The organism is Bradyrhizobium sp. ISRA436, assembly GCF_029910015.1.
GTDB lineage: Bacteria > Pseudomonadota > Alphaproteobacteria > Rhizobiales > Xanthobacteraceae > Bradyrhizobium.
In genome coordinates this window covers 4477840-5400585 of the sequence record NZ_CP094519.1, presented here as the reverse complement: position 1 = coordinate 5400585, position 922746 = coordinate 4477840, and the positions used below count along the sequence as shown (strand labels likewise).

Sequence of the window (922746 nt, the reverse complement as noted above, 5' to 3'; positions counted from 1 at the left end):
CGGAGATCGAGATTCCTCCCTCCATCGCCAGCACCGGGCTGTCATCCTGCCAAAGGTGCAGTTCGTTGATGAAGAAGGCCGGGATGTAGAGGTGCGTGATCTGATCCATCTGAAGACCGGAATTGTTGGGATGGCCGATCATGATCTGGGCTTCGCGGATATTGCTCGCCGGCCCCTGTTCCGGCCTTGCGAATTGCCGGTAGCGCATCTGACCGAGCCGGTTCTTCGCTTCTTCGGCGTTCTTGACCGCCGGCGCCGAGCAGCCGCCGGACGCCTTCACATAGGTCTTGGTTACGTAGAGCTTGCCGTCGCTGAGCTCGGCGACGGCGTGCACATTGGTATAGTTGTTGACGCGGACCCGGGTGGAGATCTCGGTGACGTTGGCGTCCGGAGCCAGCGTGAACTTCGCTGCCATCGGCGCGGGGTTCTGGTCGATCACGAGCGTGATCGTCTTGATGCGGCGGTTGTCACCGGGCGACAGCTTGGTGCGCAGCGTCACCGGGACGATCGCGGCGTCTTCCGCCCGCGCCGGCATCTCGATGCCGATGACGTCGCTGCCATCGTTCATCGGACGGTTGTTGAAGATGTCCTGGACGAGCCCCGGCCAGGGATCGTAGGCATCCGTGCTTGCCGCGGGCGCGACGGGTACAGCCAGCGCGACCGACACAAGGCTGGCGAGGCAGAGCAGGCGGATGCGATGTCGAAGCATGGTCGCTGATCCCATGTGGCCGCGTCACTATAGGGCACCGCGACGGCTATTCCCATTCCATTTCCGAAAATGCTGCAGTTGCGTTGCGCGCGTTGTAATCGTCGAACAGCTGCCAGCGGGTTCGTTCGGACGCTGCGGCATGTTCGGCCGCCTCCGTGATCGGCTTGCCGCTCGCGATCAGCGCGCGAACGTCCACGGCCAGCGTGCCGAGATAACGCTGTTCGTCCGCGAGCGCCGCAGGCCATTCGCTCACGGCTCCGTGACCGGGAACCACGCGCTGCGCGGGGATGGCGGCAAGGTCATCGAGCGCACGCAGCCAGCCCTTCAGGCTGCCGTCGACCACCGGAATATGGGTCAGGAACACCAGATCGCCGGCGAACAGGGTTCTGGTCCGCTCATCAAGCACCGTAAGGTCGTTGTCACTGTGCGCGGCCGGCCATGCCTCGAGGGTGAGGATCCGGCCGCCGAGGTCGAGCTTGAGCGTGTCCTTGACCAGAACGGTCGGTGGAATGATGCGGACATCGTCGATCAGCGTGTCGCCCATCGTCCGGCGGAAGCCGTCGAGATAGAATTGCCCGCGCGTGGCCAGCGCGCGCGGCAGGTTCGTGTGGCCGACGAAGCTCGTGCCCTCGTTCACGAAGGCGGCGTTACCGAAGCTGTGGTCCGGGTGGGCGTGTGTGTTGATGACATAGCGGATCGGCTTGTCGGTATGGCTGCGGACCGCGGCCAGCAACTGGCGCCCCTCGTGGACACTGCCGCCGGTGTCAATCACGGCGACGGCGCTGTCGCCGACGACAAACCCGACATTGGCGATGGCACCTTCGTTCTCATGCGTCATCAGCGCGACGACCCCGACATGCACGAATATTCCCGGGGCGACTTCGCTTACAGGCAATTCCGGTTCCTGCGCCCGCGCTATGGTCGGCGCGCCGAGCATCAGGAGCAGCACCATCACTGAAACGCCATGTGTCATGTTCCCGCCTTAGTTTCGCCGGGGCGCGCGGTCGATCGCTTGAGCTCCCGGTTTGCATTGCAACAAGCAACGCGGCGCCGTCGCGAAGATTATTCCTGTTGCATGCCACGGTGCGCGGGGCAATCTATGGATGGCGACCCATCCGATCGAGAGGAGACTATGTGATGAGAATTGTCGGATGTCGTCTTGTATTGTTCGCGCTTGTCGGCATTATCGCCTGCTTCATCGGACGCGACATGGCGCGCGCCCAGGTCAACGAGCAGGGTGAACTCTCCATCGAACTCGTCGATCCCAAGGTCCTGCGCATCTGCGCCGATCCACGCAACCTGCCGTTCTCGAACGACAAGGGCGAGGGGTTCGAGAACAAGATCGGCGAGCTGTTCGCGGAGAAGCTGCAGAAGAAGCTCGACTACATGTATTTTCCGCAGGCGACAGGCTTCGTGCGGGTGACGCTCGGATCGCATCGTTGCGATGTGATCATGGGATTCCCGCAGGGCGACGACCTCGCGCAGGGAACCAATCCCTATTACCGCACGGCTTACGCCCTGGTCACCAAGCCGGGCGGCGGGCTCGATAACGTCTCAACACTGGAAGATGAGCGGCTGAAGGGCAAGCATATCGGCATCATTGCGGGTACGCCGCCCGCGACAAATATGGCCATCGCCGGCCTGATGGGGAATGCGAAGCCTTACCCGCTGATGATCGATACGCGCTTTGATTCATCCGTGCAGGACATGATGAACGATCTCGCCAAGGGTGAGATCGACGCCGGCATCCTGTGGGGGCCGATGGCAGGCTTCTATGCCAAGAAGGTCAACCCGCCGCTGCATGTCACGCCGCTGGTCAAGGAGACCACGGGGCCGAAGCTCGTGTATCGCATCGGCATGGGGGTGCGGGCGGCCGATCAGAACTGGAAGCGGCAACTCAATCGCCTGATCAAGGAGAACCAGCCGGCGATCAACAAGATCCTGCTCGACTACGGCGTGCCGCTCCTCGACGAGAATGACCAGCTCATCGGCCTGGAGACCGTGAACAAGTCGCCATGATCGGATTGTCTGCGGCCGTCCTTGCCGCGATGCTCCTCGCGGCGGCGCCTGCTTTCGCGCAGGACATCCTGGCGCCTGCAGAACCCGAGGGTTATCGCACTGAGGATTACCGCACCCCGGTGCCTGCGACGCTGGCGGGCGCACGCGTGCTCACCACGGAGGAAGCGGAGGCCATCTGGCGCGAGAAGTCCGGCGCCTTCATCGACGTGCTGCCGCGCGCGCCAAAGCCGGCCAACCTGCCTGTCGGCACGGTGTGGCGTGACAGGCCGCGCCTCGATATTCCCGGCAGCATCTGGTTGCCCGATACCGGCTACGGCATGCTCGCCGCATCGACGGAGGATTATCTGAAGCGCGGGCTGGTCCATGCCTCCGGAGGCAACACCGCAACCTTGCTCGTGATCTACTGCCAGGAGAATTGCTGGATGTCCTGGAACGCGGCCAAGCGCGTGCTGTCCTACGGCTATCGCAACGTCGCGTGGTATCCGGATGGAACCGACGGTTGGGAGCGGGCTCTTCTGCCGCTTGTACCCGCCGAGCCCGAACCGCGGGCCGGCGAGGAGAAATGATCCCTGCGGTTCGCGCGCCGGTCCGTGAGCCGCTACGGCTTCTGTTTCTCGAGCTTTTCGATCGTCTTGCTGCTGTTGTTTTCGGTGGTCGAGAAGCTGACCTTATCGCCGGCATGGAAGGCTTCGAGCGACTGTCCCTTTGGCACCTTGTATTCCTGCGGCGTGCCGCCGGCTGCCCCGACCGTGCCAGACTGTATCGGCTGGATGGCGATGGTTCCGGCCAATCGGTCAATCTTGGTGATCAGCCCCGACATGGATTGCTGGGCCAAAGCCGCTGACGTGACCAAGCTTGCGGCGGCAAGGCTGGTCATGGCGATCTTAGCTGCTCTCATCGATGTCTCCCAATTTCAGAGATAGTTGGACACAACGGAGAGGTGGACGGGTTGGTTCCGCACTTTGTCGTGGACGTTTGCTCAGCATATCCGAGGTGTCTCGCCGCAGACGTCAGTCCAGTTCCTGCTGGATCGCGCGGCTGAGCGCAAAAAGGCGCTGATCGATGGTGGTCGGCACCTCGCAGACATATTTCACCACGTGCCGGCGATCTTCGAAGATCCGCGTCTCCCAGGTCAGCTGATTGCCGAGCTCACCGACCTTGGCCTCGTCCGGCGGCGTGGCGTCCTGCAGCGCCTGCAGCGCAAGCGTATCGGTGCGGATCTTCTCCGCCGCCTGGCGCTGCTTGCGCATGACGCGCTCCAGTCCGCTCATGACGGATGCGCGCTGCGCATTGAGCGTATCGAACAGGCCGGCAAACAGCAGCTTTCCGGCATTGGCTTTGTCTACCGCCGAAGCCGACAGGAAACTGGTGATCTCCTTCTCCGCCTCATCGAGCGGGACACGGCGCGCCGAAAGCTTCGCCACCAGTGCGCTGACTTTCGGATCGTCCTTCCATTTGCTTTCCGCGTCATCGAGCGGCGGCCCGGCCCAGACGGCGGCGACCGAGATTTCGGGCACCTTGGCCTGGGCGCACGGCCAGTCCGGATAGCGCGGGTCCACGGCCAGCGCCGCCTGGTTCCACAGCGTGACGGTGAACAGCGCGCCGAGCGCGATCCGCCAGATTGTGATCCGCCACATTTCGATGTGCCATTTCATGCCTCGCCTCCGCCAGGCCCGCGGCGTACCAGGCCGCGCGATGGATCGTATGCAACGATGGCGCCGATCATGAAGACCACGGTGCAGCCTCCAACCACTGCGAGCGAGACCCAGTTCATCTTGCCGTACAATGCAAACCGTATCAGCTCCACCGCATGGGTGAAGGGATTGCACTGGCAAACGTAATACAGCATCGGACTGCCTTCCTGCACGCGCCAGAGCGGGTAGAGGGCCGATGATGCAAAGAACATCGGGAAGATCACAAAGTTCATCACACCGGCGAAATTCTCCAGCTGCTTGATGACGGACGAGATCAGCATGCCCAGCGCGCCGAGCATCAGACCGGACAGCACCAGCGCCGGAAGCACCGTGAAATAGCCGATCGTCGGCGGCGCGATGTCCCAGAACCACGCGATCAGCAGGAACGTGTAGACCTGGAGCAGGGAAACGGCCGTGCCGGCCAGCAGCTTGCAGAACAAGAGGTAGCCGCGCGGCAGTGGGCTCACGAGCAGTGTCCGCATGTTGCCCATCTCGCGGTCATAGACCATCGACAGCGAGGATTGCATGCCGTTGAAGAGCTGGATCATCGCCATCAGGCCGGGCGCGATATAGACCTCGTAGAGGATGTAGGTCTCGTAGGGCGGGATGATCGAGATGCCGAGCACCTGGCGGAAGCCGGCGGCGAAGATGAACAGCCACACCAGCGGCCGGACCAGCGCCGAGACGAAGCGCTCGCGCTGATGCAGGAAGCGCAGCGCCTCGCGCCACACGATGCCGTTGAGGCAGACGATGTACTCCGACAGCGAGAAGCCGCTTCGTGCGGGTGTAACCGTCGTACTGCTCATGATGGCGGCCTCCCGGTGAGCGTCTGCGTGCCGGTCAGGCGCATGAACGCGGTGTTGACGTCCTGGGCCCCGGCATCGGCGATCACGCGCGACACCTGGCCGTGCGCCAGCATCTTGCCCTGATGCAGCACGACCAGATCGTCGCTCGGCATGATCTCGTCGAACAGATGCGTCGCCCACAGCACGCCGATGCCCTGCTCGGTGACGAGTTGCCGGACGTGATCGAGAATGTCGGCGCGCGCCTTGACGTCGAGCCCGACGGTCGCCTCGTCGAGCAGCAACAGCCGCGGCCGGTGCAGCAGCGCGCGGGCGATCTCGAGTCGCCGCATCTGGCCACCGGAGAGGTTGCGCACCTTGCTGCCGGCGCGATCGGCGAGACCGATGCGGCCCAGCACCTCGGCACTGCGCAGGCGCGCCTCGCGCCGCGAAATGCCGTGGAGCGCGGCGTGATAGAGCAGGTTCTGCGTCAGCGAGAGGTCGAGGTCGAGCGTTCGCGGCTGGAACACCACGCCCAGCAGCCGCAGCGCTTCGCCGGGCGCCCGGCTGATGTCGTGGCCGAAGATGCTGATCCGGCCACTCTGGATGCCGAACAGCCGCGTCACCAGCGAGAACAGCGTGCTTTTTCCCGCGCCGTTGAGCCCGAGCAGGGCCGTGAAGCTGGCCGGCGCCACGGTGAAGTTGACGTCGATCAGGGCGCGGCGCGAACCATAGCTGTGGCTGATATTGTCGATCGACAGCGCGGGTTGCACCGCTGCGCCGGGTCCGGGAGCCGGGTCCGGCAAAGGCTGACTTGCGATGTGCGCGTCCGTTGCTGTCATGGCTTCCCGATCGTCACTCCCCAGGGCAACTCGCCGACCTGGATGGTCTTGATCACCTTCTGCGAGGCGACATCGATCACCGAGACGTCGTTCGAGACGCCGTTGGTGACCATCAGGTACTTTTCGTCCGGGGTGAAGTCCATGTGCCAAACCCGCTGGCCGACCAGCAGATATTTGAGCACCTTGTGCGTGGTGGCGTCGACCACCGCGACGCGGTTGGCCGGGCCGAGCGCGACAAACGCGGTCTTGCCGTCCTTGGTCATGCCGATGCCGACAGGCTGGATCGCCTCGCTGCGCAGGCCCGGAATGGCGAAGGTGATGTTGCCGGTCACCTCGTGCTTGGCGGGATCGATGATCGACACCGTGCCGCCGATCTCGGAGGAGACCCACAGTTCGGAACCGTCCTGCTTGAAGACGGCGAAGCGCGGTCGCGAGTCGACCAGCACGTTGGCCACCACCTGGCGCGTCGTCGTGTCGATGAAATGCGCCATGCTGGTGGTTTCGGACGTGTTGATCAGGATCTTGCCGTCGGGACTGACGGCCATGCCTTCGGGTTCGACGCCGACCTGGATGTCGCCGAGCCGGGCACGTTTCTCGAGATCGATCACCGTGACCGTGTTGTCGTTTTCGTTGGCGACATACATGATCTTGCCGGTGGCGTCCTGGGTGAACAGTTCGGGGTCGGGACCGGAGGGGAGGGTGTCGACGATCTGCCGGGTCTTGGTATCGATCACCTGGATCGTGTCGTCGTCTCCCACCGCGACCCACACGAACTTGCCGTCGTGCGAGAACTCGATACCGCGCGGCCGCTGGCCGACCTTGATCGTGTTGGTGACGGTCCATTTGTCGGTGTCGATCACCGTAACCGTGTTGCCCTTCTCGTTAGAGACGTAGGCGACGTATGCGGACGCCGGTGCGGCGGCGACGAGCCAGGCGAGCATCCCGGTGAACAAACAGCGGCGCCACATGCGTTAAATCTCCCTCACTGCAGCTTGCACTTCGTCTCGGGCCGGTCAACACCGAGCGTGTCGAGTTCGGAGAACTGGTGCAGGAAGCCCTCCTGCGGCGACACCGAGACGACCATGCGTCCGTCGGCTAGCAGGATCGGCTGACGGAGCTGCAGATTCCAGTCCCGCAAGGTCAGCCGCGTGCCCTTGAAGGCGGCGACCGAGAAGTTCGGTCCCTTCAGGAAGGCGATGACCTTCTTCGGGTCACCGGAATTGGTGCGGGCCGTTGCCTCTCCGATCATGCGGGCCGCGGTCCAGGCCTGCATGTCGAGCGCAGTCATGTGCCGCATGTTCAACTTCATGAAGCGGTTTTGAATCTGGACGGCGCCCCATTGGTCATGTGCAGCGTCCCAGCTGGTCGGCACCAGGCCGGCCGAACCGGCCACGGGCCGCGGGTCCCAGGTCCTATAGGGCAGATAGTCGGCGAACACCTCGCTCTCGTCGGCCGCGACAAGAACGTCGTAGGCCGGTGCCTGCTGCGTGAACACCGGCATCTGGCGCTGGATCAGCGTCACGCCGCTGTCCGTGCGGCGGGCGCCGCCGGTGTCCTCGAAGGTCCGCTCCTGGACGATCTTGGCGCCGAAGCGCGTGGCCGCCCGGCGCAGCGCGTCGGCGTAAAGCTTGTCCGGCTCATGCGAGCCGACCACCAGCAGCCAGCGCTTCCACTGCTTCCACACCAGATACTGGCCAAGCGCATCCGCGAGCATCGAGCGCGTCGGCGCGACATGGACGACGTTGGCGCGGCAGTCCTGCTCGCGCAGCCGATCGTCGGTTGCACCCGCATTCAAGAGCAGCGTGCCGCGATCGCGCAGGGCGTCAGCGACCTTGAGCAGCGCATCGGCAGACAGGTCGGTGATGATATAATCGTCGCGTCCGGCGAGATCGGTTGCCGCCTTGGCGATGTCGTCACCGTCCTTGACGCGCACCACATCGAGGACGAAGTGCTGGTTGAGGAATTTGCCTGTCGTATTGTTGTCGTCGATCGCAAGCTGCGCGCCCGCGATGCCGTTGTTGTCGGCGGGTTGCTCGGCGAGCGACAGCGTTTCCTTGACGCCGGCATGGCCGAGATAGCCGATATGGATCTCGACCGGATCCGCCGCCAGCGCCTGGCTTGTCGCCAGGCCGAGCGCGAGCGCGGCGATCAGCCATCGGAACATTATTCCTCCCGTCACGTCTTCTCGTTGTCGGAGCATGAAGACCGGCTTGCACTCTTCCGGATCATGCCTTGGCTTGCAAGATGACCAAATTGTCCTAGCTTGCAACCCCGCCTTTTGGCGTTGCGAGATTACAAATTTGGCTGGTTCACAATCATGAGATCGACGTTCATTGTCATCGTTGCAACGCTGGTGATGTCGGCGGCACATGCCGAACCGCCCAAGCTCGCGGTGTTCGATTTCGAAATGATCGATACCAGTCTGCAGGGCGAGGTGAGCGGGCCGCGGGCCGATGAGCAGGCCCGGCTCGGCCGGGTCGGCGATCAGGTGCGCAAGGAGCTGGCCGAGTCCGGCAAGTTCCGGGTTGTCGATATTGCGCCGGTCAATGCTGCGGCGCACGGCAGCCATCTCCAGGCCTGCGGCGGATGCGACGTGACATTGGCTGACAAACTCGGCGCCGATCTCGCGATCACCGGCGTGGTACAGAAGGTCTCCAATCTCATCCTCAACATCAATCTCTATCTGCGCGACGTCCATAGCGGGAAGCTGCTTGCGGCTGCCAGCGTCGACATGCGCGGCAACACCGACGAGTCCTGGCAGCGCGCCACCGACTATCTCGTGCGCAACCGCCTGCTCGCGCCGAATTACGGCGCGCCGCAGTCGCGCTAGAGTTTAGCGAAAGTTCAAGCCTTCAGGCGGGCCGCATGCCAGCGCAGGTGATCCGCCATGAACGTTGAAATGAAGTAGTAGCTGTGGTCGTAGCCCGGCTGGCGCCGCAGGGTGAGGGGAATGTTGGCCTTCTCGCATGCAGTCTTCAGCAGTTCGGGGCGGAGCTGCTCGGTGAGAAACTGATCAGCATCACCATAGTCGACGAGCAGGTCGGAGAAGCGGGCGCCGTCCTCGATCAGCGCGACGGCGTCGTGCTTCCGCCACGCAGCCTTGTTGCTGCCGAGATAGCCACCGAGCGCCTTGTTGCCCCATGGCACCTGCGAGGGCGCCACGATCGGCGCAAACGCGCTCGCCGCGCGATAGCGGTCGGGGTGGCGCAGCGCCACGGTCAATGCCCCGTGACCACCCATGGAGTGGCCGAGGATCGATTGCCGTGCCGTATCGACAGGGAATTGCTCGGCGATCAGGTCAGGCAACTCCTCGGTGACATAGCTCCACATCCGATAATTGCGGGCAAACGGCGCTTCGGTCGCATCGACATAGAAGCCCGCCCCAAGCCCGAAATCATATGAATTGGCGGGATCGCCGGGCACGCCTTCGCCGCGCGGGCTGGTGTCGGGCGCGACGAAGATCAGGCCGAGCTCGGCGCATCCCTGCCGGAACTCGCCCTTCTCCGTGACGTTGGCGTGGGTGCAGGTCAGTCCCGACAGATAGGTGACCACCGGCAGCTTGGCACCTGCCGAATGGGCCGGGACAAAGACCGAGAAGGTCATATCGGTCTTGGTCTCGCGGCTCGGATGCCGATACACGCCCTGGACGCCGCCATGGGATTTGTTCTGGGAAACCATCTGCATTGTCATGTTCCTTGACGGCGGAGCGTAGCGTCAGGCGACGCCGCTTTCGATCGCCAATCGCACCAGCTCCGCCGAGGTGCGCACGCCGAGCTTTTGGCGCATGATCGATGACGTGTTGGCGACCGTCTTGTACGAGGAATGAACCAGCCAGGCGATCTCCGACAGGCTCTTGCCCGAGGAGAGCAGGCGCAGGATTTCCATCTCGCGCGATGTCAGCTTCGACAGCGGGTTCTGCGCGAAGGCCGGCCGCGCGAAGGCGACGCTGCGCGCGATCGCGGGCGGCAGATAGACGCCGCCATTGCCGACCTCGCGCACGGCTTCCAGGAGATCATTGGGATCGCCGGTCTTGGAGACGTAGCCCTTGGCGCCGATATCGATGGCGCGGGCGGCAAACACCGCATCATCGTTCATGCTGAACATGATGATGCGGGCTCCCGCCTCGCGCGCCAGGATGCGGCGCGCCAGCTCGAAACCCGAGACCGTCGGCAGGTTGATGTCGATCACGCAGATATCCGGCTTTTCGGCGACAAAGGCCCGCTCGCCGCTCTCGGCGTCCGGCGCTTCCAGCAGCACGACATCGGGATCGTCGGCGAACACGGTGCGGCAACCCGACGCGACGATGGGATGGTCATCAACGATCAGAATGCGCATGGTGTTTCCCGTCGGCCCGCTTCGATCCGTTCATCATCGCATCAGCTTGCACGACGTGCAGGCGAACACCGGTTCCAATCCGGTTGTACACCTCGTGCGGGATTGCAGTAGGGTGGGATTAGATAGCCGGGCAAGTTTGGCTGTCAACGATCCTCTGGGAGGAGGACTTCGCGGTCAGGGGCAACGCAATGTGGCGAAAACTATCCTTGCGCGCACGGATCAACCTGCTGCTGGCGCTGATCCTGTTGATCGGACTGGGCGTCAATATTGCGCGGCTCGTGCTGGACGCGGGACCTCGGGTGCAGGCCGAGGACCAGAGCACGATCCGGCTGGCGCGCGAGTTCGTCGAGACGATCGTTGCGGGCCTCAAGGGGACGCCGGATCCCGATGCGCGGCTCGATCAGATCGTCCAGGACCTGAGCCGGCTGCGCCATGTCAGCATCACGCGGCAGGATGACGCGACGGCCAAAGCGTCCGAGCCCGCGGAGCAAACCGGCAATCCGCGCACTCCGCCGGCATGGTTCGTCGCCCTGGTCCATCCCGAGCAGACCTCGGTGCGGGTGCCGATTTCGATTCACGACGAGCTGCAATCGCTGCTCATCACCTCGCACCCCGACGACGAAATGGCCGAGATCTGGGACGGCATTGTCAGCCAGGTCGAGGTCGGCTCTGCAATCGCGGTCGCGCTCTTTCTGGTGACCATGCTGGTGGTCGGCCGCGCACTTGCGCCGCTGGAAGGGTTGTCAAAAGCCATGACCAGCATTGAGGCAGGGTTCTACGACGTGCGCGTCGAGCCGGGGGGATCGCCCGAACTGGCCGCGATCTGTTCCAAATTGAACCATCTGGCGGCGACATTGGGCGAGGCCGTGGACGGCAAGCGGCAGCTCGCCGAGCGCGCGGTGTCGTTGCAGGATTCCGAGCGCAAGGAGATCGCACGCGAGCTGCACGACGAGTTCGGGCCCTATCTGTTTGCGCTGCGCGCGCACGCCGGCGCCCTGATGCGCATGGCGGAGGTCGACAAGCCGGATCCGGCGGCGCTGCGCAAGCACGGCAATGCCATCCTCGAACAGGTCAATGCGCTTCAGCAATTCACGCGTCGTATCCTCGAACGGTTGCGGCCCGCCGGTCTCGCCGAACTCGGGCTTCGCGAGGCTCTCGGTGCATTGGTGCGGTTGTGGAGCGAGACGCATCCCGAGGTGGAGATCGAGAGCAGCGTTTCGAGCGCGCTCGGCGACACCGGCGAGACGGCCGATCTGACGATCTATCGCATCGTGCAGGAGGCGCTCACCAATGTTTTCCGGCACGCCGGCGCGACCGCGGTCAGCATCACGATCGAACCGGCGGAGCGGCAGACCGGCGTGCGCGACAGCCGGGGATGCGCGCTGGTGAGGGTGAGCGACAACGGCCGCGGTCTCCGACCGGACTACAGGCTTGGGCGAGGTCTGACCGGCATGCGCGAACGGATCCTCGCATTGGGCGGGACGCTCAACGTCGACTCCGGCGATGATGGCGTGACGGTCGAGGCTCTCGTTCCCAAAGCCATGCAGGCTTGAAGGCCGTACCAGCTTGGGGAGCTATCGCTCGCCTTCTCTTCGGGAATTATTCCCGAATCTTTCGGGAACAGATTTCGGTGGCGTGGCGTGCAACCTGCTCACTAGTATCGCGGCACGAACCGGCGGGGACAAGCAAGGCCGGCCGTCGATGGGTGGGAAGATGGGCGGCGTGCGATTTGTGATGGTCGCATCAATCGCGACTGGCATTGTCGTTGGCAAAGACGCTGCCTTTGCTCAAGGCGGGTCCGAGCACGTTCAAACGCTGCCGCCCGTTGAGGTCACGGCGCCGAGCGAGGGCGTCAAGCGCAGTCGCTCGCGGGAGGGCCCGCGCATCGTTCGTCCCCGGCCGAGAGTTGTGATACCGACCGCGCCTGCAGCCACAGCGTCGTCCGCCTCCGAAATCGATGCCGACAAGGTTTCTGCCAGCGTCAACGTCGTCGACAGCAAGCAGATCGAACGGACCGGCTCGCCCAATGTCACGGACGCGCTGTTGCATAACGTGCCGTCCGTCAACCTCAACGAGGTCTCCGGCAATCCATTCCAGCCGAACCTGGAGTTCCGCGGTTTCGTCGCCTCGCCGTTGTCGGGCACGCCCCAAGGACTCGCGGTCTACCAGAACGGGGTTCGCATCAACGAAGCCTTCGGCGACACCGTCAACTGGGATTTGATCCCGACCGCGGCGATCAGGTCAGCCACCATTGTGACCAACAATCCGGCCTTCGGCCTGAATGCGCTGGGCGGCGCGGTCGACCTCCAGATGAAGGATGGCTTCAGCTATCACGGCACCGAGCTCAACGTGATGGGCGGCTCGTTCGGCCGCATCCAGGGCTCCGCGCAGTGGGGCAAGCAGACCGACAACAACTATGCCGTCTACGGCGCCCTCGAGGGCGTGCACGACGACGGCTTCCGCAACTTCTCGCAGTCCGACGTCCGGCGCTTCTACGGCGACGTCGCCTACAGGAACGACGTCAACGAATTCCATCTCAGCATGGGCGTTGCCGACAACAAGTTCGGCGCCACAGTCACCGTGCCGGCCGAATTGCTGCAGCAATATTGGGGCGCGACCTACACGACGCCGCAAACCACTGCGAATCGCGTCGGCTACCTGAACCTCACCGGCAAGGTCGAGGCCGCCCCGACCTGGACGATCGAGGGCGCCGCACATCTGCGCTTCTTTGGCCAGAAGACCGTGGACGGAAATCCGACCGGCGTGCAGCCCTGCGACGATCCGACACTGCTGTGCTTCGGCGACGGTGCAACGCCGGCCAACGACGTGAACGGCGTCCAGCTCAGCAATCCGTTCCCGTCAAGCGCATTCCTTGGCGAGATCGATCGAACGTCGACACGGTCGACCACCGCCGGCTTCTCGTTGCAGGCGACCAACGACGACAAGCTGTTCGGGCACGACAACCGCTTCACCATCGGCGGCAGCTACGACACCAGTGTCACCTGGTTCAACGCCAGCGCCGAGCTCGCCACCATCGGTACGGATTATGTTCTGTCAGGCAGCGGCATCTATCTCGGGCAATCCGGCAATCCCACGGTCGGTGAGATCGGCCCGGTGTCGCTGCGAACCACCAACCAGTACACCGGCATCTACGCGCTCGACACCTTCGACGTCACCAACAGGTTCTCGATCACCGGCGGCGGCCGGTTCAACGCGGCCCATATCTCGCTCGAGGACCAGCTCGGCACCGCGCTGAACGGCACCCACGAATATGACCGCTTCAATCCCATCATCGGCGGCACCTTCAAGATCACGCCGGAGCTGACGGCCTATGCCGGCTATTCGGAGGCCAATCGCGCCCCGACGCCGCTGGAGCTGGGCTGCGCCGATCCGAGCAATCCCTGCACCATTGCGGCCTTCCTGGTGTCGGACCCGGACCTCAAGCAAGTGGTGTCGCACACGGTCGAAGCGGGGTTGCGTGGCACCAAGGACCTCAACATCGGCACACTGAGCTGGAAGCTCGGAGGCTTCCGCGCCAAGAACACTGACGATATCCTCGCCATTCCGAGCCCGCTTCTACCGGGCCACGGCTACTACCAGAATGTCGGTTCGACGCGCCGGCAGGGCATCGAGGCCGAGGTCAACCTGAAATCGTCAGCGTTCCAGGTCTATGCGAGCTACTCCTTCATCGACGCCCGCTTCCTGGACTCGCTGCAAGTCGGCTCGAACAGCCCGTTTGCGGACGCCAACGGCAACGTCCAGATCTTGCCGGGTAACCAGATTCCCGCCGTGCCCCGCCATCGCGTCAAGGCCGGCTTCGATTACGCCGTGACCGACGCGTTCAAGATCGGTGGCGATGCCCTCTGGGTCAGCAGTCAGTATTTCGTCGGCGACGAATCCAACCAGGCGCCGAAGCTGCCGTCCTATGCTGTCTTCAACGCGCACGCCTCGTACCAGATCAACAAGACATTCCAGCTCTTCGGCCGCATCGACAACATCTTCGACAAGCGCTACGCGACCTATGGCACTTTCTTCGAAACGGATACACTGCCGAACTTCGCCAATGGCGGCGCGCCCTTCACCGATCCGCGTTCGCTCAGCCCAGCGCGGCCACGCGCCTTCTATGCAGGCCTTAAGGCAACGTTCTAGGGTCTGTACCTAATTAGCGATTTCTGATTCCCTCGCGTTGGATTGATTCGGCACGGGGGAGTTAGGTGCGCAAGGGGCTGTTCTGGCTGAACGACAAGCAGTGGGCTCAGATTAAGCCGCATCTGCCAACGAACCAGACTGGCCCGGCGCGCGATGACGATCGACGCATTATCAGCGGTATCATTCACATGCTTCAGTGCGGCGCACGCTGGCGCGATTGTCCGCCCGACTATGGTCCTTACACGACGATCTACAATCGCTTTAATCGCTGGGCCAAGCGCGGACATTGGCAGGCGATCTTTGAAGCGCTCGCCCGCTGCGGAAAGGATGGCGTGACTTTGTCCATCGATTCCACCTCGATCAAAGCGCATCGCTCGGCGAGCGGCGGAAAAGGGGGGAGCATGAACAGGCGATCGGCTCCTCGCGCGGCGGGCGGACCACGAAAATCCACGCGCTGAGCGACCCTGATTGCAGACCTTGCGCATTTCATCTCACTCCAGGCCAGGACGCAGATATTGCCGCCGCGCCGGCCCTTTTGGAACTCGCGCCACCCATGTCTGCCCTCATCGGCGACAAAGGATACGACGGCGACGGCTTTCGCGCCGAAATCGTCGATCGTGGTGCCAAGCCCGTCATTCCAAACAAATCCAACAGGGTCATCCTCCACAGCTTCAACAAACGCGCCTATAAGGGACGCAACGTCATCGAGCGCTGTTTCTGCCGCCTCAAGGACTTCAGGCGTGTCGCAACTCGCTACGACAAACTTGCCAGAAACTTCTTGGCTGCCGTGCACCTCGCCGCCATCGTCGCCTATTGGATCAATTGAGTCTGAACCCTAGCACTACTTTGGCAGAATGTGTTTGCGCGACTGCTTTTCAAGGATTTGCTTTCGGCAATATGGGCACTGCTGAGACGGCGGCCGAAGGATGAGATCGACGATGGCGTGACGTACGGCGGGCATGGTTGGTTGAGGCGGAGGCCCGTTGATTCTTTTTTTTCCGCCCCGCGTGTGCGAGGCGACGATGTTGCAGGAAGGCGTAGGCAATCATGGTCATCAGGGCGTGGCGATGAAGACCTTGCCATGATCGCCCTTCGAAGTGATCCAGTCCAAGCTCCTCCTTCAACTGCTGATGCGCCTGCTCACAAATCCACCGTGCCTTGATGGTTGCGGCCAGCGTGCGCAGATCCGTCGCCGCCGGGAGATTGGCGAGATAGTATTTCTTCTCCCCGGAGGCGCGTTGCTCGCCAATGAGCCAGGCCTCGTCGCCTGGGAGATGCTGCTGACCCTTGTCCCAAATCCGCTGCGGAGGGCCGTCGGCGGTGCGGACACGGACAGCAGCAAATCGGGCTGTCAGACGACCTTTCGTTCCGCTGCGCCAACTCACGGTTTTCCATTTGGCGCTGGCCAGCATTTGTTCTGCCGCAATCGATAAGACATCTGGTACGTGGTGCTTTCGTGGCTTCCCGCGGACTTTGGTAATCGGCCAAATGAGCTGTACATCAACCGGATACACCTTGAGATGCCGAGGGATGCCGACGGCCCAGGCCAGGCCGCGTTCTGTTAGCCCCTGTCGAAACGGTGCGCTAAGCCCGTATCCTGCATCCGCCAGCACGCATCCAAAGCGCACGTTGGCTGCCATCGCTCGGTCAACCTCGGCCAAAGCAATTTCCGGCTTGGATCGTGCCGTTCGGTGTTCGATCGGCACGCGAGCACGCTTCAAACGAGACACATTGCTCGTCCAGCTTTCGGGCAAAAAGAGACGCAGCGCGACCATTACTGGCACTTCGCCGCGCGCAAGGGTCAGCGACACCAGCGTTTGGCAATTTGCCGTTTTGCCAAGAGAGGACGCATATTGAGGCGCGACGCCAACCGAGCGTTCGCCCTTCTTCGGCATTGCGGTGTCGTCAATAACGAGCACCGCGTCCTTGCCGCCGACAAGCCGGTCGGCCTGATTTAACAGTTCAGATTCCAGCGGAGTCGCGTCCCAGACACCGTCGGCAATGAAATGGTGCAACTGATCGTAGTTGCCCGCGGCAAGGCGCTCCGCCATCGGCTGAACGCTTTTGCGGTCGCCGGGACCGATCAATCCCGCAACGTACAATGGACACATCCGCCGCCGGGTCCTATGACCCAACCGATCCAGGAACGGCTTCAGCCAGCGTTCGAGTTCGTCTTCCCACTCCGCCATGGTCAGCCCTCCGAGAGCCGACCACCCATGAATCATTGAAAAATCGATTCGGGAATCCTAAAAAACGCAGTAAAAGCGATAATCTGCCAAAGTAGTGCTAGGATTGTCGCGCCCAGTGGGTGACACTCACCCTCGCCGGCGGTGGGCGAGAGCGCATAGGCCGCGATCGCGACGGCGAGCGCCTTGGCGTGCCCGGGCACACGCGGATCGCGTGATGCCAGATAGAGCGCGTAGCTATCCCGTTTGAGGTTGCGCGCTCAGGCTTTGATGCTGGGAAGCATGAAGGACGTATGCCCGTCGGCGTGCCTGCAGCACGCCGAACGAGACGTTACTCCAGCACCACGTCCGCCGGCATGCCGGCGTGCTGACCCTTGTTGACGGAGGAGGGCGCGATGCCGAAATATTTCCGGAACACCCGGCTGAAATGCGAGGAGCTGGAGAAGCCCCATGAGAACGCGACGTCGGTGATGGTCTTGCCGTTCTGCGATTCCAGCTCCTGCCGGCAATGCTGCAGCCGGGCCTTCCAAATGTAATCGCTGACCGTCATGCCGCGATCGCTGAACAGCATGTGCAGGTAGCGCTTGGAGCAGCCGAGCGCCCCGGAAATGCGGTCGATGCAGAGGTCGGGGTCGCGCAGGTGCTCGCGGATGAAGCCCTGCGCCCGGACATAGGTCGCCTCGGCACTGCCGCGGTCGAACATCGCGCCGGTCTCGCGCAGCGGCAGCAGCAGCAGGTCGATCAGCGAATCGGCGACGCCGACCGCGTTGAGCGGAGACAGCTTCGACGCCTCGCCGAAAGCGGCATGCACGAAGTCATAGGCGATGCGGCCGGTGCCGTTGCGCGCCGACAGCTTGCACGGCGCCATCTTGGAGAGCTGGAAGCCGCGCTCCTTCAAGAGGTCCTTCGGCACGATGACGACTTCATGACGAGTCAGCGACGGGCTGACGATGGTGTGCGGGCAGGATACGTCATAGGCGAAGCAATCGCCGGGCATGATGTCGAAATGCCGCCCTTCCTGCTCGAAATGCGACACGCCATGGGTCTGGAAGAGGATCTTGATGTAAGGATGCTCGCTCAACTTGATGCGTGAGATCGTGTGCGCGATCCGATGCTGGCCTACCTCGATCTGGCACAGCTTCAAGCGCGACACCGTCGTGTAGTTGATCCGTCCCTCGAGCGAGGATCCTTCCAGAGCATCGACCTCGAATTGACCACATAGGTCAGTCAATGCGTCTGACCAGCGCTCGATTTGCCGCTTGGGCGTCAAGCCGGTCGTGTTAAGTGAATGGATTGTGTCGGACATCTTTCCAGCCACCGATTCGATCCCCAAGCGTGACTGCCCACCGCGCGAAGCCTGGCCCGAGATGCCGCGCCTTTTCCCTCATTTCGCGAGAGGCAGAGGGGAGCGACGGGATTCCTCCCGGTCAACGTTGGGCAATCCTCCGTCTAAGTTCTTGCGCCGTCAAGCGCAACCTTGGAGGGCACAAGGGCCGGCGAAGGCTGCCGCCGGGCCTGATGCTTTGCAGCATAAGCGCAGCCTCCCAAACCAATTCAGGCCGGAGTGGCAAAAAATTAGCGAAGGTTCGCTTTCGAGCAAACGGGTGTTCTCTCTTGGGCAAGTCGGCAAGAACCGATCAGGGTACGGCTAGGGAACCAAAATGGAAGAAGCGGGCCGTTTCGACGGAAACCCTGAGCTCTTGAAACTGGGAGGAATCCACGATGCGCAAGGTGCTTTACGCGACGGGTGTTGGGGCAATGGCGATGTTTGCCGCCGGGGCTGCCAACGCCAACGAAGAACTCATCAAGATGGCGAAGAACCCCAAGGACTGGGTCATGCCGGCCGGGGACTACGCCAACACCCGCTATTCGAAGCTGAATCAAATTAACGCGTCGAACGTCGGAAAGTTGCAGGTGGCCTGGACTTTTTCGACCGGCGTGCTGCGTGGCCACGAAGGCGGCCCGCTTATCATCGGCAACACGATGTACGTGCACACGCCGTTCCCGAACAAGGTCTATGCTCTTGACCTTTCCCAGGACAACAAGATCCTCTGGAGCTACGAACCCAAGCAGGATCCCAACGTCATTCCCGTGATGTGCTGCGACACCGTCAATCGCGGCCTCTCCTACGGGGAAGGCAAGATCTTCCTGCATCAGGCGGACGACACGCTGATCGCGCTCGACGCCAAAACCGGCAAGCTCGTCTGGTCGGTGAAGAACGGCGACCCCAAGAAGGGCCAGACCGGCACGTCGGCGCCCTTCGTGATCAAGGACAAGGTACTGGTTGGGACCTCGGGCGGCGAGTTCGGCGTCCAATGCAGCATGACCGCCTACGACATCAAGGACGGCAAGCAGGTCTGGAAAGCCTACTCGGAAGGTCCGGATGACCAGCTCCTGTTCGACCCCGAGAAGACCACTGATCTCGGCAAGCCGGTCGGCAAGGATTCGAGCCTCAAGACCTGGCAGGGCGATCAGTGGAAGATCGGCGGCGGCTGCACCTGGGGCTGGGTGTCCTACGACCCGGAGCTCGATCTGGTTTATTACGGTTCGGGAAATCCTTCGACCTGGAATCCGAAGCAGCGTCCGGGCGACAACAAGTGGTCGATGACCATCTTCGCGCGCAATCCGGATACTGGCAAGGCCAAGTGGGTCTACCAGATGACGCCGCACGACGAGTGGGACTATGACGGCGTCAACGAGATGATCCTCACCGACGAGCAGGTCGGCGGCAAGGAGCGCAAGCTCTTGACCCACTTCGACCGTAACGGCCTTGCCTACACGCTCGATCGTGCGACCGGTGAGCTGCTGGTCGCCGAAAAGTACGATCCGAAGGTGAACTGGACCTCCGGCGTCGACATGAACAAGAGCTCGCCGACCTACGGCCGTCCGAAGGTTCTTGACGCCGCGTCGACCGACAAGGCCGGCGAAGATCACAACGTCAAGGGCATCTGCCCGGCCGCGCTCGGCACCAAGGACGAGCAGCCGGCGGCCTATTCGCCGGAGACGCAGTTGTTCTACGTGCCGACCAACCACGTCTGCATGGACTATGAGCCGTTCAAGGTGAGCTACACCGCGGGTCAGCCCTATGTCGGCGCGACGCTGTCGATGTATCCGCCTCCCGGCGACTCCAACATGGGCAACTTCATCGCCTGGGACGCCAAGACCGGCAAGATCGTCTGGTCGAACAAGGAGCAGTTCTCGGTCTGGTCGGGTGCACTCGCGACCGCCGGTGGCGTGGTGTTCTACGGCACGCTGGAAGGCTACCTGAAGGCCGTCGACGCCAAGACGGGCAAGGAGCTCTACAAGTTCAAGACTCCGTCCGGCATCATCGGCAACGTCACGACCTATGAGCATGGTGGCAAGCAGTACATTGCCGTGCTCTCGGGTGTCGGTGGTTGGGCAGGCATCGGCCTTGCGGCTGGTCTGACCGATCCGACTGCCGGTCTCGGTGCCGTCGGTGGCTACGCTGCGCTGAGCAACTACACCGCGCTCGGCGGAACGCTCACCGTGTTCGCGCTGCCGCAGTGAGCTGACTCAACCTCGTTCCGGCGCATGGGGTGATCTCCATGCGCCGGTCCGTCTTCAAATCGCACGCGAGGATAGGCTTTTGCGTAAGATCTGGTTTGTGACTGCCGCGATCTTTGTCGTGGCAATGGGAAGAGTTGCCTCCGCCGAAGACGTCGGTGATCCGACTGCCGTCAAGTCCGAGGACGGAAAGTATCTGGACAAGGATGGAAACCCGACCTTCAAGGTGGCGCCCGATGGCACCGTGGACTGGTACACCTATTCCGGATTCCGCCGCTATCATTCGGAGTGCCATGTCTGCCACGGTCCCGACGGCATGGGATCGACTTATGCTCCGGCGCTGGCGAATTCGCTGAAGACGATGAGCTACGCCGACTTCCTCGGCACGGTCGCGAGCGGACGCAAGAACGTCAACACGGCTCAGGAAAACGTGATGCCGGCATTCGGCGATAATCCGAATGTTGCCTGCTACATGGACGACCTCTATGTGTACCTGCGCGCCCGCGCCAACAACGCGGTCCCGCGCGGCCGGCCAGCCAAGCACGAAGACAAGTCGGAAGCCTACACAAAGGCGGAAGACGCCTGCATGGGCAACAACGACAAGAAGTGAGCGTGGCCGGCGCGGATGACAACCCTATGAGTGTTTTGGAGAGATCAAGATGAAAACGCGCGCCGCAGTCGCATTCCAGGCAAAGAAGCCGCTCGAGATTGTCGAGCTTGATCTGGAGGGACCCAAGGCCGGCGAGGTCCTCGTCGAGATCAAGGCGACCGGCATCTGTCACACCGACGCCTACACGCTTGACGGATTCGACAGTGAGGGGATCTTCCCCTCGATCCTCGGCCACGAGGGAGCCGGCATCGTTCGCGAAGTCGGCGCCGGCGTGACGTCGGTCAAGCCGGGCGATCACGTGATCCCGCTCTACACACCCGAATGCCGCCAGTGCAAAAGCTGCCTGAGCCAGAAGACCAACCTCTGCACGGCGATCCGTGCCACCCAGGGCAAGGGCGTGATGCCCGACGGCACCTCGCGCTTCAGCTACAAGGGGCAGACCATCTACCACTACATGGGTTGCTCGACCTTCTCGAACTTCACCGTGCTACCTGAGATCGCGGTGGCAAAGATCCGCGAAGACGCACCGTTCGACAAGAGCTGCTACATCGGCTGCGGCGTCACCACCGGCGTCGGCGCGGTCGTCAACACCGCCCAGGTGACCCCGGGCTCCAACGTCGTCGTATTCGGTCTCGGCGGCATCGGCCTCAACGTGATCCAGGGCGCCAAGATGGTCGGCGCCGACAAGATCATCGGCGTCGACATCAACGATTCGAAGGACGCCTGGGGCCGCCAGTTCGGCATGACGCACTTCGTCAATCCCACCAAGGTGAGCGGCGATATCGTGCAGCATTTGGTGACGCTGACCGACGGCGGCGCCGACTACACCTTCGACTGCACCGGCAACACCAACGTGATGCGCCAGGCGCTGGAAGCCTGCCATCGCGGCTGGGGCGTCTCGGTGGTGATCGGCGTCGCGGAATCCGGCAAGGAGATCGCAACCCGGCCGTTCCAGCTCGTCACCGGCCGCGTCTGGAAGGGCACTGCCTTCGGCGGCGCGCGCGGCCGCACCGACGTGCCGAAGATTGTCGACTGGTACATGAACGGAAAGATCCAGATCGATCCGATGATCACTCACGTGCTGAAGCTCGAGGAGATCAACAAGGGGTTCGACCTGATGCACGAGGGAAAATCGATCCGCTCGGTCGTCGTGTTCTGAAATCAAAACACCAAGCACTAGGAGGATAGGCCAATGACTGTTCATATCCACCCATCGGTCGACAACGGCGTCAAGCAAGGCTCCGGCAACTTCGCCGGCGGCACCCTGGTCTGCAAATGCGCGGACAAGCCGGTCAAGGTCGGTATCAAGGGAGACGTCGCCCACAACCACGCCTGCGGCTGCACCAAGTGCTGGAAGCCCTCGGGCGCGATCTTCTCGGTGGTCGCGGTGGTGCCGCGCGAGAACGTCACCGTGCTGGAGAACGGCGACAAACTGCAGATCGTCGACACCGCGGCGGTGATCCAGCGCTATGCCTGCAAGGGCTGCGGAACGCATATGTATGGCCGGATCGAGAACAAGGGCCATCCGTTCTACGGCCTCGATTTCATCCATCCCGAGCTGTTCCAGGAGTCCGGCTCGGCGGCGCCCGGATTTGCCGCGTTCGTGTCCTCCGTCATCGAGTCCGGTGTCAAGCCGACCGAGATGGCTGGCATCAGGGCGCGGTTGAAGGAGCTCGGGCTCGAGCCCTATGACTGCCTGTCGCCGGCTTTGATGGATGCGATTGCCACCCACGTGGCGAAGGCCAAGGCGGCCTGAGCGGCTTCGCTTGACGAAATCCCATGCCGGCGGCTGCCGCCGTCGGCATGGAATGATCCGCGAGAGCGCTTCGAGCGACGTGGACACTGGTCCGCGCGCGGAAGGCGTGTCAAGGCAGGAATCTTGAGCCCCGGTCCTGATTCAACCAGGACCGAGGCTCCGGTACCCCGTGACTGGTGAACCTTGCATGCTCTGCGGACGACCACAGGGCATGCATTTTTTTGTTCGGCTTTCCCTTTGTCTCGCCCCGATCCTGTCGCACGCCAACGCCGCGTCGCCGGCACTCCTGGAAACGGCCCTGGGCCCATAGTGTCACGCGCCGGTTTGATCGACTGACGGCCGAAGCCTATCCTCCCCGAAGGGTCTTGTGTCCCAGGGAGACGCCATGAACATCGCCATCAACCCGTTTCGCATTGCCGTCAGTGACGATGTCCTTGACGATCTCCGCACCCGGCTGCGCCGGACGCGCTGGCCGGAGGCGGAGCTGGTCGACGACTGGAGCCAGGGCGCGCCGCTGCGATGGATCAAGGACATCTGCCGCTATTGGGCCGAGGATTATGATTGGCGCCAGCGCGAGGCGCGGCTCAATCGTTTCAGCCAGTTCACGACCGGGATCGACGGGCTCGATATTCACTTCATCCATGTCCGCTCACCGCACCCGGACGCCAGGCCGCTGATCATCACGCATGGCTGGCCGGGATCGGTGGTCGAATTCCACAAGGTGATCGAACCCTTGACCGACCCGACCGCGCATGGCGGCGTCGCCGCCGACGCCTTCCATGTGGTGTGCCCGTCGCTGCCGGGCTTCGGCTTCTCCGCCAAGCCGACCGCGACGGGGTGGGGCGTCGATCGGATCGCCAAGGCGTGGGCCGTCCTGATGGAGCGGCTCGGCTACATTAGCTATTTCGCGCAAGGCGGCGATTGGGGCTCGGCGGTCACGGCCGCGATCGGCGGGCAGGATGCGGCGCATTGCGCGGGCATCCACATCACGCTTGCGATGTCGACGCGGCCCAATGTCGAGGGACAGCCGACGCCGGAAGAGACCCGCGCGCTCAACGGCATCAAATACTATGCCGACTGGGATTCCGGATATTCCAAGCAGCAATCCACCCGGCCGCAGACGCTTGGCTACGCGCTGACGGATTCACCCAGCGGGCAGGCGGCGTGGATCCTGGAAAAGTTCTGGGCGTGGACGGATTGTGACGGGCATCCCGAAAACATCCTCAGCCGCGACGAGCTGCTCGACAATGTCATGCTGTACTGGGTTACCGCGACGGCGACATCGTCGGCGCGGCTTTATTGGGAAAGTTTTGGCGCGAACAAGCGAACCGTGCACAAGGTGACGGTGCCGACCGGCGTCGCGGTCTTTCCCAGGGAGATCGTCACCCCGGTGCGCAAATGGATGGAGGCGAGCTACACCAACATCCAGCACTGGAAGGAGATGCCGAAGGGCGGGCACTTCTCCGCATTCGAGCAGCCTGAGCTGTTCGTCCGCGAAACGCGCGAGTTCTTTGGCACACTGCGCTGAGATGGCTGCGGCCGGGCGAAGCGCAAAAGGCGCGCGGGCCGACCGGGTGCGCGAGCGCCGCAAGGAAGCGGAAGCCGCAACCCGTCGTGGTCATAGCGAGCGGAGCATGCGGCGTCAGGTGAGAGTCATTCGGGCGAGGTCGTGGATTCCGAGCGCCTGCTCGAGTGCTCCAACCTGTGCCACGTAGCGCTCGAAGCCGTCCTCACCGAATTTGCGCCGCTCGTCGCGCTCGAAATCCTCCGCCATGGCGTCGAATTCGTGCGGCGAGACGATGCTCCTGAGCTTCGGAAAGAGCTCCGTATCTTCCCGCGCCTCGTGCGGCCGATACATGGCAATGAAGCTCTGCAGGCTCGTGATCACGCGGCCCCGGCTTTCCCCTGGCGCCCGGCTTGCCGGCGCAAGCACGAGAATCGTGTCGGTGAGACGGCGGCCGGCCTGATGCTGCTGGTAGAGCACGTCGACCAGCTCGACCATTTGCCCCGCCTTGCGAAAGCGGGGAAAGAGCTGCTGCTCTTCGTTGCGCTCGTGATAGTCTTCGATGAATTCATGCACGATCGTTGCCGCGCGAGACAGAACGCCAACATCGAAATCCTCGCCCCGGGTCAGCTTTTGCAGACTCGCTTCGTAGACCAGCAACACGCGGTTGAGCACGCCGCGCTCTCGCAACAGATCTTCGGGAGGCGTCACCTGCGCGGCCTGATCGGCTTCCGCCGCGTGCGTGCCGGCTGTGCTCGCGATCAACAATCCCGATGCGGCATGAATGAGTGCTCGTCGGTGTAAAGCGGGCTTCATCTCTGAACCCCCTGCTGGCCGTACTGCGCCTTCACGGGCCCGAGGCGTGGCGGGCTCAACCAAACTGGCCTGTCGCGGCGTAGTTCCTTGATCCTTGCCTACGGCTAGGAACTGACCCTTGGAGAAGGTGTTGTAGCCGCGATCATCAACAAGGAGTCACGCCCGTGCGCCAGGCGTTGTTTGCGCTCACGCGTCTTCTTGCCCTGACGGTAGTTGCAACCGCGTGCGGCGCCGGCTTCTGCTTTGCGGCGGGCGATCCCGTGAAGGGCGCCGCGATTTTCGCCCGCGAATGCGCGCTTTGCCACACGATCGGCAAGGGAGAACCAAATCGCTTTGGACCCAATCTGTTTGGAATCACCGAGCGCAAGGCCGCCACAGCGCCCGGATACGCGTATTCGCCGGAATTCATCACGATGGCGATCTGGACCTGGAGCCCGGACGTCATCGCATCTTTCGTCGCTGCACCCAGCCTCATGATTCCCGGCAACAGGATGTCCGTGTTCCAGGGCGTCCCGGATGCAGAGATTGACGATCTCATCGCCTATTTGGCGGCCCAGAAATAGAGGCGCCCATGAGACTGCCGACAGGGTTGCTCGGAGCCTTGGCCATTGTTCAACTGTTCGTGTGCCCGGCGTCGACACAAGAGGCTGCTCCGGTCGAAATCGGCGCGCACGATATCGGCGGCGTCGTCAAGAGTGCGAACGGACCGGAAGGCGGCGTCTGGGTGATCGCCGAGACGAGGGATCTCGGCACGCGCTTCGCCAAGATCGTCGTCACCGACGATGCGGGCCGCTTCGTCATTCCGGATCTACCAGAGGCGCACTATCAGGTCTGGGTCCGCGGCTATGATCTTGTCGACGCGCCGAAGGTTGCGGCTGAGAGAGGGCAGCACGTAAACCTTGATGCGGTGATCGCGCCGGATCGCGCCGCGGCGGCGCAGTACTATCCGGCGATCTACTGGTTCTCGCTGCTCAGGCCGCCCGCCGCCGACAGGTTTCCCGGCACCGGTCCGAACGGCAACGGCATTCCAACTGAGTTCAAGACCCGCGATCAATGGCTCGACGTGATCAAGACGAACGGCTGCGGCAACTGTCATCAGATCGGAAATTATGCCACGCGCACGATGCCGCCGGCGTTCGATCATTTTCAATCCGGAATTGCCGCATGGGCGCGCCGCCTGCAGTCGGGGCCCGGCGGGACTACGATGGTACACACCATGGGCCGGTTGCTGACGCCTGATGGCGGGCACCTCGCTGCGCTCGCGGACTGGACCGACCGCATCAAGGCGGGCGAGCTTCCGAAAGCTGCACCGCCGCGTCCGGCCGGTATCGAGCGCAACCTCGTCGTCACGGTGCGCGACTGGCTCGATCCGAAACATTATCTGCATGACCTCCTGGCGACCGACAAGCGCCAGCCGACCGTGAATGCCAATGGACCGCTTTATGGTGCGACCGAGCTTTCCAGCAATACGATGCCCGTGCTCGATCCCCTGGCCAATCTCAAGCGTGTCGTCCCTGTGCCGGTCCGCGAGCCGGAGCATACGCCGAGCTCGGCACTGGCGAATCCGGTGTTCGCATCCTCGCCCTATTTCGGGCGCGAGCAGGTTTGGGACAGTCAGGTCAACGCTCATTCGCCGGCGATGGATCGGGAAGGGCGCGTCTATTTCACCGCGCAGGTGCGGCCGCCGACCGAGGTCCCCGCCTATTGTGGCAAGGACTCGCAGCTCCGCTCCGCACAGCTCTATCCGCTGACGACAAGGCCCGAAAGGTTCAGTCAGAACTCCCGGCAGGTGACGGTGTATGATCCCCGCAACGGGAAGTTCACATTCATCGATACCTGCTTCGGCACCCAGCACCTGAACTTCGCCGAGGACGACGCCAACACGCTCTGGTTCAGCAACAATACGCAGGGCAAGAACGCCGTCATCGGTTGGGTGAACACGAACAAATTCTGGGCGTCCGGCGACGCGGCGGCGTCACAGGGCTGGAGCGCGCTCGTGGTCGACACCAACGGCAACGGCAAGCGCGACGAGGGCTATAACGAGCCCGGTCAGCCGGTTGATGCCGCCAAGGACACGCGCATCGCGCTCGGGCTCTATGGCATCTTCGTGAGCCCGCTCGATGGCGCGGTCTGGGGCTCGAGCCTGCCGCATCCCGGCTATATCATCCGCATCGATCCCGGAACGAATCCACCCGACACGGCGCTCGCGGAGGTCTACAAGGTGCCGCTGCCCGGCTACGGCATTCGCGGTATGGACGTCGATCGCAACGGCGTCGTGTGGGTGCCGCTCGAGAGCGGCCACATCGGCAGCTTCGATCGGCGCAAATGCAAAGGACCGCTCAACGGTCTCGGCGCCGAGACTGGCGACAAATGTCCGGAAGGCTGGAACTTCTACCCGCTGCCGGGCCCGCCGTTGCAGGGCGACACAGGTGCGGCCGAAAACCCATACTACTTGTGGGTCGATCAGCACGATATCCTGGGACTCGGCGCGAACACGCCGATCGCCACCGGCAATCAGTCCGACTCCCTGCACGCGCTGGTGAATGGCCACGTCGTCGAATTGCGAGTGCCCTATCCGATGGGCTTCTTCGCCAAGCAGATCGACGGGCGGATCGACGATCCCGCTGCGGGCTGGAAAGGCCGCGCACTCTGGGTGAGCTCCGGCAACCGCACACCCGTTCATATCGAGGGTATCGATGCGCCTCATCCGGGCGCGCCGGGCGCGACCGAGGCAACACGGTCGAGCCCGCTGGTGGTACAATTCCAGTTACGTCCGGACCCGCTGACTCATTAGGGTGGCTTGCGTCGGTCGGAGCGCAAACAGGTTGTTGTGGCGGCGGGATTGCGGATCGAGCCGGCATTGTCGCTTCCATCGGCGACCGGAACATGTGGATCGCTACAGCGACAGCGCACGCCAGCTTTATGAACCAGCCCATACAAGATCGAAATGAGAGCTGAGTAGCAATTCGATATCGGTTGGCGTGTCGCTAACGCTATCGCGGAGAGCAGTCGACAACTGTTGATAGCGATGGCAGGAGATGCACTCGTTTGAGCCAGTGCCTTGCTTCCCAGGCCTCACAGATTCGCAAGCCAGAAGCCCCATCGACGGGTCTTGAGGGACACGCTAAGAATGAAGCGTAAGGATCCCTCGGTTTCGGCCGTGAAATCAGCGAGAATACCACCAGCATGACGTTCCCATCCAACCGCCACAAGCGGCTGTTCATAGTCATCTCCGCGCGTTGGCAACGGCGGGCCATTTTCCTGCTGGGCGGCATTGCGGTTGGTGCTGCGGCTGTCGCGCTCGCACAGCTCGCCGATGTGGCACAGATTGCGTTTTCCACGCTGGTGTCGCATTTTCGATATGCCTCGCTTGTGGTGGCGCCGGCTGGATTTGCGCTGTCGGTATTCTTGACCAACCGCCTGTTTCGAAACGCCCAGGGCAGCGGAATTCCGCAGGCCATCGCGGCACGCCATTTGACAGATCAGACCGCGCGCGAAGGTCTGGTCTCGCTGCGGATTGCAGCCGGCAAGATCATCCTGACCCTGTTGGGCCTGCTATGTGGCGCGTCGGTCGGGCGCGAGGGGCCCACCGTTCAGATCGGCGCCTCGATCATGTTCGCGATCGGCCGCTTCTCGCCGCGCCGTCAACCCGGCTTGATTCTTGCCGGTGCCGCGGCCGGAGTCGCGGCGGCCTTCAATACTCCGCTGGCCGGAATCGTATTCGGCATCGAGGAAATGAGCGGCGCGTTCGAGACGAGAACCAGCAGCCTGATTATCGGCGCGGTGATCGCTGCCGGTCTTACCTCGCTCGCACTGATGGGCAACTACACCTATTTCGGCACCAGCGCGATGGGCTTGCGCAACGGCATCGACTGGATGGCTATCCCCGTCTGCGGCGTGGTCGGAGGCCTCGCGGGTGGTCTTTTCAGCCGCATCCTGATCATGATGGCGCAAGGGTTCTCCAATCCGGTGGGGAGGGCGATCAAGCGCTACCCGGTCGGCTTTGCCGCGGTGTGCGGATTGGCGGCTGCGATCTGCGGTCTCGCCTCCGACGGGGCGATCTACGGCACCGGATATTCGCAGGTCAAAGCCGCTCTCGAAGGCGGAGCGCCGGTGTCGTCGAGCTTCAGCGTGTTGAAGTTCCTGGCGACGACGTTTTCGTCGATCAGCGGCATGCCGGGCGGCATCTTCTCCCCCTCGCTCGCGGTGGGCGCAGGGATCGGCTCCAACATCGCGGCGCTGTTTCACGGTGCGCCGCTGGCCGCGATCATGCTGCTCGGCATGGTTTCATATTTCGCAGGCGTCGTTCAGGCCCCCATTACCGCTTTCGTGATCGTGACTGAAATGACAGACAACCACGCGATGGTCGTGCCACTGATGACCGCTGCGTTGATCGCTCACGCCAGTTCGCGCTTGATTTGCAAGGAGGGGATCTATCACGCGCTCGCCAAGGGCTTCATCGAGCGGGCCTCGCCGGCGCCAAAGACGCCTCCAGCTTGAATTTCTGCTCCTGCCGAGGCCCAAGCTTCACTGACCATCGGCGCGTCGGCCCACGGGGGGATGGATCGGATGCTGCCCAAGTCGGTGGTCGACGCCGCGCTTAGCCGTAGCGGGATTGCGAGATTCTCGCTCGGGAGCGCGCGAGTGCTTGGCGTCGGAATTCATCCGGGCGGAAGAGGTGGGCAGCGATCACCCGCGTCAGACTGTGTCGTGTGTCGTTGTAACGCTGCGAGGCGATCGAGCTGGCCGGCAAGCCCCTTGAGACTTCGCGAGATGTTCTTCATGACTGCGACGCAGTCGTGCGAAAGGCCGGACTGTTCGGAGCGACGCTTGTATTCTGCCGCGTACCTCTCGCAATCCTTTCCTGTCAACATGGCGCGCACTTCCAATGGTGGAATTGAACTATATATAAAATTGGCCGGCATGGGCGGGTAACATTTGCGATAGATCAAAACCGAAAATGCGGGGCAGTTTAGAGCGCCTTGTCGCACGGCGCCTGCGACAAAGTAACCCGACGGGCAATTTTTCGTTTCGCGTTTGACCCAACTCAGCAGTCTAATGCCTCTGTCTCACCCGCTTGAGGGGCGCTTCGCGATCGTCACGAGTGTTGGGTCGAGATGCGGTGGACGCGGAGTGCGCAACTGACGAGTGCGCATGAAGCGGACGGTGAAGTCGTGTGGTTCCGACGCCCCAGTGGCAGGTGTCTCCTCGCTAAGCACGCGAACGCGTCTTTGCGAAGACGGTGACAAAAAAGCCAAGTCTCGCCGGGGGGAGCACGAAGTAAGCCGTAAACCATCGCGCAGGGAAAGCCGGGATTGCTCCGGTTTCACCTGTGGTCCTACCTCCCGTGCTTTCCATTTGCACGGGACCCATGGGTGCGATCGGCACCCGGCTTTCCCTGCGCCCTCTGCTCGATGAGAGGGCAGAACGAAATGCAAAACTCGGACAAATCATGTTGCGAGAATGCGGACCCATATCCTCTCAGTCGTCATGCTCCGCGCATGCGAGGCATCAAGTACGCCGCGGCCTCTCGGTTCAAGTCCCGGCGTCACTGGAGTACTGGATCACCCGTATGCACGGAGATGACATCGTGGACAGACTCACTGATACGTGCAGAGGAACGCCGGACCTCAATTCCGGAACGAGGGATCCACGCGGTCGAGCTTGCGCAGCAAAGCGGGCCAGGCGAGTTCGCCGTTGCGCGCGGCACGGCCGGGCTTGGGCAGCATCCGCTCATAGGTGTCTTCGAGGATGTTCTGCGGCGGATAGACCCGCTTTGTGTTGCAGGACAGGGCCATGACCTGGGTCTGGCAAGCGCGTTCGAGGCGGAACAGCACGTTGAATGCGGCCGGCACGGTGCGGCCGACGACCAGCAGGCCGTGGTTGCGCAGGATCATCGCCTCGTTGTCGCCGAGGTCGCGGACCAGCCGCTCACGCTCGTCGATATTGTCGGCGATGCCTTCGAAGTCGTGATAGGCGATGTGCAGGAAGCGCATCGAGGTCTGCGCAATCGGCAGCAGGCCGCATTCCATCGCCGAGACCGCCATGCCGGCCGGCGTGTGGGTGTGCGCGACGCAGTCGATGTCGTGCTTGGCCATGTGGATGGCGCTGTGAATGACAAAGCCCGCGACGTTGACGTCATAGTCTGTTGCGTTGAACAGCGTGTTGCCCTCGACGTCCACCTTGATCAGGCAGGACGCGTCGATTTCTTCGTAGAGCATGCCGTAGGGATTGATCAGGAATTGGTCTGTGGTGCCGGGAACGCGGCAGGAGATGTGGTTGGCGATCATCTCGGTCATGCCGTACATCGCCGTCAACCGGTAGCAAGCGGCGAGATCGACGCGGGCCTGCCATTCCTCTGCGCTCACCTGATCGCGAACCGATTTGACGACCTTGATCGCAGGCGAACTGACGGGCGGGTTCATGCGTTCTCTCCTGAAGAAATGGGCGGGCCGAGGCCGCTGATTGGACGGAAAGATAGCAGAATTCGCCTGAGGGGAAGCCGGACCTCGTCAGTTATTTGCAGGTCTGGCGGGCAAAATCCGAATGCGCCATTGGCGCGCGCCGGGATCGATGTCAGTATGCAGGAAAAGAGCCGAGGCGCCCAAAATGAGCGATCGCAAGATACGTATCGCCGTCCTGCAATTCTCCCACGAAACCGTCTCCTTCCTGCCGAACGAGACCACGCGCGACGACTTCATCTATCCGGGCTCGCCGGCCAAGGGCGAGACGTTGCTGCGCTCCGATCCCACCAACTACATGCGTGGCTCACCCAGTTCTATCCCTACGGCAATCCGGGCTTTTCCGTGTGACGGCGAGGAGCGATATTATGACTGACGGCCGCTATCGCCTGATCGGATCGACCGCGTCACCTTATGCGATCAAGCTGCGCGCGCTGATGCGCTACCGGCGGATTCCGCATGACTGGGTCATCATGACCAAGGCATTGCGCAAGGCAACCGCGCATCTGAAGCCGATGCTGATCCCGGTGCTGCAGTATCCCGACGGCAGCTATCGCGGTGAGACCACGGCGCTCGCCCATGATCTGGAAGCGCGGCATCAGGGACGTTCGGTGATCCCTGCCGACAAGGCGGTCGCCTTCGTCTGCGACCTGCTCGAGGACCTCGCCGACGAGTGGGCGGTGAAGGCGCTGTTTCTCTATCGGTGGTGGGATCCGGAGGACCAGGCCTATGTTTCGCGCTGGGCCGCCGAGGAATGGTCGACATCGGACGCCGAGACCGGCAGCCCGGAGGAGATCGAGGAGTTCCGCGCGCGGCAGATCTCGCGCATGGTCATTCTCGGCGCGACCGCCGAGAACAAGCCGCTTCTGGAGGAGAGCTACCGCCGCATCCTCGCGGCCTTCGAGCCGCATGTCGGCATGACGAACTATCTGTTCGGCAGCCGGCCGTCGCTGGCGGATTTTGCCTGGTTCGGACAACTGAGCGAGATGGCGACGGATCCCACGCCGATGCGGATCATGCGGCAGCGGGCGCCGTTCACCGATCATTGGGTGCGGCGGCTCGACGACGCATCGGGCGTCGAGGGAGCCTGGTCTCCGCGTGAGCAGGCGCTCGGCGGGTTCGCCGAGGCGCTGCTGCGGATCGCCGGCGAGCTCTATTTGCCGTTCCTGGTCGCCAATGCGGAAGCCCATGCAAAGGGACTCGACCGGCTCGAGATCAACGTCTGGGGCCTGCCTTACGCGCTGGCGCCTTTCAGATATCAGGTCAAGTGCCTGCAGCAGCTGCGCGCGAAGTTCGCCGCGCTCGACGGCGCCGATCGCGCCGCCTTGAGGGGCGTACTCGAGCGCACCGGCTGCTGGGCCGTCCTGGACGGAGGGTGATCGTCAAGCCTGCGGAAAGTCCTTGCGCAGCGCGATCTCGGCGGCGTCGGTAGGTGACTGCACATTGCTGTCGAACGCCACCTGGCGCTCGGCCACGATGTCGTAGAACGAAATCTGGTTGCGCGGCTCTCGATGGTCACGTCGGCCGCGAGGCTAGCCAAAGAGGGTGAACAGATTCGAAACGGGCGTGGTCGGTGTTCCCAGCCGAGTCTACTTGCGATGCCGGCTTCCGAGCGCGATCGCGATTGTCTCCGGGCGTTCGATCCGTTCGATCAGCATATCGATGCGGTCGCCACCCCAGAACAGCTCGCCGTTGAACACCATGCTCGGAACCCCGAACACGCCGAGCGTTTCGGCCTCGTCGATGATGCGGTCGTGCTCCGCGCGGGCGGGCCCGCGGACATAGGCCTCGAAGTCGCCGGCGGAGCCGCCAATCGAGGAAATCACGCCGGCAATCTCGGCGAGGTCGTCGAGCTCCAGCTCATGGTTCCAGAACCGCCGGAACACCGTGTCGTGGTACGGCCTGAACAATCCATGGCGCTGCGCGAACAGCATTCCGGCGCTGGAATAGAACGCGTCGTAGATCCGGCGCGGGCCCTTCATGACGAGGCCTTGTGCGTTGGCGAAGCGCCGCGCGTCCATGTAGGAGTAGCGCACCTTGCGCCAGAAATGCGGCGTCCGCTCCTCGACCGTGCCCATGAATTCGGGAATGCGCAGGGTGTACGGAAGCCATTCCAGTTCAGCGCCGTATCTCTCCTCGAGCTCGAACAGTCGCTTGTTGGCGACGTAGGCATACGGACTCTTGTAGTCGGTGTAGATGCGTACCAGCGGCTTTTCCATCATCGATCCTCGCTTGCTCGAGAGGATTGTTCCCGATCGGAAGCGACGACGCAAATGCGAGGAGGCGATTCCCGACAGGACCGCGCAAACGAACGGGCCCCGGTGCATTCAAGCATCGCGGGGCCCTGCAACTTCGTTTTAGCGAAGGATGTCTGGTACACACCAGTAGCACTTCCGGACGCAAAGCGCTTGGCCTTTGCGCTCACGTCCTGCGGATATGTTCAGATTGTCGGCGGCGCAACGTGGCTAGCAGCTGCTGTTCGCTTCAACGTGCGCCGAGACCTTGCCGCTGAGCAAGGTCGCTGGCTTTCGCCGGTGGCGTCATGCTCCTCTCCAAGGGTGGTCCGACGGACATCTGTCCGCTTCTACTGCGTGCCGGCTGACCACATGATCCGCCGTCATTTCCTGCGAGGCGGGGAGCAGCCGCTCCGGCACCTCAACAGGTGCATTGCGCAAATGCTGCGGCAGATGTCGCGACCTGTCAAGTTAAGGAGAAAGCGATTCAGGTCAGGCTTCCTGTCAGGCTTTGGTCTGACGATAGTGACCGAAATCCGGATCGTGGGTCATTCTCCAGTAGTCGACGAACCGCCACGGCATCGCCGAGAACACCCGCCCTCGGCTGTTGCGGTAGTAGGTCGTCATGCCCGGATGTGTCCAGATCAACTGCTCATGTTCGGCGTCGACCTCGCGGACATACTGATCGTGCGCGTCAGGACGCACGTCGATGGCCGCGATGTCGTTCTCGATCATCTCGACCAGACAGGCGGAGATATAGCGGCTTTGGCATTCCGACTGGAAGATCACGCTGCCGCCATGCGCCGGTCCCGAATTGGGCCCGAGCATCAGGAAGAGGTTGGGAAAGTCCGGCACCGTGAGTCCGAGATAGGCGGTCGGATTGTCGTCGCGCCAGACCTGCTTGAGGGTCTTGCCGTCGCGCCCGGTGATATTCAGTCGCGCGGCCATCTCGGAGACCTTGAAGCCGGTCGAGATCACGATGATGTCGTGCTGCCGCAGCCTGCCGTCGGCGGCGACGATGCCTTCCGGTACGAAGCGGTCGATCGTGTCGGTGACGAGTTCGACATTCGGCTTGGTCAGCGTCTTGAACCAGTTGTTGTCGAGCAGGATGCGCTTGCCGTAAGGTGGGTAGGTCGGTACGCATTTCTCGATCAGGTCGGGACGATCCTTCAGCTCCGCCAGGATGAAATCGGTCAGTTCCTGCCGATGCCGGTCATTGCCCCTGTTGACGGCGCGGTCCGGATACGGCCAGGCCGGATCCTTGCGCAGGAACGGCAGCAAACCGTCGCCGTAGCGCCAGAACATGTTGAAGCGGTACCACTGCACATAGAACGGCAGATGCGCGAGCAGCCACTGCGCGCCGTCGGCGATCGGGTCGGAATAGCCCTTCACCGGGCGCGCCCATTGCGCGGTGCGCTGATAGACGGTGACCGAGGCGACGCGGTCGGCGACCGACGGCACGAGCTGCATCGCGGTCGCACCGGTGCCGATCACCGCGACATGCTTGCCGTCGAACTTGATGTTGTCCGACCACCGCGCCGAATGGATTTTCAGGCCCTGGAAATCCTCATCCCCTTTGAAACGAGCCGGCGAAGGATCGTTGAGCTGGCCGATCGCGCTGACCAGCGCGGTCGACTCGAAAGTCTCTTCGCCGTTGTGTGTCTTGAGGGTCGAGATCCAGCGCCGCTTGCCCTCATCCCAGCGCGAAGCGACGAGTTCGGTGTTGAGGCGGACATTCCTGCGGATGCCGTATTCGCACACGACCTTGAGCAGATAGTCGAGCAACTCCTGGCGCTGCGCGAAGTAGCGCGTCCACGGATTGCGGGCGCCGAACGAGAAGGAATAGGAGTGGTTCGGCGTATCGACGCCGCAGCCGGGATAGCGGTTGACGTACCAGGTGCCGCCGATCTCGTCTTCCTTCTCGACGATCGTGTAGGGGATGCCGAGCCGTCCGAGCGCAACGCCGAGCGCAATCGCGCAGACGCCCGCGCCGACGATCAGAACATGCTGCTGCGCCAGCCTCTCGTCGGTGGGGCGCTTGCGCCAGCGCGCGTCGCGGGGAATGAAGCCCATCTCTTCCCGCATCAGCGGTGCATATTCCGGCGCAACGTTTTCACCAAGCGTTGCCCGCATCATCCTCAGCATCAGCTCGTTGCCGGGATCAGTGATGACGGGCGTCGGCGTGCCGTGCGCGAACAGATTGAGTACGGCCGCACGGATCTCATCCTGGATCTCCTTCGGCACGCCGGCGTCGGGATCGGGGATCAGGCGGACGTCGCGCTTCGGCTTGTACGGGGGCTCCAGCCACTTCTCGTCGCCGGTCATATGCACCAGCACCATCAGCAGCACGCGGATATCGCCTTCCGCGATGGCGGAGGACAGATCGAGGGTCTTGCGCGGAAGCTCGATGTTCATGCGTTGTTGTTCCTAGCTGACCGGCGCGTCCGGCAGGCCGCCATAGGCCGCCCAGGTGGTGCCCGCGATGTAGCCGGCGTCGACCGGCAGGTTGATGCCGGTGACGCCGCTGCTCAGGGGCGACAACAGCCAGGCGATCGCCTGCGCCACTTCCATCGGCTCGATCAGCCGGTTCATGGCGGTCGGGCGCGCGAGCATGTCCTTGTTCAGGGCGCCCGATGCGATGCCGGCCTCGAGCGCCGCGGTGCGAGTGAAGCCGGGCGACACCGCGTTGACGCGGACGCCGACGCGGCCCCATTCGGCGGCGAGTGTCTGTGTGATCTGGATGACGCCGGCCTTCGCCGCCGTATAGGCATGGATCGGGCCCGAGGTCATGCCGGCGACCGAGGCGACGTTGACGATCGCACCGTGTCGCCGCTTCGCCATCCCGACGCCGACGCTGCGCGCGACCAAAAAAGTGCCGCGCAGGTCGATATTGACCTCGCGGTCCCACTGTTCCATCCGCACCCGCTCGATCGAATGCATCTTGCCGAACACGCCGGCGGCGTTGACGAGGCCGGTGATCGGACCATGCGCCTTCTCGATATCGGCGACGCCGGCGACGACGGCACTTTCACTCGCAACGTCGAACGGCGCCGGCCAAAGGATGGCCGTGGTTCCGACCAGCGGTTCAGGTGCGACATCGACGATGACGACGCGATGGCCCTGATCGGCAAGCAGCGTCGCCGTCGCCGCGCCGATGCCACGGCTGCCGCCGGTGACGAGGATGGTGCCGTCAGCGCTCATGACTTTCGTTCCTTGCCGCTGGTGGCGAACAGGCCGCGCGTCACCAGCTTCTGGTAGGCGGAGATGACGTAATCGGGCACCGCGGTGACGCCTCGTTCGGAATACGAGTAGCGGCGGCTGAGATAGCCCCGCGCACCCATCAACACCTGAACGATGGCCTCGAACTCCTCATCGCTGAACGTGTTGGTGGCTCCCGCAGCCCGTGCACGCTGGAGGATCCGCACATAAGCGCTCGAGATGTTGTCGAAGTGCTTCTGATAGCCGATCGGCGCGAAGAACTCGGCCTCGTTGAGGATGCGCAGGAACTCCGGCACCTCGCGGATGAAATCGAAGAATGCGCCAAAGCGCTCGATCTCCTGCCGCGCGGCGTCTGCAGTCCCGGTGCGTGCCCGGATGAAGCGCACCATGTCGAGGCCGATTTTCGGCAGCAACTGGTCGAGCAGCTCCTGGCGGTTCTCGAAATGATTATAGAAGGTGCCTTGCGCGACACCGGCGGCTTCGGTGATGCGGGCGACGGAGGCTTCGGCGTAGCCGTATTTGCCGACGACCTTGGTTGCGGCGTCGAAGATCTTCTGCTTGGTCCAGGCGTTGCGCTCGACCCGGTTGAGCTTTGTTACCTTGGCGGATGTGGCTTGCATCATGCGATGGCCTCGAGTTCGGCGCGGAGAACGCGCTTGAGCACCTTGCCGGATGGGTTGCGCGGCAGGCTGTCGCGAATGATCAATTGCTTCGGCACCTTGAAGCCCGCGAGCCGGATGCGGCAGTAGTCAGTAAGAGCGAGCAGGTCGAGCCTTGCGTCGTCTGCCAGCACCACGACGGCAACCGGCTTTTCGCCCCAGCGCTCGTCGGGGAGGCCGACCACGGCGACCTCGCGCACCTCAGGCATTTCGTAGATGACGCGCTCGACCTCGGAAGAGGCGATGTTCTCGCCGCCCGAAATGATCATGTCCTTCTTGCGGTCGGTGAGAAAAAGGAAGCCGTCTTCGTCGAGATAGCCGATATCGCCGGTCCGGAACCAATCGCCGAAGAACGCGGACGCCGTCTTCTCCGGGTCCTTCCAGTAGCCTTGGGTGACCTTCGGACCGCGCAGGCAGATCTCGCCGTTCTGACCAGCGGCCACACGCTTGCCGGCGTCGTCGCGGATTTCGATCTCGACATGGGCGATAGCACGGCCGGTCGAGCCGATTTTCTCGATCTCGCGCCCCGGCTCCATGAACGTGTCGCCGCCGCAGCTCTCGGTGAGGCCGTAGGCGTCGATGTAGCGTGCGTTCCTGAAATACTCCGAGAAGGCGCGGATCCGCACCTCCGGCGTCTTCTCGCCGCCGCCGATCGCCCATTGCAGGCTTGAGACGTCGTAGCGCTCGCGGTTCGGGCAGGTGAGCAGGGCCGTGGTCATGACAGGCGCGAACCACGCGGCATTCAGCTGCTCTCGCTCGATCGCGGCGAGCGCCGGTTCGGGCTCGAACGCCCGATGGATGCACAGCATGCCGCCGTGCCAGAGCACGGCGATGCCGGGCAGGTCGAGCGCGCCGACGTGATAGAGCGGACCGACAACGAGCAGGCGCGTGTCCGCATTCAATCCGAGCACCAGCGTCTGGTCGGCGGATTTCCAGTAGATGTTCTCATAGGTGAGCATCACCCCCTTGGGGCGATCGGTGGTGCCTGACGTGTACATCAGCCGCATCAGGTCGCGCGGTTGGCACACATGCATCGGCGCCGGCGCGATGTCGGGCGCAAGGCTGGTGATGCTGGATTGCGTGACTTCGTCGAGCAGCACCACGGGCACGCCGCCCGCCGCGATCGCCGCAAGCTCCTCGTCCGCGATCAGGAGGCGCGCGCCGGAATTGCCGACGATGTAGCCGACTTCGTCGGCCGACAGGCGATAGTTGATCGGCAGGAACACCGCGCCGATGTGGCTTGTCGCAAACACCAGTTCGAGAAAGGCGGCGCTGTTCTTCATCAGCACGGCGACGACATCGCCGGCACCGATGCTGCGTGCGGCCAGCCAGCCGCCGACCAGCCTGATCCGCAGGTCGAAGCTCGCATAGGAGATATCTTCGCCGCGATATTTCAGCGCACAGCGATCCGGCGTCCGCTTGGCATGAAAGGCGATGAAGCTGGAAAGATTGATCATTCGCCGCTCGACGAGGCCGGTTGCCGGCCGGTTTTTTCCCTGAATGAACTATGACTCGTAATTCATATTTGGCTTGACGTCACCCCCCTTGCTCTGAAAACATCGTGGACACGGAGACGGAACGATCTCCAACAGGGATTTGGGAACGCGAACCCGACAGGGAGGGGAGAATGAAGAGAACGCGTAAACCGGGCGTCAGCCGGCGTGCGACTCTCGCGCTGATGGGCGCCGGTGCGGCGACCTTGGCTGCGCCATGGGTGGCGCGCGCACAGGCCAAGACGATCAAGATCGGCATGCCGACCATCCTGTCGGGTCGGGTGGCACAGCTCGGAACCTCCTCGCGCAACGCGGTGCTGCTGGAAGTGGAGAAGGTCAATGCGGCCGGCGGCCTTGCCGGCCGGCCAATCGAGATGGTGATCCGCGATTCCAAGGGGCAGCCGCAGGAAGCCGCCCGCATCGCGCGCGAGCTCGTCAACACCGATGGCTGCGAGATGCTGCTCGATGGCGAGGCGTCGTCGGGCTCGTTTGCAGTTCACGAGGTGGCGCGCGATCTCGGCGTGCTCTGCATCCACACCTGCTCGGAGGCCTCGTCGCTGACGGCCGACCCCAAGCAGCACATCCCGAATGCATTCCGTTGCGTCCGCCAGGGCATTCACGACTCGATCGTCGGCGGCAGCTATGCGGCATCGATCGCAAAGGCCAAGGGGCTGAAGAAGTGGGCGACCTGTTCGCCCGACTATGCCTATGGCCGCGACACCACCGGCGAGTTCGTGCTGTATCTTAAGAAGTTCGCGCCCGATGTCGAGGTCATCAGCGAATCCTGGCCAAAGCTGTTCCAGCCCGACTACACCGACGTGATCACGAAGATCCTGCAAGCCAAGCCGCAGGCGCTCTATTCCTGCCTGTGGGGCGGCGATCTCACCTCTTACATCGACCAGGCCAACATCTATGCCATGTTCGCCCAGATGGAGGTGTTCGCGGTCAATATGGCCGACTACACCGCGCTCACCGTGGTGAAGAACCTGCCCAAGGGCATCCACTCCGGCGACCGCTACATCAAGACGTTCCCGCCGACACCGGAGAATGCGGCCTGGGGCGACGCCTACAAGGCGAAGTACAACGAGTATCCGACCAACTGGTCCTGGCAGAACGCAACGGCGGTCATGTTCCTCAACGAGGCCGTCAAGAAGGCGAATTCGACGGACGGCAAGAAGGTCGCGGAAGCACTGACCGGACTGACCATCAAATGTCCGTTCGGTGCCGATGGCACAGTCACCATGCGCGCCGACGACCATACGCTGGTCGGCTATGCGATCGGGTGGGGCACCACGATTCCGCAGGAGCCTTACGTGCCTGACGTGAAGGCCGGTGACTGGAAGACCATCTTCGAACTCGAGGCCGAGTGGAAGAAGAGCAAGGGTTACACCTGATCCGCATGCCAGGCGGGACAGCGATGGGCTGTCTCCGCCGGCCATCAGATGCTTGTCGCGCGCCGGCGTTGCGGCCGCCGTAATGGATGACTTCCCGTGGACCTCGACGCGCTCGCCAGTTGTTTCGCCAGTCCCGCTTGCCTGGTGACTCAAACCACCAGCGGCCTGATCATCGGCATGCTGCTGTTTCTCGTCGCCGTCGGGCTCACCCTGATCTTCGGTGTGCTCAAGGTGGTCAATTTCAGCCACGGCGCCTTCTACATGTTCGGCGCCTATTTCGCGATGACCGCCTACCAGCTCACGGGCAGCTTTGCGCTGGCGATGCTGTGCGGTGCTGCGGGCACGGCGATCCTCGGCCTGATCTTCGAGCGCGCCTTCATGAGCCGGGTCTACGGTGCCGACGTCCTGATGCAGCTGCTGGTTTGCTATGCCTTCGTGCTGATCTTCGATGACGTCGTCCGCATGATCTGGGGGCCGGAATTCAAATCGATGGGCATGCCGGCCGCATTCCAGGTCGCGCCGCTGTTCATCGCCGGTGGCGTGGTGCCGCCATATTATCTGCTGCTGATCGGCGTCGCGCTGGCTGCTGCCGTGGTTCTTGGGCTCGGGCTGGCGCGCACCAGGATCGGCAAGGTGATCCGCGCCGCGGCACATAATCCGGGAATGGTGTCCGCACTCGGCATCAACACCGGATTGATCTATGGCGGTGTGTTCGCGCTCGGAGGCATGCTGGCGGGGTTGGCTGGCGCGCTGGCAGCGCCCGTGCGTTCGTTGACGCCGGGCATGGGGTTCTCGGTACTGATAGAGTCCTTCATCGTCACCGTGATCGGCGGCATGGGCTCGATCCTGGGCGCGCTACTCGGGGCACTCCTGATCGGCCTGATCCGCTCATTCGGATCGCTCGGCTTTCCGCTGTTCACCGAAGGGCTGATGTATCTCTTCATGGTGATCGTGCTGGTGTCGCGCCCAACCGGCCTGTTCGGCAAGGAGGCCGCATGACCGAATTGCAGGCCAGTGAGGGCGCTCGGGTCGTCAAGGTGCCCCGCATCGATGCCAGACCACAACGCTTTCGCGATATCCTGATCGCGCTCGCGGCCTTCGTCGTGCTGGCGCTGCTGCCGATGCTCTTCGGCAGCAAGCAACTGCTCGACTTTGTGATCCGCTGCGCGGCCTATGGACTGTTTGCGACCTCGCTCAACCTGCTGGTCGGCTACACCGGGATGATTTCGTTCGGCCATGGCATGTTCTTCGGCCTGGGCGCCTATGGCTTCGGCCTGATGATGCAGAAGACCGGCGTGTCGATCCCGGTGGCCTTTGTTGCAACTCTGGCGATGACGTTGGTCGTTGCCGCCGTGATCGGCGCGATCTGCGTGCGGCTGAAGGAGATCTATTTCGCCTTCGTCACACTGGCGTTCCAGATGCTGATCCATTCGACCATCCTGTCGTGGCAATCGCTGACCGGTGGCGATCAGGGCCTGCGCGGCGGCATTCCGCGACCGCCATTCCTCGGCATCGATCTGTCGCACCCCCTGCATCTCTACATCGCGAGCTGTGCGTTGCTCGTGATCGGCCTGCTGCTGATGCGCCAGATCGCGCAGTCGCCATTCGGTTATACGCTGCGCATGATCCGCGACAACCCGACGCGCGCGAGCTTCATCGGAATCAATGTCTGGCGCGCGAAGCTGGTGATCTTCGTGATTGCGGCGCTGTTCGCGTCGACCGGCGGCATGATCATGGCGCTGTTCGTTTCCGGCGCCTATCCCGAATTTGCTTACTGGACGATCTCGGGCGAGGGCATCTTCATCAACATGCTCGGCGGCGTCACCACGTTCCTTGGGCCGATGGTCGGCACCGTGCTGCTGCTGATCCTCAACGACACCGTCACCCGCCTGACCGAATATCACGGCATCGTATTGGGCATCGTGATCCTGTTCTTTGCTATCGGCCTGCGGAGGGGGCTGATGGACTTCGTCGTCGAATGGTACGTCCATCGTCGCAGTGAAACCTCGGAGCGCGCGCCATGACGACAAAGGGACGGGTCAGCGTGGTCACCGGCGGCGCGAGCGGCATTGGCGCCGCGTGCGTCCGTGAGCTTGCAGCGTCAGGCGATCTGGTGGCGGTCGTCGACCGTGACCTAGCCAAGGCGCAGATGGTTGCGGCCGAGGCCGGCGGCAAGGCGTTTGCCGCCGATGTCGCGGACGAGCGCAGCGTCGAGGCCTGTGCCGCCGCGGTCGAGCGGGACTGCGGTCCGGTGGAAGTGCTTGTCAACAGCGCCGGGATCATCCAGGTGCCGGTTCGGCCGCACGAGCTACCGATGACATCGTGGGACGATGTCGTGCGCGTCGACCAGCGCGGCACTTACGTCGCCTGCGTTGCCTTCGCGCGGCAGATGATCGCGCGCAAGCGCGGCAGCATCGTCAACATCGCCTCGATCGCCGGCATGCGGTCGATGCCATTGCACGCCTATGCGCCCGCCAAGGCCGCCGTGATCGCCATCACGGAATGTTTGGCGGCCGAGTGGGGGCCGTCTGGAATCCGCGTCAACGCGGTGTCACCTGGCTACACGCTGACGCCGGCGCTGAAGAACGCGATTGAGCGCGCGGAGCGGGACGTTTCCGCCCTGGCGGCCAATGCGGCCCTGCGTCGTCTGGTCGATCCTGCGGAGATCGGCCGTGTGGTCGCATTCCTGGCATCGAGTGCCGCGTCGGCCATGACCGGGGCCAACGTTCCGGTCGATTGCGGCTGGCTCGCCGCCACCTCGTGGAGCACCTATGGCGGCTTGCGGGAGGCGAACGGCTGACCATGCTGGAGATCCGCTCCCTCTCGAAATCGTTTGGCGGCGTCAAGGCAACCGACAACGTCTCGCTCGACTTTGCCGACGGGTCGCTCACCGCCGTGATCGGTCCGAACGGCGCCGGCAAGAGCACGTTCTTCAACCTGATCACAGGCGCGCTGAGGCCGGATGCCGGCCAGATCCTGCTCAACGGCGTCGACATGGCGGGCAAGGCGCCGCCCGAGATCGTGCGTCACGGCATCGGCCGCGCCTTTCAGGTTGCGAGCATCTTCCCGTCGCTGACGGTGGAGGAGACGATGCTGGCCGCGGTCTGCGCCGACCAGCGCCGGGCCGGCGTGATGCATCGCCGCTTTCCTTTGGCCGAGACGCGGGACCGCGCCGAGCATGCCATGGAGCTGCTCGGCCTCGTCAACAAGCGCAACAGAACCGCCGCCACGCTGTCGCACGGCGACCAGAAGCTGCTCGATATCGCGCTCGCGCTGGTGCTCGAGCCGAAGGTGCTGCTGCTTGACGAGCCGACCGCAGGCATGGGCCCCGAAGAGCGCTGGCGCATGATCGACAAGGTGCGCGAGCTCTGGGAGAAGCAGAAGATCACGGTCGTGTTCATCGAGCACGATATGGACATCGTGTTCAAGATCGCACCCGAGATCGTCGTGCTGTGCTACGGCCGGATTCTGGCGACCGGCACGCCGGACGCGATCCGCCGGAACGATGCTGTGATTGAGGCCTATCTCGGCAGCGAAGACCATGCGGGAGCCGTCACATGAGCGCGCAGCCGGTGGTGCAGGTCGAGGACCTCGACGTCTACTACGGCACCAGCCAGATCCTGTTCGGCGTCGGCCTGTCGGTGCGGCAGGGCGAGACCATGGCGCTGTTGGGACGCAACGGCGCTGGCAAGTCGACGACCATGAAGGCGATCATGGGACTGGCGCCCGCGCACCGCGGCAAGGTGACCTTGCGCGGCAATGTGGTGTCGGGGATGAAGCCGCATCACATCGCGCGGGCCGGGCTCGGCTTCGTGCCGGAAGACCGCCAGATCTTTCCCGAGCATACGGTCGAGGACAACCTCGTCATCGGCCAGAAGAAGGGCCCGAACGGCGAGGACGAATGGTCGATCCGTCGCGTCTATGATGTGTTTCCGCTGCTGGAGCCGCTGCGGCACCGGATCGCCGGCCGGCTGTCCGGCGGTGAGCAGCAGATGCTGGCGATCGCTCGCACGCTGATGGGCAATCCGGTGCTCCTGTTGCTGGACGAGCCGAGCGAGGGGCTGGCGCCGATCATCGTGCAGCGAATCGGCGACCTGTTGCGGCAGCTCCGCGGCACTGGTGCCACGGTATTGATCGCCGAGCAGAACATGCATTTTTGCCTTGGCCTTGCGAGCCACGCGACGGTTATCGACAAGGGCCAGATCGTCTACACATCCTCCATCGAAGAGCTCAAGGCCAACGACGATATTCGGCAGCGCTATCTCGCGCTGTAAGGCCCTTCGCGAGCTGTGGGAGGATAAATGGCGGGCGAACGCAAGCTGACGCCGACGCATGAGGCGCCGTATCGGGGTCTAAAGGTGCTTGATTTTGGGCAGGGCATCGCGTCGCCCTACAGTGCGATGCTGCTCGGGGCCTATGGCGCGGACGTCATCAAGGTGGAGCCGCCCGAGGGCGACTGGTCGCGCTATCTCGGGACCACCTATGGCAATCACACCGCGCTGTCGGCCGTCTATAACCGCGGCAAGCGCAGCCTCTGTCTCGACATGAAGCACAAGGACGGCATTGCGATCGCCCAGCGCCTGGCGAAGGAAGCCGACGTTCTGATCGAGGGCTTCCGGCCTGGCGTCGCCGAACGGCTCGGGCTTGGCTATGAGAGCCTGTCGCAGGATAATCCCGGCTTGGTCTATCTGTCGGTCAGCGGCTTTGGGCAGAGCGGGCCGTATTCCAAGCGGCCTGGCTCGGATTCGGTCGCGCAGGCTTTCTCGGGGCTGGTTTCGGTCAATGTCGGGACCGATGGGGTGCCGCATCGGGTCGGCACCACCATCTCCGACGTCGTCACCGGCGTCTATGCTTTCCAGGCCATCGCGACCACGCTGTTCGCGCGCGCGACCGTCGGCACCGGCCGCTGGATCGACGTCAATCTCTGCCAGTCGACAGCGGCGCTGCTCGGCCACAAGGTGGCCGAGTTCATCCTCGAGGGCGGCGCGCCGCGTGCGCTCAATGTGCCGGCCGGCACCTACCAGACGCAGGACGGCTGGATGATGGTGACGCTGGTGAACGAGCCGCAATACAAGCGCCTGTGCGCCGCAGTCGGCCGCGAGGATCTTGCCAGCGATCCGCGCTTTGCCGATTTCGCCCGGCGCGCCGATGCCGCCGACGCGCTGATCCCGCAGCTGCGCGAGGTCCTCCTGACCCAGCCGACGGACGCCTGGCTGACGCGGTTGCATGCGGCCGATATCATCGCCGAGCGGATTCTCGATCCGGGCGAATGGCTGCGCAACGCCCATGTCGAGGCGACCAAGGCGTCGGTCTGCCAGGATACGCCGGGCGTCGGCCCGGTCTACACGCCGCGGACGCCGGGCATCGCAAGCCTGTCCGAGGACCGGCTTTGTCCCGCGCCGGATGTCGGCCAGGACAGCCGTGCGGTGCTGGTCGAGGCGGGCTTTGCGCCTGCCGAGATCGACCGGCTGCTGCTATCAGGCGCCGTGCGGCAGGCCAAGCGATAACGAAAGCAAAAAGTCATGAGCACAGATCTCGTACGTTACTCGGTCAACGACCACATCGCCGAAATCATGCTGGACCGCGGGCCGGTCAACGCACTCAGCCTGCCCTTGATCGACGCGCTGCTGGCCGCGCTGGCCAAGGCGCGCGATGACGAGACGGTCCGCGCTGTCATCATCGGCAGCGCCCACAAGGTGTTTTGCGCCGGCCTCGACCTCGACATCGTCAGGGGCAAACCCGCGATTGAGACCAAGACATTCCTGGAGCGTCTCTACTTCGCGCTGAACGATACACAGTACCGCATGGGCAAGCCGACGATCGCGGCCGTCGATGGCGCCGTGCGCGCCGGCGGCATGACGATCGCGATCTCCTGTGACATGATCGTCGCGGGCGATGCCTCAACCTTCGGCTACCCCGAGATCGATGTCGGGCTGATCCCGGCGATCCATTTCGTGCAGCTGCCGAGGTTGGTGGGGAAGCACCAGGCGTTCGCCCCGTTGTTCCTTGGCGAGCCCTTCGAAGCAGCCACCGCCTATCGCATGGGCCTGCTCAGCGAAGTCGTGCCGAAAGGCACGGCGCTCGATCGCGCCCGCGAGATCGCGCGCAAGTTTGCGACGAAGTCGCCGATCGTGATGAAGATCGGCCGTGACGCCTTCATGCGCGCGGTCGATGCGGATTTCCGCCGGTCGATCGAGAACATGGCGGAAAGCTTCGTCGTCGTCGCGTCGACCGAGGATTGTCAGGAAGGACTGAATGCGTTCGTCGAGAAGCGGACGCCCAACTACAAGGGACGGTAAATGGCCGGATTGTATTTCGAAGAGTTCGAGGTCGGGCAGGAGTTCCATCACGAGTTCAGCCGGACCGTGACGGAGATGGACAACACCATGTTCAGCCTGCTGACCATGAACCCGCAGCCGTTGCACCTCGATGCGCATTTCTCCGAGAAGACCGAGTTTGGGCAGCGGCTGTTCAACAGCCTCTACACGCTCGGCATCATGATCGGCATGAGCGTGTACGACACGACGCTGGGAACCACGGTCGGCAATCTCGGCATGACCGACGTCAAGTTTCCCAAACCCGTCTTTCACGGCGACACGCTGAAGGCACACACCAAGATCATCGGCAAGCGCGCCAGCAAGTCGCGGCCGAACCAGGGGCTGGTCGAGTTCGAGCACACCATGACCAATCAGCGCGGCGAGGTGGTGGCGAGCTGCCGTCGCACCGGCCTGATGCATTGCAAACCGAAGGCTTAAGCGATGCGATCGTTTCTGTTCGTTCCCGGCGACAGCACCCGGAAATATGAGAGCGCGAAGAAGACCGGGGCCGATGCATTGATTCTCGACCTCGAGGATTCCATCGCGCCGGACCAGAAGGTGATGGCGCGCGGCATCACTCGAAAGATGCTCGACGAGCGCAATCCGGGCCAGAAGCTCTACATCCGCGTCAACGCGCTCGACACGGATATGACGCTCGGCGACCTGGCGGCCGTGATGCCAGGAAAGCCTGATGGCATCGTGCTGCCGAAATGCGCTGGTGCCGCCGACGTCAACAAGCTCGCGCTGTATCTCGATGCGTTCGAGGCGGCCTCCGGCATCGAGCAGGGAACCACGCGGATCGTGACGGTTGCGACCGAGACGGCGCGGGCGGTCCTCAAGATTCTCGACTTCGAGAACATGAGCCCGCGGCTATGGGGCATGATGTGGGGCGCGGAAGACCTTGCGGCCTCACTCGGTGCGTCGCGCAACCGCACCGACGGCCGCTATCATTCGCCCTTCATCCTGGCCCGCGACCTCTGCCTGATTGGCGCGGCGGCAGCCGGCGTCGTTGCCATCGACACGATCGCCACCGACATCAACGATCTCGACGCGCTGAAGGCCGAGGCGATCGCCGCGCGGCAGGACGGCTTCCTGGCCAAGGTCGTGATCCATCCCAAGCATGTCGACATCGTCAACGCGGCGTTCATGCCGACGGACGAGGAGGTCGAATGGTCGAAGCGAGTGATTGCCGCGTTCGCCGGTAACCCGTCCGGTGTCGTCAAGATGGACGGCAAGATGTTGGACAAGCCGCATCTTCGTGCCGCCGAGAAAATCCTGGCGTCGCGCGGAAAATAGTCAGCGATCAGGCTCGATCAGTGCGCCGCCCTGGACGAGGGCGGCGATCTCCGCCTCCGCGAGCCCTGCCTCGCGTGCCCGCCGCCGCGAATTGACTTTGATCCCGGATCGGCGGCAAATGCCTCAAACCAATATTGCCGAGAGGAAATCACCATGGCTGACGCGCTGATCATCGATGCATGCAGGACCCCGCGAGGCATCGGTAAGGCCGGCAAGGGCGCGCTCTCAGGCATCCATCCGCAGCAGCTCGGCGCCACGGTGCTGCGCGCGCTGGCCGACAGGACGGGTATCAACACGGCCGACGTCGACGACATCATCTGGGGCACCAGTTCGCAGCGCGGTCCGCAGAGCGGCGACCTCGGCCGGATGTCGGCGCTCGATGCCGGCTATGACGTGCGCGCCAGCGGCGTGACGCTCGATCGCTTCTGCGGCTCCGGCATCACCAGCGTCAGCATGGCTGCCAATGCCATCATGGCAGGCTCCGAGGACCTCGTGATCGCCGGCGGCACGGAAATGATGTCGATGGAAGGCCGCCGCGGCGAGGGGCCGTTCATGATGGACAACGGCAACCTTCGCCTGCGCGCCCGCCACCCGCAATCGCACCAGGGCGTCTGCGCCGATGCCATTGCGACCATGGAAGGGATCACCCGGCAGGACGTCGACGCGCTTGGTCTCGAGAGCCAGAAGCGCGCGGCTGCGGCGATCAAGGGCGGGCATTTCGACAAAAGCCTGGTTCCGGTCCGTCGCGAGGATGGCGCATTGGCGCTCGACCGCGAGGAGTATCCGCGGCCGCAGACGACGATGGAGGGCCTCGCCGGACTGAAACCGGCCTTCCCCGCCATTGCCGACTACGTGCTCGACGACAAGGGCACGACCTATCGGAAGCTGATCCTGGAGAAATATCCGGATCTCGACATCAACTTTGTCCACCACGCGGGAAATTCCTCGGGTGTGGTGGACGGCTCTGCGGCGATCTTGCTGGCGTCGCCGGACTATGCCCGCAAGCATGGTCTGAAGCCGCGTGCGCGCGTGGTCGCGACGGCCAATATGGGGGACTCGCCGACCTTGATGCTCAACGCGCCGGTGCCGGCCACCCGCAAGGTGCTGGCCAAGGCCGGCCTGACGCTCGACGACATCGATCTGTTCGAGATCAACGAGGCGTTTGCCGTGGTCGCCGAGAAATACATCCGCGACCTCAAGCTCGACCGCGACAAGGTCAACGTCAATGGCGGCTCGATCGCGCTCGGCCACCCGATCGGCGCGACCGGCTCGATCCTGATCGGGACGGTACTCGACGAGCTCGAGCGTCGCGACCTCAAGCGCGGCTTGGTTACGATGTGTGCTGCCGGCGGCATGGCCCCGGCGATCATCATCGAGCGCGTCTGAGCCGGTTCAGACCGATCAGGACGGTGCGCCGACTGCCGACTTGTAGTCCTGATGCTTCGACCACGAGACGTAGTAGGCCACTCCAATCATGGCCGCGATGCCGGCGACGCTGACGACGACCTGCATCGCCAGCGCGTTCGGGCCGGTGATCAGGACGAAGTGCGCGGCAAAGGAGAGGAACACGCCCGAACAAAACACGGCCAGCCATTCCTCGCCGCACTTGATAATGGGCTGCAGGATGAAGGACCGCAGATGTGTCCATCCACGCGGGACCAACGAGGTGAACAGGAATGCCAGCGTCAGGAAGTGCAGGATACGGTACGGCTCAACGCTTTCCTTGTCGTCTGGCAGGAATACACCGACGAACGAGCCGGGAATCATCTCAGCGAGTATCGGGATATTGCCGCTGGCGACGATGGTCAGCGCGAACAGGAGATACAGCAGCGCCGCGGCACGCAACGCGGGCACGGCCTGCATTGCGCGGATGACGTGCGCGTAGCGCTTGCTTATGAGGGCGAACCAGCCTCCCATCACGAACAGGAACTGCCAACAGAACGGATTGAAGTACCAGCGACCGTCCGGATACGCTGCCAGATTCCAGTCAAGCGTATGTGCGGCCGCATAGAGTGCCGCCGACGCGGCGAGCGTCACGTTCGGCAAGCGAAGCAACCCGAACAGAATGATAGGCAGGGATGCCATCAAGGCGATGACGAGTTGCAGGACATCGAGATTGAGCGGCTTGGCCTGCAAGAACAGGCCGTAGATCAGAGTCCGGATCGGGTGATCGATAAATCCGGTGATGTTGAATTCGCTGATGATCTCGGGGGCTGCCGTCCGGCTGGCTGCATAGCTGATCAATTCGACATAAATCACGAACAATACGATGTACGCCGCATAGAGTTGCCACACGCGCTTGAAGATGCGGGTTGCGGCCACCAGGAACCCGCGTTCCCGGGCCATCCCGGCATAGATCAGGGTCGCAGCGTACCCGCCCACGAAGGCGAACAGGTCGGTCGCGCCACTAAAGCCGAAGTTGCGCAGGGTCAGCATGCTGACTGCGTTGTGAGGGATGTGGTCCAGGAACAGAAACCAGTTGGCGATGCCAAGCAGCAGCGCAATCCTGAGATCGCTATTGCGTGCCGCGATCTCGGCGTTTGTTGTCGGATTCATTGAAAGCAGATGTCTACCGGCCCGAGAATCAAATCGCTACCCTAGCGGGAAGCTCCGCGCAGTCCGAATAGATTTTGCGTGAACGATATCTAGTCTGCATTCAGTTCCGGCCAAGTAGCCGAACGCGAAGAAAATCACGTTCTCGAAATTGTCACGTGAATGATACGATGTCAGACCGGCTCGTGCTTGTGCAGGTCGCGAGCATGATCGAAGGTATTGGCTTGCAAATCTGCCTCGGTCAAGCCGACCTCGGGGAGGGCGGCCTCGGCGAGGATGTCGTCCGTGACGTCCTCGACCGAGGACGCCGCGACCTCATGGATGAAGCTGATATTCGCGTACTCTCCCGATGCGACCCGCGCGACCACCTCGCGTCGTGTCATTTCGGGATCGACGATGGCCTCGCGACCGCGACGGCCATAGTCGATCATCACGACGAAATACTGCATGTTCGAAGTTCGATGCCTTGACTGTCATCGGGCATTATTTCCGATGATCCGAACGAAGTCAAGATGAATTCTGATAATCAGAATTAGGGCGTCGTTGACGAGGCCGCCCTGGTCTGGGCCTCGCGCCGAATCGGCCGGGCCGTCCCCGGGCAGGTCCCTCCTACTTCTCGGAAGAGCGTCCGCCGGATGTCCGGGCAGCCTTGCGGCCCTTCGATGCGGTCTTGCCCCGCATCCTTGCGATCTGGCCGCGCGGCAAGGTAACGCAGATCTCGCCGATCCATTCGAGCCTGACGCCGTTGATCGGCTTGGCATTGAAGCTGGTCAGGTTGACAACCCCGGATGAGTTACCGCGCTCGACCGTCTTGAGATAGCGCTCGCCGGTCTTCAGCCGGACCGCGGCCTCTTCTCCATAGAAACTCGACAGCGGATGCCGCTGCTCGCGATAGACCACGATGACGTCGCCGTTCTCGTATTTCGGCAGCATGGAATCGCCCGATACCTCGAACGCGATGGTCTCCTCCGCGAGGGGAAACGGAAGTTCGACCTCGCCGAGACCTTCGGGTGGTACCTGCTCGTAATCCGGCTCGATCGAGGCTCCGGCGCCGATCCGCCCCATGATCGGCACCGAGTTCAGCTCGAGATACTCGACGATCAGGGGGATCTCCGCCGCCTTGATCAGCCGTATTCCCGAGAGAATTTCGGACACCGCGCCGGCCCGAACGCCCATTGCGCGGGCAAGACCGCCCTTGGACTTGCCCGTCCTCTCCAGTCCCCGTTCGATCATTTTCACGTCCAGCATGGCTCATCCTTTCCGAATCTCTGCATCTTCATACAGTTACGATAATCAGAAATCAAGCTTGACTTTTTCTTCTGAATATCGGAAAACCGTGACGGCGCCGGCGGAATGACAGAAATGGGAATTTGGAATGGAAATGACGAACTGGCTGCCGGAGCATTCGGCGGCGCTGCGGGATCTTCGTGCCCGCGGCATGTCCTATTCGGAGATTGCCGACGCGATCAATGAAAGGTTCCACACGGCCTACACGCGAAATGCGGCCCTGAGCCGGGGCCAGCGGATGGGGCTCGGAGGTCTTGAGCGGCTTGAACCATCGTTGCCGAATCGGGTCGGTCGACCCGAGTCCACCGTTCCGGTGCTGCCGCGCATCGAAGTGTCACGCGAGGTTCGCCGGGAGGCGATGGCCGACATGGTTCGCTGGCCGAAACCCTTCTCGGGAGAAGGGGAGGCGCCGAAGCTTCGTTGTGTCGAGATCACGCCGCGCCATCTTTCGCTGGTCGAACTTGAACGCGGGGACTGCCGATATCCCTATGGCGGGGACCGTGACGACGAGCCGATCACCTTTTGTGGCCACCCGCGTCGGCCGGGCTCGAGCTATTGCACGCCGCATTTCCACCTAAGCCGCGATCCCGAGCTGTCGGCGGAGCCGGTCTTGAGCGCCGCGTGGCTCCGCGTTGTCGGAGCGACCTGAGGCATTGCACCTCCTGACCGCCGGATTTCGGTCCGCGATCACGATCGCGGGCAGTGCACCCCCTGACCGCCGGATTTCGATCCGCGATCACGATCGCGGGCAGTTCACCTCTGACCGACTGATTTCGGTCCGCGATCACTACCGCGCGGAACTGTCCGCGCGCCCTTCATCAGACACTACGGAGAATCATTAATGCCGCGAGCCAAACGCCGGAAACCGTACGATCCTGCGAGCGGGCACGACCGCCGATCCCAGGATCTGCCCTACAATGCCGATGTGGCGACGGTCGAAGTCGACGATCCATTTGCGCTTCAACACGGCGAAAAGATTGTCGCGCTGCGCTCGATCCGCAACGATCCGCTCGGCCGGCTGCATGCGCACCGCCAGATCGACGATTCGCAATATCGGGGAGGCCGCGCCTTCCAGGGCGATTGGGAAAAGGCCGAGCGCGGGCCGCGCGCGGTCGATACGACGCGCGAATATGTCGATGGCGGCCAACGTCGCGAGCCGATCACGGAAGGCCAGCGTCAGGCGGTCCTGCGGCTGCAGCGTGCCGAGCACGAACTCGGGGCCGACGGTTCGATGCTGGTCCACGAAGTTCTGATCCTCGGCATGACGATGGAGCAGGTTGGGCAGAGGAGAGGGCTGCGTACCCAGCGTTGGCAGGACTATTTCGCACGACGCCTCAAGGAATGCCTGGATCGGCTGGCATTGATCTATGGCTTTGCCACGTCGCATCGGGGGCCAGCGCAACGTCTTTGAAGCCGGGGGCGATGAGCTCGCACATCGATTGCCGTGCCGTGTCCGGCGCGGCAAAAGCTCCCGGCAGAGGTCGTCAGGCGGAGTGGCTCTGCCTTGTCAGGGAACCGAACGTAGGGTTCATCACATTCGAGCACGGCATTGTGCCGTACCTCACATTTCCCAATGAGCTGACGCGTACGGCTTGGTTGTGTCGAAGGCGGTCGACAGCGGATCGGACTCTCATGTAACGTTCTCGCCTGTGCCGATGGTCCTGTTTGCAGTCGAGCGTACGTCATGGCCCACGGATTGTTGGAGCATCAGCGCCGTGCAGGCAACCGTCTGGCGCGTCGAAGAACCGGAGTTTGCGGCTACCGCCTGAATCCTCTCCAGCGTCTCTCTGCTCAAAACAATATCTCAGGGACTGCAGGATGTGTCTGGTGCCCGGCGGGAAGATTGACGTGATCACCCAAGGAGAACTGACTGATGAAGCACACTGGAAATTGCTTTTGCGGCGCCGTCGAACTGCAGGTCACCGGGGAGCCGGAAGCCATGGGCTACTGCCACTGTCGCTCGTGCCGCTCCTGGTCCGGCGGTCCGGTGAATGCGTTCAGCCTTTGGAAGCCTCAGGCGGTTGAGGTCACAAAGGGGGCTGATCATATCGCGACGTTCGAGAAAACCCCGATGAGCCAGCGCAAGTATTGCAGCAAATGCGGTGGTCACCTGATGACGAGCCATCCGACGCTTGGGCTCGTCGACGTTTTCAGCGCCACGATCCCGACGCTCAAATTCACGCCCGGCGTTCATGTCAATTATGCCGAGGCGGTGCTGCCGATACGCGACGGTCTGCCGAAGCTGAAGGATTTTCCGGCCGAGTTCGGTGGCTCCGGCGAAATGCTCGCCGAATAGCTCGGCGCTCGTCCGATAACGAGAACGGCGTGGCGACTCGTGGCGCCACGCATTGATGTGTCGCCTTGTCGCCGTCCGATGCCCGATCGAGCTGGTCCCTGACGGGTTTCCACGACCTTCCAGCACGACGATAGCGAAGGTCGTCGGCCCCGTGGCCGGCGACAGCCATGTCGGGCGAAGGTCCCGCCCTGCAAAATCCGGATTTGGTTCTGATAGCACGCTTCCGCTAAAAGGCGGTCAAGCCGCCTTCAGTGGCGGCTATCGAATTTCGCCTGACAAAATAACCAGAGGAAACCTCCGATCATGACCGCCAGACCAGAATTGCCAAAGCGCACGCCGCGCGGAGAGGGCGTCCCGACGGCGCTTGACGGTCTGCTGGTTGTCGACTTCACGCGCGTTGTGGCCGGGCCCGCCTGTACGCAGACGCTGGCTGACTTCGGAGCCGAAGTCATCAAGATCGAGAACCCGGACGGCGGCGACGACACGCGCGCTTACGAGCACGCGGAAATCGGCGGTGAGAGTGCCGCATTCCTCAGCCTCAATCGCAACAAGCGCGGCATTGCGCTCGATTTCAACAACCCAGCCGCGCTGGAGGTGGCGCGCGAGTTGATCGCCAAGGCCGACGTCGTGGTGGAGAATTTCTCCGGCGGCGTGATGAAGAAATTCGGTCTCGACTATGCCTCGGTGGCGCCAACCAACCCGCGCTTGATCTATTGTTCGATCTCGGCCTATGGCCGCAAGGGCGATTTCGCGCTGCGCCCCGGCTTCGACCCGATCACGCAGGCCGAAAGCGGTTTCATGTCGCTCAACGGCTTTCCGGACGGCGAACCGGTTCGCACCGGGCCGCCGATTGTCGACATGGCAACGGGAATGTCGGCCTGTAACGCCATTCTGCTCGCCCTGATCGCGCGCGATCGGCTCGGTCGTGGTCAGCAGGTCGAGGTCGCCCTGATCGACACCGCGGTGGCAATGACCGGCTTCTACGGCATGGCCTATCTGATCAATGGCAACAATCCCGGCCGCTTCGGAAATTCTCCGAACGGTTCACCGACCGTCGGCGTCTACCGGGCGTCCGATGGGCCGCTCTACATGGCCTGCGCCAACGACCGGCTCTATCGCCGGCTTGTCACCGAGGTGCTCCAGCGCCCGGATCTCGTCACCGATCCGGAGTTTGCTCAGCGCAAGGCCCGGACCGCCAACAGAGAGAAGCTGCGCGCCATCATTGCCAGCGTGTTTGCGAGCGATACGCTGGAAAACTGGATGGCGAAGATGAAGAAGGCCAACATTCCGGTCGGCTATCTGCGGACGGTCGAGGAGGGGTTCAATGCACCCGAGGTGCGCGATCGCGATCGCCTCAGCAAGATCCCGCATCCAACCGCCGGTTCGGTTCCAAACATCGAGTCACCGGTCGGCATGAGCCTGACGCCGGCGGTCGCCCCGGTCGCCGCTCCGTTGCTCGGTCAACATACCAGGGACGTCCTGCGCAAGACGCTTGGCTATGACGACCGGCGCATCGCGGCGTTGGCTGACGCAGAAGCCTTCGGTAAGCTAGGGAACACCGATTGACGCGCCGGCGTGCAGAAGACGCCCGCCCGCAAGCTCATGCCGACATCGTTCCCGCGACACGGGCCGACTGGCGCGCGCTGATAGCGCGGCACCGAAATCGGTCCGTTTCGATACTCAGTTCGGCTTGCTGCGCAGGTTGTTCCTTGGCATACTTTCAACCTCCTCAGGCTCCGCCCGGTCGATTTCGAGGCGAGCCATCCGGAGTATCAAGGTTGCCGTCGTCAGGCCGAGGCGCTCGGCCTCCTGAGCTGCGGTCTCGACCTTCTGGGCCAAGCCTTCACGTTTACCTGGGTATGCCATTCGTGATCCTCACTTACGGTGCGAGATGAAAAATCCCACTTATGTTGCGGAGCTGCAGAAGAAGCTCGGAGCTCCATCGAGCGAAACAGTAGAAAGCCTGCGACTGTTGAAGGCCTTCCTTCGGCTTGCGCCCGACCAGCGTAGCGAGGTCGTCGAGCTGGTCGAACGTTTGGCGGCTGAACCGCCTGGCGATCCCTCATTGTCTTGAGGGCTTCAATTCCCCCTGCATGTCAGTTGCTGACTGGCTTGGCCGGCGGCTGTGTCGCGATCACGTAGACTGCACCACCGTCGAGCGCCTCAGATTGATGGCGGGTGCCGGCCGGCAACAGGATGGTGTCCCCAGCGGTCACGACACGCTCGCCGCCATCCCAGATGAAGTTCAGTCGCCCGCGGATGATCATCAGGATCTCGTCGACCGGGTGCGTATGGAAATGATGCACCTTGCCGGCCGCGTCGTGCTGCAGCTCCACCGAGCCCTGCGCTGGAAGCAGGTTCAAGATCTCCGGATCGATGGTAAATTCGGTCTTTGTGCCTGCGATGATCTGGGTCATGCTGCCTGCTCCTTGTCTGCAATGGATGGTGTCTTGTTCTGCGCGAGCTTGGCGAACGGGCAGCCCGGGCTCGTATTGTTGTCGTCGTGCAGGAAGTACTGCAGATACTCGCGTCCGTCGGTTGCGCCGTAGCGACCGAGCAGCGGCGAGGGGCTTGCGCTGTCGTACGGGACGAGACGCTTGCGTACCTCGCTGAACGCAGCGTTGGCTGCCTTTTCGGTGCCAAGGATCTTTTCGAACACCCAGCGTGGCTGAAAAGTGAGCATGAACGCGCTGGATCGACGGCTCTGCCGCATCACATGCGCGGGCGTGGTGCACACCACGAAGATCGGCTCGCCCGCGAACGAGAACTCCCACATCGGGTGGTCGATCTGTTCCGGGATGTCGGCCGGCCACGGACTTTTGTCCAGGCGCGCCAGTTGGTCGAGCGTCATCCACATCTTGCGGTAGTACGCGTCGAGCGTCTGCACCGGCCGAGGCCGCGTGAAAACGATCAACGAGGTATTGGGGCCGAACGAGCGAGCCTGAGAAACGTACTGCGCGAGCTGTTCGCCGAGGACGGCGACGTCGTATGGATCAAGGAAGAGGTACCGCAGCTGATCCTGGCGATGGCCTGTCACGCCGAACACGCAAGGGAACGGCCTCGCTTCGCTGCTCATCTGCGCCTCGAATTCCGAGAACATCACGCTTTGCCAGCTGCTCACCGGAAAGTTTGCCGATACTTCGCCTTTTCTTAAAAACAAGCGCTCCATAACACCCCCTTCACTCATAACGAGACTACCGAGATATCAATTTGCTCCTCATCAGTAGCGGCCCGGCAATGCCCGGCAGCGACATGAGGAGCAGAATGACAATCAAGGCGCCGTAGCCGGCGTCGCCGATCGATGCCGCGTTGTGCACCGCATCGGTTCCTGAAACCCGGCTGGCGGCAAGCATGGCGAAGCCGATCACGGGTTGCGACGCGCCGGCGAAGATCCCCGCAGCCGTGGTGTTCACGGAAGCGCCGACGCCGATGAGATCAGCGGTGTAGAGTTTCTTGACGCATTTCAGCACAAGCGGGACGGTGCCGCCGGCGACGAGGCCCAGCGCCGTGAAAACGACGGTGACATAGACAAAGCCAAATGTGCGTGCGACCGGCGGCAGGAGCATCGCGATCAGCAGCATGCGCAACAAACAAATGCGGATCAGCGCGCGGTCGAGCGTCTCCGCGGCGCGATCGGCGGCGTGGCCCAGGAAGATCGAACCAATGGCATTGCCGATCATGAAGGCGAGCAGGGGCGTGCCAGCGGTCGTCGGGGAAATGTGGAAGAGGTGCGCCACCATCGGGATGCCCCAGACGCCGGATAGCGTGGTCACAACCGCAAAGTGCGACGCAAAGGTCATTGCGCAACCCCAGTTGCCAATGTGTGACAGCGATTGCCGCGCAGCCCTGACGACGCCCTTCAGCGTCTTGTTGCTGTGCGGGACCGGATCAGGCTTGAGCGCAAGCTTGGCGAAAGCAAGGTTGGCAAGGCCGATGCAGGCAATGAAGAGGAAACAGGCACGCCAGCCGAAGCCCGAGACCGCAGCCGCGAGCGGCGTGGTCGCGATCACACCCCCGACATAGCCGGAAACCTGCGAAATCCCCGACATAACGCCGAACCGCTCGTCCGCGAAGCTTTGCGCGACGAGTTTCAGGAGTGCGGTGAAGACCAGCGCGTCACCGCAGGCGACGACCAAGCGCGCGGCAAAGACGTCAAGCAGGTTCGGTGCCAGCGCGAACGTGGCACTACCGAGAGACGACGCAATCATGCTGGTCAGAACGACGCGCTTGACACCGAACCGGTCGACCAGAAGACCCGCCGGAATCTGCATTAAGGTGTAGCCCCAGAAATAGCTGGAGGCGAGCATCGCAACACCGGCCGCATCGGTGTTGAAGTCGTGCATGAAGCTCAGGCTCATGGATTGCGGCGAGACGCGCTGCAGGAACGCGATGGCGTAAGCGATCGCCACAGCCGCCCAGGCGAGATAGGCGCGGTCGGTCAACCGCGACGTCGGCGTATAGACGGCTTGTTGTCCGAGTACCGACATCAGACCCTCGCGTAACCGACAGAGAAAAGAGCGTCCGCTGAATTCGGAATCTTCCGTGACATCGCCGCGTCGACGAGCGACGCAGTGCCGTGATAGGCTTGGCGATGATGCTTGATGTGGCCGTACGCGCCGCGCATGATCATGTCGGGCAGCTCGAGCGGCTTGCCCGGATAAAGCGAAGCGCACATCTCGACACAGGCAGCCTGCAATGCAGGATCCTGCATGTCGTCGAGCAGCGATGGCGTCACCTTCTCGCAAATCTTGGCGTTGGCCGCCCAAACGATGGGATTGCGGGTGCGCCAACCGTAGAGCACACTGCCGTCGGCTCTTTCCGTGGCACCCGAACATCTCAGAACTTCGGCGGTGAAAAAGCCGTAGAGACCGCGGCCCTGATGAGCGGGCAGCACTTCGGTGCCGCTGCGGTAGATCCCGGGTCCGGCCGACAGCTGAAGGATGCGATAGACCGTGAAGGCCACGAGGGCGGAGCCGTCATAGACCAGGATGAGGCTGTATTTCCTGTCGAATGGCGAGGAGGTTGCTGTCCAGTGCGGCTCGGTGGCCTGCCAGTTGACGGCGATAATGCCGTTCATTGCGTCCATCAGTGACTGACGATCGCAGGCTTCGATCCGGGAGGCGTCGGGTAGGCTGTAGATCGCGTAATCCGGCCACGGCGATTTGATCGCCTGATATCGACTGCCCAGATTTCGCAACATGGCAGGAACTCCCGTATTCCATCGCGAGCTATACAGGGGCGCCTCAAATGGCTTAAAGGACAATATGCCCTCGAAAACTGCCAAACCGTCCCGACCCGAGCCAGCCGACAAGACATTCACGCGACGGATCGCGATCGTCGCCTTTCCGGGCGTGACCTTGCTCGACATCTCCGGGCCCGCGCAGGTGTTTGCGGAACTTGAGGCGATCGAACTGCCCGGGCCGGGCTATTCGCTGTCGTACCTTTCAGCCTCGGGCGGACTGGTGCCGACCGATGTCGGGATGATGATCGACACCGCTCCGATCGAGACTCTTGGACCTGGCGAGGTCGACACGCTGGTGGTCCCCGGGGGACCGGGTATTTGGCAGATCCGCAATGACGCAAGGCTGATGAACTGGATTGTGGGGGCGCTTCCGAAAGCGCGTCGCGTCGCGTCCGTTTGTCTCGGAGCGTTCGCGCTGGCCTGGACCGGCATTCTTGACGGCAAGCGTGCTGCAACGCACTGGCGCTATTGTCCGCGGCTGCAGGACAGTTTCCCCAAAATCCGGGTCGAGCCGAATGCGATCTTCGTCAAGGACGGGCGGGTCTGGTCGTCGGCCGGCGTCAGCGCCGGCATCGACCTTGCCCTCGCCATGATCGAGGAGGATTTCGGCCATACCACCGCGCTGGATGTCGCACGCAGACTTGTGGTTTTCCTGAAGCGACCGGGTGGTCAGAGCCAGTTTTCGACCGTCCTTGCAGCGCAGGCATCGGATGTCGAGGGGCGCTTCAGCGCGCTGCATGCATGGATCATCGAGAACATCACCAGCGACCTAAGGGTCGAGACGCTCGCGGAAAGAGCCGGGATGACGCCGCGCACATTCGCCCGGACCTATGTCAGCCGCACCGGCATGACGCCTGCGAGCGGCGTCGAGGCGCTCCGCGTGGAGACTGCGCGCTTGTTGCTCGAGAGCCGTCAGATTGGCGGCGTGGTCGAGGTTGCCAAGCGCGCAGGGTTCGGCGATGACGAGCGGATGCGTCGGGCCTTCCTGCGGCACCTCGGCGTATCTCCGACCGAATATCGAAACCGCTTTTCGGGCGGGTAGCCTGACTGAAGAGTGTGTTCGGGCACAGGCCTATTCATACAAAGCGGATCCATCTCGCGAGCGAATAGCTGGCCTTCGCTGGCGGGATTCACCGTTCAAGACGGTAGCTTTTCCGGTTTGTCTGCGGCTAATGTGCCGGCCAAATCGGGAGAAGAAACACGATGAATGACGGGACCTCTATTCAATCGGCACGCAACGTCGAACTCGGCGCCAGCGGCGAGGAATACCAGAATCTGCACGAATTCGTGCGGAAGGCCCGTGCCAAGCTGAACCAGAATGCCTGGGACTATATCGTCGGCGCCTCGGAAACCGAGACCACGATGCGCCGCAACAGAATGGCGCTGGACGAGATCGCCTTCAGGCCCCGCGTATTGCGCAGCGTCGTCAATGTCGATCCCTCCGTCGAGGTGTTCGGTCGCAAACTCCGGCTTCCCGTCATGATCGCCCCGGTCGGAGCGCTCGAGATATTCGATCTCGACGCGGGCGCGGCCGTCGCGCGCGGTGCGGGGACGTTCGGTGCGGCGCATATGCTGAGTTCGGTTTCAGAGCCGGGCCTGGAAAACACCGCCAAGGCGGCGCCTGACGCCTTGCGTATCTATCAGCTGTATGTGCGCGGCGATGACGCTTTCGTCGAGGATGTCGTCAGCCGTACCATCGCCAACGGCTATGCCGCGTTCTGTCTCACGGTCGATACCGCGCACTACAGCCGGCGCGAACGCGACATTGCCAAGCGCTACGTGCGTGAAAGCCGAATTCGCGCCACCGGCGGCGATTTCCAGAAAGGTCTGGAATGGCGGACGGTGAAATTGATCAAGGACAAGTTCAAGATCCCACTCGTCCTCAAGGGGATTGCCACCGCGGAGGATGCGAAGATCGCCCTCGATCACGGGGTTGACTGGATCTACGTGTCGAACCATGGCGGGCGGCAGCTCGACCACGGCCGCGGTTCGATGCATGTGCTGCCCGAGATCGTCCAGGCGGTCGCGGGCCGTGCGAAGATCATGGTCGACGGCTCGTTCTATCGCGGCACCGACATCGTGAAGGCGATCATCTCGGGAGCCGATCTCGTCGGCATTGGCCGGCTGCAGTGTTGGGCGCTTGCCGCCGCAGGCGAAGCCGGCGTCGTACGCATGCTTGAACTGCTGGAGGACGAGGTGATCCGCTGCCTCGGGCTGCTCGGGGTCACCAGCTTTGCCGAGCTGGACAAGTCTTATCTGCATCCGGCGATGCCGACCAACCTGCCGAGCGTGTTCAGCGCATTCCCGCTGCTGGACATCGAGCCCTACCGTTATTGAGCCGCGGGCTAGGCTCGCGCGAATGACCTGGCGGGCGCGGTCGCGGCGTCTGTGATGTCCATGAAGACGCCGCGGCAAAGACAAAGTCTGATCGAAATGCCGCACTAGTCGAGGCGAATGGCAGACGGTCCATTCGCTGAATTTTCACTTGAGAGAGCTATCAGCTTACATTGGATCTTGCGGGATATCCAAGCCGGCCGGCTGAAACTGTCGCCGGTCAGCGACGAGGACTTGCGCGTCCTCACGGAGCTCGGTCTGATCGAATTGCACGATGATGGTCCGGCGCTGACACCGGAGGGAGCCGAAATCCTGAGCGGCTAGGGCGGAGCTGCAGTGATCTAGTGGGCTTTCAGGAAGCTCTCGCCGGAATTGCACGGCACGCAATGATAGGTCAGCACGTCAAAAACCCGGTCACGCGGCTCAATCACAGCGAGGCGCATCTGTGCGCCGAACTTCATGCTGACCCGATCCGAATTCGGGCGGTAACGGGGTCTGAAACTCCCGGACTAGGGAACTTTTTCTTGCCAGGCCAGATCGGGCGATCACAATGGCGGTTAGCGATCCAGCGCTGACGGGACCGCAATCTATGCTAACGTCGCCGGACGCTTATGTTCAGGGGGCGATCATGATCGAGCCGAAGCTTGAAGTTCCTGCCGAGCTCCGCGACCTCGCGGAAAAGACCATCGATCAGGCCGAGAAGGCCTTCGGCCTGTTCTTCGATGCGGCCAGCAAATCGATGGCGACGATGCCGGGTAGCGGAACGGAAATTTCCAAACAGGCGCTGTCATTCACCGAGCAGAATATGAAAGCAGCGTTCGAGCATGCGCGAAAGCTGGTGCATGCGACCGACCTTGAGGAGGCGATGCGGATCCAGTCGGAATTCCTGCGCAGCCAGTTCACCAATGCCGGCGAACATATGCGGCAGATCACGGGCAGCGTGATGTCTGCCACCAAGGACGCGACCAAGGGCAAAACCTAGGACAGAGTTTCCCGCGTGCTCAGCGTCGGCGGGCGACCGCGACGCCGAGCAGGAAGGCGACGAACAGGCTGGCAAGCGGCGCTTCGCGCGTGACTGCGCTCACGGTGGCAAGGGCTCCGCCCTGACGACGCGAATGAGCGATCGTGCGGCTGAGTCGATCGACGGCGGCCCGAAGCCCATCCGACACCTCCGTGATCGTGCGCGAAACATCGGTTGCCGTATCGATCGCGCGTTCGGCGAGGCTGGGCTGCAGCGGGGATTCCGGCGTTTCGAAACTCATGCGACATGCCGTGGTTGCACTGAAGGATTAGAGGCGGCCGTGATCTCGCTCTCCGCTCGTGCGCTTGCCTTGAACAGTGGGTCAATGAGCTTTGACTATCCGCGACAGGCGCCGGTCTGAGCGGCGGATTACGGCCACGTTCTGAAAATGCTGCAGGTGCGGATTGGTTCCGCGGGATAACCTCGCTTTCAATGAAGGGAACCGGAAACTTCCGGGCATGTCAGGGCTTGTTGCAGCAACGACAATCGCAGCGCAGGCTCCAAGTCATGACGGATGTTCGTCCGATCAAGGAGAGAAAGCGGCACGGCGGCGCGCCGCTCGTGGTCGCAGTGGTTGTCGCTACTCTCGGCGTGTTGGGCATGCTGATCGTGGATCACGGCCCATGGAGCAAGCCCAAGGTGCAGCCGGCCGCGATGGCCAACCACACAACGACCGGCGAGGCTGCACGTTCAGCCGGTGCAAAGGTGATACCGACCGAACCCAGGGCGCCGATCGAACCCGCGCCGCCGGGCCCGACGCCGGTCCAACCAGCGAACCCGAGTCCACCGCAATAGATTTAGATTCCGTTGCGTGGTGGAAACCTGATCCGACGCAAACCTAGACGTGACACGACGAGCGACGCGCCAGCATGCAGCCTCCGCACCACGCCGAATGAGCCGCGAGACAAGAATTGACGCGTTGGGCAAATCGGCGGCACAACGTCATCACTCGAGATTGCAGCAGTCAGCGCACGCTGACGAGCATGCCCCACGCTGCGGCAAGGCCGGCCCCGACCAGAACCAGGAACGGACTATCGCAAAACACGCCGCCATACTGGCACATGCTGGTGCCGAGCGAGCCGACCTGATGATGACCCGCGGCATAGAACAGGCCAGACAAGACCGCGAGCATGGCAGCAACGAAATACATTGACGCCTCCTTGCGATGCGAGGACGGCGCGAGCCAATCCGGCCAACGCCACCCAGAATTGTCCTGATCGTGAGCCGAACGATGAACTGCCCGTCGGCTTGACACGTCGGGCAACTCAGCGGCACACTGACATCATCGCAACAAGCATAGGGCGGTCGGCAGAAGACCGTGTTGCGATTTCCTCATGCGCACGAATTTTCGATGAAGGCGGTTTCTTGCCGTCGAAACCGATGCGTCGCATTTTATCAATTCCGTTCATTTCGCAAAAAGGGTCTGCCGCGTCGGCTAACTCACCCGCATAGCTGCTGAGCAGATCGGACCTAACGACGCCTGGTATGAGTGGGTCTTGTTCGTGAAGTCGTCTGCCCCGGCAAGTCCGCGCTGCAGGCGAAGTGGGCAAGTGCAAACTGCAAACTGCAGCCAAATCTGAATGCATCTGATCTGTCGCCGGCATTGATCCAGGATTTGCATCAGACTTATTCCTCGGAGCGTCATCTCGGGATCAGCCGAGATCGTCGATTCTGCAGCAAGAGCGATACCTAAGACCGCCCTCACGGGTACATAAAAGCAGCGCTTCCTGTCAGGTTAGTGGGGGCTGGAGTGCTGTTTTGAGCATCAGCTTAGCTGTAAACGCCACGCTATTCTTGCCGACCAAAGGCCGTCCCGTCGACCCTCGCCATGCTGCTGTCATAAGTGCCGGTAAAGCCACACGATACTTCTCGACCGCCGAAAATCAGACTGACGCCGATCGCGTCGGCACGCTGGCGCGTCGTCAATTCTCCGTGCCACTTTCCATTCTCGAAACTTTACAATACCGAATAATAGAAGTAAGTGTCGCCGCTCAAGATGCGACCGTTGAGGAGCACGAGAACGCCGCTCGCGCGAGCGCGTGAACCGTCTTCCATCTTGATCTCGATCGCATATAGGCCGGTTTTGATGTCTGACGCCGCCGATCGCTCCCCCAATTGCTCCCGGGCATCAGACTAACGCTGCTCATCATTTGGAGCGATTGTCATTTAGCCGCAGCTTCTTCCCGCGCTCGCAAATGCCGACGTGGCGGCGCAGCGCGAGGGGAGCGTCAAATGCTGACGCGATGCTCGGAGTGAGGACGTGGCATCGTGGCCGACGCAGGGTCAATCGTCGGTCATCGTCACGGCCGGCCGTTTTTGTCCTCGGCGGATCATCGAATTAGAGGAAGAACCTCGAATTCGTGAAATCGCGGCGGTGAAGGCAGCGTCCATTCTAGTGTTGTTGCTCCACTGCCCCAAGGGTTACCGGCCGCCCTCGACTTGCGGACGAGAGCATAAATCACGCCCAAAAAGAAAACGACCAACCCGGCGGCGGAAATATAGGCTCCGATCGAGGAAATCAGGTTCATACCAGCGAAAGCGTCCGGATAATCGACAATGCGCCTCGGCATGCCCGACAGGCCGAGGAAATGCATCGGGAAGAACGCAAGATTGACACCGACAAACGTCAGCCAGAAGTGCAACTTGCCGAGAGTTTCGGAATACATGTATCCCGTGAATTTCGGAAACCAGTAGTACCAGCCCGCGAAAATCGAGAACACGGCACCTAGTGACAGCACATAGTGGAAGTGCGCGACGACATAATAGGTATCCTGAAGTGACCGGTCGATGCCTGGATTGGCCAGCACTACACCGGTTACGCCTCCGATCGTGAACACGAAGATGAAGCCAATGGCCCACAGCATGGGTGTTTCAAACGTGAGCGATCCGCCCCACATGGTGGCGATCCAAGAGAAGATTTTGACGCCGGTGGGCACCGCGATCACCATGCTGGCGACGGCAAAATAGGCCTGAGCGCTGCTCGACATACCCACGGTGTACATATGGTGGGCCCAAACGACGAAGCCGATGAATCCGATGGCAACGATCGCATAGGCCATTCCGAGATACCCGAACACGGGTTTGCGGCTGAAGGTCGAGACAACTTGGCTGACAATCCCGAAGCCCGGTAAGATCATGATGTAGACCTCCGGATGGCCAAAGAACCAAAAGAGATGTTGGAACAGCAGGGGATCGCCGCCGCCCTCTGGCGCGAAGAATGTTGTCCCAAAATTCCGATCGGTAAGCAGCATGGTAATTCCGCCGGCGAGCACAGGCAGCGAGAGCAACAGCAGAAATGCGGTCACCAGCACCGACCATACGAAGAGTGGCATCTTGTGCATGGTCATGCCTGGAGCGCGCATGTTGAAGATGGTGGTGATGAAATTGATCGCGCCAAGGATCGAGGATGCGCCGGCCAGATGTAGCGACAGAATGACGAAATCGACCGACGGCCCGGGATGTCCGGCGGTAGAGAGCGGCGCGTAGAGCGTCCAGCCCGTACCGGCTCCGGAGGAGCCGGGCTCTCCCTCGACGAACATCGAAATGATGAGGAGCGCGAACGATGCAGGAAGCAGCCAGAACGAGATATTGTTCATGCGCGGGAACGCCATGTCTGGCGAGCCGATCATTAATGGCACCATCCAGTTGCCAAAGCCGCCCATCATGGCCGGCATAAGTGTGAAAAAGATCATGATCAGGCCGTGGCCTGTTACGAAGACGTTATAGGCATGCGGGTTCGCGAAGATCTGAAGGGCCGGCTCCTGCAATTCGGCCCGGATCACGACCGAGAGGATCCCGCCGATCAATCCCGCGCAGATCGCAAACACGAAATACATCGTGCCGATGTCTTTGTGATTGGTCGAATAGACGTACCGGCGCCAACCAGTCGGCTGATCGTGTGGGTGGCCATGGGAAGAGACATCTGCGGAAATTGACATTTTTGTTCTTCCTTGAGCTTCGAGATGCGCGGAGCGGGCTTAATCCCGGCTATTCGATTCCAGTCGAGCGGTGATCCGGCTCTCAACTCGTTCGACTTGTGTTGCTGCGTGTCGTCCGATGGCCCGAGAAAGCGCGTCGCTTAGCAATGTCGTCCACGAGACGTTTGCTTCCGTCGGAACGCGATCTTTCAGGCGGTCGTTCGGTTTCCAGTCCGAAGTTGGCAAGGTCGGGGGCAACGACCCGAAGTAGGCGGGATAGACTTCGTGCATATAACAGGGGGACGACGCAGATTCGTGAGAGCTGGGTTCGTCATCGTATCGGTCAAAGCATCCATGGTTCTGAGTCATCGCCCGGCCTGCGTCGCGATCAGGCGCCACGTGTTGGTCGGTGGCGCGCAACCGAATGTCCAGATGTCGATGCTGTGTCGCTCTTCGGTCCTTCTTTGGCTGCTTTCCGAAAGCCTATAAGAGCCGGCGATGAAGCGGATGGAAATCTCGATATGATCATCGTCGATGCGCGCGGCAACGATCTCAGGAGGCGCGATCAGTGCGAACAGTGTGTCCGTCTTCTCGTGTCGATCCTCTCTCGCCGCGATCGCGTCCGAAAAAGCGGCATAGACCTCAGGGGAAACGTGCCTGAGCAGTGTCACTTGGTCGCCGGCATCGAATGCCGCGACGATCGCCTCGTAGGCCGCAAGTCTGTCGTTGAGGAAGTCGTTCAAGGCGATGCCGCCACAACGCTTGAGGACATTGGATGCCATCGCTTCGAGTTCTGCGCAGCGTGCTGAAACGTTCAATGCTGAAGCATTCGCAGGAGAGATTGTTCGCCCCGATCGTTGAGCGGCTCTTGCCCTCGCAAGCGATGAAAAATGCTCGAACCAGAAGGTGAATAACCCGTAGACCCAAAGTCCCCACAACAGGGCGACGAGTGCTGAACCGTTGCTATCCTCTGGCATAGCGACCTCCCGGATGTTTGTCGCCCACGGCGAATTATGTCTGTCTGGTTGCCCGAATGGTCGCTCGCCCTTTCCGGACAAACAAACGAATTTAATCGCTCAATTAAACCAAAAGAATTGCAGTGAACGTCGAAGGACTGACACGATGTGTGGGAAGGAAGAAACTTACGAAGGAGTTCGTGCCGCCGGGCAGTGGGGTGAGCGCACCCCGGTCGTGACACCGGGTTGGAGAAAACACCACAGCGAAACATCTGGGTTTGATCATTGCGGTGCTGTCGGAAACGTCAGTCCGTGGCAGTCCTTGCGTTGCTGCTCGTGCTCGAGTTCGGCAGGGGGGCCGTTGCGCTGGAGTAACTTGCGGAGGCGCCATCCGCCTTGTTGTAATACGTCGAGACGGCGGTTGCGAACAGGAAGCTCCACCAAACTACGACGCAAAACAGCAGTCGGACGCTTATCTCTGAAGCCGCCATCGAATTCGCGTCTGCTTTGGAAGACGGCAGCAGTCCAGCCAACCGCGACGCGACCGCTTCCCTCTGGGCGACGCTCCAGCTCTGTCCGGATACGTCGCCGAGCACCGAGACCAAACGCTTCTGCGCAAGTGTCCCGGCCATTGTTTCAAGACGAGCCGCTTCTTCCCAGGGGTCGACACCCATTCGTGTCAATGCAGAAATGACACTGAGCTGCGTTCCGTTACTATCCTCGCAGATCACTGCAAACAGAAAGTCGTCATATCTGGACGACGGCACAGAGGTTGTACGGATCTCCATCTGATCCTCCCCTGCGTTCCAGGTTGAAAGTGCCGGAGACGCAGACATGCATGGACGATGGTTCTGTCCTGCTCATTGCCTTCCTTTCCTCTCCGTTGACAAGCGATAATTTGTGCTCGTTCGTATCAAAGAAATGCTGCAAGACGTACAAGGACGACAGTCCTCAGGCGCGAGTTCTCCGCGGCGCGCGGGGTTATTCGAGGAGCCATCAGCGTTTTTGCTTCGAACACGCAATATTTGTCGCTTGTCAAGCGCGATCAGGCGTCGCCAAGTCTAGCGAAGCATTGGGAATGGACGCTTCGGTCGGTAGACGGCAAAGCCGATCGGAATCGTAGGGACCGTCCGCTGCATTGTCAGGAGGCGCCTTCCGGAGAGTCGCAAATTGACCCGTCAACCAGCCGAGAATGAGGGGCGAGCGTGAACTACGCAAGATCCAGCCATTTTCATCCGACCAAATTGCCGCCGGTTACGATCTCAAAAGACAGATCGAGCGAGACTGGTCTCTATCGCTATTGCAGCACTGACAGACAGGTGGCGGTCCGCGGCTGCTTCAAATCTGCTGCGAGAACTCGACCGCGCCACCATTGTCCCGGACGCTCAATTTCCAGAAAATGTCGTCGCCGTCCACTCGCGGGTTCACTTGCGCGACAATATCACGGGAGAAGACAGCCGAATTACCCTCGTGCTTCCCGGCGAGACGTGCGCCGGACCAAATGCCCTTTCGGTGTTGACGCTCCTGGGAGCCGCCTTGATTGGGTTGTCCGAGGGCGCTTCGATTGATTGGTGCACGGCCAGCGGAGACCGCAGCAGCAAAACGGGTTCTTCGTTGCGAGTAGGGGGCGACGCTGGATGTCGCCTGTGGGGGAATAGAGCCCAGCGCAGCGGGGCGAGGGGGCCACCTCTACGTCCCGCCAAAACCATGTGGCAGGTCAGAACGAATTGATCACGGAGTGTGCTGCTTCCCTCTCGTCTTTGGCTTCTCAAGCGGCCTGACATTGTCCGCACGGGTCTCGGACTTTACGGCGACGAGCACGCTGCATGGCGGCTTGTTCAAGATGGTTTCTCCCACGGAGCCATTCAACCAACGCGCGAGCGTTCCTTGATCTCGATGACCGACCACGATCAAATCGGCGCTCATCTCCTTGGCGGCACGAACGATTTGTTCGGATGGCTTGCCGTACCTCAGGGCTCCCATTGTTGAGCAGCCGGCGTCATGCAAGCGTCTCACGCCTTCGTCAATCGCCGCCTGTACTGCAAATCGTTGCGCGTCGGAAACGACAAACGACGTCGCCTCGACGACTGGCATGCTTTCGGTCCCGTCGATGATCGCGACGAGATGAACGGTTGCACCGCACGACAATGCCAAGCCTTGGGTTTGAGCGAGCGCTTCGCGGCCGTCTGCCGAGCCGTCGAAGGCCAAGAGAATTCTTTGGTACACATGCGATCTCCCTCTTTGCGATTGGTCTCTGGCGAACACGCCGCTTATGATGACGTTCGGGCAGAGCTAGGGGCCTGGCGTCAACATATTCCCCCGATCAATCGCGGCAAATGAAAAGTCCCGTCATTTGACGGCAACATTATTGATTGCTTGGACATGAGGCGCGGTGGGGCGCACGACGCGAGTGTGCTGAATGTTCGAGGCTCTCCGGCATCTCGGACCCATCAACGTCCTTGCTGAAAATCGGCAAATCTTCTCGTTTGCAAATGTCGTGCAAAGAACGACAAGTCAAAATGGCCGAGACGCATCATCAAGTGAGCGGTCTTGACGGCCAATTCTCCTCGTTTGAGGAACGACATCATGCACAAAGCCTCGTTACAGGCGTAGACGATAGCGGCCGTAAACTCGCATCATCTCCATGTGGAATGAGCGAGAGCGACCCCGCGTACATCGGTTATTGGTCCAGGGGAGAAGTGTTGATCTTTCTTGATAGCCTCCTCGAAGGCGAGCGAGCAGGCATCGGAGCGTTCGCAGCGATCGGCCGCTCTATCGAACAGCATCTCGCAGACCTCATCTTCGAGTCCGAACTGGCGCAGGGAGCGATTTGCGTTCTGCTTAAAAAGGAAATGATCAGGAAAGGCGGCGCACACATGGTGGGCCGGAGAAGGGAGGCCGCTCCGTCCAATCCGGCAGGCGGCATTCGGAGTGCCATCGCATTCGCCCGCTCGCATCAGGCCCGGTTGGCGGATATGATCGAGGATGCCGTCTTGAACATCTTCGATTCAAGACTGAATGCGAAGCTGATGTATTTGCTGCTGCTGCATCGCAAGCAGGTCGAGCTACTCGATACGGTTCATGCCGGTGCCGCGAGCGGAAAGTCCCGATCTCTGTCCGAGCGGTGATAGATCGTGACGCGAGCTCCCGACGGCAAGGTCTCAAAGAACGGTAGCTGAATGCTTGCCGCGCCGGCCTTGACATTCGTTCTTGTGGCCGTTGCTGTCGGACTTGGTGCCGCCTTCGTGTGGTTTCTTAGGGAGGCCGAGCGGGCATCCAATGTGCAACGCGGCGGAAAACGGCGCCGTCAGAAACGCGGGTGATTGTTCGCCCCGTCAACGTCGGCGCAATGGGCGTGTCAGATTGGATGGGGGTTGAGCTGATCCCCGGCTTGCTCCTACGTCCAGGACCGTGAGGCTTCGTTCCCAGCCATGCTCCGTCCAACGGAACGACTGTCCGGGCCCGAGGCCGATTAGAGCACTTCCGACCGAAGTCAGGACCGATATGCACTGGCGACCTCCGGCCTGCTCCGGAACGACAAGACGGGCAGGTCGAGCAAGTGTATTTGCGTGCTCGACGAATTTTACCTTGGATCCGAGTCTGACGACCGAATTCAGCACGACGCCATCCGGAACAATATCGGCGCGGTCGATCTCTTCACGAAGGCGTCTCCTACTTCTTCACGACTGTAGCGGCGCGCAGTGCGGCAAGCGCCACGTCCAGCGCGGCGGCATCAACATTCGTGGAGTACGTTGCGTAGACTGGGAAAGAGAACCGCGGCGCGCCCGGCACCAGATGGAGGTCTCCGGTCAATAGATAGGGCTGAATCGCGTGCATTCGAAAGTATCCGGAGCCTCCTTCCAAAAGAGTGTAGGTCAGGGCAAACGGACCGAGATTGGTCAGCAGGCTCGGGACCGTATCCGGAAAACTCATTGCGTGATGAAGGGAGAACTCCGAGCCCCATTCGACATGGACATGCCGAGGATCGCTTTTGCGATGTTTCGCAAGATCGGTGGTCACGAGTACGAGCTCTTCCTCCATCAACAAATCGACCCCTATTCCCGGCCGATGGTGCGGAGCATACATGATGGCAATATCCACGAGTCCCGCCGCAACGTGCGAAGTCAAATCCTGGGGAACGTCGACATGAACACGAAGTGCGATGTCGGGATGGGAGCGTCGCATCATCCTGACCCAATCGACCAGAAGCGGCTGCCATAAGCTGACTTCGCTTCCGATCGTCAACACGGCGCTGTGGCCTTCGGGCACCGCCACCTGCTGCTTTGCACGCTGCCACAACTGCACGAAATTTGGGGCAAAGCGCAAGAACTGCTGACCGGCGGGAGTGAGATTCGCGCCAGCCTTGTTTCGAACGAACAGAGGCCGCCCGAGTTGCTGCTCAAGGAGGCGTATGCGTGCGCTGACCGTCGTCTGTGCGACATTCAGGCGTTCGGCAGCCTTGATGAAGCTGCCGGTTGAGACGATCTCGACAAATGTTCTGGCGAGTTCGATATCCATGCGTTGATAGCAGGATCTTTGCAGAAAAATGTCAATTCAATTCGCTTGCCTTGACTGTACCTCGTTTGGCGTAATGCGGACGCAAGGTGAAGTGATCGTCGCTTGAATCGACGTGTGCGCTTTCGTCGCAATGCCGACCTCCAGGTAACAGACTATGTTGGCGAAAATCCATGACTTAAGTCGTCGAAATCGATTCAGGTGTCGCGCGCCATCGTCCGCATGCAGGTCGCGCATTTGCGGTCCCCTTTTTTCCGAATCGGCTGCTCGCGCCGTCCGGGTCCTTCACCTCCTTAAAACCTGAGAGAGTGGCTTCATCTTCGAAGCCCCTTCATCTTGCGAAGAACGAGGTCGCTCTTGTTGCCTTTTCCGAAGATTGCGTTGACGGCATCAGACTATCCGCGGCTCGCGCGCAGCCTGGAATCGAGGGGATATGGACGCACTTCTCCTGATGGGTGAGATCAATCGGGCGGAGATCGTGTCCGACGTGGAAGATGCCGACTCGCTTGAGGATAGGATCATGGGTGACCTACCGGGCGAACTGGGGCGTTCCGCGAAAGACGGTTCAACTGGTCTGGCCTGAAGACCAGTCTTTCGATCGTGATCGCATCTCCTTTTGTCGGCATTGGGGGCCACGTTGATTGGCCTGTGGAGCGGCGATCGGATGCCTTACTTCGTCGCCGGTTGCCTGAACGTCGTCAGGATCGAGAACGTGGAACGATCGCGCTCGAATGTCGTGCCGGTGTTCCGCGCTCCAACATTCGCAAAGGCAGTGACATCGGATGACGATCCGGGGCCGACAGCCGCATGACGGAAGGGAGCACCCCTGACGAATTCCAAGGACGGCCGCTTCAAGATGCGCTTTGGCGCGCCTGTGGTAGGGTTGATGACCCCGGATGCAGATTCGCAAATGTCGTGAGATGCTTCGGCGCAAAATGTGCTGGGGTACGCGCCTAGCACTCGACTAGACCGCGGAAAAAGAGCGGCCTCGGTCCGGGGTAGTGGCTGGGGTTGGACTGAGGCCGCTTTGCGACAGCCACGTGAGGCAGCGCCGTCTGAGTTCGCCCAAGATTCGCGGCAGAATCGTGACCGCTATCGCTTGCTACGCTTGGCTCTTTGCGGGGCTGGAGCGGTCTGCTGTGTTGCAGCGGGGTTCTCAGCGTTCGCCGATGCCAGTGAGTCAAGTCGCGAAGTCAGCGAACCAAGCTGATCAGACAATAGCTTTTGCTCGCCCTGTTGTACTGATGCCTTCTGTTGAATTTCGTTGACCTGAGCAGCCAGCTTCTGTTGATCAGACTGAATCCCTTGCACCGCCTGTTGGAGCGACGACAAAGTCTGCCTGATCTGCTCAACCGCCGGGTCTGGGGGAGACGCCACCTCGGCCTTTTGTTGCGGGGCAACCGACTTGCTGCCGGTACTGTAGTGCACCCAAAGGAAGCTGCCAGCCGCGATGATGACAAGTAGTGCAGCCACCAGCCACAGTGCTGATGATCGCTGCCGTGTGTCGGCGGGCGTTAAAGGGTCGGTCATGACGGTTTCCCCGATCGTGGTGCGGTCCGGCCAACGAACCATCGTGGGGTTCGTTCCCAGTAGCGCGCTCGTCGTGCAGCCGCACTACTTTGGCCACATCGCCGTAAGTCCCCTGGAGATCCGAGTTTTCCCATTTTGGGGATGCTCGCAATTTAGCGGTGTGCCGGTCTGAGCCTCTCGTTTCGTAAAGCATGAGGGCCCTTCGGTAGGTTGGCGCGGAACCCAAAATCGCTGCAGTGCGTTATTCCAGTTTCCGCTGGAGGTGAGTGTGATGAACAGTCATCGAACGGCACTGATCCTTTTCGCATTCGCTCTCGCGCTCGCACTTATAGCAGCAACAGTTACCACGCTGGAGAACGTCAAGACGCGCGTGGCCAGCAATGACACGCCGCCAGGTACGACCGGGCTTGCGAAGCCACACCCGCCGCTTGATCGGGCGCCCGGCGTGCCGATAGAGACCGCGCGATAGGGCTGCCATGCCCCGCTCCGCCCCGGGGTGAGCTAATTCGAGCTTGCGGATGATTATGGCATTGTCGCAAGGCCTATCCCTCCGCCACCGTCCGAGCGACGCATTGATCTCACTCAACGGCCAGGCTTCCTGCCCTCCAGCGACTTCAGGAACAGGATGAAATCATTGACCTGATCCGGCTCGAAGCTGAACTCTGGCATGCTCGGATGGCCGGTGACGAATGCCTCTGCGAGTACCTCCTGCAGCATCTCGACCCTCATGCAGTGTTCGGAAGGGCGGCGCGATTATTATCAGACGACAACGCGCTCCAGGGCGGGAGGTGTTCGGGTGCCGAACACACCAGCGTGTAGCAGCCTGCACACCGAGGATCAGAGGCATGCCATCTCGTGCTGGACAGCTTGGCGAGCCGCCCTTGCGCCGGCCGACATAGATGCCGTTCCGCTCCTTGCCATCTAAGCTCATGCTCAAGACAGTACTCTAGTCCTCTTCGACCTGACGAGAATCGTTGCTTTCCTGTGTGCACGCAGATCTCCCGCGTGGGCCCGACCTCGTAAATCGCGCACTCGCTAGAACCTGCTGGTATACCGTTGCGCTCGGCGTTGCTTGCGCGCAAGCTCGACCGTCTCTGCGGCGGGCGCGACAAATTCAGGGCCAAGCTGCCAAGACCAAGCCCAAAGTGCTTGGCGGCAGGAGTTGATGACGTGGGATACGCCGAAATGCACGGATACGATAGATCGGCTGTCGCTAGGCCCTCGCAGGGCGAGGCGCTTCGCGACGCACAAAGGCCGCTGCACACCATCAATCGCCTAGACCCGGATCGAGAAGCGGTCGAACGCGGTCAGGGTCTGAATTCGCACCTCGAGCTCGCGCTGATAGATTGTTCGCTGCAGGTAGTCGATCTCCGCCGCCTGATCGCTTTCCTCAACGTCGATGTACCAGGATCGCGGTCGACCGTCGGCGCCGTCGCTCCAGCGATAGCCGCGCCGCTTGAGCTCGTCCTTGAGTTCAAAGGGCGAGTGCTCAGCCCAGATCCTGATCGTCTTGCGCCGGGCTCGCTCGAGCGGGATGGAGAGGATGGTGCGATCGAGGTTGGGCAGGCGAAGCGCCAGGATCTCGAGCAGGGCCAGGCAATCGTCGACCGCCCGGTGCGCCTCGTGAAACAGGCCGGCCTTCATGAGGAGATAGGACAGGCGCGATCCTTCAAAACCGTGGCGGCGCCATTCCACCTCGCTGACCGAACACGCCCAGGCCTTGTGCGCGAACAGCGGCGCGTAGCGCTCCATGAACTTGCGATCGAAGGCCGCATTGTGGGCGATGTGGTTCTGCCAGCATGGTATCGCGCCGAGATTCCGGTCAATCCAAGAAGACCGGCCACGACCAACAGGATCGCGAAAGCGTAGGTGACGACCGGAGAAGACAGGAATGATTGCATCAAAGCGCCGATCAGGCTCGCAGCCGCGCAGATCAACCCAAAGCGCAGGAACAGGGACCAGTCAATGTCCTGGCGCAGTTGCAAGGCTCGGACCGCAGTCGCGGACAGATGCGGTAAGGCAACCGCCGCCACCGCGAGTTTGAAGTCAAATTCAAGCGCAAACAACGGAACCAGCGTGCTACCGGTGCCGGCGCCGGCAATGGCGGTCATGGTCCCGCCGAGGACGGCGACAAGCGCGACAGCAAGCCCGAAGATCATGTCCGCGCTCCAGCTTTGGCGCGCCGCAGCGCGGCGGGCGCGGGTGCGAAATCCTGCTCTGCCCGCATCCGCGCAATCCTCGGCAGGCCGCTTTCTCAGCCTTTTCGCCGGGCGCGCGTCCGGGCCGCCTTCCTAGCGGCCGCGGAACGGCCCTTGGCGCCTTTCGTGCGCACTGCTTTGCGTCCCGCAGCCGAACGTGACGCGGCGCTACGACGGCTTGCTGCGCCCTTGGCCTGTTGTGAGAGCGCGCGTCGGGAAGCGGTGCGCCGAGGCTCACGCTTCAACACTTGCTTTACTGCGCGCGAAACGCGCGGCCGACGTCGCGGCTTGCGCTTGCCTTGACCCGCCTGGTAGGCATATTTGGCGCTTCGGCGGGTACGCTGTTGGGCCCGGCCCTTCCGCGGCGGCGGAAGATCAACCCCAGCGCGGCGCGCCTCTGACAGGCCAATGGCGATGGCCTGTCGCGTCGATCTTGCACCATGCTCGCCGCGGCGCACCCTCTCGATTCGGTCGCGTACGAACTCGCCGGCCTGTGTGCTTGCCGACTTGCCTGCTCGCTTGTCCTGCCGGGCTTTCCTGCTGATCTGTTTTTTCGGCATTGAGCTGTTCCGGAAAGCGTCACCCTCTGCGAAGGAACGCACGAACCGGCAAAACGATACTTTCTTGTTCCATTCATGACAGTGCCAATCGAGAGGGACTCCTCGTCGCGAGAGTAACGCCGAGCATAACGGTCCGTTGGATTCCAATTGAAAGGGGAAAGTCTGGGAAACGCCGAGCGGCGCCAAACAGCAACAAATCGGGACAGTCCGCCCTAATGCAGACTCTTCACATCAATTACCAGGCCGCTCTTTGGCGAGGTCGGCACGAGCGAGAGGTCGACCGTTAAATCCTGCTCCGGCACCTCGTAGTCGATGTTGCGAACCAGCGTGCGCGTCACCGATTTCATGACTTCAATCGTCAGCCATTCGCCGGCACAGCGATGCCCGCCAAAATCGCCGCCGCCGTGCGGGATCATGGTGAATGGATTGCCGCTCCATCCGATGAAGCGCTCGGGCCGAAACGCTTCGGAATCCTCCCACGTGCGGGGGTCGCGGTTGGTGCCGTAGAGGTCCAGAATGAAGCGATCGCCATCGCGGAATTCGTAGTCACGCCAGGCGAAATTCCTGCGAGCGACACCGGCGACAACGGGGAAGAAGGGAGCCAGCCGGCGCACTTCCTGGACGAACGGCTCAACGAAAGCATCGTCGGACCGCAGTCGCTCGTGGACTGCTGGGTGTTGATGCAAGGCGAGCGCGGCAAATGTCATGAAACGCGAGATGGCGACAATTGGCCGCAGGATATTGAGCAACTCGACCGCACAGATTTCGGGCGCAAGGAGCTGGCCGTCCAGATCGCGATGCGATGCGATCACTTGAAGCGCACTGCCTTCGCGCGACCTGAGTGAATCGGCTCGAACCGCGTCGACCGCCTGCCGCAGCAATTTTTCCGAATGCCAGCGCCTCACTTGAGCAGCCCAGTTCGCCGGTCCGATCGAGCCCGCGATGTCGATCATTGCGCCGAGCTCGTGAGTTAGCGCTTGCAGCTCGGAAGGCTCGAGCCGCAAGTCCGCCCAGCGGCAGGCCGCGCCGCACAGCACGCTCCGCAGCTCCTCGTCAAGCTTGATGGCTTTACCGTTTTGCGCGGCGGCGGCACTGAGCAGCATCTCGGCAGCAAGGCGCGCGATGAGCTCCAAGTTGCACGGCGCCATCAAGGACAGGAACATGTCCTTGCGCCGGGCATGCGCCTTTCCGTCCAGCACAGCGACGCTGTTTTCGTCCTGCAGAAGTTTCAGGGTCGAGGTCGGAAGCCCTCCCTGCCGCGTAAAGCGGTCCGCCTCATAAAACATGCGCGCGGCGTCCGCGCCGAAGACGCAGTAATAATTCTTGCCGAGCAGCCGTGCCCGGAAGATGTCCGAGCGGAACTGATGGTGTCGGTGGCGAAAGAATTCATAGCCCTCACTATTGAAAGCCAGCGAGCTGTCCAGTGCATCGTCCTGCGGAATCTGCGGCATCGTGAGCAGCCAAACGCGGTCGGCCCGCCCAGGTTTCTACTCGCCTTCAGCTGACGTCGTCGCCCCCGTCCATTCCATGCGGAGTCGTCTGGCAGCGTCAGGATCTCAAAAGGAACCAGTAGTCCCGGCCGATGTTTGTCATTCAATGTGGCGCATAGCATTTCATTTTCTCCGGTGGGCAGCGCTGTCCGGCCTGTATCTGGCGTTCAGCGGTCAGATCTCGGTTGCCGAGGTGACGGCGGGCCTGCTGGCCGCCCTGCTTGCAACCTCGTACGTGATGCTGGTGAGGCACATGACCGATCGCGCTTTCAGCATTCCGGCGCCTCCTCGCGCCGTTGTAGCTCAAGCGGCGCGGGCATTGGTCGTGGATGTGTTTCGTGTCGGAGCCGTTCTCGCGCGCGCACCGTTCAGCGGTCAGAATGGCCGTTTCGTCCGGGAACCCGCAGCCTTGTCTCACGATGGACCGTCCGCTGCGGGTGGCCGGGCGATTGCGATCATCGCAGCGTCGATCGCGCCCAACAGCTACGTGATCGACGCCAAGCGGGACACGCTCGAGCTCCACCGGCTGGCAGATGTTTCTCCGAGCGCGGAGCACGAGGGGACGCGATGAGCGCGTGGCTTGCGACCGTCATCGGGCTATTGCTGGCGTTGCCGGTACCGTTCTACTTGGCTCTGAGAGGTGACAGTGACAGCGCCGATCGGCTCGTTGCACTCCTGCTGGCGACGTCAATCGCCCTGCTTGCTCTGGTGGCGATGAGCTTTGCGTTTGATCAGCCCTCATTCATGGATTTGCCGCTCATGCTTTCACTACTCTCTCTGCCGGGCACGCTGATCTTCGCTCAATTCCTGGAGCGTTGGCTATGATGGTGCTGTGGAGAGACGTGTTCCTGGCGTTGGCGCTGGTCGTATCTTGGGTCGGTGTGGTCGGGTTCGCATGCCTTAAATCGCCCTTCGACCGGTTGCATTGCGTCACGTTTATCAACGTTGCGGGTGGAGTAGCGCTTCTTGTTGCGAGCTTTCTCGCTGACGGCGCTTCTGACCGGGTGCTCAAGATTGTCGTCATGATTTTCACCACGTTGCTGGCCGGCGCCGCCATTGCGCCTGGCGCTGGTCGAGCGCTCAGGCTTCGGGAGAGGTCGCGATGACGGCTCTCCTGGTCTTGACTTTGCTGCTCACCGCGGCGGCGGGGACAGGGGTCGTGCTGACGCGCAACCCGCGTCGGCAGGTATTTGCAATTGCCGTGAATGGTATCGCGCTGTCACTGCTCTTCATGGCGCTGCAGGCCCCCGACGTCGCCTATTCGGAAGTTGCGGTCGGCGCTGCCGCGGTGCCGCTGATGCTGCTTGCCGTGCTGGTCAGTCTCAGGACCGATCGGCCTAACCGGCCGGTCGACAGATGAGTCCCGCCATTCGCCTCATCATCGCTGCCGCGGCCGCTCTTGTGCTGCTTCCAGCTATCGTTCTGGTTCTTTGGCACATGCCTGGCTTTGGCGACCATTCGCTACCCTACGGTGACGAGATCAATCATGCCGCAGCGGCGGAGCGGCATGTCACCAATATGGTGACAGCCGTGAATTTCGATTATCGCGGCCTCGATACGATCGGCGAGGAATACATGCTGCTCGCTGCGGTTACGGGCACAGTCGTGCTGTTGCGCGGCCGCCGCGGCGAGAACGTGACCGATGCCCCGGCCACGGTGCAAGGCCGCTCCATTCGGTCGCCAAGCGAGGGAGTGGTTCTCATCTGCCGGTTGTTCGCGCCCATCCTGCTGCTGTTCGGTATCTATATGGCGGCGCACGCGCAGTTAACTCCGGGAGGTGGATTCCAGGGCGGCGCCATGATCGGCTCGGGAATGGCGCTGCTTTATCTCGGCGAGGGATATGCCACCTGGGGACGCGTGATGCTCTCGCACGTCTTCGATCCGATCGAGGCAGTCGGCGCGCTCATATTCATCCTGGCGGGATTCGGTCCGATGGTGGTCGGAGCTCATTTCCTCGAGAACATTTTGCCGCTGGGCCAAACGCGCGCGTTGCTGTCCGGAGGGTTGATCCTGATCGAGAATTTCGGCGTTGCGCTTGCCGTGACCGCCGGTTTTGTCCTCCTCCTGGTCGAATTTCTTGAAGAGACGCGCGTATCTCAGGGAGAGGACTCATGAGCTTGCTGCCGTGGGTGGTCAGTTTTTGGCTGTTCGCCGTTGGTCTCTACGGCATCATCACAAGCCGCCATTATGTGCATCTCATCGGCTGCATCACGGTCGCACAGTCCTCCACCTATGTGCTGCTGCTCTCGGCCGGATATCGCTGGGGCGGCGGCGCACCGATATTCTTTGATCATCCTCCGGGGACAGCCGCCGTCGACCCAGTCGTGCAAGCGCTGGTCCTGACCGACATCGTCGTCGGGGCGACCGTGACGGCGCTGCTGCTCGCCCTTGTGCTGCAACTTCACAAGCGTGCGGCGCCGTGAATCCCGACGTGCTCCGACCCTTCCGACAATGACCCCATCACTGTTGCCGCTGCCTGTGGCTGTCCCCCTCGCGGTGGCGAGTATCTTGCTGTTGGTCGGCAGGTTCCTTCCATGGCGGCTTCCGGACGGTATTGCCACCGTTACGGCGCTTGCAACGTTCGGGCTTACAGTCGCCATCGCCATTGGCACCGCGCGTGCCCCATTCGTCTACTGGTTCGGTAACTGGTCCCCGCGCGGCGATATCGTTGTTGGAATTGGATTCGTCGCCGGCCAGGCAGACGCCGCAGTAGCCGCTCTCACTGCTCTGATGTTCGCGGCCAGTTTCGTATTCGCGTGGGGATATTTTGAGGATATTCGCGCATTCTTTCATGTGCTCATGCTGCTCTTTCTTGGCGCTATGGAAGGATTTTGCCTCACCCACGACCTGTTCAATCTATTCGTCTGGTTCGAGGTGATGAGCGTGGTCGCATTCGCGTTGACGGCCTACAGGCTGGAGTCGTCAGCTTTGGAGGGTGCGCTCAACTTCACGATCACGAATACGCTCGGCAGCTTTCTGATGCTCGGCGGCATAGGCTTGCTTTACCTACGTGCCGGTGCTCTCGATTTCGGCGCGCTATCCCGCAGCATCGCATCGTCGCCGCACGATCCGGTAGCGTTGGCGGCGTTCTGCCTGCTAGCCACAGCGCTCCTCATCAAGGGAGCGATGGTCCCCTTCCAGTTCTGGCTCGCCGATGCCCACGCCGTGGCGCCAAGCCCGGTTTCCGTCCTCTTCTCCGGGGCCATGGTTCCGCTCGGTGTGTTCGGTATTGCGAAGTTGTACTGGGAAATCTTCTCGCCGGCGCCAGCCATTAGCCATGTGGTGCAGACGCTTCTGCTCGGAATGGGTGCCGCGAGCGCCATCATGGGAGGTCTGGGCTGCCTGAGGCAACGGCACATGAAGCGACTCTTGGCGTTTTCAACCATTTCGCACACGGGAATGCTGCTCGGAGGCATCGCTCTTCTCACGCCGGAAGGGTTAGGAGGAATGCTCGCGTATCTGATCGGGCACGGTCTGGTGAAGGGCGCTCTCTTCATGATCGCCGGAGTCCTGCTGGCGCGCCTCGGGGGTATCGATGAGCTTGGGCTGCGCGGCCGCGGCCGTACCCGGCGAATGATGCCAGTCGGAATTGCCATGGCCGTTGCCGGTCTGCTGCTGGCAGGCGCGCCGATCGGCCTGTTGGCCGAGGGTGCTCATCTTCTCGACAAGGCGGCATCCAGCGGAGCAAACGGCTGGGTCCTGTCCGCGCTCCTGATCGGACCGGCCAGCACCGGAGCGGCGGTGTTGCGCGCGACCGGACGAGTCTTTCTTGGTTGGGGCGAAGCGGCGGGCGAGGAGGAGCGCGGCCCAAGCGAAGAAGAGAGGGAGAAGGCCAACCGGCCGCTCTGGCTCATGATGCTGCCGATTTTGTTGCTTCTGGCTCTGGCGCTTGTGTGCGGGGGCGAATCGGTCGGTCGTCACGCGATCCGCGCCGCCCTCCGTTTCATCGCCTGGGACGGCCGGGCCAGCCTCGGCGCGGTGCCGGCGCTTCCGCCGATGCCGGGGGATTCTCTGGCTCACCCACTACTGCCATGGCTCTCCATGGGATTTGCCCTTGTGATCGCAGGCCACGATCTTGCGCGTGACCGCTTACCCGGCCTCTGGTTGAGAGTGACGGATCGGACGCTGAGACCGCTTCTCGCGCTGATTGATGGGCTGCATGACGGTGTGGTCGGCGACTATGTAGCATGGATCGTGGTCGGGCTTGCCGCATTCTCGCTGACCTTTGCTGTGGTCGGCGGTTGAGCTCACCCATATTCAAGCGTGGGCGTTAGAGGTCGCTTGCAATAAGGGTTACCTTGTCGGCGCTCGTGGCTTCGGAACAGCTTTGGAACTCGTATGCCGCATGGCGGGTTCTTAGTCTCTCGCTCTGTGCCCCTGAACAGGGCGAGCGAACTCGGCGCTGAGTTTCCGATTGCCCACTCAGCGCCGAGGTTATCGCAGCTGACGCCAGTGAGCGTGCAGACCAGCACGGCGCTGGCGGTGCCAGGCATGCATTCGGCCTAAGCCTTAGCACCATGCAGGCGCAGGCCATTGCCCGTGATTGCAGCACGGCGAAGGATAACCCTAGTTTTCGTCCGGCTCGCGCACGACCGGCGGTTCGTCGTCGCGGTCCTCTCCTTCGTTCTGTTCGTCCTAGTCCTCTTCATCTTCATCAGGATCTCGGGGCGGCATCATGTTGCCCGTGATCATGAATGGACTCCATTCAATCCTGGCGGAAAGTTCCTCGGTCATCCGTATGGTCATGTCATTGCTCCCTCAGATCCGGCTGGGACCAACTTGAATAGAAGCACGTCATGCGATCAGCGGCTTTACTCGCGGTAGTTCCGTTGTTGATGGCAACCCCAACCCTCGCTCAGCAGAATTCGTCTGCCGACATCTTGAGCTGCCGAAAGATGTCTGCCCCGTGCTCGTGTTCCGACTCGATGTCGATATCGTAGGCTTCCTCCGGGTCCGTGCGCGCACCAACAAGCACGAACTCTGCGCCTTCGTGGTCGAGAAACCGTAGATCCTCCGAGGCAAATCGCCGACCCCGGAACTGCCGTCGAAGGGACTTGGGATATTTGGCTTCCTCCGGCTCGGACAGCCCTGCACCCGGCGGCGATTCCCTTGCCGGGTTCTTGATTGCCAGAATATAGGCGGCCTGTCTCTGGATATTGAGCTCCTCCTGCACCTCGCCAGGTCGATTCGGCAGCTCCAGCTCGTAACTGAGGTGTAGGTTTCGTCCGCGTTGAGTCAGCGCGTAGGCGCCCTCGCCAGACGGTCGTACGGGAGGGAGCGTGCGTTGACCTCGCGTTTTCGTCGAGTAGTGGCGCTCTCGAAACTCATCTTCGATCTCACCGCCCCTTCTCACGACGCGCTCGATGAATCCCCAGATGCGTTCATGGTCGTCAGCCTCTGGCAAGCGCTTGCGCCCTAGAACCGCAACTCGAAACCAGGCCTGTCCGTCGGGTTTCAGGATCATGTAGAATCACTGGATGTCAGCCAAGCTTTCGGCCTGTTGCTCATCAATCCTGGGTCGGTAGGAAAAAATAGATATTGCCATGCTCGACAATATCGGATTGAGGGGGCTCGCGTTTTCGGCGGGCAGTATTCATGATGAAAATCCTAGCGAGCAACTTCTAACGAGGACCGTTGAACAGAAAACTACGAGCGCAGATACGCGTTCCGTAACGATGGCTCGGCCCAGATCCCCTCAATGCAATGGGCTATCCGACGCCACACGACGATGATCCAAATGCTTGCTGGTGAGCCTTACCGGCCATTGGTTCCTCCACTTGTCGCGCCGATCGAAGGGCAAAGACCTTTCCCTATTGGATTCGCGTTGGAACTAGCAGTCGCCGACACGAGTTTTCATTCATTAGATCGCGCACCGCGCGAGGAAGGTAGAAGATCATCGGAAGAGAACCGATGTCGCTGACTGGCTATCGCAAGAAGCGCAATTTTTGGGACGACGCCTGAGCCGCGCGCGCATGCGCATCGGAGGCGGAAGGAGCTGATCTTCGTGGTGCAAAAGCATCGTGCCTCCCACGTGCACCATGACTTTCGCCTGGAGCTGGACCACGTCCTTAAGAGCTGGGCCGTGCCTAAGGGGCCGCCCAGAAGACCGGCGGACAAGCGCCTCGCCGTGCAGGTTGAAGATCATCCGTACGCCTACAAGGATTTCGAGGGAAGGATACCCGAGGGCGAGTATGGCGCGGGAGTCGTGGAAAAATGGGATGGAGGAAGCTACACGACCGAAGGCGCGCAAAGCGCCGCTGAGAGCGAGCGGGCCATGCGGGCGGGTCTGCGGCGAGGAGCGCGACCTTCGTTCTTGAGGGAAGCAAACTTCGAGGCACGTATTCGCTCGTGCGACTGAAACGCCCGAAGCAATGGCTGCTGATCAAGACGCATGCGAAAAAGTGAGCTCAAGCCGATGCTTGCGACCCTCATCGACGCGCCATTCGATGACAAGGAATGGGTCTTTGAGACCAAGTGGGATGGCTTTCGACTCGTTGCAGAAACCGGTGGCGGAAAGAGGTCGCTCTATTCGCGCAACGGCAACGAGGTGACGGAACGTTACGGCCCTGTTGCGGAAGCGCTCCAAGTCATCACGCGTAAGGCGGTTATCGACGGCGAGCTGGTGGCGCTTGATGCGGCGGGCCGATCGCGATTTCAACTGTTGCAGAATGCCATGAAGGGCAGGGCGCGTCTGCGATATTACGTGTTCGACCTGCTCTTCCTCGACGACCGTGACTGGCGCGGCGAGCCATTGATCGAGCGCAAGGAGCGTTTGCGCACTATCCTTCGCCGCCATCCGCTCGTCCGCTACAGCACGCACAGAAAGCAGCATGGCAAGGCGGCATTCAATAGGGCGCGGCGTGCAGGTGAGGAAGGCATTATCGCGAAGCGTGCCGCAAGTCTCTACCGCTCAGGCAAGCGCTCGCGAGATTGGCTCAAGATAAAGACCGGCCATGAACAGGAAGCTGTCATCGTCGGCTTCACCGAACCGCGCGGGAGCCGCGAGCATTTCGGCTCGCTAGTGCTTGGCGTTCACGACAAGGGCAAGCTCGTCTACGCCGGTCACAGCGGCGGCGGGTTCTCCAAAGAGATGCTCGCGAATCTGCATGCGCGCATGATGAAGTTGAGAACACGCAAGAGACCATTCACGGACGTTCCGCACGAGCACCAGACAACCTGGATCAAGCCGCAGCTTGTGTGCCAGGTCAAATTCACAGAATGGACCCGCAAGGGCGAGATGCGGCATCCGGTGCTTCTTGGATTGCGTGCCGACAAGCCCGCGGGGCAAGTCAGGCGAGAGCGAGCATGACCGCGAAGCTTACCCACCTCGACAAGAATTTCTCGCCCAAGGAGCGTTACACGAAGGGTGACGTAGTTACCTATTACGGGAAAATCGCACCTTACCTGCTTCCTTACCTCAAAGGCCGACCAGAAGCCCTTAATCGATTTCCAAATGGCATCAAAGGCGCGCACTTCCATCAGAAGGAAGTCAATCCCAAGCAGCTGCCTCGTTTCGTCAAGAGCGTGCCGATGCGCGCCAAGAGCGCAGGAAAGACCGTCGACTATGTTGTCTGCAACAACAAGGACACGCTGCTCTATCTCGCTAATCTCGGCTGCATCGAAGTGAGCCCCTGGTTGTCGCGCATCAGTCATCCCGATAAGCCGGATTTCATGATGCTTGATCTGGATCCGAGCAACAAGGATGATTTCGATGGCGTTATCGAGGTTGCGGGCAACACATCAGCTCCTTGACCGGTTGCAGGTGAAGAACTACTGCAAGACCTCCGGCAAGAGCGGTATCCATGTGCTGGTCCCGCTCGGTGACGGCCACACCTTTGCGGAGGTCCGACGCTTCGGGAAGCTGTTGGCGGAGCGCGTTGCCGCCGATATTCCCAATCTCGCCACAACGCAGCATCGGATCGGAAAACGCCGCGGAAGGGTCTATCTCGACTACATGCGAAATGCGATCGGGCAAACCGCTGCCGCGCCTTACTCGCTTCGGCCGTCGCCCGGCGCATTGGTCTCGGCACCGCTCGAATGGCACGAAGTAAGGAAGGGGCTACGCCCTGACCAGTTCACGATCAAAACGATCTTCAAGAGACTGAAAGCCAAGGGCGACATGCTAAGGCCGATGCTCAAGCAGCGTACCGACCTGTCTCGCGCCGTCCGCAAACTTGAAAGAGAGTCGCTTGAGGCGTCAGCCGGCAGATAGTCGGAATAGATAAAATCCAATCTGAATATCCCGCGGCTCAAACGCGCTGGGGCGACTCAGCGCCTTCTGGAGACACGATGTGTCGGCTTTCTATTGCTCAACATGCCGAGGGCCAGCAGAGCGGCTCCGCATGCGGCAATCGAAGCGAAGCGGGCAAGCGCACTCGACGTCACGAGCGCGCTCCGGCGGGCCTCGTCGCCGAAGCTGCCGCGCGTGCGATGCAATTCACGAACCGGGTGCATAAGGTTGTCTCGACGCTCGTGTGTAACAGGCAGTTTTGTCTGCTGCTCAGCGAAGGTTGTTCTGGCAAGGTAGTGGTCGAGGAAGCCAGGGAACAACATGTTTCCCAATATGACTTTCAATGTGCTCCACCCGATCCAATACTCACGCGCCGGATGGAGCGTCGCCCGGAAGATCGCCTCCGCAATGACCTCCGGCTGAACCACCGGTGGCACCGGACGTGGCTGGCGGGCCACGTGCGTGCGCGCCCAGTCGAACTGTGGCGTGTTGACTGCCGGCAGCTCCACGATCGCTATCCGGATCGCCCTCTTCTCATGAATGAGCTCGGCGCGCAACGAATCGGTGAACCCACGGATGGCGTGCTTTGCCCCGCAATAGGCGCTCTGCAGCGGAATGCCCCGAAATGCCAGCGCTGAGCCGATCTGAACGATGGTGCCATGGTTATGCTGACGCATGTGGCGCAGTGCCGCCATGGTGCCGTGGACAGCACCAAGGTAGGTCACGTCGGTCACGCGGCGGAACTCCGCAGGCGTAAGGTCCCACACCGGCGAAAATACCGTGGCCATGGCATCATTGATCCACACGTCGACCCGCCCGAACTGCCGCGCAATCGAATCTGCCGCCGCAAATACTTCGTCCGGGTTTGAAACGTCGGCGGGCGCAACGAAGCCCGTTCCGCCGAGATTGTCGATTTCATCCTTCACGTCGTTCAGCGCGTTCGTATCGCGCGCAATCAGCCCGACGCTCGCGCCTGCTAGGGCAAACCGATGCGCAACGGCCCGTCCGACGCCGGCGGAAGCTCCTGTTATTACGACCGTGCGATTACGAAATTCTGGAGTCATGCTTCAGGATGAATGAGCGCCAGCCCGCTCTCGGGATCTTTCTTCTTTCGCATGTGAGCCGGACTTTCAGTGACGATGATCTCGAGGGTCGGCCGTACATGGGCTTCCGCGAGGTGACCGGCCATCGCCGCACCATCCCTCTTTCCGACCACGAGGTGAATGTGCAGCTCCGCCGTTCCAGACGGGCCCTCCGCCACGTCACCGAGCATCGAGGCGACCTCGACCTGTTCCGGCACGGCAATGCGCAAGTAATCCTTCTTGCTCCAGTCAAAATACAACAACTCCGCGTCGCTGAGGGCTCCGATGGCCGTGAGTTGAGCTGCAAGGATGCTTTCGGCGGCGGTGAAGCTCCGGAGCGAATCCATGACCTCATCGCCATTGCTTAAGACCACCGCAAAGGTGCGCTGCCCGTCAGCCTGGTGCAGAAGTTTGTAACGCATTTGCTCTCCTCGCCGAACTAACGGCACGGTTGCAGAAAACGTTCCCGGAAAATCGAACCCGGTAGGAACCGGCACGGAAGCAGCCTGTTCTTCAAATTGGGCGGCAACCTAGAGAACAGTGTCGGACGGATCCCATGGCATCTCCCACCGCATCAGATGTTCTGGTCGAGACTTTGCTCGACTGGGGCGTCGATACCGTTTTCGGTCTTCCAGGCGACGGCATCAACGGCATCATCGAGGCGCTGCGCACGCGGGCGGACCGGATCAAATTCATCCAGGTGCGTCACGAGGAAGCCGCGGCTTTCAACGCCTGCGCCTATGCGAAGTGGACCGGACGGCTGGGCGCGTGCATCGCAACCTCCGGCCCCGGCGGGATTCATCTGCTCAACGGCCTTTACGACGCAAAGCTCGATGGGCAGCCCGTGCTCGCGATCACCGGGCTGCAGTTCCATGATCTGCTCCACACCTACACGCAGCAAGATGTGGAACTGGACAAGCTCTTTATGGATGTCTGCGTGTACAACACCCGGGTGATGGGACCGCACCACGTGCAGAACGTGGTGGAACTGGCCTGTCGCACGGCGCTCGCTTATCACGGTGTTGCGCACATCACGATGCCCGTCGATGTGCAATCACAGGCCATCAGCGCCGGCAAGCCGTCCGAACGCAACATACCCCACCACGTTTCCGAGTTGATGGCTCGCTCCGCACAGACCGCGAGCGATGAGCAACTCGCCCGTGCCGCCGCGATTCTCAATGCGGGGAGGAAAACCGCGGTTCTCGCAGGCCGTGGCGCGCTCGAGGCACGCAACGAGGTGCTGACAGTGGCCGAACGTCTCGGCGCGCCCGTGATCAAGCCGCTTCTAGGCAAGGGCGCGATTCCCGACGACAGTCCGTACTCCGCCGGTGGCATCGGTCTCCTTGGCACCAAGCCCGCACAGGAGGCGCTGGAAAACTGCGACTCGCTGCTGATCGCCGGAAGCACCTTCCCCTACATCGAATACTATCCGAAGCCGGGGCAGGCGCGGGCGGTTCAGATCGATCTCGATCCAAAGCGCATTGGACTTCGCTATCCGGTTGAAGCCGGCCTGGTCGGCGATAGCGGCAAGGTCCTTCAGGCCCTGCTGCGGCAGCTCGATTATCGCAGCGATCGGTCGTTCCTGGAGCAGACCCAGGCCGGCATGAAGCAGTGGAACGAGTTGATGGCGGCACGGGGCACCCGCAGCGACAAGCCGATGAAGGCCGAGGTCGTCGCCCACGAGCTCAACAAGCTCCTGTCCGACGATGCGATCGTGGCCACAGATTCCGGAACCATTACGACCTGGATCGCCCGGCAATTGGTGATGCGCGGCAACATGATGTTCTCGTGCTCGGGCAACCTCGCGACCATGGCGTGTGGCTTGCCGTACGCCATCGCAGCCGCGGTGGCTTACCCCGGCCGACAGGTTGTGGCGTTTGTGGGTGACGGCGGCCTCACCATGCTGATGGGCGAGCTTGCGACCTGCGTGAAGTATGGTCTCGACGTCAAGATCGTCGTCATCAAGAACAATTCGCTGGGGCAGATCAAATGGGAGCAGATGGTATTCTTGGGAAATCCGGAATACGTCTGCGATCTGCAACCGATCGATTTTGCCGCGGTAGCGCGCGGCTTTGGCTTGAACGCTTTCAGCGTCGACGACCCGGGGCGCTGCGGCGAGGTGCTGCGCGAGGCGCTGCATGTGCGCGGTCCGGCGCTGGTGGAGGCCGTGGTCGATCCGCACGAGCCGCCGATGCCGCCAAAGGCAACGCTGAAGCAGGTTACACATCTCGCCGAATCGCTGGCGCGCGGTACGCCGGCGGCCGGCAAAATCGCGCTGACGGTTGCTTCCGACGTCGTCCGCGAAATCATCTGAGTCCTTGTCATGGGACATGAGGCGAACATCCGGCGCGTCGCAGCGCGGTCCTATCGCATTCCGACGGATGCGCCGGAAGCAGACGGGACGATCGCGTGGTCGGCAACAACGCTGGTGGTGGCCGAAATCGACGCCGCAGGCGAAACAGGGCTCGGCTATAGCTACGCCAGCGCGGCCGCCGCCGAGATCGTGAACAAGGAACTTGCGCCCATCGTGGTGGAGCAGGATGCGTTCGCCATCCCCGCGCTGTGGCTCGCGATGGTGCAGGCCGTGCGCAACATCGGCTGGCGTGGGGTCTGTGCCTGCGCGATTTCAGCCATGGACGTTGCTCTCTGGGACTTGAAGGCGCGCCTGTTGAATATCCCTCTGGTCGATCTGTTCGGCCGCGAACGGCGAGAGGTGCCGATCTATGGCAGTGGCGGCTTCACATCATATTCGGAGGCGCGCCTTTGCGAGCAGCTGAGCGGCTGGGTGGAGCAGGAAGGCTGCCACTTCGTTAAGATGAAGGTTGGAGCAGCGCCGGCGCAAGATCTTGCGCGCGTCCGCAGCGCGCGAGCGGCGATCAGTGCGGCCGAACTCTATGTCGACGCCAACGGCGCCTATCGCCGCAAGCAGGCTCTTGAATTCGCGCAGCAGTTTGCCTCGCTTGGCGTGACCCGGTTCGAGGAACCCGTCTCGAGCGATGATCTCGAGGGACTGCGGCTTGTGCGAGATCGCGCACCTGCATCAATTGAGATCGCGGCCGGTGAATACGGCTATGAGCCGTTCTACTTCAGGCGCATGCTCGAGGCCGGGGCCGTGGACGTGCTGCAGGCCGATGCCACGCGCTGCGGCGGTTACACCGGTTTCCTCAAAGCTGCTGCGCTGGCGGATGCCTGGAATCTGCCGTTGTCGGCTCACACTGCGCCGAGCCTGCATCTGCCAGTGTGCTGCTCCGCGCCGCGGCTGCGCGATATCGAGTGGTTTTACGATCATGTCCGCATCGAACGGATGGTGTTCGACGGCGTGCCGCGGCCCAGGAACGGCGCGATTGCACCTGATCCGGCACGTCCCGGACATGGCCTGACGTTCAAGGAAAGAGACGCCGAACGCCTGGCAGCCTAATCACCGAGGGGGTTTGCGATCGAGGAAAATACCGATGAGCCACGTCATTGAAGTCGACCATCGCAGGGAACGGGAATCGCAGCGTCGCGTGACTCGGTCCCCCGAGGGCAGGATCACCAGCGAGGGACCCGCTCGTACCCCCGGCCAGCACTATGAAGAGCTCGGCCGAGAGCTCGCCAGGGCCGTGGATGGCGAGGTGCGATTCGACTCCGGCAGCCGGGCGCTTTATGCCACCGATGCCTCGAACTACCGGCAGGTGCCGATCGGAGTGGTCATCCCGCGCTCGGAGGCGGCTGTTGCAAAAACTGTCGAGCTCTGCCGCGAGTTTGATGCCCCGATCGTCATGCGTGGCGGTGGCACGAGTCTCGCGGGGCAGGGCTGCAACGTCGCCGTCCTGATCGATTGCTCCAAATATCTCAACCGGGTGATTTCAATCGACGCCGTTTCGCGCCTCGCCGAAGTCGAGCCGGGCTGCATTCTCGACAACTTGCGCGCGACCGCCGAACAGCACCAGCTCACCTTTGGGCCGGATCCCGCGACACACGATCACAACACGCTCGGCGGCATGATCGGCAATGACTCCTGCGGCGTGCATTCGGTGATGGCCGGCCGCACCTCCGACAACGTCGAGGCGCTGAGCATTCTGACCTATGACGGCCTGCGGCTTGACGTCGGTCCGACCGGTGAGAACGAGCTTCAGCAGCATTTGGCCTCCGGCGGCCGGCGGGCGGAAATCTTTCGGCGGCTGGATGAGTTTCGCCACCACTATCGCGATCTCATCTTGGCAAAATACCCGAAGATTCCCCGTCGTGTTTCCGGCTATGCAAACCTCGACCACCTGATGCCGGAGCGCGGATTCAATGTGGCGAGAGCGCTCGTCGGCACGGAAGGCACATGCGTCACCATACTGCGCGCCACGCTCAACTTGGTGCCGAGTCCCCGGCATCGCGTGCTGGTCATCATCGGCTTTGAAGATGTCTATACCGCAGCCGACGCTGTGCCTGACGTGCTTGCGTTCGGACCGATCGGCCTTGAAGGCATCGATCAACTGCTCGTGGAGTTCATCCTGAAGAAGCATCTTCATACCGAAGACGTCAAGATACTGCCTGCGGGAGGCGGTTGGCTGGTGGCAGAGTTCGGTGGCGACACCGTTGATGCCGCGATCGCGAAGGCCAATCCGCTCGCCGAGGAATTTCAGCGGCGAGGAATGGAGGCCAAGTTACTGAAGGAACCGGAGCAACAGGCGAAGCTCTGGGACGTTCGGGAGGCGGGACTGGCGGCGACCGCGCATGTGCCGGGCTGGCCCGAAACCTATCCCGGATGGGAGGACAGCGCGGTCAGACGAGAAGACCTGGGACGGTATTTGCGCGAGCTCAAGGCACTCTATCGCAAGTACGGCTACGATGCATCCGTATATGGTCATTTCGGCGACGGACTCGTGCATTGCCGCGTGCCGTTCGATCTTCGCACCGAAGCGGGGCTCGCCAACTGGCAGCGGTTCCTGGACGAGGCTGCTGATCTCGTGGTGCGTCACGGCGGCTCGTTGTCGGGCGAGCACGGCGATGGCCAGGCTCGCGCGGCGTTGCTCGAGAAGATGTACGGGCCTGAGCTGATGCAGGTATTCCGGGAGTTTAAGGCCATCTGGGATCCCGGCGCAAAGATGAATCCGGGAAAGCTGATCGATCCTTTTCCACCGACTTCGAATCTTCGGGTTGGTCCGACCTATCAGCCGCCGAGCGTACCCACTTACTTCTTCTATCCGGAGGATCACCACAGCTTCGCCAGGGCCACCCGCCGCTGTGTCGGCATAGGCGCCTGCCGCCGCCGCGACAGCAGCAAGAGCGTCATGTGCCCGAGCTACATGGCCACCAACGAGGAGAAGCATTCGACCCGCGGCCGCGCGCGCCTTCTGTTCGAGATGCTGCATGGCGGACCGATCGATGATTTGTGGCGCAGCACGGAGGTCGAGGAGGCGCTCGATCTCTGCCTTGGCTGCAAAGGCTGCAAAAGCGACTGCCCCGTGCAGGTCGACATGGCGACCTACAAGGCTGAATTTCGCGCGCATCACTACAAACGTCGATTGCGGCCGCGCGCCGCCTACTCGATGGGCCTGATTTACGAATGGTCGCGCCTTGGCGGCTCGGCCCCATGGCTTGCCAATGCGCTCTTCCGATGGCCGGGCCTGTCGTCATTGAGCAAGCGGATCGGCGGCATCGCGCCGCAGCGCCAGATGCCGCGCTACGCCCGCCAGACTTTTGCGCAATGGTTCCTGCGGCGTGGCGAGCGCGCGAATGGCAAACCTGTCATGCTGTGGCCCGACACGTTCAACAACTATTTTCGACCGCAGACGGCAATCGCAGCCACGCGCTTTCTTGAAGGTCTCGGCTACTCGGTCACCATTCCGGACCGTCCCCTCTGCTGCGGCCGCCCCCTCTATGACTGGGGCATGCTCGATCGCGCCAAGGCGCTCTGGCAGCGCACGTTTGACGCAATGACACCGGCGATCAAACTGGGCATCCCGATCATCGGGCTCGAGCCGGCCTGCGTCAGCGCATTCCGCGACGAGCTGCCAAATCTATTTCCCGGTCACGAGTACGCGGAGCGCCTGTCCCACCAGACCGTGTTCCTCACCGAATTCCTCGATAGGCACGCGGCCGACGAACAGCTCGGCCGGATTTCGGGCTCGGCGCTGGTTCAGCTTCATTGTCATCATCACGCGGTACTCTCGCCAGAGAGCGAGCAGCACGTGCTCGATCGCCTGGGGCTGGACTATGACGTGATGAAGTCCGGCTGTTGCGGAATGGCCGGCTCGTTCGGATTCGAAAAGGGAAAATACGACATCTCCATCGCCGCGGCCGAGCGCGCGCTTCTGCCCATGATACGCAACGCCGATGCTGCGACCATCGTCTTGGCTAACGGCTTCAGTTGCCGTGAGCAAATCGAGCAATGCACGGGCCGGCAGACGAAGCACGTTGCGGAGTTACTAGCCGATGCGGTCGGTGTGACGAGTTAACCAAGCGTACCGGGCGATCAGTTCAGCAGCTTGTCGAGCGTGATCGGCAAATCACGGACGCGCTTTCCGGTCGCGTGATAAACGGCATTGGCTATGGCCGCAGCGACGCCAACAATGCCAATCTCGCCCAATCCCTTCATACCTAGCGGATTGATCAGCTCATCCGGCTCTTCGACGAAGATAACCTTGATGTCGCGAACATCCGCATTTGCTGGCACATGATATTCGGCAAGGTTCGGGTTCATGATACGGCCGAACCTGTGATCGAACAGCGTCTCCTCGTGCAACGCCATGCCGATGCCCCAGACCACGCCGCCCATGATCTGGCTGCCTCCCGTCTTGGGGTTGAGAATGCGGCCTGCGGCTACAGCGCTGACGACGCGGGTTACCCGGAACACGCCGAGTTGTTCGTCGACCCTGACCTCCGCGAATATGGCTGAATGCGTGTTGCGGGCGTGCGACGTGTCTTCTGCGAACTGGTTGACCTTCTCCTTCTCGATGCGGTCGGCCCCGCCGCGGCGCATCGCATCCGTAATGGAGACTGCTCGGCTTGGATCTCGCCGGAAGGCGATCTTGCCGTCGACGAGAATGACGTCGTCCGGGCCCGCGCTCTGCAACGGAGAATCCGGAACTTTCTTTGCCAAACGCAGGAGATCGTTTCGGATCTCCCGAGCCGTGTTCAGCACGGCATGCGCCGCGGAGGCCGCCATCCATGATCCGCCCTCGACCGGCGCTTGCGGCAGTGTCGAATCCGCGAGCTTGATGCTGAGATTTCCGATCGGCAGTCCCAAGGCGTCGGCCGCGACCTGCGCCACGATGGTGTAGGTCCCGGTCCCGATGTCGCTCGCGGCGCAAGAAACCTCGGCGTGGCCGTTCGCGGTCAGCACTATGCGAACACCCGCGGGCATCTGCAGGGCTTCCCAAACGCCGCTCGCCATGCCCCAGCCGACCAGCTCATGCCCGTCACGCATCGAGCGCGGCGCCGGATTGCGTTTGTTCCACCCAAACGCTTCCGCCCCCTGACGGTAGCATTCACGCAACTGCTTGCTCGTGTAGGGAAGATCTTCGTTCTGGTCGCGGTCCGAATAGCAGCGCAATCGCAGCTCGAGCGGGTCCATCTTAAGTGCGACTGCCAGTTCATCCATTGCGCTCTCGAGTGCGTACACTCCCGTCGTCGCGCCCGGGGCACGCATATCGCAAGGCGTCGCAACATCAAGATTGACGAGCTTGTGGTCGAACCTCGTGTTCGGACTTGCGTAGAGCAAGCCGGCCCATTCGGGGTCGTTGCGCGAGAACGCTTCAAATTGCGACGTCTCGGCGACAGCGTCATGAATGATCGCTTCAAGCTTCCCATCGGCTGTCGCACCCAGACCGAGATGTTCGATCGTTGCCGGCCGATGGCCGAGCCCGTACATCTGCTGTCGCGTAAGCACCACCCGGACGGCGCGCTTGAGCGCGATGGCGCCCAAAGCGGCGAGCACCACCTGATAGTTCGGCCGCAGCGCAGAGCCGAACGCGCCGCCAACATAGGATGAGACGACCCGCAGCTCATCCGGTTTCTTCTGAAAGACGCTGCAGAGATAGCGGTGCACGTTCTGAACACCCTGCGTCTTTTCGTAGACCGTCAACCTGCCGTCGCGTTCCCAAATTGCGGTCGAAGCGAACGGCTCCATCGGATTGTGATGCTCCGTCGGAATGAAATAGTCGGCCTCGTGGCGCACCATAGCTCCCGCCAGCGCCCTTGACGCGTCGCCGCGCGGCCGCGCCGGCTTCTCGACGACAAAGGCTTGATCGCGCCGTGCATGAAGATCGGTCACACAGGCCTCACCTTGATATTCGACACGAACGAGCGACGCCGCAAAGCGAGCCGTTTCCCAGTCTTCGGCCAGCACGAGGGCGACCGGCTGGCCGTTGAACCTGATGACGTCATCATAAAGCGGACGGAACGGCGAGCCTTGCTCCGGTGCGACGTCATCCTTCCAGGCGTCATCGCTGTTGATCATCTGCGGCCTGTTTTGATGTGTGAGGACGTCGAGGACGCCCTCGACCTTAAGCGCGGTGCTGGTGTCGACGCGCCGAATGTGGCCTTTTGTGATGGTCGATTCCACGACGAAGCCATAGACCAGGCCGTCGGCTCGATATTCCCCGGCGTACTTTGCCGCGCCAGTCACCTTGGCGCGACCGTCGACGCGGGAGATTGCCGTTCCAACAAAAGCGGTCATCTCTTGGCCCGTTCGATGTTCATGCGATCTTCTTGTCGGACTGTGACTGCGGGGTCCCGCGCGCCGCCTGCGTGAGGGTGCGCGCGATGGCGCGGCGGGCCAGCTCGATCTTGAAGCCGTTGTGCGAATAGCTCCTCGCGCTGCGCAGGAGCAGGGTCGCTGCGCCTGCAAAATTCGCTTCATTGGCGATCTGACCGCGCAGCGCCGCCTCGACCTCAGGATCCCGCCAAGGTTTGTGAGCGACCCCGCCGAGTGCGAGCCGCGCTTCCTTGATGGTGTTACCCTCCAGTTCAAGCGCGGCCGCAACCGAAACAAGTGCGAACGCGTAAGAGAGCCGATCGCGGATCTTCAGATAACTGTAGTTGTCCGCAAAGCCCCGCGGTGGGAGCTCGACCGCAGTGATGATCTCGTCCGACCCGAGATTGGTGTCACGCTGCGGGGTCTCGCCGGGCAAGCGGTGGAAATCGGCAAAGGGAAGGGCGCGGTCCCCTCCAGGCCCGGTAATCCGAACTGCAGCTTCGAGCGCTGCCAGCGCAACGCACATGTCGGAGGGGTGCGTGGCGATGCAGGCATCGCTCGTGCCCAGGATCGCAAGATTGCGGTTCATTCCCTCGATTGCCGAGCAGCCGCTGTTTGGCGTGCGCTTGTTGCACGGTGTCGCCGTATCGTAAAAATAGAGACAGCGCGTCCGCTGCAACAGGTTGCCACCGACGGAAGCCATGTTGCGCAACTGGGCCGATGCTCCGGCCAGGACAGCGCTGCACAAGAGCGGATAGCGCTGGGCGACGACCGGATGATATGCAAGGTCGGAATTGGGCACCATGGCGCCAATGCGGAGCCCGCCATCAGTCGTCGGCTCGATCTTCGTGAGAGGCAGCCGCGAAATGTCGATCAGCCGCGAGGGACGCTCCACGTTCTCCTTGATCAAGTCGAGAAGATTGGTGCCGCCAGCGATGAATTTGGCGGTAGGCTCGCTGGCAATGCGGCGCACGGCGTCGGCGACGTCGGTGGCCCGCGCATACTGGAAATTGATCATGGCCCTCTCATTGCCTGTCGGATCGCTGCGACGATGTTCGGATAGGCTCCGCACCTGCAAATGTTGCCGCTCATGAGCTCACGAATGTCATCATCGGTCTGCGCCCTGCCTTCGGCGATCAATCCGGCTGCCGAGCAGAGCTGTCCGGGTGTGCAGTAGCCACATTGGAACGCGTCGTGATCAATGAAGGCCTGCTGGAGAGGATGCAGCGTTCCGTCGCGCGCGAGTCCCTCGACGGTCGTGATCTTGGCGCCGTCCTTCATGACTGCAAGCGCTAGGCAGGAATTGATTCGCCGCCCCTCGATGAGCACGGTGCAGGCGCCGCACTGTCCGTGGTCACAGCCTTTCTTGGAGCCCGTCAGGTCGAGGTGATCTCGCAGAGCGTCGAGGAGGGAGGTCCAGGGCGCCACTTTCAGCCGCCGTTCCACGCCATTGACGACGAGCGTGATCGCGATGCGTTCGGGAATTGCGAGCGAGAGGCCTTCGATATCTTGATGGCTTCGCAGCTGATTGTCGGTCATGCGAAGAACTATCGATGATAAGAGGGATGGTCAGCGAAGCTGACGCTTCGAAACTTTGCCTGTTGATACATCCAACCCAACAACGAGATCGTCTGTTCCAAATCGATGGATAGAAAATTGACGCTTCTGACCCACCTGACCTTGCTAGACTGCCAGTTAAGCAGCCCTGAAAAGTGATACCGGCGTCCAAGTGCGAATTTGTAACGACTACTTCGGTGCAGTGTTGAACTGAAAAATGGCAAAGCACCGCAACAACCGTGACGAACATATTACAAAATTCCGAAAATGGTTCATGAAAAGGTCAAAAGGCAACAAGACCGGGCAAGCGACGATCGTTCTCCCCAGAACAAGGCTTCAGGGGACAATGGGCTCCAATCCTTTGCTCCGGATAGCGGCGGCGGGCGAGCGCAAGAATGTGATCAATTGCTCGGCGGCTTTACGCTCCTTGGCGTTGGCGCTGACGCCGATGCTGAAGGTGGTGTAGTTCTGTAACTCTTCCGGAAGCAACCCCGCGAGGGCGACGCTCTCGACGCCGACGATGTTCGGCACGGTGATCACGGTCAACTCTGCTTCGCCGCGCGCGACGGCCTCGACCGGACTCCGGCCTGTCATCGCAAGGAGCTTCGGCTTCACCTCGGTCTCGATTCCAAGGTGATCAAGCAGATGAAGGAAATAGCTTCCGCTCGCGCTGTCGCGCGAATAGGAGATTGTTTTCGCCGCGAGCAGCGTTCGCTTCAGGTCTTCGCTGGTGCCCACCAGAGGCTTCAGCGCGCCCGCGCGGACCGCCACACCGGCGGCCGTGCGGGCAATGTCTGAACGCGAGCCGACCGCGATCTTGCCTGACTTGGTAAGGTCATCTACTGCCGCTGGCAACAAGAGCGCGGCATCAAACGCCTCACCCGCTTCGATCCGCCGCTTGAGGACCGGGACGCCTTCAAAGGTGAGCCCAAGCGTATGACCGGTCGCGCGTGTAAACGCGGGCGCAAGGTCATCGAGCACGCCTTTCATGGTGGGAGTGCTCAGAACGGTGATTTCGGCGGCGCCGGCGGTGGCGACGCTCGTCACCACGACCAGAGCTGCAGCCAAGATGCGAACGGCCCCCATCGCCACCTCCTGCTTCGAACGGGTTCAGGCCGAAAGTTCAGGCCCGCAGCTGGAGTCGGCGCCAAAATAGGAGTATCCACAAGGTCGATTATTCGACAGGCCGGTAGCCATTTAGGTACGTCGACATGCGCTGGGATAGGGTCGGACGATTTCTCAAGCCCCGCGACCTCCACGTCTTCATGACGGTGGTCGAGGAGAACAGCATGGCCAAGGCCGCCGAGCGCCTGTCCATCTCACGGCCAGTGATCTCGCGCACCGTTGCCAATCTTGAACACATGCTCGGGGTGACGCTACTCGACCGCACCACGCGCGGAATCGAGCCGACGATGTTCGGCAAGGCGTTGCTAAAACGCGGCACTGCGGTGTTCGACGAACTTCGGCAGAGCGTCGAGGAGATTGCATTTCTCACCGATCCCCAGGCGGGCGAGCTGCGCATAGCGTGCACCGAAGTGTGGGCGGCCGGCCTTGTGCCGGCAGCGATCGAGCGGCTCTCAAAACGACTGCCGCGTCTGCGCGTCAGGTTGGAACAAGGCACGGCGTCGCATCAGTTCAACCTGCTCCGGGAACGTCAATGCGAAATCGTTATTTCGCGACTGCTGACGAAGGCACTTGACTCCGACATCGAAATGCAACCACTGTTCTATGAGTCGCTCGTCGTCGTCGCCGGCCCGCAGAGCTCCTGGTCGCGCCGCCGCAGACTGACGCTTTCAGAACTCGTCGACGTGCCGTGGATTCTGTCGACGCTGGAAGCGGAATTCGGTTCGCCTTTCGTCGAAGCATTCCGTTCTGCGAAGCTGTCGATTCCCACCGCAACGATCTTCAGCAACTCCCTACACCTGCGCATCAGCCTGCTCGCCACCGGACGCTATCTCACACTAGTGCCGGGCTCGGCGCTGCGGTTCGGCTCCGGAGCCGGTCTGCTGAAGGCACTGCCCGTCGCATTGCCGCGGTGGCACCTGCCAACGGCAATCTTCACCTTGAAGGGTCGAATGCTGAGCCCAGTCGCGCAAGCGTTCGCCAATTGTGTTCGCGACGTCGCCAAACCACTTGCTTAAAGCAAGGTGGCACGGCCACATGAACGGCTTGCCGCGCGAACAGACTAACGTCTGATTGGAGTCCATTCTCGACCGGGGTCGAACCAGCGGCATGTCTGACAATATCCGCCATGCCACAAAGGTGGAAGTGAATTCAGAGCATTGCGGCCACCCGCGACGGGCCGTTGTGGGTTGATGGCACCGCGGCAACCCCCGAACCGGAGCGTCGAATGATGCGCTACCAGTACTAACCATGGGACAGGCTAAAGAAATCCGCGTGGCGCCGATCGCGAAGAAGGACGCCGACGCGCTGATAATTCGGCTGCACTACAGCCACAGGACTGTCAACAATGCCTTCCTCGCGCTCGGCGTCTTTATCGGCGGGCGGCTTGAAGGCGCGATGACGTTTGGTCCGTCGATGGACAAGGGCAACATTCTCGGGCTGGTGCGCGATACGGCATGGAATGGCTTTCTCGAACTGAACCGGCTGGCGTTCTCGGAAGCGCTGCCCCGCAACAGCGAAAGCCGCGCGCTCTCGATCGCGCTGCGGATGATCAAAAAGCATTATCCGCACATCGAATGGGTGATCTCGTTCGCCGATGGATGCCAGTGCGGTGACGGCACGATCTATAGTGCGGCCGGCTTCCTGCTCACGGGGCTCAAGTTGAACAAAAGCCTTCTGCGACTGCCCGATGGCTCGGTGACGCACAAGATGACGCAAGTCACCGGCAAGAACCGCGCGGCGCATTTCGCCAAGACCGGCGGTTCATGGTCGGGCCGGGGCGTGCCGCTCGATGGCTACCAGATGCGTTACATCTATTTTCTCAATCCCGATGCGCGTGCGCGGTTGGTGCCGGAGGAAATCCCGTATTCGCAAATCGAGCGGCGCGGCACGCGCATGCATCGCGGAATTGCGCGTGGCAAGCAGGCGACGGCCGACGACCAATTGGCACAGCGGCGCGGCAGCGGCGACCGCCACGCTCCGGTTTGAACCGACATGTCGGGTTCACGAACTATTCCGGATGTGTGACCCTGATGTATGGTCCGGCCGTGCGTTGCAAGAGGTTTCGTCCATCGGCAGATTCGGTCTTGCATCAATGTATCCGGCCTTTGGTTGGAGCGCCTTGTGCTCCGGGCCATCATGGATATCAGCGCGCATGCGATCTGATTAGCGGACAGGCCTCGACCGGGCCATTTGGGTCACCAGTGTTCGCATGCGCCGGGAAGACCGATCTCCATCGTCGTCTCATCCTCTCGCAGACCTTGGCGGGCAAACTAAGCTACATCATCGATAGCTCCTCATTTAGGCTGTTCCTTTGTTCGTGCCTGGCGGCCGTTCCTTCGTCCCGGCCTGCGCGTGCCGACGGGCCGCGCGCAAGGGGACCGTCAAGGCTGGCCGGCGCACAGGCCTTGCCCCTCGCTTCCATGCTGCCAGGCCACGCCTTGATGGCCCCGAGCACGGCGCGAGGATCACGATGGACGGGTCGCATCGGTGTTGATGCACGCGAAGGCGCGCCCCTTGTTGAGAACCGCCCACGCGATCCGGGCGAGCTTGTTGGCGAGCGCAATAGCGAGCACATTGTGGTGTAGTCGCTTCTTCGCCGCTTCAATCCAGGATTTGAGCCCATAGTGTTCCCAATGCTTCGGCCCGAGCTTGACCAGCACGACCCAGGCCGCCTGAACGAACAGGGAGCGCAGATAGCGATTGCCGCGCCTTGATATGCTGCCGAGGATTGTGCGGTCTCCCGTCGAGATCTGTTTCGGGACCAGTCCGAGCCAGGCGCCGAAGTCGCGGCCCTTGGAGAACACGTCGCCGGTGCCGATCGCGGCCACCATCGCGCTCGAGATGATCGGGCCAATGCCGGGCACCGTCATCAACCGATCGCAGTGCTGATCTTGACGGGCGAACGTCTCAATTTCGCAGGAGAGGACCTCGATACGCGCATCCAGCCGGCGCCAGTCTCCCGCGAGGTCCTCGACCAGGCGCAATATGCGGGAAGAGAGGACATCGGTTTGCGTCGCCAGGATGCTTGGCAGCTCGGCGCGCAGGAAACGCAGCCCTTGCCGCACCGCAATGCCGCGTTCCAGCAGGAAGGCGCGGATCTGATTGATGATACCGGTACGCTGACTGACCAAGCGCTCGCGGACGCGATGCAGCGCCTGCAGGTCAAGTTGGTCGGCGGTCTTGGTCGCCACGAACTTCATGGTCGGGCGTTGCACCGCCTCAGCGATTGCCTCCGCATCGCGGAAGTCGTTCTTCTGTCCCTTGCTATACGGCCGCACGTATTTGGCTGGCAGCCGGGCATTGTGGCCGAGTACCTGTAGCTTGCGGCTGAGATGATGCGCGCCGACGCACGCCTCCATGCCGATCAGACACGGCGGCAGGTTGGCAAGTCGCGCCTCGACCTGGCCGCGCGACCATTTCTGCCGGAGTACGATCGCACCACGCCGATCGTGCCCTACAACGTGGAACGAGTTCTTGCCGATATCAATGCCGACCACGGCGATTGCGCTGCTAGATTTCTGGGACATGGCGTGCTCCTTTTCGGTGCCCCGAACCCAGCTTCGATCACTGGCGGGGCTGGAGCACGGCCGGACCGTCCCATTAACGGACATGCTGTTGCCGCCACCCGCTGACTGCTAACCTTGAAGTCGCTTCCATCACGTGCCAGGACGCCTGTTCGCATATTGACCCTAGGTGTTCTGACCTCTTAAGTTGACACGCGATAACTTAATTTCTTCGCTGGGAGACTCCCATGAAGGCTTCCATAATCAGTTTGGGAATGCTTGCGAGTTTTGGACTTGGTGCGGGAATAGTTGAAGGGCTTCATGCCCAAGCATCGCCACCGGCCTATGTAATCTCGGAAATTGACGTAACTAATCCAGACGCTTACGCAAAAGAATACGTGCCGCTTGCGAACAAGGCTCTGGCCGACAGCGGCCAAAAGCGGCTCGTATCGGGCGGTAAAACGATTTCGCTCTCTGGTGCACCGCCAGCATCGCGCATCGTCCTGTCAATGTTTGAAAACTTAGAAAAAGCCAAAGCAGCCTATAGTTCGCCAGCGTATCTGGAAGCTCGTAAGATTGGCGACCAATACGGTAAGTTACGAATCTTCGCTGTTGAAGGCATTCCGCAATAGGACAACAGCGCCTTTCGCTTCAGGTTTAAACCTCAAGGATCGAATGTCGCAGATTGTGTCTTTGAGCGACCGAAATCCATGTCCGATGCACGTCGGCATTCAAGGCAAGAGCGGACACGATTTGCTCAACGAGAGTTTCTCTCGGTTTGACCCATCGCGTTCGTTAGAAAACGTCCGCCGTTGTGCCGCTTGTGGCTGTTAAGCGGACACTTTCGATTTGAGGGAAAGCAGTTTCTCGATGAGCGCGGCGGTCAGCAGCGTGGCGTGGCCGTCGGGCGCGATGGCGTAAATGAGCGCGCGCCGGGTATGGGCGCGCGAATCATATTCAAGGCCGTGGGCGGCTTCCATCGCCGCCAGCACCGTATAGCGCTTCTCGATCAGGTATTGACCGCGCCCGATAAACAGAGACGCGGTGAAATGGTCAGTGACCTTGCCCCACGGGCTTAATCCAGTTTGAAGTTCGTTCTGGCCCACGACAAGGACCAGAGCATGAAGCGCAGCCGCTTTTCGGAAGAGCAGATCATCGGGATTTTGAAGGAGCATGAGGCCGGCGTTTCGGTCGCCGATTTGTGCCGCAAGCACGGCGTCAGCGACGCCAGCATCTACAAATGGAAGGCCAAGTTCGGCGGGATGGACGTCTCGGAGGCCAAGCGGCTGAAGGCACTGGAGGACGAGAACACGCGGCTGAAGCGGCTGCTGGCGGATGCCATGCTCGACAATGTCGCGCTGAAGGACTTGTTGGGAAAGAAATGGTGACGCCCGCGGGAAAGCGGAAAGCTGTCGCCCATCTGTGGAAAGCATTCGGGATGAGTAAAGCCATCGGCTGTTGCCGCATGACCATGAGATACTGGACGACCTGGGCGGACGATGCCGGCCTTCGCCAACGCATGCGAGCGATCGCCCAAGAGCGCCGCCGTTTCGGCTACCGGCGCCTGCACGTGCTGCTCAAGCGGGAGGGCTATGCAATCAACCACAAGAAGCTGTTCCGGCTCTACCGGGAAGAGAAGCTTGCGGTGCGTCGCCGTGGCGGCCGCAAGCGGGCGATCGGGACCCGGGCGCCGATGACGGTGCCGCTGGCGCCGAACGACCGCTGGTCGCTCGACTTCGTCTCGGATCAACTGACCGACGGCCGCCGCTTCCGCATCCTGACCGTGGTCGATGACTGCACCCGCGAGTGCCTGGCGCTGGTGCCCGACACCTCGCTCTCGGGCAGGCGGGTGGCGCGGGAACTGGACCGGCTGGTGATCGAGCGCGGCAAGCCGACAATGGTGGTCAGCGACAACGGCAGCGAGTTCACCAGCAACGCCATCCTGACCTGGGCCGATCAGAGCCGCGTCGCATGGCATTACATCGCGCCGCGCAAGCCCATGCAGAACGCCTTCATCGAGAGCTTCAACGGCCGGCTGCGCGACGAATTGTTGAACGAGACGCTGTTCACGTCGCTGGCCCAGGCCCGCGTCGCACTCGGATGTTGGCGAGCCGATTACAATAACACACGACCGCACTCGCAGCTCGGATGGAAGACCCCATCCGAGTTCGCCATCACCTGCCAACCGCGCCGGGATCTGGCGCTGCGCTGTGCCGAAGGCTCCGCGCCAGCTCCCGTCGCTCCCACCGCCCGACCGGGCAAATCCAACAGCCAGGGCGAGCTCAGGACTGGATAAAACTTGGGGGCAAGGTCACCCCGGGGAAGTGGCCCAGAACTAGGCCACTGGTCGGTGGTTGGAAGATCCTATTTGTCCGATCCCGAGACGAATAATGGCGGAATATCAAATAGTTACGGAGACTCCGGAAAAGCCCGTAGGGGCGCCACCGGTGCGCGAAAGCCCGGGCGGGGCAATCCGGTCAGGCGGGCGGGAAAAACGCACCCCCGGGCCCCGGATCGGCGGCCGATGGCGGCGCCGGCCGGGGGCCGGACTGCCCGCCTTTTGCGTATTTCGGGACCGCGTTTTTGGGCTTTGGTTCCTCGCAAACTCCTCGCGAACTGCGACCCGTGCCAAGTCTGTGGGTATCTGGCCGGATAGCTGCGGCACCGTGAATTTATTCCTTAACGAAGATATGAGACTTTATCTTCCACTGTCCGTCGGGTTGGCGTTCAAGGAGTCTCACGGTGCTGCCAGAAATTGGCGCCGCCTTCTCATTTACCACTAGCGTGGCCGTGAAATGGGAGGTCGTATAAGCGTAGGTTCCGATGGGCAACACATCGACCAGCTCAACCTTGTGATCTCTTACGCTTCTTCCCCGCCCAGCAAAGAAATTACGGATTGCCAAAGGGCCCGTGACGGGCTGCGCGCCAGGCGGCATCAATCTGGCGTCAGCGGTATACAACGGTAATAGGGCATCGAAGTCCGCGTTGTTGATGGCAGCATCCCATTTGGCAGCCGCCGAGGAAAGTTCGTCGGCAAGTGGGTCTGCCCCTGCATGACCAACGCAAGCACAGGTAAAGATCAACAGCACGGCGTATGAAAGAAGAGAGTGGCGGCTCATCTTTGCCTCCTTTAGCTGAGATGCTTAGCGCATGAGCGCATTCGCAAACGCTACCGCTGAGGGAAGCTGGGCCACTAGTTCAAAAAGTGGACTGGAGAATGTCGTCAGCTGGCTGAGACTTGATCTGCCACCGCAGGCGCCTCATTGGCATATTTGCTGCGTGGGAACCAACAGCGCATGCTGTTCACAAGATGCTTAGGACCGTCGATCTCGATTTTGCCGAGCTCACGCGCCCGTACCAGCGGCAGCTCGCCTATGAAAATCTGCACAAGCGTCAGCAGACTCGCATAGAGGCTGATATCGACCTCGAAGCCGGGATCATCCCAGCAGAGATCGGCGTCCTCCTTGTTCACAACAAACCACCAGCGCTTCGGCCGAGCGTCCGCAATCTCGATGTACAGCACCAAGTCGCATGGAATGTGCTTTAGTTCGAACGAACGGCGCATATTCCACATGAGCCGGCCCGCGTGGAGTTCGTTCGGCGTGAGCTGGCTGCGCGCCCACCTGTGGCCCCAATAGCCCAATGCATCGATAATTGGCCGGGCTTCTTTGGCCGCTTGGGTTGGATGGTACTCCCAATGCCCATTATCGCCTGATTGGCGTAAGATTAGCCCTGCCTCTTCTAGCGTTTGAAGACGCTTGGAGAGGAGTGTAGGCGACATCTGTGGGATGCCGCGGCGAAGCTGGTTGAAGTGGCGGGACCCTAGCAACAGCTCGCGGAGCACAAGCGGCGTCCACCGCTCCGTGAGAATTTCCGCAGCTTTGGCTACGGGACAAAATGATCCATAGCCTTTCATGACGAGAACTTAGCATCATGAGGGCCACTAAGGTAGTCCAGTTTCTGGACTATTCCCGGGGCGCGCCAGTATCGAGGCCTGCGGGCCGTAAACGGCCCTTACGAGCGGCAGATCATGGATGCAATGACCAGCAAGCCGGCCGTGGAAACATGGCCGGTTGACCGTTTACGGCCCTATGAGCGCAATTCGCGCCGGCATTCGCCCGAGCAAATCGAGCAGATCGCGGCGTCAATCCGGCAATGGGGCTGGACTATGCCGATCCTCGCGGCCGACGACAGCATGGTGCTCGCCGGGCGCGGCCGATTGGCCGCCGGCAAGCTGTTAGGATTTACCCAGGCCCCGGTCATCGTCGCACGCGGTTGGACCGATCAGCAAAAGCGCGCTGACGTCATCGCCGATAATCGCCTGACCGATGCCAGCGATTGGGATGACGAGATGCTGCGGCTCGAATTGGCCGACCTCGCGGAAAGCGGTTTCGAGATCGCGCTGACCGGCATTACCGAGGACGAGCTTTCGAGGCTATCGGTCGGGGTCGGCGAGTTGGAGCAGATGCCCGAGTTGCCGGACGGCGATCGGTCGCCTTTCCGCGACATGACGTTCATTGTAAGCGTAGCGCCGAGGCCCTTCAGATTGTTTGTGCGGAGTCTTGGGAGCACCGTTAGAAGAGTCATCTTCGGCAAGGGCGCTCACAATGGACGACCATTCGGACGACATAAGACGACCGTCCCCACGTATCGAAGTGTATGCTGGCGCAGGTCGAAAGCGCTGGCCGGACGATTTGAAGGCACGGATTGCCGCGGAAAGCCTCGAGCCGGGCGCGATTGTCACAGATGTCGCCCGCCGCCATGGCTGCCGGCCCCAGCAGGTGCATGATTGGCGGCGTCGAGCGCGTTTAGGCCAGTTGGTGCTGCCGGCTTCGGCGGATACCTTATCGTTTGTGCCTTTGGTGTCGGAATCGTCGCTACCGGCGGCTACGGCGTCCTCCGTGTCGCCGGAAGCAGCCGCTGTTACGGTCGAGCTCCAGGGGGCACGGGTCGAGATACGCGGGACGCCTGGCCTTGCTGTGTTGAGCGATGTGTTCATAGCGCTCCGACGGACATGTTCATGCTGACGCCACCCGCGAGCCTCATGATTTACGTGGCGACGCAACCTGTGGACTTCAGAAAGGGCGCGGATGGCTTGGCGCTCTTGGCGAAGGAGACGCTGGGCCATGACCCGATGAGGGGTGTGGCGGTGGTCTTCCGTGCAAAGCGCGCGGATCGGGTAAAGATTGTCGTCTGGGATGGCAGCGGCTTGGCAGCGGCTTCAAATGGCCTCCCATCGTGGCTGGCGTCATGCGGATGAATGCCGCGCAGCTGGCGGCGCTTCTGGCCGGCATGGATTGGACACGCATGCACGCGCCTCGAATCCCGCAGCCGAAAGCGCATGCGTAGGATAAAATCTTCGCTGCATCGGGGCGCGAAGCATGGCAGACTCGGGCCAATGAGTGATTTGCCTGATGAGCTGCCGAGCGATCCAGCCGAGTTGCGTGTCTTTGCCGCGGCTCTGCTGGATCGCTGCGCCAGGCTCGAGCGGTTGCTCAAGCTTGCAAAAGATGCGCAGTTCGGTCGATCGTCGGAAAAGCTGGACGCTGATCAGCTACAGCTTGTTCTGGAGGACATCGAAGAGGCCGTCGCGGCTCTCGAAGCAGCTGAGGATCGCGCCAATCCCAGAGCCCGCGAGAAGAGAACTGCCAAGCGCAGAGCCAACCGTGGTCAGCTTCCGGAGCATTTGCCGCGCATCATCGAAACCCTGATGCCGGCTGAAACCTGTTGCCCGTGCTGCAAAGGCGATCTCTTTGAGATTGGTCACGATGAAAGTCAGAGGCTCGACGTCGTTCCGGTGCAATACCGAGTGATTGTGACCCGCCGGCCCAAGCTGGCTTGCCGCGTCTGCCAGGGCGTCGTTCTCCAGCACGCTGCTCCCGAGCGACCGATCAGGGGTGGATTGCCTACCGAGCGGCTCGTCGCGCATGTGATCGACGCCAAGTATCATTGGCATTTGCCTCTCTACCGCCAGGCGCAGATGCCGGCGACGCACGGTATCGCCATTGATCGTTCCACGCTCGCCTTCTGGGTCGGCTATGCTGCCCAGGAGCTGAAGCCCTTGTGGCGCCGTCTGCGCGAGGTTTTGCTTGCCTCCGCAAAGCTTTGTGTCGATGAGACCCCGGCGCCAGTGTTGGATCCGGGGCGTGGCAGGACCAGCTACTTCTGGGCGCTCTCGCGCGATGACCGGCCTTGGGCCGGACCTGACCCACCTGGGGTGATCTATGCCTATGCACCGGGCCGCGGCGCCGTCCATGGCTTGAGGCTGCTCGAAGGCTACCGTAGCATCATCCATTGCGATGGCTATGAGGCTTACAAGACCATGACACGAGAGACGCGTGCGGACGCCCTGTCCGGTGCGCTCGCGTTCTGCTGGTCGCATCTACGGCGTCAGTTTGTGAAGATCGAGCGCGAGGCTTCGCCGGCGCCGGCTCCGGTTGCCCGCGAGGCTCTTGCGCGCATCGCCCAACTTTACGCGGTCGAGAAAGCGCTCCGCGGCCGATCGGATGCCGAGCGCCGTGCTGGCAGGCAGGCGCATGCCCGACCTCTGGCTACAGCCTTGAAGCAGTGGTTTGAGGCCAAGCTTGATTACCTTGCACAAAAGAGCGACACGGCGAAGGCTTTGCGTTATGCGCTGCGTCATTGGGACGGCCTAACGCTCTACCTTGATGACGGGCGCATCGAGATGGACACCAATGCGGTCGAGCGTGCAATGCGGCCGATCAAGCTCAACGCCAAGAACTCCCTTTTTGCCGGTTGCGACGAGGGCGCCGAGAGTTGGGCAGTACTAGCTTCGTTAATCGAGACCTGTAAGCTCAATAGCCTCAGCGCCGAGCACTGGCTTACCGACGTCCTCGCGAAGCTCGTTAATGGCTGGCCTGCGGCGCGACTGGACGAACTGCTTCCCTGGGCGTCGACCTACACGATGCATGCACACGATCCGAGGTTGGCGGCATGAGCCTCAACACGACCGCCGTCCGGATCAAGGTAACCCTCAAGGACGTGAAACCGGAGGTGATGCGTCGCCTTGTCGTGCCGTTCACGCTGCGCCTTGATCGGCTGCATCTGACGCTTCAGGCGGCGTTTGGCTGGACGAATAGCCATCTCTTCGAGTTCCACGCTGGCGAACAGCGTTGGGGCATCCCCGATCCCGACGGTGATTTTGGCCCCCAGCCGATCGATGCCAGCAAGGCGCGGCTCTCCGATATCGTTCGCGAAACCGGCGCCAAGACGATCCATTATCTCTATGACCTTGGCGACAGCTGGGATCATGTGATCAAGCTCGAAAAGTGGTTCGACAACACGTCGACGGACGGTCTTCCATTCTTGCTCGATGCCGCCGGTCGTTGTCCTCCGGAAGACGTCGGCGGTGCGCCAGGCTATGCCGAATACCTCGATGCCATCGGCGACCCCGCCCATCCGGAGCACGAACAAATGCGCCTCTGGGGTCCGGAGCAGTTTGATCCCAACGTTGTCGACCGGAAGGCGATCGAGGCCGCCGTCAACGCTTTGTCCGACGAATGGAAGCCGCGGCGTCGCGTCACGCGGTCAAAATAGGCGTCAAGCGCCAATCGAAAGGGCCGCAGCGCCACGCTTACCGTTCATTCTGTACGGGGATCAATTCGGGATCGTCGAGCGCGCCATCGCCAAGGCGACCAAGCCGCACGACCCGGACAATCCCAACCGATCGCCGCAAGGCAATGCGCTCGCCGCGATCTGCGCCGAATATCTAGGGCGCGTCGCATAAATCGAGTTTGATTGGTGCGGCTTACTGATGTCCGCTATGCCCCGATACCGACCAAGTACCGCAATGCGCCGAAATGACGCGAATGGCCACGAATAGACTCACGCACTGCAGCGATCTCAGCAGAAACTTCAGCGGCGCAAGAACAAGGCGGTCTTTTTCAGTGGCTTGCGATAGCTGATATCCAAAACCCGATGCCGCTCAGGGCTCCCAATCCTGCGATTGCAAACAGCCATGCCTGTCGAGTTAATGCGGTCACAGAAGCGACGCTAATTGCGATTTGAAACAGGGCGAGCGCAAGAAACAAGCTTTGCCGTGGCTCCCGTAGGGCCGCACTCTTTGCGTCCGCCGCCTTGACCTGCTCCTCAAGCCCGTTGGCCCTCTGCTGAATCTCATCCTTCTGCTGAGCATATTTCGCGAGTTTTTCGTCATAGCCCGGATGGCTTTGTGGAGGTGTCAATTCCTTAGCCAATTCCATCAGGTGCGACTTGGTGCTGACCGCTTGGTAGTAGGCCCATTGATTGGAAGCATCGGTCTTTTTCAACACCGCCTGGTTCTTATCAAGGATCGCTTCGTTTGCGATATGACTGGCCTCGTGGCCTACGATGCCGCCCATAGTCGCAACGATTGCGGTGAAGATTGCAACCCACTTGCCGAGCGGATGATCCCCGGCGGGAATATGCGGAACGTCCAGCTCATCACCCATTTGTCTGCACCGACTCATTGTCTGGTGGCATCGTCCATCTCGGGAGCGAGAGGAGCAGAGCCGGCATGCTTGCGCGGACCATCCGTCGAAGCCACGGCACGACCGCTCACTCTAAACATCTTCTGAAAGAAGAGGTTATTTGGAATCTGCAGCACACTTCCGCTCTCTTCGCGTAGTGTCGTGAACACCAGATTCCGCTCGGTAACCCGTCCCTTCAAATTCTCAGGAAGAATCTCGACGGTCTGGCCGAAATGAAACGGCCGCCAGAGCAAAAGAAAGAAGCTGGCGGTAAAATTGCTGACCATCGCCCAGGTGGCAAGGAAGCCCACGCCAATAACCGTTATGACGCTGACCAGAACCGCCCAGATACCACCAAGTCCGACACCCCAAACGTTGAGAACGGCAAACGCGGTTAGGATCCAGAGAACGACAACGACGATGCGGTTGATGATAAGATTGGTCTCATTGGTCAGCTCTATGCGACCCTGGAGATATGACAGCCACCGCTGAAGAAGCCGGCTGAGGACAAGAACGATGATTGCAGCCGCAATCAGGATCACGACGGTCCCGGCGACGGTCACGATATTGATGTTATGGTGATCAAGCCATTCGGCGACCTGGGTCATGGCTAAGGTCAACCAGTCATTTGGAGCAAGACACACGATCGACCCTATTAGAACGCGAATATCGCCTTGCGAGTTCCGACTAACTACTAGGGAGGACCGAGCCGTTTCCAGCGACGTCCGCGCGGTCCGGGAGCCGGCCGCGTTGTTGTCGAAGGAAATGGGGGAGCGCTTCAAAGGTATCGTGAGATTCGAGTCGTTTGTCCGAGGGCGGCGCCTGCTACAGGAGCCGCGCCTGAGGGGCTTCAGCAGCCCCCCAGCGCACTTACGCATTAGACTCCGCTACGGGAGTGGTCGCGGTTTCGGGACGGAGTGGTTGCCCTTATTCTGTCCCGCAGATCGAAAACTACGGTCCGGGTCAAAACGTCCCGTCTCGGGAAGGGACGCTTGTGGCGCAAACCGGACGTTCGGCCGCTTCCGCATGTCTCACTGAGCATTGGCGCCTCCGCGACGGGCCGTTGTGGGTTGATGTACCGCCGCAACCCCCGAACCGGAGTCTCGAATCATGCGCTACGAACTCAGTGACTAACCATGGGACAGGCTAGGGACATCCCCGTCGCGCCGATCGCGAAAAAAGAGGCCGACGCGCTGATCATCCGGCTGCACTACAGCCACAAGGCCGTCAACAATGCGTTCCTCGCGCTCGGCGTTTTTATCGGCGGGCGGCTTGAAGGCGCGATGACATTCGGCCCGTCGATAGACAAGGGCAACATTCTCGGGCTGGTGCGCGATACTGCTTGGAATGGCTTTCTCGAATTGAACCGGCTGGCGTTCTCGGAAGCGCTGCCCCGCAACAGCGAAAGCCGCGCGCTCTCGATCGCGCTGCGGATGATCAAAAAGCATTATCCGCACATCGAGTGGGTGATCTCGTTCGCCGATGGATGCCAGTGCGGCGACGGGACGATCTATCGCGCGGCCGGCTTCACGCTCACGGGGATCAAGCAGAACAAAAGCCTGCTGCGACTGCCCGACGGCTCGGTGACGCACAAAATGACGCAAGTCACCGGCAAGAACCGCGCAAAGCATTTTGCGAAAACCGGCGGCTCATGGTCCGGCCAGGGCGAACCGCTCGACGGCTATCAGATGCGCTATATCTATTTCCTGAAGCCCGAGGCGCGGGCGCGGCTCAACTGCAAAGAAATTCCGTATTCGCAAATCGAGCGGCGCGGCACGCGCATGCATCGCGGAATTGCGCGTGGCAAGCAGGCGACGGCCGACGACCAATTGGCACAGCGGCGCGGCAGCGGCGACCGCCACGCTCCAGTTTGAGTAACATTGTCGGGTCTTGGAAGAGTAGCAGAATCATGTGCTCGTTCCGAGCCTTACCGGTTGTAACACAAAGCTGAAATCGGGTCGTGCCCTACGTATCCGTATCTACAAAACGGAAGGCTTCCGGCTGTATTGACAACTCCGAAGTTAGCGTGATGATCGGGCAGTTCAGGTTCGTTGGTCGAGAGACCAGCGACATGGGAATGCGGTGAGGTATCGCAAACGCGAAGCCAAATCCGCAGCTGCGCCCGCAACTGTAGGCGGTTAGCTCTTTTCCAGGAAGCCACTGAGCCTCTTAGCCCGGGAAGGCGGAAAACCGAGCGACGACCCGCAAGTCAGGAGACCGGCCTGAACAGTCATCCATCCGGCGTGCGGTGCGCGCGCTAGGGGCGGTTCTCGCGCTGTGATGACGATTGTTCGGTTTGTCTCGCAGATGGAGGGCCGCATTGGCTTTCAGCTTATTCATCCCGTTAAATTTTGGCGCGCCTCGGGATCAGGTGAAGGCTGCGTCATGCTGACGTATCTGAAATTCGCTATCGACGACAGATCAGTCGTCTCTCGATCAAGAATTGTCGCTCTCTACGCCTTTTTGCTGACATTCAATGTTCTGGCCGTTACATGGGCCGTAGTTGCTTTCTCAGACCGTCCAACGCTGCTAGGGACCGCTGTACTCGCCTATGTCCTCGGCCTTCGACACGCCGTAGATGCCGATCACATCGCGACAATCGACAATGTAGTCCGCAAGTTGATGCAGGAAGGAAAGCACCCGCTCGCGGTGGGCTTGTTTTTCTCGCTCGGGCACTCGCTCTCGATTGCACTAGCTGTCGCGGCGATTGCCGCCGCCGCATTTGCGCTGCAAGGCCAGTTCCAGCAATTCAAGTCCGTCGGTAGCATCATCGGGACCGCCGCATCCGCATTCTTCCTGCTCTCGGTCGGCGCTATCAATCTCGTGATCCTGCGTGGCGTCTGGCAGAATTTTCAGCGGGCACGACGCGGTGGCGATGCGCACGGTGAAGAAATCGACCTGTTCTTGTCGGGCACGGGCTTCATGTCTCGAATTCTTCGGCCCCTGTTCCGCATGGTAACGGCAAGCTGGCAGATGCTGGCAGTGGGTCTATTGTTCGGACTAGGCTTCGACACGGCGACTGAAATCAGCCTCTTCACTGTGGCCGCCGGCCAAGCAACTGGCGGACTGAGCTTCGGCAATGTGATGGTTTTTCCTGCGTTGTTTACAGCGGGCATGACGCTCGTTGATACAACCGACAGCGTCTTGATGGTGGGTGCCTACGGCTGGGCCTTTCTCAATCCGGTCAGAAAGCTCTGGTACAACCTTACTATCACTGCCATCTCTGTCGTGGTCGCGCTCCTGATTGGAGGGGTCGAGGCCCTAGGGCTGATTGCAAGCAAATTCCAACTAGAGGGGGAATTCTGGGTTGCAGTTTCCGATATTAGCGAAAGCCTTGCTAACTTCGGGTATCTGGTTGTCGGCTTGTTTCTGGCGAGCTGGGCTTTGTCCTTTGGGATTTATCGTTGGCTGGGGCTCGAGAAGGAGACTGCATCGGATTGAGCGTCATTTCCGCTTCGAGCCGCTCCGACTGCGGCTAAGCTGCTTAGGCCTTTGAGTGCGGCATGTGACGCAGCAGCCATAGCTCCACGGCCGCGATCACAGCGATGATGAGCCCGATGACAAAGGTAACCGGTATGAGCTCCCACGTCCGCGATGATTAGCGGTTGCGTGCGTAGCGGATGGGCATCCAGTGCTGGCGCAGCGCCTCGACGACGGCTGGGATATCGAGGTGGGCGTTACGGAGGAAATCCTCGGTTTCGCGACCGCTTCGTAGCGGTCCGAGCAGCGGACGGGCCTGATCGTCGCGACAATACAGCAGGATGGGCAGCAGCAGGCCGTGATTGACGTTGTTGACGTCGAGCAACGGCGCCCACGCCGACAGTCTGAGCCGCATCGCGGCATAGAAACCCTGGCACCAGGGATGCGCATCGATGTTGCCGCTGGGGTCGCACCGGTGCATCGGCTCGAACCGATCGGGGGCAGTGAGAGGGTGTTGCTGATGTCGTTGTGGCGCAGCGCGACGGCGGAGATCGCGGCGAACTCCGGCGTGCCGCCATGGTTGAAAGCGTCGGCATCGATCGCGAGCAGCGGGCAGATCCAATCGAGCGGGCATCGACACCGGTCCGGCTACGATCGCGGCGGTATAGCCGTCGAGCATGGGAATGCTGGTGGCGGCAGGATGGCGATCGACGCGATCCTGGAGACATCGCTCGAGCTCCGCAAGCGACATCGCGGCTGACGCCATCGACGATGCTGCCTTATGGCGACGTGGGCTCATGCCGCTGCCTGCGGTGTGTGCCGGCGCGCCGCCTTCCAGTTCCAGGCGAGCAGCTCGTGCAGTTGATGGCTCTTGGTTCGCCCGGACACGATGCGCTCCAGCACATCGGTCAGGTCGGCCTGCGGGTCGAGCTAATGGAGTTTTGCCGTGTTCACGAGCGACGCCAGGATCGCCCAGCTCTCGGCGCCGCCTTCGCTGCCGCTGAACAATGAGTTGCGTCTTCCCATCGCAATCGGGCGCATGGAACGCTCGACTGTGTTGCTGTCAGCCTCGACACGGCCGTCGCGGAGAAACAGCGTCAACCCGTCCCAGTGATTGAGTGCGTAGTTGATGGCCTCCGCCAGCTTCGATTGGGAGAAGAGCTGGCCGAGCATTGCGGTCAGGCGCGTCCCGAGCGCCTCCATCAATGGAGCGGACCTGGTGCGGCGGGTGGCCAGCCGCTGCTCGGCACTGCTGCCACGGATCTCTGCTTCGATGATCGCGCCGCCATGATCGCGGGCGAGCGCTTTGTAGGCGGCATAACCGTCGACCTGCAGAATGCCGGAAAAGCCCATCAACTGTCTGGCGATCTCCGCCGTGCCGCGGCCGTCGGCGAATACGTAGGCCACCGCCGGCGGCGAGGGACCGCCCCATGGCCGGTCATCCATGGCATGCGCCCAGAACTGGCAGATGCGCGGGCGATGTCGTCCGGGATCGAGCACCGGCATCGGCGTCTCGTCGCAGAACAGGCGCGGCGCGGCCTGGATCGTGCGCAGCTGGAGCGCATAGAGGCTCCTGAGCCACCAGGCCGCACGCTTCACCCAGCCGGCGAGCGTCGCCCGGTCGAGATGGACACCCTGGCCGGCCAGAATTTGCACCTGTCGGTACAGCGGCAGATACCAGGCGAACTTCGAGACTACCACGTGGCTCACGAGTGCGGTCGAAGCCATGCCGCTCTCGATCAGGCGCGGCAGCACCTTCGCTGGATCACACCATCGGTGCAGCGGCGGCAGCCGTATTTGGGACGAACCGTCCGCAGCACCCGCAGGATCGCCGGGATGATGTCCAGCACCTCGCTGACGTCCTCGCCGATCTTGTGAAGCTGGCCCTGGCAACACGGGCGCGGTCGCCTCCGGCTCCAGCACCTGCTCGCAGCGCGGCAGGTGCTTTGGAAGTGCGCCGATGTTGCGGCGCGCCTTCTTCCGCAGTGGCTTGCCGGGCGGCTTTGCCGCAGCTGCATCGTCGTTGGCAGCTGCAGGCGGCGTGACGTCGGTCTCAAGATCGCCAAGCTCAAGCGCGAGCTGCTCGGCCACGAGCGCGGCAAGCCGCTCCGAGCGCTTCCCGAAGATCATGTCCTTGAACGTCTGCATTGCTACGCGCAGCGTCTCGTTCTCAGCGTCAAGCGCGAGCACCGTCTCGGTCAGAGCTGCCGGATCGGTCGGGAGAGCGTCGGGGCGAATCGCGATGACCAGACGATACATCCGTGCGACCCATGCTCCAGTGAAATCCTCACTTCTCAGCCGACAATGGCCGGCGCTTCACAGGCTTGGGCGACACACGCGTCCACTCGAGCCCGTCGAGTAGCATCGCACGCTGCGTCGCACTGAGATGCACAACGCCGTCGCGGATCGGCGGCCAGGTGAAACGCCCCTGGTGCAACCACTTCGTTACCAACACCATGCCGCTGCCGTCCCACGCCAGAAGCTTCACTCTGTCCATGCGCTTGCTGCGGAACACAAAGACGTCGCCGCAATATGGGTTCGCGCGCAGTGCTTCGCTCACCAGCGCCGACGGCGTATGCACCGACTTACGAAAGTCGACCGGCTGGGCCGCCAGCACCACCTTGAGGTCTGACCGTAGAGCAATCACCGGATCCCTCGAAGCGCCGATAGCACCACCGAAAGCGTCGCCAGTTCCACCCGCGGCTCGACCCGGATGCGCGCCCCGTTCACCTCGATCTCAACCACTCCACAGACCTTCGCCGGCGGCGTGGCAATCTCCACGGGTTTCGTCTGTACCGGCGAAATACATTGGGACTTGCCAACCCTCCCGCCATCGCTCTCGGCGCCAATTTGGATCGGCACGAAGTTCTGGGCTTTGCCGGCCACCGCCGCCGCTACCTGGCTTCGCCACACCGTGAGCAGTCCGCGGGAAACGCCATTGCGTCGCGCCACCTCGGAGATGTTCGCCCCCTCCTTCAAAGCTCTCCGCCGCGATCCGGGCCTTCTCCTCGCTCGTCCACTGTCGCCGCTCCCCAGTGATCACCTCAACGCGGCGACAAGAGTCACCTTCCTGCCTGGCATCAAGCATGGCATTTGCCATCGCGCCACCTCCACCGATCAGCTCTTGCCAGCCTGTATCGCAGACAAGCTTCGTCACTGCGAGGTGAGGCCCTCATGCCGGTTACCGTAAACCCGACAGGATACAACATGGAACGGTTTGTTGCGCGTGCGTCACCTTCGGTAATGACGCGGGAACGCCCGTTGAGAGCCACCTGATCCTCCCGAATGTTTATTCTCAGTAATTTTTGACAGGATGTCAGCAGAGCCGCAACGGTGGAGACCGCCACGCATAGGTCCACATGGTGAATTGGTGTTCTACGATGCATTGCGCTTCGCGCTGCGGCGAATGGCTTGCCGCGGTCGCGCTCTGCTTCGTGCGAGTCTTCGCAAAACGTTCCTTACCGCTTACCGATAAAGCTGCATCTCCGGTCGCGGATCCGGCTCGAAGCCGTCGCGATTGGGCATAACCACTTTGGGCAAGGTGATCGCATTCATCGTCTCGGTCGGATTGATGATCGTTGCTTGCGCAAGGATATAGGCGACGACGCTATAAACGTCGTCGTCGCTTAGCGACCCGGGCGCGTTGAACGGCATCGCCCGCTTCACGTAATCGAAAAGTGTCGTGGCATAGGGCCAGTAACTTTCGACAGTCTTGATCGGAGTTTTTGTGGCAAGCGTGCCGCGCCCTCCGATCAGTTTGTCGCCGCCGACGCCCTTCGCCGGATTGCCTTCCAGATGATCGCCGTGGCAAGAGGCGCAGTTCTGCGCATAGATCTTGGCGCCCAAGGTGGCGTCGCCGCTGCCCGGCGGCAAGCCGCGTCCGTCAGGCGGGATCGCAAAGAATTTCGCAAGCTCTTGCTGCGTCGTCGGCGATCCGAAGCCGAAGGGAGGAGTGTCCTGCGCCAGCGCGCCAACCGTCAATGGAAGAGCAGCCAGGCACAGCGACGCTGCGCCGACGCAGGCGTCACGCGTGAACATTGGTCACACTCCCATCGGCGGCGACGGCCCAGCTCTGGATGGCGTTCAGATGATAGATCGAGCCGAACGGCCCGTTCGCTCCGCGGATGGCGACCAGTTGCGCCAGGGTAGGCTGAATATAGCCGGTCTCGTCGGTGCAGCGGCTTTGCAGCACGGCGGGCTTGCCGTCCCAGATCCAGGGAAAGCTGAAGCGTACGGTGCAGATCGGTTCCGGGATCGACTCCATATGGGCCGGATACCAGGTCTTGCCGGCGTCACTCGACACTTCCACCGACTCGACGCGGCCGCGGCCCGACCATGCGAGACCAGTGACATCGTAGAAGCCAGGTCCTGGCAGCTTCATCTCGCCCGAAGGGAAGGTGATGACCGACTTCGCCTCCATTTCGAAAGTAAATTGGCGCGCTTTCCCGTGAGCCATCAGGTCGGTGTATTTCGATGTCTCTTCGCGGGTCATGAACGGCTTGTCGCTGACCTCAAGCCGGCGAAGCCATTTGATGTGCGTATTGCCTTCATAGCCCGGCAGGATCAGCCGCAGCGGGTAGCCCTGCTCCGGACGGATTGCCTCGCCATTCTGACCGTAGGCGAGGAGCCCATCCTTAAGCATCTTCTCCAGCGGGATGCTGCGCGTCATCACCGCCGCATCGGCGCCCTCAGCGAGCACCCACGTGCCGCCGTCATCGAGGCCAACTTCGCGGGCGATGGTGGCAAACTGTACGCCGGTCCATTCGGAGGTGCTAAGCAGGCCATGCGTGCCCTGTACGGTCTTCAGCGTCGGCTTGTTCCACTCGGTCAGGCCATTGCCCGAGCATTCGATAAAATACTTGCGGGTCACAGAGGGAAACCGCTTTATGTCCGCCATCGAGAACTTCTTGGCCGTACTCACCATGCCGTGCACAAGCAGCATGTGCCGCAACGGATCGATGGTCGGGATACCGCCGTGGTGACGTTCGAAATGCAGCCCCGAAGCCGTCAGATTGCCGAGCATTTTGTCGAGCGGCGTCATGCTCCACGAGGTGTATTCGTTGGGCGTAGGGTACCGCCAGCGCACCTCGCTTTCGAACTGTGACCGCGATCCATATCCGCCGTCGGCCGCGACCGCGCGCCCCAATTCTTTGGTCGGATCGGCCGGAATCTCGAAATACTGCGCGCCGGGCGGCGCCCTCTGGTCTGCGGCACGAGCCGTGCTGCCAAGCACGGCCGCAGCTGCGGCGCCCGCGGTCGATCCGGCGGCAAACAGGAATGCACGGCGATCGGTTGGCACACGGCCAGGGAACATTCCCTCTTTGCAGGCGCATTCACCCTGTGCGCGGCGTTCACCCTGTGCGCGGCGTTGCGCCAAGTGACGCGCTTCGGCGGTGATGATCTCATCAATCATTCGCCGGGTCCTGTCGTCCAATATCAGAGCGGGCGCGTTGTTCACGACCTCCTCCCTGAAATTTTCTGGCTCTCATCGGCCTCCGCGCTCATGATATCCCGCTAAAGGGTAGAAAGCTCTGCCTAATTTCGATTGTCGTGTCGGCAAACACCGCGACCCCTTGTATCTCGCGTTTAAGGTGGATGACATCGCAAACAGCTGGGGAGGCCGAGACCAAGGCACCTTCTGTCGTCTCGCCAGGCGCAAGGTGGTGACGGAGCGCCCGCACACGTTCAGCGCGCCGGCGCGCTGCAGCAGCGCGAGCCTTGAAATGTAAATGGGGTAGCGTGAGCAAAGGAACGGTGCCGGATTGCTGGTAAAAAAATGCCTACCAACGGCATGGTCGCTACCCGCTCCGCCCCGAAGATTTCGACATGTCCAGTTCAAGGGCAGCTCGGAAATTGTACAATCTTTCCAGCTCGTTCGAAGGCGTCTCCGCTCCTCAATCACCTGCACGGTCTCACGGTCCTCAGCACGTCATGGGCGACAGGGTTCCACTTGAGGAACCCTCGCCCGCATCGTCCGCGGGAGCCGTCGTGACAGGTGGCCGGGTATTGCAATAGCCTGTTCATGTGCGCGCGCGGCCAGCGCTGATTTGGTTTTCCGCAATGCCGATGCGATCCGCGGCAAACCGCCGCGAGCATCAGGTCGGGCAAGCTTTGCGATCGCCCGTGAAAGGTGTCAATGCGAGCAGAAGACCTTGAGGTCCTGCGTGAAGACATGCTCGCGGTCATCGCCGCCAGCGCCTTTACGCTGCGTGGCACCATCGGCAAGAGTGTTCTTGACGAACACGTCATGACTGCCATGGGCAAGGTGCCGCGGCATAAGTTTGTGCCAATCGAACTTCAGCCCTATGCATATGCCAATATTCCACTTCCCATCGGCTTCGCAAAGACGATCTCGCAGCCGTTTATCGTCGCCTTAATGACCGATCTGCTCGACATCGAGCCCCACGACAGCGTTCTCGAAATCGGTACCGGTCTTGGCTATCAGGCCGCCATCCTCGCGCAGCTGGCGCGCAAAGTATACTCCGTTGAAATCATCGAAGAGCTTGGCCAAGCGGCGAAACAACGACTCCGACAGCAGCGCTGCAGCAATGTCGAACTCAAAATTGCCGATGGCTATCACGGTTGGTCAGAGCACGCACCCTTTGACAAGGTGATCGTGACGGCCGCTCCCGATCTCATTCCTCCTCCGCTGATCCACCAATTGAAAGCGGGTGGAAAAATGGTGATACCGGCCGGCCTGCCCGACGCGCAGAAGCTCATTCTGGCCGAGAAGCTCGCCAACGGCAGAATGACGATGAAAGAGATTCTGTCCGTTCGGTTCTCTCAACTCGAAGGGACTGGATCCGACTTGTGATGAGCCCGGTGATGCATCCGTAACGCACAATGATCGAGAGCATCAGCCGCGGTCGCCCCGCGACCGGCGAGATGTCGCGCGACGTGTACTCCGACCGCGCGAGGTCACTATAGGCCAATGTCTCGACGGCGGGCTCGGTTGTTCGAAGTCGAATGTCATCGCCACGCGCTCGCCTGCAGTGGGTTCGCTTATCATGAGCGAAAGCATCTCATCAGTGTTGCTCGATGCGCGCCGCGCAAGGACACAAGGTCTCAACGCCATCGCGCAGCGACAACGCGCTCGCCTTCGCGAGGTCGTGGCCTTCGCTCGCGCCAATTCGCCCTATTATCGCGAACTCTATCAGGGTCTACCGGAGCGGATTGAGTGCTCGTCCGTGCTGCCGGTGGTCAATAAGCAAGAGCTAATGCGTCATTTTGACGACTGGGTCACCGACCGCGAGGTTAGTTTCGCGGCAGTGCAAGCGTTCGTCGATAACCCTGAGCTGATCGGGCAACGGCTCATTGGCAAGTATTCGGTGGCAACCACTTCGGGCAGCACGGGGACACCTGGAATATTTCTGTTGGACAAACCCAATTGGACGGTGACGCTCGCTTTTTCGCTGCGCATGATGATGGGCTGGCTTAGCGCCAGCGACATGTTTCGTCTTCTCGTCCGCGGCGGCCGCGCGGCGTCGGTGCTGGCAATGGGGGGCCATTACATCGGCGCAACCAGCTTTGCTGCAATCCGCACAAAATGGTCGGCCCGACGATTCCGGGCGCTCCCGGCACAGGCGCCGTTGCGCGATCTGGTCGCCGAACTCAATCGGTTCCGTCCGGCGCTGCTCGTCGGATACGCCAGCGTCATGGCACTATTGGCCGCCGAGCAGGAGGGCGGTCGCCTGCATATTCGGCCGGTGCTGGTCCTTCCGAGTTCGGAAGGGCTTTTGCAGGACGGATACGACCGGATCGCAAGGGCATTCCACGCCAAGGTCCGGACCGTTTACGCCGCGACGGAATGCCTGTTCATGGCCATCGGCTGTGAACACGGTTGGCAGCACGTCAACAGCGATTGGGTGATCCTCGAACCCGTCGATGCGAACTATCGGCCGGTTCCGCCCGGCGAGGAGTCGCATACGGTCCTCGTGAGCAACCTCGCCAATCGCGTGCAGCCGATCCTCCGCTACGATCTCGGCGACCGCATCCTGCAACGACCTGATCCTTGCCCTTGCGGCAACCCGCTTCCGGCGATCCGCGTGCGGGGCCGCGCCGCCGACATCCTTACGTTTCCAACCGAACGCGGCGAGAAAGTTGCAGTGCCACTGCTCGCGCTTGAGATCGATCATGTACCCGGTGTGGAGTTGTTTCAGATAGTGCAGACTGCGCCAACACAATTGCGCGTTCGCTTGCGTCCCGCAGCCGACGCGGACCCAAACCGGGTTTGGCGGGCGGTACATTCCGAATTGACCAAGCTGCTGAATGAGCATGGGCTTGGTCACGTGTCTGTTGAGTTGGGCGCCGAACCGCCAGTTCCATCCTCCGCCGGAAAGTACCGCACCGTGATCCCACTGGTTCTGGGTGCTTGAAGACTCATGAGACTTGGGGCGGATCGCGCTGCTGCTAAAGCGGCTGCACCCGCAATCTTTGTGGATCCGTTGCTGCCCGGTGCACCCCGTCGCCGAGCCGCCAGCTACAAGTTGCACTTCCTTCCGTGTCTCCGCGATAACCGTGGCTTTCGCCCGATCTGAGGTTCGTGGTCTTCCAATATTCGCATTTAAGGACGTAAAAGCTGAACCCGCGACGGCGTACCCTTCGCATATGCAAAAGGCTCGGGCACAAGAGGCTCATGCAGTGCAGATGGTGTGCTGACGCGGAACGGAAGCCGCGAACATGCGGTCACGCGGTGGCATCGGCCTGTCCATTTTGGGATCCCTGCCTCTCGCTGTGCCCGATATTGAGCGCCGCGAACTCATCTGCAGCAGCCCGCCTAAAGATAGCCTCTTTCCGTTCCCGTCGTCGTTACCCTAAAGCGCGGAAGGCATAAGAAATAAAGCCTATTTGCACGCCCAGGACACTTTCCTGGCGCGTGTATTGACCTGCGCTTCCACCTCGCCGTACAATTGAGCGTCGTCTGCTCAGATGGTACGCCCCATGGCGACCCCTTACGACCTGATGATGCGGGTGTCGCATCACTATTATCGCAGCCACCTCACCATGGCTGAGATCGGAAATCGTCTCGGTATTTCGAGGCACCGCGTTGGTCGACTTCTTAAGGCGGCCGTCGCCACAGGCGTGGTCAATATCGAGATCCGCGTCCCATCTGGCGAAAACGTTGAGCTCCGGAAGGCGCTCGAAACAGCGTTCAAGCTCAAGACAGCCCTGATCGTCGATGTGCCGCCCGACATTTCACCGGATCAGATGAAGCAGGTGACTTGCCGATCGGCGGTCTCGTTTCTTAGAGACAGGCTAAGCGTGCATCGGACGATCGGAGTGGGATGGGGGAGTACGACATTTGAACTAATTAACGCGCTCGAGCCTCTAGATCTTTCGAATACGAAGGTCGTGCAAATCACGGGCGGCAACAAAAGGCTGTCGATGCAGTTCGATTGCCACGAAGTCACGCGTCGCCTTGCGCAGAAGCTTCATGTGCAGCCCATCCTGCTGCATGCGCCAGGAATCGTCGATAACAGTCGGACGCGCGAACTGCTGATGCGGGATAGCAATATCCGCGATACTTTTAGATATTACGGTGAGCTCGATTTGGCGATTGTCGGTATCGGCGCAATTAGGCCGGCAATTCAGTCCATGCTAATCGCGAGCGGGTACATTTCCGCGACGGAATTGAAGTCCTTGAAAAGGGCAGGAGCCGTCGGCGATGTCTTTTCCTATTTCATTGACGATGACGGAGAGGTCGTACGAACCGAGCTCTACGATCGGCTGATCACGATTGGCCTTGCCGATGTTCGCCGCATTCCAACCACCTTGGGTGTAGCCACTGGCGCGGCGAAGGCACGAGCCCTTGCTGCGGCCATGCGGGGCGGATTTATCAATACGCTGATCGCGGACAGTTCGCTGGCCCGCGCCGTGCTGGCGTTGCAGCCGAAGGCTGGCAAGGTCCGCGCAGCGCCCAAGGCGCGCATTGCGCCCGCGAGTAAAGTATCGAAAGTTAATCTGCGGAGGACAAGCGACTAAACGATTGTCCCAAATCCTAGGGAGGAAGACATGAGTGCTAATTTCTCTGTCGTTACCGAACAGGGTGCTGGTATGTCTCCTGATCGCACCCCCAAAGACTCTGTCTCGCGGCGAGACTTCGTTAAGGCCGCGGCAGTGGCCGGCGCTGCGACCGCCATCGGTTCCTTTCCGTACATTCAGGCCAACGCTGCTGAGACACCCTCGATCAAATTCGGTCTTCTCGAAGATAGATCAGGCAACTTCGCCATCTTCGGCCTCAACAAGTGGCACGGGACCCAATTGGCTATCAAGGAAATCAACGATGGCTGGACGCTCGACGGCGGTGTTCAGGGGCCTGGTGGTCCTGGCGTGTTCGCCAAAACCGCGGCAAATCCGCCGACCGCCAACATCAAGGAGGTGGTGGACCGAGGTGGTGACGAGACGCTCGACGCGACGGTTTGGAAGGAAGGCGACGAGTATCTGGTGCAATCCGGCGAGAAGGGGGTGCTCGGTCGCTCGATTGAACTCATTGCGCCCGACCCGCAATCCGATAATACCCAGTTCCAGGCCTTATCACGGCGACTCATTCTCGAAGACAAGGTGGACGTCATCATGGCGGGATTCGCCAGCGCGGAGCGCGAGGCGATCCGTCCGATTATGTATCAAAACAAGATGCTCTACTTCTACAACAACCAGTACGAAGGCGGCGTAGCCGACAAATACACCTTCTGCACCGGTGCAATCCCCGAACAGCAGATCGTACCGGTCATGCAATACATGATCAAAAACTTTGGTCCAAAGATCTACACCTTGGCGGCGGACTACAATTTCGGCCAGTTGAGCGCCGCGTGGACGCGGGCGATGGCTCCACTGCTCAAGGCAACGGTGATTGGCGAGGAGTTCATCCCGCTCAGCGTTTCGCAATTTTCGTCAAGTATCGCGCGTATTCAGCAGGCAAAGCCCGATTGGCTCATGATGTACATCACGGGCCAGAACCACTCGAATTACTATCCGCAAGCAAATGCCGCGGGCCTCAAAATCCCTATGGGGTCGAGCATCAATATCGCGCAAGGCTACGAGCATAGGCGCTTCCAACCGCCGTCTCTCGATCGCTTCCACGTGACAGCAAGTTACATGGAGGAGATACCAACCCCGCGTAATCACAAGTTCGTGCAACGTTGGCGCGCGATGTTCCCCGACGAGCCCTACATGGCCATGGAAGGCCATAGCGCCTACGTCGCGACCCATCTCTATGCCAAGGCCGTCCGCCTCGCCGGCTCGACGCAGAAAGAGGCCGTAATCGAGGCGCTGGAATCCGGCATCGGCGTTGAGGCGCCGGCTGGCTGGGTTTTTATGGATCCCGCCACGCATCATCTCAGCCAATACATCCGCCTCGCGCGTTGTGACGAGAAGCATAACATCCAGTTCGTGACGGAATGGCCCCACATAGAGCCCTGGTGGACGCGCCGGCTTGGCGTGAACCTGGTGCGGAAGTCGGAGTCCAAACAGTACATCCCGGATGAGGATCCGTTCTTCAAGAAGTTTGCGAAGAAGACCTAGTCCGATTCGGGACGTCGAGGGGCAGGAGAGCGAGCGCCGGTGTGCGCCGATCTCGTGGATTGCATGTTCCTCGGAGGAAGGTGGACCGATGAGCTATGCCGACCTCGTGAGCCTCGCGTATCAGTACGTGGACAACATGGCATTTCTGCTGTTGGCCGCGCTCGGGTTGATCATCATCCTTGGGGTGGTGAACGTCATCAATCTTGCTCATGGCGAGTTGATAATGCTCGGCGCGTATATCACGACGCTTGCTTACAACCGCGCCCATCTTCCACTGCCGATTTGCATGATGCTCAGCGTCGTCGGCGTTGGCCTGTTCGGCATGGCGCTGGAGCGGTTCATTGTCCGGCGCTTTTACGGTGACAGGCTCGGCGCGCTTGTCGCCACCTGGAGCGTCGGTCTGATCCTGAGCCAGGGCACTCTGCTGACGCTTGGTCCGTCGATGCAGTCCGTGCCGCTGCCGGCGTGGACCTTCTCGTATGGGGGCTACTCGTTCGGGGGCTATCGGCTTCTTCTTTTCGCCATCGCGCTTGCGGCGATTTTTGCGACCTGGTGGGCATTCTATCGCACCAAGATCGGGGTGCGCACACGGGCGACAATGCAAAATGCGGATATGGCGCGCGCCCTCGGCGTAGACACCCGCCACATCTACCTGCTCACATTCGGTGCCGGTTCTGCCTTGGCCGGCCTCACCGGTGCGCTGTACGCCCCCACCACGACGATTGTTCCGCTGATGGGTACGCAATTCGTCGATGTCGCATTCATCACCGTCGTGATCGGGGGCGGCGCCAACCCCATCATTGGAGCGCTATCGAGCGCCGCGTTGCTGGCCGTGATCTCGACGCCTCTGTCCAGTGTTCTCGGCACCTTCATCGGACGCATCGGCCTACTCGTCGCGGCACTCGTGGTGATCAGGTTTCTTCCGCGCGGATTATCCGGCTATTGGCAGGAGCTGCGTTACCAGCGCATGGGGAGGGCGTCGGTGTGAAAGCACCAATCACCAACACCGGGACGAGGATGTGGCGGATCCTCAATGGCCCCCAAGAGCTCGGACACGGACCCGCGTTCTGGACCTGTTTCGCGGCGGTGACGGTGATTGCCCTGGCGTATCCGACGTTTGGCTCAGCGTTCGGTCTATCCAATATTGCGAACTTTTGTCTTTACGTTCCGATGGCACTCGGGCTTTCGCTCTTGTGGGGCTATAACGGCGTGCTCAGCTTCGGGCAGAGCGCGTTCTTCGTGATCGCAGGTTACGTTTATGGATTGGTGGCGGGCAACCTGAGCGACGTTCCAGGCGGCACGCTCGTCGGCGTGGCGGCGGGAATTTCGGCGTCTGCCCTGGTGGCCGTCGTCTTCGGATACTTCGTCTTTTACGGACAGGTCAGTGGATGGATCATCCCGCTGCTGCTTCTGGTACTGTCGTTGATCCTGGAAACCTTCCTCGGGCAAACGGCGGGTTACCAGTGGCGTGTCGGCGGCGTGCTGTTGGGCGGTTACAATGGGATGACCGGAATTCCGTCGATTCAAATCGGCTCGATCACTTTCGTCAGCGCGAGCGCAGCCCTTTATTACCTCGTCGTCGTGCTGACGCTGATGATTTATCTCGGCCTTCGGATCTTGGTGAATTCCCGATACGGACACGTTGTGATCGCGATCCGGGACGATTCTGAGCGTACGCGCTCGCTTGGATACAACGTTGCCATCATTCAAATTCAGGTGTTTGTCCTGGCCGCGGCATTGGCTGGACTCAGTGGTGTCCTCTACGTCTCCTGGGGAAACTACATCAACCCCGCAAGCACGGGAATGCTGATGGCAACCTTGCCGGTGATCTGGACAGCGGTTGGCGGACGCAAGAGTTTGGTCGCTGTTTTGGTGTCAACATTAATCCTGCGTTGGTTGGCAGACACATTGGCGGTCAGAGGCGGCGAATATGCCTTTCTGATCATGGGAGTTCTATTGCTCCTGACCATGGTGTTCTTCCCGGAAGGGATCATCATGTCGTTGGCGCGCGGTTACCGGCGTTGGCGACCGAAGGCACATGACGTGATACGGGCGCGGCAATGAGCGAGCTCACTGATCGAGATGCGCGACCGCTGTTGCGGACCGAAGATCTCGTGAAATCCTTCGGCGGAGTTATGGCCGTCGATCATCTCAGTTTGCTGGTGTCTGCTGGCGAGTTACGTTGCCTCATCGGTCCAAATGGAGCAGGAAAGTCAACGTTGTTCGGCTTGTTGTCAGGCCTTCACCGACCAGACCGGGGTCACATCTGGTTCAAGGGCGAGGACATCACCCGGCTACCGCCTCATCGCCGGGTCCGCAAGGGCTTGTGCCAGAAATTTCAGACCACCCGCATCTATCGCGACCTGACGGTCGCACAGAATCTGCTCATCGCGAGCGGCGTTCAGTTCGAACGCGAAAACGAACGAGTGAGGTGGGCGCTGCACAGCCTCGATCTGGCGTCACGACCAGAGGTCAAGGCCGGCGAGCTGCCCCACAGTCACCAGCAGTGGCTCGAAATCTGCCTTACGCTATCCACCGAGCCCGACCTTCTTCTGCTCGATGAGCCGACCGCTGGAATGACTCCCGACGAGACCGCGCGGACGGCACGTTTCCTGATCGACCTCAACAAGCAGGGCCTCACGGTGCTGGTGGTGGAGCACGATATGGAGTTTGTGCGCCACATCGCGCGCCGCGTCACGGTGCTGCACAATGGACAAATCTTCAGTGAAGGTGTTCTGGAGGAGATTGAGGCTAATCAGGAGGTCCGGCGAATCTATCTAGGAGAGCGGTGAGAATGACACTCGGATCTCTCATCAAGGTGCAGGACTTGGTGGCTGGATATGGTAGCGGCGATATCCTGCAAGGCGTCAACCTGAGGATCGAGGCGGGCGAAATCGTCGCAACGATTGGGCGCAATGGAGTTGGCAAGTCGACATTGATGAAGGCTCTCATCGGGCTGCTCCCCACCCGCTCCGGATCGATACGGTTCAAGGGGCGAGCAATTACGAATTTGCCGCCGCATCAACGCGCGGCGCTGGGCATGGGTTACGTGCCCCAAGGGCGGGAGATCTTTCCCGAACTCACAGTCGAGGAAAACTTGTTGATGGGGGAGGGTATCAATCAGGCGAAGGTCAGACCACGCTACGATCTGGTGTATGCGTATTTCCCGATACTGCACGCGAGACGGCGTCAGCTCGCCGGAACCTTCAGCGGCGGCCAGCAGCAGATGCTGGCGATCGGTCGTGCGCTCGTCGGTCGACCGGAACTGTTGCTGCTGGACGAACCGTCGCTCGGCATACAACCGAGCATCGTCCTGGAAATCGGCGAGAGCCTGACCAGACTCAACCGCGAAGAAGGCCTTTCGATTCTTCTGGTCGAGCAGAACGTTGGACTGATTTCACACCTGGCGCAACGCGCATATGCCATGGACAAGGGGAGCGTGGTCGCGACCTTGACCCGGGAAGCTCTCCAGCATCGAGAAGTTCTGGCAGAACACTTGGCAATCTGATCTCCACCTGCTGAAGGATATTCGAGACAATGTCAGAATCCAGTTACGCGACGTTCCTGCGTAGGTATGTCAAGGACGAGAAGACCGAGTTAGCGGACCTCTACCACGCTGTCCGCAACATCCCCTACGGCTCGGTCGGGGATCGGGATCCCGTGAAGGTCATCACCAACAATGTGGGGTCTTGTTCGGGTAAGCACATTCTCCTGCGCGATCTGCTCCGTCAAACCGGCCATGATGCAGAGATCATCACCATCTTTGCCCATTTCAATCGCGGCGTCCCGTCGCATCCTTCCATGCCGGCAGACCTGCGCGTGATGATCGAGGGTGATCCCGTCTGCGATTTTCATCACTATCTCCGCGTGCTTGAGGATCAGCACTGGCTCAAACTTGACGCGACCTGGCATGATGCCTTGATGCCATTCGGGTTTCCGGTGAACCGCAATTGGCCGGGAACCGGCGACACGGTGCTCGCTGCAACGCCGATCAGGGAGTATCCGGCCGTCGAGGATTTGGCTGCGCGGAAGGCCGAGTTGCTTGCGCAATTGAGCCAGGCGGAACGCGAGAAGCGGACGCGTTTCTTCGAGCGGCTGACCGGATGGATGGCGACACTCTGACCGAATGTGCCAATGATGACGGCAACTGATGTCTTTGTGGGGGTAGACGCGGGCACGACCGGTGCTAAGGTTGCGCTCTTCGACGGAGCTGGCAACGAGCTCGGGAGCGGCTACTGCGATTACCCTTGCATTTATCCGCACCCGGGGTGGATCGAACAAGACGTGGAGGATGTCTGGCGCGGCATCTGCAAGGCCAGTCAGACCGCGCGAGCGCAGGCGAACGTGCGCGATGGACTCATCCGATCGGTCGGCCTGTCGAGCCAGCGCGGAACTTTCATTCTCCTCGACGAGCAATATCGCCCACTCGCGCCCTGCGTGCTGTGGAACGACAGTCGAGCAAAGGACATGGAGCCTTTGCTGGCGGAGCGGCTCGGCATGGATCGCTTCCGAAGCATCACCGGCATGCCCATATCCGGAAGCTGGTCAATCGCAAAACTCGCCTGGCTCGTGCGCCATCGCCCGGATCTCATGCGGCGCGTGCGTCATGTCTGCAATGGTCAGGAGTTTTTCCTGCACCGGCTTGGGGCCGACCGTCTCGAGAGCGATCCTTCGTCGCTGACCTTGAACGGAATGCTGGACATCCGCAGCCTCGATTGGAGCAAGGACGTCATCGAGGCTGCCGAACTTAATCCGAGCCTGTTCCCAGCGGTCGGCAAACCGGCCAGCCCGGTGGGCAAGCTTTCGCGTCAGTCCGCCCAGCAGCTTGGGTTGCCTGCGGGCACGCCGGTGTGCCGTGGCGGCGGCGATCAGCAGTGCGCGGCGGTTGGTGCCGGCGTGACGAAGCAGGGATTGGCCGAGGTGACCATCGGGACAGCGGCAATGATGGTTGCACATCTCGACAGCCCCGACCTCGTTACCGGTTCGGCCCCCTATGTCGGCGGTCATGCCGTGCCGAGTAAATGGGATGCCGAGGGCGGTGCATTTTCGATCGGCAGCTGCCTCAAATGGTGGCGCGACCATTTCGGTCAGCTGGAGCGCGCGCAGGCGGCCGAGCAAGGAGCGAACGTCTATGATCTGATCGTCGAATCCGCGCAAGCTTCGCCGCCAGGCAGTCGAGGCGTGGTGTTCCACCCATTTTTCGCCGGCCAGGTAACGCCTTATTACGATGCCATGGCGCGCGGCGCCTTTCTTGGGCTGGGGCTCGATCACGACCGCAGCTGTCTCGTTCGCGCAATGCTGGAAGGGTGTGCCTGTGAAGTCCGTTTCATGGTCGACGGGATGGCGCGCGACCTTAAGGGCGGCATATCGGAGCTTCGGATGACCGGTGGCGCCGTGCGCTCGCGACCGTTCATGGAAATTCACGCTAACGTTCTGGGCCGGCCCATCGTTTTGTTGCGCAATCGGGAATGCACGGTCCTGGGCGCGGCAATACTCGGCGCGGTGGGTTCCGGCCACTTCGCGGATGTCGACGAGGCGGTGCAAGCCATGGTCGTCATCGACCATGCGATCGATCCGGATCCCCAAACCGCGAACCTGTATCAGGATCTGTTCCAAGTGTTCCGCCAAGCCTATGAGGCTCACGCGCAGTCGGGCGTCTATCAAGCAATCTATCAATTCCAGCAACGCTACTTTTGAGCGCCACGGCCGGCCGGGTTCAGTTCCAGAAAGTGTCGAGCCGCTCCGACTGCGGCTAAGTGACCGAGGCCTTCTACCTTGTCCGCCCGTCACACCGCGCTTCAGCACGACGAGGAGGCGGAGCTTCTTGAAGGCTGGGTTGCGGATCTTGCCAACAGATCCGCAAACACGCGAATCCAGTTCACTCCATGCATAAGTCAACGCTTCGCCGGACGCTCCGGACTGGTATTATACAAAATCCAGCCCGCCGGCTAATTTTCGACGTAGACTTCGGTTCTCGCCGAAACGCGCTTCGAAGGACGGGCCCATTCGCGATGTGAGCAAATAACGCCTTAAAGGCGCCCGCGACCCCACGTGAACTCGACCGAGTGAAGCTTAGCAGTCAGATCGCTTCCAGATGCGGCGATGCGGCGGCATGGAGAGGATTATTCGCCAGCGGCTAAGCTGCTTAGGCCTTTGAGTGCGGCGTGTGACGCAGCAGCCATAGCTCCACGGCCGCGATCACAGCGATGATGAGCCCGGTGACAAAGTAAACGTTTCTTGCGCTTATGTCGCGGTGAAAGCCGAGGACCCACGGACATACCGCGACCCATAGGCCGACACTTAGATTGATCCATTCTTCCGATTCAAAGATTTCGGGAATAGGAACGGCTTCGAAGAGATCGACGATTGAAAAGGCGGCCAGAATGGCGATCGCCGCCCGCGCGATCCAGGACATGTGCCAGGCAGCTGGTCTCCCGTGCCGTGAAGCGCGTCAGCGCGTCGGCGGATAGATCGCACTGATTGGTGGGCCAGCAGCGCTGCCTTTCGTCTCAATTATTGTTCAACGAAGGCCTTCCATCTGTTCAGCTGGGACGGACCCAGGGCGGTCATTTCATCGTCCAACTCGGCAATGCGTTTTGTGGCAGCCATCATTGCCGCCGCTGCACGATTGTAGTTGTCTGCAGTCAATTGAAACGGAAATACGAACTGACCGTCTTTCACTTTGTAGATGCCAAACTCCCTCAGCAGGAGCGTCACACACTTGTCATAAGCCTTGTAATATTCGGCGTGCGCGGCCGCCAACTTGGCAGCTACGGCAATTATTTCGGTGTGCTGCGCATCGACCATGCTCATGAATCTGCGAATTGTATCGTTTCCAACACGGAGTGAGCGAGCCTCGCCTTCCAGTTTGTCGCGCTTGGAATTGACCAGAGCGATGTAGCGGGGCTCAAAGGTAGCGATACTACCCTCGGCGGCTTTCAGATCGCGAAGAAGTGCGTCTAGATCACTGCGACTGGAAGCTAGATCGATTGCTTTCGGAAGATCCTTTTGCTCGGCGCCGGTTAATAGCCTTCGAGCGGCAGCATCCATCTCGGTCGCATCCAGACTTGCCAGTGCGATCATTTTCAAAATCACGTTTGAGGGATGTTGCTTTAGCGCTTGATCCAGTTGTTCAGGATTGCTCACGCCGCGCATGGCAACATGGCCCTCACTTTTTGAGATAGCTTCCTGATATCTCGACAAATCGCCCACCACGTACAGCCCGCTGAAGCCAAGAATCGTGAACGCACACAGCAACAATAGGCCCGGTGCCAGGCGTCTCGGCGTCTTCGCGCTCTGATGTAGCGGTGTTCCCAGTATTCAAACTCCCATCCGGGTAACGTTCTTTCATTTCATCGGTCGATTCCGAGAAGGTCAAGGTGACCAATGAGGTGAACTGCACCTGCGCGCAGAAGTCCTTCCATTCGAACGTATACCTGTTCGCGAACCAGTATTCGTCCTAGTCGGCCTAACTGCTTATCCCGTTTGCTCAGGGGTACACCACACGTAGTGTTTGACGGTGCCATTCCCCTCGCGTAGGGGCGATGAAGGGACTGCAGGTCGTAGGATTCGTGAGGACAGGTCCCACCGCATCTAATTCTCCGATGGCTTTATGCACATCGATGATGGCGCGTGCGGCGATAGATGGAAACAAGCCGCTGATCAGAGAAGCGGGAACCGCCGATGGTTATGGCTTGGGTCGGGCGCCCCATCGTCAGCCCCGTAGTCGAAGTCGTCGTCGAGACTGGAGCCACATCTGGCGGACGAACAGCGCGGGATTTTCATGGGCTCGTCACTTCGGTCGCCTTTGAATGAGCATTCACCTGCCTTAGCGGAATGAAATAGTGATTGAAATCATTGCAGAATCTGGATAAATTCCCGAGGTTCACATATATATATGTGGAGACGCGGCATGCAGAGAAACACCACTTTGAATTTGCCCGATAAGCTGGTGTCGCGGGCCAAGGCCTATGCCGCCGAGCACGGCACGACCATGACCGCGATCATCCGCTCACATCTCGAGGCAGTCACGTCGTCAGGCGAGAATCCAATCGCGGACGATCCGCTTCTCGCTTACTCGCAGGGGCAGTTGTCCAGAAGCGAGGCCATTCGGATGCTGGGGCTGCGCGATTATACGGAGCTTCTTGTTGCGCTGGGGGATGCGGATTTGCCGATGCCGTCGGCACCGCCGCATGAAATCGAGAACCAGGCGACGACCTTCACGAAGCTCTGGAGGCAATCGTGAAGCGCTGCACTGTTATCATTCCGGATACCGGGCCATTCAACAGTCTGTGGGTCGCAGATCGCCTGGACCTATTGTTGGCGCTCGACATGCGCTTGGTTGTGGTGGACGCAGTCTACGATGAACTGACGAGCGATACGTCCTATCCGAAGGACAAGGACGTCAAAGCCTTCATCGACGGTCACCAGCCGCCGTTCGTCATCGAGAATACCGACATTGGATCCGAAGCGCGCGCAAAGCGGAAAGCTGGCGGAAGGCCAAAGAAAAATGCGGGTGAACTCGCCATCGTCGATTTCATGACCTCAGACGATGGTATGTCCAAATACGTGGCGACGGGCGAGCCGGTGGCCATTCTGTTTGAAGATGCGGGCGTTCGCGTCTTCAACAAGCCGCCAAATCTTCATCTGCTTTCAACGGTCGGAATGCTCAGGGGGCTTGAACGGGTCGGCATCATCGATTCCGCCGACAAGATCATCCACGAGATGACGCACCCTTCAAAACCCGACAGACGTCCTGCCAACGCGCGCGCGTTTACCGATCTGCCAGACGGCGTCGACGAACCTGCGGCGATTGGAAGCTCCTGGGTGCCAGGCAATCGGTAAGACGTCTAGGAAGCCGAGCGGCTCTGCAGTCCGCCGATCAATCTCAATCGTCGGCGGTCGCGGCGGATGCCGATAGTGCGCGGTGAAGCGCTCTTCACCGCGCCTGCGCGGCGCCAGCACCGGCCGTTCCGATCGACGCCTCTCGTATGGCCGTTCCGACCGGGCGGGGCCGATCAGATCGAGCGCATCGAGAATGTCGATCTTCCTGGCCCTGGCGAGATGCCGGGCGGCTTCGTGGCGCTCCGGAGAAACCATCCCAGAACCCGCTTCTTGTGGGCCTGCCGCCACGCGCTGGTGTCGCCCACGATGTCCCGGTAGGTCAATCGCGGCAGGGACTGTCCGATGCCGAGCAGTACATTGAGGGACAACGCTGATCAGGACGGCTAAGCTCAACGATATCGACCCGCAAGCTTGGCTCGCTGATGTGCTCGCCCGCATCGCCGGCATCCCCCAAGGCCGTCCTGCTGAACTGCTGCCTTGGGAGTGGAAACGCGCTGCGCCAGCTGCCGTTCAGGCGGCCTGATCACCCTTACGCCGGATCAAGCGACCACGTCGAAGGATAGCAACAGGATGCGCGTCAGCGCAGGCTGGCCGGTTCGACCGCGGTCTCGGCGTCAGCGGTATCGGCGTGGATCGCCTCCCGGATCAGCCGCTCGGTGGTCTGCTCGAAATAAAGCCAGAGATCCGTATGCAGCTCAGAGAACTGCCGCCACACAACAGTATCGAAAAAGCGTCGCGGTGCCCTGACCATGATTGTCGTCGAGCGCTGCCGCGGATATCGGAAGGGCCGCACGCCATAACGCCGGCACAACGCGATGAACAGCCGGACCGACCATTGGTCTGGTAGGCTAAACTTCATCTCGATGGGGGGATCGCGAGGGCTCACCTCCTCGAGCTTCGCCTTCAGCCGTTCTACCGCGGCCTCCGCGGCGCCGCGTTCTCCATCGGTGGTTGCGCCGAAATACAGCGCCTCCACCTTCTTCAGCCGTTCCCGAAGCTGGTCTTCGATCGACATGCCGTCTCTCCTCGGAAGATACGAGGCCACCAAGCCAAACGGCCGTCAATCACCAAGAGCACGCCGTCCACACATCATCGCAAGCAGGAGCGGAGCGCTCGCGCACCTGTTGCGCTCAAAACAGGCGCCTCGCGGCCTTCGCCGGATGCTTTCGAGCGCGCGCTAGATCGCGGACCTTCAGCGGCCGAGCCCTATAATCATGCGAGGCAAAAAGACATGAACCCCTGGGCGCGCTTCGTGCAGAATTCCGGGGGGCAGGATTTGCCACGACCGTCATGGGGCCGTCCGAAGCGGACCGTCATGGGGCCGTCCGAAGCGCTGGTGCGAGTGGCAGCTCATTAGAGCGGCCCGGCCACCCGAGTTTCCTCTGCGAGCACTCGAGACCCCCGGCATCGACGCGAGATTGTCAACCTACGATTGGCGACGCGGAAGAGCGCGGCAATAGCGGCTTGGTTGGTGGTGATGCTGTAGAGGTTGCACATTCCAACAAAGCCAAAACTCTAGAGTAGTGGCGCGCCAATAGCTTCGCCGCGCCGAACAATCTTTACAGCGCACGTAGCGCTCTAGCTCATGAATCGGGGTAGTCTTTGCGCGCCACGGCGAATTAGTTCGCGTTCGGATCGAAAGCGGACATGAGAGCCGCAAATCGCAAGATCGCCGATTGCCCCAAAGCGGACCCCAACTAACCATTCGCGTCAAATTTACGCGGCGCGTTCCTTGTCTGACTGTTCCTCGACGGCCGTCGCGGTTTCTTCGAACCCCTTTTCGTAATTGCCTGCGAACCTCTCAATACTATCGGCCCACAACCTCAGCATTGAGACCTGAAAGTGCATAATTGGCTTCAAGGCATTCATGCCGATTGCTGTCGCTGCGATGATGCGCCCTTGTGGGTCGCGCGCGAAATGGTTTGCGTTAGCGGTCTTGTCTGCCATGCTGTTCGCTCCTTCGCTTGCTCTGGTGTTGTCGCCTAAAGCTACGTGGCGGGTTGTGCACTGCGCGATTCCAAGCACTCGGCCAAAACTTGATCTGCTGCGAGTCTCGCGCATCGGTCGTCGTGCAATTCGTCCAACTTTTTTAAGTAAGCGACTGCCGCTATTTGGAATAGCTCGAAGTCATCTTCGACGGTATCACGAAGATTGGCGACGTACCGATAGAGGGAGGAACGCCTGTTATCGTTCTCGCTGATACCGCTGTGGAGCAGCAAGTAGTTCCGCCAAGCGAACGCGCACGCACCTTCTATAGCCTGAGAAGTCATGGGCACCTCCCAAAGCCAGAGAAACATTGACGACCCGTCGTTCCGTGAATCTCTCAGATGTAACCCTGTTCCGTAGCTGCGCCGCAAGGTGGCTGCGCGGGTAGTGTCGATGCTAGCAGTCGGCGACTTATCATAACGCAATTGGTCAGTGTGGCTGTTCGAAAGGGGCTGTCGGGCGACATGGAAAAATGACCCCTGACGACACGAGGAATTGACCCCCCTCGCGACAAGGTCAGAACGGGGGTTTTATGCAGCGACTCAGGTCAACTCCTCTGCGGTTCAAGGATCCGCAGAGGGAGGCCATGCTGGAGCCGGACGAGGTTTCGGCGATACTCCGGCTCAACGAGCTGGGGGGTAGCAAACGGATTACCCGGGAGCTCGGGATTAGCCGCAACACCGTGAACTACGTTGCGGCCGGCGGCTCGACGCCCTATCGACAGCCGCAGCGCAAAAAGGCGCTCGCTGGCCAGGATACCTGGCTCAAGGAGCGTCTGCGGCAACGGCAATGCCGACGTGATCCACCAGGAGTTGGCAGCCGAGAAAGGCATCATCGTCAGCCTGCGGTGCAGCGCTATCGCCAGGAGCTTGCGGCGGAGGCGCGCGCCACGGTGCGGTTCGAGACGCCGCCGGGCAAGTAGCTGCAAATCGATTTTGGCGAACGGCTGGTCGAGATCGGCGACAGCAAGGTTCGCACCGACCTGTTCGTTGCCACGTTGGGCTGCTCGCGCCGGCACCATGTCAGAGCATTCCGCAACGAACGGCAAGAGAGTTGGTTCGATGATCTGGAAAGCGCCTTCGTGAAGTTCGGTGGCGTGCCCCGAAGAAGTGCTGTTCGATAATGCGCGTGCCTTGGTCGTAGAGCACGATGCCGCGACGCGCAACGTCGTGTTCCACGACAAGCTGACGGCGTTTGCCAAGCATTGGGGCTTCCGGCCACGCTCCTGCGCGCCATATCGAGCCCGGACCAAGGGCAAGACCGAGAATGGCGTCGACTTCGGTCGGCGGATGATGTCGAGCGGCACGGTCTGGTGCGCCTCGCAACCGAGGCACTTCACTTCCAGAGCATGTTGTTTTTTACCGGAATCAAGATTCCCAAAGGAGAGGATTTCTGATTCAAACTCCATGCTGGGGAATGGGGGCCAGCATGGATGACGCGATCCTATTCGGAAGACATCCGCGAACCTGCTCTTGCACGGGCTGATGCGGGCGAGACCGTTCGTTCGATTGCGGCAGCGCTTCAGATCAGTCCGTTCTGTGTGAAGAAGTGGAGGAATCTGAGGCGGGAGACCGGAGGGGTTTCGCCCGATTCCGCTTCATCGAAGATCGCGGCGCCGGCTATCCGGTGATGCTCCTGTGCGATGTGCTCGGCGTCTCGCCGGCCGGCTATTATGCTTGCGCTCGCGCCCGGAGAGCCGACGATCTGCTGCCAATCGTGACCTCGTCGACGACATCAGGCGGGTCCACAGCGACACCAGCGGGCGTTATGGCAGTCCGCGTATTCATGTCGAGTTGAAGGCTCAGGGCCGCGGGGCGAGCCTGGTCGCATCGAGCGGTTAATGCGGCGTCACGGTATAAGAGCCATCATGCCGCGGTCACGCCGGGTGCGAACCACCGACAGCCGCCACGACCGATCGGACTGCTGATGAGTAGCCTCAGTTCTCGGACGTGGGAAGCGTCAATTTTCACCGCGCATTTGCGTAGCTCCGTTGACCCAACCGAGGACGAAGAAACACAAGCCCTGATAGTCGATATGTCTTCAACGCTTTGAGCAATATCGGCTCGGTCCTTGCGGCAAGCAAGATTTCGCTCACCCGATGTCTCTCAACGATGGCTGCTTGGTGCCACTGCCGGATCGTGCGACGATCGATGCGAGGCCATCAGCCGTCCTGCAATGGGAAGTCGCGCAACCAGAACGCAGCCACTTTCTGATTCGGTAATGTAGAGGTTCTTGTTATCGGGACCACCATAGGCCACGTTGGTTGTGGTGAGACCTTGACACGAGCGAACCCGATAGAGTGGCTCGCCCAAACGGCTGAAGATCCACACGGTGCCGAGACCGGCGTGAGCGATGGCCAGGTTGTCCTGCTCGTCAATCGCGAGGCCATCCGGGCCGCCGAGGCTCCCGGACAGTTGTACGAAGATGCCAACTTTCGATGCCGTGCCGTCCGGCATCAGCGGTATACGCCAGATGGCATTTCCGCGTGTGGCGGCGACATACAGAATGTGTTCGCTGCCGTTGAGCACCAGCCCATTCGGGCTGGGTATGTTGCCGACAATCAGATCAAGCGTTCCGTCGACGCGCAAACGATAGACACGACCGGTCGGGTCGTGCATTCCGGTCTGGCCCTGATCCGTGAAATAGATGTCGCCATTGCTTGCGAACACCAGATCGTTGACGCCCTTGAAGCGTTCCGACCAGCGCCGCTCCAGAACGGCGGTAACCTTGCCGCTATCCGGGTCAAGTGTCATCAGCCCGTGGCGATAGTCTGTAACCAGAATGCGGCCATCGCGCGCGATCTTCAATCCGTTTGGCTCGCCGTCATATTCGGCTACCAGTTCGAATTCCGCGGCCGGCGAGATTCGGAAGATCCGCCCGTAGGGGATGTCGACAATATAGAGATTGCCGTTGCGGTCGAACGACGGTCCCTCGATGAAGGAATCCACCGGTATCCCCCGGCGATTCACGATCGCCCAGGCGTTGTTGGCGTCCTTGCGGCGGAACTTGTCCGGCAGGCGGGCGAAGACTTCGGTTCCGATCACCTCGGGCGGTGCGTACATCTGTTCACCTCGTTAGGGCACGACAGTGGCTTGCGAGGGCAGCCACATCGCGATTTCAGGAAAGATCACCAGAAGGCCGAGTAGCACGAACATGATCAGGTGGAACGGGATCGTGCCCGTGACGACGTCGCTCAGCTTGCCGGTCCAGATACTCTGGATCACGAACAGATTGATGCCGATCGGCGGCGAGATCTGTCCCATCTCGATGAAGAGCACCAGGATCACGCCGAACCAGATCGGGTCGATGCCGTACTGGACGAGAACGGGATAGAGCAGCGGCACGGTCACCACGATCATGCCGAGGCTTTCGACCAGGCAACCTAGCACCGTATAGAGCACGAACAGGGCGAAGAAGAATTCGAGCTTCGAGAGCTTGAGGTTGACCAGGAATTGGGTGATCTGCTCGCCAACGCCGGCGTAGCTGATGGCGTAGGAGAACAGAAAGGCGGCATAGACGATGAACAGGATGTTGCCGCATACGCGCACGGTGGTCTGCAGTGCGCGCCAAAGGATTCCAGCACTGAACTCACCCCAGAAGACCGCAATGATCATTGCCAATACGCAGCCAACGGCGGCAGCCTCAGTTGGCGTCACCAGGCCGGAGTAGATGCTGCCGATCGTACCGCCGATCAGCACCATGAACGGAACGACGTCGAGCAAAGCGGCCAGCAGTTCCCGGACCGACCGGGCGCCACTTTCCACGGGAGCAGTCTCGGGTTTGAGCCACGCTTGCACGGCGATGTAGGCCATGAACATCCCGGTCAGCAGCAAGCCCGGCATGACGCCTGCCATGAACAGCTTTGCGACCGAGGTTTCCGTGAACGTGCCGTAGACGATCATGGCGATGCTCGGCGGGACCAGGATGCCGAGCGTGCCCCCCGCCGCCAAAGACCCCGCGGACATGCGGGGACTGTACTTCCGCTTCTGCAGTTCCGGCAGCGCGACCCGTCCGATTGAGGCGGCGGTGACCACGCTTGAGCCGCTGATGGCAGCAAAGATCGCGCATCCTGCAATGTTCGTCTGCAGCAGGCCCCCGGGAATCCACGAGACCAGCTTCGACAGGCCATGATAGACGCGCAGACTCAAGCGGCTCTCCTGGAGGATCTCGGCCATCAGGATGAACAGCGGTATCGCACTCAGCGTAAAGCTGTTCATGCTGCCCCAACTGACCAGGCCAATGCCCTTCAGTCCGGCCAAACCTGCGTGCAGCAACAAGTAAAGGACAGAAGGTACCGTGATTGCGAACGGAATCGTCATGCCCACACAAAGCAGGCCGATAAAGATCGCCAGGACAAAAATAAGTTCAACGCCCGGAGTCATCGCTGTTGACTCCCTTGAAGGCGGCGGATCTTGGCCAGTATCGTGCGCACAAGGGCGAAGCAGAGCAACAGCATGCCAACCGTCATTGCGGTCTGCGGCAGCCAGAGCGGCGTTTGCAGGGGGGTGGGGGCCACGTCCTCGGAGCGCCATGAGTTCATCACCAGGCGCGCCAGTTGCCAGGTGACGAGCACTGAGGCGATCAGCGACATCAAGTCAAAGATGATCTGCGAAACGATACGCGCAGATCTACCAAGGCGGGCCTGGATCAGTTCAACTCGGTGAAAGGCGCCATGCGCCTCGGCGACCGACATGCTCAGGAAGGTGGTCGCCACCAGAAGATAGCCGCCGATCTCGTCTGTTATCTGAAGCGATGTTGAGAACGCGTTGCGTGCAATCGCTTCCGATCCGATCAAGATAATCATGGCGATCAGAAACAGGGCACAGAGCGCCTCGGAAACATTCTCAACCGGACTCGGGCCCGATGAGACATTGTCGATGAGGTGGATGGCGCCATCGGGCGCCACCTCCTTGATCTCGATGCTCTTGGCCATCATCGATCACCGGCCGAGAGCGGCGCGAACCTGCTTCAGGGCCGCCGCGGCATCCGGGCCCCTCGACTTTGCCCATTCATCCCAGTAAGGCGAGATCGCTTTCGTGCCGGCCTCGATGTCGCCCGGCTGTTGCGGCGTCACCGTCATCCCGCCCTCGGCGAACTTCTTGCTGAGGCTGTCTTCTTCATCTGCCATGGCTTTAGTGATCAACGGCATGTTGTCGGTGACCGCTTTGCGGACCTTTGCCTGGACCTCCGGCGACAGCTTGCTGAAACGATCCTTGTTAACAATGATGACGGAGTTGAAGTAATTGATGCCGAGACGATAGTTGAATTTCAGCAGATCCCTCCAGGTGTTGCCGCCGCCTGTATTGGCGGTGAGCACGCCATCGACGATACTGCGATCCAGCGCGGACGGGACTTCAGGGGCGCCAAGCGTAACGGGTATGCCGCCAAGCCGCTTGATGAATTCTCCCTGCTCAGGCGAGGTCACGCGGATTTTCTGACCTTTGATGTCGGCGATCGACGTGAGCTTCTTGCTCGAAAATGCGACCTGATAGGGGTAAAGGTACTGCCCGAGCACAAGCACGCCTTTTTTCTCGAACGCTTTTTCAAGATAGGGCGCCATGATGTCTGCCGCCTTCTTGTATTCGTCAAGCGATCGGATCAGCATCGGCAGCCGCAGGACGCCGCCAATAGGCACATTGCCTAAGAAGTATCCGTCGTCGCCCATCTGCACGACGTCGTCGCTGACGGCCTGGGTGATCGTTGTCGTATTGATCGGAAGCGATCCGCCGAGGTGCAGCCGGATAGTCAGTTCACCGCCGGTATCCTTCTCGATCTGCTCGACGATGGCGTTCATACCCTTGACTGCTGCTACCGTCGCGACAGGATTGTAAACGTAGAGGTCCCATTGCTCGCTGGCGGCCGCTGGGCCGACTTTCGCGAGGCTCGCCAGCGCAATTGCTCCCACTATCGCGCCCGCAAAGCGGTGGCAACTCGTCGGTCTCATCGTTCACTCCCCGTTTGAGTTCTTGTCGTTGGCGAAACTATGTTTGATCGCGCATCGGCCATCAAGAGAGTGAACTGGCATAATCAATCGCATATGTGATAATTGCCGCGATCATGCGGAAGCATATTGATCGATTTGCGATCACGTAGAAGTTGGATGTCCTGTGTTGCACGCGTCAGTCGCAATGCGGCCAACTGAGCGAGAGACCTTCGGCATGAGCACGACCCCTGCAGACGGCCCGTTGGGCGGCATCCGTGTCATTGACGTTACCAACGTGATCATGGGGCCGTTCGCGACTCACATCATGGCCGATCTCGGCGCGGACGTGATCAAGATCGAGAGCGAGGAGGGTGATTCCTTTCGCACGTATCGTCCCAATCGCAATGAAGGCATGGCTGGCGGCTTCCTACACCTCAACCGCAACAAGCGTAGCGTCATGCTTGATCTCAAGCTGCCTTCGGGCATCACTGCGCTTCACAAGTTGATTGCGACCGCTGACGTCTTCGTCCACTCCCTTCGCCCCAAGGCGATCGACAAACTTGGACTTAGCTATCGGGCGGTCCGCGCGATCAAGTCGGACATAATTTATTGCGGCGCGTATGGGTTTAGCGAGAAGGGGCCTTATCGCAACAAGGCGGCTTACGACGATATCATTCAGGCCGGCTCCGGCTTGGCCGCGTTGCATCTGGCGGCGCGAGGCGAGCCGGCGTTCATGCCTACGGTGCTGTGCGATAAGCTGTCGGGACAAGCGATCGCCTATTCGGTAATGGCGGCCCTGTTCCATCGCGAGCGTGGCGGTGGTGGCCAGGCGATCGAAGTGCCGATGTTCGAGACCACGGCGGAGTTCGCCTATATCGAGCATCTCCTGGGCTTTGCTTTCGAGCCGTCTCTCGGGTCCCCCGCCTATAGCCGCGTCGTAAGTCCGCGCCGGAAGCCGTTTCGCACCGGTGACGGGTACATGTGTATTCTTCCCTATTCGGACCGCAACTGGCGCGATTTCTTCGATTTTGTCGGGCAGCCGGAGTTGAAGTCCGACGTCCGCTTCTTTCCGCTCGTCGAACGAGCGTCCCATCTCGAGACGCTGTACGAGCTCATCGAGCAAGAAGCTCCCAAACATTCTACCGCCGAGTGGGTCTCGTTTTGCGATGACGTCAGCATTCCCTGCATGCCCGTACTCGGCCTCGCTGACCTACCCGATGATGAGCACATGAAGGCGGTCGGTATGTTCAGCCGCGCCGAACATCCCACGGAAGGTGCCTACAAGTCGATCCGATCGCCGGTGTCTTTCAGTTCGGCGCCATTTCGGCTGCGCCGCCACGCGCCGCGGTTGGGCGAGCACACTGCCGAGATCCTCGCGGAGATCGGAATGGACGTCGCAGAAACCGACGGCAACAGCGAGTCAACCAGCAGAAGCAAGTGAGACCCGGATATGCCTGATAGCGTAGTTTACGAACAAGATGGTGGAGTGGTCACATTGACTCTGAACGAGCCGGAGACGCGCAACGCCCTGTCCCCGGCCATTGTCGATGCACTTGTCGCGCATTGCCACCGTATCAACCAGGATATGTCGGTCAGTTGCGTGATCTTAACGGGCGCGGGTGAGAGTTTCTCATCGGGCGGCAACGTCAAGGAGATGAGAGACCGTACCGGACTGTTCGGGGGCATTCCAGCCGAGATCCGGCGCGGCTATCATCACGGCATCCAGAAGATCCCGATGGCGATGTACGACCTGGAGGTGCCCGTTATTGCAGCGGTCAATGGCTTTGCTGTCGGTGCTGGATGCGATCTATCCTTGATGTGTGATATTCGCGTCGCGGCCGATGATGCGCAGTTTGCCGAAAGCTTCATGCGCGTTGGTCTCGTTTCCGGCGACGGTGGGGCCTGGTTCCTACCTCGCGTGGTCGGTTTGTCCCGTGCCTATGAGATGACGTTTACCGGGAACTTCATCAAGGCAGAGCAGGCGCTGTCATGGGGATTGGCGTCTCATGTCGTACCCAGGGGCGAACTGATGGACTCGGCCCGCAAGATGGCTCGGCAGATCGCGTCGAACCCGCCGCACTCGATCCGCATGTGCAAGAAGCTCGTTCGCGATTCCGGCGCAATCAATCTCGCAACACACCTTGAAATGGCGGCGAGCATGCAGGCGCTGGTGCAGCATACCGCGGATCAGCACGAAGCCGTGACCGCGTTCCTCGAAAAGCGAAAGCCGGTCTTTAGAGGCGCGTAGCAGGCGGGCGCTTTGACAAACAAGATACTCTCGATGAGTGGAGGCTCAATTGCGGGCATTTCGGTTCGAATCCCTGACGTTGCCGCCTGAAGCGGATGCGACGCGGCGGAAGGTACGCGCTTTCCTTGAAGACGAGCGCAAGCATGCCCGCTACGCCGCGCACCGGACGTCCTGGTCGACATTCGATCCGGAATTCAGCCGGCGCGCCGCCAAAGCGGGCTTCATCGGGATGACCTGGCCGAAGAAATATGGCGGTGGCGAGTATTCCAACCTTGAGCGGTTCGTCGTGACCGAAGAAATGCTGGCAGCCGGGGCGCCGGGCGGCGCTCATTGGATCGCGGACCGGCAATCCGGTCCACAGATCCTCAAGCACGGCAGCGAGCGCGCGAGAGAGATGATCTTGCCCAAAATCGCCGCGGGCGAATGCTATTTCGGCATCGGCATGAGCGAGCCGGAGTCCGGATCGGACCTCGCGGCTGCCCGAACCAAGGCGGACCGGGTTGACGGCGGGTGGATGATCAATGGCGCCAAGATCTGGACATCGAACGCGCATCGCGTCCACTACCTGATCGTACTGGCCCGCACCGAGCCGCCTGGCCAGGATCGTCATGCCGGCCTGTCCCAGTTCATTGTGGATACGGCCTCGCAGGGCATTGAGATCAGGCCGATCATGAATTTGTCGGGAGGACACGAGTTCAACGAGGTGTTCTTCAAGAACTGCTTCGTGTCCGATGACATGATGATCGGCAAACCGGGCGAAGGCTGGACGCGCGTCACCGGCGAACTGGCGTTCGAGCGAGCCGGTCCGGATCGCTTCATGTCCGACGTCAGGCTGCTCGTCGAGCTGATCGACAAGGTCGGACGCGAACCGAACGAACGTCAAGCGGTGGAGATCGGGCGGTTAGCAGCTCACTTCGCCACGCTGCGCAGGATGTCGTCCTCGATCGCCGGGCTTCTTGAGCGGGGTGAGAGCCCGGTCACCGAAGCCGCGCTGGTCAAGGACGTCGGCACTGCATTCGAACGAGAAGTCCCGGAAATCGTTCGCAAGACCCTGCCGGTAGAGCCGAGCCTCGATGACGATGACGAATACTCTCAAGGGTTGGCGCACGTTCTGCTGCACGCGCCCTCATTCACTATCCGCGGGGGGACGCCCGAGATACTGCGGGGGATGATTGCCCGCGGTCTCGGTTTGCGCTGAAGGGAGCGTGCCATGGAAAATATGTCCTTCATCGTGCTCGAGCAGGCAGACCGTCTGTTTCAGCAACAGATCGACAAGAAGGTTCTGTCCGAGGCCGATGCAGGTCACTGGCCGGACACACTGTGGGGTGCACTGGAAGATGCGGGCCTGCCGCTGGCACTGGTGCCGGAAACGAAAGGCGGCGTCGAGCTTGCGTCAGGCGTTGTAGCGAGTTTGATCCGTCGATCCGCATTTCATTCTGTCCCGCTTCCGCTGGCCGAAACCATGATGGCCAACGCTCTCTGGACCGACGCCGGCGGCAAGGTCATCGAAGGAGCCGTGACGCTTGCGCCGGTCAATCACCAGGATCGTATTACACTTGCGTCGGGTGCGACCGGTGTAACGCTCCACGGCATCGCACGCCATGTTCCGTGGGGCAAGCAAGCGTCGAATGCGCTGGTGTTTGCACGCGACGCAGGCGGAAAGGCATACCTCTGTCGTGTGCCGACCGCAAAGGTCCGCTCAAGCAAGAAGCGACGGAACGTCGCCTATGAGCCGCGCGAAGACATCGAATTTGACGGAGTTCATCTCACCGCGAGCGACGTGTTGCCCTCGCCAGCCTACCTCACCGCGGAGGGCTTGATGCCATTCGGCGCGGCCATCCGTGTGCAGCAGATGATTGGAGGGATGGAGCGTTGCATGGACTATGCATTGGCGTACGCCAATGAACGGGTGCAATTCGGCCGACCAATCAGCAAATTTCAGGCTATCCAGCACATGTTGGCGATTGCCGCTGGCCATTTTGCCGCAGCATCCGCAGCAGGGGACACGCTCGTCGAAGCAGAGCGGCTGGGCGATGATGTGCTTGCCGTGGCGATTGCAAAGTCCCGCTGTGGCGAGGCTGCCGGACAAGTCGCCGCAATTTGTCATCAGGTGCACGGAGCGATGGGATTCACTCAGGAGCATCCGCTGCACTACGCGAGCCGTCGGCTGTGGTCGTGGCGTGACGAATGGGGTGCCGAACCGTGGTGGCAGGAGCGGATCGGCCGGATGGTTTGTGCGGAGGGCGGGGAGCGGTTTTGGCCGTTGCTGGTGGACCGGCCGAGGGTCGCTGGCGCTGCCTAGTCCGAAGACAGTGGCCGCAGATAGCGATGCACCACATCATTGAGCAACGCGACGATTCCGGTCTGTCGTCGTGCGATGTCTTCCAGGGGCCCCGACACTGCGACAGCAAGCGCGCGATTCCATCCATCGATGCCGTCAGGCAGGGGAACGGCAATCGATCCAGCGCCAGGCGTCACCAGCCCCGCCGAGAAGAAGTAGCCGTCACGGCGTGTCCGGCTGACGTTCTCCAGCACCTGATTGATGTCGATGCGAGGTATTCCGAACGCCGCCTCCGCGTTGGTGCGTGTGCAGAGGCCACGTATTTCCTTGTCGTTGCATCCCGTCAGCAGCGAAAAGCCCGTGGCCGACCATACCACCAGCCGTCGTGATCCCGGCGGAACGTGGAAGCGCATCGCGGAGCGCGCCTGCAGCACATGGATATACTGTGCGAAAATGCCGCTGCGGGCGGCAATAATGACGGTATCACCGGTCTTTTGAGACAGCTCTTCAAGCATCCTGACCAGACTGCCGTTTCTGACCGGACCCTTGTCCAGCCACGTCCCGAGGAGCGTGACGCGCGGTGAGGGCAGGAAGCTGCGACTTTCAGGCAGATAGTCCATGTATCCCAGCTCAACGAGACAGTTGAGGAGAATGGAGGTTGACGATTGCGGAAACGCCAGGCGTTCGGCCACTTCGGCCACCCGCGCATCGCGCTGGATCTCGTCGAAGAATTCGAGAATTCGAAGCACGCGGCCCGCTGACTTGACAGAGCCTGCCGCTGGCGGGCCATAGCTCGTTGCTTCCGTAATGTGACTGTCCGCGGTGATCTTAATCTTGCGCTTAGGCATTGTCTGTTTGACCATTTATCGTCGCAAACGTCTCGTCTTTTTGGTGTTAGACGCTTGGGGCGCGTCGCCACGAAGTTTTCCCCAAATCTCCGGCGGCGTCACGTACAATCGACAAGATTTGGCGGGCGTCGCGCGAGATAAGTGCGGAGGACAACCCACCGATTCAAGGCCGATCGGTTGCTCCAATGGTCCGCGCGGTAATGCGACGCAGACGATGCCGGCGCCGAGCGAGATTCGTCCGAACGAAATTGCGTATCCCGTCCGGTGAATAGCCTGAAGCTCGTCCATATTTCAGACAGCGGAGAGACGAAGAGATTCGAATTCCACAAAGTCCGCTCCACCGCTAGTCGGCCGGCCTCGCGTTCAAGTTCGCGAGCATGTCCGCAAACAGCTTTCCGCCGTTGAGCAGATGTTCGCGCATGGCGAGCTCGGCGGCTTTCTCGTCGTAGGATGCAATGGCGGCAAGCACGGCCTGGTGCTCGGCGTGAGATGACGGCAACCGCGCGCGGGCGACGAAATTGCCGCGCAGATGGGGCGAAAGCCGCGCACGCAGCTTCTTGATCTCGGTCGCAAGATAGCTGTTGCGGCAGCCGACATAGATCGCCTCGTGAAAGGCGCGATTGATCGCCGAATAGTCGTCGGTGGAAAGATCGTCCACATGCTCGGTGCGGTCTGCATAGTCACGAGCAATCGCTATCCGCTCGGACGGCTCCATCCGCCGTCGCAAGCGAAGCCGCCTCGCCTTCGAGCGCCACTAGCACTTCCACCATCGAGACGATCTCCTGCGGGGCCATGCTGATGACGACCGCGCCGCGGCGCGGCACGAAGCGGACCAGCCCTGCGGCGGACAGCTCGACGAGCACCTCGCGGGCCGGCGTGCGCGAAATGCCGAACCGCTCGCCGATGGAGCGCTCATCAATATGCGTGCCCGGCTGCAGCGCGCCGGCAGCGATCTCGCCCTCGAGCTGCTCGACCCGCTGACGTCGCAGCGATCGGCTCATCTTGCTCTCCGTATTCAATTTGGTTGACAATGTATGCATAAAAGCCTGGTCGGGTTCGGCGTCGGCGGCGAATGGGCGGCCGGCACGCCGCTGCTCCACGAATCCATGCCGGAAAAGAAGATGATTCCCACCGTCTTGCGATAGCGAAGCCCGACCGCGATGGACGACGCGCTTGCAGTTGCAGAGCAGGTCGACATCCGAACTTTCGGAGGAGGGAATGGATCGGCTCCCCTCTTTCGAAAGGGAAGCTCCGGACTAGGGACCGCAGCACCCGCCCCGTCCCGCATGCAACAGGCGCATGCGCATCTGAATTCTTCGATACATCTCGCGATTCCCAAACAAGGTATGTGTACCGTCGCAAACATTAGGCGATACTCTCGTTCTAACGTGTGCTTTGTCGCCACTCGCGTTTCTGCAGTTCAGAATGTGGGGCGCACTGGAGGTCGAGCCTTCGTAACGGCGCGGCCGATGAAAGCCAAGAATAGAAGTGGAGGGCGCTGCGGCCTGTGAGCCCGCGCGTCGATACGCTTTGCCTAGGAAGGAGATGCTGAGCATGCTGGGAATTCAAGCCAGACTGGTCCGCGGGGCTGTAGTCCTGGTTGCGACCTTGGGGGCCGCCTCGGCCAGAGCGGCCGGGACCTATGATACCGGAGCAAATGATACGACCATCAAGCTGGGGCAGACTATGCCCTATTCGGGACCAGCTTCCGCCTATTCTGCGATCGGCCGAGCCGAAATTGCCTACTTCAAAATGGTCAACGAGAGAGGTGGCATTAACGGCCGGAAGGTCGAGCTCATCAGCATGGATGATGCCTATTCGCCGCCGAAGACGGTTGAGCAGGTGCGTCGCTTGGTCGAAAGCGACGAAGTGTTGGCGATGTTCTCAATGCTTGGGACAGGCCCGAACATCGCTGCACAGAAGTACCTGAACGGCAAGAAGGTCCCCCAGCTCTTTCCATCGAGCGGCGCAAGCCGGTGGAATGATCCGAAGCACTTCCCCTGGACGACTGGTTCACAGCCGACGTATCGCACCGAAGGCCGCATCTATGCCAAGTGGATCTTGGCGAACAAGCCAGACGCCAAGATTGCCGTCATCACGCCGAACGAGGATCCCGGGCGTGACTATCTGGCCGGATTCAAGGAGGGGCTCGGCGAGCACGTCAACCAGATCGTGTCAGAGGCTGTTTACGAGACCTCCGATCCGACCGTGGACTCTCAGATCGTCAGGTTCAAGTCGGCCGGCGCCGACGTCTTGTTCGATGAATGCACGCCGAAATTCGCGGCACAAGCGATCAAGAAGGCCGCCGAGCTTGGCTGGAAGCCTCAGATCATTCTTCCGACGGTCTCCAATTCCGTCGGCTCCGTGCTGACACCGGCCGGGCTGGACAACGCTGTCGGCATTGTCACCGGCGCATTCCTGAAGGATCCTGGCGATCCGCGCTGGGCCGATGATCCGGGAATGAAAGCTTGGCGAGAATGGATGAAGACCTACAACCCGGGAGCGGATCCCGCCGATGTCTTCAACGTGACCGGCTACACGATGGCGCAGATGATGGAATTGGTGCTGCAACGCGCCGGCAACGATCTGACGAGATCGAACCTGATGAAGCAAACGCAGTCATTCAAGGACGTCGAGCTGCCGATGCTCCTGCCAGGTATCAAGCTGAACACCTCGGCCGATCAGCTCACACCAATCAGGCAATTGCAGATGGCGCGATTCAACGGGAAGTCGTGGGAGCTGTTTGGCGACGTTCTGGGTGAGTAGGCTCTGCGTTGTTTGAAGCGGGTGGGTGCTTGCCTCCGCCCGCACGTCCCTCGTCGCGGACGCGTTTGCTTCGATTGCTCGGCAGTTCTTCAAGTGACAGTGAAAAAGATGAAAACACCGACCGGCCCACTCAGTGGTATTCGTATTCTCGATCTGACGAGCGTGCTGTTTGGTCCCTATGCGGCTCAAATGCTCGGCGATTGGGGCGCGGACGTTATCAAGGTGGAGCCGCTGACGGGTGAGGCTTGGCGATATACTGGTCAGTTTCGAAATCGCGGCATGAGCGGGCAGTTCATGGCGGTCAATCGGAACAAGCGTAGCCTGGCGCTCGATCTGAAGCATCCGGACGGCAAGACGGTACTGCAGCGACTGATCCCGACGGTCGACGTACTGGTCACCAATGTGAGACCGGCTGCTCTGGCCAGGCTTGGTTTCGGTTATGATGCCTGCAGGCAGCTCAATCCGCGACTGATCTATGCCGCGGCGACCGGCTTTGGCCAGGACGGTCCGTGGGCGGCTCGTCCGGCATTCGATGAGATCATCCAGGCGGCATCGGGTCTCGCATCATCCATCGGATCGGTCGAGCAGCCGGAATTCGTCCCGAGCCTGGTCGGTGACAAGATCTGCGCCTTGGCAATGGTTGGCGCTGTGTCCGCAGCGCTGTTCCGGCGCGAGCGCACGGGCCAGGGCCAGATGGTCGAGGTGCCGATGCTGGAAACGGTCGCGGCCTTCAACAGTATCGAAATGTTGGGGGGACATGCGTTTGATCCGCCAATCGGGCCGACCGGGTACAAACGTATGAAGGAACGGCGCCCGGTACGGACGAAGGATGGCTGGCTGACGATGCTCCCGTATTCGGGGGACAATTGGTGTGCCTTTTTTGAAGCCGTTGGCCGCCCTGAGCTGATCGAGGAGCTTTCGGTCAGGGATCCTGTGCTGCGCTCGCAGAACATCGACAAGATCTACGACCGCATGAGCGAAATTGGACCAACGCGCACCACGGCCGAGTGGGAGGAATTGTTGCTGCGACTGGACGTACCTCACGCAGCCTTTGCCAAGCTGGCCGAGATCAGTGAGCAAGCGCATCTCGCGGCGGTCGGAATGTTTGCGGTGCTCGATCATCCCACCGAGGGGCGGATCCGACAGGCTCGACCGGCAACGAAATTCTCTGAAAGTCCAGCCGGCATGCACCGCATGCCGCCTCGCCTTGGAGAGCACTCGCGCGAAGTGTTGCTCGAAGTTGGGCTGAGCGAAGCTGACATCCAGGCCCTTGTAGAACGCAAAGCGATTGGTCTTATGCCGTAGGTCCGACGGCCGAGTCTTCGAAGACCTGGCCGGCTCACGATCTCAGCTTCGACATCGTGATTTCCTTCCTAATGGGCACCGGTAGATGCGTGAGGGCAGGAGTCGAATGCGCTCCCGTGCCCCGGTGACGCTCCGCTTGGCCGCTGCTGCGTTCTTCTATCGTTTATTGCTCTGATGGAGATTGCTCTGGTCCGTTCTACCCCGCGTCTCCAATGGTAAGTCAGAGCCAATTTTGCACGATGAAACACATCGTGCCGGCTATCGGTTTTCTCATACCGCAATGGTCGTTGTGCATGCATCCGCAGCCAGTAGACGCAAGTGTCGTCGACCGACCTTATCTCACATACTCGCGGGTCTCATCGAAAACATAACACGGATTCCGCTTCTGACCTGAATCGGCAAACGCTAGATCGCGAAGAACACATTCGATCGAAGCCGTGCATATTACCGGACGTTAAAGACGCCGTACCCAATCGATACGGCGATGAACACTCACAATGATAGTGAGAACAACAACGGAGGAGTGTCAATGTCCCGCAACGGTCGCGATCCCTATGCAATCAGTCGTCGACGTTTGCTTGCCGGGGCGGGTTCGTCCATTGGACTTGCGGCATTTGGGGGGCGTGCGGTCGCCGAAACTTCGCGCGAAATCAGGGTAGGCAACATTTGCGCCTATAGCGGGCCGGCATCTATGCGGTGCGCGGCAAACTATCAGACGCCTACTTCAACATGGTAAACGATCTGGGAGGCATCAACGGCCGCAAGATTTAAATTCATCAGCTATGACGATGCCTATAGCCCGCCGAAAACTGTTGAACAGGCGAGTAAGCTGGCTGAGGGCGACGAAGTCGACTTGATCTTCTTCCCGCTCGGCGCGCCGACCAATTCAGCGATCATGAAGTACATGAACATTAAGAAAGTGCCGCAGCTCTTTATTGCTTCCGGCGCGACCAAGTTTGGCGATCCCAAGAACTTCCCGTGGGCCTCTCGCGATCCCGATGGGCCGGATGGGCTGAAGGCTAGGATCGACAAGCCGACATTATTCGGAGCGCCGGCACCGTCGCCAATCTCGGTGGGATTGCGGAAGCTCTCTACACAGGTGAAAATCGGCCACACTTGGGGACACGGTCTACGGACTGTTCGGCCGAGATTTTCTGACCGCGGATGCCATCCGCACGATGATTGTGGTGGTAGCTCCGCGCCAATAGGCGAGCCTTGTCGAAGCGCTTGAGCTTGGGGAGGCTGTCGCAGCGCTGGAAGCCAATCGGAGCGTGAGTTTCGCCAAGGATGAGCGAAAGATTTCAGATAGTCAGAAATTCATGTCGTTGACGAGGCCGTCGTCAAGCGGGCAAGGCCCGTATTGCGCTCGTCTCAAGTGTGTCGCGCCCGCAATGCTACAATTGTTCCACATCCCTTCGAGTCAGAGGTGACTTCACTGTGGGGCTCATCCGGCGCTTTATTGTGGTGGACCCGGGGTAAGGGGCCTTCATGTCGAAGACATTTGAGGCGGGTCCGGGAGGCAGCTGTCCAGCGCCGGCGGTCTCTTCGTTTTGCTTCAGTCCCGGGTTCGCGTGACTTGGGCCGGACCACCCCGGAGTTGATCATGACAACACTGCAGGCTATCGCATTGGGAGCCATGCTGGCTTGGACTCCATCGCTAATCGCTTTGACCTTGTTGTTGTGGGACGTCCCTGAGCTCGAGGAGGAATAGATTTCGTTACTGTATAAGTCGACGTCGGCTCATGCGTCGACAATCGTTCCGGTTGTGGTTTGCCAAATGCCGCCGGCTCGCGGCCGCAACTCAACAGAGGTCGTCCATCGGCCCATCCGGAGTGCCGTTTCGATCTCGCGCAGCCTCTGCTTAATGAGGTCTTTCTGCTCTTGGCCATCCTGAAGGTGCTTCGACAGGTCGACCAGACCTTTCGCGAGATTCCGAGTCAGGCCGATGGCAGGGCTTCCGCCCAATTCGTATCGAGGGCAATTTCAACGCCGAACCAGTGGCGCAACGACCAAGCAGGCAAGCCAGTCCCGATGCCGGCACTCGGTGGCGCGTCGGCAATTCCGCCGCGCTTTCTCGATTATCTGACCTACGAGCCCCTCCGCGCCGTGCTGCTGCACGGTGCAGGCGTGCCAGTTCTCATTCCACCTCCAGAGAGATATGCCATCCACAAAATCATCGTTGGATCCCGTCGGAAGCAAGATCGCAACGGGAGGGCCAAGAGCGCGAAGGATCGGCTTCAGGCAAGATCGATCATTGAGGCAATGATCGAGAATCGGCAGCATGCTGATCTTGCTTCTGCGTTCATGGAGGCATGGGATCGTGGCGATCAATGGAAAGCCGCGATCCGCACAATCATTGCGACCTATGATGATGACTTTCAGAAACCATTGCGAAACGAGTTAGCGAAAGGGGGAAGCGAACTCGGCTCTGAACCCACTGACTACGATCTTGAAGATAAGTCCTCAGGCGAGGCCAGCCCCGGTCCAACGTGACTTGCTGGGGGCAGGCCGGGTACCGTGTCAGGCTTTCGGTGCCAGCGCCGCTTGACCGGGCTCGAGCGATGGCTCCAGGTTCACGTCGACCGGCATCCTGCCGCCACATCCCCGTGCTCGACGATTGTGTCGCCGCGATCGCAGCCGGCCCGGTGCCGATAAGCCCGCTCGACTGGATCTGCCCGCTGCCCGGCGTTGCAGGACAAGCGTGAAATGGTGCAGAAAGCAACGGCTTACCGACCTTGATCTCTGTTGATCGCCCGATAAACTATTCCGCAGGTTCGTCCTCGTCCGGAATACCGGGTCGAACGAAGGAAACGCCAATGGTTGAGGTTGGCCCCGGGCTTGACACGACTATGCCGCCAGGGCCCGGTCCAGACAAATATTCGGTCATGATCGCGCGGGCCAAGGCGCTTGTTCCCGCATTGCGAGAACGGGCTCCGCAGACCGAGGAGTTGCGGCAACTGCCGTCAGAGACCATGCGGGATCTTCATGAGAATGGCCTGTTTCGGATCCTGCAGCCCTGTCGTATCGGCGGAAGTGAACTCGACTATGTCGCCCTGGTCGATTGCTCTGATGCCTTGGCTCAGGGCGACGCTTCCGTTTCATGGAACTTTGCCAATCTTGCGAGCCATCACTGGATGCTGGGGATGTTCACCCCGGAGGCGCAGAGCACCGTGTGGGGCAAGGATCCCGACACACTGATCGCGTCGTCGTTCATTTTCCCGGCCGGTCGCGCCAGGAGGGTCGATGGCGGATACCTATTGGATGGTCATTGGCCGTTCTCGTCCGGAGTGGAGGCATGTGACTGGAATATGCTTGCCAGTGTCGTTGAGACCGACGACGAGGCGGACGGGATCGAGTACCGGTTGTTCTTGTTGAACAGGCGAGACTACCAGATCAACGATACGTGGAATGCGACAGGCTTGCGTGGAACCGGATCCAACGATGTTCAAGTGACGGATGCATTCGTACCGGAACATATGACGGTCGCGCTGAGGGACCTGGCGGGAGGTCCAACGCCGGGCAGTGCGGTCAATCCGAATGCGCTCTACGCGCTCCCGGTGTTCTCGTTGTTTCCGTACGTGCTGTCGGGAGTCGGGTTGGGAAATGCCCAGGCCTGCCTGGACGATTACGTGGAGATCGCGCACCATCGCGCTTCGACATACAACCGAGCCAAGATCGGTGACTTGCAGAGTACACAGATCAAGATCGCCGAGGCGTCGGCGAAGATAGATGCAGCGCGCCTGATCATGCGCACCAGTTGCATCAACGTACTCGCGGAAGTTCGGCAGGGGCACATTCCAGATATTGCCGCAAAAACGAAACTGCGGCGTGACGGTGCTTTCTCGGTCAATTTGTGCACCGATGCCGTGTCTCTCCTATTTACTGCGAGCGGAGCCCGCAGCCTGTTCACGTCAGGAGCCTTGCAGCGCCAATTCCGCGACGCTCACGCGGTGAATTCTCACCTCGCATTCAATTTCGACGCGGCAGGGACCAATTACGGGCGGGTTGCGCTAGGGCTGCCATCCGAGAACCTGACGCTTTGAGGTTGCCGGATGTCTGACCAACCCAAACATCCGGCGGATCCGTCCAATGAGTTCGCAAGCGGCAATTCGGTGATCGATCCTCGCGATTTCCGTAACGCGCTCGGCACGTTCGCAACCGGTGTGACGATTGTGACTGCGATGTCGGCCGAGGGACGGCCATATGGGATCACGTGCAATTCGTTCGCGTCGGTGTCGCTCAATCCGCCGCTGGTGCTGTGGAGCCTGGGTATGTTCTCTCAGGGCCTCCCCATTTTCCAGAATGCCAGCCATTTTACTGTTAATGTTCTAGCTGCATCGCAGCAAGCGCTAGCCGTGCGGTTCGCCAGATCGTCCGATGACAAGTTTGCGGGCGTAAGCTGGACGCCGGGTCTCGGCAGCGCGCCCATACTTGCGGATGTGGTCGCCAATTTTCAGTGCCGCTCGGTCAATCGCTATTACGGTGGGGACCACGTCATTTTCCTGGGGGCAGTGGAAGCATACGCTTACAATCAGAGGGTGCCTCTGTTGTTCGCGCGTGGTGGCTTCGGTCGGTTTCTTGCTGGCGGCGGCGACAAGGCATGAGCAGAAAGGCTGTGGTCAAACCAACACGCGTGAAGCAACGGCGATTGTCAGCCGACGATCGGCGCAGTGAGTTCGTAACCAAGGCTACCGAGCTTTTTGCGGAAGAGGGATTTGCTGGCGGCACCCGCGCGTTGGCGCGGAAACTTGGTGTGACTCAGCCGCTGCGTTACCGCTACTTTCCCAGCAAGGACGACCTCATCAAGGAGGTCTATCAGCAGGTCTATCTTGGTCCACTCGAGACCGGTTGGGAAAAGTTGCTTTCGGATCGTTCGCGTTCGCTGCGTGTGCGGCTACAGGAGTTTTACCAAGCCTATACGGACACGATTTTCACCCGCAAATGGCTGCGGATTTATCTGTATTCAGGTTTGAAAGGCCTCGATATCAATCGCTGGTACGTTGGCATGGTCAAGGACAAGATCCTGACCCGCATCATACGAGAATGCCGCCATGACGCCGGACTTGCGGTGCAAGGCAGGCCCAGTGCTGCCGAGCTGGAACTGGCTTGGGTATTTCACGGCGGCATCTTCTACTACGGCGTACGAAAATACATCTATGAAGCGCCTGTGCTGGAGGACAAGGCGCAGGTGATCAGTGACGCGCTGGATATCTTTCTTGCAGGATTCGAAAGACTCGCCGAAAGCTCGGCCGATCGTCGGCGGGCGCCGATCAAGGTCGCTGGTTGATCCGTACTATACTACTTCGCCATCTCGGCGCAATACCAATCTCCGACCTCGCTCGCCATCATCAACGCGACGCCGTCATCGCTGATCCCGTAGTCGAGCAACGCCTCAAGGTACTTGATTAGATGCGGTACCCCCGTGATGTAAGGGTAAAGGCCAGGAACTGCTGCGACAACCGGCACACGTGCGTTTCGCGTTGGGGCTGGCCTATGTACCTGAAGAGCGGCGGATCGTGCAGGGATTGTCAGTGCGGGAGAATTTGCGGCTTGGTTTGGTCGCGTCGCCAGAGAAGAGGCGGGAAGCCGAATTGATCGACGAGATCGCGAGCGTATTCCCGCGGCTGGCCGAGCGCCTGGAACAGGAGGCCGTCACCATGTCCGGCGGAGAGCAGCAAATGCTGGCGATCGCACGTGCGATGATCGCAAAGCCCGACTTGATCATGCTTGACGAGCCTTCCGAGGGCATCATGCCGGTGCTGGTCGACGAGATGTTTGCACTGTTTCGCGATATGAAGAAACGGGGGACGACGGTCCTGCTGGTCGAGCAGAATGTCGAACTCGCGCTTGATATCGCCGATCGCGCCTATGTGCTGGATCAGGGGTCTGTGGTGCACCACGCATCGGCGCAGGAGCTGCTCGCCGATCACGAGATCAAGGAGCGGTACTGCTCGGTCTAGAGAGGCTCTCCAAAATCAGAATCATCGCCGCCTAGCTAAGGCGCCTTTTATTCTGCAGCGCTCGCGATCGCTTCAAGCGTTCGATTGGTGACGACAACCTTGATTGCGTCATCCACACGATTCCGCGCATATCTGAGCGCCGTCGGCCGGTCGGCGAGCGGGAACGTATGCATGTGAATCTTGGTCGCGTCGAACCGCTTCGCTGCCATCAGCGCCATCGCGCGGGGGGTCGCACACGGCATGGTGAAGATCACGTGTCCGCGATGTGATCGTCCCGAATGCCGTGCCAGGAATTCTCGCCGGTGCGTTGATGGTGGTCACGCTGTCGCTCGGCGAATTTAACCTGACCTGGATGTTGCACACGCCGCTGACGAAGACATTGCCGATCGGGCTTGCTGACAGCTATGCCTCGATGCAGCTCGAAGTGGCATCCGCCTACACCTTGATCTTCTTCGTGATGATCATTCCGCTCCTGGTTGCGATGCAATTACTGGCCGACAGGGATTACAAGCGATGAGTGCGGCTGGACACGGTGCGTCGGTGCGTATTGAGAGCTGCGGCAAGACCTTCGCTGACGGCACACGCGCTCTTGATCCTGCAACGCTTGACATTGCGCGCGGCGAGACGCTGGTGCTACTGGGGCCGTCCGGCTGCGGCAAGACCACGATGCTGCGCATCATCGCGGGCCTCGAGCTGCCGGATCCTGGTGGTAAGGTCTTGTTTGACGGCAAGGACGTAACGTCTGTCCCGATTGAGCGACGCAATGTCGGGATGGTGTTTCAATCCTACGCCCTGTTCCCCAACATGACGGTGGCGGACAATATCGCCTACGGCTTGAAGATCCGCGGCGTCGCCCGGGAAGAACGCACCAAGCGCGTTGCCGAGCTGGTGGCGCTGACCAACATCACGGGGTTGGAGAACCGCCGCATCGATCAGCTTTCCGGCGGCCAACGTCAGCGTGTCGCGCTGGCTCGTGCGGTCGCAATCCGGCCGGGCATATTGCTGCTGGACGAGCCGTTGACCGCACTTGACGCAGCCTTGCGCGATCGCCTGCGAGGCGAGCTCAATCGGCTGTTGCGGGCGCTCGGGATCACAACGATCTATGTCACGCATGGTCAGGCCGAAGCCATGGAATTGGGTGACCGCATCGTGGTGATGCGGAAAGGTGCGATCGCCCAAATTGGGACGCCGCGCGAGGTCTACTTCGAGCCGAAGGACCGCTTCGTGGCGGAGTTTGTCGGAGCAGCCAACATCATTGAAGCTTTCCTGGAGAAAGGCGAACTGGTTCTGCCCGGTGGGCGATTGCCGATAGGGGATGAAACGGCGACTACGAATGCGACCGTCATGATCCGCCCTGAAACCATCCGTGTGGACGCTGGAGCTGGATTACTCTCCGGCATCATTGACTCCGTCAGCTTCGTCGGCGACCGGCAGCGGCTCGTCGTGAGCGGAGCATCGACCAAGCCGCTCAATGTGGACGCTCTCAACACAGTTCAAGCCAAGGCTGGTGATCGGATCGGACTTTCGATCGCGCCCGAAGCCCTTCGCCTGCTGCCATCCAAGGAATGAGATTATCCATGCCGTCGAAGCCGGTCCTCATCGCCCAGATATCCGACCTTCATATCAAGCCTCCCGGCGCACTGGCCTATGGCCGCGTCGATACCGCGACGGCGCTCGAACGGTGCGTGGCTGCCTTGAGCGCGTTCGAGCCCGCGCCTGATTTCGTGGTCATATCGGGCGATCTTGCGGATACACCGACCGTCGAGGAGTACGATTACCTCAAGCGATTGCTTGCGCCGCTCCGGCTTCAATTTGCCGGCATTCCCGGGAATCACGACTCCCGTGAGATGATGCGAGCCGCATTCCCGGCTGCGCCTTACGTTCATGCAGCCGGCCCGCTCGACCAAAAGATCGACGTGAACGGCCTCGATCTCCTGCTGCTCGATTCAAGCGTATCCGGGAAGCCGCACGGCGCGCTCGAGACGTCCACACTGCAATGGCTCGACGCGACGCTGGCAACGACGCCCGATCGACCGGCGCTGTTATTCCAGCATCACCCGCCGTTCAAGGGGGGGATCTGGCATATGGACCGACAAGACCTCTTCAATGCTGGCGAATTGGCGGGGATCGTCCGGCGCCACCCGCGCGCGCGGCTGATTGCGTGTGGGCACGTTCATCGCGTCATGTTGACCACCTTCGCCGGGATTCCCGCGACGATATGTCCGGCGCCGAACCACGCCGTCGATCTGGACCTCGCACAGCTCCGCGAGCCATCGTTCAAGGTGGAGCCACCGGCGTTTCACATCCACGCCTGGTTTCCAGGCGAGGGTTTCGGACAATTGGTCACGCACCAGGTTCCAATTGGGCGCTTCGACGGCCCGCATCCCTTTTTTGGACCCGATGGCAAACTGCTCTGAGGTCGCTGGGGATGATCAACCTGAGGCCGCAGAGCGCCCGACAGCGGTCCGATCTGACTGCGACATAGCCTCATGCATGTCGCGAAGATCGCGGACCGTCTGGTCCAGGGTCAGTTCCGCATTCCGGATCACGGCAACAAACTTTGCCGTCAGCTCGGAATCGCGCTTGGCGCGGGTCAGTCCGTCGCGGCTCCTTTTCCGGTCGAGCGCGCGTTGGATGGTTATGCCACGCGCCATTCCCATGTCGTCAGCGATCTCCTGATAGGTCATCCAAATCTGCGGCATATTTCACACTCCCTTTTGGAAGGGGAGACTGGCCGATAAACAGCGGGTTGCCTGCGTCGGATACCCGTCGGGACGGTGCTTCAGGGCGCTGTTCTTGGTTAAGCGAATTGCCAAGCCGGGATGGTGGGCACCACTTCGGCCGAGGTACCCTCCGCAGGCGGGGGAAATAGCGGATTTCGGGCGGTCTAGGATGCAAGCTCGTCCTTGGGCGACGATCGCGTGCAGGGATGGTTTCGCCAAGCAAGACGAATGCACGGGCTCGCCCTATCGCGATTGAGCGCCATTCGACCACAATCAAGAGAGTGTTGCATATAAGTATCTATTTTATTCGAAGTTGTACCTTGGATGCTTTTCAGTCCGGCTGGTCCAAAGTGGACCATTTGTTGCCGTAGGGCCCCGGCGGCGCTATAATTAGATTTAATTCATTGATCGATGATTTTGTCGGCGTCCGCTCTGGTGGCGCGCCGATTGTACGCAACCCAATCGTTCTGGATCACAATGACCGGTGCGCCGCCCATAGAAAGAACTGCCGGCGCTCCGTTTTCGAGCAGCAAGCTATCGGTGCTGCGCAAGCATCCTTATTTCGCCGATCTCGAGCCCGATGCCTTCGACCAGCTTTGTCGATACGCCAAGCACGTTACGCTGAAGCGCGGAACGACGATCTTTTCCAAAGGCGATCCGGGCACGAGCCTGATTGCCGTGATCTCCGGCACGGTGAAGATCAGCATCTCGTCGCCGGACGGCCGCAACGCCATTTTGAACCTTATCGAGGCTGGAGAGATATTCGGAGAGATCGCGCTGCTCGATGGGTTGTCGCGGACCGCCGACGCCATTGCCAACACCAATTGCGAGCTGTTTGTCATCGATCGGCGCGAGTTCATCCCGTTCGTCCGCAGCCAACCGTCGCTTGCGATGAAGTTCATCGAATTGCTGTGCGCGAGATTGCGCTGGACCAGCGATCAGGTCGAGCAGGTCATCCTGCAAGACTTGCCCGGCCGTCTCGCCAGCGCGCTGCTGCGCCTGTGCGACAAGCACAAACGTGAGCCGCAGGCGCGGACCATCTCGATTACCCAGCAGGAGATCAGCGAGATGGTCGGCATGACGCGTGAGAGCATCAACAAGCAGCTCCGGGCGTGGGCGACGCGCGGCTGGGTCAGGCTCGAACATGGTGCGATTGTGGTGCTGAAGCCGGGAGCACTGCAGGAACTGGTGGACGCCGGATCGAACGACGGCGATTAGTCGCTTCGGCTGCGCGGTCAGCCCGCGACTCACGAATGGGTGAACTCGATCTGCCTGTGAAACCGTTCACAGTGGCTCCGCGTGCATTGCAGTAAGTGACGTTGCGGGCAGCACACATCGCAATGTGGAGAGATCCATGCGCGGCTCTTTCGACAAGCGGCAGCAGGACGCGCAGAGCAACTACCAGAGCTTCAGCATCAAGCTTGTCGCTGTGCCCATGCTCGTCGTCGTTGCATTGATCGGGATGGTGGTCAGCCATTCGGCGGCAGTCAAATGGATCTCGGACGCGGCACAAGCCGAGTTTGTCGGATCCGACGCCGTGGGCGCCGATACAGCAACCACCATCGCGTCGCCGGCACACATGGCTCAGCCGAGCAAAGAGATCCGGACTGTGGAAGCTCATTGACCATGGAATCCGTCGCCGCGCTGAATCTCGCGACGTCGGTGGATTCGGGTGTTCCGATGGTCCGGCGGTGCCTTGCTACGCGGCGACACCGAGCAGTCATGAAACTGTGTAGCCGTGGGATGCTGGCCTTGATGACGCTCAAGAGCGATGTGCGCGCTCAAAAACAGGTGCGCGCGAACTGCGACAGGGACGCGGGTTGGAAGCAATCGAAACAGAGTATCCGCCGATAGTTGGTGGAATCTTGTTCCACTCACCGCTCCTCCCGAGACGACCCGGCTCCTTAAGTGGAGCCCGGGAGCGTTTTTTTGATGATTTCGCCGCGCGGATCTTGTGATCTCTTTTTTCGTTTTCGCAGATTGTGGCTACCGGACTGGTCGCCAACTGGTACTTCTGCGCAGGCTCAGCTAGCTTCATTCCGGCGCGGCGATCCGCATAAATCGCCGCATATGGGTGCGATGCTGAGCTGAGCGCAGACGGAGACGAGGGCGTCTTTGGGTCCTGAAGGGAGTTTTCACGTGATCGACTATCGCAAGCTGTTTGATCTCTCTGGCAAGACCGCCGTTGTGCTGGGTGCGGCTTCAGGGATCGGCAAATCGTCAGCCGAAGCGCTGGCGTCGCTTGGTGCACGCGTGCTGTGTGCTGACCGGACCCAGGAGGGGGCGGACGCGACCGCGGCAGCAATCCGTGCGCAAGGCGGATTGGCGGCGGCGGCTGGTTGCGATGCGGCTGACCGCGTGGATGTCGAGGCGTTGGCAACAAAGGCGCTCGCGGAACTTCAGCGTGTCGACATCGCCGTCACAACCCCGGGGCTGAATATCCGCAAGACCATTCTCGACTATACCGATGAGGATCTTGATCGTGTCATCAATCTCAACATCAAGGGCACCGTCTGGTTCTTCCAAGCGTTCGGCCGCATCATGGTCAAGCAGCAAGGGGGCAGCCTGATCGCCTGCTCGTCGGTGCGCGCCGTGACCATCGAGCCGGGACTCGCGGTCTACGGATCGACCAAGGCAGCGATCGGGCTGTTGGTGAAGGGCTTTGCGTCCGAAGTCGGGCGTTCGGGCGTCCGGGTCAATGCGATCGCGCCGAGTATTGCGGAGACTGCCCTGACCGGGCCGTTCAAACAGCGTCCCGACATCTATAATCTCTATGCCGGACACACCGTTTTCAATCGCTGGAGCAGCGCCGACGAGGTCGCAACCGCGGTCGCCTATTTGGCCTCGGATGCCGCAAGCTATGTCAGCGGCAGCACGCTGTTCGTTGACGGTGGCTGGACCGCGGTCGATGGACCGCCGACGGGACTGACCCAACTGGCTCGTTAGACCGCCGCATGCTCTAGATCCGTTCTACGACGAAGCTCGCACGGCTGCGGAATTCCCACGCATCGGGTGCCGTCAGCAACGTGATCAGCCGTTGCGCTTGTGGTGTTGCGGATGCGCGCGTAGCGCGGCTGCGTACATGATCGCGGGCCCACACTCTGGCGGCAATGCGCCCGACGGCACCACGCCTTCGGTGCCGATGATCTCGGTCGACTGCGTGCAGCCGAGCGGACGGCGGCATCTGACACAGCCAGGTGCGCATCGCGGTCGCACCGTTTGCAATGACCCTCAACTGGTTGGCGATCTTGCCCGCAATACCGAGGTCCTTGAGAACCTTCGCGACATGAATTCCGGCGGTCGATGCTTTGGTATCGGGCACGAAGCCACTGATCCCGTCCCCCAGACCCCGACTTTAGTCTTGTTTCTTGATTCGATGTCTAGCTGCAACCTGAAGCGGCTGTCGACGACAGACTCTGTCTCGCCCAGCGGAATAATTGACAGGAAGCGGTGTACTCAACTTCGCCATCAAGCGCGGGGATTCATATGAGGAAACGTGTCAGACCATCGCGCCGCGATGTGCTGAAAGGCTCCGGTGCGGTGCTTGCGGGTGCCGCCTTTTCAGCGCGGGTCTTGGCCGCCGCGCCTCCGGCCGAGCCAGTTACGCCAGCGCTGATTGTGGCGGCGACGAAGGAGGGACAGGTCAACTACTACACCTCGACGGATTTGCCGGTCGCCGAGAAGTTGGCAAGGGCGTTCGAGGCGAAATATCCGGGTATCGCCGTACGCGTCGAGCGGACCGGCGCGGAGCGCGTATTCCAGCGCATCGGCCAGGAATACGCCAGCAACATTCACGCCGTGGACGTCGTGAACTCTTCCGACGCCGCACATTTCATCGTCTGGAAGCGGAACGGCATTCTGGCGCCCTACGTCCCCGAAGAGGTCGCAAAGTTCTATCCGGATCAGCACCGCGACGCGGATGGCCAGTTCGCAAGCTTCCGCGTCTGGCTTTCGATCATCGCGTACAACACCAACCTGGTGAAGGCCGAGGAGGCACCAAAGAGCTTTGCCGATCTGCTCGATCCCAAATGGAAGGGCAAGATCGTCAAGGCGCATCCGAGCTACAGCGGCACGATCATGACAGCGACTTACCAAATCCAGCGCGATCTCGGCTGGAGCTATTTCGAGAAGCTGGCAAAGCAGAACATCATGCAGGTCCAGTCTTCGACGGATCCGCCCAAGAAGCTCGATCTGGGCGAGCGAGCGGTGATGGCCGACGGCAATGAGTACAACATCTTCCAGATGAAGGAATCCGGCCGGCCGGTCGAACCGGTCTACGCCACCGAAGGGTCTCCGATCATCGTGGGCCCGAATGGAATCTTCAAGGACTGTCCGCACCCGAATGCTGCGAAGCTGTTTCAGGCGTTCGCGCTGGGGCGCGAGGCGCAGCAACTCAATATTGACATTGGCGGGCTGCGCTCCGTCCATGCGCAGACCCAGGAAAAGGCCGGGCGCAAGCCGCTGAAGGAGATCAAGACGATGAAGGACGATCCCGCCGCGGTGGAGCGGGAAGGGGAAACGATCAAGTCGCGCTACACCCGCATCTTCCACGTCTGACTGTCGTCACCTCGGCCTATGGGACAAATTGATCACCAAAGTGCGGGCCGGGAACCGGAAGTTCTTGCGGGGTGTCGTTGGCCTCGCCGAGGCCAGAACGAAGCACGTCGACGGTCGCAATCAATACTGGCTTATTACTGTTGAAATCAGTCGAAGATTCAGTCGCACGATTTGGCGTTCGCCCCGGGCCAGGGAAAATGCCCTGTAGCCTGTTGGCTGGGTTTGGGAGCGTGGCGTGTCGTCGGGGGTAGTCTGATCGTATCGTCGAAGAAACTTAGCGCAATCGAAAAGCGACGCTTACCTTCGCGAGCGCGCGGCTGTTGATTGGTTCGCCGCGGCTGGCCCTTCGAGAAGTTTTTTCGACGCATGCCAAATTTGGGCTAGGTCTACGGGGAAACGGCTCGCTGGGTTAAGCTGTATCTGCGCCGCCCATCCGCGGGCTTCGACGCATTAGCCCCGCGTCGAAGCCCTTGCGTGTGCGCGCGGATGATCTCTGCACGCTCCAGCTAGCACGTAACCAATTTGCGGATGACAACGTCGGCTATGACTGAAAGGTCGGCGCCTTCGACGCGTGAGTTAGGCGAAATACCTTTGCGTTTTGACCAATATTGGCGACGGGGCAGGCCATCCCACTTGCTCTGGGCAGCACATCCAACAATCTTCGGAAGGTGCCGCAATGTGTGCGGGTTGCCGGTCGAAATGTTCAACGGATTGTTGCAATCCTATGAATAGATTGTCAGTTCTGAACCGAGCGCGTGTGTTGTTCTGCGTGCTGGCCCTTTTGGTCGGTGGATGCGCTGGAATCGTAGAGAATGCTTCGAGTCCCGACCGGTCAGAGGATGCGGCGGTCGCGCCGGTCGTGGTCGAGAAGGCGACGCGAGATTTGACTCTCTCCGAGCGGGCGACGCTTGCCGACGCCTTCTCGGCTGGCCTTAATGATCCAGAGTCCGTAAAGTTCAAGTGGACAAAGATTCCCGTGGTTGCAGATAGGGAGCGGCGTTCGGTTGATTACTGCGGGCAGCTGAGCGCGAAGAACGAGAATGGCGCCTATCGAAGTATGGAGCCATTCCTCGCCACGATTATTGTTGAGAACGGCGCCGTTGTTGGCGGCGCAATTGCTGCTCTCAGCACTGCGAACGGTAACAGCACTCGACAGATTGTCCTCGGTCTCTGTCAGATGAAGGGTCTCGTTCCGTAGCTGGTCAGAGAGCGCTGTCGAAAGGCGGGGTTAAGCACTCGCTGAGCGTCTATCGGCCTAACGACGATGGCCCAAGCTTATGCCGAGCTTTTGAGCCTTTTGGCGTAGTGAACCCTCGGTTCGCTTGGTCAATTTCGCGATTTTCGATACGGGTGTCTTAGCCTTGGAATGAGCGCGAAGCTCTTTGACATCTTCCTTCGTGTATTCGCGACGAAGTGGCTTTTTTGTTTTTGTCTTAGCGGATTTCTTCACGACTGCCTCCGAGTCTCTGGAGAAGAAGCAAAGTCGTATCACATAGCGCCCTCATCAAAACAAGACCCGAGCAACGACAAGATCAGATTGCTCAAACCAGATACCTGAAGGTCTGAACAAATTGTCATCCATCGCTTCGGACTACAGCGCATCATCGTGGAAAGCCTTTGGTATCCGGCGGGCGCGAAGGTGGCACACTCATGTGCGTGATGCAGACCCGCGAGCAACGTACCTGAACCAACCCCAGGTCGTGCGGGTCATCGGAGACGCGTTCGCACGCGTGGCGATTACGAGCCTGCTGACGCGACTTGCAAGCGATCGCACCCCATCCGGGGTGATGATAGCCGAGATCCGACATATGGCCTCTGGGCGGCCGTTAGAAGCCGGAATTTTCCGCCACAGGCCAAACCCGGCCACGTTTGGGTGACGTTTCGATTGCGTACCAAGCCGCGTTCAGACGGTTGGCAAACGATCGGCGAGATTTTCGATCCTATCGCTACTATAAACCCGGACCACTGGGGGGAATTGTCAATATGTGGTAACTTTGACGGTTTACCCGGGGCCGTCGATCGCGCTAACGGGAATGGTTCGGCGACGGGGCGGTGGGACATGCGCGTCCATACATCCTGTCTAATTTGCACCCGCAAAGCCGTCACTCTATAACTGCCATTTAATGGTGTTCCCAAGCAAAGCTAACCTCCGACTACCTCGGCAGCAGGGCAAGGACCTCCACCACGAACCAAGCTGACAAAGCCCCTCGGCGGGCGGCTCATTTCATGTTACCTATTTGGCCATGAACCAGCACGCCAAGGTCGACATCCGCCATTCCACCTGTCCGCATGATTGCCCCTCGGCTTGTGCGCTCGACGTCGAAGTCATCGAAGGCCGCTCGATTGGCCGGATACGAGGCTCCAAACAGCAGACCTATACGGCCGGCGTGGTGTGCGCCAAGGTCGCCCGCTATGCGGAGCGGATTCACCACCCCGAACGACTGATGTATCCGCTGCGCCGGACCGGCCCGAAGGGCTCCGGCCAGTTTGCGCGGATATCATGGGATGACGCGCTGGACGAAATCGCGGCGCGCTTCGATGCTGCGGAGCGCGAGTTTGGTGCCGAATCCGTCTGGCCGTACTATTACGCGGGCACCATGGGGCTTGTGATGCGCGACGGTCTCAACCGTCTTTCGCATGTGAAGAAGTACTCGCGCTTCTATGCCACCATCTGTGCAACCATCGCGCGCATCGGATTTTCGGTGGGGACCGGGAAGATCGCAGGCGTTGACCCCCGCGAGATGGGTGTTTCCGATCTCGTCGTGATCTGGGGCACCAATCCGGTGAACACCCAGGTCAATGTGATGACGCATGCGTCGCGTGCGCGGAAGGAACGTGGTGCGAAGATCGCGGCGGTCGACGTCTACAACAACGAGACGATGAAGCAGGCCGACATCAAGATCCTGCTGCGGCCGGGGACGGATGGCGCCTTCGCTTGCGCTGTCATGCACGTGCTGTTCCGTGAAGGTCTAGCCGATCGCGATTATCTTGCACGCTATACCGATTGCCCGGACGAGCTCGAAGCACACCTGAAGACCCGCACACCGCAATGGGCCTCGGCGATCTCGGGCGTGCCAGTCGAGGAGATCGAGGCGTTTGCACGGACTGTTGGACAGACCAAGCGTTCGTTCTTCCGTCTCGGCTACGGCTTCACGCGTAGCCGCAACGGCGCCGCCCAGATGCACGCTGCGCTCTGCATTCCCGCGGTTACAGGTGCGTGGCAATACGAAGGTGGCGGCGCATTCTTCAACAACGCTGGAATCTGGAGCTTCGACGAATCCATTATCGAGGGGCATGACGCGATCGACCCAACGACGAGGGTGCTGGACCAGTCCAAGATCGGCCGCATCCTGACCGGCGATGCCGAGGCTCTGAAGGGCGGCGGCCCGGTCAAGGCGATGCTGATCCAGAACACCAATCCAATGACGGTCGCGCCGGAGCAGGCGCTGGTGCGGCAAGGATTTGCCCGCGAAGACCTGTTCGTTGCCGTGCATGAGCAGTTCATGACCGAGACCGCGCAGATGGCCGATATCGTGCTGCCGGCGACGATGTTCATGGAGCACGACGACCTCTATTATGGCGGCGGCCACCAGCATATTTCGGTCGGCCCGAAGCTGATCGACCCACCCGGCGAATGCCGTTCCAATCATGAGGTGATGCAAGCGCTCGGCCGCCGCCTGAATGCCGTGCATCCCGGCTTCGACATGAGTGCGCGCGAGCTGATCGACGCGACGCTGAAGAAGAGCGGTCATGGCGATATCGCGACGCTCGAGGCCGAGCTTTGGCGCGATCTGCAGCCTGACTTCCGCACCTCGCACTATCTCGACGGGTTCGCCCATCCCGACAAGAAGTTCCATTTCAAGGTCGATTGGGGCAACGTTCCCGTCGGGTCAGGCGGGCTGATGGGGGCCTGGGAGCGGATGCCTTCGCTGCCGGACCACTGGACGATTATCGAGGAAGCGGACGAGCAGCACCCGTTCCGGCTCGCGACGTCACCGTCGCGCAGTTTCCTCAACACCACCTTCAATGAGACGCCGTCCTCACAGGCCCGCGAGGGTGTGCCGACCGTGATGATCCACCCCGAGGATGCAGCAGCGCTTTCGATCGCCGACGGCGATCCAGTGACCCTCGGCAATATGCGAGGCGAGACCACGCTGACCGCAAAATTGTTCGATGGTGTTCGCCGCGGCGTGCTGATCGCCGAGTCGGTTCATCCGAACAAGGCGCATATCGGGGGGCGCGGCATCAATGTGCTGACCGGGGCCGAGGCCGTCGCGCCTGTCGGCGGGGCCGCGTTCCACGACAACAAGGTCTGGATCAGGAAGGCGTCGGCGCCTGCGTAAATCCTGCTTGCAGTCGATGCCGATCCTGCCGCAAATGTAAGCTGAAAACAGCGTACAGGCAGGAAACATGACCAATAACAGCGTCATTCTCGAAAAGCGCGGGCAGGCATTCTGGATTACCATCAACCGGCCCGACAAGCGGAACGCTCTCAATGCTGACGTGATCGCGGGCGTTGCCAAGGGTTATCGCGACGCGCATGACGACAAGGACGTGCGCGTCATTGTGTTAACTGGAGCGGGCGACAAGGCGTTCTGCGCAGGCGCCGACCTGCAGAACAGCGGCGCCGCGTTCGCGATGGACCACTCACGCCCCAATGTCGACTATGCCGACCTGCTGCGTCTGTCGCAGAACTCGACCAAGCCGGCGATTGCGCGGGTCGGTGGCGTCTGTATGGCGGGCGGGATGGGCCTGTTGTGCATGACCGACATGGCAGTTGCGGCCGATCACGTGATCTTCGGCCTGCCGGAGGTGAAGGTCGGCGTGTTTCCAATGCAGGTGATGAGCCTGCTGCAGTCGATTGCGCCGCCGCGCCTCGTCAATGAATGGGCACTGACCGGCGAACCCTTCGACGCCAGCGCCGCGTGGGCTGCTGGCCTGCTGAATTATGTCGTGCCTGCCGCCGAGCTCGACGCCAAGATCGACTGGCTGATCGGACGCATCGTTGACAAGTCGCCGACTGCTATCCGCCGCGGCAAATACGCCATGCGTGCGATTGCCTCGATGTCGTTTGACGAAAGCATCGCCTACACCGAAAGCCAGATCGCTCTGCTCGCCATGACGGAGGATGCCAAGGAGGGACTCAAGGCATTTTCGGAGAAGCGCAAACCGATCTGGCCGGGGCGGTAGGCGAGCGGCTCTAACCGTCCTTTGGCACGACGGTTGCTCTCTCGCCGGGCTTTGAAGACTAGGTCAGGCAGATCGATTGTTTGGAACGATCGGAGGGGGAGAAAAGAGCGGGTTGGCTCGTTCGAGCTCGCTCCTCCCGGCGTTTCTTGGCGGCCGCGATCAGCTGCTTCCGGGTGCGTTTGGCATAAATAGGCAGTTGTTGTTTCGAGCGATGGCGCCCCGCTGCCCGTAACTCGGCATCTGTGAGATCGCTATCAGCACCCTCCGTGAAGCCACCGTGGCGAAACGAAGTAAAAGAGAGCTCGTTTCGAAGTCCGGATGCTGCGATTATCTTTTTGACGACGCGCCGCAGGTAACGCAGATCCTTTCGTTCGGTGATCCATGGGAGCGGGACAGGCGACCTTCGATGTGCATGATCACGCCGAAAGGCCAGTCCCGACACGGCCGTCTCTTTGATCGCGTCGAGTTCCCTCATCAACTCGGGGAAAAGAGGATCGTCGGCCTCGTCGAAAAGAGGCCACCAGGCTTCTTCGCCGTTCTTCGGATGCACGATCCTCACGCTGTTCGGCCGTTCCTTCGGCCGATAGTGTGCGATTTCGAAGGCACCGAACACATGTTCCTCGCGCTGCAACCACTCCCAGGACAGCAACGCCGCTGTTCCGATTGAGTGATATCCGAGCCTCTTCGCAGCTCTCCTGAACGCGACAAGCTCCTCCCAGGTTGCCGTGGGCGTCTCACGCACGGGGCAGCCGGGCGCGCGGGACTTTAGCCCCATCCGCGAGAATGGGTTGATCGCCGGCACCTTCGCCTCTTGAGCGCGCTGGCCAACAAACCAGGCTCGCCTGCACGCTGTCATGGCTGCATTTGCAAAGCGCCGACGCTCGCGCTTGACGATGTTTCCGGTTGCGTCTTTGCGTTCTACGACGAGCAACTTTGCATAGACCGCGTCGACAAACCCCTTGCTGAAATCCGCAATCTGTTTGGAGCCTGCGCGGCTGCCATCCTTCAGCTCGTGGTTAGCGAAGAGCGCCAGGCCCTGCGCGTATAATCTTTGTGTCTTGAAGTCGATTTCTTTCCATTTCTGATGCGCTTTGAAAATGCAGACAAGCCAATCGAAAGTGCCGAGCACTGGAGAAGCCGGAGCCATGTCGCTTAATCCTCTGGAACGCCAGCTGTCGAAGGCGGGCAATAGGACATTCTCGGCACGATCTGCGGCAGCCGCAAAGTCCTCTCCTAATGCTTCGGCTTTGACGGGGCAGCCCTCTTTGCGGGCCCAGGTCGGTGGTTCGAAAAAGTATGCCAATCGACCAGACTTCAACGGCTTTTGCCGACAGTAGCGGGGAAGCTTCAAAGCAGGGCCGGGCATTCTCATACAAGTGCGGTCAAATCTTCACATTCCGATCTATCTGGATTCAAAACTCTGCTGGGCGCTGTGAAGTGATCGATCGCTGCCTTGGACCAGACTGGCTGTCGAGTGCGCCCCGTCCCGCGATAGCCGGTTGGCGGTGGCGCCTCTCCGCGCGCCACGGCGCGTACGAGTTCGCCTGTGTCGCGATAATCAAGGTAGGCTGCGGTCATGTCGGCCCGCATGAGTGCTGGCCATGCGCTGATAGGCGGATAGCGGGCGGGAAGAGCGGTACGGGATGCCATGAGTGCCAGCTCGCGCGTCAATGGGTCAGTGGAGCGTGACAAGAGAGGCTCGATCTTCGAGAGCATCTCTCCTCGGCCAAGGCTTTCCAAAGCACCGATCCGGATAGCTCGACTCGCGCTCGGTGTCCTTTGTATCCGTTGTCAGCATGCTTCCATACTTTCTAGCCAAACGAACGCTCGAATCCGAGCACGAGAAAGCGGCAGAGAGAAAGGGGCACTAACAACTGGTGCGGGAATCGGCTGGCCTGGAGTGCAAATAAGCGGAGCGTAGCGATCGGCCGGACCATGCGGCACAACTGCGTGGAAGCGCGGCGGCAGCAATTATCAGATGGGTTGAGCTGTCATCGCTCCAGATGATCACAAACGTGTGTGACACATCGTCAAGCAATGCGGCTACCCAACCGTGGGCACATTGCGGGCGGCGCCTATGTTCGTCCGCTCGTCGAGAGTCATATGATTCTAGTCAGCTATCAACGCTCATTCCGACAGGTCTGTCGTTTACCTCACGTCGCAACCACAATAAGTCTTCCTTTTGTCGGAATAGCAAACATCGCTTGGGTATGGCTGTCTCCTGGAGCTGGACCCATAGGTCCAAAATAGTTGGTTGGGTGACGGTTGGCTAAAGAGAGACAGAGGCTTGAGCAACCGGGCGCCTGTGAAGTGTGCAGGCAAGTGCCCCGACCACGAAACCTACCGAAGAGTTGGCGGGGCCACTATCGGTCAATAAGGCTATTGCATCGACGCGAAAGAATGGGCGTCTTCCTGACGGACCGGGCTGTCGGCTACGCTGAAACCCCGACTTCGCCGGGTTTTCACCCTTCGGGCTTCCATCCCTGACGCGAGCGGTGCGGTTTCCAGTGTTCCTGATGGGTGGGTGGCAGAGCGGTTGGGAAGCCGCCTCTCATAACGAGTGAGAGTGCAGGCCGGTCTGGCCGTGACGGGTTGGAAGCAGCGAGAGAGTCTCGCGGCGCCCGTCGCGGAGACCTGCGATGTCCAAACATCATCCTCGAGCGCGCACCGGCGAGGACCGGGCGAGCGTCTATAGCGAAATCACCGACAAGATCATCGCCGAACTGGAGGCCGGCCATGTTCCCTGGGTCCAGCCGTGGGAGAACGTGGCGACCAAGGCGCCGCTGGGTATGCCGAAGAACGCCGCGTCAAGTCGGCAATACAGCGGCATCAATGTCCTGATCCTCTGGGCCGCGGCGATCGAGCGCGGATTCGCGGGCCACGTATGGCTCACCTTCCGTCAGGCACTCGCGCTCGGCGACCATGTCCGCAAAGGTGAACGCGGCACAACTGTCGTCTATGCCGATCGATTCGTCCCGGCTGACGAAAAACGCCGTGCGTACGAGGTCGGCGAGGAGGCGCAAGCCATTCCATTCTTGAAACGCTTTACCGTCTTCAATACCGATCAATGCGATGGACTGTCTGGGGAGATTGTGAACGCTGCGCGACCCTCGCTACCCGGCATGATTGAACCGACGGTCGAGGCGCTCATCAAGGCGACCAGGATCGATTTTCGCATCGGCGGCAACCGTGCCTTCTATGCGCCGACTGAGGATTATGTCCAGGTACCGCCCCCAGCGGCCTATTTTGAACCCATCAATTGGCACCGCACTGCACTCCACGAACTGGGCCACGCGAGCGGTCATCCCTCGCGCCTCAACCGCGACCTGGACGGCTCGTACGGCACGAAGAAGTACGCCTTTGAGGAATTGATTGCCGAACTCTGTGCCGCGTTCTGCTGCGCATCGCTCGGTATCGTGCCCACCGTGCGCCATGCCGACTATATCGGCTCGTGGCTCGAAGTCCTGCGCGAGGATAACCGGGCCATCCTGCGAGCGGCGTCGCAGGCGGGCAAGGCCGCTGATTATCTGCTCGGCTTCCTTCCTGAAATGTCTCTAGCCGTATCGGCCGACGCCGTCAGCGCAGATGAGCCGACGTGATGAGACCGGACCCGAGAAAGAGGGCTGCGTGAAGTGCCATGACGGGTTGGATGTCGAGAGAGAGGCTTTCGGTCGCCCGTCGTGGAGAACTCAGATGACAAAAACGGTTCAAAACAGAGCGCCATCCCCGTCCCGTGACATTGCCGAAGACGGGGGGCTGCGTGATGCTTCCGAACTGGCACATCGTCTCGCGCGTCAGGCCGAGGCGGTGTGTCGACACTATCTGTCCAACGGTCGGCGCCAGGGGCGTTATTGGGTGGTTGGAGACAGTAGAAATACGCCGGGTCGCTCGCTGTTTGTGCGCTTGAACGAATCGCTCAAGGGGCCCGCGGGCAAGTGGACGGATGCTGCGACCGGCGAACATGGTGACCTTCTCGACATCATTCGGGGAAGCTGCGGGTTGGTCAATTTCCGCGATGTGGCCGAAGAGGCGCGGCGGTTCCTGAGCATGCTCAGGCCCGTTCCCCGACCGACAGCGGGGCCAGGCCGTGGGCCAGCGCAAACCGGATCTGTGGAGGCCGCACGTCGGCTGTTTGCCATGTCGCAGCCGATCAGTCGGACCGTCGCCCAAGTCTATTTGCGGCGCCGCGGTATCACATCCGTCCATGACGAAGGCGCGTTGCGTTTTCGCGCGAACTGCTACTATCGGCCTAATGATGTCTCACCGACCCAAGTCTGGCCTGCGATGATCGCTCGCGTTACCGATCTCGAGGGTCGAATCACTGGCGTACACCGCACTTGGCTTCACCCGTCGGGACGCAGCAAGGCACCCGTCGATACGCCACGACGCGCATTGGGCGACCTTTTAGGCAACGCAGTTCGCTTTGGGCCAGCTAATGACGTGATGGCAGCGGGTGAGGGCATCGAGACCATGCTTTCGCTTCGCTTTGTTCTGCCGACCCTGCCGATGGTAGCAGCCCTTTCGGCCAATCACCTTGCCGGCATCCTGCTCCCGCCGTCGCTGCGGCGGCTCTATATCGCTCGCGATGCGGACGCAGCCGGAAGGGCCGCAGCGATGATCTTGACGACCCGCGCAGAAGCCGCTGGCATCGAGGCGCTCACTTTGTCGCCCAGCATCGACGACTTCAACGCCGATCTGCGCACGCTGGCTCCTGAAGAATTTCGCGCGGGGGTGCTCGAGCAGCTCGTTCCAGAGGACGCCGTCCGCTTCTTTCCTTTGGTAGCCACCGATTCGGGATAGAGGCGGTCAGCTCGATCGCGATCTCGTGCTGGCCAGTCGAAACGAGGTCAGTGTTGCCGAATGGAGTCGCGCCCCCGGCCTTCTAGAGGGCGATCGAACGGCAAGCGGTCCGGCCCCGGCAATGGCTGCGTCCGGCTATTTTCCGCGGCCCTGCGGGCCTTTGCATCGCGAAGCAAAATAGCCGGTCTTCACCATCCTCCGCGTCGCTCCGGCCCGTCGGCTTGCGCCTCCGGGTTCTGGTCCGTTTCGCCCGCCGTCTGGTGATCGCCACGAAGGCCGCGATGGGCGCGGCCGATCTGGCAAGGACCTCTCACCATGACGACCGACCATGACGATACCGAGTTCGTAGCGCAGCACGTCTCATCACCGACCGATCACGTGCTCAGCGAGATTCAGCTTTACGGTCACCGTCCCTTCAATGACGAGCCCGATCCAAGGCCGTTGCCCGACGCTAAGGCCATCACCGGAGCTATCGCTGATATCTTCGACGCGTTCGTGGCGACGCTGAGCGATACCCGCCTCGAACCCGACCTGGAAGATCTGCTTTGGTCGACCGTCAATCTATTCCACCGCGCCATCGGCCGAATCGAACGCGAACTCGACGACAATGTGCAGGCGCAGCAGAAGAGCCAGCGCGAGCAGAATGGATCGGAGGTACGATCGGTCGAGCTCGAAAGGCTGACCGTCGAAGGGATCACGTTGATCGAACGCCGCAACACCATGGAGCTGTTCCGCGACCTGGCCAGCGAGCAATTCGAACTTCATACCGGCTCGCTCTGGCGTCCCCGTTCCGGATCATTGGTCAACCATCGCACAGTCACTGCAGCGATGATCGACAGCCGCGACTTCCTAGCCGCCAGGCATCGCGCAGACACTGAGGCGATGCTGCCATCGGGACCCAAGATCGCCCTTACCGGCGGCCTCGATTTCAACGACGTTTCGCTCGTCTGGAACCGACTCGACAAGGTCCACACGAAGTATCCCGACATGGTGCTGCTTCACGGCGGCTCGCCGAAAGGTGCTGAATTGATCGCTGCAAAATGGGCCAGCAATCGCAAGGTATCGCAGATCACCTTCAAACCGGACTGGACGAAGCATGCCAAGGCTGCACCATTCAAGCGCAACGACGCCATGCTGGCAGTCATGCCGACGGGAGTCATGTGCTTTCCGGGGACCGGCATACAGGATAACCTCGCCGACAAGGCGAAGAAACTCGGCATTCCGGTCTGGAAATTCGGCAAAGACGGCGCGTGAGCGCCGTCTTACTCAACTCTAGCCGAAAATCGGCTTTTCTGGCTGACCTTTGCTCTCGCGATATATGTGCCCTCTCATTCTTCGCTGCAGTTATGATTCTCTCCATGAGAGACCCGCCTCGACGCTGTAGACGAGGTCTTTCTTTGCCAGCGCCAGATCGAGAGCCGCTCGGATCGAAATGTCGAGCTGAATAGAGAGTTTCTTCGCAAGCCGCGCCTCCGAATCCAATTTGATGTACCATCAGTTACTCTTCGGTTTGGCCGAACGAATCTGCGTATAATTGTTCAATCTTTGAGACCTCGTCCTCCGTAAGCGCAGCGAATTCATCCTCTCTTGCGCGCTTGGACAGCTTGCCGTGATTTTGTCTGAGGAAGCCGAATAGATTGTTCAGAATCCGCTCCGGCATGTCGATCATGTTCTCGATGCCGGCGCGGAACATATCGAAGCTGACAAGGAAGCTGGTTTCGTTCGGAAGATCTCGCTCAATCGTCTGACGCACGCAGGCGTACAGAAACTCCGCGTGCGGCGTCGCATCGAAGAATCGGTAGAAATCTGCCGTATCGTTGAGAACCCTGACGTTACCCCTTGGCGTTGCCTCCCACTGGATGCAGGAAAGCAGCCTGCCCGAATAGCTCGCAAGCACGCTCTTGTACTCGGCGATCCGATCGAGGATGGCCGAGGACACAGGAAAATGCACGCCCGCCGGGTTGAACCCGCGACGAGCGAGAACATGATGCATCAGATAGCGATGAATGCGCCCGTTGCCGTCCTCAAACGGGTGGATATAGACGAACCCGAATGCGAGCACGGCCGCCGCAATAACGGCATCGAGGTCGTTCTCGGCGCTGTGGTCGAAAGCGATCAATCCGGCCATGAGCGAAGCGATGTCTTCATGTCGCGCGCTGATATGGTCCGGAATGGGGCGTTGCGTGTCGCGGTCGTGCTCGCCGACGAAGCCGCCATCTTTGCGGAAGCCGAGCTTGACGAAACGCTCGTCCCCGATCAGGAGGCGCTGCAGGCGATGAAATTCCTGCTCGTCGAGCGGTGCGCGACCAGCTTCGCCAATAGCGCGGCCCCAACGCTGGATTCGATCCTGCGGCGGCCTTTCGCCTTCTATCACGTAGCTGGACTTCGAGTCCTTCAGCAGAAGAAAGGCGGCAGTGCGGGCGAGCAGATCCTTCGGCACTTGGCTCACGACGGTGCGCGCGCGCTCTTTCCAGTCCTGCGCGATGAATTCGTTCAGCGCAGATGTCTTAAAGACGAGCGGACAAAATTCCGGCGTGCCGGGAAGGTTGTTGCGGACGCGATGCCGGGCCGAATTCTGCCCCGCGCCTGCGAACTGGATGTCGGTGTCGACAGCATCCACATACGAGACCTTGTCCGCGGCAGGCAGCCTCAGCTCATGGCCAAGCAGCCATTCGTACAAGAACCAGATGCGGCGCGTGTAGACCCCTGTAGGCTTCTGCCGCACAATTTCGGCGACGTCTTCGTCCTTGACGGCGAGGAAAAGCCGCTTCAGGAGGGCGAGGTCCAAGCCCTCGTATTTGAGCGCAAAGGTCAGATGCCCCTCAAGCGAGGCCTCGGGCACGTGGCGCGGCGTATAGATGTGCCAATGGTCCTTTTCGACAATGCGGTGCTTGGTGCCGATCGCCGAAAGGGTCCGGGGAACCGGGACAGGCAGATTATAGGCGTCGATCAGGGCGGCGTAGCCGACCGGAACCGCTGTCTCGGGGAGCCGTCGGTCGTGAAAAACGCTCACTTGTCCTGAAAATCGTGCGTGGGCGCTGGAGCTCATGAAAAATACTCCCGATTCCTGAATTTTCCTCGCTGAAAGCTCCAAAACCATCAAAGTCTGAGTATCCCACGAAAAATAATCCAAAATAGTGATTTTTGTGAAAATTATTCACTAGCTGCTCCTCCGCTTGCCAATCGGGCGATCCAGTCTCCCGCTGGAACAGGCCATTGGCCGGCGATGCCAGCCTGCCGCAGGTGCGCTGCTCTCCGAAGGCGTCATCTCCAGAGCAGCCACTCCCCTGGAGTTTGAAGACGGCCAGATCGAAAGAACATGCCGACATATTTCCACGACCGCGGTTGTGCCGGCGGCCCTTGCGGCACCGTCACTGCGACCCGACGACAACCCGGCGGAGATCCGCATAGGTCCGCGGCAGGCCAGGGGAACGCTGTGTCGCGCTGGTCAATCAGCAGCAAGCGATTGAGATCGGATGCCTTGTTCGTGTGATGACTGCGAGTATCGAGATCGCCTTCTGGCGATCAACTCCGGCTTTGCCTTCGATCCCGTACGCGCGAATGCGATTGGGTTCGCTGGCGTTTGCCGAGGTGCGCCTTCCTTGCCGTTAATGCGCCACCGTCAGCATATGTCCGATCTCCAGCCTGAGTCCTTGTGCTGTGTCGGTGTCGGCCGCCATGGTTGCCTCCGTCAGTTCGTTCATGGCGCGCGTCCAACGCAACCTCGAATGGGCTGATCAGGCCCGAGGGACGGCCAAGGCCTCGATCGCCTTCCCGCAACGGCTGCGCCTGCTTTTTTCCCCTGCCGCGAAGAGGCGGCATTCCTCGCGGGAAGACAAAAAAGCAGGCTTGTCGCCGTCCTCCGCTGGCGCTGCGGGCCTGAAGGCTGCGGGCCGATCGCTCCCCGGGCCAAGGATCGCCATCGAGGCCGCGATGGGCGCGGCCCGAGCAACCAACGGAGACTACCATGGCTACTATCGGCACCTTCACCGCTTCGGACAACGGCTACATCGGCTTCATCAAGACGCTGACGCTGAACATCAAGGCGAGGTTCGCCGCATCCGAGAAGGACAACGACAAGGCGCCCGACTACCGCATCTTCGCCGGTGTGACCGAGTTCGGTGCCGCCTGGAAGAAGACCGCCCGCGACAGCGATCGCGAATACCTCTCGGTCAAGCTCGACGATCCGAGCTTTCCAGCCCCGATCTACGCCTCGCTGGTGAAGGTCGAAGGCGACGAGGGCTTCACCCTGATCTGGTCCCGCCGCAACGGCGACTGATCGCTGGCGATCATCAGCCCCGCCTCCTCGGAGGCGGGGCTTTTTTGCGTGTGTGCCGAGTATGAACGACAGCTTGGAGGTGGAAGTCCTCTATCCAGCCTGATGACGGCGAAGGATTAGCGGAGCGCAAGGGCGCCATCGCGAGGTGGGGTCTGAAGACAGCGTGGAGCAAAACCGCGGCCCGATGGACAAGAACCGGATAACGAGGCCTACCCGGCCGGACGAGCGAGCACGTGATCGCGAAGTCCATGGTCATCAAGGGTCGGGGTGGTAAATCCGGCGGGCGTGCGGCGAAGGCGGTCGATCTTACCTCGGGAGGTCTGTGCTGTGTCCCGGTAACGGGACTGAGAGCATCGCAAGGTGCCCTGACCGCAGCGCAGAAGTCAGCCGAGGGCATAGTAGGCGGCGGCGCGCCGCCGAAGGCCCGAACGGTGGAAGTGGTCAGTAGAGCGGTGATCTCGCGCGAGCCATGCGGCAGAAGAATCAGATCGAGCTGAACTCGGGCACCGGAGCGGAGGGTGAAGCCCAAAGCGCCGCCGCCCGAGCGACCGAAGCGAGCGCGGCGAAGGCCAGTCTCGAACGCCCGGCGGTCGCTGGGCCGTCGATGAAAGCAGTGGTCGAGCGTGAGAACCTGAAGAAAGCGTTGGCGCAAGTGAAGCGCAACAAGGGGGCGGCGGGCGTCGATGGGATGACCGTCGGTGAGCTGCCGGCCCACCTGAAGGAGCACCGGCTCTCGATCCGTGCCCAGTTGCTTGACGGCACCTACAAGCCACAGCCGGTGCGGCGGGTGGAGATAGCGAAGGCGTCGGGTGGCCTGCGACCGCTCGGCATCCCGATGTCGTGCGCATAGTGCACCTTATGCAGTTTGCGTTCGGGATGATGGAATGAGGCGGACCGAGTTGGCGACCCAGTCTCGTAGGCGTCGATCTGACTCGTCGTCGATTGTGATCGCATAGGGGGTATTCGGTTTGCGCCGCCGTGCGGTAACGACGCCGCGACTGAGCCAGTAATAGACGACCGACGGACTGACGGCATATCTCTTGCTGACCTGATGAACGCTGAGGCCTTCTGGCGGTCGCGGAGCCGGGATGCGGTGTTTGTAACGTATCCATTTTATCGTCTCCAGGGAGTGCGGCTTCCCCGTTGAACTCAGTCGGCAGCAAGACCCTCGGGATTGCCAGCTTCTACCTCCGGGCTGTCTGCATGAACCGCAATCTGTGGGGCGTGGAGAACTTCGAGGAGATCACGATCCGGCATTCCAAATTTGCGGCTCAACGGTTCGCGCACGAAGCCGCACCTGCGTTGACCAGCTTTGCCAATTCCTCGCCCGCGCCGTTCGTCGCCGGGGTCAGGGCGGCACGGGAGCGGATTGTTGCACGGACGGACGAGGACAGGGAGGCCTTCCTCCGCAAAGGCGGGTTTTCCAAATCCGAGACCACGAAGATCATCGAAACCGTTTTGGGCGAAGAAAATCGCAAGCCGGAAAGCATCTTTGATTTCGTGCAGGGCATTACCGCGTTTGCTCGCGGAAAGGCTCATCAGGACACGCGCCTCGAACTGGAGGGCAAAGCAAAGCGCTTGATGGAACGGGCCATCTGATGACATGAGCCGCGCAATCGGGAACGGTTGTGCGGTCTCGCTTCCAAGCCCATCGCCGCCAATCCGGCAAGCCGGATCGGCGGCGATGACGCGTATCCGCGTCCGGCGCTCGCCGGGCCTTCGGCCCGGCTCGCGGAAGGTCAGGATCGAACCTTGGACACCTTCTCCTCAAGCAGATCTGCAGGCCGGACCTCCAACGCTTGGGCAATCTGCCAGACGGTGAGCAATGTCGCGTTTTGCAGCCCTCGCTCCATGCTGCTTACGAAGGCCCGATCAACGCCCATGCGTTCCGCCACTGCCTCTTGGCTCAAGCCAAGGGCCAGTCGAAATCGACGCGCGTTCGCTCCAAAGACCTTGCGAATATCCATCCGCAGGATAGGAAGCAATCGCGTATTTTTGCGCTACGTGTTATAATACGCGGAGCTTGGGTGTTGAGGTCACGAACGGAGCTTCGATTGCTGAAATGTGGGGAACGCGGCTTCTTGAACCATCGCCCGGACGGGTGGCATGCCATATGCTACAATAGGGAACTGTTCGTAGCCGGCAAGGCTCGCGCGTCGCGATTTGATTTTCGGTCACGCGTATATTGTAGTCTCTGATGTCGAAGCCGCCGCTAGATCCTGACGTCGCGGATGTCGCCCCGAACGAACCGGCGCTGACGGCCTATGACGAACAGCATGTTGTCACGTACATTCGCCTTCTGCAGGCGGAGGGTGAGGGGGCGGACTGGCGGGAGGTCGCTCGAATCGTCTTACACGTCGATCCGGAGCGAGAGCCGGAAGGGGCACAGATAGCATATCAGAGTCATCTTGCGCGCGCAAAATGGCTGACCGAGCAGGGGCGCCTTTTACGCGGCGCCGGCTCAAAATAGAAGAAAATCGCCGACTAGAGACTTGTAGCCAAAACGATTTTCTCCCGCTAACGAGTGGTCATTCTCGTGCACCACGTGGTGCCAAACTAGGGGCTTCCTACAACTGCCTCGTTCATAACTATTGCGCCGCAATCGTTGTTAGCTGCGTGCAATGGGGCGGAAGCAATGCCTGAATTCGACTGGCGATCGCCGGATTCGTTCAAGAGCCTAGAGAATGCAGACATCACTCACATCGCCTGGGAAGGCCTTCGTATGAACGTGGACTACCAACGCGACTACCAAACAATGATTGCGAGCAGCCCCGATGGCGAAGTGACCGAGGAATTCAGGAGGAGGTGGGGCATCTGCTTTCGCCCATGACCCGCAAAAGTCCTCCGAGGAACAGGCAATCTTTTGGACACCTGAGGTTCTGGCGTCCGTTATCCCGGTGACAATCGCCCCGGCTGTTCCTCACAAGTCAGCGTCTCAGCCGCTACTCGACTTTACTGCCGGACAGGTGTGCCGCGCCGCCGACGGTTGGCACGTGGTGCTGCACATCGGCTCGGTGGAGCATCGCATCTGGTCGAAACAGCCGCTGACCGCAGGCACTCACTATGCGGCTGAGTTGCCGCTTGACCGCGATTTCAAAGCGCGTGCCCACGCTGCCACCCGGCTGTGGCGCGCGATGAACGGGCGCGCGCCAGGGCCTGCCTTTCATCGCTTGCCCAAACGGCGGCGCGAACGATTATGCGCAGCCCTTCGCGCGGTCGCCGCGTATTTAGCCGGCGCGACTTATCGGAGCATCGCAGAGGCTCTGTTCGGGGAAAGGCGCATACCGGATCGCGCCTGGAAAACACACGATCTGCGCAGCAGAATCATCCGCCTCGTGCAAAGCGGCCTCGCGCTGGTGCGCGGAGGCTATCGCAAACTTCTGCGGCCCGAGCGCAGGGACGAGTAGCGCCCTCCCAAGGGGTGCCGAAAATCGACCCCCCAATATTCGGCATCCCCCTCCGAGAACTTGCTTCTCCATAATGACCGCACACACGCCGACGCCGCCATCCGCGGTGCGCTGTCATCCTGGAGTTCCCAAATGCCCGATCCGATGGCCGGTCTACCCCCGCGCTTCCTGCGCACGCCGGAAGCCGCGCGCTATCTTGGCCTTTCCGGTCGCACGCTGGAAAAGCACCGTACATACGGTACCGGACCGACGTATCGGAAGATTGGCGGACGTGTCGTCTACGCACTGGATGACCTGAAAGCATGGGCCGACCTCGGCGCCAAGACGTCGACGTCCGACCCCGGGAAGGGGACCGTGCTGCCAGCCAAGAAGCAGCCGGTCCTGCGCCCGTATGCGGGCCAGGAACGTCGCTGATCACCGCGTGAGGGCAATGACCATGCGGCGCCGAAACCATTCCGAGCGCGAGCAGCTTGAGCTCTTCCGGGCGCTACCCGGCGATCTTGCGCCCCGCGACGCGCAGGATCTGATGGCTTATCCATTCTTCTCGCTCGCAAAGACTAGGCGGATCGTGCTGATCGATTTCCGCACGGGCGCAATCGCAATTAGCGTTGAAGCCATGCCAGAGGACGGGATGGCGACCATTTGGTATGCAGATGTCCTGATCTGGGCGGCCTCTCAAATTGTTGAAGCACGTGACGCAGGCTTGAGGACCTTGCGCCTGATGGCTGCAACGCCGTACGAGATTCTGACGTTTGCCGGGCGCGGCACGAGCGCGCGGGACTACGATCGGCTGAAGGCTGGTCTCGACCGCTTGCAGTCAACGGCAGTGCTGACCTCGATCCGTCACCCGACAGAGCGGCGACGGCACCGTTTCTCATGGATTAACGAGCGGAAAGAAACGGTCGATGCAAACGGGCGCCCATTCGGGATCGAATTGATCCTGCCGGATTGGTTCTATGTAGGCGTCATAGATGACGCGCTCGTGCCCACGATCGATCGCGCCTATTTCGATCTGACGGGCGGAATTGAGCACTGGCTTTACCGGCTCGTGCGCAAGCACGGCGGCCGCCAGGACGGTGGCTGGAGTTCTGACCTTGCCAAGTCCGGCGTCCTCTCGCCGCTCAAGCATTTTGCCTACGACATCCGCCAAATTGTCGGCGGGCAGACACTGCCAGGCTATGACCTCGCGCTCACCCTCGATCCGAACGGCGCCGAACGACTGAATTCCCCACCCACTCTTGTCGAGCCGCTCACTGCAAGACTGCGCACGCGCCATCTCATTCCAAACTCGGAGGACAACCTGTGAATCAGCTCGTGCTATCGGGGACCACATCCTCATGCTATCAGGGACCAGAATCGGGCTTAAGCCCTTGTTTCTCGGCAGTTTGCAGCCCCTCTAACTTTAGCCAGAAATCCTTCGGATTTCTTCTAACGGACCAGACCACAAGCCGCATTGGAGGCGATTGGCAACGGCGGGCCGTCAGTCCTGCCTGCGTTCGGAAGCCGCATACGCTCCTCACCAACCCCACAGCTCACGGCTCCCAGTTCGAGTTTCACGGAGCGGTGGCATGAGCGATCTCACCGAAGTGGAAGTGTTGTGGCTCGAGAAGCGTATCGAAAACCGCATTCGGTTCGGTCGCTTCGTCGAAGAACGGAAGATTGATCGCCACCGGCGCGTCCTGTCGTTCGCGCCAGGCAGCATCTTCGCCTTCGTACGTTGGACTTCCAACGACTTTGGAACGATCATTTCGCGGATCGATATCTTGCGCGCGGTCGCACCGGGACAGCGCTGCTCGACCGTGCCATACGTAAAGCCCGGCGGAGAGATTTTGCTGCGTCTCTCCGGCTGGCCGAAGGTCGAACGAGTATTGCAGATGACCGATGCCGTTGAGGCGCTCGGCATCGATCCTGCCGACGTCGCTCCTGATCATTGGCATCACGTTCATAACCGTCTGTCCGTCAACGAAAACCCGCGTCCCTACACGAAAGCACGCCATCAGGCCTGGCTCCATCGCCAGAGAGTGATGCGATGAGAGGCCGCCTGATGACGCTGACCACGGCGTCTGCGGTTGCTGCCGCGCTCGTCGCGACAATTGCCCTGAAGCCGCTTCCACTCTACATCTGGAATGCATCGGCGAGCGTGCCAAGCGGTATCTACCGGTTACGACCGGCAAAACGCTTCCATATTACTGAGCTGGTCGCCGTTCAGCCGCCGGAACCGCTCGCGACCTTTCTCGACTTGAACGGCTATCTGCCGGTCGGCGTCCCCATGCTCAAGCGAGTCTTGGCGCTGCCGGGGCAGACGGTCTGCAGAACCGGGCTCACGATTTCGGTCGACGACATTGCAATGGGCGAGGCGCGGGATCGCGACGCTCGCGGTCGGCCACTGCCGAAGTGGCAGGGCTGCCGCGTGGTCGGGGACGGCGAGCTTTTCCTCATGAACTGGCAATCGAGCGATTCGCTGGACGGGCGATACTTTGGATTTCTGCCGTCGTCGGCCGTCATTGGCCGTGCGCTCCCTTTGTGGACGTGGGAGGAGTGATCGTGCGTGTACCACGTTTCTTCCACGCCATTCTTCTGTTCGATCAATTGTCGAACCATTCCTCCGTCCCGACCAGTGTTTGCAAGGCCGACGCGCGCAGCGCCGGTCCAGGGCGGCCGAACGGTCGGCGCGAAGCAGCTTTACCCTGGACGGGCGCGAGCACGGCGGCATGCTTGGCTTGGTCAGGCGCGCGTGCTTGGGTTATCGTTCCCCTGATGCTCCTTCTGACCGCGTCCGACAGTGCTGTTCTGGCCGAGAGCGGATCAGCCGCCACTCCGGCGATCCGTCAGGCCGCTGACTCGTTTGCGGGCCTTATCGGTGAAGCCTCACAACGCTTTGCGATCCCGCTGGACTGGATACGCTCAGTCTTAAGCATTGAAAGTGCTGGTGACGTGCACGCCAGATCGCCCAAAGGCGCAATGGGCCTGATGCAAATCATACCGGCGACCTGGGCGGAACTTCGCGCGCGCGATATAATCTCGGCAGCGATCTCTACGACCCGCACGACAACATTCTGGCCGGGACGGCATATCTGCGTGAACTGCTCGATCGCTATGGCTCGCCTGGTGTGTTTGCCGCGTACAACGCGGGACCGTCTCGCTATGAAGAGCATCTCGCGGGCGGCCCTTTGCCAATCGAGACGCAAGCGTATGTGGCAACGCTTGCAAATCTGCTTGGCATCGAATTGCCTCCGACGTGGACGGTCGGCCGGCAGTCGCCGGCGGCTGCAACGTTGTTCGTCACGCGATCCGATCTGATGAAAACGCGCGATCGGTCGCCGGCGCTCATGCCTTCGAGCGGCGCCACGACTGCAATCTCAGTGCGCGATGTTTCGCCCATGGTCCCCCGGCCTATGGCCGTGTTCTCCCCTCGATGGAATTCGGGAGTATCGCAATGACCAGGTCTGCAGGTTCGCAAGCTATGGCGTGCTTCAGCGAGCAATTGGCGGAAGGGCGAGAGCTGTGGGCAAACACGACAGCAGGAGGGCTCTTCAAATCGGGCTTCGAGAAACCGGTGCACGGGGATAGCTGCCGTGTGGCCGAATCCGGAGCCCAGTGCAACGACTTAGGTGGTCGTTGCCACACAGGAGAGCTCCGATGAAGCTGTACGTTGGATTGGACGTCGGTCTTGAGGAAACCAGTCTTTGCATCGTCGATGGTGAGGGTCTCACCGTTCGCGAGGTCAAGGTTGTGACCGAGCCAGCGGCGATCCGCTCCGCAGTAGAGGGCTACACGGATCGCCTCGAGAGAGTGGGAGTCGAGGCGTCATCGCTTGGCATCTGGCTGTATCGCGAACTGCAGCCAGCGGGGCTCCCGATCATTGTCGTCGAAGCGCGTCACATGCGCGTTTCGCTGTCGACAATGCGTAACAAGACCGACCGGAATGACGCGCGCGGCATCGCGCAGATGATGCGGTTGGGCTGGTACCGCGCCGTTCATGTCAAGAATATCGACATGCAGAAGATGCGCACGCTGCTGACCAGCCGGAAGCTGCTCAAGCGCAAATTGATCGACCTCGAAAACCACGTTCGTGGTGCGCTGCGGGCCTATGGGTTGCTCGTTGGAGCCGTCGCCCGCGGTGCCTTTGAGGCCCGCGTACGCGAGTTGATCGAGCGCAGCGATCCGATCTTCGTAATGACCATTGAGGCCATGCTCGACGTGCGCCGCGCCATCCTCGATGGTTACGATCGGCTCCATCGTGTGCTGCTGCAGGTGGTCCAGCATGATGCTGTCTGCCGCCGTCTGATGACGGTTCCAGGCGTCGGTCCCGTTGCGGCTCTGTCGTTCAAGGTCGGCGTCGATGATCCCCGGCGTTTTGCGCGATCACGAACTGTAGGCGCGCATTTTGGCTTGGCGCCGAGGCGGCACCAGTCCGGCACGTCGATCGACTACGAAGGACGCATCAGCAAACAGGGCGATATCTCCGTACGCGAGGCGCTCTGCGAGGCGGCCGCAAGCCTGCTGCTGCGGGTCAGAAAATGGTCGGCCTTGCGGGCGTGGGGCCTGCGGATCGCCAAACGGTCGAGCATGCTCTGCGCGATTACCGCGGTCGCGCGCAAGCTTGCGAGCATTCTGCACCGGATGTGGGTCAGCGATACCGACTTCCACGTTGGTTTTGGCGCCAAAGTCACGCAGCGGCTGCGGTTGAAACCTGCACACTAGCCGCGGTGCAGATCACGACGGATGAGCTCTGGGTTTGCGCCCGGCATGTTGAGGAGGAGCCAAACTAGGGATCCGCGCGCGCGGTGAGCGTCCCCTGGCGGGGCCGCGAAACGGGGAATGTCCGCTATCTCTTGCCTGCTACCGCCCTTCGGGGACGAGAGCGCCGGACTGCTTGGACAGCCCTGTTTACGAACCTGATGAAGAGCATGCGATGGCCCAAGTGCTGAACGCGAAGGAACGCATGGACCCCGCCTGGTGAATGCACGTCGCGCACGCGGCTGTAGTGAAGTTGCGCGTTGTTGGTGCAGGGGGGCGGTGATGGCTGAAGTTCGAAGAGTCGAAGAAAAGCGTAGGAATGAGTTGACTTGTATGCGTCCGGATCCTGCACATGAGCTCAGGCCTTGACAGGATGATGAGCGTTCCAAGCCCACGGCAGCAGTTCGTCGAGACGGTTGATCGGATGTCCGCCGACCATTCGCTGCAGCACGTCACGCAGGTATGCGTAAGGCTCGACGTCATTGAGCTTGCACGTCTCGATCAGCGAACAGAGAATTGCCCATCGTCTTCCGCCGCCGTCGCTACCGGCAAAGAGGTGGTTCTTGCGGCCGAGCGCCACAGGTCGGATCGCTCGCTCGACGGGGTTCGTGTCGAGTTCGATGCGGCCGTCATGGAGGAAGCGGGTCAATCCATCCCAGCGCGACAGCGCATACCGGATCGCCTCGGCGAGATTGCCGCGGCCGGGCAGTTGCGGGAGCTGCACCTCGAGCCAAAGGCGAAGGCTGTCAATGATCGGCTTGGCGAGGGCGCGCCGCGTGGCCAGCCGATGCGCCGGCGATTGACCACGCACCTGCGCTTCGACAGCATAGAGGCTGGCGATGCGACGCAGGGCCTCGTGCGCGACGGGCGTGTCCTCGGCTTGCGCAACCTCGTAGAACTTGCGCCTGGTGTGCGCCCAACATGCGGCGAGAGTGATGTTGCCGGCGTCGGTCAGCCGCTCGAATCCCGCGTAACCGTCGACGTGCAGAACGCCCTTGAAGTGCGTCAGATGCGCCGCCGCGCGCTCCGCTTTCCGGTCGGGCGCGAACACATAAACCGCAGCCGGCGGCTCAGGCCCAGCCCAGCTGCGTTGATCGCGGGCATACACCCACAGCCGTCCGGTTTTGGTGCGGCCTCGGCCCGGATCGAGCACAGGGATTGGCGTGTCGTCGGCAAACAGGTGATCCGACGCGAACATGTGCTCGCACAGCCGATCGTGCAGGGCCTCAAACCACCAGCACGCGCCGCCGACCCATCCGGCGAGTGTCGAGCGCTCCAGTTCGACGCCATGGCGCGCAAAAATCTGCGCCTGCCGATAGAGCGGTGTGTGGTCGCAATATTTGCTGACCAGCACCTGCGCGAGCAGGGCTGGCGTCGCCAAACCGCCGGCGATCGGTCGTTCGGGCGCCGGGGCCTGTGTGATCGTTCCGCAGCTGCGGCAGGCAAATTTCGGGCGGCAGACGCGCACCACGCGCAACTGTGCTGGCACCCAGTCCAGCATCTCACTGACGCTCTCACCGATCGCATGGAGCGTGCCGCCGCACGTACAGCTTTCACTAGCGACGTTGAGCACGACTTCTTCGCGCGGCAGATGATCAGGCAACGGCTTGCGTTTCGGTTGCAGCGTCTTCGTCGACGCAGACGTCACCACCGAGGCTTGATCTGCCTCGACGGCCGACAGATCAATGTCCAGATCTTCCAGTCCAAGGGCGAGTTGGCCGGCGTCGAGACGCTCGGAACGACGCCCAAACTGCGCGCGTTGAAGCCGTTTAATGATTGTCTGGAGACGCTCGATCTCGCTGTTCCGATGCGCGATAACCGAGGCAATGTCGCGCACCAGGCGATGCAGAAGCGCAGTATCCGACGGCAGATTGTCGAGGTCGAGCTGCATGACCGATTCTACTCGACCACGCTGATTCGAAGAAGCAACTTCGCTATATTCTATGCGGGTTTTTGCGATTCAACCCGCAATGACTGGGCGCCATCGACGCTCCGGCGTGCGCCAATCGATGCCTTCGATCAGCATGGCAAGCTGTGCCGGGGACAGCGTCACCGTGCCGCCAGGATCGCTCATTCTCGGCCAGATGAAGCCGCCTTGGTCGAGCCGCTTGCTGAACAGGCAAAGCCCGTTGCCGTCCCAGAACAGGATCTTCAGCGTGCTTGCCTTCTTGCCTCTGAAGGCAAACAGGTGGCCGGAGAATGGATCCTTCTTGAGGTGTTCCTGAACGAGCGCGGCGAGGCCATCCAGGCCCTTGCGCATGTCGGTATAACCCAAGGCCAGATGCACTTTTACGCCGGCCGGCACGATCATCATCGCGCTGTCTCCCGCTCAGTGATCTGGCGACGGACCGCATCCGGATCGCTGCCGATCGGCGCGAAGACGCGGCGGCCATCATGCAATTTGACAACCGTCATGCCGTCAGGCGGCTGCAACAGATCGTGCAGAACAACCGGTGTCGACGACCTAGCGGCTCCTGCATCGGCCACCGCGACTGGCGCCAACTTGGCGCGCTTGCCCTTGCCGAACCCAAGCTCCGCTCGCCAGCGGAACAACATGCTAGTGACGATACCGTGCCTTCGTGCCGTCGATGATACGGTCTCCCCAGGTCGTTCGGTCTCCAGCACGATGGCGAGCTTTTCCTCGTCGGTGAAGCTGCGGCGGCTCTGCGTCTCAGGTGTTGGAGGATCGTCATTCGGCGTCGCTGTCAAGCGGCATTCAGCCGCGCCATCCTTAGCCCTAAGGTTTGTACTCAATCAGATGTATAATTTTACGTGGAGATATGATTCAAGCTCTGCATTTGCGGGGCTTGGATCATGGCGGGCGAGTTTTGGTTGAATGATCGGCAGTGGGCAGCAATCGAGCCCTTGCTGCCGCAAAATCAGCCCGGCGCTCGTCGAGTCGATGATCGCCGCGTGATCAGTGGCATCATCCATGTGTTGAAGTCCGGCTGCCGCTGGCGCGATTGCCCGGCAGTGTTCGGCCCTTACACGACCGTCTACAATCGCTGGAACCGCTGGTCGCGGCGCGAGGTCTGGCGCAATCTGTTCGAAGCACTTCGGGGCCTGTCGCCCGATGACGACTTCCAGGCCATCGATTCCACGACCGCCAAGGCGCACCGTGCGGCGGCCGGTGGAAAAGGGGGGCGGAGGCTCAGGCCATCGGTCGTTCCCGCGGTGGCAGGACCACCAAGATCCACGCCGTCTGCGACAGTCTCGGACGCGCCATCGCGCTCGAAGTAACGCCAGGTCAGCGTGGTGACATCCGCGCGGCGCTGCCCCTGCTCAGCTCTCTGCCACCACCGCGTTGCTGTGCGGCCGACACGGCCTATGACGCGAACGAACTGCGGCAATTCCTCATCGAACGGGGAACAACCCCGGTCATCCCAAACAATCCCACCCGAAAACGCTTCCATCCGTTCGACCGCGCCGCATACAAGCGGCGCAACCTCGTCGAGCGCATGTTTTGCAGGCTCAAGGACTGGCGGCGCATTGCAACCCGCTATGACAAGCTCGCCAGAAACTTCCTCTCGGCCGTCAATCTTGCTGCCGCTATCATTTGGTGGACCTGATTGAGTCCGGACCTTAGTCTTAGCAGTAGTGCTTAACAGTGGGCGGGCACTCGGATGAAGGTGCGTCCGCCAGTCGATTTCAACCTCATTGGCGTCGATCAAATCGCGCCATCGTCTCAAGCTGTGCTGCGATATGCCATGTGCTCGGGCATAGGCTTGCATGCTCAGACCGCACCACTTCATGGCTTCGACGTGCATCGCCCAGAACGCTTGCACGGCTCTGCAGCGGAGGTCCTTCGACACTGGGGCCAGCTTCTTCCGGAGCCGCTCCCGACGTTCCTCGCGACGCAATTCCGCACGTATTTTCAACGTCTCGGCGTCAACCAGGTGCCGCAGCCAGCGATCGAATGTGCCGCCACTGAGACGGTGCTGACGACAATATTTGCGCTTGCTGAGGCCGCTTCGCCGCCACGCTTCAACGTGTACCGACCAAAAGGAACGACGTGCTTCGTTCTTGAAATATCCCATACCCACCGGAGATCCTCCAATGCAGCAAGGAACCCGATATGGAACGACAACGCACTCTCGGAAAGTCGTGCAGGATTCGGACGCTTACGTTGACTTTGCCCGCCCGATTAGGAAGGCAAGATAAAAGGGGCTCGCCGGTCGAACCGCAAGCCATTGGCATGGCTTGGGTTCTGGCGTGCCGGTCGGTCGGGGTGCGTGCCGCGCGTTGCATTTTTACGAATGCGATCAAAGGCGTTTTCGGCACCGTGTGCTCTTTTGACCGTTGGGAGGCCCTGCCGTGAGCGTGGGCGACAGCGACCTGCGTATTCGGCCCGGGCGCATCCGCGGGACCCGGGCTCCGAAACCGAAGAGCTTCATCAATCAGGTGCTACGTGCCGCGAAGAAAGCCGGTCATACCTCGGGACAGCCCGCGGCTGGCAGGCCTTCTGCGGCCTATGGGCGCTCGACGTTTGGCCGCGGTCGGCTGGCCTTTAGTCGCAGCCGGTTGTTCAGCCCGACGCGGCGTGTCGTGGTGAAGGCGCGCGTGGTTCGGCACAAAGGACGAGCCTTCCGCTCAGCACCAATGACCGCCCACCTCTCATATCTGAAGCGCGACGGCGTGACCCGGAGTGGTGAGCGGGCCGAGATGTTCGATGCCGGCAGCGACCGTGCTGACGGCACGGCTTTCGCAGAACGGTGCAAGGACGACCGGCATCATTTCAGGTTCATCGTCTCGCCCGAGGATGCCGGCGACATGACCGACCTTAAGGCCTTCACCCGCGATCTCGCCAAGCAGATGGAGACCGATCTCGGCACGCGGCTCGATTGGGTGGCTGTCGATCATTGGAACACGGACAACCCCCACGCCCATCTTCTCGTTCGGGGAGTAGATGAGGAAGGGGCGGATCTCGTGATCTCCCGCGACTACATCAGCCAGGGCCTGCGCTCACGCGCCGAGGAACTGGTCGCCATCGAACTGGGCCCAAAACCGGAGCACGAGATCCGCAATTCGCTAGAGAGGGAAGTCATGGCGGAACGATGGACGCGCCTCGACCGGGAGATCCGGCTGGCGGCAGATGAGACCGGCTATATCGATCTTCGCCCGGAGAATCCCGGAAAGTCCGATCCCGAGATCCGGCGCCTGATGGTCGGTCGCCTTCAACACCTGGAGAAGATGGGCCTTGTCGCATCCGCCGCACCAGGGGAATGGATGGTGGGGCTCGAGGCCGAGCGTAGCTTGCGCGACCTCGGCATGCGCGGCGACATCATCAAGACCATGCACCGCGCCTTTACCGAGCGTGGGGAAGCGCGCGGCGTTGCCGACTTCGTCATCGAAGGCGGACAGCCGACGTCCCGGATCATCGGACGACTGGTCGACCGTGGATTGCATGACGAACTGACTGGCGAGGCCTACGCCCTGATCGACGGAACAGACGGACGTGCTCATCACGTGCGTTTCCGAGGGCTCGAGGCCTTCGACCACGCTCCACCAATTGGCGGCATCGTCGAAGTTCGACGCTTCGGTGAAACCGGCGATCCCCGCCCCGCCTTGGTGCTCGCGACACGTTCCGATCTCGATCTCGGTGGGCAGGTCACTGCAAAAGGGGCCACCTGGCTCGACCATCGACTGGTCGAACGCGATCCGATGTCGCTCGCCATGGGCGGATTCGGCCGCGAGACCCGCGACGCCATGGAAGCCCGTACCGAGCATCTGATCCAGGAGGGCCTGGCGCGGCGGCAGGGCCAACGCATCATCCTGCAGCGCGACCTCCTGAACACGTTGCGCCGACGTGAACTGGACGAGGTGGCCGCAAAGGTCTCGGCCGACACCGGCCTGCCTCATGCGAACGCCGCCTCTGGGGAGCATGTGGCGGGCACGTATCGCCAGCGGCTGACACTCACCTCGGGACGCTTCGCCATGATCGACAATGGGCTCGGCTTCCAGCTAGTGCCCTGGTCGCGCGAGCTCGAACAGAGGCTCGGCCAACACGTCACCGGCGTCGTGAAGGACGGCGGCGGTATCGAATGGGGCTTTGGTCGGAAGCGCGACCTCGGCCTCTAGCAATCTCTCCAATTCAGTTGCGGAAGGGCGTTCGGGATGTCCGGAACAAAAATCCTCTGGGGACAGGTGATCGTTGTTGGCCTGATCGTTTTGCTGGCCATATGGGGAGCAACCGAGTGGACGGCGTGGCGGCTCGCCTATCAACCGGAGCTCGGGCAGCCCTGGTTCGAACTGTTGGGCTTCAAGATCTACTACCCACCGATCTTCTTTTGGTGGTGGTTCGTCTACGACGCCTATGCGCCGCAGGTCTTTGTCGAGGGGGCCTTCATCGCGGCGTCGGGGACCTTCATTTCGATCGCGGTGGCGATCGGCATGTCGGTTTGGCGGGCGCGTGAGGCCAAGAATGCTGAGACCTATGGTTCGGCCCGCTGGGCTGATGCGGAAGAGGTTCGAGCGGCCGGACTTCTCGGTCCGGATGGCGTGGTGCTCGGCAAGCTCGATCGCGACTACCTGCGCCATGACGGGCCGGAGCACGTCTTGTGTTTCGCGCCCACCCGGTCCGGCAAGGGTGTCGGCCTCGTCGTTCCCTCGTTACTGGCCTGGCCTGGCTCGGCCATCGTGCACGACATCAAAGGTGAGAACTGGAAACTGACCGCCGGCTTCCGCTCGCAGCATGGCCGCGTCCTGTTGTTCGACCCGACCAACTTAAAGTCTTCGGCCTACAATCCGCTACTCGAGGTCCGGCGCGGGGAATGGGAGATACGCGACGTCCAGAACGTGGCCGACGTCCTGGTCGACCCCGAAGGTTCGCTCGACAAGCGGAACCATTGGGAGAAGACCAGTCATTCGCTCCTCGTTGGTTCCATCCTCCATGTCCTCTATGCCGAGGCAGACAAGACCTTGGCTGGCGTGGCCGCTTTCCTGTCCGATCCGAAGCGGCCAATCGAGGCGACGCTGAAGGCGATGATGACCACCGCGCATCTTGGCGAGCAGGGTGCTCATCCTGTGGTCGCCTCGACCGCGCGCGAACTCCTCAACAAGTCAGAGAATGAACGCTCCGGCGTCCTGTCCACTGCGATGTCGTTTCTCGGGCTCTACCGCGATCCCGTGGTGGCCCAGGTGACCTGCCGTTGCGACTGGCGGATCGCGGATCTGATCGCAGATAGCCGCCCGACGACGCTCTACCTCGTGGTGCCGCCCTCCGACATCTCCCGGACCAAACCATTGATCCGCCTGGTGCTAAACCAAATCGGCCGGCGTCTGACCGAAGACTTGCACGCGCGTGACCGCCGGCATCGAATCCTGATGATGCTCGACGAATTCCCGGCACTGGGCCGGCTTGATTTCTTCGAGTCCGCGCTCGCCTTCATGGCAGGGTACGGCATCAAGAGCTTCTTGATCGCGCAGTCTCTCAATCAGATCGAGAAGGCCTACGGGCCTAACAATTCGATCCTCGACAACTGTCATGTCCGAGTCAGCTTCGCGACCAACGACGAGCGGACAGCCAAGCGGGTGTCCGACGCCCTCGGTACGGCGACGGAGATGCGGGCGATGAAGAACTATGCCGGGCACAGGTTGAACCCCTGGCTGGGACACCTGATGGTCTCGCGCCAGGAGACGGCAAGGCCGCTGCTGACCCCGGGCGAAGTCATGCAGTTTCCGCTGATGGACGAGATCGTCATGGTGGCGGGGACGGCGCCGATCCGGGCGAAGAAGGTGCGCTACTACGAGGATCGGCGATTCACCGAGCGGGTTCTGCCGCCGCCCGATCCGGTGAGCGCCGGCCGATCATCGCGAACGGACGGATGGTCAGCGCTCGGAATGCCGATGCCGGCGGGAAGTCCAACTGACAAAGCCGCGGAGGCCCCGGAAGACACGGCGAACAGCGGGCTCCGTCGTGAGCCCGAACTGCCCGATCACGTCGCGATCGCCAAGGAGACGACCGAACCGACGCCGGCGGAGGAATTTGCCGTCGTACTCGACGATGACGAGGATGCAGTCCGTCAGTCCCGGCTCATACGCCAACAGATGCGCGGTGTAGCCCGTCAAGTCGCCATGGACCCGAATGACGGTATGGGCCTGTGAGGCAATATGCGCGACCGGTTGAACGTCTACTTCCCGCCAGAGCTTCTGAAACAGATCTCGGATCTTGCCGATCGCAAGAAGCTTTCCCGGTCCGCAATCGTGGAAGCGGCGGTCGCCTCCTTTCTGTCACCCGACGGAGCGGACAGGCGAGAAGCCGCGTTTACCCGTCGCCTGGACCGGCTATCGCGCCAGATGCAGAGGCTGGAACGTGACGTCGGTCTGACGGCTGAAACCTTGGCCCTCTTCATTCGCTTCTGGCTGACGATTACACCACCGTTGCCTAACGATGCGCAGGCGGCCGCGCAGATAAAGGGCCGGGAACGCTTTGAAGGTTTTGTCGAGGCGCTCGGGCGCCGTTTGCAAAAGGGGCAAAGCTTTCTGCGCGAGATTCCAGAAGATATTCGCCGTCAGGAACCGGTCGAAGAAACCTGACTGAGCTTCCTAGATACGCTATCGCGCCGTCCCTTCTTTTTCTACGCCAGCCTACGACCGCAGCAATTTAGCCGAACTGACAAAAAGCTGGACGCGCTATCGACTCGCACGAGCTGAGAGCAAAAGGGGCCAGCATGCAAATCTCAACAGCATGGCGTCGAATCGCATGCGTTTTTCTCCCGTTTGCTGCTGGATACTATCTTTCGTATCTGTTTCGAACGATCAACACTTTGATCGCCAGCTCGGATACCGGGCTTGGGACGGCCGATCTTGGGTTGCTTACGTCGGTCTATTTCCTGGTTTTCGCGGCGGCTCAGATCCCTGTCGGCATATTGTTGGATCGCTTTGGTCCGCGTCGCGTCCAGAGTGTTCTGCTCTTGGTCGCAGCAGTGGGCGCCGGACTGTTCGCGGTATCGACGGGCTTTCCGCCACTTTTGATCGCGCGTGCGATGATCGGGCTTGGCGTGGCGGCGGCGCTGACGGCCGGACTGAAGTCCGTCGTTCTCTGGTTTCCCAGGGAAAGAGTAGCCTTGCTGAACGGCTACATGATCATGCTGGGGTCGCTAGGAGCGGTGACCGCCACGGCTCCGGTCGAGCACCTGCTCGCCTGGATGGGCTGGCGACAGCTCTTTGAGATCCTGGCGGCCGCTACCGGTGCGACCGCCGTTCTCATCTATGTCGTGGTGCCCGAACGAGACATTGTCCCATCAGCAACGCGCGCCACCCTTGGCTCCGTTTTCGGCGATCGGCGCTTTTGGCGAATGGCCCCGTTGTCGGCGACTTGCGTTGGATCTGCCTGGTCCCTGCAGGGACTGTGGGCATCGCCGTGGCTGAGCGACGTAGAGGGGCTTGATCGCGCAAGTCTCGTCCGACAGCTTTTCATTATGTCGATCGTCTTGAGCTGCGGTGCCTGGTTGTTCGGTATGACGGTCCATTGCATCAAGCGAAGAGGAATCGGGACGGAAACGATATTAGGGACGGTTGCAGTGCTGTTTATCGCAGCCGAGTTGGCCTTGATCCTGCGAGCGCCTCTTCCGTCCATCTTGCCCTGGTCCGTTGTCGCAATTGTCGGAACGGCAACCGTGGTGAGCTTCGCGGTAATAGCGGATTACTTTCCGCAGGAGCTTGCCGGTCGTGCCAATGGCGCCTTGAACGTCTTGCATTTTGGTTGGGCATTTCTGGCACAATACGCAACAGGCCTGATCCTGGAGCAATGGTCTGCAAATGATGGCCACAGGCCCGTCATGGCCTATCAAGTCGCCTTCGGTCTCAACGTAGCCCTGCAGATCGCGGCGCTCGTGTGGTTCGCGCTGCCTTGGCGCCGATCCGTCGTGTCATGGATAAGTTCAATTCCTTTCTTCATGCCGGCTAGGCAGTGTGGACTCTAAGGATTCCCTTTTGAGAGCAAATCAGATTCAAGGCTGCTTTTGGGGAGGCAGTCTTGGGTGTGATGGATCGTTTGGTATTGAGCGACGCGGCCTGGGAGCGCATGGCGCCGCTGATCATCGGCCGGCCCGACCAGAAGGGCTCGACCGGGCGAGACAACCGGATGTTCGTGGAAGGTGTGCTTTGGATCGTGCGCACGGGCTCTCCCTGGCGTGATCTTCCGGAGGTGTTCGGGGACTGGAACAGTGTGTTCCGGCGCTTCAGCCGATGGAGCGCCAAGGGTGTTTGGTGGCGGATCTTCGAGGCGATGTCCGATGATCCGGACTTCGAATACCTGATCGTCGATTCCACCATCGTCCGGGCGCATCAGCACGCCGCCGGCGCGAAAAAAGGGGGCCTGAAGATCAGGCGCTTGGCCGCTCGCGCGGCGGCCTGAGCACGAAGATCCATATGGCCGTTCGCGGCTTGGGATGTCCTGTCCGGTTCACGCTCACCGCAGGCCAGAAGGGCGATGCACCGCAAGCCGCTGCGTTAATCGAGGGACTGCCTGCCGAGGTCGTCATCGCCGACACGGCCTATGACGCCGATCATTTGCGCAAACACATCGCCGCCAAAAACGCGCTCGCCGTCATCCCCAACAACCCGTCACGCGCGCTCAAATATCCGCTCGACAAGCATCTCTATGCCCAGCGCCATCTCGTGGAATGCTGCTTCTCCAAACTCAAGCAGTTTCGTCGCGTCGCTACCCGCTTCGAAAAAACCGCCCGAAATTACCGAGCCGTCGTCACTCTCGCTGCCATCGTCCTATGGATGCGATAAGTGTCCACACTGCCTAATGGTTCAAACGTTACCGAGGCGGTTGGTGTGTATGAGAATTCGATCATACTTCTGCCCGCGGATGACGATGCTGAGTGGTGAGAAGCAAGCAACTGGCAGCTAACCGACACCATTTTCTACGCCGGTCTACGATCTAGGAGGTGGATGTTGCTCTGATCGAGCCCATCCGCTTACCTTCAATGCCATTCTCCTCGACATCGATAACGGTCCCTAGGGCCTACCCGCAGGGCTAATAACGCGCTGTATGGCGAGTCCGGACTCAAGATTGTGCACACCTCGTTGCTCCGCGGCGGCGTGCTTGCTGTTTGGTCGTCCGGTCCGAACACCAACTTCCAAAATCCCTGTCCCAGGCCGGGTTCGCAGGCAACGAAGTCGCCGTCCGTGCCACGGGCATGGGCCGTGGGATACGCCACGTGATCTGGATCGCGGTCAAGGAATAGCAGGCCTTGCTGTTGCGACGCAGCAAGGTCTCCGCGGGGCCCCTTCGCTTCGATTGTATTGAAAATGAAGGGCCGTTGGGTTTCACTCGGCGACACGTGAAGCCTCGAGCTCTTGATCTGTCTGATGCAGGCGACATCGAATTTTGGGGTGCAGGAGACGCACGGGATCCTGGACCGCTTCCAGGCCGAATTCCGCGGCTCGAGCGAAGGGCTCGGCTGGTCGTCGGCGTTTGCCTCGGTCCAGCGGGAACGGCCGTTTGACGGGCACTTCCACGCGCTATCGGACAATCTGATGGTGCTGCATCGGGGTGGCCCGGTCGACATCACTTATGTGATGGACGGCAAGTCGGTTGATCGGCACATCCCGCGCGGCGGCGTGTTCTTCCTGCCGGCGGGGCACGCCTGCAACGTGGTGCTGCATGAAGCGCTCGAATCCACCCACATCTATCTGCGCTCCGACCTGTTCGCCGGCCGGGACGGCGCCCCCAGCCTGATCGGCGGGCTCGCGCCGATGCTCGGCGATCAGGATGCCGTGCTGGAGCATCTCGCCGCGGCGATCGGCGATACCATCACCGGCGGCCTGTCGGCCTCGTCGCTGTTCGTCGATCCGATCGCGCAGGCGATCGCCAACCGTTTTGTCGCGATCAATTTCCACAAGCCGAGCGTAGAGGCCGGCAAACATCCGAACCTGCTCAGCAACCGGCAGATGGCGCGCATCCGCGAATTCGTCGACGCCAATCTCGATACCGATATCCGGCTCGATCAACTGGCGGAGCTTTGTGGCCGTAGCACCGAATATTTCGTGCGCCTGTTCAAGGCGACCAGCGGCGTCTCACCCTATCAGTACGTGCTCAATTTGCGCATCGAGCGTGCCAGGGCGCTGCTCGCCGACGAGACGCAGAGCCTCGCCGACATCGCGCTGGCTTGCGGCTTCTCCCATCAGGAGCATTTTACGCGGATGTTCCGCCGCTTCACCGGAGTGACGCCGGGGCGATACCGGCGTAGCCACTAGCTCCCGGCGGCCGGAGCAGGCGAGGGCGCGCGGCCCGGCCGCTACGGTTGATTTTTCCGGTTTTGTGCAGATTTTCTCCGGTTTCGTGCAGGCCCGCCGCGGCCGCCGCCGCTAGCTTCCCCCCAACAAGACAAGATCGCCGGTTCGCCGGCCTGGGAGGAATGCGATGAGCATCGCAATGCCCGATGCCGGAGGCGCACCCGTTGCGGCAGCCGGTAATGCCAGCCAGGGGGTCTTTGCCTATTGCTCGCAGCAATATCGCGTGGTGTTCGGTGCCGGCACCTCGACGCGTCTTGGCGAGGAAGCGGAGCGCCTTGGCATCAAGCGGGCGCTGGTGCTCACCACCCTTGAGCAGCAGGATCTCGGGCGTCGGCTCGGCGCAGGCCTCGGTGAGAAGCTCGCTGGGCTGTTTTCCGGCGCACGTATGCATACGCCGGTGGAGGTTACCCACGAAGCACTGGGTATCGTGGAGTCCCGCGACATCAACGGGCTGGTCGCGATCGGCGGCGGCTCAACAGTCGGGCTCGGCAAGGCACTGTCGCTGCGGACCGGGCTGCCGCACATTGCGATGCCGACCACCTACGCGGGCTCGGAAATGACGCCGATCCTTGGCGAAACGACCAACGGCATCAAGACCACGCAGCATTCCCAGGATCTGGTGCCGGACACCGTCATCTACGACGTCGATCTCACCGTCAGCCTGCCGCCGCGCGTCTCGGCTGCCAGCGGCCTCAATGCGATCGCCCACGCGGTCGAGGCACTCTATGCGCCGGACGCCAATCCGCTGACCTCGCTGATGGCGGAGGACAGCATCGCCGCGCTCGCGCGTGCGCTGCCGCGCATCTTGGTGGAACCAGCCGATGCCGGGGCGCGGCGCGATGCGCTCTACGGCGCCTGGCTGTGCGGCGTCTGTCTCGGCGCGGTCGGCATGTCGCTGCACCACAAGCTCTGCCATGTGCTGGGCGGCATGTTCGACCTGCCGCATGCCGAAACCCACGCGATCATGTTGCCGCATGCCGCCGCCTACAACGCCGTTGCCGCGCCTGACGCGATGACTCGGATCGCGCGCGCATTGCGCACGACAGATGCCCCGCGAGGGCTGTTCGACCTCGTGCGCCGGCTCGCTTTGCCGCGCCGGTTGGCTGACATCGGAATGCCTGAGGACGGCATCGCGCGCGCCGCCGAGATGGCGGTGCGCAGCCCCTATGCCAATCCGAGACCGGTCGAACGCGCCGCGATCCATGACCTGATCGCGGCGGCCTGGCGCGGTGACGCGCCGGCGCAGCACTGACATCTCGCAACATCTGAGAATAACACGATGGCCAATTTCAACGAGCACGACCTCACCGAGGAGGTGCTTCGCAGCTTCGCCAAGACGCCGAACAAGCGGCTGAAATATGTCATCGAGGAGACGGTCAAGTCGCTGCACGATCTGGTGCGCCGCACCGAGCTCACCTTCGATGAATGGAATCAGGCGATCGAATTCCTGACCCGCACCGGCCAGACCTGCACGCCGCTGCGCCAGGAGTTCATCCTGCTCTCCGACGTGCTCGGCGTCTCGATGCTGGTCGACGCCGTCAATCACCGCGAGCGCGAGGGCGCGACCGAGACCACGGTGCTCGGCCCGTTCTATGTCGGCGAGCACCGCGTCACGCCGCACGGCGCCAACATTTCCGAAGGCATCGACGGTGAGCCGATGTTCGTGCAGAGCCGTGTCACCGACCTTGCCGGCAAACCGCTCGTCGGTGCCGAGATTGACGTCTGGCACGCCGACGACGACGGCTTCTACGATTCGCAGAAGGCGGACTACGCGGCTCACGGCCCGTCGCTGCGCGCACGCTTCGTCACCGATGGCGACGGCCGCATTTCGCTCCGCACTATCCTGCCATGCAGCTATCCGATCCCGACCGATGGTCCGGTTGGCGATCTCATCACCGCCACGCAGCGTCATCCGATGCGGCCCGCGCATGTCCACTTCCTTGTCAAGGCCGAGGGCTACGAGCCTCTGATCACCCATGTCTTCCTGGATGGTGACGAATATTTGCGCAGCGACGTCGTGTTCGGCGTCAAGAATGAGCTCATCGCACGCGTCGAGCCGCGCAGTGAACCGGCGTTGCCGAACGGCGAGCGGGTCTACGGCCCGTGGCACCTGATGACCTACGATTTCCAGATGAAGCCCGGCGCAGGCCTGGTGCCGAAGCCGATGACGGCTGCGGAATGACGATCACAATAAGACGACCAAGGAGAGGAGCATGACCAGCAAACCGATTGAGACCGACGTGCTTGTCGTCGGCAGCGGCCCGGCCGGCGCGACGGCGGCGGCGCTGCTCGGCATGTATGGCGTCAAGCATATCCTGGTGACCAAATACGGCTGGCTCGCCGACACACCACGCGCTCACATCACCAACCAGCGTGCGATGGAGGTGCTGCGCGACCTCGGCCTTGAGGACAAGGCGGTCGCGCAAGCGGTGCCCCAGCATCTGATGGCCAACAACGTGTTCTGCGAGAGCCTCGCCGGCGAGGAGTTCGGCCGGCTCTATTCCTGGGGCAATCATCCCGCGCGCAAGGCGGACTATGATCTCGCCAGTCCCACCCGCATCTGCGACTTGCCGCAGAATTTCCTCGAGCCGATCCTGATCGAGGCCGCGGGCCAGCGCGGCACATCGCTGTGCTTCAATACCGAGTTCGTCGACTTGGTGCAGGATGCCGACGGCGTCACGGCGACCGTGAAGGACCGCCTGTCCGGCGAGACCTACCAGATCCGCGCCAAATATCTGATCGGTGCCGACGGCGGCCGCAGCCGGGTTGCCGAAGTGATCGGGCTGCCGATGGAGGGACAGATGGGCCGCGCCGGCAGCATGAACATCATCGTGCAGGCTGATTTAAGCAAGTACGTCGCGCACCGACCGAGCGTGCTGTACTGGGTGCTGCAGCCGGGCGCTGAGATCGGCGGCATCGGCGCCGGCCTGATCCGCATGGTGCGGCCGTGGAACGAATGGCTGATCATCTGGGGCTACGACATCGAGCAGGGCGAACGCAAGCTCTCCAACGACGAGGCGATCTCGATCGTGCGCAATCTCGTCGGCGACGAGACGCTTGAGGTGAAGGTCCGCTCGACCTCGACCTGGACCGTGAACGAGATGTATGCCGGCCACTATTCGTCGGGCCGCGTGTTCTGCGTCGGCGATGCCGTGCACCGCCATCCGCCGACCAACGGCCTCGGCTCCAACACCTCGATCCAGGATGCCTACAATCTGTGCTGGAAACTCAAGCTGGTGCTCGAGGGCCACGCGGCGTCGTCGCTGCTCGAGACCTATTCGGCCGAGCGTCAGCCCATCGGCAAGCAGATCGTGACCCGCGCCAACAAGAGCATCGGCGACTTCCCGCCGATCTTCGACGCGGTGGGCCTCGTCGCCTCGACCGATCCGGCCGAAGCGCGCAGGGCGATTGCTGCGCGCAAGGCGCCGACCGCCGAGGGCAAGGCGCGCCGCAAGAAGCTTTATGACGCCATCGCCAACAAGAGCTACGAGTTCAACTGCCACGGCGTCGAGATGAACCAGCGCTACGGCTCGACCGCCGTCGTATCCGATGGCACGCCGATGCCGGCCTTCAGTCGCGATCACGAGCTCTATTATCAGGCCACCACCTGGCCCGGCGCGCACCTGCCGCACGTCTGGGTCGAGCATCAGGGCCAGCGCAAGTCGACGCTCGATCTCACCGGCAAGGGCCGTTTCACGCTGCTCACCGGGATCGGCGGCGACGGCTGGAAGACCGCCGCCGCCGCGGTCGAGAAGGCCTACGGCCTGCCGGTCGACGTGGTGACCATCGGGCCGCAGGGCTGCGATGCGCTCGACATCTATGCCGACTGGTATCGCCAGGGCGAGGTGGACGAGGACGGTTGCGTGCTGGTGCGTCCCGACATGTATGTCGCCTGGCGCGCCAAAGAGGCAGTGGCGAATGCTTGCGATGTGCTGCTCGAGGTGTTTGGCCAAATTCTCGGCCGCAGCGCGCAGGCGCAGACGACGTCTGTCGCCGCCGCGTGACGCGGCGCGATGCCGGCATTCTTTTTCAGAACGAAATGAGCGGCAGCCGGCGTGCAACCGGCTCGCCTTAAGGGAGGGGAAAATGAGCAAGGACCACTTGAACACCATGTCTTTTGATCGCCGCCGGGTGCTGCAGGGTATCGCCGGTGGTTTTGCCGCCGCAGGGACGACGACGTTGTTCGCGCCGGCCGTGCGTGCGGCCAACAAGCCGATCAAGATCGGCTACGTCTCGCCGAAAAGCGGGCCGCTCGCCGCCTTCGCCGAAGCCGACGATTTCGTGCTCGGCGAATTCCGAAAATTCATCGAGGATGGCGTCAAGGTCGGATCGCAGACTTATCCGGTCGAGGTGGTGACCAAGGACAGCCAGTCGAACCCGAACCGCGCGGCCGAAGTCGCCAAGGAGCTGATCACCCGCGACAATGTCGGGCTGATCGTGGTCGGCGCGACGCCCGAGACCAACAATCCGGTGGCGACGCAGTGCGAGCTGGAGCAGGTGCCGTGCGTCTCCTCCGTCGCGCCATGGCAGACCAACTTCATCGGCCGCCAGACCAACCCGGCCGATCCCGAGAACTGGAAGCCGTTCGACTACACCTTCCACTACTTCTGGGGGCTCGAGGACGTGATCGGCGTCTTCACCAGCATGTGGAGCCAGGTCGCGACCAACAAATCGGTCGGCGCACTATTCCCGAACGATGCCGACGGCAACGCCTGGGGCGACACCACGATCGGCTTCCCGCCTGTCATGGCCAAGCAGGGTTTCAAGCTCACCGATCCCGGCCGCTTCCAGAATCTCACCGATGATTTCAGCTCACAGATCGCGGCATTTCGTGGTGCCGATGTCGAGATCATCACCGGCGTGATCATTCCGCCCGACTTCACCACATTCTGGAACCAGTCGCGGCAGAAGGGGCTGAAGCCGAAGGTCGTGTCGGTCGCAAAGGCACTGCTGTTCCCTGCATCGGTGCAGGCGCTCGGCAAAGGCGGCAACAACATCTCGACCGAAGTGTGGTGGACGCCGACGCATCCCTACAAGTCGAGCCTCAGCGGGGTCAGCGCGGCCGACCTCGCCAGGGGATATCAGCAGGCCTCCGGCAAGCAATGGACCCAGCCGATCGGCTTCGTGCATTCGCTGTTCGAGGTCGCGATCGATGCGATCAAGCGCTCCAGCGATCCGACCGATGCCGCGGCGCTCGCGAAGGCGATCGGAGCCACCAAGCTCGATACGATTGTGGGCCAGGTCGCGTTCGGCTCCAGTGCGGTACCGCCATTCGCCGCGAAGAACATCGCCAAGACGCCGCTGGTCGGTGGGCAATGGCGGCTCAACGGCGACAAATACGACATGGTGATCACGGACAACAAGTTGGCGCCGCAAATCCCGCTTGGTGGCGACATGCAGGCGTTAAGCTAGCGAACGCGCCTCGAACAGATTGTTCATCGGAGATGTGCGGTACCCCGCGCATCTCCTCCAAGCAAATGGATGCGGTGAGCGACCATGCTAGAACTCCATTCCGTCTCGAAGACGTTCGACGCCATCGTGGTCGCCGATGCCATCGATCTGACGCTTGCGCCCGGCGAGGCGCTCGGGGTGATCGGGCCCAACGGCGCCGGCAAGTCGACGCTGTTCAACCTGATCACCGGGCTGCTGCGTCCGAACTCGGGCCGCATCGTCCTCGATGGCGTCGACATCACGGGCCTGTCTCCCGAAGCGCGCTGCCGCGCCGGCATCGGACGCTCATTCCAGATCCCGCAGCCCTTCGACCACCTCTCGGTGTTCGAGAACCTTGCGGTCGCCGCGTTGTTCGGCGGCGGCCTCCCGGAGGCGGATGCGATCCAGCATTGCGGCCGGATGCTTGATCTGACTGGCCTCGAAGCCAAGGCCAATCGGCTTGCCGGCAGCCTGCCGCTGCTCGATCGCAAGCGGCTCGAGCTGGCGCGGGCGCTCGCCACCAAGCCGCGCACGCTGCTGCTCGACGAGATCGCAGGCGGCCTCACCGATGCCGAATGTCATGAACTGGTCGAGACCATCCGCACCATCCATGCCGAGGGCGTCGCCATCATCTGGATCGAGCATGTGGTGCACGCGCTGCTCGCGGTGGTGGAGCGGCTCGTCGTGCTGAACTTCGGCAAGGTGGTGGCGCAGGGCGTGCCGGCCGAGGTGATGCGCTCGCGCGAGGTCGAGACCATCTACATGGGAGTGCCGGCATGACCGCACTGCTCAACGTCTCCGCCCTCGATGCGTTCTATGGCGACTTCCAGGCGCTGTTCGGCATCGATTTCGAGCTGGATCAAGGCGAGGCGGTCGCGGTGATCGGCGCCAATGGTGCCGGCAAGTCGACCATGCTGAAGTCGCTGGCAGGTCTTGTGAAGAACCGCCCCGATGCCATTCGCCTCAGCGGGCGGGCGATCGGCGATGCGTCCGCCGCCAGCATCGTGCGGCTCGGCCTCGCGCTGGTTCCGGAGGGCCGACAATTGTTTCCCTCGCTCAGCGTCGAAGAGAATCTTTTGATCGGCGCTTGCGGCGGCGAACGAACCGCGCCGTGGGATCTAGCCGCGATCTACCGGATGTTTCCGGTGCTGAAGGAACGGCGGCGCGGTGCCGTCACGGCATTGTCGGGGGGCCAGCAGCAGATGGTGGCGATCGGTCGCGCGCTGATGTCCAACCCGTCGGTCCTGCTGTGCGATGAGATCAGCCTCGGCCTCGCGCCGATCGTGGTGGAGGACATCTACCGCATGCTGCCGCAAATTCGGGCCAGTGGCACCGCCGTCGTGCTGGTCGAGCAGGACATCGCCCGCGCGCTGCGGGCGGCGGATCGCTTCTACTGCCTGCAGGAGGGACGGGTGACGCTGAGCGGGCGACCGACGGATGTGGATCAGGACACGATCCGCGCGGCCTATTTCGGAGCATGAGGGAACGATGAGCGGATTCGACACCATCATCGAAGGCGTGCTGCTCGGCGGCGTCTATGCGCTGTTCGCGCTCGGCCTGTCGCTGATCTTCGGCATCATGCGCCTTGTCAATCTGGCGCATGGCGATCTGATCCTGCTTGCGGCCTATCTGGTGCTCAGCGCGACCACAGCGCTTGGCCTGCCGCTTGCAGTCGCATCCCTGCTGGTCGTCACGACGATGTTCGTGCTCGGCTTCGTGCTGCAGCGGCTGGTGCTGGAGCGGGTGCTCGGCGACGACATCCTGCCGCCGCTGCTCGTCACCTTCGGCCTGTCAATCGTGATCCAGAACGGGCTGCTGCTCGGCTATGGCGCTGACAGCCGCCGGCTGCAGGCCGGCGCCTTCGAATCCTCATCCGTGACGCTGGCCTCGGGCCTGAGTGTCGGACTGGCGCCGCTGACGGCGCTGGTGACGGCGATTGCTGCCGTCGCGCTGCTTCAGCTCGTCTTCTATCGCACCTCGCTCGGCCGCGCCTTCCGCGCCACCGCCGATAATCCCGCGATCGCGCAATTGATGGGCGTCAATGAGCGCAATGTCTACGCCATCGCGGTCGGGCTCTCGCTCGCGGTGTCGGTGATTGCTGCGATCGTGTTCGGCATCCGCGCCAGCTTCGATCCGTCGATCGGGCCGGCGCGGCTGCTCTATGCGTTCGAAGCCGTGATCATTGGCGGTCTCGGCAGCCTGTGGGGGACGCTGGCGGGCGGCATCGTGCTTGGGCTCGCGCAGGCGATCGGGGCGCGGATCAATCCGGAATGGCAGATCCTGGCCGGCCATCTCACCTTCCTTGCCGTGCTGATGGTGCGGCCACGCGGTCTCTTCCCGGCGAGGCGGACATGAGCGTCGAAAGCATTCGTATCCCGGCAGGCCGGGAGCAACGCGCGGCAGATGTTCCGGTGTGGCAGATCCGGGTCGGCACGCGGTTGTCGCGCATTGCGGCCGTGGTCGGCATTGCGCTGGTCGTGGCGCTTGCCGCGCTGCCCGCGATCGCGTCGCGCAACCTGATCCAGGACCTGATCTTCGTCTTCACCATGCTTACGCTGGCACAGCTCTGGAACGTGCTGACCGGGTGGGGCGGGCTGGTGTCGGTCGGACAGCAGGCGTTTGTCGGGCTCGGCGCCTATGCGCTGTTTGCCGGCATCGTGATGGCTGGTCTCGATCCCGTTGCGGCGATCCCGCTGGCCGGGCTGTTTGCGGCGCTGATCGCGGCGGTGCTCGGGCCGCTGCTGTTCCGGCTGGAGGGGCCTCATTTCGCGATCGGCAGCTGGGTTGCCGCCGAGGCGCTGCGGCTGATCAGCGCGCAGTTCAAGTCGCTCGGCGGCGGCACCGGAATGTCGATCTCGCCCAGCGAGCTCTCACAGATGTTCGGTCTGAAGGCGGTGCAGGCGCTGCTCGGCCTGCGTCCGGCGGCCGCACGCGACGTGCTGGTCTACTGGCTGGCGCTGTTGCTGGCCGTGCTGGTCACGCTCGGCATCTACGCCTTCATGCGCTCGCGCCTAGGCCTTGCGCTGGCGGCCAGCCGTGACAATGCGGCGGCGGCGCGCAGCGTTGGCGTCCGCACCACGCGGATTCGCCATGTGTTGTGGATTGCGGTTGCCTTCGCCACCGGCATGGTCGGCGCCCTGGTCTATCTGCAGAAGGCGCGAATTTCGCCTGACGCCGCCTTCAGCGTCACCGACTGGACCGCCTATGTGATCTTCATCGTTGTCATCGGGGGCGTGCGCACGATCGAAGGCCCGATGGTCGGCGTGCTCCTGCTCTGGGGGCTCGTCACCTATCTCGCCATGTATGGCAGTCTTTATCTGGTCGCGCTCGGCGCCCTCGCCATCCTGATCATGCTGTTCATGCCGAGGGGCGTGTGGGGCGCGGCAGCTCGACGTTGGCAATTGCAGCTATTTCCGACACAGCGCTGGCTCGGCCGCAGCGGGTAGTCCGGTCCAATCCAATGCCGTTATGACCAACCTTGTGCAGGGCATCCTCGTCCACATCGCGATGGCAGGAGTCGTCACCCGGCTCGGCAAATACGATACGCGAGCGCGGCCAGTCGGCCTTGCCAGAGGACGCGCTCGATCAGGCGTCCGAAAGGACTGATGATCGGGTCTTCACGTCAGTCTGCGGGACGTTGTCGGCACTTGACCATTGAGTAAGCGTCAAAGATCCATCTGCATCTTTCTTTTTCTACGCCGGTCTACGATCACGGAAAGCGGTTGTTGCGCCAAGTCAATTGGTGCTTTTTCTAATCATCCCCATCTGAGGGCCCTCTGTGGACGCCCTCATTCGGTGGGGGCGACGGTGGCAATCCATTCCTTTCAATCGGAAGCGAATTCGCGCGGTGCGCGAATGCTGCGGAGCGCGCTTGGCACAGCGATTGCCGGCTACCTCGAAGATGAAGCAATCATCGAGGTGATGCTCAACCCGGATGGGCGGCTGTGGATCGATCGGTTGTCGAATGGCCTGATCGACACAGGCGAAACTCTGTCCGCAGCGGATGGCGAGCGCATTGTTCGCCTGGTAGCGCATCACGTAGGCGCCGAGGTGCATGCGGGCGCGCCACGGGTCTCGGCCGAACTGCCCGGGACCGGCGAGCGATTCGAGGGTCTGTTGCCTCCGGTCGTGGCCGCTCCGGCCTTCGCGATCCGCAAACCCGCGGTCGCCGTGTTTACGCTCGACGACTACGTCGCCAGGGAGATCATGACCTCGGAGCAGGCCAGGATCCTGAAGTGTGCGGTCGCCGCTCGTAAGAACATCCTTGTCGCGGGTGGGACATCGACCGGCAAGACAACGTTGACGAATGCGCTATTGGCCGAGGTAGCAAAGACCTCCGATCGGGTCGTGCTGATCGAAGATACACGCGAACTCCAATGCAAGGCGCCCAATCTCGTGGCGCTAAGAACCAAAGATGGCGTGGCTACGCTGTCGGACCTGGTTCGCTCCTCGCTGCGGCTGCGTCCTGACCGCATTCCGGTCGGCGAGGTTCGCGGTGCCGAAGCACTCGATCTGCTCAAGGCCTGGGGCACCGGCCACCCCGGCGGCATCGGCACCATTCATGCGGGCAGCGCGCTCGGCGCACTGCGGCGGCTTGAGCAACTCATCCAGGAAGCCGTCATCACGGTTCCGCGCGCCCTGATTGCCGAGACCATCAACCTCGTCGCCGTCCTTGCAGGCCGCGGCGCCGACCGTCGCCTCGCCGAGCTCGCCCTCGTCGCGGGGCTTGGTGCCGCCGGCGACTACAGCCTTTCATCAGCAGGAGACTGACATGCGTCTAGAATTTCGCGTTCCTCGACAAGCCGCATCGCTGGCCGTTTCCGGTTCAGTTCTCTTGGTGACGTCTCCAACATGGGCCGCTGGCTCGAACATGCCGTGGGAGCAGCCACTCAATCAGATTCTGCAGTCGGTTGAGGGGCCGGTCGCCAAGATCATCGCCGTCATCATCATCGTAGTGACCGGGCTCACGCTCGCGTTCGGGGATTCGTCAGGCGGTTTCCGCAGGCTGATCCAGATCGTGTTCGGTTTGTCGATCGCGTTTGCCGCCTCGAGTTTCTTCCTGTCGTTCTTCTCCTTCGGTGGCGGCGTGGTGATCTGATGGATGAGCCGGTCACAGGTTTTGTCGTGCCCGTTCACCGCGCACTCACTGAGCCGATTCTGATGGGCGGCGCGCCGCGGTCGGTAGCGATTGTCAACGGCACGCTTGCGGCGGCCCTTGGACTTGGATTGCGGCTGTGGATCGCGGGTCTCGTCCTCTGGTTCATCGGCCACATGGCCGCCGTCTGGGCCGCCAAGCGCGATCCCGCCTTTGTCGATGTGGTGCGCCGGCATCTGCGTATTCCCGGTCATCTCAACACCTGAGCTCTCGGTCATGATGAATCTCGCCGAATATCGCCATTCCAACGCTCGTCTCGCCGACTTCCTGCCTTGGGCAGCCCTGGTCGACGAGGGAATCATCCTGAACAAGGACGGCTCGTTCCAACGGACGTCGAAGTTCCGGGGGCCTGACCTCGATAGTGCGGTGCCGGCTGAACTTGTCGCCGTCGCCGGCCGTTTGAACAACGCCCTGCGTCGTCTCGGATCAGGTTGGGCCGTATTTGTTGAGGCGCAGCGGCATTCTGCGGGTGTTTATCCGCCGAACACCTTTCCGGATGTCGCGTCTGCGCTGGTCGACGCCGAGCGCAAGGCGCAGTTCGAGGAGGCGGGCGCCCACTATGAGTCCAGCTATTTCCTGACCTTCCTCTACCTGCCTCCCGAGGAGGGGGCCGCCAGGACGGAGCGACTGCTCTACGAGGGCCGCGATCGTACCATTGGGGCCGACGCGCGCGAGGTGCTGCGCGGGTTCATCGATCAAACCGACCGCGTACTGCATCTCGTCGAAGGGTTCATGCCGGAATGTGCCTGGCTCGATGATCAGGACACGCTGACCTACCTGCATTCGACGATCTCAACGAAGCGTCATCGGGTGCACGTTCCCGAGATCCCGATGTACATCGATGCGCTGTTGGCCGACCAGCCGCTGACCGGCGGGCTGGAGCCGATGTTGGGTTCAGCCAATCTTCGGGTTCTGACGATTGTCGGCTTCCCGGGCACGACGACCCCTGGAATCCTGGATGACCTGAATCGCCTGGCATTTCCCTATCGCTGGTCAACCCGCGCGATCATGCTCGACAAAACCGATGCCACCAAGCTGCTGACCAAAATCCGCCGCCAGTGGTTCGCGAAGAGAAAATCCATCGGCGCCATTCTCAAGGAGGTCATGACCAACGAGGTGTCGACGCTGCTCGATACCGACGCCCATAACAAGGCGATCGACGCCGACGCGGCGCTGCAGGAACTGGGATCGGATCAGATCGGAGAAGCCTTTGTCACGGCGACTGTCACCGTGTGGGACAGCGATCCCCATGCTGCCGATGAAAAGCTCCGTCTGGTCGAGAAGGTCATTCAGGGCCGCGATTTCACCTGCATGATCGAGACGGTGAACGCCGTCGAAGCCTGGCTCGGCAGTCTGCCCGGGCACGTCTACGCCAACGTGCGGCAGCCGCCAATTTCGACCCTCAATCTCGCCCACATGATTCCCATGTCGGCCGTCTGGGCGGGCGAGGCGAGGGATCTGCACTTCAAGGGTCCGCCACTCCTGTTTGGCAGGACCGAGGGATCGACTCCATTCCGGTTCTCCCTCCACGTTGGCGACGTCGGCCACACCCTCGTGGTAGGACCGACCGGCGCTGGCAAATCCGTGTTGCTGGCGCTGATGGCGTTGCAATTCAGGCGTTACCCGAATTCTCAAGTCTTTGCGTTCGATTTCGGCGGTTCGATCCGGGCGGCCGCACTGGCCATGGATGGCGACTGGCACGATTTGGGCGGTGCCTTGTCCGACGGGGGCGAAAACCCCGTTGCCCTGCAGCCGCTGGCCTGGATTGATGATCCTTCCGAGCGCGGATGGGCCACGGAATGGATCGGCGCGATCCTGGCGCGGGAAAAGATCGAGATCACCCCGGAGGTGAAGGATCATCTGTGGTCGGCGCTAACGTCTCTCGCCTCGGCGCCGATGCAGGAACGTACCCTCACGGGCCTGTCTGTCCTGCTGCAATCGAACTCCCTGAAACGTGCCCTGCAACCCTTTTGCCTGGGTGGTCCGTCCGGACGCCTGCTTGATGCCGAATTCGAGCGCCTTGGCGAGGCCTCGGTCCAGGCGTTCGAGACCGAAGGGTTGATCGGAACGAGCGCCGCCCCGGCCGTGCTGGCGTACCTCTTCCATCGTATCGGGGATCGTCTCGATGGCCGGCCGACACTCCTTATTGTCGATGAGGGGTGGCTTGCCCTCGACGATGAGGATTTTGCCGGACAGCTCCGGGAATGGCTGAAGACGCTTCGTAAGAAGAACGCGTCCGTCATCTTCGCCACCCAGTCGCTCTCGGACATCGATGGTTCCGCGATCGCACCGGCTATCATCGAAAGCTGTCCAACGCGATTGCTGCTGCCGAACGAACGGGCGATCGAACCGCAGATCACTGCCATCTACCGCCGTTTCGGCCTCAATGACCGCCAGATCGAGCTTCTGAGCCGGGCAACGCCAAAGCGCGACTACTATTGCCAGTCTCGTCGCGGCAACCGGATGTTCGAACTTGGCCTTGGTGAGGTTGCGCTCGCATTCACCGCAGCCTCTTCCAAGACAGACCAGGCCGCCATCACACAACTCATCGCCGAACTTGGACCCGATGGCTTCGTGCCCGCCTGGCTCCACCACCGTGGCGTCGCCTGGGCGACAGACCTGATCCCCAATCTCGTCAATCTGGAGAAATCGCTATGAGACCTCTTGGCCTACTGGCGACCACGGCCGCATTCGCGCTGGTGCTTGGCGTTACAGTGCCCGCACGGGCGTTGATCGTCTTTGATCCGAACAACTACGTCCAGAATGTCCTAACGGCCGCGCGGGAACTCCAGCAGATCAATAATCAGATCACCTCGTTGCAGAACGAGGCGCAGATGCTGATCAATCAGGCAAAGAATTTGGCGAACCTGCCGTATTCGTCGCTGCAGCAACTGCAATCATCGATCCAGCGCACCCAGCAATTACTGGCCCAGGCCCAGCGCATTGCCTACGACGTGCAGCAGATCGATCATGCCTTCTCGACAAGCTACGCGCCAGCGACCAGCAGCCAGTCGAACCAGTTGCTGATCTCCAACGCTCAATCGCGATGGCAGAATTCCTATGCCGCGACGCAAGACGCGCTTCGTGTCCAGGCCGGCATCATTGGCAACCTCGACACCAATCGCATCCAGATGTCTGCCCTCGTAACCTCGAGCCAAAGTGCCACTGGCGCCTTGCAGGCAACTCAGGCCGGCAACCAGATCCTCGCGCTTCAAGCCCAACAACTTGCCGATCTCACAGCGGCCGCGGCGGCGCAGGGCAGGGCGCAGAGCCTCGAAGCGGCTCAGCGCGCCTCGGCTCAGGATCAGGGGCGAGAGCAACTCAGGCGTTTCCTGACACCTGGACAGGGCTATCAATCCTCCAATGTGCAGATGTTCCACTGATGACCGACGTAAGGGCATTCAAGGCGCTGTCGCTGCTTACTACAATCGGCCTAGTGGCCGTCGCGGCCTGCACGATTCAGCTGCGTGGCCGAGACGAATCTGGGTCGGCGCCGAAGGCGGAGCAGAGGAACGATGCAGCCAACGCCGACCTCGTACACTGCCGCGGCGTCACTCCGGAGGAGACGGCGGGTTATCGTCACTGCCAGCAGATTTGGGCTGAAAACCGCCGTCGCTTCTTTGGCAAGAAAGGTGGTGCCGCTGCTCCTGGCCACGGCGATTCCGCCGCCGGCGTGGCGCTCGCTCCAAAGGATCAAAGTCGGATCCCGCAGGAATCTCCGAACCTGGCGACACCTGAGGCGAGCAAGCCATGACTGGTACGGGGATCATTGACCACTTCCTTGAAACGTTCACCCGTTACATCGATAACGGCTTCGGCCTGCTCGGTAGCGACGTTGGATATCTGGCAACGATCCTTGCCGCGATCGACATCACGCTCGCCGCGTTGTTCTGGAGTTGGGGAACGGATGAGGACATCATCGCGCGCCTCGTCAAGAAGACGCTCTTCGTGGGCGTCTTCGCTTACCTCATCGGTAACTGGAATGGCCTGGCGCGCATCGTCTTCGAAAGCTTTGCCGGTCTCGGGCTGAAAGCATCCGGCACAAGCCTGTCCGCATCCGACTTCCTTAGACCGGGAAAGATCGCCCAAGTCGGCCTCGATGCCGGCCGACCGCTACTCGATTCGATCTCGAACCTGATGGGCTACATCAGCTTCTTCGAAAACTTCGTACAGATCGTTGTTCTCCTGTTCGCATGGGTCGTGGTGCTACTCGCCTTCTTCATTTTGGCGATCCAGCTCTTTGTCACCCTGATCGAGTTCAAGCTCACAACGCTGGCCGGCTTCGTGCTCATTCCCTTTGGGTTGTTTGGCAAGACAGCCTTTGCGGCGGAGCGGGTGTTGGGCAACGTCATATCCTCCGGAATCAAGGTCCTGGTCCTGGCCGTCATCGTCGGCATCGGCTCGACCCTGTTCTCGCAATTCACCACTGGATTCGGCGGCGCACAGCCGACCATTGAAGACGCGATGACGCTGGTGCTCGCGGCGCTCTCCTTACTGGGTCTCGGTATCTTCGGTCCGGGTATTGCGAACGGCCTTGTGTCAGGCGGACCGCAGCTCGGCGCTGGCGCTGCGATTGGAACAGGCCTTGCTGCCGGCGGCATTGCAGCGGCAGGCGCAGGTCTTGCTGCCGGCGGTGCTGGTCTCGCTGGCGGCGCGATTGCAGGCGCGGCGCGCGGTGGCGGCGCTGTCGTGAGCGGAGCATCAGCCGCCTATCGAAGCGGCAGCCTTGCTGGCGCCGCGGACGCTGGCGCCTCGGCCGTCATGAGTCCTTTGCGTCGAGCAGCAGCTGCCTTCGGAGGTGGGCAAGCGGGCGAGCAGGCTGCGAGCACCTCGGCCGAAGGGCAGCCCGATTGGGCGCGCCGCATGAAGCGTGCCCAGACCATTCGGCACGGCGCGTCGGCAGCCGGCCACGCGGTCCGCTCAGGGGATCATGGCGGCAGCGGTTCCTCCGTCGATTTGTCCGAAGGGGAGCGCTGACACGCGGCCACTGCACTTTCGCCACCCGCCACGCGGCGGCACCTCAAACCCGGACACCACACGGCTCAAAACCGATCACTTGATCTCAGGGGCAATCATCAATGTTCAAACGACCATCAGTTCACTACGGGCGCATGCCAGAACCGATCACGCCTTATCAAAAGGCAGCCCAAGTTTGGGACGAACGCATTGGATCTGCCCGCGTGCAAGCCAAAAACTGGCGGCTGATGGCGTTCGGTTGCCTCATGCTGTCAGCCAGTCTCGCTGGTGGGTTGGTCTGGCAATCGAGCCAGGGATCGATCACGCCCTGGGTGGTCGAAGTCGATCATCTCGGCCAAGCCCAAAGGGTTGCGCCGGCGAAGATCGACTATCAGCCCACTGATGCGCAGATCGCCTACCATCTGGCGCGCTTTATCGAAGATGTCAGAGGCTTACCCGCGGACGGCATTGTTCTGCGCCAGAATTGGCTCCGAGCCTATGATTTTACGACCGATCGCGGCGCCGCCGCGCTCAACGATTATGCGCGCAACAACGACCCCTTTGCCAAGTTGGGCAAGGCCCAGATCTCCATCGACGTCTCGAGCGTCATTCGCGCATCGTCGGAAAGCTTTCGGGTCGCGTGGACCCAACGCACCTACGACAACGGCTCGCTGAGCTCGACCGAGCGTTGGACTGCAATTCTCACGATCGTGATCGAGACGCCGCGCGATGCCGAACGGCTGCGCAAGAATCCTCTTGGCGTCTACGTCCGCGCCATCAGCTGGTCAAAGGAGTTGAGTCAGTGACCAAGACGCCGTCTGATGTTCGTTCGAAACGTTTCCTCCTGCACAGCCGGCGCAATTCGACTTGGCCCGAGTTCGTGAGCTCGAAGCGTGCATTTCTGTCCGCTCTTCTGCTTTGTTCGTCTGCGCTCGGTGGCTGCGCGACCTACATTCCGCCGGAGATCAGCTATGACGCGGAAGTTCCTCCATTGCCGGCCGCCCCTGTGGCTCTCGACGACAGACCGCGACCACTTCACGTTCCGCCGCCCTGGAAGCCGGCTCTCGGCGGCAAGTCGGGAGGAAAGGAAGAGGCTGAGCCGGTGAGCCGGGTAGAGACAGCAAACAGCGCGGCGCGCGTCGAACCGCGCAGGCGGGGGTATTTCAACGCAGCGCAAATCTACGCTTACAGTCCCGGGGCGCTCTATCAGATTTACGCGGCACCGGGGCAGATCACGGATATAGCGCTCGAGGAGGGAGAGCAGTTGACGGGATCAGGGCCCATCGCGGCCGGCGATACCGTCCGCTGGGTCGTAGGCGATACCGAGAGCGGGAGTGGCGACACACGGCGCGTCCATATCCTGGTCAAGCCGACCCGAGCCTCGATCGAGACCAACCTGGTGGTCAATACTGACCGGCGCACCTACCTGATCGAGCTCCGCTCCCGCGAGCGGCCGTATATGCCATCCGTTGCCTGGTACTATCCGGAAGCAGCGCGCGAACGATCCCGTTCAGTCGTTCTGAAACCCGTTCTGCCGGACCCGGCGCAACGTATCTCCCGGTACGCCATCGAAGGAGACAATCCTCCTTGGAGACCGCTCGCCGCATATGACGACGGCCGCAAGGTCTATGTCGAATTCCCGCAGGGGATCGTGCAGGGCGAGATGCCTCCGCTCTTTGTGATTGGCCCGGACGGCAAGACCGAACTCGTCAACTACCGCGCCTCCGGCAACGTGTTGATCGTCGATCGGCTGTTTGCAGCCGCCGAGCTCCGGCTTGGCGGTGAACACCAGCAGAAGGTCAGGATCGTCAGGACCGACGGGAGGCCGTCATCATGAACACCCGGAATGGAAACGATCACGAGCAAGCAGTTCCGCCGACTATACAAGGGGAGCAGTCCGAAAACTTCCGCTTGAGAGCAGAGCATCCGCGCGTGACACGGTTGTCGCGGAAGGTCTTGGCCGGCGGAAGCGCGGTTGCCCTGCTTGTTATCTGCGGAGCGGTGCTGTGGTCACTGCAGAACAATCGCTCCCGCAATCAGGCGGCCGATGAGCTTTATAGTACCGACCATCACAATGTTGCCGACGGCATTACGACGCTGCCGAAGGACTACACTGGCTTTCCGCGCCAACCAATCCCGCAGCTTGGTCCGCCGCTCCCTGGGGACCTCGGTCGACCAATCCTTGCTGCTCAGGGCCAGTCGCAGACGATCGGCGCTGATCCGGAGCAGCAGCGCCGGGATCAAGAGACCGAAGCAGCCCGTACCAGCCATTTGTTCGCTTCGACCAATGGGCGAGAGGTGCGTCCGCCTGACGCTGCGGCTCTGGGGAGCGACCGCGGCGTGCCAACAAGCCCACTGAGCACTAGCGACGACGGATTTGCGCAGAACAGTCAGGACAGGAAGCTTGCCTTCGTGAACGCATCTGTGAATCGCCGCACGGCAAGTCCTGAGCGCATCACCCGGCCGGCTTCACCGTATCTCGTGCGGGCCGGCACCATCATTCCAGGCGCCCTGATCACCGGGATCCGATCGGACCTTCCGGGCCAGATCACAGCGCAGGTGACCGAGAATGTCTACGATACTCCCACAGGACGGTTTTTGCTCGTACCTCAGGGAGCCCGGCTGATCGGAATCTACGACAGCCAGGTCACCTTCGGCCAGTCACGTGTGTTGCTTGTCTGGACACGGCTGATCATGCCCAACGGTCGCTCGATCGTACTTGAGCGACAGCCAGGCGCGGACACCGCAGGATATGCTGGTCTCGAAGACCAGGTCGACAATCATTGGGGTGAGCTATTCAAGGCTGCGGCGCTATCGACGTTTCTGGCAGTCGGCACGGAGTTGGGGGAGGGCTCGGACACCAATAGCAATAACAGCGCAATCATTCAGGCTTTGCGTCATGGTGCCGCCGATTCGCTGAACCAGACCGGCCAGCAGGTCGTTCGGCGTAGCCTCAATATTCAACCTACGCTGACGGTTCGACCGGGGTTCCCGGTCCGCGTCATCGTCAATCGCGATCTCGTACTCCAGCCCTACAGGGGATAGATGCCGGATGCCCAAGCTCAGGATAGCAGCAGTTCCCGACGACAAGCCGGTGAAGGTCACGGCCGAGCTACCCGCAGCGTTGCATCGGGACCTTCTTGCATATGCAGAGGCGCTCGCCCGCCAGAGCGGTCATTCAGTCGATCCCGTGAAACTCATTGCGCCCATGCTGGCGCGGTTTATGGCCACCGATCGGGCATTTGCCAGGCTGCGGCGTGCTCAATCAACGGTGCGAGAAGGAGAGGGGTAACGTTCTGTGAGCAGTTCGATAAAGCGCTTCAGGACCGGGTTTTCGTTGTCAGCCAGCCATTGTACATGGAATCCTATGCGGCTCGGTCCCGTACCGTCCTGCAGCTCGCGATAGACAATTCCGGCGAATGTTGCCCCGACGTCGGATTCCATAACAAGGCTTACTCCAAGGCCCATGCCGATGAGGCTCTTTACGATACCTCGGCTGACATCGTGCCGTTCGACTTTAGGACGATCCTCTGGTGCCATAAGCTTTGAGATCAGAAGGTCTTCTATGTCGTCTCCCGGATCATGTTGACTCAGAAGCAGCGTTTCGTTGCGAAGATCGGTCCAGTGGACGACGTTCTGCGTGGCCAGAGGATGATCCTTCGGTAGCAGGATCAGGATACGCTCGCTCCAGACTGGCAGACTTTTCTGATCCGGCGGTGTCCTCCCTCCAGGCACAACAGCTACGTCGATCGTGCCGCTTCGAAGGGCATTCATCAAACGAATGCATGACCGCTCGACGGTTGCGAGTTCAACCAGCGGAGCTCGTCTTCTGAATTCGATCAGGCTCGCTCGCAGGTTGCCGGCGGAAATTGAGGTGCAGAAGCCAACCGACAGGCGGCCGGCGTCACCGCGGCCGCTGGACTTTCCCGTGGTGACGAGGGTGTCTACCTGCTCGAGGATCATTCGCGACATGCGCAGGATGCTGCGGCCTGCGGGAGTGGGCACGACGCCGCCTGTAGAACGCTCAAACAGGGTTGCTCCGACAAGGTGCTCAAACTGGCTGATTGAGCGACTCAGGACCGAATGCCGGATTTCGAGGAATTCAGCCGCCTGACGAAAGCTTCCGCAATCGCCTGCAGCGACCGCGGACCGCAGATGGTGCAGGCCAATATTGGTCGATCGAACAGCGCGAGGCATCGAAAATTGACCGGTTTACGTAATAAGTGTGCGTTCTACGCAGCTCTCAGCGCCGGCTCCCAAAGCACAGGCGAGTGGATCTTTCCAGCATCCCGGACGCGCATCAGACAGTCCGTGGAAACTTCAAGATAGCCGGCAAGCGCTTCCGTATTCCCCAGTCTCCTCGGTTGACCTGTCCGACGAAGGGGCCATCCCGCGCGGCGTAGAATCCGTTCGACCCGGGTGTCCGTAACGGTGATAATCTCTGCGAGCCGTCGCGAGAGACCAAATTCGATCATCCCTGCGAAGAGCTCGTAGGTTGCACCGGTCAGTCCGTGAACCGTACTGCGGGCGTCAGCGTCCATATCGAGCGCAAATCGGCTGCTTTCCCAGATCGACGGGCTTGCCTCAAAGGAATGTCCGTCGAGCAGCACCGGGAAAGTATCGCGCAACATCGTCGGCCCGGTCGAAGGAAGCATTCGGACGCACCCCTGAATACGGTAATCGCTTGCCCGCTGGATGAGATACACGGGATGGAGTGCATCGTACTCATCGATCTCCATTTCTCCGCTCGTCTGGACATCCCACTGGAGCCGTTCCCTGAACACACGGTAGCGAAGGCGGTACATTTCGGAGAGTTCTTTTGCGAACGCTCCATAGAAATCCGGTGTGATTATCTGCATCATAATAGGTCTCCAATGCGACTGGCACTGGAGCATTGAAGCGAAGAATTGCAGATCTGCAGCCTCCGTAGGCAGGGAGGTGCCTGGCCGACATTGAAGCGCTATCCCGTTTGATTTGCCTTCGCCAAGCGAGCGACAGCCTGGATGGTGGACTTGACCCCAAGCTTTGCCTTCGCATTGTCGAGGTGGAATGCCACCGTATACCGGGATATCCCCATGATCCGGCCCGTCTCCCAAGCAGACTTGCCCTCCGCCGCCCACTTCAGGCATTCGATTTCCCGACGCGACAGTGCAACACCATCGATGCTGGTATCCGGCAGCAGCTTCCGCCGCGCATGAGCGTGGAAGTACATCGCCATCAACTGCAGCGCCCAGCCCTGACTCGCGATGGCACGCTCGAAGCAGGGGCGTCGTTCGTCGGCGGCAAATGTAACAGCTGCCAAGACTCCCTCACTGTCATGGATTGGCACCGTAAAGCCGCAGCGGATGCCGTACCTGGCCGCTTCCTCGAATATCTCTCTTTGCCCATCCGAGTTCGTCGCTGGTCCCAGACCTTGCCCCCATTGAAAGGGTTCCGGACAGCGAAATGCCTGCGCCAGGACGGGATCAATTTGATCATAATTTCGGCGCAGGTAATGGGAGGTCCAGGTTGGCGGGTAGCTGGAGATCAGGAGCGGCCCTGCGCCTGTTGCGCGCGGCGGCGCAAGATAGGCGAAGGAGCAGAGATTGAGAGCTGATGCCGCCTGGGACATGGCCTGTCGCAGGTCTTCAGGACTCTTGCTCTCAACCAGCCGGTCGACGAAAGCCTGAAAAATGCGGCGCATTCTGGCTTCCCAAACTGCAAGACTATTGAAAATCGGAAAGAACATCGCGAGAGCCGATGAGCTCGGCTTCGGCTCTCGCTCGTGCTGCTGAGGGTGGTCAGTTCATTATGGGCAGGACGAATTCAGCGCCATCCTTGACTCCGGAAGGCCACCGCGAGGTGACAGTCTTCGTCTTTGTGTAGAAGCGGATCGAGTCCGGTCCGTGCTGGTTCAGGTCTCCAAAGCCGGATCGCTTCCAGCCTCCAAACGTATAGTAGGCAATGGGAACAGGGATCGGAATGTTTATCCCGACCATTCCCGCGTTCACCCTGGCTGCAAAATCACGCGCGGCATCGCCATCGCGAGTGAAGATAGCAACGCCATTGCCGTATTCGTGCTCAGAGGGGAGTCGGAGAGCTTCCCCGTAGTCCCGAGCGCGCACCACGCAGAGGACCGGTCCGAAGATCTCTTCCCTGTAGATCCTCATTTCGGGGCTGACGTGGTCAAAAAGGCAGCCGCCAATATAGAAGCCGTTCTCGTATCCCTGCAGCCTGAACTGCCGCCCATCGACAACCAGTTTTGCTCCTTCCTCGATTCCGACACCCACATAGTTCCGGACGCGCTCCAGTGCCTCGCGGGTTACAAGAGGACCAAAGTCCGCACCTGGATCTGTCGAGGGACCGATCTTGAGCTGCTCTACGCGAGGCGCCAGTTTTTCGATCAGCCTGTCCGCGGTAGTCTCCCCCACAGGAACGGCCACCGAGATGGCCATGCAGCGTTCGCCGGCGGAGCCGTATGCCGCGCCAATGAGCGCATCGACCGCCTGGTCTAGGTCGGCATCAGGCATGATAATCGCGTGGTTCTTGGCGCCTCCGAAACATTGTACACGCTTTCCTCCTGCTGCAGCCCGTTCGTAGATATATTGGGCGATTGCAGAAGACCCGACAAAACCGACCGCGCTGATGTCGGGGTCATCAAGAATAGCATCCACAGCCTCCTTGTCGCCGTTCACCACGTTCAGGATGCCTGCTAGCGCTCCGGCCTCGATCATGAGCTCTGCCAGTCTTATCGGTACGCCCGGATTACGTTCCGAGGGTTTCAGTATGAAGGCGTTGCCGCAGGCAATGGCGGGCGCAAATTTCCACATGGGAATCATCGCCGGAAAATTGAAAGGTGTGATGCCTGCGACCACCCCAAGAGGCTGGCGCATCGAATAGGTGTCAATGTTTGTCCCGGCACCCTCGGTATACTCGCCCTTCATCAGATGCGGAATGCCGATTGCGAACTCGACCACCTCGAGGCCGCGTTGGATATCACCCTTCGCGTCAGGAATGGTCTTGCCGTGCTCACGCGCGAGCAGCTCCGCGAGGCTGTCGTGGTCGCGCTGCAGAAGTTGAAGGAATCTCATTAGTACGCGAGCGCGCCGCTGCGGGTTCATTGCAGCCCAGCGCGGCTGGGCTGCTTTCGCGTTCAGTACGGCCTCCCGAACCTCCTCCTTTGATGCAAGCGCTACCTGCGCTCTCACATCCCCGGTCATGGGTTCAAAGACCTCTGTAGACCGGCTCGAACGGCCCCTGATCTCCTTGCCTCCGACAAAGTGTCCAATCGTTTTCATTGAGTATGGCTCCTTGGGTTTTGGATCGACCGGCGCGCTGTGCGGCCGGGTTTCGGGTGTGTAGTGGCAGATGAGTGGGGCTATGCCGGCATAAGGCCCGACCATGCTTCAGCCCGCGGCGCCGGAGCAGGACCAAGCAACTCCTCGATTGCGAGTGATACCGCCAGCACCAGTGCGTCCGCGTACTGCGGCCCAATGACCTGCAATCCGACCGGCAGGCCGTCGCTTGTCATGCCGCAGTTGATGCTGGCCGCCGGAAGACCGAGCTGGTTGCACCAGGACGTGAAATGCGGAATCAGGGGTCGGGAGCCATCGATACTGTCGAGGCGGGGCGCGGTGGTCGGGAAAACAGGGCAGACGATCAGGTCATAGGCCGTGAAAAACTCCCTGATGCTTCGTCCGGTCTCGCCCCGCGCCACGAGCGCATCCAGCAGGCCCAGCGCCGGCAGACTGTCGCCCATGCCGGCCAGTGATTGAAGCGAGGCGTCCAGCAAACCCCTTCGCGAGCCGAGATTCCGGGCAAGCAGGGCCGAGAACGCGGTCCACAACACGCCGTGTACTTCTGAGCACCGGGACAGATCCGGTGGATCGGCTTCCGCAACCGACGCTCCAGCTTTCGCAAGGGCCGAAGCGGCGTTCCTGATGCACGATTCAACGCCGGCGTCGATTTTTGCTTCGGGAAACCCGAGTGTCGGGCTGAGTGCAATCCTGAGCGTATCGAGCCTTGGCGGACGCAGCGCAGCGAACTCCGCGCTCTCGGGGGGCAGTGCATACCAGTCGCGAGGATCTGGCCGGGCAATGATGTCCATCATTGTCGCAGCGTCGGCGACGCTGCGGGTCATTGGACCGACATGGCTCAGGATAGCAAATGGCCCCCTGGGGTAGTGGGGGACGCGGCCAAATGTTGGCTTGAAACCAAATATCCCCGTGAAGGCAGCTGGTATCCGGATCGATCCGCCCCCGTCGGTGCCGAGTGCAACGGGGCCTATCCCCGCGGCAACAGCCGCAGCCGCTCCTCCACTTGAACCTCCCGGCGTGTGTTCCGGATTGTACGGATTGCGCGTCACGCCGGTCAGCGGACTGTCAGTAACGATCTTGTGGGCGAAATCGGGAAGACATGTCTTGCCGAAGAGAAGCAGACCGGCGTCGCGAAGCCGCGCAACAGCCGGGCTGTCATCGATGCACGCCTCTGCAGGAAGGGGTGCGCGGGAGCCAAACGCGGTCGGCAACCCGCGCACGTTGATGTTGTCTTTTATGGAGACCGGAACGCCGTCGAACGGACTTTTCGGCTCACCCCGTGACCAACGCTCTTCGGATTCGCCCGCCTGGCGGGAAGCATTCTCCAGATCAATACAACAGAACGGATTTAAAATGCGCTGGGAATGATCGGCGAGGCGCAGGATCTCCGTCAGTACCTCACGCGGAGAGGTGCGACGCGCACGGTAGAGCGCCGATAGTTCCTGCGCGGTGCACTCCGTCAGAGTTGTAGGCATGTGATTTTGGTCTCCAGCTGTGTGTCTGGTTGCGAACGGCGAGAGATTTATTATGATAAATATCACGAATTGCAATTGGTGACGCTTGACGACGTCATAATTATGATAATAAATATCACCAATACGACGCGACCCGAGATCGCGCGTGCCTGGGGAAAGAAAAGGGAGAGGGCTTTCAAATGGGGGACAGGATGTCGAGGGCGGTTTGGCTGGGGGTGACTGCGCTGGCGCTGGCGGGACTGGCCGGCATTCGCGATTCGCGCGCGCTTGAAAATGAGCCGGAATACAGGACGGGCGTCACAGAAGGCTTGCCGGTTGGGGCCGCCCTGCCACCGGGCTGGTATTTCGGCGCCACGTCGACCTACTACACGGGGAAGAAGCAGAACGGCGACGGCAATGACAACCCGCTCGGCGTCTCGATCAACAAGGCCGTAACAACCCTGCGGGGGGCTTGGGTCCCCGGGGTGGAGCTTCTTGGCGGTGTGTACTCGTTTTACATCGTTCAGCCCTTGGCGACAGTGTCGGTGAACGTCAACGGCGGGACTGCCGTGATCCCCGTTCCCCCACCGATTGGTCCCATTCAGGTGCCGATCCCCGGGAGCAAGAATTACGGCTCGGGTCTGGGTGACACCGGCGTATTCCCCGTCAATATCTCATGGGCTCCCGCGGAGCACTGGCACGTAACAGGCTCACTCGGGTTCTATGCACCGACCGGCGCATACACGCCGACCAGCGAAAATATAAACGCCGTCAATATCGGAAACGGATACTGGACGTTTGAGCCATCTGTTGCTGTGACCTATCTGACGCCCGAGGGTCACCTCAGCGCGAATTTCGTGTACGACAAAGCCTTCGAAAACAATCATCTGAGCACGATCCAGGTAACCGGTGGCGGGACACTGACCGGTCACTATCAGTCCGGTGATATGCTCATGGTCGATTTCAGCGCCGTGAAGTTCATCGACAAATGGAGTGTTGGAGCTTCCGGCTACTACGCGGTCCAGCTAACGGATGACACTCTGGACGGAATGGCGGTGCCTGCCATGTCCATTCCGGGACTCGGGAACACGCGCGGTCAGGGCAACCGATACGAAAAGCTGAGTCTCGGCCCTTACGTTGGATATGACTTCGGCGCTCTCAAGCTGTCTGCCTACTACAACCACGACTTCTATGCCTACAACGCGTTGAAGGCGGAAAGCTTCTGGCTGCGCGCAAGCTTCAGGTTGCCCTGAAGGATGGACCGAACGAACGCCAAGCCTGACTCCATGATGCAAATATGCTGATATCCCGCATTGCTCTTACGACTCAGAAGGTGTGACAGGAATGCGGGACCAGAACATGGAAACAATGCTCGACCTCAAGGCTCCCAAGCGCGGTGATCTCGTTGCGGAGCAGGTCAAGCGCTGGATCACGGAACGGAATCTCGGTCCTGGCGACAAGCTGCCAAAGGAAAACGAGCTTCAGCAGATGTTTTCGGTGAGCAGAGGTACCACGCGGGAGGCGCTGAAATCGCTCGAGGTGCAGGGCCTGATCAGGTTGAGCACCGGGCCGAACGGAGGAGCCACAATTGCGGAGGTGCCGCTCGGCCGAACGTTGCAGTTCGTTCAGAACTACCTGTTCTTCCAGGACCTGAGCGTTGAGGACGTCTATGCAGCGCGCCGGATCGTTGAACCGGAAATCGCGGCAGGAGCGGTGGAAAATCTGACCGATGCGGATCTGGAGGCTCTCGAGAGGAGCATTGCTGTCTGCGCACCGGTATCGACTTCCCAGGCGCATGCGCTGGAGCAGCGCCAGGAGGATCTGCATTTCCACGACATTCTGGCACGTGCGAACCGCAACGCCTTTCTTCGCCTGATCGGGGAAATGATCAACCAGATGCTACGTCAGCTCGTTGTTCTGGGTGGCAATGCGGCGCACGAACAGTATCAGCGCTTCGGACGTGAGAATGTCAAGGCACACCGCGCAATTCTGGATGCAATTCGATCCGGGGACATCGACTCGGTCAGAAAGCTGATGGTGCGCCACATCATCGATGCCGAAAGGCATGTGAAAAAATTGCAGGGCGTCATTCGGGGACGTCTGGTTCTCGATTCCGACGTCGATTTCCAGCTGCGCTCGCGCAGCGAACCGTTGAAAAGAACGCGCGGCAGCGCCAGCGATGCGGCGCACCAGGGAAAGACAAAAATAGTCAAACGAACACGAAGGGAGAAAACATGAGTCTTCGAGGAGAGATTCTCCTGGGTGCTGCCGCGATGCTACTTTGCGCCACGGCGGTCTCGGCTGAAACATTGAAGCTGGAGGGAAGCTGGAAGAGCAGTCTGGGTCCCTGGAAGGGAGCCTCCCGGATGACAATTACGGAGCTTTCCGGAACACGGCTCGCTGGCACGAGCCAGGCGAGTGACGGTCTTTGCGTCGGCGAACATCCGGTCGAGGGGCAGCTCAGGAATGGCCGATGGAAGCTCGTCACCAGACCTGGCGGAATGTGCAAGGAAATGCGCATTGAGCTGGTTCGCCAGGGAGATACGTGGTCCGGCACATACGAGCTCGTCGGACCGGCGCCTGACAAGGGAACGAATACCCTGAAGGTGGTCAAGTAGGCGCCGCGCGAAAGCAGGCGTTTCAACCGAGGCATCATTGCGGGCGTTGTAGACCGCCGCGGCTATCCGCGGGGACGGCGAACTGCTGCCTGCTGTTCTCAAGCGATCAATCGGGAACGTTCCAATGTCACTGATCGGCAGTTTTATTCCGGTGCTGATGAATGCACTTACCTACGTTTGCATTCTGGCGCTCGTGGGTCTGGGCCTGGCCATCATTTTCGGAATGATGGACATCATGAACATGGCGCATGGCGAGTTCATCACCATCGGCGCCTACACGCTTTCCTTTATCCAGTCGCTTGGCGGTCCCGAGCGGGTTGCATCAACATACTGGCTGGGGCTCATTCTCGCTCCGGTGATCGGCGCGGTTGCGGGGGCCATTCTCGAGGCAACGATCATTCGTCCCCTTTATCACCGGACATTTGATGCATTGCTTGCGACGTTTGCCGTCAGCCTGATCGTTCAGCAGGGCATTGAACTCCTTTTCGGAGCACAGCCCCAGATCGTTTCCGCTCCTGTCAATGGAGCGGTGTCGATCCTCGGCACTGAGTACCCTGTCTATCGCGTGCTGGTCATCGTACTTGCGACAGCCACGGTCGCTCTGTTCCTGCTCGTGTTTACCCGAACGCGGTTCGGTACGGATCTTCGTGCAGTCATCCAGAATCCGGAAATGGCGGAAGCTGTCGGAATTGATACACGGCGGCTGAACAGGGCGGCGTTCGCCGGCGGTGCGGCACTGGCGGCATTCGCCGGAGCTTTGATCGCTCCGCTCGCATCGGTCGAATCTCATCTCGGTTTGTTTTACCTCGGGAAGGCGTTTTTCATCATCGTGCTCGGCGGTATCGGATCCATCTTCGGCAGCCTGCTTGGCAGCGCGCTGGTTGGTACGAGCGAGACGCTTCTTGACTATGTGGTCGACCCCTCCCTTGCGTCGGCAGTGGTTCTCATTCTTGCGGTTCTCCTGATCAGAATACGGCCGCGGGGGCTAATTCCCGGCTTCAGCGCGGCGCACCAGCTGCTTGGAAGGGAATAGCCGTGCGAGATCTTCTCTTCCGGACCCGGCAATTGTTTGCCCAACCCGCGATCACGTCGAACGACAGGACGCTGCTCGGTCTTGTGGCAATCGGAGGGGCAATCATGGCGACGGCGCCCGCATGGGCATCCACGTACGGCCTTCTCGCGCTCCGGGATGCCGTCATATTCGCTGTCTTTGCGTTGAGTTATGATCTGCTGTGGGGAAAGGCGCGCACGCTGACGCTCGGACATGGGGCATTCTTCGGCTTGGGGGCATATGGCCTTGCCATTACAAATACTGCTTTTGGCATTGGCAGCGCCGGCGGAATCGTAGCCGGAATTCTGTTCGCCGCGGCGCTTGCTGCCGTCGTCGGCTATTTTCTGATCTTTGCAGGCGTCAGGCTCCACTTCCTCGCGATCATCACGATTGCAGTGCTGCTAATTGTTGGTCAGGTGATCAACAGCTGGTCTGCACTTACCGGAGGCGACGTCGGGATCCTTGGCATTCCGGGATTGCGCTTTTCGATTATGGGCGTCGACGCCGATCTGAGCGGTGAGACAGCGTCCTATTATTTTGCGCTTACCTTTCTTGTCGTTGCGCTGCTCTCTGTCTGGGCGCTTTGCCGGGGCAACTACGGAATGATCCTCAATGCAATCGGAATGAACGAGTTCCGAGCCCGGGCTCTGGGGTACAACACCTCGCTGTACATCCTGATCGTGTTCGTGGGATCGGCTGCTCTGGCCGGAATGAGTGGGGCAATATTTGCCGCGACAACGGGAGTTGTAGCGCCGGACCTGTTCTCGCCGCTGCTATCGACGCAGGTCATCCTGTGGGTCGCGATAGGTGGTCGGGGGACCCTGATCGGGCCTGTCTTTGCGACCATCGCCCTTTCGAGGCTTCAGCAGGAAATAAGCAGCTACAGCACAAGCCTCTGGCCCTTCATCGCCGGCGTCCTGTTCCTCGCCCTGGTCCTCGGCGCACCGGAAGGCCTTCCAGGGCTTGTGGCGCGGTTCAGACGGACGTCGCGAGCCAACAACGTCAAACTGGAAGTGCGGCATGAGTGAGAGGACAGCGATTCAGGCGCGCAACCTGACGAAGCGGTACGGCGGAATTGTTGCCGTTGATCGAGTCAATTTTGCGCTCTCCGCGAATGAGGTCGTGTGCATCATCGGTCCCAACGGTGCCGGAAAGAGTTCCCTTGTCGCAATGCTCTCAGGCGCCACGGTCCCTTCGGCCGGCGACATCATCGTGGATGGTCAAGCCATGGAGGGACGCTGCACAGAGAGATTCTGTCAGCTTGGCGTCGTCCGCAAGTTTCAGGGAACGAACACATTCCAGTGGCTGTCGGCGCGGGACAATCTTGCCGTTGCGCGGCTTGGTACGGCCCGCTGGCGCTCCGGGTCCGAAGAAAGCATCGAGAGCACACTCGATCTTGTGGGTCTTGGCTGTCAGGCGGACACCCTTGCGGGAGAGCTCTCGCATGGACAACGCCAGTGGCTCGAGCTGGGAATGACATTGATCTCACGCCCCACCGCTCTCCTGCTGGATGAGCCAACGGCCGGAATGACGGCGGACGAAACGCTGAGGATGGCCGAAATGGTTGGCACGATCAGGGGCCGCTGTGCGGTTGTCGTGATTGAACATGACATGGGCTTCGTACGCGATTTGCGGTGCCGCACCCTTGTCATGCACCAGGGCTCGATCATTCGTGAAGGAGCGTTTGACGACATCGCGAACGATAGAGAAATCCAGGACATCTACCTTGGTCGGGGAGGGCAACGTGCTCAGGGTTGATCTCCGCAGTGCGGGCTATGGCGCAGCAGGCGTGGTTCGCAACGTTCGCATCGAGCTCCATCAAGGAGGCGTTCTGGCGGTATTGGGGCGCAATGGCGTCGGCAAGACAACCCTGATGAGAGCCATTGTCGGTCTGCTGCCACAGATCACAGGAAGCGTCGAGCTTCTCGGCGAAGCAATCAGTAATCTTCGGACACACCAGATTGCCCGCCGTGGTGTCGGGTACATTCCCCAGGGAAGGTGGATCTTCCCGAAGCTGACGGTCCTCGAAAATCTGCAGGTCGGAACGCGCGCCGCGGGACCGACGAACTGCGACATTCCGGAGCAGGTATTTTCCTATTTTCCCATACTCAGGAAGCGGCTCTTGCAACATGGTGGGACGATGTCTGGCGGCGAGCAACAGATGCTTGCCATCGCCCGCGCGCTCTGTGGGCGCCCGAAGGTTCTGCTGATGGACGAACCTACAGACGGAGTGCAGCCAAACATAGTCCAGATGCTCGCCGAACTCATTCCTGTCATTGCCCGGGACAATGGCATGTCGATCCTTCTGGTCGAGCAAAACCTGGAAATGGCGCTCGCGGTCGCCGGGAAATGCCTGGTCATGGAGAAGGGGACAATCATGCATGAGAGCGACCCCAGGGATATGCAGGACCCGAAGCTTCTCAAGCGATTCCTGGCTGTTTGACCCGGCACCGATCCGCCTGCACATTCGGAGAACCAGAATGTTAAATCGTCGTACGCTCCTGAAAGCCACCGCATCGTTGTCAGCGGGCCTTTTTCCGGTGCCATCCGTCGTTCGCGCCGACGAGCCCTTAAAGATCGGGCTTCTCGCGCCCATGACAGGGGCTCTGGCATTCGTTGGCTATACCAACCAGAACTGCCTCGCTCTTGCGGTCGAAGAGATCAACTCTTCGGGCGGAATTCTGGGCCGAAGAGTTCAGGTCGTCACAGAGGATACTCAGGCCTCTTCCAAGGTCGCCGTAGACAAGGCGAGACGTCTGCTTGTCAACGATGGTGCTGTCGCCCTGATTGGCACGGTGCTGCCGCTGGAGCGTGAAGCGGCGTTGCAGGTGGCCGCCTCGCAGAAGAGGCTCGTCATTCATCCGAATTTCGATGAAGGGCGCTGTCACCCGAATCTGCTGACTACCGGGCTCAGCGATGTGCAGCGCGTGGAACCGATGATCTCATGGCTGGCGGCGCATGGGAGCAGGCGGGGGTTCGTGATGATCTCGGATTCCGGGACGGCGCGAAATTCGTTCGTGCCACTACTCAAGTCGGTCGTTGAGGCTCACAGCGGCACGCTTGTCGGGGTCAGGTATTTCCCGTTCGGTACACGTGATTTTGGACCGGCGCTTCAGCAGGTGAAGGACGCAGACGTCGACTTTGTCTGGCACAGCATCGGGGATGACCCGATCACGTTCGTGAAGCAGTACCACAGCTTTGGCATGAAACCCCAGCTGGTTACCGAAATCACCCATGAGTCGATTGCAAAGGTTACTGACGGAGCGTCCATCGGAAATCTGGGCGTATCTTCGTACTTCATGAGCGTCGATAACCCGGAAAACAGGACATTTATCGAAAGGTACAGCACGCAGTTCGCCAACTTCACGGGCGTGCGCGTGGACGGAAAGGTACCCGTGCTCCCTCATGGCGAAAGCACCTATGTCGGAGCAAGGGTTTTTGCCGAAGCGGCGCGGATCGCCCAGTCGGTTGAGCTGGACAAACTGAAGGAAGCGTTTGCGAAGATTTCACTCGACATGCCGCGGGGGAAAGTCGGGGTCGATGCCGGCAGCAGCCATCTTCTATGCAAGACGCTGATCGGTCGGGCACGCGAGGACTGCATGTTCGATCTCGTGGACGTCGCCGGACCCATCCAGACGGTCTGCAAGTGATCGTATGTCCCGCAGTTCGACTGCCGTCGCATGACCAGGGGAGAAAGTGAATTGAGTTCAGTGTGTGACTTGAGCGCCACGCAGCTCGTGAACGCCTATGGCAAGGGTGACCTGTCTCCGGTTGATGCGGTTTGCGCCGTCCTCGATCGTATCAAATTGCTCGACGGGCAATTGAATGCGTTCTGCGCGGTCGATGAGGAGGGCGCCGTGGAGGCGGCGCTTGCCTCGGAGAAAAGATGGCACAAGCGAATGAGCCTCAGCCCACTTGACGGCATACCTGTATCCGTAAAGGATCTTGTAACAGCAAAGGGCATGCCAACGCGATACGGATCCCGGGCAATACGGCCGGGTTCTACCTCTGACGTTGATGCGCCTCCCGTCAAACTTCTTAGGCAGGCCGGAGCCATCATATTTGGCAAGACCACAACCTCCGAGTTCGGCAACAAGATCGTCACCGAAAACCCCCTGACCGGGATCACACGAAATCCGTGGAATCCGGCTAGATCATCGGGCGGGAGCAGCGGTGGCTCGGCAGTTGCCATCGCGACGGGCATGGGACCTCTTGCGCTGGCCACCGACGGGGGTGGGTCGATCCGGATCCCGTCCGCCTGGTGCGGCGTGTTCGGGTTCAAGCCGTCCTTCAAGCGCGTGCCTTCGGGTGGAGGCGACCTGTTTGGATTGTCAAACATTGGTCCAATCGGCCGAACGGTAGGAGACGTTGCGCGCATGATGACGGCCTTGACGAAGCCGTGCAGCAGCGACTGGGAGCTGGTACCTCCGGACGGGCGGGACTACGAGACAGGACTGGATGACGGTCTCAAGGATCTCCGCATCGCGGTCAGCATGGATCTGGGTATCGTGTCAGTGAGGGATGATATCGTCTCGCAGGTTAGGGATGCGGTGAAGCTTTTCGACTCCCTGGGCGCTCGCGTTGAGACCATCGACGTTCCGCCGCTCCGGTCCTATCTGCAGGAGCAGATCCATTCGATCCAGTGGATGGTCCGGCTTGCCCAGCTGGTTCGGGACCTGCCGGATGACCAGCAGGAGCTGCTTGATCCGGACACGCTCGCGCTTGCACGTCTCGGTGAGGGCGTGCCGACCGCCGTGCTGATGAATGCGCTTGCCTTGCGACATCAATTGGCATGGCAGATGCACAGCTTTTTCGACAGCTACGACCTTCTTGTAACACCGACGTTTCACGTTGCGCCACCTGACGTGCCGGGCCTGCCCGCCGAGTTGCAGACGGCACCGCCCATGACGTCCTGGTGCAATCAGACCATGCAGCCGGCGGCAAGCATTCCGTGCGGATTCACCACGGACGGACTGCCTGTCGGATTGCAGATCATCGGCGGGCGGTTCTCGGACGCGCTCGTCCTGCGTGCAGCCCGCGCCTTCGAAATGGCGCGGGGGCAGTTTCCGGTGCCGGCCATTACCGAGCTCTCTTCGGGAGACAGGGCATGAGCGGCCTGAGAATTCGAAAGCTGTTGGCGCTCACCGAGGAAGTTCAGCGTGAGCAAGGCAAGCCGGTATCCCGAAGAACGATCAGGGGTATCGCCGCGGCAGTCGTGTCGAACCCGTACGCAGGCCGGTACGAGGCCGAACTCGGTGATCTCCCGGGTGCGGGCGACGATCTGGCGAGGCTGCTCTGCGAGCAACTGCTTGGCGCGCTGCAGCTCGCTCCTGAGAACATTGAGGCATACGGGAAGGGTGCGATCGTCGGATGCGCCGGTGAGCTCGAACATGCTGCAGCAATCATCCATCCGAAATTCGGGAAGGCGGTTCGGTCGGTACTGGGCGACGCAAAATCCCTGATGCCGTCTGTCGCAAAGCGGGCGGGAGCAGGCGCACGGATCGATGTGCCGGTTCACCATACTCGCGATGAGTGGAGCGCCGATCACTTCGACAGCATCTCGTTTTGTATCGAGGATGCGCCGACAGCCGAGGAGATCGTGATTATCCTTGCCTTCGCCGCCTCTGGTCGCCCGCTCGCAAGGACACTCTCGCCGGGACCGGCGATCACCTCGCAAGCCGGCAGTCATGCTGAGCGTACGCCCGTCTAACCTCCAGCCTGGCCGGTCCTGCCAAAACCAGGGCCGGCATTTTTTCGCTGGTTCAGGAGTTATCCGGTGGATCAGACTGTGACTTCGGATCATCAGGCGCTGGCTGAGATCATTCAGCAGATTGCGAAGCACGCCGGACAGGTCGGAGTTGAACTGTGTGCCATCTCCGGAAGCGTGGAGGAAATTGCCGGTTACCTTCGCGAGCAGGTTAGCCTGTTCAGGAGCGCCGCCGCGGCAACACTGGAGGTGCAGAAGGCAAAGGACAGGATTGCGCAGGCAGCCCGGCACGCGTGCGATGTATCAGGTGCGACGAATAGGGAGACGTCCGTATCCCGCCAAAACGTGGATTTATCCCTCAGCCAGATTCATGATCTTGTTGAGGGCGTTGCCAGGATTGAGACTGACATCGGAAAAGTCCGTGAGGCGCTCAACCAGGTCGGGAAAGTCGCGGAGAACATCGAGTCGATTGCAAAGCAGACAAACCTTCTGGCGCTCAATGCTACCATAGAGGCGGTGAGGGCGGGCGAGGCGGGAAAGGGATTTGCGGTCGTCGCAAGTGAAGTCAAGGGACTTGCAAATACGACAGCCAATGCAACTCGGGAAATCAGGACGACCCTTTCGGCCCTGACGACGAGGACACAGGGCCTGATCGCGGAAGGAACGGCGAATGTCGCCAGGGCCGAAAAGGTCCGCGAAGGAACGCGGGAAATCGGCAGTTTACTCGCGATTGCGGACAACGCTCTGGTGACCTTTGAGGCCGAGGTAGAAAGAATCCGCGACTGCACGCTTGAGATCGACAGAAATTGCGCCGGTCTCGCCCGTCAGATCGACGAGCTGACCGAAGGAGCGAAGCGCTCAAGCGTAAATATGGAGGGCGCGAAGGAAAGAATTGGTGGCCTGCTCTCCGCCGGAGAGTCGCTCATCGGCCTCTCCGCTTCGACTGGTGTGGAGACGGAAGACACGGGCTTCATAGCGAAGGCAACGGAAGTGGCACTGCGGATCGCTGCCAGGTTCGATGAGGCGATACGAGAACAGCGGATCACCGAGGACGATCTGTTCGACCGGAGCTACCGACCCATTCGCGATACCAACCCGGTGCAGATGCTAACGCGGTACACCGAGTTCGCTGACCGTGTCCTGCCTGAGATCCTCGAGCGGGTCCTGACGACGGATCCGCGGATCACGCTTTGCGTCGCGGTTGACACGAATGGATACGCGCCTGCGCATAATCGGAAATTCTCCCAGCCTCAAGGCCCTGACCCAGTCTGGAATGCAGCCAACTGCCGCAACAGGCGCATTTTTGACGACCGCGCAGGGCGCGCCGCGGCGAAGAACACAAGGCCGTTTCTGCTGCAAACGTACCGGAGGGACATGGGCGGCGGCCAGTACGTTCTCCTAAAGGAGGCGAGCGTGCCGATCCATGTCAATTCCAGGCACTGGGGTGCCGCACGTCTGGGCTATCGAGCCTGAACTCAGCAGAATTCCTGTGCCGGCATGTCGTAGGCGCCGGATGAGCAGCTATGCCGAATTGGGAAAGGATGAACAGATGTCCAAACGAGCGAATTCAAATCGGAACGCATCTCCAAAGACGCCAACGAAGCAGATCGGCAAGTCGCGTCTGACGGCGACCATGAAGAGACGGGCACTCAGGCGCAAGCTGCAGGTATCGCGCCCCGACTGTTCGATACCGTCGCCGGACTCACATGAAGGCTCACCCGCGGCCGAAAATGTCAGGCCGACCGTATCTCACTGAGTTCTGGAATCCGCTGGCAGACTGGATTGTCTGCCCTTCCTCCCTGGACTGACTGGGCCACTGCCGGATTTCCGGCGGTGGCCCTCTTTTCACTACCCGATACTGCCTCGCAACGCCGCGAAGCGATCGTTGGAACGTTGGTTTCTGAGGAGTGAAGCCGATCCAGCTCTCGCTCATGCGAAGGATTAGATGAGATACCGCGGGTTCAGTTGTTGGTGTGAGGAAAAGCGATAGCGCTCCAGCGACCCGAACCCCGACAGATCACCGCACAGCGGCGCATACCTCAACATAGTCCCTCACGGGCGTCGGTACTCCATCGCCCAGCCGACAATCCTGCGGCTGTACAGATCCATGGCGGCGGCCAGATAGAGCCAGCCCTGATCGGTCTCGATGTAGGTGATATCGGCCAGCCAGATCTGGTTCGGAGCAGCGGCGATGAAGTTGCGGTCGAGCAGATTCGGGGCGATCGGCAGGTCGTGGCGGCTGTCGGTGGTCCGCACCCGGCGGGCCGCGCCATGATGGCCCTGATGCCATGACGCCGCATCAACCGCTCGATGCGACCACGGCTCGCCCCGCGGCCCTGCGCCTTCAACTCGACATGGATACGCGGGCTGCCATAACGCCCGCGGGTGTCGCGGTGGACCCGCCTGATGTCGTCGACGAGGTCTCGATTGGCAGCAGATCGTCGGCTCACCGGGCGCGAGCGCCAAGCATAATAGCCGGCCGGCGAGACGCCGAGCACGTCACACATCAGCGTCACCGGATAATCGGCGCGGCGATCTTCGATGAAGCGGAATCTCATGTCCGTGTTGCAGCAAAGATCGCGATGGACTTTTTTAAAATGTCGCGCTCCATGCGCAACCGCTCGTTCTCTCGCTGCAAACGCGCGATCTCTGCCGCGTGGTCCGCCGACGGCAGCGTCGCCTGCGTTGTGGGGCGCCGCGTCGCCGCCGTCGGCTCCAGCCGGGCCCCTCGCTGCTCCACCCACCGCCGCAGCACGGAACCCCGTAGGCCAAGCTCCTTGGCCACAGATCCGATCGAGCCCCCGCTCGACGCTACGAGATCAACCGCTTGCCGCTTGTAGTCGTCCGTAAACGACCGACGTTGACGTCCTTCCATCCGACACCTCCTGGCTCTTCGAGCCTATTACAGGTGTCCATCAATTCGGAGGAGGTTCACCACCGCAAGTTCAAGATCACAATGCCCGCTCAGCGTCGATTAGAGCTCGTGTGATATCTAACACCTCAAGCGCGTCAATCATGCTGTGCCAGGCGGGCTACAATCGATCAGCAAGGATCGGCGTCGCCTCAACTCGCGATGTCAAGACGGACAGGTTTGACAGCTTCGATCCGCATCCTGTGCTTAGCGATAACCGACTGCACTTCTGCCTCGAGAGAGCTCAGCGTGCTCGTCCAGTCGCTGATCGCGCGGAGCGAAAGCGCTCAGCGCTTGTGCCCGGCAGAAATAACGCAAAGCGGGTCGAATCTTCGTGACCCGCCCAGCACCGGAGGAAACGCTTGATCAGCGCTCAGTAAGGGCGCGTTGGGAGCAGGCGGTAGCTTGATAAGTCCTATCCGATTTGGCACTCTTGCACCGGACGCGTCATCTCAAAGAGGGCGTTATGCATAAGCCATTTTCTGCGATCATTGCCACCGCCGCTTCAATTGTCATTCTTTCATCGACTACGGCGCGATGCGGAGAGTATCCGTTTGGTGATCCGCCTTACCGGCTAGACTACTGGAGCGAGCCTCAGATCGAATCGGGCTGCTGGAAATGGAATTGGCAGCTGTATCAATGGCAGGACTATTGTCCCGTGTACGTCTATCCCAAGGCTTACATGTATCCGCGCGCGTCACGCGCGGTGCTTCGCACCAAAGGGTGAGGACACCCTTCCGGACGATTGGGTCCACGTCGCGCCGACCGAACTGACGCGGGCAACGCGCACTAATGCGCGATGGTGCACGCCACCTGGCGGTGCTTGCCGAAATTGAGCAACGCGTTTTCCCGGACTCCGTCCAGCCAGATGCCGTGACCGGCGTAGCGATAGCCGACCCCCATCGGAACGAGTCGCACGTGCACACCGCTGTGATGACCGGTGCGAAGCGAGGCCGTGACCACCTCACCTTCCACGCTTACCGCATGCGGGCATAACGGGTACTGACGGCCATTCTCGCAGGTGAAGACGATCTCCGAACAGTTGCCGACTGACGCCGGTCCCGACGTCATCAAGCCGAGATCGGCGGCAGCCCCCGGCTGAGAATTGCCAAACAGCGTCGCAGCCAATGCCAGAACGCCAGCAACGGTGTAGCCAAACCGAATATGCATCAGAGCCCCCTCGTCAGCGATAGGGAAGTAATTGAACAGAAATATCTCACTTTAGATGAGCAAAAATATCCCCCAAGGTCAAATCCGTCCCGCGTTGCCAGCAAGATAGTAGGCCTGCATGTTGCAAGCGTTAGGCCTAGCCGGACCGCGCCAGTCGGAGCAGGGACCACCGGAAGCATACCGGCGGCTGGTCCGGTGTGGGCCTCAGACACGGCCCGGTGACTAACCCTCGGCTTTGTGGAGCTGATCTTGGCGCGGCAACTAGAATCGCTGTGATATTGGGCTGCAACGGCGGGTCTGGAGCCTTTGGCCAGAGCGGCCAAGTGTTGCAACTTTGCTGCAGTGAATCGGAATTAGATCTGCACCAGTATCACTGCGACGCCGCGCCTTTACTCGCCACAATTGGCCTGCAACTGGTGAGCGGATACCGAATCTTCTTCGTGGGGACTTCTTTAAAAGATTGGTCCGAACTGCGTCGCACGCGGTTCGGAATACAATTTGGGGGTGGGAATGATCTTCCGGAATGGCATCGCATGTACGCTGCTGACGTTGACGATCGTCGCGGCGCTATCGGCTGAGGCTCACGCACAGACGCCATCTCTTCGTCGGCCGCAGAACGCCAAGGAAATCGCGGTTCGCTCCAGTCAAGACGATCAATCCTTCTCTGGCCCCAGCTTCCGCAAGGGCTTGTGGCGCTTTGTTAGAACGCTCGATGTCGTGAGAGGCCTCAACAAGAACGTGAAGTCTCGGATCATCGACAAGGAGATGACGCGCTGCGTCGACCCAACCCAAGCGATGAAGGCTACCTTCTCGTCGGGATCTGTCGGAAGCTGCGTCTCGGACAAGCCTGAAAAGGTTGGCAACAAATATACATTCGGGCACCGGTGCGACTACATGGGCGCGGTCAGCACGGTCATCACTGTGCGCAGCGATGAGGCCTATACCGAGCTGAACGAAGTCACGACCGGTGAGCATCCCAAAACCGACCTGGTGGTGGCGACGAGGATCGGCGATTGCGATGACGGCGTGGCGGTCAATTCGGAAGAGTCGCCCCCATCGCACCTGGACCACTAGCCCGGGGATCTGCCCGACAATCAGCCGTCAGGTCGTCGTTTAAGAGGGGGCGGCCGCAAGGTTCTGGGCCGCTCCTTTGGGACGAGAGTTTCTTCGGCCTGCCGCGAGACGCCGTGCGGCCGGTGTCGTTCCTCGCTCATCCGACGCCAGAGTTCGACCGTGGAGAAACTTTAGCCGTGCGGCAAGCATTTACCTCAACTTAACACGAAGTGGCATGGAATGATGCCGTACCAAAGCAAGTGCAGGCTTCGATCCGGAGCCGCGCAGCCCCCGCAGTGCAGCCGATAGGGAATCGATAAATGATCTCCGGTGACGGCTTCGGGCAGTCGAAGATTTTCGCACGCTCCCTTTGCGCCACGATCGCTTTGTCGGTGTCCTTGCTTGCCTCGCACGGCGCGGCGGCGGACGAGAGCTTTGGCGGACCGACCTTTCGAAAGGGGATGTGGCGTTTCGTGCGGACGTTGGAAATCGTCACATCCTCAAACGTTCGGCAAAAGCTGCTTGAGCGCGAGATGACCCGATGCGTCGATCCAACTCAGGCGATGAAAGCTACGTTCGCATCCCCTTCCGTTGGAAGCTGTCATTCTTCGAAGCCGGAGAAGATCAGCAACAAGTACATCTTTTCCAACAGATGCGACTATATGGGGCCGGTCAGCACCGTCATTACGGTTCTCAGCGACGAAGCCTACACCGAAGTCAACAAAATCAATGTTGGTCAGGCACCGAGGACCGACCGGGTGGTCGCCCGCCGAATCAGCGATTGCCATGAGGGCAGTGCTTCGCCTGGCCAGCCGACGGCCGAACGAGGAGACGTCTCGCAAGGGCGTCAACTGGAGCTGGACGAGGGCGAGCCGCTCTGACGCGGGTGTCTATCGCCCGATCCTTTATCATCAAGGCACACTTGGTTCGGGCTGGGACAATTCCGTCGCTCGTGGCGCGATCAGATTTTTTGCTGCCCCCCTGGGGCACTGACCTTGACGGTAAACTTCTGAATTTCGGTGCGTCCGCCCTGATACTTGACCTCGATGGTCAGGGTGTCATCCCCGACAAACTCGGGCGGCGCCTTGTAGAAGGCGACGTAAGCGGGCACCTCGAGTGCCAGGCAGGCCTTGTAGTTGGTTGCTTTCGCTTTCCCGGACTTGACCACAACCTTTCCGGCGGTCGGCGGTTTGACCAGGCGAATGGTCGGCAGGGGGCCCGACGTGCAGTCAGGCAATACATTGAGGTAAATGCCGATTTGGGTGTCTCGGTTGGCCTGGGTCCGAACTGAACGTTCGATCGTGGTCTCTGAGGCAGCGGGCGTTTGCGCGAATCCGGCGCCCAGAGAGCTCCAGAGCAAGGCTGCGGCACACGCCTGAGAGATCACCCGCATCGACCACTCCAAATCGCCGGACAAGGCAAGCTCGGCCAGGCAGTACACGGCCGGTGGGCCAAGTCGACCTGGCTAAGCCTTTGTTCTTTCAGACCAGGCCTGTCCGATCTTTACCACACTGCGACGGAAAGTATTGATTAACCAAATAGATTTCTTGACCGTGGTTGGGGTTAACAATAGCTTAAATCTAAATTTTTCGACAAGCTTTCCTCTAATCGTTTTTTCGGAGTTGATAATGCAGGGTCAGTTTCAGGTTGCTCAGGCCACCGGCACCGGAAATTCCGCGAATTCCACTCCCGTACGAATCTACAAGCTGACGAAGCCGCTGACCGATCAGGCGGTCATCGTCAATCTTGGATACGACCAGAAGGTGCAGGTCGATTTTTCGTCGATCGCGAACGAAAAAATCACCTTGGTCCACATCGGCGAAAAGCTGATCATCCTGTTCGACAACCAGTCGACCGTGACTGTCGAGCCGTTCTTCGACTCGCGCTCGGATCCACTCAGCAACATCACGGTTGAGATGGCGCCCGGGCGCGACGTCTCGGGCCAAGAGTTTGCAACTCTGTTTCCGATCACCACGGACACCTCCGTGCTGCCGGCAGCCGACAATGGCGGCAACGCGAACGGCAACGCCCAGGCGTCAGGCGCGAATTTCAGTCCGTTTGCGATTGATGCGCTGGATCCTGTGCCCACCAATCAATTGGCGCCGCAGGAGGAGTTGCCCAATTTCACGATCACGCTACCGACAGGCTTTGTGCTCACACAACCGACCGCTCCCGCTCCCACTATTTCCGCAGGCGTTGTGCCGGAGCTTGCGGTGGACGAGAGCTTCCTGTCCGCTGCGACCAACGGTATTGCCGGTTCGGGGCAGCCTCCCGCAGGATCGACGGTGGCATCCGGGTTGGTGCCGTTCACGATCGATGTGCCCGGCGGACAGAAGTCGCTGACCTTTGCGCTGTCGATTAGCTCGCAAGGCGTTGATTCCGGTTTGATCGATTCGCGGACCGGCAACCATGTATTCCTGTTCCTGGAGAACGGTCAGGTCGTTGGCCGGGAAGGGGGGCAGAGCGGCCTCGCTAACTTCACGATCTCGGTGGATGCGGCGGGCAACATTACGCTCACCGATCTGCGCTCCATGCATGAGGGCACCGGCGAGGTAGGAAGCGATATCAACGAAGGTACGCATTTGCCGGCGGGACTTGTGACGCTGACGGCAACGGTGACCGACAATAACAACAACACCGCGAGTGCGAACGTTGATGTCGGCACCCATGTGACGTTCCACGACGACGGCCCGACGATCACGGCATCGGGTAATCTGAACACGCTGTCGGTCGACGAGAGCTTCATCCCGGTGATCGGGTCGGGGCAGGCGCCGGCCGGCTCGTCCACCGACACGGAGAGCTTTGCGGCGGCGTTCACGGTGCATGCCGGTGCGGACGGCCAGCAGTCGCTGACCTATGGGCTGAGCATCACCAACGCGACGACCAACCTGGTCGACTCGGTGACGAACTCCACGGTGCTGCTGAAGCAGGTGAGCGCGACCGAGGTCGACGGCTACGTGACGATCGGCGGCGTCGACACCACGGTGTTCAAGCTGACGGTGAACGGGACCGGCAGCGTGACGATGGAGATCGACCGCGGCGTGAAGGAGGCCTCGGCCGACGCGAACACCGACAGCAACGAGGGCACGACGCTTGGCGCCAACCTGGTGGCGCTGACGGCGACGGTGACCGACAATGACGGCGATACGGCGAGCCAGAAGATCGACCTCGGCCCGCAGATCACGGTGCACGACGACGGTCCGACGATCACGGCATCGGGTAATCTGAACACGCTGTCGGTCGACGAGAGCTTCATCCCGGTGATCGGGTCGGGGCAGGCGCCGGCCGGCTCGTCCACCGACACGGAGAGCTTTGCGGCGGCGTTCACGGTGCATGCCGGTGCGGACGGCCAGCAGTCGCTGACCTATGGGCTGAGCATCACCAACGCGACGACCAACCTGGTCGACTCGGTGACGAACTCCACGGTGCTGCTGAAGCAGGTGAGCGCGACCGAGGTCGACGGCTACGTGACGATCGGCGGCGTCGACACCACGGTGTTCAAGCTGACGGTGAACGGGACCGGCAGCGTGACGATGGAGATCGACCGCGGCGTGAAGGAGGCCTCGGCCGACGCGAACACCGACAGCAACGAGGGCACGACGCTTGGCGCCAACCTGGTGGCGCTGACGGCGACGGTGACCGACAATGACGGCGATACGGCGAGCCAGAAGATCGACCTCGGCCCGCAGATCACGGTGCACGACGACGGTCCGACGATCACGGCATCGGGTAATCTGAACACGCTGTCGGTCGACGAGAGCTTCATCCCGGTGATCGGGTCGGGGCAGGCGCCGGCCGGCTCGTCCACCGACACGGAGAGCTTTGCGGCGGCGTTCACGGTGCATGCCGGTGCGGACGGCCAGCAGTCGCTGACCTATGGGCTGAGCATCACCAACGCGACGACCAACCTGGTCGACTCGGTGACGAACTCCACGGTGCTGCTGAAGCAGGTGAGCGCGACCGAGGTCGACGGCTACGTGACGATCGGCGGCGTCGACACCACGGTGTTCAAGCTGACGGTGAACGGGACCGGCAGCGTGACGATGGAGATCGACCGCGGCGTGAAGGAGGCCTCGGCCGACGCGAACACCGACAGCAACGAGGGCACGACGCTTGGCGCCAACCTGGTGGCGCTGACGGCGACGGTGACCGACAATGACGGCGATACGGCGAGCCAGAAGATCGACCTCGGCCCGCAGATCACGGTGCACGACGACGGTCCGACGATCACGGCATCGGGTAATCTGAACACGCTGTCGGTCGACGAGAGCTTCATCCCGGTGATCGGGTCGGGGCAGGCGCCGGCCGGCTCGTCCACCGACACGGAGAGCTTTGCGGCGGCGTTCACGGTGCATGCCGGTGCGGACGGCCAGCAGTCGCTGACCTATGGGCTGAGCATCACCAACGCGACGACCAACCTGGTCGACTCGGTGACGAACTCCACGGTGCTGCTGAAGCAGGTGAGCGCGACCGAGGTCGACGGCTACGTGACGATCGGCGGCGTCGACACCACGGTGTTCAAGCTGACGGTGAACGGGACCGGCAGCGTGACGATGGAGATCGACCGCGGCGTGAAGGAGGCCTCGGCCGACGCGAACACCGACAGCAACGAGGGCACGACGCTTGGCGCCAACCTGGTGGCGCTGACGGCGACGGTGACCGACAATGACGGCGATACGGCGAGCCAGAAGATCGACCTCGGCCCGCAGATCACGGTGCACGACGACGGTCCGACGATCACGGCATCGGGTAATCTGAACACGCTGTCGGTCGACGAGAGCTTCATCCCGGTGATCGGGTCGGGGCAGGCGCCGGCCGGCTCGTCCACCGACACGGAGAGCTTTGCGGCGGCGTTCACGGTGCATGCCGGTGCGGACGGCCAGCAGTCGCTGACCTATGGGCTGAGCATCACCAACGCGACGACCAACCTGGTCGACTCGGTGACGAACTCCACGGTGCTGCTGAAGCAGGTGAGCGCGACCGAGGTCGACGGCTACGTGACGATCGGCGGCGTCGACACCACGGTGTTCAAGCTGACGGTGAACGGGACCGGCAGCGTGACGATGGAGATCGACCGCGGCGTGAAGGAGGCCTCGGCCGACGCGAACACCGACAGCAACGAGGGCACGACGCTTGGCGCCAACCTGGTGGCGCTGACGGCGACGGTGACCGACAATGACGGCGATACGGCGAGCCAGAAGATCGACCTCGGCCCGCAGATCACGGTGCACGACGACGGTCCGACGATCACGGCATCGGGTAATCTGAACACGCTGTCGGTCGACGAGAGCTTCATCCCGGTGATCGGGTCGGGGCAGGCGCCGGCCGGCTCGTCCACCGACACGGAGAGCTTTGCGGCGGCGTTCACGGTGCATGCCGGTGCGGACGGCCAGCAGTCGCTGACCTATGGGCTGAGCATCACCAACGCGACGACCAACCTGGTCGACTCGGTGACGAACTCCACGGTGCTGCTGAAGCAGGTGAGCGCGACCGAGGTCGACGGCTACGTGACGATCGGCGGCGTCGACACCACGGTGTTCAAGCTGACGGTGAACGGGACCGGCAGCGTGACGATGGAGATCGACCGCGGCGTGAAGGAGGCCTCGGCCGACGCGAACACCGACAGCAACGAGGGCACGACGCTTGGCGCCAACCTGGTGGCGCTGACGGCGACGGTGACCGACAATGACGGCGATACGGCGAGCCAGAAGATCGACCTCGGCCCGCAGATCACGGTGCACGACGACGGTCCGACGATCACGGCATCGGGTAATCTGAACACGCTGTCGGTCGACGAGAGCTTCATCCCGGTGATCGGGTCGGGGCAGGCGCCGGCCGGCTCGTCCACCGACACGGAGAGCTTTGCGGCGGCGTTCACGGTGCATGCCGGTGCGGACGGCCAGCAGTCGCTGACCTATGGGCTGAGCATCACCAACGCGACGACCAACCTGGTCGACTCGGTGACGAACTCCACGGTGCTGCTGAAGCAGGTGAGCGCGACCGAGGTCGACGGCTACGTGACGATCGGCGGCGTCGACACCACGGTGTTCAAGCTGACGGTGAACGGGACCGGCAGCGTGACGATGGAGATCGACCGCGGCGTGAAGGAGGCCTCGGCCGACGCGAACACCGACAGCAACGAGGGCACGACGCTTGGCGCCAACCTGGTGGCGCTGACGGCGACGGTGACCGACAATGACGGCGATACGGCGAGCCAGAAGATCGACCTCGGCCCGCAGATCACGGTGCACGACGACGGTCCGACGATCACGGCATCGGGTAATCTGAACACGCTGTCGGTCGACGAGAGCTTCATCCCGGTGATCGGGTCGGGGCAGGCGCCGGCCGGCTCGTCCACCGACACGGAGAGCTTTGCGGCGGCGTTCACGGTGCATGCCGGTGCGGACGGCCAGCAGTCGCTGACCTATGGGCTGAGCATCACCAACGCGACGACCAACCTGGTCGACTCGGTGACGAACTCCACGGTGCTGCTGAAGCAGGTGAGCGCGACCGAGGTCGACGGCTACGTGACGATCGGCGGCGTCGACACCACGGTGTTCAAGCTGACGGTGAACGGGACCGGCAGCGTGACGATGGAGATCGACCGCGGCGTGAAGGAGGCCTCGGCCGACGCGAACACCGACAGCAACGAGGGCACGACGCTTGGCGCCAACCTGGTGGCGCTGACGGCGACGGTGACCGACAATGACGGCGATACGGCGAGCCAGAAGATCGACCTCGGCCCGCAGATCACGGTGCACGACGACGGTCCGACGATCACGGCATCGGGTAATCTGAACACGCTGTCGGTCGACGAGAGCTTCATCCCGGTGATCGGGTCGGGGCAGGCGCCGGCCGGCTCGTCCACCGACACGGAGAGCTTTGCGGCGGCGTTCACGGTGCATGCCGGTGCGGACGGCCAGCAGTCGCTGACCTATGGGCTGAGCATCACCAACGCGACGACCAACCTGGTCGACTCGGTGACGAACTCCACGGTGCTGCTGAAGCAGGTGAGCGCGACCGAGGTCGACGGCTACGTGACGATCGGCGGCGTCGACACCACGGTGTTCAAGCTGACGGTGAACGGGACCGGCAGCGTGACGATGGAGATCGACCGCGGCGTGAAGGAGGCCTCGGCCGACGCGAACACCGACAGCAACGAGGGCACGACGCTTGGCGCCAACCTGGTGGCGCTGACGGCGACGGTGACCGACAATGACGGCGATACGGCGAGCCAGAAGATCGACCTCGGCCCGCAGATCACGGTGCACGACGACGGTCCGACGATCACGGCATCGGGTAATCTGAACACGCTGTCGGTCGACGAGAGCTTCATCCCGGTGATCGGGTCGGGGCAGGCGCCGGCCGGCTCGTCCACCGACACGGAGAGCTTTGCGGCGGCGTTCACGGTGCATGCCGGTGCGGACGGCCAGCAGTCGCTGACCTATGGGCTGAGCATCACCAACGCGACGACCAACCTGGTCGACTCGGTGACGAACTCCACGGTGCTGCTGAAGCAGGTGAGCGCGACCGAGGTCGACGGCTACGTGACGATCGGCGGCGTCGACACCACGGTGTTCAAGCTGACGGTGAACGGGACCGGCAGCGTGACGATGGAGATCGACCGCGGCGTGAAGGAGGCCTCGGCCGACGCGAACACCGACAGCAACGAGGGCACGACGCTTGGCGCCAACCTGGTGGCGCTGACGGCGACGGTGACCGACAATGACGGCGATACGGCGAGCCAGAAGATCGACCTCGGCCCGCAGATCACGGTGCACGACGACGGCCCGACGATCACGGCGATCCAGGATGCGATCATGCCGAACCTGAGCAACACTCAGGTGGACGGTACCTGGCAGCCGATCTTTGGTGCGGACGGACCGAGCCTGACCAACGCGATTGGTGTCGCGCTGACGACAGGAACGATCAATGGAATCACCTACACGCTGACGGATGCACCCGATGTGGGCGGACACGACCTCAAGCAAGTGGTCGTCGACAACGGGACGTCATCGTACACATTCTACGAATATACGACGTACGATCCGGTGACCCATTCGGGGGAAATGTTTGCGTTCACCGATCCGAGCGCGGTAACGCCGTTCTTTGAATTGAACGTGAACATCGATGGGACGTACACGTTCCATCTCGACACCAACACGCTTCAGTCGACAACGACCTTTAACGTGTTGACCCAGATCAATAACGGCCCAGCCGATTACATCACGATCAATGGCGCAACCGTCACTTATGGTAGCGGCAACGATCCGACTTCCGGATTCGACGTGCTTATCGATGGGTACTCGGACACAAATACCAATCCGAACGCGAATAGTGGCGGCGACGGAAACCGTATCTCCAAAGACCAGAATGGTATGGGTCTGCACAACTCCAATCTGGAGACAGGCGAGACGATTTTCTTCAAGTTCGGCGCTCAGCAGAGTGCCTTCAGCCTCGTCGTCGGCAAGGCGACGACAACGAGCGAGCACTTCCTGGTTACGCTGTACGACCAGAACCATAATTTCATCGCAAGCGAGAACGTGGTCCTGCCCGACGGGTCAACGCTGTTGGTCGATGCCGCGCATTGGGGCACGGGCGGAACCGGTGGTACCGGCACGACCAGCGGGGTCTTCGGCAACTTCTATGAGGTGGACATCAAGAACGTCGCCACCGGCGGTTCAGAAGACTCAAGCATCGTCATCACCGGCTTCCAGTTCAACGAGCAGGTGACCGTCGGCAATACAGCTTTGAATTTCAACCTGACCACCACGGATGGTGATGGCGATCACTTCACCAGCTCCGACAATCTGACCGTCTTGCTACAGGGGACTCATACCGGTAGCGGGTACCAACTGACTGGCGCAAACGGTGCGCCGGAGGTTCTCGCCGCCTCGGCTGGCGCTGATACCTTGATCGGCGGTACCGGCGGCGGCGACACTGTCGACTACAGCAACACGACGGGAGGCGTTGGCGTAACGATCAACCTCTCGGCGGAGACGGATACGGTTGCCGCAACTGTCGGTCAGGCAGCGACCGGAGATGTTATCAAGGGTGTCGAGAATATTATCGGAACGCAATACGCCGATATCCTTACCGCGGCTCCAGGTGGAAGCATCCTGATCGGTGGCGGAGGAAATGACACCCTCAACGGCGGCTTCGGGAACGACACGCTGATCGGAGGTGCTGGTGACGACGCGCTGAGCGGCGGTGGCGGCAACAACGTCTTCGTTCTGCAAAGTTCGGGAGGTGGGCACGACAACATCAGCGACTTCTCCGCCCTGGGCGACCAGATCGTTGTCGACGTCGCAAGCCAAAATCTCACGATCGGGACTTCGACCGCGATCACCGCTGGGCAGTTCAACAGCGCTGCTGCGACTGGCGCCGATGAGAATGCGGCGAGTGCCTGGAACGAGAGTAACAGCGCCAACAAGTTCTTCTTCAACAATACGACCGGCGAGCTCTGGTATTCGGCGAATGGCACGGGCAGCGACAAGGTGGATCTTGCTCATCTGAGCACCGGCCTGCCGGCTGCCGCAAATATTCATACGATGTAAGCTGGCTTACTATTGAAGCGAAAATCCGCGGAGTTCACTCCGCGGATTTTTTTATTGGATTTGGTTTGCTCGCGGGTGCCTACATGAACAGTGGCAAGAAGCCCGGGAGGGGGCTTGCTGCATCCGCCGACTCCGCGCCGGTCCACTCGGCGTCGGCCGCATCGGCGGCCGCTGGTGTCGCGTCGAGCCCATCGTCGAGCGGGAGCCGCTTGGCGTAGGGTGCAGCAAACAACTGGACGCCGCGGCCGTTGATCGCAAACATCGGCGTGAAATTGCCGAGCTCGCCATCGTCAATCAGTTCGGAGCGACGGCTGTCTAGGATCAGCCAATGGCCATCCAGGAGCGCGGCCAGCACGGCATGATCCTGGCGGATGGCGCGATCGCGGCCCAGCACCAGGCGCAGATCCTCGCGCGCGAAGCCGGCTTCAATGAGCGCGATGTACTTTGCGATGGCGTAGTCCTCGCAATCGCCCTTGCCGGTCGCAAAGGTGGCGAGCGGTGCGGTCCAGCGGTCGGCCTCGCCGTGCTGGGTGAAGTCACTGACATAGCGGATCGCCTGGTTGACGGCGCGGTTGGCCTCGTCCAACCGGTCGCGTCCGGATTTAAACTTGACCGCGTTGATCAGGCGGAGGAATTGCGCGGCATTGGGCGGGCAGCCGGCGGCATTCTCCCGGCATTGCTCGAGGACGGTGCGCTCCTTTGCCAGGTCGGATTCGAGCCCGCGCCACTTGCGCCAGAGGCCGTTTTCGGGCGCGCGGAAGGTGAATAGGCCAAACGGCTCGGTGCCGACCGGCGGAAGCGGCTTCGCCGCGGGCAATGCGTCGGTCGCAGTATTCGGCGGCGTGAGCGAGGCGGTGCGAATGGCGTTCGGACCGCGGCCGCGCTGCCGGTCGAGCTTGGCCAGGACGGCGGTGATGGTGAAGAAGGTGGCAGGCGGGCGGTTCGGTGCGGCGTCCGAAGCCGGCCCAAGCTCGCCGACGGGTTTGCCGAGAGAGAGCTCGTCCACAGCAAACGCGGAAGGCGCTGCGCAAAGACTTATTGAAAGTGCTGCCACGGCCATGACCGCCGGCGAAGCAAACTTCAGCGACTTCATATGACGTCCCCAATGTCGGGGACCGTCAACGTCTCCGCGTCGATCTGCATCCCCGGTGGTATCGGGGCGCAGACTGGCGTCTTGGCGACTTAAGCGGAGTTAAGCGAGGTGGGCGAGCGAAGGGAATGTCGGAAAGGCAGTCAACCGCAGGTTTGCTCGATCGTTCAAACTTGAACGATCGGCATTGACGGATGGTTAAGAAAACTCCGCAAGCTCAACGCTCGCGGAGCGCCTCATCGCGCAGCAGGCGGGCCGGCTTCACGATATAGTCGAGCACCGATTTCTCGCCGGTCTGGATTTCCACCGTAGTCACCATTCCGGGAATGATCGGAAGCGGATGCTGCTCGGTCCCCAGATGGTTCTTGTCGGTTCGGATCATGACCCGATAGTAGGTCTCCTGCCGGTCGGACCTTTCCGCCTTGTCGTCGACAATTGTGTCCGCGCTGATGCGCTCGACTTTCCCCTTCAGCGATCCATAGACGGAAGAGTCATAGGCGCTGATCTTTACGACTGCATCTTGGTCGGGACGAATGAAGGCGATGTCCTGGGGCCGAATTCGACCTTCCACCAGCAGTGTATCGTCCAGTGGCACGATATCCATGAGGTTAGCCCCCGGTGCGACAACGGCGCCGATAGTGTTGACATTCAACTTGTTAACGATGCCATGGACCGGCGACTTCAGATCCGTGCGGCGCACGCGATCCTGGGCGGATTTGATGTTTTCGTCGAGGACCGCAAGATCGCTGCGTGATTTGGCGAGATCTTCATCGGCCTGTGAGCGGAAGGACGTCGTGATGTTGGCAATCTTCGACTGCGCTTCGGCAAGCTGCCCCTTCATATCAGTTGCCTGCCGATCAAGTCGCAGCATCTCGATTTCGGGCACGACCTTCTGGTCATAGAGCTTGCGCGTAAGGGTCTGCTCCCGCTCCAGCAGTTTGAGGGAGCCGGTGAGGCGGGTGACCTGTTGGTTCAGAACGTCGATGTCCTGCGCGACCTTCTGGGCTCGCATCTTGAACACGCTGGACTCCGTCGCGACAGCGGCTGGAACCATCTTCGCCAGGTCATCCGGGAACGTGATCTCGGTTCGTCCTCTGGCCTCGGCTTCGAGGCGAGCCACGCGGGCGGCCATTGCAGCACGGCGTTCCCGGATTTCGCCAAACTCGGAGGCGAACTTCGTGTCATCGATGCGCATCAGGGACTGCCCTTGCTCCACGATCGCACCTTCCTGAATCAGGATCTCGCCAACGATGCCACCCTCCAGCGATTGAACGGTCTGAATCTGCCGGGACGGCACGACGCGGCCGCTGCCGCGCTTGACCTCACCCAGCACGGCAAAATGCGCCCAGATCACGAATGTTGCGAGTAACGCACAAGACGTCCACAGCAGCATGCGAGAGGTGCGCGGCGTCCGCAGTGCCGCCGCGGCTCGAACGTCATTTGCAAAAGCGAAGTCGGAAGACCCCATGGACAGTGCTCGCTATGCGGATTTCGGTTGAATCGTATTCTCGGGCGACGGGGGAGCGGCGGCGGGCCTTCCTTGCAGGAGGGCGAGCACCTTGTCCCGCGGGCCGTCGGCAACAAGGCGGCCATTGTCAAACAGCAGCAGCCGATCGACCATGTTCAGCAGCGAGAGACGATGGGTTGAAATAATGATGGTCATACGCTCGTCGCGCAAACCCTTAAGGCGCTCAAGGAACTCTTGCTCGCTGCGAATATCAAAGTGCGCGGTCGGTTCGTCGAGGAAGAGCACGCGAGGTTTCCGGATCAGCACGCGAGCCAGGCCGATCGCCTGCTTCTGACCGCCGGACAGGCTGCGGCCGCCTTCCGAGATCGGCATGTCATAGCCCATCGGATGGCCGGCGATGAAGTTCTCCACGCCGGAGAGCCGCGCGGCGAGCAGGATTTCTTCGTCCGTGGCCTCCGGTTTCCCGAGAGCGATATTGTCGCGCAGCTTGCCAAAGAAGAGGTCGGTATCCTGCATCGCGAAGCCGATGCCAGTTCGCAGGTCGGAAGGGTCGTATTGGCGAGAGTCCACGCCATCGACCAGAATGCGACCTTCCTTCGCCTCGTAAAACCCGAGGAGCAACCTGCCCACTGTGGTCTTGCCCGATCCCACCCGGCCGATAATACCGACCTTTTCGCCGCCCTCGATCTTGAAGCTGACCTTATCGAGGGCATTGCCCGGCGCATTTGGATAGGCAAACGATACGTTCTCGAAGGCAATCCGGCCCTCTTCAATCCGCCTTGAAACATACGATCGGTGCGGAGAGCGTTCCCGATCAAGCGACATGATGCGGTCAATCGCTTTGAGGGACGCGATCGTCTGCGTTCCCTTGGTGATCACGTTGGCTATTCCGGCGATCGGTGCAAGAACGCGGCCGGCAAGCATATTCGCAGCGACCAGAGCACCAACCGTCAGCTTGCCGTCAAGGATCAGGAAGATGCCAACGATGACCAGAAGCAGGCTTGTAATCTGCTGGGCCGTGCTCGCGCTCGTCAGCGAGAGTGACGACCAGAAATGAACGTCCTCGCCCGATCGCGCTGTTGCCGCGACCGAGCGCTCCCACAGCGTCTGCATGCGGGCTTCGGCACCGGTCGCGCGGACGGTTTCGAGACCGGACAGCGACTCAACGAGCACCCCATGCCGCGCGGCGGACTCAGCCTGCAGGCGCTTCATCGCGCGATGAAGCGGACGTTGCAGCAGAAAGCCGACCAGCATGACAAGCGGAAGCATGACAAGCGGGATCCAGGCCAAGGGTCCGGCGATGATGTACAGCACCGCAACGAAAAGGATGGCAAACAGCAGGTCAGTCGCTGACACCACACTTCCGGACGTGAAAAATTCGCGCACTGAATCGAAGTCCCGAAGCTGATTGGCGATAATTCCCACGGAGGTCGGCCGTTGCGCCATCCGCACCGCCATGACGTGCTCAAAGATGTTGGCCGCCAGCACGACATCGACGGTCTTTCCGGTCACGTCAATCATGCGACTGCGGACCATGCGGAAAACGAAGTCAAAGACGATGGCGAGACCCATCCCGATCGAAAGGGCGATCAAAGAGGGGATCGCTCCATTGGGGATCACACGGTCATAGACGCTCATCGTAAACAGCGGCGTCGCCAGTGCGAGGATGTTGGTGAGAAAGGCAGCGAGCGCGATATGCCCGTAGCTGCGCCAGTGCGTCTTCACGACCGACCAGAACCAGTGGCTGCTGGGGAGGTCTCCTGCCGCGACGGCCCGCGCGTCGGCCTGGGGAGCGACCCTGACCAGGAATGCGTAGCCGGTATAGTCCGCCGCGATCGCCTTGATTTCGGCTATGCGCGAGGCGCCCGGTGTGGTCGGATCGACGACGTTGATCGTCTTCTTAGCAGGATCCATCCCGAGAAGGATAAGTGCTGTGCCGTTCTTCATGACGAGAACGGCAGGCAGGACCAACGCGGGAATGTCTGAGATGTCGCGTTTGACGGCCTCGGTCTCGAGGCCGGCGCGTCTGGCAGCACGGTCATAGAGCGAAACGGTCAATCGTCCGTCCGTGATCGGAAGACCGCCGAGAAGGGCTTCGCGACTGACGGCGCGGCCGTGGTGAGCCGCGAGATAGGTTAGCGACGCCGTGAGCGGATCATCGCCTAGCGCTCGCGGCCGGCTTTGCGTGGCAGGCTTCGAATTTGGGTTATCCAGCGACGGCGGCTGGCCGGCGTCAACCGCCGGCTTAGGAGCTCGAAATAACAACTTGGAAACCCTTGGTAGCCGAAAGGAAAGCTTCAAAAATCGCGTTCAGTCAGTTCAGCCAGATTACAACAAAGGGCGAACGAAGACACTGAATCTTGCGTTGAGAGTTAATTAAGAAATCGAAAGGGCCCCGTTTCGGGGCCCCTTCGCTAGCGTTAGCCTTGATTCGCGGCCGTTATTGAGCCGAGGTCGGGAAGGCCGACAGCAGCCAATGCGGCTTCGTCGAAGCATAGGAGCTTGCGTTCGACGCTAACGGATCGGCGTAGATGACGTTCGGCCCGTCGGTGGCGCTCTTTTGTTGCGTGGCCCATTCGGGAGCGCCGGACGCAGCCGCAGTTGCCGTCGAGCTGGGCCAGCGGTCTGCGAAACCGCTGTTCCTCGGCTGAGCTTCCGCATAAGCCCTGGCGGGTCGAACCGCAGCAGTGGGTGCCGGAACGGCAACGTGCACCGGCTCGGAGCCAGTCTGCGGCAAGTTCACGCGAAGGGTCGGCAGCGTGTAGCGGGGCAAGCCGTACTGAAGCACATCCACCGGCGCAGCATCGACCGGCGGAGGCGCCTTCAGATATTCGATCAGAGTCCCCATCGCTGCCAGCAGCTGATAATCGGCGAAAACGACGACGCCACGAGCAGAGGTGAGCGAGACCGACGCATTAAAGAATTGGTTCTGCGCGTTCAGCAGATCGATCAGGGAACGCTGACCGAGCTCGTATTCTTTCTGGAAGGCCGCGATGGTCTTTCTGTCTGCCTCAAGCTGGCGCGTTAGAGCTGCAATACGCGTTGCCGTAATTGTACGGGCATTCCACGCCTTGTCGATTGATTCATAAGCGTCGCGCTGCAGCCGGGCGTGGCGCATGGTTGCCTCGGTGTAGCGCTCCGCCTTCTCCGAGCGATTCCAGGCATCCTGGCCGCCGCGGAAGATGTCCCACGACATCACGACCTTGCCGCTGTAGTCCTCATGGGTCACGCTGGGAAGCCCAGGGTTCGTGACGTAAGGGAAGGCGTTGTCGTAGTGGGTTGCGCGTCCCTCGAGATAGAACTTCGGGCCGAACGAGCCGTCGGTAGCCCGAAACGCATGCTTGGCAGCATCGACGTCGGATTGCGCCGCCGCAATCGTTGAATTGAACCGCAGGGTGGTTGCCAAGGCTTCATCGCGGCTGTGCGGCAAGCCTGCGAGCGGGGCCGGGAAACGGAGATTGACCGGCTCGAGGCCGACCACCTTCCGGTACTTTGCCCTGGCATCGTCGAGGCTGCGCTGAAATTCCGCGAGGGCCGCGCGAGCATTCTCAACACGCTCTCGCGATTGCTCCAGGTCGCCTTCGCCGGCTCGGCCACCCGAGAAGCGGGAGTTTACGTTTGCAAAAATCTTCTCGTGGTTGGCGACGTTTTGCTGCGCGAGGCTGACGAGGCGCATGTAGCGCACGACGTCAACGTAAGCTTCGGCCGCGTCAAGCGCCAAGAGTTCGGTGCGCTCCTTGACGCGGGAGGCGGCAGCGTTCACGCGCGCCGTCTGACGCCAGACCTCATGGATCGATGTGAAGCCGTCCCAGAGCAGCTGTCGCACAACCACCGATTCCTGACTGCCGTTCCGCCAGGGACCTGAACCCGCAGTGGGGACCTGCAAGGACGGGCTAATAACGCCCGGCGACTGGTCGAACTTTTCCGGTCCGTAGCTGGCGTCGATGCGCACCTGCGGCAAAAGCGTACTCTGCGTTTGCCTCAGCTCGCTTTCTGTCGCACGCCGGTTCGCCGACGCCTCGCCAACCCCCGGGTTGGTTTGCATGGCCTGGCGCAGTGCGTCGTTGATGGAAAAACCGTCAGCACATGCCGGGCTGGCCGCTAGGCAGAGGCCCGCGATTACGATGTATGCCGGTTTCATTATTCGCCCCTGCTCGCAAAAAAATTAATTGGAATCTACCGAAACCGTAACAAATGAAGGTTCCAGAACCTATGACATTTCGGTCACACAACCGCCCTAAGTGAGGCCAGAGCCGTCATCGGCCTGTGAAAAATAGATCTTTAGATTTTGAATAAAATTCAACCACTTAGAGTGGTATTGCAGATCAATCGCGTCGGGTGCAATTGGCAACATCCTCGCCAAAACAGAAAGGTCGGTTAAGCCGGTCCTAACAGGAGCGGGCCAGCCAGCCATCGGCCTATTGCTCCCGACAGGTCGCAATGTAGGTCGCTACGACAGGAGACTGGGCCTTGTTGTCCGACGACAGGTCTCCAGCGCGGCTGGTCAGCTTGTAGAGCGCATTGCTGCCGAAATAGAATCTGAAGATCTCGGCCGTCGTCTCGTCCATCCGGGTCGCAAAGATCGACCCAGCATCACGTTGGGCGGCCGCGAAGACGTAGGTTGTGAGTTTCGCTCCCTTGCCTTCGGGGGCAACAGACGTTCCCCACGTCACCGAGAATGTCTGGCCATCGACCACAACGGCTGGTCGGACGTTATCCAGATCGTCGTCGATCCACTGGGCGTCGCTCGCTTTGCCTGAAGGGCCTAGTTCGATTCGCTTGCCGCGTGGCGCGTCGCAGGTAAATCGTGCGGCGTGAGCGATCGCTGCAGTGGTCGTGGCCAGGAACAGGAACAGACAACCGACCGATCTCCGCATTGGCTTTCTCCCTGCCGTTCGTATTCGTCGGCGTCATACTGGCGTTTCCGCTGGGGCGTGCGCAACTCGACGATCGCCGGAGACCAGCGCGGTCGTGATCTTTGCGCCGCTTTGGCACGACGTGAGCGTCGCGAGCGAAGCATGACGCACGCCCGACGGGCTGGCTATCGGAGCGGCTGGTTTTCCCGCCTGTGCTTTCCGTCTCGTACCCTTTGTTGCGGGCTGTGCCCTTGGCGAGATCGGGCAGGCGTTACTCTGGCGCGATCAGATACGGTGGACGCTCGATCAATGGCCTCAGGCTGTCGAGCTCAAGGAACACATCAGCCTGCCGTCGAAGCTCATCCGCGATCATGGGAGGTTTTGTGCGGATGCTGGAGACGACGGTCACGCGGACTCCCATCCGACGAATTGCCTCGACGACGGCCCGCAAATCGCCGTCGCCCGAAAACAGGAATGCGTGGTCGATGCGACGCGCGATCTCCAATGCGTCGACGGCAATCTCGACGCCGACGTTGCGTTTTATCTTTCGCCGTCCTTCGCCGTCGTCGTGCTCTCGGGCTGGCTTCGACCGAACAGCATACCCATTGTAGTCAAGCCAATCGATCAACGGTCTTGTGCTCGTGTACTCGCCATTATCTTTCACCACGGTGTAGAAGTAGGCGCGGACCAATCGTCCGTACTTGCCGAACTCCGAAAGCAATCGCCGGAAATCGACCTCAAAGCCGAGGCTCTTGACGGTGTTGTGCAGATTCGCTCCGTCAATGAAGAGCGCAATGCGATCGGTCATCTCAAATCCCCTTGACGCCGGATCGTTCGCTGCGTGCTTCGCTCTGGGGGCTCGTTGAGCGCATGGGGCGAACGTTCCGACGGAAATATCCGATCCTAGAGCATGAAATCGGTCAGGAAGAAGAGGGAAGTTTCGATAGTGCCGAGGCCGGCAGTCATCGCTCGTCCGCATGTTCGCGGGCGGATGCGAATGACTGCGGGATCGCCGACGGGTGTCGGGTTCGGTCCCCTGCAGATATTGCGAGCGACGACCTATCCCTTCGGTGCCCGCTAGGGAGCACCCCTGTCCAACCCCTGGCGGACGGGCAAAGGGCGTCAAGGATCGGCTGAGCGAATGCAGCGATATGGGGCCTCTTGCGGCGAAGCGAGGCATGTGGCGGCTTGAGGCCCTGACGGCGCCGCGGCCCATCTGAGTAGATTGAGATCTCGGCAAGATGACTGTGTAGCGAGCGTCTCCTGCCGAAGTGGCGCCCGCGCCCGCAGCCCTTCCACGCTCACAAGGTTTCTATTGCGTAGGCAACAAAAGTATACTTAGAATTAAATTGTTGCGGCGGTGCCGTTCGCGCCGACGCTATTTTTGTGCCCAAAGCGATTTTTCTACCAACACGATTTCTGCGCCCACAAGGGGGAGGGCGATCTGCATTACCAAAAAGCGTAGTTGGGTCGAGACGGTTGACATGCGCTCTGCATGCACGCGGCCCCTTTGCGTTCATCACCCGACCCGTCCTTTCGCCTCACCAACGATGAGCCGATTACGGCCGGGCCTTGGCGACCATTTTTGTGTTGTTCTTACAGGGATTTTGTCATGTCCATTTACAAGTACGATGCAAGCACCAACACGTATGTTCTCGTTGATGATTCTTCGCTTCTCGGCACCGATTCTTCACTCGCCAATCTTTCTGTTGCGACCGATCTTTCCGACTATGCGCCCGGTTCGACCGCCAGCGTCACAGCGACTGTCGGCGTGGGTGATACCGTTACATTCAATGTCAGCGACGTGGCGGGAGCAGCCGTCTCGGGGACCAACCAGCCCTGGACGGTCACCGATGGCGGTCCCGGTGATCTTGACGGGACTGCCAACGGTGTGATCCAGACCTCTTGGGCGGTCGGACTGGACGCTGCCGGCCAGTCCTTTGTCCTAAGCGCGACGGATCAGACTGCCGGCGCCATGGTGACGACCAGCTTCACGGACAGCCCGCACACGCCGGTGCCGGCCGTCGTTCCTGCAAATCTGACCAACGGCATCGTGTTTCTGACCGGGGATACCAACACGTCGACAGGCACCGGTATCTTCCCGTCGTTCGTTCAGATTCAGGCAAGCCCGCAAGAAGGCGGCGTCGAGCAAGCCTTCAACACCGACGCCGCGCCCGTTGAGGATAGCGGAAGCTCGCCGCAGCACAATCACAGCCTTCTGCTGAGCGCCGTCCCGATCGTCACGGTCAACGGCGTCGACTATCGGGAATTCCGTCTCGATCTGAACGAGCAAAGCGATCCGATCAGCCTCGATAAGCTGCAGATCTATGCCGCGACGTCCGGAAACCTCACCTCGCTGGCCGGCCTGACCCAAATCTACGACATGGACGGCGGAGCGGACGGGAAGACCGGCGGCGGCGATGACGTCGATGTGTCCGTCGGCCTGACAGCGTGGTCATCGGGCAGCGGGCACAGCGACTACAAGGTCCTGATACCGAATTCCTATTTCGCTGGGACGGACCCGGGAGCCTATATCTATCTCTACTCGCAGTTCTCCAACGCGGACGCGGGATTTGAGGAATGGTCGGTCGGGCCGACAAGCCCCGCAGGCACCACGCCGGTCGCGGTGGTGGGCATCGACAAGCAGATTTCGGTCGATGGCACCAATTGGCAGGACGTCGGCGTGTACGGCACCATCGCCGGCAGCGACGCCGCGCCGACTCTGCTGGCGGGGTCGACCGTCTACTACAAGGTGGTTGTCACCAACGAAACGGTCCCCAACGCGTCCGATCTCAATCCAGAGATGCTGGTCTCGTCGTTGACGGACGATCCGGCGCTCAGCTTTCAATACCAAAGCGGCGATACGAACAATAACGGCCTGATCGACCTCGGCGAATCCTGGACCTACACGGCGTCGACCACAGCGGTTGATGGGTTGCAGCCAGGCGGCAACGGTCAGAAGCTGCAGATCGACACCGCGACGGTGACCGGCACCGTAACCGATCAATACGGAACGACTACCAGCACAAACAGCGACCAAGCCAACTACATCGGCGTGACACCGAAGATCGCGATCGACAAGGTGACGGTCGACGGCACGCTGGATGCGAACGGCAATCTCGTCCTGGCGGACGGCAAGGGGGCTGCCGGCGACAACCTGACCATCATCGCCGGCGAGAACATTATCTGGGAGTACAAGGTCACCAATCCCGGCGATGTCGCACTGTCCAATGTGACGGTGACCGATGATCACACGGGCGTGACGCCCACGAGCCTGCTGAACGGCGACGGCTTCAATGTCGGCGACACCAACGAGGACGGCAAGCTCGACACCAACGAGACCTGGATCTACACGGCTGCCGGGGTCGCGATCGACGGTGCCTACACGAACAAGGGCACGGCGAGCGGCAGCTTCACTGACAGCGCCGGGCATACGGCGACGCCGACGGCCAGCGACTCGTCCGGCTACATCGGCGTCAATCCCGCCATCGCTATCGACAAGGTGACAACGGGCGTCGACTCCGTGACTGTCGTGAACGGCGTTGTGACGTCCATGCATACGTCGACCGGTGATGGTCTCAGCTTCCTGGCGGGCTATGGGGTTACCTGGACCTACACCGTCACGAATTCCGGCGACGTCGCACTAGCGAACGTCGCCGTGACGGACGATCAGCCCGGCGTTTCGCCCACCGCCGTGCTGCAGGGCGACCACGTTCACAATGTCGGCGACATCAACGACAACGGATTGTTGGATGTCGGCGAGAGCTGGATCTTCACGGCCTCCGGGACCTCCGTCCTCGGCAACTACAGCAATACGGGAACGGCGAGCGGGTCGTTTACCGATACGGCTCATCATACCGTCACGCCTACAGCCAGCGATTCCTCGAGCTATATCGGCACCTTCACGGAGCAGGGCGGCACGCTGACACAGGGATTCTGGGGCAGTCATACCGATGCCTGGGATGGGACGCTGGGCAAGGAAAGCAATTCAACCAAGAGCGCTTATAGCAGCGGCGTGCTCTCGGCCCTGGATGTCAATCCGCGGCACGACGGGAATCTCCTGCTCGGCGATTCCAATCACAACGGCGTGGCCGACGATGCCCACGATCTGCTGATCTCGGACGCGTTGGCGGCGTCGATCCTGTCGTCGAGCACCAGCGGTGATGCGCGCATCATCATGCTGCAGCAGACCATTGCGGCGCAGCTGAATATCGACAACGGCAAGGCAGAGCCGAACGACCTGATCGACGAAGCCGTGATGTGGCTGACCGGCAAGGGGGCCTGGAGCGGCAATGGCTTCACCGTCGATGCCGACAATAACGGCATCATCGATACGTCCGGCGGCAAGCTCGCCGGCTCGGCGGTGTCGACCAGCGGCAATGCCTGGCAGAAGTACGTCGACGTGACGGATCCATCCTCGGGCATCGCCGACTGGAATGGCGGCAAGGAAGCCGAGGGCGAAGGTCTCAAGAACGCGCTGATGTGGTGGAATGACGGCCACCTCGTGATCAGCACGTCGGGACAGGTCGCCTACGACACGAACGGGACGTCCGCCGGCGGCATCAATCCGGCAACTGTCAATCTGAACACGCTGGATGAGTTCTGGCTGACATTGCACCAGCAGACGTCGTTGACCGGGATTGCCTGATCGTTCGAGGATGGATGGACGACGATGCCGGACGCGGCCGGCCGTGTTCGGCCGTAGTTCCCTCATCATGCCCGATGATTCAATCGGGCATGACAGTTGAGCGGGTTCGCGATGACGGGCCCGTCGCGGCCGACTGATCAATCCGGTCTCCAGAGCAAGGAGCGCAACCGGGAGCGCTGGTCACCGCACGCACGGCGCCTTGCCGCCTTGCCGCTCTGCATCATGCTGTCCGCCTGCGGGGCGGTTCGCCAGGCCGTCGAGGAACAGGCCGATCCGGTATCCTCACCTGCCAACCTGAACGTTGCTCTGGCGGAATGTCGCAATGCCTTTCCGGATCAAATCGTGCAAGCTGTGGCGCGTGCCTCATGCGTGATCAAGGCGACGGAGCTGGTGCGGCCCTTGTTGCCGTTTCCCGGGCTGCTCGACCGGGAGAACGCCTTGCGGAGATCGCTGGCCGAGCAGGTTCAAGGCGGAAAGATCTCCCTGCTCGAGCGAAATCTTCAGATGCAGAAGCTGCATTCACAGATCCTCGAGGAAGAGCGAAGCAGGCAATCCTCCGCGCCGGCCGACTCCGGCAAGCAGCCATTGGCGGTGACGCAGTGGCGGCAGTCCAATTCGGAGGTCTGCGGGTGGCTCGGAGGTGATACAGCGAATTGCTACTGACGCTGATCACCAGGGGCGTCGGCCTGTTCCGGCGCCAGAAGGGATCAAGAGCGCCGGAGCCGTCCCTCCGATGGCGCCCGTCCCAGCGCGTTTTATCCTAGGGAGAAAAAGTGGCAATGGACGAGAAGCAGGTACTTATCCTTAATTTCCATCGCCCTCACCAGCCATGGTGGTACTCTACCTTCTTTCAGGAGGAAGCTTTTATGAAGCGATTGGTTTTGATGGCAGCCTTGCTGGTGTCTGGCGGTGCAATTGCTCAACCGCGTGAGGTTATCCCGACAGATCAGATTTCACTCGCCAGAGGTCAGATCAAAGTGCTGGTGTTTGACGAGCAGATCGGCCGGATCAATGTCGTAGGCAAGGGCATCGTTGAGGCTGAACCACAGACTGACAGGCAGATGTCGATTGAGGGGATTGGCTCCGGTTCAAGTCAGCTTTTCGTATTTTCCAAGGATGGGAAGCAGATATACAGCGCTGCCGTCGTCGTTACCGCGGAACTCGGACACCTCGTCAAGATTTATGGCAACAACAAGAATGAGGATCTCAACGCGGGTCACACGCTAGTCTGGTGCAACGAGTTTGGCTGCGGACGCCCTGATGGAGACCTGCCGAAGCCGACATCGCTTGCTGTCGAGCGCGTTAGGGCCAGGTAAGACAGTCGCATCCGGTCGCAAAACGGCTAGCGCGCGGGGAGCCCGGCCCGACGCTTTGATCTGCTGCCCGTGGGCATCCGCAGGGCATCAAAGCACGCATCCGCAGCGGGCAGATTTGGCATAGGCGAAGAGCCTGGCATCGGCCTTCGGATTGCGCGTGCAGAAGCCGTTGATGATCGTGGCGACCTTCTCTTGGTGGCCCGGTTGCCAATGCCCAAGTCCGTGCAGCGCTTTTCCTGGCAGGCCAGAGACTCGAGATGCAGGATGCACTCCATGGTGATTAGTTAGCGCAGATCGTGGAGAATTGACAGGTTGGGATCGCCGCCAAGCGCGAGAGAGGGAAAAGCATCCCACCACATGTAGCAGACGCCGTTGCAGCGCGGCTTGAATAGTCGCTCAAAAAAGAGCCGATCGCCCCGACGCTACGGATGCGCGCCTTGACTGGCACCTCGGTCGAGCAAAACCATCCGCTGTCGCCGGATGCCATCGTGTTGACGAGGGAAGTCAGGCCTTGGGCGATCTGGCGATGGGCGAACCCTTCCAGTGCCGGTTCCGGGTTTTCAAATAGCCGAGTAGTGAGATACGCGATGGCCTGAGCGGGCGGGGGATCCCACCAATCTGTATCTCAACCGTTGCACGGCTGCTCGGTAAGACGCAGCTGCTCTGGCGTGCCTTGCCCGTATTTGCACGGGGTCGACGAAGTCCCGCTAGAAATTCAAATTAGTCCCGGAAAAATTTGAGACGCTGTTGTGCCCCAGGATGGCTCTCCGCGAGGACTGATTCTCGGATCGGCTAAGAGTGGCGTCCAGACTCACCACAGCGTTTTCGGCATTAACTCCGAAAAAGGGTTCAAGGCCCATACTTTGCGCCCGCCGCGTGGCGTGGCATACCTTCACGTCCGCCATTTGTTTCGCTGCTCATGGCAAAACGGCAGACTGTCCGCCGCAGCTACGGCTAGCGCCGGCTCACGCCGCCACCACGAACCGGCACGACCGAGGATGAGGATTGAAACAATCAGTGTGGTGCCGAGCCCCGTCGGCGTGCCCGTGAAGTAGCAGGCGATGAGAACGAGTGCGCCGCCCAGTGCCGGAAGTTCGTAGCCGCGAAAGCCGGCCCTTAATCCGATGCGGACCAGGAAGGCGACGGGAATGGCGAGCACCACCATGTCGTAGATGGCGAGATAGGGTGTGGCCAGCAGCGTCCCCGCGGCAAGAGCAGCGGCCTTCAAGGTATAGGGCACGCGGCTTCGCCACATCAGCGCCAGCACCACCGCAACGAACGCGGTGAGGACAAGCTGGAATGCCCAGGCCAGTTGCTCGGTGCCGCCAAAATAACGCACCACCGAGTACATGCTCTGCAACTTCCACCATGTCGCCTGGCCCTCGGTCAAGATCGCTTGCGAGGATCTCGGCATCCAGTGGAAGAACGCCAGCCAGCTCTCGGTGCCGAAGGCGAGCCACGAAACGACGAACATCGCGATCGCCGTCACGGTGGCGCTGACAAACACGCGCCAATGCCCCGCCGCAATCAGCACAATCGGAAACAGCAGCCCGTATTGCGGCTTGTATGTCAATAGTCCGAGGCAGATGCCGGCAAGCACCGGGCGCATCGGGATCAGATAGAGCGTGCTGCCGATCAGCGCCGCGGTGAGGAAGCCGTTCTGCCCGACCAGCGCGTTGATCATAACAAATGGAGCGGCGAGCGCGAGCAGAACGCCGAAGTTGTGGCCGACGATTGCGCGCATGACGGCAAGATAAGGTACGATGCTGGCGAGAACCCAGCCGAGATACGCCACCGAATAGGGCAACAGCGCCAGCACGGATGCGACGAAGAGGAACGGCGGCGGGTAATGCCACGGAAAGTTGCCGGTAAAATCCTGACCGAGCTTGGCGACCTCGATCCGCTTCAGGATGTCCCAGTCAAAGGCCTGTGCCGGAAAGCCATCGAGCGCGAGATGCCCGGTAGCCCAGAAGCTGATAAAGTCCGTCGGGATGCCGAGGCCGTTCTGATCATAAATCCACACGTGCGCAAGATACGCCATCAGGCAAAGCGTCAAGTTCAGCGCGCAAAGCGCAAAACATGCCTTCCGGAGCCGCACGGGAATTTCGATCTGGCCCGGGGCGATTTCTAGGGGGGAGCGAGAGGCGGCCATGCGAGATCCTGTCGGAAAGCCCACGCTCTCTAAAGCAATAGGGCACGCAGAAAGAAGTGTCCAGAATCTTCGCGGCTATCGTTAATGCTGGCGCGGGCATTAAGCAGCTTGAGAGCTTTGCGTTGCGCCCACGGGTCGAAGTTGACAATGATTGACATCCCAGGACAAGGGCGCATGCGTTCAAGCAACAATTCGCTTCAGGTGGATACAGAAACCAGGCTGAGCGTGGCCCCCGCGCGCAGTGATCACCTTCGGCCTTGGTTGCCACTCATATTCGCGGCTACGGCCTATCTGACGGTCATCGCCAGGCCCGTCAGCTTATTAAGGGATGCGGACATCTACTGGCATATTGTGGTCGGCCAGTGGATCATCGATCATCGTGCTGTACCTCACGTCGATCTATTCTCCTTCACGATGCGCGGCGCACCTTGGATAACCAGCGAGTGGTTATCAGAAGTCCTTTATTTCGTGGCGTTCAAATTAGCCGGGTGGCCGGGACCTGCAATGCTTGCCGCGCTGTCGGCGTTTGTAGCGTTCTACCTGCTGACGTTCCTGTTACTGAAAAGACTGCCGAACATACCGGTCATGATCTTGGCGGCTGCTGGAATCGCCCTGACAGCGTTCCACACGCTGGCCAGGCCGCATGTCTTGATCTTTCCCTTAATGGTGTTGTGGGCTAGCGCTCTGGTTCAGGCGAGCGAAGAACGACGAGCGCCTTCGATCGCGTATCTCCCGCTCATCACTCTCTGGGCGAACCTTCACGGTAGCTTTACGCTGGGCCTGGCGCTGATTGCGCCGTTCGCATTGGAGGCGCTTTGGACCGTAGACAAATCCGCTCGCTTGACGCTCGCGTTGCATTGGCTTCGATTTGGGGTACTGGCACTTGGGGCCGCCTGTATCACCCCGTATGGACCGGAGTCGATCCTGGTTACATTCCGCATTTTGAATCTTGGGACGACCCTTTCAAACATCGGCGAGTGGGGGCCGCTGAACTTCGGCACACTAAATCCCATTACAATATGCTTTATCGCTGGCGCTGCCTACGTCCTGTACAGCGGGCTTAAGCTGCCTCTGCTCAGGATTGCTGCGCTCCTGGCTGTTATTTACCAGACCCTCGCTCATGTACGCTATGTCGACGTTTTCGCACTGGTTGCGCCATTCTTCATCGCCGGTCCGTTAGGCCAGCATCTCTCATGGCCCGAATTGCAGCACAGCCGGAAAGTCGTACCCGCAGCAAGGACAGCGTTTATCGCTGCCATCACGGCCCTTGTTATCGCGACGGGAGTGATCGTGACGACGACCGACCACATGCCACCACGTGTTCCGCGCCTTGCAGTGGAAAAGCTCAAGGAGCTAAAGGCAAATCGCGTCTTGAATGACTACTACTTCGGCGGGTATCTGATTTCCCAGGGCGTTCCGACATTCGTTGATTCACGTGCCGAATTGTATGGGCCAGCCTTTCTCAACCGCTATATGCGGGCCATTTGGCTCGATGATCTCGCGGATTTTGTCAGATTGCTCGATGAATACAAAATTGACGCAACGCTGCTGTTTCCGTCGACTCAGGCAGTAGGTCTGCTTGATCGACTGCCAGAATGGGAGCGGACTTATGCCGATGACGTAGCCGTCGTCCACGTTCGGCGCACGCATCCAGGAAGCGCGGATACCGCGAAGTAGGTCTGCTCGCTCGCCATCGAGCCACGGAATCTTCCGGATGAGCCGATGGGACTGTGCGCGGAAGACGATGGCGCCTTGCTCTTCGCCGCTATTGGAACTCCCGCGCCGTATTCGCACGGAGCCGCGCGCCTCAGGCCGCGAAGCGGAAACGATTCCGAGTTACCTCAAAAGATTCCGGCCTTCATCTGCGCAGCATGGTGCTTGTCGCATCCGTCAGCCGCTGCCCGGTAGGGTTAACAAAGGATTACCAGGTGACAGCTTTCTCGCAAAATATTATAGATAAATTTAGTTGGCATTGGATTTGGCCGCCAACGGGACTGTGCAAATTAATCGTAAAAAGGGATTTTGTCCTATGTTGAAATATTACATCAAGACCACGGAAGCCTTGAAGCGTCTGCGCGACAACGAGGACGGCGTCGTGTCGTTCGAGTACGTGATCGTCGCTGCTTGTGTCGTCGCGGCAGTGGGTGCTGCGTTCGGTTTGGGTGGCACCGGTCCTATCTCTACCGCACTGAGCAGCGCGATCTCGAGCATCTCTTCAAAGGTTACTGCTGCCGTCGGATAGCGCGGCCGACCGGGACCGCGAAGGGGGCCATTGGACAGTGCCCCCCGACGGACCACCAAGTGCGACCACATTTCGTAGATCCAGTCAGATGGGTGCTGGGTTGGCGCAGGTGCGCGCCAACGGGAGTGTAAGATTAACCGGAGAGGTGTGCTATGTTGAAATATTACATCAAGACCACGGAAGCCTTGAAGCGTCTGCGCGACAACGAGGACGGCGTCGTGTCGTTTGAGTACGTGATCGTCGCCGCTTGCGTCGTCGCCGCGGTAGGGGCTGCGTTCGGTTTAGGTGGTACCGGTCCTATCAGCGACGCACTGAGCAGTGCGATTTCAAGCATCTCCAGCAAGGTCACTGCTGCAGTCGGCTAATACGGCCGTACGGCTCGCTCGGGGAGGTGCGTTGAATTGTGCCCCCCGCTTCTTTTGCAGTATTCAATTGATGAGTTGGATTGCACGCGCACAGCCTCGCTTCTGAAAATCCTAGTAGGAAAGTTCTATGTTGAGGTGTTGGGTTGGAATTGCTGACGGATTGAAGCGTCTGCGCGCCGACAAAGACGGCGTAATATCCTTCGAATACGTGATCATCGCGGCTTGTATTGTCACCGCGGTAGGCGCTGCATTCAACACTGGCGCTAGTGGTCCCATGAAAGACGCGCTGACGGGTGCTGTCAACACGATCGCCACCAATGTCACGACCGCCGGCGGAGGGTGATACTGCCGAAAGTTTTTCTGAGGCGTGCATTTTATGAGCTGGATTGTTATAACGTCGTTTCTGGAAATCCTGTTGTTGCTAAATGTCGCAACGACCGATATCGCGACACGATTGATCCGAAATGAGATTTGTCTTGCGCTGGCAATTCTTGGGATCGCTGGTCAACTGGCCAATCCAATACAAGTTGCCCAGTCGCTGATCGTTGCTGCGATCCTGCTGCTGCTGCTGTTCGTCATCTACCAGCGGGGAAAGATTGGCGGCGGCGACGTCAAGTTGCTGGTTGCTCTGGCGGTTGGTCTTCCGCTGACGGGCGTCATTCAGTTGTTGACTGTGACAGCGCTTGCCGGCGGGGTACTCGCCCTAGTGCATCTGATGATGCGCGTCCTGCCATATCCTAGGCTTGCGCCCGCCGGATCGTCGCTCGTGCGCCGCGTCTATGCGGTCGAGCGTTGGCGCCATTTGCGACACGCGCCGTTGCCTTACGGGGTTGCCATAGCGTGTGGTGGTATTTGGACGATTTTGAGCAAAGGATTTTGAGATGTCATCCGCCTTGCGTCTTTCGATTATCGCGGTGCTGTTGCTGGCCACAACTGCGCTCGCGCTTATTGCCTATAACATGAACCTGCCGAAAGAGGCTCCGGCGCAGATCGCCGAGCAGGCGCCGGCGCCGGCGACTGTCGGGTACTTTGTTGCCGCTCGTCCGCTCCCGCGAGGCGCGCTGGCCCGCGATGAAGACTTCACGGTACGCTCGGCGCCGCCGGAACGTGTGCCAGCAGGCGCGATCCTTGAAACGCCCGACTCCAAGGCTGGACTTCCCGGTGCTCTTGTTCGCAAGTTCGTCGACGCTGGCAGTCCCATCACACTGCAGGACATACTGCGCCCGAAGGATCGGGGTTTCCTCGCCAGCGTCCTGGCACCGGATAGCCGCGCCATTAGCATCAAGGTTGACGAGGAGTCCGGCGTCTCGGGTCTGATCAGGCCAGGTGATCATGTCGACGTCGTGTTGACCCAGGTGTTCGAGAAGGCAGATCCCGCGCATCGCGCCTTGGCCGAGACCGTTCTGCGCAATGTTCGAGTTATCGCGATCGACCAGGAAATTGCGCAAGGTGGCCGACCCGTTAGCGCCGCGGTGGGTAAGCAGGTGCAGACGGTGTCGCTGGAGCTTACGCCGGAGCAGGTCAAGAAGGTCACCGTTGCAAAACAGCTTGGAACGCTCTCACTCGCCGTTCGGTCGGCAGTCGATCAGTGGGAGAAAGCGGATGCGGGTGCGATGTCCAGCTGCGATGTGTCGCCTGAACTTGCCCGCCAGAATGCAATTGCCGGCCAAACGGCAGCGGTGGTGGTTCATACCGGAGGTGAGGTCAAGGAATACACAGTCAGGAAGCAGGACGCCGACGATATCGACGTTGCCGTCAGCTGCGATGGGGCGCCGGACCCTGGTCGCCAGACCGCAGCCGCGACGACTTACACCGGCAAGGATTCGGAGAAACGCTGATGAACGTTGCCATGATCAATCAGCCTGAAGCCGCATCCGTTGTAGCGCGCGACCGTGTCGTCTGTTTCGTAAACGACGAGCTCAGTGCCGCGGCTCTGCGCAAGGGCCTCGAAGGCAGCAACTTGTCGATCAGGCGCGGCACGATCCGCAATGCCATCAAGATGCTCGAAACCGACACTGATTTGTCCGCATTGGTGACGGATATAAGCGGCATCGAGGATCCATTTGTCGAGCTGGAAAGACTGGCCAGCGTTTGTCCGCCCGATGTTCGCGTCGCTCTGATTGGTGAGAGCAGGGAGATCACGTTCTACCGCGAACTGATGGACATCGGCCTGACCGAGTACCTCCCGAGGCCGCTCACGCGAGACATGGTGCTGGACCAGCTGCGCCCGAAGCTGATTGGCGACGTGGCGCCCAGTCAGCCCGATCGCGGCGGGCATGTGATCTCGATCTGCGGCGCGCAGGGAGGCGCCGGTGCAACGAGTATCGCCATCAATCTCGCGCTGCAACTGGCCGAGACCACCAAAGCCAAGGTCGCGCTCCTCGACCTCCATCTGCAAAACGGCGAAACGGCCGTGATGCTGGGTGTTCAGCCCGGGCCTGGACTGCGCATCGCTCTGGAAAACCCGATGCGGGCGGACACGTTGTTCATCGAACGCGCTGCAATCGATGTTAACGAGCGGGTTTGTCTGGTTTCCGCCGATGAGGACCTGGATGCGCAGCTCGACATCACAGAAGCGGGAGTGAGACACGTTCTGGGTCTGCTCCGGCAACGGTTCAATTACATCGTCGTCGATGTCCCGGTCCCGTTTCCGCCATCCATCCATCCGGTATTCACGGTTTCCCGTCACGTGCTGGTGCTGCTGGAAGCCGAGGTGACCGGGCTTCGCAATGCCCACGCGCTACGCAACGCCGTCACCAGCATCGCTGGCAAGGATCGGGTCTTTACCTTGCTCAACCGTGCCAATCGGGCCGGGGGCCTTCCCAGGGCCACGATCGTAAAGGCTCTCGGCGGAGAACCCGACATGGTGATCCCCGATCTCGGGAAGGGGATGACCCAGGCGGTCAATCTCGGAATTCCCGCTCTGAAGCACGTATCAGGACTGCGGCGTCACCTCGCACCGATCGTCCGGGAGATCACCGGTGTCGGTGCCGAGCGGAAGGGACGGTTGAGGAGGCTGCTCGGGCTATGAAAAAATTTGGTCGGCGCCAAGACGACGCGGCTCGTTTGCCTGCATTGATGCCAAGCTTGCCTGCTTCTCCGCCAAGCTTGCCCACGGCTGCGTCAAGCTCGGCTACACCTGCGCCAAGCCCGGCCATGGCTGCGCCAAGCTCGCCTGCGCCCATACCAAGCCCGACGGCACTGGCGCCGAAGCGAGTCGAGCCCTCGTATCAGCATTCGGCGATCGCGGCTTCGCTGCGCGAACGGGTCATCCAGCAGATCGAGCCCGCGGCGGCCGCAACGGTTTCACGCGACGTTCTTCGGCGGCAGATCGAGGAAATCATTCACGGAATCGCCAATCAGGAACGGCTCGAACTGTCGGGACGCGAGCAGCTTCAGCTGGCGGACGAGATCGCGGATGACATGACCGGCTACGGGCCGCTCCGTCCGCTTCTGCTCGATGAAACAATCAACGACATCATGGTCAACGGACCGAGTAACATTTACGTCGAGCGAGGCGGCAAGCTGGAACGGGTGGCGGTGCGATTCCGCGACAATGATCATATTGCGTCCGTGGCACAGAAGATCGCAGCGCAAGTCGGCCGGCGCGTCGACGAATCCAGCCCGATGGTGGATTGCCGCCTGCCGGACGGCAGCCGCGTCAACATCATCTTCCCGCCTCTGGCGATCCATAGTCCTTGCATATCGATCCGAAAATTTCCAAGTCATCGTTTGGACATCGCCGGCATGATCGCAAACGGTTCGATGACCGCGGCGATGGGACAGTTGCTGGAGATTTCCGCCCGCTCTCGGCTCAATATTCTGGTCTCGGGCGGCACCGGTTCCGGCAAGACGACGCTGTTGAATGCGATGAGTCAGTTCATTGATCACAGCGAACGTGTTGTCACGATCGAGGACGCGGCAGAGCTACAGCTTCAGCAGCCGCATGTGATCAGCCTGGAGACGCGGCCTCCGAGCATCGAGGGCACAGGGCTGGTGACGCAACGCGATCTCCTGTGGAACGCGCTGCGCATGCGACCTGATCGGATCATCGTAGGCGAGGTGCGCGGCGCTGAAGCATTTGACATGCTGCAAGCGATGAACACCGGCCATGACGGTTCGATCTCCACGGTGCATGCCAACAGCACCCGCGACGCCCTGACCCGCATCGAAAACATGGTGCAAATGGGCCAGGTCAACCTGCCGTCGCGGGCGATTCGAGCTCAGATCGTCGCAGCGCTGGATATCATCGTGCAAGTCGAGCGCATGCGGGATGGACAGCGTCGCATTGTCCAAATCAGCGAGGTGATCGGCCTGGAAGGCGATGTGATCACCACCAATGATATCGCGTCCTTCCAGTACCAGGAGGAGGATGTTCACGGCCGGATCTCGGGCACCTACCGGTCCACTAACGCAATCCCGAAATTCAAGAGCCGTCTTGTCTATTACGGGCTTGATCGCGCCTGGGCTGAGGCCATGAGGCAGATATGATACCGCCATTTGTGATCCTCACTGTTCTGGCGCTGCTGCTCTGTGCATCGGCGGTAACGTTGTGGCTCGACTCCCGGGAACGACGCATGGATCGTCAACTGACGAACGCGTTGCCAGCCTCGCACTCGGCAGGCCTGACTTCCATTCGTCGTTCGGAGACCGGGTCCCGCTCGCAGTTGATCCACCGGCTGGCCAATTACAGGCCCGAAGTCGTTTACGTCTGGCACCCGGCCTACACGGTGCTGGCCGGTGCCCTCGCTGCAATAGCAGTCGTTTATGTCAATCGCCTGGTGCAGTTTTCCGCCCCCTTGGTGTCTGTCGCGGCTGCAATTGTCGCCCTCCTGGTGGTGCGAGGTCTGTTTGGATGGCAGCAACATCGGTTCACCAATCAGCTTTTTCGACAGCTGCCTGACACGATCCAACTGGTGACGAGCACTGTTCGATCCGGGCTGCCGGTGAACGAGGCATTTCGCACCATCGCGCGCGAAATGCCGCAGCCAACAGCGGGGCAGTTTGCGATCGTATGCAGCGAATTGAATCTGGGAAGACCTCCGGAGGAGGCCGTCGAAGCCATCTATCAGCGAACGCTGGTGGCGGAATATGCGATGTTTGCGGTGACGCTTGCCGTTCAGTTGAAGTCGGGCGGCAGTTTGGCTGAAACCTTGCAGACACTGGGTGAGACCGTGAGCCAGCGCGTTGCGCTCGCGGCGCGCGCGAAGGCCCTGGCAGGAGAGGTGATCTTTTCATCGCGCGCGCTTACATGTGCGCCCGTCATCGTAGGTGGGTTGCTGTATTTGCTCAATCCGAAATCAATCGATCTGCTATTCTCCGATCCGATCGGAAACATGCTGTTGGCTTACGCAACAGGCTCGGTGATTGCCGGGCACTTTGTGATACGTTGGATGGTTAGAAGGGAAACAGCGCTATGACGGCCGGTCTCGGTTTGGTGGCGCTCGCCATAACAGCTGCGGCAGCGACCCTCGTGTTGGTCATTCGCGAAGTCCACCTTCGTGCGTTGGACGCGCGCGTGAACAAGGCCGTGATGGGCCTTCCTGGCCACTCATCGCACTCCGAGGACATGATCGGCTGGTTTTCGTCGATCGGCATGCGATATCGGCGCTTTTACGCTGCGGAAGATATCGAACAATTGCGGACGGTCCTTCAATCGGCAGGTTTCAATCATCATCGAACCTTGCCGATCTGGATCGGCGTCAAAATTGTCAGCATGTTCCTGTTGCCGGCCATTGCCTTGCTTTTTTCGCAGCTTTCGGGGTGGCCGCCGACCAGTGTGCTGATCTTCACACTGTTGGGCGTGGTGATCGGAATTATGGGACCGCGGCTGATACTGCTCCTGCTGAGACGGCGTTTTGATGCTGCCATTCGGCTGGGCACGCCGGATACAATCGACCTGCTGGTTGTGTGCAGTGAAGCGGGAATGGGCCTGGAGAGTGCGTTGCAGCGCGTGGCGGAAGAAACGGCCCAGACCAATCCTGCCATAACCCACGTGTTACACGGTCTGCTGGACGATCTCAGGATATTGCCAAATCGCATCGATGCATTCGAGAAATTGGCATCCAGGTCGGATGGACTGCGCCGCTTCGGCACCATGGTCAGCCAAAGCCTGCAATATGGCACGCCGTTGGGCCAGGCTCTGCGCAGTATCGCTGCGGACCTCCGTCAGGAACGCATTACGAAGCTGGAAGAAAGGGCGCACAAGCTCGGCGCCAAGCTGACCATTCCGATGGTGCTGTTTCTGCTTCCGGCCATGTTCGTCATTTTGGGAGGAAGTCCGTTTCTGCATCTCATTCGTTCTTTCAAGGGCATCTAGCTACGGGACAGGAGCCATGAGCAGGGTTCGTGCCTGTCGGAATAGGCAAATCAGCCGCAAAGCATCTTTGCTCGCGGATCAACGCGGCGCCGTCGCGTTCGAGACGCTCATTGTCTACGCCTTTATGATGTTCAGCCTGATTCTGCCGCTTGCCGACGTGGCGATCGCCGGCTTCCAGTACATATCGGCGTGGGAGGCATTGCGTGGTTTCGGACAAACTATCCAGTACTCGCCGCCACCTGACGTTACGAACACGTCAAGCTGGGCGTCAACCGAGCTCGCCAAGGCTGATCCCAAGTATCCCATCCCGAGTATTCAAGTCCTTTGCGGCAACAGCAACGCTGTCTGTTCCTCGACCAACCTGACGCCGCCCAGGTCCTATTCTTACTCGACGACCATTACCTTGGCGCCCATGGTGCTGAGGTCGGTGTTGTGTACGAGCACCAATGCCAATCCTTGTACCTACACGCTGCCTTACTCAGAGCGCTTTCTATAGGGTGTTCCATGCGTGACATGCTCCGCTGCCGTCGAGGTTCTGCCGCATTCGCAACCGTCATTGCGCTGGTGCCGCTGGTCGGGGTGGTTGCACTCGGGGCCGAGGCGGGATCATGGTACGTCACCAAGCAACACGCGCAGAATGCCGCCGATGCGGCAGCCTATTCGGGTGCCTTGACGCTGGCGTGCTCGTTGTCCAGCGCCACTGCGAGCTGTGATACAACACAAACCTATGACTATCGCGGCAAACAATTTGCTGCACAGAACGGGTTCTGCAACTCCGGCGACTCGTCGTATGTGGGCGCTACTTGCCCGACCTCCCTTCCGACAGGTACGTCGCAAACCGTGCAGATCGATCTGGGCACTTACGCTGCCGGTACCTGGACCAGCTCGGCAGCCGGCAACTTCGTTCGCGCCACTGTTAGCCAGCAACAACCTGCCTACCTGGCAGCAGTGCTTGGTTTGTCCACCGTCGACATAGGCGGTTCAGCCATTGCCGAGGTCCAGAACCCCAAAGATCTCTGCGCGTTGGGCCTGTCCTCGACCAACATCGCACTTACACTGGGCGGCGGTGGCACCCTAACCGGAGACGGTTGCGGGTTGATGTCGAATAACACCGTCAAATACGCGAGCACGCCGACCTTCAGCGGTTCGGGTTGGGCCGTTGATGCCGTAAACGGCTGCACCAACTCGGGCAACTGCGATCCTGGCGTGCCGTACAACTACAGCATGCTGCCTGCGACGAATCCGCTCAAGGCATTGGATACTGCATCGTTCAACTCGAGGACGAGCCCGTCAACAAGACCATGTGGAGGCAATGTCACCAATGGTCAATTCTGTTCGCTAACCGAGAACAGCGCTGGCGGGGTGTACAGCGACCTGACGGTGAATTCCGGAGGCACGCTGAATCTTGCTCCAGGAACGTACTTTTTCTACAATGCAACGCTGAACTTTGGCGGAACGGTCACCGGAACAAACGTAACGCTAGTGTTGCTCGGAACCAGATCGAGCATTTCCATCACCGGTACGGTGACCCTGTCGGCCCCGACGACCAACTCTTATTCTTCTCTTCTGAACGGCGTTCTGATTGACGATCAGGCCCCGGCGGGGAGCAGCAACAACGTCACCATCAACGGCAGTAGTGCGGTCTCTCTGTTCGGCGCGCTGTACTTCCCCAATGTCGGTGTCACGTGGAACGGAACGACCGCCAACGTCAATACGGGGTGCACAGAAGTGATCGCCAACACGCTCACCATAAACGGTACGGCCAACTTAAGCACCGGCAGCTGTGCTTCAGGCACCGTTGCTAAGACCCAAGTTGTGGCTTTGGTCAAATGATGAGAAAGCTCGATCAGCGAGGCACCGCGGCGATGGAGTTTTGCTTCGTCGCAGTGTTCTTGTTCACAGTGATGTTCGTGATCTTCGACCTCGGACGTTACGCAATCACGATGCAGTCGTTGCGCACGCTTGCGAATGCGGGCGCCCGGCAAAACATGATCCAGTGCTATACGCCTGCCGTGGTAGCGAACACGTCACCCTCCGGCTGTACCGCTGATTACCTGTCGACTACGCAGAAGCAGGATGCTGCTCCCTTCCTTTATAACGCCGGTCTCACGCCTTCAATGAACACGACCTCGGGAGCCTCGGCACTCACTGTTACGGCATCTCTACCAGATTTCACCATGATCATGCCGATCTGGGGCACGACATTGAACGCGCCGAGCGCGTCCACCAAAATTCCATTCTAGCTGACATCATCCGGATCGCGCCTGGACGACGGCAAGCGATAGAACGTTGGTGCCGGCCGCCGAGACAGATTCTCCGCATCGGTCAGGGAAGCACACGAGCCTGTCGACGTGATTCTCGCCGGCGGCTGCTTGGGTCGTCATCCGCCGGTTGCGTCCGACGCCCTGGGGGCCACGCTGCGGGTCACTCCCGAGCCAGGCCACCAAAAGTGGTGCTCACCGGCAACATCGCGGAGTTTTCTCCGGCGTTGCCATAGCGTGGGGGTGGTCTTTCCTTGCAATCGGGGCGCGCAGCGGATGATGATCCTGGTGCCGCGTTTTGCGGCTGGCAGGCGGCCGGGAGTGTCCGGCCGGAGCGGCGTGTCGGTCGGCTCAGCGTGCCAGGATGTGGGACTTCGCAAGTAACTATTTGTAATCGGACAGATTGTAAGCTCGACGACGTGGTGCACGAAGGAGAGTGATCAGGACGTCGAGGCGGTAAATTTACGGAGTTTGCCGTGAGAATCACGGCGAAGGGGATGCGAAATGAGAGGCGGTCGCGTTTGGGGTAGCGCGGGACGTAGGCTTGTCGCCGTGGGCGTGATCGCTCTTGGCGCTCCGCTCGCCCTGATTCATTGCATCGATCCCGCGCGGGCTGCGGACCGGCGGGCTCCTACCGGCGGCGTCTTCGTCAGCGAAATGACCGACGTCCAGCGCGTCAAGGTGACAATCAACAAGTCGCGCACCTTCAAGGTCGACACTGCCTTTTCGACGATCGTCGCGGGCTCGCCTGACATCGTCGACGTGAAGTCGCTGAGCGACCACCTGATCTACATCCAGGGCAAGAAGACCGGCACCACCAACGTCATCCTGTTCGACAGTTCGATGAAGCAGATCGGCATCCTCGATGTCGAGGTCACACTGGATATTGGCAGCCTGCAGCAGAACATCCAGTCCAGCACGGGCGCGCGCGGCATTCGCGTGTCTGCGTCCGAAGGCCAGGTGGTGTTGAGCGGCACGGCGGCCGATGCGGTTACCGCGGAGCGGGCAATGGCGATCGCCAAGGGCATCGTTCCGGAGGGCGGCGTCGTCGTCAACGCGATGAGCGTCGCGGCGCCGCAGCAGGTGATGCTTGAGGTGCGCTTTCTTGAGGTCGCCCGGACCGCCGGTCGTGACCTCGGCGTCAACCTTTATGCGGCGAACGCCAACGGAACCAATGTCGCGAACACGGGGCTTGGATCTGGCAACACAACGGCAGGCCGAGTGCCGATCGGTGGCAATAGCATTAATAACGTTAGGAGTGTGACCATCAATGGCAACACCACAACCACAACCACAGCGAGTACTAATAATGTTGGCGCCTATCCGACTGGCAGCCTTCCGGTCCTCGGAACGATTGGGACGCTTCTGGGCGCCACGGGCGGTGTAGCCCCTGTCCCGTTCGGTAGTTTGTTGACCAGCATTGTCCGAACCAGCAACGGCGGCTCAGTGGACTTGTTGATCTCCGCACTGGAAACGAAGGGATTGGTTCGCGCGCTGGCAGAACCGAATCTGATGACGTTGTCGGGCGACTCCGCGCGGTTTCTGGCCGGTGGCGAGTTCCCAGTTCCCTCTGTGCAGCCGGGAAGCGGAAATGGTGTCCCCACCATTACGACCCAATACAAGCCTTTCGGTGTGGAATTAGCGTTCGTTCCCACAGTTCTCTCGCGAGGCACTATCAACTTGAGGATCGAACCTTCAGTAAGCGAACTGGACTTCGCGAATGCGGTGACGATTGCCGGAACTCAAATTCCAGCACTGACAAGTCGGAGCGCAAGAACCACCGTCGAACTGCGTGACGGCCAGAGCTTTGCGATTGCCGGACTTCTGCAGACCAGAAATACGCAAGGCGTCTCGCAATTGCCCTGGATCGGCTCGGTGCCCGTGCTCGGCACCCTGTTCAGCAGCAAGTCGTACCAGCAGCAGGAAACCGACCTAGTCATCATCGTCACGCCGCACCTGGTTGCGCCGGCGGCGCCCGGCCAGAAACTGGCGTCGCCGCTGGATTCCCGCCTGCCTGCCAACGACGTCGATTTCTTCCTCAACGGCCAGATGGACGTGCGCAAGCGTTACGACGACTACGTCAGCTCCGGCGGCAACTTGAAGGGGCCTTACGGGCACATCATTGCTCCCGAGGTCACCGCGCCCGTTGCGGTGCCGGCCGCTGCCGGCCAGCCGGTCGTGAAAACCCTGAACTAGAGGAGGCGGGAGATGACCATCAGGTATCTGGCTCTGCTCGCGCCCTTGCTGCTCGGGGGATGTTATGGGGTGGCCGGTCATGACGAGGTCGATCGCTACTTCCAGCGCTCCGAGACCATCACGATGACCGCGGGCGACGCCAAAGAGGTCAACGCCGCCACCCATACGATCCATCCATGGCCGCGCTACGTCGGCGACCGCAGGATCGCGTATGACGCGCAGCGCACGGGGGCCGCTGTCCAACGTTACCACTCCACGTCGCGGCCGGTGGATCAGCTTCCCGACATCAGCGATCCGGGGAAAGCAATGGGCCAGCCGCCGCCCATCACTACGAATGTCAACGTCAACGGCCTGCCGCCGGGCACTTCGTCCGGGGTGGCGGTGCCGGTCGGAACAGGGGGCAAGTAACAGCCAGCGGGCCGCCGCCGCGAAGCGGCAGCCTGAGGTTTTCGGATAGTTTCTTTTGGTCGTTCCGGTGAAATCGATTGCGGGACATCGACGATTGCGGCGAGGGCTGCGGGGTGGAGAGATGCGACGGCTGTTTCTAGCACTGACCTGTTGCTGGCTGGGGACTGGCCTTGCGGCGTGTGACTACACGACGAGGGAGGCCGCTGTCGTGGCCCCCGTTGATCCCGGCGGCCCGGACCCCGTGCAGGAGCCGACCGACGTCAAGTACTATCCGTCGGACGAGCCGGTGCGGTTGGGGCTCGAGGCATACAACCGCGGCGCCTACGGCATCGCCCAGCGCTACTTCAAGGACGCCGTCGAGAAGTCGCCGAAGGACGTGACGGCCTGGGTCGGGCTTGCGGCGAGCTATGATCGGATCCGTCGCTTCGATCTTGCCGATCAGGCCTACGCGCAGGCGATCCGTCTGGGGGGCCGCACCGTCCAGATCCTGAATGATCAGGGCTATTCGTACATGCTACGCGGCAATCTCGGCGCGGCGCGACGCAGGTTCGAGGAGGCGCGTTCGCTCGATCCCACCAATCCCGTGATCGCCAACAACCTCGAGCTGCTCAACGGCAGCCGCCGGTTCATCGAACGGCCGCCGAACAATCAGCCATCGGTGGAATAACTGCCCGGATTCCCTTTGTGCCTGCCGCTGCTTGACTGCAGGTCGGAAGCGTCGCGCGCTGCCTAGGGAATCCTTAAGGGAAGCTAAAGGTTTTTGCCCTAAGCCATACCGATATTTTTTGACGTATGGCTTCGTCACATGAACCGGCTTTTCAAGCTCCAGTTTCTCGGACCGCTGGCGCTCTTCGTCGCCACGCTTTGCGCCGAACTGGCTGCACGCGCCCTGCAATATGCCCCCGGCTCTGAGCTTCTCTGGTTCATCAATCTGAGGATCTTCGGCATCTTTCAGCGAAGCGACGCGAGCCTGAGCTACGTCGTCCCGATCGACGGATTTCAGTTCTTCGGCGTTGCGCTGCCGATCTTCCTGCTGGCCTGCTTTGGGCTCGCAGCCAGGTCCAGGCTCCCGTTCACGATCGCAACCCATCTGAGCGTTGCCTACGCGGGCTTTCTGGTTGTCGCCTGGCAGGCCGGTGTGCCGATCACTGCGCAGGCGTCGCTTCGACCCGTCGCGGTCCTCCCGCCGGGCCCAGGCATGTATATGATCGCGACCCTTCTTGGGACTTGCCTCCTCTCCTTTGCCGTCACGCACCTGCTATATTTCCGCGCCGTGCGAGGGGAAATAAGCGATTTGGCAAGTTGGTTGCGAAATATCTCGTCTCGTCCAACAACCGCGTGATATTCTTCGAACTGCGTGGTCGGACAGCGGCTGCGCCGTTTACGGGCCTGATTAGTCGTCCGTGAAGAATGCGGATTGACCTGAGAAATAAGCAGAATTGATCTTGATGTAGTATTCGATTTTGCAGGAAAGCGGGGTGGTGGGCGTGGGTATAGCGGCCGGTCATGATGGCGGCGCGCTTGGCCAGGCGCAGATAGCTCTGGCGCAGCGGCACACGGTTGCGCTTGGCGAGCCCGACCAGCTTGATGATACCTCGCTTTCTTGCGTTTTAGGATTTTGCTTTTTTCCTGAGATGGGCTTTGCGCGCGGTTGCCTGATGAGCCCTGTGCCAGAGCGACCATGCGAGGACGCGGGCGTGCGGGATGCGCCGCTGGGCGAGCTTCATGGCGATGCGCCGGATTTCCTGGATCGACCAGCGGATCAGGACCGATGCGTCGGTCGCGGCCGCTGTCGCGTTTTTTTGAGCAACGGCCCGGTGTTGGCCCGATGACGGATGACGGCCATCATGGCGAAGGCAAGCACGACGAGTGAGACATGGCGATGCCAGCCATGCCAGGAGCGGGTTTCGTTGTGATCAAGGCCGAGCTCGTTCTTGGCGGTTTCGAAGCTGTCCTCGATGGCCCAGCGATGGCCTTCCACCGATACCAGCTTCTGCATGGACGTGCCCTTTGGGCACCATGTGGAGAAATAGGCCAAGCTGCCGTCGGCGATGTTGCGGCGGATCAGAAGACCTCGCGTCCATTCCCCGGCCAGGTCGTCGTTGTATTCACTGGCATCGAGATCGGCCAGCTCGAGATAGGCCCAGTCGTGCCAGCGCGGACCTTTGGTCCCTCCGCCGGACGACAGGCGGCGCCAAGCCTTTTTGGGAAGGCTCTGCGCGATCGCGGCGGCGGTACCGGCGACAGCCTGCTGTTTGCCCCAGGAGCGGAACACATGATTGGACGCAACACCCAGGACATAGCCTTTGCCTGCCTTGCGCAGCAGGGTTTCGACCCTCGCCAGTGCCATACACGCTGTCCGCCGCCACGAACGAGAACGGCACGTTGACCGCGATCGCGCGCGTGATCATTTGACGCGCGATCTTGGGCTTGGTCGCAAAGCCCACAGCGCTCGGTACATGCGCGGCCCTCAGGCGAGCGGGGTCGTCCGTCCATTCCTTTGGCAGGTAGAGCGCCCGGTCGATGAAGGCATGGCCATGCCGGGACACATAGGAGGCGAACACTCCGATCTGACAATTAGTGATCTTGCCCGCGGAGCCAGTGTACTGGCGTGCGACCCCGCACGAGGCCTTGCCCTGTTTCAAAAAGCCGGTCTCATCGATGACCAGGACCGCGTCCTCGTCGCCAAGCGTCTCCAGTGCGTACTCACGTACAATGTCGCGCAGCGCATCGGCATCCCAATGCCCTCGGCCCAGAATCGCCTGCTGGCGCCACGGGCCTGGATCGCCAGCCGCCTCCGCCCGCATCCAACCCGTCTTGCGCGGCTCGTTACCCAACAGTCCGTCGAGAAACTGCCACGCCGAGGCCGCGACCCGCTCCTGCGTAAACAGCGGACGGATCCGCTGCTTGGCATCTCGCAGCGACGTAGCAAACAGCGTCAGCGTATCTTCAACCGAAGCGCCACCAATCATCAGATCCCGAATCATGGTCGCCCCTGGATTCAGGCCCCTCAGAAAAACGCAACTGTCATGCTAAGGTTCAAACCTTATGGGCTAGCTTTTTCTGCGCTAGATGTTTAACACCCAGGCAGAATTGTGGCGCACGAATCAATTTTTGAGTCTGAAAGATTAAAACCATGGCTGGAACGGGGTCGAACGCGGCTGACGAGGTCGACGTACTGCATTACATCGTTACCGCATTTCGTGAGGATTGGAAGCCAGCGCTGCTCGGCTTCGCCACACTTCTTCTCCTTGGTGCAGCGGGGGTAATGGTTACGCTCAAGACAAGCTACTCCTCCAGGGCCGTGTTGTCGTTACCGCCATCCGTTCAGGCCCTTATCAAGACTGACGCTGTTCTTGATCCCGTTCTAAAGAACACGCATTTGAAGGAGCTGCCGGTCCCAATCGAGGTGGCTCGAGATCGACTTGCCGACGCTGTGACCGTTTCTCCAGAATTGACAGCAGCTACGGGCCTGCACTGGATCTCAGTTTCGGATGAAACGCCCGAGTACGCGCACGCCGTCCTCCAGCAGCTGATCGAAAGTCTTTTTGCCGCGTCTATGCCGCGAGGGACATCGCGCGAGTTTATCCTTGAACAGATCCGCAATCAGTCGGCAGCTCTGTCGAACCTCAAAGCTCTTGCTCGGGCTCTTCAAGAGAAGGCAAAAACTGTCGAGGGAGGAAGTGAGGGCGAGCGATATGCTCGCGCAATGGTGGCTCTGGTGTCAGACATCGCAAACAAGGAAAATCAGCTCTGGCAGTTGGGCAACAACCTCCGCGGCATGCAGTCGAGCGATATCATCGTACCGCCCACCGTCGCCACCATACCCAATTCGAGACAGCTCTGGGCCAAGTTAGTGGTTGTCCTGACCTTCGCGTCCTTGTTGACATTCGGATTAGTGCTCTTTCTGCATGAGTGGCGTCGACGGTATTCCCGGCTTCAACGGGCGCTGTCCGTTGCCTCCACCGAAGGAGCGAGCGAGCGTGCTGCCGCACAAGTCAGCCTCCGCTAGCCAGTTCGGCGCGTCCGCATGGACCCCCGCCGCGCCGTCGCCTAAACTAGCACTACTTTGGCAGATTGTCGGTTTAGCCGTAAGATTCCCGAATCGATTTTTCAATGATTCATGGGTGGTCGGCTCTTGGAGGGCTGACCATGGCGGAATGGGAAGACGAACTCGAGCGTTGGCTGAAGCCGTTCTTGGACCGATTGGGTCACAAGACTCGGCAGCGGATGTGTCCGCTGTACGTTGCGGGATTGATCGGCCCTGGTGATCGCAAGAGCGTTCAGCCGATGGCTGAACGCCTTGCCACAGGCAACTACGATCAGCTGCACCATTTCATCGCCGATGGTGTTTGGGACGCATCACCACTGGAATCTGAGCTGCTCAACCAGGCGGACCGACTTGTCGGCGGCAAGGATGCGGTGCTGGTTATTGATGACACCTCACTGCCGAAGAAGGGCGAACGCTCGGTTGGTGTTGCAGCTCAATATGCGTCGGCTCTCGGCAAGACGGCAAATTGCCAAACGCTGGTGTCTTTGACGCTTGCGCGCGGCGAGGTGCCGGTGATGGTCGCGTTGCGTCTCTTTCTGCCTGACAGTTGGACAAGCAACGTGACTCGTTTAAAGCGCGCTCGCGTGCCTGTCGAACACCAAGCGCCACGGTCCAAGCCGGAAATTGCTTTGGCCGAGATTGATCGCGCGATAGTAGCCAACGTGCGCTTTGGGTGTGTACTGGCGGATGCGGGATACGGGCTCAGCGCACCATTTCGACAAGGGCTAACGGCACGCGGGCTACTTTGGGCCGTCGGCATCCCGCGGCACCTCAAGGTGTATCCGGTTGAGGTGAAGCTCGTTTGGCCGAATACCAAGGTTCGGGGCCGACCACGAAAGCACTACGTACCAGATGTCCTATCGATCGCGGCAGAACAAATGCTGCACGGCGCCAAGTGGAAAACCCTGAGTTGGCGGAGCGGGACGAAAGGTCGGCTGAAAGCCCGATTTGCTGCTGTCCGTATCCGCATCGCCGACGGGCCTCCGCAGCGGATATGGGATAAGGGTCAGCAGCATCTTCCGGGCGAGGAAGCCTGGCTCATTGGCGAGCAACGTGCCTCAGGGGAGAAGAAATACTATCTCGCCAATCTGCCCGCCGCGACAGACCTGCGCACATTAGCCGCCACCATCAAGGCACGATGGATTTGCGAACAGGCGCATCAGCAGTTGAAAGAAGAACTCGGGCTTGATCACTTCGAGGGGCGATCCTGGCAAGGTCTGCATCGTCACGCGCTCATGACCATGGTCGCTTACGCCTTCCTGCAGCATCGTCGCCTCGCACAAGCGGGGCGGAAAAAAAAGAATCAACGGACCTCCACCTCAGCCTAGCTTGCCGGCGGTACGCCAAGCCATCGTCGATCTCGTTCTTCGGCCGCCATCTCTGCGATGCCCACACTGCAGAAGACGGATCCGTAAAAAGCCCCGGCGAATAAATCTGCCAAAGTAGTGCTAGGGTTCAGACTCAATTGATCCAATAGGCGACGATGGCGGCGAGGTGCACGGCAGCCAAGAAGTTTCTGGCAAGTTTGTCGTAGCGAGTTGCGACACGCCTGAAGTCCTTGAGGCGGCAGAAACAGCGCTCGATGACGTTGCGTCCCTTATAGGCGCGTTTGTTGAAGCTGTGGAGGATGACCCTGTTGGATTTGTTTGGAATGACGGGCTTGGCACCACGATCGACGATTTCGGCGCGAAAGCCGTCGCCGTCGTATCCTTTGTCGCCGATGAGGGCAGACATGGGTGGCGCGAGTTCCAAAAGGGCCGGCGCGGCGGCAATATCTGCGTCCTGGCCTGGAGTGAGATGAAATGCGCAAGGTCTGCAATCAGGGTCGCTCAGCGCGTGGATTTTCGTGGTCCGCCCGCCGCGCGAGGAGCCGATCGCCTGTTCATGCTCCCCCCTTTTCCGCCGCTCGCCGAGCGATGCGCTTTGATCGAGGTGGAATCGATGGACAAAGTCACGCCATCCTTTCCGCAGCGGGCGAGCGCTTCAAAGATCGCCTGCCAATGTCCGCGCTTGGCCCAGCGATTAAAGCGATTGTAGATCGTCGTGTAAGGACCATAGTCGGGCGGACAATCGCGCCAGCGTGCGCCGCACTGAAGCATGTGAATGATACCGCTGATAATGCGTCGATCGTCATCGCGCGCCGGGCCAGTCTGGTTCGTTGGCAGATGCGGCTTAATCTGAGCCCACTGCTTGTCGTTCAGCCAGAACAGCCCCTTGCGCACCTAACTCCCCCGTGCCGAATCAATCCAACGCGAGGGAATCAGAAATCGCTAATTAGGTACAGACCCTAGGAGATTGGCTCATACGTTTCGGTGAGGCAGTTGTCATCGGTCTCGACACGTCTGCGATCGAAGACTGCGCCGTCGTTGATGAAGATGCGGTAGGTCTGCGTGCCAAGCGGCTTGCCGATTGAGGATGTAAGCTCGGCACGGACGCAAGCCGTCCAGCCCGTACCGCGGGGGTCACGTAGCGGAGGCGAAACTTGCACATGGGTTGGCTGGGAGCCGGCGGTAAAAACCGAATCCAGCTTTGTGCCTATCAGATGCTTGACGTCAGGAGGCGCTTCGAGCGGCGGTGGCTCGGCTTTCTTATCGCGCATAAACTCAGGCACATAGGCATAACTATCCGCGCCGGTACACCCAGCAATTAGAGCACATAACCCCGTGGCCAACAGAACGCGCATCCCCCCAAACCCCAACTTCCCCAGTGCGCAGCAGTGGATGCCTGCAATGCCGCCAATTACAAAATCAAAAATCCGTTGGGAAGGGGCTCAGCCTTTGAAGTCTTGGATCACCAAAGAACGAAGCATTACGCTTGGGGGAAGGTTGCCTAGGCTTGCCCAATAGATTGGTTTGAGCTCGAGCCGCGGTCCGTGTCGGGGTTCACCGAAGATATCGGCGATAACCCACATTTCCGATCAGGTGTGCCAGCGGGCAACGACGATTTCTGGCTCAATACTCGTGTGGCTCCGGATGATGTTGCGATCATCAGGATCCGCAGGTTCTTTGGCGCATCCGCGATGTCGGAGCGCCACTCGATCTCTGATCTGAAGACTGCGTTCATATGTTCATATTGCCCTCGTCATGGAATCGATATGCAGCGTCACGCAACCGGAGAGCGAGCGCAAGGGCCGGGGGCGATCGGGGTGTGCCGCTTTCGCAACTTCACAAATGTTCCATTGGTCGTAGGATCGATCTTGGCTTCACAGGAGGCGTGATGGGCGCTTCAATCCTTGGGGCGCTGGCGGTTGCTGTCCAACGTCGGCGATCTTCCAGTTTAAGCGTGAGAGGCTCCGATGCCGACCCGAGTATCAGTTCTTGCGACGTCGGCCGGCTGGGCAGCCGTCGCAACCGTCATCCTGCTGTATCTAATTTACACCCCTGCCTGGACGGCGGCCGCGCCGCTAGGGGCGCCGTGACGGCGCTTTCGCCGCGCGAGCGTTGTGGTCTCTTTTCTCGTTTTCGCAGATAGTGGCTACGCGACTGGTCGCCAGTTGATACTTCTGTGCGAGGTCTGCGAGCTTCATCCCAGCGCAACGATCCGCATAGATCGCAGCGTTTCGCTCGGCCTTGGTATGCGGATGGGGACGCCTCTCAGTCACTTGCCGTGGGCACCTTTCTCTAGGTTGGTATTGGTATAGATGGTGATTCCGAGGGAAGTCGCCCTCTGAATCCGAAATGATGTCGCCCCTCATTCCGAAATAATCTCGCCCCCTGTACCGATCAATTGTCGCCTCCCCGTTCCGAGATGATGTCGCCCCCTTGGTGACGGATCCGGTGGGGCCGCCGGCAGCGCGTAGAGTGCCTCCTTTTGCCTGAAAGGAAGGGGGCTTCATGCCGGCGGAGAGGGTAGCGATGCGGAAGGTGCGGGAGATTTTGCGGCTCAAGCTCGGCGTGGGGTTATCGCGCAAGGCGATCGCGCGGAGCTTGGGGATCGTGCCTTCGACCGTGCGGTTGACATTGGAGCGCGCCGGCGCTGCCGGGTTTTCCTGGCCGCTGCCGGATGATGCGACCGATGCGATCCTGGAGGAGAAGCTCTATGGCCGCGCCGGGACGAAGCAGGGCTATCGGCACCGCGCCGAGCCCGATTGGGCGGTGGTCCATCGCGAGCTGAAGAAAAAGCACGTCACGCTCGCGATCCTCTGGGAGGAATACATCGCCCAGAATCCGGACGGCTATCGCTACGGCCAGTACTGCGATCTCTACCGCAGCTGGGAAGGCCGGCTGTCGGTCACGATGCGTCAGAGCCATACCGGCGGCGAGAAGCTGTTCGTGGACTACGCCGGCGACACCGTCGCCGGTGATCGTCGATCGGCTTTTGGGCGAGACCCGGCCGGCGCAGATCTTCGTCGCGGTGATGGGTGTCTCGAGCTTCACTTACGCCAAGGCCGCCTGGACGCAGGGGCTCTGCGATTGGCTTTCCGCTCACGTCGGCGCGCTCGAGGCGATCGGCGGCGCCCCGAAGCTCCTCGTTCCCGACAATGCCAAGGTGGCGGTGATCAAGGCCTGCCACTTCGATCCTGCGGTCAATCGCAGCTATGCCGAGATGGCGGCCCATTACGACATGGCGGTTCTCCCGGCACGGCCGAGAAAGCCCAAGGACAAGGCCAAAGTGGAGGCCGCAGTGCTGATCGTCGAGCGCTGGCTTCTGGGCCGGCTGCGGCATCGCACCTTCTACAGCCTCGCCGAGCTGAACCGGGCCATCGCCGAACTCCTCCACCATCTGAACGAGGTCCGGCCCATCCGCCGGCTCGGGGTCACGCGGCGCCAGTTGCTCGAGGAGTTGGACCGGCCCTTTCTGCGGCCACTGCCCGTCGAGCCCTATGTCTTCGCCGAATGGCGGGCGCGCCGGGTCGGCATCGATTACCATGTCGATATCGACCACCACTTCTACTCCGTGCCGTATCGCTTCGCCCGCCAGCCGGTCGAAGCAAGGATCACCGCGCGGACGGTGGAAATCTTCTTCAAGGGCGAGCGCATCGCCGCGCATCAGCGCATGAGCGGCAACCGCAAGCATACGACAGTCCCCGAGCTCATGCCCTCGAGCCACAGGCGCTATGCCGACTGGACCGTCGCGCGGATCCGACGCGAGGCGGCGGCGATCGGCCCTTCAACCGCGCTCCTGTGCGATCTGATCCTGGAGCATCGCCCGCATCCCGAACAAGGCTTCAGGGCCTGCCTCGGCATTGTCCGCCTGACGCGGCCCTTCAGTGCCCAACGCCTTGAAGCCGCGGCCACACGGGCGATCGAGATCGGCGCCCGGACCTACGGTTCGGTCAAACCATCCTCGACAACAATCTTGATCGCCAGGCCCCGCTCCAGCGCGCCGCCGAGGAGCCGGCGATCCTTCACCCCAACATCCGCGGCGCGCGCTACTACAACTGAAGGACCGCCCATGCTCACCCATCCCACTCTCGATCAGCTCAACCTCCTCGGCCTTGCCGGCATGGCCAAGGCCTTCAACGAGATCGAAGCCTCCGGCGAGGCCGGAGCCATGAGCCACGCCGAGTGGCTCGGGCTCCTGCTCGACCGAGAGATCACCCATCGCTATGACCGAAAGCTGCTGCGGCGGCTGCGCTATGCCCGCCTGCGTCACCAGGCCGCCATTGAAGACGTCGATTACCGCGCCGCGCGTGGCCTCGATCGCGGACTCTTCCAGAAGCTCGCCGAAGGCAGCTGGATCGACACGCACGACAATCTGATCATCACCGGTCCAACGGGCGTCGGCAAGAGCTGGTTCGCTTCGGCCTTGGGCCACAAGGCCTGCCGCGATGACCGCTCCGTTCTCTATCAGCGAGTCCCGAAGCTTTTTGGTGATCTTCAATTGGCCCGCGGCGACGGGCGCTATGGCCGGCTCTTCCGCGCCCTGGCCGGCGTCCAGCTGCTCATCATGGACGATTGGGGGCTTGAGCCGCTCACCGCCGAGGCGCGTCACGATCTCCTTGAGATTCTCGAAGAACGCTACGGCCGCCGTTCCACCATTGTCACCAGCCAGTTGCCTGTCGATAAATGGCACGAGGTGATCGGCAATCCCACTTACGCCGATGCCGTTCTCGACCGTCTCGTCCACAACGCCCAGCGCGTCGAGCTTGCTGGCGAGTCCTTGCGGCGCAAGCGCCCCCAAAGATCAGCAGCGTCCAAGGCCGAACCGTAACGGCTGTGGGTATGACGCTTGTCCTGAAGGACAAGCTTGGACAACGCTGGCGCGTTGCCCACATGCCCACAGCGCAGCAGCAACCAAAAGAGATCAGATCACAGGACGATTGACGAAAGCCGGCTCAGCGCCAACAATCCCATCGCCAGCGGCACCGGCCCAGGGGGCGACATCATGTCGGAATCCGGGGGCGCGATCATCTCGGTACGCAGGGGCGACTTCGTCGGAATCCGCAGGTATAGATCCAGACTGCCGCGCGGCAAACAGGATGTCGCGCGCTTCCCAGCCAGATTGTCGCGCAATATCCAGACCTTCATCGCATCAGCTCGAACAGTTCTTTGACCTCGTTCAGCCGAAGCAGCTTCAATCGCGGCGCAGCGGCTACGGTGGATCTTGAATGGCTTCATGGAGCCATCGAGAAATCGTCCCTTGAGTTCGATTCTGGCTTCGGGCCCCGGATCGTCTGATCGGAGCAGAAGGGCGGCGGCTAAGCCGCCGTTGAAAGCTATGAGAGGATGGCCGGCCGGAAAATTCCACTTTAATCCGATCTCAGTGCCTTGCTGCTCGTCAGGTTTGCCGTCTTTTCAATTCGCAATCACGCCGCGCTTTGGCTTGATAAGACGAGCCCGCTCAATACGAACTCCGCCCTGCGTGCGCGTTCCAGACGATGGTGATCACCATCGCCTGGAACCGCTGATCATCATCCCTGGAATGCGCACCCTGCGTGAGGTCTCGAATAAAAAGGCTCAGCCAGTGTCAACCATCCCTCATTTCTGGTTTCCATGTCATAGTGACGGTCGGAAGGTCAGCCTGTTCGGCTGCCTTGTGTTCGCGGTGCATGTCCATCCCAGACCAAACGAACGTAGCGCCTGAGACGCCGAACGCGAGCAGGGACACCACGCGCGCCCCAATCTGGATCCGATCCTGCCATCCTTAGCCTCTTTCCGATGGCCGGGGACTCAACCGAAGCGAGCACGGAAAGGCAATGCCCCCAAGGAGGGACGGACTTTTAACGCAAATCACCGCGTCGGCAGCTCTCCGTTCGGCGTCCGCCGATTCCTTCGTGGCCGGGACTCTAGAAGATCAGGCAGCGGTGGCATTTGGGGACGCGGCTCAGATCTCGGCACGCTGTCCGGAATGTCCTGGACCGTCTCCAACTGCCTGCGGCTGATCAAACGCCCAATTAGGCCGGCAATCACCAGCAATGTGCCCGCCACAATGAGGCATTGTGGCAGTTCCAACGATCCTATCGCGGCCATGACTGTACCCACCTATTTGTTCGCGTTCAGCCCGATCTCGATCAGCCGGCGAATGGCTCCGGGACGGGACAGGTCGACATCCTTTTGCTTCGCGATCCAGGCATCAATGTTCGCCAGCTGGTCAGGCAGCACGCGCAGATGGATCGACTCCGCGCCAGTAGGTGGCCGTCCACGTGATTTTCCGGTACGCGTTATTGATTTCCCCATGAATTTCATGTACCAGAAAATAAGGCCGAGAGGAGGGTAGCAACTTCCTGCTCGGCCCTAACCTCAATCACGAAGCACACTTATCAACATGATCAAAGCTGATAGCGTGCATAGCACGCCACCCTTAAGCGCGTCTGCAGTTCAGCTGAAGGCGGCATTGATCGAGATGTTGGCCCAGAGGCTGCCCGAATGAAGCGCCGTCGACGATCGCACCGGAGACGCAGCAGGCAGCGGCTGGCGGCGCATGCTCGCCGACTGAAGCGATAAAAAGCGAGGCCCGCCGGTTCGCGCTGCCGGGCCGCCCCAACAAAATACTCCATTAAACCGAGATGCCGACACCGGCGCCGCGATACCAGTGGTCTTTTGGCTCTTCCGACAGGAAGACGAATTTCCGTCCCTCACGCACGGAGAATTCCGCGAGTTTCGACGTAACGTGTGAGTTGTCGCCGAGGATAATGGCGCTTTGCGAAAGTTTTCTCTTCACAACCTCATACTCAGCTGCTTCGTATTCTGCGCTGTGATCGCTATCGTTGATAAAAAGATCGATCGGTCCTTCCAGTTTTCTTAGGGATTCGATGGAGTCGCCGTAGAGGATTTCTCCATGCTTCGAGAACGGCTCCTGCAAATAGAAGCCAGCTTTCGGGTTGATGTCGGTGCCGTAGTAGCGCCCTGGATGGCCCTGCGTACTGTTGCGCATAAGGGCGGCGCAAAGAACTGTGGCGCCTAAGCCTTGGTCAACGCCGGTTTCGACGATCAGCTTTGGCTTTCGGATGCGCGCGATTGCATACCATACCATGCGTCGGCCGATGCTTTGATTGTCGTCCGTTCTGTAGCGTTCCGGATGTGACTCCCAGAGTCGAGCGAGATGATGCTTAAAGCTCTCGTCGTTCTCGATCTCGGCGAAGTAATCCGCAACTTCCGAATACGGAACATTCAGGATCGATGCGACGCTCGCGGCGAGGTTGATCTTGCATCCGTCGGTAATCGCATACGTAAAGTTCGCGTCAGCTCTGGAGGTGAAGATCCAGGAAACCCAACACTTCAAGTTAGGCCAGATATAGCGCCGGCCCGTTTGGATTGCCCTAAACGGCGTGTTGATGGCGGGGAATAATGGAAAATTCATGAGGAGCCGCTTGCTCCTGCTCAAAACAGAGTGGACTGACATCCTTAGCTCCGCACCGCCCCAGCTTTTGGGGCTGATTACAACCTGACGCAGACTCCTAGTCAACCAAGGCCTGTTATCTTCAGCAGCCCAGGGCGCTCGCGAGCTACTGCCAGCCGTGGGGGTGGACAACGCGAGTTTCGGCCTCGGCACCGCGAGGCGGGAAACTCTACGGTGGCTCACCTTCGCCGGTCGGCGGCAGCCACAACCCCCCGAAGAAGACGACCACCAGAACGATTCAGCCGACTGTCGTCACTGCATCCATGACCTGCCTCCTGTCGACCCTAAGCGGGAGGGTGCGAGTCCATGCCCGCATATTGGACATCTGTTGGACTCGACGGGGAGCGCGCGAGCTAAGCGATTGATTTTGTTGGCGCTCCCTAGCGGAATCGAACACTCTCTCCACCGTGAAAAACTCCAATTCTGTTTGGTCCAAAGTTCGGTCTCGCTGCAAGAACCGGAAAAAATCTAGCTTCCGGTGGTCCAAACTTCGTCCTCAGCGCAATCAACCGGGGACTCTGCTCATCGCCGGATGAAAGACGGGGCTCAGGCCATCCCTCGCGACACGGTCAGGACGGAGGTTTCATGCAGCGACTGAGTTCAGACTGTCCGCGGTTCAGGATTCCGCGGAGCGAGGCGATACTGGAGCCGGATGAGGCTTCGGCGATACTCCGGTTCAAAGAACTGGGGGCGCCCCTGGTTATCCGGGTGATGGGTTCGGTTTCATTCAGCTCAGTTCGAACAATCGTGAAGCTTCCGAAAAATCCCGTTTTGTTATCGCCAGGAAGGCGCCAAAAGGGTAGAAGCGGTCACGGCGCCGACTAGTTAGGAGGCAGCACGGCATCGACCCGGTGGCTGCGTCGCAGGCTGATGATAATCGTGCCGTTGCGGGTCGCAAATCTGGCACCCACGAGTCTCGGCACCTTGTCCGTCAGCGGCGACGGCAGCGGAATCATGCCGCCGGTGACGGGATCGCCGACATTGACCGCCGCGGCCGCCGCGCCCGCTGAGGGCGCGACCTTGATGTACTCTCTGACGAGCTGACTCTCCTCGCGAGACAGGCTGAGCGCGCTCTGCCCGGTGCCGGCATCCGGGGCCGCCTTATCAGCCTCCGCCTTATCCTGTGCGGCTTCCTGGTCGGCATCGCGCTTCTCGCTTTCGATCTGCTCCAGTTTGGCAAGACGATCTCGCAGCGGAGCTTGCTCCCGGCGCAACGTGGCGATGTCTGACTTCAGGGAGGACATCTGCCCCAGTGCAATCGCGGCCCCGATGCAGGCGACGAGCGATGTCAAGGTGAGGAACGCAAGGGCAGGCCCGATCATTCGTCCGCCCGCGGGTTCGGCTCTCTGCCCCGGGAAGCTGGTTGCCGGACGTCGCCGCCGTGCGCGCCCCATCCTCGGCAGGCTGGTGCGGATGAACCCGAGCAGAGTCGATAGTTGTGAGCCGCCCTGGTTGGCAGGTTGAATGGAGCCGAACGCCGGCCCGGGAAAGGCCGGGACATTCAGCAAGCCTGCGTCAGCGGCGCCGATCGGACGGTTTGAACCGTGCGTCGCATGTGCGGCCGCTGCCTCGCCCGTCGCGCCGGTGGCGTCGAGGTCGGTTTCCGAAGGCAAGGCGGCCCCGGCACGCGCGCCTGCTTGATGCGGTTCGGCGCGAGTGGCGTCCGTTTGCTCGGTCCGGTCCCCGCTGAATTCCTGCACGATACGGGAGGCTTCAAGCGAGCGCCACAGCGAGAGGCCGGCCGCAGTGATCTGCAGGCCGGCATCATTGATCGAAGCCCATCCCGATTGGAAGACATCGGCCTCGCCGAGCTCGGACGAGCGCGTCAACTGCGTGGTTTCGTCGCCCGCCGCGATCATTGCCCTGACCTCGCGGCTGACCTCATCAATCGCGATCCGTTGATCAGGCCTTGCGGCCAGCACACTCAAGATCGCCAGATTGAATTTCATGCGGCGCCTCGCGATGCCCGATCAACCTTTCCAATAGCCCGCCCTGTCGAGACCTGGCGATCCGCTTGGCTCCCGCCGGGCCGGTCGAAGCAGAGCCATGATACTGGCCGGAACGTCCGTCAGCCAGAGAGCCGGTCGGTCGTACACGGACAAATCCGAGCGCGCCAAGCTGCTCGACGAGATTCGTCCCGCGGACTGGCCGCGCGGTCAAAGGAAATCCCGAAGCCGGGACAGCTCGATGATGTGTTCCGGCGAGAGGATCTCAGGGATCAGCGGGGCTTGAGGCGTTGTCCGGATCTCATAGAGGTGGCGGGACTTCTTCGGCTTGGCAATGAATTCCTGAATGCATTCGTCGAGCGTGCCGTCCGAGATCATGTACGGTACGCGATCCTCGCGGCGCGAATTACTAAGCGAAGGCCATTTGTAGAGGCGCGCTGCAGCACCGAAGTTCAGTTGGGAAACGTCGTCAGACATGGGACACCGCAAACGGCAATTATTGAGCGGAGCGGCGGATCGCAGACAGATCTGTCGCGCATGTCGGCTGACGTTCCGCCGGCCGCAGCCATTTGGAGACGTGCAACGTCAGCAGTCCAATCAGGACGATGACGGTGACAACGAGCCTGGGCAAGAGATCGTCTTTCAAATTCGAGCTCCAAAAAACATTCGAGAACGCAATGAATAAAATCCGCAATGCAATACGCGCCGCCTGTTCTCGAGGCGCCAGCGGCGACCAAAGCCCGGCCGTCCGATCGCCCTGAAATCGGTCGATGCGGTCACGATCATGGCCGCACCTTCTTGCCAAAGTCTACACGCGGCTTGGTTTGCAGAGCAGCAAAGCGGAGCGACACCTGTTACGAATGGTTTGCGAAGTAATATAATACCAATGGCCCTAAGGATTGACTGTTGCCCAAGTGCGGCTTGTGATTGAGGCGATGCGATCTGGATCATTTGCGAAGAAGTTCCAGGCTTCGCAGGTCTTGGCGACGATATCGTCGTAGTCGTCGAAGACGGTGATGGCGAGCTTGTTGGCGCGCAGGTACTGCCAGACGTTTTCAATCGGATTGAGCTCGGGCGCATAAGGCGGCAGCTGTAACAGAGTGATATTTTCCGGAGCTCGGACGGTGCCGGCACTGTGATAGCCGGCGCCGTCGAAGACGAGAACGGCATGTGCGTCGGGTGCAACTTTGCGGCTGATTGCCTCCAAATGCAGTGACGTCGCCTCTGCATTTGCCGTCGGCATGACAAGACCCGCGGCGACGCCCCGTTGAGGACAGGCGGCACCGAAGAGATAAGCCCAATCGTAACGTCGATCGCGCGGCGCGCGAGGCCGTGAGCCACGCTTGGCCCACACGCGTGTCAGCGTGCCCTGCTGGCCGATCCGCGCCTCGTCCTGGAACCAGATTTCGATCGGCTTGCCTTGGGCGTGAGCGGGGAGCGTTGTCGTGAGGGTCGTAGCAAAGTTTTTTTGAACGCTTCCTGAGCCGCTTCATCGGCTTGCGGATGGCGCGGCCGCACCGAGAGCCGGCGGTACCCGAGCTTGGCCAGAACCTTGCCGACCGAACGTTCGTGCAGTTTGACGCCAAACCGCCGCTCAAGCTCGTCGCGCAAATCCACCCGCCGCCAACGTACGACCCCATGCTGCTCAGGATCGGGACCGGCCTCGACCAACGCGGCCAATTCGGCCTGCTGCTCTGTCGTCAGCCGCGACCGCGGTCCCGTCGGTTTGCGCGACCGCAGTCCCGCCAAGCCTTCGGCGTTATAACGATGCACCCAGTCCCGCAGGGTCTGACGATCCATCCCGCAACTTTCGGCTGCCTTCTTGCGGTCCGCGCCCTCCAGCACAAGCGCAAGCGCCAATATCCGCCGCGCTACCGTACTATTCTTCTCTCTGCGCGCCGCCTTCCGAAGCTCGCCCGCGGTCAAATCAAGCCGCGTAATCGCTACCGCTGCCCCCATCGATATTGCTCCTGTCTACGCAGCAACATCGATTCAGAAACTCACTGATTTGGGAATCCCAAATGTGAGTCAAATCCGGGGGGCGTTGGTATAAGTATTTGAAAGTGCAGAATTTTCTGCGTTAAAGGCTCCGGCGGCGGTTTGTCGCGATCAAGCAAATCGCTCAGCGAGCGCGAGAGCAGCGTGTGCATGAGAAGTGCCCCTGAGGCGCGAGAACGATCCTGCGACAGTCGGCGTGAATGGGCCATCGCCGCGCGTGGGCTGACGAGCGGCCTCAGTTGTTGAAGATGGCAGGCGTCTTTCAAGGACCGCCGGTGCAGCTGCGCACAACCAGTGACGCGTGTGCGAGCAAAATGCGGCACGGCTATCCTGCATTCGCCTTCAGTCCACCGGCCTCGATGCCGGCCACGGCGCAAGCCTCGTCATTGTCCGACGTGTCGCCGCTGACGCCGACCGCGCCGAGCAGAATGCTGCCATCGAGGATCAGGACGCCACCTGGGACCGGCACCATGCGCCCCTGCGCCAGCGTGTTCACGGCGTCGATGAAATAGGCCTGTTCCTGCGCGCGCTGGAACAGCGCCCGCGATCCCATTCCCATCGCCAGTGCGCCGTAGGCTTTGCCATGGGCGATCTCGGCCCGCATCAGGCTGGTGCCGTCCTGCGCGGCGGTGACCTTCACGGCGCCGCGGGCGTCCAGGATCGTGACCACGAGCGGCTTGAGCTTCTTCTCGTTCCCCTTGGCCAAGGCGGCATCGAGGATCTTGCGGGCGATGTCGAGAGTGAGCTCAGCCATGGGCCTCTTCCTTTGTCGGCGATATCTTGTCGGAATTGGACTTCGCACAATTAAGGCCTATCGCCAATACGCTGGCGACGTGGAGTGGCGTGCGTCCGCTGCCGTCCTTGATCTGGTGCCGGCACGAGGTTCCATCAGCCACGATCAACGTGTCCTGGTCCGCGCGCCGCACCGCCGGCAGCAGCGACAGTTCGGCCATATCGATCGAGGCCTGGTAGGTATCGGCGCCATAGCCGAACGCGCCGGCCATGCCGCAGCAGCTCGACTCGATGGTTTCAACGCGGAGGCCCGGCACGAGGCGCAGCACCTTCTCCACAGGTTTGAAGGCGCCAAACGACTTCTGGTGACAATGGCCGTGCACGACGGCCTTCTCGGCGACAGGTCCGAGCGGCAGCGCGAGGCGCCCGGCCTCCGCCTCGCGCACCAGGAATTCCTCGAACAGCAGGGCGTTGGCGCTGATCTTCTTCGCGGTCTCGTCCGAGCGCAGCGAAAGCAGCTCGTCCCGCAATGTCAGAAGGCAGCTCGGCTCGAGCCCGATGATCGGCACGCCGCGCGCCGCGAACGGCGCGTAGGTCGCAACCAGCCGGTCCAGTTCCGCGCGGGCCTGGTCGACCAGGCCCGCCGACAGGAATGTCCGGCCGCAGCACAGCGGCCTCGCGCCGTCGGACGGTCTGGGCAGATGCACGCGATAGCCGCCGGCGACCAGCACCTCGACCGCAGCATCGAGATTCTCCCGCTCATAGCTGCGGTTGAAGGTGTCGGCGAACAGGACCACCTCGCGGCCACCAGTCGGGCCGAACGCCTCGGCGTCAGGCCGGAACGTGTCGCGGCGAAACTCAGGCAGGCTGCGCCTGGCGCTGATGCCGGCAAATCGCTCGAACAGCATGCGCAACAGCACACTGCGGTTTCGCCAGTTCGCCAGCGCGGCGAAGCGCGATGCGATGTCGACGTAGCGCGGCAGATAGCCGACCAGCCGGTCGCGCAGCGATAGGCCGTGCTTGCTCGCGCGAGCCGCCAGCACCTCGATCTTCATCTTGGCCATGTCGACGCCGGTCGGGCATTCGTGGCGGCAGGCCTTGCACGAGACGCAGAGCTTCAAGGTCTCCATCATGGCGTCGGAGGCCAACGCGTCCGGGCCGAGCTGGCCAGAGATCGCGAGCCGCAGCGTATTGGCGCGGCCGCGCGTGACGTCCGTCTCGTTGCGGGTCGCCCGATAGGACGGGCACATCACGCCGCCCTCGAGCTTTCGGCAGGCCCCGTTGTTGTTGCACATCTCGACCGCGCCCTGGAAGCCGCCGCCGGCGCCGGGATAGGCCGACCAGTCGAGCACGGTCTTCAATTCGCCGACGCGATAATCCGGCGAGAGGCGAAACAGCGAGCGGTCGTCCATCCTGGGCGGATCGACGATCTTGCCGGGGTTGAGCGTGTTGCCGGGATCGAAGCGCTGCTTGACCTCGCGGAAATCGGCAACGATGCGCGCGCCGAACATGGCTTCGTGGAATTCGGAGCGCACCAGGCCGTCGCCGTGCTCCCCGGAGTGCGAGCCCTTGTACTCGCGCACCATCTCGAAGGTTTCCTCGGCAATGGCGCGCATTGCCTTGACGTCCTTTTCGAGCTTGAGATTGAGCACCGGGCGCACATGCAGGCAGCCTTCGGAGGCATGCGCATACATCGTGCCGCGCGTGCCGTGCTTGGCAAAGATGGCGTTGAGCCGCTGGGTGTAGTCGGCGAGATGCGGCAGCGGCACCGCGCAATCCTCGACAAAGGAGACCGGCTTGCCCTCCTGCTTCATCGACATCATGACGTTGAGGCCGGCTGCCCGGAAATCCGCGATGCCCGATTGCAGCGCGGGCTCGACGATCTCGACCACGCCGCCCCATTTGCGTTGCGGCTTGTCCCATCCGAAGCCGAGGTCGGCCATCAGCTCGCCGAGCTGCTTGAGGCGGGCGAGATTGTCGGCCTGATCCTCCTCGGCGAACTCGACCACGAGGATCGCGTCTGGATCGCCGCGCACCGCTGCCGAAATGATCGGCTGAAACATCACGATGTCGCCGCCGAGCGCGATCATGGTGCGATCGACCAGCTCGACTGCGATCGGCCGCAGCTTGACCAGATGCTGGGCCGCATCCATCGCCTCGTAGAAGCTGCCGAAATGGCAGACGCCGAGCACCTTGTTGCGGATCACCGGCCACAGCTTGAGCTCGACCTGCGTCGTGAAGGCAAGCGTGCCCTCGGAGCCGACCAGCAGATGCGCCATGTTGTTCGGTGCGTTGCGCGGCACCAGTGCGTCGAGGTTATAGCCGCCGACGCGGCGCTGCACCTTGGGGAATTTGTCCGCGATCTCGGCCGCCTCGCGCTCGCCGAGGTCGAGCATGGCGCGGAACAGCTTCACGCCATTGCCGGGCGCGTTCGCTTTGGCGAGATCGCGCGGCACCTCGCCGAAATGCAGCAGCGTGCCGTCGGCCAGCGCCGCGTCCATCGCAAGCGTGTTGTCGCGCATAGTGCCATAGCGGAGCGAGCGTCCGCCGCAGGAATTGTTGCCGGCCATGCCGCCAATGGTGGCGCGCGAGGCGGTGGAGACGTCGACCGGAAACCACAGCCCGTGCTTCCTGAGCTGTCGGTTGAGATCGTCGAGCACGATGCCGGGCTCGACCACGCAGGTGCGGTTTTCGACGTCGAGCGAGATGATTCGGTTCAGGTGCTTGGACAGGTCGACCACGATGCCGTCATTGACGGTCTGGCCGCATTGCGAGGTGCCGCCGCCGCGGGGGGTGACGATGCGCCCGTCGTCACGCGCAATCGCCAGCGCCCGCAGCGCCTCGTCGATGGTCCGGGGAACCACCACCCCCGCCGGCATGATCTGGTAGAACGACGCGTCGGTCGCGTAGCGGCCGCGGTTGAACGCATCGAAGAAGACATCCCCGGTGATCTCGCGGCGCAGACGGCCGGCGAGGGGGCTGCTGTCAGCCGAACTTTGCGATTTCTCGGCCTGCACTGCCGCCATTGCATTGGTCTCGTTGCTTGTCCCGCCTGTCTTGCCCGCCGGACTCAGGCTTGGCAAGGCAAAGCCCTGCTTTCTGTGCATTGACGATCCCCGCCGGGCGGGGGACAAGCCGACCAAATAGTGATATTCGAGCGGCTCGCGAAGCCAAGGCAAGACCGGGAAGGACGCCCATGACCGTGCATACTGGAAGGCATTTTCTGCAGATTCCTGGACCGACCAACGTGCCGGATCGGGTGCTGCGGGCCATGGATATGCCGACCATGGATCATCGTGGTCCGGAGTTCGCCGAGATCGGCTTTGCGGTGCTTTCGGCGATGCAGCGGGTGTTCCGCACCAAGCAGCCGGTGATTATCTATCCCTCGTCCGGCACCGGCGCCTGGGAAGCCGCGATCGTCAATACGCTGCAGCCGGGCGACAAGGTCCTGATGTGCGAGACCGGGCAGTTCGCCGTGCTGTGGCGCGGCATTGCCGACAAGTTCAAGCTCGACGTCGATTTCATCCCGGGCGACTGGCGCCATGGCGCCGATCTCGAACAGATCGAGGCTCGGCTCTCCGACGACAAGGCGCACAAGATCAAGGCGGTCTGCATGGTCCATAACGAGACCTCGACCGCCTGCGTCACCTATCCGCGCGACGTGCGCAAGATCCTGGACACCCTCAAGCATCCGGCGCTGTTGATGGTCGATACCATCTCCGGCCTCGGCTCGCTCGAATATGAGCACGACGCCTGGGGCATCGACGTCTCCATCGCTGGCTCCCAGAAGGGTCTGATGCTGCCGCCCGGGCTCGGCTTCAACGCCGTCTCGGAAAAGGCGCTGGCGGTGGCCAAGGCCAATCCGGGCATGCGCTCCTATTGGGATTGGCAGGAGGTCATCAACATCAACAAGGCCGGCACCTGGCCCTACACGCCCGCGACCAACCTGCTGTTCGGCTTGCGGGAGGCAGTGAAGATGCTGGAGGAAGAGGGCCTCGAGAACGTCTTCGCTCGCCACAAGCGCCACAGCGAGGCGACGCGCGCGGCCATCAAGGCCTGGGGCCTGGAGACGCAGTGCCAGGAGCAGGGCGCGCACTCGCCGGCGCTGACTGCGGTGCGCATGCCCGAAGGACATGACGCCGATCACTTCCGCAAGGTGGTGCTGGAGAATTTCGACATGTCGCTCGGCACCGGCCTGAACAAGGTCAAGGGCAAGGTGTTCCGGATCGGACATATCGGTCACTTCAACGACCTGATGTTGATGGGCACGTTGTCGGGCGTCGAGATGGGCCTAGGCCTTGCGAAGGTGCCGCATCGTAGTGGCGGCGTGGTCGCTGCGATGGAGTTCTTGAAGGAACGCGCGACTGCGCACACCTCGAAGGCCGTCGCCTGAGGCCCTATCACAAACAACAGAAGGAGCGAGACATGAACGCGCCCGCAACTCCGGCCGAAGACCTGATCTACTCCGTCGAAGACGGTATCGCGCGCATCACGTTCAATCGGCCGCAGGCCCGCAACGCGCTGACCTTTGCGATGTACGAGCAGATGGCAGCGATCTGCGAGAACATCAATCAGGACCATCAGATCAAGGCGCTGATCATGACCGGTGCCGGCGACAAGGCGTTCGCCTCGGGCACCGACATCTCGCAGTTCCGGGCGTTCAAGACCGCGCAGGATGCACTGGATTATGAGGCGCGGATCGACCGCGTGTTGGGTACGCTCGAGCAGTGCCGTGTGCCTGTGATCGCGGCGATTGCCGGTGCGTGCACCGGCGGGGGTGCCGGCATTGCCGCGTGCTGCGACATCCGGATCGGCACCGAGGCGACGCGGATCGGCTTTCCGATCGCGCGGACGCTCGGCAACTGCCTCTCGATGTCGAACATCTCGCGGCTGGTTTCGCTGATCGGTCCGGCGCGGACCAAGGATCTGATCTTCAAGGCGCGCCTGGTCGAAGCGCCGGAAGCGCTGGCGCTCGGGCTGCTGAACGAGGTCGTGCCCGATGTGGCGACGTTGCAGCGCCGCGCCGAGGAGACTGCGAAGCTCGTCGCCAGCCATGCGCCGATCACGCTCGAAGTGACCAAGGAGGCGGTGCGCCGCATCCGCCGTACGCTGTCGCGCGACGAGGGCGAAGACCTGATCCTGCGCGCCTATATGAGCGAGGATTTCCGCGAGGGCATGGACGCCTTCCTCAACAAGCGCACGCCGAACTGGAAGGGCAAGTAGCGCTAGAGGCGCCCGTCGCCATCTTCCCCTACAGGTCCGCTTTCGCGGGCGAAGCGGATATGGACCGGCAGCAAACTTGCCGAATCGGTCCAAGATAACCTACGACTGGAAGTCGTCGCTGCAGGCGCGCCCCTCACACCACCGTCATCTCGCGCCTGAGTTGGGGAGCGAAGATGGTCTTGGGTATCAGTGCGTGGACGCCGCGCACGATGTCCACCACCTGGGTCACGCGGAAGCTCACCGCGACGCTGCACAGCGCGTAGGCGTCGAGCTCGCTGATCTTTGCCCGGGCCGCCAGAAACTTGATGGCGTTGCGCGCTGCGAGAGCCATCGCTGCGTTCAGGTCCTTGTCGAGGCCGATAATAATCCAGTGTGCATCTGTCTCGGCGACCGGCCAGGCCAGGTTCTTCTGCTTGTGGAGAATAACCTGGATGCGCAGCTCCTTCATGCGTGTCTCAAGGGCTGTAAGCGAGATCTCGCCGTCGCCCTGCACCGCATGGCTATCGCCCGTATAGATCAGTGCGCCGGGCTTCCATACCGGGATGTAAAGCGTCGAGCCCTCGGACTGGTCGCTGAGGTCGAGATTGCCCGCGTGCGGACCCGGCGGCACCGAGCTGGTGACGCCGGGACTTACGGGCGGGAAATAGCCATCGGGTGGCGCAACGCCCAAGGTGCCCTGGAATGGCTTCAACGGAATGGTGATATCGGGCAGGAGCCTGGCCTTCATGGCACGCAGGTCGAGATCGACATACTTGACCTGGCCCTGAGCATAGTCCTGCGGCAGCAGGCCGGTTCCCAGCGCGCCGGGATTGTTGAAGACGGCACCCCATTGGTAGGGGCGGATCCGCTCGTAGCGGACCTCCAGCACGTCGCCCGGCTCAGCCTTGTTGACGGCGATCGGCCCGATGATCGAATGCGGTCCTTTACCCGGATTATCGACGCGCAGCTTAGCCAGCCTGTCGATCGTTACGCCCGGCTGCATTTCATTGAGGAAATGCGACCAGGTATCCGGAAAGCTGATGATATCGCCCGAATCGATGGTGAGAATGGGCGCCAGGTTGGCGTCGAACACACCGAGCCGCACCGTCTCCTTCGTCGAGGGAACCACGTGGACGCGGCCCCCACCATGGGATTGGCGCTTTAGAATTGCGCCGGATTCCTGCGCCCGCGCCAGCCTCGCGAACCATGGCTCGACCGCGGCGAGCGCACCCATGAAGCTGCTCGCTTGCAGGAACTTGCGGCGCCAATGGCCGCGCGCCGACAGATAGCCGTCGAGCGTCTCTTGTTCGACCTCGTCCATATGGAGAAGAGCGTCGCAGGCGCGATCATCGAAGGCGGCATCCTTGATGTCCTCGCGTATGATGCCCGTGCCCTTCTCGTCGCCGCAGCCGAAGAGATTGGCGCAGACGTGATGATCAGAGTGGTGGTGGGCGTGCTCACTTCCGTTGCCGTGGGTCTCGGACATGATGACCCCCAAGAAAGCGTCCGCGCGGTATGCCGCATCAATGGACCGCTACCCGCGCTCACTCGCGATCAAACAACCCGCCCTGGACACGCCACCCTGCCTGGTTCGACGGCCAGACCGCGGAATTGTCGCGGACCTCTGAAAAGTTCGCTTCACTTTGTCGTACGTACGAGAAAGACTTCAGTACCACGTTATTCGCTTGCCGTCGACATTGAGGTGGTCAACCCGTGGTCCCCGCTCGTGAGGCAATTTGCTGCGGTGCGCCGCATCCGGCGCAGGCTGTCGCGCCACCATGACGCGCGGGATGACGATCGCCCTTGGCACTGATTTGCCCGACGGCGCAAGCCCCCGGAGTGAAATATTTCTGTTTTCCAGAAGTGAAATTCGGTGTATAGATTTGGCCGTCTCACCCGCTTGAGGGGCGCTTCGTGATCGTCACGAGTGTTGGGTCGGGATGCGGTGGACGCCGCTGTCACGGCTGACGAGCGTGACTGCGGCGGACGGCGAAGTCGTGCAGGCCTGACGCCCTAACTAAGGTCCGGACTCAATCAGGTCCACCAAATGATAGCGGCAGCAAGATTGACGGCCGAGAGGAAGTTTCTGGCGAGCTTGTCATAGCGGGTTGCAATGCGCCGCCAGTCCTTGAGCCTGCAAAACATGCGCTCGACGAGGTTGCGCCGCTTGTATGCGGCGCGGTCGAACGGATGGAAGCGTTTTCGGGTGGGATTGTTTGGGATGACCGGGGTTGTTCCCCGTTCGATGAGGAATTGCCGCAGTTCGTTCGCGTCATAGGCCGTGTCGGCCGCACAGCAACGCGGTGGTGGCAGAGAGCTGAGCAGGGGCAGCGCCGCGCGGATGTCACCACGCTGACCTGGCGTTACTTCGAGCGCGATGGCGCGTCCGAGACTGTCGCAGACGGCGTGGATCTTGGTGGTCCTGCCACCGCGGGAACGACCGATGGCCTGAGCCTCCGCCCCCCTTTTCCACCGGCCGCCGCACGGTGCGCCTTGGCGGTCGTGGAATCGATGGCCTGGAAGTCGTCATCGGGCGACAGGCCCCGAAGTGCTTCGAACAGATTGCGCCAGACCTCGCGCCGCGACCAGCGGTTCCAGCGATTGTAGACGGTCGTGTAAGGGCCGAACACTGCCGGGCAATCGCGCCAGCGGCAGCCGGACTTCAACACATGGATGATGCCACTGATCACGCGGCGATCATCGACTCGACGAGCGCCGGGCTGATTTTGCGGCAGCAAGGGCTCGATTGCTGCCCACTGCCGATCATTCAACCAAAACTCGCCCGCCATGATCCAAGCCCCGCAAATGCAGAGCTTGAATCATATCTCCACGTAAAATTATACATCTGATTGAGTACAAACCTTAGTGGCAGGTGTCTCCTTGCAAAGCGCGAAGCGCTTTTGCAAAGACGGTGACAACAAAGCCCAGTCTCGCCGGGGAGAGCACGTATAAGCCGTAAAACCATCGCGCAGGGAAAGCCGGAGTGTTCTTCGGTCTCACCTGTGGTCCTACTTCCCGTGCTTTCCATTTGCACGGGACCCATGGGTGCGATCGGCACCCGGCTTTCCCTGCGCCCTCTGCTTCAAGAAGGGCGAAACGAAGTGCAAAGCTCGGACGCAACGCGCCGCGAGAACGCGAAGCCATATCTCCACGACTGTCACCGCCCGCGAAAGCGGGCGATCCAGTATTCCAAGGCAGCAGTGATTGACCCGAGATGCCGCAGCGTACTGGATACCCCGCATGCGCGGGGTATGACGGCGGGGCGGAGCGATAATGCTCCCCTGTCATTGCGAGCGACGCGACGCAATCCAGGGCTTTGCATATGCGGAGCGATGGATTGCTTCCGCCTTCGCCGAGGCTTCGGCGGACAAGTCGTCGCTTCAGCGCAAAATTGCTTTGCAATTTTGTCGCGAGCTTCTCGCAATGACGGGAGTGTGACGTTGGGCAACGCAACACACTTGCTGTCGTCCTGGCGAATGTCAGGACCCATTACCCCAAATGCTCATTGTTGCGCGACGCTGGGGCCACGATCCCGTTCACAATCAAATGCGGTGGTCATGGGTCCTGGCATTCGCCAGCACGACGATCGGAGAAATGGCGGGTTTAACTCCATCGCCGTTGTGCGCATTCCGTGGTTCGGTACGACGCGACTGCCTCAGTCCAAAGTCATAACCGATGCGGCAGTTCGCAGCTTGAACTCACACCCATTATCCGCACAATGGCCGTGGCCCGCCATTCTTGCAGGTTTTTGCTCAGCCGAACGAATAAATAGGGAAGAAACACGTGGGACAGATTGTGAAAGCCACCGCTGCCATCGCCGCCATGCTGCTTAGTGCGCCGGCCTTCGCCTGGGAGCCGACCAAGCCGGTCGAGATCGTGGTCGCGGCCGGTGCGGGCGGCGCATCCGACCAGATGGCGCGCATGATGCAGGCGGCGATCCAGAAGAACAATCTGATGAAGCAGCCGATGGTGGTGTCGCTGAAGGGCGGCGCGTCTGGAGCCGAAGCGCTGATGTACATGAAATCCAGCGAGGGCGATCCCAACAAGGTGCTGATCGCCTATTCGCTGATCTACATGCTGCCGCTGTCGGCCAAGATTCCCTTCAACTGGCGTGAACTGACGCCGGTGTCGGTGATCGCACTCGACCAGTTCGTGTTGTGGGACAATGCGTCCGGTCCCAAGACCGTCAAGGACTTCATCGCGGCGGCCAAGGCGGCGAGCGCGCCGTTCAAGATGGGCGGCACCGGCTCCAAGCGCGAAGACCACGTGCTGACCGTGTTCGTGGAGCAGAAGACCGGCGCAAAGTTCTCCTACCTGCCGTACAAGTCCGGCGGCGAGGCCGCCACGCAATTGGTCGGCGGCCACACCGAATCCAACGTCAACAACCCCAGCGAGAACCTCGAAGTCTGGCGGGCCGGACAGGTTCGTGCGCTCTGCGTGTTCGACAAGGAGCGCATCTCCTACAAGACCAAGGTCACCGACACACAGTCGTGGAACGATATCCCGACCTGCAGGGAGGAGGGGCTCGACGTGCAGTACCTGATGCTGCGCGCGATGTTCCTGCCGGGCAAGGTCACGAAGGAGCAGCAGGCGTTCTATGTCGACCTGTTCCAGAAGGTGACGCAGACGCCCGAATACAAGGAGTACATGGAAAAGCAGGCGCTGAAACCGATCTTCCTCACCGGCAAGGATATGCTGCAATTCCTTGAGGATGACGACAAGCAAAACGCCACGCTGATGAACGAAGCGGGGTTCGTCGCAAAGTAGCGGCCGACGCTGCGGTCCTGCCGGCACATGGCCTGAGCGGCCAGCTGTCGGCGGACTGTTGCTTTTTGTTTTGCCGTCCGGAGGAATTGCCCTTGCAAGCGGCGGACGCGCGGTGATTACTGCGCCGCAGTATTGGTCGAACGTCCGGCGTGCCCATCGGGCTGGGTCAACCCTCCGTCGCCGTTGCTGAACCGTGAGGAGCGATCATGGCCAAAGCCGTTCTCGGGATCATCGGCGGATCCGGCATCTACGACCTGCCCGGCCTGGAAAACGTTCGCGAGCAGGCGATCGAGAGCCCCTGGGGCGAGCCGTCGGCGCCGTTGCGGCGCGGCGAGATGGCGGGACTGCCGATCGTGTTCCTGCCGCGGCACGGGCCGGGGCATGCTCTGTCGCCCTCCGACATCAACTACCGCGCCAATATCGACGTCCTGAAACGGGCAGGGGTCACCGATCTGGTCGCGCTGTCCGCGTGCGGGTCGTTCAAGGAGGACCTGCCGCCGGGCACCTTCGTGCTGGTCGACCAGTTCGTCGACCGCACCTACAAGCGCGAGAGCTCGTTCTTCGGCAGAGGCTGCGTCGCGCATGTGTCGATGGCGCACCCGGTGTCGCCGCTTCTCGCGGCGCATCTTGCCGCCGCGGCCGAGGCCGAGGGCATCGCATTTGCGCGCGGCGGCACCTATCTCTGCATGGAGGGACCGCAATTCTCCTCGCTTGCGGAAAGCCTGACCTACAAGGCGCAGGGTTATTCGGTGATCGGCATGACCAATATGCCGGAAGCCAAACTCGCCCGCGAGGCCGAAATCTGCTACGCCAGCGTGGCGATGGTAACCGATTTCGACTGCTGGCATCCTGGCGGTGATGCGGTGACGGTGCAGGACATCATCCGCGTGCTCAATTCGAACGCGGGGAGAGCAAAGGCGCTGGTGGCGCGTCTGGCGCGGGATTTCCCGCGCGAGCACGAGCCTTGCCCGATCGGTTCGGACCGCGCGCTGGATGCCGCGTTGATCACGGCGCCCGCGGCGCGCGATCCCGCGCTTCTCGCCAAGCTTGATGCCGTTGCCGGACGGGTGTTGCGCACATGAAGGTGGACGGACAGCATTTTCGCAGTATTTGGCTCGAGCCCGACGGCTGGTCGGTCGGCGCGATCGACCAGCGGCGGCTGCCGCATGAATTCATCGTCGCCAGGATCACGACGACGGAAGAGGCCGGCGAGGCGATCCGCTCGATGCTGGTCCGCGGCGCGCCGCTGATCGGCGCAACCGCGGCCTATGGCGTGGCGCTGGCGATGCGCAGCGATACGTCCGATGCGGCCCTCGACCGGGCGGGTAAGATGTTGGCTGCGACCCGGCCGACTGCGATCAATCTGAAATGGGCGATCGACGAGATGCAGCGCGCGCTCGCGCCGCTTCCGGCCTCGGCACGGATGGACGCGGCCTATGCCCGCGCCCGCGCGATCGCCGATGAGGACGTTGCGATCAACCGCGATATTGGCCGCCACGGGCTTGGCCTGATCGAGGCGATCGCCGCAACCAAGAAGCCGGGCGAGCCGGTCAACGTGCTGACGCATTGCAATGCCGGTTGGCTTGCAACCGTGGATTGGGGCACGGCGACCTCGCCGATCTACCAGGCGCATGAGAGCGGCATTCCGGTTCATGTCTGGGTCGACGAGACGCGCCCGCGCAATCAGGGCGCCTCGCTCACCGCCTGGGAACTCGGTCATCACGGCGTGCCGCACACCGTGATCCCGGACAACACCGGCGGCCATCTGATGCAGCATCGGATGGTCGATCTGGCGATCGTCGGAACCGATCGCGTCGCCGCCAATGGTGACGTCTGCAACAAGATCGGGACCTATCTGAAGGCGCTCGCCGCGCATGACAATGGCGTGCCGTTCTATGTTGCGCTGCCGTCGCCGACCATCGACTTTGGTATCGACGATGGTGTCAGGCAGATTCCGATCGAGCAGCGTGCGGCCAGCGAGGTCACGCATCTGACCGGGCGCACGGCGGACGGACGGATCGAGACCGTGCGCGTGGTTCCGGACGGCTCGCCGGCGGCGAACTTCGGTTTCGACGTGACGCCTGCAAGGCTGGTGACGGGATTGATCACCGAGCGCGGCGTGCTCAAGGCGGATCGTGCTGCACTTGCGAGCGCGTTTCCCGAACGCTCCGGTGTTAGCTGAAGGCTGCATTGACGGTGATTGTATCAGCACGCTATCCCAATCATTGCCCTCGCAGCCCAGACCGTCTCATCCATGTCCAATACCGATCTTGATATCGTCGTCGACGATCCGACCGCGCCCGAGGACGACTCGCCCGCGGTTGTCAGCACCGGTGCCGTCGACGTCGTCACGTCGCTGCTGCTGCTCGCACTCGCCGTGATACTGGGGTGGGACAATTGGCGCACCGGCGCGTCGTGGGACTCGACCGGCCCGCAACCCGGCTATTTTCCGTTCTATCTCTCGGTCATTCTCGGCGGAGCCAGCCTCTATGGCCTCGGTGCGGCCTTTGTCTCGCGCCGTGAGGCCGCCGAGACTTTCGTCACCCGCGCCCAGCTTCGCCGGGTGCTGGCGGTGTTCGTGCCGACATTCCTGTTCTGCCTCGCCACGCAGTATCTCGGGCTCTATGTCGCGAGCTTTCTCCTGATTGCGGGCTTCATGCGCCTCGTCGGCAAGATCGCGCTGTGGAAGTCTCTCCTCACCGCCTTCGTCTTCACCGCGGTGATGTTCGTGACTTTCGACATCGTGTTTGACGTCATCATGCCGAAGGGGCCGCTCGAAGCCGCTCTGGGCCGCTAGCAAACCGACGGGATCTCAGGACATGGAAGCCTTCGGTCTCCTGCTGCACGGCTTCGCCGTGTTGCTGACGTGGAAGACGCTGCTGCTGATGATGGTCGGGCTGGTGCTCGGCATCTTCGTCGGCGTGCTGCCCGGACTTGGCGGTCCCAATGGCGTCGCGATCCTGCTGCCCCTGACCTTCACGATGGACCCGACCTCCGCCATCGTGATGCTGTCCTGCATCTATTGGGGCGCGCTGTTCGGCGGCGCGATCACCTCGATCCTGTTCAACATCCCGGGCGAAGCCTGGTCGGTCGCGACCACGTTCGACGGCTATCCGATGGCGCAGCAGGGCCGGGCGGCGGAGGCCCTTACCGCGGCGTTCACGTCGTCGTTCATCGGATCGCTGGTTGCGGTGGTGCTGATCACCTTCCTGGCGCCGATGATCTCGTCATTCGCGCTGAAGTTCGGTCCGCCGGAATTCTTCGCCGTCTATCTCCTGACGTTCTGCTCCTTCGTCGGCCTCGGCCGCGAGGCCAAGCACAAGACGGTGATCTCGATGTCGCTCGGGCTTCTGCTCGCCGGCGTCGGCATGGACACGGTCTCGGGGCAGTTGCGCATGACGTTTGGCTCCGCCGAACTGCTGCGCGGCATCAACTTCCTCGTCGCGGTGATCGGCCTGTTCGGCATCAGCGAGATCCTGCTCACGATGGAGGAGCGCCTGGCGCTGCGCGGACACGCCGCCGGCATCAGCCTTCGCGTCGTGCTCTCGGTGTGGAAGGACCTGCCGAAATACTGGGTGACGCTGGTGCGTTCGTCCTTCATCGGCTGCTGGCTCGGCATCACGCCGGGCGGCGCGATCGCGGCCTCCTTCATGGGCTACAATCTGGCGAAGCGCTTCTCCAAGGACCAGGCGAGCTTCGGCAAGGGCCGCATCGAGGGCGTCTTCGCGCCCGAAACCGCCGCGCACGCATCCGGTACGTCGGCGCTGCTACCGATGCTCGCGCTCGGCATTCCCGGCTCGGGCACCGCGGCGATCCTGCTCGGCGGCCTGATGGTGTGGGGCCTCAACCCGGGGCCGCTGCTGTTCGTCGAGCACAAGGATTTCGTCTGGGGCCTGATCGCCTCGATGTATCTCGGCAACGTCGTCGGCCTCGTGCTGGTGCTGACCACGGTGCCGATTTTCGCCTCGATCCTGCGCGTGCCGTTCGCGGCCGTCGCGCCGATGATCGTGGTGTCCTGCGCGATCGGCGCCTACGCGATCCAGAATGCGATGTTCGACATCTGGCTGATGCTGGGCTTCGGTGTCGTCGGCTATGTCTTCAAGAAGATCGGCATCCCGCTTGCGCCGTTCACGCTGGCGCTGGTGCTCGGCAATCGCGCCGAGGACGCGTTCCGTCTGTCGATGATCGGATCGGGCGGCGACATGAAGGTGTTCTGGTCGAACGGGCTTGTCGGCACGATCACGACGCTCGCGATCGTGCTGCTGTTCTGGCCTTTGATCGACAGGGCCTTTGCCGGCGTCACGCGCTTGGTGCGGCCGGCAAGGGCGTAAGGGTTAGACCACCTTGCGCTGCCGCAGTTCGGCGATCTCGTCCTTGCCGAAGCCGAACTCGGCCAGCAATTCCTCGGTCTGCTCGCCGAACTCCGGCGGCCGCGCCGCCATCTTGCTCGGCGTCCGCGACAGCGTCACGGGTTGTCCGACGAGCTGAATGTGCCGGTTCTCGTCATTGGGCACGTGCTGCGCGATGCCGAGATGCTTGACCTGGGCATCCTCAAACATCTGGTCGATCGAATAGATCGGCCCGCAGGGCACGCCGGCCTCGTTGAGCTCGCGGACCCAGGTCTCGGTCGATTTCTTCTCGGTCAGCGTGTTGATCTTCGCGTTCAGCGCATCGCGGTTCTTGGAGCGCGCCGGCGCGGTTGCGTAATCGGGATCGGTGATCAGCTCCGGCGCGCCGATCGCCTGGGCGCAGCGTTCCCAGATCCGCCCCCCCGTGGTGGCGATGTTGATGTAGCCGTCGGAGGTCTTGAACACCCCGGTCGGGATCGAGGTCGGATGGTTGTTGCCGGCCTGCTTGGCCACTTCCTGTTCCATCAGCCAGCGCGCGGCCTGGAAATCCAGCATGAAGATCTGGGCCTGCAGCAGCGAGGTCTGGACCCACTGGCCTTCGCCGGACACGTCCCGCTCGAGCAGTGCGGTGAGGATGCCGATCGCGCAGAACAGCCCGGCGGTCAGGTCCGCCACCGGGATGCCGACCCGCATCGGGCCGCCGCCGGGCGCGCCCGTGACCGACATCAAGCCGCCCATGCCCTGCGCGATCTGATCGAAGCCGGGGCGCTTGTGATAGGGGCCATCCTGTCCGAACCCGGAGATGCTGCCATAGACGATGCGGGGATTGATCTTGCGGATGCTCTCATAGTCGATACCGAGCTTGAACTTGACGTCCGGCCGGAAGTTCTCGACGACAACGTCGGCCTGCTCGGCCAGCCGCTTGAACACCTCGAGCCCCTTCGGATCCTTCAGGTTGAGGGTCATCGCGCGCTTGTTACGGTGGAGGTTCTGGAAGTCGGATCCACCGCGCGGACCTCCCGGCTGCTCGCCGCCGTCTTCCAGCAGCGCATCGATCTTGATCACATTGGCGCCCCAATCCGCGAGCTGACGCACGCAGGTCGGCCCCGAACGAACGCGGGTCAGATCCAGGACGGTGAAGCGGGACAGGGCTTGGGACGCGCGAGGAAAGGGCATTGAGAACACCTCTTGTTTGGCGGGCCGTTCCGGATTCCGGCCTGTCTGGCTTAGACAATTTGGCAGGGCATTCCAACCGCTACCCAAGGGCTGGAAACGAGTGGCCTGCCGGAGCGACGGTTCCGATCGGGAACGCGCCGTGGCCAGCACGATATCCGCAAATCCACGGTGCCGTCGACCCGGGGGATGGTCGCTGTTCCTGCCGGCGATCCTTCTCGGAGATCATCGCGTTTTGGGCGGACATCTTAATGGTTTGCCAATGACGCTTCCGCAAGATTGCCGCAAACGACAGCGTGTTATCCTGTATCGGTTCGCCAGCCGATTCATCCAGGGCAACTAACTTCCAGGTACGGTCGGTGTGATGCGAAAAGGCCATTCGTTGTCCGATGATCTCGGCATTTTCCCTTTTGATGGTTGGGATGGCCCGGGATTGCCGACGTCCAGTGCCATAGCGGCTGGCCCGGCTCTTCTTAGCGATCCCGGCGATCAATATCCGCTGGCCGCGAGTTCAGCGAGCACCCCCACGAACGCCAGCTCTACCAAGCCGGTGGCGACGATCGCACAGCTTGCCGATTACCTCGTCAACGGATTCTGGGCCTACAACAACACGATCGCCCATCATTGGGCCTCGAATACGATCACCTTCAACATCAGCGCCCTGAATGCTGCCGAGCAGGCGCTCGCGCTGTCTGCGCTCGAAGCCTGGCACGAGGTCGCGAACGTGAGCTTCGTTCAGACCAGCGGCAGTGCCAACGTCACGTTCATCGACACTGGTTCGATGACGGCCGTGACCAACGCCGACTGGAACAGCTCGGGCATCATGAGCTCCGCGACGGTCGACATCAGCTCGGACTGGATCACGACCGACGGCGGTGCCTACGACGGCAAGACCGGAATCGACAGCTACGGATATCAGACCTACATCCACGAAATCGGTCACGCACTCGGCCTCGGCCACCAGGGCCCCTACAACGGCAGCGCGAGCTATGCAACCGACGCGATCTACGCCGACGACACCTGGCAATATTCGATCATGTCGTACTTCTCGGAGGATAATTACTCCGGAAGCTCGTACCGCTACGTCGTCACGCCCCAGATGGCCGATATCTATGCCGTGGACTCGATCTACGGCGCGGCGACCACGGCGCGGACAGGCAACACCGTCTACGGTTTCAACAGCAACGCGGGCGCGATCTTCAACTTCGCCAACTACAGCCAGCCGCCCGCTTTCACGATCTATGACAGCGGCGGCAGCAATACGCTCGACTGCTCCGGATACTCCGTCGCGCAGGCCATCGACCTGCATCCCGGCGCCTTCTCCTCGATCGGCGGCCTGGTCCACAATATCGGGATCGCGACCAACACGATCATCGAGACGGCGATCGCCGGCAGCGGCAACGACACGCTGATCGCAAACGACACCAGCTGCACGCTGGTCGGCGGTGCGGGCAGCGACACCATGATCGGCGGAGCCGGCGCCGACCGCCTGGTCGCCGGCTCCGGCGTCGATACCATGACGGGGGGTGCGGGCGCCGACACTTTCGTGTTTGCGACCGGGGACGTGACCCCAGCCAGCGGGACGCATGATCTGATCACGGATTTTATCTCGGGCCTGGACAAAATTGATCTGAGCGGCATCGGGACGTTCGACTTCATCGGGCTGTCACCCTTCGACCATAAGACGGACGAACTCGACTACAGCTACAACAGCGCGCTCGGCGTGACGGTGCTCCAAGGCGACAACAATGGTGACGGGACCCCCGATTTCACCATCGATTTGACCGGCAATGTCGCGATCAAGCTGGCTGATCTGATCGGAGCCGTGGCGGTTTCAGTCACCGCTCACCCGCTCAATGTCGTGACCGGCGCTGCTTACGCCATCACATCCGGCCTTCTAAGCGCAAGCGATAATGTCAGTGCCGCACAGCTGCAATACACGATTGTGAATGCACCTGAGCATGGCGTGTTGTTGCTGAACGGGTCGGTCGCGACGTCATTCACGCAGCAGGATGTCAACGACGGGCTCCTGACTTACCACGAGACGGGCCTCGGCGTATCCTCGGACGGTTTTCAGTATTCGGTCTCGGACCCGTTCGGAGTGACGTCCGGGTTGCTTTCATTCCAGGTCAACATCGATACAAGCAACGCCAGTGCGAATTATGCGACCGGCTTGTTCAATACTGGTAACCAGAGCGACATCCTTTGGTACAATGACAACGGAGCTGTGTCGCTCTGGAATGACGGACAGTCGAGCGGCGCACACTGGATCGCCAATCCCGGCACCGTTGCCAATACGTCCCATGTAGCCGGAATAGGTGACTTCGACGGTAACGGCCAGAGTGACATCCTGTGGCGCGACGACAGCGGCGCGGTGTTCATCTGGGACAATGGCCAGCCGAGTGCCAGCCACACGGTTGCGGCTGCGGGAGCCGTACCCACCAGTTGGCATGTTGCGGGCGTTGGCGATTTTGACGACAACGGTCATTCGGATATCTTGTGGCGGAACGATGATGGCACGGTCTCCATTTGGGATAATGGCCAGATCAGCGGTGCTCACTGGATCGCCAATCCGGGCGTCGTTCCCAGCAGTTGGCATATCGTTGGTGTCGGCGATTTCGACGGTAACGGCCATTCGGATATTCTATGGCAAAACGACAACGGCGCGGTGTCAATCTGGGATAGTGGCCAGATCAGTGGTGCCCATATCATCGCGAGTCCCGGCGTTGTTCCGAGTAATTGGCACATTGCCGGCATCGGTGACTTCGACGGCAATGGTCATTCGGATATTCTGTGGCAGAACGACAATGGCGCGGTCTCGATTTGGGACAATGGCCAGATCAGCGGTGCCCACATCATCGCTAATCCCGGCGTTGTTCCCAGTAGTTGGCACATTGCCGGCATCGGTGACTTCGACCGCAACGGTCATTCGGATATTCTGTGGCAAAACGACAATGGTGCGGTGTCGATCTGGGATAACGGACAGCTAGCCAACGCTCACTTGATATCCAGCCCCGGCCTGGTGCCCGGGACATGGCATATTGCCTAGGATCTTGAATAGTGTCAGGTGATTGCGCCACAATCGGCGCTTCGCGCGCAACCACCATTCATGGTTTTTCGTGCATGGCGTTAGGGTCGCGAGAGGATATAAATGTCAGGTCCGGAGGCATTTCTTTGAAGGCGCGCCGCATTGTCATCTTCGGAACCGGAGAGATTGCCGAGCTTGCCGACTTCTACTTCACCGAGGATTCCGGCTTCGAGGTCGCGGGTTTCACCGTTGACGGCGCCTTCCTGACGGAGAACGAATTTCGCGGCCGGCCGGTTGTTGCGTTCGAGGAGGTCGTCGAGAGATTCGCGCCGGATCAATTCGACATGTTCGTTGCGGTGAGTTACGCGAAGATCAATACGATCCGGGCCGAAAAGGTGGCTGATGCGCGGGCCAAGGGATACGAACTCGCGACCTACGTGAGCAGCCGCGCGACCGTCTTTCCCGGATTTACGCCGCAGCAAAACTGCTTCATCCTGGAAGACAACACCATCCAGCCCTTCGCGAAGATCGGAGCCAATGTCACGCTGTGGAGTGGCAATCACATTGGCCATCACTCCATCATTGAAGACGACGTGTTCCTTGCATCGCATGTCGTTGTGTCGGGCGGCGTGAAGATCGGTCAAGGAAGCTTCGTCGGTGTCAACGTCACGATCCGCGATCATGTAACGATCGGCAAGAAATGCGTTCTGGGCGCGGGCGCGCTGGTTCTGGAGGACCAGCCCGACTTCTCCGTGGTCGCGGCGCGCGGAACGGAACGCTCGCCCGTGCCGAGCACGCGGCTGAGAAAGCTGTGAGGCGCCGAAATGCCTTGGCGTCGTCTCGGTTTGGTATTCTCTCCCGTCGGGGATCAGCCATGGGCGCACAGCCATGCGTCGCTGCCGATCCCGGTTCACCTTGGCGGTGATTTGTTCCGGATTTTCTACAGCGGGCGCGATGCTCAGGCGCGATCGCATGTTGGATGGGCCGACGTGGAAGTCTGCGAGACCCCGCGCCTCCATGACGTCGCACGGCAGCCTGTGCTGATGCCGGGAGAGGATGGATCGTTCGACGACAGTGGAATTGGGATCGGCTGCATCGTTACGGAGGACGGTGTTCGTTCGCTCTATTACATGGGCTGGAATCTCAGTGTTCGTTCGGCTTGGCGCAACGCGATCGGCCTGGCGCGATCCCAAGCGCGCGACGAGCCATTCACGCGCTTCTCGCCTGGACCGATTATGGACCGCTCGCCGGAAGATCCGTACACGCTCTCATATCCCTGGGTGCTTCGGTTGGGCCCGCAGGATTGGCGGATGTGGTACGGCTCCAACCTCGCTCCCTCAGTCAGCGGCACGGACTTGCGGCACGCGATCAAGCTCGCGAGGTCGGTGGATGGAATTCACTGGACCAGGGCGGCCGCCCCCGTTGTCGGATTTGAGGGGGAGGCCGAATACGCGCTGGCGCGTCCGACCGTGGTGACCGCCGGAAGCCAGTTCCTGATGTGCTTCGCCTGCCGTGGTGAGAACTACCGGATAGGCGCCGCTGCCAGCGGCGACGGTGTGAACTGGCGACGCCTCGATGCGGTGCTGGGGCTTGGTCCGTCCGACCGGGGCTGGGAGAGCGAGATGACCTGCTACCCGGCTCTATTCTGGCATCAAGAGCGCCTGTGGCTTGCTTACAATGGCAATGGCTACGGACTGACCGGCTTTGGGCTCGCGGTCTGGGACGGCGAGCTTCCGCTCTAGCAGGCTGTTGAAGAAGTCTTTGAACGATGTGCGATGAATGGGATGTTGTCGCCGTTGAGGAGGCAGATCTCGCCTTCGAGTGAGCCGTCATCCTTTAGTTCGGCCCAGCCGTCACCCTCGGCTGGCTCCATTTCGTCGTTTCCCTGCCAGCCGAACTCGACTGCATCGCCGTGGCAGGCTCCATGAATGGAGCCTGTGAGGCAATCGAAGGCGAACTCACCGCCGTCCTTATCGAACAGGATGTAGGCGCCGGCCACGGCCATGTCGTAGCCCGGCGTCTCGACGACGCGCCATCTGCCCCGGATGCTCATGCCGATGACGCCAGAAGCTTGGGCAGCCGGATCAGATTGTAGGCCGCAAGCGCCAGGACGAAGACGGCATCCACGCGGTCGCGGCCTCGCAGCTTGACCTTGGCCAAGCCAGCGGAACTCTTGATCCAGCCGAAGACTTCTTCGATGCGTTTGCGGCAGCGCTGGCTGATGTCATAGCCGCTGTGACGCGTGGTACGCGCGTCGATCGCCGTCTTGCGCCGCTTGCCGGTCTTACTCAGATGCCCGTCGATCGCGATATGCGGGGTAACTAATACCAACGGCCCCCGGATTTGACTCACATTTGGGATTTCCAAATCAGTGAGTTTCTGAATCGATGTTGCTGCGTAGACAGGAGCAATATCGATGGGGGCAGCGGTAGCGATTACGCGGCTTGATTTGACCGCGGGCGAGCTTCGGAAGGCGGCGCGCAGAGAGAAGAATAGTACGGTAGCGCGGCGGATATTGGCGCTTGCGCTTGTGCTGGAGGGCGCGGACCGCAAGAAGGCAGCCGAAAGTTGCGGGATGGATCGTCAGACCCTGCGGGACTGGGTGCATCGTTATAACGCCGAAGGCTTGGCGGGACTGCGGTCGCGCAAACCGACGGGACCGCGGTCGCGGCTGACGACAGAGCAGCAGGCCGAATTGGCCGCGTTGGTCGAGGCCGGTCCCGATCCTGAGCAGCATGGGGTCGTACGTTGGCGGCGGGTGGATTTGCGCGACGAGCTTGAGCGGCGGTTTGGCGTCAAACTGCACGAACGTTCGGTCGGCAAGGTTCTGGCCAAGCTCGGGTACCGCCGGCTCTCGGTGCGGCCGCGCCATCCGCAAGCCGATGAAGCGGCTCAGGAAGCGTTCAAAAAAACTTTGCTACGACCCTCACGACAACGCTCCCCGCTCACGCCCAAGGCAAGCCGATCGAAATCTGGTTCCAGGACGAGGCGCGGATCGGCCAGCAGGGCACGCTGACACGCGTGTGGGCCAAGCGTGGCTCACGGCCTCGCGCGCCGCGCGATCGACGTTACGATTGGGCTTATCTCTTCGGTGCCGCCTGTCCTCAACGGGGCGTCGCCGCGGGTCTTGTCATGCCGACGGCAAATGCAGAGGCGACGTCACTGCATTTGGAGGCAATCAGCCGCAAAGTTGCACCCGACGCACATGCCGTTCTCGTCTTCGACGGCGCCGGCTATCACAGTGCCGGCACCGTCCGAGCTCCGGAAAATATCACTCTGTTACAGCTGCCGCCTTATGCGCCCGAGCTCAATCCGATTGAAAACGTCTGGCAGTACCTGCGCGCCAACAAGCTCGCCATCACCGTCTTCGACGACTACGACGATATCGTCGCCAAGACCTGCGAAGCCTGGAACTTCTTCGCAAATGATCCAGGTCGCATCGCCTCAATCACAAGCCGCACTTGGGCAACAGTCAATCCTTAGGGCCATTGGTATAATCTATCTCTGAGGTCGTGCACGAACTGCGTGACGTCATAGGCCTTGTCCGCCCCCAGAGTGATCCGTTTCGTGCACCCGCGCGCATCGATCATGGCAAGCGCGATCTCCCGTTCGGCGGTGCCCGTCGCTTGGCTGACCCCGCCCAAAACCGCTAAACCATTGCGGTTCTCCATCAGCGCATGGCCTATGTAGCTCAGCTTGGCTGGCTGGCCGTCACCCTTCTTGTAGAGCCGTGCCTCGGGATCGGTCGTGCTCGCATGGGTCTCATTCGATCGCTTCTCCTTGTGGAAGCTGCGCTCGGCATTGCGTCCCGGACCGCCCTGATCTTTGTCGCTGCCATCCTTCCTCCGGAAGCTCTTGGTCGAAGCCCAGGCTTCAATCAGCGTGCCATCCACCGAGAAGTGATCGCTCGATAGCAGACGCTTGACCTTCGGCTGCGCCAAAAGCGCGTTCAGGAACTTGGCCGCAATCTCGCCCTCAAGCAGCCGGTCGCGGTTCTTCGAGAAGGTTGAATGGTCCCAAACCGCATCATCCACCCCAAGCCCGACGAACCAGCGGAACAGAAGATCGAACTCCATCCGTTCCATCAAATGCCGTTCCGAGCGAACCCCATAGAACGCTTGCAGGAGCATCGCCCGAAGCAGCTTCTCCGGTGCGACCGCGAGGGGCGACCGAAGTCCGTATAGAGCTTGCCGAACTCCCCAGAAAGATCGCTCAGCGCTGCATTCGCCAGGTCCCGGATCACCCGTAACGGGTGGTCCACGCGAACCCGAGCCTCCAGGTCCACATAACTGAACAGCGAGCCGGACCGTTCGTCACTCCCCCGCATCGCGCCCCCAAGATAAAAATCCGATCCTAGAGAATCACGTTCCGAAACGCTCCGCCACCAACTTCTTCAACAGCCTGCTAGGCGCGACGAGCTCTCGGCGTTGCTACAGCGGCCAGGGTGTCAGGATTTTGGTGCGCGGCTGGCTAGGTATTCGGTGACAGACCTTGGCTGCCGAACATCGTAGCCGAGCAACCGTCGCAGCTCGGGAGCGGCGATAAAGTTGTCTCCAAGGGCTGCCGGCAAGTCGATCTGTTGACGGATCAACGGGATCGAATAGACATGGTTGACTGCGCGCCGCGCCTTTGTCGACACGTTGACGCCGCCGCTATGGAAAACCATGCAGTCGAGCACGATGAACGCGCCTGCAGGCGCAGTGACATTCACAGCCTGCGTGCCGACAAAATGGTCTGACGGAAACGCCTCAAGCCGGTGCGACGCAGGCAATACCATGGTCGCGCCGTTCTCGATCGTGAACTCATCTAGGCAAAACAGCGCATTGATCGCGAGCGGGCGCGAGGACACGAAATGCTGATACGGCAGATCGCGATGCCAGGTACCTTGATTGTATCGCATCCCGTTCGGCGGATTGATGATGCCGTTCTGCTGATTGAGTATCACATAGTCGGCGATCATACGACGGCAAACCTCAAGGATGCGATCGTTGGTGGCGAGTTCGAGAAATGACGTCTCGTAAGCAAGGGGCAAGCGGATCGTATCGTGCTCATCGATCGATCTCAGCGTCTCGAGGCCGCCATGCTCTTGGTGATGGCGGTTCTTTGCACGGTCAAATGCCCGCGAAAGGGAAGCGAGCCATTCGACGTCGTAGCCGCCGTCGATAACTCCATACCCGAGCTGGCGTATTGATTCGCATGCGCGCTCGATATCGTTCTCGGATTTTACTTGTTCGATGACGCCGTAGCGCCTTGGAGGGTTGTGCTGCATCACACTCACGCTCAACAGGGGATCAGATCATTCCATGTGATCGGCCGTAGACCGTCACGGCTTAGCCGCTCGGCAATTGCACTCTGCACATGAGGCGATGTTGCAATCAGGATAGTGCTTCCGGAACGCGGCCTGACATCTTGATAGGGTACAACTGCGGGGCCCAGCGTCCAAGCCTCGCTGGGGTCGTCAACTGCAATGGTCTCGGCGAGCGACCATGTCTTTGGGGCATACGTTCGAAGCAGGGCAGCTGTCTGGCCACCGCCAAAAACAAGAAGGCGCGAACCGGGCGCCACCCGGTCGAGGAGCGTTTGATCGAGACGCGCCCAGCGATCGAGGTAATCGTGCCGTGCGGCATGAAGACTCGCGGGCGAGGTTGCGAGCGAGACGATCGGAGCCGAAGGACTCGGCTTAAGTATGATCATCTGGAAATCTCCGATGTCGCGCGGAGCCGCAGTCTGCTTGCTTATTGCCAGCGAAGCCGCGGTGCTCGCTTCGCGGAGGGCAACGGACGTGAGGCTGTAAAGATGATCGAAAAAGAGCAGCTCAAGGTTGGGAGGATGGGCGGCCGGACAGATGATAACGATCTGCCCGTCCGGTGCCAGGTGCGCCCTCAGAGCCTTGAGGAACATCTCAGGGGCTGCAGTGTGCTCGATGACGTTGATTGCAATGATAAGGTCGAACCGTCTGCCATCTTGAGGAATCTGTTCCACGAACCCGCGCATCAAGCGAATCTTGCCTCCGGATCTTGCCGCCTCGGGCAAGGCAGGGTCGAGGCCAAATCCACTCGCTTCCGGCCATGTCTCCAGCAGTTCCGAAAGAAGCGCTCCTGAACCGCAGCCGACCTCCAGGATGTTCTGCGGTGCCGCGCTTTCGGTGCGGATCCAGTTGCGATAGGTCCTGGCCCGTTGCGCGTCGGACTTTGGCGACCAGCGGGCGAGAGCGTACTCGTCGTCATAGATAGCGCGAACCTCGTCGCCCGAAATTCCAGACGCGTGATAGGCAGCTCCGCAGCTGAGGCAAGAGGCCTTTGCCAGTGAGCGCTGCAGGATTCGTCCATCGCTCAACATCGACCGAGCGGGATGGGGGAATGCGAGCTCGACTGAATCTCCGCCACAAATCGGGCAGTGCGTCCGCTTCACGGCTGCGACCTTCCTGGGGCGTCGACCTGTCCATGTCGTACCAGTACCGTGAACTCGTAAAGGCCATAGTCTTGCAACAGCGCTACAGACCGGCCGTATCGCGACAGGCAGTGATCGAGCATTCCAGCCGGATTGGCGTAGTAAAGATGCGGTCTCCGCCGCTCGGGATCGCTTGACAGGCTTAGAATGTTGAAGCCGAAGCCAATGCGGCTCGCTTGTGCCAGCACATCCAGCGTTCGATTGATGTAGTCAGCCCAATCCTCGTCAGGAGTATTTCCTTTCACGTTGAAGATTCCGCTCGCGATCGCAAAGTCGAAGACGCCCTCCGGAGTTGCTCCGACGTGCCAGCTCTGGCCGCCGTGATCGCTGTGAAGCTCGCGTGCTTTCTCGATCATTTCCGGAGCGACATCATAGCCGGTGAAGGGGCCTCGGAAACCGGCTCTCCGGAGAAAGCTCAGGAAATCGCCAAATCCACAACCGAGATCGATGATCGAGGCGTCAGGAATGTCTGCGAGGAGCCGCAGGAACTGTCGATGTCGAAGCTGATGTGACTCAGGACCGTTCCAGTCCACTCCCCGGGATGTGGGTCCGTGCTCCAGAAGTTTGGCCGAATAGTATTGCGCAACCTCCGAGAGCAATCTTGAAGCAACCTGGCTACTCACGGTGACTATCCGCGTTGGCATGGAAGGAAGAATCGATCGCCGTCATTTCGCGAACCAGAGGCGTGACGGTCCGGTGTATCCTTCGGATCACCGTGTAAGGGCGCCGCTTTGTCTCGGCCAAAATGGTTGCCATGTAGATTCCCAGCACGCCCAGGATGAGCGTGATCAGACCGCCAAGGAGCCAGATCGAGATGATCTGGGAAGCATAGCCGCTCACACCAATACCCACCGTCGCAAACCGCACGAGGTAAAATCCGATCAGAGCGATTGAGGCAACGAAAATGAACAGGCCAGTATAGAAAATGAGGTACAGCAGCCTGGTCGATGACGTGGTCAAATGCTTCACGGCGATGTCGATCCGTTTCCAGACCGAATAGGTCGAGGGTGAACTCGACAGTTTTTCGACCACGATCTGATTCTGATGGAAACCAGTGAGCTGCCAAAGATCCGATATGACAAATTCCCGATCGCGGTGCCGAACGAGAGCTTTGACGTATTCGGACGTCATCAGCCGTGCCGTCACCAGATTTCGCGGCAGCGGCCGATCGCCAAGCGCATCAATCAATGCAAAGAAAAGGCTCCTGCCGACATGCGCGAGCAGTCCGCCATGCTTGGTTTCCTGCACTCCATAGACCACGTCACTGTCGCCCCGCTGAAAGCGTTGGTAGAATAGAGCTATGTCTTCCGGGTTTTCTTCGAGATCACTATCGATAAGAAAGACCAGTTCTCCGCGGGCATGGGCGAGGCCAGTCATCATTGCCTTGTAGTGCCCAAAATTGCGGGCAAGATCGATTACGACTACCCGCGAGTCCTGTCGATGCAAGTCCAGCGCGATGTCGAGGCTGGCATCTGGCGATCCATCGTTGACAATCACCATCTCGACGTCCGCGAAGATTGCTTCCGCCGCTCGCATCATTCGTCGATAGAACGCTTCGATCGTGGGGGCGGATCGGTAGAGGGTCGTCACGATAGAAACTTTTACCATGATATCCTGAAGCAGATTGAGCTCACTGGGGGGCCACCGGACGTTCCTCGCACTGGTATCTGCGGCGTTACCGCTGATCTTTCTGACGTCAAACCCTGTTTGTGGTGGCCACAGGCGCCACCCCCTGCAGTTGCGAGACATGGTGTCGATCGGCCACAACTTCCCGCAGGTCGCTGCCTCGACCTTGGAAATGACACTGTCGCAAGCTACGGGTAGCAGCGGGCCTCAGCGTCGGATGCTCGACCTGAGTATCAGGGGTCGGGAACACGATCATCCTCGCTAGCGCAGGTCGGCTCGGGGTGGATAGTCCTTTTCGGTGCGTTCTGGTCCTCTCTCCCATTATCGGAACGGCTGCCTGAATTCTATTGGGATCAGAACCTTCGGGCAAGAAGCGCTGTTCTCCCGGAGGCGCTCTCCGCTGAGGAATGTGCACTCGACAGCCACCGGGGCGGATATGTAGCGTCGATGCGACTATGACTTGCCGGCTTCTCAGGCGGTTTGGCCTGGGCAGAACCAGGCGGTTGTCTAACTGGGGCGGGACCGCGGTGGATGCACGCAATATCTCATTCATTGAGCGGATTGCCGCTCGGGGCCTAACCCCAATTCCGCTGATTGTATCGAAGACGCTGGCCGGAGCCGGCTATGAGCGAGGCATTCTTCGGGCCGAAGGGACCGCGACTCACTGCGCCAAGGAAAAGGGGGCGAGCCGAACGTCCCTAGGGGGCGTGGGCCCCCCCCCGGTTGAACCGTTGTCGCACTTTATGCAGATACTGTTGGCGGGGACTGGTTCGTCCCGAACGACCTTGGCCCAGCTTGATTTGATCCCGAAACTTTGCTGTTCAGTTGGCAGTCGCAATGCCACTTTGAGTGGTTTGCAGTACGGGCTGTTCGCCCCCGGCAGCAGTCCCGGGGAGGGATGAATACTGCGTTCAATTTTCATGGGTCCGGAAAGAATTTCCGGCCAAAGGAGAGTTCAATTATGCGCCCTTTAGCTTTGTTAGCGCTGGCCATCGGCCTTTTCTTTCCGCTTCTCGCTTCCGCACCGGCCCAGGCCCAGGCGACCCGTACGTGGGTCTCTGGCCCGGGTGACGACGCCAACCCCGGCAGTCGCACCGCATCCTGCAAGACGTTTGCCGGTGCGATCTCGAAGACCGCCCCCCAAGGTGAGATCAACTGTCTGGATCCCGGTGGTTTCGGTGCCGTCACCATTACCAAGGCGATCACCCTCAATCGTCACGAGGTTTCGGCTCGGTGCTAGTTGCCGGGACCAACGGTGTCGTCATCGCGGTTCGGGAGCACAGATCACCGTAAATGACAGCGCGATCAGCAGCAATGGGACGGGCGTCAATGGTGCGGGTATCCGCGTTTCGGATTCCGACATCAATTTCAACACGACCGCCGCATTTGCCGGCACGCCGACCAGCTACGGGACTAACCGGGTCTTCGGCAATGCGTCGGTTGGCTCCTTCAACACGGCCGCTCAGCAGTGGCGATACGGTTATTTCCTGCGGACGGAACCCGGGCGTATGTGCCCGGGAGGTGATTGAACTTGGCGATGTTACAGCGCCGGCGCGATCAGCCGGTTTGCGTGCGACTGAGAAAGCGCGGCGCCTCCGGGCCGGTGTTGAACAAGAGATCGAGCACGGTGACCGCGTGCTCGAAGCCGCCATGAAGCTGGGGATATTCCTCATAGCCCTGGTAATTCATCCACTCCGTCGTGATCCCTGCCGAGGCTAGCTCTGCCTCATTGAGATAGACCCGTGCGGCAGGACCACTCAGATAGCGGTCGGCACCCGCGGCCTTGGCGATATTCAGCAACCGTGTGGTCTTGGTGCCGACCGCCGGATAGGCACAGTCCCTGACGATGCGGGTGTTGATACCGAGTAGTCCCGCAATTCCCCGCAAGAACAGTTCGTTGATACTGGTGAGCCTTGTCTCCGCGTCGGCGCACTCGTACCAGTTGCGGACAGCAGGTGCGAACAAATCGAAGAAGGGGGCAGGCCGGTATGCGAGCTCGATCGCCCGCCAGTGCTTCTCTGCCCAAGGCTTTTCGATCTCGACTTGATCGATCGCCTGATCGTATCGTCCCTTGGTCACAACCGGTATCGTCAGCCAGGTGAGTCCGCCGGCGGTTTTGATGCGGTTACGATTGTGCCAGTGCCGCTTCGTATATTGCGCGCTGTCGAAGACCACGTATTCATCGCATTGCCCGATTAGGTCGAAAAAACCCTTCCATGGGATGTAGCAGGACTGGATGATGCTAACTCGCACGTCACAACTCTCGTCCGGGCAGGGATCGACGTTGTACCCCGGTTGGGCGTCGGAGGCCGTTCTCCGTAGGAGCGCCGGCCAGGCTGGGTTGCTGGCCAGCGCTTGGCCAAGTGTTTATAGTCGTCGCATGCTAAATGCACGAATTATCGTTGAACGGCCCGGCTACGGCCGGCCTGCTCCGCACCCCGCATGAGCTTTTCGGAAGCATCTGGCCGGCGCTGCCTTGCCTGTAATGCTGTGGAGGCGGTTGCCGACGACGTGCCATTGTGGCCGCTCGGATGGCGCTGTCCCGCCTGTGGTGCCCCAGTCCCGCAGGATAACGGCATACCGATGTACGCCCCGGACCTAGCGGACACCGTCAGCGGCATCGATCCCAAGGGCTTTGAGGTGCTCGCCAGGGCGGAAGCTGGGCACTTCTGGTTCGTTCCCCGAAGCGAGCTGATTGTCGGTCTTGCCACAAAGTTCTTCCCGCAGGCGCGCAGGTTTATGGAGATCGGTTGTGGCACCGGAACGGTGCTGGGCGCGTTGGCTCGGTCGCGCCGTTGGGAGCGCGTGGTTGGTTCCGAATTGCATCCCTCCGGGCTGGCCTATGCGCGGGAGCGTCTGCCCGTCGGCGTAGAGTTCGTCCAGATGGACGCGCGTAACATTCCGGCCGTCGGCCTCTTCGACCTCACCGGCGCCTTCGACGTGGTCGAGCACATCCCTGATGACGAAGCGGTGCTGTGCGGGCTGCGCGCAGCGACTCGCCCCGGCGGCGGGATCATCGTCGCAGTTCCGCAGCATCCCTGGCTGTGGAGCGCGGCCGACGATATCGCCCACCACCAGCGCCGCTACCGGCGCGGTGAGCTCGAGGACAAGCTCCGCCGCAGCGGCTTCGAGATCCTGTTTTCGTCATCGTTCACGGCGTTGTTGCTGCCGCTGATGGCGGTCAGCCGTTTCATGCAAAAAAGCAAAGCTGGAGCCCAGGAGGCCTCTGAACTCGAGCCCAGCCCGTTCATCAATCGTACGCTGACTGCGATCTTGCGTGCGGAAGTCCGGATGACGCTTGCTGGATGGCGCTGGCCGGCTGGCGGCAGCCGGGTAGTGGTGGCCAGCGCGGTCTAGCCGCTTTGCGGCCTCGGACTGTTTCGAGCGATCATGACGATGTGGTCGTAAGGAATTCGGAGCAGGTCATGAAACACGCGGGTCTGCACATCGAAGTCCAGACCGTTCAGCAGTTCTAGGTAGCCTCCAGGCCGTCGGATATTCAGGCCAGAGTCAAGCTTGTTGATAAGCTTGACTGCCGCGCGCTGCTGGGGGAGCCAGACATTATCAATCGTGACAATCCTTCCGTCTGCCTTGAGCAGGCGCTTCAAGGAAGTGAACAAGGTAATGGCTTCTCTGTCGGCAAGGTGATGTAGCAGAGCCGAAACGTTAATGAGATCGAAGCTGTTCTCATCCTGACGGAGGTCGTTTGCGGCGTTGCCGACAATGAAGCGGCCGCGGTTGCCGTAAAGCTCCCGAGCATAGTTGACGTGTTTCTCGTTGAGGTCGATGCCAGTATAGTCGAGCGAAGGCAGGTAGGCGAGAATGTTTGCTGGTCCGCAGCCAACGTCCAGCATTTTGATGCCAGGCGTCGGTTCTAGTACCTCATTCACGTAACGCCTGATTGCATTGTCGGCGCCAAGCGCGAACATCAGTCCCTTATAGATCGATGGAGCGCGGACCAATTGATACAAACCGGTAATTCGTTGCGCCACATCCTGCTCCAGATTATCCTGCATATACGTAGCTGAGGGACCTCTATAAACGCACCGGGCGAATGAGGCCAGCATGTCTCGCCCTGTGGATATCCGCGAGTCGGCTGCTTAGAGTAGTGACCATAAGCATCAGCGAATTTGGCAACAACCTGGAACGTCTGGGCAAGGGGATCCTTTGACACGGCCACTCTTTGTCCTGTTTGTCGCCCTCGTGTTTGCAACCGCGATGGCTCATCCGCTGCTTGCAGCTTCCCTCCGCGAGGGTGTCGCCGCCGTGCACTGCCAGGACTACCAACGCGCTTCGCGGATCTTCATTCCACTGGCCGAGCGCGGTAGCCTTTCCGCGCAGACCTATCTCGGCTTGCTGTTCGAGACCGGCCGTGGCGTGCCGCAGAACTATACGGAAGCGGCGATGTGGTATCGCCGCGCGGTCGAGCAGGGCGACAGCCTCGCGCAATATTCGCTGGGACTGCTCTACCACCGGGGGCAAGCGTGCCGCGCGATATCGTCGAATGGCTCAATCTGTCGACAGCGGCCGCGCCACCCAAGGTGCGCGAGGCGCGGCAGCGCATCCGTGATGCCATCACCAGCAAGATATCCCGTGGCGAAATCGCGCAGGCGCGGCTGCGGGCGCTGGAATGGGCCCCACTCCGGAGCATTGAGCGACCGCGCCGGTGGCGGCGGTTGCCCTAACTCAACAGTGCCTCGGCCAGCCAGCCGAGCCAGATCGCGGGCGCCAGGCCGACGGGCAGGAATGCGGTCGATCGAGCGGCCGGCACAGCAGCGCGCCGTTGACGACATAGGCGGTAAGCGCGGTCAGGGTTGCGACCTCGACCGCGGCGAACACGGTAACCACCCCGAGCCAGGCGCCGGACACCGCGGCGAGCTTGATATAGCCGAGCCCATGCCCGTCGCGGCCGCGCCAGGCCCGATAGCCCGCCATCAGCGCCAGGAAGGGCAGGGCGATTGCAAGCGCCCGCCCGGCCGCCCACAGAAGGCCATACCAGCCCGCATCCGGGCCGACGGTTGCGGCCCAGAGCAGCACCGGCCTGGGGATGGCTCCGACTCCGTCGATGTCGGCGGCCTGAAGCCGCTGGCGCGGCCGAATCAGGAGCCGGCTAGGTGTTTAGTCCCAAGCTTTGATGGTGCATTCTTGTCGCACGATTCGAAGGATGCACTATGGGACAGGTTTTACACGGCTGCGCCACCACGCGGAGGCAGTCCGTCGAGCTATACAAAATAGTCAAGAGAGCCTGAGGGCACTCGCCAAGCGCTACGGGATCAACCAGAAGACTGTTACGAAGTGGAAGCAGCGCGACACCGTCGCCGACCGTTCGACCGACCCCAAGGAAGCCAGGTCGACCATCCTTTCCATCGAGGAGGAGGCGATCATTGTCGCTTTCCGGCGACATACGCTGCTGCCGCTCGACGATTGCCTCTATGCACTGCAGCCGACCATCCCGCATCTGACGCGGTCATCCCTGCATCGCGGCCTCCAGCGCCACGGCATCAGCCGATTGCCGGAGGTCGCAGGCGACAAGCCTTCGAAGAAAAGGTTCAAGGCTTATCCGCTCGGCTATTTTCACATCGACCAGAGCATTGCCGAACGGAAATCCGCTGTGGTCGGTGCCGTTGTCGGCCCTGACCGCGACTGTGACCCGGCCGCTGTTCTCGGCGTCGCGGCGGCCGCCGCAGCCTGCGGTTGTTGCGCCGACGGCAGAGCCGGCCGTCAAACCGCCGGCTCCGGCTGTACCGGACCACCCGGCGCTAGCGCTGATCGGGGCGGTCGTTGGCCAAGGCGACGCTGTCGCGGTGTTCCTCGACCGGACGACTCAGAAGGTCGTTCGCCTGCGCCAGGGTGACACACACGCAGGATGGCCGCTCAGCGCGGTGCAGGCGCGGGCGGTCACCTTGAAGAAAGCCGGCCGCAACGAGGTTCTCGTGCTGCAACGCCAGGAAGGGGCGGCCGCGCCGTCCGCGGGTAGCCCCGCAATGCCAGCCCCTCAGCCGGTGGCCGGCGCTCTCGATGGCTCTTACGCGCCCTTAACGCCGCCGCCCGACGCCGAAGAATGGCGAATCGGACGGCTCTGATCTGAGGATCACGGGTCACGCCCTGAGGATCGTGCCCAGAAGATCGCAAACCCGTTGATGCGGGCTTCCGGTCAGTCCGACCACATCGGCAGTCTGATCAACCGCTCAGACAACGACGTCGTCAGCGGAAGATCGCCATGGGCGCGCCCGAAACGCTGACCGGCCGGGGACGGATGCAGCGGCTCATAGTGAAACACGGAGTTAAAGCCGTTGTTCTTGAGATTGCGTAGAACCATTTGGCGGTCGACGCCGGACGCCAGGAGCGCGTAGTCCAGATGGCCGTTGTGCCGGCAGTCCGCCGGCATGATCGGTCAGCGCATTCAGTTCCTATGCGCCGCTCGCGCCCCACTCGACCAACACCCAAGATCACGAACTGGTGGGCTTTGACGTGAGCTGACATGGCCGTTTAGTTTACAGGAGATCGTATCAAGGCGCGCATTCCGCAAAGACCGTCACGCTAGAATCTCCTTCAACACCTGAGTTGATCGCGCAATCTCTACCTCGGTCAATGAAAACCGCGGCGGGCGATGTACTCTGCGTTACCAAGGCGCCACCGCTGCCGAAGCCCGTCGAGCTGCCGCCGCTGGTCCTGGTCGGGGCCGTGGTAGGCGAGGGCGATGCGATCGCGATCCTGGTCGACGAGACTGATCAGAAGGTCATCCGCATGGGACAGGGCGAAACGCGCGCGGGCTGGTCCTTGACCTCGGTTCAAACTCGCGAGTTTAGTTCAAGCAGGGAGAGCGCAGCTAGGTGCTCGTGCTGCAGCGGCCGGAAGGGCCGGGCGGGGCGGCGGCAGCGTCCGCCACCGCTGCGGCGGCGCCGAAGAACGGCGAGTCCGACGGGCTCTGAAACCCCGCTTTGAAAGTGGCGGCGCGCCGGCCGGGCGGCCATCTAGCAGGCCTCGATGAAATCCGGTACAGCATCCGAAGCCAGCGAACTGCACTTTCGGATTTTGCCTTTGCCTGACGCTCTGAGATCATCGACCGCGAAGGAAAACGCTCGAAGTGCGCGCTTGGCGGGAATATTCGAAAGTGCGGTCTCCTGCGCGTCGGTGGCGGCGAGCGTCTGCCTTCTCGTCTGGGTGCTCTTGCTTTGCCGGCACGGCATCGATTTCACCGACGAAGGCTTTTACCTAAACTGGATCGCCGCTCCGCAAGAGTACCGGGCATCGATCTCGCAGTTTGGATTTGTGTACCATCGTCTCTACCGGCTCGTCGGCCAGGACATCGTGCTGCTTCGGCAGGCGAACGTCCTGATCCTCTTCTTCTGTGCGTTCCTGCTGTCCCTGACGACGCTCCACACGCTGCGCGCACGCCGGCCCGAGACCGGCTCCAGCCCGCCGGTGAGGGGGGTGATCGCCCCCGCGTTCGTGGCCGCGAGCGGCGCATTGGTGTTTTTTGACCTCTGGCTGCCGACGCCCAATTACAACTCCCTTGCGTTCACATCCCTGATGATCACCTCCATAGGGGTGCTCCTGAGCGCCCGCGCTTCGCCGCGGTGGAGCCTCGGCGGATGGGTTGTCATAGGAGTGGGAGGCGCATTGGCGTTTCTTGCAAAGCCGCCGTCAGCGGCGCTGCTTGGATGCCTTGTGCTGGCTTACACGATCGTGATCGGGAGATTCTCGATACGCGGGCTGCTCGCATCCGGTTTGACGGCGGTGTTGATCCTAGTCTTTGCGATGCTGGCCCTTGATGGCTCTCCCACCGCATTTGTGGCGCGCTACACGCGCGGACTTGAGCTCGGCACTGCGCTGGTGACGGGGCAGCCCGTCGAGCACATGTTTCGGCTGGATCTGTTCACCTTGAGCCAGGAGCAGCGTGAGAATTTTTCGCGGCTACTTGTGTTGGCTTTCGTCATGATCGTGTTCACCACCAGTGCGAGCCCGGCGCTGAGGATAGCGTCCGCAGTCATCGCCGCGGTCGCTTCGGCGGTCACGGTCTGTGTGAGTCTCGGATGGATCAATCTGGGCATTTCGTACGAGCCGTTTCAGCCGCTGCTGTTCTGCGCGATCCTGTTTGCGACAGCCATTGCGGCACTGGTCTTTTCGCCCTGGAGGCGCGCGCTTCTTTCGCGGGATGTCGTTGCGACCACGGTCTTCTTCGTGGTGCTGCCGTATGTGTACGCATTCGGTACCGGCAACAATTATTGGCAACAGGGTGCGCGCGCCGGATTCTTCTGGCTGTTGGCTGCAGTCGTTCTCAAGAGCGCACCGGTTGCGAGGGAGGGGACTCTCGCCCGGCGACGCCTTACTCCAATTCTTGCGGCGGCTCTGCTTGCAACGACCGAGGTCCTCTATGCAACAGCGCAACATCCGTATCGCCAGATCGCACGGCTGCGGACGCAGGTTACGGCAACCGAATTCGGCAGCCCCGATCAAAAGCTCCTGCTGAGTTCGGAGACGGCGTCCTATGTCCGACATCTCAGGACCATCGCGGCCGAGAACGGATTTGTCCGTGGCAGCCCCGTGATTGATCTGAGCGGCGTCAGTCCCGGCGCGGTCTATGTCCTTGGAGGGACGGCCCCGGGGGCCGCTTGGCTGGCTGCGGGATATCCCGGCAGCAACAATTTCCTGCACACTTCATTCGCGCAAGTCGACTGTGCGAAACTCGCAGCGTCCTGGCTGCTGACGGAGCCCGGCTCGCCCGACTCATTCTCGCTCGATGTGCTCCGTCCCTACGGGATCGACGTGTCCCGCGACTACAAGGACATCGGCGGAGTTCAATCGGTCCGGGCATTCTCCCCGGTCAAATTCGAGCAGCGCCTTTACAAGCCCGTAAGAGGCTCAAAGGAGGCCACCGAAGCGTGTGAGCAGGCTAGATCGGCGAAGCCGTAGAGACTACGACAACTCCGCCGGATCAGCGGAGGAGAATGTCCTGTAGCGTGTCGGAAACCCGCTGCTGCTGCTGTTCGCTCAAGCCTATCCACGACGGCAGCCGGATCAGGCGTTCCGACACGGATGTCGTGGTCTTCAGCTCGCTGGCGGCGCGGCCAAACCGCTGCCCGGCCGGTGAAGAGTGAAGCGGCACATAGTGAAAGACCGCGTGAATTCCGCGCTCCTTGAGCTTTGCCAGCACGGCGCCGCGGTCGATCTCCGGAGCGAGCAGGACGTAGTACATGTGTCCGTTCTGGCTGCAGCCGGCCGGCACGATCGGCCGGCGCAGCACGCCTTGCTGCTCCAATCCGGCGAGCATGCCGTGGTAGCGATTCCAGATCGCGAGCCTTTCGGAGGTGATTTGCTCTGCCTGTTCGAGCTGGGCCCAAAGGAATGCCGCGGTCATCTCGTTCGGCAGAAACGAGGAGCCGACATCCTGCCAGTTGTACTTGTCGACCTCGCCGCGGAAGAACCGGCTGCGATCTGTCCCTTTCTCGCGCATGATCTCGGCGATGGTGACGAGGTCGGGATCGTTCACCAGGATGCACCCGCCCTCGCCGGACATGATGTTCTTGGTCTCGTGAAAGCTGAAGCTTCCGATGCGTCCAATGGCCCCGAGCGCGCGTCCCTTGTAGTCCGCCATGATGCCCTGGGCCGCGTCTTCCACGATGCTGAGGCTGTGACGCTCGGCGATCGCCACAATCGGGTCCATGTTGCAGGCGACGCCTGCGTAGTGCACGGGAACGATCACGCGCGTCCGCGGCGTGATGGCGGCCTCGATCTGGCGTTCGTCCAGATTAAGCGTGTCCTCGCGAACATCGACGAACACGGGCACCGCCCCGCGCAGAACGAACGCATTCGCAGTGGAAACAAAGGTGAATGAAGGCAGGATGACTTCATCGCCGCTCTTGAGGTCGAGCATCAACGCGGCAAGGTCGAGAGCGGACGTGCATGAGTGCGTCAGCAACGCTTTCGCAGAGCCGGTGTGCCCCTCGAGCCAGTCATGGCAGCGCTTCGTGAACGAACCGTCTCCGGACAGGTGGAAATTTCGCTGTGCTTGCTCGATGTAGGCAAGCTCATTTCCCGTCAAATACGGCCGATTGAAAGGTATGAATTCGGATCCCATCCCTCACTCATTCACGTCGACCGCTCGAGGTTTTACCGGAAATCATATCGACATCCATCTGCGATGCTGCTAGCTCGCTCCCGGGGAGAGAGGTAGCCCTTGAAGCACAAAGCCGATGCGAGCGGAAACACAGGGTCGGCCGACTTCGGGCGTCATAGCCGGGTTCGCCGCCTTGTTCAAGGCTGGTCGGCAAATGTCGTCCAGCTCGCTCTGGGCGTGACTCAGCAAGTCCTCCTCGTTCCGGTCTTCCTGCATTTCTGGAGCAGCGAGGTGCTCGCGGCGTGGCTGGCCATCGTCGCCGCGGGAAACCTCATGCTAGTCGCCGACGCCGGCCTGCAACTCCACGCCATCAATCGCTTCCTGGTTTTCAAGTCGAGCGTCGATCCCGATGGACGCACGGCAAACTTCTACGCTCGCATGCGGCTTATCTATTTCGTTGTCGTCGGCGGGCTCAGCCTGCTGTTGCTGCTGCTCGTTCGATTTGCGTCTCCCGCAACGATGCTGGGGTTCCAGGGCGTTGAGGAGTTCGAAACCGCCTTCCTCGTCATGACGATCGGCGCACTGTTGATCCTGCCTTCCAACCTGGTCTCGGCGTTGTACCGGGCGCGAGGCGAGTACGGCCGGGCGGTGTGGCTGCAGAACGGGGCCATGCTTGTCGCACAATTGGCTCAGCTCGTCGCGGTCATAACGCTTGGTACGCTGGTCGCCGTCGCCGTCGCCTTTATCTCGATTCAGTTTGCGATGGCGGCCTTCCTCGTCGCGATCGATGCGCCGCGCCTGTTTCCGTTCCTGCACCACAAACACGCGCCGATGTCCTGGCGCTGGTCTGGCGGGCAATTTCGGTTGGCGTTTCCGTTTGCAATTGCCAACGTGACCGAGCTCGCCTTGCTGAACGCACCCGTGCTCCTGGTCAGCGCATTCCTGGTAGATCGTGTTGCGGTCGCGCAATGGGGACTGACGCGGGTGGTCGTCGGCCTCCTAAGAGGACTGTGCGTCCAGGTCAGCCTGCCGCTCGCCGCCGAACTCGGTCATGATTATGCGATCGGCGACAAAGAGGGTCTGCGCCGGCTCTATGTGCGGGGCTCGCTGCTCGTCACGGTGCTTGCCAGCCTGATCGTGTCGGGCCTTCTGCCGTTCTGGCCGGATTTCTTCGCGCTGTGGACGCACGACAGCGTCCCCTACGATGCCGGCCTGACGGCGACCTTGTTGCTCGGCTCGGTCCTAACCGCGCCATCGCTGCTTGCGCTTTCGTTCGCCAATTACAGCAACCGCCGCGATCTTCTGGTTCGCACCAAGGGGCTGCAGCTCGTTGCATTCCTGGTTCTGTCCGTCACCCTGATTCCCACCATGGGGGTGCTTGGAGCGGCCATCGCCATCGTGCTGAGCGATCTGCTGATCCAGCTTGGGGTGCTCGGAATCATCGTCATGCGTCAAACCCTGGAGAACCCATTTCGCCACCTGTTCAGCCTGGGACTGGTCGCGATGGCGATCATCCTCTCGGGGTACGGCCTTGGAACGGTCATCAGGTCGTCGCTGGCGCTCACGGGATTCCCGCGCCTTGCTGGCGAAAGCCTAGTGTGGTTGGCGGCAATGGGGCTCGTGGCCGGCGCGGTCTGGACCCGCCGCATTCGTGAGACGCTAATGGCGTCGATTCCCGATTAGCCGGCCATCGCTGCTAGCGGAGCCCGGCCTGGCGGATGAGGTATTTTCCGTAGGCGGTATTCTTCATCGGCTCGGCGAGCTTCACGAGCTGTTCGACGTCGATGAAGCCCTGGATGAAAGCGACTTCCTCCGGACAGGCGATCTTCAATCCCTGCCGTTTCTCCACAATGTAGATGAACTCGGAGGCTTCCAGCAGCGATTCGTGGGTTCCTGCATCGAGCCAGGCATAACCGCGACCGAAGCGCTCGGCGCGAAGCTCGCCACGATCGAGGTACCACTGGTTGACGTCGGTGATCTCGAGTTCGCCGCGCGCCGAGGGCTTCATCTCGCGTGCGACGTCGACGACGCGCTCGTCGTAGAAATAGAGGCCCGTCACGGCATAGTTCGATTTCGGCGCCTTGGGTTTCTCGACGATCTGCACCGGACGGTGCGATGCGTCGAACTCGATCACGCCATAGCGCTCGGGATCGTCAACCCAGCACGCGAACACCGTTGCGCCGCGCGTCTGCTCGGCGGAATCGCGCATTAGGGCGCGCAGATTGTCACCATAGAAGATGTTGTCGCCGAGGATCAGGGCACAAGGACTGCCGGCCAGGAAGTCACGGCCGATCAGGAACGCTTCGGCGATGCCGCCGGGATGATCCTGGATCGCAAAGGACAGGTCGATACCCCACTGCCGCCCGTCGCCGAGCAGCCGCTTGAATTGGTCGATCTCCTCCGGAGTCGTGATGATCAGCAACTCGCGGATTCCGGCAAGCATCAAGGTGGTCAGGGGATAGTAGACCAGCGGCTTGTCGTAGATCGCCAGCAATTGCTTCGAGGTCGCAAGCGTTAACGGATAGAGTCGGGTTCCCCGACCGCCAGCCAGAATGATTCCTTTGCGTTTCATGTGCTCGCACTCTATGTCAGTATTCACGGCTACTTAGGGTGGTCCGTTAGCACGCGCCGCAGCCAACTCAAAGGTCAGAGCCGGCCGCGCCGACGCCAAGACCGATCCCTAGAGAGAAAATCGTTAATTTTCCCAGTGCCTTAGGTTGGGGTCCTAGCTGCATTGCTAGGCCTCCACCTCTGGGCTAGGAATGGAGCAGGGACGTTTCCGGCACGACACTTCCGCGCGCCGCGCCCCTTCCGGCTGACCGACAAGGCATCATGGCGAAGCCCGTCTACTGCACTTACTTTGACCACAACTACCTGCCGCGGGGCATTGCCCTGTATCAGTCGCTGCAACGACATGCGCCGGGTGCGCGGTTGTGGGTGCTTTGTCTCAACGAAATCTGCTACCGCGCGCTCATAGCGCTCGACCTTCCGCATCTCGTGCCGTGCCGGCTCGCCGATTTCGAGGCAGCTGATTCCGAGGTGGCGGCGACGCGATCGACGCGCAGCACGATCGAATACTTCTTCACCTGTTCGCCGGCCTGGATGCTCTTCGTGCTGGAACGAGAGCAGGACGCGGAATGGGTGACGTATCTCGACGGCGATCTCTATTTTTACGCGTCGCCCGAGCCAATCTATCAGGAGCTCGAAGGCTCGTCGGTCGCGATCATTCCCCACCGATATACCCGGGAGATCGCACGGCTGAAGAAGTTCGGCACTTACAATGTCGGCTGGGTTGGCGCCCGCAACGAACCGGACGGTCGGGCGATTATAGAGTGGTGGCGAACGAAGTGCATCGAATGGTGCTATGATTACGTGGACAACGGGCGCTTTGCCGACCAGGGTTATCTCGATTCCTTTCCCGGTCTATCGGAGCGGGTCAGGGTTGTCGATAACATCGGAGCGAACCTAGCTCCCTGGAACATCGGTAATTATCGAATCGATTTCAGCAACGACACGGTCCTCATCGACAAGACGCACCCACTGATATTTTTCCATTTTCAGGGGCTGAAGAAAGGACTGGCCTGGTTCATTTTCAACAGTCACCGGCGCTATCGGGCTCCTTTCTCCACGAACGCGCGCGAACACATCTACAAGCCGTATATCAATGAACTACTCGAGATCGAAAGACGCACCAGCGCGCTTCTGGAGGTTCCCAAAATGAAGCCGCATGGGCGGTCATCGAATGTCGGTCTCAGGAAATACCTGGAGGGCAAGGCGCGAAATTTGGCAACGCGCTTTTTGCAGGTGCTCGACATCGTGACCGGCCGGGCCTTTTTCGTCTACAAGGGAGTTGCGCGCTGAGAAGCCGCGCACGCGACTTGCGTTCATGTGTCGGGGGCGCTGCAGGACCTCTCGATCGATGCCGTTGGCCTTGATCCGTCGAAGCTGCAGATGTCGACATTCAAGTTGAGGTTTGCTAGTTCGTTCTGAACCTACTTCAGAGCGTCAAGAGCAGTGAATCAGTGGTGACCAATGCTGCCGTCGTTTTGGGAATACGGACGCGAATATGACGAGTTGCGGGACGAGATTCTCGCGGCGGTCGATCGTGTCTTCAGATCAGGTCAGTTGATTCTCGGGCCGGAAGGGCTGGCTTTCGAGCGTCAGATGGCCGAATCGGTCGGCGTGACCGGAGGCGTCGGCGTCAACAGCGGCACCGACGCGATCTACATTGCGCTCGCCGCGCTCGGCGTGAAGGCTGGCGACGAGGTCATCACGGTGCCGAACACCGCGGTTCCGACTGTATCGGCGATCCAGACGCTCGGCGCACGGCCAGTCTTCGTCGATATCCGGGACAATGATTTCCTCATGGATGTCGAGCAGGTCGAGGCGGCAATCACGCCTCGCACGAGGGCGATCATTCCGGTCCATCTGTATGGACAGTGCGTCGATCTGGATCCGCTGATGGCGCTAGCCGAGCGGCACGGGCTCAAGGTGATGGAGGACTGCGCGCAGTCGCAGGGCGCGCTCTACAAGGGGCGTCAGTCGGGCAGCATCGGTCATGCCTCGTCGTTCTCGTTCTATCCGACCAAGCTGCTCGGCGGGTACGGCGACGGCGGAATGGTCCTCAGCGGTGACCAGGCCGTCATCGATCTCGCCCGTTCGCTGCGCTTCTATGGCATGGAGCAGACCTATTATGCGGAACGTCACGGGTTCAATTCTAGGCTGGATGAGGTCCAGGCAGCTATCCTCTCCCTGAAGTTGCCGAGAGTGGAAGGTTGGATCGAGCGCCGCCGTAGCATCGCCGGCCGTTACAGGCGCGGCTTTGCGGGTTGCGACCTGGAGATGCCGGCCGAGAACAACTATGGCCGTCATGTCTACCATCTCTTTGTGGTGGAGGCGCCGCGTGACCGAGACGAAACCTTGGCGCGTATCCAGGCGCGGGGTCTCAAATGCGGCGTACAATACAGGTGGCCCATCCATCTGATGCGAGGCTATCACGATCTCGGCTATCGCTCTGGACAGTTTCCCGTTGCAGAGAAGAAGGCGCAAAGGATCTTCTCCTTGCCCATCTATCCGCACGTCACAGATGACGAGGTCGACGCGATCATTGATGTCGTGAGAGCGGAAATCTAGCATGGCCGAGCACCAGAACCTCGATTGGCTGAGGGACAGGCTGCGGACGTCACTGCAGGTGGAAGCCAATGACCCTTCCAAACTGATTGAATGGCTGGAGGGCCGGCGCAAGCAGTTGCCGTTTTCCGCTCACTTGATCGCGTTGCGCGACGTGGCGAATTGGCGACAGGACGACAACGGCAATATCTACAATGTGAGCGGACAATTCTTCTGCATAGAGGGCGTGAGGGTGCAGAGCGCACCCGGCCTTCGCGAAATAGCCGGATGGGATCAGCCGATCTTCACGCAGACCGATGGCGGCGTTCTCGCGTTGTTGTGCCGGGAAACGCCAGATCGGGGCGTAGAGTTTCTGCTGCAGGCAAAGGCGGATCCAGGCAACATAGGGTATCTGCAGTTCTGCCCGACCATTCAGAGCACATGGGAAAACATTCGCGGCCTGAAGGACGCCCGCCGCGCGCCATTCGCGGAATGCCTCGATCCGTCCGACAATATTCGTCTGATCTACAGATCGAAGCACAATGAGGAAGGCAGCCGCTTCTGGCAGAAGTCGAACGAGAACATGATTCTGTTCGTGGAGGATTCGACCGCGCTGACGATCGACGATCGCACCTACCGCTGGGCCAGTCTGTCGCAGATCAAGCAGATGATGCTTCTCGACAATGTTGTGGGGCCTTACGTCAGGACTGTCGTCGCGCCGCTGTGACCTTCAGTTGATTGCGGCAGCCTTTCGCCCGGCTATTTTCTCTTCGAGAGAAGATAGGTTTCTGCTTTCGAATGATGACCTGTCACCTTGGACACGTCATACGGAATGGATGGCCAGCTTCGTTCCAGGCGCAGCCCGGCCGCTTCGCACAGTCCGATCAGTTCCTCCCTGCCGAAAACGATCTCCACCACCGGCGCGCCATAGGCATATTTCTGCAAATACGTGGTCGAGTGATCGTCGAACACCGGCACGCTGTGCAGGATGCAGTAGTTGGCGGTGACCCGGGCCGCCTCGCGGATCGCTGCGGGATAATCGATGATGTGCATCAGCGATACGCCGTTGAACGCGATATCGAAGGCGGCGTCGGCATAGGGCAGGGCGGTCGCGTCGGCAACCTCGAAGTCTGCGGATGGGTAGTTGGCATGCGCCCGCTCGATCATCGCCGCGGAATAGTCGATGCCGGTATACCGCAGGCCACCCTTGACCAGGGTATCGAACACCTCCGAATAATAGCCGCTGCCGCAACCCACCTCCAGCAATCTGGGCTGCGCAATGCCGGTCGCGGCAACGGCCTCCGCGGCCACCTGGAGGTCGAGCCGCGGCTCGCCCCGCTTCATGGCGGCGATCAGGCCAAGATAGGCCCGCTCCTGGCGGCGCACGGTCCGCGCGGCGAGCCATCCGCCCGAGGAAGCCTGCGCTTTGCGGGCTTCCTCGACCCCACCAAGCACACTGTAGTCGGTCGACGTTAGGATCTGCCGGCGGAGCAGCGGCGTCGCGTTGACAACGCGCTTGCCGATTTGCCTGATCGCGCGGGGCAGCTTCATTTTCGTGGCTTCAAGGTTTCGACGTAACCGAGAATCTCTCTCGTGCGATGGCGATAGGTGTGTTCGCCGAGGGTCTTTGCGTGACCCGCCTTCGCGATGGCGGTGCGGCCGCCAGCATCGTCGAGATATCGCTCGACGGTCTTCAGGCAATCCTCGACCGTGCGCCACACGGCGACCTCGCGATCGGGCTCGAACAGGGTGTGAAGATTGTCCTTGAAATCGGTGAGCAGGAATGTCCCCACGCCGGTCGCCTCGAACAAGCGCATGTTCCCGGCCTCCCGGCCGGCGAGGTCGATGTGCGAATTCAATGTAATCTTCGATCGCCGCAACACTTGGTACATGTCAGCGCCCCAGACCTCGCCCTGGAGGCAGGCGTGCAGGGGAGAGGATGCGGGAAGCGTTCGCGGCAACGTCCCCCACAATTTGAGGTCATAGCGTTGCGCCACGGCCTCGAGCAGCATGATCCGCTGGCGGTGATCGTCGGAGACCGTTCCGACGAACGACACGTCGACGGGAGCCTCAGCCGCCGCCGGAAGCCGCTCCAGCACGACCGGATCGAATGCCAGATGATTGACCTCGGCGCGAACGCCGCGTCTGCGGAACCACTCGACCGTCGTCGGCAATTGCGAAATCAATAGGTCGTAGGCGGCCCAGTCTTCGCCGGAAGATGGCTCGATGCCGACCTGTCCGACGATAACCGGGTTGCATACCGCCTTGATGCGGCGGATCAGCCGCGTGTCGACGTGGAAGGCATCCTGATTGAGAATGAGATCGGGCTGGAAGTCCTCGATCTGCGCGAGCAGGATGCGTTCGCCCTGCTTATCAAGGCGCGGACTGAGGCCCACGCGCCGCGCCAGCGGACGCAGCAACGGCTTGAAGGGGACCGCCGCCCGCTGCAGCCAGCCGGGAAGCCGCTGCGCCTTGCTGGACGCGATTTCGGCACGTGCCTCGACGGCCATGCCGTGTTCGTGCGCCCAGGCCGATTGCAGATACGAATTGTTGACGTGGATCTCCGCCGCGGCATGGCCGAGTTCGGCGAAGTTGCGCGAGTAGAAATCGGCCACGCCGAACAGAGTCGTGTTCCTCGCCGACATCTGGTCGGCGTAGGAGGCCTCGGACAAGGTAGGCTCGCGCCGGTACAGCCACGCCAAGAAGCGCGGGTAGTCGGCATTGAGTATCAGAATGCGCATCCGCTAGACCGCGATCCGGAAGCTGTAGTTCTTGTCGAGCCAGGCCTTGTAGCCGCCGCCTACGATCTCGTCCCACCAGTTCTGGTGGTCGAGGTACCATTGGACGGTCTGATCGAGGCCGGCCTCGAAGGTGATCCTGCAGCTTTCGCCGAGTTCGGTCGCAAGCTTGCGTGCATCGATCGCGTAGCGGTGGTCGTGGCCGGGCCGGTCCGTGACATATCGGATCAGCGAGCGGCAGGACTGGTTGGTCGCCGCCGGGCATGATGGGAAACGCGCGGCCAGCGCCGGATCTTCGGCAAACGCGCGGTCGATCAGATCGCAGATCGTGCCGACGACATCGCGATTGTTCCGCTCGCTACCGCCGCCGACATTGTAGGTCTCGCCCGGAGATCCCCGTTCGACGACCGTCAGCAGCGCCCGGCAGTGCTCGGACACATGCAGCCAGTCGCGAATGTTCGATCCATCCCCGTAGATCGGCAGCGGCTTGCCCTCGAGCGCATGGATAACCATCAGGGGAATCAGTTTTTCCGGGTGCTGGTAGGGCCCGTAATTGTTCGAGCAATTGGTGATCAGTGCGGGCAGCCCGTAAGTCACGACGAAGGAGCGGACGAGATGATCGCTGGCCGCCTTGCTGGCGGCATAGGGCGAATTTGGACGATAGGGCGTGGACTCCGAGAAGGGCGGGTCCGTCGGTCCGAGCGATCCGTAGACCTCGTCGGTCGAGATGTGGAGAAAGCGCGCATGCTGCATCGTGTCCGAGGCGCGCCAGGCATCGAGGGCCGCCTTGAGCAAGGTGAACGTGCCGAGCACGTTGGTCTGAAGGAACGCCTCGGGATCGACGATGGAACGGTCCACGTGGGATTCGGCGGCTAGATGCAGCACGCGATCGAACTTATGCTCGTCAAACAGCGCGCGCACCAGACCTGCATCCCCGATGTCGCCCTTGACGAAGACGATGCTGCCGTTCGCGATTAACAGTTCGATGCTGCGAATGTTGGCCGCATATGTCATCGCATCCAGGACGACCAGCCGGTCGTCCGGACGAGCCGCCCGCCACGCATGCACCAGATTTTGGCCGATGAACCCGGCCCCCCCTGTGATCAGAACGTTATGCATGTAACCCCTCGACGACTAGCATTGGTTTTCTCAATAGGCAGGCGCAACCGGGACCTTCAGCCGGTTCGACTGGGCGGTGAGAAGCGGCCTCGGCGTGATGTACCAGAGAACAAACACGAGCAGGGCTCCGTTCGACAGCAAGGTCGTGGTCAATGGTACGTTCAGGAACACCTGACTCAACAGTCCCCCCGACAGGATGACGAACCTCGGAGGCAGGCCGGCCGAGACCCGGTTTGCGAGAGAGATAACGAGTCCGCAGGCGGCCGCCGCAACCGGTGCCGCAAGTTGGCCGACCGACGCGACGCCCTCGGTGGCAAACAGTGATGCGTTCAGGTTCCCGAGCTCATAATTCTTGGACATCAGGACCGACAGCGGATCGCCATAGGCGCAGCCAAGGAACATCTTGATCAGATTGATCTGGCAAAAGTGCGTTAGCTGATGGGCGGAGAAGAAGTCATTATAAACGTCGAGTGCGATCGAGGGGAAGGCGATCATCCGGAAGTTGACCACTGAGAAGTATTTGATGAACGACTCGTACGGGATCGTTCCCAGCTTATAGGGGATGATCAGCAACAGTCCTCCGGAGATCGGCAGGAGCAACGACAGGAGAATGGCCGCTCTGGGCTCGAGCCCTCGGGCGACTATCGCGAGAAAGAGAAGCCAGAACGGGGCAAAGAAGGTCAACTTGGTCAAGGTGATTGGATAGAACGCCAGCAGCAGGAGGAGGGCGAGTGCGGCTTTCACTCTTTCGCCGCTCATGACGAAGCTCGCAAAGGCGAACGGCAGCAACGCGTTCGACGTTATGCCTATTGCGTATCGGAGCGGGGCAGGAAATTCCAGGGCATTCCGGAAGTCATAGATCGTGTCGATTCCTGCCAGTCTGAAATTGTAGAATGTGCCGGCCGTGACCGTTGCGGCTGCGATCAGCAGGATGGCCAGCCGCAACCGTTTCGCTGCACCTTCGCTCAGCACGACATATTGCTTGATGGGCCAGGTGATGAAAAGCACCGGGACCAGGAACGCAACGATCGAACCAATGGCGGAAGCGAGAGACAGCGCCCGGTCGTAGGAAAACTTCGAGAACACACTGAGCCACGCATAGCCGACGACCAGGGTGTACAAATAGAAGCCGACGAAATAGCCGAAACTGAACCGGGCAAGCGCAAAGAGGACGGCGACTGCCGCGAGCGGCAGGACGACCAGGCCCGCCGTCGGTAGCCGCGCCTGCGCGAAGGCGACTGCTCCGGTGTAGCCGTAGAACTGAGCGACATAGACCAGCGACAGGCAGCAGACGAAGAGGTGAATCCAAAGCAACAGCAGGCGCCCTCGCCACGACGAAGGCGTCGTGAGGCCGAAGGCCCCGGTCGGTCCAAGGGCTCGTTCCGCAGTGTTCATGCCTTCTTGCCGAATAATGTGCGAGGGGTCATGTACCAGAGTATGAAGAGCAATGCAGCGCCGTTCGTTACGAAAGTGACGGTGAGGGAGACGTTGAGAAAGATCTGCGGCAGCACGCCGGCCGAGAGCAGGACAAATCGCGATGGCAGGCCGGAGGAGGCGGAGTTGCCGACTGCCACGACCAGGCCGCAGATGAAGGCGGCGAGCGGCGCAAGAATAACGCCGACCGAGGCGATGCCTTCGGTTGCGAACAGTGAGGCATTGAAATTCCCCACATTGTAGGCGTTCTGCATTACGATCGCCAGGGGCTCGCGGTAGGGGCAGTCGATGAAGGACTTCAGGACGTTCACCTGGCAGAACCAAGTCAGGTCATGATGGGCAAAGAAGTCGTTGTAGAAATCTAGGGCGCTGGAGGTCAGCGCGATCATTCTGAAATTGACCAGGCTGAAATAGGCAATGAACTGTTGATACGAGATGGCGTTCAGGTCGAACAGCCTGGCCAGCACTATGCCAAATAGGATCGGCACCAGGAGAGACAGCGTCACGGCTGTTCTCGCCGTGAAGCCCCGGGACGCAACCGCCAGAAGGATCAGCCACACAGGCGCAAAAAGGGAAAGCTTGCTCAGGGTGATCGGATAAAATATGAACAGCAGCAGCAGGCACAGGCCGGCCCGCCACTTGGCGCCTTCGACGACGAAAAAGGCAAAGGCGAACGGCAGCAGGACGTTCGAGGTGGCTCCAAGCCCGTACGAGAGCCAGGCCGGAAATTCGAGCTGGTTGCGGAAATTGTAGATTTCGGAGATCCCGACCAGCCTCACATTGTAGAGCGCGCCGACTCCAACAGTCGCGGCGGCGAACACCAATATGCAGGTCAGCAACCTTCGAAAGCCGGCCTCCGACAAAACGAACCTCTGTCTGGCCGGTATCGACGCCAGCATGGCGGGAAAGAGGAACGCCAGTCCCGAGGTAAATGCCGAGGCATAGGCCACGAGGTGGTCGTAAGAGAACGTCGATAGCGGGAGCAGCCAGAGGTACCCCATCAGCATGGTGAAGAAGTAGAAGCCTACGAGGTAGCCGAAGCTGAAGCGGCACACGGCGAACAGGATCGAGAGCAGTGCGAACGGCGCGACGTTCAGCGCGGCGAGCCAGAGCTTGTCGCTGGTTGCGACGGTCAGGCGCATGAGCGGCGCGTAGTATTGCACGACATGGGCCATCGAGACGAAGCAGGCGGCCACGTGCAGGTAGATAAGGAGGACAGGCCCGAGCCCCTCGTTGCGGCTTGCGTCGACCTCGATGGGGCTGCGGTTCAAGATCTCGTTCACTTTCGCCGCTCATCTGCGCAGGGATTGGTTGTCCGCGAGACCGTCGCCGGCCGATCCGTCAAACCCTCGTGACGACGAAGCTATGTAGAACGCGATCGCTCCGAACGCGATCAGGATCGACGCGACCGCGGCGATGAACAGGAGGGAGAGTCGCCTCGCGCCCACCGGTTGCGGCGTGACCTCGGGCGCGAGCGAGACGCGCGTGTTCTTGAACGCCCGCACGGCGATCTGCGCCTCGAGGAGGGCCGATGCAAGGGCATCGTGCCGGGCGCGTAACGCCGTTAGATCGCGCGTCGATTGGGCGCGATCCTCGCTCAGGACGGCCATCAGCTGCAGATGGCCCGTGATCTCCTTGCGCAGTCCGTCGATGTCCGGGCTCGCCTTGTTGTCCCCTTCGATCTGCGTTGCGGCGCGGCGGAGCGCGGTGCCACGCTCGAGCTCTCTGTCGCGAAGCGAGCCCTCTGTTTCGGGGAGCAGTTCGCCCAGGCGGTCGAGCATCTTCCCATAGTCCGCGATCTGTTGATCCACCCCATCGCTGGTCTGCTTCAGCAGCACCGCCCGTGAGGCGGCCGCTTCGCGCACGAAGTCGCTGCGCTTGCCATCCTCTTCCATGATCTGGTCGATGATCTTCTGGTGGAACGCCTTGGCTTCTTCGGCGGCGGCGGGATCGACAATGCTCTGGATGCTCACGGTCTGGCCGATGCTGTCGGCCGACGAGCTCTGGAGGGTGCCCAGCGTCGATTGTCGCACGCCGTTTTTGGCCAATGCCGCCAGGGCAGCCGGCACATAGACCGCGGGTATGCGCTTTGCGAGCAGTTCCGGCGATTCGATCGGCTCCTCCCGCCCGTTGAAGGAGAAGGTTCCGATCTCGACCGCGGACCGGACGAGCGAATGGGGCTGGACAAAAATGAAGATAGCCGCAGCCAAGGGAGCGAAGGTGATCCCCACGACAGACAGGAAAGTAACGCGAAACGAATGAAGTGTTTCCAGAATCGCGGCAGTGGCTTTATCGGTCATGCTTCTGAACTTGGCTTGAAATCTCTCAGTCTTTTGGACTGGTTCGCCGACTGTTAAGCGAAATGACAGGCCAAGTCCATTTTTTGGAGTTTTTCGTGCCCCAAGAAGCTCTCAGTTCTCGTAAAGGCTGGCCCAGAACGGGGGACAGTTTGGAGCAATCGATTTCGGAGGAGTTAGGCCCGATTGTCACCCCCGACTGGTCCCAATTGGCTTGATCTAAAAGAGCTTTTGCGTATAGACCTCTATGCCGCGAGGGGGTGGATATTGAGGCGTCCTAGCCTCGGCCTGCGTGATCAGGGGGAAGGTTTCATGCTCAGATTCGGCTTGCTCGGTTGCGGACGTATCGCCAAACGGCATTCTGATCTGCTGGGCTCCAGTCAGATCGAAAATGCTACGCTGGTCGCGGTTTGCGACCCCGTTCGCGAGCGTGCCGATGCCGTGGCGACGAAATTCGGAATGCGCGCGGACTACGACCTCGAGACATTTCTTGCCCGGAAAGACATCGATGTCGTCACCGTGCTGACGCCCAGCGGCATGCATCCCCAGCATGCGATCGCCTGCGCGAAGGCGGGTAAGCATGTGGTCGTCGAAAAGCCGATGGCGCTTCGGCTCCAGGATGCGGACGACATGATCCGGGCCTGCGACCAGGCCGGCGTGAAGCTGTTCGTGGTCAAGCAAAACCGCTTCAACGTGCCGGTTGTCAAGGCACGCGAGGCCCTCGACGCCGGTCGTTTCGGCAAATTGCTGCTCGGAACGGTCCGGGTGCGGTGGTGTCGCGATCAGGCCTATTACGACCAGGACGCCTGGCGCGGCACCTGGGCCTATGACGGCGGCGTGCTCACGAACCAGGCGAGCCACCACGTCGATATGCTCGAATGGTTCTTCGGCGACGTCGTCAGTGTCCATGCCCGGGCCACAACCGCGCTCGCGAAGATCGAGACTGAGGATACCGCCGTTGCGACGCTGAAATTCCGCAACGGCGCGCTGGGCATCATCGAGGCGACGACGGCTGTGCGTCCCACCGACCTCGAAGGCTCGCTCTCGATCCTAGGCGAAAAGGGCACGGTAGAAATCGCCGGCTTCGCCGTCAACCAGATCAGGCATTGGCGTTTCGTCAACGAGCTTCCGAGCGACAAGGAGGTCGTCGAGAAGTTCTCGGTCAATCCGCCGAACGTCTATGGATTTGGCCACCAAGCCTATTACCAGCACGTGGTGGATTGTCTGCTGCACGAGCGCGCCGCATTGGTCGATGGTCTCGAAGGGCGAAAGAGCCTTGAGCTGATTTCGGCGCTCTACGAGTCGATCGAAACGGGCAACGAAGTGGCGCTTCGTTTCGAACCGCGCAGGAGCCGTCTCGGGCTATCCGCATGAACATGCCGGAAGTACATCAGGTCGGAGTACGCGACGTCGAATTCGGTGCCGGGGTCAAGCTGGTCGAGCCGTGCAACCTCTATGGTTGCGTCATCGGCGACGGCTGCTTCATCGGGCCCTTCACCGAGATTCAGAAGGATGTGGTGATCGGGACGCGCACCCGTGTGCAGTCCCACGCCTTCATTTGCGAGCTCGTGACCATCGGCGACGACTGTTTCGTGGGGCACGGCGTGATGTTTATCAACGATACGTTCGCAACGGGCGGCCCGGCCCGCGGCCGCAAGGAACTGTGGCGCACGACCGTCATCGGAGACCGCGTTTCGATCGGCTCCAACGCGACTATTCTGCCGGTGCGGATCGCGAGCGACGTCGTGATCGGGGCGGGAGCGGTCGTCACCAGCGATATCACCGAGCCCGGCACCTATGCCGGCAATCCCGCGCGCCGCATGGCGCCGCGCAAGGAGGCTTGATGCGAGTACCATTCGCCGATTTGCACCTTCAGTACCAGAACCTGAAGTCCGAAATTGACGGCGCGATCGCGGCCGTCATCCGCGACAGCGCCTTCATTCGCGGGCCGTTCGTCGAAGCGTTCGAGGCGGAGTTTGCGAAGGTGGTCGAGGCGAAGCATTGCATTTCCTGCGCCAACGGCACAGACGCGCTCTATCTTGCAATGGTCGCGCTCGGAGTGAAGCCGGGCGATGAAGTGATCACGACGGCGCACTCCTGGATCTCCACGTCCGCGATGATAACCCATTCCGGCGCCAAGGTCGTGTTCTGCGACACCGACGGCGCCTCCTTCACGATCGATCCGACCGCGGTCGAGCGGGCGATCACGCCCCGCACCGTCGGCATCATCCCGGTGCATCTGTACGGCCAGCCGGCCGACATGGACGCCATCATGGCGATCGCGCGGAAGCACAAATTGTGGGTGATCGAGGACTGCGCGCAAGCTCACCTGGCGCGCTACAAGGGCCAGCTTATCGGCACGTTCGGGGCGGCCGCGACCTACTCGTTCTACCCGGGGAAGAACCTGGGCGCGATGGGAGATGCCGGCGCGGTCGTCACCAATGACTCCGCCTTGGCCGAACACATGACCAAGTTCGCCCGGCACGGCGGGATGGTGAAGCATCGGCACGACATTGAGGGCATCAACAGCCGTCTGGACGGCATACAGGCGGCCATTCTGTCGGCCAAGCTGCCGCACCTTGACGCTTGGACTAAGGCCCGGCAAGAAGCCGCGTCGATTTATGATGCCAACCTCAAGCAGATCGAGGATCTCGAGGTGCCGCAGGTTGCGCCCGGCCGCACGCACGTCTATCATCTCTATACCGTCAAGCATCCGAAGCGTGATACGTTGGCGAGCTACCTGAATTCAAATGGCGTGCAGACGGCGATCAATTACCCGACGGCATTGCCCTTGCTGCCGGCCTACAATCGATATGAGCACAGGCCGAAGCAGTTTCCGAACGCCTCTCGCGACCAGCGGGAGATACTCTCTCTGCCGATGTTCGCCGAAATTAGCCGGGAACAGCAGGACTACGTTATCGACTTGATCCGGAAGTTCGAAGGTTAAGGCCTGTTTGCGGCTGCGCCGACGATCTCGCGATAGCGCTTGGTCGCGGCTTCCTTGCTGTACTTGTGCGCGACGATTGCCGCCTGGCGTCCTTTGGCGGCAGTCCCCGAACGATCCGTAGCAGCGTCGGCGATGGCCCTGGCAAGTTGAGCCGGATCCTCTGGCGGCACGACCCAACCGATCGCTTCCTCGCTCAGCACGATCGCTGCTTCCGAATGAGATTCCGAGCAGACGATGATGGGTCGGCCGACGGCTAGCAGATTGTAGAGACGGCTGGGAATCGAGACGCCAGCGATATTTTGGCGGTAGGGAATCACCCAAACGTCGGCCGCCGAGAGAAAATCGACGAGCTCATCGTCGGGGACCGGGGCCATCACCGTCACGTTGGCAAGCTGCTCGCTCGCTGCCAACTCGCTCAGCTCGTTCCAGCCGACGCCCCATCCGGCAAACAGAAAGTGGATGTCCTTGTCGCCGGCGAGCAGCTTGGCCGCTTCGAAGACGGCCTTGGGATCGTGAGTGAAGCCGAGATTGCCCGACAGGCCGACGACGAACTTGCCACGGAGAGAGGCACGAAACGGATTGTTGGGATCGAGCTCACGGTAGCCGATCGGTATTAAGGCCCAGTTGGGGATGAAGTGAATCTTAGTAGGCAAAACCCCGGAATATCTGGTGAGCAGAGACGGGGTGTCGCGCCCAATCACGATGATAGCGTCGAGCGTGCGGAATAGCAGAGAGTTGGCAAAGCGCAGCAGGCGCGCCGAGATCGAAGTGGGCTGGATGAACTTCGCGGCTTCAAGCGCCTCGGGATAGAGATCGTAGATCAGCAACACGGTCGCAGCGCCACGCAGCCACGCCGCAAGGACCACCGTGTAGGGCAGAGTGAACGGTGTCGTCACACAGAAGACGGTATCGTTGCGTCCAGCACGACGCAGCACGGCGAAGAACATGCCGGCGGCAAGCGCGCAAATTGCGATCGCTCTGCGCACGAGCGCACGCTTCTTCGGACTCCAGCTCCTGACCTCGACGACTTCTGGAGTTGTTTCCGCGCCTGGTGCACGCGAGCCTGCTGTGCCCGAGACAACGATCACCTCGTTGTCCGACGCAAGTGCCCGCGCGATTTGCCCCAGATAAGTCGCCGTCGTGCTCTTGTCGGGCGGATAGAATTGCGTTGCGACAAACAATCTGCCGGATGTCTTCATTCCCGCCGCTTTTGTCACGGCTCCGTCCGCTGCTGGCGGGGCTTGTTCGGCGCCGATTCATCATGAGCGCTTTCCCGCTTTGCCTCGGCTACGCCGGTGATCAACGCAACGCGCCTATCTCTACCCATATCAATATGTCTCCGAATATTCGCGGACGTCCTGCTGCGGTCTGAATCGAAACCGGGTAGCCGAAGCGCTCGCAAAAATCCACAGTGCGGAGGCACCCTTAACCCGAAGCCGGCTCATCCCTTGGCGGGAACCGCCCCGTCGCGGGTTGCGCTCACCAGGAGCGGCCTGACGAAATCGGCGAGATTGCCCCCATCAAAGAGATGGCCAGCGAGCCCGGCGGCCCGCGCCGCCTCCATGTCGCGTGGCTTGTCGCCGATAACCATGCTTCCTTTCTCTTCTACGGGAAACCGTTTCAACAGGTCAAGGATCATGCCCGGCGCCGGCTTGCGACGATCACTCACGCGGCAATAGCGTGCGACGGTGCCTTCCGGATGGTCTGGACAAAATTCGAAGGCGTCAATGTGAGCCCCGGCGTGCTTGAGCTCGTCGGTCATCCAGCGATGCAGCGCGTGAACATGGTGCTCCTCGTAAAAGCCGCGAGCGACGCCTGACTGGTTGGTGATGACGAACGCAAAATATCCTGCATCGTTGACGGCGCGCACGGCCGCGATGGCCCCTTCGATCCATTCGAATTTCGCAGGCTCGAAAACATAGCCGGTGTCCCGATTCAGGACCCCGTCCCGATCGAAAAAGACTGCCGGGCAAAGCCGGGCCTTGGTGACTGGCATGATGTAGTGTTCCCTGGGCGCCAGCCGGCCGCAGCGGCCGGTCGGCTGCCCGGCCATTCTCTGCGCTGAACGGAGCGGTCTGGCAAGCGCGGGCAGCGGAGGACGTCAGGCCCTGTGCGCCAGTCTGAATCGCAATCGCCAGAAGCTGATAGTGAGCGTCAGGTATCGCTTTTTCGTAGGGGACGGCCTTTCTGCCTCCGTCGCGGTGTGGAGGGATTTCGTGCTTCCTGCGCCGTGTCCGAGGAGCGGCGCCTGACATCGCTTCCGATCTGCGGAAGCCGCAGCCGGGCCTTACTCGACGAGAGGGCATGCTGACAATGACATGTCTGAGAGAATCTGTAGCGGCGAGATTTCGTTTCCAGCTCCCGGTCCGCACCAGGAGGAGCGCGGCCAATGCTGCCAAAACGGACAAGCCGGTCGTCAAAAATAGATGATGAAGATGTTGGCGAGGAACGGGACGGCAAGGATGCCCACCGTGACGCCGAGCGATTCCGGTCCGCACGTCAGAATCGGGGAGCCGCAAGGGCGAAGCCGAATGCACACAGCGAGAAGCAGATGCTTTGTGCGAAATTGCCCAGGAGTCCCGCCGGCCAGAGCAAAGAGGCGAAGGACAGAGCGAGTAGAATGAAATAGCGGGCCAGGAGCCATAGGCGGGATCGCCTGTTACCGGGTGAAACCGGCGGTCATGCGAGCGCGGCGATTGCGACTGGAGGGGCGCACCGTGGCGAGCCAGTCCTTCGCTCTCGCCGACAGCAGGGTCAGAAGCACCAATGCGGCCATCGAGATTGCCGTCCCGCTCGTGCTGATGCGCAGCATGAAGGTGGTAGCGACCGCTGCCGCCCGGCGGCCCCTGTCCAGCCACGCGATGGATTGTTCGCTGGTGACGGGGACTTCGTCAGCCATGCCAACCTCACCGGATTGGGACACGCCGAGATGCACTACAGGTTTACTCCGCACGCATTCTGACTCGTTTGAAACTCAGATGCTGATGCAAGAGGTATCTCAACCACAAGCTATGAATGCAGAAAAAACATAAAAAGCAACTACGGTCGCGTCTTCTCAGCCACCCAAGTGAGGAACAGCAGCAAGGAGGAAAACGCGACGATCTCGGGTTCCTGGTCCAGGTGCCGGTCAGACATCCGACAAAACCGAATCCCAATCCCGCGCTCCCCAACGCTAACAGTAAGCTGCACTAAGGTTTGTACTCAATCAGATGTATAATTTTACGTGGAGATATGATTCAAGCTCTGCATTTGCGGGGCTTGGATCATGGCGGGCGAGTTTTGGTTGAATGATCGGCAGTGGGCAGCAATCGAGCCCTTGCTGCCGCAAAATCAGCCCGGCGCTCGTCGAGTCGATGATCGCCGCGTGATCAGTGGCATCATCCATGTGTTGAAGTCCGGCTGCCGCTGGCGCGATTGCCCGGCAGTGTTCGGCCCTTACACGACCGTCTACAATCGCTGGAACCGCTGGTCGCGGCGCGAGGTCTGGCGCAATCTGTTCGAAGCACTTCGGGGCCTGTCGCCCGATGACGACTTCCAGGCCATCGATTCCACGACCGCCAAGGCGCACCGTGCGGCGGCCGGTGGAAAAGGGGGGCGGAGGCTCAGGCCATCGGTCGTTCCCGCGGTGGCAGGACCACCAAGATCCACGCCGTCTGCGACAGTCTCGGACGCGCCATCGCGCTCGAAGTAACGCCAGGTCAGCGTGGTGACATCCGCGCGGCGCTGCCCCTGCTCAGCTCTCTGCCACCACCGCGTTGCTGTGCGGCCGACACGGCCTATGACGCGAACGAACTGCGGCAATTCCTCATCGAACGGGGAACAACCCCGGTCATCCCAAACAATCCCACCCGAAAACGCTTCCATCCGTTCGACCGCGCCGCATACAAGCGGCGCAACCTCGTCGAGCGCATGTTTTGCAGGCTCAAGGACTGGCGGCGCATTGCAACCCGCTATGACAAGCTCGCCAGAAACTTCCTCTCGGCCGTCAATCTTGCTGCCGCTATCATTTGGTGGACCTGATTGAGTCCGGACCTTAGCACTACTTTGGCAGATTTATTCGCCGGGGCTTTTTACGGATCCGTCTTCTGCAGTGTGGGCATCGCAGAGATGGCGGCCGAAGAACGAGATCGACGATGGCTTGGCGTACCGCCGGCAAGCTAGGCTGAGGTGGAGGTCCGTTGATTCTTTTTTTTCCGCCCCGCTTGTGCGAGGCGACGATGCTGCAGGAAGGCGTAAGCGACCATGGTCATGAGCGCGTGACGATGCAGACCTTGCCAGGATCGCCCCTCGAAGTGATCAAGCCCGAGTTCTTCTTTCAACTGCTGATGCGCCTGTTCGCAAATCCATCGTGCCTTGATGGTGGCGGCTAATGTGCGCAGGTCTGTCGCGGCGGGCAGATTGGCGAGATAGTATTTCTTCTCCCCTGAGGCACGTTGCTCGCCAATGAGCCAGGCTTCCTCGCCCGGAAGATGCTGCTGACCCTTATCCCATATCCGCTGCGGAGGCCCGTCGGCGATGCGGATACGGACAGCAGCAAATCGGGCTTTCAGCCGACCTTTCGTCCCGCTCCGCCAACTCAGGGTTTTCCACTTGGCGCCGTGCAGCATTTGTTCTGCCGCGATCGATAGGACATCTGGTACGTAGTGCTTTCGTGGTCGGCCCCGAACCTTGGTATTCGGCCAAACGAGCTTCACCTCAACCGGATACACCTTGAGGTGCCGCGGGATGCCGACGGCCCAAAGTAGCCCGCGTGCCGTTAGCCCTTGTCGAAATGGTGCGCTGAGCCCGTATCCCGCATCCGCCAGTACACACCCAAAGCGCACGTTGGCTACTATCGCGCGATCAATCTCGGCCAAAGCAATTTCCGGCTTGGACCGTGGCGCTTGGTGTTCGACAGGCACGCGAGCGCGCTTTAAACGAGTCACGTTGCTTGTCCAACTGTCAGGCAGAAAGAGACGCAACGCGACCATCACCGGCACCTCGCCGCGCGCAAGCGTCAAAGACACCAGCGTTTGGCAATTTGCCGTCTTGCCGAGAGCCGACGCATATTGAGCTGCAACACCAACCGAGCGTTCGCCCTTCTTCGGCAGTGAGGTGTCATCAATAACCAGCACCGCATCCTTGCCGCCGACAAGTCGGTCCGCCTGGTTGAGCAGCTCAGATTCCAGTGGTGATGCGTCCCAAACACCATCGGCGATGAAATGGTGCAGCTGATCGTAGTTGCCTGTGGCAAGGCGTTCAGCCATCGGCTGAACGCTCTTGCGATCACCAGGGCCGATCAATCCCGCAACGTACAGCGGACACATCCGCTGCCGAGTCTTGTGACCCAATCGGTCCAAGAACGGCTTCAGCCAACGCTCGAGTTCGTCTTCCCATTCCGCCATGGTCAGCCCTCCAAGAGCCGACCACCCATGAATCATTGAAAAATCGATTCGGGAATCCTATAAAGCGCGGCTAAACCGACAATCTGCCAAAGTAGTGCTAGCGCTCGTCCGCGATCACCTTGCCGTCGTTGGGCAGCGAGCCTGCGCCGACCAGTTCGACGTTGCCGCCGAGCTTGGTGACGGCACGCAGCGTTGCCGCAACGTCGGTCTGCAGGGCCTCTGGCGGTGAGGCGCATTCGGCTTTCAGCGTCATCGCATCGGTCTCGCCGGCGCGTGTGACGACCAAGCGCAGCCGCCCGAGCTCGGGGTGCCGTTTGCCGATCTCGGCGATTTGCTCGGGGCGAACGAACATGCCCTTGACCTTGGTAGTCTGGTCGGCGCGGCCCATCCAGCCCTTGATGCGCATATTGGTACGCCCGCACGGGCTTTTGCCCGGCAGGGCTGCAGTCAGGTCGCCGAGGGCCAGGCGGATCCAGGGATGATGCGGATCGAGCGAGGTTACGACGATCTCGCCGACGTCGCCCGCTGCCACCGGATCACCGGTGCCGGGCTTCACGATTTCCAGGATGAGATCTTCGTTGACGGTCATGCCCTCGCGCGCAGCGGTTTCGAACGCGATCATGCCGAGATCGGCGGTGCCGAAGGCCTGGTAGGCATCGATGCCGCGCGACTTCATCTCCTCCTGCAGCGACTTCGGAAACGCAGCGCCGGAAACCAACGCGCGCTTGATCGAGGACACGTCGCGGCCGGCCGTCGCGGCGGCGTCGAGCAGGATCTTCAGAAAATCCGGCGTACCGCTGTAGCCGATCGGGCGGTAGGCCTCGATCAACTCGAATTGTTGCTCGGTGTTGCCGGGACCGGCCGGTATCACCGCGCAGCCGAGCGCGCGCGCCGAGGCGTCGAAAATGAAGCCGCCCGGGGTGAGGTGATAGCTGAAGGTGTTCAGCACCACATCGCCGGGGCGAAAGCCCGCCGCGAATAGCGCCCGTGCGCCGCGCCATGGATCGGCCTGACGACTTTCCGGCTCGAAGATCGGCCCGGGCGAGGTGAACAGGCGGGCGAACGAGCCGGGCTGGTCGGCCACGAAACCGCCAAAGGGCGGGGCGGCCCTGTGCAGAGTGGGGAGTTCCGACTTGGGCAGCACCGGCAGCCGTGCCAGTGCGTCCCGGCTGGTCACGGATGCGGGATCGATGCCCCTCAAAAGGTTGGCGTAGGCCGGCGCCGCCATTGCTGTGCGCAGCACCTCCGGCAAGCGGGCGAACAGGGCGGCCTCGCGCTCGGCCGGATCGCGCGTTTCCAGAGCGTCGTAATGTTCGGTCATGGCGGGTCCTTGGGAAGATTTGCGCGGGTTGCGCGCCGCCTTGCGCGTGCTATCAGACGGCGATCACCGGTGTCGGGACGGGTCCAGGGAATACGATGGCTGAAGCACAGAACGCTGCGGCGGACGGGGTGGCCGACGTCGTCGCCAGATTGAAGCGCCGGATGATCGATCATGCGTTGCCGCTGTGGTCGACCGTGGGCTGGGACAGCGCGGCCGGCGGTTTTGTCGAGCGGCTGCATCCGGACGGCAGCGCCGATCGCGCTGCCCCGCGCCGTGTGTTCGTGCAGGCGCGCCAGATCTATTGCTACGCCAAGGCGGCGCAGATGGGCTGGTACCCGGATGGCCGCGCGATCGCGCTGAAGGGGCTGGAATATCTGCTCACCAAGGCGAAGGCGCCGGATGGCCGGCCGGGCTTTGTCTTCAGCCTGACCCCCGAAGGCGGCGTGCTGGACCCGCTGCGCGACACCTATGGCCATGCTTTCGTGCTGCTCGCATTGGCGACCGTCTACGGCCTCGACCGCGACGCCCAGATTCGCGCCGAGATCGACGCTCTGCTGTCGTTCCTCGACGCGCAGCTCCGTTCGCCGCATGGCGGGTTCTTGGAAGGGCTGCCGCCCTCGATGCCGCGCCGGCAGAATCCGCAGATGCATCTGTTCGAGGCGATGATCGCGTGCTTCGACGCCACCCACGATTTGTCGTTCCAGAACCGTGCCGGCGAGTTCTTCGCGCTGTTCCTGGCCAATCTCTACGACAAGCAGACCCACGTACTCGGCGAGTATTTCGAGGAGGACTGGTCGAAGATCCCGCCGGTCAGCGTCGAGCCTGGGCATCTCGCGGAATGGGTCTGGCTGCTGAAGGGATTTGAACGCATCACCGGTTGTCCGACCGGACGCCCGCGCGTCGAATTGCTGGCGTCGGCGCTGCGCTATCGCGAGGCCGCCACCGGCTGCTTGGTCGACGAAGGCGACACCGAGGGCAACATCCGCCGCCATACCCGGCGGCTGTGGCCGCAGAGCGAACTGGCGAAGGCGTGGATTGCGCAGGCCGAGGCGGGTGAGAGCGGGGCGGCGGCGGAGGCGCGCGCGGCGCTCGCGCTGCTCGAGCGGCACTATCTCAGTCATCCTGTGGCCGGCGGCTGGTACGACCAGTTCGACCGCGACGGCAAGTCGCTGCTCGCCATGATCCCTGCGTCGTCCTTCTATCATGTTCTCTGCGCGGTTACCGAAGCTGAGCAGGTGCTCGGCTAGAATCGCCTTCCTGGCCTGATGCGTTTTCTTCACGCGAACCGGTCCTCAATTTCACGCTCAGAGCCAGCGCTTGCGCCGCTTGAAGCTCTTCAGGTTCTTGAAGCTCTTGCGCTGGTCGCCGGCGCCGCCGAGGTAGAATTCCTTGACGTCCTCGTTGTCGCGCAGTTCGTCGGCGGAGCCGTCGAGCACGACCTTGCCTTGCTCCATGATGTAGCCATGGCTCGCGACCGAAAGCGCGGCGCGCGCATTCTGCTCGACGAGGAGGATCGTCACGCCAAGATCGCGGTTGATCTCCTTGACAATCGCGAACACCTCCTTGACGAGCAGGGGGGACAGTCCCATCGACGGCTCGTCCATCAGGATCATCTTCGGGCGCGCCATCAGCGCGCGGCCGATCGCGAGCATCTGCTGTTCGCCGCCGGAGAGGTAGCCGGCGAGCCCGGTGCGCTCCTTCAGGCGCGGGAAATACTTGAAGACCATGTCGATGTCATCGGCGACCTCATTGTCGCGGCGGGTGAAGGCGCCGAGCCGCAAATTCTCCAGCGAGGTCATGTCGGCGACGATGCGGCGGCCCTCCATCACCTGGAAGATGCCGCGGCGGACGATCTTGTCCGGATCGATGCCGTTGATGCGCTGACCCTCGAACAGGATCTCGCCACGGGTGACCTCGCCGTCCTCGGTCTTCAGCAGGCCGGAGATCGCCTTCAAGGTGGTCGACTTGCCGGCGCCATTGGCGCCGAGCAGCGCCACGATCGCGCCCTTCGGCACCTCGAGGCTCAGTCCGCGCAGCACGAGAATGACGTCGTCATAGACGACCTCGATGTTGTTGACGCCGAGCAGCGCCGGCGGCGGAACGGCCGTCGGCGCGGGGCGGGTGGCTTCGAGGGTTTGGGTCATGATCTTGATCCTTCTCCCGCTGTCGTCACCCGCGAAGGCGGGTGACTCAGTATTCCAGAGACGCCGGCGATCGATCGTTAGGCCGCGGCGTCCTGGATCCCCGCTTTCGCGGGGGACGACGACTCCTGAGCTACGGTCTTACCACCCGAACCATTCCGGCTTGCGCGGCAGCTCGATGGTCTTGACCTTCTCGAGCTTGATGGTGCCCTTGGCCATCAGATCGTTGATGTCGCCATCGGTCGCGCCCGAGACTTTCGCGCGGTAGAGATCGACCTTCATCGTCGGACGATGGTCCTTCTCGGTCCAGGTCGAGGGATTGCAGACGCCTTCCATACCGGCCGGCACCCAGTCCTTCTTCTGGTAGAAGCCCTTGGCGACGTTCTCGCCGGTCGCGCCGCCGTTCTTGGCGGCCCAGTCAAGCGCCTCCTTCAGATAGAGCGCGCTGCATACCGCGGCGATGTAGTGCACCGGGCGATACACCTTGCCTGACGGGTCGGACATCTTGGAGATTTCCATCACCGTCTTCATGCCGGGCGCATTGCCGCCCCAGCTCACCGCCGTGCGGAGCGGGAAGATCACGCCGTCCGCTGCATCGCCGGCGGTCTTCGCTGCGTTCTCGTCCATACCCCAGACATTGCCGAGGAACTGGACGTCGACGCCAGCGGTTTTGCAGGCCTTCAGCACCGAGATGTTCGAGGCCGCCGTGTTGCCGAGATAGGCATAGTTTGCACCGGAGCTTTTCAGGCTGAGACACTGCGCCGAATAGTCGCCAGGCGAGAGCGCGAACACCAGCGGCGGCAGCACCTCGAAGCCGAGCTCGGTCGCGAGGGCTTCACCGGCCGCCTTGGGCGCGTTCGGATACGGATGGTTGGCGCCCATGTGGACGAATTTCGGCTTGCCGGGCTTGCCCTTGGCCTTCCAGTCCTCCGCGGCCCAGGTCAGCATCGCGCGCATCGAGTCCGAATAGCTCGGGCCATAGAAGAAGTTGTACGGCGCGGGCTTGGCCTTGCCGCTGGTGCCTTCAGGATCGGTCAGCGCCGCGGCATAGGAGCCGGAGATGTCGGGGATCTTGTCCTGCGCAAGGAAGCCCGTGAGAGCCTCGGTGTCCGCGGTGCCCCAGCCCATGATCGCCGCGACCTTGTTGTCGGGCGCCGACCATTTCTTGTAGAGCGCGATCGCGCGCGGCACCTGGTAGCCGTAGTCGTTGCTGTCGACGTTGAGTTGCTTGCCGCCGACGCCGCCGTTTTTGTTGACCCAGGCGAAGGTGTCGGCGACGCCCTGGCCATAGGGTGTGCCGACGTCGGACGTGCCGCCCGAGAGGTCCTGCAGATGGCCGATCGCGATCTGGGCCTGCGCGGTGGCGGCTGCGCTGCTGATCAGCAGCGCGAGAGAGACCGAGCTCAAAAGGGATCTAATCGTCATTCTTGGTTTCCTCCTGTTATTCATTGAACCGATCTTGTGAGCAATGTCCGTTCCTGCCTCAGTGCGAGAACGGGTAGAGTTTCCAGTAGGTCTTGATCTGCCGCCAGCGATGCGCGAGCCCGTCGGGCTCGAACATCAGGAAGCCGATGATGATCAGGCCGATCGCGATCTCGCGCAGAAAGGTGATGTTGTTGTTGAGCTGCAACGCCTTGTCGACGGCGCCGCCCTTCAGCCAGGCGCTCAGCCACTCCATCGATTCCGGCAGCAGCACCACGAAGGCCGTGCCCATCAGCGTGCCCATGACCGAGCCGGTGCCGCCGATGATCACCATGGCGAGGAACAGCACGGAGCGTTCGATGCCAAAGCCCTCCTGCGAGACGACGAGCTGGTAATGCGCGTAGAGCGCGCCGGCGATGCCGGCAAAGAAGGCGGCGAGCCCGAACGACAGCGTGCGGTACTTGGTGAGGTTGATGCCCATGATCTCGGCGGAGAGATAATGGTCGCGGATCGCGACCAGCGCGCGGCCGTCGCGCGTCCGCATCAGATTGGTGACGAGGAGATAGCTGACCACGACATAGGCGAGCACGACGTAGAAATACTGCCGGTCGCCGCGCAGGGTGTAGCCGAAGATCGAGAACGGGTTGGCGCTTGCCGGCACCGAGCCGCCCGAAAACCATTCGGCGCGCGAGAAGAAGTCCAGCAGGATGTACTGCGCGGCGAGCGTGGCGATGACGAGGTAAAGCCCCTTCAGTCGCGCCGCCGGCACACCGAAGATCAAGCCGACCAGTGCCGTGATCAGGCCGGCAAGCGGAATGGCGAAGAACACCGGGATCGGCGCGTTGTTGGAGATGTAGGCCGAGGTGAAGGCGCCGAGCAGGAAGAACGCGGCGTGGCCGATCGAGATCTGGCCGGTGAAGCCGACCAGGATGTTGAGGCCGAGAGCTGCGATCGCGAAGATACCGATCTGGATCGCGATAGAAAGCCAGTAGTTGGTCAGCACCATCGGCGCAAAGCAGGCCAGCACGACGCCGGCAATCGCGAAGTTGCGGCTGGTCGCAGTCGGGAAGATCGTGGTGTCGGACGCGTAGGTGGTGCGGAAGTCGCCCGACGGAATGAGGGTGCGCGTTGCCATTGATCAGATCCGCTCGATGTCCTTGGTGCCGAATAACCCGTAGGGCTTGACCATCAGGATGATGATCAGGACGTAGAACGGCGCGATCTCGTAGAGATTGCCCCAGTGCAGAAATTCGCTGTCGACATATTGGGCGACATTCTCCAGGAGCCCGATGATGATGCCGCCGAGCACGGCGCCACCGACAGAATCGAGGCCACCCAGGATCGCGGCCGGAAACACCTTGATGCCATAGGCGGAAAGGCCTGATGACACGCCGTTGACCACGGCGACCACGACGCCGGCGACCGCCGAGACCGTGGCCGAGATCGCCCATGCCATCGCGAACACGCTTTTGACGGAAATGCCGAGCGACTGCGCGACCTGCTGGTTGAAGGCGGTGGCGCGCATCGCAAGGCCATATTTGGAGGCGCGGAAGAACCAGGCCATGCCGACCATCATGGCGAGCGACACCACCAGGCTCATGACATAGACGGTCTGGATCTGCAGACCGAACAGGTTGACCGACTGGCTCTCGAACACCCGCGGGAACGGCTGAGGATTGACGCCGAAGATCCACTTCAGTGCGGCCTGGAACACGGTCGACAGGCCAATGGTCACCATGATGACCGAGATGATCGGCTCACCAATCATCGGACGCAGGATCACGACCTGGATCGCGATGCCGAAGATGAACATGAAGACCAGCGTAACAGGCATGCCGATCCAGAACGGCAGCTGGTACTTGGTCAGCAGCGCCCAGCAGATCCAGGCGCCGACCAGCAACAGTTCGCCCTGTGCGAAGTTCACGACCTGGGTCGCCTTGTAGATCAGCACGAACGACATCGCGACCACGCCATAGAGCGTGCCGACGACGAGGCCGTTGACGATGAGCTGGATCAGGAACTGGGTGTTCATCGGGTGTCGCCAGATTTGCCAGTTGTCATCGCCGGGCTTGACCCGGCGATCCATCGCGCGGGAGGCAGCTCTTTGCGAAGGAGATGGATGCGCGGGTCAAGCCCGCGCATGACGATCGAACGTGCCGTGATGGAAGGCGTCATTCCGCGGCCTCCGCGGCAACCGTGTGGCCGAGATCCACCACTTGCAGCGTAGTGCGGACGCGCTGGGTTGTGCCGTCCTGGAAGCGGATCACGGTGTCGACGGGGATGTTGGCCTTGCCGCGATAGATCGCTTCGATGATGTCGGCGTATTTTTCGTTGATGACGCCGCGGCGGACTTTTCTGGTTCGGGTCAGTTCGCCGTCGTCCGCGTCGAGCTCCTTGTAGAGCAGCAGGAAGCGCGAGATGCGCTGCGCGGGTGGCAGCGTGGCGTTGACCGTCTCGACTTCCTTCCGCAGCAGCGCATAGACCTCGGGGCGCGAGGAAAGGTCGGTATAGGTCGTAAACGAGATCCGGTTCTTCTCCGCCCATTTCGAGATGATCGAGTAGCGGATGCAGATCATGGAGGCGAGCGCGTCGCGGCCCGCGCCGAGCACGACGGCCTCGGCGACGTAGGGCGAGAACTTCAGCTTGTTTTCGATATATTGCGGCGAAAAGCGTTCACCGCGCGAAGTTTCGGCGAGATCCTTGATACGGTCGATCACGACGAGCTGCCGCTCATCGTTGCAGTAGCCGGCATCGCCGGAATGCATCCAGCCGTCCTTGATATCGGCCGTCGACGCCTCGGGGTTCTTGTAGTAGCCGAGGAACATGTTGGGGTGGCGCACGACGATCTCGCCGACGCCGTTGACGTCGGGGTTGTCGATCCGGATCTCGATGTCGCCGGCCATCGGAATGCCGGTGGTATCGGGATCGACCTTGCCTTCGGGATGCAGCGTGTAGGCGCCAAGCAACTCGGTCTGGCCATAGAGCGTGCGCAGCGGCACGCCCATGGCCTGGAAGAACTTGAAGGTCTCGGGCCCGAGCGCCGCGCCGCCGGTGGCTGCCGAGCGCAGCCGCGTAAAGCCGAGCCGGTCGCGCAGCGCACGGAACAGCAGCTTGTCGGCGAACATCGAGCGCTTGCTATCGGCGAGCGCCGCGAGTCCGCTCTTCATGCCGATGTCGTAGAGCCGCTGCTTGAGCGGGGAGGCGTCCATCACGCCGGCGCGGACATCGGCGGCGATTGATTCCCAGACGCGTGGCGCGAACAGCACGAAGGTCGGCGCGATCTCGCGGAAATCGTTCATCATGGTGTCGGGCTCTTCGACGAAGTTGACCTTCATCCGGCAGAGCAGACCTTTGCCGAGCGCGTAAACCTGTTCCATGATCCAAGGCAGCGGCAGCACCGAGACGTATTCGTCGTCCGGGCCCTTCGGGTCGAATGCGAGATAGGTCGCGCAATGCCGCAGCACGCGGCCGGCCGCCAGCATCGCAAGCTTCGGATTCGCCGTCGTGCCGGAGGTCGTGCAGAGGATCGCGACGTCCTCGCCGCGGGTGGCGTCGACCAGCCCGTCGTAAAGGCCGGGCTCGCGGGCGGCGCGGTCGCGTCCCATCGCGGCGAGCTTGCTCGCCTCCATCAAGCGCGGGTCGTCGTATTTGCGCATGCCGCGCGGGTCGGAATAGACGATGTGCTTGAGATGGGGCACCCGGTCGGCAAGGCCGAGCAGCTTATCGACCTGCTCTTCGTCCTCGGCAAACACGAGCTTCGCCTCGCCGTAACTCAGGAGATAGGCGGCCTCCTCGTCCAGCACGTCGCGATAGAGACCAAGGCTCATCGCGCCGATCGCGTGGCTGGCGATCTCGGCGGCAACCCAGTCCGGCCTGTTGTCGCCGATGATGCCGATCACGTCGCCGCGGCCGAGGCCGAGCTCGACCATGCCGAGCGCGAAGTCACGGGTGCGGGTCTGGTAGTCGTTCCAGGTGAATTCGCGCCACAGCCCGAAATCCTTCTCGCGCAGCGCGATCTCGTTGCCATGTTCCTTCGTATTCAGGCGCAGCATTTTGGGAAAGGTGTCAGCCTGCGCGGTGCGTCCGGCGTAATCCATCATGCCGCGCTCTCCCGCACCGCCGGCTTGTCGTCGGGATCGACCAGCACCTCGTCCTCTTCGCCGAGATAGGCGCGCTTGACGTGAGGATCGGCGAGCACGGTCGCCGGGTCGCCTTCGGCGATCTTGCGGCCGAAATCCAGCACCATGACGCGGTGAGAGATGTCCATCACGACGCCCATGTCGTGCTCGATCATCATCACCGTCATGCCGAACTCTTCGTTCAGGTCGACGATGTAGCGCGCCATGTCTTCCTTCTCTTCGAAGTTCATGCCGGCCATCGGCTCGTCGAGCAGGATGAGCTGCGGCTCCAGCGCCATCGCACGCGCGAGCTCGACCCGCTTGCGCAGGCCGTAGGGCAGGGTGCCGGCGGTCGCCTTGCGCACCGATTGCAGGTCGAGGAAGTCGATGATCTCCTCAACCTTGCGGCGGTGCTCCAGCTCCTCGCGGCGCGCGCCGGTGAGCCAGTACAGCGGTCCCGTGATGAAGTTGTTCTTCAGGAGGTGATGGCGGCCGACCATGATGTTGTCGAGCACGCTCATGTGGTGGAACAGCGCGAGATTCTGGAAGGTGCGGCCGATGCCGAGCCGAGGTCGCGCATTCGGGGTGAGGCCGGTGATGTCCTGGCCGCGATAGAACAACTGGCCTTCGGTGGGCTTGTAGCGGCCGGAGATGCAGTTGACGATCGAGGTCTTACCGGCGCCGTTCGGGCCTATGATGGAGAACAGCTCGCCCTCACTAACGCCGAAGCTCACTTCGGTCAGCGCCCGGACGCCGCCAAAGCGCAACGAGACCTCGCGCACCTCTAGACTGTAAGACACCCTGTTCCCTCCAGATACGGCGCTTGGCGCGCTCTTTATCTATCGCTCGAAGTCCAATTCGATCTTACATGGGCCGATACGGGCAGGCCATCCGGCTCATGATGCCGGGTGTCCGAGAGCCTTGCTCGTCCGCGTCACCCGCGTCATGTGCGGTAACGCCGCACCCACTTGTCCCAGCCCCGAGCCACCCGCCAAAGGCGATCCACTTGAGGGAGCGCGCGGCGTTACGCGAGGTGGTTCTCAATACGAGAAAGCGATAGGTTGGATTGTCATGTGCCCGACAATTCATCAGGAAATTTTTCATCAGGAAATTTTCGCTGGCATTCCAAGCCTCAGGTTCCTGATCGAAATGATGTTGTTGCGGTGCAATATGGTTGGGGTTGGGACGCCGTCGCTCGAATGATTGCTGCTGATTACCTGAGGCGCATCGCGGCCTGGTCGCGCGAACTGACCGAGCAGGAAATCGAGATCGCCCGCGCCGGCATCGCCGAGAAGTCCTATCGCGCCAACGAATTCATCTTCATGCGCGGCGACAATTTCCAGTACTGGACCGGCATCGTCAGCGGGCTGGCACGCATGGGCATCGTGTCCCGCCGCGGCAAGGCAGCGAGCTTCGCGGGCCTCACCGCCGGCGCGTGGTTCGGCGAGGGCACCGTGCTCAAGAACGAGGCGCGGCGCTACGACGTGGTCGCGCTGCGGGATACGCGGCTCGCGATGATGGACCGCCGGACCTTCGTCTGGCTGTTCGAGAACAGCGTTGGCTTCAACCGTTTCCTGGTCGGACAGCTCAACGAGCGGCTCGGCCAGTTCATCGCTCTGCTGGAATATGGCCGCACGCTGGATGCGACCGAGCGGTTGGCCCGCTCGATCGCCTCGCTGTTCAATCCGATTCTCTATCCGGACCTCACGCGGCACCTGGAGATCACCCAGGAGGAGATCGGGGCGCTGTCGGGGATCTCACGGCAGAACGCTAACCAGTGCCTGAAGCGGCTGGAGCGGGAAGGGCTGCTCCGGCTTGAATATGGCGGGGTGACCATCATCGACCTCGAACGGCTTCGCCACTACGGCGAGTGATCCCAACCAGGCGCAAAAGGGCCATTTAGGGGCTCCAAAACCCTGATTCCGGGTGGTCTGGACATTAGACTTGGGCCGGGTCGGATGCTACAGACCGACCCGATTTGGATCGCGCGGTTTCGCGCCCTCTGGAGAAAATATGGCAGCTCAGGATTCGAAGCGGCGCGTTGCGCTGATCACCGGTGTCACCGGGCAGGATGGCGCGTATCTCGCCGAATATCTGCTCGGCCTCGGTTACACCGTGCACGGGATCAAGCGCCGGTCATCCTCGTTCAACACCGCGCGTGTCGACCACCTCTACCAGGACCCGCACGCCGGCAACGTGCCGTTCCTGATGCACTACGGCGACATGACTGATTCCACCAATCTGATCAGGCTGATGCAGCAGATCCGGCCGACCGAGGTCTACAATCTGGCTGCGCAGAGCCACGTCGCGGTCAGTTTCGAGAGTCCGGAATACACCGCCAATGCCGATGCGATCGGAGTGCTGCGCCTGCTGGAGGCGATCCGAATCCTCGGCATGGAAAAGGACACGCGGTTCTACCAGGCCTCGACCTCGGAACTTTATGGCCTAGTCCAGGAGGTGCCGCAAAAGGAAACCACCCCATTCTATCCGCGTTCGCCCTATGGCGTGGCCAAGCTCTACGGCTACTGGATCACGGTGAACTACCGGGAGGCCTACGGGATGTTCGCCAGCAACGGCATCCTGTTCAATCACGAGAGCCCGATCCGCGGCGAAACCTTCGTGACGCGCAAGATCACGCGTGGCGTTGCCCGCATCGAGGTCGGCCTCGAGAACACGATCTATCTCGGCAACCTTGAGGCCAAGCGCGACTGGGGCCATGCGCGCGACTATGTCGAGGGGATGCACATGATCCTGCAGGCGGATAATCCAGGCGACTTCGTGCTGGCGACCGGCGAGACCCGCACGGTGCGCGAATTCGTCGAGCTGGCATTCGCCGAGGTCGGCCGCGCTATCGAATGGCGCGGCAAGGGCGTCGACGAGATCGGGATCGACAAGACGTCTGGCAGGACCGTGGTGCGCGTCGACCCGACCTATTTCCGTCCGACCGAGGTCGATCTGCTGATCGGCGACTCGAGCAAGGCGCGCGCCAAGCTTGGATGGAAGCCAAAGACGTCCTTCGCGCAGCTGGTGAAGGAAATGGTCGCCGGCGATCTCGCAGAGGCCAGACAGGACGCCGCCAATGGCAAGCACTCCGTATGAACTGAAGGGCAAGACGGTCTTCGTCGCCGGCCATCGCGGCATGGTCGGCTCAGCGCTTGTACGCCGGCTCGCGCGTGAGGGGGCAGAGCTCCTGACAGTGTCGCGCGGCGAGGTTGACCTGCGCGACCAGGCCGCCGTGAACGCGTGGTTTGCCGCGAAGCGTCCGCAGGCCGTGTTCCTTGCCGCGGCCAAGGTCGGCGGCATCGTCGCCAACAACACGCTGCGGGCCGAGTTCCTCTACGACAATCTGGCGATCTCGACCAATGTGATCCCGGCCGCGCACGCCAATGGCTGCGAGAAGCTGATGTTCTTCGGCTCGTCCTGCATCTATCCGCGGCTGGCGCCGCAGCCGCTGCGCGAGGATTCGATGCTGACCGGACCGCTGGAGCAGACCAACGAGCCTTATGCGATTGCCAAGATCGCCGGCATCAAGATGGCGGAGACCTATCGCAGCCAATACGGCTCCGATTTCATCAGCGTGATGCCGACCAATCTCTACGGCCCCGGCGACAATTATCATCCGGAATACAGCCACGTCGTCGCCGCCCTGGTCCGCCGCTTCCACGAGGCCAAACTGTCGGGTGCGACCAGCGTCGTGGTGTGGGGGACCGGCACGCCGCGGCGCGAATTCCTCTATGTCGACGATCTCGCCGACGCCTGCATCCACCTGATGAAGACCTATTCCTCTCCCGAACTGGTCAATATAGGCACCGGCGAGGACATCAGCATTGCCGAATTTGCCCGCGTGGTCGCGGCTGCCGTCGGCTATCGCGGTGAGATCAGCTTCGACACGTCGCGCCCGGACGGCACACCGCGCAAGCTGCTCGATGTCAGCCGCCTGGCCAAGCTCGGCTGGCGCGCCACCACCTCGCTCGATGACGGCATCAAGCTCGCGTACCAGGCCTATCTGAACGAGACGAAACAGGCGGCGGAATAGTCGCTAGGCCGTTCCACATCGTCATTGCGAGGAGCGCGAGCGACGCAGCAATCCATTCTTCCGCCGCGCGGAGAGGTGGATTGCTTCGCTTGCGCTCGCAATGACGATTATGGTCACTGCTTCGCCGCCCGCGGAGGATTCTTCGACAGCGCGGTTGCCATCGCCGAGATCAGCGGCCTCATGAAGAACGCGTCGTTGGCCGGATAGATGTCCGTGCGCAGGCCATAGGCCTTCAACTCGTCGGATACGACGGGGCCGACGGAGGCGATCGGCGTCTGTTTCAGACCATCGCGCAACTGTGCCTCGCAATTGTGCGCCTGCGCCACGTCCATCAGGCGGCGTACCTGCCCCGAACTCGTCAGCGCGATGGCGTCGATGCGGCCCTGTGCCATCTCATCGATCGCGGCGACGATGTTGGCGTCGGCGGCACGCGCGTCGTAAACGTAGGGCAGGACGGTATCGATGTCGGCGCCCTGCGCGTTGATCGTGCCGATCAACATGGCGTGATCCTTGTCCGGATAGAGCTGCAGGCCAACACGATGGCCGTTGAGGTCGAGCTTCGACAGCATCTCGGCGACACCTTCCGATGTCGGCTTTTCCGTCGTCATCTGGGGCTCCAGCCCGATTTCGCGCAGGGCTCGGCCGGGTTTGGGGCCGCGGGCAAACTTGCGCGTCCCGGCGAGGCTGCTGACGAACTCCGCCTCGACCCCGATCCGGCGAACGACCTTCATCAGGCGACGCAATCCCTCACCGGTCATCAGCACGAGGTCGTCGAGCGGCCGTTCGATCGCGCGGCGGATCCAGGCCTCGATGGGCGCTGGATCAGGTGCATCATGGATGGTGAACATCGGGCATTGCAGCACATCCGCGCCCTGCTCGGTGAGCAGGCGGGAAAACTGTGCTTCCTCGCGGGTCTCGAGGATCAGGATTCGGTAGCCGTTCAGCCGGTCAGCCATGATGATGCTCTAACAAACGTTGCAGTCTTTTGTTCGATTTTGAACCCCGCCACGGGATTGGCGCAAGGCTACAGGCGGTGATAGACGAGGGCCGGAAATCGTCGCTCTACGCTCCTGCTCAAGTTCTGGTCAATTGGCATGCCCGACCATCAATTCGTTCTGACCCTGTCCTGTCCGGATCGCCCGGGAATCGTCTCCGCGGTGTCGACCTTCCTGGCCCATAACGGGCAGAATATCCTGGACGCCCAGCAGTTCGACGATATCGAGACGGGCAAGTTCTTCATGCGCGTGGTGTTCACCGCGGCGGACCTTGCGGTCGAACTGGCGGCGCTGCAGACCGGCTTTGCCGCGATCGCCGAACGCTTCAGCATGGAATGGCAGATGCGCGACCGCGCCAGCCGCCGCCGCGTTATGTTACTCGTCTCCAAGTCCGATCACTGTCTGGTCGATATCCTCTACCGCTGGCGCACCGGCGAGCTCGAGATGATCCCGACGGCGATTGTCTCCAACCATCCGCGCGAGACCTATGGCTCGCTCGATTTCGGCGATATTCCCTTCCATTACCTGCCGGTGACAAGGGAAACCAAGCGCCAGCAGGAAGACGCGGTGTGGAAGCTCGCGCAAGACACCCAGACCGATCTCGTGGTGTTGGCGCGCTACATGCAAATCCTGTCGGACGAGATGTCCGCGCGGCTGTCAGGCCGTTGCATCAACATTCATCATTCGTTCCTGCCGGGTTTCAAGGGCGCCAAGCCCTACCATCAGGCGCACGAACGCGGCGTGAAGCTGATCGGCGCCACCGCGCATTATGTCACCAGCGATCTCGACGAGGGGCCGATCATCGACCAGGACGTCGAGCGGATCAGCCACCGCGACACACCCGAGGATCTCGTCCGCAAGGGGCGCGATATCGAGCGCCGCGTGCTGGCGCGCGCAATCCGCTACCATTTGGCCGACCGCGTCATTCTCAATGGGCGCAAGACCGTGGTGTTCGTCGACTAGTGCGCTGCGTTCTGTGACGTCGGAGACGGCGTCGATGCTGCCTTAGGATCGTCGCCGCGCTCAGCCGCGGGCATCAGGCGCTTGCGCTCGCGCTCCTTCATGAACTCGTCGTATTTGGCGGTCCCCGGGCGGGGCGGAGCGTCGGCGGGCAGGCCGCCAGCCCAGGCTGGAAGATAATCGCCGACGCCGGCCGCCACTTTCTCGTTGATCGAGCTGCACCCGCTGAGCGCGGAGGCTGTGAGCACGAGGGCGATCATAATGAGGACAGGGCGGATGCAGTTCGGCATGTCGGAAGGGTACAATTCTTGTCTTTAAGGATGATGGATCCGAGGCGCGACGCTTCGTCCGCAATTGTGCTTCTTTGTTGACAGCGTCATTCTCTTTGTACGACCGTCCAAATCGCGAGGCCATCTTGGCCTGCGAATCTATGATCGCGCGGGCCGTGTGGCATTGAGTTTCGTGTGGTGGTTTTGGTAATTAGATACCGACGAGCTTGCCGAACCCGCAGCGCCCGACACTCGCCCATCGTCCGATTGACAATAGGGCAGCGGAAGACGCCATGTCGCGTTGCGGCTTGGCCGCCATGCGTATGGTAAGGCGAGAAAGAACCGGGGACTCGGTTCGGCGCACAAGAAGGGGGAGAGGACGCTCATGGTCAATTTCAATCGCCGCAGGATGTTGCTGTGGGCCGCCACGGGGGCCGCCCTCCCGTGGTTGTGCGTCGCCGCGCCGGCGCGGGCCGAAGACACCGTGAAGATCGGCCTGATCGTGCCCATGACCGGCGGTCAGGCTTCGACCGGCAAGCAGATCGACAATGCCATCAAGCTCTATATGCAGCAGAACGGCGACACCGTCGCCGGCAAGAAGGTCGAAATCATCCTGAAGGATGACGCCGCGATGCCAGATAACACCAAGCGTCTGGCGCAGGAGCTGATCGTCAACGACAAGGTCAACATCATTGCCGGCTTCGGCGTGACGCCCGCCGCGCTTGCCGCGGCGCCGCTGGCGACGCAGGCGAAGATTCCGGAAATCGTCATGGCGGCCGGCACCTCCATCATCACCGAGCGCTCGCCCTACATCGTACGCACCAGCTTCACGCTGGCGCAGTCCTCCACCATCATCGGCGACTGGGCGGCTAAGAACGGCATCAAGAAGGTCGCGACGCTTACTTCCGATTACGCGCCGGGCAATGACGCGCTGACCTTCTTCAAGCAGCATTTCACTGCCGGCGGCGGCGAGATCGTCGAGGAGGTCAAGGTTCCGCTGGTCAATCCCGACTTCGCGCCGTTCCTGCAGCGCATGAAGGATTCCAAGCCCGACGCGATGTTCGTGTTCGTTCCGGCGGGTCAGGGCGGCAACTTCATGAAGCAGTATGCCGAGCGTGGCCTCGACAAGAGCGGCATCAGGGTGATCGGCCCCGGCGACGTCATGGACGACGACCTGCTCAATAACATGGGCGATGCCGCACTCGGCGTGGTGACCGCGCATATCTATTCGGCGGCGCACCCCTCGCAGAAGAACAAGGATTTCGTCGTCGCCTACAAGAAGGCGTTTGGCAACCGCCCGGGCTTCATGGCGGTGGGCGGCTATGACGGCATCCACCTGATCTATGAAGCGCTGAAGAAGACGGGCGGCGACGCCAGTGGCGACAAGCTGGTCGAGGCGATGAAGGGCATGAAGTGGGAAAGCCCGCGCGGCCCGATCTCGATCGATCCGGAAACCCGCGACATCGTGCAGAACGTTTATATCCGCAAGGTCGAAAAGGTCGACGGCGAACTCTACAACGTCGAGTTCGCGACCTTCGAAGCCGTCAAGGATTCCGGCAAGACGAAGAAGTGACGCGCGAAAGCGCGTCATCCCGGGGCGCGCTTAGCGCGAACCCGGGATCTCAAAATTATTGAAGAAGATTCCGGGTTCAGCGCAAGCACGCTGCCCCGGAACGACGAATTGGCATCAGGCTCTGTCCGGCTCTCCATGGCTTCTGTCCTCACCAACCTGTTCGACGGCGTCGCCTACGGCATGCTGTTGTTTGTGCTCGCCTGCGGGCTCGCGGTGACGCTCGGGTTGATGAACTTCGTCAATCTCGCGCATGGCGCCTTCGCCATGGCCGGCGGGTACGTTTGCGCCGTGCTGGTGAACAATTCCGGCTGGCCGTTCTTTGCCGCGCTGCCGCTCGCTTTCGTCGCCAGCGCCGCGATTGGCGCTGTGCTGGAGCGCGCGCTGTACCGCCATCTCTACGTGCGCAGCCATCTCGACCAGGTGCTGTTTTCGATCGGCCTGGTGTTCATGTCGGTTGCTGCGGTCGACTACATCATGGGATCGTCGCGGGTCTTCATCAAGCTGCCGGCGGCGCTGGAAGGGCAGTTTGATCTGTTCGGCGTCGGGATCGGCCGCTACCGGCTGATGATCGTCGTGATCTGCGGTCTGCTGACGCTCGCGCTGCAGCTGATCCTGTCCAGGACGCGGTTCGGCAGCCGCCTGCGCGCTGCGGTCGATGATCCGCGCGCCGCGATCGGGCTCGGCATCAACGTGCCGCAGGTATTTGCCTTCACCTTCGCTTTCGGCTGCGGACTTGCCGGGCTCGGCGGCGCATTGAGCGCGGAGATCCTCGGGCTCGATCCCTATTTTCCGCTGAAATTCATGATCTACTTCCTGATCGTCGTGACGGTGGGCGGCTCTTCCAGCATCACCGGGCCGTTCCTGGCCTCGCTGCTGCTCGGCATCGCAGATGTCGCCGGCAAGTATTACGTGCCGAAGATGGGGCCGTTCGTGATCTACACGGTGATGATCGTGATCCTGATCTGGCGTCCCAACGGCCTGTTCGGCCGTACCGCTGCGCGGTGAGGCCGCCATGACCGCGCTGACAGACGTTTCCTCTCAGGCAGTCGCCGGCGCGCGCTGGCGGATCAGCGAGGTGGTCTTCTGGGTTCTGGCGCTGGGCTGCGCCTTCCTGTTCCCGTCGCGCTATCTGATCATGACCGACATCGTGCGGCTCGGGCTGTTCGCGCTGTCGCTCGACCTCATCCTCGGTTACGCCGGCATCGTGTCGCTCGGGCATGCGGCCTTCTTCGGCGTCGGCGCCTATTCGGCCGGATTGCTGGCGCTGCACGGCATCATCAACGAGCCCGTCATCGCGCTCGTCGCGGCCGGCCTCGTTGCGGCGGTGCTGGGTTTCCTGACCAGCTTCCTGGTCATCCGCGGCGTTGACCTGACCCGGCTGATGGTGACGCTCGGGATCGCGCTGCTGCTGGAAGCGCTCGCCGAGCGCTTCTCCGACATCACCGGCGGCACCGACGGGCTGCAGGGCATCGAGATGCAGCCGATCCTCGGGCTGTTCGCCTTCGACATGTTCGGCAAGACCGGGTTTTTCTATTCGCTGATCGTGCTGTTTATCCTGTTCCTGCTGGCCCGACGCATCGTGCATTCGCCGTTCGGCCTGTCGCTGCGCGCGATCAGGAACAATCCGCTGCGCGCGGCGGCGATCGGCGTGCCGGTCAACCGTCGCTTGATCGCGGTCTATACGCTCGCTGCGTTCTATGCCGGGATTGCCGGCGCGCTGTTCACCCAGACCACGGCGCTCGCTTCGCTCGACGTGTTCGCCTTCGAGCGCTCCGCCGATCTGATGCTGGTGCTAGTGATCGGCGGCACTGGCTATCTCTATGGCGGCCTGATCGGCGCCGTCGTGTTCAAGATGCTGCAGGAGTTCTTCCAGGGCATCACCCCGCAATACTGGTTGTTCTGGATCGGTCTCGTGCTGGTCGTGATCGTGATGGTCGGCCGCGCGCGCCTCCACCGCTGGGTGCTGTTCGTGCCGAACCTGATCATCCGCCAGTTCGCCGGCCGCAAGGCCGTCGTCGCGGTTCCCGAGACTGACGCGTCATGACGATCGCGCTCGAAACTCGCGGCCTGGAAAAATCGTTCGGCGGGCTCCGCGTCACCCGCGATCTGTCGCTGAAGGTGATGCGCGGCGCCCGCCACGCTCTGATCGGTCCGAACGGCGCCGGCAAGACCACCGTAATCAATCAGCTCACCGGAGTGCTGAGGCCGAACAGCGGACGCATCCTGCTCGAAGGTAGCGACATCACCGCTCTCTCCGTGCACAGGCGCGTGCTGCGTGGCCTGTCGCGCACCTTCCAGATCAACCAGCTCTATGCCGACCTCACCCCGCTCGAAACCATCGGGCTTGCCGTCTCCGAACGGATGGGCCGCGGCGGCGATTGGTGGCGGCGGATGGGCACGCGCGACGACGTCAATGCCGAGATCACCGAGATCCTGTCGCGCTTCCACCTGCTCGACGTGATGACCGAGCTCACCTCGACGTTGCCCTATGGCAAGCAGCGCCTGCTTGAGATCGCGGTGGCGATCGCCGCCAAGCCGCGGGTGCTGCTGCTCGACGAGCCGGCCGCCGGCGTGCCCGAGAGCGAGCGCCACGACATCCTGGCGGCGGTCGCGGCGCTGCCGCGCGACGTCACCGTGCTGCTGATCGAGCACGATATGGACCTGGTGTTCTCTTTCGCCGACCGCATCTCGGTGCTGGTCAATGGCGGGCTGCTCACCGAAGGTGCGCCCGACGAGGTCGCGCGCGATCCGCACGTGAGGGCGGTCTATCTCGGCGAGGCGGCCGATGCCTGATCTTCTTTCCGTCCAGAGCCTGCGTGCCGGATATGGCGAGGCGGTGGTGCTGCCGGGCATGTCGCTGACCCTCGCGCAAGGCCAGGTGTTGGCGCTGCTCGGCCGCAACGGCACTGGCAAGACCACGCTGATCAATTCGATCGTCGGCATCACCCGCCGCTTCGGCGGCAGCGTGTCGCTCGCAGGCCATGACATCACGGCGCTGCGGCCGGACCAGCGCGCCCGCGCCGGCATCGGCTGGGTGCCGCAGGAGCGCAACATCTTCCGCTCGCTGACGGTGGAAGAGAACATGACGGCGGTGGCGCAGCCTGGGCCGTGGACCGTCGAGCGGGTGTACGAGATGTTTCCGCGGCTGAAGGAGCGCCGCGGCAATTTCGGCAACCAGCTCTCCGGCGGCGAGCAGCAGATGCTCGCGATCGGTCGCGCGCTGACGCTGAACCCGAAGGTGCTGCTGCTCGACGAGCCGACCGAGGGCCTCGCGCCGATCATCGTTGAGGAATTGTTAAAGGCGATCGGAACCATCACGCGCTCGGGCGGCATCTGCTCGATCATCGTCGAGCAGAATGCGCAAAAGATTCTGGGGCTCGCCGACCGCGTTGTGATATTGGAACGCGGCACGATCGTGCACGACGCCGCGAGCAGCGCGCTGAAAGCCGATCCCTCCGTCCTTGAGCGCCACCTCGGCGTCTCCGGGGCCAAAGCACATTAGAAGCGTCCGGGAGTTGACCATGCAGCGAACCAAGCCTCCGTTCCGCGCCGACGAGGTCGGCAGCCTGTTGCGTCCGCCAAAGATCAAGGAGGCCCGCGCCAAGCGGGAAAAGGGCGAGATCTCGGCCGACGAGCTGCGCAAGGTCGAGGACATGGAGATCGAGAAGGTCGTGCATAAGCAGGCCTCGATCGGGTTGAAGCTCGCGACCGACGGTGAGTTCCGCCGCTCCTGGTGGCATTTCGATTTCCTCAGCCACCTGACGGGCTGCGAGCTGTTCCACCCGGAAACGGGCATCCAGTTCGCGGGCGTGCAGACCCGGCACGACGCCATCAGGGTGATCGGCAAGCTCGACTTCTCCGATCATCACCCGATGCTCGATCACTTCAGGTTCCTGAAGAAATACGCCGACCAGGCGCACGTCACGCCGAAGATGACGATCCCGTCGCCGGCGGTGCTGCACTTCCGCGGCGGCCGCAAGCTGATCTCGAAGGAGGTCTACCCCGATCTCGAAGAGTTCTTCCACGACCTCGGCAAGACCTACCGCAAGGCGGTGAAGGCGTTCTACGACGCCGGCTGTCGCTACCTGCAATTCGACGACACGGTGTGGGCGTACCTGTGCTCGCAGGAGGAATTGCAGAAGTCGCGTGATCGCGGCGACAATCCCGATGGCCTGCAGGAGATCTATGCCCGCGTCATCAACTACGCGATCGCCGATCGTCCATCGGACATGGTGATTACCACCCATGTCTGCCGCGGCAATTTCCGTTCGACCTGGATTTCGTCCGGCGGCTACGAGCCGGTCGCCGAGACCATGCTCGCCGGCACCAACTACGACGGCTATTTCCTCGAATATGATTCCGACCGTGCCGGCGGCTTCGAGCCGCTGCGCTTCCTGCCGAAGGGCAACAAGGTCGTGGTGGTCGGCGTCATCACCTCGAAGTTCGGCGAGCTCGAGAAGAAGGACGACATCAAGCGGCGGCTGGAGGAGGCGGCGAAGTTCGCTCCGCTCGAGCAACTCGCGGTGTCGCCGCAATGTGGCTTCGCCTCGACCGAGGAAGGCAACATCCTCTCCGAGGAAGAGCAGTGGGCCAAGCTGCGGCTCGCCGTCGAGGTCGCGAACGAGGTGTGGGGAAAGTAAACGCGCCTCCGTCGTCATTGCGAGGAGCGAAGCGACGAAGCAATCCATCCTTCCGCATATGAGGAGCGATGGACTGCTTCGCTTCGCTCGCAATGACGTGACGAGGACCTGCATCATTTCTCCGCCAGATAGACCTCGCCGAGCAGCGAGGAGTTCGACCACGGCACCTGCTTGCCCTTGGTCGCGGCGACGACCTCGGCGCGGACCCGCGTCAACATCTGCTGCACCTCGAGGCCGGGCGTGCCGATGTGGCGCGACAGCGCCGCCGAGAACGGGCTGTTGGCGCCTTCGCCGTCGAGTGCGACCTGGCCCGGCGCGGTCGCGAACGCGATCAGCGTGCCGGCGCCGAGCGTCGAGCCAGATCCAAGCGAGGCAGGTGCGGCAAGGCCGGATCCTCCCGCGATGCTGCGACTCGGGCCTGCAGACGCAACCTGCGGCGCCATCGGATTGTTGCGGCAGGCATCGAGGATCAGGATGTTGGTGCGGATCTGGTCGTCGAGCCCGGCCATGATCGTATCCATGTCGACCATCGCGTCGGCCATGCGGCCGCCTGCCCGGAACTCGATGTCGACCGGCACGAGATAGTTGCGGCCGTCGACCTGCACGCCATGACCGGCGTAGTAGACCACGGCGACCTGCGACCGCGCCGCCTCGCGCAGGAAGTCGTGGATCGTCTTCTGCATCGCGTCGCGATCGAGATCGAGGCCTTCGGAGACGGTGAAGCCGATCTCGCGCAGGCTCTTGGCGATCGCGCGCGCGTCATTGGGGGGATTGGGCAGCGCCTTCACATGGACGTAGGCGCCGTTGCCGATCACCAGCGCGACGCGCCGGCCGGTTGCTGCGGCCTGCGCCGCGGGCACGGCAGGTGCAGTGGCGGAGCTCGTCTCGGCGGCCGGCGCCGCGGCGGCCTTGCGTGGCGCGGCGGCCGCTTCCTGCAGCAATGACAGCCGCACCTTGGCGGTGGCCTGATTGGCCTTACTGCCCGCATCCGACGCCTGGCCTTCGAGGGCCGCGGCGTAATCCTGCTTGGCGTGCTCGGGATCGTCCTTTGCCTCATAGGTGAGGCCGCGCTGGGTGTAGGCCGAGATCAAGACACTGCCCGGCGGCGTCATGATGTTGGCGGGCTCTTTCGTTTTCGCAAGCCGGATTGCCTCCGTGGTGTCTGCGATGGCGCGGTCGGCGTCGCCCTTGGCGCGCCAGATCACCGCACGGTTGGTCAGGGGCTGCGGCAGCGACGGGTCGATCCTGATTGCCTCGTTGACATCTGCCAGCGCGCCGTCGAGGTCGCCCAGCGCCTGCCTGCAAATGCCGCGGTTCTGATAGGAGAAGGCCGATTTCGGCCCGGCCTTGATCGCGGCGTCATAGTCGGCGATCGCTCGAGCGCAATCGCCCTTGGCGCGCCAGGCGTTGCCGCGATTATGGAAGATGATGCCGCTCGGCGGCCCCATCCGCAGCGCGTCGTTGAAGTCGGCGATTGCGATGTCGTATTCGCCATTGTCGTAATAGGCCGAACCGCGCAAATTGTAGATCGCGACGTTGGGCTTGAGGCGGATCGCCTCGGTGGCGTCGGCGATCACCTGCGGATAGTTGCCCTTCTTATTCCAGCCGACTGCGCGCCAGAAATAGATGGTCGCAAGCCTCTCGCCGGAAAACACCTTCAGCGCGATGATCTTGCTGCAGGCGTCGATCATCTGCTCTGCGGGCGTAGTCTCGGTGGTGCAGAGCGGTCCGAGCTGCGAGCGGGCCTGGGCGAGGCAGGGCGCCGACCACAGCGCGGCGGCGAAGAGGGCGAGGATCAGGAGCAGGCGGCGCATCGGTCATCCAGCTTGGCGGGGGCATGACGGGCCATGGCGAGGCGGTTCACGCATGTTTGGTGACCGGCGCACAGATAGGGGTTCAAACGGTGGGCCAAACGTGCTAGAGGACAATTACGCTCTATTTCTGCCCACCATCGTCCCAACTGCCGGCCCACAGCCCTGGCTCCATGAAGAACGACGAAATCCTCGGCCAGATCACGGACTTCTGCCGTCGTTCCGACATGGCGGAGACGACGTTCGGCCGCCGGGCCGTCAACGACGGCAAGCTGGTGCACCGGTTGCGCGAGGGCAAGCGCATCACCATCGATACGCTCGACCGCATCAACGCCTTCATCGCCACCTCCACGCCGGGCGGCGTAGCGCCGCCGCGCGGCCTGGTCGTGCCGCCGGAGAAGCGCGATCCGCGGGGCAATTTCCGCTTCTTCGAGAACCGCCAGAGATACCTGCTGTTCGTCCACACCTGCAGCGAGAAGCGGGTGATCGCCGACCGGGTCGCGCTGGAATTGTCCGCGATCCATCCGCGGCCGCCGGCGCTGCGGGTGTTTGACGCAGGCATGGGCGACGGCACGGTGCTGGCACGGGTGCTGCGGGCGATGCACGGCCGCTTCCCCCACATGCCCTTCTACGTTGCCGGCAAGGAGCTGAGCCTCGAGGACGTCCGCCTTACCCTGGACAAGGTGCCTGATCGCCTGTTCGAGCATCCGGCGAGCGTGTTCGTCTTCACCAACATGTACTACGCGGAGGCGCCGTGGCTCACGCCGCGGTCGAACACCGCCGCCGCGAGCATGATCTGGCACGAGGTTCCCCTGCGCGGGGCGTCCTCGGGCGAGTTCGAGGCCCAGATCGCGGAACTCGGCCCGTTTCTCGAGCAGAACTGGCGGGCCATGGTCAGCCCCCGGACCGCCATGCCGATTTACGAGCGCCCCGTTGCCTTGGTGCTGTACCGGGACGATCACCGGTTCATGCTCGATTCGATCATCCCCCGGGCCGGCCGGACCGAGGCCAATTTCGACCTTGTGATCGCCTCCCAGCCCTACCGGGCGAAATCCTCTGTGAATTTCCGCGCCAAGCGGATCATCGCCCCGCTGGCCCGGGCGTTGCGCGGCGGCGGGCGGCTGATAGGAATCCACTCCCATGGAGGCGATCCCGGGCTTGAAATCATTCAAGCCGTTTGGCCCGGAGAAAATCCTTTCGCCGTCAGCCGTCATGAGATACTGCGCGCGGTGAAATACGAGTTGGGGGCGGCCGGCCGCGAGCTGAACTTCAGCGCTTACGCCGATAACCGTTCGATTTTCCGATATGATATGGAAGCGCTGCCCAATGAGGTGACCGGCTCGATCGGAACCTCGACGGCCTTTGCAGCGTGGAATGCGGCAGTGTATGTCGCGCAGATCGAAGATGACCGGTTGACCGAAACGACCGAAAACGGACGAGCTCTCGAGGCCACGCGCGAAGTTCTCCGCAAACACAACGGGCTGTGGTTTTACGACGAATCCTACGTCATCTCGCGACGACGAGACTGACATTCCGGGGACATATTCACCAACGAACGTCGGCGTCCGACGAAACAAGGGGTTTGCTTGATGCGCGCGTCTTATCTGTTCACCAGCGAGTCGGTCTCGGAAGGTCATCCGGACAAGGTCTGCGATCGCATTTCGGACGAGATCGTCGACCTGTTCTACCGCGAGGGGCCCAAGGCGGGCATCGACCCCTGGCAGATCCGCGCGGCTTGCGAGACGCTCGCGACGACCAACAAGGTGGTGATCGCCGGCGAAACCCGCGGCCCTAGCTCGGTCACCAACGACCACATCGAGAGCATCGTCCGCGGCGCGATCAAGGACATCGGCTACGAACAGGAAGGCTTCCACTGGAAGACCTGCGACGTCGAGATCCTGCTGCATCCGCAGTCGGCCGACATCGCCCAGGGCGTCGACGGCAAGCAGCCCTCCAACCAGGAAGAGGGTGCCGGCGACCAGGGCATCATGTTCGGCTACGCCACCAACGAGACGCCGGACCTGATGCCGGCGCCGATCTTCTACGCCCACAAGATCCTGCGGCTGATCTCCGAAGCGCGTCACTCCGGCCGCGAGAAGGTGCTGGGCCCCGATTCCAAGAGCCAGGTCACGGTGCAGTACGAGAACGGCAAGCCGGTCGGCGTCCGCGAGATCGTGGTGTCGCACCAGCATCTGGTCGAGGACCTGACGTCGAACCAGGTTCGCGACATCGTCGAGCCCTATGTCCGTGAGGCGCTGCCGAAGGACTGGATCAACGGCAAGACGATCTGGCACATCAACCCGACCGGCAAGTTCTTCATCGGCGGTCCGGACGGCGACTCCGGGCTGACCGGCCGCAAGATCATCGTCGACACCTATGGCGGCGCGGCCCCGCATGGCGGCGGCGCGTTCTCCGGCAAGGATCCGACCAAGGTCGACCGCTCGGCGGCCTATGCCGCGCGCTACGTCGCCAAGAACATCGTCGCGGCCGGTCTCGCCGATCGCTGCACGCTGCAGCTCGCCTACGCGATCGGCGTGGCGCGTCCGCTGTCGATCTACATCGACACCCACGGCACCGGTAAGGTGCCGGAGGACCAGCTCGAGAAGGCGGCGGCGCAGGTGATGGATCTGACGCCGCGCGGCATACGCACCCATCTCGATCTCAACCGCCCGATCTACGCCCGCACCTCGGCCTACGGCCATTTCGGCCGCACGCCGGACAATGAAGGCGGCTTCTCCTGGGAGAAGACCGATCTCGTCGAGCAGCTCAAGCGCGCGCTCTAAATCTCGCGTCATTCCGGGGCGCTCGCGCGAGCGAGCGAACCCGGAATTCCTATCCGTCAATTCGAGATTCCGGGTTCGCCGCTGCGCGGCGCCCCGGAACGACGAGCTCAACAACAGGAAGCTCTCATGAACGCCCCCACGAAGCCAGGCTTCACCGACTACATCGTCAAGGACATTTCGCTCGCCGATTTCGGCCGCAAGGAGATCTCGCTCGCCGAGACCGAAATGCCCGGCCTGATGGCGACCCGCGAGGAATTTGGCCCGAAGCAGCCGTTGAAGGGCGCGCGCATCGCGGGCTCCCTGCACATGACGATCCAGACCGCGGTCCTGATCGAGACGCTGGCCGCGCTCGGCGCCGATATCCGCTGGGTCTCCTGCAACATCTATTCCACGCAGGATCACGCGGCTGCCGCGATCGCGGCAGCCGGCATTCCGGTGTTCGCCGTGAAGGGCGAGACGCTGACCGAATACTGGGACTACACCGCCAAGCTGTTCGACTGGCACGGCGGCGGCACGCCCAACATGATCCTCGATGACGGCGGCGACGCTACCATGCTGGTGCATGCTGGCTATCGCGCCGAGCAGGGCGACACCGCCTTCCTCGACAAGCCGACCTCGGAGGAAGAGGAGATCTTCTACGCGCTGATCAAGCGCCTCCTGAAGGAGAAGCCGAAGGGCTGGTTCGCCGAGATCGCTAAGAACATCAAGGGCGTCTCGGAAGAGACCACCACCGGCGTGCACCGCCTGTACGAGATGGCCAACAAGGGCACGCTGCTGTTCCCGGCGATCAACGTCAACGACAGCGTCACCAAGTCGAAGTTCGACAACCTGTATGGCTGCCGCGAGTCGCTGGTCGACGGCATCCGCCGCGGCACCGACGTGATGCTGTCGGGCAAGGTCGCGATGGTCGCGGGCTTCGGCGACGTCGGCAAGGGCTCGGCCGCCTCGCTGCGCCAGGCCGGCTGCCGCGTCATGGTCTCCGAGGTCGATCCGATCTGCGCGCTGCAGGCGGCGATGGAGGGCTATGAAGTGGTGACGATGGAAGACGCCGCGCCCCGTGCCGACATCTTCGTCACCGCCACCGGCAACAAGGACATCATCACCATCGAGCACATGCGCGCGATGAAGGATCGTGCCATCGTCTGCAACATCGGTCACTTCGACAACGAGATCCAGATCGCCAGCTTGCGCAATCTGAAGTGGACCAACATCAAGCCGCAGGTCGACGAAATCGAATTCCCCGACAAGCACCGCATCATCCTGCTGTCGGAGGGACGCCTGGTGAACCTCGGCAACGCGATGGGCCATCCGTCCTTCGTGATGTCGGCCTCGTTCACCAACCAGACGCTGGCGCAGATCGAGCTGTTCGCCAACAACAAGGACGGCAGGTACGAGAAGAAGGTCTACGTGCTGCCGAAGACGCTGGACGAGAAGGTTGCCCGCCTGCACCTCGCCAAGATCGGCGTCAAGCTGACCGAGCTGCGCAAGGACCAGGCCGATTACATCGGCGTCAAGCCGGAAGGCCCGTACAAGTCGGATCACTATCGCTACTGATCCGCTCGCACCGCGATCGACAGATGAAAGCCCCGGCATTGCCCGGGGCTTTTTGCTGCGCCGGCCGTGGTGCCGTGTGCGGTGCGCGCCTCCGATTCAACTGTCAGACAGCCAAGCTCTCAGTCTTCACCCGCGAAAGCGGGTGATCCAGTATTCCAGAGATGCCGGCGCTTGAATCGAGACGCCGCGGGCGTACTGGATGCCCCGCATGCGCGGGGCATGACGACGATGTATGACGTACGTCCGCATTCTCGCGACAGGGTTTGTCCGAGTTCTGCATCTCATTTCGCCGCTCTGGAAGCAGAGGGCGCAGGGAAAGCCGGGTGCCGATCGCACCCATGGGTCCCGTGCAGTGAAAAAAGCACGGGAGGTAGGACCACAGGTGAAACCGGAAACACTCCGGCTTTCCCTGCGCGATGGTTTACGGCTTACTTCGTGCTCTCCCCGGCGAGACTTGGCTTTTTTGTCACCGTCTCCACAGAGATGCTTCAGCATCTTGCGAGGAGACACCTGCCACTGGGGCGTCGAGACCACACGACTTCACCGTCCGCGTCACGCATGCTCGTCAGTCATGCGATCAGCGTCCACCGCATCTCACCGCAACACTCGTGACGATCGCGACGCGCCCCTCAATCGGGTGAGATGGCGGATCTATAGCACTGAGTTGTAGTTCTGATAAACAGAAATATTTTTGCGGCGGAGGCTTGCGCCGTCGGGCAAATCAGTGGTAGCGGCGCTGCTCCATCCATCCGTCATTCAGCGTCACTCCGAGGCCCGCACCGTGCCGTGCCCGAGCTGCCTCGATATATCGCTCGCACAGTTGCGCAGCGCGGCTGCGATCGCGCTGTCCCAACTGACGTCGAAGGTGCCCTCCGGCCCCATCGCCGTGATGACCAGCGCGACGTGGCCGGCGTGATCGAACACCGGCGCGGCGAATGCGTTGACGCCCGGCAACGGGTCGCCGATCGCACGCGCGAGCCCGCGGCTGCGGACCTCGGCAAGCATCTCCGTCGTCTTCGCGCTTGCCGGCGCACGCTTGGGATTGTAGCCGACGCCGAGGCGATCGAGGCCGCTCTCGAGCGCGGTCTTGACCGCGTTCGGCGGCATGAAGGCGGCGAATGCCCGGCCGGTCGCAGTCTCAAGCAGCGCCACCACCGACCCGACGCGCATCGCGATATGCACGGGATGGCTCGGCTCCTCAAGCCGCACCACGGTCGGCCCGTGGGTGCCCCAGACAGACAGCGACACGGCATGATTGATGCTGTCGGCGAGGGTGGCGATCCGCGGTGTCGCGATGCGCACGGCCGAAAGCCGGCGCAGACTGATCAGGCCGAGCTCGAGCGCAAGTGCGCCGATCTCATAGCGGCCCGTGGTCTCGTCCTGCTCGATCAGGCCGATGCGGGAGAAGCTCACCAGATAGGGATGCGCCTTGGCTGGGGGCATGCCCGCTTCGCGCGCTAGGTCGCGCAGCATCATCGGTTCGCCGCTGCGGGCGAGCGCGCGGAGCAGCTCTCCACCGACCTCGATCGACTGTATGCCGCGGCTTTCTTTCGTCATGTGGCCCTGCAAGCTCTCCACAACGTCCTTATACGGCCAGAAATCCTCCGTCGACGGGCATAGTCACGCCGTTCACATACGACGCGAGTTCGGAGGCGAGAAACACCACCGGCCCGACCAGCTCCTCAGGCTCCCCGACACGGCCGAGCGGCGTGCGGCCCAAAAATCCTGCAAGCCGGGCGGGGTCGTTGCGGGTCGCTTCGGTCATGGCGGTCGCGATCACCCCGGGTGCGATGGCGTTGACGCGGATGCCGTCGGCCGCGAGCTCGCGCGCCAGCGCCTGCGTCAACAGCTTCACGCCGCCTTTGGACGGCGCATAGCCCAGCGTGTCGGCAACCCCGACAAAGGAGGCGATCGAACCGAGATTGATGATCGCGCCCCGGGTCTCGCGCAGCGCCGGCAGGAATGCGTGGGTCACGTTGAAGGTGCCGGTGAGATTGACGTCGAGCACTCGCCGCCAGTTGTCGTGCGCCTTGGGCGAATCGATCCCCTCGCGAATGATGATGCCCGCATTGTTGACCAGCACGGCGATCGGCCCGATCTCGCGACCGGCCCTCTGCGCCAGCGCGTGACAGGCCTCCGCGTCAGACACATCCAGGTGAAATGCCCAGGCGGCGCGGCCGCATTCCCTAATATCGGCCGCGGTTCGTTCGGCGCCGGCGAGATCGATGTCGGTCACCATCACGTCGGCGCCATGGGCCGCGAGCCCGCGCGCGATGGCGCGTCCGTTGCCGTGGGCCGCACCGGTGACGAGGGCGCGCTTGCCGGTGAGCAATTGGGCCGCCGCGCTCATGCTGCGCCTCTTTCCGAAGCGCCTGCCGCAAGGTGACGGCCGGCGATGTAGCCGAAGGTCAGCGCCGGGCCGAGGGTGATGCCGGCACCCGGATAGTTGCCGCCCATGATGCTCGCCATGTCGTTGCCCGCCGCGTAAAGCCCGGGGATGACACGTCCCTCGGCGTCGAGCGCGCGCGCATGTGCATCGGTGACGATGCCGGCATAGGTGCCGAGATCTCCGATCACCATCTTGATTGCATAGAACGGTCCGTGTTCGAGCGGCGCCACGCAGGGGTTTGGCCCGTGCAGGGCGTCGCCCTGGTAGCGGTTATAGGCGCGCGAGCCCTTGCCGAAGGCGGGATCGCGGCCTTCAATAGCGGTCTTGTTGAACTCCACGATGGTTGCCTCGAGCCCCTTCGCATCGATGCCGGTCTGCGCCGCCAGCTCCGATAGCGTCGCGCCACGCTTCAGATAACCGCTCTTGAGGTGATGGCCGAGCGGCATCGGACGCGGCGGCACGCAGCCGAGGCCGTATTTGCGCAAGGTCTGGTGATCGCAGACGAGGTACGCCGCGATCTCCTCGCCGGGCCTGGCCGCCTTCATCATCTCCTGCACGAAGTCGTGATAGGAGTTGCCCTCATTGGCGAAGCGCTTGCCGTCGCGCATCACCGCGATCACGCCGGGCTTGGCGCGATCGATGAAGTGCGGCATCACGCCCTTGCTGCCGTCCTTGCGCGTGGTGACCGAGACCGGCACCCAGGCTGCCGCGTTGGGCAGCGAATCCTCGACCCTGCTGCCGACGGACTCCGCAAGCCGCAGGCCGTCGCCGGTGTTGCCGGTCGGGCCTGGCGAGTAATGCTCCTTGCCGGTCGGTGCGTGCGGGAACATCTTCTGCCGTCGGGCGACGTCATGCGGGAAGCCGCCGCAGGCGAGCACCACGCCGCGCTTGGCCGTGATGCGGATCGTGCGGCCCTCGCGTTCGACCACCGCGCCGCGCACCGCTCCATCATCGACGATCAATTGGCGCACCGGCGAATTAAGCCAGAGCGGGACGTTCAGGTCGAAGGCGGATTTGGCCAGCCGGCCGGCCAGCGCATTGCCGTTGGTCAGGGTCATGCCGCGGCCATGGCGCACCACGTCGCCGGCATGCTTCGAGAGGCGCTTGACGACATAGGCCGCCGAGGTCAGCGAGCGGGTCGCGCGCATGAAGTGGATGATCTCCTTGCCGGAGCCGAGCATCATGCCGAACACGGTGAGCTCGGGCAGGGGGCTGCCGAGATCCTTGATGCGTTCGCCGAGCTCACGCCCGTCGAACGGGCGGGCGACCATGGAGCGGCCACCCTGCGCGCCGCCCGGCGCTTCGGCATGATAGTCCGGGAAGGTCAGCGGCATGTCGAACCGCACCGCTGTCTTGGTGGTGAAGAAATCGACCGCCTTCGGCCCTTCGGTCAGGAACGCATCGACGCGCGCGGCATCGAAGCTGTTGCCGGCTTCGTGCCTGAGATAGGTCCTGGCCTGGTCGGGGCTCTCCTCGATGCCCCAGGCTTTCGCCAGGGACGTGCCGGGGATCCAGAGCCAGCCGCCGGAACGCGCAGTGGTGCCGCCGAACCGCGGCTCCTTCTCGACGACGAGGACCTTCAGCCCGTAGTGGGCCGCGGTGACTGCGGCCGACAGGCCGCTGCAACCGGAGCCGACCACAAGCGCGTCGCATTCGTAGGTCTCTTGCGCGTTGTCTGCCATGCGACCGATCCTATTTCTTCAACAGCGGGCACTTCGACTCGGACACCGGACGGAACGCATCCTCGCCCTTCACGGTCTTGACGATATCGAGATAGTCCCACGGCTCCTTGGATTCCGAGGGCGACTTCACCTTGGCGAGATACATGTCGCGGATTACGCGGCCGTCCTCGCGCAGCTTGCCGCCGTGGACGAACGTATCCTCGATCGGCAGCTCGCGCATCTTGGCCATCACCTTCTGCGGATCGTCGGTGCCGGCGGCCTTGATCGCCTTCAGATAATGCAGCACCGAGCCATAGACGCCGGTCTGGATCATGGTCGGCATCACTTTGGTGCGTTCGTAGAATTTCCTCGACCAGGCCCGTGTCTTGTCGTCCATGTTCCAGTAGGACGCCGTGGTCATGTAGGTGCCTTGGGCCGCCTTCAATCCGATCGCGTGGATGTCGGTGTCGAACATCAAGAGACCGACCAGCTTCTGGCCGCCCTGCACGAGACCGAATTCGCCGGCCTGCTTGATCGCATTGTCGGTGTCCTGGCCGGCATTGGCGAAGGCAACCACGTCGGCCTTCGAGCTTTGCGCCTGCAGCGCGAAAGAGGAGAAGTCGGCGGTGTTGGTCGGATGCCGAACGCTGCCGAGCACCTTGCCGCCCATCTCATTGATGAAGCGCGTGGCGTCCTTCTCGAGCTGCTGGCCGAAGGCGTAGTCCGCCGTGATGAAGTACCAGGACTTGCCGCCTTGCTGGATCACCGCCGAAGCCGTCACCTTCGACAGCGCGTAGGTGTCGTAGGTGAAGTGTACGGTGTTGGGGCTGCACAGCTCATCCGTCAGCGAGCTTGCGCCGGGCCCGGATAGCAGCGCGATCTTGTTGCGCTCGCGGACCATGTTGTGGACGGCGATCGCGATGCCGGAGTTGGGGATGTCGACCACCGCATCGACCTTGCCGTTGTCGAACCAGCCGCGCACGATCTGCACGCCGACGTCGGTCTTCATCTGGTGGTCGGCCGAGATGATCTCGATCGGCTTGCCGAGCACCGTCGGCCCGAACTCCTCCACCGCCATCTTGGCCGCCTCGACCGAACCCGGGCCCGAATTATCGCGGCCCCAGCTCGACAGGTCGGTCAGCACCCCAATGCGCACGACGTCGTCGGAGACCTGGGCGTGAGCGGCCGATGTCATGGCCGCAAGAATGGCGACTGCCAAAATGTGTCTCATCATTCCTCCCTTCCTGAACCTTCGCCGTTCTGCGGCGTGTTGTGCTCGATTAGTAATTATCTAATTCATTTGTCAATGGAAAAACCTGCCGCACGACGTCCACTTCGTTGGCTGTGCAATTTGAAGACGAAAGTCCGCAGGTGTGGCCGGCCTGACGCTTCACAATTGGTGAGCGAACGCTTACAAGAGCGGGCAGGGACGGCGCCTCGGCCACGCTTCCGGTTCGGTGCCGGATCCTGACGTTGAGCCAACTCGCTATGAAACAAGGGGAATTTCGCGGACGCGATGTGCTCTGATCCTCCGTCTGTCCTGGGCCACCGGCCAGCCGGATCGGCTGTTGCGGGACAGGGCGAGGGGAATGGACGGCGTCGGGGGGCCGCGATCATAGACGGATCATGTTGAGACAGCTCTTTGCGCCGCAGCTCGTTATTCTCTACGTGCTGGCGGCTTCCACGCTCTATGTGCACTTCCGCGGCAAGCAACGGCTGCGGTTCGCGCGCCAGCTCGGCGATCACTCGACCTATCTCGCGCCTTACAACGTGCTGATGTATGCGGGCTCGGCAGTGCCGAACACGCCGGTGATTCCGGTGGAGCAGTTTCCCGAGCTGAAGAAGCTCTCTGACAATTGGGAAACGATTCGCGACGAGGCGACGCGCCTGTTCGACGAAGGCTTCATCCGCGCCGCGGCGAAGAACAACGACTGGGGCTTCTATTCCTTCTTCAAGAGCGGCTGGAAGCGCTTCTACCTGAAATGGTACGATGACTTTCTGCCGTCGGCGCGCACGCTGTGCCCGAAGACGGTCGAGCTGTTGAACTCGATCCCGAACGTGCACGGCGCGATGTTCGCGATGCTGCCGCCGGGCGGCAAGCTGGGCGCGCATCGCGATCCCTTCGCCGGATCGCTGCGCTATCACCTCGGCCTGGTGACGCCGAACTCGAACCAGTGCCGCATTCTCGTCGACGGCGTCGAATGCGTCTGGCGCGACGGCGAGGCCTTCATGTTCGACGAGACCTTCATCCACAGCGCCGAGAACAAGACCGACGTCAACCGCATCATCCTGTTCTGCGACGTCGAGCGCCCGATGAAGTACGGCTTCATGACTAGGATGAACCGCTGGGTCAGCCACAACATCGTCAAGGCGTCGGCTACGCAGAACGTCGACGGCGAGCATGTCGGCGCGCTGAACAAGGTGTTCGGCAAGCTCTACGAGGTCCACCTCGCGAGCCGCAAGGTCAAGGAGTGGAATCGCAACGTGTACTACACGCTGAAGTACTCGGTGACCGCGCTGATCCTCGGCCTGATCGTGGTGTCGGCGCTGCGGTGATCGCAGCGGCCGTGTGACGCCGAAAACAGAGCTCCGGAGCCGGCCTCCGGGGCTCATTGTTTTCGGGGAAAGGATTCAGTTGCTTGCCTCCTATGGTTGGCAATAAGAGAATAGCAACTGCAAGTCTTTGGGGGTGAGGGGCTCGCGTGAAAAGGTCATTTTGGATTGTTGCCTTGTGCCTGTCATCGGCCGGCGCATGGGCGGGCGTGATCGTAACTCCGCGCGTGTCGGTGTTCGAGAAGGCCTTGAACGTCATCCTGGCGACGGCGGTGCCACAGATGTCGGAAGCGCTCCGGGAGCGGACAGTCAAGAATTATGAAGACGCGCCAGCCAACAAGGCGCAGGCCATCGAACTCACATCTGCCGGTCCATGGCGTTCGACCAATCATGAAGATCAGTCCGTGGCGGGCGACCGCGCATTGGAAGGTTGCCAATTGCGCTACGGCAAACCGTGCGCACTGATCGCGGTGAACGAGGAGATCGTGGCAGAGGGCCAATTGATCTCAAAAGATATGCCTCGACTGCATTACTCCGGCGAGTTCGCCCCGGCTCAAATTCCAGCTATTACCTTGGCGACAAGGCTCAAGCCCGAGGTCCAGAGTTACTTTGGGGCAGCGGAGCCGAAGGCCATGGCCATACACCCGTGGGGTCGGTTATTCGTATCAAAGGATAGGAAAAACCTCAGAGACAATGCCGACGTGGCTCTCGCCAATTGCAACAATGATCCGGTGCGAAAAGGAAGAGATGGAAATTGCTTCCTTTATGCACTCAACAACGACGTTGTCATTTCCAGGCGATTGCAAATCTTTCCTACGGCTCGCTAGAGCATGATCCGGAAAAGTGTGAAGCGGTTTTCCCTCGCGACAAACGCGGAACGCGTTTGCGCGGAGAGCATGCTCAAACAAGGAGCTAAAGTGCGATGACGATTCAACCTAATCTCATTGCGCTTTAGCGCATAGCTGAGATGACGGCGGACCACGCCTTGCGGCTAATCCGCCTTGCGCACTGAGCTCTGTTCGTTCAGACCCACGATTCCCGATTGGCTTCGACGCCGAGCGAACCGACCTTGGTGTCGGACACGGCAGCCATGTCGGCCGCCGTGATCGGCTGATCGACGATGAACAGATAGCATCCCGCCGAGACCACGCCGATCAAGGCGCCGACGAGCGCCGAACGACCCGGTCTTCTGCACGATCACGCCGGTCACGGTCGGCGCCAGCGGTCGCTGATCGCTCTCGCGCAATCACGATGATGTGTGAGGCAGGTGCACCGTGCCGATCATCGGCGCGTCGGCCGCGGATCACGCACGCGGCGTGATCGGTCTCAGCGAATGAGGCGATTTCTGTCGGCGAGCGCGCCGTTGCGGGCGAGCGGAGGCGCCACCCGAACGACAACGTCGGCGGGCCCGCCCTCGCGTTCGAGCGTGAGTCTGACGTCCTGGCCGATCCGGGCGAGGCCCACGAGATTGCGGAGCTGCGTCGCGGTGCGGATCGGGTGGCCGTCGGCCATGGTGACGACGTCGCCTTTGCGCACGCCTGCCCTCTCCGCAGGCGAATCCGCTGCGACCTCGGCGATGACAGCGCCTTCGCTGCGGCCCCTGTTGCTGGACGAGTGCAGGTCCTGCAGCGCGACACCGATGCGGCCGCGCTCGACGCGCCCGGTGGCGATGATCTGCTCCATCACCCGCCGCGCCATATTGACGGGGATCGCAAAGCCGATCCCGACATTGCCGCCGGCGGGCGAGATGATCGCCGAGTTGATGCCGACGAGCTCGCCGCGCAGGCTGACCAGTGCGCCGCCGGAATTGCCCGGATTGATCGCGGCATCGGTCTGGATGAAATCCTCGTAACCTTGCTTGGCGAGGCCGGTGCGGCCGAGCGCGCTGACGAGGCCCGAGGTGACGGTCTGGCCGAGGCCGAAGGGATTGCCGATCGCGAGCACGAAGTCGCCGACCTCGAGCGCGTCGCTGTCGCCGAGCGGAAGCGCCTTGAGGTCGCCAGGATTTTCAATCTGCAGCACGGCGACGTCGGTCGGCGGATCGCGGCCGATCACCTTCGCGGCGAACTGCCGGCTGTCCTTGGTCGTGATCTGAACGACCGATGCGCCTTCGACGACATGGTTGTTGGTCAGGACATAGCCGCGCTGGGCATCGACGATCACGCCGGAGCCGGCGGCGTTGACCTCGTGCTCGATCTGCTTCGGAACATCGAAGAACTCGCGGAAGACGGGATCGCGGTAGAGCGGGTTGTCCTCGCGCACCCGGCCATGCACGGAGATGTTGACGACCGCCGGCGTGATCCGGCGGACAAGCGGCGCCAGTGTCGGGACCGAGCCGCCCGTTCTCATATCGGGCACCTGGGCCGCGGCCGGATGCGTCGCCGCCAGCGCCAGCGCCACGAGACCAAGCGAGAACCAATGTGTACGAACCATCTTCGCCATCCACCGTTTCGCCTAGGTTCGAATTTGGAAAACTTTGTGGCCACACGCGGCGCCGTCACGCAAAAGTGGCGACGCACGGCCGGTGCGTGGCCGACGCGCCGGATCCGGACGCCAGCGCGGGCTTCATTACGCTGTCATCAACCGCTGCGAGGCAGCCGATCCGGTCTCACGGCGGAGTAAGAACTTGGCGAGCGGGGTGCCTTCGCGCTCCGATCGCTGGCGTCGAACTGCTACGGTTCAGCCCGGCATTCCGCACCGAGGGACCTTGTCATGTCGGAGTCGTCTGGAGATTTCGCCACCACCGCGCTGAGCGGATGCGAGTTGCTGGTCGATCCGCAGCTCAACAGGGGCACGGCGTTCTCCGAGGCCGAGCGCGAGGCGTCGGCAGCCCGTTCCCGCCGACCACGCGCGACAGCGTCCGGTTCAAGGTCGACCGGGCGCACAAGCAAGGTCTCACCGATGTTGCGATCGACCAGATCGAGCAGCGCGTCCGTGCCAAGGTCTGGACACCCCGTTACACGCGTGATCGGCCGCTCTACGGCCCCGCGACACGACGCGAGCGGGGCACCGTAGAACGGCTCCATCTCCAGGCAATCACTCCCTCATTGCATGGGTATCGTACCAGCCGGGCGGCGGGAACTGCGTCGCCGGATTCAAGTATTTTTTTGAACCCTTGAGGCGAAACATCTTCTCTTGAAGCTTGCCGACCATATTGAACATGCTTTTCGCGCCGCCGCCGAACAGTCCAAGGTCTCCATTGATCGCATATCCGCGAAATATGCCTTTGTAGAGCTCGATGGCTTCAAGCGCACTGACCCATGCTCCAGGCAACTCATTTCCGAAAAGGCCGCTGCTTCCGGTCCTGAACTGCCAATCGACAAACTTTCCTTCCTTCGGAATGGCTGGACATTTCTGCATGGAGACGAGTGACTGGTCTATTATTCTGTACTTCCGGTATCCCAGCTTTTCGAAGGTCTCGAACTCTTTGATGAGCCTTTTCCAGCTTGTCTTGTCAGACTCGATGGATACGAACTTGGGCAGCTCGGAAAGGCCCTCCAGAGACGCCAGGGCATCGAGGTCGTTGCCTTCGATATCGATCTTGCAGTATCGCGGGACGCCGTGCTGCTTCAAAATGTCCGCGAGTTTAGCGGCTTGTATCTTCAACGTTCGGCCCGCGCCTGCGCCAAAACCTTTGTTTCTCTCGGACCAATCCGGATTGGTTGTTCCCCATTCCGAAACTCGATCGTCGACATAAAAGTTGACGTTGCCAGGCGAGTTGGAAACGGCAACATTGACCACTGAGAGCGCGCCCGACGTGACGTATTCCGAAAAGCGCTTGCTGATGGATTCGCAGAATTCCGGCATCGCCTCTATGGCGACGACGCGAAATCCCTTTCTCAAGTAGAATTCAGTATCCTCGCCCTTGTGGGCGCCCACGTCGTAAATCAGGGTCTCGTCCATGGCTGGTCCTTTGCGTGCCCCAAGGGCCAAGAGGGTAATTGGGAAAGTGACAATTGAGGGGCTGTCGCGCTTTCCAGGCGGCTTGCATAAGAGCTGTGAAGCGTAATCCGCCATTCGGTGCGCGGGGCGATGGCCGATACGCCTTCGGCTCGTCTCGTCCGGCCTGCAGCCGACTAAAGTTCTAGCCTCCGGTTCCACCTCGGCTGGAACCCTTGGGCCGCAGTGTCCGTTTGTGATCGGGCGACACAATCACCCAAATTCCACGCGGGGGCTTGTCTGAGGGAGACAATCCCATGGCAACATTTGGCCTCGACGCCACCCGGCTTAGTCCGTCCGAGCATCAGCTCCAGCTTCGTCGCGCCGTCATCGCCTCCACGGTCGGAACCGCGATCGAATGGTATGACTTCTTCCTCTACAGCACCGTCACCGGCCTGGTGTTCGCGAAGCTGTTCTTTCCGCATTCCGATCCCTGGGTCGGTACGCTGGAGGCCTTTGCGATCTATGCGGTCGGCTTTGTCGCGCGCCCGATCGGTGCTGCGATTTTCGGGCACTATGGCGACCGCATCGGCCGCAAATCGACGCTGATCGCGACGCTGCTGCTGATGGGACTGGCGACCGCCGCGGTCGCGGTGGTGCCGACCTATTCGAGCATCGGCATCTGGGGCGCGGTGATCCTGACCGCGCTGCGCTTCATCCAGGGCGTCGGCGTCGGCGGCGAATGGGGCGGCTCGGTGTTGATGTCGATGGAGTGGGCGCGCAACGACCGCTCGCGCGGGCTGATCGCCTCGTGGCCGCAGTTCGGCGTGCCATGCGGCCTGTTCCTCGCCAATCTCGCCGTGCTGGCGTTCAGTCAGATGTCAGGCGATCAGTTCCTGGCCTGGGGCTGGCGCATTCCGTTCGCCCTCAGCCTCATCCTGGTCGCCGTCGGCCTCTACATCCGGCTCGGCATTCTGGAAACGCCAGTGTTCTCGAAGCTGCTCGCCGAGCGTCAGCTCGACCGAACGCCGATGCTGACGGTGATCAAGGAATATCCGCGGGAGATTCTGCAGTCCGCGTTCGCGCGCATGTCCGAGCAGGCGCCGTTCTACGTCTTCACAGCCTTCGTGTTCTCCTACGGCATCGGTACGCTTCACCTCACGCGCGACCTGCTGCTGACCGCGGTGCTCGCGGCTTCGGTGGTGTCGTTCGTCGCGATCCCGGTGTCCGGGTACGTGTCCGACCAGATCGGCCGCAAGAACATGTACATGATCGGGGCCGTCGTGACCGGCGTCTTCGGCTTCATCTACTTCGCGATGCTCAATACCGGATCGGAGCCGATCATCTTCCTCGCGATCGTGCTGTCGCTGATCCCGCACGACATGCAGTACGGCCCGCAGGCCGCTCTGATCGCCGAGAGCTTCACCGGACGCCTGCGCTACAGCGGCGCGTCGCTCGGCTATCAGCTCGCATCTGTCATCGCCGGCGGCCCCGCGCCGCTGATCGCAGCGTGGCTGTTTGGCACCCTCAAGTCCGCGACCGCGATCGCAATCTATATCGCGATTTGCGCGGTCATCACGCTGATCGCGACCGCGCTGATGACCGACTACACGGGCAAGGATATCAACGCGGTCGGCGCGCATGAGCGGCGGGCTTGAAGCAGCGAGAGTTTGAAGCAGCAAGGGAGGCATCGACATGATCAAATGGCGAAGTGAATCGGCGCTTGATCTCTACAATCTGGTGGCATCCATCTTCCTGCTCGCCGCACCGTGGCTGTTCGCGCACGCCAACCAGACGGCGGCGATCGATCTCAGGACCAGCGGTGCCGTGATCGCCGTGCTGTCGCTGGCGGCGATTGTTGCGTTTTCTGTCTGGGAAGAGTGGGTCAACGTGTTCGTGGGCTTGTGGCTGATCGTCTCGCCATGGCTGCTCGGCTTCACCCATAGCCGAGCGATGCATTTCAGCATCGCCGCCGGTGCGGTGGTGGCGTTCATGGCGCTGCTCGAGCTGTGGCTGGAATATGAGAAGACGCATCTCGGCCCGTCTGCGGCACGGGCCCCCGAAAAGCATTAGAGAAGACCGGCCGCCCAAATCCTGCAAACCGTTGCTCGCCTTGATCAGGCGCTCGCGCGCCGGTGATCGGGCGTGATGAAATAACTTCGACCACAAATCGTTCTTGGTCACAGGAGCGGGGCTTGCCCCGGCTTCCACCACCCTGTGGAGAAACCTATGACCAAATTGACCTTCGTGGCGGTTGCTCTGGTTGCGGCAGCTGCATATTCGGCTCAGGCTTCCGCCGCCGGCGGCAATGCCGCGTCACGGCGCGCCCATGCGTCGACAACGGCCAGCAGCAAGACCGTCGATTGCATGCGCGCGCCGAACGTTGGATCGTTCGCGACCGCTCCGTTTACGGAGCCGCCCTGCATGCCCGGCACGATGCGCTGAGCACACGCCCAGCAAAAAGCCCCGGACGGGACGTCCGGGGCTTGGCGTGATTTTTTGAGGTTGGCTTATTCCGGCTTGCCGATCGCGACCCTCAGCGTGCCGACGCCGTCGACGCCGCATTCAAGCTTGTCGCCGGGTTGGAGCTGGGAGACGCCGGCCGGGGTGCCGGTCATGATGATGTCGCCGGCGGCGAGCTTCACCTGCTGGGAGAGCTGCCAGATGATTTCCGGCACGCTCCAGATCAGCTCGGTGAGATCGCCCTTCTGGGCTTCCTTGCCGTTGACGGTAAGCCAGATCTTGCCCTTCGAGGGATGGCCGATCTTCGACGCCGGCTCGATCGCGGAGCAGGGCGCGGAATAGTCGAACGATTTGCCGACTTCCCACGGGCGCTCCTTCTTACGCGAAGCAATCTGCAGGTCGCGGCGGGTCAGGTCGATGCCGACCGCATAGCCATAGACATGCTCGAGCGCCTTGTCGGCGGGGATGTTCAGCCCGCCGCTCTTCATCGCGACCACCAGCTCGACCTCGTGATGCAGGTCCTTGGTCAGCGGCGGATAGGGAATGGTGGCGCCGTCGGGCACCAGCATGTCGGCATGCTTGGCGAAGAAGAACGGCGGCGCGCGCTCGTCGTTGCCCATCTCGCGGATATGCTCGAGATAGTTGCGCCCGACGCACCAGATGCGGCGCACCGGGTAGGCGCTCGCCTCGCCGACAACGGGAAGCGAGGGCTGCGGCGGAAGCGGGATGACGTAGGAGGCGGCGTTCATGAGGCGGTCTCGCTGCTCTTGAGGTGAACTTGATCTAGCCGGTGGCGCTGATCGGCGCCAACGCCAGCGGGGACGGGTCGTGGTGATGCTGCAGGCGGAAGAACGAGGCGTAGCGGCCGCCGCGGCGCAGCAGCTCCTCGTGCCGTCCGCGCTCGACGATCTCACCGCCCTCGACCACCAGAATCGCGTCGGCATGCATGATGGTGTGCAGGCGGTGCGCGATCACGATCGTGGTGCGGTTCTGGCAGAGATGCTCGATCGCCTCCTGCACCTGCTTCTCGGATTCGGAATCGAGCGCGGCGGTGGCCTCGTCGAGCAGGATGATCGGCGCGTTCTTGATCAGCGCGCGGGCGACCGCGATGCGCTGGCGCTGGCCGCCGGAGAGCTGGGTGCCGTGCTCGCCGACCGGCGTGTCGTAGCCGAGCGGGAAGCTCATGATGAAATCGTGTGCGCAGGCGGCCTTCGCCGCCTCGATGATCTCGGCCTCGGTGGCGCCCTCCTTGCCGAAGGCGATGTTGGCGCGGATGGTGTCGCGGAACAGATAGACGTCCTGGCCGACATAGGCCGTCTGCTGGCGCAGCGACTTGCGCGACACCGACGAGATCGACTGCCCGTCGATCAGGATCTCGCCCTCGCGCGTCTCGTAGAAACGGAGCAGCAAGGCGAGCACCGTCGACTTGCCGCCTCCGGAGGGGCCGACCAGCGCGGTGACCTTGCCCGGCTCGGCGACGAAGCTCATGCGGCTCAGCACCGGCTCGCCGTCGCGATAGGCGAAGCTGACGTCGCGCAATTCGATCATCGCGTCGGAGAGCTTCAGCGCCGGCTTGTCGTCGTCGGCCTGCTCGCTCGCCGGGCTGTCGACCACCTCGAGCAGCATCCGCGCACCGACCAGCTGGCTGTTGAGGTCGATGTTGAGCCGCGCCAGCCGCTTGGCCGGCTCGGTCGCCATCAGGAAGGCGGTCAGGAAGGAGAAGAACTGGCCCGGGGTGGCGCCGAGTGCCACCACGCTGTAGCCGCCATAGAGCAGGCAGCCGGCGACCGCAAAGCCGCCGAGCATCTCCATCAGCGGATTGGAACGGTTGGCGACGCGCGCCATCTTGTTGGCGTTGCGCTCGACGATCGCGATGTTCTCGTCGATTCGCTGCTGCATGGTGTCTTCGAGCGTGAACGCCTTCACGGTGCGGATGCCCTGCAGCGATTCCTGCATCGTCTCCAGGATGTCGGCGGTGCCCGTGAACTGGTTGTAGGCGAGGCCCTTGATCCGCTTCACCAGCTTGCGCAGCACCAGCATCGCCGGCGGCACCGCGACGAGCCCGATGAACGACATCAGGGGATCCTGCCACACCATCACACCGATCATGGCGACCAGCATCAGGAAGTCGCGGCCGATCGCATTGACCAGCATGTTGAGCACGTCGGTGATCGACTTGGCGCCGGCCGTCAGCCGCGCCAGGAATTCCGACGAATGCCGTTGGGAGAAGAAGCCGATGCTCTCGCTCATCAGCTTGGCGAACAACCGTCTTTGATTGCTGGCAAGGATGGCGTTGGAGATCTTGTTGAGGATCACCATGTGGCCGTAGGTCGCCACGCCTTTGATGAACAGCAACACGACCGTAATTCCGGCAAACATGGCGATGCCGGGGATGTTCTTATCGATATAGGCCTGATTGATCACCTGGCCGAGCACGTATGTGGCGCCCGCGGTCGAGCCGGCCGCAACGGCCATCAGCGCGAACGCCACCAAATAGCGCCGCCAGTAAGTGACCCCCTGTTCCATGACCAGACGGCGAATCAGGATCGCCGCGCCATAGGGATCGTCGGTGATTTTCTTTGGAAACTGGGCCATCCGCGTTCCATTGACGACAGGGCTTGCCGGCCGTCAGGGTTGCGGAAACCTCCTTGCCCGCTTGTCGGCGCTTTTTCAAGCCCAATAACGGCTTGATTTTCAGGCTGATTCTGCCTGCAGCGGGAGCCCGCCGCGCTCCCGGAACAGCTTCTCTTCCCAGTTCAACGCGTGGTTCGCGATGGTCTCGAGATTGTCGTAGCGCGGCGTCCAGTCGAGCAGCGCGCGGATGCGGCCGGTATCGGCCACCATTGTCATGATATCGCCGGGCCGCCGTGCCGCATAGGCGACGGCGAAATTGCGCATCGAGACACGGCGCACGGCCTCGATCGTCTCGAGCACGGAATAGCCGCGGCCATAGCCGCAGTTCAGCGTCACCGATTGGCCGCCGGCGCGCAGGTAGGACAGCGCCGAACGATGCGCCTCGACGAGGTCGCTGACATGGATGAAGTCGCGAATGCAACTGCCGTCATGCGTCGGATAGTCGGTGCCGAACACGTCGATCTTGGCGCGCTGCCCGGTCGCGGCCTCGACCGCGATCTTGAGCAGATGGGTAGCGCCGACGGTGGCAAGGCCGGCCCGTCCTTTCGGGTCGGCGCCGGCGACGTTGAAATAGCGCAGCACGACGTAGCCCATGCCATGGGCGGTGGCGACGTCGTGCAGCATGATCTCGGTCATCAGCTTCGACGAGCCGTAGGGCGACAGCGGCCGCGTCGGCGCAATCTCGGGCACCGGCACGTGGTCCGGATTGCCGTAGACGGCGGCGGTCGAGGAGAAGATGAAGCGGTTGACGCCGCCCTTGACCGCGGCATTGAGCAGGCTGCGGGTCGTCATGGTGTTGTTGCGGTAATAGCCGAGCGGATCGCGCATCGAGTCCGGCACCACGACAGAGCCGGCGAAATGGATAATGCTCTCGATCTTGTGCTGGGCGATCACGCCCTCGACGAGGTTCTCGTCGCCGGCGTCGCCGATGAACAGCGGCACGCCCTCGGGCAGGAATGAGGAGAAACCTGTGGAGAGATTGTCGATCACGACGACGCTTTCGCCGGCATCGACCAGCGCGTGAACCATATGACTTCCGATGTAGCCGGCGCCGCCGGTCACAAGCACGGTCATGGATCCTGCTCTCCCGTTCTATTTGCCGGGGATGCTAGCGGCGTCGCGGTGAAGAGGGGGTTTCGTCGCGGCTGAACTGGCCACTATGCTTAATGTTGCGTATAGGAACTGGCGCGAAACGGAGACTTGCGTGCCGATCGAGAACATATCTGCCGGCGAGCTCGAACTTATCGTGCCGAACCTGCACAGACGCTATTCAGGCGTCACCGCGACCAACCGCATGGTCGCGCCGAAACTCGCGCGGATGTTTCGCGCGGCATGGTTCGGCACGCATCGGCCCGACGGCATTGCGGCGATGGGATTTCTCGATCTGATGCGGCTGTGGCGCCGCCGGACGCCTCTCATCTGGCACGCGCGGCGCAACGACGAGATGATCGCGGGGCTCCTGCTGCGCGGGCTCGGCTGGCCGCTGAAGCTCATCTTCACCTCTGCGGCGCAGCGTCATCACACCTGGCTGACGCGCTGGCTGATCCGTAAGATGGACGCGATCATCGCGACCAGCCCGCTGTCGGCATCCTATCTCAAGCGTGAAGCGACGGTGGTGATGCACGGAGTCGACACCGATCGCTACGCGCCGCCGGCCGATCGTGCGGCGGCCTTTGCCGAGAGCGGATTGCCGGGCCGCTATGCGATCGGATGCTTCGGCCGCGTGCGCGCGCAAAAGGGCACCGACGTCTTCGTCGACGCGATGTGCAGGCTATTGCCGCGCTATCCCGATTTCACCGCTGTGATCGTCGGCGCCGTGGTGCCGGAACAGCAGACGTTCGCGAACGACCTGAAGCGACGCATCGAGGTCGCGGGTCTGCAATCGCGCGTGATCATCACCGGCGAGCTTCCGATCGAAGACGTCGTGCGCTGGTACCAGCGGCTGACGATCTACGCCTTCACCTCGCGCAACGAGGGCTTTGGCCTGACCTTGATCGAGGCGATGTCGGTCGGCGCGGCGCTGGTGGCGGCGCGGGCAGGGGCCGCGGAGTTCGTGGTCGAGGACGGCATCACCGGTGTGCTGACGCCGCCTGGCGACGTCGATGCGTTGGTGGCGGCGCTGGAGCCGCTGATGCACGATCCGGCAGCGGCGACGGCGATGGGTGCGCGGGCGCAGGCGCGGGCTGTGGATAAGTTCAGCCTGGACGCGGAAGCGAACGCGATCGCCGCGCTTTACCGGACGCTGATCTGAGCCAGCACGCGTTGGGCAGTCTCGACGACGTCGACCGCGGGGAGGTCGCGCATGCAGCGATGGTCGTTCATCCGGCAGATCGTGCTCTGGCACGGTTGGCACGACAGCTTCGCCTTGGTCTGCTGCATGGTGGCGGCGAGGCCGTTGATGGGGGCCCAGAGATAGGGGCTGGTCGGGCCGAAAATGCCCATGGTTGGCGTGCCGATCGCAGCCGCGATGTGCATCAGCCCGGAATCGTTTGATATCGCAACGCTGGCCGCGGCCATCGCGAGCACGCCATTGCGCAGGTCGGTGCCGGTGAGATCGCGGACCCGGGCGCCGCCGGCTGCGACGATCTCCTGCGCCAGCGGTTTTTCGGCAGGGCCGCCGATCACCCAGACGTCAAATCCACGCTCGGCGAACAGCCGCGCCGCCTCCGGATAGTAGGTCCAGCGCTTGGACGCGCCGACCGAGCCTGGCCCCAATGCGACAGCCGGGCCCGTGCCCAGGTCGTTGGCCTGCCGCCATCGCGCGATCTCGTCGGCGGGAACCTGGAGCTGCGGCACCGGCCATTCCGACGGCAGTGCCGCGCCGCCGGGCAGCGCGAGCGAAGCATTCTGGTCGATGAACCGCGGCAGCTTCTTCTCGCCCCACCGCATCGAATTGATCAGGCCGAACCGGGCCTCGCCGAAGAAACCGACCCGCTCCGGGATGCCGGCCAGTGTCGGCGCAATGGCGGACTTCCAGGTGCCCGGCAGCACCAAGGCGGTGGCGTAGTTCCGGCTCCGGAGTTCGGCCGCGAGCGTCCGCTGCCGGCCGAGCGCCAGCCGGCTCCGGGGCAGGTCGGACACAATTCCGGCGCGAACCCCCGGCATGTAATCCACCAGGGAGGCACACAGCCGGGTGACCAGCAGGTCGACCGGTCGATTGGGCCAGCGCTTCCGGAGCACCCGGATCACGGTGTGGCCACGCACAAAATCCCCAATCCACATATAGGGGATGACGAGAATCGGACGGGTGTCCGCGGCATCTTCTGTCTCGATCCCTAGTATTGAATCGCTATTCATATCTAAAAGTGTGCCAAGCCGGACCGGTTGTGGCCCCGTCGGTAACCGGTTCGCGTCTGGAGGTAAAGCCGTCGTTGCTTGCGGCGCGGGAGTGGGGCAAAGCTGGCGGCTGCAGTGGACTTGGGTGGGATTTCGCAATGTTTCTGGTAACCGGGGGTGCCGGTTTTATCGGATCGAACGTCGTCGCCGCGTTGAATGACGCCGGGCGCAGTGACGTCGCGGTCGCCGACATTCTCGGGCACGAGGGCAAGTGGCGGAACCTGGCCAAGCGCCAGCTCGCCGATGTCGTGCCGCCCGCCGAGCTCGGCCACTGGCTGGAGGGGCGGCGTCTCGATGCCGTCGTTCATCTTGGCGCCATCTCGGAGACCACCGCGACCGACGGCGACCTGGTAATCGAAACCAATTTCCGCCTGTCGCTGCGGCTGCTCGACTGGTGCACGGCCAACCGTGCGCCGTTCATCTATGCTTCATCGGCGGCCACCTATGGCGACGGCCATCAGGGCTTCGATGACGATCCATCGGTCGCGGCGCTGAAGCGATTGCGGCCGATGAACCTCTACGGCTGGAGCAAGCAACTGTTCGACCTCGTGGTCGCCGAGCGCGCGGCGAAGGGGGAGCGGCTGCCGCCGCAATGGGCGGGGCTGAAATTCTTCAACGTGTTCGGCCCGAACGAATATCACAAGGGTCCGATGATGAGCGTGCTGGCGCGCCGTTTCGATGACATAAAGGCGGGCCGCGTTGTGCAGCTGTTCAAGTCGCACCGGGAGGGGATCGCCGACGGCGACCAGCGCCGCGACTTCATCTATGTCGACGACGTCGTGCGGGTGATGATGTGGCTGCTCGCAACCCCATCGGTGAGCGGGCTCTTCAATGTCGGAACCGGCAAGGCGCGCAGCTTCAAGGATCTCATCGTCTCGGCGTACAGCGCGCTCGGCGCGAAGCCGAACATCCAGTACGTCGACATGCCCGAGCAGATTCGCGGCAGTTACCAGTATTTCACGCAGAGCGAGGTCGATCGCCTGCGGCGCGCCGGCTATAACGGCGGCTTCACGGCGCTCGAAGATGCGGTCGATGCCTATGTGAAGGGTTTCCTCGACCGCGCCGATCGATATCGCTGAGCGGGGCACGGTCACAGATGTTCGATTTTGAAGCCCTGTTGCATGCAATGTCCGGCCAGACTGTGCTCTGCGTCGGCGACCTCATGCTCGACGAGTTCGTGTATGGCGAGGTGTCGCGAATCTCGCCGGAGGCGCCGGCGCCGGTGATCGCGGTCGGGCGCAGCGAGACCAATATCGGTGGCGCCGGCAATGCCGCGCGCATCGTTGCCTCGCTCGGCGGGCGCTGCATCTTCATCGGTCTGATCGGCGAGGACGATGCGGGCGCCAGGCTGCAGGCCGTGCTGGGTCGGGAAAGCCGGATCGAGAGCATATTGGTGCGCGATCCCGGCCGGCCGACCACACGGAAGGTGCGCTTTGTGTCCGAGCACTTCTCGACGCATATGCTGCGCGCGGACTGGGAGCAGGTGGTGCCTGCTTCCGCCGAGGTCGAGCAGAAGCTGATCGACGCCATCCTGCCGCAGCTGGCACGCGCCGACATCGTGCTGCTGTCTGATTACGCCAAGGGCGTGCTGACGGCGCGGGTGATCCGCAATACGATCGACGCCGCGCGCGAGCGGGGCAAGTCGGTGATCGTCGACCCGAAGAGCCTCAATTTCGCGATCTATCGGGGCGCCACGCTGCTCAAGCCGAACCGCAAGGAGTTCGCCGAAGCGACGCGGAGCCGTGCCGATTCGGACAGCACGATCGCGGCCGCCGCCGAGGACGCGATGCGGCTCGCCGATTGCGAAGCCATGCTCGTGACGCAGGGCGAGCACGGCATGACGCTAGCGCTGCGCGAGCGCGGTGTCATCCACGTGCCGGCGTTACCGGCGAAGGTGCGCGACGTGTCGGGTGCGGGCGACACGGTGGCCGCGACGTTGGCGTTGGCGCTGGCCGCAAAGGCGGATTGGGAGGCGGCGCTCAGGATGGCGACCGCGGCCGCCGCGGTAACGGTCGGCAAGACCGGCACCGCGATCGTCGGGCCGGACGAATTGCGGCGGCGAATCCTGCCGCATGCGTCGCTTGCGGCAGAGGAAAAGATTGTCGCGGCCGGCGGCGATATCGACACGCATCTGGCGGAATGGCGCAGGCAGGATCTGCGCATCGGCTTCACCAATGGTTGCTTCGACATCCTGCATCCCGGCCACGTCAAGGTGCTGACCGCGGCGCGCGGCGCCTGCGACCGTCTCGTTGTCGGATTGAACAGCGACGCCTCGGTGAAGCGGCTGAAGGGAGAGGGGCGCCCGGTGCAGGACGCGCAGGCGCGCGCGGAGGTGCTGGCGGCGCTGGAAGCCGTCGACCTCGTCGCGATCTTCGAGGAGGACACGCCGATCAACCTGATCACGAAGGTGCGGCCGAGCGTGCTGGTCAAGGGTGGCGATTACACCCGCGAGCAGGTGGTCGGCCATGAGATCGTCGAAGCGTGCGGCGGCGAGGTGCTCCTGGTCGATATCCTGGCCGGGCACAGCACGACGTCACTGGTCGATCGGGCCCGCGGGGGTAAGGCGTGAGCGCGAGCACGACCACATCCGGCGCGGCGCTGCCCGCCTGGCGCGATCCGGCGCGGTGGGCGACGACGACCGACGTGATCGCGGTCCTGATTGCGCTGTCGCTGCCGTGGTCGACCTCGCTGGTCGGCATCTTCGGGGTGCTGCTGCTGATCGCGGTCGCACCGACAATCGACCTGAGGGCGTTCTGGACGCTGGTGAAGCGGCCGATCTGCGCGGTGCCGGCCGCGCTGTTCGCCCTTGCGCTCGTCGGCACGCTCTGGTCGGACGCCGCCTGGGGCGCGAGATTGTATGCGGTCGAGCCGACCGCGAAGCTCCTGGTGCTTCCGTTCCTGTTCTATCATTTTGAGCGCTCGAGGCGTGGAACGTGGGTGTTCACGGCTTTCCTCGTGTCCTGCACGCTGCTGATGGTGATGTCCTGGCTGGTGCTGGTGTATCCCGGCCTCTCGCTGAAGCCGCCTGGCGGCGTCGAACGCGGCATCTTCGTCAAGGACTACATCAACCAGAGCCAGGAATTCACGCTCTGCGCCGTCGCGCTGGCCTATCCCTTCGTCATGCTCTTGCAGGCCAAGCGCATCGCGCTGGCCGTGCTGCTGGTCGTGATCGCCCTGAGCTTCTTCGCCAACATGGCGTTCGTGGTGGTGTCGCGGACTGCGCTGGTCACGGTCCCGATCATGTTCGCGGTGTTTGCGCTGCTCCATCTGCGCTGGCGCAGTATCACGCTGATTCTGTGCAGTGCCGCCGTGCTTGCTGTGGTGGCGTGGTATTCCTCGCCGCAGTTGCGATGGACCGCCGAGACGTTTACCCGCGACTACCAGCTCTACAAGGAGCGCAACGAGCCGACCTCGATCGGCTTGCGGCTCGAGTTCTGGCGAAAGTCGCTCGGCTTCTTCGCCGAGGCGCCGATCATCGGCCACGGCACCGGGGCGACGCGAGGCCTGTTCGAGCGTGTCGCGACGCACGTCCAAAGGCAGGCCTCGAGCGAGGTGATAGGCAATCCGCACAATCAGACATTGAACGTCGCCGTGCAGTGGGGCATTCTGGGGGTCGTGATCCTTTATGCCATGTGGATCCTGCACCTCTTGCTGTTCCGCGGCGGCGGGCTCGGCAACTGGATCGGGCTCCTCGTCGTGGTGCAGAATATTTTTACTTCATTGTTCAATTCACACATCTTCGATTTTCACGAGGGCTGGATGTACGTACTGGGTGTCGGAGTCGCCGGCGGCATGGCGCTCAAAACGCGATCGGCGGCGAGCGTGGAACCTGAACGTTCAATCCATCCATGATCGCTGGCATGACCGACGCAGATACGCTATCAGCCTTGATATCCTATCGCAAAACCCACAGTTGCTGCTAAGCCGCCCGCATACATGACGCGCCTCTCACAATTCACTCTGCGCAACTTCCTGATTCTGATCCATGACGCGCTTGTGACGGCGTTTGCGCTGGTGGCGAGCTTCTATCTGCGTTTCGAGGGCGGTCTTCTTACGGACAGGTTGCCGCTGTTGATGCGCGTCCTGCCGTGGTTCGTGTTGTTCAGCATCGTGGTCAGCTATCTCTGCAACCTGACCACCGCGAAATGGCGCTTCACGTCGCTGCCGGACGCCGTGAACATCGTGCGCGTCGCGGCGGTGCTCACGCTGGCGCTCGTGGTGCTGGATTACGTCTCCATTTTCACCGAAACGAGCTCGCACGGCGTCTTTCTGGGACGCGTCACGATCATCCTGTTCTTCTTCCTCGAGGTGTTCGGACTGAGCGCGTTGCGCCTCGGCTACCGCTATTTCCGCTATTCGCGCACGCGTCTTCATGCCCGCTCGGACAACGCCGCGCCGGCGCTGCTGGTCGGACGCACCGCCGACGCGGAAGTCGTGTTGCGCGGCATCGAGAACGGCGCCATCAAGGGGGTGTGGCCGGTCGGGATGCTGTCTCCCTCGGCCGCCGATCGGGGCCAGAAGATTCGCAATATTCCTGTCGTTGGCGGGGTCGACGACATCGAGCCGGTGATTCGCGACTTCGGCGTTCGCCAGCGGCCGATCAAACGGGTGATCATGACGCCGTCGGCGTTCGAGCCGGAGGCCCATCCGGAAAGCGTGCTGATGCGCGCCAAGCGACTCGGCCTGATGGTCAGCCGGCTGCCGTCGCTGGAGGGCGGCGATACGCCGCGGCTGACCAATGTCGCGGTCGAGGATCTGTTGCTGCGTCCGAGCCACAAGATCGACTATGCGCGGCTCGAGACCCTGGTGAAGGGCAAATCGGTGATCGTGACCGGCGGCGGCGGCTCGATCGGAGCGGAAATCTGCGATCGCGTCGCGACCTTCGGCGCGGCACGCCTGCTGGTGATCGAGAATTCAGAGCCGGCGCTTTATTCGGTCACCGAAGCACTGTCGGCCCGCGATACCGGCGCGGTGGTCGAGGGCCGGATCGCCGACATCAGGGATCGCGAGCGCATCACGCGGCTGATGAGCGACTTCAAGCCCGACATCGTGTTCCATGCCGCGGCGCTCAAGCATGTGCCGATCCTGGAGCGCGACTGGAGCGAGGGCGTCAAGACCAACATCTTCGGCTCGGTGAACGTGGCCGACGCGGCGCTGGCCGCCGGCGCCACCGCGATGGTGATGATCTCGACCGACAAGGCGATCGAGCCGGTGTCGATGCTCGGGCTGACCAAGCGCTTTGCCGAAATGTATTGCCAGGCGCTCGACCACGATCTGATGGCCGAAGCCGACGGCAAGCCGCATATGCGCCTGATCTCGGTGCGCTTCGGCAACGTGCTGGCCTCCAACGGCTCGGTGGTGCCCAAGTTCAAGGCCCAGCTCGAGGCCGGCGGCCCGATCACCGTCACGCATCCGGACATGGTCCGCTACTTCATGACGATCCGCGAGGCCTGCGACCTCGTGATCACGGCGGCCACGCATGCCATGACGCCGGCGCGGCCCGACGTCTCGGTCTACGTGCTGAACATGGGACAGCCGGTCAAGATCGTCGATCTTGCCGAGCGGATGATCCGCCTGTCCGGTCTGCAGCCCGGGGTCGATATCGAGGTCGTGTTCAGCGGCATTCGCCCCGGCGAGCGGCTGAATGAGATCCTGTTCGCAAGCCAGGAGCCGACCATCGAGATCGGCGTCGCCGGCATCATGGCGGCCAAGCCGAACCAGCCTCCGATGTCGACCCTGCGCGAGTGGCTTGCAGCGCTGGAGGACGCCATCGAGAGGGATGATCGGGTGACCATTCGTGCCGTGCTGCGTGACGCCGTGCCCGAATTCGGATCGAATGCCGCCTGATCGCGCGGTTGCGTGGCAGGACCATCTCGAAAGCCATTGATGCGCAAGCCTAACAAAGTCGTTGTCGTCAGCCAGCACTATCCGCCGGATCACAGCACGACTGCCGCGATCATGGCCGCGATCGCCGAGCGGATCGCGCAGGACGCGGAGGTCGTGGTGGTGTCCGGCATGCCGGGCTCGGCGAGAGAGCCCGCGCCGGGACGGCCGACCGTGGTCGAGATCTGGAATTGGCTGCCGGACAAGGCCGCGCTGATCAAGCGCGCTCTGGCCGAGACCTTGTTTACCTGCCGGATCTTCTTCACGCTATGGACGCGGCTGCAGCGCGGCGACGTGGCCCTGACGGTAACCGCGCCCTTCGTGCTCCCCTATGCAGTGGCCGTCGCGGCAAAGCTGAAAGGGGCGAAGTCGGCACTGATCCTGCATGACCTGTTTCCCGATGTGCTCGTCATGGCCGGGCTGCTGAAGCCGTCGTCTCTCTTCGCACGCGCGATGCGGGCGATCAGCGGGCTGATGTTCCGCGCGCTGAACGCGGTCATCGTGATCGGCCGGGACAGCGAGAAGCTGTTGCTGCGGTACCGTGGAATGATACCCGACAAGATCAGGTTCATTCCGAACTGGACCACGCTGGTGCCGGGCATCCGTCCCGTGGACCCCGACAATCCGTTTCGCAAGGCGATCAGTGCTCGTTTCGTTGTCGGTCTGTCCGGCAATCTCGGGTTCACCCACGATCCGGAGATTGTGTTCGAGGCGGCGCGGCTGCTGCGCGGCGAAGGCGATATCCATTTCCTGCTCTCGGGCTGGGGCATGGGCTTCGACCGGTTGAAGGATATGCAATCCAGAGACCGGTTGGCCAACGTCACGCTGGTCGATCGCGTCGCCGACGGCGATCTCGATGCGCTGCTCTCCAGCGCCGATGTCTGGCTGATTCCCTATCGCAAGAACGTCGCGGGCGTGTCGGTGCCGAGCCGGTTCTACAACCTGCTCGCCGCGGGCCGTCCCGTCATTCTCATCTCCGAACCCGAGGCCGAGGCCGCGCTCACCGTGAAGGAAAACGCGCTCGGCTGGGTCGTGGCACCCGGCCGGCCGGATCAACTCGCCGACGCCATCAGGCTGGCGTCGCGCTCGCAGGACGCCGCGATGGCCGAGCGTGCGGTTGCGGCAGCGCGGACCTTCAGTCCCGAACGGGCCCTTGGCAGTTACGTCGCGCTCGTTGGCGAGCTATTGTGCAATCGCGATGTGGAGCGGACGGCATGAGCGACGGTCGACCGACGGTTCTGGTCACGGGGGCGAGCGGCTTCGTCGGCCGCCACGTGGTGCCCTTGCTGGCCCGCAACGGCTGGGTGGTGCGGTGCGCCGTGCGGACCCCGCCCCAGGACGCAAACGACGTGACGATCGATGCGCTCGGACCAGCCACCAATTGGCGCGATGCGGTTGCCGGCGTGGACGCGGTGGTGCATCTCGCCGCGCGCGTTCATTACCAGAAGGAAGAGCACGCGATCGAACTCTACCACAACGTCAATGTCGGGGGGACGCTGCATCTGGCGCGGTCCGCGATGGACGCTGGCGTGCGAGACTTTGTGTTCATCAGCACGATCCTGGTTCACGGCCGCAGCAACAACGGGCGTCCACCGTTCCGTGAGGACGATACACTGACGCCGCGCAGCCTCTACGGAATGTCGAAGGCAGCTGCGGAAGCCGGCTTGAGGGAATTGGTGGCGGGCAGCGGCATGAGGGTGACCGTGGTCCGCCCACCCATGATCTATGGCGCTGGAGCAAAAGGGAACTTTGCGTTGCTCGAAAAAGCCGTGAAACGCGGTATTCCACTTCCCCTGGCCAACATCCACAACCGTCGTGCATTCCTTTCGGTGGAGAATCTCGCTTCGTTTGTCCTCCACCGGCTCTCGCATCCGGGGCGGGACTTCGACGTGTTTCTCGTGGCTGACAGCGAGCAGGTGTCGACGCCGCAATTTGTCGAGCGTCTGGCCCATGCAGCGCAGACTTCACCACGTCTGTTCTGGCTTCCGGCGCCACTGCTGAGCGCACTGCTCAACGTCAGTGGTCGAAGCGAGGCCAATGACAGCTTGCTCGGTTCGCTCGAACTAGATCTGTCGAAACTCGCCACGATTGGGTGGCGGCCGCCGATCAGCCTCGATGACGGCCTGAAACTCGCCCTGCGTCCGTGATCATCCTGATACGGCCATCGCCGATCAAGCCGTCCGCGGTCGCGAGAACCGCCGCAGCAGGAGGGCGACCGCGAGCGCACCGGCTAGCAGCAGGGCGACATCGGCGGCAAGGGAGTTCAGCGCGACCGAGGCGATGGCAAGCAGTGCCAGCACGACATTGAGCGCGAAGACCTCGCCGACGACGCGCCATACCGCAAATCCGTTGTCGGTTGCGCGCTGATAGAAGTGCGAACGGTGCGCGGCCCAGAATGGCTCGCGCCGCGCCATCCGCCGAAGCAGTGTGACCGTCGCATCCGCCAGGTAGTACAGCGGCAGGAGCAGCGCGGCAGCGAATTGCTGATGCAGCGCGAGCTGCAGCAGACACCAGCCGAGCAGCAGGCCGATCGGCAGGCTGCCGACATCGCCAAGGAAGATCCGTGCGACCGGCCGGTTGAACGGGGAGAAACCGAGCAGGGCCCCGCACAGCGCGGCGGCGACGATCGTCGTCGCAGCCGGGACATGGCCGAAGCTGCCGAGCAGGGCGACTGCCACCGTGATAGGCGCGGCTTCGGCTGCTGTCATCAGGTCAAGCCCATCCATGAAGTTGACGAGGTTCACGAACCAGAGGCCGGCGACCAGCAGCAAGGTGCGTTCGAGCCACAACGGGCAGGCCGGAACGATCCGCAGATCGCCCGGCGCGGCGAACACCACGACCGCGACGGCCGCAGCTTGCAGCAACAATCGGGGGACAACGGGCAGGGGGCGAACATCGTCGGCGAAACCCACCACCGCGATGAACAGGCTGGCCGCGAACACCACGAAGGGAACCGTCAAATCCGACAATCCGGCCAGCACGAGGACGATCCCGCCTGCGAGCAGCGTGGCCACGGTGACCGCGATGCCGGCGCCTTGTGGGGTTGGAACCTTGTGTGACGAGCGGGCATTCGGTTTCGCCAGCGCCACGCGCAGCAGCATCGGCCGCGTCGCCTGGATCAGCATGGCCGAGATCGATGCGGCCAGAACCGCTGCGATGAAGGACAGGAGAATTTCGAAACTGGTCATTGCGGTCGACGACTATTCCGATGCCGGCACTTTGATCGGCTGAGCGCCCTTGGCAGCTTTTTCCGGGCTAAGGATCCACACCAGGCCGCCGAAGATGCCGACCAGGAATGATATCGCGCCAAACAGCAGCGAGACGTTGACGCCTTCACTTGAGATCAACCCGGCATATCCGAAGGCCAGTCCCATGGTGGCTTCGCGCACCCCCCAGCCCGCGATCGAGATCGGCATCATCGTGATCAGCATCACCGGCGGCAAGAGCTGGAAGATCTGACCGAACGTGACCGGGGCCGCGATCGATCGCACCACGCACCAGCCGATCACGGCCGTGACCACGTGAATCATCAGGGAAAGTACGATGACCTTCAGCCCGCGGTTACAGCTGAACAGCACACGGTTCGCAATCACGGCACAGGCATGCACGTGATGCGTCGCCCACCACCGCTTCAGCCACGGCCACGGCAACATGCCGATCAGCAGGAAGCCGAATCCGGCTGCGAGCGCGGCAAGGTCCAGCAGCAGCAGAGCCGTCCAGCCGCGGGGATCGGAGATCAACCGGTAGCTCCACGGCAGGGTTGCTGCGATGACGACGGCAAGCGCGACGAGTCCGATCGCGCGATCGACGAAGATCGAGTAGGTGGCCGCGCGCCAGCCCGCGCCGTTGCGCGCGACGAGCCACAGCCGCACCGCGTCGCCGCCGATCGAGGACGGCAGCGTCTGGTTGAAGAAGGTGCCGATCAAGTTGAAGCGCATCGCCTGCGCGGTCTCCAGCGGCGCGCCGCATTCCACGCTGATCTCCCGCCAGCGCAACACTCCGAGAAAGATCTGGCCGAGCGTGACCGCGATCGCAAGCCCAAGCCAGCCCAGGCTCTCGACCTGGATGCGCGAGGCGAGGTCATAGAGATTGACCTTGCGCAATGAGAGATAGAGCAGCGCGGCCGAGATCAGTATCTTGAGGGTAGAAAGCAGGATTCGGCGCATTTCGCCCGCGCTTGCCAGGGTTCAGAATGTGTCAAAAACCGCGCAAATGGCCTGCGCGCCCAAATTCGCCGCCTTGGTATGGTTTCCGCATCGATCTGGCAATAGCTGTGCGGCTCTTATTGCGGCCAGCCTGACGAGGGGGGTAAAGAGGCCAGAAGGCGACTGTCGGCCGCGCACCGGGGTTACAATACCGGTAAAATCCGACCTGACGCACGGGATCGCATGATGTTACACCGTAACAGTGCTTCCCGGGCAACAGGGGCGTCGATCACGGCCGCCTTCGCGCAAAATTTGATGTGTCATCCGCGGACACGACAGGACTTGAGGCATATCGATGGACCGGCGAATTATCCCCCTGATCATGTGCGGTGGCGCGGGTACGCGGCTGTGGCCGGCCTCACGCGAGGTGCATCCGAAGCAGTTCCTGTCGCTGTTCGGGGCGCGCTCGACCTTCCAGGAGACGCTGCTGCGGGTCGCGGACCCGACCCTGTTCGAGCGGCCGATCGTGATCACCAACGAGGCCTATCGCTTCATGGTGCTGGAGCAGCTCGCCGAGATCGGCCGCGAGGCCGACGTGCTGCTCGAGCCGATGCGGCGCGATTCCGGCCCGGCGATCGCCGCCGGTGCGGCGTTTGCGCAAACCCGTGACAGTGATGCGGTCGTGCTGGCGCTCGCCGCCGATCATCTGGTGCGCGACACGTCAGCCTTCGTCGCGGCGTGCCGCGAGGGGCTGGCGGCGGCGGAGCAGGGCCGCATCGTGACCTTCGGCGTCAAGCCGGAACGGCCGGCGACCGAATACGGCTACATCAGCCCGGGCGAAGTGGTCGCCGGCGAGGTGCGCGCGGTCGCCAAATTCGTCGAGAAGCCGGATGCCGAAATTGCGGCCGGCTATATCGATGCCGGCTATCTCTGGAACAGCGGCAACTTCATGTTCCGCGCTTCGGTGCTGCTCGATGAGTATCGCAACGTCGACGCGGACAGCGTGACTTCCGTCGAGCAGTCGGTGGCCGAGGCTGCGCGCGATCTCGGCTTCGTCAAGCTCGACCCGCCGGCGTTCGGCGCGGCCAAGGCGATCTCGATCGACTATGCGGTGATGGAGAAGACTGCGCGTGCGGCGGTGGCGCCGGTGGCCTGCGGCTGGTCCGACATCGGCTCGTGGCGCCAGGTCTGGGAGCTCTCCGACAAGGACAGCCAGGGCAATGCGGCGCGGGGAATTGCGGTGTTCGAGGACTCCCGCAACTGCAACGTCGCGACCGACCGCGCGCTGGTCGCACTCGAAGGCGTCGACGATCTTGTCGTGGTGGCGACCCAGGATGCCGTGCTGGTGTCGCGGCAGAAGGACGCCAACGGGCTGAAGCGGCTGGTCGCGAAACTGAAGGTAACCGCGCCCGAGGTGACGGAGAGCCACATCAAGGTGCACCGGCCCTGGGGCTCCTACCAGTCGGTCGACAATGGCGACCGCCACCAGGTCAAGCACATCATCGTCAAGCCGGGCGGGCGGCTCAGCCTGCAGAAGCACCATCACCGCTCCGAGCATTGGATCGTGGTGCGCGGCACCGCGCAGGTGACGGTCAACGAGCTGATCAAGACCGTGCACGAGAACGAATCGATCTACATCCCGATCGGCGCGGTGCACCGGCTGGAGAACCCGGGCAAGATCCAGCTCGAGCTGATCGAGGTGCAGACGGGGAGCTATCTCGGCGAGGACGACATCATCCGTATCGAGGACGACTACCGGCGCACCTGAGAGCCTGTAGGCCCATCCAGTCCCACCATTGCGAGGAGCCCGACGAAGCAATCCATGCTTCCGCGCATGCAGCGTGATGGATTGCTTCGCTGGCGCTCGCAATGACGGGAATGGAGCTGCGGCCCAATCTTTCCCCGCGATCCTGACACGAGGCGGCCTCCCGCGCCCAAAAGGGCTCACCGGACGATGTAACTCTTTGAATCAAAACGTGTCCGGATATCGTCCTTGTCAATCGCCACATTTGTGGCGCCGTGCTATAGCGGCTGCCAACGAAGCGGGTCGTGGTTCGCGCCAAAAGCGCCAAACAGGGGATAGAGCCTTGGTGCTGATTCCCCTTGGGGCCGGGGTGGCTCCCTGAGAAGCCGGGACAACCGCCAGAACGTCAGTTGGGGTCTACAATATGAATGCAAAAGTGTCCGCATCGGGCGCGAAGGCCGATATCAAGCGCGCACTGCGCGTCGGCGTGATCGGCGCCGGCGTGATGGGCAGCAATCATGCCCGCGTGCTGGCCGGGCTGCCCGGCGTCGTGCTGGTCGGAATCGTCGATCCGCTTCCGGAGCACCGCTCGCGCGCCACTGACCTCGTCGGCTGCCGCGCGTTCGAGACCCTCGACGCACTGCTTGCGGAGGACGTCGATGCGGTGACGATCGCGGCCCCCACCCACCTGCATCACGACATCGCGCTGACCTGCATCGCACGCAACATCCACATCCTGGTCGAGAAGCCGGTCGCATCCACGGTTGAGGAGGGCCGCCAGATCGTTGCCGCCGCACAGCGCGCCGGCGTGACGCTGATGGTCGGCCATGTCGAGCGCTTCAATCCGGCGGTCGCTGCGATCAAGCAGGCGATCTCGGGTGAAGATATCCTGTCGATCGGTATCACTCGCGTCGGTCCGTTCCCGCCGCGGATGTCCAATGTCGGCGTCGTGATCGACCTCGCAGTGCACGACATCGACCTGATTCGCTGGTTCACCGAATCCGACATCGTCGAGGTGCAGCCGCAGCTGTCGAGTGCTGTTGCCGAGCGCGAGGACATCGCGCTGCTGCAGTTCCGCACCGCCTCCGGTGTGCTCGCTCACATCAACACCAACTGGCTAACGCCGTTCAAGGCGCGCAACGTCACGGTGGCAACCCGCGGCAAGTACGTGATGGGCGACCTGCTGACGCGCCAGGTCACTGAATGTTTCGGCTTCAAGCCTGACGGCAGCTATTCGATGCGGCATCTGCCCGTCGGCCACGACGAGCCGCTGCGCGCTGAGCTGATCGCCTTCCTTGATGCGGTACGTACCGGCAAGCTGCCGGCGGTGTCGGGCGACGAGGGCGTGGCGAGCCTCGAGATCGCGATTCGCTGCCTGGAATCGCCCGCCAAGCCTGCCGCCTCCACGGCGCTCAAGGGACCGCGCCGCGTCGTCGGCTGATGTCACCTCCAAATCACCCGCGAAGAGCTCCATGAACCAGCATATGCGTCCAGAACCCATTCCCTTCATCGATATCTCCGCGCAGCGCCAGCGGCTCGGCAAGTCGATCGATGAGGCGGTCGCCCGCGTCCTCAATCATTGCCAGTTCATCAACGGCCCGGAGGTCACGGCGCTGGAGACGGCACTGGCCGATTACACCGGCGCCAAGCATGTGGTGACTTGCGCCAGCGGTACCGATGCGCTCCTGATGGTGCTGATGGCGAAGAATGTCGGACTTGGCGACGCGGTGCTGTGCCCGTCCTTCACATTCTGCGCGACCGGCGAAGCGGTGGCGCTGACCGGTGCGACGCCGGTCTTTGTCGATGTCGACGAGGCGACCTTCAACATCGACGTCAATTCGCTCAAGCGCGGCATTGCGACCGCACGGGCGCGCGGCCTGAAGCCGGTCGGCGTCATTCCGGTCGACCTGTTCGGGCAGAGCGCCGATCACGATGCCGTGGCCACCGTCGCCAGGGCCGAGGGCCTGTTCGTGCTCGACGATGCGGCGCAGGGCTTCGGCGCCAGCTACAAGGGCCGCAAGCTCGGCACCTTCGGACTCGCCACTGCGACCAGCTTCTTTCCGGCAAAGCCGCTTGGCTGTTTCGGCGACGGCGGCGCCATCTTCACCGATGACGACGAGCTTGCAGACACACTGCGCAGCATCCGCGTGCACGGGCAGGGCTCGGACAAGTACGACAATGTCCGCCTCGGTCTGACCGGCCGGCTCGATACCATGCAGGCCGCGATCCTGATCGAGAAGCTGAAGATCTTTGAGGACGAGATTGTGGCGCGCAACGTGGTCGCCGACTGCTATTCGCGCGGGCTCGGCAATGTCGTGACCGTGCCGCACCTCGCCTCCGGCTGCACCTCTGTATGGGCGCAATACACCATCCGGTTGCCCAAGGGGACCGACCGCGACGCCTTCGCGGCGGCGCTGAAGGCGCAGGGCGTTCCCACCGCGATCTACTACACCAAGTCGATGCACCAGCAGACCGCCTATCGTGACTTCCCCGTCGCCGAGGGCGGCCTGCCGGTCAGCGAGAGCCTGTCGGAGGACGTCATCAGCCTGCCGATGCACGCCTATCTCGACAAAGTGACCCAGGATCGCGTCATCCAGGCGGTGCGCGGCGCGCTCTCGTCCTGATTCGTTCATTTTGACGTAGGGTGATCATGCGCTAGAAGCACCCGCATGCTTGGGCGCATCTTCACCGTCGGCGGCTATACCCTGCTTTCTCGGCTGACCGGGTTTGCACGTGACATCATGCTCGCGGCGATCTTGGGCGCAGGACCGGTGGCGGATGCGTTCTTCGTGGCGCTGCGGCTTCCGAATCACTTCCGCGCGATCTTCGCCGAGGGCGCCTTCAACGCCGCCTTCGTGCCGGCCTATGCCCATGTGCATGGTGAGCGCGGCGAGGCCTCGGCGCGGCTGTTCGCCGACCGCATCTTCACGCTGCTGTTCGCCTCGCAGGTGGTCCTGCTGGTGGTCGCGATGCTGTTCATGCCGCAGGCGATGAGCATCCTCGCGCCGGGCTTCACCGAGGATGTCGAGCAGCGCAAGCTCGCGATCGAACTGACGCGGATCACCTTTCCCTACCTGCTGCTGATCACGTTGGTGACGCTCTATGGCGGCATGCTCAACGTGATGCACCGCTTCGCCAGCGCCGCGGCGGCGCCGATTTTCCTCAATCTGGCGATGATGATGACGCTGGCGTTGGCCGCGTTGTTCCCGAGCGCCGGCCACGCCGCGGCATGGGGCGTGCTGATCTCGGGTTTCCTGCAGTTCTTCGTGCTGGCCGGCGACCTCGCGCGCCATGGCGGCTTGCCGCGCTTTGCGCCGCTGAAGCTCGACGAGGATGTCCGCGCCTTCTTCCGCGCACTGGGGCCGGCTACGCTGGGTTCGATGGGGACGCAGGTGGCGCTGTTCGCGGACACCATCATCGCGACCTTCCTGCCGGCTGGCGCGCTGTCGGCGCTCTATTACGCCGATCGCCTCAATCAATTGCCGATCGGCGTGATCGGGATCGCGATTGGCACCGTGCTGCTGCCGGAGATGTCGCGGCGCCTGTCCGCCGACGACCACGCCGGCGCCATGGCGGCGCAGCGCCGCGCGTTCGACTTTACCCTGCTGTTCTCGGTGCCGTTCGTGGCGGCATTCCTGACGGTCGCCGACCCGATCATGCGCGCGATGTTCGCGCGCGGCGCCTTCTCGAAGGCGGACGCCGCCACCGCCGGCGCGACGCTTGCGGCCTATGCAGTCGGTCTGATCCCGTTCGTGATGATCCGTAGCGCGGTCGCAACCTTCTACGCCCGCAAGGACACTGCAACCCCGGTGAAGGCGGCGCTGACCGGGGTCGCGGTCAACGTCGCGCTGAAGATCGCGCTGGTCGGCACGCTGGCGCAGGTCGGGCTCGCGCTCGCGACCGCGGTCGGCGCCTGGATCAATCTGCTGCTCGTGCTGTTCTTTGCTGTACGCCGCGGTTACCTCGACTTCGATCGCACGCTGGTGCGCTCGCTCGGCACCTTCGCGGTTTGCGGCATCCTGCTCGCGGTCGCCCTGTGGCTGACCTCGCACTTCGCGGCGGTCTGGTTCGCGCCGATGCAGATCTTTCGCGACGAACTGATCCTGCTGTTGCTGATCGCGGTTGGCCTGTTCGTCTACTTCTTCTGCATCCTGGTGCTGTTCGGCCGTGGCTGGTTGTTCGCGCTCCGGCGCGGATAGTTTGTCCTGTTAAATCAAAGGCATAGGAATGGGCTGCGCGATCGCGTCGCGGCATGTGGAAAGCGGTTTGCGCTTCCGGAACAACCACGCCAATATGCGGCCCAAACAAACCAAGACAATTGGAGACGAGATGGCAGCTCCCATCAAATTCGGCGTCGGTCAAAGTGTGCGCCGCAAAGAGGATGACGCCCTGATTCGCGGCAAGGGCCGCTACACCGACGACGTTGCACCGTCTCCCGCATTGCAGGCGCTGATGCTGCGCTCGCCGCATGCGCACGCGACTTTCACCATCGACGCGACCAAGGCCCGCGGCATGCCCGGCGTGGCGCTGATCCTGACCGCGGCCGATGTCGCCGATCTCGGCGGCCTGCCGTGCCTGTTCAATCTCGAGACCGATCCATTCACGGCGCCGCCCTATCCGATCCTCGCCAAGGACGAGGTGCGCCATGTCGGTGACGCCGTCGCCTTCGTGGTCGCCGACACCGTCGATCATGCCCGCGACGCGATCGAGGCGATCGACGTCAAATGGACGCCGCTGCCCGCCGTTGTCGGCCTGGTCAACGCCGTCAAGAAGGGCGCGCCGCAGGTCTGGCCCGACAAGCCGGGCAACGTGCTGTTCGACGTCTCGATCGGCGACAAGAAGGCCGCGGAAGAAGCCTTCGCCAAGGCGCATGCGGTGGCCGAGATCACCATCGTCAATCCGCGCGTCATCACCAACTTCATGGAGACACGCGCGGCGGTCGCCGAATACGACACCAAGAAGGATCATCTGACCCTGACGATCGGCAGCCAGGGCAGCCACCGCCTGCGCGAGATCCTCTGCGACATGGTCCTGAAGATGCCGAAGGAGAAGATGCGGGTGATCTGTCCCGACGTCGGCGGCGGCTTCGGCACCAAGCTGTTTCCGTATCGCGAATATGCGCTGATCTCGGTCGCCGCGCGCAAGTTGAAGAGGACGATCAAGTGGACCGCCGAACGCTCCGACCACTTCATGGGTGATGCGCAGGGCCGCGACAATGTCACGACCGCGAAGATGGCGCTCGCCGAGGACGGCAAATTCCTCGGCATGGACGTCGATCTGATGGGCGACATGGGCGCCTATCTCTCGACCTTTGCGCCCTATATCCCGCACGGCGGCGCCGGCATGCTGCCGGGCCTCTACGACATCCAGGCCTTCCACTGCCGCGTCCGCACCGTGTTCACCAACACCGTGCCGGTCGATGCCTATCGCGGCGCTGGCCGCCCCGAGGCCGCCTATGTGATCGAGCGCCTGGTCGACGCAGCGGCCCGCAAGCTCGGCATGACGCCGGATGCCGTCAGGCGGAAGAATTTCATTCCGCCGAAATCGCTGCCCTACAAGACCGCGACCGGCAAGGTCTACGATTCCGGCGACTTCGTCGCGCATATGAAGCGTGCGATGGAGATCGCCAACTGGAAGGAGTTTCCGAAGCGCGCCAAGGCGGCGAAGAAGGACGGGCTGGTGCGCGGCATCGGCATGGCGAGCTATGTCGAGGTCTGCGGCACCATGGGCGAGGAGACCGCCAATGTCGCGCTCGATCCCAATGGCGACGTCACCATCCTGATCGGCACCCAGTCGAGCGGGCAGGGCCATCAGACCGCCTATGCGCAGCTCGTCGCCGACCAGTTCGGGCTGCCGCCCGAGCGCGTCCATGTGCTGCAGGGCGACACCGACAAGATCGCGACCGGCCTCGGCACCGGCGGCTCGTCGTCGATTCCCTCGGGCGGCGTCAGCGTCGAGCGTGCCACGCGCGAGCTCGGCAACAAGCTGAAGGAGCTCGCGGCGCAGGCGCTGGAGGCCGGCGCGGGCGACCTCGAAATCGCCGACGGCCGCGTCCGCATCGCCGGCACCGACCGCTCGATCAGCTTTGCCGATCTCGCCAAACGTCCTGGCGGCGATCCCTCGAAGATGAACGGCAGCGCGACCTTCTCGAGCGCCGACGGCACCTATCCGAACGGCACGCATCTCGCCGAGGTCGAGATCGATCCAGCCACCGGCATCATCAAGATCGTCAACTACGTCATCGTCGACGATTTCGGCGTGACGCTCAATCCGCTGTTGCTCGCGGGCCAGGTGATTGGCGGCGCGATGCAGGGCATCGGCCAGGCGTTGATGGAGCGGGCAGTCTACAGCGCAACCGACGGCCAGCTCGTCACCGGCACGTTCATGGACTATGCGATGCCGCGCGCCTCCGACGGGCCGTCCTTCGTGTTCGAGACCCACAACGTGCCCTGCACGACCAATCCGCTTGGGGTGAAGGGAGCGGGTGAGGCCGGTGCAATCGGCTCGTGTCCGGCGGTGGTCAATGCGATCGTCGAAGGGCTGTGGCGCGAGTACCAGATCGACCACATCGATATGCCCGCAACGCCCGAACGGGTCTGGGTTGCAATCCGCGAAGCACAACGCCAGCACAAGCTCTGAGACTTTGTGCGGGAGCGGAATGAACCGGATCGAGCGGTGTTCGCCTGATCAGGCCGCTCGACGCAAACTCGTCGCCGAGCGCGAAGGTCGATTCATCCGCCCCCTGAACATGGATAGCTGTCGATGTTTCGAACTGGTATTGCCGCGGGAACCTTGCTGCTTGGCGTTGGCGTTGTGGCCGCGGCGGAAGACCAAGTTACCTTGACCCAACTTGCAATGAAATCCAACCTCAAGAATGCCGTCGTACTCTACGACATTACCAAGGGTAAGGCGGCTTATGATCAGAACGCCGTTGACACGGCGCTTGTGGGGCTCGAGGACGTAGCCAGGCGCTTCCCTTCCTTTTTTCCCGAAAGCATCAAGGGCAAAAAGCCGAAGGGCGATTACTACCCGTCAATGAAGGTGTGGACCCAGCGAGCGGATTTTGAGGCCCATGCGGCCACCTTTGCCAAGGCTGTGGGCGAGGCAAAGACCAAGGTCAAAGATCTCGATAGTCTGAAGACGGAGTTTGCAGCCATCAACGATGCATGTCTTGGCTGTCACGAGACCTACCGCGTTAAGGCGCGTTGAGAAGAGCTAGGAGCAAGGCTGGCAGAATTCTCCTCAAGAAGGGCGGACGCCGGGAGGTGTCCGCCCTTCTTGCTGTGTCGGCCTTTTCTTGTCGGACTTACTTCGTGACCTTACTTGGTGACTTGGCCGCGGATCTCCCCGCCCGGATTCGCCGCCGTGTGGATGTTGACGTAGTACTTGCCGGCGAGCAGATCGGCGGCCTGAGCATCGGTTAGCGTGGCGCTACCTTCCGCCGGGTTTGAGCCCGCGTTCGGGATCGCGACTGCGACGCCGGCGTTCTTGCCGGATTCGGCCGGACCATGGAAATGAGCAGCGGTGGCGGGGCCAGTCAGGCCGGAATAGCTCAGCTTCCAGGTTAGCTTCTTGGTCGCGGCGTTGTAGTCGATGTCGGCGGTGCCGGTTGCCGTGCTGGTGGTCGGCGGCACTTCGGACTTGCCGCTCAGCGTCGCCTTGAGCTTCTCGGCGAAGGCTGGTCCGGCAAAGGCGACCGCGGCGCTCAGCGTCAGCGCGGCAAGCATGGTCTTGTTCGGCATGGTTTTCTCCCTGTTGACATCAAACGACGGTATCAGCCTCAAAACAGCAGCCGTCCGGATTTATTCCCAAAAATCAACCTGAGCGGGCAAAATTTGATGGAAGCTTATGCGCCAGCTTGCGCTCATACTGGCTGACAGATGACCGGCCCAGTGACGGATCAGTGAATGCTGCGACGAATTCTCCTCCTGGCCATTGTGGCCGGCATCGCCGGCTTCGGCGTGTTCTGGTGGTTGACGATCCCCGCGACCATTGCTGCAAGCGCGCTGCCTGCCTACCAGCCTGACTTGGCCAACGGGCTCACAACGTTCAATGCAGGTGGATGTTCCTCCTGCCATGCCGTGCCGAAGCAGGACGACCGCACCAAGCTTGGCGGCGGCCTTGCGATACCGTCTCCGTTCGGCACCTTCTATGCGCCGAACATCTCTCCCGATCCGAACGACGGCATCGGCCGCTGGAGCGAAGTCGACTTCGTCAACGCGGTTATGAAGGGCACCTCGCCGTCGGGGACGCACTACTTCCCGGCGTTTCCCTATACCTCTTACCAGCACGCCAGGATCAATGACATGCGCGACCTCTTTGCCTATCTGAAGACGTTGCCGCCGGTCGCGGGCAAGGTGCGCGACCATGACGTGCCGTTTCCGTTCAACGTCCGTCGCAATATCGGCGTCTGGAAATGGCTGTTCATGGACGGCAAGCCGTTGGTGGCCGATGCAAGCCGTTCGCGGCAGTGGAATCGCGGCGCCTATCTCGCCGACAGTTTCGGCCATTGCGCCGAGTGTCACAGCCCGCGGAATGTCCTTGGCGGCATCATCGGCGCGCAACGCTTTGCTGGCGGCCCCAATCCGGAGGGCGAGGGCTGGGTGCCCAACATCACGCAAAAGGGGCTTTCGGATTGGAGCGCGAACGATATCGCCTATTTCCTGGAGACCGGGCAGACGCCGGATGGCGACAGTGCCGGCGGGTCCATGGTGCGCGTGATCCGCAACACCTCGCAGCTCTCGCACCCGGATCTCGACGCGATCGCCGACTACATCAAGTCGCTACCGCCGGTCGAAGGGCCGCCGCGGCCACCGAAGAAAAAGCCGGCGGAGGAGTCTTGAAGCGCGATCAATTCGGGCGGTCTTTCCGCCGGCTTGGTCGCCTCAGCTCGCCGCGGGCGTCGCATCGAAAGATGCGAACCTCACTTCGTTCCGAACGCCTTGAAGGTGATGATGGTGAGGGTGTCCTGAATACCCGGGATCACCTGCACCTTCTCGTTGATGAAATGGCCGATGTCGGTGTCGTGGTCGACGTAGAACTTCACCAGGAGGTCGTAATTGCCTGCGGTGGAATAGATCTCGGAGGCAATCTCGGCTTCCGCCAGCGCGTTGGCGACGGCGTAGGACTGGCCGAGCTTGCATTTGATCTGGACGAAGAAAGGAACCATCGCTGTGTCTCCGGGGATATCGGCGACAATAGGCCAAAAACGGGCCGCCAAGGCAAGGCCAAGTCCAGGTCAAGTCCAGTCCAGGTCAAGTCGCGGTAGGGTCAGGCGAACTTGCTGCCAATGGGCGGCCGGGCTAGGACAGGTCATGACCCCGTTCATACCAACCTCTGGCGCTGCAAAATGACGCCGATCGCGCTCACCATTGCGGGCTCGGATTCCTCCGGCGGCGCGGGTATCCAGGCCGATCTGAAGAGCTTTGCCGCGCTCGGGGTCTACGGCGCCTCCGTAATCACGGCGCTGACGGCGCAGAACACCACCGGGGTCAGCGGCATTCATCCGGTGCCTGCGCCGTTCGTCACCGCGCAGATCGACGCGGTGTTTTCCGACCTCGCGGTCGGCGCGGTCAAGATCGGTATGGTGGCGCAGACCGAGACGATCGCGGCGATCGCCCAAGGGCTGCAGCGCTGGGCGCCGCGCCACGTCGTGCTCGACCCGGTGATGGTCGCGACCTCGGGCGACCACCTGCTGGCGGCCGAGGCGGTCGATGCGCTCAAGACCATGTTGTTCCCCCGTGCATCGCTGATCACGCCAAACCTGCCGGAGGCCGCGGCGCTGCTGAACGAGCCGGTCGCGGACAGTGAGGCCGCCATCGAGGATCAGGGGAGGCGATTGCTGGCGATGGGATGTCGCGCCGTGCTGGTCAAAGGCGGCCATGCGCAAGGTGCCGAAAGCATCGATTATCTGATCGACGGCGAACGCACCGTCGCGCTTGCCGCGCCGCGCATCGCGACCGCCAACACGCATGGCACAGGCTGCTCCCTGTCGTCGGCGATCGCTGCAGGTCTGGCCAGGGGCGAGGACGTGGAAACCGCCGTGCGCAACGCCAAGGCCTGGATCACGGCTGCAATCGCCGCGGCAGATCGCTTCGCTGTCGGACACGGCCATGGGCCCGTGCATCATTTCCACAAGTACTATCCGTATTGACGGCCCTGCCGCGGTCAACCTTGGCCTTCAGATCCATGTGCGTGCTCACGGACGCCCTAGGCTTGCCCGGCCATTGCAGGCCGGCGAACTCCGCTCGCGGGGCAGCCTGCGACAGACAGAAGCCAAGCCGCCCAATCTGGGTGGCCCGACGCTACCCAGGAATTGACGGGGCGCGACTTCGAGCCAGTCGCCGCCGCTATGCGGGTATGCTTGATCGGTAGTCAGTGGGCGTGACGGAACTTGCCCCGTAGCTCGGCCAAGGCCCCTGCGAACGGATGAAACGTGAAGCTCACCGTGTGGTGCCCTGGGCGAAGAGCGACTGCCCGAAAGATGACGTTGGCCCTGAGGATGTCGCTCGGCTCGCCATCCACCGTTGCACGCCACCAGGGATGCCAAACGTCGTTGAGGAGCAGCAGGCCGCCTGACGGCGCGTCGACCTCGACGTCGACTCGTGTATTCTCATAGCGGATCAAGCGTGCTGTGCCGGGCGCCGCGCCGGCTGCGCTTGCACGCGGCAGCGCTGGCGCGCGGTCGAGCAGGACGGTGTGGCGCGGATCGACGTCCGTCGGCCAGCCATTGGTGAGAAGCTGGTTGAAATCCGCGACGCGCCAGTCAGAGAGCACCATCACACGCGGCAGAGCGCGGGGATTCTCGTACACATAGGCGTCCGCCGTATGGGCGACGAGCGTGAGATCGCCGGGGGCAAGCGATGGATCGACTTTCTCGACTGGCACGCCGACGGCGATGAAGCGCAGACCGAACAGATCGGCGAAGGCGGAGCGATAGGACGGAAATAGCGGCGAGAAGCGGCGCTGGTCATAATCCACCACCGTATCACCGACCAGGGTGGCGTCGTAGAACCACTTGAGGCGCAGCGGATTGTGCCCGAACACGTGGTCGCAGCCGTGGATCATACACAGGTTCGGCCAATGATAGGCGATGCCGATCAGTTCGACGCGATCACGCCGGGCTGGATCTGACGCCGCCGCAAGCTTTGATTTCAGCAGCGCCAGCGTTGCGTTCCTGGTGTCGAGGCGCAGTGCATCGAATGTCGAAGCCGCCATAGCGGTGGAAATGTGCGGCGCATTGTTCCAGGCGAGGTCGACGGCGGAGAACGAGCTCAGCAGCAGCATGCCCGCAAGGAGCGAGAGACCGTTCAGCCAACGCGCGAGAACGAGCGCCACGACCGCACCGCTGGTGAAGACGAGCGCGGTGACGACCGGCACGATCACCTGCGTGATGGACACGATGGTGTGGGCGAGCCACAGCGCCACTGCGACCAGCACAACCGGCATAGCCAGTTCGACTGCCCGCTGCGCACTGGCGGGTTGCGGGACCGTGCCTTCGAGCCAGCGATGCACGAGGTAGCCGGCGATGATGGCGAGCAGCGCCCCGATGACGAACGTCGCATCGGCAGGTCGCCGGTATAGCATCACCCCGGGCAACCATTCGTACATGGCATGGAAGACGGGCGTGTACCAGCCGAGTCCATAGAGCAAGACGATGCTGGCAGCGATCGAGAAGAAGCGGATGTCACGCGACCACGCGAGGCGGCGCACGATGCCAAACGAGACGATGACGACGAGCAGCAGGGCTCCCGAATAGACCAGACCCATGTTTTGCGCGAGCGAGAGATCGGTGCCGCCAAGCGCTGCTTTCCAGGACGACGTCGCCGGCCCCCAGTACTCGATGGCCGGATCCATCGCGCCGTAGAGATCGGCGAAAGCGAGGGTCAGCAGATGTGCCGGATGCAGCGATCCCTGACCGGCGACCATCCAGCCAATCTCGGGCCGGTTCGAGCGTGCGGCGAGCAGAGCCGTCAGCGTGACCGGAATGGCGGCGATGGGGATGCCGACCAGGCAGCTGGCCGCGAGCGGTCTGATGCTCGCGTTGATGCGCTTGCGCCAATCGTCACCCGCGATCCAGTGGTACCCGACAAATCCGGCGAGGACGTAGAGCGAGATCAGCGCAACCTGATCCCGCCCCACGGCGAGCAGGCCGCCAAACACGCCGGCCGCCAAGCCGGCGCGCCACGACGAACGTTCGAGCGCGCGCGATAGCATCCAGAGCGTCAACGGCAGATAGACTAGGCTGACGATCTGGCCGGTATGCTGCAATCGTGAATTCGCCGAGCCGCCGAAGGCGAAGGCGAGCGCAGCGACAAGCGCACCAGCCGCGTGCCAGCCGCGGTCCCGGAAATACAGAATGATGGCCACGCCGCCGAGCAACAGATAGGCAAAGGTCAGCCCGTCGACCACACGGAAGCTTGGTTTCGGGTCGACGCAGGCGAGCAGAAAATGTAGCGGCGAGAAGATCAGCGATTGCGGATCGGAGATGAGCGGCCAGCCCCCGAAGACGTTGGGCGTCCAGAACGGCGACTGGCCATTTGCCAGCGACGTGGCGAGAAATTGCAACGGCGGCAGGAATTGCGACTTGGCGTCCCAGGGAATCGTGACGTGGCCGGATAGCCATGGCCATGCAGGCAACAGAAACGCGAGCGCGAACAGCGCGACGGTAAGGCCTAGCGGGAATTTGCCCGTCGAAACCGCCGGTCTGGCCCGCCGCCCCAAAGCGCGTGGCTCAGCACCGGCAAGCCACGGCGTCGCCTGGAGGGACGGCGCGGCTGCGGGGTCGTCGATCCAGGACAGCGACCGCGCTTCGCTCTCGGGTCCCTCGAGCGACCCGTCCCCAAGGTCGGCTCTCATCTATGGCCCATTGTTTGGCGAAGGCGAGGCCGGGCCTGGATCACAACTCCGGGACTGCAACCGGCGAGCTCCCTTTTGCTATCCGCATGCCGGCTTTGCCTGTTTGGCGCAGAGCGCGCGCTGTCGCCACAACAGCGATTGCACTCCGCCCCCGACGGAGAGTGTACTCTGATACTGAGGACGCCTTAGCTAGCTGGGTCATTTGCGCCTCACGAAGGCTGGATATTACGGAATTTCTATGGCGCCGCGTGGTGATGGCACGTTATTCAACTTCATTGAGCTTCTGGTTCACGGCGACAACATTGCGCGCGCATTCCTTGCCGGTGGACCAAGCCTGATCGTTCTGGTTGACTCAGTGTTTTCTCTGCTGATGAAGATCGGCGACGCCGTTAGAGCCATCGCGCGAGCGCTTGAGTCTCGCAATTTCGTAGTTCGCCAAGTACCGGCATCTGAAATATCTATACGATCACCCGGGGTAGATGACGGTCGTCGACCTCGTGGTGTTAACGCCGGAGAGGGCGTTCTCGATTACCGAGCTCATATTGCGGCTACCGGTCTGACCCGAAGTCGGCGCCTGACGTCGTTGGGGAGCGAAGCAGATGGCGCCGGTGAAACGCTTCCGACTGAGCAGCTTGGCGCGTGAGGATCGAGACCCGGCCAGAGCTAAATTGCTCGCCAGAAGAGAGCTGGCGCCGCTTGCCGGGTTCGCGACCAGCCGTGCCAACCCGGCATCTCCAGCAGGTGGCGGCCTGAAGAAAGGCAATCAGTTAGGCGGACCTTCCGGTGCAACCGTCGCGCACGCCCTTCAGAGCCGCAAGCATCGGCATCGCCTGTGATCGCAAACCCGTCGCCCCCTGCATCGTTACGCCGAAAGCGATGCCAGCATCCTTCTCGTCGCCGTCGATACCGACCGGCCCAAATTGGATATCCACGCCGCCAGATATCGAGTTAAGTTCACGGTCCGATAAGCTGACTGCTTCGATAGGTCCTCTCATGACCGTCTCTTCCGCCGCTGGGGTCAGGTCATCCCTGACGTGCCGCGGATCGTGACGGAGATTAGCGCTTACTGACTGTGATCTACGTAACATTTGAAATTGGCTCGCGACGGCTTTTTTCTTCGTCGCGCCGTCCGGCAATGACGGCGGCTGAACCATCCGAGCGAACATCGAAGCAACCTGTGTTCCACACATCTACGCGCTCCCATGTCGCCAGATTGTCGCACGCCGCTGTTATCGGCAGTGAAGGGGCGTGCAACTGATTCTCGTTAGCTTTCTGGGGGCCTTCGGTCGCGAGGATCGTCATCGCCTTGTCACAGGAATCTGTTAGGTGCACAGGCATGGGAAGTGACTCCTTGAGTGAAGAAAGCCCGGAGCGACGCTTTCGCACTTTGTTCATCTCCGACGTCCATCTCGGAGCCCGCGGTTCGCAAGCCGACCGCCTGCTTGATTTCCTCCGCTCTCACGATGCCGACACGATCTACCTCGTTGGCGATATCGTCGACGGTTGGGCGCTGAAGTCGAACTGGTACTGGCCGCAGACGCACAACGACTTCGTGCAGAAGATGCTGCGCAAGGCGCGCAAGGGCGCGAAGGTGATCTACGTGCCGGGCAACCACGACGAATTTCTGCGCAAATATTACGGCACGCATTTCGGCGGCATCGACGTGGTTGAGAACACCATCCACACTGGCGCCGACGGCAAGCGCTATCTCGTGATCCATGGCGACATCTTCGACCTCGTGGTGCAGAACGCGCGCTGGCTCGCCCATCTCGGCGACAAGGCCTACGACTTCGCGATCCAGATGAATCGCTTCGTGAACTTCTTCCGCAAGATGTTCGGCGTGCCCTACTGGTCGCTGTCGCAGTGGGCCAAGCTGAAGGTCAAGAAGGCGGTGAACTATATCGGCGCATTCGAGGCCACGCTGGCAGGCGAGGCGCGGCGCCACGGCTGCGACGGCGTGATCTGCGGCCACATCCACTACGCGACCATTCATGACGAGCACGGCATCCGCTACATGAACTGCGGCGACTGGGTCGAGAGCTGCACCGCGCTCGCCGAGCATGAGGACGGCCGCTTCGAGATCATCACCTGGACCGATCCGGTGCGCCGCATCGCGCCGGTTCCGCGAGTAACGGCACGCGCTGCATGACGCATATCCTGGTCGCGACCGATGCGTGGCATCCCCAGGTCAACGGGGTTGTCCGCACGCTGACCATGATGGCGCAGGCGGCAAAATCGCTCGGTGTCGAGGTGAGCTTCCTCACGCCGGAATCGTTCCGCACCTTTGCGATGCCGAGCTATCGCGATCTCAGGCTGGCTCTGCCGTATCAAGCGAAGGTTGCCGGTCTGATCGCGGCAGTGAAGCCCGACAGTATCCATATCGCAACCGAAGGGCCGATCGGGCTCTCGGTTCGCCGCTATTGTCGCAAGCGCGGCCTGCCGTTCACGACGAGCTTCCACACCCGCTTTCCCGAGTATGTCTCCGCGCGGTCGCCTGTCCCGGAATCCTGGATCTGGCGCGCGCTGCGCTGGTTCCACAAGCCGAGCCAGGCGGTGATGGCGGCGACACCGGCGCTGGCCGGCGAGTTGCGGCTGCGCGGCTTCCGCAACGTGGTGCTGTGGTCGCGCGGCGTCGATACCGCGCTGTTCCATCCGCGCGATGTCGATCTCTGCCTGCCGCAGCCGGTCTATCTCAGCGTCGGTCGCGTGGCGGTCGAGAAGAATCTCGAGGCCTTCCTCGATCTCGATCTGCCCGGCACCAAGGTCGTGGTCGGAGACGGCCCGGCGCGCGCGGCGCTGGAGCGGAAATACCCGGAGGCCGTGTTTCTCGGCGCGCGCCATGGCGAGGAGCTGGCCGAGATCTACGCCGCGGCCGATGTGTTCGTCTTCCCGAGCCGGACCGATACGTTCGGCCTCGTGCTGCTCGAGGCGCTGGCAAGCGGGCTGCCGGTTGCCGCTTTTCCGGTCACCGGTCCCCTCGACGTGATCGGGGCGGCTCCGGTCGGCGTGCTCGACGAGGATTTGCGCCATGCGTGCCTGGAAGCGCTGAGCATCCCGCGGCAGGCCTGCGTTGATTTTGCCGCGCTCCACACCTGGCAGGCCTCGGCGCGAGTGTTCATCGACCGCGCCCTGAACGTCCGGCCGGTGCCGCGCGACGGCGAGGGCGAAACCATGGAGTTCGGTGCCGAAGAGCACCATTTCGGCGTCCTGCCGGCAACCCAGCCGACGCCGCGCTGACCGACCTCACGCGCCTTTGTTTTGACGCGTTTTCTTCACGCGAACCCGGCCCACTTCGCTTGAAAGCGCTATGAAGCGTCTTGCCGGGCTGTCTGCCAACGCGATAGAAATTGCGGATGATGGAAAACGCGATAAATCCACCCGTGGCTGCCGCGGACATCGATGCCGCCGCAAGGGTGGTCGCGCCGTTCGCGGTGCGTACGCCACTCCTGACCTTCCCCGTTCTCAACGAACGAGTCGGCACCAAGGTCTTCCTCAAGCCCGAGATGTTGCAGCGGACCGGATCGTTCAAGTTCCGCGGCGCCTTCAACAAGCTGGCTTCGATCCCGCAGGCAGTGCGGGGCGGCGGCGTCGTCGCGTTCTCCTCGGGCAATCATGCCCAGGGCGTCGCGGCCGCGGCAAAGATCCTCAACATGCAGGCGACCATCGTGATGCCTGCCGACTCTCCCGTCACCAAGCGCGAGCGGACCAAGTCCTATGGCGCCGAGGTCGTGCTCTACGACCGTGACCGCGAGGACCGCGAGGCGATCGCCAACGGCATCGCCAGCAAGCGCGGTGCGACGCTGGTGCGTCCCTACGACGATCCCTTCGTGATCGCAGGGCAGGGTACCGCCGGCCGCGAGATCGCCGAGGACATGGCGGCGCTCGGGCTGACGCCCGACATCGTCGTGGCGCCGGCCTCCGGCGGCGGCCTGATCGCGGGCGTCGCCACTGCGGTGAAGGCGAAGTTCCCGCAGGCCCAGGTGATCGTCGCGGAGCCTGCGGGCTATGACGATCACGCGCTGTCGCTCAAGGTCGGGCACCGCGAGGCGCATCCGGTCGCTGCGCGCACCATTTGCGACTCGCTGATGGCGATGATGCCGGGCGAGCTCACCTTCGCGATCAACAGCAAGCTGCTGGCGACTGGTGTGAGCGCCTCAGACGACGAAGTCGGCGCCGCGGTTGCTTTCGCCTATCGCGAGCTGAAGCTCGTGGTCGAGCCGGGCGGCGCCGTCGGGCTCGCTGCATTGCTGGCCGGGCGGGTCGACGCCAAGGGCAAGAACGTCGTCATCGTGCTCTCCGGCGGCAATATCGACGCGGAATTGTTCGCGAAGCTGGTGGCCTGAGATACTCGGACCAAATTGACATGGTCAGAGCGTTGGCCCGCTCTGCCCATTGCTATTTGTGGCGATCGATATCGTCAGCGCATGAAGCCGCACGAGATCACGAGAAGAACGCGATCTTCTCGGCCTGGCCCATGCGGCGGATCGGCGCGAGCGGGTCGTTGGCCGCGGCGCTTGGCCTTTTCACGAGGCCGCTTGCGATGATCGTCGAGCCAAGCGAGACGTCGCTCGCGCGGGCCGAAATGGTCTTCATGTCAGCTTGCGATGGTGTCAGGCTCACTGGCGCCTCGGCAATCCGTGCCTCGGCCGCCGGCTGCGGTTCGAGCATCGGCTCGGGAGCCCGTGCGAGCTCTGGCACTGGCTTAGGCGCCTGCACAAGCTCCGGCTCGCGTGTCGGCGCAGCGATGTCGGGCTCGGCGGCCATCGCTTCAGCGGCGTGCATCTCCGCGACAAGCATCGCCTCGTCGTCGCCGGTCGGATCGGGCGCGCCCATCTCCATCGCAATGAGATCGAGCACCGCTTCGTCATGCGCATCGGCAGCGGCCTCGTCGGCGACGTGGGCGAGCTCGGCGGCTTCGGCTTCGGCCAATGCGGCCTCGGCTTTTGCAAGTGCGTGCTCGGTCGGTTGCGCCACGGTAGCCGTGGTGAGGTCAGCGCTCGGCGTCGCGGCGACGTCGTGAACTGGCGCTGCTTCCGCGGCCACGATTTGGGGCTGGGCGCTTTCAGCTGCGCCAGCTGGCGACGCCGCCGGCGCCTCCGCGACCGCCGCCTCGGCAACAGCCGGTTCCGTCGCCGGCGCGGCCGCCTCTTCCGCGTTGAACTCGGCGAGCCGGCGGGTCAGCGCCGCGAAGGCAGCATCCACGACGGTCTTGGCCTCGTCGATGGAGACCTGGGAGGCGCCGGCCTCGATGGCGCTGGCCTGCGAATCCATGATGTCGCAGATTCGGCCGTCATTGCCGATCTCGCGCAGCCGCCAGGAGATTTCCCGGATCACCCGCACGCCCTTGCGGATCGGCGCGAGGCTCTGCTCGAAACTGAGCTCATCGAGCGCGGCGATGGCGGAGGCCTGGACGGCCTCGACAGCGCCGCGCAGGGCGGTCAACGCCTGTTCCAGTTGCTCGTCCCTGAAAGCGTCTGCAGCGGCTTGCCGCTGCGCGCTGAGGCTTTCCTCGATCCGCGCCACGGCGTCGAGCACCATGCGGGTATCGGCATTGCGGTTGCGCTTGGCGTACTCGCCGAGGAACCAGCGGCCCCGCGACGTCTCCATGAAGGCCTCGCTGATCGCAGCATAGTCCTCCTCGCTCGGCTGGGCCGCGCGGGCGGAAATCGGCGACAGGGCGAATGCTTCTTCGGCCATCACAATCTCTTCGCGCAAATCACTGCGCGTTACGCTAACGATCACCACGATATCGCGCGAATCGCAATTGAATTGATGTCTTCCGAATCAAAAATCTCCATCGCAGCCAGGATTGCGTCGCGGCGATTCGCGCGAAGCCTGGCGGCATTCTACGCCACGCTGTTCGGAATGACGGGCGTCCATCTGCCATTTTTCACAGTGTGGCTGAAGGCGATCGGCATCGATGCCACCTGGATCGGCATTATCACGGCAGTGCCGCCGGTGACGCGCTTCACCGTGCTGCCGCTGCTCACCGCTGCGGCGGAACGCCGCCAGATGCTGCGCGGTGCGATCATGCTCACTGGCTTTGCCACCGCGCTCGGATTTTTCGTGATCGGCAGCCAGCACCAGCCGTTGCTTGTGCTGCTGGTCTATGCGCTGACCTGCTGCGTCTGGACGCCGATGGTGCCGCTGACGGATGCCTACGCACTGCGCGGCGTGGCGCGCTACGGTCTCAACTATGGACCGCTGCGGCTATGGGGGTCGATCGCGTTCGTGGTCTGCGCGCTCGCAAGCGGACTGCTGCTCGGCTATGTCGCCGAGGTTCATCTGATCTGGATCATCACGGCCATGACCGTCGTCGGCGCGATGCTCGCCTTGACGCTGCGGCCGCTCGACCGGCCGCCCGCCGCAGCCGCGCCCACGGCCGGCGCATGGAAGCTTTTGCGCGATCCCGGTTTCCTTGCCATCATCGTCTCCTCGGCGCTGATCCAGAGCAGCCACTCCGCCTACTACATCTTCGCATCGATCGCCTGGCGGCAAGCCGGCTTCAGCGGCCTGACGATCGCGGGCCTGTGGGTGATCGGCGTTCTCGCCGAGATCGTCCTGTTCGCGCTGTCGCCGCGTTTCACGCTGCCGTCAGCGACGCTTGTGGTGATCGCCGCCGCCAGTGCCGTGGCGCGCTGGACCATCACCGCGCAGGATCCGCCGCTCGCGATCCTTGCCGTCATCCAGCTCGCGCACGGGCTGACCTTCGGGCTCACGCAGGTCGGCATCATGGGCATGATGGTGCACCATGTGCCGCCTCATGTGATGGCGCGCGGGCAGGGCTACCTCACCGCCTGCGGTGGCATCGTCGCGAGCACCACGTCGATCCTGAGCGGCATGGTCTACGCACGCTACGGACTGGGCGTCTACGACATGATGGCCGCGATGGGGGCGGCCGGTGGGCTCGTGATGTGGCTGTCGCGCAAGCGCTTCACCCATCACCCCCAGAGCGCGGCGTCCGGGGGATAGACGAGGCTGCCCTCGTAGCGCAGGCCGTTGTCGCGGTCGCGCGCCAGCAACAGCGGGCCGTCGAGGTCGACGAAACGCGCGGCCTGCGCGATCAGCATCGCCGGGGCCATCGCCAGCGAGGTCGCGACCATGCAGCCGATCATGATCTCGAAGCCGAGCGCGCGGGCGGCGTCCGCCATCGCCAATGCCTCGGTCAGCCCGCCGGTCTTGTCGAGCTTGATGTTGACGGCGTCGTAGCGGCCGCGCAGGCTCTTGAGCGAGGCGCGGTCATGCACACTCTCGTCGGCGCAGACCGGAACCGGGCGCTGGATGCGCGACAGGGCCTCGTCCTTGCCGGCCGGCAGCGGCTGCTCGATCAGGGTGACGCCGGTATCGGCGCAGGCGGCGAGATTGGCGGCCAGGTTGCCCTCGGTCCAGGCCTCGTTGGCGTCGACGATCAGTTCGGAGGCTGGCGCCGCCTTGCGCACCGCGGCGATCCGCGCACCGTCGCCATCGCCGCCGAGCTTGATCTTGAGCCGCGGACGGTGAGCCGCCTGGGCAGTGGCCGCCGCCATCGCCTCGGGTGTTCCGAGCGAAATCGTATAGGCGGTGGTGCGGGCCTCGGGCGCAGGCCGGCCCAGCAGGTTCCAGATGCGGTCCCCGGCACGCTTGGCCTCGAGGTCCAATAGCGCGCAGTCGAGCGCGTTGCGGGCGGCGCCCGCGGGCATCCTGGCTTGCAGGGCGCGGCGGTCGATGCCGCCGGCCAGCGGCTCCTGCATGGCCTGAATCGCCCGCAGGGTCGCCTCCGGCGTCTCGCCGTAGCGGGGATAGGGCACGCATTCGCCGCGGCCGGTCAGGCCGCCCTGGCTGACCTCGGCTACCACTACCACCGCCTCGGTCTTGGCGCCCCGGCTGATCGTGAAGGTCCCTGCGATCGGCCAGCGCTCGATCCGGGCGCTCAGGGAAATTGCGCGGAGTGGGGTGGAAGTCATTTTAAAGTCTACTATTTCCTGAACCGTATGCTTGCGACCTGAAACCAACTATGGCTGGTTAGTGACAGATTCGACAAGCGGACCCGGCGGCGCCGGTGAACGGCCAACCAGCCGAGGGGTAGGCAAAAGGTGAGCGGCGACCCGACACTGGAGCGGATAGCCCAAGGCGAGGGACTGGCGTTGTGCGCGGCGGGTAGCTGGACGGCCCGCTTTGCTCCGGCGCTCGAGCGGATCGTTTCGGATGCCGAGAAGCTGCGTGGCAGCCGTCCGCATATCTTTATCGACGTATCGCAGGTCTCCAGCCTCGACACCTTTGGCGCCTGGTTGATCGAGCGGCTCCGCCGCAGCCTCAGCGACCCCACGGCGGAGGCGATGATCGCCGGCCTCTCGGCCAACTATTCCAGCCTGGTGGACGAGGTCCGCCGCGTCGGCACGGCGCCCAAGACCGACAGCGAGCCGCTGTCGGTCACGGTCATGCTGGAGCAGATCGGCCGCACGGTGGTCGGCATCGGCGGCACGATTGTCAGCCTGGTCGACATGCTCGGCGCGGTGATCGCCGCGTCCGGCAAGGTACTGATCCATCCGCGCAGCTTCCGCCTGACCTCGACGGTGCATCACCTCGAGCAGGTGTGCTGGCGCGCGGTGCCGATCGTGGTGCTGATCACCTTCCTGATCGGCTGCATCATCTCGCAGCAGGGCATTTTCCATTTCCGCCAGTTCGGCGCCGATATCTTCGTCGTCGACATGCTCGGCGTGCTGGTGCTGCGCGAGATCGGGGTGCTGCTGGTCGCCATCATGGTCGCGGGCCGCTCCGGCTCGGCCTATACCGCCGAGCTCGGCTCGATGAAGATGCGCGAGGAGATCGACGCGCTGCGCACCATGGGCTTTGATCCGATCGAGGTCCTGATCCTGCCGCGCATGCTTGCGCTGGTGCTGGCGATGCCGATCCTGGCTTTCCTCGGCGCGATGGCCGCGCTCTATGGCGGCGGCCTGGTGGCCTGGCTTTACGGCGGCATCGATCCGGAAGCCTTCCTGCTCCGCCTTCGTGACGCCATATCGATCGATCATTTCATCGTCGGCCTCGTCAAGGCGCCGGTCATGGCCGCGGTGATCGGCATCGTGGCCTGCGTCGAGGGGCTTGCGGTGCAAGGCTCGGCGGAATCGCTCGGACAGCACACCACCTCGTCGGTGGTGAAAGGGATATTCTTCGTGATCGTGATGGACGGCGTGTTCGCGATCTTCTTCGCATCGATCGGGATATGATCATGCCGGAGCAGGCAGACGACGCCATCATTCGGGTCCGCGACATCACCGTGCAGTTCGGCAAGACCCGCGTGCTCGACGGCCTCAACCTCGATGTCAAGCGCGGCGAGATTCTCGGCTTCGTCGGTCCGTCGGGCGCCGGCAAGTCGGTGCTGACGCGCACCATCATCGGCCTCGTGCCGAAGGTCTCCGGCCGCATCGAGGTGTTCGGGGTCGATCTCGATGCCGCTGGTACCGCCGAGCGGCGCGGGGTCGAGCGGCGTTGGGGCATCCTGTTCCAGCAGGGGGCGCTGTTCTCATCGCTCACGGTGCGGCAGAACATCCAGTTCCCGGTGCGCGAATATCTGCGCATCTCGCAGCGGTTGCTCGACGAGATCATGGTCGCCAAGCTCGTGATGGTCGGCTTGAAGCCGGAGGTCGCCGATCGCTATCCGTCGGAGCTGTCCGGCGGCATGATCAAGCGCGTGGCGCTGGCCCGCGCGCTCGCGCTCGATCCCGAACTGGTGTTTCTGGACGAGCCGACATCGGGCCTCGATCCGATCGGCGCCGGCGAATTCGACGAGTTGGTGCGCACCCTGCAGCGCACTTTGGGGCTGACCGTTTTCATGGTAACCCACGATCTCGACAGCCTTTATACTGCGTGCGACCGTATCGCCGTTTTAGGGAACGGTAAGATCATTGCTGCAGGATCGATCGCCGACATGAGGGCATCGCAGCATCCGTGGCTGCAGCAATACTTCAACGGCAAGCGCGCCCGCGCCGTTGTGGCCTAGTGCATGATCCCGACATGTGGAGACCGGTTTTCGGACCAGATCATGCGCCAAAGGGGAATTCGACGAGCTCTGACGCAGGCTGGCTGCGCGAGAGCCTAGGAGCCGATTGATGGAAACGCGGGCGAACTACGTGCTGATCGGAGCGTTCACGCTGGCGGTAATCGCCGCGGCGTTCGGCTTCGTGCTCTGGTTCCAGAGCCTGCACACCATCAAGCAGCGCAGCCCCTTGCGGGTGATCTTCGAGGGCCCCGCGTCAGGCCTGCGCAACGGCGGGAGCGTCAATTTCAACGGTATTAGAGTAGGTGAAGTGATCTCGGTGAAGCTCGACAACCCGCGGCGCGTGGTCGCGCTGGCGATGGTCGAGAACAATGCCCCGATCCGCAAGGACACCCATGTCGGTCTCGAATTCCAGGGCCTCACCGGCGTCGCCGCGATCTCGCTGCGCGGCGGCGAGGAGGCGGCCCCGCCTGTGCCGCTCGACGAGGACGGCATCCCGGTGCTGACCGCCGATCCCAACTCGCTGCAGGACGTCACCGAGGCGATCCGCGCCACCCTGCAGAATGTCAATCGCATCGTTGCCGACAATCAGGAGTCGGTGAAGAACTCGCTCAGGAACCTCGAGACCTTCACCTCGGCGCTGGCGCGCAACTCCGAGAAGATCGACAATGTCATGCTCAAGGTCGACGGCGTGATGGGCAAGGCCGACAGCCTGATGCTCGGGCTGAACGCGATTGCCGGCGGCAACAATGGCGGCGAGCTCAATCTGATGGTGAAGTCGATCCGCGAGCTTGCCGAGGATCTCGACAAACGTTCGAACGCGCTGATCCTCGACGGCCGCAGGACGCTTTCCGACATCAGCCGCGCCGTCAACAATTTCGACCGCAACCCGAGCCGGGTGATCTTCGGCGGCAGCAACAACAGCGCGCCGGAGCCCGCACCAGCACCGGCGGTCGCGCCGCCGAGGCGGCGGTGATCCGCGAATGGTGTGTGGCGAAGACCTTTCCCATCTGTCAGCCTCCGTCATTGCGAGCTAACGGGTCGGCGCAAGGCGCCGCCCGATGACAGGCTTCCGCGAAGCAATCCATCTCTCAGCTCGCTGAGGCGTGGATTGCTTCGTCGCTGACGCTCCTCTCGCAATGACGGTGGCTAAGACCGTCGTGCCACTACCGATACGGAATCCGTGGACCAATTCACTCTAGTCCAAGCAAAAACGGAGGCCTTTCGGCCTCCGTTTTCCATTCGCTATTCGTTACTTGCTATTCGCCAATTCACCCCAGGCGTCCCGCCGCGTGGGCGAGCAGGGTGTAGACCAGCCCCGTCTCCGAGGTCAGGTGGTTGCGCAGTTCCTGCGGGCTGCGGCCGTCGCGGGCCACCTCGTCGAGCAGACGCTCGAACTCGGCGATGTAGCGGTCGACCGTCTGCTTGAAGCCGCGGTCGGAGCGATACTTCCGAGCTACCTCATCGAAGGCCTTCTGGCCGGCCGGCGTGTAGAGGCGCTTGTTGAACGCCTTGTTCTCGCCGCGCTGGTAGCGATCCCACATTTCGGCAGCCAGGTTGCGGTCCATCAGCCGGGCGATGTCGAGCGACAGCGATTCCAGCGGATTGGCGGTGGCCTGCGGCGCCGGGCGGGGCCGCTGCGCCTCGCGGCTCGGGGCGGGCGGCGGCGGCGCGTCGCTGCGGTTGAGCAGATCGGACAGCCAGCCATCGCCGCGGCCATTGTCGGGGCCCGCGGGGCTGACCGGCGGCGCTTCGGTCCGGCGCGAGGACGGCATGCCCAAGTTCTGCATACCCAGGTCCGGCGGCGGCAGCGTCGATGCGCTGTTGCCGTTGTCGCGCATGCGCACCTCGCCGCGACCGCCGCCGGCGGCCGCCGCCATCAGCGGTTCCTCCTGGCGAACGCTGCCGCGGTTGCCGCTGACGACGTCGAGCCCGCGGCCATGATGCGCCACGATGCGGTTGAGCTCGGCCAGCGCTTCGATCTGGTCGACGATCACCTTGCGCATCTGCGCGGTGTTCTCGGCGGCCTCCTGCGGCATTTCGAGCACGCCGCGGCGCAGCTCGTTACGGGTGGCTTCGAGCTCGTTGTGCATCTCGGTCGCCATCTGCTTCATCGCCGTGACCATCGCGGAGAACTTCTCCGTCGATTCCTTGAACATCGCATCGGTCTCGGCGTTGCTCTGCTGGTACAGGTCGTTCATGGCGTCGATCGTCTGCTGACGCTCGTTCTCGGCCGCAAGCCGCACCGCCTCGAACTGCCGGCTGATGGTCGCCGAACCGGCGCCGGCGGTCTCCGCCACCACGCGGGCGATGTCGCGGGCACGCTCTTCGGCCGCGGCCAGCGATTCATCGAGCAGGCCGGTGAAGCGCGACAGCCGCTGGTCGAGATCGGTGGTGCGCAGGTCGATGGTGGTGATCAACGATTCCAGCTCCGACTTGCGCTCGTTGACGGACGCCGTCGTGGAGCGATTGGCCTGCTCGACCATGGCAGCTGCGTCGATCAGCGCCTTGCCATGGGTTTCGAACTGGCTCGACAGCTGACCGAGGTCCTCCAGCGCCCTGCTGGTCTTGCTGTTGAACACCGTGAGCTGGTCTTCCAGGGTCTGGGTTGCCACGCCGTTGCGCGAGGTGACGTCGTTCATGGCGGACACGAAGTCGGCCACCCGGGTCACCAGCGCACGCTCCAGCGAGTTGAGGTTGTCGTGGGCGCCGGTCAGCACCTCCTGCAGCAGGATGTTGCCCTCGCGCAGCCGCTCGAACAGCGCCACCGTATCGGTGCGCAGGATCTTGCTGGTTTCCTGCATTTCGGTGACCGCCGAGATCGAGACCTGGCGCGACTGGTCAATCGCCGCGCGCGAGGCCTGCTCGAGGTCCTTGAGCGACTTCGCCACTGCGCCGGTCGCCTGGTCGCCGGCCGAGGTGATGTTGCGCGCGACGTCGTTGCCGTGCGCCGCCATCGACTGCGAGAACGCCTGGCCGCGGGTTTCGATCGCCTTCAGCGCATCGGCAGTCGAGCGATCGATGTCGGTCGCAAGCTGCGTAGTCTTGGCGGTCAGCGCCTCGACCAGCGCGCCGCGGCGGCTGTCGACCATCTGCGACAGGCGGTCGGTCTGTTGCTGCACATAGGTGACGATCTCGTCGGTCTTGCCGGTCATCGCCGATCCGAACGCGCTCGAGGCAGACAGCACCGAACGTTCGATGTCGGCCGCGGTCGACTTGACCTTGGTCGAGACCTCGCTCGACATGTTGACCAGCGCCGCCTGCGCATTCTGCGCCGAGCTCTGGATGTTGTCGGTGGTCTTGGCCGTGACCGCGCCGAGCGTATGCTCGATATCGGTCGAGAGCGCGCGGATCTGGTTGGCGGCGTCAGTGGAGGTCGCCGCGAACGAGCTCTGGGCCTCGCGGGCGCTGCCGAGGATGGTCTGCGCGGTCTCCGCGCTGGCCGCGGTCAGCGTGCGCTCGATCTCGGCCGAGAGGTTGCGGATCTGATTGGCGGCGTCGGTGGAGGTTGCCGCGAACGAGCTCTGGGCCTCGCGGGCGCTGCCGAGGATGGCCTGCGCGGTTTCCGCACCGGCGGTGGTCAGCGTGCGCTCGATCTCGGCGGAGATCTCGCGGATCTGGCTTGCCGCCTCGGTGGAAGTCGCCGCGAACGAGCTCTGGGCCTCGCGGGCGCTGCCAAGAATGGTCTGGGCCGTGTTGGCGCCGACCGCGGTCAAGGTGCGCTCGACATCGATCGCCAGCGACTTGACGTGGCTGGCGGCGTCCGACGACGCCGACACGAGGGCGCTCTGCGCCTCGCGGGCACCGGCGGTGATGGTTTCGGCCGTGCCGGTGCCGGCCATCGACAGCGAACGCTCGACGTCGGCGACGAGCGCCGTCACCTTGGTCGCAGCCTCGGTCGAGGCATTGATCAGCGTATTCTGGGCATCACGCGCACCGGCGGTGATGGCTTCCGCGGTCGCGGCGCCGGCCATCGACAGCGAGCGCTCGATGTCGGCCGCGAGCGTGCGGACCAGGCTGGTGGCTTCGGTGGACGCGTCGGCCAGCGTGCTCTGGGCCTCGCGCGCACTTGCGACGACCGCCTCGGCGGTGGCCGTGCCGGCCGTCGAGAGCGAGTGCTGCAAGTCGGCGGAGAGCGTACGCACCAGATCGGCGGTCTCCGTGGATGCGTCGGCCAGCGTGCTCTGGGCTTCGCGGGCAGAGGCGACCACGGCTTCCGCGGTGGCGGTGCCGGCCATCGACAGCGAGCGCTCGACGTCGCCGGCGAGCGACTTGACCTGGCTGGTGACGTCGGTCGACGTCGAGATCAGCGTGGTCTGGGCCTCGCGCGCACCGGTCATGATTGCTTCGGCGGCAGCGGAGCCGGCCATCGACAGCGAATGCTCGACGTCGGCGGCGAGCGACTTGACCTGGCCTGCGGCCTCGGCGGAGGCGGTGACCAGCGTGGTCTGGGCTTCGCGCGCGCCCGACAGCACGGAGGCTGCGGTGGCGCTGCCGGCGGCCTGCAGCGTGCGCTCCACGTCGGCCGACAGGGCCTTGATCTGGGAGGCGACGTCGCCGGAGGAGGAGACCAGCGAGGCCTGCGCGTCGCGGGCGCTGGTGAGGATCGAATTGGCGGCGCTGGTGCCAACGGCGGTCAGCACGGCCTCGACCTCGGACGAGGTCAGCTTGAGCTGCGCCCCGACGTCGGTGGACACGGTGAGCAGCGACTGTTGCGCGGTACGCGCACCGGTCTGGATGGTCTCGCTGGTGTTGACCACGAGGTTCGTCAGCGAGCGCTCGGCGTCCTCGACATGGGACTTGATGCTCGACGACAGCAGCTCCGCGCGAGCCATCAGGTCGTCGCTCGCCTGGCGGCCGCTGCTCTCGATGCGGCCTGCGACGGCCTCGACGCGCGAGCCGAGCAGATCCTCGAACTGCGCGACGCGGGTGTCGATGTCGTTGGCGATCGCGCCGACGCGGGTTTCGATACCCTGCTGGACGTCGACGAAGCGCGCCGAGATGGTGTCGGTCAGGCGCGCGCTATGACCGTTGATGGTCTCGGCGAGGCGGTCGCCGTGGCCGTTGATGGTCTCGCTGACACCGTTGATGCGATGGTCGACCGCGGCGATCGCCTGCACGGTGCCCTCGGTCAGGGTCGTGGTGAGCAGGCCGAGCCGCGAGTCGATCGACTGGATCGCCTGGGCGGCGCCTTCGGTCAGCGAGGTCGCGAGCGTGCCGAGATGGCCGTCGATGGAGGCGGTGACGGATTTCGCACGGCTCTCGAAGGTGATTTCGAGCGTCTTCAGGCGGTCATCGATGGTGCCATCCAGCGACCTGAGGTGGCCGTCGAGCGAGCCGATCCTGCTGGCGAGGGAACTGTCGAGGGAACCGATCTTGCTGGCGAGCGAGCTGTCGAAGGTCGAGAGCTTGTTGTCCAGCGAGGCGTCGAGATTGGTGACGCGGTCGCCGAGCGTGGTCTCGAACTTCAGCAGGCGCTGGTCGAGCGAGGCGGTGATCTCGCCGCCGTTCGAGCTGACGCGATGATCGAAGGTGTCGACATAAGTCTTCAGGCTGTCGGCGATGTCCTGGGTCCGCTGGCCCATGCGCTCGACGATGTCGCCGCCGAAGGTCTTCACCGTGCGGTCGAATTCCGAGATGTGGCGCGTGATCAGCGCGCCGAGCGTGCCGGAGTCGCGGGCGAAACGCTCGGCGAGCTCGCTGCCGTGATTCTTCACCAGCTCGTCGAATGCGCTCATCTGCAGCGATAGCGAGTCGTGCGCGGTCTCGGTCTGGCTCACGACCCTGGCTACCAGCGAATTGACGGTGACGTCGAGCGCCTCGCTCGCCTTGTCGCCGCTTGTCATGATCTGGCCGGCGAGGCGGTTGCCGGCGTCGTCGATCTTGCTGACGAGGTCGTTGCTGCGCAGCTCGAGCTCCAGCAGCAGCGAGTCGGCGGAGTTCTTCAGCGAGTCGTGGACCTGCTCGGTGCGGTCGGAGATGCCGTCGACGATGGCCGACGACCGCTGCTCGAAGTCGCCGGTGATGCGGTCGACGCGCTCGTTCAGCATCTCGTGGATGCGATCGGCCAGGTCGACGAACTCGTCGTGAACGTGGCCAGTCTTGAAGTTGAGGCTGGTGGTGAGCCGCTCGGTCGCTTCGAGCACGGCTCGGGTGGTCTCGGCACTGGCCTCCTCGAGGCGGTCGAGCAGGTCACCGCCGCGCTCGCCAAGCGCGAGGATCATGTTGTCACCGGCATGGCTCAGCGCGGTCGTGATGTGCTGGCCGCGCTCTTCCAGCGCGCCAGTGATGCTCTTTGCGACCTCGTCGACGCGCGAGGCGATCGCATCCGAGATCAGCGCGATGTCATGGCGCAGGTCGATCTGCACGCCGGAGATCGCGCTGCGCACCTGCTCGGCCTGGCCTACCAGATTGTCGCGCTGGTGGGCGATGTCCTGCAGCAGCGCGCGGATGCGCACTTCGTTGTCGGAATAGGCGCGTTCCAGCGCCGCGACCTCATTGGCGACGAGGGTTTCGAGTTCGCCGGCGCGCGCGATCGCACGCTCGACGCCGTCGCCCATCGCCGCGACCTCGCGGCGGATCGCCTGGCCGACCGTGACCATGGAATCAGCGGCGGCGTTTTCAGGCTCGGAGAAGCGGATCGCGACCTGGGCCATCGATTGCGCGATCATCTGCATTTCCTGGCCGCGCCAGGCGAGGCTCGCGAGGAAATAGAACAGCAGGATCGGCGCGAGAAAGAGGGCCGCAAGGCCGGCGAACATCAGGACGCCGCTGCCCTGGGCCATCCCGGCTTGCAGCGACGGCAGGAAGGCAACGGTCAGGATGATGCAACCGAGCAGCCAGACGCCGGCAGCGATCGATGCGAACATGAAGGCGTTGCGCGCGGGGCGGCCCTTGCGCAGCGACTGAAGCAACTGGCCGATCGTTTCGCGATCGTCGTTGGCGGCGCGGCGCGGCGCGCGCGGCTCCTCGATCGGATCGAACGCGGAGCGGTCCGTGCTCGGACGGGGCTCGAATGACGTCGCCGAGAAGTCGGGCGAAGCCGGCGGAAGGCTCGGCTGCATGGCCTGCTCGGTGGTGGCGCCTGACTTTTCGGCGCTCTGCTCGTTGATGTTGAGGGCTTCCTGAATCGCAGAAAGCGCGACTTCGGTGGGATCTTTGACCTTCTTTGGAGTGTTCGCCATGTTCAGTCTGAGCCCTCTACTATTTTACGCGCGGCGAACTTGCGAACGCCCCCCGCAAGCTCGAGCCTCTGCCCAAAGCGGAACGCAAGCGTGCCCGTCGGCGGCTTGTCCGCTACATCCGCAAACATCCTATTGGCTGAGCGATGCGAATGAAATGCTTGCGATTAATACTTTCTTAATCATCGTTAACAGCTTTAAGCCATAAGGCCTTATGGGTACTCGAAATTTCCGTCGAACTGCGCCAATTGTGTCGAGATATTGTCCGAAATCGGGCCGATTTGCAGATGATCCCGACAACAATCCGTTAACCAGTTTCATGATTGGCTAGGCCGATAAACCGCCGGGAAGTGCCCTGCGGGGACGACAGGGACTGGCGATGCCGCTTCATCTGGGACGGGTTGAATGGACGCAATCGCCGCCGCTCGCGCCCGGCAACGGTCCGATCGATCTCGACCACCTCCAGCGCATGACGCTGGGCGACCCGGGTCTCGAGCGGGAAGTGCTGGCGATGTTCTCGGCCCAGTCGGCCAGGATCCTGGGTGAACTGACGGCGTTGCCGGCCGAGGCCGCGACCCATGCCCACACCCTGAAGGGATCGGCACGCGCGATCGGTGCCTTTGGGGTGGCCGACGCCGCAGCCCGGCTGGAAAGGGCGCTGTCCTCCGGTTCCGACCCGTCCCAGCCGCTTGCCGAACTCGGGACGGTCATTGCGGAGGCGCGCGCTGCGATCGAGCTGATCCTGCATCGGTCCTAGGGAAACCCCTCAAGGGGCCCGCCAAAGGGGTCGATGGCCCATCCGAAACCGGCCGGCAGGTTTTCGGTCCCCGCCGCTAGCGCTGTGCGGATCGACCCGTTATACGACTGCCGGGGACCTTTCCATCTATTGTCCGGCGCATTCCGGCAGCACGAGCGATCATGGCCAAAATCCACTTTATCGACCATTCCGGCGAGAAACGCACCATTGAGATCGAGAACGGCGCGACCGTTATGGAAGGGGCGATCCGCAACGGCATTCCCGGCATTGAAGCCGAATGCGGCGGGGCCTGCGCCTGTGCGACCTGCCACGTCTATGTCGATGAAGCCTGGCGCGAGAAGGTCGGCCCTCCGTCGCCGATGGAGGAGGACATGCTGGACTTCGGTTTCGACGTGCGGCCGAACTCGCGGCTGTCCTGCCAGATCAAGGTGACCGACGAGCTCGACGGTCTCGTCGTGTCGACGCCCGAGCGGCAGGCCTAAGGCCTTTGAGCATGATCTCCGCGCAAACGCTTGGCGTTTGTCGCGAGGGAAAACCGCTTCACACTCTCCCGGATCATGCTCTATTCGCCGTCCGGATTCACGCCGCGCCGAACCCAGCGTCGAAAGTTCTCTTTGACCTCGGCCGGCAAGGGCGTCGGCCTGCGGGTGGCCTCGTCGATCATGACGGTCACGGCCCGCGCCGACGCCACGCATTTCCCTTCCGAAAACACCACCTGATCGAAGCTGGTCGAGGTCCGTCCGAATTTCACGAGGCCGAGCCCTAGCTCGATCTTGCCCGGCCAGTGCAGCTCGGCACGGAAATGGATGTCGAGGCGCACCATGATCCAGCCGAGCCCGGGTGGCATCAGCCCCATGCTGCGGTCCTTCACCAGCGTGACGCGGCCGGTCTCGAAATATGTTGCGTAGACCGCATTGTTGACGTGCCCGTTCGGATCGAGATCGGCGAAGCGCACGTTGTCGGTGAGGCGATAGGGGAAGTCTTCCAGGCGCAGCGTATCGTCGGCGCGGATCGGGGCGTTCACGAGGGGTCTCCGTCAGTTTCCCGCCCATACAGCCGACTTGCTGAGGCTCGGCAAGGGGTTGCCGCGCCAGCCTCTGCCCCTATTATGCATGTCACGATCCGGCATCACCTCATGGCTGGACAGGCGACGGCCGTCACAGTCGATTTCAACTGAAAAGAAGCGGATATGAGCGAACCGATTAAAACCGATGTGCTGATTATTGGCGCAGGTCCCTGCGGACTGTTCGCCGTGTTCGAACTTGGCCTGCTCGACATGAAGGCGCACCTTGTCGACATCCTCGACAAGATCGGCGGGCAGTGCGCCGAGCTTTATCCGGAGAAGCCGATCTACGACATTCCCGGCATCCCCTTCGTCACCGGCCAGGGCCTCACCGAGCAGCTGATGGAGCAGATCAAGCCGTTCCATCCGACTTTCCATCTCAACGAGATGGTGGAGACGATCGAGAAGATCGGCGATCCGCTGTTCCGGGTGAAGACCGATGGGGGCAAGGAGTTCGAGGCCAAGGTCGTGGTGATCTCCGCCGGCGGTGGCTCGTTCCAGCCGAAGCGGCCGCCGGTGCCGGGCATCGAAGCCTATGAGGGGACATCGGTGCACTACGCCGTGCGCAAGATGGAGCAGTTCCGCGACAAGAGCATCCTGATCGTCGGCGGCGGCGATTCCGCGCTCGACTGGACGCTCAATCTGCATCCGATCGCCAAGCGCATCACGCTGCTGCACCGGCGCGACGATTTCCGCGCGGCGCCCCACAGTGTCGAGCAGATGCGCGCGCTGGTCGCCGACGGCAAGATGGATCTGAAGATCGGCCAGGTCACCGGGCTGGAAGGTGCGAGCGGTCAGCTCTCGGGCGCGACCGTCAAGGGCAACGACAATTCGGTCTCGACGGTCGCCTGCGATACGATGCTGCCGTTCTTCGGGCTCACCATGAAGCTCGGCCCGGTCGCGAACTGGGGCGTGGCGCTGGAGAACAATCTGGTGCCGGTCGACACCGCGGCGTTTGAGAGCAACGTTCCCGGCATCTTTGCGATCGGTGACATCAACACCTATCCGGGCAAGCTGAAGCTGATCCTCTCCGGCTTCCACGAGGGTGCGCTGATGGCGCAGAAGGCGTACCGCTATGTCTATCCGGACAAGCGGCTGGTGTTCCAGTACACGACCTCGTCATCGAGCTTGCAGAAGAAGCTCGGCGTGAGCTGATTGCAGCCGAATTGTGACCGGCAGAAGCGGTGCGGACGTCTCCGGCATGACGCGGGGTACTAGAACGCTCCGCGAAATGGACGTAGACTCCGAGCTTCGGTTAGTCGGTCGATCAGGTGATGACGATGCGGAACACGCTATCCAGACTTCGGCTGATCTTCGCAATCGCAACGGCGCTCATCGTTGCGATTCCATTTGCGGCCTCGGCCGCAGAGCCCTCCGCCGCCGGCCTATGGCAGAAGGTTGAGGACGGCAGGACATCCGGGTGGTTTCTGATCGTAGACCACAGCGGCATCTTCGAAGGCGTCATCGCCAAGATGTTTCCCTTGCCCGAGGATCCGCCCAATCCCGTCTGCACGAAATGCACCGACGATCGCAAGAACGCGCCTTGGCTGGGACTGTCCTTCATCCGCGACATGAAGCGTGCGGGCCTGAAATACGAGAACGGCAACGTGCTCGATCCGCGCGATGGCAAGGTCTACAAGGCGAAGATGACGCTGAGCCCCGATGGGCAGACGCTGACCATGCGTGGCTATCTCGGTATCTCGCTGTTTGGCAAGGACGAGGTTTGGACCCGGCTGCCTGACTCCGCGATGGCCCAGCTCGATCCAGCGATCGTCGCCAAATACATGCCGTCGGTCGCGGCAGTGAGGACGCCAGCGCCACCACCGACGCCGATGACGAAACGGCACTAGGGAATCGGAATCGCGCATCCTTGTTTGGAGGCGCTTCCTTGCGCGCTCACGTCAAGCAGCCCGAACCCATCGCAATCTAGCGCTGTACCGGCGCAGCGGGGAGCGGCGCGACCGGTTCCGAAATGATTTCCGGCACGACATTGTCGAGTTGCAGCACGCCGGCGGCGGCGGGCACGGCGGCATCCGCCATCGCCGCGTGTCCTTCGGCAGTCGGGTGCACGGCGCCGCCGTAAACCGCGGAGAGAATGCCCCAGGTCGCGTCGTGGATGTCGGTCGGCTGCATCGAGGCCGGCAGGGCCTGCGGATAGGTCATCGCAGCGAAATAGCTGTCATTGGCATCGCGGATCCAGCGCGCGCGCGGCAGGTAGGCGCGATAGTCGCCCGCGCTGCGGCCGCATTTAAGCGGCTGGCTCGCTGCGGCGACGATGTCGGACACGAAGCTGTCGCCATTGGCGGAGAAGCAGTCGCGGTCGAACTCCGGATCGGTCGACGCACGCGCGCAGAAGCCGTGGCTGGCAAACGCGTCCTGGTGCGCATCGACGAACGTCATGCGATCGGTCTGCGGATCGCGGCAGATGGTGCCGGACTGGCATAGCGCGAGTGCCTTGAGCTGCGGCAGGAACTCGTTCTGCACGAAGCTCGAGACGGTCGCGAGCCGCTGCGGATCGGCGTTGAAGGAGGGGTGGATGTCAAAGCCGGCGCGGCCGCCGGGGCAGGGCGTTCCGCCATTGGTCAGTGCCGGATTGGCATAGGCCGTATAGATGACCCGCGAAAGGTCGCCGCCGACCAGCGGCTTCAGCGCATCGCGCAGCCTGGCAAACCCGGACGGCAGATCGCGCGCCAGCGCCGAGCGGGCATCGTCGACCGAGGCTAACGAGCCGCTGCGCTTGAACAGCGTACGCTCGGTCGGCGTGTCGACGATCACGTCGGCGACGAGGCCGGAGAAGTAGATGTCGTTGGCGCCGATCGACAGCAGCACGAGGTCGAGCGTGCGGTCCGGCTGGCGGCGCTTCGCGGCCGCCAGCGCCGCGCGCAGCTCGACGAGCTGGCCGTTCACGGTGCCCGAACAGCTGCTGGTGGTCTTCGTCGGCAGGCACTCCCGCGCCTGCTGCGAACCGAACAGGCCATCGGCAATGGTGGCGCCGGTGCAGGCCAGCGGCAGATAAGTCACCGCGATGTGCGGATATTGCACGGCGAGCGCCAGCGCGGTGCGGGTTTGGTAGCTGTAGAGCGAGCGATGGCAGGCCGAATTGAACCATAGCGCGCTGTGGCGCTGCCAGTTCGACAGGCTGTCCGGCGCCTCGCAGGCGCGCCCGCCCTTGTAGCCGGCGCGGCTCGGCCGGTAGTATTGCGCACCGCCGAGATAGGAGCGGAAGCAGAAGCCGTCGTCGGACAGCGCGATCGCGCGGTCTGGATTGCCCTCGCCGGAGGCGATGCTGTCGCCCAGGCCGGCTATGAAGAAATCACGCACCGCGATCTGGGTCGTGACGCGCTGGTTTGCCTCCGAGCCGCTCGCGACGTCGACGGTCGCGACCGTGGTACGGCCGTAGCGGACGCGTAGGTTAACCGGTTCGGCGCAATCGAAGGTCGAGGATTGCGGCCCGTCGCCGTCGTCGAACGACCAGGCGCAGGTCGCGCCGACCGGAACCGGTCCTGTAAGGCGGACGATGATCGCGTGGTCGATCGGCGTCAGGTAGCTTTCCTTGACGTTGTCGCGGGTGCAGGGCTCGCTGACGCGGCCTTGCAGGTCGATACAGAGCCGGTTGACCGTATTGCGCGCCCAGCCGCGGCCATCGCTCTGCAGTTCCAGGGCCCGCTCGGAGTCCAACACGCTGCGGCCGAGCCCGCTTTCGACATGGAGGCGGAAGTCGCGCTCCTCGCGGAACAGGCGGAAGCGGTTGCGAACCTCCCAGGAGATCTGCAACGGGTTGTCCTGGGCTTCCGCGGCCGACGCGATGACCGCGGATAGTGCGCTGCCGAGCAGCGCTGCGCAGACCGTCAAACGAAACGAAAATCGAGCCAAAAAACGAACCATGGCGCGTTTGACGTCAACGGTAAGGCAAAAATAAGAGAACGGGGTTGAGGGGACAAAAAACCCTGCACGGTGGTGATAACGTCGCTGTTACCTCTTCAGCCGCCGGATCCGCTGCTGTCGGCTTTCGATCGGCTGCCGCACGGTCGCCGAAGCCGTGCAGGCCTGGCTAAGTCGCTTTCGTTCCTGCCAGGGCTGCACCACGTTGAGCCAGAGCTCGCGCATGCCCATGATCGAGATCGAGATCCCGAAGGGGATCAGGAAATAGAGGACGCGGAACACGACCAGCGTCGCCAGCAACTGTTCCTTGCTGAATTCCGGCAGCGCCACCAGCATCGCAGCATCGAACACGCCGATCGAGCCGGGGGCGTGGCTGGCAAAGCCGAGCAGGGTGGCCAGGATGAACACGACCGCCAGCGAAACGAAGTCGATATACGGCTCGGTCGGCATCAGCAGGTACATCGCGAGCGCGCAGAAGCCGAGATCGACCACGCCAATGAGGACCTGCAGCAGCGTCAGCTTCGCCGAGGGCAATACCACCTTCCAGCCGTTCTGGCCGAGTTCGCGACGCTTGTCGCCGGTGAGGAGCCAGACGAAATAGGCGGCGATGCCGGCAAGGCAGCCGATCGCGATCAGCCGGTTCATCGCAGGCGGCAGCAGGTCCATCGCCGATGCCGCGGCGGGGTGCCAGGCCATGCCGAAACCCAGCACGAACAGGTTGCCGAGCCAGAACGTCAGTCCCGACAGGAAGCAGATCTTGGCGACGTCGATCGCGGTCAGGCCGTAGTCGGAATAGATCCGGAACCGGATCGCGCCGCCCGTGAAGACGGTCGCGCCGATATTGTGGCCAATGGTGTAACTGGTGAAGCTTGACAGCGCTGCGATGCGGTAGGGGACGTGGTTCTTGCCGATCGTGCGCAGCGCAAAGAAATCATAGAAGGTCAGCGTGCAGAAGGCGCCGACGACGCAGAGGGCAGCCAGCGCGATCCGGTGCGGCGCGATGTTGGTCAGCGCGGTGAGGATGACACCGGTATCGACGCCCTTCAGGGTCCGGACCAGCGTCGTGACCGCAAACGCGATGATGAGCACACTCGCAGCGATCCCGAGCCGTTTCCAGCCGATGTTTTCCTTGAAGCCACGCCCGAGCGTGGTCAGCAGTCGATGCATTCATCCTCCCGGCGGGCGGCAATTTCAGTGGGACCCGGTCACGGACGGCGACGGGTGACGGGCAGACGCACCGTGCGCGATGACCCATAAGGCAAAACCGATGCGTTGTGCAGTCCTTGACAAGCCAAGCTTCGGCTCCCGTCGGTCGTCATTGTCATATTGGCTACATATGATGTCGTCTCGTGGAATGTGAGTCGCATGTAAGGCATTTGCCGCGGTCAGTTCACCGCACGTTCTGGTGTTCCGGCCGGTTTCCTCCACATTTTTTGCATATTTGCCGCGGCGGCAGGTCTGCCGCCCCAATTCTCGAATGGACGATATGCATGAGAGTGGGGTCGCACCACCGGCCCCGTTTACCAAGGCGACAAGTCGGCGCGCACAGCGTACCTGCACGGGGATGTGCGGCCCCCGGCCGGGAAGCGGCCGATATCGCGCCGGTCCGTTGGTCTATTGAGGCAAAACGACGCGCGACCTGGAGCCCGCCCGCGCGTCGACCGACGACAGGATGATATACTTCGATATGAAGCGAAGTATTCTGTCGAAACGGATGCCTATGTGCTGCATTGGTAGCCACGATCGAGGTGAGCCATGCAACGCATATCCCCGCGCGTCCAGTCCGAGCCGAAACAACGCGCAGCCTCCCGCCCCGAGCAGGCCCGGCTTGCGACGACCGTGACGCTTGCCGCGATGAGCCTCGGCTACGGCGTCGTGCAGCTCGACGTCACCATCGTCAACACCGCACTCAATGCCATCGGCGCCTCGCTCGGCGGCGGCGTTGCCGAACTGCAATTGGTGGTGAGCGCCTACACGGTCGCCTTCGCCGCCTTCATCCTGACGGCGGGCGCGCTCGGCGATCGCATCGGCGCCAAGCGCATCTTCATGGCCGGGTTCGCGCTCTTCACCGCGGCTTCGGTTGCCTGCGCATTTGCGCCTGATGCCGTGATGCTGATCGCGGCACGCTGCGTGCAGGGACTGGCCGCGGCCATCCTGGTGCCGAACTCGCTCGCGCTGCTGCGCCATGCCTATGCGGACGAGAAGGCGCGCGGACGCGCCGTCGGTATCTGGGCCGCAGGCGCGAGCCTCGCGCTGACCGCGGGCCCGCTCGTCGGCGGTGGCTTGATTGCGCTGGTCGGCTGGCGCGCGATCTTCCTGGTCAATTTGCCGATCGGACTTGCCGGTTTGTGGCTCGCCTGGCGCCATGCCGGCGAAACCACGCGCCACCTGCAGCACGAGCTCGACCTGCCGGGCCAGCTCGCCGCGGTCGCTGCTCTCGGCACGCTGGCCGGTGCGCTCATCGAAGGCGGCGCACTTGGCTGGAGCAGTCCATTCGTGGTCGCAGGCTTCGTTCTGGCGGCGGTCTTCGCGATGCTGTTCGTCTGGCGCGAGTCGCGCGCGGCCCAGCCGATGCTGCCGCTGTCGCTGTTCCGGCAGCGGATATTCGCCCTGACCTCGCTGGTCGGCCTGCTCGTCAATGTCGCCTTCTACGGTCTGATCTTCGTGGTCAGCCTTTACTTCCAGCAGGTCAACGGCCTGTCGGCGCTCGAGACGGGTCTTGCTTTCGTGCCAATGCTGGGAGCGGTCCTGCCGGTCAACCTGATTGCGCCGCGCGTTGCGGAGCGGATCGGCGCGGCTGCGACCATCGCGCTCGGCACCGTGCTGGCGGCCGCCGGGTGTCTGGCGATGCTGGGCATCGATCGCGACACGAGCTATCTGGCGATCTGCCTGCAACTGATCGCGATGAGCGGCGGGCTGGGCCTTCTGGTGCCGCCGCTGACATCCACGCTGCTCGGCAGCGTCGAGCCGCAGCGCTCGGGCATCGCGGCCGGCGTGCTGAACGCCACGCGGCAGACCGGCAGCGTGCTCGGTGTCGCGCTGTTCGGGTCGCTGGTCAGCCGGTCCTCGGCCTTCATCACCGGCCTGCATGCCGCGCTCCTCATCTCGGCCGGCGTGCTGCTGACGGCGGGTGCGATGATCTGGGTCGGCGCATCATCACAAGCGCGGCAATGATCGAGGCAGGTGATTGCAGAGTAGCGGCTGTGTGACGCTCAGCGCCAACTCTCGCGACCCGACCGGGTTGGACGAAGCCTTGTCGCGCCGTTCAAACCTTTCTTCACCATGCGCGGAGTCCCGCTGCACGGAGTTACCGTTCGTACACGAATGGGATCGCCTTTATAGGTCTATAACGGGGGCCTATAATGTATCGCGTTCTGACCTGTCTCACCTTGGAGCATGACTGGCGGCTGGTCGTCCTTGGCGGGGTGATCTGCATGCTCGCCAGCGCAGTCGCGATCAGTCTGTTTCATCGCGCCCGTGCTGCGGACGGCCGCGCGCGCGACATCTGGATAGGTCTGGATGCAGCGGTGGGCGGTTGCGGCATTTGGGCCACCCACTTCGTCGCCATGCTGGCCTATGATCCCGGCGTTGGCGCCGGCTACAATATCCCGATCACCCTCATGTCGCTGGTGCTTGCCGTGGCCGTCCTGGCCGTCGGACTTTCCGTCGCCTCGTTCGACGGGCGTTGGTGGACGGTCGCAGCCGGCGGCACGATCGTCGGCGCCGGTGTCGCGGCGATGCACTATACCGGCATGTTGGGGCTCGAATTGCCGGCACGCATCGTTTGGTCGCCGAGCATCGTCGTGGCTTCGATCGCGTTCGGAGGCGTGTTTGCAGCGCTTGCGCTGATCGTCGCCGCCCGCGGCGAAAGCTTCGGCCATACGGCCGCGGCGACAGGCCTGCTGACGATTGCGATCGTCTCGCATCACTTCACGGCGATGGGCGCGGTCACCGTGATTCCCGATCCGACCGTCGTTGCCGACGGACTAACGATCTCGCCGTCGGTGCTGTCGTTCATGACCGCCGTTGCGGCCTTCGCCATTCTCGGTATTTCGCTGATTGCAGCCATTCTCGACCGTCGCGCCAAGACCGAGCTTCAGAAGCAGAAGCTGGTGCTGGATACCGCGCTCGAGAACATGTCGCAGGGACTGTGCATGTTCGACGCCGACGGCCGCATCATGCTCTTCAACGAGCGCTACGGCGAGATCATGGGCCGCAGCCGCACGCCGCTGCAGGGACGCCTGCTGATCGACGTGTTGCAGGACCTTCGCTCGCTCGGTGAGTGGGATGGCGATCCGGACGAGTTCTGCGCCGGCCTGATCGCCGAGGCGAAGGCGGGCAATACCGCGACCCGGATCATCAGTCGCAACGGACGCGCCATCCGTGTCGTCGACCAGCCGATGAAAGGGGGCGGATGGGTTGCGACCTTCGAGGACATCACCGAGTGGCAGCAGGCCCAGGAGCAGATTTCGCACATGGCGCGGCATGATGCGCTGACCAATCTGCCGAACCGGACACTGTTCCGTGAACAGCTCGAGAAGGCGCTGCGTCTCGCCAAGCGCTCCGACCAACTCGCGGTGCTCTGCCTTGATCTCGACCATTTCAAGGAGATCAACGATACGCTCGGACATCCGATCGGCGACGCGCTGCTTCGGGAAGTGGCGCGCCGGCTCGGCGAATGCGTGACCGAGCATGACACTGTAGCGCGGCTTGGCGGCGACGAATTCGCCATCGTGCAGTTCTGCAGCAACAGCGAACCATCGGTCGTCTCAGCGCTTGCCAGCCGGATCGTCGAGACGATCTCGGCGCCCTACGAGATCGGTGGGCACCAGCTCGTGATCGGCGTCAGCATCGGGATCTCGCTCGCACCCGAGGATGGCAAGGGTCCCGATGAGCTCCTGCAAAAGGCCGATCTCGCGCTGTACCGCGCCAAGGCCGACGGCCGCGGCACCTACCGCTTCTTCGAGACCGGCATGGACGCACGCGCACAGGCGCGCCGCATGTTGGAGCGCGACCTGCGCCTGGCGCTGCAACGCGATGAGTTCGAGGTCTACTATCAGCCGATCCGCGACGTCGCGGGTGACCGGATCGTGGCGTTCGAGGCGCTGGTGCGCTGGAATCACGCGCTGCGCGGCCTGATCGCGCCGAGCAACTTCATTCCAGTGGCCGAGGAGACCGGCCTGATCGTTCCGCTTGGCGAGATCGTGTTGCGCAAGGCCTGCGCCGACGCCGCGGGCTGGCCTGAAGATGTTGCCGTGGCCGTTAATCTGTCACCGGTGCAGTTCAAGAATCCGAACCTGGTGGCGTCGGTGCACGCCGCGTTGCAGGCATCCGGGTTGGCGGCCGATCGGCTCGAGCTCGAGATCACCGAATCGGTACTACTGCAGAACAGCGAGGCGACACTCGCCGTGCTGCACGAGCTGCGCGGGTTCGGCGTCCGGATCTCGCTCGACGATTTCGGCACCGGCTATTCCTCGCTCAGCTATCTGCGCAGCTTTCCCTTCGACAAGATCAAGATCGACCGCTCCTTCGTCACCGACCTCGCGACCCGCGACGAGTCGATGGCGATCGTGCGGGCGGTGACCGGTCTCGGCAAGAGCCTCGGCATCGTGACCACGGCCGAGGGCGTCGAGACCGATACCCAGTTCGACCTGCTGCGCCAGGAGGGTTGCACGCAGGCGCAGGGCTATCTGTTCAGCCCGCCGCGGCCGGCGGCCGAGGTGGCGAAGATGTTGCGGAGGACGCCGGAGCGTTCCGCGGCCTGATCGGGAAGGGCATCCGGAGCGTTCTCAAGTTGATGCGGGTCGCGTAAGGACAGCGCGTCAAAACTGGAGCCTCGGTTCTGATCCAGCCGAACCGAACAATTCGCTAGGTCTTGCGTAGGGCGAAATAGGCGCCGCAAAATGCCATCACCGCACCAAGGCACAGCGCGGCAAGGCCGGCGAGCACCGCGGAAACGGTCGAGACGGAACTGGGCGCCGATGCGGCCTGGCCGGCGCCGGCCAGGATCAGCACGCCGACGACGATCAGGAACTGCCGCATCCGCTGCGGGATCTGGCCCGACACCGCGCTCTGCATCAGATTGGTGGTGAAGTAGCCGCCCGAAAACCCGACGGTCGCGATCAGCCACCATGCGATCGCCGCGCCTGCGGGCATGAATTCATGCCTGTCGGACCGCCACAGCCCGCCAAGGTCGAGCCCGTAGCGCGCGCCGAGCATGTGCACGGCCAGCGCCAGCAGCACTCCGGATACCATCGCGCCGCCGAGGATCAGGTAGCGCGGAAAATAGGTCGTCTCGGCCATGCGTCGCTTGTAGGATAGGCGTGACATGCCGCGCAAGCTCGCGCACCCGTTTGAACAGGCGGAATGGCGGATTGCCAACAACGTTGCAGGATCGGTCGGAGCCGGGCGAGCGCTCACCCGTGCGCTATGCCTACAAGGCCTCTCTGATCGGCTCAGCGCATCAGTTCGAACTGACCGATGCGGGGCTGGCCTGGACGATCGCCGGCAGGTCGGGTGTGTGGGACTATTCGGACCTTTCCGCGGTCAAGCTGTCCTATCGCCCGGTGTCGATGCAGCGGCAGCGGTTTCGTGCCGACATCGACAACGCCAAAGGCGGCCACATCGCAATTCTTTCGACCACCTGGCAAACCGCGACGCTGATCGCGCCGCAAGGGCATCTCTATCGCGACTTCATCATTGAACTGCATCGCCGGATGCAGGCGGCCGGCAGCGAAGCCGTGTTAACCGGGGGCCTCGGGCCGAAGACCTATGCTGCGGCGCTTGCATTGCTGGCGGGTCTCGCCATTGCGATGATGGGATTGCTGTTGCGCGCGCTGACGACGTCCCAATGGACCGGTGCGTTGTTCCTGCTCGGCTTCGCCGCGCTGTTTGCCTGGCAGGTCGGCGGTTTCATCACGCGCAACCGGCCGCGCCGCTACGACTTCGATCATTTGCCCGAGGCGCTGCTGCCGCCCGCGCCCCGCAACCAAGCGCAATGAAATGTGACTTCGTCCGCGCGCCCACGCGCGGCATCGTCGGCGCGAGATGTCGTGGCCGGGGAGCAGGGGCATGCAGGATCGAAGTCTGTGGATTCCGTCTGATGACGAGATCGCCGCGGTCAATGCACGACACCTGATCGAGACGCCGCTGCGGCCTACCGACCTGCTGTTCGTGTTCGGTACGCGTATGGACGTCGCCGAGCGGGTGGAGGCGGCGGTCCGGCTCTGGCGTGCCGGGGTCGTCCGCTGGTCGATCGTGAGCGGCGGCGTGACGGCTGGCGACAACCGCTCGGAATGCGCGATCATCAAGGCCGCGATGGTCGAGCGCGGCATGCCGGCCGAACGTATCCTCGAGGAGCACCGCGCGCAGAACACTGGCGAGAACGTGATCTTCTCGCTGCCGGTGATCGACGCCGCGCTCGGGCGCAACAACATCAAAGGCGTGATCTGCCTCGGCAATACCTGGACCGCGCGGCGCTATCCGATGACGCTGCAGCGGCACTGGCCAGAGGTCGAGAAGATGCTGGTCACGGTCGACACCTTCGCGACGCCGCGCGCGCTCTGGCACACCGATCCGGAATTCCGCCGCCGCGTGCCGATCGAATGGGACAAGATCGAGCCTTACAAGGCGAACGGCTTCATCGCGGAGTGGCCGGTCGTCTGAGGGGGGCTTTCCCGTCACTCCGTCGAGTCGAAATCCTCTTCCGTCGCGCTCAGCATTCCCGCCAGTGTCCGCAAGCCGACGTCGAGCTGCTCCATCGGCGGTGCCGCAAGGGCGAGCCGTACCGCATTGGGCGCGTGCCCCGGCGTGGCGGCGAAGGTCGTCGACGGCGTCAGCGCGATGTCGCGGCGCGCCGCGGCTGCGACCAGGGTCTGCGAGCGCCAGTGCTGCGGCAAGGTCAGCCAGAGGTGATAGGACTTGGGGTTGGTCTGAACTTCGAAACCGGCCAGATGCTTCGCCGCCATCTGCTGACGGCGGCCGGCATCGATCCGCTTCAGCCGGGACAACTCGGCGGCCGTGCCGTCGGCCATCAGCCGCTGCCCCGCGGCGAAGGCATAGCCCGACGCCGTCCAACCGCCCGAGCGCACCGCGGCCATAATGCTCTCGCGCAGCCGCGGCGGGGCGACAATGAAACCGAGCGCCAGTCCCGGCGCCACCTTCTTCGACAGGCTGTCGAGCACGATGCAGCGGTCGGGCGCGAGCGCCGCCAGCGGCATCTCATCGTCGAGGAACCCGTAGACACCATCCTCGACAATGACGAGACCGAGCTTCTCGACCACGCGCAACAGCTCGGCGCGGCGCTCGGCCGGCATCGTGATGCTGAGCGGGTTCTGGATCGTCGGCTGGACATAGAGCGCGGACAGATGCGCCTCGCGGTGCGCCTTCTGGACCGCATCGGGGCGGACGCCGTGCTCATCCATCGCGAGCGGCACCAGCGTGATCCCGAGCCGCGCGGCAATGCCCTTGACGAAGGGGTAGGTCAGCGCCTCGACGCCGCAGCGTCCACCTGATGAGACGACGGCGGCAAGCGCGGCGGCGATGCATTGCCGGCCGTTGGCGGTGAACACGATCTGGTCGGGACTCGGCGTCCAGCTCTTCCGGGTGAGGAATTCGGCGGAAATGGTTCGTGCCGCCCGCGTGCCGAAGCTGGTTGCCGGACGCAGCGCGCCCTCGAGCACCTCGGGCCGTTCCAGGCCCTCGAGGCTCTTGGCGATCATCGTGGCCTGGTGCGGCAGCAGTGGATAGTTGAACTCCAAGTCGATGCGGGCGCCGCGTGGCTCGGTGGGCGCTGCGACGCCACGGCGCGCCTCGCCGGATACGAATGTGCCGCGGCCGACTTCGCCGACCACGAGCCCGCGCCGCAGCAGCTCGGTATAGACCCGGCTCGCGGTCGAGACCGCGATTTTGCGTTCATAGGCGAAATGGCGTTGCGGCGGCAGGCGGTCGCCGGCCTTGAGCGCGCCGGAGGCAATCTCGGCGGCCACCGCGTCCGCCAGCTTCAGATACTCGAACCTCGACATTATTGCACCGAGAGCAATGTTTTACTTGCTCCGAGAAATGTACTGGATGATTTAATCGGGAACAAGCCCGCTATTGCACTGAGGAGAGCGCAAGCACTCCGAAGTCCCTGACGGCGCAGACGCAGAATACGCGTTTGCGTCAAAGGTATCGCTTGCCGTGCGGTGCCAAAGGAGATGACAATGACCACGATATCTTCAGCCGCGACGCTGCCCGCGCGGCCTAGTGTGTTGGGCAGATTGCTCCGAGAATGGAACGATGCAATTGTCACCTATTGGATGCGCCGCGAAGCGATCAAGGCCCTGCACGAGCTCGACGACCGGTCCTTGCGCGATATCGGGATCCCACGCTGCCACATCGAGATCGCCGTCGCCGGCAATGTCGACCTGGAGCTCATCCGTATCCGCTGAATTGCGGGGGGCGGCGTGGGCCGCAAGGCTAAAGCGCGATGAGATTGCGTTGAATCGTCAGCGCGCTTTAGGTTCTTGTTTGAGCATGATCTTCGCGCAAACGCGTTCCGCGTTTGTCGCGGGGGAAAACCGCTTCACGCTTTTCCGGATCTAGTGCCGCACCACCAGCACTGAGCATTTGGCGTAGCGCACGACGTGTCCGGCATTCGAGCCCAGGAAATAGGTGCGCATCGCCGGGCGGTGCGAGGTCATCACGATCAGGTCGGCCTTCATCGCGGCAGCCTCTTCGAGGATCTCGTGATAGATGCCGCCCTGGCGGACCACCCCCGAGATACGCGTCGGCTCTATGCCGGATTCGCGCGCCACGATGGCAAGGGCCTCTTCCGATGTTTCGCGCTGCTGGGTGTCAAAATCCGCCGGCACATATTCCGCGAGCATCACCGGCGTCATCGGCAGCACATTGAGCAGGCGGATCGAGCCGTTCCACGTGTTCGCTAGCGTTGCAGCAGTCGCGATCGCCGGCTTCGCCAGATCGGTATCGGCGAGGTCGATCGGCACGAGAATGGACTTGTACATCTGCGCCTCCTGTCCGCGATTGGTCTGGAGCCGTTTCGTCCCTGCGACGCCGTGCCTCTTGTTGTCTTGACGCGAACCGGTCCCCTGTCGCGCAAGGGAACTATAGCATGGTGGGGCTGCGATGTCCGCCAATGTCAGCTGCGCGAGGCCTGCTTCAACAGTTTCGGACTGACGAACAGCACGAGCTTGCCGCGGCGGAAGGACACCTCGTTCCAGTCATTGGTCGCGAAGTCGAAGACGGCCAGTCCCGAGGTCGGCAAGTTGTGTCTGAGCGCGCGCTTCGCGTCGTCGTCGCCGCTGCCTGTCAGCGTGAGCGCGAGCTCATGCATGCCGGGGTTGTGTCCGACCAGCATTAGCCGCTTCGGATCGGTGGCCGAGGCCATTCGGATCGTGGTGAGCAAATGTGTCGGATCCGCGCCGTAGAGTTCCGGCTGGAATTCGACTTTCGGCTGCGGCGTGTGGCCCTTCATTGCGTCGCGCACGATCTCCCAGGTCTGCGTTGCACGGACCGCGGGCGACACAAACACCCGGTCGGGGAACGGCGGATGGTGGGCGATCCAGCCGCCGATCTCCGCTGCATCGCGGTGACCGCGATCGTCGAGACGACGGTCGTGGTCCCGCCCCGAAGGCGCGTCGGTTTCGGTCTTGGCGTGACGCAGCAGCAGCAAACGGCGCATGGACTTCCATCTCGATTCGTTCGGTCGGAATTAATTCTACAGGCTCATGCCCTGGACAAGGTGACAAGCGCCGCAGCGGTTCGTAAGAAAACGCCATGAGCGAGACTTCCACAAGTGCGGCGGACGGCCCCAATCAGGCGGCCTCGCCGTTCCGTGAGCGCTTGGCGTTCGACCTCGATGTCGACATCTGTGTTGTCGGGGCAGGGCTTGCCGGCCTGACCGCGGCGCGCGAGGCCGCACGGCTCGGCGCAAGCGTCGCGGTGCTCGAGGGCCGCCAGGTCGGCTGGAACGCCTCCGGCCACCATCTCGGCACGGTGATGCCGGGTTTCGGCCTGCCGGTCGCGGACCTGATCGAGCGTGTCGGCCTCGAGGACGCGCGCGAGCTCTGGGCGCTGTCGAAAGAGGGCGCCGAGTATGTCCGCGCCACCGCCACCGAAGAATTGATTCCGGGCATCGGCTACAGCGAAGGCGCGCTGGAAGTCTCCAACGTCGATGTCGGCGAGGCGCTGATCGGCCGCCTGCAGATGCTCGCTGAGGATTTCGCGACCGAGGTCGAAGGCTGGCAGGTCGATCGCGTGCGCAGCGTGCTCCGGACCGGCCGCTACTTCCACGGCATCCATTATCCGAAGGCGTTCCAGATCGACGGCCGGAAATACGTTCACGGCCTCGCGGATCTGGCGACAGGGGCGGGTGCGCGGATCTTCGAGGACACGCCGGTCGTCAGCATCGACTTCTCAGGCATCCGCAAGCGCATCGTGACGCCGTCGGCGCGGCTGCGCGCCGGGCACATCGTGCTCGCGGGCAATGTCCATCTTGGTGCGCCGCTCAAGCGATTGTCGGACACACTGCTCCCCGTGTGGCGCTACGCCGCGCTGACCGAGCCGCTCGGCGAGCGGCTGGCGGAGACGATCGCCTTTTCGGGCTCGGTGACCGACAGCGACGGCATCGACCATTTCCGTATCGTCGGCGGTGACCGCCTGTTATGGGCCAGTCCGGAAACCACCTGGGACGCGCGGCCGCAGCGCTTCGGTGCCGCAGTGCAACGGCGGATCGCCACGATGTTTCCGCAACTCGGCAAGGTGCCGATTGCGGAGGTGTTCGGCGGCGCAGTCGGTGTCACCGTGCATGGCATGCCGCAGATCGGCCAGTTGCGCAGAGGCCTGTGGGTGGCGAGCGGCTTCGGCCGGCAGGGCCTCAACACCTCGGCGGCCGCCGGACAGTTGATTGCGCGCAGCATCCTCTGGGGCGACGACCGCTGGCGGCTGTTTTCGCCGTTCGAGCTGGTCTGGGCGGGCGGCGCCACCGGCCGCGTCGCCGGCCATTTTGTCAGCCTGTGGACGAGGGGGGCCTCGTCGGCTGCGGGCGTCCTGGCGCGCTACCGCGAGGGCGCACGGGCAAGGGAGCGGGCCCGCGAGGCGCGGCTGGCCGAAGCCAATCTCAAAGCGGGAACCAGGGGGCCAATCCGTCGGCCGCCGCCGGATGCCGTGCGTCCTGCACCACCACGGGCGCCTGCGCCGGTGCCGGACGACGAGCCGTATCCGCACGCCTCGCGAGAAAGTGAGACGATCCCCGGCGGGCCGGTGTAACGTTGTGCGGCTGCCTTCGTATTTGATGGCGAATAGTGGGCCGTCCGCATCGGAGAAGATTGATGATCGATCGCCGTATCCTGCTCGCTTCCGTCGCCAGCCTGTTTAGCATCGCCTCTCTCCGCTGGCTGCGTGCCTCGCCGGCGAAGGCCGCCGAGAAGTTCGAGGTCGAGAAGACCGACGCCGAGTGGCGTGCGCAACTCACGCCGCAGCAATATGAGATCCTGCGCAATCAGGGCACCGAGCGGCCGGGATCGAGCCCGCTGCTCAACGAGCATCGCAAGGGTATCTTCGCCTGCGCCGGCTGCGACCTGCCGCTGTTTTCGTCCGACACCAAGTTTGAGAGCGGCACCGGGTGGCCGAGCTTCTATCAGCCGCTGGAGAATGCGGTGGGCACCACCTCCGACCGCACGTTTGGTATGGTGCGCACCGAAGTGCATTGCCGCCGCTGCGGCGGCCATCTCGGCCACGTCTTCGACGATGGCCCGAAGCCGACCGGATTGCGCTACTGCATGGATGGCCTTGCGCTGGTGTTTCACCCGGCCACGCCCTCGGCCACCTGAGGCGTCCTTCCCCGGCAATTATTGCCGGCCCGGCAATTGTGCCCCGGTCCAACGATCGGGGCTTTTTTTTCAAGCGCATGATTTTGTTACATTTTGTTTCCTGGCACGAGGCTTGCGACATGCTCCGCCGATGCGGCTGATCCTTCAATGACGAGTCGCCGGAATTTGAATTTGGAGAATATGTCATGGGTATCTTCGGCGCTCTCACCACCGCGGTCGGCGGCCTGCGCGCAGGGTCGTATGCGCTCGAAAACATCTCCGGCAACATCGCCAACTCGCAGACCACGGCGTTCAAACGCATCGACACCTCCTTTCTCGATCTCGTCCCGCAGACCGCGCTGACCGCGCAGCTCGCGGGCAGCGTCACCGCGCAGTCCCGCTCCACCAACACGGTGCAGGGCGACGTGCAGTCGGCGTCGGTCGCGACCTTCATGGCGATCAACGGCAACGGCTTCTTTGCAGTGCAGAAGCCCGGCAGCTTCACTGACGGCTCGCCGGTGTTCGACGGCGTCGACCGCTACACCCGCCGCGGCGACTTCCAGCTCAACAAGGACGGCTATCTGGTCAACGGCGCCGGCTATTATCTGGAGGGCGTGCCGATCGATCCGACCACCGGCAATCCTTCGGGCTCGTCGCCGCAGGTGCTACGGTTCAAGAACGATTTCCTGCCGGCGCAGCAGACCACCAAGATCGACTACCGCGCCAACCTCGCGTCCTACCCGCTGACGACCAAGCACGACACTTCGGTTCCGGGCTCCGAACTGATCCGGCCGGGCTCGTTCAGCTCCGGATACAACCCGCTGGTGCTGGGCACGCCCGCGGCGCCCTATACCGATGCCTCGACCACGGGCACGGTCCAGAACAACAAGGCGACGCCGTCGGTGCCGAACACCGGCAATACCGCGCTGTCGGGCACCGCCGGCACTGACTCGATCAACGCCAACTTCGTTGCCGGTGACACCATCACGGTTGACGGCACGGTCATCACCTTCGTCGCGTCAGGCGCTACCGGCAATCAGCTCAACGTCACCGACAACATCTCGACCCTGTTGCAAAAGATCGATTCGATCACCGGCACGGGCACCGCATCGTCGATCTCGGGCGGCTCGATCACCTTGCATTCGGGTACCTCGGCCGATCTCTCGATCACGAGCTCGAACTCCACCGCCTTCGCCGCGCTCGGCTTTGCCGGCGGCAAGGCGACCGCAACCCGTGGCGGCGGCGGCACAGTCGGCACCGGCCAGGTCATCGGCAACGACAACTCGACCTTCCTCGACCAAAGCGTCTCGGGCGGCGCGGTGACGGCCTACGACGTGTCGGGCGCGCCGGTGAATTTGCAGTTCCGCTGGGCCAAGACCGACAGTTCTTCGCTTGGCGCCGGGCATACCGATACCTGGAACCTGTTCTACCAGGTCAATCCCAATGCGACGGGCACCCAGGTCGCCTGGCAGAACGTCAACATCAACTTCACCTTCGGATCGAACGGTCAGATGTCGCCGCCGATCGCGTCGGTGACGCTCAACAATGCCGTCGTCAACGGCGTGTCGCTAGGCAGCCCGGTGATCAACTTCGGCAGCGGCGGCGTCACCCAGTTCGCCGACGCCAACGGCAACGTCCAGGTCAACCAGATCCAGCAGGACGGCTTCCCCGCCGGCCAGCTGCAATCGGTCAGCGTCTCCACCAACGGCCGCATCGTCGGCAACTACACCAACGGCCGCAACATCGATCTCGCCGAGATCTCGGTTGCGACCTTCAACGGCACCAACTTCCTGAAGCGTATCGACGGCGGCGCGTTCGAGGCGACCGACGAGTCGGGCGCCGCGCTGTTCGGCAAGGCCGGCACCATCGTCGGGTCCTCGCTCGAAAGCTCGAACACCGACATCGCCGACGAGTTCACCAAGCTGATCGTCACGCAGCAGGCCTATTCGGCGAACACCAAGGTCATCACCACCACCAACTCGATGGTGCAGGATCTGCTCAACGTGATGCGCTGATCGCGGCGATGATGCGCGGCATGAGTAAAGGCGAGTAGCAGATCATGGGTTTGAGCCAAGCCCTTTCCACCGCGATGTCGGGCCTGCGCGCCACGCAGGCCTCGCTGTCGCTGGTGTCGTCGAACGTCGCCAATTCGGAGACGCCCGGTTACACCAAGAAGACGCTGAACCAGGTCTCCGGCACCACCGGCGACTACGGATCGAGCGTTCTGATCAGCGGCGTCAACCGCCAGCTCGACGAGTTTCTGCAGACCCAGCTTCGCACCGAGACGTCAGGGGCGTCCTATGCCGACGTCCGCTCGACCTATCTCGCCAACCTGCAGAGCGTATACGGCAACCCCGACTCCACCGGCACGATCGAGGATACCTTCAACAAGCTTCTGACCGCGATCCAGGGCCTGTCGACCAGCCCGGATTCGCAGTCGGCGCGGATCGGCGTCGTCAATGCAGCGCAGGCCATGGCGCAGCAGCTCAACGCGACCTCGCAAGGGATTCAGAACCTGCGCGCCAACGCCGAAGCCGGCATCAATGACTCGGTCAATACGGCCAACAACGCCCTGACGCAGATCGCCCGTATCAACGTCCAGCTGCAGGCCGGCGGCCAGACCGACGCATCGACTGCGGCACTGCTCGATCAGCGCGACCAGTACGTCACGCAACTGTCGCAGTTGATGGACATCCGCACCGTCACCAACAGCCAGAACCAGGTGACCGTGTTCACCAATTCCGGCGTGCAGCTGGTCGGTACCGAGGCGGCGCAGCTCAGCTTCAACGCGCAGGGCACGATGACGCCCAACGCGCTGTACAATTCCGATCCGACCAAGAGCACGGTCGGTACCATCAGCATCACGTTCCCGCATGGCGGCAGCTACGACCTTGTGTCGACCAACTCGATCCGCTCCGGCAAGATCGCCGCCTATCTCGAGTTGCGCGACAACACCCTGGTGAAGGCGCAGGCGCAGATCGACCAGTTCGCGGCGTCGATGGCGAGCGCATTGTCGGACAAGACGACCGCGGGCACCGCGGCGTCGGCGGGGGCGCAGTCCGGTTACGACCTCGATCTCTCGGGGCTGCAGAGCGGCAACGTCATCCACGTCTCCTACAAGGACAACACCACCGGCGCCACGCACAACCTCTCGATCGTCCGTGTCGACGATCCGAGCGTGCTGCCGCTGAGCAACACCGCGACTGTCGATCCAAACGACGAGGTGCTCGGGATCGATTTCTCCGGCGGCATGAGCTCGGTGCTGTCGCAGCTCAACGGGGCGCTCGGCGCGACCGAGGGGCTGCAGTTTTCCAATCCGTCCGGATCGACCCTGCGCGTGCTCGACGATGGCGCTGCCAACCGTTCCGATGTGACGGCGGCGTCCGTCACCACGACGGTGACCTCGCTCACATCGGGCGATCCGCAGCTTCCGCTGTTCACCGACAATGGCGCGCCCTATACCGGCGCGATCACCGGGAGCGGCTCGCAGATGACCGGCCTTGCCGCCCGCATCAGCGTCAACAGCTCTCTCGTCGGGGATCCCTCGCGTACTGTCGTGTTCTCGACCAATCCGCCGACCGCGGCCGGCGACACCACGCGCGCCAACTTGCTGCTGTCGCAATTGTCGACGGCGTCCTACAGCTATTCGCCGCAGACCGGTCTCGGCACCAATAGCGCCCCGCTCACCGGCACACTGCTGAGCTTCGCGAGGCAATTCATCAGCCAGCAGGGCGAGGCGGCGACGGCGGCCAAGCAGCTCGCGGACGGGCAGGACGTCGTTCTCAATACGCTGCAGAGCAAGATGAATGCGACATCGGGCGTCAACATCGACGATGAGATGGCGCATCTGCTGGCGCTGCAAAATGCCTATTCCGCCAACGCGCGCGTGATGTCGTCCATCAAGCAGATGTACGACACGCTGATGCAGGCCATGTGAGGATCCAATGTCGATCGACGGCGTTAGCGGCAGGACCTCCTATATCGGGTCCACCATCCTCAATCTGCGCAGCCAGCTCAACGATCTGACGACGCAGCTCGCGACCGGCAGGGTCTCGACGACCTATGCAGGGCAGGGGCCGGACCGCGGCTTCGCGCTGAGCCTGCGGGCGCAGATCAGCAGCATCAGCGCGTTCTCCGACACCGCGTCCAACCTGAACACGCGCCTGAGCGTCGCCGATCTCGCCTTGCAGGGATTGAGCGACATCGGGACCCAGGTGAAGAGCGCGTCGACCACGGCGACGCTGACCCTCAACGACAAGGGCCAGACCTCGGGCCAGATCACGGCGCGGGCCGCCTTTTCCAATGCGGTCGCGATGCTGAACAGCCGGTCGGGTGACCGCTATCTGTTTTCAGGCCGCGCCATGGATACGCCGGCCACGGTGCCTGCCGACACCATGCTGAACGGCACCGCCACGCAGGCCGGTCTCACACAGCTTATCAACGAGCGCAAGCAGGCTGATCAGGGCACCAATAATATGGGCCGCCTGACGGTGTCGTCGCCGCCGGCGACCACGACCGTCACCAGCGTTGCCGAGGACGGCTCGGCCTTCGGCCTGAAGCTGCTGTCGGTGCAGTCGTCGCTGACCGGCGCCATCGTGACGCAACCGACCGGCACGCCGCGCACGGCCTCGGTCGATCTCGGCGCGGTCAATCCGAATGAAGGCGACACAATCAAGTTCAACTTCACGCTGCCCGACGGTACGACGGAAGCGATTGAACTCACCGCGACCAAGACGAACCCGCCGCCGGCAGGCTCGTTCCTGATCGGCGCCGACACCGCAGCGACGACCGCCAACCTGCAGTCGACGCTGACGTCGTCCATCAAGACGCTGAGCGACACGTCGCTTGTGGCGGCGTCGGCCATCGCGGCGTCGAACAATTTCTTCAATCCGGTGGCGACGGTGTCCGGCAGCGCGGTCAACAACCAGGCCACGCCGGCTGCGCCGATCACCGGGGCGACGGCCCTGTCGGGCGCGGCGGGCACGGACTCCCTCGCCACGAGCTTCGCGGCCGGCGACACCATCATGGTGAACGGCACGCCGATCACCTTCGTGGCCTCGGGCGCGACCGGCAATCAGGTCAACATCACCGACAGCGTTCAGACGCTGATGGCGAAGATCGACCAGATCACCGGCACCAAGAACCCGTCGACCATCATCAACGGTGCGATCACGCTGCACGGCGCCGACGGCGCGAACCTGTCGATTGCAAGCTCCAATCCGGCGGCGCTCGGTGCACTCGGCATCGCCAACAACACGACCGCGACTCCAGCGCCGCTGCGGGTCGGCGGTCCGCCCTTCAACACCGCGACAAGCTTGGTGGCGGGAACGCCTGCAAATACCGTGTACTGGTACACCGGCGAGAGCGGAACGGATTCGGCGCGCGGCACGGCGGTCGCGCAGGTCGACCAATCGATCACGGTGCAGTACGGCGCGCGCGCCAACGAGCAGGCGTTCCGCTATTTGCTGCAGAACGTCGCGGTCTATGCGGCGGTCACGACCAACGCCAGCAATCCGAATGCAGGCGCGCAGGTGACGGCGCTGGCGCAGCGCGTGACGGCGAACCTCGCTCCGCAGAACGGGCAGCAGCAGATCCAGGACGTTCAGGCCGAGTTCGCCGGAGCGCAGTCGGCGACCAAGGCGGCAACGGATCGCCAGACCCAGCTCAAGGGAATGGCGCAGACGATGCTCGACTCGATCGAGGGCGTGAACCAGGACGAGGTCGCGACCAAGATCCTGGCGCTGCAGACCAGCCTGCAGGCGTCGTACCAGACCACGTCGATGCTGTACCAGACGACGCTGCTGAAATATCTGCCGATCGGCTGATCGCGCGGCTTCGATTGCAAACATGAAAAAGGCCTCCGCGCGGAGGCCTTTTTGCTGTGGGGTCGAGGGGAGGGCTCAGGCGCTCTTGCGGGTGTCGTCCTGGGCGGATGCCTGCAGGTTTCGCGCGCTTTCGAGCAGCTTCTCTTCGTGCGCGATCAGCTTCTTGGATTCCTTCAGCGCGTGATAGAGGTCGCCGTTGAGGATGAAATTGTTGATGCCTTCGATGAACGGCCATGCGCTCGGCGTTGCGGTGATGATGTCGCGCACCAGGCTGAAATAGGTCGGGTGGTGCGCCATCGGATCCGGCGACAGATACATCAATTGCACTGCGAGGTAGATCAGCTTGGCCGGCGTATCCGCGGTCTCGGGCGTCAGGATGTCCTTCTCGCGCAGGATCGGGATGCGGTCACCGTCGATCAGGAGACGCGCGCGCTGGTCGGTGTTGGTGATCACGCAATTGCCGACGATGATGCGCTCGCTCGGCTTGAGTTCGACCTTCAGGGCCATGCCCGTTCTCCTCTGTCGGCAGTCGCGCGGGACGTCGTTGCTGCAGATCGAAATTGAGTTCGGCACTGCTTAGCAAGTCGGCGTCGCAGCTTCTGGCCGATGCGACGGCGATCCTTTCCCATGATGGTTAACGATTGGTATACGCCGGCCAGGGCCGGGTCGACGTGCTGCGGAAATTCTTTGTCGTCTCAGTAGCTTTCCGGACGAACTTCATTCGGCCGCGATCATTTTACTCTCTTTCATTTGGCTTAAATGCCGGCGGGGAGATTTGGTTTTCTTTCGCGGCTTGTTTCGCACGATCGGCCATCCGCCCGATCAGAAAAGATCGGCGCGGTTTGTTCCCTCGGTTTCACACCAGAAAGGTATGAAAATGTCCGATCTTGTTCTCTCCGCTTCGGTTCGTCAGAACCTTCTCTCCCTCCAGTCGACCGCCGATCTGCTCGCCACCACGCAGAACCGCCTTGCCACCGGCAAGAAGGTCAATACCGCGCTCGACAATCCGACCAACTTCTTCACGGCGCAGTCGCTCGACAACCGCGCCAGCGACATCAACAACCTGCTCGACGGCATCAGCAACGGCGTGCAGGTGCTGCAGGCCGCCAACACCGGCATCACCTCGCTGCAGAAGCTGGTCGACAGCGCCAAGTCGGTCGCCAACCAGGCGCTGCAGGCCGCCGTCGGCTACTCCCAGAAGTCTTCGGTGTCGACCGCCGCGATCACCGGCGCGACGGCTGACAACCTGCTCGGCACGCCGACCTACAGCAACGCCCAGCTTACCGGCTCCGTCGTCAACAACAACCTGACGACGCCCGCGGCGATCACGTCGGCCACCAAGCTCGTCAGCGCGGCCAACTCCGACACCTTGGCGGCGACGCCGACCGGCGTCCTCACCGTCAACGGCAAGACGATCACATTCTCGACGGCGCAGACCACCTCGACCACCGACGCGTCCGGCAACGTCACCCTCGGCACCGGCGCGGGCAGCACGCTGACGGTCGGCGACCTGCTCACCGCGATCGACGGCATCACGGGGGCGACCACCGCCTCCTCCGTGTCGGGCGGCAAGCTCCAGATCAGCACCGGCACCGCCCAGGATCTCGTGATCTCCGGCACCGGCACCTCGCTGACCGCCTTCGGGCTCACCGCCGGCACCACCGCGCGCACCGCGACCACCCCGCTGGGTGGCCTGACCCTGACGATCGGCGCGACCGGCAACGGCACCGCCACCAACATCACCTTCGGCACCGGCGCGGGCCAGGTGAAGTCCCTCAACGACCTGAACACCGCGCTTGCGGCCAACAACCTGCAGGCCTCGCTCAGCTCGGCCGGTGCGCTCACCATCAGCACCACCAACGATGCCGCGTCGGCGACCATCGGCACGATCGGCGGCACGGCAGCCGGCGCCGGCAAGCTGTTCAACGGCCTGGCGGGCAGCGCTCCGGTGCAGGATCCGACCGCGCTGGCGAACCGCGCCAACCTGGTCGACCAGTACAACAACATCCTGGACCAGATCACCACGACGGCCCAGGACGCGTCGTACAACGGCATCAACCTGCTCAACGGCGATCAGCTCAAGCTGACCTTCAACGAGACCGGCTCCTCGACGCTGAAGATCCAGGGCGTGACCTTCAATGCCACAGGTCTCAACCTCACCAAGCTGACAGCCGGAACCGACTTCCTGGACAACGCGTCGGCCAACGCCACGCTGAAGACGCTCAACACCGCGAGCGGCCAGCTGCGCACCCAGGCGTCGACCCTCGGCTCGAACCTGTCGATCGTGCAGGTCCGTCAGGACTTCTCGAAGAACCTGATCAACGTGCTGCAGACCGGCTCGTCCAACCTGACGCTGGCCGACACCAATGAGGAAGCGGCGAACAGCCAGGCGTTGTCGACCCGCCAGTCGATCGCGGTGTCCGCGCTGGCGCTGGCCAACCAGAGCCAGCAGAGCGTTCTGCAGCTGCTCCGCTAAGCGCGGCCGCGACAGGCATCGATATGAAGGCGGCGGAGGAAACTCCGCCGTTTCTCTTTGTTTGCAGGTATTTCAATATCCGTCAGTGCCGCGAGAAAGGCGCATTTGGTAACGCTTGCTAACCATATTTAAAGGCGTTTCTGGCATAGAAAATGAGCAATCTCTTGCAGTCTCTGCGGTCCAAGAAATCCGCATCCATCGAGGTCATTGAATGTCGAATGCAGCCCAGGCCTACGCGCGCACGTCCGTAACGACTGCGTCTCCACGTGAAATCGAAGCGCAGGCGCTCTTGAAGGCCGCTCGGCAGCTGCAGGAAGTTCAAACCAACTGGACCGGACCCGGCAAGGAGATGGAGCAGGCGCTGCTGTTCAACCGCCGTCTGTGGTCGATCTTCATGAGCGCGGCGGAAGGCAATGACAATCCGCAGCCGCTCGAGATCCGGCAGAACATCGCCAATATCGGCGTGTTCGTGATGAAGCAGACGGTCGACATGCAGATGAATCCCGATCCGGCGAAGCTGAAGTCGCTGATCGACATCAACTGCCATCTCGCCGCCGGCCTGTCAGGCCGCGGCTGATCGGCCGGACTTCGACGGAGTTTCGGCATGGCCGACTTGATGAGCATCCTGTCGGCCAACTACAAGGCGGTCGGGCTGACCGTTCCGTCGAACACGCCCTATGTCGCGGTCGACCCGAAGCTCTATCAAGGCAGCTGGAGCGGCAAGTACGCCAACAACAAGTCGTTCAACATCACGATTTCGAACGTCTCGGGCTTTCGTGCCAAGGTTCATTATCAGAGCGACAGCACCAGTAAGTATCAGGACGTGCTGATCAAGGACGGCGGGTTCCGGATCGGCGATACCAAGTTCATGCTGGTCCAGTCGGGCACGGCGTTGATCAAGAACGTCGTCACTGATCCGGCGACCGGATCGACCTATCTCGACCAGGCCTACGCTACGCAGGCGACCTGACGGTCCGGTTCTCTCCGCCTAGACCTGACGATCGGTCGAACGCGCGCGGGTCGGCGCGTCCTTGCCGAGATCGAGGGTGTGGAAATAGGCGCGGCGGCGCAGCACCGCTTCTTCCGGAAACTGCCTGACCACCAGGTTGGTGCGATTGTCAACCACCTGATAGACCACGGCGGCGGCATCGCGGTCGATGGTGACCTGGTTCGTGAACGTGGCTGTCTGAGTGGAGGCCTGCGCATTGGCGGCATTCGCGTCGATCGTGACGCGTACGGTCGGTTCCGGAGCGGTGACGCTCTGGCTCGGCGGCAATTCGGTTGCAACGGCTTTCTGCGCCGTCTCGCTTGCCGGAGATGTGATCGGCGCCGCAACCGGAGCTCCCACCGGCTTGATGTTGAAATCCGTACTCATGGCAGCCTCTTAGTGCGCAGGCACTAGCACTACTTTGGCAGATTGTCGGTTTAGCCGCGCTTTATAGGATTCCCGAATCGATTTTTCAATGATTCATGGGTGGTCGGCTCTTGGAGGGCTGACCATGGCGGAATGGGAAGACGAACTCGAGCGTTGGCTGAAGCCGTTCTTGGACCGATTGGGTCACAAGACTCGGCAGCGGATGTGTCCGCTGTACGTTGCGGGATTGATCGGCCCTGGTGATCGCAAGAGCGTTCAGCCGATGGCTGAACGCCTTGCCACAGGCAACTACGATCAGCTGCACCATTTCATCGCCGATGGTGTTTGGGACGCATCACCACTGGAATCTGAGCTGCTCAACCAGGCGGACCGACTTGTCGGCGGCAAGGATGCGGTGCTGGTTATTGATGACACCTCACTGCCGAAGAAGGGCGAACGCTCGGTTGGTGTTGCAGCTCAATATGCGTCGGCTCTCGGCAAGACGGCAAATTGCCAAACGCTGGTGTCTTTGACGCTTGCGCGCGGCGAGGTGCCGGTGATGGTCGCGTTGCGTCTCTTTCTGCCTGACAGTTGGACAAGCAACGTGACTCGTTTAAAGCGCGCTCGCGTGCCTGTCGAACACCAAGCGCCACGGTCCAAGCCGGAAATTGCTTTGGCCGAGATTGATCGCGCGATAGTAGCCAACGTGCGCTTTGGGTGTGTACTGGCGGATGCGGGATACGGGCTCAGCGCACCATTTCGACAAGGGCTAACGGCACGCGGGCTACTTTGGGCCGTCGGCATCCCGCGGCACCTCAAGGTGTATCCGGTTGAGGTGAAGCTCGTTTGGCCGAATACCAAGGTTCGGGGCCGACCACGAAAGCACTACGTACCAGATGTCCTATCGATCGCGGCAGAACAAATGCTGCACGGCGCCAAGTGGAAAACCCTGAGTTGGCGGAGCGGGACGAAAGGTCGGCTGAAAGCCCGATTTGCTGCTGTCCGTATCCGCATCGCCGACGGGCCTCCGCAGCGGATATGGGATAAGGGTCAGCAGCATCTTCCGGGCGAGGAAGCCTGGCTCATTGGCGAGCAACGTGCCTCAGGGGAGAAGAAATACTATCTCGCCAATCTGCCCGCCGCGACAGACCTGCGCACATTAGCCGCCACCATCAAGGCACGATGGATTTGCGAACAGGCGCATCAGCAGTTGAAAGAAGAACTCGGGCTTGATCACTTCGAGGGGCGATCCTGGCAAGGTCTGCATCGTCACGCGCTCATGACCATGGTCGCTTACGCCTTCCTGCAGCATCGTCGCCTCGCACAAGCGGGGCGGAAAAAAAAGAATCAACGGACCTCCACCTCAGCCTAGCTTGCCGGCGGTACGCCAAGCCATCGTCGATCTCGTTCTTCGGCCGCCATCTCTGCGATGCCCACACTGCAGAAGACGGATCCGTAAAAAGCCCCGGCGAATAAATCTGCCAAAGTAGTGCTAGTTTGCTTGAGTCAAATCCCAACCCCTCGCGATCTGCAACTCTACGGGGAACCTCTCAATAGGCTGTTAGAGAACACGCTGAACGGGGCGCTGAGCCGCGTCAATCGAATTGAAGAAACTTGTAGCGATGCCGCGCGTCACAGCGAACGGCTGACGGCGATCGGCGTCATGTTGCGTGGGCCGGGCACCGCGCGCCGTCCGGCCGCGGTGTAGGTGTTGGGGACGTTGCGCCGCTGCACCTCGGCGTTGACGCCGCGCACGATCCCTTCGGACACCGCATGTGCAGTCGCAAGCACGGTCAGGTTCACCTGAAGCATGGCGCGGAACGTCTCATGATGCCGCCGCAACGTCGCCAGCAGCTCGGGCTCGGTCTGCGACAGCATCTTCTGCATGGATTTCAGATGCTCGACCGCCATCATGTAACGCCGCGACAATTCCGATTTCTGCGCCTCGAGCCGCATGCCCTCGCGCACCTTGCCGGCGCGGACGAGCTCGGTCTCCTGCTCGACGACGCCAAGCAGCGCGCCCATCACGTCGGTCAGCTCGTTGGCGAGCCGTGCGACATCGGGGGGCGTCGTCGCGGGCCGTGCGGCGGGGGTGGTCGCGGGCCGTTGCTGTGGACGCTGGTTCATCGCGCTTCTCCTTGAGGCGAATTAGCTGTGGTTGGCTTGCTGCAGGATCAGCGAGCGATACACTTCGCTCGAGATGCCGACACCGCCGGACTTGGCGAAGTTCTTGGCATATTGATCGGTCAGCATCGATCGCCACACGCCGGTGCCGACCGTATCGCCGAACGGGCCGTCACCCTTCAGGCCGCTCGTCATCTGCGAGAACATCGAGCTCAGGAACATCGACTCGAAATCGGTCGCGGTGGCTTTCGCCTTGGCCTGTGCCTGCGGCGATACTTTGGTGAGCGCCTCCTGCAGCACCGGATCGGGGCGCCCCTTGCGCAGCGGCATCGTCGTCTGCGTCGGCCTGCCGCCGGTGGCGCTGTTGATGAGACTGCCCATCACATCACCTCGATGTCGGCTTCGATCGCGCCGGCGGCCTTGATCGCCTGCAGGATGCTGATCAGGTCGCGCGGCCCGATGCCGAGGCCGTTGAGGCCGTCGACGAGCTGCTGCAGCGACACGCCGTTCTTCACGACGGCGAACTTCTTGCCGTCCTCGGTGACCTGGACATTGGTGCGCGGCGTCACCACGGTTCGTCCGCGCGACAGCGGATTGGGCTGGCTGACCTGCGGACTTTCCGAGATCGTGACGGTGAGATTGCCTTGCGCGACCGCGACGGTGGCGACGCGGACATCGCGGCCCATCACGATGATGCCGGAGCGTTCGTCGATCACGATCTTGGCTGCAAGGTCCGGTTCGACCTGCAACTGCTCGATCTCGGTCAGGAAGGCGACGACGTTGCCCTTGAACTCCGGCGGGATCGAGAGCTGCACGGTGGAGGGATCGAGCGGCTCGGCAGTCTTGACGCCGAGATAATCGTTGACCGCGGCGGCGATCCGCTTGGCGGTGGTGAAGTCGGCGTTGCGCAGCGCGAGACGCACATTGGGCAGCCGGTTGAGTGCGAACTCGATCTCGCGCTCGATAATGGCGCCGTTGGCGATGCGGCCGACGGTCGGCACGCCGCGCACGATCTTGGCGGCCTCGCCTTCGGCCTGGAAGCCGGAGATCGCGAGCGTGCCCTGCGCGACCGCGTAGACATTGCCGTCGGCGCCGAGCAGGGGGGTGACGAGCAGGGTGCCACCCCGCAGATCCTTGGCGTCGCCGAGCGCGGAGACGGTGACGTCCATGCGCGTGCCCTGGGTGCCGAACGGCGGCAGATTGCCGGTCACCATCACAGCCGCGACGTTGCCGGTGCGGATGGTGGCGCCGCGGATATTGACGCCCATGCGTTCGAGCATCGCCTGCAGCGACTGCTTGGTGAAGGGGATGTTGTTGAGGGTGTCGCCGGTGCCGTTGAGGCCGACCACGAGGCCATAGCCGATCAGCTGATTCTGGCGCACGCCTTCGATATTGGCGAGGTCCTTGATCCGCGATGTCGCGGCGGCGGGCATGACCGAGCCCGCCAGCGCCAGCAACGCGGCGCAGGCCAATCCAAATAATCTTACGTTGCGGATGCCAGGCATCCCGGTGCTCCCCACAAGCTTACTGGCGGATCACGCGACACTCCCATGACGGCGATCCGCCATTAACCATGCCAGCTCCGTGCCATGTCGTTTCATCGATGCAATCTATTGATATGTTTATCGAAATTATCGGCGCGCTGTTCTTCCCAGGTTTGGCAGCCCGCGCGAAACTGCCGCGCGGCGGCAGAAATTGCCGGGTCGTTTACGCGACGTTAACCATAAGGCTGTGATGCTCGCGCCATTCAGGCCTGCGGGATCATCACGATGCGCATCTACGGACCGAACGGCACGACGCTTGGCACGTCCTCCAGCTCTACGCGCCGGATCTCGTCGAGCGGCTTCGCACTGCCGGACACGACGTCGGTTCCGGACGAGGTCCGCTCTATCGTCGCGCCGAAGGCCGCGACCAGCCTCGACGCGCTGCTGGCGCTGCAAGGCGTGGAAGACCCGACCGAACGCCGCAAGCGCTCGGTCGCCCGCGGCAGGGGCGCGCTTGACGTGCTCGACGACCTCAAGCTCGGGCTGCTCTCCGGCAGCTTCGATTCCTCCACGGTCAGCCGGCTGCGCAATGCGGCGGCCAGCCTGAAGGAATCCTCGGGCGATTCCGGCCTCGACGCCGTGCTGGGCGAGATCGAGCTGCGCGTCGAAGTCGAACTCGCCAAGGCCGGTCACTACTAGTCCCTCCGCCATCCGCCAACGCGTCTCACGCCGCCAGCGTCTTGCGCTGCGCGTCGTAGCGGCGCTGCGCCGCCAGCACCTCCTTCAGATTCTGCTCGGCCCAGTCGCGCAACGGATCGACCGCACCGGCCAGCGTCAGCCCGAGTGGCGTGATCGAATACTCCACCGTGACCGGAACGGTTGCGATCGCGCGGCGCCGCAGCAGCCCGTCGCGCTCCAGGCTCTTCAGCACCTGCGACAGCATCTTCTGCGAAATGCCTTCGATCGCGCGGCGGAGCTGGTTGAACCGCATCGGCTCGTCGCGCAGCAGCAGCAGGATCAGCACCGCCCATTTGTCGCCGATCCGGTCGAGGATCTGGCGCGTCGGGCAATTGGCGGAATAGGCGTCCGGTTTCAGGCTGGCGGCTTTCATCGCGGTTACTCCGGCGTAATCAGGTGACACATAAGTGCGTTCTTCACAGCTACATGCATTTGGCTATCTAGTCACCATTGGAAACCATATGATCGGAGACCTCTGATGAAGATCGCCATTGCCGGCGCATCCGGCCGGGCCGGTTCGCGCATCACCGCGGAACTGGCCCGCCGCGGCCACAGCATCACCGCCATCGCCCGCAATCCCGAGAAGATCGCCGAGCTACCCAACGTCACCGCCAGGAAGGGCGACGTCCATGACCAAGCCGGGCTGGCCTCGCTCTGGGCCGGCCACGACGCCGCGATCAGCGCGGTGCATTTCCTGGCGAGCGACCCGGCCAAGCTGATCGGGGCGGCCAAGCAGTCCAGGGTCGGCCGCTATCTGGTGGTTGGCGGGGCGGGCAGCCTCGAAGTGGCGCCGGGCGTCCGGCTGGTGACGACCCCGAACTTCCCGGCCCAGTACAAGGCCGAGGCGCAAAAGGGCGCTGAGTTCCTCGATCTCTTGCGGCAGGAGAAGGAACTCAACTGGACCTTCCTGTCGCCCTCGGCGCTGTTCGTGGACGGCGAGCGGACCGGCAAGTTCCGTCTCGGGACCGACCAGCTTCTGACCGCCGCCGACGGGAAAAGCTGGATCTCGTTCGAGGATTTCGCAGTTGCACTCGCCGACGAAATCGAGCGCCTGGCACACGTCCGGAGCCGCTTCACTGTCGGCTACTGAGGGGGCAGGGTGACCCCCGGCCGTGCCGGATAAGTTTGCCTGTGCAAGGCCTTGGGGGCGGCTCCGCTTTGGCGGTGGCAGATATTGTCTGTCACCTGTCGTGGCTATATAAGGCGCCGCGCGGAGGGGAGGTGTTCCCTTCGCCTCACAGGGACATGGCTGCCTTTGGAAAAGCTGAAGAACTACCGGCCGACTGAAAAAGAGCCTTTCATGAATGAGCGGCAGCGCGAATATTTCCGCGCCAAGCTGCTGGCCTGGAAGGACGAGATCCTCCGCGAATCGAAGATCACGCTGCAAACGCTCCAGGAAGAGAACGTCAATCATCCCGACCTGGCCGACCGCGCGTCCTCGGAAACCGACCGTGCGATCGAGCTCCGCGCCCGCGACCGTCAGCGCAAGCTGATCTCCAAGATCGACGCTGCGCTCCAGCGCATCGAAGACAACACCTACGGCTATTGCGAAGAGACCGGCGAGCCGATCTCGCTCAAGCGGCTCGAAGCCCGCCCGATCGCAACGCTGTCGGTGGAGGCGCAGGAACGCCACGAGAAGCGCGAGAAGGTCTATCGCGACGAGTAGTGGCGGCGAACCGCCACGCATTGCTTCCGGCGCGCACCGGTTGTAGGTTCGCGCCGTCATGATGACACGCACTCTCAACATCGCTTCGGCGTTTTTCCTGGGCTGATCCCGCTTCCATCGAGAAGCACGCTTCCTCTCGGAAGCGCTGGTCGGTCCCGCGGGCTTCGCCTGGCGGGATTCCAGTGAAGCGAATGAGCCGGCCAGGCTCCGCGTATCGCGGACCATCGATGGCAGGCGACAGCTTGAGAGACAATCATGAACGATCGAGACGACGCGCGTGCGCTGAACGACGCGCAAATCGCGCAATTCATCGAACGGGGTTTTGTCAGGATCGACAATGCCTTCCCGCGGGAACTTGCCGAACAAGATCAGGCCATCATGTGGCGCGACCTGCCGTGCAGTGAGAACGATCCCTCGACCTGGACGCAGCCGGTGATCCGGCAGCCCGGATATGGCGGCGAGCCGTTCCGGCAGGCGATCAACACGCCGCTGCTGCATCGGGCCTTCGACCAGATCGCCGGTCCGGGCCGCTGGAGTCCGCGCGACAACATCGGAACTTTTCCGGTGCGCTTCCCGCATCCGGACGATCCCGGCGGCGCCGGCTGGCACGTCGACGTCAGCTTTCCCGGCGACGACTGCGATCCGAACGAGCGGCACGACTTCTCCGCCTGGCGGGTCAACGTCGTCTCGCGCGGCCGGGCGCTGTTGATGCCGTTCCTGTTTTCCGATGTCGGCGAAGACGACGCGCCGACGCGGATCAGGGTCGGCTCGCATCTCCCGATGGCCCGTTATCTGGCGCCGGCCGGCGCAGCCGGACGCGCGCGCATGAGGCTCGACAAGATCGGCGCCGATTGCGAGATCGCGCTGGCGACGGGCGCAGCGGGCACGGTCTATCTGTGTCATCCCTTCCTCGTGCATGCCGCGCAGAAGCATCGGGGCAGAAGGCCGCGCTTCATGGGGCAGCCGTCGCTGGGCGCGGGCGAGCATTACCGGCTCGAGCGCGGCGACGGCGCCTATTCGCCGGTCGAGATCGCGATCCGGCGGGCGCTGGGGATGGGCTGAGGCACGATCGCGATTGATTGAAGCGGTCCGCCCGCAAACAAGGTCCGCCTCTCCCGCTTGCGGGGGAGGCCGGATCGCATCTTTAGATGCGATCCGGGTGGGGGCTCTCTCCTCGATATGACTCGTGGAGACACGCCCCGTCATGACGATGTGGAGATGTCGATGCCAACATCGCCGACGGCGCGATACTGCGCCGCCGCCGAACCCTTGGAGAAGGGCGACACTATGAGCACGGTTTTGGTCACGGGCGGATCGGGGTTCATCGGCGCGTATGTGATCATGCAGCTTCTTGCCGCCGGGCACGAGGTGCGGACCACGGTGCGCAATCCGGATCGCGACAAGGATGTGCTCGCGATGCTGCGCGCCGGCGGCGCGTCCGCGCCTGACAAGGTCGGCTTCGTCACCGCCGATCTGCTGCGCGACGACGGCTGGCAGGAGGCTGCGGCCGGTTGCGATTACGTGGTGCATGTGGCCTCGCCGCTGCTGACCCATGTGCCGGACGACGAGAACGAACTGATCATCCCGGCGCGTGAAGGGACCCTGCGCGTGCTGCGCGCGGCGCGCGACGCCGGTGTCAAGCGCGTCGTCGTGACGTCGTCGTTTGCCGCGATCGGCTACGGGCATCCGCCACGATCGACGCCGTTCGACGAGACGGTCTGGACTAATCTCGATGGCGACGAGGTGCAGGCCTATCCGAAATCCAAGACGCTGGCCGAGCGCGCGGCCTGGGATTTCATCGCCCGCGAAGGCGGCGGCCTCGAGCTTGCCGTCGTCAATCCGACCGCCGTGTTCGGACCGGTGCTCGGTCCCGACTTCTCCGGCTCGATCGGCATCGTCAAGGCGCTGCTCGACGGCGCGATGCCGGCGGTGCCGCGTATCTATTTCGGCCTGGTCGACGTGCGCGACGTCGCCGACCTGCATCTGCGCGCCATGAACTCGCCCAAGGCCAGGGGCGAGCGCTTCCTTGCGGTCGCCGGCGAGACCATGTCGGTGCTGCAGATTGCCCGCGTGCTGCGCCAAAAACTCGGCAGCCGGGCGCGGCGGGTGCCGCGGTTCCAGGCGCCGGACTGGCTGATGCGGCTTGCGGCACGGCGCAATCCGCTGGCCCGCGCGGCGCTGCCGCTGCTCGGCAAGGTCAGTCAAGCGACCAGTGCGAAGGCGCAAAACGTGCTCGGCTGGCGCCCGCGCGGCAACGAGGAGATGATCGTCGCGACCGCCGAAAGCCTGATCAGGCTCGGCCTGGTCAGGACGTGACTGTGCGCGCCGGCCGATGCGCTTGCCATACTCTTCCCCGAGTGCTGAATTGCCCCGAGCAGACAGAACAATAGGGAGGCTGCGCCGATGGACAGGATCCTTGCGGCCGCAAAAGCGATCGCCACCGCCCGCCGCAGCCGCGCGCCGCTGAAGGCATTGCCGAAAGACGTCGTGCCGCGCGACGAAGCCGAAGGCTATCGCGTGCAGCGGGCGGTACACGATCTGCTGCGCGGACAGGCCGGCAGCCTCGTCGGCTACAAGATCGGCTGCACCAGCGCGGTGATGCAGGAATACATCAACATCCCGCATCCCTGCGGCGGCGGCGTGTTCGAGAAGGTCGTGCATGACAGCGGCGTGCGATTGCCGGCGACCGACTATGTCCATGTTGGCGTCGAATGCGAGATCGCGGTGAGATTGGCGCGCAATCTCGCGGCAAGCGAGGCGCCGTTCACCGCCGAATGGGTCGCAGAGGCGATCGAGGCGTACTGTCCGGCGATCGAGATCGTCGACGACCGCTATGTGAAGTGGGAGACGCTGGGCGCGCCAACGCTGATCGCCGACGACTTCTTCGCCGCCGGCTGCGTGCTCGGAGAGGCGGTGCCGCGCATCGCAGGACTCGATCTGCTGCGCGTCACGGGACGCGCGATCGTCAACGGCAAGGAGGAGGGACGCGGCACCGGCGCCGACGTGCTCGGCCATCCCCACAACGCGCTGGCCTGGCTGGCCAATCATCTCGCGGCCGAGGGCAAGGGCCTGCATGCAGGCCAGATCGTGCTGACCGGTAGCCTAGTGAAGACGGTCTGGCTGAAAGCCGGCGACACTGTCGTGATGGAGCTCGATGGACTCGGCACGGTCGAGGCCACGTTCACGTAAAGTAACTTTGTCGTCATTACGAGCGGAGCGAAGCAATCCATGCTTCAGCGCCGGGAAAAATGGACGCCTTCGCCAAGGCTTCGGCGGACAAGTCGTCGCGGAGCCTGTCATCGGGCGCGCGTTCGCGCGACCCGTTGGCTCCTCGCAGTGACGGTTGCTACCGGACTCATTCATACGATCAATTCGACCTTGCCGTCGCCGAGCCGATAGATGCCGCCGACTACCTTGAGCTTGCCCTGATCGACCGCGGCACTGAGGATCGGCGTCGCCGACTTGAGCTTGGTGATGTTGTCGATGACGTTCTGCCGGATCGCGTTCGCAAGGAGGTCGCCGGGCTTGCCTTCGCTTGCCTTCACCGCGGGCGAGATTGCCTTGACCAGCGCAGGCAAATGGCCGGGCAGGGTGGTGTTGTCCTTCAGCGATTTGATGGTCGCGTCCACCGCGCCGCAACTGTCGTGGCCGAGCACCATGAACAGCGGCACGTTGAGCGCAGACACCGCATATTCCAGGCTCGCGACCTCCTCGTCGCTGGCAAAATTGCCGGCGACGCGGCAGACGAACAGGTCGCCACGGCCGCTGTCGAAGGCGTATTCCGGCGCGACGCGCGAGTCGGCGCAGCTCAGGATGCCGGCAAAGGGGTTTTGACCGCCGGCCAGCGCCTCGCGCTCATGCTTGAAATCGTGGCGGCGCGAGACGCCTTCGACATAGCGGGCGTTGCCTTTCATCAGCCGGTCGAGCGCCGCGTCCGGCGACACCACGTTTTGCGGCTTCGGCGGCGGCTTGGTCTCCTTGGCGAACACGGGCGACGCGAAGGCAAGGCTGGCGGCGATGCCGCCGGCTGCGGCGATGAAGCGGCGCCGCGAGGTCAGCGTGAGAGCAGGGGAATCGCAGAGCTGGCACATGAAGGTTCTCCATGATGACGGCGAAGGCGACATCGCTGACGGTTTATGTCATTGCCGGCGAAGCGAGGCAATCCACGCTTCGTTTGCACGGTCTCACCGCCGTCATTGCGAGGAGCGATAGCGACGACTTGTCCGCCGAAGGCGGAAGCAATCCATCGCCCCGCCGTCATACCCCGCGCACGCGGGGTATCCAGTACGCTGCGGCCTCTCGGATCAATCACTGCTGCCCCTGGAATACCGGATCGCCCGCTTTCGCGGGCGATGACAGTCGTGGAGATATGGCCTCGCGTTCTCGCGACATGATTTGTCCGAGTTTTGCTCCTCGTTCCGCCCTCTCATCAAGCAGAGGGCGCAGGGAAAGCCGGGTGCCGATCGCACCCATGGGTCCCGAGCAAATGGAAAGCTCGGGAGGTAGGACCACAGGTGAAACCGGAGCAATCCCGGCTTTCCCTGCGCGATGGTTTACGGCTTATACGTGCTCTCCCCGGCGAGACTGGGCTTTGTTGTCACCGTCTTTGCAAAAGCGCTTCGCGCTTTGCAAGGAGACACCTGCCACTAACACTACTTTGGCAGATTTATTCGCCGGGGCTTTTTACGGATCCGTCTTCTGCAGTGTGGGCATCGCAGAGATGGCGGCCGAAGAACGAGATCGACGATGGCTTGGCGTACCGCCGGCAAGCTAGGCTGAGGTGGAGGTCCGTTGATTCTTTTTTTTCCGCCCCGCTTGTGCGAGGCGACGATGCTGCAGGAAGGCGTAAGCGACCATGGTCATGAGCGCGTGACGATGCAGACCTTGCCAGGATCGCCCCTCGAAGTGATCAAGCCCGAGTTCTTCTTTCAACTGCTGATGCGCCTGTTCGCAAATCCATCGTGCCTTGATGGTGGCGGCTAATGTGCGCAGGTCTGTCGCGGCGGGCAGATTGGCGAGATAGTATTTCTTCTCCCCTGAGGCACGTTGCTCGCCAATGAGCCAGGCTTCCTCGCCCGGAAGATGCTGCTGACCCTTATCCCATATCCGCTGCGGAGGCCCGTCGGCGATGCGGATACGGACAGCAGCAAATCGGGCTTTCAGCCGACCTTTCGTCCCGCTCCGCCAACTCAGGGTTTTCCACTTGGCGCCGTGCAGCATTTGTTCTGCCGCGATCGATAGGACATCTGGTACGTAGTGCTTTCGTGGTCGGCCCCGAACCTTGGTATTCGGCCAAACGAGCTTCACCTCAACCGGATACACCTTGAGGTGCCGCGGGATGCCGACGGCCCAAAGTAGCCCGCGTGCCGTTAGCCCTTGTCGAAATGGTGCGCTGAGCCCGTATCCCGCATCCGCCAGTACACACCCAAAGCGCACGTTGGCTACTATCGCGCGATCAATCTCGGCCAAAGCAATTTCCGGCTTGGACCGTGGCGCTTGGTGTTCGACAGGCACGCGAGCGCGCTTTAAACGAGTCACGTTGCTTGTCCAACTGTCAGGCAGAAAGAGACGCAACGCGACCATCACCGGCACCTCGCCGCGCGCAAGCGTCAAAGACACCAGCGTTTGGCAATTTGCCGTCTTGCCGAGAGCCGACGCATATTGAGCTGCAACACCAACCGAGCGTTCGCCCTTCTTCGGCAGTGAGGTGTCATCAATAACCAGCACCGCATCCTTGCCGCCGACAAGTCGGTCCGCCTGGTTGAGCAGCTCAGATTCCAGTGGTGATGCGTCCCAAACACCATCGGCGATGAAATGGTGCAGCTGATCGTAGTTGCCTGTGGCAAGGCGTTCAGCCATCGGCTGAACGCTCTTGCGATCACCAGGGCCGATCAATCCCGCAACGTACAGCGGACACATCCGCTGCCGAGTCTTGTGACCCAATCGGTCCAAGAACGGCTTCAGCCAACGCTCGAGTTCGTCTTCCCATTCCGCCATGGTCAGCCCTCCAAGAGCCGACCACCCATGAATCATTGAAAAATCGATTCGGGAATCCTACGGCTAAACCGACAATCTGCCAAAGTAGTGCTAAGGTCCGGACTCAATCAGGTCCACCAAATGATAGCGGCAGCAAGATTGACGGCCGAGAGGAAGTTTCTGGCGAGCTTGTCATAGCGGGTTGCAATGCGCCGCCAGTCCTTGAGCCTGCAAAACATGCGCTCGACGAGGTTGCGCCGCTTGTATGCGGCGCGGTCGAACGGATGGAAGCGTTTTCGGGTGGGATTGTTTGGGATGACCGGGGTTGTTCCCCGTTCGATGAGGAATTGCCGCAGTTCGTTCGCGTCATAGGCCGTGTCGGCCGCACAGCAACGCGGTGGTGGCAGAGAGCTGAGCAGGGGCAGCGCCGCGCGGATGTCACCACGCTGACCTGGCGTTACTTCGAGCGCGATGGCGCGTCCGAGACTGTCGCAGACGGCGTGGATCTTGGTGGTCCTGCCACCGCGGGAACGACCGATGGCCTGAGCCTCCGCCCCCCTTTTCCACCGGCCGCCGCACGGTGCGCCTTGGCGGTCGTGGAATCGATGGCCTGGAAGTCGTCATCGGGCGACAGGCCCCGAAGTGCTTCGAACAGATTGCGCCAGACCTCGCGCCGCGACCAGCGGTTCCAGCGATTGTAGACGGTCGTGTAAGGGCCGAACACTGCCGGGCAATCGCGCCAGCGGCAGCCGGACTTCAACACATGGATGATGCCACTGATCACGCGGCGATCATCGACTCGACGAGCGCCGGGCTGATTTTGCGGCAGCAAGGGCTCGATTGCTGCCCACTGCCGATCATTCAACCAAAACTCGCCCGCCATGATCCAAGCCCCGCAAATGCAGAGCTTGAATCATATCTCCACGTAAAATTATACATCTGATTGAGTACAAACCTTAGGGCGTCAGGCCTGCACGACTTCACCGTCCGCTATCTGCCACGCTCGTCAGCCGTGACATCGGCGTCCACCGCATCCCAACCCAACACTCGTGACGACCGCGAAGCGCCCCTCAAGTGGGTGAGACGGGCGGATCATACACTGAGTTGATATTCTGAAAAACAGAAATATTTCTCATGGCGGCTCTTGCGTCGTCGGGCAAATCAGTGCCAAGGGGGCGACGCCTCATTCGTCATTCCGGCTTCGTGGTTCGCGAGCCTCGGAATGACGGGAGTAGCGATCGGCTGTCGGCGGATTACGCTTCGCTAATAATCCGCCCTTCAATTCTACAATTCCGCCACGGATGTGGTGCTGGCTGCAATTCCTTCGGGCAATTTGCGTGCACGGTGCCTAGAGCGAGTGCAATCGCTATCACGCGAGCTGCAACCCACTACTTTAGTTGTCGTTCCCGCATGGCGATCTGCATGCGGTTTTACTTGCTGCGCGATTTGTCGTGGCTATAGTCGCGGCCCAAGAGCGCGAAGCAGCCGAAGAAAATTGACAAAAAAGAGGAGTGAAACAAAGTGAATAGATCGACTCGATTGCCCCGTTACGCAATGCAGCAACTCGCCGGAGCGGCCGCCCTGGGGCTGGTCGCGCTGGCGCCGACCGGAGCACCGGCCGCTGACGCCCTCAAGATCGGCGTGATCGCCGAGGCGCAGGCCATCGCGGGCGCGTCGATCCCGCAGGCGGCTCAGATGGCCGCCGACGAGATCAATGCCAAGGGCGGTATCGACGGCCGCAAGATCGAGATCGTCAGCTACGACAACCACTCGTCCTCGGCGGACTCGGTGCGCGCGTTCCAGCGCGCGGTGAACGAGGACAAGGTCAACGCGGTCATCTCGAGCTACATCAGCGAGGTGGTGCTCGCGCTTGAGCCCTGGGCCGCACGCCTGAAGACGCCGTTCGTGACGCCCGGCGCTGCCTCCAACGAGATCAGCAAGAGCGTCCACGCCGACTACGAGAAGAACAAGTACACCTTCCACGGCTACCTGACCTCGGCGGCGCTGGCGCTGTCGGTCTGCGACGCCGCCAAGGAGCTTCTGGTCGATCAGAAGCACATGAAGACCGCGGTTATCATGAGCGAAGACGCGGCCTGGACCAAGCCGCTCGACGTCGGCTACGAGGAGTGCCTGCCGAAGATCGGCCTCAAGGTCGTCGACCATATCCGCTTCTCGCCCGACACCACGGACTTCACGCCGATCTTCAACAAGATCGAGGGCTCCAAGCCCGACGTGATCATCACCGGCATCTCGCATGTGGGCGTACAGCCGACGGTGCAATGGAAGAACCAGCAGGTGCCGATCCCGATGTTCGGCATCTCCTCGCAGGCAACCAACGAGACCTTCGGCAAGGACACCAACGACGCGGCGGAAGGTGTGCTGTATCAGGGCGTGTCGGGGCCGGGCGTGGCGGTGACGCCGAAGTCGGTGCCGTTCGCGGAAGGCTTCAGGAAGCGCTACGGCAACTATCCGTCGTATGCGGGCTACACCGCCTATGACGAGGTCTACTACATCGCTGACGCGGTGAAGCGCGCCGGTTCGACTGACGCGGACAAGATGGTCGCGGCGCTCGAGAAGACCGATTGGGAAGGCACGATCGGACGTGTCCAGTTCTACGGCAAGGACGATCCGTTCACCCACTCGATCAAGTACGGCAAGGGCCTGATCACCGGGCTGATGCTGCAGTGGCAGGGCGGAAAGCAGGTCGCGGTCTGGCCCAAGGAGGTCGCCAAGAGCGACCTGAAGTTCCCGAGTTTCATCAAGGTCACCTCGAAATAACTGACGGTAACATGCTCCCGGGCCTCTCCCGGGAGCAGTTTTCTGCAGTTGCGATGTCCTCCACAACAGGCAGCTCTGCTGCCGCGGCCAATCTGAGATGCTTGCGTTACAAATCCTGATCGATGGCTTTGCCATCAGTGCCCTCTACGCACTCGGCGCCACCGGCTTCACCCTGATCTTCGGTGTCTCGGGCGTTCTCAATCTCTCCCACGGTGCCATCATGGTGGCCGCAGCGGTCGCGGCCTGGGCCGCGGCCAGCGTGCTCCACCTCGATACCTATTCCGGCGCGCTGCTCGGCGTCGCCGTCGCGCTGATCGTGGCATTTGCGACCTACTTCGTGGTCGTCAAGCCGATCCAGAATTCCAAGCGGATCCCCAATGAGGAGAAGGAAATCTTCGTCCTCACCGGCACCTTGCTGTGGGGGATCATGATCCAGGAACTGATCGCCTACTTCTTCACCAACAATGCCAAGACGGTGCTGCCGATCGTCGAGGGCGTCGTCGACATCTTCGGCAACCGCACGCCGCGCAACAATATCTTCACCGCGCTCGTCTGCTGCCTCGTGATCGGCTTGCTGTGGCTCCTGGTGAACCGCACGCGGACCGGCAAGGCGGTGCTGGCGGCCTCGATGAACCCGCGCGGCGTCACTCTGCTCGGGCTTGAGCTCACCCGCATCTATATCGTGGTGTGGGCGATTTACGGCATCCTGGCCGGCATCGCCGGCGTGCTGCTCGGCATGTTCTTGGGCGTCAGCTCCTACAGCGTCGGGCCGCTGACCGCGAGCGCGTTCTCGATCGTGGTGCTCGGCGGCCTCGGCAGTGTCTCGGGCTCGCTGATCGCGGCCTTCGTGGTCGGCTATCTCGAGACCGTGACGGCCTACCTGATCTCGCCGGCCTACCGTACCATTCCGGCGCTGCTGCTGCTTGTCTTCGTGATGTATATCCGGCCTCAAGGCCTGTTGGGGAGGCGCTGAGATGGCCGGGTTCTTCACGTCGCGCCTGTTCTTCGTTTCGCTGGCCTGCGTGGTGGTCGCCGCGACGCTGCCACTCTACGTTTCGGGCTACGTGCTCGGGCTGTTGACCGTCGCCTTCTATTTCGGCGTGTTCGCGATGGCCTGGGACCTGCTGTTCGGCTTCGCCGGCGAGGTCAATTTCGGCCCGACCTTCCTGATCGGCACCGGGGCCTACACCGCCGGCATCCTGAACAACCAGTTCGGCTGGTCGGTCTATCTCTGCATCCTGCTCGGCGCGCTGGCCTCGGTGATCGCGGGCCTCGTGCTCGCGCTGCCGGCGCTGCGGGTGAGGGGGCCGTATTTCGGCCTGACCACGCTGGTCGCAGTGCTGATGCTGCAGAACTTCGTCGTGGTGTTCGCCGATCTCACCGGCGGCGAGATCGGGCTGACCATTCCGGACGTCATCACCATCAATGCAGGCGCGAACTACTGGATCGCGCTCGGCTTCATGACCATCAGCGCGGCCATCCTGTACGGCCTGTCGCAATCGCCGATCGGCCTTGTGCTGCAGGCGAGCGGGCAGGACCCGGTGCAAGCCGGCGCGCTCGGCTTCAACATCGTCAAGCATAAGCTCGCGGCGTTCATCGTCAGCGCGTTCTTCTCAGGCCTCTCGGGCGCGCTCCTGGTGTTCTACTTCGGCACCGCCTCGGTCGGCACCGTGGTCGACGTCGCGGTCGGCGTGAACGTGATCGTTTCCGCCGTGCTCGGCGGCCGGCGCACCGTGCTCGGTGCGGCGCTGGGTGCGATCTTCCTGATCGTGGCAGGCGAATTCCTGCGGCCGACCGGCGAGCTCGCGACGTTCATCGTCTCGGCCGTCGCCTTGCTTGTCGTCCTGTTCTTCCCCGGCGGTTTCCTCGGAGCGGCCCTGTCACGCGAGGCGCGCTCGTAATGGATCAGACTGTGACCACCACTCCCACGCTTACCGTCCGCGGCCTGACCAAGCGGTTCGGCGGCCTGACGGCTGTGAAGAATCTGAGCTTCGACCTGCGCCCTGGCGAGATCCTCGGCCTGATCGGGCCGAACGGCTCGGGCAAATCGACGGCGATGAAGAGCGTGATGGGCATCGAGCGCCCCACGGCGGGCGAAGTGATCTTCGAGGGCGAGGATGTCGCCGGCATGCCGTCGCACAAGATCGCGCGCAAGGGCTTCGGCATGGTGTTCCAGCACTCGCGGCCGCTGAACCGGCAGACTGTGCTCGAGAACATCATGGTCGCGCTGTTGCCCGACAGCCTGTTCATGCTGTTTCCCGACAAGGCGCTGATCGAGCGCGCCAGATGGATCGCCGATCGCGTCGGCCTCGGCGCGGTGATGGACCGCCGTCCGCCGACGCTGCCGTTCGCCGATCTGCGCCGCCTCGAGCTCGCCAAGGCGATCGCGCGCGACCCGAAGGTCGTGCTGGTCGACGAGCCGTTCGCCGGACTGACCAGCGCCGAGGTCGGCGGCTTCTCACAACTGATCCGCAGCTTCCGCGACGAAGGACGTGCGGTGATGCTGGTCGATCACAACGTCAAGAGCGTCGCCGCCTTGGTCGACCGCGTGCTCGCGATGTATCTCGGCGAGGAGATCACGACCGGCCCGGCCGACGAGGTGATGAAGAACGAAACCGTGCGGCGGGTCTATCTCGGCGGCGCGATCGAGACCCATGCGCGTCCCGAGACCAGCTTCAAGGACAAGGTGCCGCTGTTGCAGGTCGAGAATGTCAGCGTGCATTACGGCAAGGCGCAGGCGCTGGAGAATGTCTCGATCCACGTCCATGAGGGCGAGTTCGTCTCCGTCGTCGGCCTCAACGGCGCCGGCAAGACCACGCTGTTCAACACGCTTTCGGGCTTCCTGCCGTATACCGGCGAGATCATCCGGGGCGGCGAGAAGCTGCGCGGGATGGGGCCGGCGAAGATCGCGCGCTCCGGGCTCGTGCAGTGTCCGGAATCCCGCGAGCTGTTCGGCGAGATGACGGTGCGCGAGAATCTCGACCTCGGCGGTCAGCATCTCACCGACGAGGCGAGGGCGAGGCAGCTCGCCTGGCTGTTCGAGTTGTTCCCGATCCTTAAGGAGCGTCAGGGCCAGATGGCGCAGACGCTGTCCGGCGGCGAGCAGCAGATGCTGGCGATCGGCCGCGCCCTGATGATGCAGCCGCAGATCCTGATCCTGGACGAGCCGACGCTCGGGCTCGCGCCCGTCATCCTTGAGCAATTGTCGAAGGCGCTGGAGCGATTGCGCCAGACCACGCAGATCACGGTGCTGCTCGGCGAGCAGAACGTGACCTTCGCGCTTCCGCATGCCGACCGCGTCTATGTGCTCGAGCACGCGCGGATCGTGTGGGAGGGCGATCCCGCGCGGTTCGCCGCGGAGGCGGGCGCCGACTTCCTCTAGAACTTCATCGACAACAATAAAGCAAAGAAAGGGAGATCATCATGTCACGCTATTCGGCCGTTCGCGCGAGCCTGCTGCCGCTCGCATCCGCGCTAGCGCTCTGCCTTGCGGCGCCCGCCTATGCGCAGTCCAAGGATCCGATCAAGATCGGCGTCATCGCCGAGGTGCAGTCGATCGCGGGTGCGGCGACGCCGGGCGGCGCGCAGATCGCGGCCGACGAGATCAACGCCAAGGGCGGCGTGATGGGCCGCAAGATCGAGATCGTCACCTACGACAACAAGAGCTCATCGGCCGACTCGGTGCGGGCCTTCCAGCGCGCGGTCAGCGAGGACAAGGTCTCCGCGGTGATCGCGAGCTATATCAGCGAGGTGGTGCTGGCGCTTGAGCCGTGGGCGGCGCGGCTGAAGATGCCGCTGATCACGCCCGGCGCGGCATCGAACGAGATCACCAAGGCGATCCACAACGACTATGAAAAGAACAAGTACACCTTCCACGGCTACCTGACCTCGGCCGCGCAGGCGCAGCTCGTCTGCGATGCCGCCAAGGAGCTTTTGGTCGATCAGCTCAAGTTCAAGTCGGCGGCGATCATGAGCGAGGACGCCGCCTGGACCAAGCCGCTCGACGCCGGCTACGAGGCCTGCCTGCCCAAGGCCGGCCTGAAGGTCGTCGAGCACATCCGCTTCTCGCCAGACACCACCGACTTCACGCCGATCTTCAACAAGATGGAAGGCGCAAAGCCCGACGTGATCGTCACCGGCATCTCGCATGTCGGTGTGCAGCCGACGGTGCAGTGGAAGAACCAGCAGGTGCCGATCCCGATGTTCGGCATCAGCGCGCAGGCGCTGAGCCCGACGTTCTGGGGCGACACCAACGGCGCCGCCGAGGGCGTGCCGTCGCTCGCGGTGGCGACGCCCGACGTCGCCGTGACCTCGAAAACCAAGCCGTTCGCGGCGGCCTTCAAGGCGAAGTATGGCACGGCGCCGGCCTATACCGGCTACACCGCCTATGACGAGGTCTACATCATCGCCGAGGCGATCCAGCGGGCCGGCTCGACCGATCCGGACAAGATGGTCGCCGAGCTCGAGAAGACCGACTTCGAGGGCACGATCGGCAAGATCCAGTTCTACGGCAAGAACGACGAGTTCACCCACGGCATCAAGTCCGGTCCCGGTGCGGTGACCGGCCTCGTGTTCCAGTGGCAGAGCGGCAAGCAGATCACGGTCTGGCCGAAGGCGATCGCGGAAGGCAAGCTGAAGTTTCCGGACTTCGTGAAGCTGTCGCAGTAACCAAACGCAAAGCCCGGTTCTGACCGCTCAGAACCGGGCTTTGAATATTTCGGGAGCGCAGCGCGTCAGGTGCCCGGGCGCGAGACCTCGGTCTCCTTGCTGGTGATGAATTCCAGCAGCACGGGCACGCCTTCCTTGGTCTTCTCGATGCCGCGCTTGATCGCGGGGATGATGTCCTCGGGCTTCGTCACCCGCTCGCCATAGCCGCCGAAGGCGCGCGCCATCGCGGCGTAGTCGCCGGAGATATCGGTCGAGCGGTACTTCTCGGTCGAGATCGGCATCACCTTCAATTCGATCGCCATCGAGAAATTGTTGAGCAGGACCGACATGATCGGGATGCGCTCGCGCACCGCGGTCTCGAAATCCATCCCGGTGAAGCCGATCGCGGCATCGCCCCAGACGTTGATGCAGAGCTTGTCGGGCTTGGCGAGCTTGGCGCCCATCGCAAGGCCCAAGCCGTAGCCGAGCTGCGTGGTCTTGCCCCAGCCGATGTAGGACAGCGGCTCGACCGATTTCCAGAACGGCGAGAGCTGGTCGCGCGGACTGCCGGCGTCGTGGGTGATGATGGTGTTGTGGATGTCGACGGTGTGCTGCAGGTCCCACAGTACGCGATAGGGATTGAGCGGGGCGTCGTTGTGGGTGAGCTTCGGCATCCACTTGGCGAGCCATTCCTTGTGGGAAGCGGCGATCTCCTCGGCGACGGTGCTGGCGTCGCGGTCCGAGGCCACGGTCTTGCCGATCTCCTCCAGCAGCGCGTCGAGCACGAGGCCGGCGTCGCCGACCAGGCCGACCCTGGCCTCGACATCCTTGTTGATGTGGTTCGGATCGAGCGTCGAGTGGATGATGGTCTTGCCCTTCGGCATCGCAATGCCGAACGACGTCTCGGTGAAGGAGCAGCCGATGCCGAAGATCACGTCGGCTTCCCCTAAGAATTTCGGCACCGCGCGCGGCACGGCAAGGCCGCCGGAGCCGAGCGACAGCGGATGGGTCTCGGGGAAGGACGACTTGCCGCCGAGGCTGGTGGTGACGGGGATCGCGAGACGTTCGGCCAGGCGCTTCAGCTGCGGCCAGGCCTTGGCGTAATGCACGCCCTGGCCGGCGTAGATCACCGGCCGCTTGGCATTGACGAGGAGGGCGGCGGCCTCCCTCACATGGACGGGGTCGGCGCCGTAGCGGGTGCGCAGCACCGGCGTGTAGTTCAGCGGTTCCGGTACCTCTTCGTTCCACATGTCGGCGGGAATCTCGACGACGACTGGCCCGCCGCGGCCGTTCTTCAGCCTGGAGAAGGCGCGGCGGAAGATGTTGCCGACTTCAGAAGCAAGGTTGATCGGCTCCGACGATTTCGAGAACGCCTTCATCGCCTGACTGGAGTTGAAGTTCGGGTCGATGTTGGCGAGCCGGCGCGCATAGCCCATCGGCAGCACCAGGACGGGCACCGACTCGCCGTAGCACTGCGCGACCCCGCCCATCGCGTTCTCGGCGCCGGGACCGTGCTGCATGCAGAAGGCGCCGATCCTCTCGCCCGAGGTGACGCGGGAGATCGCGTCCGCCATGTGCACGCCGATGCGCTCCTGCCGTACCATCACCGGACGGATATCGGCGGCGGCGGCATATTCGATCAGGTGGTTGACGGGATAGCCCGTGAGGATTTCGATGCCCTCGCGCTTCATGATTTCCGCGATCGCGGTGCCGAGTTTCATGGCGGTCTCTCCCCTGGATGCGGCCGGTTTCATCCGGCCTCGTTGTCGTCCCGTGCGGCTTAAAGGAACAGGATTCTGCGGGGCGGTAAAGCGCGCCCGCGCCCGGATCGGGTAGTGCTGATATGCGTTTGCGGGCAATAGCGGTGCGGCGGGCCCGCGATGGAGCCGCCGGCCGGACGGCTTGATACAGGCCGGAATGGCCGAAAATCCGGCACAACCTTTAAGCGATCGTTCATCCTGTCCGTCAATGCGCCATCAACCAATATGGCATAGTCTGGCTGGTACATTTTTACGGCGCGGGCGATTATCCGCGGGCGTCGACAGGAGCTTTCAATGCGTTCGTTGCTGGCGAGATTTATGCGCGAAGAGGCCGGAGCAACAGCCATCGAATACGCCATCATTGCGGGCGGTCTCAGCATCCTGATCGTCGCCGCCGTTGGAGGCATCGGCGCCAATCTCAGCGGCCGCTTCTCGGCCATGAGCACCTCGCTGAAGTAACGCCGCCTCAGTTACCGCCGTCTCCGTTCAGCGCGCGCAGCATCGCGATCCGCGCGAACATCAGCCAACCACCGCCGGTCTCTGCCGCATTGATCAGGTGCTCGACCGCGATTTGCCAGCGCGCCTCCTGCTGGGCATCTTCCGGCAATTTCATGATGTAGTCGGCCGCCTGCTGCAGCGTCACCAGACTGCCGCCCGGGCGCAGCGCAATCGGTTCGTCGAAAGGCGTCGACCAAGGCATGTCAGGCGCGGCGGATCGAGGTCATTTGACTGCCGCCGCGAACGCCCGATCAGCCGGCCTTCTTCGAGCGCGCAGAGCCTTGCGCGCGCACCGGCTTCTCCGCCTTCTTCGGCTCCGGCTTGGCGACCTCCTTGGGCTCGCGCTTGCCGCTGCCCGAGATCGGCAGCAGCATCTCGCGCTGGCCCTCGATCCGCTTCTTCGGCTTCTTGCCCTTTGCTTTGGTAGCCGGGGCGGCCTGCTTCTCGCTGGCAAGGCTCTTCTTCAGCGCGTCCATCAGGTTGATGACGTTGCCGCCCGACTTCGGTGCGGGCTTGGCGATCTTGATGCCGTTGCGCTTCTGGTTGATCAGCTCGATTAACGCCTGCTCGTAGCGATCGTCGAACTCTTCCGGATCGAAGTCGGCGGACTTCTGCTCGACGATATGCTTGGCGAGGTCGAGCATGTCCTTGGTGATCTTCACGTCCTGGATGTCGTCGAAATATTCCTTCTCGCTGCGCACCTCGTAAGGATAGCGCAACAGCGTGCCCATCAGCCCGTTGTCGAGCGGCTCCAGCGCAATGATGTGCTCGCGGTTGGTCAACACCACGCGGCCGATCGCAACCTTGTTCAGGCTGCGGATGGTTTCGCGGATCACCGCGAAGGCGTCATGGCCGACCTTGCCGTCGGGGACAAGATAATAGGGACGGATCAGATAGCGGCTGTCGATCTCGGCCCGCGGCACGAACTCATCGATCTCGATGGTGCGGGTTGACTCGAGCGCGATGTCGTCGAGCTCTTCCTTGGTGATCTCGATATAGGTGTCGGTGTCGACCTTGTAGCCCTTCATGATGTCTTCGGAGGCCACTTCCTCACCGGTCTCAGCATCGACCTTGGCGTATTTGATCCGGTGGCCGGTCTTGCGGTTGATCTGGTTGAAGGAGACCTTTTCGGTGTCCGACGTCGCCGGGTACAGGGCAACCGGGCAGGTCACAAGCGAAAGGCGCAGGAAGCCTTTCCAATTGGCGCGGGGGGCCATGGGAAACTCCGATTACGCAACCGATGCAGGATAACACCGGGAACCCCGGTTTGAAACATCGCGCTCCGGCGAATCTCGGAACGGCGTTAACCGTGGTTTCAGCCTGCGTCGGTTTGACGCCCGGCACGAGCCGGATTCCGCGGCCACAGTGAGCCCGGAACATCGCTCCGCATGGGGCGTTGGCTGTATGACGAGGGACAATCGCCGGAAATTACAGGCATTTAAGCAGAGAGGTCGCCATGGCAACAGAACGACACGGTCGGATTGTCGAAACCCCGACCGAAGCGCGTCAGGCTGAGCCGGGCCCCTCGGTCCTTGCGCTGCTCACGGCCTCGACCGGCCTCGCAGTCTTGATCCTCGGTGTCGTCTGGTTCGTTTTCTTCCGCGTGTAGCGCCCTTGGCTGCGCCGCATCGTCGGATTGGTTGGCCCTCGGCCGGCGTGCTTGGTCGAGGCGCCGGACATCTTAGGTCGCCGGGACCGTAAGCCCGAGCTTCTGCGCATGCGGACTCGCCGAGGGAATGTGAGAGATCCGGTCGGCAGAATCCGTGAGCATTTCCTCAAAGTAGGTAATTGTTCGTGCGAGGCCCTGCCGGAGTGGGGTCCGCGGCGCCCACCCGAGCATGGCATTGGCGCGCGAAATGTCAGGCTGGCGTTGCCGCGGATCGTCCTGCGGGAGCGGGCGGTGGACGATCTTCGAGCGAGAGCCGGTCAATTCGATGGTCAATTCGGCAAGCTCGCGCATCGTAATCTCATTGGGATTACCGAGATTCAACGGCCCTGTGATCTCTGCAGGTGACTGCATCAGACGCATGAGGCCATCGATCAGATCGTCGACGTAGCAGAATGCTCGGGTCTGCAAGCCGTCGCCGTAAATGGTGATGTCGTGCCCGCGGAGTGCCTGGACGATGAAATTCGAGACCACGCGACCGTCATTCGGATGCATGCGCGGTCCATAGGTATTGAAGATGCGCGCAACCTTGATGGGCATTCCATGCTGGCGTCGATAGTCGAAGAACAGAGTTTCGGCGCAGCGTTTTCCTTCATCATAGCATGAGCGGGGCCCGATCGGGTTGACGTTGCCCCAATACTCTTCGCCTTGAGGATGCGTTGTGGGATCGCCATAGATCTCGGAGGTCGAGGCCTGCAGGATCTTCACTTTGAGCCGCTTGGCCAGCCCGAGCATGTTGATGGCGCCGATCACGCTGGTCTTCGTGGTCTGGACCGGGTCGTGCTGGTAATGCACAGGCGAAGCCGGACAGGCCAGATTGTAGATCTGGTCGACTTCAACATAGAGCGGGAACGTCACGTCATGGCGCAGCAATTCGAAGCGGTGATGATGGAGAAGATGCTCGACGTTGCCTCGCGTGCCGGTGAAGAAATTGTCCACGCAAAGGACTTCCGCGCCGTTTGCAAGCAGGCGCTCGCAGAGATGTGAGCCGAGAAAGCCTGAGCCGCCAGTTACCAGGATTCGTTCGGCCAGATTGTAAGGCATGGCTTTTCCCTACATTGCTACGGCTGATCGAGGGGAGTGGAGAGCGCCGCCAACTTGCCAGGCGTTCTGCTTCCTCGAACCGACGTATGTTGGGTCCTCAACCAAGCCCAACGTCTCGATCGCTAAGCGCCCCCTGACAGGAAGAATGCGAAGAACGTGTCAAAGTTAAGGTTTCTTCATTCCGTGGCCACGAGGATATGAAATTGGAACTTTTTGCACGTCTGCGCGCGTCGCCGTTCGCGATTGCGCGAGGTCGCATGCACAAGTGCGGCTAAATTGGGCTTGGTGAGCATCCACGCCCGCGATGTAGGCTAAAGGCGGCAGCGAGCCTAGTTGACGCCTTTCGTATCTTGCGACGCCGGAACGGAAAGTCCGAGCCGCTTGGCGTCATAGCCGGAGTCCTGGATGGACTGCCACCATGGCTTGTTTGCGAGATACCAGCGGACGGTTTTGTCGAGCCCACTGTCGAAATTCTCCCGCGTGGTCCAGCCAAGCTCGCGTTCCAGCTTCGAAGCGTCGATTGCGTAGCGGCGGTCATGGCCGGGGCGATCGGTCACGAACGAGATCAACTGCTTTCGGTTGCCGCGATTTGATGGTTGCAGCCGATCGAGCAGCACGCAGAGGTGTTCGACGACTTCGAGATTGGTCCGTTCGTTGCGACCGCCAACATTATAGGTCTCACCGACCTTTCCATGCTGGAGGATCGTATGCAGCGCGCGCGCATGGTCCTCGACATAGAGCCAGTCGCGAACATTGCGGCCGTCGCCATAGACCGGAAGGGGCTCCCCGGCGAGCGCCTTGATGATCATGTGCGGGATCAGTTTCTCCGGAAACTGATACGGCCCGTAATTGTTCGAGCAGTTCGAGATCAGGCAGGGCAGTTCGTAGGTTTCGCACCAGGCGCGGACCAGATGATCGGAGGCGGCCTTGCTGGCGGAGTAGGGCGAGTTCGGCGCGTAGGGGCTCCGCTCGGTGAAGGCGCCGTCCGGGCCGAGCGAGCCGAACACCTCGTCGGTCGAGACGTGGAGCAGGCGGAACGACTTGCGCTCCCGCGGCGTCAACACGCGCCAATGGCGCAATGTCTCCTGCAACAGCGAGAATGTGCCGTTGATGTTGGTCCGGATGAAGTCCTGGGGGCCGTCGATCGAGCGGTCGACGTGGCTCTCGGCCGCGAGATGGATCACGCCGTGCGGCTGGTACTGCGTGAACAACGCGCGCAGTGCGTCGCCGTCGCAGATGTCAGTCCTCGCAAGCGCATAGCGGGCCGATTGCGCGACCGCTTGCGGAATCGAAGCCAGGCTCGACGCGTAGGTCAGCTTGTCAATGTTGACGATCGAGACATCGGTGGTGTCGAGCAAATGTCTGATGACGGCTGAGCCGATGAAGCCGGCTCCCCCCGTTACGAAGATCGTTGATCGGTTCTGATTCATGCTTGACACGTATGGTGGCTAACGCTTCGATCTTGCGAAGCTGTGATAGACCGAGAGCAGATATTCGCCGTAACTGCTCCTGGCCGATCTCTGCGCGAGGCTGTGGAACTGGTCGAGCGTGATGTATCCCATCCGCAGCGCGATCTCTTCGATGCACGCGATCCGCAAGCCCTGCCGCTGTTCGAGAATCTGCACGAAATGGCTGGCCTCGACCAGCGACGAATGCGTGCCGGTATCGAGCCAGGCGAAGCCGCGGTGAAGCATCTCGACCGCAAGTTCGCCGCGCTCCATGTAGACGCGATTGACGTCGGTGATCTCGAGCTCACCCCGCGCCGACGGCTTCATCGAGGCCGCGATGTCGAGGACCGCATTGTCGTAGAAATAGAGTCCGGTCACCGCGATATCCGATTTCGGTTGTGCGGGCTTTTCCTCGATCGAGACCGGCCGTCCGAGGGCATCGAGCTCAACGACGCCATAGCTCTGCGGTGAGCCGACCGTATAGCCGAAGATTGTGGCGCCCTTTGGCCTGCCGCCGGCCCGCTTCAATTTGTCGGCCAACCCATGACCGTAGAAGATATTATCTCCCAGGATCAGCGCGACGTTGTCGCTGCCGATGAAATCGCGTCCGACCAGGAAGGCATCGGCCAGACCGCGTGGATGCTGTTGAATCGCGTAGGAGAATTTGAGTCCAATCTCGCCGCCTTCGCCGAGCAGCCGCCGAAACAGGTGCTGATCATCCGGCGTCGTGATGATCAGGATATCCTTGATGCCTGCGAGCATCAGCGTCGACAAGGGATAGTAGATCATCGGCTTGTCGAAGACCGGCAATAGCTGCTTGGAGACCACCGTCGTCACCGGGTAAAGCCGTGTCCCGGTCCCACCCGCCAGAATTATCCCCTTCATCGCACCTCTGCCCCGCCAGATCCAAGGGTTGCCCCAGCCAAGCTCTAGCACAGATTTTATCCGCGGTACGGGGCAGTTGGGCAAATTTGCCGCGTCGGTGCAGGGACTTGCGGGAGCTTCTACCCGCCCGACAGGCGTGCCGCCTCGACTGCCATCGCGTCCTGCGAAAGGTTCTTCGCCAAGCTGATCTCACTCGCAAAATGTCGCGAAGCGAAAAATAGTGCTGCGCGATCGATCGGCTCGCGACGGACGCGATGTGCAGTTCGTTTGTTCGATCAGTCGAGCGCGCGATTGTGAATGCGCATCGCTCGCATGTGCACGCTGCCAGCGATCTCACGACGCTGCGTCATGAGATTATCGAATTTGCCGAGTACGTCTGTCCGGCGACTTCGGGGCGAGCTTATACATGCTTTATCGATTCAAATTTCCTCTGCTGACGCAGTTGAAAGAAAGAAGTCTTTCCGGCGTCTTTGTCGGATTGGTTCTGCTTGCGATGACGGGATGGATCTATCTGCTGAGCACGATGTTCCTGAAATTTGCGCTGTGGTTTTTTTCTTGATGCGAAGGAACTTCGCGCGCGTGTTCGATCAGTTCTGCATCGTTGGGCTGCACAAAAAAATCAGCGGATGAACAATCTTTCGGCGCGCTGAACCATGATGTGGTCACAACTTCGGACTGTAGATACGCAGCGGATGAATTGGGAAGACGGACATGCTCGGTGGTCTGATCTTGTTGACGACGTTCTTCGCAGGCTTCTTCGCCGGATACGGGATGCGCGCCTGGCGATCGCACAAGCGACGCATGCTGCCACACACGCCGGATAGATCGAGACAACCCTGCACAACATTCGGTCATGCTCGGCGGGCATTCTAGCCATGTTGATGGTCGCGCCGCCGCAGGTTCGCGTTTGGTGTGACGGCGATCGCGAGCAAGCGTGGCTTAGACACCAGCGACGGCGCGTGTCATTGCGGTCGCGTGGTTCTTGCAGCGAGATCAAGGCCGATCGGTTGATCTGGTCGGGGAGCAGGCGCGTTGCGCCGGCTGGTCGTCCTGCGGGTGTCCGTGATCGGCGTTGCTGCGTACATCGGGATCGGTTCGAGAGCGGCTCGCGGCTGGATCTGCTGCTCGATCGCAAACGAGCTCACATGGAATGACTGATCTCGGGAACAATGCGCCACGGCGCTACTTCATCGACGGCAACGGCCGGCGCGTTCTGATCGGCCTCACCTTCGAGGAAACCTTCGAGTTCGAACGGCTTGATCACCAGTCGAACTTGCACGATGCCGGGCATGTGGTTTGGGACGCGGGGAGCCGCGCGGCCAGCGGGCCGGCGCGGCGTTGGCTCGAGCTGTACCGCAAGCACGATCGTGCATGGTTGCAATGGATTGAGAATACGCGTACGGAGCGCAGAAAGGATTTACCTTTTCTTAACTAAGGCGAGGCGATTTTGGGTATGATCGTCTCCTGATTGCGCCTGAATCGGACAAACGCGGATGTTTCAGCTGTTCTTGCGCTCTCGAGCGCAAAACTACATCAAGGGCCGCCTGGGCGACGACGGCTTCAGGGCGCGCTCGCCAGAACGCGATGCCGAGACGGACCGGGCCCGGATCGATTCAATCATGGCAGCGATCGACGCCGCACTGCATGCGGCCGAAAGCGAACAATCCGGCCTGAGCCGCCGGGTCGACGACGTGCTGGCACGTGCCGCCGTGACGTTCGGCAACGGTACCGACGAATATCTCGAGCGCGAAGAACTCGACAACCATCACCAGGACCTGTTCGCTGCCGAGATCGCCAACGGGCAGCGCCGGCTGAAGGAACTCTCCGCCGAGATCGCTCATTTCAAGTTCATGAAAGCCGCGGTGCTGAGCCGCTTTCCCAACTACAAGGTGTCTGTCGCCGGCTAGTCCTGCCACTACAAGACGGCGCATTTTCCGCGGTGACGCGACAGTCCGGCTCCCGGGCGTCGCCCTTGATGCTTGATCCTCCACGCAATATCGGTAGGAATAACGCCGTTTGGGCAAACCCGGATCGAATCCGGCGAAGATCGTGTTCTTGAGGCGCGTGGCCCGTTTGACCTGAAGCGATTTCATCGGGCGCGACGCCCTCCGGCAGTATTGGTGGGAAGCGGATTGTGGCCAGTTTGCTAGTGACAGGTTGTGCGGGCTTTATCGGCTTTCATCTCGCGCAGCGCCTGCTGGACGAGGGCAGGGCGGTTGTCGGCATCGACAATCTCAACGACTATTACGATCCGGCGCTCAAGCTGGCGCGGCTCGACCACCTGAGGGCGCGTCCCAACTTCACCTTCCAGAAGCTCGACCTGGCCGATCGGGCGGGAATACAGGCGTTGTTTGCGCAATATCGCTTTCCGGCTGCGGTGCACCTCGCCGCGCAGGCCGGCGTGCGGTACTCACTGCAAAATCCCCATGCTTACGCCGATTCCAATCTGGAAGGCTTCGTCAACGTGCTGGAGGGGTGCCGCCGGAACGACTGCCGGCATCTCGTGTTCGCATCGTCATCGTCGGTCTATGGCGCCAACACCAAGCTGCCGTTCTCGGTGCACGATAATGTCGACCATCCGGTGAGCCTTTATGCGGCGACCAAGAAGGCCAACGAGTTGCTGGCCCATTCCTACAGCCATCTTTACGGCCTTCCGGCGACCGGCCTTCGTCTCTTCACGGTCTATGGACCGTGGTACCGGCCCGACATGGCGCTCTATCTGTTCGCCAAGGCGATCACCACCGGTGAGCCGATCAACCTGTTCAATCACGGCAAGATGCGGCGCGACTTCACCCATATCGATGATGTCGTCGAGGCGATCGCCCGGATCGTCGATCGCGTGCCGCAAGGCGATCCGAACTGGTCCGGCGCAACGCCGAATCCGGGCACGAGCAAGGCGCCGTGGCGCATCTACAATGTCGGTAACAGCAAGCCGGAAGACCTGATGCACGTGGTCGCGCTGCTCGAGAAGGGGTTCGGTCGTGTTGCGCAAAAGAACCTGCTGCCGATGCAGCCGGGCGATGTGCTCGAGACCTTTGCCGACGTCGATGACCTCATGCGCGACGTCGGCTTCCGGCCGCGGGTAGCGATCGAGCAGGGGATCGAGACGTTCGTCGCCTGGTATCGCGACTATTATCGCGTTTGAAGCTCGACGCTCGGGAACCCTGGTCTGCTCCCGCGCGCCGCGTAACCGGGGCCACTGCGACCATCGACCATGAGGAACCGAGAGACGGCGAGGGCTACCGTAAGCAAGTCTGATTCCAGCATTGGAACCGGTTCCGGCTGGAACTCTCTCCCACCAGCTCTGGACCAAGATGCATTGGCAACGCAAGTTTGCATTGGCAACGCGAGTTCCCGACCGTCGACATCAGGCGGCCACCGCCTTTGTGCCAGGATTGCGTCAGCTTTCGCCGCGTTTCGGTGGGGTCAGATTCGGCGCTCGGCGGAACTCCGCACCGGCAGCGGTTCCTTTCGGTCGATGACCATCGTGGGGCCGACCATGTGCCTGAACAGGGCGCTGATCAAATATCCGAACTGCAGGCAGCCGGCGAACAGGGCGGCGATGGTTAGTGCCTGACCGAAGGTCAGCTCCCGTGCAAACGACAGCATGATGACGAGGAGCGCGCCCAGCAACAGCATGGGCACGAGGACGAAAAACCTGAATCGGACACCCAGTGCCACGCCGTACAAAGTACAGCAGATCGCCAATGTGGTCACACTCGTTACTCCTCGACGCCACAGTCCCTAACGGCGGCGAGCTAAGATTGGTTTAAGCGCCACAGTCGAATTGTCGTGACATCAAGTTGGTGTGCGGAACGTACTGCATGCCTGGAGAGACGAATCAACGAACCTGTTTCGTACGCGCTCGTTGCGAGCAGCGGTGCGTTGCACAAGGAAGTCTCAATCGCATGATGGCAAGTCGTGCAACCAGTCGCCCTTCATTGCGCAATACTCATGACGCATGAGTTCCCTGCGCGCTGAACGATCGCGCATCACGAATTGATTGCTCATGCATCATGCTGTGATCGAAGTACGCGTCACATTTTTGCAATGCGAAGAGCGAAATTGATTTTCCTAGTGCGGCGCCACAATATCGCTTCGTTTACTAAACAACTTCCGCTGGCTTCGCGCGAACCCGAACTTCCCAGGCAAGCTTTTGGCGCTAGATCGTTTCTTTGGCGCTAGATCGTTTCGCGGTGGTCGAGTCTTTCCCACCGATATTTGTTGGCTTTGTCCATTTTCTTTCACGCGGCGCGCGACCGTTGAAGTGATGATGAGGTTCGAGATGTCTGCAACAGCATACGGCTCCGATGGAATCCACATACTGACGTCGAACCGCGGGACCTCGCTGCAGAGACCGTTTCAGCTTTTCGTCATCGCCGGCGACTTCCTTCTCATCCTGCTCAGCTACATGGCTGCGAGCACGCTCTATCGTGCGTTCATGAATTCGCCGACCGACCCGGACAATTCGGTCGGCGCCGGACTGATTGTCGGCATCGTGTTCGTCGTAGCCGCTTATTTTCAGGGCGCCTATGACAACCACAGATTGCTGAATACGCTCTGGCAATCGCGCAAGGTCCTGTTCACCTGGCTGTTCGCGCTGACGACACTGGCCGTCGCGGCGTTCCTTTTGAAGTCGACGGCCAACCTGTCTCGCGGCACGATCATCCTGTTCACGGTGATCGGAGCGCTTGGGCTTGTCACGCACCGTGTGATCTGGCGCTACTGCCTGTCGTCGTCCTTTGCCAAGGAGCGGCTGATCGACCGCAAGGTCATCATGCTCAGCCTGCGCTCGCTGGATTTCACGTCGAACCGCTTCAAGGATCTTCGCAAGCACGGTTTCGACGTCGTGCGCCATTTCGTGCTCAGCGTGGGTCCGGAGCAGGACGACCGGGCCTGGAGCCAGCAGATCGCCGACGTGATCCGTCAGTCGCGTGCGGCTGACGTCGACGAATATCTCGTGGCGATCGACTGGAACGAGCTGCCGATGCTGCAGAAGCTGAGCCAGCATCTTCGGGTGGTTCCGCAGCCGATCCGCCTGCTGCCCGATTTTCCGATCGCCGATCTGGTGTCGCGGCCGTTCCTGCCGGTCAGCGGGACCGTGGCGATCGAGATCCAGCGGCCGCCGCTGTCCGTGTTCGAGCGGGTCCAGAAGCGCTGCCTCGACATCGGACTGGCGTCCTTTGCCCTGCTGATGCTGGCGCCGCTGATCCTGACGGCGGCGCTGCTCGTCAAGCTCGATACACCCGGTCCGATCATCTTCCGGCAGTCGCGCCGCGGCTTCAACGGCAAGCCGTTCCAGATCTGGAAATTCCGCAGCATGACCGTGGCCGAGAACGGCTCCACCGTCACGCAGGCCACCAAGCAGGACAAGCGGGTGACGCGGGTCGGACGCTTCCTGCGCAAGACCAGCATCGACGAGTTGCCGCAGCTCTGGAACGTGCTGCGCGGCGAGATGTCCCTGGTCGGTCCGCGTCCGCACGCGCTGGCCCACGACAATTACTACGACCAGCTGATCAGCAAATACGTCTACCGGCACCACATGAAGCCCGGCCTGACCGGATGGGCCCAGGTCAACGGCTTCCGCGGCGAAACCCCGACCATCGATCTGATGGAAAAGCGCGTCGAGTATGACGTCTGGTATGTGAGCAATTGGAGCATCTGGCTCGACATCCGGATCATCATCCGGACGGCGACCGCGCTGATGTACCAGGAGGCCTATTGAGACCAGTCGCCATGCTGCTGCTGCGGCGAGGACTGCGATGTTTACGCGTCGGCGATTATCGTCAGTCGAGGGCGCTCCCGCGAGCGGGCCTTAGACGGCGAGCATGCTGGTGCCCTGAATCGTCAGCAAAGTGAGATTGCCGGTCGCAAACGCGCCAGTGTCGATATTGGCACGGTTGTCCAGCAGCTCAGGCATTTGCACGGGCGTGTGGCCGTGCACGATGTACTTGCCGAAGTTCTGCTTGCTTTGCAGAAATTCCTCGCGGATCCAGAGCAGGTCTGTCTCCTGCTGCTCGGCAAGCGGCACTCCTGGGCGGACGCCGGCGTGGACGAAGAAGAAGTCGCCGCAGCTGAACGTCAGGCGCAATTTGTCGAGAAACTCCAGATGTTGGCGCGGCATCGCGCGCGCCAAATCTCGTACCAGAGCGTGCCGCTCCTCTTCTCCTGGGGCGGAGGAGGGCGCCAACCCGTAGGACATCAGCGTGTATAGCCCGCCGACATGGAGCCACTCGGTCAGAAGCGACGGATTGCGCAGGACATTGCCGAGAAACACTTCGTGGTTTCCTTTCAGGAAGACCGTGTTGCCCCGCCGGCTGCGGTTGACCAGGATATCGAGGGTGGCTCGTGAGTCCGGGCCACGGTCGACGTAATCACCCATATACACTTCGATGGCATAGCGCGGACGGCTCCGCGCGACGTCGGCGTCGATCACCCGCAGCATCTGCTTCAACAAATGAGCGCAACCGTGAATATCGGTCATCGCGTAGATGCGTACCCCATCCGGAAGTCTCGGCTTGTGCTTCGACGGATGAGATCGGCGTGGTGACAACATCTGACGGCGGGGACGCTCGCGAAAGGGTCGGAACATGTTAGCTCCGATGTGTTCCAACCGCGAGCGCGGTCTCGCAAGTCAAGCTTCGCAAGCGCTTGTTGGGGGGCCAAAGCACAGGCAGAAGCGGTCCAGACGAGACCTCGTGGGATTGGACATGCTCAGACCTTCTGGTGCGGTGCGAAGTCAAACTCGCACACACGTGCTCGCAGGCGCTTGCGAGCTGGCACAAGGCGCCGTTGAAAGGGGCAAAGAGCAAGCCTGGCTTGGCATGATTCCGATCGTCACCATGTTGCGTTATGCCCGACAAGCGCCTGGGTTCCGCATGGGATCATAAACTGCATAGTCTCACTATGGATTCTGTGCAAGCGCGCTCACGGTTCGCTCCATATATGTGGCTGCGCCAGTTGTCGCCTCCTTGCAGGACAGAAACGAGTTGACGAGTGGAGCTCGTAACGTGCCGCTCGGACGTTATACGGCTGTTCGAAATTGGGCGAGTTTGCGACGTGGCTGTTCTCCTGAACTGATTATTCGCGCGGTGCTGCCCTGCACAAAGATTTGAGGGATGAACGATCGTGCGATGCGGGAATTATGATGACGTCATAGCCCAGAAATGAAAATATTCGCCATCTGCACAGGACATAAAACATGCTTCCAGCTTTGATCTTGGTAGCGTCTTTCCTGCTCGGATTCGTCCTCGGCTACGCGACGCGTGCACAGCGCTCGCGCAAGCGCCGTGCGCACCACATGATGTATGGGCGCTACATGTCCTCGCAAAGCGGTTCGAGCTTTCCGGAATCATGGCCCGCATGGTCCGACAGCCGACCGCTGGGCCAACGTTCGGACGAATTGGAGCGCGGGATATCGCGTCAGGCCTGGGAGTGGTCTCAATCGCGCCCGTAGGCCATTGCTACTCGTCGTCTCAATCATGCAGCAATCGGTTGCGCCTGGACGCCAATGCGAAGTACCGCGACGACGGCGATGGCGCCGCTCTCATCGACCGATTCACACGCCGGTGGATCCGTCTCAGTATTGAAACACCAGATCGGGATTGCGCGGATTCACGTAGCGGACGTAAGTGCGGTTACGTCCATAGTAATAATGTGGCTCGTCGCTCTTGGTGCGCGGATCGAACGTGTAGGGATAGGCCTGCTCGAGCGAGCGGTGCCGAACATAAACCGGAGCGGGGCAGCCGCATCGCGGGCCGCAATAAGGGCTCGGCCCACGGTCAATCTGCAGGACGGACACTGCGGAGCGCGCTTTCCGCGGATGGACAGCATAGTCGGCGGCGCACGCCGGCGCGGCCGAAATGATCACTGTCGAGGCGAGTACAACAAGACCGACATAGCATCGTGACATCGCTTCCGCTCCCCTGATCGCGATCAGACCTTAAGTGCTCGCGCCGGGACGAGCAACCGGAACGATACTTGCCGACGGAAAATTGGATGAAGTGTGGCCAAGATGGGTCAATGAGCCGTCTGCGTCTTGCGTTGTCTGTCAGCTTTCCGAATTCGCGATTGTGTCGTGCCCGACCTTTAGCCACGTAGGGTCTGCGCGAATGGCGGATCGATCGACTGAACGGCCTCTTGCAGGAAGGCCTTGCCGCGATCCGACGCCCGTCGAAAGGCCGATACGATCGCGGGCTTTAGCTCCGGCCGGTGGGTCATGATCAGCCGAATGTCGCTCCGCGCAAGGTCCTTGATGTCCGGATCAGCAAGCATATCGAAACGGCCTGCGACGTCGAGCCGCACCGGCACCAACCGCGTATCGTTTGGAGCGGTGAAATAGGTCATCTTCAGTGCCTCGAACACGACGGGGTCGTGCGAATCGCGTTGCGCCTGAAGCAGTGCCAGCGCGAGCCAGAGCTCGGGATTGTAAGGCGAGATCGACAGTGTCCGCCTGACCCGTCCGATGGCGTCGGCGTACTGGGCGGATTGTACGGTCGTCTGCTTTTTCCGGCTGGCCTCGATAGCCTGCAGCGCGCTGATCAAGGCGTGGTTGCTTTCCGGCTCCGATCCGAATGGTAAGAGCATTGCCGAAAGGGAAGGCACGTCTCCGGCCCAGGGCGAGCTGATCTTGGCGGCATCGGACGGAAATGGCACGCGCTCGAGCGCCGTCATCTCCGTGACGGCGGAGACGACGACATGGAATCCGATGGCCAGCGCCAGCGCCATCAGAGGGATACGAATCCTGCTCAATGAAGCCATTTCCGATGCAGAGGTCAGACGTGAGCGTAGAGCCATCCTACTATGGTGCGAGCAGGTGGTCGCCTAGCGTTTGAGGCCGCTTGTCCGGCCGGCAGATTGTGCAAGTCCCAATCCGATCATGACGGCTACGACGATCCTGACCGCGGGGCTCGAGAAGCTTGAGTCAAGGAAGCCCTCGAAGAATACAACTAGAACGCCGGCAGCCGCGGCCGACGCGAAGAAGGAATCGCGTCCTCGCCGAACGGCGCCGCGAAACATGGCGAAAAACAGTTGGGCGGCGAAGCCCGCGAGGATCACGAGCGCAGGCCGTCCGGACTCGATCGCGACCAGGACCGCGGTGGAAGGAGCGACCGCCGGCGCCGCGGCGTCAATGTTCTGATAGGTCCGCGACGCCACGGAGAACGTTCCGACGCCGTTTCCCAACCACGGTGCATCGGAGAGCATGTGACCTGCCAATGCCACTGTTTCGGGAGCGAACCTGACCAATCCAAGCAGGCTCGAACCGCCGGACTGAAAGCGCGGCACGGCGAGCGAGCCGACGATCGCCACGAGAATCGCAAACAAGACCGCGGATGGCCACGAGCGAAAGCCGAGGCGGCGGACCGCAGCAATGAAGACGATCGCGGTCAATCCCAGGCCGGCGACCGCCAGCAGCGCTCCTCGCGCGAGGGTCGCCATCGCGGCGATCGCCACGACAATTCCGAACGAACCGGAAAGGAGCCCGAGCCAGAGCCGGACCGAGGCCAGATCGCGGATGTCCCGCCGGTGCAGGTGCCGTTCCAACGCCCGGGCAACGAGTGCGGTGTCGGCGACCGTGGCCAGCGCGGCTGCTGCGGGAAACGGGCTCGTTGGGGCGTCTGCGGCCGGAGTCATGGCGGCAAAAAAATCAAGCCGGCCGAACAGGACTTCGAGCGACATGAAAGTCGTCACTGCACACAACACGAACAGGATCGTTTCGGCCCTGTGGCGATCCCTGCTGATGATGATAGTCGACAACGCCAGCGACACGTAGACCAGATAAGCAAACAGGCCTTGCAGTGTCGCGCCGGGATCAAGGCTGATGCGGACCGGCAGCGATGGCGCGTTCAGCGCGATCGAAGTTGCCGACCAGATTGGGTTTGCCAACGACGAGAACGGCAATGGCAGGATTTGGACCACTATCCAGATAACTGGGATCAGGATTGCGGCCGAAAATCGCTTGAGCAATTGCGCGGTCGATGTGAGTTCGGCGTCGGCTCCCCTGACCGCCAAGGCCAGCATGACGGCGGCGACAAGTGCGATCGCTTGCTGCGCGAAAACGCCGTTTGCGATGACCAAGGTCGGAACCGCGGCTAGCAGTATGGTCAGGAGGGAAGAGGCAACCGACAAATGCGAGACTTCGAAGCTGGGCTGGAATGGGGCGGGAATGATTTCACCGCGACAAGGGCGGCCAGTCCCAACTATCGCATATGCGAATGCGCGACGCCAACACGCGGCCAATCGTTGCCTGTCGAGATTGCAATTTACGCTCGGCGTTTGCCGGCAGGATGCTCGAAGCGCTTCTTCACACAGGGAACCCACGAGGTTCCCGCCATCGACCTACCGGGCATGGCAATTTTGCGACAGGTAGCTGAGAGCCGTCGGCAGTCCACTGATCGGCACGGCACCACGGATCGCGTTCGGCTTGGCCGCGATTTCGACGGAGAGCTCAGTGGCGTTTTGCCAATCACTGGCCGCAAGCTTCGACGCATCCGCGGGCAGCCGTAACGCTGCACCGCCCTGGACCACGGACGCTTCGAACTCCGCGCGCTTTCCTCCCGTCGTCAAGACCACGGTCGGCCGCTCCGAGCGCGACAAGGGCTCGAGGACGATGAGCGCAACGTCGATCCCCTCGCGTCCGCATTGCAGGCTCAAGCCCGCAAGACGCGCATCCGATCTGGCACTATCGACCACATGCATCGCCGAAATGGCGTCGGTGCCGCCGTCGGGGTCTCTGCTTCTCACCAATCGCCAGCCGCCATCGAGCTGTGTCGATTGGCTGCCGGCCTCAACCTGCTTGAAGGCTTCCTCGTCGCACCGCTGTCGCTGCTCGGGACTGGCACCGGACGCGCAGTTCATCATGCCCGGACGTGGCGTCTCGGCCCGGCTGGAACCATGAGCGACAACCAGTAGAGCAGCGCACAGCAGTATTGGACGTATCATGGGCGATGATGACGGAACCTTCATTTGAGCCGGTGCTGGACGTCTTGCCCAACAACGTCGCACTAGTATCAAAAGATGATCGGTTGCATCGCTCAATTTTGTTGCAGGCAACCGGCAATGCCGTTGTGGCCGATTTTGGTCCGCAGGCGCGGATCTCGATCCGCCGGAGTTTGATTTCAAGCCGTCGACGCGACAGTAACCGTGGCGATTTGGTGTCAGACGGATTCCGTTACCGCGTCAATCGGAACACCAGAGGGATCAGTATCACGGTGGAACCGCGGCATGGAACTGCTGAAGGGAGCAGTCGATTTGCAATCACATTGCCTGACACTTGCGTGCCGACACAACGAATATTGGGCAGTGCTCCTGTATTAGACAGTGTCGCTGCCCATTTAAAATCGCGCTTACCTGTAACTGCGCTGCAACATCATCTCCTTATTCTCACCATCTCCTAGGGCTTCGTTGACGCGGCTTGGGGAATTTGACGAAGTGTAGCCTGGAGTGAGGGGGGACGCGTTGTGAGGCGTAGCGTTTTAGTATGGGGAGTCTTGCTCGGCATTCTGCTTTCTTCCGCGGGATGCGCGATCATGCCATCGTCCGGGCCGGAAGATCACGTCATCAAGAGCGAGATTACGCGGTCGGGGCCGGATTACGTCTTGGTCAAGCTCACACCGACCGTTGTCGACATCCTGAAGGAATATGGCCCTGGAGCCATCGCGGGGTCGTTTCCCGATCGTCGGCCACCGCCAGGCATCAGATTTGGCATCGGAGACACGGTGGCCGTGTCGATCTTCGAAGCCGCCGCCGGAGGCTTGTTTATCCCGGCAGAGGCCGGTGTGCGGCCAGGTAATTTTGTGGCCTTGCCAAACCAGAACGTTGATTTGAACGGGAACATTACAGTTCCCTACGCAGGTCAAGTGAAGGCCAACGGCCGTACCCCGACCGACATCCAGCGCGATATCGTGAAGGCAATCGGAAACCGCGCCATTGAACCGCAAGTCGTGGTGTCCTTGATCACGCAAAACACTTCTCTCATCAGCGTGCTGGGTGAAGTGAGAACGCCGGCCCGTTTGACCGCGAATGCGGCCGGCGAGCGGGTGCTTGACCTGATCGCGCGCGCCGGCGGCCTGACAGGGCCGGGCTGGGAGAGTTGGGTGACGCTGGAGCGCGGCGGCAAGCGCGCCACGGTTCCGTTCGGAGCCTTGGTGTATCAGCCGGCTAACAATGTCTGGGTCCATCCCGGCGACACGATCTATGTTTACCGCGAACCGCAAGTCTTCCTCGCCTTTGGTGCGTTCACGATCGGCGGAAACTTCGGCGGGCAGGCCCAGTTCCCGTTCGATATGTGGAAGATCACCATGGCGCAGGCGATGGCCAAGGCTGGCGGCCTGATTGATGCGCAGGCCGAACCCGCGGGCGTCTATGTCTATCGGCGCGAGCCGCGCGAATTGGTGGAACGGCTGGGCGTCGACTGCTCCAGGTTCACCGGTCCGCTGGTGCCCGTGGTGTACAACGCCGACTTCCGCGATCCGTCTGGCTTCTTCCTCGCCAGCAAGTTTGAAATGCGGGACAAGGACGTGTTGTTTGCCGCGAACGCCGCCACCGTCGACACGACCAAGTTCCTGACGTTCGTCCAGGCGGTGGTCGGCACTGCCAACAGCACGATCGTCGCCGCGAACAACGCGCAGATCCTGAGGATCAACTCGCGTCAGTGACACTTGACCAGAGAGGCTGGGCCGGCGTCGCCGGCCCAGCACCTGGGCCTAAATCCAAGGGATCGCTGCGACGGGTTGAGAGGCCATCAGGCCTTCGGCATGTCATGCTGATCTAGCTGAGGACGGGCCGTCTCATTGGCTGACCGGATGAGGCGGGCACTCCTTCGACGGCTCAGGCGCTAATCGATGTATCCGTACCTCTCGTAGCGCTGATTGCGGTATAGCCGACGCGGTCGCCACCGCCATGTTTATCGTGTTGAGCTGTCGAGGGCCGCGCGAAGCACGCGCGCGCAGACGACCGGGATCTCGCCGAGCACGTGAGCATGGCTGCCCCCGCGCCGCCGATTGAGGGCACGCGCGGCGGCGAAAGATGGGATCAGTTCTCGGCGCGGGGCGCAGCCGAACCACTGGGCGCCGCTCTCACCGACTGCCCGGATGATCGCGTCCGTCCCTTTACCAAGCGTTAGTCGACGTAGCCGTACCGCTTGTAGTACCGATTGCGGTAGTAGCCGGCGCTGTAGATGTCGTAGCGGCTCATCACCGCCATGTTCACTTTGTTGAGGACTGCACCAAGCATGCGTTCGCGGACGACAGGGGCTTCGCTCAGCACGCGGTCGAGAATGTCGACCTTGGCCTTGGCCCATTCGACGACCAGAATGTACGAATCCGCCAGCGCCCCGGTGGCGCGAACGTCGATCACTGGTGCGAGCGGGCTGAGGTCGAGGATGATGCGATCGTAGTGCTCCCGAAGATGCTGGAACAGTCGTTCCATTTGCTGCGAGGCCAGCACGTCGCTGGAATTGGAGAAGCGTGAGGTCACAACGCACGGCATGAAATGAAGATTGGTCTGGGGATCGATCCAGACCGCATCCGTCCAATCGACCCTGCCCAGGACAACGTCGATCAAGCCGGCCTGCGCGGAGGACGCCAGCCTCGCGGTGAGGCTTGGATTGCGGATATCACCGTCGATCAGGAGCGTCCGGGAGCCGCTCTGTGCAACGGTCTGGGCCAGCGCCTCGCTGACCGTGGATTTGCCTTCATTGGGAAGCCCGGAGGTGATGCCCACCACCTTGTTGGACGATCCGTAGCTGCTGAGATCGCATGCAAGCTTGATCGAACGGAAGCCCTCCGCAAAGCGCGAGAAGGGCGAGTTGATCACGTATCTGCCGACGCTCTGGTCGGCCGCCAATAGACGATCGCCATGTGGCTGCGGGTGTCTTGACCTGAGTTCGGGTTTTCCCAGCGGCAGACCCGAAGCTGCCGCTGCAACCGGCTTTGGTGCCGCTGGCTGCGGTTTCTTCGTTCGCCTGTTGAACAGCCGTCCTGCTCTGGACAGCAGAGGATGCGAGGCCAGGCGCGCGTTCTGCTCGCTGCCGATCGTCGGGATCGAGGCAAGGCAGCTGGTGTGGAGGTACTGCTCGACCTGAGACACCGTTCTGAACACCCGATCCATCATGTCGAGCAGCACGGCGACGCCCCCTGCGAGGATTGCGCCGCCGATCAGCGTCGCCAGCAGAATGAGGGTCGTCTTGGGCGATGTCTTGTTGGGAGCATTGGACGCCTGCGTGATCACGCGCGCTTCAGTGATCGGAAACGATTGCTGCTGAACCGAGACCATGTAGAGCTGCAGGAAGTTGTCCGACAGCGCGCGGGCGCTCTGTGCATTGCTCTCCAGATCGCGCAAGGCGATCTGTGCCTGATTGGTGCCATTGGACAACGCGATTGTATCGTTCAGGCTCTTTTGACTGGATTCCTCACGCGCTTTCGCAATCGCGAGGTCGCTCTTGTAGACCTCGGCCGTGCGCCGCAGCTCATCGGTGATCGAATGCCTGATTTCGCGCATCTGGTTGCGCAGGTTGACGACCGCAAGGTGGGTCGGTCCGTATCGATTGGACCAGTCGGCCTCACGCGCCGCGTAATCGAGATAGGTCTGCCGCAGTTTGGTGATCACCGGATTGTTCATGGTGTCGGTCACGGTCGCCAGATCATTCAGGATGACCTTGGAGTCGCCGTCGTCCGAATTCAGAATTGCCGTGATCCGCTCGAGCTTGGCCTGCGCTTCGGCGCGCTGCGCGCGAGCCTGCGTCAGAGAACTGTTGATCTCCGCCAGCTGCTGCTCGGTCAGCAGCCGCCCGCCGGCATCGACGATGTTGTTCTTCGCCTTGAAGTCGACGACGGCGCGTTCTGCGGTGGATGCCTCCGTCCGCAGTTCCTTCAGCCGATCCTGTAGCCAGACCGCCGCGCGCCGTGACGCCTGATATTTCGACTCCAGCGAATCGTTGATGTAGCCTTCGGCCACCGCATTCGCGATACGTGCGGCCTCGTCGGGCGAGCGCGACTGGTAGGAAATCTCGATGACATAGCTCAGGCCGACGCGCTTGATCGAGAGGTTGCCGAGCACCTTGCCGATCGCGATACGCATCAATGCGGCTTCGGACGGGCGCTGTTCCGGAAACATCCAGGAAAACAGGTTCGAGACGCTGGAGAGCAGCCCTGCTTCCTCGCCGGTGAACTCAGGCGAATCGAGCAGGTGCAGCTGCTTGATGACGTTTGTCGCAATGGTCTCGGACTTCAGCACTTCGACCTGGCTGTCGACCATGGCTGAGTCGATCGAACTGTCGGCGGTAGTTGCCTGCTGGGTCTGCAGGCCCTGCATCTTGCGGCTGTCGATCAGGAGCACGGCGGTGCCGGTATATCGCTTCGGTGCGGTCACCAAATAGACGCCGGCCAGACCGATGCACAGGCACATCACGAAAATCATCACAGGGTACTGGCGGCCGATCAGCGCGACCGCGGCAGAAATCGTCTGCTCCAGCGAAGCCGACTCTTGCGTGGGAGATTCGATCTCGCGAGGGGGTGTGATTCGAGTTTGGAGCATCCGGCTCGTCTACCTGACTTGAGTTCCTGGATTGTGCCGCGCCGAAGTGAGCAAAAATTGGCCCACGCTGAACGCATCAGCCCCCCGAACGTGCCAAACAAATGTGTCAGCAAGAGTGCGGTGCATCATACATTTCCGGAACTTGCCTCGGATTGGAGGACGCCATCGCTGGTCAACTGTGGTTCCCGTTCAAACCCAGCAATTCCCGTGCCGGTTGCCGGTGCGCAGCCGGTCACGTGCAGCGACAAATCGAATATAGAGCGACAGGCGGGCAAGTGTGTAAGAATGCAACCAGAAGGAACGTGCCCAAAGCTGCGATTGGAGGCCTATTTCTGTGGCGGTGGCGCGCGCGAAACCCGGGTTCCATCGGGTGGAAATGTGGCACAGTTGCACTGCACAGTAGGCGGGGGTGGAACGCACCGGTTAAGGCGTCGGCGGCCGAGCGGGGATCAGCGACGCGATGTCTACAGCTGGAGCGACGAAGTGCCACGGGCTCGATGCCGACCGAGATGAAGCGGCCGCGACAGCTCAAGGAGGGGAACGCCAAGCCGAGGCGGACCGTCACCATCTGTCGTTGGATTAGGCCACACTCGAGAACATTCCTCCCCGTCAGGGGACCAGCTCGAGGCCGAGCGCGGTGATCAATCGAAATCGCCGAGGCCGGAGTCGTGCTTCCATTCGTGAAGCGAGCTCGTTACGTCGTAGTCGAACTTGAACCCGCTGGCGACCAACCGCTTCGGCAGGATGTTCGTTGAGAACCACAACTTCCGGATGCGTTCGCGATTGATCCCGGTCTTGATGCCGACCTTGTGCAGCACCTCGAACGGAAGGACGGCGAGGTTCATGAACCATATCGGAATCGTCAGCGTTGGCTTCTTGTAGCCGGCGGCCTGCGTGAACGCTGCGCAGATGTCGCTGATCGTGTAGCGGTGCTCGTAGCAGAAATTGTAGACCGACACGCCATCGTTGCGCGCCGCCATGAAGAGCATCGACGACACCAGGTCCTTCACATAGCCGCACGACTTGATGGTATCGGTTCGGCCGGGATAGACGAAAGCCCGTCTTTGCAGCAGCCGCGACAGCCGCGTGAAATTTCCTCCCTCATAGAGGCCGTAGATGACGGCGGGGCGAACGATCGTGAGTCGTCTTGCCGCGTCCTCTGACTGCCAAAGGCGATGGATGGCTTCGGCCGATAGCTTTGAACGTCCGTAGGCGCTGACCGGCGCGGGCTGCGACTCTTCGTCAAGCGGGGCCTCGCTCGGACCGTAAATGGATATCGAGCTTGTGAAGGTGATATTCCGGCTGCCGGTTTCCTTAGCAAACCGGCACACATTTACCGCTCCGAGGACATTGGTGTAGTAGTATTCGCCGTCCGGGTGGCCCGGTGTCGTGTGGATCGCCGCCAGATTGAAGATGTCGGCAGGCGCGCCGCGTGCAAGCTTCGTGTCGACCGGTTCACGGACATCGTGATGGACATATTCGACGCCGGTAACCAGGGTCCGCGGCTTGCCGATGTCGACGGCAACGACCCGCTGGTATTGTCCGGATGCGACCAGCCGGTTCATCAGATGCGTTCCGATGAAGCCGGCACCGCCGAATACGATTGCCTGTGCGGTGTTCGACATGCCTCAAGGCCCGGTTCGAGTGAGGGTGCTGAATTCGGCGCGGTGGATCTCCGTCGGGATGTCATGAGTGACCACATGCGTCGGCGGGCAAGCAGCGTGCGACCCGACAAGGGCTGCGGTTGGTGTTGACTGCGCCATCAATAGAGCTCGCGGTACTCGTAACGGAATGCGGTCGAACCTGCCGAGATCCCGAGGATCCTTTGCAGCTTCTGGTAGCCGCTCAGTGCAACCTTGATGCAGTCCGAACTGCCGGCATAGCAGACCTGAACGTTGATGGACTGGCCGCAAGCGTTGTTCAAGGTCACGATCTGATCGATGATCTTCGGATTGATGACCTGCGGATGCGTCGACGGATGGACCGATATGCAGGCTGTCCCGTCCGGCGCCTTATGGGGCGGCGCATATGTACCCTTCATCGGCGGGAACGGGTTCGCGGGCATCGGCGACACGCCGGTTCCTCCGTACATTGGCGCCGACGATCGTCCGAAGCCGACGACCTGAGCCTGTGCCGGCACTGCGACAAGCAGGGCAGCGAGCGTCAGGCTGCACGAACTGCGGCTGACATGACTGAAGCGGCGTACCCAGTAAGCGGTCTTCATGCAATCGTCGCCTGAGGTTCAATGTCGGTTTCGAGAAGCTCAATGAGGCCGAAACCGGAAACATGGTGAAACGAGACCTTCTGGCCGCCGAACAATATCGCCGGCGCGGGCGTGCCGACCGGCACGATCTCGACCCCGGACTCCGCCAGCGCATCGAGCGCGCGTTCGGCATTGGGGCAGGCGTAGCACAAATGGTAGATCATGGTGCCGGTCCGCTTGATCAGCTTGTCGATGGGGGAGGGGCCGTTGCCCGGCCAGATCACCTCGACATCCGGCATCACCGGGTGATGCCGCATGGCGAGGTTGACCCGCTGTATCGGATCGTAAGCGGAGTTTCCCGGGACATAGCCGAGTGACGCCAGGTAACGAAACGCCTCCTCCGGGGCGGCGACCGCAAGCCCGAGGTGATGGAAAGCCAGTACGTCCGATGCTGACGCGATGTGGTTCGCCGAGTGGTTCACGCGCCGTTACGCTTTCTTCTCGATCAGGTCGGCGAACTCGCCGACATTCTTGAGGCCGCCGATCTCGGAAGCCGAGAACTTCACGCCGAACGCCTTCGATACGGCCAGCACAAGGCGGATATGAGACAGGCTGTCCCAGCCATCGACGTCGTCGGCAGTGGTTTGCGGCGTCAGCGCAAGGTCGTCCTCGTCAAACACGTCCTGAAAAACCGCGGTGAGCTTGCTGTAGACTTCGGCCTTCTCCATTTGCGTCTTCCTTTGTCGACTGAGTTGTGGTGGTGCGCGGCGCGCGGATTGCGTGCCGGTCAGTTGTCCTGGACGGTTGTCAGCCCTCCGAAGAGCGCACGGTGGTGACCCGCGGCGCGTTGTCGGGCTTCTGTTGGCAGAGGAACGAATCCAGCGTCTTCGCCAACCTGATCGACCAGACATCGGCCAGATGCCGCTTGGCGTGCACCTCGTCCGAATAGTCGAGGTCGTTGTCGAGATCGTCCATGCTCAGCGAGGCGAAGTTCGGCTGATCGCCGAATTCCTGAAGCAGGCCCTTCAGCGCCAACCGGTAGCTCGGTTCATACGGGCTTGCATCGCGATGCCAGGCGGGGATCGGCAGGTCGACGAGCACGACCTTCTCTCCTGAATCCAGCAGCGCCTGGATGGTCTTTTTCAGGACGTCGACCTGGCCTGGAGCAATGTCGTTGGGGCGCCCCATGGTCTCCGTCCAGTATTGCAACGCCTTTTGCTTGTCCGCCTCCGTCATCACGACGCTTTCGCGCTCGTCGTCGGTGCGTTGGGCGCTGGTGCGGCCGGTCATCACGAGATTGACGCCGGCCCGGGCCTCGCGCGCGGCCTTCTCGAGCAGCAGGAACGGCCGGATCGCCATGACACCCGCGTCCAGCCATTGCGGTGGCAACACCGCAACCGGACCGTCGGGCGTGCGACGATAGAAGCCGTAGCGGTACCGTTCGATATCGATATCGCTCTCGCCGCGATGGCGGTCGCCATCGGCAAATTTCACATCCGAATCGATGAACATGCCGAACCAGATGCCGATGACGAAGGTATTTTGCCGGCGCTCCTGATCGGTCTGCACATCGTGGACAAGATCGATCACCTGCCTGACCTCGGTGATGTTGGCGCCCCCCATCGCGAGGTTGCTGACCTTGGCGCAGGCGAGTTTCGACTGCACGAGCTTCTGCCGGAATCCGACTCCGGTATTCGATGCTCCCACCAGAATAATCTTCCGATCCGGGTTGGCCAGCACGCTGCGGCCAAGGAAGACATATTTGGGAACTGTCATGTAGAGCGTTTCTCCCGCGGCCTGGAAATCCCGCGGACCGGCGCTCGATGGATCCGGAAAGACGAGGAACGACGCGCCGGCGAGCAGCACATATAGAAAGGCGAACGACAACAAGGTGAACGCCGACTGTCGAAGGATGTATTTCAATTTCAGAACGCCTTGTAGACGAAGTCCGGAGCCTTGTGCAGCAGGGTCGCGACGGCGACGATCGCCATCATCTTGCCTGCCAGGTGCAGATTTCTGGTGATCTCGCCGCTCTGGATCGCCGACAGAGTAACGGGGATGCGAAGACGAGCCTGGACGACATCCAGGATGAGCGCAGCGATCCCGAACGCCGCCGCCACCACGACGAAGGTTGCGACCACACCGGCGAAGCCGAGCCGCGCCAGCAGAGCGGTGAACTGAGGCAGCTCGGGGACCCAGAGGCAGGTCAGTGCCAGCACGAAATAGGCGGCCGTGAGGCCACGCGCGACATAGATGTAGGCGGTGGATTCGCTCAGCGCGCGATAGCGCTTCTTGCCGAGGCGTTCGGTGCACGCCACCTGCCAGAGCTTGTTGATGCTAGCGCCGGCGCCCATCAGGAGGCCGTAGATGACGAAGACCGCGGTCGTGCCGTGCCAGACGCCCATCACGCCGAACGTGATGAAGAACGCGAGAACGCCCAGATAGGACGTCAGCGCCGGTGACGGCAGCCAGGTCATCAGGAACATCAGGAGGGGATTGAAGAGATAGAACTTGAACCATTGCGACAGCGTCATGTGCCAGCGCTGCCAGAACTCGAGGAAGCTGCGCGCCGAGAACGGCCTGTCGAAGTTTTCCGGCAACGTTTGCCCGAGCAGGGTTCCGATGCCGATCACGATGTCCATGTATCCGGAGAAATTGAAATACAGATAGACCGTGTACAGCGAAGCGACCGTTGCATAGATGGCGCATAGCTTCAGGAACGAAAGGCCGCCTGGTTGCAGCAGGTGCGGACTGACAAACGTGAAGGCGTAGTCAGCGGTCGCGGCAATGATGACAAATTTCACGTAGCCGGTCGCGATTCGGGAAAACGCCGCATAAGCCATCGATGCATCGACCTGAACCGCTGCCTTCCCGTCCATCGCGCTGAAATCCTGATAGCGCTGGATCGGGCCGGAGACGAAGCACAGGAAGTTGCAGGTGAAGCGAAAGAACGCCAGCGGACCAATTCGCTCGGTGAGATCTCCGGATCGCACATCCACCATGATGTGCAGGATGCGGAACAGGACGTACGAAAGCCCGACCGTCAGATACGGGAACGGAAGCTGGCCCAACCCTTCAAAGAAGGAGAACCGCTTCAGGAACACGTAGCAGCAAAGGATCGCAACGACGCCCGCCGTCAACACCAGAGGCAACTGGCGCAGATAAAGCGCGGATACACAGACATAGCCGAGTGCCAGGAAGGCGAGCAGCGGCAACACCTGCGTGACGTCGCTCAAGTAGCTTGCGATGAAGATCGCATTCGCGGCCCCGAGCACGAACCGTCGGTAACCGACCGATTCACTGATGTGAAAGGCGACAACGACCGCGGCAAGAAAGGCAAAAAACAGGGGCGATGTCAGACTCATGTCCGTGGGCTCGAGGCTCTCAGAAGTTATCGTTCAAGTCTGTCGGAGATCTGATCCGATCAAGCCGGCTCAAACTGCTTCTCGTCGCGCTGAACCGTCATCGGCAAAGCTTCCAGTTCAACGTCGGTCCGGAGTGCCCAGCGGCTGCTTCCGTCAGCGCCATCGTCAAGGCGCGCGAAGCCGAGCTTGCCGTAGTGGTCGCGAACCATCTCGTTCCTGTCAGTCGGAAGATAGACGCCCTCGAGGGTCGTGATGCCGGCGGCGCGCGCCCGCAAGACGATCTCGGCCAGCACAGCCTGCTCGACGCATCGTCCGAGCACCCGGCAGCTCATCAGCCAGCTGTCGATCGTCCAGGTGTTGCGGCCGGTGGCGCGACAGATGATCACGCAGATGATCCCGTTGTCGCCGAACTTGTCGATCAGCCGCGCGTGCAGCGTCATGACGCCGTCGTCGGCCTCCAACTGCTCGACCTGGGATTCGGTGTAGCGGCGCGTCGTCAGGTTGAACTGGTTGCTCTTGTTGATGAGTTGGGTGACGCGGGCTCGCGTTGTCCGGTCGAAGGGGCCGAACACGATACGCATTTCCAGTGACCGCAGGTAGGACTTGAGATCGGTCGCCTGGCCCTGGAGGCTGAGCCGGCGTGCATTGGCCTGATACATTTCGGCGCGCGCGCGGTCTTCCTCGGAGAAATTGATCGCCTCGAAGTAGCCGGCCGCGGCCAGCGTGCGGGCGTAGCTTGCAGGGTCGGCATCGAGCTCGGGCACCGCCACCTCCGGAAGCTCCTGCCGGATCAGGCCGCGTTCGACCGGATTGTCATCGAGGAAGACGAGGGAATCGAGGCCGAGCGCAAGCTCCTTTGCGATGGCGCGGATGTTGGTCGCCTTGTCGTTCCAGTTGGCCTGGAACACCGCGATGTGCTCTTCCTTCAACAGCATGTCCGGGTGTTCCTTGAACGGCCGCCGCGCGACGCTGTCGGTGTTCTTTGAGCTCACCGCGAGCACGATGCCGCGCGCCCGCAATGTCAGCGCGAGCTGCTGGACGGAAAGATGCGCCTCGCCGGTGGCGTCGCCCTGCGCGATCTGGATGCCTTCCATGCCGTCGTCGCCGATCACGCCGCCCCAGACAGTGTTATCGAGATCGAGCACGAGCACGCGGCGGCTCTTGCCGCGCAGCGCGCCGATGATGCGCACGACATGCTCGGCGTAAAGCGGCACCAGGGCATCCGCGAACGGCAGTTTTGCGAGATTCCACTGGGCCGGAGAGTGCCAGTCGGCAAGGCCAACCGTCTCGGCGATGCCGGCGACGTCGAGCAGCATGTCGGTCGACTGCAGCGCCGCGTGCGAGATCTTCTGATTGACGCGATCGACCAGATTGCGGGCCGTGCCGGCCAGAGAGCGGTCGAAGGATCCGAACAATCCTTCGGGCGGCGCGGCGAGCGTTTGCAAGATGCACAGCGCGCCGCTGTTGCGCGATATGCCGGCACGGATCGAATCGAGAAGTCCGATTGCCGCGTCAACGGTCTCGGTGGCTAGTTGCTCGTTGCCCGGGCAGGGATGCAGCGACAATCCCCGATGATCGAGCGCAACAAGGACTGCGTCGGGCTGCGCCTTGTTGAGAAGGGACTCTGGCTGCAGCGCGTCTTGCAGATATTGATCATAGGCGCCGGTGACGCATTCGAGCGCAAAACCATGGCGGGCCGCCGTTGCAACCAAAACGGGAACGATCAGGTCGAGCGTTCCGTTTCCGATCAAGCCGAGGCGAAAGGGGACGAGCGGTGCGAGAGACTCGCCGCCGAGTTGCAACGATCGAATCGTCCGTCCGAGTCTCGACAGTTGCCGCTCATCGAGTGCGTAGGTCGCGAGTGCTCTGATTTTCTTTCCGAGGGCGCTGTCGGAACCGCTTGCCAGTTCCCTGCAGCGGATCGAGAAATCGGACGGAGGTTTTGGAAGCCAGGCGAGTTCTCGATACAGCTCTGCGGACACGGCCGTTCCCTCTATTTTGGCAACACGCTTATTGCCCGACTTGCTTGCGTTCCCCTCACTGTTGTTAGCCACAATCTTTATCCATAATTCGACAGTTTCATGGCGAGTGAAAATGCGGCCACATATGCGGAAGCGATGACACGGTTTCGACGTTATCAAGAATGCAACGCATGCGGGTGCAGTGATAATCTGTTGTCACGCCGCACAAATACGAAATAAGGACTCGGCTTCGATTGCATGTGAGGAACCCGAAGTGACGAATGAACTCGTCCTGTCAGTCGTAATTCCCAATCACAATTACGCGGATTATGTAGGCACTGCGGTCAAGAGCGCGCTCGACATTCGCTGGCCGAATGTCGAGGTGATCGTCGTTGATGATGGATCGACGGACAATTCGCTCGAGGTGATCAAAGCCTATGCCGACAAGATCACCATCATCAGCCAGGTGAATGCCGGTCAGATGCCGTCTTGCGTCAACGGGTTCCGTCGCTGCACTGGCGACGTCGTGATATTTCTTGATTCCGACGATGCTCTTCATCCAGACATTATGACTGAAATTGCAGCAGCCTGGTCTGACGCGGCCAGCAAGTTCCAGTTTCAGATGCGGGTCGTCGATGCCAAGGGACACCCGACGGGCAGTATCCTGCCGCAATACTACTCGCATCCCACGCCTCGGGACATTCGCACCTGGGTTACGACGACCGGTGTCTATCCGACGCCTCCAGGATCGGGCAGCGCCTATCCGCGGTCGGTGGTGGAGCGAATCTTCAGTTTTGAATCTGATTTCATCGATCGCGCGCCCGATAGCTATTTGATCGCGGCGGCCCCCGTATATGGCGACGTCATCACGATCCCGAAGCCGCTGGTGGACTATCGCGTTCACGGGCTAAACCACGGCGCGCATCTGCATCTGGACGACAGCCGCTTCGCGCGCGAGGTGGACCTCACGCGTCGGCGTCACAAATTCTTCACGGAAGTGGCGAGCAGCGCGGGCATGTTGGTGGATGCTGGCGCGCTCAACAGGAATTTGCTGTTCCTGTGTCTGCGCGCGGCGTCGTACTCGTTGCGGCCGGACATTCATCCCATTGCGGGCGATAGCGCGATGCAGATTGCATCTGCCACTTTCAAGGCATTGGCGTTTCCGCAAGGCTTCTCACAGGCGCAGCGGACGTCGCTGTTCTTGTGGATGATCCTTGCATTGTTCGGCCCGCGCGGCTTGCGGCGCTCCGTGGTGAGCTGGCGCTATGTGCCGACGGCCCGGCCGCAATGGATGAGGCGAGCGCTCAGTCTGCTCCGCGTGGTGAAGAAAGCGCCAGCGGCTGCCTGATCCGAAACAAGGTATCATTCACTCCGCGAAATGCGGTTGCTGAACCCTGGGACGTGGCTTGAGAAACTCGGCGAAGGGACGCTCGACCAGCCGCCATGCGGCGACGCCGATCAAGGCCGAAAGCGCTAGGCTTGCAACGAAGAACGTCGCTGGATTGAAGTATGCCTTGAACTTTCCGATCGCGGAAATGGTGAGGGTATGCGTCAGGTAGATCGAGTATGAGGCATCGCCGAGCAGGGCAAGGACAGGAACAAGGCGGACGCTCCGGTTCTTTTCGATGATGACAACTCCAGCAACGACGAGGAACGCCGGAGTGCCCCACACCGCCACGCGCGGCGAGTCAATCGCGAGCCAGGCGGAGGCGGCAAACAGCAATAGACCGGCCGCCAGCGCGACATAACCCCAGCGGAGCCGCGGCAGGCGATCCTGCTCGAAGGCTCTTCCCAGCAAAATCCCCGCCGGGAACTCAAGCATGATCGGGTTGGTGTAGAAAATGATCGGCGGACTGTCGCCGGTGTAGAGGCGACCGACCAGGATCAGAACGAAGAGCGTCGCGGCCAGGAAGAGCAGCCGCCTGGTGTTCTCGAGGAAGAGTGCCAAGGCAAAAATGGCATAGAAGAACATCTCGCAGTTCAGGGTCCATCCCGGCACCACCACCGGCCAAATCTCGCCGTTGCTCGGAGATCGCATCGGAACAAAGAAGAGGGATGCGAGTGTGTGCGTGGTGCTGACGACGAGCCGCGGAAACAGCGCCGGAAAGACAAGTGCCGCGGCGACGAATGAAAGCGTCACGAACCAATACATCGGGACGATTCGGACGATGCGGTTTACAAAGAACTCCGCCGGCGTCTGCGTGCGGTATGCGCTCACGGTCCACATGACGAATCCGCTGACCACAAAGAATATGTCCACGCCGGCGCTGCCGATGACGAGCGTCCGGCCGTAGGTGAAGCCTTGCGCGTGAAAAGCGACGACCCCGAAGGCTGCAAATGCTCGCAAATATTGGATAGAGAGAAGCCTGGCCAATGCTGTCTCCCGTAGTGACTGTCACGGCCCGGGAGGCGTCCTTGACGGTTCCGCGCAACGACGTTGCATGCGCGGCCATCAGTCCTTCGCATGTCGGGCATCTGCGGTGCAAAGCGCGGCCGCCGGTTCTCTCGGCGTCCGGTTCATCCGCGGGAGCTTCCATCTTCCCGGCGGACTTCGTTGTCCGTGTGGACGCTATGCGGTGTTTTTGCGACGCGGTTCCGCTTGGGGCGCGATGATCAACTGGTTTCGCTTTGCGAGGAGCGCGTCGTGAGAAGCGCGCGCAACCGGCGCCACGTGACACTAGTGGAGGGTCAACCCGCTGGTGGTCTTGTGCGTTGGGGCGGTCGGCGTGCCGGGTTTCCGACCAATGTCAGCAACCAGACGATCAGCGCAAAGCTCGGCTTGAGCACGAGGCCGACACTGATCCAGCTGAACAGCAGAAAGTTGCAGATCTCGATGCGCAGCCGGCTCGAGTACAATCGTTGCACGAGAATGGCAAAGATCAGGACAAAGCCGAACAGGCCATACTCGTAAGTGAGCTTTGCCCAGGTCGGATCGTTGACCTCATAGTTCATGTGGTAGAGTTGGACGTCCCTGAGATAACTGCCCGCGCCATTGCCGAACCAGGTGGCGAGCAGGCCGTTGTCAAAGCTGTGTCCGATCATTTCCATCGGCGCGACGAAGCGCGCATAGGCGCTGGTATTCGGTGTTTGAAACTCCGAGAGGCGGTCGAACCACAGGTCCAGACCCGGAACGTCCAGACTGTAAAGCAGGTACAGCGCCAGGATCAGTCCGACGAGATAGACGATGAACAGCGGGATGCGAAAGACGGATCTCGGCAGCAAGAAACCGGCCGTGATCGCGAGCAGGCCGGTGCCGGATAGCGAACATAGCAATCCTGCCACGAGAATGCCCATGGTGCGCAGTCTCGCCCGCGACCCGACCTCGATGATGAGGGCTAGCGCAACGACGAGCGAAAGGTCAGCCGACTCGCGGAGGAAGAAGCCGTTTGCCTTGATGATGCCGCCGCCTTCGCGGACGAAGGTGTAGTGTCCGGCACCGCGAATGGCTTCGGGCAGGTTGAAGTAGATGTTGGTCAGTAGCGACGATTTGGTGGCGTTGACGAGCACGATCTGTACGATCGCAACGCCGGCGATGAAGGTTGCTGCCGAGACGTAGGCCGACAGGATGTATTCGTGGACTCCCTCCGGCTCCCCCTTCAACCGAATGGCGAACGGCGCATAGAGAACGAAGAGCAGCATCAGCGAGGTCCACGACGTCGACGATGTCGCGGTCACTGTCCCGAAACAGGCGAACACCAGCGCGACGACGAACAGCGCCAGAGACAGGAATCCGATCGAAGCGAAGCCGCTGATCAGCAGATATGCCGTCACGGCGGCATAGCAGATGAGGTCGGTCGACGCCGGGAAGGTGTTGATGTTGTAGGCAATCTGCGACAGGAACAGAACGGAGACGATCGATGCCCATACGGCATATCGTCCCGACTTGCTGAGTTCGGTGTCCGACGCCGCCAGCTGTGTATGCGCAGCTCCGGCCGGCGCCATGGGAACCTGAATCTCAAAAGTCATCGCGACGTTTTGCCCGGGTGGATCGTGGTCACGCTAGCACAGTTCGGCAATTTGTATCGATCGATCTACGGTTCCAGTCATGCCGCCGCCTCAACCTTCTTAATCAGGATGTCATGCATGCGCCTGGTTCCCTGCTCAAGCCCGAAGCGGTTCGACATCAGTTCGAACAGTGTGGCCTGGCTCCGGTTGAGCGCAGCTAGGTCGTCGATCCCGTCGATGATGGTTTGTGCCAGACCGTCCATGGTGTCGGCGAGATACATCGCCGACTGCTCCTCGGACGTGGTGCCGTCGACCGCCGCGCGAAGTCCGAATATGGGAAGTCGCGCGAAGGCGTAGTCCAACAGCTTCAGTTTGAACCCTCCGCCGAGCGTCTCCGCCACAAGCCCGCCACGCGACCTCGCAAGCACGCTCGAGAGATCGGCCACCGGACCATGGAACACCAGGTTCGGCCGTTCATGGGCGTAACGTGCCTTGATGTCCTCAGGAACGTTTCCGACCACATCCAGGGTGACGTTTCGGCTCTTCAGGGCCGGCAGCAGTGTGCTGACAATGTGTTCGAGATTGCGCTGCTTTGCGACCCATTCGAACGAGCCGAGCAGCAGGATGGACTTCGGTCGGGTCGCCTCGATGCGATCGCTCGGAGCGACCGCTCCGAGATAGATCGGCGGCACCACGAACGTGGTTTTGCCGGACCGCGCGAAATAAGCCGCGTCTGCGTCGGTTATGCAGAGAATGCTGTCGGCGGCGTCGACAATGCGTTGCTCCAGCCGCCGGTACTTCTCAGCATCCCAGCGCATGATTGAACGGCGCAGCGGGTTGGTGAAGTCCTTTGCGATCGCGGGCCTGATCTTCCCTTCGGCGTTGTGTGCGAGATAGCAGATCGAAGCCTGTTTCCGTCGCTGCAATACCATGGGGAGCAATGCGGCGGAGCGGGCGTGATCGAACACGATCCAGTCCCAGTGCTGATTCAGGAGCCCGGCGAGAGCCGTGCCGATCGAAGGCGGTGCGAGACTATAGGCGTCCCTCGGCAGTGACGTCAGCAGGCTCAGCATCCCGAGCTGTCGCGGCCACGGTGCCTCGGGAAAGACCGTGCGCGGCAAGCGGAGCAGGCGGTCTTCGACCGGCCCGTTCTCGCGTCGCGCGCCGACAACCGTCACGTCAGTCTGTCCGGTTCTCGACAGTGCCGTGAGTATCCCTGCGGAATAGAGCGCATCGCCGCTGAAGAGCGGCGAGGGGATGCGGCCGATGATCCAGAGAATCTTCTTCATCGCTCGATCTCGAAGGAACGCTCAGCAAAGAATATCGATGCCGACGCCGAAGGCACGCACGGGCTCATCGGGATCAGGCGGCGGACGGAGATTTCGCGCCGAGCAGGCGCCGCTTGACCAGCAGTCTTGCGACGTAAGCGATCCGCTTCGCGCCACGACCGGCGGAGGCAACCGCTCGACGCAGCCGTTTCACGGGCTGCAGTGGAGGCGCATCGAGATTGCGCAGCTCGATGCTGCTTTCGTAGGCCGCCTGACTGACGAGAAACGGTAGAGTCTCGGCAAAATCAATTCCGTGCCGATCGTAATAGACCAGCTTGTGGTCCAAAGGCCGGTCGGCGACCGAAAGCGCTCTGATCAGTTCTACTGCGCCCTTTCGGGTGACGGCATAGGCGGCAGATCCGAGCGCGGGCTTCAAGGGAACGACGAGCTGTGCCGCTTCGCCCTTGATCAGCGAAACACCTGATTTGGACGTGTGCGCATAGTGAATGCCTTCGAACTTCACGATGTCGCTCTTCATCAGAAAGCGCGGCAGGTCGCGCCGGTAGAATAGCTGAAAGCGTTCGTCGAAAGCCGCATCATCCTCGAAGATGATCGCCATCGGCAGACCCTTGCGCACGATGCGTTTCAGCGCGGCGATGTGCGAGAGGTAGCAGCCGATTTCTCCCGCCTTCATCGGGCGATTGGCTGGCGCAAACTGGAACTCGCGACGGATCACCCGGCGAATAAGCGTCATCCGGTTCTTGGCGTCGATCGCGGCGATTCGTTCATAGGGAACTCCGAGCCGCGTCAGCGAGCTCGAGATGTCCTGCCATCGCGCGATGTCGCGATCAAGATTGATGACGAAGGCTGGTATGGTCGCGTCGGTTCCCACGATGCTCTCACGTTTGATTTTACCGCTTGCACAGCACGAGTGATGCTGCCGCAAATTTCGTCATGCTCCGGACACAAATTCGGCAGCCCGATCACATCATCGACAAGCTTGATGTATTTTATCCGAGGCCACGTCTTCGTCCAATTCGTCGATGTGAATGGTCGATCGTTGGAGTGCGAGGCTAACCTGTCTTACCGGCGCAAGGCTGTCAACTTGACCGTCGCTCGTCGATCAAGACGTGAGCCTTGTCATCGAAATCGCACACGATCAGTCAGAAGGCTCGCTGAATGAACCTCACCGAGATTGCTAAGCGCGTTCTCCCGATACTGCTGTTGTTGACTGCGGCGCTGACAGCAACGTCGACGCCGGCGCGGTCGGCAGGATGGGAACTGGTGTTTTCGGACGAGTTCAACGGCGACAAGCTCGATCGTACCAAATGGGCCACGCGTTATCTTTATTCGAATGAGACAATGGACCACTTCAACGACGAGAACCAACGCTATCGCGACGGCCACGTCGTGGCGGACGGCGTTCTCAATCTGATTGCAAAGAAGATGCCCGGATCGCCCAACCTGTACGAATCCGCGATGATCCGCAGTCATCGAACGTTCTACTACGGGTATTATGAAGCGCGCGTGTTCCTGCCCAACGCCAAGGGAGTCTGGCCGGCGTTCTGGCTCGAGGCCGACTACGATATCGACGGCAAGACCTGGCATCCGCCGGAGATCGACATCTTCGAATTTGTCATCAATGGCGTCGAGGACAAGGCGAACTCGCTGCACTCAAATGTGGTGGCGCCCTTCGATCCGAAGCAATACACCTATGTCGACCGCTCGTTCGAGCTCAAATTCCAGAACATGTATGGAAGCGAGGATCTCAATCAGGGTTGGCACACCGCCGGATTCGTGTGGGCACCCGACAAGATCTCGCTGTTCTGGGATGGCAAGCTGATCTACACGCGTAACTACCAATGGCTGCGCAGCGACGGGAAGCTTGGACCGCCCGCGCATGTCGACCTCAACTTTGCCGTCGGCGGCAGCAAATGGGCGGGGCGGCACGGCATTGACGAGGCCGCGTTTCCGCAGGCCTTCAAGATCGATTATGTGCGCGTGTGTCAGTACACGACCTCGGAGCGCGGCGGCCGGCAATGTGGTCCGAGCCAGTTGACGCCGGATCCCAAGCAATTCGGCTATTCCGCGCCGCTTAACGACATGGCGAAGCCGGCGTTCCTGCCTGTCAGCAAGGCGGTCGCGGGCAAGCAGCCCAACGCGGGCGTCCTGGCGCTAAGCACCAGCGACAAGCTCAACGTCGAAATTCCGCTCAAGGTCCCGGCCGACTATCCGTCCAACCGGACGCTTCAGCTGACTGTTTACGACAAGGCGACCGGAGCCATCGTGTCGTCAGCCAATGCCAAACTTCAGGTCGAACCCGGCAAGAAGCGGGCCGACGGCTCGATCACCGCGATGGCCTCGCTGCCCGCCGTGGAGCGCCCCGGAAACTATATTCTGTTTGGCCGGCTGGCCTCCGAGGTGAACAACGGCAACGGAACAAAGCAGACGTTGTCGAGTCCTGTGACATGCAGCACGGAGGTCGTCCAGCCCCCAAAGGCGACGGTGTGCAAGCTATTAAACCTGGATGTGCAGGCGTCGCAGTCACAATCGCATTGATGCTGCGGGCTGACCGTGCTGTCGTCGTTCATGCCAACCGACATACGGTGGCGTGGGGTGCTCGTTATGCCCGCTCGGCTCCGAAGAACTCGCGCCGCAGCTTCGGTGTCAGGAGTCTGAGCGATAGTGCGGTCCTGATGAAGCGGAGCGGATTGGCCAGCGTTGCTTTCTTGAAGAAGGTGGCGAGCAGCCCGGCGGAATTGCTGTGGGCTCCCGGATGTCCGACCCGATAGATCGCGCCGAAGAATGGGAGCACCTTGAGCGGGGTTCCCGCTGCGGCCAACTCTTGGGCAACGGCGATATGGCTGCCAAGCATACGCTTCAGGTAGTCGTTCGCATCGTTTCCTTTGAGCCTCTCCAAATCATACAGCCGGGCGTTGATGATATGGGAGGTGCCGCAAAGCATGAAGAACTTTGAAATGGCTCCGAGCAACAGGTTGCCCTCACTCCACATGTAGCCGCGGTCGATATACCAGCCATTCTCGTCGGGATGCCGGGCGACGTAGTCGGCGAGCCGGGAACTGACGAAATCGTCATCGTCGACAATCATAAAGAAGCTAGCATTCCGCGCGGCCAGCATTCCTGCGCGCACGCGGCGTCCCTTATCGATGCGGAAGAAATCGCGGAAGACCTCGACATCGTCTGCGGCACCACGTTCATGCTTCGGGTTCGGCGCAAAATCGACGCGTTCGACTGAAAAGCCTTTCGGCAGGGCAGGCAGGTCCGCACCGTTGTTCGCCACAATGATGGCTTGCCAGCGGTCACTATTCTGACCCGAGATCGATGTTATGGTTTGTGCCAGCCGCGCTTTGAGAGCGTCCCAGTTCTTGGAATTTGCCGGATGGCGCACTGGTATGATGAAGGTCAACATGAATTGTCTCGCATGGACGGCGTGGGCTCTGATGCTGCGCATCGCGCGATGGCTCGGCCAAGGTAGCATGCCCCGTTGGCCCGGCAGATGCATAGCACCAAGTTCGCATGAACTCTCAGCGAGAGGTTTGTGGCAAAGCTGTGAAGCGCGGTGCCTCTTGGGTGTGCAGCAGCTCGTTATGCGACCGTGACGCGCCCTAACTCTCTTTCGGAACAATCCGCTATCTGCTGATCGGTTCAGCGCAATTTTCCTCTCCTTGATGTGACGGCTGATGACACCTGGAACGGCGCTGGATCAACGATCTTCTAAGCAGCTCTTGACCATCCAGTATCTGCGCGGCGTCGCGTCCGTGATGGTGGTCCTGCACCACATCAGGAATCCCTGGCCGAATCTGTACAACCCGCTCGAGAAATTCGCGATGGGCGAGGCGGGGGTCGATATCTTTTTCATCATCAGCGGTGTGGTGATGTACGTTTCGTCGCGGGTTGAATCGCCTGCGGTGTTCGCCGGCTTGCGGCTCATTCGGGTCGCGCCGCTGTACTGGATCCTGACGCTGTGTGCGGCGAGCCTGCTGTTGTTGTCTGGAGGGGCCAAGCCCGGCTTCGCGCTCGTGAACGACGTGATGCTTTCCGCGATGTTCGTGCCGCACCACAGCTCGATCTTTCCCGGCACGATCTGGCCGGTGCTGAATCCAGGCTGGACGCTCTATTTCGAAATGTTCTTCTACCTGATCTTTGCGATCGGCCTGTTGTTTCGCAAACCGCTGCTGATCTCGCTTTGCCTGATCTCGCTGCTCGTTGCGTTCGGGCTCTTTGTCTCGACCGATGAATCGATCTTCCACAGCTACACGCACCCGCTCTTGATGTATACGCACCCCCTTATGCTGGAGTTCGCGGGCGGCATCGTGTTGGGATGGTTGTTCCTGAGCGGGATGACGCTCAACGTCTGGTTGCTCTTGCCTATGGGATTTGTGGCGCTCTTCGCGGTGCACGCCTTGCAGCTTCCGCATTTGTTCCTGTTGAACGGATTGTGTGCAGCATTGATCATGGTCGGTGCGGTTGCGGCTGAACGATCATTCAAGATGCGCGACATGGGTTGGCTGCGATTGCTTGGGGATGCGAGCTATTCGATCTATCTGACGCACGCGTTGACGCTCTTCGTATTTCGCCGCTTGTTTCTTCGGCTGCCATTGGAAGGCCCGCTGCAGTTTGCGTCATTCGCAATTCTTGCCGCGACAGTCTCGCTGCTGGTGGGATTTGTGGTCTACTTCAAGGTCGAGCGTCCGATGACGCGTTGGCTGCGTTCGCAGTTTCTTACGGTCTTCGCGGTCGCGCGCGGCGGGACAGGCCGGCGATTGCCGGAGTCTGGTTCGTCGGTTTCAATGGTCCAGCCGTTGGGCGAGTAGCACGCGAACAACCTTGTCTACTCACTGAAGAAAGGCCGCAATTGTAATGGAGCCTGGCTCTTTTGCCGAACTGACCACGTCACGCATGCGCATGGTGCAGAGGCGGTCTGCGATCAGCGGCCCTCGACGTGGACTGCGGGATCCCTATGGACGTCGTAGCGTTAAGCGTGAGCTTCGCTTGAGGCGCTATAGCGAGACCAGGTTGGGGAGGCGGCAACTCTCATCATGATTTCTCGGGCTTGGCTCGCGAGCATTCTGACTTCGTGACTGAACCCAGCGCTCCTCTGCGCGATCGTGTGACCATATCGGGACGACCTAGAGATGAATGTCGCCTATCTCATTCTTGCCCACAGGCAGCCGGAGCAGCTTGCTCGGCTGGTTTGTGAACTGCAGTCTCCATCCACGGAGATATTTGTGCACATCGATGCCCATGCGGACATCGATCCGTTCCGACGAGCGGTCGGTTCCCGTGCACATTTCATGACGAATCGGATTCCTATTCACTGGGGCGACTATTCGTTGGTCAGGGCGGCCCTTGTGCTCATGGATGAGGCGTTGGTGTCGCCGCGCCGCCATGATTACCTGGTGTTGATCAGCGGGACGGATTATCCGCTCCGCTCAGTGGCCGAGATCGAGGATTTCTTTCGTGAGAACAGCGGCATTGAATTCATCGATTCGGTAGCGATGCCGTCCGAGGCTGCCGCGAAGCCGCTAGCGCGCCTGACACACTACAAAGGCCGTCCCGGACCGGTTGGCTGGTGGGTCGGCAAGGGCCGCAGGTTGCTCGGGGGGCTCGGCCTGGTGCCGATGGCGCGCGATTACAAGAAGTGGTTCGGCGAACTCGTCCCTCACGCCGGTAACCAGTGGTGGGCGCTGACGCGCGGCGCGTGCGCCTACATCCAGAAGTTCGCTGCGGATCATCCGCAGTTCATGAAGTTCTATGAGAACACCCATGTGCCGGATGAGATGGTGTTTCAGACCATCCTCGCGAACTCGCCGTTTCGTTCGAATATGCGGCGCAGCATCACCTATTCGGACTGGAGCGGGGGCGGAGCAAATCCGTCGGAGATCGGCGAGCGTCACATCGCGATGTTCCGTGCCAATCCGCGCATGAAGATCGATGGCATCTACGGCTCCGGCGAACTGTTGTTTTGTCGCAAGGTCACCGACGCCGCCGTCTCCGATCAACTTGCAGTCATGATCCGGCAACGCAACGCGCGTATGTGACACGTTCCCGTCGCATTGCTTGCATTTGATGGTCGGGAAACCCTCGTGCGGCCATGATTTGCCGGAAGCTGATCATGGCGCGTGCGGCGTCCTTGGCTACAATTTGGTCGCATTTCGGAGCTGGTTGAGAGCTGATATGTGAATCGTACCGAAATCGCGAAGAGCCCGGCGTGCCTCTTGCACGTGCAGGGCTGGTAGCTTGCCAGTGGTTTCCTCGACGGATTGGCGATGGACGGGTGACGCGGCCCGCGCCGGGCGCATCTTCGACTGATCTTCTGTGCGGGACCATCTGATGCAAATTGGGTTGCATGAACGTCAGAGACTGCCTGGAGGACAACAGGCTGTGCGTGAGCTGGTCTTCGCACGGTTCCATACATTCACTGTTTCCGACGCTTATCGCGTCGGAAACATCACGGGCTGGGAAGAATACTTCAAATGATAGGCATGGAGCCTGGCAACCGTACACACGCCGTTCGCGCGATCCGGGGCGTGTTCTGGTCGAGCGTCAATTCGGTCATACCCTCGCTCGCCGGCTTTCTCGTTTTCCTGGTGACGTCGCGCTATCTCGGTCCCGCCGAGTTTGGCGTGGTCGCCCTTGCCGGAAGTCTGGTTGCGTTACTCGCGGTGTTGTTGCCGTCCGGTTTTGCCGAGGCGATCGTTCAGAGGTCGTCCGTGGACGAAATTCATCTCGACTCGACGTTCTGGGCGGCGTCGATCTGCGCGCTCGTCGCGTACGCCGTGCTTGTGATCTGCAGTGGACCGTTCAGTCGAATGCTCGGCTCGGAATGGGTAGCCGTACTGCTGCCCGTCGCCGGGCTCAGATTGTTCGCGGATGCCGCCGGTATCGTTCCGCAGGCCATCATTACGCGAAGAATGTCCTTTGAATTGATTGCCGGTCGGACATTGCTCGCCACGGTGGTGTCGGCAGCGCTGACCGTACTCCTTCTCGTGGCCGGCTACGGTGTTTGGGCGCTCCTCATCGCGCAACTGTCCTCATCCGTCACCGCGACGGTGGCCGCGATGTGGGGCGCAGGGTGGCGGCCGAAATTCCGAATCAGCTTGGATGCGCTCAAATCGCTCGCGCATTACGGCGCATTTTCGTCGGGAACTCGCGCGATGCAGGCGCTGACGACGCAGGCGGATCCGGCGATCGTCGGACTCTATCTGGGGCCGCATCAAGCGGGCATCTACGCGTTTTCCCGGAACCTGTTCCAGATGATCCTTAACGTCCTCGCGACGCCGATCGGCGCAGTGGCTCATCCGATGTTCTCGTCGATCCAGGAAAACGTCGATCGGGTCAGGAAGGGGTTCCTGCTTGCGACATTTCTGTCTTCGGCGTTGTCGTTTCCGGTCTTCATCGGGTTTGCCATGGTGGCGGATCTCGCGGTGCCCGTCGTATTCGGATCGCGCTGGGTCGATACGGTCGATCCGATCCGGCTGTATTGCGGTCTGGGCTTGATGGCCTGCATAGGTGTGATTCAGGGCAGCCTCATCAACAGCCGCGGGCACGCGCATTGGTGGTTTTATTACCAGCTTGCCGCCGGAATCGTCACGCTGGGCATCCTGGTGCTGATGTCGAGGTTCGGCGTGACCACGCCGCTGGCTGCCGTCCTGATCGCGACCATCGCCCGATGGCCGTTTGCCGTGATCAAGACCTCGCGGCTCCTGTCGGAGCCGGTGTCGGAGTATCTACGGGTCTTCGTCGGTCCGGCCGGCTCCAGCGCGATCATGGTCGCGGTCATTGCCGCCACACGACATGTTCTTCCAGAGCTTCCGCCAGTCGTTGCGCTGACTATCAGCATTGCTGTTGGAGCGGTGTCATATCTTGCGACGATGCTGGTGATCGCCAGGGATCAGACCATGGATGTCGCGAGGCTGCTCGCTGGATCGATCGGGTCGAAGTCGCAGCGGCATCAAGGAGTGGCGTCTACGCCTGGTTGAACATGTCGGTTGCGCTACCTGACTCAATGACCGTAATGTTGGCCGACGTTCACTGCGTCAGATGTCATCGGTTCTCGAACCTGATCAAGGCCCGAGCAAATAGAATGCACGAAGTTGCACTAACGTTGGTCCTGTGCTCTCGAAATGGAATGAGGACCGTCGGAAAATGTCTGGATCATATCCGGTCGATGGACGGCGCTGATGCTATCGAGGTTGTGCTCGTCGACAATGGTTCGACGGATGGCACCTTCGCGGCCATGCAGGAGTTCTGCACGGCTAACCCAACTCTGTGGCGCGCCATCCTGGAGACCAAGCCGGGCAATTCGGCCGGTCGAAATACCGGAGTTGCGGCGTCTTCCGGCGAAGTCATCCTCTTCATCGACGATGATTGCTACCCTGATCGCGGTTTTGCATCGGCCTGGAGAACGGTATTCGCGCAAGATCCCGGATTGGGCTTTGGTTCGGGAAGAATCCTGCCGTATGACGCACAGCAGTCGCCGCTTGGCTGCAACACCAGCACCACAACACAGATTCTATCCTCGTCCACCTTTGTTCAGCGAGGATTCGTCCAGGGGTCCAACATGGCATTCAGGCGTCAGTGTTTGACCGATGCCGGCATGTTCGACAGCCGCTTTGGGGCCGGCACGCCGTTTGCCGGCGAGGAATGGGAAGTTGCCGTCAGAGCGTCATATGCCGGCTGGACGGGCGGGTATTTCCCGGAGCCAAGCGTGGCCCACGATCACGGCCGCTTTGACGACGAGGCGTTCGTTCGCGGGCACTATTACGACATCGGCGCCGGCGCGGTGTACGCCAAGCACCTTTTGACGGCGCATGCGCCTGCGACCGTCGTGGAGATCGCGCGGGACATCCGCAGACAGATCAGGAAGCGCGCCGCCGTGGGGCCGCTATTCGGAGGGGCCGTGCAATATTACTCGACCATGCTGCGTCAGGCGCGATCATGAAACTCTACTTCTATCGGAGCACCGCACCGAACTTCGGCGACGATCTGAACAATGTGCTCATGCCGAAGGTCTTCCCGGGCTTCTTTGATGAAGACGATCTGACCCTGTTCCTCGCGATTGGGTCGGTCCTGTTCGACCATCATCCGCAGCAGGCCATGAAAGTGGTGTTTGGGTCGGGATTCGGGCAGTACACCGCGGCACCTCGGCTCGACGAGCGATGGAAGGTCTATTGCGTGCGTGGGCCGTTGACGGCGCAAGCGCTTGGACTCGACGAGCGGCTGGTCGCGGCCGATGCTGCTGTGCTGGTCAATCGTCACTTGAGGAAAGAGGTCCCGAAGCGCTTCAAGGTCAGCTACATCCCGCATTGGCAGAGCCTGTTGAACGGCAACTGGCCCAGGGCCTGTGAATTGGCGGACGTCGAACTGATCGATCCGCGTTGGCCGGTCGATCGGGTTCTCGAGATGATCCAGGCCTCGAGCACGGTCATTACCGAGGCGATGCACGGCGCCATCGTGGCGGATGCGCTACGGGTGCCCTGGGTGCCGGTGCTTCCGTTCCACCGATCGCATCGATTCAAATGGTCGGATTGGGCGGGCGCCCTCAGGATCGATCTCAGACCCTACCCGACCTTTCCTGCGACGTTGCACGACCTCTGGGTTTCCAAGACGGGCAGGGATGGCAACTGGATGTCCAGCAAGAACCGGCTGATTCAACTGGCCGTCGGAGCAGCCAACGACACGCTGCCCTATGCCGCCGCGCGCGGATTGCGGCGGCTGAGCGAGATGGAGCCGGTGCTCAGTTCCGATATCGCGCTCGCGAGGGCTGTCTCGAAGCTTGAGGAAGCCGCGGATCAGATTCGGCGCGATTTTCATCGTTGAGCGAGAGGCGCGCGCGTCTTCGTCTCGACAAGCTTCAGAACTGGATGACCTTGACGCCGGCGATATGCATTCTGGCGGGAAAAGCGCTGGGATCGCTCGGCTCGCCCGCCGGACCGCCGATGGCAACGTCCATCAGCATGTACCAGGGCCCTGCGCCGACCAGGTTCGGCATGGCGCAATAGGGCTTGTCGTTTAGGTAGTAGACGATCTGTTGCTTCCCGATCAGGCAGCCGAAGCGGTTGAACCGGGAGAACAGGTTGGCGCCTTCTTCGACCAGGCCGAGCGGCATCGCCGTGCCGCGGGCGTCGGGTCCTTTCTCGCCCTTCCAGTGAATGCTGGAGAAGATGACGTCTTCCCGATACTGCGGCGATGCGGTGATGTAGGCCTCGAGGACATCGATTTCCGGCGGCCAGCCGGGGGCGACAGGCAGCAACCACAGCCCCGGCCAGCTGCCTGCGACCTTCATCAGTCTGACATTGAACTCGACGTAACTGTTGAGGGTGATGCGGTTGAACAGGGTCCGCGATGTCACCATGGCGGCGGAAAACCGGAACGGCGTTTCTTTCCGCCAGCCCGGCGCCAGTTTGCCGCGCTGCCCATCCGATAGCCCCTCTTGGTGATACTCGGCCTGGATGAAGCGGCAGCCCGTTGCCGGGTCTATTCCCCACACCGTCGTTTCCGGATTGAGCGCCGGGTCGGCATAGTAACCCAATTCCTTGTTGCCCTCCTGGCGGCGTCCGGTGACAAGACGACTTTGCCAGCACGGCGTGCCGCTGGGCGTAAACCCGTTGTCGCTGGCGAAATCGCGATCGAGCAGACGATCCGAAAATATCACCGAGCCGTGCGAAGGCAGCGGCGGCAGCGGGACGTCGTCATTGGCATAGGAGGCCACGATCGGGGGCTGCTCGCTCCATTTCACCTCACCGGTGGTGTGCGCGTGACCGAACAGCGGATATCCGAAGTCCGATATCTGCAAGACAATTGACTTGCCTGCCGCAAGCGGCCGCACAAGGCGGATCTTCACCAGTTTGACCTGGTCGCCGGGCTGAAAGATCAGGAAGCCGCGAGCCGTGACGAAGTCGGCGCCGGCGGTCGCCGCGCCGGGCAGCACGCCGACCGTTCCGTTTCCATTGAGCGTCTCGTATTCCAGCACGATCGTGCACGCGGTCGGCGCGTTGAGCTTGACGGGCACTTCCGCCCAGAGCTCGGTGGATCGCACCGTCGTATCCACCACGGTGATGGTGGCGTCGCCGAATGACAATGCTCCGTTCGCCGCCGCCTGTGCGTCGAAGACCGCGAGCGGGCCGACGGTCGTCAACACAAGTCCGACCGAGCCCTTGAGCAGCGTTCTTCGCGTCGCATGCCTCATCTCCGCGTCACCGGCTCCTTGTCTCCCAAAGGCGACGCCCGGACGAGAAGCCGAAGGACACGACGGACTGTACGGCCAGCGCGGCCAGACCCAGCGGGACGGCCAGCGCAAGCGCCCCAAATCTCCGTTTGGCGATCGCGTATTGGCCTGCCGTGTGCAGCTCGGTTCGCAGCGTACGAAGCCCTTGCCAGTCGCGCCGGCGCCAGGTCGAGCTGAGCCAGCGCAGGATGAAGGTCGCTCGGGTATCGGGCCGCAGGATGTACTTGGCGTAAAAGCTGCCGCGGCCGCGATCATACGAATTGAGCAGCGCCGGCACGTCGGCGTCGACGCGGCCATGATCGTGCCGCACGGTCGGGCGGGGGTCGTAACAGGCGTCGAATCCCGCCCACAGCACTGCGGTCACCGCATCAATGTCCTCGCAGGGAAAGCGCGTGCCAGCGCCAAAGTCGGGGTCTATGCCGCCGATCGCCAGCAGGGCCTCGCGCCGAAACGCGAGATTTGCGCCCTGTAGCGTGCCGGCTCTGACAAAGGTCCGTTTCGGATAGACGCGCGGTGCCTCGCTTTCCTCGATCGTGATCCTGGCGTGGTTCGGGTTGTAGAGAAGGATGCGGCCTCCGATCACGCCTGCGCCGGGATGATCGGCAAACGCCGCGAGGATCGCATCGACATAGTCGGGCGAAGGATAGCAGTCGTCGTCAGTGAAGGCGACGATCCTGCCGCGGGCATTTTCCCAGCCGAGATTACGGGCAGCGCCGAGACCGATCCGCTCGCAGCGGATGTATCTTGAAGCCGGGTCGTTGACGAAAGCGCGCTGAAGCACGGCCGTTGTATCGTCGGTCGAGGCGTTGTCGACCCAGATCACCTCGTAAGCGTGATCGGTACGCAACGCCCGCATCGCGCCCAGCGTCCCCGACAGGCGGCTCGCACGATTGCGCGTGCAGATGACGATCGATACGTCGATCTCTCTGGTTGGATCAGAATCACGATCAGGTCCTGCGCGCGTCGCCAGGCGGGGAGGGGGAGCGCGATTTTGTCGGGAGCGTCGTCTACAGGCCGGCATGGGTATCGTACCATCCGGGCAACGAGCCGCGTTGACCCGTGCAGAGCTTGTAGACCGCCTTGAACGGCAACGCTAAAATGGGAAATTTGGCCAACAGGGAGTCGTCGCCAAAGTACCGATAGTCTCGGAATATCGATCGGTAGAGGCGTACGATGCCGTCAAAGTCCAGCCATTGACTCCCGAGATCTTCGCCGAACGGACCGGACGCGCCGCTCTCGAAAACATGTGCGACCTTCGAGCCGTCAAGCGCCTTGGTGTCGACCCGTGATCCCGGAATTCGCTGCTGCTGCACCGCCTTGAACTTCCGGTAGCCAAGATCGCGCAAGAGGCCGAGCTGGGCCTCGACCTCATCAAAGTCGATCTTGTCGGATTCGACCGAAATGTATTGCGGGCGGTTGGGCTGCTGCTTCAACCCTTCCAACACCAGCTGATCGGCTCCCTCGACGTCGATTTTGAGGAAATAGGGCACGCCGCAGGAGCGGTAGACGTCGACAACGTCGATGCGCGGCAACACGATGCATTCGCTCTTGTGGCCCAATTTCTTGGTGCGCTCGGCCCTGTCCTTGTTGATGGTGGAGAGGACGGAGTCCGAATTCTTGTAGAATGTGATGGTGGGTCCATCGGACTCCGGTGCGATTGCGCCCTCGATGATCCGCAACTGCCCGGTCGCGACTTCGTTGCGAAATCGCGTCCGGCAGTGTTGCACGAGCTCCGGGTTGGCCTCAATCCCAAGAACCTTGAAGCCTTTCTTGAGATAAAAGGCCGCATCCTCGCCCTTGTGCAGGCCAACGTCGTAGATCAAGTCTGCAATCATTGCGAAGCTCCCACCGGTTACCCTATCGAGCCTTCCAAATGGTCGTGCAAATGATCGTGCCGGTCATAGCCTGGTCTGCGCGAATGTTCCTCGTCTCGTGAGCCCCGGCCGGTTGGGCCGCCCGTCAGGCGGCGGCCCTGGTATTGCTGCGGATCTGGCGTTCGATCCATTCATAGGTCTTCTCGAGACCGGAGCGGAGTGTCGCGGACGGCTTCCAACCGAGCTTCTGGCCAATCAGGCGGTTGTCCGAGTTGCGGCCGCGCACGCCGAGCGGACCCGGAATGTGTTTCTTGATCACCTTCTTGCCGGCGATGTCGGATACGAGATCGACGAGCTGGTTGATTGTGACCATCTCCTCCGACCCGACATTGACCGGACCTTCGAAGTCCGACCGGGTCAGGCGAATGGTGCCTTCCAGGCACTCATCGATATAGAGGAATGAGCGTGTCTGCGTGCCGTCGCCCCAAATCTCGACCTCGCCATGATTGGAAGCCTGGGCCACCTTGCGGCACACCGCGGCGGGCGCCTTCTCCTTGCCACCTTCCCAGGTGCCCTCGGGCCCGAAGATGTTGTGATAGCGCGCGACGCGGTTCCGCATTCCGTAGTTGCGGTTGTAGGCGAGATATAATCTCTCCGAAAACAGCTTTTCCCAGCCGTATTCGCTGTCGGGCGCCGCCGGATAGGCCGAATCTTCCGCGCAGTTCGGATTGTCCGGGTCCTTCTGGTTATGCTCCGGATACATGCAGGCCGACGACGAATAGAACATGCCGCGCACATTGCGCTTCTGGCAGGCATCAAGCATGTTGAGGTTGATGGTCGCCGAATTATGCATCACGTCGGCATCATGTTCGCCGGTGAAGATGTAGCCGGCGCCGCCCATGTCGGCGGCGAGCTGATACACCTCGTCGAACTTGCGGTCGGTGATCTGCCTGCAGAAATTCTGGTCGCGAAGATCGCCAACCACGAAATCATCGGCTTCGGTCTCCGCGAATGGCGGAAATTTCAGGTCGACACCACGCACCCAGAAGCCCTCGCGCTTAAGCCGCTTGACCAGGTGCCCGCCAATGAAGCCACCCGCGCCGCAGACCAGTGCGGTGGACATGCTCTTTGTCGCCATTAGATTTTCCTTTCCGCAGTTTTCGAACCGATTGCATAGTCAAATACTGTCTCAAATCGGTCGGTCACCGATTTGATGTCGTAGTTTTCGAGCGCAAATGACCTCGCTTTGGCGGCTGCATTTGTTCTCAAGGCTTCGTCGTCGAGAAGCCGCAGCGCAGCCTTGAGGAAGGCCGCCTGATCGACGGGATCAACGACTAATCCGGCGCCATTGCGGCGAACCAGATCAGAAGCGAGATTTTCCTTCGGCGCTGCAAGCAGCACAGGACGCCCGGCGCAGAAATAGGATTGCACCTTTGAAGGTACCGAGAATATTCCCGCCTCCGGTTCGATCGTCGCAACGGCGACATCGGAGGTAGCGAGCACCATCGGGAGATCCGCGAAGGGCTGCAGCGGCAGCAGGATGAGATTGTCCAGCCCGAGCTCGGCCTTGGCCTGCTCGAGATGCGTGACGCCAACGCCCTGGCTGACGGTCACCACATTGGCACGTCCTTTCACCATCTTGGCGAGCTGCACCAACAGGTCGGGATTGTGCTTCAGCCCGAGCGTGCCCGAATAGAGAAAGTTGAACGAGTTGTGCAGCCGGTGACGGCGAGCCCACGCGTTGTCCTTGGGGCGAGGAACAATATCATTCAGCGCACCCCAGTTCTCGATCACAAAAACGTTGTCTTCAGTGCCGGTCCACTTGCTCGCGAGCGGCGAGAAGGCGTTCGTGATGACGACGACCGCATCGGAGCTCTGAAACTGACGCCGCTCGAGAAACCGATAGTAGGCCCCGACCATAGCGCCGGGCGGCCCCAGCTTCTTGCGTAATAGCTGCGACACCGCAACGCTGTAGAAGTCCTGAACCCAGAATACGAACTTGGTGCCGGTCTGCTTGCATGCGTTGACGATGGCCGATTGGGCTTCCGTTGGTGTATTGCCGGAGATCACGATGTCCGGCTTGTCCGAATGCACCAATTTCGCAACTGCCTTGCCGTAGGCGACGTCGTCAAATCGGCGGCGCACGAAGGACGACTTGTCGTAGGGACGCGACAGCTTGACACCGGTAAAGGAGAGGTGAGCGGGATCGGCGGACGATCTCTCTAGTTTGCCCTTTGGGCCGAGATCGCCGTGGAAGTAGGCGTGGCTGACTTCATGTCCCCGGACCGCCAATTCGCGGCTGAGATCGACCTGGAACGGGTGTCCTGCGTAGTCGTGCACGAAGATCTTCACAACCGCACCGCCAATCCCGCGACCGGCGCGCGACCGTCGCGAAAATTCTCCCGAGAGATCGTTCGAGGTCCATCAGTGGGTCGGAGCTGTCTGTCGTCGGTTTGCATTATCCTCAACTTCGAACCTTGTTGAACACAGCGCAACTTGGCGTGCGCGTGATGTTGCGGAGGCACTCTGCTCGAATATTGGACAACAGCGGAGTGAGGCATGATCGCGGCTTCTATTCGACGAGTAAGAAATTCTTGTGTCGATGAGAATTCAAAATCGGTGCCAAGTGGCCGCGGCGGCGAACGACCACCACATGACGTGCTCAAAAGTCGTCGAGGCATGCGTCATTGCCTCAAAGCGGCCACATAAGGAGTGCCTACGCGACGGTGCCTTGATCCCGCGCTCGCGCCTGCACATTGTTCTTGCTCTCATCGCACGGCGGGACAGAGGATGACGCGTGCAGTGTGCCCTTCGAGCAGATCGATCCTTTGGGGGTCCCATGTCATCTAGGTTCGTTGTTGTCGCCATGGCCGGATGGCTTGCGGGCTGCTCTGCGGCTATTGCTGATCCGATGACGCTTGATTTTTCCTGGGGCGGGGCCAAAGGTTGCGTCACGCTTTTCCCGAATCCGGAATTTCATCTCCATAATGTTCCCGCAGGCGCCAAGAGCCTGTCGTTGACCCTGACCCAAGGTGTCAGGGAGATGGGTGGAGAGGAACTGCCGATTCCAGCGAACGGCATCCTGCCGTCTGGAACCTTCCGAACTTTCGGTCCGTGCAGCCCGGGTGTGTACCAATGGACGGCGCAGGCTAAATCGGCGACCGGAGAGGTTTTGTCCGAGGCGCGCAAGGCGCGTTACTATCCCTCCGATGAGCTAGCGGAACACAAGCCTTGAGCGGGATCCAGCGTTCCGTGATGATGGCATGACATCGCTTGGATTGGCAGGAACCGCTCGGGAGCCTGCCGCCGGTTATTTCTCTCATATGCTGAATCGACGGAACTCTCAGCGATTGCGCGGCCGCATCGCCGTCGCTTGATGGAACTCGACGGTTGCAGCTGCCGCAACTGCAGGCATGAATCTAGGGTTCAGACTCAATTGATCCAATAGGCGACGATGGCGGCGAGGTGCACGGCAGCCAAGAAGTTTCTGGCAAGTTTGTCGTAGCGAGTTGCGACACGCCTGAAGTCCTTGAGGCGGCAGAAACAGCGCTCGATGACGTTGCGTCCCTTATAGGCGCGTTTGTTGAAGCTGTGGAGGATGACCCTGTTGGATTTGTTTGGAATGACGGGCTTGGCACCACGATCGACGATTTCGGCGCGAAAGCCGTCGCCGTCGTATCCTTTGTCGCCGATGAGGGCAGACATGGGTGGCGCGAGTTCCAAAAGGGCCGGCGCGGCGGCAATATCTGCGTCCTGGCCTGGAGTGAGATGAAATGCGCAAGGTCTGCAATCAGGGTCGCTCAGCGCGTGGATTTTCGTGGTCCGCCCGCCGCGCGAGGAGCCGATCGCCTGTTCATGCTCCCCCCTTTTCCGCCGCTCGCCGAGCGATGCGCTTTGATCGAGGTGGAATCGATGGACAAAGTCACGCCATCCTTTCCGCAGCGGGCGAGCGCTTCAAAGATCGCCTGCCAATGTCCGCGCTTGGCCCAGCGATTAAAGCGATTGTAGATCGTCGTGTAAGGACCATAGTCGGGCGGACAATCGCGCCAGCGTGCGCCGCACTGAAGCATGTGAATGATACCGCTGATAATGCGTCGATCGTCATCGCGCGCCGGGCCAGTCTGGTTCGTTGGCAGATGCGGCTTAATCTGAGCCCACTGCTTGTCGTTCAGCCAGAACAGCCCCTTGCGCACCTAACTCCCCCGTGCCGAATCAATCCAACGCGAGGGAATCAGAAATCGCTAATTAGGTACAGACCCTAATCTGCTCAACCGGAAGCATGTGTGTGCCTTGTGATGCGGCATGCCGCGTTGACTGTCGTCGCAACTGATGCAGTGGAACTTCGGCGCACGCTGAGGACATACAGAACAGCTTGCACGATCTTCGCGCCATCGATCCGCGATCATGGAACCGAAGTGCCACAATGCATGGTGGCGTGCGCTGCTTGTCACTCATCGCGAAGAAGCCGCATTTTGAATCGATAGATTGGTAATCGAATTGGAAATGTTGCTGAGCCACTTTGAAAGAAACGATTGCGCGGGGAGTGAGGCCAATCCAGTTTCGGCGTCAAATCAGACTATCGAGTTCCAGCGTGCTCCCAGTTTCCGAAGGCCAGGCCGTCACGGTGTACGTGCGCGGAGGCCTCTCCTGGTCGCCGCGCGCGCTACGCTGCCAACGAGGTGCAAGGGCGATCGCTTGTTACGTCAGCAAGGTGAGTTGTGACCACGCCGAAGAGGCCGCATGACCAGGACAGTACTGGTCACCGGCGGTGCGGGATATGTGGGCTCTCACTGCTGCAAGGCATTCGCCAGGGCCGGTTGGAATGTTGTGGCGCTCGATAACCTCTCGCGCGGTTGGCGCGACGCGGTGCGTTGGGGGCCACTGGTGGAATGCGATGTTTGCGATCCACGCGCGGTGCGGGCGGCGCTGGAGACGCATAAGCCGGATTTGGTCGCGCATTTCGCGGCGTTCGCCTATGTTGGCGAATCAGTCGAGAACCCGGCGATCTACTACGAGAACAACACTGCCGGCACGCTAGCGCTGCTGAACGGGATGCGCGCAACAGGGTTCCGCTATATTCTGTTCTCAAGTACTTGTGCCAGTTACGGCGTCCCCCAGCACGTCCCGATCGATGAAAGCCATCCGCAGGCGCCGATCAACCCCTATGGTTGGTCGAAGATGATCATCGAGCGAATGCTGGAAGATTTTGGTCAGGCTTATGGAATCGGATCGGTGTCCCTGCGCTATTTCAACGCCGCGGGCGCGGATCCCGACGGTGAAATTGGTGAGCGGCATGAGCCGGAAACTCATGTCATCCCGCTGGCGATCGAAGCCGCGCGCCGAACCGATCGGCCATTCACAATACTAGGCACGGATTTTCCGACGGCGGACGGCAGTGCCATCAGGGACTACGTCCACGTCAACGATCTGGCGCGTGCCCACGTGCTTGCAGGCGAAATGCTGCTCGAGCGGGGTGGCACTCACGTGTTCAACCTTGGCACCGGCGTCGGCACCAGCGTGCTCGAGTTGGTCGCGGCGGTGAAGCGCGTCGCCCGCAGCGAGCCGATCGTGCGCCGTGGCGCGCGCCGGGCGGGCGATCCGGCCAGGCTCGTTGCATCGTTTGCGAAGGCCGAGCGAGACCTCGGCTGGCGGCCGCAGCAATCCGATATCGACTTTATCATCGAGACTGCACTTGAGTGGCGGGACCGTCATCCGCCGGCCTGATCCAGCAACGAATGGCCATGCTCCCTTCGATCACAGACCTGCCGCTAGGCGAGGGGGTCGCGCATGTCGCGATGACGTCGCCCGCGGACATCGCAGGAACGGAATTGCGCGAGGGCATGACCGTGTTCTGGCACGAGGATCGCCCGATCGGCCACGTGCTGATGCATAAGGGGCGGCAGATCGGCTCGCGCATTGGTCACGTCGATGCCGACTTTCTCCAGGCTATCGGGGATGAACTGCAAAGGCAGGTCAAGCCGACTGTCTCGGCAAGCGTGGTGATCTGTACACGGGACCGGCCGGAAGAACTCGCCGCGTGCCTCGCATCATTGCCGCGGCAAAGCTTTCGGCCGCGTGAGATCATCGTGGTCGATAACGCGTCACGAGATCGGCGCACGCGCGATGTCGCGTCGGCCGCGGGAGTGATCTACATACGCGAAGACCGGCCCGGGCTCGATTTCGCCCGCAATACCGGCGTGCTTCGCGCGACTGGCGACATCGTGGCCTTCACCGACGACGACGTCCTGCTTCACCCACGTTGGTTGGAGCGACTGGTGGCCGCATTCGATCAGCCGCAGATCGCCGCCGTGACAGGGCTCGTCCTTCCGGCAGAACTGGCAACCGAGGCGCAACGGCACTTCGAGACCTATTGGGGATTCGGCAAGGGTTACCTGGAGCGGGACTTCGACAGCTCATGCTTCAAGTCGCATCGCCGGGATGCGTTCCCGGCGTGGGACATCGGCGCCGGGGCCAGCATGGCATTCCGCCGCGACGTGTTTGAACGGATCGGTCTGTTCGATGAACGTCTCGACGTCGGCCAGGCAGGATGCTCCGGGGATTCGGAATATTGGTACCGCTTGCTCGTAAACGGCTACACCTGCCGCTACGCGCCTTCCTCCGTGGCGTTCCATTCTCACCGACGGACGATGGAAGGGCTCGCTAGCCAAATCTACTACTACATGCGAGGCCACGTCGCGGCGCTGCTGGTCCAGTATGAGCGAACAGCTCTTCAGGAAAACCGGGTGCGCGCGTATCTGTATCTTCCGACATGGTACTCCTACCGGCTGCTCCGCAGGGCCGTCGGACGCAAGCGCGTTGACGACCGCTTTCTCAAGGAGGAGATCGCCGGCTGCATGTCGGGATTCCGCTTTTACCACAGCAAGGGGAAGCGCGAATGATGGCCGGTTCACTTACCTCGATCGTAATCCCTGCGCGCGATGCTGAGAAAACCATCGCCAGGACGCTTGAAAGCCTGTTGGGCCAGACCGATCCTGGATGGGAAGCGCTGATCGTTGACGACGGCTCGGTCGATGTAACGCCCGCAATCATTGCCGAATATGCCGCGCGGGACAGTCGCTTCGCGTTGCTGAGGTCCGACGGGCGGGGCGTATCGACCGCGCGCAATATCGGCCTGTCCCATGCAGGCGGCGAGCGGCTTCTATTCCTCGACAGCGACGACTGGATTGACGCGCAATTTCTGCTCAAAATGAACGCGGCGTTGAATGAAAATCCCTCCGCGATCGCTGCTTGCTGTGATCATTGTCGCGTGATGCCTGATGGCGACCAGACGCCTCGCTATCGCAATGCAGCGGTTGCGGCCAATCCATTCGAAGCGTTCGCGCGCAGTTGTCCCGTTGCCGTTCACGGTGTCCTTGTCAAAAGAAGCGCAGTCATGAGGGCTGGCGGTTTTGATGCCAACCTTCGAACCTGCGAGGAATGGGATCTGTGGCAGCGGATCGCGCGAACCGGCGGCAACTGGATACATGTCGATGAGTTGCTCAGTTACTATTGGTCGAGCGAGCATTCGTTGTCCAGCGACGTCCAGCAAATGCTGGCTGACGGGAATGCTGTTATTGCTCGTGGATTCTCTACTGATCGACGGGTGGAGAATGCGGCGCCGGAGCATCAGAACGGTGCGTCAGCCGCTTTCGGCAGGTCACAAGCGGCAGCGCATGCCTATTTCGCGCTTTGGTGCTGCGGCATCGACTGCGCTCGAGGGAATAGGAGCGGCCTTTCACGAGCGGTGCTTGCCGATATACCGCAATCGACAACCGCGGCCGATCAGATTGCTTATAGCTTGCTGGACTCAGTCTCAGTCGGGGCTCGTGCAACGCCGGCGAGATTGGCTGGTCGCTGGCGGGAGTTTGGCGAGCATGTGACCGAGCTGATCACTGCAATCGGGAAAGTCTGGAGTGATCCGGCAGAAGCTCGAAAGATCCAGTATCGGTTCGAGCGCATCCTGCTGGACTATGATGACCTCTCGGCGCCGCGCGAACTTGCCCTGACACTGGGTCTCCGCGTCGACCTTCAGCGGCTTCCCGCGTTTTACCCGCCCCGTCATGTCGACCGGCTCTACATCTACATGTGCGATGGACAGCAGGTCTTGGCCTTGCTCGATGTTGGATTGATCGGAGCGGTGGATTTCGAATTCTGGGTGAAGCTGATTCGCGAACACCTCGCCCATTTGCCTATGGGCAGGGGCTGGCGACTTCGACATCTGAGCCGGCCCGCCAGGCTGATAAGGCGAGTTCGGAGGCCTGCGCGGAGCGAGCCGGATAGCCACCGGCACCGGCTGCAGGTGTTGCAGGAACGCATAGCGAGCGAAGCCAAATCGCGCTCTGTGCCCAGCGCGCTGGTACCGGGCATGGGCAGCAGTGAGAGCCATGCTGTCGAAGGAGGTCCATGCGACATTGGACGTGAGGTGTTCTGGGAGAGGTTCTTTCAAAGAGAGGATCCATGGAACTACGGCTCGCCCTACGAGCAGGAGAAGTACCGTCGGCAACTGGAGTTATTGCCGCCTGAGCCACCGCAACGTGCGTTCGAGCTGGCTTGCGCGGAAGGGCATTTCAGCCGGCAGCTGGCGCCGAAGGTCGGGCACCTCCTGGCATCCGATATTTCATCGACCGCGCTCGCTCGGGCTCGCTTGCGATGTGACGGAATCTGCAACGTGGATTTCGCCAAGCTTGATCTATCGGCCGACCGTCTCCCCGATGCGATGGATCTCATCTGTTGCTCCGAGGCGCTTTATTACCTGGATGACGAAGCGGAACTGGCGCGCGTTGCGCAGAGGATCGCGCGAGCCTTGCGTCCCGGCGGGCATCTCATCACTGCGCACAGTTACGTCCTGAAGGACGATACGTCTCGCACCGGATTCGATTGGGAAAATCCGTACGGAGCTGAGACGATTGCGCGGGTGATGGGAAAGTTGCCCGAGCTCGCGCTTGAGGCATCGATACAGACCGAGCTCTATCGCGTCGATCGCTACCGGCGCCTTGCGCCTGACGAGGTTGCGCCCGAGCCGCAGGTGACGGTTGCGCAAATTGATGCGCCTATCGAAAGGGAGGTCGCGCGATTTGTCGTGCGGAATGGCGCCATCAGGCGGCGATCGGAAGTCCTGCAATCGGAAAGACGCTCGCTCGTTCCGGTCCTGATGTACCATCGAGTCGCAACCGATGGGCCGGAGCAGCTTGCGCGCTATCGTGTCGATCCGGATGCCTTTGCCGCGCAGATGTTGTGGTTACGGAGAAATGGCTACCACACAATCAACTCGGAGCAGCTGGCATGGTTTGTGGCCAACAACCACCCGTTTGAAGGCAGGCCGCTGCTGATCACCTTCGACGACGGATATCAGGATTTTGCCGAACAGGCGTGGCCCATACTGAAAGCCAATGACCTCTCCGCGGAAGTGTTCATTGTCACTGATCTGGTCGGCGCGCGAGCCGAGTGGGACGCACCGTTCGGAACGCCGGCGCCGCTGATGGATGCCGGCAGGATCATTGCGCTTGCCGGCGAAGGCGCGATGTTTGGCAGTCACCTCGCGCGCCATCCTCGCAGCGACAGGCTTTCAAGCTCGGAACTTGCCGAAGAATTACTGCGGTCACGAATCCAGCTCGAGACCTGGCTGGAGCGCCCGACGACGTCGCTTGCGGCTCCTTTTGGATGCACCGACCAGCGGCTCAGAATTCTCGCGGCGGAGTGCGGCTATAAGGCCATATTCAACACGGTCGACCGGGCCGCCAGGCTGCAGGATAACTTGCTCGACCTTCCGCGCATCGAGGTGAGGGGCGACCAAAATCTGGAGGCATTTGTGCACTGCTTGGAGCGGTATCAATGAGTACAGGTACGTGTCTGGTCAGTGTCGTCATTCCAGCGTTCAACGCCGAGGCGACGATCGACGAGACGCTTCGCAGCGTCCGGTCGCAGTCGCATGAGCGGCTCGAGATCATCGTGGTGGACGATGGATCCACAGACGACACGCTCGCGGTCGCGGAGCGGCATGCGGACCGCGATCCGCGTATCACGATCCTCAGGCAGGCTAACGCCGGTGTGGCGGCCGCTCGTAATGCCGGGTGGCAGGCCGCGCGTGCGGAATTCATCGCGTTCATCGACGCCGATGATCTGTGGGCGCCGGGCAAGATCGAGCGGCAGCTCCAGGCCATGATTGACGGGGGAGAGAAAACGGGCCTCGTCTACAGCTGGTACGCCTGGATCGACGCGAAGAGCCGCGTGAGCGTGAAATCCGATCCCGTGTTTCATGCCGGCGACGTGCTGGACTATCTGTTCGAGGGCAATTTCATCGGCAACGGAAGTGCGGCGATGGTCCGCAGAGAGGCCTTGATCGCGGCGCGCGGATTCGAGAGCGGCCTGCGGGCATCGGGCGCTCAGGGTTGCGAAGATCTGCTGTTTTATTGCCGCGTCGCGGAAAGCTATCACTTCGCGGTGGTTCCCGAATATGAGATCGGCTACCGCTATCTGCCGAATAACATGTCCAGTGACATGACGCGGATGTTCCGCTCCTGGATGCTGGTTGCCGATGAGATGGCGGCTCGACATCCCGATCGCATTGCCTTGCTGGATCGCGGAATCAGCAATTACGCCCGGTGGCTGCTTCGAAGAGCGTTGACTGGTGGTCGTGTGGGTTACTTTGCACCGGTCTTCATGCTGCTGTTCGGGCGAAATCCCGCGCTGGCGGTCAAGGTCGCTGTGCTTGACCTGCCGCGGGACATCGTCTCCGCGGTGTGGTGGACGGTCCGCAGCCTGCGGCACAGAAAGCTCCGACGGCCATCGCCGTCGTTCCTGATCGGTGATCCCAGTCAATCCCGATGGCAGAAAACACAGACGATATGAAGAGGCAGAGAGCCGCGCGGCGCGCGGCATTGGCCGAACTGTGGCGGCTCCTCAAGGTGGCACCGTTGCCGCGTTGGGCGACGCCGCTGCTGATCGTCCTTGGCGTGGCGTCATCGCTGGCCGAGACGGTCGGGATCACGCTGGTGCTGCTCTTCTTCTATCTTGCGATGGGGCAGGTGGAACTCGCGACGTCGACGAGCGGCATTCTGGGCGAAGCGCTCCGGCATGCGACCAGCTGGTTTCACAGCTCGACTGAGACCGCTCTGGTGGTGCTTCTTCTCATCATTGTGCGCGGCGCGCTGGCCTTCGCCAATACGCTGATCAGCGCCCATGTCGGCGAGCAGATCAATGAAGTCGCGCGCAACCGCGTCCATCTGCAATATCTGTCGACCTCATATTCGTTCTTTCAGCGCCATGACGAAGCCTACCTGATGGAGGTTCTTGGGACCGAGACATGGTTGATCTCCGGAGCCTACAGCAACCTGACCCGCATCATCGTCAGCTCCTGCTCGATCGTTCTCTTCCTGTCGTTTCTTCTTGCGCTTTCGGTGAAGATTACGGTGATGGCAATCGCGGCATCGATGGCCGTATCCGCCGGGATGCGTCACCTTTCCAGGCCGATGCAGGAACTCGGCAGCGGAGTGAAGCTGGTTCACCAGAGACTGGGAGAGCACATGCTGATGACCCTTCAGGGCATGCGGACGATCCGTGCGTATGGCCAGGAGAAGGTGCACCAGGAGCGTTTCGAGGGTGCGTCGGCGGAGGCGCGCCGGGTCGCGCTGGGACTCGCGCGCCTGTCCGCGCTGGTGTCTCCGCTTACGGAAGTGGGATACCTTGTGGTGCTCTGCCTCGTCATCGCGTCCGCCAATATGTGGGGAATCGGGTTTGCGACCAGTCTTACAGCGGTTGCCTTGCTCTATCGGTTGCAGCCGCATATGCGCGAGCTGGAGACCAGCCTGCTGTACATGGCGCAGATCGAACCGCAGCTGCGCTCCATCCGCCTGATGCTGGCGAAGGACGACAAGGAATATCCGAAGCCCGGACACCTTGCGATCGACAGGCTGGGCGACAGGATCTCGTTTCGCAACGTCACCTTCCGCTACGATGCAGGATCCGATCCGGCGCTTCGCGACGTCTCCTTTGACATTCCGGCAGGCAAGATCACCGCGCTCGTTGGTGCGAGCGGGGCGGGCAAGACCACGATCGTGAACCTTCTGCTCGGTCTTTATTCGGCGACCGAGGGATGCATCCTTGTCGATGGTCGCCCCATTGAGGATCTCCGCCGACCGGAATGGCTTGGCCTGCTCGCGATTGCCGGCCAGGACGTCGACCTCGTCGAAGGCACGGTGATCGACAATGTGCGCATGTCCAAGAACGACGCGTCGGAGGCGGAGATTTTGCACGCGTTGCGCGTCGCAGGTATTTCGGAAATCGTTGAGGCGTTGCCCGACAAGTACGACTCCTGGATCGGGCAGCACGGCACGCGCTTTTCGGGCGGACAACGCCAGCGCCTTGGCCTTGCCCGCGCGATCGTACGCAAGCCTGAGTTCCTGATTCTTGACGAGGCCATGAGCGCTCTCGATCGCTCGTTGGAGGACAGTGTCAAGCGCGCCATCCAGCAGCAGCTCAACGGCCGGACCTTGCTGCTCATTACCCACCGGCTGGAGTCGGTGCTCGACGCGGATCACGTGGTGTGCCTCGAGGGTGGCCGGGTCTGCGCGGAAGGGCCCCCGGCGAAGCTGCTGGCGGACTCCAGCAATCTCTTTTCTCGAAACCTTCGCTTGGGAGCCGTCCGGGCGGTGCGCTGAGCTGACCGTCGCGCGGCAGTCTAGCTAGCGGATCATGAGGTTGAAAGTTCCGCGGCCATGCGCGTTGGACACTGCGCGGTCATTTCCTCACCCTTAGCACTACGGGTTAGATCAAGGCTGAGAGCTCGGTACCGAGCGTGGCGTGATCCGCGCGCTTGTTGAGCGCGTTGTTCCCAAAGAGGAACTTCTCGCAACTCATGCGCACGTGAGTCCGTGAATTCACGCGCATGCTTCAATTTGTTTCGAAGTTCGTAAACCCACTTGAACGCCTTCGTGATGGGTGTGAGTGCAAAGGAGCACAGTAGCCATCATGACAGTAAACTCAACCTACGCGAGTGTTATCGTCGGAAGTTCCGGATCAGACATTCTCTTCGGAGGCACTGGAAACGATCTTCTCACCGGCGGAGCCGGCAACGACATCTTCGCTATTTCGAAGGGGTATGGCTCTGACACGATCAGCGACTTTCAGGCCGGCGTCGGCGGTGATGTCCTGCGGGTTCAGAACTACGGGTTTCCGACCTTCGCAAGCTTTCTTGCCGCCGCCAGGCAGGTGGGAACCGACACGGTCGTCACCCTGTCCAGCACCGAAACCCTGACGTTGCAGAACGTCTCGCTTTCCTCGCTTGTCGCCTCCAATGTCGTGCTCGACAATCCGCTTCAGGGCAGCGCAGCGCCGAACACGGCGGCGCTCACGGTCCAGGCCGGCGGCACGCTGACCGGCAGTGCGATGAACGACTCCCTGCAGGCGCTCGGAACCGGCGTCACCCTGATCGGAGGTGCGGGCGACGACACCTACTTCATGTACGACCACAACACCAAGGTGGTCGAACAGCCCGGCCAGGGCATCGATACGATCAACGACGGGATGATCGACGGCTACAGCCTCGTCAATGCGCCCAATGTCGAGAATCTGATTTTGGGGGGCAGCTACTCATCGCCTGCGACCGGCAACGATCTCGACAACATCATCATCGGCAATGCCGGCAACAACATCATCGATGGCGGCAAGGGTAATGACGTGCTCAACGGCGGCGGCGGCATCGACACCTTTGTCATTGCTGTCGGCAACGGCAACGATGTTATCACCGATTTCAAGACCGGCGCCGGCGGCGACATCCTGCAACTCAATGGCACCGGCTTCCACACGCTGTCCGACGTCACCGCCGCGATGAGGCAGGTCGGCACCGATACCGTCCTCACGCTCAGCAGCGGCGAAACCATCAGGATGAACAATGCCAAGGTCGGGGATTTCACGGCGGCCAACATCAATATCGTCGAGCCGCGCACTGACATGGTGCAGACCTTCAACGACGATTTCAACACGCTCTCAGTGGGCCAGGACCCGCACCTGACATGGCGCACGAGCTATGCCTGGAGCGGCCCAGCGAGTTACTCGCTCTCGGGTGAGCAGGAGGTCTATGTCGACCCGGGCTTTTCGGGATTGCCGGGAAGCCAGGCGTCAGCGCCGCTCGGCCTCAACCCATTCTCGATCCAGGACGGCCATCTCGTCATCACCGCGCAGCCGCTGCCCGCGAGCGATGCGCCGTATGTCGGCAATCACCAGTTCTCGTCGGGCATGATCTCGAGCCAGAACAGCTTCGCCCAGACCTACGGCTATTTTCAAATGACGGCTACGCTGTCCGGCACGCCTGGCGCATGGCCTGCGTTCTGGATGCTGCCCACCAATCCGCACGGTCTCGCCACGGAGCTCGACGTGCTCGAAGCGCTCGGCACGCATCCCGATCAGTCGCATTGGGGTTTCCGGTCCTCGACCACACCTGCCCAGGGATATTGGGCGAATACCGCCGATCTGACCGCTGGCCAGCATACTTTCGCGGTCGAATGGACGCCGTACACCTTGACCTATTTCGTTGACGGTGCGGAGGTGGGGCAGGTGGCCACACCCTCCGACATGAACACGGCGATGTACATGATCGCCAACCTTGCCATGGGCGGGAGCTGGGCCGGCAATGCCGCCCCAGACGCGACGGCGAGCGTATCGATCGATTCCATTACCGCATATCAGCTGCCGGAATACACGCTGGCGAACTATACGTTGCTCGCCAGCGGTGCGCCGACCAACACGATCACCGGAACCGCGGGCGCGGACACCCTGACCGGCACATCGGGCAACGATTTGATCGACGGAGCGGGGAGCGCTGACACCATGAGCGGCGGCGCCGGCGACGACACCTATATCGTCTCCGACCCGAACGCCAAGGTCGTCGAAAGCTATGGTGGCGGCATTGACACGGTGAAATCATCGGTCACCTACACGCTTCCTGACTATGTCGAGAACCTGACGCTTACCGGTTCAGCTGCGATCAACGCTACCGGTAACTCGCAGTCCAACATCATCATCGGCAATGATGCCGCGAACGTCATCACCGGCGGGCTCGGCAATGACATCCTGACCGGTGGCGGCGGCGCGGATACGTTCGTCTTCAATGCCGGGGACGGTTCGGACATCATCACCGATTTCGCCCCGGGTTCGGGGGCAGGGCATGACGTCATCCAGCTCAACGGCTTTGCCTTCACCTCGTTCAGCGACATCCAGGCGGCGATGACCCAGGTCGGGAACGACGTCTATCTGGCGCTGACGAGCCAGGACACTCTTGTCTTGCGCAACACCACGATCTCGTCGTTGACCAGCGACGATTTCCAGCTTCCTGGTTCGCTCCCGGTCGGCGGCCTGATCACATCCTGGATCAACGGAAGCACCGGCAGCCATACGATCTATGGGACCTCGGCCAACGACAAGATCACCGCGTTCAACTACGATGACACGATGGTCGGATGGACCGGTGACGACACCTACGTCGTCAACAACCCGAACCAGAAGATCATCGAGAATCCCGGCGGCGGCATCGACAGTGTCGAAGCCTGGACTTCCTATACTCTGCCGGACAACGTCGAAAACCTGACCATGATGATGGGCGGGCTCACCGGCACTGGCAATCAACTGGCCAACCGTATCGTGGGCTCAAGCGGCGACGACGTCCTCAACGGCGGCGGCGGCAACGACTGGATTTTCGGAGGCGCGGGGAATGACACCTTCGTCTACACCCCGGGCAGTGGCTATGTCACGATCGCTGATTTCCATCCTCTGACCAGCACCAGTACCGAGCACGACAAGCTCTCGCTGAAAGGTTACGATGCCTCCGCCTACCTGACCAATGTCGGTGACGTCTGGACCGTCCACTATGCGAGAGGAACGGACACGCTGCACCTTGTCGGCGTCACCCAGCTGACGGCGTCGGACGTCGCATTCGTCACCGACTGGAACACGCCGATGACGATGACGGAGCTGGCGGCTCCAACCGCTTCGTTCTCAGCCGATAGCGGTGTGACCGCCTCCGGCCTTACCGCCGCAAATCACCTGACTCTGACCGGAAGTGCCCAGGCCGGCGTCACCGTCGAAGTCTTTGACCAGGCGCCCCTCGTCGGGACTGTGGTCGCCGACGCAACCGGCGCCTGGTCGTTCGCGACGACAATGCTGGCCGACGGCGGCCACGTCTTCACTGCCAAGGCCGCGGATGCCATCGGCAATCTCAGCGCTGCCTCTGTCGCGTTGAATGTGACGGTCGATACGCAGCCACCCCTGGCCCCCAATTTGGTCTCGGCCACGCTTGCCTCTGGCAGCATCACTGCCTCCGGCTCGGCGGAAGCCGGAAGCACGGTCAAATTGTATGACGGGACGGTGTTGCTGGGCACCACGGTCGCGGCATCCAACGGTACGTGGAGCGTCAGCACCGGTGCGCTCGCTGGCGGCGTGCACGAGCTCTCCGCAACCGCGACCGACGAAGTCGGCAATCAGAGCCGGTCCTCCAATGTCCTGGCGGAGGTGGTCGGTACGACGATCGAGTCGATCGGAACGACGTCATTCACCAGGGTCGGAAGCGACTATTACATGTCGATTGCAGACGCCGCGATACTGCTGAAGTATGCCGGCGCGGCGGTCACCGCGGGAGAGTTCGGCACATGGTCGCCGGTTGCCGCGGAGGCGACCGCGAGCGGCTATGACGTCGCCTGGAAGGATTCCGTGAGCGGGCAGTACGCCGTCTGGACCACCGACAGCAATGGCAACTTCGCGTCCAAGATCCTGAGCAATGTGTCGGGAACCAGTTCGTCGTTTGAATCGATCGAGCCGGTCTTCCACCAGGACCTGAATGGTGATGGCGTGATCGGTGTCCCGCCGGTCAGCTCGACGCCGATCTCAACGACGTCGATCGAAGCATCCGGTGCAACCAGTCTGGACAAGCTTGGAAACAACTACTTGCTGGACGCGATCGGCGGCAGCCAGGGACCAACATTGAAGTACGCCGGTGCCGCCGTCGTCGCCGGGCAATTCGGCACCTGGTCGCCGATTGGCGCGGAAGCGACGTCGGGCGGCTACTACGTGGCCTGGAAGGATTCCGTCAGCGGGCAGTACGCGGCCTGGAGCACCGACAGCAACGGCAACTTCGCGTCCAAGATCATCAACAACGTGTCCGGAAGCGACGCGTCACTCAAGTCAGTCGAGGCCGTCTTCCACCAGGACCTCAACGGTGACGGCGTGGTCAACACGCCATCAACGGTGCTCGACATCTCCGGAAATATCATCCTGACCTTGGGCAATATGAGCCAGCCGGCCACGATCGAGGCCGGTGCCAAGCTCGAACTGACCGGTGCGGTTTCCGGATCGATCACCTTCAATGCCGCAACCGGCACGCTGGTGCTCGATCACGCGTCACAGTTTACCGGAAAGCTGATCCATCTGAGCGGCGACGGGACCGCGTCCAATTCGAACCAGATCGACCTGAAGGACATTGCTTTCGGGGCTGGAACGTCCGCGTCCTATTCAGGAGATACAACCGGCGGCGTGCTGACCGTTGCCGATGCCCAAAACCACACGGCACACCTCTCGCTGGTCGGCGACTACACGCACTCGACGTTCAATCTTTCGAACGACGGAAGCGGCGGCACGTTGGTGATCGATCCGCCCATGGATGGATTTGATTTCGGCTCGGTTTCGACGCCGCAACAACGGACGCCGGTCCCACAAGCTCCGATAGCCGCGCGGATGGCGGGCGACAGCTTTGCCTTTGATCGCGCCGGTTCATCGGCAAGCGCGGCCGATTTCAATCTTGAACCCGTCAACCATCCAGCGATGCCGCAGCTCGACAGCCTCCGTTCAGCCTTGCCGGCGACCGACCATGTCCAGCCCCTCCACGTTGCGATATCGCCGGATGTTCATCTCGCGGAGTTTCACAACTTCATGCTTCACCAATAGAGTTCGCGAGACCCTCGACAATCGACGCCCGGACCACCGGTTGAAATTGCGGAAGGTCCGGTTGCCGACTGCGCAGATGTCGGGACGTTCTGGGAGCGGTCCTGGACACCCTGACAGTGTTGCGTGTCCCCTCCCAGAAAGGCTCAAGGTTTCTTGCAGTCGGAATAAAAGGTGCCGTTGGTCGCAATGATCCGCTCGATGCATTGCTTGGGATCGATGACTTCGCCATCGACGGTGAAATCATAGGCCTGGTTCTTCACGACCAGCGCGTAACGGCCTGGCGTCAGCTGTAGCGCGGGGTCTTCGCTGTGCAGCTCATACATTTCCGGATTGTCAGGTAGTGGTGATACGCGAAACGGGAAAGCGATGTTTCGCATCACCCAGCTGTCGCCATCCTCAGGTCGTTTGCCTGCAACCTCGGCGGAGAATTCCCGCGCGACCTTGGCGATCACACGAACTTCCGCGCGGTCGGCGATGTTGGTCGCGGCATCGCGGCGGAATACGATGAATTTGGGATGTCCGTTCGACAGCATCGTGTGGCTCGGCGTTCGCAGCGCGGCCGACACGGCGACACGGATGTCCGGAGGACGGCCAGGCAGTAGCTGCAGCTCGGTCAGGGAAGCGCGGTCGACCGCATAGACTCCGTAATCCGTCGGTCGCAACGGATTGGGCTTTGGGGGCGGGGCGGGAACTGCAGCCGTGATCGCCGCTATCGGCGCGCGCTGTTGGATGGTGGCAGCAGCCTGCTCCCGCGGGTGCGACCAGTGTTGCACCCAGAATGCTAGCCGCTCCCTTTGCTGGACGACGCCCGCGGCCCCGCCAACGATCAGCAGCACCGCAATGGTCCGCATGACGAGTGGCGAAAGTGGATGGGAGGACCTTCTACGCGCCGCCGGAGCCGGATCGATCGAGACGGCCGGTCGTCGTTGCCAAGCTGGCCGGTCGAGGTCGGCGGCAGGGAGGCCGCGCGCTGCGCCGGAACCGTCTTCGAGTCTCGGAACCTGCGGCGCTGCGAGAGCGATCTGCTGCCTGGAAAATTCCTCGACGCCGCGAATGGCTGCTTCGAGTGCCTGCTGCGTCTGCGTGATGTCCTTTTCATCCGCGGGAGTGAACTGCTCTCGCAGCTTGTAACGGGCGAGATCGTAGACCGCCTGGCGGAGGTGCTCGGGGCTATGCTCGACGGTGTCGATCATGCGGGCGATGACCAGCGCGAACTGAACCTCGTTGGAACTGTTATCCAACGGGCCATCATCGTTCGGCATCAAGTCGCGCGGACTCGCCGATTCCTGCCGGGTCGCATTCTGCATGGTTGCAGATTTAGCCAGCTTCGATCCCCGTTGCATGGGCTTTTCGCTTGAACCAAATCGCGGCATTTGGACTAGAATATGTGCCAACGATGGCGGCGCGTTGTCAGCGCGGCCTGGCTAGACGAGGGTCCCATGTTCCCCAGCTTGAAGTTCGGATGCACGACGCTCGCGCTGGTATGCCTGACGCTGAGTCTGGTTCCCAGTTCCGCATCGGCAATTACGGCCGAAGTCGCCCGAAAGTGCCATGCGCTGACCGCGGCAAAATTTCCGCCGCGTTTGCCCGGGAACCCGGCGGCGGGAAGCGCCAAAGGATCGGGGCGCGAGCAAATCGACTACTACAACAAATGCGTGGCGAATGGCGGCAAGCCGGACGACGGCGCCGCTCCCAAGTGACCGGTCAGACGTGGCCAATCAGGAAGCCGTTGCGCCCAAAGTTCGCAACCTGCATGCACTTGGCCGCAAAGCGACGTCAGGTGTATCCGTTCGGATTGGCGCTTTGCCATCGCCAGTGATCGGCACACATCGTTTCAAGTGATCGAGTTGCTTTCCAACCCAACAGCTTCGTGGCGTAGTCGGTTGCGGCGTAATAGGCGGCAAGATCGCCGGCGCGGCGCGGCTTGATGTCGTAGGGAATCGGCTTGCCGCTCGCTGCTTCGAACGCGCGGATCACCTCGATAACGCTGCTACCTGCGCCTGTGCCCAAATTGACGGCAAAGCATTTCGGACTGCTCAGCAACGCAAGTGCGGATACGTGGCCGTCGGCCAGATCCATCACATGGATATAATCCCGGATGCCGGTCCCGTCAGGCGTATCGTAATCTCCGCCCCAGACGTTAAGCCGTTCACGTCGTCCGATTGCGACCTGCGCCACGAACGGCACCAGATTGTTGGGAACGCCCTTTGGGTCCTCGCCGATCAAGCCGCTCTCATGGGCGCCGACCGGATTGAAGTAGCGCAGGATCGCCACCGCCCAGGTCGGATCGCTCGCATATTGATCGCGGAGCATGTCCTCGATCATGAGCTTGGTGCGTCCATAGGGATTGATTGCGTTGAGCGGATGGTCCTCGGTGTAGGGCAGGAATTTCGGCGTGCCGTAGACGGTCGCGGAGGAAGAGAACACGATTTTCTTCACGCCGGTTTTCTGCATGGCGCGGAGCAGCCGGTGCGAGCCGATGACGTTCTGGTCGTAATATTCGAGTGGTTGGGCCACCGAGTCCTGCACGGATTTCAGGCCGGCAAAATGCATCACCGCCGTGCACCCGTGTTGCGCGAGGACCTTCTCGATCGCGCCCTGGTCGCGGATATCGGCTTCGACCACCGTCAGCCGCTTGCCGCAGATCTGCTGGACGCGCTCCAGTGCCAAGGGGCTGCTGTTGGAGAAATTGTCCAGGACGACGACCTCTTCACCTGCCGAGAGCAGGGCAACACAAGCATGTGAGCCGATATAGCCGGCGCCTCCAGTTACCAGGATCATTCAGCGTCTCTGCGTTGTTGGATTGGATGTACAGATTGCATGTGCACTTGTAGCAGGTCGGTGTCAGATAGCCGTCGTCATCACAAAGGAAAGTTCTTTCTAAAGGTGTAACCAGAGGTAGAGGCCGGACATCCCTTTCGGCGCAGAGGATACAACGGCAATGAGAGGGGTGGAATGGGAAAGCAGCAGCTGCGCTGTCTTGCTCGCCTGAAAGGAGTGGAGCGGGAAGCGAACACCATAGACCAATCGCAAGAGACAGAAATATGACGTGCAAAATGTGGAGCGATGGTCCTTGTTCGGCCAACTTTCACATGGATGAAGTTGTCGTCGTCTTTTGCAGCAAGCTCGGATGCCTCAATCAGCAGAACACGGGTTGCTGCCGGGGGGCACCATTCTTGCTGAGCCATGGCGAGATCTTGTCAGGAGGTGAGGCATATCGATGGACCGACGAATTATCCCCCTGATCATGTGCGGTGGCGCGGGCACGCGCCTGTGGCCAGCCTCACGCGAGGTGCATCCGAAGCAGTTCCTGTCGCTGTTCGGGGCGCGCTCGACCTTCCAGGAGACGCTGCTGCGGGTCGCGGACCCGACCCTGTTCGAGCGGCCGATCGTGATCACCAACGAGGCCTATCGCTTCATGGTGCTGGAGCAGCTCGCCGAGATCGGCCGCGAGGCCGACGTGCTGCTCGAGCCGATGCGGCGCGATTCCGGCCCGGCGATCGCCGCCGGTGCGGCGTTTGCGCAAACCCGTGACAGTGATGCGGTCGTGCTGGCGCTCGCCGCCGATCATCTGGTGCGCGACACGTCAGCCTTCGTCGCGGCGTGCCGCGAGGGGCTGGCGGCGGCGGAGCAGGGCCGCATCGTGACCTTCGGCGTCAAGCCGGAACGGCCGGCGACCGAATACGGCTACATCAGCCCGGGCGAAGTGGTCGCCGGCGAGGTGCGCGCGGTCGCCAAATTCGTCGAGAAGCCGGATGCGGAAATTGCGGCCGGCTACATCGATGCCGGCTATCTCTGGAACAGCGGCAACTTCATGTTCCGCGCTGCGGTGCTGCTCGATGAGTATCGCAACGTCGACGCGGACAGCGTGACTTCCGTCGAGCAGTCGGTGGCCGAGGCCGCGCGCGATCTCGGCTTCGTCAAGCTCGACCCGCCGGCGTTCGGCGCGGCCAAGGCGATCTCGATCGACTATGCGGTGATGGAGAAGACCGCGCGTGCGGCGGTGGCGCCGGTGGCCTGCGGCTGGTCCGACATCGGCTCGTGGCGCCAGGTCTGGGAGCTCTCCGACAAGGACAGCCAGGGCAATGCGGCGCGGGGAATTGCGGTGTTCGAGGATTCCCGCAACTGCAGCGTCGCGACCGACCGCGCGCTGGTCGCGCTCGAAGGCGTCGACGATCTTGTCGTGGTGGCGACCCAGGATGCGGTGCTGGTGTCGCGGCAGAAGGACGCCAACGGGCTGAAGCGGCTGGTCGCGAAGCTGAAGGTGACGGCGCCCGAGGTGACGGAGAGCCACATCAAGGTGCATCGGCCCTGGGGCTCCTACCAGTCGATCGACAATGGCGACCGCCACCAGGTCAAGCGCATCATCGTCAGGCCGGGCGGGCGGCTCAGCCTGCAGAAGCACCACCACCGTTCCGAGCACTGGATCGTGGTGCGCGGCACCGCGCAGGTGACGGTCAACGAGCTGATCAAGACCGTGCACGAGAACGAATCGATCTACATCCCGATCGGCGCGGTGCACCGGCTGGAGAACCCCGGCAAGATCCAGCTCGAGCTGATCGAGGTGCAGACGGGGAGCTATCTCGGCGAGGACGACATCATCCGTATCGAGGACGACTATCAGCGCGCGTGAGATCGCTCGCGCTTTATTTGCCTGGAGTCGACGCGCCGTTCGTCATGATGCCACGACTGAGGACTCAAGCGGCAAGCTCAAGCCGTGAGGCGCATCATTTCCGGTGTTGGAGTGAAAGCCATCGAGAAGCAAGCACGCCGACAATCCCGCCGGTTGCCTTTTGAAGTGCATCCAATGCGGCTGGATCGCGGTCGCCGCAGTCTTGCAGCAATTCGAGCGAGATCGCGATACCTGCAACGATTGCGCACGTCAGGATCATCCGGCCGGGGAAAAGCCAGGACAGGAGAAAGCCAAGAACCAGGTAGGCGGCGAAGCGCTCGAAAATCACGACCCCGAGACTCTCGTGCCGGCCCAAGAGAACCGGGCGGCCGGAGTGGGATGTCAGGGTCGCGTAGCCGATCAACAGCAGGCAAGCGACGGTCACGGCGATCATGAAAATTTGACGCATCCTGCGATCGGCCAACTGAAACCGGGTTATGCGGTCCCAAGCGAGCTTGCCATATCAATAGAGGTAAGCAAGGATCGACCGCCGCGGCTTGGTCTTGCACCTTGTCGCATCGTTAACCGGCGGACTGTCCGCGCAACTTCCTGAAGCGATCGACCTGGTCCTGCAGAATCGTCAGCACGATACGGCCGGTGCCAATTCCGCCAAGCCCACCCACCGCCTTCACCAGCGCGTCGAGCACACGGCCGTGGCGATCGGGAGTCAGCAACTGCATCGCCTCCAGCATGAACGCGCTTCCGATAATGATCACGGTGATCGGCAGCATGCGCCGCGGATAGCCCAACATCAGCGCCAGGCCCAGCAGGGCGAAGGCCGCAAAATGCTCGAGCTGCGGATTGGCGATCGACGGCCGGTCATAGATCGGCGACAGCGTCACAAACGCAATGAAGGCGAGAGCCAGCCACCCCGCAATACGGGAGATTGTTTGGGTCATAATGGATATGGGGGTAGGCGCCGGTTTACCTCGCTGCAACCCGCAAGCCCGTGACCGGGCCGGATTTACCGGGCCATCCGCAATTATCGTTAATGCCAGGGGTGCTATCCGGCGTGCCCGGCCGTCTCAAATCTGCTATCAAAATCGGCAAATGACCAAAAAGTAACGTTCCACCTATTGACTCGTTCATAGCCCGTTCACCGCCGAAAGCCTCATTTGATGCCGGATATCGCAATGCTCACTCTCGGAGGTCAACGTGCGTCTGCTCGTCGTTGAAGATGACCCGGATCTGAACCGCCAGCTCACCACGGCGCTCACGGATGCCGGTTATGTGGTCGATCGAGCGTTCGACGGCGAGGAGGGGCATTTCCTCGGCGACAGCGAGCCCTATGACGCGGTCGTGCTGGATATCGGCCTGCCGAAGATGGACGGCATCTCGGTCCTGGAGGCCTGGCGGCGGAACAAGCGGGTGATGCCGGTGCTGATTCTCACCGCACGCGACCGCTGGAGCGACAAGGTCCAGGGGTTCGACGCCGGCGCCGACGACTATGTCGCAAAGCCGTTCCATCTCGAGGAGGTGCTGGCGCGGATCCGCGCGCTGCTGCGCCGCGCGACCGGGCATGCCCAGGTCGAACTGATCTGCGGGCCGGTCACGTTGAACACCCGCACCAAGCGGGTCACGGTCAACGGCAATCCGATCAAGCTGACCTCGCACGAGTACAACCTTCTCGATTACCTTATGCACCATACGGGACGGGTGGTGTCGCGCACCGAGCTGGTCGAGCACCTCTATGACCAGGACTTCGACCGCGACTCCAACACGATCGAGGTGTTCGTCGGCCGCATCCGCAAAAAGCTTGAGGTCGACATCATCCAGACCGTGCGGGGCCTGGGCTATATGCTGGCGTCGCCGCCGTCGGGCGCTTGATCGGCGCGCGGGCAGCGGCATGATTTGCGCCGAACACTGGATTCGTCATGTCGAAGCCCGCTGACACGACTTTCGAGACCGTGCCCTGATGCGCGGAAGCTCCCTTGCCACCCGCCTGTTCGTCTCGGCGACCGCCTGGGTGGTGGTGATCCTGGCGATCACCGGCGTCATCCTGTCGTCGGTCTATCGCGATGCGACCGAGCGCGCCTTCGATCGGCGGCTTAATCTCTATTTGCGCACGCTGATCGCCGAGGTGGCGACCCCCGACGAGCCGGCCGACCGCCAGTTCCAATCGCTCGGCGAGCCGCTGTTCGACCTGCCGCTGTCGGGCTGGTACTGGCAGATCACCCGGACCGACACCGAGAAGGGTGAGACCCGTGCCTCGCGCTCGCTGTGGGACAAGAAGCTGCCGAAGCTCGAGGAACACGGCGCGGAGCTGACCGCGGCAGGCGTCCGCCTCGGTTACGTCGACGGACCGGAAGGCCAGAGCCTGCGCATGGTGGAGCGGCCGGTCGATCTCGGCGCGGACGGCAAGTTCCTGGTCAGCGTGGCCGGCGACGCGACCGAAATCTTCGATGAGACGCGCAGCTTCGACTACTATCTCGGCGGCACGTTCGCCGCCCTTGGTATCGTGCTGCTGCTGACCACGATTTTCCAGGTCCGCTATGGCCTTGCGCCGCTCAAGCGCATTTCCGAGGCGATCGCCGCCATTCGCTCCGGCCGCGCCGAGCGGCTGGAGGGACAGTTTCCGGTCGAGATCGCGCCGCTCGCGCGCGAGACCAACGCGCTTATCGACGCCAACCGGGAGATCGTCGAGCGTTCGCGCACCCATGTCGGCAACCTCGCTCATGCGATCAAGACGCCGTTGTCGGTGATCGTGAACGAAGCAGGCGCCCATGCCGCCGATCCCTTCGCAAGCAAGGTGCTGGAGCAGGCCGATATCATGCGGGACCAGGTCGCGCATCATCTGGAGCGCGCGCGCCTCGCCGCCCGCATCACCATCGTCAGCACCATCACCGACGTGGCGCCGGCGATCGAGGCGCTGCGCCGGACCATGGAGAAGATCCACCGCGATCGCGCCATCACGATTCAGGCGAAGGCCGATCCGGCGGCGCGGTTTCGCGGTGAGCGGCAGGACCTGGAGGAAATGGTCGGCAATCTCGTCGACAACGCCTGCAAATGGGCGGCGTCTCAAGTGTTCATCGAGGTGATCGTCGAGCCGCCAAAGGAGCACGGCGCCGGACCCAAGCTGCGCATCGTGGTCGATGACGATGGACGAGGCCTCTCCGAAGCCGAGCGCGCCCAGGTGTCGCGGCGCGGCCAGCGGCTCGACGAGTCAAAACCGGGTTCAGGGCTCGGCCTCTCGATCGTGACCGATCTCGCAGGCCTCTATGGCGGCAATCTCACGCTCCGCAGCGCGCCGATCGGCGGCTTGCGCGCCGAACTCGTGCTGCCGGCGGTATAGGCGTGTGTAGCCGGCACGCTCCCCAGTCGTGGCGCCGTCACCATTCCTAAACGGGTTCTTAACGCGCGCGCTCTTATGATCGGAAGCGGACGCGCTTGCTGCGGTCCGCGGGGCACCAAGCATTCATCACCGGGCGTATGAGCCAGAAATCGATCGAGCGGCTGAGGGATTATCTTGCGCAGCTTCCGCCGCAATCGCAGGCGCTGCTGATGCGGGAGCTGGAGCGCGCGGTCGAACGCGGCGAGGACGTCGCGGTCGCCAACCTTGTGCTGGAGCAGCTTCGCAAGATCGTCCGCAGTGCCGAGGAAGACGAGGAGATGCGGCCGCGCACCGACGACCCGGCACGGCTCCTGTTCCGGCCGCTCGAGCCGTTCCTCGCCGAGACCAATTTCCCGACACGACCGGGCCAGATCCGGCGCGCCTCGTTGCTGCCGACCTGGCAATGGCTGGCCCGCGAGGGGGCTCCCGAAGCGGCCCGTGAGTTCGAGTCAACGCTTGCGGCGGCGCCGGAAGGTGGCCCCTTGGAGGCCGCGGCGCGCAAGTTCCAGCTCGCGGCCGCGGACGCCATCATCAAGATCGCGACGCCGGTGCCGGGGAATGACCAGCAGCGCGTGCTGGCCCGCGTGGGGCCGCCCGGCGTTGTCGAGGACCTGCTGCCGATTGGCCTGGTCTTGCAGGCGCGCGATGCCCTGGACACGGTGGGGAGCCGTCTGCCCAGCCAGATCCGGGTGTTTGCCGACGCCCAGATCGCCTCCGTCACGGAGGCGCTCAAGGTTCCGTCGTTGCAGACGCCACAACTGCTGCCGTTCGCGCTGTCCTTGATCGCGCAGCGGCTGGTCGCGCCATGGCAGATCATCCGGCTCGCCATCAAGATGGCTGGCTCCGACGACGAGCTGCGGGTGGCCGCCACGCCTTACGGCATCGCGGTCACCATCGCGCTGCATGACCTGTCGTTCGTCGCGGCCTGCCTGCGCACAGATATCAGGCGTGGTCATTTCGAGTATGTCGGCGAGCAGCTCAAGGCCCTGCACGACGGTGTGCGCGGCCTGCGCACCGAACTCGATCTGCGCACCGACTCCGCCTGGGGCCGCCAGCTGACGTCGGTCCGGGCCGACACCTCCAATGCGTTGCAATCGGAGATCGACAGCGTGCCGGGCCGGGTCCGCCGGATCCTCCGCCAGCGCGCCGACAAGGACATTGCCGCGGGGGCCAAGATCGATCTGTCCGAGGTCGAGGACGCCGCCGCCTTGATCGATTTCGTCGCGGTGTGCCGCACCTATGCCAGCGAGCTTGCCATCAACGAGGTGACGCTGCGCACCTTCTCCGACCTGCAGCATTATGTCGAGCAGTCGACCGAGGGGCTGGTGCAGTCGTTGCGCGGCGGCGATACGCGAGTCCGGGCCTTCCGGCAGCAGCAGGTCAAGGCGGCGATCCGCTTTTGCGAGGTGCTGTTCGGTCACGACTACGCCTCGTTGATGAGCCGGGCGGCGGAGAATGCCGTCACCGGCGAACGCAAATCCTCCCGCGCGAGCTAGCCAGGCCTCGCTCCCTGTCCGAAGGTGCGGGGTACGACCGCCTGTGATCCAGCAATTGTCAATTGCCGGGCTTGCGGCCGGTGGTGTAAAGCGGCTTGACGGTGACCCTCCGGACGTCGCCGTTCCACCCAGGAACCGCTTGATGACGCTGTGGTTTGTGTTCGCGCTGATGACGGTCGCCGCGATCTTTGCCGTGCTCTGGCCGCTCAGCCGTGGCCGGCTGGCGGACACCGGCGGCAGCGAGGTCGTGGTGTATCGCGACCAGCTCGCCGAAATCGACCGCGATATGGCATCCGGTAATATCGGCGCCGCCGAGGCGGAGGCCGCGCGGATCGAGATCAGCCGGCGGCTGCTCGCGGCCGCCGACCAGAGCGGGCGCGAGGGGCCGGTTAAGGCCAATCTGAAGCTGCGGCGCTTGGCCGCGACCCTGGCTCTGATTGGCTTGCCGGTCGTTGCGGCAGGCTTCTACCTCCCGTTGGGGTCGCCGCGCCTTGGCGACTTTCCGCTCTCGGAGCGCAGCCGGGTCGTCGATGCCAACCAGCCGCTGGCCGATCTGGTGGCGCAGGTCGAGGCCCACCTGGAGAAGAACCCGACCGATGGCCGCGGCTGGACGGTGCTGGCGCCGGTGCTGTCGCGCCTTGGCCGCTATGACGATGCGGTCCGCGCCTATCGCAATTCCATTACCTATGCCGGTGACAGCGCCGATCGCCGTGCAGACCTCGGCGAGGCGTTGATGGGAACGGCGGGCGGTGTCGTCACCGCGGACGCCAAGGCGGAGTTCGAGCGCGCGGTTGCGCAGAGCGCCGACAACGCCAAGGCCAACTACTTCCTCGGGATCGCGGCGGAGCAGGACGGCCGCAAGGCGGACGCCGCCGCGATCTGGAAGGGGATGTTGGCGAAGGCGCCGGCCGACGCGCCGTGGCGGCCGCTGGTGCAGGCCGCCTTGGTGAGGGTCGGCGGCGTCGCCGCGCCGGCACTGCCCGACGGTGCGACGGCTGCGGCCAAGGATATGACCGAAGGTGATCGCAACGCGATGATCCACGGCATGGTCGATCGGCTGGCGACGCGGCTGAAGCAGAACGGCGACGATGTCGAGGGCTGGCTGCGCCTGGTCCGAGCCTATCTCGTGATGGGCGAGCGTGACAAGGCGATGAGCGCGCTCGCCGATGCGCGGCAGGCGGTGGCCAAGGACGCGGATCGGTTGCGTCAGCTCAATGAAGGGCTGAAGAATCTCGGGCTGGATGGATAGCGCATGACGCCGAAGAGTGTGCAGCGGTTTTCGGAGCACGTCATGCGCAAGGATGGATCATGACCAGGAAGCAACGGCGTTTGACTCTGATCGGCTGCGCGCTCGCGGTGCTCGGGATCGCGGCGGGGCTGGTGCTGAATGCGCTGCGCGATTCCATCGTGTTCTTCTCGACGCCCTCGATGGTCGCCGAGAAGCATCTTGGTCCGGGTACACGCTTCCGGCTCGGCGGCCTGGTGCAGCCGGGCTCGGTCAAGCGCGGCGACAATCTCGCGGTGACCTTTACCGTCGCTGACGGCAGTGCGACCCTCCCGGTCGCCTACAAGGGCATCCTGCCCGACCTGTTCCGCGAAGGGCAGGGCGTCGTCGCCGAAGGAACGCTCGATAAGTCCGGCGTGTTTCGTGCTGATACCGTGCTTGCGAAGCACGACGAGAGATACATGCCGAAGGACGTCGCCGACGCCCTCAAGAAGCAGGGCCACTGGAAGGACGACTACGCTGCAAAGCCGAGCGCTTCGGCGGCGCCGACTCAGGGAGCCATGCGATGATCGCCGAAAGCGGACATTATGCCCTGGTCCTCGCGCTTGGGCTGGCGCTGATTCAGTCCGTCGTGCCGCTGCTCGGCGCGCGCTGGCGCGACGTCGCATTGATGAATGTCGCGCGCTCGACTGCGCTGGCCCAGCTCTTGTTCGTCGCGGCCTCGTTCATCGCGCTGGTGACGCTGCACGTCACCTCGGACTTCTCGGTCGTTAATGTCTACGAGAACTCGCATTCGCTGAAGCCGATGATCTACAAGATCACCGGCGTGTGGGGAAACCATGAAGGATCGATGCTGCTCTGGGTCTCGATCCTGGCGCTGTTCGGCGGCCTGGTCGCGGCCTTCGGCAACAATTTGCCGCTGTCGCTGCGCGCCCATGTGCTGGCGGTGCAGGCCTGGATCGCCAGCGCATTCTATCTCTTCATCCTGATCACCTCGAACCCGTTCCTGCGCATCGCCAATCCGCCGATCGAGGGACGCGATCTCAATCCGGTGCTGCAGGACATCGGCCTCGCGGTGCATCCGCCGATGCTCTATCTCGGCTATGTTGGCTTCTCGATCTCGTTCTCCTTTGCGGTGGCTGCGCTGCTCGAGGGCCGGATCGACGCCGCCTGGGCGCGCTGGGTGCGCCCGTGGACCCTGACCGCGTGGATTTTCCTGACGCTCGGCATCGCGATGGGTTCCTACTGGGCCTATTACGAGCTCGGCTGGGGCGGCTGGTGGTTCTGGGATCCGGTCGAGAACGCCTCGCTGATGCCGTGGCTTGCCGGCACCGCGCTGTTGCATTCGGCGCTGGTGATGGAGAAGCGCAACGCGTTGAAGGTCTGGACCATCCTGCTGTCGATCCTGACCTTCTCGCTGTCGCTGCTCGGCACCTTCCTGGTGCGCTCCGGTGTCCTCACATCGGTTCACGCATTCGCCACCGATCCGACGCGCGGCGTCTTCATTCTCCTGATCCTCTTCGTCTTCATCGGCGGCAGCTTTTCGCTTTATGCCTGGCGCGCACCGGCGCTGAAGCAGGGTGGGCTGTTCGCCCCGATCTCGCGCGAGGGCGCGCTGGTGCTCAACAATCTCCTGCTCACCACGGCGTGCGCGACCGTGTTCATCGGAACGCTGTACCCGCTGGCGCTCGAGGTGCTGACAGGCGAGAAGATCTCGGTCGGCGCGCCGTTCTTCAATTTCACCTTCGCGCCGCTCTTCGTGCCGCTGTTGCTCGCGGTGCCGTTCGGGCCGCTGCTTGCCTGGAAGCGCGGTGACCTGCTGGGAGCGGCACAGCGGCTGACGGCCGCCGGCATCGTCTCGCTTGTCGCGATCGCGCTGGTCTGGGCGTGGACCTATGGCGGCGCAACGCTGGCACCGCTCGCGATCGGACTTGCGGTGTTTGTGATATCAGGCGCGCTGTGCGATCTTGCCGAACGTATCGGGCTGTTCCGCATTCCGTTCTCGATCTCGCTGCGCCGCGCGCGTGGCTTGCCGCGCGCGACATGGGGCACCGTGTTCGCACATGCCGGCCTCGGCGTCGCGCTGATCGGCATCGTCTGCGAGACCACCTGGAACAGCGAATATATCGGTGCGATGAAGGCGAACGACGTCGCCACGGTGGCCGGCTATCAGTTGCGGCTCGATGGCCTGACGCCGCGCCAGGGGCCGAACTTCCGCGAGATGGTCGCCCGGTTCACTGTCAGCCGCGAAGGAGAGAAGGTCGCCTCGATGACGCCGTCGAAGCGCAACTTTACGACGCGTGGTGCATCGACGACGGAGGCGGCGCTGCTGACGCGCGGCGCGAGCCAGCTCTATATCTCGCTCGGTGACACCTCAGCCGACGGCACGATCGCGGTGCGCATCTATCATAAGCCGCTGGTGCTCTTGATCTGGTGGGGACCGGTGCTGATGGCGCTCGGCGGCATGCTGTCGTTGTCGGACCGCCGCTTGCGGGTCGGGGCGCCGAAGCCGGCCAAGGCGGCGCGTGCATTGCAGGCGGCCGAGTGATGCGGTCGCGCGCTCTCACTGCCGGCCTGCTTGCCGCCGCCTTGCTGTTGGGCGCGCTGCCGGCACATGCCGTGCTGCCCGACGAGGTCATGTCGGACCCTGCGAAGGAGGCGAGGGCGCGCGAGCTCTCCAAGGAGCTTCGCTGCATGGTCTGCCAGAACCAGTCGATCGACGATTCGGAGGCGCCGCTGGCGCGCGACCTCCGCCTTCTGGTGCGCGAGCGTATCGCGGCCGGCGACAGCAACCAGCAGGTGATCGATTTCCTGGTGGCGCGCTATGGCGAATTCGTGCTGCTGAAGCCGCGCTTCAACGAGCACACGCTGTTGCTCTGGCTGACCCCGCCGCTGGCGCTTCTGCTGGGTGGTTTGGCGCTCTGGCGCTTCGGCCGGCGGCGGGCAAATACGACCAAAGGCGGAGGCCTTTCTGACAAGGTCCTGACGGCTGACGAGCAGACGCGCCTGGAACAGCTGCTGGCCGCGGAATCGATGCCGGACAAACGAATTTAAGTTCCATTTAAGTCATTAATTTGTCTGTGTTATTCTGCCGCAGGCCGCTTTGTCTTAATTACAAAAGTTTAATTCCGCAGCCAGCGCACCGTAAGGCTGATGACCCCATGTTCAGAGGCATCAGGTGCCGGCCCCTGCACCACGATTCTGCCCCTGGAGATTTCAAGAAATGACCGACCGTCCCGACCTCTCATCTTTTCCGTCCTACAAGCAGCCGAAGCGCTCGCTGTTGTCTGCTCGCAAGTTCGCGCTGATGGCGTCGGTCGTCGCCGGTCTCGGCGCGGCCGTTTATGGCTTCAGCCCCTCGCATGATGCCTCGCTGTTCACGACCCCGGCGCATGCGCAGGTCAACAACGAGGTCCGCAAGGTTCAGCAACCGGTGGGCTTCGCCGACATCGTCGAGCGCGTGAAGCCGTCGGTGATCTCGGTGAAGGTCAACATCCGGGAGAAGCTCTCCAAGGACGACGGCAATGACGACTCGCCGTTCCAGCCGGGTTCGCCGATGGAGCGCTTCTTCCGTCGCTTCGGCGGTCCGGATGGCTTCCCCCCGGGCCTGCGTGGACCGCGTGGCGGTGGCGTCGTGACCGGCCAGGGCTCCGGCTTCTTCATCTCGGCTGACGGCTACGCCGTGACCAACAACCACGTCGTTGATGGCGCCGACAAGGTCGAAGTCACGACCGACGACGGCAAGACCTATTCCGCCAAGGTGATCGGCACCGATCCGCGCACCGACCTCGCGCTGATCAAGGTCGAGGGTGGTTCCAACTTCCAGTTCGCAAAGCTCTCCGACGGCAAGCCGCGGATCGGCGACTGGGTGCTGGCGGTCGGCAATCCCTTCGGTCTCGGCGGCACCGTGACTGCAGGTATCGTGTCCGCCTCCGGCCGCGACATCGGCAACGGTCCGTATGACGACTTCATCCAGATCGACGCGCCCGTGAACAAGGGCAACTCCGGTGGTCCGGCGTTCGACATGTCGGGCGAGGTGATGGGCGTCAACACCGCGATCTACTCGCCGTCCGGCGGCAGCGTCGGCATCGCGTTCTCGATCCCGGCAGCGACCGTGAAGAGCGTGGTCGCCCAGCTGAAGGACAAGGGCTCGGTCAGCCGCGGCTGGATCGGCGTCCAGATCCAGCCGGTGACCTCCGACATCGCCGACAGCCTCGGCATGAAGAAGGCGGAAGGCGCGCTGGTTGCCGAACCGCAGGCCAACGGCCCCGCGGCCAAGGCCGGCATCGAGTCCGGTGACGTGATCACGGCCGTCAACGGCGAGCCGGTGAAGGATGCGCGCGAGCTCGCCCGCACCATCGGCGGCCTGCCTCCCGGCAATTCGGTGAAGCTGAACGTGCTGCACAAGGGCCAGGACAAGGTCGTCAACATCACGCTCGGCCAGTTGCCGAACAACCTTGAGGCCAAAGCCAACAACGACAACAATGATCGCGGCAACTCCAACCGCGGTACCGATGTGCCGAAGCTCGGCCTGACCGTTGCGCCCGCCAACAGCGTGGCTGGCGCCGGCAAGGACGGTGTGGTCGTGACCGAAGTCGATCCGAAGAGTGCTGCCGCTGAGCGGGGCTTCAAGGAAGGCGACGTGATCCTCGAGGTCGCCGGCAAGACCGTCGGCACCGCCGGCGAGGTGCGCGATGCGATCGCTGCAGCGCGCAACGACAACAAGAACAGTGTTCTCATGCGCGTGAAGAGCGGCGGTTCGTCGCGCTTCGTGGCTGTGCCGCTGGCCAAGGGCTAACTATATGAGTTGGGAGGCGTCGCCGGCATCAGTCGCCCCCGCCGACGGCGCTTTCCGGGGGGCGGGCACCTCGCTCGCTCCCTTCGGTGCCTTTCGATGGAATATGCCCCCCTCCGTCGGAAGGGCTCAGGGCGGTGAAGTCCCCCAGCTTCACCGCCCACTTTTTTCACCCCCGCACGATCCGGAAAATTGGCAACCGGTTTTCCGGTCCGATCCTGTGACGGCAACATTTCGAGAATATGCGCGGTCGTCTTGCATGTGCAGGCCGGCCGCGCCATGGTGAGAGAAGGCCAATTCCCGTGACCGCAACCGCTCCGCAAATGCGCATTCTGATCATCGAAGATGACCGCGAGTCCGCCGACTATCTGGTCAAGGCATTCCGGGAAGTCGGCTATGTCGCCGATCTCGCGTCCGACGGCGAGGAAGGGCTGTCGATGGCCGAAACCGGCGATTACGACGTGCTGGTTGTGGACCGGATGCTGCCGAAGCGTGACGGCCTGTCGCTGATCGGGAGCCTGCGCGACAAGGGCAACCGCACCCCGGTCCTGATCCTCTCCGCGCTCGGCCAGGTCGACGACCGCATCAAGGGTTTGCGCGCCGGCGGTGACGACTATCTGCCGAAACCCTATTCCTTCGCCGAGCTGCTTGCGCGCGTCGAGGTGCTGTCGCGGCGCAATGTCGGCCCGGCCGAGGAGACCACCTATCGGGTCGGCGACCTCGAGCTTGATCGCCTCTCGCATCGCGTCGCCCGCGGCAAGGATGAGCTGACGCTGCAGCCGCGCGAGTTCCGCCTGCTCGAATATCTGATGAAGCATGCGGGGCAGGTGGTGACGCGCACCATGCTTCTGGAGAACGTCTGGGATTATCATTTCGATCCGCAGACCAATGTCATCGACGTGCACATTTCGCGGCTGCGCTCCAAGATCGACAAGGGCTTCGAGCGGCCGCTGCTGCACACGATCCGCGGCGCGGGGTACATGATCCGTGACGGCATTCGGTAAACTGATCCGAACCACGGCGTTTCGGCTGACGCTGGTCTATCTGTTTCTGTTTGCGCTGTTTGCTGCCTCGCTGCTGGCCTATTTCGCCTGGAACACGCGGCGTCTGATCACCGAGCAGATCACCACGACGGTGAATGCCGAGATCGGAGAGATCACCGACATCTACAACCGTCGCGGCTTGCGCGGCCTGCTGTTCACGATGGGCAACCGCGCGCTGCGGCCCGGCGCCAACCTCTATCTCGTGACGGCGCCAAACGGGCAGGCGCTGGCCGGCAATGTCGGCTCGCTGGCGCCGGGCGTGATGGGCACGCAGGGCTGGTCGGAAACGGCCTATCGGCGACTCGACGACAATACCGATCACCGAGCACTGGTGCGCGTCACCGAGATGACCAACGGTTTCCGCCTCCTGGTCGGACGTGATCTCGATGAGCGACGTCGGCTGTTCGGGATCGTCGCCAAGGCCGCGCAGTGGTCGATCCTCGTCGTCGTCGTGCTCGGCATCGGCGGCGGCATTTTCGTCGCGCGCCGTGTGCTGCACCGGATCGACGCCATGACCGGCACCACGAAGACCATCATGGCCGGCGATCTCTCCGGTCGGCTTCCGGTCGGCCGCAGCGGTGACGAGCTCGATCGCCTGGCGGAAAATCTCAATGCCATGCTGGAGCGCATCGAGGCGCTGATGATGGGCCTCAAGGAGGTCTCCGATAACATCGCTCACGACCTCAAGACGCCGCTGACACGGCTGCGCAATCGCGCCGAGGAGGCGCTGGCGAGATCCGGTTGCGAGGCCGACTATCGCGCGGCGCTGGAGCGGACGATCGAGGAGTCCGACGGCCTGATCCGCACCTTCAATGCCTTATTGATGATCGCACGCGCCGAATCCGGCCAGGCGCGCGGCGACATGGACGATTTCGACGGCGCCGACGTCGCCAACGGGATCCACGAGCTGTACGAGCCGCTGGCTGAGGACGACGGCATGACGCTGCGGGTGAAGACGACGCCCGCGCCGATTCACGGCAACCGCGAATTGATCAGCCAGGCGCTCGCCAACCTGGTCGAGAACGCGATCAAATATGGCAAGCCGGAAACGGCCGCAGAGCCGCCAAGCGCGGCGGCAAAGGAAATCCTGATCGAGGCGCGCCGCGATGGCAACCAGGTGCTGCTCAGCGTCACCGACCACGGTCCCGGCATTCCCGAGGGCGACCGCAAGCATGCGGTGGAACGTTTCGTCCGGCTCGAAGCGAGCCGCACCTTACCCGGTTCCGGTCTCGGCCTCAGCCTTGCCGCGGCCGTCGCCACGCTGCATGGCGGCGAGCTTCGCCTCGGCGATTCGCACCCGGGCCTGGTCGCGACCCTGGTCCTGCCCGCGCGGGCGGCCGGCAGTGACAGGCTTGCGGCTCAAACGCAGGATGTGCCACAGAAGGCGGCATGAATGCCGCCGCGCCGGGAAACGCGGATCGACAGGGGCTGGCCGCGCGATTTGCGGACGGGCCGCGTGTCGCCGCGCCCCAATCCGCTGAACAGCGTCTGACCGACTGGTTCGCCGAACTCGAGCCGGCGCAAGCGGACGCGCTCAATGCGTTGCTGGGACATCCCTTCGCAAGGGACATCCTGCGTGGCATCGCCGAGTTCTCGCCATACCTGTTCGAACTCGCGCGCGCCGACGCCGCGCGGCTGATCCGGATCCTGTCATGCGACCCGGAGTCGCATCTTGCCGCACTGATCGAGAGAACCTCGCACGAGGTGTTCGCCGCCGGCAGCGAGGCGGACGTGATGCAACTGCTCCGCCGCATGAAGGCGGAGGCCGCGCTCATGATCGCGCTGTGCGACATCGGCGGTGTCTGGCCGGTGATGCGGGTCACGGCGGCATTGACCGACGTCGCCGTCGCCTCGGTGCAATCGGCGCTGCGCTACCTGCTCCGGCAGGAAGTCGCCCGTGGCCGGATGACTGCGGTCGACCCCGAACATCCGGAGGTGGGCTCGGGCCTGATCGTGCTCGCGATGGGCAAGATGGGCGCCGGCGAATTGAACTATTCCAGCGACATCGACCTGATCGTGTTCTTCGATCGCTCGGCCACTTCGCTGGCCGAGGACATCGAGCCGCAGCCGTTCTTCGTGCGCGTCACCCAGGCGATGGCGCGGATGCTGCAACAGCGCTCGGGCGAGGGGTACGTCTTCCGGGTCGATCTCAGGCTGCGCCCGGACCCGGCCTCGACGCAGGTCGCGATCTCCACCGACGCCGCGCTGCATTATTACGAGCGCGAGGGCCGCACCTGGGAACGCGCCGCGATGATCAAGGCGCGGCCTTGCGCCGGCGATCCCAGGGCCGGTGATGCTTTGCTTGCCGAACTCGCGCCGTTCGTCTGGCGCAAGCACCTGGACTTCGCAGCACTCGCCGATGTCCACGACATGAAGCGGCAGATGCAGACCTATCGCGGCCAGAGCGAGATCTCGGTCGAGGGCCACAACGTCAAGGTCGGCCGCGGCGGCATCCGCGAGATCGAGTTCTTCGCCCAGACACAGCAACTGATCGCCGGCGGGCGGCATCCGGAACTGCGCGTACGACCGACGCTGGAGGCGCTGAATGTTCTCGCCAACAGCAACTGGATTACCTACGAGGCGCGCGACGAACTGACCACGGCCTATGAGTTCCTGCGCCGGGTCGAGCACCGGCTGCAGATGATCGCCGATGAGCAGACCCATTCGCTGCCCGAACAGGCCGAAGCGGTCGAGCGCTTTGCGCATTTCTTCGGTTACGAGAACCGCGAGGCCTTCGCGAAAGACCTGCTCGGCCATCTCAAGATCGTCCAGAGCCATTACGGCAAGCTGTTCGAGGGCGACGATCCGACCGGCACCGCAAATCTGCCGCAGATCGACTACGGGGCAGGGCCGGAGGACGCCCGCCTGATCGAGCATCTCGCCAATCTGGGCTTCAAGAAGCCGGTTGCGGTCGCCGGGACCGTGCAGCAGTGGATGACGGGCGACTACCGCGCGCTGCGCGTCGAGGCGACGCGTGCGGCGTTCCTCGAATTCATTCCCGGGCTGATCGACGGCCTCGCGCATGCCGAAGACCCGGACGACGCGGTGGCGGCGTTCGACCGCTTCCTGGGCGCGTTGCAGCGCGGCGGGCGGCTGATCTCGCTGCTCAGCCAGAACCGCGACCTTGTCGCGCTGGTGGCGCTGATCCTCGGCGCGGCGCCGCGGCTCGGCGATATGCTGGCGCGGCAGCCGCAGATCATGGACGGCCTGATCGACCCCCGCTTCTTCGGCGCGATGCCGGACAAGAAGGAGTTGTCGGGGCGGCTCGCCACCACATTACAGGATGCGTCATCCTATGAGGACTTCCTCGACCGCCTGCGCCAGTTCGGCCAGGAGAGCCTGTTCCTGATCGGCACGCGGATCTTGTCAGGCACGGTGTCGGCGCAGCATGCCAGCGTCGCTTTTGCCGACGTCGCCGAGGGTATCGTGCACACCGTGCATGGTCTGGTCACCGGCCAGTTCGCCGCGCAATATGGCCGCATCAAGGGTCAGGAGACCGCGATCATCGCGATGGGGCGGCTCGGCAGCCGCGAGATGACGGCGTCCTCCGACCTCGACCTGATCCTGCTCTACGACTACGACCAACAGGCGCCGGATTCCGACGGCGAGCGCTCATTGCATGGTGCGCAGTATTTTGCCCGCTTTACCCAGCGCCTGATCAGTGCGTTCACCACACGCACCAATTACGGCGTGCTCTATGAGGTCGACATGCGGCTGCGCCCGTCCGGGCGCGCCGGCCCCGTCGCCTCGCGGATCGATGCGTTCGCGGACTACCAGGAGCGCGAGGCCTGGACCTGGGAGCATATGGCGCTGACGCGCGCCCGGGTGATTTCGGCTGCGCCGCACTTCCGCGAGCGGATCGAGGCGATCATTCGCGGCGTGCTGACGCGGCCGCGGGACGCGGCGATCGCGGCCGCCGATGTCGCCGACATGCGGCGCGCGATCGCGCTGGAGAAAGGCGAGGACGACGTCTGGGACCTTAAGCTCGCCGCGGGCGGGCTGGTCGACATCGACTTCATCGCGCAGTATCTGCAGCTAGCGCATGCGGCGGCAAAGCCCGAGATCCTCAGCGTCTCGACCATGCAGGTGCTCGACAATGCTGGAAGGCTTGGGCTGCTCGGGCACTCCGAAGCCGAGATCCTGCGCTCGGCGGCGCGGCTGTATCACGATCTGACGCAAATCCTGCGGCTCTGCGTGATCGGCAAGTTCAACCCGGAGACCGCCGGTGAAGACCTGCTGCGCGTAATGGCACGCGCCGGCGATACGCCGGACTTCTCCGCACTGGAAGCGCGTTTGCGCGAGACGCAGGCCGAAGTGCGTCGTGTCTTCAATGCGATCGTGGGGGGCGTTTAGACCACGTTCGAATGCGTACTCGCCGTCGAGCGCTACGATCTTGCCGGCGACCAGCTAAATGAAATCTTCCGACGGCGCTCGCCGCGGCTCGAAGTTTTCGATGAAGATGCGGACGGTGGCGCCGATCAGGAAACACCCTTGCATCGCGACGACGCTGGAAATGAAGGCAATAATCCCCCTCGTCAAACCGTGCATGTGTCCGACGAGATAGGCTGCCGGGATAACGAGCAGCATCGCAGGGAGGCAGACATAAACCTTGAAGTAGCGTCCCAGCAGCAATCCGCAGATGCCACTTGCCAGAACGATCCCCAACATAACGCCTCCTTTGTCGTCCTTATGGACGCAACAACGCCCTCAGCCAGCCTTGACCTGGAGCGGCCGCCGCCGTCAGGATACCGGAGCAAATGCCAACATCCTGCCAAAGTCTTCAATCCCGGTAAAGTACGGCCTCGCTCAGCCGCTTCGAGCCGTCCCTGAGGCGGAGCGGTCCTGGCCACCTTCAAAGGGCCAGAACTGGCCTTAACGCCAATGGCAATCGTTGCATTTTTGTCACCGTCGCCGCCAAAGAGGCCGCCCAGCTATACCGCGCCTTCCTCTCCGATGATCGACCAACGACTCCGCGTGCACGATGTTCCTGGCTAACGTCCGAAACGACCGCCCAGCCGAAGTGCGTTCAATATCCGGCTGGACACCGCCGCGCTGCTGTCCGCTCAACTCTGAGACGAGCTCAAAGAGCACCAATATCGACGCGATGGCCGCGTGTGGATGGCTTATCGAGCGCGCTTGCGCGCGCTCGATGGTTTACTCGGCCACACTTGCTCTTGCCTCGTCCGAACGGAGCCGGACGCTACCGGCCGGCGGACTTGCAGAATTAGAAGGTGAAGAAGTTGCCGTGCAGCGCCGCGTGATGCGCGCTGTCTGGAATAGCGTCGACCGAATGGCCCGGGCTAGCGTCGTGCCCTGTGGCTGTGTGGGCTTCGTTCGCGAGCGCGGTCAGATTGCTGTGGGCAGCATTTCCGCCCACTGCAAAACTGTCCCGGTTTGCAGAATTTGCGTCAGTATGCTCCTGGAAGACAAAAGCATTGTTGCCAGCGACTCCAGCTGTGAGCGATGGGAGGCTCGGATGATTGGTTACGGGAGGCGCGAAATCGAAATGAAAGCTGTCCCTTGCACTCTCGGCTGCGTTGGTTTTTTGGCCCGCCGTGGATTCCGGCGCAGTCGGTTGGCTGACGCTCGCGATGTTGTCGCCGACCTCATGGCTATCCAACGAGGTCGACGACTTCGTTGACGCCGACCCGGATGTCGAGGCGGGCGGGTCGCCAAAATACTTCGTCCATGCCGCGGCCTCGAGCGGCTTGTGGTCGGTGGAACCAGTGAAGCCATATGATCCGCCGGAATTGGAATCCCAGATGTTCACGAAGCTGACGTTAACGCCTGACTGATGCAGCGAGTCAGCGAGCCACTTCACGAATGTCGGATTGTCGCTGAGGCCCGCACCGTCATGCGTATTGCCAGCACCCGTCTCGGCAATAGCAAACGGCTTTCCTGCCGATTTGGCGAGATCGATCAGCTGCTGAAGCGTGGTCGCGTGGCCGTCGCTGCCATCGAGCGACCATTGGTTCGAAGCCGGGTAAGTGTAGTAATGCTGCAGATTGACCGGGTCTGACGCCCATTGCTGAACGCTGGAGTCGTAGACTGGTTGGGATGAGTTGAGGACTTGCCCGCTCTTGTCCCAGTCATAGAGGTGGGTCGACGAACCGTACGGATAGACGTCACCGTAGACGTCGGCGGCGATGATGTCGACGTACTTGTCTCCGGGGTACGCGCTCTGGATGGCGTTGCCGGCGTGGCTGTAGTTCGTCACGCTCGGGTTCCACGCCACCTCGATGTTCACGCCCTCGGCCGCGCCCGCGGCATGCAGCACGGTGTAGATGTGCTGGAACGCCTTGACCCAATCGGCGCGCGTCGCCGCGTCGTCGCCGGCATAGGACGGCATGGTGTTGATGTTCATCTCCCAGCCGGGCCTCCAGATCTGGGTCTTGAAGCCATTGTCGGCCCAGGCCTTGACCATGTTCGTCAGCACCGAGTCGTACTTGCCGGCCGCGAAATCCTTGTAGAACTGATCTGGGGTCTCTGAACCCGATGCGGTCGAGGTCATCGGCAGCCCGATCACCGGCGTGACGCCCTTGAGCACCGGCGATTGCGCCATCGATGCTGCATTCCAGCTCGATTGGCCAACCCAATCCGAGACGGGCAGGCGCTGATCGCCATATTGGTCGAGGAACTGCGGCTTGGTTTTCATCAGGGTTGAGAAAGCGTTGAAGTTTGCTTCGAAGCTCGCTTCCTCATTTGAATCAAAATAGTTCGGATTCCCGACGAAAACACCGAGCGGAAACGGCGTTGCGCCGGAAGTGCTCTGACTCATTGGTGGTTTGTCCTCTTGCTGCTCTTTCTCCTTCATTCGTGTCTAAGCGGCCAATGCGTGATAATCGTGTCGCTACCGGCCACCTCATCGCCGCGAGTTTGCCACGCATCTGGCGGCTCAATCGTGATGATGGGAACCACGACACTGTCGGCGTCGAAAGCAATCGGCGATGCGTTGGCGTCCGAGGCTTTGGTTGTAGGGACGGCGCTGATCGCCGATGCCTCACCTACGCCTGCACGACGGGCGCGAGTTCAACGCTATCGCCTGGTGCGGTAGCTCCACGCTGACTGGCATGATTGTGTTGCGCCTCAACCAGGACACGCAGATCGCTTGCGACGATCTTTGCTGTCACACCATTAAGGAGCAGACCTCGCGGTAGCGTTTACGAGGCCGCCGTACCGCGCCAGCACCAATCCTGGGTAAGCTGTCAGCGCGCCTTGGCACGCCTTACAATTCTGTCCGCAGCTAAGTCTGCTTCAGCCTGTTCAGTGCGTCGCGGACGTCGGGATCAAGGCCGGCGCCGCCGGCGTCGATATGGGCGAAGATCTGCTTGCGCATCCGCGGATCCCAGAATTTCCAGATGTGCTCGGAGATGCCCTGCACCGCGCGGTCGCGCCCCTGGCTCTGGAAGAACTTTCCGATCTGGTTCGCCATATAGACGAGCTTGTCAGGCGACGACGACATAAGCGCGCTCCCTGCCGGCCACCGCGCCCGTGACGCGTTCCGGATGCGTAAAGATTTCAAATCCGTCCGACCGCGCGATTGCGGCGAGCGTGATGCCGGCGGCATCAGCCATCCGCACCGCAAGCGCGGTCGGGGCGGAAACCGCGACCATCAGCGGCGCGCCGATCGCCGCGGTTTTCTGCACCATCTCGACCGAGACGCGGCTGGTCAACAGCACCATGCCCTCGCTCGTAACGACCTTGTCCCGCGCCAACGCGCCTGCGAGCTTGTCGAGCGCGTTGTGCCGGCCGACATCCTCGCGCAGGGCCACGATGCCGCGCCCGGGCATCCAGAACGCGGCGGCATGCACGGCGCGGGTCTGGTGATTGATCTCCTGCAGCGGCGCGACGGCCGCCATTGCGGTCATAACCTCGCGCGGCGAGAATGATCGGCCGGCAGCCACGACCGCGGCCGGCCGCACCGCCTCGGCGATGGAATCGATCCCGCAGATGCCGCAGCCGGTAGGGCCAGCAATATGCCGGCGGCGCTCGGCGATCAGCGCGGCCTTCTCCGGCTTGAGCCACATCCTGAGCTCGATGCCGTCGTCGAGCTCGACGATGTCGAGCGTCTCGATCTCGTCGGTGGACTGCACGATGCCTTCGCTGAGGCTGAAGCCGATGGCGAAATCGCCGAGGTCCTCGGGCGAGCCCATCATCACGGCATAAGTGCCGCCATTGTAGGTCAGTGCCAGCGGCGTTTCTTCCGGGATCAGGCGTGTACCGTCGCCGAACGCGCCGTTACGCCAGACGTTCCGGTTCACCTTGTGGACGGGCTCGCGCATCGCTACTCCGCGGCTTCCACGGCAGGCGCGATGCGGCGGGAGTGCCGCGCCTGTTCGTCATAGGCTTTCTGCCAGTCGGTCGGACCGTTCGACGGCGAGACCTGCACGGCGGTGACTTTATACTCCGGACAGTTGGTGGCCCAGTCGGAGAAGTCGGTCGTGATCACGTTGGCCTGGGTGTCTGGGTGATGGAAGGTGGTGTAGACCACGCCGGGCGCGACGCGGTCGGTGATCAGCGCGCGCAGCGTGGTTTCGCCGGCACGGCTCGCCAGCCGCACCCAGTCGCCGTCGCGCACGCCGCGTTGCTCGGCGTCATGGGGATGGATCTCCAGTCGGTCCTCGGCGTGCCAGACCACGTTCTCGGTGCGGCGGGTCTGGGCGCCGACATTGTACTGGCTGAGGATGCGGCCCGTGGTGAGCAGCAGCGGATAGCGCGGGCCGGTGCGCTCGTCGGTCGCGATATACTCGGTGATGATAAACTTGCCCTTGCCGCGCACGAAGCCGCCGATATGCATCACCGGCGTGCCCTGGGGCGCCTTTTCGTTGCAGGGCCACTGCACCGAGCCGAGTTCCTCCAGCTTGGCATAGGAGACGCCGGCGAACGTCGGCGTCAACGCCGCGATCTCGTCCATGATCTCGGACGGATGATTGTAGTGCATCTCGAAACCCATCGCCTTCGCGAGCAGGATGGTGACCTCCCAGTCCGCATATCCGTTCCTCGGTGTCATCACCTTGCGGACGAGCTGGATCCGGCGCTCGGCGTTGGTGAAGGTGCCGTCCTTTTCCAGGAAGGTCGAGCCGGGCAGGAAGACGTGGGCGTAGTTCGCGGTCTCGTTCAGGAAGAGGTCATGGACGATGACGCATTCCATCGACGACAGCGCGGCCACCACGTGCTTGGTGTTGGGATCGGACTGCAGGATGTCCTCGCCCTGCACATAGAGCCCCATGAAGGTGCCCTCGATTGCGGCGTCGAACATGTTGGGGATGCGCAGGCCTGGCTCCTTGTTGAGCTTGACGTTCCACATGGCTTCGAACTGCTCGCGCACCGCGTCGCCGGAGATATGGCGATAACCGGTCAGCTCGTGCGGGAACGAGCCCATGTCGCAGGAGCCCTGCACGTTGTTCTGGCCGCGCAACGGATTCACTCCGACGCCGGGCCGGCCGACATTGCCGGTCGCCATCGCGAGGTTGGCGATCGCGATGACTGTGGTCGAGCCCTGGCTGTGCTCGGTGACGCCGAGACCGTAATAGATCGCGGCGTTGCCTCCGGTGGCGTAGAGCCGGGCCGCCTCGCGGAGATCCTTCGGATCGATACCGGTCATGATCGCGGTCGCTTCCGGGCTGTTCTTCGGCTGCGCAACGAAGGCCGCCCAATCCTCGAACTCGCTCCAGTCGCAGCGCTCGCGCACGAAAGCCTCGTTGACGAGGCCCTCGGTGACGATGACGTGGGCGACCGCGGTGAGCACTGCGACGTTGGTGCCGGGCATCAGCGGCAAGTGCAGCGCCTGCACGTGCGGCGATTCCACCATCTCGGTGCGGCGGGGATCGACTACGATCAGCCTGGCGCCCTGGCGCAGCCGCTTCTTCAGCCGCGAGGCGAACACCGGGTGGGCCGAGGCCGGGTTGGCGCCGATGATCATGACGACATCGGAGTGCTCGACCGAATCGAAATCCTGGGTGCCGGCCGACGTGCCGAAGGTCTGCGACAGGCCATAGCCGGTCGGTGAGTGGCAGACGCGGGCGCAGGTGTCGACATTGTTGTTGCCGAAGCCGGCGCGGATCAGCTTCTGCACCAGATAGGTCTCTTCGTTGGTGCAGCGGGACGAGGTGATGCCGCCGACCGCATCGCGGCCGTACTTCTGCTGGATGCCCTTGAACCTGGCGGCGGCGAAGCCGAGCGCCTCGTCCCATGACACTTCGCGCCAGGGATCCTCGATCCGCTCGCGGATCATCGGCTTCAGGATGCGTTCCTTGTGGGTGGTGTAACCCCAGGCGAAGCGGCCCTTGACGCAGGAATGGCCGCGATTGGCCTTGCCGTCCTTGTAGGGCACCATGCGCACCACTTCCTCGCCGCGCATCTCGGCCTTGAAGGCGCAGCCGACGCCACAATAGGCGCAGGTGGTGACGACGGAATGCTCGGGCTGGCCGATCTCGATCACCGATTTTTCGGTCAGCGTCGCGGTCGGGCAGGCCTGCACGCAGGCGCCGCAGGAGACGCATTCGGAGCCGAGGAAGCTCTCGCTCATACCGGGCGAGACGCGGCTGTCGAAGCCGCGACCGGCAATCGTCAGCGCGAAGGTGCCTTGCACCTCCTCGCAGGCGCGGACGCAGCGCGAGCAGACGATGCATTTCGAGGGATCGTAGGTGAAATAGGGATTGGATTCGTCCTTCGGCATCCAGGCCGGATTGGCCGCGCCGTTGGACTTGGCGAAGACGTGGTTCTCGCCCTCATAGCCGTAGCGCACGTCGCGCAAGCCGACTGCGCCCGCCATGTCCTGCAATTCGCAGTCGCCGTTCGCGGCACAGGTCAGGCAGTCGAGCGGATGGTCGGAGATGTAGAGTTCCATCACGCCCTTGCGCAGCTTCTTCAGCCGCTCGGTCTGGGTGTGCACGACGAGGCCCGGCATCACGGGCGTGGTGCAGGAGGCGGGCGTGCCCGCGCGTCCTTCGATCTCGACAAGGCAGAGCCGGCACGAACCGAACGCATCGACCATGTCGGTCGCGCAGAGTTTTGGGATCTGGGTGCCGGCCTCTATCGCGGCGCGCATGATCGAGGTGCCCTCGGGCACCGTGACCGGCTTGCCGTCGATGGTCAGCGTGACCATCGTCTCGGACTTCGATTCTGGCGTGCCGAAATCGGTTTCGTGGATCAGCGACATCGTGATCTCCTGTTATTCCGCGGCCTGCAGCCGGGCCGGTGCCGGGCCGAAATCTTCCCGGAAGTGTTTCAGTGCGCTCATCACGGGGTAGGGCGTGAAGCCGCCGAGTGCGCAGAGCGAGCCGAACTTCATGGTGTTGCAGAGGTCCTCGACCACCGCGAGGTTCTCGGCGACGCGTTCCCCATTGATGATCTTGGTGATGGTCTCGACGCCGCGGGTCGAGCCGATCCGGCACGGCGTGCACTTGCCGCAGGATTCGATGGCGCAGAACTCCATCGCAAAGCGCGCCTGCTTCGCCATGTCGACGCTGTCGTCGAACACCACCACACCGCCGTGGCCGATCAGGCCGCCGCGCGCGGCGAACGCCTCATAGTCGAACGGCGTGTCGAACAAGGCACGTGGGAAATAGGCCCCGAGCGGACCGCCGACCTGCACCGCGCGGACCGGGCGGCCTGTGAAGGTGCCGCCGCCGATGTCGTCGACGAGCTCGCCGAGCGTCACGCCGAACGCGGTCTCGAACAACCCGCCATATCGGATATTGCCGGCGAGCTGGATCGGCATGGTGCCGCGCGAGCGGCCCATGCCGAAATCGGCATAGGCCTTGGCGCCATTGTCCAGGATGAAGGGGATTGCCGCGAACGACAGGACGTTGTTGATCACGCTGGGACGGCCGAACAGGCCCTTGTGCGCCGGCAGCGGCGGCTTGGCGCGCACGATGCCGCGGCGTCCCTCGAGGCTTTCGAGCAGCGAGGTTTCCTCGCCGCAGACATAGGCTCCGGCGCCGACGCGCACCTCGAGGTCGAAGCTGTGCGTGGAGCCGCCGATGCGATCGCCGAGGAAGCCGGCACGCTTCGCGGCCGCAATCGCCGCGTTCATGGCCTCGACCGCGTGCGGATATTCCGAGCGGATGTAGATGTAGCCCTTGGCGGCGCCGACCGTGATGCCGGCGATCGTCATGCCTTCGATCACGACGAAGGGGTCGCCCTCCATGATCATGCGGTCGGCGAAGGTGCCGCTGTCGCCCTCATCGGCATTGCAGACGATGTATTTGCGGTCGGCATTCGCCTGCGTCACCGTCTTCCACTTGATGCCGGTGGGGAAGCCGGCGCCGCCGCGGCCGCGCAGGCCCGATGTGGTGACGTCCGCAAGGATCTGGTCCGCCGTCAACGTCAGCGCCCGCTCCAGGCCCTTGTAGCCGCCATGGGCGCGATAGTCGTCGACCGAGCGCGGATCGACCACGCCACAGCGCGCGAAGGTCAGGCGGGTCTGCCGCTTCAGCCAGGGAATTTCGTCTGCGATACCGAGCCGCAGCGAATGCGGGCCATTGCTTGCCATCGCATCGAGCAGGGCAGGGACGTCCGCCGACGTGACCGGGCCAAACGCGACGCGACCCTGCGCCGTCGCCAGCTCGACCATCGGCTCCAGCCAGTAGAGCCCGCGCGAGCCGGTCCTGACGATCTCGACAGCGACGCCGCGCGCGGCGGCGGCCTGCGCGAACGCCAGGGCAACGTCATCGGCGCCGACCGCGATCGCGCCGGCATCGCGGGGGATGAAGATCCGCATCGTCATCGCTGCGCCTCCGCGACCAGGGCGTCGATCCGCGCCTCGTCGAGCCGTCCGACCACGCGGCCATCGAGCATTGCCGACGGGGCGGTGGCGCAGAGGCCGAGGCAGTAGATCGGCTCCAGCGTCACGCGCTGATCCGCCGTGGTGTTGCCGAGGGAGACGCCGAGCCTGGCCTCAGCCCGCGCCGCCAGCGCGTCGCCGCCAGCGGCCTGGCAGGCCTCGGCGCGGCACAGCTTCAGGACATGGCGCCCGGCCGGTTGTTTGCGGAAGTCGTGGTAGAAGGTGAATACGCCGTGCACCTCGGCGCGGGACAGATTGAGCGCTTGCGCGACCATCGGGATCGCCGGCTCCGGTACGTAGCCGAACGCCTCTTGCAGCGCGTGGAGGATGACCAGCGTGGCGCCTTCGAGCTTGGCATGTTTTGCGATGATTTCGGCGCCGCGCGCCTCGTCCCAAGGTTCGTATTCCGACGTCATCCGCGCTCTCACGATCAGTTTTTCGACTGCCGTATGAGAGTTGGAATCCTTCGAAACATCAATAAAGCCGTCTCATGCGGCGATTGCGAAACGCGATTAATAGCATGGCAGAATGGGGTGATTTGGGATCGCAATAATGGCCTGAAATCACGAACTTCCGCCGTGCTTTTGGGGTTAGTATCGCGCCGCGGCCGTGCTACTTGTGACTGTGTTGGGACACCGTTTTCGCGATGGGGGTTTGATCCTTGATCGACAAGCTGGAACTTCTGTTGGCGCTGGCCAAGGAACGGCATTTCGGGCGGGCTGCGGAGGCCTGCGGCGTCACCCAGCCGACCATGTCGACCAGCCTCAAGCAGCTCGAGGAAATCCTTGGCGTCATGCTGGTGCAGCGCGGCTCCCGCTTCCAGGGGTTCACGCCGGAGGGCGAACGCACGCTCGACTGGGCGCGACGAATCGTCGGCGACGCGCGCGCGATGAAGCAGGAGATCAACAGCCTCAAGGACAAGCTGTCGGGCGAAATCCGCATCGCCGCGATCCCGACCGTGCTCGGCATGGTGGCGTCGCTGACGACGCCGTTCCGCGCGCGCCACCCCGACGTGCGCTTCCGCATCCAGTCCTGCACCTCGGCCGATGTGCTCGGCCTTCTCGAAAATCTCGAGGTCGATGCCGGGCTGACCTATATCGAGAACGAGCCGATCGGCAAGGTCCGCACCATTCCGCTCTACAACGAGAGCTATCGCCTGTTGACGGCGCCCGATGCCATGTTCGGCGACCGCAAGCAGGTGACGTGGAAGGAAGTGGGCACTGTGCCGCTCTGCCTGCTGACGCCCGACATGCAGAACCGTCGCATCATCGATCGCGCGCTAACCTCGGTCGGCGGCGAGGCGACGCCGACGCTCACCTCGAATTCGCTGCTCGTGCTCTACACCCATGTGAAGACCGGGCGCTGGGCGAGTGTGATGCCTGCGAAGCTTGCGGAGACGCTCGGACTGGCCGACGCCGTTCGCAGTATCCCGATTGTCGATCCGGTTGTGGACTACAGCATCGGCATGGTGATCCCGCAACGCGATCCGATGACGCCCCTGATCGCGGCCTTGGTGCAAGTCGCGCGTGAGGTCGCGCCGACGCTGGAGACGCAGTAGCACTCGGCAATCAGCCGAGGCGCTTCCGCGACGGTTCCCGCTTGCGCCAATCGCCGGTCCGCGCCCGCTACGAAGCGGTTGCCGCTTTGTCTCCTTGCTTTGGAGAAAGCCGCACCGCTCCGTCCCCAAGCAATCTTCTCGTGCACGCTGCGACGATGGAACTCCGCGACCGCTCGGCGGTTTCATTGCGGCGTCCCGATCAGCCAGCAGGAGATGCCTTGAATCGCCGCCAACTACTCCATGGATCGGCCATGTTGCCGACACTGATGCTCTTGCCGCGGCGAGAGGCCGCAGCCGCAGGGAACGCGTCGGACGCACCCTTCAACCCTTCCATGGTGAGGGAGCTTGCCCGCAATCTCGCCAGCAAGTCGTTCGAGGCGCCGGATGAGAAGTTGCCTGGCGGCCTGAAGGACCTGACCTACGATCAGTACCGATCGATCCGCTTCCTGCCCGAGCACGCGCTTTGGCGTGGTGAGAAACTGCCTTTCCAGGCGCAGTTCTTCCACCGCGGCTTTTTCTACAAGAATAAGGTCACCATCTTCGAAGTCGCTGACGGCAAGGTCAGCGAAATCCGCTACAGCAAGGACGATTTTTCGTTCGGTGAGAAGGTGCCTGCCTTCACCGAGACTGACCTCGGTTTTGCCGGATTTCGCATCCACGCGCCGATCAACAAGCCGGACTACTACGACGAGGTCTGTGTCTTCCTGGGGGCGAGCTATTTCCGCGCCGTCGCCAAGGATGAGATCTACGGCCTGTCGGCGCGCGGTCTGTCGATCGACACCGGTGAGGCAAAGGGCGAGGAGTTTCCGTACTTCAAGGCGTTCTGGCTCGAGCGGCCCGTGCCCAACGCGACCTCGCTCGTCATTCATGCCTTGCTCGACAGCAAGAGTTGCGCGGCGAGCTATCGCTTCACGATCAGGCCTGGGAAAACGACGGTGTTCGACGTCGAGGCATCGCTCTATCCGCGTTCTGATCTCGAGCACGCCGGCCTGGCGCCGATGACGAGCATGTTCTTCTTCGGGCCCAACGATCGCAATGACGTCGATGATTTTCGGCCCTCCGTGCACGATTCCGACGGGCTTGCGATCTACAACGGTAAGGGCGAGAGCCTCTGGCGTCCGCTGAGCAATCCGCGCGACCTCCAGATCAGCACGTTCCAGGACGTCAATCCGCACGGGTTCGGGCTGATGCAGCGGGAAAAGAATTTCTTCGCCTATCAGGACATCGAATCGCGCTTCGAGAAACGTCCAAGCCTGTGGGTCGAACCGATCGGCGACTGGGGCGAGGGCGCGGTCATCCTGATCGAGATTCCGACCAAGGAAGAGATCCACGACAACATCGCGGCGTTCTGGCGGCCGAAGGCGCCGCTCAAGGCCAAGAGCGAGAACAATCTCACCTATCGCCTGCATTGGGGGCCGGACGCGCCAAAGCCCCATTCCCTTGCGCGCTTCACACGGAGCGGCATCGGCGCCCGTGGCGAGGACAGCAAGCTGTTCGTGCTCGACCTGATCGGAGACAATCTGAAGGGAATCGATCCCAATAGCGTCAAGGGTGTCGTGACGGCTGAAAAATCCGAAGTCACGAACATCGTCACGCAACCGAACCCGAACACAGGCGGATGGCGGCTCAGCTTCCAATGCGCAGTCAAGAAGGACCCAATCGAGCTTCGGGCCTTTCTTGCCGCGCAGGATGACAAGCCGCTTTCGGAGATCTGGGTCTATCGATGGGCGCCATAGTCACGTCGCCTAACTCCGACGTTGCCGTAGCGGCCGGCGGCTTCCTTCCGCAGGAGAGCCCGCTTGCGATGTCGGCGGCGGATCTTGGCCAAGCGCCGCGCGCAGTCGGGTGGCCGGTGTCGGTTGGCGCGGAGATGGTCATGCGCCGCGCGTTCGTCCTGGTGCTGACGGCGGCGCTGACCGGCGCGGGCGCCTACGAGATGTACATGGTGGTCCAGGTCGGCGGCGTGACGATCATGGAAGGCATGGTGCTGGCGCTGTTCGTCGCGCTGCTCGCCTGGATCGCCTTTTCGTTCGCGTCGGCGCTTGCCGGCTTTTTCGTCCTGCTTCGACGCAAGGGGAACGCCTTGCCCATCCGCGGCGATGGTCCATTGCCGCCGATCGCGAGCCGGACTGCGGTGCTGCTTCCGACCTACAACGAGAATCCACATCAATTGATGGCGCGGCTGCGCGCCATCTACGAGTCGGTCGAGGCGGCCGGACGGGCTGAAAGCTTCGACTGGTTCGTGCTGAGCGACACGCGCGATCCCGATATCTGGATCGCCGAGGAGCGGGCGTTCCTCGACCTGTGCGACGCCTGCGGTGCGCGGCGGCTCTACTACAGGCATCGGGCCGACAACACGGCGCGGAAATCAGGCAATATCGGCGAGTGGATCACGCGGTTCGGCGGCGCCTACCAATTCATGATCGTTCTCGACGCCGACAGCCTGATGTCGGGCGACACCATGGTGCGGATGGTTCATGCCATGGAGAGCAATCCACGGGCAGCGCTGATCCAGACGCTGCCGGTGATCGTCAATGCGCGCAGCCTGTTCAGCCGCCTGCAGCAGTTTGCCGGCCGGCTGTACGGGCCGATGATCGCCGCCGGTGTCGCGTGGTGGCATGGCTCCGAGGGCAACTATTGGGGGCACAATGCCATCATCAGGATTGAGGCATTTGCGGAGCAGGCGGGCCTGCCCGAACTGTCCGGACGAAAGCCGTTCGGCGGGCATATCCTGAGCCACGATTTCGTCGAGGCGGCGCTGATGCGACGCGCCGGCTGGGGCATCTACATGGCGCCGGTGCTGGGCGGCAGCTTCGAGGAGGTACCGCCGTCGCTACTGGATTTTGCCGCGCGCGACCGGCGCTGGTGCCAGGGCAATCTCCAGCATCTCGCTTTGCTGGCGACGCGCCGCCTGCACTGGATTTCGCGACTGCACTTCATGACCGGGATCGGCTCCTACATCACCGCGCCGCTCTGGCTTTCGTTCCTGCTGCTCGGAATCCTGATCTCGTTGCAGGCGCGCTTCGTCCGTCCGGAGTATTTTCCAAAGGGCTTTTCGCTGTTTCCCAATTGGCCGGCTCAGGATCCCGTGCTCGCCGCGTGGGTCTTTGGCCTTACCATGGCGCTTCTGATCATACCGAAGCTGCTCGGCTTCGTCCTGTTGCTGACGCGGCGGGACGCGCGCCGGCAATTCGGCGGCGGCTTTCGGGCATTTTCAGGTGTCATTGCCGAGGTGGTGATTTCGGCGATGATCGCGCCTGTCATGATGGTCTTCCAGTCGATTGCAGTCGTCGAAATCCTGCTCGGGCGGGATGCGGGCTGGCAGACGCAGCGGCGCGACGACGGCGAGGTCGAGCGGCGGGAGCTCTATCGGAAATATGGCATCCCAACCGCGTGCGGTGTCGCGATGGCCGCAAGTGCCTATGCAGTGTCGTTTCCACTGCTGCTGTGGATGTCGCCTGTGATCGTCGGCCTGCTGTTTGCGATCCCGATCGGGGCCTGGACCGCGAAGCCTCGGATGCGAGCGCTGTTCGTGACGCCGGAAGAAGCGGCGCCGCCTCGTGTGCTGGTTCGCGCCAACGAACTGGCTTCGTCGCCCGCACCCGCGTCCGCCCCTGCGCTCGCGGTGCTGCGGCAGGATTCCGGATTGCTGCATCGTCATCTCTCGTCGCTCCCGCCGGCCAAGCGCGGCGGTCCGGGCGAGATCGATCTTCATCTTGCGGTGGCGCGCGCGCGGATCGAGGCAAGCGAAAGCTTTGACGAGGCGGTTGACCATCTCACCCCGCGCGAGACGCTTGCCGTCCTCGGCGATTCTGCCCTGCTGGCGGGGGTGCTTGCGAAGTAACCTGGAGTCTACGCCGCTTCCGGCAGCTTTGCCTGCAGCCTGCGCGGGTCACGGGGCAGCGTGACGCGGACTACGGTGCCGACGCCGAGCTTGGAGCGCAGCCGCATCGAGCCGCCGTGCAGGTTGGTGAGCGAACGTGCGATCGCAAGGCCGAGGCCGGAGCCCTGATAGCTCTTGGTGAGCTGGCTTTCGACCTGCTCGAACGGCTTGCCGAGCCGCCGCAGCGACTCCGGTGCGATTCCGATGCCGCTGTCGGCGATCAAGAGCACAATCGAGTCGTTCAACATCTGACCGCGCACCAGCACGCGGCCGTTGTCGGGAGTGAACTTCACCGCATTGGAGAGCAGGTTGACGATGATCTGCTTGACCGCGCGGCGGTCGGCGACCACCGAGATCGTGCTTTCGATGTTCGATTCCAGGGACAGCCCCTTGTCCTCGGCACGGCCGGAGACGACCCGCAGGGACTCCGCGAGGATGCCGGAGATGTCGAGCGGCTCCATGTCGAACTTCATGCGGCCGGCCTCGATCTTCGACATGTCGAGGATGTCGTTGATGACTTCGAGCAGGTATTTCCCCGATGTCAGGATGTCGTGGCAATATTCCTGATACTTGTCCGAGCCGAGGGCGCCGAACAGCCCGCTGCCCATGATCTCGGAGAAGCCGATGATGGCGTTGAGCGGCGTGCGCAGCTCGTGGCTCATATTGGCCAGGAATTTCGACTTCGCGGCATTGGCGTCCTCGGCGCGGGTCTTTTCCTGCGAGTACTTTTCGGCGAGATCGGCGAGCTCGACGGCCTGCCGTTCCAGCTCGGACTGCGAGCGCTTGAGGTCGGCCACGGTGGCGCGCAGGCGCAGATCGTTGTCGACCAGCTTCTGCTCGTGCGCCTTGATGCGGGTGATGTCGGTGCCGACCGAGACGTAGCCGCCGTCCTTGGTGCGCCGCTCGCTGATATGCAGCCAGCTGCCGTCGTCGAGTTGAGCCTCGAAGGTGCGCGCGCCGGGCGCCGGCGTGCCGCTCTCGTGCAGGCGGCTGCGAACCTCCGGCATGCTGCCGACCTCGATCACCGTCTCGTAGGAGGTGCCGGGGATGACGGCGGAGTCCGGCAGCTTGTGCAGCCGCTGGAAATGGGAGTTGCAGAGCACCAGGCGGTCGTCGGCGTCCCAGAGCACGAAGGCTTCCGGGATGGTCTCGATCGCATCGCGCAGCCTCAGGTCGGCTTCGACGCTCTTCTCGGCGAGGCTCTTCTGCTCGGTGATGTCGACGGCGATGCCGATCAGATGCAGGCCGCCGTCGGCGGCGGCGTGGCTGAGCTCGCAGCGCACGCGCAGCCAGATCCAGTGACCGCCGACATGCTGCATGCGGAAGCTCTGGTCGATATGGTCGATCTTGCCCGAGATCAGCTGGTCGGCGATGTCGAACAGGTTGATGTCGTCGGATTTCACCAGCGCGTTGACCTCGCCGAAGGTGAGCAGGTCGTTGCGGGAGTCGAGCCCGAGCAGGGTGAACATCGACTGCGACCAGAAGATCCTGCCCCGCGACAGATCCCAGTCCCACAGCCCGCAGCGGCCGCGATTGAGCGCGGTATCGATCCGGCCGCGCACGGCGTCGTTGATCAGGTCGCCTTCGCGGGCGCGGGTCGACTGCCAGTGGAAGGCGAAGCCCAGGATCAGCACCACGAAGCTCGTGGTCGCCGACAGCGTCACCGAGAGCGCCGCGTCCGATCCCCAGATCGGTTCGTTCATTTCCTGGATGACCACGATCTGGCCCGGCAGCGACTTGACGAGCCGCGAGATCGCCAGTGCGCCGCTGCCGTTGGGCAGCGTCATGTCGTTGACCACGCCCTGCTGGCCGGGCGCGACCAGCAATTGCGCGGTGGAGATGACGTCGAGGATGCGGTCGCTCTCGCCAAGGCCCTCGATCGGCACGCGCGCCAGCACGCGGTGATCCGCGCTGGTGATGATGACGTGGCGGCCGAGCGCGATGCCCCAGGACGGGATCAGGTCGGGCAGCAGTTCCTGCAGACGCTCGATGTTGTTCAGCCGGTCGCGACGCACCGAGGTCAGGCGGTCGAGACGTTCGGCCAGGATGTCGGAGAGCGCGGCGAGATCACGCTTCATCGCCCCGCGCTTCTGGCGGTTCTGGTCGATCACCTGGACGAAGGCGCCGAGGCAGATGGTGATCAGGAAGGCGATGATGAGAGTCGGGACAGCGCGGCGCAGTGCAGGCTCGGCCGTCAGAAGCCTGAGATACGCCGGTTTCGCGATCGACTGCGCCAATCCCTTGATCGAATCGGATTGGACGCACGCGTTCGCTGCATGCGCGCGCGCCATGCCCTAGACCCCCACGCTAAGCTGGTTTTTACCCGGTTCGGAATGCACCCCACGTCGCATCCGAATCAAGATGATTTGAATCCAGTTTTTCGGAGCTGTCGAGAGTCAACGATTCGTTAATGCGAAATAATTCTTGTCCAAGAGAGAATCGGTGGTCGCAAAACGAGTCCGAAACGGGAACGGCTCCGTAGAACTACGCGCGCGGCGGCTCGGCGTGACTGATCACGCGCTTGATGGTCGGGAACGCGCGGCGCAGCGCGCGCTCGATCTCGTCGACGCTGTCGTGCACCTTGATCACGCTCATCGAGGGAGCGGCACGGCAGTGGAAGTTGACGATCTCGCCGGCGTCGGTGTCGCGGACCCGCACATTGTGGATGTCATGGATCGCGCCGCCGTCGGCGGCGAAGCGGGTCAGCGCGGCCTTGATGGTATCGACACGCTCGGGAGCCGCGTCGGTGCCCCACGGCAGTTCCGGCTGCAGCGGCTCGATATGGGTGTCGACCTCGACGTCCTCGCCGAAGTCCTCGCGGATCGCGCGCTCGAGGTCGTGGGCGATCGCGTGCGCCGCGGTCAGCTCCATCTCGCCGTCGACCTCGAGGTCGATGCCGACGATCAGCTTGCCGCCGAGATCGTGAACTGTGACGTGGTGGATGGCGAGGCCGGAATTGCGCGCGATCACCATGATGCGCTCGCGCACGCTCTCATTGTCGCGTGCGACCGGGACCGCGGTGAAGGTCAGGTCGGCGTCGCCGAACGTCCTGGTCACCGCTTCCTGCGCCCTGCGCTTGATTTCCTCGACGCGGTCGATCGGATAGGTGCGCGGCACCTTGGCGATCGCATCGATGAAGTGGGTCGCCCCGACCATGCGGACGCGCAGCCGGTCGACGTCGACGACGCCGGGCACCGCCTTGATCGCGGCGGTGGCCTGCTCCAGCGCACCTTCGGGCGCGCGGTCGAGCAGGGTCTCGACCGTCTCGCGCGCCATCCGGAGGCCCAGCAGGGCGATCATGACCGCGACCGCGATCGCGGCGGCGGCATCGCCCCACCAGTAGCCGAGCCCCGCCAGCACCAGGCCGACAATGACGGCCGTCGAGCCCATCACGTCGGAGGCGAAATGCAGCGCGTCGGCGGCAAGCGCCTGGCTCTTGGTGTCGCGCGCCGCGCGGTGCAGCGCGCGGGCGCGCCACAGGTTCACGAGGATGTCGAGCACGAGGACGACGAATGGAATGGCTGAGATGGTGGGCGGCGGCGTTCCCTCGCGCAGGTGGCTGTAGGCCTGAACCAGGATGCCGCCGGCCAGCACATAGAGCAGGGCGATGATGCCGAGCGCGGAGACGCTCTCGAACTTGCCGTGCCCGTAATGATGCTCGGCGTCCGCCGGCTGGTCCGACACCCGCACCACCGCCCAGGTGATGATGGTCGCCACCAGGTCGATCGTGGAGTGCAGCGCCTCGGAGATCAGGGCGAGCGATCCGATCGCGACGCCGACCACGAACTTCGCCGCGGCCATGCCGCCGCTGGCGAGGACCGAGATCGCTGCGACCGATGTCTTGGTGCTGGGTGCGTGGGCTGTCATGGCCGGCGGTTTAGCAGGGAGCAGGCGAACATCAAGTGTTACTCTCGACACGCAATCGCCACTCACTTGCAACAGGAGAGATGTTGCGAATTAATCCGAATTCAGAAACCGTCTCGCGCAAGTTCAGCGGCCTACTTCAGGTGCGGATTCACGTTCTCGCGGCGCGTTTCGCCCGAGCCTTGCAAAATCGTTCGCCCTCAAAGCAAGAGGGCGCAGGGAATGCCGGGTGCGCGCTGCACCCGCGGTCTCGTGTGCAAAAGTGGATAAGGAAACGCACACGAGCATACAGGTTCAGCGGGAGACACTCCGGCATTCCCTGCGCGATGGTTTTACGGCTTATACCTGCTCTCCCCGGCGAGACCGGGCTTTGTTGTCACCGCCCTTGCAAGACGCGTGGCGTCTTGCAAGAGGACACCAGCCACTGGGGCGTCAGGACCACACGATTTCACCGTCCGCCTCATGCGCACTCGTCAGTCGCGCAATCCGCGTCCACCGCATCTCACCGCAACACTCGTGACGATCGCGATGCGCCCCTCAATCGGGTGAGACGGGTGGATTCATACACTGATTTTCAATTCCGATAAACAGAAATATTTTTGCCGGCAATGCTTGACGGGTTTTGTTGAGTTGCCCGTCGTGTCCAATGGGCAACACCCAGACCGTGACGGACACCTCCGTAGGATGGAGTGAACCGAGAACCGCAAGCCCATCATCTCAGGTGAAATTGATGGGTGCACCATCTTTTGAAATCTGCTTCGAGAACCTCAGCGAGCTTCTTGACGTTTCGGTTCTATCGAGACTGGCTCATCCGTGAGGCTCGGCACGGATACGGTTGGTTTGATCCGCAAGTCCGCCTTATGGCCGCCAAATAGAGCTCAACCGCTCGGTAAAGCTCCAGCATACAAGCAGGCTCCTTCCTCGTCGGAGAGTTCATAGCGCATGATTCAGTCCCTTCGGTCGGGCCTTGGATCATGGCTTGCGAGCCAGCTTTAATGAGCGTTGGTCAACCGCGGCTTGGTCGCGATGTCTTCCGTCTCAACTGCAACCTGAGGACGAGCTAGTGAACGAACTTTCCTCGCATGGCTGTATTCATCGCGGCGCTTTTCTCGGCTGGGGTAGCGGCGCTTCCGCTTCTGGTTGCCCCTCCGGCTGGATGCCCCGGCTGGCATCTTTCCTGGTCCGAAGGCACGCCGTGGGGTTTGTTGGTGGGATGGCCGCTTGCGACACCAGCGCTTCCGCTTTTCATCGCCATTCGGTGGGACTGGTCTATTCGAAAACAGGCTGAAGCTGACAGTTCGCCAGTACTGATGCCGAGTGAGTACGTGTTGGCTCGCCCTTGTCTTCTCGGAGCCACATGGTCCCAAATTCCGTCGTTGATGGTCCTCGACTGCTTAATCAGGTAGCTGCCGCGATGTCTTGCAAGCGAGCTTTCTATCAATGATCAAGCGCGGTCTGTCGGTATTCGATCCGCCTAAAGACCTGGTCGACGCCTCTGGCGTCACACCCAAGCTGGGTGAAGACGAGCGGGTTATCTGGATAGGCACGCCAGGATGGTTCAGTACTTTCTTCTGCTCAACGGCAGTTCCTACGTGGGGAGCTTTTTTCCTGGCGCTTTTCGCGTACCATGGAATCTATACGCTAACACCCGAGCAACACGCCATTGAAGGGCTCGTAAGAGGACGATGGATCGTTGTCTGTGTGATAATCATATTTGCTTTCATACCTCAGTTATTCGCGCTGCACATAGGCGGCGCCTTTGCGTATATTCTCACGACAAGACGAATGATGGTGAAAGTAGATCAGACGAGAATGCTCGTCAGATTGCTTAGGTATTTCAGGAGCGTCGCCGACACGGATGGCTTTGCTTCCTATGATTTGAGATACCTCAACGGCGCTCGTGTCTATGCCGGCTTGTGGAGCTACGGAAATGTAAGCGTCCGCTGTTATGTTGGCTCGTTCGGTGAACTCAGACACGAAATATATGAATCCGAGCCAGTTTTTCGTGACCGCAGATTCGTAAAAGTCTGGCGCAGATTGCCTCACTTCCGTTTGGCCGAGACACCTTGCAACGTGTACTTCGGTATCAAGGATGTGGGCAGGCTTGGTGATGTTCTAAATGACCAATGCGCGGCTGATGTTGAGCGCACAGCTTCCCGGCGACGCTGACACGAAAGCTAAAGGTCATCGGGACTATTCGGCGGACTGCTCTAAGTTATAAGCATGTCCGGAAATGGCCCTTCTGCGACCTCGGCCAATGTCCGCTCTTCCGCCGCTATTGAGAGTTGAACGGACATCAGTCGGCCGGTCGCTTAACGAGTACACGCCCTACTCATGCTGAGTGTGCCGTGCTAGGCTGCTGCGCGCGCTTGTTGCGTCTGCGGACACTCAGCCACGGCGGCAAATACCAGGGTTGAGGAACAGCCGTTCAGTCTTGCGTAGTGTCCACTCCCTCGGAGGACGGCGATGCAATTGCGGGTCTTTGGGCGCACCGGAATGCAGCTCTCGGTCCTGGGCTTCGGCTGCGGTGCCGTGGGCGGATTGATGGTGCGTGGTGATGCTGCCGACCAGGAGCGTACGGTTGCGCGGGCGATCGCCGCTGGCGTCAATTATTTCGACACAGCGGTTCAGTACGGCAATGGCGCGTCGGAGCAGAACCTTGGCCGCGTCTTGCGGCAGCTGAAGCCGCCCAATGTGGTCGTCGGTACCAAGGTCCGATTGCAGCCCGGTGAGTATGGCCGCGTTGCCGATGCCGTCAGGCTTTCGCTCGAAGGCAGCTTGGCTCGCCTCGGCCTCGATCAGGTCGACATCTTTCATCTGCACAATCCGATCACCGAAGCCGGCGGCGGTGCGGCGCTCAGCGTGCGGCAAGTGCTGGACGAGGTGGTGCCGGCGTTCGCGCGCCTGCGTGACCAGGGGAAGGTTCGTTTCCTCGGCATGACGGCCGTCGGCGAGACCGTGGCCTTGCAGCGGGTGATCGATGCCCGCTTTCTTCGACAGCGCGCAGGTCGTCTACAACATGCTCAATCCATCGGCCGGGGAGGATCTGCCACCGAGCTATCCGGCGCAGGACTATGGCCGATTGTTCGACCACACCAAGTCTGCCGGCGTCGGCGTCGTGGGCATCCGTGTGCTCGCCGGTGGCGCGTTGTCTGCGTCAGCCGAGCGTCATCCGATTGCGGGCCCGGCGCCCGAGCCGATCGGTTCGGCGATGAGCTACGATACCGACATCGATCGCGCGCGTCGACTGCTGCCGCTGGTCCAGGACGGATTTGCTGCAAGCCTGACCGAAGCCGCCACGCGGTTCGCGCTGTCGCATCCGGCCATGGGCACGATCCTGGTTGGAATGGCGACGCCGCAACAGTTCGAGGAGGCTCTCGCGGCAGTTCAGAAAGGCCCGCTGCCGCAAGCTGCGCTCGACAGGCTGTCAGCCTTGCAGCAGGCCTTTTCCGGCGAGACGCGCTGATCATCATTGCGACGGACAACTGCGCTTGTTGGCTGCATGATGCGCGGTCCGCTACAGCGTCACCACGATCTTGCCGAGGTGCTTGTTCGCTTACATGTGCTGGAACGCGCCACCGATGAACGCTGCTCCTCCTCGCGCGCAGTCGAAGAAGCTCTGTTCAGTCATGTTGCTGACGCAATCTCTGTCTTAGTCGGTGAGAACTAAAAACACTGCGTGGGACCTCCCCGGTTCCCACAACGGTTCCATCGCCGGCATCGGCACGAATCCGCAAAACATTGGCACGAGCTCGTAAACGCCTCCGCGTTCGCTTGACCATGTTTTGCGGCATCGGGAACCGAACGATCGAAATCAATCAGTCAAGGAGTTATGATGTTGTTCGGCTCGAGCGCCGCAATTTGCGGCGCCGTGGTTGCGCTTGCCATGTCTGTTACCACTGCTCGAAGTGAAACCAGTACGGTTCATTCAAGCGCCGTCGTCATTGCCGCTGCTGGGGATGCCATCGTCGGCGCAGCATCCATGTACAATCCGTTCCGGTCCGGATGGCGGGAGGGCGGCCCAAGCACAGCCTCTGGCGAGCGCTATGATCCCTCCGGCTGGGCGGCTGCCATCAAGACGAGTTTGCGTCAGAAATTTGGCGGGGTGCAATTTGGCGCAAGGCCGAAATATGCCCTCGTTGAGGCTGTGGGCAAGAAGGTCATCGTCAAGATAAATGATGTGGGGCCACTCACGCCGGGGCGCATCATTGACCTCAATGAGCGGACGATGCGCCTTTTCGATCCAAGCCTGCAGCTCGGAGTCATTCACGGCGTAAGAGTTAGTCCGCTTTCAGGAGACTATTGGATCCCCGGACCGGTCGGCTGAACGTCGTAGCCGAAAGAGCAAGAGCGCAGCCTTCCTGGCTAGCGCTTAGGGCGGGTTAGCGCAGCGTAATGCGCCCTGCTGCTCATCCGCGCAACGCCGCTACAGCGTCACCACGATCTTGCCGAGGTGCTTGTTCGCTTCCATGTGCTCGAATGCCTTGCCGATGTCGGCGAACTTGTAGACCTTGTCGATCGGAAGCTGCAGCTTGCGCGCCTCCACCGCGGGCCAGATGTCCTTCCTGACCTCGTCGAAGATCTCGCGGATCTCCTCGATCGTGCGGGTGCGGAAGGTGACGCCGATATAGTGGATGCGGCGCGCCGCATGCAGGTCGAAGTTGAAGTCGGCGTGGGTGCCGCCGAGCCGGCCGACATTGACGATGCGGCCCTTGATCCTGGTCGCCGCCAGGTTCTGGTTCGCGACTTTGCCGGAGACCTGGTCGACGATCAGGTCGACGCCCTGGCCGTCGGTCGTCTTCAGCACCTGATCGACCCAGGCAGGATCGGAGGAATCGATCGCGAGATGGGCGCCGAACTCCTTCAGCCGTCCGCGGCGCATTGCATCAGTTGAGGATCCCACCACGAGCTTGGCGCCCTTCAGCTTGGCGATCTGCATCGCCATCAGCCCGACGCCGGAGCTCGCGCCCTGGATCAACACGGTCTGGCCCGGTTGCAGCGCGCCGTTGGTGACGACGGCGTTGTGCATGGTCGCGAGCGCGACGGGGAGGGTGGCGGCTTCGTCGAAGTTCATGTTCGACGGGGCGCGGAACAGCCGCCCGTGATCGGCCAGCGTGTACTCGGCAAACGCCGCGCCGCCCGATCCCATGATCCGGTCGCCGACCTTGACGCCCTTGGCATCGGGACCGAGCTCGGCAACCTCGCCGGCCCATTCCATGCCGAGCACGGTGCCGACGCCGCCGGCCGCGCCATGGGCATGGCCCTTGGTCATGCCGAGATCGGCGCGGTTAAGCCCACAGGCGTGGACCTTGACCAGCACCTGCGTGCCCTTCGGTGTGGGCTTGGCGACGTCGGTGATTTCGGGGCCGTTGGCTCCGTAGACATAGGCTTTCATGGCTCTTCTCTTTCTTCGGTAGAGGATGAGCGAGGCCGCTATTCCGCCGCCTGGCGCTTGGCGCCGGACATCATGCCTTCGAGCCTTTCGGCGATGATCGCCTCCGCCTCGCGCACGATGCGCGAGATGAGCTCGGCGCAGGACGGGATGTCGTGGATCAGGCCCTGCACCTGGCCAGCCGACCAGATGCCTTCATCGGCATCGCCTGTCGCGTAGACCATCTTGCCGCGGGCGCCGGCGACGAGCTCGCGGACATCCTCGAACTTGGCGCCTTGCTTCTCCATCTGCACGACCTTGGTCGAGATCGCATTCTTGGCGACGCGCGAGGTGTTGCGCATGGTGCGGAAGATCAGCTCAGTCTCGCGCTCGTCGTTGGCGACGATGCGCTCCTTCACGAGCTGATGGATCGGGCTTTCCTTGGTGCACATGAAGCGCGTGCCCATGTTGATGCCGTCGGCGCCGAGCGCGAGCGCGGCGACCAGGCCGCGGGCATCGCCGAAGCCGCCCGAGGCGATCATCGGGATCTTCACCTTGTCGGCAGCGGCCGGGATCAGGATCAGGCCGGGGGTATCGTCCTCGCCGGGGTGGCCGGCGCATTCAAAGCCGTCGATCGAGATCGCATCGACCCCCATGCGCTCGGCGGATAGTGCGTGGCGAACGCTGGTGCATTTGTGCAGCACCTTGACGCCGTGCTTCTTGAACTCGTCGACATGCTCCTGCGGCTTGTTGCCGGCGGTCTCGACGATTTTGATGCCGCTTTCGATGATGGCCTGGCGATACTCGGCGTAAGGCGGCGGCTTGATCGCGGGCAGGATGGTGAGGTTCACGCCGAACGGCTTGTCGGTCATCTCGCGGCAACGCGCGATTTCCTTGCGCAGGTCGTCCGGTGTCGGCTGGGTCAGCGCCGTGATCATGCCGAGCGCGCCGGCATTGGCGACGGCCGCCACCAGTTCCGCGCGCCCGACCCATTGCATGCCGCCCTGCACGATCGGGTGGTCGACGCCGAACATCTCGGTGAAGCGTGTGGTGATCATTCTGCCCTCGTTTCCACTGGAATTTTCCGTGACGCGGACGGCCGCGCACAGTTGTTATGGATGTCGAGCGGCAGGATGCAGTCCTATCAGGCAAATGTCTACCGGGCAGGGGCGGCGGGCCCATGCGGAATTGGGAGGCTCGCGCACGGGCTCAGGCGCGGGACGCGCTGACGGTTCGATGCATCTGCGCAAGCGCCAACGATCAATCACGTCGCATACGGCGCAACACGCGTGCGATGATCTCAGGCCGGCACGGCCTGCCGCACCGAGGTCGTCGCGTGCTCGTCAAACGCGGCCGAGATGTCGCGCATGCTGACGACGCCGATCAGGCTGTAATTGTCGATCACAGGCACGTGGCGGATATGGTGCTTGTTCATCAGATGACGGACGTGATCGAGCGTATCCGTCGAGCTGCAGGACACGAGCTGCTGCACGGCGACGAATTGCGACACCCGCATGCCGGCGCCGGCTGCGCCGTGCGTGGCGATCGCGCGCACCACGTCGCGCTCGGTGAACATGCCGACGGCGGTGTTGCCCTCGGTGCGGACGACATCCTTCACCACGAGCGCGCTGATATTGCTGGTGCGCATCAGTTGCGCGGCGATCGCCACGGTCTCGTTCATGCGAACCGTTGCAACGCGGGCGGTCTTCTTGCGCAGGATATCTCCGACTTGCATGGCAACCTCCTTGGGGTCATCAACGGCGCGAGTCTGGTATACATAATGCCAAATGTCAACAGGGCGATGGTGCTGTTCCACGACGAAAATATGCCTGAAATAGGTAGGTTATCTGACGTTTACGCCGATTGTCGCCGCAGATAGTCGAAGCGGGAAATCTCGTCAAATCGATCTCTTGCATTTGGTATGCCTGAGATCGTGAGGTCAAAAGAAAAAGAAAGAGGCGCACCGAAGTGCGCCTCTTTTGACTCAGCCTGCGATGCCGGATCAGGCCGTCTTGGCGGTGGCCGCCGTCGCGGCCTCGGCGGCGGCCTCGTTGCCAAGGATGAAGGCGCGCCGTAGCGGCTTGATCACGAACACGGCCATCAGCGCGGCGGTGGCATTCAGCGCGACCGCAATCACGAACACCGCATGCCAGCCATAGCTGGTGGCGACGATGCTGGCAGCCGGCACCAGCAGCGACGCCGTGCCCTTCGCCGTGTAGAGCATGCCGTTGTTGGTGGTGGCGAACTTCGCGCCGAAGGTGTCGCCGCAGGTTGCCGGAAACAGCGAATAGATCTCGCCGAACACGCCGAAATAAACCGCGGTCGCCAGCACGAACACCAGCGGATGATGGCCCCAGGTCGAGAGCGTCAGCAGCATCAGCGCGCCGGTACCGAAGGCAATGAACATCGTGTGCTCGCGGCCGATAGTGTCGGAGACCCAGCCGAAGAACGGACGTCCGAAGCCGTCGAAGATGCGGTCGAGCGAGATCGCGAAGGTCAGCGCCGCCATCTGGAAGCCGGCGAGGGTGACCGGCGTGGTGGCGATCTTGTAGTCGTGCGCGATCGGCGCGATCTGTGCCGCCGCCATCAGGCCGCCGGCCGCGACCATCACGAACACCAGATACATGATCCAGAAGATCGGGCTGCGCAGCACCTGCGGCGGCGTGAAGTCGATCTTGGTCTGCGGCAGGTTGAGCTGCTTCTTCTTCGGCGGGATCGCCACCGCAGGCGGGCGGATGAAGAAGGCAAGCACGAACACGACTAAACCTTGTCCAATGCCGAAATTGAAGAATGCGGACTGGTAGCCGCTCGCGGCGATCATCTTGGCGATCGGCACCACGGTGAGCGCGGCGCCTGCGCCGAAACCGGCTGCCGTCGCACCCGCGGCGAGGCCGCGGCGATCCGGAAACCATTTCAGCGCATTGCCGACGCAGGTGCCGTAGACCGAACCCGCGCCGATGCCGCCGAACACGGCGGCGATGTAGAGCAGGGTGAGTGAATCGGCGTAGGAGTTCAGCACCCAGGCCGTCGCAATCATGATACCGCCGAACATGATGACAAGACGCGGGCCGTATTTGTCGACGAACCAGGCTTCGATCGGCACCAGCCATGTCTCGGTCACCACGAAGATGGTGAAGGCGAGCTGGATCGCCGCGCGGCCCCAGTGATGCGCGCCGTCAATCGGATCGACGAACAGCGTCCAGCCGTACTGGAGGTTCGCGATCATCGCCATGCAGACGATGCCCATGATAAGTTGCAGCCAGCGGAAGCCGCTGGCCGAAGGTTGTGCTTGCGTGACAGCTGTATTGCTGGAAACCATCAAGTCCTCCCGAACGCGCTCTAGTTCTTGTGACCGAGTGTCGCAATTCTTGTGGCTTATTGTCACAAGCCATCGACCGATGTTGGTATACTATATCCCAGAAAGCAAGCTTATCCTTAGGTTGCAGCGCAGCAAAATTGGCATGCAAGGCGCCCCCGGTTTCCGTATCCCGCTGACCTCAGCAAAACAAAAACGCCCGGCGTCCTGCCGGGCGTTTTCGTCGGTTGGAGATGCGCTTGACGCTTACGCCGTCGACTTCGCCACCACGATCTTGCGCCAGGGCTTGAGCACCGCGATCGCGAGCAAGGACGCGAGAATGTTGGCGCCGGCGGCGGTGATGAAGACGTTGTCCCAATGACCGGACGACTGCTGCATGTAGTTGGCGATCGGCACCAGCAGCGCGGCGGTGCCCTTCGCGGTGTAGAGCAGGCCCGCATTGGTGGTCGCGAACTTGGCGCCGAACGTGTCGGTGCAGGTCGAGGGAAACAGCGAATAGATCTCACCCCAGGCGAAGAATACGAAGCCGGACAGAATCACGAACCACACCGGATCGTGGCCGAGCATGTGGAGCGCCCAGATGCCGAGGCCTTCCATGCCGAAGGCGATGAACATCGTGTTCTCGCGGCCGATCATGTCGGAGATCCAGCCGAAGAACGGTCGCGTCAGGCCATTGAGGATGCGGTCGATGGTTGCGGCGAAGGTCACCGCCGTCATGGTCATGCCGACCAGGGTCACCGGAATGTTGTCGACCTTCCAGTCCACCGCGATCGGCTTCAGGTTCGCCGTCACCATCAGGCCGCCGGCGCCGACGATCACGAACATGAAGTACATCAGCCAGAAGATCGGCTGCCGCAGCACTTCGGTCGGCTGGTAGTTGCGCCGGGTCTGGACCAGGTTGGCGTTCTGCGTCACCTGCGGCACCTGCCCGGCCTTCGGCGCGAGCAGGAAGAAGGCGAGCAGCACGATGACGATGCCCTGCCCGAGACCGAAATAGAGGAAGGTGGTCTGAAAGCCGGAGTCCTTGATCATCGCCTGGATCGGCGCGACCGTCAGCGCCGAACCCGCGCCGAAGCCTGCTGCAGTAATCCCTGCGGCGAGGCCGCGCTTGTCGGGAAACCATTTCAGCGCATTGCCGACGCAGGTGCCGTAGACGCCGCCGGCACCGATGCCTGCGATGATCATGCCGAGATAGTAGCCGTTGAGCGTGGTCGCCTGCGCGTTGATCACCCAACCGATGGCGCACAATACGCCGCCGACGAGTACGACGATGCGTGGGCCGTATTTGTCGACGAACCAGCCTTCAACCGGCACCAGCCAGGTCTCGAACAGCACGAACAGGGTGAAGGCCCACTGGATTGAGGCGCGGTCCCATCCGAACTTCTTTTGGATATCGGGGACGAAGAACGTCCACCCGTACTGATAATTTGCGATCATCACCATTGCGGCGACGCCGATCGCAAGTTGCGTCCACCGATAGGTGTCGCTGACGCGCGCGGCCGTAGGGGCCGCAGTTGCCTGAGCCATATCCGACATTGATCCTCCCAACGCGCTTATCGTGATTGTGCTTTTGGCGCGCGGCGGCCATCTTGGTATTCGATATGCCAAGGTTCAAGCTGTCGCAGCGTCAGCGTGCGCTTATGCCGCAGCGTTGCCCGTAGTCGCAGTGGATGGATGGCCCAGCGCAAAAAAAATGGCCCCGGAGATCGGGGCCATTGCACGAAAACTTCGATGTCGGATCAGACGCGCGGCGAGAGCCGTTCGCTCACGCGTGCAAGAGTCCTGCGGCTCAGAGGCCGAAACGCGGCAGGTCACCGTTGCGGTTGGAGATCTCCGCGCTCTTCATCAGGAGGCGGTCGATCGTGGCCAACAGGCGGCCGAGCAGGGTGGTGGACGGCGCGAGCGCGATAGCAGTGGTCTTGGACATTGGTGTCCCCTTTCGGCTTGAGGCCGGCGAGGTGCTGGCTCATCATCTGGGGTCAATCTAGGTATACCAGATGCCAGACGCAACGAGCTTGTTTGCATAGCAGCATTCACGATGTGCATCGCAGCAAAAATCACCTAATTGGGATCCCAGATCGCCCAACGCCAAGGGAACTCGGCCGCGATCCCCTAAGTAGGTCTGCGGGGAGGATGCCGGGCCGTTTCCGAGCCCACGCAAGGCGTGCGTCATGCCGCCTCGTGGTTGTGGCGGTATTCCCGGGTGAACCCGCCATGGCCGTAGGAGCGCCGCAGTCGATGATATGGACGTTCGAGTGCGGATGGAGATTGCCGATCAGCTCCGACAGCAGCGCTTTGTTCTGGTAGACCGACTTCTCGTTCCGCGTGCTGGTGCCCTCGTAATCGTCACCTCGAGCCGGAATGAATTCCTGCCGCACTCGTCGGCGAGCTGAGGCGGCTGCTGATTGCGCAGTTTGCGTGACATCTCCTCAAAGTTCTTGGTCGTTCGCACGCTTGACGATCGTATCGATCGCAAGCAGTCCGGCGAGCGAAAACAGGGCAAAGACAAGACCGCTAAGGAACGTGGCCGCGGGCCCAAGTGCGTCCCACAGCGCGCCCGCGATGACGCTCGAGCAAAGCATCGCGACGCCGCTCAACAGGTTGAAATACCCGTAGGCGGTGCCACGCAGCGAGGCGGGCGAGGTATCAGCGATGAGCGTTGCGAACAGGCCTTGTGTCAGCCCCATGTGCAGGCCCCAAAGGGCTACGCCGAGCGCCAGCCCGCCGAGATTCGCGAGGGTGGCCAGCGTGAGATCGGCGGCAGCGAGGCATACGAGCCCGATTGCGAGCAGGCCGGTGCGATTGATCCGGTCGGACAGCACACCGGCTGGATAGGCCGATAGGGCATAGACGATGTTCATCAGCACCAGCACCGCCGGGACCCACATCGCGTCAAGTCCGACATTTTGTGCGCGCAGGATCAGGAACGCCTCGCTGAAGCGGGCGAGCGTGAATACGACGCCGATCCCGACCACGCGCCAGTAGGGTTTCCCGAGATGCTTGACCGCGGCGAGGCTCAGCGGGTTTTTCGCTCGGCTCTTATTGGTATGACGGCTCGGCTCTTTGACGGCAAGGACGATCAGGGCGAGTGAGAGGAAGGCCGGAATGACGGCAAGCCAGAACACCGCGCGGAAATTATCGGCGCTGGTCCACATCAGGGCGATGGCGAGCAGGGGACCGACGAAGGCGCCGACGGTGTCGAGCGATTGCCGAAGCCCGAAGCTCGCGCCGCGCAATTCGGCGGGCGCGATATCGGCGACGAGCGCGTCGCGTGGCGCGCCGCGTATGCCCTTGCCGACGCGATCGATGAAGCGGGCGGCAATCAGCCAGCCGACGGTCGGCGCCAGCGGAAACACCGGCTTGGTGACGGCGGCAATTCCGTAGCCGATCGCCGCAAGCAGCTTGCGCTTGCCGAGCCAGTCGGACAGCGCGCCCGAAAATATCTTTGTGATCGAGGCGGTCGCTTCCGCGACGCCTTCGATGAAGCCGACCGTCACCATCGAGGTGCCGAGCGCGGTGACAAGATAGACCGGCAGCAGCGCGTGGATCATCTCCGAGGAGATGTCCATCAGCATCGACACGAAGCCCAGCGCCCAGACTCCCGTGGGGATTCGGGCTGGCGGGAAAGGTGAGTTGGGTTCGTCCTTCACCTGCTGCCTCCTTCGGTCGGGCAATAAAAAACCCGCTACGGGCGGGCTCACCATCGTTCCGGCGACAGCAAGAGCGGTCAGCTCGCCTCGGCAGGAGGCGTCAGCCCACAGCCGGCGAGCACCAGCAGATTCTAACGCCGCTTCGCTGAGACATGTAGCATTCAGGCGACGCCAGAAGGAAGCGCAACCAAGGCGTGGTCTGCAACAAAGGCCGCCGGGGGCACCGGCGGCCTTTGTGAATGCTGCGACGAAGCTGAAGCGTGCTTACTCGGCGGCCTGCTTCTGCGGCGGATCGAGCGCGCCGGAATCGTGGATCTCGGCGACCTGGTGATCGGAGAAGCCGAGCACCTCGCGCAGGATCTCGTCGGTGTGCTCGCCGAGCAGCGGCGAGCACTTCACGTCGCTCGGCGAGTCCGACAGCTTGATCGGGTTGCCGACCGAGAGGTACTTGCCGCGGGTCGGATGATCGACCTCGACCACGGTGCCGGTCGCGCGCAGCGACTGATCTTCGGCGAGTTCCTTCATCGACAGGATCGGACCGCAGGGGATGTCGTCCTTGTTCAGGATCTCCATCGCCTCGAACTTGGTCTTTGTCATCGTCCACTGCTCGATGCGGGCGAAGATCTCGTTCAGCCGCGGCAGGCGGGCGGCCGGCTTGGCGTAGTTCGGATCGGTCTTCCAGGTCGGCTCGCCGATCACGTCGCAGATCTTCTCCCAGACCGGCGCCTGGGTGATGAAGTAGATGTAGGCGTTCGGATCGGTCTCCCAGCCCTTGCACTTCAGGATGCGGCCGGGCTGGCCGCCACCGGAATCGTTGCCGGCGCGCGGCACGGCGTCGCCGAACGGGATGCCTTCGCCGAACTGGCTGTACTCCTTCAGCGGACCGTGGGCGAGGCGCTGCTGGTCGCGCAGCTTGACGCGCGACAGGTTCAAGACACCGTCCTGCATCGCCGCGGTGACGCGCTGGCCTTTGCCGGAGTGCGTGCGGTGATAGAGCGCGGTGACGATGCCGAGCGCGAGATGCAAGCCGGTGCCGCTGTCGCCGATCTGCGCGCCGGTCACGAGCGGCAGGCCGTCGCGGAAGCCGGTGGTGGATGCGGCGCCGCCGGTGCACTGCGCGACGTTCTCGTAGACCTTGCAGTCCTCATACGGGCCGGGGCCGAAACCCTTGATCGAGGCGACGATCATCTTCGGGTTGATGCTCTGGATCTTCTCCCAGGAGAAGCCCATGCGGTCGAGCACGCCGGGGCCGAAATTCTCGACCAGCACGTCGCACTTCTTGATCAGCGCGGTCAGCACTTCCTTGCCCTTCGGGTTCTTGGTGTCGAGCGTGATCGAGCGCTTGTTGTGGTTCAGCATGGTGAAATACAGGCTGTCCACGTTCGGGATGTCCTGCAGCTGGCCGCGCGTGATGTCGCCGACGCCGGGACGCTCGACCTTGATCACGTCGGCGCCGAACCAGGCCAGCAACTGCGTGCAGGTCGGGCCCGACTGGACGTGGGTGAAATCGAGAATGCGAACGCCCGTGAGCGCCTTGGTCATAATGTCTGCTCCTTCTACTCTGTTGTCGTCATGCCCGCGAAGGCGGGCATCCAGTAATCACCGTTGGTCAGTTGGGCCGAACCTTCGTCACACGATGGTTCGGCGCTTACTGGATTCCCCGCCTGCGCGGGGAACGACACCGGTGGGTTAGTCGGTTTACTTCTTCTTCAGAACGCTTTGCGGATTGAGGTTGCCGATGCGGCCGCTCTCCGAGCCGGCGGCCGGATCGATCACCGCGTTGATCAGTGTCGGCTTGCCGGAATCCAGCGCGGCGTTGACCGCACGCTTCAGCTCGTCGGGCGAGGTCGCATTGACGCCGACGCCGCCGAAGGCTTCCATCATCTTGTCGTAGCGCGAACCCTTGACGAATACGGTGGTCGCAGGGTCCGAGCTTGCACTGTTGACGTCGGTGCCGCGATAGATGCCGTCATTGTTGAAGATCACGACGCAGATCGGCAGCTTGTAGCGGCAGATGGTCTCGACCTCCATGCCCGAGAAGCCGAAGGCGCTGTCGCCCTCGACCGCGAGCACGGGGTGGCCGGTCTCGATCGCGGCGGCGATCGAATAGCCCATGCCGATGCCCATCACGCCCCAGGTGCCGACGTCGAGCCGCTTGCGCGGTTTATGCATGTCGACCACGCCGCGGGCGAGGTCGAGCGTGTTGGCGCCTTCGTTGACGAAGATGGTGTCTGGACGTTCCGCGATGATGGCGCGCAGCGCGCCGAGCGCACCGTGATAGTCCATCGGCGAGGCGTTGCTCATCAGCTTCGGCGCCATCTTGGCAACGTTCTCGTCGCGCTTGGTCGCGATCTTGCCGACCCAGTCGGCCGGCGCCGCCGGCCAGTTCGCGCCCATGCCCTCGAGCAGCGCCGTGACGCAGGAGCCGATATCGCCGACCACGGGGGCCGCAATCTCGACGTTGGAGTCCATTTCCTTCGGCTCGATGTCGACCTGGATGAACTTCTTCGGGGCGTCGCCCCAGGTCTTGCCCTTGCCGTGCGACAATAGCCAGTTGAGGCGGGCGCCGATCAGCATCACGACGTCGGCGTCCTTCAGCACGGTCGAGCGCGCCGCGCCGGCGCATTGCGGATGCAGGTCGGGCAACAGGCCCTTGGCCATGCTCATCGGCAGGAACGGCACGCCGCTCTTCTCGACCAAGGCCTTGATCTGCTCGTCGGCCTGCGCGTAGGCGGCGCCCTTGCCGAGAATGATCAGCGGCCGCTTCGCACTCTTGAGCACATCGAGCGCGCGCTTGACCGCCGACGGGGAGGGGATCTGCTCGGGTGCGGCGTCGATCACCTTGACCAGCGATTTCTGTCCGGCGTCGGCATTCATCACCTGGGAGAACAGCTTCGCGGGGAGGTCGAGATAGACGCCGCCCGGACGGCCCGACACCGCGGCGCGGATCGCGCGCGCAAGTCCAATGCCGATGTCCTGGGCATGCAGCACGCGGAACGCGGCCTTGCACAGCGGCTTGGCAATCGCGAGCTGGTCCATCTCCTCATAGTCGCCCTGCTGCAGGTCGACGATCTCGCGCTCCGAGGAGCCCGAGATCAGGATCATCGGGAAGCAGTTGGTGGTGGCGTGGGCCAGCGCGGTGAGGCCGTTGAGGAAGCCGGGCGCCGACACCGTGAGGCAGACGCCGGGACGCTTGGTCAGGAAGCCCGCGATCGACGCGGCGTAGCCGGCGTTCTGCTCGTGGCGGAACGACAGCACGCGAATGCCCGCCGCCTGGGCCATGCGGCCCAGGTCCGTGATCGGGATACCCGGCACACCGTAGATGGTGTTGATGCCGTTGAGCTTGAGCGCATCGATGACGAGGTGGAAGCCATCGGTCAATTCTTGCTCGGTGCCCCGTGCCTCGGACTTCGCAGCGGTATTCAGCATCGGCATCGTCTCCCTGATCGTTCTTTTGTTTCGGACGATCTGATGGTCGTCTGAAGCGTGTGGACTTTGAGTGCTACGTAAAGAGTTCTTGGCCGTGTGCCTCGACATAGGCCGCCAGCCCAAGCGTGTGATCGCGCGCACGTTTCTCGGCGAGCTCGGTGTCGCGCGCTTCCAGCGCCTCGATGATCCCGAGATGTTCGGGCAGGGAGGTCGCGGTGCGGTCCTTGCGCCCGATCGTGAGCTGGCGATAGCCGCGCACATGCAGCAGCAGGTCGTTGGTGAGGTCGACCAGCACGGGCGATTCCGATAGCGAGATCAGCGCCTGATGGAATGCGATGTTGGCCTTGGAATATTCCTCCACGTGATCCTGCGGCAGGCGATCGGGGCCGAAATCCCTAAAGAAGTCACGCAGCGCCGTGATGTCCTTCTTGCGCGCGGTGGTCGTGATCAGGCGCGCCGCCATGCTTTCCAGCGCCGCCCAGGCGCGGATCATGTCGACGATCTCCGCCTTGCTGCGGCGGACCACGACGATGCCGCGGCGCGGCACGGTCTTCACGAAACCGTCCTGCTCGAGCATCGCGATCGCCTCGCGGATGGGCGTGCGGCTGACGCCGAGCCGTTCGGACAGCGCGCGCTCGTCGAGCATCACCGGCTCGGGCGTCGCGTAGATGTCCATCTTCAGAATCGCTTCCTTCAAGGCCTCATAGGCCTTGTTCTTGAAGCTCGTCTCCGGAGCGATCCGGACGATGGCGATGTCTGTGTCTGCCATGATAGGCGACGCCTTGGTCTGTTTTGGTTCGGGCACGACTCGTCTCCTCCTCTTGGAGACGTCTTTTTAGCAGAAGAAATTACCTTAGTTTTTGGCATGCCAAATACCAGAATGTCAAGATACCTTTATTTTCGGCGCTTTTGAGCATTCGGCGACCTTGACAATTCCTCCTCTGGCATACCAAATGCCATAAAATTTGTCCCAGGAGGAAGCCAATGTCAAACTCAAAGGATGCGGTCCGCAAAGTTCTCGATGCGGTCAGGGCCGACAAACGCACGAGCCTCACCGCGCCCGAGGGCAAGGTGGTGTGCGACGCCTACGGAATTCCGGTGCCAAAGGAGGGCGTGGCCAAATCCGCGGCCGATGCCGCGCGGATCGCCTCCGAGATGGGGTTCCCGGTCGTGATGAAGATCGTCTCGCCGGACATCCTCCACAAGACCGAGGCCGGCGGCGTCGTGGTCGGCGTCAAGAGCGCCGCGGAGGCCGAGAAGAGCTACGAGACGATTCTCGCCAACGCGAAGAAGTACAAGGCCGACGCCAAGATCGAAGGCGTCCAGGTGCAGCAGATGCTGGGCGGCGGCACCGAGGTCATCGTCGGCTCCATCACCGACGGCTCGTTCGGCAAGCTGGTCGCCTTCGGCCTCGGCGGTGTGCTCGTTGAGGTTCTCAAGGACATCACCTTCCGCCTCGCGCCCGCGACCAGGGAGGACGCGCTGTCGATGCTCGACGGCATCCAGGCGCACGAGATGCTGAAGGGCGTCCGCGGCGGCGATCCCGTCAATCGCGAGGCGCTGGCCGACGTCATCGTCAAGGTCTCGCAGCTCGTCAGCGATTTCCCCGAGATCGTCGAGCTCGACCTCAACCCCGTCTTCGCGACCAAGAAGGACGCGATCGCGGCCGACGTCCGCATCGTCGTCGACTTCAACTACAAGCCGCGTCCGGCGCCCCGTCCGACCGAGGAGATCGTCGCGGCGATGAGCCGTATCATGCAGCCGAAGGGCGTTGCGGTGATCGGCGCCTCCGCCGAGGACGGCAAGATCGGCAACTCCGTGATGAAGAACCTCATCAACGGCGGCTACAAGGGCGAGATCTATCCGATCCATCCCAAGGCGGACGAGATCCTCGGCTACAAGGCCTACAAGAGCGTCAAGGAGGTGCCCGGCGTGATCGACACCGCCGTGTTCGCGATCCCCGCGAAGTTCGTTGCCGGCGCGCTCGCCGAATGCGGCGAGAAGAAAATCCCCGGCGCGGTGCTGATTCCGTCAGGCTTTGCGGAAGCGGGCGCGCCGGAGCTGCAGGCCGAGATCGTCGAGGTCGGCAAGAAGTACAACGTCCGCCTGATGGGGCCGAACATCTACGGCTTCTATTACACGCCGGCCAATCTCTGCGCGACCTTCTGCACCGCCTACGACGTCAAGGGCCACGCGGCGCTGTCGTCGCAGTCCGGCGGCATCGGCATGGCGATCATCGGCTTCTCGCGTTCGGCGAAGATGGGTGTGTCGGCGATCGTCGGCCTCGGCAACAAGTCCGATATCGACGAGGACGATCTGCTTGCCTTCTTCGAGCAGGATCCGAACACCAACCTGATCGCGCAGCACTGCGAGGATTTGAAGGACGGCCGTGCGTTCGCGGAAGCGGCCAAGCGCGTCGCCAAGAAGAAGCCGGTGGTCGTGCTCAAGGCCGGCCGCACCTCGGCCGGTGCGAAAGCGGCCTCGTCGCACACCGGCGCGCTGGCCGGCAACGACAAGATCTACGAGGACATGTTCAAGCAGTCCGGCGTGATCCGCGCCCGCAGCTTGCGGCAGCTGCTCGAATTCGCCCGCGGCGTGCCGGTGCTGCCGACGCCGAAGGGCGAGAACGTGCTGATCATCACCGGCGCTGGCGGCTCGGGCGTGCTGCTCTCCGACTCCGTCGTCGACAATGGCCTGTCGCTGATGCAGATGCCGCCGGATCTCGATGCGGCGTTCCGCAAGTTCATCCCGCCGTTCGGCGCGGCCGGCAATCCCGTCGACATCACCGGCGGCGAGCCGCCGATCACCTACGTCAACACCGTGAAGCTCGGCCTGTCGGACGATCGTATCCACGCGCTGATCCTCGGCTATTGGCACACGATCGTCACGCCGCCGATGGTGTTCGCGCGCAACATGGTCGAGGTGAAGAAGGAGATGGAAGCCAAGGGCTTCGTGAAGCCGATGGTCGCTTCGCTCGCCGGCGACGTCGAGGTCGAGGAGGCCGCGGAGTATCTCTATCAGCACGGCATCCCGGCCTATGCCTATTCGACCGAGCTGCCGGTCGAAGTGCTGGGCGCCAAATACAAATGGGCGCGCGGCGCGGGCCTGCTTTGATACAATTCTGAACGAACGATGAATGCCGCTTCGGACACGTCCGAGGCGGCATTTTTCATTTGTGCTGGAACTGACAGGAATTGCAGTGGAATCGGACTCTGCTCGCGATGTTGCCGATTTGGAACCGGAACGTTCTCATTCCTCCGGAAGTTGACCGGGCGTCTATCAACTCGGAGGAGGAGATTGATGAACAAGCGTCTTGTTGTTTCCATTGTCGCCGCGTCGCTGCTCGCGTCCGGCTCGGCGTTCGCGCAGTCGACCACTGCAGCGGGCGCCGCGAATGGCGCACGGGCCGGCGGCGAAATTGCAGGGCCGGTGGGCGCGATCGTCGGCGGTACGGTAGGCGCCGCGGTCGGCGCCGGCCTCGAGATTCCGAATGCGGTGATCACGTCGATCCCGCGGGACGAGCCGTCAGTCGTGGTGCACGAGCGCGTCGTGGTCGGCGAGCCGCTGCCTGATACGGTCGTGCTGCGCCCGGTGCCGCGTTACACCGAGTACCGCTACGCGGTCGTCAATGATCATCGCGTGATCGTCGACCCGCGCACCCACAGGGTCATCAGGATCATCGACTGATCCGGCGCGATCTATAATTGCGCACAACATCCTCGCGGGCCAATCGCCCGCGAGGATTCGTTTGGTCCGGCCTGTCCATCATTACCGGCATGGCACGGGCACACTTTTGGCATGAAACGACCATTTGGCTGCTAGCCCCGATCCCCTAGACTGAGCTCGAATGGACGGACGCGAGTTTGCGCCCGCCACGGTCGAGAACAGGCAGGGGATGGAAGCATGGGTCGGAAGATCGCGATCGTCGGAGCTGGCGCCGTCGGCGGCTACACCGGAGCGCATATGGTGCAGGCAGGTGAGGATGTCACCTTCATCGATCCATGGCCCGAGCATGTCGAGCACATGAGGAAGCACGGCCTGCGGGTGACGCACGCGATGGACGTCGCGGAATTCTCGGTTCAGGTCCGTGCGCTCCACGTCACCGACGCACAGCAGCTTGCAAAAGAGAAGCCGGTCGACATCGCCTTCGTGTGCATGAAGTCGTACGACACGGCGTGGGCGACCATGCTGATCCGGCAATATCTGGCGCCGGACGGCTATGTCGTTTCGCTGCAGAACTGCATGAACGAGGAGACGATCGCCGGCATCGTCGGCTGGGGCAAGACGCTCGGCTGCATCGCGAGCAGCATCACCGTCAACCTGCCTGACCCCGGCCACATCCACCGCGGCGCCGGCAAGGGCGGGGCGGCGCATACCGTGTTTCGCGCCGGCGAAGTGCACGGCCGCATCACCTCACGCGTCGAAGAAGTCTGTCGGCTGGTCGGCTATTCCGACAGCGCCAAGGTGACGAGCAATCTCTGGGGCGAGCGCTGGTCGAAGCTCGTCGCCAACGTGATGGGCAACGGGCTCTCGGCCTGCACCGGCCTGCCGGGCAGCGAGGTGCTGCAAAGTGAGCCGCTGCGTCGCTTCTCGACGCGGCTCGGCAGCGAGGCGATCCGCGTCGGCCAGGCCTACGGCTATCAGCTGGAGGAGATCCTGCATCTGCCGCCCGAGACGATCGCGCGCGCCGGCGAAGGCGACGAGGCGGCGATGCGCGTCTGCGACGAGCAGCGCTTCAAGGACGCGAAACGCGCCTCGTCCGCGCAGCGCCCCTCGATGGGCCAGGATATGCAGAAGGGCCGGCGTACCGAGATCGAATTCCTCAACGGCTTCGTGGTGCGTGAGGGCGAGAAGCTCGGCCTTGCGTGCCATGCCAACGCCGCGCTGACCGAGATCGTCAAGCGCGTCGAGCGCGGTAAGCTCAGCCCGGATCCGCGGCACATCACGGAACTGCGGATGAACTGACGCAGCGTCTCACCGCCGTCATTGCGAGGAGCAGAGCGACGAAAGCAATCCATCTTTCCACATATGCGGACAGCTGGATTGCTTCGCTTTGCTCGCAATGACGGGCGGAGCTATCGCGGCAGATTGCCTACAGCGGTTGCCTTACCCCCATCCCGTGCATAAAGCGCTCGCGGATCTGGACGGGATCGCGGCGTGTCGTTCCGGTGCCGGGCTTGTCGTCGATGCGGACGCCGATCAGGCTCGGCCCCGAAGCCGTCATCGATTGTTCGATCAGCCGCTCGAAATCGTCTTCGTCGGCGGCCCAGGAGCTGTTGGCAAGGCCGCTTGCCACCGCAACCGCGACGATATCGGTATGGCCGGCGGCCGGCGTCGGCTGGCTGCCTGTGATCTGGTAGATGCCGTTGTCCATCACCACCATGGTGAGGTTCTTTGGCGCCTGCGCCGCGATCGTCGCGAGGCAGCCGAGCTGCATCAAGAGCGAGCCGTCGCCTTCGAGCGCGAACACGCGCCGCTTCGGCTGCGCCAGCGCGACGCCGAGCGCGATCGGGAAGGCGAGGCCCATGCTGCCCAGCATGTAGAAGTTCTGCGGGCGATGGCCGGCGGCCCAGAGGTCGAAATTGGTGTTGCCGATGCCGCCGATCACGGCCTCGTCCTTCAGTTTTGCGACGAGCCGCTGGGTGAGATCGAAGCGGTTCATCACCTTGGTGTTGCGCGCTTGTGTTGCAGTCATGGCTGATCTCACTTGTCGAACACTTTGCCGCCAGTCAAAAGCGGCGAGAGGATCAGCGCCACCGGCGCCTGGGTGGTGACGGCCTGCTTGATCGAGCGGTCGGCGATGAATTCGAGCTCGTCGAGCCGCGTGATGGTGTGATGCTCCAGCGCCAGCGAATCGAGCACGGGGCGCATGGTGCGGCAGACCAGCGCCTGGCCGTAGTTGAACTCGCCGAGCGTGCCGCGCTCGGAGATGAACATGATCAGCGGGATCTGGTAGGGCACCGCGAGCGAGGCCAGCACATTGGCGAGCGTGGCGAAACCCGAGGTCTGCATGAGCACCGCGCCGCGCATCCCGGCCATCCAGGCACCGGAGACGATGCCGACAGCCTCTTCCTCGCGCGCGGTTGGAAACGTCGTGAAATAGGGATCGGCGTGCAGGTTCTTGATCAGCGTGGTCAACACCCGGTCGGGCACGTAGGGGACCAGGCGGATCTCGTTGCGCTTCAGCGTCTCCAGGACGATGCCGTGCCAGGTCGTCGCTGGCGACGCTGGTTTCTGGGCTGAGTTTTGTTCCGCTGATGCGGCCATCCCGTTCTCCCTGATCGCGCGACGCTTCTGGCCGCTTGCGGGGGTGAAAACTTGACGCGGTGCACGGGATTGTCAACATGCCCCGGCCGCAACGCGATCTGCGGATTTCGACGATACCGGCGCCGATCCGGCGTGCGATAGAAACGACAACGATAATGACGGGAGGGCAGGCATGGCCGGGTGGGTCTGGCGAATGGCCATTGCGGCAGCGGCGATGATCGCGGCCGGCATTGCCTCGGCCGAGCTGTTCCCCACCAAGTCAGTTCATATCCAGCGGCTCGGCAAGCTCGGCGCGATTCCGATCGGCAGCACGCCGGCGACATTCGATGCCAAGATCCACGCCGACTATGACAAATGGGGGCCGATCATCAAGGCCGCCGGCATGACGGCGGAGTGAGGCGATGGCCGCGTCAGACATTCCCGCCTGCTTGCCGCCGCGTCCAGTGACGCCGCCGAAGCAGAAGCTGCCGCCAAAGGCCTGCGACACGCATGCCCATGTGTTCGGCCCGGCGGAGCGCTTTCCCTATGCTGCGGATCGCAGCTACACGCCGCCGGACGCGCCGTTGCAGACATATCTCGGCATGCTCGATGCGCTCGGCTTTACCCGCGGCGTGCTGGTGCAGGGCAGTGCGCATGGCCGCGACAATTCGGCGATGCTGGATGCACTGCAGCGCGAGCCCGCGCGTCTGCGCGGCGTTGCGGTGGCTGACGCCGATGTGTCGCCGGGCACGTTGCGACAATGGCACGTGCTGGGTGTGCGCGGCTTGCGCTTCAATCATTTCTTCCGCGGCGGGCAGCTGCATTATCGCGGCGGCATTCCCCTTGGTGTCGCCGCGACGCACGCGGCCGTGATGGCCGAGCTCGGCTGGCACCTGCAGCTCTGGATCGATGTGAAGGATCTGCCCGCGACGATCCCGACGTTGAAGAAGCTGGGTCTGCCCGTCGTGGTCGACCACATGGGCCGCACCGATGCCCGCGTCGGCATCAACAGCGAGGGTTTCCAGAACCTGCTGCGCGCGGTCGATGAGGGCTGGTGCTGGGCCAAACTGTCCGGTGCACACCGCCTGAGCCGAGAGGCGCCCGATTATCCGGATGCGCGGCCGTTTCATGAGGCGCTGGTATCAGCCAATTCCGAACGGCTGGTGTGGGGCGGCGACTGGCCGCATCCGCGGGTGGAGGGCGAGATGCCCGACGCCGGCCATCTGCTCGACCTGTTCCACGAGTGGACGCCGGATGCGGCGACGCGGCAACGCATCCTCGTCGATAATCCCGCAAGACTCTATGGCTTCCCAAACTGAGAGCTGCTCGAAGACATGACCGTCAACAACAAGCGTGTGTTCTACGTCAAATATCTCGCCCACGACATCTACGTCGACATCCTGAAGAAGCGGCCGGACGTGCGGCTCGACCGGCTCGAGAACGAGACGCCGGAGGCGCAGTTCGCGCCGATCCTGGCCGAGGCTCATGCCTACCAGATCGGTGCTGCGCGTGATGAGCTGGCGCCGCACTTCCATGCCCATGCCGAGCTGTTGAAGCGCGCGCCCAATCTCTTGATCGTCTCCTCGAACGGCGCGGGCTTCGATCCCGTCGACGTCGATGCCTGCACCGCAGCCGGCGTGCTGGTGGTCAATCAGTCCGGCGGCAATGCCAACTCGGTCGCCGAGCACGCGCTCGGCATGATGCTGACGCTGTCGAAGCGCATCATCCAGTCCGACCGCCGGCTGCGCCGCGAGGCCAACGTCAACCGCAACGACCTGATCGGCAACGAATTGAAGGAGAAGACCGTCGGCATCGTTGGCCTCGGCAATGTCGGCCGCCGCATCGCCGAGCTGTGCAAGGGCCTGCTGCACATGAAGGTGATCGCCTACGATCCATATCTCACGGCAGAAGAGATGGCGAAGCGGGGCGGGGAAAAGGTCGAGCTCGACGACCTGCTGCGTCGCGCCGACTTCCTCTCGATCTCATGCCCGCTTGCAAAGGACAGCCGCGGCATGATCGGCGCGCGCGAATTCGCGCTGATGCAACCGCACGCCTATTTCGTCACCACCGCGCGCGGCTTCATCCACGACGAGAAAGCGCTGGAGGACGCGCTGCGCGAGAAGCGGATCGCCGGCGCCGGCCTCGACGTCTGGGCCAAGGAACCGCCGCCGCCGGATCATCCGCTGCTGCAGTTCGATAATGTGCTGGCGAGCCCGCACACCGCCGGCGTCACCCGCGAGGCGCGCATGAACATGGGGCGGATCGCCGCCGAGCAGATCCTCGACGCGCTCGACGGCAAGCGGCCGCCGCGCGTCATCAATCCCGAGGTCTGGCCGGTCTACGCCCGGCGGTTCGAGAAGGCGTTCGGGTTCATGCCGGGGTAGGGCGTTGCTCCCACATCGGGACTCCACTCCCTCTCCCGCTTGCGAGGGAGGGCTGGGGTGGGGGTGTCTCCGCGAGCGAGAGCCTTTGCGTGGAGAAAGCCCCCACCCGGATCGCATCTGTCGATGCGATCCGACCTCCCCCGCAAGCGGGAGAGGTGCAGTGCGCGATGCGGCCCAAGCGCCGCCCGAAATCGCGGAGAAAATCTTCGTCGCCGCAGCCTAGATTGCAGCAATAAACCCACTGCCGATCGGCCGTTTCGCGAAGCGTCCGTTGCTATTTTCCCCGAGATATCGACGGCTTAGCCCGATGTCGCCATGTTCCCTCTGTGCCCGGCCGTTCCGGGCGCGGAAGGAAATGCGTCATGCGACAGGTCCAGACATTGCTCCTCACCGCTCCGGCCAAGATCGGCCGCCGCCTTGCGCAGATTGTCGCCATCGCCGCGGCCAGCCTGCCTCAGGCCGGCGCGTAATTTTGCCTGCCGCGATCGGCCGCACGCAGCGGCGCTGAATTAACTCACCCTGATCTCGCGCGAGTGCTAGCATGTGATCCCCCGGGCGCGCTGCCGCTGCAGCAGGGAGGGTTCCATGTCACGTTTTGTCGTTCAATTCATGAAGGACGTGCTCGGCGACAACGGTCGCGAGCGCGAGGTTTGCCAAGGGGCGCTCGAAATCGACGCGTCGACCGAAGACCAGGCGACGGAAATGGCCAAGCGCAAATTCTGTGAGCAACAGGCGCTGTGCGACTGGTCGCTCCATGCCGACCGCATTCGGATCGAAGCGGCCGACCTCCACCTGAGTTGACCTTGCCGCGCCTTGCTTATTGCTCCGGCACGATGCGAACCGCGCCCTTCGCGGCGCTGCTCGCGAATGCCGCATAGGCCTTCAGCGCAGTGGAGACCGCGCGCTTGCGCGGTGCGGCCGGCTTCCATGCGGCACTGCCCTTCGCGACCATCGCCGCGCGGCGGCGCTTCAGCTCGGCCTCATCCACCGCGAGATTGACCTTGCGGTTGGGGATGTCGAACTCGATGATGTCGCCTTCCTCGACAAGACCGATCAGGCCGCCTTCGGCGGCTTCGGGCGAGACGTGGCCGATCGAGAGGCCCGATGATCCGCCCGAGAAGCGCCCGTCGGTGATCAGCGCGCAGGCCTTTCCGAGCCCCTTCGACTTCAGATAGCTGGTCGGATAGAGCATCTCCTGCATGCCGGGGCCGCCGCGCGGACCCTCATAGCGGATCAGCACGACGTCGCCGGCCTTCACCTTGTTGCCCAAAATTCCTTCGACCGCCGCGTCCTGGCTTTCGAAGATGCGGGCAGGGCCGGAGAACTTCAGAATGCTCTCGTCGACGCCGGCGGTCTTCACGATGCAGCCGTCCTCGGCGAGGTTGCCGAACAGCACGGCAAGACCGCCGTCCTTGGAATAAGCGTGCGCGGCGTTGCGGATGCAGCCCTTGACGCGATCGAGATCGACCTCGTCGAAGCGGCGATACTGGCTGAAGGCCTCCTGGGTCGGCACGCCGCCCGGCGCGGCGCGGTAGAAGCTGCGCACTTTGTCACTCGTGGTGCGCACGACGTCCCAGCGGTTGAGCGCTTCGTCCAGGGTCGGGCTGTGCACGGTCGGTCCGTCGGTCGCGATCAGCTTGGCGCGGTCGAGCTCGCCGAGGATCGCCATGATGCCGCCGGCGTGATGCACGTCCTCCATGTGCACGTCCTGCACCGAGGGCGCGACCTTGCAGAGCACCGGAACCTTGCGCGAGAGCCGGTCGATGTCGGCCATCGTGAAGGACACCTCGCCCTCGCGCGCGGCGGCGAGCAGATGCAGCACGGTGTTGGTCGAGCCGCCCATCGCGATATCCAGCGTCATCGCGTTCTCGAACGACTTGAAGCTCGCGATCGAGCGCGGCAGCACCTTGGCGTCGTCCTGCTCGTAGTAGCGGCGGGCGAGGTCGACGATCAGGTGGCCGGCCTCGACGAACAGGCTCTTGCGGTCGGCATGGGTGGCCAGCACTGAGCCGTTGCCGGGCAGCGCCAGGCCCAGCGCCTCGGTCAGGCAGTTCATCGAGTTCGCCGTAAACATGCCGGAGCAGGAGCCGCAGGTCGGGCAGGCCGAACGCTCGACCACCGCGACCTCTTCGTCTGACACGTTGGAATCGGCCGCGGCCACCATGGCGTCGATCAGGTCGACCGCGCGCTTCTTGCCCTTGAGCACGATTTTGCCGGACTCCATCGGTCCGCCCGAGACGAACACGGTCGGGATGTTGAGGCGCAGCGTCGCCATCAGCATGCCGGGGGTGATCTTGTCGCAGTTGGAGATGCAGACCATCGCGTCGGCGCAATGCGCATTCACCATGTATTCGACGCTGTCGGCGATCAGTTCGCGCGAGGGCAGACTGTAGAGCATGCCGTCATGGCCCATCGCGATACCGTCATCGACCGCGATGGTGTTGAACTCTTTGGCCACCCCACCGGCCTTCTCGATCTCGCGCGCGACGAGCTGGCCGAGATTCTGCAGATGTACGTGGCCGGGCACGAACTGGGTGAAGGAATTGACCACCGCGATGATCGGCTTGCCGAAATCCTCGTTCTTCATGCCGGTGGCGCGCCAGAGGCCGCGAGCACCCGCCATGTTGCGGCCGTGGGTGGTTGTGCGGGAGCGATAGGCGGGCATCTCAAATCCTTGGGCTAAGAGCGTTTTTTTAAGGGAGAAGCCGTTCTTATGCCCGCACGGGGGCGCCGATTCAAGCGCGGAACCGCATGGCTGAACCGCCGTCGGCGCCGTCCGGGTGCGTGCTGCGACGACGGGCGGCAACATTGCTGCGGTTAAAGCCTGCTCCGAGATTCGGCGCGTTAAAGCCCGAATTCTCGAGGTTGACATACAGGTACTCGAACTTCGCGGACCAGCTCGGCGCTAAGCCCCATTCGAGGCCGGCACCGACTGTCCATCGCGATCGCGTCTGCGTCGCCTGATCGATCACGACGCCGGTGGCGGTCGAGGTGACGCCGGCCTTGGCGCTTGCGGCCGTATAGCCGCCGGTCACATAGAGCAGCACGTTGTCCGCCGCATAGCCGAGGCGCCCCCGCGCGGTCGCAAGCCACTCCTCCTTGGTGAAGCTGGAGAACAACGGATTGCCGACCCGTCCGCTGTCGATCGCGTTACCATTCTGGCCATCCCACGACCAGTCGCCCTCGATACCGAACACCCAGTTCGCCTGCTGCCAGTTATAGCCAATCGTGCCACCGGCCAATCCGCCGTTCACGTCATACCGCGGCGTGTCGTCGAGCCCGGTGAGCTGGTCGACATGCGTGCTGCGGCCCCAGGAGCGGTGGGGAGCGGGGCGCTGGCCTCCCTTGACAATTATTTTAAGTATAAAATAATATCCGGCATTGGCTCGCCGGAAGACGCTGCGCCGGCCCGCCGACGCCAACGGGAGATCGCCATGCGAATCGTTTGCATTGGAGGCGGGCCGGCCGGGCTGTATTTCGGCATCCTGATGAAGATGCTGGATCCCGCGCACGTCATTTCCGTGGTCGAGCGCAACCGGCCTTACGACACGTTCGGATTCGGCGTGGTGTTTTCCGACGCCACCATGGACAACATGCGCAAGTGGGATCCGGTCACCGCTGACACGATCGAGCAGGCCTTCAACCACTGGGACGATATCGAGGTCCTGATCAAGGGACGGCGCATGCGCACGACGGGCCACGGCTTCGTCGGCATCGGGCGCAAGCACCTGCTCAACATCCTGCAGGCGCGGGCCGAGGATCTCGGCGTCGAGCTGATCTTCGAGCGCGAGGTCAATTCCGATCTCGAGTTCCCGGACGCCGACCTGATCGTCGCGTGCGACGGCGTGAACTCGAAGATCCGCAGCAAATATGCGAAGGACTTCCAGCCCGACATGCTGATGCGGCCGAACCGCTATATCTGGCTCGGCACCAACCGGCCGTTCGACGCCTTCACGTTCGACTTCCGCAAGACCGAGCACGGCTTGTTCCAGGCGCACATCTACAAGTTCGAGGAGGGCGCGGCGACCTTCATCGTCGAGACCACGGAGGAGGCGTATCTCGCCCACGGCCTCGACAAGATGGACCAGGATGCCTCGATCACATTCTGCGAGAACGTGTTCGCCGAAATCCTCGAAGGACACCATCTGGTCTCCAACGCGCGCCATCTGCGCGGCTCGGCCTGGCTGTCCTTCCCGCGGCTGATCTGCGGCAGGTGGACCGCGTTCAACGGCAACAGCCATGTGGTGCTGATGGGCGATGCCGCGCACACCGCGCATTTCGCGATCGGCTCGGGCACGAAGCTCGCGCTGGAGGATGCGATCGAGCTGACCAACCAGTTCAAGAAGCATGGTGCGACCAGGGACAGCATTCCCGGGGTGCTGGCCGCCTATGAGGAGCTGCGCCGGGTCGACGTGGCGCGGATCCAGAACGCCGCGCGCAATGCGATGGAATGGTTCGAGGTCGTTGGCTCGCGCTATGCCGACACGCTGGAGCCGGAACAGTTCATGTATTCGCTGCTGACCCGCTCGCAGCGCATCAGCCACGAGAATCTGCGCCTGCGCGACAAGGCATGGCTCGAAGGTTATGAGCGCTGGTTCGCCGAGCGCAGCGGACTGCCCGCGACCAACGACCGCGTCACGCCACCGATGCTGACGCCGTTCCGCATCCGCGGGCTGTCGCTCAACAACCGCATCATCGTCTCGCCGATGGCGATGTATTCGGCGGAGGAGGGCGTGCCGAACGACTTCCATCTGGTGCATTTCGGCTCGCGCGCGCTCGGCGGCGCCGGCCTGATGTTCACCGAAATGACCTGCGTCTCGCCGGAGGCGCGCATCACTCCCGGCTGCTGCGGGTTGTGGAATGACGCGCAGGCGCTGGCCTACAAGCGCATCGTCGATTTCGTGCATCGCAATTCGCAGGCCAAGATCGGCATCCAGCTCGGCCATTCCGGCCGCAAGGGCTCGACCCGTGTCGCCTGGGAGGGGATGGACGAGCCGTTGCCGGATCAGAACTGGCCGCTGGTGTCGGCCTCGTCAGTTCCCTATCTGCCTGACGGCCAGGTGCCGGAGCCGATGAGCCGCGCCGAGATGGACGAGGTGCGCGAGCAGTTTGTCGCCGCCGCCAGACGCGGCGCCAAGATCGGCTTCGATATCTTGGAGCTGCACTGCGCCCATGGCTATCTGCTGTCGAGTTTCCTGTCGCCGCTGACCAACCGCCGTACCGACGCGTATGGCGGGTCGATCGCAAATCGCGCGCGTTATCCGCTGGAGGTGTTCCGCGCCATCCGCGAGGTCTGGCCCGAGGACAAGCCGATGTCGGTCCGGCTGTCCTGTCACGACTGGGCCGAAGGCGGCAACACGCCCGAGGATGCGCTCGAATTCGCAAAGCTGTTCAAGGAAGCAGGCGCGGACCTGATCGACTGCTCGTCGGGCCAGGTCTGGGCGGACGACCATCCGGTCTACGGCCGGCTCTATCAGACACCGTTCGCCGACAAGATCCGCAACGAGGTCGGTATCGCCACCATCGCGGTCGGCGCGATCTCGGAGGCCGATCACGCCAACTCGATCATTGCCGCCGGCCGCGCCGATCTCTGCGCGATCGCGCGGCCGCATCTTGCCGATCCTGCCTGGACGCTGCACGAGGCGGCGAAGATCGGCGTGAAGTCGGTCCCCTGGCCGAAGCAATATCTGTCGGGCAAGCCGCAATACGAGGCCAATCTCGAACGAGCAGCCGCGGGAGTGAAGGCATGACGCGGTTCTGGCCCAATGCCCACGCGTTCGTCACTGGCGCCGGCTCCGGCATCGGCGCCGCGACGGCAATCGCGCTCGCAAAGGCAGGCGTGCGCGTCAGCATCGCCGGACGCCGGGTGGAGGTATTGAAGACGACCGCCGCATTGCTTGGCGATCGCACCGGCGCAGTGGTTGCCATCGATGTGACCGACGCGGCCGCCGTGACAAAAGGTGTCGCGCAGATCGAGGCCCAGGCCGGCCCGATCGACATCCTCGTCAACAACGCCGGCAAGGCCGCGAGTGCACCCTTCGACAAGACCGATGCGGCGCTATGGTCGGACATGCTGGCGAGCAACCTCTCCAGCGTGTTCCTGGTGACGCAGGCGGTGCTGCCTGGCATGGCGCAGCGCGGACGCGGGCGGGTCATCAACGTCGCCTCGACCGCGGGCCTCACCGGTTACGCCTATGTCTCGGCCTATGTCGCGGCCAAACACGGCGTCGTCGGCCTGACGCGCTCGCTGGCGGTGGAATATGCGCGGCGCGGCGTCACCGTGAACGCGGTGTGCCCCGGCTATACCGACACGCCGCTGGTGGCGGATGCCGCCGCCAACATTGTCGCCAAGACCGGGCGCAGCGAAGCGGAGGCGCGCGCGGCGCTGGCAAAGGTGAATCCAATGCAGCGGCTGGTGATGCCGGAGGAGGTGGCTGATGCCATCCTCTGGCTCGCCTCCGAGGGCGCCTCGTCAATCAACGGACAAGCCGTCGCGGTTGCGGGCGGCGAAGTCCTGACCGGGTAAAAGGAACACGTCATGTCCGAGATGAAAGCAAAGCTCCGTCCGTTCAAGGATTATCCTGCAAACCACTTCCGCTGGTCGACCGATGCGACCGGCCGCGTCGCGACCATCACGCTGAACCGGCCCGACAAGAAGAATCCGCTGACCTTCGACTCCTACGAGGAGCTGCGCGACCTCTTCACCGATCTCAAATATGCATCTGACGTTCGCGCGATCGTGCTGACGGGCGCGGACGGAAATTTCTGCTCCGGCGGCGACGTGTTCGAGATCATCGAGCCGTTGACGCGGATGGCGATGCCGGATCTGCTTGCCTTCACGCGGATGACCGGCGAGGTAGTGCGGGCGATGCGCAAATGCCCGCAGATCGTCGTCGCCGCCATCGACGGCATCTGCGCCGGCGCCGGCGCGATGCTGGCGCTTGCCTCCGACCTTCGCCTGGCGACGCCACAGGCCAAGACCGCGTTCCTGTTTACCCGCGTCGGCCTTGCCGGCGCCGACATGGGCGCCTGCGGACTGTTGCCGCGCGTGGTTGGCCAAGGCCGTGCCGCGGACCTGCTCTACACCGGTCGCGCGATGAGCGCGGAGGAGGGACTCGCCTGGGGCTTCCACAATCGCCTGGTGCCGGCAGCCGAGCTTTCGCGGGCCGCGCATGAGCTGGCGCGTTCGCTCGCGGACGGACCGTGGTTCGCGCATGGCGTGACCAAGACCATGTTCAACCAGGAATGGGCGATGGGCGTCGACGAGATGATCGAGTCGGAAGCGCAGGCGCAGGCGATTTGCATGGTGACCGGCGATTTCCGCCGCGCCTTCGAAGCCTTCGCTGCCAAGCAGAAACCGGCCTTCGAGGGCAATTGAGATGAACGAGATCCTGCAACCTGACGGATGGGCGAAGCCGATCGGCTACGCCAACGGCATGGCCGCACGCGGCAAACAGATCTTCATCGCCGGCCAGATCGGCTGGAACGCGCAATGCGTGTTCGAGAGCGACGATCTGGTCGCGCAGATCGGGCAGACCCTGCGCAACATCGTCGCAATCGCGGCGGCCGGCGGGGCCGGGCCGGAGCACATCGTGTCGATGACCTGGTTCCTGCTCGACCGCAAGGAATACTCGGCGCGGCTGAAGGAGATCGGCGTGGTCTATCGCGACGTCATGGGCCGGCGGTTTCCGGCGATGACGGCGATCCAAGTCGCGGGCCTGATCGAGGGCCGCGCCAAGGTGGAAATCCAGGCGATCGCGGTGGTGCCGGATTGATCATTTCGGAGACCGGAACGTTAACCTAAGGGGCAGATGGCCGCAGGAGATCAACTGAAGACGACAAAGCCGCTTGCGGCAGGACAACGGGCCGTGCGACCCTGACGGCAAATGTAAGACGTCCTGTGTTCGAGTGGAGTAAGGGACGATGAAGGCGATAATCGTCGGAGGCGGAATCGGAGGCCTCACCACCGCGCTGATGCTGCGCTCACGCGGCATCCAATGCGAGCTTTACGAGCAGTCCGACACTATCCGCGAACTCGGCGTCGGCATCAACACGCTGCCGCATGCGATCCGCGAGTTGGCAGGCCTCGGCCTGCTGGACAAGCTCGACGAGATCGCGATCCGCACCTATGAGTTGTTCTATCTGACGCGGCATGGCCAGCAGGTCTGGCACGAGAAGCGCGGGCTCGATGCCGGCCACGACGTGCCGCAATTCTCGATCCATCGCGGCCGGCTGCAGGGTGTGATCCATCAGGCCGTGATCGAGCGCCTCGGCGCGGATGCAATCCACACCGGTTGCCGGCTCGGCGCGTTCACGCAGGATGAAGGCGGCGTCTCGGCCTATTTCTTCGATCGCAGCGGCAGCCATGTGCACACCGCCCGCGGCGACATCCTGATCGGCGCCGACGGCATCCATTCCAAGGTGCGGCAGACGCTATTTCCGGACGAGGGCGGGCCGTGCTGGAATGGCCTGATGCTGTGGCGCGGCGCCACCGACTGGCCGGCGTTCCTGACCGGACGCTCGATGATCATCGCCGGCGGGCTGAACGCCAAGGCCGTGATCTATCCGATCGCGCCGGGCTCGAGCCCGGCAAGTCGGCTCACCAACTGGGCGGTGCTGGTGCGGATCGGTGACGGCTCTTCGCCGCCGCCGCGCCGCGAGGGCTGGTCCAACCTCGGCCGGCGCGAGGAGATGATGCCTTATGTCACGAGCTTCACGATCCCGCAGGTCGATTTCGCCGGCTTGATCAACGCGACGCCCGAGTTCTGGGAGTATCCGTGCTGCGACCGCGATCCGCTGCCCTACTGGTCGAGCGGCCGCGTCACGCTGCTCGGCGATGCTGCGCATCCGATGTATCCGGTCGGCTCGAATGGCGCGTCGCAGGCCATCCTCGATGCGCGGTGCCTTGCGGATCTGCTGGCGCGGGCTGAGCATCCGCGTCAGGCGCTGGTCGCCTATGAGCGGCAGCGCCTGCCGATGACCGCAGACATCGTCGCCTCGAACCGCCGCGGCGGGCCGGAGGGCGTGATCGACGCCGTCGAGCAGCTCGCGCCGCAGGGGTTTACCGACGTCGACACGATCCTCAACTACGAGGCGCGCGAGGCGATCGTCCGCGGCTATGCCGCGAAGGCCGGCTTTGCCGCGCGGGTGGTCGCGCGGCAGTAGGAGGGTGCTGGAAGGGAGAAGAGTTCGGCCGATCGTCAACCCTCATGGTGAGGAGGCGCGGCAGCGCCGTCTCGAACCATGGGCCCGACTTCGGCCTCATCTCTCGAGACGCGCTGCGCGCTCAGGATGAAGGGAGAGAGCCGGTGCAGATGCTACGCTGCCGGAGGCGGCGGCAGAAAGTGGATGTTGTGTTCGGCGGCGAGCCGCACCACGTCATCCGGGTTCTGCTCCTTCATGTTGTGGATCGCCCAGAACAGGTCGTAGAGCCTGCGCGTCGGTGACACCCAGAACAGCGTCTTCGCTGGCTGCTGCGACTTGTTGAAGATGCCGTGCGGCTTGCCCATCGGCAGGCGCACCAGATCGCCTGATGTGGCGGACTCGTCGGCGCCGTCGAGCATGAAATCGAGCTTGCCCTCAAGGATGTAGAGGTACTCGTCCTGGTCGGGATGGATATGCGGAGGAACGAAGGTGCCGGGCGGGAAGGTGGCGTGCCAGGAGAAGGAATGCTCGGTGCGGCTCTTCGGCACGTAGGTCTGGCCGAGGATGCTCCAGGAGATGCCCTGGATGCCCTCATTGGCGCGGGTGATGCCGGCGATCTCGTCTTTCATCGTCATATCTCCTCCTGGGATTTACTTGGCCGCGCAGTCCTTGGCGTAGCGGTCGCCGTAGTTCGAGAACACCTTTTCGACGATCTCGGTCTGGAATTTGCCGTCCGGCCGCTTCGCCACTTTGGTGAGGTAGAAATCCTGGATCGGATAGCCGTTGTTGTTGAATTTGAAGTTACCGCGCAGCGAGGTGAAGTCGGCGTTCTTCAGCGCAGCCGCGACCGCCTCCTTGTTGGCGAGGTTGCCCTTGACCGCCTTGACCGCGCTGTCGATCAGCATCGCCGCGTCATAGGCCTGCATGGCGTAGGTGCCGGGCACGCCGTTGTAGGCCGCCTCATAGGCCGCGACGAATTTCTTGCTCGGGGGGTTGTCGAGGTTCGGCGCCCAGTTCGCGCCGCCGAACATGCCAACCGCAGCGTCTTGCTGCGCGGGAAGGGTGGATTCGTCGACCGTGAAGGCGGAGAGCACGGGCACGGTGGTGCCGGCCTGCTTGTACTGCTTCACCAGGTTCACGCCCATGCCGCCCGGCATGAAGGTGAACAGCGCGTCCGGCTTCAGCGAGGCGATCTTGGAGAGTTCGGGCTGGAAATCCAGCGTGTTCAGCGGCGTGTAGGATTCCTCGACGATCTCGCCCTTGTAGTCGAGCTTGAAGCCGGCCACCGAGTCGCGGCCGGCCTGATAGTTCGGCACCAGAAGATAGACGCGCTTGTAGCCGCGATCCTGCGCGACCTTGCCGAGGACCTCGTGCACCTGGTCGTTCTGGTACGACGTCACATAGAAGAACGGATTGCACTCCTTGCCGGCATAGCTGGACGGGCCCGCATTCGGGCTGATCAGGAAGGTCTTGCTGTCGGTGACCGGGCGGTGGATCGCCAGCAGGATGTTGGAGAAGATCGGGCCGACCACGAAGTCGACCTTGTCGCGCTCGAGCAGGCCACGCACCTTCGTCACCGCGGCATCAGGTTTCAGCTCGTCGTCGGCGTTGATGACCTCGACGTCGCGGCCGGCCATCTTGCCGCCGAGGTCCTTGATGGCGAGCGCGAAGCCGTCGCGCACCTGCTGGCCGAGCGCGGCCGCCGGGCCCGAGGTGGTCACCAGCACGCCGATCTTGATCTTGCCCTTGCTGCTGTCCTGGGCGGCCGCCGGAGCGATGGTGAGGCCCCAGATCGCCGCCAGTCCCGCCAATCTCGTCAGCTGTTTCATGCCGCTCCCCCGATTGTTGCCTTGTTGCTTGGACCTCAGCTTATTCTGACGAGCGCGATCGCTGCAAGCGATGCGGCGTTGCGTCCGAACGATTGTCGCGCGGCATGCAAGGGTCGCGCCAATTGCTTGAAGCCTAAAGGAAATTGCAGGGTTGAGTCGACGAGGTCGCGTCGATTCGCAATTGTCCTTGCGGCGCGCCGCGAATTGCTTGAAGCTCAAAACAATCCGTCCGACCGGAACCCGCCGCGGAGGCGCGATCGCCGCATGATCCTCGATTCCGAAACCAAAGCCGTCGAACTGCCCGACGATCACGGCACCGAGCTGCGGCTGTGGCTCCGCCTTCTGACCTGCACCACGCTGATCGAAGGCGAGGTGCGCAGCCGGCTGCGCGAGCGGTTCGACGTGACGCTGCCGCGCTTCGACCTGATGGCCCAGCTCGACAAGGTGCAGGACGGCATGACGCTGTCGGACCTGTCGAAGCGGATGATGGTCTCCAACGGCAACGTCACCGGTCTGGTCGAGCGTCTGGTCGAGTCGGGCCATCTGGATCGCCGCACCTCGGAAACCGACCGCCGCGTGCAATTCATCCGACTGACAAAGCTCGGCCGCGCCGAATTCCGCAAGATGGCCGGCGAGCATGAGAAATGGATCGCCGATGTCTTTGGCGACCTGTCGCCGAAGGATATACGCGAGCTGATGCGGCTGCTCGCCAAGGCCAAGGGCTCGGTGCAGCGCGCCGCCAAGGCAAGGACGACCTGACCGTGGCCGAGATCGATTACGAGGTGGAGTACAACAATCGCGCGCGGGTTCCGGAGAATCCGGCGCTGATGGCCGGCTGGGCGAGGGACTCCGCGGCCTACCGCGAGCAGCACCCGCCGCGGCGGCTGACCTATGGTCCAGGCAGCCGTAACGTCATCGACCTTTTCGAGGGTAACAGCGGCGGCCCGCTGGTCGTCTTCATCCATGGCGGCTACTGGCAGGCGCTCGACGGCTCGTCGTCGAGCCACTGCGCGCGGGGGTTGAATGGTCACGGCATCAGCGTGGCGGTACCGACCTACGATCTCTGCCCCAACGTCACGGTCGATGACATCATCGGCCAGATGCGCGCGGCGTCGCGCGAGCTGGCGAAGCTCGGACGTCCGCTTGTGGTCAGCGGGCATTCGGCGGGCGGGCACCTTGCCGCCTGCATGCTGGCGACCGATTGGCCCGCTTACGACGCGTCGCTGCCGAAAAATCTGGTCAAGGCTGCTTACGCGATCTCGGGCCTGTTTGAGCTCGAACCGCTGGTCGGCACCTCCATCAACAAGGCACTCGGCCTCGACCGCGCCGCAGCAAAGGCGGCGAGCCCGCTGTTCTGGACCGCGCCCGAGGGAAGGACGCTCGACGCCATCGTCGGCGGCAACGAGAGTGCCGAGTATCATCGGCAGAGCCGGACCATCGCCGACGTCTGGGGCAAAGCCGGCGTTGCAACACGGTTCGGCCTCGTGCCGGATGCCAACCACTTTACCGCGATCGCACCGCTGGCCGATCCGGATTCTTTGATGGTGCTGCGGTTGAAGGAGCTCACACGGATCTGAATCCCCGGGAGGCGTCGATTCCACTCTTGCGCCGAATTGTTTTAAGTATAAAATAACTGGCAACTGGAACGCTGCCGGGCGTCCTCGATAGTGGTTTCTCGACGTTGGTCTTGGCCTTTCTGGATGGAAAGCGAGGGCAATCGAATGTCAGGTGAAATTGCTGGGCTTGGCCCATCAGGGCACGTTGACGATTTCGCACGGCGCAACCTGCCGCCGTTCCACCAATGGCCGAAGCTGCTGCTCGATCGGCCGGAATTCCAGTATCCCGACTATCTCAACGCCGCGGTCGAGCTGACCGATCGCATCGTCGAGCAGGGCATGGGCGATCGCATCGCGCTGATCGGCAACGGCCGCCAGCGTACCTATAAGGAGTTGACCGACTGGTCGAACCGCCTGGCGCACGCGCTGGTGGAGAACTACGGCGTCAAACCGGGCAATCGCGTCTTGATCCGCTCGGGCAACAATCCGGCACTGGTCGCGGCCTGGCTTGCAGCGACCAAGGCGGGCGCGGTCGTCGTCAACACCATGCCGATGCTGCGCGCGGGTGAGCTGGTAAAGATCGTCGACAAGGCCGAGATCTCGCTGGCGCTGACCGACAGCCGTATCGCGGACGAGCTGGTTGCCTGCGCCAAGACCAGCAAATTCCTGAAGCAGGTCGTCAATTTCGACGGCACACAGAACCACGACGCCGAGCTCGACCGGATCGCGCTGAACAAGCCGGTGAAGTTCGATGCGGTGAAGACCGGCCGCGACGATGTGGCGCTGCTCGGTTTCACGTCGGGCACGACGGGCGAGCCGAAGGCGACGATGCATTTCCACCGCGATCTCCTGATCGTCGCGGACGGCTATGCAAGGGAAGTGCTCAAGGTGACGCCGGACGACGTCTTCGTCGGCTCGCCGCCGCTCGCCTTCACCTTCGGCCTCGGGGGCCTCGCGATCTTCCCGCTGCGCTTTGGCGCCACCGCGACGCTGCTGGAGAACGCTGCGCCGAGCGAGATGGTCAAGATCATCGAAAACTACAAGGCGACGATCTGCTTCACGGCGCCGACCGCCTATCGCGCCATGATGGCGGCGATGGACAATGGTGCCGACCTGTCGTCGCTGCGGCTTGCGGTTTCTGCGGGTGAGACGCTGCCGGCGCCGGTGTTCGAGAATTGGACCAGGAAGACGGGAAAGCCGATCCTCGACGGCATCGGCAGCACGGAATTGCTGCACATCTTCATCACCAACCGCGTCGGCAGCGCGGTGGGTGGGACGACCGGCCATCCGGTCACCGGCTATGAGGCCAAGGTCGTCGACGAGAACATGAACGAATTGCCGCCCGGAACGGTCGGCAAGCTCGCGGTTCGCGGGCCCACGGGCTGCCGCTATCTGGCCGACTCAAGGCAGACCAACTATGTCCGTGACGGCTGGAACATCACTGGCGATGCCTTCGTCAGCGACGAGAGCGGCCGGCTGTCGTTCGTGGCGCGCGCCGACGACATGATCATCTCGGCGGGCTACAACATCGCTGGTCCCGAGGTCGAAGCCGTGCTGCTCGGACATCCCGATGTCGCGGAATGCGCCGTCATCGGCGCGCCGGATGTGGAGCGTGGCCAGATCGTCTCGGCTTTCGTCGTGCTGAAGCCGGGCGCGCGTGACGACGATCTCGAGGTCAAGCTGTTGCAGGATTACGTGAAGGCGACGATCGCGCCATACAAATATCCCCGTGCGATCTCCTTTGTCGAGGCGCTGCCGAAGACCCAGACCGGGAAGATCCAGCGCTTCAAGTTGCGCGAGGCGGTTTGACAGAGGGCGACGGCGCGCGCTGAAGGCGGCCGTCGCCCTGGAAGGTCAATGCGCCGCGCCGCCTCCGGCCGCGCCCTTCGGCTTGCCGGTCAGCAGGATCGCGATCGCGGCGAGCACCAGCACGATGCCGATCACGGCGAAGGTATCGCTGAAGCCCAGCACCAGCGCCTGGCGCTTCACGATATTGCCGAGCGCGATGATCGCCTGCTGATGCGCGGTGGCGGGGTCGGTGACGCCGCGGCTGAGGAAGTAGTTGGTGACCTCGGCGATCCTCGAGCGCACCTCCTCGCGGCCAAGGTCGACGGACTGGCCGATAATGTTGGAGTGGAACTGCTCGCGCTTGGTCACGATGGTGGCAAGCAAGGCCGTGCCGATCGCGCCGCCGAGATTGCGCATCATGTTGGAGATGCCTGAGGCTGCCGCGGCGTCCTGCGGCGCAACACTGCCGAGGCTGACGGCGGACAGCGGCGCCAGCATGATCGCCTGACCGACGGCACGGACGATGTTCGGAATGAAGAACTGGTCGCCGGAATAATCGAGCGACATCGAGATGTTCATGAAGGATGACACCGCGAACAGCATCATGCCGGTGAAGGCGATGAAGCGGGCGTCGAAGCGCTTCATCAGGATCGGAACCAGCGGGATCAGGATGAGCTGCGGCAGGCCGGTCCAGGCCAGCACCTGGCCGATCTGCTCGGCGTTGTAGCGTTGCACCTGGCCGAGATAGGCGGGCAGCAGGTAGACCGAGCCGAACAAAGCGAAGCCGACGAACACCGCCGAGATGGTGCCGAAGCCGAAGCTGCGCTGGGTCAAGAGCCGCAGCCGGATCAGCGGCTTTTCCACGACGAGCTCGATCCAGACGAACAGGCTGAGAGAGACGGTGGCGATCACCGCGAGCTTGACGATGAAGGGCGAACCGAACCAGTCGTCCTTGTTGCCTTCCTCAAGCACTGCCTGCAGCGCCGAGAGGCCGATCGCCATCGTCACGATGCCGAGCCAGTCGCCTTCACCCAGCAAATTGAGCTGCATCGGCTGCCGCTCCAGCGTGAAATAGAGGATCACGACCATCACCGCGGTCGGGATCACGTTGACGAAGAAGATGGTCTGCCAGCCGTAATTCTCGGTGAGATAGCCGCCGATGGTCGGGCCGATCGCGGGCGCAAAGGTCACCGCAAGTGAGAACATGGCAAGACCGATCGGCTGCTGGGGCTTCGGCAGCTTGGTGAAGACGAGCGTGAAAGCCATCGGGATCAGCACGCCGCCGAAGAAGCCCTGCAGGCCGCGCATCGCGATCATCGATGGAAGATCGTGGGTGAAGGCGCAGGCAACCGAGAACGCCGCGAACAGCGTGGCGTGGCCGATCATGATGTTGCGGAAGGAGAAGACACGACTGAGGTAGTCGGTGAGCGGGATCACCACGATCTCGCCGATCAGGTACGACGTCGAGATCCAGGACCCGTTGTCGGCGCCGGTGCCGATGCCGCCCTCGATGTTGAGCAGCGAGGCGTTGGTGATCTGGATGTTCAGGATCGCCATGAAGGCGCCGATCATCGCGGCGAACACGGAAATCCACACCGCCGGGCTGGCGCGGTTGGGATCGACGGCTACAGCTGTAGCGCGGGGCGAGGCAGCCGGAGAGGAGAGTGCGAGGTCGGACATGGCATCACCTATTTGAAGGAGGCGACAGCGACTTTCGGAGTTGAATTCGCGTGCGAGGCGGGGGCCGGACGCGACAATGTCGCGATGGTCGGGATCACGGACATGCCGGGCCGCAGTTCGACCGCGGTAGCGTCGAGCGCGATCTTGACGGGAATGCGCTGCACCACCTTGGTGAAGTTGCCGGTCGCGTTGTCCGGCGGCAGCAGAGCGAACTCCTGACCACTCGCGGGCGCGAGGCTGTCGACGTGACCGTGCACGACCTGTCCGGGGAACATGTCGACGGCGATCTCTACCGGCTGGCCCTTGCGGACGTCGGTCAGCTGCGTCTCCTTGAAGTTCGCGATCACGTAGGCGCCGGTGGCCGGCACCAACGACATCAATTGCGTGCCGGCCTGGACGAACTGGCCGGTGCGCAGCGTGCGGTTGCCGACGACGCCGTCGATCGGTGCGGTGATGGTGGTGTAGCCGAGGTTGAGCTCGGCCTGATGCTGGAGCGCGCTCGCCCGTTCCTGCGCCGCGACGGCCTGGGCGATCTCGGCCTTGAGCAACTCCACCTGACGCAGTGCGGATGCCAGGTTGGCAGTATCGCGCGCAATGGCCGCCTGCGCGCTGGCGTAGCGCGACTGCGCCTGTTGCGCGTTCTGCACGCTGCCGAACCCGGTGCCGGCGAGGTCGGTGTAGCGTTTGTTCTCCTGCGCGGCGAAGGTCTGCGCTGCGGTGTCGACCGCAAGCGTGGCGCGGGCCGCTTCGATCACGGACTGTTGCACGTCGAGCTGGGCGCGCTTGCTGGTGACGGCGGCTTCTGCGGCGGCGACGTCGGCCTTGGCCTGATCGAGCGCCACCTTGAAGTCGCGGTCGTCGATCCGCGCCAGCACCTGGCCCGCGTGCACGTGCTCGTTGTCGCCGACCAGCACGTTGCTGAGATAGCCGGAGACCTTGGGCGCGATCGTCGTGTTGTCGGCCTTCACATAGGCATCGTCGGTGGAGACCAGAAAGCGGCCGACGGTCCAGTAGTTCCAGCCGTACCAGGCTGCGCCCGCAAGCACGGTGGCGGCCACTCCGGCCAGCAGCAGGCGGCGCAGCTTGCCCTTCTGGGCGGGCGGCTTCGCCGCCTCGGGATTCGCGATCAGCTGCTTGGCGGTCTCGGCCGGAACCTGGCTCTCGGCCTTGAATGACGTTTCATGCTGGCTCATGGCAGACGCTCCTGATCATTCTATCCTATTGGAAAGGCGCGATATTTCTCGCAACCGGCCGTTCGATAAATTAGGAAACTTGATGTTTTCCAAAATAGAGCCCATATTGGGGCTGTCAATAGAATGTCAGGCATCATCTAAAAGCATGGCTCGGATCGCCGGATGAACGGGAAGGCCAAATCTCAGACAGAGGGAAGCGCGCCAACGCCGGAGCGGCGCGGCCGCGGACGGCCGCAGCTTCGCTCCGACGATGAAACGCGCGCGCTCATCTTCGAAGCGGCGCGGCGTGAATTCGCGGAGCGCGGGTTCGCTGCGGCAAATATCGCCGACGTGGCCGGCCGGGCCGGCGTTTCCACCAAGACGCTCTACCGGCTGATCCCGACCAAGCTGGCGCTGTTCGAAGGGATGGTGACGGACCGGATGGATCGGTTTGTCTCGGTCGTGAACCTCGGTGCCTGTGATGGTCGCGATATCGCAGCGGCGCTAGAGGCCGCGCTGCTGACGTGCGCCGATCTCGTGCTCGATGCCGAGGTTATCGCGATGCAACGCATCATCCTGGCCGAGAGCGACAAATTCCCCGACATTGCCGAGACATTCTACGAAAAGGCCATGCAGCGGACCATTGCCGCGCTGGGCAATTGGCTGGGCGTTCAGCAGAGGCGGGGACGGATCGTGCTGGACGATATCGAAGCTGCCGCAGGCATGCTACTCGGGATGCTCATCTTCCAGCCGCAGCGTGACGTGATGTTCGGACACAAGCCGGTGCCGCCGCGCAGCGAGATCGAAGCGCGCGCCAAGGCCTGTGCGGCGCTGTTCCTGTCGGGATGCGCCGTGCTTGCCGATGATGCCGGAGGTGGCCGCGACCTACACCGTCGAGGCGAAGAGCTCGAGTGACGACCAGGCCAAATGCGAGTCCTCGCCGGCGAAGGCGCACCTATCCGGTCCCGCTACACGCGCTGTCGCGAGTACGGCTCGGTCATCGGCGTCTACGACTCGCTGTACCTGCTGAGCCTGCTCGGTAGCGCGTGCAAGATCCAGAGCCGCTCGAGCTTCGGACCCTAATCTTACTGCGTCATAAATGTTGTACCTCCTCATCCTGAGGAGACCGCGAAGCGGGCGTCTCGAAGGATGTAGGCCACAGATGAGGCCTCATGGTTCGAGACGCGCGTTCTGCGCTCCTCACCATGAGGGTTACGATGTTTGTGACGCGGCCGAGCTACTTGGCTGCCGCCGACGCGGGCGGCTGGGTGAGCACGTGCCGGATCATCCGAGCGAGATCGGATTTGCGATAAGGCTTCGGCAGCAGCGTCACGTCGGGGTCGAGACGGCCGTGGTGGAAGATCGCATCCTCGGTGTAGCCGGAGGTAAAGAGCACGCGCACTGACGGCAGCCTGGCGGTGACGGCATCGGCGACCTGCCGGCCATTCATGCCGCCGGACATGATGACGTCGGTGAATAGGACGTCGCAGACAAACCCCTTGTCGAGTGCGGCCAATGCTTCGGGGCCGTTGGCCGTGACCACGGTGCGGTAGCCGAGCTGCTCGAGCTGGGCGCTGACGTAGTTGCGGACCAGCGGATCGTCCTCGACGACGAGGATGGACTCGCTGCCGCCGCGCGCATCGACAAGGGCGGGCGGCTCGGCGTCGACCATGTCGCCGCTGCTGCGCGGCAGATAGAGCTTGATCGAGGTGCCGTGGCCCTCTTCGGAATAGATCTTGAGGTGGCCATTGGACTGCTTGATGAAGCCGTAGACCATGCTGAGGCCCAGGCCGGTGCCCTTGCCGGTGTCCTTGGTGGTGAAGAACGGCTCGAACACCTTCTCGCGGATCGCCTCGGGAATCCCGTCACCGGTATCGCTCACCGCGACCATGACGTATTCGCCCGGCCGCACATCGGGATTGGCGGCGGCATAGGTTTCGTCGAGCACGACGTTGCCGGTCTCGAGCATCAGCTTGCCGCCCTCGGGCATCGCATCGCGCGCATTGACCGCGAGATTGAGCAGCGCGGTCGCCATATGGTTGGGATCGATGAAGGCCGTCCATGCGTCGGGCTCGAGTGACGTCTCGATCTCGATCTGTTCGCCGAGCGAGGGACGCAGCAGCCGCGCGGTATCCTGCACCAGCGTGTTGAGGTCCGCTTCGCGCGGTTGCAGCGGCTGTCGCCGCGAGAAGGCGAGCAGGTGCTTGGTCACTTCCGCACCGCGTGAGGCCGCATCGCTGATCATCTTGGTGACCGACGTCAGCGCGGCATCGTGCGCCACGGCGTCGGCGAGAATGTCGATCAGGCCGGTGATGACGGTCAGGATGTTGTTGAAGTCGTGCGCGATGCCGCCGGTGAGGTGCCCCACCGCCTCCATCTTCTGCACCTGGAGCAGCTTCTGCTCGGCCTCGAGCTGCTCCCTGGCGGCCTCGATCTCGCGTGCACGCATGAAGATTTCGGCTTCCATCTGTTCGGTGCGCTCGCGCAGCCGGTCCGCCAGCCTGTCCTGTTCGGCGCCGCGGCGTTTCAGATGAATGAATTCGGTGACGTCTTCGACCCGGTGGATGATGTAGCTGACCTGTCCGCCTGGTCCGAACACCGGCGAGTTGCGCGGGCTCCAGAAGCGCTCCTCGAAGCCACCGCCTTCTGAATCAGGCTTACGGATGTCGTATCTCTGCACCGACATGGTGTCGGCTCGCCTGAACTGGACCACACGCTCGAGCGACGCCCGCAGGTTCCGCACGCCGTCGGCAGCCGGATCGTCAGGATTGTCTGGAAATATTTCAAACAGTTCGTGCCCAAGGATCGCAGCGCGCTCGGTCATCGTGGCGCGCAGATAGGCTTCGCTCGCTGCCACGATACGAAAGTCGGGTGGAGTCAGCACCAGATAGAGGCCGGGTGCCGCCTCGAACAACGCCTTGAAGTCAGGCATCGGCGGGGACGGGGTTTGCAGGTTCATCCTCCCTCGCAGGGATATGGAACTGTGCGCATTCCGCAGCCAAGATGTCGCACGCACACCGCTCGAGCGCAATGGCTAAGGGGTGGTACAACCTCGACTTTTTCAACCGAGCGCGTGCGGCTCCGGCGCCCGGGCCGACCGCCGGTAAGGTTAAGACGACGATTGCATTTGTATTGGACCCGTCGGGCCTGTGGTGCATTGCCGCACGCGCGGCGCATCGACCGAAGCGAGTTCCGCGCGCCACTTGCCATGGCAACCATCGCGCGAGAGCGCGTCAGCCAGATCGCGTGCCGCACGCAAAGCTCGAACTCTTGGATCGCTTCTAAGAGCCCTTCTATTAGAGAAATCTTCATCCCTCGCGTAAGCCCGAGCAACGGCACGCCGGACGCGAAATCGGCGTGCCATGGGACTCCGTTACAGTTGGGCAGGGCGCATTGAACCATTCATGTCTATTGCGGATCGCCGCGTCGGCGACCGCATCCGCATTGGCATTGCTGCCGCATTCATCCTTCGCGCAGGGGACGACGACCTCGTCGCAGCAATCCGGCGCGCAGGCGTTGCCGCCGGTGGTGGTTGCGTCTCCCGAGACGCGGCGGCGAACGACCACTGCGGCGCCACGTCGCATCCAGCGCGCTGCGCAGCCAGCCGCGTCGCAAAAACCTCCGCCGGTTCGCAATGTGGGCCTTGTCGAGAGCCCGCGCGGTCCGATCCAGGGCTATGTCGCCCACCGCAGTTCGTCCGGAACCAAAACCAATACCCCGATCATGGAGACGCCGCAGTCGGTATCGGTGGTCGGCAGCGAGCAGATCCGCGACCAGAAGCCCGGCAAGTTCGACGAGACGCTGCGCTATTCGGCCGGCGTACTTGCCGGCACGTTCGGCGCCGACACGCGCAACGATTGGTTCCTGATCCGCGGCTTCAAGTCCGACGACGTCGGTCTGTTCCTCGACGGGATGCAGCTCTTCTACACATCCTATGCGAGCTGGAAGCTGCAGCCGTTCGATCTCGATCGCGTCGAGGTGCTGCGCGGTCCCTCGGCGGCGCTGTATGGCGGCTCCAGCCCCAGCGGCATCGTCAACGCGATCAGCAAGATGCCGCCGGCGGAGCCGATCCGCTATATCGAAACCGGCGTCAACAATTTCGGAAATGCCTATGTCGGCTTCGACGTCGGTGGTCCGGTCGCGACGCAATCGCAGGACGGCAAGCTGTTCTATCGCGTGGTGGGCCAGCTCCAGAATGGCGGTACCCAGGTCAACTTCACGCCCGACAACAACTACTTCATTGCGCCGTCGGTGACCTACAAGCCGGATGCCGACACCACCTTCACCGTGCTTGCCTCCGCCTTACGCAACGAAACGCGCGGCATCAACTTCCTGCCTTATGTCGGCACCGTCACCAACGCGCCGTTCGGCCGGATTCCGACCAGATTGTTCGTCGGCGATCCCTCGATCGACACCTTCACGCGCGAGCAGGAAATGCTCGGCTATCAGTTCGAACGCAACCTCTCCGATAACGTGACCTTCCGCCAGAATGCCCGCTTCGCGCATGTCGACGTGACGTATAGAGGCCTGGTCGGCAATGGCTATACCGATATGGCAGCCGGCGATCTCGGTCGCTACAACTGGTATGCGAAGGACACGGCCAATCAGGCCAATCTCGACAATCAGCTCGAATATCGCTTCGATACCGGCCCGGTCAAACACACGATGCTGTTCGGGCTCGACCTGCGCGACTACCGGATCGACGACTACCAGAACTTCCAGTTCGGCACGACGCCGTCGCTCAACGTGTTCAACCCCGTCTACGGCCTTGGAAGCCTGCCGTTCACGAGCGCGCCGTTCCGCAATTACCTGATCACGCAGGAGCAACTCGGCACCTATTTGCAGGACCAGATGAAGCTCGGTCGCTTCACGCTGGTGCTGAGCGGTCGCAACGACTGGGTGTCGACCAGCCAGGGTGACCGGCCGAGTGGCGTCACGCTGTACAATCGTGAGGACAGCAAGTTCAGCGGCCGCGCCGGGCTGATCTACAATTTCGACAATGGGGTCGCGCCCTATGTGTCCTATGCGACAAGCTACAATCCGGTGATCGGCCTCAACGCCTCGAACCAGCTGTTGCTGCCGGAGACCGGCCAGCAGGCCGAGGTCGGCGTCAAGGTCGAGCCGAAGGGCTTTGACGGCCATTTCACCTTCGCCTGGTTCGATCTGAAGCGTCAGAATGCGCTGACGACCGATCCGAACAACCCGCTGCTGCAGAACCAGACCGGCGAGGTCACCTCGCGCGGCTTCGAGGTCGAGGCCGTCGCAAATCCCCTGCCCGGGCTGAAGCTGATCGGCGCACTCACGACCTACGATCTCTTCACCAGCAAGGACCTCAACCCGGCCCTGATCGGCAAGACTCCGACCAACACGCCGCAGCAGATGGCATCGATCTGGGCGGACTACACCATCCAGCGGGGTCCGTTGACCGGCTTCGGCTTCGGCGGTGGCGTGCGCTATGTCGGTTCGTCCTATGCCGATCAGACGAACACGCTGGAAGTCCCCGCGGTGGTGCTTGGAGACGCGGCGATCCACTATGAATGGCAGGGCTGGCGCGCCGCGCTGAACGTCGTCAACATCGCCGACACGATCTATGTCGCGAGTTGCGCGGGCACGACCTCTTGCTTCTACGGCGACCGGCGGCGCATTACCGCGAGCCTGGGTTACAAATGGTGACGGGGGGACGGCTGAAGGCGCGAACCGTTAGGATCTGGTCGCTGGTGCATACCTGGACCAGCCTGATCTCAACCGTATTTCTGTTGTTGCTATGCCTCACCGGGCTGCCGCTGATCTTCCACCACGAGATCGACGAGGCGCTCGGCTATGCGCCGCAGCCGGAGGCCGCAGCCGGGCGGCCGCCGCTGCCCGCGCAGCAGATCGTACAGGCTGCGCTCGCAGCCGACCCGGGACGAGTGATGCAGTATGTGTCGTGGGACAAGGATGAGCCGGGCGCCGTCATGGCGTTCACCAACAATGCACCTGACGGAAGGCCCGATGACGCGACCGTGCGTGCCTTCGATGCGGCGACGGCGAAGCCGCTCGGGCTAGTCGGGGTCGGCCCGATGCTGATCGTGCTGAAGCTGCACACCGACATGTTTGCGGGCCAACCCGGCAAGCTGTTCCTCGGCGGGATGGGACTGCTGTTCGCGGTCGCGATCGTTTCCGGCGTGGTGCTGTATTGGCCGTTCACCCGCCGTATGCGGTTCGCCACCATCCGCGACCGTTCGGCGCGGCGGGTCGCCTGGCTCGACTGGCACAATCTGATCGGCGTGGTCACGATCGTCTGGGCGCTGGTGGTCGGGCTGACCGGCGTGATCAATACCTGGGCGGAGCTGATGCTGAACCAGTGGAAGGCAAACGAGCTCGCCGAGATGGTGAAGCCCTATGCCGGCAAGCCACCGCCGGTGAAGCTCGCGCCGCTCGATCTGGTCGTGGCGAACGCGAAGCAGGCCGCGCCCGGCATGGACGTTGCGTTCGTCGCATATCCCGGAACGCCGTTCACCTCGTCGCATCACTACGCCGCCTTCATGCGCGGCGATACGCCGCTGACCTCGCGGCTCTTGAAGCCGGTCCTGCTCGACGGCGAAACCGCAGAGGTTTCGGACACAAGGGCGCTGCCCGCCTATCTGCAGGCGCTCCTGATCTCGCAGCCGCTGCATTTCGGCGACTATGGCGGCATGCCGCTGAAGATCATCTGGGCCGTGCTGGATATCCTTACGATCATCGTGATCGGCAGCGGGCTCTATCTCTGGTTCGCACGGCGGCGGAAGCGGGCCACGCCGACGGGTCACGCGGTGCCGGCTCAATGACGTCTTCCTCCGGTCGATCGCAGGGCTGGATCGCGGTCTTTGGCGCGCCCATCGTGCTCGGCGTGTTGTCGCTCGCGGGGCTGCTGGCCGCGCTGCTGTTCGGCGACGTCGGCCGTTATCTGTCCTGGCTCGCCGTTGGCGCGCCGGTGCCCGTGATCGCATGGGCCTGGCTGCGGCTCAAGCTTCGCTGAACCGCGCCTACCGCGTGTTCGGCAGATAGCGCCAACCCTCCTTGCCGAGAAAGTCCATCATGGCCTGCGCCGGCGGCAGCAGGATCTTGTCGGTGCGGCGGACGGCGTGCCACTGCCGGATGATCGGCAGTCCCTTCACCTTCAGCACCACAAGCCGTCCGTCCTCCAGCTCGTGAAACACGGTGTGCTGGGAGATGAAGGCGATGCCGAGCCCGGCCATCACCGCCTGTTTGATGGTCTCGTTGCTGTCCATCGCCATGCCGATCTTCGGCGTCAGCCCGACCCGCTCGAAGAACTGCTCCATCAGCATGCGCGTGCCGGATCCCTGCTCGCGGGTGATGAAGGTCTCGCCGGCGAGCTCCAAGACGGCGACGTGACGCCGTCGTGCCAGCCGGTGATCGGGCGCGGCGATGATGAAGTGCGGATGCCGGCCGAGCGGTCGCATCTCGACCTCGACGTCGGCCGGCGGCCGGCCCATCACGGCAATATCGAGGTCGTAGCCACGCAGCGCATCGCGGATCTCCTCGCGGTTGCCGATCCTGAGCGTGACCTCGATTTGGGGAAAGCGGCGCGAGAACGCCGCGATCGCGAACGGCACGAAGTATTTCGCGGTGCTGACCGCGCCCATCGCGACGCGTCCACCGCTGCGGCCTGCGATCATGTCCAGCGACTGCTCGCAATCCTTCAGCGCCGCTTCGATCCGTTCGACCAGCGTCAGCACATGGGCGCCGGCGTCCGTCAATGCCATGCCGTCGCCGGTGCGCTGGATCAGCGGGAGCCCGGCGAGTGCCTGCAGGTTGCGGAGCTGGAGCGTCACTGCCGGCTGCGTCAGGTTGAGGCGATTGGCCGCCGACGTGATCGAACCGGCCTCGTGCACCGCGGACAGCGCGCGCAGCTGGCGGATGGTGAGATCCCGCGTGAAGTAGCCGGCCATGGTGAGCCCTCCCATAAGGAATACTTTGGCGAGACCAAAGATAATAAAATTTCCCTAATTCGGCAATTCGCGCGTTGATAGTGGCGAGGCGACTCCGGTGGGGTCGCCGGTCGAAGCCTCGGCAAAGTGGGCGCGATCAAAGGGAGAGGCCCGTGGAGATTCGTCCTTCGTTGCATGCCCATCTGGAGTGGCCGGCGCAGCAAAACCCTTTGCGTGCAGCCACGGTCGCGGTGATCGAGGCGCTCGCCGGCGCAGCGGTCGAGCTCGCACGCACCATTGCTGCCGGCTCCCTTGCCGGGATCGGCGGTGAGAGCGGCGGCATCAATCCCGACGGCGATCGCCAAAAGACCATCGACATCGTTGCGGACAGCCTGATGCGCGACGCGCTGCGGACCGCGCCGGTCGCGGCCGTGTTGTCGGAGGAGGCGGAACTGCCGGAGACGCTCGACGCCGATGCGCCACTTTGCGTAGCGATCGATCCGCTGGACGGATCTGCCAATCTCGAGAACAACATCTCGGTCGGCACGATCTTCTCGATCAGGCCGAAAGCACACGACATCATCTCGACCTTCTTCGAGCCCGGCACCGCGCAATGTGCCGCCGGCTGCTTCATCTACGGCCCGCAGACCGTGCTGGTGCTGGCGCTCGACCAGCGTGTCGACTGCTTCACGCTCGATCCGCGCACCGGAGAGTTCGTCCTGACCGGGCGCGATCTGCGGGTGCCGCCGGATGCGCCGGAATTCGCGATCAACGCGTCGAACCGACGGCACTGGAGCGGCGCGGTGCGCAGCTACATTGACCGGTGCCTTGCCGGCGTCAACGGTGAGCACGGCCAGGATTTCAACATGCGCTGGATCGGCTCGCTGGTGGCCGAGGCCTACCGTATCCTGATGCGCGGTGGCGTGTTCCTCTACCCTGCGGATGCGCGCCCGGGCTACCGCGAAGGCCGGTTGCGTCTGCTTTATGAGGCGCATCCGATCGCGCTGATCATGGAATGGGCGGGCGGCGCCGCGTCGAACGGGCGGTCGCGCATCCTTGAATTGTCGGCACGCACGCCACATCAGCGCGTGCCCCTCATCATGGGATCGACGCGCGCCGTGCGCGACGTCGATGCGATCCACCTGACCGTCGAGCCGTTGTTCGAGAGCAGCGATGCCCCGCTGTTCGCACGGCGCGGCCTGTTCCGCTGAGGGGGACCGCATGTCACGTCGACATCCCATCATCTCGATCACCGGCTCGTCCGGCGCCGGCACCACCTCGGTGAAGAAGACGTTTGAGAACATCTTCCGTCGGGAGAATGTGGTCGCGGCCTACATTGAGGGCGATGCGTTCCACCGCTACGACCGCGCCGAGATGCGCAGCAAGATGCTGGAGAAGGCTGAGCACGGCAACAAGCATTTCAGCCATTTCAGCCCCGAGACCAACCTGTTCGAGGAGCTGGAGAAGCTGTTCCGCGACTATGCCGAGACCGGCACCGGAACGACGCGCCACTATGTGCACGACGAGGAGGAGGCGCGGCTTTACGGCGCCAAGCCCGGCACCTTCACCGAGTGGGAGCCGTTGCCGGAAAATTCCGATCTGCTGTTCTACGAGGGCCTGCATGGCGCCGTGGTCACCGACAAGGTGAACGTCGCGCAGCATGCCGACCTCAAGATCGGCGTCGTCCCGGTCATCAACCTCGAATGGATCCAGAAGCTGCATCGCGACCGCAGCCATCGCGGCTATTCCACGGAGGCGGTGACCGACACCATCCTGCGGCGGATGCCCGACTACGTGAACTACATCTGCCCGCAGTTCACCGAGACCGACATCAACTTCCAGCGCGTGCCGACGGTCGATACCTCGAACCCGTTCATCGCGCGCTGGATCCCGACGCCGGATGAATCGATGGTGGTGATCCGGCTGAAGAACCCGCGCGGCATCGATTTTCCCTACCTGCTGTCGATGATCCCGCACAGCTTTATGTCGCGCGCCAACTCGATCGTGGTTCATGGCGCGAAGCTCGATTTGGCGATGCAGCTCATCCTCACCCCGCTGATCCTGCAACTGATCGAACGAAAGAGGCGAACGATATGACCGCACTTGCGTCCGTAGCCAGCCGCCCCGGCGTCAGCCATGCCGAGATGGCGAACGCGATCCGCTTCCTCGCTATCGACGCGGTGGAACAGGCGAAGTCCGGCCACCCGGGCATGCCGATGGGCATGGCCGATGTCGCGACCGTCCTGTTCTCGGACTTCCTCAAGTTCGACCCGACCGATCCGGCCTGGCCGGACCGCGACCGCTTCGTGCTGTCGGCCGGTCACGGCTCGATGCTGCTCTATGCGCTGCTCTATCTGACGGGCTACGAGAGCATGACGCTCGACCAGCTCAAGGCGTTCAGGCAGTGGGGATCGAAGACCCCGGGACATCCTGAATATGGTCATACGCCCGGTGTCGAGACGACGACCGGACCGCTCGGGCAGGGCATTGCCACGGCTGTCGGCATGGCGCTCGCCGAGCGGCTGATGAACGCGCGCTTCGGCGACGACCTCGTCGATCACTTTACTTACGTGATCGCCGGCGATGGTTGTCTGATGGAGGGCATCAGCCACGAAGCGATCTCGCTCGCCGGCCATCTGCGGCTCAACCGGCTGGTCGTGCTGTTCGACGACAACCGCATCTCGATCGACGGCGCCACCTCCTTGTCCTGCTCCGACGACCAGGCCGCGCGGTTCAAGGCGAGCGGCTGGAACGTCAGCAGCATCGACGGCCACGATCCGCAGGCCATCGCTGCGGCGATCCGGCAGGCCAAGGCCAGCGATCGTCCGTCGCTGATCGCCTGCCGCACGGTCATCGGGTTCGGCGCGCCGAACCGGCAGGGCAGCGAGAAGGTCCACGGGGCACCGCTCGGCGCCGAGGAGGTGGGCAAGACCCGTGCGGCGCTCGGCTGGCCGTATCCGGCGTTCGACGTGCCGGATGCCGTGCTGACCGAATGGCGCGGGATCGGCGCGCGCGGCCGCGATGCCCGCCGCGCCTGGATCGAGCGGTCGCGGCGCGCCTGCAACGGCGAGCGTTCCCCGTTCCATGATGCGTTGAACCGGAAATTGCCCTGCGCCTATACCGAGGCGATGGCGACGCTGACGGCGCGCTTCGCGTCTGAGCGGCCGAAGCTCGCGACAAGACAGGCGTCGCAGCAGGTGATCGACGTCATCGCGCAAGCCTTGCCGAACCTGCTTGGCGGTTCGGCGGATCTCACGCACTCCAACCTGACCCTGGCGAAGACCCAAGTGCCGGTTCGGCCGGAAACGCTCGACGGCAGCTACATTCATTATGGCATCCGCGAGCACGGCATGGCCGCCGCGATGAACGGGATCGCGCTGCATGGCGGCTTCATTCCCTATGGCGGCACGTTCCTTTCCTTCGCCGATTACAGCCGGCCGGCGATCCGCCTTGCGGCGCTGATGGGGATCCGCGTCATCCACGTGATGACCCATGACTCGATCGGGCTCGGCGAGGACGGGCCGACGCATCAGCCGGTGGAACATCTGGCTGCGCTGCGCGCCATCCCGAACGTGCTGGTGTTTCGTCCGGCCGATGCGGTCGAAACGGCGGAAGCCTGGGACTGCGCGCTGAAAGCCGAAACCTCGCCATCGATCCTCTGCCTGTCGCGGCAAGCGCTGCCGACGGTTCGCGACGGCACCAAAGACAACCAGGTCGCGCTCGGCGCCTACGTTCTCGTCGAGCCCGATTTCGCGCGTGACGTCACCCTGATTGCGACGGGTTCGGAGGTGTCGATCGCGCTCGAAGCCGCAAAGCTGCTGGCGGAAGCAGGGATCAAGGCCGCGGTCGTCTCGGCGCCGTGCTTCGACCTGTTCCGCCAGCAGCCGAGCGACTATCGCGCAAAGGTTCTGGGCGAGGCGCCGCGCGTCGGCGTCGAAGCCGCGGTCGAAGGCGACTGGGCGAAGTGGCTCGGAGAGGACGGCGAGTTTGTCGGCATGACCGGCTTCGGCGCCTCCGCGCCCGCCGACGTGCTCTACCATCAATTCGGCATCACGCCCGCCGCTGTCACCGCCGCGGCAAAGCGTGTGTCCCGTCGATCGAACTGAAAGGAGGACCCCATGGCTCGGATAACCCTGAGGCAATTGCTGGATCACGCCGCCGAGCGCGGCTACGGCGTGCCGGCCTTCAACATCAACAACATGGAGCAGGGCCTTGCCATCATGGAGGCGGCGGCGGCCTGCGATGCGCCGGTCATCATCCAGGCGTCGCGCGGCGCCCGGGCCTATGCCAACGACATCATGCTGGCGAAGATGATCGATGCGCTGGAGGAGATGTACCCGCAGATCCCGCTCTGCCTGCATCTCGACCATGGCAACGAGGAGGCGACCTGCGCCAGCGCGATCCGCTACGGTTTCACCTCGGTCATGATGGACGGCTCGCTGAAGGCGGACGCCAAGACCGCGGCGGACTATGGTTACAACGTCGACATCACCCGCCGCGTCGTCGAGATGGCACACTGGGTCGGCGCCTCGGTCGAGGGCGAACTCGGCGTCCTCGGCTCGCTGGAGCACGGCGGCGGCGAGCAGGAGGACGGCCATGGCGTCGAGGGCCAGCTCAGCCATGACCAGCTCCTGACTGATCCGGACCAGGCCGTCGACTTCGTCCGCGCCACCAAGGTCGATGCGCTTGCGATCGCGATGGGCACCTCGCACGGCGCCTACAAGTTCACGCGCAAGCCTGACGGCGAGATCCTGGCGATGCGCGTGGTCGAGGAAATCCATACGCGGCTGCCTAACACGCATCTGGTGATGCACGGCTCGTCCTCGGTGCCGCAGCCGTTGCAGGACTTGTTCAACCAGTTCGGCGGCGAGATGCCGCAGACCTGGGGCGTGCCGGTCGAGGAGATCGTCCGCGGCATCAGGCACGGCGTCCGCAAGGTGAATATCGACACCGATTGCCGCCTCGCGATGGCCGCAGCGTTCCGGAAGGTTGCCGTGCAGGCGAAGAGCGAGTTCGACCCGCGCAAGTTCCTGAAACCCGCGATGGACGCATTGCGCGAGCTCTGCCGCGACCGCTTCGAGCAGTTCGGCACGGCCGGCAATGCCGGGAAGATCAAGGTGGTTCCACTGCCGGAGATGGCCAAGCGCTATCGCTCCGGCACCCTCGATCCGCAGATCGGAAAGATGACACAGGCGGCCTGACGCCGCCGCGAACGACAGGAGATCCACATGAATATGCAGCAGTCGATCACGGTGCGCGGCAAGGATCGCTACAAGTCCGGCGTGATGGAATACAAACGCATGGGCTATTGGGAGCCGAACTACGAGCCCAAGGACACCGACGTCATCGCGCTGTTCCGCGTCACGCCGCAGGATGGTGTCGACCCGACCGAAGCCTGCGCCGCAGTGGCGGGCGAATCCTCGACCGCGACCTGGACGGTGGTGTGGACCGACCGGCTGACCGCCGCGGAAAAATACCGGGCAAAGTGCTACCGCGTCGATCCGGTGCCGAACTCGCCGGGCAGCTACTTCGCCTATATCGCCTACGATCTCGACCTGTTCGAGCCGGGTTCGATCGCGAACCTGACCGCGTCGATCATCGGCAACGTCTTCGGCTTCAAGCCGCTGAAGGCGCTGCGGCTCGAGGACATGCGGCTTCCGACCGCCTATGTGAAGACATTCCAGGGCCCGGCAACCGGCATCGTCGTGGAGCGCGAGCGGCTCGACAAGTTCGGTCGTCCCTTGCTCGGCGCCACGGTCAAACCGAAGCTCGGGCTGTCCGGCCGCAACTACGGCCGCGTCGTCTACGAGGCGTTGAAAGGTGGGCTCGACTTCACCAAGGACGACGAGAACATCAACTCGCAGCCCTTCATGCACTGGCGCGAGCGCTTCCTGTACTGCATGGAGGCAGTCAACCGCGCCCAGGCCGCGACCGGCGAGATCAAGGGCACCTATCTCAACGTCACCGCGGCGACGATGGAGGATATGTATGAGCGCGCAGAGTTCGCCCATGAGCTCGGCTCCAACATCGTCATGATCGATCTGGTGATCGGCTACACGGCGATCCAGTCGATGGCGAAGTGGGCGCGCAAGAACGACATGATCCTGCATCTGCACCGCGCCGGGCACTCGACCTATACCAGGCAGCGCAGCCACGGCGTCTCATTCCGCGTGATCGCCAAGTGGATGCGGCTGGCCGGTGTCGATCACATCCATGCCGGCACGGTGGTCGGCAAGCTCGAGGGCGACCCGAACACGACGCGCGGCTACTACGATATCTGCCGCGAGGACTTCAATCCGATGCGGCTCGAGCACGGCGTGTTCTTCGACCAGCACTGGGCGAGCCTCAACAAGTTGATGCCGGTGGCCTCCGGCGGCATTCATGCCGGCCAGATGCACCAGCTGCTCGACCTGCTCGGCGAGGACGTCGTGCTGCAGTTCGGTGGCGGCACGATCGGCCACCCCCGCGGCATTCAGGCCGGCGCCACCGCCAACCGTGTCGCGCTGGAAGCCATGATCCTCGCCCGCAACGAAGGACGCGACTACGTCCATGAAGGGCCGGAGATCCTGGCGAAGGCGGCGCAGACCTGCACGCCGCTGCGCGAGGCGCTCGACGTCTGGAAGGACGTCACCTTCAACTACGACTCCACGGATGCTCCCGATTTCGTTCCAACGCCGAGCATGGCGGTCTGACAGGAGTTTCTCATGCGCATAACCCAGGGCTGCTTTTCGTTCCTGCCTGATCTCACCGACGAGCAGATTTCGGCGCAGGTGCAATATTGCCTCGACAAGGGGTGGGCGGTGAACATCGAGTTCACCGATGATCCGCATCCCCGCAACACCTATTGGGAGATGTGGGGCCTGCCCATGTTCGACCTGCGCGACGCCGCAGGCATCATGAAGGAGCTCGCCGACTGCCGGCGGGTCTATGGCGATCGCTACATCCGGATCTCCGGCTTCGATTCCAGCCACGGCTGGGAGTCGGTTCGCATCTCCTTCATCGTCAACCGGCCACGGGAGGAGCCTGGCTTCCGGCTCGACCGGCAGGAATCCGTCGGGCGCAACATCCGCTACGCGACGCATGCCTATGCCGCCACGCGCCCCGAGGGGGAGCGCTACGCCGACCAGTGACCGCGTCCGGTTGAAGCCAGGCGGATTGCTCCCTCGGCCGTCCTGGTCCGGATGCACTTCTCCGTCGTCGCTGCCGCGCGGCGACGGAGCTTTTCGATACGAGAGGACGATGACGCAAACGCAAGAACAAGTCCGGGAGACGCCGCTCGAGACCGTCGACCTCCGGCATGAATTCGCCGATCTCGGCATCGGCGCGGTGCTCGACCAGCTCGATTCCGAACTGATCGGGCTCAAGCCGGTGAAGACGCGCATCCGCGAAATCGCGTCGTTGCTGCTGGTCGAGCGCATCAGGCAGAAGATGGCGCTCGCGACCACATTCCCGACCCTGCACATGTCGTTTACCGGCAATCCCGGCACCGGCAAGACCACGGTGGCGCTCAGGATGGCCGGCATCCTGCATCGCCTCGGCTTCGTACGCCGCGGCCACGTCATCAGCGTCACGCGCGACGATCTCGTCGGGCAGTATATCGGCCACACGGCGCCGAAGACGAAGGAGATCCTGAAGAAGGCGATGGGCGGCGTGCTGTTCATCGACGAGGCCTATTATCTCTATCGGCCCGAGAACGAGCGCGACTACGGCCAGGAGGCGATCGAGATCCTGCTGCAGGTGATGGAGCAGCAGCGCGAGGACCTGGTGGTGATCCTGGCCGGATATGGCGACCGGATGGAAAAGTTCTTCCAGAGCAATCCGGGCTTCCGGTCGCGCATCGCGCACCATGTCGACTTCCCCGACTATTCGGACGCAGAGCTGCTCTGGATCGCCGAGCTGATGCTGCAGCAGCAGAACTATCGTTTCTCTCCCGAAGCACGCGAGGCCTTCATCCGTTACATCGCTGCACGCAAGGTGCAGCCCTTGTTCTCCAACGCACGCTCGATCCGCAACGCGCTGGATCGTATCCGGCTGCGCCAGGCCAACCGGATCGTGGCTAAGCTCGATCGCACGCTCACTGCTGACGACGTGATGTCGATCGAAGCCGGCGACGTGCTGGCGAGCCGCGTGTTCACCAAGGGGACGGCAGGCGAAGGACGATGAACCAGGCGCTCGCAGCGATCCGGACCGCCGGGATGCGCGATGTCATCGCGAGCGCCCGCGCGCTGATCTTCGATGTCGACGGCACCTTGGCCGAGACCGAGGAGGTGCATCGCCGCGCCTTCAACGAGGCGTTCGCCGAAGCCGGCCTCGACTGGTCCTGGGACAAGGTCACCTATGGGCGGCTGCTCCGCGTCGCCGGCGGCAAGGAGCGCATACGCGCGTTCGACCAGCGCAACGCCACTCCGTCGCTGACATTTGCCGATATCGCCGACCTGCACAGGATCAAGACCGCGCGCTATGCCGCGCTGATAGCGGCTGGCGGCTGCCCGCTGCGGCCGGGTGTGAGAGCCTGGCTCCGGAGTGCGCGGAGCCGCGGCCAGCGGCTGGCGATCGCCACGACAACCTCGCATGGCAATATCGATGCGCTGCTCTCGGTCGCGCTCGGCCTCGACTGGGCCGATCTGTTCGAGACCATCGTTGCCGGCGACGACGTTCCCCGCAAGAAGCCGGCGCCCGATGTCTATGTCGAGGTGCTGGCCCGGCTCGGGCTCGGTCCGGCGGACTGCATCGCCATCGAGGATTCCGGCAACGGTCTCATGGCCGCGTCGCGCGCCGGCATTCCTGCCGTCATCACCCGCAGCGCCTATTTTGGCGAGGATGACTTCACCGGAGCCTTGCTGGTGGTCGGCGATCTCTCCGAGATCGACTACTGAAGTCTGGCCGGCGCCGCGGCGCACGGGGAGATCGGATACCAGCATCGCCGGCGGCCACGCGGTCACATTTCTGCGGTAGGATCCCGACTCACCGCAGGAGAACGCCGCGTGAAACTGTCCCATGCCGATGCGCTGATCATCGGAAACATCCTGGCCGATGTCGGCCGCACCGAGATCATGCCGCGGTTCCGCCGCGTGCGGGAGATCGAGGTCCGCACCAAGACCTCCGCCTTCGACGTGGTGACCGAAGCCGACGAGGCCGCCGAGCAGGCGATTTCTGCGGCGCTGCTGCGCGCCTTTCCCGGCGCCGCCATCATCGGCGAGGAGGGGACGGCGCGCGACCCCGCCGCGCTCGACCACGTCGGGACGGCGGAGCTTGCCTTCATCATCGACCCGATCGACGGCACGCGAAACTTCACCTCCAGCCTGCCGCTGTTCGGGAGCATGGTTGCCGCCACCATGCGCGGCGAGATCGTGTTCGGCGCAATCCATGATCCGGTCTGCAGTGACACCGCGTTCGCGCTGCGCGGCGAGGGCGCCTGGCTCGCGGCCCAGGACGGCAAGCGCCACGACCTCAAGGTCGCCGCGGCCGCGCCGGTCAAAGAGATGGATGCGGTGATCGGCGTTAATTTCGTTCTGGAGCCGCTGCGAACCACCGTCACCGGCAACCTGTCGAAACTCGGCATGAGCGCATGGCTGAGATGCTCCGCGCATGAATACCGCATGGCGGCGTCGGGGCATTGCCATCTGCTGTTCTACAACAAGCTGATGCCGTGGGATCACGCCGCCGGCTGGCTGCTGCATCGCGAGGCCGGCGGATACAGCGCGCATTTCGACGGATCACCCTACAAGCCCGTCAATCTGGCGGGCGGGCTGCTGTGCGCACCCGACGAGGCGAGCTGGCATGCGGCGAAGCAGGCGATCCTGACGCCGGGTGGATGATCGTTCGCGGCGCGGCGCTATCCCTCATCGAGGCCCGGCGTCTGCCGCAGCATGAAGTGACCGAAGGCCGACGCGATCGGCTTGGCCGGATCGTCCTGCCAGGCCTGCGCCTCGAACGCGACGACGCGCCGGCCCTGCTTGACGATCGACACCCGGGCGTGGCTGTCGAGCGCGCGGCCCGAGCGCAGGTAGTTGATGGTGAGCCCGATCGGCTTCGGCCGCGCCTCGACGCCGAGCTCGCGCGTGACGCCGACGATCGCCGTCGTTTCGAGGAAGGCACCGGTGATGCCGCCGTGAATCGCGGGCAGGATCGGGTTGCCGATGATCTGTTGTGAGAATGGCATCACCAGGGTGTCGTCGCGGCCGGCGCGGATCCCGAGACATCTTGCGAACGGGCTGCCGGCGAACGGCCCATCCGGATCGTCCGGCGCGGCGAGGGTCGGCAACGACGTGCCGATCGCCGATGCGCGATCCATCAGCATGTTGCTCCGGTTGGCATCGATCATGAAGCAGGCAGTCGCGGTGGCGACCGGATCGTCCTCGGACTCCTGGTAGGCGGTCGCGCGTACGAAGGCGATCAGGCGGGTGACGCGATAGCAGACCGCATGCGCGCGGATGTCGAAGCCCGGCGTCGCAGGCTTCTGGTAATCGATCCGCAGGTCGAGCGTTGCGATCGCGCGGCTGCCGTCGAGCGCGAGCTGCACGGCCATGCCGCAGCTCTCGTCGAGCATGGCGGTGACGACGCCGCCATGCAGGACGCCGGTCTCGGTGTCGCCGACGAACTCCGGGCGATAGGCCAGGCTCGACCAGGCTTCGCCGGGCGCGGCCCGATCAAGGCGAAGCCCGCTGATTGCGCCATAGATGGAGCGGCGGGCCTGGACGGCGCGCGTCAGCTCGTCGAACGGGAGGGTTGGGGTCGAGGAGTCTGTCATGGCGATGCTTGTAGACCAAGGCGCCAGGCGGGCAAAGGGGCGCAGGCGCAACGCGCTTGTCGCCAGGACGACGTGGGTAACGTTTCCGATTCAACTGTCAAAGAGCTTGCTCGGTGTCATCACCCGCGCATGCGGGTGATGAAGTATTCCAGAGACGCGGAGCTTGACCGAGAGGCCGCGGCGTACTGGATCGGCCGGTCGAGCCGGGCGATGACAGAAGTGGATGGGAACGCAGCTTTGCATTCTCGCGACACGATCTGTCCGAGGTGTGCATCTCGTTTCGCCCTCTCTTCGAGCAGAGGGCACAGGGAAAGCCGGGTGCCGATCGCACCCATGGGTCCCGTGCAAATGGAAAGCACGGGAGGTAGGACTACAGGTGAAACCGGAGCAATCCCGGCTTTTCCTGCGCGATGGTTTACGGCTTATACGTGCTCTCCCCGGCGAGACTGGGCTTTGTTGTCACCGTCACCAGTGAGAGCTCTTGCCTCTGACTGATGAGACACCTGCCACTCGTGCTTGGTCGCGGCCAGCATCAGCAGGAAGCCGGCGCGCTGGAATTCCTCCTCGGCCGCGCTGACCATGCCGGTGTAGTGGGGGTTGGAGAAATCGGCCACCATGCAGCCGATGGTGTTCGAGGCCCGAGAGCACAGCGCCTGTGCCGCCGAGTCCGGCTCGAACCCCAGCCGCTTGACCGCGCGCATGATGCGGGCGTGCAGTTCTGCGCTGGTATAGATGCCGCCGTTGAGAGTGCGGCTGACGCTGCTCACGGACACGCCAGCCTCGGCCGCGACGTCACGAATCGTCGGTCGTGTCCGTCGGGCTTTGGTCATTGGTGGTCGGGCCCTGTCGATCAAGCTGTTGCCGTGTCCGGACCGCGGGCATGCAGGCCGCAGTCATGGATAGCTCGAACCTAATCAGGCTCCGCAACAATCTCAAATGATTCGCGCAGGGCCGCAGGAGCCGGCCGCCCGCGATTGATCGGCCGCCCCGTCGCCATCGGTTCAGGACCTGCCTCCGAGTCTCGCCGCGATCACGCGGTAGCCGCGCAGCCACATGTGATCGAGATCGAGGTCCATCGGCAACGGTTGCGAGGACACGCGGGCGATCACGGTCTCGTTGGCCGGATCGATGTAGATCCACTGGCCATGGATGCCGACGGCGGCAAATGGCGCCTCGCTGCGGTCGATCGTATACCACTTGCTGCGGTAGTTGCCGTTCGGGAACACCTTCGTGAGGTCGCCGCGCGACCAGGCCTCGGCATTGCCATTGTGCCTGATGTCGTCGATCCACCAACTCGGCACCACCTGCCGGGCGTTGCTGACGCCGTGATTGCGCATCATCTCGCCGAAGCGCGCCAGATCACGCAGGCTGGCGCAAATGCCGCCGGCGACGCGGGCCGCGCCGCGGGAATCGACCGAGATGTAGGCGTCGTGCTCGGCGCCCATCGGCTGCCACAGATATTGGGACAGGATCTTTGCGTAGGAGATGCCGCAGGCGCGCTCATAGACCCAGCCGAGCACGTCGGTGTTGGTCGAGACGTAGTGGAAGGTGTGGCCGTGCGGCGCGCCGTTCGGCCGCAACGTCTTGAGATAGTCGCGCAGGTTGGTTGGCGGCACGCTCGGATCCGGCGGCTCCCATCCGGTCGAGCGCCGGTAATTCATGACGTCGCCATCGCGCGCCATGTAATCCTCGTCGAAGCGGATGCCGACGCTCATGTCGAGCAGATGCCGCACCGTGCAGGCGCCGCCATAGACCGATCCCTCCATCTCCGGGATGTAGCTGATAACAGGCGCATCGGGATCGAGCTTGCCCTTGTCGACAAGGATGCCGCCGAGCGTGCCGGCGATCGACTTGCTGACCGAGAAGATCAGATGCTGGCTGTCCGGCGTCAGGCCGTGGGCGTACCACTCGAAGACGATCCGGCCGCGATGCGACACCACGATGCCGTCGGTGTGGCTGGTGCGCAGCGCGTCGCCGACGCCGATCATCGCGCCTTGCGGGTTCGCGAAGCTGACGTCCTCGAGATAGACGGGTGCAACCGACAGCAGCGACGGCTCCCGCGAGCGCGCGATGTTCGCGGTGGGCAAGAGTTCGCGCACGTTGCGGAACGCCCACTCGTTGAACGGATGCTGTCGCCAGTTGGCGAGCGTGACCTGGTCTTCGGCCGCCGGAGGGAAGGCGGCCATGATGCGACGCGAATTCATTGTTGGTCCGGCAATGACATGGAGAGGCGTCAAGGTTCCGCCTGCGCTGCACGGCCGGCAATCCACCGGATGGTGGAGCCGGGTGCGCGAGTTGCCTCGACGTAACCTCGTCAGAGGTGGGAGGCTTCAGCGTTTGGCCCGCAATTTGCTTGACTATGCCGCGCGTCTGCCCCAGCGTGACCGACCACGCGACGCGCAGACGTCCGTCATCGGGAAACATCGGGAGGGAAGGTCATGTTCGCGCTTTTGGGCCGACCGGATCCAGCAACCACGCAGGCCATCAACTTCGCGAGGGGGATTCTCGAGGGTTCCGCGACGGCGTTCTACGAGGTCGACGGCAACCTCAACCTCAACCGGTTTGTGCTCTCAAGCAACGTCCCGCCGAGCTTCCACGACCAGTATCTGGCCGGGATGAACCGGTTTGATCCGCTGCATCCGCGCTCCGCGAGCGACCAGCCGATTGCCCGCCTGAGCGTCGCGCTCGATCGCTGCGCCACTGCGGAAGCGGCGACCTATCGCGCCTTTGCCGGCCAATGCGGCGTCGCCGACATGATCGAGTTCTTCTTCCGTCGCAACGACCGGATCGTCGCCGGGATGAGCGTGCTCTGGGCGCCCGGTTGCAAGATCCCGGACGGCAGCATGAACATCGCCGAGAAGATCCACGACTATCTCGAGTTCAACCTGACGAGCCGCCTGTCGTCTGCGGTCGACGAGCCCGCACGCTATGGCCTGACCTCGCGCGAGATGGAGGTCGTCGAGCTCCTGTGCTGTGGCCGCACCAACCGCGAGATCGGCGAGTGCCTCAGCATCGGTCTGGCGACCGTGAAGACGCACCTGATCCATATCTTCGAGAAGCTCGGCGTCGAGACGCGGTCCGCCGTCGTCGCATTGATGTCGCGGCCGCACTGAGGGCGCGACCTCCCTGTCCGGGGCGAACGTCGGCGGCCAACTGCCGCCGTGGTCCCGTTGCATCACGTCCACCGATCGGTTGATTGCTGCTCTCCCTGCAGCGAGTCGAGATTCAGCACAGAATCGGTGTCGTCTTCGACAATGTTGGCGAGCGGCTGCCGCTTGCCACATTGAAGGAAACGACATGCGCGATTTCATGGCCATTGCCCGTTCGGTGGCAGTCGCAGAACGCGGCATGGCCGCAACCTCGCACCCGCAGGCGACGCTCGCGGCGGTCGAGATGTTGAAGGCCGGCGGAAACGCTGTCGACGCCGCGGTTGCGGCGGTGGCGGTGCAGGGGGTCGTCGAGCCGCAGATGACCGGGATCGGCGGCGACTGCTTTGCGCTTTATTCGCCGAAGGCCGGCGAGCCGATCGCGCTGAACGGCTCGGGCCGCACGCCCGCCGGGACCGACATCGGCAAGTATGCGGAGAGCGGCCAGCGCGACATTCCGCCGACCGCGCCGGAGGCGGTCACCGTGCCGGGTGCAATCGATGCCTGGTGCCGGCTGGTCGCCGATCACGGCAGCAAATCGCTGGACGAGATCTTTCAGCCGGCGATATCGGCGGCCGAGCAAGGCTTTTGCGTCACGCCGCGCGTCGCCGAGGACTGGCGGCGCTTCCGCGCGCGGATCGAGATCGATGCCAACGCAGCGGCGCAGTTTCTTCCCGGCGGCGCGGCGCCCGCGGTCGGCGACATCCGCACCCAACCGGCGCTGGGGGCGACCTTGCGCAGCATCGCGCGGCACGGACGCGACGCTTTCTATGCAGGCGAGACGGCCGACGAGATGATCGGCATCCTCCGTGGCCTCGGTGGCGCGCACACGGCCGATGATTTCGCTGCGCAGGCCTCGGACTACGTGCGCCCGATTTCGGCGCGCTACCACGATCACGACGTGGTCGAATGTCCGCCAAACGGGCAGGGCCTTGCCGCGCTGATGATCCTGCGCACGCTCGCCGGCTTCGACGTCGGCAGGCTTTCGCAGGCCGATCGCATCCATCTGCTGGCGGAAGCGACCAAGGCGGCCTATCGCGCGCGCGACGCGTTCTTCTGCGATCCCGCGACGAGCAACGTTGATCCGGCGGCGTTCCTCGCCGAGGATTACATTGCCGATATCCGTAGCCGGATCGACATGAACAGCGCCTCCGCGCCCGCGAACTGGGACGACATTGAGCACCGCGATACCGTCTACGTCACCGTGGTCGACCGCGACCTCAACGCGGTCTCGCTGATCAACTCGCTGTTCTATCCGTTCGGCAGCGGCATCTATGCCCCGAGATCGGGCATCCTGCTGCACAATCGCGGCTGGAGCTTCCGCGCCAGGCCCGGACATCCGAACTCGCTCGGGCCGTGCAAGCGCCCGATGCACACCATCATCCCGGGCCTGTTGCGCAAGGACGGCAGGACCGTGATGTCGTTCGGCGTCATGGGCGGGCATTACCAGGCCGCGGGCCATGCCAACCTGCTGTCGAACATCTTCGACATGAAGATGGACATCCAGGCCGCGGCCGAGGCGCCGCGCTCCTTTGCTTTCGATGGCGCGCTGTCGCTGGAGACGACGATTTCACCCGCGATCCGGGACGATTTGCGGGCCCGTGGTCACGACGCGCGCTTCTCCGAGGAACCGATCGGCGGCTGCCAGGCGATCCGCATCGACCACGCGCGCGGCGTCCTGTTCGGCGCCTCCGACCACCGCAAGGATGGGCTGGCGCTCGGGTTTTGAGCCAAGGCCAGCCGCCCGCGCTGCGGGAGCGGAGGAGCATCCACCGGATGGTGGATTGTTCCAAACCGCGACTTGCCGAACGTTTTGGTCAGGATGCCGGCCTGCCCGTCCGCGGATCTGCGGCGTCCGCTGCGTGCGCATCGGCGTCTGCCGACACGCATCTCAACCGGGAAGTTGATGCAGATGGACAAGAGCTTCGCCGACGCGGTGTTTCGCAACGGCCGGATCTACACGTCGAACCGGAAGCAGCCCTGGGCGACATGGGCTGCGGTGAAGGCTGGCCGGTTCATTGCCGTCGGCGAGGAGCGCGACGTCGCACCATTGATCGGCGAGGGCACCGCGACCATCGATCTCGCCGGACGGATGGCGATGCCGGGCATCGTCGACATCCACAACCACATCATGATGGGCGGACAGGCCGATCTTTACGAGCTGCGCTTCGCCTCCAGCGACAGCATTCCGAGGATCGCGGAAACCCTGCACAAGGCCGCGTCCGCCACCGCGCCCGGCGCCTGGATCGTCGGCGGCCAGTTCGGCAACAATCTCCTGAACGAGCTGAACACCGCGGAATCCTTCGCGCTCTTGGACGCCGCATGCCTCGGCCATCCCGTCGTGCTGCGCGACGACAGCTATCACAACCGCTGGGCCAGCTCGGCGGCGCTGCGGCTCGCCGGCGTGCAGGCCGATTCCCCAAACCCGACCGACGGCGAGATCGGCCGCGACCTCAAGACCGGTGCGCTCACCGGCGTGATGATCGAGGCGGCATCGGGACTGGTGGAGCGGGCGCTGGCAGCGTCCGGTCACTACACGGCCGAGATGGACCGCGAGGCGGTGGCGCGCTCGATTTCAGTGCTGAACGCCTATGGCGTCACTGCCTTCATCGAGGCCGCCAGCATGCAGCCGATCATGGCCGCGCTGAAGGGGCTGGACGATCGCGGCGAGCTCACCGCCTGGGCGGTCTGCGCGATGCCGGTGGTCGAGCCCGGCTTCATGTTCGGCAAGGCGGGCGAGGAGCTGTTTGCGCTGCGCGAGGAGTATCGCGGCGCTCATGTGAGACCCGACTATGTGAAAGTGTTCCTCGACGGCGTGCCCGGTGCCAAGACCGCGGCGTTCCACGAGCCGTATCTCGCCGATCCCGTGCGCGGCTGCTGCTTCCGTGGCGCGACGATGCTGACCGTGCCGGAATTGATCCGCTGGCTCGGGCGCTGCGAGAAGCTCGGGCTCGCCGCCAAGATCCATTGCGCCGGCGACGCTGCGGTGACGCAGGCGCTCGACGCGATCGACGTCGTGCGCAGCTTCAACGGCCCGACCCATCTGGTCCACCAGATCGCGCATGCGAGCTACATCGCGCCGGACGACGTCCCGCGCTTCGCCGAGCTCGGCGTTGCGGCCGACCTGTCGCCGATCATCTGGTATCCGACCATCTTCCTCGAGGCGCACAAGGCCGCGATGGGCGACGAGCGGGCCCAGCGCTTCTGGCCCAACAAGGACCTGAAGAATGCCGGCGCGCTGATGGCCGGCGGCTCGGACTGGCCGGTGATCCCGATCCCCGATCCCTGGCAGGGCATCGAGGGCATGGTGACGCGGCAGAACCCGACCGGGGATTTTCCCGGCAAGTCGCTCTGGGCCGAGCAGGCGCTCGACCTCAAGACCGTGATCGACATTTACACCATAGATGCCGCGCGCGCGGCCGGCCTCGGCCAGACCATCGGCTCGATCGAGGTCGGCAAATCGGCCGACCTGATCGTGCTCGACCAGATGATCTTCGATATCCCGCCGGACCAACTTGCCGACACGCGGGTCGAGATGACCTTCTTCGAGGGCCGCAAGGTGTACGAGCGGGGCTGATCGATGGGTGCGGCGGATCATATCCCGGTCACGGTTCTCACCGGCTTTCTCGGCAGCGGCAAGACCACGGTGCTGAATCACCTGCTGCGCCAGCCTGAGCTCAACGGCGTGGTCGCCATCATCAACGAGTTCGGCGAGGTGGCGCTGGATCATCTCTTGGTCGAGAGCAGCGAGGATCGCTTGGCGTTGCTCGACAATGGCTGCATCTGCTGCTCGGTGCGCGAGGACCTGATCGAAAGGCTTGCCGACCTGGCCTCCCGTCGCGCGGCGGGGACGATCCCGCCGTTTCACCGCGTGCTGGTCGAGACCACCGGGCTCGCCGATCCGGTGCCGGTGCTGCACACGCTGATGACCGCGCCCGGCATCGTCGGCCGCTACCGGATCGACGGCGTGGTCGCGACCGTGGATGCGGTCAACGGCGCACACACGCTCGATGCGCATCCGGAAGCGATCAGGCAGATCGCGGTCGCCGACCGGCTGCTGGTGACCAAGACCGATCTCGCCTCCGGCGACGCGCTGGCGCGGCTCGATGCGCAGCTTGCGGCGATCAGTCCGGTCGCGGTTCGCCATCACGTCCGGAACGGCATGGTCGATCCGGCCAAGGTGCTCGATGCCGGCCTGTTCGACCCGGCCGCAAGGTCCGCCGACGTGGTGTGCTGGTTCGAGGCGGCGTCGCAGGCCGCGAACCAACCTCACCATCACGCTCATCACCATTGCGAAGGCGAGAACTGCGGGCATCACAGCCATCAGGCGCACGATCAGGGCGTGTCGTCCTACAGCCTGATCATCGACGAGCCGATCCGCCGCGATGCGTTCGCGCGCTGGCTCGACTATGTCGCGGCGCTGAAGGGTGAGGACCTCCTGCGCTTCAAGGCGATCGTTAACGTCGCCGAGCAGCCCGATGCGCCGATCGTCGTGCACGGCGTCCAGCACGTCTTCCATCCGCCGATCACGCTTGACGGTTGGCCGTCGGCGGACCGGCGCTCGCGGCTGGTCTTCATCGTGCGCGGCATCCCGCGCCAGATCATCGAGAACACATTGTGCAAATTCGCGGCCGTCAGCCGCACGGCCATCCAGCGATCTGCAGCCTAGGCGGCGAATATTTCAATGATTGGTCAGGGAGAGGGACATGACTGAAGATTCCAGAACGAAATCTCCATCCGCCGGCCGGCTCAACCGCCGCACGCTGCTGAAGGCGGCCGGTGCGACGGGCCTTGCATCCGCGATGAACGTGCCGCTGGTCAACATTGCCCGCGCCGCCAACAACACCATCAAGATCGGCTGGGTCGGCTGCCTCTCCGGCGTCCGCGCGCCGTTCGCCGAGCCGGACACCTGGATCCACGAGCGCATCAAGGCCCGCCTCAAGGACGGCCTGAAGATCGGCGGCAGGACCTATCAGGTCGAGTTCGTCTTCAAGGACAATCAATCCGATCCGAACCGCTCGTCGGTCGTGGCGAGCGAACTGGTGCTGCGCGAGAAATGCGACCTGATCCTGATCGAGGACGGCGACGCGCAGGCGCCGGTGCAGGAGCTCTCCGATGCGCGCGGCATTCCCTCGATCTCGACCATGGTGCCGTGGCAGGGCTGGATGTTCCCGCGCAAGGGCACGCCGGACAAGGGCTTCCCCTACAGCTTCCACTTCTTCTGGGGCGCCGACGACGTCGTGAAGAATTTCCTCGGCATGTGGCAGTCGGTCGATACCAACAAGAAGGTCGGCACGCTCTATATCGACAATCCGGCGGGGCAGGCCTTTTCCGATCCCAAGGTCGGTCTGCCCGGCGGCATCACCAAGGCCGGCTACCAGGAATTCTCGGCCGGCAAGTTCCAGATCGCGACCGATGACTTCACCAACCAGGTCTCGGCGTTCAAGAACAACGGCGTCGATATCGTCTCCGGCTTCACCTATGGCAATCACTGGGTGACGCTGTGGAACCAGGCGGCGCAGGCCGGCTTCCGGCCGCAGATCTGCACCGTGGCGGCGGCGTTCCTGTTCCCGAGCGCAGTGAATGCGCTCGGCGATCGCGGCGACGGCATGTCGACCGAGGTGTGGTGGACGCCGGCCTATCCGTTCAAGTCGTCGCTGACCGGGCAGAGCGCCGGCGAACTCGCCGCGGAATGGGAAAAGACCACCGGCAAACAATGGACCCAGCCGATCGGCTACGCCCATGCCCTGTGGGAGGTCGCGCTTGCGGCTCTGCAGAACAGCGATCCCAAGGACAGGAACTCGCTGCGCAACGCGATCGCGGGTCTCGACATGGAGACCGTCGTCGGGCAGGTGAAGTTCAAGGACAGCCCGATCAAAAGCGTTGCCGTGACCTCGCTGTCGGGCGGACAATGGCGCAAGACCAAGGGCGGCAAGTCGAAATACGAGCTCCTGATCGTGCATAACGGAACGGCGCCCTTCATCCCCAAGCAGGCCGATCTCGCACTGCTCTCCAAGCTGAGCTGAGATGGCACCGCTTCTGCGCGTCAGCGGCCTGTCCAAGCGCTTCGGCGAGATCGTCGTCGCCGACGACGTCAGCTTCGAGCTGGCGCGCGGCGAGTGCCTTGGCGTGATCGGCCCCAATGGCGCCGGCAAGAGCTCGCTGTTGAACCTGATCGTCGGTCTGCTCACGGCCGACGACGGGTCGATCATGCTGGACGGCCAGGGGATCACCGGCCTGCCGCCGCACCGTCGCGCGCGCATGGGTCTCGGGCGCGCCTTCCAGATCCCGCAGCCGTTTCCGCATCTCTCGGTCTATGAGAACGCGCTGGTCGCGGCATCCTACGGCGCGGGCCTGCACGGCGAGGCCGCCTCCGCCTGGACGATGGAGGTTCTGCAACGCACCGGGCTTGAGGCCAAGGCGGACAAGCTTGCGGGCGCCTTGCCGCTGATCGACCGCAAGCGGTTGGAATTCGCCAAGGCGCTGGCCTCCAGGCCGGCGCTGATCCTGCTCGATGAAATCGCCGCGGGGCTGACCGAGCCGGAGGTCGAGCGCCTTGTCGCGATCATCAAGACGGTCAAGGCCGATCACGCGATCATCTGGATCGAGCACATTCCGCACGCGCTGCGCGCGGTGTCGGATCGCATCCTGGTGCTCGATTTCGGCCGCAAGGTGCTGGAAGGACCACCGGCCGAGGTCATGGACAGCGCCGTGGTGCGCGAAATCTACATGGGACTGAAGGCCGATGGCGTTGCTTGACGTGAGTGGCCTGCAGATCTTCTACGGCGATCTCCAGGCGGTGTTCGACATGAATTTCACCGTCGCGGACGGCGAGGCGGTGGCGCTGGTCGGCGCCAACGGCGCGGGCAAGTCGACCTTCCTGAAGGCGCTGGTCGGCCTGAACGAGGAGCGGTCGGGCGCGATCCATTTCGACGGCGTCGACATCTCGCGCATGCCGGCGGAACTGGTGTCGCGGCTCGGCCTGATCATGGTGCCGGAGGGACGGCTGCTGTTCGAGTCGCTAACCGTCGAGGAGAACCTGCTGATGGGCACCGTGAACCGGCGCTCCGGAAGCTGGACGCTGCGCCGGGTGTTCGACCTGTTTCCGATTCTGGAAGAGCGGCGGCGGATGGTTCCGGGACAGCTCTCCGGCGGCCAGCAGCAGATGGCGGCGATCGGCCGCGCCCTGATGTCGAATCCGCGGCTGTTGCTGTGCGACGAGATTTCGCTCGGGCTCGCGCCCGTCGTGGTCGAGCAGATCTATCACTCGTTTGCGGATATTCGCCGCGAAGGCACCGCCATCGTGCTGGTCGAGCAGGACGTCAACCGCGCACTCGCGACGTCCGAGCGGATCTATTGCCTCCTGAAGGGGCGGGTATCGCTGGCCGGGCCGGCGCAGGGCTTGCTGCCTGAAGAACTGACCCATGCGTATTTTGGCAACTAGCCAGAACGGACCGGTGAGACATGATCTGGGTTGAGACGTTGATCAATGGGGCTTTGCTGGGCGGGCTTTACGGCTTGCTCGGCATTGGGCTGGCGTTGGTGTTCGGCGTGATGCGGGTCGTGAACATCGCGCATGGCGAGTTCATGGTGCTGAGCGCCTTCTGTGCGGTGCTGCTCGCCAACCTGTTCCCCTCGGTGCCGCCGCTCTTGATGCTGATTCCGGTGATTGGCCTGTCGTTTGCGGTCGGATGGATCTACCAGGCCGTCATCGTCAACCGGGTCGTGACGTCGCCCGATCCGCTCTCGCCGCTGCTCCTGACATTCGGAGTGTCGGTGATCCTGCGCAACTTGATGGTCGAGGTGTTCGGCGCCGATGTGCGCAGCCTTCAGGTCGGCGAATTGTCCCGCGCGAGCCTCGAGATCGGCGGCTTGAATATCGGCATCATGCCGTTGCTTACCCTCGTGCTGGCTGCATTGCTGTTCATGGCGCTGCAGCTCATCCTGCGCCATACCGAGTTCGGACGGATCGTGCGCGCGACCGCCGACCGGCGCGACGTCGTCCGCCTGTCCGGAGTCAAGCCCGACCGTGTCTACAACTATGTGATGGGCCTGTCGCTCGCGCTCGGCGCCATCGGCGGCGTGCTGCTGGCGGTGCGCTCGAGCTTCACGCCGTTCTCCGGAGCCGAGCGGCTCTTGATCGCATTCGAGGTCGTCGTGCTCGGCGGGCTCGGCTCGTTCTGGGGCGCGTTGATCGGCGGCATCGCGCTCGGCATGTCGCAACTGATCGGGTTGAAGATCGATCCGAATGCCGGGCTGCTCTACGCGCATCTGCTGTTCTTCATCATGTTGCTGATCAGGCCGTCCGGCCTCGTGGCGAGCAAGGTGTGACGCCGATGCCGACGCGGACAATCCTTGCAGCCTGTGCCGTCATTCTGGTCGTGGTGATCGCCGGCGCGCCGTTCGTTGTGAACGAGGGCTTCCTGCGGCTCGCGACCGAGTGCCTGCTGCTGCTGACGATGGCGCAGATGTGGAACCTGCTGGCGGGCTACGCCGGGCTGGTGTCGCTCGGTCACCAAGTCTTCATCGCCTTCGGCGCCTATGCGCTGTTTCTGACGTCCGGGTGGCTCGAGGTCAATCCGGTCTGGGTGCTGCCGGCGGCGCCGCTGGTTGCGGCCGCCGTTGCCGCCATCATCGCCTTTCCGCTGTTCCGGCTGCGCGACGCCTATTTCTCGATCGCGATGTGGGTGTTTGCCGAGATCATCGGCGCGCTCACGATGAAGTCGCAGGCGATCGGCGGCACGTCGGGGATGCCGCTCCCCACCAGCAGGCTGATCGACTTCGACTGGTTCGAGCCGATCATGTTCTGGCTGGCGGGCGGGTTGACGCTGGTCACCATCGCGGCGCTGTACCGCCTGATGACCTCGAGCTTCGGGCTGGGGTTGATGAGCGTGCGCGACAACGATCTGGCCGCGATGAGCGTCGGCGTCGATGTCCGGCACAATCGCTTTGTCGCCTTCGTGCTGTCGGCGGCGGGATGCGGGCTGGCCGGTGCGCTCAGCTTCATGGGTAATCTCTTCATCGCGCCGCTCGCCGCGTTCGACGTCAACTGGTCCGTCTACATGATGTTCATCGTCATCATCGGCGGCATCGGGACCCTGGAAGGCCCGATCATCGGTGTCATCATCTTCTTCGGCCTACGCGAGCTGATGACCGGGCCGCTCGGGCTCACCGGCGGCTGGTATCTCGTCGGACTCGGCGTCATCGCGGTTGTCGTCATGATGGTGGCTCCGCGCGGCATCTGGCCGGTGCTGCGCGACCGCATCGGGCTACGCCTCCTGGACGTGCAGCGCGCCGCGCCGCGCCCGGCCGCAGCCGCGGTCCTGCCCGGCGTCTCGGAACAGACGGCGGGATGAGCGCAGGCTTCATGCCGCCGCCTTTGCCGGTATGCTGGCGACCCCAGATGCGAGGAGAGGCGGAATGGCTCTGATATCCCGTCGTGACGCTTGGGCATGGGCCGGCGTCGCCGTCGCGGCGCTGGCTGCGCCGCTGCCATTGCAGGCCGAGAGCAGGATGTGGCCGGAGGTCGCGGCAACTCACCCGATGGACGGGCTCACCGCGGACGAAATCCAGTCCGTGTCCAATGTGCTCCGTGGCGCCGGCAAGTTGAACGATGCCATGCGGGTCGTCTCGATGGCGCTGGAGGAGGATCCCAAGGACGAGGTGCGGGCGTGGCGACCCGGACAGCCGTTCGCGCGGCGCGCGACGGCGACGCTGCTGAGTGATGGACATCTTTACGAGGCGCGGGTCGACCTCGCCGCGCGCAGCCTGATCCGCTGGGACGAGATCAAGGACAAGCAGGCCGCCCTGACGATTGACGAGCTGATCTCCGCCGGCGACCTGCCGAAGCAGGACCCGCGCTGGGTGGCCGCGATGGCCAAGCGCGGCATCACCGACTTCAGCAACGTGCTGTGCCTGCCGCTGACGGTCGGCCCGGTGACCGATCCTGCGCTGCGCAGGCATCGCCTGCTCAACGTTCCCTGCCTCGACAGGTCGGGTGCGGGCAACAATCTGTGGGGCAAGCCGATCGAGAACCTGATCGCGCAAGTCGATCTCACGACGAAGTCGGTGCTGTCGGTGACCGATCTCGGCGTGGTGCCGCCGCCCGCGTCGACGCCGTTACACGCCTATGCCGACTCCGGGAAATATCGAAAGGTACCGAAACCGGTCGAGATCGCGACGCCGCAGGGCAGCAACGTGATGGTGGAGGGCGGCCAGGTCCGCTGGGACAACTGGTCGTTTCATGTTCGGCTCGACCCGCGTGTCGGCGCGCTGCTGTCGCTGATCCGCTACGACGACCACGGCGCGTGGCGCGACATCGTTTATCAGATCTCGGCGAGCGAGATGTTCGTGCCCTACATGGATCCGGACCAGACCTGGTCGTTCCGCGCCTATATGGATATCGGCGAATATGGCTTCGGTGTGCTCGCGAGCGAACTGCGTCCCGGCGAGGATTGCCCTGATAGTGCGCACTTCCTCGACCTGATGATATCCGACACCAAGGGCATGCCGGTCGCTTCCAAGGGCGCGGTCTGCATCTTCGAGCGTCCGACGGGCGAACCGATCTGGCGTCACAGCGAGCTGACCAACAACACCGCCGAGGTGCGGCCGAACAACGAGCTCGTGGTACGGATGGCGCCGGTCGTCGGCAATTACGACTATCTCGTCGATTACGTGTTCGACCGCGCCGGCAATATCGACGTGAGGCTCGGCGCCTACGGCATCGATGCCACCAAGGGTGTCGCGAGCCGGACCTTGAGCGACCCGACCGCCGCGCAGGATACCGCCTACGGAACACTGGTCGACGAGCGGCTGCTTGCGGTCAACCACGATCACTACATGACATTCCGGATCGACATGGATGTCGACGGCACCGGCAACCGGCTGGTCGAGGACCGCTTCAGCGTGCGCAAGCTGGACCAGGGCCCGCGCAAGAGCCTCTGGCAGGTCGATACCAGGCCGGTCGCGACCGAAGGGCCGATCACGCTGCCGCTCAATGCAGCCCAGTTCAGGGTCGAGAGCACCGCCAAGACCAACAGCCGCGGCTATCACACCAGCTATCAGCTGATGCCCGGCCACTCCGACGTCTCGCTGCTCGCGAAGGATGAGCCGATCCAGTTGCGCGCCGGCTTCAGTGCGTACACGCTGTGGGCCTCGGCCTACGCAAAGGACGAGAGATATGCCGCCGGCCTCTACCCGAACGAAAACGCTGAGGTCGACGGCCTGCCGAAATGGACCGCCGCCAAAAGACCGATCGAGGATCGCGATCTCGTGCTGTGGTACACGGTCGGCTTCCGCCATGTGCCGCGCGCCGAGGACTGGCCGGTCATGCCGGGGCTATGGCACGGTTTCCGCTTGCGTCCGTTCAACTTTTTCGATCGCAATCCGGCGCTCGACGTGCCGCCGGCGGTCGGTGTCAAGGACGCGATCGGTGTCAAGGACGCGAAATGAGCGGCCGCCTGCATCGCCTCGGTGCGGTGGCCTGCGCCTGCTGCCGTTCGTCGTGACGCAGCCGGCCGCGCGCGGCGCGACGGCATCAACCGATGCGGCAAGCGAGGACACGTCCTTGCTCTATCTGAACGCCACCGACTGGGAGAAGCAGCCGGCGCCGCGCAAGATCGCGCTTGCGGCCGACTTCATGCGGATTTTCTGCACCGACCAGACCATGTCGCCGGCGTCGCTGGCCCATTGCCTCGACCGCGACAAGGCTGATGGCGCGCTGTTCGAGCGCGCCATCGCCTGCGTGAGCGCGATTTCAGCCGGCCGCTGAGAGGCCGGCGTCGATCCCTTCGGCGATCCTGCTCACGTCTGTGGCGGTGAGGATCAGGGGCGGCGACAGGATGATGGTGTTGCCGGAGACGCGCAGCATCACGCCAGCCTCGTAGGCGGCATCGGCGACCTTGGCCATTGTCTTCTTGTCCGCGGCCTTCTTGCTATTGCGGTCGGCGACCAGCTCGAGCGCGGCCATCAGCCCCTTGCTCCTGACGTCGCCGACGAGCGGATGCCTGGCCTTGAGCTTTGCGAGCGCGTCGGCGAGCTCCTTGCCGCGCGCTGCAGCATTCTCGTCGAGCTTCAGGCGCCGGGTCTCGGCCAGTGCCGCAAGGCCGGCGGCGCAGCCGACCGGATGGCCCGAATAGGTGTAGCCGTGCCCGATCGAGCCGAATGAGCTCGTATCGGCTTCGAAGATCTCCGCCACGGCCTCGCCGATCAGCGTCGCGCCGAGCGGGAAATAGCCGGAGGTGATCGCCTTGGCCATTGTCATCATATCGGGCTTCACGCCCCACAGCCGCGAGCCCGACCACGCGCCGGTGCGGCCGAAGCCGGTGACGACCTCGTCCGCGATCATCAGGATGCCGTGGCGGTCGCAGATCTCGCGCGCCAGCTTCATGAAGCTCTCCGGCGGCACGATCACGCCGCCGGCGCCGAGAACCGGCTCCATCATGAAGGCGGCAATGGTATCGGCGCCCTGGAACGCGATCTCGTCCTCCATTGCCGCCGCGCAAAGCTGCGCGAGCTTTGCGGGATCGGTCTCGTTGAAGGGATTGCGGTAGGTCGAGGGCGCGGGGATGTGGAATACGCCTGGCAGCAGCGGCTCATAGTTGCGGCGGAAGTTGGCGTTGCCGTTGACCGAGGCGCCGCCGAAATGCGTGCCGTGATAGCCCTTCTTGAGCGCCAGGAACTTGGTGCGGTCGGCCTGGCCCTTGATCTTCCAGTATTGCCGCGCGAGCCGCAGCGCGGTCTCGACCGAGTCCGAGCCGCCGGAGGTGAAGAAGGCGCGCACCATGCCTTCCGGCTTGAACCATTCGGCGAGCTCATAGGCGAGCTCGATCGACGGGCCGGTCGAGGTGCCGCGGAAGCCCGAATAGTAGGGCAGGGCGTTGAGCTGGTCGGCGATCGCCTTCTTGATCGGGTCGCAGCTATAGCCGAGATTGACGTTCCAGAGGCCGCCGACCGCGTCCAGCACGGTCTTGCCGTCGATGTCGGTGACGTGCACGCCCTCGGCCTTCATGACGATCCGCGGCGGCTGCGCCCGCATCTCGGCGGGATGGGCCATCGGGTGCCAGATCGGCTTGGCGTTGTTCTCGACCAGGAAGTTTCTGTCGCGCATGATGGTTCTCCTTCCGGCTCAGTCGAATTCCAGTGCGAAATGGCGCAGCGCCTCGCGGTACGACGCGGCAGGGTTCTTCACGTCGAACAGCACGGTGCGCATGCTGCACGCCTGCGCGCCCGCGATGTTGCGGCGCTGGTCGTCGACGAACACGCAATCCTCCGCCGCAAGCGACAGCGCGTCCAGCACGATTCGATAGGCGCGCGGATCGGGCTTCAGGATTCCAGTATGCGTCGCGTCCACGATGGTAGCGAAACGCGCCAGCACCGGAAGGCGGGCGCGGAAATCCGCGCCATAGAACAGGTCCAGCTCGTTCGAGAGGATGGCGAGCCTGAAGCCGGCGTCGGCCACGATCCGGATCGCGCGCTCGGCTTCGGGGCGGATCGCCGTCTCCGGGTCGGCGCCGCGCGCGCGCTTGACGAAGGTCTCCATGTCGGGCCAGTCCTCGCCCAGCATGCGCCCGACCTCGCGGCTGCGCGTCAGCCAGTAGCCGCGCTCGGAGATCTCGCCGCGCTGCATCGCGGCCCACAGCGGATCGCTGTCGGGCGCAAACGGGCCACGCCAGGTCAGCGTGCCCGGTGCGAGCCCGAGCGTGCGCTCCGTGAGGTCGTGAGTCTCGAACAGGGTCTTCGAGATGACCCCGCCGAAATCCAGTACCAATGCTCTGGCGATCGGCCTGGTCACGCGGCAACCGTCGTGTGGCCGGCCGGCACGATGCCGGCCTCGACCCAGCGGTCGAAGATGCCGAGCACGGTCTCGTTGAACGCCGCGCTGTTGATGTGATCCTCGACCTCGTGCAGCTCGACAGGTGCAGCGATCGCCGAGCGCATCGCGTCGACAAAGGCGGAGAGAGCCTCGGGATCGTGCAGCGGCTCACCGGCGCGGTCCCATTGCTGGATGCCGCCGGTGGGCAGCACGAAGGCGACCGGAGCCTTGGCGTGAGACAGTTTCTCGGCGATCGCGTGCGCGATCCGGCGGCGGTCGACGGCTCGGGATGTCGCCGACGCGAGCAATCGGTTGTGCGCATGGAACGGACGGTCGGCGAGGTCCTTCGGGATCGGCAGCCACGCCGGAAAATCCACCATGTCGACGGCGCCGGGCGCGACGATCTGGGGAATACACGCGCGGCCCGCATTCTCCAGCCGGTCCGCGCCCGAATTCACCATCGATCCCGTGAACTGGTTGGCGACCTCCTGCAGGCTGAGGTCCAGCACCGCGGCGAAACCGCCTTGTGCGGCGATCGATTCCATCGCGCGGCCGCCCATGCCTGTGGTGTGGAAGATCACGACCTCGTAGCCGCGCTTCTCGAGCTGCGGCTTGAGTTCGACCATGTAGCGCAGGCAGCTCTTGCCGAGCGAGGTGATGGCGACCACCGGCCGCGCCTTCTGCGGCCTGATCGCGCTCTTCGCAGCGCCGACGATCGCGCCGCAGGCCTGCGACAACACCGCGGTGCAGGTGCCGTTGAGGCCGTACAGCCCGCCCGCCCACAGGATCATCATCAAATCGGCTGCGACGCGCTCGGGCGGGATCAGGTGCGAGAACGCGACCGTCGAGACGATCAGCTTCGGCAGGCCGAGCGGCAGTGCCTGTGCGACGTCGAGTGCCAGATCGGTTCCCATCGTTCCGCCGATGGCGATCACCGCATCGATAGCGTCGCGCACGGCGAGATCGCGCGCCAGGTTGGCGGCGCCGACCGCCATCAGCGACATTGCCGTGTTCTCGTCGCCGCTGGACGCGATGTCGGCGATTGTGGTCTGCGCGGCGGCGGCCACCGCGTGCTTGTCATGCGCGGGCTGGTATGGCGGGTCGCCGAGCACGCTGATGTCCATCATGATCGTCGTGCCGCCCGCCCGGGCGATGCAATCGCTCATGAACTGGAGTTCGTCGGCCTTGGTGTCTCCGGTTCCGATCAGGAGGATGCGGGGCTGCGTGATCTCTGGCATGACCTTGTCAGTGCTCGCCGGGGCGTGAGGGATAAAGGAACGAGGTGTTGCACCGAGCGGGCAGGGCGTTCGGTCATCGTGAGATCACGCTATGGGGGCGAGGGCTGCGACGACATCCACCTATCGGTTGATTGCTGCCAAAGCCTTGAATTGGCGAGGATTGCGCCACTTGAGCGCTCCGCCGCGCAAGCGCGCTTTGCCATAGCCACAGTATCCCATGCAGCAAGCCCAGATCGATCAATTGAGGTCGGCCGCGATTCCGGCCCAACAGCTCTTTGTCGGCGGCCGGCCGACCCCGGCGAGGGGCGACGTGCGGCTCGACGTCGTCTCGCCGATCGACGGCCGGGTGCTGACGACGATTGCCGACGGCGATGCGGCGGATATCGATCTCGCGGTGAGCCGTGCACGACACGCGTTCGAGCAGGGAAGCTGGTCGCGGGCGGCGCCGGCGCAACGCAAGAAGGTGCTGCTGCGGTTCGCCGACCTCATCGAACAGCACGCGCTAGAGATTGCCGTGCTCGGCGTACGCGACAACGGCACCGAGATCGGGATGGCCTACAAGGCCGAGCCGCTGTCGGCTGCCGGGACCATCCGCTACTACGCCGAAGCGATCGACAAGGTCTATGGCGAGATCGCGCCGACCGGCGGCGATGTCCTCGGCCTTGTCCATCGCGAGCCGCTCGGTGTCGTCGGCGTGATCGTGCCGTGGAATTTCCCGCTGATGATAGGCGCCTGGAAGATCGGTCCGGCACTGGCGGCCGGCAACTCGGTCGTGGTGAAGCCGCCCGAGCTGGCGTCGCTGACGCTGCTGCGACTCGCCGAGCTGGCGAGCGAGGCGGGCTTGCCGGACGGAGTGCTCAATGTCGTCACTGGACGCGGCACATCCGCAGGCGAAGCGCTCGCGCTCCACATGGATGTCGACGTGCTGGCCTTCACCGGCTCGGGCGCGGTCGGCCGTCGCCTGCTGGAATGCTCCGCGCGATCGAACCTGAAGCGCGTTCATCTCGAGCTTGGCGGCAAGTCGCCCAACATCGTGTTTGCCGATGTGCCCGACGTCAAGCAGGCGGCGAAGGTCTCGGCGAACGGCATCTTCCGTAATTCCGGCCAGGTCTGCGTCGCCGGCTCGCGGCTGCTGGTGCAGTCCGCGATCTACGAGCGCTTCATGGACGAATTGCTGCAGGCGACGGCAAAGCTCAGGGTCGGCGACCCGCTGGAGCTAACGTCCGACATCGGGGCGATCTCGAGCCAGATGCAGTTGCGCAAGAATCTCGATGCCGTCGCGCGTGCCGAAGAACAGGGTGCGACGCGGCTGGTCGGCGGCGAACAGATTCGCATCGAGAGCGGCGGCAACTTCATGGCGCCCGCGATCCTCGCCAGCGTCACGCCGTCGATGGAGCTGTGGCGGGAGGAGGTGTTCGGTCCCGTGCTGGCGGTCACACGGTTCGACAGTGAGGAGGATGCGATCGCGCTCGCCAACGCGACGCCCTACGGCCTAGCGTCGGCGGTGTGGACCGGCCGGCTGTCGACGGCGCATCGCATGGTGCGCGCCATCAGGGCCGGCGTCATTCACGTCAATACCTATGGCGGCGCCGACATCACCGTGCCGCTGGGCGGCTTCAAGCAGTCAGGTTTCGGGCGGGACAAATCGCTCCATGCGCTCGATGCCTACACCGACCTCAAGACCGCGTGGATAGCCCTATGACCGTCGCAGCCGAACAGCGCAAGGCCATTGTGAACCGGCTGCTGGATGCCGAGCAGGAACGATTCAACAGGCTGCATCCGCGCTCGGCGGCGGCCTGGCAGCAAGGCAAACGGCATTTCCTCTATGGCGGTCCGTCGCACTGGATGCGGCGCTGGGCCGGCGGTTTTCCTGTTTATGTCGAGGAAGCCAACGGCGCGCATATCAGGGATATCGACGGCCGCGATTACATCGATTTCTGCCTCGGCGACACCGGCGGCATGTGCGGTCACGCGCCCGAGGCGGTGACGGAGGCCGCAACGCGCCAGCTCAAGCGCGGCGCCACGATGATGCTGCCGACCGAGGACAGTCTCTGGGTCGGCGCCGAGCTCTCGCGCCGCTTCGGCCCGAAATACTGGACGCTGACGACGTCGGCGACCGATGCCAACCGTGCCGCGATCCGCATCTCCCGCATGATCACCGGCCGGCGCAAGGTGCTGGTGTTCTCCGGTTGCTACCATGGCGGCGTCGAGGAGGCGCATGTCGAAATCCGCGACGGCCGCGTCGGCCTGCGCAACATGATCCATCCCAACGGCGTCGATCATGACGCCGTGAGCCGGGTCGTCGAGTTCAACGATGTTGCTGCGCTGGAAGCAGCACTCGCGCAGGGCGACGTCGCCTGCGTGCTGACCGAGCCGCTGATGACGAATTTCGGCATGATCCCGGTCGATCCAGGTTTTCACCGCGCGTTACGCGACTTGACCCGCCGCGCCGGCGCCATCCTGATCATCGACGAAACGCATACGCTGTCCTGCGCGCCGGGCGGCTACACCGAGGCCAACGGGCTCGAGCCCGATATCTTCGTTGCCGGCAAGGCGATCGCCGGTGGCATTCCCGCGGGCATATTCGGCCTGAGCCAGGAGATTGCCGAGCGGCTCTGGACAATTGTTCCGCAAGTCAATCCGCGCGAGCGGCAGTCCGCGCATCTCGGATTTGGCGGCACCCTTGCCGGCAACACGCTGACGGTCGCAACCATGCGCGCGGTGCTGGAGAAGGTGCTGACGCCGGCGAACTACCAGCACATGATCGCCACCGCGACGCAGCTCGCGAGCGAAGCCCGCGACCTGATCGCAGCGAACCGGCTGCCCTGGCATGTCACGCAAGTCGGCGCGCGGGCCGAGATCATGTTCATGCCGCGGCCGCCGCGCAGCGGTGCCGACGTCATCGCGGGACGCCAGCCCGATCTCGAGACCCTGCTGCACGCGTTCTACATGAACGAAGGCATCCTGGTGACGCCGTTCCATACGATGTTCCTGATGTGCCCGGCGACTTCGGCGCCGGACGCAGCACGACATACCACGGTCTTCGCGCAGTTCATCGATTTGCTACGTCAGGCTGGAGTGGTTTGATGCAAAAGGCTCCGTTCGATCTCTCGGGGAGGGTTGCCATCGTGACGGGCGGGGGCAGGGGCATCGGCGCCGCCATCGTCAGGCGGCTGGCGCAGGCCGGCGCCACCGTCGTGATCGCCAACCGGACGCAGGACGTCGCCGAGACGTTGGCGCGGGAGCTCGCTGCCGACGGGTTGGTGGTCCAGTGCGTGCCGTTCGAGACGCTCGACCGGGCCAGCCTGCGCCTGGTGGTCGACGGCGTCGCTGGGCAACATGGTCGGCTCGACATCGTCGTGCACAATGCGGGCGGTTGCCCGTGGTCGTCGCTGGAGGAACTCGACGAAGCAACGCTGGATGACACGCTGGCGCTGAACCTCAATGCCAGCTTCTGGCTGACGCAGGCCGCGATCCCGCATATGCGTGCCCACCGCTTCGGGCGGATTCTCGTGACATCCTCGGTCTCGGCGCGCGTGGCGATGGGCGGCGGCGCGCATTACTCGGCAGCGAAGGCCGGCGTCAACGCCTTCATTCGCGGCGCTGCGTTCGAGCTGGCGCGCGACGGCATCACGGTTAACGGCGTCGAGGCTGGCTTCATCGAGAAGCCGGGCCGAGGCATCATGAGCAAGCCGGAGAACAGGGCCATGCTCGAGCGCTTCATTCCGGTCGGGCACATGGGCAGCGCGGACGATATCGCTTGCGCGATGCTCTATCTGGCGTCCGCCGAGGCCAAATATGTCACCGGGCAGACCCTCGTCGTCGATGGCGGTTCGACCCTGCCGGAGACCGGATTTGCCGTCGAACGGCAATGGGGGGCTCTAGATGGCGCGGCTTGACGGAAAGACGGCGCTCGTCACCGGCGCTGCAACCGGGATCGGTCGGGCGGCGGCCTTGCTGCTGGCGCAGAATGGCGCGCGCGTCGTGCTGTTCGGACTCGGCGAAGCCGAACTCGAGGCGGCTGCGGCTGAAGCCGGCGGCCAGGCGATCCTTGGCGACGTCACACAAGTAGCGGACATCGAGAAAGCCATCGCGGCCTGCGGTGCGCGGCTCGATATCGTGGTCAATGCCGCTGGCCTGATCGTCCCCGATCAGCCCGCAAACGTCTCCGACGAGGTCTGGGTCAAAACCCTCGACGTCAACCTCACCGGAACAATGCGCGTCTGTCGCGCGGCCCTGCCGCTCCTCACGCAGCGCGGCGGCGCGATCGTGAACATCGCATCCGTTGCCGCCTTCAACGCCAGCCCGGACAGCGCAAGCTACGCGGCCAGCAAGGCCGCCGTCGTCGCGTACACGCGGTCGCTCGCCTATGCGCATGGCGCCGATGGCGTCCGCGCCAACGCCGTGGCGCCCGGCTGGGTGCGCACGCCGATGAGCGCCTATGAGATGCGATTGCTCGCCGAGCAGAACGGCACCACGCCGGAGGCGGAATTCCAGTCGGTCGAGCGCCGAATCGCGCTTGGGCGGATGGCCGACCCCGCGGAGATCGCCGCGTGCTGCCTGTTCCTCGCCTCGGATGAGGCCTCGTTCGTGACGGGCGCCGTTCTGGTGGCCGACGGCGGCGGCCGCTCGCCGACGCAGAACCGCGCCGTGTAGTCCCGCATTGCTCCGATAGCCACGGCCGGGTCAGGTTGCGTTGGACACATACTCGACGGGAAGGCTGCGAAAGTGCTTGCGCATCTCTGATGATGCCGCGCCGCCGACGATGATCCGCGAGAACGCCTCGACGGCGGAGAAGAACGCCGGCTTGAGGCTGCCGAGCTTGCTCGCATCGACCACCAGGATGCTTTCCATCGCGGTGGCAATGGCGGCCTGCTTGATTGCAACTTCGTGAAAGTTCGAGCAGCTGGCGCCGCGGGTCCAGTGCACGCCGCCGGCGGAGATGAAGGCCTTGTTGATGCCGAGCCGCCGCAGGTACGACAGGCCATCGTCGGATGAGAAGGACTGCGATGAGGGATGGTAGAGCCCGCCCATCAGCATCACCTGCGTGGCGGGCCGTCGCGTGACGATGGTCGCCACGTTCATCGAATAGCAGATCACCGAGAGCGGCAGATCTTCCGGCAGGCAGTCCGCCAGCGACTGCATCGTGGTGCCACAGTCGATGAAGATCGTGTCGCCTTCCTTGATCGAGGCGGCGGCAGATCGGCAGGCGAGACGCTTGTCCTGGGTGTGCTGATCGATCTCCTGCTCGAACGTGTACTTGATCCCGGTCGGCGACGCCGCGTTGACGACGTAACCGCCGAGCAGCGCAAGCGCTGCCTCTGGACCGGCCAGGTCACGTCGCACCGTCATTTCGGACACCTTGAGCAGTTCGGCGGCGTCCTTCAGGTGCAGCGCGCCGCTGCTCTCGACGGCGCGGCGCAGCCGTTGCAGGCGCTGGACGCGCGTCTCGCTTGGTCGTGTCGGTGTTTCAGCCATTTTGGTCACCGAGCCTGCTTATCCCGTTGACAATGATCTTACAATGTTGTGAATTTATCAACGGCAGTATGTTACAATAATAACATCGAGCCTAGAGGAGCCATCCAGTGTCTGGCGAGGTCGTGCGTCGGGCAGGCGATGAGCTCCATCGGACAGGATCTGGGAGGATCCCATGTTGCAATTGGGACATTCAATCTATCTGGCGTTTCAGTCGATTCGCTAGGACGGCCGGTGTTTCGATGACGCAGAGCGTCTTCATGCAGAATCCGTCCGCGGTGCCGACGCCGCCTCACGTTCGAGGTGAGCCGCACGCAATTCCGCTTTCGCGCAATAGCGGCCGCGCGCTCGAGCTGGCTTGGGTCGACGAGATCAGGATCAATCTGTCCGCCGCCGAGCGACGCGTGGCGAGCCTTCCGGGCCGGCGCACCGTCAAGAAGGATGCGCAGGCCGGGTGGCTTTTGAAGGCGATCACCTGCATCGACCTGACGACCCTCAACGGCGACGATACCGCCGAACGGGTGAAGCGCCTCTGCGCCAAGGCCAAGGCCCCGGTGCGAAGCGACATTCTCGAGGCACTCGGCTTTGCCGGGCGTGAGCTGCACACCGGCGCGGTCTGCGTCTATCACCGTTTCGTTGCGACCGCAGTCGAAGCGCTTGACGGATCCGACATTCCGGTCGCCGCGGTCTCGACCGGATTTCCGGCGGGCCTCGTGCCGCACGACGTGAAGCTCAAGGAGATCGAGGCCTCGGTCCGGGACGGCGCGCAGGAGATCGACATCGTGATCACCCGCGAGCATGTGCTGACCGGCGACTGGCGCGCGCTCTACGCCGAGGTGAAGGATTTTCGCGCCGCCTGCGGCGATGCGCATCTGAAGACCATTCTGGCCACCGGCGATCTCAAGACGTTGCGCAATGTCGCCAAGGCATCGATGGTCTGCATGATGGCCGGCGCCGACTTCATCAAGACGTCGACCGGCAAGGAGGGCGTCAATGCGACGCTGCCCGTCACGCTCGCGATGCTGCGGATGATCCGCGTGTATCAGGAGCGCACCCGCTACAAGATCGGCTTCAAGCCCGCCGGCGGAATCTCGACGGCAAAGGACGTGCTCAACTATCAGTTCCTGATGAAGGAGGAGCTCGGCCGCGAATGGCTCGAGCCGGACCTGTTCCGGATCGGTGCGTCGAGCCTGCTCGCCGATATCGAACGCCAGCTCGAGCATCACGTCACCGGCCGCTACTCGGCCTTCAACCGCCACCCTGTGGGATGAGACTCTGGCGATGAGCGTCGCACATTACTACGAGACCATGGAGTACGGTCCCGCTCCCGAGGCCGACGGCGAGGCGCGCGCCTGGCTGAAGCAGCACGGCGCCGTGTTCGGGCACTTCATCGACGGCAAGTTCGTCGCGCCGCATACCGGCAAGCACCTCTCGACGATCGAGCCTGCCACCGGCAAGACACTGGCCAAAATCGCGGAAGGCTCCGCCGCCGACGTTGAGGCCGCGGTGCGTGCCGCGCGCACCGCGCAGCCGCTTTGGGCCAAGCTTGGTGGTCACGGCCGCACGCGCCATCTCTACGCGTTGGCGCGGATGCTGCAGCGTCATGCCCGCCTGTTTGCCGTGCTGGAGGCGATCGACAACGGCAAGCCGATCCGCGAGACCCGCGATCTCGACATCCCGCTGGCCGCGCGCCATTTCCTGTACCACGCCGGCTGGGCGCAACTGCAGGAGCGTGAGTTCGCCGATCAGGTGCCGGTCGGCGTGATCGGGCAGATCATCCCGTGGAATTTCCCGCTGCTGATGTTGGCATGGAAGATCGCGCCCGCGCTCGCCGCGGGCAATACGGTGGTGCTGAAGCCCGCGGAGTTCACCTCGCTGACCGCCTTGCTGTTCGCGGAGCTTGCGGCAGAAGCGGGTCTGCCGCTGGGCGTGCTGAATGTGGTGACGGGCGATGGCGCGACCGGCGCATTGCTCGTCGAAAACCCTGATGTCGATAAGATCGCGTTCACCGGATCGACCGAGGTCGGGCGGCTGATCCGGCAATCGACCGCGGGGAGTGGCAAGTCGCTGACCCTCGAGCTGGGCGGCAAGTCGCCCTTCATCGTGTTCGATGATGCCGACATCGACGGCGCCGTGGAAGGCGTGGTCGATGCCATCTGGTTCAACCAGGGCCAGGTCTGCTGCGCCGGTTCGCGCCTGCTGCTGCAGGAGGGGATTGCCGAGACGTTTCGCAGGCGCCTCATCCGCCGCATGGAAACGCTGCGTGTCGGCATGCCGCTCGACAAGGCGATCGACATGGGGGCAGTGGTTGCCCCCGTGCAACTCGAGCGGATCAAGTCGCTGGTCGAGACCGGGGTAAAGGAGGGCGCCGAGAAATATCAGGCGCCTGGCGCGATTCCCGCCGAAGGATGCTTCTATCCGCCGACGCTGCTCTGGAACGTGCAGCCGTCCTCGACCGTGGCGGTCGAGGAGATCTTCGGGCCGGTGCTGGTAGCGATGACGTTCCGCACGCCCGATGAGGCTGTGATGCTCGCCAACAACACGCGCTACGGGCTTGCCGCCAGCGTCTGGAGCGAGACGATCGGGCTGGCGCTGGATATCGCGCCGAAACTGCTCGCCGGCGTGGTCTGGGTCAACGCGACCAATCTGTTCGACGCCAGCGTGGGCTTTGGCGGCTATCGCGAGTCCGGCTTCGGCCGCGAGGGCGGCCGCGAAGGCATGTATGAATATCTCAAGCCCAAGGCCTGGAGCGGGCGGAAGGCGCGTGCCAAGGCGTCGCCGCAGCCGGCTCCGACTGGAGCGAGTCCCGGATTTGGCGTGCCGCCGATCGATCGGACCGCGAAGCTGTTCGTCGGCGGCAAGCAGGTGCGGCCCGACGGGAATTACTCGCGCGCCGTGCTGTCGCCGAAGGGGCGGCATCTGGGTGAAGTGGGCGAAGGCAACCGCAAGGACATCCGGAATGCGGTGGCCGCAGCGCGTGCGGCCGAGGCGTGGGCGAGGGCGACCGCGCATAATCGCGCCCAGATTCTCTACTACCTTGCCGAGAATCTCTCCGCGCGAGGCGACGAATTGGCCCGGCGCATCGCCGACATGACCGGTGTATCGGGCGCCAAGGCGCGCGCGGAGGTCGATGCCAGTATCGAGCGGCTGTTCAGCTATGGGGCCTGGGCCGACAAATTCGAGGGAACGATCCATGCACCGCCGCTCCGCGGCGTTGCGCTCGCAATGCACGAGCCGATCGGCGTGGTCGGTGTCGCCTGTCCCGACGAGGCGCCGCTGCTCGGCTTCATCAGTCTGGTGGCGCCCTTGATTGCGCTGGGCAACCGTGTCGTCGCCGTGCCGAGCGAGCGGCATCCGCTCGCCGCGACCGATTTCTACCAGGTGCTGGAGACATCGGATGTGCCGGCGGGTGTCGTCAATATCGTCACCGGCAGCCGGGACGAGCTCGTGAAGGTGCTGGCCGAGCACGACGATGTCGATGCACTCTGGGTGTTCGGTTCGCTAGAAGCCTCGGCTGCGGCGGAACGGCTGTCGGTCGGCAATCTCAAGCGCACGTTCGTCGACCACGGCCTGATGCTCGACTGGTATGACAAGGCCGCATCCGAAGGTCCGATCCTGCTTCGTCACGCCGTGCAGGTGAAGAACATCTGGATTCCCTATGGAGACTAGAGACACTGCCTTGCCGTGAGGCGAACCAAGATCCGGACCGTCAGAGTTCGGACGATTTCAAGGAAGGGAGGAGGCAATATGCTCAAGAGCATCAATCCATTGCTGAACGCCGACGTGCTCTATGCGCTGCGCGCCATGGGCCACGGGGATCGCCTGGTGGTCTGCGACACCAATTTTCCCGCCGACTCCATCGCGCGCCAGACGGTTCTCGGCCGGCTGCTGCGTATCGACAATGTGAGTGCCGCGAAGGCGGTCGAGGCCATTCTCTCGGTGCTGCCGCTCGACACTTTCGTCGACGATGCCGCGATCCGGATGGAGATCGTAGGGCAGCCGCAGGAGGTGCCGCCAGTGCAGCGCGAGGTGCAGGCGGCGATCGACCACGCAGAGGGGCGGTCCTGGCCGCTCGTCGGCGTCGAGCGTCATGCCTTCTATGAAAAGGCCAAGACGGCTTACTGCGTGATCGCAACGGGCGAGCGCCGCTTCTACGGCTGCTTCCTGTTCAGCAAGGGCGTCATCGGGCCGGACGGAGAGTAATCACCATGAGCAGGAACGGCGTCGCCATCCTCGGCGTCTTCGTCGTCGATCTCGCCTTCCGCGCCGGCAACATGCCGGCGATTGGCGAGACCATTGCCGGATCGGGATTCGCGATGGGGCCCGGCGGAAAGGGATCCAACCAGGCCGTGGCGGCCGCGCGCGCGGGGGCCGGCGTGACCTTCATCTCCCGGATCGGCAGCGACGCCTTCGGCGAACTCGCGATCAAGACCTGGGAGGCCGAGGGCATCCGGCCGCGTGTCGCCAAGACCGCGGACGCGCCGACCGGCGCGGCGTTCATCTACGTCCACGAGACACGCGGCGACAACGCGATCATCGTGGTGCCGGGGGCGGCCGGCGGTCTCAGCCCGGCCGATGTCGACGCGGCGGCCGATGCCATTCGCGACAGCCGGGTGTTCGTGACCCAGCTCGAACAGCCGGTGGATGCGGCGCGGCGCGGGCTGGAGCTCGCGCGTGCCGCGGGCAGCATCACGGTGTTCAACCCCGCGCCGGCGATCAAGCTCGACGCCAGCCTGTTCGCGCTTTGCGACTATGTCGTGCCCAATGAGACCGAGGCCGAGGCGTTGACCGGGATCGCCGTCGGCGATCTTGCCGGTGCCCGCCGCGCGGGCGACGCGTTGCTGGCCAAGGGGGCGGGGACGGCGCTGGTCACGCTCGGCGAGCGCGGCGCGTTGTTCCATGGGCGCGATCGCTCGCTGCACGTGCCGGCCTTTGCCGCCGGCAAGGTGATCGAAACCACCGGTGCGGGCGACGCATTCGTCGGCGGCTTCGCGGCGGCGCTCGCGGATGGTGCTGATCCGCTCGAAGCTGCGCGCTTTGGCTCAGCGACGGCCGGCATTTCCGTGACGCGAGCCGGGACGGCGCCCTCCATGCCGCGGCGCGCTGAGATCGATGCATTGCTGAGAGAGCGATCCTCTCCATGATGCGGAATGATCCGATCAAGCATGTCTTCATCTGGCCGGCCGTGCTCGTCGTGCTGGCGATTTCGATCTTTCCGCTGATCTATTCGCTCACGACGAGCTTCCTCAGCTATCGGCTGATTCCGCCGATCCCGCCTCGGGTGGTCTGGCTCGGAAATTATGCGTCGCTGCTGCAGGAGCCGCGGTTCTGGAATGCGATCTTCACCACGACGTTGATCGCGTTCATCGCCGTCGGGCTGCAATACGCGATCGGCTTCGGCGTGGCGCTGGCACTCAATGCACGCGTGCCGGGTGAGCGGTTGTTTCGTGTCGCCCTGCTGTTGCCCATGCTGCTCGCGCCGGTCGCCGTGGCGCTGGTGGCGCGCATGATCTTCAACCCGACCATGGGACCGCTTAACCAATTCCTGGGCCAGTTCGGCCTGGTCAACCTGCCGTTTCTCACCAATGGACACTGGGCGCTCGCCTGCATCATCGCGGTCGAGGTCTGGCAGTGGACGCCGTTCGTGATCCTGATGATGCTGGCCGGCCTGCAGACGCTGCCGGAAGACGTCTACGAGGCGGCCGAGCTCGAGAACGCCAGCGCTTGGCAGCAGTTCTGGGGCATCACCTTTCCGATGATGCTGCCGATCTCGGCCGCCGTCGTCTTCATCCGGCTGATCGAGAGCTACAAGATCATGGACACTGTCTTCGTGATGACGGGCGGCGGGCCGGGCGTGGAGACCGAGACGCTGACCTTGTTCGCCTATCAGGAAGGCTTCAAGAAGTTCAATCTCGGCTACACGTCGGCGCTGAGCTTCCTGTTTCTGATCGCGATCACGATCATCGGCGTCACCTATCTGGCGCTGCTGCGGCCGCATCTGGAAAAGCGCCGATGAGCGGGCGTGACCTGACCGGACTTTCGCCCTGGAGCCGCCGCCTGGTGGCCGTCGGCGTCCTCGTCTGGTGCCTGATCACGGTGTTTCCGCTCTATTGGGTGGTCGTGACGGCGTTCAAGACGCCGCCGGGCGTGGTCGGCGGCCCGACCTATCTGCCGTTCGTCGACTTCACGCCGACCTTGCAGGCTTTCATCGATCTTTATCAGGGGATCCGCGGCGAGTTCTTCCGGACGTTCCTGAACTCGACCATCGTCGGCTTGTCGGCTGCGGCGATCGCGACCACGATCGGTGCGATGGCGGCCTATGCGCTGGTGCGGTTCGAATTCAAGGTCCGCCTCGGCGCGGGCCTTGCCTTCCTCGCGCTCGCGCTCGGCGCCTATCTCGTCTTCAACAACACGCTTGGATTCACGCGGCCGCAGGCGCTGCTGCTGGCGTTCCCGATCGCGTTGGTCGTTGCGATTGTTGCCAACCGGCTTCCCTTGCCGGGACCGATTCTCGGCAATGAGGACATCCTGTTCTGGTTCGTTAGCCAGCGCATGTTCCCGCCGATCGTCGCGGCATTTGCGCTGTATCTGCTCTACAGCGAAATCGGCCGGCTCGGCTTCCAGCTCATCGACAGCTATGTCGGCCTGACGCTGTGCTACGTCGCGTTCTCGCTGCCGATCGTCGTCTGGCTGATGCGGGACTTCTTCGAGGCGGTGCCGATCGAGGTCGAGGAAGCCGCGATGGTCGACAACGTGCCGAGCTGGCGCATCTTCTTCGGCATCGTGGTGCCGATGTCGATGAACGGGCTGCTGGCGACCTTCATGATCACGCTGGCCTTTGTCTGGAATGAGTTCCTGTTTGCGCTGTTTCTCACCAATTCCAGGTGGCAGACGCTTCCCATCCTCGTGGCGGGACAGAACAGCCAGCGCGGCGATGAGTGGTGGGCGATTTCCGCCGCGGCGCTGGTCGCCATCATTCCGATGATGATCATGGCGGGCCTGCTGAGCCGCATGATGCGGTCGGGCCTGCTGCTCGGAGCCATCAAGTAAGAAAACTTAGGTAGGGAGGAGTAAACCATGTTGCGACGAACGTTTCTGATGCTTGCCACTTCGCTCGCCACGGCCTGTATCACGGCCCAGGCGAACGCCGCCTGTAGTCCGGATTATTCCGGCGTCACCCTGACGGTGGCGTCGCAGACCGGGCCCTATATCGCGTCCGCGCTCAAGCTCGGCGCCGACGAATGGACGAAGAAGACCTGCGGCAAGGTCAATGTCGTCGAGTTTCCGTGGTCGGAGCTGTATCCGAAGATCGCGACCGCACTCACGTCGTCGGATGCGACCTTCGATCTCGTCAGCTTTGCGCCGGCCTGGTTGCCGGACTTCGTTCCCTATCTCAGCGAGATGCCGAAGGAGATGCAGTCCGGCAAGGATTGGGACGACATCGAGCCGGCCTATCGCGAACGCCTGATGGTGTGGGAAGGCAGGATCTATTCGCAGTCGATGGACGGCGACGTGCACACTTACACCTACCGCACCGACCTGTTCAACGATCCCAAGGAGAAGGACGCCTTCAAGGCCAAATACGGCTACGACCTGGCGCCACCGAAGACCTGGAAGCAGTATCTCGACATCGCCGAGTTCTTCCAGCGCCCCGACAAGGGGCTGTGGGGAACGGCGGAAGCGTTCCGTCGCGGCGGCCAGCAGTTCTGGTTCTTCTTCAGCCACGCGGCGGCCTACACTAACAACCCGAACTATCCGGGCGCGATGTTCTTCGATCCCGAGACGATGGACGCCCAGATCAACAATCCGGGCTGGGTGAAGGGGCTGGAGGAATATATCCGCGCCTCGAAGCTGGGACCGCCCAACGCGCTGAACTTCTCGTTCGGCGAAGTTAACGCGGCCGTGGCCGGCGGTCAGGTCGCGGAGTCGATCGGGTGGGGCGACACGGGTGTCATCGCCGCCGATCCAAAGCAGTCGAAGATTTCAGGCAAGGTCGGCTCGGCGATGCTGCCCGGTTCGGACGAGATCTGGAACGCCAAGACCAAGAAGTGGGACAAGTTCCCGTCCGTCCTGCCGGGGCCGTTCATGGCGTTCGGCGGCTGGCAGATTGCCGTGCCGAAGGCCGGCAAGAACCAGCAGGCGGCGTGGGACTTCGTCAAGACGCTGACCAGCCCGGAAGTGTCCGGCCAGGCGGCGATCACCGGCGGCAGCGGCGTCAATCCCTACCGCAAGTCGCACACCGCCAATCTGAAGCTCTGGAGCAAGATCTTCACGCCTGAAGAGGCCAAGGAATATCTCGGCGCGCAGTCGGACTCGATCAACGCCAAGAACGTCGCGCTCGACATGCGGTTGCCCGGCTATTTCTCCTACACCGAGGTGGTGGAGATCGAGCTCGGCAAGGCGCTCGCCGGCCAGACCACGCCGCAGGCGGCTCTCGACGCGATGGCGAAGGAATGGAATCGTCTGACCGACGAGTTCGGCCGTGCCAAACAGCTCGCCGCCTACCGCGCGGCGATGGGCCTGCCGCCCAAGAACTAGCATGCTCATGAGGTCCCGGGAGACGCCTGCCGTCATCCGGGACCTCTACCTGCGAGAGACAGAAAGGACTCCATGGCGCACGTCGAGATCGAGAACGTCAGCAAGTCATACGGGCCCTACAAGATCATCGAAGGGCTAGATCTCAACGTCGCCGACGAGGAGTTCGTCGTGCTTGTCGGCCCGTCCGGCTGCGGCAAGACGACGACGTTGCGGATGATCGCGGGGCTCGAGACCGTCACCGGCGGCACGATCCGGATCGGCAATCGCGATGTGACGCAACTGCGCCCGGGCCTGCGCAATTGCGCGATGGTGTTCCAGAACTACGCGCTCTATCCGCATATGACGGTCGGCGAGAACATCGGCTATGGCATGAAGGTGCGCGGCGAGTCGCGCGCCAGTATCGAGAAATCGGTCAAGAATGTCGCGCGGATCCTAGACCTCGAGCAATATCTCGATCGCCGCCCCAAGCAGCTGTCGGGCGGTCAGCGTCAGCGCGTGGCGATCGGCCGCGCCATCGTGCGCAGCCCCGATGTCTTCCTGTTCGACGAGCCGCTGTCCAATCTCGACGCCAAGCTGCGGATCGAGATGCGCACCGAGATCAAGGCGCTGCACCGCCGGCTCGCCAAGACGATCGTCTACGTGACGCACGATCAGGTCGAGGCCATAACGATGGCCGACCGCGTGGTGGTGATGAATCGAGGCCGGATCGAGCAGGCGGCCGATCCGATCACGATCTATGAGAGGCCGAGCAACCTGTTTGTCGCGGGCTTCATCGGCGCACCCAGCATGAACTTCATCCATGGTGCGATAGCTGCCCGCGATGGCGGACTGTTTTTCACCGAGCCATCCGGCACGGCGTTGAGGCTGCCGAAGTCCCGCGAGGCGGCCTATGCCAGCAGCGTCGGTAAGCCCGTGGTGCTGGGCGTGCGGCCCGATCATGTCCTGCACCAGGGCGCGCCGGCCGAGACGTCCATCCGCATGATCGTGAAGGACGTGGAGCCGCTCGGCCCGCATACGTTGGTGATCGGTAGTGTCGGCGACTTTCCTTTCACGGCGCAGATGCAGGTTGGCGTCGCGGCGGAGCCGGACCGGCCGTTCGACGTCAGCCTCGATCTCCAACGCGCCCATCTGTTCGACCGCGCATCGGGGCGGGCGATCGCCGCGACCTGATTCAATTGGGCCGACTTCGCGTCATGGCGCGGCGAGCCAGGTATTATGACGCGCCTGCGGCGGAATGGCTTGACGCTGGCGCAACCTGTTCGCCATCCACAATGGCAACCACCGCATTGCGCTCGACGGTGTCGCCGGCACGGAAATGGACCGCGGTTACGATGCCGTCGATCTTGCTGGTGAGGCGCAATTCCATCTTCATGGATTCCATCACGACGACGGTATCGCCTGCCTTGACGCGATCACCGACCGCGGCGTTGGCCTTCAACACGACACCCGTCATCGGCGCCCGCAACTCGCCGCTCACCTCGGTCGCCGCGCTGATGTAGCCGAGATAGGGCATCGCCGTCAGCGTGTGACGCTTCTGTCGATCCTGAACGAAGATTGTTTGTCCTTGCTGCTGGATACGAACGGTTCGCTGTTGCGACCCGGTCACCGCGGCGAACATGTGGTCTCCGAGGCTGGTCAGCCTGACGCGGATGCGCGCGTCATCGACGCCGACCAGCATCGAACCGTCGGTGGCCAGAGGCGCAAAACGGATCTCCGCGCTGGCGTCGCCGCTCTCCAGGTGCAGGATCGGGATGGGGGACAGTCCGTCGCCCGATGTCATCTGCCATCCGGTGAGCTGCCGCGTCTGCCAGGGATTGGTCGACGCGGCGGGGCGGCGCTGCAGCAGCCAGAAACAGGCCGCCATCGCCAACGCCTCGACGTCCGGCGTCCGGTTCGTGGTGGTGAGAGCGTCGATATCGTCATCGATCAGGCGGGTGTGGAACGTGGCGTTCCGCGTCGCGGGTAGCGCGATCAGGCGCTGGAGGAAATCCTGGTTTGTCGTCAGGCCCAGGATCGAGGTTTCCTCCAGGGCGATTGCCAGCCGGTCAAGCGCTGCATCGCGCGTGTCTGCATGGGCAATCAGCTTGGCCAGCATGGAATCATAGTGCGGCGAGACCACGGAGCCGGTCTCGATTCCAGTCTCGACGCGAATGTTGCCGTTGGGGAACTGCACATGAGCAAGCTCGCCGGTCGACGGCATGAAGCTGCGGTCTGGATCTTCGGCGCAGAGGCGGGCTTCGACGGCATGCCCGCGAAGGTGGACCTGGTCTTGCGAAAACGGCAGTCCTTCAGCAGCCGCTATCCGGAGCATGAGCTCGACGATGTCGAGGCCAGTTACCATCTCGGTGACGGGATGCTCCACCTGAAGCCGCGGATTGACCTCGAGGAAGTAGTAGCTGTCGCCGCTGACGATGAATTCCACCGTACCGACGCCGCGGTACTTCAGGCGCTGGCCCAACCGGACCGCGTCGGCAAGGATCCGCTTGTGCAGCGGTTCGGGCAGGTTGGCGGCTGGAGCTTCCTCGATCAGCTTCTGATGCCGCCGCTGCAGCGAGCATTCGCGCTCGAACAGATGGATCACATTGCCCTTGCCGTCACCGGCGATCTGCACCTCGATGTGGCGGCCGCGCTCGATCAGCTTCTCGACGATGAGGCCGGCGCCGCCGAACGCATTCCTGGCTTCGCGCATGGCGGATTCGATCTCGTCGCCGAGGCGGTCCAGCGTCGCGATCGAGCGCATGCCCTTGCCGCCGCCGCCTGCCGCGGCCTTGAGCATGACGGGCAGGCCGAGCTCGCTGACGGTCCGCGCAATCTCGCCGGCATCTTCGCTCGGCGTTGTGTTGCCAGGGACTGTCGGCACATCTGCGGCCGCGGCTTCTGCCTTGGCGCAGGCCTTGTCACCGAGCCGTTCGATCGTCTCCGGCGTGGGACCGATGAAGACGAGGCCGGCAGCTTCCACCGCGCGGGCAAAGGCGGCGTCTTCCGCGAGGAACCCAAAGCCGGGGTGAATGGCCTCGGCGCCGGCGGCTTTGGCGGCCGCGATAACGGCGTCAATGTTGAGGTAGCTTTCGGCCGCCGGGGCGCCCCCGATCTCGATGGATTCGCCGATCAGCTTGACCGCGAGGGAGCCGGCATCCGCCGAGGAATGGACACCGGCGACGGCGATGCCGAGCTGCCGGCAGGTGCGGGCGATCCGGCAAGCGATCTCGCCGCGATTGGCGATCAGGATCTTCTTAAACACGACAGCAGTCCTCCATCGGTCACATCCGGAGCACGCCGAAATTCGTCGGCTGGGCCGGCAAGCGGCCGGCGAGGTCGAGCAGCAGGCCCATCACCTGGCGCGTTTCCAGCGGGTCGATCACCATGTCGCACCAGGTGTTCCGCGCGAAATTGTAGGCGTTGGCGAATTCCTCGAAGGTCTTGCGGGTCGGCGCCATGTAGGCTTCGCGCTCGGCATCGGTCCAGCTGGTGCCTTCGCGCTTGTGGACCTCGTCGCGGACCATCGCGAGCGTGGTGGCCGCCTGATCCGGCCCCATGATCGCCGAGCGGCCGTTCGGCCACATCATCATCGCATTGGGCTTGAAGGCCCTCCCGCACATCGCGAGATATCCGGCACCATAGGCATTGCCGATGATCAGTGTATATTTCGGCACGTTGGCGCTCGCCATCGCCGCGATCATCTTGGCGCCGTCCTTGGAGATACCGCCTTCTTCCGCTTCGCGTCCGACCATGAAGCCGGTGACATCGGCGATGAACAGCAGCGGAATGTTGCGCTTGCAGCAGAGATCGATGAAGTGGGTCGCCTTCAGTGCGCTCTCCGAGAACAGCACGCCGTTGTTGCAGAGGATGCCGACCTCGAAGCCCATGATCTTGGCGAAGCCTGTGATCAAGGTGTCGCCGTAGAGCGGCTTGAACTCGTGGAATTCGCTGCCGTCGACCAGGCGCGCGAGGACATCGCGATTGTTGGTCGGGATGCGGGGATCGGAGCTGATCAGGCCGTAGATCTCGTTCGGGTCGAGCGCCGGCTCGCGCACCGGAGCGACCGTCCAGCGCTGCGCGGGGATATCGCCCAGATTGGCGACGATGTCGCGGGTGATCGCGATGGCGTGGCCGTCATTCTCGGCCAGGTGATCGGTGACGCCGCTGATGCGGCTGTGCATCTCGCCGCCGCCGAGCTCCTCGATGCCGACCTCTTCGCGCGTCGCGGCGTAGACCAGCTGCGGCCCGCCGAGGAACATCGCGCCTTGATTGCGCACGATCACCGTTTCGTCGCACAGTGCAGGCATGTAGGCGCCGCCTGCCGTCGAAGGACCGTGGACGATCGCGATCTGCGGGATGCCTTCGCCGGACATTCGGATCTGGTTGTAGAAGATCGAGCCGAACTGACCCTCGTCGGGGAAGATGTTGGGTTGGTCGGGAAGGTTGGCGCCGCCCGATTGCACCATGGTGATGCAGGGCAGGCGATGCTGCCAGGCAAAGCGCTGGGCCCGCACGTGCTTCTTGCAGGTGATGCCGTAATAGGTGCCGCCCTTCACCGTCGGCTCGTTGGCGATGACCATGCAGGGGCGCCCCTTGATGACGCCGACGCCGGTGATGATGCTGCCGCCGGGCGGCACGCCGTCGTACATGCCTGCGCCTGCAAGCTGGCAGAATTCCAGGAACGGCGATCCCGGATCGATCAGCGCGGCGATCCGCTCGCGCGGCAGCAGCTGATTGCGCTCCTTGTGCAGGCGCCGTGCGCGCTCCGGGCCGCCGAGCGCGGCTTCGGCGCGGCGTCGGTGCAGATCTTCGATCCGCGCCTCGTAGGCTTGCCGGTTGCGGCGATATTCCTCGCTGCCGACCACGACGTCTGACTTCATCACTGCCATGGGGGCAGTCCTAGTAGCTGCGCGGCAAGCCCATGACGTGCTCGCCGATGTAGTTGAGGATCATTTCCCGGTTCAGCGGCGCGGTCTTGAGCAGGCGCACGAATGGATAGAGGTCGAAGATGCCGTATTCCTTGGTGAAGCCGTTGCCGCCGTGGCACTGGATTGCGGTATCGACGGCCTTGATGCCGGCATCGGCCGCGGCGAGCTTGGCCATGTTGGCGAACTCACCCGCCTCGCGTCCCTGATCGAAGATCCACGCCGCCTTCAGTGTCATCAGCGAGGCGAGCTCGATATCGGTGCGCGCGCTCGCCAACGGATGCTGCAGGCCCTGATAGGCGCCGATCGGCACATTGTTGAAGACCTTGCGCTCGCGTGTGTAAGCCACGGCCCGGTTGAGCGCATAGCGGCCAAGGCCGCAGCAGATCGAACCGACCAGGATACGTTCGGGATTGAGGCTCTTGAACAGGATGCCGAAACCCCTGTCGATCTCGCCGACGACGTCTTCCGGGCCGAGCTCGACTTCGTCGAAGAACAATTGCCACTGGGTTTCGGGAGCAGGGATGCTGACGGGGATGTACTGCTTCTGGACACCCTTGGCCTTCAGGTCGACGATGAAGAGCGTGAACCCTTCCGTCTTGCGCTGCACCTCGGTGTGGGGCGTGGTGCGCGCCACCACCAGCGCGAAATCCGAACCGTCGGCGTCGGTGATGAAGGTCTTCTGCCCGCTCAGCGCGAAACGGTTGCCGCGCCGCTTTGCGACCGTCGCAGTGCGCATGGTGTTGGTGCCCGCATCAGTCTCGGTGATGGCGAAGCAGAAGCGGATGTTTCCCCGGCACGCATCGGGCAGGTAGCGCCTCTTTTGTGTCTCGGAGCCGTACTTGGCGATGAAGCCGAGGCTCATCGCAGCGCCGACGACGAGGTTCAGCAGCGGGATGCCGTTGTTGGAGAGCCCCTCGAGGAACAGGTGCATCTCGACCATACCTTGTCCGGCGCCGCCATATTCTTCCGGCACCATGGTTCCGACAAAGCCGTCTGCCGCGACCTGCCGATACAGGGCCTCCGGAAACACGCGCTTCTCGGCGCAGTCCATCCAGTATTTGCGATCGAATCTCTGGGCGATGGTGTCGCCGTATTCGAGGATCTGCCGCTGCTCGTGCGTAAGATCGAAATCCATGCGTCCTCCCTAGACGGCACGTCGACATGCTGTTCGGCACGATCATTCTTAGGCGGCGTAGCCGCCGAGTTCAACGACTAATTCTAACGTTTGTTAGAAAACGGTGCGCGAGGCGAGCTGAGTGCCGGACGATCACGCCTTGCGGAACCGCGGCAAGGTCACCTCGTCAGTGACCTTCTCGAAGGCCAGTACGACCGGCATGTCGAAGGTGACGTCGTTCGGCGGTCCGCCGGTGTAGGTGCTGATCATCCGTGGGCCTTCTTCCAGCTCGACCAGCAGAACGGCGTAGGGCACGTCGGCCTTGAACGCGGGTCCCGGCGCGCGGTGGACAACGCTGAAGGAATGCACCTTGCCACGCCCGTTGGCGGGGCGGTGCTCAAGCTCGTCGCGCCCGCAGGCCCGGCACGTCGCTTGCTGATAATACTGCACATGTCCGCAGGCCACGCAGTGCTGCAGAAGCAGTTTGCCGTCGCGTAGGCCGCGCCAGAAGGCGGCCGTATCTGCATCCGGCGTCGGCAGCGGCTTGCGGGCGGCATCTTCGGCTGAGATCACAGCGTATCCTCCGTTCCGAGCACGGTCGTGGCGTTGGTGGCAAACCCGGCGCCAAGACTGTGCACCAGGCCAAGCTTCGCGCCCGCGACCTGACGCGGACCGCAGTCGCCGCGCAGTTGTGCAACCACCTCGTGGAAATGAAACAACGATCCGGGGATGCCGGAATGGGCGAACGAGAGCAGGCCGCCATGGGTGTTGGACGGGATCTTCCCGCCGTACGTCATCTGGCCGTCGGCAACAAAACGCCCACCTTCGCCCTTCGGGCAGAAGCCGAGGTCTTCCAGCATCATGATGACGGTGCCGGTGAAGCAATCGTAGACGCCGGCGACATGCATGTCGTCCGGGCCATAGCCTGCCATCTTGTAGGCGCGCCGGCTGGACTCGACGGCGCCCGTCACCGTCAGCGACGGCATCAGGAAGATGTGCTCGTGGGTGTAGCATTCGCCGCCGCCGAGGATGTAGACAGGCCTCTTGATGCCAAGCGCCTTGGCATGTTCGGCCGAGGTCAGGATGAACGCGGCGCCGCCGTCCGAGATCAGCGAGCAATCAAGCTTGTGATACGGCGTGGTCACCATGCCGGAGTTGAGGACGTCGTCGACCGTGATCGGCGCGGTTTGCTGCGCGCCGGGGGTACGCGAGGCGTGGCGGCGCTGGGTGACCGCGACCTCGGCGAGCTGTTCCGGCGTGGTGCCGAACTCCTTCATGTGCCGGTGCGCCGTCATGGCGAAGGTGTTGGCGACGGGAATGCCGAACGGCATCTCGTATTGCTGGTCGCGGCTTTCCGTCAGCGAGCGCAGCGCGAGGTCCGGCGTAAGCCCGGTCATCAGGCTGTCCGCGGCCACCACGAGCACGACTTCCGCCAGTCCGCCGCAGATCGCGGCCGCGCCGATGTTGAACATCGTGGCGGCCGTCGCCCCCGAAACCTGGAGATTGTTGGAGAAGGTCGGCTGGATGCCGAAATACTCGCTGAATGCCGCGCTGAAGCGATGGAAGGGCGAGGCGAAGGCATGGCTCGACAGCACGCCATCGATCTGGCTCTTGTCGATGCCGGCGTCGGCAACGGCCTTCCTTGCCGCGTCAGCCGCGAGCCACAGCGGGCTGCGGCCGGGGACCTTGCCGACCGGCGACAGCCCGATCCCGATGATGGCGACCTTGCCCCGGAGATTGTCGCGGCTCATGGCGCGGCCTTGGTGAGACGGTTCTCGAGCTCGTGGCGTTGCACCTTGCCGCTGGTCGAACGCGGGAAATCGGCGAAGTCGATGAAATGAAACTGCCTGGGGCGCTTGTAGCCGGCGAGATCGCGCCGGCAGAGTTCGACGAGCTCAGCCTCCGTCAGGCTGTCGTCCCGGCATGCGATGAACGCGACTGGCACCTCTCCCCATTTTGGATCGCGTGCCCGTACCACCGCAACCTCCGTGATCCGCTTGTCGGTCAAGAGAACGCGTTCGATCTCGGCGGGATAGACGTTCTCGCCGCCGGATTTGATCATGTATTTGGCGCGGTCGACGAAATCGAGCGTGCCGTCGTCGTTGCGGCGGAATACGTCGCCCATGTGGAACCAGCCACCGCGGAAATCGCGCGCGTTTACTTCATCCGCTTGCCAGTAACCCGAGAACACTGTGCCGCCGCGAATGGCAAGCTCGCCGGGGCTGCCGAGCGGCACCTCGTTGTCGGCGGGATCGACCAGCTTGACCTCGCAGAATGCGTTCTGGCGTTTCGAGAGCAGCGTCGGCGCAACGCCGATCGGGATCAGATCGCGCGTGGCGGGGGGCAGACCGGTCTCGGTCGAGCCGAAACTGTTGAGATAGGGCGCTCTGATCAGTTCGGTCGCCGCCGCAATCGCATGTGGCGGCACCAGGTCAGCCATCGCGCCGCAGACGCGCACGCCCTTCGCGGTTGTCCGCTCTGCTCGCATGCCCTCGACCAGCGCCTCCACCATGCCCGGGATCAGCACGAGCCAACCGATGTGATGCGCGCTGATCGCCTTCAGCAGCGGCTCGATCTGGAAGCCGTCGATGATCACCACCGTTCCGCCACGCAACAGCGTAGCGAGGCCGTGGTCGGTGGAGGCCATGTGGAACAGAGGAGCCCAGGCGACGAAGCTCTCGGATGTTGTGATCCCAAGTTCCGACGTGAATACCAGGGCGCGCATGATCATCGCACGATGCGAGATCACCGCCCCCTTGGGCAGGCCGGTGGTGCCGCTGGTGTAGAGGATAACGAGCCCATCCTCAGGTTGGGCCGTCAGGGGAACACCGCGGCCATCCTGCTGCGCGAGAAGGCGTTCATACTGCGTGCCCAGCTCGATTTGCGGACAGGTGGAGCCTGATCCCAGCGAAACAGCCAGGTCAGGTTCGACGATCAGCAATTTCGGCGAAACCAGCTCGACACAGTAGGCGAGCTCGCGCGGCGACAGGCGCCAGTTGAGGCATGCGGTGATGACGCCAAGATGGGCGGCGGCCAGTTCGATCTCGAAATATTCCGGGCGATTGCGAGAGAGCAGGGCGACCCGGTCGCCGCGCTGCAGCCCGTGTGCCGCGAGCATGGCACTGGCGCGCCTCACGCGATCGAGCAGTTCGCCGTAGCTGATGCGCCGGTCGCGGTATTCGATTGCGATCGATCCCGCATTCAGCGCGGCGCAGGTACTGAAGAGCGCGCCGACGGTTGCAATCGAGCCCGCGCGCGCGGGAAGGCTATCCTGGCCGGTCATCATGTTTCCTCAAAGGACGCGCTGTCTTTGCCGACAATCTTGGTCCAAACTCCGAGCTTGCGACGCTCGTCGATCGGTCCTAAATTCTAACATCTGTTAGAAAGAATTGATAGGCCGAACGCGCTTCGCGCGGCGAGGGAACCACGAGGAAATGCCGATGTCCAATCGTTACGCCGCCTATACCCGGCTCAAGATCGACTATCCCGCCGAACGGATCCTGCGGCTGACCTTCGACCGGCCCGAGACCTATAACTCGGTCGACGCCGAGACCCACACCCAGCTCACCAACATCTGGCGCGACATCAACGACGATCCTGACATCAACGCTGTCATCGTCACCGGTGCGGGTAAGGCGTTCTCGGCCGGCGGCGACTTCGAGCTGATCAAGAGCCTGCTCGACAATCCGGTCGCGCGGATGGCGACCTGGCGCGAAGCGAAGGATCTCGTCTACAACGTCATCAACTGCAACAAGCCGATCATTTCGGCGATCAACGGTGTCGCGGTCGGCGCCGGCCTGGTGGTCGGAATCCTCGCCGACGTGTCGATCTGCGGAAAGTCGGCGCGGATCGTCGACGGTCACACCCGGCTTGGCGTGGCGGCGGGCGACGTCGCCTGCATCATCTGGCCGCTGCTGTGCGGTCTCGCCAAGGCCAAATATTACCTGCTGACCTGCAAGCCGCTGTCGGGCGAGGAGGCCGAGCGCATCGGGCTGGTATCGCTGTGCGTCGAGGACGCCGAGCTGCAGGAGATTGCGCTCGAGACCGCACAGGATCTGGCGAGCGGCGCGCAGAGCGCGATCCGCTGGACCAAATACGCGCTCAACAACTGGCTGCGCGTCAACGGTCCGCTGTTCGACACCTCGACGGCGCTCGAAATCCTCGGCTTCAGCGGTGCCGAAGCGCGAGAGGGGCTGGCCTCGCATCTCGAGAAGCGCAAGCCGTCGTTCCCGCCGGACTGCCCGATCTGACGATCAGCCGGCCGCCAGCCGCTCGCGGATATGCGTGATCGCCTCGGGATTGGCGAGCGCCGACAGGTCGCCGGGATCCTTGTTCTCGAACATCGCGCGCAGCACCCGGCGCATGATCTTCATGTTGCGGGTGCGCGGAAGGTCGTCGACCAGGATGATCTTCTCGGGGCGATATGATGCCCCCATACCGCGCACCAGCGCGGCCGACAGCTCTTCGGCCAGTCCATTTGTGCTGCCCATTGTCGGCATCGGCACGCAGGCGCAGACGATGGCCGAGCCTTTCACGGGGTGCGGAATGCCGAACACCGCTGCCTCCGCGAGCTTGCCCGTCCCGATCAGGATGCCTTCGAGCTCCGCAGGACCGGTGCGCTTGCCTGAGATCTTGATGGTGTCGTCGGACCGGCCGAGGATGTAATAGAGGCCGTCATGTCCGCGCATGGCGAAATCGCCGTGCACCCAAAGGCCGGGAATCGCGCTCCAATAGCTTTCGATGTAGCGCGCGTCGGCCTTCCATAGGCTCTTGGTCAGGCCGATCGAGGAGTGGCGCAGCACCAGTTCGCCGACTTCGCCATCAGCCACGCGCTTTCCACAGATGTCGACGATGTCGGCCCCCATGCCGAGCGCCGTCCGTGAGAATGAGCACGGATTCATCGGATGGTTGGTCGTGCCGGTGAAGATGCAGCCGCCAATCTCGGTGCCGCCGGAAATATTGATGATGGGAATGGCCTTCTTGCAGACGTGTTCGAAGAACCAGGTCCAGGGCGCTTCTGTCCAGGCCTCGCCGCCCGAGGCCGTGATCCGCAGGCTCGAAAGGTCGTATCTGTCGACCTCGTCGCCGTAGCGCATCAGGCTGCGCACGATGGTGGGCGACACGCCGAGATAGGTCACCCGGTGATCGGCGATCAAGCGCCAAAAGCGTCCGGTGTCGGGATAGTCCGGCGTGCCCTCCGCGATCAGCAGGCTGCCGCCGGCAAAGCTCGGAATGCAGGCGCACATCGCGCCGACCATCCACCCCATGTCGCTGAGGAAGAAAAAGCGGTCGGATGCCTTGAAGTCTCCACAGATGATGATGTCGCGCGTCACCATCGTGCCGATGAACCCGATATGGGTCCACACGCAGCCCTTCGACTCGCCTGTGGTGCCCGAGGTGTAGAGCAGGATCGCGGGATCCTCGGCCTGCATCTCGACGGTTGCGATATCGCCTTCGGCCGCAGGCACGATGTCGTGCCACCAGAGATCGCGGCCCGCCTGCATCGGTGTCTCGATATTCAGCCGCTCACGTTTGACCACGATCACGTGGCGGACGCTGGGAACGCTCTGCAGCGCATCATCGAGCACCGATTTGAGCGGGGCGGCGGCGCCCCTGCGCCAGGTCCCGCTCGCTGATATCACCGCCTTGGCTTCGCCGTGGTTCAGGCGCGCCTGGATCGGGCTTGGACCGAAGCCCGAGAACAACGGCATAACGATCGCGCCGATCTTGAGGATGGCGAAGAACGCGACGAAGGTCTCGGGCAGGTTCGGCATGTAGATGGCCACCACGTCGCCCCGGCCGAGGCCGAGCTTGCGCAATGCGCTTGCCAGCCGGTCGACCTCGGCCGCGAAGGCCGCGTAGGTCAGGCTTCGTTGCTCGTTGCTGTCTTCGCCTTCCCACGCCAGGAATATCTGATCCCAGACCGGCGTGCCGCGGTGCTTGTCGAGGCAGTTAAGGACGATGTTGGTGGTGCCGCCAACGCACCAGCGGGCCCAGGGCTGGCCGCGCGACAGGTCGAGCATCTCATCGTATTGTTGGTAGAACCTGATATCACAGAACCGGAACACCTCCGCCATCAGCCATGCGGGGTCCGCATCCGCCTTAGCCGCCAAGGCATCGTAGTCCGGTTGTCCGGTCGCGCGCAGGAAGGCGGTGAGATTGCTTTTTTCCACCAGTTCCGGCGGTGGCGTCCAGAGATATGGCATCGTCGACAACGTGTCCGTTGTGTTTGACCGGCGTCGATGTATTCTAACAGATGTTAGAAAAGACGGAAGCGAACAATGTCCGACCAGGAACCCGTGCGCTACGAAATCAGCGAAGGCATCGCGACCGTGACGATCGATCGGCCGGAGCGCAAGAACGCGCTATCAGTCGAAGCGATGAATGGCCTGACCGAGGCTTGGGCACGCGCGGAGGCCGATGCTGCGGTGCGCGCGATCATCTTGACCTCCGCCGATTGCGGCGTGTTCTGCGCCGGCCTCGACCTCAAGCAGGCGGCTGAGATCAGGGCACGGGACGGCGTCGATATCCTGACGTTGATGCGGGACCCCATGCAGACCGCGATGCGCAAGGTGACGAAGCCGATCATCGCGGCCATGACGGGATCATTGATGGCCGGCGGCATGATGCTTGCGCTCAAATCCGATCTTCGGGTCGGCTTGAGCGGCAGCCGTGCCGGGATCACCGAGGTCAAGATGGGGCGGGGGACGCCGTGGTCGGTGCCGATGCTCTGGATGCTGCCGCAACCATTGATGATGGAACTGGTGCTCACCGGTGAGACGATGCCGATTGAGCGCTTGGCCGCGCATGGCTTCCTCAACTACCTCGAACCGACGCCGGATGCGGTGCGCGCCCGCGCCTTGCAATTGGCGCGCGCTGTCGTCGATGGCGCGCCGCTGTCGGTGAAGGCCGCCAAGGCAACCGTGCTGGCGGCGATGGATCTCGGCTACGAGCGAGGCGCCATCGAAGGCGATCGTCTGCATGTCGAGGTTTACGCGAGCCAGGATGCGATCGAGGGGCCGCGGGCGTTCGCCGAGAAAAGGAAGCCGAACTGGCAGGGGCGCTAGGGGACGATCCAACCTGCGAGGGCGCGCGGCTCCTCGGGACGCTGGCCGCTACTTTTTGATGCCGTCGAACACCATCATCTGGGTTCGCCGCGCAAGCTTGAGGACGTCGTCCTTGCTGTCCAGCCTGAACCACTCGACGGTCCAGTTCAGCGCGCCGATCACGAAGATGCGCAGTGGCACGATCTCGATATCGGCGCGAATCTCGCCGGCCTTGCGGGCATCGAGAAACAGCTTGTCCCAGTACCGCGCGTAGGCACGCCGCAGCGGCCGATGCGGCTTCTTCAGATGCTCCGGCAACTGGCCGTAGATGCGGATATTGGCGGACGTGAAGTCGCTGGATTCCAAAAGCGCAACAAGATGGGCTTCGATCGCCAGTTCGATCCGCCGCCGGTGCGACGCCTGGCCAGCTCCGTTCACGGCGCCTTTCACCGACTCGAAGACGTGACGCAGGCCGCGATCGAGCACCTCGTCCAGAATGGCTTCCTTGGAATCGAAATAGTAATAGATGCTGCCGGCCTCGATCCGGGCGGCGGCCGCGATCTGGCGCAGCGTTGTGGCCGAGAATCCCTGTTCGTGAAACAGCCTGGCCGCTGACTGCAGAATCAGGTTGCGGGATTTTTCAGACTTGGTGGAGAGGCTCGCGGCCTGCTTTGCCGCATTGGCCTTCGGCGCACGCGGCCTGGAAGGCGCGTTGCCCTTTGACGCGTTGCGCTGGCGGCCGCTGGACTCCAATAGAAACCGCCGTCTCTTCCACGTTGACGATGTGATCCCTTCGATTATTGGCGATGTTTGTTGATCGGGTCAACCGCGGCGTTCCCGTGCTCGGACAGCGAGCGAATCGCTCGTTGTCCGAAGCGCGGGCATCGAGACGGTTACGCGATCGTCTTCAGATACAGGCTGGGGTCGAAGTATTTGGTCGCCGGCGTGAAGTCCTTGACGCCGGCATTGGCCATGAAGAAGTCGGTCGATTGCTGCAGCCAGTTCGTGACGGTGCCGTCCGAATAGAGGCGCTTCCAATCCCGCGACGTGAACATCTTCTGGGCCTTGAAGGACTCGTTGATATCGCTGAGCGGGGTCTGGCTGTAGTGGCCCTTCTGCAGCTTCTCCATGGCTTCGGTGCTGTTCGCGACGATGTAGTCGTTGGCGTCGGTCCAGCCGCGGATCAGCTTGGCGAGCGTCTCCTTGTTCGGCTCGTAGTAGTCGTTGGCCGCGGCCCAGCCGCCGATGATTGCGGCCTGGGGGTAATAGGCCGATGCGTCGGCGAGCTTGACCGCGCCCGGCACCTTGTCACGAACCGTCACGTTGAACGGGACCCAGAGCGCGACGGCCGGCACGGCGCCGGAGACGAAGGCCGTCACGGCCGCCGGCATGGTCTGGTTGACGAGCTCAACGTCCTTCGGGTCGATCTTGTTGGCGCGCAGCGCCTTGTCGAGGAACACATGTGCGGTGGTGCCGGTCGCGGTGGCGATCCGCTTGCCCTTCAGGTCCGCAAAGGACTTGATGCCCTGATCCGACCTCACCCACAATTGGGCGGTTGCGACCTCGATGTCGTTGATCAGGAACACCTTGCCCTGTCCGCGGGCCGGGAAGTTCGAGAGCACGGCGCCGGTGGCAAGAACGTCGAGGCTGCCGCCAATCAGCGCCTGGAAGATTTCGAGGCCGGTGTTGAACTGGCGCAATTCGAGATCGAGCCCTTCCTTCTCAAAGCTGCCCCGGTCCATGCCGGTCCAGATCTGGCCGTCGACTGCGACCGTGTGCAGATAGCCGACGCGAAGCTTGGTGCGGGCCTGCGCAATCGCGGGCGCCGCCACCGTGAACGTTCCCAGGGCAAGACCCGCGGTCGTGGTCAGGAATTGTCGGCGATCCATGGCGTTCCTCCTCAATCTTCTAACTATTCCGAAAATGACACTGGGCGCATCTGCGCCTGCTGCGCACGGTACTCGTCCATCACGAGTTGCCTGATATGGCTACGGAGTTCGCCAAACTCGGGACGCTCTTGAATCGACTCGTCGCGCGGGTAGGGGAAGGGCACCTCGATGATCTCCTTGATCTTCGCCGGCCGCGCCGTCACGACAACGATACGCGAGGCAAGGTAGATCGCCTCTTCGACGGAGTGGGTGATCAGCATGACGGTCTTGCCTTCGGCGGCGAGTACCTTGAGCAGCAGGTTCTGCATGTTGGCCCGGGTCTGGGCGTCGAGCGCGCCGAACGGCTCGTCCATCAGAAGGAACTGCGGCTTGACAGCATAGGCGCGGGCGATGGCGAGGCGCTGGCGCATGCCTCCCGAGAGATGCTTCGGATAGGAGTTGGCGAAATCGGCGAGGCCCATCAGGCTGAGGTAGTGGTCGCAGATCGTATCGCGCTCCGCATCCGGAACGCGGTTGGCCTTGAGCTTCAGCCCGAAGGCGATGTTCTGCTTCACCGTCAACCATGGGAAGACGCCATACTCCTGAAAGATGACGCCACGTTCGGGACCGGGGCCGGTCACGGGGGCGCCGTCAAACAACACCTTTCCAGTCGTCGGCTTCTGGAAGCCCGCAAGCATGCTCATCATCGTGGTCTTGCCGCATCCGGACGGGCCGATCACGGCAATGAAGTCGCCATCGTTGATATCGTAGGAGACATCCTCGACGACATTGAGCCGGCCTTTGGGCGTCTCGAAGGCAAGCGAGACGTGGTCGAACTGCGCGCGCTTCTTCATGAGATCGCCCGTTCCTGCCAGACCAGAAGGCGGGCGCTGATCTTGCGCAGGATCAGGTCCATGATGAGGGCGATGACGCCGATGCAGATGATGCCGACATAGATGACGTCGAGCAGGAAGTAGGTCGATGCGTTCTGGATCATGGCGCCAAGTCCGCGCTGGGCCGCGATCAGTTCCGAGGCCACCAGGGTCGCCCAGGCGACACCGAGCGCCACGCGCAGCGCGGTCAGGATGTGCGGCACGGTGAGGGGAATAATGACCTTGCGGAAGATTTCGAATTCGTTGGCGCCGAGCGTCTTCGCGACCCGGATGTAGAGCGGGGTGATCTGCGAGACGCCCTCATACATCACGATCACGCCGGAGAAGAACGCGGCGTAGAACAGGATGACGAGCTTGGCGAGCTCGTCGACCCCGAAATAGACGATCACGAGCGGGATCAGCGCGATCGGCGGCAGCGCGCGGAAGAAGTTGATCATGGGGTCGGCGAAGATGCGTGCCGGCCGGTACCAGCCGAGCAGGAAGCCGACCGGGACGGCGGCCAGGATTCCGAGGATCACCCCGAGAAACACACGACGCGAGGACACGTAGATATCGAGCAGCAGATTCTCGTGCGTCAGAAGTTCGTAGAACTTGGCTGCGACCTGATGCGGCGCCGGGATCAGCGAGGCGTTGACGAAGCCGCTCCACCGGACGCCGTACCACAGCAGGATGGCGCCGACCCAAGGCGCGAGTCCGAGCAACAGGCGTCTCACGACCTGTCCGTTCATTCAGCGCTTCCCACCTTGCAATTCTGGTTGATGCCGGCGAACTCATATTATAAATAGGATGACCATACAAGAGCATTCTCGCCGCGCTGAACGCGCGGGCTTCAGGCATGACATCGCAGGCTTTCACGATCAAAACCGTCCAGGCGTTTTGCTACCGCTATCCGCTGTCGACGCCTGTCGCCACATCATTCGGCAGGATGTTGAGCAGGCCCGCGGTGTTTGTTCGCGCCGAGGACGCGGATGGTATTGTCGGATGGGGCGAGGTCTGGTGCAATTTTCCCTCGCCAGGGGCCGAGCATCGCGTGCGCCTCGTCAACGAGGTGCTGGCGTCAGCCGCAGTCGGCGTCGCTATCGATCAGCCAACGGAGCTGTTCGATAGATTGACGTCGGGTACGTCCGTCCTTGCGCTGCAGTCCGGCGAGGCCGGACCGTTCGCGCAATCGATTGCAGGCATCGACCTTGCGATTTGGGACCTCTACGCGCGGCGCCGCAAGACGGCGCTGTGGAAACTGCTCGGCGGCGCGCGAAGCACGATCAAGGTCTATGCGAGCGGAATCAATCCCACCGGCTCGCGCGCGATGGCAGAGGCGGCGCTGGCGAGGGGGCATCGCGCGCTGAAGTTGAAGGTGGGCTTTGCACCCGAAACCGATCGCGCCAATCTGTCCGCGTTGCGCGACCTGGTCGGCGCGGGATTGTTGGCCGCGGACGCCAACCAGGCATGGTCGGTCGAGCAGGCGCTGGAGACTGCGCCGCTGTGGAAGGATTTCAGTCTCGCCTGGCTCGAGGAGCCGATCCGCGCGGATCGGCCCTGGCAGGAGTGGGTGACGCTTGCCGCCGGAGCAGGTATTCCGCTTGCGGCGGGCGAGAACATCGCAAGCCGCACCGGTTTCGAGCAGGCGCTGACGGGGAGTGTGTTGTCCGTCGTGCAGCCGGATATCGCAAAATGGGGCGGGCTATCGGCGTGTGCGGACGTTGCGCATGACATCATCAAGGCCGGCAAGACATTTTGCCCGCATTATCTCGGCGGCGGCATCGGCCTGCTCGCGTCGGCGCATCTTCTGGCCGGCGTCGGCGGCGACGGACTTCTGGAAGTCGATGCGAACGATAATCCGCTGCGTGAGCGGTTTTGCGGTCCGGTTCGCGATGTGCGCGACGGCATGATCACGCTGGGCGATGAACCAGGCCTCGGCATCGAGCCGGATCTAGCCGAGATAGAACAGTATCGGACCGCCTAGCATGACCGCGCGAGGTTACGACTACATCATCGTCGGCGCCGGTTCGGCGGGCTGCGTCGTGGCGAACCGCCTGTCGGCCGACCCGTCGTGTCGTGTGCTGCTCCTGGAAGCCGGTGGCTCTGACCGGAATTTCTGGCTGAAGCTTCCGGTTGGGTACTACCGCACGATTTACAACGAACGCTTTTCGAGGTTGTTCAAGACGGAGCCGAGCGAAGGCAGCGGTGGTCGATCGATCGTGTGGCCACGCGGCCGCGTGATTGGCGGGTCCTCCTCGATCAACGGCCTGATCTTCATCCGTGGCCAGCACGAGGATTTCGACGATTGGGAGCGCCTTGGCGCGACCGGCTGGAGTTACCGCGAGCTGCTGCCCTATTTCCGGCGCTACGAGCGCTATCGCGGCGGCGACGGCCAATATCACGGCGGCTTCGGCGAATTCGAGGTATCGGAGCTGCGCAACGACAATCCGGCGTCGGCAGCGTGGGTGGAGGCGGGCGTCGAATACGGCCTGCCGCGCAATCCCGACTTCAACGGCGAGACGACGTTCGGGGTCGGCAGCTACCAGCTCGGGATCGGCCGGCACTGGCGCAGCAGCTCGGCATCGGCATTCCTGCACCCGATCTCTGGGCGTCCGAATCTCACGATCATTGCGGGGGCGCTGGTCAGCAAGGTCGTCTTCCGGGGTCAGAAAGCGATTGGTGTGGAGTGGATCAAGGACAAGCTGGCTGCTTCCGCATCCGCCGATCGCGAAGTGATCCTGTCTGCAGGTGCGTTGCAGTCGCCGCAGCTCCTGCAACTGTCCGGTATCGGTCCGGCCGATCTGCTTCGTCGCCACGGCATACCGGTCGTGGCCGACCTGACCGGGGTCGGCGAAAACCTGCAGGATCACTATCAGGCGCGCCTGATCGTACGGCTGAGAGAGCGGATCTCGCTGAACGACCAGGTCCGCAACCCCGTTGCGCTCGCGACAATGGGATTGCAGTGGCTGTTTGCGGGGCGCGGCCCGCTCACGGTCGGGGCCGGGCAGGTCGGCGGTGCGGCCTGCACCGAACATGCCGCCGGCGGACGACCCGACGTGCAGTTCAACGTCATGCCGCTGTCGGTCGACAAGCCCGGCGATCCCTTGCACAGCTATTCCGGCTTCACGGCCTCGGTCTGGCAGTGCCACGGCCGGTCGCGGGGACGGCTTGCGATCCGCTCGGCCGATCCGTTCGATCAGCCGCGTATCGCGCCCAACTACTTCTCGGAAGAGATCGACCGCAAGACCATCGTTGCCGGACTCAAGATCCTGCGCGAGATCTACCAGCGGAAGGCGTTTCGGTCGCTATGGGACGTCGAGATGGTACCGGGCGAGGCCGCCCGCGATGACGCCGGGTTGTGGGAGTTCGCGCGCAACACCGGCGGCACGGTCTTTCATTGCGTCGGTACGTGCCGGATGGGGAGCGACGATCAGTCCGTGGTCGATCCGCAATTGCGGGTACGCGGCGTCGACGGGCTGCGCGTGATCGATGCGTCTGTCATGCCGCAGATCACCTCCGCCAATACCAATGCGACCAGCCTGATGATCGGCGAACGGGGCGCGGCCCTCGTTTTGTCCTGATCGAATATCCTGACGCGGGGAGCGCGATGGAATTGAATTCCGAGAGTCACGTTCCAAAATACGCGCAGATCGCGGACATCTTCCGCCAGCGCATTGCGCGCGGCATCTGGGCCAAGGGCTTGCGGTTGCCGGCCAATGAGGAGCTAGCCGCTGAATTCGGCGTCTCCAGGGTGACAATTCGGCAGGCCGTTGATCTGTTGTCGCGCGAGGGCGTCATCGAAGCCCAGCAGGGGCGCGGCACCTTCGTCACGGGCATGGTGAAGCAGGACCGCTGGCTGAGGGTAGAGACAACGCTCTCGGATCTTGCCGAGATGTACCGGGATACGTCGCCCGAGATCATCAATATTTCCGAGAGCCGCACCGACGCTCCGTTGCTGCCGGAAGACGGCAAGCCCGCCTCGAGATACGTCTTCATGCGGCGCGTTCATTCGCGCCAGAAGGAGCCGTACTGTGTCATCTCGATCTATTTGGACGAGAAGATCTTTCGCCGCCATCCGAAGCGCTTCCGCAACGAGACGGTGATCCCGATCCTGAGCGACCTCCGCGATCCCGCGATCGCGCGCGCGCGGCAGACCCTGACGATCGGAACGGCCGATCTCGAGGTCGCACGGCTTCTCAAGGTGCCGCTGAATTCGCCCGTCGCCGAGGTCCGCCGGGTGTTCTCCAGCGCGGATCACACGGTGATCTATCTGGGTGAGGTGACCTATCGCGGTGACTTCGTTCGCATCGATATGGATTTGCGGCCGTAGCGCCAGCTACGCCGAGCGGAAGAACAGCTCCTCGTTGCGGCGCTCGAGTTCTTCGCCGTATGTCCGCAGCACATGGGATTCGCTGACGATCCCGATCGCGGCGCGGTGATCGCTGCGATCGATCACCGCCAGCGCGTCGGCCTCGCTGCGTGCGAACATCTTCATGATGTCGCGGATCGAGGCGCCGGGCAGCAGGAATTCTTCGGTCTGCCGCGCCAGGTCCGCGAGTGTCTCGTCCTGCGCTGCGGTCGAATAGAGGTCGGCCGAGGTGACGATGCCGGCGTAGGAACCCTTGGGATCGCGCAGCACGATCTGCCGGACCTGCGCCGGCGAGAAGGTCTTTTGGGCCTCCGCGATAGGCATTGTGCTGAGCGCGCTTTCGAAATCGGTGCGCATCAGCGACGCTGCGCTGAGTTGCCGAACCCAGCCGACGTCCTGCGGGCCGCGGATCACTTCACCGCGCAGATGGAAGCGCCAGGTCGCGAAGCTGTAGCCGAACAGCTCACGAACGATCAGCGCGCAAACCGACGAGGCGACCACGGCGCCGACCGTGACCGAGAAGTCGCCGGTGATCTCCAGCGCGAGACACACCATGCTGAAGGGGGCGCCGAGAACGCCGGTCCCGAATGCAGCGAGAGCGGCGATGGCCGCGGTTCCCGGCTGCAGGGCGATTCCCGGCAGGAAGCCGGTGGCGACGATGCTGTAGAGCTGGCCGAGCAACGCACCCAGCAAAAGCGATGCGAAGAACAGTCCGCCGCGAAATCCGGATCCGAGCGAGACTGCGGAAGCGGCCATCTTGAACAGGATGGTCGTCGTCAACAGCAGCCATGTGGGATTGCTGACAAGCAGGATCTGCATCGCGCCGTGGCCTGCGCCAAGCACGGTCGGCGTGAGCAAAGCGAGGCTTCCGAGCAGCGCGCCGCCGAGCACCGGCCGCAATGTGCCCCTGAAAATCGAGATGCGCTGAAAGCAACGCTCGGAGGAAGCGACTCCCAGCATCATCAGAATGCTGGCGAACGCGCAAAGGATGCCGATGACGACGCTTTGCCCGACCATCTCGACTGACACCGGCGACGGAAAGCCCGGGACCATCAGGAAGGATTGATGGGTCAGATGACGCGCCACGAGCCAGGACGTCACCGCGCTGGCGATGACCGGGACTAGTCCCGCGGACGTGTAGGCGCCCAGCACGACCTCGAACGCGTAGAACGCGCCGGCCAGCGGGGCCGAGAACGCCGCGCTGATCGCGCCGGCCGCTCCGCAGGCCACCAATAGCCGCATGTCGTTGCGGCGGGCGGCCAGCCGTTGCCCGATATGCGAGCCGAACATCGAGCAGATCTGGGTATAGCCGGCCTCCAGGCCGACCGAGCCTCCGAACCCGTTCGACAGCAGCGTTTGCAGGGAGATCAACAGGCTGCCCCTGAACGAGAGGCGTCCGCCATACAGGGCATTGGCCTCGATCGCGTCAGCGAGCTGCTGCCCCTTGACGCGCTTGGCGAAGAACAGCGCGATCGCGGCCAGTATGACGCCGCCGATGGTGGGGATCAGCAATGTGCGCTGCCAGGATATGACGCCGGTCGCGCTGAGATGTGCGTCCAGCGGAATGTCGAACAGGAACGAATGTGTGGCCTGGCTCAGATAGGAGATCGTTGCGACGAGCAGTCCCGACAGGAGGCCGATCACGATGGCGACCGCGACCAGGCCGGTTTCCCGGTTGCGGACGTAGTTGCGCAAGGCGGCGGGCAGCAGATAAACCGCTGCCGTTGGGTTCTTGGGCGTATTGACCGGCGACGTGATCGTCATGCTGCGCCTTCGACACCGGAGCGCGCGACGTGAAACCCATTCTTGCAGGTCGAGCCGTCCGGCGTGTCGGCGCTTCGTGCCGCAATGCGGTACCGGTTGCAACAGGATTCATGGCACAAGAGTGAGGCGCCTCGCAAAAGCCCCGATTAGCGTCGTATCGGTGTTCCAACGGGATATGCGGTTGAAGCGGCCGCCCTTGCGTCCCGGGACTGGCTGCGGACGACGAGATTGTGCCAGATGGCCAGCAAATTGCTGCTGGTCCGCCTGCCAGTCCGATGGCGACTAACGGGCGTGCCGATGGTAACCCAACTCAGCAAACAACCACGAAAAGCGGGAAATGCCCATGTCGGAGAAGGTCGCGGTCATCGGAATGGGACAGATGGGATCCGGGATGGCGGGGCGCCTGAAAGAATCCGGCCTCGACGTTGTCGGTTACGACGTCAGCGCCGACCAGCGGGCTCGCCTCGCCAAGGACGGCTTCCGGATGGCATCGAGCATTGCGGAGGCGCTGGACGGCCGGACGCTGGTGTTGACGAGCCTGCCTGATCCCAAGGCCGTGACCGAGGCCTGGCTCGGCGCCGAGGGAATCGTCGCACACGCCGCCAAAGGCACGTTGTGCATCGAGCTCAGCACCATCGATCCGCAGACGATGCGCCAGGCTGCCGGCGCCGCTGCCGCGCGTGGCATCGCCGTCGTCGATTGTCCCGTCAGCGGCAGCCCCAACGAGGCGCGCGCCGGCAAGCTGATCCTGATCGCGGGTGGTGAAGAGGCAGACGTGAAACGGGCCGAACCCATCCTCAAGCTGCTCGGTACCGACTGGAAGTACGCAGGTCCCGTCGGCACAGCGAAGGTCGTCAAGATCGTCAACAACATGATGTCGATGGGCAATGTGCTGGTTGCCGCGGAAGCCTTCGCCCTCGGAGTGGCTGCCGGTGTCGAGCCGGAGAAGCTCTACGACGTGCTGTCGGTGAGCGGCGGCCGCTCGCACCATTTCACCAAGCGCTTCCCAAACGCGCTGAAGGGCGATTTTTCGCCAGGCTTCAAGATGGAGCTTGGCGAAAAGGATCTGGCCCTCGGCGTCGAGCTCGGGCGCATGACCCGGATGCCGACGCCATCGGCGTCGGCTACTCGCGAGCTCTATGCACTCGCGCTGGCCGAGGGCTTTCGCGGTCAGGACATTGTCGCGTTGCTGGCGATGTACCAGAACTGGGCCAAGCCATCCTGACGCGAGGGCCGAGCGGCAAGGCGGCGGGCCGCCCGCGTCGCGATGTCGGCCTGCCGCAGCTGCTGTCGCCTACCGTGGTTCTTCCCGCGGACAGCTATTTGATCCGCGCCGACCGCATCGGGGCCGGCGCTGAGACACCAGCCCACTTTTCGTCGCGGTCCTTGCATTCGCCGGCCGAGCGAGGCCAGTTGCTAGAGCAAAAGGCTCTATGCTCGCGATTTCTCGACAGGCGGATCCTGCACGCCGTAGCTGCCGAATGCCGCGGCGGTCTCGCTGATCTCCGCCTCGTTCAGCAGCACCGGCCCACCGATCGCAAGCGTGAGATAATACTGCCGGGCGATCGTCTCGAGCTCAACGGCCAGCCACATCGCCTTGTCCAGCGATGCGCCCGTTGCAATCATTCCGTGATTGGCAAGCAGACAGGCGGTTCGGCCCTCGAGCGCCTTGAGCGCATGCTCGGACAGCTCCTTGGTGCCAAACCTCGCATAGCCGGCGACGCGGACGTTCATGCCGCCGAACGCCGCCATCATGTAGTGGCACGCTGGGATTTCCTTACGCGCGATCGCCAGCACGGTGGCGTAGGTCGAATGAGTGTGGACGATCCCCCCAACATCGGGTCGCGCCTTCATGATGTCGAGGTGGAAGCGCCATTCGGTGGAGGGCTTGAGCGGGCCCTTCCATGATCCGTACTCGCCGTCGATCGGCATGGCCGCAATCATGTCGGGGGTGAGTGAATCGTAAGGTGTTGCGGATGGCGAAATCAGCATGGTGTTGCCATAGCGCGCCGAAATGTTGCCGGACGTTCCCTGGTTCAGCCCCGTGGCATTCATCCAGCGGCATTTTGCGATGATTGCCTCGCGCAGCTGAAGTTCGGTGTTGGTCATGATAGGCTCCTGGAAATCGGCGTGGACCGCGCTCAGTATTTCTGTCGTGTCGGGGTTATGCAGATCTCCTGCACCAGCGCATTTTGCGGGAGGTTGTAGGCATCGAGAATCAGCTTGGCGAGGTGTTCGGCCCCGATGCCGCCGCCGATAGCCGCCTTGTTTGCCTTGTAGTTGGCGAGCGTCCCGGGATCCTTCACGCCGTCCAGCACCTCGGTCTCAATGATGCCGGGCGAAATGACGATGACACGAACGTCGTAGCTGGACAGGTATTCGCGCAGGCTCTCGGAGACGCCGTGCACGAAGTACTTGGTGCCGCAGTAGACCGTATGATCGGGATAGACCTTGCGCCCCGCGATCGAGCTCATCATCACGAGGGTGCCGTGGCGGCGCTCCATCATGCCGGACATGACGGCGTGGACGCTGTTCATGACGCCATTGACGTTGATGGCGATCATTTCATCCCAGTCGGCCGGGTCCTGTCTGCCGATATCCGCCAGCCGGGCAACGCCGGCATTGGCGAACATCATGTCGATCGGGCCGAACTCTGCTTCGGCGTCCCCCACCGCGGCTGCCAGCGCCGCGCGATCACGTACGTCTACTCGGCGGCAAACCGAATTGGGGAGCCGCATGGCATCCAGCCGTTCAATCCGGCGGGCCATCAGCAGAACAGGATGGCCGGCCGCCGAGAAGGCGCGGGCGGTCGCTTCTCCAATACCTGAACTGGCCCCGGTCACGGCAACCAACGGTTTAGCAGTCATGTCACGGCCCTCCCATCAAAGTTCGCCTTGCGCAAAGGCCTCCAGCGTTCCGGCGTCTGCGGCAATGTCGAGGAATGAAAAGCGGTTGCGCATCTCCCGGCAATGCACGATGGCTTCGCGGTAGAGATCCACGGGCACGCCGAGTTCGGCGGCGGTCGTGGCGCCGCCTGCGGCCGACAACAGCCGCTTCATCTCGTCGACCGGAATCGTGAAGGCGGCGAGCTCACGCCGAAGCTCCGGCCACGTATTCTCGAGCTTGCGGTTGAATGCACTGGCTCCCTCATGGTCGAAAGCCTTCTGCTTCAACTCGGCCGCGCATTGGGAGGCGACTTCGTCGCCAAAACGGCGCTTCATGCCGGCTATGTCGATGTTCGTCGCGTGAACCGAAAGCGGCCGGTCGGCGGCGAGCATCTGCTGCTGCAGCCGCGCCATGCTCAATGACGCGATGCCCACCTGCTGGCCGTGCAAGCTGCCTGGATGCCGTTCGCCCGCAAAGCAATCGATGTAGTGGGAGATCTGATGTTCGCCCATCGAGCCATGGTGCGAAACCCCGGTGAAGGAGATGCCGAGGCCGCACAAGGTGAGCACGCGATAGAGATACCCCATCGCCTCGATGTCGCCTTTGGGCAGATTCCCGGCGCGCTTGTTGAGCTCGACTTCATCAGTGGCCTGGATCGTATAGGGCTCCTGGAAGTAGGCCGTTCCCAATAGCCGATGCGACATCCACCAATCGGTCTGTGCGACCGAACGGGCCAGGCAATCAGCGAAACCGGAGGCGGCGAGGTGAGGCGGCGCCGCGGCGGACACCTTGAGGTCCACGAAGAAGCCGGCAGGCGTGTGCGAGGGCAGCGACACCTTCAAGCCGCTGTCAAGCGTAAGCGAAGCCGTGGAGGAGGTATAGCCGTTCATCGAGGCAGCGGTGGCAAAGACGCAATAGCGCCGGCCGTCCAGGCCCGTAACATACTTGCAGAGATCGTTGACCGTACCGGATCCGACGGCGACGACGGCATCGAATCCGCGCAGCTTCTCCGTAAGGCTGCGAACCTCGGCCATGTCGGCGTGGGGATGATCCAGCACAATGGCCTCGATCGGACCGAGTTTGCGCAGCGCCCTGGCGATGCGCGCCCCCATCGCCGCGTAGGTTGCCTGGTCGGCGACCACGGCAAGGCGATGCCCCAATTTCAAGGACGCGACCAGTTCAGCCTCACGACCCTCGAGGCTGTCTTCGATCACGATGGAATCGTAGGGCACCTTTACCGGCGCGCCGGTGAGCGGATTGATCCAGCGGCCAGCCACCAGATCGTCGATCAGCGCGGTCCAGTTGTGCTTTGGCATCGGCAAATCCCGCGCCGCACCATCGGCGTCGCGCCCTGATCGTGACATTTGACAAAACGTATTGGCAATTAACCGGGATGATTGACAATTGTCAACACGGTGTGCATTTTGTGAATGCCGATGCTGAGGCCGGATCGCTGATGACCAGAACGCTGCAACGCCAAGTGACGCCGCCGCGGATCAAGCGCAGGGCGCTGTCGATTCCGGCGGAGTTTGACAGCGATCCTGTCGTGTGGGCGGCGTGGCTCTATTACGAAGAGGGCATGACGCAGGAGGAGGTTGCCGATCAGCTCGGCGTCTCGCGCGCTTCGGTGGTGAACTTCCTGCAAGAGGCGCGCGACCGCAACATCGTCACGATCGCGGTCTCGTCGCGGCACCTGCAGACCATTGGTCTTGGGCGCGAGCTGGCCGATGCGTACGGGCTCACGAGCTGTCTCGTTGTGCCGGACGACGGCGGCCGCCTGCCGGTGCACGAGCGGATCGGCATGGCCGGCGCGCGTCTCCTGATCGAGCGGCTGCAGCCCGACGATGTGCTCGGGGTCTCCTGGGGCCGCACCGTACAGGCGCTGTCGGCGTCGCTGCCCGAAATGAAGCTTCCCGGCGTGACCGTCGCCCAGATCACCGGCTGCTCGATCGGGACCACGGAATTTTCGCCGGAGCTGTGCACGTCCAACATCGCTAACCGCCTTGGGGCGCGTTGCGTCAACCTGCATGCGCCCGGCATCGTGTCGACCGCCCAGATCAAGCGCCTGTTCATGCAGGAGCCGGCATTGGTTGAGACCTTCAAGATCATCCACTCGAGCAACAAGGTGCTGTTCGGTGTCGGCAGCGTCGACGACGCCGGCACCGCGATGCGCAGCGGCTACATGACGCCGGAGAAGATTGCGCCGTACCTGGCGCGCGGCGCCGTCGGCGTGGTGAGCGGGCGCTTCATCGACAGGGAAGGGAAGCCGATCCTGGGCGCGCTTGACAACCAGATGATCGGCCTGACCCTCGACGAGATCGCCAAGGTGCCGGAACGTATCTGCATTGCCGGCGGCAGCGACAAGATCGATGCGGTCTATGCCGCGCTCAACAATAACTACGCAACGATACTGGTCACGGACGTAGCAACAGCGAAAGCGCTGGTGCCGCGCGCGGCCCGATCTCACCGATCCGGAGTATCACGCCGGCCCTGAAACAAGACAGCGAACCGGGCCGACAGAGCCTGGCGCCGAGAGAGAAGCGATGCGCGAGGAAACGTCAATTGTTGCGCGGCATGCGCAGAGTCTGGCTGTCGACGTGTCGTTACCGGGCACGCCGCGGCGCAGTGTCTGGCCACGGTTTCTGACCTCGGAACACCCGTTCCCGTGGCTGGCGCCGATCACCGCGCTGCTGCTGGCGTTCGGTGTCTATCCGCTTCTGTATGCGCTGTGGCTCTCGTTCTTCAAGCGCAATCCGATCACTCGTATGAACGTCTTCAATCCGACCTGGAATTGGGGAAAGCTGCTCGGCGATGAACGGGTATGGGGTGCGATCGGCCACACTTATCTTTACACGATCACAGCCCTGCTGATCGAACTTTGCCTTGGCCTCGCCATCGCGCTGCTGCTCGACAGCGACCGGAAGGGGTACGGATTGCTTCGGGCGCTGATGACGCTGCCGCTGGTGGTGCCGCCCGCGGTCACCGGCATGATGTTCCTGCTGATGCTGGACGGATCCTTCGGCGTGTTGAGCATGGGCCTGGTTTCGCTCGGACTCTGGCCACCGCAGTATCCCATACTTGCCTCCAGCGGTTCGGCACTGGCCGGCATTCTGCTCGCTGACATCTGGCAGTGGACGCCCTTCATGGTGCTGATCATGCTCGCCGGGCTTCGCGCCTTGCCGAAGGAGCCTTTCGAGGCCGCCGCGATCGACGGAGCGACCCCGAGCCAGGCCTTCTTCCGTCTGACACTGCCGATGCTCTCCAGGATCATTGCGCTCGCCGTTCTGATCCGTGGAGTCGATCTGTTCCGCATCTATGATTACGTGAAGGTCATGACGGACAGCGGACCAGGCACCGCCACCGAGACCCTGACGTCCTACGCCGGCACCATCTACTTCAAGAACGCGGACTTTCCCTACGCCTCGACGATCTCGCTATTCACGCTGCTCCTCGTGATCGTCACTTCAAGCATCTTCATCAAGCTGTTCAAGGTGCGGTTCTGATGCAGGAAACGTTTTGGCAGAAGCGGTTACGTGACGTGGCTGCGGTGCTCGTGGTCGGCGTGTTCATGTTCCCGCTGTTCTGGTGGGCGTTGACATCGTTCAAGCCGACCTCGGCGATCTTCAACAAGGATGAGATCGTTTGGTTCAACTTCAAGCCGACGCTGGTGAACTATGCCGTGACGATGCTCGGCAAGTCCCGGGCGGAACTTGCAATCGAGTCCGGAAATACGTTTGGGGTCGGAGGTGCGAGTTCGTATGACAGCCGTCAAACCATCATCGACTCGCTGATCATAGCGGTAGGGGCCACCGCGTTGACGGTGCTGCTGGCCGTAATCGCGTCCTACGCATTGTCGCGGATGCGATTCCGCTGGCGGCAAGCCTATCTGAACTGGATCCTGTCGCAGCGTTTCATGCCGCCGATTGCGATCATCGTGCCGGTCGTCTTTATGTTTCACTACATGTCGCTGCTCGATACGCGGCTCGGCCTGATCCTGGTCGATACGTTGATCAACCTGCCGATCGCCGTGCTCTTGATGAAATCGTTCTACGATGATGTTCCCGTCGACGTCGACGAGGCCGCCATGATCGACGGCGCCTCGCGGTTGCAGATCTTCTGGCGGGTCGTTCTGCCGATGGTGAAGGGCGGCGTCGCGGCCACTGCCGTGCTTTGTTTCATCTTTTCGTGGACGGAATTCCTGCTGTCGCTGTTCCTGACCAATTCGATCCGAACGTTGCCCGTCAAGATCACGACCTTCGTCACCTCGACAGGATCGGAATGGGGCTTCATCGCTGCCCTCGGCACGACGGCCGTGATCCCGAGCTTCATCTTCATCTTGCTCGTCCAGAAGCAGCTTGTGCGCGGCCTGACCCTCGGATCTCTCAAGGAGTAGGCGTACGAACCGGGACTACAAGTCAACAAAACATCGGGAGGAGTAGCAATGAGTTTCAAGAAGTTCGACCAGCAGACCTTCATCATCGACACGGCGAACGCCTATACCAACCGACAAATCTCCAAGCGCGAATTCCTGCGCAAGATGGGATTGGCCGGCGTCGGCTTTTCAGCCTTCAGCCTTGGCATGCTTGGCAATCCGCGCGGGCTGCGCAGAGGAAGCATGCTCGGCACCGAGGCGTTTGCCGAGGGCCTGCCCGATAACCAGGCAAAATGGCTGAAAGAGGTCGGCAGCAAGTTCAAGGGCGCCAAGATCCGCTACTCGACCGAATCGACGCCGCCGTCGGTGGTGCTGAACCAGATCAAGAAGGAGTTTACCGATCCGACCGGCATCGAGGTCGAGGTCGAGATCGTGCCGCTCGAGCAGGTGCTCGCCAAGGCGACACAGGACGTGCAGGGCCAACTCGGCTCTTACGACCTCTACTACCTTGACCAGTCGTGGATCTCGATGTTCCAGCCCGATTGCGTCGACCCGGTAGCCTACTACAAGGATAAGCCCGAACTGGCGATGCCGGATTTCGACTGGGATGATTTCTCGAAGCCGCTCGTCAAGAATGTCGCCCAGGTCGAGGGACAGTGGATGGGCATTCCTTTCGACATCCCGATCTTCACGCTGATGTACCGCAAGGACATCCTCGAGAAGCACAAGATCGCGGTGCCGACCACCTACGAAGACTTCCTCGCGGCGGCCAGGCAGATCTCCGAGGCCGAGAAGGGCAACGGTATCTTTGGCACCGGCCTGCAGGCTAAGTCCGGGCACTATTCGTTGGAATGCGACTGGAGCCAGGCGGTGTGGGGCCATGGCGGCTCTATCTTCAACAAGAACAAGAAGTTCTCGGGCAACGACGAGCAGGGCATTGCCGGATTGAAATGGTACCAGGAGCTCTTGAAAGTCTCGCCGCCAAACTCGACGGCATCGACCTGGGACGGCCAGTTCGAGATGATGCATTCGGGCCAGGTGGCGCTGGTGCAGAGCTGGGATGAATTCTTCCCCGGTCTCGATGCCGACGACTCCAAGGTGAAGGGCCTGTGGGAGCCGGCCAAGCCGCTGACCGCGAAGAAGCTGCGTTCGCCTTCCGACGCCGGCTTCAATGAGCAGCCGAATCTCGGCCATCAGGGCGGCTCGTGCATCTCGTTGTCGAAATACTCCAAGAACAAGGAAGCGGCGTGGATCTTCATGCAGTGGGGTTGCTGCAAGGAGATCATGACGCGCTGCACACTGCTTGGCGGTTTCGCGCCGATGCGGAACTCCTCGTTTGCCGATCCGCGTGTCAAAGCCAAGGCCAAGGTCGGCCCGGGCACGACACGACATCTCGAAACGGTGAAGTGGGTCATCGACAACGCAATGGCCACGGAGCCGCACATGGCGTTGTGGGCCGGTCTGTCGACCAACGAGATTCCCACGGAGCTCGGCAAGCTCCTCACGGGGCAGGCCTATGGCGGCGACCCTAAGAAGTGCATGGATGCGCTGGCGAAGGACATCGACGCCAAAGTGAAGGATGCTGGCCTGCTGTAGGGCCCGCGGAGCAAGAGTTGGCGAAGGCGGCTCGAGTCGCCTTCGCTCCCTTTGAGACGAGACGGTATGACCAAGGACCTGGTGATCGGCATCGACAGTTCGACCTCTGCGACCAAGGCGATCGCCTGGGACCGCAGCGGCCGCGCCGTCGCGGAGGGGCGCAAGAGCATCGGCCTCGCCAATCCGCAGCCGGGATATTTCGAGCAGAACCCGGATGAATGGTGGGAGTCGGCCGCAGCCGCCTTGCGCAGCGTCACCGACCAGGTCGGCACTGGGCGTATCGCTGCGGTCGCGATCTCCAATCAGCGCGAAACATTCAGTGCGTTCACCGAGGAGGGGACCGCAATCAGGCCGGGCATGACCTGGCTCGATGAGCGGGCGCGACCCCAGGTCGTGCGTTTCGGCAAATCGTTCGGAGCGGAGCGCGTTCATGCCATTTCCGGCAAGCCGCTCGATGTGCTGCCCTGTCTCTATCGCATGATCTGGATGGCGGAGGAGGAGCCCGAGATTTTTGCGCGCACCGCGCGATTTGCTGAAGTTCACGGCTACCTGACGCATTGCCTGACCGGTCAATGGCGGACGTCGATGGCATCGGCCGATCCGACCGGCTTGCTCGATATGACAAGCGGCACCTGGTCTGATGCGATCCTGGATGCTGCAGGCATTGCGATCGAGAAATTGCCAGCTCTGACGCGGCCAGGCGCTCGGATGGGTGAAGTCACCCACGCTGCAGCTGCGTTTACTGGCCTGTCTGCCGGAACACTAGTCATCGCCGGAGGTGGCGACGGGCAGTGCGCGAGCACTGGCGCCGGCGTCACGTCTCCAGGTAGCGCCTATATCAACCTGGGGACCGCAGTGGTCTCGGGCAGCTACGGCCGCGACTATGCCTATGACCGCGCATTCCGCACCGAGAAGGCCGTATGTGACGAAGGCTATATCTACGAGCAGTGCATCCGCACCGGAACGTTCTTGATCGACTGGATGGCGCGCGAAATGTTTGGGGTCGATCCGGCGGCTCAGCGGAGCATCTTCAAGGCGCTGGAAGCGGAAGCCGCAGGCTGCCCGATCGGGGCGGGCGGCGTCGTCGTGCTGCCGTACTGGCTCGGTTGCATGACGCCCTATTGGGATCCCTACGCGCGCGGCGTGATTGCCGGATTGTCGGGCTCGACCAGGCGCGGCGCCATCTATCGTGCCTTGCTGGAAGGAATAGCGCTGGAGGTCGCCGGCCAGATCGAAAGGATCGTGGCAGTGACAGGAGGCGAGATTGCGCAGCTCTCGGCCATCGGGGGTGGTTCGGACAGCGATCTCTGGCTCCAGATCCTGGCCGACGCTTCGGGCCGTCCGGTGTGCCGCTCGCCAGCGCGGGAAGCATCGTCGCTCGGCGCGGCGATCGCTGCCGCCAAGGGAGCGGGTTGGTACGGGACTATCGCCGAGGCCGCCGCGGCGATGACGAGACCTTCAGCAAGGACATTCCAGCCTGAACCCAACAACGTCGCGCGCTACGCCGAGTTGCGCGCCATCCACGCCGATCTCTGGCCAAAGCTCCTCGACTGGAATGCACGCCTCGCGTCATTTGCCGAGGGCGTGCCGTCATGAAGCCCATTGCAAGTTTTCCGGACGAGGCCGCCCGCCGCGTCGTCTGCATCTTGACTGACATCGACGATACGCTGACCACCGAGGGCCAGCTCCCCGCGGCCTCCTATGCTGCGCTGGAGAGGTTGCGCGACGCCGGCCTCGCGGTCGTTCCGGTGACGGGCCGGCCTGCGGGCTGGTGCGACATGATTGCGCGATTCTGGCCTGTCGATGGCGTGATCGGAGAGAATGGCGCGTTCTATTTCCGGCACGACCCTGTAGCGCGAAAAATGGTTCGCAAGTTCATTGCGACCGAGGCCGAGCGCGCCGCCAACCGCCGCAGATTGCTGGCGCTCGGTGAACGAATTCTGTCCGAAGTTCCGGGAGCAGCGATCTCTGCCGATCAGCTTTACCGGGAGGCTGATCTTGCGATCGACGTGTGCGAGGACGTAGCGCCGCTGCCGCGCACTGCGGTCGATAAGATCGTCTCCTTATTCGAAAGCGCGGGCGGCGTCGCCAAGGTCTCCTCCATCCACGTCAATGGATGGTTCGGCCGTTATGACAAGCTGGCGATGACCCGAATCTTTCTGCGCGAGAGACTGGGCCTCGATCTCGACGAGGCGAGGGACCGTATCGTGTTCTGCGGCGACAGTCCAAACGATGCGCCAATGTTCAGCTTCTTCCCTTATGCCTGCGGAGTTGCGAACGTAAGAGATTTCGAAGGCATGATGGCGGCAGCTCCGGCCTTTGTCGCAAGCAAGCGGGGCGCTGAAGGCTTCGTCGAGATTGCCGAGCGAATATTGTCGGCGCGGGCAGGCGTATAGCGGGAAGGTCAAGGCATGGCATCGGTCACGATCAGCAATGTGCGCAAGTCCTATGGCGGGTTCGAGGTTCTGCACGGAATCGATCTCTCTATCGCCAACGGCGAATTCGTTGTGCTGCTGGGTCCCTCCGGTTGTGGAAAATCGACATTGCTGCGGATGGTCGCCGGGCTTGAGCAGATCACCTCGGGCCAGATCAGCATCGGCAATGTCGTTGTCAACGAGCTGCATCCGAAGGATCGCAACATCGCGATGGTGTTCCAGAACTACGCTCTCTATGCGCATTTGAGCGTGTTCGACAACATGGCGTTCTCGATGCAGCTCAAGAAGCGTCCGAAGGAGGAGATCAGGCGCAAGGTGGAGTGGGCAGCGTCGATCCTCAATCTCACGCCCTATCTCGATCGCCAGCCGCGGCAACTGTCGGGCGGTCAACGCCAGCGCGTGGCGATGGGCCGTGCCATCGTGCGCGATCCCTCCGTGTTCCTGTTCGACGAGCCGTTGTCGAACCTTGACGCCAAGCTGCGCGTACAGATGCGCACCGAGATCAAGGAGCTGCATCACAGGCTTTCGACGACCACCGTCTATGTCACGCATGACCAGATCGAAGCCATGACGATGGCCGATACGATCGTGGTCCTGCGCGACGGCAACATCGAGCAGATCGGCAAGCCGCTCGAGATCTATGACCGTCCGACAAATCTGTTCGTCGCCGAGTTTATTGGATCGCCTTCGATGAACTTCCTGACCGGTGAGGTTGCCGCGGAGGCGGGACGCGCCGTCGTGCGTGCCAACGGCGTCACGCTGCCTCTGCCCCCCGGTGCGAACGTCACCGCAGGGCAGGTCGTCAAATACGGGATCCGGCCCGAACATCTCCGGCCAGGCACCGGCAACGAGGGCATCCCCGCCAAGGTTTCCGTGGTCGAGCCGACCGGCCCCGAGATTCACATCTATGCCGACGTCGGTGGGCAGGAGGTCTGCGCCATCACACAAGATCGCCTCGAGCTGTCGCCGGATGACGCGATCAGGTTGGTGCCCGCACTCGACAGGATTCGTCTCTTCGACCCTGCGACAGGCAAGGTCATCAACGGTTCTGACGAGACCAGGCCGCGCACGCTGATGCGGGCCTAGCTGCGCTGGCTGGGCTCAGACTTCGCCGGATAGATGAGGCGCAACCATAGGCGGGTCAATTGCGGTCCGCTGCCCACGAGCCGACGGCCATCGGCGGATAAGAAGACGGAGGAGAGCATGGTGGATTACATCATTGTGGGTGCTGGCTCCGCCGGATGCGTCTTGGCAAACCGTCTGTCAGCTGTTCCCGAGAATGACGTCGTCCTGCTCGAGGCTGGTGGCAAGGACACCAATCCATTCATCCACATGCCGGCGGGGTATCTCGCCCTGATGAAGTCCGGAAGCGTCGACTGGCACTATCACACCGACCCGCAGCCGCATCTGGACAATCGTGTCCTGTTCTGGCCGCGCGGCAAGGTGTTGGGCGGATCGAGCTCCATCAATGGCATGGTCTATATCCGCGGCCATGCGTCCGACTACGACATGTGGGCGCAGCTCGGCAATCGCGGCTGGTCCTATGCCGACTGCCTGCCATACTTCATTCGTTCGGAGGGGCGCGAGACTGGCGCCGACGATTATCATGGTGGCGATGGCCCGTTGCGGACGAGCCGTCTGCCGGTGTTGACCCATCCGCTGACCAAGGCCTGGTTTGAGGCCGGAAGACAGGCAGGATTTCGTGCCAACGACGATTTCAACGGTGCCGAACTGGAAGGCTTCGGACCTGTCGACAGCACGATCGCGGACAGCAAGCGCGCCAGTGCCGCGCAGTGCTATCTGCATCCTGTCATGAACCGTTCCAATCTCAAAGTGATCACGAAGGCGCTCGTCTCCCGCGTCCTGGTCGAAGGCGGGCGCGCCGTTGGCGTGGAGTATATCAGGAAGGGCCAGCTCCACACTCTAAGGGCCGACCGGGAAGTGATCTTGTCGGGTGGTGCGATCAACTCGCCGCAGTTGCTCCAACTGTCAGGAATTGGCGACGGAGAGCACTTGCGGTCGCTCGGCATCAAGGTCGTCCACGAGCTCAACGGAGTCGGACAGAACCTGCAGGACCATCTCGCCTGCGGCGTGAAGCAGCGGTGTACCCAACCGATCTCGTTCCTCAAGCATACCAAGCCGCTGGGGGCCACGAAGGCCTTCATCCAATACGTGCTGACCAAGACAGGTCCTGCGACGTCACACGGTCTGGAAGCTATGGCATTTCTCAAATCGCAACCCGGCCTCGTTGCGCCGGATCTCCAGTTCTTTTTCGTCCTCCTGATCTATGGCGATCACGGCCGCAAGATCGTGAACGAGCACGGCTTCATGGCCTACTTCAACATCGCGCGACCCGAGAGCCGCGGCAGCATCATGATCAGGTCAGCTGATCCCCTGCAACATCCGGCAATCCGGCCGAACTATCTCGAGGCGCCGGAGGATGTGCGCAACATGCGCGACGGCATCAGAATCGGCCGGGAGATCATCGCCCAGAAGGCTTTTGATCCCTATCGTGGGGGCGAGTATGCCCCGGGATCTCGCGCAACGTCGGATGCCGATATAGACAGCTATGTGCGGCAGACCTGCGAGACGATCTATCATCCGGTCGGCACCTGCAAGATGGGTTCCGATCCGCTCGCCGTTGTCGACGAGCGCCTCCGCGTCCACGGCATTGAGGGATTGCGAGTGATCGACGCGTCCATCATGCCGCGATTGGTCTCGGGAAACACCAATGCGCCGACGATCATGATTGCGGAGAAGGGGGCCGACTTCATCCTCGGGCGGCAGCCCCCGGCGGCGGCAGCGCGAGGAGGTGCGGAAGCAAGCCTGCAGGCGAGCCTGTAACGCCGGGTCGTCCTTCGTCAACATCGAGAGCGAAGGTCAGCCGACGCGGTCAAGTTGAGCGATTGGCCGTCAGTTGCTGGCGATACCGCTCGGCGTCCCAATTGAGCAATGCGCGCTCGTTCTCTGCAGTGAGGTAGGTGACCTCAGCATCTGTGGGCAGACGGCTGGTGACCAGTGCAAGACAGATCAGCATCGCTTCCGCCCCGGGGCTCGCGTCCTTGCGAATGATGCTGCCGACGCCCGGAACGAGAGCCGCTACGGGGGACGGCGATCCAACCGCCTTCAGATCCGACACCAGAAGATCCTTGCCGGGGTTCATGGTCGGCATTGCCGGCCCCAAGAAGACGACATGATCGGGATAGAGCGAGCCGCGTGTGGCGACCGAGAGACTATGATGGTCGATGGCAATGCCATGGCAGCGCGGGTCTTCCGGCACGCGATAATCCGTTCCGGCGCAGATAGCGGCGAGCGTGCGATGGTCCGCCGTCGGAGCCTCACGAGGCTCTAGTGCGAGCCGCTCTTCAACGTCCGCAACCAGCGCCTCCGCCGCTTCACTGGTTGCTGCACCCACGACGAGTCCGTGGTTGCCGAGGATCAGCACGTCGACGGCGTCCTGCGCAATGGTTTCGCTCACGGCCTGTGCCAGTGGCAATCCCGGATGACAGTAGTCAAGGAAACGCCAGGCCAAGCCACGGAGCCGCCGCGCAAGTTCAGCAGAGGCGTCGGTCCGCACCGCCCATGCGATGGTGTTTACCGAGTGGACATGTAGTACGACCGGATGCGGCATGAGGGCATGGAGCGAGGTTTCGATCGAGGCGCGCAAAGCCGTTTTGACGCCTGGAGCGAGCGGCACGCGCTCGTCGCCGCGCTCCAGCGCAGCGCGTGCGGCGGAAAGCGACACCGGGACGAAGATATCCTTGTCCTTGGCGTCCGCCAGCCAGGTACCGGACGCTTTCACCCAGAGCACGTCGCCGTCCTTGACTGAGGAGTTGCCGCCGGCGCCTTGCACGAGCAGGATGTTCCTGCCGACGCGCGCCGACATGTCACGGAGGTCATCGAGTTGGGCGGGCTGTTGCATGGTTTGGATCTCACCAGGCTAGATAATTCATCGTCCAGTTCGGAGCGCGGGCGTTTCCTCCTGGCCCCTGGATCATCGTGGATCTATCGTCCACAAGACGGTCCCTGTGCACCCCTGCGCGCAGAAACAGCGTCAACATGCCGGCCGCGCGTGCGCCGGCGATATCGTGGTCGAGAGAATCGCCAATCATCAGGACGCGCACCGGCGCCGGATGGCCCAGCCGTTCGAGCGCCGCCGTGAAGATCGGCCTATGCGGCTTGCCGACGAACGTCACCTGTCCGCCGAGTGTCTCATAGAAGCGCGCCAATGCGCCCGGTGCCGGAATCAATCCCTTGGCGCCGAACATGGTGAGGTCGGGATTGGCGCACAGCATCGGTAGTTCGCGTGCCGCGGCTCTGGTTAGGCATTGGCGCCACTGTTCGGGTTCGGCCGCGGCATCGTCGAGCCCGGCGAGTAGAATGAAATCGGCGTTCTCCATATCGGCCACGACATCGAGATCGAGTCCGTCGACGATCGTGCGGTCGCCGCCGCGCGAAATCAGAAAGCATGCGTGACCAAGTTCGGCGAACGGTGCTTGCGTGCGTGCCTTGAGGCCGATCCAGGTAACCTCGCCCGATGTCAGGATTCCATCGTAAGCTTCCGTTGGCAGTCCGAGCGAGGCAAGCCGCTGTGCGTTGCTGCGCGCGCGCTTGCCGGAATTCGACAGCACCAGCACGCGTTTGCCGGCATCGCGCAGCCGAGCCACGCATTCGCGGGCCGAGGGGATGATCGAGCGGCCTTCGTGAAGCGTGCCCCATTGATCGAGCAGCACATGGTCGAAATGCTCGATAATCGTGCCAAGACCTGCGATTTCGATCGGCCCGTTTCTCATGTCGGACCGCCCCGCAGGGCGAGCAGGGCCGCGCCATAGCTGGCCTCGGTTTGCTCAGCGACCGTTACAGGTACGCCCAGACGCCGATGCCTGATTTCGGTCCACGCATCGTTCCTTGCGCCACCGCCGATGCTGATGACGCGGCGAAGCGGCGGCGCTCCGAGGCGGGAGAGTTGCAGGTAGGCGAGGGCCTCGACCGAGGCGATTCCCTCGAGCAGAGCCTGGAAGAAGCGGTGATCCTCAGGCGGACGCGGCGTGACCCGTGCAGGCAGTGCCGGGTCGGCGATCGGAAATCGCTCGCCCGGTTTGGCAAGGGGATAGTAGTCGAGGCCGGTCGGTTCCTCCGGGCTCAACTGCGGCGTCAGCCGCTCCATCTCCGCGGCGGTGAAATGTGCCAATAGCGCACCACCCCCCGAGTTTGAAGCGCCGCCTGCAAGCCAGCTCTCGCCGAGCCGGTGCGAATAGACGCCCTGATTGGCAGCAAAGATCGGTTTTGTCGCCAGCAGCTTCACCACCAGCGTCGTGCCGAGCGAGGTGACGGCATCGCCCGGAGCGTCGGCGCGCGTGGCGATGAAGGCGGCGACGCCATCGGTGGTGCCGGCTGCGATGCGCGCTGATCGCGGCAGGCCGAGCATTGCCGCAGCGCTCGGATCAATATCTGCAAACGGCGTTCCCGGCACCAGGACCTTCGGCAGCAATTCGCGTGGCACATCGAGTCTATCGAGCCAGGCCGGCCATGTCCGCGTGATGGGATCGTATCCAAGCTTCAACGCGTTGTTCTCGTCGCTGATGCCGTGCCGTCCGGCGAGGCGGCCGGCGATCCAGTCGGCCTGATGAACGGCAAAGCGGACATCCCGACGTTCGGTGTGGCTCAACAGGTGAAGCAGCTTCGCCAGTGCGCTACTCGCGCCGTGAGCGCCGCTTTCCGCAGGAGCCACGTCCGAAATGCGCGCGGCCTCTGCTGAGGCGCGCGCATCGTTGTACATGAGACCCGGCGTGTGCGGCTGGCCGCCCGCTCCTATCAGGAGGAGGGTTCCGGAGGTACCGTCGACCGAAATTCGCTCAACACTTGCGAGATCTATTTTGCCTCCAAGCTTGCGGATAGCGGCGACGGTCGCATGCCACCACAGTTCCGGATCCTGATCGATCGCGTTCCCGTCCTGCCGAGGTGGCGGCAGAGCAATGGATTCCATTCCCTGTATATCGCCGCGCGCGTCGATCGCACAGGCGCGGACGCCGCCCGTTCCGAAGTCAATTCCGAGGAACAAACCTGTCATTCGAGTTCACCGCGATTGGCGACCTGGCGACCCTGGTTCGACTGTTCCATCCAAAGCGCAATTGCCGTGTGATTGCACTGCAGCACGTTTGGGGGATTGACGTCCCGATCAACCTCTGCAATTTTTTGCAGTATCTGAATAATTTTGCAAGCAGGCTTTTGCGGCATGGCTACCTCTCCCGACAGGCTGCCGATGATTGATGGCGAAGCCTCGCTCGCGACACGGGCGGCGTGGCTTTACTTCGCTGCCGGGCTCACCCAGTCCGAGGTTGCGGACCGGCTCAACATCCAGAGCACCAAGGCGCACCGGCTGATCGCGCGCGCGAGCCGCGAAGGCATGATCCGCGTCTTCGTCGAGGGACCGGTGGCGGAATGCGTGGCGCTGGAAAACGCCCTGGCCGAACGCTACGGGCTCGCTTTCTGCCGTGTAGCGCCCGATCTCGGAGAGGGCGACCTGCCGCTGAAGGCGCTCGCGCTCGAGGGGGCAAGCTTCCTGCGGCAGATCCTCGAGCGTGGCGAGCACAACATCATCGGCGTCGGTCACGGGCGCACGCTCGCAGCCGTGGTCGAGCAATTGCCACAGACACCGGCCCGCGACGTGCAGTTCGTGTCGCTGCTCGGCGGCCTTACCCGCAAGTTTGCCGCCAATCCGTTCGATGTCATTCATCGGCTCGCGGAGCGGACAGGGGCTGAGGCTTACCTCCTTCCAGTACCGGTATTCGCCAATTCGGTCGCGGACCGCGCCGTGCTGATGCAGCAATTTGGTATTGCGGAGGTGTTTGCGCTGGCGCGCCGGGCGTCGTTGCTGTTCGTCGGCATCGGACAAATCCACAGCGACGGGTTCCTGGTCTCGAGCGGCATGATCAAGCCGGACGAGGTCGTCGAGTTGAAGCGTGCCGGCGCCTGCGCCGATTTGCTCGGACGTTTCTTCAACGCCGACGGCCAAGTCCTCGACATCGATCTGTCCGCACGCGCCACGTCGATGGAGGCGGCGGACCTCAGGACGCATCGCATCGTCGCGATTGGCGGCGGGCTGGCAAAGGTCTCTGCGTTGCGCGCGGTGCTGCGCAGCGGCTTCCTGCATGGCCTCATCATCGATGAAGCAACCGCTCGGGCACTCGCTACCGACAAACCGGAGACAACATCCGGCAAGACCAGAAACAAGGGTCGTAAGGGAAAGTAAACGCGCACAATGGGAGGTTACAATGTACGATCGAGAGAAGAATCTATTCGATTCCTACGCCGCCAAGCGCATCAGCCGGCGTGATCTGCTGGATGGCGCTGCCAAGCTTGCCATCGCCGGCGTTGCCGCCAATGCCGCCTTTGCGTCTTCGATATCGCGGGCCATGGCCGCAGACTTCAACTGGAAGGCCTATAGCGGCAAGTCTGTCAAGCTGCTTCTGAACAAGCATCCTTACGTCGATGCGATGATCGGCGATCTCGAGGCGTTCAAAACTCTCACGGGGATGAACGTCACGTATGACATCTTCCCGGAAGACGTCTATTTCGACAAAGTGACCGCGGCGCTGTCGTCGAAGTCGGACCAGTACGACGCCTTCATGACTGGCGCCTACATGACCTGGACGTATGGTCCGGCCGGCTGGATCGAGGACCTCAACAGCTACATCAAGGATCCTGCCAAGACCAATCCGGCGTTTGCCTGGGACGACGTGTTGCCGGGCCTGCGCGCCTCAACGGCGTGGGACGGTGTTGCCGGCTCCGAGCTCGGTTCAGGCAAAGCCAAGCAGTGGTGCATTCCCTGGGGCTACGAGCTCAACAACATCACCTACAACCGCAACATCTTCGACAAGGTCGGCGTCAAGCCGCCGAAGAATCTCGACGAGATGCTGGAGGTCGCCGCAAAGATCACCAAGGACGCGGGTGGACCGTACGGCATCGGCGTGCGTGGCTCGCGCTCCTGGGCGACCATCCATCCCGGCTTCCTGTCCGCCTATTCGAACTTCGGCCAGAAAGACTTCGTGATGGAAGGCGGCAAGCTGAAGGCCGCGATGAACACCAAGGCCTCGAAGGAGTTTCACGAGAAGTGGGTCAGGATGATCCAGACCTCGGGCCCGAAGAACTGGTCGACCTACACCTGGTATCAGGTCGGCACCGATCTCGGCGCAGGCGCCTCCGGCATGATCTTCGATGCCGACATCCTCGGCTACTTCATGAACGGCGGCGATAACAAGGAGAAGGGGCATCTCGGCTATGCTGCGTTCGCCGCCAATCCGGCGGCCAAGGCGCCGACGCCGAATGTCTGGATCTGGTCGCTCGCTCTCTCGAGCTTCTCCAAGCAGAAGGATGCGGCGTGGCTGTTCATGCAATGGGCCGCATCGACCGAGCACGACCTGTTTGGTGCCCGCAAGATGGACTTCGTCAACCCGGTCCGTGCCTCGGTGTGGAAGGACAGCGAGTTCCGCGATCGTATCGCGAAGTCATATCCTGGCTATCTCGAGCAGCACGATGTCTCGTCGCCGGGTGCCAAGATCTACTTCACGGCGCAGCCGCTGTTCTTCGACCTGACCACGGAATGGGCCGCATCGTTGCAGAAGATGGTGGCCAAGGAGGTCAGCGTCGACGAGGGCCTCGACAAGCTCGCCGACAGCATCAATCGCCAGCTCAAGCAGGCCGGCCTCGGGTGACGTCTTGCGTGGTGCCATGATTCCTCCGCACCACGACAACCCGCCGGTCCGGACGGCAAGCCGATCCGGACCGGCGATGTTGCAGCGAAGAAGCGATCTCTTATCATCATGAGCATGGTCCAGCTTTCTCAGACGAACGCGGTCCCCCGCCGCAGCCCTAGGCCGCGTGGACGCATTCTGCCTTATGTCCTGAGCCTGCCGGCTCTGCTCGTCTGCATCGCCATCCTGGTGCCGTTCGTGACAGCGGCGGTCTATTCGTTGCAGCGCTATCGGCTGAACCTGCCTTATCTGCGCGGCTTCATCTGGGCCGACAACTACATCGACTTCATCTCTGACCCAGCCTTCTGGAACACGCTACGGATATCGCTGGTTTACACGGCGCTGACGGTGGTGCTGGAGCTTCTGCTCGGTCTGGGGATCGCCTTGCTGTTGCGGCGTCCGACCCGTTTCCACAACGCGGTGTCGATCGTGCTGTTGTTGCCGCTGATGACGGCTCCGGCCATCGCTGCGCTGATGTGGAAGCTGATGACCAACCCGAGCTTCGGAATCCTGTCCTATCTGGTGAGCCTGTTCGGCGTCCATGATTTCAAGTGGGCGTCCGACCCGTCGACTGCACTGTTCACGGTGGTGCTGGTAGACGTCTGGGTCTACACCCCCTTCATCATGATCCTGCTGCTGGCCGGGCTGCGTTCGCTGCCGCGCCAGCCGTTCGAGGCGGCTGCGCTGGATGGAGTGCCAGCAACCTTCGTGTTCTTCCGCATCACGCTGCCGATGCTCGCACCCTACATCATCACGGCGTCGCTGTTCCGCCTGCTCGATTCCATCCAGCAATTCGACATCATTTATGCGATGACTCAAGGCGGCCCGGGCGATCGGCTGATGGTGTTCCAGGTTCAGGCCTATCTGGAGTTCTTCCAGTACACCAACGTTGGACGTTCGGCGGCGTTGCTGATGATCCTGTGGCTGGTCACCAATATCCTCTCGAACATCTTCATCAAGAACTGGCTGCGGCTGCGTGCGCGCGCCCACGGTCACGCATAAGGACGGGGAGGCGGCGATGGATCATTCCAGTCTGGCGGGTCGCATCTTCCGCGGTGTGGCGCTCGCACTCGTGCTGGTGTTCTTCATGTTCCCGATCGTCTGGATCTTCCTGATGTCGTTCCAGACCAATGAACAGATCCTGCGGATCCCGCCGCGCATCCTGTTCGAGCCGACGCTTGCCAATTATCAGGCCCTGATCTCGGGCCAGCTCCGCACCACGGCTGGCAATCTCGAGATCTCCTTCATGCGCAACCTCATGAACAGCTTCGTGCTGTCCAGCGCGGCGGTGATCCTGGCCCTGCTGCTCGGCGTGCCGGCGGCCTATGCCTTCGCTCGCTTCAAGTTCCGCCTCGGTGAGTCCATCGCTTTCACGCTGCTATCGTTTCGCTTTGCGCCGCCGTTGCTCGTGCTGCTGCCATTGTCGCTCTACTACCAGCAGCTCGGGCTCAGCGACACTTACTTCGGCATCGTCTGGGTGTATCAACTGATCGCGCTGCCTCTGATCCTGTGGATCGTGCGCGGCTATTTCGAGGACATCAGCCCTGACATTGAGCACGCCTACCGCCTGGCCGGACATTCCTGGCGCGAAACGTTTACGCGGATCGCGGTGCCGCTGGCAGGTCCTGGCATCGCGGCGGCGGGCCTGCTGTCCTTTATCTTCTGCTGGAACAACTTTGTTTTCGCGTTGATCCTGGCGTCCGCCGACAAGCAACCGGTGACGGTGGGCGCGCTGGCTTTCGTCACGGCATCCGGCATCCAATATGGACAGATCGCGGCAGCGATCGTGCTATCGGTCACGCCGACCCTTCTGCTCGCGCTGTACGCGCAGCGTTATCTGGTCGAAGGTCTGTCGCTCGGTGCGGTGAAGGGCTGAAGGCATGGCTCGTCTTGACATCAACGCCCTTGGCAAGTCGTTCGGTCCGGTTCGTTGTGCCGACGGGTTGTCCTTCTCCGTCGAACCCGGCGAGATCGTCGCGGTATTCGGACCGTCGGGCAGCGGCAAGACCATGCTGCTGCGCATGATCGCGGGCATGTACGAACCCGACGAGGGGGATATCCTGGTTGGTGGTCGGTCGATCATAGGTGCGCCGCCGGAGCGGCGCGGGGTCGGCATGGCGTTTCAGAACTTTGCGCTATTTCCGCACATGACGGCGCGCGACAATATCGCAAGCGGCCTGCGCGCGAAGGCTGGTGATGCAGACGTCACGTCGCGGGTCAAGTCGATCAGCAGGCTTCTGAAGATCGAGCATGTTCTTGGCCACATGCCCCGCGAGTTGTCGAACGGGCAGAAGCAGCGCACTGCGCTGGCGCGCGCCTTGATCGGCAATCCAGATGTGCTGTTGCTGGATGACCCGCTTCGCAATGTCGACGCCAAGCTCCGCTACGAGATGCGGCTGGAGTTGCCGAGCCTCTTGCGCCGGAGCTCCGCTGCGGTTCTCTATGTCACGCAGGACTATCGCGAGGCGATGGCGATTGCGGATCGGATCGCTGTTCTGGTTCGGGGCCGGCTTGTTCAGCTCGCGCGACCGGAGGAGGTCTATGCGAAGCCGGCATCGGTCGCGGTCGCGCGGCTGTTTGGCGATCCCAGCATCAATCTTGCCGAAGTCGAGCCTCAGGTCGGGCAGGGAGGTCTGAGCGCTGAGATCGCGGGGACGAGAGTGCGGCTCGATTCGGCCGATCAGCCGGCCAGTCATGGTCCATGCTGGCTCGGCGTTCGTCCCGACGATCTTGCGATCAGCCGCGATCCTGGCGATGACGCCATTCCCGCCCGGATCGTTGCGATCACACCAATGCACGAGCGCAACGTGTTGCTGCTGCGCCTTGCTGATGGCTCCGAATGGTTGGCCGCGTTACCGTCGGATGCCTCGGCAGCAAGCGCGGATGACGATGTCTTCGTTCGGTTCGCGCCGCAGGCCGCGCTCCTGTTCGATCGCGCGACCGGGCTCCGCGTCGGTCAGGCCGACCGGCGACAGGCGGCGTGAAGGGAGCGGAATGACCATGGGCATGCTCGAAATCCGGAATGTCGACAAGGTCTACCGTAGTCGCGGCAAGCCGCCCGTCCACGCCGTGCGCGCACTCGATATGGAGGTCGGAAAGGGCGAGATCGTGGCGCTGCTGGGGTCTTCGGGCTGCGGCAAAACCTCGACCTTGCGCATGATTGCAGGTTTTGAAAGTGTGACCTCGGGAGCGATAACGTTGAGTGAGCGGCGGATCGACGAACTGCCGCCGGCCAGGCGCAAGGTCGCGATGGCTTTCGAAGGCTATTCGCTTTATCCGCCGCTCACGGTTCGCGAGAACATCGCCTTTGCACTGAAGGCGCAGCAGCTTTCGCACAGCGAAGTCTCGCGCCGCGTCGACGCGATCGCACAGCTGGTCGAGATCGAGGATACGCTGGAGAAATATCCACGCTCGATCTCCGGCGGCCAGCAGCAACGCGTATCGCTGGCGCGTGCACTGGTGCGCGACGCTGATCTTTACTTGCTCGACGAGCCGATGGGACAACTCGAGCCTCAGCTGCGCGCCGTGCTGCGCGGGCGGATCAAGGGCCTGCTGGCCGAGCGCGGCATGACCGCGATCTTTGTCACCCACGATCAGACAGAGGCCAGCGCGCTCGCCGATCGCATCGCCGTGATGGAGGACGGCGTGCTCCAGCAGTTCGCGAGCGAAAAGGAGCTGAAGAGCCGACCCGCGAATCTGTTCGTGGCAAGCTTCATCGGCGAACCTCCGATGAACCTGCTTGAGGCCGACGTGGCGGCAACGGATGGCGGTTTCCGGCTGTCTGTCGGCTCGGATATCGCCTTGCACCTTCCTGGCGGCGCACTTGATGAGGCTGCCCGGTGCGCGCTCGAGCAGAACAAGCGGGTTCGCGTCGGCATCCGGCCGCAGAAGATCACGGTCGGAGCGGGTGAAGCGCGGGTGCGCGTAATCTCAAATCAATGGCTGGGCGACCAGTCGCATGTCGCCGGTGAATGCGCGGGTCACGTCCTGATCGCGGTGACGCCGAGCCGGGTCGCGGCGCGGCCTGGAGACATCATTCCGTTCGGGCTTGGGCCGCAGCATCTGCATGTTTTCGGCTCCGACGGAGCCTGCATTCGCCATGCGGAGGCAGTCTGACCATGTCCATCCCGCAGAGCCGCGACGTGATCATCGGCATCGATGCCGGAACATCCCTGATCAAGACCGTCGCCTTCACGCGAGAAGGGCGACAGCTCGCCGACTTCGCGCTGCCCAATACGTACAGCACGGCGCCGGGCGGACGGGTCGAGCAGGATATGGCCCGGACCTGGAACGACACCGTTGCGGCGTTGCGTGGTCTGGCGGCGGCAGTACCGGATTTCGCGTCGCGGATCGCGGCGATCGCAGTCACAGGGCAGGGCGACGGCACATGGCTCATCGATGACGATGGTCGTCCGGTCGCGCCCGCGCTGCTCTGGCTGGATTCCCGGGCGGCGGGCCTGGTGGAGGACATCCGCTCCAGCGATCGCAACGCGGCCCTCTATCAGCGGACCGGCTCGGGGTTGAACGCCTGCCAGCAGGGCGCCCAGCTGGCCTGGCTGCAAGCTCACGCGCCCGAGACGCTGTCGCGGGCAAGCACGGCCTTTCATTGCAAGGACTGGCTCTATTTTCTGCTCACCGGCCAGCGCGCGACCGATCCGTCGGAAGCGAGCTTTACGTGCGGGAATTTCCGCAAGCGCGGCTTTGATGTGGAAACTGCGAGGCTCATTGGCATCACCGATTGTACGGCGCTTTTTCCCGAAGTCGTCGACGGTGTCTCGACGACGCATCCGCTAAGCATCGGGGCCGCGCGGGAGACCGGACTGCCGCAGGGCGTGCCGGTGTCGCTCGGCTATGTCGACGTGATCTGCAATGCGTTGGGGGCCGGACTCTACGATCCGGCGCCGGACGTCGGCTGCACCATCATCGGGTCAACCGGCATGCACATGCGGCTGACACCAACCGCTGATGCGGTCGTTCTGAATGCCGAGGCCACCGGCTATACCATGCCGTTCCCTGTCCCCGGTCACTATGCGCAGATGCAGTCCAATATGGCTGCAACGCTGAACATCGATTGGCTAATCGATCTTGCACGCGACCTCCTCGCCGCGGAGGGAGTGACGCGATCGCGCGCCGATCTGATCCGGCGATTGGATGAGCGAGTGCTGGAGGCGCGGCCCGGTGAACTGCTGTTCCATCCATTCATTTCGGATGCGGGTGAACGTGGTCCGTTCGTCTCGCATGAAGCCTGTGCCCAATTCCTGGGGTTGCGCTCGCGTCACGGCTATTGGGACCTGATGCGAGCGGTGATGGAAGGCCTCGCCTTCGCCGCACGTGATTGCTATGCCGCCATGGGCTCGTTGCCGCGTGACTTGCGGATCACCGGTGGTGCGGCGCGAAGTCGCGCGCTCGGCGCCATCCTGGGCGCTGCACTTGAGTGCAATGTCCGCGTTTGCAGCCGCGGCGAAGCCGGCGCAGCGGGCGCTGCCATGATCGCAGCGGTTGCCACCGGCATATATCCGGACATGGCGGCGTGCGCCGAGGATTGGGTGAAGCCTTGTCTCAACCCGGCGCAAGCACATGATCCGGATCTGGCTTCGCACTATTCCCGGATGTTCCCGGCCTATCTCGACGCAAGGCTGGTCGCGCGGCCCGTCTGGAAACAACTCGCGGCGCTGCGTGCGGGAGGTAGCCATGCCTAGCACCATCGCCATCATCGGTGACCGCTTCATGCTGCCGTCGGTCTTTGCCGAGCGGATCACCGCGGCCTGCGGCGATGCACTCGATATTCGCGTCCTGGAGCAGCCATGGCCAGACGAGCCGATGGAGCATGGCTATGCAGGCTCCAAACTCGATGGCTTGAAGGAATTCATGGGCGATCCAAACGAGATTGCCGACTTCATCGCCGACGCGCCAATGCTTGTGACCCATCTGGCACCGATGTCGCGATCAATGCTGGAGCGGCTGCCGAACCTCAAATTCATCGCGGTCTCGCGCGGCGGCCCCGTCAACATCGACATGCAAGCGGCGCGGGATCACAGGGTGCTTGTCGTCAACACCCCAGGGCGCAACGCGAGCGCGGTTGCCGAGTTCACGATCGGTGCCATTCTCGCCGAGACGCGGCTGATCCGCAGCGGACATGAATCCTTGCGCGCCGGTGAATGGCGCGGCGATCTCTATCGCGCCGACCGCACCGGGCGCGAGCTCGGCGAGATGACGGTCGGTATTGTCGGCTATGGCGCGATCGGCAGCCGCGTGGTGAAACTGCTCAAGCCGTTCGGCTGCAAGATACTGGTGGCCGATCCCTATGTTCAGCTCACTGCGCAGGACCGTAACGACGGCGTCGAGCATGTGGCCTTGCCCGACCTCTTGGCGCGTGCGGACGTGATCAGCCTGCACGCAAGGGTGACGGCCGAGACGACCGGATTCATCGATCGCGCGGCGCTTGCGCGGATGAAACCGGATGCGTTCTTCATCAATACCGCGCGCGGCCCGCTGGTCGACTATGAGGCGCTCTACGAAGCGTTGTCCGCCGGACGGCTTGGCGGCGCGATGCTTGACACATTCGCGGTCGAGCCGGTGCCGGCCGACTGGCCGCTGCTGCAATTGTCCAATGTCACGCTGACACCGCATATCGCCGGCGCTTCCGTGCGCACTGTGACGTTTGCCGCCGACCAGGCGGCTGAGGAGGTTCGCCGCTTTCTGGCCGGTGAACCGCCGCTCAATCCGTGCTGAAGACGAAAGGTGCCTTGATATGACCCGTGAGGAACGACAGCTGCGCGAAGCGATCATCGCCAAGTGCCGGTGGATGAATGCGTCGGGTCTCAACCAGGGAACGTCAGGAAACATCTCCGCCCGCTTTAGGGACAGGATGCTGATCACGCCGTCGGCCACGCCCTATGAGGCGATGAAGCCCGAGATGATCGCATCGATGCCGCTCGAGGGCGAGTATGATTCCTGGGAGGGGCCGCTGCAGCCGTCCACCGAATGGCGATTCCATCTCGATATCATGCGCGGCCGGCCCGACGTCGGCAGCGTCGTGCACACCCATTCCACCTACGCCACCGTGCTTGCGATCGCGCGCAAGTCGATTCCCGCCTGTCACTACATGATGGCCGCGTTCGGCGGCCATGACATTCGCTGCGCAGGCTATGCGCGGTACGGCACCGCGGAACTGTCCGAGCTTGCGCTCGCTGCACTCGAAGGCCGCAACGGCTGCCTGCTTGCAAATCACGGCATGATTGCCGTCGGCCCTAACCTGGACAAGGCGATGTGGCTGGCGGTCGAGCTCGAAACCATCGCGCGTCAATATTATCTCTCGCTCGCGCTCGAGACGCCGCACATTCTCAGCCAGGAACAGATAGCGGAGACGGCACAGGGATTTTCGACCTATGGTCTCCAGGCCCCGAAGCCAAAGTCCGCGAAGGTACGCCCCGCCGTGAAAGCCGCAGCCCGCCGACAGGTCGCGAAGAAGCGCAGCGGGACGCGATGACCGCGGCTGCACCGGGTAGGGGCCGTGACCACGGGCTCGTCGATGTCGCAATCATCGGTGGCGGCATCAACGGGGCCGGCATTGCCCGGGATGCGGCTGGCCGGGGCCTCAAGGTTCTGCTGTGCGAGAAGGATGACTTTGCCGAGGGCACGTCGTCGCGCTCGGGCAAGCTCGTGCATGGCGGGCTGCGCTACCTCGAATACTACGAATTTCGTCTGGTCCGCGAGGCCCTGATCGAGCGGGAGGTGCTGCTGGCGTCGGCGCCGCACATCATCTGGCCGATGCGCTTCGTGCTGCCGCATTCACCCGAGCAGCGGCCGGCGTGGCTGGTGCGGACCGGGCTGTTTCTCTACGACCATCTCGGTGGCCGCAAGCAGCTGCCGCCGAGCCGCGGGCTCGATCTGACTCAGGCGCCCGAAGGCGCTCCGCTACGCCCGGAATTCCGTCGCGGCTTCGAGTATTCGGATTGCTGGGTCGACGATGCGCGGCTCGTGATCCTCAATCTGATCGATGCCGCCAGTAACGGCGCCAAGATATTGCCGCGGACGCGCGCGGTGGGCGCCCGGCGGGAGGGAGAGAACTGGCGCCTCGACATGCTGGGCGAGGACGGCTGCCCGCAGGTGGTGCGTGCGCGTGCGCTTGTCAATGCGGCAGGCCCGTGGGTCCGAGATGTCGTGCAGGGCGTCGCAGGGTTGAACCCGGCGCACAATGTGCGGCTGGTCAAGGGAAGTCACGTTATCGTGCCAAAATTCTGGAGCGGTCCGCAGGCCTATTTGCTTCAGAACGAGGACCGCCGCGTCATCTTCGTCAACCCCTATGAGAGCGATCTCGCGCTGATCGGGACCACCGATATTCCCTACGACGGCCGCGCGGAGGACGTCGCGATTGACGGCGGCGAGATTGCCTATCTGCTCGGGGTACTGCGCCGCTATTTTCGCGCTTCGCCATGTGAAGGCGACATCGTGCACGCCTTTTCAGGCGTTCGACCATTGTATGACGATAATTCCGAGGATCCCTCCGCGGTTACGCGAGACTATGTCTTCGAAGTCCATGGAACAACGGAACAACCGGCGTTTCTGGCGATCTTCGGTGGTAAGATCACGACCTATCGCCGGCTCGCCGAGCATGCGCTTGGTCGATTGGCGCCCTGGTTTCCCGGAATGTCATCGGCGTGGACGGCGCGAAAGCCACTGCCGGGCGGCGACATCGGCAGCACGTTCGAAGTCTTTGCGACAGACCTGACACGAGCCTATCCCGATCTGCCTCAACAGGTCATCCATCACTATGCGCGCCTGTATGGCACGCGCGCACGCGATCTTCTTGGATCGGCACGCAGTGTGGCCGATCTCGGCCGTCACTTCGGTGGAAATTTCTACGAGCGCGAAGCCATCTACCTCCGCGAGACGGAATGGGCGGCAAGGCCCACAGACTTTCTCGAAAGACGCACCAAGCACGGCCTTCACCTGACGCGCGCGCAACGCGATAGCTTTGAAGACTATCTGTGAGCGGAGGCCATTCGTGGAAGCTCCGGCGTAGCACGGCAGAGCTGCGCGGGCGAGGAAATCGTCCCCGCCACGCGCTTGGCATACGACGCCGTCACTGCGCCTTGGTGATATAGGGGCAGCCGCCTTCATTGAGCGGACGGAATGCCTGATCGCCGGGGATGGTCGCGAGATACTCATAGAGATCCCATTTGCTCTTGGACTCCTCCGGCTTCTTGATACGCATCAGGTACATATCGTGCACCATCCGGCCATCCTCGCGCACGACGCCGCCCTGAGCGAAGAAATCATTGACCGGCGTCTTGCGCATTTGCGCAATCACCGTTTCGGGATCAACTGAGTTCGTGGCAGCCACTGCCTTGAAATAGTGCCGCAGCGCGGAATTCACGCCGGCCTGGTAGGCCGTCGGCATCGCGCCGTGCCGCTTGAAGAACTCCTGCGAGAACGCCCGGGTCTCCGGCGTGCGGTCCCAATAGAAGGAGTCCGTGAACAGGAGATCATGCGCGTGCTGCAGGCCGAGTGCCGGCACGTCGGTGAGCGTCACCTGCAGTGCGACGACCTGCATGCTCTCGCGGATATTGAACTCATCGCCCTGAGCGACCGCGTTGCGGAAGTCGGAGCCGGCATTGGCGAGCGCCAGGATCTTGGCCCCGGACGATTGCGCCTGCAGCAGGAATGACGAGAAATCCGCGGTGTCGAAGGGATGCCGGATCGCGCCCAACACCTTGCCGCCGGCAGCGGTGACCGCCTTGCTCGCGTCGCGCTCCAGCGCCTGGCCGAACGCATAATCCGCGGTAAGGAAAAACCACGGCGTACCGCCGCGCGCGACCACGGCCTTGGCGGTGGCGTTCGAGGACGCATAGGTGTCGTAGGTCCATTGCACACTGGTTGGCGAGCATTGCTTGCCGGTAAGCTCCGATGAGCCGGAGCCCGAGATCAGGAACAGCTTCTTGCGCTCACGGGTCACGGTCTGGATGGCGAGTGCCACGGCCGAATTCACACCCTCGGCGATCACATCGACACCCTTAGTATCGATCCATTTGCGCACGATTCCGGCTGCCACGTCGGGTTTGTTTTGGTGATCGGCCGAGATGATCTCGATCCGGCGCCCCGCCACCTTGCCGCCGATTTCCTCGGCAGCCATTTGCGCCGCGACCACCGAGCCGGTGCCGTTGCCATCGGAATACTGCCCGCTCATGTCGGTGATGATACCGACGCGCAATACGCCATCTTCGGCGCGGGCCGTACTTGCCGCGAAGAAAAGGGAAGCGCCGAGCGCAATCAGTAGTGTCAATGGCGAAGCTTTGGTCCAGGTCATTTCCGTTCTCGAGTGTTGGATATCGGGGTGTCTACTGCAGGAGTCACTTGCCCGCGACAACCTCTTCCCGAGCATGGCGCTCTGCGCCATGGCGACGCTTCGACACCTCAGTTCAAGCAGAAAAATCGATCAGATGCCGCCCGAAGGAAAATGCGCGCTTATGCGAGGCTTAATCCTGCACGCGCCGCGTGCTTCGTCCGCGCGCGTATCCCTTCGAGGTCGCCGCGCAGATGTCTTCCAGTTCGGCCTCGAGAAGTCCTTTGGCGACGATCAGTGCCCGGACTGCGGCACGAGGGTCGCCGTCGCACGCCGCGATCACTTGATCGGCCGCCATATCCAGCGGGTCGCGTCTTTGCAACGTCTTCGAAACGGCCGACATGCCCAAGATTCCCGATTGACCGGCCCTCAGAATGTTCCTATTTTGTTCTCATGTCAATCGTGGCGCATCGCAACGGCATCAAGTTTTGGTCAGACGTCGCAGGTGAACGGTTGGGATGGCAACAGCAGGCACCATCCTCCACGCAGACCTGGATGCGTTTTACGCGTCGGTTGAGCAACTGCTAGACCCATCGCTGCGCGGCAAGCCCATCGCCGTCGGAGGCGGAGTCGTGCTTGCTGCTTCCTACGAAGCAAGGGCGTTCGGGATTCGTGGCGGCATGCCGGGACGGCAGGCGCGCGAGCTGTGTCCGCAGCTCACCTTTGTTGGCGGCCATTTCAAGGACTACCAGCGTCTGGGTGACGCCGCTGTCAGAGTGATCGGCGATTTCACGCCGCTCGTGGAACGCATCTCGATCGATGAGGCCTTTGCCGATGTTGCGGGCTGCACCCATCTGTTCGGTGCGCCCGCCGAAATCGCAGCGGCGATCCGCTGGCGCGTGCGCACCGAGCTTGGCCTTCCGATCTCCGTGGGTGTCGCGCGCACCAAGCATCTGGCCAAGATCGCCTCGCAGGTCGCCAAGCCTGACGGGCTTGTGGTTATAGATCCCGACAGTGAGCTGGAATTCCTGCACCAACTGTCGGTCGAGCTGATGTGGGGCGTGGGACCAGTCACCAAGGCACGGCTGGCTGCGATCGGCGTGTCGACGATTGGGCAACTTGCCAGGCTGCCCGGCTGGTCGCTCGAGCGATTGCTCGGACCGGCGGCGGGACAGAAGCTCTCGGAGCTGGCCTGGAATCGCGATCCCCGGCAACTCAAGCCTCACCATCGGGCCCGATCGGCTGGAGCGCAGTCGGCGATCGGCAAGAAGCCCGCCATTGAGCGGGTTATCCGGCCGACCCTGCTTCACCTCGCGGACCGCGTCGCGACGCGGCTCCGGGCGAAGTCCAGACCCGGTCGAACGGTCACGGTACGCGTGCGTTTCGCCGACTTGAGCTCGGTGACGCGTTCGACAACGCTCGATGCCCCGATCTCAGCCACCATGATCCTCGCTGAGCTCGCCGAAGAATTGGTGCGTGCGATCCTGGCGGATCACCCGGACGAGAAGATGATCTCATTGTTGGCGATCTCCGTATCGCATCTCGAGGAGCACTGGGATCTCGAACTCGAACTCCCGTTTGGGCTTGCAGATCAAGCGCGTCGCCCCGGAAGCAAGCTTGGCTTGGCCCGTTGGGCGGCAGACCGTGCCATCGACAAGATCCGCGATCGCTTCGGATGGGATGCGATCGGATACGGCTCGGTGGCACTTGGTGTCTCTCGTTCGGTGCCTGACGAGTTTCGCAAGCTGGCCGAGAAGGATCTCTAGTCGCTGACGGTAACATGGTCTCCGTGGAGCGCCTCTGCCCATGGCAGGCCAGCCGGAGTGCCAGGTATCTCGTTCTCTAATTCCCATAGACCGGGCAAGCCCGCCCAGATCTCACGTATCTGTCACTCATTCGGCCGGGTGGAGTTTTCGGCACGCACGGGCTACTGGTGGCTGGTAGCGGGCTTCCTGTCCTGCGACGCGGGCTTTGAGAACGGCCGGAAACATATGGGATTGCTCGATATTTTGCGGTCAAAGCGCAGCCCCGGTGGCGTGCAGCAGGGCAATGGGGCCGAGCCTTGCCGTGCGGCACCGTCTGTCGGAGTCGTGTTCGATCAAGTTTCCCTCGGCCGAGGAGGTAACCGGATTTTTGACGGCCTGTCGCTCGACCTGCGTGAGCGGCGAATTGGTCTTGTCGGCGACAACGGATCCGGCAAGAGCTCGTTGCTGCGCCTCGCCAACGGCCTGCTGTCGCCCCAACGCGGCGAGGTGATCGTCAACGGACATCGCACGACGCAGGCGGGCAGGGAACTGCATGTCGATGTCGGATTCGTGTTCCAGAATCCGGACCATCAGATCATCTTCCCGACCGTCGGCGAAGAAGTCGCCTTCGGCCTGATCGAGAGTGGTCAGACGGCGGCCCAGGCCAGGCAGGCGGCGAGCGATCTACTGGCCGATCATGGCTGCGCCGGCTGGATCGATCGCGCGATCCACGACCTGTCGGAGGGACAGAAGCAACTCGTCTGCATCCTGGCGATCCTCGCGACTGAACCGAAGATATTGCTGCTCGACGAACCATTTTCCAGCCTCGACCTGCCGACGCGGCTGTCGCTGTCGGCAAGGCTTGCGCGGTTGCCGCAGCAGATCGTCATGGCGAGTCATGACCTCGATCTGCTGCGTGACTTCGACCGTGTGATCTGGCTGGAGAAGGGCCAGGTGAGGGCTGACGGCACGCCTTCGCAGGTGCTTCCAGATTACCGAGCGCATGCCGCCGCGCGGGGCGCGTTGATGCCGGAGAGCGGCGCGGCATGATGGGCGGGTATCTTTCCCGCGTGACGTGGCTGCATCGGCTTCCGGCGGGTCTCAAGCTCTGCGCGGTCGCGGGCACGAGCATGGCGCTGTTGCCGATGCAGGACTGGCGGCTGCTCGCGCTCTGCCTTGCGTTCGTGGTCGGCGTCTATGCTGCGCTCGGCCGCGATGCCGTGCGGCGGCTCGGCCTGCTGAAGCCGATCGTTCCGCTGCTCATGATCGTCGGTGGTTTGCAGGGCTTGTCCAGCGAGTGGGACGAGGGGGCGAGCGTGGTGCTGCGACTCCTCGTCATGGTGCTTGTCGCCGATCTGGTCACAATGACGACCACGATGTCGGCGTTGATGGATGCCGTCGAGTCGCTGTTTCGGTTGCTTCGTCCACTGGGCGTCAACTCGCGAAGGATCGCGCTGTCGGTCGCGCTGGTGCTGCGTTTCATTCCGGTGCTGCTGGCCAACTGGCACGCACGCGAAGAGGCGTGGCGGTCGCGGTCACAACGACGTGTTCCGCTTCGCATTGTTGTCCTGTTCCTAATCGAAACACTGCGACTTGCGGACCACGTCGCCGACGCCCTTGATGCGCGCGGCTATGGCCGCGCAGATCGCCAACCCAAAGGACCACGTTGATGGATTCTCGCGCCATTGCTCGAATCTCGCTGCTCGCCGCCATGATCGCGGTGCTCGGCCTGCTGCCGACGTTTCATCTCCCCCTGGCTGGCGGCGTGCCGATCACCGCGCAGACGCTCGGTGTGATGCTTGCCGGGATCGTGCTCGGTCCGCGCCAGGGCGCGCTAGCCGTGGTGCTGCTGCTCCTCGTCGTGGCGCTTGGTGCTCCGCTTCTGGCGGGTGGCCGAGGCGGGCTCGGCGTGTTCTTCGCTCCTTCCACAGGCTTCCTGCTGGGCTGGATCCCCGGCGCTTTCATTACCGGTGTCGTTATGCAGCGCCTCACCAAAAGGCCAGTGTTTGCTGCAGCATTCGCAGCCGCGATGACCGGCGGAATCGTCGTCGTCTATGCCTGCGGTGTCGTCGGTCTCATGATCGTGGCGCATATGGGAGCATTGCAGGCGATGCTGGCCACCTCAGTGTTCTTGCCGGGTGACTTTGTAAAGGTGCTCGCTGCGGCGTTCCTGACCAAGGCCGCTGAACAGGCCTATCCGGCCGCTCTCGGACATCGCACGTGAGCATCACGGAGCCGCTCTCGTATCATGCCGCGCGGACGCCGGACCGCGATGCGCTGGTGTTCGAGGAGCAGCGGATATCCTGGCGCCGTCTCGACCAAGAGATCAATCGATTGGCCGGCTTCATTGCCGCCGCGACTCCGGAGGGCGGTGGCGTCGCGCTGCATCTGCCGACCGGTCCCGCACTTGCCCTTCTGTTTCTTGCCGTCGCGCGCGCGGGGCGCGAGGCACAGGTGCTGGATCCTGATTGGCCGGCCGAGATGACACGCGCGATCCTGGTGCAGTTGTCGCCCGCGCTGCTCATCAGCTTCGATGTTCGGTTCGCCGGAGACAGAGCGATCATTCTTACCGATGCCCTGTCGTCCTTCACACAGCTCGCGACGATCCTAGGGGGGACGTTGGAGGCAATCCCGGTCGCCGAGCCGGATGGCCTGAGGCCGTTCTATGTGGGCTTTACCTCCGGATCGACCGGCCTCCCCAAAGGCTACCGCCGTCATCATCGATCATGGACCGAGAGCTTTCGTCATGACGGAAAGGAGTTCGGAATCGGCGCAGAGGACGTGATTCTCGCACCCGGAACGCTCACCCACTCGCTTTTCCTTTATGCGCTCGTCCATGGGCTTAACGTCGGTGCCTGCGTCATTCTCTGCCGAAAATTCCGGCCCGACACCGTCGTGCGCCTGATCGAAGGCGAGCAGGCTACGGTGCTCTATGCCGTGCCGACGCAGTTCCAGATGATCGTCAAGGCCGCGGGCAACGCTGCGCTCGTCTCGATGCGCTGGGTCTTGTCGTCCGGGGCCAAGCTGCCGGCGGAACAGCGCGAGCCATTGCAGCGCGTGTTCCCCAATGCCCGTATCGCTGAATTCTACGGCGCTTCGGAGACCAGCTTCATGACGGTGGCGAAGGCAGATGAGGGCAGTCCCGAAACGTCGGTTGGCCGCGCCTTCTCAGGCGCCGTGGTGACGATCCGGGACCGGACCGGCCGATCGCTGCGAGTAGGCAAGACCGGCTATGTGTTCGTCGAGAGCCCGTTTCTGTTCATGAATTACGCTTGCGGTGAATCATCCGATCTGCTTCGTCACGGCGATGCCGTGTCGGTCGGCGACATCGGCTACCTCGATCCCGAGGGGTTCCTGCATTTGGTCGGCCGGGCCAGCCGGAAGATCGTGACGTCCGGAAAGAACATCTATCCCGAGGAAATCGAGCGGGTGCTCGAGCGTCACCCTGCGGTGGCGGCCGCTGCCGTGCTCGGCGCGCCTGACGCCAGCCGCGGCGAGAGATTGATCGCGCTCGTAAAGACGCGCGCGGATGCGATCGTCGCCGCGTCGGAGCTCATCGCTTACTTGCGTGCCGTGTTGCCGCTCTACAAGGTGCCGCGCGTCTATGCGGACGTGCCGGAATGGCCTCTGACGCGTTCGGGAAAAACCGACTTCGACCGGCTGCGCCGGGTCTGGAGCGCAGGTACGATGGCGCGGAGACTGTCATGAGCGCGGCTTTCATCGCTGCCGCGCGTCGCACGGGAGTCGTGCCGCGCGGCGGCGCATTTGCCAGGGTGGAGGCCGTTGATTTGGCTGAAGCTTCCATTCGGGCGGTGCTCGACGACGCCAGATTTTCACCGTCCGATGTCGACGAGGTGATCTTGGGCAACGCGCTGTATGGCGGCGGCAACCCGGCGCGCGTCGCTGCGCTGAAAGCCGGGCTGCCCGCAGAGGTGCCGGCGACCACGATCGACACCCAATGTTGCGCAGGCCTTGATGCGATCCTGCTGGGCGCGGCACGCATCAAGGCCGGAGAAGCCGATGCCATCGTCGCGGGCGGCGTCGAAAGCTTCAGCCGGAGTCCAATCCGTGCTCGGCGCCCGTTCGTTCCAGGTGAGGTCGCGCAGCCTTATGACAGACCGCCTTTCGCGCCGTGGCCGGAGCGTGATCCGGACATGATTCCGGCGGCCGCGATGCTCGCTGCGGAGTGGAACATCACCCGCGGCGACCAGGAGGCGTTCGCCATCGAGAGCCACCGCAAGGCTCTGGCACCCGGCGTCCCGGTGCAGGAATTCGTGCCCGTCGCGGAGCATACGGGAGATCCTTTTGCCCGCCGTCTGACTGCCGGTCTTTGCGCGCGACTTCCCGTTCTTGCAGGAAGTGCGACCCATGGTGTGACTGCCGCAACCGTCGCGGTCGAAGCCGATGCCGCCGCTGCGGTGCTGCTGGTGTCGGAACGCGCGTTGGCATCCATGCATCCCTCGGCCCGCGTGATCTGTGTCGTCGGTGCCGGGCGGACGGGCGGCGATCCCGAACGTCCAGGGTTGGCGCCGATCGAGGCGGCGCGTGCGGCCTTGCGTCATGCGGGGCAATCAATATCGTCACTTTCGGTCGCCGAAATCATGGAAGCCTTTGCCGTTCAGGCAATGGCGTGCATCCGCGCCCTTAACCTCGATCCCAAGCGGGTCAATCCTGGTGGCGGCGCGCTGGCACGAGGGCACCCGATCGGCGCATCGGGGGCGATCGTGGCGGTGCGCGTGTGGCACGAGTTGCAGGCGATGAGTACGGGCGCAACCGGCCTGGCGGCGATCGCCGCCGCGGGCGGACTTGGCTCCGCTGTGCTGCTTCGTCTGGAGTAGGCCCATGCCGGTTCGTGTCGATCGCCCAGCCGACCTTGCCGCGTTCGTCGGCGTCGGACTGCAGAGTGAAACATTCGCGGTGACTCAGTCCGACGTCGATCGCTTCATTGCGCTCAGCGGCGATCGCCAGTGGATTCACTCTGACGTCGAGCGAGCCAAGGTGGAACTGCCGGCTGGTCGCACGATCGTGCCCGGCAATCTGTTGTTGGTGCGGCTACCGCGGCTCCTGCAAGAGGCCTACAGCGTTGCGCATTTCGAGAAATGCCTGGTCGCAGAATATCGTCAGGTCCGTTTCAAGCATCCCGTCGAGACGGATGCACCGCTAGTCCTGCAGGCCGAATTCCTGTCGGTAACGCCGGCGCGCAACTTTGTCCGTGTCGAAACCGCCTGTGCAATTGGCTTCGTCGAGACCCGTAAGGCTGCGTTGACCCTTACTGTGGTCGACGTCTTCTACAAGGCGCGGTGAGCCTGCCAATCACTGAGTTGCCCGACGGCGCAAGCCCGTTGTGCAAAAATATTTCTGTTTTCCGGAAGCGCAACTCAGTGTATGAATAACCCGTCTCACCCGCCTGAGGGGCGCTTCGCGATCGTCACGAGTGCTGGGTCGAGATGCGGTGGACGCCGCTGTCACGGCTGACGAGCGTGGCAGATTGCGGACGGTGAAGTCGTGTAGGCCTGACGCCCTAGTTGTGGAGCCTCAAGAGGTTGTTCCCGGTTAATCCGAGCCTGCTGATCGGCGGCTTTGAGCCGATACTGCCATGAGGACGATGCCAGTTGTAGCGGTGAAGCCATCGTGGCAGCTCCGCGGCTCTTTCTGTTGAGGTGTTGTAGGCCTGCGCGTAGGCCCATTCTCGCAGGCTGGTCTGAATGAAGCGTTCGGCCTTGCCATTGGTTTTGGGCGTATAGGGCTTGGTGCGGATGTGCTTGAGGCCGAGGCGCTGACATGCCTTTCGGAAGGCGGCGGATTTGTAGCACGCGCCGTTGTCGGTCATGACGCGCTCGACCTTCACGCCCAGGCTCACGTAGTAGGCCACCGCCGCCTTGAGGAAGGCGACGGCACAGCCCTTTCGCGCGTTCTTCATGACCTGGCTGAAGGCGATCCGCGACGCATCGTCGATGCAAACATGGACGTATTCCCAACCTGGTCCTTGACGGCGAGAACGCAGGTTGCTCGCCCCACGTCGATCGCCGGTGATCCGATGGCCGATCCGATTGAACTTGCCGAGCTTTTTGATGTCGATGTGGATCAGCTCACCAGGATGCTGGCGCTCATAGCGCCGGATCGGCTCAGCCGGCTCCAGCGCAGCCAGCCGGTTCAAACCGAGCCGGCGCAGGATCCGGCTGACGGTTGCTGCTGAGACCCCGACCTCGCGCGCGATCTGCTTGCCGGTGTGGCGCTGCCGGCGGAACGTCTCGACAGCGGCGCATGTGGCGGCCGGGGTTTGGCTTGGCAAGGAATGCGGCCGTGAGGACCGATCCTGCAAACCATCGACGCCTTCTGCGCGGAAGCGCTTGACCCATTTGGCGACTGTCTTCGCCGTAACATTGAATTGGCGCGCGGCGGCGGCCTTCGTCAGGCCGCTCTCGATCACGCTCCGCGCCATCGCCGCTCGACCTTTTGGCGTCAAAGGCGCATTCTTGTGGATGTTCATCTGGTCTCTCCGGGGAACCCTGAAGCGTCGCAGCCTCAGCTTCCTCGGTTCAGACCAGATGGACAACCTCCTGAAAGCTCACACCTAGTGGCAGGTGTCTCCTTGCAAAGCGCGAAGCGCTTTTGCAAGGACGGTGACAACAAAGCCCAGTCTCGCCGGGGAGAGCACGTATAAGCCATAAAACCATCGCGCAGGGAAAGCCGGGATTGCTCCGGTTTCACCTGTGGTCCTACCTCCCGCGTTTTTTTACTACGCGGGACCCATGGGTGCGATCGGCACCCGGCTTTCCCTGCGCCCTCTGCTCAAGGAGAGCGCGAAGCGAACGGCAAAAGCTCGGACGCCTCGTGTCGCGAGATCGCGACCGCACGGCAACAGGAGCGGCGATGCCCTGTCCGAAATCGAGCATGCACAGGTCGCAATATGGCGCGTCGAAAGTGGTCCGACGGCTTGTCGGTCATGCCGGTTCTCCGGGCGCAAGAACGATCTTGCCGATCACTTGCCTCTGCTCGACGCGTCGAAGGCCGTCAGCGAATTGCGCAAGAGGAAGCGTCTGATCGACCGGGGCGCCAAGCTTTCCAGCCAAATAGAGCGCAAACAGCTCGTGGAACAAGGTCCTGACCTGAGCGCGCAGGGCTGTATCAGCCCTGGACTTGCCCCACGCCATGTAGAACCCCCAGTAAAGGCCGATCACGGTCAAGTTCTTGACCAGCACGATGTTGGCCGGAACTTGGGGAATGCGGCCGGAAGCAAAGCCGATCGGCAACATGCGGCCGAGCGGGGCGATGCAGCGCAGGGAATTGTCGAAGACGTCGCCGCCCACGGGATCGAACACGACGTCTGCGCCGCGTCCGTTCGTGATCTCGAGAACAGCCTCGCGAAAATCCTGGCGCTTGTAGTCGATCGCGTGGTCCGCACCGAAACGCCTGGCGGCATCGAGCTTGTGGTCTCCGCCGGCCGTCGCGATTACCCGAGCCCCCAGCGCGCGCCCGATCTCGACTGCGGCCAGTCCGCTCGCTCCGGCCGCGCCGTGGACGAGCAGGGTTTCGCCGGCCTTGAGGTTGGCGCGCCAGGTGAGGCCGGCATAAGCGGTCGCGTAGATGGTCGGAAACAGCGTCGCGCCGGCAAAGCTCAGCGCGTCGGGAATTGCGAAGACGTTGTCGGCGTCGACGATTGCTTCCTCGGCAAATCCGCCCGACGGCAATCCGGCGCATACGCGGTCTCCGACGCGCAGCGGCGTTGCGACATCGGGAGCGATTTCGGTGATGATGCCGGCGATCTCGGTTCCGGGAATGAAGGGGAGCGATGGACGGTTCTGGTGCTTGCCCGCAATGAACAGCAGGTTTGCGAAGCTTACGCCAGCCGCGCGCACCGAGATCCGGATAGTTCCCGACGCGAGAGACGGAGGGGGCACGTCTTCGAGACGCAGATCATCGATGTCGCCGAACTGGTGACCGACCACCGCGCGCATGGACTATTCCTTCTCGATCGAGCCGTGGCGGCCCGCGCCGGACGCGAAGCGGGCCGCGCCGCTGCGTGCTTCCTTCTGCCTCGCCTCGATCGACAGGCTGGTCTCGAGCGCGAGCGCCTGCTCCTCCGACAGGTTCCATTGGCGTATGGCGGACATCCTGTCGGAGCGCATTGCGATCTGAGGAAAGGCGGCGATTTCGTACGCGAGCGCGATCGCCGCGGGCAGGGCTTGCCCGTTCGGCACCAGCCGGTCGGCGAGCCCCATGGCGACGGCTTCCGCTCCCGACACCTTCCTTGCGGTCAGCAGCATGTCGAGGGCTCGTCCGGCGCCGATCAGGCGCGGCAGCCTCACCGTGGTGCCGTCGCTCATCGGAACGCCCCATCGCCGCGACAATACGGCAAAGGTCGAGCCTTCCTCCGCCACGCGAAGGTCGCAACGCAGCGCGACGCCGAGACCGCCCGCGCATGCATAGCCCGCCACCGCGGCGATGACCGGCTTCGACAGCAGGTCGTGGCACGGACCGTCGGGGTCGCCCGCCCACGGCCGGTACTCGCGGCCCGCGGCGAGCTCCTTCAGGTCGGCTCCGGCGCAGAAGTGCCCCCCGGCGCCGGTGAGGACCGCGACCGCCCGGTCAGGCGCTGCGTCAAACGCACGCAGCGCAGTGGTCAGCGCCGTTGCCGTCTCATTGTCGAGGGCATTGCGAACTTCCGGCCGGTTGATGGTGATGATCGTGACCGGACCATCGTTCTCGACGACGAGCTTGCGGTGATCTGCCATGCCCCGACGCTCCTCGGCTCAGTGGGTTTTCAGCAAGGGGCACTCGCTCTCGTCGGCCGGCCGCCATGCCTTCTCGCCGGGAATGGTGGCGACGATCTTCCAGTAGTCCCAGGGGCCCTTCGATTCCTCCGGCTTCTTCACCTCGGTCACGTAGAGATCGCGAAGCAAGCGACCGTCGGCGCGAATCCTTGCGCCATGGGTGAAGGCATCCTCGACCGGCAGCTCGCGCATCTTGGCGGCGACCTTATCGCCATCGTCCGTTCCTGTCGCGGCGACCGCCTTCAGATAGTGGACCACGGAGCTGTAGACGCCGGCCTGCACGATCGACGGCGGCCGTCCCATCTTGTCCCAGAAGCGCTTTGCGAAAGCGCGGCTGCCGTCATCGAGGTCATGATAGTAGGTCGTCGACGAGACGAGGCCCTGTCCGTTCTTGAGGCCCATGGCGTCGACATCGTTGATGAACATCAGGAAGGTGACGACCTGCGTGTTCGGTCCGATCACGTTGTATTCCTGCGCCTGCTTGATCGCGTTGCTGGTGTCGCTTCCGGCGGTCGCCAGCGCGAGCACCTTGGCGCCGGAGCCTTGCGCCTGCAGCAGGAACGAGGAGAAGTCGGGCGTGTCGAGCGGCGCACGGACGCCGCCGATGATCTTGCCGCCGTCGGCGACGATCCGCTTCGTTGCCTCGCTCTCCATCGACTTGCCGAACGCATAGTCGGCGGTGATGAAGAACCAGGTGTCGCCACCGCGCTTCAACACGCCCGCAGGAGGAGCCGCGGCGAGCGCATAGGTGTCGTACATCCAGTGAAAGCTGTACGGCGAACAAGCCTTGCCGGTGATCTCAGCGGTGGCAGGGCCGGACAACAGGATGATCTTCTTGCGCTCCCGCGAAATGTTCTGCATCGCGAGCGCCGCCGCCGACGAGCCGCCATCGGCGATGACGTCGACGCCCTGTGCGTCGTATTCCTGGCGGGCCAGGTTGGCCGCGATATCGGGCTTGTTGGCGTGATCGGCCGAGATGATCTCGATCGGCGCGCCGGCGACCTTGCCGCCGAAATCCTCGGCCGCGAGCTGGGCCGCAAGGATCGAGCCCTTGCCGCCGGCATCCGCATAGATGCCGGTCATGTCGTTGAGGATGCCGATGCGCACGACGTTGTCGGACACCTGGGCCATCGCGGAGGAAGCCATCAGGCTCGCCAGAAGCCCGGCGACCACGGCACTCGCTTTCATCTTTGTTTTCATTTTCCACCTGTCTTTTCTTGTTTTGTTGGGCACGTGTCTGAAGACGGTGTGACCGCCGATCGAGCGCGCCCAGCCTCCAGCCGGCGGCTCGACCTTGATCACGGAAGCGCCGCCGTGCGCGAGGATCGCGCCGCAATAGGGCCCAGCAAACCCCTGGCTCACGTCGAGGATACGCAGCCCCGCATAGTCGTCCGTCACCGATGCCGATCCGTGCTAGATACCAAGTAGTATGTTGCATGCTACTGAGTAGTATGTTCTGGTGTCAACGGCGCCGACGCAGGAGGGCTATGTGAGCAAGCTGGGCAAGATCGAAGGTGGCCAACCGCTGGCCGATCGCAGGGTCGATATTCTAGATGCCGCCGCGCGCGCCTTCATGCGCCAGGGCTTCGCCGCGACGTCGCTCGACCGGGTCAGCGACGAGATCGGCTCGACGAAAGGCGCGATCTATTACTACTACCGCAGCAAGTCGGAGCTCTTCTTCGCGGTGCATCGCCGCGGAATGGAGCTGACGCAAGCCGCGATCCGGCCGTCCTTCGAAGCGAAGCTGTCCGCGCGCGAGCGGCTGCACGGCATGGCGGTCGCGCACACGATCCTCGTCATCGATCACCTGGCATATCTCCGCGTGATCGCGCAGGGACTGGAACTGCATCTGCTGGAGCGCACCAACGAGAGCGAACGGGCGGAACTCGCGGAGGTCGCGGCGCTGCGCGAGGCGAACGAGAACCTCTATATCCGGGTCATCAAGGATGGCGTTGAGTCCCGGGAGTTCAGGTCGGTCGATGCGAAGCTCGCCGCGAAGCCGCTGCTCGGCGCCTTGAACTGGACGTCGCGCTGGTACCAGCCGCGCTCGGGGGAAACACAGGCGGCGAAGAAGCGTCTGGCGGAGCAGATTGCCGACTTCGTGGTCGCCGGCTTGGAGAAGAAGAAATGAACCAGGGATCGGGCAGCATCAAGGACGACGTCGCGGCGTATCGCGCAATCGAGCTGATCTACCACTCCTACCTGACGGGGCTGATCCTGATGATCTCGTCCCGCGCCGGTGCTGCCCGCGCCGCCGACGTTGTGTTCAAGACGTTCCGGCGGCAGCAACTGGCGCGTTTCGTTCCGGGCCTGAAAAAGCTCGGGCTCGATCAGCTTCCTCACGCGGTGGCTTGTGCGCAATATCACTATCTGTCGAACCAGGTCGGCGGCGTGAAGGTCGAGTATGTCTACGAAAGCGACAAGAAGGCCTGGGTCCGCTATCCGCCGCCGCGGTGGATCTGGTCGGGGACGGCGATCTGCGGCATCCCGTCGGAGGTGTCGCGCGCGATGTTGTGGGGGTGGCACGCAAACAACGGCGTCGTTCTCGGCAATCCGAGACTGGGATTCGTATGCACGGGCCAGACCGTGGACGGACAGCCCGGCCTCGAAGGCTATTACAAGGAGTGGGATCACGACCTCGCTCCCGAGGAGCGCTTGCAGTTTTCGCCCGGTGAGCGTTGTCCTCCGTTCCGGGCCAATCTCGTCCCGCGGCTCCCCGACAATGCCTGGCCCGAAGCGCGGCTGCAGAAGGTGCTGCGCAACTACGCGATGGAATATATCACCTCGATCGTTCCGGAAACGATCGTGGTGCTCGGCCCCGAAGCAGGCGGCCATCTCGCCGGCGCGGCCGCGCGTCTGGTCGGAATGCACACGTTTGACGAGGTCGCATCGCTGCTGGGAGGCGTCGGCCCGGGGCCTGCGGGGTTCGCCGCGGCGTTCGCCAGGCTTGCGGTCGGGCAGGGCGACGATGCGCAACTGCGAACAGAAGGCGCCATCGCAACTGTCCGACAGACGTCATGGCGCCTGATGGCGGAACGCGAGGCACTGTCTCCGGCCGTCTTCGATGCGTGGAACGAACTGTGGGTTGGAGCGGCGCTGGCGCATGACCGCTTCGTTCGCGTTGACGTCACGGAGCGGCGCGATCGCGGTGACCCGTATTGGTGCTGGCAATTTCGCTAGCGGGCAAAGACGGATTGGGGGAGATTCAGCCTGGCGCGCCCGACCATCGTATTATTGAGCCGCACTGCTTTGGTCTGGTTCGGCCGACAGTTCCTCGGCATTTGGGTCGCCCGGCGCCGTCGCCCAAGCCAGCTCGACGAGCGTCACGATTCGTCGACCGGTACCGTCAAGTTGGCAGACGATGAGGCCTTGCTCCTCGATATAGGTCAGCAAACGTCGTGCGCGGCGAAACGAATGCGTGCCATAGGCACGGGCAATCGCGGCATCGCTTGGGCAGGGCCGACCGTCTTTCGCTGCGCGTGCGATCATCATGAAAACACCCTGCATGTCCTCGGGCAGGATGGAGGCGCGGACCGAGACGTCCTGCCACGCGTCATCCTCTGCCATGTCGGTGGCGAGTCCGGCGCGGGCGTGTGTCAGCATGCGCCGAAAGTCACCGAGGTCAGGCACGGCCGAGCCGAGGCCCTCGATTCGGCAGCGGACCACGAACTCCTGATACAGGACGCCGATGGCGCGGAAGCCCGCGTCAGGTTCTGCGAGGATGGCGCACAGGACACGATCTAGCCGCGCACGCCGCTCTGCTAATTCCTCAGCGCTGAGGCCTTGCTCCACCGCCACAGGACGCATTTCCAGCGCCGCCGACTTCGCGGCCATGAGTTGGCCGAGGAGATCCGGCGCCGGCCGGCGCTGGGGCCGGATATTCTCCGGTGGCGGGGCCGCCAGGATAATGGCGCGTGCGTCCTCCAGCGCCGCTCCGGGAAGCGGAACAAGTCTCGGCGGCGCGTTGCGCGGCTGGGTTTCCGTGGGACCGATGCGCAGACCCACGGGACGACGGGAGAGGGCAGGGCCCAGCGCCATGAATTGACCACGTTCGAGGTCCCGGAAGGCTTCGGCCTGCCGGCGCTCCATGCCCAGGAGATCGGCCGCGCGCGCCATGTCAATATCCAGGAAAGTTCGGCCCATCAGGAAATTCGACGCCTCCGCTGCGACGTTCTTGGCAAGCTTTGCCAGTCGCTGGGTCGCGATCACCCCCGCGAGCCCACGTTTGCGGCCACGGCACATCAGATTCGTCATGGCCCCGAGCGACAATTTGCGTGCCTCGTCCGACACCTCTCCGGCGATCGCCGGCGCGAACAGCTGGGCCTCATCCACCACCACCAGCATCGGATACCAGTGATCGCGGGCAATCTCGAAAAGTCCGCTCAGGTAGGCGGCAGCGCGCCGCATCTGGTTCTCGGCATCGAGCCCTTCGAGATTGAGCACCGTGGAGACGCGATGGATGCGCGCTCGCTCGCCGGCGACCTGCAGACCCCGCTCAGTGTGGTCCTCGGCATCGATTACGAGGTGACCAAAACGTTCGGCCAGCGTGACGAAGTCGCCTTCCGGATCAACGATGGTTTGCTGCACCCAAGGGGCGCTCTGTTCCAGCAGCCGGCGCAGCAGATGGGATTTGCCGGACCCCGAATTGCCCTGCACCAGCAGCCGCGTTGCCAGCAGTTCCTCGAGGTCCAGAGTGGCCGAGCCGCCTGCCGTCGTATGCCCCATCTCAATCGCAACGGTCATGTCCCGACTCAAAGTCTCCTTGCAGGTGGGGCTTATCAACCCGATCGCGGCCAGTCGAGCGCCTCACGTTTCGGAGGACGGGTAATTGTAGACGCAGGGCACCCCCGTTCTGACAGGAAGAAAATCTGTAGCAATCTCAATCAACCAAAAGGCTGTGGATTGTCAGACTATGCAATGAAAATGTTCGCACGAACTATGGCGTCGATCTCATGCAACTGATCCGCTCGCCGTTTACCGCTCGGTCGAAGCGCGCTATCGCCGCTATCCTTCGATGCCCTGTGGTGAGGTCCAGGGGCAATGGAGCTTTGACGAATCGCGATATCGAAGTGACGCGGGCGGTGAGAGCGGCCATTCCCTCCACCATGTCTCTTCGTACGCATCTCGGCCACCGACCTGGATCGACGGTAGCTGGGAGCTGGAAAATGGCGTGATCTTCTCGGCCTTGCCGATTTCGTGAACTGTGCGACGTCGTGCGAGAGCCTGGCAGGTTAACGCGCAGGCGGAACGTTCGGCACGAGATCAATCAAGCCCAGATCCACAAGTGTGCGATGGAACCGGCGTTTCCGTTCGGAGGCAGAGCTAAAGTAGGATTCCCTGCAATCGTCAAGCAAGCTTGCGCGCGTCGAAAATACCGGGTCAAGAGGAAGCCCTGCGCGTTGCAAAGCAACAGTTCCTAGAAAGGCGATGTCGAGGTCCGCACCGCGTCCGGCGCTAAATTGCTTCGGCGAGATATTCAAAGCCTCTATCGCATAAAATGTACCGAACGCCTGTTGCGCATCTCCCCGTCGCTTTAGCCGGCGGGCGATCCGTTTTGTCAACACCGGCTGGTGATCCCCATAGTGCACAATCAGAATGGGACGCCCCGGGAATTGGGTTGCCAGTTTGTACTTGAGTTTTTTCCAGGTCGAAGCGGTCTCCGCAAGCCGCGTGTAGTACTCGACGTATCCAGCGTCGGGGAGGCTGGCCGTAGCAAAGGCGCGCTCCTTCTTAAATTGTCCGGTCGGTGCAAGCTGTCGATCGTGCGGGCCATGATTGAAGTTGGTCAACGCGTAGAGAAAATGCGGTGCTGGATTATCAGTAACGCGCTTCGTATGGGCATCGATCACCGCTTCCAGAAATACTGCATCCGAATTTGTCGCCTCGAAACGTCGAGCATCGAACGGAGGTGGAAGGTCGTCAATGAAGATCCGCTCATGAATGCCGATCGAACTGTAAAATCTATTGTAATTGAGAAAGCCACGACGGCAGCTTGATATGAGTGTTGTCCGATAGCCGAGCGATGCCAGTGAATGGGGGAGGCTGCTGTGGAATCGGCCAGCACCTTTCTTGAAGAGGTAATAGGCACTGGATCCGAAGCTTGCGCTCGAAAGGCCGGTCAGCAGGCTGAATTCGGACTGCCAGGAGCCCCCGCCAAAGATGTCCACGTTGAGACGTCCATATTGACCATCTGCAGGGGACAGGAGTCCCTCAACGATTGACTCGACGGGCAACCCAAAGATGCGCGGGTCGAAGACCGACTCGTGCTGGATGATGATGATGTCTGGACAGTCGTCCGAGCGCGCAGGTGTCGCCTCCTTTAGCGGCAGTGGTTCGTTGGCGATGTCACTCAGAGCAAGCCCGCTGAACTGTTGCCAGCAAACACGGTTGACGAGTGAGGCCATAAAGGTCGAGTAAAAGCCGCGCCGCTGGATCAGCGCCATCCGCGAGAGTGCGCTGCCGCCTGTCACAGCGGCAGCGGTTGCGAAGCCTATGAGGGCGACGCAGAACAGGAGCAATCGACATGCCATCGAAATCGGTGGCCCTGCCGCGTAGAGCAACACTGCGATCGAAGCAGCGACGAACAACACACCACCGATCAGGATACCCAACATCGCGCGTGGATATTGCAGTACAAGAAATGGGACGGTGCCGGCAAACGCCAACGGAATATCGGAGATGGTCAGTTTGATCGCACTGTGGTCGAACTTTACGGTTGATGCTCCGGCGATCGCTATCGCCAGCAGGCCGGACAGCAGGATCGCTCTGTCGAGATCGGCAACAAAGATGAGCAAGAGGGCCGCGTTGAAGAGGAGCGCTGCGATTGCAAACGGGAGGTGCTTTGCACTGCCTTCCGTCAACGCTACGGCACCGACAACCATCATAAATATCAACGTCGAACCCATGGGACTAAGATGCTCTTGGTATTCGAGTTCCGCAATGCGGCTCTCGGCCCCTTCGATCCCCCGTCTTGTCGATCGGCCACCGGCTCCAGCTGACCGGTGCATTGCAGCAAATATCATCGTCTTGCAGATCAGCTCCTCCCACTAGGTTCCGAGACGATCGAGTCGAGGATTTTGGCGGACGGCGGCTCGTCGCCGTCCGCAGGCGTCATCACTGCGAGGCCAGCTCGCAACCGCCTTCGCTGAGTGGCGGAACGCTTGCGCTGCGGGAATCGTCGCGACGATGTCGAAGTAGTCCCACCGCCGGCTCGACGCCGCCGGCGTCTTGACGCGCGCCAGATACATGTCGTGCACGAACTGACCATCGGCGCGGAACCGTGCCGTGGGCGAATGCGTCCGCGACCGGCAGTTCGCGGATCTTGGCTGCAACGGCGAGGCCATCCTCCGAATTCGCCGCCTGGACCGCACGCAGGTAGTGACGCACGGCGGAATAGACGCCAGCCTGGGTCATGGTCGGCATCCGCCCATATTTCTCGAAGAACTTGTTGGCCCAAGCCCGCGACTCCGCGTCCCGGTCCCAGTAGAACGCGGTGACTAACTGCAGGTTCTGAGCGGAAGCCAGGCCCATCGCGTCGACGTCGGTGAGGAATACGGTCGGAGCTACCAAGGTTTGGCCGCGGTGATGCCGAACACGGCCGCTTGCTTCACCGAGTTGGTCATGTCGGGGCCGGCGTTGGCGGGCGCGATTACCTTGGTGCCGGAAGCCTGCGCTTGCAGCAGCACCGAACTGAAGTCCGCGGTGTTGAACGGTGGCGCACCTCGCCGGCAATCTTGCCGCCGCCGTTCTCGACCGCACGGCGCATATCGGCGGCGAAGGCGTGGCCGAACGAATAGTTCACCGTGATCAGGAACCATCTATCGAGCTTCTGCGCCGTGAGCGCCCGCGCGAGGCCGTAGCCGCTGGTGTAGCTTGTGTAGACCCACTGGAATGAGGTGCAGGTGCAGGCCTTGCCGGTGAAGTCCGAGGATGCTGACGCGTTCGAGCGCGGGCAGGTCTCGAGCTCCGTTGCGAATCTGATCCAGATTGCCTAGGCGCTCGACATTGGTGTCAGCGAGCTATTCGCCGCGCCGCAGGACCAGTCACGCAGCCATGTCACGGTGCATCGCCATGGCGACGACGGTGAGGACCAGAGCATCCCGAGCACCGGCTATCGCTGGCGGTTGTTCGCGGGCGGCATGCCGAACGATGATCGGGAGGTGTTTCACCTTTCGTTTCCGCGAAAGAACCGGATGGACCTGATAGTGTAGCATCCGGGGCAGGAATACTGCTACGTGATCAGCGGCCGCATCCGTTTCCACGTTGGCGCCGAGGTGTTCGATCTCGCGCCGGGCGAAGGTATCTTCCTCAATTCCGAGCTGCCGCACCGCGCCGACAACATCAGCGAGGATGAAGCGCGCATCCTGATGGTGGTCGCGAAGTCACCGCAGAAGGCGGAGCATTTCGACTGGTGGCGCGCGTGCCGAGCGCCGCCGCTCCACCGCGATCAACCAAGAGCACGCACGCCCCAAGGAGACTGATCCATGCAGACGGCAATCGGGACCGGCAGGCACCTGCCATATGAGGCGAAGCACATCGACGATGTGGAATGGGAGACCGTCCGCTGGCCCGGCGAGACCGGCAAGATGCTGTTCCATCCGCGGTCGGAGCGGCCGACCGAGCCGAATGCGGGTATCCTACGGCTGGAGCCCGGGGCGCATCATCCGATTCACAATCATGACTTCGCACAGGTCTGGTACATCCTCAGCGGCGAATTCAGGATCGACGACAAGCTCTACACGCCGGGCACGATGATCTTTCATCCGGACCCGCATTTCGAAGGCAAGTTCGAGACCGCGACCGGTGGCGAGATCGTGATTGTGCAGTATCCCGGTCCGACCACCGGCGGGCGGCCGATCTATGCGGGACGCTTCAACATGGAGCAGCGTCGCGACATCGCGGAGGAGCGAACCGATCTCTGATCGATCGGAAGCTGCGGACGGCGGGCCCACAAGCGGCGATGCGGGCCGCCGGCCTCCCTTGCGGGCAGGTGCCGACCGTCGAGGAGGCCATTCGACACCGGTGGCACGCGAGCGCCGCCTCGTGACCCGGATTCCGCACGATGCGGTCGGAGCTCGTTGTGCGGCCGCGTCAAGCGGCACCGTGTCGTACTGCCCTGAAGAATGCGGGCCCATTGAACACAGGTCTGCGCTTGGGCCAGACACTCGCAGTCTTGCCTCAAGGATAGGCCGGAGCGCCGGGCAGCCAGCTCAAGGCGAGGCGTTGGCCGACGATGATTTCATCGCGTGACATCTTTGAGGCGACTGCATTGCGAAGTCGCGTGTAAATTTCCCGCGCGTGCCCTTGTGACCGGGCCACCGCCAGGTCGAGCCATTTATACGCCTGGATGAAATCCTGATGAGCGCCGTGGCCTTTGTCATACATCAATCCGAGCATGGCTTGCGCGAATGGATCGCCCCGAGTGGCGCCCTGGCAATAGAGATCGAACGCAGCGTCATAGGCCTGCGGGACGCCAAAGCCGTGCTCATACATGAAGCCGAGCAGGCCGAGCGCTCTTGGATTGCCCCGCGCGGCCAGGGGCGACAATTCGCGTACGGCACGGAGATGGTTGCCATGGTCGAGCGCCGCCGCGCCGCGGCTGAGCGAGTCCGCACGAGCGGCGGGCAAGGCCGCGCCAACAGCGAGTGCTATCCCCAGTGCCGCCGGCAGACGGCGCCGTACGGCACGTCGGAGTGGAGCGGCACTGCCGGCCTCAATGGTAGCTGGTGGTGATCGGAGCATTGGTGGTCGTCGTGGCGATGGTTCCGCGCAATTTGGATCGAAGCTCTTCGGCGACGACATGCGCGTCCGAGCCGTCGCGGATGATCTGCGGCCGGATGAAAATGATCAGCTCGGTCCGCTGGGTGCTGTTGGACTGGTGGCCGAACGCGTCGCCAAGGCCGGGAATCTGGTCGAGCACAGGAATCGCATTCCGCGCGCCGTTCTGCTGCTCGCTAATCAGGCCTGCGAGCAGCACTGTCTGACCGTTCGCCACTGAGATCTGGCTCTTGACCCGGCGTTCCGAGATGGTTGGCGTCAGGTTTGGGGTGCTGGCTGTTCCCGTGTTCGGCACGTTGCTGATCTCCTGCTCGATGTCGAGCCGGACCGTGCCATTGACGCTGACGCGGGGTGATACACGCAGGATGATGCCGGTGTTGCGATAGTCGATGGTGTTGACCACGGTGTTGCTTGTTGTCAGCACGGTGGCGCTACCGGTCGAGACCGGCACGACGTCGCCCACTTGCAGGGTCGCGACCTGGTTGTTGACCACGACCAGGGAGGGGTTGGACAGCACCTTCACATTGGTGACAGCATGCAGCGCATCAAGAATCAGGCTGGGCTGCGTCGCCGAACCGACCAGGAAATTGAAGCCCGGAAAGGCCTGGTTGATGAAGGCGTTGGTCAATGAACCCGTCACGGAGGCTACGCCGGTACTGGAATCGACGGTGGTTGCCGGCGCCTGTGCCGCCTGGGTGTTGAGGATCGATCCCGAGTTCGGGCGCAACCCGAGATTCTGCCCAGTGATATAGGCCTGCACACCGTAGGAAAGGGTGTTGTTGAGCGTCACTTCGGCGATCGTCGCATCGATCGCGACTTGGACCTGCGGCTGGTCAATCTGCAGCAAGGTCGACTCGATGATCCGATAGTTCGCCTGATCGGCGTAAATCAGGAGCGAATTGTTGGTGGCGTCTGGAGTGATCCTGACGTCCGGCAGCATTGGCTGGCCATTGCCCGACGACGTCGCACCGCGGCCGCTGTCGAGTGTACCGCCGTTGTTGCCGCCGGAATTTGTGCCCTGCGTGCCGAGGCCAGGCGTGCTGCTGCCGTTCCCGGTGCCGCCGCGGGCGGCGAAACTGTTGGCAGTGGCAGGATTGTTGGCATTGAGCGACAGGCGGTCGGCGCTCGATGTCGCCGACGTGCCCGAGCCCGGCGCGACCTGATTATCGGCACTGTCGAGCAGGCTGGAGGCGCCTGAGCCGCCGAGAAACATGTCGGTCAAGACACGCGCGATCTGGCGCGCTTCGCCATATTTCACGTGATAGACATGGACGGTGGTGCGCGCTGTGTCGGCGTGATCAAGCCGCTTGATCCAGGTCGCCGCGGTGCGCAGCATTTCCGGGCGCTTGCTCACCACCATGACGGCATTCAGCCGGGCGATCGGTTCGAACTTGACGACGTTTTGGCTGAGGCCGTTCTCGCCGGAATCGACGATCTTCTCCAGCTCGGCGATGATTGGTGCCGGCGGACCGCTCGAGATCGGGAAAATGCCGACCGACTGACCACGCATCCAGTCGACGTCGAAGCTCATTGCCGTGTCGACCGCGGTGCGCCGCTCGGCGCCGGTGCCCTGGATCAGGAGCAGGTTGCGCGTGGTGTCGGCACGCACGGTACCAGCGCGGGTGGCGAAACTGTCCATCAGTTTCAACAGCGTCTGCGCCGATACATATTGTAATGGCACCACCGACACGCCAAAACCCGGCTCGGGATGGGCGGCGGCAGCATCAACCCGACCAGCACCGACCGCATCGCCCAGCGGGGTCAGGCGATAGCCGGAGGCATCGTGAAGCAGCACCACGCCGCTCAACCGCAATGCATCTTCCAGCACGAATATGATGTCCGACTTCGGCACCGGCCTGACCGAGACCAGGCTCACCGTGCCCTGTACCCGTGGATCGATGGTGTAGCCGACCTGGAGGATGTCGCCGAGCACGACTTTGGCAACGGTTGCGACCGGCGTGTTCTCGAAATTCAAATCGAAGCCGTTGCCGCTCGAGGTCAGTTGCGGACGCTCGTCGGAAACGGACGTTATCGCTGCGCCTTCGTAGATCGCGGGGGAGCCGGCACGGTTGCTGCCGGCCGTGGCGCCCGCGGTGCCTACCGGTTGAGACTGACGCGGCAACAGGTCGATCGAACGTATCTTGTCCGTGATATCGAGTTGGGAGCCGTCGACGCTCGAGCCGACAGTTGCGGAATTGCAGGACTCCAGTAAGGGCAGCGATGACAGAAGGAGGACGACCGCAATGCCACGACGGATAGCTGGATGACGGCTAAGCTTGGTGACACGCATCATAAGACTTCGCCGTTCCGACTACCGGTGTTTGTGGATCGTTTGTGACGATCCGATTGTGTCACCTATCCGGGATTGAATTCTTAGCGATCGAACATGACAGAAATAAATTGGTCGCCAGATTGATCGGCGGTTTGTCGTCGCATGTTGATTTCAGATTATATCGGCGTTCGCCGGTGAATATCGATAGTTGAGCGCGTTTTGAGCCGCGGCCTCGCGCGGGGCTTCGTACAGCTGTCATACTTCGGGTCAATAACATCGCGACTGCTGGCAACCGCACGCATCGGCTTCGACGGTCCGTGACGCGGCCGCCCGCTCAAAGCTTGCGCCACCGGAGCGACGCATGGCCGGCGACTTATCCTCGGAGTTCGCGGAACATCTCCGTCAAGCCAAGCATTTGACGGTGGCCGATGGCCGAGATGATGCCGCAGGCCAGCTGGGTGTCGATCGGCGGCAAGCCAAGCTATGGGAACTCGTGGACCTGCCGGCGGGCGAGTTCGCCGAGGAGGCAGCACGCTTTCATGGCCTCGAGCGGGTGACGTTGCAGGACATGATGTCGGCGGCACCGCTGGCATCGTCGTTCTCGCCTCGCTTCCTCAGGGAGACCGTTGTCTTTCCCTATCGCTCGCCGGACGGCAAAGCCGTGCTCGCCGTCGTCGATCCGACTGATCAATCCGCGCAGCGTGCAGCGCAGATCGTGCTCGGTACGGGCGTCGTCATCAAGGTCGCAACCTCGGAGGACCTTGCGGTGGTCCTCGACCAGCGTCTGGAACAGCACGAGACCGAGACCAACGATGCCTTGCCGGCGCAGCTCCGCGAGGACGACATCGAGAGCCTGCGCGATCTTGCAAGCGGCGCGCCGGTGGTGCGGGCCGTCAACGATCTGCTTGAAAAGGCTGTTGAATTGCGCGCCAGCGATATTCACATCGAGCCCTTTCAGAGCGGCCTCGTGGTGCGCATGCGCATCGATGGCCTGCTGCGGCCGGTCTCCGCACCGGCCAACGTGCTGCCACAGGCGGTGATGTCACGCATCAAAATCGTGGCCAATCTCAACATCGCTGAGCGTCGTCTGCCGCAGGATGGCGCCGCGCGCTTGAGGGCCGGCCGCGCCGACATCGATATCCGTGTCGCTATCATGCCGATGCAGCACGGTGAATCGGCGGTCATCCGCATCCTGCCCAAGGATCGGGGGCTGCTTGTTGTTGAAAAGCTGGGATTTTCTCCACCCGACGAAGCCAGGCTGAGACGTCTGCTGAAACTGCCGCATGGCATGATTGTCGTCACCGGCCCGACCGGCAGCGGCAAGACCACGACGCTCGCCACCGTGCTGTCGATCCTCAATGAACCGATCCGCAAGATCCTGACCATCGAAGATCCGGTAGAATACGAGATTCCCGGCATCAACCAGGCGCAGGTCAAGCCGGCGATCGGCCTGACATTTGCGGCGGCGCTGCGCTCGTTCGTTCGCCAGGATCCGGACGTGATCATGGTCGGCGAAATCCGCGATTCCGAGACTGCGCATGTGGCGGTCCATGCCGCGCTGACCGGGCATCTGGTGCTCACCACGCTGCATACCGAAACCGCCGCAGCAGCGGTGCCGCGTCTGCTTGATCTCGGCGTCGAGGGATATCTCTTGCGTTCGGTCCTGCGCGCGGTGATCGCGCAGCGGCTGGTCCGCCAATTGTGCGAGCGGTGCAAGGCGCCGCGCGTGCTTGCCGATGCTGATCTTGCCGAAGACGCCCGGCTGGGTGCATTCGGTTTTCATTGCGGCGACGTGATCCACGACCCCGTCGGTTGCGAACGTTGCGGCGGTACCGGCTATCGCGGCCGCCTCGGCGTCTTCGAGGTGCTGGAGCTCACCAGCGAGCTTAGCGAGCTGATCGGCGACAAGATGGACGGGCTGAAGATCGACGAGATGGCGATCCGCGGTGGCATGACGACGATGCTCGACGACGGCGTCGTCAAGTGTCGTGCGGGCCTGACATCGCCTGCCGAAATCCTCCGTGTCACAACCCTGCGGTGATGCCGTGCCGAACTTCCGCTACCGGGCGCTGACACAGAATGGCGAGATCGTGAACGGCACGATCTCGGCGCCGACCTTGGCCGAAGTTGCGCGCCGTATCGAATATCTGCGGTTGCTTCCGATCGAGACGATCGAAGACAAGCGGTCGCCCTCGGGCGCCACTGCCTACGGCCTGTTCGGCCGGCCGAGCGCCGCCGAGATCACCACGTTCACGCGGGATCTTGCGCTGTTGTTGAAGGCGGGCGCAAGGCTCGACGATGCGCTTGAGCTCCTGGCCGGCGATGCCGATGTCGGGCGGTTGCGTCCCGTGGTCGCCAAGCTTCGCGCCTCGCTGCTCACAGGCGAAAGCCTTGCCGACGCCATCGCCGGTCATCCCGCGCTGTTCTCGCCAATGTACGCCGCGCTGGTCCGCGTGGGTGAGGTGTCGGGCACCCTGGACCAGGTGCTGGAAATGCTCGGCGCGGAGCGCGCGCGATCGGAGCAGATGCGGCGAAAGCTGACCGATGCGATGCAATACCCGGCCTTCGTGCTGGTCGCGTCCGCTTGCGTCATGCTGTTCTTCATTCTGTTCGTGCTGCCGCAGTTCTCGTCGGTGTTGCAGGATTTCGGCAGCAAGTCGGATACGACACTGGGCGCCTTCATCAAGCTATCGGAGTTTCTGCGGGCCAACGCGACCCCGGCGATGCTGATTTCCGCAGCGACCATCGCGGGCGGCTGGGCGTTGTTGCACCGGCCCGGCACGCGTGCAGCGCTCATGAGCGGATTGTCGCGCCTGCCTGGGGTCAGCGGCATCTTCCAGTTCTATCGCAGCAGCCTGTTCTGCCGGAATCTCGGCGTGCTGCTCGGCAGCGGCGTCAACCTCACGTCGACCTTGCGCATTCTCGTCGACATCATGGCAGTGACCGGGAACGAGCAAAGCTGGAGTGTGGCGGCGGATCGCGTGCGTCATGGCGGCAAATTGTCGGACGCGCTTGCGGTCGCCAACAGCCTGCCGCCGATGGCCGTGCGGATGCTGCGGCTGGGCGAGGAGACCGGCCAGTTGCCGACGCTCGCCGGCCGTGTCGCTGAATTCTACGAAGCCAAGCTGCAACGCAGCCTCGACCGCATTGTCGGCATCGTCGGGCCGCTTGCCATCATCTCCATCAGCACGGTCGTCGGAGGCCTGATCGTGTCGGTCATGACAGCGTTGCTGTCGGTTACGCAATTGGTCAACTAGACCAGAGGTTGGTGCAACATGATCTCATTCAAATACATCCGCGAGCATCTCATCGGCGGCACGGCCCACCAGCGCGCCAGGTGTGGCCGCTCACATGGCAGCGAGGCCGGCTTCACCCTGGTCGAAATGCTGGTCGTGATCGCGATCATCGGTCTCATCATGGGCTTGATCGGACCGCGCGTGCTCAACTATCTCAGCGAATCCAAGGTCAAGGCCGCAAGGATCCAGCTGCAGAGCTTTGCGAGCGCCCTCGACCTCTACTATCTCGATGCCGGCCGATATCCCTCGAGCGCGGAGGGATTGGGGGCGCTGGTGCGGTCGACCCCGGGCGTCTCGGCCTGGAATGGGCCCTATCTCAAGGGCGGCAACGTTCCCAACGATCCATGGAACCATGCCTATATCTACCGCTCGCCCGGCGAGCACGGCCCCTATGACATTCTCTCCTACGGATCCGACGGTCAGGAAGGGGGCAGCGGCACCGCCGCCGATATCTCGCTGGAAAAGCTGACCGCAAAGAATGAATAGACCGGCGGAACAAGGCTTCACCTTGCTCGAGATGGTCTGCGTGCTCGCGATCATCGCGCTGCTCTCGGCTGTCCTGCTGCCGTTCGTTCCGCGCGAGACCTCGCGCTCGCGTCTGCAGGCCTATGCCTTGCAGGCAGCGACGCTCTTGAAGTCGGACCGGGATGCCGCGATCCGCCGCCAGGTCAGCGTCGCGACGCTTGTCGATGCCGAGGGGCGCATGATCCAGTCCGGCGCGTCGCAACTCGCGATCCGGATTCCCGAGGACGTACGCTTCGATGCGGTGCTGCCCGAGACGTGCCAGCGGCAGGCCGCGTTGTCGACCATTCGCTTTCTGGCCAACGGCACATCGTGCGGTGGCACCATCGCCTTGACGCGGTTCAATGCAGGCTATGAAGTCCGCGTCAACTGGCTGACCGGGAGGGTCGAGATTGTCCCCCGCCACGCCGCCATCAATTGAACGCCGCGACGCCGGCTTCACGATCATCGAGGTGCTGGTCGCGCTGGCGGTGGTCGCCGTCGTGATCGTGGCCATCGGCTCGGTCATGGCCACCAATGTACGCGGGGTGCGTTCGTTTGAACGACATGTGGCGCTGATGCAAGCCACGCGCACGGCTATGGTCGCCGCAATTCCACCGCGTGATCAACTCCGACAGGGAACATCGTCCGGGCAGGCCGACGGCTACGCTTGGACGGTCGACGTTACCCCGCTCGGGGGCAACTGGACCGTTCCGGATTCCGACGCGGCCTGGGTGCCTGAGCTCGTCAGGGTGCGCGTGAGGTCGCCCGGCGGGGCTACGTCGGATATTCGCACGGTACGCTTGATGAAAAGGGCGGCGTCCCAATGATGGCGGCCTGGCGCGAGCGTGAAGCTGGATTCACGTTGATTGAGGCCATTGTGGCGCTCGCCTTGATGGGCCTTGTGCTGTCGGCACTTGCCAGCATCACCGCACAATGGCTGCCGAACTGGAACCGGGGGATTGACCGGATCCAGCGCGATGAAGCGATTGGCGCGGCGTTGCAACGCATCGCGGCCGACCTGGCTGCGGCCGAATACGTTCCAGCCAACCGCGAATCCCGCCGTCCATTGTTCGATGGCTCGGAGCTCTCGATCACCTTCGTGCGCACGGCGATTGGTCCCAATGCCGGGCCGGGGCTCGACGTCGTGCATCTCGGCGAGAGCTCCGATGGTCGAGAGTTCGTCACGGTGCGCTCGCGGACGCGGTTTGCGCCGTTGCCGACCGGTTCGTCGCTGACCGAGCAGTTGCGCTTCCGCGATCCCGTGGTGTTGCTGCGCGCGTCGTTTCGGTTGTCCTTTGCCTATGCGGGGCCGGACCGGGTCTGGAAAAGCACATGGCGCGAGGCGGAGCAGTTGCCCGTCATGATCAAATTGATTATCCGAGACGCCGCCAGCCAGCGCGTGCTCTCGGTCTCGACGATTGCCCCGGTCCATACCCAGGTGCCGAGCGATTGCGCGCGGCCGGACGGCAACTGCACCGACAAGCCGAATAACCCTGGCAGCAGCGGGCCGGCCAACGTCGCCGGGCAGGGAGGTCGGTTATGAGCGGTGCGCGGTGCTCTCCCGATCACCCCCAACGCGGCTTCGTGATCGTCGTGGTGCTCTGGATGCTCCTGGCACTGTCGTCGCTGGCGATGATCTTTGCGCTCTATCTGTCGGCGTCGGCTCGCGCGATGGCGCTCGGTGATACCGCCCTGCAGAACGAGGCGCTGGTATCGGCCGGCATCGAGCTCACGGCCTATCAGCTGATCCTCGCGGGCGACGATGCAAGGCCGGCGCGGGGTTCGTTCCATTTCCGAATGGACGACGCCAATGTCGGCGTCACCTTCACTTCGGAAGCTGCTCGGATCGACCTCAATCTCGCGTCGAAAGAGGTACTGGCCGCGTTCCTTGCTGGACTCGGTGCCAGCAAGGACGCGGCCAATGAGGACGCTGAGCGTATTGTGGGCTGGCGCACCCCGCCGACGCCGGGTAGCACGAATGACGAGGCGGCGCGCTACGCGGCTCTGGGTTACTCGCCACGGCAGTCGTTGTTCACGCATGTCAATGAGCTTGCGCTGGTCGCCGGACTTCCGCTGGCACTCGTCGATCGCGCCCTGCCGTTTGTGACCATCTTCAACGGGTCGGCCGACGTCGATGCGACGATCGCGGCGCCCGAGGTGGTCGCGGCCTTCGCAAAACGCTCCAATGCAAACACGGATCCATTCGGCAGTGCGATGGGGCCTTCGAACGATCCGCTCGCCGGTGCCGACCCGTCCGCTCCGACGAAGAGCAACCTGCCGAGAGCAAAGAGCCCGTGCTACCGCGTCGAAACAACGGTCGGCTTCGCCAACGGCCGGCGCGCCACGTCAGAGGTTGTGATCGCTCTCGGCGACAAGCGCGAGCCCTATCGCGTTCTGTCGTGGCAGGACGATGTCGTCCCTACTCACACACCACTCGAGCGCCGGGGGTCCTGATGGCGCTGATGTGGGACGTGAAGCTATTCCTGACCGAATGGATCGATGCAGTGGGCCGCGCGATCGACGCGATAGCGGGCCGCTTCATGCGCGCGCAGCGCATCCAGCTTGCCGAAGGACACGACGGCGCGTTCACCGCAACCGCGATCAACGCGAAGAGCGGAGCCGATCTGCCTGATCTGTCCTTCCGTTTCGATACCGACACGGCGCGCCCGCCGCTGCCGGACGTGTGGAAGACGGCGTTCCGGGCGAGCCGCATCGAGGCGCTGTTGCGGTCGGATCACATCATGACGCATCAGCTCGATTTCCCGAGCAAGGCGGCCGATTTCCTCGATGGGATGATCAGGGCTCAGGTCGATCGCCTGACGCCGTGGTCCGTAAGTGACGCAGTGTTCGGCTGGGGGGCACCCACGCTCGCTGCGAACGACCGGATCGAGGTGAGCTTCGCGGCGACGTCGAGAGAGAAGGTCGCGCCGGTGTTGCAGTTCGCCGAGACCGTCGACGCTGCGTCGGTTGCGATCTTGGTGCCGGCGCTGGGCGATACGTCCACGCCGATCAAGTTGATGGACCGGCCGCTGCGCAGCGTGATTGGCGCCGCGGTCAACGTGCCCCGTCTGCTCCGCGTCCTCTTGCTATCGACCGCGCTCGCTGCGGCCGCGTCGCTCCTGATCAATGCCTATCTCGGTGGCTCGCTGCAATCGGAGCTGGGCGACCTGCAGCAGCGCATCGCCCAGCGCCGCGCGGCCTTGCGTCTTGGCGCGAACGGCTCCGCGTCAGGGCTGGGCCTGCTCGCCAAACGCAAGCAGAGCACGCCGTCGAGCGTCATGGTGCTCGAGGCGATCTCGCGGGCGTTGCCAGATTCCACCTATGTGACTGAACTGCGGATCGAGGGAGACAAGATCCAGATCGTCGGGATGACGCAGGATGCCCCCTCGCTGATCCGCTTGATCGAGCAGTCCTCCCCACAGTTCACCCGCGCCACCTTCTTTGCACCCACCACGCACGCGGCAAATGAACCCGGCGAGCGCTTCCACATTGAAGCTCATATCACTGCCTATTTCGGATCCGGCTCGTGAATATCCTGTCCACACCCGTAAAGCTGGTCACCTCCTCGCCGCTCTTGGCGGCGGTGGCCTATGTCGGCCTGATCATCGTGCTGCTCTTCACCGTGGTGATGTCGATATCCGATCTGATCGATCAGCGCGGCGAGGTCGCCGCCGCCGCGACCATGCTGGAGCAGCTCGGGGGGCACCGTGCGGCGGCCAAACCGAATGCGACTGGAGAGGGCACGATGCCGGCAGGTTCGCCGTACCTCGAGGGCGCCACCGTCACGATCGCGGGCGCCACGCTGTTGCAGCGGGTGGCCAACGCAGTGACGAAATTCGGCGGCAACGTACTGTCCACGCAGCTTGACGTGCAGAGCTCATCGAGCAAGCCAGGGTTCCTCAGCATGATCGCGAGCTGCGAGATCGAGCAGCCTCAGCTGCAAGAACTGCTTTACGATATCGAGGCGGGGATGCCGTTCTTGTTTGTCGACCAGTTGGTGGTTCAAACCCCGACAACATCGTCCGGCTCGCAGCCCGGCAAGTTGCGGGTTCTGCTGGGGGTGTCCGGGCAATGGCGAGGCGCCAAATGAGCCGCAGCCTTACGATTGTAACCATAGCGGTTGGGCTGTCGCTCCATGCTGCCGGGGCGGCGACGGTCGCAATCACGACCGACGATCTCGACGCCGGCATTGCCGAGGAGACGCGGCTGGGGGGAACGGCCGCGCCGCGATCGAGCGAACCGGTGACTTCCGTTCGTGTTGTTGCCCCGCCGCCGGCGCCGGAGCAGCTGCTGAGCGCCAACCCGCTATGGGCGATTCCGCTCGCTCGATTGTCGGGGACGCGCGATCGTCCGATCTTCTCGCCGTCACGGCGGCCGCCGCCGGTGGTCGCCTCGGAGCCGGCGGCGGCGCCGCCACCCCCGCCGCCGCGGAAAAAGGAAATCCGCCCGCCACCATTGTCGCTGGTTGGAACCATAGCGAGCGACGACGAGAGCTTTGGCATCTTTCTCGATCAGTCGACAAAGCAGGCGCTGCGCTTGAAGCTCGGTGAAAACTATCAGGGCTGGAAACTGCGCGCGATCCAGAGCCGCGAGGTCACGATGGAAATGGATCAGCAGACGGCGATACTGACGTTGCCGCCACCCGGCGAACACGCGAATGTGCCAGTGCTGGTGACACCCGTCAGCGCCGACGGCTCGACGCCGCAGGCTGAACTGAGGCGGCGATGAAACGTCAATTTGCTGCACGGTTACGCATCGCCGTGCGTCCGGGAGAGACGTGTCTCGTCAGCGCTCTGAAAGCGGTTCCGCGCTGAAATGCCGCAATCCACTGTCATTTGGCTGTTAGAAACCTGCCAGATTCCCGCAACAACGCGCATGTAGCGTTGCGAGGTCAAACAGAACACTCGTTGGCGACTGCGGTCGCGAGGCTGGCTGGCGCCATGCGTGGCGTCAGCGCGCTTTTGCACGGCTGCAACACATGGGCAGGACGGCGTGCTTCGACGATACTCGACCATTTCTTGCGTCATCGTCGCGGCCGGCGTCGGGCTCGCAGCGAGTGGCATGACTGCCTGGCTGAGTGCGGCGGATCTGCCGGACGCGCCGCGAACGCAGAAGGATGTTTGCGCCCGACCCGAGCCGGGAAGCGCAATCGCCGAACCGGTGGAGCTGCGTAGTCGCGACGGAATCCTCGAGGTCGATCTCAGCGTCCATGACGAGAGGCTGCCGGACGGGACGAGCCGCTACTGCTACCTGACGTCCGACGGGAAGCCGTCGCCGACCTTACGCGTGAAGCCGGGCGATCGGCTGGTCATCCATTTCAAGAACGACCTTGTTGACCTTCCTGCCGCGATGCCCGCGATTGATCGGGCACTCGCCGGTGCGCCGATTTGCACGGCTAAGAAGGAGGCGGATCCCTGCAAGAGCGGCGCAATGACGCCGGTGTCCACCAATCTGCACTTCCACGGACTGACGGTGCCGCCGGTGTGCCACCAGGATGATGTGCTGAAGACGTCGATCCAGCCCGACGACAAGCCGTTCGAGTATCGCCTGCGCATCCCTGACGATGCGCCGCCCGGGCTCTATTGGTATCACCCGCATCTTCACGGCTTCAGCAAGACGCAGGTGCTCGGCGGCGCCTCTGGTGCCTTGATTATCGAAGGCATCGAGCGCGTCGACCCGTCGCTCACCGGACTGCCCGAGCGCGTGCTCGTGATCCGCGACCAGGATCTCGTCAATCCCGGCGCGCCGCCGTCGAAGTCCGAGCCGGTGATGTCGAAAAGCCAGCTTGATAATGACGGTGACGTCGCCAACTCCGGCACCGGCAAGCCATCGAAGGACCTGTCCGTCAATTTCGTGCCGGTGCCATATCCGAACTACCCGCCGGCGACGCTGTCGATGAAGCCGGGAGAGCGGCAGCTGTGGCGCGTGCTGAATGCGTCCGCGATCACGTATCTCAACCTTGCTTTGCTGGTCGGCCGCGCGCCGCAGCAGCTCGGCGTGGTCGGTATCGACGGAGTCCCGCTGCGCTTCCAGGGCAGTCCGTCGTCGGCGGTGCAACGGGTCAATCATATCGGCCTGCCGCCAGGCTCTCGCGCCGAGTTCATCGTCGAAGGTCCGCCGGCGGGAGCGTCCGCATTGCTAGTGACGCGTGCCGTCGATACCGGGCCCGCCGGAGAGAACGACCCGAACCGCGCGCTGATGGCGATCACGAGCACGACAGAGGCCAGTGAGCCGCGAGCAACGCTGCCGATCGCTGCGGAGCCGTTGCCGCCGCCCGATCGGCCGTGGGTTGGCGATGTTGCACCGGTACGCGTCAGGAAACTGTTTTTCTCCGAGCGACCCGAGAACCCGAACGATCCCAACAGTCCCACGCAATTCTTTCTGACCATCGACGGAAACACGCCGAAGCCGTTCGATCCGCAGTCCGACGTCCCCGACATCGTGGTGAGGCAGGGCGATGTCGAGGACTGGATCATCGAGAACCGCTCGATGGAGCTGCATGATTTCCACATCCACCAGCTTCACTTCCAGTTGCTCGACTGGTCCGGGATCGCGGTCAACGAGCCGTTCCTGCGCGATACGGTCAACGTTCCCTATTACAACGGCCGGATGCTGAAATATCCCAGCGTGCGACTGCGCATGGATTTTCGTGATCCCAGCATCGTCGGCACCTTCGTCTATCACTGCCACGTCCTCGAGCATGAAGACGGCGGCATGATGGGACGTATCAAGGTCGTGCCGAGTAACACCGCGACCTCAACTACGCCGTCCAACCCACAGAACAGAGGAGAGCTTTGATGCGCGACAAGCACAAGTCACGTTGGCTGCAGGGGTGCCGCCTTACTCTCAGCGCGCTGGCGCTGGGTCAGTTCACCGCGAGCCCAGTGCTTGCCGACGAGTGGGGACACCACGGTGGCCACGAGACGAGGACGCCGATCAAGCATGTGATCGTCATCATCGGCGAGAACCGCAGCTTCGATCACGTGTTCGCCACCTACGTGCCCAACCAGCCCGGCGAGAGCGTGATGAACCTGCTGTCGCAGGGTATCGTCAAGCTCGACCAGGACAAGAACGCCGTCCCCGGACCCAACTTCGAAAAGGCACATCAGCTCTCTGCCACGGACACCGGCTTGAACGATGCGTTCCTGCTGAGGCCCCCGAAGCAGACGTTCGCCAAGGATCAATTGCCGGCTCCGCTGGTGGGCGGTCCCAAGGACTCCTACATCCCTAACCAATGCGGAAGCTCACCGATCACGACCTGCGAGGCGTCTCTGGCGCTGGCTCAACAATCCGAGTCCGGCCTGCCGTCCGAATATTACCAGTATCTCTTGACCGGCGGTACCGGGCAGACGTCGAAGACCCCCGACCAGCGCATCACGAATGTCAATGCATTGCCGGCCGGCCCGTTCCAACTCACCAACAGTGATGCCATGCCCTATGACGCCTATGCGGCAAGCCCGGTGCATCGCTTCTATCAGATGTGGCAGCAGCTCAACTGCAACACTTCCGCCGCCAGCCGCGACAATCCGTCGGGCTGCAACGGCAATCTGTTCGCCTGGGTCGAGGTAACCGTTGGCGCCGGCTCCAACGGAGCGCAGCAGCCTGCGAATTTCTCCACGGAATATTCACCGACCGCGACGACCACGGGCGAGGGGTCGACCGCCCTCGGCTTCTACAACGTGCAGAAGGGCGACGTGCCTTACTTCACGAGTCTCGTGCAGAAGTACGCGATGAGCGACAATTTCCACCAATCCGTCAACGGCGGCACCGGCGCTAACCACATCATGTTCGGCCACGCCGACATGATCTATTTCAGCGACAACTATGGCAATCCGGTCGCGCCGCCCGATGGCACGCAGGTTTTCGGCGGCACCCCCGACGCCGGTACTGTCCATGAAATCGAGAATCCGAACCCGGCGATGGGCACCAACAATTGGTACATCGAGGATGGCTACGGCGCCGGCGGCAATGGCGGTTACCCGCCGCCTTATTCGACCAATCCGGTCTCTGGCGGTGGCTCCTACAGCAACTGCTCGGATCCTGGCCAGCCCGGCGTCAAGCCGATCCTCGATTATCTGAAATCGATCCGGATCAATGCGAATTGCGAGCCGAGCCACTACTATCTCTTGAACAACTACAATCCCGGATATTTCGGCAATGGCAAGAATGCCTATACCGATACGAACCCGTCCAACACGCCGTTTACGATCCCGCCGTCGACGAGAAAGAGCATCGGCGACAGCCTGAACGAGAAGAACATCTCCTGGAAGTACTACGGCGACCAGTGGAACAACTACGTCAACGATCCGTACCAGCTCAACTGGGGTGTAGCCGGACCCACTGCCGACGAGTACTGCAACATCTGCAATCCGTTCCAGTACGACACGTCGATCATGTCGCATCCGGACCAGGTTGCCGCTCATATCCAGGATTCGGTCAATCTGTACTCGGACATCTCCAAGCACACTCTGCCGGCGGTTTCGATCGTGAAACCGAGCGGCTATACCGACGGTCATCCGGCGTCCTCCAAGCTCAATCTGTTCGAGGGCTTCGTGAAGAAGATCGTCGATCAGGTTGAGGCCTCGGATTACGCCGACGATACCGCGATCTTCATCACCTTCGACGAAGGCGGCGGTTACTTCGACTCTGGTTATGTGCAGCCGCTGGATTACTTCGGTGACGGCACCCGCATCCCGTTGATCGTGGTCTCGCCGTTCGTGAAGCAGGGGCACATCTCGCATGAATATGCCGATCATGTCTCGATCATCAAATTCATCGAGCGGAACTGGGATTTGCGTCCGATCACGCAGCGCAGCCGTGACAACTTCCCGAATCCGGTTGCCGCGCCGAACAATCCTTACGTTCCGGTGAACAGCCCGGCGCTCAGCGACCTGTTCGACCTCTTCGACTTCCACGACGGTGGCCACGGCGGCCAGGGCGGAGGCTGGGATCACTGACATCAGCCAACTGATGAGATAAGGAACCCGCCGGCGAACCAGCCAGCGGGTTCTTTCCTTGGCATTGCGCACGATTTTGGCTCGGCGCGGGACGACCGGGCGAGGGGAATTGGCGCAAGCGGCTTGGTCGCAACTGGAGACAGCCAATAAGACGCTAGATTAAGCCGAGCCATTGCTGGGCGACCACGGCTGACAGCAAGCCGAGCGCAAGGAAAGGACCGAACGGCAGCGAGGTCCGCCGCGTCAGGTTTTGTCCGGCCATTTGCGCGCCACCGACCGCGATCAACGCCAAGAGCGCAGCAATCAGGATCAGTATGGGAATGCCTGTGAGGCCGACCCATAACGTAGCCGCGGCGAGAAACTTGACGTCTCCAAGCCCCAGTCCCTGAACTTTCCTCACGGTGAAATAGAGCCGACGAAATAGCCAGAAGATGAGTCCGACGATCATCGCCTCCGCGGCGGCCTCAACGCCGGCCACGGCGCCGCTGGCAACAACGGTCCGCGCCAGACCAAGGCCGCCCACTGCAAGGTTAAGGGCGTCTGGAATGATGCCTCGGCGAAGATCGATCAGGGCGAGGCTGCCACACAGCAGGCACAGCGCAGCGAAGAATTCTGTAAGCAGAGGTGGTGCGGTATCGGCCGTCATATCGTTCGCTGAAGTACATGGAACTCGGCGCGCCGATCAACGATATCCGGCGTCATCGCGAGAGTATGAAGTTTGCTTGAAGAAATTATTTTGTCGTCGATGCGCGTGCGCGCTTCGCCGTGAAGCGTAAGCAAGGATTTGCGTCGCTGCAATGCTTCTTCATTCGCGGAGAAGTCGTGAACCAAGGCGATACCGTCACAAAACAGCATAACAAGCCGACAATATTGCTGCGATCGTTGGACGCAGCGTCGCGAACGACTGCACTCCGCGTGCTGGAGGGGATCAATGAAGAAAGGCGTGGTGCTGTGCCTTGTTGCGTTCGCTATTGCGAACGGCGTCGGTCAGGCAAGCGCCACTCCGCTTGACGACGCGGCGGAGCGCTATCGCCCCTACATGATCGAGGGCATCGGGTCGGCGCTGGCGGGCATCAAGGAGCTGCGCGAGCGTGTCGCCGCGAAGGATCTGGCAGGAGCGAAAAGAGCCTGGCTCGCGGCCCGCGCCGGTTGGGAGCGTTCGGAGGTCTTCACTGCCGGTTTTGTACCCGAGCTTGATACGCTGATTGACGCCTGGCCCAACGCCGACAGCGGATTCCACGCTATCGAGGCAAGATTGTTCGGTTCCGGCGAGATCAGTGTCGAGCGCGATGCCGATGCACTGATCGAGCATCTCAGCGAGCTCAAGAGCAAGCTGCCGACCATGCGATTGACACCGCAGGGCTTGCTCGACGGCACCTTGCGACTTGCCTACGAGGTGGGCGAGAGCAAGGCGGATGGCGGCGAATCCCGGATTAGCGGGACCTCGCTCGACGACATGCGCAACAATGTCGGCGGCATCGACTTTGCATACCGAACCATCTTTGCTGATGCGCTCACGACGGCCGACGCGCGGCTCGCCAGGCAAGTGACGGAGCGCATTGAACAGCTCAAGACCATCGTCGCGGCATCTGATCTGCCGCATGTCGATGTTCGGGCGCTGCGGCGCGCCAGCGAAGAGTTGGTGGTCTCGCTGCAGGCCGCGTCGCTCAAGCTGGGACTGCAGCGGCCGACGTTGGAGGCTCAATCGCGATGAGGTTGCATCGTCTGGGCACCGTCGCGGCTGCGGTCGGCCTTGTTACCGTCCTGCATCAACGGGTTTTGGCCTTTCCGGTCGACGGCGACCAGACCGTATTGCCTGTCAACACCGAGCTGAACGAGGACGCGCTGGATCGACCGCGCGAGGTGTTTCGCTCCGAGATATCTGGCGGCAAGTCGTATCTGGTCAATCTTGGCAATCTGGCGTTCAGCTCGCCGTCGATCCTCGGTGACGTCGCGCGGCAGGCCAGCATCAGCTGCGGCACCTGTCACGTCAACGGCGCCGGCAACGCCCGGTTCTTTATGCCGAAGATGTCGACGCGGCCGGGCAATTTCGACACAAGCGGACCACTGTTCAATCCGAAGGCCGACAATGGCTTGCTGGACCCGGTGCGAATCCCGAGCCTGCGCGGTGCGCGCTATCTCGCGCCCTACGGCGCCGACGGCCGCACGGCTTCGCTGCATGATTTCGTGCGCAACGTCATTGTCAGCGAATTTGCTGGTCCCGAGCCGACGCCGGTGATCGTCGACGCCATTGTGGCCTATCTCCAGGATATCGATTTCCTGCCCAATCCGAGCCTCGGGCCTGGAGGACGTTTGGTCGGGAAGATCAGCGAGTCGGAGCGGCGCGGCGAAGCGTTGTTTTCGAAGCCGTTTCCGCATGATCCCAGCATGAGCTGCGCCGGGTGTCATGTTCCCTCGGGGTCCTTCGTCGATCACAAGCAGCATGACGTGGGATCGGGCGGCCTGTTCAAGACGCCGACGCTACGCAACGCCGATTTCAACGCGCCATATTTTCATGACGGTCGCTTCGATAGTTACGATCAGGTGGTGACTCATTTTGATACGGTGTTCGCACTCGGTCTGACCGCGCAGGATCGCAAGGATCTGGTAGCGTATCTCACCGCCGTGGGCGACGGCACACAGCCTTACGAGCATGAAGGCGCCGGCGCTTCGCTGAAGGAGATCAACGACTTCGCGACGGTGTTGGGGACCGCAATTCCCTCAGGCGACAAGCAGGTCGTTGGATTGGCCGTCGAGACGATCGGCGGCGAGCTGCGTGAGTTGACGGAGCAATATCCCGACCGGAAGAACACGAGCGTCTCAGGCGGTGATCGGGAGCGCGTGAACGCGCGCGCGGCGCTCAAGGAGGTCGTACTGCTGCTACGGCGGATCCAGATCGCGGTCGACGACGGGAGAATATTGGCTGGCGCCGAACAATGGTCGCTCTTCAATCCGGCCGTGCATGACCAGCACTACATGGCCCTTCGTCGTGTTCTTCAATCAAGGCACGTGGCGCGGTAGTGTTGTCCGACAAGCGTGCCGCCCTCCATTTGCGCCGGCGGACCGGCGGCGACCTGAAGCACTTGAATCGATGATCCCGTAGCTCACATGAATGAGCTGTGCAGTCGTGCCGCGACTTTGCAGACGCTTCCGTGTGAGCGCGAGGTTGCATCGTCGAAGAGTACACTGCGTCTACTGAATTCATTGCGTGTGATGGACGCGTAGAGAAAAGAGCGGGGATCATCTTGTTCTTCGTGCGTCGTTTCATCGCAGCGATATGCGTGCGTCATGTTGATGCACTAATGACCGGCGGCGCTAAACAACAACCGTTTGGAGTCGGCATGGCTTTCAACTTCGAAGATCACTGGCGTACGACCACGGCGCTCTGCATTGCTTCGATGATCGTGGTGACCACGGCAGTTTACGCAGCAAATGTCGGCGGCCGCAGCGATTGGGACACGCGCTCGCATGCGCATCACCAAAATGCCAACACCGAAGAGCACAACTGGTCCAACAGGGACCATGATCCGGCGAGCAGGGTGAAGACGGTGTCGCCGATCAAGCACGTCATTGTCCTGATCGGTGAGAACCGCGGCTTCGATCACACGTTCGGCGTGTACAAGCCGAAGGGCAGGGGTGAGACGATCTCGAACCTGTTGTCGAAGGGTATCGTCAACGAGGACGGTTCGCCCGGCCCAAACTTCGCCAAGGCGCAGCAGTTTTCGGCTGCGGCCCAGTCGTCCTACTATGTCGGTGCTCCGGCGATCGCGAAGACGCCCTATAGTCCGACCAATGTGATGCCGCAGCCGAACACCAACGGTGCTCCGCAGGCGCAGAGCGACACGGGCGCTCCGTTCAAGACGGTCGCGGAAGCGAGCGTCGAGAAGGATATGGATCCGAGCGACCTCGACATCCTGACGACCGGTGCCACCGGTTTGCCGAAGGGGGTCCTCGATACCCGCGTTCCCGGCGCCGGCAGCCTCGCCGGACCGTTCCTGCTGCAGGGTACGAATATCACCGACGACGACTACACCGGTGACACGACCCACCGCTTCTACCAGGACTGGCAGCAGGAGGATTGCAGCGCGGGCAACGCGTCGAAGAGCAACAACTCGGGCTGCTTGAACGACCTGTTCCCTTTCGTCATGGCGACCTATTCGGCGAGCAACAAGAGCCAGGGCAATGAGATGGGCTTCTACAACGCCGAGCAGGGGCAAGCCCCGATCCTGAAGATGCTGGCGGACCGCTTCACCCTGGGTGACAACTTCCACCAGTCGTTCCATGGAGGCACCGGTGCGAACCACTTCATGCTCGGGACTGGTGATGCGGGCTTCTGGAGCGACGGCAACGGCAACCCGACCACGCCGCCGGCGAAGCTGATTGCGAATCCGAATCCGGCCGCGGGCACTGTCAACAAGTACGCGGTCGACGGTAATTTCAGCAATTGCGGCGATTTCAGCCAGCCGGGCGTCAAGCCGATCGTCAGCTACCTCGAGGCGCTGCCCTATGCGGCGGAGCCGAACTGCAAGCCGAACCACTACTACATGCTCAACAATACCAGCCCCGGCTATCTGCCGAACGGCGCGCTCTCGGGTGGCAACAGCCTGCCGCCATCGTCGGTCAGAACCATCGGCGATGCGTTGATTGAGAAGAAGATTTCGTGGGCCTACTATGGCGGCGCATATAATGACGCCGTGGTGCTCTCGAATGAAGCGGTCGCCAAGAATGCGACCAGCCCGGACCTGAACGGTGCTGCGCTTGCCGATCCGGCTCACGCGCTCGGCGTTGCCTACTGCCAGATCTGCAATCCCTTCCAGTACGCGACCTCGATCATGGCTGACCCGACGGTCCGGGCGGCGCATATCAAGGACACCGCGGATCTGGTCACGGCGATCCAGAACGACGAGCTGCCCTCGGTGGCGTTCGGCAAGCCGGACGGCCTGCTCGACGGCCATCCGCAGAGCTCGAAGGTCGATCTGTTCGAAGCCTATGTCGCCAACATCCTCGGTGCGCTCGAAGCCAATCCGAAGCTGAAGGCGGAGACGGCGGTTTTCATCACCTGGGACGAGGCCGGCGGCTACTGGGATTCCGGCTACATCCAGTCGATCGACTTCTTCGGCGATGGAGCGCGCATGCCGATCCTGATCCTGTCGTCCTATTCAACGGGTGGCAAGGTCTACCACAACTACGGTGACCACGTGTCGTTGCTGAAGTTCATCGAGCGCAACTGGAACCTCAAGCCGCTCACGAACCGCAGCCGCGACAACCTGCCGAACCCGACGTACACGAAGGGTAACCAGTATGTGCCGACCAACAGCCCGGCGCTCGCTGACCTGTTCGATGCGTTCGACTTCGACAAGGCGGTGGATATCTCCTACCTCGAGTGATCGGCAGCAAGATCACGAACTGACTGATTTCCACAACTGGCGCCGACCGGACCGCGCGGTCCGGTCGGCGCCGCTTTTCTCCGGTTGATATGAAGATGATGGAGGGCGTGATCTTGGCCTGTCTATATCGAGCGGTGCGATCCGGAGTCGTGGCGTTTGGCACGGCTGTTGCGAGCAGCCCGGTCGCCGCACAGGCGCAACAATTCTCGGCCGATATTGTCGTGCAGCGTGGTGCCGAGTCGTCGCCGGCGGGGCGACTGCACGTTCTCGGCAGCAAGCTCAGGATAGAGACGCCGGAGTTTGCGGACGGCTTCTTTCTGGTCGACGTGGCAAAGCCGGAGGCCTATTTCGTTCGGCCCGCCGCACGGATCTATATGGATGCCCGGCAGTCGAGCCAGCTCACCCGGTTGCTGGTACCACTCGATCCGGATGACCCTTGCCGGCAATGGCAGGTGATGGCGCATATCGCCGGACTGGGAGAGGGCGGCGATTGGCGCTGCGAGCGGACAGGGGAGGAGATGGTCCAGGGCCGCGACACAACCGTGTTTCGCGCTGCCTCCGCAGCCGGGCCGGCGTTCTTCGGCTGGATCGACCGCGAGCGGAGGCTTCCGCTACGGATCGAGAGTGAGGACGGGACGGTCGTTTCGCTTGAGAATATCAAGGATGAACCGCGGTCCGCCGCATCCTTTGAGCTGCCGCCGGGTGTTCGGAAGTTCAGCCCGGAAGCGCTGATCGAACATATCAAGCAGAGTGATGTCTGGGTTGCAAGCCGCGGCCCTGACACGACCGCCGCGCGATCGGTCCCGTCACAAATCGGCAAAGGAAGTCGACAATATTTATTTGCGAACGTGTGACAAGCGCGTCTCGCGTCGCTGGAGAATTTCCCGAAATGGCAAAGAAAGGCGTTTGGGCGTTCGCGATGCTCGGTTGTGTCGTGCTTGCAGCCGATCGGCTCGCGGCATTTCCGCTCGATGGGCGGCAGACATTGCTGCCAGTCACCACCGAGCTCAACGAGGATGCGCTGATCAAGCCACGCGAAGCATTTCACAGCGAGCTCCATCGCGGCCATAAATCCTATCTGGTCAATCTCGGCGATCTTGCCTTCAACTCGCCGAGTGTCTTGGGCGGGGTGGCGCGGCAGGCCGGCATGAGTTGCGGGACCTGCCATGTGAACGGTGCTGCCAACCCGAAATTCTACATGCCAAAAATGTCCGGCCATCCCGGCACCTTTGACACCACCGGGCCGCTGTTCAATCCAAAGGCCGACAATCTGGTGTTCGACCCCGTTCGTATCCCAAGTCTCCGTGGTGCACGTTTTCTCAGCCCCTATGGCCATGACGGCCGCATCGCCTCGCTGCGCGATTTCGTCCACAATGTGATCGTCAACGAGTTTGCCGGCCCCGAGCCGTCGCCGACGCTTCTTGACGCCATTGTTGCCTACATCCAGGACATCGATTTCCTGGCCAATCCGAATCTCGGTCCCGGCGGACGACTCGGACCCCTCGCGATGGACAGCGAGCAACGCGGAGAGGCGTTGTTCTTCAAGTCGTTTCCGCACAACCCGCAACTCAGTTGCGCCGGTTGTCACGTTCCCTCGGCGGCATTCGTCGATCACCAGCAGCATGACATCGGTTCCGGTGGCCTGTTCAAGACGCCGACGTTGCTGAACGCAAATTACAACCGGCCTTATTTCCATGACGGCCGTTTCGACAGCTATGACCAGGTGGTCGACTTCTTCAACCGCAGCTTCGACCTCGGCCTGTCGGACGCAGAACGGCAGGATCTCGTGGTCTACCTGCAGGCTGTTGGCGCCGGCATGTCGCCCAACGAATACGAAGGCTATGTCGCGACGACGAAGGAGCTCAACGATTTCGCGAGTGTGTTGGGCACCGCGATAGCGAACCACGACAGGGACGTGATTGCGCTTGCGGTCGACACGATCGGTGCCGAGCTGCGTGATCTGACCGCGCAATATCCCGATCGCAAGGACACCAGTTTGCCGCCAGATGGGCTGAACGAGCGCATGCTGGTGCGTCAGGCGCTCAAGGAGCAGGTTCTCACCCTGCGACGCATCGACATGGCTGCCGCCGACGGACGCTTCGACGATGGGGCCGCGGACTACAACCTCTATCGCGGCAAGATGAAGATCGAGGTTCCGACGCTGCTCTACAATGCCGAGCAGTGGTCGCTGTTCAACCCGAAAGTCCATGACGCGCATTATGCGGCACTGAGACAGGCGCTCGAGCCTCACCAGAAGCCACAGTGATGGGATTGGACAGTTTCCCCTCAAGGCGAGTGAGGCGAGGGGACAAGGACCGTTTGCGGCTCGCGCACACTAAGCACCTCAAGCGGAAATCTGGAGCTCGGCGCTGTCTGGAATCGAGGGCCGAAGAGCGCGAGCAAGCCCCGTTCTCAAAACAATATGTCCCCGGCTTGATGCCGGGGACATGTTCGTGGACGCACCGCGATCGAGTCTCGAGCCCTCAGTGCCCGAGATACGCCACGGTGCCGTCGTTCGGGTTGAGGATCAGCTTGCGGGGATGATCCTCGTCGCGATGGTCAAAGTCGAACATGTTGTCGAGCGGACCTGCGATGGTATCGAACGATCCGCCGGGCTGGATGCGTTCGCGGTTGAGCCAGTTGTCCTCGATGAAGCGCAGCACCGAGGATTGATCCGTCAGCGTATGATCGACGTAGTTGCGCTTGGCAAAGGGCGAGATCACGAGCAGCGGCTGGCGGGTGCCGTAGCCGCAGCGGCCCCAGGCGGGCTGGCCGAAATTGCCGTTGAACGGCTGGCTCGGAGCCTGGCGGCCCTGTTGGGAGCCATTGCTGGTGTTGCAGACGCCGGGGCCGTTGAGCGTATCGACGGTCGGGTTCGCCGAAGTGTTCACGATCGGAGGCATCTGGTGATCATACCAACCATCGGAGTCGTCGTAGGCGATGATGATGGCAGTATCTTCCCATTCCCCGCCCTGCTGCACGGCGTTGACGACGCTGACGATGAAATTCTGCTCGTCGAGCGGATCGGAATAGCCGGCATGACCGTCCTGGTAGGCCGGAGCCTTCAGGAAGCTGACCGAGGGCAGGTTGTGGGCCTTGAGCGCAGCAAAGAAATCATTGCTGTCATACTGGTGATTGGCCGGCTCCGGTGTCTTGGTTCCCGGAATGAAGCTGTGGCCGATGGCTTCGACCGAACTCGGCCGGGTATGTTGCGGATTCCGGGTCGAGGCGTAGTACTGGAACCAGGCGTGGTGCGGGATGTAGTCTACAGACGTGAACGCGGCCGTGCCGGGTGCGACCGGATCGGTCTCGCGCTGGCAGCCGGTGGTCTTGTTGGCGTTGACGACGGAGAGGTCGAAGCCGCCCATGAACGCGCCCCAGGTGATGCCCTTGTCGTTGAGCAGGTCGCCGATATTGCGGCCGCCCAGCGTCACCTGGTCTCCGGTCGGATTGGAGCAGACGTCGCCAATCGGATCGGCGTCGCCGATCAGGGTGAGGTTGCTCGTCGTGTGGCTGGCATCGCCGAAGGCCTCATGGGTGGGGTGGAGCAACGTGCCCGAACCATTGATAACATTCATCGTTGCTGAGAGGCCGTTGGTCTGGCCCGCAATGAGATTCAGCGCACCCGGCGTCGAGGGTCCGAATTGTGACGAGTAGCTGTTGTCGTTCATCGCGAAGTGCTGGGCGTAATTCCACAACGCTGTGACCGTGTTGCCATCATAGTAGCCCATCACCAGCGCCTTGGTGCCGATGCCGGCCGGCGGCGGGCCCGCGGTGCCGGTAAAGGCCGGGAAGCCGTCCATGTGGCCGTTGTTGTAGGCGCTTTCTTCGGGCGCTTCATTGTGACCCTGGTCGGCCGTGAGCGCCTGTCCCGGCGCGAGGCGGAACGGGTTGGAGGCGCCGGCGCCGTTCTGGACGTTTTTGTTGGGGGCGACCGGAGCGCTCGCATTGCTGTTGGGATTCTGAGCGAGCAGATCGACGCCCTTGAGCGCCGAAAAGCCATGATTGACGTCAAGCGGCGTCTTCAAGCTGTTGGCCACCGGCGTGGAAGGCTTTGCATGGAAAGGCGTTTCGCCCTGGCGGTTCTCGGCGTTCGGGTACGTACCGAAATAGTGGTCAAAGGAAACATTTTCCTGAAAGATCACGACGAGGTGCTTGATCGGCGTCGTCGTATGCACGTGATGGTGGCCGCCATGGTCGTGGTCGCGGCTGAAATTTGAGCTGTCAGACCGGCCGTGGTCGTCTTCGGCAACTGCGCCCGCGCCCATCAGCGTCAGCGCGAGAACAGGGACCAGTCCGAGCGTTTTGGACAAGTGCATTGGAGGTTTCTCCCTGTGGGTCTTCAAAGACAAAGCGAGGGGGATTTCTGCGGCGATTTGCCCCAGTGCGCAGACTGTTTCAGAGCCCGGCTACAGCAGGACGAAAAAAATATGACACGCCATTGAATGCTGGCGCGCTGTTGCCGAGCGGCTCTGGCTCCGCTCCGCGAATGGAGGCGCGCAATCGCAGCGGCGGCGCGTCTGATCGACCAACACTAATGCCCTGGGAGAGAATGATTGCGTTGACCAGATCAAACGTTCGCTATTTGGCTGGTGTTTCCCAAAGCGGCCTAGGAGAGTGGCTGCGTCTCGGGGAATACATCAACGATCTTGTTGGTCATCCCGTTCACGATCAGCACCTGATCCTTCATTTTGACGTACATGTAGTCACGCAGCTCCGGCAGTTGCGAGAGAACCGGCGTTGGCAGCGATTGGGCCCTAATTCCTTTCGGGATCTTTGCACCAACAGCTGGGGTAAAGCTCTTGGCTGACTTGGTGGTCGCTAGTCGAAATTGGACCTCGTTGTGTTCAGTAAGTACCGCCTTGCGAATTTGCTCGCGCTGCGTGTTTGTGAGGTTGAGTTTCGGTAGCGATGGATTCTGCGACACTTTCGTGCCGTTGCTCAGTTCAACGGCACCTTGGACATTCGATTGCGCGAGCGAGACGGCGCAGCCGCCCAGTATGATCGCGAGCGCGGCTAGTACGGTTGAAGCCCTCATGGCCTTTCATCCTTCTCCGATACCCCTCCATTAGGAAAGCAACGAACGGATTGTTCCTCCGTTCTGGCCTACACCTTCGGAGGGGCTGTCTCTTCGGAACGTTGTTGATTACGGCGTGCGCCGCGGTAGGCGGATCTTGCTCTCGGGGCGAAGTCGACTTTGATGCAAGTTCCAGGTCGGGAACCCGACAAGCGCTTTGGCGCAGGAATTCCAATGGCTGTGAGGCAGTTCACACCCTGCCTTGGACTTTGACGATCGGTCGTTGGTCTTTCCGAGGGAATTGAAGCGCCAGGCAGAAGGCCGCGCAGCGAACCTTCAGCCGGAGCTCGCAAATGGATCTGCGCTTGAAGAATGCCGAGCGCCGCCTTACGGGCTCAAAAGGGCAGCCTGGACGGGGTGGTCGCCCCCCACGAGACCAAGCCGTTCCAGTTCAATTCGATGAGCGTCTACTTCCAGAATGGCGAGGAGGAGCGCCAGCACGACCGTGGCATAGATGAGGGTGGGCGACGCTCTACCGCGCGCGTCGGAATGGTGTGGCGGTATCGCATCGCGAAGTGATCGCCACCGGGAGATGAAATGCAGATACGCCTTCAGCCGTATTTGCATGACGTCGTCCTCGACGTATCAGATGAACGATAGGCTCAGGCTATGGCCGGTTCAAGTTAACAACAGCCGTTGCGGCATTGAGTAGCGGGGCCACTTTTGTCCTGCGATGCAACATGAACCGAACGACGGCTTCAATCGTTGACGAGACCGAGCGAGTGAACATCCCGAACAATCGCAGGTGATATACTTGATCATCTGTAAACTGCAGATGCATTGGGTCCCACGTTTTAGCACCGGTCTCTGCATCGTTGCCGCTCTGCTGGCGATCCATTCAGCGCCCGCGCATGCGCAATTGACAGGTCACGGCGGACCTGTGAGGGCGATTGCGATTTCCAGGGACGGCGCCAGTGTCCTGTCGGGCAGCTTCGACACCGCTGCCATCCGATGGTCGCTTAAGACCGAAGCCGCGGAGCAGGTGCTTCGTTTTCACGCCGGCGCGGTGAACGCAGTCGCGTTCCTGGCGGATGGTAGAATGGCGACCGCGGGAGCGGACGCGAAGGTCGCGATCTGGACGGCCGGCCGGCAGCAGCCGGATCAGGTTTACGAGGGGCATGCCGCGCCGATCGTTTCCCTTGCCGTCTCGCCGGACGGTGAAAGACTAGCTTCCGCCTCTTGGGATCATACGGTTCGCATCTGGTCGCTCCACAGTGGCGCCCAGCAGGTGCTGGAAGGTCATGCGCAGAACGTCAACGGTGTCGCGTTCACGCCGGATGGCCGATCGTTGGTCAGCGTAGGTTATGATCGTGAGCTGAGGATATGGCCACTGGCCGGGGGTACCCCAAGCGTTATCAAACTGGCCTCACCGCTTAACGCCCTGGCAGTCGCGCCCGACGGTGAGATCGTGGCCGCCGGTGCCGACGGCAAGCTGCGCTTTCTGAGGACGGATGGCCGGAAAAATGGTGAGGTGCAGGCTGCCCAGGCGCCGATTGTCGCGCTGGCGATCTCTCCGGATGGCACGCTGATCGCTGCTTCGGGAATCAGCGGCATCGTGACGATCATCGACCGAAAGGCGCGCAGCATCGCGCGAACGCTGGACGATCCGGGTTCGCCGGTATGGTCGGTCGCTTTCCTGCCGGACAACGCAACATTGCTGACCGGCGGCGCCGACGGCAAGATCCGGCGCTGGAACGCGCGAACTGGCGATGCCATCGGCTCATCGTTGCAAGCCACGTCGCGTGATCCGCTTGCAGCCTTTACCGGAGATCGTGGCGCCGAGGTGTTCAGGGCGTGCGTTGCGTGTCACACTTTGTCGGCGAAGGACGCGCAGCGTGCTGGCCCCACACTTGCGGGCTTGTACGGCCGCAGGATTGCGTCGCTGCCTGGCTATCGCTTCTCCGAGGCCCTGAAAGGGATGAACATCGTGTGGACGCCGGAGACGGTGTCAAAACTGTTCGAGCTAGGTCCAAACACCTATACGCCGGGCACCAAGATGCCGGAGCAACGAATTGGATCGGCGGAGGATCGCAAGGCGCTCACCGATTTTCTGGGGCGGGCAACATCGAAATGAAGGGACCGGTCATCGGCCGCGCGAAACAAAGAAACCCTTGCGCGTGGGGGCTTGCACCCGGCTCTAAAGACAGCGCGATGAATTTTGGTCGAGCCGGTTTTAGCCACGCGTTCGGTTTACCTCTCCCCAGCAGGGAGAGGTCGATTTGCGCAGCAAATCGGGTGAGGAGCCGCGGCGCTAACGAGAGACCGTAATCCCTCACCCGGCGCTGCGCGCCGACCTCTCCCAAGGGAGAGGTGAAGCACCGCCGCCGCTCCAGCTCAACCTAATCTCATCATGCGCTAGAAGCCGGGCCATCGCTCGACTGGAAGATCGGTCAAATCTGGATGCTCTTTGAGCATGGTCGTAACGTCTACTGTGGGATGGGCCTTCATGGCCTCGGTGACGCAAGTGTTGACGTATTTTCGGCGCGAGAGCCACTTGATCTTCTTGCCTTTCGCTTCTGCCTTACAGGCCACAATCGCCCGCTTGAGGGCGACTTTGTCAGCCTTGGAGGGGTTCGCAGCGTCAGCGGGGCAGGGCATTACGGCGACGACGCCAATGAATAGCGCAGCAATGAAGGACGTCAGTTTGATGAATCGAGACATAACGTGCTCCCGCGGTTTGTTACCCTGCGAATAGCTGCTCTCGTGAGTCCGCGTCCTAGGCAGTGTGGACACTTATCGCATCCATAGGACGATGGCAGCGAGAGTGACGACGGCTCGGTAATTTCGGGCGGTTTTTTCGAAGCGGGTAGCGACGCGACGGAACTGCTTGAGTTTGGAGAAGCAGCATTCCACGAGATGGCGCTGGGCATAGAGATGCTTGTCGAGCGGATATTTGAGCGCGCGTGACGGGTTGTTGGGGATGACGGCGAGCGCGTTTTTGGCGGCGATGTGTTTGCGCAAATGATCGGCGTCATAGGCCGTGTCGGCGATGACGACCTCGGCAGGCAGTCCCTCGATTAACGCAGCGGCTTGCGGTGCATCGCCCTTCTGGCCTGCGGTGAGCGTGAACCGGACAGGACATCCCAAGCCGCGAACGGCCATATGGATCTTCGTGCTCAGGCCGCCGCGCGAGCGGCCAAGCGCCTGATCTTCAGGCCCCCTTTTTTCGCGCCGGCGGCGTGCTGATGCGCCCGGACGATGGTGGAATCGACGATCAGGTATTCGAAGTCCGGATCATCGGACATCGCCTCGAAGATCCGCCACCAAACACCCTTGGCGCTCCATCGGCTGAAGCGCCGGAACACACTGTTCCAGTCCCCGAACACCTCCGGAAGATCACGCCAGGGAGAGCCCGTGCGCACGATCCAAAGCACACCTTCCACGAACATCCGGTTGTCTCGCCCGGTCGAGCCCTTCTGGTCGGGCCGGCCGATGATCAGCGGCGCCATGCGCTCCCAGGCCGCGTCGCTCAATACCAAACGATCCATCACACCCAAGACTGCCTCCCCAAAAGCAGACTTGAATCTGATTTGCTCTCAAAAGGGAATCCTTAGAGTCCACACTGCCTAGTCCTTGGTATTCCGTTGGCGCAGATAATCGTCGGTTGTGCGCGGCGGTGCGCGTTCGGGCACGTCGGCAAACGGGTCGAACTGTTGCTCGCTCATGGCGACGACGCGGCAATCCGCGCACATTCTGACAACATCCAGCCGCCTGTCGCCCGCGGGAAACATCCAGTGCCGGCCCTCGAGTTTCGCGGCGACCTTGTCGATCGTGCTCTTCACACCGAACGGCTTGCGGCAGCGTATGCAAAGCGCCGGCTCTTCTTCCTTGATGATCCGTGCCGGAGCACTTGCGGCGCCGAAATCGATCTGCGGTTTCAGCGTAATGACCTTTTCCGGGCACGTGCTCTGGCACAGCCCGCACTGTACGCAGGCGTCTTCGACGAACTTGAGCACAGGACGTTCGGGATCGTCGCGGAGCGCGCCGGTAGGGCAGGCCGAGACACAGGACAAGCAAAGTGTGCATCCGTCCGTATTGACGGCGACTGCGCCAAGCGGCGCGCCTTGGGGCAACGGAATGACGTCGGTCGGCGCAGGCGCAACGCGATGCAGTTCGTGAAGAGCGAAGCGAAGCAACTCGCGCCGCTTGCCCACCGTTTTGAAGGTTGCGGGACGCTCGACTCCCGGCAATGGTTCGATTGCCCGTAACTCTTCCCCCAGAACGTCCGGATCGTCTGTTTCGATCGTCGATACACGCTGCCCGGAAAGTCCGAGCCCGGAAACAATCGCATCGGCCATCGCGACAGTCTGGGAAAGACCGGCTGTGTCGTGGAGCGGTTTTGCCCGCAGAAGAAAGCGGACCCCGACCGCGCCATAGGCAAAGGACGCCACGAGTGCTTCGAGTCCAATCTGCGTCACCTCGTTGACGGCGAACGGCAAGACATTGGCCGGAAGCCCGTCGCCATGCCGGGCGAGGGCATCGATCAGCGCGCTGCCGTGTTGGCCATCATGGAACAGCACAACGGCATTGGCGCCGCCGGCTTCACGGAAGGTCAAGAGCATTGCGCGCAGCTTGTGGAGCAGCGCGTCGGCCGGCGGCAGGGCATAGGTTGCCGCACCCGTCGGACAGGCCGCGGCGCACTGGCCACATCCGGCGCAGATCTCCGCGCTGACCTTGACATGATCGCCATCCGGCGTGATCGCTCCGGTTGGGCAGAGGTCGAGGCAGCGATGACAGCCGGTCAGCCGCGAGCGCGAATGAACGCAGATATCTGCGGTAAAATCGACGTATTTCGGTTTGTCGAAGCTGCCCACAAGGTCGCGCGCGCGGAGCACCGCGCGCAACATCGCAGCCGGATCTCCCGGATCCGCGCGCAGATAGCCGTCGCGCAGGCCATGAGCGGGGAAGAGCGGCATCCCGCCGGAAAGATCGAGCACGATGTCGCATCGCGAGGTCAGACCGTCGCGGGGAGCCTCGAACACGAGCGAATCGCGCGAGGAGGGGCGGGGGGGCGCATAGTCATCTATCGTTGCCTCGAACGCTCCCAAATGGCCCGTTGCGTTGCGGATCGTCCCCTGGACGATCGGAAAGGATGTCGTCGCCGGCGGCATGATCTGCGCCGGCTTTGTGATCATGACTGTAACGTCCAGGTGGTCGGCGAGCAGTTGGCCTGCTTCCACCGCAACATCGTCGCGGCCGTAGATCAGGATCACCCCTTCGCTCGATAAGGTGACAAAAGGCGAAGCAGGCGCAGTGTTGGACGCAGCTGCGAGCAGCGCGGCCATCTTTGGCCCCGCCCTGGTTCCCTCCGTCGACCAGCCGGCCGTTTCGCGAAGGTTGACGAACTCCATTTTCCTCCCGGAGCGCCGTTTCGCCTCGTCGTCAAACAACGGGGCCTCCTGGGTGCAGCCGACGATGAGCGGTCCTTCCGCCTTCGCCGCGTCGCAGAAATGGTCAAGCTCGGCGCGGCAGAGCTGGCGGAATTCAGCGACTTCGCTTTTGCCGCATCCTCGCTTGATAGCGGCCGTATCGAGGCGCATCGTGTCTTCGCACGAGCAGATCAGGATGGTTTTCGGCGGATCCGGCATGCGTACCTTCCGACGAGGCCGAGAACGGGCGAGAGGACTCGCGTCGATCCTCCTGCTCGATTAAGCTATTCTCTCAAGAGAAGAAAAGGAAGCTGGAGGTCCGACTGATACCGACAGCCCCTAGGCGCTCTTCGGTCTCGGAGCCGATCAATCTGCCTCCGCCATTCACGCTGGTGAGGCTGCGCGAGAATCGTGACGCCTTCGCCCATGCCATCGATATCGCAGAAGAAAGCGGGGCAGGGACGCTGACCTATGTAGGACGGTTCGATCTCGCCGAGTTCGCGGTTGTGCTTGAGCCCGGCGAGCCCCTGCGCACCGCGCGCCGCGCCTTCTACGCGGGAATGGTAGCGCTGACCGATGCCCTGCGCGCCTATGCACCGCCGAACAAGGAGATCGCGATCGACTGGCCCGACGCGATCCGGGTCGACGGCGGCCTTGTTGGTGGCGGGCGGCTTGGCTGGCCCTCACGCGCGAGGGAAGACGAGCCGCCGCGCTGGTTGGTGTTCGGCGCCATGATCCGCACGGTTGCGATGACCGATAGGGAAGCCGGCGTGCATCCGCTCGCTCCCGCATTGGACCAGGAGGGCTTCGGCGAGGCAGGCGCGGTTCAGGTGACGGAAAGCTTTGCGCGGCATCTGATGCGCGCTCTCGACGTCTGGCAAACCGACGGATTCGACGGCATCGCACGCGAGTTCCTGAGCCGGCTGGCGCGCGAACGGCAGACCTCTCGTGTGATCGATGACCGCGGCGATCTTCTGGTGCGACGGATCGGGACAAACAGGGCCGATCGGCGCGATTTGAGGAGGGGCTTGCTGCTACCCTCGTGGCTCGATCCGCAACTCGGAGGACCGCGTCTGTGAAGCTCTTGCGCACCATCGCGCTCGATCCATCCGACACTTTCGTATTCGACGTGTCGGCTGAGCCAGGCGATTGGGCGGTGTCAGGCGCGTTCCGATTTTGCGATCGGGATCCCGCGAAGCTAAGTGGCAAGGACCGTTCGGCGTTCCGCAGCGGCTTTCTAGGCGTGCGGTCCTGGGGCTGGTCGACGCTGGTGCAAATCGTCCACGCGACCGAGGAGGAACGCCGGATGTTGGTGGAACTCCTTGCGAGGCAGCTTGTCGAGCGGTTCGGGGCACCGGATCTTGCAACCGCACGCGTTGCCGCGGAAGAGGAGGTCGCCTTTGCGCAATCGCTCTGTACGCATCCCGTCAGTGCGCTGATTGCGGTCCACCGCTCGGCGAGCGATGGCGAGGTCCGCGAGTCATTCCGCAGATTGCAACTGCGTGAGGGCCAACGTCACGGCAGGGCGTTCTCGTTCATGGAAATAGAAGACGATATAGAGCCCGACAACACTCGCAACGTTGCGAAGATGAGTGAGGGGTAGTGGCGCCGATGAAGGATTTCTGGATCGCCTGCGGTCACCACCTGCTCGATCACGATGCGAGTGGCGCACTCGTGGTCACCGATGAGTTCCTGAAGGCCTATTTCGCGCGTCCCGAGCTAATGCCCCCGGAGGCCGCGTGCGCGGTCGAGCGCAGGCTGCACCGAGAGCTGCTTGCTGACCCGCGCCGGGCCGTCGCTGCAGAGGAGGTCGCCGCGATCGCCGATGCGGATGCGCGAGAGAACTGGCAATTCGTGCTGGCATTTCGCAAGCTTTTGCTGCGTGAGCCTACGCTGGAAGCGGCCTATCTTGCATTGGTTCGGTCAGGATCCGTCAACTTGCCACCGCTGTTTGTCAACCACCTTGTTCACGTGATCCTGCGAAATGCGCTTGATGGCTGCGAGGATCCGTTCGTGTTGCGCGCGGCTGAGCTGTTCTTCCGGCCGCAGCGTATCGTGCCGCACGAACACGCGCTGCTGTTGGGCGACGAGGAAGTCATTGGCGGGCCAAGGGCGACGCCGGCGCTGTCGCTGATATCGATGTTGGGGGCAACGAGCGCCGAGGTCGAGGTTTTGAGCGAGGGGAACGCCGACACCTACTGGCGGCGCAGCGATCAGTTCGATCTTGCGCTCGATTTCACCGGCGGGACACGGGGGCCGGCTGCGCTGGCCGACGCCATGAGGCTCTGGATTTCTCATTTGCTTGGAGTTGACGTCGCAATCGAACCGCTCACCGCCGTGTGCGACGCAAGGCTCTCCTGGTATGTTGGCCTTGATGCTGAAGCCACCCGGATAGGCGACCGGCTTTGGCATGGAGGGACGCTGGATGAGCGCACCGCAGGCCGTGTGCTGGCGCTGTTCCAACTTACCTTTCCCAATAGTGGCCTGGTCGTTGATGCCGTCGGGGGCGAGCCGGTCTTTCTGATCCTTGCAATGACCTCCGATCGGCTGGTGCGGATGAAGCCGCAGAATCTGCTGACGGGGCTGCCGATCAGACACCTGGAGGCTGCAACGTGAGTCCCGCCGTCCTTCCAAGCTTGCGCATTCCGGTCGGTGTCGTGGTTGAGCGGCGAAAGGCGGAGTCAGCATGGATCGATTTTGTCTGGCGCGGCACCGGCGTATTGCCGGATGAGCCGGAGATGGCGCCGTGGACTATTCTACGGGAGCAGGAAGGAACGACGCTCTTTTATGCCGGGAGCGCGATGGTCGACCTCTATCGTTCGGAAACTGCGCGCTACCGCTATAACCTTGCAACCGGCGCGCCCAGCATCTGGATCGTATTGACTCCTTCCGAGGGAGCCTGGCCCTACGCTGTTTCGGCCGTCACCGCGGACCCCGCTGAAGGTGAGGCATTCACCGAAGCCGGTGACAACCTGGTCGAAGCGGTGCCGATGCCTGAGGTGCTGCGTGAGGCGATTGAATATTTCATCGCCGAGCACCACGTCGAGACAGAGTTCGTCAAGCGCGAGCGGCGGCGTGCCGATCCGGAGGCCCTTGCGCGACGTCACCCCGAAGGTGGGCACGAATGAGCGACGAGCAATTTCTGACGCGCTGGTCGCGTCGCAAGCAAGAGGCGAAGGCTGGTCACGCTGAACCCGAGGCGGAAGAAGCTTCTCCCGTGCATGGATCAGCGTCGCTCGACCGTGTCGCGTCAGGGCCAATTCCCGTCGAGGCGGAACTTTCGAACTTGCCCCCAATTGAATCGATCGATGCGGCCACCGACATCACGGCCTTCCTGCGCAAAGGCATTCCGCAGGAGGTGAGCCGTGCGGCGCTTCGTCGTGCCTGGAGCACCGATCCCGCCATCCGCGATTTCGTAGGGTTGGCGGAAAACGCCTGGGACTTCAATGACCCGAACGCCATGGCTGGCTTCGGTCCGCTGGACTATTCGGCCGAGCGGGTTGACGGACTGGTTCGCCGCGTCGTCGGCGGGGTGGTAGAGACCGCTGAGAACCTCACCAACCAGCCCGGAGAGGCTGAGGAAGGCACTGGGCGGCCGGCTCGAGAGGAGGTCGGCTCCACGCAATCATCAAACGCGGCGAAGGTGACCACGTGTCCTCAGCCGCAGGGCAAATCCGCAGTAGCAGAGCTGTCGTCGGGTCCTGCTGCATCGCAACCGGCAGCTCCGGGTGAAGAAATGCCTCTTCCGCGTCGCACACATGGCGGAGCGCTGCCCCAGTAGACTGCGACTAAGTGCGATAGCCTGAAGCTATGCTAATTCATTGACCATTTCGCGAAGCGCGTCGTAGTCTTTCCCCGCGCAAACGCAATTGACCCCAAGGATGGGCAAACGCAATTGACCCCAAGGATGGGAGGTCAGAGTGCGCGATGCAGGCCTTGAACGTGCCATCGATGCGGCGGGCGGCGTTGCCCAGCTTGCCCGGAAAATCGGTATTGCGCAGCCCTCGGTGTCGAACTGGAACAGGGTGCCCGCGCAGCGGGTAATTGCGGTCGAAGGCGCAACCGGCATATCGCGCAAGGTGCTTCGCCCGGATCTTTATAGCGAGCCCGTCGTAACGGACGACTCGGTTGATCCGATCGATGCCGATCGCGCGCGGGAATATGCGCTGCTTGCAACCTTACTGTCCTCAGCGCCGCCGGCTGCGTTGCTCGAACAAATCGCACAGCTCAACGGTGATGCGACGCCGCTTGGCCGCGCTCATGCGACCCTTGCAGACGCTGCATCGATTGCGGCCACGTTCGAAGTCGAGCGCGAATATTTCGATCTGTTCGTCGGTCTCGGCCGTGGCGAGCTGCTGCCTTACGCCTCCTATTACCTGACGGGCTTCCTCAACGAACGTCCGCTGTCGCGCCTGCGCGACGATCTTGCCGCGCTCGGCATCGAACGGGTGGAGAACAGTTATGAGCCCGAGGATCACGCGGCGACGCTGTGCGAGGTCATGGCGGGGTTCGCGAGCGGCCGCTTCCGAGCATCGCAGCAAGCAGAGCGCGCCTTCTTCGAGAGGCACCTGTCGTGCTGGATGGGACGCTTGTTCGCCGATATGGAGAAGGCGGAAGGCGCCAGATTCTACCGGTCGGTCGGAACGCTTGGACGCGTCTTTTTGGAAATAGAATCGAAAGCTTTCACGTTCGCCAACTGATCAGCGCCGCTGGTCCGGGAGAGATGCGATGAGAGACAGCAAGAGAACGACCGTCGCTCGCCGCGACTTTCTGCGCAAGCTCGGCATCGGCGCAGCCGGCGCCGGAGCGACGCTGGCGACACCCTTGATGACTTCGGCAGAGGCCGACAGCGAGTCGGACCAAGAGAAACGCAAGCCGCGCTACAAGGAAACAGACCACGTGAAAGCCTACTACCGCGTCAATCGTTACCCTGGTTGAGGGAGGCGGTCGTGCTGATCAGGAGAACACAACAGCGTTCCGAAACTGCTTCACGCGGATCGATCGCGGCGGGCTTGTCCGGGCAAGCTGATCGTCTCGACCGCCGCACCTTCCTGCGCCGATCCGGCCTTGCCGGCGGCGCGCTGGCCGCGTTGGGGATGTTGCCGATCGGCAGCGTCCGCAAGGCGAAGGCGGCGATGGCCGGCCCACTCACCTCGGGAGCGACCGTTCGCAAGAGCATTTGTACGCATTGCGCGGTTGGATGTACCGTGACCGCAGAAGTGCTGAACGGAGTATGGATCGGCCAGGAGCCGAGTTGGGATTCGCCGATCAATCGCGGATCGCATTGTGCGAAGGGCGCCTCGGTGCGTGAGCTCGTGCACAGCGAACGCCGGCTCCGCTATCCGATGAAACTCGTCGATGGACAATGGACGCGCGTCTCCTGGGACACGGCGATCAACGAGATCGGCGACAAGCTGCTCGAAATTCGCGAGAGGTCGGGCCCCGATTCGGTATACTGGCTTGGATCGGCCAAAATGACCAATGAGGGCTCCTATCTCTTTCGCAAACTCGGCGCGTTCTGGGGGACCAACAACACCGACCATCAGGCACGTATCTGCCATTCGACGACTGTCACCGGCGTGGCCAACACCTGGGGCTACGGCGCGATGACCAATAGCTTCAACGACATCCGCAATGCCAAGACCCAGATCATCATGGGCGGCAATCCGGCTGAGGCCCATCCCGTATCGCTGCAGCATCTCCTCGAAGGCAAGGAGATGCAAAAGGCCAACTTTGTCGTCATCGATCCGCGGCTGACGCGTACCGCCGCCCATTCGACCGAATATGTGCGCATGCGGCCGGGCACCGATATTCCTGTGCTCTACGGCATGATGTGGCATGTCATCCAGAACGGGTGGGAGGATAAGGAATTCATCAAGCAGCGCGTCTACGGCTTCGATGATCTCCGTAAGGAAATAGAGAAGTGGAATCCGGAAGAAGTCGAGCGAGTCAGCGGCGTTCCCGGCGAACAGCTCAAGCGAGTCGCCAAGATGCTTGCCACAGAGAGGCCGGCAACCCTGATCTGGGCCATGGGCCAGACGCAGAAGACCGTCGGCACCGCAAACGTGCGGGCGAGCTGCATTGCATTGCTGTTGACCGGCAACGTCGGCAAGGCCGGCACGGGCGCCAATATCTTCCGTGGCCATGACAACGTGCAAGGAGCGACCGACGTCGGGCTCGATGTCGTCACCCTGCCGTTCTATTACGGCCTTGCCGAAGGCGCGTGGAAGCATTGGGCGCGGGTTTGGGAAGTCGACTACGAGTTCCTGAAGTCGCGCTTCGACTCCAAACAAATCATGGAAACCCCCGGCATCCCGCTCACCCGATGGTTCGATGCGGTGATACTGCCGAAAGATCAGGTCGCGCAGAAGGATAATGTGCGGGCGATCTTCGTGCAGGGACACGCCAGCAACAGCATCACGCGCGTTCCGGAATCCCTCCAGGGTCTGAAGGCCCTCGAACTGCTTGTCGTCGCCGATCCGCATCCGACCACCTGGGCATCGCTCTCGGTGGAGGCGGGACGCAGGAATGGCCTCTATCTTCTCCCGGTTGGCACCCAATTCGAGTGCAAGGGGTCGCGAGTCGCCTCGAACCGCTCGCTGCAGTGGGGCGAGCAGATCGTAAAGCCGGTCTTCGAGTCCAAGGATGACCTCGAGGTCATTTACCTGATGGCGAAGAAGTGCGGTTTCGCCGACAAGATGTTCAAGAACATCAAGGTCGAGAACAATCTGCCGGAGGCCGAGGACGTGCTTCGGGAAATGAACCGCGGCAGCTGGTCGACCGGCTATTGTGGACAGTCGCCCGAGCGACTCAAGGCACATATGAAGAACCAGGCTAAGTTCGACATGCTGACCATGCGGGCGCCGAAGGACGATCCGGAAGTCGGTGGCGACTATTACGGCCTACCTTGGCCGTGCTGGGGTTCGCCCGAGGTGCGGCATCCCGGCACGCCGTTGCTCTACAATACCAATCTCAGTGTAATGGACGGCGGCGGCACGTTCCGTCCGCGCTTCGGCATCGAACGCGAGGAGAAGCTTGCCGACGGCACGACGCGGAAGGTAAGTCTGCTTGCAGAGGGATCCTATTCAAAGGACTCGGAGATCCAGGACGGCTATCCGGAATTCACGCTGGCGAGCCTGAAGAAGCTCGGCTGGGATAAGGACCTGACCGAAGCCGAAATGGCCACCATCACCAAGATCAATTCCGCCAATCCGGATGCGGTGTCGTGGTCACTCGACCTGTCCGGCGGCATCCAGCGCGTCGCGCTGAAGCACGGCTGCGTGCCCTACGGCAACGGCAAGGCGCGCATGAATGCGTTCGGCCTGCCCGATCCCATTCCGGTTCACCGCGAGCCGATCTATACGCCGCGCGTCGATCTGGTCGCGAAATATCCGACACTGCCCGATGCCAAGCAGTTCAGGATGCCCAACATCGGCTTTTCCGTGCAAAAGGCCGCGGTGGAGAAGGGGATCGCCAAGCAGTTCCCACTCATCCTGTCCTCGGGTCGTCTCGTCGAGTACGAGGGCGGCGGCGAAGAAACGCGCACCAACCCGTGGCTTGCCGAGTTGCAGCAGGACATGTTCATCGAGATCAATCCCGCCGATGCGGCCGACCGCGGGATCAAGGACGGCGGCTGGGTCTGGGTCACGGGCGCTGAGAACAATTCGCGCGCTAGGATGAAGGCGCTCGTTACCGACCGCGTCGGCAAGGGCGTCGCCTGGATGCCGTTCCATTTCGGCGGCTGGTTTGCGGGCAAGGACCTCCGTGGCAATTATCCGAAAGGCACCGATCCGATCGTGCTCGGCGAAAGCGCGAACACGATCACCACCTACGGATACGATCCGGCGACCGGCATGCAGGAGCCCAAAGTGACGCTCTGCCAAATCGCGGCAGCATAAGGAGCAACGATCATGGCACGTATGAAATTCCTCTGCGACGCCGACCGTTGCATCGAGTGCAATGCCTGCGTCACCGCCTGCAAGAACGAGCACGAGGTTCCTTGGGGGATCAATCGGCGCCGTGTCGTCACCATCAATGACGGCAAACCGGGCGAGCGTTCGATCTCGATGGCCTGCATGCACTGCACCGACGCGCCCTGCGCGGCGGTCTGCCCGGTGAACTGTATCTACACCACCGCCGACGGCGTCGTGCTTCATTCAAAGGATCTGTGCATCGGTTGCGGCTATTGCTTCTACGCTTGTCCGTTCGGAGCGCCGCAATACCCGAAGGTCGGCAATTTCGGCTCGCGCGGCAAGATGGACAAATGCACCTTCTGCGCCGGCGGCCCCGAAGCGGATGGCAGCAAGGAGGAGTACGAGAAATATGGAGCGAACCGTCTCGCCGAGGGCAAGCTGCCGCTTTGCGCCGAGATGTGCTCAACGAAGTCGCTGCTTGCGGGCGACGGCGAGATTATCGCCCAGATTTACAAGGAGCGCGTGATGAAGCGCGGCTACGGCTCCGGTGCCTGGGGCTGGAAGACCGCCTATCGCGAGACGATCGAGTCCTGACGGCGCAACGGTTTGCTGTCGCGTCAAAATCGGGAGGAACTTATGGCGTGTGTTGCACGATTTATTCGGCTCGCCATTGGCGCGGCTGCGCTGGTGCTGTTCGTCTCTGCAGCTTCACCGTCCGTTGCCCAGCAGGTTAACCCGACCGCCAGTTCGGTCAAGGAGCAACAGCTCTTGCAAGAACTGAACCGGATCCAGGGGCGGGTCAGCATTCCGGATGAAAAATCCGGAGTGCTCGAACAGCCGGCAGGCCGTGAATGGCGGGAGTTCCGGAACGTGGCGCTGCCATGGATTGGCGGCATCGCAATTCTCGGTATGCTGGCTGTGCTGATCATCTTCTATCTCACCCGCGGGATGGTGCGACTGGAGAGCGGTCGTTCCGGCCGAACCATCGTGCGCTTTACGTCATTCGAGCGTTTCGTGCATTGGATGACCGCGACTTGCTTCATCGTGCTGGCGATTTCCGGATTGAACATCACCTTTGGCCGTCCATTGCTGCTGCCGTTGATCGGCCACGAGGCGTTTTCCGAGTGGTCGCAGTGGGCGAAATACGCGCACAATTACCTGAGCTTCCCCTTCACGATCGGCGTCGTGTTGATCTTCCTGATGTGGATCTCTGGGAACATCCCGAACAGGGCGGACATTGATTGGCTCAAGCGCGGGGGCGGTATCGTTGGTCACGATCAGCCACCGGCCTATCGTTTCAATGCCGGACAGAAAGCGATCTATTGGATCGTGATAATCGGCGGAGCTCTGGTGGCAGCCACCGGATACAACCTGATGTTCCCCTTCTATCTCTCAGGTATCGAAGGGATGCAGCTCGCGCAGGTCGTCCACTCCATCGTCGCGATGCTCTTCATCGCGGTGATGCTGGCACATATCTATATCGGCACGATCGGCATGGAAGGTGCGTTCGAGGCGATGGGCAGCGGCACTGTCGATGTCAACTGGGCCAGGGAGCACCACAGCCTCTGGCTCGAACAGGAGAATGCGCGTACCGGCGCAGGCGGCGCGCGGCCTCAGCCCTCCGTCACTGCAGCGGAGTAGGTGGGACACGCAGCCCTAGCCGGTCAACGCGCACTCGCTAAAGTCGCACGCCCGTCGTCGCAAAGGCCTGTTCGACCGGCTCCTGCACTCGGCTAAGAGCCGCGGCGGCGACCGCCGCCACGACGATGGCGGCCGCGCAGGCGAGCAAGAAGGCTTTCATTGAAGTTCTCCCAAAGGGATCGGGATGCCGTGGGGAGTGTACACAAAACGGCTCGCCGCGAACAGCGTTTGACCGTTCGCTCGCTTCGCCGCAGCAAGCTCAGGATCGACGCGAGTACAGGATAATCTGACTCCCGGGGAGGCCAGGGTCTTATGCGGCTGGCGTGATTGATACAACTTTATTCCAAAGGATCAAAAGGGGACCAAACTGCGTTCATCTGAGCAGAACCTGTGTGGGGGCGCCCTCACAAGGGAGACGGAAGATGAGAGCAGCAATCGCGTTGGTGATGCCGTTGACAATTGCGCTCTTCACCACTCCGGCGGCGGCGCAACAGCCAAGCAGCAATGCCACGCTCACCGTCAAGATCGGCGTCCTCAGCGACATGTCCGGGCTCTACGCCGATATCGGCGGACCAGGATCGGTTGTTGCCGCGCAAATGGCGGTCGAGGATTTCAATCCTGGAAGTCATCACATGAAGGTCGAGATCGTTTCCGCCGATCATCAGAACAAGCCCGACATCGGATCAGCAATTGCTCGCAGGTGGTTCGACACTGAGCAGGTGAATGCGATTGCGGACGTACCCAACTCGGCGGTCGCGCTGGCAGTCAGCAATGTGACGCGGGAGAAGAACGGTGTGTTTCTCGTCTCGGGAGCAGCCGATTCCGATTTGACTGACAAGCAATGCTCGCCCAACACCGTGCACTGGACCTATGATACCTGGACGCTTGCACACGGAACCGGCGGCGCTATTGTGCGGCAGGGCGGCAAGACCTGGTTTTTCGTTACGGCCGATTACGCCTTCGGCCATGCCCTGGAGCGCGATACGGCGGCGGTCGTGGAAGCGGCCGGTGGCAAGGTACTCGGCGCTGTGCGCCATCCCCTGAACACGGCCGATTTCTCTTCCTATTTGCTGCAGGCGCAAGGCTCGAAGGCGCAAGTCATCGGGCTTGCCAATGCCGGCGGCGACACCATCAACTCGGTCAAGCAGGCGGCCGAGTTCGGGATCGTCCAGCGCGGACAGCGGCTCGCCGGACTTCTCGTCCTCCTGACCGACGTTCACGCCCTCGGCTTGCCGACTGCGCAGGGCCTGACGTTGACGACGGCATTCTATTGGGACCTCAACGATAAAACTCGTGCATTCGCCAAACGCTTCGCTGCTCGGAATGGCGGCAAATATCCGACCATGGTTCAGGCCGGGGTGTATTCCTCGGTGCTTCACTATCTCGAAGCCGTAGCCAAGACCGGTTCTGCGACCGACGGCGCGAAGGTCATCGAAGCCATGAAGGCGACCCGCTACGACGACCCGCTCTTTGGAAACACCGTGGTTCGGGAGGACGGGCGGGCCGTTCATGCCATGTACCTCGTCGAGGTCAAGAAGCCATCGGAGTCGAAGAGCCCTTATGATTACTTCAAGGTCCTCGCTACGATCCCGGCCGACCAGGCATTCCGCCCACTTGCCGAGGAGAAAGGCACATGCGGTCTGGTGAAGGCCGCGTCACAATCCGGTGCAAGGTAGGCGCAAGAGCCAGCCGACGCATCGTATGAGTGCTCTATTAAGGCCGCTTGCGTTCCTGACGTGAGCCCGACCGAGATCGGCAGTTAGAAGTGACATTTCTTGCTTACCGCGCGTGCGATTGACAGGAATGTCTCGCACAAACCGCCAAGGCGGAGAGACCGGCCGCCAGCTGCCCTGGATCAAAATCTCGACTGGGCAGGCTCGGTGCAAGGCCGCTCAAGGAGGCTTGGCGCTGGAACCAACTCGGAAGGCGCGCGTTGTGCAGTCGCGCTAGCGTTGGCCTCACAGCCGATTCCTGCGGAAATAAATGTGAGCGATTCGTTCAGTCGCCGGCGCAGAGAGTGCTTGCGACTGCCGGGCAGGCAGCTCTGTTCAGGCAGCGGGTGGAGTGAGCCACGTACGCCGTCAGGCCGTAAGGCGCGGTGCCCGTTGGGATCAATTGAGGAATCCCTTCGATGTTCTCGCAAATACTCAACCCCACGGGAAACCTCTTCGTGACCTGGATCGTGGCACTGATCCCGGTCATTCTCTTGCTGGTGTTGCTCGCCGTCTTTCGTGTGTCAGCATGGCTCGCCGTGTTGATCGGATCGATCGTAACGTTCTTTCTTGGCTTGTGGGTCTGGAAGATGCCACTTGGGAGCGGCGTGCTGGCCTATATCTATGGTTCGGCGACGGGCATCTGGAACGTCGACTGGATTACTTTCTGGGGCGTGATGCTGTTCAACACGCTCGTGGTGACCGGCACATTCGAGAAATTCCGCCGATGGCTGATTTCCCAAGGCACCGAGGACGTTCGCGTCCAGACCATGCTCTTCGCATGGGCGCTGGGCGCGCTGCTCGAGGGGCTCGTCGGCTTCGGCTACCCTTGGGCGTTTGTCGCGCCTATACTGATCACACTCGGAATACCCGACCTCGACGCCGTGCGCGTGGCCGCGATCGCGAATAATGCGCCGGTTTCCTACGGAGCGCTTGGCGCCCCAATCATCGCGCTTGCAGCTGTTACCGGCTACCCATTGACGGCGCTTTCGGCCTCAGTTGGCCATATCGTGGCTATTCTGGCCTTGTTGCCACCATGGCTTCTCATCTATCTCGTCGCCGGCAAGGATGGCTTCCGGGACGGTTGGCCGCTCGCAATCGTCGGCTCTTTGGGCTATATCGCGGGTCAATTTCCCGTCGCGGTCTATCTCGGACCCTACTTGCCCGATGTGACCGGAGCGATCGTCTGCTTCGTAGCGTTGCTCGTCTTGCTCAAGTTTTGGCGTCCCCGGCGTGTCCTTGGCTATGGCGGCACGGTCTTGGCGATCAGCGAGCTTCCGAAAAGCCAACGCGACTCCGAGCTTAGCGCGAGTGAAATCTTTCAAGCCTGGTTACCCATCATCGTGCTCGTGGTCGTCGTCGTGGCATGGACCGGTCCGTGGTCAAGGTTACCGACAATCAACTGGCTCCACGCCGCAGTGACCGCGCAGTCTTCGGTAACCCAGGGTGCCACTGTCTCTGCTGCATTCGATTTCAAACCCGCCGTCGGCGGGACCGCGATCCTGGTCTCCTGGATCGTTGTTGCGCTGCTCTTGCGCATCAACGGCCGGCAACTAGCAGAGATCTGGAGAACGAGCTGGCAGCAAATGTGGGGCGCTTGCCTGGTCGGCGTGTTCATTTTCGGACTTGCGTATGTCTACAACTATTCCGGGATGGCGGGCTCGCTTGCGAAGGCATTCTCCGAGATCGGAGTCGCGTTCATTATAGTGGCGCCAATTCTGGGCTGGATCGGTGTGGCGCTGTCCGGCAGCAATACCTCGACCAACGCAATGTTCGGCAAGTTCCAGGCACTGGTCGGTCAACTGCTGGGTTTCCCGCCGCTGATACTGCCAACTCTCAATTCAGTCGGGGCTGAGATCGGCAAACCAGTTGCACCGCAAACCGCTAGCGTCGGTGTCTCGACGACAAGGTTTGTCCGCGACGAAGGCGCAGTGATCCGCCATAACATGGGCTGGACTTTCGTGCTGCTTGTCTATCTCGTGCTCATTGGAGTGGCTTGTTATTTGTTCTTCCCAGGTATCGCGACTATTTGAGTGAAGGTTACCGATCTCGGCTAATCCGGCGGGCCTGGACGCGCTAGTGGCGCGTAGCTTCAATCGCCGACCATTGTGAACGTCGAGGACACTTGAAACGCTCCAGGCAATGTCCTGCACGCTGCTTTAGGGGAGGGCTTCCGACCGTTCATCGTTTGCGCAAGGCGCGAACATCCGAGGAAGGGGGTAAATTTCCAATGGTTCACCCTCGACGGTCTCGGCAATCGGAGCGTAGTGCAGGACCACAACAACGCGCTCTCGGTTGACCATACGCATGATGTTTTCCAGCCGCATAGCTTCGTTCATTGCTTCGGCGACGAACGTCTTGATCGCCGGTTCACCGAAAGAACTCAGCATTCGCGGGCCAAATCCGCCAGCAAAGCCCTTAACACCGAAAAGCGCCACCCGGTCCACTTCGGCAGCCTGGCCATCCAGCAGGTGCACGGCCCCATCGCACAGGATCCGCTTCACCTGATTCGCATGTCCAGACTCGCAGTCGTGGTTGCCCAAAACTCCAATCACCGGAACCGTGCATGCGCGTAGCTCGGCGATTAGAAGTGCGGCCTGCGTCGGCGTTCCGGTGTCGGTGAGATCTCCGCAAAGTACCAGCGCGCCGGCACGCTGGCGTCCCTTTGAGGCGACGCGTGTGAGCTGTTCGCGCGCCACATCGATCGCGTGCGCCCGTCTTCCGACGTGAGACGTCATTTCTGCTTGACTGTCATCCAGGCCATTGGAATGGCGGTCGGCGGGGCTTTGCTGAAATCTGGCTAATTGCCATTGTATAGCTGGAGCTAGCTCAAACTTGCGCATGATGGAGTGGAGCGAGTGCTCAAGTCTTTCGATTTGGCTAGGTGGTTGCGTGTACACGACGTGTGCACCAGGAGATCAAGAAAAATCTCATCACAGGAAATGTGAGAAAGTCTTCCGAGCGGGCGGGCTGCCCTGGGTGGGGCGTACGTGCACTGCAAAACGTCCGAGGGCAGCGGGTGCGGAGCACTGACGCGCGATCTCGTATGGAGAAAGCGTCACGCCCTAACTGCCGTTAGCCGCAGTCTCGGTGACAGTCGATGCCGGCACTTATCTTCGACGTCCTTCGTGCCGCTGGCCTTCTGAAATTTCGGAAATCGAGATCCACTTCAGCGCGCGCCCTTCGGCTTCGAACCGAACAGATCGTGCGTCCCGCTGATGCTCACCGTTCCCGAGCACTCGAACCCTCCGAAAATTCCGCAGGATGCGGTGACCGTGACGTGCAAATCCTTGCGCTGGTACATGTCGACCGAAATGCCCAGGCGCGAAAAGTCGTTCGCACTGTTCGGCAAGATCAGGTCGATGTGTTCGGCCGCCCAACGGGGTACATGCGGGTTGCTCTTCCAGAACAGTTCATTGCCGGCGTGGTGCGCGAAGTTCGGTCCGACCGTGAGTGCACCGTCCGCGCCCTCGAACACGAATCCCGTTTCGTCGATGTGAACGTTCACCCGATCGGGCGCTACTGCGAAATGCAGCGAGGTGATGTCCTGCGGCTGCGGGTCCTTGCCGAACTGCGAACTGTAGGCATCGCTCCACTGCCCGCGGTCGCGTCCAAGCCCGAAGCCGTGCCGGTCCGGGAGGTCCCGCGTTGAGAGTGGCCTGTCCGACAGCTTTGGACGCCAGATCTCGCGAAACCCCTTGCCGATCGTGGCGGCCATCGACAAATCGAGGGCCCAATGCGACTTCTCCAGGCTTTGCCCTTCGGCGAAGGCGTCGAATCCGTCTGTCGTCTTGGCAATGCGCAGCTTCCTGATCAGGTCTTCCCAGTCCTTCGGCAGGAAGGTGACGCCGTCGAGCGTGTTCGTCGCGGCAGCGACGCCGTACTTCTCGAGTTGGTGCCGGATGTAGGGCTTTTCGTCAAAGAGGCGCACATCCGGGTTGGGCCCTGCGAAGTACTGCGTCAGATCGATCTGCGGCCGAAACATGGTCAGCCGCGCCGCAATCTTCCGGTAGGTGTCGGTCGTGGTCGGGTTGGTGGTCGTCACGGGGCCGTCTCTGTGTCAAGGCTGATCTCCGATTGGTCTGGCGCGAACGGGCCGGGTTCAATGCCAGCCGGTGAATGATCCGGCCGGCCGCCCCTGGGTCATTTCCGCTGAAGGTCGAACTCCTGTCATGCCAGCCCAGCGGTCGTTTGAACCTCCCAACAAGAACCGCCGACCACCATCCGTGGGGCGGTGTCAACAGCGAGGACGATCCGATGTCACTGCGGAGCAGGGTGCTCGACGTGCTCAATGGCCCGGCGGTCGCGCGTATTCGCTTCCGGTTTCCCATCCGCGGGAGCCACGTGACGATTGCGCCACAAACGTTCCATCACGTCGCGCGCGCGATCCGGTTGGGACAGGTCAGCGTCAGAGTTCCGACGGATCTCGCGGCAGGCGTTGCAGCGCAATATAACGATGTCGCGCGAACCCGAGCGGACGGTACGACGGTCGCGGCGAATACGCTGGAGGTCGTGTCCGCGACGGGGCGGTTGGACGAGGCCTACATCGTCCATGAGAGTCTGCATGCGGCCTACGATCTGTTGCGCACCGGCCTTGACGCTAATGCGGAAGAGGCGTCCGCCTACGTCTGCACTGCGCTCTATTGCCGGATGACAGGCCTGCCGCGACCTCGTTGGGCCAACGGGCCGATCTATGCCAATGCCGCAGAGGTGGCCCGAACGCTGCTCTTGCAATATCAAAAGGGGGATCCCGGAATTCCTTGGGTCGGCGAGCATGAATGGCGGCTGTTGCGCGCCGGTGTGGGCTTTGATCCGGTCTATACCAGCGGACCCGCCGGCATTCTCACCGGATGGCTCCTCGGCCAGCAATACACCCACGATGGCTGAGTGGCGCGGGCCGCTCCCGCCCCCCATGAAGCGGCAGGAGCTTCCGGCTCCTTGCCGCCGCTTCCTGACCTAGGGTTCAGACTCAATTGATCCAATAGGCGACGATGGCGGCGAGGTGCACGGCAGCCAAGAAGTTTCTGGCAAGTTTGTCGTAGCGAGTTGCGACACGCCTGAAGTCCTTGAGGCGGCAGAAACAGCGCTCGATGACGTTGCGTCCCTTATAGGCGCGTTTGTTGAAGCTGTGGAGGATGACCCTGTTGGATTTGTTTGGAATGACGGGCTTGGCACCACGATCGACGATTTCGGCGCGAAAGCCGTCGCCGTCGTATCCTTTGTCGCCGATGAGGGCAGACATGGGTGGCGCGAGTTCCAAAAGGGCCGGCGCGGCGGCAATATCTGCGTCCTGGCCTGGAGTGAGATGAAATGCGCAAGGTCTGCAATCAGGGTCGCTCAGCGCGTGGATTTTCGTGGTCCGCCCGCCGCGCGAGGAGCCGATCGCCTGTTCATGCTCCCCCCTTTTCCGCCGCTCGCCGAGCGATGCGCTTTGATCGAGGTGGAATCGATGGACAAAGTCACGCCATCCTTTCCGCAGCGGGCGAGCGCTTCAAAGATCGCCTGCCAATGTCCGCGCTTGGCCCAGCGATTAAAGCGATTGTAGATCGTCGTGTAAGGACCATAGTCGGGCGGACAATCGCGCCAGCGTGCGCCGCACTGAAGCATGTGAATGATACCGCTGATAATGCGTCGATCGTCATCGCGCGCCGGGCCAGTCTGGTTCGTTGGCAGATGCGGCTTAATCTGAGCCCACTGCTTGTCGTTCAGCCAGAACAGCCCCTTGCGCACCTAACTCCCCCGTGCCGAATCAATCCAACGCGAGGGAATCAGAAATCGCTAATTAGGTACAGACCCTAGGTCGATGCCGTTGAGCGCGTCAAGCGACCAGCAAGCCCAGCTTGCCGACCATCGCGAGCGAGCGTTCAACACTCTCTCGCATTGACAGCAATAATGGCTCGGCAGGCTGCCCGGCAGTATCGGTCTGGTCTATCCGGATGGTTGGGCCGAATCTTTCGGTCATCTCGGCAATGATCTGGTTGATGGTCCGGACGCCGTCGAGCAACTGCAGGAAATCCCGGGTCCGACCGTCCTCCAACTGCACCGTTTGGTGGAGCAGGTTGGTGACCAACGGACCCATTTGCGCCTGTCTTCGCGCGAGCAGGCTCGCCTGCGGATGGTCGCTAGCTTCGTCCCGGAGAAAGGGAGGTGATACCAGGAAGGTGACTTCGCCGCTGCAAGCCAGGATGAACATCGCCTCCGTCAGCACCTGTTGGTCATCATCTGCCCGCCGGCCGCCTAGCAGTGTACGGGCGCCATCGAGCAATTCGCCAAAGGACAATGCACGTGGCCAGGTTCGGCCGAGACAGAGGTGCGCAGCCTTCAAGAGCGGCTTGGTCACTGTAACCCTGCTGCCGTCTTGCTGCTCAAATTCCATCGCGGAATTGTCGGTCACGCAGGCGTTGGGATCGACCGGGCTGGTGGTGCTCAGCAGGTAGAACCGGGTGACGAAATCGAGATCGATCTGGCGGCGAAGTGAAATGCTGTCGTGGCAAAGCAAGGTGCGCCGGAAGCCGTTACCGTCGATGAAATCCTGATACTGGTCGCGCGCCATGAACTCACTTTCCGGGAAGCGTTGCAGAGTCGTGCGGATCTCCTCGGAATATCCGGCGAGGTAGCGTCGTGAGAAATCAGCGTCGCTCAGATATTGCAGACCATGGCGGCCCGCGTGCTCGACGACCTCATGCAGCAAGAAGGCCTCGGCGCCATCGTCGAGATCGTCGTGAAACAGCAGCTCGTCCGGACACTTGAGCACTCGGTTGTACTGGTCGCGCATGACCGCACCGTGCACCGAGTTGGCTTTCGAGCCGTCGCTCAGGAACTTCAGGATTGCGCGAGCCTGTCCTACCTTCTCCTTCATGGTGGTGAGGCGGCGGGTGTGATACCGCATCATGTCGCGAACCATGTCGCGAAGATGCGAGAACGGATGCGCGTTGTAGCTGACGTAGCAGACCCCGTGCGGCGCAAGGTTCTGCTTGAAGATCGTCATCATTTTCTTGCGCACCGCCGGCGGTACCCATGAATACACGCCGTGTGCGATGATGTAGTCGAACTGTCCGAAACTGGCGTCGACATTCATGATGTCGCAATGCAGGAGTTTGATGTTGCTCAGGCTCAGCGTGGCGATGTTTCGCCGGCCGCGCTCGATCGTCATGCCACTCAGGTCGACGCCGATGAATTCGCTGTCCGGATATTGAAAAGCCATCGGCAACAAGTTGCCGCCAACGCCACAGCCGAGCTCCAGCACACGGCAGTGCGCGACCGGAGCCGGCTGCATGCCGTAAACGGCGGCAATGGTTGCGAGGTGGTTCGGGTGGGTAAGGCCGTAGACGTGGCCGGGATAGTAGACCTCATCGTACGGCGTGAGACCGATCGCCGGGGAGCGATGCTCGGTTTGAATGTTCATCGCCTCAGTTCCAGGAATATGCGAACTTGTCGTTCTCGATGGAAACTTGCGCCCGCTTTACGTCCTCCTTGGCAAGCGATTTGCTGAGGAATTCGCGCGACAGTTCCGGCAGCAACGTGTTGGTGATGATGTTGTCGATCATGCGACCGCCGGAATCCGGATCGTTGCAGCGTGACACAATGTGCTCGACGACCGCGTCGTCGTAGCTGAAGGCCGCGTTGTGATTGTCACGGAGACGCCGTCCGATCCGGTCGAGCTGCAACCGAACGATCCCGGCGAGCATCTCGTCCGACAGCGGGAAGTACGGAATCGAGACGATGCGTCCGAGGAGCGCGGCCGGAAACACCTTCAGCAACTCCGGTCTCAGCATCCTGGCGAGCTCTTCCGGTTCGTTACGATACTTCGGATCGCGCGATAGGCCCATGATCAGATCAGTGCCGACGTTGGTGGTCAAAATGATCAAGGTGTTCTTGAAGTCGATCCGCCGTCCATTGCCGTCCTCCATGATTCCCTTGTCGAACACCTGGAAGAATATCTCGTGGACGTCGGGATGGGCCTTCTCCACCTCGTCGAGCAGGATGACGCTGTAGGGTCTGCGCCGGACGGCCTCGGTGAGACGACCGCCTTCGCCATAGCCGACATAGCCGGGAGGTGCACCCTTCAAGCTAGAAACGGTGTGCGCCTCCTGGAATTCCGACATGTTGATCGTGATCATGTTCTGCTCGCCGCCATAGAGGGTCTCTGCAAGTGCCAGGGCGGTTTCGGTTTTGCCAACCCCGGATGGTCCGGCCAGCATGAACACGCCGATCGGCTTTGACGGGTTGTCCAGCTTGGCGCGGCTGGTCTCAATTCGCTTGGCTATCATCGTCAGTCCATGGGACTGGCCGACGACGCGGCGGTTGAGAATCTCCGGCAGCTTCAGCACTGTTTCGATCTCGTCCCGCATCATCCGGCCGACCGGGATGCCGGTCCAGTCAGACACGACGGACGCCACCGACTGCTGGTCCACATGGGCATAGACCATCCGCTTTTCCGGATTGATACGCTCCAGCGTCTCGAACTTGCCGCGCAGTTCCGCACGCTTCGCAGCCGGATCCTCGCCTTCCTCCGGCTTGGACAGCAGCTGACGAAGGCTGCGGATGTCCTTGACCAGCTGCTGCTCAGCGGCCCAATCGGCCTCTAGGCTCGCCAGCTTATCCTTCAGTGCTGCTATGTCGCTGTCGATCGCGGCAATGCGCTCGCTGTCCTCGATCCCCAGATCGCCGTCGCTGACGAGGGCCAACCTCTCCGCCTCGCGAGCGGTGATCGTAACGCGAGTGTCCTCGATCAGGGCCGGCGTCGCGCTCTGGCTGATGGCCACGCGTGCCGAGGCGGTGTCAAGCAGGCTGACTGCCTTGTCCGGCAACTGTCGTGAAGGAATGTAGCGGTGCGAAAGATTGACTGCTGCGATGATTGCAGCATCCGAGATGCGAACACCATGGTGCTTTTCCATCGGACCGAGAAGTCCGCGCAGCATGATGCAGCAAGTCTCCACATCAGGTTCATCGATCTGGATCGGTTGGAAGCGTCGCGTGAGCGCGGGGTCCTTCTCGATATGCTGGCGATATTCGGCCCATGTGGTGGCGGCGATCGTACGCAGCGTGCCACGGGCGAGGGCGGGTTTCAGGAGATTGGCCGCGTCTCCGGTGCCGGCCGCGCCGCCGGCGCCGATCAGTGTATGGGCTTCGTCGATGAACAGGATGGTGGGAGTGGGTGAGCTCTGGACCTCATCGATCACCGAGCGCAAGCGCTGTTCGAACTCGCCCTTCATGGAGGCGCCGGCCTGCATCAGGCCGATGTCAAGCGCGCAGAGCCTTACATTGCGCAGCGGCGGCGGCACATCGCCGGCAGCGATACGCTGGGCGAAGCCTTCGACCACGGCGGTCTTGCCGACGCCGGCCTCACCGGTGAGGATTGGATTGTTCTGCCGCCGGCGCATCAATACGTCGATCAGTTGGCGGATTTCCTCGTCCCGGCCGAGGATCGGATCCATCTGGCCCGACATAGCCTTGGCCGTGAGATCCTGGGAGAACCGGTCGAGCGGTGTCGTCCCCCTGGGACCGGCCTGATCCGCACCCTCCGTGCCGGCACCGACCAATCCCGAGCCGTCCATCGGCCTCATGGTCTCTTCGTCGGAGCCGGCCCAGACGGCGCGGCGCTCGGTGGTCAGCGCGTCGACGTTGACCTTGGAGAATTCCTGCGAGAGGTTGTTCAGCGTACGGTGGATATCGTTCGATTTCAGTCCTGCCACCAGCAGATGACCGGTGCGGATTTGGGTCTCGCCGAAGAAGAGCGTGGCATAGTGCCAGCCGCGATCGAGGAGATCGATGACCGAATTGGCGACACCCGGCATGTCGGTTTCGTTCTTGCGAAAGCCACTGATGACACCGGCGAGGTCCGACAGCAATCGTGACCGGTCGAGCTTATAATGATCCACCGAAAGGCTGAGGTCGTTGCGTTCCTGCTGCAGGATATGAAACAGCCAGTGCGCGAGCTCGACGTTGCGGTTACCGGCGCTCTTGGCGTGGCGCAGCGCCTGGATGAAGGCATCGTAGCCGGCCCGGTTCAGTTTGCCCGTCACGGCTTCAAGGCTTATGTCGGTCACTGCGGCACCTCCTGCTCAATTCCTCCGGGGATGCCGGGGGTTTGGCGGAAATTGCTTCGAATCCCATGGAGTTAGGCGATCGGCGTGGCAGATAGGTTCAAATCGTGGCGGCATCGTCTGCGGCGCTCCGACGGGCCCTCAAGCGTTCGCCGAGCGGAAAGCGCGCATCGCGGCGATATTCGTCCGTTGCGGTCCAGTTGGGCGACACCCAGGTGCTCCATCCAAGTCGTCCGCTCTGTCCGAGCCTGACCGGCACGACCTCACCCGCTGGAATGGCGAGCTCCACCTCCCATTCCAGCTCGTCGCCGATATAGAAGAACACGGCATCCGCCAGCGGCTCCGACAAATTGGGCGTTTCGGTCGGCAGGAACTTCTCGTACTGGGTAAAATTCTTGACGAAGACTCGAACCCTGATCTTGTCCTCGACGCTGAACACGCGAGAGCCCAGAAGAGCGTCCCGGCCGAGCCTGACATGCGCCCCGCCGAGCCGGCTGCAGTGACTCGGATCGAACGAGAGCCAGGTTCCGACAAATTCGTCGATCTCGACCTTGACATCGAACAGCCCCTGCAGGAATCGCGTCAACCGCGACGCACACTTCGCCCTGGGTGCGACCAGCCCGGCGAAGCTGAGCTTCGCCATGTCGGGTACGGTGTCTCGATTGGCGAAAACGTCGGAGCCCAAGCCGGCGAAAGAGCCGACATAGGCGATGAAGCGATCCTCGGCCGGCCGGTCATGCTGGGCGATCGGCCGCGCATCGGCCCAGGCGCGAAAGAATAGCTGCAGGAAGCGTCCGTTGAGGAGGTCGAGAAAGCGCGGGAAGGCGTCATCCCGCATCAGCCACCAGCCGAGACTTTCATCAGTGGTGGCAAGCGGCAACGCGCCCTGCGGCCCCAGGAGACCGAGAAATTTGACGAGTATCCTGAGGCGGCCGTTCTGATCGTCGACCGCCGCAAGGTTGGAGGCGGGGTACTCCAGATAAGGCACCTGGCCGAGGTCGATATACTCCTCGCGGCGCGCGGCACTATCACCGATCCGCGGCCGATCCGGGTTGGCCCGCTCGAACTGGCGTAGCGTATGGAAGTAATCGAACCGCCAGGGTTCGGCCTTCATCTGGTCAATCAGCGTCACAGCGGCCTCCGCGTGCCCATGCGCGGCGGCCAATGCATGATCTCGCCGCGTTCCGGCGTCGAGATGACCGTCTGGGTGAATGTGTTGAAGCCGGAATAGTCGGCGAAGAAGCGTTCCAGCACCGCGCCGAGCAAGAACACGCCGCTGCCTTCGAATGCTTTCTCGTCAAGGGTGACGGTGATCTCCAGGCCCCGCGCTGCGCCGCTGCCAGTGCGCTCGCGCACCCGCCGCACGACGGGCCGGCTTTCTATGCTGCGCACGCCGCGGATCTTGCGTTCCGTGGCATCGTCGAACTGGTCGGCGAACAAGGACAGCATCTCGCGCAGCGCTCCGGCGTTCTTGCCGCCACCGCGCTCGACGAGGCCAAGATAGTTCAGGCTCAGCATGTTGATCAGCCACCAGCTGACAATTCCGCTGTTGGCGATCTTGCTGCGGCTGCGCAGCTGAGCCACCACCGGCTCGCGCGGTCGGGTGGGACCAGCGACGCACATCAGATCAAGGGAGGTATCGTCCAGCAAGCGGAAATCGGCGCCGCCCTGGCCGACCGGCAGGTGCTCGGTGAGATGGCGGTTGGAGCACAGAGCCCGGACGCTGAGTTCGGCGACGGAGGCTTCGCCGCTCAGTTCACCGGGCTCGAGCAGTGACAGGAACATATCCGTCCCGGTGTAGTCGGAGGACGCGCCGTACGTCTTCTCTTCCACCGTGCGGCGCCGGGGCAACCGGCGGACAGTGAAATAAAGCCCCTCGACCGATCCGCTGGTCTGGTCGACGGCAGCCGAATACAGCGGGCGCACTGGCCGCTTGTCCCTCTCTGCCGGAAAATGCGCGTAGACTTCGAGCACCTGGTGCGGCTCGTACTCGAGATAGCGGCTGCGATCGGGCACCACATGGTACTCATGGGTGTTCGACTTGACCGGGATGCGATCGCTCGTCTTCTCGAACAGGTTGATCGCCGGCGCGGTGTAGAGCTTGAAGGTATCGGGACGTACCGAGGCGGCAAGCCGCGAATTGTGTTCATCGAAGGCGAAGACGATATCGATCGATTTGCTGCGCAGCCGTGGCATTATGCCGCGAAGTCCCGTCAGGTTGATGCCGAGGAACTTGCGTGGAAACATGAAATATTCCCGCAGCAACTCCGAGCCGCGAAAGATCCGGTTGTCGTTGGGAAACAGAGACTCGCTCTCGTCGAAGCCAACTTGCTGCACGCAGTCATGTGGCGCACGAGTCACCACCGGATCGCCGAAGTCGTCGAGATGGCGGAAATAGACGCCCCTGCAATTCGAGATCAATTGCTCGTAGAGCGCGATGGCGTCGGATTCTGCGCCGGACAGGTAGATCGGGAAATCGCTCACGCGGCAGCCTGCAAACCAGGTTTCCGGCTTGGCCCGGGCCTCTGCGTCCGGCAATTCCTCATCAAGCCGGGCCGCAGTGCGATGCGTCAACGACAACCTCAGCCCGGCGATGACGTCGCCGCCGACCGGAATCCCAAGCGCCTGCAGCGCGCCTGCCGTCGAGAAGTACTCGGCGCCGGTGACGTCAAACGGCCAGAGCACGATCTCGCGGCAAAGTCGAAATCGGCAGGAAAGACTTCGTTCTCGCTCGCGGTAGGTGGCATCGAAATAGGCGCCGCGCGCGATCTTCTTGCCGTCGCGCAGCGCCGGGTCGGCATAGGGAGGCCGTGCCGTGACCAGCATGGCCGACGGGGTGGGGGCAAGGTAGTTTGGAACCAGTTGCTCAAGCAGGTTTGCAGTGAATTCCGGGAATTCGTGCTTGAGCTTGAGCTGAACGCGGGCGGCGAGAAACGCGGCGCCTTCCAGCAGCCCCGCGATCATCGGATCTGAGCGATCCCGGATCAGGCCGCCGAGGCGCTCCGCAATGCCGGGATATTCTTCAGCGAAATCTCCTGCCTGCTCGTACAGCAGTGACAGTTCACGATTGTAGAAATCTAGGAATTCGCGATTCATGTTAAAGTCGATTAATCTGGATGTCGCCGCTGTCGAGGTCGACGTCGGCGACGAATTCCACGGGGACATTGAGCGGCTCGACCTTCAGGTCGGCGTGAACGACGAAGCGCAACTTGAGCTGCTCGGGGCCGACCGAGCCGTCGCGGCGGACCCGGATCGTCTTGCGATCGAGCCTTGGTTCATAAGTCGTCAGTGTCACGCGCAGCGCGTCCGTGAGTTCGTCGTCCGTGACCTCGTCGATCGAACGGTGGGCAATATCGGGGAAGCCGTAGTTCAGAATCGATGTTCGCACGCAATCCCGGACGCTCAGGTTCAGGGTCGATTCCAGAGCGATGGTATTGAGGAGCATTTCAAGGTCATGGGAAACCTCGCGCCGGAGCAACGTTTCCGAGATAGGAAAACGGCCCGCGCTGCGCCGCCCGGCAATGACGCGCTCGCCGGACTCATCGCGCAGATTGAGCTTCTTGCGTGCATCGCGCGCTTCATGAGCCGAGCGAAAGGCCTGCATCAATGGGGGACAGAGCCGATCTCTCTTTGGCGTAATGGTCATTCATGTCCCCATGACGCCCGACCCGCATGCAATTTGGTGGGGCGCCAGTTGGTCTTCGACGTGACGTCGCCAATCGCACCGCTTGGCGCCGGCTCCCGCTATTCGCAACCGGCGCCAGACGAGGCCTACAATCAGGCCCATTCCTTGTTGGCTGGAACGTCCCAGCCAAACGTCGGCGAAGCTCCGGCGCCGCCTTTGTCCGTCTGGGTCTTGTAGGTCATCTTGACCTTCGCGAAGTTCAGACTCACGTTTTCGGTAAGGCGCTCTTCGCCGTGCGAGCCGCCCGTCGATACGCTGCTGACCAGAACGTGCTTCATCTCGATCTTGAGATATTCCAGCGGATGTTCCCCGGCCTTGCGGACAGTTAGGATGGCGCTATCGATGTGCTTGCCGTTCGCGCAGACCTTGAACAGTTCCGGCGTGGCCTTGTCAACGAAGTGCGTGAAGTGGAGATCCTGGACGCTGACCTTGCCGGCGCCGCCGCCGGAGCCGCTGTGGAAGGTGCCGGTCTGGCTCTCGCCGAACGACCAGCTCAGAACGTCGATTTCGTCCTTGTGCTTGTCGTCCAGCGACTCGCCCTTGATCGGATCGAGCTTTAAGAAGATATCGACAGCCATAATATAGTCCTCTCAAAATTCTGCATGTTTACGGTTGCGATGTTGTGGCGTCAGGAGCTGGGGCCCGGCAGGCGTGAAACCAGGCTGAGGCCGACGTCCATCGCCTCCAATTGAAAGTGTGGGCGAAGAAAGAAGCGCGCGTTGTAATATCCCGGGTTCTCCTCGTTTGCTATGACCTCAACCTTCGCAGCGGCCAGCGGCTTGCGCGCTTTCTGAGCTTCTGACGACAGGGCTGGGTTGGCGTCAACGTACTCGTTGATCCAGGTCTGCAGCCAGACCGTCAGCTCATCCTTCTCCTTCATGGATCCGATCTTGTCGCGAACCATGCACTTCAGATAATGCGCAAAGCGAGACACTGCGAACATGTAGGGCAGACGTGACGACAGGTTGTCGGACGCGGTTGCATCAACGCCCTTCTCACCGAAATATTTCTTCGGCTTGTAGAGCGACTGGGCACCGATGAAGGCGGCTTTGTCGGTGTTTTTGCGATGGATCAGCGGGATGAGGCCCGCCTTAGCAAGTTCGTGCTCGCGGCGATCGCTGATGGCGATCTCGGTCGGGCATTTCAGGTCGACGCCACCGTCGTCGGTCGGGAATGTATGCGTCGGCAGGTTGATGACCTCGCCGCCGGACTGCACGCCGCGGATGCGCGTGCACCAGCCGAACTCCTTGAAGGCGCGGTTGATGTTGACCGCCATCGCATAGGCGGCGTTGATCCAACCGTATTTGTCGCCGGTGTGCCCGTCCGTCTCCTCCTCGAAGGCGAACTCCTCCACGGGCTCCGATTTCGCTCCGTAGGGGAGGCGTCCCAGCGCACGCGGCATGCACAGGCCGAGATAGCGCGAGTCGTCCTGATCGCGCAGTCCCTTCCACGCGGCATATTCCGGCGTGTCGAACACCTTGCCAATGTCGCGGGGGTTGGACAGTTCGGTCCACGAATCCATTCCCATCAGCGTCGGCTCGGCGCCGCTGAAGAAGGGTGCGTGCGCGGCGCCGGCGATCTTGCTGAGATCGCGAAGCAACTGTACGTCGGTGGGGAGGTGACTGAAATAGTAGTCGCCGATCAGGCAGCCGAACGGCTCGCCGCCCAATTGGCCGAACTCGTACTCGTAGACCTGCTTGAACAGCGGACTCTGATCCCAGCGCGCATCGGGGTAGAGCCGCAGATTGCGATACAGCTCGTTCTTGGAGACGTTCATCACCCGGATCTTGAGGTTGGCGTCGGTTTCCGAATTGAAAACGAGGTAGTGGAGGCCGCGCCAGGCACTTTCGATCGCCTGGAACTCGGGTGCGTGAAGGATCTCGTTCATCTGCGCGGTCAGCTTCTGGTCGATCCGCGCAATCATCTCCTCGATGGTATCGAGCACATCCGACTTGATGACGCTTGAGTCCTTCAACGCTTCTTGGACGAGCGTGGACACTGCGTTCTCGACTTCGGTCGCTGCTCGTTCGGTGCGCGGCTTGAAGCTTTGCTTCAGCAGGGTAGCGAACTCCTCCGCATCGACGGTCCCGACCTGGGTGGTGATTTCTTGATGAGCAGCTTCGTTTGCCATGGTCCCCATTCCTTCCCTTAGCTCTGAACGTCGGGTTCGGTAGACTGGCTGGTCGCGCGCTCGCGCAGCGCGGCCATCAGTTGAGGATCGGCGAGAAGTTTCTTCAGCTGGTCCTCGGCGGCCACCTTGCCATCCATGTAGCGCAGCAGGTTGGCGAGCTGTTCGCGCGCCTCGAGCAGCTTGGCCGTAGCCGGCACCTGGCGGGCGACCGCCACCGGCGTGAAGTCGGCCATCTTGTTGAAGCGCAGGTTGACGGAGAGTTTCTCGTCGGACCCTTCGCTGAGACGATTGGCGACGCGCGCCGTCACGCCGGGCTGGATTGCCGCCATGCGGTTGTCGAAATTATCCATGTCGAACTCGAGGAACTTGCGTTCCTCGACCTTCGTCTTCTCGATGCCGGGGTTGTTGCCGGAAAGGTCCGAGAGGACGCCCATGACGAACGGCAGTTCGATCAGCCGCTCGGCGTCGTATGGATCTTCGTATGTGATGTGCACGCGCGGTGCACGATTCCGCCGAATGAATTTCTGACCGCTGTCCGTAGCCATGGTTCCCTCTCCACGAAATCGCTTTGGAAGCCGATTTGCGCGACGCAGGTTGACAAGGCGCCTCAGCTCACGGTCGGCAAAGCTTCCTCACGTCCAGTTAGTCCGCTCGAGCGAAAGGCGGGTTCAATGCGATTTGTCGATTGTCTTCAGCGCGCCCTCGGGCAGGACGTCATTCAATAGGCTGAGGAAGTCTCGTTGTGCGAGATCGCGCGCGCGATCAACCAAAAACGGAATCGGGCTGGACGGCTCCGCGGCTCGGAAGAACGACGCTACCTTCGCCAGCAGGCCTAAGGCTTGAGCTCTATTTTCTATCGAAAAAACAATATCTTGAACGTCGCCTTCGGTCGTCGATGACGGCGAGGCGGCAAGCTCCGCCATCCGTTCGATCGGCAGGTCGAAGACTTTGTCGCGCCCGATGTTGATCACAGCGCTCTCCACGTGGGAGGGCACCAGCATCCGCATCACTTCGATGAACGATTTGCCGACCATCTCCTGCGCCTGACGCACCAGCAACAGCGCCGGGTTGGATGGTTCCATTCGGGCAAAGTAGTCGGCCGCCGCGGCCAGCGCTGCGGAGGCCTGCGCCGATGAGGTTAGCGCCCCGGTCATGTCCGGCGGCACTTGCGCGTCGACGGGAACGGCGTCTTCAACAGGTGCGGCAATCGCGGCCGGATCACGCGCCGTGACGAGACCCGCAAGCCAGGCAGCCATGCCGTTAACCAACCCGGAGAGCCTGTCGAGGCTGATGGGTTGCCTCGAATTCAACTTTTCGTGCCAGATCGCTTTGATGTCTGCGATCTCCGCGGCGACCGCGGCGCACCGCACACTGGCGGCCTTGAGAGTGTCGAGGTCCGTCTCGCTGACGATGCGCTCGATGGTCGCCAGATCTGGCCCGTCGACGTCGGCGTCGCCAGCGGGAATTTCGCCCTTGGCGACCTGATAGGCGCGATAGTTGAGGCTGCCGTGCCTGCGGTTCTCGATCAGGGGAAGGAATTGGAGCGGGTTGATCACGGTCGGAAACACGTCGATCGCTTCGACCGTGACGGCGCGAAGCGCATAGTCGCCGTCCTCGCCCCTCGGATGCACCGCTTCCCACTGCTCGCGCAGCAGCAAGTTGGTCGCCTTCAGGCAGCTGAGAAAGCCGTCGAGATCGCGGTTGAGGATGGAAAACTTGGCCAGCAACATGTTCAGGCGCAGATCGCGGGTGCGCGCCAGAAGGGGCTGCGCGGCGGCAAACTGGCCGGCAAAGTCGACCGCCTTCGGATCGAAGCGGCCGCGCTCTCCGTTGGCGTTGACGACCTCGAAGAACGACATCGGCAGCAGGGATTCCGCACCTGCGAAGAAGTTGAGATACTGGACGTCTCCGACGGCATCGAGATCCGGCCCGCAGGGATCGTCGGCGGCTACGGGCTGCGTCAGGGAGGCGACATCAAGCATGCGAGGATCGTCCTCTGCTCGGCCATGGCCCCTCTGCCGAACGTGACAGTGGCGGATCACGCAGGGGGATCATGATCCGCTTGTTTTATGGGTCAGATGCTTGCCGGTCCCGGTTCACTCCTGACGATCATGACATTTTCGCGTGAACCGGCAAGCTCTTGGAGCCGACTACTTGAGGGCCGGGGTGGTTCTTTGGACGGCTGCTGTAGCGCGTCAGGAGGCTCGGTCCCGGGGCGGACTCGCCGGCACTGCCAGTGGCGGCAGGATTCCGTGGTTCTTGCATGACGCCTGATCTGCTCTTTGCAGCCGATCATGTGGTTAGTCAGGGAGTTTAACGCCCACATGGGCCAGCTTACCCAGGATACCCGCCTCTGCGAACTCAAGACGCCTCTCGGCAAGGACGTTCTGGTTTTTGTCGGATTCGAGGGCTCGGAAGCTCTTAGCGAACTGTTCGAATATCGCATCGAGTGTCTCAGCGAAGATGCCGACCTGGACTTCGACCGTGCGATCGGTCAGCAGTGCACGCTGACGATCAAGCTGCATGGAAAGGAGCGCGAGTTCAGTGGCATTCTGACGGAAGCCCAGTGGCTTGGGGTGAAGAACGACTATTTCAGCTACCGGATCGTGCTGAAGCCCTGGTTATGGTTGTTGTCGCGCACCACCGATTGCCGGATCTTTCAGGACAAGAAGGCGCCTGACATCATCAAGGAGGTCTTCGACAAAGGCGGCTTCACTGATTATGAATCCAAGCTGACCGAAGAGGGCTCCTGTCCGAAGCTTGAGTATTGTGTTCAGTACCGCGAGACTGACCTGAACTTCGTTTGCCGGCTGATGGAGCAGCACGGAATTTACTACTTCTTCAAGCATGAGGGCGGCAAGCACACGCTGGTGTTGGCAGACTCCAAATCGTCGCACAGCACGATCAGCGGTCTTGCTACGATTCCCTACATCCCATTGACGGGAGCCGACCGTCGCGGCGAGCAGCATATCTACGAATGGGTCTCGGAGCGCCGGTTTCGTACCGGCAAGATCGAGCTCAACGACTACAATTATCAGAAGCCCAACGCGCAGATGATTAGCGACGCCAAGGGCTCCGAGCATTATACCCGATCGGAGATGGAGTTTTACGACTTTCCCGGCAAGTTCAAGGAAAAGTCCGACGGCGAGCGCTACGCGAAGATCCAACTCCAGGCCGAGCAGGCGATGGATCGGCGGCGCCGCGGCAACGGCGACGCCGTCAACTTGTTTCCCGGCGGGCTGACGAAGCTCGAAAAGCACTCCAAGGACTCGCAGAACGTTGAATACCTCGTGGTGCGAGCCACGCATTCGTTTTCGATCGAATCCTACCGTACTGGCGGTCCCAGCGACGCTGGGCAGCACGTGTATTTCGGCAGCTACGAGCTTCTGCCGAGCGATCGGCCGTTCCGAGCGCCGATGATGACGCCGAAGCCAAGGATCAACGGCATCCAGACGGCCAAGGTGGTGACCAAGGACGACAATTCGAGCGAGGAAATCGACGTCGAGTCGCTTGGCGAAATCTATGTTCGCTTCTTCTGGGATCGGAAGAAGAAGCGGTCGTGCCGGTTGCGCGTGGCTCAGGTTTGGTCTGGCAAGCGCTGGGGCGGTCAAATCATTCCGCGCGTCGGGCAGGAAGTGGTCGTCGAATTTCTGGAAGGAGATCCAGACCGCCCTCTGGTGATCGGCACCGTGTACAACGACGAATACAAACTGCCCTACGACTTGCCGTCGAAGAAGACGATTGCGGGATTGAAGTCGGACTCCAGCAAAGGTGGCGGCGGCTACAATGAGTGGAACTTCGAGGACAAGAAGGGGTCCGAAAAGATCACGGTACATGCCGAGAAGGACTACGACGTCACGGTCCGCGACACCGAGACGCGGACCATCGGCGAAGCTGCATTCGGCGGTGACACCCGCAAGACCACGCTCAAGAACGGCAACGACAAGCTCGATATCGAGTTGGGTGGCCAGCACATCACACTGGCCATGGACCAGTCTGTCAATGCAGGCACCAGCATCACGCTCATGGCCAATGCCAACATTACCCTGCAGGTTGGTCCCAGCCAGATTATCCTGACCCCGGCAGGCATCGTCATCAACGCGCCGACCATCTCCATGACGGCGCAGGCTGCCCTTGCGCTTACAGCCGGTGGTCCGCTTGTCGCTCACGGCACTCCAACCCTAGTCGGCTGACGTCATGGGTCAGGTTCGGTTCGGCACGGTTCAAGATCTGCTTCAAGCCTATCCCATGGCGCGCTATGATGTCGGCAAGTCCGACGCCGATAAGCCTTCGCTGGATTTCCTTCAGGAGGGCGCGGACGCGCGCAACTGGCACCAGGCCGTATCTTTCTGCGCCTATCTGCTCCCTAGGCGCGTGGCCATTGCCTGGGGATGTCGCTCGTTGCGACGCATGTTCGACCATTTCGACGCCGACGATAGCAGGTCGCTGGACTTCGTGGAGACCTGGGTTCGGCAACCGGACGAGCAATCCCGGAACAAGGCACTGGCCGTCGGTAATGCCAACGATCCCGAGCAGCCGGCGACATGGCTGGCGCTAGCGGCCGGCTGGTCTGGCGGAAGCGTGGTTCCCGCGGAATTTCCACCGGTCGAAGCCAAGCCAGACCAAGCCGCGCGAGCGGTGCGTGCAGCCTTACTGATCGGCCTTTGCCGGTTGCCCCGTGAGTCCCGCGACCGGATAATGACGGCATGCCTGGAGGATGGTATTCAATTGGCACGCGGCGAACCGCGCCCTTCACGCTAACGAGACGATGTGATGGTGCTTCGCTTTCATATCGAGAACGAACCGAACCTTCCCGACGGGGGCCCCGTGTCATTTGCGGTGACCGGCAGGCGTTCGGTCGATATAGGCCGGGACCGTCACCTCGATTGGACGTTGCCGGATCCGGCGCGGATGATTTCGGGAAAGCATTGTGAGGTGCATTTTCGCGACGGCGGCTACTGGCTGCACGACGTCTCGACCAACGGCACCTTTCTCAACGGCGCCGACCAGCGCATGCGGGGGCCGCACCGCCTGCGCGACGGCGATCGGCTTACGATCGGCCATTACATCATCGCAGTTTCGCTGGAGGGCGAGGGTGGCGGTCGTGTCCCTAACCATGAGGCACAACTGCATGCGCCACCCGTCCAGCAGCATGCGAATTACGGGGAGCTTTGGGCGGCCGATCGTGACGTGCCGCCGCCGCTCGATCCGCAGCAATTGAAGACGCCACGCGAGGCTGCGCGGCCCGTCAATCCGGAGTTTCTGGATTGGGCGGCGAGCGTCCCGGCGCCGGGTGTGGACCCTGTTCGACGTTCATCGGCAATGCCTCCGTACCAGCCGTCTGTACAGGATGATATGAGCTGGGCGGCCGGTCCGGTGGCCGCGCCGAAACCGCAAGCCGAGCGCCCGCCGGCCATGCCGATCCCGCGCCGGCCATCGGTGTGGACCGATGATGAACCTGCGGCTTTCCAGCCGTCACCATCGGCATCGCGACCGCAGGTTGACGCGCCGCGACCGGCGCGGGCAGCAGACGAAGGGCCTGCCACCACCACGCCAGTCGGCCGCGGCGAGTTCGCGCGGCTGGTGGCACGCGCTGCAGGATTGCAGGACAATTTCTTTGCCAACAGGACCGATGCCGAACTCGCTGAACAGCTTGGCATCATCTTGCGTATGACGGTGGATAATCTGATGGCGCTGTTGCAGGCGCGAACACAGGCCAAGCAGCTCACCCGCAGCACCAGCCAGACGACCATCCAGGCTATCGAGAACAATCCGCTGAAATTCTCGCCGACCTCGGAAGAGGCGATGCATATCCTGTTCGGACCGCCGACGCGCAGTTACCTCGACGCGCAACGCGCCTTTGCGCAAGGATTCAGCGACCTCAAATTACATCAGTTGAAGACGTACATGGCGATGCAGCACGCTGTCCGCGAGCTCATCGCCAGTATCGATCCGACGCTGATGGCGCGGGAGCTCGAGCTTCAGCGCGGCGCAAGCTCCTGGCTCGGCACGAACAAGAGCAAGCTCTGGGACGAATTCCTGACGCGCTGGAAGGCGCATCTCGGCCGCGACAACAGCGCGCCCATCGATACCTTTATGTTGCATTTCTCGGACTATTACGACCGCGCCGACAAGGCCGGGTCAAAATGAACTGTCGGCGATCACGCGATCGCCGACAATTGCCAAGTGGATGCGGGAATGTCTTGGTACAGCAAGGTTTTCTGGTCAGAAGGTCTGTTTCTGCGACCGCATCATCTGCAGCAGAACGATCGCTACATCGAACATCTGCTGGAAAAGCGCGTTCGCTACACAACTCCTTACCCCTGGGGGTTCGCCCAGCTCGAGATCGATAGGGACCTTACCGAACAAAGCAAGTTCGCGCTGCGCAATGCGTCCGGTGTCATGCCGGACGGAACGCCGTTCGATATTCCTGCGGATAGCCCCATCCCGGAGGCGATCGAAGTGCCGGATTCGGCCGCAGGTCAGATCGTCTGGCTGATGATGCCAGTCGCAGCGCCAAACACCCGCGAGGTGGATGAGGACCGCACCGACAGTGCCAGTCGTTATGTTCGTACTTCGGAGACCTTCATCGACTCGACCTCGGCGTTGCGCATCGAGGAAGAGATCGACATCGCTTACCCCAGGCTGTCGTTCGAACTGCGCAAGACCAGCAAGCCCGGATACATGGGCCTTGGCATCGCGCGCATTCTGGAGGTGCGCGACAAGAATATCCTTTTCGACGATAAATTTGTGCCGCCGATGCTGGTCTGCGCCGCACATCCGATCATCGATGGCTGGCTCAACCGCATCATTGGCTGGGTCGAGACCAAGCTCGACGAGCTGGCGCGTTATGCGGTTGATCCGTCATCCGGTGGCGGTTTGCAGAGCGTCGACTATCTGGTGCTGCAAGTGCTGAATCGTACGATTCCCGTGCTGACCCATTTCCAGCGTTCGGGCAGCGTGCACCCCGAGCGGCTGTACGACGAATTGCTGAGGTTCGCGGGTGAACTTGCGACATTTGCCACGGCGGAACGGCGCGCGCGCAACTATCCAGCGTACGATCACGACGATCTCGAGAACGTCTTCACACCCCTGGTGAGCGACATCCAGGATTTCTTGAGCGCGCGGCTGGGTCGCCGGGCGATCCGCCTGGAGATTATCGAACGCGCGCAGAACGCATTCGTATCGCCGATCCGCGATCGGGCGCTGTTCCGCAATGCGACCCTGGTGCTGGAGGTTGCCGCACGGCGGCCGCTCGTAGAGATTCAGAACGAGTTCCCGCACCTGTTCAAGGTCGGCCCGAACACAAAGATGAACGAGATCGTACACGCAAATCTGCCGGGGCTGACGCTGGTGCACTTGCCGACGCCGCCGCCGCACATCCGGGCCATCACGGATCACGTTTACTTCTATCTCGACCGCAAGTCGCCGCTATGGCCTGAGTTCAGCACCGCGGCCTCGATCGGGATGCACTTCTCCGGCGACTGGCCAGAGCTTGAGCTGTACCTTTGGGCTATCCTGGAAGACAGGCCATGAACGACAGGGACAAGCCGGTCAATCCCTTCGGTCGAGGTGAGCGGACGATCATCCGTCCCAACCCCGGCGGAAAGTTGCCGCCGGCGCCGACCTCTCAGCCTCCTCCGGGCGAGGGACCTGCCGCACGTCCGGCCTATTCGCCATCGCCTTTGCCTTCTCCCGACGCGCCTGCGCCGCCGTCATCCTTTTCTCCCGTCCCGGAGGGCTCGAGCTACGCCGCCGCACCGATCAGCCATCCGACTGAGGAATGGATCTCGACACCCGCGCAAGCCCAGGCGCCGCGACCGATATTGCCGCCGGGACCGCCGTTGCGCGTTGACGATCTGGTCGCGCCGAACGCCAATCCGGTGATGCGCGCTGCGGGTCCGTTGCTGCAGCTGCTTGGCCGGTTGCGGGTGGCGCTCATGCGTGCGTCATTCGCGAGCCTGATGGAGCAGGTCGCCGACGCCATCAAGTTCTTCGAGAAGGATATCCGTTCAGCGGGCATTTCCGAGCACCAGGCCAACACGGCGAAATACATCCTGTGCGCCACGGCCGACGACATCGTCCAACACATCCCCACCGAGGATCGCCACGTCTGGACGCAATATTCGATGCTGAGCCGGTTCTTTGGCGAGCGGGTCGGTGGCGTCCGCTTCTTCGAAATCCTCGACCATCTGAAGGCCGATCCGTTGGTCAACTATCCGGTGCTCGAGCTTCAGCACGCCTGCCTTGCGCTCGGCTTCCAGGGCATCCACCGCACGTCGGCGGGCGGGCTTGCGAACCTGCAGGTGATCCAGCGCAACCTCTATGAAACGCTGCGCCGGGTCCGGCCCAAGGCGATTGGCGACCTGTCGCCCAACTGGCGCGGGCAGGCCCTGGCTGGCCGCCGGCAGCGTTTGCGTATTCCGGTCTGGCTGGTGGCGGCCGTCGTCGCCGCGCTGCTGACCGGGTCCTATTTCGTCCTGCGGACGCTCCTCGCCGGCCGGTCAGAGAATGCTGCCCAGGTGGCGCTCGCGCTCCATCCGGGCGACCCGATCGAGCTCAAGCGCCAGGTCGCTGCGCCACCGCCACCGCCCCCACCGCCGCCGCCACCGGACCGCATTACCCAGTTGCAGCGCATCCGCAACGCGCTCGCGAAAGAGAACACCGCCTGTGCCATGACGGCGGACCAGACCGCGAGCTTCATTGTGATCAGGGTCTGTGACTTGGCGTTGTTTGCATCGGGCCAAGCCACCATCCTCGATGGCTTCAAGCCGGTCGCGGCCCGCGTCGCGGCAACACTTGACAAGGAGCCGGGACGAATCCGGGTCGTCGGCCATACAGACAGCTCGCCGATCCACACAGTGCGCTTCCCTTCGAACTTCGAGTTGTCGGTCGAGCGCGCCAAGGCGGTTGCAGCCGCGCTGAAGCCGGGCTTGACCGATAGTTCGCGTGTCGACGTCGAGGGCAAGGGAGCCGATGCGCCAATCGCGAGCAATACGACACCTGAGGGACGCGCCAAGAATCGGCGCGTCGAGATCTTTATCGAGCGCAGTGAATAGGCAGATACCGCCAGCTCATGCGGTTTGCGACAGGTACGCTTAGATGCTTGCCAAGGACATTCTCCGCATCGTTCTCTACGGCGTCGGGCTCAGCTCGCTTGGGGCGGTGATCTATTTCGCCGGTCCCTTCGTCGCGTTCGGCGACTGGCGGCCGCTGGAGAACCATCTCGTCCGCGAGATCGCTATTCTGCTGCTCACCACGGCCGTGGCGGGCATCGTGGGCCTTAATCTGTTCAAGCGGCGCAAGAATGCCAAAGAGATTGCCGACGGCATCAGCGGTGCGGATCAGCCCGTCAGTGATGAGCCGGTGCTCAAGGAGCGCATGAAGGATGCGCTCGCAACGCTGAAGACTGCAAGCGGCAACAAGTCGGGCTATCTCTACGATCTGCCTTGGTACGTCATCATCGGTCCGCCCGGCGCCGGCAAGACCACGGCGCTGGTCAATTCCGGACTCAAATTTCCGCTCGCGCGCGGGGCGACGCCAACGGCGATCGCGGGGGTCGGCGGTACCCGCTACTGCGATTGGTGGTTTACCGAGGAAGCCGTGCTGATCGATACTGCCGGCCGTTACACGACCCAGGATTCCAACACCAAGGCCGACAAGGACAGCTGGCTGGCATTCCTTGACATCCTGAAGAAAAGCCGGTCGCGCCAGCCGATCAATGGGGTCCTCGTCGCCATCAGTATCGAAGACGTGCTGACGCTGCCGAAGCAGGAACTCGCGCTTCACGCCGATGCCATCCGGATGCGCCTGCTCGAGCTGTATCAAAGGCTCAAGGTCAGCTTCCCGGTCTACGCGCTATTTACCAAGGCCGATCTCGTTGCCGGCTTCACCGAATACTTCGCCTGTCTCAGCGAGGCCGGCCGCCGCCAGGTCTGGGGCGCCACGTTCCAGACCGCCGACAAAACCCGGAATCTGGTGGGGCAGATCCCGGTCGAGTTCGACCGTCTGCTGGAGCGCCTGAGCGAGGAGACACTCGACCGCCTGCAGGACGAGCCGACGCCGCAGCACCGCGTGCAATTGTTCGGCTTTCCGGCGCAGATGGCGCGGCTCAAGCCCCAGATCCACGATTTCCTCAACCAGATCTTCGAGCCGACGCGCTATCACGTGAATGCGAACTTGCGCGGGTTCTACTTTACGTCCGGCACACAGCAAGGCACGCCGATCGACCAGCTGATCGGGTCGCTGGCGCGTACGTTCGGCGCCGAGGAGGTTGGCTCCGGATCCTATTCTGGCACGGGCAAGAGCTACTTCCTCGCCGATCTGATCTCCAAGGTCATCATCGGCGAGGCCGACTGGGTCTCGACCGACCGTGCCGCGGTGCGCCGTGCACTGATCCTGAAAACCGCAGCGCTGTCGTTGATCGGCCTGGTCTCGATCGGACTGATCACGGCGTGGCTGACGAGCTACAAGCGCAACTCCGATCTGATCGAGCAGAGCCTGCAGGCGGATAGCGAGTACGCGGTCGCCGGAGCGCCACTCATCAAGCAGACGCTGATCGCCGATCATGATCTCGACAAGGTGCTGCCGCTGCTCTACCGGCTGCGCAACGCCCCGGCGGGGTACGGATCGCGCAACGAGCCGGTGCCATTGTCGGCGCGCTACGGGCTCAGCCAGCACGCCCGGCTGTTGTCGCCCTCAAAGACAGCTTATCATACGGCGCTCGAGCGCATGTTCCGGCCCCGTCTGCTGTATCGGCTGGAGGAGCAGCTTAATGCGCGCATCAACGAACCTGCCTTCGTCTACGAGGCGCTGAAGGTCTATCTGATGCTCGGTGGCCTGCAGTCGCCGGACCGTGAGCTGATCCGTTCCTGGATGCAGCGTGACTGGGCGGACAATCTCTATCCCGGCGCGACCAACGCGGAAGGGAGGCGTCTGCTCGACGAAAACCTCGTGGCGTTGTTCGACCTCGAGACCGAGCAGCCTCCGCTGGTCGAACTCGACGGCCGATTGATCAAGCAGGCCCAGAATTCCTTGGCGCGCCTGAGTGTGTCGCAGCGTGCCTACGAGTTTTTGAAATCGGAAGCGCGTACATCGACTGCTGGCGACTGGATCGCCGGCCGCCGCGGAGGCCCCGACATGGCCGTGGTGTTCGAAACCACGACAGGGCAGTCCTTGGACGCCGTGCGAGTGCCTGAGTTCTTCACGTATACCGGCTTCCATCAGAAGTTTATCGCCCGGCTGCCCGGATTGTCGGAACGCATGAAGCGGGAGCGTTGGGTCTTGGGCGATGCCGGTCAGCAGTCGGCCATCGACCAGCAGTACGACAGTCTGGCCGGCGATCTGCTCAACATCTATTCCAACGAGTTCGTGACAACCTGGCGAGCGGCACTCGGCAGCCTGCGCCTGAAGAAGCTGCTCGCCGACAAGCCGAAATACGAGGTGCTGAGGGCGCTTTCGGCGCCGACCTCGCCGATGCGGCAAATCCTGGAATCGGTGCGCGACGAGACGATGCTGACAAAGGAACGGGCGAAGTCCGCGACCGCCGCAGCGCCTGCCGCGGCCGCCGCCGCGCCGGCGCCGGCACTCTTCAGCAATGCCCAGGACGGACCGCTCGGGGCGACGATCGAGGCACAGTTCAAACCCTACCATGCGGTGCTCGAAGGCGAGAGCACCCGCCGTCCGATCGACTCGACTATCGCCAATCTGAACGACATCGCGCAGAACCTGACGCTGATCATCGAGAATCCGCAACTGACCGCGCAGGCGACCGCTGCGCTTCAGACCCAGGTCGCAGCGCTTCGCAACAATGCCTCGCGCATGCCGCCGCCATTTTCCGACATGCTGCGGGCGGCGGCCGGGGAGTTCGAAGGCAGTATCGCGGCCTCGACCGCCGGACAGATCCTGCAGTCGCTGCGCGATCAGGTCACGCCGGTCTGCCAACAGACGGTGACCAACCGCTATCCGTTTGTCCGCAGCAGCAGCCAGGAGGTCCCGCTCGCGGACTTCGCGAAATTGTTCAGTCCGAACGGCGTTATGGACAAGTTCTTCAGCCAGTACCTGGCACCCTACGCCGACACGTCGCGGTCGAACTGGGTCTGGCGAAAAGAGAGCCCCGTCGGCCGGTCGTTCTCGCCGGACACGCTCAAACAGTTCCAGAATGCGGCGTATATCCGCGATGCCTTCTTCCAGACGGGCGGCAGCGTGCCGGCGGTGTCATTCGCGATCCGGCCGCCTGGGGCAGGCGAGCCAGGCGTGACCGTCAAGACTGAGATCGGCGGCACCACTATTACGAGCCCCACTACTCCGGGACCGGCCGCTTCGTCCTTTTTCGGCGGTCCGCAACCTGCGCCGCCGCCACAGCCACAGAGCAACGCGCCGACGACCGTCCTATGGCCGGGCCCATCGCCGCGGACGGCGATTTCAGTCAGCAACGACACCGGTCCGCCGTCCGTGCTGGAGCGCATCGGTCCCTGGTCGTTGTTCCGGATGCTGGAAGCGGGCTCGTTGGTGACGAAGGCGGAAACCGCCAGCGCGACTTTCATCGTCGCCGGGCGCGAGCTCAACTATCACATTTCGACCGGTTCGTTGCGCAATCCGCTGAATCTGTCAGTGCTCCGCGAGTTTCGTTGCCCGACCGGGATATGACCATGCGCTGCGGTTTATTCGGCAAGATCGGCGTGAAGCGCGATTTCATCGCGATCGCGACCCCGCGCAGCTTCCTCGAAGCCTGGGAGCCGTGGATGCAGGCTGCGCTGTCGGCAAGCCGCCACCAGCTTGGCCCAGGCTGGCAGCAGGCCTTCCTGACCGCGCCAGTCTGGCGGTTCTGGCTCGGCGCCGCGATCTGCGGCACCACGGTGGCTGGTGCAATCATGCCCTCGCTCGACGGGGTAGGGCGATACTATCCATTGACGCTGCACGCGGTGGCGGGCGATGACGCCTCGCTGCCGCCTCCGAACATTGATCCGCAGGACGAATGGTTCGGGCAAGCGGAGACATTCCTGCTCTCGACCCTGGATCGGGCCGTAACCTTCGAGCAGATCTCCGATGCACTCGATCGTCTCGCGGTGCCGCGACTGCAGGCGACCGTCGCCGACGGTCCGCCGATCACGTCGCTGGGCGCCGCGACAATGGGAAGGGCTTCGGCGGTCGACGCATTCGCCGGGTCGTTTGCCGCACTTTGCGCCGCCAACCCACCGGTCTACGCCGCGGCCAGCTTCTGGTGGACCGCCGGAGGGGAAGGCTTTCCGTCAATGGCGCTGTGTTGCCGCGGATTACCGGATCCGTTTCACTATTCCACGCTGATGACCGGCGATCTCGACCGTGCAGCATCCAAGTCGGGATGACGCGCGATGGTACACATCCCATCCTCGTTCGATGTCGGTAGCGTCACCCATGCCGGACGGGTGCGGACGCGGAACGAGGACTCATGTCTGGTCCGAACCGATGTCGGCCTGTGGGCGGTCGCCGACGGTATGGGCGGTCATGAGGCGGGCGATCTCGCCAGTCGCATCGTAGTGGAGTCGCTCGATGCGATCGGCGCGCCGGAGTCAGCGGCAGACCTGCTGGCGGAATGCGAGGAGCGACTGTTCAGCGCGAACCAGCAGATATTGGCGCTTAGCCATGAACGGCAGGGTGCCACCGTGGGTACCACAGCGGCGGTTCTGCTCGTGCGCGACGGCTATTATGCCTGCATATGGGCGGGCGACAGCCGGGTCTATCTGATCAGCCGCGGCCGCATCAACCAGGTGTCGCATGATCACAGCGAACTGGAGGAACTGATCGCCGAAGGCGCGCTGTCGCGTGAAGACGTGAAGGATTGGCCGAACAATGCCATTACCCGGGCTGTCGGCGTCGCCGATGATCCGGAGTTCGAGGTGGTGACAGGCCCGGCCGAGCCGGAGGACATCTTCGTGATCTGCAGCGATGGCCTGACCAAGCACTTGCAGGATGACGAAATCCTGCAGCACGCGGTCACGCGGCGCGCCCAAGCGGCTTGCGATGACATGCTCGCTCTGGCTCTTGATCGCGGCGGGCTTGACAACGTGACGATCGTCATCGTGCGGCTGCTGACGCCGCGATCCTCGGAGCCGACACGATCGCCGCTCAATCGGGAGTCGCAACAATGACCTCGAACGATCCGTTCCGATCGTCCTACCACGGCGTGCCGCCCGGCACCCGGCTCAATGGCATCTACGAGATCGAAGCGATGATCGGCGCGGGCGGCATGGGTGAGGTCTACAAGTGCCGCGAGATCCAAACCGGATCGCCGGTTGCCGTGAAAATGCTGCTGCCCGACATGATCGACAACGAGGCGGCGCTGGCGCTATTCCGTCGGGAGGCCGCAGCGCTTCACAATCTTCCGCACGACGCGATCGTTCGCTACTTCCTGTTCACCGTGGAGCCGGTGCTGCAGCGACCGTACCTCGCGATGGAGTTCGTGAACGGCCGCTCGCTCTCGAACATGCTCGACGAAGGACCGTTGACCTTCGAGGCACTGATCAAGCTGAAGCAGCGCGTCGCATCGGGTCTGGAGGCTGCCCATGAGCACGGCATCATCCATCGCGACGTTTCCCCGGACAACATCATCGTGCCGCTCGACGATGTCAGGCGGGCCAAGATTATAGACTTCGGTATCGCCCGGTCGACTCAGATGGGTGACAAGACCATCATTGGCTCGGGCTTCGCCGGCAAGGACAATTACGCATCGCCGGAGCAGGTAGGGTTGCACGGCAATGAGGTCACCGCGAAATCCGATGTCTACAGCCTGGGTCTCGTGCTGTTCCATGCGCTGACCGGACAGAAGCTCGACATGGGCGGCAGCCAGTTTCAACTGGTGGAGAAGCGCCGGCGTGTGCCCGATCTCGGTGCGGTGGACATGCGCATCCGGCCTTTACTGGAGCAGATGCTGCAGCCTGATCCGACATTGCGTCCAACCATGGCGGAGGTCGCCAACTGGGTGCCGACCGGTTCGGCTCAGACACCCTCCACGCCATTGTACGGCTTCGATCCGCTGCGGCGGCCGGAAAGCGCGGCGCCGGCGCCGCAGGACAGGATTCCATCAACCGCGCAGAGTCCGCGCAGCTTCTGGCTGGGTGCGGGCGTGGCGGCGGTGCTGGTCCTGTTCGGTGGGGGTGGATATGCCTTCTACAAGCTGGTCTGGTCGGCGCCCGGCGTGGCGGCCTTGCCGCCACCTCCGAAACTCGCCGGGACAATGTCGCCGCCAAAAGTCGAACCTGCTCAATCGCAGCCTGGACGCCAGGAGCCAGTGAAGCTATCCGCGCAGCCCACGGTGGCACCGACTCCGGCACTCGATGGGCCGGGGCGAGCCGAGCGCATCCGCAAATATGTCGCCCAATATTCGGGCGGTGACTGCTTCTTCGTCCTTCCGGTTGCCGTGAGTCAAAACGCCGCCATCATCGAAGGCTTCGGCGCCTCGACCGCCCCGTTCGAGACCTTCGACAAGGCGTTCCGGCGTGAGCAGGGATTCGAGGCCTCGGTCGGCGTCAGGCAGGTGACCCAGGCGCAATGCCCGGCCGTACAGTTCTTGAGTCAGGTCGGCAGCGATCAGGCGCGAGCGCCACGCATCACTTTGTCGGCGACAGAGCTGAGGGCCGGCGAAACCCTCAACGGCACTATCGAGAACTTCGCCAATCGCGTGGTGGAGTTGCTCATGGTGTCTGATCGCGGCGAGGTTCAGAGCCTGTCTTATCTTCTGAAGCCCGGCATCGACTCGCTTTCGTTTACGCTTCCGACAGCGCGCGCGAGCGGTCCGCAACTGCTGTTGGTCGTAGCGACCCCGCAGGTCTTGGACTCGTTGCGCCAGCCGCGACCGACGGCCGCCGACACGTTCTTCCTGCAGGCGCTGAGTGAGGCTCAGCGCAACAAGATGACAATCACCGCGGCTGCACGCTACGTGCTGCTCACGAACTGATCGGCACGCTCAGAACTTTCCGATCACCAGGATCTTCAGATCGGCATCCGGCTTGAAGTCGTTTGCCGTATATTCAAGCGTGCTTCCGGGGGAGGATGGCTTGAGCCGCCCGGGGCAGAAGCTCACCAAGCGGTCGCTACCGCCTGGGTCGATGGTCAGCTTGAACGACCGGATCGGCCCGGCCCAATTCGCGCCGGTCTTGAGCACGTACGATATGCGCCGCTCCTGCAGCTTCGCGGTGTTGGCCTGGCTGTTGCCTGCGCGCTTGTCGAGCTCGGCGAGGAGCGCATCCTGGACGCAATACTCTTTCCGGTAACGCGCGACCTCCTGACTGAGAGCGCTGCTACGGCGCAGGCTCGAGCGCAGGATGGTGTCAGGGCTGGAGCCGACGCTCGGCCGATACTGGTGTTCGACCGTGACGGTTCGCGTGGGCGGAAACACCTGCTGGCGCACAGCCGAGGTCTTCGTGACCCAGCCCGGCGCATATTGCTGGCGACCGTTGTCGCTCATGCCGGCAGGCATAAGCAGCCCGTCGTCTACGAGCCGGGTTCGGGTCGCCGCGGGCAGGTCGGCAGCCCGGATCTCGCGGCCACCGATCGGCAGTAGCGGCAGCTTGAGCTCACGGAGCAGGGCACTGACATCCTTGTTGCCAACCATGGCGCGCTGATCGATGGTCAGCGGCGCCGGGCTGCCGTCGACTTTGGTCTCGAAGTCGACGAAGTTGACCGGATCGTTTGACGGCAGCGCAATGTTCTCGGCCTCCGACAGGTCGATGTCGGGCAGCGGAAAGGCAACAGTCAGCGTCACCGGCTTGGTGGTGACGTTCGTGAATTGGTAGCGAACACTGATCCTGTCGAGCGCGATACGAAGGTCCTCGCTCGCCATGGCCACGTCATCGGTGCGAACGAACTGGAGCCCGCCGATCGACAACTCCGCAGCCGAGTCGTTGGCCCGTGCCGGCCAGCTGATCACGACCAACAGCGCGACCATCAAGGTCCGCGTTCGGAACGACGGCGAGTTGGCCGGTTCGTCCACCATGCTAGTCTCCATGTGGCGTCGCAACATATGCCGGTTCCATCCGGTGTGGATCAATCGATCGCCTGATAAAGATCGCCCCATTCGGACTTCCAGACCCCATCAGGATCGCACACCACGATCGCGAGCTTTACGTCGTTGGCCAGCCGGATCGCGCCGCGAAAGGCGTCCTGGGCCGGCAATTGGGCGCTGACCTGGTCAGTGGTCAGCCGTCCCCCACTCGCGGCGGCTGGCAACACGACCGACCCGGAGGCTCCATCACTGTCACGTTTCAGGACCAGCGTGATAGCGTCGGGTTGGATTTCATTGACCTGCTCAAATCTATTCCTGGCCATGATTTTGCACCGCAAGCTGACGAGGTTCGGACGATCACCGTCCAGTGATAGAATTGAACGCGATTGAAATTTCTCGCCACTAATTGACGCGCCGCATTACCGGCATCTCGGATTAGTCGGTCCGACACGGCAATCGGTTCGGGGTATGTTGAGGTGAACATGCTTCGTCGATTTCATTGGATCTGGATCTGGATATTCATCGTTGGCGCAGCTTTTTTCGCCGTGAGGGCGCATGCCGAAGATACCGTCGTACGCAGCTTTGCCGGCGGTTCTGCTGCTTCCATGGTCGGTATCATTCCGGCCAGCGTGGACGTGGAACTCGGAGGCCCGCAGGCGCTCACTGCTGACGGGCAGGGCAACTTGTTTGTGCTCGATCAGATCAACGGCCGCATTCTCCAGTTCAATCCCAAACAGCCGAATTCTGATCCTGACGTCCTCAAGATGCCGAAGGACGTCCAGCCGACCGATCTCGTTGTCCACAATGACGACATCATGGTTTGGGACGGCGGCGTGCGGACGCTGAAGGCGGCGCCAGGACAGTCCACGCGCGGACTCGGTGGCGACGTGATCCAGCTTGAGGAGGTCTCGAGCCGTGGTGCGGACGATCGGGTCGCTGTCTCGGCTTTCGCCCAGATGGGATCGCAGGCGCCCGACAGCGCGACGGACTTGCTTGATCGGAACACCCGCGCGGCCATCATCAAGACGACGCGGCAACCCGACCGGCAGTATGTCGCTTCCCGAAGCAAGGGCTCGGTGATCGCCGACATCATTCCGGACAAGGGCAACGCCAGCGTGCGGATCGAGATCCAAACCATGGTAACCAACGAGATCATTGCACAGCTCGGCCTGCGCGTGCGCAACCAGCTCGGTACCGTGGAGTTTCTCGAGATAGACAACAGCGACCGCTTCTACGTGTTGGCCGAGGACATTCCGCCATCGGGGAAGAACGCCTCCACATTCGTCGCGCGTTATGCCGCGAACGGGCGTCTCGAGGGAATCTACGAACTGCCTTTGGAAAATACTCCGCTGACCAGGCGCTTCGTCACGGTCTCGGGCGATGGCGACGTCTATTTCCTGCGGACCAAGCCGGATGGTATCGAAGTGGTTGGCGTCGGCTTCCGTCCCCTGGGTAAAGTTTCGGCTATCGACGTGCGGCCGTCGCGAACGGCAGCCACGCCGGCGGAGAAGCCCGACGTGAAGTTCAACGCGACGGCCGCGGTGCGGCCGTCCAATCGTCAGCAGACGATCGAGACCGCGTTTGCATTCGAAGGCCTCCAGTGGAAGCTGACGCAGGCGAACTACGGCAGCGATCCGGACAGCCAGTGCAGCGGTTTCAACCGGATTCGTCGGCCGTGGTACCTCCAGGGCAAGGTGAACCAGGAGGTGCGCGGCGTACCCTATTGCTGGGGCTGCCACGGTTCGCTCGCGAACTTCCGGCAGCGGATCGAGAACGGGACGCTGGCTGGAAATGTCTGCACGCGCAACGCGCCGCGCCCGGATGTGGCAGGCGTCGATTGTTCGGCATTCGTCAGCGCCGCGTGGGGACTCTCCGTCCACTACACGACCGCCGCCATCCCCGCGATCGCAGCGCCCGTGGCAAATCCCTGGGACCTGAAGCCTGGCGATGCGCTGAACAAGCCGGGCTCACACGTGATGTTGTTCCTGCGGTTCACACCTGATCGCAAGGCGGAGGTAATGGAATCCTCGACGGGTGGCTGCAACGGCCGCGTCTGCCGCAATGTCTATCCGTTGGCAAGCCTGCTCGCGCGCGGTTACGTTCCGGTCCGCTTTCGCGCCTTTGCGGATGATCAGACGACGGTTTCAGCGAGCGCCTATCAAGAGACCGAAGCGCCGGCGGGCCGCAAAACGGCAAGTAAGAGGCGCTGAACCACCTTTGTCGTTGGCGCTACAGAATGGGTAGGCATGATGTCGAGGTGGGTCACGATGCGGATGCCCAGAGGACTTGATTGCGGGATCGGGCGGCTATGCGCCACTATCGGGCTCGCCGCGTTCATCTGCCTGACAATCCCGCAGGCGCACGCGGCAGGAGGCCTGTCGATCAGCAATCCGGACGGGGCGGCCGTGCGCGCGCTCGTGATAGGCATCGACGACTATCAGCACGTGCGCAAACTGAAGGGCGCGGTCGCCGACGCTACCGACATCGTGACCAGCTTGAAGTCCATGGGTGTTGGCGATGTCGTCGAGCTGACCAACGCCCAAGCCGACAGAGCAAGCGTCCTCCGTGAGATCAGCGCACTGGTGGAGCGGACAAAGAACAACGACCTCATCCTTCTGTCGATCGCCGGTCATGGCAGCCAGGAGCCGGAGCGCGTCAAGGGCTCGGAACCGGATGGGATGGAGAATGTGTTCCTGCTGCCGGGCTTCGAAACCACGCCAAGCGGGTCCGTTGAGCGCATTCTGGGCAGCGAGTTCAATCATTTCATCCGGCAGTTCGAACTCCGCGGTGCCAAGGTGATCTTCGTGGCCGACACCTGCCACGGCGGCGGAATGGTGCGCGATATCGATCCGCGTGCCGCGGAGATGAGCTTCCGGCAGGTGCCGCGCTACACGTTGCTGGTCGACGAACTGAAGCCGGTATCAGACAGCAGCGATCCGAAGTCCGAGTTCGATTTCGACCACACCGCGTTCCTGGCTGCGGTTGATCGCTACACCAAGGCGCCGGAAGTGCGGATCCCCGGCATCGATGGTCTGCGCGGGGCTCTCAGCTATGCGGTCGCGCGAGCGATGGAAGGCAGCGCGGACATCAATCACGATGGGAAGGTGACACTCAAGGAGCTCTTCAGCAATGTTCGGCAGGTGGTGTATCAGCTCTCAGACCAGCGCCAGAACATCGTGACGATATCATCGCCGGCGCAGACGCCGGAAACCGATGTTGCCTTCGAACTCACGCGCGGTGTGGTGCTGATCCAAGGGCCGGCTGCGAGAGCAGCCTCTGGTCAGGCTGGAGGAGCGGTGACGCCCGTCGAGGGACAGGCGCCCGCGCCGTCGGCTGTCACAGCCAAGGCACCCACCATTCCGACTCTTGCCGCTGTGACCAAGGCAGCTCCAACCAGCGGAGCTCCGACCAGCCCCGCGCCGACACCCGTTCCCCGCGCGGCGCCGATTCGGCTGGCAGCGCTCGACGGCAAGACGAATTATTTTGCGAGCTTGACGCCAAAGGACGTCACCGTGCAGGCTGTTCAACCGACGGACAATCCCGACCTGATCTGGGACCCTGTATCCCACGATGTGATCGCCTGGGGTGATGTGGTCGCCTATGGGGTAGACCTTGCCGGTTTGCCGACGGTAGTTGACCGGACTGCAGCAATCCGTGAACTCAAGCGCATGGCGACCCGGTCGCCGCAGATGATGCGTATTTGGCCGGACGATCGACAGCAGCGCGCCGGCCAGACGATCGAAGTTGACCTGTCCGATGTGGCATCAAGGGCGGTCCTGCTGTTCAATGTGTCCGGCGATGGTACCATCCAGATGTTGTATCCGGTGGGTTCGGATGCGCCGCTGGCCCGATCGGCAAGCCTGCGGTTGCCACTCAGGGTGGGCGAGCCGTTCGGTGCGGAGCAGGTTGTTGCAGTGACCTCGCAGCAGCGCATGGTCGATCTTGAGAGGGTCCTGATGCAGCTCAATCGGCGCCGTGCCTCGGGGCAGGTGATCAAGAGCCTCGACCGTTACTTGCCTGCGGACGCACGGATTGCCTCGATCGGCTTCTTTAGCGCTCCCTGACTTTTGGGGAGAAGCAGGCCATGCCGACGTTGCAGCCGATCCACCACGAGCGATCTTGGCTCGCATTCCTGCTGCTGGTGGGAAGCGGGGCTGCATCCGCAGCGCCGCTGCCAGCGGCATCGCTGCACGTGAACACGACGAACGCACCATGGCTTTGGCCCGTACAGGCAGCACGCGGGCAGACCAATGCCGCAAGCATCTCCCTTGAGATACTGCCGAGTCAGACTGTCAGCGTTGGCGGCAAGGTTTCGTTCGGCGTGACCGCCAGGAAGCGGGGATATCTCATCCTGGTGGATGTCGACGCGGAAGGGCGGATGTCTCAGATCTTTCCGACTCCCGAGCTGTTGGCGCAGGCGGACGGGCGCGACATCAATCTCGTCAGGCCTGGGGTCGAATTCGTTATTCCGACGCCGGCGACGCGGCAGCGCGGATTTGAATATGTCGTTGCGCCGCCGACCGGGGCTGCGCTGATGGTGGCGATCCTGAGCGAGCGGCGCGTGCAGTTGCTCGATCTGCCCGACTTGCCCCGCAAGCTGCAAGGGCAGGCGGAAGCGTTGAGCTATTTATCGGCCTGGACCAGTGAGCTGCGTGTGCCGGACAGCGGAAAGCTGGTTACGAACAATTGGTCGTTCGACGTCAAGTCCTATTCCATCAAGTGACCCCCGTGAGGCTACAGCTTGCTCAGACGGCTGAAGAAGCCGCCCCGGGCGATCATGTAATGAATGTCCTTCGGAAAGGGAAAAGCGTCGCGAACGTTGGAAATCGCTTGCTGGAGAAATTCCCCGTGCTGTGGCGCCGGCTTGTGGTGCAGCCGGGGTTGGTCGGCGACCTGCGGAATCATGAACCGATCCACGAAAGCCGGGTCCGGATCGTTGACCCTGACCATCTGGCCGAACGCCGGAAACAAGTCGTAGTGACCCAGGCTTACGTTGAGGTTCTTGAGGGCGGGGCGCTGTGGCTGAGCTCGATTGCCATCGATCGTCGCGAGCCCGCGTCCGATCAGGTCCAGCTTCACGGATTGCGGCAGAGTTGACGGGCCGTACACGATCTCGAGCGCGCGGCCGCTCTGTCCCGACAGCCACTGGTACCAGAACATCGCATCGTCGGGCTGCGCTCTGGCGCCGTAGAGGCAGTCAAATCCCCAGCATGCCGTCAGGCTCGACTGATACTTTCCGAGGCTCCCGACGAGATTGCGCATCGCGTTGCCGCCGCCGGAGTGGCACGCGATGATGAGCTTGCCTATCTGGAGCTGAGGAATGGAAGTGGAGGAGGCGCCCAGGAAGTTTGCAAGAGCCCCGAGGATCTCATCGAGGTAGCGTTCGCCCCATTTCGGGCTTGCGAGGTCCTTGACGCTGTAGTTTCCGGCAAAGCTGTCGCCGACGGCATATTCGTAGCCCAGGAATGGCGCGATGAGCACCACGTCCTTGCCGGAATCGCGGACTTGTTCGCGCAATCGCGCGGGATCGTTGTGGAACAGGAATTCATGGTCTTTGACGTAGAAGCCGTGCAGCCAGATCACGACATCGAACTTGGTGGCGACCGTTACGTGTTTTGGCGGAAGATAAACTGCCGTCGGCTTCATGCCGGGCGCCTGGCGCTTCGTGAAGAGCGTCACTCCCGGAAAGGCGTGGACGTCCTTCTGCTCAAGCTCACATGCCACCACGCAGGTTGCTCCGCTTCGGCCACGTCAGTCGTGCTCGGCCGTCGGCCATTTCTCGATACCGATCCGATGGCTCCGGATGATGCCGTGGCGGCGCCGCGCCGTGCTCTAGTGGCAGACCTCGACATTACCGGTGTTGCCGCCGGGACCGCCGCCGCCACGGTACTCGAGGTGACAGCCGCTCCTGACCTGTCGGCACAGATATTGATCACAGACGATCTGACCGCTGCTGCCGCCGGACCTCGCAGTCGCTTGTCGCCGTGGAACGTCCACTGTCGGCTGTGGCCTTTCGCGGGCCGGACGATCCGCACGTGACGGACGCTCGTCCGTATTTCGCTTTGCAACCGGCTTCTTCCCGCGCCGCTTCTCGCATTCATTGTCGTCGTTGAGGAACGAGCCCTCGGCACAAGTGATCTTCCTGCACTGGTCGCCGTCAGCCTTGTAGCCATGATCACAGATCAGCGGACAGACCCGCGACGGCTTGAGCTTGATTGCGTCAAGCGCATCAAGACTTGCAAGCTTGGCGTCAAACTTGGTTCCCGCGTGCCGGTTGAAGAGGGCCAACGAGCGCTGCGAAGCCGCATTCCATTGGCCGTCGATGGCACCGGTGAAACAGCCGACGCGACTGAGTTCGCTCTGTACGGACTTGGCGATATCGGTCTTGTCGATATCGGTCTGGCGCGGCTCCTGGCTCAGCGCGGCGACCTTGGAGGCATTGTCAGCTTGGACGGGCGCGACAGCCTCGGGATTGCCCGCGACGGTATTCTCAACAGCCGGCTTATTCCCGGAGAGCGCAGCCGCTATTGCGGTTTCGGATGCAGTTCGCTTCCGTTCGGCCTCGGCCGCCTGTTCCTGCGCCGCCTGCTTTGTCTTCTCGGCGGCAATGCGGGCGTCTTCCGCCGCCTTGAGCTCCGCAGCCGCCTTCTCCTGGTCGGCGCGCTGGGCGCCCTGGGACGTCAGCCGCGCTTGCTGCTGTTCGGCCTGCCGCGCCTTCTCGATCGCTGCGACGCGTGCATCCTCGGCTTCGAGTTGGTTAAGCTGCAGCTTGGCCAGATCAGCGTAGTACCCGTCCGGATGTTGGGCCAGGAACGCGTTCAAGGCGGCCTTGTTGCGCAGCTGCAAGGCCAACTCGTAATCACGACGAACCTCCGACTGGGGGGTGGCCGCTTGCGTCGGCTCCTCTGCCTTGGGAGCAGGTACCAGCGCAACGTCCTCGCCGCCCAGCGAGCCGTAGACGTAGGGCTCCTGTCGGTTGCCCGTGGCTTGCAAGACATCGTCGCGGACGAAGCCGAAAGCCCTGCGCAAGTCGAGTCCCGGCTTTGCGATATATTTCACGAGAGCCGTCGCGTAAGGACTATTCTTGCTGTTGCCATCGAGCGCCGTCAATCCGGCCTTCGCCGCGAATGCGATCAGTGTGTTGGACACAGTGGGTTCGACCCTGGCCAGCCCGCGGCTGATTGATCTCGATGCTACCGTTCGTTTCATCGTGTCGGCAAAGGGATTGTTGCGGCACGCGTCCACGATCACAACACGCAGCTGCCGCGCAGGCTCGATCGCCAGCAAGACACGGTCGAGCGAGAACGCCTCGTCATAGATATCGGTGTCGCGTTCAAGTTTCGCGTCTGTCGGGATCAGATAGTTCGTCCCGTCGATCTCGATACCGTGACCTGCATAGTAAACCAGGGCAATGTCGGCATCCCGTGCTTGATCGGCAAAATCTCTCAGTGCCCGCCGCATGTCGCTGGCGGCGAGGTTGAGCCTCGAGTCAACCACATCAAAGCCGGCGCCTTTCAAGGTTGCGGCGATGGCGGCAGCATCGTTGGCTGGGTTTGGAAGCAGTGGGACGTTCTGATAGCTGGAATTGCCGATCACCAAGGCCACGCGCTTGGTCGCCCAAGCTGGCTGGGAGGCCAGGAACAGCGAAGCAGCAAGGAGAAGACAAACGCGGAGGTGCCTATGCAATCTCATGGCGAAACATCCTGCAGCTGCCCGAAGAAAGGTAGCCCTGCGAAGATGGCCCTAAAAAATGCTCAGTAAACCAATTCGCACGCTACTGGCGGCCACCTGTCCGCGTACAGCGACAATTTCGAGCCCGATCCATTCCTCATGTTGTCGTTCTACGCAGTGAACATGTTCAAGCCCGCAGCGAAGATTGTGGCGGCCAACGGGCTCGAATGAGGGGGCATCGGTTGCTGTCAGTTGCGGCGTAAGGCATTGATATGGCTTGTGATTGCAGCTCTCGCCCGGCCCTGCGGGAGCGCCGTGAGCACGCCGTTCGAAAAACACGTTTCGGCGAGCGACATGTGAAGCGGCGGGAACCACCACACGAGAGGCCTAGCGCGGACAGATCGAAAAGAACCGCTCGAAGGTTCCCATGCTAGTGGTTGGGGCCGACCCAATGCGCCAACGAAATTCACATCGCGTCTGATCGCATTGGAAACGTGGGGTCAGTGCGGCACGCCGAAGCAAGCAGATCACCGCAGCTTGATCTGCAGATCGTTATCCAACACCATTTGCTCGGAACGCATGGAGATTAAGTCGAAATCCAATTTTGGAGAACCTCATGTCCATTCCGCTGAAAATTTACATCACGCCGTTTTCTGAGAAAGGTGTTCTGGAGCCCGGAAAATGGAGTTGCGATGCGGCCAAAAGGGCACTGGATGTAGTCAATACGATCTGGTCAAAGGCCAAGATTGCGTTCGTGATCAACGATTGCCTGATAGACAAGTCGCTCGACATGGCCAAGAACGCCCGCAACGATGATAGGCGGATGCTGGGTGTCCTCAGCCTCCGCCATGATCCCGACAATGCGGTCCATATTTATCTGGTCAATCCCATTCGAAATCTTCCAGCAGGCGGGGGCTCGTACCTTCACAGCGATCCAGAGCCGGCCAGCTTTGTCCAGTGGTATGGCGATGACTTCGCCAATGGACGCGCCTGGGCCCATGAACTCGGTCATCTCATGAGTGTTGATCACGTCGACATAGACTACACTAACGAAAGGCAGGCGGCGGCATTGCGCAGCAACCTCATGACGAAAGGCTTGAGCGTGGGCAGCGACTTGACCAAGCAGCAAATTGCGACAGCTAAGGGTTCAAAACTGGTCAAGCGATTTGGCGGCTGACGGTCGCTTGGGTGCGACTGATGCCGATCTCGCCAGCCTGAATGTCGAAAGCATCTCTGATGCAAGTTGCGCGCGCCGGCACACGCCCTCGTGTGCGTAACGTACGCGCCGAAAATCGGAAATCCGATTTCCGCTTTCAATTCTGACGCATATAGTTGTAGAGCAACCCAGCCGGCGGAAGCCTGCCGCTCCTTAATGTTGGTTGAAAAGGCACTGCGCTGCAGCGTCAGAAAGCAGTCGTTGGTAATCGAACGCTGCGCGTTTCGGTATTCCCCGCTTCTCTCGGGCTTCGTGGCGGCTGGCGTGATACCATCTGCAAGCCGTCCTGCCCGGGAGTTTTCTGGGCGCAGCGGGCTACCACGGAGGCAAGCTGGCAAAATGATTGTGCTGTTCACAGACTTTGGGTTGCACGGCCCGTATGCGGGTCAGATGAAGGCGGTGCTGCACCAGATGGTGCCGGGCAAATCCATTGTCGACCTGTTCGCTGACGCGCCGGTTGGCAACCCCAAGGCATCGGCCTATCTGTTGGCAGGCTATGCCGCATGGTTTCCGGCGGGCACTGTCTTTCTTTGCGTCGTCGATCCCGGCGTCGGCGGGGCGCGCCCGCCCATTATTCTCGAGGCAGACGGCCGCTGGTATGTTGGCCCGGGCAACGGTCTGTTCGAACTGGTCCAGCGCCGTGCCGGAGAGGTCCGCAGCTGGCACATCGACTGGAAGCCGGAGCGCCTCTCGGCGAGCTTTCACGGGCGCGACCTCTTCGCTCCGGTCGCGGCCATGCTGGCGCGTGGGGAGCCACCTCCCGGCCGGCCATACCCGGATGTAGATCGCCGCGCAGACTGGCCGGACGACCTGTGCGAGATCGTGTACGTTGATCATTTCGGCAACGCAATGACCGGCGTGAGGGCGGTCACCTTGCCATCCGACGCAAGGCTTGCCGCGGCCGATCGGGTATTGGAACGCGCGAGGACTTTCGGCGATCTACCGCCAGGTGTGGCCTTTTGGTATGAGAATTCGAACGGGCTCGCCGAAATTGCCGTCAATCTGGGACGGGCAGACCGCGACCTCGATCTTGCGGTCGGTACCCCCGTCGAGATTATCTCTTGAATGATGAGCGGCCCGGTTACAGGTTGAACTGCAATGGGCAAATCAACCAAACGGAGCACGGCCACGGATCGGCAGAAGCTGCAACGGCGCCGTGACAAGCTCCGGGCAACTGGACGTCTTACAGAACAGATCCGCAAGGTTCTTGGCAAGCACTATGCGAGCAAGTACCGGGTGTGGTGAGCGCGACCGATGCGCCTGGAATAGGTCCTTCGATGCCAGCCGCAGCGAGATCGTGATCGTAGGACACATCCGGAGGGGCGGCTTGCCCCCGAATAAAGCGATGCATAGTTCCAGTCACAAGGCAGGGAGACCCCCGTGCCTTCCTGGTTGATGGGCGGTGACGAGGCCGCACATGAGCGACTTGGCCCAGCTGAGAGTTTGGGATGATCCGGCGATCCGCGGCGCGCTGTCGTGGTACTTTGACGTTGCGGAAAACCGACGCCCGGCCAAGTTCCGTATTGCCGCCACGATTGCCACGCAGCTCGATCCTGCAGCAAGCAGCGAAGATGCCCTGTGGGCCGAGCTCGATGACCTGACGCCGATTTTTCTCGCGCGCTGGCAGGCGATCAGGGCGGGCGCGCCGTTGCTGCCGGCGGCGGATGGCCCAAGCCTGCTGGAGCTGTGTTGCGAGCTCGCCTACCGCATGCTCACCCACTGCAATTTCTGTCCGTGGGATTGCCGTATCGATCGCGTGGCAGGGACCAAGTTTGGCGCCTGCAAGCTCGCCGCCGGCTCGCGGGTCAGCTCGCATTTCCATCATACCGGCGAGGAGCTGTTCTATCGCGGCACGCAAGGCTCGGGCACGATCTTCTTCACCTCGTGCAACATGCGCTGCGCTTTCTGCCAAAACGGCGACATCAGCACCGATAAAGACAACGGCGTCGAGACGAACCCGCGCACTCTCGCGGCGATGGCGTGGACGCTGCGCCGCGAAGGTTGCCACAATATCAATTGGGTAGGCGGCGAGGTCGTTATCCATCTGCATTCCATCGTCCACGCCATCGCGCTATTGGGGCGCAACTACGCCCCGACGCAAGGCGAGCTGGCCCGCGCTCGCAAAACGAAGGCTGACCGTTTCCTCTCGTTCGACGAGATGCCCGGTGCCGCTATCTATGACGGGAGGTTCAACTCACCGATGCTGTGGAACAGCAACTTCTTCATGACGATCGAGAGCATGAAGATACTGCGCATCCTGACCGACGTTTGGCTCCCTGATTTCAAATTCGGTCCCGGCCGTTGCGCGATGATGCTGGCGAAGACGCCATGGTACTGGGAGACGGTGACGCGCAACATTGCGCTGCTTGACGAGTGGGGGGAGGAATTTTCCATCCGCCATCTGGTGATGCCCAATCACGTCGAGTGTTGCACGTATCCGGTGCTGGAATGGATTGCCGCGCGCGTGCCCGCAGTGCCCGTGAACGTGATGGAGCAGTTCCATCCCGACAATTTCTGTGATCCCGCGAGTGCCAAGTACCGGGACAGATATGCGGAAATCGCCCGCCGACCGACGCACGCGGAGCTGGAGGGTTCGTGGCGCCGCGCTCGCGAGTTGGGCCTCCAATTCGAGACCACGACGTTCGAGCGCCACAATGCCCTTGGTATGTGATCCTTCAAATGAGCGATGCGGGGCACGGCCAGCCGAGACGACAATTGAAATTGGGCAGGGCTTTCTGTCCCTTAGCGGGATATTATAAGGGCGAAGGCCCGCGAGAGCCTGAAAATTTCAGGGAGGAGAGTCGTGATGGGAACGTTTGGATGTCGGAGCTTGTCCGGGGGCGGCCCTCTCTCGCTTGTCGTGATGAAATTGTTCGACGGCCATGATCGATTGGGTGGTCCACGCAAATAAGGTACAGATCCCGGGCACGACGACAATCTTCACCGCTTTCACTTGCATCTCTCCCGCGATTCAAGAGAAGCCTCGTTCCTTTAGGGACGCAGCATGGCCGCCTTTGAGGGACAAGGCTTTATTGGAATTGCTCCGATTTGTTCAATCCGGCTAGAACCGGGGCATCCAATCTCGCGGCATTTGTCAACGTTGGCCGGATCTCTCGGTCACGAGCGTTGGCAGCTCGATTGTCCGTCATGCTCGGGCAACGTGAACTGGAAAACGGCGTCATGAGGTTCGTTGGGCGTGGCCCACAATCGACCACCATGTGTCTCAATGATCGATCGGCATATCGACAGTCCAATCCCCAAACCGCCTGATTTCGTCGAATGGAAAGGCTCAAAGATGCGGTCGAGATTCGCGGGCGGCACGCTGGTGGATGGTGTCAGGACCGATATGCTTAGGGTTCGCGCTCGTAAGCATGACATGATCGATCGTGAGATCACCTTCCATCTGCAGGCCTACAAGGAGAGCGGCGCCGACCTTGTTATGGCAATGGACGCTTCGTCGCTCCCAGAACCATCGAGGTTTCACTGAACGACGGTGGCATGCGATTGCTCGACGGCAAGGAGGTTGTCGTCAATGTCGGTTCGCATGCCGCCATTCCTGATATTCCCGGATTGCGGGACGCGCGCCCGCTTACCCACATCGAGGCGTTGGAGTTGGACGAGGTGCCGCCACACCTGATCGTGCTTGGCGGCGGTTACACCGGCGTCGAGCTGGCGCAGGCATATCTGCGCTTCGGTAGCCGCGTGACGGTTATCGAACCGGGCTTGCAGATCATGGGACGCGAGGATGCGGATGTGGCAGAAGAAATCAGACGGCTCCTCAGCGGCGAAGGCATGGAAATTCTGGTGAATGCGAGACCCCTTGGCATTCACGGGCTATCTGGCGACGCCGTAAGAGTCTCGGTGCGGACCGATGCCGGGGAGCGGACGATCGGGGGCAGTCATCTGCTCGTTGCGGCCGGTCGGATCCCGAACACGGCGGACATCGGCTTGGAAAAAGCCGGCATCGCATTGGACTCGCGCGGCTTCATCCGAGTCAATGAGCGGCTTGAGAGCACCGCTGCTCGCGTCTGGGCGATCGGCGAATGTCCAGGCAGCCACAATTCACACACGTTTCGGTCGATGACTTCAGGATTGTTCGCGACAACATGGCGGGCGGCAACCGTAGGACCGTTGATCGGCTCGTTCCGCATGTAATGTTCACGAATCCACCGCTCGCACGTGTGGGTCTTTCCGAAAGTGAGGCGCGGAGGCAGGGCATCGCGGTGCGGGTCGCAAAGTTGCCGATGCGAAATGTGTTGCGAACGCAGGCGACCGACAAAACGGGCGGGTTTATGAAGGTGGTTGTCGCGGCGAACACCGATCGAATTCTGGGATTCACGATGATCGGGTCTGAGGCAGGCGAAGTGATGGCTGTGATACAGACGGCCATGCTTGCCGAATTGCCCCATGCGAAACTGCGTGATGCCGTCATTGCGCACCTCACCGTGGCCGAAGGCTTGGGACCTCTGCTCGCAGGTGTCACGGCGCAAACTGATCTTGACGCGGTCGCGAGCTATTAGACACGGCGCGAGCCGCGAGATATTCGGCGCCCACATGCACACTATTGTGACCGGCGAAAATCTGCGTAATCAGCGGCGCTGAGCGTGCGTAACGACTGTCACGAACTTGGCGCTCCTCAGTCGAAATCAATCCCGATCATGCAAAGAAACGATCCACACGAAAGCATCTTGCAACATCGCTAAACTGAAACCGTTAGCCTGTCGGCGTATTGGAGCAAATGCGATGCGCTCTGCTTTTGCTCTGGGGCTACTGGTCGCCCTAAGTTCTTCCGCCGAAGCTGCATCGCGCCAACCCCCGGCACATTACTTTGTGGCCGGAGCAAACGGGATCGGTGAGAAGGCACGAACCAAGGCGATAACGCGCGAGCTCATCGAATACTGCAACGCCGTACCGAGCAGGGGCACTGCTTTTCGAGGGCTGAGAAGCCTTCCAAATAAGTACTTGAAATGAAAGGAAAATGCCTCAACTGTCAGCTTGAAGCTTCTGTCGGCCCAAAAATCAGCTAAACCAGACAAGATGATAAAGCGAAATAACATCAATATGTTAGCGCATCGATTTAGCGTTGCACCCATGATGGATTGGAGCGACAGTTCAAACCCTTCAACAGGTTAGAGAGCGACGTGTGCACGACGTGTGCACCGGGAGATCAAGAAAAATCTCATCACAGCCAATTTGAGCAGGCGTTCTGAACTGGGGCGGGCCGCCTACGGCTGGGCCACGTGCACGACCAAAATTTCGACGGGGAAGGGTGACGGGCGAGTGCTGACCAGCAACGTCAGTTCTCGGAGATGGAAAGTGTCACTCCTTCACCGCGCATTCGCGCGGCTCCGCTGATCCAGCTGAGAACGAACCGGTCTTGGAGTGTGGATTGGTAGCGCTCCGCTACCAATCCTACGATTTTGCACGTGCTCGTTCGCAGATGTCGCGCTCCAGTATCCCCGCACACGCAGCGGCCCCGTGGATGCATCGGTTCAGCAGTTCATCGCGATATTCTGGGGTGGCTTCGGAGATCGAAGGACCGCCGACGGTCGTAGACCGCAAGCGATCCTTGCTCCCGCTTCTTTTGAGATGCCGTCCGCACTTTGCGGACCACCGCTCAATCACATTGCCGCATTCGGCTGACGGAAGGCCGCTTCCATCTCGCGACGCACGCGCACGGCGAGGTTGTCCGGATCATATTCCACGTCCTCCCACTTTAAACGTTGGCTTTCCGCGATGTCGGTCTTGAGCTTAACGTGATGGGCCAGGCCGAGCGGGAGATAGCCCTGCTTGAGCGAGGCCTCAGCTGGGGTCTGCTTGCCCCAGACGCAGAAGCCGCCTTCGCCGTCGAGTATCTCGCCGGCCTTCAACTTGCGCTTGGCGGTCGCGACGACGTCCGAATTGAACATGATCGGCGCGCCAGTCGGCTCCTTGCGCAGTGCAGCGGAGGCCACCGAGATGCCGAGCTCAAGCCCGATCATGTGGATCGGCCGGTACAGCGAAGCATATTTGCCGGTCTTGTCCGGCAGCATGCTGTATTCGCGGAAACACTCCTCGGAATAGGCGCTGTCGGTCTCGAACACGACATAGGTGCCCATCACGAGGCTCTGTGGCACGTCGGTGCCGTCGCGATAGACCGAGGAGGTGACCTCGGTGACGCCAGGTCTCTCCAGCACGCCGCCGTCGGATTTCGGCTTGCAGATTTCGGCATGCTCGAAGCGGGTGGCCGGCGGAAAGGAGAGACCTTCACTTTGCGCATGCAGCCCGGTCGCGTTGCAAACCGCGGTCATCTCGATGCCCGATTTGGTGCCGTCGACGAAGGAGTTGAACATCTTCGGGTTGATCGAATTGCGATCTTTGATCTTCATGTATTTGTCGAGGATGTCCCACACCGTATCCGGCGTCGACTGGTGATAGGTCGGGTGGTAGCGCGTGCCCTTGCCGGCGGCGACGACCTTGAAGCCGGCCGCGCGCGCCCAATCGACGTGATCGGCGATCAGTGCCGGCTGGTCGCCCCAGGCCAATGAGTAGACGACGCCAGCCTGCCGCGCTTTGCGCGCCAGGATGGGGCCTGCGACCGCATCCGCCTCGACATTGACCATCACGATGTGCTTGCCGTTCTCGATCGCTTTTATCGCAAAGCGGATGCCGGCGCCGGGATCGCCGGTCGCCTCGATGATGACCTCGATCGCCGGATGGGTGATAAGGGCGTCGGCATTGTCGGTGACGATGGTACGGCCGTGCTTCAGCGCGTCGTCGATCGAGGTGGCTGCATATTGCTCTTCGGGCCAGCAACCGAGCTTGAGCTGCGAACGGGCGCGGGCGGTGTTGAGGTCGGCGACGCCGACCAGATGCATGCCGTCGGTCTGGCGCACCTGCGACAGGAACATCAGGCCGAACTTTCCGGCCCCAATCAGCCCAATAGTAATCGGTTTGTCGGCAGCCTTGCGCTCCAGCAGCATGCGATGGAGATTCATGAGATTGTTCCTTGACGTTCCTCGGACGACGGCTGTATCCGCCGTTTCGCGGGAAACGTTAGGTAGCGGCGAATCCGAGCGCAATTCAGATTATCTGCAGCGACGATGTAGACACGCTAAACTATTCGCTCGTTCCAACTGTCGCGCTCCTTGCGCAGCCAGTCGAGGAAGGTGCGGGTCTTGCGGTGGCGCAGATGGCCGTGCGGGCAGACGATCCACTGCGTGGTCAGCGCGATGGCCGGCGGATCCTTCACAGGACAGACCAGGCGGCCGTCGCGCAATTCGCGCCAGGCCAACAGCTCGCTTTCCAGCCCGATGCCGAGCCCGTCAACGGCGGCGTCGATCGCCATGTGGCTGCGGTCGAACAGCACGCGCTTCCAGCGCTCGGTCGGCTCGATGCCGGCCTCCGGGAACCAGCGCGGCCACTGCATCTGCGATTTCACCGAATGGATCAGCCGGTGCTTGAGCAGGTCGACGGCGGAAAGACTGCCCGCCGCAAAGGACGACGGTGCGCACAGTGGAAAGAATCGCTCCCTGCCCAGGCTCTCGACGAACAGGCCGGGCCAGCTGCCTTCACCGTGGCGGATCTCGAGGTCGACATTTTCCTTGCGGAAGTCGGTCGGCTCATTGGTGCCGTCGAGCCGCAACTCGATATCCGGGTTGGCGTCAACGAAGCTCGCGAGCCGCGGCAACAGCCATTTGCTCGACACGCTGGGGGCTGCGCGCACCGTCAATGTGGTGGCGGAGCGGATGCCGCGGACATGCTGCGTCACGTCGGTGACGTGCTCGATCTCGCGGCTGATCATCTCGAAATAGCGCTCGCCGGCTTCGGTCAGGGTGATGTTGCGCCCGATCCGCGAGGTCAGCGCGGTGCCGAGATGCAGTTCCAGCGCCTGGATCTGCTGGCTGACCGCCGAGGGCGTCACCCGCAATTCGTCCGCCGCGCGGGAAATCGAACCCGCGCGCGCCACCGCATGGAAGACGATGATGGCGCGGAAGGGTATCTGCATCAGGAAACCTTTTAGGCCAGCTAAATTGACGACGAATATAATTCAATTGTCGCGCATGACCAGCGATCTAGGCTTCACCCTCAAGGCAACCCGCGACAGACGGGGCTGACGAGGAAACAGGACGGCGCTGGCCGCCGATCCGCCCGGGGGAAGGAACACAAGGCTTAGAGCCCTTTCACCAGACAACCCATTTGACGACACCGCCGCAGCAAGTCCTGCGGACGCGGCAATGAACACGCGCGCCAAAAGGCGCCGCACCAGGGGAGAACGACCGATGCCGGGCAAGCGCCATACGATATCACGCCGCAGTTTCATGGTTGCTGCCGCGGCCGTCCCTCTGGTCGCGATCCGCACAAGGCCGGCACATGCGGCCGAATTCGAGTACAAGCTCGCCACCGGCCAGTCGCTGACGCAACCGATCAACACGCGGCTCGATCAGGCCGTGAAGCGGATCAAGGAGGCGAGTGGCGGGCGGCTGGAGATCAAGTTCTTTCCGGCCTCGCAGCTCGGCTCGGACACCGACCTGCTGACGCAGATTCGCAGTGGCGGAGTGGATTTCCTCAATATCGCCGGCTCCGTGCTGTCGACGGTGGCGCCGGTCGCCGGCATCGCCAATGTCGGCTTCGCCTTCTCCGACTACAGCCAGGTCTGGACTGCGATGGACGGCGATCTTGGCAAGCTGATCGCGGCGCAGATCGAGAAGACCGGCGCGCTTGTCATGGCCAAGCCCGCCGACAACACGTTCCGGCAGATCTCGTCGTTTGCAAAACCGATCAAGACGCCGGCCGATCTTGCCGGTTACCGGATCCGCGTGCCGGTGTCGCCGATCTTCACCTCGCTGTTCAAGTCGCTCGGCGCCAATCCGACCTCGATCAACTTCAACGAATTGTACACGGCGCTGCAGACCCATCTGGTCGACGGACAGGAGAATGGCCTCGTGACCATCGAGGCCGGCAAGATCTACGAGGTGCAGAAGTACATCTCCGAGACCAACCACATCTGGGATCCGTTCTTCATCCTTGGCAACCGCCGCTCGGTGAAGGCGCTGCCCGACGATCTTCAGGCGCTGGTTCGCAGGGAATTCGACCAGGCTGCGATGGAGCAGCGCGCTGACACGACAAAGCTCAATCTGACGCTGAAGGACCAACTGATTGTCAAGGGCATCACCTTCGAAGCATCGGACAAGGAGGCGTTCCGCAAGGGTCTCTCCGCCGCCGGCTTCTACAAGGAATGGCGCGGCAAATTCGGCGAAGACAATTGGAAGATTCTGGAGGCCGCGGCCGGGGCGCTGGCATGAGCGCGGCCATCGGCATGTCGGAGACGGTGGCGCTCGGCGATGCAGCTTCCTTGCGGGGACGCTGGCTGGAGCAGGTGCTGCGCTGGCTGGTCGAGATCCCGGCCGCGATCGCGGTGGTCGCCGAGGTCATCATCCTGTTCGCCGGTATCGTCGCGCGCGGCATCTTCCACCGGCCGATCATCTGGTCGGACGAGCTCGCGTCAATCCTGTTCCTGTGGCTGGCGATGCTGGGCAGCGCGATCGCCGTGCAGCGCTCGGCGCATATGCGGCTCACCTTCTTCACGTCGTATCTGTCGCCGCGCGCCGAGGCCTTCTCCTCGACGCTTGCTGCCGGCGCCGTCGCGCTGTTCCTTGCGATCATCCTGCATCCCGCACTGGACTATGTGGAGGACCAGGCTTTCGTTGAGACGCCAGCGCTCGGCTGGTCGGGCATGGTCCGCGCTGCGGCGATCCCAGTCGGCTGTATCATCGCGCTAGCCAGCATCTGCCTGACGCTGGTCAAGCGTTCGGCGAAGGATTTGCTGGCCATTGCGCTGCTGTTTGCTGCGATCGCTGGTGCGCTGTATCTCGCGGGGCCGTCGCTGAAGCCGCTCGGCAACTGGAACTTGCTGATCTTCTTCGTCGGCCTGCTTGGCTGCGCCGTGATGGCTGGCGTTCCCATCGCATTTTCCTTCTGTCTTGCGACCGTGGCTTTCCTGCTCACGACAACGAGGACGCCACTGCTCGTCGTCGTCGGCCGGATCGACGAAGGCATGAGCTCGCTGATCCTGCTCGCGGTGCCACTGTTCGTATTGCTGGGACAGTTGGTCGAGCAGACCGGCATGGCGCGGGTGATGGTCGCGTTCCTGGCGTCGGTGCTCGGCCACGTCCGCGGCGGGCTGTCCTATGTGATGCTCGGTGCGATGCTGCTGGTCTCGGGCATCTCCGGCTCGAAAACCGCCGACATGGCGGCGATCGCGCCGGTGCTGTTTCCCGAGATGCGCAAGCGGGGCATGAAGGATGGCGAGCTGGTATCGCTGCTGGCCGCGTCCGGGGCGATGAGCGAGACCATTCCGCCATCGATCGTGCTGATCGCGATCGCCTCCGTCACCGGCGTGTCGATCGCCGCGCTGTTCACTGCCGGCATCCTGCCCGGAATCGTGCTGGCGATCGTGCTCGCTTTCGTTGCTCGCTATCGGGCAGGTGCCAGGGAGAATGCCGCGGTCAAGGTCGCACGGGCGCCGATGTCTGTCATGGCGAAGACGTTCTGGGCGGCGTTGCCGGCGCTGGCGCTGCCGTTCCTCATCCGCAGCGCGGTGGTCGAGGGCTATGCGACCGCGACCGAAGTCTCGACGATCGGCATCGCCTATTGCCTCGTGCTCGGCCTGATCATCTATCGCGGCAGCCTGAGTTGGAAGAACGTGCTGCCGATGTTGGTGCAGACCGCTTCGCTTTCCGGCTCGATCCTGTTCATCGTGGGAGCAGCGAGTGCGATGGCCTGGGCGCTGGCGCAGTCCGGCTTCTCGCATGAACTGGCTGCGCGCATGGCCGGCGTGCCCGGCGGCGCCTGGGGTTTCCTCTTGATCTCGGTGGTCGCCTTCATCGTGCTCGGTAGCGTGCTGGAGGGGATTCCGGCGATCGTGCTGTTCGGCCCGCTGCTGTTCCCGGTGGCAGCAACGTTCGGCATCAATGAGGTGCACTATGCGATGGTGGTGATCCTGGCGATGGGCCTCGGGCTGTTCGCGCCGCCGTTCGGCCTTTGCTATTATGCCGCCTGCATCATCGGCGGCGTGCCGCCGGATGCCGGCATGCGCCGCATCTGGATCTATCTCGCCTGGCTCTTCGTTGGCTTGCTGCTGATTACCTTCGTGCCCTGGATATCACTGGCGTTTCTATGAGGACCGGTAGTTCCAATTCGGCGTCTATTGCGAAGCGCGTACGCAGGCGGCGAAAATGCGACCGCCTTTCGATTTTACGCGACATAGCGCCGCTTTCACCCAACCTGCGATTCCTGGCGTTTCAATATTCCTCTTTAAGAGCGTAAAGCTGGGCACCTCAGAACCAACTGTCTTATGCGAAGGACTGGATGAGGTATCGTAGGTTCGGATGGTGTGGGGGAAAAGGCGATAGCGCTCCACCGTTACCGCGCGCCACGATTTCTACGCCAATCTACGATTTTGTACTCTTGATGATAGCGGTTGGAGCCGTTGGTGCGAATGGGCGTTGGCTACGAAAAGACGTCGAAGCCTCAAAGCTCGATCGTGCCGCGCGCGCATATCTTGAAAGGGCACATAGAGAGCGACCCAGCGTAGCTCGACAAAGACAGCTTTCGGTCAAAGAGACTTTAGTTTGCCTTTCGCATCGAAATGCGTCGTCCGACTCCCTCAGGGTAGTCTTCCTGCAGATAGCGGATGTGACATTCGGCGGCAAACGTAGAATGACCCGTGGTTTCGACATAACGCGGACCCAGACCGAATTGGAGCCAGAACTCATCAGAGGCACGGTCAAGCAGAACGTGGTAGTACGCCATGTTGAGGTGGCCGTTGTGGTCGATCCAGCTTGGATCGACGATCATTTCGGAGGAAATGAAGGGAATTCTTGCGCTCATCTCGATGGCACCCTCGAACGGCGAGGCTGACGTTCAGCTAGCTGCGTGACCTGATATTAGTGCCGAGCGAAAGCGACTTGGCGAGCGCGCTTGCGGCCGTGCGCAGGGCCAGCAGTCGCTGCGGCATCTTGTCCATGACGCGATCGGTCGGGCCGCTGATTGCCACGGAGTAAAACACGCCGCCGCCCGGTAGGATGATCGGGCATGCGAGCGCGGCAGACCCTTCGTAGATCTCGCCGATGCAGGTGGCGTAACCCTGTTCGCGAACTGTCGCGAATTCCTTCTCGATCCAGCGCCGGCTGTTGTGTGTGAGCGCGGTAGGCGTCGGCAATTCCTGGGAGAGTGCTTCTGCGATCAGCGCCTTTGACTGATATGCCATAATCGCTTTGCCAGAAGCCGCAGCGTTGACAGGCATCTCGAGCCCTTCGGCAACGAGTTGTCGCCATTTTACGTCCGGAGCCTGCGACACCACGACAAAAACACGAGAGCCGACGAGGCGGGCCAGGAAGCTTGCCTCGGAGGTAGTCTCCGACAGTGCGCGTAGATGCGGGGTGGCAAGCGAGGCGAGCCAACCCTCTTCGGCGCTTGCGTGGAGCAAGCGAGTGATGCGCTCTCCCAATTGATAGGTCCGCCCGCCATCGCCTTCCTGAGCGAGGTTGGAGCGAACGAGCCCCTTTAGAAGACGATGTGCTGTGGTCTTGGGGAGGTCAAGGAGAGAGGAGACATCAGCAAGTGTGATGGCGCCGGAGAATGAGGCAATCAATTCCAGAACATCGAAGTAGCGCGTCAGTGGTCCGGGAGATTCGTCTTTTTCAGCCATTGGGTTAATCGCGAGGAGTAGGGTCAACTTCGTCAGAACTAGGTGAGTTCATTTTCGGTCGCAACAGTGATCGATCTCTCAACGACACGGTAACGGCGGCCCATTGCTGGACGATGCGGTGCGAGCATTCCAGGCCATTCTGCTAGGTGCGCGATATGCCCTGTTATGCGGCTTGACTCGCAATAAGACAAGGTCTATCGTTTCGATATTCGGAAAAAAGTTCCGAAAAACGGGACAGGAGCATGGGGATGCAAGTTACTCGCAAGGCCTTTCTAAAATCGATGGCCGCGCTGTGCGTTGCGCCGCTGGCCGGCGTGTCCGTCAGGGCCGAAGGGGGCGGTGACATCCTGGTGGGGGCAACCGTTCCGATGACGGGTCCGCTCTCATTGACGGGCCTGCAATATCTAAACTCGCTGCGCATGGCAGAAGAGAACATCAACAAGGCCGGCGGCATCAATGGCCGCAGGATCAAGATCGTATTCGAGGACACGCAGGGTTCGAACAGCACGGCAGTCAATGCTTTTGTGAAGCTTGCGCAGGAGACGAGACCCGCTTTCTTTTTTCTCTCGAGCTATTCGACGCAGAACCTCGCGGTGTCGCCGGAAGTAAAGGAGGTTCGGGTGCCGGCAATGTATGCCGGCGGTGCCGATGCAATCGCGGAAAGCGGCAATCAATGGATGTTTCGTCTGCGGCCCGCGGACAGTGTGGCGGCGGCCGGAATGGTCGCATGCGTGACGACCGTCGTCAGCGCCAAGAAGGTGGGAATTCTCTACATCCAGAACGATTTCGGACAGGGCGGGGCGCAGAGCGCGGCAAAGGCGCTCGAGGCGCAAGGGGTCGTCGTTGTCGGCAAGGAAGCCTATGGCCAGAACGACAAAGACTTCTCCGCGCAGATCGTTAACCTGCGCAACAGGGGCGCCGAGGCTGTGCTTCTGTTCAATTATCCGCAGGACGGGGCGCTGGTGCTCCGGCAATACAAGGCGCTCGGCATGAAAGCGCCTTTGGTCGGCTCCTCATCGCTCTACGTCACCGCGGCGTTGCAATTGCTGTCGCCGGCCGACCTCGAAAATACATTCTGTGTCCTCGACACCCTCGTCGATCCTTCAATGGGTCCGAGGATGAAGGATTTCATCGAGCAATATCGTGCGAAGTTTGGCAACGATCCCGATCCGTATGGTCTCGCCTATTATGACGGGGCCTTCCTGATGGCCGATGCGATGCGCCAGGCTGGCCTTGAGCCGGTCGCGCTACAGAAATGGCTGATTGCGCAGAAGGGCTGGGTCGGCATCGGCCACAGCTATGCCTATGACGGCAGCGGCAACGGCGTCCACGAGGTGGCGATCGTCAGGACGAAGGCCGGGAGCAAGGCACTCGAGCTCGTCAAGAAAGTCACGCTGAGCTGAGCTTGGCGAAGCAACCGCTGCTACCGGAGCATTCATGGCGGATTTACTCCAACTTGCGATCAACGGCTTTGCCATCGGCGGCGTCTACGCCCTTGCCGCCATTGGCTTTGTGATCGTCTATGAGACGACGGGTGTCGTGAACTTCGCCGCCGGGCAGTTCGTGATGGTCGGGACTTTCGCCGGCGTCGCGGCGCTGGTGAATGCGCAGCTGCCCTGGCCGATAGCCTATGGCGTTGCGCTGCTTGCCATGGCGGCTTTTGGGGCGCTGTTCTTCATGCTTGTCTATTGGCCTCTCAAGGTCAGCCCCGCCGTCACCGTGATCATTGGGACGGTCGCAATCAGCATCACGATGCAGAACGCGGCGCTGCTCGTCTTCGGATCCTGGCCGGTGCGGATTCCGTCTCCCGTCGAAGGCATGACCGTCGAACTCGGTGGAGCTGTGATCTCCCTGCACGCGTTGCTGACAATGGCGATGACAGCGCTGCTGGTCGGGGGTCTGTGGGTTCTACTGCATCGTACAAGCTTCGGTATAGGCATGCGAGCAGTGGCCCAGGATGCTCAGGCGGCACGGCTGATGGGCCTGAAGGTCGGTCGGGTGCTTGCGATGTCGTGGGTGCTTGGTGCGTTGCTGGCCGGCGCCGCCGGTCTGCTGCTCGGGCCGATGTGGTTTGCCGACGTCAACATGGGCGATCCAGTGGCGCTGAAGGCGTTCGCCGCCACGATCATCGGCGGCTTCGGCAGCCTGCCGGGCGCGGTGCTCGGAGGCGTCTTCGTCGGGCTGAGTGAAGTGCTTGGCGCTTCGTATATCTCGTCGGCTTACAAGGATCTCATCTCGTTCGGCATCATGATTGCCTTCTTGTTCGTTCGTCCCCAAGGGATGTTCGGCGAGAGAATCCAGGACCGGGGGTGATCGGATGCGCATCCTAGGATCGTTCGGTCTTGCACTCTGTATTCTGGCGATTGGCGCAACACTGTCTCTTATCCTTGCAGAATACCACCTGCGGCTGCTCAATCTATCGGTGATCTCGGCGATCTCGGTCATCGGTCTCAACATCGCCTTCGGATATGTTGGACTAATCTCGCTGGGACACGCCGCGTTCGTCGGATTGGGCGCGTATATTATGGCAATCTCAACGACGCGCTTTGGTTTTTCGCCTTGGCTCGCGATGCCCGTCGCGACGGCCGCGACGGTCACATTTGCGATCGCAATCGGACTGCCGCTTTTGCGGCTGAAGGGGCACTATCTCGCGCTCGCGACGCTTGGCCTCAACGTCTCCTTTGTGATCGTGGCGTCGAATTGGCTCGAGGTGACCGGCGGGACGAACGGTATCGGGCAGATCCCTTCGTTTCCTATCCTGCAGTATTCCATCTCGGATGAGCGATCCTTTCTGTGGCTGGCGCTGGTCAGCCTCGCAATCGTCGCGGTCCTTGCGTCGTTGCTGCATCGCTCGCGTTATGGCCGCGCCCTGATTTCGGTGAGAGATGACGAGCTCGCCGCCGAGATGACCGGTCTCGATACGACCAAGCTGAAAATCATTGCGTTTGCGCTGTCGGCCGCCTGTGCCTCATTCGCCGGATGCCTATTCGCATGCCACGTCAGGTTCATCTCGCCGGAAGATTTTTCCTATGCGCACTCGATCAACTATCTGGCAATGCTGATCGTCGGCGGAGAAGGGACCATTGTCGGCGCGATCCTGGGGGCTCTTCTGCTGACTTTCCTTCCCGAATGGCTGCGCTTTCTGGGTGGCGCCTATCTCGCGCTGTTTGGGCTGCTTGTCTTTGTCGTCCTGGTCTTCCTTCCGACCGGTATGGTCGGCCTTCGCAAATTCGTTCGACTGCCATCGCGCGACCGCCATGGTGTGCAGCCCGCGGAGGCACGGCCGTGACCATCCTCGATGCGTGCGGCATTAGCAAACGATATGGCGGCTTGTCCGCATTGACGAATGTCGATGTGACGGTATCGGCCGGAGAGTTCGTAGCAATCATCGGCCCTAATGGCGCCGGCAAGTCCACGCTGCTCAACGTGCTGACCGGCCTCGTCGTGCCTGATTCCGGTTCCGTCGTTCTCGCAGGTAGCGATGTTACGCGCCTGGTGACCAACAGGCGCATTAGAGCCGGATTGGGCAGGACATTCCAGCACGGGCGGACGTTTTCACGCCTCACAGTGCTTGAGAACGTGATGGTCGGCGCGGCGATTGATCCGACGCTGGGCGAGAGAGCGCTACGTGAAGGCGCGATGCGGATCATCGAGCAGACGGGGCTTGCCGACATCGCTGACCATACGATCAAGACGCTTTCCTACGGGCGTCGCCGGATGGTGGAACTTGCCCGCGCCATTGCTTGCAACCCGAGAATATTGCTGCTGGACGAACCGGCGGCTGGTCTGAATTCAGCCGAAGTCGAACAACTCGTTGAGCGTCTGTCTCACCTACGTGACAAGCACCAGCTGGCGATCGTCTTGATCGAACACAACATGGGCATGGTCATGAGGCTGGCCGAACGCATTGTGGTGCTGAACTTCGGCTCGAAAATCGCAGACGGAACACCCGCGGAGGTCCAGTCCAATCCTGCGGTGCTAGCGGCATATCTCGGCGAGGGATACGTTCATGCTCGCGTGTAACAACCTGACCATTGCCCATGGCGACGTTATAGCCGTTGGCGGCGTCAACATGCAGGTTCGCGCCGGCGAGACGGTCGCGCTGATCGGTACGAACGGAGCTGGAAAAACCACGCTCCTGCACACGATCTCCGGACTGAACAAGGTACGCAGTGGCGACATCCAATTCGATGGTGCCTCGATCGTGCGACTGTCGAGCGATCGTCGCGTGGCGCTCGGCATTGCTCACGCGCCGGAGGGCCGACGCATCTTTCCGGGATTGACGGTTGAGGAAAATCTCGTTGTCGCGACCGCGAGCTGGAAGGGATTGCGGCAGTCCTGTGCAGACGACCTCGACCGTGTCTTTCAACTCTTTCCACGCTTGAAGGAGCGCCGCAATCAGCTCGGCTGGTCGCTGTCCGGCGGGGAGCAGCAAATGCTTGCAATCGGACGGGCGCTAATGGCGCGTCCCCGGTTGTTGCTGCTGGATGAGCCTTCTCTCGGACTGGCTCCGCGGCTCGCCGAGGAGGTCTATGAGCGCGTGAGGGTCATAGCAAGTGCGGGCCTGACGATTTTGGTGGTGGAGCAGAATACCGTTCTGGCGCTCGCAGTGGCCGATCGCGCCTATGTACTCGAGGCCGGACGGATCGTTCTGGACGGCAGCGCCGCAGATCTGAGGAACGATCCCCGCGTCCGCGAGGCTTATCTCGGGCGCTAAAACGAAATGAGCATCGTCCGCCGAAGGCAACCGTGACAGTCCAATCATGCCCACATCCGATATTGTCCTCAACACGTCCGCAAGGTTAGCGATGACGCCAAGTGTCGATCCCATCACCCGATCCGTGGTTCAGCACCGTCTCACCTCGATAGTCACCGAGATGGGCGAAGCGATGCTGCGGACGTCCTATTCCCAGATCCTCAATTCGAGCCGAGACTTCTCGATTGCCATCTGTGACACGAACGCGCGCCTGATCGCACAGGCAGACCATATCCCGATCCACGTCGGCGCCCTGCCTTGGGCAACGCGTGCCGTCGAAGAGCGGTTTGACGACATCGCGCCGGGTGACGTCATCCTGTTGAACGATCCCTATCACGGCGGCAGCCACTTGCAGGACATGACGATCTTCGTCCCGATCTTCGGTCGCGGGCGACGGTTGTTCTGGGCGATCGTGCGTGCGCATCTGAGCGACGTCGGTGGCGCCACCTACGGTGGCTACAATCCGCACGCCAGCGAGATCTGGCAGGAAGGCATACGCGTACCGCCGATCAGGATCCACGAGGCCGGGAAACGCCGCGACGACATCATCGATATGCTGGCGCTCAACGTGCGCAATCCGCGCGATTTCCACGGCGATTTCGCCGCGATGATCGGCGCCGCCCATCTCGGTGAGCGTCGGCTGTCGCGCCTGTTCGGCGAGCTCGGCTCCGCTGTGGTCGAAGAGGCTATTGAGATGATCCTGGATTCCGCCGAGCGGCGGACACGCCAGATCGTATCGACGTGGAAGGACGGAGTCTTCCATGGCGAGGCGTTCCTCGATGATGACGGCCGTGGCCGCGAAGACATCAGAATCGTGGCAAACGTCACAAAGAACGGGTCCGATATTGAAATCGATTTGTCGGAGTCGGATCCGCAGACCTCAAGCTTCGTCAATTCCTCACATGCGAATATGCAGGCGGCGGTCGTGATGGCGTTTGCCTATCTGATCGACGCCGACATTCCAAAGAATGCGGGAGCGTTGCGCCCGCTGACGGTGACAGCCAAGAAGGGGACGGTGGTATGGTCCGATCCTGGACTGCCGGTGAGCTTCTGCACGAGCCATCCCTCGAACGAGATCATCGAAGCGGTCGTGAAAGCGATGTCCCAGTGCTGTCCAGACCGGGCAATGGCAGGCTGGGGCCGTCGCTTCCGAATCGCGATCCAGGGCGAGAATCCGCGGACCGGCCGCCAGTTCATCTGGCACATGTTTCAGGCTCGTCCGGGCGGCGGTGCGTCGTCCGCTGGTGATGGCTGGTCCTCAATCGGAGAATGGCACTCGGTCGGCGGCATAAAGTTCGGCAGCATCGAAGTCGCCGAAGCACGCTTCCCGCTTCTGTTTCGCCATCACGAATTTCTCGCGAATTCCGGCGGCGACGGTCAATTTCGCGGCGGCCTGGGGGTCGCGCTCGACCTAGAGGTAAAAACCGAGAAGCCGGCCATCGCCAACACGGCCGGCGAGGGGGTCCGCCATGGGTCTTGCGGCCTTCTCGGCGGCAGTGACGGCACTCCGCATCGCTACAGCCTGGTTTCTCCCGGTCGTCCGCCGCGCGAGCTGCGGACCAAGGAGATCGGCATCGAGGTCTTGCCGGGCGACGTGTTCGAGGTGCGTTCGGCCGGCGGCGGCGGATGGGGCCCACCCGAGAAGCGGTCGGAGCAGGCGCGGCGAGTGGATCGCCAACTGGGCTTTGTGACCTAACATTCAGCAAGCAAGCAGGTTCGATATCATGTTGACCATCGGAATCGATGTCGGCGGCACGTTCACCGACCTCGTGGCTATCGACAATGGGGGCCGGACAGTCTTTGCCAAATCGCCCTCGACCCCGCAGGACCAGTCGGTCGGCGTCATGGTCGGGCTGCAAGAGCTGGCACAGCGGCTCGGCCTATCGCGTCAGGAGATGCTCAGCCGGACCGAGCGGATCGTTCACGGGACGACGGTCGCGACCAACGCACTCCTGGAGCGCAAGGGCGCGAAAGTGGCGCTCCTGACAACGGCAGGTCATCGCGACGTAATCGAGATGCGGGAGGGGTTGAAAGGTGACCGCTATAATCTCAGGTCGTCGCCACCAGCGCCGCTGGTGCCGCGTAACCTCCGCTTCGGCGTGCGCGAGCGGATCGGCCCCCAAGGCGAGGTCATCGTTCCGCTTGACGAAACTTCGCTGGATGAAGCGGTAGAAGCCATCCGGGCCTCCGGCGCGACGTCAGTCGCGCTATGCTTCCTGCACTCCTATAGCAATTCGGCGCATGAAATCGCTGCAGCCGAACGTCTGGCGCGCGAGCTGCCCGATGTGAATGTTTCGCGATCGTCAGATGTGCTCCCGCAGATCAAAGAATTCGAGCGGGTATCGACGACGATCGTCAATGCCTATGTAGGGCCCGCGGTCCGTCACTACCTGACGGGTCTCGAGCAGCGCCTGGCCACGGCGGGCTTCACCGGCAGCTTGTTCATCATTCTTTCGCATGGCGGCATGGCACCGGTGGAAGAAGCCTGGCGCCTTGCTGCGGCCACCGTCCTGTCCGGTCCGGCCGGCGGCATCTCCGGCAGCCGCCGCTGCGCCGAGCTTCTTGGTGTGCCCGACCTCGTGCCGTTCGATATGGGGGGCACCAGCACGGATATCTCCCTGATCGCGGACGGTCGCGCATCGCTCTCGGCGGATGGTGGGCTTGCGGATCAGCGGATCGCCCTGCGTAGCCTCGATATCGCGAGCATTGCCGCCGGCGGCGGATCGATCGCGGGCGTCGATGCGGGCGGAGCCTTTCGTGTTGGACCCGAAAGTGCCGGCTCGGTGCCCGGCCCTGCGTGCTACGGCAACGGCGGCAACTCACCGACCGTAACCGATGCCAATCTGATCCTTGGCTATCTGGATGCCGGAAGCTTCATGGGCGGGCGTCGGCCGCTTGACCAGCGAGCGGCCGAGGCTGCGCTCGACCGACTGGCCGGTCAACTCGGGCTGACGCGCGAAAAGGCGGCGGCTGGAGTATTTCGCCTGGTCAATCTCGCGATGGCGGATGGCATCCGCCTGATGACGCTCAAGCGCGGCGTCGATCCCCGTCGTTTCGCGCTGCTGAGCTTCGGCGGCGCCGCCGGCATTCATGCCGCCGAAGTCGCGCGCGAACTCGAGATAAAGCGCATCATCATCCCGACTGAAGCATCGGTGTTGTCAGCGTGGGGCATGCTGACAAGCGACTTGCGCTACGAGGTAAGTCGTACGCACCACCAAATGGACGATGATTCCTCCGAAATGCAGGTGCGCAATATGTACTCCGCCCTGGAGAAGCAGGCCGCCGATCGGCTTCGCGCCTGGTTCGCGGGGCCGATCAGGATCGAGCGGTCCGCGGAGATGCGCTATGGCGAGCAGGTGTTCGAGGTCGATGTACCACTGTCGAACGTCGATCTGGACTCGCTGGATCTGATCGACCAGATCGAGGACCGCTTTCATCGTGCACATGAGGATCTCTACACCTATTCACTGCGAGATGAAGAGGTCGTGCTGGTGAATGGGCGCGTTGCTGCGGTCGGAATCGTGGCGCGAGCGAAGGACAAGGTCGAACCCGTCAGCTCTGCGCCAGCGGTGGCGCATAAGCGACGCAAGGCCTTTTTCAATAATGCGTGGACAGAAGTCGACGTCTATGCGGCCGAACGATTGAGCCCAGGAAACATTATCCACGGCCCGGCAATCATCGAGGCCGAGACGACGACCGTTATCGTCAATGTCGGCGACCGCGTCACCGTCAACGCGCGGCGCTGGCTCGACATCAAGGTCGCAACGGCACTGCATGCCGAACGCGAGCTTGCGCTGTCCGCCTGAGCAGACGCGCGGGCGCCTTCGGGCGGCTGTTCTGAGGAAATGACCATGAGTTTCTCTCGTCCCACAATTGTAACTTGTGCCGTCACCGGCAATCTGACGCAGCCGAACCAGAGCCCGTACTTGCCGATCACGCCCGCGCAGATTGCGCAGTCCTGTATCGAGGCCGCCCACGCTGGCGCTGCCATCGTGCACATACATGTGCGCAACCCGGAGACCGGTGCGCCATCAATAGATCTGGAGCTTTACCGGCAGGTGGTCGAGCGCATCAGGAACAGTGGGACCGACGTGCTCGTGAATCTGACGACTGGGCCTGGCCAGCGTTTTGTTCCTGGCCAGGATGATCCTGCTGTTGCCGGTCCGGGAACGTCGCTGATGCGGGGGGAGGCGCGGGTGGCTCATGTGGAGGCGCTGAAACCCGAAATCTGCACGCTCGATCTCAACACCATGTATTCCTTCGGCTCGGTCGTCATCAACACACCAGACTCCCTGCGCGTCATGGCAGCACGCATTCGCGCAGCTGGCACCGCCCCTGAGCTGGAGATATTCAATCCGGGGGATGTGGTCCTGGCGCGCGATCTCGCCGCGGAAGGCGTGCTGCCCGAGCGAAATTTCCTGCAGTTCGTATTAGGCGTGAAATATGCGACGCCGGCGAACGCTGAGATGCTTTCGGCTCTTGTCCGCATGCTCCCGGAAGGCTGGGAGTGGAGTGCCTTTGGGATCGGCCGCATGTCGTTCCCGACCGTTGCGCTCTCGGTGCTGCTGGGCGGTCACGTGCGCGTCGGTATGGAAGATAACCTTCAAATCGAGAAAGGGGTGCTCGCCCGCAGCAATGCGGAGCTGGTCGCCAAGGCGGTACGCATCGTTTCCGATCTTGGCTCCCGACCGGCCTCTCCAAGAGAAGCCCGCGAGATTCTGTCGCTCCACAAATACAAGAACTAGCGTGAGGTAGCCGTGCGCCCGTCAATGGGTGCTGGCGTAAACTGTTAAGGCGGTAGATATGACCACGATCGAGAGCCACGTGTCTAGCAATGAAACGAGGGTGAGCTCGAGCACGGTTGCCGCCGTCGAGGAGCTTCGCTCGGCATGGCAGGCAGAGTACGGACAGAAGCACGCGAAGTCTGCAGCAGCGAACCGTCAATCGTCCGCCGCTATCGCGCTTACCCAGAGAACGAGGTTCAATTCGGGCATGCCGTTTCCGGTGTACGTCGCCGAAGGCTCCGGGGCGTGGTTCACCGATATCGACGGCAACAGATTTCTCGACTGCAACGCGGGCTGGAACGCCTCCCTGTTTGGTCGCGGCAATCCCGTGATCACGGCGGCCATCTCCGATGCCGCTGCTCGCCTCGGTGCCCCTGGCGGTGCCATGCACCCGAGTTTGATCCGGGACGAGTTCGCGTCCCTGATATGCAGCCGCATCCCCGGTGCCGAACGCGTCGTCTTCGCGCCATCCGGTTCTGAGGCGAACACCTACGCGCTTCGACTGGCACGCAGTGCGACAGGGCGACAAAAGATTCTCCGTGTGCGCGGTGGGTTCCACGGGCAGAACGACCATCTCTTGCAGGGCGGCTCATCGGTACGCGGGCTGCCGACCGGCCTGTCTGCGTGGCAGGTGGACATGCCATACAACGACATCGAACAGTCGGTCAGGTTGATCGAACAGCATGCTTCGGACCTGGCCGCTGTCATCGTCGAACCTATGATGACCATCCCCGGCGCCGTCCATCAACGCAATGGGTACCTTCAGGCGATCCGCACCGCAGCGTTCAAGAACGAGGTGCCGTTCATCCTCGACGAGATCATCACCGGGAATCGCTTTGCGGTTGGTGGCGCGGCAGAGCTGCTGGGCATCGCTCCGCCGCCGGATCTGACGGTAATCGGCAAGATGCTCGGCGGCGGCCTCCCTGTCGCGGCGGTCGTCGGACGAACCGAACTCGTCGAGCAACCGATCAGCGCCTCGAACACGCACGCTCAGAACCCGGTCACTCTGGCCGCATCAGTCGCCAACATGAAGCTGGCAACACCGGAAGTCTTTGCTCGAGTATGTGCGCTAGGTGCGCGTCTGCGGGAGGGGCTTCGCACAGCCGCGGCTGGGCTTCGAATTCCTGTGCAGGTGACGGGAGAGGGGCCATGCGCAGGCATTCACTTCACGGGCGAGGAGGTTGTTGACGCGGACACCGCCGAGCGGGCCAACCAAGATCTGTGGCGATTGATGTGTCTCGGAGTGACCAATCGCGGATTGGCAATTACATCGCGTACGTTCGGTCCGATCGCGCCATACACAGGTGAGGATGTGGAGCACGTCATCAGCGTCTTCACGGAGTCCTTGCGAGCGATCGATCAAGCGGCAGGCCCACTAACGTCGGCAAATCAAATAGTGAGAGGTTGTTCCATATGAGTGACGCATCTCATACTCAGATCGTCAGCGACGACTTGCCGGCACCACGTGGTCACTTCAGTCATGCTGTCCGAGCCGGCAACACCGTCTACGTGTCCGGCCTGCTCCCCTTCGGTGATGACGGCAAGGTCGTCGCTCCAGGAGAGATCGGCCCGCAGGCCGCGCGGGTATTTGAGATCCTGGATCGCATTCTGCGCTCGGCTGGGGCGACCAGCGCAGACGTTGTCCAGATGACGTCCTATGTCACCGACATCAGCCGGCGTGAACAGGTCAATGATGTCCGAGCACGCATCTTCGGGGGCACCAAGCCGGCGAGCACGCTTGTTGAGGTGTCAGCGCTTGCGGCGCCTGGCGCGTTGATCGAGATCGACGCGATCGCGGTGATTACTCGCTGAGCCTGAGCCATCTCCGCCGACCGCCGCTGCGGTAGCGTTCCATAGGCGTCCCGCGTCACGCGCTTCACAAAGTCAATTTCAGGAGCAGCCATGAGTCCGTCGAGTCAGCCCAATGAGAAAAACACGGAAGTCGATATCGATGCCGCGCTGGCTGCGGCACGCGCCAGCTATATCGATCGTAACGGCAAGAGCTTCGAGGCGTTCAAGCGAGCTGCCGAGTACCTCCCGGGGGGGACCACACGCACCGGTCTTTTCAACTCGCCATTCCCGGTCTTCATCGCGCGTGGCCAGGACGCGCATGTGTGGGATCTCGACGGCAAACGCTATGTCGATGCGCTCAGCGAGTTCACCGCGGGTCTGCTCGGGCATTCCAATCCAATCGTGCTGCGGACAATGAGGCAGGCCCTCGACGATGGCCTCAGTCTTGGCGGACAAATTGAGGATGAGGCGCGCTTTGCTCGCTTGATTGTCGATCGATTCCCGTCGATCGACAAAGTTCGTTTTGCGAATTCCGGAACCGAGGCCAACGTTTCCGCGATCGCTACCGCGCTTCATTACACCGGCAGGTCAAAAGTCATGGTGTTTGAGGGTGCCTATCATGGCGGCAGCCTGAACTTCCCGGTCAATGGCCTGTCGCCTCTGAACGCGCGCCTTGATGTCGTGCAGGCGCCCTATAATGATGTCGAAGCGGCTCGCGAGATCATCCGCCGCGAAGGCGAGAAGCTTGGTGTCGTGATCATGGAGCCAATGCTGGGCGCGGGAGGCGGTATTCCGGCTCAACGCGAATTTCTTGCTGCGGTGAAGGAGGAAACGGTTCGGGTTGGCGCTGTCCTGATCTTCGACGAAATCCAGACGTCGCGCCTGGCGCCGAGCGGCATGCAGGGGCATTGGGGCGTCACACCGGACATGACCACGCTCGGCAAGTATATAGCCGGCGGCCTTTCGATTGGCGCGTTTGGCGGGCGAGAGGACATCATGGCGTTGTTCGACCCGCGCAAGCCGGCGTCACTTGTTCTCTCCGGCACGTTCAACAATAATAGCCTTGGCATGCGGGTCGGCGCAGCCGTGCTGTCGGAGGTCGTGACGGCGGCCGCGATCGAGCAATTGTCGGCGAGCGGCAACAACCTGCGGCAGCGCTTGAACACGATGCTGGAGGAGGCAGGCATCGCAGCGCAGTTCACCGGCTTCGGCTCGATCCTGGCGATCCATTTTGTGCCCGGTTTGCTGAAGAACGCGCGCGACGCCGCGGCTTCCGATCCGCGACTGCGCGAGCTGTTCTATCTCCACATGCTGGAGGAGAGTATCTGGATCGCCCGGCGGGGCATGATGGCGTTATCGCTGGTGCTTTCAAATGACGACCTCGCCGAGATCGCGTTGGCTGTTGAAAGTTTCATGGACTGCTGGGGACATCTTCTGCCGAAGCGTTAAATCCGAGGGGGCGGACGACGAGCTCAATCTGGATCAGAGCTGCAACCACACATGGAGATTGTCATGTCAACGATCACGATGCGCGATATTCCCGTGCAGAAAAACTCCGCACCAGCTACCGATGCGCAAAAGGCGGCGCGATACTACAATTCCGGCACTGCATTTCAGTTGGAGCAGAGTGCTGTGCCACCAGCTACATTCGTCAATGAAGCTAAGAAGGCACTCGATCCCGACGCTCGAACTGGCATTATCTATTGCGATAGCTCGGCTGCATTGGGACTGAACGATCCGGCCACTACTCCAAATGTTCTGGCGCGCTATGTCGTGGTCCGGCCTGGGGAGCAACTGAAGCTCGCTGCAGCTGCGTCAACGATGATTTTCTACTGCATCACCGGCTCTGGGCAGGTGGGAGATGGGGACGCAGTCATCGAGTGGCAGACAGGGGACGTCTTTTTAATGCCCGGTGATCAAGCAATTTGCCTGCGTTCGCGGGGAGATCGCAATACTGTCTTGTGGGCGGTCGGTGACGATCCGCTTCTCCGCTTCATGGATCTGAACGCAAAATCGGCAGCCGAGTCATCGATTGCTCCTGTTCACTATCCCGCAAAGGAGATCAGGCGCCAGATGGATCTGATCTATTCGGCGGAGCAAGAGGCGGATACAGCGGGGCGAGCGATCATCTTTTCCAGCGAAAACCATGATGCGAGCCGGAACATCGCGCCCGTGCTTACCCTTGCCTTGAATACTCTTGATCCTGGCATGGAAACGCGGCCGCACAGGCACAACTCAGTAGCCGTGATGCTGGTTCTGGCGGGAAAAAATTGCCATAGCGTCGTTGATGGCTATATCAAAGAATGGTCTGAGCTTTCCACGACGATAACTCCGCCATTTGCTTGGCACTCGCATCACAACAATGGTGGAGTTCGCGCGGAGTTGCTGATTGTTCAAGATGGCGACATATTCACGCATGCGAGAGTGAACGGCTTCAGTTTTGCCTAGAGCGATTCGAGCAAAGCGCTCCTACGAGTATAAGCGACTTACCGCGCCTCTCCTTTTTGGGGTCAGCCATCGTATACCGACCTACGCGCTCCTTCAGCCGTTCGGTTCGCTTCGCTGGCCCCGGTTACCAGAATGCGCAATCATTATTTTTCCGAGCCTCGTGTGGAAACAGGAGGATCCCTCGCTCACGTGTTTCGAATTGTCATATTGAAACTCGGCGTAGAGCGCAGGGAGAGCAGGATGCGAGGCGCAGGAGTTGTTCCTCATACCGTTTGAGGCAATTGGAGTGAATCCTCGGCCTGCGTGGGCCGAGGTAATCACGATGGCTGCTTAGAGCCCCTGGAACTGTGGTTTACGCTTATCGGTAAACGCCTGGATCGCTTCCGGTCATGAGATATTCCTTCGCTCGGGCGTATCCAATCAGTTGGGGCCAAATGATCGCCCCACCGTCGCCCGCAACCACACCGGCCCTGACATGCGGGTCGCCGATCGTGGCATCGTCCGCCATGTAAATGATATCGCAGAAGAGGGCGATCGTGGCTCCCAGTCCCATGCACGGACCGTTCACTTTTGCGATTATCGGCTGCTCAAGGTCGAGGAGGAAGTAGATGATCCGCTTGGCGCACACCATGAACCTGTGGGCGCCCTACCTCTTTGCCGCGACGTTTATCGGCCAGGCGGCGGTTGCCGCGCTCTCCGCGGTCATTCTGGCGGGCGTTGAGCTTCCTCCGCTGAGAGCAGTTCATCTAAGCGCCGGAAGGCCGCTCGCTGTCATCGCCCGGCAGCCGCGCTTCATCCTCGCCGTGATCTGGGGGGGCGTCTCCTACCTGCTCATGAATTTCCTCATGACGGCAGCGCCGCTGGCGATGAAGCTTTGCGGCCTGTCCCAGGAATCGGCCAATCTCGGTCTGCAGTGGCACGTCATCGCGATGTACGCCCCGAGTTTTTGGTCCGGCCGCTTGATCACGCGCTTCGGCGCATCCGCGATCGTCGCGGTCGGGTTGGTGCTGGCGGCCTCTTCGTCGGTGGGCCTGCTTGGGATCGATGTCGTGCATTTCTGGGCGACGTTGAGCCTGCTCGGGATCGGCTGGAACTTCGGGTTCATCGGCGCGTCGGCGATGGTTCTGGAGTGCCATCGTCCCGAGGAAAAGGCGCGCGTTCAGTCGCTCAACGACTTCGTGGTCTTCGGCACGATGACCGTCGGCTCCTTCCTCTCGGGCGGGCTGCTGTCGGCCTTCGGCTGGTCGATCGTCCTGATGCTGTCTTTCGCGCCACTGCTCGGCGCGTTGCTGACACTCGTCGGCTTTTCATGCCGGACCCGCACCACGAAGTTAGCGTCTCGAGGAGAATCCACATGACCGCAGCGGAAACCCCGGTTCAATATATGGAGCGAACGCGCCACTATTACCGTGCTCTCGGTTACGACAACGACTATGTCTGGGCGACCTTTGATGATGTCCCCTTCACCTTGCCTGCCAAACCGTCGTCGGACCTGCGCATCGCACTGATCACCACGGCCAGCCCGGCGGACTTTGACGGCGTGAAGCGGGTGTGGTCCGGTTTGGTTTCGCCGCCGCCCAAGAGGCTGTTTACCGACAATGTTGCATGGGACAAGGAGTCGACCCACACCAATGACCCGGGCAGCTTCTTGCCAATAGAGCCCGCTTTCGGATTGGTCGGCGAAGGATCACTCGTCGGACTGACCCGCCACTTTCACGGTGTGCCGACAGAATACAGCCAACGGAAAACGAACACCGAGGATGCACCTGAAATCCTGGCGCGGGTTCGAAAAGACGGGGCGGATGCTGCGATCCTTTGCCCCTTATGCCCTGTTTGCCATCAGACCGTAAGCTTGGTGGCCCGGCATCTGGAAGCGAACGGCATTCCGACCGTCATTATCGGCTCGGCGCTGGATGTGGTGGAGCACTGCGGCGTTCCAAGGTTCTACTTCACGGATTTTCCGCTGGGCAATCCGTGCGGGCATCCGTGGCGACCCGACATGCAGCGCGAAATCGTGCGCCAGGCGCTTACGCTTTTTGAAACGGCGACGGCGCCGCGAACGACTGTCAAAGCGCCATTTGCGTGGAAGGAGGACGGTTCCCTCTGGCGGCCTCGATATGGGAGAGTAAATCCGGGGGATCGAGAGCGGCTGCTCAAGCTGGGCGATGAGCGCCGCCAGCGGCAAGCCAAAGCCAAGCGGGCTTCCGTGGAGGGAGGGTCATCAAAATGACGGGCGTCCTTGAGGATCGTTACGGTAACCGCTTGAGCACAAGTTCTGCCGCCGCCCGCGACGCCTATGTCGCCGGCGTCGACAAACTGCTCTCGGCCGGCTCGGGGATTTGACCGGGCATTCCGCGACGCGATCGCCGCCGACGAAGGTTTTGCTCTGGCGCACATCGCGCTTGCGCGAACCCTGCAGGTGCTCGGTCGCGGCAACGAAGCCAAAGCGCCGCTCGAACGCGCTCTGGCGCTGGCGCCGGCTACGACTTCGCGCGAGCAAGGTCATATTGCGATCTTTGCCAAGATCCTGAGCGGTCAAGGCGCTGCGGCGGTTTCGGCGATCGCCGAACATATGAAGCACTCGCCGCGCGATGCCATGGTGCTGGGATGCCATGGTGCTGGCACCGGCCACCGGTGTCTTCGGCTTGATCGGCTTCTCGGGTAAGTCCGGCCGCGAGGTTGAGCAACTGGCGATGCTGGAGCCGCTTGCAACCCACTACGGCGATGACTGGTGGTTTCGAACCGTGCTCGCCTTTGCCGAAATCGAGCTGCACAGGCTCGACAGCGGTTTCAACAATATCGAGGCCGCGCTTCGCGGCTTTCCGCGCAACGCCCACGCTGCGCATATCAAGGCCCACCTGTTCTACGAGAAAGGACAGCGCGAGGAAGGGCTGGCTTACCTCGGGCAATGGAACGCCGACTACCCGCGCGAGGGGCAACTGCATTGCCATATCAATTGGCATCTTGCGCTCTGGTCGCTGGAGACCGGCAGGCGGGATCAGGCCTGGAAGATCTATCGTGAGGCGCTGCATCCGGGCGGCTCGTGGGGGCCGCAAATTAATGTCCTTACCGATTGCGCTTCGTTCCTTGCACGCGCCGAGATGGCGGGCGAGCCGCGAGATCCGGGACTGTGGAGAGAGATCAGCCAGTATGCGGCGAAGTGGTTTCCCAACTCAGGGATCATCTTTGCCGACATGCACAGTGCGCTTGCCTTTGCAATGGCCGGCGATGCGGAGGCGCTGGCGCGGATCATCGAGAACCCGAAGGGACCCGCCGCGGACATTGTGGCACCCATCGCGCGCGGCTTCGATGGTTTGGCCAAAGGCGACTGGACACGGGTCGTCGATGAGCTAAGGCCGGTCCTGGCAACCCACGAAAGGGTTGGGGGCAGCCGCGCCCAGCGCGACTTGCTGGAATATTCCGTGACTTGCGCCTTGCTGCGCAGTGGTCGAGCCGACGACGCGCGGCGACTGATCGCGTCACGACGGCCGCAGAATCCGGCGAGCGGCGTTCCGCTCGCGGGGATCTGACGTCAGCAGTGTTAGGTACCTGCAATGGCAAGAGGATCCAGCATAGCGAAAGGTAAGTTTCGGACCGTGCGACCCTGAGGAGAGCGACGATGCGCATCAACGATGATCTATCGAAGCCTGTTATCGTTCACGCCGCGAAACTGGACTGGGTGGCCAGTCCGTCGGCCGGCGTGGATCGGCGCATGCTGTTTCGAATTGGCGGCGAAGTCGCGCGCGCCACCTCGATCGTGCGCTATGCTCCCGGTAGCATCTTCCCGCGTCATACGCATGGCGGTGGAGAAGAGATTGTCGTCCTTGAAGGTATCTTTCAGGATGAGCATGGCGACTATCCCGCGGGCAGCTACTTCCGCAATCCGCCGGGGACGTCACATGTCCCCGCTGCGAAGGAGGGCTGCACCATCTTCGTGCGGCTCTGGCAGTTCCGGGACGAGGACCGGACCCAGGTCGTGCGTCAGCCGGGGCAGGGCCAACAGGTTGCGCCGCGCCCCGGTGCAAGCAGCGCTAGCGTTCTATTTGACGACGGCCACGAGGAGGTCCGCCTTGAAGACTGGGTGAGGTCATCAGCCTGGCGAATGCGCGCGGGCTCGAGTTCCTTGTCCTATCGGGGGGACTAACGATCGGGGATGAGACGCTGCAGCCGCAGAGCTGGGGGCGGCTACCCGCCGGCGTCGACCTGAAAGCGACGATTGGCCCGCAAGGCGCGAGTATCTGGATGAAGGAGGCGCCGCTGCTGCATCCGGATGTCTGTCGACTTCCCGGGTAGCCGGTACAGTTCTGATCGCCCCTGCGTCGAGATGGCACGCAAGCGGCCTCTTAGTCGTGCGCGACGACCAGGGCATTCTGACACGATCTGTCCGACACACCACGGTATTTCGCGTTTCAGAATAGTTCCTTGCGACTGCGATGCCCAGTATGAGTTGCGATGGGGCAAGCTTTAGCAGGCTGTTGAAAAAGAGAACGATATTCTCGTTCTGATTCCAATTTGTTCGCCTTCGGATTCGACTCTGTTCATGGCGAAAATGACTTTTTCAACAGCCTGCTAGCGCTTCGGCGGCGCCAGCTCCGCCATGATCCAATCGGCGAATGTCCGAACCGCGCGGCGCTGCCGGTTGGCACGGGGGAACACGAGATGATGGCCGACATAGCGGACATCGACGGCGCGGCCGGCCAGCGGAGCGACCAATTTGCCCGTCTCGATTTCGCGTTCGGCAAGCCGCGTCGACTCCAGAGTGATGCCGAGACCGCTCGAAGCCATGGCGATCGCAAGGAAGCTGCGGTCGAAACGCATGCCATGAATCGCGGGTGACTCAAGCCCGTTCGCGGCGAACCATTGATGCCATTGCACCTGCTTGACGTCTGAACGGATGAGTACCTGGCCGAACAAATCCTTCGGCTTGCGAATTTTCTTTGCAAGCGCCGGCGTGCACAGCGGCGTCACGGTCTCCTCGCCGAGCGGGATGATTTCCAGGGCCTCGCTTCTGGGCTGACCGTAGACGATATCGAGATCGAAATCGTCGTTGCTGAAGCGGGCATATTCGGTGCTGGCGGCGAGCCGCACTTCGAGCTTGGGTTCGGCAGCGATGAATTGGCCAAGACGCGGCGCCAGCCACTGCGCCGCGAAGCTCGGCGCGCAATGCACGCGAAGCAGTTGCGGCCCGCGGCCGGCGACCTCCTCGATGCCGCGCCGCAGATTGTCGAACGCGGCCCCGGCATGACGCATCAGGTTATGTCCGGCCGGCGTCAACCGGATCGATCGGGCGCTGCGCTCGAACAGCGTCGTACTCATCGTGCTTTCCAGCTTGCGGATCGCGTGACTGACGGCGCTCGGCGTCAGGTGGAGTTCGCTGGCGGCATCACGGAAGGAGCCGGTGCGCGCGGCCGCCTCGAAGGCGCGGATCGCCGAAATCGGGATACTGGACAGCAACATCCGATAAGTGAACCAGATTCATCTGTCGGCGACAACTGCGCGTTTGTCGCCACCGCCGCTCAGGCGTAGTCGATAGCGTCAAGAAGACGGGCGCCGATCGACGGTGCCTTGCGGGGTCGAAGGTCAGGGAGGAAGGCATGCTGCTACGCGGCAAGACGGCAGTCATTTCAGGCGCAGCCTCAGCGCGGGGGATAGGGCTGGCGACCGCGCGACGGTTTGCGGCGGAAGGTGCCCGGGTTGCGATCCTCGATCTCGACGGCGCCGCGGCGGAAGCCGCAGCGAAAAGCCTGGAAGCCATTTCCGGTGAGCCTCACATCGGCCTGACCTGCGATGTCGCCGACCAGAAATCCTGCGCGAAGGCGATCGAGGCCATCGCCGCCGTCTTCGGCCAGATCGACATCCTGATCAACAACGCCGGCATTACCCAGCCGGTGAAGCTGCTCGACATCACGCCGGCGGACTGGGACCGCATCCAGAACGTCAATCTCAAGGGCGTGCTGTTCCTCTCCCAGGCAGTGATCCCGCACATGCGCCGTCGCAAGTCCGGGTCGATCGCCTGCATGTCGTCGGTCTCGGCGCAGCGCGGCGGCGGCATCTTCGGCGGTCCGCATTATTCGGCGGCGAAGGCCGGCGTGCTGGGCCTGGCCAAGGCGATGGCCCGCGAGTTCGGCCCCGACGGCATCCGCGTCAATTGCGTCACGCCGGGTCTGATCGGAACCGATATCACCGCCGGCAAGCTCACTGATGAGATGAGGGCAAAAATACTTGAAGGCATTCCGCTCGGCCGCCTCGGCCAAGCCGAAGACGTTGCGGGGATCTACACCTTCCTTGCGTCTGACCTGTCTGCCTATGTCACGGGGGCGGTGATCGATGTCAACGGCGGTATGCTCATCCACTGAGCGCGAAAGGAAGATCGCCATGGGAAATGCTGGGATGATTGCCAACGCGCCGACGCTGGCGCAGCGCGCCCACAATGTCCGCCGCAACGCGCTGCGGATGGGTGAGGTCCAGGGTCAAGGCTACATCGCGCAGGCGCTCGATATCGCCGACGTGCTTGCGGTCGCCTACTTCCATGCCATGCAATACCGGCCGGAGGAGCCGTCCTGGGAAGGGCGCGACCGCTTCCTGCTCTCAAACGGCCACTATGCCATCGCGCTCTATGCCGCCCTGATCGAGGCCGGCATCATTCCGGAAGCGGAGCTGGAAAGCTATGGTAGCGACGAAAGCCGCCTGCCGATGTCGGGCATGGCCTCCTACACTCCGGGCATGGAGATGTCGGGCGGCTCGCTCGGGCTGGGCCTTGCGATCGGTGTCGGCATGGCGCTCGGTCTGAAGCGGAAGGAATCGAAGGCGCGGATCTACACGCTGTTCTCCGACGGCGAACTCGACGAAGGCTCGGTTTGGGAAGCGATGATGTCGGCCGCTCACCACAGGCTCGACAATCTGATTGCCATCGTCGACGTCAACAACCAGCAGGCCGACGGCCCTTCGACGGAAATGATGGCGTTCGAGCCTCTCGTGGAAAAGCTCAAGGCGTTCGGCTGGTTCGTGCAGCGCGTCGATGGCAATGACCTCGATACGGTGGTGGCCGCCTTCGATGCCGCCAAATCCCATCCCGAGCCTAAGCCGCGCATAATCGTTGCCGACACGCTGATGGGCAAAGGCGTGCCGTTCCTGGAGCAGCGGGAGAAGAATCATTTCATCCGGGTCGAGCCGCACGAATGGCAGCTCGCTCTGCGCGCACTCGAAGCAGGGAGGCCGTCATGAAGCCCGCCGCACCAACCATGCCGTCGGGCAAGTCGCGACTGACCACCTCGGCCATGATCGCCTCGATCGCCGCCGAAGGGCAACGAACAAAGCCCGCGCCTTTCGGGCATGCGCTGGTCGAGCTCGCGCGCAGCCGCCCTGACGTGATCGGCATGACCGCCGATCTTGGCAAGTACACGGACCTGCACATCCTCGCCAAGGCGTTTCCTGATCGCTACTACCAGATGGGTATGGCCGAGCAGCTTCTGTTCGGTGCCGCCTCGGGGCTGGCTGCCGAAGGCTTCACGCCCTTCGCAACAACCTATGCGGTGTTTGCGTCCCGGCGCGCCTACGACTTCATCCATCAGACGATCGCGGAGGAAGACCGCAACGTGAAGATCGTCTGCGCGCTGCCCGGCCTGACCTCCGGCTATGGCCCGAGCCATCAGGCAGCCGAGGATCTCGCGCTGTTCCGCGCCATGCCGAACATGATCGTGGTCGACCCCTGCGATGCGCACGAGATCAGGCAATTGGTGCCTGCCGTCGCTGCCCACCAAGGCCCGGTCTATGTGCGGCTGCTGCGCGGTCAGGTGCCGCTGGTGCTGGACGAGTACGATTACAAGTTTGAGCTCGGCAAGGCGTCCCTGATCCGCGACGGCGGCGATGTGCTGATTATCTCCACCGGCATCATGACCATGCGCGCGCTCGAGGCCGCAAAGGCGCTGGCCGGCGACCGCGTCGATGCGGCCGTGCTGCACGTCCCAACCATCAAGCCGCTCGATGCGGCAACGATCCTGCGCGAGGCCGGAAAGCCAGGCCGCATGGTCGTCGTCGCCGAGAACCACACGGTGATCGGCGGCCTCGGCGAAGCGGTCGCCGGCCTGCTGATGCGTTCCGGGGTTCATCCCGCCTTCGGCCAGATTGGTCTGCCCGACGAATTTCTCGCCGCCGGCGCGCTTCCGACTCTACACGACCGCTACGGAATTTCGACCGCGGAAGTATCAAGGCAGATCAAGCAGTGGCTTGGGCGCTGAGGCCTTAGCCGCAGCTCCACAACAGACCTTGGCCACGTCCTTTGCTTCGCAGCTCCGCTGCGGAGAGCGATGGCTGCCGCCCTTCGCCGGCCTTCTCGCGCCGGTCAACAAGAAAATCAACGGGAGCAACCGTTGCTGCCAATCCGCCAGTCGGAGCCAGAATCTCAAGGAGGAAACGATGAGCACGCGCAAGCTGATAACCGTGAGCCGCCGCACGTTGATGATGGGCGCGGCCGCCGTTCCGCTCTGTGGCATTCTTACCCGCCGCGCTTCCGCGGCGGAGTTCACTTACAAGCTCGCGACCGGGCAGGATCCGACACATCCGGTCAACATTCGCGCCAAAGAGGCGGCCGATCGCATCCGCGAGGCCAGCGGCGGTCGGCTCGAGATCAACATCTTCCCGGCGAACCAGCTCGGTTCGGACACCGACCTGCTAACCCAGGTGAGAAATGGCGGCGTCGAGTTCTTCAACCTGTCCTCGCTGGTCCTCGCGACGCTGGTTCCGGCTGCGGGAATCGCAAATCTGGGTTTCCTGTTCACCAGCTATGATGCGGTCTGGAAAGCGATGGATGGCGATCTCGGCGCCTACATCCGTGCGCAGATCGCCAAGACGCCGATCATGACGGTATCGAAGGCCTGGGATAACGGCTTCCGTCATGTCACTTCATCGGGCCGCGAGATCAAAACGCCTGACGATCTGAAGGGCTTCAAGCTTCGGGTGCCGGCAGCGCCGAATCTTACTTCGCTGTTTCAGGCGCTTGGCGCAGGTCCCGCCCCGATCAATTTCAACGAGGTCTACTCCGCGCTGCAGACCAAGGTCGTCGACGGGCAGGAAAATCCGCTACCGATCATTGCGACCGCGCGCCTCTACGAGGTGCAGAAGAGCTGCAGCCTGACCGGCCACGTCTGGGACAACTACTGGATCCTCGGCAACAAGCGGGCATTCGAGAAACTGCCAAAGGATCTGCAAGCGATCGTGACCCGCGAATTCGACAGCTCCGCGGACGACGAACGTGCCGATATCGCAAAGCTGAGCGACGCGCTGCGGTCCGATCTGGCGGCGAAAGGCATTCAGTTCCTGGAGGTCGACCGTGCAGGCTTCCGGCAGGCGCTGGCCAAAACGAGCTTCTATGCCGATTGGAAGGCCAAGTTTGGCGAGGAGGCTTGGACGCAGCTGGAGAGAGCCGCAGGAAAGCTGGGGTGAGCGCCATGGCCCATGCACCTGCAACCGAGTTGGAGGCTGCCAAGGCGCCTCTGTCCGGATGGCGCGGTGGCGTTGCACGCCTGACCCGCGTGCTCGAGCCGGCCGTTGCCATTCCCGCCGCGCTGTTGGTCGTCGCGGAGATCGTTGTGCTCCTGCTCGGCATCATTGCCCGTTACGTCTTTCATGCGCCGATCGTGTGGACGGACGAACTGGCCGGCATCCTGTTCCTGTGGCTGGCGATGCTCGGCTCGGTCATCGCATTCCAGCGCGGCGAGCATATGCGGATGACCGCGATCGTCGGCATGCTCGGTTCGTCTGCACGAGCGTTTCTCGATGTCGTCGCTATATCGGCGTCGCTGGCTTTCCTGCTTCTCGTCATCCATCCCGCCTATGACTTCGCGGTCGACGAGGTCTATGTCCGAACGCCGGCACTCGACATCGTCAATTCCTGGCGGGCGGCCGCGTTGCCGCTGGGCATCGGACTGATGCTGGTCGTCGCGGTGCTGCGTCTGGCCGCGATCGCCGATTTGCGCAGGGGGCTTGCGGCTGTCGCCCTGGTAGGCGCTCTCGTTGCTGTCCTCGCGCTTCTGGCGCCTGTGCTGAAGCCATTGGGCAACTTGAACCTGCTCATCTTTTTTGTGTTCCTAGTCGGCGCCATGGTCTTTGCGGCGGTTCCGATTGCCTTTGCGTTCGGCCTCGCCACGGTCGGCTACCTCACCCTGACCACCAGCACACCGAGCGTGGTCGTGATCGGCCGGATGGATGAGGGCATGAGCCATCTGATCCTGCTGGCGGTGCCGCTGTTTGTCTTCCTCGGCTTGCTCATCGAAATGACCGGCATGGCCCGGGCCATGGTGAGCTTCCTCGCCAGCCTGCTCGGGCACGTCCGCGGCGGCCTGCACTACGTGCTGGTCGGAGCCATGTATCTCGTCTCCGGAATCTCCGGCTCCAAGGCCGCCGACATGGCAGCCGTTGCTCCTGTGCTGTTTCCCGAAATGAAGGCACGCGGCGCCAGGCCCGGCGACCTCGTGGCGCTGCTCTCTGCAACCGGGGCGCAGACGGAAACCATCCCGCCTTCGCTGGTGCTGATCACGATCGGCTCAGTCACGGGCGTGTCGATTGCCGCGCTTTTCACGGGCGGCCTACTACCGGGCATCGTGCTCGCGGTCACGCTTTGCGCCGTGGTCTGGTGGCGTTACCGCCGCGAGAACCTATCGCATGTCAAGCGGGCGACGGGGCGCGAGATCGGCCGTGCCTTCGTGGCCGCCATTCCCGCCATCGCGCTGCCCTTCGTGATCCGGGCGGCGGTGGTGGAGGGCGTTGCCACCGCGACCGAAGTGTCCACCATTGGCATCGTCTACGCGATGCTCGCAGGACTGTTGATCTACCGGCAGTTCTCCTGGCGGCGCCTCTATCCGATGCTGGTCGAGACCGCCTCGCTCTCCGGCGCCATCCTGCTCATCATCGGCGCGGCCACCGGCATGGCCTGGGCGCTGACGCAATCCGGCTTCTCGGCTTTGCTCGCGAAGGTCATGACCGCACTTCCAGGTGGCGTCTCGATGTTCCTTGCCGTTACCATTGTCGCCTTCGTTATCCTGGGCAGCGTGCTCGAAGGCATTCCGGCCATCGTCCTGTTCGGGCCGCTGCTGTTTCCGATCGCACGGCAGGTCGGCGTGCACGAGGTGCATTATGCAATAGTCGTCGTGCTTGCGATGGGTATCGGCCTGTTCGCGCCGCCCTTCGGCGTCGGCTACTACGCCGCCTGCGCGATCAGCCGCATCAATCCGGACGAAGGCATGAAGCCGATGGCCGCCTACATGATCGCACTGCTGATCGGCACGATTATTGTCGCCGCTGTGCCGTGGATTTCGATCGGGTTCCTCTAAGGTCCGGACTCAATCAGGTCCACCAAATGATAGCGGCAGCAAGATTGACGGCCGAGAGGAAGTTTCTGGCGAGCTTGTCATAGCGGGTTGCAATGCGCCGCCAGTCCTTGAGCCTGCAAAACATGCGCTCGACGAGGTTGCGCCGCTTGTATGCGGCGCGGTCGAACGGATGGAAGCGTTTTCGGGTGGGATTGTTTGGGATGACCGGGGTTGTTCCCCGTTCGATGAGGAATTGCCGCAGTTCGTTCGCGTCATAGGCCGTGTCGGCCGCACAGCAACGCGGTGGTGGCAGAGAGCTGAGCAGGGGCAGCGCCGCGCGGATGTCACCACGCTGACCTGGCGTTACTTCGAGCGCGATGGCGCGTCCGAGACTGTCGCAGACGGCGTGGATCTTGGTGGTCCTGCCACCGCGGGAACGACCGATGGCCTGAGCCTCCGCCCCCCTTTTCCACCGGCCGCCGCACGGTGCGCCTTGGCGGTCGTGGAATCGATGGCCTGGAAGTCGTCATCGGGCGACAGGCCCCGAAGTGCTTCGAACAGATTGCGCCAGACCTCGCGCCGCGACCAGCGGTTCCAGCGATTGTAGACGGTCGTGTAAGGGCCGAACACTGCCGGGCAATCGCGCCAGCGGCAGCCGGACTTCAACACATGGATGATGCCACTGATCACGCGGCGATCATCGACTCGACGAGCGCCGGGCTGATTTTGCGGCAGCAAGGGCTCGATTGCTGCCCACTGCCGATCATTCAACCAAAACTCGCCCGCCATGATCCAAGCCCCGCAAATGCAGAGCTTGAATCATATCTCCACGTAAAATTATACATCTGATTGAGTACAAACCTAGCATGATCCGGAAAAGTGGAAACCGGTCTTCCGAGAAGATCATGCTCAAACAAAGAGATCAGATCATGATGCAATTCCGTGGAAACGCATCATGATCCAGCAGAGCCTGTATCGCCGCAGTCAGAGGCGGCGGTAGAGGTCCGGAGCGGACGACGGCTCTTGACCACGCGCCCGACCTGGGCGGTCGACTATGGTGTCGGCATCTGCGAGAGCGTAGACGGTTTGTCGCGCTTCGGCCGACGTGCACCCGCGAAGCTACTTTGCATGGGGTTGTTTTCGATATTTTGGTCGGGCCGGACCTGCTTCGCCCGGCAGCGGTTCCAAACATCGTGTTGCATTGCGCCGGGCTTGCGCGTAAGCAGTTGAGATGGAATGGAAATTTTCCGTAGCCCCCATGATGGATTGGACTGACCGGCACTGCCGCGTCTACCATCGGCTGATGTCGCGGCGGGCGCGGCTCTATACGGAGATGTTGACGACCGGCGCGGTGATCCACGGCGATCGGGTTCGGCTGCTCGGACATGATGCGAGCGAACATCCCGTGGCGCTGCAGCTTGGCGGCTCCGATCCGCGCGATCTCGCGACGGCCGCCAGGATCGGCGAGGACGTCGGTTACGATGAGATCAATCTCAATGTCGGCTGCCCCTCCGACCGCGTGAAGGAGGGGCGGTTCGGCGCCTGCCTGATGGCCGAACCCGCGCTGGTCGCCGACGGTGTCGCTGCCATGAAGCGCGCGGTGAGCATTCCAGTCACGGTGAAATGTCGGATCGGCATCGACGATCAGGATCCGGAAGTCGCGCTCGATGTGCTGGCGCGCGGGGTGATTGCGGCGGGGGCGGATATGCTCATCGTGCACGCCCGCAAGGCCTGGTTGAACGGATTATCGCCGAAGGAGAACCGCGAGATCCCGCCGCTCGACTACGATCGCGTCTATCGCCTGAAGGCGGCGCTGCCCGGCGTGCCCATCATCATCAATGGCGGCATCGCGAGCCTTGCCGAGGCACGGCAGCATCTTGCGCATGTCGATGGCGTGATGCTCGGGCGGGCGGCCTATCAGGAACCGTGGCGGCTGCTCGCCGTCGATTCCGAACTGTTCGGCGAGGCGTCGCCACATGCGACGATGAAGGACGTGTTCGCGGCCATGATGCCCTATATCGAGGTGCAGCTCGCGCTGGGGACCCGGCTGCATTCGATCACGCGGCACTTCGTTGGCGCCTTCCATGGTGTCCCCGGCGCGCGGGCGTTCCGCCGCCATCTGGCGGAGAACGGCGTCAAGCCGGGTGCCGGCGCCGATGTGCTGCGCGATGCGATCGCGCTGGTCGACGACCGCGCGCCCGCGTCGATCGCCGCCTGAACGGACGCCGGCCGGGCAACACGTGTCCTTACCTTTCGCCCGAGGTGGCGAAGATCCGGGCGATCGCATGGCTCATCTCGTCGCCCTCGATTGGTTGCATCGCGGTTAGACGAATTGTGGATTTGTGCCGCAGGAAGAGTGAGGCAATCTGCCGCATCGGAGCGCCGCGGCCGCCGCATCCTGCGATGCGGGAAGCATAGAGAGCCGGCGGGCGAGCCCAATTCCAAACAGCGATGTCAAATCGCCCGTGATCTCTGAGACCGTGATCTCTTCGCGATCATTTGGGCAGCTGGAGTGACTTTGTCTTCATGAAATAAACGTCCGCGAAAAACTACAAAACAGGGAGGTCTGGAATGGCTACGATTCGGTTGTCGATCAATCGTCGCACGCTCATCAAGTCCGGATTCGCGCTGGCCGGCAGCCAGGTGATCAGCGCGCCCTTCATAGGCAAGTCGCTCGCGGACGAGCCGGTCAAGATCGGAATGGTCAATCCACTGACCGGCGTGCTTTCTGCGCTGGCACAGAGTGAGGTCGACGGCGCCCGGTACGCCGAAGCCGAAATCAACAAGAAGGGCGGTATTCTCGGCCGCCAGGTCCAGCTCCTCGTCGAAGATTCCGCGAACGATGTCGGCACCGGGGTGCAGAAGACCCGAAAGCTGATCGATCGCGACAATGTCGCAGTCATCCTTGGCGACGTGAATTCCGGCATCGCCTATGCGATGTCGCAGGTCACCAACGAGAAGAAGATCTTTCACATCGTTCCAGGCGGTCACACCGATCCGATCACAGGAACGAGCTGCAAATGGAACGTCTTCCGCATCTGTAACACCACGACGATGGACGCCAATGCGGTCACGCCGGAATTGGTGAAGAAGTTCGGCAAGAAGTGGTTCTTCATCACGCCGGACTACGCTTACGGTCACACCTTGCAGGACGCCTTCATCAAGGCGCTGAAGAAGGCCGGCGGGACATTCGAGGGCGATATGCTCCCGATCAACAATACCGATTTCTCCGCGACCTTGATCAAGGCGAAGGCCTACAAGCCGAACGTTCTGCTCAACAACATGGGCGGCCTGACGCAGATCAATTGCATGAAGCAATTCACGCAGTTCGGAATGCAGAAGGAAATGGCCCTTGGCGGTGCGCTGTTCGAGCTGGAAAGTGTCAAGGGATGTCCGCCCGACGCTCAGACCGGCTGGTGGGTCATGGAGTGGTGGTGGAACCAGCCCAAGGTGCCCGAGGTCGTGAAGTTTGTGAGCGACTTCCGCGCTGCCACGAAGAAGACGCCCACGGCGCGCGACTGGTTCGGCTACGTGGCGATGCATACGGTCCGGCTTGCGGCAGACAAGGCAAAGTCCCTTGAAGGTCCGAAGATGGCGAAGGCGCTGGAGGACCTCGAGCTGCCGCCGGACGTCGCGTTGCAACCGGGAAAGGTGCGCTACCGCGCGGGAGATCATGAACTGATGCCGAACATCTTCGTCGGCGAGGTTCATCCGTCCAAATCCGAACCGGATGACCTTTTCACGGTCTCGGCGCTCGTCCCGGGCGATGAGGCTGCGGGCTCGGTGGCGGACACCGGCTGCAAGATGGCGGCGCCGGCCTGATCCAATCACCGGCTGAACGATCACCAGGGCCGAGGGCGGGATGATCCAGGTCATACTCTTCAACGTCACCAATGGACTCATCATCGGCGCATTCTACGTGCTGATGGCGCTGGGTTTGTCCCTGATCCTCAATCTCAGCAACGTCATCAACTTCGCTCACGGCAACTTCCTGGCGCTCGGCGGCTACCTTGCCTTCACCTTGTCGCCGGCGCTGGGTTACTGGGGCGCGTTGCTGGTCTCGCCCTTCATTACGGCGCTGATCGGCCTCGCGGTCGAGCGGTTGATGATCCGGCGCGTCTACAACCGGGATCCGGTCTACAGCCTGTTGCTGACGTTCGGCTTCGCCTTCGTGATGCAGGATGCCGCCCGCTATATCTGGGGGCCCAACGGATTGCCGCTCGGATTGCCGGAGTTCCTGTCGCAGCCAATCAGCCCGACGCTGTTCTTCATCACCTGGTACCGCGTCTTCATGGTCACCGTCGTGATCATTGCGGTGCTCGGATTGTTCGCGTTCCTGCGTTACACACAAGTCGGCATCCGCATCCGGGCAGGCACGCTCGACCTCGAGACGGTGGCGTCGCTGGGGGTGAATATCAGCCTGTTGCGGACGTTCAATTTCGCGCTTGGCTGCCTGCTCGCGGGCTTGAGCGGGGTGCTTGCCGCCGGGCAGATCGGTCTCAATCCCAATATGGGCGACGATCTGCTGATGCCGAGCTTCATCGCCATCATCGTCGGCGGCGTCGGCAGCCTGATCGGCACGCTGTTCGGTGGACTGCTCATCGGGGTGGCGGCGGCGCTCACCACTGTGTTCTTTCCTTCGGCGAGTGAGGCCGTGATCTATGCCATCATGATGATCGTGCTTCTTGTTCGCCCGCGAGGTCTAATGGGCGAGGAAGGAATGATGGCATGAGCACCGACATCGGCACGAGCGCAACCGCCGCGGCGATCGGCGCGAGGCGGACGCCGGCCGTTCCGAGATGGGGCATGCTTGCCGTCGTCTGGGTCGTCCTGATCGCGGTTCCGTACTGGCTCCCATTGCTGGGCGGTTACACGGCGCTCGCGGGGCGCGTGCTGGTCTTCGGGCTCGCTGCGATGGGGCTGAACCTGCTGTTGGGCTTCACCGGCGTCCTGAGTTTCGGCCACGCCGCTTATTTCGGGCTTGGCGCCTATGGCGCCGGCCTCACCTTGCGATATCTCGCCCACAGCACGCCGCTTGCCATGCTGATGGGAACGCTGCTGGGCGGATTGGCCGGGACGCTGTTCGGTCTCCTGATCGTGCGCCGCCGGGGCGTCTACTTTGCGATGTGCACGATCGCATTCGGGCAGCTTTGGTATTATCTCGCCTACAGCTGGAACGACTTCACCGGCGGCTTCGATGGCTTGCGCGATTTTCACCGCGAGCCGATCGGATTTGGCCCGCTGACGCTCGACATCACCGACGGCGGCAATAACTTCTATTTCTTCCTTCTCGGCCTCTTCGGCCTTGCCGTAGGCTTGTTGGGCCTTCTGGTTCGCTCTCCGTTCGGTCACACCTTGCGCGCAATCCGGGAGAACGAGCGTCGTGCGCGGTTCCTGGCGATTCCCGTCGAACGACAGATATGGCTGTCGTTCTCCATCTCCTGCTTCTTCACCGCACTTGCGGGCACCTTGTACGCACTTCTCAACAACTTTGCCGATCCCCTGGCACTGCACTACTCGCTGTCAGGCTATCTGGTCGTGATGTGCGTCATGGGTGGCATGCGGACGTTTTGGGGGCCGCTGGTCGGCGCGACGGTGTTCGTGGTGCTGCAGGATTACATTTCGTCGATGACCGTGAACTGGATGTCCTTTGTCGGCGCGATCTTCGTGGTGGTCGTGCTCTTCTTCCCGCGCGGCCTGCTCGGCATGCGCCGCGCACGCAAATCGGTGTGAGCATGCTTGAGGTTCGCAACATCACCAAGCGCTTTGGCAATCTGGTCGCCGTGAAAGATGTGTCGATGTCCGTCAAGACCGGCGAGCTACGCGCCATCATCGGCCCGAACGGGGCGGGCAAGACGACCTTCTTCAACATGATCAGCGGCTACTTTCCCCCGACCAAGGGATCGATACTGTTTCAAGGCAAGGACGTGACGCGCCTGCCGGCGCACCTGCGCGTCGGCCTCGGCATGGGACGAACCTTTCAGATCACGGAGGTCTTTCCGGAACTGACCGTCCACGAGAATGTGCTCACCGCGGCCGAGGTCGCGGCACGACAGACCTTGCACATGCTGCCGAACCGGGCCGACGCCAAGCTCGCCAACGACGTCGCTGCCGAAATGCTGGCGCTCGTGGGGCTCGGTGCCAAGGCAGACCGGCTGGTGGGCGAACTCTCGCACGGCGACCAGCGGACCACCGAGATCGCAATGGCGCTGGCGCAGCTTCCGCGCCTATTGCTGCTCGATGAACCGACGGCCGGCATGGGCGACCAGGAGACGTATGAGATCACGACCCTCATTCGTCGCCTGCACAAGGAGAGGAATTACACCATCGTGCTGATCGAGCACGATATGCGCGTGGTATTTCACCTAGCCGATTACATCACGGTGCTCGATCAGGGCAGCTTGCTTGCCGAGGGAAGGCCCGACGAGATCGCAGCCTCCGAAGCCGTGCAGGCAGCCTATCTTGGAGAGAGCCAATGACGCCGCTGACCGTCGCGGGGCTGCAAACGTTCTATGGCAAGAGCCACATCCTTCACAATGTGGGCCTGACGGTGAACGAAGGCGAGATCGTCGTCCTGCTTGGCCGCAACGGTGCCGGCAAGACGACAACGCTCCGCAGCATCATGGGACTGACCCCGCCGCGTGATGGCAATGTGAAGCTGTTCGGGATCGACGCGACCCGGATGTCACCCTATCAGGTGGCGGCATTCGGCGTGGGTTACGTTCCGGAAGGCCGCAAGATCTTCGCCAACCTGACCGTCGAGGACAATTTGCGGGTCCCAGTCGCGCGGCCCGGCCCTTGGGACACCAAGCGCGTATTCAATACGTTTCCGCGCCTCGCGGAGCGGCGGGACAATCGCGGCCGCCAGCTTTCCGGTGGCGAGCAGGAGATGCTGTCGATCGCGAGAGCATTGCTGCTCAATCCCAAGCTTCTGTTGCTCGACGAGCCGAGCCAGGGGCTCGCTCCTCTGATCGTCAAGGAGGTCTTCCAGATCATTCAGACGATGCGCAAGGAGGGGATCTCGGTGCTGCTGGTCGAGCAGAACGTTCGTGTCAGCCTCGCCATCGCCGATCGCGCCTATGTGCTGGATGATGGTGCCATTATCTACAGCGGCAGCGCCGCCGAGCTCGCAAACGACGAGGAGCGTGTCCGCTCGATGGCCGGTGCCAGCGCGAAGGAATGGGCCATAGGCGACCATCAGGGCGCGGTGCGATGATGCCGGGATATTCGTGATCTTCAGAGCCAGGGGGAAATGATGCTGACTTTCGTTGAAGGACATCCCAACGTCGATGCAATGACGTTCTACGTGATTGCCGCAATCACGCTCGGCATCCTGCTCTATCGCTTCCACCAAAGGCAGGTCTGAGGCTTGCTGGTCCGACCTTGCGGATGAAATGCCGTACTCGGATCGCCGCTATGCCGCGAGCGGCACCTTGGCGCGCCTTGAGGCTGACCGCGCCGTGCCGGATGGGTCACCGGCGGCATCGCAATCGTTGCCAAGGCTGGCCCGTATCCGCAGGCAGGTCAACGGGGCATGCTCGGGCACGCAGTTGCTCGCCATGATGCAGAGAGCGGAGTGAAGTCCTGCGCGCGGCGATGGCGCTAGTCGACTGCCGTACGCGGGCGCCGATGACCATGTGCGGATAGTTCGGGGTAGCCGGTCAGCATCAGCTTGCCGGCGCGCACCCCCCAGCTTTCGAGCCGGTCGAGGAAGCTCATTCCGAGCAGGTTGGTCTTCATCTGCCCGCGCTGGACCACCAGCGCCGGCACCGATTTCTCGACCAGCTTGCCAACGGCGAGCCGATCGAGCGTCAACCGCGCCGCCTTGGTGTGACCGCCCGCGGTTTCGAGATCGACGTTGTATTCGAGCATCTCGGTGGGCAGGCCGATCGCCTTCGCCGTTTCCCAGGTCAGCACGACCGAGGTCGCGCCGGTGTCGATCACCATCGGAGCGCTGACGCCGTTGATCTTGGCGCGGAACGCGAACTCGCCGCCCTGGCTGCGCGCGATCTCCACCGCGGGGGCAACGGGCGGGCTGCCGCTGCTGCTTCGGCCGAGGATTTGCGAGATGTTTTCCCTGGCGCGCGCGATCTGGTTGGGATCGCCATAGGCGACGACCGCACCGGCGGTCGCCATCAGCAGCAGGATGACGAGGAGGATACGGCTCATCGGGCGCCTCCGCGCATTCCGGGCGCGCTCAGGCGCGCTTCGGACGCGGCTCCATCCGCTCGAGCCCCGCGTCCGCCATGCGTGCCGGCAACAGCGCCATCACCGCCAACCGCTCCGCGCTGTCCATCTTGTGCCAGCGCGCGATCTCCGGAAGCGTGCGGCCGCATCCGAAGCAGAGCTTGGTCCTGGGGTCCATCATGCAGACTGCGATACACGGCGTTTCCGAGCTCATTCTTCAGTGTTGAACGGTTTCAGCCGTTTGCACAAGCGGATTGAAACGCAGCGGTTCGCATCGCGCTACAGCTTCTTGTCCTGAGCATGATCTTCGGGGCACCACGTCACACCTTTCCGGGCCATGCTCTACAATCCAGTGCCGGCACTCATGATCGATTTACGGCGCACACGCTTGCGGTCGGCGCTCGCCGGACCCTCCACGGGCTCCGGCTGCATCGGCGGCGCGTCCTCGGACATCGGTGCAAGCGCGCTCATGACGCGCTCCGGCGGGAAGGTCACGATCACCTCGGTGCCGATGCGCAGCTTCGATTTCAGCGTGAAGGTGCCGCCATGCATGTCGATCAGGCTCTTGGCGATCGGCAGCCCAAGGCCCGCGCCCTGTTCCGCCGACTTGATCGAGTTGGAGCCCTGGCCGAACGAGGCCAGGACGATCGGGATCTCGTCCTCGGCTATGCCGGAACCAGTGTCCTTGACGCTCAGATATTGGCCGCCCGACGCAGTCCAGCCCACCTTCAGCCAGATCTCGCCGCCCTGCGGGGTGAACTTTATCGCGTTGGAGAGCAGGTTGAGCACGACCTGGCGGATGGCGCGCTCGTCGCCCCAGATGCGCGGCATGCCGTGCTCGAACACCTCATGGATGGTGATGCCGCGGCTCGAGGCGCGCAGCTTGAGGAGATGGTGGCAGTCGGCGACGACATGCACCAGCGCGACGGCTTCCTCGTTCAATTCGTAGCGGCCGGCCTCGATGCGCGACAGGTCGAGGATCTCGTTGATGAGATTGAGCAGGTGCACGCCGGAATTATGGATGTCGGCGGAATATTCCTTGTAGACGGGCACCGTGTGCGCGCCGAAGATCTCGCTCTTCATCACCTCGGAGAAGCCGAGGATCGCATTGAGCGGCGTGCGCAATTCGTGACTCATCTGGGCCAGGAAGCGCGACTTGGCGACGTTGGCGGATTCCGCGCGATGCCGTGCCTCGTCGGAGATCGCCTTGGCCTGTTCCAGTTCGCCGATCAGCGCGTCCTTTTCGGCGCGCGCCTCCAGCGTCGCCAGCGTGGTCGAATGCAGGCGGTGGGCGAGCAGCGCGAAATAGCCTTCGGCGGCGAGCGCCAGCAGCGCCAGCACGTAATTGTCGAAAGAGCCCCTCAGCACCAGATCAAGCGCGATCGCCACCGTCACCGGGATCGTCGCCGCGAGTGCTGCGATCGGCAGGCTCGCCGCCAGCATGCTCGACACCGCGATCACCAGCAGCATCAAAAACATCATCAGCGTGTTGGAGGCGAGGTCGCGGCCGGCGGGATGGATCAGGATCGCGGTCCAGCACAGGCCATAGAGCAGGTCGAGCAGCACGAAGCGCGTGCGCCATTTGCGGGTCACCGCGACCGAAGGCTGCACGGCGAGGAAGCGGGAGCAACTGCGAATGATCGCGGCGTGGACGCAGAGCATGCCGCAGGTCCATGCGCCCGCGACGATCGGCTGCATCCAGAGGCCAAACAGCACGCCGGTTGCAACCACCAGCAGCATGACGACGTAGGATGCCGACATCCTGGTCTGGGCGTATTGTCTGAGCAGTTCGGCGTCGAAGGCGGGGCGGGTTCCACTGGTCGACGTTAACCGATCGCGCGCCTCGCGCACCCGCTGCGCGGAGGCGCGGCGGCTGCTCACCGCCGCCGCCACCTGAGGTCCTGCCGGAAGCTGTACAACTTCAGGCTTTTCTGCGGGATTACTCATAAACAACACAAATCCTGCCCGCGAACCGCGCGAGCTTTTTGCATTGTCTATCAGTGACGCCAAATCATTAAGCGATGACTTAAAGAGCTAAAGAAATACGTTAATGGGGAGTTAAATTAACCTTTGGAGTTCCGCGCAATGGAGCGCGCGAGACACCTCGTGCGGCCGGTCTGTAGACGGCCGATGGCCGCACGGCCAGGGGCGGCCGAGCCGCGCCTGGCCTTTTCATTCCACATGGGATTTAGCGCTGCAGCCGGGCCAGCAGGCTCGACGTATCCCAGCGCTTACCGCCCATCTTCTCGACCTCGGCATAGAATTGGTCGATCAGCGCGGTCGCGGGCAGGGTGGCGCCGTTGCGGCGCGCCTCGGCGAGGCAGATCGAGAGGTCCTTGCGCATCCATTCGACGGCGAAGCCGAAATCGTATTTGCCCTCGTTCATGGTCTTGTAGCGGTTTTCCATCTGCCAGGATTGCGCGGCGCCCTTGGAGATGGTCTCGACCACGGCGGCGACGTCGAGGCCCGACTTCTTGGCGAAGTGGATGCCCTCGGACAGGCCCTGCACCAGGCCGGCGATGCAGATCTGGTTGACCATCTTGGTCAGCTGGCCGGCACCCGCGGGCCCGAGCAGCTTGCACATGCGGGCATAGGCCGCGATGATCGGCTCGGCGCCGGCATAGGCTTCTGCAGTGCCGCCGCACATCACCGTCAGCACGCCGTTCTCGGCGCCGGCCTGGCCGCCGGACACCGGCGCGTCGACGAACTTGAAGCCGGCCTTGGTGGCGGCAGCATCGAGCTCGCGGGCGACCTCGGCGGAGGCGGTGGTGTGGTCGACGAAGGTCGCGCCCGTCTTCATGCCGGCGAATGCGCCGTCGGGGCCGATCGTGACCGAGCGCAGGTCGTTGTCATTGCCGACGCAGCACATCACGAAATCCTGACCTTCGGCGGCAGCCTTCGGCGTCGGCGCGGTCCTGCCGCCGAACTTGCCGGCCCAATCCTTCGCCTTCGCTGCAGTCCGGTTGTACACGGTGACCTCGTGGCCGCCTTTTTTCACGAGGTGTCCCGCCATTGGGAAACCCATCACGCCGAGACCGAGAAAAGCGACTTTAGCCATGTGTGCTACCTTGTTTTTGTCTTGGTATTCGCCCCCAAGGCCGCGCTGGGAACGCAGGGCGGGCAGGGGGCATTCCTTCCATGGAGGGAGCCGCACCATACCCCGTCAGCGGCAGAGGGCAACGGCTTCGTTTTGGCGGCTTCCCCCGGTTTCGTGCTAGGATCGGAATACCAAAAGAACCTCACAAAAACAAAAGAACCTCACAAAAAAGGAGTGTCTCGCATGGGCGTGAGCGTAGGTGTGCTCGATCATTTCAACATCCGGACCCGGAATCTCGCCGATACTGTCCGGTTCTATGAGGACATTCTGGGCCTGGAAAAGGGCCCGCGGCCGAACTTCGCGTTCCCCGGCGCGTGGATGTACAGCGAGGGCAAGGCCGTGGTGCATCTGGTCGATATTTCCAAGACCGATGAGGCACAAAAGCCGGATTCAGGCGTCGTCCATCATGTCGCTTTTGCCAGCCAGGGTTTTGCCGGGATGAAGAACCGCCTGCAGTCCAAGGGCATGGAATTCGACTCGCGACAGGTTCCAGGCGGCGATCTCTGGCAGATCTTCGTGAACGATCCCAACGGGGTCATGATCGAGCTGAACTACGCGGCCGCCAAGGAAGAGGCCAGTGCGGCCCCCGCCGAGCGCCGGGATGACGTCGGAGCGAGGTAGCCTTTTGCGCCGCAACGCTCTATGGGTCGCATCCTTGGGTATGATCCGGAAACGTGGTTTTCCGGCGCGGCAAACGCGGCGCGTTTGCGCGGAGATCATGCCCGCTTGAGCTAGGAGATGCGCGGTGAGCGTGACGCAACAACAGGTCCTCGATTGCCTTGCCAAGGTGATGTCGCCGCGTGGCGTCGCCTTGACCAACGCCAATGTGCTGTCGCCGATCGCGGTCACCGACGGCAAGGTGTTCTTCTCGATCAACGTCGATGCCGCGGAAGCCCGCGCCTGGGAGAGCGTGCGTGCGCAGGCCGAGAGCGCCGTGCGCGCCATTCCCGGCGTCAGCGTCGCGATGATCGCGCTGACCGCCGAGCGCAAGCCGGGGAGTGCCGGAGCCGCGCCGCCGCCGCGGCCCGCAGGTGGTGTCCCGCCCGCGTCAGCGCATCGCCATCCGCCACAGGGCGGGGCCGGCTCGCCGATGGCGCGGCAGGCCGAGATCCCCGGCATCTCCGCGGTCATCGCGGTTGCCTCCGGCAAGGGCGGGGTCGGCAAGTCGACCACCGCGCTCAACCTTGCGCTTGGCCTGCGCGATCTTGGCCTGCGGGTCGGGCTGCTCGACGCCGACATCTACGGCCCGTCGGTGCCGCGGCTGACCGGCATTCGCGAGAAGCCGCAGCTCAACGACGACAAGAAGATGATTCCGCTGAGCCGCTTCGGCCTGTCGATCATGTCGATCGGCTTCCTGGTCGAGGAGGACACCGCGATGATCTGGCGCGGGCCGATGGTGATGTCGGCGATCACCCAGATGCTGCGCGATGTCGCCTGGGGCACGCTCGACGTGCTGGTCGTCGACATGCCGCCGGGCACCGGCGATGCCCAGCTCACGCTCGCGCAGAACGTTCCGCTCAAGGGCGCCATCATTATCTCGACGCCGCAGGACCTCTCGCTGATCGACGCGCGGCGCGGGCTCGCCATGTTCAAGAAGGTCAACGTGCCCGTGCTCGGCATCGTCGAGAATATGAGCTACTTCCAGTGCCCGCATTGCGGCACGCGCTCGGACATTTTCGGCCATGGCGGCGCGCGCCACGAGGCCGAGCGGTTGGGCGTGCCGTTCCTCGGCGAAATCCCCTTGGACATGGCGATCCGCACCACCTCCGATTCGGGTACCCCAGTGGTGGAGAGCGAGCCGGACGGCCCGCACGCGGCGATTTACCGCGCAATCGGCGCCAACGTCCGCCAGCAGCTGCAAGGCATCATCGCCGCGGCTTGAGGCCGCATTTCCCGAGAAATTGCTGCGCCATCAGACTTTCGTTTAATCGGCGCAGTCATGCCATCGTGGCGTTTCCGTGAAGCCGCTTCCGTGTTAAAGGGCCCGCCAGAGCGCCCCGGCAGCCTTTCGCCGGAGGAAAGGCTTGCGGTCACTGGGAAACGTCCCTCAAGGAGATGCCTTACGATGAAGCGTCGTGATTTTTTGAAAGTTTCTGCGGCCGGTGCTGCCGCGACGGCCGTTGCCTCGCCGGCGATCGCGCAGTCCTCCCCGGAAATCAAGTGGCGCATGACCTCGAGCTTCCCGAAGTCGCTTGACACCATCTATGGCGGCGCGGAGCAGGTCTCGAAGTACGTCGCCGAAATGACCGACAACAAGTTCCAGATCCAGGTGTTCGCGGCCGGTGAGCTCGCGCCCGGTCTGCAAGCGCTGGACGCGACCTCCAACGGCACTGTCGAGATGTCGCACACGGTCGCCTACTACTATGTCGGCAAGGATCCGACCTTTGCGATCTACGCGTCGGTGCCGTTCGGCCTCAATGCCCGCATGCAGAATTCCTGGTGGTACCAGGGCGGCGGCCAGGAGCTCGGCAACGAGTTCTTCAAGAAGTTCGGCGTGATCGGCTTCCCCTGCGGCAACACCGGCACCCAGATGGGCGGCTGGTTCCGCAAGGAGATCAAGACGGTCGCCGATCTTTCCGGCCTGAAATTCCGCATCGGCGGTATCGCCGGCCAGGTCCTCCAGAAGGTCGGCGTGGTGCCGCAGCAGCTCGCCGGCGGCGACATCTATCCGGCGCTTGAGAAGGGCACCATCGACGCCGCCGAGTGGGTCGGCCCTTATGACGACGAGAAGCTCGGCTTCGCCAAGGTCGCGAAGTATTACTATTATCCGGGCTTCTGGGAGGGCGGTCCCACGGTCCACGCCTTCGCCAATCTCGAGAAGTGGAATGCGCTGCCGAAGGGCTACCAGGCGATCCTGGCCAACGCCTGTGCCAACGCCAACAGCTGGATGGCCGCGCGCTACGACATGCAGAACCCGTCAGCGCTGAAGCGGCTGGTTGCCGGCGGCACGCAGCTGCGTCCGTTCACCAACGAGGTGCTCGAGGCCTGCCTCAAGGCGACCAACGAGCTGTGGGGTGAAATCTCGGCCAAGAACGCCGACTTCAAGAAGTCGATCGAGGCCATGCAGGCCTACCGTTCCGATCAGTATCTGTGGTGGCAGGTCGCCGAATACACCTTCGACAGCTTCATGATCCGCTCGCGCACCCGCGGCTGATCTGACCTCTCTTCGACTTAAGTCGCCCGGCCTTCGCCAGAAGGCCGGGCTTTTTGCGTCTGGTGTTCGGGGAGAGGATGTTCCATGCTCCCGCCAAGCCTCGCTACGAAGGCATGCACGACCCCTGGTCGGGTCGTGGCAAGAAAAGGCTGGGCGTAAGGACGGTCAGAACGTCGCCGCTCGCGTGAACACAAGCACAAAGGGCAGGATTCAAAATGAAGCGAAGAGATTTCATCAAGGTTACGGGTTTGGGTGTCGCGGGCGCGGCGACGATCGCTGCGCCGGCTATCGCGCAGTCGATGCCGGAACTCAAATGGCGAATGCCGACGAGCTGGCCAAAATCGCTCGATACGCTGTACGGTGGCGCCGAGATCATGGCCAAGATGGTCGGCGAGGCCACCGACAACAAATTCCAGATTCAGACATTCGCTGCCGGCGAGATCGTTCCCGGACTGCAGGTCCTTGACGCCGTGCAAAACGGCACAGTCGAGATCGGACACACGGCATCGTACTACTACTTTGGCAAGGATCCGACCTTCACCTTCGGCTCGGCAGTGCCGTTCGGCCCGAACATGCGCATCAACCAGGCTTGGTACGTGCTGGGCGGCGGCAGGGACATGCTCAACGCGTTCTACAAGAAGTACAACGTCACCTCTCTGCTCGCCGGCAACACCGGCTGTCAGATGGGCGGCTGGTTCCGCAAGCCGATCGCCAGCGTCGACGACCTGAAGGGGCTCAAATTCCGCATCGGTGGCTTTGCCGGACGAGTGATGCAGAAGTTGGGTGCGGTGCCGCAGCAGATCGCGGGCGGCGACATCTATCCCGCGCTCGAGAAGGGCACCATCGACGCGGCTGAATGGGTCGGTCCCTACGACGATGAGAGGCTGGGATTCGTCAAGGTCGCTCCGCACTATTACTATCCGGGTTGGTGGGAAGGCGGTCCGATGCTGCTGTCGTTCGTCAACCTCGACAAGTGGAACGCACTGCCGAAGTACTATCAGTCCGTTCTCGAACAGGCCGGTCACTACGCCAACAACTGGATGATGGCGAAGTATGACCAGACAAATCCGCCAGCTCTCAAGCGGCTGCTTGCGGCGGGCGCCAAGCTGCACGCCTTCCCGGCTCCGGTGATGGAGGCTTCGTTCAAGGCGGCGAAGGAACTGCACAACGAGGTCTCCGCGACCAACGCGGACTTCAAGAAAGTCTACGAGTCCCTCAGTAGCTTTGCCAGCAATGGCTATCAGTGGTTCCAGGTCGCCGAAGTCGGCTACGACAACTTCATGGCGCGCCACGCTTCGAGCTGACTGCGGCGGCACGCTTGTAAAGCGAAAGGCTCCGGGGCGAAGGTCCCGGGGCTTTTTCTCGCCGCCGCTACGTCTTCGACGCGACGCGGCTCTCGAACACGCAAGTCCGCTAGTCGCTGGTCGGGCAATCGCTCGGTCAGCCGCCGCCGGGCGCCATGAACAGCGCCGCGATGTCGGACAGTCGTGTCGCCATCGCCTGCACGCGGGTGATTGCGGCGTTAAAATAGACCTGCTGCGCGTTCAGCAGGTTGATGCCTGCCTGATGCGCCGGGGTTGGAGAGGCCGCACAAGAACCCGAAACCTAACCGGAGCGCGGGCAGGGACACTGGTCTCGGCGAGGCCAGGAACCTGTTATCAGGACCGGGTTACGCCAGCCTTACATTGCTTTGCACAACGACGTCGGCAACCAACGAATTTCCGTTGCAGGACAAGCGCCCTTATCTATTTTTGCATGCGCCGGCCGAGCCGCTCACAGAGAAGCATAGCGTGTGTGGAGCGCGTGTGATGCGGTCTGCTGAAATGCGCGTCGTTTGCACGGTGCGGTTGCCTGCGAGGCGGTCCGGGGGGCTGGCTTACCGCAATCGGGTGTGCGAACAGGGAGCTGGTATGATGACAGGATTGTTGCGGTGCGCCTTCTGATTGTCGAGGACAACATCGAACTATCGTGCCTGCTCGCTAACGGGTTGATGGCGGCGGGATACGAGGCCGACCTCGTGTACAGCGTTGCCGAGGCGCGCGACGCGCTGCGCAGCGTGACCTATGCCGCCATGATTCTCGATCTCGGCCTGCCCGACGGCGACGGCCTGTCGGTGCTGTCGGAGCTTCGCCGCAAGACCGATCCGCTGCCGGTTCTGGTGTTGACCGCGCGCGACGGACTGCAGGATCGGGTCAACGGCCTGCGCAGCGGCGCCGATGATTATCTCGCCAAGCCGTTCGCGCTTGAAGAGCTCGTCGCTCGGCTCGAAGCGATCCTGCGCCGCCCCGGCCAGTTGCTCGGCTCCTCGCTGAACCTCGCCAATCTCGCTTACGACACCGAGAGCCGCCAGGTATTCATCGATGGCGCCCCCCACGTCTTTTCCTCGCGCGAGACCTCGGTGCTTGAGATCCTTCTGCGACGGCAGGGCCGGGTGGTGCCGAAGAAGAACGTCGAGGACCACATCTTCGGGCTTGCAGGCGAGGTCGCTTCGAACGCTGTCGAGGTTTATGTGTCGCGGCTGCGCAAGCTGCTTGCCGAGCACAATGCCAGGATCACGATCCACACCATCCGCGGCGTCGGCTACCTGATGGCCGAGGAGAAATAGCGTGTTCCGCTTCACGTCGCTGACCTCGCGGATCGTGTTCCTGCACATCGTCGCGGTCGCGATCGCTGCGGTTTTCCTGCCGATCCTGCTGCTCTGGCTCCTGAATTCCGAAATCGACCAGTTGCATCGCGAGGCGATGCGCGACCAGGCTGATGTGCTCGGCGAGAAGCTCGCCGCCGGCCGCGACGGCAACGTGGCGCTCAACCTGCCGGAGAGCCTGAAGGACCTCTATTCCGAGGCCTATGGCCGCTACCGCTACGACATCTACGATGGCGACGGCCACATTCTATTTTCATCGCACAGCGGCAGCCCATCGAAGCAGACGTCGTCCGATAAGATCGCGGGTGCGAGCGTGATCAGGAACGTCGGAGGGGAGACCGTCCGCATCCACGTCGCCGAGGATCTGTCGCACCGCGACGTGATCACCGACGACATCGTCGCCAATTTCTTCCGCCGGGTCGGCTGGATCACGATCCCGATCCTCCTGCTCCTGCTTGCCACCGACATCGTAATTTTCCGCCGCGCCGTGGCGCCGCTGGTGCGGGCATCGGACGAGGCCAAGAACATCGGGCCGGCGCGAACCGGCATCCGCCTGCCGACGGAGCGGATCCCGAGCGAGATCCTGCCGCTGGTGACGGCCGTCAACCAGGCCTTCGACCGGCTTGAGGACGGCTTTCGCGTGCAACGGCAATTCACGGCAGATGCCGCGCATCAGCTTCGCACGCCGCTTGCGATCCTGAGGACCCGGATCGAGACACTCAAGGCGGACGAGGGCACCGACGAGCTGCATGCCGACATCGAAAGCATGAGCCGGATCGTCAGCCAGCTGCTGGAGATCGCCGAACTCGATACGCTGGTGCTCGATCCCGGCGAGACCGCCGATTTGCGCGCGGTATGCGCCGAGGTGGTCGGTTCGATTGCACCCTATGCGCTGGCCCGGCAGAAGGATATCGCGCTGCGTGGCACCGAGGAGCCGGTGCCGGTCAAGGGCAATGCCGGGATGCTGCAGCGCGCGATCTTCAACCTCGCCGAGAACGCAATCAAATACACCGCGGACCAGACCTCCGTCGATGTCGAGGTGCGCGACGACGGCTCGGTCCGGGTGCGGGATTGCGGGCCGGGCATTCCGCCGGGCGAGCAGAGCCTGATCTTCCAGCGCTTCTGGCGCGGCGATCGCCGGCGCACCGACGGCGCCGGGCTGGGGCTCTCCATCGTGCAGGGCGTGGTCGACGACCACGCGGCAACGGTCAAAGTGGAGAATCTGCCTGAGGGCGGCGCCCAGTTCACACTGAGCTTCCGGCTCGCAGACGTCGCATCCTGAACGTCTTGCGGGTCCGATTTCCCGAAATCGGGCCTGAGCAGGTCGGGCTGCGCCGATCAGCTGCGCTGATCAGTGAAGCAGCCGGTATTGAACAATGTAGGCTGCGGCGCCGCCGAAATAGCCCAGGAGCGCGAGCCCGGTTATGCGGCGGACATACCAGAAGAACTCGATCTTCTCGAGGCCCATCGCGGCGACACCGGAGGCCGAGCCGATGATCAGGATCGAGCCGCCGGTGCCCGCGCAGTAGGCGATGAACTCCCACAGGAAGCTGTCGGGAGGATACTGGTTCAAGCTGTACATGCCCATCGAAGCTGCCACCAGCGGAACGTTGTCGATGACCGCGCTGAGCAGACCGAGCAGCACCACGATGACGTCCAATCGTCCGAAGGTGGCGTCGAGCCAATTGGCCAGCATTTCGAGAACATGTGTGTGCTCGAGCGCGGCCACCGCCAGCAATATCCCGATGAAGAAGACGATCGAGCTCATGTCGATCCTGGTCAGGGCGTGAACCAGCGTCAGGCGTTTCTTTTCATCCTCTTCCTTGTCGCGATGGATCAGTTCGCCGACCGTCCAGAGGACACCGAGACCAAACAGAATCCCCATGAAGGGCGGCAGATGGGTGACGGCCTTGAATGCCGGGACCATGATCAGAATGCCAAGACCGAGGTAGAAGGTCACATTGCGCTCGAACACGCCGATCGATGCGGACTGCGCCTGCCTGTCCGGCGCCACCACCATTTTTCCTCTCAGCGACGCGCTGACGACAAGCAGCGGCACGACAAGATTGATCAGGGAGGCAAGGAACACACCCTTGACGATCGCAATCGGGGTGATCTGGCCACCGATCCATAGCATCGTGGTGGTGACGTCGCCGATTGCCGACCAGGCGCCGCCCGCATTGGCCGCGATCACGATCATCGCAGCAAAGAACAGGCGATCGCTTTGGCGGTCGAGCAGCTTGCGCATCAGGGAGATCATGACGATCGTGGTCGTCAGATTGTCCAGCACGGAGCTGAGAAAGAATGTCACGAAGCCCACGAGCCACATCAGGGTGACCTGCTTCCTCGTGTTGATCAGCGACGTGATGACCTCGAAGCCATTGTGGGCGTCGATGACTTCGACGATTGTCATGGCACCGATCAGGAAGAACACGATCTGGGCAGTGGAGGAGACCGACTCGCTGAGTTGCCTATCGATCAGGGCGGGATCGCCGCTCCAGATCGCGTAGACCGTCCACGTCAGTCCTGCGCCGAGCAACGCCGAGGCCGACTTGTTGATCCCGATCGGATGTTCGAGCGCGATCGCGGCATAGGCGACCACGAAAATTGCGACGATTGCGGCGGCCAGCATCGAGATCCCCTGGACTTGCGGGTGGCCCGGCCGGCTTCAGGAACCGGCCGGCGTCGACCGCTCAATTCTTCGGCTGTCCAAAGTCCAGCGGCGGCAGGTCGATCTGCGGCACCTCGATCTTGACGGAGTTGGGATCGATAGTTGATGCGGCGCCTTTGTAGTGCATGACCATCGCGGGGAACAGAATGACGAGCCCGACCATGATGATCTGGATCACGACAAACGGCACCGCGCCCCAGTAGATCTGCCCTGTGGTGACCGGTTGCATGCGCTTGCCGGTCACGCGGTCGAGATACGAATCCTTGGGCGCCACCGAGCGCAGGTAGAACAGCGCGAAGCCGAACGGCGGATGCATGAAAGAGGTCTGCATGTTGACGCCGAGGATCACGCCGAACCAAATCAGGTCGATGCCGAGCTTCTCCGCGGCCGGTCCGAGCAATGGGATAACGATGAAGGCGAGCTCGAAGAAATCGAGGAAGAAGGCGAGCACGAACACGAAGAAGTTGACGAAGATCAGAAAGCCGACTTGTCCGCCGGGCAGGGAGGTCAAGAGATGCTCGACCCAGACATGGCCGCTCACGCCATAGAAGGTGAGCGAGAAGACGCGCGCGCCGACCAGGATGAAGACGACGAAGGCGGAGAGTTTCGCGGTCGATTCCGTGGCCTGACGGATCAGATCCCAGCTTAGCCGGCGCTTGAACGCGCCGAGGATCAAGGCCCCCGCGGCCCCCATCGCGCCACCCTCGGTCGGAGTCGCAACGCCGATGAAGATGGTGCCGAGCACCAGGAAGATCAGGAAGAGCGGCGGCACCATCACGAAGGTGGTTTGCTGCGCCATCGCGGAAAGGAAGCGGAAGCCGGTAAGCTTGTCGACGACCCAGTTCACCACCGCGACGAAGAACGCGAACAGGATGCCGAAGAACATGCTGAGCACGACGAAATCGGCGCCGTGCGCTTCCGAATTTCGCATCATGAACCAACCGAACACGCAGCTCGCCAGGAACAAGACGCCGAGCGACCACAGTCCGCGGCTGCCGTCCTTCTCGCGAAAGCCGATGGCCTCGGCGGGCAGGCCAGGTGCCGCCTTTGGAAAGATCAGCGTGACGAGGAAGGCGTAGCCGGCATAGAGGCCAGCCAGCACCAGTCCTGGAATGAACGCTCCCTCGTACATGTCGCCGACCGACTTGCCGAGCTGATCGGCCATCACGATCAGCACCAGCGACGGCGGGATGATTTGCGCCAGCGTGCCGGATGCCGCGATGACGCCGGTCGCTACGCGGCGGTCGTAGCCGTAGCGGAGCATGATCGGGAGCGAGATCAGGCCCATCGAGATCACGGAGGCCGCAACCACGCCGGTGGTCGCGGCAAGCAGCGCGCCGACGAACACGACCGCATAGGCGAGGCCGCCGCGAATGGTCCCGAACAACTGCCCGATCGTGTCGAGCAGATCCTCCGCCATCCCGGATCGCTCCAGCACAAGGCCCATGAATGTGAAGAATGGAATGGCAAGCAGCGTGTCGTTGTTCATCACGCCGTACACGCGTTCCGGCAGCGCTTGCAGGAAGTCCGGTCGGAATTCCCCGAGCTGAATGCCGACGACGGCATAGATCAGGCCGACCGCGCCGAGCGAAAAGGCCGCGGGATAGCCAAGCAGAAGCATGACCACCAGCGACGCGAACATAATCGGCGCCATATTCTCGATAAGAAACGCAGTCATCCAGTGTCCCCCTGCGATCGCGACCGACGATCAGCGCTTTTCGATCGCCTCGACGAGGTGTTCGACTTCGGCTTCGATAGCCGTCACTTGGGATGCGTGCGGATCGGGAATGAGCCCGCGCATCACCGCAATACGCTTGATCAATTCGGAAATGCCCTGAACGAACAGGAACGAGAAGGCGATGATGATCAGCGACTTGGCAGGCCATTGCGGCAGTCCGCCGGCGTTGCCAGACTGCTCGTTGATTTCATAGGAGCGCCAGAAGAACGGGCCGCCGGTGATGATCATGACGACACACAGCGGCAGCAGAAAGAACAGATGCCCGACCACGTCGATTGCGTCACGCACGCGCTTCGGCAGAAGGTTGTTCACGATGTCGATCCGGATGTGCTCGTTGTCAAGCAGGGTCCACGGCGAGCACAACAGGAAGACGATGCTGAACAGCACCCACTGCAGCTCGAGCCAGGAATTTGAGGACATGTCCAGGGTCTTGCGGACGATCGCATTGATTGCCGAGATGATGACCGCGACGAGAATCAGCCATGATAGGCGTTTGCCGATCCAGCGCGTGAACGCGTCGATTCCACTGCTCAATTTCAAGAGCGATTGCAACGTCATTCCTCCCCAAGTGGGCCCCAGCAGTCTTGACCGCGCCCGGGAGGCGCAGTGGCCTATCCAGCCGAGCTAGCCTGAAGCCGGCGCACCAAACCAGCGGGAAGTGCCGCCGTCAATCGGAAGTTTGTTGATATTGAAAGGGATTTCGGCCGGATCTGCGGCCGGGCGCCGGTAACCCTACCCGCCGGTCACGCTCATATGGCGGCTGACGCTCGGGCGGTTGTGGCGGCGGTCGATGATGAAATCGTGCCCCTTCGGCTTCAGTCCGATGGCGCGGTCGATCGCTGCCGAGAGCAGGTCGTTGTCGGGCGAGGAGCGCAGCGGCCGGCGCAGGTCGGAGGCATCCTCGTGGCCGAGGCAGGTGTGCAGCGTGCCGGTGCAGGTGATCCGCACCCGGTTGCAGGATTCGCAGAAATTATGGGTCATCGGCGTGATGAAGCCGAGCTTGCCGCCGGTCTCGGCGACGCGGACGTAGCGCGCCGGGCCGCCGGTGTTGTCGTCGAGATCGGTCAGCGTGTAGTGCTTCTCGAGCCTGGCGCGCAGCAGCGACAGCGGCACATACTGATCGATGCGGCCTTCGCCGATGTCACCCATCGGCATCACCTCGATCAGGGTCAGGCCCATCCCCTTGCCGTGCGCCCATTCCATCAGGGCGGGGATCTCGTCCTCGTTCACATTCTTCAGCGCGACCGCGTTGATCTTGACCGCGAGCCCTGCTGATCGTGCGGCCTCGATGCCGGCGAGCACCTTGTCGATGTCGCCCCAGCGGGTAATGGCGCGGAACTTCGCCGCATCCAGCGTGTCGAGCGAGACGTTGACGCGACGGACGCCGCAATCGGCGAGTTCCCCGGCGAAGCGCGCCAGCTGCGAGCCGTTGGTGGTCAGCGTCAGTTCGTCGAGCGCGCCGGTTGACAGGTGGCGCGACAGCGAGCGCACCAGGCTCATCACGTTGCGGCGAACCAGCGGCTCGCCGCCGGTGAGGCGGATCTTGCGCACGCCCTTGGCGACAAAGGCCGAGCACAGCCGATCGAGCTCTTCCAGCGTCAGGAGATCGGCCTTCGGCAGGAAGGTCATGTCCTCGGACATGCAGTAGAAGCAGCGCAGGTCGCAGCGGTCGGTGACGGAAACGCGCAAGTAGCGGATCGTCCGGCCGAACGGATCGGTCATCGGACGGGTCAGCGTGTCAGAAAGCGGCTGCGTGGATCCGTTCATTCAATTCAGGCCCTGCACCTTGTTCCCCGCACGAGAGCCCCGGCGGGTCCCGTTTCTTGCAATCTATGCATGTTGGCGCGCCGTCACAATGCGTCCCTAGGGATGATCCGCAACATGCAAAAATAGCTCGTGCACGATAGGCGAGGGACATCGTTCGATGCCGGATCTCGATCGCAGCACCGCCAACGCAAAAAGCCCGGCTCTGTTGTCAGAGCCGGGCTTTTGTGCAGTGCAGTCCTGCTTCATTGTGTCGGCGCAGCCGCCGCTGGCGGAGGCGCGGCGGATGCGGGGGGCGGAGCCGCGTTCGGCTCGGGGAATGGCGAGCTGCCGGCGGCGGTCGGCGCTGCTGCGGCCGGCTTCGGCTTCTTCCGCTTCGGATGCATCTTGCGTGCGGCGCGCGGCGGCGGGCCGGCCAGCTTCAGCTCCGCGAACACCGGGCTCGGATCGAGCGTGGTCGTGGTTGGCGTGGTGAAGTCACCCGGCGTGCGGGTCACCGTCACGGGCACCGTTTCCGGCTGGTACTTCGGCAGGTTGAACGTGACGGAGAAATTCGCTTCCGGTGCCGGAACCGACACCGAGCACGGCGTCTTGCAGCCCGGTCCGAGCGAGGTCACGGCATCCGCGCCCTGTGGCGCAGAATCCAGCTGGACCTGCATCGGCGGCGGTGCCGACTTGAACGAATCCAATGAAAAGGAGGAGCAGCCAGCCAGGCTCAACCCGGCGACCGCAATCGCGATGACACGACGCATGATGATCCACACTCTACTGCGGCTATCAGCCACAATCCCCGGCCCGGACCATAGGGGCGTCGGAACAGAGGCGCAACAGCGCGGGCCCTGTTCATTAAAGGATGGTTAACAAAAAATACGCATGCCTAAGCATTTCCAAGCAATATCAATTGCTTGTGGAAATCTTATGCTGTCAACAGGCTGGCGACGGCGTCCGGCAGGTCGCGCAAATGGCCGATCAGCCGGTCCGGCTTGAGCTCCGCCATGGGGACATCCGTGTAGCCAAACTCGACTCCGATCACCGGAACCTGGGCCCGCCGCGCCACCCCGACATCTGTGCCGGCGTCGCCGACCATGATCGCGCCCGGGAGCCGGCCGCCGGCGCGGGCGACGGTCTCGCGCAGGAACGCGGGATCCGGTTTTGCGACACCGAACGTGTCGGCGCCACAGATCGCGGCGAATCGCCGGCTCAGGCCGAGCCGGTCGAGCAGGAGCTTCGACAGCCATTCGAGCTTGTTGGTGCAAACCGCGAAGCGGTGGCCCTGCGTTTCGAGCCTGTCGAGCGCGGCTTCGAGCCCGTCGAACGGCCGCGAGCCGTCGGCGATATGCTCGGCGTAATAGTCGACGAAGTCCTTTGTCAGGCGGTTGAGCTCGGCCACGCTAACCGCGCGTCCCTCCACCTCCAGCCCGCGTTCGATCAGCTTGCGCGCGCCGGCGCCGATCATGTTGCGCGCGGAAGCGAGCGGCACCGGCGGCAGGCCCTCACGGTCGAGCACATAATTGAGTGCACCGATCAGGTCGGGTGCGGTCTCGACCAGCGTGCCGTCGAGATCGAAGACGATGATGGGGGGAGATGAGGCGGGCATGATGCATTTCGCTATCGGGCAGCGCGCCGCGATGCAAGGGTAGATAGAAGACTAGATGCTGGGGTGTCGCAAAAAGGGAGGCTGTGATGCGGGAACTCGCGGGAAAGACTGCCTTTGTCACCGGCGCGGCCAGCGGCATCGGATTGGCGATGGCGACCGCCTTTGCCGGCGAGGGCATGAAGGTGATGCTCGCCGACATCGAATCGGCGCCGCTGGAGCGGGCCGTCGAGGCGTTGCGCGGCTCCGGAGCGGAGGCCCGCGGCGTCGTCTGCGACGTCGCCGATCCCGCCAGCATGGATGCTGCCGCGGACGCTGCATTCCATGCCTTCGGCAATGTCCATATTCTCTGCAACAATGCCGGCGTCGCGGCCGGCGGCGGCATCGATCAGATCTCGATCGAGAGCTGGCGCTGGGTGATCGACGTCAACCTGATGGGCGTCGTGCACGGCATCAAGAGCTTCCTGCCGCGCATCCGCCGCCACGGCGAGGGCGGCCACATCGTCAACACCGCCTCGATGGGCGGGATGAATGCCGGCCTCGGCTTCAGTCCCTATTCGGCGAGCAAGTTCGCCGTCGTCAGCATGTCGGAGGGACTTGCCTGGCAGCTCGCGCCGCTCGGCATCGGGGTCAGCGTGCTCTGCCCGAGCTATGTGCGCACCCGGATCGGCGAGAGCGGGCGCAACCGCCCCGAACGCTACGGGCCGCCCCCCGAGCTCGATCCCGCGGGACCGTCGGCCGCCATGGTCGCAGAGATCGCGCGGCAGCTGGATGCCGGGCTCGATCCTGCGGTCGTGGCCGCGCGAGTCCTTTCCGCAATCCGCGAGGAACAGCTCTATATTTTCACCCATCCCGGCATGCGGGCCGAGGTCGAGGACCGTTTTGCGGCGATTTTGGCCGCAATCGATGCGTTTTCCGACTGAAAACCCGTCTCGGGAATAGGTCTGACGGACCCTTGATGGTGCTATTCCTATCCGCAAAACGACGCTAGATATGCGCCCGCCGGGCGGGGCGGATGGGACGCCCCCGGCAAGGCGCAGAACACAGGGGCTCGATCGGCACGTGGATATGGACGCACTGAAACGCCAGGCGGCGGCGCGCGCGCTCGAAGAGGTGCGCGACGGCATGAAGCTCGGGCTCGGCACGGGCTCCACAGCCAAGCATTTCGTCGAGCTGCTCGGCGAGAAGGTCCGCTCCGGCATGAAGGTGATCGGTGTGCCGACCTCGGAAGTCACCCGCGCGGATGCGATCCGCTGCGGCGTTCCGCTGACCACGCTGGACGAGATCGACCATCTCGACCTCACCGTCGACGGCGCCGACGAGATCGATCCCGCGCTCAACCTGATCAAGGGCGGCGGCGGCGCGCTGTTGCGCGAGAAGATCGTCGCGGCCGCCAGTGATCGCATGATCGTGATCGCCGATGACACCAAGTGGGTCGACGTGCTCGGCCGCTTTCCCTTGCCGATCGAAGTCATTCCGTTTGGGCTCGCCGCGACCAGGGCCGCGATGGCGCGAGCCTTCGCGCAGGCCGGTGTCTCAGGCGAAATGGTCATCCGCAAAGGCAAGGACGGTCACGTTTTTGTCACTGATGGCGGCCACTGGATCGTCGACGCCCATCTCGGCCGGATCGGCGATCCGCCGCGCCTGGCCGGTTTGCTCAGTGTGATTCCGGGCGTGGTGGAGCATGGGCTGTTCATCGGGCTGGCGAGCGGCGCCGTTCTGGCCGGCGCGCAGGGAATTCGGGTTGTTGAACGGCGATGACGCCGCAAGCAAGGAGACTTGGAATGAAGCGTTTCTCGGGACTTTTGTCGGCTGCCACCCTTGCGGTCGGATTGGCGCTGGCTTCCGCGCCGGCCATGGCGCAGCAGCAGCCCGCACCGCCAAAGGTCAAGCAGTCGTCTCCCGCGGCGATCGCCTATGCCAAGGAGATCCTGGCGCTGAAGAACGTGGGCACCATGTATGCCGGCGCCGTTCCGGGCATCGTCGAGAAGACCAAGACCGGCCTGCTGCAGCAGTATCTCAACTACCAGAAGGACCTCGACGAGGTCGCGGTCATCGTCGCCAAGAACCTGGCCGGCCGCGAGAAGGAGATCGGCGAGGGCATGGCGCAGATCTACGCCAGCGAGTTCACCGAGCAGGAGCTGAAGGACCTCGTGGCGTTCTACAAGTCGCCGCTCGGCCAGAAGCTTTTGACCTCCGAGCCCAAGGCAATCACGGACTCGCTGGCCTATATGCAGCAGTGGGCGCAGCAGTTTGGTGTCATCGTCGCGGGCCAGTTCAAGGCTGAGATGAAGAAGCGCGGCAAGGACATCTGATCGCGGTGTGCCAGGGCCCTTCATGGTGAGGAGCGCGGAACGCGCGTCTCGAACCATGAGGCCCCCTCCGTGGCCTGCATCCTTCGAGACGCCCGCTTCGCGGGCTCCTCAGGATGAGGAGAGCGAGTTGTGCGAGCCGATTTTCGGCGGAATTGCTGAAACCGAGATTTGACCATGGCTGATTTCGACGTCGACCTGTTTGTCATCGGTGGTGGTTCGGGCGGGGTTCGCGCCGCCCGCATCGCGGCCGGCCATGGCGCCAGGGTGATGGTCGCCGAAGAGTACCGGATGGGCGGCACCTGCGTGATCCGCGGGTGCGTGCCGAAGAAGCTCTTCGTGATCGGCAGCCACGTCCACGACGAGATCGAGGACGCAGCCGGCTTCGGCTGGAGCATCGGACAGGTCTCGTTCGACTGGGCGACGCTCGTCGCCAACAAGGACAAGGAGATCGCCCGCCTCGAGCGCGCCTATACCACCAATGTCGAGAAGTCCGGCGCCCGCGTGGTGAAGACCCGCGCGGTGCTGGAAGACGCCCACACCATCAGGCTTGCCACCGGCGAGACGGTCACGGCGAAGTACGTCCTGATCGCGACCGGCGGCGCGCCCAATCACGGTCCGGCCATTCCCGGCATCGAGCACGTGATCTCCTCTAACGAGGCGTTTCACCTGAAGGAGTTGCCGAAGCGCATCGTGATCCAGGGCGGCGGCTACATCGCGCTGGAATTCGCCGGCATCTTCGCCGGCTACGGCTCCGACGTCACCGTGATCTACCGCGGCGACAACATCCTGCGCGGCTTCGACGAGGACGTGCGCAAGCATGTCCGCGCCGAGATGGAGAAGCGCGGCATCACCATCATCACCGGCTGCACGGTGACGAAGGTCGACAAGCACGGCGAGGGGTTCACCACGCATCTCTCCAGCGGGTCGAGCATCGCCTCCGACCAGGTGATGTTCGCGATCGGCCGCCATCCCAACGTCGCCAATCTCGGCCTCGAGACGGCCCGCGTCGCCATCAATCCCGCCAATGGCGGCATCCAGGTCGACGGCTGGTCGAAGACCTCGGCGGACAACATCTACGCGATCGGCGACGTCACCCACCGCACCAACCTGACGCCGGTCGCGATCCGCGAGGGCCACGCCTTCGCCGACACCGTGTTCGGCAAGCGGCACGTCGCGGTCGATCACGCGACGATCCCGACTGCGGTGTTCTCGCAGCCCGAGGTCGGTACCGTCGGCCTCACCGAAGCAGAGGCGCGGGCGCAGTTCAGCCACGTCGACATCTACAAGACCGATTTCCGCCCGATCAAGGCGACGATGTCCGGCCGCGACACCCGCGTGCTGATGAAGCTCGTGGTCGACGGCACCAGCGACCGCGTGCTCGGCTGCCACATCGTCGGCGATGGTGCCGCCGAAATCACGCAAGCCGTCGCGATCGCCGTGAAGATGAAGGCGACCAAGGCCGATTTCGACGCCACGATGGCGCTGCATCCGACGGCCGCCGAAGAGCTGGTGACGATGCGTAGCCCGACCGCTCGCCACGTCCGACAGGCGGCGGAGTAGGCGCTCCGTCTCGATCGCGAAAATCCGAAATCGTGCGCGGCCGGGCCGCCGAATGACGTCCAGCCGCGGGAGCTATCCCAACAACTCCAGCCAAGCCGATTGGCGCGCCCCTCCCGTTGTCCTATGATGGCGGCGGTGCAGCCTCGATGCGGCACTCGTTGTGCGCAAAGGGTGCTGCCCGGCGACACGGGGAGGGACTCATGGCCGCGCTGGTTTATGGAGTGCTTTCTTACATCCTGTTTCTGTTAACTTTCTTGTATGCGATCGGCTTTGTCGGGAACATCGTCGTTCCCAAATCGATCGATCATGGGGGCGCAGCAGCCTCGACCACGGAAGCGTTTATCGTCGATGTCGTGCTGCTCGGCCTGTTCGCGATACAGCACAGCGTCATGGCCCGGCAGGGCTTCAAGCGCTGGTGGACGGGATTTGTGCCTGTTTACGTCGAGCGCAGCACATACGTGCTGTTCGCCACGCTCATCCTGATCCTGTTGTTCTGGCAATGGCGTCCGCTGACCTCCGAGGTCTGGTCCGTCAGCGCCCCGGCAGGCGTTGCGATCCTCCAGGCCATCTTCTGGATCGGGTGGGGTGTCGTGTTGCTCGGCACGTTCCTCATCAATCATTTTGATCTGTTCGGGCTTCAGCAGGTTTACGCCCATTCGCAAGGACAAGTGGCGGAGCCGCCGAGCTTCAAGACGCCGTTGTTCTACAAGTTCGTTCGCCATCCGATCTATCTGGGCTTTGTACTGGCCTTCTGGTCCACTCCGACGATGACGGTCGGGCATCTGCTGTTTGCAATCGCGACGACCGGCTACATCCTCATCGGCATCTTGCTGGAGGAGCGCGATCTCGTGAAATTCCACGGCGAGGCCTATGTCCAGTACCAGAAGCGGGTCTCGATGATCATCCCGATGCCGCCGAAAGGGACCTGAGATCAGGCGATCAGGCGGCGCCTGCATGCCCGCCGGACCGACGCAGGCACGGCGCGCTTTGCGAATGCTGCGACAAAGGGATGCATCGATCGGGCGACCGGCTTGCCGGTCGCCCTGTTAGGATTTGACTGCGGTCGCGCCTTGCTTGCATTGACATCATCATTTGCAGGGGACGGACATGGAGGGAAAGAAGCGGCAGTTGCTGTGGCACGGAATCGCGCTGTTTCTTCTTGGCCTGGTGACGGGCCTCGTCGAGCAGAAGTTCACCAATGTGAGAATGGGACTCGCGGCGCATCTTGAGGGCGTCATGAACGGCACGTTCCTGCTCGCGCTCGGCGCCGTCTGGCAGGAAGTGAACCTGACGCCACGCATCAAGGCGGCCGCGTACTGGGCGGTGCTTGCGGGCACGTACGGCAACTGGATGGTGACGACGCTGGCCGCAATCCTGGGTACGGCCGCGCTCTCGCCAATCTCGGCGGCAGGGCACAGCGCGCCGGCTTGGCAGGAAGCGATCGTGGCAACCGGGTTCGTCGCCATTGGCTCGGCGATCATCGCAGCGTCCGTACTCGTGCTCTGGGGACTGCGAAGCTCGGCCGGCGCCAAGCCACTCTCCCGGTACAGCGGGTTGTGACCGGCCTTCCATCGCGGTTAGCGCCGACACTCTCGATGATTTGTGTACCCGTCGGGCAGACGCAATCCGCATCGGTCGGCCCACAACGACAGCGCGGCGGAACACCGGCTGTGTTATGCTAATGCGTCCCGCCGGCTGCGACCGCTGAGGTCGTCGGCCGGGGGCCAGACTCGCGCGCGCCCAGGAACCTCGCGCCGGCCTGGAAGTTGGACTTACGTAGCATGAGCCGCGCTGCGACCCCGGGACGTTCCCGGCGCACAGCGCGGGAGATGGGTTGCGGCCATTATGGCCGTTACGGCAGCGATTGCATTTTCAAACGATTGCTCAGCATGAGGGAGGCTGCCCATGACTGGTCCAACCGAGCAGGAGATCCGGACTCGCGCTTACGAGCTCTGGAAGGCTGCCGGCGAGCCTCGGTGCAAAATGGACGTGCTGTGGTATCAGGCCGAAAAGGAATTGCTCTCAAGGAAATCCGGCAACGGAGACGTCTCTCCGGCCGAGCGCCGCAAGGAGGTCCCGCGTCAGGCTGGACATTGGGGAAAATCCAGCAAACGAAGAGCAGTCCAGCACCGTAGCTGAGGTCGTAGCCGCCGCGCGTTCTTGGGGCGGCTCGTTCCGAGCCCTGCGGGATGTCCGCTTTCAAGCGCGGCAGGGACACTGCCATGTCCTGGCGCCAAGCACTGATTTGCCCGACGGCGCAAGGTCCTGCGCGAAAAATATTTCTGTTTTCCAGAAGTTCAATTCAGTGTATGAATGGCCCGTCTCACCCGCCTGAGGGGCGCTTCGCGATCGTCACGAGTGTTGGGTCGAGATGCGGTGGACGCCGAAGTCACGGCTGACGAGCGTGGCAGATGGCGGACGGTGAAGTCGTGCAGGCCTGACGCCCTAGTGGCAGGTGTCTCCTTGCAAAGCGCGAAGCGCTTTTGCAAAGACGGTGACAACAAAGCCCAGTCTCGCCGGGGAGAGCACGTATAAGCCGTAACCCATCGCGCAGGGAAAGCCGGGATCGTTCCGGTTTCACCTGTGGTCCTACCTCCCGTGCTTTCCATTTGCACGGGACCCATGGGTGCGATCGGCACCCGGCTTTCCCTGCGCCCTCTGCTGATTGAGAGGGCGGAACGAGGAGCAAAACTCGGACAAATCATGTCGCGAGAATGCAGACTCGCCTCCTCTCGATCGTCATGCCCGCGCATGCGGGCATCCAATACGCTGCGGCCTCTCGGCTCAAACCCTGGCGTCTCTGGAATACTGGATCACCCGCATTCGCGGGTGATGACAGCGCGGCCAGGCTGTTTGATAGTCGAATAGGATCCAAGCACGTCATGCCGAGGAGGCCACATGGTGGCCATCTCGAAGCGCGACGGTCACGACAGCGGGAGATTGCGCTAACGTGTCTGACCGACTCCGGAGGCACCGATGAGCGATGCGATCGATCTCGACGAAAAGCTGTCCACATTTTCCGATCACTGGTCACCGCGCACCATTGCGCAATTCAACGCGTGCGATGTCATGGTCGTGAAGGTGCAGGGTGAGTTCGTCTGGCACAAGCATGACGACACCGACGACTTCTTTCTCGTCCTGAAGGGCGTGCTCGACATTCAGCTCCGCGATCGAACCGTCACGCTCAAGCCGGGCCAGATGTACATCGTGCCGAAGGGAGTCGAGCATCGTCCCGTTGCGCGCGAGGAGGTGCATCTCTTGCTGATCGAACCGACCGGGACCCCCAACACGGGCAGTGCCGCGACCGCCGCCCCGCGCAAGCTGGCATGAATCCACGCGGGCGGACTATCTCATGCAGACGCCCTGGATCGAGGTGTCCCTGACGCAACGGCTGCCGGGACCGCAGTCGGTATCGAACGTGCAGGTGTTCCCGTAGGTGCCATTGACATCAAGCGGCGACGGTATCGGCTGTTGATCGTTGGCGTTGCCGGGCGACAGGCCACCGACGCAGACCCCGTAAATGCTTCCGGACGTCTTCAGGCATCGGCTGCCCGGCTGGCAATCCGTATCAAACGCGCACGCCATTGCCGGGGTGGACGCAAGCAGCAAGGCGAGCACGAGATATTTCATCGGAACGCTCCAGGGAAGACCGTGGGACCGCGCTCAACTCTCCGCCTCGATCCACTCGGCCGCACCCCGCCACAGCGTGTCGCGATGCTCGCCGCGGAAGAAGCCGAGATGGCCGATTGTCTTCACGCCGGCATCGAGCGGGCGGATCGAGACGATGTCGGGCGTGATCGAGGTGAAGGCCGAGCACAGCAATTCGACCGCCGGCCGCGTCGCCCAGGTGTCGTCGGTGATCGCCAGCGCGCGGAGCTTTCCCTTGAATTTCGGAAAGTTCTCGCGCGCGGCGAGCGTCGCGTCGTCGAGCAGATAGCGCGGCGACATCACCCAGCGCGTCCATTGCTCGAACACGCCTCTCGGCAGGTCCATGCCGAGCCCGGCCCAGCTGGGCAGGTAGCCGAGCACACGGGCCAGCGGCAGGCCGACACCGTTCATGTAGGCAACGACGCGGTAGCGCTCGGGCGAGGCCATCAGCTTCCAGTAGGCGGCCTGCGACGCGATCAGCAACGCGCGCGGGATCTCGGCGTTGTTGGCGAGCAGCCCGAGCGCCTGGCCGCCGAAAGAATGTCCGACATAGGCCAACGGCAGATTGCGGTAGCGCTCGCGCATCCAGGTCACCGCCGCGGTGACGTCGAGCGCGGCCCAGTCGGCCATCGTCGCCTTGAAGCCGGCCAGCGATGTCGACTGATTGTTGCCGGTCAGCGCCTTCCGCCGGGAATCGCCCGTGCCGCGGTAGTCGTAGGTCAGGACCGCGGCGCCGCGGCGGGCAAGGTAGCCGGCAAAGCCGCGATAGAGCTTTCGCGGGACGGCGGTCGCCGAATTGATCAGGACGGCTCTCTGCTTGACCCCGCGAGGCAGGAACAGCGTCGCCGCAAGCGGGTAACCGTCAACGGCGGGTACGACGATGTCGTCGCTAAAAACGTCGTCCAGCGCGGCCGCGGCCACGGCATGTACCCCAGCATTCATGGTATGCTCTAACAAATGCGAATTCGGCTTTTCCTGCAAGAGTTTGACGGAATTGCAGGAATCCTTCTAGCGAGGTTGCGGGAGCCTGTGTATAACCCGGGCCTTTCCTCGACCGTGGATTAAGTTGCGGTTTTTGCTCAGGAGTTGACCTCATGTCCGAGCGGTGGACACCCGATAGCTGGCGCGCCAAGAAGGTCGTGCAGGTTCCCGAATATCCCGATGCCAAAGCGTTGGCGGATGTCGAGGCCCAGCTTGCGACCTTTCCGCCGCTGGTGTTCGCCGGCGAAGCGCGCAACCTGAAGAAGGCGCTGGGCCGGGTCGCCGCCGGCGAAGCCTTCCTGCTGCAGGGCGGCGACTGCGCCGAGAGCTTTGCCGAGCACGGCGCCAACAACATCCGCGACTTCTTCCGCGTGCTGCTGCAGATGGCGGTCGTGCTCACCTACGCCGGCGCGCTGCCGGTCGTGAAGGTCGGCCGCATCGCCGGCCAGTTCGCCAAGCCGCGCTCGTCGTCGACCGAGAAGCAGAACGGCGTCGAGCTGCCGAGCTATCGCGGCGACATCGTCAACGACATCGCCTTCACGGCTGAGGCGCGCATACCCGATCCGCAGCGCCAGTTGATGGCCTATCGCCAGTCGGCGGCGACGCTGAACCTGCTGCGCGCGTTCGCGACCGGCGGCTTCGCCAATCTCGGCAGCGTGCATCAGTGGATGCTCGGCTTCCTGAAGGATTCGCCGCAGTCGCGCCGCTACAAGGAGCTGGCAGACCGCATCTCGGACGCGCTGAACTTCATGCGCGCCTGCGGCCTCGACCTCGAAAGCCATCCCGAACTGCGCGCCACCGACTTCTACACCAGCCACGAGGCGCTGCTGCTCGGCTACGAGCAGGCGATGACGCGGGTCGATTCGACGACCGGCGACTGGTACGCGACATCAGGCCACATGATCTGGATCGGCGACCGCACCCGCCAGCTCGATCACGGCCATGTCGAATATTTTCGCGGCATCAAGAACCCGATCGGCCTGAAATGCGGTCCGTCGCTGAAGCCGGACGAGCTGCTGAAGCTGATCGACGTGCTGAACCCGGACAACGAGCCGGGACGGCTGACGCTGATCAACCGCTTCGGCGCCGACAAGGTCGGCGATCATCTGCCGGGCATGATCCGCGCCGTGCAGCGGGAGGGGCGCACGGTGGTGTGGTCATGCGATCCGATGCATGGCAACACCATCACCTCGACATCAGGCTACAAGACCCGGCCGTTCGACCGCGTGCTGTCGGAGGTGAAGTCGTTCTTCCAGGTCCACGCCGCGGAAGGCACGCATGCCGGCGGCGTGCATCTGGAGATGACCGGGCAGGACGTCACCGAATGCATCGGCGGCGCGCGCGCCATTACCGATGAGGACCTCAACGACCGCTACCACACGGTCTGCGATCCGCGTCTGAACGCCGAACAGTCGATCGACATGGCCTTCCTGATCGCCGAGCTCCTGAAGCAGGAGCGCGCCGGCAAGACCAAACCGATGCCGGCCGCCGCGGGGCTGTGACTTGCTGAGGTTCTGGCGGGCCACCATCAACTCACGCAACGGGCTGGCCTTCGCCATTCGCTCGGAGCAGGCGATTCGCGAGGAGGTGGTGGCGCTGGTGCTCTCGCTGCCGCTGGCTTGGCTGGTCGGCGCCACGATGATGCGCCGGGTCGAGCTGGTCGCGGCCGTGGTGCTGGTGCTGGTGATCGAGCTGCTCAACACCGCGATCGAGAAGCTGGCCGATCGCCTGACCATGGATCATGACCCGCAGATCGGGCGGGTCAAGGATATGGGCTCGGCCGCGGTCGGCGTCGCGCTTGTCATGGCCGGGCTGTTCTGGCTGTTTGCCCTCGCCGAACGCATGGGCGCGTTCTGATCCGGGCGGATTGAAGTTTGCTCTCGTGCAGGACAACTTAAGAGTATGAGCGAACAACAGATCAAGATCACGCTGGCGCAACTCAATCCGACGGTCGGTGACGTCACCGCCAACGCCGCGAAGGCGCGCGCCGCGCGCGAGCGGGCGAAGGCCGACGGCGCCGATCTGGTGGTGCTCTCGGAACTGTTCATTGCCGGCTATCCGCCGGAGGATCTGGTCCTTAAACCGGCGTTCCAGTCGGCCTGCCGGCTTGCGATCGAGGAGCTGGCGCGCGAGACCGCCGATGGCGGACCAGCCATGCTGATCGGCACACCCTGGGTCGAGGACGGCAAGCTCTATAACGCCTGCGCGCTGCTCGACGAGGGCCGCATTGCCGCGCTTCGCTTCAAGGCGAATCTGCCGAACTACGGCGTGTTCGACGAGAAGCGGCTGTTCGCGCGCGGGCCGGCCTCGGGCCCGGTGACGGTGCGCGGCGTGCGCATCGGGGTGCCGATCTGCGAGGACATCTGGCTCGAGGAGTCGGAGGAATACGAAAACGTCGTCGAGTGCCTGGCCGAGACCGGCGCCGAAATCCTCATAGTGCCGAACGGCTCGCCTTACGCCCGCGACAAGACCGATCTGAGGCTCTCGATCGTGGTGGCGCGCGTCACCGAGAGCGGGCTGCCGCTGATCTATCTCAACGAGATCGGCGGCCAGGACGAATTGATCTTCGACGGCGCCTCGTTCGCGCTGAACGCCGACCTGTCGGTCGCGGCGCAGCTTCCGGCGTTCGAGGAGAACATCACGACATTGTCCTGGCGCAAGACGCCAGACGGCTGGCGCTGCAACGGCCCGATCGCCGAGCTCCTCGAGGGCGACAAGGCGGATTACGCAGCCTGCGTGCTCGGCCTGCGCGACTATGTCCGCAAGAACGGTTTTCCGGGCGTGCTGCTCGGCATCTCCGGCGGCATCGACTCCGCGCTGTGTGCCGCGATCGCGGTGGATGCGCTCGGCGTCGACATGGTGCGCGGCGTGATGCTGCCGTTCCGCTACACCGCGCAGGTGTCGCTCGACGATGCCGCCAAGCTCGCGGCCGCGCTCGGCATCCGCTACGAGGTGCTGCCGATCGCCGACGCCGTGAACGGGTTCGAGAAGATCCTGGCGCCGGCCTTCGCGGGCCTGGAGCGCGACATCACCGAGGAGAATTTGCAGGCGCGCGCCCGCGGCACGCTGTTGATGGCGATCTCCAACAAGACCGGCGCCATGGTGGTGACCACGGGCAACAAGTCGGAGATGTCGGTCGGCTACGCCACGCTCTATGGCGACATGAACGGCGGCTTCAACCCGATCAAGGACATCTACAAGACCGAGGTGTTCCGCCTGTCGTCCTTGCGCAATTCCTGGAAGCCGGACGGCGCGCTCGGACCGTCGGGCGAGGTGATCCCGGTCAACATCATCACCCGTCCGCCGACCGCGGAATTGCGCGAGAACCAGACCGACCAGGATTCGCTGCCGCCTTACGACGTGCTGGATGCGATCCTCGAGCGTCTCGTCGAGCGCGAGGAGCCGCTGGCGACGATCATTGCCGCCGGCTTCGACCGCGATGTGGTGACACGCATCGACCGCCTGCTCTATATCGCCGAATACAAGCGCCGGCAGGCGGCGCCGGGCGTCAAGGTCACCGCTAAGAATTTCGGCCGCGACCGCCGCTATCCCATCACCAATCGCTTCCGCGATCCCGGCAAGGTCTGGCCTGCGCCGGACGAGCAGCTCGTGGCGCGGGCCAACCGCGCATCGGCGGAAGCGTTCGAGGGTTGAGCCCTCACGGCACCGCGAAGTGAGTCAGCTCCCTCGCCCGCAAGCGGAAGAAGTGAACCGAATGCGCGGAGGGGGCGCCGGGTCCCTAATGCTTCGGCGGAATGAAGGTCGGTCCGACCGTGCGGATCTGCCCGTCGCCGGACGGCGTGGCCGGAGCTGTCGCGTCAGCCGCGGCCGGCTGTTGCTGCGGCGCCACTGCCGGCGCGCCCTTCTTGCCGGCGGCGGATTTCGTCGCCTGCTGCTGGGCGCGCTGCTGCATCTTCCGCGCGCTCTCCTCGGTGACGACGATGTCGCCCTGCTGCTCGACACTGGCCTTGTCATCGACGCCCTTCAGCGCCTCCGCCCAGCTCTGGCCGGCCGCCTTGCAGGAGCAGGACGGATTGAACTCGGTGCGGTATTTGAAGGCGTTCGGCAGCGAAGAGTAGGGCTGGCCGCTGATCGACACCGCCTGGTTGATGTCCTCGCCCGGATTGCGATAGGCGAACAGCGTCGCTTCCGCGGCGGGGCATTGCGCCTTGCAGACCCGCTCGTCATCGGCGAAGCGCGCCTGCACGGTTGCGAAGGAGATCGGGAAATAAGCGCCGTCGCAGGTGCGCACGCACACGGTGCGGTAGGTGCCGGACTGCGCGCCATATTCAGGGCCGGGTGGAGGTATCTCCGGGTTCGGATTCGGGTTGGCGTTACCGCCGCCGAACAGGTTCTCGAGGAAGTTGCCCGGGCCGCGCGCAGCGGCAGCAGCATATTGCGGGCCGCAATTGTTCTGCGCGAGCGCGGTCAGCACCGAGCGCCGCTGGTTCTCGCGGTCGGCGCCGCCGAGCCCGCCGGAGCGCAGCCGCTCGAGGTTGGCGGTCATCTGATCGAGATTGGCGCGCATCTGCTGGATCTGGTTGTTGACCGGGCCACACTGCGCCGAATTGTTGTTGAACAGCGAGAAGAAGCCGGAGCTGTCGCAACCCATGCGCCGGGCCTGCGCCGTCACGCGATCGAGCTCGCCCTGCTGCCTGGTTGCCGCGTCCTGATAGCGGCGGATCTGCTCGTCCCTGGCCGGATCGCCGGTGCCGCCGCCGCGGTCGATCGTCGCCAATTGTCCTTCGAGCCGGGCGCACATCGGGTTGGCTTGCGCCTGTTGCGGCAGCGGTCCGGGCGGGCCCGGATTCACCTGCGCGAATGCGTCAGGGGCGGGCAGGGCAATGCCGGCAAGCACGGCGCAGGTCAAAAGCCATCGGGAGAAGCGAAGATCGGGGGTATCGGGCATATCCGGCCATTAGAACGATGCCGCGCGGCGAACGCCAACGCGCGGCCAAGGCGGCCTGCAATAGCCTTTTCTCGGGGCAGCGTCACGTCGTTTCCGGGGCACCGATGTGGCAAAAAGCCCGGCTTGACCAGTCGCTCGGCAGGAGATCAGCGCTGGCAGGTGATGGCGACGTATTCGCCGCAGCCATTTCCGCTGCATTTGTCGCTGGACGCACCCGGAATCGCGCCGGTGATCTCGTCGGGCTCGACGCGGCGGTAATTCGTCGCCCGTGCAAAATCGCGTGACTGGCAGTAGGCGCGCGCGGCATACGCGCCGCATTTGTCGCCGCGCGCCAGGCACTGGTCGACGCCGTAGCCGTCGGCCTGGTTGGCGATGATGAAGACGCGGCTATCGGCCAGCGCGGCCGAGGCAGTGAGGAGGGACGCGCAGGCAATGAATGCTGAAATGAGCCGCATGGTGCACCGGGGAAACGGGTGAAATCCGCGGTTCACCGGATACGCCCGAATTCTTAATAATGATTAACCATGAGGGACTTGCTGCAATTTTCGTCGACGGAGCGGGTACAAACGACCTCAAAACAGCCCCTTGACGGCACAGAGGGGCCATGAGACATGGTGGAACCATGAACGGCCACCTCGCCATCTGCAGCATTTGCCGCGAGATTATTAGCTAGCGATTCGCTGGCTGAGGCCGTCTTTTCTCAATCACCCTGAGATCATTGGACCGCCCGGCCGCAAGGGACGGTTTCCATGGAATTGCGACTCTACGATACGCTGACCCGGGAGAAGCGGCCGTTCGTGCCGCTCGATGCCAATAACGTCCGCATGTATGCCTGCGGACCGACGGTCTACGACTTCGCTCATATCGGCAACGGCCGCGCCGCGATCGTGTTCGACGTGCTGTTCCGCGTGCTGCGCCATCGCTACGGCGCCGATCACGTGACCTATGTCCGCAACGTCACCGACGTTGATGACAAGATCAACGTCCGCGCCGCGCGGGACTATCCCGGCGTGCCCCTGAACGAGGCGATCCGCAAGGTCACCGAGCAGACCTATCAGCAGTACCAGGACGACGTCACCGCGCTCGGCTGCTTGGCCCCGACGGTGCAGCCGCGCGCGACCGAGCACATCCCGGAGATGCGTGCGATCATCGAGAAGCTGGTCGCCGGCGGCTTCGCCTATGTCGCGGAAGATCACGTGCTGTTCTCGCCGCAGGCGATGAATTCGGCCAATTCGGTGCTGCCGCGCTACGGCTCGCTGTCGAAGCGCTCGCTCGACGAGATGATCGCAGGCGCTCGCGTCGACGTCGCGCCCTACAAGCGCGACAACACCGACTTCGTGCTGTGGAAGCCGTCGAAGCCGGGCGAGCCGTCCTGGCCGTCGCCCGCGGGCATCAAGGTCGAGGGCCGGCCCGGCTGGCACATCGAGTGCTCGGCGATGGCCTGGAAACATCTCGGCGAGAGGTTCGACATCCATGGCGGCGGCATCGACCTGGTGTTTCCACACCATGAGAACGAGCTGGCGCAGACCTGCTGCGCCTTCCATGCCGACCGCATGGCCAATGTCTGGATGCACAATGGCTTCCTGCAGATCGAGAGCGAGAAGATGTCGAAGTCGCTCGGCAACTTCTTCACGATCCGCGATCTGCTGGCGGACTGGCCGGGCGAAGTGCTGCGGCTTGCCATGCTGAAGACGCACTATCGCTCGCCGCTCGACTGGACGCTGAAGGCAACCGAAGAGACCGCGAAGACGCTCGACGACTGGTATGCGGTCGCGGCCGACGCCGAGTCCGGCCCGCCGTCGCCGGCGATGATCGAGGCGCTCTACGACGACCTCAACACCGCGCAGGCAATGGCGGTGCTGCACGGTCTGCGCCATGCAGCGTCGACCAGCGAGCAGGCTCGCAAGGAGCTCGCCGGCTCGCTGCGGCTGCTCGGCTTCCTGTCTGAGAGCGCGGGCGCTTGGAAGAGCCGCAAGCAGCAGGCGAGCGGTGTCGACGCCAATGCGGTCGAGGCGCTGATCGCTGAACGTAGTGCGGCCCGTGCACGGAAGGATTTCAAGGAGTCCGACCGCATCCGCGATCAGCTCGCCGCCATGGGCGTGGCGATCAAGGACGGAAAGGATGCCGAAGGAAAGCCAATGACGACCTGGGAGGTCGCACGATGAGCCGTTCCGCCCCCGCACTGCGTCCGTTCCTGCCGGAAGATGCGCCGATGCTTGCGGCCATTTTCGCGGCGTCGATCATGGATCTGACCGGCGACGACTACAGCGAGGCGCAGCAGGAAGCCTGGGCGCTGGCCGCCGAGGACGAGGCTGCGTTCGGCAAGAAGCTCGGCGCCCAGCTCACGCTGATCGCAACGCTGCAGGGCGCGCCGGTCGGCTTCGCCTCGCTGAAGGGCACCGACCATATCGACATGATCTATGTGCATCCGAGCGCGGTCGGGCAGGGCGTCGGTGCTGCGTTGTGCGATGCGCTGGAGAAGATCGCGGGCGCGCGCGGCGCCAAGACCCTGACGGTCGATGCCAGCGACACCGCGCTCGAGTTCTTCCGCAAGCGCGGCTACGTCGCGCAACAGCGCAATTCGGTGATCGTCAACGGCGAATGGCTCGCCAACACCACGATGCAAAAGAAGCTCGACGGTGTCGCGACCCAGGGAGGCCACGCATGAGCCGCGAACGCCTCTATCTGTTCGACACCACGCTGCGCGACGGCGCGCAAACCAACGGCGTCGACTTTACGCTGCAGGACAAGCAGGTGATCGCCAAGATGCTGGATGAGCTCGGCATCGATTATGTCGAGGGCGGCTATCCCGGCGCCAACCCGACCGACAGCGAGTTCTTCAGCAAGAAGCCCGCGTTCGACCACGCGCGCTTCACCGCGTTCGGCATGACGCGCCGTCCCGGCCGCTCGGCCTCGAACGATCCGGGACTGGCCGGCATCCTCGAGGCCAAGGCGGATGCGATCTGCTTCGTCGCAAAGTCCTCCGCCTATCAGGTTCGGGTCGCGCTCGAGACCACGAACGAGGAGAATCTCGCCTCGATCCGCGACAGTGTCGCAGCAGCCAGGGCGCTTGGCCGCGAGGTGATGGTCGACTGCGAGCACTTCTTCGACGGCTACAAGGAGAACCGCGACTACGCGCTGGCCTGCGCGAAAGCGGCCCATGAGTCCGGCGCGCGCTGGGTGGTGCTGTGCGACACCAATGGCGGCACCATGCCGCACGAGGTCGAGACCATCGTCGGCGACGTTATCAAGCATGTGCCGGGCGCAAATCTCGGCATCCACGCCCATAACGACACCGAGCAGGCGGTGGCCAATTCGCTGGCCGCGGTGCGCGCTGGCGCGCGGCAGATCCAGGGCACGCTCAACGGCCTCGGCGAGCGCTGTGGCAACGCCAATCTGTGCTCGCTGATCCCGACCTTGCGGCTGAAGCAGGAGTTTGCCGACAAGTTCGAGATCGGCGTCACCGCGGACAAGATGGCGACGCTGACGAAGGTGTCTCGCACCCTCGATGACATGCTGAACCGCGCGCCCAACCGCCATGCGGCTTACGTCGGCGAGAGCGCCTTCGTCACCAAGACCGGCATCCACGCCTCCGCGGTGTTGAAGGATCCGCACACCTACGAGCATGTGCTGCCGGAATCGGTCGGCAATCACCGCAAGGTGCTGGTGTCTGACCAGGCCGGCCGCTCCAACGTTATCGCCGAACTCGATCGCGCCGGCATCGCCTACGACAGGAGCGATCCGCGGCTGACGCGGCTCGTCGAGGAGTTGAAGGAGCGCGAGGCGGCGGGCTTCGCCTATGAATCCGCCAACGCCTCGTTCGAGCTGCTGGCGCGGCGCACGCTCGGCAAGGTGCCGGAATATTTCAAGGTCGAGCAGTTCGACGTCAATGTCGAGCAGCGCTACAACGCCAATGGCCTGCGCGTCACGGTGGCGCTCGCGGTGGTGAAGGTCGACGTCGACGGCGAGCGGCTGATCTCGGCCGCCGAAGGCAACGGCCCGGTGAATGCGCTCGACGTCGCACTGCGCAAGGATCTCGGCAAGTACCAGAAATACATCGACGGCCTGAAGCTGATCGACTACCGCGTGCGTATCCTCAACGGCGGCTCCGAGGCGGTCACGCGCGTCCTGATCGAGAGCGAGGACGAGGCCGGCGACAATTGGACCACGGTCGGCGTTTCGCCGAATATCATCGACGCCTCGTTCCAGGCGCTGATGGATTCGCTGGTCTACAAGCTGGTGAAATCAGGTGCGCCGACGTGAGATAACGC

The 922746-nt window shown here is 62.5% G+C and carries 800 protein-coding genes, 36 pseudogenes and 1 riboswitch (1 of these 837 only partly in view); of the genes and pseudogenes, 507 read left to right on the top strand and 329 right to left on the bottom strand.

What is annotated here, in order from left to right:
• Together MTX23_RS25440 and MTX23_RS25435 are read right to left on the bottom strand one after the other, a co-directional pair.
• On the bottom strand, positions 1–709 hold the 5' portion of the coding sequence (locus MTX23_RS25440; RefSeq protein WP_280972956.1) for a quinoprotein dehydrogenase-associated SoxYZ-like carrier. Its footprint begins 122 nt before the window's first position; the window shows 709 of its 831 coding nt (coding positions 1–709); the start codon lies at positions 707–709; its stop codon lies off the left edge, out of view.
• A gap of 46 nt (positions 710–755) precedes the next feature.
• Complete coding sequence (locus tag MTX23_RS25435; protein ID WP_280972955.1) at positions 756–1661, bottom strand: quinoprotein relay system zinc metallohydrolase 2; 906 nt, start codon at positions 1659–1661, stop codon at positions 756–758.
• A gap of 185 nt (positions 1662–1846) precedes the next feature.
• On the opposite strand from MTX23_RS25435, the gene MTX23_RS25430 reads away from it, so the two are divergent.
• A complete protein-coding gene (locus MTX23_RS25430) occupies positions 1847–2728 on the top strand; it encodes a substrate-binding domain-containing protein (RefSeq protein WP_280972954.1) in 882 nt (293 codons plus the stop codon).
• Complete coding sequence (locus MTX23_RS25425; protein ID WP_280972953.1) at positions 2725–3294, top strand: PQQ-dependent catabolism-associated CXXCW motif protein; 570 nt, start codon at positions 2725–2727, stop codon at positions 3292–3294. The genes MTX23_RS25430 and MTX23_RS25425 overlap by 4 nt, the downstream gene beginning before the upstream one ends.
• 32 nt (positions 3295–3326) lie before the next feature.
• Here MTX23_RS25425 and MTX23_RS25420 read toward each other — a convergent pair whose 3' ends face one another.
• From MTX23_RS25420 to MTX23_RS25395, 6 genes are all read right to left on the bottom strand, one after another.
• A complete protein-coding gene (locus tag MTX23_RS25420; RefSeq protein ID WP_280972952.1) occupies positions 3327–3605 on the bottom strand; it encodes a copper-binding protein in 279 nt (92 codons plus the stop codon).
• A 133-nt stretch (positions 3606–3738) separates the two neighbouring features.
• A complete protein-coding gene (locus tag MTX23_RS25415) occupies positions 3739–4383 on the bottom strand; it encodes a hypothetical protein (RefSeq protein ID WP_280972951.1) in 645 nt (214 codons plus the stop codon).
• Complete coding sequence (locus MTX23_RS25410; protein ID WP_280972950.1) at positions 4380–5228, bottom strand: ABC transporter permease; 849 nt, start codon at positions 5226–5228, stop codon at positions 4380–4382. Before MTX23_RS25410 ends, MTX23_RS25415 begins: the two co-directional genes overlap by 4 nt.
• Complete coding sequence (locus MTX23_RS25405) at positions 5225–6046, bottom strand: ABC transporter ATP-binding protein (protein ID WP_280972949.1); 822 nt, start codon at positions 6044–6046, stop codon at positions 5225–5227. Before MTX23_RS25405 ends, MTX23_RS25410 begins: the two co-directional genes overlap by 4 nt.
• The gene (locus MTX23_RS25400; RefSeq protein WP_280972948.1) at positions 6043–7014 is read right to left on the bottom strand and encodes a YVTN family beta-propeller repeat protein; all 972 of its coding nucleotides are present in this window, start codon (positions 7012–7014) and stop codon (positions 6043–6045) included. Before MTX23_RS25400 ends, MTX23_RS25405 begins: the two co-directional genes overlap by 4 nt.
• A 14-nt stretch (positions 7015–7028) precedes the next feature.
• Positions 7029–8210, bottom strand: a complete 1182-nt coding sequence (locus MTX23_RS25395; RefSeq protein ID WP_280972947.1) for an ABC transporter substrate-binding protein — start codon at positions 8208–8210, stop codon at positions 7029–7031.
• A 153-nt stretch (positions 8211–8363) separates the two neighbouring features.
• On the opposite strand from MTX23_RS25395, the gene MTX23_RS25390 reads away from it, so the two are divergent.
• A complete protein-coding gene (locus MTX23_RS25390; RefSeq protein WP_280972946.1) occupies positions 8364–8876 on the top strand; it encodes a DUF3280 domain-containing protein in 513 nt (170 codons plus the stop codon).
• A 14-nt stretch (positions 8877–8890) separates the two neighbouring features.
• Here MTX23_RS25390 and fghA read toward each other — a convergent pair whose 3' ends face one another.
• Both fghA and MTX23_RS25380 read right to left on the bottom strand, forming a co-directional pair.
• Entirely contained in the window at positions 8891–9736 is an 846-nt protein-coding gene (gene fghA / locus MTX23_RS25385) for an S-formylglutathione hydrolase (protein WP_280972945.1), read from the bottom strand.
• Positions 9737–9760: 24 nt separating this feature from the next.
• Positions 9761–10381, bottom strand: a complete 621-nt coding sequence (locus tag MTX23_RS25380) for a response regulator transcription factor (RefSeq protein WP_280972944.1) — start codon at positions 10379–10381, stop codon at positions 9761–9763.
• A 188-nt stretch (positions 10382–10569) separates the two neighbouring features.
• On the opposite strand from MTX23_RS25380, the gene MTX23_RS25375 reads away from it, so the two are divergent.
• The 3 genes from MTX23_RS25375 to MTX23_RS25365 all read left to right on the top strand — a co-directional run bounded on the left by MTX23_RS25375 (position 10570) and on the right by MTX23_RS25365 (position 15356).
• Positions 10570–11934: a histidine kinase gene (locus tag MTX23_RS25375; RefSeq protein ID WP_280972942.1), complete on the top strand. Its 1365-nt coding sequence runs from the start codon at positions 10570–10572 to the stop codon at positions 11932–11934.
• 148 nt (positions 11935–12082) lie between these two features.
• Positions 12083–14530, top strand: a complete 2448-nt coding sequence (locus MTX23_RS25370; RefSeq protein ID WP_280972941.1) for a TonB-dependent receptor — start codon at positions 12083–12085, stop codon at positions 14528–14530.
• Positions 14531–14595: 65 nt separating this feature from the next.
• Positions 14596–15356 (top strand): IS5 family transposase gene (locus MTX23_RS25365; RefSeq protein WP_280972083.1). Its coding sequence is split into 2 segments (ribosomal slippage): positions 14596–14929 and positions 14929–15356, totalling 762 coding nucleotides; the frame shifts between segments, so codons are not numbered across the junction.
• Between the two features lie 49 nt (positions 15357–15405).
• Here the strand turns inward: MTX23_RS25365 and MTX23_RS25360 are convergent.
• Both MTX23_RS25360 and MTX23_RS25355 read right to left on the bottom strand, forming a co-directional pair.
• Positions 15406–16755 carry an IS701 family transposase gene (locus tag MTX23_RS25360; protein WP_280972939.1) on the bottom strand — a complete coding sequence of 450 codons (1350 nt, stop codon included), beginning with the start codon at positions 16753–16755 and terminating at the stop codon, positions 15406–15408.
• Positions 16756–17047: 292 nt separating this feature from the next.
• Positions 17048–18022: a helix-turn-helix domain-containing protein gene (locus tag MTX23_RS25355; RefSeq protein WP_280972938.1), complete on the bottom strand. Its 975-nt coding sequence runs from the start codon at positions 18020–18022 to the stop codon at positions 17048–17050.
• A gap of 416 nt (positions 18023–18438) precedes the next feature.
• Between MTX23_RS25355 and xoxF5 the strand changes: the two genes are divergently transcribed.
• From xoxF5 to MTX23_RS25330, 5 genes are all read left to right on the top strand, one after another.
• Positions 18439–20244, top strand: coding sequence for a lanthanide-dependent methanol dehydrogenase XoxF5 (gene xoxF5, locus MTX23_RS25350; RefSeq protein WP_280972937.1), 1806 nt, complete (start codon positions 18439–18441; stop codon positions 20242–20244).
• 124 nt (positions 20245–20368) lie between these two features.
• On the top strand, positions 20369–20851 hold the full coding sequence (locus MTX23_RS25345) for a c-type cytochrome, methanol metabolism-related (protein ID WP_280978181.1): 483 nt from the start codon (positions 20369–20371) through the stop codon (positions 20849–20851).
• A gap of 49 nt (positions 20852–20900) precedes the next feature.
• Positions 20901–22010, top strand: a complete 1110-nt coding sequence (locus tag MTX23_RS25340; protein ID WP_280972936.1) for an S-(hydroxymethyl)glutathione dehydrogenase/class III alcohol dehydrogenase — start codon at positions 20901–20903, stop codon at positions 22008–22010.
• Positions 22011–22043: 33 nt separating this feature from the next.
• Positions 22044–22607 carry an S-(hydroxymethyl)glutathione synthase gene (gene gfa, locus MTX23_RS25335; protein WP_280972935.1) on the top strand — a complete coding sequence of 188 codons (564 nt, stop codon included), beginning with the start codon at positions 22044–22046 and terminating at the stop codon, positions 22605–22607.
• A gap of 385 nt (positions 22608–22992) precedes the next feature.
• Positions 22993–24135, top strand: a complete 1143-nt coding sequence (locus MTX23_RS25330; RefSeq protein WP_280972934.1) for an epoxide hydrolase family protein — start codon at positions 22993–22995, stop codon at positions 24133–24135.
• A gap of 114 nt (positions 24136–24249) precedes the next feature.
• Here MTX23_RS25330 and MTX23_RS25325 read toward each other — a convergent pair whose 3' ends face one another.
• Entirely contained in the window at positions 24250–24990 is a 741-nt protein-coding gene (locus MTX23_RS25325) for a hemerythrin domain-containing protein (protein WP_280972932.1), read from the bottom strand.
• Positions 24991–25091: 101 nt separating this feature from the next.
• On the opposite strand from MTX23_RS25325, the gene MTX23_RS25320 reads away from it, so the two are divergent.
• From MTX23_RS25320 to MTX23_RS25310, 3 genes are all read left to right on the top strand, one after another.
• Complete coding sequence (locus tag MTX23_RS25320; protein ID WP_280972930.1) at positions 25092–25490, top strand: c-type cytochrome; 399 nt, start codon at positions 25092–25094, stop codon at positions 25488–25490.
• A gap of 8 nt (positions 25491–25498) precedes the next feature.
• Positions 25499–27721 carry a carboxypeptidase-like regulatory domain-containing protein gene (locus MTX23_RS25315; RefSeq protein WP_280972928.1) on the top strand — a complete coding sequence of 741 codons (2223 nt, stop codon included), beginning with the start codon at positions 25499–25501 and terminating at the stop codon, positions 27719–27721.
• Positions 27722–28113: 392 nt separating this feature from the next.
• Positions 28114–29427, top strand: coding sequence for a chloride channel protein (locus MTX23_RS25310; RefSeq protein ID WP_280972926.1), 1314 nt, complete (start codon positions 28114–28116; stop codon positions 29425–29427).
• A 1130-nt stretch (positions 29428–30557) separates the two neighbouring features.
• On the opposite strand, the gene MTX23_RS25305 is transcribed toward MTX23_RS25310, so the two are convergent.
• Positions 30558–31352 (bottom strand): class II aldolase/adducin family protein, encoded by a 795-nt coding sequence (locus MTX23_RS25305; RefSeq protein WP_280972925.1) that lies wholly within the window; start codon positions 31350–31352, stop codon positions 30558–30560.
• A gap of 184 nt (positions 31353–31536) precedes the next feature.
• Here MTX23_RS25305 and MTX23_RS25300 point away from each other — a divergent pair, with 184 nt between their 5' ends.
• A complete protein-coding gene (locus MTX23_RS25300; RefSeq protein ID WP_280972923.1) occupies positions 31537–31764 on the top strand; it encodes a M81 family metallopeptidase in 228 nt (75 codons plus the stop codon).
• A complete protein-coding gene (locus tag MTX23_RS25295; RefSeq protein ID WP_280972921.1) occupies positions 31757–32767 on the top strand; it encodes a glutathione S-transferase N-terminal domain-containing protein in 1011 nt (336 codons plus the stop codon). Before MTX23_RS25300 ends, MTX23_RS25295 begins: the two co-directional genes overlap by 8 nt.
• Before the next feature lie 210 nt (positions 32768–32977).
• Here MTX23_RS25295 and MTX23_RS25290 read toward each other — a convergent pair whose 3' ends face one another.
• From MTX23_RS25290 to MTX23_RS25270, 5 genes are all read right to left on the bottom strand, one after another.
• Positions 32978–33607 (bottom strand): DsbA family protein, encoded by a 630-nt coding sequence (locus tag MTX23_RS25290; RefSeq protein WP_280972919.1) that lies wholly within the window; start codon positions 33605–33607, stop codon positions 32978–32980.
• A gap of 519 nt (positions 33608–34126) precedes the next feature.
• Complete coding sequence (locus MTX23_RS25285) at positions 34127–36037, bottom strand: NAD(P)/FAD-dependent oxidoreductase (protein ID WP_280972917.1); 1911 nt, start codon at positions 36035–36037, stop codon at positions 34127–34129.
• Between the two features lie 12 nt (positions 36038–36049).
• On the bottom strand, positions 36050–36823 hold the full coding sequence (locus tag MTX23_RS25280) for an SDR family NAD(P)-dependent oxidoreductase (protein ID WP_280972915.1): 774 nt from the start codon (positions 36821–36823) through the stop codon (positions 36050–36052).
• Positions 36820–37461 (bottom strand): TetR/AcrR family transcriptional regulator, encoded by a 642-nt coding sequence (locus tag MTX23_RS25275; RefSeq protein ID WP_348637578.1) that lies wholly within the window; start codon positions 37459–37461, stop codon positions 36820–36822. The genes MTX23_RS25280 and MTX23_RS25275 overlap by 4 nt, the downstream gene beginning before the upstream one ends.
• The gene (locus MTX23_RS25270; protein ID WP_280972911.1) at positions 37461–38957 is read right to left on the bottom strand and encodes an AMP-binding protein; all 1497 of its coding nucleotides are present in this window, start codon (positions 38955–38957) and stop codon (positions 37461–37463) included. Before MTX23_RS25270 ends, MTX23_RS25275 begins: the two co-directional genes overlap by 1 nt.
• A gap of 170 nt (positions 38958–39127) precedes the next feature.
• Here MTX23_RS25270 and MTX23_RS25265 point away from each other — a divergent pair, with 170 nt between their 5' ends.
• The 11 genes from MTX23_RS25265 (at position 39128) to MTX23_RS25215 (ending at position 49386) form a co-directional block, all read left to right on the top strand.
• Positions 39128–40387 (top strand): ABC transporter substrate-binding protein, encoded by a 1260-nt coding sequence (locus MTX23_RS25265; protein WP_280972910.1) that lies wholly within the window; start codon positions 39128–39130, stop codon positions 40385–40387.
• Between the two features lie 96 nt (positions 40388–40483).
• Positions 40484–41386, top strand: a complete 903-nt coding sequence (locus MTX23_RS25260) for a branched-chain amino acid ABC transporter permease (RefSeq protein ID WP_280972909.1) — start codon at positions 40484–40486, stop codon at positions 41384–41386.
• Complete coding sequence (locus MTX23_RS25255; protein ID WP_280972908.1) at positions 41383–42411, top strand: branched-chain amino acid ABC transporter permease; 1029 nt, start codon at positions 41383–41385, stop codon at positions 42409–42411. Before MTX23_RS25260 ends, MTX23_RS25255 begins: the two co-directional genes overlap by 4 nt.
• Entirely contained in the window at positions 42408–43187 is a 780-nt protein-coding gene (locus MTX23_RS25250; protein ID WP_280972906.1) for an SDR family oxidoreductase, read from the top strand. Before MTX23_RS25255 ends, MTX23_RS25250 begins: the two co-directional genes overlap by 4 nt.
• A 2-nt stretch (positions 43188–43189) precedes the next feature.
• On the top strand, positions 43190–43948 hold the full coding sequence (locus MTX23_RS25245) for an ABC transporter ATP-binding protein (RefSeq protein ID WP_280972904.1): 759 nt from the start codon (positions 43190–43192) through the stop codon (positions 43946–43948).
• Positions 43945–44661, top strand: coding sequence for an ABC transporter ATP-binding protein (locus MTX23_RS25240; RefSeq protein ID WP_280972902.1), 717 nt, complete (start codon positions 43945–43947; stop codon positions 44659–44661). Before MTX23_RS25245 ends, MTX23_RS25240 begins: the two co-directional genes overlap by 4 nt.
• Before the next feature lie 27 nt (positions 44662–44688).
• Positions 44689–45894, top strand: coding sequence for a CoA transferase (locus MTX23_RS25235; protein WP_280972900.1), 1206 nt, complete (start codon positions 44689–44691; stop codon positions 45892–45894).
• A 15-nt stretch (positions 45895–45909) separates the two neighbouring features.
• The gene (locus MTX23_RS25230) at positions 45910–46686 is read left to right on the top strand and encodes an enoyl-CoA hydratase/isomerase family protein (RefSeq protein WP_280972898.1); all 777 of its coding nucleotides are present in this window, start codon (positions 45910–45912) and stop codon (positions 46684–46686) included.
• Positions 46687–47142, top strand: coding sequence for a MaoC family dehydratase (locus tag MTX23_RS25225; protein ID WP_280972896.1), 456 nt, complete (start codon positions 46687–46689; stop codon positions 47140–47142).
• Between the two features lie 3 nt (positions 47143–47145).
• Complete coding sequence (locus tag MTX23_RS25220; protein ID WP_280972894.1) at positions 47146–48000, top strand: CoA ester lyase; 855 nt, start codon at positions 47146–47148, stop codon at positions 47998–48000.
• Between the two features lie 153 nt (positions 48001–48153).
• Positions 48154–49386, top strand: coding sequence for an acetyl-CoA C-acetyltransferase (locus tag MTX23_RS25215; protein ID WP_280972893.1), 1233 nt, complete (start codon positions 48154–48156; stop codon positions 49384–49386).
• A 15-nt stretch (positions 49387–49401) separates the two neighbouring features.
• Here the strand turns inward: MTX23_RS25215 and MTX23_RS25210 are convergent, their stop codons facing one another.
• The 3 genes from MTX23_RS25210 to MTX23_RS25200 all read right to left on the bottom strand — a co-directional run bounded on the left by MTX23_RS25210 (position 49402) and on the right by MTX23_RS25200 (position 51801).
• Positions 49402–50556: an OpgC domain-containing protein gene (locus tag MTX23_RS25210; protein ID WP_280972891.1), complete on the bottom strand. Its 1155-nt coding sequence runs from the start codon at positions 50554–50556 to the stop codon at positions 49402–49404.
• A gap of 170 nt (positions 50557–50726) precedes the next feature.
• On the bottom strand, positions 50727–51002 hold the full coding sequence (locus MTX23_RS25205; protein ID WP_280972890.1) for a hypothetical protein: 276 nt from the start codon (positions 51000–51002) through the stop codon (positions 50727–50729).
• A gap of 160 nt (positions 51003–51162) precedes the next feature.
• Positions 51163–51801 (bottom strand): S24 family peptidase, encoded by a 639-nt coding sequence (locus MTX23_RS25200; RefSeq protein ID WP_280972889.1) that lies wholly within the window; start codon positions 51799–51801, stop codon positions 51163–51165.
• 127 nt (positions 51802–51928) lie between these two features.
• On the opposite strand from MTX23_RS25200, the gene MTX23_RS25195 reads away from it, so the two are divergent.
• The 4 genes from MTX23_RS25195 (at position 51929) to MTX23_RS25180 (ending at position 55702) form a co-directional block, all read left to right on the top strand.
• Positions 51929–52489, top strand: a complete 561-nt coding sequence (locus tag MTX23_RS25195; RefSeq protein ID WP_280972888.1) for a GcrA family cell cycle regulator — start codon at positions 51929–51931, stop codon at positions 52487–52489.
• A 192-nt stretch (positions 52490–52681) separates the two neighbouring features.
• Positions 52682–53251 (top strand): DUF6456 domain-containing protein, encoded by a 570-nt coding sequence (locus MTX23_RS25190; protein WP_280972887.1) that lies wholly within the window; start codon positions 52682–52684, stop codon positions 53249–53251.
• Between the two features lie 462 nt (positions 53252–53713).
• The gene (locus MTX23_RS25185) at positions 53714–54136 is read left to right on the top strand and encodes a GFA family protein (protein ID WP_280972885.1); all 423 of its coding nucleotides are present in this window, start codon (positions 53714–53716) and stop codon (positions 54134–54136) included.
• A gap of 303 nt (positions 54137–54439) precedes the next feature.
• Positions 54440–55702 (top strand): CoA transferase, encoded by a 1263-nt coding sequence (locus MTX23_RS25180; RefSeq protein ID WP_280972883.1) that lies wholly within the window; start codon positions 54440–54442, stop codon positions 55700–55702.
• A gap of 114 nt (positions 55703–55816) precedes the next feature.
• Here MTX23_RS25180 and MTX23_RS25175 read toward each other — a convergent pair whose 3' ends face one another.
• Entirely contained in the window at positions 55817–56002 is a 186-nt protein-coding gene (locus MTX23_RS25175) for a hypothetical protein (protein WP_280972882.1), read from the bottom strand.
• A gap of 25 nt (positions 56003–56027) precedes the next feature.
• Here MTX23_RS25175 and MTX23_RS25170 point away from each other — a divergent pair, with 25 nt between their 5' ends.
• Positions 56028–56210 (top strand): hypothetical protein, encoded by a 183-nt coding sequence (locus MTX23_RS25170; RefSeq protein ID WP_280972880.1) that lies wholly within the window; start codon positions 56028–56030, stop codon positions 56208–56210.
• Between the two features lie 22 nt (positions 56211–56232).
• On the opposite strand, the gene MTX23_RS25165 is transcribed toward MTX23_RS25170, so the two are convergent.
• Genes MTX23_RS25165 through MTX23_RS25150 form a run of 4 tightly spaced genes read right to left on the bottom strand, consistent with a single transcriptional unit; the run spans position 56233 to position 59504 of the window.
• Positions 56233–56553, bottom strand: a complete 321-nt coding sequence (locus MTX23_RS25165; RefSeq protein WP_280972877.1) for a cupin domain-containing protein — start codon at positions 56551–56553, stop codon at positions 56233–56235.
• Positions 56550–57305, bottom strand: a complete 756-nt coding sequence (locus tag MTX23_RS25160) for a YqcI/YcgG family protein (protein WP_280972875.1) — start codon at positions 57303–57305, stop codon at positions 56550–56552. Before MTX23_RS25160 ends, MTX23_RS25165 begins: the two co-directional genes overlap by 4 nt.
• A gap of 25 nt (positions 57306–57330) precedes the next feature.
• Entirely contained in the window at positions 57331–58623 is a 1293-nt protein-coding gene (locus MTX23_RS25155; RefSeq protein ID WP_280972873.1) for an MFS transporter, read from the bottom strand.
• On the bottom strand, positions 58623–59504 hold the full coding sequence (locus tag MTX23_RS25150; protein WP_280972871.1) for a hypothetical protein: 882 nt from the start codon (positions 59502–59504) through the stop codon (positions 58623–58625). The genes MTX23_RS25155 and MTX23_RS25150 overlap by 1 nt, the downstream gene beginning before the upstream one ends.
• Between MTX23_RS25150 and MTX23_RS25145 the strand changes: the two genes are divergently transcribed.
• The 4 genes from MTX23_RS25145 (at position 59401) to MTX23_RS25130 (ending at position 62694) form a co-directional block, all read left to right on the top strand.
• On the top strand, positions 59401–60420 hold the full coding sequence (locus MTX23_RS25145) for an AraC family transcriptional regulator (protein WP_280972869.1): 1020 nt from the start codon (positions 59401–59403) through the stop codon (positions 60418–60420). The genes MTX23_RS25150 and MTX23_RS25145 overlap by 104 nt on opposite strands.
• A 161-nt stretch (positions 60421–60581) precedes the next feature.
• Positions 60582–61715 (top strand): alpha-hydroxy acid oxidase, encoded by a 1134-nt coding sequence (locus MTX23_RS25140; RefSeq protein ID WP_280972867.1) that lies wholly within the window; start codon positions 60582–60584, stop codon positions 61713–61715.
• Between the two features lie 177 nt (positions 61716–61892).
• Positions 61893–62036 carry a hypothetical protein gene (locus tag MTX23_RS25135; protein ID WP_348637510.1) on the top strand — a complete coding sequence of 48 codons (144 nt, stop codon included), beginning with the start codon at positions 61893–61895 and terminating at the stop codon, positions 62034–62036.
• Between the two features lie 304 nt (positions 62037–62340).
• Positions 62341–62694, top strand: coding sequence for a phasin (locus tag MTX23_RS25130; RefSeq protein ID WP_280978180.1), 354 nt, complete (start codon positions 62341–62343; stop codon positions 62692–62694).
• A gap of 19 nt (positions 62695–62713) precedes the next feature.
• On the opposite strand, the gene MTX23_RS25125 is transcribed toward MTX23_RS25130, so the two are convergent.
• Positions 62714–62974, bottom strand: coding sequence for a hypothetical protein (locus MTX23_RS25125; protein ID WP_280972864.1), 261 nt, complete (start codon positions 62972–62974; stop codon positions 62714–62716).
• Between the two features lie 266 nt (positions 62975–63240).
• Here MTX23_RS25125 and MTX23_RS25120 point away from each other — a divergent pair, with 266 nt between their 5' ends.
• Complete coding sequence (locus tag MTX23_RS25120; protein ID WP_280972862.1) at positions 63241–63528, top strand: hypothetical protein; 288 nt, start codon at positions 63241–63243, stop codon at positions 63526–63528.
• Between the two features lie 169 nt (positions 63529–63697).
• Here MTX23_RS25120 and MTX23_RS25115 read toward each other — a convergent pair whose 3' ends face one another.
• A complete protein-coding gene (locus tag MTX23_RS25115; RefSeq protein ID WP_280972860.1) occupies positions 63698–63883 on the bottom strand; it encodes a hypothetical protein in 186 nt (61 codons plus the stop codon).
• Positions 63884–64491: 608 nt separating this feature from the next.
• Between MTX23_RS25115 and MTX23_RS25110 the strand changes: the two genes are divergently transcribed.
• Complete coding sequence (locus MTX23_RS25110) at positions 64492–64776, top strand: hypothetical protein (RefSeq protein WP_280972858.1); 285 nt, start codon at positions 64492–64494, stop codon at positions 64774–64776.
• Between the two features lie 287 nt (positions 64777–65063).
• Here the strand turns inward: MTX23_RS25110 and ctaD are convergent, their stop codons facing one another.
• The 4 genes from ctaD to MTX23_RS25090 form a co-directional block, all read right to left on the bottom strand.
• Positions 65064–66671, bottom strand: a complete 1608-nt coding sequence (gene ctaD, locus MTX23_RS25105) for a cytochrome c oxidase subunit I (protein WP_280972856.1) — start codon at positions 66669–66671, stop codon at positions 65064–65066.
• Between the two features lie 344 nt (positions 66672–67015).
• A complete protein-coding gene (locus MTX23_RS25100; protein ID WP_280972854.1) occupies positions 67016–67627 on the bottom strand; it encodes a TIM44-like domain-containing protein in 612 nt (203 codons plus the stop codon).
• A 284-nt stretch (positions 67628–67911) separates the two neighbouring features.
• Positions 67912–68394 (bottom strand): hypothetical protein, encoded by a 483-nt coding sequence (locus MTX23_RS25095; RefSeq protein ID WP_280972852.1) that lies wholly within the window; start codon positions 68392–68394, stop codon positions 67912–67914.
• Between the two features lie 943 nt (positions 68395–69337).
• A complete protein-coding gene (locus MTX23_RS25090) occupies positions 69338–69832 on the bottom strand; it encodes a universal stress protein (protein ID WP_280972850.1) in 495 nt (164 codons plus the stop codon).
• Positions 69833–70125: 293 nt separating this feature from the next.
• Here MTX23_RS25090 and MTX23_RS25085 point away from each other — a divergent pair, with 293 nt between their 5' ends.
• Positions 70126–70734, top strand: a complete 609-nt coding sequence (locus tag MTX23_RS25085; RefSeq protein WP_280972848.1) for a hypothetical protein — start codon at positions 70126–70128, stop codon at positions 70732–70734.
• A gap of 544 nt (positions 70735–71278) precedes the next feature.
• Here the strand turns inward: MTX23_RS25085 and MTX23_RS25080 are convergent.
• Positions 71279–72124, bottom strand: a complete 846-nt coding sequence (locus MTX23_RS25080; protein ID WP_280972846.1) for a LysR family transcriptional regulator — start codon at positions 72122–72124, stop codon at positions 71279–71281.
• Between the two features lie 430 nt (positions 72125–72554).
• Between MTX23_RS25080 and MTX23_RS25075 the strand changes: the two genes are divergently transcribed.
• A complete protein-coding gene (locus MTX23_RS25075; protein WP_280972843.1) occupies positions 72555–72704 on the top strand; it encodes a hypothetical protein in 150 nt (49 codons plus the stop codon).
• Positions 72705–73213: 509 nt separating this feature from the next.
• On the opposite strand, the gene MTX23_RS25070 is transcribed toward MTX23_RS25075, so the two are convergent.
• The 6 genes and pseudogenes from MTX23_RS25070 to MTX23_RS25045 form a co-directional block, all read right to left on the bottom strand.
• Entirely contained in the window at positions 73214–73651 is a 438-nt protein-coding gene (locus tag MTX23_RS25070; RefSeq protein WP_280972840.1) for a hypothetical protein, read from the bottom strand.
• Between the two features lie 582 nt (positions 73652–74233).
• Positions 74234–74405, bottom strand: a pseudogene (locus MTX23_RS25065) (cytochrome c); the annotation flags it as partial.
• Positions 74406–74926: 521 nt separating this feature from the next.
• On the bottom strand, positions 74927–75403 hold the full coding sequence (locus tag MTX23_RS25060) for a 3'-5' exonuclease (protein WP_348637509.1): 477 nt from the start codon (positions 75401–75403) through the stop codon (positions 74927–74929).
• Entirely contained in the window at positions 75292–75810 is a 519-nt protein-coding gene (locus MTX23_RS36420; RefSeq protein ID WP_348637508.1) for a sulfite exporter TauE/SafE family protein, read from the bottom strand. The genes MTX23_RS25060 and MTX23_RS36420 overlap by 112 nt, the downstream gene beginning before the upstream one ends.
• Positions 75811–75905: 95 nt before the next feature.
• Positions 75906–76409: a DUF6496 domain-containing protein gene (locus MTX23_RS25050; protein ID WP_280978179.1), complete on the bottom strand. Its 504-nt coding sequence runs from the start codon at positions 76407–76409 to the stop codon at positions 75906–75908.
• Between the two features lie 212 nt (positions 76410–76621).
• A complete protein-coding gene (locus tag MTX23_RS25045) occupies positions 76622–77860 on the bottom strand; it encodes a cytochrome P450 (RefSeq protein WP_280972838.1) in 1239 nt (412 codons plus the stop codon).
• A gap of 145 nt (positions 77861–78005) precedes the next feature.
• Here MTX23_RS25045 and MTX23_RS25040 point away from each other — a divergent pair, with 145 nt between their 5' ends.
• The 7 genes from MTX23_RS25040 to MTX23_RS25010 all read left to right on the top strand — a co-directional run bounded on the left by MTX23_RS25040 (position 78006) and on the right by MTX23_RS25010 (position 82144).
• Positions 78006–78470, top strand: a complete 465-nt coding sequence (locus MTX23_RS25040) for a hypothetical protein (RefSeq protein WP_280972836.1) — start codon at positions 78006–78008, stop codon at positions 78468–78470.
• The gene (locus tag MTX23_RS25035) at positions 78467–78724 is read left to right on the top strand and encodes a monovalent cation/H+ antiporter complex subunit F (RefSeq protein WP_280972834.1); all 258 of its coding nucleotides are present in this window, start codon (positions 78467–78469) and stop codon (positions 78722–78724) included. Before MTX23_RS25040 ends, MTX23_RS25035 begins: the two co-directional genes overlap by 4 nt.
• Positions 78721–79005, top strand: a complete 285-nt coding sequence (locus tag MTX23_RS25030; protein ID WP_280972832.1) for a monovalent cation/H(+) antiporter subunit G — start codon at positions 78721–78723, stop codon at positions 79003–79005. Before MTX23_RS25035 ends, MTX23_RS25030 begins: the two co-directional genes overlap by 4 nt.
• Positions 79002–79259, top strand: coding sequence for a DUF4040 domain-containing protein (locus MTX23_RS25025; protein WP_280972830.1), 258 nt, complete (start codon positions 79002–79004; stop codon positions 79257–79259). The genes MTX23_RS25030 and MTX23_RS25025 overlap by 4 nt, the downstream gene beginning before the upstream one ends.
• Positions 79256–80014, top strand: coding sequence for an MnhB domain-containing protein (locus MTX23_RS25020; protein WP_280972829.1), 759 nt, complete (start codon positions 79256–79258; stop codon positions 80012–80014). Before MTX23_RS25025 ends, MTX23_RS25020 begins: the two co-directional genes overlap by 4 nt.
• Positions 80011–80322, top strand: a complete 312-nt coding sequence (locus tag MTX23_RS25015; protein WP_280972828.1) for an NADH-quinone oxidoreductase subunit K — start codon at positions 80011–80013, stop codon at positions 80320–80322. The genes MTX23_RS25020 and MTX23_RS25015 overlap by 4 nt, the downstream gene beginning before the upstream one ends.
• 85 nt (positions 80323–80407) lie before the next feature.
• Positions 80408–82144: a proton-conducting transporter membrane subunit gene (locus MTX23_RS25010; RefSeq protein ID WP_280972827.1), complete on the top strand. Its 1737-nt coding sequence runs from the start codon at positions 80408–80410 to the stop codon at positions 82142–82144.
• Positions 82145–82754: 610 nt separating this feature from the next.
• Here the strand turns inward: MTX23_RS25010 and MTX23_RS25005 are convergent.
• On the bottom strand, positions 82755–83363 hold the full coding sequence (locus MTX23_RS25005; RefSeq protein ID WP_280972825.1) for a hypothetical protein: 609 nt from the start codon (positions 83361–83363) through the stop codon (positions 82755–82757).
• Positions 83364–83819: 456 nt separating this feature from the next.
• On the opposite strand from MTX23_RS25005, the gene MTX23_RS25000 reads away from it, so the two are divergent.
• From MTX23_RS25000 to MTX23_RS24985, 4 genes are read left to right on the top strand one after another with little or no spacing between them, the layout of a single operon-like run.
• Positions 83820–84257 (top strand): DNA polymerase ligase N-terminal domain-containing protein, encoded by a 438-nt coding sequence (locus MTX23_RS25000; RefSeq protein ID WP_348637577.1) that lies wholly within the window; start codon positions 83820–83822, stop codon positions 84255–84257.
• Between the two features lie 33 nt (positions 84258–84290).
• Positions 84291–85208 (top strand): non-homologous end-joining DNA ligase, encoded by a 918-nt coding sequence (gene ligD, locus MTX23_RS24995; RefSeq protein ID WP_280972823.1) that lies wholly within the window; start codon positions 84291–84293, stop codon positions 85206–85208.
• Positions 85205–85651, top strand: coding sequence for a hypothetical protein (locus MTX23_RS24990; RefSeq protein WP_280972821.1), 447 nt, complete (start codon positions 85205–85207; stop codon positions 85649–85651). Before ligD ends, MTX23_RS24990 begins: the two co-directional genes overlap by 4 nt.
• Positions 85602–86111, top strand: a complete 510-nt coding sequence (locus MTX23_RS24985; protein ID WP_280972819.1) for a hypothetical protein — start codon at positions 85602–85604, stop codon at positions 86109–86111. Before MTX23_RS24990 ends, MTX23_RS24985 begins: the two co-directional genes overlap by 50 nt.
• A 56-nt stretch (positions 86112–86167) precedes the next feature.
• On the opposite strand, the gene MTX23_RS24980 is transcribed toward MTX23_RS24985, so the two are convergent.
• Complete coding sequence (locus MTX23_RS24980) at positions 86168–87193, bottom strand: SDR family oxidoreductase (protein WP_280972817.1); 1026 nt, start codon at positions 87191–87193, stop codon at positions 86168–86170.
• Positions 87190–87633 (bottom strand): PPC domain-containing DNA-binding protein, encoded by a 444-nt coding sequence (locus tag MTX23_RS24975; RefSeq protein ID WP_280972815.1) that lies wholly within the window; start codon positions 87631–87633, stop codon positions 87190–87192. Before MTX23_RS24975 ends, MTX23_RS24980 begins: the two co-directional genes overlap by 4 nt.
• A 134-nt stretch (positions 87634–87767) precedes the next feature.
• Between MTX23_RS24975 and MTX23_RS24970 the strand changes: the two genes are divergently transcribed.
• Entirely contained in the window at positions 87768–89525 is a 1758-nt protein-coding gene (locus tag MTX23_RS24970) for a thiamine pyrophosphate-dependent enzyme (RefSeq protein ID WP_280972813.1), read from the top strand.
• Between the two features lie 9 nt (positions 89526–89534).
• Positions 89535–90629: an enolase C-terminal domain-like protein gene (locus MTX23_RS24965; RefSeq protein ID WP_280972811.1), complete on the top strand. Its 1095-nt coding sequence runs from the start codon at positions 89535–89537 to the stop codon at positions 90627–90629.
• Positions 90630–91059: 430 nt separating this feature from the next.
• On the opposite strand, the gene MTX23_RS24960 is transcribed toward MTX23_RS24965, so the two are convergent.
• Positions 91060–91335 carry a hypothetical protein gene (locus MTX23_RS24960; protein ID WP_280972810.1) on the bottom strand — a complete coding sequence of 92 codons (276 nt, stop codon included), beginning with the start codon at positions 91333–91335 and terminating at the stop codon, positions 91060–91062.
• On the opposite strand from MTX23_RS24960, the gene MTX23_RS24955 reads away from it, so the two are divergent.
• Complete coding sequence (locus tag MTX23_RS24955; protein WP_280972809.1) at positions 91336–93642, top strand: FAD-linked oxidase C-terminal domain-containing protein; 2307 nt, start codon at positions 91336–91338, stop codon at positions 93640–93642.
• 17 nt (positions 93643–93659) lie between these two features.
• Here MTX23_RS24955 and MTX23_RS24950 read toward each other — a convergent pair whose 3' ends face one another.
• The 4 genes from MTX23_RS24950 to MTX23_RS24935 all read right to left on the bottom strand — a co-directional run bounded on the left by MTX23_RS24950 (position 93660) and on the right by MTX23_RS24935 (position 98525).
• Positions 93660–95864 carry a xanthine dehydrogenase family protein molybdopterin-binding subunit gene (locus tag MTX23_RS24950; RefSeq protein WP_280972808.1) on the bottom strand — a complete coding sequence of 735 codons (2205 nt, stop codon included), beginning with the start codon at positions 95862–95864 and terminating at the stop codon, positions 93660–93662.
• Between the two features lie 19 nt (positions 95865–95883).
• Positions 95884–96900: a xanthine dehydrogenase family protein subunit M gene (locus MTX23_RS24945; RefSeq protein WP_280972807.1), complete on the bottom strand. Its 1017-nt coding sequence runs from the start codon at positions 96898–96900 to the stop codon at positions 95884–95886.
• Positions 96897–97421 (bottom strand): (2Fe-2S)-binding protein, encoded by a 525-nt coding sequence (locus MTX23_RS24940; RefSeq protein ID WP_280972806.1) that lies wholly within the window; start codon positions 97419–97421, stop codon positions 96897–96899. Before MTX23_RS24940 ends, MTX23_RS24945 begins: the two co-directional genes overlap by 4 nt.
• A 354-nt stretch (positions 97422–97775) precedes the next feature.
• Positions 97776–98525, bottom strand: coding sequence for a substrate-binding domain-containing protein (locus MTX23_RS24935; RefSeq protein ID WP_280972805.1), 750 nt, complete (start codon positions 98523–98525; stop codon positions 97776–97778).
• Positions 98526–98728: 203 nt separating this feature from the next.
• Between MTX23_RS24935 and MTX23_RS24930 the strand changes: the two genes are divergently transcribed.
• Both MTX23_RS24930 and MTX23_RS24925 read left to right on the top strand, forming a co-directional pair.
• The gene (locus tag MTX23_RS24930; protein ID WP_280972804.1) at positions 98729–99580 is read left to right on the top strand and encodes a LysR family transcriptional regulator; all 852 of its coding nucleotides are present in this window, start codon (positions 98729–98731) and stop codon (positions 99578–99580) included.
• A 232-nt stretch (positions 99581–99812) separates the two neighbouring features.
• Positions 99813–100550 carry a hypothetical protein gene (locus tag MTX23_RS24925; protein WP_280972803.1) on the top strand — a complete coding sequence of 246 codons (738 nt, stop codon included), beginning with the start codon at positions 99813–99815 and terminating at the stop codon, positions 100548–100550.
• Between the two features lie 479 nt (positions 100551–101029).
• Here the strand turns inward: MTX23_RS24925 and MTX23_RS24920 are convergent, their stop codons facing one another.
• On the bottom strand, positions 101030–102091 hold the full coding sequence (locus MTX23_RS24920; RefSeq protein WP_280972802.1) for an IS110 family transposase: 1062 nt from the start codon (positions 102089–102091) through the stop codon (positions 101030–101032).
• 224 nt (positions 102092–102315) lie between these two features.
• Between MTX23_RS24920 and MTX23_RS24915 the strand changes: the two genes are divergently transcribed.
• A complete protein-coding gene (locus MTX23_RS24915) occupies positions 102316–102699 on the top strand; it encodes a DUF1330 domain-containing protein (protein ID WP_280972801.1) in 384 nt (127 codons plus the stop codon).
• Positions 102700–102897: 198 nt separating this feature from the next.
• Here the strand turns inward: MTX23_RS24915 and MTX23_RS24910 are convergent, their stop codons facing one another.
• On the bottom strand, positions 102898–103173 hold the full coding sequence (locus tag MTX23_RS24910) for a hypothetical protein (protein WP_280972800.1): 276 nt from the start codon (positions 103171–103173) through the stop codon (positions 102898–102900).
• Between the two features lie 15 nt (positions 103174–103188).
• On the opposite strand from MTX23_RS24910, the gene MTX23_RS24905 reads away from it, so the two are divergent.
• A protein-coding gene (locus MTX23_RS24905; RefSeq protein ID WP_280972799.1) for an IS3 family transposase occupies positions 103189–104363 on the top strand; the annotation gives its coding sequence in 2 pieces (ribosomal slippage) (positions 103189–103438 and positions 103438–104363; 1176 coding nt in all).
• 376 nt (positions 104364–104739) lie between these two features.
• On the opposite strand, the gene MTX23_RS24900 is transcribed toward MTX23_RS24905, so the two are convergent.
• Positions 104740–105186 (bottom strand): DUF4440 domain-containing protein, encoded by a 447-nt coding sequence (locus MTX23_RS24900; protein ID WP_280972798.1) that lies wholly within the window; start codon positions 105184–105186, stop codon positions 104740–104742.
• 104 nt (positions 105187–105290) lie between these two features.
• On the bottom strand, positions 105291–105983 hold the full coding sequence (locus MTX23_RS24895) for a helix-turn-helix domain-containing protein (RefSeq protein WP_280972796.1): 693 nt from the start codon (positions 105981–105983) through the stop codon (positions 105291–105293).
• Positions 105984–106097: 114 nt separating this feature from the next.
• On the opposite strand from MTX23_RS24895, the gene MTX23_RS36415 reads away from it, so the two are divergent.
• The 5 genes and pseudogenes from MTX23_RS36415 (at position 106098) to MTX23_RS24870 (ending at position 109624) form a co-directional block, all read left to right on the top strand.
• Entirely contained in the window at positions 106098–106856 is a 759-nt protein-coding gene (locus MTX23_RS36415; RefSeq protein WP_348637507.1) for a ParB/Srx family N-terminal domain-containing protein, read from the top strand.
• Complete coding sequence (locus tag MTX23_RS24885) at positions 106762–107094, top strand: transposase (protein ID WP_348637506.1); 333 nt, start codon at positions 106762–106764, stop codon at positions 107092–107094. The genes MTX23_RS36415 and MTX23_RS24885 overlap by 95 nt, the downstream gene beginning before the upstream one ends.
• A pseudogene (gene tnpB / locus MTX23_RS24880) lies at positions 107088–107416 on the top strand (IS66 family insertion sequence element accessory protein TnpB). The gene MTX23_RS24885 and the pseudogene tnpB (MTX23_RS24880) overlap by 7 nt, the downstream one beginning before the upstream one ends.
• Positions 107417–107465: 49 nt before the next feature.
• Complete coding sequence (locus MTX23_RS24875; protein ID WP_280972795.1) at positions 107466–109025, top strand: IS66 family transposase; 1560 nt, start codon at positions 107466–107468, stop codon at positions 109023–109025.
• Positions 109022–109624, top strand: coding sequence for a plasmid pRiA4b ORF-3 family protein (locus tag MTX23_RS24870; RefSeq protein WP_280972794.1), 603 nt, complete (start codon positions 109022–109024; stop codon positions 109622–109624). Before MTX23_RS24875 ends, MTX23_RS24870 begins: the two co-directional genes overlap by 4 nt.
• A 347-nt stretch (positions 109625–109971) precedes the next feature.
• Here MTX23_RS24870 and MTX23_RS24865 read toward each other — a convergent pair whose 3' ends face one another.
• Positions 109972–110517: a DUF4337 domain-containing protein gene (locus MTX23_RS24865; RefSeq protein ID WP_280972793.1), complete on the bottom strand. Its 546-nt coding sequence runs from the start codon at positions 110515–110517 to the stop codon at positions 109972–109974.
• 14 nt (positions 110518–110531) lie between these two features.
• Positions 110532–111143 (bottom strand): mechanosensitive ion channel family protein, encoded by a 612-nt coding sequence (locus MTX23_RS24860; protein ID WP_280972792.1) that lies wholly within the window; start codon positions 111141–111143, stop codon positions 110532–110534.
• A 528-nt stretch (positions 111144–111671) separates the two neighbouring features.
• Here MTX23_RS24860 and MTX23_RS24855 point away from each other — a divergent pair.
• Positions 111672–112409, top strand: coding sequence for a hypothetical protein (locus tag MTX23_RS24855; protein WP_280972791.1), 738 nt, complete (start codon positions 111672–111674; stop codon positions 112407–112409).
• Positions 112410–112562: 153 nt separating this feature from the next.
• Positions 112563–112776, top strand: a riboswitch (cobalamin riboswitch).
• Positions 112777–112815: 39 nt separating this feature from the next.
• Positions 112816–113976, top strand: coding sequence for a HoxN/HupN/NixA family nickel/cobalt transporter (locus MTX23_RS24850; protein WP_348637576.1), 1161 nt, complete (start codon positions 112816–112818; stop codon positions 113974–113976).
• Positions 113977–114133: 157 nt separating this feature from the next.
• Here the strand turns inward: MTX23_RS24850 and MTX23_RS24845 are convergent, their stop codons facing one another.
• The 6 genes and pseudogenes from MTX23_RS24845 to soxC form a co-directional block, all read right to left on the bottom strand.
• Positions 114134–114721 carry a UPF0149 family protein gene (locus MTX23_RS24845; protein ID WP_280972790.1) on the bottom strand — a complete coding sequence of 196 codons (588 nt, stop codon included), beginning with the start codon at positions 114719–114721 and terminating at the stop codon, positions 114134–114136.
• 29 nt (positions 114722–114750) lie between these two features.
• A pseudogene (locus MTX23_RS24840) lies at positions 114751–116199 on the bottom strand (IS66 family transposase).
• A gap of 43 nt (positions 116200–116242) precedes the next feature.
• Positions 116243–116602, bottom strand: a complete 360-nt coding sequence (gene tnpB, locus MTX23_RS24835; RefSeq protein WP_280972789.1) for an IS66 family insertion sequence element accessory protein TnpB — start codon at positions 116600–116602, stop codon at positions 116243–116245.
• A complete protein-coding gene (locus MTX23_RS24830; RefSeq protein ID WP_280972788.1) occupies positions 116599–116934 on the bottom strand; it encodes a transposase in 336 nt (111 codons plus the stop codon). Before MTX23_RS24830 ends, tnpB (MTX23_RS24835) begins: the two co-directional genes overlap by 4 nt.
• Positions 116935–117420: 486 nt before the next feature.
• Positions 117421–117993, bottom strand: coding sequence for a cytochrome c (locus tag MTX23_RS24825; RefSeq protein WP_280972787.1), 573 nt, complete (start codon positions 117991–117993; stop codon positions 117421–117423).
• Positions 117980–119269 carry a sulfite dehydrogenase gene (gene soxC, locus MTX23_RS24820; protein WP_280978175.1) on the bottom strand — a complete coding sequence of 430 codons (1290 nt, stop codon included), beginning with the start codon at positions 119267–119269 and terminating at the stop codon, positions 117980–117982. Before soxC ends, MTX23_RS24825 begins: the two co-directional genes overlap by 14 nt.
• A gap of 822 nt (positions 119270–120091) precedes the next feature.
• Here soxC and MTX23_RS24815 point away from each other — a divergent pair.
• The 10 genes from MTX23_RS24815 (at position 120092) to MTX23_RS24770 (ending at position 131172) form a co-directional block, all read left to right on the top strand.
• Entirely contained in the window at positions 120092–120769 is a 678-nt protein-coding gene (locus MTX23_RS24815; RefSeq protein ID WP_280972786.1) for a protein-L-isoaspartate(D-aspartate) O-methyltransferase, read from the top strand.
• Between the two features lie 193 nt (positions 120770–120962).
• The gene (locus MTX23_RS24810) at positions 120963–122330 is read left to right on the top strand and encodes a phenylacetate--CoA ligase family protein (RefSeq protein WP_280972785.1); all 1368 of its coding nucleotides are present in this window, start codon (positions 120963–120965) and stop codon (positions 122328–122330) included.
• Between the two features lie 565 nt (positions 122331–122895).
• Positions 122896–123936, top strand: a complete 1041-nt coding sequence (locus MTX23_RS24805; protein ID WP_280972784.1) for a sugar-binding domain-containing protein — start codon at positions 122896–122898, stop codon at positions 123934–123936.
• Positions 123937–123966: 30 nt separating this feature from the next.
• A complete protein-coding gene (locus tag MTX23_RS24800; protein ID WP_280972783.1) occupies positions 123967–125475 on the top strand; it encodes an ABC transporter substrate-binding protein in 1509 nt (502 codons plus the stop codon).
• A gap of 88 nt (positions 125476–125563) precedes the next feature.
• Positions 125564–126463 (top strand): branched-chain amino acid ABC transporter permease, encoded by a 900-nt coding sequence (locus tag MTX23_RS24795; RefSeq protein ID WP_280972782.1) that lies wholly within the window; start codon positions 125564–125566, stop codon positions 126461–126463.
• Positions 126460–127539 (top strand): ABC transporter permease, encoded by a 1080-nt coding sequence (locus tag MTX23_RS24790; protein WP_280972781.1) that lies wholly within the window; start codon positions 126460–126462, stop codon positions 127537–127539. Before MTX23_RS24795 ends, MTX23_RS24790 begins: the two co-directional genes overlap by 4 nt.
• Complete coding sequence (locus MTX23_RS24785) at positions 127536–128267, top strand: ABC transporter ATP-binding protein (protein ID WP_280972780.1); 732 nt, start codon at positions 127536–127538, stop codon at positions 128265–128267. The genes MTX23_RS24790 and MTX23_RS24785 overlap by 4 nt, the downstream gene beginning before the upstream one ends.
• Before the next feature lie 2 nt (positions 128268–128269).
• Positions 128270–128983 carry an ABC transporter ATP-binding protein gene (locus MTX23_RS24780; protein WP_280972779.1) on the top strand — a complete coding sequence of 238 codons (714 nt, stop codon included), beginning with the start codon at positions 128270–128272 and terminating at the stop codon, positions 128981–128983.
• Positions 128984–129012: 29 nt separating this feature from the next.
• Positions 129013–129597 (top strand): transglutaminase domain-containing protein, encoded by a 585-nt coding sequence (locus MTX23_RS24775; RefSeq protein ID WP_280972778.1) that lies wholly within the window; start codon positions 129013–129015, stop codon positions 129595–129597.
• A 12-nt stretch (positions 129598–129609) separates the two neighbouring features.
• Positions 129610–131172, top strand: a complete 1563-nt coding sequence (locus MTX23_RS24770) for an FGGY family carbohydrate kinase (RefSeq protein ID WP_280972777.1) — start codon at positions 129610–129612, stop codon at positions 131170–131172.
• A gap of 448 nt (positions 131173–131620) precedes the next feature.
• Here the strand turns inward: MTX23_RS24770 and MTX23_RS24765 are convergent, their stop codons facing one another.
• Together MTX23_RS24765 and MTX23_RS24760 are read right to left on the bottom strand one after the other, a co-directional pair.
• On the bottom strand, positions 131621–131890 hold the full coding sequence (locus tag MTX23_RS24765) for an SPW repeat protein (protein ID WP_280972776.1): 270 nt from the start codon (positions 131888–131890) through the stop codon (positions 131621–131623).
• A 98-nt stretch (positions 131891–131988) separates the two neighbouring features.
• The gene (locus MTX23_RS24760) at positions 131989–132732 is read right to left on the bottom strand and encodes a hypothetical protein (RefSeq protein ID WP_280972775.1); all 744 of its coding nucleotides are present in this window, start codon (positions 132730–132732) and stop codon (positions 131989–131991) included.
• A gap of 655 nt (positions 132733–133387) precedes the next feature.
• Here MTX23_RS24760 and MTX23_RS24755 point away from each other — a divergent pair.
• The 3 genes and pseudogenes from MTX23_RS24755 to MTX23_RS24745 all read left to right on the top strand — a co-directional run.
• A complete protein-coding gene (locus MTX23_RS24755) occupies positions 133388–133720 on the top strand; it encodes a DUF6364 family protein (protein ID WP_280972774.1) in 333 nt (110 codons plus the stop codon).
• The gene (locus MTX23_RS24750; protein ID WP_280972773.1) at positions 133717–134319 is read left to right on the top strand and encodes a hypothetical protein; all 603 of its coding nucleotides are present in this window, start codon (positions 133717–133719) and stop codon (positions 134317–134319) included. The genes MTX23_RS24755 and MTX23_RS24750 overlap by 4 nt, the downstream gene beginning before the upstream one ends.
• Positions 134320–134686: 367 nt before the next feature.
• A pseudogene (locus tag MTX23_RS24745) lies at positions 134687–134842 on the top strand (transposase domain-containing protein); the annotation flags it as partial.
• A 54-nt stretch (positions 134843–134896) separates the two neighbouring features.
• Here the strand turns inward: MTX23_RS24745 and MTX23_RS24740 are convergent.
• The 4 genes and pseudogenes from MTX23_RS24740 to MTX23_RS24725 all read right to left on the bottom strand — a co-directional run bounded on the left by MTX23_RS24740 (position 134897) and on the right by MTX23_RS24725 (position 137713).
• On the bottom strand, positions 134897–135334 hold the full coding sequence (locus MTX23_RS24740; protein ID WP_280972772.1) for a hypothetical protein: 438 nt from the start codon (positions 135332–135334) through the stop codon (positions 134897–134899).
• 381 nt (positions 135335–135715) lie between these two features.
• Positions 135716–135816, bottom strand: a pseudogene (locus MTX23_RS24735) (SOS response-associated peptidase); the annotation flags it as partial.
• 219 nt (positions 135817–136035) lie between these two features.
• Positions 136036–136266 carry a hypothetical protein gene (locus tag MTX23_RS24730; RefSeq protein WP_280972771.1) on the bottom strand — a complete coding sequence of 77 codons (231 nt, stop codon included), beginning with the start codon at positions 136264–136266 and terminating at the stop codon, positions 136036–136038.
• Between the two features lie 586 nt (positions 136267–136852).
• On the bottom strand, positions 136853–137713 hold the full coding sequence (locus tag MTX23_RS24725; protein ID WP_280972770.1) for a hypothetical protein: 861 nt from the start codon (positions 137711–137713) through the stop codon (positions 136853–136855).
• Between the two features lie 212 nt (positions 137714–137925).
• On the opposite strand from MTX23_RS24725, the pseudogene MTX23_RS24720 reads away from it, so the two are divergent.
• Positions 137926–138217, top strand: a pseudogene (locus MTX23_RS24720) (IS3 family transposase); the annotation flags it as partial.
• Positions 138218–138410: 193 nt separating this feature from the next.
• Here the strand turns inward: MTX23_RS24720 and MTX23_RS24715 are convergent.
• Genes MTX23_RS24715 through dctP (MTX23_RS24700) form a run of 4 tightly spaced genes read right to left on the bottom strand, consistent with a single transcriptional unit; the run spans position 138411 to position 142249 of the window.
• Entirely contained in the window at positions 138411–139367 is a 957-nt protein-coding gene (locus tag MTX23_RS24715) for an SMP-30/gluconolactonase/LRE family protein (RefSeq protein ID WP_280972769.1), read from the bottom strand.
• A gap of 12 nt (positions 139368–139379) precedes the next feature.
• Complete coding sequence (locus MTX23_RS24710; protein WP_280978174.1) at positions 139380–140624, bottom strand: TRAP transporter large permease; 1245 nt, start codon at positions 140622–140624, stop codon at positions 139380–139382.
• A gap of 59 nt (positions 140625–140683) precedes the next feature.
• Entirely contained in the window at positions 140684–141238 is a 555-nt protein-coding gene (locus MTX23_RS24705) for a TRAP transporter small permease (RefSeq protein ID WP_280972768.1), read from the bottom strand.
• A 6-nt stretch (positions 141239–141244) separates the two neighbouring features.
• Positions 141245–142249: a TRAP transporter substrate-binding protein DctP gene (dctP, locus tag MTX23_RS24700; RefSeq protein WP_280972767.1), complete on the bottom strand. Its 1005-nt coding sequence runs from the start codon at positions 142247–142249 to the stop codon at positions 141245–141247.
• Positions 142250–142433: 184 nt separating this feature from the next.
• Between dctP (MTX23_RS24700) and MTX23_RS24695 the strand changes: the two genes are divergently transcribed.
• From MTX23_RS24695 to MTX23_RS24680, 4 genes are read left to right on the top strand one after another with little or no spacing between them, the layout of a single operon-like run.
• On the top strand, positions 142434–143669 hold the full coding sequence (locus MTX23_RS24695; RefSeq protein ID WP_348637505.1) for a CoA transferase: 1236 nt from the start codon (positions 142434–142436) through the stop codon (positions 143667–143669).
• 9 nt (positions 143670–143678) lie between these two features.
• The gene (locus MTX23_RS24690) at positions 143679–144476 is read left to right on the top strand and encodes a crotonase/enoyl-CoA hydratase family protein (RefSeq protein ID WP_280972765.1); all 798 of its coding nucleotides are present in this window, start codon (positions 143679–143681) and stop codon (positions 144474–144476) included.
• A gap of 49 nt (positions 144477–144525) precedes the next feature.
• The gene (locus MTX23_RS24685) at positions 144526–145674 is read left to right on the top strand and encodes an acyl-CoA dehydrogenase family protein (protein ID WP_280972764.1); all 1149 of its coding nucleotides are present in this window, start codon (positions 144526–144528) and stop codon (positions 145672–145674) included.
• A 12-nt stretch (positions 145675–145686) separates the two neighbouring features.
• Positions 145687–146778 (top strand): acyl-CoA dehydrogenase, encoded by a 1092-nt coding sequence (locus MTX23_RS24680; RefSeq protein WP_280972763.1) that lies wholly within the window; start codon positions 145687–145689, stop codon positions 146776–146778.
• Here the strand turns inward: MTX23_RS24680 and MTX23_RS24675 are convergent.
• From MTX23_RS24675 to MTX23_RS24665, 3 genes are all read right to left on the bottom strand, one after another.
• The gene (locus tag MTX23_RS24675) at positions 146775–147620 is read right to left on the bottom strand and encodes a helix-turn-helix domain-containing protein (protein ID WP_280972761.1); all 846 of its coding nucleotides are present in this window, start codon (positions 147618–147620) and stop codon (positions 146775–146777) included. The genes MTX23_RS24680 and MTX23_RS24675 overlap by 4 nt on opposite strands.
• Before the next feature lie 328 nt (positions 147621–147948).
• On the bottom strand, positions 147949–148263 hold the full coding sequence (locus MTX23_RS24670; RefSeq protein WP_280972759.1) for an FCD domain-containing protein: 315 nt from the start codon (positions 148261–148263) through the stop codon (positions 147949–147951).
• Positions 148264–148285: 22 nt separating this feature from the next.
• Positions 148286–148705, bottom strand: a complete 420-nt coding sequence (locus MTX23_RS24665) for a GntR family transcriptional regulator (RefSeq protein WP_280972758.1) — start codon at positions 148703–148705, stop codon at positions 148286–148288.
• A gap of 454 nt (positions 148706–149159) precedes the next feature.
• Here MTX23_RS24665 and MTX23_RS24660 point away from each other — a divergent pair, with 454 nt between their 5' ends.
• The 8 genes and pseudogenes from MTX23_RS24660 to MTX23_RS24625 all read left to right on the top strand — a co-directional run.
• A complete protein-coding gene (locus MTX23_RS24660) occupies positions 149160–150371 on the top strand; it encodes an ABC transporter substrate-binding protein (RefSeq protein ID WP_280978173.1) in 1212 nt (403 codons plus the stop codon).
• 108 nt (positions 150372–150479) lie between these two features.
• A complete protein-coding gene (locus MTX23_RS24655) occupies positions 150480–151676 on the top strand; it encodes a CoA transferase (protein ID WP_280972757.1) in 1197 nt (398 codons plus the stop codon).
• 529 nt (positions 151677–152205) lie between these two features.
• Positions 152206–152658: pseudogene (locus MTX23_RS24650) on the top strand (ABC transporter substrate-binding protein); the annotation flags it as partial.
• 899 nt (positions 152659–153557) lie between these two features.
• On the top strand, positions 153558–154169 hold the full coding sequence (locus MTX23_RS24645; RefSeq protein WP_280972756.1) for a GSU2403 family nucleotidyltransferase fold protein: 612 nt from the start codon (positions 153558–153560) through the stop codon (positions 154167–154169).
• A gap of 323 nt (positions 154170–154492) precedes the next feature.
• Positions 154493–155719 carry an acyl-CoA dehydrogenase family protein gene (locus tag MTX23_RS24640; protein ID WP_280972755.1) on the top strand — a complete coding sequence of 409 codons (1227 nt, stop codon included), beginning with the start codon at positions 154493–154495 and terminating at the stop codon, positions 155717–155719.
• 9 nt (positions 155720–155728) lie between these two features.
• Positions 155729–156280, top strand: coding sequence for a flavin reductase family protein (locus MTX23_RS24635; protein WP_280972754.1), 552 nt, complete (start codon positions 155729–155731; stop codon positions 156278–156280).
• Positions 156277–156963, top strand: a complete 687-nt coding sequence (locus tag MTX23_RS24630; RefSeq protein ID WP_280972753.1) for a TetR/AcrR family transcriptional regulator — start codon at positions 156277–156279, stop codon at positions 156961–156963. The genes MTX23_RS24635 and MTX23_RS24630 overlap by 4 nt, the downstream gene beginning before the upstream one ends.
• 151 nt (positions 156964–157114) lie before the next feature.
• A pseudogene (locus MTX23_RS24625) lies at positions 157115–157636 on the top strand (ATP-binding cassette domain-containing protein); the annotation flags it as partial.
• A 47-nt stretch (positions 157637–157683) separates the two neighbouring features.
• On the opposite strand, the gene MTX23_RS24620 reads toward MTX23_RS24625, so the two are convergent.
• Complete coding sequence (locus MTX23_RS24620; protein ID WP_280972752.1) at positions 157684–157890, bottom strand: hypothetical protein; 207 nt, start codon at positions 157888–157890, stop codon at positions 157684–157686.
• Between the two features lie 8 nt (positions 157891–157898).
• On the opposite strand from MTX23_RS24620, the pseudogene MTX23_RS24615 reads away from it, so the two are divergent.
• The 3 genes and pseudogenes from MTX23_RS24615 to MTX23_RS24605 all read left to right on the top strand — a co-directional run.
• Positions 157899–158153, top strand: a pseudogene (locus tag MTX23_RS24615) (ABC transporter permease); the annotation flags it as partial.
• Entirely contained in the window at positions 158150–159205 is a 1056-nt protein-coding gene (locus MTX23_RS24610) for an ABC transporter ATP-binding protein (RefSeq protein ID WP_280972751.1), read from the top strand. The pseudogene MTX23_RS24615 and the gene MTX23_RS24610, both read left to right, overlap by 4 nt.
• A gap of 8 nt (positions 159206–159213) precedes the next feature.
• Positions 159214–160053 (top strand): phosphodiesterase, encoded by an 840-nt coding sequence (locus MTX23_RS24605; RefSeq protein WP_280972750.1) that lies wholly within the window; start codon positions 159214–159216, stop codon positions 160051–160053.
• A 15-nt stretch (positions 160054–160068) separates the two neighbouring features.
• Here MTX23_RS24605 and MTX23_RS24600 read toward each other — a convergent pair whose 3' ends face one another.
• Positions 160069–160323 (bottom strand): hypothetical protein, encoded by a 255-nt coding sequence (locus tag MTX23_RS24600; protein WP_280972749.1) that lies wholly within the window; start codon positions 160321–160323, stop codon positions 160069–160071.
• 513 nt (positions 160324–160836) lie between these two features.
• Between MTX23_RS24600 and MTX23_RS24595 the strand changes: the two genes are divergently transcribed.
• From MTX23_RS24595 to MTX23_RS24585, 3 genes are all read left to right on the top strand, one after another.
• Positions 160837–161577 (top strand): Crp/Fnr family transcriptional regulator, encoded by a 741-nt coding sequence (locus tag MTX23_RS24595; protein ID WP_280978172.1) that lies wholly within the window; start codon positions 160837–160839, stop codon positions 161575–161577.
• Between the two features lie 136 nt (positions 161578–161713).
• On the top strand, positions 161714–161983 hold the full coding sequence (locus tag MTX23_RS24590) for a hypothetical protein (protein WP_280972748.1): 270 nt from the start codon (positions 161714–161716) through the stop codon (positions 161981–161983).
• A 515-nt stretch (positions 161984–162498) separates the two neighbouring features.
• A complete protein-coding gene (locus tag MTX23_RS24585; RefSeq protein ID WP_280972747.1) occupies positions 162499–163305 on the top strand; it encodes an SDR family oxidoreductase in 807 nt (268 codons plus the stop codon).
• A 13-nt stretch (positions 163306–163318) separates the two neighbouring features.
• On the opposite strand, the gene MTX23_RS24580 is transcribed toward MTX23_RS24585, so the two are convergent.
• Positions 163319–163681, bottom strand: a complete 363-nt coding sequence (locus tag MTX23_RS24580) for a hypothetical protein (protein WP_280972746.1) — start codon at positions 163679–163681, stop codon at positions 163319–163321.
• 164 nt (positions 163682–163845) lie between these two features.
• On the opposite strand from MTX23_RS24580, the gene MTX23_RS24575 reads away from it, so the two are divergent.
• A complete protein-coding gene (locus MTX23_RS24575; protein WP_280972745.1) occupies positions 163846–164916 on the top strand; it encodes a substrate-binding domain-containing protein in 1071 nt (356 codons plus the stop codon).
• Positions 164917–165676: 760 nt separating this feature from the next.
• Complete coding sequence (locus MTX23_RS24570; RefSeq protein WP_280972744.1) at positions 165677–166114, top strand: hypothetical protein; 438 nt, start codon at positions 165677–165679, stop codon at positions 166112–166114.
• A gap of 57 nt (positions 166115–166171) precedes the next feature.
• On the opposite strand, the gene MTX23_RS24565 is transcribed toward MTX23_RS24570, so the two are convergent.
• Complete coding sequence (locus MTX23_RS24565; protein ID WP_280972743.1) at positions 166172–166366, bottom strand: hypothetical protein; 195 nt, start codon at positions 166364–166366, stop codon at positions 166172–166174.
• 793 nt (positions 166367–167159) lie between these two features.
• Here MTX23_RS24565 and MTX23_RS24560 point away from each other — a divergent pair.
• A complete protein-coding gene (locus MTX23_RS24560; RefSeq protein WP_280972742.1) occupies positions 167160–169259 on the top strand; it encodes a molybdopterin oxidoreductase family protein in 2100 nt (699 codons plus the stop codon).
• Between the two features lie 67 nt (positions 169260–169326).
• A complete protein-coding gene (locus MTX23_RS24555) occupies positions 169327–170106 on the top strand; it encodes an enoyl-CoA hydratase/isomerase family protein (RefSeq protein ID WP_280972741.1) in 780 nt (259 codons plus the stop codon).
• Between the two features lie 58 nt (positions 170107–170164).
• Here MTX23_RS24555 and MTX23_RS24550 read toward each other — a convergent pair whose 3' ends face one another.
• Positions 170165–171409 (bottom strand): hypothetical protein, encoded by a 1245-nt coding sequence (locus MTX23_RS24550; RefSeq protein WP_280972740.1) that lies wholly within the window; start codon positions 171407–171409, stop codon positions 170165–170167.
• A 1336-nt stretch (positions 171410–172745) separates the two neighbouring features.
• Here MTX23_RS24550 and MTX23_RS24545 point away from each other — a divergent pair.
• The 3 genes from MTX23_RS24545 to MTX23_RS24535 all read left to right on the top strand — a co-directional run bounded on the left by MTX23_RS24545 (position 172746) and on the right by MTX23_RS24535 (position 176160).
• Positions 172746–173705, top strand: a complete 960-nt coding sequence (locus MTX23_RS24545) for a zincin-like metallopeptidase domain-containing protein (protein ID WP_280972739.1) — start codon at positions 172746–172748, stop codon at positions 173703–173705.
• Positions 173706–173799: 94 nt separating this feature from the next.
• Positions 173800–174906 (top strand): toprim domain-containing protein, encoded by a 1107-nt coding sequence (locus tag MTX23_RS24540; RefSeq protein WP_280972738.1) that lies wholly within the window; start codon positions 173800–173802, stop codon positions 174904–174906.
• 315 nt (positions 174907–175221) lie between these two features.
• On the top strand, positions 175222–176160 hold the full coding sequence (locus MTX23_RS24535; RefSeq protein WP_280972736.1) for a DUF2493 domain-containing protein: 939 nt from the start codon (positions 175222–175224) through the stop codon (positions 176158–176160).
• 244 nt (positions 176161–176404) lie between these two features.
• Here the strand turns inward: MTX23_RS24535 and MTX23_RS24530 are convergent, their stop codons facing one another.
• The gene (locus tag MTX23_RS24530) at positions 176405–177955 is read right to left on the bottom strand and encodes a Fic family protein (protein WP_280972734.1); all 1551 of its coding nucleotides are present in this window, start codon (positions 177953–177955) and stop codon (positions 176405–176407) included.
• A gap of 918 nt (positions 177956–178873) precedes the next feature.
• On the opposite strand from MTX23_RS24530, the gene MTX23_RS24525 reads away from it, so the two are divergent.
• From MTX23_RS24525 to MTX23_RS24515, 3 genes and pseudogenes are all read left to right on the top strand, one after another.
• Positions 178874–179185, top strand: coding sequence for a DUF736 domain-containing protein (locus MTX23_RS24525; RefSeq protein WP_280972733.1), 312 nt, complete (start codon positions 178874–178876; stop codon positions 179183–179185).
• A 469-nt stretch (positions 179186–179654) separates the two neighbouring features.
• Positions 179655–180035: a hypothetical protein gene (locus MTX23_RS24520; protein WP_280972732.1), complete on the top strand. Its 381-nt coding sequence runs from the start codon at positions 179655–179657 to the stop codon at positions 180033–180035.
• Positions 180036–180337: 302 nt separating this feature from the next.
• Positions 180338–180784: pseudogene (locus MTX23_RS24515) on the top strand (DUF932 domain-containing protein); the annotation flags it as partial.
• A 140-nt stretch (positions 180785–180924) separates the two neighbouring features.
• On the opposite strand, the gene MTX23_RS24510 reads toward MTX23_RS24515, so the two are convergent.
• The gene (locus tag MTX23_RS24510) at positions 180925–181152 is read right to left on the bottom strand and encodes a helix-turn-helix transcriptional regulator (protein WP_280972731.1); all 228 of its coding nucleotides are present in this window, start codon (positions 181150–181152) and stop codon (positions 180925–180927) included.
• 230 nt (positions 181153–181382) lie between these two features.
• Here MTX23_RS24510 and MTX23_RS24505 point away from each other — a divergent pair, with 230 nt between their 5' ends.
• From MTX23_RS24505 to MTX23_RS24460, 10 genes and pseudogenes are all read left to right on the top strand, one after another.
• Complete coding sequence (locus tag MTX23_RS24505) at positions 181383–181655, top strand: DUF2285 domain-containing protein (protein ID WP_280972730.1); 273 nt, start codon at positions 181383–181385, stop codon at positions 181653–181655.
• Between the two features lie 165 nt (positions 181656–181820).
• Entirely contained in the window at positions 181821–182015 is a 195-nt protein-coding gene (locus MTX23_RS24500) for a DUF6499 domain-containing protein (protein ID WP_280972729.1), read from the top strand.
• A 163-nt stretch (positions 182016–182178) separates the two neighbouring features.
• Entirely contained in the window at positions 182179–182592 is a 414-nt protein-coding gene (locus MTX23_RS24495; RefSeq protein WP_280972728.1) for a DUF2285 domain-containing protein, read from the top strand.
• A 132-nt stretch (positions 182593–182724) separates the two neighbouring features.
• Positions 182725–183006, top strand: coding sequence for a helix-turn-helix domain-containing protein (locus MTX23_RS24490; RefSeq protein WP_009734055.1), 282 nt, complete (start codon positions 182725–182727; stop codon positions 183004–183006).
• Between the two features lie 22 nt (positions 183007–183028).
• Positions 183029–183898 carry a replication initiator protein A gene (locus tag MTX23_RS24485; protein ID WP_280978171.1) on the top strand — a complete coding sequence of 290 codons (870 nt, stop codon included), beginning with the start codon at positions 183029–183031 and terminating at the stop codon, positions 183896–183898.
• 262 nt (positions 183899–184160) lie between these two features.
• Positions 184161–184625 carry a DUF2840 domain-containing protein gene (locus tag MTX23_RS24480; RefSeq protein ID WP_280972727.1) on the top strand — a complete coding sequence of 155 codons (465 nt, stop codon included), beginning with the start codon at positions 184161–184163 and terminating at the stop codon, positions 184623–184625.
• The gene (locus MTX23_RS24475; protein WP_280972726.1) at positions 184622–185134 is read left to right on the top strand and encodes a S26 family signal peptidase; all 513 of its coding nucleotides are present in this window, start codon (positions 184622–184624) and stop codon (positions 185132–185134) included. Before MTX23_RS24480 ends, MTX23_RS24475 begins: the two co-directional genes overlap by 4 nt.
• Positions 185135–185349: 215 nt before the next feature.
• A pseudogene (locus MTX23_RS24470) lies at positions 185350–185541 on the top strand (lytic transglycosylase domain-containing protein); the annotation flags it as partial.
• Positions 185538–186032, top strand: a complete 495-nt coding sequence (locus MTX23_RS24465; protein ID WP_348637575.1) for a lytic transglycosylase domain-containing protein — start codon at positions 185538–185540, stop codon at positions 186030–186032. The pseudogene MTX23_RS24470 and the gene MTX23_RS24465, both read left to right, overlap by 4 nt.
• Positions 186033–186231: 199 nt before the next feature.
• Entirely contained in the window at positions 186232–187296 is a 1065-nt protein-coding gene (locus MTX23_RS24460) for an IS110 family transposase (RefSeq protein WP_280972725.1), read from the top strand.
• 394 nt (positions 187297–187690) lie between these two features.
• Here MTX23_RS24460 and MTX23_RS24455 read toward each other — a convergent pair whose 3' ends face one another.
• From MTX23_RS24455 to MTX23_RS24445, 3 genes are all read right to left on the bottom strand, one after another.
• Entirely contained in the window at positions 187691–189223 is a 1533-nt protein-coding gene (locus MTX23_RS24455; protein ID WP_280972724.1) for an IS66 family transposase, read from the bottom strand.
• Between the two features lie 69 nt (positions 189224–189292).
• Complete coding sequence (gene tnpB / locus MTX23_RS24450) at positions 189293–189646, bottom strand: IS66 family insertion sequence element accessory protein TnpB (RefSeq protein ID WP_045003380.1); 354 nt, start codon at positions 189644–189646, stop codon at positions 189293–189295.
• Positions 189643–190041, bottom strand: a complete 399-nt coding sequence (locus MTX23_RS24445) for a transposase (protein WP_280972723.1) — start codon at positions 190039–190041, stop codon at positions 189643–189645. The genes tnpB (MTX23_RS24450) and MTX23_RS24445 overlap by 4 nt, the downstream gene beginning before the upstream one ends.
• A gap of 105 nt (positions 190042–190146) precedes the next feature.
• Between MTX23_RS24445 and MTX23_RS24440 the strand changes: the two genes are divergently transcribed.
• From MTX23_RS24440 to MTX23_RS24305, 28 genes and pseudogenes are all read left to right on the top strand, one after another.
• Positions 190147–190901 (top strand): IS5 family transposase gene (locus MTX23_RS24440; protein ID WP_280972604.1). Its coding sequence is split into 2 segments (ribosomal slippage): positions 190147–190480 and positions 190480–190901, totalling 756 coding nucleotides; the frame shifts between segments, so codons are not numbered across the junction.
• Positions 190902–190955: 54 nt separating this feature from the next.
• The gene (locus MTX23_RS24435) at positions 190956–191462 is read left to right on the top strand and encodes a hypothetical protein (protein ID WP_280972722.1); all 507 of its coding nucleotides are present in this window, start codon (positions 190956–190958) and stop codon (positions 191460–191462) included.
• Between the two features lie 184 nt (positions 191463–191646).
• A complete protein-coding gene (locus MTX23_RS24430; RefSeq protein ID WP_280972721.1) occupies positions 191647–193410 on the top strand; it encodes a DUF3363 domain-containing protein in 1764 nt (587 codons plus the stop codon).
• A 36-nt stretch (positions 193411–193446) separates the two neighbouring features.
• Positions 193447–195435, top strand: coding sequence for a conjugal transfer protein TraG (locus tag MTX23_RS24425; RefSeq protein ID WP_280972720.1), 1989 nt, complete (start codon positions 193447–193449; stop codon positions 195433–195435).
• A 6-nt stretch (positions 195436–195441) separates the two neighbouring features.
• Positions 195442–195867 (top strand): CopG family transcriptional regulator, encoded by a 426-nt coding sequence (locus tag MTX23_RS24420; protein WP_280972719.1) that lies wholly within the window; start codon positions 195442–195444, stop codon positions 195865–195867.
• 134 nt (positions 195868–196001) lie between these two features.
• Positions 196002–197255, top strand: a complete 1254-nt coding sequence (locus MTX23_RS24415; protein WP_280972718.1) for an MFS transporter — start codon at positions 196002–196004, stop codon at positions 197253–197255.
• Between the two features lie 53 nt (positions 197256–197308).
• Positions 197309–198072 (top strand): IS5 family transposase gene (locus tag MTX23_RS24410; protein ID WP_280972717.1). Its coding sequence is split into 2 segments (ribosomal slippage): positions 197309–197650 and positions 197653–198072, totalling 762 coding nucleotides; the frame shifts between segments, so codons are not numbered across the junction.
• A gap of 193 nt (positions 198073–198265) precedes the next feature.
• Positions 198266–198530 (top strand): annotated as a pseudogene (locus MTX23_RS24405) (spermidine synthase); the annotation flags it as partial.
• 124 nt (positions 198531–198654) lie between these two features.
• Positions 198655–199542 carry an AraC family transcriptional regulator gene (locus MTX23_RS24400; protein ID WP_280972716.1) on the top strand — a complete coding sequence of 296 codons (888 nt, stop codon included), beginning with the start codon at positions 198655–198657 and terminating at the stop codon, positions 199540–199542.
• Positions 199543–199708: 166 nt separating this feature from the next.
• A complete protein-coding gene (locus MTX23_RS24395; protein ID WP_280972715.1) occupies positions 199709–200833 on the top strand; it encodes a maleylacetate reductase in 1125 nt (374 codons plus the stop codon).
• 27 nt (positions 200834–200860) lie between these two features.
• Complete coding sequence (locus MTX23_RS24390; protein ID WP_280972714.1) at positions 200861–201763, top strand: intradiol ring-cleavage dioxygenase; 903 nt, start codon at positions 200861–200863, stop codon at positions 201761–201763.
• Between the two features lie 31 nt (positions 201764–201794).
• Positions 201795–203585 (top strand): FAD-dependent monooxygenase, encoded by a 1791-nt coding sequence (locus tag MTX23_RS24385; protein WP_280972713.1) that lies wholly within the window; start codon positions 201795–201797, stop codon positions 203583–203585.
• A gap of 106 nt (positions 203586–203691) precedes the next feature.
• Positions 203692–204993 (top strand): ABC transporter substrate-binding protein, encoded by a 1302-nt coding sequence (locus tag MTX23_RS24380; RefSeq protein WP_280978169.1) that lies wholly within the window; start codon positions 203692–203694, stop codon positions 204991–204993.
• A gap of 84 nt (positions 204994–205077) precedes the next feature.
• Positions 205078–205791, top strand: a complete 714-nt coding sequence (locus MTX23_RS24375) for an ABC transporter ATP-binding protein (protein WP_280972712.1) — start codon at positions 205078–205080, stop codon at positions 205789–205791.
• A complete protein-coding gene (locus MTX23_RS24370) occupies positions 205788–206492 on the top strand; it encodes an ABC transporter ATP-binding protein (RefSeq protein WP_280972711.1) in 705 nt (234 codons plus the stop codon). The genes MTX23_RS24375 and MTX23_RS24370 overlap by 4 nt, the downstream gene beginning before the upstream one ends.
• 7 nt (positions 206493–206499) lie before the next feature.
• Positions 206500–207366, top strand: coding sequence for a branched-chain amino acid ABC transporter permease (locus MTX23_RS24365; RefSeq protein ID WP_280972710.1), 867 nt, complete (start codon positions 206500–206502; stop codon positions 207364–207366).
• Complete coding sequence (locus tag MTX23_RS24360; protein WP_280972709.1) at positions 207363–208457, top strand: branched-chain amino acid ABC transporter permease; 1095 nt, start codon at positions 207363–207365, stop codon at positions 208455–208457. Before MTX23_RS24365 ends, MTX23_RS24360 begins: the two co-directional genes overlap by 4 nt.
• Before the next feature lie 409 nt (positions 208458–208866).
• Positions 208867–209781: a P-type conjugative transfer ATPase TrbB gene (trbB, locus tag MTX23_RS24355; protein ID WP_280978168.1), complete on the top strand. Its 915-nt coding sequence runs from the start codon at positions 208867–208869 to the stop codon at positions 209779–209781.
• Between the two features lies 1 nt (position 209782).
• Positions 209783–210109, top strand: coding sequence for a TrbC/VirB2 family protein (locus tag MTX23_RS24350; protein WP_280972708.1), 327 nt, complete (start codon positions 209783–209785; stop codon positions 210107–210109).
• Positions 210109–210372: a VirB3 family type IV secretion system protein gene (locus MTX23_RS24345; RefSeq protein WP_092295110.1), complete on the top strand. Its 264-nt coding sequence runs from the start codon at positions 210109–210111 to the stop codon at positions 210370–210372. Before MTX23_RS24350 ends, MTX23_RS24345 begins: the two co-directional genes overlap by 1 nt.
• A 10-nt stretch (positions 210373–210382) precedes the next feature.
• Positions 210383–212824 (top strand): conjugal transfer protein TrbE, encoded by a 2442-nt coding sequence (gene trbE, locus MTX23_RS24340; protein WP_280972707.1) that lies wholly within the window; start codon positions 210383–210385, stop codon positions 212822–212824.
• Positions 212821–213549 (top strand): P-type conjugative transfer protein TrbJ, encoded by a 729-nt coding sequence (gene trbJ / locus MTX23_RS24335; RefSeq protein WP_280972706.1) that lies wholly within the window; start codon positions 212821–212823, stop codon positions 213547–213549. The genes trbE and trbJ overlap by 4 nt, the downstream gene beginning before the upstream one ends.
• Positions 213549–213920: a putative entry exclusion protein TrbK-alt gene (trbK-alt, locus tag MTX23_RS24330; RefSeq protein ID WP_280972705.1), complete on the top strand. Its 372-nt coding sequence runs from the start codon at positions 213549–213551 to the stop codon at positions 213918–213920. The genes trbJ and trbK-alt overlap by 1 nt, the downstream gene beginning before the upstream one ends.
• Entirely contained in the window at positions 213917–215143 is a 1227-nt protein-coding gene (trbL, locus tag MTX23_RS24325; protein WP_280972704.1) for a P-type conjugative transfer protein TrbL, read from the top strand. The genes trbK-alt and trbL overlap by 4 nt, the downstream gene beginning before the upstream one ends.
• Before the next feature lie 101 nt (positions 215144–215244).
• On the top strand, positions 215245–215928 hold the full coding sequence (gene trbF, locus MTX23_RS24320; RefSeq protein WP_280972703.1) for a conjugal transfer protein TrbF: 684 nt from the start codon (positions 215245–215247) through the stop codon (positions 215926–215928).
• Entirely contained in the window at positions 215925–216959 is a 1035-nt protein-coding gene (gene trbG, locus MTX23_RS24315; RefSeq protein WP_280972702.1) for a P-type conjugative transfer protein TrbG, read from the top strand. The genes trbF and trbG overlap by 4 nt, the downstream gene beginning before the upstream one ends.
• Complete coding sequence (locus MTX23_RS24310; protein WP_280972701.1) at positions 216956–218167, top strand: TrbI/VirB10 family protein; 1212 nt, start codon at positions 216956–216958, stop codon at positions 218165–218167. Before trbG ends, MTX23_RS24310 begins: the two co-directional genes overlap by 4 nt.
• A gap of 7 nt (positions 218168–218174) precedes the next feature.
• The gene (locus tag MTX23_RS24305; protein WP_280972700.1) at positions 218175–218414 is read left to right on the top strand and encodes a DUF2274 domain-containing protein; all 240 of its coding nucleotides are present in this window, start codon (positions 218175–218177) and stop codon (positions 218412–218414) included.
• Here the strand turns inward: MTX23_RS24305 and MTX23_RS24300 are convergent.
• The 5 genes from MTX23_RS24300 to MTX23_RS24280 all read right to left on the bottom strand — a co-directional run bounded on the left by MTX23_RS24300 (position 218384) and on the right by MTX23_RS24280 (position 223892).
• Positions 218384–219319 carry a LysR family transcriptional regulator gene (locus MTX23_RS24300; protein WP_280972699.1) on the bottom strand — a complete coding sequence of 312 codons (936 nt, stop codon included), beginning with the start codon at positions 219317–219319 and terminating at the stop codon, positions 218384–218386. The genes MTX23_RS24305 and MTX23_RS24300 overlap by 31 nt on opposite strands.
• Before the next feature lie 35 nt (positions 219320–219354).
• Positions 219355–219984, bottom strand: a complete 630-nt coding sequence (locus MTX23_RS24295; RefSeq protein ID WP_280972698.1) for an acyl-homoserine-lactone synthase — start codon at positions 219982–219984, stop codon at positions 219355–219357.
• 98 nt (positions 219985–220082) lie between these two features.
• Entirely contained in the window at positions 220083–220850 is a 768-nt protein-coding gene (locus tag MTX23_RS24290; RefSeq protein ID WP_280972697.1) for a LuxR family transcriptional regulator, read from the bottom strand.
• 52 nt (positions 220851–220902) lie between these two features.
• The gene (locus MTX23_RS24285; protein ID WP_280972696.1) at positions 220903–222399 is read right to left on the bottom strand and encodes a CoA-acylating methylmalonate-semialdehyde dehydrogenase; all 1497 of its coding nucleotides are present in this window, start codon (positions 222397–222399) and stop codon (positions 220903–220905) included.
• Positions 222400–222479: 80 nt separating this feature from the next.
• Complete coding sequence (locus MTX23_RS24280; protein ID WP_280972695.1) at positions 222480–223892, bottom strand: amidase family protein; 1413 nt, start codon at positions 223890–223892, stop codon at positions 222480–222482.
• Positions 223893–224083: 191 nt separating this feature from the next.
• On the opposite strand from MTX23_RS24280, the gene MTX23_RS24275 reads away from it, so the two are divergent.
• The 11 genes from MTX23_RS24275 to MTX23_RS24225 all read left to right on the top strand — a co-directional run bounded on the left by MTX23_RS24275 (position 224084) and on the right by MTX23_RS24225 (position 234720).
• Positions 224084–225124: a transporter gene (locus MTX23_RS24275; protein WP_280972694.1), complete on the top strand. Its 1041-nt coding sequence runs from the start codon at positions 224084–224086 to the stop codon at positions 225122–225124.
• Positions 225125–225215: 91 nt separating this feature from the next.
• Positions 225216–226109 carry an FCD domain-containing protein gene (locus MTX23_RS24270; protein WP_280990744.1) on the top strand — a complete coding sequence of 298 codons (894 nt, stop codon included), beginning with the start codon at positions 225216–225218 and terminating at the stop codon, positions 226107–226109.
• Positions 226106–226489, top strand: a complete 384-nt coding sequence (locus tag MTX23_RS24265; protein ID WP_280972692.1) for a hypothetical protein — start codon at positions 226106–226108, stop codon at positions 226487–226489. The genes MTX23_RS24270 and MTX23_RS24265 overlap by 4 nt, the downstream gene beginning before the upstream one ends.
• 124 nt (positions 226490–226613) lie before the next feature.
• Complete coding sequence (urtB, locus tag MTX23_RS24260; protein ID WP_280972691.1) at positions 226614–227522, top strand: urea ABC transporter permease subunit UrtB; 909 nt, start codon at positions 226614–226616, stop codon at positions 227520–227522.
• Between the two features lie 104 nt (positions 227523–227626).
• Positions 227627–228568 carry a branched-chain amino acid ABC transporter permease gene (locus MTX23_RS24255; RefSeq protein ID WP_280972690.1) on the top strand — a complete coding sequence of 314 codons (942 nt, stop codon included), beginning with the start codon at positions 227627–227629 and terminating at the stop codon, positions 228566–228568.
• Positions 228561–229298: an ATP-binding cassette domain-containing protein gene (locus MTX23_RS24250; protein WP_280972689.1), complete on the top strand. Its 738-nt coding sequence runs from the start codon at positions 228561–228563 to the stop codon at positions 229296–229298. The genes MTX23_RS24255 and MTX23_RS24250 overlap by 8 nt, the downstream gene beginning before the upstream one ends.
• Positions 229285–229983: an ABC transporter ATP-binding protein gene (locus tag MTX23_RS24245; protein ID WP_280972688.1), complete on the top strand. Its 699-nt coding sequence runs from the start codon at positions 229285–229287 to the stop codon at positions 229981–229983. The genes MTX23_RS24250 and MTX23_RS24245 overlap by 14 nt, the downstream gene beginning before the upstream one ends.
• Positions 229984–230020: 37 nt before the next feature.
• Positions 230021–231190, top strand: coding sequence for an ABC transporter substrate-binding protein (locus MTX23_RS24240; protein ID WP_280972687.1), 1170 nt, complete (start codon positions 230021–230023; stop codon positions 231188–231190).
• 69 nt (positions 231191–231259) lie between these two features.
• A complete protein-coding gene (locus tag MTX23_RS24235) occupies positions 231260–232651 on the top strand; it encodes an amidase family protein (RefSeq protein WP_280972686.1) in 1392 nt (463 codons plus the stop codon).
• On the top strand, positions 232648–233250 hold the full coding sequence (locus tag MTX23_RS24230; RefSeq protein WP_280972685.1) for an amino acid synthesis family protein: 603 nt from the start codon (positions 232648–232650) through the stop codon (positions 233248–233250). The genes MTX23_RS24235 and MTX23_RS24230 overlap by 4 nt, the downstream gene beginning before the upstream one ends.
• Before the next feature lie 66 nt (positions 233251–233316).
• Entirely contained in the window at positions 233317–234720 is a 1404-nt protein-coding gene (locus MTX23_RS24225; protein ID WP_280972684.1) for a methyl-accepting chemotaxis protein, read from the top strand.
• Between the two features lie 579 nt (positions 234721–235299).
• On the opposite strand, the gene MTX23_RS24220 is transcribed toward MTX23_RS24225, so the two are convergent.
• Together MTX23_RS24220 and MTX23_RS24215 are read right to left on the bottom strand one after the other, a co-directional pair.
• Positions 235300–235503 carry a DDE-type integrase/transposase/recombinase gene (locus tag MTX23_RS24220; RefSeq protein ID WP_280972683.1) on the bottom strand — a complete coding sequence of 68 codons (204 nt, stop codon included), beginning with the start codon at positions 235501–235503 and terminating at the stop codon, positions 235300–235302.
• A 298-nt stretch (positions 235504–235801) separates the two neighbouring features.
• Positions 235802–236122, bottom strand: a complete 321-nt coding sequence (locus MTX23_RS24215) for a transposase (protein ID WP_280972682.1) — start codon at positions 236120–236122, stop codon at positions 235802–235804.
• A 502-nt stretch (positions 236123–236624) separates the two neighbouring features.
• On the opposite strand from MTX23_RS24215, the gene MTX23_RS24210 reads away from it, so the two are divergent.
• Positions 236625–236885 carry a hypothetical protein gene (locus tag MTX23_RS24210; RefSeq protein ID WP_280972681.1) on the top strand — a complete coding sequence of 87 codons (261 nt, stop codon included), beginning with the start codon at positions 236625–236627 and terminating at the stop codon, positions 236883–236885.
• A gap of 62 nt (positions 236886–236947) precedes the next feature.
• Here the strand turns inward: MTX23_RS24210 and MTX23_RS24205 are convergent, their stop codons facing one another.
• On the bottom strand, positions 236948–237328 hold the full coding sequence (locus MTX23_RS24205; RefSeq protein ID WP_280972680.1) for a hypothetical protein: 381 nt from the start codon (positions 237326–237328) through the stop codon (positions 236948–236950).
• A gap of 510 nt (positions 237329–237838) precedes the next feature.
• Here MTX23_RS24205 and MTX23_RS24200 point away from each other — a divergent pair.
• Together MTX23_RS24200 and MTX23_RS24195 are read left to right on the top strand one after the other, a co-directional pair.
• Positions 237839–238402, top strand: coding sequence for a DUF3617 family protein (locus MTX23_RS24200; protein ID WP_280972679.1), 564 nt, complete (start codon positions 237839–237841; stop codon positions 238400–238402).
• A 299-nt stretch (positions 238403–238701) separates the two neighbouring features.
• Positions 238702–239262, top strand: coding sequence for a hypothetical protein (locus MTX23_RS24195; RefSeq protein WP_280972678.1), 561 nt, complete (start codon positions 238702–238704; stop codon positions 239260–239262).
• Between the two features lie 80 nt (positions 239263–239342).
• Here MTX23_RS24195 and MTX23_RS24190 read toward each other — a convergent pair whose 3' ends face one another.
• Entirely contained in the window at positions 239343–239774 is a 432-nt protein-coding gene (locus MTX23_RS24190) for a hypothetical protein (RefSeq protein ID WP_280972677.1), read from the bottom strand.
• A 235-nt stretch (positions 239775–240009) separates the two neighbouring features.
• Here MTX23_RS24190 and MTX23_RS24185 point away from each other — a divergent pair, with 235 nt between their 5' ends.
• A complete protein-coding gene (locus MTX23_RS24185) occupies positions 240010–247938 on the top strand; it encodes a DUF5801 repeats-in-toxin domain-containing protein (RefSeq protein WP_280972676.1) in 7929 nt (2642 codons plus the stop codon).
• A 79-nt stretch (positions 247939–248017) separates the two neighbouring features.
• Here the strand turns inward: MTX23_RS24185 and MTX23_RS24180 are convergent, their stop codons facing one another.
• From MTX23_RS24180 to MTX23_RS24155, 6 genes are all read right to left on the bottom strand, one after another.
• Entirely contained in the window at positions 248018–248944 is a 927-nt protein-coding gene (locus MTX23_RS24180; RefSeq protein ID WP_280972675.1) for a transglutaminase-like cysteine peptidase, read from the bottom strand.
• 301 nt (positions 248945–249245) lie between these two features.
• On the bottom strand, positions 249246–250496 hold the full coding sequence (locus MTX23_RS24175; RefSeq protein WP_280972674.1) for an HlyD family type I secretion periplasmic adaptor subunit: 1251 nt from the start codon (positions 250494–250496) through the stop codon (positions 249246–249248).
• Positions 250497–250508: 12 nt separating this feature from the next.
• A complete protein-coding gene (locus MTX23_RS24170; RefSeq protein ID WP_280978167.1) occupies positions 250509–252710 on the bottom strand; it encodes a type I secretion system permease/ATPase in 2202 nt (733 codons plus the stop codon).
• A 226-nt stretch (positions 252711–252936) separates the two neighbouring features.
• Positions 252937–254637 carry a TolC family outer membrane protein gene (locus MTX23_RS24165; RefSeq protein ID WP_280972673.1) on the bottom strand — a complete coding sequence of 567 codons (1701 nt, stop codon included), beginning with the start codon at positions 254635–254637 and terminating at the stop codon, positions 252937–252939.
• A 277-nt stretch (positions 254638–254914) separates the two neighbouring features.
• Complete coding sequence (locus MTX23_RS24160; protein WP_280972672.1) at positions 254915–255373, bottom strand: hypothetical protein; 459 nt, start codon at positions 255371–255373, stop codon at positions 254915–254917.
• Between the two features lie 250 nt (positions 255374–255623).
• Positions 255624–256160: an NYN domain-containing protein gene (locus MTX23_RS24155; RefSeq protein ID WP_280972671.1), complete on the bottom strand. Its 537-nt coding sequence runs from the start codon at positions 256158–256160 to the stop codon at positions 255624–255626.
• Positions 256161–256964: 804 nt separating this feature from the next.
• Here MTX23_RS24155 and MTX23_RS24150 point away from each other — a divergent pair.
• From MTX23_RS24150 to MTX23_RS24140, 3 genes are all read left to right on the top strand, one after another.
• Positions 256965–260000, top strand: a complete 3036-nt coding sequence (locus MTX23_RS24150; RefSeq protein ID WP_280972670.1) for a hypothetical protein — start codon at positions 256965–256967, stop codon at positions 259998–260000.
• A gap of 96 nt (positions 260001–260096) precedes the next feature.
• Complete coding sequence (locus MTX23_RS24145) at positions 260097–260663, top strand: hypothetical protein (protein ID WP_280972669.1); 567 nt, start codon at positions 260097–260099, stop codon at positions 260661–260663.
• A 116-nt stretch (positions 260664–260779) separates the two neighbouring features.
• Positions 260780–261316: a pilus assembly protein N-terminal domain-containing protein gene (locus MTX23_RS24140; protein WP_280972668.1), complete on the top strand. Its 537-nt coding sequence runs from the start codon at positions 260780–260782 to the stop codon at positions 261314–261316.
• Between the two features lie 892 nt (positions 261317–262208).
• Here the strand turns inward: MTX23_RS24140 and MTX23_RS24135 are convergent.
• A complete protein-coding gene (locus MTX23_RS24135) occupies positions 262209–263357 on the bottom strand; it encodes a glycosyltransferase family 87 protein (protein ID WP_280972667.1) in 1149 nt (382 codons plus the stop codon).
• Between the two features lie 285 nt (positions 263358–263642).
• On the opposite strand from MTX23_RS24135, the gene MTX23_RS24130 reads away from it, so the two are divergent.
• The 17 genes from MTX23_RS24130 to MTX23_RS24050 all read left to right on the top strand — a co-directional run bounded on the left by MTX23_RS24130 (position 263643) and on the right by MTX23_RS24050 (position 278601).
• The gene (locus tag MTX23_RS24130) at positions 263643–265145 is read left to right on the top strand and encodes a hypothetical protein (RefSeq protein WP_280972666.1); all 1503 of its coding nucleotides are present in this window, start codon (positions 263643–263645) and stop codon (positions 265143–265145) included.
• 289 nt (positions 265146–265434) lie between these two features.
• The gene (locus MTX23_RS24125) at positions 265435–265710 is read left to right on the top strand and encodes a hypothetical protein (protein ID WP_348637504.1); all 276 of its coding nucleotides are present in this window, start codon (positions 265435–265437) and stop codon (positions 265708–265710) included.
• Positions 265711–265862: 152 nt separating this feature from the next.
• Positions 265863–266075, top strand: a complete 213-nt coding sequence (locus MTX23_RS24120) for a hypothetical protein (RefSeq protein ID WP_280972665.1) — start codon at positions 265863–265865, stop codon at positions 266073–266075.
• 160 nt (positions 266076–266235) lie between these two features.
• Positions 266236–266418: a hypothetical protein gene (locus MTX23_RS24115; RefSeq protein ID WP_280972664.1), complete on the top strand. Its 183-nt coding sequence runs from the start codon at positions 266236–266238 to the stop codon at positions 266416–266418.
• Between the two features lie 33 nt (positions 266419–266451).
• A complete protein-coding gene (locus MTX23_RS24110) occupies positions 266452–266955 on the top strand; it encodes a prepilin peptidase (protein WP_280972663.1) in 504 nt (167 codons plus the stop codon).
• A 1-nt stretch (position 266956) separates the two neighbouring features.
• Positions 266957–267913 (top strand): Flp pilus assembly protein CpaB, encoded by a 957-nt coding sequence (cpaB, locus tag MTX23_RS24105; RefSeq protein WP_280972662.1) that lies wholly within the window; start codon positions 266957–266959, stop codon positions 267911–267913.
• The gene (locus tag MTX23_RS24100) at positions 267913–269106 is read left to right on the top strand and encodes an AAA family ATPase (RefSeq protein ID WP_280972661.1); all 1194 of its coding nucleotides are present in this window, start codon (positions 267913–267915) and stop codon (positions 269104–269106) included. Before cpaB ends, MTX23_RS24100 begins: the two co-directional genes overlap by 1 nt.
• On the top strand, positions 269103–270566 hold the full coding sequence (locus tag MTX23_RS24095) for a CpaF family protein (RefSeq protein ID WP_280972660.1): 1464 nt from the start codon (positions 269103–269105) through the stop codon (positions 270564–270566). The genes MTX23_RS24100 and MTX23_RS24095 overlap by 4 nt, the downstream gene beginning before the upstream one ends.
• The gene (locus tag MTX23_RS24090) at positions 270563–271495 is read left to right on the top strand and encodes a type II secretion system F family protein (protein WP_280972659.1); all 933 of its coding nucleotides are present in this window, start codon (positions 270563–270565) and stop codon (positions 271493–271495) included. The genes MTX23_RS24095 and MTX23_RS24090 overlap by 4 nt, the downstream gene beginning before the upstream one ends.
• Entirely contained in the window at positions 271492–272394 is a 903-nt protein-coding gene (locus tag MTX23_RS24085; RefSeq protein WP_280972658.1) for a type II secretion system F family protein, read from the top strand. The genes MTX23_RS24090 and MTX23_RS24085 overlap by 4 nt, the downstream gene beginning before the upstream one ends.
• A gap of 16 nt (positions 272395–272410) precedes the next feature.
• Positions 272411–272890, top strand: a complete 480-nt coding sequence (locus MTX23_RS24080) for a hypothetical protein (RefSeq protein WP_280972657.1) — start codon at positions 272411–272413, stop codon at positions 272888–272890.
• 8 nt (positions 272891–272898) lie between these two features.
• The gene (locus MTX23_RS24075) at positions 272899–274227 is read left to right on the top strand and encodes a pilus assembly protein TadG-related protein (protein ID WP_280972656.1); all 1329 of its coding nucleotides are present in this window, start codon (positions 272899–272901) and stop codon (positions 274225–274227) included.
• On the top strand, positions 274224–274637 hold the full coding sequence (locus MTX23_RS24070; RefSeq protein WP_280972655.1) for a TadE/TadG family type IV pilus assembly protein: 414 nt from the start codon (positions 274224–274226) through the stop codon (positions 274635–274637). Before MTX23_RS24075 ends, MTX23_RS24070 begins: the two co-directional genes overlap by 4 nt.
• A gap of 522 nt (positions 274638–275159) precedes the next feature.
• A complete protein-coding gene (locus MTX23_RS24065) occupies positions 275160–276851 on the top strand; it encodes a type II and III secretion system protein family protein (RefSeq protein ID WP_280972654.1) in 1692 nt (563 codons plus the stop codon).
• Positions 276852–276863: 12 nt separating this feature from the next.
• Entirely contained in the window at positions 276864–277259 is a 396-nt protein-coding gene (locus MTX23_RS24060; RefSeq protein WP_280972653.1) for a hypothetical protein, read from the top strand.
• A 208-nt stretch (positions 277260–277467) separates the two neighbouring features.
• The gene (locus tag MTX23_RS24055; RefSeq protein WP_280972652.1) at positions 277468–277926 is read left to right on the top strand and encodes a tetratricopeptide repeat protein; all 459 of its coding nucleotides are present in this window, start codon (positions 277468–277470) and stop codon (positions 277924–277926) included.
• A 138-nt stretch (positions 277927–278064) separates the two neighbouring features.
• Positions 278065–278601: a hypothetical protein gene (locus tag MTX23_RS24050; protein ID WP_280972651.1), complete on the top strand. Its 537-nt coding sequence runs from the start codon at positions 278065–278067 to the stop codon at positions 278599–278601.
• Positions 278602–278641: 40 nt separating this feature from the next.
• Here MTX23_RS24050 and MTX23_RS24045 read toward each other — a convergent pair.
• Both MTX23_RS24045 and MTX23_RS24040 read right to left on the bottom strand, forming a co-directional pair.
• A pseudogene (locus MTX23_RS24045) lies at positions 278642–278842 on the bottom strand (hypothetical protein); the annotation flags it as partial.
• Between the two features lie 179 nt (positions 278843–279021).
• A pseudogene (locus MTX23_RS24040) lies at positions 279022–280246 on the bottom strand (IS701 family transposase).
• Between the two features lie 149 nt (positions 280247–280395).
• Between MTX23_RS24040 and MTX23_RS24035 the strand changes: the two are divergent.
• Positions 280396–281271, top strand: a complete 876-nt coding sequence (locus tag MTX23_RS24035) for a hypothetical protein (RefSeq protein WP_280972650.1) — start codon at positions 280396–280398, stop codon at positions 281269–281271.
• A 104-nt stretch (positions 281272–281375) separates the two neighbouring features.
• Positions 281376–282725, top strand: a pseudogene (locus MTX23_RS24030) (IS701 family transposase).
• Between the two features lie 46 nt (positions 282726–282771).
• On the opposite strand, the pseudogene MTX23_RS24025 reads toward MTX23_RS24030, so the two are convergent.
• Positions 282772–283532, bottom strand: a pseudogene (locus MTX23_RS24025) (IS5 family transposase).
• Between the two features lie 65 nt (positions 283533–283597).
• Positions 283598–283993 (bottom strand): hypothetical protein, encoded by a 396-nt coding sequence (locus MTX23_RS24020; RefSeq protein ID WP_280972649.1) that lies wholly within the window; start codon positions 283991–283993, stop codon positions 283598–283600.
• 1171 nt (positions 283994–285164) lie between these two features.
• On the opposite strand from MTX23_RS24020, the pseudogene istA reads away from it, so the two are divergent.
• Together istA and istB are read left to right on the top strand one after the other, a co-directional pair.
• Positions 285165–286694: pseudogene (gene istA, locus MTX23_RS24015) on the top strand (IS21 family transposase).
• A gap of 10 nt (positions 286695–286704) precedes the next feature.
• On the top strand, positions 286705–287463 hold the full coding sequence (gene istB, locus MTX23_RS24010) for an IS21-like element helper ATPase IstB (protein ID WP_280972648.1): 759 nt from the start codon (positions 286705–286707) through the stop codon (positions 287461–287463).
• Between the two features lie 98 nt (positions 287464–287561).
• Here the strand turns inward: istB and MTX23_RS24005 are convergent, their stop codons facing one another.
• From MTX23_RS24005 to MTX23_RS23975, 7 genes are all read right to left on the bottom strand, one after another.
• Positions 287562–287870, bottom strand: coding sequence for a hypothetical protein (locus tag MTX23_RS24005; RefSeq protein WP_280972647.1), 309 nt, complete (start codon positions 287868–287870; stop codon positions 287562–287564).
• 1378 nt (positions 287871–289248) lie between these two features.
• Positions 289249–290052, bottom strand: a complete 804-nt coding sequence (locus MTX23_RS24000; protein WP_280972646.1) for a class I SAM-dependent methyltransferase — start codon at positions 290050–290052, stop codon at positions 289249–289251.
• Between the two features lie 860 nt (positions 290053–290912).
• The gene (locus MTX23_RS23995) at positions 290913–292013 is read right to left on the bottom strand and encodes a hypothetical protein (protein WP_280972645.1); all 1101 of its coding nucleotides are present in this window, start codon (positions 292011–292013) and stop codon (positions 290913–290915) included.
• Between the two features lie 234 nt (positions 292014–292247).
• Entirely contained in the window at positions 292248–292514 is a 267-nt protein-coding gene (locus MTX23_RS23990; protein ID WP_280972644.1) for a hypothetical protein, read from the bottom strand.
• Between the two features lie 415 nt (positions 292515–292929).
• Positions 292930–293996, bottom strand: a protein-coding gene (locus MTX23_RS23985) for an IS630 family transposase (protein WP_280972643.1) whose coding sequence is annotated in 2 segments (ribosomal slippage) — positions 292930–293510 and positions 293510–293996 — 1068 coding nt in all. Because the reading frame shifts where the segments join, the coding sequence is not laid out codon by codon here.
• A gap of 364 nt (positions 293997–294360) precedes the next feature.
• Positions 294361–294789, bottom strand: coding sequence for a heme-binding protein (locus MTX23_RS23980; RefSeq protein WP_280972642.1), 429 nt, complete (start codon positions 294787–294789; stop codon positions 294361–294363).
• Positions 294782–297793, bottom strand: coding sequence for an FAD-binding and (Fe-S)-binding domain-containing protein (locus MTX23_RS23975; RefSeq protein ID WP_280978165.1), 3012 nt, complete (start codon positions 297791–297793; stop codon positions 294782–294784). Before MTX23_RS23975 ends, MTX23_RS23980 begins: the two co-directional genes overlap by 8 nt.
• Before the next feature lie 170 nt (positions 297794–297963).
• Between MTX23_RS23975 and MTX23_RS23970 the strand changes: the two genes are divergently transcribed.
• Together MTX23_RS23970 and MTX23_RS23965 are read left to right on the top strand one after the other, a co-directional pair.
• Positions 297964–299160, top strand: coding sequence for an aminotransferase class V-fold PLP-dependent enzyme (locus tag MTX23_RS23970; protein ID WP_280972641.1), 1197 nt, complete (start codon positions 297964–297966; stop codon positions 299158–299160).
• Positions 299161–299192: 32 nt separating this feature from the next.
• Entirely contained in the window at positions 299193–299990 is a 798-nt protein-coding gene (locus MTX23_RS23965) for an enoyl-CoA hydratase/isomerase family protein (protein ID WP_280972640.1), read from the top strand.
• A gap of 133 nt (positions 299991–300123) precedes the next feature.
• On the opposite strand, the gene MTX23_RS23960 is transcribed toward MTX23_RS23965, so the two are convergent.
• Both MTX23_RS23960 and MTX23_RS23955 read right to left on the bottom strand, forming a co-directional pair.
• Positions 300124–301455: an acetamidase/formamidase family protein gene (locus MTX23_RS23960; protein WP_280972639.1), complete on the bottom strand. Its 1332-nt coding sequence runs from the start codon at positions 301453–301455 to the stop codon at positions 300124–300126.
• Positions 301456–302003: 548 nt separating this feature from the next.
• Positions 302004–302758, bottom strand: a pseudogene (locus MTX23_RS23955) (IS5 family transposase).
• Between the two features lie 1033 nt (positions 302759–303791).
• On the opposite strand from MTX23_RS23955, the gene MTX23_RS23950 reads away from it, so the two are divergent.
• The 5 genes from MTX23_RS23950 (at position 303792) to MTX23_RS23930 (ending at position 309067) form a co-directional block, all read left to right on the top strand.
• Positions 303792–304736: a tripartite tricarboxylate transporter substrate-binding protein gene (locus MTX23_RS23950; RefSeq protein WP_280978164.1), complete on the top strand. Its 945-nt coding sequence runs from the start codon at positions 303792–303794 to the stop codon at positions 304734–304736.
• 206 nt (positions 304737–304942) lie between these two features.
• Positions 304943–305818: an S-methyl-5'-thioadenosine phosphorylase gene (locus tag MTX23_RS23945; RefSeq protein ID WP_280972638.1), complete on the top strand. Its 876-nt coding sequence runs from the start codon at positions 304943–304945 to the stop codon at positions 305816–305818.
• Complete coding sequence (gene mtnA, locus MTX23_RS23940) at positions 305815–306918, top strand: S-methyl-5-thioribose-1-phosphate isomerase (RefSeq protein ID WP_280972637.1); 1104 nt, start codon at positions 305815–305817, stop codon at positions 306916–306918. The genes MTX23_RS23945 and mtnA overlap by 4 nt, the downstream gene beginning before the upstream one ends.
• A gap of 72 nt (positions 306919–306990) precedes the next feature.
• Positions 306991–307533, top strand: a complete 543-nt coding sequence (locus MTX23_RS23935) for a tripartite tricarboxylate transporter TctB family protein (RefSeq protein WP_280972636.1) — start codon at positions 306991–306993, stop codon at positions 307531–307533.
• Positions 307534–307555: 22 nt separating this feature from the next.
• On the top strand, positions 307556–309067 hold the full coding sequence (locus MTX23_RS23930) for a tripartite tricarboxylate transporter permease (protein WP_280972635.1): 1512 nt from the start codon (positions 307556–307558) through the stop codon (positions 309065–309067).
• Positions 309068–309070: 3 nt separating this feature from the next.
• On the opposite strand, the gene MTX23_RS23925 is transcribed toward MTX23_RS23930, so the two are convergent.
• Positions 309071–310261 (bottom strand): CoA transferase, encoded by a 1191-nt coding sequence (locus MTX23_RS23925; RefSeq protein ID WP_280972634.1) that lies wholly within the window; start codon positions 310259–310261, stop codon positions 309071–309073.
• A 379-nt stretch (positions 310262–310640) separates the two neighbouring features.
• Here MTX23_RS23925 and MTX23_RS23920 point away from each other — a divergent pair, with 379 nt between their 5' ends.
• From MTX23_RS23920 to MTX23_RS23910, 3 genes are all read left to right on the top strand, one after another.
• Positions 310641–313307 (top strand): M10 family metallopeptidase C-terminal domain-containing protein, encoded by a 2667-nt coding sequence (locus tag MTX23_RS23920; RefSeq protein ID WP_280972633.1) that lies wholly within the window; start codon positions 310641–310643, stop codon positions 313305–313307.
• Between the two features lie 125 nt (positions 313308–313432).
• A complete protein-coding gene (locus MTX23_RS23915; protein ID WP_280972632.1) occupies positions 313433–314101 on the top strand; it encodes an acetyltransferase in 669 nt (222 codons plus the stop codon).
• A 174-nt stretch (positions 314102–314275) separates the two neighbouring features.
• Positions 314276–315028 (top strand): hypothetical protein, encoded by a 753-nt coding sequence (locus tag MTX23_RS23910; protein ID WP_280972631.1) that lies wholly within the window; start codon positions 314276–314278, stop codon positions 315026–315028.
• On the opposite strand, the gene MTX23_RS23905 is transcribed toward MTX23_RS23910, so the two are convergent.
• Positions 315025–315339, bottom strand: coding sequence for a hypothetical protein (locus tag MTX23_RS23905; RefSeq protein WP_280972630.1), 315 nt, complete (start codon positions 315337–315339; stop codon positions 315025–315027). The genes MTX23_RS23910 and MTX23_RS23905 overlap by 4 nt on opposite strands.
• Positions 315336–315608 (bottom strand): annotated as a pseudogene (locus MTX23_RS23900) (transposase); the annotation flags it as partial. The pseudogene MTX23_RS23900 and the gene MTX23_RS23905, both read right to left, overlap by 4 nt.
• 94 nt (positions 315609–315702) lie before the next feature.
• On the opposite strand from MTX23_RS23900, the gene MTX23_RS23895 reads away from it, so the two are divergent.
• Positions 315703–316769 (top strand): IS630 family transposase gene (locus tag MTX23_RS23895; RefSeq protein ID WP_280971795.1). Its coding sequence is split into 2 segments (ribosomal slippage): positions 315703–316189 and positions 316189–316769, totalling 1068 coding nucleotides; the frame shifts between segments, so codons are not numbered across the junction.
• Positions 316770–316786: 17 nt separating this feature from the next.
• Here the strand turns inward: MTX23_RS23895 and MTX23_RS23890 are convergent.
• The 5 genes and pseudogenes from MTX23_RS23890 to MTX23_RS23870 form a co-directional block, all read right to left on the bottom strand.
• Positions 316787–317613: pseudogene (locus MTX23_RS23890) on the bottom strand (IS5 family transposase); the annotation flags it as partial.
• Between the two features lie 120 nt (positions 317614–317733).
• Positions 317734–318555, bottom strand: a complete 822-nt coding sequence (locus MTX23_RS23885) for a phytanoyl-CoA dioxygenase family protein (RefSeq protein ID WP_280978163.1) — start codon at positions 318553–318555, stop codon at positions 317734–317736.
• 11 nt (positions 318556–318566) lie between these two features.
• Positions 318567–319697, bottom strand: a complete 1131-nt coding sequence (locus MTX23_RS23880; RefSeq protein WP_280972629.1) for a class I SAM-dependent methyltransferase — start codon at positions 319695–319697, stop codon at positions 318567–318569.
• Positions 319694–320359: a class I SAM-dependent methyltransferase gene (locus MTX23_RS23875; RefSeq protein ID WP_280972628.1), complete on the bottom strand. Its 666-nt coding sequence runs from the start codon at positions 320357–320359 to the stop codon at positions 319694–319696. Before MTX23_RS23875 ends, MTX23_RS23880 begins: the two co-directional genes overlap by 4 nt.
• Positions 320352–321344, bottom strand: coding sequence for a glycosyltransferase family 2 protein (locus MTX23_RS23870; RefSeq protein WP_280972627.1), 993 nt, complete (start codon positions 321342–321344; stop codon positions 320352–320354). The genes MTX23_RS23875 and MTX23_RS23870 overlap by 8 nt, the downstream gene beginning before the upstream one ends.
• 979 nt (positions 321345–322323) lie before the next feature.
• On the opposite strand from MTX23_RS23870, the pseudogene MTX23_RS23865 reads away from it, so the two are divergent.
• Positions 322324–322575, top strand: a pseudogene (locus MTX23_RS23865) (hypothetical protein); the annotation flags it as partial.
• 344 nt (positions 322576–322919) lie between these two features.
• Here MTX23_RS23865 and MTX23_RS23860 read toward each other — a convergent pair.
• Positions 322920–323615, bottom strand: a complete 696-nt coding sequence (locus MTX23_RS23860; RefSeq protein ID WP_280972626.1) for a WbqC family protein — start codon at positions 323613–323615, stop codon at positions 322920–322922.
• Positions 323616–323945: 330 nt separating this feature from the next.
• Between MTX23_RS23860 and MTX23_RS23855 the strand changes: the two genes are divergently transcribed.
• Entirely contained in the window at positions 323946–324719 is a 774-nt protein-coding gene (locus MTX23_RS23855; RefSeq protein WP_280972625.1) for a class I SAM-dependent methyltransferase, read from the top strand.
• Here the strand turns inward: MTX23_RS23855 and MTX23_RS23850 are convergent.
• On the bottom strand, positions 324716–325378 hold the full coding sequence (locus MTX23_RS23850) for a class I SAM-dependent methyltransferase (RefSeq protein ID WP_280972624.1): 663 nt from the start codon (positions 325376–325378) through the stop codon (positions 324716–324718). The genes MTX23_RS23855 and MTX23_RS23850 overlap by 4 nt on opposite strands.
• Before the next feature lie 202 nt (positions 325379–325580).
• Here MTX23_RS23850 and MTX23_RS23845 point away from each other — a divergent pair.
• Positions 325581–325750, top strand: a pseudogene (locus MTX23_RS23845) (sel1 repeat family protein); the annotation flags it as partial.
• A gap of 96 nt (positions 325751–325846) precedes the next feature.
• On the top strand, positions 325847–326047 hold the full coding sequence (locus MTX23_RS23840; RefSeq protein WP_280978357.1) for a hypothetical protein: 201 nt from the start codon (positions 325847–325849) through the stop codon (positions 326045–326047).
• Position 326048: 1 nt separating this feature from the next.
• Here MTX23_RS23840 and MTX23_RS23835 read toward each other — a convergent pair whose 3' ends face one another.
• The gene (locus MTX23_RS23835) at positions 326049–326399 is read right to left on the bottom strand and encodes a hypothetical protein (RefSeq protein WP_280978356.1); all 351 of its coding nucleotides are present in this window, start codon (positions 326397–326399) and stop codon (positions 326049–326051) included.
• Between the two features lie 134 nt (positions 326400–326533).
• Here MTX23_RS23835 and MTX23_RS23830 point away from each other — a divergent pair.
• Positions 326534–326946: pseudogene (locus tag MTX23_RS23830) on the top strand (IS481 family transposase); the annotation flags it as partial.
• 570 nt (positions 326947–327516) lie between these two features.
• Here MTX23_RS23830 and MTX23_RS23825 read toward each other — a convergent pair.
• Positions 327517–327750: a DegT/DnrJ/EryC1/StrS family aminotransferase gene (locus MTX23_RS23825; protein ID WP_280972623.1), complete on the bottom strand. Its 234-nt coding sequence runs from the start codon at positions 327748–327750 to the stop codon at positions 327517–327519.
• A gap of 746 nt (positions 327751–328496) precedes the next feature.
• Between MTX23_RS23825 and MTX23_RS23820 the strand changes: the two genes are divergently transcribed.
• Positions 328497–330278 carry a hypothetical protein gene (locus MTX23_RS23820; RefSeq protein ID WP_280972622.1) on the top strand — a complete coding sequence of 594 codons (1782 nt, stop codon included), beginning with the start codon at positions 328497–328499 and terminating at the stop codon, positions 330276–330278.
• Positions 330279–330300: 22 nt separating this feature from the next.
• Here the strand turns inward: MTX23_RS23820 and rffA are convergent, their stop codons facing one another.
• Complete coding sequence (gene rffA / locus MTX23_RS23815; RefSeq protein ID WP_280972621.1) at positions 330301–331443, bottom strand: dTDP-4-amino-4,6-dideoxygalactose transaminase; 1143 nt, start codon at positions 331441–331443, stop codon at positions 330301–330303.
• Between the two features lie 216 nt (positions 331444–331659).
• Here rffA and MTX23_RS23810 point away from each other — a divergent pair, with 216 nt between their 5' ends.
• The gene (locus tag MTX23_RS23810) at positions 331660–333105 is read left to right on the top strand and encodes a hypothetical protein (protein ID WP_280972620.1); all 1446 of its coding nucleotides are present in this window, start codon (positions 331660–331662) and stop codon (positions 333103–333105) included.
• Between the two features lie 13 nt (positions 333106–333118).
• Here MTX23_RS23810 and rfbA (MTX23_RS23805) read toward each other — a convergent pair whose 3' ends face one another.
• On the bottom strand, positions 333119–333994 hold the full coding sequence (gene rfbA / locus MTX23_RS23805; RefSeq protein WP_280972619.1) for a glucose-1-phosphate thymidylyltransferase RfbA: 876 nt from the start codon (positions 333992–333994) through the stop codon (positions 333119–333121).
• A gap of 260 nt (positions 333995–334254) precedes the next feature.
• On the opposite strand from rfbA (MTX23_RS23805), the gene MTX23_RS23800 reads away from it, so the two are divergent.
• The 3 genes from MTX23_RS23800 (at position 334255) to MTX23_RS23790 (ending at position 337258) form a co-directional block, all read left to right on the top strand.
• On the top strand, positions 334255–335283 hold the full coding sequence (locus MTX23_RS23800; protein WP_280972618.1) for a hypothetical protein: 1029 nt from the start codon (positions 334255–334257) through the stop codon (positions 335281–335283).
• A 171-nt stretch (positions 335284–335454) separates the two neighbouring features.
• On the top strand, positions 335455–336555 hold the full coding sequence (locus MTX23_RS23795) for a DegT/DnrJ/EryC1/StrS family aminotransferase (RefSeq protein ID WP_280972617.1): 1101 nt from the start codon (positions 335455–335457) through the stop codon (positions 336553–336555).
• Between the two features lies 1 nt (position 336556).
• A complete protein-coding gene (locus MTX23_RS23790; RefSeq protein WP_280972616.1) occupies positions 336557–337258 on the top strand; it encodes an NDP-hexose 2,3-dehydratase family protein in 702 nt (233 codons plus the stop codon).
• A gap of 32 nt (positions 337259–337290) precedes the next feature.
• On the opposite strand, the gene MTX23_RS23785 is transcribed toward MTX23_RS23790, so the two are convergent.
• From MTX23_RS23785 to MTX23_RS23760, 6 genes are all read right to left on the bottom strand, one after another.
• Positions 337291–338082, bottom strand: a complete 792-nt coding sequence (locus MTX23_RS23785; protein WP_280972615.1) for a class I SAM-dependent methyltransferase — start codon at positions 338080–338082, stop codon at positions 337291–337293.
• Positions 338079–339272 (bottom strand): glycosyltransferase, encoded by a 1194-nt coding sequence (locus MTX23_RS23780; RefSeq protein WP_280972614.1) that lies wholly within the window; start codon positions 339270–339272, stop codon positions 338079–338081. Before MTX23_RS23780 ends, MTX23_RS23785 begins: the two co-directional genes overlap by 4 nt.
• Positions 339273–339275: 3 nt before the next feature.
• Entirely contained in the window at positions 339276–340388 is a 1113-nt protein-coding gene (gene rfbB / locus MTX23_RS23775; protein ID WP_280972613.1) for a dTDP-glucose 4,6-dehydratase, read from the bottom strand.
• A 30-nt stretch (positions 340389–340418) separates the two neighbouring features.
• On the bottom strand, positions 340419–341702 hold the full coding sequence (locus MTX23_RS23770; protein WP_280972612.1) for a hypothetical protein: 1284 nt from the start codon (positions 341700–341702) through the stop codon (positions 340419–340421).
• A gap of 77 nt (positions 341703–341779) precedes the next feature.
• On the bottom strand, positions 341780–342964 hold the full coding sequence (locus MTX23_RS23765; protein ID WP_280972611.1) for a hypothetical protein: 1185 nt from the start codon (positions 342962–342964) through the stop codon (positions 341780–341782).
• A gap of 150 nt (positions 342965–343114) precedes the next feature.
• The gene (locus MTX23_RS23760; RefSeq protein WP_280972610.1) at positions 343115–344122 is read right to left on the bottom strand and encodes a hypothetical protein; all 1008 of its coding nucleotides are present in this window, start codon (positions 344120–344122) and stop codon (positions 343115–343117) included.
• A gap of 309 nt (positions 344123–344431) precedes the next feature.
• Between MTX23_RS23760 and MTX23_RS23755 the strand changes: the two genes are divergently transcribed.
• Genes MTX23_RS23755 through MTX23_RS23745 form a run of 3 tightly spaced genes read left to right on the top strand, consistent with a single transcriptional unit; the run spans position 344432 to position 347066 of the window.
• Entirely contained in the window at positions 344432–345493 is a 1062-nt protein-coding gene (locus MTX23_RS23755) for a Gfo/Idh/MocA family oxidoreductase (protein WP_280972609.1), read from the top strand.
• Complete coding sequence (locus MTX23_RS23750) at positions 345490–345963, top strand: acyltransferase (RefSeq protein ID WP_280972608.1); 474 nt, start codon at positions 345490–345492, stop codon at positions 345961–345963. Before MTX23_RS23755 ends, MTX23_RS23750 begins: the two co-directional genes overlap by 4 nt.
• Positions 345963–347066: a DegT/DnrJ/EryC1/StrS family aminotransferase gene (locus MTX23_RS23745; protein ID WP_280972607.1), complete on the top strand. Its 1104-nt coding sequence runs from the start codon at positions 345963–345965 to the stop codon at positions 347064–347066. The genes MTX23_RS23750 and MTX23_RS23745 overlap by 1 nt, the downstream gene beginning before the upstream one ends.
• On the opposite strand, the gene MTX23_RS23740 is transcribed toward MTX23_RS23745, so the two are convergent.
• The 3 genes from MTX23_RS23740 to MTX23_RS23730 form a co-directional block, all read right to left on the bottom strand.
• Positions 347063–348265: a glycosyltransferase family 4 protein gene (locus MTX23_RS23740; RefSeq protein WP_280972606.1), complete on the bottom strand. Its 1203-nt coding sequence runs from the start codon at positions 348263–348265 to the stop codon at positions 347063–347065. The two genes, MTX23_RS23745 and MTX23_RS23740, sit on opposite strands and share 4 nt — an antisense overlap.
• A 242-nt stretch (positions 348266–348507) precedes the next feature.
• Entirely contained in the window at positions 348508–349119 is a 612-nt protein-coding gene (locus tag MTX23_RS23735; RefSeq protein ID WP_348637503.1) for an HAD family hydrolase, read from the bottom strand.
• Positions 349120–349725: 606 nt separating this feature from the next.
• A complete protein-coding gene (locus MTX23_RS23730; RefSeq protein ID WP_280972605.1) occupies positions 349726–349965 on the bottom strand; it encodes a hypothetical protein in 240 nt (79 codons plus the stop codon).
• 366 nt (positions 349966–350331) lie between these two features.
• Between MTX23_RS23730 and MTX23_RS23725 the strand changes: the two genes are divergently transcribed.
• Positions 350332–351086, top strand: a protein-coding gene (locus tag MTX23_RS23725; protein WP_280972604.1) for an IS5 family transposase whose coding sequence is annotated in 2 segments (ribosomal slippage) — positions 350332–350665 and positions 350665–351086 — 756 coding nt in all. Because the reading frame shifts where the segments join, the coding sequence is not laid out codon by codon here.
• A 50-nt stretch (positions 351087–351136) separates the two neighbouring features.
• Here MTX23_RS23725 and MTX23_RS23720 read toward each other — a convergent pair.
• Positions 351137–352486: pseudogene (locus MTX23_RS23720) on the bottom strand (IS701 family transposase).
• A gap of 61 nt (positions 352487–352547) precedes the next feature.
• The gene (locus MTX23_RS23715; protein ID WP_280972603.1) at positions 352548–353771 is read right to left on the bottom strand and encodes an AMP-binding protein; all 1224 of its coding nucleotides are present in this window, start codon (positions 353769–353771) and stop codon (positions 352548–352550) included.
• A 95-nt stretch (positions 353772–353866) separates the two neighbouring features.
• On the opposite strand from MTX23_RS23715, the gene MTX23_RS23710 reads away from it, so the two are divergent.
• Positions 353867–355018: an AGE family epimerase/isomerase gene (locus MTX23_RS23710; protein WP_280972602.1), complete on the top strand. Its 1152-nt coding sequence runs from the start codon at positions 353867–353869 to the stop codon at positions 355016–355018.
• A gap of 57 nt (positions 355019–355075) precedes the next feature.
• Here the strand turns inward: MTX23_RS23710 and MTX23_RS23705 are convergent, their stop codons facing one another.
• The 6 genes from MTX23_RS23705 to MTX23_RS23680 all read right to left on the bottom strand — a co-directional run bounded on the left by MTX23_RS23705 (position 355076) and on the right by MTX23_RS23680 (position 362252).
• Positions 355076–355915: an ABC transporter ATP-binding protein gene (locus tag MTX23_RS23705; protein WP_280972601.1), complete on the bottom strand. Its 840-nt coding sequence runs from the start codon at positions 355913–355915 to the stop codon at positions 355076–355078.
• A 138-nt stretch (positions 355916–356053) separates the two neighbouring features.
• The gene (locus tag MTX23_RS23700; RefSeq protein WP_280972600.1) at positions 356054–357337 is read right to left on the bottom strand and encodes an ABC transporter substrate-binding protein; all 1284 of its coding nucleotides are present in this window, start codon (positions 357335–357337) and stop codon (positions 356054–356056) included.
• Positions 357338–357395: 58 nt separating this feature from the next.
• Positions 357396–358469 (bottom strand): branched-chain amino acid ABC transporter permease, encoded by a 1074-nt coding sequence (locus MTX23_RS23695; protein ID WP_280972599.1) that lies wholly within the window; start codon positions 358467–358469, stop codon positions 357396–357398.
• A gap of 3 nt (positions 358470–358472) precedes the next feature.
• Positions 358473–359366, bottom strand: coding sequence for a branched-chain amino acid ABC transporter permease (locus MTX23_RS23690; RefSeq protein ID WP_280972598.1), 894 nt, complete (start codon positions 359364–359366; stop codon positions 358473–358475).
• A 139-nt stretch (positions 359367–359505) separates the two neighbouring features.
• Complete coding sequence (locus MTX23_RS23685) at positions 359506–361434, bottom strand: long-chain fatty acid--CoA ligase (protein WP_280972597.1); 1929 nt, start codon at positions 361432–361434, stop codon at positions 359506–359508.
• A complete protein-coding gene (locus MTX23_RS23680) occupies positions 361431–362252 on the bottom strand; it encodes an ABC transporter ATP-binding protein (protein WP_280972596.1) in 822 nt (273 codons plus the stop codon). The genes MTX23_RS23685 and MTX23_RS23680 overlap by 4 nt, the downstream gene beginning before the upstream one ends.
• Positions 362253–362651: 399 nt before the next feature.
• Here MTX23_RS23680 and MTX23_RS23675 point away from each other — a divergent pair, with 399 nt between their 5' ends.
• The 3 genes from MTX23_RS23675 (at position 362652) to MTX23_RS23665 (ending at position 365488) form a co-directional block, all read left to right on the top strand.
• Positions 362652–363326 (top strand): Crp/Fnr family transcriptional regulator, encoded by a 675-nt coding sequence (locus tag MTX23_RS23675; RefSeq protein WP_280972595.1) that lies wholly within the window; start codon positions 362652–362654, stop codon positions 363324–363326.
• Between the two features lie 139 nt (positions 363327–363465).
• A complete protein-coding gene (gene gmd / locus MTX23_RS23670) occupies positions 363466–364551 on the top strand; it encodes a GDP-mannose 4,6-dehydratase (protein ID WP_280972594.1) in 1086 nt (361 codons plus the stop codon).
• Complete coding sequence (locus MTX23_RS23665) at positions 364532–365488, top strand: GDP-L-fucose synthase (protein ID WP_280972593.1); 957 nt, start codon at positions 364532–364534, stop codon at positions 365486–365488. Before gmd ends, MTX23_RS23665 begins: the two co-directional genes overlap by 20 nt.
• 113 nt (positions 365489–365601) lie before the next feature.
• Here MTX23_RS23665 and MTX23_RS23660 read toward each other — a convergent pair whose 3' ends face one another.
• Positions 365602–366444, bottom strand: coding sequence for a uroporphyrinogen-III synthase (locus tag MTX23_RS23660; RefSeq protein ID WP_280972592.1), 843 nt, complete (start codon positions 366442–366444; stop codon positions 365602–365604).
• A gap of 138 nt (positions 366445–366582) precedes the next feature.
• Here MTX23_RS23660 and purU point away from each other — a divergent pair, with 138 nt between their 5' ends.
• A complete protein-coding gene (gene purU / locus MTX23_RS23655; protein WP_280972591.1) occupies positions 366583–367446 on the top strand; it encodes a formyltetrahydrofolate deformylase in 864 nt (287 codons plus the stop codon).
• Here purU and MTX23_RS23650 read toward each other — a convergent pair.
• Positions 367443–367733: a hypothetical protein gene (locus MTX23_RS23650; RefSeq protein ID WP_280978161.1), complete on the bottom strand. Its 291-nt coding sequence runs from the start codon at positions 367731–367733 to the stop codon at positions 367443–367445. The two genes, purU and MTX23_RS23650, sit on opposite strands and share 4 nt — an antisense overlap.
• Before the next feature lie 388 nt (positions 367734–368121).
• Here MTX23_RS23650 and MTX23_RS23645 point away from each other — a divergent pair, with 388 nt between their 5' ends.
• The 6 genes from MTX23_RS23645 (at position 368122) to MTX23_RS23620 (ending at position 373925) form a co-directional block, all read left to right on the top strand.
• A complete protein-coding gene (locus tag MTX23_RS23645; protein WP_280978160.1) occupies positions 368122–369285 on the top strand; it encodes an ABC transporter substrate-binding protein in 1164 nt (387 codons plus the stop codon).
• Positions 369286–369420: 135 nt separating this feature from the next.
• The gene (locus MTX23_RS23640; RefSeq protein WP_280972590.1) at positions 369421–370290 is read left to right on the top strand and encodes a branched-chain amino acid ABC transporter permease; all 870 of its coding nucleotides are present in this window, start codon (positions 369421–369423) and stop codon (positions 370288–370290) included.
• A 7-nt stretch (positions 370291–370297) separates the two neighbouring features.
• Positions 370298–371329: a branched-chain amino acid ABC transporter permease gene (locus MTX23_RS23635; RefSeq protein WP_280972589.1), complete on the top strand. Its 1032-nt coding sequence runs from the start codon at positions 370298–370300 to the stop codon at positions 371327–371329.
• Positions 371326–372078: an ABC transporter ATP-binding protein gene (locus MTX23_RS23630; protein ID WP_280972588.1), complete on the top strand. Its 753-nt coding sequence runs from the start codon at positions 371326–371328 to the stop codon at positions 372076–372078. Before MTX23_RS23635 ends, MTX23_RS23630 begins: the two co-directional genes overlap by 4 nt.
• Entirely contained in the window at positions 372071–372787 is a 717-nt protein-coding gene (locus MTX23_RS23625; RefSeq protein WP_280972587.1) for an ABC transporter ATP-binding protein, read from the top strand. Before MTX23_RS23630 ends, MTX23_RS23625 begins: the two co-directional genes overlap by 8 nt.
• A 19-nt stretch (positions 372788–372806) precedes the next feature.
• Entirely contained in the window at positions 372807–373925 is a 1119-nt protein-coding gene (locus tag MTX23_RS23620; RefSeq protein ID WP_280972586.1) for a cobalamin-independent methionine synthase II family protein, read from the top strand.
• A gap of 113 nt (positions 373926–374038) precedes the next feature.
• On the opposite strand, the gene MTX23_RS23615 is transcribed toward MTX23_RS23620, so the two are convergent.
• Entirely contained in the window at positions 374039–375739 is a 1701-nt protein-coding gene (locus MTX23_RS23615; RefSeq protein WP_280972585.1) for a caspase family protein, read from the bottom strand.
• 170 nt (positions 375740–375909) lie between these two features.
• On the opposite strand from MTX23_RS23615, the gene MTX23_RS23610 reads away from it, so the two are divergent.
• The 3 genes from MTX23_RS23610 to ahcY all read left to right on the top strand — a co-directional run bounded on the left by MTX23_RS23610 (position 375910) and on the right by ahcY (position 380073).
• Positions 375910–377265, top strand: a complete 1356-nt coding sequence (locus tag MTX23_RS23610) for a hypothetical protein (protein WP_280972584.1) — start codon at positions 375910–375912, stop codon at positions 377263–377265.
• A gap of 60 nt (positions 377266–377325) precedes the next feature.
• A complete protein-coding gene (gene metK, locus MTX23_RS23605) occupies positions 377326–378519 on the top strand; it encodes a methionine adenosyltransferase (protein WP_280972583.1) in 1194 nt (397 codons plus the stop codon).
• Positions 378520–378645: 126 nt separating this feature from the next.
• Positions 378646–380073: an adenosylhomocysteinase gene (ahcY, locus tag MTX23_RS23600; protein ID WP_280972582.1), complete on the top strand. Its 1428-nt coding sequence runs from the start codon at positions 378646–378648 to the stop codon at positions 380071–380073.
• A gap of 762 nt (positions 380074–380835) precedes the next feature.
• On the opposite strand, the gene MTX23_RS23595 is transcribed toward ahcY, so the two are convergent.
• From MTX23_RS23595 to MTX23_RS23580, 4 genes are read right to left on the bottom strand one after another with little or no spacing between them, the layout of a single operon-like run.
• Positions 380836–381630 (bottom strand): IclR family transcriptional regulator, encoded by a 795-nt coding sequence (locus tag MTX23_RS23595; protein WP_280972581.1) that lies wholly within the window; start codon positions 381628–381630, stop codon positions 380836–380838.
• Positions 381631–381658: 28 nt separating this feature from the next.
• Positions 381659–382423 carry a glucose 1-dehydrogenase gene (locus MTX23_RS23590; protein WP_280972580.1) on the bottom strand — a complete coding sequence of 255 codons (765 nt, stop codon included), beginning with the start codon at positions 382421–382423 and terminating at the stop codon, positions 381659–381661.
• Positions 382420–384144 carry an FAD-dependent oxidoreductase gene (locus MTX23_RS23585; protein ID WP_280972579.1) on the bottom strand — a complete coding sequence of 575 codons (1725 nt, stop codon included), beginning with the start codon at positions 384142–384144 and terminating at the stop codon, positions 382420–382422. The genes MTX23_RS23590 and MTX23_RS23585 overlap by 4 nt, the downstream gene beginning before the upstream one ends.
• 10 nt (positions 384145–384154) lie before the next feature.
• Positions 384155–385354 (bottom strand): ABC transporter substrate-binding protein, encoded by a 1200-nt coding sequence (locus MTX23_RS23580; protein ID WP_280978159.1) that lies wholly within the window; start codon positions 385352–385354, stop codon positions 384155–384157.
• A 395-nt stretch (positions 385355–385749) separates the two neighbouring features.
• Between MTX23_RS23580 and MTX23_RS23575 the strand changes: the two genes are divergently transcribed.
• Together MTX23_RS23575 and MTX23_RS23570 are read left to right on the top strand one after the other, a co-directional pair.
• Complete coding sequence (locus tag MTX23_RS23575) at positions 385750–386679, top strand: aspartyl/asparaginyl beta-hydroxylase domain-containing protein (protein ID WP_280972578.1); 930 nt, start codon at positions 385750–385752, stop codon at positions 386677–386679.
• 146 nt (positions 386680–386825) lie between these two features.
• Entirely contained in the window at positions 386826–387503 is a 678-nt protein-coding gene (locus MTX23_RS23570) for a hypothetical protein (RefSeq protein ID WP_280972577.1), read from the top strand.
• 196 nt (positions 387504–387699) lie between these two features.
• Here MTX23_RS23570 and MTX23_RS23565 read toward each other — a convergent pair whose 3' ends face one another.
• The 3 genes from MTX23_RS23565 to MTX23_RS23555 form a co-directional block, all read right to left on the bottom strand.
• Positions 387700–387834 (bottom strand): hypothetical protein, encoded by a 135-nt coding sequence (locus tag MTX23_RS23565; protein WP_280972576.1) that lies wholly within the window; start codon positions 387832–387834, stop codon positions 387700–387702.
• Between the two features lie 168 nt (positions 387835–388002).
• Positions 388003–389109, bottom strand: coding sequence for a trypsin-like peptidase domain-containing protein (locus tag MTX23_RS23560; RefSeq protein ID WP_280972575.1), 1107 nt, complete (start codon positions 389107–389109; stop codon positions 388003–388005).
• Between the two features lie 603 nt (positions 389110–389712).
• Positions 389713–390579, bottom strand: a complete 867-nt coding sequence (locus tag MTX23_RS23555; protein ID WP_280972574.1) for an FkbM family methyltransferase — start codon at positions 390577–390579, stop codon at positions 389713–389715.
• Between the two features lie 293 nt (positions 390580–390872).
• Here MTX23_RS23555 and MTX23_RS23550 point away from each other — a divergent pair, with 293 nt between their 5' ends.
• The 3 genes from MTX23_RS23550 to MTX23_RS23540 all read left to right on the top strand — a co-directional run bounded on the left by MTX23_RS23550 (position 390873) and on the right by MTX23_RS23540 (position 393000).
• Positions 390873–392213 (top strand): MFS transporter, encoded by a 1341-nt coding sequence (locus MTX23_RS23550; RefSeq protein ID WP_280972573.1) that lies wholly within the window; start codon positions 390873–390875, stop codon positions 392211–392213.
• A 37-nt stretch (positions 392214–392250) separates the two neighbouring features.
• Positions 392251–392628 carry an SPW repeat protein gene (locus MTX23_RS23545; protein WP_280972572.1) on the top strand — a complete coding sequence of 126 codons (378 nt, stop codon included), beginning with the start codon at positions 392251–392253 and terminating at the stop codon, positions 392626–392628.
• A 156-nt stretch (positions 392629–392784) separates the two neighbouring features.
• Complete coding sequence (locus tag MTX23_RS23540) at positions 392785–393000, top strand: hypothetical protein (protein ID WP_280972571.1); 216 nt, start codon at positions 392785–392787, stop codon at positions 392998–393000.
• A gap of 65 nt (positions 393001–393065) precedes the next feature.
• On the opposite strand, the gene MTX23_RS23535 is transcribed toward MTX23_RS23540, so the two are convergent.
• The 3 genes from MTX23_RS23535 to galE (MTX23_RS23525) form a co-directional block, all read right to left on the bottom strand.
• Entirely contained in the window at positions 393066–393767 is a 702-nt protein-coding gene (locus MTX23_RS23535) for a fumarylacetoacetate hydrolase family protein (RefSeq protein ID WP_280972570.1), read from the bottom strand.
• Positions 393768–393801: 34 nt separating this feature from the next.
• Positions 393802–395613 (bottom strand): ABC transporter ATP-binding protein, encoded by a 1812-nt coding sequence (locus MTX23_RS23530; RefSeq protein ID WP_280972569.1) that lies wholly within the window; start codon positions 395611–395613, stop codon positions 393802–393804.
• Positions 395614–395712: 99 nt separating this feature from the next.
• Positions 395713–396726 carry a UDP-glucose 4-epimerase GalE gene (gene galE, locus MTX23_RS23525; RefSeq protein ID WP_280972568.1) on the bottom strand — a complete coding sequence of 338 codons (1014 nt, stop codon included), beginning with the start codon at positions 396724–396726 and terminating at the stop codon, positions 395713–395715.
• 136 nt (positions 396727–396862) lie between these two features.
• Here galE (MTX23_RS23525) and MTX23_RS23520 point away from each other — a divergent pair, with 136 nt between their 5' ends.
• On the top strand, positions 396863–397903 hold the full coding sequence (locus MTX23_RS23520; RefSeq protein ID WP_280978158.1) for a glycosyltransferase family 4 protein: 1041 nt from the start codon (positions 396863–396865) through the stop codon (positions 397901–397903).
• On the opposite strand, the gene waaF is transcribed toward MTX23_RS23520, so the two are convergent.
• Positions 397885–398949 carry a lipopolysaccharide heptosyltransferase II gene (waaF, locus tag MTX23_RS23515; protein WP_280972567.1) on the bottom strand — a complete coding sequence of 355 codons (1065 nt, stop codon included), beginning with the start codon at positions 398947–398949 and terminating at the stop codon, positions 397885–397887. The genes MTX23_RS23520 and waaF overlap by 19 nt on opposite strands.
• 137 nt (positions 398950–399086) lie before the next feature.
• On the opposite strand from waaF, the gene rfaD reads away from it, so the two are divergent.
• The 6 genes from rfaD to MTX23_RS23485 all read left to right on the top strand — a co-directional run bounded on the left by rfaD (position 399087) and on the right by MTX23_RS23485 (position 407018).
• On the top strand, positions 399087–400067 hold the full coding sequence (gene rfaD, locus MTX23_RS23510) for an ADP-glyceromanno-heptose 6-epimerase (RefSeq protein ID WP_280972566.1): 981 nt from the start codon (positions 399087–399089) through the stop codon (positions 400065–400067).
• 17 nt (positions 400068–400084) lie between these two features.
• Positions 400085–401557: a D-glycero-beta-D-manno-heptose-7-phosphate kinase gene (gene rfaE1 / locus MTX23_RS23505; protein ID WP_280972565.1), complete on the top strand. Its 1473-nt coding sequence runs from the start codon at positions 400085–400087 to the stop codon at positions 401555–401557.
• Positions 401554–402840: an O-antigen ligase family protein gene (locus MTX23_RS23500; protein ID WP_280972564.1), complete on the top strand. Its 1287-nt coding sequence runs from the start codon at positions 401554–401556 to the stop codon at positions 402838–402840. Before rfaE1 ends, MTX23_RS23500 begins: the two co-directional genes overlap by 4 nt.
• Positions 402841–402924: 84 nt before the next feature.
• A complete protein-coding gene (locus MTX23_RS23495; protein WP_280972563.1) occupies positions 402925–404835 on the top strand; it encodes a nucleoside-diphosphate sugar epimerase/dehydratase in 1911 nt (636 codons plus the stop codon).
• Positions 404836–404874: 39 nt separating this feature from the next.
• Positions 404875–406089, top strand: a complete 1215-nt coding sequence (locus MTX23_RS23490) for a glycosyltransferase family 4 protein (protein WP_280972562.1) — start codon at positions 404875–404877, stop codon at positions 406087–406089.
• Entirely contained in the window at positions 406086–407018 is a 933-nt protein-coding gene (locus tag MTX23_RS23485) for an NAD-dependent epimerase/dehydratase family protein (RefSeq protein WP_280972561.1), read from the top strand. Before MTX23_RS23490 ends, MTX23_RS23485 begins: the two co-directional genes overlap by 4 nt.
• A 24-nt stretch (positions 407019–407042) precedes the next feature.
• Here the strand turns inward: MTX23_RS23485 and MTX23_RS23480 are convergent, their stop codons facing one another.
• Positions 407043–407885 carry a glycosyl transferase gene (locus MTX23_RS23480; RefSeq protein WP_280972560.1) on the bottom strand — a complete coding sequence of 281 codons (843 nt, stop codon included), beginning with the start codon at positions 407883–407885 and terminating at the stop codon, positions 407043–407045.
• Between MTX23_RS23480 and MTX23_RS23475 the strand changes: the two genes are divergently transcribed.
• A complete protein-coding gene (locus MTX23_RS23475) occupies positions 407878–408102 on the top strand; it encodes a hypothetical protein (protein WP_280972559.1) in 225 nt (74 codons plus the stop codon). The genes MTX23_RS23480 and MTX23_RS23475 overlap by 8 nt on opposite strands.
• Here the strand turns inward: MTX23_RS23475 and MTX23_RS23470 are convergent.
• A complete protein-coding gene (locus MTX23_RS23470) occupies positions 408072–409037 on the bottom strand; it encodes a lysylphosphatidylglycerol synthase transmembrane domain-containing protein (RefSeq protein ID WP_280972558.1) in 966 nt (321 codons plus the stop codon). The two genes, MTX23_RS23475 and MTX23_RS23470, sit on opposite strands and share 31 nt — an antisense overlap.
• A 334-nt stretch (positions 409038–409371) precedes the next feature.
• On the opposite strand from MTX23_RS23470, the gene MTX23_RS23465 reads away from it, so the two are divergent.
• From MTX23_RS23465 to MTX23_RS23440, 6 genes are all read left to right on the top strand, one after another.
• On the top strand, positions 409372–410784 hold the full coding sequence (locus MTX23_RS23465) for a mannose-1-phosphate guanylyltransferase/mannose-6-phosphate isomerase (RefSeq protein WP_280972557.1): 1413 nt from the start codon (positions 409372–409374) through the stop codon (positions 410782–410784).
• A gap of 400 nt (positions 410785–411184) precedes the next feature.
• On the top strand, positions 411185–412201 hold the full coding sequence (locus tag MTX23_RS23460) for a Gfo/Idh/MocA family oxidoreductase (RefSeq protein ID WP_280972556.1): 1017 nt from the start codon (positions 411185–411187) through the stop codon (positions 412199–412201).
• A gap of 31 nt (positions 412202–412232) precedes the next feature.
• Entirely contained in the window at positions 412233–413384 is a 1152-nt protein-coding gene (locus tag MTX23_RS23455) for a DegT/DnrJ/EryC1/StrS family aminotransferase (protein ID WP_280972555.1), read from the top strand.
• 45 nt (positions 413385–413429) lie between these two features.
• Entirely contained in the window at positions 413430–414959 is a 1530-nt protein-coding gene (murJ, locus tag MTX23_RS23450; RefSeq protein WP_280972554.1) for a murein biosynthesis integral membrane protein MurJ, read from the top strand.
• Between the two features lie 130 nt (positions 414960–415089).
• Positions 415090–417399, top strand: coding sequence for a xanthine dehydrogenase family protein molybdopterin-binding subunit (locus tag MTX23_RS23445; RefSeq protein WP_280972553.1), 2310 nt, complete (start codon positions 415090–415092; stop codon positions 417397–417399).
• Between the two features lie 123 nt (positions 417400–417522).
• Positions 417523–417969, top strand: coding sequence for a cytochrome c (locus tag MTX23_RS23440; protein ID WP_280972552.1), 447 nt, complete (start codon positions 417523–417525; stop codon positions 417967–417969).
• 110 nt (positions 417970–418079) lie between these two features.
• On the opposite strand, the gene MTX23_RS23435 is transcribed toward MTX23_RS23440, so the two are convergent.
• Complete coding sequence (locus MTX23_RS23435) at positions 418080–418502, bottom strand: CHRD domain-containing protein (RefSeq protein WP_280972551.1); 423 nt, start codon at positions 418500–418502, stop codon at positions 418080–418082.
• A gap of 165 nt (positions 418503–418667) precedes the next feature.
• Here MTX23_RS23435 and MTX23_RS23430 point away from each other — a divergent pair, with 165 nt between their 5' ends.
• Positions 418668–419603, top strand: a complete 936-nt coding sequence (locus MTX23_RS23430; protein ID WP_280972550.1) for a cytochrome c — start codon at positions 418668–418670, stop codon at positions 419601–419603.
• Between the two features lie 80 nt (positions 419604–419683).
• Here the strand turns inward: MTX23_RS23430 and MTX23_RS23425 are convergent, their stop codons facing one another.
• Positions 419684–419929 (bottom strand): Lrp/AsnC ligand binding domain-containing protein, encoded by a 246-nt coding sequence (locus tag MTX23_RS23425; RefSeq protein WP_280972549.1) that lies wholly within the window; start codon positions 419927–419929, stop codon positions 419684–419686.
• 180 nt (positions 419930–420109) lie between these two features.
• Here MTX23_RS23425 and thiD point away from each other — a divergent pair, with 180 nt between their 5' ends.
• Positions 420110–420913, top strand: coding sequence for a bifunctional hydroxymethylpyrimidine kinase/phosphomethylpyrimidine kinase (gene thiD / locus MTX23_RS23420; RefSeq protein WP_280972548.1), 804 nt, complete (start codon positions 420110–420112; stop codon positions 420911–420913).
• Positions 420914–421134: 221 nt separating this feature from the next.
• On the opposite strand, the gene MTX23_RS23415 is transcribed toward thiD, so the two are convergent.
• Positions 421135–423618 (bottom strand): hypothetical protein, encoded by a 2484-nt coding sequence (locus MTX23_RS23415; protein ID WP_280972547.1) that lies wholly within the window; start codon positions 423616–423618, stop codon positions 421135–421137.
• 767 nt (positions 423619–424385) lie between these two features.
• Positions 424386–424808: a hypothetical protein gene (locus MTX23_RS23410; RefSeq protein WP_280972546.1), complete on the bottom strand. Its 423-nt coding sequence runs from the start codon at positions 424806–424808 to the stop codon at positions 424386–424388.
• 146 nt (positions 424809–424954) lie between these two features.
• On the opposite strand from MTX23_RS23410, the gene MTX23_RS23405 reads away from it, so the two are divergent.
• The 3 genes from MTX23_RS23405 (at position 424955) to MTX23_RS23395 (ending at position 427961) form a co-directional block, all read left to right on the top strand.
• Positions 424955–425767 (top strand): UDP-2,3-diacylglucosamine diphosphatase, encoded by an 813-nt coding sequence (locus MTX23_RS23405; RefSeq protein ID WP_280972545.1) that lies wholly within the window; start codon positions 424955–424957, stop codon positions 425765–425767.
• Positions 425764–426855 (top strand): glycosyltransferase family 1 protein, encoded by a 1092-nt coding sequence (locus MTX23_RS23400; protein WP_280972544.1) that lies wholly within the window; start codon positions 425764–425766, stop codon positions 426853–426855. Before MTX23_RS23405 ends, MTX23_RS23400 begins: the two co-directional genes overlap by 4 nt.
• Before the next feature lie 116 nt (positions 426856–426971).
• Positions 426972–427961, top strand: a complete 990-nt coding sequence (locus MTX23_RS23395) for a threonine/serine dehydratase (RefSeq protein WP_280972543.1) — start codon at positions 426972–426974, stop codon at positions 427959–427961.
• A 97-nt stretch (positions 427962–428058) separates the two neighbouring features.
• Here the strand turns inward: MTX23_RS23395 and MTX23_RS23390 are convergent, their stop codons facing one another.
• Positions 428059–429315: a hypothetical protein gene (locus MTX23_RS23390; protein ID WP_280972542.1), complete on the bottom strand. Its 1257-nt coding sequence runs from the start codon at positions 429313–429315 to the stop codon at positions 428059–428061.
• 75 nt (positions 429316–429390) lie between these two features.
• Between MTX23_RS23390 and MTX23_RS23385 the strand changes: the two genes are divergently transcribed.
• Positions 429391–430590 carry an MFS transporter gene (locus MTX23_RS23385; RefSeq protein WP_280972541.1) on the top strand — a complete coding sequence of 400 codons (1200 nt, stop codon included), beginning with the start codon at positions 429391–429393 and terminating at the stop codon, positions 430588–430590.
• Here MTX23_RS23385 and dgcA read toward each other — a convergent pair.
• On the bottom strand, positions 430560–431561 hold the full coding sequence (dgcA, locus tag MTX23_RS23380) for an N-acetyl-D-Glu racemase DgcA (RefSeq protein WP_280972540.1): 1002 nt from the start codon (positions 431559–431561) through the stop codon (positions 430560–430562). The two genes, MTX23_RS23385 and dgcA, sit on opposite strands and share 31 nt — an antisense overlap.
• 129 nt (positions 431562–431690) lie before the next feature.
• Between dgcA and MTX23_RS23375 the strand changes: the two genes are divergently transcribed.
• The 3 genes from MTX23_RS23375 to MTX23_RS23365 all read left to right on the top strand — a co-directional run bounded on the left by MTX23_RS23375 (position 431691) and on the right by MTX23_RS23365 (position 434570).
• Positions 431691–432824, top strand: coding sequence for an ABC transporter permease (locus MTX23_RS23375; protein ID WP_280972539.1), 1134 nt, complete (start codon positions 431691–431693; stop codon positions 432822–432824).
• A 2-nt stretch (positions 432825–432826) separates the two neighbouring features.
• Positions 432827–433597, top strand: coding sequence for an ABC transporter ATP-binding protein (locus tag MTX23_RS23370; protein WP_280972538.1), 771 nt, complete (start codon positions 432827–432829; stop codon positions 433595–433597).
• Between the two features lie 109 nt (positions 433598–433706).
• Complete coding sequence (locus MTX23_RS23365) at positions 433707–434570, top strand: MlaD family protein (RefSeq protein ID WP_280972537.1); 864 nt, start codon at positions 433707–433709, stop codon at positions 434568–434570.
• A gap of 295 nt (positions 434571–434865) precedes the next feature.
• On the opposite strand, the gene MTX23_RS23360 is transcribed toward MTX23_RS23365, so the two are convergent.
• Positions 434866–440778 carry a negative regulator of septation ring formation gene (locus tag MTX23_RS23360; RefSeq protein WP_280972536.1) on the bottom strand — a complete coding sequence of 1971 codons (5913 nt, stop codon included), beginning with the start codon at positions 440776–440778 and terminating at the stop codon, positions 434866–434868.
• Positions 440779–441154: 376 nt separating this feature from the next.
• On the opposite strand from MTX23_RS23360, the gene MTX23_RS23355 reads away from it, so the two are divergent.
• Both MTX23_RS23355 and MTX23_RS23350 read left to right on the top strand, forming a co-directional pair.
• On the top strand, positions 441155–441532 hold the full coding sequence (locus tag MTX23_RS23355; protein WP_280972535.1) for an Hpt domain-containing protein: 378 nt from the start codon (positions 441155–441157) through the stop codon (positions 441530–441532).
• A gap of 161 nt (positions 441533–441693) precedes the next feature.
• The gene (locus MTX23_RS23350; RefSeq protein ID WP_280972534.1) at positions 441694–442014 is read left to right on the top strand and encodes a 2Fe-2S iron-sulfur cluster-binding protein; all 321 of its coding nucleotides are present in this window, start codon (positions 441694–441696) and stop codon (positions 442012–442014) included.
• Positions 442015–442094: 80 nt separating this feature from the next.
• Here MTX23_RS23350 and MTX23_RS23345 read toward each other — a convergent pair whose 3' ends face one another.
• A complete protein-coding gene (locus MTX23_RS23345) occupies positions 442095–442556 on the bottom strand; it encodes a thioesterase family protein (protein ID WP_280972533.1) in 462 nt (153 codons plus the stop codon).
• A 165-nt stretch (positions 442557–442721) separates the two neighbouring features.
• On the opposite strand from MTX23_RS23345, the gene MTX23_RS23340 reads away from it, so the two are divergent.
• The gene (locus MTX23_RS23340; protein ID WP_280972532.1) at positions 442722–443750 is read left to right on the top strand and encodes an NAD(P)/FAD-dependent oxidoreductase; all 1029 of its coding nucleotides are present in this window, start codon (positions 442722–442724) and stop codon (positions 443748–443750) included.
• A gap of 125 nt (positions 443751–443875) precedes the next feature.
• Positions 443876–444445, top strand: a complete 570-nt coding sequence (locus MTX23_RS23335; RefSeq protein WP_280972531.1) for a DUF2147 domain-containing protein — start codon at positions 443876–443878, stop codon at positions 444443–444445.
• Between the two features lie 76 nt (positions 444446–444521).
• On the opposite strand, the gene MTX23_RS23330 is transcribed toward MTX23_RS23335, so the two are convergent.
• Together MTX23_RS23330 and MTX23_RS23325 are read right to left on the bottom strand one after the other, a co-directional pair.
• Entirely contained in the window at positions 444522–446480 is a 1959-nt protein-coding gene (locus MTX23_RS23330) for a hypothetical protein (protein WP_280972529.1), read from the bottom strand.
• 87 nt (positions 446481–446567) lie between these two features.
• A complete protein-coding gene (locus tag MTX23_RS23325) occupies positions 446568–447644 on the bottom strand; it encodes a YbhN family protein (RefSeq protein ID WP_280972528.1) in 1077 nt (358 codons plus the stop codon).
• 588 nt (positions 447645–448232) lie between these two features.
• On the opposite strand from MTX23_RS23325, the gene MTX23_RS23320 reads away from it, so the two are divergent.
• Complete coding sequence (locus tag MTX23_RS23320) at positions 448233–449651, top strand: MFS transporter (protein ID WP_280972527.1); 1419 nt, start codon at positions 448233–448235, stop codon at positions 449649–449651.
• 188 nt (positions 449652–449839) lie between these two features.
• Positions 449840–452242, top strand: a complete 2403-nt coding sequence (locus MTX23_RS23315; RefSeq protein ID WP_280972526.1) for an EAL domain-containing protein — start codon at positions 449840–449842, stop codon at positions 452240–452242.
• Positions 452243–452345: 103 nt separating this feature from the next.
• On the opposite strand, the gene MTX23_RS23310 is transcribed toward MTX23_RS23315, so the two are convergent.
• On the bottom strand, positions 452346–452780 hold the full coding sequence (locus MTX23_RS23310; RefSeq protein WP_280972525.1) for a hypothetical protein: 435 nt from the start codon (positions 452778–452780) through the stop codon (positions 452346–452348).
• 71 nt (positions 452781–452851) lie between these two features.
• Here MTX23_RS23310 and MTX23_RS23305 point away from each other — a divergent pair, with 71 nt between their 5' ends.
• Together MTX23_RS23305 and MTX23_RS23300 are read left to right on the top strand one after the other, a co-directional pair.
• Positions 452852–453478 (top strand): hypothetical protein, encoded by a 627-nt coding sequence (locus tag MTX23_RS23305; protein ID WP_280972524.1) that lies wholly within the window; start codon positions 452852–452854, stop codon positions 453476–453478.
• Positions 453479–453548: 70 nt separating this feature from the next.
• Positions 453549–454142: a YdcF family protein gene (locus MTX23_RS23300; protein WP_280972523.1), complete on the top strand. Its 594-nt coding sequence runs from the start codon at positions 453549–453551 to the stop codon at positions 454140–454142.
• Positions 454143–454156: 14 nt separating this feature from the next.
• Here the strand turns inward: MTX23_RS23300 and MTX23_RS23295 are convergent, their stop codons facing one another.
• Complete coding sequence (locus tag MTX23_RS23295; protein ID WP_280972522.1) at positions 454157–455500, bottom strand: PLP-dependent aminotransferase family protein; 1344 nt, start codon at positions 455498–455500, stop codon at positions 454157–454159.
• 180 nt (positions 455501–455680) lie between these two features.
• Between MTX23_RS23295 and MTX23_RS23290 the strand changes: the two genes are divergently transcribed.
• A complete protein-coding gene (locus MTX23_RS23290; protein WP_280972521.1) occupies positions 455681–455908 on the top strand; it encodes a DUF1127 domain-containing protein in 228 nt (75 codons plus the stop codon).
• Positions 455909–456058: 150 nt separating this feature from the next.
• Here MTX23_RS23290 and MTX23_RS23285 read toward each other — a convergent pair whose 3' ends face one another.
• Together MTX23_RS23285 and MTX23_RS23280 are read right to left on the bottom strand one after the other, a co-directional pair.
• Positions 456059–456484, bottom strand: coding sequence for a universal stress protein (locus MTX23_RS23285; RefSeq protein WP_280972520.1), 426 nt, complete (start codon positions 456482–456484; stop codon positions 456059–456061).
• A gap of 134 nt (positions 456485–456618) precedes the next feature.
• On the bottom strand, positions 456619–457161 hold the full coding sequence (locus MTX23_RS23280) for a histidine phosphatase family protein (protein WP_280972519.1): 543 nt from the start codon (positions 457159–457161) through the stop codon (positions 456619–456621).
• Between the two features lie 95 nt (positions 457162–457256).
• Between MTX23_RS23280 and MTX23_RS23275 the strand changes: the two genes are divergently transcribed.
• The 5 genes from MTX23_RS23275 to MTX23_RS23255 all read left to right on the top strand — a co-directional run bounded on the left by MTX23_RS23275 (position 457257) and on the right by MTX23_RS23255 (position 465114).
• Positions 457257–458747 carry an FAD-binding oxidoreductase gene (locus MTX23_RS23275; RefSeq protein WP_280972518.1) on the top strand — a complete coding sequence of 497 codons (1491 nt, stop codon included), beginning with the start codon at positions 457257–457259 and terminating at the stop codon, positions 458745–458747.
• A 62-nt stretch (positions 458748–458809) separates the two neighbouring features.
• Positions 458810–459310 carry a peptide-methionine (R)-S-oxide reductase MsrB gene (gene msrB, locus MTX23_RS23270; RefSeq protein WP_280972516.1) on the top strand — a complete coding sequence of 167 codons (501 nt, stop codon included), beginning with the start codon at positions 458810–458812 and terminating at the stop codon, positions 459308–459310.
• 185 nt (positions 459311–459495) lie between these two features.
• Positions 459496–461304, top strand: coding sequence for a flagellar hook-basal body complex protein (locus MTX23_RS23265; RefSeq protein WP_280972515.1), 1809 nt, complete (start codon positions 459496–459498; stop codon positions 461302–461304).
• A 44-nt stretch (positions 461305–461348) separates the two neighbouring features.
• Complete coding sequence (gene flgK, locus MTX23_RS23260; RefSeq protein ID WP_280972514.1) at positions 461349–463226, top strand: flagellar hook-associated protein FlgK; 1878 nt, start codon at positions 461349–461351, stop codon at positions 463224–463226.
• A gap of 7 nt (positions 463227–463233) precedes the next feature.
• A complete protein-coding gene (locus MTX23_RS23255) occupies positions 463234–465114 on the top strand; it encodes a flagellar protein (RefSeq protein WP_280972513.1) in 1881 nt (626 codons plus the stop codon).
• Between the two features lie 75 nt (positions 465115–465189).
• Here the strand turns inward: MTX23_RS23255 and flbT are convergent, their stop codons facing one another.
• Positions 465190–465621 (bottom strand): flagellar biosynthesis repressor FlbT, encoded by a 432-nt coding sequence (gene flbT / locus MTX23_RS23250; protein WP_280972512.1) that lies wholly within the window; start codon positions 465619–465621, stop codon positions 465190–465192.
• 370 nt (positions 465622–465991) lie between these two features.
• Between flbT and MTX23_RS23245 the strand changes: the two genes are divergently transcribed.
• The 3 genes from MTX23_RS23245 (at position 465992) to MTX23_RS23235 (ending at position 468560) form a co-directional block, all read left to right on the top strand.
• Positions 465992–467590: a flagellin gene (locus MTX23_RS23245; RefSeq protein ID WP_280972511.1), complete on the top strand. Its 1599-nt coding sequence runs from the start codon at positions 465992–465994 to the stop codon at positions 467588–467590.
• 211 nt (positions 467591–467801) lie between these two features.
• Positions 467802–468167 carry a flagellar biosynthesis regulator FlaF gene (gene flaF, locus MTX23_RS23240; protein ID WP_280972510.1) on the top strand — a complete coding sequence of 122 codons (366 nt, stop codon included), beginning with the start codon at positions 467802–467804 and terminating at the stop codon, positions 468165–468167.
• Between the two features lie 27 nt (positions 468168–468194).
• Entirely contained in the window at positions 468195–468560 is a 366-nt protein-coding gene (locus MTX23_RS23235; RefSeq protein WP_280972509.1) for a hypothetical protein, read from the top strand.
• An 18-nt stretch (positions 468561–468578) separates the two neighbouring features.
• Here MTX23_RS23235 and MTX23_RS23230 read toward each other — a convergent pair whose 3' ends face one another.
• Complete coding sequence (locus tag MTX23_RS23230; RefSeq protein ID WP_280972508.1) at positions 468579–468965, bottom strand: flagellar protein FlaG; 387 nt, start codon at positions 468963–468965, stop codon at positions 468579–468581.
• Positions 468966–469053: 88 nt separating this feature from the next.
• Between MTX23_RS23230 and MTX23_RS23225 the strand changes: the two are divergent.
• Positions 469054–470403, top strand: a pseudogene (locus MTX23_RS23225) (IS701 family transposase).
• 173 nt (positions 470404–470576) lie between these two features.
• Here the strand turns inward: MTX23_RS23225 and MTX23_RS23220 are convergent.
• Genes MTX23_RS23220 through MTX23_RS23210 form a run of 3 tightly spaced genes read right to left on the bottom strand, consistent with a single transcriptional unit; the run spans position 470577 to position 472501 of the window.
• Positions 470577–471071: a hypothetical protein gene (locus MTX23_RS23220; RefSeq protein WP_280972507.1), complete on the bottom strand. Its 495-nt coding sequence runs from the start codon at positions 471069–471071 to the stop codon at positions 470577–470579.
• Positions 471072–471092: 21 nt separating this feature from the next.
• Positions 471093–471398 carry a flagellar assembly peptidoglycan hydrolase FlgJ gene (gene flgJ / locus MTX23_RS23215; protein WP_280978157.1) on the bottom strand — a complete coding sequence of 102 codons (306 nt, stop codon included), beginning with the start codon at positions 471396–471398 and terminating at the stop codon, positions 471093–471095.
• 50 nt (positions 471399–471448) lie between these two features.
• Positions 471449–472501, bottom strand: coding sequence for a flagellar basal body P-ring protein FlgI (locus MTX23_RS23210; RefSeq protein ID WP_280978156.1), 1053 nt, complete (start codon positions 472499–472501; stop codon positions 471449–471451).
• 336 nt (positions 472502–472837) lie between these two features.
• Between MTX23_RS23210 and MTX23_RS23205 the strand changes: the two genes are divergently transcribed.
• Entirely contained in the window at positions 472838–473251 is a 414-nt protein-coding gene (locus MTX23_RS23205) for a flagellar assembly protein FliX (RefSeq protein WP_280972506.1), read from the top strand.
• Between the two features lie 25 nt (positions 473252–473276).
• On the opposite strand, the gene MTX23_RS23200 is transcribed toward MTX23_RS23205, so the two are convergent.
• Complete coding sequence (locus MTX23_RS23200) at positions 473277–473663, bottom strand: helix-turn-helix domain-containing protein (RefSeq protein ID WP_280972505.1); 387 nt, start codon at positions 473661–473663, stop codon at positions 473277–473279.
• 105 nt (positions 473664–473768) lie between these two features.
• Between MTX23_RS23200 and MTX23_RS23195 the strand changes: the two genes are divergently transcribed.
• The 5 genes from MTX23_RS23195 to MTX23_RS23175 all read left to right on the top strand — a co-directional run bounded on the left by MTX23_RS23195 (position 473769) and on the right by MTX23_RS23175 (position 478145).
• The gene (locus MTX23_RS23195) at positions 473769–474380 is read left to right on the top strand and encodes an NAD(P)-dependent oxidoreductase (RefSeq protein WP_280972504.1); all 612 of its coding nucleotides are present in this window, start codon (positions 473769–473771) and stop codon (positions 474378–474380) included.
• A 210-nt stretch (positions 474381–474590) separates the two neighbouring features.
• Positions 474591–474956: an RNA polymerase-binding protein DksA gene (gene dksA, locus MTX23_RS23190; RefSeq protein ID WP_197082755.1), complete on the top strand. Its 366-nt coding sequence runs from the start codon at positions 474591–474593 to the stop codon at positions 474954–474956.
• Positions 474957–475211: 255 nt separating this feature from the next.
• Entirely contained in the window at positions 475212–476018 is an 807-nt protein-coding gene (locus MTX23_RS23185; RefSeq protein WP_280972503.1) for a phytanoyl-CoA dioxygenase, read from the top strand.
• A gap of 225 nt (positions 476019–476243) precedes the next feature.
• Positions 476244–477272, top strand: coding sequence for an aldehyde reductase (locus tag MTX23_RS23180; RefSeq protein WP_280978155.1), 1029 nt, complete (start codon positions 476244–476246; stop codon positions 477270–477272).
• Between the two features lie 87 nt (positions 477273–477359).
• Complete coding sequence (locus MTX23_RS23175) at positions 477360–478145, top strand: fumarylacetoacetate hydrolase family protein (protein ID WP_280972502.1); 786 nt, start codon at positions 477360–477362, stop codon at positions 478143–478145.
• Between the two features lie 170 nt (positions 478146–478315).
• Here MTX23_RS23175 and MTX23_RS23170 read toward each other — a convergent pair whose 3' ends face one another.
• The 3 genes and pseudogenes from MTX23_RS23170 to MTX23_RS23160 form a co-directional block, all read right to left on the bottom strand.
• Positions 478316–479047, bottom strand: coding sequence for a carbonic anhydrase (locus MTX23_RS23170; RefSeq protein WP_280972501.1), 732 nt, complete (start codon positions 479045–479047; stop codon positions 478316–478318).
• Between the two features lie 592 nt (positions 479048–479639).
• A pseudogene (locus MTX23_RS23165) lies at positions 479640–480989 on the bottom strand (IS701 family transposase).
• A 71-nt stretch (positions 480990–481060) separates the two neighbouring features.
• Positions 481061–481815: pseudogene (locus tag MTX23_RS23160) on the bottom strand (IS5 family transposase).
• 671 nt (positions 481816–482486) lie between these two features.
• Here MTX23_RS23160 and MTX23_RS23155 point away from each other — a divergent pair.
• The 5 genes from MTX23_RS23155 (at position 482487) to MTX23_RS23135 (ending at position 488378) form a co-directional block, all read left to right on the top strand.
• A complete protein-coding gene (locus tag MTX23_RS23155) occupies positions 482487–483710 on the top strand; it encodes an ABC transporter substrate-binding protein (protein WP_280978154.1) in 1224 nt (407 codons plus the stop codon).
• Between the two features lie 97 nt (positions 483711–483807).
• Positions 483808–484683, top strand: a complete 876-nt coding sequence (locus MTX23_RS23150) for a branched-chain amino acid ABC transporter permease (RefSeq protein WP_280972500.1) — start codon at positions 483808–483810, stop codon at positions 484681–484683.
• A gap of 1 nt (position 484684) precedes the next feature.
• Positions 484685–485611, top strand: coding sequence for a branched-chain amino acid ABC transporter permease (locus MTX23_RS23145; RefSeq protein WP_280972499.1), 927 nt, complete (start codon positions 484685–484687; stop codon positions 485609–485611).
• Positions 485611–487092 (top strand): ATP-binding cassette domain-containing protein, encoded by a 1482-nt coding sequence (locus tag MTX23_RS23140; RefSeq protein ID WP_280972498.1) that lies wholly within the window; start codon positions 485611–485613, stop codon positions 487090–487092. Before MTX23_RS23145 ends, MTX23_RS23140 begins: the two co-directional genes overlap by 1 nt.
• A gap of 41 nt (positions 487093–487133) precedes the next feature.
• Positions 487134–488378 (top strand): ABC transporter substrate-binding protein, encoded by a 1245-nt coding sequence (locus tag MTX23_RS23135; protein WP_280972497.1) that lies wholly within the window; start codon positions 487134–487136, stop codon positions 488376–488378.
• 65 nt (positions 488379–488443) lie between these two features.
• Here MTX23_RS23135 and MTX23_RS23130 read toward each other — a convergent pair whose 3' ends face one another.
• Positions 488444–490078 (bottom strand): thiamine pyrophosphate-requiring protein, encoded by a 1635-nt coding sequence (locus MTX23_RS23130; RefSeq protein WP_280972496.1) that lies wholly within the window; start codon positions 490076–490078, stop codon positions 488444–488446.
• 333 nt (positions 490079–490411) lie between these two features.
• Here MTX23_RS23130 and MTX23_RS23125 point away from each other — a divergent pair, with 333 nt between their 5' ends.
• Entirely contained in the window at positions 490412–490576 is a 165-nt protein-coding gene (locus tag MTX23_RS23125) for a Flp family type IVb pilin (protein WP_280972495.1), read from the top strand.
• Between the two features lie 7 nt (positions 490577–490583).
• Here MTX23_RS23125 and MTX23_RS23120 read toward each other — a convergent pair whose 3' ends face one another.
• Together MTX23_RS23120 and MTX23_RS23115 are read right to left on the bottom strand one after the other, a co-directional pair.
• Complete coding sequence (locus tag MTX23_RS23120) at positions 490584–490817, bottom strand: hypothetical protein (protein WP_280972494.1); 234 nt, start codon at positions 490815–490817, stop codon at positions 490584–490586.
• Between the two features lie 49 nt (positions 490818–490866).
• Complete coding sequence (locus tag MTX23_RS23115) at positions 490867–491832, bottom strand: Ku protein (protein ID WP_280972493.1); 966 nt, start codon at positions 491830–491832, stop codon at positions 490867–490869.
• A 239-nt stretch (positions 491833–492071) separates the two neighbouring features.
• Between MTX23_RS23115 and MTX23_RS23110 the strand changes: the two genes are divergently transcribed.
• Complete coding sequence (locus tag MTX23_RS23110) at positions 492072–492224, top strand: hypothetical protein (protein ID WP_280972492.1); 153 nt, start codon at positions 492072–492074, stop codon at positions 492222–492224.
• 72 nt (positions 492225–492296) lie between these two features.
• Here the strand turns inward: MTX23_RS23110 and MTX23_RS23105 are convergent, their stop codons facing one another.
• The 3 genes from MTX23_RS23105 to rfbA (MTX23_RS23095) all read right to left on the bottom strand — a co-directional run bounded on the left by MTX23_RS23105 (position 492297) and on the right by rfbA (MTX23_RS23095) (position 495658).
• A complete protein-coding gene (locus tag MTX23_RS23105; protein ID WP_280972491.1) occupies positions 492297–493325 on the bottom strand; it encodes a UDP-glucuronic acid decarboxylase family protein in 1029 nt (342 codons plus the stop codon).
• A gap of 329 nt (positions 493326–493654) precedes the next feature.
• Complete coding sequence (gene rfbB / locus MTX23_RS23100; RefSeq protein ID WP_280972490.1) at positions 493655–494755, bottom strand: dTDP-glucose 4,6-dehydratase; 1101 nt, start codon at positions 494753–494755, stop codon at positions 493655–493657.
• Positions 494756–494773: 18 nt separating this feature from the next.
• Positions 494774–495658, bottom strand: a complete 885-nt coding sequence (gene rfbA, locus MTX23_RS23095) for a glucose-1-phosphate thymidylyltransferase RfbA (protein WP_280972489.1) — start codon at positions 495656–495658, stop codon at positions 494774–494776.
• 406 nt (positions 495659–496064) lie between these two features.
• Here rfbA (MTX23_RS23095) and MTX23_RS23090 point away from each other — a divergent pair, with 406 nt between their 5' ends.
• The 4 genes from MTX23_RS23090 to MTX23_RS23075 all read left to right on the top strand — a co-directional run bounded on the left by MTX23_RS23090 (position 496065) and on the right by MTX23_RS23075 (position 498803).
• Complete coding sequence (locus tag MTX23_RS23090; RefSeq protein ID WP_280972488.1) at positions 496065–496217, top strand: hypothetical protein; 153 nt, start codon at positions 496065–496067, stop codon at positions 496215–496217.
• Positions 496218–496808: 591 nt separating this feature from the next.
• Complete coding sequence (locus tag MTX23_RS23085; RefSeq protein ID WP_280972487.1) at positions 496809–497093, top strand: hypothetical protein; 285 nt, start codon at positions 496809–496811, stop codon at positions 497091–497093.
• A gap of 58 nt (positions 497094–497151) precedes the next feature.
• Positions 497152–497565 (top strand): hypothetical protein, encoded by a 414-nt coding sequence (locus MTX23_RS23080; protein ID WP_280972486.1) that lies wholly within the window; start codon positions 497152–497154, stop codon positions 497563–497565.
• Positions 497566–497792: 227 nt separating this feature from the next.
• Positions 497793–498803 carry an NAD-dependent epimerase gene (locus MTX23_RS23075; protein ID WP_280972485.1) on the top strand — a complete coding sequence of 337 codons (1011 nt, stop codon included), beginning with the start codon at positions 497793–497795 and terminating at the stop codon, positions 498801–498803.
• 281 nt (positions 498804–499084) lie between these two features.
• Here MTX23_RS23075 and MTX23_RS23070 read toward each other — a convergent pair whose 3' ends face one another.
• The gene (locus MTX23_RS23070; protein WP_280972484.1) at positions 499085–499375 is read right to left on the bottom strand and encodes a hypothetical protein; all 291 of its coding nucleotides are present in this window, start codon (positions 499373–499375) and stop codon (positions 499085–499087) included.
• 568 nt (positions 499376–499943) lie between these two features.
• Between MTX23_RS23070 and MTX23_RS23065 the strand changes: the two genes are divergently transcribed.
• Positions 499944–501383, top strand: coding sequence for an undecaprenyl-phosphate glucose phosphotransferase (locus tag MTX23_RS23065; protein WP_280972483.1), 1440 nt, complete (start codon positions 499944–499946; stop codon positions 501381–501383).
• Positions 501384–501473: 90 nt separating this feature from the next.
• On the opposite strand, the gene MTX23_RS23060 is transcribed toward MTX23_RS23065, so the two are convergent.
• The 5 genes from MTX23_RS23060 to MTX23_RS23040 form a co-directional block, all read right to left on the bottom strand.
• Complete coding sequence (locus MTX23_RS23060; RefSeq protein WP_280978153.1) at positions 501474–502214, bottom strand: metallophosphoesterase; 741 nt, start codon at positions 502212–502214, stop codon at positions 501474–501476.
• A gap of 1023 nt (positions 502215–503237) precedes the next feature.
• Positions 503238–503570, bottom strand: a complete 333-nt coding sequence (locus MTX23_RS23055; RefSeq protein WP_280972482.1) for a hypothetical protein — start codon at positions 503568–503570, stop codon at positions 503238–503240.
• Between the two features lie 176 nt (positions 503571–503746).
• Entirely contained in the window at positions 503747–504409 is a 663-nt protein-coding gene (locus MTX23_RS23050; RefSeq protein ID WP_280972481.1) for a hypothetical protein, read from the bottom strand.
• 72 nt (positions 504410–504481) lie between these two features.
• Complete coding sequence (locus tag MTX23_RS23045; RefSeq protein ID WP_280972480.1) at positions 504482–505735, bottom strand: hypothetical protein; 1254 nt, start codon at positions 505733–505735, stop codon at positions 504482–504484.
• Positions 505736–505996: 261 nt separating this feature from the next.
• Positions 505997–506623, bottom strand: a complete 627-nt coding sequence (locus MTX23_RS23040) for a hypothetical protein (protein ID WP_280972479.1) — start codon at positions 506621–506623, stop codon at positions 505997–505999.
• Between MTX23_RS23040 and MTX23_RS23035 the strand changes: the two genes are divergently transcribed.
• Complete coding sequence (locus tag MTX23_RS23035) at positions 506605–507054, top strand: hypothetical protein (RefSeq protein ID WP_280972478.1); 450 nt, start codon at positions 506605–506607, stop codon at positions 507052–507054. The genes MTX23_RS23040 and MTX23_RS23035 overlap by 19 nt on opposite strands.
• A gap of 93 nt (positions 507055–507147) precedes the next feature.
• Positions 507148–508314, top strand: coding sequence for a polysaccharide biosynthesis/export family protein (locus MTX23_RS23030; protein WP_280972477.1), 1167 nt, complete (start codon positions 507148–507150; stop codon positions 508312–508314).
• Between the two features lie 463 nt (positions 508315–508777).
• Here MTX23_RS23030 and MTX23_RS23025 read toward each other — a convergent pair whose 3' ends face one another.
• The 8 genes from MTX23_RS23025 to MTX23_RS22990 form a co-directional block, all read right to left on the bottom strand.
• Entirely contained in the window at positions 508778–511192 is a 2415-nt protein-coding gene (locus MTX23_RS23025) for a polysaccharide biosynthesis tyrosine autokinase (RefSeq protein WP_280972476.1), read from the bottom strand.
• Between the two features lie 641 nt (positions 511193–511833).
• Positions 511834–512817 carry an NAD(P)-dependent oxidoreductase gene (locus MTX23_RS23020; RefSeq protein WP_280972475.1) on the bottom strand — a complete coding sequence of 328 codons (984 nt, stop codon included), beginning with the start codon at positions 512815–512817 and terminating at the stop codon, positions 511834–511836.
• A gap of 137 nt (positions 512818–512954) precedes the next feature.
• Positions 512955–513416 carry a hypothetical protein gene (locus tag MTX23_RS23015; protein ID WP_280972474.1) on the bottom strand — a complete coding sequence of 154 codons (462 nt, stop codon included), beginning with the start codon at positions 513414–513416 and terminating at the stop codon, positions 512955–512957.
• Positions 513413–513877, bottom strand: a complete 465-nt coding sequence (locus MTX23_RS23010; RefSeq protein WP_280972473.1) for a VOC family protein — start codon at positions 513875–513877, stop codon at positions 513413–513415. The genes MTX23_RS23015 and MTX23_RS23010 overlap by 4 nt, the downstream gene beginning before the upstream one ends.
• A 6-nt stretch (positions 513878–513883) precedes the next feature.
• Entirely contained in the window at positions 513884–514123 is a 240-nt protein-coding gene (locus MTX23_RS23005) for an acyl carrier protein (protein WP_280972472.1), read from the bottom strand.
• A 79-nt stretch (positions 514124–514202) separates the two neighbouring features.
• Positions 514203–515318, bottom strand: a complete 1116-nt coding sequence (locus tag MTX23_RS23000) for a hypothetical protein (RefSeq protein WP_280972471.1) — start codon at positions 515316–515318, stop codon at positions 514203–514205.
• 2 nt (positions 515319–515320) lie between these two features.
• On the bottom strand, positions 515321–516760 hold the full coding sequence (locus MTX23_RS22995; RefSeq protein WP_280972470.1) for an MBOAT family O-acyltransferase: 1440 nt from the start codon (positions 516758–516760) through the stop codon (positions 515321–515323).
• 59 nt (positions 516761–516819) lie between these two features.
• A complete protein-coding gene (locus tag MTX23_RS22990; RefSeq protein ID WP_280990743.1) occupies positions 516820–518511 on the bottom strand; it encodes an HAD-IIIC family phosphatase in 1692 nt (563 codons plus the stop codon).
• A gap of 484 nt (positions 518512–518995) precedes the next feature.
• Between MTX23_RS22990 and MTX23_RS22985 the strand changes: the two genes are divergently transcribed.
• Complete coding sequence (locus MTX23_RS22985; RefSeq protein ID WP_280972468.1) at positions 518996–520069, top strand: glycosyltransferase family 2 protein; 1074 nt, start codon at positions 518996–518998, stop codon at positions 520067–520069.
• Positions 520070–520087: 18 nt separating this feature from the next.
• On the opposite strand, the gene MTX23_RS22980 is transcribed toward MTX23_RS22985, so the two are convergent.
• The 4 genes from MTX23_RS22980 to MTX23_RS22965 all read right to left on the bottom strand — a co-directional run bounded on the left by MTX23_RS22980 (position 520088) and on the right by MTX23_RS22965 (position 524826).
• Complete coding sequence (locus MTX23_RS22980) at positions 520088–521095, bottom strand: acyltransferase (RefSeq protein ID WP_280972467.1); 1008 nt, start codon at positions 521093–521095, stop codon at positions 520088–520090.
• Positions 521096–521409: 314 nt separating this feature from the next.
• Complete coding sequence (locus tag MTX23_RS22975) at positions 521410–522687, bottom strand: hypothetical protein (protein ID WP_280972466.1); 1278 nt, start codon at positions 522685–522687, stop codon at positions 521410–521412.
• 77 nt (positions 522688–522764) lie between these two features.
• Positions 522765–523955 carry a glycosyltransferase gene (locus MTX23_RS22970; RefSeq protein ID WP_280972465.1) on the bottom strand — a complete coding sequence of 397 codons (1191 nt, stop codon included), beginning with the start codon at positions 523953–523955 and terminating at the stop codon, positions 522765–522767.
• Between the two features lie 73 nt (positions 523956–524028).
• On the bottom strand, positions 524029–524826 hold the full coding sequence (locus tag MTX23_RS22965; protein WP_280972464.1) for a glycosyltransferase family 25 protein: 798 nt from the start codon (positions 524824–524826) through the stop codon (positions 524029–524031).
• A gap of 287 nt (positions 524827–525113) precedes the next feature.
• Between MTX23_RS22965 and MTX23_RS22960 the strand changes: the two genes are divergently transcribed.
• Entirely contained in the window at positions 525114–526493 is a 1380-nt protein-coding gene (locus tag MTX23_RS22960; RefSeq protein WP_280972463.1) for a glycoside hydrolase family 16 protein, read from the top strand.
• A 64-nt stretch (positions 526494–526557) separates the two neighbouring features.
• On the opposite strand, the gene MTX23_RS22955 is transcribed toward MTX23_RS22960, so the two are convergent.
• Positions 526558–527364 carry a galactosyl transferase gene (locus MTX23_RS22955; RefSeq protein WP_280972462.1) on the bottom strand — a complete coding sequence of 269 codons (807 nt, stop codon included), beginning with the start codon at positions 527362–527364 and terminating at the stop codon, positions 526558–526560.
• A gap of 316 nt (positions 527365–527680) precedes the next feature.
• Between MTX23_RS22955 and MTX23_RS22950 the strand changes: the two genes are divergently transcribed.
• The 5 genes from MTX23_RS22950 to MTX23_RS22930 all read left to right on the top strand — a co-directional run bounded on the left by MTX23_RS22950 (position 527681) and on the right by MTX23_RS22930 (position 533777).
• Positions 527681–528769: an acyltransferase gene (locus MTX23_RS22950; protein ID WP_280972461.1), complete on the top strand. Its 1089-nt coding sequence runs from the start codon at positions 527681–527683 to the stop codon at positions 528767–528769.
• Positions 528770–529090: 321 nt separating this feature from the next.
• Positions 529091–529996, top strand: coding sequence for a beta-1,6-N-acetylglucosaminyltransferase (locus MTX23_RS22945; protein ID WP_280972460.1), 906 nt, complete (start codon positions 529091–529093; stop codon positions 529994–529996).
• Between the two features lie 489 nt (positions 529997–530485).
• Positions 530486–531937 (top strand): lipopolysaccharide biosynthesis protein, encoded by a 1452-nt coding sequence (locus MTX23_RS22940; RefSeq protein ID WP_280972459.1) that lies wholly within the window; start codon positions 530486–530488, stop codon positions 531935–531937.
• Positions 531938–531939: 2 nt separating this feature from the next.
• The gene (locus MTX23_RS22935) at positions 531940–532899 is read left to right on the top strand and encodes a glycosyltransferase family 2 protein (RefSeq protein ID WP_348637574.1); all 960 of its coding nucleotides are present in this window, start codon (positions 531940–531942) and stop codon (positions 532897–532899) included.
• Positions 532896–533777: a polysaccharide pyruvyl transferase family protein gene (locus MTX23_RS22930; RefSeq protein WP_280972457.1), complete on the top strand. Its 882-nt coding sequence runs from the start codon at positions 532896–532898 to the stop codon at positions 533775–533777. The genes MTX23_RS22935 and MTX23_RS22930 overlap by 4 nt, the downstream gene beginning before the upstream one ends.
• A 34-nt stretch (positions 533778–533811) precedes the next feature.
• On the opposite strand, the gene MTX23_RS22925 is transcribed toward MTX23_RS22930, so the two are convergent.
• From MTX23_RS22925 to MTX23_RS22905, 5 genes are all read right to left on the bottom strand, one after another.
• The gene (locus tag MTX23_RS22925; protein ID WP_280972456.1) at positions 533812–535146 is read right to left on the bottom strand and encodes a family 16 glycosylhydrolase; all 1335 of its coding nucleotides are present in this window, start codon (positions 535144–535146) and stop codon (positions 533812–533814) included.
• A 7-nt stretch (positions 535147–535153) separates the two neighbouring features.
• Positions 535154–536206 (bottom strand): glycosyltransferase family A protein, encoded by a 1053-nt coding sequence (locus MTX23_RS22920; RefSeq protein ID WP_280972455.1) that lies wholly within the window; start codon positions 536204–536206, stop codon positions 535154–535156.
• Positions 536193–537020 (bottom strand): FkbM family methyltransferase, encoded by an 828-nt coding sequence (locus MTX23_RS22915; RefSeq protein ID WP_280972454.1) that lies wholly within the window; start codon positions 537018–537020, stop codon positions 536193–536195. The genes MTX23_RS22920 and MTX23_RS22915 overlap by 14 nt, the downstream gene beginning before the upstream one ends.
• A 124-nt stretch (positions 537021–537144) precedes the next feature.
• Positions 537145–538137: an NAD-dependent epimerase/dehydratase family protein gene (locus MTX23_RS22910; RefSeq protein WP_280972453.1), complete on the bottom strand. Its 993-nt coding sequence runs from the start codon at positions 538135–538137 to the stop codon at positions 537145–537147.
• The gene (locus MTX23_RS22905) at positions 538137–539351 is read right to left on the bottom strand and encodes a glycosyltransferase family 4 protein (RefSeq protein ID WP_280972452.1); all 1215 of its coding nucleotides are present in this window, start codon (positions 539349–539351) and stop codon (positions 538137–538139) included. The genes MTX23_RS22910 and MTX23_RS22905 overlap by 1 nt, the downstream gene beginning before the upstream one ends.
• 514 nt (positions 539352–539865) lie before the next feature.
• Here MTX23_RS22905 and MTX23_RS22900 point away from each other — a divergent pair.
• Entirely contained in the window at positions 539866–540234 is a 369-nt protein-coding gene (locus MTX23_RS22900) for a hypothetical protein (protein ID WP_280972451.1), read from the top strand.
• A gap of 197 nt (positions 540235–540431) precedes the next feature.
• On the opposite strand, the pseudogene MTX23_RS22895 reads toward MTX23_RS22900, so the two are convergent.
• Positions 540432–541192, bottom strand: a pseudogene (locus tag MTX23_RS22895) (IS5 family transposase).
• A gap of 547 nt (positions 541193–541739) precedes the next feature.
• Here MTX23_RS22895 and galE (MTX23_RS22890) point away from each other — a divergent pair.
• From galE (MTX23_RS22890) to MTX23_RS22865, 6 genes are all read left to right on the top strand, one after another.
• A complete protein-coding gene (gene galE / locus MTX23_RS22890; protein ID WP_280972450.1) occupies positions 541740–542723 on the top strand; it encodes a UDP-glucose 4-epimerase GalE in 984 nt (327 codons plus the stop codon).
• A gap of 11 nt (positions 542724–542734) precedes the next feature.
• Complete coding sequence (locus tag MTX23_RS22885) at positions 542735–543898, top strand: glycosyltransferase (protein WP_280972449.1); 1164 nt, start codon at positions 542735–542737, stop codon at positions 543896–543898.
• On the top strand, positions 543895–546834 hold the full coding sequence (locus tag MTX23_RS22880; protein ID WP_280972448.1) for a glycosyltransferase: 2940 nt from the start codon (positions 543895–543897) through the stop codon (positions 546832–546834). Before MTX23_RS22885 ends, MTX23_RS22880 begins: the two co-directional genes overlap by 4 nt.
• Positions 546831–547847, top strand: coding sequence for a glycosyltransferase family 2 protein (locus MTX23_RS22875; RefSeq protein ID WP_280972447.1), 1017 nt, complete (start codon positions 546831–546833; stop codon positions 547845–547847). Before MTX23_RS22880 ends, MTX23_RS22875 begins: the two co-directional genes overlap by 4 nt.
• The gene (locus MTX23_RS22870; protein WP_280972446.1) at positions 547844–549655 is read left to right on the top strand and encodes an ABC transporter ATP-binding protein; all 1812 of its coding nucleotides are present in this window, start codon (positions 547844–547846) and stop codon (positions 549653–549655) included. The genes MTX23_RS22875 and MTX23_RS22870 overlap by 4 nt, the downstream gene beginning before the upstream one ends.
• Positions 549656–549965: 310 nt before the next feature.
• Complete coding sequence (locus MTX23_RS22865) at positions 549966–554927, top strand: Ig-like domain-containing protein (RefSeq protein WP_280972445.1); 4962 nt, start codon at positions 549966–549968, stop codon at positions 554925–554927.
• A 143-nt stretch (positions 554928–555070) separates the two neighbouring features.
• On the opposite strand, the gene MTX23_RS22860 is transcribed toward MTX23_RS22865, so the two are convergent.
• On the bottom strand, positions 555071–556300 hold the full coding sequence (locus MTX23_RS22860) for a hypothetical protein (RefSeq protein WP_280972444.1): 1230 nt from the start codon (positions 556298–556300) through the stop codon (positions 555071–555073).
• A gap of 66 nt (positions 556301–556366) precedes the next feature.
• Here MTX23_RS22860 and MTX23_RS22855 point away from each other — a divergent pair, with 66 nt between their 5' ends.
• On the top strand, positions 556367–556627 hold the full coding sequence (locus tag MTX23_RS22855) for a hypothetical protein (protein WP_280972443.1): 261 nt from the start codon (positions 556367–556369) through the stop codon (positions 556625–556627).
• A gap of 76 nt (positions 556628–556703) precedes the next feature.
• Here the strand turns inward: MTX23_RS22855 and galE (MTX23_RS22850) are convergent, their stop codons facing one another.
• Positions 556704–557708, bottom strand: coding sequence for a UDP-glucose 4-epimerase GalE (gene galE, locus MTX23_RS22850; RefSeq protein ID WP_280972442.1), 1005 nt, complete (start codon positions 557706–557708; stop codon positions 556704–556706).
• A gap of 439 nt (positions 557709–558147) precedes the next feature.
• On the opposite strand from galE (MTX23_RS22850), the gene MTX23_RS22845 reads away from it, so the two are divergent.
• The gene (locus MTX23_RS22845) at positions 558148–559560 is read left to right on the top strand and encodes a mannose-1-phosphate guanylyltransferase/mannose-6-phosphate isomerase (RefSeq protein WP_280972441.1); all 1413 of its coding nucleotides are present in this window, start codon (positions 558148–558150) and stop codon (positions 559558–559560) included.
• A 94-nt stretch (positions 559561–559654) separates the two neighbouring features.
• Here MTX23_RS22845 and MTX23_RS22840 read toward each other — a convergent pair whose 3' ends face one another.
• Both MTX23_RS22840 and MTX23_RS22835 read right to left on the bottom strand, forming a co-directional pair.
• Positions 559655–559993, bottom strand: a complete 339-nt coding sequence (locus MTX23_RS22840; protein ID WP_280972440.1) for a VanZ family protein — start codon at positions 559991–559993, stop codon at positions 559655–559657.
• 127 nt (positions 559994–560120) lie between these two features.
• Positions 560121–560498, bottom strand: a complete 378-nt coding sequence (locus MTX23_RS22835; protein WP_280972439.1) for a VanZ family protein — start codon at positions 560496–560498, stop codon at positions 560121–560123.
• Between the two features lie 256 nt (positions 560499–560754).
• Here MTX23_RS22835 and MTX23_RS22830 point away from each other — a divergent pair, with 256 nt between their 5' ends.
• From MTX23_RS22830 to MTX23_RS22780, 11 genes are all read left to right on the top strand, one after another.
• Positions 560755–561426: a response regulator transcription factor gene (locus MTX23_RS22830; RefSeq protein WP_280972438.1), complete on the top strand. Its 672-nt coding sequence runs from the start codon at positions 560755–560757 to the stop codon at positions 561424–561426.
• A gap of 88 nt (positions 561427–561514) precedes the next feature.
• Positions 561515–562891 carry a sensor histidine kinase gene (locus MTX23_RS22825; protein ID WP_280972437.1) on the top strand — a complete coding sequence of 459 codons (1377 nt, stop codon included), beginning with the start codon at positions 561515–561517 and terminating at the stop codon, positions 562889–562891.
• A 137-nt stretch (positions 562892–563028) separates the two neighbouring features.
• Complete coding sequence (locus MTX23_RS22820) at positions 563029–564426, top strand: hypothetical protein (protein WP_280972436.1); 1398 nt, start codon at positions 563029–563031, stop codon at positions 564424–564426.
• A gap of 142 nt (positions 564427–564568) precedes the next feature.
• Positions 564569–565675 (top strand): c-type cytochrome biogenesis protein CcmI, encoded by a 1107-nt coding sequence (gene ccmI / locus MTX23_RS22815; protein ID WP_280972435.1) that lies wholly within the window; start codon positions 564569–564571, stop codon positions 565673–565675.
• A 59-nt stretch (positions 565676–565734) separates the two neighbouring features.
• Positions 565735–566220, top strand: a complete 486-nt coding sequence (ccmE, locus tag MTX23_RS22810) for a cytochrome c maturation protein CcmE (RefSeq protein WP_280972434.1) — start codon at positions 565735–565737, stop codon at positions 566218–566220.
• Positions 566217–568199 (top strand): heme lyase CcmF/NrfE family subunit, encoded by a 1983-nt coding sequence (locus MTX23_RS22805; RefSeq protein WP_280972433.1) that lies wholly within the window; start codon positions 566217–566219, stop codon positions 568197–568199. The genes ccmE and MTX23_RS22805 overlap by 4 nt, the downstream gene beginning before the upstream one ends.
• The gene (locus tag MTX23_RS22800) at positions 568199–568705 is read left to right on the top strand and encodes a cytochrome c-type biogenesis protein (protein ID WP_280972432.1); all 507 of its coding nucleotides are present in this window, start codon (positions 568199–568201) and stop codon (positions 568703–568705) included. The genes MTX23_RS22805 and MTX23_RS22800 overlap by 1 nt, the downstream gene beginning before the upstream one ends.
• A gap of 169 nt (positions 568706–568874) precedes the next feature.
• Entirely contained in the window at positions 568875–570449 is a 1575-nt protein-coding gene (locus tag MTX23_RS22795) for a Do family serine endopeptidase (RefSeq protein WP_280972431.1), read from the top strand.
• A 320-nt stretch (positions 570450–570769) separates the two neighbouring features.
• Positions 570770–571450 (top strand): response regulator transcription factor, encoded by a 681-nt coding sequence (locus tag MTX23_RS22790; protein WP_066503271.1) that lies wholly within the window; start codon positions 570770–570772, stop codon positions 571448–571450.
• A complete protein-coding gene (locus tag MTX23_RS22785; RefSeq protein WP_280972430.1) occupies positions 571434–572882 on the top strand; it encodes an ATP-binding protein in 1449 nt (482 codons plus the stop codon). The genes MTX23_RS22790 and MTX23_RS22785 overlap by 17 nt, the downstream gene beginning before the upstream one ends.
• The gene (locus tag MTX23_RS22780) at positions 572879–575842 is read left to right on the top strand and encodes a bifunctional [glutamine synthetase] adenylyltransferase/[glutamine synthetase]-adenylyl-L-tyrosine phosphorylase (RefSeq protein ID WP_280972429.1); all 2964 of its coding nucleotides are present in this window, start codon (positions 572879–572881) and stop codon (positions 575840–575842) included. Before MTX23_RS22785 ends, MTX23_RS22780 begins: the two co-directional genes overlap by 4 nt.
• Positions 575843–575896: 54 nt before the next feature.
• On the opposite strand, the gene MTX23_RS22775 is transcribed toward MTX23_RS22780, so the two are convergent.
• The 7 genes from MTX23_RS22775 to MTX23_RS22745 form a co-directional block, all read right to left on the bottom strand.
• The gene (locus MTX23_RS22775) at positions 575897–576157 is read right to left on the bottom strand and encodes a hypothetical protein (protein WP_280972428.1); all 261 of its coding nucleotides are present in this window, start codon (positions 576155–576157) and stop codon (positions 575897–575899) included.
• Positions 576158–576713: 556 nt separating this feature from the next.
• Positions 576714–578303, bottom strand: a complete 1590-nt coding sequence (locus MTX23_RS22770) for a hypothetical protein (protein ID WP_280972427.1) — start codon at positions 578301–578303, stop codon at positions 576714–576716.
• A 429-nt stretch (positions 578304–578732) separates the two neighbouring features.
• Entirely contained in the window at positions 578733–578951 is a 219-nt protein-coding gene (locus MTX23_RS22765; RefSeq protein WP_280972426.1) for a formate dehydrogenase subunit delta, read from the bottom strand.
• Positions 578935–579771, bottom strand: coding sequence for a formate dehydrogenase accessory sulfurtransferase FdhD (gene fdhD / locus MTX23_RS22760; protein WP_280972425.1), 837 nt, complete (start codon positions 579769–579771; stop codon positions 578935–578937). The genes MTX23_RS22765 and fdhD overlap by 17 nt, the downstream gene beginning before the upstream one ends.
• A 2-nt stretch (positions 579772–579773) precedes the next feature.
• Positions 579774–582650, bottom strand: a complete 2877-nt coding sequence (gene fdhF, locus MTX23_RS22755) for a formate dehydrogenase subunit alpha (protein WP_280972424.1) — start codon at positions 582648–582650, stop codon at positions 579774–579776.
• 12 nt (positions 582651–582662) lie between these two features.
• On the bottom strand, positions 582663–584219 hold the full coding sequence (locus tag MTX23_RS22750; protein WP_280972423.1) for an NADH-quinone oxidoreductase subunit NuoF: 1557 nt from the start codon (positions 584217–584219) through the stop codon (positions 582663–582665).
• Positions 584216–584692, bottom strand: coding sequence for a formate dehydrogenase subunit gamma (locus MTX23_RS22745; RefSeq protein WP_280972422.1), 477 nt, complete (start codon positions 584690–584692; stop codon positions 584216–584218). The genes MTX23_RS22750 and MTX23_RS22745 overlap by 4 nt, the downstream gene beginning before the upstream one ends.
• Before the next feature lie 245 nt (positions 584693–584937).
• Here MTX23_RS22745 and MTX23_RS22740 point away from each other — a divergent pair, with 245 nt between their 5' ends.
• The 3 genes from MTX23_RS22740 to mdoH all read left to right on the top strand — a co-directional run bounded on the left by MTX23_RS22740 (position 584938) and on the right by mdoH (position 589678).
• Positions 584938–585834: a LysR family transcriptional regulator gene (locus tag MTX23_RS22740; RefSeq protein WP_280972421.1), complete on the top strand. Its 897-nt coding sequence runs from the start codon at positions 584938–584940 to the stop codon at positions 585832–585834.
• Between the two features lie 266 nt (positions 585835–586100).
• Entirely contained in the window at positions 586101–587570 is a 1470-nt protein-coding gene (locus MTX23_RS22735; RefSeq protein ID WP_280978152.1) for a glucan biosynthesis protein G, read from the top strand.
• On the top strand, positions 587558–589678 hold the full coding sequence (gene mdoH / locus MTX23_RS22730; RefSeq protein WP_280972420.1) for a glucans biosynthesis glucosyltransferase MdoH: 2121 nt from the start codon (positions 587558–587560) through the stop codon (positions 589676–589678). Before MTX23_RS22735 ends, mdoH begins: the two co-directional genes overlap by 13 nt.
• A gap of 8 nt (positions 589679–589686) precedes the next feature.
• On the opposite strand, the gene MTX23_RS22725 is transcribed toward mdoH, so the two are convergent.
• Positions 589687–592008 carry an ATP-binding protein gene (locus tag MTX23_RS22725; RefSeq protein WP_280972419.1) on the bottom strand — a complete coding sequence of 774 codons (2322 nt, stop codon included), beginning with the start codon at positions 592006–592008 and terminating at the stop codon, positions 589687–589689.
• A 193-nt stretch (positions 592009–592201) separates the two neighbouring features.
• Positions 592202–593584: a cation diffusion facilitator family transporter gene (locus MTX23_RS22720; protein WP_280972418.1), complete on the bottom strand. Its 1383-nt coding sequence runs from the start codon at positions 593582–593584 to the stop codon at positions 592202–592204.
• A 1437-nt stretch (positions 593585–595021) separates the two neighbouring features.
• Here MTX23_RS22720 and MTX23_RS22715 point away from each other — a divergent pair.
• On the top strand, positions 595022–595750 hold the full coding sequence (locus tag MTX23_RS22715) for a hypothetical protein (protein ID WP_280972417.1): 729 nt from the start codon (positions 595022–595024) through the stop codon (positions 595748–595750).
• 219 nt (positions 595751–595969) lie between these two features.
• Here MTX23_RS22715 and MTX23_RS22710 read toward each other — a convergent pair whose 3' ends face one another.
• Positions 595970–596398 (bottom strand): hypothetical protein, encoded by a 429-nt coding sequence (locus MTX23_RS22710; RefSeq protein ID WP_280972416.1) that lies wholly within the window; start codon positions 596396–596398, stop codon positions 595970–595972.
• 163 nt (positions 596399–596561) lie between these two features.
• On the opposite strand from MTX23_RS22710, the gene MTX23_RS22705 reads away from it, so the two are divergent.
• Complete coding sequence (locus MTX23_RS22705) at positions 596562–597047, top strand: aldo/keto reductase (RefSeq protein WP_280972415.1); 486 nt, start codon at positions 596562–596564, stop codon at positions 597045–597047.
• 366 nt (positions 597048–597413) lie between these two features.
• On the top strand, positions 597414–597908 hold the full coding sequence (locus MTX23_RS22700; protein ID WP_348637502.1) for a septal ring lytic transglycosylase RlpA family protein: 495 nt from the start codon (positions 597414–597416) through the stop codon (positions 597906–597908).
• 99 nt (positions 597909–598007) lie between these two features.
• On the opposite strand, the gene MTX23_RS22695 is transcribed toward MTX23_RS22700, so the two are convergent.
• The 10 genes from MTX23_RS22695 to MTX23_RS22650 all read right to left on the bottom strand — a co-directional run bounded on the left by MTX23_RS22695 (position 598008) and on the right by MTX23_RS22650 (position 610116).
• Positions 598008–598976 carry a zinc-binding dehydrogenase gene (locus MTX23_RS22695; protein ID WP_280972413.1) on the bottom strand — a complete coding sequence of 323 codons (969 nt, stop codon included), beginning with the start codon at positions 598974–598976 and terminating at the stop codon, positions 598008–598010.
• A gap of 38 nt (positions 598977–599014) precedes the next feature.
• The gene (locus MTX23_RS22690; RefSeq protein WP_280972412.1) at positions 599015–600010 is read right to left on the bottom strand and encodes a nitronate monooxygenase family protein; all 996 of its coding nucleotides are present in this window, start codon (positions 600008–600010) and stop codon (positions 599015–599017) included.
• Positions 600011–600252: 242 nt separating this feature from the next.
• The gene (locus tag MTX23_RS22685; RefSeq protein ID WP_280972411.1) at positions 600253–600687 is read right to left on the bottom strand and encodes a CBS domain-containing protein; all 435 of its coding nucleotides are present in this window, start codon (positions 600685–600687) and stop codon (positions 600253–600255) included.
• A gap of 267 nt (positions 600688–600954) precedes the next feature.
• A complete protein-coding gene (oxlT, locus tag MTX23_RS22680) occupies positions 600955–602271 on the bottom strand; it encodes an oxalate/formate MFS antiporter (RefSeq protein ID WP_280972410.1) in 1317 nt (438 codons plus the stop codon).
• Between the two features lie 243 nt (positions 602272–602514).
• Positions 602515–603804 carry an oxalate/formate MFS antiporter gene (oxlT, locus tag MTX23_RS22675; RefSeq protein WP_280972409.1) on the bottom strand — a complete coding sequence of 430 codons (1290 nt, stop codon included), beginning with the start codon at positions 603802–603804 and terminating at the stop codon, positions 602515–602517.
• A gap of 253 nt (positions 603805–604057) precedes the next feature.
• A complete protein-coding gene (locus MTX23_RS22670) occupies positions 604058–604195 on the bottom strand; it encodes a hypothetical protein (RefSeq protein ID WP_201456021.1) in 138 nt (45 codons plus the stop codon).
• Positions 604196–604697: 502 nt separating this feature from the next.
• Positions 604698–605843: an MFS transporter gene (locus MTX23_RS22665; protein WP_280978151.1), complete on the bottom strand. Its 1146-nt coding sequence runs from the start codon at positions 605841–605843 to the stop codon at positions 604698–604700.
• Between the two features lie 339 nt (positions 605844–606182).
• Positions 606183–607460: a formyl-CoA transferase gene (gene frc / locus MTX23_RS22660; protein WP_280972408.1), complete on the bottom strand. Its 1278-nt coding sequence runs from the start codon at positions 607458–607460 to the stop codon at positions 606183–606185.
• A gap of 156 nt (positions 607461–607616) precedes the next feature.
• The gene (gene oxc / locus MTX23_RS22655) at positions 607617–609347 is read right to left on the bottom strand and encodes an oxalyl-CoA decarboxylase (protein ID WP_280972407.1); all 1731 of its coding nucleotides are present in this window, start codon (positions 609345–609347) and stop codon (positions 607617–607619) included.
• A 73-nt stretch (positions 609348–609420) separates the two neighbouring features.
• Positions 609421–610116, bottom strand: coding sequence for a GntR family transcriptional regulator (locus MTX23_RS22650; protein WP_066503314.1), 696 nt, complete (start codon positions 610114–610116; stop codon positions 609421–609423).
• Positions 610117–610331: 215 nt separating this feature from the next.
• Between MTX23_RS22650 and MTX23_RS22645 the strand changes: the two genes are divergently transcribed.
• The 3 genes from MTX23_RS22645 to MTX23_RS22635 all read left to right on the top strand — a co-directional run bounded on the left by MTX23_RS22645 (position 610332) and on the right by MTX23_RS22635 (position 614312).
• Positions 610332–612461, top strand: a complete 2130-nt coding sequence (locus MTX23_RS22645; RefSeq protein ID WP_280972406.1) for an acetate--CoA ligase family protein — start codon at positions 610332–610334, stop codon at positions 612459–612461.
• 186 nt (positions 612462–612647) lie between these two features.
• On the top strand, positions 612648–613034 hold the full coding sequence (locus MTX23_RS22640) for a DUF1236 domain-containing protein (protein WP_280972405.1): 387 nt from the start codon (positions 612648–612650) through the stop codon (positions 613032–613034).
• 216 nt (positions 613035–613250) lie between these two features.
• Positions 613251–614312, top strand: a complete 1062-nt coding sequence (locus MTX23_RS22635) for a 2-dehydropantoate 2-reductase (protein ID WP_280972404.1) — start codon at positions 613251–613253, stop codon at positions 614310–614312.
• Positions 614313–614439: 127 nt separating this feature from the next.
• Here MTX23_RS22635 and MTX23_RS22630 read toward each other — a convergent pair whose 3' ends face one another.
• Positions 614440–615042, bottom strand: coding sequence for a thiamine pyrophosphate-dependent enzyme (locus tag MTX23_RS22630; protein WP_280972403.1), 603 nt, complete (start codon positions 615040–615042; stop codon positions 614440–614442).
• Positions 615043–615050: 8 nt separating this feature from the next.
• A complete protein-coding gene (locus MTX23_RS22625) occupies positions 615051–615614 on the bottom strand; it encodes a thiamine pyrophosphate-binding protein (protein WP_280972402.1) in 564 nt (187 codons plus the stop codon).
• Positions 615615–615786: 172 nt separating this feature from the next.
• On the opposite strand from MTX23_RS22625, the gene MTX23_RS22620 reads away from it, so the two are divergent.
• The 4 genes from MTX23_RS22620 to MTX23_RS22605 all read left to right on the top strand — a co-directional run bounded on the left by MTX23_RS22620 (position 615787) and on the right by MTX23_RS22605 (position 618778).
• Entirely contained in the window at positions 615787–616011 is a 225-nt protein-coding gene (locus MTX23_RS22620; protein WP_280972401.1) for a hypothetical protein, read from the top strand.
• A gap of 4 nt (positions 616012–616015) precedes the next feature.
• Positions 616016–616912: an amidohydrolase family protein gene (locus MTX23_RS22615; protein WP_280972400.1), complete on the top strand. Its 897-nt coding sequence runs from the start codon at positions 616016–616018 to the stop codon at positions 616910–616912.
• 15 nt (positions 616913–616927) lie between these two features.
• Positions 616928–617977: a hydroxyacid dehydrogenase gene (locus MTX23_RS22610; RefSeq protein WP_280972399.1), complete on the top strand. Its 1050-nt coding sequence runs from the start codon at positions 616928–616930 to the stop codon at positions 617975–617977.
• Between the two features lie 585 nt (positions 617978–618562).
• Positions 618563–618778, top strand: coding sequence for a hypothetical protein (locus MTX23_RS22605; protein WP_280972398.1), 216 nt, complete (start codon positions 618563–618565; stop codon positions 618776–618778).
• A gap of 16 nt (positions 618779–618794) precedes the next feature.
• Here MTX23_RS22605 and ilvD read toward each other — a convergent pair whose 3' ends face one another.
• Together ilvD and MTX23_RS22595 are read right to left on the bottom strand one after the other, a co-directional pair.
• Complete coding sequence (gene ilvD / locus MTX23_RS22600; RefSeq protein ID WP_280972397.1) at positions 618795–620642, bottom strand: dihydroxy-acid dehydratase; 1848 nt, start codon at positions 620640–620642, stop codon at positions 618795–618797.
• Positions 620643–620712: 70 nt separating this feature from the next.
• The gene (locus tag MTX23_RS22595; protein WP_280972396.1) at positions 620713–621399 is read right to left on the bottom strand and encodes an outer membrane beta-barrel protein; all 687 of its coding nucleotides are present in this window, start codon (positions 621397–621399) and stop codon (positions 620713–620715) included.
• Positions 621400–621411: 12 nt separating this feature from the next.
• Between MTX23_RS22595 and MTX23_RS22590 the strand changes: the two genes are divergently transcribed.
• The 5 genes from MTX23_RS22590 (at position 621412) to MTX23_RS22570 (ending at position 627142) form a co-directional block, all read left to right on the top strand.
• On the top strand, positions 621412–623727 hold the full coding sequence (locus tag MTX23_RS22590; RefSeq protein ID WP_280972395.1) for a bifunctional salicylyl-CoA 5-hydroxylase/oxidoreductase: 2316 nt from the start codon (positions 621412–621414) through the stop codon (positions 623725–623727).
• Positions 623724–624503: an SDR family NAD(P)-dependent oxidoreductase gene (locus MTX23_RS22585; protein ID WP_280972394.1), complete on the top strand. Its 780-nt coding sequence runs from the start codon at positions 623724–623726 to the stop codon at positions 624501–624503. The genes MTX23_RS22590 and MTX23_RS22585 overlap by 4 nt, the downstream gene beginning before the upstream one ends.
• 12 nt (positions 624504–624515) lie before the next feature.
• Entirely contained in the window at positions 624516–625355 is an 840-nt protein-coding gene (locus tag MTX23_RS22580; RefSeq protein WP_280972393.1) for an enoyl-CoA hydratase family protein, read from the top strand.
• Position 625356: 1 nt separating this feature from the next.
• The gene (locus MTX23_RS22575) at positions 625357–625752 is read left to right on the top strand and encodes a RidA family protein (RefSeq protein WP_280972392.1); all 396 of its coding nucleotides are present in this window, start codon (positions 625357–625359) and stop codon (positions 625750–625752) included.
• Positions 625753–625900: 148 nt separating this feature from the next.
• On the top strand, positions 625901–627142 hold the full coding sequence (locus MTX23_RS22570) for a flavin-dependent oxidoreductase (protein WP_280972391.1): 1242 nt from the start codon (positions 625901–625903) through the stop codon (positions 627140–627142).
• 152 nt (positions 627143–627294) lie between these two features.
• Here MTX23_RS22570 and MTX23_RS22565 read toward each other — a convergent pair whose 3' ends face one another.
• Both MTX23_RS22565 and MTX23_RS22560 read right to left on the bottom strand, forming a co-directional pair.
• A complete protein-coding gene (locus MTX23_RS22565) occupies positions 627295–627750 on the bottom strand; it encodes a cupin domain-containing protein (RefSeq protein WP_280972390.1) in 456 nt (151 codons plus the stop codon).
• A gap of 21 nt (positions 627751–627771) precedes the next feature.
• Entirely contained in the window at positions 627772–628950 is a 1179-nt protein-coding gene (locus tag MTX23_RS22560; RefSeq protein WP_280972389.1) for an ABC transporter substrate-binding protein, read from the bottom strand.
• 264 nt (positions 628951–629214) lie between these two features.
• On the opposite strand from MTX23_RS22560, the gene MTX23_RS22555 reads away from it, so the two are divergent.
• From MTX23_RS22555 to MTX23_RS22545, 3 genes are all read left to right on the top strand, one after another.
• On the top strand, positions 629215–629709 hold the full coding sequence (locus tag MTX23_RS22555; RefSeq protein ID WP_280972388.1) for a MarR family transcriptional regulator: 495 nt from the start codon (positions 629215–629217) through the stop codon (positions 629707–629709).
• Positions 629710–629711: 2 nt separating this feature from the next.
• The gene (locus MTX23_RS22550; RefSeq protein WP_280972387.1) at positions 629712–630527 is read left to right on the top strand and encodes an alpha/beta hydrolase; all 816 of its coding nucleotides are present in this window, start codon (positions 629712–629714) and stop codon (positions 630525–630527) included.
• Positions 630528–630671: 144 nt separating this feature from the next.
• Positions 630672–632315 (top strand): AMP-binding protein, encoded by a 1644-nt coding sequence (locus tag MTX23_RS22545; protein ID WP_280972386.1) that lies wholly within the window; start codon positions 630672–630674, stop codon positions 632313–632315.
• Between the two features lie 45 nt (positions 632316–632360).
• Here the strand turns inward: MTX23_RS22545 and MTX23_RS22540 are convergent, their stop codons facing one another.
• Positions 632361–633974 (bottom strand): DHA2 family efflux MFS transporter permease subunit, encoded by a 1614-nt coding sequence (locus tag MTX23_RS22540; RefSeq protein ID WP_280972385.1) that lies wholly within the window; start codon positions 633972–633974, stop codon positions 632361–632363.
• 8 nt (positions 633975–633982) lie between these two features.
• Complete coding sequence (locus tag MTX23_RS22535) at positions 633983–635167, bottom strand: HlyD family secretion protein (RefSeq protein ID WP_280972384.1); 1185 nt, start codon at positions 635165–635167, stop codon at positions 633983–633985.
• A gap of 162 nt (positions 635168–635329) precedes the next feature.
• On the opposite strand from MTX23_RS22535, the gene MTX23_RS22530 reads away from it, so the two are divergent.
• Positions 635330–636061 carry a TetR/AcrR family transcriptional regulator gene (locus tag MTX23_RS22530; RefSeq protein WP_280972383.1) on the top strand — a complete coding sequence of 244 codons (732 nt, stop codon included), beginning with the start codon at positions 635330–635332 and terminating at the stop codon, positions 636059–636061.
• Between the two features lie 322 nt (positions 636062–636383).
• Here MTX23_RS22530 and MTX23_RS22525 read toward each other — a convergent pair whose 3' ends face one another.
• Entirely contained in the window at positions 636384–638105 is a 1722-nt protein-coding gene (locus MTX23_RS22525; RefSeq protein WP_280972382.1) for an ATP-binding protein, read from the bottom strand.
• Between the two features lie 434 nt (positions 638106–638539).
• Between MTX23_RS22525 and MTX23_RS22520 the strand changes: the two genes are divergently transcribed.
• The 3 genes from MTX23_RS22520 to MTX23_RS22510 are packed head-to-tail and all read left to right on the top strand — an operon-like array spanning position 638540 to position 642143.
• The gene (locus MTX23_RS22520) at positions 638540–640819 is read left to right on the top strand and encodes a TonB-dependent siderophore receptor (RefSeq protein ID WP_280972381.1); all 2280 of its coding nucleotides are present in this window, start codon (positions 638540–638542) and stop codon (positions 640817–640819) included.
• The gene (locus tag MTX23_RS22515) at positions 640813–641952 is read left to right on the top strand and encodes a PepSY domain-containing protein (protein ID WP_280972380.1); all 1140 of its coding nucleotides are present in this window, start codon (positions 640813–640815) and stop codon (positions 641950–641952) included. The genes MTX23_RS22520 and MTX23_RS22515 overlap by 7 nt, the downstream gene beginning before the upstream one ends.
• Positions 641949–642143, top strand: coding sequence for a hypothetical protein (locus tag MTX23_RS22510; RefSeq protein WP_280972379.1), 195 nt, complete (start codon positions 641949–641951; stop codon positions 642141–642143). Before MTX23_RS22515 ends, MTX23_RS22510 begins: the two co-directional genes overlap by 4 nt.
• 7 nt (positions 642144–642150) lie before the next feature.
• On the opposite strand, the gene MTX23_RS22505 is transcribed toward MTX23_RS22510, so the two are convergent.
• The gene (locus MTX23_RS22505; RefSeq protein ID WP_280972378.1) at positions 642151–643077 is read right to left on the bottom strand and encodes a LysR family transcriptional regulator; all 927 of its coding nucleotides are present in this window, start codon (positions 643075–643077) and stop codon (positions 642151–642153) included.
• A 170-nt stretch (positions 643078–643247) separates the two neighbouring features.
• Between MTX23_RS22505 and MTX23_RS22500 the strand changes: the two genes are divergently transcribed.
• From MTX23_RS22500 to MTX23_RS22460, 9 genes are all read left to right on the top strand, one after another.
• Positions 643248–644267 carry a class 1 fructose-bisphosphatase gene (locus tag MTX23_RS22500; protein ID WP_280978150.1) on the top strand — a complete coding sequence of 340 codons (1020 nt, stop codon included), beginning with the start codon at positions 643248–643250 and terminating at the stop codon, positions 644265–644267.
• A gap of 10 nt (positions 644268–644277) precedes the next feature.
• Positions 644278–645153 carry a phosphoribulokinase gene (locus MTX23_RS22495; RefSeq protein WP_280972377.1) on the top strand — a complete coding sequence of 292 codons (876 nt, stop codon included), beginning with the start codon at positions 644278–644280 and terminating at the stop codon, positions 645151–645153.
• The gene (gene tkt / locus MTX23_RS22490) at positions 645150–647162 is read left to right on the top strand and encodes a transketolase (protein WP_280972376.1); all 2013 of its coding nucleotides are present in this window, start codon (positions 645150–645152) and stop codon (positions 647160–647162) included. Before MTX23_RS22495 ends, tkt begins: the two co-directional genes overlap by 4 nt.
• A 12-nt stretch (positions 647163–647174) precedes the next feature.
• Positions 647175–648257: a class II fructose-bisphosphate aldolase gene (gene fba / locus MTX23_RS22485; protein WP_280972375.1), complete on the top strand. Its 1083-nt coding sequence runs from the start codon at positions 647175–647177 to the stop codon at positions 648255–648257.
• A gap of 27 nt (positions 648258–648284) precedes the next feature.
• Positions 648285–649748: a form I ribulose bisphosphate carboxylase large subunit gene (locus MTX23_RS22480; RefSeq protein ID WP_280972374.1), complete on the top strand. Its 1464-nt coding sequence runs from the start codon at positions 648285–648287 to the stop codon at positions 649746–649748.
• Between the two features lie 12 nt (positions 649749–649760).
• Positions 649761–650186: a ribulose bisphosphate carboxylase small subunit gene (locus MTX23_RS22475; RefSeq protein ID WP_280972373.1), complete on the top strand. Its 426-nt coding sequence runs from the start codon at positions 649761–649763 to the stop codon at positions 650184–650186.
• Between the two features lie 109 nt (positions 650187–650295).
• Positions 650296–651219, top strand: a complete 924-nt coding sequence (cbbX, locus tag MTX23_RS22470) for a CbbX protein (RefSeq protein ID WP_280972372.1) — start codon at positions 650296–650298, stop codon at positions 651217–651219.
• Positions 651216–651932, top strand: coding sequence for an HAD family hydrolase (locus tag MTX23_RS22465; protein WP_280972371.1), 717 nt, complete (start codon positions 651216–651218; stop codon positions 651930–651932). The genes cbbX and MTX23_RS22465 overlap by 4 nt, the downstream gene beginning before the upstream one ends.
• Positions 651933–652040: 108 nt before the next feature.
• Positions 652041–652874, top strand: coding sequence for an inositol monophosphatase (locus MTX23_RS22460; protein WP_280972370.1), 834 nt, complete (start codon positions 652041–652043; stop codon positions 652872–652874).
• A gap of 17 nt (positions 652875–652891) precedes the next feature.
• Here the strand turns inward: MTX23_RS22460 and MTX23_RS22455 are convergent, their stop codons facing one another.
• The 3 genes from MTX23_RS22455 to MTX23_RS22445 all read right to left on the bottom strand — a co-directional run bounded on the left by MTX23_RS22455 (position 652892) and on the right by MTX23_RS22445 (position 656010).
• Positions 652892–653806, bottom strand: a complete 915-nt coding sequence (locus tag MTX23_RS22455) for a PaaI family thioesterase (RefSeq protein ID WP_280972369.1) — start codon at positions 653804–653806, stop codon at positions 652892–652894.
• Between the two features lie 422 nt (positions 653807–654228).
• A complete protein-coding gene (locus MTX23_RS22450) occupies positions 654229–654636 on the bottom strand; it encodes a LacI family DNA-binding transcriptional regulator (RefSeq protein WP_280972368.1) in 408 nt (135 codons plus the stop codon).
• Between the two features lie 171 nt (positions 654637–654807).
• Positions 654808–656010, bottom strand: coding sequence for a serine hydrolase (locus MTX23_RS22445; protein ID WP_280972367.1), 1203 nt, complete (start codon positions 656008–656010; stop codon positions 654808–654810).
• 234 nt (positions 656011–656244) lie between these two features.
• Between MTX23_RS22445 and MTX23_RS22440 the strand changes: the two genes are divergently transcribed.
• The 11 genes from MTX23_RS22440 (at position 656245) to MTX23_RS22390 (ending at position 668722) form a co-directional block, all read left to right on the top strand.
• The gene (locus MTX23_RS22440; protein ID WP_280972366.1) at positions 656245–656919 is read left to right on the top strand and encodes a LuxR C-terminal-related transcriptional regulator; all 675 of its coding nucleotides are present in this window, start codon (positions 656245–656247) and stop codon (positions 656917–656919) included.
• A 184-nt stretch (positions 656920–657103) separates the two neighbouring features.
• Positions 657104–658681: a gamma-glutamyltransferase family protein gene (locus MTX23_RS22435; RefSeq protein ID WP_280972365.1), complete on the top strand. Its 1578-nt coding sequence runs from the start codon at positions 657104–657106 to the stop codon at positions 658679–658681.
• 183 nt (positions 658682–658864) lie between these two features.
• A complete protein-coding gene (locus tag MTX23_RS22430; RefSeq protein ID WP_280972364.1) occupies positions 658865–660529 on the top strand; it encodes an amidohydrolase in 1665 nt (554 codons plus the stop codon).
• Between the two features lie 3 nt (positions 660530–660532).
• The gene (locus MTX23_RS22425) at positions 660533–661621 is read left to right on the top strand and encodes a GTP-binding protein (protein ID WP_280972363.1); all 1089 of its coding nucleotides are present in this window, start codon (positions 660533–660535) and stop codon (positions 661619–661621) included.
• 37 nt (positions 661622–661658) lie between these two features.
• On the top strand, positions 661659–662978 hold the full coding sequence (locus MTX23_RS22420; protein ID WP_280972362.1) for an ABC transporter substrate-binding protein: 1320 nt from the start codon (positions 661659–661661) through the stop codon (positions 662976–662978).
• A 1-nt stretch (position 662979) separates the two neighbouring features.
• A complete protein-coding gene (locus tag MTX23_RS22415) occupies positions 662980–663711 on the top strand; it encodes an ABC transporter ATP-binding protein (RefSeq protein WP_280972361.1) in 732 nt (243 codons plus the stop codon).
• Positions 663698–664396 carry an ABC transporter ATP-binding protein gene (locus tag MTX23_RS22410; protein ID WP_280972360.1) on the top strand — a complete coding sequence of 233 codons (699 nt, stop codon included), beginning with the start codon at positions 663698–663700 and terminating at the stop codon, positions 664394–664396. The genes MTX23_RS22415 and MTX23_RS22410 overlap by 14 nt, the downstream gene beginning before the upstream one ends.
• 20 nt (positions 664397–664416) lie before the next feature.
• On the top strand, positions 664417–665283 hold the full coding sequence (locus tag MTX23_RS22405; RefSeq protein ID WP_280972359.1) for a branched-chain amino acid ABC transporter permease: 867 nt from the start codon (positions 664417–664419) through the stop codon (positions 665281–665283).
• Positions 665284–665288: 5 nt separating this feature from the next.
• Positions 665289–666308 carry a branched-chain amino acid ABC transporter permease gene (locus MTX23_RS22400; RefSeq protein WP_280972358.1) on the top strand — a complete coding sequence of 340 codons (1020 nt, stop codon included), beginning with the start codon at positions 665289–665291 and terminating at the stop codon, positions 666306–666308.
• 64 nt (positions 666309–666372) lie between these two features.
• Positions 666373–668403: a tyramine oxidase gene (locus MTX23_RS22395; protein ID WP_280972357.1), complete on the top strand. Its 2031-nt coding sequence runs from the start codon at positions 666373–666375 to the stop codon at positions 668401–668403.
• A complete protein-coding gene (locus MTX23_RS22390) occupies positions 668384–668722 on the top strand; it encodes a hypothetical protein (protein ID WP_280972356.1) in 339 nt (112 codons plus the stop codon). Before MTX23_RS22395 ends, MTX23_RS22390 begins: the two co-directional genes overlap by 20 nt.
• Here MTX23_RS22390 and MTX23_RS22385 read toward each other — a convergent pair.
• From MTX23_RS22385 to MTX23_RS22375, 3 genes are read right to left on the bottom strand one after another with little or no spacing between them, the layout of a single operon-like run.
• Positions 668708–670060, bottom strand: a complete 1353-nt coding sequence (locus tag MTX23_RS22385; RefSeq protein WP_280972355.1) for an aminotransferase class III-fold pyridoxal phosphate-dependent enzyme — start codon at positions 670058–670060, stop codon at positions 668708–668710. The genes MTX23_RS22390 and MTX23_RS22385 overlap by 15 nt on opposite strands.
• A gap of 18 nt (positions 670061–670078) precedes the next feature.
• Positions 670079–670732, bottom strand: coding sequence for an HAD-IA family hydrolase (locus tag MTX23_RS22380; RefSeq protein ID WP_280978149.1), 654 nt, complete (start codon positions 670730–670732; stop codon positions 670079–670081).
• Positions 670733–670740: 8 nt separating this feature from the next.
• Positions 670741–672003: a Tm-1-like ATP-binding domain-containing protein gene (locus MTX23_RS22375; RefSeq protein WP_280972354.1), complete on the bottom strand. Its 1263-nt coding sequence runs from the start codon at positions 672001–672003 to the stop codon at positions 670741–670743.
• A 217-nt stretch (positions 672004–672220) separates the two neighbouring features.
• Between MTX23_RS22375 and MTX23_RS22370 the strand changes: the two genes are divergently transcribed.
• Genes MTX23_RS22370 through MTX23_RS22355 form a run of 4 tightly spaced genes read left to right on the top strand, consistent with a single transcriptional unit; the run spans position 672221 to position 676659 of the window.
• Complete coding sequence (locus MTX23_RS22370) at positions 672221–673705, top strand: aldehyde dehydrogenase (RefSeq protein WP_280972353.1); 1485 nt, start codon at positions 672221–672223, stop codon at positions 673703–673705.
• Positions 673702–675090, top strand: a complete 1389-nt coding sequence (locus MTX23_RS22365) for a transaminase (protein ID WP_280972352.1) — start codon at positions 673702–673704, stop codon at positions 675088–675090. The genes MTX23_RS22370 and MTX23_RS22365 overlap by 4 nt, the downstream gene beginning before the upstream one ends.
• A complete protein-coding gene (locus MTX23_RS22360; protein ID WP_280972351.1) occupies positions 675090–675902 on the top strand; it encodes an SDR family oxidoreductase in 813 nt (270 codons plus the stop codon). Before MTX23_RS22365 ends, MTX23_RS22360 begins: the two co-directional genes overlap by 1 nt.
• Positions 675889–676659, top strand: a complete 771-nt coding sequence (locus tag MTX23_RS22355; protein ID WP_280972350.1) for an SDR family oxidoreductase — start codon at positions 675889–675891, stop codon at positions 676657–676659. Before MTX23_RS22360 ends, MTX23_RS22355 begins: the two co-directional genes overlap by 14 nt.
• Positions 676660–676689: 30 nt before the next feature.
• On the opposite strand, the gene MTX23_RS22350 is transcribed toward MTX23_RS22355, so the two are convergent.
• Complete coding sequence (locus MTX23_RS22350) at positions 676690–677481, bottom strand: DeoR/GlpR family DNA-binding transcription regulator (RefSeq protein WP_280972349.1); 792 nt, start codon at positions 677479–677481, stop codon at positions 676690–676692.
• A 257-nt stretch (positions 677482–677738) separates the two neighbouring features.
• Here MTX23_RS22350 and deoC point away from each other — a divergent pair, with 257 nt between their 5' ends.
• The 8 genes from deoC to ugpC (MTX23_RS22310) all read left to right on the top strand — a co-directional run bounded on the left by deoC (position 677739) and on the right by ugpC (MTX23_RS22310) (position 687186).
• Positions 677739–678749, top strand: coding sequence for a deoxyribose-phosphate aldolase (gene deoC / locus MTX23_RS22345; protein WP_280972348.1), 1011 nt, complete (start codon positions 677739–677741; stop codon positions 678747–678749).
• A gap of 10 nt (positions 678750–678759) precedes the next feature.
• Positions 678760–681147, top strand: a complete 2388-nt coding sequence (locus tag MTX23_RS22340; protein ID WP_280972347.1) for an aldehyde dehydrogenase family protein — start codon at positions 678760–678762, stop codon at positions 681145–681147.
• A 78-nt stretch (positions 681148–681225) separates the two neighbouring features.
• Complete coding sequence (locus MTX23_RS22335; protein WP_280972346.1) at positions 681226–681681, top strand: RbsD/FucU family protein; 456 nt, start codon at positions 681226–681228, stop codon at positions 681679–681681.
• Positions 681682–681686: 5 nt separating this feature from the next.
• Complete coding sequence (gene rbsK, locus MTX23_RS22330; RefSeq protein WP_280972345.1) at positions 681687–682622, top strand: ribokinase; 936 nt, start codon at positions 681687–681689, stop codon at positions 682620–682622.
• The gene (locus MTX23_RS22325; RefSeq protein WP_280972344.1) at positions 682619–683494 is read left to right on the top strand and encodes a sugar ABC transporter permease; all 876 of its coding nucleotides are present in this window, start codon (positions 682619–682621) and stop codon (positions 683492–683494) included. The genes rbsK and MTX23_RS22325 overlap by 4 nt, the downstream gene beginning before the upstream one ends.
• The gene (locus MTX23_RS22320; RefSeq protein ID WP_280972343.1) at positions 683491–684528 is read left to right on the top strand and encodes a carbohydrate ABC transporter permease; all 1038 of its coding nucleotides are present in this window, start codon (positions 683491–683493) and stop codon (positions 684526–684528) included. Before MTX23_RS22325 ends, MTX23_RS22320 begins: the two co-directional genes overlap by 4 nt.
• A 48-nt stretch (positions 684529–684576) precedes the next feature.
• Positions 684577–686016 (top strand): extracellular solute-binding protein, encoded by a 1440-nt coding sequence (locus MTX23_RS22315; RefSeq protein WP_348637573.1) that lies wholly within the window; start codon positions 684577–684579, stop codon positions 686014–686016.
• Between the two features lie 72 nt (positions 686017–686088).
• Positions 686089–687186, top strand: coding sequence for a sn-glycerol-3-phosphate ABC transporter ATP-binding protein UgpC (ugpC, locus tag MTX23_RS22310; protein WP_280972341.1), 1098 nt, complete (start codon positions 686089–686091; stop codon positions 687184–687186).
• 43 nt (positions 687187–687229) lie between these two features.
• Here ugpC (MTX23_RS22310) and MTX23_RS22305 read toward each other — a convergent pair whose 3' ends face one another.
• The 6 genes from MTX23_RS22305 to MTX23_RS22280 all read right to left on the bottom strand — a co-directional run bounded on the left by MTX23_RS22305 (position 687230) and on the right by MTX23_RS22280 (position 695320).
• Positions 687230–689257: a biotin carboxylase N-terminal domain-containing protein gene (locus MTX23_RS22305; protein WP_280972340.1), complete on the bottom strand. Its 2028-nt coding sequence runs from the start codon at positions 689255–689257 to the stop codon at positions 687230–687232.
• 19 nt (positions 689258–689276) lie between these two features.
• Positions 689277–690884: a carboxyl transferase domain-containing protein gene (locus MTX23_RS22300; protein ID WP_280972339.1), complete on the bottom strand. Its 1608-nt coding sequence runs from the start codon at positions 690882–690884 to the stop codon at positions 689277–689279.
• A 10-nt stretch (positions 690885–690894) separates the two neighbouring features.
• A complete protein-coding gene (locus MTX23_RS22295; protein WP_280972338.1) occupies positions 690895–692058 on the bottom strand; it encodes an acyl-CoA dehydrogenase family protein in 1164 nt (387 codons plus the stop codon).
• A gap of 132 nt (positions 692059–692190) precedes the next feature.
• Positions 692191–692610: a Zn-ribbon domain-containing OB-fold protein gene (locus MTX23_RS22290; protein ID WP_280972337.1), complete on the bottom strand. Its 420-nt coding sequence runs from the start codon at positions 692608–692610 to the stop codon at positions 692191–692193.
• Positions 692607–693788 carry a thiolase gene (locus MTX23_RS22285; protein WP_280972336.1) on the bottom strand — a complete coding sequence of 394 codons (1182 nt, stop codon included), beginning with the start codon at positions 693786–693788 and terminating at the stop codon, positions 692607–692609. The genes MTX23_RS22290 and MTX23_RS22285 overlap by 4 nt, the downstream gene beginning before the upstream one ends.
• Positions 693785–695320: an AMP-binding protein gene (locus MTX23_RS22280; RefSeq protein ID WP_280972335.1), complete on the bottom strand. Its 1536-nt coding sequence runs from the start codon at positions 695318–695320 to the stop codon at positions 693785–693787. Before MTX23_RS22280 ends, MTX23_RS22285 begins: the two co-directional genes overlap by 4 nt.
• A 157-nt stretch (positions 695321–695477) precedes the next feature.
• Between MTX23_RS22280 and MTX23_RS22275 the strand changes: the two genes are divergently transcribed.
• Positions 695478–696287 (top strand): enoyl-CoA hydratase/isomerase family protein, encoded by an 810-nt coding sequence (locus MTX23_RS22275; protein WP_280972334.1) that lies wholly within the window; start codon positions 695478–695480, stop codon positions 696285–696287.
• A 3-nt stretch (positions 696288–696290) separates the two neighbouring features.
• On the opposite strand, the gene MTX23_RS22270 is transcribed toward MTX23_RS22275, so the two are convergent.
• On the bottom strand, positions 696291–698243 hold the full coding sequence (locus MTX23_RS22270) for an AMP-binding protein (protein WP_280972333.1): 1953 nt from the start codon (positions 698241–698243) through the stop codon (positions 696291–696293).
• 75 nt (positions 698244–698318) lie between these two features.
• On the opposite strand from MTX23_RS22270, the gene MTX23_RS22265 reads away from it, so the two are divergent.
• Positions 698319–699104 (top strand): enoyl-CoA hydratase-related protein, encoded by a 786-nt coding sequence (locus MTX23_RS22265; RefSeq protein ID WP_280972332.1) that lies wholly within the window; start codon positions 698319–698321, stop codon positions 699102–699104.
• Positions 699105–699152: 48 nt separating this feature from the next.
• Here the strand turns inward: MTX23_RS22265 and MTX23_RS22260 are convergent, their stop codons facing one another.
• The 4 genes from MTX23_RS22260 to MTX23_RS22245 all read right to left on the bottom strand — a co-directional run bounded on the left by MTX23_RS22260 (position 699153) and on the right by MTX23_RS22245 (position 702572).
• Positions 699153–699836: a TetR/AcrR family transcriptional regulator gene (locus MTX23_RS22260; protein WP_280972331.1), complete on the bottom strand. Its 684-nt coding sequence runs from the start codon at positions 699834–699836 to the stop codon at positions 699153–699155.
• Positions 699837–699976: 140 nt separating this feature from the next.
• Positions 699977–700972: an ABC transporter substrate-binding protein gene (locus MTX23_RS22255; RefSeq protein ID WP_280972330.1), complete on the bottom strand. Its 996-nt coding sequence runs from the start codon at positions 700970–700972 to the stop codon at positions 699977–699979.
• A gap of 23 nt (positions 700973–700995) precedes the next feature.
• Positions 700996–701805 carry an ABC transporter ATP-binding protein gene (locus tag MTX23_RS22250; protein WP_280972329.1) on the bottom strand — a complete coding sequence of 270 codons (810 nt, stop codon included), beginning with the start codon at positions 701803–701805 and terminating at the stop codon, positions 700996–700998.
• Positions 701802–702572 carry an ABC transporter permease gene (locus MTX23_RS22245; protein ID WP_280972328.1) on the bottom strand — a complete coding sequence of 257 codons (771 nt, stop codon included), beginning with the start codon at positions 702570–702572 and terminating at the stop codon, positions 701802–701804. The genes MTX23_RS22250 and MTX23_RS22245 overlap by 4 nt, the downstream gene beginning before the upstream one ends.
• Before the next feature lie 107 nt (positions 702573–702679).
• Here MTX23_RS22245 and MTX23_RS22240 point away from each other — a divergent pair, with 107 nt between their 5' ends.
• From MTX23_RS22240 to MTX23_RS22230, 3 genes are read left to right on the top strand one after another with little or no spacing between them, the layout of a single operon-like run.
• Complete coding sequence (locus MTX23_RS22240) at positions 702680–703807, top strand: mandelate racemase/muconate lactonizing enzyme family protein (protein WP_280972327.1); 1128 nt, start codon at positions 702680–702682, stop codon at positions 703805–703807.
• 1 nt (position 703808) lies between these two features.
• Positions 703809–705404: a GMC family oxidoreductase N-terminal domain-containing protein gene (locus MTX23_RS22235; protein ID WP_280972326.1), complete on the top strand. Its 1596-nt coding sequence runs from the start codon at positions 703809–703811 to the stop codon at positions 705402–705404.
• Between the two features lie 26 nt (positions 705405–705430).
• Positions 705431–706153, top strand: a complete 723-nt coding sequence (locus MTX23_RS22230) for a GntR family transcriptional regulator (protein WP_280972325.1) — start codon at positions 705431–705433, stop codon at positions 706151–706153.
• A 6-nt stretch (positions 706154–706159) separates the two neighbouring features.
• Here the strand turns inward: MTX23_RS22230 and MTX23_RS22225 are convergent, their stop codons facing one another.
• Positions 706160–707956 (bottom strand): chloride channel protein, encoded by a 1797-nt coding sequence (locus tag MTX23_RS22225; RefSeq protein ID WP_280972324.1) that lies wholly within the window; start codon positions 707954–707956, stop codon positions 706160–706162.
• 343 nt (positions 707957–708299) lie between these two features.
• On the opposite strand from MTX23_RS22225, the gene MTX23_RS22220 reads away from it, so the two are divergent.
• A complete protein-coding gene (locus tag MTX23_RS22220; RefSeq protein WP_280972323.1) occupies positions 708300–709181 on the top strand; it encodes an NAD(P)-dependent oxidoreductase in 882 nt (293 codons plus the stop codon).
• Positions 709182–709387: 206 nt separating this feature from the next.
• On the opposite strand, the gene MTX23_RS22215 is transcribed toward MTX23_RS22220, so the two are convergent.
• Genes MTX23_RS22215 through MTX23_RS22205 form a run of 3 tightly spaced genes read right to left on the bottom strand, consistent with a single transcriptional unit; the run spans position 709388 to position 712158 of the window.
• Entirely contained in the window at positions 709388–710065 is a 678-nt protein-coding gene (locus MTX23_RS22215) for a class II aldolase/adducin family protein (RefSeq protein WP_280972322.1), read from the bottom strand.
• Between the two features lie 32 nt (positions 710066–710097).
• Entirely contained in the window at positions 710098–710823 is a 726-nt protein-coding gene (locus MTX23_RS22210) for an SDR family oxidoreductase (RefSeq protein WP_280972321.1), read from the bottom strand.
• A gap of 15 nt (positions 710824–710838) precedes the next feature.
• Positions 710839–712158, bottom strand: a complete 1320-nt coding sequence (locus tag MTX23_RS22205; RefSeq protein WP_280972320.1) for an iron-containing alcohol dehydrogenase — start codon at positions 712156–712158, stop codon at positions 710839–710841.
• Positions 712159–712298: 140 nt separating this feature from the next.
• Between MTX23_RS22205 and MTX23_RS22200 the strand changes: the two genes are divergently transcribed.
• From MTX23_RS22200 to MTX23_RS22165, 8 genes are all read left to right on the top strand, one after another.
• Positions 712299–713336 carry a sugar-binding transcriptional regulator gene (locus MTX23_RS22200; protein ID WP_280972319.1) on the top strand — a complete coding sequence of 346 codons (1038 nt, stop codon included), beginning with the start codon at positions 712299–712301 and terminating at the stop codon, positions 713334–713336.
• A 49-nt stretch (positions 713337–713385) separates the two neighbouring features.
• The gene (locus tag MTX23_RS22195) at positions 713386–714345 is read left to right on the top strand and encodes a sugar ABC transporter permease (RefSeq protein ID WP_280972318.1); all 960 of its coding nucleotides are present in this window, start codon (positions 713386–713388) and stop codon (positions 714343–714345) included.
• Positions 714345–715235: a carbohydrate ABC transporter permease gene (locus MTX23_RS22190; protein ID WP_280972317.1), complete on the top strand. Its 891-nt coding sequence runs from the start codon at positions 714345–714347 to the stop codon at positions 715233–715235. The genes MTX23_RS22195 and MTX23_RS22190 overlap by 1 nt, the downstream gene beginning before the upstream one ends.
• 48 nt (positions 715236–715283) lie before the next feature.
• On the top strand, positions 715284–716810 hold the full coding sequence (locus MTX23_RS22185; RefSeq protein ID WP_280972316.1) for an extracellular solute-binding protein: 1527 nt from the start codon (positions 715284–715286) through the stop codon (positions 716808–716810).
• Positions 716811–716876: 66 nt separating this feature from the next.
• Positions 716877–718406: an FGGY-family carbohydrate kinase gene (locus MTX23_RS22180; RefSeq protein ID WP_280972315.1), complete on the top strand. Its 1530-nt coding sequence runs from the start codon at positions 716877–716879 to the stop codon at positions 718404–718406.
• On the top strand, positions 718403–719206 hold the full coding sequence (locus tag MTX23_RS22175) for an HAD family hydrolase (protein WP_280972314.1): 804 nt from the start codon (positions 718403–718405) through the stop codon (positions 719204–719206). Before MTX23_RS22180 ends, MTX23_RS22175 begins: the two co-directional genes overlap by 4 nt.
• Positions 719207–719221: 15 nt before the next feature.
• Positions 719222–720331: a sn-glycerol-3-phosphate ABC transporter ATP-binding protein UgpC gene (gene ugpC, locus MTX23_RS22170; protein ID WP_280972313.1), complete on the top strand. Its 1110-nt coding sequence runs from the start codon at positions 719222–719224 to the stop codon at positions 720329–720331.
• 162 nt (positions 720332–720493) lie between these two features.
• Positions 720494–722089, top strand: a complete 1596-nt coding sequence (locus tag MTX23_RS22165) for a choline dehydrogenase (protein ID WP_280972312.1) — start codon at positions 720494–720496, stop codon at positions 722087–722089.
• A gap of 49 nt (positions 722090–722138) precedes the next feature.
• Here the strand turns inward: MTX23_RS22165 and MTX23_RS22160 are convergent, their stop codons facing one another.
• From MTX23_RS22160 to MTX23_RS22145, 4 genes are read right to left on the bottom strand one after another with little or no spacing between them, the layout of a single operon-like run.
• Positions 722139–723167: a class II aldolase/adducin family protein gene (locus MTX23_RS22160; protein WP_280972311.1), complete on the bottom strand. Its 1029-nt coding sequence runs from the start codon at positions 723165–723167 to the stop codon at positions 722139–722141.
• 10 nt (positions 723168–723177) lie between these two features.
• Positions 723178–724038, bottom strand: a complete 861-nt coding sequence (locus MTX23_RS22155; RefSeq protein WP_280972310.1) for a TIGR01459 family HAD-type hydrolase — start codon at positions 724036–724038, stop codon at positions 723178–723180.
• Positions 724035–725315: an FGGY-family carbohydrate kinase gene (locus tag MTX23_RS22150; protein WP_280972309.1), complete on the bottom strand. Its 1281-nt coding sequence runs from the start codon at positions 725313–725315 to the stop codon at positions 724035–724037. The genes MTX23_RS22155 and MTX23_RS22150 overlap by 4 nt, the downstream gene beginning before the upstream one ends.
• Entirely contained in the window at positions 725312–725482 is a 171-nt protein-coding gene (locus MTX23_RS22145; protein WP_280972308.1) for a hypothetical protein, read from the bottom strand. Before MTX23_RS22145 ends, MTX23_RS22150 begins: the two co-directional genes overlap by 4 nt.
• Here MTX23_RS22145 and MTX23_RS22140 point away from each other — a divergent pair.
• From MTX23_RS22140 to MTX23_RS22095, 10 genes are all read left to right on the top strand, one after another.
• Positions 725481–726497, top strand: a complete 1017-nt coding sequence (locus MTX23_RS22140) for a sugar-binding transcriptional regulator (protein ID WP_280972307.1) — start codon at positions 725481–725483, stop codon at positions 726495–726497. The genes MTX23_RS22145 and MTX23_RS22140 overlap by 2 nt on opposite strands.
• Before the next feature lie 22 nt (positions 726498–726519).
• The gene (locus tag MTX23_RS22135; protein ID WP_280972306.1) at positions 726520–727959 is read left to right on the top strand and encodes an extracellular solute-binding protein; all 1440 of its coding nucleotides are present in this window, start codon (positions 726520–726522) and stop codon (positions 727957–727959) included.
• A 114-nt stretch (positions 727960–728073) separates the two neighbouring features.
• Positions 728074–729000 (top strand): sugar ABC transporter permease, encoded by a 927-nt coding sequence (locus MTX23_RS22130; RefSeq protein ID WP_280978148.1) that lies wholly within the window; start codon positions 728074–728076, stop codon positions 728998–729000.
• A 16-nt stretch (positions 729001–729016) separates the two neighbouring features.
• A complete protein-coding gene (locus MTX23_RS22125) occupies positions 729017–729874 on the top strand; it encodes a carbohydrate ABC transporter permease (protein ID WP_280972305.1) in 858 nt (285 codons plus the stop codon).
• A 4-nt stretch (positions 729875–729878) separates the two neighbouring features.
• Complete coding sequence (locus MTX23_RS22120; protein ID WP_280972304.1) at positions 729879–730982, top strand: ABC transporter ATP-binding protein; 1104 nt, start codon at positions 729879–729881, stop codon at positions 730980–730982.
• Positions 730983–731004: 22 nt separating this feature from the next.
• Positions 731005–732114, top strand: coding sequence for an ABC transporter ATP-binding protein (locus MTX23_RS22115; protein WP_280978147.1), 1110 nt, complete (start codon positions 731005–731007; stop codon positions 732112–732114).
• A 2-nt stretch (positions 732115–732116) separates the two neighbouring features.
• Positions 732117–733697, top strand: a complete 1581-nt coding sequence (locus MTX23_RS22110) for an FGGY-family carbohydrate kinase (RefSeq protein ID WP_280972303.1) — start codon at positions 732117–732119, stop codon at positions 733695–733697.
• On the top strand, positions 733690–734730 hold the full coding sequence (locus MTX23_RS22105; RefSeq protein WP_280972302.1) for a 2-hydroxyacid dehydrogenase: 1041 nt from the start codon (positions 733690–733692) through the stop codon (positions 734728–734730). Before MTX23_RS22110 ends, MTX23_RS22105 begins: the two co-directional genes overlap by 8 nt.
• A gap of 19 nt (positions 734731–734749) precedes the next feature.
• Positions 734750–735487, top strand: coding sequence for a class II aldolase/adducin family protein (locus tag MTX23_RS22100; protein WP_280972301.1), 738 nt, complete (start codon positions 734750–734752; stop codon positions 735485–735487).
• The gene (locus MTX23_RS22095) at positions 735484–736992 is read left to right on the top strand and encodes a glycerol-3-phosphate dehydrogenase (protein ID WP_280972300.1); all 1509 of its coding nucleotides are present in this window, start codon (positions 735484–735486) and stop codon (positions 736990–736992) included. The genes MTX23_RS22100 and MTX23_RS22095 overlap by 4 nt, the downstream gene beginning before the upstream one ends.
• 91 nt (positions 736993–737083) lie before the next feature.
• Here the strand turns inward: MTX23_RS22095 and MTX23_RS22090 are convergent, their stop codons facing one another.
• Together MTX23_RS22090 and MTX23_RS22085 are read right to left on the bottom strand one after the other, a co-directional pair.
• Complete coding sequence (locus tag MTX23_RS22090) at positions 737084–738307, bottom strand: ABC transporter substrate-binding protein (RefSeq protein ID WP_280972299.1); 1224 nt, start codon at positions 738305–738307, stop codon at positions 737084–737086.
• A 169-nt stretch (positions 738308–738476) separates the two neighbouring features.
• Positions 738477–738686: a hypothetical protein gene (locus MTX23_RS22085; protein WP_280972298.1), complete on the bottom strand. Its 210-nt coding sequence runs from the start codon at positions 738684–738686 to the stop codon at positions 738477–738479.
• A 115-nt stretch (positions 738687–738801) separates the two neighbouring features.
• On the opposite strand from MTX23_RS22085, the gene dinB reads away from it, so the two are divergent.
• The 7 genes from dinB to MTX23_RS22050 all read left to right on the top strand — a co-directional run bounded on the left by dinB (position 738802) and on the right by MTX23_RS22050 (position 745332).
• Positions 738802–740049, top strand: a complete 1248-nt coding sequence (gene dinB, locus MTX23_RS22080; protein ID WP_280972297.1) for a DNA polymerase IV — start codon at positions 738802–738804, stop codon at positions 740047–740049.
• 324 nt (positions 740050–740373) lie between these two features.
• Positions 740374–741078, top strand: a complete 705-nt coding sequence (locus MTX23_RS22075) for an ABC transporter ATP-binding protein (protein WP_280972296.1) — start codon at positions 740374–740376, stop codon at positions 741076–741078.
• A complete protein-coding gene (locus MTX23_RS22070; RefSeq protein WP_280972295.1) occupies positions 741075–741698 on the top strand; it encodes an energy-coupling factor transporter transmembrane protein EcfT in 624 nt (207 codons plus the stop codon). The genes MTX23_RS22075 and MTX23_RS22070 overlap by 4 nt, the downstream gene beginning before the upstream one ends.
• Entirely contained in the window at positions 741698–742252 is a 555-nt protein-coding gene (locus MTX23_RS22065; RefSeq protein ID WP_280990693.1) for a biotin transporter BioY, read from the top strand. The genes MTX23_RS22070 and MTX23_RS22065 overlap by 1 nt, the downstream gene beginning before the upstream one ends.
• Positions 742249–743736, top strand: a complete 1488-nt coding sequence (locus tag MTX23_RS22060; protein WP_280972293.1) for an AMP-binding protein — start codon at positions 742249–742251, stop codon at positions 743734–743736. Before MTX23_RS22065 ends, MTX23_RS22060 begins: the two co-directional genes overlap by 4 nt.
• The gene (locus tag MTX23_RS22055; protein ID WP_280972292.1) at positions 743733–744866 is read left to right on the top strand and encodes a thiolase family protein; all 1134 of its coding nucleotides are present in this window, start codon (positions 743733–743735) and stop codon (positions 744864–744866) included. Before MTX23_RS22060 ends, MTX23_RS22055 begins: the two co-directional genes overlap by 4 nt.
• A 4-nt stretch (positions 744867–744870) precedes the next feature.
• Positions 744871–745332, top strand: a complete 462-nt coding sequence (locus tag MTX23_RS22050; protein ID WP_280972291.1) for a MaoC/PaaZ C-terminal domain-containing protein — start codon at positions 744871–744873, stop codon at positions 745330–745332.
• Between the two features lie 217 nt (positions 745333–745549).
• On the opposite strand, the gene MTX23_RS22045 is transcribed toward MTX23_RS22050, so the two are convergent.
• The 4 genes from MTX23_RS22045 to MTX23_RS22030 all read right to left on the bottom strand — a co-directional run bounded on the left by MTX23_RS22045 (position 745550) and on the right by MTX23_RS22030 (position 750200).
• Entirely contained in the window at positions 745550–746518 is a 969-nt protein-coding gene (locus tag MTX23_RS22045; protein WP_280972290.1) for an IS481 family transposase, read from the bottom strand.
• Positions 746519–746972: 454 nt separating this feature from the next.
• On the bottom strand, positions 746973–747986 hold the full coding sequence (locus MTX23_RS22040; RefSeq protein WP_280972289.1) for an NADPH:quinone oxidoreductase family protein: 1014 nt from the start codon (positions 747984–747986) through the stop codon (positions 746973–746975).
• A 3-nt stretch (positions 747987–747989) separates the two neighbouring features.
• Positions 747990–748763 carry a crotonase/enoyl-CoA hydratase family protein gene (locus MTX23_RS22035; protein ID WP_280972288.1) on the bottom strand — a complete coding sequence of 258 codons (774 nt, stop codon included), beginning with the start codon at positions 748761–748763 and terminating at the stop codon, positions 747990–747992.
• Positions 748764–748781: 18 nt separating this feature from the next.
• The gene (locus tag MTX23_RS22030) at positions 748782–750200 is read right to left on the bottom strand and encodes an ABC transporter substrate-binding protein (RefSeq protein ID WP_280972287.1); all 1419 of its coding nucleotides are present in this window, start codon (positions 750198–750200) and stop codon (positions 748782–748784) included.
• 91 nt (positions 750201–750291) lie between these two features.
• Here MTX23_RS22030 and MTX23_RS22025 point away from each other — a divergent pair, with 91 nt between their 5' ends.
• Both MTX23_RS22025 and MTX23_RS22020 read left to right on the top strand, forming a co-directional pair.
• Positions 750292–750933 carry a TetR/AcrR family transcriptional regulator gene (locus tag MTX23_RS22025; RefSeq protein WP_280972286.1) on the top strand — a complete coding sequence of 214 codons (642 nt, stop codon included), beginning with the start codon at positions 750292–750294 and terminating at the stop codon, positions 750931–750933.
• Entirely contained in the window at positions 750930–751982 is a 1053-nt protein-coding gene (locus MTX23_RS22020; RefSeq protein WP_280972285.1) for a hypothetical protein, read from the top strand. Before MTX23_RS22025 ends, MTX23_RS22020 begins: the two co-directional genes overlap by 4 nt.
• 51 nt (positions 751983–752033) lie before the next feature.
• Here the strand turns inward: MTX23_RS22020 and MTX23_RS22015 are convergent, their stop codons facing one another.
• The 3 genes and pseudogenes from MTX23_RS22015 to MTX23_RS36410 all read right to left on the bottom strand — a co-directional run bounded on the left by MTX23_RS22015 (position 752034) and on the right by MTX23_RS36410 (position 756783).
• The gene (locus tag MTX23_RS22015) at positions 752034–753545 is read right to left on the bottom strand and encodes an ATP-binding protein (RefSeq protein WP_280972284.1); all 1512 of its coding nucleotides are present in this window, start codon (positions 753543–753545) and stop codon (positions 752034–752036) included.
• A gap of 488 nt (positions 753546–754033) precedes the next feature.
• The gene (locus MTX23_RS22010; RefSeq protein WP_280972283.1) at positions 754034–755707 is read right to left on the bottom strand and encodes a sulfatase-like hydrolase/transferase; all 1674 of its coding nucleotides are present in this window, start codon (positions 755705–755707) and stop codon (positions 754034–754036) included.
• Between the two features lie 208 nt (positions 755708–755915).
• Positions 755916–756783: pseudogene (locus MTX23_RS36410) on the bottom strand (ABC transporter substrate-binding protein).
• 253 nt (positions 756784–757036) lie between these two features.
• Here MTX23_RS36410 and MTX23_RS21995 point away from each other — a divergent pair.
• Positions 757037–757282, top strand: a complete 246-nt coding sequence (locus MTX23_RS21995; RefSeq protein ID WP_280972280.1) for a cupin domain-containing protein — start codon at positions 757037–757039, stop codon at positions 757280–757282.
• A 3-nt stretch (positions 757283–757285) separates the two neighbouring features.
• The gene (locus MTX23_RS21990) at positions 757286–757723 is read left to right on the top strand and encodes a cupin domain-containing protein (RefSeq protein ID WP_280972279.1); all 438 of its coding nucleotides are present in this window, start codon (positions 757286–757288) and stop codon (positions 757721–757723) included.
• Positions 757724–757979: 256 nt separating this feature from the next.
• Here MTX23_RS21990 and MTX23_RS21985 read toward each other — a convergent pair whose 3' ends face one another.
• Together MTX23_RS21985 and gspD are read right to left on the bottom strand one after the other, a co-directional pair.
• Positions 757980–758429: a tetratricopeptide repeat protein gene (locus MTX23_RS21985; RefSeq protein ID WP_348637501.1), complete on the bottom strand. Its 450-nt coding sequence runs from the start codon at positions 758427–758429 to the stop codon at positions 757980–757982.
• Between the two features lie 85 nt (positions 758430–758514).
• Positions 758515–760869: a type II secretion system secretin GspD gene (gspD, locus tag MTX23_RS21980; protein WP_280972277.1), complete on the bottom strand. Its 2355-nt coding sequence runs from the start codon at positions 760867–760869 to the stop codon at positions 758515–758517.
• A 343-nt stretch (positions 760870–761212) separates the two neighbouring features.
• Between gspD and MTX23_RS21975 the strand changes: the two genes are divergently transcribed.
• The 12 genes from MTX23_RS21975 to MTX23_RS21920 all read left to right on the top strand — a co-directional run bounded on the left by MTX23_RS21975 (position 761213) and on the right by MTX23_RS21920 (position 773608).
• On the top strand, positions 761213–762892 hold the full coding sequence (locus tag MTX23_RS21975; RefSeq protein ID WP_280972276.1) for a GspE/PulE family protein: 1680 nt from the start codon (positions 761213–761215) through the stop codon (positions 762890–762892).
• 4 nt (positions 762893–762896) lie between these two features.
• Complete coding sequence (locus MTX23_RS21970; RefSeq protein WP_280978146.1) at positions 762897–764108, top strand: type II secretion system F family protein; 1212 nt, start codon at positions 762897–762899, stop codon at positions 764106–764108.
• Positions 764109–764126: 18 nt separating this feature from the next.
• A complete protein-coding gene (gene gspG / locus MTX23_RS21965; RefSeq protein WP_280972275.1) occupies positions 764127–764633 on the top strand; it encodes a type II secretion system major pseudopilin GspG in 507 nt (168 codons plus the stop codon).
• A complete protein-coding gene (locus MTX23_RS21960; protein WP_280972274.1) occupies positions 764626–765090 on the top strand; it encodes a prepilin-type N-terminal cleavage/methylation domain-containing protein in 465 nt (154 codons plus the stop codon). The genes gspG and MTX23_RS21960 overlap by 8 nt, the downstream gene beginning before the upstream one ends.
• On the top strand, positions 765062–765478 hold the full coding sequence (locus tag MTX23_RS21955) for a prepilin-type N-terminal cleavage/methylation domain-containing protein (RefSeq protein WP_280972273.1): 417 nt from the start codon (positions 765062–765064) through the stop codon (positions 765476–765478). Before MTX23_RS21960 ends, MTX23_RS21955 begins: the two co-directional genes overlap by 29 nt.
• Positions 765475–766194 carry a type II secretion system protein gene (locus MTX23_RS21950; RefSeq protein ID WP_280972272.1) on the top strand — a complete coding sequence of 240 codons (720 nt, stop codon included), beginning with the start codon at positions 765475–765477 and terminating at the stop codon, positions 766192–766194. The genes MTX23_RS21955 and MTX23_RS21950 overlap by 4 nt, the downstream gene beginning before the upstream one ends.
• The gene (locus MTX23_RS21945; protein WP_280972271.1) at positions 766191–767105 is read left to right on the top strand and encodes a type II secretion system protein GspK; all 915 of its coding nucleotides are present in this window, start codon (positions 766191–766193) and stop codon (positions 767103–767105) included. Before MTX23_RS21950 ends, MTX23_RS21945 begins: the two co-directional genes overlap by 4 nt.
• A complete protein-coding gene (locus MTX23_RS21940; RefSeq protein ID WP_280972270.1) occupies positions 767105–768181 on the top strand; it encodes a PilN domain-containing protein in 1077 nt (358 codons plus the stop codon). The genes MTX23_RS21945 and MTX23_RS21940 overlap by 1 nt, the downstream gene beginning before the upstream one ends.
• 53 nt (positions 768182–768234) lie before the next feature.
• On the top strand, positions 768235–768741 hold the full coding sequence (gspM, locus tag MTX23_RS21935; protein WP_348637591.1) for a type II secretion system protein GspM: 507 nt from the start codon (positions 768235–768237) through the stop codon (positions 768739–768741).
• Positions 768738–769379, top strand: coding sequence for a hypothetical protein (locus MTX23_RS21930; RefSeq protein ID WP_280972268.1), 642 nt, complete (start codon positions 768738–768740; stop codon positions 769377–769379). The genes gspM and MTX23_RS21930 overlap by 4 nt, the downstream gene beginning before the upstream one ends.
• 333 nt (positions 769380–769712) lie before the next feature.
• Positions 769713–771449 (top strand): multicopper oxidase domain-containing protein, encoded by a 1737-nt coding sequence (locus MTX23_RS21925; protein ID WP_280972267.1) that lies wholly within the window; start codon positions 769713–769715, stop codon positions 771447–771449.
• Positions 771449–773608, top strand: a complete 2160-nt coding sequence (locus MTX23_RS21920) for an alkaline phosphatase family protein (RefSeq protein WP_280972266.1) — start codon at positions 771449–771451, stop codon at positions 773606–773608. The genes MTX23_RS21925 and MTX23_RS21920 overlap by 1 nt, the downstream gene beginning before the upstream one ends.
• Positions 773609–773762: 154 nt before the next feature.
• On the opposite strand, the gene MTX23_RS21915 is transcribed toward MTX23_RS21920, so the two are convergent.
• A complete protein-coding gene (locus tag MTX23_RS21915) occupies positions 773763–774254 on the bottom strand; it encodes an A24 family peptidase (protein ID WP_280972265.1) in 492 nt (163 codons plus the stop codon).
• Between the two features lie 285 nt (positions 774255–774539).
• On the opposite strand from MTX23_RS21915, the gene MTX23_RS21910 reads away from it, so the two are divergent.
• The 5 genes from MTX23_RS21910 (at position 774540) to MTX23_RS21890 (ending at position 781261) form a co-directional block, all read left to right on the top strand.
• Positions 774540–775322, top strand: coding sequence for an EfeM/EfeO family lipoprotein (locus MTX23_RS21910; RefSeq protein WP_280972264.1), 783 nt, complete (start codon positions 774540–774542; stop codon positions 775320–775322).
• Positions 775319–776629, top strand: coding sequence for a cytochrome c peroxidase (locus MTX23_RS21905; RefSeq protein WP_280972263.1), 1311 nt, complete (start codon positions 775319–775321; stop codon positions 776627–776629). Before MTX23_RS21910 ends, MTX23_RS21905 begins: the two co-directional genes overlap by 4 nt.
• Before the next feature lie 320 nt (positions 776630–776949).
• Positions 776950–778995: an alkaline phosphatase family protein gene (locus MTX23_RS21900; protein WP_280972262.1), complete on the top strand. Its 2046-nt coding sequence runs from the start codon at positions 776950–776952 to the stop codon at positions 778993–778995.
• Between the two features lie 95 nt (positions 778996–779090).
• Positions 779091–779849 (top strand): hypothetical protein, encoded by a 759-nt coding sequence (locus MTX23_RS21895; RefSeq protein ID WP_280972261.1) that lies wholly within the window; start codon positions 779091–779093, stop codon positions 779847–779849.
• A gap of 35 nt (positions 779850–779884) precedes the next feature.
• Complete coding sequence (locus MTX23_RS21890; RefSeq protein WP_280972260.1) at positions 779885–781261, top strand: cytochrome c peroxidase; 1377 nt, start codon at positions 779885–779887, stop codon at positions 781259–781261.
• A 217-nt stretch (positions 781262–781478) separates the two neighbouring features.
• Here the strand turns inward: MTX23_RS21890 and MTX23_RS21885 are convergent, their stop codons facing one another.
• Positions 781479–783314, bottom strand: coding sequence for an alkaline phosphatase family protein (locus tag MTX23_RS21885; protein ID WP_280972259.1), 1836 nt, complete (start codon positions 783312–783314; stop codon positions 781479–781481).
• Positions 783315–783604: 290 nt separating this feature from the next.
• Complete coding sequence (locus tag MTX23_RS21880; protein ID WP_280972258.1) at positions 783605–784033, bottom strand: hypothetical protein; 429 nt, start codon at positions 784031–784033, stop codon at positions 783605–783607.
• An 814-nt stretch (positions 784034–784847) separates the two neighbouring features.
• On the opposite strand from MTX23_RS21880, the gene MTX23_RS21875 reads away from it, so the two are divergent.
• Positions 784848–786146, top strand: coding sequence for a c-type cytochrome (locus MTX23_RS21875; protein WP_280978145.1), 1299 nt, complete (start codon positions 784848–784850; stop codon positions 786144–786146).
• Between the two features lie 281 nt (positions 786147–786427).
• On the opposite strand, the gene MTX23_RS21870 is transcribed toward MTX23_RS21875, so the two are convergent.
• From MTX23_RS21870 to MTX23_RS21860, 3 genes and pseudogenes are all read right to left on the bottom strand, one after another.
• Positions 786428–786733: a hypothetical protein gene (locus MTX23_RS21870; protein ID WP_280972257.1), complete on the bottom strand. Its 306-nt coding sequence runs from the start codon at positions 786731–786733 to the stop codon at positions 786428–786430.
• A gap of 72 nt (positions 786734–786805) precedes the next feature.
• Positions 786806–787521: pseudogene (locus MTX23_RS21865) on the bottom strand (IS5 family transposase).
• 117 nt (positions 787522–787638) lie between these two features.
• On the bottom strand, positions 787639–789612 hold the full coding sequence (locus MTX23_RS21860) for a 4Fe-4S binding protein (RefSeq protein ID WP_280978144.1): 1974 nt from the start codon (positions 789610–789612) through the stop codon (positions 787639–787641).
• A 221-nt stretch (positions 789613–789833) separates the two neighbouring features.
• Here MTX23_RS21860 and MTX23_RS21855 point away from each other — a divergent pair, with 221 nt between their 5' ends.
• The 10 genes and pseudogenes from MTX23_RS21855 to MTX23_RS21810 all read left to right on the top strand — a co-directional run bounded on the left by MTX23_RS21855 (position 789834) and on the right by MTX23_RS21810 (position 798995).
• Positions 789834–790520 carry a biotin/lipoate--protein ligase family protein gene (locus MTX23_RS21855; protein ID WP_280972256.1) on the top strand — a complete coding sequence of 229 codons (687 nt, stop codon included), beginning with the start codon at positions 789834–789836 and terminating at the stop codon, positions 790518–790520.
• A complete protein-coding gene (locus MTX23_RS21850; RefSeq protein WP_280972255.1) occupies positions 790517–791044 on the top strand; it encodes a DUF6505 family protein in 528 nt (175 codons plus the stop codon). Before MTX23_RS21855 ends, MTX23_RS21850 begins: the two co-directional genes overlap by 4 nt.
• 8 nt (positions 791045–791052) lie before the next feature.
• Positions 791053–792057, top strand: coding sequence for a DUF6352 family protein (locus MTX23_RS21845; RefSeq protein ID WP_280972254.1), 1005 nt, complete (start codon positions 791053–791055; stop codon positions 792055–792057).
• Entirely contained in the window at positions 792054–792569 is a 516-nt protein-coding gene (locus tag MTX23_RS21840) for a DUF3305 domain-containing protein (RefSeq protein ID WP_280972253.1), read from the top strand. Before MTX23_RS21845 ends, MTX23_RS21840 begins: the two co-directional genes overlap by 4 nt.
• Positions 792566–793222, top strand: a complete 657-nt coding sequence (locus tag MTX23_RS21835; RefSeq protein WP_280972252.1) for a DUF3306 domain-containing protein — start codon at positions 792566–792568, stop codon at positions 793220–793222. Before MTX23_RS21840 ends, MTX23_RS21835 begins: the two co-directional genes overlap by 4 nt.
• A gap of 139 nt (positions 793223–793361) precedes the next feature.
• A complete protein-coding gene (locus MTX23_RS21830; protein WP_280972251.1) occupies positions 793362–794141 on the top strand; it encodes a molecular chaperone TorD family protein in 780 nt (259 codons plus the stop codon).
• Positions 794142–794150: 9 nt separating this feature from the next.
• Positions 794151–794304 (top strand): annotated as a pseudogene (locus tag MTX23_RS36405) (hypothetical protein); the annotation flags it as partial.
• 86 nt (positions 794305–794390) lie between these two features.
• Positions 794391–797339 carry a formate dehydrogenase subunit alpha gene (locus MTX23_RS21820; RefSeq protein WP_280972249.1) on the top strand — a complete coding sequence of 983 codons (2949 nt, stop codon included), beginning with the start codon at positions 794391–794393 and terminating at the stop codon, positions 797337–797339.
• Positions 797340–797351: 12 nt separating this feature from the next.
• Positions 797352–797948, top strand: coding sequence for a formate dehydrogenase FDH3 subunit beta (gene fdh3B, locus MTX23_RS21815; protein WP_280972248.1), 597 nt, complete (start codon positions 797352–797354; stop codon positions 797946–797948).
• A 42-nt stretch (positions 797949–797990) separates the two neighbouring features.
• Positions 797991–798995 (top strand): formate dehydrogenase subunit gamma, encoded by a 1005-nt coding sequence (locus MTX23_RS21810; RefSeq protein WP_280972247.1) that lies wholly within the window; start codon positions 797991–797993, stop codon positions 798993–798995.
• 37 nt (positions 798996–799032) lie between these two features.
• Here MTX23_RS21810 and MTX23_RS21805 read toward each other — a convergent pair whose 3' ends face one another.
• Entirely contained in the window at positions 799033–799155 is a 123-nt protein-coding gene (locus MTX23_RS21805) for a hypothetical protein (RefSeq protein WP_280972246.1), read from the bottom strand.
• 163 nt (positions 799156–799318) lie between these two features.
• Here MTX23_RS21805 and MTX23_RS21800 point away from each other — a divergent pair, with 163 nt between their 5' ends.
• Together MTX23_RS21800 and MTX23_RS21795 are read left to right on the top strand one after the other, a co-directional pair.
• Positions 799319–800671, top strand: a complete 1353-nt coding sequence (locus MTX23_RS21800) for an ABC transporter substrate-binding protein (RefSeq protein WP_280972245.1) — start codon at positions 799319–799321, stop codon at positions 800669–800671.
• A gap of 455 nt (positions 800672–801126) precedes the next feature.
• The gene (locus tag MTX23_RS21795) at positions 801127–802740 is read left to right on the top strand and encodes an L-lactate permease (RefSeq protein ID WP_280972244.1); all 1614 of its coding nucleotides are present in this window, start codon (positions 801127–801129) and stop codon (positions 802738–802740) included.
• Positions 802741–802866: 126 nt separating this feature from the next.
• Here MTX23_RS21795 and MTX23_RS21790 read toward each other — a convergent pair whose 3' ends face one another.
• Positions 802867–803550, bottom strand: coding sequence for a metallophosphoesterase (locus MTX23_RS21790; RefSeq protein WP_348637500.1), 684 nt, complete (start codon positions 803548–803550; stop codon positions 802867–802869).
• A gap of 326 nt (positions 803551–803876) precedes the next feature.
• Complete coding sequence (locus MTX23_RS21785; RefSeq protein WP_280972243.1) at positions 803877–804752, bottom strand: hypothetical protein; 876 nt, start codon at positions 804750–804752, stop codon at positions 803877–803879.
• A gap of 230 nt (positions 804753–804982) precedes the next feature.
• Here MTX23_RS21785 and MTX23_RS21780 point away from each other — a divergent pair, with 230 nt between their 5' ends.
• On the top strand, positions 804983–805594 hold the full coding sequence (locus tag MTX23_RS21780; RefSeq protein ID WP_280972242.1) for a hypothetical protein: 612 nt from the start codon (positions 804983–804985) through the stop codon (positions 805592–805594).
• 82 nt (positions 805595–805676) lie between these two features.
• Here the strand turns inward: MTX23_RS21780 and MTX23_RS21775 are convergent.
• From MTX23_RS21775 to MTX23_RS21730, 10 genes and pseudogenes are all read right to left on the bottom strand, one after another.
• Positions 805677–806437: pseudogene (locus tag MTX23_RS21775) on the bottom strand (IS5 family transposase).
• Positions 806438–806525: 88 nt separating this feature from the next.
• A complete protein-coding gene (locus tag MTX23_RS21770; RefSeq protein ID WP_280972241.1) occupies positions 806526–808112 on the bottom strand; it encodes a class I SAM-dependent methyltransferase in 1587 nt (528 codons plus the stop codon).
• 4 nt (positions 808113–808116) lie between these two features.
• The gene (tssH, locus tag MTX23_RS21765; protein ID WP_280972240.1) at positions 808117–810756 is read right to left on the bottom strand and encodes a type VI secretion system ATPase TssH; all 2640 of its coding nucleotides are present in this window, start codon (positions 810754–810756) and stop codon (positions 808117–808119) included.
• 97 nt (positions 810757–810853) lie between these two features.
• A complete protein-coding gene (gene tssG, locus MTX23_RS21760; RefSeq protein ID WP_280972239.1) occupies positions 810854–811918 on the bottom strand; it encodes a type VI secretion system baseplate subunit TssG in 1065 nt (354 codons plus the stop codon).
• Positions 811882–813849 carry a type VI secretion system baseplate subunit TssF gene (gene tssF / locus MTX23_RS21755; protein ID WP_280972238.1) on the bottom strand — a complete coding sequence of 656 codons (1968 nt, stop codon included), beginning with the start codon at positions 813847–813849 and terminating at the stop codon, positions 811882–811884. Before tssF ends, tssG begins: the two co-directional genes overlap by 37 nt.
• 1 nt (position 813850) lies before the next feature.
• Positions 813851–814399: a type VI secretion system baseplate subunit TssE gene (tssE, locus tag MTX23_RS21750; RefSeq protein WP_280972237.1), complete on the bottom strand. Its 549-nt coding sequence runs from the start codon at positions 814397–814399 to the stop codon at positions 813851–813853.
• A 131-nt stretch (positions 814400–814530) separates the two neighbouring features.
• Positions 814531–815016, bottom strand: a complete 486-nt coding sequence (locus MTX23_RS21745) for a type VI secretion system tube protein Hcp (protein ID WP_280972236.1) — start codon at positions 815014–815016, stop codon at positions 814531–814533.
• Between the two features lie 50 nt (positions 815017–815066).
• Entirely contained in the window at positions 815067–816569 is a 1503-nt protein-coding gene (gene tssC / locus MTX23_RS21740) for a type VI secretion system contractile sheath large subunit (protein ID WP_280972235.1), read from the bottom strand.
• Between the two features lie 17 nt (positions 816570–816586).
• A complete protein-coding gene (tssB, locus tag MTX23_RS21735) occupies positions 816587–817114 on the bottom strand; it encodes a type VI secretion system contractile sheath small subunit (protein WP_280972234.1) in 528 nt (175 codons plus the stop codon).
• Between the two features lie 123 nt (positions 817115–817237).
• Positions 817238–818551, bottom strand: a complete 1314-nt coding sequence (locus tag MTX23_RS21730; RefSeq protein WP_280972233.1) for a type VI secretion system ImpA family N-terminal domain-containing protein — start codon at positions 818549–818551, stop codon at positions 817238–817240.
• Positions 818552–818893: 342 nt separating this feature from the next.
• Here MTX23_RS21730 and tssI point away from each other — a divergent pair, with 342 nt between their 5' ends.
• Genes tssI through MTX23_RS21685 form a run of 9 tightly spaced genes read left to right on the top strand, consistent with a single transcriptional unit; the run spans position 818894 to position 832503 of the window.
• Entirely contained in the window at positions 818894–820762 is a 1869-nt protein-coding gene (gene tssI, locus MTX23_RS21725) for a type VI secretion system tip protein TssI/VgrG (protein WP_280978143.1), read from the top strand.
• 4 nt (positions 820763–820766) lie between these two features.
• Positions 820767–821330, top strand: a complete 564-nt coding sequence (locus MTX23_RS21720) for a hypothetical protein (protein WP_280972232.1) — start codon at positions 820767–820769, stop codon at positions 821328–821330.
• Positions 821331–821342: 12 nt separating this feature from the next.
• The gene (tagH, locus tag MTX23_RS21715; protein ID WP_280972231.1) at positions 821343–822719 is read left to right on the top strand and encodes a type VI secretion system-associated FHA domain protein TagH; all 1377 of its coding nucleotides are present in this window, start codon (positions 821343–821345) and stop codon (positions 822717–822719) included.
• 48 nt (positions 822720–822767) lie between these two features.
• Positions 822768–824105, top strand: coding sequence for a type VI secretion system baseplate subunit TssK (gene tssK, locus MTX23_RS21710; protein ID WP_280978142.1), 1338 nt, complete (start codon positions 822768–822770; stop codon positions 824103–824105).
• Positions 824102–825628 carry a type VI secretion system protein TssL, long form gene (gene tssL / locus MTX23_RS21705; RefSeq protein WP_280972230.1) on the top strand — a complete coding sequence of 509 codons (1527 nt, stop codon included), beginning with the start codon at positions 824102–824104 and terminating at the stop codon, positions 825626–825628. Before tssK ends, tssL begins: the two co-directional genes overlap by 4 nt.
• A gap of 43 nt (positions 825629–825671) precedes the next feature.
• Entirely contained in the window at positions 825672–829217 is a 3546-nt protein-coding gene (tssM, locus tag MTX23_RS21700) for a type VI secretion system membrane subunit TssM (protein WP_280972229.1), read from the top strand.
• Complete coding sequence (gene tagF / locus MTX23_RS21695; RefSeq protein WP_348637499.1) at positions 829214–829915, top strand: type VI secretion system-associated protein TagF; 702 nt, start codon at positions 829214–829216, stop codon at positions 829913–829915. The genes tssM and tagF overlap by 4 nt, the downstream gene beginning before the upstream one ends.
• Before the next feature lie 6 nt (positions 829916–829921).
• Positions 829922–830698 carry a protein phosphatase 2C domain-containing protein gene (locus tag MTX23_RS21690; protein ID WP_280972227.1) on the top strand — a complete coding sequence of 259 codons (777 nt, stop codon included), beginning with the start codon at positions 829922–829924 and terminating at the stop codon, positions 830696–830698.
• Complete coding sequence (locus tag MTX23_RS21685; protein ID WP_280972226.1) at positions 830695–832503, top strand: serine/threonine-protein kinase; 1809 nt, start codon at positions 830695–830697, stop codon at positions 832501–832503. The genes MTX23_RS21690 and MTX23_RS21685 overlap by 4 nt, the downstream gene beginning before the upstream one ends.
• Before the next feature lie 9 nt (positions 832504–832512).
• Here MTX23_RS21685 and MTX23_RS21680 read toward each other — a convergent pair whose 3' ends face one another.
• Together MTX23_RS21680 and MTX23_RS21675 are read right to left on the bottom strand one after the other, a co-directional pair.
• Positions 832513–833493: a DUF4424 domain-containing protein gene (locus MTX23_RS21680; protein WP_280978141.1), complete on the bottom strand. Its 981-nt coding sequence runs from the start codon at positions 833491–833493 to the stop codon at positions 832513–832515.
• A 98-nt stretch (positions 833494–833591) separates the two neighbouring features.
• Positions 833592–833873 (bottom strand): hypothetical protein, encoded by a 282-nt coding sequence (locus MTX23_RS21675; protein ID WP_280972225.1) that lies wholly within the window; start codon positions 833871–833873, stop codon positions 833592–833594.
• A 159-nt stretch (positions 833874–834032) separates the two neighbouring features.
• On the opposite strand from MTX23_RS21675, the gene MTX23_RS21670 reads away from it, so the two are divergent.
• Genes MTX23_RS21670 through MTX23_RS21660 form a run of 3 tightly spaced genes read left to right on the top strand, consistent with a single transcriptional unit; the run spans position 834033 to position 838273 of the window.
• The gene (locus tag MTX23_RS21670; protein WP_280972224.1) at positions 834033–835760 is read left to right on the top strand and encodes a hypothetical protein; all 1728 of its coding nucleotides are present in this window, start codon (positions 834033–834035) and stop codon (positions 835758–835760) included.
• 57 nt (positions 835761–835817) lie between these two features.
• Positions 835818–837614 (top strand): caspase family protein, encoded by a 1797-nt coding sequence (locus MTX23_RS21665; protein WP_280972223.1) that lies wholly within the window; start codon positions 835818–835820, stop codon positions 837612–837614.
• A gap of 20 nt (positions 837615–837634) precedes the next feature.
• Positions 837635–838273, top strand: coding sequence for a DUF4384 domain-containing protein (locus MTX23_RS21660; protein ID WP_280972222.1), 639 nt, complete (start codon positions 837635–837637; stop codon positions 838271–838273).
• 11 nt (positions 838274–838284) lie between these two features.
• Here the strand turns inward: MTX23_RS21660 and MTX23_RS21655 are convergent, their stop codons facing one another.
• Together MTX23_RS21655 and MTX23_RS21650 are read right to left on the bottom strand one after the other, a co-directional pair.
• The gene (locus tag MTX23_RS21655; protein WP_280972221.1) at positions 838285–839196 is read right to left on the bottom strand and encodes a hypothetical protein; all 912 of its coding nucleotides are present in this window, start codon (positions 839194–839196) and stop codon (positions 838285–838287) included.
• Positions 839197–839382: 186 nt separating this feature from the next.
• Positions 839383–841242 (bottom strand): caspase family protein, encoded by a 1860-nt coding sequence (locus tag MTX23_RS21650; protein ID WP_280972220.1) that lies wholly within the window; start codon positions 841240–841242, stop codon positions 839383–839385.
• A gap of 595 nt (positions 841243–841837) precedes the next feature.
• Between MTX23_RS21650 and MTX23_RS21645 the strand changes: the two genes are divergently transcribed.
• The 3 genes from MTX23_RS21645 to MTX23_RS21635 all read left to right on the top strand — a co-directional run bounded on the left by MTX23_RS21645 (position 841838) and on the right by MTX23_RS21635 (position 845108).
• Entirely contained in the window at positions 841838–842398 is a 561-nt protein-coding gene (locus tag MTX23_RS21645) for a hypothetical protein (protein ID WP_280972219.1), read from the top strand.
• Between the two features lie 378 nt (positions 842399–842776).
• Complete coding sequence (locus tag MTX23_RS21640) at positions 842777–843502, top strand: SAM-dependent chlorinase/fluorinase (RefSeq protein ID WP_280972218.1); 726 nt, start codon at positions 842777–842779, stop codon at positions 843500–843502.
• 352 nt (positions 843503–843854) lie between these two features.
• Positions 843855–845108: a radical SAM protein gene (locus tag MTX23_RS21635; RefSeq protein WP_280972217.1), complete on the top strand. Its 1254-nt coding sequence runs from the start codon at positions 843855–843857 to the stop codon at positions 845106–845108.
• A 446-nt stretch (positions 845109–845554) separates the two neighbouring features.
• On the opposite strand, the gene MTX23_RS21630 is transcribed toward MTX23_RS21635, so the two are convergent.
• Positions 845555–845758: an ATP-binding protein gene (locus MTX23_RS21630; RefSeq protein ID WP_280972216.1), complete on the bottom strand. Its 204-nt coding sequence runs from the start codon at positions 845756–845758 to the stop codon at positions 845555–845557.
• Between MTX23_RS21630 and MTX23_RS21625 the strand changes: the two genes are divergently transcribed.
• The 3 genes from MTX23_RS21625 to MTX23_RS21615 are packed head-to-tail and all read left to right on the top strand — an operon-like array spanning position 845664 to position 846957.
• Positions 845664–845924 (top strand): hypothetical protein, encoded by a 261-nt coding sequence (locus MTX23_RS21625; RefSeq protein ID WP_280978354.1) that lies wholly within the window; start codon positions 845664–845666, stop codon positions 845922–845924. The two genes, MTX23_RS21630 and MTX23_RS21625, sit on opposite strands and share 95 nt — an antisense overlap.
• A gap of 11 nt (positions 845925–845935) precedes the next feature.
• Complete coding sequence (locus MTX23_RS21620) at positions 845936–846592, top strand: FAD-dependent oxidoreductase (protein WP_280972215.1); 657 nt, start codon at positions 845936–845938, stop codon at positions 846590–846592.
• Positions 846481–846957 (top strand): hypothetical protein, encoded by a 477-nt coding sequence (locus MTX23_RS21615; RefSeq protein WP_348637498.1) that lies wholly within the window; start codon positions 846481–846483, stop codon positions 846955–846957. The genes MTX23_RS21620 and MTX23_RS21615 overlap by 112 nt, the downstream gene beginning before the upstream one ends.
• A 1101-nt stretch (positions 846958–848058) precedes the next feature.
• Here MTX23_RS21615 and MTX23_RS21610 read toward each other — a convergent pair.
• A complete protein-coding gene (locus MTX23_RS21610) occupies positions 848059–849414 on the bottom strand; it encodes a Gfo/Idh/MocA family oxidoreductase (protein WP_280972213.1) in 1356 nt (451 codons plus the stop codon).
• Positions 849415–849530: 116 nt separating this feature from the next.
• Positions 849531–850424, bottom strand: coding sequence for a LysR substrate-binding domain-containing protein (locus MTX23_RS21605; protein WP_280972212.1), 894 nt, complete (start codon positions 850422–850424; stop codon positions 849531–849533).
• Between the two features lie 274 nt (positions 850425–850698).
• Between MTX23_RS21605 and MTX23_RS21600 the strand changes: the two genes are divergently transcribed.
• On the top strand, positions 850699–851721 hold the full coding sequence (locus tag MTX23_RS21600; RefSeq protein ID WP_280972211.1) for a TRAP transporter substrate-binding protein: 1023 nt from the start codon (positions 850699–850701) through the stop codon (positions 851719–851721).
• A 14-nt stretch (positions 851722–851735) separates the two neighbouring features.
• Entirely contained in the window at positions 851736–853598 is a 1863-nt protein-coding gene (locus MTX23_RS21595) for a TRAP transporter large permease subunit (protein WP_280978140.1), read from the top strand.
• A 497-nt stretch (positions 853599–854095) separates the two neighbouring features.
• Here MTX23_RS21595 and MTX23_RS21590 read toward each other — a convergent pair.
• A pseudogene (locus MTX23_RS21590) lies at positions 854096–854308 on the bottom strand (acyl-CoA thioesterase); the annotation flags it as partial.
• A gap of 37 nt (positions 854309–854345) precedes the next feature.
• Entirely contained in the window at positions 854346–855128 is a 783-nt protein-coding gene (locus MTX23_RS21585; RefSeq protein WP_280972210.1) for an IclR family transcriptional regulator, read from the bottom strand.
• Between the two features lie 248 nt (positions 855129–855376).
• Here MTX23_RS21585 and MTX23_RS21580 point away from each other — a divergent pair, with 248 nt between their 5' ends.
• The 12 genes from MTX23_RS21580 to MTX23_RS21525 all read left to right on the top strand — a co-directional run bounded on the left by MTX23_RS21580 (position 855377) and on the right by MTX23_RS21525 (position 868907).
• Positions 855377–856531, top strand: coding sequence for an ABC transporter substrate-binding protein (locus tag MTX23_RS21580; RefSeq protein ID WP_280972209.1), 1155 nt, complete (start codon positions 855377–855379; stop codon positions 856529–856531).
• 34 nt (positions 856532–856565) lie between these two features.
• Positions 856566–857441, top strand: coding sequence for a branched-chain amino acid ABC transporter permease (locus tag MTX23_RS21575; protein ID WP_280972208.1), 876 nt, complete (start codon positions 856566–856568; stop codon positions 857439–857441).
• Between the two features lie 4 nt (positions 857442–857445).
• Positions 857446–858417 carry a branched-chain amino acid ABC transporter permease gene (locus MTX23_RS21570; RefSeq protein ID WP_280972207.1) on the top strand — a complete coding sequence of 324 codons (972 nt, stop codon included), beginning with the start codon at positions 857446–857448 and terminating at the stop codon, positions 858415–858417.
• Positions 858414–859151 carry an ABC transporter ATP-binding protein gene (locus MTX23_RS21565; protein WP_280972206.1) on the top strand — a complete coding sequence of 246 codons (738 nt, stop codon included), beginning with the start codon at positions 858414–858416 and terminating at the stop codon, positions 859149–859151. The genes MTX23_RS21570 and MTX23_RS21565 overlap by 4 nt, the downstream gene beginning before the upstream one ends.
• Positions 859138–859845 (top strand): ABC transporter ATP-binding protein, encoded by a 708-nt coding sequence (locus MTX23_RS21560; protein WP_280972205.1) that lies wholly within the window; start codon positions 859138–859140, stop codon positions 859843–859845. The genes MTX23_RS21565 and MTX23_RS21560 overlap by 14 nt, the downstream gene beginning before the upstream one ends.
• Positions 859846–859891: 46 nt before the next feature.
• Complete coding sequence (locus MTX23_RS21555; protein ID WP_348637497.1) at positions 859892–861580, top strand: hydantoinase B/oxoprolinase family protein; 1689 nt, start codon at positions 859892–859894, stop codon at positions 861578–861580.
• A gap of 28 nt (positions 861581–861608) precedes the next feature.
• Positions 861609–863690, top strand: coding sequence for a hydantoinase/oxoprolinase family protein (locus tag MTX23_RS21550; protein WP_280972204.1), 2082 nt, complete (start codon positions 861609–861611; stop codon positions 863688–863690).
• 45 nt (positions 863691–863735) lie between these two features.
• Positions 863736–864629: a 3-keto-5-aminohexanoate cleavage protein gene (locus MTX23_RS21545; protein WP_280972203.1), complete on the top strand. Its 894-nt coding sequence runs from the start codon at positions 863736–863738 to the stop codon at positions 864627–864629.
• 58 nt (positions 864630–864687) lie between these two features.
• Positions 864688–866085, top strand: coding sequence for an aminotransferase class III-fold pyridoxal phosphate-dependent enzyme (locus MTX23_RS21540; RefSeq protein ID WP_280972202.1), 1398 nt, complete (start codon positions 864688–864690; stop codon positions 866083–866085).
• A gap of 92 nt (positions 866086–866177) precedes the next feature.
• Positions 866178–866480, top strand: coding sequence for a RidA family protein (locus tag MTX23_RS21535; RefSeq protein ID WP_280972201.1), 303 nt, complete (start codon positions 866178–866180; stop codon positions 866478–866480).
• A 90-nt stretch (positions 866481–866570) separates the two neighbouring features.
• Positions 866571–867908: an aminotransferase class III-fold pyridoxal phosphate-dependent enzyme gene (locus MTX23_RS21530; RefSeq protein ID WP_280972200.1), complete on the top strand. Its 1338-nt coding sequence runs from the start codon at positions 866571–866573 to the stop codon at positions 867906–867908.
• A 63-nt stretch (positions 867909–867971) separates the two neighbouring features.
• Positions 867972–868907: a hypothetical protein gene (locus MTX23_RS21525; RefSeq protein WP_280972199.1), complete on the top strand. Its 936-nt coding sequence runs from the start codon at positions 867972–867974 to the stop codon at positions 868905–868907.
• A 358-nt stretch (positions 868908–869265) separates the two neighbouring features.
• Here MTX23_RS21525 and MTX23_RS21520 read toward each other — a convergent pair whose 3' ends face one another.
• Positions 869266–869460 carry an enoyl-CoA hydratase/isomerase family protein gene (locus MTX23_RS21520; RefSeq protein ID WP_348637572.1) on the bottom strand — a complete coding sequence of 65 codons (195 nt, stop codon included), beginning with the start codon at positions 869458–869460 and terminating at the stop codon, positions 869266–869268.
• Positions 869461–869524: 64 nt separating this feature from the next.
• Between MTX23_RS21520 and MTX23_RS21515 the strand changes: the two are divergent.
• From MTX23_RS21515 to MTX23_RS21495, 5 genes and pseudogenes are all read left to right on the top strand, one after another.
• Positions 869525–870265, top strand: a pseudogene (locus MTX23_RS21515) (MFS transporter); the annotation flags it as partial.
• Positions 870262–871137, top strand: coding sequence for a glycine reductase (locus tag MTX23_RS21510; RefSeq protein ID WP_280972198.1), 876 nt, complete (start codon positions 870262–870264; stop codon positions 871135–871137). The pseudogene MTX23_RS21515 and the gene MTX23_RS21510, both read left to right, overlap by 4 nt.
• A 66-nt stretch (positions 871138–871203) precedes the next feature.
• Positions 871204–871572 carry a hypothetical protein gene (locus MTX23_RS21505; protein ID WP_280972197.1) on the top strand — a complete coding sequence of 123 codons (369 nt, stop codon included), beginning with the start codon at positions 871204–871206 and terminating at the stop codon, positions 871570–871572.
• Positions 871520–872437 carry a hypothetical protein gene (locus tag MTX23_RS21500; RefSeq protein ID WP_280990691.1) on the top strand — a complete coding sequence of 306 codons (918 nt, stop codon included), beginning with the start codon at positions 871520–871522 and terminating at the stop codon, positions 872435–872437. The genes MTX23_RS21505 and MTX23_RS21500 overlap by 53 nt, the downstream gene beginning before the upstream one ends.
• Positions 872438–872526: 89 nt before the next feature.
• Positions 872527–873200: pseudogene (locus MTX23_RS21495) on the top strand (cupin domain-containing protein).
• A 276-nt stretch (positions 873201–873476) separates the two neighbouring features.
• Here the strand turns inward: MTX23_RS21495 and MTX23_RS21490 are convergent.
• On the bottom strand, positions 873477–874361 hold the full coding sequence (locus MTX23_RS21490) for a LysR substrate-binding domain-containing protein (protein WP_280978138.1): 885 nt from the start codon (positions 874359–874361) through the stop codon (positions 873477–873479).
• A 140-nt stretch (positions 874362–874501) separates the two neighbouring features.
• Between MTX23_RS21490 and MTX23_RS21485 the strand changes: the two genes are divergently transcribed.
• The 5 genes from MTX23_RS21485 to MTX23_RS21465 all read left to right on the top strand — a co-directional run bounded on the left by MTX23_RS21485 (position 874502) and on the right by MTX23_RS21465 (position 880234).
• Positions 874502–875263 carry an SDR family oxidoreductase gene (locus MTX23_RS21485; protein ID WP_280972195.1) on the top strand — a complete coding sequence of 254 codons (762 nt, stop codon included), beginning with the start codon at positions 874502–874504 and terminating at the stop codon, positions 875261–875263.
• 19 nt (positions 875264–875282) lie between these two features.
• A complete protein-coding gene (locus MTX23_RS21480) occupies positions 875283–876131 on the top strand; it encodes a transketolase (protein ID WP_280972194.1) in 849 nt (282 codons plus the stop codon).
• Positions 876128–877144 carry a transketolase family protein gene (locus tag MTX23_RS21475; RefSeq protein WP_280972193.1) on the top strand — a complete coding sequence of 339 codons (1017 nt, stop codon included), beginning with the start codon at positions 876128–876130 and terminating at the stop codon, positions 877142–877144. Before MTX23_RS21480 ends, MTX23_RS21475 begins: the two co-directional genes overlap by 4 nt.
• A 178-nt stretch (positions 877145–877322) precedes the next feature.
• On the top strand, positions 877323–878348 hold the full coding sequence (locus MTX23_RS21470) for a TRAP transporter substrate-binding protein (protein WP_280972192.1): 1026 nt from the start codon (positions 877323–877325) through the stop codon (positions 878346–878348).
• Between the two features lie 5 nt (positions 878349–878353).
• On the top strand, positions 878354–880234 hold the full coding sequence (locus MTX23_RS21465) for a TRAP transporter large permease subunit (RefSeq protein ID WP_280972191.1): 1881 nt from the start codon (positions 878354–878356) through the stop codon (positions 880232–880234).
• 13 nt (positions 880235–880247) lie between these two features.
• Here MTX23_RS21465 and MTX23_RS21460 read toward each other — a convergent pair.
• A pseudogene (locus tag MTX23_RS21460) lies at positions 880248–881002 on the bottom strand (IS5 family transposase).
• Between the two features lie 469 nt (positions 881003–881471).
• Here MTX23_RS21460 and dusA point away from each other — a divergent pair.
• The 6 genes from dusA (at position 881472) to MTX23_RS21430 (ending at position 887429) form a co-directional block, all read left to right on the top strand.
• Complete coding sequence (dusA, locus tag MTX23_RS21455; protein ID WP_280972190.1) at positions 881472–882431, top strand: tRNA dihydrouridine(20/20a) synthase DusA; 960 nt, start codon at positions 881472–881474, stop codon at positions 882429–882431.
• A gap of 353 nt (positions 882432–882784) precedes the next feature.
• On the top strand, positions 882785–884035 hold the full coding sequence (locus MTX23_RS21450) for an ABC transporter substrate-binding protein (protein WP_280972189.1): 1251 nt from the start codon (positions 882785–882787) through the stop codon (positions 884033–884035).
• A 40-nt stretch (positions 884036–884075) separates the two neighbouring features.
• Positions 884076–884945 (top strand): branched-chain amino acid ABC transporter permease, encoded by an 870-nt coding sequence (locus tag MTX23_RS21445; RefSeq protein WP_280972188.1) that lies wholly within the window; start codon positions 884076–884078, stop codon positions 884943–884945.
• Entirely contained in the window at positions 884942–885946 is a 1005-nt protein-coding gene (locus MTX23_RS21440) for a branched-chain amino acid ABC transporter permease (protein ID WP_280972187.1), read from the top strand. Before MTX23_RS21445 ends, MTX23_RS21440 begins: the two co-directional genes overlap by 4 nt.
• Before the next feature lie 2 nt (positions 885947–885948).
• Entirely contained in the window at positions 885949–886692 is a 744-nt protein-coding gene (locus MTX23_RS21435) for an ABC transporter ATP-binding protein (RefSeq protein ID WP_348637496.1), read from the top strand.
• Positions 886689–887429 (top strand): ABC transporter ATP-binding protein, encoded by a 741-nt coding sequence (locus MTX23_RS21430; protein WP_280972185.1) that lies wholly within the window; start codon positions 886689–886691, stop codon positions 887427–887429. Before MTX23_RS21435 ends, MTX23_RS21430 begins: the two co-directional genes overlap by 4 nt.
• Positions 887430–887815: 386 nt before the next feature.
• On the opposite strand, the gene MTX23_RS21425 is transcribed toward MTX23_RS21430, so the two are convergent.
• From MTX23_RS21425 to MTX23_RS21410, 4 genes are all read right to left on the bottom strand, one after another.
• Positions 887816–888382, bottom strand: a complete 567-nt coding sequence (locus MTX23_RS21425) for a TIGR02281 family clan AA aspartic protease (protein WP_280972184.1) — start codon at positions 888380–888382, stop codon at positions 887816–887818.
• 28 nt (positions 888383–888410) lie between these two features.
• Positions 888411–888614: a DUF1289 domain-containing protein gene (locus MTX23_RS21420; protein WP_280972183.1), complete on the bottom strand. Its 204-nt coding sequence runs from the start codon at positions 888612–888614 to the stop codon at positions 888411–888413.
• 128 nt (positions 888615–888742) lie between these two features.
• On the bottom strand, positions 888743–890347 hold the full coding sequence (locus MTX23_RS21415) for a HAMP domain-containing sensor histidine kinase (RefSeq protein WP_280972182.1): 1605 nt from the start codon (positions 890345–890347) through the stop codon (positions 888743–888745).
• 241 nt (positions 890348–890588) lie between these two features.
• Positions 890589–891458 carry an NAD(P)-dependent oxidoreductase gene (locus tag MTX23_RS21410; protein WP_280972181.1) on the bottom strand — a complete coding sequence of 290 codons (870 nt, stop codon included), beginning with the start codon at positions 891456–891458 and terminating at the stop codon, positions 890589–890591.
• 222 nt (positions 891459–891680) lie between these two features.
• On the opposite strand from MTX23_RS21410, the gene MTX23_RS21405 reads away from it, so the two are divergent.
• From MTX23_RS21405 to MTX23_RS21380, 6 genes are all read left to right on the top strand, one after another.
• A complete protein-coding gene (locus tag MTX23_RS21405; protein ID WP_280972180.1) occupies positions 891681–892118 on the top strand; it encodes a VOC family protein in 438 nt (145 codons plus the stop codon).
• A 124-nt stretch (positions 892119–892242) separates the two neighbouring features.
• Positions 892243–893379 (top strand): Mrp/NBP35 family ATP-binding protein, encoded by a 1137-nt coding sequence (locus MTX23_RS21400; RefSeq protein ID WP_280972179.1) that lies wholly within the window; start codon positions 892243–892245, stop codon positions 893377–893379.
• Between the two features lie 183 nt (positions 893380–893562).
• On the top strand, positions 893563–894651 hold the full coding sequence (locus MTX23_RS21395) for a TRAP transporter substrate-binding protein (RefSeq protein ID WP_280972178.1): 1089 nt from the start codon (positions 893563–893565) through the stop codon (positions 894649–894651).
• A gap of 215 nt (positions 894652–894866) precedes the next feature.
• Positions 894867–895955 carry a TRAP transporter substrate-binding protein DctP gene (gene dctP / locus MTX23_RS21390; protein WP_280972177.1) on the top strand — a complete coding sequence of 363 codons (1089 nt, stop codon included), beginning with the start codon at positions 894867–894869 and terminating at the stop codon, positions 895953–895955.
• 626 nt (positions 895956–896581) lie between these two features.
• Positions 896582–897256 (top strand): response regulator transcription factor, encoded by a 675-nt coding sequence (locus tag MTX23_RS21385; RefSeq protein ID WP_280972176.1) that lies wholly within the window; start codon positions 896582–896584, stop codon positions 897254–897256.
• Between the two features lies 1 nt (position 897257).
• Positions 897258–898577, top strand: a complete 1320-nt coding sequence (locus tag MTX23_RS21380) for an ATP-binding protein (RefSeq protein ID WP_280972175.1) — start codon at positions 897258–897260, stop codon at positions 898575–898577.
• Positions 898578–898646: 69 nt separating this feature from the next.
• Here the strand turns inward: MTX23_RS21380 and nhaD are convergent, their stop codons facing one another.
• The 6 genes from nhaD to MTX23_RS21350 form a co-directional block, all read right to left on the bottom strand.
• On the bottom strand, positions 898647–899924 hold the full coding sequence (nhaD, locus tag MTX23_RS21375) for a sodium:proton antiporter NhaD (protein ID WP_280978137.1): 1278 nt from the start codon (positions 899922–899924) through the stop codon (positions 898647–898649).
• 64 nt (positions 899925–899988) lie between these two features.
• Positions 899989–901644 (bottom strand): TRAP transporter large permease subunit, encoded by a 1656-nt coding sequence (locus MTX23_RS21370; RefSeq protein WP_280972174.1) that lies wholly within the window; start codon positions 901642–901644, stop codon positions 899989–899991.
• Between the two features lie 30 nt (positions 901645–901674).
• Complete coding sequence (locus tag MTX23_RS21365; RefSeq protein ID WP_280972173.1) at positions 901675–902256, bottom strand: TRAP transporter small permease subunit; 582 nt, start codon at positions 902254–902256, stop codon at positions 901675–901677.
• A gap of 180 nt (positions 902257–902436) precedes the next feature.
• Entirely contained in the window at positions 902437–903471 is a 1035-nt protein-coding gene (moaA, locus tag MTX23_RS21360) for a GTP 3',8-cyclase MoaA (RefSeq protein WP_280972172.1), read from the bottom strand.
• A 242-nt stretch (positions 903472–903713) separates the two neighbouring features.
• On the bottom strand, positions 903714–904220 hold the full coding sequence (locus MTX23_RS21355; RefSeq protein ID WP_280972171.1) for a hypothetical protein: 507 nt from the start codon (positions 904218–904220) through the stop codon (positions 903714–903716).
• A gap of 164 nt (positions 904221–904384) precedes the next feature.
• Positions 904385–905065: an HAD-IA family hydrolase gene (locus MTX23_RS21350; RefSeq protein ID WP_280972170.1), complete on the bottom strand. Its 681-nt coding sequence runs from the start codon at positions 905063–905065 to the stop codon at positions 904385–904387.
• A gap of 86 nt (positions 905066–905151) precedes the next feature.
• On the opposite strand from MTX23_RS21350, the gene MTX23_RS21345 reads away from it, so the two are divergent.
• The 8 genes from MTX23_RS21345 to MTX23_RS21315 all read left to right on the top strand — a co-directional run bounded on the left by MTX23_RS21345 (position 905152) and on the right by MTX23_RS21315 (position 912267).
• Positions 905152–905985 (top strand): SDR family NAD(P)-dependent oxidoreductase, encoded by an 834-nt coding sequence (locus MTX23_RS21345; RefSeq protein WP_280972169.1) that lies wholly within the window; start codon positions 905152–905154, stop codon positions 905983–905985.
• Positions 905986–906124: 139 nt separating this feature from the next.
• Positions 906125–906823, top strand: a complete 699-nt coding sequence (gene rpiA, locus MTX23_RS21340; RefSeq protein ID WP_280972168.1) for a ribose-5-phosphate isomerase RpiA — start codon at positions 906125–906127, stop codon at positions 906821–906823.
• Between the two features lie 23 nt (positions 906824–906846).
• Complete coding sequence (locus MTX23_RS21335; RefSeq protein ID WP_280972167.1) at positions 906847–907377, top strand: DUF2059 domain-containing protein; 531 nt, start codon at positions 906847–906849, stop codon at positions 907375–907377.
• Positions 907378–907551: 174 nt separating this feature from the next.
• Complete coding sequence (gene gor / locus MTX23_RS21330; RefSeq protein WP_280972166.1) at positions 907552–908937, top strand: glutathione-disulfide reductase; 1386 nt, start codon at positions 907552–907554, stop codon at positions 908935–908937.
• A gap of 200 nt (positions 908938–909137) precedes the next feature.
• A complete protein-coding gene (gene mddA, locus MTX23_RS21325) occupies positions 909138–909866 on the top strand; it encodes a methanethiol S-methyltransferase (RefSeq protein ID WP_280972165.1) in 729 nt (242 codons plus the stop codon).
• 178 nt (positions 909867–910044) lie between these two features.
• Positions 910045–910497 carry a hydrogenase gene (locus tag MTX23_RS21320; RefSeq protein WP_280972164.1) on the top strand — a complete coding sequence of 151 codons (453 nt, stop codon included), beginning with the start codon at positions 910045–910047 and terminating at the stop codon, positions 910495–910497.
• A 345-nt stretch (positions 910498–910842) separates the two neighbouring features.
• Positions 910843–911076, top strand: coding sequence for a DUF2934 domain-containing protein (locus MTX23_RS36400; protein WP_348637495.1), 234 nt, complete (start codon positions 910843–910845; stop codon positions 911074–911076).
• An 837-nt stretch (positions 911077–911913) separates the two neighbouring features.
• On the top strand, positions 911914–912267 hold the full coding sequence (locus MTX23_RS21315; RefSeq protein WP_280972163.1) for a cupin domain-containing protein: 354 nt from the start codon (positions 911914–911916) through the stop codon (positions 912265–912267).
• 15 nt (positions 912268–912282) lie between these two features.
• Here MTX23_RS21315 and MTX23_RS21310 read toward each other — a convergent pair whose 3' ends face one another.
• Together MTX23_RS21310 and MTX23_RS21305 are read right to left on the bottom strand one after the other, a co-directional pair.
• Positions 912283–912567, bottom strand: coding sequence for a hypothetical protein (locus tag MTX23_RS21310; RefSeq protein WP_280972162.1), 285 nt, complete (start codon positions 912565–912567; stop codon positions 912283–912285).
• Between the two features lie 33 nt (positions 912568–912600).
• Positions 912601–913527 carry an alpha/beta fold hydrolase gene (locus MTX23_RS21305; RefSeq protein ID WP_280972161.1) on the bottom strand — a complete coding sequence of 309 codons (927 nt, stop codon included), beginning with the start codon at positions 913525–913527 and terminating at the stop codon, positions 912601–912603.
• Positions 913528–913679: 152 nt separating this feature from the next.
• On the opposite strand from MTX23_RS21305, the gene MTX23_RS21300 reads away from it, so the two are divergent.
• The 3 genes from MTX23_RS21300 to MTX23_RS21290 are packed head-to-tail and all read left to right on the top strand — an operon-like array spanning position 913680 to position 917220.
• Entirely contained in the window at positions 913680–915068 is a 1389-nt protein-coding gene (locus tag MTX23_RS21300) for a 3-deoxy-7-phosphoheptulonate synthase class II (protein ID WP_280972160.1), read from the top strand.
• A 1-nt stretch (position 915069) separates the two neighbouring features.
• A complete protein-coding gene (locus tag MTX23_RS21295; RefSeq protein ID WP_280972159.1) occupies positions 915070–915423 on the top strand; it encodes a diacylglycerol kinase in 354 nt (117 codons plus the stop codon).
• Between the two features lie 45 nt (positions 915424–915468).
• Positions 915469–917220, top strand: a complete 1752-nt coding sequence (locus tag MTX23_RS21290; RefSeq protein ID WP_280972158.1) for an NAD+ synthase — start codon at positions 915469–915471, stop codon at positions 917218–917220.
• A gap of 85 nt (positions 917221–917305) precedes the next feature.
• Here the strand turns inward: MTX23_RS21290 and MTX23_RS21285 are convergent, their stop codons facing one another.
• On the bottom strand, positions 917306–918475 hold the full coding sequence (locus MTX23_RS21285; RefSeq protein WP_280972157.1) for a DUF2865 domain-containing protein: 1170 nt from the start codon (positions 918473–918475) through the stop codon (positions 917306–917308).
• Between the two features lie 146 nt (positions 918476–918621).
• Complete coding sequence (locus MTX23_RS21280) at positions 918622–918930, bottom strand: hypothetical protein (RefSeq protein WP_280972156.1); 309 nt, start codon at positions 918928–918930, stop codon at positions 918622–918624.
• Positions 918931–919224: 294 nt separating this feature from the next.
• Here MTX23_RS21280 and cysS point away from each other — a divergent pair, with 294 nt between their 5' ends.
• The 3 genes from cysS to cimA are packed head-to-tail and all read left to right on the top strand — an operon-like array spanning position 919225 to position 922738.
• Positions 919225–920640 (top strand): cysteine--tRNA ligase, encoded by a 1416-nt coding sequence (gene cysS, locus MTX23_RS21275; protein ID WP_280972155.1) that lies wholly within the window; start codon positions 919225–919227, stop codon positions 920638–920640.
• Complete coding sequence (locus tag MTX23_RS21270) at positions 920637–921143, top strand: GNAT family N-acetyltransferase (RefSeq protein WP_280972154.1); 507 nt, start codon at positions 920637–920639, stop codon at positions 921141–921143. Before cysS ends, MTX23_RS21270 begins: the two co-directional genes overlap by 4 nt.
• Positions 921140–922738: a citramalate synthase gene (gene cimA, locus MTX23_RS21265; RefSeq protein WP_280972153.1), complete on the top strand. Its 1599-nt coding sequence runs from the start codon at positions 921140–921142 to the stop codon at positions 922736–922738. The genes MTX23_RS21270 and cimA overlap by 4 nt, the downstream gene beginning before the upstream one ends.
• The last annotated feature ends 8 nt before the right edge of the window (positions 922739–922746 follow it).

What these genes read in the sequence shown, in the direction of transcription:
- MTX23_RS25435 (WP_280972955.1), bottom strand. Translation starts at nt 1,661, where the DNA reads ATGGTGCTGCTCCTGATGCTCGGCGCGCCGACCATAGCGCGGGCGCAG.
- MTX23_RS25430 (WP_280972954.1), top strand. Translation starts at nt 1,847, where the DNA reads ATGAGAATTGTCGGATGTCGTCTTGTATTGTTCGCGCTTGTCGGCATT.
- MTX23_RS25425 (WP_280972953.1), top strand. Translation starts at nt 2,725, where the DNA reads ATGATCGGATTGTCTGCGGCCGTCCTTGCCGCGATGCTCCTCGCGGCG.
- MTX23_RS25420 (WP_280972952.1), bottom strand. Translation starts at nt 3,605, where the DNA reads ATGACCAGCCTTGCCGCCGCAAGCTTGGTCACGTCAGCGGCTTTGGCC.
- MTX23_RS25415 (WP_280972951.1), bottom strand. Translation starts at nt 4,383, where the DNA reads ATGAAATGGCACATCGAAATGTGGCGGATCACAATCTGGCGGATCGCG.
- MTX23_RS25410 (WP_280972950.1), bottom strand. Translation starts at nt 5,228, where the DNA reads ATGAGCAGTACGACGGTTACACCCGCACGAAGCGGCTTCTCGCTGTCG.
- MTX23_RS25405 (WP_280972949.1), bottom strand. Translation starts at nt 6,046, where the DNA reads ATGACAGCAACGGACGCGCACATCGCAAGTCAGCCTTTGCCGGACCCG.
- MTX23_RS25400 (WP_280972948.1), bottom strand. Translation starts at nt 7,014, where the DNA reads ATGTGGCGCCGCTGTTTGTTCACCGGGATGCTCGCCTGGCTCGTCGCC.
- MTX23_RS25395 (WP_280972947.1), bottom strand. Translation starts at nt 8,210, where the DNA reads ATGTTCCGATGGCTGATCGCCGCGCTCGCGCTCGGCCTGGCGACAAGC.
- MTX23_RS25390 (WP_280972946.1), top strand. Translation starts at nt 8,364, where the DNA reads ATGAGATCGACGTTCATTGTCATCGTTGCAACGCTGGTGATGTCGGCG.
- fghA (WP_280972945.1), bottom strand. Translation starts at nt 9,736, where the DNA reads ATGACAATGCAGATGGTTTCCCAGAACAAATCCCATGGCGGCGTCCAG.
- MTX23_RS25380 (WP_280972944.1), bottom strand. Translation starts at nt 10,381, where the DNA reads ATGCGCATTCTGATCGTTGATGACCATCCCATCGTCGCGTCGGGTTGC.
- MTX23_RS25375 (WP_280972942.1), top strand. Translation starts at nt 10,570, where the DNA reads ATGTGGCGAAAACTATCCTTGCGCGCACGGATCAACCTGCTGCTGGCG.
- MTX23_RS25370 (WP_280972941.1), top strand. Translation starts at nt 12,083, where the DNA reads ATGGGTGGGAAGATGGGCGGCGTGCGATTTGTGATGGTCGCATCAATC.
- MTX23_RS25360 (WP_280972939.1), bottom strand. Translation starts at nt 16,755, where the DNA reads ATGATTCATGGGTGGTCGGCTCTCGGAGGGCTGACCATGGCGGAGTGG.
- MTX23_RS25355 (WP_280972938.1), bottom strand. Translation starts at nt 18,022, where the DNA reads ATGTCCGACACAATCCATTCACTTAACACGACCGGCTTGACGCCCAAG.
- xoxF5 (WP_280972937.1), top strand. Translation starts at nt 18,439, where the DNA reads ATGCGCAAGGTGCTTTACGCGACGGGTGTTGGGGCAATGGCGATGTTT.
- MTX23_RS25345 (WP_280978181.1), top strand. Translation starts at nt 20,369, where the DNA reads ATGGGAAGAGTTGCCTCCGCCGAAGACGTCGGTGATCCGACTGCCGTC.
- MTX23_RS25340 (WP_280972936.1), top strand. Translation starts at nt 20,901, where the DNA reads ATGAAAACGCGCGCCGCAGTCGCATTCCAGGCAAAGAAGCCGCTCGAG.
- gfa (WP_280972935.1), top strand. Translation starts at nt 22,044, where the DNA reads ATGACTGTTCATATCCACCCATCGGTCGACAACGGCGTCAAGCAAGGC.
- MTX23_RS25330 (WP_280972934.1), top strand. Translation starts at nt 22,993, where the DNA reads ATGAACATCGCCATCAACCCGTTTCGCATTGCCGTCAGTGACGATGTC.
- MTX23_RS25315 (WP_280972928.1), top strand. Translation starts at nt 25,499, where the DNA reads ATGAGACTGCCGACAGGGTTGCTCGGAGCCTTGGCCATTGTTCAACTG.
- MTX23_RS25310 (WP_280972926.1), top strand. Translation starts at nt 28,114, where the DNA reads ATGACGTTCCCATCCAACCGCCACAAGCGGCTGTTCATAGTCATCTCC.
- MTX23_RS25305 (WP_280972925.1), bottom strand. Translation starts at nt 31,352, where the DNA reads ATGAACCCGCCCGTCAGTTCGCCTGCGATCAAGGTCGTCAAATCGGTT.
- MTX23_RS25300 (WP_280972923.1), top strand. Translation starts at nt 31,537, where the DNA reads ATGAGCGATCGCAAGATACGTATCGCCGTCCTGCAATTCTCCCACGAA.
- MTX23_RS25295 (WP_280972921.1), top strand. Translation starts at nt 31,757, where the DNA reads ATGACTGACGGCCGCTATCGCCTGATCGGATCGACCGCGTCACCTTAT.
- MTX23_RS25290 (WP_280972919.1), bottom strand. Translation starts at nt 33,607, where the DNA reads ATGGAAAAGCCGCTGGTACGCATCTACACCGACTACAAGAGTCCGTAT.
- MTX23_RS25285 (WP_280972917.1), bottom strand. Translation starts at nt 36,037, where the DNA reads ATGAACATCGAGCTTCCGCGCAAGACCCTCGATCTGTCCTCCGCCATC.
- MTX23_RS25280 (WP_280972915.1), bottom strand. Translation starts at nt 36,823, where the DNA reads ATGAGCGCTGACGGCACCATCCTCGTCACCGGCGGCAGCCGTGGCATC.
- MTX23_RS25275 (WP_348637578.1), bottom strand. Translation starts at nt 37,461, where the DNA reads ATGCAAGCCACATCCGCCAAGGTAACAAAGCTCAACCGGGTCGAGCGC.
- MTX23_RS25270 (WP_280972911.1), bottom strand. Translation starts at nt 38,957, where the DNA reads ATGATCAATCTTTCCAGCTTCATCGCCTTTCATGCCAAGCGGACGCCG.
- MTX23_RS25265 (WP_280972910.1), top strand. Translation starts at nt 39,128, where the DNA reads ATGAAGAGAACGCGTAAACCGGGCGTCAGCCGGCGTGCGACTCTCGCG.
- MTX23_RS25255 (WP_280972908.1), top strand. Translation starts at nt 41,383, where the DNA reads ATGACCGAATTGCAGGCCAGTGAGGGCGCTCGGGTCGTCAAGGTGCCC.
- MTX23_RS25250 (WP_280972906.1), top strand. Translation starts at nt 42,408, where the DNA reads ATGACGACAAAGGGACGGGTCAGCGTGGTCACCGGCGGCGCGAGCGGC.
- MTX23_RS25245 (WP_280972904.1), top strand. Translation starts at nt 43,190, where the DNA reads ATGCTGGAGATCCGCTCCCTCTCGAAATCGTTTGGCGGCGTCAAGGCA.
- MTX23_RS25240 (WP_280972902.1), top strand. Translation starts at nt 43,945, where the DNA reads ATGAGCGCGCAGCCGGTGGTGCAGGTCGAGGACCTCGACGTCTACTAC.
- MTX23_RS25235 (WP_280972900.1), top strand. Translation starts at nt 44,689, where the DNA reads ATGGCGGGCGAACGCAAGCTGACGCCGACGCATGAGGCGCCGTATCGG.
- MTX23_RS25230 (WP_280972898.1), top strand. Translation starts at nt 45,910, where the DNA reads ATGAGCACAGATCTCGTACGTTACTCGGTCAACGACCACATCGCCGAA.
- MTX23_RS25225 (WP_280972896.1), top strand. Translation starts at nt 46,687, where the DNA reads ATGGCCGGATTGTATTTCGAAGAGTTCGAGGTCGGGCAGGAGTTCCAT.
- MTX23_RS25220 (WP_280972894.1), top strand. Translation starts at nt 47,146, where the DNA reads ATGCGATCGTTTCTGTTCGTTCCCGGCGACAGCACCCGGAAATATGAG.
- MTX23_RS25215 (WP_280972893.1), top strand. Translation starts at nt 48,154, where the DNA reads ATGGCTGACGCGCTGATCATCGATGCATGCAGGACCCCGCGAGGCATC.
- MTX23_RS25210 (WP_280972891.1), bottom strand. Translation starts at nt 50,556, where the DNA reads ATGAATCCGACAACAAACGCCGAGATCGCGGCACGCAATAGCGATCTC.
- MTX23_RS25205 (WP_280972890.1), bottom strand. Translation starts at nt 51,002, where the DNA reads ATGCAGTATTTCGTCGTGATGATCGACTATGGCCGTCGCGGTCGCGAG.
- MTX23_RS25200 (WP_280972889.1), bottom strand. Translation starts at nt 51,801, where the DNA reads ATGCTGGACGTGAAAATGATCGAACGGGGACTGGAGAGGACGGGCAAG.
- MTX23_RS25195 (WP_280972888.1), top strand. Translation starts at nt 51,929, where the DNA reads ATGGAAATGACGAACTGGCTGCCGGAGCATTCGGCGGCGCTGCGGGAT.
- MTX23_RS25190 (WP_280972887.1), top strand. Translation starts at nt 52,682, where the DNA reads ATGCCGCGAGCCAAACGCCGGAAACCGTACGATCCTGCGAGCGGGCAC.
- MTX23_RS25185 (WP_280972885.1), top strand. Translation starts at nt 53,714, where the DNA reads ATGAAGCACACTGGAAATTGCTTTTGCGGCGCCGTCGAACTGCAGGTC.
- MTX23_RS25180 (WP_280972883.1), top strand. Translation starts at nt 54,440, where the DNA reads ATGACCGCCAGACCAGAATTGCCAAAGCGCACGCCGCGCGGAGAGGGC.
- MTX23_RS25175 (WP_280972882.1), bottom strand. Translation starts at nt 56,002, where the DNA reads ATGGCATACCCAGGTAAACGTGAAGGCTTGGCCCAGAAGGTCGAGACC.
- MTX23_RS25170 (WP_280972880.1), top strand. Translation starts at nt 56,028, where the DNA reads ATGAAAAATCCCACTTATGTTGCGGAGCTGCAGAAGAAGCTCGGAGCT.
- MTX23_RS25165 (WP_280972877.1), bottom strand. Translation starts at nt 56,553, where the DNA reads ATGACCCAGATCATCGCAGGCACAAAGACCGAATTTACCATCGATCCG.
- MTX23_RS25160 (WP_280972875.1), bottom strand. Translation starts at nt 57,305, where the DNA reads ATGGAGCGCTTGTTTTTAAGAAAAGGCGAAGTATCGGCAAACTTTCCG.
- MTX23_RS25155 (WP_280972873.1), bottom strand. Translation starts at nt 58,623, where the DNA reads ATGTCGGTACTCGGACAACAAGCCGTCTATACGCCGACGTCGCGGTTG.
- MTX23_RS25145 (WP_280972869.1), top strand. Translation starts at nt 59,401, where the DNA reads ATGCCCTCGAAAACTGCCAAACCGTCCCGACCCGAGCCAGCCGACAAG.
- MTX23_RS25150 (WP_280972871.1), bottom strand. Translation starts at nt 59,504, where the DNA reads ATGTCGAGCAAGGTCACGCCCGGAAAGGCGACGATCGCGATCCGTCGC.
- MTX23_RS25140 (WP_280972867.1), top strand. Translation starts at nt 60,582, where the DNA reads ATGAATGACGGGACCTCTATTCAATCGGCACGCAACGTCGAACTCGGC.
- MTX23_RS25130 (WP_280978180.1), top strand. Translation starts at nt 62,341, where the DNA reads ATGATCGAGCCGAAGCTTGAAGTTCCTGCCGAGCTCCGCGACCTCGCG.
- MTX23_RS25125 (WP_280972864.1), bottom strand. Translation starts at nt 62,974, where the DNA reads ATGAGTTTCGAAACGCCGGAATCCCCGCTGCAGCCCAGCCTCGCCGAA.
- MTX23_RS25120 (WP_280972862.1), top strand. Translation starts at nt 63,241, where the DNA reads ATGACGGATGTTCGTCCGATCAAGGAGAGAAAGCGGCACGGCGGCGCG.
- MTX23_RS25115 (WP_280972860.1), bottom strand. Translation starts at nt 63,883, where the DNA reads ATGTATTTCGTTGCTGCCATGCTCGCGGTCTTGTCTGGCCTGTTCTAT.
- ctaD (WP_280972856.1), bottom strand. Translation starts at nt 66,671, where the DNA reads ATGTCAATTTCCGCAGATGTCTCTTCCCATGGCCACCCACACGATCAG.
- MTX23_RS25100 (WP_280972854.1), bottom strand. Translation starts at nt 67,627, where the DNA reads ATGCCAGAGGATAGCAACGGTTCAGCACTCGTCGCCCTGTTGTGGGGA.
- MTX23_RS25095 (WP_280972852.1), bottom strand. Translation starts at nt 68,394, where the DNA reads ATGGAGATCCGTACAACCTCTGTGCCGTCGTCCAGATATGACGACTTT.
- MTX23_RS25085 (WP_280972848.1), top strand. Translation starts at nt 70,126, where the DNA reads ATGGCCGAGACGCATCATCAAGTGAGCGGTCTTGACGGCCAATTCTCC.
- MTX23_RS25080 (WP_280972846.1), bottom strand. Translation starts at nt 72,124, where the DNA reads ATGGATATCGAACTCGCCAGAACATTTGTCGAGATCGTCTCAACCGGC.
- MTX23_RS25075 (WP_280972843.1), top strand. Translation starts at nt 72,555, where the DNA reads ATGGACGCACTTCTCCTGATGGGTGAGATCAATCGGGCGGAGATCGTG.
- MTX23_RS25070 (WP_280972840.1), bottom strand. Translation starts at nt 73,651, where the DNA reads ATGACCGACCCTTTAACGCCCGCCGACACACGGCAGCGATCATCAGCA.
- MTX23_RS25060 (WP_348637509.1), bottom strand. Translation starts at nt 75,403, where the DNA reads ATGGAGCGCTACGCGCCGCTGTTCGCGCACAAGGCCTGGGCGTGTTCG.
- MTX23_RS36420 (WP_348637508.1), bottom strand. Translation starts at nt 75,810, where the DNA reads ATGATCTTCGGGCTTGCTGTCGCGCTTGTCGCCGTCCTCGGCGGGACC.
- MTX23_RS25050 (WP_280978179.1), bottom strand. Translation starts at nt 76,409, where the DNA reads ATGCCGAAAAAACAGATCAGCAGGAAAGCCCGGCAGGACAAGCGAGCA.
- MTX23_RS25045 (WP_280972838.1), bottom strand. Translation starts at nt 77,860, where the DNA reads ATGCCGCAGATTCCGCAGGACGATGCACTGGACAGCTCGCTGGCTTTC.
- MTX23_RS25040 (WP_280972836.1), top strand. Translation starts at nt 78,006, where the DNA reads ATGTGGCGCATAGCATTTCATTTTCTCCGGTGGGCAGCGCTGTCCGGC.
- MTX23_RS25035 (WP_280972834.1), top strand. Translation starts at nt 78,467, where the DNA reads ATGAGCGCGTGGCTTGCGACCGTCATCGGGCTATTGCTGGCGTTGCCG.
- MTX23_RS25030 (WP_280972832.1), top strand. Translation starts at nt 78,721, where the DNA reads ATGATGGTGCTGTGGAGAGACGTGTTCCTGGCGTTGGCGCTGGTCGTA.
- MTX23_RS25025 (WP_280972830.1), top strand. Translation starts at nt 79,002, where the DNA reads ATGACGGCTCTCCTGGTCTTGACTTTGCTGCTCACCGCGGCGGCGGGG.
- MTX23_RS25020 (WP_280972829.1), top strand. Translation starts at nt 79,256, where the DNA reads ATGAGTCCCGCCATTCGCCTCATCATCGCTGCCGCGGCCGCTCTTGTG.
- MTX23_RS25015 (WP_280972828.1), top strand. Translation starts at nt 80,011, where the DNA reads ATGAGCTTGCTGCCGTGGGTGGTCAGTTTTTGGCTGTTCGCCGTTGGT.
- MTX23_RS25005 (WP_280972825.1), bottom strand. Translation starts at nt 83,363, where the DNA reads ATGATCCTGAAACCCGACGGACAGGCCTGGTTTCGAGTTGCGGTTCTA.
- ligD (WP_280972823.1), top strand. Translation starts at nt 84,291, where the DNA reads ATGCGAAAAAGTGAGCTCAAGCCGATGCTTGCGACCCTCATCGACGCG.
- MTX23_RS24990 (WP_280972821.1), top strand. Translation starts at nt 85,205, where the DNA reads ATGACCGCGAAGCTTACCCACCTCGACAAGAATTTCTCGCCCAAGGAG.
- MTX23_RS24985 (WP_280972819.1), top strand. Translation starts at nt 85,602, where the DNA reads ATGATTTCGATGGCGTTATCGAGGTTGCGGGCAACACATCAGCTCCTT.
- MTX23_RS24980 (WP_280972817.1), bottom strand. Translation starts at nt 87,193, where the DNA reads ATGACTCCAGAATTTCGTAATCGCACGGTCGTAATAACAGGAGCTTCC.
- MTX23_RS24975 (WP_280972815.1), bottom strand. Translation starts at nt 87,633, where the DNA reads ATGCGTTACAAACTTCTGCACCAGGCTGACGGGCAGCGCACCTTTGCG.
- MTX23_RS24970 (WP_280972813.1), top strand. Translation starts at nt 87,768, where the DNA reads ATGGCATCTCCCACCGCATCAGATGTTCTGGTCGAGACTTTGCTCGAC.
- MTX23_RS24965 (WP_280972811.1), top strand. Translation starts at nt 89,535, where the DNA reads ATGGGACATGAGGCGAACATCCGGCGCGTCGCAGCGCGGTCCTATCGC.
- MTX23_RS24960 (WP_280972810.1), bottom strand. Translation starts at nt 91,335, where the DNA reads ATGCTGCTGAAGCTCGTTCTCACCGGTCGGACCGACGTCAAGCCGCAG.
- MTX23_RS24950 (WP_280972808.1), bottom strand. Translation starts at nt 95,864, where the DNA reads ATGACCGCTTTTGTTGGAACGGCAATCTCCCGCGTCGACGGTCGCGCC.
- MTX23_RS24945 (WP_280972807.1), bottom strand. Translation starts at nt 96,900, where the DNA reads ATGATCAATTTCCAGTATGCGCGGGCCACCGACGTCGCCGACGCCGTG.
- MTX23_RS24940 (WP_280972806.1), bottom strand. Translation starts at nt 97,421, where the DNA reads ATGACCGACAATCAGCTGCGAAGCCATCAAGATATCGAAGGCCTCTCG.
- MTX23_RS24935 (WP_280972805.1), bottom strand. Translation starts at nt 98,525, where the DNA reads ATGGGGGCCGTTCGCATCTTGGCTGCAGCTCTGGTCGTGGTGACGAGC.
- MTX23_RS24930 (WP_280972804.1), top strand. Translation starts at nt 98,729, where the DNA reads ATGGCCAAGGCCGCCGAGCGCCTGTCCATCTCACGGCCAGTGATCTCG.
- MTX23_RS24925 (WP_280972803.1), top strand. Translation starts at nt 99,813, where the DNA reads ATGGGACAGGCTAAAGAAATCCGCGTGGCGCCGATCGCGAAGAAGGAC.
- MTX23_RS24920 (WP_280972802.1), bottom strand. Translation starts at nt 102,091, where the DNA reads ATGTCCCAGAAATCTAGCAGCGCAATCGCCGTGGTCGGCATTGATATC.
- MTX23_RS24915 (WP_280972801.1), top strand. Translation starts at nt 102,316, where the DNA reads ATGAAGGCTTCCATAATCAGTTTGGGAATGCTTGCGAGTTTTGGACTT.
- MTX23_RS24900 (WP_280972798.1), bottom strand. Translation starts at nt 105,186, where the DNA reads ATGAGCCGCCACTCTCTTCTTTCATACGCCGTGCTGTTGATCTTTACC.
- MTX23_RS24895 (WP_280972796.1), bottom strand. Translation starts at nt 105,983, where the DNA reads ATGAAAGGCTATGGATCATTTTGTCCCGTAGCCAAAGCTGCGGAAATT.
- MTX23_RS36415 (WP_348637507.1), top strand. Translation starts at nt 106,098, where the DNA reads ATGGATGCAATGACCAGCAAGCCGGCCGTGGAAACATGGCCGGTTGAC.
- MTX23_RS24875 (WP_280972795.1), top strand. Translation starts at nt 107,466, where the DNA reads ATGAGTGATTTGCCTGATGAGCTGCCGAGCGATCCAGCCGAGTTGCGT.
- MTX23_RS24870 (WP_280972794.1), top strand. Translation starts at nt 109,022, where the DNA reads ATGAGCCTCAACACGACCGCCGTCCGGATCAAGGTAACCCTCAAGGAC.
- MTX23_RS24865 (WP_280972793.1), bottom strand. Translation starts at nt 110,517, where the DNA reads ATGGGTGATGAGCTGGACGTTCCGCATATTCCCGCCGGGGATCATCCG.
- MTX23_RS24860 (WP_280972792.1), bottom strand. Translation starts at nt 111,143, where the DNA reads ATGACCCAGGTCGCCGAATGGCTTGATCACCATAACATCAATATCGTG.
- MTX23_RS24855 (WP_280972791.1), top strand. Translation starts at nt 111,672, where the DNA reads ATGGGACAGGCTAGGGACATCCCCGTCGCGCCGATCGCGAAAAAAGAG.
- MTX23_RS24850 (WP_348637576.1), top strand. Translation starts at nt 112,816, where the DNA reads ATGACGATTGTTCGGTTTGTCTCGCAGATGGAGGGCCGCATTGGCTTT.
- MTX23_RS24845 (WP_280972790.1), bottom strand. Translation starts at nt 114,721, where the DNA reads ATGGCGTCAGCCGCGATGTCGCTTGCGGAGCTCGAGCGATGTCTCCAG.
- MTX23_RS24825 (WP_280972787.1), bottom strand. Translation starts at nt 117,993, where the DNA reads ATGTTCACGCGTGACGCCTGCGTCGGCGCAGCGTCGCTGTGCCTGGCT.
- soxC (WP_280978175.1), bottom strand. Translation starts at nt 119,269, where the DNA reads ATGTTCCCTGGCCGTGTGCCAACCGATCGCCGTGCATTCCTGTTTGCC.
- MTX23_RS24815 (WP_280972786.1), top strand. Translation starts at nt 120,092, where the DNA reads ATGCGAGCAGAAGACCTTGAGGTCCTGCGTGAAGACATGCTCGCGGTC.
- MTX23_RS24810 (WP_280972785.1), top strand. Translation starts at nt 120,963, where the DNA reads ATGAGCGAAAGCATCTCATCAGTGTTGCTCGATGCGCGCCGCGCAAGG.
- MTX23_RS24805 (WP_280972784.1), top strand. Translation starts at nt 122,896, where the DNA reads ATGGCGACCCCTTACGACCTGATGATGCGGGTGTCGCATCACTATTAT.
- MTX23_RS24800 (WP_280972783.1), top strand. Translation starts at nt 123,967, where the DNA reads ATGAGTGCTAATTTCTCTGTCGTTACCGAACAGGGTGCTGGTATGTCT.
- MTX23_RS24795 (WP_280972782.1), top strand. Translation starts at nt 125,564, where the DNA reads ATGAGCTATGCCGACCTCGTGAGCCTCGCGTATCAGTACGTGGACAAC.
- MTX23_RS24785 (WP_280972780.1), top strand. Translation starts at nt 127,536, where the DNA reads ATGAGCGAGCTCACTGATCGAGATGCGCGACCGCTGTTGCGGACCGAA.
- MTX23_RS24780 (WP_280972779.1), top strand. Translation starts at nt 128,270, where the DNA reads ATGACACTCGGATCTCTCATCAAGGTGCAGGACTTGGTGGCTGGATAT.
- MTX23_RS24775 (WP_280972778.1), top strand. Translation starts at nt 129,013, where the DNA reads ATGTCAGAATCCAGTTACGCGACGTTCCTGCGTAGGTATGTCAAGGAC.
- MTX23_RS24770 (WP_280972777.1), top strand. Translation starts at nt 129,610, where the DNA reads ATGATGACGGCAACTGATGTCTTTGTGGGGGTAGACGCGGGCACGACC.
- MTX23_RS24765 (WP_280972776.1), bottom strand. Translation starts at nt 131,890, where the DNA reads ATGTCCTGGATCGCGCGGGCGGCGATCGCCATTCTGGCCGCCTTTTCA.
- MTX23_RS24755 (WP_280972774.1), top strand. Translation starts at nt 133,388, where the DNA reads ATGCAGAGAAACACCACTTTGAATTTGCCCGATAAGCTGGTGTCGCGG.
- MTX23_RS24740 (WP_280972772.1), bottom strand. Translation starts at nt 135,334, where the DNA reads ATGTCGATCGAAGACCAGCTTCGGGAACGGCTGAAGAAGGTGGAGGCG.
- MTX23_RS24730 (WP_280972771.1), bottom strand. Translation starts at nt 136,266, where the DNA reads ATGGCAGACAAGACCGCTAACGCAAACCATTTCGCGCGCGACCCACAA.
- MTX23_RS24725 (WP_280972770.1), bottom strand. Translation starts at nt 137,713, where the DNA reads ATGGAGTTTGAATCAGAAATCCTCTCCTTTGGGAATCTTGATTCCGGT.
- MTX23_RS24715 (WP_280972769.1), bottom strand. Translation starts at nt 139,367, where the DNA reads ATGTACGCACCGCCCGAGGTGATCGGAACCGAAGTCTTCGCCCGCCTG.
- MTX23_RS24710 (WP_280978174.1), bottom strand. Translation starts at nt 140,624, where the DNA reads ATGACGATTCCGTTCGCAATCACGGTACCTTCTGTCCTTTACTTGTTG.
- MTX23_RS24705 (WP_280972768.1), bottom strand. Translation starts at nt 141,238, where the DNA reads ATGGCCAAGAGCATCGAGATCAAGGAGGTGGCGCCCGATGGCGCCATC.
- dctP (WP_280972767.1), bottom strand. Translation starts at nt 142,249, where the DNA reads ATGAGACCGACGAGTTGCCACCGCTTTGCGGGCGCGATAGTGGGAGCA.
- MTX23_RS24695 (WP_348637505.1), top strand. Translation starts at nt 142,434, where the DNA reads ATGCGGCCAACTGAGCGAGAGACCTTCGGCATGAGCACGACCCCTGCA.
- MTX23_RS24690 (WP_280972765.1), top strand. Translation starts at nt 143,679, where the DNA reads ATGCCTGATAGCGTAGTTTACGAACAAGATGGTGGAGTGGTCACATTG.
- MTX23_RS24680 (WP_280972763.1), top strand. Translation starts at nt 145,687, where the DNA reads ATGGAAAATATGTCCTTCATCGTGCTCGAGCAGGCAGACCGTCTGTTT.
- MTX23_RS24675 (WP_280972761.1), bottom strand. Translation starts at nt 147,620, where the DNA reads ATGGTCAAACAGACAATGCCTAAGCGCAAGATTAAGATCACCGCGGAC.
- MTX23_RS24660 (WP_280978173.1), top strand. Translation starts at nt 149,160, where the DNA reads ATGCTGGGAATTCAAGCCAGACTGGTCCGCGGGGCTGTAGTCCTGGTT.
- MTX23_RS24655 (WP_280972757.1), top strand. Translation starts at nt 150,480, where the DNA reads ATGAAAACACCGACCGGCCCACTCAGTGGTATTCGTATTCTCGATCTG.
- MTX23_RS24640 (WP_280972755.1), top strand. Translation starts at nt 154,493, where the DNA reads ATGGTTGAGGTTGGCCCCGGGCTTGACACGACTATGCCGCCAGGGCCC.
- MTX23_RS24635 (WP_280972754.1), top strand. Translation starts at nt 155,729, where the DNA reads ATGTCTGACCAACCCAAACATCCGGCGGATCCGTCCAATGAGTTCGCA.
- MTX23_RS24630 (WP_280972753.1), top strand. Translation starts at nt 156,277, where the DNA reads ATGAGCAGAAAGGCTGTGGTCAAACCAACACGCGTGAAGCAACGGCGA.
- MTX23_RS24610 (WP_280972751.1), top strand. Translation starts at nt 158,150, where the DNA reads ATGAGTGCGGCTGGACACGGTGCGTCGGTGCGTATTGAGAGCTGCGGC.
- MTX23_RS24605 (WP_280972750.1), top strand. Translation starts at nt 159,214, where the DNA reads ATGCCGTCGAAGCCGGTCCTCATCGCCCAGATATCCGACCTTCATATC.
- MTX23_RS24600 (WP_280972749.1), bottom strand. Translation starts at nt 160,323, where the DNA reads ATGACCTATCAGGAGATCGCTGACGACATGGGAATGGCGCGTGGCATA.
- MTX23_RS24595 (WP_280978172.1), top strand. Translation starts at nt 160,837, where the DNA reads ATGACCGGTGCGCCGCCCATAGAAAGAACTGCCGGCGCTCCGTTTTCG.
- MTX23_RS24590 (WP_280972748.1), top strand. Translation starts at nt 161,714, where the DNA reads ATGCGCGGCTCTTTCGACAAGCGGCAGCAGGACGCGCAGAGCAACTAC.
- MTX23_RS24575 (WP_280972745.1), top strand. Translation starts at nt 163,846, where the DNA reads ATGAGGAAACGTGTCAGACCATCGCGCCGCGATGTGCTGAAAGGCTCC.
- MTX23_RS24560 (WP_280972742.1), top strand. Translation starts at nt 167,160, where the DNA reads ATGAACCAGCACGCCAAGGTCGACATCCGCCATTCCACCTGTCCGCAT.
- MTX23_RS24555 (WP_280972741.1), top strand. Translation starts at nt 169,327, where the DNA reads ATGACCAATAACAGCGTCATTCTCGAAAAGCGCGGGCAGGCATTCTGG.
- MTX23_RS24545 (WP_280972739.1), top strand. Translation starts at nt 172,746, where the DNA reads ATGTCCAAACATCATCCTCGAGCGCGCACCGGCGAGGACCGGGCGAGC.
- MTX23_RS24540 (WP_280972738.1), top strand. Translation starts at nt 173,800, where the DNA reads ATGACAAAAACGGTTCAAAACAGAGCGCCATCCCCGTCCCGTGACATT.
- MTX23_RS24535 (WP_280972736.1), top strand. Translation starts at nt 175,222, where the DNA reads ATGACGACCGACCATGACGATACCGAGTTCGTAGCGCAGCACGTCTCA.
- MTX23_RS24530 (WP_280972734.1), bottom strand. Translation starts at nt 177,955, where the DNA reads ATGAGCTCCAGCGCCCACGCACGATTTTCAGGACAAGTGAGCGTTTTT.
- MTX23_RS24525 (WP_280972733.1), top strand. Translation starts at nt 178,874, where the DNA reads ATGGCTACTATCGGCACCTTCACCGCTTCGGACAACGGCTACATCGGC.
- MTX23_RS24520 (WP_280972732.1), top strand. Translation starts at nt 179,655, where the DNA reads ATGCGGCAGAAGAATCAGATCGAGCTGAACTCGGGCACCGGAGCGGAG.
- MTX23_RS24510 (WP_280972731.1), bottom strand. Translation starts at nt 181,152, where the DNA reads ATGGATATTCGCAAGGTCTTTGGAGCGAACGCGCGTCGATTTCGACTG.
- MTX23_RS24505 (WP_280972730.1), top strand. Translation starts at nt 181,383, where the DNA reads ATGTCGAAGCCGCCGCTAGATCCTGACGTCGCGGATGTCGCCCCGAAC.
- MTX23_RS24500 (WP_280972729.1), top strand. Translation starts at nt 181,821, where the DNA reads ATGCCTGAATTCGACTGGCGATCGCCGGATTCGTTCAAGAGCCTAGAG.
- MTX23_RS24490 (WP_009734055.1), top strand. Translation starts at nt 182,725, where the DNA reads ATGCCCGATCCGATGGCCGGTCTACCCCCGCGCTTCCTGCGCACGCCG.
- MTX23_RS24485 (WP_280978171.1), top strand. Translation starts at nt 183,029, where the DNA reads ATGCGGCGCCGAAACCATTCCGAGCGCGAGCAGCTTGAGCTCTTCCGG.
- MTX23_RS24480 (WP_280972727.1), top strand. Translation starts at nt 184,161, where the DNA reads ATGAGCGATCTCACCGAAGTGGAAGTGTTGTGGCTCGAGAAGCGTATC.
- MTX23_RS24475 (WP_280972726.1), top strand. Translation starts at nt 184,622, where the DNA reads ATGAGAGGCCGCCTGATGACGCTGACCACGGCGTCTGCGGTTGCTGCC.
- MTX23_RS24460 (WP_280972725.1), top strand. Translation starts at nt 186,232, where the DNA reads ATGAAGCTGTACGTTGGATTGGACGTCGGTCTTGAGGAAACCAGTCTT.
- MTX23_RS24455 (WP_280972724.1), bottom strand. Translation starts at nt 189,223, where the DNA reads ATGCAGCTCGACCTCGACAATCTGCCGTCGGATACTGCGCTTCTGCAT.
- tnpB (WP_045003380.1), bottom strand. Translation starts at nt 189,646, where the DNA reads ATGATGATCGTGCCGGCCGGCGTAAAAGTGCATCTGGCCTTGGGTTAT.
- MTX23_RS24435 (WP_280972722.1), top strand. Translation starts at nt 190,956, where the DNA reads ATGAAGGTGCGTCCGCCAGTCGATTTCAACCTCATTGGCGTCGATCAA.
- MTX23_RS24425 (WP_280972720.1), top strand. Translation starts at nt 193,447, where the DNA reads ATGTCCGGAACAAAAATCCTCTGGGGACAGGTGATCGTTGTTGGCCTG.
- MTX23_RS24420 (WP_280972719.1), top strand. Translation starts at nt 195,442, where the DNA reads ATGCGCGACCGGTTGAACGTCTACTTCCCGCCAGAGCTTCTGAAACAG.
- MTX23_RS24415 (WP_280972718.1), top strand. Translation starts at nt 196,002, where the DNA reads ATGCAAATCTCAACAGCATGGCGTCGAATCGCATGCGTTTTTCTCCCG.
- MTX23_RS24400 (WP_280972716.1), top strand. Translation starts at nt 198,655, where the DNA reads ATGCAGGCGACATCGAATTTTGGGGTGCAGGAGACGCACGGGATCCTG.
- MTX23_RS24395 (WP_280972715.1), top strand. Translation starts at nt 199,709, where the DNA reads ATGAGCATCGCAATGCCCGATGCCGGAGGCGCACCCGTTGCGGCAGCC.
- MTX23_RS24390 (WP_280972714.1), top strand. Translation starts at nt 200,861, where the DNA reads ATGGCCAATTTCAACGAGCACGACCTCACCGAGGAGGTGCTTCGCAGC.
- MTX23_RS24385 (WP_280972713.1), top strand. Translation starts at nt 201,795, where the DNA reads ATGACCAGCAAACCGATTGAGACCGACGTGCTTGTCGTCGGCAGCGGC.
- MTX23_RS24380 (WP_280978169.1), top strand. Translation starts at nt 203,692, where the DNA reads ATGTCTTTTGATCGCCGCCGGGTGCTGCAGGGTATCGCCGGTGGTTTT.
- MTX23_RS24375 (WP_280972712.1), top strand. Translation starts at nt 205,078, where the DNA reads ATGCTAGAACTCCATTCCGTCTCGAAGACGTTCGACGCCATCGTGGTC.
- MTX23_RS24370 (WP_280972711.1), top strand. Translation starts at nt 205,788, where the DNA reads ATGACCGCACTGCTCAACGTCTCCGCCCTCGATGCGTTCTATGGCGAC.
- MTX23_RS24365 (WP_280972710.1), top strand. Translation starts at nt 206,500, where the DNA reads ATGAGCGGATTCGACACCATCATCGAAGGCGTGCTGCTCGGCGGCGTC.
- MTX23_RS24360 (WP_280972709.1), top strand. Translation starts at nt 207,363, where the DNA reads ATGAGCGTCGAAAGCATTCGTATCCCGGCAGGCCGGGAGCAACGCGCG.
- trbB (WP_280978168.1), top strand. Translation starts at nt 208,867, where the DNA reads ATGCTGCGGAGCGCGCTTGGCACAGCGATTGCCGGCTACCTCGAAGAT.
- MTX23_RS24350 (WP_280972708.1), top strand. Translation starts at nt 209,783, where the DNA reads ATGCGTCTAGAATTTCGCGTTCCTCGACAAGCCGCATCGCTGGCCGTT.
- MTX23_RS24345 (WP_092295110.1), top strand. Translation starts at nt 210,109, where the DNA reads ATGGATGAGCCGGTCACAGGTTTTGTCGTGCCCGTTCACCGCGCACTC.
- trbE (WP_280972707.1), top strand. Translation starts at nt 210,383, where the DNA reads ATGATGAATCTCGCCGAATATCGCCATTCCAACGCTCGTCTCGCCGAC.
- trbJ (WP_280972706.1), top strand. Translation starts at nt 212,821, where the DNA reads ATGAGACCTCTTGGCCTACTGGCGACCACGGCCGCATTCGCGCTGGTG.
- trbK-alt (WP_280972705.1), top strand. Translation starts at nt 213,549, where the DNA reads ATGACCGACGTAAGGGCATTCAAGGCGCTGTCGCTGCTTACTACAATC.
- trbL (WP_280972704.1), top strand. Translation starts at nt 213,917, where the DNA reads ATGACTGGTACGGGGATCATTGACCACTTCCTTGAAACGTTCACCCGT.
- trbF (WP_280972703.1), top strand. Translation starts at nt 215,245, where the DNA reads ATGTTCAAACGACCATCAGTTCACTACGGGCGCATGCCAGAACCGATC.
- MTX23_RS24310 (WP_280972701.1), top strand. Translation starts at nt 216,956, where the DNA reads ATGAACACCCGGAATGGAAACGATCACGAGCAAGCAGTTCCGCCGACT.
- MTX23_RS24305 (WP_280972700.1), top strand. Translation starts at nt 218,175, where the DNA reads ATGCCCAAGCTCAGGATAGCAGCAGTTCCCGACGACAAGCCGGTGAAG.
- MTX23_RS24300 (WP_280972699.1), bottom strand. Translation starts at nt 219,319, where the DNA reads ATGCCTCGCGCTGTTCGATCGACCAATATTGGCCTGCACCATCTGCGG.
- MTX23_RS24295 (WP_280972698.1), bottom strand. Translation starts at nt 219,984, where the DNA reads ATGATGCAGATAATCACACCGGATTTCTATGGAGCGTTCGCAAAAGAA.
- MTX23_RS24290 (WP_280972697.1), bottom strand. Translation starts at nt 220,850, where the DNA reads ATGTTCTTTCCGATTTTCAATAGTCTTGCAGTTTGGGAAGCCAGAATG.
- MTX23_RS24285 (WP_280972696.1), bottom strand. Translation starts at nt 222,399, where the DNA reads ATGAAAACGATTGGACACTTTGTCGGAGGCAAGGAGATCAGGGGCCGT.
- MTX23_RS24280 (WP_280972695.1), bottom strand. Translation starts at nt 223,892, where the DNA reads ATGCCTACAACTCTGACGGAGTGCACCGCGCAGGAACTATCGGCGCTC.
- MTX23_RS24275 (WP_280972694.1), top strand. Translation starts at nt 224,084, where the DNA reads ATGTCGAGGGCGGTTTGGCTGGGGGTGACTGCGCTGGCGCTGGCGGGA.
- MTX23_RS24270 (WP_280990744.1), top strand. Translation starts at nt 225,216, where the DNA reads ATGCGGGACCAGAACATGGAAACAATGCTCGACCTCAAGGCTCCCAAG.
- MTX23_RS24265 (WP_280972692.1), top strand. Translation starts at nt 226,106, where the DNA reads ATGAGTCTTCGAGGAGAGATTCTCCTGGGTGCTGCCGCGATGCTACTT.
- urtB (WP_280972691.1), top strand. Translation starts at nt 226,614, where the DNA reads ATGTCACTGATCGGCAGTTTTATTCCGGTGCTGATGAATGCACTTACC.
- MTX23_RS24255 (WP_280972690.1), top strand. Translation starts at nt 227,627, where the DNA reads ATGGCGACGGCGCCCGCATGGGCATCCACGTACGGCCTTCTCGCGCTC.
- MTX23_RS24250 (WP_280972689.1), top strand. Translation starts at nt 228,561, where the DNA reads ATGAGTGAGAGGACAGCGATTCAGGCGCGCAACCTGACGAAGCGGTAC.
- MTX23_RS24240 (WP_280972687.1), top strand. Translation starts at nt 230,021, where the DNA reads ATGTTAAATCGTCGTACGCTCCTGAAAGCCACCGCATCGTTGTCAGCG.
- MTX23_RS24230 (WP_280972685.1), top strand. Translation starts at nt 232,648, where the DNA reads ATGAGCGGCCTGAGAATTCGAAAGCTGTTGGCGCTCACCGAGGAAGTT.
- MTX23_RS24215 (WP_280972682.1), bottom strand. Translation starts at nt 236,122, where the DNA reads ATGGAAGGACGTCAACGTCGGTCGTTTACGGACGACTACAAGCGGCAA.
- MTX23_RS24210 (WP_280972681.1), top strand. Translation starts at nt 236,625, where the DNA reads ATGCATAAGCCATTTTCTGCGATCATTGCCACCGCCGCTTCAATTGTC.
- MTX23_RS24205 (WP_280972680.1), bottom strand. Translation starts at nt 237,328, where the DNA reads ATGCATATTCGGTTTGGCTACACCGTTGCTGGCGTTCTGGCATTGGCT.
- MTX23_RS24200 (WP_280972679.1), top strand. Translation starts at nt 237,839, where the DNA reads ATGATCTTCCGGAATGGCATCGCATGTACGCTGCTGACGTTGACGATC.
- MTX23_RS24195 (WP_280972678.1), top strand. Translation starts at nt 238,702, where the DNA reads ATGATCTCCGGTGACGGCTTCGGGCAGTCGAAGATTTTCGCACGCTCC.
- MTX23_RS24190 (WP_280972677.1), bottom strand. Translation starts at nt 239,774, where the DNA reads ATGCGGGTGATCTCTCAGGCGTGTGCCGCAGCCTTGCTCTGGAGCTCT.
- MTX23_RS24185 (WP_280972676.1), top strand. Translation starts at nt 240,010, where the DNA reads ATGCAGGGTCAGTTTCAGGTTGCTCAGGCCACCGGCACCGGAAATTCC.
- MTX23_RS24175 (WP_280972674.1), bottom strand. Translation starts at nt 250,496, where the DNA reads ATGGGGTCTTCCGACTTCGCTTTTGCAAATGACGTTCGAGCCGCGGCG.
- MTX23_RS24165 (WP_280972673.1), bottom strand. Translation starts at nt 254,637, where the DNA reads ATGAAACCGGCATACATCGTAATCGCGGGCCTCTGCCTAGCGGCCAGC.
- MTX23_RS24160 (WP_280972672.1), bottom strand. Translation starts at nt 255,373, where the DNA reads ATGCGGAGATCGGTCGGTTGTCTGTTCCTGTTCCTGGCCACGACCACT.
- MTX23_RS24155 (WP_280972671.1), bottom strand. Translation starts at nt 256,160, where the DNA reads ATGACCGATCGCATTGCGCTCTTCATTGACGGAGCGAATCTGCACAAC.
- MTX23_RS24150 (WP_280972670.1), top strand. Translation starts at nt 256,965, where the DNA reads ATGTCCATTTACAAGTACGATGCAAGCACCAACACGTATGTTCTCGTT.
- MTX23_RS24140 (WP_280972668.1), top strand. Translation starts at nt 260,780, where the DNA reads ATGGACGAGAAGCAGGTACTTATCCTTAATTTCCATCGCCCTCACCAG.
- MTX23_RS24135 (WP_280972667.1), bottom strand. Translation starts at nt 263,357, where the DNA reads ATGGCGTATCTTGCGCACGTGTGGATTTATGATCAGAACGGCCTCGGC.
- MTX23_RS24130 (WP_280972666.1), top strand. Translation starts at nt 263,643, where the DNA reads ATGCGTTCAAGCAACAATTCGCTTCAGGTGGATACAGAAACCAGGCTG.
- MTX23_RS24120 (WP_280972665.1), top strand. Translation starts at nt 265,863, where the DNA reads ATGTTGAAATATTACATCAAGACCACGGAAGCCTTGAAGCGTCTGCGC.
- MTX23_RS24110 (WP_280972663.1), top strand. Translation starts at nt 266,452, where the DNA reads ATGAGCTGGATTGTTATAACGTCGTTTCTGGAAATCCTGTTGTTGCTA.
- cpaB (WP_280972662.1), top strand. Translation starts at nt 266,957, where the DNA reads ATGTCATCCGCCTTGCGTCTTTCGATTATCGCGGTGCTGTTGCTGGCC.
- MTX23_RS24100 (WP_280972661.1), top strand. Translation starts at nt 267,913, where the DNA reads ATGAACGTTGCCATGATCAATCAGCCTGAAGCCGCATCCGTTGTAGCG.
- MTX23_RS24095 (WP_280972660.1), top strand. Translation starts at nt 269,103, where the DNA reads ATGAAAAAATTTGGTCGGCGCCAAGACGACGCGGCTCGTTTGCCTGCA.
- MTX23_RS24090 (WP_280972659.1), top strand. Translation starts at nt 270,563, where the DNA reads ATGATACCGCCATTTGTGATCCTCACTGTTCTGGCGCTGCTGCTCTGT.
- MTX23_RS24085 (WP_280972658.1), top strand. Translation starts at nt 271,492, where the DNA reads ATGACGGCCGGTCTCGGTTTGGTGGCGCTCGCCATAACAGCTGCGGCA.
- MTX23_RS24080 (WP_280972657.1), top strand. Translation starts at nt 272,411, where the DNA reads ATGAGCAGGGTTCGTGCCTGTCGGAATAGGCAAATCAGCCGCAAAGCA.
- MTX23_RS24075 (WP_280972656.1), top strand. Translation starts at nt 272,899, where the DNA reads ATGCGTGACATGCTCCGCTGCCGTCGAGGTTCTGCCGCATTCGCAACC.
- MTX23_RS24070 (WP_280972655.1), top strand. Translation starts at nt 274,224, where the DNA reads ATGATGAGAAAGCTCGATCAGCGAGGCACCGCGGCGATGGAGTTTTGC.
- MTX23_RS24065 (WP_280972654.1), top strand. Translation starts at nt 275,160, where the DNA reads ATGAGAGGCGGTCGCGTTTGGGGTAGCGCGGGACGTAGGCTTGTCGCC.
- MTX23_RS24060 (WP_280972653.1), top strand. Translation starts at nt 276,864, where the DNA reads ATGACCATCAGGTATCTGGCTCTGCTCGCGCCCTTGCTGCTCGGGGGA.
- MTX23_RS24050 (WP_280972651.1), top strand. Translation starts at nt 278,065, where the DNA reads ATGAACCGGCTTTTCAAGCTCCAGTTTCTCGGACCGCTGGCGCTCTTC.
- MTX23_RS24035 (WP_280972650.1), top strand. Translation starts at nt 280,396, where the DNA reads ATGGCTGGAACGGGGTCGAACGCGGCTGACGAGGTCGACGTACTGCAT.
- MTX23_RS24020 (WP_280972649.1), bottom strand. Translation starts at nt 283,993, where the DNA reads ATGCGCGTTCTGTTGGCCACGGGGTTATGTGCTCTAATTGCTGGGTGT.
- istB (WP_280972648.1), top strand. Translation starts at nt 286,705, where the DNA reads ATGCTCACCCATCCCACTCTCGATCAGCTCAACCTCCTCGGCCTTGCC.
- MTX23_RS24005 (WP_280972647.1), bottom strand. Translation starts at nt 287,870, where the DNA reads ATGAAGCCATTCAAGATCCACCGTAGCCGCTGCGCCGCGATTGAAGCT.
- MTX23_RS24000 (WP_280972646.1), bottom strand. Translation starts at nt 290,052, where the DNA reads ATGAATTTTCCATTATTCCCCGCCATCAACACGCCGTTTAGGGCAATC.
- MTX23_RS23990 (WP_280972644.1), bottom strand. Translation starts at nt 292,514, where the DNA reads ATGTCTGACGACGTTTCCCAACTGAACTTCGGTGCTGCAGCGCGCCTC.
- MTX23_RS23980 (WP_280972642.1), bottom strand. Translation starts at nt 294,789, where the DNA reads ATGGCTGAGCTCACTCTCGACATCGCCCGCAAGATCCTCGATGCCGCC.
- MTX23_RS23975 (WP_280978165.1), bottom strand. Translation starts at nt 297,793, where the DNA reads ATGGCGGCAGTGCAGGCCGAGAAATCGCAAAGTTCGGCTGACAGCAGC.
- MTX23_RS23970 (WP_280972641.1), top strand. Translation starts at nt 297,964, where the DNA reads ATGACCGTGCATACTGGAAGGCATTTTCTGCAGATTCCTGGACCGACC.
- MTX23_RS23965 (WP_280972640.1), top strand. Translation starts at nt 299,193, where the DNA reads ATGAACGCGCCCGCAACTCCGGCCGAAGACCTGATCTACTCCGTCGAA.
- MTX23_RS23960 (WP_280972639.1), bottom strand. Translation starts at nt 301,455, where the DNA reads ATGTCCGAGACCCACGGCAACGGAAGTGAGCACGCCCACCACCACTCT.
- MTX23_RS23950 (WP_280978164.1), top strand. Translation starts at nt 303,792, where the DNA reads ATGCTGCTTAGTGCGCCGGCCTTCGCCTGGGAGCCGACCAAGCCGGTC.
- MTX23_RS23945 (WP_280972638.1), top strand. Translation starts at nt 304,943, where the DNA reads ATGGCCAAAGCCGTTCTCGGGATCATCGGCGGATCCGGCATCTACGAC.
- mtnA (WP_280972637.1), top strand. Translation starts at nt 305,815, where the DNA reads ATGAAGGTGGACGGACAGCATTTTCGCAGTATTTGGCTCGAGCCCGAC.
- MTX23_RS23935 (WP_280972636.1), top strand. Translation starts at nt 306,991, where the DNA reads ATGTCCAATACCGATCTTGATATCGTCGTCGACGATCCGACCGCGCCC.
- MTX23_RS23930 (WP_280972635.1), top strand. Translation starts at nt 307,556, where the DNA reads ATGGAAGCCTTCGGTCTCCTGCTGCACGGCTTCGCCGTGTTGCTGACG.
- MTX23_RS23925 (WP_280972634.1), bottom strand. Translation starts at nt 310,261, where the DNA reads ATGCCCTTTCCTCGCGCGTCCCAAGCCCTGTCCCGCTTCACCGTCCTG.
- MTX23_RS23905 (WP_280972630.1), bottom strand. Translation starts at nt 315,339, where the DNA reads ATGAGCATCCGGGGCAGATGGCGCGTCGTCGAGACGCCGGGCTACGAC.
- MTX23_RS23885 (WP_280978163.1), bottom strand. Translation starts at nt 318,555, where the DNA reads ATGCAGCACAACCCTCCAAGGCGCTACGGCGTCATCGAACAAGTAAAA.
- MTX23_RS23870 (WP_280972627.1), bottom strand. Translation starts at nt 321,344, where the DNA reads ATGGTAAAAGTTTCTATCGTGACGACCCTCTACCGATCCGCCCCCACG.
- MTX23_RS23855 (WP_280972625.1), top strand. Translation starts at nt 323,946, where the DNA reads ATGTACGCCCCGGACCTAGCGGACACCGTCAGCGGCATCGATCCCAAG.
- MTX23_RS23850 (WP_280972624.1), bottom strand. Translation starts at nt 325,378, where the DNA reads ATGCAGGATAATCTGGAGCAGGATGTGGCGCAACGAATTACCGGTTTG.
- MTX23_RS23825 (WP_280972623.1), bottom strand. Translation starts at nt 327,750, where the DNA reads ATGCCGGCGGACTGCCGGCACAACGGCCATCTGGACTACGCGCTCCTG.
- rffA (WP_280972621.1), bottom strand. Translation starts at nt 331,443, where the DNA reads ATGGGATCCGAATTCATACCTTTCAATCGGCCGTATTTGACGGGAAAT.
- rfbA (WP_280972619.1), bottom strand. Translation starts at nt 333,994, where the DNA reads ATGAAACGCAAAGGAATCATTCTGGCTGGCGGTCGGGGAACCCGACTC.
- MTX23_RS23800 (WP_280972618.1), top strand. Translation starts at nt 334,255, where the DNA reads ATGGCGAAGCCCGTCTACTGCACTTACTTTGACCACAACTACCTGCCG.
- MTX23_RS23795 (WP_280972617.1), top strand. Translation starts at nt 335,455, where the DNA reads ATGCTGCCGTCGTTTTGGGAATACGGACGCGAATATGACGAGTTGCGG.
- MTX23_RS23790 (WP_280972616.1), top strand. Translation starts at nt 336,557, where the DNA reads ATGGCCGAGCACCAGAACCTCGATTGGCTGAGGGACAGGCTGCGGACG.
- MTX23_RS23785 (WP_280972615.1), bottom strand. Translation starts at nt 338,082, where the DNA reads ATGAAGCTGCCCCGCGCGATCAGGCAAATCGGCAAGCGCGTTGTCAAC.
- MTX23_RS23780 (WP_280972614.1), bottom strand. Translation starts at nt 339,272, where the DNA reads ATGCGCATTCTGATACTCAATGCCGACTACCCGCGCTTCTTGGCGTGG.
- rfbB (WP_280972613.1), bottom strand. Translation starts at nt 340,388, where the DNA reads ATGCATAACGTTCTGATCACAGGGGGGGCCGGGTTCATCGGCCAAAAT.
- MTX23_RS23765 (WP_280972611.1), bottom strand. Translation starts at nt 342,964, where the DNA reads ATGCGCCTGACCGTCGCAACCAGCGACAAGCTCTGGCTCGCCGCGCTG.
- MTX23_RS23760 (WP_280972610.1), bottom strand. Translation starts at nt 344,122, where the DNA reads ATGACCGATAAAGCCACTGCCGCGATTCTGGAAACACTTCATTCGTTT.
- MTX23_RS23755 (WP_280972609.1), top strand. Translation starts at nt 344,432, where the DNA reads ATGCTCAGATTCGGCTTGCTCGGTTGCGGACGTATCGCCAAACGGCAT.
- MTX23_RS23750 (WP_280972608.1), top strand. Translation starts at nt 345,490, where the DNA reads ATGAACATGCCGGAAGTACATCAGGTCGGAGTACGCGACGTCGAATTC.
- MTX23_RS23745 (WP_280972607.1), top strand. Translation starts at nt 345,963, where the DNA reads ATGCGAGTACCATTCGCCGATTTGCACCTTCAGTACCAGAACCTGAAG.
- MTX23_RS23740 (WP_280972606.1), bottom strand. Translation starts at nt 348,265, where the DNA reads ATGAAGACATCCGGCAGATTGTTTGTCGCAACGCAATTCTATCCGCCC.
- MTX23_RS23735 (WP_348637503.1), bottom strand. Translation starts at nt 349,119, where the DNA reads ATGGCCGGGCAGCCGACCGGCCGCTGCGGCCGGCTGGCGCCCAGGGAA.
- MTX23_RS23730 (WP_280972605.1), bottom strand. Translation starts at nt 349,965, where the DNA reads ATGGCTGACGAAGTCCCCGTCACCAGCGAACAATCCATCGCGTGGCTG.
- MTX23_RS23715 (WP_280972603.1), bottom strand. Translation starts at nt 353,771, where the DNA reads ATGACCGAACATTACGACGCTCTGGAAACGCGCGATCCGGCCGAGCGC.
- MTX23_RS23710 (WP_280972602.1), top strand. Translation starts at nt 353,867, where the DNA reads ATGGCTGAAGCACAGAACGCTGCGGCGGACGGGGTGGCCGACGTCGTC.
- MTX23_RS23705 (WP_280972601.1), bottom strand. Translation starts at nt 355,915, where the DNA reads ATGACCCAAACCCTCGAAGCCACCCGCCCCGCGCCGACGGCCGTTCCG.
- MTX23_RS23700 (WP_280972600.1), bottom strand. Translation starts at nt 357,337, where the DNA reads ATGACGATTAGATCCCTTTTGAGCTCGGTCTCTCTCGCGCTGCTGATC.
- MTX23_RS23695 (WP_280972599.1), bottom strand. Translation starts at nt 358,469, where the DNA reads ATGGCAACGCGCACCCTCATTCCGTCGGGCGACTTCCGCACCACCTAC.
- MTX23_RS23690 (WP_280972598.1), bottom strand. Translation starts at nt 359,366, where the DNA reads ATGAACACCCAGTTCCTGATCCAGCTCATCGTCAACGGCCTCGTCGTC.
- MTX23_RS23685 (WP_280972597.1), bottom strand. Translation starts at nt 361,434, where the DNA reads ATGATGGATTACGCCGGACGCACCGCGCAGGCTGACACCTTTCCCAAA.
- MTX23_RS23675 (WP_280972595.1), top strand. Translation starts at nt 362,652, where the DNA reads ATGATTGCTGCTGATTACCTGAGGCGCATCGCGGCCTGGTCGCGCGAA.
- gmd (WP_280972594.1), top strand. Translation starts at nt 363,466, where the DNA reads ATGGCAGCTCAGGATTCGAAGCGGCGCGTTGCGCTGATCACCGGTGTC.
- MTX23_RS23665 (WP_280972593.1), top strand. Translation starts at nt 364,532, where the DNA reads ATGGCAAGCACTCCGTATGAACTGAAGGGCAAGACGGTCTTCGTCGCC.
- MTX23_RS23660 (WP_280972592.1), bottom strand. Translation starts at nt 366,444, where the DNA reads ATGGCTGACCGGCTGAACGGCTACCGAATCCTGATCCTCGAGACCCGC.
- purU (WP_280972591.1), top strand. Translation starts at nt 366,583, where the DNA reads ATGCCCGACCATCAATTCGTTCTGACCCTGTCCTGTCCGGATCGCCCG.
- MTX23_RS23650 (WP_280978161.1), bottom strand. Translation starts at nt 367,733, where the DNA reads ATGCCGAACTGCATCCGCCCTGTCCTCATTATGATCGCCCTCGTGCTC.
- MTX23_RS23645 (WP_280978160.1), top strand. Translation starts at nt 368,122, where the DNA reads ATGTTGCTGTGGGCCGCCACGGGGGCCGCCCTCCCGTGGTTGTGCGTC.
- MTX23_RS23640 (WP_280972590.1), top strand. Translation starts at nt 369,421, where the DNA reads ATGGCTTCTGTCCTCACCAACCTGTTCGACGGCGTCGCCTACGGCATG.
- MTX23_RS23635 (WP_280972589.1), top strand. Translation starts at nt 370,298, where the DNA reads ATGACCGCGCTGACAGACGTTTCCTCTCAGGCAGTCGCCGGCGCGCGC.
- MTX23_RS23630 (WP_280972588.1), top strand. Translation starts at nt 371,326, where the DNA reads ATGACGATCGCGCTCGAAACTCGCGGCCTGGAAAAATCGTTCGGCGGG.
- MTX23_RS23625 (WP_280972587.1), top strand. Translation starts at nt 372,071, where the DNA reads ATGCCTGATCTTCTTTCCGTCCAGAGCCTGCGTGCCGGATATGGCGAG.
- MTX23_RS23620 (WP_280972586.1), top strand. Translation starts at nt 372,807, where the DNA reads ATGCAGCGAACCAAGCCTCCGTTCCGCGCCGACGAGGTCGGCAGCCTG.
- MTX23_RS23615 (WP_280972585.1), bottom strand. Translation starts at nt 375,739, where the DNA reads ATGCGCCGCCTGCTCCTGATCCTCGCCCTCTTCGCCGCCGCGCTGTGG.
- MTX23_RS23610 (WP_280972584.1), top strand. Translation starts at nt 375,910, where the DNA reads ATGAAGAACGACGAAATCCTCGGCCAGATCACGGACTTCTGCCGTCGT.
- metK (WP_280972583.1), top strand. Translation starts at nt 377,326, where the DNA reads ATGCGCGCGTCTTATCTGTTCACCAGCGAGTCGGTCTCGGAAGGTCAT.
- ahcY (WP_280972582.1), top strand. Translation starts at nt 378,646, where the DNA reads ATGAACGCCCCCACGAAGCCAGGCTTCACCGACTACATCGTCAAGGAC.
- MTX23_RS23595 (WP_280972581.1), bottom strand. Translation starts at nt 381,630, where the DNA reads ATGACGAAAGAAAGCCGCGGCATACAGTCGATCGAGGTCGGTGGAGAG.
- MTX23_RS23590 (WP_280972580.1), bottom strand. Translation starts at nt 382,423, where the DNA reads ATGAGCGCGGCGGCCCAATTGCTCACCGGCAAGCGCGCCCTCGTCACC.
- MTX23_RS23585 (WP_280972579.1), bottom strand. Translation starts at nt 384,144, where the DNA reads ATGGCAGACAACGCGCAAGAGACCTACGAATGCGACGCGCTTGTGGTC.
- MTX23_RS23580 (WP_280978159.1), bottom strand. Translation starts at nt 385,354, where the DNA reads ATGAGACACATTTTGGCAGTCGCCATTCTTGCGGCCATGACATCGGCC.
- MTX23_RS23575 (WP_280972578.1), top strand. Translation starts at nt 385,750, where the DNA reads ATGTTGAGACAGCTCTTTGCGCCGCAGCTCGTTATTCTCTACGTGCTG.
- MTX23_RS23560 (WP_280972575.1), bottom strand. Translation starts at nt 389,109, where the DNA reads ATGGTTCGTACACATTGGTTCTCGCTTGGTCTCGTGGCGCTGGCGCTG.
- MTX23_RS23555 (WP_280972574.1), bottom strand. Translation starts at nt 390,579, where the DNA reads ATGGACGAGACCCTGATTTACGACGTGGGCGCCCACAAGGGCGAGGAT.
- MTX23_RS23550 (WP_280972573.1), top strand. Translation starts at nt 390,873, where the DNA reads ATGGCAACATTTGGCCTCGACGCCACCCGGCTTAGTCCGTCCGAGCAT.
- MTX23_RS23545 (WP_280972572.1), top strand. Translation starts at nt 392,251, where the DNA reads ATGATCAAATGGCGAAGTGAATCGGCGCTTGATCTCTACAATCTGGTG.
- MTX23_RS23540 (WP_280972571.1), top strand. Translation starts at nt 392,785, where the DNA reads ATGACCAAATTGACCTTCGTGGCGGTTGCTCTGGTTGCGGCAGCTGCA.
- MTX23_RS23535 (WP_280972570.1), bottom strand. Translation starts at nt 393,767, where the DNA reads ATGAACGCCGCCTCCTACGTCATCCCGCTTCCGCCGCAGCCCTCGCTT.
- MTX23_RS23530 (WP_280972569.1), bottom strand. Translation starts at nt 395,613, where the DNA reads ATGGCCCAGTTTCCAAAGAAAATCACCGACGATCCCTATGGCGCGGCG.
- galE (WP_280972568.1), bottom strand. Translation starts at nt 396,726, where the DNA reads ATGACCGTGCTTGTGACCGGCGGCGCCGGCTACATCGGAAGTCATATG.
- waaF (WP_280972567.1), bottom strand. Translation starts at nt 398,949, where the DNA reads ATGAATAGCGATTCAATACTAGGGATCGAGACAGAAGATGCCGCGGAC.
- rfaD (WP_280972566.1), top strand. Translation starts at nt 399,087, where the DNA reads ATGTTTCTGGTAACCGGGGGTGCCGGTTTTATCGGATCGAACGTCGTC.
- rfaE1 (WP_280972565.1), top strand. Translation starts at nt 400,085, where the DNA reads ATGTTCGATTTTGAAGCCCTGTTGCATGCAATGTCCGGCCAGACTGTG.
- MTX23_RS23495 (WP_280972563.1), top strand. Translation starts at nt 402,925, where the DNA reads ATGACGCGCCTCTCACAATTCACTCTGCGCAACTTCCTGATTCTGATC.
- MTX23_RS23490 (WP_280972562.1), top strand. Translation starts at nt 404,875, where the DNA reads ATGCGCAAGCCTAACAAAGTCGTTGTCGTCAGCCAGCACTATCCGCCG.
- MTX23_RS23485 (WP_280972561.1), top strand. Translation starts at nt 406,086, where the DNA reads ATGAGCGACGGTCGACCGACGGTTCTGGTCACGGGGGCGAGCGGCTTC.
- MTX23_RS23470 (WP_280972558.1), bottom strand. Translation starts at nt 409,037, where the DNA reads ATGCGCCGAATCCTGCTTTCTACCCTCAAGATACTGATCTCGGCCGCG.
- MTX23_RS23465 (WP_280972557.1), top strand. Translation starts at nt 409,372, where the DNA reads ATGGACCGGCGAATTATCCCCCTGATCATGTGCGGTGGCGCGGGTACG.
- MTX23_RS23460 (WP_280972556.1), top strand. Translation starts at nt 411,185, where the DNA reads ATGAATGCAAAAGTGTCCGCATCGGGCGCGAAGGCCGATATCAAGCGC.
- MTX23_RS23455 (WP_280972555.1), top strand. Translation starts at nt 412,233, where the DNA reads ATGAACCAGCATATGCGTCCAGAACCCATTCCCTTCATCGATATCTCC.
- murJ (WP_280972554.1), top strand. Translation starts at nt 413,430, where the DNA reads ATGCTTGGGCGCATCTTCACCGTCGGCGGCTATACCCTGCTTTCTCGG.
- MTX23_RS23445 (WP_280972553.1), top strand. Translation starts at nt 415,090, where the DNA reads ATGGCAGCTCCCATCAAATTCGGCGTCGGTCAAAGTGTGCGCCGCAAA.
- MTX23_RS23440 (WP_280972552.1), top strand. Translation starts at nt 417,523, where the DNA reads ATGTTTCGAACTGGTATTGCCGCGGGAACCTTGCTGCTTGGCGTTGGC.
- MTX23_RS23435 (WP_280972551.1), bottom strand. Translation starts at nt 418,502, where the DNA reads ATGCCGAACAAGACCATGCTTGCCGCGCTGACGCTGAGCGCCGCGGTC.
- MTX23_RS23430 (WP_280972550.1), top strand. Translation starts at nt 418,668, where the DNA reads ATGCTGCGACGAATTCTCCTCCTGGCCATTGTGGCCGGCATCGCCGGC.
- MTX23_RS23425 (WP_280972549.1), bottom strand. Translation starts at nt 419,929, where the DNA reads ATGGTTCCTTTCTTCGTCCAGATCAAATGCAAGCTCGGCCAGTCCTAC.
- thiD (WP_280972548.1), top strand. Translation starts at nt 420,110, where the DNA reads ATGACGCCGATCGCGCTCACCATTGCGGGCTCGGATTCCTCCGGCGGC.
- MTX23_RS23415 (WP_280972547.1), bottom strand. Translation starts at nt 423,618, where the DNA reads ATGAGAGCCGACCTTGGGGACGGGTCGCTCGAGGGACCCGAGAGCGAA.
- MTX23_RS23410 (WP_280972546.1), bottom strand. Translation starts at nt 424,808, where the DNA reads ATGTGTGGAACACAGGTTGCTTCGATGTTCGCTCGGATGGTTCAGCCG.
- MTX23_RS23405 (WP_280972545.1), top strand. Translation starts at nt 424,955, where the DNA reads ATGGGAAGTGACTCCTTGAGTGAAGAAAGCCCGGAGCGACGCTTTCGC.
- MTX23_RS23400 (WP_280972544.1), top strand. Translation starts at nt 425,764, where the DNA reads ATGACGCATATCCTGGTCGCGACCGATGCGTGGCATCCCCAGGTCAAC.
- MTX23_RS23395 (WP_280972543.1), top strand. Translation starts at nt 426,972, where the DNA reads ATGATGGAAAACGCGATAAATCCACCCGTGGCTGCCGCGGACATCGAT.
- MTX23_RS23390 (WP_280972542.1), bottom strand. Translation starts at nt 429,315, where the DNA reads ATGGCCGAAGAAGCATTCGCCCTGTCGCCGATTTCCGCCCGCGCGGCC.
- MTX23_RS23385 (WP_280972541.1), top strand. Translation starts at nt 429,391, where the DNA reads ATGTCTTCCGAATCAAAAATCTCCATCGCAGCCAGGATTGCGTCGCGG.
- dgcA (WP_280972540.1), bottom strand. Translation starts at nt 431,561, where the DNA reads ATGACTTCCACCCCACTCCGCGCAATTTCCCTGAGCGCCCGGATCGAG.
- MTX23_RS23370 (WP_280972538.1), top strand. Translation starts at nt 432,827, where the DNA reads ATGCCGGAGCAGGCAGACGACGCCATCATTCGGGTCCGCGACATCACC.
- MTX23_RS23365 (WP_280972537.1), top strand. Translation starts at nt 433,707, where the DNA reads ATGGAAACGCGGGCGAACTACGTGCTGATCGGAGCGTTCACGCTGGCG.
- MTX23_RS23360 (WP_280972536.1), bottom strand. Translation starts at nt 440,778, where the DNA reads ATGGCGAACACTCCAAAGAAGGTCAAAGATCCCACCGAAGTCGCGCTT.
- MTX23_RS23355 (WP_280972535.1), top strand. Translation starts at nt 441,155, where the DNA reads ATGCCGCTTCATCTGGGACGGGTTGAATGGACGCAATCGCCGCCGCTC.
- MTX23_RS23350 (WP_280972534.1), top strand. Translation starts at nt 441,694, where the DNA reads ATGGCCAAAATCCACTTTATCGACCATTCCGGCGAGAAACGCACCATT.
- MTX23_RS23340 (WP_280972532.1), top strand. Translation starts at nt 442,722, where the DNA reads ATGAGCGAACCGATTAAAACCGATGTGCTGATTATTGGCGCAGGTCCC.
- MTX23_RS23335 (WP_280972531.1), top strand. Translation starts at nt 443,876, where the DNA reads ATGCGGAACACGCTATCCAGACTTCGGCTGATCTTCGCAATCGCAACG.
- MTX23_RS23330 (WP_280972529.1), bottom strand. Translation starts at nt 446,480, where the DNA reads ATGGTTCGTTTTTTGGCTCGATTTTCGTTTCGTTTGACGGTCTGCGCA.
- MTX23_RS23325 (WP_280972528.1), bottom strand. Translation starts at nt 447,644, where the DNA reads ATGCATCGACTGCTGACCACGCTCGGGCGTGGCTTCAAGGAAAACATC.
- MTX23_RS23320 (WP_280972527.1), top strand. Translation starts at nt 448,233, where the DNA reads ATGCAACGCATATCCCCGCGCGTCCAGTCCGAGCCGAAACAACGCGCA.
- MTX23_RS23315 (WP_280972526.1), top strand. Translation starts at nt 449,840, where the DNA reads ATGTATCGCGTTCTGACCTGTCTCACCTTGGAGCATGACTGGCGGCTG.
- MTX23_RS23310 (WP_280972525.1), bottom strand. Translation starts at nt 452,780, where the DNA reads ATGGCCGAGACGACCTATTTTCCGCGCTACCTGATCCTCGGCGGCGCG.
- MTX23_RS23300 (WP_280972523.1), top strand. Translation starts at nt 453,549, where the DNA reads ATGCAGGATCGAAGTCTGTGGATTCCGTCTGATGACGAGATCGCCGCG.
- MTX23_RS23295 (WP_280972522.1), bottom strand. Translation starts at nt 455,500, where the DNA reads ATGTCGAGGTTCGAGTATCTGAAGCTGGCGGACGCGGTGGCCGCCGAG.
- MTX23_RS23290 (WP_280972521.1), top strand. Translation starts at nt 455,681, where the DNA reads ATGACCACGATATCTTCAGCCGCGACGCTGCCCGCGCGGCCTAGTGTG.
- MTX23_RS23285 (WP_280972520.1), bottom strand. Translation starts at nt 456,484, where the DNA reads ATGTACAAGTCCATTCTCGTGCCGATCGACCTCGCCGATACCGATCTG.
- MTX23_RS23280 (WP_280972519.1), bottom strand. Translation starts at nt 457,161, where the DNA reads ATGCGCCGTTTGCTGCTGCTGCGTCACGCCAAGACCGAAACCGACGCG.
- MTX23_RS23275 (WP_280972518.1), top strand. Translation starts at nt 457,257, where the DNA reads ATGAGCGAGACTTCCACAAGTGCGGCGGACGGCCCCAATCAGGCGGCC.
- msrB (WP_280972516.1), top strand. Translation starts at nt 458,810, where the DNA reads ATGATCGATCGCCGTATCCTGCTCGCTTCCGTCGCCAGCCTGTTTAGC.
- MTX23_RS23265 (WP_280972515.1), top strand. Translation starts at nt 459,496, where the DNA reads ATGGGTATCTTCGGCGCTCTCACCACCGCGGTCGGCGGCCTGCGCGCA.
- flgK (WP_280972514.1), top strand. Translation starts at nt 461,349, where the DNA reads ATGGGTTTGAGCCAAGCCCTTTCCACCGCGATGTCGGGCCTGCGCGCC.
- MTX23_RS23255 (WP_280972513.1), top strand. Translation starts at nt 463,234, where the DNA reads ATGTCGATCGACGGCGTTAGCGGCAGGACCTCCTATATCGGGTCCACC.
- flbT (WP_280972512.1), bottom strand. Translation starts at nt 465,621, where the DNA reads ATGGCCCTGAAGGTCGAACTCAAGCCGAGCGAGCGCATCATCGTCGGC.
- MTX23_RS23245 (WP_280972511.1), top strand. Translation starts at nt 465,992, where the DNA reads ATGTCCGATCTTGTTCTCTCCGCTTCGGTTCGTCAGAACCTTCTCTCC.
- flaF (WP_280972510.1), top strand. Translation starts at nt 467,802, where the DNA reads ATGTCGAATGCAGCCCAGGCCTACGCGCGCACGTCCGTAACGACTGCG.
- MTX23_RS23235 (WP_280972509.1), top strand. Translation starts at nt 468,195, where the DNA reads ATGGCCGACTTGATGAGCATCCTGTCGGCCAACTACAAGGCGGTCGGG.
- MTX23_RS23230 (WP_280972508.1), bottom strand. Translation starts at nt 468,965, where the DNA reads ATGAGTACGGATTTCAACATCAAGCCGGTGGGAGCTCCGGTTGCGGCG.
- MTX23_RS23220 (WP_280972507.1), bottom strand. Translation starts at nt 471,071, where the DNA reads ATGAACCAGCGTCCACAGCAACGGCCCGCGACCACCCCCGCCGCACGG.
- flgJ (WP_280978157.1), bottom strand. Translation starts at nt 471,398, where the DNA reads ATGCCGCTGCGCAAGGGGCGCCCCGATCCGGTGCTGCAGGAGGCGCTC.
- MTX23_RS23210 (WP_280978156.1), bottom strand. Translation starts at nt 472,501, where the DNA reads ATGCCCGCCGCCGCGACATCGCGGATCAAGGACCTCGCCAATATCGAA.
- MTX23_RS23205 (WP_280972506.1), top strand. Translation starts at nt 472,838, where the DNA reads ATGCGCATCTACGGACCGAACGGCACGACGCTTGGCACGTCCTCCAGC.
- MTX23_RS23200 (WP_280972505.1), bottom strand. Translation starts at nt 473,663, where the DNA reads ATGAAAGCCGCCAGCCTGAAACCGGACGCCTATTCCGCCAATTGCCCG.
- MTX23_RS23195 (WP_280972504.1), top strand. Translation starts at nt 473,769, where the DNA reads ATGAAGATCGCCATTGCCGGCGCATCCGGCCGGGCCGGTTCGCGCATC.
- dksA (WP_197082755.1), top strand. Translation starts at nt 474,591, where the DNA reads ATGAATGAGCGGCAGCGCGAATATTTCCGCGCCAAGCTGCTGGCCTGG.
- MTX23_RS23185 (WP_280972503.1), top strand. Translation starts at nt 475,212, where the DNA reads ATGAACGATCGAGACGACGCGCGTGCGCTGAACGACGCGCAAATCGCG.
- MTX23_RS23180 (WP_280978155.1), top strand. Translation starts at nt 476,244, where the DNA reads ATGAGCACGGTTTTGGTCACGGGCGGATCGGGGTTCATCGGCGCGTAT.
- MTX23_RS23175 (WP_280972502.1), top strand. Translation starts at nt 477,360, where the DNA reads ATGGACAGGATCCTTGCGGCCGCAAAAGCGATCGCCACCGCCCGCCGC.
- MTX23_RS23170 (WP_280972501.1), bottom strand. Translation starts at nt 479,047, where the DNA reads ATGTGCCAGCTCTGCGATTCCCCTGCTCTCACGCTGACCTCGCGGCGC.
- MTX23_RS23155 (WP_280978154.1), top strand. Translation starts at nt 482,487, where the DNA reads ATGCAGCAACTCGCCGGAGCGGCCGCCCTGGGGCTGGTCGCGCTGGCG.
- MTX23_RS23150 (WP_280972500.1), top strand. Translation starts at nt 483,808, where the DNA reads ATGCTTGCGTTACAAATCCTGATCGATGGCTTTGCCATCAGTGCCCTC.
- MTX23_RS23145 (WP_280972499.1), top strand. Translation starts at nt 484,685, where the DNA reads ATGGCCGGGTTCTTCACGTCGCGCCTGTTCTTCGTTTCGCTGGCCTGC.
- MTX23_RS23140 (WP_280972498.1), top strand. Translation starts at nt 485,611, where the DNA reads ATGGATCAGACTGTGACCACCACTCCCACGCTTACCGTCCGCGGCCTG.
- MTX23_RS23135 (WP_280972497.1), top strand. Translation starts at nt 487,134, where the DNA reads ATGTCACGCTATTCGGCCGTTCGCGCGAGCCTGCTGCCGCTCGCATCC.
- MTX23_RS23130 (WP_280972496.1), bottom strand. Translation starts at nt 490,078, where the DNA reads ATGAAACTCGGCACCGCGATCGCGGAAATCATGAAGCGCGAGGGCATC.
- MTX23_RS23125 (WP_280972495.1), top strand. Translation starts at nt 490,412, where the DNA reads ATGCGTTCGTTGCTGGCGAGATTTATGCGCGAAGAGGCCGGAGCAACA.
- MTX23_RS23120 (WP_280972494.1), bottom strand. Translation starts at nt 490,817, where the DNA reads ATGCCTTGGTCGACGCCTTTCGACGAACCGATTGCGCTGCGCCCGGGC.
- MTX23_RS23115 (WP_280972493.1), bottom strand. Translation starts at nt 491,832, where the DNA reads ATGGCCCCCCGCGCCAATTGGAAAGGCTTCCTGCGCCTTTCGCTTGTG.
- MTX23_RS23110 (WP_280972492.1), top strand. Translation starts at nt 492,072, where the DNA reads ATGGCAACAGAACGACACGGTCGGATTGTCGAAACCCCGACCGAAGCG.
- MTX23_RS23105 (WP_280972491.1), bottom strand. Translation starts at nt 493,325, where the DNA reads ATGCCTTACAATCTGGCCGAACGAATCCTGGTAACTGGCGGCTCAGGC.
- rfbB (WP_280972490.1), bottom strand. Translation starts at nt 494,755, where the DNA reads ATGAATCAGAACCGATCAACGATCTTCGTAACGGGGGGAGCCGGCTTC.
- rfbA (WP_280972489.1), bottom strand. Translation starts at nt 495,658, where the DNA reads ATGAAGGGGATAATTCTGGCGGGTGGGACCGGGACACGGCTTTACCCG.
- MTX23_RS23090 (WP_280972488.1), top strand. Translation starts at nt 496,065, where the DNA reads ATGCTTTATCGATTCAAATTTCCTCTGCTGACGCAGTTGAAAGAAAGA.
- MTX23_RS23085 (WP_280972487.1), top strand. Translation starts at nt 496,809, where the DNA reads ATGACTGATCTCGGGAACAATGCGCCACGGCGCTACTTCATCGACGGC.
- MTX23_RS23080 (WP_280972486.1), top strand. Translation starts at nt 497,152, where the DNA reads ATGTTTCAGCTGTTCTTGCGCTCTCGAGCGCAAAACTACATCAAGGGC.
- MTX23_RS23065 (WP_280972483.1), top strand. Translation starts at nt 499,944, where the DNA reads ATGTCTGCAACAGCATACGGCTCCGATGGAATCCACATACTGACGTCG.
- MTX23_RS23060 (WP_280978153.1), bottom strand. Translation starts at nt 502,214, where the DNA reads ATGTTGTCACCACGCCGATCTCATCCGTCGAAGCACAAGCCGAGACTT.
- MTX23_RS23055 (WP_280972482.1), bottom strand. Translation starts at nt 503,570, where the DNA reads ATGTCACGATGCTATGTCGGTCTTGTTGTACTCGCCTCGACAGTGATC.
- MTX23_RS23035 (WP_280972478.1), top strand. Translation starts at nt 506,605, where the DNA reads ATGATGACGGAACCTTCATTTGAGCCGGTGCTGGACGTCTTGCCCAAC.
- MTX23_RS23040 (WP_280972479.1), bottom strand. Translation starts at nt 506,623, where the DNA reads ATGAAGGTTCCGTCATCATCGCCCATGATACGTCCAATACTGCTGTGC.
- MTX23_RS23025 (WP_280972476.1), bottom strand. Translation starts at nt 511,192, where the DNA reads ATGCTCCAAACTCGAATCACACCCCCTCGCGAGATCGAATCTCCCACG.
- MTX23_RS23020 (WP_280972475.1), bottom strand. Translation starts at nt 512,817, where the DNA reads ATGTCGAACACCGCACAGGCAATCGTATTCGGCGGTGCCGGCTTCATC.
- MTX23_RS23015 (WP_280972474.1), bottom strand. Translation starts at nt 513,416, where the DNA reads ATGAAGACCGCTTACTGGGTACGCCGCTTCAGTCATGTCAGCCGCAGT.
- MTX23_RS23005 (WP_280972472.1), bottom strand. Translation starts at nt 514,123, where the DNA reads ATGGAGAAGGCCGAAGTCTACAGCAAGCTCACCGCGGTTTTTCAGGAC.
- MTX23_RS22995 (WP_280972470.1), bottom strand. Translation starts at nt 516,760, where the DNA reads ATGAGTCTGACATCGCCCCTGTTTTTTGCCTTTCTTGCCGCGGTCGTT.
- MTX23_RS22975 (WP_280972466.1), bottom strand. Translation starts at nt 522,687, where the DNA reads ATGACTTTTGAGATTCAGGTTCCCATGGCGCCGGCCGGAGCTGCGCAT.
- MTX23_RS22970 (WP_280972465.1), bottom strand. Translation starts at nt 523,955, where the DNA reads ATGAAGAAGATTCTCTGGATCATCGGCCGCATCCCCTCGCCGCTCTTC.
- MTX23_RS22960 (WP_280972463.1), top strand. Translation starts at nt 525,114, where the DNA reads ATGAACCTCACCGAGATTGCTAAGCGCGTTCTCCCGATACTGCTGTTG.
- MTX23_RS22955 (WP_280972462.1), bottom strand. Translation starts at nt 527,364, where the DNA reads ATGTTGACCTTCATCATACCAGTGCGCCATCCGGCAAATTCCAAGAAC.
- MTX23_RS22945 (WP_280972460.1), top strand. Translation starts at nt 529,091, where the DNA reads ATGAATGTCGCCTATCTCATTCTTGCCCACAGGCAGCCGGAGCAGCTT.
- MTX23_RS22935 (WP_348637574.1), top strand. Translation starts at nt 531,940, where the DNA reads ATGTCGGTTGCGCTACCTGACTCAATGACCGTAATGTTGGCCGACGTT.
- MTX23_RS22930 (WP_280972457.1), top strand. Translation starts at nt 532,896, where the DNA reads ATGAAACTCTACTTCTATCGGAGCACCGCACCGAACTTCGGCGACGAT.
- MTX23_RS22925 (WP_280972456.1), bottom strand. Translation starts at nt 535,146, where the DNA reads ATGAGGCATGCGACGCGAAGAACGCTGCTCAAGGGCTCGGTCGGACTT.
- MTX23_RS22920 (WP_280972455.1), bottom strand. Translation starts at nt 536,206, where the DNA reads ATGCCGGCCTGTAGACGACGCTCCCGACAAAATCGCGCTCCCCCTCCC.
- MTX23_RS22915 (WP_280972454.1), bottom strand. Translation starts at nt 537,020, where the DNA reads ATGATTGCAGACTTGATCTACGACGTTGGCCTGCACAAGGGCGAGGAT.
- MTX23_RS22910 (WP_280972453.1), bottom strand. Translation starts at nt 538,137, where the DNA reads ATGGCGACAAAGAGCATGTCCACCGCACTGGTCTGCGGCGCGGGTGGC.
- MTX23_RS22900 (WP_280972451.1), top strand. Translation starts at nt 539,866, where the DNA reads ATGGCCGGATGGCTTGCGGGCTGCTCTGCGGCTATTGCTGATCCGATG.
- galE (WP_280972450.1), top strand. Translation starts at nt 541,740, where the DNA reads ATGACCAGGACAGTACTGGTCACCGGCGGTGCGGGATATGTGGGCTCT.
- MTX23_RS22885 (WP_280972449.1), top strand. Translation starts at nt 542,735, where the DNA reads ATGGCCATGCTCCCTTCGATCACAGACCTGCCGCTAGGCGAGGGGGTC.
- MTX23_RS22880 (WP_280972448.1), top strand. Translation starts at nt 543,895, where the DNA reads ATGATGGCCGGTTCACTTACCTCGATCGTAATCCCTGCGCGCGATGCT.
- MTX23_RS22875 (WP_280972447.1), top strand. Translation starts at nt 546,831, where the DNA reads ATGAGTACAGGTACGTGTCTGGTCAGTGTCGTCATTCCAGCGTTCAAC.
- MTX23_RS22870 (WP_280972446.1), top strand. Translation starts at nt 547,844, where the DNA reads ATGAAGAGGCAGAGAGCCGCGCGGCGCGCGGCATTGGCCGAACTGTGG.
- MTX23_RS22865 (WP_280972445.1), top strand. Translation starts at nt 549,966, where the DNA reads ATGACAGTAAACTCAACCTACGCGAGTGTTATCGTCGGAAGTTCCGGA.
- MTX23_RS22860 (WP_280972444.1), bottom strand. Translation starts at nt 556,300, where the DNA reads ATGCCGCGATTTGGTTCAAGCGAAAAGCCCATGCAACGGGGATCGAAG.
- MTX23_RS22855 (WP_280972443.1), top strand. Translation starts at nt 556,367, where the DNA reads ATGTTCCCCAGCTTGAAGTTCGGATGCACGACGCTCGCGCTGGTATGC.
- galE (WP_280972442.1), bottom strand. Translation starts at nt 557,708, where the DNA reads ATGATCCTGGTAACTGGAGGCGCCGGCTATATCGGCTCACATGCTTGT.
- MTX23_RS22845 (WP_280972441.1), top strand. Translation starts at nt 558,148, where the DNA reads ATGGACCGACGAATTATCCCCCTGATCATGTGCGGTGGCGCGGGCACG.
- MTX23_RS22840 (WP_280972440.1), bottom strand. Translation starts at nt 559,993, where the DNA reads ATGATCGCCGTGACCGTCGCTTGCCTGCTGTTGATCGGCTACGCGACC.
- MTX23_RS22835 (WP_280972439.1), bottom strand. Translation starts at nt 560,498, where the DNA reads ATGACCCAAACAATCTCCCGTATTGCGGGGTGGCTGGCTCTCGCCTTC.
- MTX23_RS22825 (WP_280972437.1), top strand. Translation starts at nt 561,515, where the DNA reads ATGCGCGGAAGCTCCCTTGCCACCCGCCTGTTCGTCTCGGCGACCGCC.
- MTX23_RS22820 (WP_280972436.1), top strand. Translation starts at nt 563,029, where the DNA reads ATGAGCCAGAAATCGATCGAGCGGCTGAGGGATTATCTTGCGCAGCTT.
- ccmI (WP_280972435.1), top strand. Translation starts at nt 564,569, where the DNA reads ATGACGCTGTGGTTTGTGTTCGCGCTGATGACGGTCGCCGCGATCTTT.
- ccmE (WP_280972434.1), top strand. Translation starts at nt 565,735, where the DNA reads ATGACCAGGAAGCAACGGCGTTTGACTCTGATCGGCTGCGCGCTCGCG.
- MTX23_RS22805 (WP_280972433.1), top strand. Translation starts at nt 566,217, where the DNA reads ATGATCGCCGAAAGCGGACATTATGCCCTGGTCCTCGCGCTTGGGCTG.
- MTX23_RS22800 (WP_280972432.1), top strand. Translation starts at nt 568,199, where the DNA reads ATGCGGTCGCGCGCTCTCACTGCCGGCCTGCTTGCCGCCGCCTTGCTG.
- MTX23_RS22795 (WP_280972431.1), top strand. Translation starts at nt 568,875, where the DNA reads ATGACCGACCGTCCCGACCTCTCATCTTTTCCGTCCTACAAGCAGCCG.
- MTX23_RS22790 (WP_066503271.1), top strand. Translation starts at nt 570,770, where the DNA reads ATGCGCATTCTGATCATCGAAGATGACCGCGAGTCCGCCGACTATCTG.
- MTX23_RS22780 (WP_280972429.1), top strand. Translation starts at nt 572,879, where the DNA reads ATGAATGCCGCCGCGCCGGGAAACGCGGATCGACAGGGGCTGGCCGCG.
- MTX23_RS22775 (WP_280972428.1), bottom strand. Translation starts at nt 576,157, where the DNA reads ATGTTGGGGATCGTTCTGGCAAGTGGCATCTGCGGATTGCTGCTGGGA.
- MTX23_RS22770 (WP_280972427.1), bottom strand. Translation starts at nt 578,303, where the DNA reads ATGAAGGAGAAAGAGCAGCAAGAGGACAAACCACCAATGAGTCAGAGC.
- MTX23_RS22765 (WP_280972426.1), bottom strand. Translation starts at nt 578,951, where the DNA reads ATGTCGTCGTCGCCTGACAAGCTCGTCTATATGGCGAACCAGATCGGA.
- fdhD (WP_280972425.1), bottom strand. Translation starts at nt 579,771, where the DNA reads ATGCGCGAGCCCGTCCACAAGGTGAACCGGAACGTCTGGCGTAACGGC.
- fdhF (WP_280972424.1), bottom strand. Translation starts at nt 582,650, where the DNA reads ATGTCGCTGATCCACGAAACCGATTTCGGCACGCCAGAATCGAAGTCC.
- MTX23_RS22750 (WP_280972423.1), bottom strand. Translation starts at nt 584,219, where the DNA reads ATGACGATGCGGATCTTCATCCCCCGCGATGCCGGCGCGATCGCGGTC.
- MTX23_RS22745 (WP_280972422.1), bottom strand. Translation starts at nt 584,692, where the DNA reads ATGACGTCGGAATACGAACCTTGGGACGAGGCGCGCGGCGCCGAAATC.
- MTX23_RS22735 (WP_280978152.1), top strand. Translation starts at nt 586,101, where the DNA reads ATGCTCTTGCCGCGGCGAGAGGCCGCAGCCGCAGGGAACGCGTCGGAC.
- mdoH (WP_280972420.1), top strand. Translation starts at nt 587,558, where the DNA reads ATGGGCGCCATAGTCACGTCGCCTAACTCCGACGTTGCCGTAGCGGCC.
- MTX23_RS22725 (WP_280972419.1), bottom strand. Translation starts at nt 592,008, where the DNA reads ATGGCGCGCGCGCATGCAGCGAACGCGTGCGTCCAATCCGATTCGATC.
- MTX23_RS22720 (WP_280972418.1), bottom strand. Translation starts at nt 593,584, where the DNA reads ATGACAGCCCACGCACCCAGCACCAAGACATCGGTCGCAGCGATCTCG.
- MTX23_RS22715 (WP_280972417.1), top strand. Translation starts at nt 595,022, where the DNA reads ATGATCAAGCGCGGTCTGTCGGTATTCGATCCGCCTAAAGACCTGGTC.
- MTX23_RS22710 (WP_280972416.1), bottom strand. Translation starts at nt 596,398, where the DNA reads ATGAAAGATGTCGACCTGATCGAGGCCGAGGCGAGCCAAGCTGCCTTC.
- MTX23_RS22705 (WP_280972415.1), top strand. Translation starts at nt 596,562, where the DNA reads ATGCCCGCTTTCTTCGACAGCGCGCAGGTCGTCTACAACATGCTCAAT.
- MTX23_RS22700 (WP_348637502.1), top strand. Translation starts at nt 597,414, where the DNA reads ATGATGTTGTTCGGCTCGAGCGCCGCAATTTGCGGCGCCGTGGTTGCG.
- MTX23_RS22695 (WP_280972413.1), bottom strand. Translation starts at nt 598,976, where the DNA reads ATGAAAGCCTATGTCTACGGAGCCAACGGCCCCGAAATCACCGACGTC.
- MTX23_RS22690 (WP_280972412.1), bottom strand. Translation starts at nt 600,010, where the DNA reads ATGATCACCACACGCTTCACCGAGATGTTCGGCGTCGACCACCCGATC.
- MTX23_RS22685 (WP_280972411.1), bottom strand. Translation starts at nt 600,687, where the DNA reads ATGCAAGTCGGAGATATCCTGCGCAAGAAGACCGCCCGCGTTGCAACG.
- oxlT (WP_280972410.1), bottom strand. Translation starts at nt 602,271, where the DNA reads ATGGTTTCCAGCAATACAGCTGTCACGCAAGCACAACCTTCGGCCAGC.
- oxlT (WP_280972409.1), bottom strand. Translation starts at nt 603,804, where the DNA reads ATGTCGGATATGGCTCAGGCAACTGCGGCCCCTACGGCCGCGCGCGTC.
- MTX23_RS22670 (WP_201456021.1), bottom strand. Translation starts at nt 604,195, where the DNA reads ATGTCCAAGACCACTGCTATCGCGCTCGCGCCGTCCACCACCCTGCTC.
- MTX23_RS22665 (WP_280978151.1), bottom strand. Translation starts at nt 605,843, where the DNA reads ATGCTGATGGACATCTCCTCGGAGATGATCCACGCGCTGCTGCCGGTC.
- frc (WP_280972408.1), bottom strand. Translation starts at nt 607,460, where the DNA reads ATGACCAAGGCGCTCACGGGCGTTCGCATTCTCGATTTCACCCACGTC.
- oxc (WP_280972407.1), bottom strand. Translation starts at nt 609,347, where the DNA reads ATGCTGAATACCGCTGCGAAGTCCGAGGCACGGGGCACCGAGCAAGAA.
- MTX23_RS22650 (WP_066503314.1), bottom strand. Translation starts at nt 610,116, where the DNA reads ATGGCAGACACAGACATCGCCATCGTCCGGATCGCTCCGGAGACGAGC.
- MTX23_RS22645 (WP_280972406.1), top strand. Translation starts at nt 610,332, where the DNA reads ATGTCAAACTCAAAGGATGCGGTCCGCAAAGTTCTCGATGCGGTCAGG.
- MTX23_RS22640 (WP_280972405.1), top strand. Translation starts at nt 612,648, where the DNA reads ATGAACAAGCGTCTTGTTGTTTCCATTGTCGCCGCGTCGCTGCTCGCG.
- MTX23_RS22635 (WP_280972404.1), top strand. Translation starts at nt 613,251, where the DNA reads ATGGGTCGGAAGATCGCGATCGTCGGAGCTGGCGCCGTCGGCGGCTAC.
- MTX23_RS22630 (WP_280972403.1), bottom strand. Translation starts at nt 615,042, where the DNA reads ATGACTGCAACACAAGCGCGCAACACCAAGGTGATGAACCGCTTCGAT.
- MTX23_RS22625 (WP_280972402.1), bottom strand. Translation starts at nt 615,614, where the DNA reads ATGGCCGCATCAGCGGAACAAAACTCAGCCCAGAAACCAGCGTCGCCA.
- MTX23_RS22620 (WP_280972401.1), top strand. Translation starts at nt 615,787, where the DNA reads ATGGCCGGGTGGGTCTGGCGAATGGCCATTGCGGCAGCGGCGATGATC.
- MTX23_RS22615 (WP_280972400.1), top strand. Translation starts at nt 616,016, where the DNA reads ATGGCCGCGTCAGACATTCCCGCCTGCTTGCCGCCGCGTCCAGTGACG.
- MTX23_RS22610 (WP_280972399.1), top strand. Translation starts at nt 616,928, where the DNA reads ATGACCGTCAACAACAAGCGTGTGTTCTACGTCAAATATCTCGCCCAC.
- MTX23_RS22605 (WP_280972398.1), top strand. Translation starts at nt 618,563, where the DNA reads ATGTCACGTTTTGTCGTTCAATTCATGAAGGACGTGCTCGGCGACAAC.
- ilvD (WP_280972397.1), bottom strand. Translation starts at nt 620,642, where the DNA reads ATGCCCGCCTATCGCTCCCGCACAACCACCCACGGCCGCAACATGGCG.
- MTX23_RS22590 (WP_280972395.1), top strand. Translation starts at nt 621,412, where the DNA reads ATGCGAATCGTTTGCATTGGAGGCGGGCCGGCCGGGCTGTATTTCGGC.
- MTX23_RS22585 (WP_280972394.1), top strand. Translation starts at nt 623,724, where the DNA reads ATGACGCGGTTCTGGCCCAATGCCCACGCGTTCGTCACTGGCGCCGGC.
- MTX23_RS22580 (WP_280972393.1), top strand. Translation starts at nt 624,516, where the DNA reads ATGTCCGAGATGAAAGCAAAGCTCCGTCCGTTCAAGGATTATCCTGCA.
- MTX23_RS22575 (WP_280972392.1), top strand. Translation starts at nt 625,357, where the DNA reads ATGAACGAGATCCTGCAACCTGACGGATGGGCGAAGCCGATCGGCTAC.
- MTX23_RS22570 (WP_280972391.1), top strand. Translation starts at nt 625,901, where the DNA reads ATGAAGGCGATAATCGTCGGAGGCGGAATCGGAGGCCTCACCACCGCG.
- MTX23_RS22565 (WP_280972390.1), bottom strand. Translation starts at nt 627,750, where the DNA reads ATGAAAGACGAGATCGCCGGCATCACCCGCGCCAATGAGGGCATCCAG.
- MTX23_RS22560 (WP_280972389.1), bottom strand. Translation starts at nt 628,950, where the DNA reads ATGAAACAGCTGACGAGATTGGCGGGACTGGCGGCGATCTGGGGCCTC.
- MTX23_RS22555 (WP_280972388.1), top strand. Translation starts at nt 629,215, where the DNA reads ATGATCCTCGATTCCGAAACCAAAGCCGTCGAACTGCCCGACGATCAC.
- MTX23_RS22545 (WP_280972386.1), top strand. Translation starts at nt 630,672, where the DNA reads ATGTCAGGTGAAATTGCTGGGCTTGGCCCATCAGGGCACGTTGACGAT.
- MTX23_RS22540 (WP_280972385.1), bottom strand. Translation starts at nt 633,974, where the DNA reads ATGTCCGACCTCGCACTCTCCTCTCCGGCTGCCTCGCCCCGCGCTACA.
- MTX23_RS22535 (WP_280972384.1), bottom strand. Translation starts at nt 635,167, where the DNA reads ATGAGCCAGCATGAAACGTCATTCAAGGCCGAGAGCCAGGTTCCGGCC.
- MTX23_RS22530 (WP_280972383.1), top strand. Translation starts at nt 635,330, where the DNA reads ATGAACGGGAAGGCCAAATCTCAGACAGAGGGAAGCGCGCCAACGCCG.
- MTX23_RS22525 (WP_280972382.1), bottom strand. Translation starts at nt 638,105, where the DNA reads ATGAACCTGCAAACCCCGTCCCCGCCGATGCCTGACTTCAAGGCGTTG.
- MTX23_RS22515 (WP_280972380.1), top strand. Translation starts at nt 640,813, where the DNA reads ATGGTGACGGGGGGACGGCTGAAGGCGCGAACCGTTAGGATCTGGTCG.
- MTX23_RS22510 (WP_280972379.1), top strand. Translation starts at nt 641,949, where the DNA reads ATGACGTCTTCCTCCGGTCGATCGCAGGGCTGGATCGCGGTCTTTGGC.
- MTX23_RS22505 (WP_280972378.1), bottom strand. Translation starts at nt 643,077, where the DNA reads ATGGCCGGCTACTTCACGCGGGATCTCACCATCCGCCAGCTGCGCGCG.
- MTX23_RS22495 (WP_280972377.1), top strand. Translation starts at nt 644,278, where the DNA reads ATGTCACGTCGACATCCCATCATCTCGATCACCGGCTCGTCCGGCGCC.
- tkt (WP_280972376.1), top strand. Translation starts at nt 645,150, where the DNA reads ATGACCGCACTTGCGTCCGTAGCCAGCCGCCCCGGCGTCAGCCATGCC.
- fba (WP_280972375.1), top strand. Translation starts at nt 647,175, where the DNA reads ATGGCTCGGATAACCCTGAGGCAATTGCTGGATCACGCCGCCGAGCGC.
- MTX23_RS22480 (WP_280972374.1), top strand. Translation starts at nt 648,285, where the DNA reads ATGAATATGCAGCAGTCGATCACGGTGCGCGGCAAGGATCGCTACAAG.
- MTX23_RS22475 (WP_280972373.1), top strand. Translation starts at nt 649,761, where the DNA reads ATGCGCATAACCCAGGGCTGCTTTTCGTTCCTGCCTGATCTCACCGAC.
- cbbX (WP_280972372.1), top strand. Translation starts at nt 650,296, where the DNA reads ATGACGCAAACGCAAGAACAAGTCCGGGAGACGCCGCTCGAGACCGTC.
- MTX23_RS22465 (WP_280972371.1), top strand. Translation starts at nt 651,216, where the DNA reads ATGAACCAGGCGCTCGCAGCGATCCGGACCGCCGGGATGCGCGATGTC.
- MTX23_RS22455 (WP_280972369.1), bottom strand. Translation starts at nt 653,806, where the DNA reads ATGACAGACTCCTCGACCCCAACCCTCCCGTTCGACGAGCTGACGCGC.
- MTX23_RS22450 (WP_280972368.1), bottom strand. Translation starts at nt 654,636, where the DNA reads ATGACCAAAGCCCGACGGACACGACCGACGATTCGTGACGTCGCGGCC.
- MTX23_RS22445 (WP_280972367.1), bottom strand. Translation starts at nt 656,010, where the DNA reads ATGAATTCGCGTCGCATCATGGCCGCCTTCCCTCCGGCGGCCGAAGAC.
- MTX23_RS22440 (WP_280972366.1), top strand. Translation starts at nt 656,245, where the DNA reads ATGTTCGCGCTTTTGGGCCGACCGGATCCAGCAACCACGCAGGCCATC.
- MTX23_RS22435 (WP_280972365.1), top strand. Translation starts at nt 657,104, where the DNA reads ATGCGCGATTTCATGGCCATTGCCCGTTCGGTGGCAGTCGCAGAACGC.
- MTX23_RS22430 (WP_280972364.1), top strand. Translation starts at nt 658,865, where the DNA reads ATGGACAAGAGCTTCGCCGACGCGGTGTTTCGCAACGGCCGGATCTAC.
- MTX23_RS22425 (WP_280972363.1), top strand. Translation starts at nt 660,533, where the DNA reads ATGGGTGCGGCGGATCATATCCCGGTCACGGTTCTCACCGGCTTTCTC.
- MTX23_RS22420 (WP_280972362.1), top strand. Translation starts at nt 661,659, where the DNA reads ATGACTGAAGATTCCAGAACGAAATCTCCATCCGCCGGCCGGCTCAAC.
- MTX23_RS22415 (WP_280972361.1), top strand. Translation starts at nt 662,980, where the DNA reads ATGGCACCGCTTCTGCGCGTCAGCGGCCTGTCCAAGCGCTTCGGCGAG.
- MTX23_RS22410 (WP_280972360.1), top strand. Translation starts at nt 663,698, where the DNA reads ATGGCGTTGCTTGACGTGAGTGGCCTGCAGATCTTCTACGGCGATCTC.
- MTX23_RS22405 (WP_280972359.1), top strand. Translation starts at nt 664,417, where the DNA reads ATGATCTGGGTTGAGACGTTGATCAATGGGGCTTTGCTGGGCGGGCTT.
- MTX23_RS22400 (WP_280972358.1), top strand. Translation starts at nt 665,289, where the DNA reads ATGCCGACGCGGACAATCCTTGCAGCCTGTGCCGTCATTCTGGTCGTG.
- MTX23_RS22395 (WP_280972357.1), top strand. Translation starts at nt 666,373, where the DNA reads ATGGCTCTGATATCCCGTCGTGACGCTTGGGCATGGGCCGGCGTCGCC.
- MTX23_RS22385 (WP_280972355.1), bottom strand. Translation starts at nt 670,060, where the DNA reads ATGCGCGACAGAAACTTCCTGGTCGAGAACAACGCCAAGCCGATCTGG.
- MTX23_RS22375 (WP_280972354.1), bottom strand. Translation starts at nt 672,003, where the DNA reads ATGCCAGAGATCACGCAGCCCCGCATCCTCCTGATCGGAACCGGAGAC.
- MTX23_RS22370 (WP_280972353.1), top strand. Translation starts at nt 672,221, where the DNA reads ATGCAGCAAGCCCAGATCGATCAATTGAGGTCGGCCGCGATTCCGGCC.
- MTX23_RS22365 (WP_280972352.1), top strand. Translation starts at nt 673,702, where the DNA reads ATGACCGTCGCAGCCGAACAGCGCAAGGCCATTGTGAACCGGCTGCTG.
- MTX23_RS22360 (WP_280972351.1), top strand. Translation starts at nt 675,090, where the DNA reads ATGCAAAAGGCTCCGTTCGATCTCTCGGGGAGGGTTGCCATCGTGACG.
- MTX23_RS22355 (WP_280972350.1), top strand. Translation starts at nt 675,889, where the DNA reads ATGGCGCGGCTTGACGGAAAGACGGCGCTCGTCACCGGCGCTGCAACC.
- MTX23_RS22350 (WP_280972349.1), bottom strand. Translation starts at nt 677,481, where the DNA reads ATGGCTGAAACACCGACACGACCAAGCGAGACGCGCGTCCAGCGCCTG.
- deoC (WP_280972348.1), top strand. Translation starts at nt 677,739, where the DNA reads ATGCAGAATCCGTCCGCGGTGCCGACGCCGCCTCACGTTCGAGGTGAG.
- MTX23_RS22340 (WP_280972347.1), top strand. Translation starts at nt 678,760, where the DNA reads ATGAGCGTCGCACATTACTACGAGACCATGGAGTACGGTCCCGCTCCC.
- MTX23_RS22335 (WP_280972346.1), top strand. Translation starts at nt 681,226, where the DNA reads ATGCTCAAGAGCATCAATCCATTGCTGAACGCCGACGTGCTCTATGCG.
- rbsK (WP_280972345.1), top strand. Translation starts at nt 681,687, where the DNA reads ATGAGCAGGAACGGCGTCGCCATCCTCGGCGTCTTCGTCGTCGATCTC.
- MTX23_RS22325 (WP_280972344.1), top strand. Translation starts at nt 682,619, where the DNA reads ATGATGCGGAATGATCCGATCAAGCATGTCTTCATCTGGCCGGCCGTG.
- MTX23_RS22320 (WP_280972343.1), top strand. Translation starts at nt 683,491, where the DNA reads ATGAGCGGGCGTGACCTGACCGGACTTTCGCCCTGGAGCCGCCGCCTG.
- MTX23_RS22315 (WP_348637573.1), top strand. Translation starts at nt 684,577, where the DNA reads ATGCTTGCCACTTCGCTCGCCACGGCCTGTATCACGGCCCAGGCGAAC.
- ugpC (WP_280972341.1), top strand. Translation starts at nt 686,089, where the DNA reads ATGGCGCACGTCGAGATCGAGAACGTCAGCAAGTCATACGGGCCCTAC.
- MTX23_RS22300 (WP_280972339.1), bottom strand. Translation starts at nt 690,884, where the DNA reads ATGGCAGTGATGAAGTCAGACGTCGTGGTCGGCAGCGAGGAATATCGC.
- MTX23_RS22295 (WP_280972338.1), bottom strand. Translation starts at nt 692,058, where the DNA reads ATGGATTTCGATCTTACGCACGAGCAGCGGCAGATCCTCGAATACGGC.
- MTX23_RS22285 (WP_280972336.1), bottom strand. Translation starts at nt 693,788, where the DNA reads ATGAGCCGCGACAATCTCCGGGGCAAGGTCGCCATCATCGGGATCGGG.
- MTX23_RS22280 (WP_280972335.1), bottom strand. Translation starts at nt 695,320, where the DNA reads ATGACCGGCCAGGATAGCCTTCCCGCGCGCGCGGGCTCGATTGCAACC.
- MTX23_RS22275 (WP_280972334.1), top strand. Translation starts at nt 695,478, where the DNA reads ATGTCCAATCGTTACGCCGCCTATACCCGGCTCAAGATCGACTATCCC.
- MTX23_RS22270 (WP_280972333.1), bottom strand. Translation starts at nt 698,243, where the DNA reads ATGCCATATCTCTGGACGCCACCGCCGGAACTGGTGGAAAAAAGCAAT.
- MTX23_RS22265 (WP_280972332.1), top strand. Translation starts at nt 698,319, where the DNA reads ATGTCCGACCAGGAACCCGTGCGCTACGAAATCAGCGAAGGCATCGCG.
- MTX23_RS22255 (WP_280972330.1), bottom strand. Translation starts at nt 700,972, where the DNA reads ATGGATCGCCGACAATTCCTGACCACGACCGCGGGTCTTGCCCTGGGA.
- MTX23_RS22250 (WP_280972329.1), bottom strand. Translation starts at nt 701,805, where the DNA reads ATGAAGAAGCGCGCGCAGTTCGACCACGTCTCGCTTGCCTTCGAGACG.
- MTX23_RS22245 (WP_280972328.1), bottom strand. Translation starts at nt 702,572, where the DNA reads ATGAACGGACAGGTCGTGAGACGCCTGTTGCTCGGACTCGCGCCTTGG.
- MTX23_RS22240 (WP_280972327.1), top strand. Translation starts at nt 702,680, where the DNA reads ATGACATCGCAGGCTTTCACGATCAAAACCGTCCAGGCGTTTTGCTAC.
- MTX23_RS22235 (WP_280972326.1), top strand. Translation starts at nt 703,809, where the DNA reads ATGACCGCGCGAGGTTACGACTACATCATCGTCGGCGCCGGTTCGGCG.
- MTX23_RS22230 (WP_280972325.1), top strand. Translation starts at nt 705,431, where the DNA reads ATGGAATTGAATTCCGAGAGTCACGTTCCAAAATACGCGCAGATCGCG.
- MTX23_RS22225 (WP_280972324.1), bottom strand. Translation starts at nt 707,956, where the DNA reads ATGACGATCACGTCGCCGGTCAATACGCCCAAGAACCCAACGGCAGCG.
- MTX23_RS22220 (WP_280972323.1), top strand. Translation starts at nt 708,300, where the DNA reads ATGTCGGAGAAGGTCGCGGTCATCGGAATGGGACAGATGGGATCCGGG.
- MTX23_RS22215 (WP_280972322.1), bottom strand. Translation starts at nt 710,065, where the DNA reads ATGACCAACACCGAACTTCAGCTGCGCGAGGCAATCATCGCAAAATGC.
- MTX23_RS22210 (WP_280972321.1), bottom strand. Translation starts at nt 710,823, where the DNA reads ATGACTGCTAAACCGTTGGTTGCCGTGACCGGGGCCAGTTCAGGTATT.
- MTX23_RS22205 (WP_280972320.1), bottom strand. Translation starts at nt 712,158, where the DNA reads ATGCCAAAGCACAACTGGACCGCGCTGATCGACGATCTGGTGGCTGGC.
- MTX23_RS22200 (WP_280972319.1), top strand. Translation starts at nt 712,299, where the DNA reads ATGACCAGAACGCTGCAACGCCAAGTGACGCCGCCGCGGATCAAGCGC.
- MTX23_RS22195 (WP_280972318.1), top strand. Translation starts at nt 713,386, where the DNA reads ATGCGCGAGGAAACGTCAATTGTTGCGCGGCATGCGCAGAGTCTGGCT.
- MTX23_RS22190 (WP_280972317.1), top strand. Translation starts at nt 714,345, where the DNA reads ATGCAGGAAACGTTTTGGCAGAAGCGGTTACGTGACGTGGCTGCGGTG.
- MTX23_RS22185 (WP_280972316.1), top strand. Translation starts at nt 715,284, where the DNA reads ATGAGTTTCAAGAAGTTCGACCAGCAGACCTTCATCATCGACACGGCG.
- MTX23_RS22180 (WP_280972315.1), top strand. Translation starts at nt 716,877, where the DNA reads ATGACCAAGGACCTGGTGATCGGCATCGACAGTTCGACCTCTGCGACC.
- MTX23_RS22175 (WP_280972314.1), top strand. Translation starts at nt 718,403, where the DNA reads ATGAAGCCCATTGCAAGTTTTCCGGACGAGGCCGCCCGCCGCGTCGTC.
- ugpC (WP_280972313.1), top strand. Translation starts at nt 719,222, where the DNA reads ATGGCATCGGTCACGATCAGCAATGTGCGCAAGTCCTATGGCGGGTTC.
- MTX23_RS22160 (WP_280972311.1), bottom strand. Translation starts at nt 723,167, where the DNA reads ATGCAACAGCCCGCCCAACTCGATGACCTCCGTGACATGTCGGCGCGC.
- MTX23_RS22155 (WP_280972310.1), bottom strand. Translation starts at nt 724,038, where the DNA reads ATGAGAAACGGGCCGATCGAAATCGCAGGTCTTGGCACGATTATCGAG.
- MTX23_RS22150 (WP_280972309.1), bottom strand. Translation starts at nt 725,315, where the DNA reads ATGACAGGTTTGTTCCTCGGAATTGACTTCGGAACGGGCGGCGTCCGC.
- MTX23_RS22140 (WP_280972307.1), top strand. Translation starts at nt 725,481, where the DNA reads ATGGCTACCTCTCCCGACAGGCTGCCGATGATTGATGGCGAAGCCTCG.
- MTX23_RS22145 (WP_280972308.1), bottom strand. Translation starts at nt 725,482, where the DNA reads ATGCCGCAAAAGCCTGCTTGCAAAATTATTCAGATACTGCAAAAAATT.
- MTX23_RS22135 (WP_280972306.1), top strand. Translation starts at nt 726,520, where the DNA reads ATGTACGATCGAGAGAAGAATCTATTCGATTCCTACGCCGCCAAGCGC.
- MTX23_RS22130 (WP_280978148.1), top strand. Translation starts at nt 728,074, where the DNA reads ATGGTCCAGCTTTCTCAGACGAACGCGGTCCCCCGCCGCAGCCCTAGG.
- MTX23_RS22125 (WP_280972305.1), top strand. Translation starts at nt 729,017, where the DNA reads ATGGATCATTCCAGTCTGGCGGGTCGCATCTTCCGCGGTGTGGCGCTC.
- MTX23_RS22120 (WP_280972304.1), top strand. Translation starts at nt 729,879, where the DNA reads ATGGCTCGTCTTGACATCAACGCCCTTGGCAAGTCGTTCGGTCCGGTT.
- MTX23_RS22115 (WP_280978147.1), top strand. Translation starts at nt 731,005, where the DNA reads ATGCTCGAAATCCGGAATGTCGACAAGGTCTACCGTAGTCGCGGCAAG.
- MTX23_RS22110 (WP_280972303.1), top strand. Translation starts at nt 732,117, where the DNA reads ATGTCCATCCCGCAGAGCCGCGACGTGATCATCGGCATCGATGCCGGA.
- MTX23_RS22105 (WP_280972302.1), top strand. Translation starts at nt 733,690, where the DNA reads ATGCCTAGCACCATCGCCATCATCGGTGACCGCTTCATGCTGCCGTCG.
- MTX23_RS22100 (WP_280972301.1), top strand. Translation starts at nt 734,750, where the DNA reads ATGACCCGTGAGGAACGACAGCTGCGCGAAGCGATCATCGCCAAGTGC.
- MTX23_RS22095 (WP_280972300.1), top strand. Translation starts at nt 735,484, where the DNA reads ATGACCGCGGCTGCACCGGGTAGGGGCCGTGACCACGGGCTCGTCGAT.
- MTX23_RS22090 (WP_280972299.1), bottom strand. Translation starts at nt 738,307, where the DNA reads ATGACCTGGACCAAAGCTTCGCCATTGACACTACTGATTGCGCTCGGC.
- MTX23_RS22085 (WP_280972298.1), bottom strand. Translation starts at nt 738,686, where the DNA reads ATGTCGGCCGTTTCGAAGACGTTGCAAAGACGCGACCCGCTGGATATG.
- dinB (WP_280972297.1), top strand. Translation starts at nt 738,802, where the DNA reads ATGGCAACAGCAGGCACCATCCTCCACGCAGACCTGGATGCGTTTTAC.
- MTX23_RS22070 (WP_280972295.1), top strand. Translation starts at nt 741,075, where the DNA reads ATGATGGGCGGGTATCTTTCCCGCGTGACGTGGCTGCATCGGCTTCCG.
- MTX23_RS22065 (WP_280990693.1), top strand. Translation starts at nt 741,698, where the DNA reads ATGGATTCTCGCGCCATTGCTCGAATCTCGCTGCTCGCCGCCATGATC.
- MTX23_RS22055 (WP_280972292.1), top strand. Translation starts at nt 743,733, where the DNA reads ATGAGCGCGGCTTTCATCGCTGCCGCGCGTCGCACGGGAGTCGTGCCG.
- MTX23_RS22050 (WP_280972291.1), top strand. Translation starts at nt 744,871, where the DNA reads ATGCCGGTTCGTGTCGATCGCCCAGCCGACCTTGCCGCGTTCGTCGGC.
- MTX23_RS22045 (WP_280972290.1), bottom strand. Translation starts at nt 746,518, where the DNA reads ATGAACATCCACAAGAATGCGCCTTTGACGCCAAAAGGTCGAGCGGCG.
- MTX23_RS22040 (WP_280972289.1), bottom strand. Translation starts at nt 747,986, where the DNA reads ATGCGCGCGGTGGTCGGTCACCAGTTCGGCGACATCGATGATCTGCGT.
- MTX23_RS22035 (WP_280972288.1), bottom strand. Translation starts at nt 748,763, where the DNA reads ATGGCAGATCACCGCAAGCTCGTCGTCGAGAACGATGGTCCGGTCACG.
- MTX23_RS22020 (WP_280972285.1), top strand. Translation starts at nt 750,930, where the DNA reads ATGAACCAGGGATCGGGCAGCATCAAGGACGACGTCGCGGCGTATCGC.
- MTX23_RS22015 (WP_280972284.1), bottom strand. Translation starts at nt 753,545, where the DNA reads ATGACCGTTGCGATTGAGATGGGGCATACGACGGCAGGCGGCTCGGCC.
- MTX23_RS22010 (WP_280972283.1), bottom strand. Translation starts at nt 755,707, where the DNA reads ATGGGTTCGACGTTGATATTTATGATGGTTGTCGGTGCCGTAGCGTTG.
- MTX23_RS21990 (WP_280972279.1), top strand. Translation starts at nt 757,286, where the DNA reads ATGCAGACGGCAATCGGGACCGGCAGGCACCTGCCATATGAGGCGAAG.
- gspD (WP_280972277.1), bottom strand. Translation starts at nt 760,869, where the DNA reads ATGCGTGTCACCAAGCTTAGCCGTCATCCAGCTATCCGTCGTGGCATT.
- MTX23_RS21975 (WP_280972276.1), top strand. Translation starts at nt 761,213, where the DNA reads ATGGCCGGCGACTTATCCTCGGAGTTCGCGGAACATCTCCGTCAAGCC.
- gspG (WP_280972275.1), top strand. Translation starts at nt 764,127, where the DNA reads ATGATCTCATTCAAATACATCCGCGAGCATCTCATCGGCGGCACGGCC.
- MTX23_RS21960 (WP_280972274.1), top strand. Translation starts at nt 764,626, where the DNA reads ATGAATAGACCGGCGGAACAAGGCTTCACCTTGCTCGAGATGGTCTGC.
- MTX23_RS21950 (WP_280972272.1), top strand. Translation starts at nt 765,475, where the DNA reads ATGATGGCGGCCTGGCGCGAGCGTGAAGCTGGATTCACGTTGATTGAG.
- MTX23_RS21945 (WP_280972271.1), top strand. Translation starts at nt 766,191, where the DNA reads ATGAGCGGTGCGCGGTGCTCTCCCGATCACCCCCAACGCGGCTTCGTG.
- MTX23_RS21940 (WP_280972270.1), top strand. Translation starts at nt 767,105, where the DNA reads ATGGCGCTGATGTGGGACGTGAAGCTATTCCTGACCGAATGGATCGAT.
- MTX23_RS21930 (WP_280972268.1), top strand. Translation starts at nt 768,738, where the DNA reads ATGAGCCGCAGCCTTACGATTGTAACCATAGCGGTTGGGCTGTCGCTC.
- MTX23_RS21925 (WP_280972267.1), top strand. Translation starts at nt 769,713, where the DNA reads ATGACTGCCTGGCTGAGTGCGGCGGATCTGCCGGACGCGCCGCGAACG.
- MTX23_RS21920 (WP_280972266.1), top strand. Translation starts at nt 771,449, where the DNA reads ATGCGCGACAAGCACAAGTCACGTTGGCTGCAGGGGTGCCGCCTTACT.
- MTX23_RS21915 (WP_280972265.1), bottom strand. Translation starts at nt 774,254, where the DNA reads ATGACGGCCGATACCGCACCACCTCTGCTTACAGAATTCTTCGCTGCG.
- MTX23_RS21910 (WP_280972264.1), top strand. Translation starts at nt 774,540, where the DNA reads ATGAAGAAAGGCGTGGTGCTGTGCCTTGTTGCGTTCGCTATTGCGAAC.
- MTX23_RS21905 (WP_280972263.1), top strand. Translation starts at nt 775,319, where the DNA reads ATGAGGTTGCATCGTCTGGGCACCGTCGCGGCTGCGGTCGGCCTTGTT.
- MTX23_RS21900 (WP_280972262.1), top strand. Translation starts at nt 776,950, where the DNA reads ATGGCTTTCAACTTCGAAGATCACTGGCGTACGACCACGGCGCTCTGC.
- MTX23_RS21895 (WP_280972261.1), top strand. Translation starts at nt 779,091, where the DNA reads ATGATGGAGGGCGTGATCTTGGCCTGTCTATATCGAGCGGTGCGATCC.
- MTX23_RS21890 (WP_280972260.1), top strand. Translation starts at nt 779,885, where the DNA reads ATGGCAAAGAAAGGCGTTTGGGCGTTCGCGATGCTCGGTTGTGTCGTG.
- MTX23_RS21885 (WP_280972259.1), bottom strand. Translation starts at nt 783,314, where the DNA reads ATGCACTTGTCCAAAACGCTCGGACTGGTCCCTGTTCTCGCGCTGACG.
- MTX23_RS21880 (WP_280972258.1), bottom strand. Translation starts at nt 784,033, where the DNA reads ATGAGGGCTTCAACCGTACTAGCCGCGCTCGCGATCATACTGGGCGGC.
- MTX23_RS21875 (WP_280978145.1), top strand. Translation starts at nt 784,848, where the DNA reads ATGCATTGGGTCCCACGTTTTAGCACCGGTCTCTGCATCGTTGCCGCT.
- MTX23_RS21870 (WP_280972257.1), bottom strand. Translation starts at nt 786,733, where the DNA reads ATGTCTCGATTCATCAAACTGACGTCCTTCATTGCTGCGCTATTCATT.
- MTX23_RS21860 (WP_280978144.1), bottom strand. Translation starts at nt 789,612, where the DNA reads ATGCGCCTCGATACGGCCGCTATCAAGCGAGGATGCGGCAAAAGCGAA.
- MTX23_RS21845 (WP_280972254.1), top strand. Translation starts at nt 791,053, where the DNA reads ATGAAGGATTTCTGGATCGCCTGCGGTCACCACCTGCTCGATCACGAT.
- MTX23_RS21835 (WP_280972252.1), top strand. Translation starts at nt 792,566, where the DNA reads ATGAGCGACGAGCAATTTCTGACGCGCTGGTCGCGTCGCAAGCAAGAG.
- fdh3B (WP_280972248.1), top strand. Translation starts at nt 797,352, where the DNA reads ATGGCACGTATGAAATTCCTCTGCGACGCCGACCGTTGCATCGAGTGC.
- MTX23_RS21810 (WP_280972247.1), top strand. Translation starts at nt 797,991, where the DNA reads ATGGCGTGTGTTGCACGATTTATTCGGCTCGCCATTGGCGCGGCTGCG.
- MTX23_RS21805 (WP_280972246.1), bottom strand. Translation starts at nt 799,155, where the DNA reads ATGAAAGCCTTCTTGCTCGCCTGCGCGGCCGCCATCGTCGTGGCGGCG.
- MTX23_RS21795 (WP_280972244.1), top strand. Translation starts at nt 801,127, where the DNA reads ATGTTCTCGCAAATACTCAACCCCACGGGAAACCTCTTCGTGACCTGG.
- MTX23_RS21790 (WP_348637500.1), bottom strand. Translation starts at nt 803,550, where the DNA reads ATGCGCAAGTTTGAGCTAGCTCCAGCTATACAATGGCAATTAGCCAGA.
- MTX23_RS21770 (WP_280972241.1), bottom strand. Translation starts at nt 808,112, where the DNA reads ATGAACATTCAAACCGAGCATCGCTCCCCGGCGATCGGTCTCACGCCG.
- tssF (WP_280972238.1), bottom strand. Translation starts at nt 813,849, where the DNA reads ATGAATCGCGAATTCCTAGATTTCTACAATCGTGAACTGTCACTGCTG.
- tssE (WP_280972237.1), bottom strand. Translation starts at nt 814,399, where the DNA reads ATGACCATTACGCCAAAGAGAGATCGGCTCTGTCCCCCATTGATGCAG.
- MTX23_RS21745 (WP_280972236.1), bottom strand. Translation starts at nt 815,016, where the DNA reads ATGGCTGTCGATATCTTCTTAAAGCTCGATCCGATCAAGGGCGAGTCG.
- tssC (WP_280972235.1), bottom strand. Translation starts at nt 816,569, where the DNA reads ATGGCAAACGAAGCTGCTCATCAAGAAATCACCACCCAGGTCGGGACC.
- tssB (WP_280972234.1), bottom strand. Translation starts at nt 817,114, where the DNA reads ATGGCTACGGACAGCGGTCAGAAATTCATTCGGCGGAATCGTGCACCG.
- MTX23_RS21730 (WP_280972233.1), bottom strand. Translation starts at nt 818,551, where the DNA reads ATGCTTGATGTCGCCTCCCTGACGCAGCCCGTAGCCGCCGACGATCCC.
- tssI (WP_280978143.1), top strand. Translation starts at nt 818,894, where the DNA reads ATGGGCCAGCTTACCCAGGATACCCGCCTCTGCGAACTCAAGACGCCT.
- MTX23_RS21720 (WP_280972232.1), top strand. Translation starts at nt 820,767, where the DNA reads ATGGGTCAGGTTCGGTTCGGCACGGTTCAAGATCTGCTTCAAGCCTAT.
- tagH (WP_280972231.1), top strand. Translation starts at nt 821,343, where the DNA reads ATGGTGCTTCGCTTTCATATCGAGAACGAACCGAACCTTCCCGACGGG.
- tssK (WP_280978142.1), top strand. Translation starts at nt 822,768, where the DNA reads ATGTCTTGGTACAGCAAGGTTTTCTGGTCAGAAGGTCTGTTTCTGCGA.
- tssL (WP_280972230.1), top strand. Translation starts at nt 824,102, where the DNA reads ATGAACGACAGGGACAAGCCGGTCAATCCCTTCGGTCGAGGTGAGCGG.
- tssM (WP_280972229.1), top strand. Translation starts at nt 825,672, where the DNA reads ATGCTTGCCAAGGACATTCTCCGCATCGTTCTCTACGGCGTCGGGCTC.
- tagF (WP_348637499.1), top strand. Translation starts at nt 829,214, where the DNA reads ATGACCATGCGCTGCGGTTTATTCGGCAAGATCGGCGTGAAGCGCGAT.
- MTX23_RS21690 (WP_280972227.1), top strand. Translation starts at nt 829,922, where the DNA reads ATGGTACACATCCCATCCTCGTTCGATGTCGGTAGCGTCACCCATGCC.
- MTX23_RS21685 (WP_280972226.1), top strand. Translation starts at nt 830,695, where the DNA reads ATGACCTCGAACGATCCGTTCCGATCGTCCTACCACGGCGTGCCGCCC.
- MTX23_RS21680 (WP_280978141.1), bottom strand. Translation starts at nt 833,493, where the DNA reads ATGGTCGCGCTGTTGGTCGTGATCAGCTGGCCGGCACGGGCCAACGAC.
- MTX23_RS21675 (WP_280972225.1), bottom strand. Translation starts at nt 833,873, where the DNA reads ATGGCCAGGAATAGATTTGAGCAGGTCAATGAAATCCAACCCGACGCT.
- MTX23_RS21670 (WP_280972224.1), top strand. Translation starts at nt 834,033, where the DNA reads ATGCTTCGTCGATTTCATTGGATCTGGATCTGGATATTCATCGTTGGC.
- MTX23_RS21665 (WP_280972223.1), top strand. Translation starts at nt 835,818, where the DNA reads ATGCGGATGCCCAGAGGACTTGATTGCGGGATCGGGCGGCTATGCGCC.
- MTX23_RS21660 (WP_280972222.1), top strand. Translation starts at nt 837,635, where the DNA reads ATGCCGACGTTGCAGCCGATCCACCACGAGCGATCTTGGCTCGCATTC.
- MTX23_RS21655 (WP_280972221.1), bottom strand. Translation starts at nt 839,196, where the DNA reads ATGAAGCCGACGGCAGTTTATCTTCCGCCAAAACACGTAACGGTCGCC.
- MTX23_RS21650 (WP_280972220.1), bottom strand. Translation starts at nt 841,242, where the DNA reads ATGAGATTGCATAGGCACCTCCGCGTTTGTCTTCTCCTTGCTGCTTCG.
- MTX23_RS21645 (WP_280972219.1), top strand. Translation starts at nt 841,838, where the DNA reads ATGTCCATTCCGCTGAAAATTTACATCACGCCGTTTTCTGAGAAAGGT.
- MTX23_RS21640 (WP_280972218.1), top strand. Translation starts at nt 842,777, where the DNA reads ATGATTGTGCTGTTCACAGACTTTGGGTTGCACGGCCCGTATGCGGGT.
- MTX23_RS21635 (WP_280972217.1), top strand. Translation starts at nt 843,855, where the DNA reads ATGAGCGACTTGGCCCAGCTGAGAGTTTGGGATGATCCGGCGATCCGC.
- MTX23_RS21625 (WP_280978354.1), top strand. Translation starts at nt 845,664, where the DNA reads ATGATCGATCGGCATATCGACAGTCCAATCCCCAAACCGCCTGATTTC.
- MTX23_RS21620 (WP_280972215.1), top strand. Translation starts at nt 845,936, where the DNA reads ATGCGATTGCTCGACGGCAAGGAGGTTGTCGTCAATGTCGGTTCGCAT.
- MTX23_RS21615 (WP_348637498.1), top strand. Translation starts at nt 846,481, where the DNA reads ATGTCCAGGCAGCCACAATTCACACACGTTTCGGTCGATGACTTCAGG.
- MTX23_RS21610 (WP_280972213.1), bottom strand. Translation starts at nt 849,414, where the DNA reads ATGAATCTCCATCGCATGCTGCTGGAGCGCAAGGCTGCCGACAAACCG.
- MTX23_RS21605 (WP_280972212.1), bottom strand. Translation starts at nt 850,424, where the DNA reads ATGCAGATACCCTTCCGCGCCATCATCGTCTTCCATGCGGTGGCGCGC.
- MTX23_RS21600 (WP_280972211.1), top strand. Translation starts at nt 850,699, where the DNA reads ATGCCGGGCAAGCGCCATACGATATCACGCCGCAGTTTCATGGTTGCT.
- MTX23_RS21595 (WP_280978140.1), top strand. Translation starts at nt 851,736, where the DNA reads ATGTCGGAGACGGTGGCGCTCGGCGATGCAGCTTCCTTGCGGGGACGC.
- MTX23_RS21585 (WP_280972210.1), bottom strand. Translation starts at nt 855,128, where the DNA reads ATGGCTGAAAAAGACGAATCTCCCGGACCACTGACGCGCTACTTCGAT.
- MTX23_RS21580 (WP_280972209.1), top strand. Translation starts at nt 855,377, where the DNA reads ATGCAAGTTACTCGCAAGGCCTTTCTAAAATCGATGGCCGCGCTGTGC.
- MTX23_RS21575 (WP_280972208.1), top strand. Translation starts at nt 856,566, where the DNA reads ATGGCGGATTTACTCCAACTTGCGATCAACGGCTTTGCCATCGGCGGC.
- MTX23_RS21570 (WP_280972207.1), top strand. Translation starts at nt 857,446, where the DNA reads ATGCGCATCCTAGGATCGTTCGGTCTTGCACTCTGTATTCTGGCGATT.
- MTX23_RS21560 (WP_280972205.1), top strand. Translation starts at nt 859,138, where the DNA reads ATGCTCGCGTGTAACAACCTGACCATTGCCCATGGCGACGTTATAGCC.
- MTX23_RS21555 (WP_348637497.1), top strand. Translation starts at nt 859,892, where the DNA reads ATGCCCACATCCGATATTGTCCTCAACACGTCCGCAAGGTTAGCGATG.
- MTX23_RS21550 (WP_280972204.1), top strand. Translation starts at nt 861,609, where the DNA reads ATGTTGACCATCGGAATCGATGTCGGCGGCACGTTCACCGACCTCGTG.
- MTX23_RS21545 (WP_280972203.1), top strand. Translation starts at nt 863,736, where the DNA reads ATGAGTTTCTCTCGTCCCACAATTGTAACTTGTGCCGTCACCGGCAAT.
- MTX23_RS21540 (WP_280972202.1), top strand. Translation starts at nt 864,688, where the DNA reads ATGACCACGATCGAGAGCCACGTGTCTAGCAATGAAACGAGGGTGAGC.
- MTX23_RS21530 (WP_280972200.1), top strand. Translation starts at nt 866,571, where the DNA reads ATGAGTCCGTCGAGTCAGCCCAATGAGAAAAACACGGAAGTCGATATC.
- MTX23_RS21525 (WP_280972199.1), top strand. Translation starts at nt 867,972, where the DNA reads ATGTCAACGATCACGATGCGCGATATTCCCGTGCAGAAAAACTCCGCA.
- MTX23_RS21520 (WP_348637572.1), bottom strand. Translation starts at nt 869,460, where the DNA reads ATGGGACTGGGAGCCACGATCGCCCTCTTCTGCGATATCATTTACATG.
- MTX23_RS21510 (WP_280972198.1), top strand. Translation starts at nt 870,262, where the DNA reads ATGACCGCAGCGGAAACCCCGGTTCAATATATGGAGCGAACGCGCCAC.
- MTX23_RS21505 (WP_280972197.1), top strand. Translation starts at nt 871,204, where the DNA reads ATGTCGCCGGCGTCGACAAACTGCTCTCGGCCGGCTCGGGGATTTGAC.
- MTX23_RS21500 (WP_280990691.1), top strand. Translation starts at nt 871,520, where the DNA reads ATGGTGCTGGCACCGGCCACCGGTGTCTTCGGCTTGATCGGCTTCTCG.
- MTX23_RS21485 (WP_280972195.1), top strand. Translation starts at nt 874,502, where the DNA reads ATGCTGCTACGCGGCAAGACGGCAGTCATTTCAGGCGCAGCCTCAGCG.
- MTX23_RS21480 (WP_280972194.1), top strand. Translation starts at nt 875,283, where the DNA reads ATGGGAAATGCTGGGATGATTGCCAACGCGCCGACGCTGGCGCAGCGC.
- MTX23_RS21475 (WP_280972193.1), top strand. Translation starts at nt 876,128, where the DNA reads ATGAAGCCCGCCGCACCAACCATGCCGTCGGGCAAGTCGCGACTGACC.
- MTX23_RS21470 (WP_280972192.1), top strand. Translation starts at nt 877,323, where the DNA reads ATGAGCACGCGCAAGCTGATAACCGTGAGCCGCCGCACGTTGATGATG.
- MTX23_RS21465 (WP_280972191.1), top strand. Translation starts at nt 878,354, where the DNA reads ATGGCCCATGCACCTGCAACCGAGTTGGAGGCTGCCAAGGCGCCTCTG.
- dusA (WP_280972190.1), top strand. Translation starts at nt 881,472, where the DNA reads ATGATGGATTGGACTGACCGGCACTGCCGCGTCTACCATCGGCTGATG.
- MTX23_RS21450 (WP_280972189.1), top strand. Translation starts at nt 882,785, where the DNA reads ATGGCTACGATTCGGTTGTCGATCAATCGTCGCACGCTCATCAAGTCC.
- MTX23_RS21445 (WP_280972188.1), top strand. Translation starts at nt 884,076, where the DNA reads ATGATCCAGGTCATACTCTTCAACGTCACCAATGGACTCATCATCGGC.
- MTX23_RS21440 (WP_280972187.1), top strand. Translation starts at nt 884,942, where the DNA reads ATGAGCACCGACATCGGCACGAGCGCAACCGCCGCGGCGATCGGCGCG.
- MTX23_RS21435 (WP_348637496.1), top strand. Translation starts at nt 885,949, where the DNA reads ATGCTTGAGGTTCGCAACATCACCAAGCGCTTTGGCAATCTGGTCGCC.
- MTX23_RS21430 (WP_280972185.1), top strand. Translation starts at nt 886,689, where the DNA reads ATGACGCCGCTGACCGTCGCGGGGCTGCAAACGTTCTATGGCAAGAGC.
- MTX23_RS21425 (WP_280972184.1), bottom strand. Translation starts at nt 888,382, where the DNA reads ATGAGCCGTATCCTCCTCGTCATCCTGCTGCTGATGGCGACCGCCGGT.
- MTX23_RS21420 (WP_280972183.1), bottom strand. Translation starts at nt 888,614, where the DNA reads ATGAGCTCGGAAACGCCGTGTATCGCAGTCTGCATGATGGACCCCAGG.
- MTX23_RS21415 (WP_280972182.1), bottom strand. Translation starts at nt 890,347, where the DNA reads ATGAGTAATCCCGCAGAAAAGCCTGAAGTTGTACAGCTTCCGGCAGGA.
- MTX23_RS21410 (WP_280972181.1), bottom strand. Translation starts at nt 891,458, where the DNA reads ATGGCTAAAGTCGCTTTTCTCGGTCTCGGCGTGATGGGTTTCCCAATG.
- MTX23_RS21405 (WP_280972180.1), top strand. Translation starts at nt 891,681, where the DNA reads ATGGGCGTGAGCGTAGGTGTGCTCGATCATTTCAACATCCGGACCCGG.
- MTX23_RS21395 (WP_280972178.1), top strand. Translation starts at nt 893,563, where the DNA reads ATGAAGCGTCGTGATTTTTTGAAAGTTTCTGCGGCCGGTGCTGCCGCG.
- dctP (WP_280972177.1), top strand. Translation starts at nt 894,867, where the DNA reads ATGAAGCGAAGAGATTTCATCAAGGTTACGGGTTTGGGTGTCGCGGGC.
- MTX23_RS21370 (WP_280972174.1), bottom strand. Translation starts at nt 901,644, where the DNA reads ATGACTGCGTTTCTTATCGAGAATATGGCGCCGATTATGTTCGCGTCG.
- moaA (WP_280972172.1), bottom strand. Translation starts at nt 903,471, where the DNA reads ATGAACGGATCCACGCAGCCGCTTTCTGACACGCTGACCCGTCCGATG.
- MTX23_RS21355 (WP_280972171.1), bottom strand. Translation starts at nt 904,220, where the DNA reads ATGCGTCGTGTCATCGCGATTGCGGTCGCCGGGTTGAGCCTGGCTGGC.
- MTX23_RS21350 (WP_280972170.1), bottom strand. Translation starts at nt 905,065, where the DNA reads ATGCCCGCCTCATCTCCCCCCATCATCGTCTTCGATCTCGACGGCACG.
- MTX23_RS21345 (WP_280972169.1), top strand. Translation starts at nt 905,152, where the DNA reads ATGCGGGAACTCGCGGGAAAGACTGCCTTTGTCACCGGCGCGGCCAGC.
- MTX23_RS21335 (WP_280972167.1), top strand. Translation starts at nt 906,847, where the DNA reads ATGAAGCGTTTCTCGGGACTTTTGTCGGCTGCCACCCTTGCGGTCGGA.
- gor (WP_280972166.1), top strand. Translation starts at nt 907,552, where the DNA reads ATGGCTGATTTCGACGTCGACCTGTTTGTCATCGGTGGTGGTTCGGGC.
- mddA (WP_280972165.1), top strand. Translation starts at nt 909,138, where the DNA reads ATGGCCGCGCTGGTTTATGGAGTGCTTTCTTACATCCTGTTTCTGTTA.
- MTX23_RS21320 (WP_280972164.1), top strand. Translation starts at nt 910,045, where the DNA reads ATGGAGGGAAAGAAGCGGCAGTTGCTGTGGCACGGAATCGCGCTGTTT.
- MTX23_RS36400 (WP_348637495.1), top strand. Translation starts at nt 910,843, where the DNA reads ATGACTGGTCCAACCGAGCAGGAGATCCGGACTCGCGCTTACGAGCTC.
- MTX23_RS21315 (WP_280972163.1), top strand. Translation starts at nt 911,914, where the DNA reads ATGAGCGATGCGATCGATCTCGACGAAAAGCTGTCCACATTTTCCGAT.
- MTX23_RS21310 (WP_280972162.1), bottom strand. Translation starts at nt 912,567, where the DNA reads ATGAAATATCTCGTGCTCGCCTTGCTGCTTGCGTCCACCCCGGCAATG.
- MTX23_RS21305 (WP_280972161.1), bottom strand. Translation starts at nt 913,527, where the DNA reads ATGAATGCTGGGGTACATGCCGTGGCCGCGGCCGCGCTGGACGACGTT.
- MTX23_RS21300 (WP_280972160.1), top strand. Translation starts at nt 913,680, where the DNA reads ATGTCCGAGCGGTGGACACCCGATAGCTGGCGCGCCAAGAAGGTCGTG.
- MTX23_RS21290 (WP_280972158.1), top strand. Translation starts at nt 915,469, where the DNA reads ATGAGCGAACAACAGATCAAGATCACGCTGGCGCAACTCAATCCGACG.
- MTX23_RS21285 (WP_280972157.1), bottom strand. Translation starts at nt 918,475, where the DNA reads ATGCCCGATACCCCCGATCTTCGCTTCTCCCGATGGCTTTTGACCTGC.
- MTX23_RS21280 (WP_280972156.1), bottom strand. Translation starts at nt 918,930, where the DNA reads ATGCGGCTCATTTCAGCATTCATTGCCTGCGCGTCCCTCCTCACTGCC.
- cysS (WP_280972155.1), top strand. Translation starts at nt 919,225, where the DNA reads ATGGAATTGCGACTCTACGATACGCTGACCCGGGAGAAGCGGCCGTTC.
- MTX23_RS21270 (WP_280972154.1), top strand. Translation starts at nt 920,637, where the DNA reads ATGAGCCGTTCCGCCCCCGCACTGCGTCCGTTCCTGCCGGAAGATGCG.
- cimA (WP_280972153.1), top strand. Translation starts at nt 921,140, where the DNA reads ATGAGCCGCGAACGCCTCTATCTGTTCGACACCACGCTGCGCGACGGC.